The 922,746-nt window shown below is 61.5% G+C and carries 824 protein-coding genes, 13 tRNA genes, 13 rRNA genes, 2 other RNA genes, 1 pseudogene and 2 riboswitches (2 of these 855 cut by a window edge); of the genes and pseudogenes, 374 read left to right on the top strand and 479 right to left on the bottom strand.

Going from position 1 to position 922,746, the window contains the following annotated elements; translation table 11 throughout:
* The 4 genes from C8C92_RS08215 to C8C92_RS08200 all read right to left on the bottom strand — a co-directional run.
* A protein-coding gene (locus tag C8C92_RS08215) for an SDR family oxidoreductase (protein ID WP_116743513.1) crosses the window boundary here: on the bottom strand, positions 1-519 show its 5' portion. The gene continues 228 nt to the left of window position 1, outside the view; only the first 519 of its 747 coding nucleotides appear in the window; its start codon is at positions 517-519; its stop codon lies beyond the left edge, outside the window.
* Between the two features lie 80 nt (positions 520-599).
* Positions 600-824, bottom strand: coding sequence for a hypothetical protein (locus C8C92_RS08210; RefSeq protein WP_099760267.1), 225 nt, complete (start codon positions 822-824; stop codon positions 600-602).
* Between the two features lie 12 nt (positions 825-836).
* Positions 837-1,508 carry a thiol:disulfide interchange protein DsbA/DsbL gene (locus C8C92_RS08205; protein ID WP_099760268.1) on the bottom strand — a complete coding sequence of 224 codons (672 nt, stop codon included), beginning with the start codon at positions 1,506-1,508 and terminating at the stop codon, positions 837-839.
* A gap of 147 nt (positions 1,509-1,655) precedes the next feature.
* Positions 1,656-3,221: a TonB-dependent receptor gene (locus C8C92_RS08200; RefSeq protein WP_133250721.1), complete on the bottom strand. Its 1,566-nt coding sequence runs from the start codon at positions 3,219-3,221 to the stop codon at positions 1,656-1,658.
* Positions 3,222-3,456: 235 nt separating this feature from the next.
* Here C8C92_RS08200 and C8C92_RS27425 point away from each other — a divergent pair, with 235 nt between their 5' ends.
* Together C8C92_RS27425 and C8C92_RS08190 are read left to right on the top strand one after the other, a co-directional pair.
* Positions 3,457-5,745 carry a M1 family metallopeptidase gene (locus tag C8C92_RS27425; RefSeq protein WP_207780982.1) on the top strand — a complete coding sequence of 763 codons (2,289 nt, stop codon included), beginning with the start codon at positions 3,457-3,459 and terminating at the stop codon, positions 5,743-5,745.
* The gene (locus C8C92_RS08190) at positions 5,742-6,626 is read left to right on the top strand and encodes a hypothetical protein (protein WP_116743511.1); all 885 of its coding nucleotides are present in this window, start codon (positions 5,742-5,744) and stop codon (positions 6,624-6,626) included. Before C8C92_RS27425 ends, C8C92_RS08190 begins: the two co-directional genes overlap by 4 nt.
* Here the strand turns inward: C8C92_RS08190 and C8C92_RS08185 are convergent, their stop codons facing one another.
* Complete coding sequence (locus C8C92_RS08185; RefSeq protein WP_116745881.1) at positions 6,627-7,517, bottom strand: LysR family transcriptional regulator; 891 nt, start codon at positions 7,515-7,517, stop codon at positions 6,627-6,629. It abuts the gene before it with no gap.
* 112 nt (positions 7,518-7,629) lie between these two features.
* On the opposite strand from C8C92_RS08185, the gene C8C92_RS08180 reads away from it, so the two are divergent.
* Positions 7,630-8,433 carry a class III extradiol ring-cleavage dioxygenase gene (locus tag C8C92_RS08180; protein WP_116743510.1) on the top strand — a complete coding sequence of 268 codons (804 nt, stop codon included), beginning with the start codon at positions 7,630-7,632 and terminating at the stop codon, positions 8,431-8,433.
* A gap of 69 nt (positions 8,434-8,502) precedes the next feature.
* Here C8C92_RS08180 and ylqF read toward each other — a convergent pair whose 3' ends face one another.
* On the bottom strand, positions 8,503-9,450 hold the full coding sequence (gene ylqF, locus C8C92_RS08175; protein WP_099760272.1) for a ribosome biogenesis GTPase YlqF: 948 nt from the start codon (positions 9,448-9,450) through the stop codon (positions 8,503-8,505).
* Positions 9,451-9,708: 258 nt separating this feature from the next.
* Here ylqF and C8C92_RS08170 point away from each other — a divergent pair, with 258 nt between their 5' ends.
* Positions 9,709-10,449: a hypothetical protein gene (locus C8C92_RS08170; RefSeq protein WP_116743509.1), complete on the top strand. Its 741-nt coding sequence runs from the start codon at positions 9,709-9,711 to the stop codon at positions 10,447-10,449.
* A 162-nt stretch (positions 10,450-10,611) separates the two neighbouring features.
* The gene (locus C8C92_RS08165) at positions 10,612-10,935 is read left to right on the top strand and encodes a hypothetical protein (protein WP_165829335.1); all 324 of its coding nucleotides are present in this window, start codon (positions 10,612-10,614) and stop codon (positions 10,933-10,935) included.
* Between the two features lie 12 nt (positions 10,936-10,947).
* Here the strand turns inward: C8C92_RS08165 and C8C92_RS08160 are convergent, their stop codons facing one another.
* Positions 10,948-11,874, bottom strand: coding sequence for a histone deacetylase family protein (locus C8C92_RS08160; RefSeq protein WP_099760275.1), 927 nt, complete (start codon positions 11,872-11,874; stop codon positions 10,948-10,950).
* Between the two features lie 244 nt (positions 11,875-12,118).
* On the opposite strand from C8C92_RS08160, the gene C8C92_RS08155 reads away from it, so the two are divergent.
* From C8C92_RS08155 to C8C92_RS08135, 5 genes are all read left to right on the top strand, one after another.
* Positions 12,119-13,027: an AAA family ATPase gene (locus C8C92_RS08155; protein ID WP_099760276.1), complete on the top strand. Its 909-nt coding sequence runs from the start codon at positions 12,119-12,121 to the stop codon at positions 13,025-13,027.
* Between the two features lie 5 nt (positions 13,028-13,032).
* Complete coding sequence (locus C8C92_RS08150; RefSeq protein ID WP_116743507.1) at positions 13,033-14,070, top strand: DUF58 domain-containing protein; 1,038 nt, start codon at positions 13,033-13,035, stop codon at positions 14,068-14,070.
* Positions 14,067-16,088: a DUF3488 and transglutaminase-like domain-containing protein gene (locus C8C92_RS08145; protein ID WP_116743506.1), complete on the top strand. Its 2,022-nt coding sequence runs from the start codon at positions 14,067-14,069 to the stop codon at positions 16,086-16,088. The genes C8C92_RS08150 and C8C92_RS08145 overlap by 4 nt, the downstream gene beginning before the upstream one ends.
* Before the next feature lie 8 nt (positions 16,089-16,096).
* Positions 16,097-17,242 (top strand): lytic murein transglycosylase B, encoded by a 1,146-nt coding sequence (gene mltB, locus C8C92_RS08140; RefSeq protein ID WP_099760279.1) that lies wholly within the window; start codon positions 16,097-16,099, stop codon positions 17,240-17,242.
* 438 nt (positions 17,243-17,680) lie between these two features.
* On the top strand, positions 17,681-18,013 hold the full coding sequence (locus C8C92_RS08135) for a hypothetical protein (RefSeq protein ID WP_034751784.1): 333 nt from the start codon (positions 17,681-17,683) through the stop codon (positions 18,011-18,013).
* Positions 18,014-18,113: 100 nt separating this feature from the next.
* Here C8C92_RS08135 and cysM read toward each other — a convergent pair whose 3' ends face one another.
* Positions 18,114-19,016, bottom strand: a complete 903-nt coding sequence (cysM, locus tag C8C92_RS08130; protein ID WP_116743505.1) for a cysteine synthase CysM — start codon at positions 19,014-19,016, stop codon at positions 18,114-18,116.
* Positions 19,017-19,075: 59 nt separating this feature from the next.
* On the opposite strand from cysM, the gene C8C92_RS27920 reads away from it, so the two are divergent.
* The 3 genes from C8C92_RS27920 to C8C92_RS08120 all read left to right on the top strand — a co-directional run bounded on the left by C8C92_RS27920 (position 19,076) and on the right by C8C92_RS08120 (position 22,719).
* A complete protein-coding gene (locus tag C8C92_RS27920) occupies positions 19,076-19,210 on the top strand; it encodes a hypothetical protein (RefSeq protein WP_279340917.1) in 135 nt (44 codons plus the stop codon).
* Between the two features lie 54 nt (positions 19,211-19,264).
* Positions 19,265-21,028: a cyclic nucleotide-binding domain-containing thioredoxin-disulfide reductase gene (locus C8C92_RS08125; protein WP_116743504.1), complete on the top strand. Its 1,764-nt coding sequence runs from the start codon at positions 19,265-19,267 to the stop codon at positions 21,026-21,028.
* A 125-nt stretch (positions 21,029-21,153) separates the two neighbouring features.
* Complete coding sequence (locus tag C8C92_RS08120) at positions 21,154-22,719, top strand: phospholipase D family protein (protein WP_116743503.1); 1,566 nt, start codon at positions 21,154-21,156, stop codon at positions 22,717-22,719.
* Positions 22,720-22,837: 118 nt separating this feature from the next.
* Here the strand turns inward: C8C92_RS08120 and C8C92_RS08115 are convergent, their stop codons facing one another.
* From C8C92_RS08115 to gyrA, 15 genes are all read right to left on the bottom strand, one after another.
* Complete coding sequence (locus tag C8C92_RS08115; RefSeq protein ID WP_099760283.1) at positions 22,838-23,368, bottom strand: helix-hairpin-helix domain-containing protein; 531 nt, start codon at positions 23,366-23,368, stop codon at positions 22,838-22,840.
* 176 nt (positions 23,369-23,544) lie between these two features.
* Complete coding sequence (gene rfaE1 / locus C8C92_RS08110; protein ID WP_116743502.1) at positions 23,545-24,498, bottom strand: D-glycero-beta-D-manno-heptose-7-phosphate kinase; 954 nt, start codon at positions 24,496-24,498, stop codon at positions 23,545-23,547.
* Positions 24,495-25,862, bottom strand: a complete 1,368-nt coding sequence (locus C8C92_RS08105; RefSeq protein WP_099760285.1) for a UDP-glucose/GDP-mannose dehydrogenase family protein — start codon at positions 25,860-25,862, stop codon at positions 24,495-24,497. Before C8C92_RS08105 ends, rfaE1 begins: the two co-directional genes overlap by 4 nt.
* A gap of 78 nt (positions 25,863-25,940) precedes the next feature.
* Positions 25,941-27,116: a lipopolysaccharide assembly protein LapB gene (gene lapB, locus C8C92_RS08100; protein WP_116743501.1), complete on the bottom strand. Its 1,176-nt coding sequence runs from the start codon at positions 27,114-27,116 to the stop codon at positions 25,941-25,943.
* A 46-nt stretch (positions 27,117-27,162) separates the two neighbouring features.
* Complete coding sequence (locus tag C8C92_RS08095) at positions 27,163-27,465, bottom strand: LapA family protein (RefSeq protein ID WP_116743500.1); 303 nt, start codon at positions 27,463-27,465, stop codon at positions 27,163-27,165.
* Positions 27,466-27,597: 132 nt separating this feature from the next.
* Positions 27,598-27,903 (bottom strand): integration host factor subunit beta, encoded by a 306-nt coding sequence (locus C8C92_RS08090; RefSeq protein WP_008446215.1) that lies wholly within the window; start codon positions 27,901-27,903, stop codon positions 27,598-27,600.
* 17 nt (positions 27,904-27,920) lie between these two features.
* On the bottom strand, positions 27,921-29,633 hold the full coding sequence (gene rpsA / locus C8C92_RS08085) for a 30S ribosomal protein S1 (protein WP_071650172.1): 1,713 nt from the start codon (positions 29,631-29,633) through the stop codon (positions 27,921-27,923).
* Between the two features lie 118 nt (positions 29,634-29,751).
* Complete coding sequence (gene cmk / locus C8C92_RS08080) at positions 29,752-30,420, bottom strand: (d)CMP kinase (RefSeq protein WP_116743499.1); 669 nt, start codon at positions 30,418-30,420, stop codon at positions 29,752-29,754.
* 61 nt (positions 30,421-30,481) lie between these two features.
* The gene (aroA, locus tag C8C92_RS08075; protein ID WP_116743498.1) at positions 30,482-31,837 is read right to left on the bottom strand and encodes a 3-phosphoshikimate 1-carboxyvinyltransferase; all 1,356 of its coding nucleotides are present in this window, start codon (positions 31,835-31,837) and stop codon (positions 30,482-30,484) included.
* Between the two features lie 18 nt (positions 31,838-31,855).
* Positions 31,856-32,764 (bottom strand): prephenate dehydrogenase/arogenate dehydrogenase family protein, encoded by a 909-nt coding sequence (locus tag C8C92_RS08070; protein WP_207780981.1) that lies wholly within the window; start codon positions 32,762-32,764, stop codon positions 31,856-31,858.
* 4 nt (positions 32,765-32,768) lie between these two features.
* Positions 32,769-33,875: a histidinol-phosphate transaminase gene (hisC, locus tag C8C92_RS08065; RefSeq protein ID WP_116743497.1), complete on the bottom strand. Its 1,107-nt coding sequence runs from the start codon at positions 33,873-33,875 to the stop codon at positions 32,769-32,771.
* Positions 33,876-34,003: 128 nt separating this feature from the next.
* Positions 34,004-35,074 (bottom strand): prephenate dehydratase, encoded by a 1,071-nt coding sequence (pheA, locus tag C8C92_RS08060; RefSeq protein ID WP_070257597.1) that lies wholly within the window; start codon positions 35,072-35,074, stop codon positions 34,004-34,006.
* Positions 35,075-35,155: 81 nt separating this feature from the next.
* Entirely contained in the window at positions 35,156-36,247 is a 1,092-nt protein-coding gene (gene serC / locus C8C92_RS08055; RefSeq protein WP_116743496.1) for a 3-phosphoserine/phosphohydroxythreonine transaminase, read from the bottom strand.
* Positions 36,248-36,271: 24 nt separating this feature from the next.
* Positions 36,272-36,856 (bottom strand): DUF2059 domain-containing protein, encoded by a 585-nt coding sequence (locus C8C92_RS08050; RefSeq protein ID WP_165829331.1) that lies wholly within the window; start codon positions 36,854-36,856, stop codon positions 36,272-36,274.
* A gap of 142 nt (positions 36,857-36,998) precedes the next feature.
* Entirely contained in the window at positions 36,999-39,692 is a 2,694-nt protein-coding gene (gyrA, locus tag C8C92_RS08045) for a DNA gyrase subunit A (protein ID WP_116743494.1), read from the bottom strand.
* A gap of 648 nt (positions 39,693-40,340) precedes the next feature.
* Here gyrA and ompA point away from each other — a divergent pair.
* The 7 genes from ompA to C8C92_RS08010 all read left to right on the top strand — a co-directional run bounded on the left by ompA (position 40,341) and on the right by C8C92_RS08010 (position 46,735).
* On the top strand, positions 40,341-41,051 hold the full coding sequence (ompA, locus tag C8C92_RS08040) for an outer membrane protein OmpA (RefSeq protein WP_099760293.1): 711 nt from the start codon (positions 40,341-40,343) through the stop codon (positions 41,049-41,051).
* Between the two features lie 127 nt (positions 41,052-41,178).
* A complete protein-coding gene (gene ubiG, locus C8C92_RS08035) occupies positions 41,179-41,874 on the top strand; it encodes a bifunctional 2-polyprenyl-6-hydroxyphenol methylase/3-demethylubiquinol 3-O-methyltransferase UbiG (protein WP_116743493.1) in 696 nt (231 codons plus the stop codon).
* 68 nt (positions 41,875-41,942) lie between these two features.
* On the top strand, positions 41,943-42,647 hold the full coding sequence (locus C8C92_RS08030; RefSeq protein ID WP_116745879.1) for an HAD-IA family hydrolase: 705 nt from the start codon (positions 41,943-41,945) through the stop codon (positions 42,645-42,647).
* A gap of 83 nt (positions 42,648-42,730) precedes the next feature.
* Positions 42,731-43,091: a transfer-messenger RNA gene (ssrA, locus tag C8C92_RS08025) on the top strand.
* Between the two features lie 128 nt (positions 43,092-43,219).
* On the top strand, positions 43,220-43,984 hold the full coding sequence (locus C8C92_RS08020; protein ID WP_116743492.1) for a DUF4145 domain-containing protein: 765 nt from the start codon (positions 43,220-43,222) through the stop codon (positions 43,982-43,984).
* A 532-nt stretch (positions 43,985-44,516) separates the two neighbouring features.
* Positions 44,517-45,503 (top strand): DNA-processing protein DprA, encoded by a 987-nt coding sequence (locus tag C8C92_RS08015; protein WP_116743491.1) that lies wholly within the window; start codon positions 44,517-44,519, stop codon positions 45,501-45,503.
* On the top strand, positions 45,500-46,735 hold the full coding sequence (locus C8C92_RS08010; protein ID WP_207780980.1) for a hypothetical protein: 1,236 nt from the start codon (positions 45,500-45,502) through the stop codon (positions 46,733-46,735). Before C8C92_RS08015 ends, C8C92_RS08010 begins: the two co-directional genes overlap by 4 nt.
* A 323-nt stretch (positions 46,736-47,058) precedes the next feature.
* Here C8C92_RS08010 and C8C92_RS08005 read toward each other — a convergent pair whose 3' ends face one another.
* Genes C8C92_RS08005 through C8C92_RS07995 form a run of 3 tightly spaced genes read right to left on the bottom strand, consistent with a single transcriptional unit; the run spans position 47,059 to position 50,143 of the window.
* Positions 47,059-47,274: a hypothetical protein gene (locus C8C92_RS08005; protein ID WP_116743490.1), complete on the bottom strand. Its 216-nt coding sequence runs from the start codon at positions 47,272-47,274 to the stop codon at positions 47,059-47,061.
* Positions 47,271-48,317 carry a phage portal protein gene (locus C8C92_RS08000; RefSeq protein WP_243420397.1) on the bottom strand — a complete coding sequence of 349 codons (1,047 nt, stop codon included), beginning with the start codon at positions 48,315-48,317 and terminating at the stop codon, positions 47,271-47,273. The genes C8C92_RS08005 and C8C92_RS08000 overlap by 4 nt, the downstream gene beginning before the upstream one ends.
* 14 nt (positions 48,318-48,331) lie before the next feature.
* A complete protein-coding gene (locus C8C92_RS07995; protein ID WP_116745877.1) occupies positions 48,332-50,143 on the bottom strand; it encodes a terminase ATPase subunit family protein in 1,812 nt (603 codons plus the stop codon).
* A 136-nt stretch (positions 50,144-50,279) separates the two neighbouring features.
* Here C8C92_RS07995 and C8C92_RS07990 point away from each other — a divergent pair, with 136 nt between their 5' ends.
* The 25 genes from C8C92_RS07990 (at position 50,280) to C8C92_RS07870 (ending at position 70,014) form a co-directional block, all read left to right on the top strand.
* On the top strand, positions 50,280-51,068 hold the full coding sequence (locus C8C92_RS07990) for a GPO family capsid scaffolding protein (protein WP_116743488.1): 789 nt from the start codon (positions 50,280-50,282) through the stop codon (positions 51,066-51,068).
* A gap of 47 nt (positions 51,069-51,115) precedes the next feature.
* Complete coding sequence (locus tag C8C92_RS07985) at positions 51,116-52,135, top strand: phage major capsid protein, P2 family (RefSeq protein WP_116743487.1); 1,020 nt, start codon at positions 51,116-51,118, stop codon at positions 52,133-52,135.
* Complete coding sequence (gene gpM / locus C8C92_RS07980) at positions 52,135-52,851, top strand: phage terminase small subunit (RefSeq protein WP_116743486.1); 717 nt, start codon at positions 52,135-52,137, stop codon at positions 52,849-52,851. The genes C8C92_RS07985 and gpM overlap by 1 nt, the downstream gene beginning before the upstream one ends.
* A gap of 96 nt (positions 52,852-52,947) precedes the next feature.
* Positions 52,948-53,451, top strand: a complete 504-nt coding sequence (locus C8C92_RS07975; RefSeq protein WP_116743485.1) for a head completion/stabilization protein — start codon at positions 52,948-52,950, stop codon at positions 53,449-53,451.
* Entirely contained in the window at positions 53,451-53,666 is a 216-nt protein-coding gene (locus C8C92_RS07970; protein WP_116743484.1) for a tail protein X, read from the top strand. Before C8C92_RS07975 ends, C8C92_RS07970 begins: the two co-directional genes overlap by 1 nt.
* Positions 53,667-53,730: 64 nt before the next feature.
* Entirely contained in the window at positions 53,731-54,102 is a 372-nt protein-coding gene (locus C8C92_RS07965; RefSeq protein ID WP_070224671.1) for a hypothetical protein, read from the top strand.
* On the top strand, positions 54,102-54,662 hold the full coding sequence (locus C8C92_RS07960; RefSeq protein WP_116743483.1) for a glycosyl hydrolase 108 family protein: 561 nt from the start codon (positions 54,102-54,104) through the stop codon (positions 54,660-54,662). Before C8C92_RS07965 ends, C8C92_RS07960 begins: the two co-directional genes overlap by 1 nt.
* Complete coding sequence (locus C8C92_RS07955) at positions 54,659-55,171, top strand: lysis system i-spanin subunit Rz (RefSeq protein WP_243420144.1); 513 nt, start codon at positions 54,659-54,661, stop codon at positions 55,169-55,171. The genes C8C92_RS07960 and C8C92_RS07955 overlap by 4 nt, the downstream gene beginning before the upstream one ends.
* Positions 55,155-55,643 carry a phage tail protein gene (locus C8C92_RS07950; protein ID WP_116743482.1) on the top strand — a complete coding sequence of 163 codons (489 nt, stop codon included), beginning with the start codon at positions 55,155-55,157 and terminating at the stop codon, positions 55,641-55,643. Before C8C92_RS07955 ends, C8C92_RS07950 begins: the two co-directional genes overlap by 17 nt.
* The gene (locus C8C92_RS07945) at positions 55,640-56,116 is read left to right on the top strand and encodes a phage virion morphogenesis protein (RefSeq protein ID WP_116743481.1); all 477 of its coding nucleotides are present in this window, start codon (positions 55,640-55,642) and stop codon (positions 56,114-56,116) included. Before C8C92_RS07950 ends, C8C92_RS07945 begins: the two co-directional genes overlap by 4 nt.
* Positions 56,117-56,323: 207 nt before the next feature.
* Positions 56,324-56,917: a hypothetical protein gene (locus C8C92_RS07940; RefSeq protein ID WP_116743480.1), complete on the top strand. Its 594-nt coding sequence runs from the start codon at positions 56,324-56,326 to the stop codon at positions 56,915-56,917.
* Positions 56,918-57,299: 382 nt separating this feature from the next.
* Positions 57,300-58,007, top strand: a complete 708-nt coding sequence (locus tag C8C92_RS07935) for a hypothetical protein (RefSeq protein ID WP_133250719.1) — start codon at positions 57,300-57,302, stop codon at positions 58,005-58,007.
* A 244-nt stretch (positions 58,008-58,251) separates the two neighbouring features.
* A complete protein-coding gene (locus C8C92_RS07930; RefSeq protein WP_116743478.1) occupies positions 58,252-58,914 on the top strand; it encodes a phage baseplate assembly protein V in 663 nt (220 codons plus the stop codon).
* Positions 58,911-59,255 (top strand): GPW/gp25 family protein, encoded by a 345-nt coding sequence (locus C8C92_RS07925; RefSeq protein WP_116743477.1) that lies wholly within the window; start codon positions 58,911-58,913, stop codon positions 59,253-59,255. Before C8C92_RS07930 ends, C8C92_RS07925 begins: the two co-directional genes overlap by 4 nt.
* Positions 59,252-60,163: a baseplate J/gp47 family protein gene (locus C8C92_RS07920; protein ID WP_116743476.1), complete on the top strand. Its 912-nt coding sequence runs from the start codon at positions 59,252-59,254 to the stop codon at positions 60,161-60,163. Before C8C92_RS07925 ends, C8C92_RS07920 begins: the two co-directional genes overlap by 4 nt.
* The gene (locus C8C92_RS07915) at positions 60,156-60,776 is read left to right on the top strand and encodes a phage tail protein I (RefSeq protein ID WP_207780979.1); all 621 of its coding nucleotides are present in this window, start codon (positions 60,156-60,158) and stop codon (positions 60,774-60,776) included. The genes C8C92_RS07920 and C8C92_RS07915 overlap by 8 nt, the downstream gene beginning before the upstream one ends.
* Complete coding sequence (locus tag C8C92_RS07910) at positions 60,725-62,458, top strand: phage tail protein (RefSeq protein WP_243420143.1); 1,734 nt, start codon at positions 60,725-60,727, stop codon at positions 62,456-62,458. Before C8C92_RS07915 ends, C8C92_RS07910 begins: the two co-directional genes overlap by 52 nt.
* A 39-nt stretch (positions 62,459-62,497) precedes the next feature.
* Entirely contained in the window at positions 62,498-62,998 is a 501-nt protein-coding gene (locus tag C8C92_RS07905; protein ID WP_116743474.1) for a hypothetical protein, read from the top strand.
* A gap of 31 nt (positions 62,999-63,029) precedes the next feature.
* The gene (locus tag C8C92_RS07900) at positions 63,030-64,205 is read left to right on the top strand and encodes a phage tail sheath protein (protein ID WP_116743473.1); all 1,176 of its coding nucleotides are present in this window, start codon (positions 63,030-63,032) and stop codon (positions 64,203-64,205) included.
* A 67-nt stretch (positions 64,206-64,272) separates the two neighbouring features.
* A complete protein-coding gene (locus C8C92_RS07895; RefSeq protein ID WP_116743472.1) occupies positions 64,273-64,785 on the top strand; it encodes a phage major tail tube protein in 513 nt (170 codons plus the stop codon).
* 39 nt (positions 64,786-64,824) lie between these two features.
* Entirely contained in the window at positions 64,825-65,133 is a 309-nt protein-coding gene (locus tag C8C92_RS07890; RefSeq protein WP_116743471.1) for a phage tail assembly protein, read from the top strand.
* 8 nt (positions 65,134-65,141) lie between these two features.
* Complete coding sequence (locus C8C92_RS07885; RefSeq protein ID WP_071650284.1) at positions 65,142-65,255, top strand: GpE family phage tail protein; 114 nt, start codon at positions 65,142-65,144, stop codon at positions 65,253-65,255.
* Positions 65,256-65,270: 15 nt separating this feature from the next.
* Positions 65,271-68,126, top strand: coding sequence for a phage tail protein (locus tag C8C92_RS07880; RefSeq protein WP_165829329.1), 2,856 nt, complete (start codon positions 65,271-65,273; stop codon positions 68,124-68,126).
* A 14-nt stretch (positions 68,127-68,140) separates the two neighbouring features.
* Entirely contained in the window at positions 68,141-68,749 is a 609-nt protein-coding gene (locus C8C92_RS07875; RefSeq protein ID WP_116743469.1) for a phage tail protein, read from the top strand.
* Entirely contained in the window at positions 68,746-70,014 is a 1,269-nt protein-coding gene (locus C8C92_RS07870; RefSeq protein ID WP_116743468.1) for a phage late control D family protein, read from the top strand. The genes C8C92_RS07875 and C8C92_RS07870 overlap by 4 nt, the downstream gene beginning before the upstream one ends.
* Before the next feature lie 4 nt (positions 70,015-70,018).
* On the opposite strand, the gene C8C92_RS07865 is transcribed toward C8C92_RS07870, so the two are convergent.
* Positions 70,019-70,459: a hypothetical protein gene (locus C8C92_RS07865; RefSeq protein WP_133250717.1), complete on the bottom strand. Its 441-nt coding sequence runs from the start codon at positions 70,457-70,459 to the stop codon at positions 70,019-70,021.
* Between C8C92_RS07865 and C8C92_RS27190 the strand changes: the two genes are divergently transcribed.
* Positions 70,458-70,685, top strand: coding sequence for a hypothetical protein (locus C8C92_RS27190; RefSeq protein WP_133250716.1), 228 nt, complete (start codon positions 70,458-70,460; stop codon positions 70,683-70,685). The two genes, C8C92_RS07865 and C8C92_RS27190, sit on opposite strands and share 2 nt — an antisense overlap.
* A gap of 76 nt (positions 70,686-70,761) precedes the next feature.
* Here C8C92_RS27190 and C8C92_RS07860 read toward each other — a convergent pair whose 3' ends face one another.
* A complete protein-coding gene (locus C8C92_RS07860; RefSeq protein ID WP_116743466.1) occupies positions 70,762-72,063 on the bottom strand; it encodes a hypothetical protein in 1,302 nt (433 codons plus the stop codon).
* 360 nt (positions 72,064-72,423) lie between these two features.
* Entirely contained in the window at positions 72,424-72,867 is a 444-nt protein-coding gene (locus C8C92_RS07855; RefSeq protein ID WP_116743465.1) for a helix-turn-helix domain-containing protein, read from the bottom strand.
* 296 nt (positions 72,868-73,163) lie between these two features.
* On the opposite strand from C8C92_RS07855, the gene C8C92_RS07850 reads away from it, so the two are divergent.
* From C8C92_RS07850 to C8C92_RS27185, 14 genes are all read left to right on the top strand, one after another.
* Complete coding sequence (locus C8C92_RS07850) at positions 73,164-73,367, top strand: hypothetical protein (protein WP_035820909.1); 204 nt, start codon at positions 73,164-73,166, stop codon at positions 73,365-73,367.
* A 37-nt stretch (positions 73,368-73,404) separates the two neighbouring features.
* Positions 73,405-73,593, top strand: a complete 189-nt coding sequence (locus C8C92_RS07845) for a hypothetical protein (RefSeq protein WP_046682347.1) — start codon at positions 73,405-73,407, stop codon at positions 73,591-73,593.
* Entirely contained in the window at positions 73,590-73,853 is a 264-nt protein-coding gene (locus tag C8C92_RS07840; RefSeq protein ID WP_116743464.1) for an ogr/Delta-like zinc finger family protein, read from the top strand. Before C8C92_RS07845 ends, C8C92_RS07840 begins: the two co-directional genes overlap by 4 nt.
* Positions 73,854-73,973: 120 nt before the next feature.
* Entirely contained in the window at positions 73,974-74,375 is a 402-nt protein-coding gene (locus C8C92_RS07835; protein WP_116743463.1) for a hypothetical protein, read from the top strand.
* A 101-nt stretch (positions 74,376-74,476) separates the two neighbouring features.
* The gene (locus tag C8C92_RS27710) at positions 74,477-74,830 is read left to right on the top strand and encodes a hypothetical protein (RefSeq protein ID WP_034745810.1); all 354 of its coding nucleotides are present in this window, start codon (positions 74,477-74,479) and stop codon (positions 74,828-74,830) included.
* Positions 74,820-76,658 (top strand): replication endonuclease, encoded by a 1,839-nt coding sequence (locus C8C92_RS07825; protein WP_116743462.1) that lies wholly within the window; start codon positions 74,820-74,822, stop codon positions 76,656-76,658. The genes C8C92_RS27710 and C8C92_RS07825 overlap by 11 nt, the downstream gene beginning before the upstream one ends.
* Complete coding sequence (locus C8C92_RS27420) at positions 76,655-76,807, top strand: hypothetical protein (protein ID WP_162995787.1); 153 nt, start codon at positions 76,655-76,657, stop codon at positions 76,805-76,807. The genes C8C92_RS07825 and C8C92_RS27420 overlap by 4 nt, the downstream gene beginning before the upstream one ends.
* Positions 76,801-77,040, top strand: coding sequence for a hypothetical protein (locus tag C8C92_RS07820; protein ID WP_116743461.1), 240 nt, complete (start codon positions 76,801-76,803; stop codon positions 77,038-77,040). The genes C8C92_RS27420 and C8C92_RS07820 overlap by 7 nt, the downstream gene beginning before the upstream one ends.
* On the top strand, positions 77,037-77,204 hold the full coding sequence (locus tag C8C92_RS27415) for a hypothetical protein (RefSeq protein WP_165829327.1): 168 nt from the start codon (positions 77,037-77,039) through the stop codon (positions 77,202-77,204). Before C8C92_RS07820 ends, C8C92_RS27415 begins: the two co-directional genes overlap by 4 nt.
* A gap of 142 nt (positions 77,205-77,346) precedes the next feature.
* On the top strand, positions 77,347-78,501 hold the full coding sequence (locus C8C92_RS07810) for a DUF3596 domain-containing protein (RefSeq protein WP_116743459.1): 1,155 nt from the start codon (positions 77,347-77,349) through the stop codon (positions 78,499-78,501).
* Positions 78,502-78,710: 209 nt separating this feature from the next.
* A complete protein-coding gene (locus tag C8C92_RS07805; RefSeq protein WP_116743458.1) occupies positions 78,711-79,658 on the top strand; it encodes a helix-turn-helix domain-containing protein in 948 nt (315 codons plus the stop codon).
* 20 nt (positions 79,659-79,678) lie between these two features.
* Positions 79,679-80,962, top strand: coding sequence for a HipA domain-containing protein (locus C8C92_RS07800; protein WP_116743457.1), 1,284 nt, complete (start codon positions 79,679-79,681; stop codon positions 80,960-80,962).
* Positions 80,963-81,538: 576 nt separating this feature from the next.
* Positions 81,539-81,841 carry an HNH endonuclease gene (locus tag C8C92_RS07795; protein WP_116745874.1) on the top strand — a complete coding sequence of 101 codons (303 nt, stop codon included), beginning with the start codon at positions 81,539-81,541 and terminating at the stop codon, positions 81,839-81,841.
* 21 nt (positions 81,842-81,862) lie between these two features.
* Positions 81,863-82,171 carry a hypothetical protein gene (locus C8C92_RS27185; protein WP_133250715.1) on the top strand — a complete coding sequence of 103 codons (309 nt, stop codon included), beginning with the start codon at positions 81,863-81,865 and terminating at the stop codon, positions 82,169-82,171.
* Between the two features lie 189 nt (positions 82,172-82,360).
* Here the strand turns inward: C8C92_RS27185 and C8C92_RS07790 are convergent, their stop codons facing one another.
* From C8C92_RS07790 to C8C92_RS27180, 3 genes are all read right to left on the bottom strand, one after another.
* The gene (locus tag C8C92_RS07790; protein WP_133250714.1) at positions 82,361-83,230 is read right to left on the bottom strand and encodes a hypothetical protein; all 870 of its coding nucleotides are present in this window, start codon (positions 83,228-83,230) and stop codon (positions 82,361-82,363) included.
* Positions 83,231-83,358: 128 nt separating this feature from the next.
* Positions 83,359-84,960, bottom strand: coding sequence for a sensor domain-containing diguanylate cyclase (locus C8C92_RS07785; RefSeq protein WP_116743455.1), 1,602 nt, complete (start codon positions 84,958-84,960; stop codon positions 83,359-83,361).
* Positions 84,961-85,027: 67 nt separating this feature from the next.
* Positions 85,028-85,222, bottom strand: a complete 195-nt coding sequence (locus C8C92_RS27180) for a hypothetical protein (RefSeq protein WP_133250713.1) — start codon at positions 85,220-85,222, stop codon at positions 85,028-85,030.
* Between the two features lie 545 nt (positions 85,223-85,767).
* Here C8C92_RS27180 and C8C92_RS07775 point away from each other — a divergent pair.
* Positions 85,768-86,922 (top strand): HAMP domain-containing sensor histidine kinase, encoded by a 1,155-nt coding sequence (locus tag C8C92_RS07775; protein WP_116743453.1) that lies wholly within the window; start codon positions 85,768-85,770, stop codon positions 86,920-86,922.
* Positions 86,923-86,970: 48 nt separating this feature from the next.
* Here the strand turns inward: C8C92_RS07775 and C8C92_RS07770 are convergent, their stop codons facing one another.
* Together C8C92_RS07770 and C8C92_RS07765 are read right to left on the bottom strand one after the other, a co-directional pair.
* A complete protein-coding gene (locus tag C8C92_RS07770; RefSeq protein WP_133250712.1) occupies positions 86,971-87,213 on the bottom strand; it encodes a hypothetical protein in 243 nt (80 codons plus the stop codon).
* 233 nt (positions 87,214-87,446) lie between these two features.
* Positions 87,447-88,817, bottom strand: a complete 1,371-nt coding sequence (locus tag C8C92_RS07765) for a hybrid sensor histidine kinase/response regulator (RefSeq protein ID WP_243420141.1) — start codon at positions 88,815-88,817, stop codon at positions 87,447-87,449.
* 269 nt (positions 88,818-89,086) lie between these two features.
* Here C8C92_RS07765 and C8C92_RS07760 point away from each other — a divergent pair, with 269 nt between their 5' ends.
* From C8C92_RS07760 to C8C92_RS07750, 3 genes are all read left to right on the top strand, one after another.
* Positions 89,087-89,392 (top strand): hypothetical protein, encoded by a 306-nt coding sequence (locus C8C92_RS07760; protein WP_099760303.1) that lies wholly within the window; start codon positions 89,087-89,089, stop codon positions 89,390-89,392.
* Between the two features lie 5 nt (positions 89,393-89,397).
* The gene (locus C8C92_RS07755; RefSeq protein WP_099760304.1) at positions 89,398-89,640 is read left to right on the top strand and encodes a hypothetical protein; all 243 of its coding nucleotides are present in this window, start codon (positions 89,398-89,400) and stop codon (positions 89,638-89,640) included.
* Between the two features lie 63 nt (positions 89,641-89,703).
* A complete protein-coding gene (locus C8C92_RS07750) occupies positions 89,704-90,648 on the top strand; it encodes an SMP-30/gluconolactonase/LRE family protein (protein ID WP_180287812.1) in 945 nt (314 codons plus the stop codon).
* Positions 90,649-90,764: 116 nt separating this feature from the next.
* Here the strand turns inward: C8C92_RS07750 and C8C92_RS07745 are convergent, their stop codons facing one another.
* Entirely contained in the window at positions 90,765-91,832 is a 1,068-nt protein-coding gene (locus C8C92_RS07745; RefSeq protein ID WP_099760305.1) for an SDR family oxidoreductase, read from the bottom strand.
* A gap of 97 nt (positions 91,833-91,929) precedes the next feature.
* Between C8C92_RS07745 and C8C92_RS07740 the strand changes: the two genes are divergently transcribed.
* From C8C92_RS07740 to C8C92_RS07730, 3 genes are all read left to right on the top strand, one after another.
* Complete coding sequence (locus C8C92_RS07740) at positions 91,930-92,844, top strand: LysR family transcriptional regulator (protein WP_116743451.1); 915 nt, start codon at positions 91,930-91,932, stop codon at positions 92,842-92,844.
* Positions 92,845-92,913: 69 nt separating this feature from the next.
* Complete coding sequence (locus C8C92_RS07735; protein ID WP_116743450.1) at positions 92,914-93,945, top strand: MerR family transcriptional regulator; 1,032 nt, start codon at positions 92,914-92,916, stop codon at positions 93,943-93,945.
* A 69-nt stretch (positions 93,946-94,014) separates the two neighbouring features.
* Complete coding sequence (locus C8C92_RS07730) at positions 94,015-95,094, top strand: hypothetical protein (RefSeq protein WP_116743449.1); 1,080 nt, start codon at positions 94,015-94,017, stop codon at positions 95,092-95,094.
* On the opposite strand, the gene C8C92_RS07725 is transcribed toward C8C92_RS07730, so the two are convergent.
* Positions 95,069-96,301 carry a D-amino acid dehydrogenase gene (locus C8C92_RS07725; RefSeq protein ID WP_116743448.1) on the bottom strand — a complete coding sequence of 411 codons (1,233 nt, stop codon included), beginning with the start codon at positions 96,299-96,301 and terminating at the stop codon, positions 95,069-95,071. The genes C8C92_RS07730 and C8C92_RS07725 overlap by 26 nt on opposite strands.
* A complete protein-coding gene (locus tag C8C92_RS07720; protein WP_116743447.1) occupies positions 96,298-96,750 on the bottom strand; it encodes a helix-turn-helix domain-containing protein in 453 nt (150 codons plus the stop codon). The genes C8C92_RS07725 and C8C92_RS07720 overlap by 4 nt, the downstream gene beginning before the upstream one ends.
* A 90-nt stretch (positions 96,751-96,840) precedes the next feature.
* Between C8C92_RS07720 and C8C92_RS07715 the strand changes: the two genes are divergently transcribed.
* Positions 96,841-98,028, top strand: a complete 1,188-nt coding sequence (locus tag C8C92_RS07715) for an MFS transporter (protein ID WP_116743446.1) — start codon at positions 96,841-96,843, stop codon at positions 98,026-98,028.
* Between the two features lie 3 nt (positions 98,029-98,031).
* Here the strand turns inward: C8C92_RS07715 and C8C92_RS07710 are convergent, their stop codons facing one another.
* The 4 genes from C8C92_RS07710 to C8C92_RS07695 all read right to left on the bottom strand — a co-directional run bounded on the left by C8C92_RS07710 (position 98,032) and on the right by C8C92_RS07695 (position 101,447).
* On the bottom strand, positions 98,032-98,727 hold the full coding sequence (locus tag C8C92_RS07710; RefSeq protein WP_099760312.1) for a Crp/Fnr family transcriptional regulator: 696 nt from the start codon (positions 98,725-98,727) through the stop codon (positions 98,032-98,034).
* A gap of 155 nt (positions 98,728-98,882) precedes the next feature.
* On the bottom strand, positions 98,883-99,530 hold the full coding sequence (locus C8C92_RS07705; RefSeq protein WP_099760313.1) for a response regulator: 648 nt from the start codon (positions 99,528-99,530) through the stop codon (positions 98,883-98,885).
* 38 nt (positions 99,531-99,568) lie between these two features.
* Positions 99,569-100,801: a GAF domain-containing protein gene (locus tag C8C92_RS07700; RefSeq protein WP_116743445.1), complete on the bottom strand. Its 1,233-nt coding sequence runs from the start codon at positions 100,799-100,801 to the stop codon at positions 99,569-99,571.
* Positions 100,802-100,865: 64 nt separating this feature from the next.
* Positions 100,866-101,447 carry a DJ-1/PfpI family protein gene (locus C8C92_RS07695; RefSeq protein WP_099378854.1) on the bottom strand — a complete coding sequence of 194 codons (582 nt, stop codon included), beginning with the start codon at positions 101,445-101,447 and terminating at the stop codon, positions 100,866-100,868.
* Between the two features lie 171 nt (positions 101,448-101,618).
* Between C8C92_RS07695 and C8C92_RS07690 the strand changes: the two genes are divergently transcribed.
* Together C8C92_RS07690 and C8C92_RS07685 are read left to right on the top strand one after the other, a co-directional pair.
* The gene (locus tag C8C92_RS07690) at positions 101,619-101,945 is read left to right on the top strand and encodes a hypothetical protein (protein ID WP_116743444.1); all 327 of its coding nucleotides are present in this window, start codon (positions 101,619-101,621) and stop codon (positions 101,943-101,945) included.
* A 66-nt stretch (positions 101,946-102,011) separates the two neighbouring features.
* Entirely contained in the window at positions 102,012-102,311 is a 300-nt protein-coding gene (locus tag C8C92_RS07685) for an antibiotic biosynthesis monooxygenase family protein (RefSeq protein WP_116743443.1), read from the top strand.
* Positions 102,312-102,353: 42 nt separating this feature from the next.
* Here the strand turns inward: C8C92_RS07685 and pncB are convergent, their stop codons facing one another.
* Positions 102,354-103,544: a nicotinate phosphoribosyltransferase gene (pncB, locus tag C8C92_RS07680; protein WP_099760317.1), complete on the bottom strand. Its 1,191-nt coding sequence runs from the start codon at positions 103,542-103,544 to the stop codon at positions 102,354-102,356.
* A 77-nt stretch (positions 103,545-103,621) separates the two neighbouring features.
* Positions 103,622-104,485 (bottom strand): cysteine hydrolase, encoded by an 864-nt coding sequence (locus tag C8C92_RS07675; protein WP_116743442.1) that lies wholly within the window; start codon positions 104,483-104,485, stop codon positions 103,622-103,624.
* Positions 104,486-104,556: 71 nt separating this feature from the next.
* Here C8C92_RS07675 and C8C92_RS07670 point away from each other — a divergent pair, with 71 nt between their 5' ends.
* Positions 104,557-104,796, top strand: a complete 240-nt coding sequence (locus C8C92_RS07670; protein WP_116743441.1) for a TIGR02450 family Trp-rich protein — start codon at positions 104,557-104,559, stop codon at positions 104,794-104,796.
* Here C8C92_RS07670 and C8C92_RS07665 read toward each other — a convergent pair.
* Positions 104,778-105,032 (bottom strand): hypothetical protein, encoded by a 255-nt coding sequence (locus tag C8C92_RS07665; RefSeq protein WP_099760320.1) that lies wholly within the window; start codon positions 105,030-105,032, stop codon positions 104,778-104,780. The genes C8C92_RS07670 and C8C92_RS07665 overlap by 19 nt on opposite strands.
* A 140-nt stretch (positions 105,033-105,172) precedes the next feature.
* Between C8C92_RS07665 and C8C92_RS27175 the strand changes: the two genes are divergently transcribed.
* Positions 105,173-105,364 carry a hypothetical protein gene (locus tag C8C92_RS27175; RefSeq protein WP_133250711.1) on the top strand — a complete coding sequence of 64 codons (192 nt, stop codon included), beginning with the start codon at positions 105,173-105,175 and terminating at the stop codon, positions 105,362-105,364.
* A 17-nt stretch (positions 105,365-105,381) separates the two neighbouring features.
* On the opposite strand, the gene C8C92_RS07660 is transcribed toward C8C92_RS27175, so the two are convergent.
* Positions 105,382-105,873, bottom strand: coding sequence for a nuclear transport factor 2 family protein (locus C8C92_RS07660; RefSeq protein ID WP_165829325.1), 492 nt, complete (start codon positions 105,871-105,873; stop codon positions 105,382-105,384).
* A gap of 156 nt (positions 105,874-106,029) precedes the next feature.
* Positions 106,030-106,635, bottom strand: a complete 606-nt coding sequence (locus tag C8C92_RS07655; RefSeq protein WP_099760322.1) for an FMN-dependent NADH-azoreductase — start codon at positions 106,633-106,635, stop codon at positions 106,030-106,032.
* A gap of 134 nt (positions 106,636-106,769) precedes the next feature.
* On the opposite strand from C8C92_RS07655, the gene C8C92_RS07650 reads away from it, so the two are divergent.
* Both C8C92_RS07650 and C8C92_RS07645 read left to right on the top strand, forming a co-directional pair.
* Positions 106,770-107,684, top strand: coding sequence for a LysR family transcriptional regulator (locus C8C92_RS07650; protein WP_116743440.1), 915 nt, complete (start codon positions 106,770-106,772; stop codon positions 107,682-107,684).
* A 132-nt stretch (positions 107,685-107,816) separates the two neighbouring features.
* Positions 107,817-108,044 carry a hypothetical protein gene (locus C8C92_RS07645; protein ID WP_099760324.1) on the top strand — a complete coding sequence of 76 codons (228 nt, stop codon included), beginning with the start codon at positions 107,817-107,819 and terminating at the stop codon, positions 108,042-108,044.
* Between the two features lie 3 nt (positions 108,045-108,047).
* Here C8C92_RS07645 and C8C92_RS07640 read toward each other — a convergent pair whose 3' ends face one another.
* The 4 genes from C8C92_RS07640 to C8C92_RS07625 all read right to left on the bottom strand — a co-directional run bounded on the left by C8C92_RS07640 (position 108,048) and on the right by C8C92_RS07625 (position 111,242).
* Positions 108,048-108,359, bottom strand: a complete 312-nt coding sequence (locus C8C92_RS07640; RefSeq protein ID WP_099760325.1) for a MerR family transcriptional regulator — start codon at positions 108,357-108,359, stop codon at positions 108,048-108,050.
* Positions 108,360-108,362: 3 nt separating this feature from the next.
* On the bottom strand, positions 108,363-109,283 hold the full coding sequence (locus C8C92_RS07635; RefSeq protein WP_099760326.1) for a DnaJ C-terminal domain-containing protein: 921 nt from the start codon (positions 109,281-109,283) through the stop codon (positions 108,363-108,365).
* Between the two features lie 131 nt (positions 109,284-109,414).
* Positions 109,415-110,107: a beta/gamma crystallin-related protein gene (locus tag C8C92_RS07630; RefSeq protein WP_116743439.1), complete on the bottom strand. Its 693-nt coding sequence runs from the start codon at positions 110,105-110,107 to the stop codon at positions 109,415-109,417.
* A gap of 160 nt (positions 110,108-110,267) precedes the next feature.
* Positions 110,268-111,242 (bottom strand): beta/gamma crystallin-related protein, encoded by a 975-nt coding sequence (locus C8C92_RS07625; RefSeq protein WP_165829323.1) that lies wholly within the window; start codon positions 111,240-111,242, stop codon positions 110,268-110,270.
* A gap of 366 nt (positions 111,243-111,608) precedes the next feature.
* On the opposite strand from C8C92_RS07625, the gene C8C92_RS07620 reads away from it, so the two are divergent.
* On the top strand, positions 111,609-113,003 hold the full coding sequence (locus tag C8C92_RS07620; RefSeq protein ID WP_116743437.1) for an MATE family efflux transporter: 1,395 nt from the start codon (positions 111,609-111,611) through the stop codon (positions 113,001-113,003).
* Between the two features lie 202 nt (positions 113,004-113,205).
* A complete protein-coding gene (locus C8C92_RS07615) occupies positions 113,206-115,416 on the top strand; it encodes a S9 family peptidase (protein ID WP_116743436.1) in 2,211 nt (736 codons plus the stop codon).
* A 77-nt stretch (positions 115,417-115,493) separates the two neighbouring features.
* Here C8C92_RS07615 and C8C92_RS07610 read toward each other — a convergent pair whose 3' ends face one another.
* The 4 genes from C8C92_RS07610 to C8C92_RS27410 all read right to left on the bottom strand — a co-directional run bounded on the left by C8C92_RS07610 (position 115,494) and on the right by C8C92_RS27410 (position 117,287).
* Positions 115,494-115,679, bottom strand: coding sequence for a CsbD family protein (locus tag C8C92_RS07610; RefSeq protein WP_116743435.1), 186 nt, complete (start codon positions 115,677-115,679; stop codon positions 115,494-115,496).
* Between the two features lie 154 nt (positions 115,680-115,833).
* The gene (locus C8C92_RS07605) at positions 115,834-116,484 is read right to left on the bottom strand and encodes a class I SAM-dependent methyltransferase (RefSeq protein ID WP_116743434.1); all 651 of its coding nucleotides are present in this window, start codon (positions 116,482-116,484) and stop codon (positions 115,834-115,836) included.
* Between the two features lie 67 nt (positions 116,485-116,551).
* Positions 116,552-117,154: a M13 family metallopeptidase N-terminal domain-containing protein gene (locus C8C92_RS07600; RefSeq protein ID WP_165829321.1), complete on the bottom strand. Its 603-nt coding sequence runs from the start codon at positions 117,152-117,154 to the stop codon at positions 116,552-116,554.
* Positions 117,144-117,287 (bottom strand): hypothetical protein, encoded by a 144-nt coding sequence (locus tag C8C92_RS27410; protein ID WP_165829319.1) that lies wholly within the window; start codon positions 117,285-117,287, stop codon positions 117,144-117,146. The genes C8C92_RS07600 and C8C92_RS27410 overlap by 11 nt, the downstream gene beginning before the upstream one ends.
* A 152-nt stretch (positions 117,288-117,439) precedes the next feature.
* On the opposite strand from C8C92_RS27410, the gene C8C92_RS07595 reads away from it, so the two are divergent.
* Positions 117,440-118,267, top strand: coding sequence for an HDOD domain-containing protein (locus C8C92_RS07595; protein ID WP_116743432.1), 828 nt, complete (start codon positions 117,440-117,442; stop codon positions 118,265-118,267).
* Between the two features lie 224 nt (positions 118,268-118,491).
* Positions 118,492-118,743: a flagellar protein FliT gene (locus C8C92_RS07590; protein WP_243420140.1), complete on the top strand. Its 252-nt coding sequence runs from the start codon at positions 118,492-118,494 to the stop codon at positions 118,741-118,743.
* A gap of 427 nt (positions 118,744-119,170) precedes the next feature.
* On the opposite strand, the gene C8C92_RS07585 is transcribed toward C8C92_RS07590, so the two are convergent.
* On the bottom strand, positions 119,171-120,295 hold the full coding sequence (locus C8C92_RS07585; RefSeq protein WP_116743431.1) for a hypothetical protein: 1,125 nt from the start codon (positions 120,293-120,295) through the stop codon (positions 119,171-119,173).
* A gap of 172 nt (positions 120,296-120,467) precedes the next feature.
* Between C8C92_RS07585 and fumC the strand changes: the two genes are divergently transcribed.
* From fumC to C8C92_RS07570, 3 genes are all read left to right on the top strand, one after another.
* Complete coding sequence (gene fumC / locus C8C92_RS07580) at positions 120,468-121,862, top strand: class II fumarate hydratase (protein WP_116743430.1); 1,395 nt, start codon at positions 120,468-120,470, stop codon at positions 121,860-121,862.
* Positions 121,863-121,958: 96 nt separating this feature from the next.
* Positions 121,959-122,180 carry an RNA-binding S4 domain-containing protein gene (locus C8C92_RS07575; protein ID WP_035825476.1) on the top strand — a complete coding sequence of 74 codons (222 nt, stop codon included), beginning with the start codon at positions 121,959-121,961 and terminating at the stop codon, positions 122,178-122,180.
* A gap of 125 nt (positions 122,181-122,305) precedes the next feature.
* Complete coding sequence (locus C8C92_RS07570) at positions 122,306-122,590, top strand: hypothetical protein (RefSeq protein WP_099760337.1); 285 nt, start codon at positions 122,306-122,308, stop codon at positions 122,588-122,590.
* Between the two features lie 4 nt (positions 122,591-122,594).
* Here the strand turns inward: C8C92_RS07570 and C8C92_RS07565 are convergent, their stop codons facing one another.
* The 9 genes from C8C92_RS07565 to C8C92_RS07525 all read right to left on the bottom strand — a co-directional run bounded on the left by C8C92_RS07565 (position 122,595) and on the right by C8C92_RS07525 (position 130,601).
* On the bottom strand, positions 122,595-124,217 hold the full coding sequence (locus C8C92_RS07565; RefSeq protein ID WP_116743429.1) for a DUF692 family multinuclear iron-containing protein: 1,623 nt from the start codon (positions 124,215-124,217) through the stop codon (positions 122,595-122,597).
* Positions 124,218-124,234: 17 nt separating this feature from the next.
* Entirely contained in the window at positions 124,235-124,537 is a 303-nt protein-coding gene (locus C8C92_RS07560) for a DUF2282 domain-containing protein (RefSeq protein ID WP_099760339.1), read from the bottom strand.
* Between the two features lie 259 nt (positions 124,538-124,796).
* On the bottom strand, positions 124,797-124,997 hold the full coding sequence (locus tag C8C92_RS07555) for a YjfB family protein (protein WP_096234204.1): 201 nt from the start codon (positions 124,995-124,997) through the stop codon (positions 124,797-124,799).
* A gap of 57 nt (positions 124,998-125,054) precedes the next feature.
* On the bottom strand, positions 125,055-125,591 hold the full coding sequence (mobB, locus tag C8C92_RS07550; RefSeq protein ID WP_116743428.1) for a molybdopterin-guanine dinucleotide biosynthesis protein B: 537 nt from the start codon (positions 125,589-125,591) through the stop codon (positions 125,055-125,057).
* An 83-nt stretch (positions 125,592-125,674) separates the two neighbouring features.
* Positions 125,675-127,069 carry an alkaline phosphatase family protein gene (locus C8C92_RS07545; RefSeq protein ID WP_116743427.1) on the bottom strand — a complete coding sequence of 465 codons (1,395 nt, stop codon included), beginning with the start codon at positions 127,067-127,069 and terminating at the stop codon, positions 125,675-125,677.
* Positions 127,070-127,169: 100 nt separating this feature from the next.
* A complete protein-coding gene (locus C8C92_RS07540) occupies positions 127,170-127,868 on the bottom strand; it encodes a general secretion pathway protein GspB (RefSeq protein WP_116743426.1) in 699 nt (232 codons plus the stop codon).
* Between the two features lies 1 nt (position 127,869).
* Positions 127,870-129,507, bottom strand: a complete 1,638-nt coding sequence (locus C8C92_RS07535; RefSeq protein ID WP_116743425.1) for an ExeA family protein — start codon at positions 129,505-129,507, stop codon at positions 127,870-127,872.
* A gap of 51 nt (positions 129,508-129,558) precedes the next feature.
* The gene (locus C8C92_RS07530) at positions 129,559-130,083 is read right to left on the bottom strand and encodes a hypothetical protein (protein ID WP_116743424.1); all 525 of its coding nucleotides are present in this window, start codon (positions 130,081-130,083) and stop codon (positions 129,559-129,561) included.
* 230 nt (positions 130,084-130,313) lie between these two features.
* Positions 130,314-130,601, bottom strand: coding sequence for a hypothetical protein (locus C8C92_RS07525; protein WP_071079060.1), 288 nt, complete (start codon positions 130,599-130,601; stop codon positions 130,314-130,316).
* Between the two features lie 346 nt (positions 130,602-130,947).
* Between C8C92_RS07525 and C8C92_RS07520 the strand changes: the two genes are divergently transcribed.
* From C8C92_RS07520 to C8C92_RS27405, 12 genes are all read left to right on the top strand, one after another.
* Positions 130,948-131,820, top strand: a complete 873-nt coding sequence (locus C8C92_RS07520; RefSeq protein WP_116743423.1) for a BadF/BadG/BcrA/BcrD ATPase family protein — start codon at positions 130,948-130,950, stop codon at positions 131,818-131,820.
* A 2-nt stretch (positions 131,821-131,822) separates the two neighbouring features.
* On the top strand, positions 131,823-132,557 hold the full coding sequence (locus C8C92_RS07515) for a GntR family transcriptional regulator (protein ID WP_096238325.1): 735 nt from the start codon (positions 131,823-131,825) through the stop codon (positions 132,555-132,557).
* A complete protein-coding gene (gene nagA, locus C8C92_RS07510) occupies positions 132,554-133,666 on the top strand; it encodes an N-acetylglucosamine-6-phosphate deacetylase (protein WP_099760347.1) in 1,113 nt (370 codons plus the stop codon). Before C8C92_RS07515 ends, nagA begins: the two co-directional genes overlap by 4 nt.
* The gene (locus C8C92_RS07505) at positions 133,656-134,669 is read left to right on the top strand and encodes an SIS domain-containing protein (protein WP_099760348.1); all 1,014 of its coding nucleotides are present in this window, start codon (positions 133,656-133,658) and stop codon (positions 134,667-134,669) included. The genes nagA and C8C92_RS07505 overlap by 11 nt, the downstream gene beginning before the upstream one ends.
* 102 nt (positions 134,670-134,771) lie before the next feature.
* Positions 134,772-136,028 (top strand): extracellular solute-binding protein, encoded by a 1,257-nt coding sequence (locus tag C8C92_RS07500; RefSeq protein ID WP_116743422.1) that lies wholly within the window; start codon positions 134,772-134,774, stop codon positions 136,026-136,028.
* Positions 136,029-136,036: 8 nt separating this feature from the next.
* On the top strand, positions 136,037-136,906 hold the full coding sequence (locus C8C92_RS07495) for a sugar ABC transporter permease (protein WP_116743421.1): 870 nt from the start codon (positions 136,037-136,039) through the stop codon (positions 136,904-136,906).
* Between the two features lie 12 nt (positions 136,907-136,918).
* The gene (locus tag C8C92_RS07490; protein WP_243420139.1) at positions 136,919-137,767 is read left to right on the top strand and encodes a carbohydrate ABC transporter permease; all 849 of its coding nucleotides are present in this window, start codon (positions 136,919-136,921) and stop codon (positions 137,765-137,767) included.
* A complete protein-coding gene (locus C8C92_RS07485) occupies positions 137,764-138,792 on the top strand; it encodes a glycoside hydrolase family 3 N-terminal domain-containing protein (RefSeq protein ID WP_116743420.1) in 1,029 nt (342 codons plus the stop codon). The genes C8C92_RS07490 and C8C92_RS07485 overlap by 4 nt, the downstream gene beginning before the upstream one ends.
* 57 nt (positions 138,793-138,849) lie before the next feature.
* Positions 138,850-140,196 (top strand): MFS transporter, encoded by a 1,347-nt coding sequence (locus C8C92_RS07480; protein ID WP_116743419.1) that lies wholly within the window; start codon positions 138,850-138,852, stop codon positions 140,194-140,196.
* Positions 140,197-140,210: 14 nt separating this feature from the next.
* Positions 140,211-141,344: a sn-glycerol-3-phosphate ABC transporter ATP-binding protein UgpC gene (ugpC, locus tag C8C92_RS07475; RefSeq protein WP_116743418.1), complete on the top strand. Its 1,134-nt coding sequence runs from the start codon at positions 140,211-140,213 to the stop codon at positions 141,342-141,344.
* Between the two features lie 158 nt (positions 141,345-141,502).
* On the top strand, positions 141,503-142,819 hold the full coding sequence (locus tag C8C92_RS07470) for a hypothetical protein (RefSeq protein ID WP_099760354.1): 1,317 nt from the start codon (positions 141,503-141,505) through the stop codon (positions 142,817-142,819).
* Positions 142,820-142,898: 79 nt separating this feature from the next.
* Positions 142,899-143,051 carry a hypothetical protein gene (locus C8C92_RS27405; RefSeq protein ID WP_165829317.1) on the top strand — a complete coding sequence of 51 codons (153 nt, stop codon included), beginning with the start codon at positions 142,899-142,901 and terminating at the stop codon, positions 143,049-143,051.
* Between the two features lie 118 nt (positions 143,052-143,169).
* Here C8C92_RS27405 and C8C92_RS07465 read toward each other — a convergent pair whose 3' ends face one another.
* Both C8C92_RS07465 and C8C92_RS07460 read right to left on the bottom strand, forming a co-directional pair.
* Positions 143,170-144,291 (bottom strand): heparan-alpha-glucosaminide N-acetyltransferase domain-containing protein, encoded by a 1,122-nt coding sequence (locus C8C92_RS07465; RefSeq protein WP_116745871.1) that lies wholly within the window; start codon positions 144,289-144,291, stop codon positions 143,170-143,172.
* Positions 144,292-144,547: 256 nt separating this feature from the next.
* Positions 144,548-147,211, bottom strand: a complete 2,664-nt coding sequence (locus tag C8C92_RS07460) for a TonB-dependent receptor (RefSeq protein ID WP_116743417.1) — start codon at positions 147,209-147,211, stop codon at positions 144,548-144,550.
* A 388-nt stretch (positions 147,212-147,599) separates the two neighbouring features.
* Here C8C92_RS07460 and C8C92_RS07455 point away from each other — a divergent pair, with 388 nt between their 5' ends.
* Complete coding sequence (locus C8C92_RS07455; protein ID WP_071079073.1) at positions 147,600-148,340, top strand: GntR family transcriptional regulator; 741 nt, start codon at positions 147,600-147,602, stop codon at positions 148,338-148,340.
* A gap of 192 nt (positions 148,341-148,532) precedes the next feature.
* On the opposite strand, the gene C8C92_RS07450 is transcribed toward C8C92_RS07455, so the two are convergent.
* From C8C92_RS07450 to rpsP, 10 genes are all read right to left on the bottom strand, one after another.
* Entirely contained in the window at positions 148,533-150,014 is a 1,482-nt protein-coding gene (locus C8C92_RS07450) for a carbon-nitrogen hydrolase family protein (protein WP_165829315.1), read from the bottom strand.
* A gap of 2 nt (positions 150,015-150,016) precedes the next feature.
* Positions 150,017-150,835: an AraC family transcriptional regulator gene (locus tag C8C92_RS07445; RefSeq protein ID WP_099760357.1), complete on the bottom strand. Its 819-nt coding sequence runs from the start codon at positions 150,833-150,835 to the stop codon at positions 150,017-150,019.
* A gap of 205 nt (positions 150,836-151,040) precedes the next feature.
* The gene (locus C8C92_RS07440) at positions 151,041-151,490 is read right to left on the bottom strand and encodes a CBS domain-containing protein (protein WP_099760358.1); all 450 of its coding nucleotides are present in this window, start codon (positions 151,488-151,490) and stop codon (positions 151,041-151,043) included.
* A gap of 81 nt (positions 151,491-151,571) precedes the next feature.
* On the bottom strand, positions 151,572-151,907 hold the full coding sequence (locus C8C92_RS07435) for a DUF3579 domain-containing protein (RefSeq protein WP_029496213.1): 336 nt from the start codon (positions 151,905-151,907) through the stop codon (positions 151,572-151,574).
* A gap of 225 nt (positions 151,908-152,132) precedes the next feature.
* Positions 152,133-153,092, bottom strand: a complete 960-nt coding sequence (locus C8C92_RS07430; protein WP_096234185.1) for a CobD/CbiB family protein — start codon at positions 153,090-153,092, stop codon at positions 152,133-152,135.
* 97 nt (positions 153,093-153,189) lie between these two features.
* Entirely contained in the window at positions 153,190-153,849 is a 660-nt protein-coding gene (locus tag C8C92_RS07425; protein ID WP_099760359.1) for a CoA pyrophosphatase, read from the bottom strand.
* An 81-nt stretch (positions 153,850-153,930) separates the two neighbouring features.
* Complete coding sequence (rplS, locus tag C8C92_RS07420) at positions 153,931-154,314, bottom strand: 50S ribosomal protein L19 (protein ID WP_071079077.1); 384 nt, start codon at positions 154,312-154,314, stop codon at positions 153,931-153,933.
* Positions 154,315-154,444: 130 nt separating this feature from the next.
* Positions 154,445-155,191, bottom strand: coding sequence for a tRNA (guanosine(37)-N1)-methyltransferase TrmD (gene trmD, locus C8C92_RS07415; protein ID WP_099760360.1), 747 nt, complete (start codon positions 155,189-155,191; stop codon positions 154,445-154,447).
* Positions 155,192-155,241: 50 nt separating this feature from the next.
* Positions 155,242-155,799 carry a ribosome maturation factor RimM gene (gene rimM, locus C8C92_RS07410; RefSeq protein ID WP_116743415.1) on the bottom strand — a complete coding sequence of 186 codons (558 nt, stop codon included), beginning with the start codon at positions 155,797-155,799 and terminating at the stop codon, positions 155,242-155,244.
* A gap of 13 nt (positions 155,800-155,812) precedes the next feature.
* A complete protein-coding gene (rpsP, locus tag C8C92_RS07405) occupies positions 155,813-156,064 on the bottom strand; it encodes a 30S ribosomal protein S16 (protein ID WP_010395524.1) in 252 nt (83 codons plus the stop codon).
* Between the two features lie 277 nt (positions 156,065-156,341).
* On the opposite strand from rpsP, the gene C8C92_RS07400 reads away from it, so the two are divergent.
* Both C8C92_RS07400 and C8C92_RS07395 read left to right on the top strand, forming a co-directional pair.
* Positions 156,342-156,776: an NINE protein gene (locus C8C92_RS07400; protein ID WP_116743414.1), complete on the top strand. Its 435-nt coding sequence runs from the start codon at positions 156,342-156,344 to the stop codon at positions 156,774-156,776.
* 135 nt (positions 156,777-156,911) lie between these two features.
* Positions 156,912-157,538, top strand: a complete 627-nt coding sequence (locus tag C8C92_RS07395; RefSeq protein WP_096234180.1) for a glycine zipper 2TM domain-containing protein — start codon at positions 156,912-156,914, stop codon at positions 157,536-157,538.
* A gap of 75 nt (positions 157,539-157,613) precedes the next feature.
* Here C8C92_RS07395 and C8C92_RS07390 read toward each other — a convergent pair whose 3' ends face one another.
* The 6 genes from C8C92_RS07390 to C8C92_RS07365 all read right to left on the bottom strand — a co-directional run bounded on the left by C8C92_RS07390 (position 157,614) and on the right by C8C92_RS07365 (position 165,150).
* Positions 157,614-159,404 carry an acyl-CoA dehydrogenase gene (locus C8C92_RS07390; protein ID WP_116743413.1) on the bottom strand — a complete coding sequence of 597 codons (1,791 nt, stop codon included), beginning with the start codon at positions 159,402-159,404 and terminating at the stop codon, positions 157,614-157,616.
* A gap of 89 nt (positions 159,405-159,493) precedes the next feature.
* Positions 159,494-160,426, bottom strand: a complete 933-nt coding sequence (locus C8C92_RS07385) for an FAD-binding protein (RefSeq protein WP_077400542.1) — start codon at positions 160,424-160,426, stop codon at positions 159,494-159,496.
* Between the two features lie 76 nt (positions 160,427-160,502).
* A complete protein-coding gene (locus C8C92_RS07380) occupies positions 160,503-161,252 on the bottom strand; it encodes an electron transfer flavoprotein subunit beta/FixA family protein (RefSeq protein ID WP_116743412.1) in 750 nt (249 codons plus the stop codon).
* A gap of 243 nt (positions 161,253-161,495) precedes the next feature.
* On the bottom strand, positions 161,496-161,753 hold the full coding sequence (locus C8C92_RS07375; RefSeq protein WP_225317265.1) for a sulfurtransferase TusA family protein: 258 nt from the start codon (positions 161,751-161,753) through the stop codon (positions 161,496-161,498).
* A 200-nt stretch (positions 161,754-161,953) separates the two neighbouring features.
* Positions 161,954-164,572 carry an alanine--tRNA ligase gene (gene alaS, locus C8C92_RS07370; protein ID WP_116743411.1) on the bottom strand — a complete coding sequence of 873 codons (2,619 nt, stop codon included), beginning with the start codon at positions 164,570-164,572 and terminating at the stop codon, positions 161,954-161,956.
* Positions 164,573-164,691: 119 nt separating this feature from the next.
* Positions 164,692-165,150 (bottom strand): transcriptional repressor, encoded by a 459-nt coding sequence (locus C8C92_RS07365; protein ID WP_116743410.1) that lies wholly within the window; start codon positions 165,148-165,150, stop codon positions 164,692-164,694.
* 204 nt (positions 165,151-165,354) lie between these two features.
* Between C8C92_RS07365 and C8C92_RS07360 the strand changes: the two genes are divergently transcribed.
* Complete coding sequence (locus tag C8C92_RS07360) at positions 165,355-167,379, top strand: TonB-dependent receptor (RefSeq protein ID WP_116743409.1); 2,025 nt, start codon at positions 165,355-165,357, stop codon at positions 167,377-167,379.
* Between the two features lie 107 nt (positions 167,380-167,486).
* Here the strand turns inward: C8C92_RS07360 and ugpQ are convergent, their stop codons facing one another.
* The gene (gene ugpQ, locus C8C92_RS07355) at positions 167,487-168,230 is read right to left on the bottom strand and encodes a glycerophosphodiester phosphodiesterase (RefSeq protein WP_116743408.1); all 744 of its coding nucleotides are present in this window, start codon (positions 168,228-168,230) and stop codon (positions 167,487-167,489) included.
* A gap of 198 nt (positions 168,231-168,428) precedes the next feature.
* Here ugpQ and C8C92_RS07350 point away from each other — a divergent pair, with 198 nt between their 5' ends.
* Both C8C92_RS07350 and C8C92_RS07345 read left to right on the top strand, forming a co-directional pair.
* Positions 168,429-169,532, top strand: coding sequence for a histidine kinase (locus tag C8C92_RS07350; RefSeq protein ID WP_116743407.1), 1,104 nt, complete (start codon positions 168,429-168,431; stop codon positions 169,530-169,532).
* A complete protein-coding gene (locus C8C92_RS07345; RefSeq protein WP_116743406.1) occupies positions 169,529-170,398 on the top strand; it encodes a LytTR family DNA-binding domain-containing protein in 870 nt (289 codons plus the stop codon). The genes C8C92_RS07350 and C8C92_RS07345 overlap by 4 nt, the downstream gene beginning before the upstream one ends.
* Positions 170,399-170,422: 24 nt before the next feature.
* Here C8C92_RS07345 and C8C92_RS07340 read toward each other — a convergent pair whose 3' ends face one another.
* Positions 170,423-170,749 (bottom strand): hypothetical protein, encoded by a 327-nt coding sequence (locus C8C92_RS07340; RefSeq protein WP_116743405.1) that lies wholly within the window; start codon positions 170,747-170,749, stop codon positions 170,423-170,425.
* Positions 170,750-170,922: 173 nt separating this feature from the next.
* Between C8C92_RS07340 and C8C92_RS07335 the strand changes: the two genes are divergently transcribed.
* Positions 170,923-171,570: a hypothetical protein gene (locus C8C92_RS07335; protein WP_133250710.1), complete on the top strand. Its 648-nt coding sequence runs from the start codon at positions 170,923-170,925 to the stop codon at positions 171,568-171,570.
* Between the two features lie 5 nt (positions 171,571-171,575).
* On the opposite strand, the gene C8C92_RS07330 is transcribed toward C8C92_RS07335, so the two are convergent.
* Positions 171,576-172,862 (bottom strand): MFS transporter, encoded by a 1,287-nt coding sequence (locus C8C92_RS07330; protein WP_165829311.1) that lies wholly within the window; start codon positions 172,860-172,862, stop codon positions 171,576-171,578.
* Positions 172,863-172,970: 108 nt separating this feature from the next.
* Here C8C92_RS07330 and C8C92_RS07325 point away from each other — a divergent pair, with 108 nt between their 5' ends.
* Positions 172,971-173,873 carry a LysR substrate-binding domain-containing protein gene (locus tag C8C92_RS07325; protein ID WP_116743403.1) on the top strand — a complete coding sequence of 301 codons (903 nt, stop codon included), beginning with the start codon at positions 172,971-172,973 and terminating at the stop codon, positions 173,871-173,873.
* 118 nt (positions 173,874-173,991) lie between these two features.
* On the opposite strand, the gene C8C92_RS07320 is transcribed toward C8C92_RS07325, so the two are convergent.
* From C8C92_RS07320 to C8C92_RS07305, 4 genes are all read right to left on the bottom strand, one after another.
* Positions 173,992-174,864 carry a hypothetical protein gene (locus C8C92_RS07320; protein WP_116743402.1) on the bottom strand — a complete coding sequence of 291 codons (873 nt, stop codon included), beginning with the start codon at positions 174,862-174,864 and terminating at the stop codon, positions 173,992-173,994.
* A 19-nt stretch (positions 174,865-174,883) separates the two neighbouring features.
* On the bottom strand, positions 174,884-175,675 hold the full coding sequence (locus C8C92_RS07315) for a hypothetical protein (RefSeq protein WP_071079094.1): 792 nt from the start codon (positions 175,673-175,675) through the stop codon (positions 174,884-174,886).
* The gene (locus C8C92_RS07310; RefSeq protein WP_099760375.1) at positions 175,665-176,177 is read right to left on the bottom strand and encodes a hypothetical protein; all 513 of its coding nucleotides are present in this window, start codon (positions 176,175-176,177) and stop codon (positions 175,665-175,667) included. Before C8C92_RS07310 ends, C8C92_RS07315 begins: the two co-directional genes overlap by 11 nt.
* A gap of 101 nt (positions 176,178-176,278) precedes the next feature.
* Positions 176,279-176,572 carry a DnaJ domain-containing protein gene (locus C8C92_RS07305; protein WP_096234166.1) on the bottom strand — a complete coding sequence of 98 codons (294 nt, stop codon included), beginning with the start codon at positions 176,570-176,572 and terminating at the stop codon, positions 176,279-176,281.
* 162 nt (positions 176,573-176,734) lie between these two features.
* On the opposite strand from C8C92_RS07305, the gene C8C92_RS07300 reads away from it, so the two are divergent.
* From C8C92_RS07300 to C8C92_RS07290, 3 genes are all read left to right on the top strand, one after another.
* On the top strand, positions 176,735-178,501 hold the full coding sequence (locus C8C92_RS07300) for a glutamine--tRNA ligase/YqeY domain fusion protein (protein WP_116743401.1): 1,767 nt from the start codon (positions 176,735-176,737) through the stop codon (positions 178,499-178,501).
* Between the two features lie 201 nt (positions 178,502-178,702).
* Positions 178,703-180,559: a CHASE domain-containing protein gene (locus C8C92_RS07295; RefSeq protein WP_243420138.1), complete on the top strand. Its 1,857-nt coding sequence runs from the start codon at positions 178,703-178,705 to the stop codon at positions 180,557-180,559.
* A 188-nt stretch (positions 180,560-180,747) separates the two neighbouring features.
* A complete protein-coding gene (locus C8C92_RS07290; protein ID WP_116743400.1) occupies positions 180,748-181,434 on the top strand; it encodes a hypothetical protein in 687 nt (228 codons plus the stop codon).
* Between the two features lie 81 nt (positions 181,435-181,515).
* Here C8C92_RS07290 and C8C92_RS07285 read toward each other — a convergent pair whose 3' ends face one another.
* From C8C92_RS07285 to C8C92_RS07270, 4 genes are all read right to left on the bottom strand, one after another.
* Positions 181,516-181,755, bottom strand: a complete 240-nt coding sequence (locus tag C8C92_RS07285) for a hypothetical protein (protein WP_029496207.1) — start codon at positions 181,753-181,755, stop codon at positions 181,516-181,518.
* 242 nt (positions 181,756-181,997) lie between these two features.
* A complete protein-coding gene (locus C8C92_RS07280) occupies positions 181,998-182,267 on the bottom strand; it encodes a hypothetical protein (RefSeq protein ID WP_099760378.1) in 270 nt (89 codons plus the stop codon).
* 206 nt (positions 182,268-182,473) lie between these two features.
* Positions 182,474-182,734, bottom strand: a complete 261-nt coding sequence (locus C8C92_RS07275; protein WP_096234162.1) for a hypothetical protein — start codon at positions 182,732-182,734, stop codon at positions 182,474-182,476.
* Positions 182,735-182,817: 83 nt separating this feature from the next.
* Entirely contained in the window at positions 182,818-183,735 is a 918-nt protein-coding gene (locus tag C8C92_RS07270) for an SDR family oxidoreductase (protein ID WP_099760380.1), read from the bottom strand.
* Positions 183,736-183,747: 12 nt separating this feature from the next.
* Here C8C92_RS07270 and C8C92_RS07265 point away from each other — a divergent pair, with 12 nt between their 5' ends.
* The 5 genes from C8C92_RS07265 (at position 183,748) to C8C92_RS07245 (ending at position 188,637) form a co-directional block, all read left to right on the top strand.
* Positions 183,748-184,773 carry a CDP-6-deoxy-delta-3,4-glucoseen reductase gene (locus C8C92_RS07265; protein ID WP_099760381.1) on the top strand — a complete coding sequence of 342 codons (1,026 nt, stop codon included), beginning with the start codon at positions 183,748-183,750 and terminating at the stop codon, positions 184,771-184,773.
* A gap of 83 nt (positions 184,774-184,856) precedes the next feature.
* Entirely contained in the window at positions 184,857-186,128 is a 1,272-nt protein-coding gene (locus tag C8C92_RS07260) for an MFS transporter (protein ID WP_116743399.1), read from the top strand.
* 37 nt (positions 186,129-186,165) lie between these two features.
* The gene (locus C8C92_RS07255) at positions 186,166-186,831 is read left to right on the top strand and encodes a DUF1345 domain-containing protein (RefSeq protein ID WP_099760383.1); all 666 of its coding nucleotides are present in this window, start codon (positions 186,166-186,168) and stop codon (positions 186,829-186,831) included.
* Positions 186,832-187,031: 200 nt separating this feature from the next.
* A complete protein-coding gene (locus tag C8C92_RS07250; protein WP_034781728.1) occupies positions 187,032-187,409 on the top strand; it encodes an HPF/RaiA family ribosome-associated protein in 378 nt (125 codons plus the stop codon).
* Between the two features lie 262 nt (positions 187,410-187,671).
* Positions 187,672-188,637: a GGDEF domain-containing protein gene (locus C8C92_RS07245; protein ID WP_099764259.1), complete on the top strand. Its 966-nt coding sequence runs from the start codon at positions 187,672-187,674 to the stop codon at positions 188,635-188,637.
* A 1-nt stretch (position 188,638) separates the two neighbouring features.
* Here the strand turns inward: C8C92_RS07245 and C8C92_RS07240 are convergent, their stop codons facing one another.
* Positions 188,639-189,253, bottom strand: coding sequence for a DUF5610 domain-containing protein (locus C8C92_RS07240; RefSeq protein WP_243420137.1), 615 nt, complete (start codon positions 189,251-189,253; stop codon positions 188,639-188,641).
* A 145-nt stretch (positions 189,254-189,398) separates the two neighbouring features.
* Here C8C92_RS07240 and sbcB point away from each other — a divergent pair, with 145 nt between their 5' ends.
* Positions 189,399-190,847 carry an exodeoxyribonuclease I gene (sbcB, locus tag C8C92_RS07235; protein ID WP_116743398.1) on the top strand — a complete coding sequence of 483 codons (1,449 nt, stop codon included), beginning with the start codon at positions 189,399-189,401 and terminating at the stop codon, positions 190,845-190,847.
* A 127-nt stretch (positions 190,848-190,974) separates the two neighbouring features.
* On the opposite strand, the gene pyrF is transcribed toward sbcB, so the two are convergent.
* A complete protein-coding gene (pyrF, locus tag C8C92_RS07230) occupies positions 190,975-191,799 on the bottom strand; it encodes an orotidine-5'-phosphate decarboxylase (RefSeq protein WP_116743397.1) in 825 nt (274 codons plus the stop codon).
* A 157-nt stretch (positions 191,800-191,956) separates the two neighbouring features.
* On the opposite strand from pyrF, the gene C8C92_RS07225 reads away from it, so the two are divergent.
* The 5 genes from C8C92_RS07225 to C8C92_RS07205 all read left to right on the top strand — a co-directional run bounded on the left by C8C92_RS07225 (position 191,957) and on the right by C8C92_RS07205 (position 195,669).
* On the top strand, positions 191,957-192,571 hold the full coding sequence (locus C8C92_RS07225; protein WP_243420136.1) for a LemA family protein: 615 nt from the start codon (positions 191,957-191,959) through the stop codon (positions 192,569-192,571).
* Between the two features lies 1 nt (position 192,572).
* Entirely contained in the window at positions 192,573-193,391 is an 819-nt protein-coding gene (locus tag C8C92_RS07220; RefSeq protein WP_116743396.1) for a TPM domain-containing protein, read from the top strand.
* On the top strand, positions 193,391-193,912 hold the full coding sequence (locus C8C92_RS07215; protein WP_116743395.1) for a TPM domain-containing protein: 522 nt from the start codon (positions 193,391-193,393) through the stop codon (positions 193,910-193,912). Before C8C92_RS07220 ends, C8C92_RS07215 begins: the two co-directional genes overlap by 1 nt.
* Positions 193,913-193,935: 23 nt before the next feature.
* The gene (locus tag C8C92_RS07210) at positions 193,936-194,700 is read left to right on the top strand and encodes an SDR family oxidoreductase (RefSeq protein ID WP_071079108.1); all 765 of its coding nucleotides are present in this window, start codon (positions 193,936-193,938) and stop codon (positions 194,698-194,700) included.
* A 543-nt stretch (positions 194,701-195,243) separates the two neighbouring features.
* Positions 195,244-195,669 carry a VanZ family protein gene (locus tag C8C92_RS07205; protein ID WP_243420135.1) on the top strand — a complete coding sequence of 142 codons (426 nt, stop codon included), beginning with the start codon at positions 195,244-195,246 and terminating at the stop codon, positions 195,667-195,669.
* 18 nt (positions 195,670-195,687) lie between these two features.
* On the opposite strand, the gene C8C92_RS07200 is transcribed toward C8C92_RS07205, so the two are convergent.
* On the bottom strand, positions 195,688-195,966 hold the full coding sequence (locus C8C92_RS07200; protein WP_099760390.1) for a hypothetical protein: 279 nt from the start codon (positions 195,964-195,966) through the stop codon (positions 195,688-195,690).
* A gap of 220 nt (positions 195,967-196,186) precedes the next feature.
* On the opposite strand from C8C92_RS07200, the gene C8C92_RS07195 reads away from it, so the two are divergent.
* On the top strand, positions 196,187-196,624 hold the full coding sequence (locus C8C92_RS07195) for a hypothetical protein (RefSeq protein ID WP_116743394.1): 438 nt from the start codon (positions 196,187-196,189) through the stop codon (positions 196,622-196,624).
* A 91-nt stretch (positions 196,625-196,715) separates the two neighbouring features.
* On the opposite strand, the gene C8C92_RS07190 is transcribed toward C8C92_RS07195, so the two are convergent.
* A complete protein-coding gene (locus tag C8C92_RS07190) occupies positions 196,716-197,843 on the bottom strand; it encodes a M24 family metallopeptidase (protein ID WP_116743393.1) in 1,128 nt (375 codons plus the stop codon).
* A 167-nt stretch (positions 197,844-198,010) separates the two neighbouring features.
* Here C8C92_RS07190 and C8C92_RS27170 point away from each other — a divergent pair, with 167 nt between their 5' ends.
* Positions 198,011-198,412, top strand: a complete 402-nt coding sequence (locus C8C92_RS27170; protein ID WP_133250709.1) for a hypothetical protein — start codon at positions 198,011-198,013, stop codon at positions 198,410-198,412.
* Here C8C92_RS27170 and C8C92_RS07185 read toward each other — a convergent pair.
* Positions 198,396-199,727, bottom strand: coding sequence for an IS4 family transposase (locus C8C92_RS07185; RefSeq protein ID WP_099764462.1), 1,332 nt, complete (start codon positions 199,725-199,727; stop codon positions 198,396-198,398). The genes C8C92_RS27170 and C8C92_RS07185 overlap by 17 nt on opposite strands.
* Before the next feature lie 370 nt (positions 199,728-200,097).
* Here C8C92_RS07185 and C8C92_RS07180 point away from each other — a divergent pair, with 370 nt between their 5' ends.
* The 5 genes from C8C92_RS07180 to C8C92_RS07160 all read left to right on the top strand — a co-directional run bounded on the left by C8C92_RS07180 (position 200,098) and on the right by C8C92_RS07160 (position 208,007).
* Entirely contained in the window at positions 200,098-201,096 is a 999-nt protein-coding gene (locus C8C92_RS07180) for an LLM class flavin-dependent oxidoreductase (RefSeq protein WP_116743392.1), read from the top strand.
* A 335-nt stretch (positions 201,097-201,431) separates the two neighbouring features.
* On the top strand, positions 201,432-203,603 hold the full coding sequence (locus C8C92_RS07175; RefSeq protein ID WP_165829307.1) for a TonB-dependent siderophore receptor: 2,172 nt from the start codon (positions 201,432-201,434) through the stop codon (positions 203,601-203,603).
* A 16-nt stretch (positions 203,604-203,619) separates the two neighbouring features.
* On the top strand, positions 203,620-205,635 hold the full coding sequence (locus C8C92_RS07170) for an arylsulfatase (RefSeq protein WP_116743390.1): 2,016 nt from the start codon (positions 203,620-203,622) through the stop codon (positions 205,633-205,635).
* Entirely contained in the window at positions 205,632-206,657 is a 1,026-nt protein-coding gene (locus C8C92_RS07165; RefSeq protein WP_116743389.1) for a formylglycine-generating enzyme family protein, read from the top strand. Before C8C92_RS07170 ends, C8C92_RS07165 begins: the two co-directional genes overlap by 4 nt.
* A 135-nt stretch (positions 206,658-206,792) precedes the next feature.
* Positions 206,793-208,007: an MFS transporter gene (locus tag C8C92_RS07160; protein WP_116743388.1), complete on the top strand. Its 1,215-nt coding sequence runs from the start codon at positions 206,793-206,795 to the stop codon at positions 208,005-208,007.
* A gap of 145 nt (positions 208,008-208,152) precedes the next feature.
* On the opposite strand, the gene C8C92_RS07155 is transcribed toward C8C92_RS07160, so the two are convergent.
* From C8C92_RS07155 to C8C92_RS07130, 6 genes are all read right to left on the bottom strand, one after another.
* Complete coding sequence (locus C8C92_RS07155; protein ID WP_116743387.1) at positions 208,153-209,778, bottom strand: M28 family peptidase; 1,626 nt, start codon at positions 209,776-209,778, stop codon at positions 208,153-208,155.
* 136 nt (positions 209,779-209,914) lie between these two features.
* A complete protein-coding gene (locus C8C92_RS07150) occupies positions 209,915-210,751 on the bottom strand; it encodes an HDOD domain-containing protein (RefSeq protein WP_071079117.1) in 837 nt (278 codons plus the stop codon).
* Between the two features lie 121 nt (positions 210,752-210,872).
* Positions 210,873-211,949: a BMP family ABC transporter substrate-binding protein gene (locus C8C92_RS07145; protein ID WP_116743386.1), complete on the bottom strand. Its 1,077-nt coding sequence runs from the start codon at positions 211,947-211,949 to the stop codon at positions 210,873-210,875.
* 21 nt (positions 211,950-211,970) lie between these two features.
* Positions 211,971-212,900 carry an ABC transporter permease gene (locus tag C8C92_RS07140; RefSeq protein WP_116743385.1) on the bottom strand — a complete coding sequence of 310 codons (930 nt, stop codon included), beginning with the start codon at positions 212,898-212,900 and terminating at the stop codon, positions 211,971-211,973.
* Positions 212,893-213,969, bottom strand: coding sequence for an ABC transporter permease (locus C8C92_RS07135; protein ID WP_116743384.1), 1,077 nt, complete (start codon positions 213,967-213,969; stop codon positions 212,893-212,895). The genes C8C92_RS07140 and C8C92_RS07135 overlap by 8 nt, the downstream gene beginning before the upstream one ends.
* A gap of 50 nt (positions 213,970-214,019) precedes the next feature.
* Positions 214,020-215,534: an ABC transporter ATP-binding protein gene (locus C8C92_RS07130; protein WP_116743383.1), complete on the bottom strand. Its 1,515-nt coding sequence runs from the start codon at positions 215,532-215,534 to the stop codon at positions 214,020-214,022.
* A gap of 445 nt (positions 215,535-215,979) precedes the next feature.
* On the opposite strand from C8C92_RS07130, the gene C8C92_RS07125 reads away from it, so the two are divergent.
* The 13 genes from C8C92_RS07125 (at position 215,980) to gluQRS (ending at position 225,866) form a co-directional block, all read left to right on the top strand.
* Positions 215,980-216,792 carry an outer envelope protein gene (locus tag C8C92_RS07125; RefSeq protein WP_081344898.1) on the top strand — a complete coding sequence of 271 codons (813 nt, stop codon included), beginning with the start codon at positions 215,980-215,982 and terminating at the stop codon, positions 216,790-216,792.
* 78 nt (positions 216,793-216,870) lie between these two features.
* On the top strand, positions 216,871-218,724 hold the full coding sequence (tssF, locus tag C8C92_RS07120; protein ID WP_116743382.1) for a type VI secretion system baseplate subunit TssF: 1,854 nt from the start codon (positions 216,871-216,873) through the stop codon (positions 218,722-218,724).
* Complete coding sequence (gene tssG / locus C8C92_RS07115) at positions 218,688-219,752, top strand: type VI secretion system baseplate subunit TssG (protein WP_116743381.1); 1,065 nt, start codon at positions 218,688-218,690, stop codon at positions 219,750-219,752. Before tssF ends, tssG begins: the two co-directional genes overlap by 37 nt.
* A gap of 77 nt (positions 219,753-219,829) precedes the next feature.
* Entirely contained in the window at positions 219,830-220,153 is a 324-nt protein-coding gene (locus tag C8C92_RS07110) for a hypothetical protein (RefSeq protein ID WP_207780978.1), read from the top strand.
* Positions 220,131-220,406 carry a hypothetical protein gene (locus tag C8C92_RS27165; RefSeq protein WP_133250708.1) on the top strand — a complete coding sequence of 92 codons (276 nt, stop codon included), beginning with the start codon at positions 220,131-220,133 and terminating at the stop codon, positions 220,404-220,406. The genes C8C92_RS07110 and C8C92_RS27165 overlap by 23 nt, the downstream gene beginning before the upstream one ends.
* A 319-nt stretch (positions 220,407-220,725) precedes the next feature.
* Positions 220,726-221,181, top strand: coding sequence for a hypothetical protein (locus C8C92_RS27160; RefSeq protein ID WP_133250707.1), 456 nt, complete (start codon positions 220,726-220,728; stop codon positions 221,179-221,181).
* A 62-nt stretch (positions 221,182-221,243) separates the two neighbouring features.
* Positions 221,244-221,528, top strand: a complete 285-nt coding sequence (locus tag C8C92_RS27155; protein WP_133250706.1) for a hypothetical protein — start codon at positions 221,244-221,246, stop codon at positions 221,526-221,528.
* Positions 221,529-221,577: 49 nt separating this feature from the next.
* Entirely contained in the window at positions 221,578-222,177 is a 600-nt protein-coding gene (locus C8C92_RS07100) for a hypothetical protein (RefSeq protein ID WP_133250705.1), read from the top strand.
* Positions 222,178-222,255: 78 nt separating this feature from the next.
* Entirely contained in the window at positions 222,256-222,765 is a 510-nt protein-coding gene (locus C8C92_RS27150) for a hypothetical protein (RefSeq protein WP_133250704.1), read from the top strand.
* Between the two features lie 9 nt (positions 222,766-222,774).
* On the top strand, positions 222,775-223,197 hold the full coding sequence (locus C8C92_RS27145) for a hypothetical protein (RefSeq protein ID WP_133250703.1): 423 nt from the start codon (positions 222,775-222,777) through the stop codon (positions 223,195-223,197).
* 304 nt (positions 223,198-223,501) lie between these two features.
* The gene (locus tag C8C92_RS07095; protein WP_116743378.1) at positions 223,502-223,912 is read left to right on the top strand and encodes a VOC family protein; all 411 of its coding nucleotides are present in this window, start codon (positions 223,502-223,504) and stop codon (positions 223,910-223,912) included.
* A 52-nt stretch (positions 223,913-223,964) separates the two neighbouring features.
* On the top strand, positions 223,965-224,816 hold the full coding sequence (locus C8C92_RS27140) for a hypothetical protein (protein WP_133250702.1): 852 nt from the start codon (positions 223,965-223,967) through the stop codon (positions 224,814-224,816).
* 120 nt (positions 224,817-224,936) lie between these two features.
* Positions 224,937-225,866 carry a tRNA glutamyl-Q(34) synthetase GluQRS gene (gluQRS, locus tag C8C92_RS07090; RefSeq protein ID WP_116743377.1) on the top strand — a complete coding sequence of 310 codons (930 nt, stop codon included), beginning with the start codon at positions 224,937-224,939 and terminating at the stop codon, positions 225,864-225,866.
* 76 nt (positions 225,867-225,942) lie between these two features.
* Here gluQRS and C8C92_RS07085 read toward each other — a convergent pair whose 3' ends face one another.
* Positions 225,943-228,174: a TonB-dependent receptor gene (locus tag C8C92_RS07085; protein WP_116743376.1), complete on the bottom strand. Its 2,232-nt coding sequence runs from the start codon at positions 228,172-228,174 to the stop codon at positions 225,943-225,945.
* A gap of 464 nt (positions 228,175-228,638) precedes the next feature.
* Between C8C92_RS07085 and C8C92_RS07080 the strand changes: the two genes are divergently transcribed.
* The gene (locus C8C92_RS07080; RefSeq protein ID WP_116743375.1) at positions 228,639-231,380 is read left to right on the top strand and encodes a PAS domain-containing hybrid sensor histidine kinase/response regulator; all 2,742 of its coding nucleotides are present in this window, start codon (positions 228,639-228,641) and stop codon (positions 231,378-231,380) included.
* Positions 231,373-232,266: a class A beta-lactamase gene (gene bla, locus C8C92_RS07075; protein ID WP_116743374.1), complete on the top strand. Its 894-nt coding sequence runs from the start codon at positions 231,373-231,375 to the stop codon at positions 232,264-232,266. Before C8C92_RS07080 ends, bla begins: the two co-directional genes overlap by 8 nt.
* On the opposite strand, the gene C8C92_RS07070 is transcribed toward bla, so the two are convergent.
* The 13 genes from C8C92_RS07070 to C8C92_RS07010 all read right to left on the bottom strand — a co-directional run bounded on the left by C8C92_RS07070 (position 232,267) and on the right by C8C92_RS07010 (position 247,942).
* Entirely contained in the window at positions 232,267-232,701 is a 435-nt protein-coding gene (locus C8C92_RS07070; protein WP_099760410.1) for a DUF695 domain-containing protein, read from the bottom strand.
* Positions 232,702-232,740: 39 nt separating this feature from the next.
* Positions 232,741-233,388 (bottom strand): hypothetical protein, encoded by a 648-nt coding sequence (locus C8C92_RS07065; protein ID WP_133250701.1) that lies wholly within the window; start codon positions 233,386-233,388, stop codon positions 232,741-232,743.
* Positions 233,389-233,488: 100 nt separating this feature from the next.
* Positions 233,489-233,755 carry a PAAR domain-containing protein gene (locus C8C92_RS07060; RefSeq protein WP_116743372.1) on the bottom strand — a complete coding sequence of 89 codons (267 nt, stop codon included), beginning with the start codon at positions 233,753-233,755 and terminating at the stop codon, positions 233,489-233,491.
* Between the two features lie 13 nt (positions 233,756-233,768).
* A complete protein-coding gene (locus tag C8C92_RS07055; RefSeq protein ID WP_116743371.1) occupies positions 233,769-235,385 on the bottom strand; it encodes a DUF2875 family protein in 1,617 nt (538 codons plus the stop codon).
* 58 nt (positions 235,386-235,443) lie between these two features.
* A complete protein-coding gene (locus tag C8C92_RS07050; RefSeq protein ID WP_116743370.1) occupies positions 235,444-237,735 on the bottom strand; it encodes a DUF3274 domain-containing protein in 2,292 nt (763 codons plus the stop codon).
* Positions 237,736-237,753: 18 nt separating this feature from the next.
* Positions 237,754-240,549 (bottom strand): type VI secretion system Vgr family protein, encoded by a 2,796-nt coding sequence (locus C8C92_RS07045; protein WP_116743369.1) that lies wholly within the window; start codon positions 240,547-240,549, stop codon positions 237,754-237,756.
* A gap of 186 nt (positions 240,550-240,735) precedes the next feature.
* Positions 240,736-241,731 (bottom strand): PHB depolymerase family esterase, encoded by a 996-nt coding sequence (locus C8C92_RS07040; protein WP_116743368.1) that lies wholly within the window; start codon positions 241,729-241,731, stop codon positions 240,736-240,738.
* An 84-nt stretch (positions 241,732-241,815) separates the two neighbouring features.
* A complete protein-coding gene (locus C8C92_RS07035) occupies positions 241,816-244,020 on the bottom strand; it encodes a TonB-dependent receptor (protein WP_116743367.1) in 2,205 nt (734 codons plus the stop codon).
* Between the two features lie 147 nt (positions 244,021-244,167).
* Positions 244,168-244,962: an alpha/beta hydrolase gene (locus tag C8C92_RS07030; RefSeq protein ID WP_116743366.1), complete on the bottom strand. Its 795-nt coding sequence runs from the start codon at positions 244,960-244,962 to the stop codon at positions 244,168-244,170.
* 116 nt (positions 244,963-245,078) lie between these two features.
* Positions 245,079-245,717, bottom strand: coding sequence for a TetR/AcrR family transcriptional regulator (locus C8C92_RS07025; RefSeq protein WP_207780977.1), 639 nt, complete (start codon positions 245,715-245,717; stop codon positions 245,079-245,081).
* 106 nt (positions 245,718-245,823) lie between these two features.
* The gene (locus C8C92_RS07020) at positions 245,824-246,780 is read right to left on the bottom strand and encodes a bifunctional helix-turn-helix transcriptional regulator/GNAT family N-acetyltransferase (RefSeq protein WP_116743365.1); all 957 of its coding nucleotides are present in this window, start codon (positions 246,778-246,780) and stop codon (positions 245,824-245,826) included.
* Between the two features lie 74 nt (positions 246,781-246,854).
* Positions 246,855-247,283 carry a hypothetical protein gene (locus tag C8C92_RS07015; protein ID WP_116743364.1) on the bottom strand — a complete coding sequence of 143 codons (429 nt, stop codon included), beginning with the start codon at positions 247,281-247,283 and terminating at the stop codon, positions 246,855-246,857.
* A gap of 113 nt (positions 247,284-247,396) precedes the next feature.
* Positions 247,397-247,942, bottom strand: coding sequence for a hypothetical protein (locus tag C8C92_RS07010; RefSeq protein WP_116743363.1), 546 nt, complete (start codon positions 247,940-247,942; stop codon positions 247,397-247,399).
* Positions 247,943-248,154: 212 nt separating this feature from the next.
* Here C8C92_RS07010 and C8C92_RS07005 point away from each other — a divergent pair, with 212 nt between their 5' ends.
* Positions 248,155-248,676 (top strand): DUF1993 domain-containing protein, encoded by a 522-nt coding sequence (locus C8C92_RS07005; RefSeq protein WP_116743362.1) that lies wholly within the window; start codon positions 248,155-248,157, stop codon positions 248,674-248,676.
* Positions 248,677-248,704: 28 nt separating this feature from the next.
* The gene (locus C8C92_RS07000; protein WP_116743361.1) at positions 248,705-249,223 is read left to right on the top strand and encodes a hypothetical protein; all 519 of its coding nucleotides are present in this window, start codon (positions 248,705-248,707) and stop codon (positions 249,221-249,223) included.
* 3 nt (positions 249,224-249,226) lie between these two features.
* On the opposite strand, the gene C8C92_RS06995 is transcribed toward C8C92_RS07000, so the two are convergent.
* Positions 249,227-249,943, bottom strand: a complete 717-nt coding sequence (locus C8C92_RS06995) for an SDR family oxidoreductase (RefSeq protein WP_116743360.1) — start codon at positions 249,941-249,943, stop codon at positions 249,227-249,229.
* Positions 249,944-250,095: 152 nt separating this feature from the next.
* Here C8C92_RS06995 and C8C92_RS06990 point away from each other — a divergent pair, with 152 nt between their 5' ends.
* Positions 250,096-251,400, top strand: a complete 1,305-nt coding sequence (locus C8C92_RS06990) for an MFS transporter (protein WP_116743359.1) — start codon at positions 250,096-250,098, stop codon at positions 251,398-251,400.
* Positions 251,401-251,455: 55 nt separating this feature from the next.
* On the opposite strand, the gene C8C92_RS06985 is transcribed toward C8C92_RS06990, so the two are convergent.
* A complete protein-coding gene (locus C8C92_RS06985; RefSeq protein WP_165829305.1) occupies positions 251,456-251,878 on the bottom strand; it encodes an SMI1/KNR4 family protein in 423 nt (140 codons plus the stop codon).
* A gap of 377 nt (positions 251,879-252,255) precedes the next feature.
* Between C8C92_RS06985 and C8C92_RS06980 the strand changes: the two genes are divergently transcribed.
* Positions 252,256-253,836 carry an isocitrate lyase gene (locus C8C92_RS06980; RefSeq protein ID WP_116743357.1) on the top strand — a complete coding sequence of 527 codons (1,581 nt, stop codon included), beginning with the start codon at positions 252,256-252,258 and terminating at the stop codon, positions 253,834-253,836.
* Between the two features lie 181 nt (positions 253,837-254,017).
* Here the strand turns inward: C8C92_RS06980 and C8C92_RS06975 are convergent, their stop codons facing one another.
* Both C8C92_RS06975 and C8C92_RS06970 read right to left on the bottom strand, forming a co-directional pair.
* Positions 254,018-254,449, bottom strand: a complete 432-nt coding sequence (locus C8C92_RS06975) for an STY0301 family protein (RefSeq protein ID WP_133250700.1) — start codon at positions 254,447-254,449, stop codon at positions 254,018-254,020.
* 10 nt (positions 254,450-254,459) lie between these two features.
* Positions 254,460-254,846, bottom strand: a complete 387-nt coding sequence (locus C8C92_RS06970) for a BPSL0067 family protein (protein ID WP_116743355.1) — start codon at positions 254,844-254,846, stop codon at positions 254,460-254,462.
* A 212-nt stretch (positions 254,847-255,058) separates the two neighbouring features.
* Here C8C92_RS06970 and C8C92_RS06965 point away from each other — a divergent pair, with 212 nt between their 5' ends.
* The 6 genes from C8C92_RS06965 (at position 255,059) to C8C92_RS27400 (ending at position 260,617) form a co-directional block, all read left to right on the top strand.
* Complete coding sequence (locus C8C92_RS06965; protein ID WP_116743354.1) at positions 255,059-255,286, top strand: type II toxin-antitoxin system RelE/ParE family toxin; 228 nt, start codon at positions 255,059-255,061, stop codon at positions 255,284-255,286.
* Between the two features lie 31 nt (positions 255,287-255,317).
* Positions 255,318-255,737 carry an addiction module antidote protein gene (locus C8C92_RS06960; RefSeq protein ID WP_207780976.1) on the top strand — a complete coding sequence of 140 codons (420 nt, stop codon included), beginning with the start codon at positions 255,318-255,320 and terminating at the stop codon, positions 255,735-255,737.
* Between the two features lie 699 nt (positions 255,738-256,436).
* On the top strand, positions 256,437-257,816 hold the full coding sequence (locus C8C92_RS06955) for an amidohydrolase (RefSeq protein ID WP_116743353.1): 1,380 nt from the start codon (positions 256,437-256,439) through the stop codon (positions 257,814-257,816).
* Positions 257,817-259,112: 1,296 nt separating this feature from the next.
* Positions 259,113-259,394, top strand: coding sequence for a DUF3892 domain-containing protein (locus tag C8C92_RS06950; protein WP_116743352.1), 282 nt, complete (start codon positions 259,113-259,115; stop codon positions 259,392-259,394).
* Positions 259,395-259,465: 71 nt separating this feature from the next.
* On the top strand, positions 259,466-260,212 hold the full coding sequence (locus tag C8C92_RS06945; RefSeq protein ID WP_116743351.1) for an abortive infection family protein: 747 nt from the start codon (positions 259,466-259,468) through the stop codon (positions 260,210-260,212).
* 258 nt (positions 260,213-260,470) lie between these two features.
* A complete protein-coding gene (locus C8C92_RS27400) occupies positions 260,471-260,617 on the top strand; it encodes a hypothetical protein (protein WP_165829211.1) in 147 nt (48 codons plus the stop codon).
* Between the two features lie 10 nt (positions 260,618-260,627).
* Here the strand turns inward: C8C92_RS27400 and C8C92_RS06940 are convergent, their stop codons facing one another.
* The 10 genes from C8C92_RS06940 to acs all read right to left on the bottom strand — a co-directional run bounded on the left by C8C92_RS06940 (position 260,628) and on the right by acs (position 276,701).
* On the bottom strand, positions 260,628-261,323 hold the full coding sequence (locus C8C92_RS06940; RefSeq protein WP_116743350.1) for a SprT family zinc-dependent metalloprotease: 696 nt from the start codon (positions 261,321-261,323) through the stop codon (positions 260,628-260,630).
* Entirely contained in the window at positions 261,320-264,595 is a 3,276-nt protein-coding gene (locus C8C92_RS06935; protein WP_243420134.1) for a type I restriction endonuclease subunit R, read from the bottom strand. Before C8C92_RS06935 ends, C8C92_RS06940 begins: the two co-directional genes overlap by 4 nt.
* A gap of 125 nt (positions 264,596-264,720) precedes the next feature.
* A complete protein-coding gene (locus C8C92_RS06930) occupies positions 264,721-266,382 on the bottom strand; it encodes a crosslink repair DNA glycosylase YcaQ family protein (RefSeq protein ID WP_116743348.1) in 1,662 nt (553 codons plus the stop codon).
* Between the two features lie 2 nt (positions 266,383-266,384).
* A complete protein-coding gene (locus tag C8C92_RS06925) occupies positions 266,385-267,686 on the bottom strand; it encodes a restriction endonuclease subunit S (protein ID WP_165829303.1) in 1,302 nt (433 codons plus the stop codon).
* Entirely contained in the window at positions 267,679-270,138 is a 2,460-nt protein-coding gene (locus C8C92_RS06920) for a class I SAM-dependent DNA methyltransferase (protein WP_116743346.1), read from the bottom strand. Before C8C92_RS06920 ends, C8C92_RS06925 begins: the two co-directional genes overlap by 8 nt.
* 398 nt (positions 270,139-270,536) lie before the next feature.
* Entirely contained in the window at positions 270,537-270,737 is a 201-nt protein-coding gene (locus C8C92_RS06915; RefSeq protein ID WP_116743345.1) for an AlpA family transcriptional regulator, read from the bottom strand.
* 118 nt (positions 270,738-270,855) lie between these two features.
* Entirely contained in the window at positions 270,856-271,755 is a 900-nt protein-coding gene (locus C8C92_RS06910; RefSeq protein WP_243420133.1) for a phage integrase N-terminal domain-containing protein, read from the bottom strand.
* Between the two features lie 1,082 nt (positions 271,756-272,837).
* Positions 272,838-274,148: an integrase arm-type DNA-binding domain-containing protein gene (locus C8C92_RS06905; RefSeq protein ID WP_116743343.1), complete on the bottom strand. Its 1,311-nt coding sequence runs from the start codon at positions 274,146-274,148 to the stop codon at positions 272,838-272,840.
* Positions 274,149-274,390: 242 nt separating this feature from the next.
* Positions 274,391-274,481 (bottom strand) — tRNA-Ser (locus C8C92_RS06900).
* Positions 274,482-274,694: 213 nt separating this feature from the next.
* Complete coding sequence (acs, locus tag C8C92_RS06895; protein WP_116743342.1) at positions 274,695-276,701, bottom strand: acetate--CoA ligase; 2,007 nt, start codon at positions 276,699-276,701, stop codon at positions 274,695-274,697.
* Positions 276,702-276,995: 294 nt separating this feature from the next.
* On the opposite strand from acs, the gene C8C92_RS06890 reads away from it, so the two are divergent.
* From C8C92_RS06890 to C8C92_RS06875, 4 genes are all read left to right on the top strand, one after another.
* Positions 276,996-277,610 (top strand): YqhA family protein, encoded by a 615-nt coding sequence (locus C8C92_RS06890; protein WP_071079162.1) that lies wholly within the window; start codon positions 276,996-276,998, stop codon positions 277,608-277,610.
* Between the two features lie 167 nt (positions 277,611-277,777).
* On the top strand, positions 277,778-279,319 hold the full coding sequence (locus C8C92_RS06885) for a fumarate hydratase (RefSeq protein ID WP_116743341.1): 1,542 nt from the start codon (positions 277,778-277,780) through the stop codon (positions 279,317-279,319).
* A gap of 67 nt (positions 279,320-279,386) precedes the next feature.
* Positions 279,387-280,232 (top strand): glutamate racemase, encoded by an 846-nt coding sequence (gene murI / locus C8C92_RS06880; protein WP_116743340.1) that lies wholly within the window; start codon positions 279,387-279,389, stop codon positions 280,230-280,232.
* Between the two features lie 142 nt (positions 280,233-280,374).
* Positions 280,375-280,450, top strand: a tRNA-His gene (locus C8C92_RS06875).
* 253 nt (positions 280,451-280,703) lie between these two features.
* Here the strand turns inward: C8C92_RS06875 and C8C92_RS06870 are convergent.
* Positions 280,704-280,907 (bottom strand): DUF2158 domain-containing protein, encoded by a 204-nt coding sequence (locus C8C92_RS06870; protein WP_116743339.1) that lies wholly within the window; start codon positions 280,905-280,907, stop codon positions 280,704-280,706.
* 362 nt (positions 280,908-281,269) lie between these two features.
* On the bottom strand, positions 281,270-282,241 hold the full coding sequence (locus C8C92_RS06860; protein WP_243420132.1) for a DUF2971 domain-containing protein: 972 nt from the start codon (positions 282,239-282,241) through the stop codon (positions 281,270-281,272).
* A 652-nt stretch (positions 282,242-282,893) separates the two neighbouring features.
* Here C8C92_RS06860 and C8C92_RS06855 point away from each other — a divergent pair.
* Positions 282,894-283,193, top strand: a complete 300-nt coding sequence (locus tag C8C92_RS06855) for a type II toxin-antitoxin system RelE/ParE family toxin (RefSeq protein WP_116745866.1) — start codon at positions 282,894-282,896, stop codon at positions 283,191-283,193.
* Complete coding sequence (locus tag C8C92_RS06850) at positions 283,193-283,489, top strand: addiction module antidote protein (protein WP_116743337.1); 297 nt, start codon at positions 283,193-283,195, stop codon at positions 283,487-283,489. The genes C8C92_RS06855 and C8C92_RS06850 overlap by 1 nt, the downstream gene beginning before the upstream one ends.
* A gap of 28 nt (positions 283,490-283,517) precedes the next feature.
* Here the strand turns inward: C8C92_RS06850 and C8C92_RS06845 are convergent, their stop codons facing one another.
* Positions 283,518-283,964: a response regulator gene (locus C8C92_RS06845; protein ID WP_165829301.1), complete on the bottom strand. Its 447-nt coding sequence runs from the start codon at positions 283,962-283,964 to the stop codon at positions 283,518-283,520.
* A 428-nt stretch (positions 283,965-284,392) separates the two neighbouring features.
* Here C8C92_RS06845 and C8C92_RS28040 point away from each other — a divergent pair, with 428 nt between their 5' ends.
* The 3 genes from C8C92_RS28040 (at position 284,393) to C8C92_RS06830 (ending at position 286,357) form a co-directional block, all read left to right on the top strand.
* Positions 284,393-284,662 (top strand): hypothetical protein, encoded by a 270-nt coding sequence (locus tag C8C92_RS28040; protein ID WP_347708461.1) that lies wholly within the window; start codon positions 284,393-284,395, stop codon positions 284,660-284,662.
* A gap of 330 nt (positions 284,663-284,992) precedes the next feature.
* On the top strand, positions 284,993-285,652 hold the full coding sequence (locus C8C92_RS06835) for an FxDxF family PEP-CTERM protein (protein WP_116745865.1): 660 nt from the start codon (positions 284,993-284,995) through the stop codon (positions 285,650-285,652).
* A 255-nt stretch (positions 285,653-285,907) separates the two neighbouring features.
* A complete protein-coding gene (locus C8C92_RS06830; protein WP_116743335.1) occupies positions 285,908-286,357 on the top strand; it encodes a hypothetical protein in 450 nt (149 codons plus the stop codon).
* A 327-nt stretch (positions 286,358-286,684) separates the two neighbouring features.
* Here C8C92_RS06830 and C8C92_RS06825 read toward each other — a convergent pair whose 3' ends face one another.
* The 20 genes from C8C92_RS06825 to C8C92_RS06730 form a co-directional block, all read right to left on the bottom strand.
* Positions 286,685-287,068: a hypothetical protein gene (locus C8C92_RS06825; protein WP_099760438.1), complete on the bottom strand. Its 384-nt coding sequence runs from the start codon at positions 287,066-287,068 to the stop codon at positions 286,685-286,687.
* 143 nt (positions 287,069-287,211) lie between these two features.
* Entirely contained in the window at positions 287,212-287,784 is a 573-nt protein-coding gene (locus C8C92_RS06820) for a hypothetical protein (protein ID WP_116743334.1), read from the bottom strand.
* A 168-nt stretch (positions 287,785-287,952) separates the two neighbouring features.
* On the bottom strand, positions 287,953-288,300 hold the full coding sequence (locus tag C8C92_RS06815; protein WP_071079328.1) for an energy transducer TonB: 348 nt from the start codon (positions 288,298-288,300) through the stop codon (positions 287,953-287,955).
* A gap of 60 nt (positions 288,301-288,360) precedes the next feature.
* Positions 288,361-290,115, bottom strand: coding sequence for a methyl-accepting chemotaxis protein (locus C8C92_RS06810; protein WP_243420131.1), 1,755 nt, complete (start codon positions 290,113-290,115; stop codon positions 288,361-288,363).
* Positions 290,116-290,634: 519 nt separating this feature from the next.
* Entirely contained in the window at positions 290,635-291,099 is a 465-nt protein-coding gene (locus C8C92_RS06805; RefSeq protein ID WP_099760441.1) for a hypothetical protein, read from the bottom strand.
* The gene (dusA, locus tag C8C92_RS06800; protein ID WP_277922161.1) at positions 291,099-292,094 is read right to left on the bottom strand and encodes a tRNA dihydrouridine(20/20a) synthase DusA; all 996 of its coding nucleotides are present in this window, start codon (positions 292,092-292,094) and stop codon (positions 291,099-291,101) included. The genes C8C92_RS06805 and dusA overlap by 1 nt, the downstream gene beginning before the upstream one ends.
* 123 nt (positions 292,095-292,217) lie before the next feature.
* Positions 292,218-294,050, bottom strand: a complete 1,833-nt coding sequence (gene typA / locus C8C92_RS06795) for a translational GTPase TypA (RefSeq protein WP_116743332.1) — start codon at positions 294,048-294,050, stop codon at positions 292,218-292,220.
* A gap of 273 nt (positions 294,051-294,323) precedes the next feature.
* Positions 294,324-295,259 (bottom strand): tRNA pseudouridine(55) synthase TruB, encoded by a 936-nt coding sequence (truB, locus tag C8C92_RS06790; RefSeq protein ID WP_116743331.1) that lies wholly within the window; start codon positions 295,257-295,259, stop codon positions 294,324-294,326.
* A 2-nt stretch (positions 295,260-295,261) separates the two neighbouring features.
* Positions 295,262-295,684 (bottom strand): 30S ribosome-binding factor RbfA, encoded by a 423-nt coding sequence (gene rbfA / locus C8C92_RS06785; RefSeq protein ID WP_034782531.1) that lies wholly within the window; start codon positions 295,682-295,684, stop codon positions 295,262-295,264.
* A 114-nt stretch (positions 295,685-295,798) separates the two neighbouring features.
* The gene (infB, locus tag C8C92_RS06780) at positions 295,799-298,657 is read right to left on the bottom strand and encodes a translation initiation factor IF-2 (protein WP_116743330.1); all 2,859 of its coding nucleotides are present in this window, start codon (positions 298,655-298,657) and stop codon (positions 295,799-295,801) included.
* Positions 298,658-298,703: 46 nt separating this feature from the next.
* Positions 298,704-300,269, bottom strand: a complete 1,566-nt coding sequence (gene nusA / locus C8C92_RS06775) for a transcription termination factor NusA (RefSeq protein WP_034782529.1) — start codon at positions 300,267-300,269, stop codon at positions 298,704-298,706.
* Positions 300,266-300,754, bottom strand: a complete 489-nt coding sequence (rimP, locus tag C8C92_RS06770; protein WP_071079329.1) for a ribosome maturation factor RimP — start codon at positions 300,752-300,754, stop codon at positions 300,266-300,268. Before rimP ends, nusA begins: the two co-directional genes overlap by 4 nt.
* A 341-nt stretch (positions 300,755-301,095) precedes the next feature.
* Positions 301,096-303,216 (bottom strand): 23S rRNA pseudouridine(2605) synthase RluB, encoded by a 2,121-nt coding sequence (gene rluB, locus C8C92_RS06765; RefSeq protein ID WP_116743329.1) that lies wholly within the window; start codon positions 303,214-303,216, stop codon positions 301,096-301,098.
* On the bottom strand, positions 303,209-304,003 hold the full coding sequence (gene scpB / locus C8C92_RS06760) for an SMC-Scp complex subunit ScpB (RefSeq protein WP_099760447.1): 795 nt from the start codon (positions 304,001-304,003) through the stop codon (positions 303,209-303,211). Before scpB ends, rluB begins: the two co-directional genes overlap by 8 nt.
* Positions 304,004-304,415: 412 nt before the next feature.
* Positions 304,416-305,435 carry a glucokinase gene (locus C8C92_RS06755; protein ID WP_099760448.1) on the bottom strand — a complete coding sequence of 340 codons (1,020 nt, stop codon included), beginning with the start codon at positions 305,433-305,435 and terminating at the stop codon, positions 304,416-304,418.
* Between the two features lie 349 nt (positions 305,436-305,784).
* Positions 305,785-306,747 (bottom strand): VTT domain-containing protein, encoded by a 963-nt coding sequence (locus C8C92_RS06750; RefSeq protein WP_071079180.1) that lies wholly within the window; start codon positions 306,745-306,747, stop codon positions 305,785-305,787.
* A 27-nt stretch (positions 306,748-306,774) separates the two neighbouring features.
* Positions 306,775-308,466 (bottom strand): ABC transporter ATP-binding protein, encoded by a 1,692-nt coding sequence (locus tag C8C92_RS06745; RefSeq protein ID WP_116743328.1) that lies wholly within the window; start codon positions 308,464-308,466, stop codon positions 306,775-306,777.
* Positions 308,467-308,475: 9 nt separating this feature from the next.
* Positions 308,476-309,591 (bottom strand): ABC transporter permease, encoded by a 1,116-nt coding sequence (locus C8C92_RS06740; protein ID WP_116743327.1) that lies wholly within the window; start codon positions 309,589-309,591, stop codon positions 308,476-308,478.
* Positions 309,592-309,600: 9 nt separating this feature from the next.
* Positions 309,601-310,539 carry an ABC transporter permease gene (locus C8C92_RS06735; protein ID WP_070219240.1) on the bottom strand — a complete coding sequence of 313 codons (939 nt, stop codon included), beginning with the start codon at positions 310,537-310,539 and terminating at the stop codon, positions 309,601-309,603.
* A gap of 28 nt (positions 310,540-310,567) precedes the next feature.
* Positions 310,568-312,397: an ABC transporter substrate-binding protein gene (locus C8C92_RS06730; RefSeq protein WP_243420130.1), complete on the bottom strand. Its 1,830-nt coding sequence runs from the start codon at positions 312,395-312,397 to the stop codon at positions 310,568-310,570.
* Positions 312,398-312,975: 578 nt separating this feature from the next.
* Here C8C92_RS06730 and C8C92_RS06725 point away from each other — a divergent pair.
* Both C8C92_RS06725 and C8C92_RS06720 read left to right on the top strand, forming a co-directional pair.
* On the top strand, positions 312,976-315,654 hold the full coding sequence (locus C8C92_RS06725) for a TonB-dependent receptor (protein ID WP_116743325.1): 2,679 nt from the start codon (positions 312,976-312,978) through the stop codon (positions 315,652-315,654).
* Positions 315,655-316,010: 356 nt separating this feature from the next.
* Entirely contained in the window at positions 316,011-318,857 is a 2,847-nt protein-coding gene (locus C8C92_RS06720) for a TonB-dependent receptor (protein WP_099760454.1), read from the top strand.
* Between the two features lie 75 nt (positions 318,858-318,932).
* On the opposite strand, the gene aroG is transcribed toward C8C92_RS06720, so the two are convergent.
* The gene (aroG, locus tag C8C92_RS06715) at positions 318,933-319,997 is read right to left on the bottom strand and encodes a 3-deoxy-7-phosphoheptulonate synthase AroG (RefSeq protein WP_099760455.1); all 1,065 of its coding nucleotides are present in this window, start codon (positions 319,995-319,997) and stop codon (positions 318,933-318,935) included.
* Positions 319,998-320,496: 499 nt separating this feature from the next.
* Here aroG and C8C92_RS06710 point away from each other — a divergent pair, with 499 nt between their 5' ends.
* Positions 320,497-323,352, top strand: a complete 2,856-nt coding sequence (locus tag C8C92_RS06710; RefSeq protein ID WP_116743323.1) for a TonB-dependent receptor — start codon at positions 320,497-320,499, stop codon at positions 323,350-323,352.
* A gap of 171 nt (positions 323,353-323,523) precedes the next feature.
* Here C8C92_RS06710 and tldD read toward each other — a convergent pair whose 3' ends face one another.
* The 3 genes from tldD to C8C92_RS06695 are packed head-to-tail and all read right to left on the bottom strand — an operon-like array spanning position 323,524 to position 330,000.
* A complete protein-coding gene (tldD, locus tag C8C92_RS06705) occupies positions 323,524-324,984 on the bottom strand; it encodes a metalloprotease TldD (protein ID WP_099760457.1) in 1,461 nt (486 codons plus the stop codon).
* 21 nt (positions 324,985-325,005) lie between these two features.
* Positions 325,006-325,806, bottom strand: coding sequence for a carbon-nitrogen hydrolase family protein (locus tag C8C92_RS06700; RefSeq protein ID WP_116743322.1), 801 nt, complete (start codon positions 325,804-325,806; stop codon positions 325,006-325,008).
* A gap of 30 nt (positions 325,807-325,836) precedes the next feature.
* On the bottom strand, positions 325,837-330,000 hold the full coding sequence (locus C8C92_RS06695; RefSeq protein ID WP_347708460.1) for a YhdP family protein: 4,164 nt from the start codon (positions 329,998-330,000) through the stop codon (positions 325,837-325,839).
* A gap of 237 nt (positions 330,001-330,237) precedes the next feature.
* On the opposite strand from C8C92_RS06695, the gene glnE reads away from it, so the two are divergent.
* The 3 genes from glnE to C8C92_RS06680 all read left to right on the top strand — a co-directional run bounded on the left by glnE (position 330,238) and on the right by C8C92_RS06680 (position 334,386).
* On the top strand, positions 330,238-333,018 hold the full coding sequence (glnE, locus tag C8C92_RS06690) for a bifunctional [glutamate--ammonia ligase]-adenylyl-L-tyrosine phosphorylase/[glutamate--ammonia-ligase] adenylyltransferase (protein ID WP_279340956.1): 2,781 nt from the start codon (positions 330,238-330,240) through the stop codon (positions 333,016-333,018).
* A 99-nt stretch (positions 333,019-333,117) separates the two neighbouring features.
* Positions 333,118-333,594, top strand: coding sequence for a cache domain-containing protein (locus C8C92_RS06685; protein WP_099760460.1), 477 nt, complete (start codon positions 333,118-333,120; stop codon positions 333,592-333,594).
* A gap of 27 nt (positions 333,595-333,621) precedes the next feature.
* The gene (locus tag C8C92_RS06680; protein WP_116743320.1) at positions 333,622-334,386 is read left to right on the top strand and encodes a YoaK family protein; all 765 of its coding nucleotides are present in this window, start codon (positions 333,622-333,624) and stop codon (positions 334,384-334,386) included.
* A 56-nt stretch (positions 334,387-334,442) separates the two neighbouring features.
* On the opposite strand, the gene gap is transcribed toward C8C92_RS06680, so the two are convergent.
* Together gap and tkt are read right to left on the bottom strand one after the other, a co-directional pair.
* Entirely contained in the window at positions 334,443-335,453 is a 1,011-nt protein-coding gene (gap, locus tag C8C92_RS06675) for a type I glyceraldehyde-3-phosphate dehydrogenase (protein WP_099760461.1), read from the bottom strand.
* 76 nt (positions 335,454-335,529) lie between these two features.
* Positions 335,530-337,527 (bottom strand): transketolase, encoded by a 1,998-nt coding sequence (gene tkt / locus C8C92_RS06670; protein WP_116743319.1) that lies wholly within the window; start codon positions 337,525-337,527, stop codon positions 335,530-335,532.
* Positions 337,528-337,721: 194 nt separating this feature from the next.
* On the opposite strand from tkt, the gene C8C92_RS06665 reads away from it, so the two are divergent.
* A complete protein-coding gene (locus C8C92_RS06665; protein ID WP_099760463.1) occupies positions 337,722-338,447 on the top strand; it encodes a 16S rRNA (uracil(1498)-N(3))-methyltransferase in 726 nt (241 codons plus the stop codon).
* 179 nt (positions 338,448-338,626) lie between these two features.
* On the opposite strand, the gene C8C92_RS06660 is transcribed toward C8C92_RS06665, so the two are convergent.
* Positions 338,627-341,569: a TonB-dependent receptor gene (locus C8C92_RS06660; RefSeq protein ID WP_099760464.1), complete on the bottom strand. Its 2,943-nt coding sequence runs from the start codon at positions 341,567-341,569 to the stop codon at positions 338,627-338,629.
* Between the two features lie 968 nt (positions 341,570-342,537).
* Here C8C92_RS06660 and C8C92_RS06655 point away from each other — a divergent pair.
* On the top strand, positions 342,538-344,166 hold the full coding sequence (locus C8C92_RS06655; protein ID WP_116743318.1) for an NAD(P)/FAD-dependent oxidoreductase: 1,629 nt from the start codon (positions 342,538-342,540) through the stop codon (positions 344,164-344,166).
* Between the two features lie 15 nt (positions 344,167-344,181).
* Here the strand turns inward: C8C92_RS06655 and C8C92_RS06650 are convergent, their stop codons facing one another.
* The 6 genes from C8C92_RS06650 to glnA form a co-directional block, all read right to left on the bottom strand.
* On the bottom strand, positions 344,182-345,555 hold the full coding sequence (locus C8C92_RS06650) for an ATP-binding protein (protein WP_116743317.1): 1,374 nt from the start codon (positions 345,553-345,555) through the stop codon (positions 344,182-344,184).
* 134 nt (positions 345,556-345,689) lie between these two features.
* Complete coding sequence (corA, locus tag C8C92_RS06645) at positions 345,690-346,655, bottom strand: magnesium/cobalt transporter CorA (RefSeq protein WP_071079199.1); 966 nt, start codon at positions 346,653-346,655, stop codon at positions 345,690-345,692.
* 142 nt (positions 346,656-346,797) lie between these two features.
* Positions 346,798-348,288 (bottom strand): nitrogen regulation protein NR(I), encoded by a 1,491-nt coding sequence (ntrC, locus tag C8C92_RS06640; protein WP_116743316.1) that lies wholly within the window; start codon positions 348,286-348,288, stop codon positions 346,798-346,800.
* A 48-nt stretch (positions 348,289-348,336) separates the two neighbouring features.
* Positions 348,337-349,425, bottom strand: coding sequence for a nitrogen regulation protein NR(II) (gene glnL, locus C8C92_RS06635; protein ID WP_099760468.1), 1,089 nt, complete (start codon positions 349,423-349,425; stop codon positions 348,337-348,339).
* A 5-nt stretch (positions 349,426-349,430) separates the two neighbouring features.
* Positions 349,431-349,940 carry a DUF4124 domain-containing protein gene (locus C8C92_RS06630; RefSeq protein WP_306594695.1) on the bottom strand — a complete coding sequence of 170 codons (510 nt, stop codon included), beginning with the start codon at positions 349,938-349,940 and terminating at the stop codon, positions 349,431-349,433.
* A gap of 145 nt (positions 349,941-350,085) precedes the next feature.
* Complete coding sequence (gene glnA / locus C8C92_RS06625) at positions 350,086-351,501, bottom strand: type I glutamate--ammonia ligase (RefSeq protein ID WP_071079202.1); 1,416 nt, start codon at positions 351,499-351,501, stop codon at positions 350,086-350,088.
* A 385-nt stretch (positions 351,502-351,886) separates the two neighbouring features.
* Here glnA and C8C92_RS06620 point away from each other — a divergent pair, with 385 nt between their 5' ends.
* The 3 genes from C8C92_RS06620 (at position 351,887) to C8C92_RS06610 (ending at position 353,137) form a co-directional block, all read left to right on the top strand.
* Complete coding sequence (locus tag C8C92_RS06620) at positions 351,887-352,348, top strand: rhodanese-like domain-containing protein (RefSeq protein ID WP_099760469.1); 462 nt, start codon at positions 351,887-351,889, stop codon at positions 352,346-352,348.
* Between the two features lie 157 nt (positions 352,349-352,505).
* Positions 352,506-352,856 (top strand): type II toxin-antitoxin system RelE/ParE family toxin, encoded by a 351-nt coding sequence (locus C8C92_RS06615; protein WP_116743315.1) that lies wholly within the window; start codon positions 352,506-352,508, stop codon positions 352,854-352,856.
* Positions 352,853-353,137: an XRE family transcriptional regulator gene (locus tag C8C92_RS06610; protein ID WP_099760471.1), complete on the top strand. Its 285-nt coding sequence runs from the start codon at positions 352,853-352,855 to the stop codon at positions 353,135-353,137. The genes C8C92_RS06615 and C8C92_RS06610 overlap by 4 nt, the downstream gene beginning before the upstream one ends.
* A 1-nt stretch (position 353,138) precedes the next feature.
* Here the strand turns inward: C8C92_RS06610 and C8C92_RS06605 are convergent, their stop codons facing one another.
* Entirely contained in the window at positions 353,139-354,482 is a 1,344-nt protein-coding gene (locus C8C92_RS06605) for a TAXI family TRAP transporter solute-binding subunit (RefSeq protein ID WP_116745863.1), read from the bottom strand.
* 131 nt (positions 354,483-354,613) lie between these two features.
* Here C8C92_RS06605 and C8C92_RS06600 point away from each other — a divergent pair, with 131 nt between their 5' ends.
* Positions 354,614-355,219 (top strand): glutathione S-transferase, encoded by a 606-nt coding sequence (locus C8C92_RS06600; RefSeq protein WP_116743314.1) that lies wholly within the window; start codon positions 354,614-354,616, stop codon positions 355,217-355,219.
* A 43-nt stretch (positions 355,220-355,262) separates the two neighbouring features.
* Here the strand turns inward: C8C92_RS06600 and C8C92_RS06595 are convergent, their stop codons facing one another.
* From C8C92_RS06595 to C8C92_RS06570, 6 genes are all read right to left on the bottom strand, one after another.
* Positions 355,263-358,379 (bottom strand): transglycosylase domain-containing protein, encoded by a 3,117-nt coding sequence (locus tag C8C92_RS06595; RefSeq protein WP_116743313.1) that lies wholly within the window; start codon positions 358,377-358,379, stop codon positions 355,263-355,265.
* Between the two features lie 525 nt (positions 358,380-358,904).
* Entirely contained in the window at positions 358,905-359,690 is a 786-nt protein-coding gene (locus tag C8C92_RS06590; protein WP_116743312.1) for a molybdopterin-binding protein, read from the bottom strand.
* A gap of 32 nt (positions 359,691-359,722) precedes the next feature.
* A complete protein-coding gene (locus C8C92_RS06585; protein WP_099760475.1) occupies positions 359,723-360,550 on the bottom strand; it encodes an EI24 domain-containing protein in 828 nt (275 codons plus the stop codon).
* A complete protein-coding gene (locus C8C92_RS06580; RefSeq protein ID WP_116743311.1) occupies positions 360,550-361,590 on the bottom strand; it encodes a sterol desaturase family protein in 1,041 nt (346 codons plus the stop codon). The genes C8C92_RS06585 and C8C92_RS06580 overlap by 1 nt, the downstream gene beginning before the upstream one ends.
* Positions 361,587-362,444 (bottom strand): polysaccharide deacetylase family protein, encoded by an 858-nt coding sequence (locus C8C92_RS06575; protein WP_243420128.1) that lies wholly within the window; start codon positions 362,442-362,444, stop codon positions 361,587-361,589. Before C8C92_RS06575 ends, C8C92_RS06580 begins: the two co-directional genes overlap by 4 nt.
* Positions 362,441-363,412 (bottom strand): cytochrome D1 domain-containing protein, encoded by a 972-nt coding sequence (locus tag C8C92_RS06570; protein WP_099760477.1) that lies wholly within the window; start codon positions 363,410-363,412, stop codon positions 362,441-362,443. Before C8C92_RS06570 ends, C8C92_RS06575 begins: the two co-directional genes overlap by 4 nt.
* Positions 363,413-363,608: 196 nt before the next feature.
* Between C8C92_RS06570 and C8C92_RS06565 the strand changes: the two genes are divergently transcribed.
* Together C8C92_RS06565 and C8C92_RS06560 are read left to right on the top strand one after the other, a co-directional pair.
* Complete coding sequence (locus C8C92_RS06565) at positions 363,609-363,965, top strand: FKBP-type peptidyl-prolyl cis-trans isomerase (RefSeq protein WP_010395194.1); 357 nt, start codon at positions 363,609-363,611, stop codon at positions 363,963-363,965.
* Between the two features lie 211 nt (positions 363,966-364,176).
* Complete coding sequence (locus tag C8C92_RS06560; protein ID WP_034782468.1) at positions 364,177-364,431, top strand: acyl-CoA-binding protein; 255 nt, start codon at positions 364,177-364,179, stop codon at positions 364,429-364,431.
* A 148-nt stretch (positions 364,432-364,579) separates the two neighbouring features.
* On the opposite strand, the gene proX is transcribed toward C8C92_RS06560, so the two are convergent.
* The 4 genes from proX to C8C92_RS06540 all read right to left on the bottom strand — a co-directional run bounded on the left by proX (position 364,580) and on the right by C8C92_RS06540 (position 368,835).
* Entirely contained in the window at positions 364,580-365,638 is a 1,059-nt protein-coding gene (gene proX / locus C8C92_RS06555; RefSeq protein ID WP_116743310.1) for a glycine betaine/L-proline ABC transporter substrate-binding protein ProX, read from the bottom strand.
* 9 nt (positions 365,639-365,647) lie between these two features.
* Positions 365,648-366,751, bottom strand: a complete 1,104-nt coding sequence (proW, locus tag C8C92_RS06550; RefSeq protein WP_116743309.1) for a glycine betaine/L-proline ABC transporter permease ProW — start codon at positions 366,749-366,751, stop codon at positions 365,648-365,650.
* Complete coding sequence (gene proV / locus C8C92_RS06545) at positions 366,748-367,980, bottom strand: glycine betaine/L-proline ABC transporter ATP-binding protein ProV (protein ID WP_116745861.1); 1,233 nt, start codon at positions 367,978-367,980, stop codon at positions 366,748-366,750. Before proV ends, proW begins: the two co-directional genes overlap by 4 nt.
* Before the next feature lie 570 nt (positions 367,981-368,550).
* The gene (locus tag C8C92_RS06540) at positions 368,551-368,835 is read right to left on the bottom strand and encodes a polyhydroxyalkanoic acid system family protein (RefSeq protein WP_099760480.1); all 285 of its coding nucleotides are present in this window, start codon (positions 368,833-368,835) and stop codon (positions 368,551-368,553) included.
* Positions 368,836-369,035: 200 nt separating this feature from the next.
* On the opposite strand from C8C92_RS06540, the gene C8C92_RS06535 reads away from it, so the two are divergent.
* The 4 genes from C8C92_RS06535 (at position 369,036) to phaZ (ending at position 372,952) form a co-directional block, all read left to right on the top strand.
* Positions 369,036-370,433 (top strand): hypothetical protein, encoded by a 1,398-nt coding sequence (locus C8C92_RS06535; RefSeq protein ID WP_116743308.1) that lies wholly within the window; start codon positions 369,036-369,038, stop codon positions 370,431-370,433.
* A 77-nt stretch (positions 370,434-370,510) separates the two neighbouring features.
* Entirely contained in the window at positions 370,511-370,798 is a 288-nt protein-coding gene (locus C8C92_RS06530) for a protealysin inhibitor emfourin (RefSeq protein WP_099760482.1), read from the top strand.
* Positions 370,799-371,132: 334 nt separating this feature from the next.
* Positions 371,133-371,456, top strand: a complete 324-nt coding sequence (fdxA, locus tag C8C92_RS06525; protein WP_010395176.1) for a ferredoxin FdxA — start codon at positions 371,133-371,135, stop codon at positions 371,454-371,456.
* A gap of 275 nt (positions 371,457-371,731) precedes the next feature.
* Positions 371,732-372,952: a polyhydroxyalkanoate depolymerase gene (gene phaZ / locus C8C92_RS06520; RefSeq protein ID WP_071079215.1), complete on the top strand. Its 1,221-nt coding sequence runs from the start codon at positions 371,732-371,734 to the stop codon at positions 372,950-372,952.
* Positions 372,953-373,017: 65 nt separating this feature from the next.
* On the opposite strand, the gene C8C92_RS06515 is transcribed toward phaZ, so the two are convergent.
* The 3 genes from C8C92_RS06515 to C8C92_RS06505 all read right to left on the bottom strand — a co-directional run bounded on the left by C8C92_RS06515 (position 373,018) and on the right by C8C92_RS06505 (position 377,156).
* A complete protein-coding gene (locus tag C8C92_RS06515) occupies positions 373,018-373,701 on the bottom strand; it encodes a DOPA 4,5-dioxygenase family protein (protein ID WP_116743307.1) in 684 nt (227 codons plus the stop codon).
* A 41-nt stretch (positions 373,702-373,742) separates the two neighbouring features.
* Positions 373,743-376,289 carry a TonB-dependent receptor gene (locus tag C8C92_RS06510; RefSeq protein WP_116743306.1) on the bottom strand — a complete coding sequence of 849 codons (2,547 nt, stop codon included), beginning with the start codon at positions 376,287-376,289 and terminating at the stop codon, positions 373,743-373,745.
* Between the two features lie 126 nt (positions 376,290-376,415).
* Positions 376,416-377,156 (bottom strand): transporter substrate-binding domain-containing protein, encoded by a 741-nt coding sequence (locus C8C92_RS06505; protein WP_116743305.1) that lies wholly within the window; start codon positions 377,154-377,156, stop codon positions 376,416-376,418.
* Positions 377,157-377,199: 43 nt separating this feature from the next.
* Here C8C92_RS06505 and C8C92_RS27135 point away from each other — a divergent pair, with 43 nt between their 5' ends.
* The 3 genes from C8C92_RS27135 to nth are packed head-to-tail and all read left to right on the top strand — an operon-like array spanning position 377,200 to position 378,898.
* Positions 377,200-377,523, top strand: coding sequence for a hypothetical protein (locus C8C92_RS27135; RefSeq protein WP_133250699.1), 324 nt, complete (start codon positions 377,200-377,202; stop codon positions 377,521-377,523).
* Positions 377,520-378,254 (top strand): electron transport complex subunit RsxB, encoded by a 735-nt coding sequence (gene rsxB, locus C8C92_RS06500; RefSeq protein ID WP_116743304.1) that lies wholly within the window; start codon positions 377,520-377,522, stop codon positions 378,252-378,254. Before C8C92_RS27135 ends, rsxB begins: the two co-directional genes overlap by 4 nt.
* Positions 378,251-378,898 carry an endonuclease III gene (nth, locus tag C8C92_RS06495; RefSeq protein ID WP_034782448.1) on the top strand — a complete coding sequence of 216 codons (648 nt, stop codon included), beginning with the start codon at positions 378,251-378,253 and terminating at the stop codon, positions 378,896-378,898. Before rsxB ends, nth begins: the two co-directional genes overlap by 4 nt.
* Positions 378,899-379,025: 127 nt before the next feature.
* Here the strand turns inward: nth and proB are convergent, their stop codons facing one another.
* The 5 genes from proB to rplU form a co-directional block, all read right to left on the bottom strand.
* On the bottom strand, positions 379,026-380,144 hold the full coding sequence (gene proB, locus C8C92_RS06490; RefSeq protein ID WP_116743303.1) for a glutamate 5-kinase: 1,119 nt from the start codon (positions 380,142-380,144) through the stop codon (positions 379,026-379,028).
* A 27-nt stretch (positions 380,145-380,171) separates the two neighbouring features.
* Positions 380,172-380,582 (bottom strand): hypothetical protein, encoded by a 411-nt coding sequence (locus C8C92_RS06485; RefSeq protein ID WP_099760489.1) that lies wholly within the window; start codon positions 380,580-380,582, stop codon positions 380,172-380,174.
* 12 nt (positions 380,583-380,594) lie between these two features.
* A complete protein-coding gene (gene obgE / locus C8C92_RS06480) occupies positions 380,595-381,704 on the bottom strand; it encodes a GTPase ObgE (protein WP_096234008.1) in 1,110 nt (369 codons plus the stop codon).
* A 113-nt stretch (positions 381,705-381,817) separates the two neighbouring features.
* Positions 381,818-382,090 (bottom strand): 50S ribosomal protein L27, encoded by a 273-nt coding sequence (rpmA, locus tag C8C92_RS06475; protein WP_010395157.1) that lies wholly within the window; start codon positions 382,088-382,090, stop codon positions 381,818-381,820.
* A gap of 40 nt (positions 382,091-382,130) precedes the next feature.
* Complete coding sequence (gene rplU, locus C8C92_RS06470; protein WP_038500602.1) at positions 382,131-382,442, bottom strand: 50S ribosomal protein L21; 312 nt, start codon at positions 382,440-382,442, stop codon at positions 382,131-382,133.
* 304 nt (positions 382,443-382,746) lie between these two features.
* On the opposite strand from rplU, the gene ispB reads away from it, so the two are divergent.
* Positions 382,747-383,736, top strand: coding sequence for an octaprenyl diphosphate synthase (ispB, locus tag C8C92_RS06465; RefSeq protein ID WP_099760490.1), 990 nt, complete (start codon positions 382,747-382,749; stop codon positions 383,734-383,736).
* A 50-nt stretch (positions 383,737-383,786) separates the two neighbouring features.
* On the opposite strand, the gene arsH is transcribed toward ispB, so the two are convergent.
* From arsH to C8C92_RS06450, 3 genes are read right to left on the bottom strand one after another with little or no spacing between them, the layout of a single operon-like run.
* Complete coding sequence (gene arsH / locus C8C92_RS06460) at positions 383,787-384,524, bottom strand: arsenical resistance protein ArsH (RefSeq protein WP_116745860.1); 738 nt, start codon at positions 384,522-384,524, stop codon at positions 383,787-383,789.
* 10 nt (positions 384,525-384,534) lie between these two features.
* Positions 384,535-384,957 (bottom strand): arsenate reductase (glutaredoxin), encoded by a 423-nt coding sequence (gene arsC / locus C8C92_RS06455; RefSeq protein ID WP_116743302.1) that lies wholly within the window; start codon positions 384,955-384,957, stop codon positions 384,535-384,537.
* On the bottom strand, positions 384,954-385,307 hold the full coding sequence (locus tag C8C92_RS06450) for a metalloregulator ArsR/SmtB family transcription factor (RefSeq protein WP_243420127.1): 354 nt from the start codon (positions 385,305-385,307) through the stop codon (positions 384,954-384,956). Before C8C92_RS06450 ends, arsC begins: the two co-directional genes overlap by 4 nt.
* A gap of 140 nt (positions 385,308-385,447) precedes the next feature.
* Here C8C92_RS06450 and C8C92_RS06445 point away from each other — a divergent pair, with 140 nt between their 5' ends.
* The 4 genes from C8C92_RS06445 (at position 385,448) to C8C92_RS06430 (ending at position 389,130) form a co-directional block, all read left to right on the top strand.
* Positions 385,448-387,541, top strand: coding sequence for an AsmA family protein (locus C8C92_RS06445; protein ID WP_116743301.1), 2,094 nt, complete (start codon positions 385,448-385,450; stop codon positions 387,539-387,541).
* Between the two features lie 54 nt (positions 387,542-387,595).
* Positions 387,596-387,672: transfer RNA gene (locus C8C92_RS06440), tRNA-Pro, on the top strand.
* A gap of 89 nt (positions 387,673-387,761) precedes the next feature.
* Positions 387,762-388,121, top strand: coding sequence for a hypothetical protein (locus C8C92_RS06435; RefSeq protein WP_099760492.1), 360 nt, complete (start codon positions 387,762-387,764; stop codon positions 388,119-388,121).
* An 88-nt stretch (positions 388,122-388,209) separates the two neighbouring features.
* The gene (locus tag C8C92_RS06430) at positions 388,210-389,130 is read left to right on the top strand and encodes a hypothetical protein (protein ID WP_133250698.1); all 921 of its coding nucleotides are present in this window, start codon (positions 388,210-388,212) and stop codon (positions 389,128-389,130) included.
* A gap of 29 nt (positions 389,131-389,159) precedes the next feature.
* On the opposite strand, the gene C8C92_RS06425 is transcribed toward C8C92_RS06430, so the two are convergent.
* Positions 389,160-390,557 carry a GntP family permease gene (locus C8C92_RS06425; RefSeq protein ID WP_116743299.1) on the bottom strand — a complete coding sequence of 466 codons (1,398 nt, stop codon included), beginning with the start codon at positions 390,555-390,557 and terminating at the stop codon, positions 389,160-389,162.
* 317 nt (positions 390,558-390,874) lie between these two features.
* Here C8C92_RS06425 and C8C92_RS06420 point away from each other — a divergent pair, with 317 nt between their 5' ends.
* From C8C92_RS06420 to C8C92_RS06410, 3 genes are all read left to right on the top strand, one after another.
* The gene (locus C8C92_RS06420) at positions 390,875-392,056 is read left to right on the top strand and encodes a benzoate/H(+) symporter BenE family transporter (protein ID WP_243420395.1); all 1,182 of its coding nucleotides are present in this window, start codon (positions 390,875-390,877) and stop codon (positions 392,054-392,056) included.
* A 96-nt stretch (positions 392,057-392,152) separates the two neighbouring features.
* Positions 392,153-393,508, top strand: coding sequence for an MFS transporter (locus tag C8C92_RS06415; RefSeq protein WP_099760495.1), 1,356 nt, complete (start codon positions 392,153-392,155; stop codon positions 393,506-393,508).
* 34 nt (positions 393,509-393,542) lie between these two features.
* On the top strand, positions 393,543-394,628 hold the full coding sequence (locus C8C92_RS06410; RefSeq protein ID WP_099760496.1) for a porin: 1,086 nt from the start codon (positions 393,543-393,545) through the stop codon (positions 394,626-394,628).
* A 21-nt stretch (positions 394,629-394,649) separates the two neighbouring features.
* On the opposite strand, the gene C8C92_RS06405 is transcribed toward C8C92_RS06410, so the two are convergent.
* Positions 394,650-395,564, bottom strand: a complete 915-nt coding sequence (locus C8C92_RS06405) for a LysR family transcriptional regulator (protein ID WP_099760497.1) — start codon at positions 395,562-395,564, stop codon at positions 394,650-394,652.
* A gap of 100 nt (positions 395,565-395,664) precedes the next feature.
* Between C8C92_RS06405 and C8C92_RS06400 the strand changes: the two genes are divergently transcribed.
* Genes C8C92_RS06400 through pcaD form a run of 8 tightly spaced genes read left to right on the top strand, consistent with a single transcriptional unit; the run spans position 395,665 to position 402,534 of the window.
* Positions 395,665-396,774, top strand: a complete 1,110-nt coding sequence (locus C8C92_RS06400; protein WP_099760498.1) for a muconate/chloromuconate family cycloisomerase — start codon at positions 395,665-395,667, stop codon at positions 396,772-396,774.
* A gap of 10 nt (positions 396,775-396,784) precedes the next feature.
* Entirely contained in the window at positions 396,785-397,075 is a 291-nt protein-coding gene (gene catC, locus C8C92_RS06395) for a muconolactone Delta-isomerase (RefSeq protein WP_099760499.1), read from the top strand.
* Positions 397,076-397,110: 35 nt separating this feature from the next.
* A complete protein-coding gene (catA, locus tag C8C92_RS06390; protein ID WP_099760500.1) occupies positions 397,111-398,031 on the top strand; it encodes a catechol 1,2-dioxygenase in 921 nt (306 codons plus the stop codon).
* A gap of 10 nt (positions 398,032-398,041) precedes the next feature.
* Complete coding sequence (benA, locus tag C8C92_RS06385; RefSeq protein ID WP_099760501.1) at positions 398,042-399,418, top strand: benzoate 1,2-dioxygenase large subunit; 1,377 nt, start codon at positions 398,042-398,044, stop codon at positions 399,416-399,418.
* Positions 399,415-399,906, top strand: a complete 492-nt coding sequence (benB, locus tag C8C92_RS06380; RefSeq protein ID WP_099760502.1) for a benzoate 1,2-dioxygenase small subunit — start codon at positions 399,415-399,417, stop codon at positions 399,904-399,906. Before benA ends, benB begins: the two co-directional genes overlap by 4 nt.
* Before the next feature lie 27 nt (positions 399,907-399,933).
* Positions 399,934-400,953: a benzoate 1,2-dioxygenase electron transfer component BenC gene (gene benC / locus C8C92_RS06375; RefSeq protein ID WP_099760503.1), complete on the top strand. Its 1,020-nt coding sequence runs from the start codon at positions 399,934-399,936 to the stop codon at positions 400,951-400,953.
* A gap of 3 nt (positions 400,954-400,956) precedes the next feature.
* Entirely contained in the window at positions 400,957-401,742 is a 786-nt protein-coding gene (locus C8C92_RS06370) for a 1,6-dihydroxycyclohexa-2,4-diene-1-carboxylate dehydrogenase (protein WP_099760504.1), read from the top strand.
* Between the two features lie 9 nt (positions 401,743-401,751).
* A complete protein-coding gene (gene pcaD / locus C8C92_RS06365; protein WP_099760505.1) occupies positions 401,752-402,534 on the top strand; it encodes a 3-oxoadipate enol-lactonase in 783 nt (260 codons plus the stop codon).
* A gap of 13 nt (positions 402,535-402,547) precedes the next feature.
* Here the strand turns inward: pcaD and C8C92_RS06360 are convergent, their stop codons facing one another.
* The 14 genes from C8C92_RS06360 to C8C92_RS06295 all read right to left on the bottom strand — a co-directional run bounded on the left by C8C92_RS06360 (position 402,548) and on the right by C8C92_RS06295 (position 418,429).
* Entirely contained in the window at positions 402,548-402,931 is a 384-nt protein-coding gene (locus C8C92_RS06360) for a hypothetical protein (protein WP_099760506.1), read from the bottom strand.
* Positions 402,932-402,987: 56 nt separating this feature from the next.
* Positions 402,988-404,337, bottom strand: a complete 1,350-nt coding sequence (locus C8C92_RS06355) for a PepSY-associated TM helix domain-containing protein (RefSeq protein ID WP_099764273.1) — start codon at positions 404,335-404,337, stop codon at positions 402,988-402,990.
* An 8-nt stretch (positions 404,338-404,345) separates the two neighbouring features.
* Positions 404,346-406,469: a TonB-dependent receptor gene (locus C8C92_RS06350; protein ID WP_243420126.1), complete on the bottom strand. Its 2,124-nt coding sequence runs from the start codon at positions 406,467-406,469 to the stop codon at positions 404,346-404,348.
* A 77-nt stretch (positions 406,470-406,546) separates the two neighbouring features.
* On the bottom strand, positions 406,547-406,954 hold the full coding sequence (locus C8C92_RS06345) for a DUF2946 domain-containing protein (protein ID WP_243420125.1): 408 nt from the start codon (positions 406,952-406,954) through the stop codon (positions 406,547-406,549).
* A gap of 47 nt (positions 406,955-407,001) precedes the next feature.
* Complete coding sequence (locus C8C92_RS06340) at positions 407,002-407,598, bottom strand: PqiC family protein (RefSeq protein ID WP_243420124.1); 597 nt, start codon at positions 407,596-407,598, stop codon at positions 407,002-407,004.
* Complete coding sequence (locus tag C8C92_RS06335; protein WP_099760508.1) at positions 407,595-409,235, bottom strand: MlaD family protein; 1,641 nt, start codon at positions 409,233-409,235, stop codon at positions 407,595-407,597. Before C8C92_RS06335 ends, C8C92_RS06340 begins: the two co-directional genes overlap by 4 nt.
* The gene (locus tag C8C92_RS06330) at positions 409,228-410,559 is read right to left on the bottom strand and encodes a paraquat-inducible protein A (protein WP_099760509.1); all 1,332 of its coding nucleotides are present in this window, start codon (positions 410,557-410,559) and stop codon (positions 409,228-409,230) included. The genes C8C92_RS06335 and C8C92_RS06330 overlap by 8 nt, the downstream gene beginning before the upstream one ends.
* A gap of 90 nt (positions 410,560-410,649) precedes the next feature.
* On the bottom strand, positions 410,650-412,008 hold the full coding sequence (locus C8C92_RS06325) for an amidase (protein ID WP_116743298.1): 1,359 nt from the start codon (positions 412,006-412,008) through the stop codon (positions 410,650-410,652).
* A 4-nt stretch (positions 412,009-412,012) separates the two neighbouring features.
* The gene (locus tag C8C92_RS06320; protein ID WP_096233984.1) at positions 412,013-412,690 is read right to left on the bottom strand and encodes a DUF2848 domain-containing protein; all 678 of its coding nucleotides are present in this window, start codon (positions 412,688-412,690) and stop codon (positions 412,013-412,015) included.
* Between the two features lie 4 nt (positions 412,691-412,694).
* Positions 412,695-414,020, bottom strand: a complete 1,326-nt coding sequence (locus C8C92_RS06315; RefSeq protein ID WP_099760511.1) for an MFS transporter — start codon at positions 414,018-414,020, stop codon at positions 412,695-412,697.
* 108 nt (positions 414,021-414,128) lie between these two features.
* A complete protein-coding gene (locus C8C92_RS06310) occupies positions 414,129-414,803 on the bottom strand; it encodes a DUF4286 family protein (protein WP_099760512.1) in 675 nt (224 codons plus the stop codon).
* Between the two features lie 177 nt (positions 414,804-414,980).
* Complete coding sequence (locus C8C92_RS06305) at positions 414,981-415,895, bottom strand: LysR family transcriptional regulator (protein ID WP_099760513.1); 915 nt, start codon at positions 415,893-415,895, stop codon at positions 414,981-414,983.
* Positions 415,896-415,970: 75 nt separating this feature from the next.
* Complete coding sequence (locus C8C92_RS06300; RefSeq protein ID WP_116743297.1) at positions 415,971-417,206, bottom strand: M20/M25/M40 family metallo-hydrolase; 1,236 nt, start codon at positions 417,204-417,206, stop codon at positions 415,971-415,973.
* Positions 417,203-418,429 (bottom strand): urate hydroxylase PuuD, encoded by a 1,227-nt coding sequence (locus tag C8C92_RS06295; protein WP_116743296.1) that lies wholly within the window; start codon positions 418,427-418,429, stop codon positions 417,203-417,205. Before C8C92_RS06295 ends, C8C92_RS06300 begins: the two co-directional genes overlap by 4 nt.
* 131 nt (positions 418,430-418,560) lie before the next feature.
* Here C8C92_RS06295 and C8C92_RS06290 point away from each other — a divergent pair, with 131 nt between their 5' ends.
* Both C8C92_RS06290 and C8C92_RS06285 read left to right on the top strand, forming a co-directional pair.
* Entirely contained in the window at positions 418,561-419,499 is a 939-nt protein-coding gene (locus tag C8C92_RS06290) for a LysR substrate-binding domain-containing protein (protein ID WP_071079255.1), read from the top strand.
* Between the two features lie 73 nt (positions 419,500-419,572).
* On the top strand, positions 419,573-421,327 hold the full coding sequence (locus tag C8C92_RS06285) for an allantoate amidohydrolase (protein WP_116743295.1): 1,755 nt from the start codon (positions 419,573-419,575) through the stop codon (positions 421,325-421,327).
* Here C8C92_RS06285 and C8C92_RS06280 read toward each other — a convergent pair.
* From C8C92_RS06280 to C8C92_RS06245, 8 genes are all read right to left on the bottom strand, one after another.
* The gene (locus tag C8C92_RS06280; RefSeq protein WP_116743294.1) at positions 421,324-422,706 is read right to left on the bottom strand and encodes a tetratricopeptide repeat protein; all 1,383 of its coding nucleotides are present in this window, start codon (positions 422,704-422,706) and stop codon (positions 421,324-421,326) included. The two genes, C8C92_RS06285 and C8C92_RS06280, sit on opposite strands and share 4 nt — an antisense overlap.
* Before the next feature lie 55 nt (positions 422,707-422,761).
* Positions 422,762-423,997 (bottom strand): Zn-dependent hydrolase, encoded by a 1,236-nt coding sequence (locus C8C92_RS06275; protein WP_116743293.1) that lies wholly within the window; start codon positions 423,995-423,997, stop codon positions 422,762-422,764.
* A gap of 15 nt (positions 423,998-424,012) precedes the next feature.
* Positions 424,013-425,404 (bottom strand): dihydropyrimidinase, encoded by a 1,392-nt coding sequence (gene hydA, locus C8C92_RS06270; RefSeq protein ID WP_116743292.1) that lies wholly within the window; start codon positions 425,402-425,404, stop codon positions 424,013-424,015.
* A gap of 21 nt (positions 425,405-425,425) precedes the next feature.
* Complete coding sequence (locus tag C8C92_RS06265; protein WP_099760520.1) at positions 425,426-426,910, bottom strand: NCS1 family nucleobase:cation symporter-1; 1,485 nt, start codon at positions 426,908-426,910, stop codon at positions 425,426-425,428.
* 134 nt (positions 426,911-427,044) lie between these two features.
* Positions 427,045-428,325, bottom strand: a complete 1,281-nt coding sequence (gene preA, locus C8C92_RS06260) for an NAD-dependent dihydropyrimidine dehydrogenase subunit PreA (RefSeq protein ID WP_207780975.1) — start codon at positions 428,323-428,325, stop codon at positions 427,045-427,047.
* Positions 428,325-429,692, bottom strand: a complete 1,368-nt coding sequence (locus tag C8C92_RS06255) for an NAD(P)-dependent oxidoreductase (protein WP_116743290.1) — start codon at positions 429,690-429,692, stop codon at positions 428,325-428,327. Before C8C92_RS06255 ends, preA begins: the two co-directional genes overlap by 1 nt.
* Before the next feature lie 46 nt (positions 429,693-429,738).
* On the bottom strand, positions 429,739-431,241 hold the full coding sequence (locus tag C8C92_RS06250; RefSeq protein ID WP_096233967.1) for a CoA-acylating methylmalonate-semialdehyde dehydrogenase: 1,503 nt from the start codon (positions 431,239-431,241) through the stop codon (positions 429,739-429,741).
* Positions 431,242-431,362: 121 nt separating this feature from the next.
* Positions 431,363-432,679, bottom strand: coding sequence for an aspartate aminotransferase family protein (locus C8C92_RS06245; protein WP_099760524.1), 1,317 nt, complete (start codon positions 432,677-432,679; stop codon positions 431,363-431,365).
* A 199-nt stretch (positions 432,680-432,878) separates the two neighbouring features.
* On the opposite strand from C8C92_RS06245, the gene C8C92_RS06240 reads away from it, so the two are divergent.
* From C8C92_RS06240 to C8C92_RS06215, 6 genes are all read left to right on the top strand, one after another.
* The gene (locus C8C92_RS06240) at positions 432,879-434,348 is read left to right on the top strand and encodes a PLP-dependent aminotransferase family protein (RefSeq protein ID WP_116743289.1); all 1,470 of its coding nucleotides are present in this window, start codon (positions 432,879-432,881) and stop codon (positions 434,346-434,348) included.
* Between the two features lie 10 nt (positions 434,349-434,358).
* The gene (locus tag C8C92_RS06235; protein WP_099760526.1) at positions 434,359-435,036 is read left to right on the top strand and encodes a TetR/AcrR family transcriptional regulator; all 678 of its coding nucleotides are present in this window, start codon (positions 434,359-434,361) and stop codon (positions 435,034-435,036) included.
* A gap of 91 nt (positions 435,037-435,127) precedes the next feature.
* A complete protein-coding gene (locus C8C92_RS06230) occupies positions 435,128-435,643 on the top strand; it encodes a hypothetical protein (protein ID WP_099760527.1) in 516 nt (171 codons plus the stop codon).
* A 137-nt stretch (positions 435,644-435,780) separates the two neighbouring features.
* Positions 435,781-436,050 carry a hypothetical protein gene (locus tag C8C92_RS06225; RefSeq protein ID WP_116743288.1) on the top strand — a complete coding sequence of 90 codons (270 nt, stop codon included), beginning with the start codon at positions 435,781-435,783 and terminating at the stop codon, positions 436,048-436,050.
* 160 nt (positions 436,051-436,210) lie between these two features.
* On the top strand, positions 436,211-436,633 hold the full coding sequence (locus C8C92_RS06220; protein ID WP_116743287.1) for a VOC family protein: 423 nt from the start codon (positions 436,211-436,213) through the stop codon (positions 436,631-436,633).
* Positions 436,634-436,644: 11 nt separating this feature from the next.
* Positions 436,645-437,808 carry a dipeptidase gene (locus tag C8C92_RS06215; RefSeq protein ID WP_207780974.1) on the top strand — a complete coding sequence of 388 codons (1,164 nt, stop codon included), beginning with the start codon at positions 436,645-436,647 and terminating at the stop codon, positions 437,806-437,808.
* Here C8C92_RS06215 and C8C92_RS06210 read toward each other — a convergent pair.
* From C8C92_RS06210 to xapA, 7 genes are all read right to left on the bottom strand, one after another.
* On the bottom strand, positions 437,805-439,022 hold the full coding sequence (locus C8C92_RS06210) for a nucleoside deaminase (RefSeq protein WP_116743285.1): 1,218 nt from the start codon (positions 439,020-439,022) through the stop codon (positions 437,805-437,807). The two genes, C8C92_RS06215 and C8C92_RS06210, sit on opposite strands and share 4 nt — an antisense overlap.
* Before the next feature lie 10 nt (positions 439,023-439,032).
* Positions 439,033-439,467, bottom strand: coding sequence for a cytidine deaminase (locus C8C92_RS06205; protein ID WP_347708459.1), 435 nt, complete (start codon positions 439,465-439,467; stop codon positions 439,033-439,035).
* A 58-nt stretch (positions 439,468-439,525) separates the two neighbouring features.
* The gene (deoA, locus tag C8C92_RS06200; protein WP_116743283.1) at positions 439,526-440,848 is read right to left on the bottom strand and encodes a thymidine phosphorylase; all 1,323 of its coding nucleotides are present in this window, start codon (positions 440,846-440,848) and stop codon (positions 439,526-439,528) included.
* Between the two features lie 170 nt (positions 440,849-441,018).
* A complete protein-coding gene (locus C8C92_RS06195; protein ID WP_099760534.1) occupies positions 441,019-443,370 on the bottom strand; it encodes an aldehyde dehydrogenase family protein in 2,352 nt (783 codons plus the stop codon).
* A gap of 42 nt (positions 443,371-443,412) precedes the next feature.
* The gene (gene deoC / locus C8C92_RS06190; protein ID WP_034785577.1) at positions 443,413-444,372 is read right to left on the bottom strand and encodes a deoxyribose-phosphate aldolase; all 960 of its coding nucleotides are present in this window, start codon (positions 444,370-444,372) and stop codon (positions 443,413-443,415) included.
* Entirely contained in the window at positions 444,369-445,562 is a 1,194-nt protein-coding gene (locus tag C8C92_RS06185; RefSeq protein ID WP_096233956.1) for a phosphopentomutase, read from the bottom strand. Before C8C92_RS06185 ends, deoC begins: the two co-directional genes overlap by 4 nt.
* A gap of 117 nt (positions 445,563-445,679) precedes the next feature.
* Complete coding sequence (gene xapA / locus C8C92_RS06180; protein WP_099760536.1) at positions 445,680-446,519, bottom strand: xanthosine phosphorylase; 840 nt, start codon at positions 446,517-446,519, stop codon at positions 445,680-445,682.
* Positions 446,520-446,890: 371 nt separating this feature from the next.
* On the opposite strand from xapA, the gene C8C92_RS06175 reads away from it, so the two are divergent.
* The 7 genes from C8C92_RS06175 to C8C92_RS06145 all read left to right on the top strand — a co-directional run bounded on the left by C8C92_RS06175 (position 446,891) and on the right by C8C92_RS06145 (position 455,012).
* A complete protein-coding gene (locus C8C92_RS06175) occupies positions 446,891-448,048 on the top strand; it encodes a carbohydrate kinase (protein WP_116743282.1) in 1,158 nt (385 codons plus the stop codon).
* Positions 448,049-448,051: 3 nt separating this feature from the next.
* Positions 448,052-448,981: a pseudouridine-5'-phosphate glycosidase gene (locus C8C92_RS06170; protein WP_099760538.1), complete on the top strand. Its 930-nt coding sequence runs from the start codon at positions 448,052-448,054 to the stop codon at positions 448,979-448,981.
* An 85-nt stretch (positions 448,982-449,066) separates the two neighbouring features.
* Entirely contained in the window at positions 449,067-449,969 is a 903-nt protein-coding gene (locus tag C8C92_RS06165) for a LysR family transcriptional regulator (protein WP_116743281.1), read from the top strand.
* A gap of 384 nt (positions 449,970-450,353) precedes the next feature.
* Complete coding sequence (locus C8C92_RS06160) at positions 450,354-451,349, top strand: BMP family ABC transporter substrate-binding protein (protein WP_116743280.1); 996 nt, start codon at positions 450,354-450,356, stop codon at positions 451,347-451,349.
* Between the two features lie 81 nt (positions 451,350-451,430).
* A complete protein-coding gene (locus C8C92_RS06155; RefSeq protein WP_116743279.1) occupies positions 451,431-452,960 on the top strand; it encodes an ABC transporter ATP-binding protein in 1,530 nt (509 codons plus the stop codon).
* Positions 452,957-454,036, top strand: coding sequence for an ABC transporter permease (locus C8C92_RS06150; RefSeq protein WP_099760543.1), 1,080 nt, complete (start codon positions 452,957-452,959; stop codon positions 454,034-454,036). Before C8C92_RS06155 ends, C8C92_RS06150 begins: the two co-directional genes overlap by 4 nt.
* 4 nt (positions 454,037-454,040) lie before the next feature.
* On the top strand, positions 454,041-455,012 hold the full coding sequence (locus C8C92_RS06145) for an ABC transporter permease (RefSeq protein ID WP_096233948.1): 972 nt from the start codon (positions 454,041-454,043) through the stop codon (positions 455,010-455,012).
* A 420-nt stretch (positions 455,013-455,432) separates the two neighbouring features.
* Here C8C92_RS06145 and C8C92_RS27705 read toward each other — a convergent pair.
* Positions 455,433-456,017 (bottom strand): annotated as a pseudogene (locus C8C92_RS27705) (NUDIX domain-containing protein); the annotation flags it as partial.
* Positions 456,018-456,092: 75 nt separating this feature from the next.
* Here C8C92_RS27705 and C8C92_RS06135 point away from each other — a divergent pair.
* Positions 456,093-456,857, top strand: a complete 765-nt coding sequence (locus tag C8C92_RS06135; RefSeq protein WP_116743277.1) for a DeoR/GlpR family DNA-binding transcription regulator — start codon at positions 456,093-456,095, stop codon at positions 456,855-456,857.
* Positions 456,858-456,892: 35 nt separating this feature from the next.
* On the opposite strand, the gene C8C92_RS06130 is transcribed toward C8C92_RS06135, so the two are convergent.
* The 10 genes from C8C92_RS06130 to puuE form a co-directional block, all read right to left on the bottom strand.
* On the bottom strand, positions 456,893-457,960 hold the full coding sequence (locus tag C8C92_RS06130; RefSeq protein WP_116743276.1) for a S1/P1 nuclease: 1,068 nt from the start codon (positions 457,958-457,960) through the stop codon (positions 456,893-456,895).
* A 2-nt stretch (positions 457,961-457,962) separates the two neighbouring features.
* Positions 457,963-459,192: a phospholipase D-like domain-containing protein gene (locus C8C92_RS06125; protein WP_116743275.1), complete on the bottom strand. Its 1,230-nt coding sequence runs from the start codon at positions 459,190-459,192 to the stop codon at positions 457,963-457,965.
* Positions 459,193-459,210: 18 nt separating this feature from the next.
* On the bottom strand, positions 459,211-460,860 hold the full coding sequence (locus C8C92_RS06120) for a bifunctional metallophosphatase/5'-nucleotidase (RefSeq protein WP_165829297.1): 1,650 nt from the start codon (positions 460,858-460,860) through the stop codon (positions 459,211-459,213).
* A 201-nt stretch (positions 460,861-461,061) separates the two neighbouring features.
* Positions 461,062-463,428: a TonB-dependent receptor gene (locus C8C92_RS06115; protein WP_116743274.1), complete on the bottom strand. Its 2,367-nt coding sequence runs from the start codon at positions 463,426-463,428 to the stop codon at positions 461,062-461,064.
* A 531-nt stretch (positions 463,429-463,959) separates the two neighbouring features.
* Complete coding sequence (locus tag C8C92_RS06110) at positions 463,960-465,447, bottom strand: adenosine deaminase (RefSeq protein WP_116743273.1); 1,488 nt, start codon at positions 465,445-465,447, stop codon at positions 463,960-463,962.
* 43 nt (positions 465,448-465,490) lie between these two features.
* On the bottom strand, positions 465,491-466,807 hold the full coding sequence (gene guaD / locus C8C92_RS06105) for a guanine deaminase (protein WP_116743272.1): 1,317 nt from the start codon (positions 466,805-466,807) through the stop codon (positions 465,491-465,493).
* Positions 466,808-466,816: 9 nt separating this feature from the next.
* Positions 466,817-467,896, bottom strand: a complete 1,080-nt coding sequence (gene xdhC / locus C8C92_RS06100; RefSeq protein ID WP_116743271.1) for a xanthine dehydrogenase accessory protein XdhC — start codon at positions 467,894-467,896, stop codon at positions 466,817-466,819.
* Between the two features lie 9 nt (positions 467,897-467,905).
* Positions 467,906-470,251, bottom strand: a complete 2,346-nt coding sequence (xdhB, locus tag C8C92_RS06095) for a xanthine dehydrogenase molybdopterin binding subunit (protein WP_116743270.1) — start codon at positions 470,249-470,251, stop codon at positions 467,906-467,908.
* A 10-nt stretch (positions 470,252-470,261) separates the two neighbouring features.
* A complete protein-coding gene (xdhA, locus tag C8C92_RS06090) occupies positions 470,262-471,728 on the bottom strand; it encodes a xanthine dehydrogenase small subunit (RefSeq protein ID WP_116743269.1) in 1,467 nt (488 codons plus the stop codon).
* 99 nt (positions 471,729-471,827) lie between these two features.
* A complete protein-coding gene (puuE, locus tag C8C92_RS06085; protein WP_116743268.1) occupies positions 471,828-472,781 on the bottom strand; it encodes an allantoinase PuuE in 954 nt (317 codons plus the stop codon).
* 121 nt (positions 472,782-472,902) lie between these two features.
* On the opposite strand from puuE, the gene uraH reads away from it, so the two are divergent.
* Positions 472,903-473,256 (top strand): hydroxyisourate hydrolase, encoded by a 354-nt coding sequence (gene uraH, locus C8C92_RS06080; protein ID WP_035824942.1) that lies wholly within the window; start codon positions 472,903-472,905, stop codon positions 473,254-473,256.
* Between the two features lie 211 nt (positions 473,257-473,467).
* Here the strand turns inward: uraH and rrf (C8C92_RS06075) are convergent.
* The 16 genes from rrf (C8C92_RS06075) to C8C92_RS06000 all read right to left on the bottom strand — a co-directional run bounded on the left by rrf (C8C92_RS06075) (position 473,468) and on the right by C8C92_RS06000 (position 491,389).
* Positions 473,468-473,580, bottom strand: a 5S ribosomal RNA gene (gene rrf / locus C8C92_RS06075).
* A gap of 137 nt (positions 473,581-473,717) precedes the next feature.
* Positions 473,718-476,607, bottom strand: a 23S ribosomal RNA gene (locus C8C92_RS06070).
* A gap of 249 nt (positions 476,608-476,856) precedes the next feature.
* Positions 476,857-476,932: transfer RNA gene (locus tag C8C92_RS06065), tRNA-Ala, on the bottom strand.
* A gap of 67 nt (positions 476,933-476,999) precedes the next feature.
* Positions 477,000-477,076 (bottom strand) — tRNA-Ile (locus C8C92_RS06060).
* Positions 477,077-477,174: 98 nt separating this feature from the next.
* Positions 477,175-478,705: ribosomal RNA gene (locus C8C92_RS06055) — 16S ribosomal RNA — on the bottom strand.
* The 16S, 23S and 5S rRNA genes sit together here with 2 tRNA genes alongside, the layout of an rRNA operon.
* 432 nt (positions 478,706-479,137) lie before the next feature.
* Entirely contained in the window at positions 479,138-480,217 is a 1,080-nt protein-coding gene (locus C8C92_RS06050) for a tartrate dehydrogenase (RefSeq protein WP_099760553.1), read from the bottom strand.
* A 38-nt stretch (positions 480,218-480,255) separates the two neighbouring features.
* A complete protein-coding gene (locus C8C92_RS06045) occupies positions 480,256-481,746 on the bottom strand; it encodes a DUF3482 domain-containing protein (RefSeq protein ID WP_099760554.1) in 1,491 nt (496 codons plus the stop codon).
* Entirely contained in the window at positions 481,743-483,221 is a 1,479-nt protein-coding gene (locus C8C92_RS06040; RefSeq protein ID WP_099760555.1) for a DUF2868 domain-containing protein, read from the bottom strand. The genes C8C92_RS06045 and C8C92_RS06040 overlap by 4 nt, the downstream gene beginning before the upstream one ends.
* A gap of 62 nt (positions 483,222-483,283) precedes the next feature.
* The gene (locus C8C92_RS06035; protein WP_116743267.1) at positions 483,284-483,973 is read right to left on the bottom strand and encodes an acid phosphatase; all 690 of its coding nucleotides are present in this window, start codon (positions 483,971-483,973) and stop codon (positions 483,284-483,286) included.
* A 219-nt stretch (positions 483,974-484,192) separates the two neighbouring features.
* Positions 484,193-485,419 carry a HAMP domain-containing sensor histidine kinase gene (locus tag C8C92_RS06030; protein ID WP_116743266.1) on the bottom strand — a complete coding sequence of 409 codons (1,227 nt, stop codon included), beginning with the start codon at positions 485,417-485,419 and terminating at the stop codon, positions 484,193-484,195.
* On the bottom strand, positions 485,406-486,095 hold the full coding sequence (locus tag C8C92_RS06025; RefSeq protein ID WP_099764279.1) for a response regulator transcription factor: 690 nt from the start codon (positions 486,093-486,095) through the stop codon (positions 485,406-485,408). Before C8C92_RS06025 ends, C8C92_RS06030 begins: the two co-directional genes overlap by 14 nt.
* Before the next feature lie 127 nt (positions 486,096-486,222).
* Positions 486,223-486,335: ribosomal RNA gene (gene rrf, locus C8C92_RS06020) — 5S ribosomal RNA — on the bottom strand.
* A 137-nt stretch (positions 486,336-486,472) separates the two neighbouring features.
* Positions 486,473-489,348: ribosomal RNA gene (locus C8C92_RS06015) — 23S ribosomal RNA — on the bottom strand.
* 238 nt (positions 489,349-489,586) lie between these two features.
* Positions 489,587-489,662, bottom strand: a tRNA-Ala gene (locus C8C92_RS06010).
* Between the two features lie 21 nt (positions 489,663-489,683).
* A tRNA-Ile gene (locus tag C8C92_RS06005) sits at positions 489,684-489,760 on the bottom strand.
* Positions 489,761-489,858: 98 nt separating this feature from the next.
* A 16S ribosomal RNA gene (locus C8C92_RS06000) occupies positions 489,859-491,389 on the bottom strand.
* A 501-nt stretch (positions 491,390-491,890) separates the two neighbouring features.
* On the opposite strand from C8C92_RS06000, the gene cobT reads away from it, so the two are divergent.
* The 13 genes from cobT to C8C92_RS05935 all read left to right on the top strand — a co-directional run bounded on the left by cobT (position 491,891) and on the right by C8C92_RS05935 (position 504,766).
* Positions 491,891-492,931, top strand: coding sequence for a nicotinate-nucleotide--dimethylbenzimidazole phosphoribosyltransferase (gene cobT / locus C8C92_RS05995; protein WP_116743265.1), 1,041 nt, complete (start codon positions 491,891-491,893; stop codon positions 492,929-492,931).
* A gap of 4 nt (positions 492,932-492,935) precedes the next feature.
* Positions 492,936-493,742 (top strand): adenosylcobinamide-GDP ribazoletransferase, encoded by an 807-nt coding sequence (locus C8C92_RS05990; RefSeq protein WP_116743264.1) that lies wholly within the window; start codon positions 492,936-492,938, stop codon positions 493,740-493,742.
* Between the two features lies 1 nt (position 493,743).
* Positions 493,744-494,298, top strand: coding sequence for a histidine phosphatase family protein (locus tag C8C92_RS05985; protein WP_116743263.1), 555 nt, complete (start codon positions 493,744-493,746; stop codon positions 494,296-494,298).
* Between the two features lie 44 nt (positions 494,299-494,342).
* Positions 494,343-494,585: riboswitch (cobalamin riboswitch) on the top strand.
* A gap of 126 nt (positions 494,586-494,711) precedes the next feature.
* Positions 494,712-496,583, top strand: a complete 1,872-nt coding sequence (locus C8C92_RS05980) for a TonB-dependent receptor (protein ID WP_116743262.1) — start codon at positions 494,712-494,714, stop codon at positions 496,581-496,583.
* A gap of 88 nt (positions 496,584-496,671) precedes the next feature.
* Positions 496,672-497,697, top strand: coding sequence for an iron ABC transporter permease (locus C8C92_RS05975; protein WP_116743261.1), 1,026 nt, complete (start codon positions 496,672-496,674; stop codon positions 497,695-497,697).
* Positions 497,698-497,704: 7 nt separating this feature from the next.
* Positions 497,705-498,472, top strand: a complete 768-nt coding sequence (locus tag C8C92_RS05970) for an ABC transporter ATP-binding protein (protein WP_116743260.1) — start codon at positions 497,705-497,707, stop codon at positions 498,470-498,472.
* A 2-nt stretch (positions 498,473-498,474) separates the two neighbouring features.
* Positions 498,475-499,113, top strand: coding sequence for a cob(I)yrinic acid a,c-diamide adenosyltransferase (gene cobO / locus C8C92_RS05965; protein WP_116743259.1), 639 nt, complete (start codon positions 498,475-498,477; stop codon positions 499,111-499,113).
* A gap of 7 nt (positions 499,114-499,120) precedes the next feature.
* On the top strand, positions 499,121-499,687 hold the full coding sequence (gene cobU / locus C8C92_RS05960) for a bifunctional adenosylcobinamide kinase/adenosylcobinamide-phosphate guanylyltransferase (RefSeq protein WP_099760565.1): 567 nt from the start codon (positions 499,121-499,123) through the stop codon (positions 499,685-499,687).
* Positions 499,681-500,634, top strand: coding sequence for an adenosylcobinamide-phosphate synthase CbiB (cbiB, locus tag C8C92_RS05955; RefSeq protein ID WP_099760566.1), 954 nt, complete (start codon positions 499,681-499,683; stop codon positions 500,632-500,634). The genes cobU and cbiB overlap by 7 nt, the downstream gene beginning before the upstream one ends.
* Positions 500,627-501,613 (top strand): threonine-phosphate decarboxylase CobD, encoded by a 987-nt coding sequence (cobD, locus tag C8C92_RS05950; protein WP_099760567.1) that lies wholly within the window; start codon positions 500,627-500,629, stop codon positions 501,611-501,613. Before cbiB ends, cobD begins: the two co-directional genes overlap by 8 nt.
* On the top strand, positions 501,610-502,521 hold the full coding sequence (locus C8C92_RS05945; protein ID WP_099760568.1) for a cobalamin-binding protein: 912 nt from the start codon (positions 501,610-501,612) through the stop codon (positions 502,519-502,521). The genes cobD and C8C92_RS05945 overlap by 4 nt, the downstream gene beginning before the upstream one ends.
* The gene (locus C8C92_RS05940) at positions 502,518-503,315 is read left to right on the top strand and encodes an ABC transporter substrate-binding protein (RefSeq protein ID WP_099760569.1); all 798 of its coding nucleotides are present in this window, start codon (positions 502,518-502,520) and stop codon (positions 503,313-503,315) included. Before C8C92_RS05945 ends, C8C92_RS05940 begins: the two co-directional genes overlap by 4 nt.
* The gene (locus C8C92_RS05935; protein WP_099760570.1) at positions 503,312-504,766 is read left to right on the top strand and encodes a cobyric acid synthase; all 1,455 of its coding nucleotides are present in this window, start codon (positions 503,312-503,314) and stop codon (positions 504,764-504,766) included. The genes C8C92_RS05940 and C8C92_RS05935 overlap by 4 nt, the downstream gene beginning before the upstream one ends.
* A gap of 68 nt (positions 504,767-504,834) precedes the next feature.
* On the opposite strand, the gene C8C92_RS05930 is transcribed toward C8C92_RS05935, so the two are convergent.
* Positions 504,835-505,989 carry a hypothetical protein gene (locus C8C92_RS05930; RefSeq protein WP_116743258.1) on the bottom strand — a complete coding sequence of 385 codons (1,155 nt, stop codon included), beginning with the start codon at positions 505,987-505,989 and terminating at the stop codon, positions 504,835-504,837.
* 205 nt (positions 505,990-506,194) lie between these two features.
* On the opposite strand from C8C92_RS05930, the gene C8C92_RS05925 reads away from it, so the two are divergent.
* From C8C92_RS05925 to yacG, 10 genes are all read left to right on the top strand, one after another.
* On the top strand, positions 506,195-507,667 hold the full coding sequence (locus C8C92_RS05925) for a DHA2 family efflux MFS transporter permease subunit (RefSeq protein ID WP_207780973.1): 1,473 nt from the start codon (positions 506,195-506,197) through the stop codon (positions 507,665-507,667).
* A gap of 73 nt (positions 507,668-507,740) precedes the next feature.
* Positions 507,741-508,937: a type II secretion system F family protein gene (locus tag C8C92_RS05920; RefSeq protein ID WP_116743256.1), complete on the top strand. Its 1,197-nt coding sequence runs from the start codon at positions 507,741-507,743 to the stop codon at positions 508,935-508,937.
* Positions 508,938-509,209: 272 nt separating this feature from the next.
* The gene (locus tag C8C92_RS05915; protein WP_116743255.1) at positions 509,210-509,941 is read left to right on the top strand and encodes a TetR family transcriptional regulator; all 732 of its coding nucleotides are present in this window, start codon (positions 509,210-509,212) and stop codon (positions 509,939-509,941) included.
* Positions 509,941-511,284 (top strand): AarF/ABC1/UbiB kinase family protein, encoded by a 1,344-nt coding sequence (locus C8C92_RS05910; RefSeq protein ID WP_116743254.1) that lies wholly within the window; start codon positions 509,941-509,943, stop codon positions 511,282-511,284. Before C8C92_RS05915 ends, C8C92_RS05910 begins: the two co-directional genes overlap by 1 nt.
* A gap of 123 nt (positions 511,285-511,407) precedes the next feature.
* On the top strand, positions 511,408-511,797 hold the full coding sequence (locus C8C92_RS05905) for a hypothetical protein (RefSeq protein ID WP_116743253.1): 390 nt from the start codon (positions 511,408-511,410) through the stop codon (positions 511,795-511,797).
* 80 nt (positions 511,798-511,877) lie between these two features.
* Complete coding sequence (locus C8C92_RS05900) at positions 511,878-512,405, top strand: DUF2867 domain-containing protein (RefSeq protein WP_165829295.1); 528 nt, start codon at positions 511,878-511,880, stop codon at positions 512,403-512,405.
* A 159-nt stretch (positions 512,406-512,564) separates the two neighbouring features.
* On the top strand, positions 512,565-513,434 hold the full coding sequence (locus C8C92_RS05895; protein ID WP_099764280.1) for an A24 family peptidase: 870 nt from the start codon (positions 512,565-512,567) through the stop codon (positions 513,432-513,434).
* Positions 513,435-513,467: 33 nt separating this feature from the next.
* Entirely contained in the window at positions 513,468-514,115 is a 648-nt protein-coding gene (gene coaE, locus C8C92_RS05890; protein ID WP_116745857.1) for a dephospho-CoA kinase, read from the top strand.
* 62 nt (positions 514,116-514,177) lie between these two features.
* Positions 514,178-514,933, top strand: coding sequence for a cell division protein ZapD (zapD, locus tag C8C92_RS05885; protein ID WP_099760578.1), 756 nt, complete (start codon positions 514,178-514,180; stop codon positions 514,931-514,933).
* Positions 514,934-514,951: 18 nt separating this feature from the next.
* Positions 514,952-515,143, top strand: coding sequence for a DNA gyrase inhibitor YacG (gene yacG, locus C8C92_RS05880; RefSeq protein WP_034748814.1), 192 nt, complete (start codon positions 514,952-514,954; stop codon positions 515,141-515,143).
* A gap of 13 nt (positions 515,144-515,156) precedes the next feature.
* On the opposite strand, the gene C8C92_RS05875 is transcribed toward yacG, so the two are convergent.
* From C8C92_RS05875 to argJ, 5 genes are all read right to left on the bottom strand, one after another.
* Positions 515,157-515,573: a VapC toxin family PIN domain ribonuclease gene (locus C8C92_RS05875; RefSeq protein ID WP_099760579.1), complete on the bottom strand. Its 417-nt coding sequence runs from the start codon at positions 515,571-515,573 to the stop codon at positions 515,157-515,159.
* Between the two features lie 12 nt (positions 515,574-515,585).
* Complete coding sequence (locus C8C92_RS05870; RefSeq protein ID WP_099760580.1) at positions 515,586-515,795, bottom strand: DNA-binding protein; 210 nt, start codon at positions 515,793-515,795, stop codon at positions 515,586-515,588.
* A 120-nt stretch (positions 515,796-515,915) separates the two neighbouring features.
* Positions 515,916-516,338 (bottom strand): NUDIX domain-containing protein, encoded by a 423-nt coding sequence (locus C8C92_RS05865; protein ID WP_116743251.1) that lies wholly within the window; start codon positions 516,336-516,338, stop codon positions 515,916-515,918.
* Positions 516,335-517,216, bottom strand: coding sequence for an ATP-binding protein (locus C8C92_RS05860; protein WP_116743250.1), 882 nt, complete (start codon positions 517,214-517,216; stop codon positions 516,335-516,337). The genes C8C92_RS05865 and C8C92_RS05860 overlap by 4 nt, the downstream gene beginning before the upstream one ends.
* Positions 517,213-518,451, bottom strand: a complete 1,239-nt coding sequence (argJ, locus tag C8C92_RS05855; protein WP_116743249.1) for a bifunctional glutamate N-acetyltransferase/amino-acid acetyltransferase ArgJ — start codon at positions 518,449-518,451, stop codon at positions 517,213-517,215. The genes C8C92_RS05860 and argJ overlap by 4 nt, the downstream gene beginning before the upstream one ends.
* A gap of 341 nt (positions 518,452-518,792) precedes the next feature.
* Between argJ and C8C92_RS05850 the strand changes: the two genes are divergently transcribed.
* Positions 518,793-519,977, top strand: coding sequence for an alpha/beta hydrolase (locus tag C8C92_RS05850; protein WP_165829294.1), 1,185 nt, complete (start codon positions 518,793-518,795; stop codon positions 519,975-519,977).
* Positions 519,978-520,063: 86 nt separating this feature from the next.
* Here the strand turns inward: C8C92_RS05850 and secA are convergent, their stop codons facing one another.
* Positions 520,064-522,832 (bottom strand): preprotein translocase subunit SecA, encoded by a 2,769-nt coding sequence (gene secA / locus C8C92_RS05845; protein ID WP_099760584.1) that lies wholly within the window; start codon positions 522,830-522,832, stop codon positions 520,064-520,066.
* Between the two features lie 279 nt (positions 522,833-523,111).
* Between secA and C8C92_RS05840 the strand changes: the two genes are divergently transcribed.
* Positions 523,112-523,621 (top strand): DciA family protein, encoded by a 510-nt coding sequence (locus C8C92_RS05840; protein ID WP_116743247.1) that lies wholly within the window; start codon positions 523,112-523,114, stop codon positions 523,619-523,621.
* A gap of 1 nt (position 523,622) precedes the next feature.
* On the opposite strand, the gene lpxC is transcribed toward C8C92_RS05840, so the two are convergent.
* Positions 523,623-524,558, bottom strand: coding sequence for a UDP-3-O-acyl-N-acetylglucosamine deacetylase (gene lpxC, locus C8C92_RS05835; RefSeq protein ID WP_116743246.1), 936 nt, complete (start codon positions 524,556-524,558; stop codon positions 523,623-523,625).
* Between the two features lie 50 nt (positions 524,559-524,608).
* Complete coding sequence (locus tag C8C92_RS05830) at positions 524,609-525,451, bottom strand: DMT family transporter (RefSeq protein WP_116743245.1); 843 nt, start codon at positions 525,449-525,451, stop codon at positions 524,609-524,611.
* A gap of 303 nt (positions 525,452-525,754) precedes the next feature.
* Here C8C92_RS05830 and nosZ point away from each other — a divergent pair, with 303 nt between their 5' ends.
* The 8 genes from nosZ to C8C92_RS05790 all read left to right on the top strand — a co-directional run bounded on the left by nosZ (position 525,755) and on the right by C8C92_RS05790 (position 534,954).
* Positions 525,755-527,668, top strand: a complete 1,914-nt coding sequence (nosZ, locus tag C8C92_RS05825; protein WP_116743244.1) for a TAT-dependent nitrous-oxide reductase — start codon at positions 525,755-525,757, stop codon at positions 527,666-527,668.
* A 53-nt stretch (positions 527,669-527,721) separates the two neighbouring features.
* A complete protein-coding gene (locus tag C8C92_RS05820; RefSeq protein WP_116743243.1) occupies positions 527,722-529,899 on the top strand; it encodes a NosR/NirI family protein in 2,178 nt (725 codons plus the stop codon).
* Between the two features lie 29 nt (positions 529,900-529,928).
* The gene (locus tag C8C92_RS05815) at positions 529,929-531,197 is read left to right on the top strand and encodes a nitrous oxide reductase family maturation protein NosD (RefSeq protein ID WP_099764282.1); all 1,269 of its coding nucleotides are present in this window, start codon (positions 529,929-529,931) and stop codon (positions 531,195-531,197) included.
* Positions 531,166-532,125: an ABC transporter ATP-binding protein gene (locus C8C92_RS05810; RefSeq protein WP_099760589.1), complete on the top strand. Its 960-nt coding sequence runs from the start codon at positions 531,166-531,168 to the stop codon at positions 532,123-532,125. The genes C8C92_RS05815 and C8C92_RS05810 overlap by 32 nt, the downstream gene beginning before the upstream one ends.
* Positions 532,109-532,933 carry an ABC transporter permease subunit gene (locus C8C92_RS05805; RefSeq protein ID WP_207780972.1) on the top strand — a complete coding sequence of 275 codons (825 nt, stop codon included), beginning with the start codon at positions 532,109-532,111 and terminating at the stop codon, positions 532,931-532,933. The genes C8C92_RS05810 and C8C92_RS05805 overlap by 17 nt, the downstream gene beginning before the upstream one ends.
* On the top strand, positions 532,930-533,451 hold the full coding sequence (locus tag C8C92_RS05800; RefSeq protein ID WP_099760590.1) for a nitrous oxide reductase accessory protein NosL: 522 nt from the start codon (positions 532,930-532,932) through the stop codon (positions 533,449-533,451). Before C8C92_RS05805 ends, C8C92_RS05800 begins: the two co-directional genes overlap by 4 nt.
* A 96-nt stretch (positions 533,452-533,547) precedes the next feature.
* Positions 533,548-533,865 (top strand): c-type cytochrome, encoded by a 318-nt coding sequence (locus C8C92_RS05795; protein WP_099760591.1) that lies wholly within the window; start codon positions 533,548-533,550, stop codon positions 533,863-533,865.
* A 48-nt stretch (positions 533,866-533,913) separates the two neighbouring features.
* On the top strand, positions 533,914-534,954 hold the full coding sequence (locus tag C8C92_RS05790; RefSeq protein ID WP_099760592.1) for an FAD:protein FMN transferase: 1,041 nt from the start codon (positions 533,914-533,916) through the stop codon (positions 534,952-534,954).
* A gap of 3 nt (positions 534,955-534,957) precedes the next feature.
* On the opposite strand, the gene C8C92_RS05785 is transcribed toward C8C92_RS05790, so the two are convergent.
* Positions 534,958-535,731: a helix-turn-helix transcriptional regulator gene (locus C8C92_RS05785; RefSeq protein WP_116743242.1), complete on the bottom strand. Its 774-nt coding sequence runs from the start codon at positions 535,729-535,731 to the stop codon at positions 534,958-534,960.
* 104 nt (positions 535,732-535,835) lie between these two features.
* On the opposite strand from C8C92_RS05785, the gene C8C92_RS05780 reads away from it, so the two are divergent.
* Positions 535,836-536,603: a class I SAM-dependent methyltransferase gene (locus tag C8C92_RS05780; RefSeq protein ID WP_099760594.1), complete on the top strand. Its 768-nt coding sequence runs from the start codon at positions 535,836-535,838 to the stop codon at positions 536,601-536,603.
* A gap of 175 nt (positions 536,604-536,778) precedes the next feature.
* Here C8C92_RS05780 and C8C92_RS05775 read toward each other — a convergent pair whose 3' ends face one another.
* The 17 genes from C8C92_RS05775 to rnpB form a co-directional block, all read right to left on the bottom strand.
* Positions 536,779-537,285, bottom strand: a complete 507-nt coding sequence (locus tag C8C92_RS05775; RefSeq protein ID WP_116743241.1) for a peroxiredoxin — start codon at positions 537,283-537,285, stop codon at positions 536,779-536,781.
* 292 nt (positions 537,286-537,577) lie between these two features.
* Complete coding sequence (gene ftsZ / locus C8C92_RS05770) at positions 537,578-538,786, bottom strand: cell division protein FtsZ (RefSeq protein WP_116743240.1); 1,209 nt, start codon at positions 538,784-538,786, stop codon at positions 537,578-537,580.
* 154 nt (positions 538,787-538,940) lie between these two features.
* Positions 538,941-540,173: a cell division protein FtsA gene (gene ftsA / locus C8C92_RS05765; RefSeq protein ID WP_010394955.1), complete on the bottom strand. Its 1,233-nt coding sequence runs from the start codon at positions 540,171-540,173 to the stop codon at positions 538,941-538,943.
* Positions 540,174-540,218: 45 nt separating this feature from the next.
* Entirely contained in the window at positions 540,219-541,037 is an 819-nt protein-coding gene (locus C8C92_RS05760; protein WP_116743239.1) for a cell division protein FtsQ/DivIB, read from the bottom strand.
* A gap of 1 nt (position 541,038) precedes the next feature.
* Positions 541,039-542,007, bottom strand: a complete 969-nt coding sequence (locus C8C92_RS05755) for a D-alanine--D-alanine ligase (protein WP_116743238.1) — start codon at positions 542,005-542,007, stop codon at positions 541,039-541,041.
* Between the two features lies 1 nt (position 542,008).
* Complete coding sequence (gene murC, locus C8C92_RS05750; protein ID WP_116743237.1) at positions 542,009-543,412, bottom strand: UDP-N-acetylmuramate--L-alanine ligase; 1,404 nt, start codon at positions 543,410-543,412, stop codon at positions 542,009-542,011.
* Positions 543,413-543,422: 10 nt separating this feature from the next.
* Complete coding sequence (murG, locus tag C8C92_RS05745; RefSeq protein ID WP_116743236.1) at positions 543,423-544,517, bottom strand: undecaprenyldiphospho-muramoylpentapeptide beta-N-acetylglucosaminyltransferase; 1,095 nt, start codon at positions 544,515-544,517, stop codon at positions 543,423-543,425.
* A complete protein-coding gene (gene ftsW, locus C8C92_RS05740; RefSeq protein ID WP_099760600.1) occupies positions 544,514-545,725 on the bottom strand; it encodes a putative lipid II flippase FtsW in 1,212 nt (403 codons plus the stop codon). The genes murG and ftsW overlap by 4 nt, the downstream gene beginning before the upstream one ends.
* Positions 545,725-547,281: a UDP-N-acetylmuramoyl-L-alanine--D-glutamate ligase gene (gene murD, locus C8C92_RS05735; protein WP_116743235.1), complete on the bottom strand. Its 1,557-nt coding sequence runs from the start codon at positions 547,279-547,281 to the stop codon at positions 545,725-545,727. The genes ftsW and murD overlap by 1 nt, the downstream gene beginning before the upstream one ends.
* Positions 547,281-548,456 (bottom strand): phospho-N-acetylmuramoyl-pentapeptide-transferase, encoded by a 1,176-nt coding sequence (gene mraY, locus C8C92_RS05730; RefSeq protein WP_071079386.1) that lies wholly within the window; start codon positions 548,454-548,456, stop codon positions 547,281-547,283. The genes murD and mraY overlap by 1 nt, the downstream gene beginning before the upstream one ends.
* 2 nt (positions 548,457-548,458) lie before the next feature.
* Complete coding sequence (gene murF / locus C8C92_RS05725) at positions 548,459-549,889, bottom strand: UDP-N-acetylmuramoyl-tripeptide--D-alanyl-D-alanine ligase (RefSeq protein ID WP_116743234.1); 1,431 nt, start codon at positions 549,887-549,889, stop codon at positions 548,459-548,461.
* The gene (locus tag C8C92_RS05720) at positions 549,889-551,397 is read right to left on the bottom strand and encodes a UDP-N-acetylmuramoyl-L-alanyl-D-glutamate--2,6-diaminopimelate ligase (RefSeq protein ID WP_116743233.1); all 1,509 of its coding nucleotides are present in this window, start codon (positions 551,395-551,397) and stop codon (positions 549,889-549,891) included. The genes murF and C8C92_RS05720 overlap by 1 nt, the downstream gene beginning before the upstream one ends.
* Positions 551,398-551,405: 8 nt before the next feature.
* A complete protein-coding gene (locus C8C92_RS05715; RefSeq protein WP_099760604.1) occupies positions 551,406-553,184 on the bottom strand; it encodes a penicillin-binding protein 2 in 1,779 nt (592 codons plus the stop codon).
* The gene (gene ftsL, locus C8C92_RS05710; protein WP_034748894.1) at positions 553,184-553,453 is read right to left on the bottom strand and encodes a cell division protein FtsL; all 270 of its coding nucleotides are present in this window, start codon (positions 553,451-553,453) and stop codon (positions 553,184-553,186) included. The genes C8C92_RS05715 and ftsL overlap by 1 nt, the downstream gene beginning before the upstream one ends.
* The gene (gene rsmH, locus C8C92_RS05705; protein ID WP_116743232.1) at positions 553,450-554,421 is read right to left on the bottom strand and encodes a 16S rRNA (cytosine(1402)-N(4))-methyltransferase RsmH; all 972 of its coding nucleotides are present in this window, start codon (positions 554,419-554,421) and stop codon (positions 553,450-553,452) included. The genes ftsL and rsmH overlap by 4 nt, the downstream gene beginning before the upstream one ends.
* A gap of 9 nt (positions 554,422-554,430) precedes the next feature.
* Positions 554,431-554,859, bottom strand: coding sequence for a division/cell wall cluster transcriptional repressor MraZ (gene mraZ, locus C8C92_RS05700; protein ID WP_099760606.1), 429 nt, complete (start codon positions 554,857-554,859; stop codon positions 554,431-554,433).
* A gap of 660 nt (positions 554,860-555,519) precedes the next feature.
* Positions 555,520-555,881: RNase P RNA component class A (rnpB, locus tag C8C92_RS05695), an RNA gene on the bottom strand.
* 235 nt (positions 555,882-556,116) lie between these two features.
* Between rnpB and C8C92_RS05690 the strand changes: the two genes are divergently transcribed.
* Positions 556,117-557,820: a thiamine pyrophosphate-binding protein gene (locus tag C8C92_RS05690; RefSeq protein ID WP_099760607.1), complete on the top strand. Its 1,704-nt coding sequence runs from the start codon at positions 556,117-556,119 to the stop codon at positions 557,818-557,820.
* A gap of 73 nt (positions 557,821-557,893) precedes the next feature.
* On the opposite strand, the gene C8C92_RS05685 is transcribed toward C8C92_RS05690, so the two are convergent.
* The 10 genes from C8C92_RS05685 to C8C92_RS05640 form a co-directional block, all read right to left on the bottom strand.
* Positions 557,894-558,436, bottom strand: a complete 543-nt coding sequence (locus tag C8C92_RS05685) for a hypothetical protein (RefSeq protein WP_099760608.1) — start codon at positions 558,434-558,436, stop codon at positions 557,894-557,896.
* A gap of 150 nt (positions 558,437-558,586) precedes the next feature.
* Complete coding sequence (locus C8C92_RS05680; protein WP_116743231.1) at positions 558,587-559,672, bottom strand: porin; 1,086 nt, start codon at positions 559,670-559,672, stop codon at positions 558,587-558,589.
* 974 nt (positions 559,673-560,646) lie between these two features.
* Positions 560,647-561,084: a nuclear transport factor 2 family protein gene (locus C8C92_RS05675; RefSeq protein WP_099760610.1), complete on the bottom strand. Its 438-nt coding sequence runs from the start codon at positions 561,082-561,084 to the stop codon at positions 560,647-560,649.
* A complete protein-coding gene (locus tag C8C92_RS05670; protein WP_116743230.1) occupies positions 561,081-561,848 on the bottom strand; it encodes an SDR family NAD(P)-dependent oxidoreductase in 768 nt (255 codons plus the stop codon). The genes C8C92_RS05675 and C8C92_RS05670 overlap by 4 nt, the downstream gene beginning before the upstream one ends.
* A complete protein-coding gene (locus C8C92_RS05665) occupies positions 561,845-562,408 on the bottom strand; it encodes a DUF3833 domain-containing protein (RefSeq protein ID WP_116743229.1) in 564 nt (187 codons plus the stop codon). Before C8C92_RS05665 ends, C8C92_RS05670 begins: the two co-directional genes overlap by 4 nt.
* Positions 562,396-563,676, bottom strand: coding sequence for an MFS transporter (locus C8C92_RS05660; protein ID WP_099760613.1), 1,281 nt, complete (start codon positions 563,674-563,676; stop codon positions 562,396-562,398). The genes C8C92_RS05665 and C8C92_RS05660 overlap by 13 nt, the downstream gene beginning before the upstream one ends.
* A complete protein-coding gene (locus C8C92_RS05655) occupies positions 563,673-564,221 on the bottom strand; it encodes a chalcone isomerase family protein (protein ID WP_116743228.1) in 549 nt (182 codons plus the stop codon). Before C8C92_RS05655 ends, C8C92_RS05660 begins: the two co-directional genes overlap by 4 nt.
* 2 nt (positions 564,222-564,223) lie before the next feature.
* Entirely contained in the window at positions 564,224-565,465 is a 1,242-nt protein-coding gene (locus C8C92_RS05650; RefSeq protein ID WP_243420122.1) for a cyclopropane-fatty-acyl-phospholipid synthase family protein, read from the bottom strand.
* Positions 565,462-566,253, bottom strand: coding sequence for a DUF1365 domain-containing protein (locus C8C92_RS05645; protein ID WP_116743227.1), 792 nt, complete (start codon positions 566,251-566,253; stop codon positions 565,462-565,464). Before C8C92_RS05645 ends, C8C92_RS05650 begins: the two co-directional genes overlap by 4 nt.
* Positions 566,243-567,556: an FAD-dependent oxidoreductase gene (locus tag C8C92_RS05640; protein WP_116743226.1), complete on the bottom strand. Its 1,314-nt coding sequence runs from the start codon at positions 567,554-567,556 to the stop codon at positions 566,243-566,245. The genes C8C92_RS05645 and C8C92_RS05640 overlap by 11 nt, the downstream gene beginning before the upstream one ends.
* Before the next feature lie 166 nt (positions 567,557-567,722).
* Here C8C92_RS05640 and C8C92_RS05635 point away from each other — a divergent pair, with 166 nt between their 5' ends.
* The 5 genes from C8C92_RS05635 to rpoH all read left to right on the top strand — a co-directional run bounded on the left by C8C92_RS05635 (position 567,723) and on the right by rpoH (position 572,907).
* The gene (locus C8C92_RS05635; protein WP_243420121.1) at positions 567,723-568,703 is read left to right on the top strand and encodes a MerR family transcriptional regulator; all 981 of its coding nucleotides are present in this window, start codon (positions 567,723-567,725) and stop codon (positions 568,701-568,703) included.
* Between the two features lie 164 nt (positions 568,704-568,867).
* On the top strand, positions 568,868-569,926 hold the full coding sequence (gene ftsY / locus C8C92_RS05630) for a signal recognition particle-docking protein FtsY (RefSeq protein WP_099760618.1): 1,059 nt from the start codon (positions 568,868-568,870) through the stop codon (positions 569,924-569,926).
* Positions 569,927-569,934: 8 nt separating this feature from the next.
* On the top strand, positions 569,935-570,678 hold the full coding sequence (locus C8C92_RS05625; protein ID WP_099760619.1) for an ATP-binding cassette domain-containing protein: 744 nt from the start codon (positions 569,935-569,937) through the stop codon (positions 570,676-570,678).
* Positions 570,675-571,595, top strand: a complete 921-nt coding sequence (ftsX, locus tag C8C92_RS05620; protein WP_116743225.1) for a permease-like cell division protein FtsX — start codon at positions 570,675-570,677, stop codon at positions 571,593-571,595. The genes C8C92_RS05625 and ftsX overlap by 4 nt, the downstream gene beginning before the upstream one ends.
* Before the next feature lie 412 nt (positions 571,596-572,007).
* Complete coding sequence (rpoH, locus tag C8C92_RS05615; protein ID WP_170840566.1) at positions 572,008-572,907, top strand: RNA polymerase sigma factor RpoH; 900 nt, start codon at positions 572,008-572,010, stop codon at positions 572,905-572,907.
* 89 nt (positions 572,908-572,996) lie between these two features.
* Here rpoH and C8C92_RS05610 read toward each other — a convergent pair whose 3' ends face one another.
* Positions 572,997-573,263, bottom strand: coding sequence for a hypothetical protein (locus C8C92_RS05610; RefSeq protein WP_071079406.1), 267 nt, complete (start codon positions 573,261-573,263; stop codon positions 572,997-572,999).
* A 178-nt stretch (positions 573,264-573,441) separates the two neighbouring features.
* On the opposite strand from C8C92_RS05610, the gene C8C92_RS05605 reads away from it, so the two are divergent.
* A complete protein-coding gene (locus C8C92_RS05605) occupies positions 573,442-573,894 on the top strand; it encodes a hypothetical protein (protein WP_116743224.1) in 453 nt (150 codons plus the stop codon).
* Here C8C92_RS05605 and C8C92_RS05600 read toward each other — a convergent pair.
* On the bottom strand, positions 573,891-574,238 hold the full coding sequence (locus C8C92_RS05600) for an antibiotic biosynthesis monooxygenase (protein ID WP_116743223.1): 348 nt from the start codon (positions 574,236-574,238) through the stop codon (positions 573,891-573,893). The two genes, C8C92_RS05605 and C8C92_RS05600, sit on opposite strands and share 4 nt — an antisense overlap.
* Entirely contained in the window at positions 574,235-575,350 is a 1,116-nt protein-coding gene (locus tag C8C92_RS05595) for a cytochrome P450 (protein WP_116745856.1), read from the bottom strand. The genes C8C92_RS05600 and C8C92_RS05595 overlap by 4 nt, the downstream gene beginning before the upstream one ends.
* A gap of 76 nt (positions 575,351-575,426) precedes the next feature.
* On the opposite strand from C8C92_RS05595, the gene C8C92_RS05590 reads away from it, so the two are divergent.
* The 5 genes from C8C92_RS05590 (at position 575,427) to C8C92_RS05570 (ending at position 581,918) form a co-directional block, all read left to right on the top strand.
* The gene (locus C8C92_RS05590; RefSeq protein ID WP_099760623.1) at positions 575,427-576,119 is read left to right on the top strand and encodes a helix-turn-helix transcriptional regulator; all 693 of its coding nucleotides are present in this window, start codon (positions 575,427-575,429) and stop codon (positions 576,117-576,119) included.
* Positions 576,120-576,252: 133 nt separating this feature from the next.
* The gene (locus tag C8C92_RS05585) at positions 576,253-577,092 is read left to right on the top strand and encodes a DUF3667 domain-containing protein (RefSeq protein WP_243420394.1); all 840 of its coding nucleotides are present in this window, start codon (positions 576,253-576,255) and stop codon (positions 577,090-577,092) included.
* Between the two features lie 63 nt (positions 577,093-577,155).
* Positions 577,156-577,881, top strand: a complete 726-nt coding sequence (locus C8C92_RS05580) for an ABC transporter ATP-binding protein (protein WP_116743222.1) — start codon at positions 577,156-577,158, stop codon at positions 577,879-577,881.
* Positions 577,878-580,193, top strand: coding sequence for a type II CAAX endopeptidase family protein (locus C8C92_RS05575; RefSeq protein ID WP_116743221.1), 2,316 nt, complete (start codon positions 577,878-577,880; stop codon positions 580,191-580,193). The genes C8C92_RS05580 and C8C92_RS05575 overlap by 4 nt, the downstream gene beginning before the upstream one ends.
* Before the next feature lie 72 nt (positions 580,194-580,265).
* Positions 580,266-581,918 carry a patatin-like phospholipase family protein gene (locus tag C8C92_RS05570; RefSeq protein WP_099760626.1) on the top strand — a complete coding sequence of 551 codons (1,653 nt, stop codon included), beginning with the start codon at positions 580,266-580,268 and terminating at the stop codon, positions 581,916-581,918.
* 85 nt (positions 581,919-582,003) lie between these two features.
* On the opposite strand, the gene C8C92_RS05565 is transcribed toward C8C92_RS05570, so the two are convergent.
* From C8C92_RS05565 to C8C92_RS05545, 5 genes are all read right to left on the bottom strand, one after another.
* Positions 582,004-582,222, bottom strand: a complete 219-nt coding sequence (locus C8C92_RS05565; protein ID WP_034784905.1) for a hypothetical protein — start codon at positions 582,220-582,222, stop codon at positions 582,004-582,006.
* A 79-nt stretch (positions 582,223-582,301) separates the two neighbouring features.
* The gene (locus tag C8C92_RS05560; protein ID WP_099760627.1) at positions 582,302-582,883 is read right to left on the bottom strand and encodes a TerD family protein; all 582 of its coding nucleotides are present in this window, start codon (positions 582,881-582,883) and stop codon (positions 582,302-582,304) included.
* Between the two features lie 34 nt (positions 582,884-582,917).
* Entirely contained in the window at positions 582,918-583,613 is a 696-nt protein-coding gene (locus C8C92_RS05555; RefSeq protein WP_116743220.1) for a TIGR00266 family protein, read from the bottom strand.
* A 72-nt stretch (positions 583,614-583,685) separates the two neighbouring features.
* Positions 583,686-584,261 carry a TerD family protein gene (locus tag C8C92_RS05550; protein ID WP_071079413.1) on the bottom strand — a complete coding sequence of 192 codons (576 nt, stop codon included), beginning with the start codon at positions 584,259-584,261 and terminating at the stop codon, positions 583,686-583,688.
* 131 nt (positions 584,262-584,392) lie between these two features.
* Positions 584,393-585,466 carry a DUF475 domain-containing protein gene (locus C8C92_RS05545; RefSeq protein WP_099760629.1) on the bottom strand — a complete coding sequence of 358 codons (1,074 nt, stop codon included), beginning with the start codon at positions 585,464-585,466 and terminating at the stop codon, positions 584,393-584,395.
* Between the two features lie 115 nt (positions 585,467-585,581).
* Here C8C92_RS05545 and nhaR point away from each other — a divergent pair, with 115 nt between their 5' ends.
* From nhaR to C8C92_RS05530, 3 genes are all read left to right on the top strand, one after another.
* The gene (gene nhaR, locus C8C92_RS05540) at positions 585,582-586,496 is read left to right on the top strand and encodes a transcriptional activator NhaR (protein WP_099760630.1); all 915 of its coding nucleotides are present in this window, start codon (positions 585,582-585,584) and stop codon (positions 586,494-586,496) included.
* Positions 586,497-586,620: 124 nt separating this feature from the next.
* Positions 586,621-587,955: an MFS transporter gene (locus tag C8C92_RS05535; protein ID WP_116743219.1), complete on the top strand. Its 1,335-nt coding sequence runs from the start codon at positions 586,621-586,623 to the stop codon at positions 587,953-587,955.
* Positions 587,956-588,073: 118 nt separating this feature from the next.
* Entirely contained in the window at positions 588,074-589,414 is a 1,341-nt protein-coding gene (locus C8C92_RS05530; RefSeq protein ID WP_116743218.1) for a hemolysin family protein, read from the top strand.
* Here the strand turns inward: C8C92_RS05530 and C8C92_RS05525 are convergent.
* The 6 genes from C8C92_RS05525 to C8C92_RS05500 are packed head-to-tail and all read right to left on the bottom strand — an operon-like array spanning position 589,411 to position 594,585.
* Complete coding sequence (locus C8C92_RS05525) at positions 589,411-590,490, bottom strand: AI-2E family transporter (RefSeq protein ID WP_116743217.1); 1,080 nt, start codon at positions 590,488-590,490, stop codon at positions 589,411-589,413. The genes C8C92_RS05530 and C8C92_RS05525 overlap by 4 nt on opposite strands.
* 42 nt (positions 590,491-590,532) lie before the next feature.
* On the bottom strand, positions 590,533-591,126 hold the full coding sequence (locus C8C92_RS05520; RefSeq protein WP_116743216.1) for an SCO family protein: 594 nt from the start codon (positions 591,124-591,126) through the stop codon (positions 590,533-590,535).
* Positions 591,123-592,022 (bottom strand): heme o synthase, encoded by a 900-nt coding sequence (cyoE, locus tag C8C92_RS05515; RefSeq protein ID WP_099760634.1) that lies wholly within the window; start codon positions 592,020-592,022, stop codon positions 591,123-591,125. The genes C8C92_RS05520 and cyoE overlap by 4 nt, the downstream gene beginning before the upstream one ends.
* Positions 592,023-593,198 (bottom strand): COX15/CtaA family protein, encoded by a 1,176-nt coding sequence (locus C8C92_RS05510; protein ID WP_116745855.1) that lies wholly within the window; start codon positions 593,196-593,198, stop codon positions 592,023-592,025.
* Between the two features lie 18 nt (positions 593,199-593,216).
* Positions 593,217-593,846 carry a cytochrome C oxidase subunit I gene (locus C8C92_RS05505; RefSeq protein WP_099760635.1) on the bottom strand — a complete coding sequence of 210 codons (630 nt, stop codon included), beginning with the start codon at positions 593,844-593,846 and terminating at the stop codon, positions 593,217-593,219.
* Positions 593,827-594,585 carry an SURF1 family protein gene (locus C8C92_RS05500; RefSeq protein ID WP_116743215.1) on the bottom strand — a complete coding sequence of 253 codons (759 nt, stop codon included), beginning with the start codon at positions 594,583-594,585 and terminating at the stop codon, positions 593,827-593,829. Before C8C92_RS05500 ends, C8C92_RS05505 begins: the two co-directional genes overlap by 20 nt.
* A gap of 36 nt (positions 594,586-594,621) precedes the next feature.
* Here C8C92_RS05500 and C8C92_RS05495 point away from each other — a divergent pair, with 36 nt between their 5' ends.
* Positions 594,622-594,822 carry a twin transmembrane helix small protein gene (locus C8C92_RS05495; RefSeq protein WP_116743214.1) on the top strand — a complete coding sequence of 67 codons (201 nt, stop codon included), beginning with the start codon at positions 594,622-594,624 and terminating at the stop codon, positions 594,820-594,822.
* 229 nt (positions 594,823-595,051) lie between these two features.
* On the opposite strand, the gene C8C92_RS05490 is transcribed toward C8C92_RS05495, so the two are convergent.
* From C8C92_RS05490 to C8C92_RS05465, 7 genes are all read right to left on the bottom strand, one after another.
* Positions 595,052-595,912 (bottom strand): cytochrome c oxidase subunit 3, encoded by an 861-nt coding sequence (locus C8C92_RS05490; protein WP_116743213.1) that lies wholly within the window; start codon positions 595,910-595,912, stop codon positions 595,052-595,054.
* A gap of 40 nt (positions 595,913-595,952) precedes the next feature.
* Positions 595,953-596,159: a DUF2970 domain-containing protein gene (locus C8C92_RS05485; protein ID WP_116743212.1), complete on the bottom strand. Its 207-nt coding sequence runs from the start codon at positions 596,157-596,159 to the stop codon at positions 595,953-595,955.
* A 9-nt stretch (positions 596,160-596,168) separates the two neighbouring features.
* The gene (locus C8C92_RS05480) at positions 596,169-596,741 is read right to left on the bottom strand and encodes a cytochrome c oxidase assembly protein (protein ID WP_081344910.1); all 573 of its coding nucleotides are present in this window, start codon (positions 596,739-596,741) and stop codon (positions 596,169-596,171) included.
* A gap of 1 nt (position 596,742) precedes the next feature.
* Positions 596,743-596,859 carry a cytochrome oxidase small assembly protein gene (locus C8C92_RS27700; RefSeq protein ID WP_217494223.1) on the bottom strand — a complete coding sequence of 39 codons (117 nt, stop codon included), beginning with the start codon at positions 596,857-596,859 and terminating at the stop codon, positions 596,743-596,745.
* A gap of 51 nt (positions 596,860-596,910) precedes the next feature.
* Entirely contained in the window at positions 596,911-598,503 is a 1,593-nt protein-coding gene (gene ctaD, locus C8C92_RS05475) for a cytochrome c oxidase subunit I (RefSeq protein ID WP_071079424.1), read from the bottom strand.
* A 13-nt stretch (positions 598,504-598,516) separates the two neighbouring features.
* Positions 598,517-599,725 (bottom strand): cytochrome c oxidase subunit II, encoded by a 1,209-nt coding sequence (gene coxB, locus C8C92_RS05470; protein WP_099760639.1) that lies wholly within the window; start codon positions 599,723-599,725, stop codon positions 598,517-598,519.
* A 464-nt stretch (positions 599,726-600,189) separates the two neighbouring features.
* Positions 600,190-601,086, bottom strand: a complete 897-nt coding sequence (locus tag C8C92_RS05465) for a methyltransferase domain-containing protein (protein ID WP_116743211.1) — start codon at positions 601,084-601,086, stop codon at positions 600,190-600,192.
* Between the two features lie 84 nt (positions 601,087-601,170).
* On the opposite strand from C8C92_RS05465, the gene C8C92_RS05460 reads away from it, so the two are divergent.
* Both C8C92_RS05460 and trmL read left to right on the top strand, forming a co-directional pair.
* Positions 601,171-601,938 carry a ComF family protein gene (locus C8C92_RS05460; protein ID WP_116743210.1) on the top strand — a complete coding sequence of 256 codons (768 nt, stop codon included), beginning with the start codon at positions 601,171-601,173 and terminating at the stop codon, positions 601,936-601,938.
* Between the two features lie 24 nt (positions 601,939-601,962).
* A complete protein-coding gene (gene trmL, locus C8C92_RS05455) occupies positions 601,963-602,433 on the top strand; it encodes a tRNA (uridine(34)/cytosine(34)/5-carboxymethylaminomethyluridine(34)-2'-O)-methyltransferase TrmL (protein ID WP_071079428.1) in 471 nt (156 codons plus the stop codon).
* 113 nt (positions 602,434-602,546) lie between these two features.
* Here trmL and C8C92_RS05450 read toward each other — a convergent pair whose 3' ends face one another.
* The 7 genes from C8C92_RS05450 to rfaE2 form a co-directional block, all read right to left on the bottom strand.
* On the bottom strand, positions 602,547-603,296 hold the full coding sequence (locus C8C92_RS05450) for a hypothetical protein (RefSeq protein ID WP_099760643.1): 750 nt from the start codon (positions 603,294-603,296) through the stop codon (positions 602,547-602,549).
* A gap of 15 nt (positions 603,297-603,311) precedes the next feature.
* Positions 603,312-604,529 (bottom strand): hypothetical protein, encoded by a 1,218-nt coding sequence (locus tag C8C92_RS05445; protein WP_116743209.1) that lies wholly within the window; start codon positions 604,527-604,529, stop codon positions 603,312-603,314.
* A gap of 33 nt (positions 604,530-604,562) precedes the next feature.
* A complete protein-coding gene (locus C8C92_RS05440) occupies positions 604,563-608,261 on the bottom strand; it encodes a tubulin-like doman-containing protein (protein WP_116743208.1) in 3,699 nt (1,232 codons plus the stop codon).
* A gap of 37 nt (positions 608,262-608,298) precedes the next feature.
* Positions 608,299-608,751 carry a hypothetical protein gene (locus tag C8C92_RS05435; protein WP_116743207.1) on the bottom strand — a complete coding sequence of 151 codons (453 nt, stop codon included), beginning with the start codon at positions 608,749-608,751 and terminating at the stop codon, positions 608,299-608,301.
* 44 nt (positions 608,752-608,795) lie between these two features.
* Positions 608,796-610,265, bottom strand: coding sequence for a hypothetical protein (locus C8C92_RS05430; protein WP_116743206.1), 1,470 nt, complete (start codon positions 610,263-610,265; stop codon positions 608,796-608,798).
* On the bottom strand, positions 610,262-611,746 hold the full coding sequence (locus C8C92_RS05425; RefSeq protein WP_165829292.1) for a hypothetical protein: 1,485 nt from the start codon (positions 611,744-611,746) through the stop codon (positions 610,262-610,264). Before C8C92_RS05425 ends, C8C92_RS05430 begins: the two co-directional genes overlap by 4 nt.
* Positions 611,747-611,875: 129 nt before the next feature.
* A complete protein-coding gene (gene rfaE2, locus C8C92_RS05420) occupies positions 611,876-612,358 on the bottom strand; it encodes a D-glycero-beta-D-manno-heptose 1-phosphate adenylyltransferase (RefSeq protein ID WP_099760649.1) in 483 nt (160 codons plus the stop codon).
* A gap of 209 nt (positions 612,359-612,567) precedes the next feature.
* On the opposite strand from rfaE2, the gene C8C92_RS05415 reads away from it, so the two are divergent.
* The 8 genes from C8C92_RS05415 to C8C92_RS05380 all read left to right on the top strand — a co-directional run bounded on the left by C8C92_RS05415 (position 612,568) and on the right by C8C92_RS05380 (position 617,824).
* Positions 612,568-613,500: a hydrogen peroxide-inducible genes activator gene (locus tag C8C92_RS05415; protein ID WP_116743204.1), complete on the top strand. Its 933-nt coding sequence runs from the start codon at positions 612,568-612,570 to the stop codon at positions 613,498-613,500.
* A gap of 76 nt (positions 613,501-613,576) precedes the next feature.
* A complete protein-coding gene (ubiA, locus tag C8C92_RS05410) occupies positions 613,577-614,431 on the top strand; it encodes a 4-hydroxybenzoate octaprenyltransferase (protein WP_116743203.1) in 855 nt (284 codons plus the stop codon).
* A gap of 108 nt (positions 614,432-614,539) precedes the next feature.
* Complete coding sequence (locus tag C8C92_RS05405; RefSeq protein WP_046683402.1) at positions 614,540-614,896, top strand: DUF883 family protein; 357 nt, start codon at positions 614,540-614,542, stop codon at positions 614,894-614,896.
* A 56-nt stretch (positions 614,897-614,952) separates the two neighbouring features.
* Positions 614,953-615,339 (top strand): phage holin family protein, encoded by a 387-nt coding sequence (locus tag C8C92_RS05400; RefSeq protein WP_099760652.1) that lies wholly within the window; start codon positions 614,953-614,955, stop codon positions 615,337-615,339.
* Positions 615,336-615,683 carry a hypothetical protein gene (locus C8C92_RS05395; RefSeq protein WP_116743202.1) on the top strand — a complete coding sequence of 116 codons (348 nt, stop codon included), beginning with the start codon at positions 615,336-615,338 and terminating at the stop codon, positions 615,681-615,683. Before C8C92_RS05400 ends, C8C92_RS05395 begins: the two co-directional genes overlap by 4 nt.
* A 304-nt stretch (positions 615,684-615,987) precedes the next feature.
* The gene (locus C8C92_RS05390; protein WP_243420393.1) at positions 615,988-616,461 is read left to right on the top strand and encodes a DUF3455 domain-containing protein; all 474 of its coding nucleotides are present in this window, start codon (positions 615,988-615,990) and stop codon (positions 616,459-616,461) included.
* A 92-nt stretch (positions 616,462-616,553) separates the two neighbouring features.
* Complete coding sequence (locus tag C8C92_RS05385) at positions 616,554-617,111, top strand: sigma-70 family RNA polymerase sigma factor (protein WP_116743201.1); 558 nt, start codon at positions 616,554-616,556, stop codon at positions 617,109-617,111.
* Positions 617,108-617,824, top strand: coding sequence for an anti-sigma factor (locus C8C92_RS05380; RefSeq protein ID WP_099760656.1), 717 nt, complete (start codon positions 617,108-617,110; stop codon positions 617,822-617,824). The genes C8C92_RS05385 and C8C92_RS05380 overlap by 4 nt, the downstream gene beginning before the upstream one ends.
* Here C8C92_RS05380 and proC read toward each other — a convergent pair whose 3' ends face one another.
* Positions 617,825-618,655: a pyrroline-5-carboxylate reductase gene (gene proC / locus C8C92_RS05375; RefSeq protein WP_099760657.1), complete on the bottom strand. Its 831-nt coding sequence runs from the start codon at positions 618,653-618,655 to the stop codon at positions 617,825-617,827.
* A gap of 18 nt (positions 618,656-618,673) precedes the next feature.
* Entirely contained in the window at positions 618,674-619,378 is a 705-nt protein-coding gene (locus C8C92_RS05370; RefSeq protein WP_116743200.1) for a YggS family pyridoxal phosphate-dependent enzyme, read from the bottom strand.
* A 70-nt stretch (positions 619,379-619,448) separates the two neighbouring features.
* Between C8C92_RS05370 and C8C92_RS05365 the strand changes: the two genes are divergently transcribed.
* From C8C92_RS05365 to C8C92_RS05350, 4 genes are all read left to right on the top strand, one after another.
* Complete coding sequence (locus C8C92_RS05365; RefSeq protein ID WP_099760659.1) at positions 619,449-620,492, top strand: type IV pilus twitching motility protein PilT; 1,044 nt, start codon at positions 619,449-619,451, stop codon at positions 620,490-620,492.
* A gap of 4 nt (positions 620,493-620,496) precedes the next feature.
* Positions 620,497-621,636 carry a PilT/PilU family type 4a pilus ATPase gene (locus C8C92_RS05360; RefSeq protein WP_207780971.1) on the top strand — a complete coding sequence of 380 codons (1,140 nt, stop codon included), beginning with the start codon at positions 620,497-620,499 and terminating at the stop codon, positions 621,634-621,636.
* A 1-nt stretch (position 621,637) separates the two neighbouring features.
* Positions 621,638-622,123 (top strand): glutathione peroxidase, encoded by a 486-nt coding sequence (locus tag C8C92_RS05355; protein ID WP_116743199.1) that lies wholly within the window; start codon positions 621,638-621,640, stop codon positions 622,121-622,123.
* 183 nt (positions 622,124-622,306) lie between these two features.
* Entirely contained in the window at positions 622,307-624,418 is a 2,112-nt protein-coding gene (locus tag C8C92_RS05350; RefSeq protein WP_116743198.1) for an EAL domain-containing protein, read from the top strand.
* On the opposite strand, the gene glcF is transcribed toward C8C92_RS05350, so the two are convergent.
* From glcF to C8C92_RS05335, 3 genes are read right to left on the bottom strand one after another with little or no spacing between them, the layout of a single operon-like run.
* Positions 624,411-625,640 carry a glycolate oxidase subunit GlcF gene (glcF, locus tag C8C92_RS05345; protein ID WP_116743197.1) on the bottom strand — a complete coding sequence of 410 codons (1,230 nt, stop codon included), beginning with the start codon at positions 625,638-625,640 and terminating at the stop codon, positions 624,411-624,413. The two genes, C8C92_RS05350 and glcF, sit on opposite strands and share 8 nt — an antisense overlap.
* Before the next feature lie 6 nt (positions 625,641-625,646).
* Positions 625,647-626,717, bottom strand: a complete 1,071-nt coding sequence (glcE, locus tag C8C92_RS05340) for a glycolate oxidase subunit GlcE (RefSeq protein WP_099760663.1) — start codon at positions 626,715-626,717, stop codon at positions 625,647-625,649.
* Positions 626,718-626,733: 16 nt separating this feature from the next.
* Complete coding sequence (locus C8C92_RS05335) at positions 626,734-628,224, bottom strand: FAD-linked oxidase C-terminal domain-containing protein (protein ID WP_116743196.1); 1,491 nt, start codon at positions 628,222-628,224, stop codon at positions 626,734-626,736.
* A gap of 150 nt (positions 628,225-628,374) precedes the next feature.
* Here C8C92_RS05335 and C8C92_RS05330 point away from each other — a divergent pair, with 150 nt between their 5' ends.
* Positions 628,375-628,929, top strand: coding sequence for a cob(I)yrinic acid a,c-diamide adenosyltransferase (locus C8C92_RS05330; protein WP_099764289.1), 555 nt, complete (start codon positions 628,375-628,377; stop codon positions 628,927-628,929).
* 45 nt (positions 628,930-628,974) lie between these two features.
* On the opposite strand, the gene C8C92_RS05325 is transcribed toward C8C92_RS05330, so the two are convergent.
* From C8C92_RS05325 to C8C92_RS05300, 6 genes are all read right to left on the bottom strand, one after another.
* Positions 628,975-630,123 (bottom strand): cytochrome c peroxidase, encoded by a 1,149-nt coding sequence (locus C8C92_RS05325; protein WP_116743195.1) that lies wholly within the window; start codon positions 630,121-630,123, stop codon positions 628,975-628,977.
* Positions 630,124-630,142: 19 nt separating this feature from the next.
* Positions 630,143-632,707: a TonB-dependent receptor plug domain-containing protein gene (locus C8C92_RS05320; protein ID WP_116743194.1), complete on the bottom strand. Its 2,565-nt coding sequence runs from the start codon at positions 632,705-632,707 to the stop codon at positions 630,143-630,145.
* A gap of 207 nt (positions 632,708-632,914) precedes the next feature.
* A complete protein-coding gene (locus C8C92_RS05315; RefSeq protein WP_116745853.1) occupies positions 632,915-634,981 on the bottom strand; it encodes an FUSC family protein in 2,067 nt (688 codons plus the stop codon).
* Between the two features lie 190 nt (positions 634,982-635,171).
* Positions 635,172-637,040, bottom strand: a complete 1,869-nt coding sequence (gene dxs, locus C8C92_RS05310; RefSeq protein WP_116743193.1) for a 1-deoxy-D-xylulose-5-phosphate synthase — start codon at positions 637,038-637,040, stop codon at positions 635,172-635,174.
* Complete coding sequence (locus C8C92_RS05305; protein ID WP_243420120.1) at positions 637,041-637,952, bottom strand: polyprenyl synthetase family protein; 912 nt, start codon at positions 637,950-637,952, stop codon at positions 637,041-637,043. It lies immediately after the preceding gene.
* Entirely contained in the window at positions 637,949-638,200 is a 252-nt protein-coding gene (locus C8C92_RS05300) for an exodeoxyribonuclease VII small subunit (RefSeq protein WP_046683420.1), read from the bottom strand. The genes C8C92_RS05305 and C8C92_RS05300 overlap by 4 nt, the downstream gene beginning before the upstream one ends.
* 407 nt (positions 638,201-638,607) lie before the next feature.
* On the opposite strand from C8C92_RS05300, the gene C8C92_RS05295 reads away from it, so the two are divergent.
* The 3 genes from C8C92_RS05295 to C8C92_RS05285 are packed head-to-tail and all read left to right on the top strand — an operon-like array spanning position 638,608 to position 641,553.
* A complete protein-coding gene (locus C8C92_RS05295; protein WP_116743192.1) occupies positions 638,608-639,708 on the top strand; it encodes an aromatic ring-hydroxylating dioxygenase subunit alpha in 1,101 nt (366 codons plus the stop codon).
* A gap of 56 nt (positions 639,709-639,764) precedes the next feature.
* A complete protein-coding gene (locus C8C92_RS05290; protein WP_116743191.1) occupies positions 639,765-640,688 on the top strand; it encodes a DMT family transporter in 924 nt (307 codons plus the stop codon).
* Positions 640,689-640,701: 13 nt separating this feature from the next.
* Positions 640,702-641,553, top strand: a complete 852-nt coding sequence (locus tag C8C92_RS05285; protein WP_116743190.1) for a sulfurtransferase — start codon at positions 640,702-640,704, stop codon at positions 641,551-641,553.
* 51 nt (positions 641,554-641,604) lie between these two features.
* Here the strand turns inward: C8C92_RS05285 and C8C92_RS05280 are convergent, their stop codons facing one another.
* From C8C92_RS05280 to polA, 4 genes are all read right to left on the bottom strand, one after another.
* Positions 641,605-643,338: an ABC-F family ATP-binding cassette domain-containing protein gene (locus tag C8C92_RS05280; RefSeq protein WP_116743189.1), complete on the bottom strand. Its 1,734-nt coding sequence runs from the start codon at positions 643,336-643,338 to the stop codon at positions 641,605-641,607.
* 263 nt (positions 643,339-643,601) lie between these two features.
* Entirely contained in the window at positions 643,602-644,360 is a 759-nt protein-coding gene (locus C8C92_RS05275) for a ZIP family metal transporter (RefSeq protein WP_071079461.1), read from the bottom strand.
* 245 nt (positions 644,361-644,605) lie between these two features.
* Positions 644,606-645,490 carry a dienelactone hydrolase family protein gene (locus tag C8C92_RS05270; protein ID WP_099760673.1) on the bottom strand — a complete coding sequence of 295 codons (885 nt, stop codon included), beginning with the start codon at positions 645,488-645,490 and terminating at the stop codon, positions 644,606-644,608.
* A gap of 136 nt (positions 645,491-645,626) precedes the next feature.
* On the bottom strand, positions 645,627-648,377 hold the full coding sequence (polA, locus tag C8C92_RS05265) for a DNA polymerase I (RefSeq protein ID WP_116743188.1): 2,751 nt from the start codon (positions 648,375-648,377) through the stop codon (positions 645,627-645,629).
* A 292-nt stretch (positions 648,378-648,669) separates the two neighbouring features.
* Here polA and C8C92_RS05260 point away from each other — a divergent pair, with 292 nt between their 5' ends.
* From C8C92_RS05260 to C8C92_RS05250, 3 genes are all read left to right on the top strand, one after another.
* Positions 648,670-649,065, top strand: coding sequence for a hypothetical protein (locus tag C8C92_RS05260; protein ID WP_116743187.1), 396 nt, complete (start codon positions 648,670-648,672; stop codon positions 649,063-649,065).
* An 83-nt stretch (positions 649,066-649,148) separates the two neighbouring features.
* Entirely contained in the window at positions 649,149-650,105 is a 957-nt protein-coding gene (locus tag C8C92_RS05255) for a homoserine kinase (RefSeq protein ID WP_116743186.1), read from the top strand.
* A gap of 2 nt (positions 650,106-650,107) precedes the next feature.
* Positions 650,108-650,899 carry a BPSS1780 family membrane protein gene (locus C8C92_RS05250; protein WP_116743185.1) on the top strand — a complete coding sequence of 264 codons (792 nt, stop codon included), beginning with the start codon at positions 650,108-650,110 and terminating at the stop codon, positions 650,897-650,899.
* A 198-nt stretch (positions 650,900-651,097) separates the two neighbouring features.
* On the opposite strand, the gene C8C92_RS05245 is transcribed toward C8C92_RS05250, so the two are convergent.
* Positions 651,098-653,407 (bottom strand): UvrD-helicase domain-containing protein, encoded by a 2,310-nt coding sequence (locus tag C8C92_RS05245; RefSeq protein ID WP_099760678.1) that lies wholly within the window; start codon positions 653,405-653,407, stop codon positions 651,098-651,100.
* A 108-nt stretch (positions 653,408-653,515) separates the two neighbouring features.
* Between C8C92_RS05245 and C8C92_RS05240 the strand changes: the two genes are divergently transcribed.
* Complete coding sequence (locus C8C92_RS05240) at positions 653,516-653,791, top strand: hypothetical protein (RefSeq protein ID WP_099760679.1); 276 nt, start codon at positions 653,516-653,518, stop codon at positions 653,789-653,791.
* Complete coding sequence (locus C8C92_RS05235) at positions 653,788-654,312, top strand: GNAT family N-acetyltransferase (protein WP_116743184.1); 525 nt, start codon at positions 653,788-653,790, stop codon at positions 654,310-654,312. Before C8C92_RS05240 ends, C8C92_RS05235 begins: the two co-directional genes overlap by 4 nt.
* A gap of 13 nt (positions 654,313-654,325) precedes the next feature.
* Here the strand turns inward: C8C92_RS05235 and C8C92_RS05230 are convergent, their stop codons facing one another.
* The 12 genes from C8C92_RS05230 to C8C92_RS05175 form a co-directional block, all read right to left on the bottom strand.
* Positions 654,326-655,180 (bottom strand): hypothetical protein, encoded by an 855-nt coding sequence (locus C8C92_RS05230; protein ID WP_133250697.1) that lies wholly within the window; start codon positions 655,178-655,180, stop codon positions 654,326-654,328.
* 344 nt (positions 655,181-655,524) lie between these two features.
* Complete coding sequence (locus C8C92_RS05225) at positions 655,525-656,631, bottom strand: S-(hydroxymethyl)glutathione dehydrogenase/class III alcohol dehydrogenase (RefSeq protein ID WP_034749160.1); 1,107 nt, start codon at positions 656,629-656,631, stop codon at positions 655,525-655,527.
* 112 nt (positions 656,632-656,743) lie between these two features.
* The gene (locus C8C92_RS05220; protein ID WP_099760683.1) at positions 656,744-657,376 is read right to left on the bottom strand and encodes a response regulator; all 633 of its coding nucleotides are present in this window, start codon (positions 657,374-657,376) and stop codon (positions 656,744-656,746) included.
* A gap of 78 nt (positions 657,377-657,454) precedes the next feature.
* Positions 657,455-658,066: a thiamine phosphate synthase gene (gene thiE / locus C8C92_RS05215; RefSeq protein WP_116743183.1), complete on the bottom strand. Its 612-nt coding sequence runs from the start codon at positions 658,064-658,066 to the stop codon at positions 657,455-657,457.
* Between the two features lie 10 nt (positions 658,067-658,076).
* Positions 658,077-658,844 carry a hydroxymethylpyrimidine/phosphomethylpyrimidine kinase gene (locus C8C92_RS05210; RefSeq protein WP_116745851.1) on the bottom strand — a complete coding sequence of 256 codons (768 nt, stop codon included), beginning with the start codon at positions 658,842-658,844 and terminating at the stop codon, positions 658,077-658,079.
* An 8-nt stretch (positions 658,845-658,852) separates the two neighbouring features.
* A complete protein-coding gene (locus C8C92_RS05205; protein WP_116743182.1) occupies positions 658,853-659,647 on the bottom strand; it encodes a thiazole synthase in 795 nt (264 codons plus the stop codon).
* Positions 659,648-659,672: 25 nt separating this feature from the next.
* Complete coding sequence (thiS, locus tag C8C92_RS05200) at positions 659,673-659,885, bottom strand: sulfur carrier protein ThiS (protein ID WP_207780970.1); 213 nt, start codon at positions 659,883-659,885, stop codon at positions 659,673-659,675.
* Positions 659,886-659,896: 11 nt separating this feature from the next.
* Positions 659,897-661,810 (bottom strand): phosphomethylpyrimidine synthase ThiC, encoded by a 1,914-nt coding sequence (gene thiC / locus C8C92_RS05195; protein ID WP_099760685.1) that lies wholly within the window; start codon positions 661,808-661,810, stop codon positions 659,897-659,899.
* A gap of 79 nt (positions 661,811-661,889) precedes the next feature.
* Positions 661,890-662,005, bottom strand: a riboswitch (TPP riboswitch).
* An 83-nt stretch (positions 662,006-662,088) separates the two neighbouring features.
* Positions 662,089-662,343: a hypothetical protein gene (locus C8C92_RS05190; RefSeq protein WP_099760686.1), complete on the bottom strand. Its 255-nt coding sequence runs from the start codon at positions 662,341-662,343 to the stop codon at positions 662,089-662,091.
* Positions 662,344-662,382: 39 nt separating this feature from the next.
* Positions 662,383-663,189, bottom strand: a complete 807-nt coding sequence (locus C8C92_RS05185) for a response regulator (RefSeq protein ID WP_100875560.1) — start codon at positions 663,187-663,189, stop codon at positions 662,383-662,385.
* A gap of 28 nt (positions 663,190-663,217) precedes the next feature.
* A complete protein-coding gene (locus C8C92_RS05180) occupies positions 663,218-665,461 on the bottom strand; it encodes a PAS domain-containing hybrid sensor histidine kinase/response regulator (RefSeq protein WP_099760688.1) in 2,244 nt (747 codons plus the stop codon).
* A 44-nt stretch (positions 665,462-665,505) separates the two neighbouring features.
* Positions 665,506-666,246 (bottom strand): Crp/Fnr family transcriptional regulator, encoded by a 741-nt coding sequence (locus tag C8C92_RS05175; protein ID WP_099760689.1) that lies wholly within the window; start codon positions 666,244-666,246, stop codon positions 665,506-665,508.
* 238 nt (positions 666,247-666,484) lie between these two features.
* On the opposite strand from C8C92_RS05175, the gene C8C92_RS05170 reads away from it, so the two are divergent.
* Positions 666,485-668,566 carry an EAL domain-containing protein gene (locus C8C92_RS05170; RefSeq protein ID WP_243420119.1) on the top strand — a complete coding sequence of 694 codons (2,082 nt, stop codon included), beginning with the start codon at positions 666,485-666,487 and terminating at the stop codon, positions 668,564-668,566.
* On the opposite strand, the gene C8C92_RS05165 is transcribed toward C8C92_RS05170, so the two are convergent.
* Positions 668,563-669,603, bottom strand: coding sequence for a porin (locus C8C92_RS05165; protein ID WP_099760691.1), 1,041 nt, complete (start codon positions 669,601-669,603; stop codon positions 668,563-668,565). The two genes, C8C92_RS05170 and C8C92_RS05165, sit on opposite strands and share 4 nt — an antisense overlap.
* Before the next feature lie 490 nt (positions 669,604-670,093).
* Between C8C92_RS05165 and C8C92_RS05160 the strand changes: the two genes are divergently transcribed.
* The 4 genes from C8C92_RS05160 to C8C92_RS05145 all read left to right on the top strand — a co-directional run bounded on the left by C8C92_RS05160 (position 670,094) and on the right by C8C92_RS05145 (position 676,686).
* Positions 670,094-672,901, top strand: a complete 2,808-nt coding sequence (locus C8C92_RS05160; RefSeq protein WP_116743180.1) for a valine--tRNA ligase — start codon at positions 670,094-670,096, stop codon at positions 672,899-672,901.
* Between the two features lie 114 nt (positions 672,902-673,015).
* Positions 673,016-673,483, top strand: a complete 468-nt coding sequence (locus C8C92_RS05155) for a DUF2147 domain-containing protein (protein WP_099760692.1) — start codon at positions 673,016-673,018, stop codon at positions 673,481-673,483.
* A gap of 274 nt (positions 673,484-673,757) precedes the next feature.
* Complete coding sequence (locus tag C8C92_RS05150) at positions 673,758-675,533, top strand: Ig-like domain-containing protein (protein ID WP_116743179.1); 1,776 nt, start codon at positions 673,758-673,760, stop codon at positions 675,531-675,533.
* A 13-nt stretch (positions 675,534-675,546) separates the two neighbouring features.
* The gene (locus C8C92_RS05145; protein WP_116745849.1) at positions 675,547-676,686 is read left to right on the top strand and encodes an OmpA family protein; all 1,140 of its coding nucleotides are present in this window, start codon (positions 675,547-675,549) and stop codon (positions 676,684-676,686) included.
* A 39-nt stretch (positions 676,687-676,725) separates the two neighbouring features.
* On the opposite strand, the gene C8C92_RS05140 is transcribed toward C8C92_RS05145, so the two are convergent.
* The 11 genes from C8C92_RS05140 to tyrS all read right to left on the bottom strand — a co-directional run bounded on the left by C8C92_RS05140 (position 676,726) and on the right by tyrS (position 685,920).
* Positions 676,726-677,202, bottom strand: coding sequence for a YaiI/YqxD family protein (locus C8C92_RS05140; protein WP_099760694.1), 477 nt, complete (start codon positions 677,200-677,202; stop codon positions 676,726-676,728).
* Positions 677,203-677,234: 32 nt separating this feature from the next.
* Positions 677,235-678,290: a Holliday junction branch migration DNA helicase RuvB gene (gene ruvB, locus C8C92_RS05135; protein ID WP_071079481.1), complete on the bottom strand. Its 1,056-nt coding sequence runs from the start codon at positions 678,288-678,290 to the stop codon at positions 677,235-677,237.
* Positions 678,291-678,296: 6 nt separating this feature from the next.
* Positions 678,297-678,875 (bottom strand): Holliday junction branch migration protein RuvA, encoded by a 579-nt coding sequence (gene ruvA, locus C8C92_RS05130; RefSeq protein WP_071079482.1) that lies wholly within the window; start codon positions 678,873-678,875, stop codon positions 678,297-678,299.
* Between the two features lie 31 nt (positions 678,876-678,906).
* Positions 678,907-679,446, bottom strand: a complete 540-nt coding sequence (ruvC, locus tag C8C92_RS05125) for a crossover junction endodeoxyribonuclease RuvC (RefSeq protein ID WP_116743178.1) — start codon at positions 679,444-679,446, stop codon at positions 678,907-678,909.
* Positions 679,447-679,628: 182 nt separating this feature from the next.
* Positions 679,629-681,215, bottom strand: a complete 1,587-nt coding sequence (gene purH / locus C8C92_RS05120) for a bifunctional phosphoribosylaminoimidazolecarboxamide formyltransferase/IMP cyclohydrolase (RefSeq protein WP_102123178.1) — start codon at positions 681,213-681,215, stop codon at positions 679,629-679,631.
* Between the two features lie 102 nt (positions 681,216-681,317).
* Positions 681,318-681,551: a helix-turn-helix domain-containing protein gene (locus tag C8C92_RS05115; protein ID WP_008445162.1), complete on the bottom strand. Its 234-nt coding sequence runs from the start codon at positions 681,549-681,551 to the stop codon at positions 681,318-681,320.
* A 169-nt stretch (positions 681,552-681,720) separates the two neighbouring features.
* The gene (gene dusB, locus C8C92_RS05110) at positions 681,721-682,773 is read right to left on the bottom strand and encodes a tRNA dihydrouridine synthase DusB (RefSeq protein ID WP_099760697.1); all 1,053 of its coding nucleotides are present in this window, start codon (positions 682,771-682,773) and stop codon (positions 681,721-681,723) included.
* Between the two features lie 118 nt (positions 682,774-682,891).
* Entirely contained in the window at positions 682,892-683,536 is a 645-nt protein-coding gene (locus C8C92_RS05105; protein ID WP_116743177.1) for a histidine phosphatase family protein, read from the bottom strand.
* A gap of 3 nt (positions 683,537-683,539) precedes the next feature.
* Entirely contained in the window at positions 683,540-684,178 is a 639-nt protein-coding gene (locus C8C92_RS05100; protein ID WP_116743176.1) for a YbhB/YbcL family Raf kinase inhibitor-like protein, read from the bottom strand.
* Positions 684,179-684,211: 33 nt separating this feature from the next.
* On the bottom strand, positions 684,212-684,658 hold the full coding sequence (gene dtd, locus C8C92_RS05095) for a D-aminoacyl-tRNA deacylase (protein ID WP_116743175.1): 447 nt from the start codon (positions 684,656-684,658) through the stop codon (positions 684,212-684,214).
* Positions 684,655-685,920 carry a tyrosine--tRNA ligase gene (gene tyrS / locus C8C92_RS05090; protein ID WP_116743174.1) on the bottom strand — a complete coding sequence of 422 codons (1,266 nt, stop codon included), beginning with the start codon at positions 685,918-685,920 and terminating at the stop codon, positions 684,655-684,657. The genes dtd and tyrS overlap by 4 nt, the downstream gene beginning before the upstream one ends.
* Positions 685,921-686,074: 154 nt before the next feature.
* Between tyrS and C8C92_RS05085 the strand changes: the two genes are divergently transcribed.
* Both C8C92_RS05085 and C8C92_RS05080 read left to right on the top strand, forming a co-directional pair.
* Positions 686,075-687,442: a M23 family metallopeptidase gene (locus C8C92_RS05085; protein WP_116743173.1), complete on the top strand. Its 1,368-nt coding sequence runs from the start codon at positions 686,075-686,077 to the stop codon at positions 687,440-687,442.
* A 123-nt stretch (positions 687,443-687,565) separates the two neighbouring features.
* Positions 687,566-688,660 (top strand): anhydro-N-acetylmuramic acid kinase, encoded by a 1,095-nt coding sequence (locus C8C92_RS05080; RefSeq protein ID WP_116743172.1) that lies wholly within the window; start codon positions 687,566-687,568, stop codon positions 688,658-688,660.
* 64 nt (positions 688,661-688,724) lie between these two features.
* Here C8C92_RS05080 and erpA read toward each other — a convergent pair whose 3' ends face one another.
* The 5 genes from erpA to rplM all read right to left on the bottom strand — a co-directional run bounded on the left by erpA (position 688,725) and on the right by rplM (position 691,706).
* Positions 688,725-689,087 (bottom strand): iron-sulfur cluster insertion protein ErpA, encoded by a 363-nt coding sequence (gene erpA, locus C8C92_RS05075; protein WP_029496047.1) that lies wholly within the window; start codon positions 689,085-689,087, stop codon positions 688,725-688,727.
* Positions 689,088-689,181: 94 nt separating this feature from the next.
* Positions 689,182-689,571, bottom strand: a complete 390-nt coding sequence (locus C8C92_RS05070; protein WP_099764295.1) for a polymer-forming cytoskeletal protein — start codon at positions 689,569-689,571, stop codon at positions 689,182-689,184.
* A gap of 90 nt (positions 689,572-689,661) precedes the next feature.
* Entirely contained in the window at positions 689,662-690,699 is a 1,038-nt protein-coding gene (gene argC, locus C8C92_RS05065; protein ID WP_116743171.1) for an N-acetyl-gamma-glutamyl-phosphate reductase, read from the bottom strand.
* 176 nt (positions 690,700-690,875) lie between these two features.
* Positions 690,876-691,268, bottom strand: coding sequence for a 30S ribosomal protein S9 (rpsI, locus tag C8C92_RS05060; RefSeq protein WP_010393285.1), 393 nt, complete (start codon positions 691,266-691,268; stop codon positions 690,876-690,878).
* A 9-nt stretch (positions 691,269-691,277) separates the two neighbouring features.
* Positions 691,278-691,706 (bottom strand): 50S ribosomal protein L13, encoded by a 429-nt coding sequence (gene rplM / locus C8C92_RS05055; RefSeq protein ID WP_010393282.1) that lies wholly within the window; start codon positions 691,704-691,706, stop codon positions 691,278-691,280.
* Between the two features lie 225 nt (positions 691,707-691,931).
* Between rplM and C8C92_RS05050 the strand changes: the two genes are divergently transcribed.
* Positions 691,932-692,354, top strand: a complete 423-nt coding sequence (locus C8C92_RS05050) for an OsmC family protein (RefSeq protein ID WP_099760704.1) — start codon at positions 691,932-691,934, stop codon at positions 692,352-692,354.
* A 99-nt stretch (positions 692,355-692,453) separates the two neighbouring features.
* Here C8C92_RS05050 and coq7 read toward each other — a convergent pair whose 3' ends face one another.
* Entirely contained in the window at positions 692,454-693,098 is a 645-nt protein-coding gene (gene coq7 / locus C8C92_RS05045) for a 2-polyprenyl-3-methyl-6-methoxy-1,4-benzoquinone monooxygenase (protein WP_116743170.1), read from the bottom strand.
* Positions 693,099-693,184: 86 nt separating this feature from the next.
* Positions 693,185-693,616 carry a hypothetical protein gene (locus C8C92_RS05040; protein ID WP_116743169.1) on the bottom strand — a complete coding sequence of 144 codons (432 nt, stop codon included), beginning with the start codon at positions 693,614-693,616 and terminating at the stop codon, positions 693,185-693,187.
* Between the two features lie 148 nt (positions 693,617-693,764).
* Here C8C92_RS05040 and C8C92_RS05035 point away from each other — a divergent pair, with 148 nt between their 5' ends.
* The 4 genes from C8C92_RS05035 (at position 693,765) to C8C92_RS05020 (ending at position 700,409) form a co-directional block, all read left to right on the top strand.
* Positions 693,765-694,544, top strand: coding sequence for an ATP-binding cassette domain-containing protein (locus C8C92_RS05035; RefSeq protein WP_116745848.1), 780 nt, complete (start codon positions 693,765-693,767; stop codon positions 694,542-694,544).
* Positions 694,545-694,547: 3 nt separating this feature from the next.
* Entirely contained in the window at positions 694,548-695,744 is a 1,197-nt protein-coding gene (locus C8C92_RS05030) for an ABC transporter permease (protein ID WP_099760707.1), read from the top strand.
* A 182-nt stretch (positions 695,745-695,926) separates the two neighbouring features.
* Positions 695,927-696,820 carry an ABC transporter ATP-binding protein gene (locus tag C8C92_RS05025; protein ID WP_099760708.1) on the top strand — a complete coding sequence of 298 codons (894 nt, stop codon included), beginning with the start codon at positions 695,927-695,929 and terminating at the stop codon, positions 696,818-696,820.
* Positions 696,821-696,830: 10 nt separating this feature from the next.
* On the top strand, positions 696,831-700,409 hold the full coding sequence (locus C8C92_RS05020; RefSeq protein WP_116743168.1) for a M1 family aminopeptidase: 3,579 nt from the start codon (positions 696,831-696,833) through the stop codon (positions 700,407-700,409).
* A gap of 52 nt (positions 700,410-700,461) precedes the next feature.
* On the opposite strand, the gene C8C92_RS05015 is transcribed toward C8C92_RS05020, so the two are convergent.
* From C8C92_RS05015 to C8C92_RS05000, 4 genes are all read right to left on the bottom strand, one after another.
* Positions 700,462-700,848: a hypothetical protein gene (locus C8C92_RS05015; protein ID WP_116743167.1), complete on the bottom strand. Its 387-nt coding sequence runs from the start codon at positions 700,846-700,848 to the stop codon at positions 700,462-700,464.
* A 170-nt stretch (positions 700,849-701,018) separates the two neighbouring features.
* A complete protein-coding gene (locus C8C92_RS05010; protein ID WP_116743166.1) occupies positions 701,019-702,482 on the bottom strand; it encodes a catalase in 1,464 nt (487 codons plus the stop codon).
* 94 nt (positions 702,483-702,576) lie between these two features.
* Positions 702,577-703,233 (bottom strand): DsbA family protein, encoded by a 657-nt coding sequence (locus C8C92_RS05005; RefSeq protein ID WP_116743165.1) that lies wholly within the window; start codon positions 703,231-703,233, stop codon positions 702,577-702,579.
* A gap of 136 nt (positions 703,234-703,369) precedes the next feature.
* Positions 703,370-704,239, bottom strand: a complete 870-nt coding sequence (locus tag C8C92_RS05000; RefSeq protein ID WP_165829287.1) for an MBL fold metallo-hydrolase — start codon at positions 704,237-704,239, stop codon at positions 703,370-703,372.
* Positions 704,240-704,490: 251 nt separating this feature from the next.
* Between C8C92_RS05000 and C8C92_RS04995 the strand changes: the two genes are divergently transcribed.
* The 3 genes from C8C92_RS04995 to C8C92_RS04985 all read left to right on the top strand — a co-directional run bounded on the left by C8C92_RS04995 (position 704,491) and on the right by C8C92_RS04985 (position 708,133).
* Positions 704,491-705,891 carry an alkaline phosphatase gene (locus C8C92_RS04995; protein ID WP_243420392.1) on the top strand — a complete coding sequence of 467 codons (1,401 nt, stop codon included), beginning with the start codon at positions 704,491-704,493 and terminating at the stop codon, positions 705,889-705,891.
* 29 nt (positions 705,892-705,920) lie between these two features.
* Positions 705,921-707,330, top strand: coding sequence for an alkaline phosphatase (locus C8C92_RS04990; protein ID WP_099760713.1), 1,410 nt, complete (start codon positions 705,921-705,923; stop codon positions 707,328-707,330).
* A gap of 77 nt (positions 707,331-707,407) precedes the next feature.
* Positions 707,408-708,133 (top strand): hypothetical protein, encoded by a 726-nt coding sequence (locus C8C92_RS04985; protein ID WP_099760714.1) that lies wholly within the window; start codon positions 707,408-707,410, stop codon positions 708,131-708,133.
* Positions 708,134-708,211: 78 nt separating this feature from the next.
* Here the strand turns inward: C8C92_RS04985 and C8C92_RS04980 are convergent, their stop codons facing one another.
* The 4 genes from C8C92_RS04980 to C8C92_RS04965 all read right to left on the bottom strand — a co-directional run bounded on the left by C8C92_RS04980 (position 708,212) and on the right by C8C92_RS04965 (position 713,125).
* Entirely contained in the window at positions 708,212-710,878 is a 2,667-nt protein-coding gene (locus tag C8C92_RS04980) for a DNA topoisomerase III (protein WP_116743164.1), read from the bottom strand.
* A 273-nt stretch (positions 710,879-711,151) separates the two neighbouring features.
* On the bottom strand, positions 711,152-711,616 hold the full coding sequence (locus C8C92_RS04975; RefSeq protein WP_096233791.1) for a DUF494 domain-containing protein: 465 nt from the start codon (positions 711,614-711,616) through the stop codon (positions 711,152-711,154).
* A gap of 94 nt (positions 711,617-711,710) precedes the next feature.
* A complete protein-coding gene (gene dprA / locus C8C92_RS04970) occupies positions 711,711-712,814 on the bottom strand; it encodes a DNA-processing protein DprA (protein WP_116743163.1) in 1,104 nt (367 codons plus the stop codon).
* A 32-nt stretch (positions 712,815-712,846) separates the two neighbouring features.
* The gene (locus C8C92_RS04965; RefSeq protein ID WP_116743162.1) at positions 712,847-713,125 is read right to left on the bottom strand and encodes a hypothetical protein; all 279 of its coding nucleotides are present in this window, start codon (positions 713,123-713,125) and stop codon (positions 712,847-712,849) included.
* Here C8C92_RS04965 and def point away from each other — a divergent pair.
* The 3 genes from def (at position 713,118) to C8C92_RS04950 (ending at position 715,634) form a co-directional block, all read left to right on the top strand.
* Positions 713,118-713,660, top strand: coding sequence for a peptide deformylase (def, locus tag C8C92_RS04960; protein WP_099760718.1), 543 nt, complete (start codon positions 713,118-713,120; stop codon positions 713,658-713,660). The genes C8C92_RS04965 and def overlap by 8 nt on opposite strands.
* A 96-nt stretch (positions 713,661-713,756) precedes the next feature.
* Positions 713,757-714,713, top strand: a complete 957-nt coding sequence (gene fmt / locus C8C92_RS04955; protein ID WP_099760719.1) for a methionyl-tRNA formyltransferase — start codon at positions 713,757-713,759, stop codon at positions 714,711-714,713.
* 18 nt (positions 714,714-714,731) lie between these two features.
* Positions 714,732-715,634: a LysR family transcriptional regulator gene (locus tag C8C92_RS04950; RefSeq protein ID WP_116743161.1), complete on the top strand. Its 903-nt coding sequence runs from the start codon at positions 714,732-714,734 to the stop codon at positions 715,632-715,634.
* Here the strand turns inward: C8C92_RS04950 and C8C92_RS04945 are convergent, their stop codons facing one another.
* Complete coding sequence (locus tag C8C92_RS04945) at positions 715,635-716,042, bottom strand: 4-oxalocrotonate tautomerase family protein (RefSeq protein WP_116743160.1); 408 nt, start codon at positions 716,040-716,042, stop codon at positions 715,635-715,637.
* A gap of 159 nt (positions 716,043-716,201) precedes the next feature.
* Positions 716,202-718,673, bottom strand: coding sequence for an IPT/TIG domain-containing protein (locus C8C92_RS04940; RefSeq protein WP_165829283.1), 2,472 nt, complete (start codon positions 718,671-718,673; stop codon positions 716,202-716,204).
* 516 nt (positions 718,674-719,189) lie between these two features.
* Here C8C92_RS04940 and metH point away from each other — a divergent pair.
* Both metH and C8C92_RS04930 read left to right on the top strand, forming a co-directional pair.
* Positions 719,190-722,984, top strand: coding sequence for a methionine synthase (metH, locus tag C8C92_RS04935; RefSeq protein WP_207780969.1), 3,795 nt, complete (start codon positions 719,190-719,192; stop codon positions 722,982-722,984).
* Positions 722,985-723,106: 122 nt separating this feature from the next.
* Complete coding sequence (locus C8C92_RS04930; protein ID WP_099760723.1) at positions 723,107-723,478, top strand: SPW repeat protein; 372 nt, start codon at positions 723,107-723,109, stop codon at positions 723,476-723,478.
* A 104-nt stretch (positions 723,479-723,582) separates the two neighbouring features.
* Here the strand turns inward: C8C92_RS04930 and C8C92_RS04925 are convergent, their stop codons facing one another.
* The 8 genes from C8C92_RS04925 to rsmB all read right to left on the bottom strand — a co-directional run bounded on the left by C8C92_RS04925 (position 723,583) and on the right by rsmB (position 731,899).
* On the bottom strand, positions 723,583-724,863 hold the full coding sequence (locus tag C8C92_RS04925; protein ID WP_116743158.1) for an EAL domain-containing protein: 1,281 nt from the start codon (positions 724,861-724,863) through the stop codon (positions 723,583-723,585).
* 137 nt (positions 724,864-725,000) lie between these two features.
* Positions 725,001-725,780, bottom strand: a complete 780-nt coding sequence (locus C8C92_RS04920; RefSeq protein WP_099764300.1) for a class II glutamine amidotransferase — start codon at positions 725,778-725,780, stop codon at positions 725,001-725,003.
* 170 nt (positions 725,781-725,950) lie between these two features.
* Positions 725,951-726,208, bottom strand: a complete 258-nt coding sequence (locus tag C8C92_RS04915) for a DUF3567 domain-containing protein (RefSeq protein WP_071079509.1) — start codon at positions 726,206-726,208, stop codon at positions 725,951-725,953.
* 152 nt (positions 726,209-726,360) lie between these two features.
* The gene (locus C8C92_RS04910; protein ID WP_116743157.1) at positions 726,361-726,762 is read right to left on the bottom strand and encodes a GTPase; all 402 of its coding nucleotides are present in this window, start codon (positions 726,760-726,762) and stop codon (positions 726,361-726,363) included.
* Complete coding sequence (locus tag C8C92_RS04905) at positions 726,759-727,478, bottom strand: response regulator (RefSeq protein WP_116743156.1); 720 nt, start codon at positions 727,476-727,478, stop codon at positions 726,759-726,761. Before C8C92_RS04905 ends, C8C92_RS04910 begins: the two co-directional genes overlap by 4 nt.
* Positions 727,479-727,576: 98 nt before the next feature.
* Positions 727,577-729,874, bottom strand: coding sequence for an ATP-binding protein (locus C8C92_RS04900; RefSeq protein ID WP_099760726.1), 2,298 nt, complete (start codon positions 729,872-729,874; stop codon positions 727,577-727,579).
* A complete protein-coding gene (locus C8C92_RS04895) occupies positions 729,874-730,434 on the bottom strand; it encodes a DUF4390 domain-containing protein (RefSeq protein ID WP_242428526.1) in 561 nt (186 codons plus the stop codon). The genes C8C92_RS04900 and C8C92_RS04895 overlap by 1 nt, the downstream gene beginning before the upstream one ends.
* Before the next feature lie 43 nt (positions 730,435-730,477).
* The gene (gene rsmB / locus C8C92_RS04890; RefSeq protein WP_116743155.1) at positions 730,478-731,899 is read right to left on the bottom strand and encodes a 16S rRNA (cytosine(967)-C(5))-methyltransferase RsmB; all 1,422 of its coding nucleotides are present in this window, start codon (positions 731,897-731,899) and stop codon (positions 730,478-730,480) included.
* 376 nt (positions 731,900-732,275) lie between these two features.
* Here rsmB and argS point away from each other — a divergent pair, with 376 nt between their 5' ends.
* Genes argS through C8C92_RS04855 form a run of 7 tightly spaced genes read left to right on the top strand, consistent with a single transcriptional unit; the run spans position 732,276 to position 738,453 of the window.
* Positions 732,276-733,985, top strand: coding sequence for an arginine--tRNA ligase (gene argS, locus C8C92_RS04885; RefSeq protein WP_116743154.1), 1,710 nt, complete (start codon positions 732,276-732,278; stop codon positions 733,983-733,985).
* A gap of 20 nt (positions 733,986-734,005) precedes the next feature.
* A complete protein-coding gene (locus C8C92_RS04880) occupies positions 734,006-734,713 on the top strand; it encodes an SPOR domain-containing protein (protein ID WP_099760730.1) in 708 nt (235 codons plus the stop codon).
* 9 nt (positions 734,714-734,722) lie between these two features.
* A complete protein-coding gene (locus tag C8C92_RS04875) occupies positions 734,723-735,394 on the top strand; it encodes a thiol:disulfide interchange protein DsbA/DsbL (RefSeq protein WP_116743153.1) in 672 nt (223 codons plus the stop codon).
* A gap of 37 nt (positions 735,395-735,431) precedes the next feature.
* Positions 735,432-736,193: an SDR family oxidoreductase gene (locus C8C92_RS04870; RefSeq protein WP_116743152.1), complete on the top strand. Its 762-nt coding sequence runs from the start codon at positions 735,432-735,434 to the stop codon at positions 736,191-736,193.
* A gap of 10 nt (positions 736,194-736,203) precedes the next feature.
* A complete protein-coding gene (locus tag C8C92_RS04865) occupies positions 736,204-736,998 on the top strand; it encodes a biotin--[acetyl-CoA-carboxylase] ligase (protein WP_116743151.1) in 795 nt (264 codons plus the stop codon).
* Between the two features lie 4 nt (positions 736,999-737,002).
* On the top strand, positions 737,003-737,761 hold the full coding sequence (locus tag C8C92_RS04860; protein ID WP_099760734.1) for a type III pantothenate kinase: 759 nt from the start codon (positions 737,003-737,005) through the stop codon (positions 737,759-737,761).
* Complete coding sequence (locus C8C92_RS04855; protein ID WP_116743150.1) at positions 737,755-738,453, top strand: SPOR domain-containing protein; 699 nt, start codon at positions 737,755-737,757, stop codon at positions 738,451-738,453. Before C8C92_RS04860 ends, C8C92_RS04855 begins: the two co-directional genes overlap by 7 nt.
* 52 nt (positions 738,454-738,505) lie before the next feature.
* Here C8C92_RS04855 and C8C92_RS04850 read toward each other — a convergent pair whose 3' ends face one another.
* The 8 genes from C8C92_RS04850 to C8C92_RS04810 form a co-directional block, all read right to left on the bottom strand.
* A complete protein-coding gene (locus tag C8C92_RS04850; RefSeq protein WP_243420391.1) occupies positions 738,506-738,652 on the bottom strand; it encodes an SPOR domain-containing protein in 147 nt (48 codons plus the stop codon).
* Between the two features lie 258 nt (positions 738,653-738,910).
* Positions 738,911-739,057, bottom strand: coding sequence for an SPOR domain-containing protein (locus C8C92_RS04840; RefSeq protein WP_243420390.1), 147 nt, complete (start codon positions 739,055-739,057; stop codon positions 738,911-738,913).
* Positions 739,058-739,116: 59 nt separating this feature from the next.
* Positions 739,117-740,151, bottom strand: coding sequence for a septal ring lytic transglycosylase RlpA family protein (locus tag C8C92_RS04835; protein ID WP_116743148.1), 1,035 nt, complete (start codon positions 740,149-740,151; stop codon positions 739,117-739,119).
* Positions 740,151-741,266 (bottom strand): rod shape-determining protein RodA, encoded by a 1,116-nt coding sequence (gene rodA / locus C8C92_RS04830; protein ID WP_099760737.1) that lies wholly within the window; start codon positions 741,264-741,266, stop codon positions 740,151-740,153. Before rodA ends, C8C92_RS04835 begins: the two co-directional genes overlap by 1 nt.
* Before the next feature lie 9 nt (positions 741,267-741,275).
* Positions 741,276-743,246 (bottom strand): penicillin-binding protein 2, encoded by a 1,971-nt coding sequence (gene mrdA / locus C8C92_RS04825; RefSeq protein ID WP_116743147.1) that lies wholly within the window; start codon positions 743,244-743,246, stop codon positions 741,276-741,278.
* 12 nt (positions 743,247-743,258) lie between these two features.
* Positions 743,259-743,771 (bottom strand): rod shape-determining protein MreD, encoded by a 513-nt coding sequence (gene mreD / locus C8C92_RS04820; RefSeq protein WP_071079524.1) that lies wholly within the window; start codon positions 743,769-743,771, stop codon positions 743,259-743,261.
* Complete coding sequence (mreC, locus tag C8C92_RS04815; RefSeq protein WP_099760739.1) at positions 743,768-744,835, bottom strand: rod shape-determining protein MreC; 1,068 nt, start codon at positions 744,833-744,835, stop codon at positions 743,768-743,770. The genes mreD and mreC overlap by 4 nt, the downstream gene beginning before the upstream one ends.
* Before the next feature lie 111 nt (positions 744,836-744,946).
* Positions 744,947-745,990: a rod shape-determining protein gene (locus tag C8C92_RS04810; RefSeq protein ID WP_010393186.1), complete on the bottom strand. Its 1,044-nt coding sequence runs from the start codon at positions 745,988-745,990 to the stop codon at positions 744,947-744,949.
* A gap of 351 nt (positions 745,991-746,341) precedes the next feature.
* Between C8C92_RS04810 and gatC the strand changes: the two genes are divergently transcribed.
* The 4 genes from gatC to C8C92_RS04790 all read left to right on the top strand — a co-directional run bounded on the left by gatC (position 746,342) and on the right by C8C92_RS04790 (position 750,848).
* Positions 746,342-746,644: an Asp-tRNA(Asn)/Glu-tRNA(Gln) amidotransferase subunit GatC gene (gatC, locus tag C8C92_RS04805; protein WP_071079526.1), complete on the top strand. Its 303-nt coding sequence runs from the start codon at positions 746,342-746,344 to the stop codon at positions 746,642-746,644.
* A gap of 53 nt (positions 746,645-746,697) precedes the next feature.
* Complete coding sequence (gatA, locus tag C8C92_RS04800; RefSeq protein WP_116743146.1) at positions 746,698-748,194, top strand: Asp-tRNA(Asn)/Glu-tRNA(Gln) amidotransferase subunit GatA; 1,497 nt, start codon at positions 746,698-746,700, stop codon at positions 748,192-748,194.
* 38 nt (positions 748,195-748,232) lie between these two features.
* Complete coding sequence (gene gatB, locus C8C92_RS04795; protein ID WP_257225123.1) at positions 748,233-749,708, top strand: Asp-tRNA(Asn)/Glu-tRNA(Gln) amidotransferase subunit GatB; 1,476 nt, start codon at positions 748,233-748,235, stop codon at positions 749,706-749,708.
* Between the two features lie 102 nt (positions 749,709-749,810).
* Complete coding sequence (locus C8C92_RS04790) at positions 749,811-750,848, top strand: oxidoreductase (RefSeq protein ID WP_116743145.1); 1,038 nt, start codon at positions 749,811-749,813, stop codon at positions 750,846-750,848.
* Between the two features lie 18 nt (positions 750,849-750,866).
* Here the strand turns inward: C8C92_RS04790 and C8C92_RS04785 are convergent, their stop codons facing one another.
* The 4 genes from C8C92_RS04785 to C8C92_RS04770 all read right to left on the bottom strand — a co-directional run bounded on the left by C8C92_RS04785 (position 750,867) and on the right by C8C92_RS04770 (position 753,473).
* Positions 750,867-751,331 carry a carboxypeptidase-like regulatory domain-containing protein gene (locus C8C92_RS04785; protein ID WP_116743144.1) on the bottom strand — a complete coding sequence of 155 codons (465 nt, stop codon included), beginning with the start codon at positions 751,329-751,331 and terminating at the stop codon, positions 750,867-750,869.
* A 65-nt stretch (positions 751,332-751,396) separates the two neighbouring features.
* Complete coding sequence (locus C8C92_RS04780; RefSeq protein WP_034749384.1) at positions 751,397-751,588, bottom strand: YqaE/Pmp3 family membrane protein; 192 nt, start codon at positions 751,586-751,588, stop codon at positions 751,397-751,399.
* A 94-nt stretch (positions 751,589-751,682) separates the two neighbouring features.
* Entirely contained in the window at positions 751,683-752,558 is an 876-nt protein-coding gene (locus C8C92_RS04775; protein ID WP_099760744.1) for an alpha/beta fold hydrolase, read from the bottom strand.
* 21 nt (positions 752,559-752,579) lie between these two features.
* Positions 752,580-753,473 (bottom strand): LysR substrate-binding domain-containing protein, encoded by an 894-nt coding sequence (locus C8C92_RS04770; RefSeq protein WP_071079533.1) that lies wholly within the window; start codon positions 753,471-753,473, stop codon positions 752,580-752,582.
* 126 nt (positions 753,474-753,599) lie between these two features.
* Between C8C92_RS04770 and C8C92_RS04765 the strand changes: the two genes are divergently transcribed.
* Both C8C92_RS04765 and C8C92_RS04760 read left to right on the top strand, forming a co-directional pair.
* A complete protein-coding gene (locus C8C92_RS04765) occupies positions 753,600-754,343 on the top strand; it encodes a sulfite exporter TauE/SafE family protein (RefSeq protein ID WP_116743143.1) in 744 nt (247 codons plus the stop codon).
* Positions 754,331-754,585 (top strand): GNAT family N-acetyltransferase, encoded by a 255-nt coding sequence (locus tag C8C92_RS04760; RefSeq protein ID WP_207780968.1) that lies wholly within the window; start codon positions 754,331-754,333, stop codon positions 754,583-754,585. The genes C8C92_RS04765 and C8C92_RS04760 overlap by 13 nt, the downstream gene beginning before the upstream one ends.
* On the opposite strand, the gene pyrE is transcribed toward C8C92_RS04760, so the two are convergent.
* Entirely contained in the window at positions 754,582-755,244 is a 663-nt protein-coding gene (gene pyrE / locus C8C92_RS04755; RefSeq protein ID WP_116743141.1) for an orotate phosphoribosyltransferase, read from the bottom strand. The genes C8C92_RS04760 and pyrE overlap by 4 nt on opposite strands.
* A 120-nt stretch (positions 755,245-755,364) precedes the next feature.
* On the opposite strand from pyrE, the gene C8C92_RS04750 reads away from it, so the two are divergent.
* A complete protein-coding gene (locus C8C92_RS04750; protein ID WP_099760747.1) occupies positions 755,365-756,141 on the top strand; it encodes an exodeoxyribonuclease III in 777 nt (258 codons plus the stop codon).
* Between the two features lie 130 nt (positions 756,142-756,271).
* Here C8C92_RS04750 and C8C92_RS04745 read toward each other — a convergent pair whose 3' ends face one another.
* From C8C92_RS04745 to C8C92_RS04685, 13 genes are all read right to left on the bottom strand, one after another.
* Positions 756,272-757,174: a pseudouridine synthase gene (locus C8C92_RS04745; protein WP_116743140.1), complete on the bottom strand. Its 903-nt coding sequence runs from the start codon at positions 757,172-757,174 to the stop codon at positions 756,272-756,274.
* A gap of 1 nt (position 757,175) precedes the next feature.
* Positions 757,176-758,078: a M48 family metallopeptidase gene (locus tag C8C92_RS04740; RefSeq protein WP_116743139.1), complete on the bottom strand. Its 903-nt coding sequence runs from the start codon at positions 758,076-758,078 to the stop codon at positions 757,176-757,178.
* The gene (locus C8C92_RS04735; protein ID WP_099760750.1) at positions 758,059-759,318 is read right to left on the bottom strand and encodes an AmpG family muropeptide MFS transporter; all 1,260 of its coding nucleotides are present in this window, start codon (positions 759,316-759,318) and stop codon (positions 758,059-758,061) included. The genes C8C92_RS04740 and C8C92_RS04735 overlap by 20 nt, the downstream gene beginning before the upstream one ends.
* Entirely contained in the window at positions 759,318-759,929 is a 612-nt protein-coding gene (gene metW / locus C8C92_RS04730) for a methionine biosynthesis protein MetW (RefSeq protein WP_070222822.1), read from the bottom strand. The genes C8C92_RS04735 and metW overlap by 1 nt, the downstream gene beginning before the upstream one ends.
* Entirely contained in the window at positions 759,926-761,125 is a 1,200-nt protein-coding gene (locus C8C92_RS04725) for a homoserine O-acetyltransferase (RefSeq protein WP_116743138.1), read from the bottom strand. Before C8C92_RS04725 ends, metW begins: the two co-directional genes overlap by 4 nt.
* 134 nt (positions 761,126-761,259) lie before the next feature.
* Positions 761,260-763,002, bottom strand: a complete 1,743-nt coding sequence (gene ptsP, locus C8C92_RS04720; protein ID WP_099764301.1) for a phosphoenolpyruvate--protein phosphotransferase — start codon at positions 763,000-763,002, stop codon at positions 761,260-761,262.
* Between the two features lie 44 nt (positions 763,003-763,046).
* Positions 763,047-763,316 carry an HPr family phosphocarrier protein gene (locus C8C92_RS04715; protein WP_010393142.1) on the bottom strand — a complete coding sequence of 90 codons (270 nt, stop codon included), beginning with the start codon at positions 763,314-763,316 and terminating at the stop codon, positions 763,047-763,049.
* 92 nt (positions 763,317-763,408) lie between these two features.
* Positions 763,409-763,813 (bottom strand): PTS fructose transporter subunit IIA, encoded by a 405-nt coding sequence (locus tag C8C92_RS04710; RefSeq protein WP_029496035.1) that lies wholly within the window; start codon positions 763,811-763,813, stop codon positions 763,409-763,411.
* A 2-nt stretch (positions 763,814-763,815) separates the two neighbouring features.
* Positions 763,816-764,784, bottom strand: a complete 969-nt coding sequence (gene gshB, locus C8C92_RS04705; protein ID WP_099760752.1) for a glutathione synthase — start codon at positions 764,782-764,784, stop codon at positions 763,816-763,818.
* Positions 764,785-764,881: 97 nt separating this feature from the next.
* Positions 764,882-766,180: a glutamate--cysteine ligase gene (gene gshA, locus C8C92_RS04700; RefSeq protein ID WP_071079543.1), complete on the bottom strand. Its 1,299-nt coding sequence runs from the start codon at positions 766,178-766,180 to the stop codon at positions 764,882-764,884.
* Positions 766,181-766,384: 204 nt separating this feature from the next.
* Complete coding sequence (gene amt / locus C8C92_RS04695) at positions 766,385-767,920, bottom strand: ammonium transporter (protein ID WP_116743137.1); 1,536 nt, start codon at positions 767,918-767,920, stop codon at positions 766,385-766,387.
* 11 nt (positions 767,921-767,931) lie between these two features.
* Positions 767,932-768,270 carry a P-II family nitrogen regulator gene (locus C8C92_RS04690; protein WP_010393464.1) on the bottom strand — a complete coding sequence of 113 codons (339 nt, stop codon included), beginning with the start codon at positions 768,268-768,270 and terminating at the stop codon, positions 767,932-767,934.
* 11 nt (positions 768,271-768,281) lie between these two features.
* On the bottom strand, positions 768,282-769,049 hold the full coding sequence (locus C8C92_RS04685; protein WP_099760754.1) for a TorF family putative porin: 768 nt from the start codon (positions 769,047-769,049) through the stop codon (positions 768,282-768,284).
* Positions 769,050-769,318: 269 nt separating this feature from the next.
* Between C8C92_RS04685 and C8C92_RS04680 the strand changes: the two genes are divergently transcribed.
* The 4 genes from C8C92_RS04680 (at position 769,319) to C8C92_RS04665 (ending at position 772,334) form a co-directional block, all read left to right on the top strand.
* Entirely contained in the window at positions 769,319-769,567 is a 249-nt protein-coding gene (locus C8C92_RS04680) for an accessory factor UbiK family protein (protein WP_035824443.1), read from the top strand.
* A gap of 111 nt (positions 769,568-769,678) precedes the next feature.
* Positions 769,679-771,199, top strand: coding sequence for a YifB family Mg chelatase-like AAA ATPase (locus C8C92_RS04675; RefSeq protein ID WP_116743136.1), 1,521 nt, complete (start codon positions 769,679-769,681; stop codon positions 771,197-771,199).
* 64 nt (positions 771,200-771,263) lie between these two features.
* Positions 771,264-771,809: a hypothetical protein gene (locus C8C92_RS04670; RefSeq protein WP_099764302.1), complete on the top strand. Its 546-nt coding sequence runs from the start codon at positions 771,264-771,266 to the stop codon at positions 771,807-771,809.
* Positions 771,810-771,989: 180 nt separating this feature from the next.
* The gene (locus C8C92_RS04665; protein WP_071079548.1) at positions 771,990-772,334 is read left to right on the top strand and encodes a DUF1840 domain-containing protein; all 345 of its coding nucleotides are present in this window, start codon (positions 771,990-771,992) and stop codon (positions 772,332-772,334) included.
* Between the two features lie 61 nt (positions 772,335-772,395).
* Here the strand turns inward: C8C92_RS04665 and rrf (C8C92_RS04660) are convergent.
* The 6 genes from rrf (C8C92_RS04660) to C8C92_RS04635 all read right to left on the bottom strand — a co-directional run bounded on the left by rrf (C8C92_RS04660) (position 772,396) and on the right by C8C92_RS04635 (position 777,971).
* A 5S ribosomal RNA gene (gene rrf, locus C8C92_RS04660) occupies positions 772,396-772,508 on the bottom strand.
* 289 nt (positions 772,509-772,797) lie between these two features.
* Positions 772,798-772,910 (bottom strand): 5S ribosomal RNA (rrf, locus tag C8C92_RS04655).
* A gap of 138 nt (positions 772,911-773,048) precedes the next feature.
* Positions 773,049-775,938 (bottom strand): 23S ribosomal RNA (locus tag C8C92_RS04650).
* A 243-nt stretch (positions 775,939-776,181) separates the two neighbouring features.
* Positions 776,182-776,257, bottom strand: a tRNA-Ala gene (locus C8C92_RS04645).
* Positions 776,258-776,282: 25 nt separating this feature from the next.
* Positions 776,283-776,359 (bottom strand) — tRNA-Ile (locus tag C8C92_RS04640).
* Positions 776,360-776,440: 81 nt separating this feature from the next.
* A 16S ribosomal RNA gene (locus tag C8C92_RS04635) occupies positions 776,441-777,971 on the bottom strand.
* A 630-nt stretch (positions 777,972-778,601) separates the two neighbouring features.
* Here C8C92_RS04635 and C8C92_RS04630 point away from each other — a divergent pair.
* On the top strand, positions 778,602-780,590 hold the full coding sequence (locus tag C8C92_RS04630; RefSeq protein ID WP_243136199.1) for a sigma-54-dependent Fis family transcriptional regulator: 1,989 nt from the start codon (positions 778,602-778,604) through the stop codon (positions 780,588-780,590).
* Position 780,591: 1 nt separating this feature from the next.
* Here C8C92_RS04630 and C8C92_RS04625 read toward each other — a convergent pair whose 3' ends face one another.
* From C8C92_RS04625 to C8C92_RS04595, 7 genes are all read right to left on the bottom strand, one after another.
* Positions 780,592-781,602, bottom strand: a complete 1,011-nt coding sequence (locus tag C8C92_RS04625) for an FAD:protein FMN transferase (RefSeq protein ID WP_116743135.1) — start codon at positions 781,600-781,602, stop codon at positions 780,592-780,594.
* On the bottom strand, positions 781,592-783,664 hold the full coding sequence (locus C8C92_RS04620; protein ID WP_243420118.1) for a 4Fe-4S binding protein: 2,073 nt from the start codon (positions 783,662-783,664) through the stop codon (positions 781,592-781,594). Before C8C92_RS04620 ends, C8C92_RS04625 begins: the two co-directional genes overlap by 11 nt.
* 87 nt (positions 783,665-783,751) lie before the next feature.
* Entirely contained in the window at positions 783,752-784,912 is a 1,161-nt protein-coding gene (locus C8C92_RS04615; RefSeq protein ID WP_243420117.1) for a porin, read from the bottom strand.
* Positions 784,913-785,199: 287 nt separating this feature from the next.
* Positions 785,200-786,966, bottom strand: coding sequence for a methanol/ethanol family PQQ-dependent dehydrogenase (locus tag C8C92_RS04610; RefSeq protein WP_099760758.1), 1,767 nt, complete (start codon positions 786,964-786,966; stop codon positions 785,200-785,202).
* Between the two features lie 28 nt (positions 786,967-786,994).
* Positions 786,995-787,384: a DUF779 domain-containing protein gene (locus tag C8C92_RS04605; protein ID WP_034756816.1), complete on the bottom strand. Its 390-nt coding sequence runs from the start codon at positions 787,382-787,384 to the stop codon at positions 786,995-786,997.
* 54 nt (positions 787,385-787,438) lie between these two features.
* On the bottom strand, positions 787,439-788,959 hold the full coding sequence (gene adh, locus C8C92_RS04600; protein WP_099760759.1) for an aldehyde dehydrogenase: 1,521 nt from the start codon (positions 788,957-788,959) through the stop codon (positions 787,439-787,441).
* Positions 788,960-789,308: 349 nt separating this feature from the next.
* Entirely contained in the window at positions 789,309-790,265 is a 957-nt protein-coding gene (locus C8C92_RS04595; RefSeq protein ID WP_116743133.1) for a beta-propeller fold lactonase family protein, read from the bottom strand.
* 204 nt (positions 790,266-790,469) lie between these two features.
* Between C8C92_RS04595 and C8C92_RS04590 the strand changes: the two genes are divergently transcribed.
* Positions 790,470-792,608 (top strand): TonB-dependent receptor, encoded by a 2,139-nt coding sequence (locus C8C92_RS04590; protein WP_116743132.1) that lies wholly within the window; start codon positions 790,470-790,472, stop codon positions 792,606-792,608.
* A 57-nt stretch (positions 792,609-792,665) separates the two neighbouring features.
* Here the strand turns inward: C8C92_RS04590 and C8C92_RS04585 are convergent, their stop codons facing one another.
* From C8C92_RS04585 to C8C92_RS04570, 4 genes are all read right to left on the bottom strand, one after another.
* Positions 792,666-793,499, bottom strand: coding sequence for a transporter substrate-binding domain-containing protein (locus tag C8C92_RS04585; protein ID WP_243420116.1), 834 nt, complete (start codon positions 793,497-793,499; stop codon positions 792,666-792,668).
* Between the two features lie 25 nt (positions 793,500-793,524).
* Positions 793,525-794,010, bottom strand: coding sequence for a cytochrome c-550 PedF (pedF, locus tag C8C92_RS04580; RefSeq protein WP_099760762.1), 486 nt, complete (start codon positions 794,008-794,010; stop codon positions 793,525-793,527).
* Positions 794,011-794,141: 131 nt separating this feature from the next.
* Positions 794,142-795,161: an RNA 3'-terminal phosphate cyclase gene (gene rtcA / locus C8C92_RS04575; RefSeq protein ID WP_116743131.1), complete on the bottom strand. Its 1,020-nt coding sequence runs from the start codon at positions 795,159-795,161 to the stop codon at positions 794,142-794,144.
* Positions 795,162-795,177: 16 nt separating this feature from the next.
* Complete coding sequence (locus tag C8C92_RS04570; RefSeq protein WP_116743130.1) at positions 795,178-796,413, bottom strand: RtcB family protein; 1,236 nt, start codon at positions 796,411-796,413, stop codon at positions 795,178-795,180.
* Between the two features lie 301 nt (positions 796,414-796,714).
* Here C8C92_RS04570 and rtcR point away from each other — a divergent pair, with 301 nt between their 5' ends.
* Positions 796,715-798,322, top strand: coding sequence for an RNA repair transcriptional activator RtcR (gene rtcR / locus C8C92_RS04565; RefSeq protein ID WP_116743129.1), 1,608 nt, complete (start codon positions 796,715-796,717; stop codon positions 798,320-798,322).
* Positions 798,323-798,424: 102 nt separating this feature from the next.
* Here rtcR and rrf (C8C92_RS04560) read toward each other — a convergent pair.
* The 6 genes from rrf (C8C92_RS04560) to C8C92_RS04535 all read right to left on the bottom strand — a co-directional run bounded on the left by rrf (C8C92_RS04560) (position 798,425) and on the right by C8C92_RS04535 (position 804,740).
* Positions 798,425-798,537, bottom strand: a 5S ribosomal RNA gene (gene rrf, locus C8C92_RS04560).
* 138 nt (positions 798,538-798,675) lie between these two features.
* Positions 798,676-801,551 (bottom strand): 23S ribosomal RNA (locus C8C92_RS04555).
* Between the two features lie 255 nt (positions 801,552-801,806).
* Positions 801,807-801,882, bottom strand: a tRNA-Ala gene (locus C8C92_RS04550).
* A gap of 25 nt (positions 801,883-801,907) precedes the next feature.
* Positions 801,908-801,984: transfer RNA gene (locus C8C92_RS04545), tRNA-Ile, on the bottom strand.
* 79 nt (positions 801,985-802,063) lie between these two features.
* A 16S ribosomal RNA gene (locus C8C92_RS04540) occupies positions 802,064-803,594 on the bottom strand.
* Between the two features lie 369 nt (positions 803,595-803,963).
* Complete coding sequence (locus tag C8C92_RS04535; RefSeq protein WP_099760766.1) at positions 803,964-804,740, bottom strand: enoyl-CoA hydratase; 777 nt, start codon at positions 804,738-804,740, stop codon at positions 803,964-803,966.
* Positions 804,741-804,816: 76 nt separating this feature from the next.
* Here C8C92_RS04535 and C8C92_RS04530 point away from each other — a divergent pair, with 76 nt between their 5' ends.
* Together C8C92_RS04530 and C8C92_RS04525 are read left to right on the top strand one after the other, a co-directional pair.
* Positions 804,817-806,118: an MFS transporter gene (locus C8C92_RS04530; RefSeq protein ID WP_243420115.1), complete on the top strand. Its 1,302-nt coding sequence runs from the start codon at positions 804,817-804,819 to the stop codon at positions 806,116-806,118.
* A 137-nt stretch (positions 806,119-806,255) separates the two neighbouring features.
* The gene (locus C8C92_RS04525) at positions 806,256-806,693 is read left to right on the top strand and encodes a universal stress protein (RefSeq protein WP_096233739.1); all 438 of its coding nucleotides are present in this window, start codon (positions 806,256-806,258) and stop codon (positions 806,691-806,693) included.
* A 40-nt stretch (positions 806,694-806,733) separates the two neighbouring features.
* Here the strand turns inward: C8C92_RS04525 and C8C92_RS04520 are convergent, their stop codons facing one another.
* Positions 806,734-807,834 (bottom strand): murein transglycosylase A, encoded by a 1,101-nt coding sequence (locus C8C92_RS04520; RefSeq protein ID WP_279340911.1) that lies wholly within the window; start codon positions 807,832-807,834, stop codon positions 806,734-806,736.
* A 181-nt stretch (positions 807,835-808,015) separates the two neighbouring features.
* On the opposite strand from C8C92_RS04520, the gene C8C92_RS27395 reads away from it, so the two are divergent.
* Complete coding sequence (locus tag C8C92_RS27395) at positions 808,016-808,162, top strand: hypothetical protein (protein ID WP_165829277.1); 147 nt, start codon at positions 808,016-808,018, stop codon at positions 808,160-808,162.
* 27 nt (positions 808,163-808,189) lie between these two features.
* Here C8C92_RS27395 and apaG read toward each other — a convergent pair whose 3' ends face one another.
* Positions 808,190-808,564, bottom strand: coding sequence for a Co2+/Mg2+ efflux protein ApaG (gene apaG / locus C8C92_RS04515; RefSeq protein WP_071079584.1), 375 nt, complete (start codon positions 808,562-808,564; stop codon positions 808,190-808,192).
* 159 nt (positions 808,565-808,723) lie between these two features.
* Here apaG and rpe point away from each other — a divergent pair, with 159 nt between their 5' ends.
* The 7 genes from rpe to C8C92_RS04480 all read left to right on the top strand — a co-directional run bounded on the left by rpe (position 808,724) and on the right by C8C92_RS04480 (position 814,862).
* A complete protein-coding gene (gene rpe, locus C8C92_RS04510) occupies positions 808,724-809,398 on the top strand; it encodes a ribulose-phosphate 3-epimerase (RefSeq protein ID WP_071079585.1) in 675 nt (224 codons plus the stop codon).
* On the top strand, positions 809,398-810,114 hold the full coding sequence (locus C8C92_RS04505) for a phosphoglycolate phosphatase (RefSeq protein WP_116743127.1): 717 nt from the start codon (positions 809,398-809,400) through the stop codon (positions 810,112-810,114). Before rpe ends, C8C92_RS04505 begins: the two co-directional genes overlap by 1 nt.
* A 255-nt stretch (positions 810,115-810,369) precedes the next feature.
* The gene (gene trpE / locus C8C92_RS04500; protein ID WP_116743126.1) at positions 810,370-811,866 is read left to right on the top strand and encodes an anthranilate synthase component I; all 1,497 of its coding nucleotides are present in this window, start codon (positions 810,370-810,372) and stop codon (positions 811,864-811,866) included.
* 1 nt (position 811,867) lies between these two features.
* Positions 811,868-812,431, top strand: coding sequence for an aminodeoxychorismate/anthranilate synthase component II (locus C8C92_RS04495; protein ID WP_116743125.1), 564 nt, complete (start codon positions 811,868-811,870; stop codon positions 812,429-812,431).
* 65 nt (positions 812,432-812,496) lie between these two features.
* Entirely contained in the window at positions 812,497-813,540 is a 1,044-nt protein-coding gene (gene trpD / locus C8C92_RS04490; RefSeq protein WP_099760770.1) for an anthranilate phosphoribosyltransferase, read from the top strand.
* Positions 813,541-813,576: 36 nt separating this feature from the next.
* Positions 813,577-814,377: an indole-3-glycerol phosphate synthase TrpC gene (gene trpC / locus C8C92_RS04485; RefSeq protein WP_116743124.1), complete on the top strand. Its 801-nt coding sequence runs from the start codon at positions 813,577-813,579 to the stop codon at positions 814,375-814,377.
* Positions 814,378-814,409: 32 nt separating this feature from the next.
* Entirely contained in the window at positions 814,410-814,862 is a 453-nt protein-coding gene (locus C8C92_RS04480; protein ID WP_116743123.1) for a hypothetical protein, read from the top strand.
* Here C8C92_RS04480 and C8C92_RS04475 read toward each other — a convergent pair.
* The 7 genes from C8C92_RS04475 to C8C92_RS04445 form a co-directional block, all read right to left on the bottom strand.
* The gene (locus tag C8C92_RS04475; protein WP_116743122.1) at positions 814,813-815,988 is read right to left on the bottom strand and encodes a GGDEF domain-containing protein; all 1,176 of its coding nucleotides are present in this window, start codon (positions 815,986-815,988) and stop codon (positions 814,813-814,815) included. The two genes, C8C92_RS04480 and C8C92_RS04475, sit on opposite strands and share 50 nt — an antisense overlap.
* 214 nt (positions 815,989-816,202) lie before the next feature.
* Positions 816,203-818,032 (bottom strand): M61 family metallopeptidase, encoded by a 1,830-nt coding sequence (locus C8C92_RS04470; RefSeq protein WP_099760774.1) that lies wholly within the window; start codon positions 818,030-818,032, stop codon positions 816,203-816,205.
* 27 nt (positions 818,033-818,059) lie between these two features.
* The gene (locus tag C8C92_RS04465) at positions 818,060-818,668 is read right to left on the bottom strand and encodes a nucleotidyltransferase family protein (protein ID WP_116743121.1); all 609 of its coding nucleotides are present in this window, start codon (positions 818,666-818,668) and stop codon (positions 818,060-818,062) included.
* 13 nt (positions 818,669-818,681) lie between these two features.
* Positions 818,682-820,955, bottom strand: a complete 2,274-nt coding sequence (locus tag C8C92_RS04460; protein WP_116743120.1) for a xanthine dehydrogenase family protein molybdopterin-binding subunit — start codon at positions 820,953-820,955, stop codon at positions 818,682-818,684.
* Between the two features lie 10 nt (positions 820,956-820,965).
* On the bottom strand, positions 820,966-821,424 hold the full coding sequence (locus tag C8C92_RS04455; RefSeq protein WP_071079595.1) for a (2Fe-2S)-binding protein: 459 nt from the start codon (positions 821,422-821,424) through the stop codon (positions 820,966-820,968).
* Positions 821,425-821,556: 132 nt separating this feature from the next.
* Positions 821,557-822,285, bottom strand: a complete 729-nt coding sequence (locus tag C8C92_RS04450) for a DsbC family protein (protein WP_099760777.1) — start codon at positions 822,283-822,285, stop codon at positions 821,557-821,559.
* 159 nt (positions 822,286-822,444) lie between these two features.
* Complete coding sequence (locus tag C8C92_RS04445; protein ID WP_243420114.1) at positions 822,445-823,677, bottom strand: FAD-dependent monooxygenase; 1,233 nt, start codon at positions 823,675-823,677, stop codon at positions 822,445-822,447.
* Between the two features lie 275 nt (positions 823,678-823,952).
* On the opposite strand from C8C92_RS04445, the gene C8C92_RS04440 reads away from it, so the two are divergent.
* Positions 823,953-824,028: transfer RNA gene (locus C8C92_RS04440), tRNA-Phe, on the top strand.
* Between the two features lie 50 nt (positions 824,029-824,078).
* Here the strand turns inward: C8C92_RS04440 and C8C92_RS04435 are convergent.
* The 3 genes from C8C92_RS04435 to C8C92_RS04425 form a co-directional block, all read right to left on the bottom strand.
* Complete coding sequence (locus tag C8C92_RS04435) at positions 824,079-824,873, bottom strand: hypothetical protein (RefSeq protein ID WP_133250696.1); 795 nt, start codon at positions 824,871-824,873, stop codon at positions 824,079-824,081.
* Between the two features lie 31 nt (positions 824,874-824,904).
* Complete coding sequence (locus C8C92_RS04430) at positions 824,905-826,458, bottom strand: DUF6861 domain-containing protein (RefSeq protein WP_133250695.1); 1,554 nt, start codon at positions 826,456-826,458, stop codon at positions 824,905-824,907.
* 169 nt (positions 826,459-826,627) lie between these two features.
* On the bottom strand, positions 826,628-827,167 hold the full coding sequence (locus C8C92_RS04425) for a DUF2058 domain-containing protein (protein ID WP_116743117.1): 540 nt from the start codon (positions 827,165-827,167) through the stop codon (positions 826,628-826,630).
* A gap of 266 nt (positions 827,168-827,433) precedes the next feature.
* Between C8C92_RS04425 and C8C92_RS04420 the strand changes: the two genes are divergently transcribed.
* The 4 genes from C8C92_RS04420 (at position 827,434) to C8C92_RS04405 (ending at position 833,116) form a co-directional block, all read left to right on the top strand.
* Positions 827,434-827,739, top strand: coding sequence for a PsiF family protein (locus C8C92_RS04420; RefSeq protein WP_099760781.1), 306 nt, complete (start codon positions 827,434-827,436; stop codon positions 827,737-827,739).
* Positions 827,740-827,829: 90 nt separating this feature from the next.
* Positions 827,830-828,240, top strand: coding sequence for an energy transducer TonB (locus tag C8C92_RS04415; RefSeq protein WP_116743116.1), 411 nt, complete (start codon positions 827,830-827,832; stop codon positions 828,238-828,240).
* 116 nt (positions 828,241-828,356) lie between these two features.
* Positions 828,357-830,624 (top strand): EAL domain-containing protein, encoded by a 2,268-nt coding sequence (locus C8C92_RS04410; protein ID WP_243420113.1) that lies wholly within the window; start codon positions 828,357-828,359, stop codon positions 830,622-830,624.
* Positions 830,625-830,716: 92 nt separating this feature from the next.
* Entirely contained in the window at positions 830,717-833,116 is a 2,400-nt protein-coding gene (locus tag C8C92_RS04405; RefSeq protein ID WP_116743114.1) for a S9 family peptidase, read from the top strand.
* Positions 833,117-833,206: 90 nt separating this feature from the next.
* Here the strand turns inward: C8C92_RS04405 and C8C92_RS04400 are convergent, their stop codons facing one another.
* Entirely contained in the window at positions 833,207-834,202 is a 996-nt protein-coding gene (locus C8C92_RS04400) for a cytochrome-c peroxidase (RefSeq protein ID WP_116743113.1), read from the bottom strand.
* Positions 834,203-834,410: 208 nt separating this feature from the next.
* Between C8C92_RS04400 and C8C92_RS04395 the strand changes: the two genes are divergently transcribed.
* On the top strand, positions 834,411-834,839 hold the full coding sequence (locus tag C8C92_RS04395) for a hypothetical protein (protein ID WP_116743112.1): 429 nt from the start codon (positions 834,411-834,413) through the stop codon (positions 834,837-834,839).
* A 41-nt stretch (positions 834,840-834,880) separates the two neighbouring features.
* Here C8C92_RS04395 and C8C92_RS04390 read toward each other — a convergent pair whose 3' ends face one another.
* Positions 834,881-835,651: a hypothetical protein gene (locus C8C92_RS04390; RefSeq protein ID WP_243420112.1), complete on the bottom strand. Its 771-nt coding sequence runs from the start codon at positions 835,649-835,651 to the stop codon at positions 834,881-834,883.
* A 119-nt stretch (positions 835,652-835,770) separates the two neighbouring features.
* Between C8C92_RS04390 and C8C92_RS04385 the strand changes: the two genes are divergently transcribed.
* The 6 genes from C8C92_RS04385 to C8C92_RS04360 all read left to right on the top strand — a co-directional run bounded on the left by C8C92_RS04385 (position 835,771) and on the right by C8C92_RS04360 (position 843,002).
* A tRNA-Phe gene (locus C8C92_RS04385) sits at positions 835,771-835,846 on the top strand.
* A gap of 283 nt (positions 835,847-836,129) precedes the next feature.
* Positions 836,130-836,471 carry a collagen-like protein gene (locus tag C8C92_RS04380; RefSeq protein ID WP_116743110.1) on the top strand — a complete coding sequence of 114 codons (342 nt, stop codon included), beginning with the start codon at positions 836,130-836,132 and terminating at the stop codon, positions 836,469-836,471.
* Positions 836,472-836,593: 122 nt separating this feature from the next.
* Positions 836,594-838,963, top strand: a complete 2,370-nt coding sequence (locus tag C8C92_RS04375; protein ID WP_116743109.1) for an acyl-CoA dehydrogenase — start codon at positions 836,594-836,596, stop codon at positions 838,961-838,963.
* A gap of 280 nt (positions 838,964-839,243) precedes the next feature.
* A complete protein-coding gene (locus C8C92_RS04370; protein WP_243420111.1) occupies positions 839,244-839,966 on the top strand; it encodes a choice-of-anchor J domain-containing protein in 723 nt (240 codons plus the stop codon).
* A 244-nt stretch (positions 839,967-840,210) separates the two neighbouring features.
* Positions 840,211-841,572: a tRNA 5-hydroxyuridine modification protein YegQ gene (gene yegQ, locus C8C92_RS04365; RefSeq protein ID WP_099760790.1), complete on the top strand. Its 1,362-nt coding sequence runs from the start codon at positions 840,211-840,213 to the stop codon at positions 841,570-841,572.
* A 182-nt stretch (positions 841,573-841,754) separates the two neighbouring features.
* A complete protein-coding gene (locus C8C92_RS04360; RefSeq protein WP_116743108.1) occupies positions 841,755-843,002 on the top strand; it encodes a DUF819 family protein in 1,248 nt (415 codons plus the stop codon).
* 85 nt (positions 843,003-843,087) lie between these two features.
* On the opposite strand, the gene C8C92_RS27130 is transcribed toward C8C92_RS04360, so the two are convergent.
* Positions 843,088-843,684 (bottom strand): hypothetical protein, encoded by a 597-nt coding sequence (locus tag C8C92_RS27130; protein ID WP_133250694.1) that lies wholly within the window; start codon positions 843,682-843,684, stop codon positions 843,088-843,090.
* 263 nt (positions 843,685-843,947) lie between these two features.
* Between C8C92_RS27130 and gdhA the strand changes: the two genes are divergently transcribed.
* Positions 843,948-845,291, top strand: coding sequence for an NADP-specific glutamate dehydrogenase (gene gdhA, locus C8C92_RS04355; RefSeq protein ID WP_116743107.1), 1,344 nt, complete (start codon positions 843,948-843,950; stop codon positions 845,289-845,291).
* 50 nt (positions 845,292-845,341) lie between these two features.
* On the opposite strand, the gene C8C92_RS04350 is transcribed toward gdhA, so the two are convergent.
* Positions 845,342-845,899, bottom strand: a complete 558-nt coding sequence (locus tag C8C92_RS04350) for a flavin reductase family protein (RefSeq protein ID WP_096233711.1) — start codon at positions 845,897-845,899, stop codon at positions 845,342-845,344.
* A 160-nt stretch (positions 845,900-846,059) separates the two neighbouring features.
* Between C8C92_RS04350 and C8C92_RS04345 the strand changes: the two genes are divergently transcribed.
* Both C8C92_RS04345 and C8C92_RS04340 read left to right on the top strand, forming a co-directional pair.
* On the top strand, positions 846,060-846,689 hold the full coding sequence (locus C8C92_RS04345) for a head GIN domain-containing protein (RefSeq protein WP_099760793.1): 630 nt from the start codon (positions 846,060-846,062) through the stop codon (positions 846,687-846,689).
* Positions 846,690-846,731: 42 nt separating this feature from the next.
* On the top strand, positions 846,732-847,529 hold the full coding sequence (locus tag C8C92_RS04340; protein WP_096233709.1) for an enoyl-CoA hydratase: 798 nt from the start codon (positions 846,732-846,734) through the stop codon (positions 847,527-847,529).
* 6 nt (positions 847,530-847,535) lie between these two features.
* Here the strand turns inward: C8C92_RS04340 and C8C92_RS04335 are convergent, their stop codons facing one another.
* The 5 genes from C8C92_RS04335 to C8C92_RS04315 form a co-directional block, all read right to left on the bottom strand.
* A complete protein-coding gene (locus C8C92_RS04335; protein ID WP_099760795.1) occupies positions 847,536-848,273 on the bottom strand; it encodes an AIM24 family protein in 738 nt (245 codons plus the stop codon).
* A gap of 3 nt (positions 848,274-848,276) precedes the next feature.
* On the bottom strand, positions 848,277-848,918 hold the full coding sequence (locus tag C8C92_RS04330) for an AIM24 family protein (RefSeq protein ID WP_099389936.1): 642 nt from the start codon (positions 848,916-848,918) through the stop codon (positions 848,277-848,279).
* Positions 848,919-848,935: 17 nt separating this feature from the next.
* A complete protein-coding gene (locus tag C8C92_RS04325) occupies positions 848,936-849,589 on the bottom strand; it encodes an AIM24 family protein (RefSeq protein WP_081344927.1) in 654 nt (217 codons plus the stop codon).
* A gap of 122 nt (positions 849,590-849,711) precedes the next feature.
* The gene (locus C8C92_RS04320) at positions 849,712-852,876 is read right to left on the bottom strand and encodes a S8 family serine peptidase (RefSeq protein ID WP_116743106.1); all 3,165 of its coding nucleotides are present in this window, start codon (positions 852,874-852,876) and stop codon (positions 849,712-849,714) included.
* A gap of 1 nt (position 852,877) precedes the next feature.
* A complete protein-coding gene (locus tag C8C92_RS04315) occupies positions 852,878-853,693 on the bottom strand; it encodes an NF038120 family PEP-CTERM protein (protein WP_099760798.1) in 816 nt (271 codons plus the stop codon).
* A 439-nt stretch (positions 853,694-854,132) separates the two neighbouring features.
* On the opposite strand from C8C92_RS04315, the gene C8C92_RS04310 reads away from it, so the two are divergent.
* Together C8C92_RS04310 and C8C92_RS04305 are read left to right on the top strand one after the other, a co-directional pair.
* Positions 854,133-855,041, top strand: coding sequence for a histidine kinase (locus tag C8C92_RS04310; RefSeq protein ID WP_165829274.1), 909 nt, complete (start codon positions 854,133-854,135; stop codon positions 855,039-855,041).
* Positions 855,038-855,706: a response regulator transcription factor gene (locus C8C92_RS04305; RefSeq protein WP_243420110.1), complete on the top strand. Its 669-nt coding sequence runs from the start codon at positions 855,038-855,040 to the stop codon at positions 855,704-855,706. Before C8C92_RS04310 ends, C8C92_RS04305 begins: the two co-directional genes overlap by 4 nt.
* Here C8C92_RS04305 and C8C92_RS04300 read toward each other — a convergent pair.
* Together C8C92_RS04300 and C8C92_RS04295 are read right to left on the bottom strand one after the other, a co-directional pair.
* Positions 855,703-858,192 (bottom strand): TonB-dependent receptor, encoded by a 2,490-nt coding sequence (locus C8C92_RS04300; RefSeq protein ID WP_116743104.1) that lies wholly within the window; start codon positions 858,190-858,192, stop codon positions 855,703-855,705. The two genes, C8C92_RS04305 and C8C92_RS04300, sit on opposite strands and share 4 nt — an antisense overlap.
* Positions 858,193-858,283: 91 nt before the next feature.
* On the bottom strand, positions 858,284-858,745 hold the full coding sequence (locus C8C92_RS04295; protein WP_070217690.1) for an Lrp/AsnC family transcriptional regulator: 462 nt from the start codon (positions 858,743-858,745) through the stop codon (positions 858,284-858,286).
* 99 nt (positions 858,746-858,844) lie between these two features.
* Between C8C92_RS04295 and ilvB the strand changes: the two genes are divergently transcribed.
* Entirely contained in the window at positions 858,845-860,593 is a 1,749-nt protein-coding gene (ilvB, locus tag C8C92_RS04290; protein WP_116745842.1) for a biosynthetic-type acetolactate synthase large subunit, read from the top strand.
* 97 nt (positions 860,594-860,690) lie between these two features.
* Here the strand turns inward: ilvB and C8C92_RS04285 are convergent, their stop codons facing one another.
* Positions 860,691-861,548 (bottom strand): helix-turn-helix domain-containing protein, encoded by an 858-nt coding sequence (locus tag C8C92_RS04285; RefSeq protein ID WP_243420109.1) that lies wholly within the window; start codon positions 861,546-861,548, stop codon positions 860,691-860,693.
* A gap of 135 nt (positions 861,549-861,683) precedes the next feature.
* On the opposite strand from C8C92_RS04285, the gene C8C92_RS04280 reads away from it, so the two are divergent.
* The 5 genes from C8C92_RS04280 to bamE are packed head-to-tail and all read left to right on the top strand — an operon-like array spanning position 861,684 to position 865,134.
* A complete protein-coding gene (locus C8C92_RS04280; protein WP_243420108.1) occupies positions 861,684-863,126 on the top strand; it encodes a cytochrome P450 in 1,443 nt (480 codons plus the stop codon).
* A 36-nt stretch (positions 863,127-863,162) separates the two neighbouring features.
* On the top strand, positions 863,163-863,624 hold the full coding sequence (locus C8C92_RS04275; protein ID WP_116743103.1) for a GNAT family N-acetyltransferase: 462 nt from the start codon (positions 863,163-863,165) through the stop codon (positions 863,622-863,624).
* Positions 863,621-863,980 carry a nucleotide pyrophosphohydrolase gene (locus C8C92_RS04270; RefSeq protein ID WP_116743102.1) on the top strand — a complete coding sequence of 120 codons (360 nt, stop codon included), beginning with the start codon at positions 863,621-863,623 and terminating at the stop codon, positions 863,978-863,980. The genes C8C92_RS04275 and C8C92_RS04270 overlap by 4 nt, the downstream gene beginning before the upstream one ends.
* 60 nt (positions 863,981-864,040) lie before the next feature.
* On the top strand, positions 864,041-864,829 hold the full coding sequence (locus C8C92_RS04265) for a hypothetical protein (protein ID WP_116743101.1): 789 nt from the start codon (positions 864,041-864,043) through the stop codon (positions 864,827-864,829).
* Entirely contained in the window at positions 864,826-865,134 is a 309-nt protein-coding gene (gene bamE / locus C8C92_RS04260) for an outer membrane protein assembly factor BamE (protein WP_116743100.1), read from the top strand. The genes C8C92_RS04265 and bamE overlap by 4 nt, the downstream gene beginning before the upstream one ends.
* A gap of 34 nt (positions 865,135-865,168) precedes the next feature.
* Here bamE and C8C92_RS04255 read toward each other — a convergent pair whose 3' ends face one another.
* The 3 genes from C8C92_RS04255 to C8C92_RS04245 all read right to left on the bottom strand — a co-directional run bounded on the left by C8C92_RS04255 (position 865,169) and on the right by C8C92_RS04245 (position 870,538).
* Positions 865,169-866,812, bottom strand: coding sequence for a PAS domain-containing methyl-accepting chemotaxis protein (locus C8C92_RS04255; RefSeq protein WP_116743099.1), 1,644 nt, complete (start codon positions 866,810-866,812; stop codon positions 865,169-865,171).
* Between the two features lie 455 nt (positions 866,813-867,267).
* On the bottom strand, positions 867,268-869,421 hold the full coding sequence (locus C8C92_RS04250; RefSeq protein WP_116745841.1) for a DEAD/DEAH box helicase: 2,154 nt from the start codon (positions 869,419-869,421) through the stop codon (positions 867,268-867,270).
* 271 nt (positions 869,422-869,692) lie between these two features.
* Positions 869,693-870,538, bottom strand: a complete 846-nt coding sequence (locus tag C8C92_RS04245) for an alpha/beta hydrolase (protein WP_099760809.1) — start codon at positions 870,536-870,538, stop codon at positions 869,693-869,695.
* A gap of 134 nt (positions 870,539-870,672) precedes the next feature.
* Between C8C92_RS04245 and C8C92_RS04240 the strand changes: the two genes are divergently transcribed.
* Positions 870,673-872,289 carry a M28 family peptidase gene (locus C8C92_RS04240; RefSeq protein WP_116743098.1) on the top strand — a complete coding sequence of 539 codons (1,617 nt, stop codon included), beginning with the start codon at positions 870,673-870,675 and terminating at the stop codon, positions 872,287-872,289.
* A gap of 118 nt (positions 872,290-872,407) precedes the next feature.
* Here the strand turns inward: C8C92_RS04240 and C8C92_RS04235 are convergent, their stop codons facing one another.
* From C8C92_RS04235 to C8C92_RS04225, 3 genes are all read right to left on the bottom strand, one after another.
* Positions 872,408-872,824 carry an SRPBCC family protein gene (locus C8C92_RS04235; protein ID WP_116743097.1) on the bottom strand — a complete coding sequence of 139 codons (417 nt, stop codon included), beginning with the start codon at positions 872,822-872,824 and terminating at the stop codon, positions 872,408-872,410.
* A gap of 129 nt (positions 872,825-872,953) precedes the next feature.
* Positions 872,954-873,652 (bottom strand): dienelactone hydrolase family protein, encoded by a 699-nt coding sequence (locus C8C92_RS04230; RefSeq protein ID WP_116743096.1) that lies wholly within the window; start codon positions 873,650-873,652, stop codon positions 872,954-872,956.
* Between the two features lie 91 nt (positions 873,653-873,743).
* Entirely contained in the window at positions 873,744-876,680 is a 2,937-nt protein-coding gene (locus C8C92_RS04225; RefSeq protein WP_116743095.1) for a polymer-forming cytoskeletal protein, read from the bottom strand.
* A gap of 115 nt (positions 876,681-876,795) precedes the next feature.
* Between C8C92_RS04225 and C8C92_RS04220 the strand changes: the two genes are divergently transcribed.
* Positions 876,796-877,800, top strand: coding sequence for a helix-turn-helix domain-containing protein (locus C8C92_RS04220; protein WP_099760813.1), 1,005 nt, complete (start codon positions 876,796-876,798; stop codon positions 877,798-877,800).
* Between the two features lie 12 nt (positions 877,801-877,812).
* Here the strand turns inward: C8C92_RS04220 and C8C92_RS04215 are convergent, their stop codons facing one another.
* Positions 877,813-878,046: a hypothetical protein gene (locus tag C8C92_RS04215; protein WP_099760814.1), complete on the bottom strand. Its 234-nt coding sequence runs from the start codon at positions 878,044-878,046 to the stop codon at positions 877,813-877,815.
* Between the two features lie 116 nt (positions 878,047-878,162).
* Entirely contained in the window at positions 878,163-879,269 is a 1,107-nt protein-coding gene (locus C8C92_RS04210) for an S-(hydroxymethyl)glutathione dehydrogenase/class III alcohol dehydrogenase (protein WP_099760815.1), read from the bottom strand.
* Between the two features lie 207 nt (positions 879,270-879,476).
* Between C8C92_RS04210 and C8C92_RS04205 the strand changes: the two genes are divergently transcribed.
* From C8C92_RS04205 to C8C92_RS04195, 3 genes are all read left to right on the top strand, one after another.
* Positions 879,477-880,925, top strand: coding sequence for a PQQ-dependent sugar dehydrogenase (locus tag C8C92_RS04205; RefSeq protein WP_116743094.1), 1,449 nt, complete (start codon positions 879,477-879,479; stop codon positions 880,923-880,925).
* Between the two features lie 146 nt (positions 880,926-881,071).
* On the top strand, positions 881,072-881,515 hold the full coding sequence (locus C8C92_RS04200) for a thioesterase family protein (RefSeq protein ID WP_099760817.1): 444 nt from the start codon (positions 881,072-881,074) through the stop codon (positions 881,513-881,515).
* Positions 881,516-881,574: 59 nt separating this feature from the next.
* Positions 881,575-882,360: a transporter substrate-binding domain-containing protein gene (locus C8C92_RS04195; protein ID WP_099760818.1), complete on the top strand. Its 786-nt coding sequence runs from the start codon at positions 881,575-881,577 to the stop codon at positions 882,358-882,360.
* 1 nt (position 882,361) lies between these two features.
* Here C8C92_RS04195 and C8C92_RS27695 read toward each other — a convergent pair whose 3' ends face one another.
* The 3 genes from C8C92_RS27695 to C8C92_RS04185 all read right to left on the bottom strand — a co-directional run bounded on the left by C8C92_RS27695 (position 882,362) and on the right by C8C92_RS04185 (position 883,418).
* Positions 882,362-882,523 carry a DUF3016 domain-containing protein gene (locus tag C8C92_RS27695; RefSeq protein ID WP_243420107.1) on the bottom strand — a complete coding sequence of 54 codons (162 nt, stop codon included), beginning with the start codon at positions 882,521-882,523 and terminating at the stop codon, positions 882,362-882,364.
* Positions 882,457-882,753: a hypothetical protein gene (locus C8C92_RS04190; RefSeq protein ID WP_243420447.1), complete on the bottom strand. Its 297-nt coding sequence runs from the start codon at positions 882,751-882,753 to the stop codon at positions 882,457-882,459. The genes C8C92_RS27695 and C8C92_RS04190 overlap by 67 nt, the downstream gene beginning before the upstream one ends.
* Positions 882,754-882,914: 161 nt before the next feature.
* Complete coding sequence (locus C8C92_RS04185) at positions 882,915-883,418, bottom strand: DUF3016 domain-containing protein (RefSeq protein WP_099760819.1); 504 nt, start codon at positions 883,416-883,418, stop codon at positions 882,915-882,917.
* 433 nt (positions 883,419-883,851) lie between these two features.
* Between C8C92_RS04185 and C8C92_RS04180 the strand changes: the two genes are divergently transcribed.
* Complete coding sequence (locus tag C8C92_RS04180) at positions 883,852-885,363, top strand: DUF3369 domain-containing protein (RefSeq protein WP_099760820.1); 1,512 nt, start codon at positions 883,852-883,854, stop codon at positions 885,361-885,363.
* 234 nt (positions 885,364-885,597) lie between these two features.
* Here the strand turns inward: C8C92_RS04180 and C8C92_RS04175 are convergent, their stop codons facing one another.
* Complete coding sequence (locus C8C92_RS04175) at positions 885,598-887,544, bottom strand: GAF domain-containing sensor histidine kinase (protein ID WP_099760821.1); 1,947 nt, start codon at positions 887,542-887,544, stop codon at positions 885,598-885,600.
* A gap of 185 nt (positions 887,545-887,729) precedes the next feature.
* Here C8C92_RS04175 and C8C92_RS04170 point away from each other — a divergent pair, with 185 nt between their 5' ends.
* The 5 genes from C8C92_RS04170 (at position 887,730) to C8C92_RS04150 (ending at position 895,414) form a co-directional block, all read left to right on the top strand.
* Positions 887,730-889,277 carry a C13 family peptidase gene (locus C8C92_RS04170; protein WP_116743093.1) on the top strand — a complete coding sequence of 516 codons (1,548 nt, stop codon included), beginning with the start codon at positions 887,730-887,732 and terminating at the stop codon, positions 889,275-889,277.
* Between the two features lie 42 nt (positions 889,278-889,319).
* Positions 889,320-889,682, top strand: coding sequence for a cation efflux protein, CzcI family (gene czcI / locus C8C92_RS04165; protein ID WP_116743092.1), 363 nt, complete (start codon positions 889,320-889,322; stop codon positions 889,680-889,682).
* 105 nt (positions 889,683-889,787) lie between these two features.
* Positions 889,788-891,026, top strand: coding sequence for a TolC family protein (locus C8C92_RS04160; protein ID WP_133250693.1), 1,239 nt, complete (start codon positions 889,788-889,790; stop codon positions 891,024-891,026).
* Positions 891,027-891,039: 13 nt separating this feature from the next.
* Positions 891,040-892,245: an efflux RND transporter periplasmic adaptor subunit gene (locus C8C92_RS04155; protein ID WP_116743091.1), complete on the top strand. Its 1,206-nt coding sequence runs from the start codon at positions 891,040-891,042 to the stop codon at positions 892,243-892,245.
* A 25-nt stretch (positions 892,246-892,270) separates the two neighbouring features.
* Complete coding sequence (locus C8C92_RS04150) at positions 892,271-895,414, top strand: CusA/CzcA family heavy metal efflux RND transporter (protein WP_116743090.1); 3,144 nt, start codon at positions 892,271-892,273, stop codon at positions 895,412-895,414.
* Between the two features lie 62 nt (positions 895,415-895,476).
* Here the strand turns inward: C8C92_RS04150 and C8C92_RS04145 are convergent, their stop codons facing one another.
* Positions 895,477-895,986 carry a hypothetical protein gene (locus C8C92_RS04145; protein ID WP_116743089.1) on the bottom strand — a complete coding sequence of 170 codons (510 nt, stop codon included), beginning with the start codon at positions 895,984-895,986 and terminating at the stop codon, positions 895,477-895,479.
* A gap of 367 nt (positions 895,987-896,353) precedes the next feature.
* On the opposite strand from C8C92_RS04145, the gene C8C92_RS04140 reads away from it, so the two are divergent.
* On the top strand, positions 896,354-896,989 hold the full coding sequence (locus C8C92_RS04140; RefSeq protein ID WP_116743088.1) for a PEP-CTERM sorting domain-containing protein: 636 nt from the start codon (positions 896,354-896,356) through the stop codon (positions 896,987-896,989).
* A gap of 78 nt (positions 896,990-897,067) precedes the next feature.
* Here C8C92_RS04140 and C8C92_RS27125 read toward each other — a convergent pair whose 3' ends face one another.
* Entirely contained in the window at positions 897,068-897,304 is a 237-nt protein-coding gene (locus tag C8C92_RS27125) for a hypothetical protein (RefSeq protein ID WP_133250692.1), read from the bottom strand.
* A 211-nt stretch (positions 897,305-897,515) separates the two neighbouring features.
* Here C8C92_RS27125 and C8C92_RS04135 point away from each other — a divergent pair, with 211 nt between their 5' ends.
* Complete coding sequence (locus C8C92_RS04135; protein ID WP_116743087.1) at positions 897,516-897,890, top strand: hypothetical protein; 375 nt, start codon at positions 897,516-897,518, stop codon at positions 897,888-897,890.
* Here C8C92_RS04135 and C8C92_RS04130 read toward each other — a convergent pair whose 3' ends face one another.
* Complete coding sequence (locus tag C8C92_RS04130) at positions 897,891-900,896, bottom strand: CHASE domain-containing protein (protein ID WP_243420106.1); 3,006 nt, start codon at positions 900,894-900,896, stop codon at positions 897,891-897,893.
* A gap of 238 nt (positions 900,897-901,134) precedes the next feature.
* Between C8C92_RS04130 and C8C92_RS04125 the strand changes: the two genes are divergently transcribed.
* On the top strand, positions 901,135-901,845 hold the full coding sequence (locus C8C92_RS04125) for an AraC family transcriptional regulator (protein ID WP_207780967.1): 711 nt from the start codon (positions 901,135-901,137) through the stop codon (positions 901,843-901,845).
* Here C8C92_RS04125 and C8C92_RS04120 read toward each other — a convergent pair.
* Complete coding sequence (locus tag C8C92_RS04120) at positions 901,829-902,734, bottom strand: sterol desaturase family protein (protein ID WP_099760829.1); 906 nt, start codon at positions 902,732-902,734, stop codon at positions 901,829-901,831. The genes C8C92_RS04125 and C8C92_RS04120 overlap by 17 nt on opposite strands.
* Before the next feature lie 81 nt (positions 902,735-902,815).
* Entirely contained in the window at positions 902,816-903,529 is a 714-nt protein-coding gene (queC, locus tag C8C92_RS04115) for a 7-cyano-7-deazaguanine synthase QueC (RefSeq protein ID WP_099760830.1), read from the bottom strand.
* 223 nt (positions 903,530-903,752) lie between these two features.
* Here queC and C8C92_RS04110 point away from each other — a divergent pair, with 223 nt between their 5' ends.
* Complete coding sequence (locus C8C92_RS04110) at positions 903,753-905,660, top strand: autotransporter assembly complex family protein (RefSeq protein ID WP_116743085.1); 1,908 nt, start codon at positions 903,753-903,755, stop codon at positions 905,658-905,660.
* Positions 905,660-910,084: a translocation/assembly module TamB domain-containing protein gene (locus tag C8C92_RS04105; protein ID WP_116743084.1), complete on the top strand. Its 4,425-nt coding sequence runs from the start codon at positions 905,660-905,662 to the stop codon at positions 910,082-910,084. The genes C8C92_RS04110 and C8C92_RS04105 overlap by 1 nt, the downstream gene beginning before the upstream one ends.
* A gap of 165 nt (positions 910,085-910,249) precedes the next feature.
* Here C8C92_RS04105 and C8C92_RS04100 read toward each other — a convergent pair whose 3' ends face one another.
* The 3 genes from C8C92_RS04100 to C8C92_RS04095 all read right to left on the bottom strand — a co-directional run bounded on the left by C8C92_RS04100 (position 910,250) and on the right by C8C92_RS04095 (position 913,389).
* A complete protein-coding gene (locus C8C92_RS04100; RefSeq protein ID WP_034753464.1) occupies positions 910,250-910,489 on the bottom strand; it encodes a hypothetical protein in 240 nt (79 codons plus the stop codon).
* A gap of 184 nt (positions 910,490-910,673) precedes the next feature.
* The gene (locus C8C92_RS27390; RefSeq protein ID WP_165829272.1) at positions 910,674-910,826 is read right to left on the bottom strand and encodes a hypothetical protein; all 153 of its coding nucleotides are present in this window, start codon (positions 910,824-910,826) and stop codon (positions 910,674-910,676) included.
* Between the two features lie 67 nt (positions 910,827-910,893).
* Complete coding sequence (locus C8C92_RS04095; protein WP_165829270.1) at positions 910,894-913,389, bottom strand: prolyl oligopeptidase family serine peptidase; 2,496 nt, start codon at positions 913,387-913,389, stop codon at positions 910,894-910,896.
* 349 nt (positions 913,390-913,738) lie between these two features.
* Between C8C92_RS04095 and C8C92_RS04090 the strand changes: the two genes are divergently transcribed.
* Positions 913,739-914,257: a hypothetical protein gene (locus tag C8C92_RS04090; RefSeq protein WP_099760833.1), complete on the top strand. Its 519-nt coding sequence runs from the start codon at positions 913,739-913,741 to the stop codon at positions 914,255-914,257.
* A gap of 1 nt (position 914,258) precedes the next feature.
* On the opposite strand, the gene C8C92_RS04085 is transcribed toward C8C92_RS04090, so the two are convergent.
* From C8C92_RS04085 to C8C92_RS04050, 8 genes are all read right to left on the bottom strand, one after another.
* Entirely contained in the window at positions 914,259-915,068 is an 810-nt protein-coding gene (locus tag C8C92_RS04085) for a hypothetical protein (RefSeq protein WP_116743083.1), read from the bottom strand.
* Positions 915,069-915,155: 87 nt separating this feature from the next.
* On the bottom strand, positions 915,156-915,734 hold the full coding sequence (locus C8C92_RS04080) for a nucleotidyltransferase family protein (protein ID WP_347708457.1): 579 nt from the start codon (positions 915,732-915,734) through the stop codon (positions 915,156-915,158).
* Between the two features lie 4 nt (positions 915,735-915,738).
* The gene (locus tag C8C92_RS04075; protein ID WP_165829268.1) at positions 915,739-916,746 is read right to left on the bottom strand and encodes a DUF4424 family protein; all 1,008 of its coding nucleotides are present in this window, start codon (positions 916,744-916,746) and stop codon (positions 915,739-915,741) included.
* Complete coding sequence (locus tag C8C92_RS04070) at positions 916,746-919,577, bottom strand: ATP-binding protein (protein ID WP_116743081.1); 2,832 nt, start codon at positions 919,575-919,577, stop codon at positions 916,746-916,748. The genes C8C92_RS04075 and C8C92_RS04070 overlap by 1 nt, the downstream gene beginning before the upstream one ends.
* A gap of 8 nt (positions 919,578-919,585) precedes the next feature.
* Positions 919,586-920,329: a hypothetical protein gene (locus tag C8C92_RS04065; protein ID WP_116743080.1), complete on the bottom strand. Its 744-nt coding sequence runs from the start codon at positions 920,327-920,329 to the stop codon at positions 919,586-919,588.
* Positions 920,322-921,692, bottom strand: coding sequence for a hypothetical protein (locus tag C8C92_RS04060; RefSeq protein WP_116743079.1), 1,371 nt, complete (start codon positions 921,690-921,692; stop codon positions 920,322-920,324). Before C8C92_RS04060 ends, C8C92_RS04065 begins: the two co-directional genes overlap by 8 nt.
* 257 nt (positions 921,693-921,949) lie before the next feature.
* Positions 921,950-922,711 (bottom strand): DUF3108 domain-containing protein, encoded by a 762-nt coding sequence (locus C8C92_RS04055; protein WP_099760839.1) that lies wholly within the window; start codon positions 922,709-922,711, stop codon positions 921,950-921,952.
* On the bottom strand, positions 922,712-922,746 hold the 3' end of the coding sequence (locus C8C92_RS04050; protein WP_116745836.1) for a DUF3108 domain-containing protein. Its footprint extends 1,078 nt past the window's final position; 35 of the gene's 1,113 nt are visible here — the last part of the coding sequence; its start codon lies beyond the right edge, outside the window; it ends in the stop codon at positions 922,712-922,714.

Genomic DNA, 922,746 nt, shown 5'->3' with positions numbered 1-922,746 from the left:
CTTCGCCAGCCCGAGGGTCAAGGTATCGACGGCGCCTTTCGAAGCCGCGTAATCGATGTATTCGCCCGGGGAGCCGATGCGCGCGGCCACCGACGAGACATTCACGATGCGCCCGCCCTGGCCCCCGTTCGCCGTCGACATGCGCCGCACGGCCTGCTGGCAGCACAGGAAATAACTGATCACGTTGGTGCGCAGCACGCGCTCGAGGCGCTGCACGGAAATGTCGGCCAGCCGGCATTTCTGCTCCAGCACGCCCACATTGTTGACCAGCGCCGTGAGCGTGCCCAGGCGAGCATCGACTTCGCCGAACAGCCGTTCCACGTCCGCTGCGTCGCCCACGTCAGCCTGCACGGCGATCGCCTCGCCGCCGCCGGCGACGATACGCGCACACAATTCCTCGGCCGCCTGCGCATCGCGCACATAGTTGATGCACACGGCATAGCCCTGGCGCGCCGCCAGCAGCGCCGTCGCCGCGCCGATGCCGCGGCTGCTGCCGGTAATCAGGATCACTTCCTTCATCGTTCCTCCAGGATGGTTGTGGCTTCATCATACGCAAACGAAAAAAAACCCGCGCGCGGCGGGTTTTCATGCAGGCGCATTCAATTTCGGAAATGCGTCATGGCGTAAGTCAGATGCTGCCACCAGTGTTCGCGCGACTGCACGGACGCCAGGCATTTCGCGTCGACCTCGTTCTTGAACGCGGGGTCCACGCACGCCTTGGTCACCAGCGCATTGCGCTGATTTTCCACGCTGACGACGGCAAGCGCCAGCCACGCCACGAGGGCGAGGGCCAGTACGCACAAAGTCCAGGGCAGCTGTTTCATGGCGCTCTGCGCTTACTTCTTCGCTGGCGCGGGTGCACGCTCTTTCAGCGTGCGTGCCACCAGTTCATCCATCACGCGCAGGGTCGCTGCCTGGGTCTGCGGCTCGGACTGGCCGGGACGCGACAGCTGCGACGGCGACGTGACGAAGCGGCCGTCGATGACGATGGTCGGCGCGCTGTCGATCTTGCTGGCGGTGATCAGCTGTTCGTTGCGTTTCAGCTTGGTCTGCACGCCGAAGGAATTGAACATGTCCAGGTATTTGGCCTTGTCGATGCCGTTCTTGACCAGCAGGTCGAGGATGGCGTCATCACGGTTCAGACGGTTGCGCTCGACGTGGATGGCGCGGAAGATCTTGTCGTGGAACTGCTCCAGCTGACCCATCGCTTCCAGGGTGGCATACGCGTGCGCCTGCGGGTCTTTCGGGCCGGAGAAGGCCAGGTGGATGCGGCGGAAGGCGATCTTGTCGCCCTGCTTCTTGACCCAGTCGTGCATCAAAGGATCGAGCGCGTAGCAATGCGGGCAGGAATACATGAAGTACTCGACCACTTCCACCTTCTTGCCCGTGTCCGTGCGCACTGGCGTCGGAAGCGTGGTAAAGCCGGTATCGGCAGCCATGGCGCCGCCGGTGGCCGCCACCAGGGTGACGGCGGCGAGCAGGGGACGCAAGAAACGCAGAAAACGCATATTAATCCTTCATCATAAAGTGGTCGTGAACGGGGCGAGATTACCACTTTTTGCGCCGGTCGATGAAGCCAGGGCGGAAAAAAGCCGTATTTGTCGCCCCGCTTTGCGCCCGCTTAAGCCGCATTTAAGCCCCGCTGCGCCCCTGCCTCAGAAATGGTAGCGCGCCGACACGCGCAGCTGGCGCGCATCGTTGAGGTAAATGCTGGAGCGACAGCCGGGCGCATCGCCGTAATGGCGGCGGTTGGCCAGGTTGCTGCCGGCCAGTTCCAGCTCCCACGCGCCCAGCTTGCGCACATAGCGCCCGTCCACGGTGGCGAACGCGGGCACTTGCGCCAGGCAGCTGTTGTCGAAATCGGGGCCATAGCGCAGGGCGCGCAGCCATTGCACGCCCACGTCGGCACTCGCGCCGGCCTGCCCCGTCCAGTACAGGCGCAGGCTGGCCAGGGTCTTGGGCACGAGGGCGATATCCGGGCCGTCGTAGGTGTAATCGTCATAGCGCGCATGCACTTGCCGTACCTGCGCGTCGAGGCGCCAGTCGCGCGCCAGCGCCATGCTGGCCTCGATGGCGATACCGTCGCGGCGCGAGGGGTCGAGGTTGCCCGCAAAGCCCAGCTGGCCCAGGCTCTGGTCGAAGACGATCTGGTTGCTCAGGCGCTCGCTGAAGATGCGCACGGAAGCGCTGCGCGCCGCGTCGCCGAAGGTAGCGCCCACTTCCGTTTCGCGCCGCAGCTGTCCCGCCAGGGGGCGGTAGCCGGCGCGGGTATAGCCGTCGTCATCGATGCGGTAGCTGCGCGCGGCCTTGCCGTACACGCTCAGCTGCGGGCGCAGCTGCAGGCTGCCCTGCACGTCCCAGGCGTTCTGGTTTTCCCAGTCGCTGCCGCCGGCGGGCATGTCGGCCGGATCGAGCTGGAACTGTTCATGCCGCAAGCCCAGCAGCAGACGCGGCGCATATGGGCCGCCGAACGCCAGCTCTTCGCGCAGCAGCAGCGCGCGCGAATACTGGCGACGCTGCCCATCGCCATCGCGCCCCGAACGCCTTTCCCACTGCATCAGGTCCAGGCCCGCTTCCGTATCCGTGCCCACGCCACCCACCTTGCCGTAATGGCGCACGCGCGGCGCCAGTTGCCGGCGGCGGCTGCTGTACCGCGATTCGCTGCTGCCGTCCTCGCCCGCATACTGGGCCGTGGCGCGCTTTTCCCGCTGCGACAGCTCCACGCCCAGCTCGAAACTGCCGACATAGCGCTGCACGAAGGCGCTGGCGCGCCGCACTTCATAGCGGTACAGGTCTTCCGGGCGGGCGGCCAGCAAGGCCAGGAACGGCGCCTCGGGCGCGCGATAGCGGGTGTCCTGGTTCAGCTGGTCGGCGCTGAAGCCGAAACGCCCCTGGCGCAGCTTCCATTCCGCGCCGCCGTTGAAGCCGCGCTGGTGAAACACGCTGCCATCGCGGTAATTGCCATTGCGCAGGCCATCGATGGCCACATCGAGCGACATGCCGTCCTGGTCGCGCGACAGAGCGCCGCGCACGCTGTGCTGGCCGCCCTGCGCCAGTTCGGTGGACAAGTCGCCATGCGTGACGCCTGCCGCGCCGCCGTGCTGCTGCACGGATGGCGGCGCGGCAGGCGATTCAAGCTCCTGCGCGCACGCCGGCATGGCCAGGGCGCACAGCAGCAAGGTACGCATGGCGATGGTCAGGGCGGAAGGGGCAGGCATCATGTTGGCAAGCTGGGTGCGCTATCGGGGCACGCACGGTAGTGAAACGGGAGGATGGCAAAAAGCGAATCATTATACGCGCGGCGCGGCAAGCGCCAGCCCGGTGGTACTTTCCTTATGCCAATATTTTATTGGTGATTTGGCATTTTTGTAGGTATATTAAGCTGCGCCCGGCGATCCTGGGTGCAGCCGACTGCATTTGAAAATTAACAATAAGAAGTCACTGTGGGAGTCACGCATGGAAAGTCGTAGCACATCGCGCCAGGGGCCGCCAAGTCTCCGCTGCACGCGCCGCAGCATTGGTTTTTTCCCCATCTCGGGCAAGCTCAAAGCCCTCTCCATCGCCGCCCTGCTGCTGGCCGGCCTCGCCCTGCAGGCCGAGCTGTTCGCGCAGCCGGGACAAGGCAAGCCGGCCGGCGCGCCCTTGCCGCTGGCGCCGTCCGCCGACGGCATCGCTCTGGCGTCGCCGAACGCGTCGGCCGTCAGCACGCCCAGCACCAGCAACGCCTGGGGCGGCGCGCGCACGGGCAAGCAAGCGACCCTGTCGGACCGCGTGGTCGACTACCAGATCGAAGCGACGCTCGATCCCGTCAAGCACACGATCGACGGCCAGCAGAAACTGCGCTGGCGCAACCGCAGCGCGCAAGCCGTCAGCAGCGTCTACCTGCATCTGTACCTGAACGCGTTCGAAGGCGAACATTCGACCTTCTTTACCGAGAAGCGCAAGCTCGACACGGGCTTTCGCTCGGGCGTCGACACGCGCGACGGCGAATGGGGCTACATCGAACTGCGCGGCATGACGCAGAACGGCGCCAAGGCGCCCTGGCATTTCGTCCAGCCCGACAACGGCCCGGCCACCGACCGCACCGTCGTGCGCGTCGACTTGCCGCAGGCCGTCGCGCCGGGCGCCGAGACGACACTCGACATCCGCTTCTTCGACCAGCTGCCGCGCGTGATAGCGCGCACCGGCTATTTCGGCAGCTTCCACCTGGTGGGCCAGTGGTTCCCGAAGATCGCGGTGCTGGAACTGCCCGGCGAACGGGGCGCCACCGCGGCGCGCTGGAACGCGCATGAATTCCACCTCAATTCGGAGTTCTACGCCGATTTCGGCAACTATGACGTGAAGCTGACCGTGCCCAAGGAATACACGGTGGGCGCCACGGGAGAATTGCAGGGCGCGCCGCAGGAAAAGAACGGCATGCTCACCCATCACTATGTGCAGGGCGACGTGCACGATTTTGCCTGGACGGCCGACAAGCGCAGCGCCCAGCCACTGACGGGCAGCTGGAGCGGCCCTGGCAGCCCGCCGGTGGCCATCAAGGTGCTATACCCGCCCGAATATGCATCGAACGCGGCGCCCGCGCTGCAGGCGGCGAAGGACTCGCTCACGTATTTCTCGCGCACCCTGGGCCCGTATCCGTACAAAACCCTGACGGTGGTGATTCCGCCGTTTAACGCGGCCGAAGCGGGCGGCATGGAATATCCGACCTTCATCACGGCCTCGAGCTACGCCAACCTGCAGCCGAAGACCATACCCGAATTCGGCCTCGATTTCGTCACCATCCACGAATTCGGCCATGGCTATTTCTATGGCATCCTGGCCTCGAACGAATTCGAGGAACCGCTGCTCGACGAAGGCTTGAACGAGTACTGGGACCAGCGCATGCTGCGCGCGCGCGGCCAGCACATCCACGCCACCACGCCCCTGCTCAAGCGCCTGGGCTTCGATCCCGTCTTCAAGGTCTTCGAATTCGAGCGCATGGCCGCGCCGCGCCAGGATGCGGCCGACCCGCTGGGCCAGAACGCGTGGAACCGCCTGCAAGGCGTGGGCCCCGTCTATAGCCGCACGGCCACCACCATGCGCGACCTGGAAGCGCGCATCGGCAGCGAAGCCATGGAACGGGGCTTCAAGGCCTATTACGAACAGTGGAAATTCCGCCATCCGAGCGTGGCCGACCTGCGCGAAACGCTAGCCGAGGCAACGGGCCAGCGCCGCATCGTGGAGCAGGTCTTCGCGCAGCAAGTGTATGCCAGCGCGAATATCGACGATCGCATTGGCACCTTCACCAGCGAAGAGCAGACGCCGCTGGCCGGCACGGCGCTGGTGAACGGCAAGCGCGTGGAACATACGGCCGAAGCGCTGGAAAAAGAGGAGAAAAAAGTGCGCGAGGCGTGGGACCAGGCGCACCCGGACGCCAAACCCGGCACCGGGCCGTATCCGTATCTCACCAGCGTGGTCCTGCGCCGCCGCGGCGCGCCCGTGCCGCAGGTGCTGCTGGTGAAGTTCGCCGACGGCACGTCCGAACGCGTGGTGTGGGACAACGAACAGCTGTGGCAGCGCTACACCTGGAGCAAGCCCGTGAAGGCCGTCTCGGCCGAACTGGACCCCGACCGCGTGCACTACCTCGACGTCAACAAGCTCGATGACGGCCGCACCCTGAAAGCCGATACCTCGGCCTCGCGGCGCTGGAGCTTCGACCTTGCTGCCGTCTTCCAATACCTCCTTTCCCTGATTGCCATCGTATGAGCGCCACTTCCAAGACACGGGCCAACGGCCTGACCCTGACCACGCGCGCCAGCCGCGCCGCCTTGCAATGGCGCTTGCTGCTGCTGTGGGCAGGCCTGCTGCTGATCCCCGCCATCCTTGCCGTCATTCCCCTCTGGCGCACCCTGGGCGCCAGCCTCGATAACGCCGTGCATGCGGCAACCCTGGCGCACAAGCTCGACCTGATGACCCTGGCCGACCTGATGGCCAATACGGGACGCAACGGGGCCGCCATCAGCCAGGCCGCCATCACGGGCATCGTGCTGGCCCTGCTGCTGTCGCCGCTGCTGAGCGGCCTGGTGGTGACGGCCGCACGTGCGCCGGCGCCGCTCGGCTTCGGCCCCCTGCTGACGGGCGCCTTCAGCGAATACGGCCGCATGCTGCGCATGCTGTTGTGGAGCATCGTGCCGCTGGGCGTGGCGCTGGCGATCGGCGCCGGCGCGCTGAAACTGGCCGACAAGCAGGCGGCGAAAGCCATCCTGGAAGCGGACGCCGACCTGGCCCGCCACCTGGCCTTGCTGCTCACGGGCGTGCTGTTCCTGCTGGCCTGCGCCACGCTCGACGCCGGTCGCGCGGCGCTGGCCGTCGACCGCCGCCGCACCTCGGCCGTCAAGGCTTGGTGGCGGGGCCTGGGCATGCTGCGCCGGCGTCCGCTGGCCAGCCTGGCCATCTACCTCGTCATCACCTTGCTGGGACTGGCGCTGTATGCGCTGCTGGGCGTGGCGCGCCTGAACCTGGCCGCACCCGGTCCGCTGGCCATCGTTGCCGGCTTCCTGGTGACGCAGCTGGCGGCGCTGGTGCTGGCGTGGATGCGCAGCGCGCGCCTGTTCGCGCTGATCGACGTCAAGCGCTCACTGGCGTAATCAAGTCCCCAGGCGCCCTTCGTCGGCGAGGAAGTCGATGAAGGTGCGCACTTTCGAGGACAGGTAGCGGCGGCTCGTGTAGACGGCGTACACCTTGCCGCCCGCCAACTGGTAGCCGTCGAAGAGGCGCACCAGCCGCCCCGCCGCCAGGTCCGCATCCGTTTGCCACGATGGCAGCAGGGCGATGCCCATGCCGTCGAGCGCGGCCGCGTGCAGCAGGCTTTCGTTATTGCATTGCAGCACGGGCGAAAACTTCACCGTCTCGTGTCCCAGCGGGCCATCAAACGTCAATTCATTGCCATTTGACAACAGCGAATAGCTGATCATGGCGTGCTGCGCCAGATCCTGCGGCACCACAGGCTGGCCCGCGCGCGCCAGGTAGGCGGGCGCGGCCACCAGATGAAAGGCGATGCTGCCGATGGGCCGCGCGATCAGGCTCGGCGATGGCGCCTGACTGACGCGCAGGGCCAGGTCGAAGCCCTCTTCCACCAGGTTGACGACTCTTCCGCTCAAGTCGATGTCAAACGTGACTTCCGGAAAGCGCTCGCGGTAAGCCACCAGGGTGCGCGTAAAGATGGCGTTGGCGAACCAGACGGGGGCGCTCAGGCGCAGCATGCCGCGTGGCACCACCGTCGTGCGGCCCACCGTCGCTTCCACCTCGTCGAGGTTGTCGAGCATGTCGCGGCACTGTTCGAAGTACACCTTGCCGATTTCCGTCAGGCTCAGGTGGCGGCTGCTGCGGTTCAGCAGCCGCGCGCCCAGGTGGCGTTCCAGGTGCATCACGTGCTTGCTGACCATGGCCGGCGACAGATCGAGGCGCTCGCTGGCGCGCACGAAACTGTCCAGTTCCACCACGGCGCGAAACACGCGCATGCTGCGCAAGGTATCCATGACCATCCCATCATCAACAAAATGGAAATGATATATCAATAATTGCGATCTTGATCAACTGACCGCGCATGACTATCATCGATAGCATCAGCCATTCCACAGCGGAGCCGCCATGCAAGAGCACACTTTCCCCACCTATTTCCTGTCGCACGGCGGCGGCCCGTGGCCGTTCATGAAAGAGCAGTTCGGCGGGCGCTACGACGTGCTGGAAGCATCGTTGCAGGATATCCCGCGCCAGCTCGGCGCGCGTCCCAAGGCCGTGCTGGTGGTCACGGCGCACTGGGAAGGGCCGCAGTTCCTCGTTTCGGCCAGTCCGCAGCCGGGCATGATCTACGATTATTCGGGCTTTCCGCCGCATACCTACCAGATCCAGTACCCGGCACCGGGCGCGCCGGCACTGGCGGCGCAGGTAAAACAGTTGCTCGATGCGGCCGGCCACCCGGCGCGCCTCGACCACGAACGGGGTTTCGACCACGGCACCTTCAGCGCCCTGTTTCCCATCTACCCGCAGGCGGACGTGCCGCTGGTGCAGCTGTCGCTGAAACACGGCTACGATCCGCTCACGCACGTCGAGGTGGGCCGCGCGCTGGCCAGCTTGCGCCGGCAAGGCGTGCTGATCGTCGGCAGCGGCTTGTCTTACCATAACCTGCGCCAGTTCGGCCAGGCGGGCGCCGTCGCCTCGCAGCAGTTCGATGCCTGGCTGCGCCAGACGATGGCCTTGCCGCCAGAACAAAGGCTGGATCAATTGCTGGCCTGGGACCAGGCGCCCGGTGCGCGCCAGGCCCATCCGCAGGAAGACCATCTGCTGCCGTTGATGGTGGCGCTCGGTGCGGCCGAGCAGGAAGCGGCGCACGTGGTGTACCACGAGGACGATTTTTTTGGCGCGCTGGCAGTGACCAGCTTCAGGTTCGGATAATCGGGCAGCGTATAAAAAAAGCGCCGCGACAGTGATGTCGCGGCGCTTTTTGCATGGCTGTCGCTTGAATTACGTCCCGCGCTTGCCGCGCGCCGCATTTTTTGCTTTTTCGGCGGCAATCGCTGCCGCTATGGCCGCTTTTTCCGCCATCTCGGCCGCGTGCTGGGCCATCAAGGCCGCGCGCGTGTCCGGCGTTTCCAGCGAGATACGACCGAGGATACCGCTGCGGTAGTCGAGCAGCAAGGTATGCGAGGCTTTCTCGAAATCGTAATCGCCGCCCTTGATGCGGAAACCGCGCTTGGCGGCGATACCTTCGACCACGCCGATGGCGTCGACTTCATCGACCTTGGTGCCATAGCGCGCCGCCAGCAAGGCCGGATAGCGCTTGAGCAATTCCTCGGCCAGGAACACGGCCACTTCTTCTTCGATCAGCGCGTTCGAGCCGATGGCGTGGCTGGCGGCCAGCATCAGGCCATCGCTGGGGATGGCGATCTTCGGCCACAGCATGCCAGGCGTGTCGACCAGGATGGTGTTCTTGTCCAGGTACAGCTTTTGCTGCATTTTCGTCACGGCCGGCTCGTCGCCCACCTTGGCCACGCGCTTTTTCAGCAGCGCGTTCATCAGGGTCGACTTGCCCACGTTGGGGATGCCCATGATCATGATGCGCAGCGGTTTCGTTGGCACGCCGCGGTGCGGCGCCAGCGATTTGGCCAGGTCAGGGATGCGCGCCACGTCGCCCGGCTTCTTGGTCGTCATCGCGTACGCGGTCACGCCTTCCTGGGCATTGAAATAGGCGACCCAGGCGGCCGTGGCGGCAGGATCGGCCAGGTCGGTCTTGTTGAGGATCTTCAGGCAAGGGCGCTGGCGGAACAGGCGCAACTCGTCCACCATGGGATTGCAACTGGCTGCCGGCAGGCGCGCGTCCACCACTTCAATCACCAGGTCGGTGTTTTCCATGGTCTCGGCCGCTTTCTTGCGGGCCGCGTTCATGTGTCCTGGGTACCATTGTATCGCCATGCTCTTGCCTTCAGTTCGTTCAGTCAATCCGCTATTTTACGTGGTTGCCGCCACGACGTCGCATTTTCCGCCGCCAGCACCAGCCGTGCGACGCGAACGAGACAATTGGTGATAATTTGGCAGTTACTTGAATGATAAGATCCGCAGTCCGTCCAGCCTGGACTGGTTTCCCCATTGCACGCTCAACCTGGCACGCATTCCATGCATCTTCCCCGTCTTTGTCTCCTCGCCGCCCTTTCCACCTGCCTGCTGCCCGCCATGGCCCAGGAACCAACGGCGGCGCCTGGCGACCCAGTGAACCAGGAAATGCAGCAGGTTGTCGACGTGCAAGGCACGCGCGATCCCGACTTGCGCCCCTACCGCACCATGCTCAAGGGACTCGACGCGTATGCCGACCACCAGCGCCTGGCGCCGGGCGCGCCGCTGCGCTTCATGCTGGTCCCCGCCACGCCCCAGGCCAGGCTCGATGGCGTGACCTTGCACCTGTCGGCCGACAACCTGTCGATCCCCGTGCCGCTGGCGGCGGATGGCGGCTTCACCTTGACGCGCGACAAGACGGCCTACGATGCGAATGCCGACCTGGTCAGCAACAAGAAGCGCGACACCCTGCGCTGGCGCGCCGACATCCACACGCCGGGACTGCCCGCGAACGTGCGCCGCCTGGGCGACTTGCGCCTGGAATGCGAAATCCGCTGGGCCGTCGAACAGGACCAGTTGCCGTTTATGCGGCGCAACCTGTTCCGCTTGGCGGGCGGACCGTGCCACTCGTCGCTGATCCACGTGCTGTATCCCGTACCGCGCAACCTCGCCGCCGTGCAGGCGCGCTCGGGCGAGCGCGCGCTGGAGATCCGCGTCACGCAAGACCGCCAGCGCTACGTGCCGCCGCTGCATGACGCAAGCTGGGACGACAATACCCTGCTGACCCTCACGTATGCCGACGACGGCCACATGGCCGAAGCCGCCCCCGCTGCGCCCTTGAAGGCAGTACAACGCCAGTGATACGCCCCGGGAAGCCGTGTCAGATATTTCCGCAAGGATTTTTATATTTACTGCAAGCAATAAAAAAGTATGCTCTAATATCGCCTCTTAAATGAAAAGCAATTATTTCCAGGCTGGCTCCGCCAGGTGCAGGGAGATACGCGATGGGGATAGGTCGATATGATGATGGAACACACTGGCATGGCGCCCAAGCGCATGCCGCGCAATGACTGGAAGAAGGAATGCCGGCAGTTGCAGGGGCAAGTGGCGCAGCTGGAAGAGCGCCTGAAACGCCAGAGCGCCGACAGCTATGGCTTGCAAATGCTGTATGACCAATTGGTCAATGAAATCAAGCACCACCGCGACATGCTCCAGCTCAACAGCTTCGACGCGGAGAAATCATCGCTCGTCTACACGCAAGCCTGGCGCCGCTTCATGGCCGGCGACGCGCTCGACTACCAGACCCACCGCCACACCAATTCCAGCAGCCGTCCCAGCTTGCTGTAGTTCGCTGCAGCGTTACAGCTCCGCCAGCGCCTTCACGTGCGCCGCCACGCTGCGGCCCAGCGACGACAGGTTGTAGCCCCCTTCGAGGCAGCTGACGATGCGGCCCTTGCCATACTGATTGGCCACGGCCATCATTTGCTGCGTCAGCCACGTGTAGTCAGCCTCCACCAGGCCCATGCCGCCCACATCGTCTTCGCGGTGGGCATCGAAACCGGCGGAAATGAAAATCATCTGCGGCTGCTGCCGGTGCAGTGCCGGCAGCCAGTGGTCAAGCACCAGTTGGCGCACGGCATCGCCCTTTGAGCGGGCTGGCACGGGCACGTTGACGCGCGTATCCGTATAGGACTCGACATCGCTGTACGGATAAAACGGGTGCTGGAAAAAACTCACCATCAGGATGCGTGGATCATTTGCCACGGATTCGGCCGTGCCATTGCCATGATGTACGTCAAAGTCGACGATGGCGACTCGGTCGAGGCCGCGCACGTCGAGCGCATGCTTGGCGGCGATGGCGACATTGTTGAACAGGCAGAAACCCATCGGCTCGCTGGGCCGCGCATGGTGGCCGGGCGGTCGGATCGCGCAAAAGGCGTTGCTGATCTCGCCATCGATAACGGCGTCCGTGGCAGTCACGGCCGAGCCAGCGGCGGCCAGGGCCGCCTCATAGCTGTGCGCGTTGAGCAAGGTGTCGCCGTCGAGCGGATAGTAGTCGCCCTCGGCCGGCACATTGTCGCGCACCAGGCCGATGGCCGTGGCACTGTGGTTGCGCTCGATGTCGGACAATTGCGCACGCACGCCGTCGCGGTGCTCGACCAGGTCGCTGATATGCGCGAGGATCAATTGATCGTTGATGGCCTGCAAGCGGGCCGGCGATTCAGGATGCCAGTCGCCCATTTCATGGCGCTGGCAATCGGGATGGGTATAAATGGCTGTGCTCATGCGCTGTACTGGTTACCTCTGTCTCTGCTCTCTATCCATACCGGGAACGCGCGCCGGAATCACTGCAGAGCATTCCTGCCTGCCTGGCGCGTTCTCGCATAAAATCACTGGCTGGTCTGTGCTGCCCTTGCCGCCTTTGCTGTGACTCTAATCTACCACGAGCGCGCAACTGGCGGGCGCCGCCGTTTGACTTGGCCAAAGCGATTGTAAATTAAATAATCCGTTGTATTGTGATAGAAATAACATGTTTTCGAAAATACACCAGGCCGCACAGCAAATCGGCGAAGTTCTCGTCGGCAAACACTTGCAGATCCGCCAGACCCTCGCCTGCGTGCTGGCGGGGGGCCACCTGCTGATCGAAGACGTGCCCGGCGTAGGCAAGACCACGCTGGCGCATGCGCTGGCCATCTCGCTGGGCCTGCAATGGAAGCGCCAGCAATTTACCAGCGACCTGCTGCCTGCCGACGTGGCCGGCATGAGCGTGTATGACCGCGCCAGCGCCAGTTTCATTTTTCATCCAGGCCCCCTGTTTACCCAGGTGCTGCTGGCCGACGAGATCAACCGCGCCACGCCAAAGACGCAATCGGGCTTGCTGGAAGCGATGGAAGAGCGGCAAGTAACGCTCGATGGCGTCACGCACGCGCTGCCGCAGCCGTTTTTCGTCATCGCCACGCAAAACTGTGCACACCAGCTGGGTACTTTCCCCTTGCCCGAATCGCAACTCGACCGTTTTCTCATGTGCGTCACCTTGGGCTACCCCGATGCGGCCGCCGAACGGGCGCTGCTGCTGGGCGCCGACCGCCGCGCCATGCTGCAAACCTTGCCGGCCGTGATGAACGCGGAAGAATTGCTGCAGGCGCAAGCGGGCTTGCGCGCCATCCACGCCTCACCCGCCGTGGTCGACTACGTGCTGGCCCTCGTGCACGCTACCCGCGCGCCGGGCGTGTTTGCCGACGGCCTCAGCCCGCGCGCCGCGCTGGCCCTGTTGCAGGCGGCGCGCGCCTGGGCCGCCCTGGCCGGACGCGACCACGTGACGCCCGACGATGTGCAAGCCGTGCTGCTGCCTGTCTGCGCCCACCGCCTGCATGCGGCGCAAGGCTCCGTGGACAGCCGCGCGCTGCTGCAGCATCTGCTGTTGAGCATCCCCGTCTGAGCGGCATGCGCTGGCGCACTATTCCATGGCTACCGACGCGCCCCTGGCTGGGCGCGCAGCGCGTGCACATCCGCCCCTCGCGTGCGGGCCTGGCGTTTGCCGCGCTGCTGCTGGCACTATGGATCGCCGCCGTCAATTACGGCCTGGGCCTGGGCTATGCGCTCACGTATTTCGCGGCCGCCTGCGCCATCGCCGACATGCTGTTTAGCAGCCGCAACCTGGCGGGCCTGGCGCTGGCCGCCGCGCCGGGCAAGCCCGTGTTTGCAGGCAGCCACGCCTTGTTCACCTTGCGCCTGATCAACCGCAGCCGCCGCCCGCGCCATGCGATCCACTTGGCCGTCAGCGGTTCGCCAACGGCACCCGGCCTGGCCGATATCGCCGCCCACGGCGAAACGGCCGTCAGCATCGGCATGCCAACCCGACAACGGGGGTGGCTGAATGCGCCAGCCGTGCGCCTGTCCGGCAGTTTTCCGCTGGGCTTGTTTGTTGCTTGGTGCCATTGGCAGCCCGAGGCGCGCGTGCTCGTATATCCACAGCCCGAGCAAGATGCGCCTCCACTGCCGTGGCCGGCCGGCACAATACAGCAGGCACGCCAGCCAGGCTGGCCAGACTCACCAGACTTGCCCGGCGGCGCCCTGGAACTGGCCGGCGTGCGCGCCTACCAACCGGGCGATCCCTTGCAGCGCCTGGCCTGGCGCCAGATCGCCCGCCATGATGGCGAGCATTTATTCAGCAAGCAATTCCAGCCTGGCGCCGACGCACCAAAGGACGCAGCGCATGGCACGCATGGCACGCATGGCAAGCTTATGCTCGACTACGCCGCCCTGCACGCGCTGGCGCCGGAAGCGCGCCTGTCGCGCCTGGCCGCCTGGGTGCTGCAGGCGGAAAGCACGGGCTCGCCATATGGCTTGCGCCTGGGTGTGCTGACCCTGGCACCGGCCCTGGGTGCCGGCCAGCGCGACGCCTGCCTGCGCGCACTGGCCCTGCATGGTTCGCCGCACGATTTGCCGCACAATTTGCCGCCAGCGCAGGCGATGCCATGAAGGCCTGGCTGAGCGGCATGCCGCGCGAGAAGGCCGACATTGTGCTGCTGTTGCTGGCCGCCGCCATGGTGCTCGCGCCCCACGCGCTGCACCTGCCCCCATGGTTGTCGCTAGCGACAGCCGCACCGCTGCTGTGGCGCGCCGTCATTACCGTGCGGGGCCGGCGCCAGCCGCCGCTCGCCGTGCTGGCGCCGTTGGCCTTGCTGGGCATCGCCGGCGTGTACGCCAGCTATGGCAGCGTGCTGGGACGCGATCCCGGCGTGGCAATGCTGGCCCTGCTGCTAGCCTTGAAATCGCTGGAAATGCATGGCCGGCGCGACATCTTCGTCTTCGTCTTCCTCAGTTTCTTTTTGCTGCTGGCCAACTTCTTTCATGCGCAAGGCATCCTCAGCGCCGCCTGGATGCTGGCCACCATGATCGTGCTGCTGGCCGCCCTGCTCTCGGCCCAGTACGGCACGCTGCAGCCGCGCCTGGCGCAAAGGCTGGGCTTGCTGGGACGCATGCTGGCGCTGGCCCTTCCCCTGGCGTGCGTACTGTTTCTTGCCGTGCCGCGCGTCGACGGCCCCCTGTGGGGCGCAGCATCAGAAGGGGCGCAGGCGCGCACGGGCTTGTCCGACAGCATGCAGCCGGGCGCCATCGCCTCGCTGGCCCTATCAAACGAACCCGTCTTTACGGCCCGTTTTTCCACGCCGCTCCCGCCGCAAGACCAGCTGTACTGGCGCGGCGTTGTGCTGGGTGACTACGATGGCGCCACCTGGACGCGCATGGGCGCTGGCCGGCGCACGCCCGCCAGCGACAGCCGCATCGACATCGCGCTGGAAGGGCCGCCCAGCCACTACGCAGTGACCTTGCCAGCGAGCGGCCAGCGGCGCATCTTCGCACTCGACTTGCCGCGCAGCATCGAACGCTTGCCTGGCAATCCGTATGTCGTGTCGTCTGCGCTGGAAGTGCTGACCATACAGCCCATTACTTCGACCGTGCATTACCGCGTCAGTTCCCAAGTCCGCTACCGGCTGCAGGCCAAGCTGCCTTTGGCCCAGCAACAGCCATGGCTGGCCTTGCCCGCTGGCAGCAACCCGCGCAGCATCGCCTGGGCCCGCGCACTGCGCGGCAGCGGCGCGCAGGCGCTGGCGCCCGCCGCCGCCATCGCCGCCGTCCTCACGCACTTGCGCCACGCGCCCTTCCGCTACACCCTGCAGCCACCGCTGCTGGGCAAGCATGGCATCGACGACTTCCTGTTTACCACGCAGGCGGGCTTTTGCGAGCACTACGCGGGCAGCTTCGTCGTGCTGATGCGCGCCATGGGCATTCCCGCGCGCGTCGTTACGGGGTACCAGGGCGGCCTGCGCAACGCTAGCGACAACAGCTTGAACGTACGCCAGTCCGATGCCCATGCCTGGAGCGAAGTGTGGCTGGCGGGCCGGGGCTGGGTACGCGTCGATCCCACCAGCGCCGTCGCGCCCCTGCGCACGCAGCGCAACCTCGATGCCGCCCTGCCAGCGGCCGCGTCGCCGCTGACGGCCTGGCGCGCGCTGGCCGGCCTCGATGGCGGCGCGACAGGGGCACTGGCCGCATGGCGCCAGCAATGGCAGCAGGCCGAGCACGCCTGGAGCAGCTGGGTGCTCGACACCACGCCGCAACGCCAGCGCGCCATGCTCGATCGCTTGAAAAACCTGCCGGCGACGACCCTGGCACTCGCTTGCGCCGCGCTGGCCCTGCTGTCCGCCGCAGCTGGTGCACTGGTCTGGTGGCGGCAGGCGCGGCAAGGCGATCCGCTCGACGCCCTGTACCTGCAGTTTTGCCGCCAGCAAGCGCGACGCGGCTACAGCCGTGCGCCGCATGAAGGGCCGCACGGTTATGCTGCGCGCCTGGCCGCAGGCAAGGCCACACAAGAGGCGCACGCCGCCATCGCACAGTTTCTGGCAATCTATGCCACGATGAAGTATGGTAATGCCAACCCAAACGAACAATCCCGCGCGCGGCGCAGCTTGCGCCACCTGTTAACCCAATGCCGATGAGACGCTCCTTGTTACCGATCAAAACCTCCGCCCTGTGCCTGCTCCTCTCCCTTCCCCTGTGCCTGTCCACCGCGCACGCTGGCGAAAACAGCAACATTTCCGCCGCTGACCGCGCCCGTGCCGTGCGCGCGGCCAAGGCCCCGCCCGCCAAGGCGACGGCCAAAAAAGCACCGGCGAAATTCGACTTCGAAGGCGAGTTTGTCGACTATGCCAACTGGAAAGAAGTGCGTGCCTTCCTCGACGAGATGTCCGCCAAGCATGGTTTTGACCGCGCCGAACTCGATACCCTGATCGGCAAGGTGCGCTATGTCGAGTCGACCGTGCAGCTGATGAAACCGGCGCCGCCGGGCAAGCCGAAGAACTGGCAAGCCTACAGCGCCCGCTTCATCGAGCCGGTGCGTATCAATGCGGGCGTGAAATTCTGGGAAGCGAACGCGGAAGCGCTGGCGCGCGCCGAACGCGACTATGGCGTGCCGGCCGAAATCATCGTCGGCATCATCGGCGTGGAAACCGTGTACGGACGCAACACGGGCCGTTTCCGCGTGCTCGACGCGCTGACGACCCTGGCGTTTTCCTATCCGGAAAGCCCGACGCGCGCCGCACGCATGGAATTTTTCAAGGGCGAACTGGAAAACGCGCTGCTGTACGCGCGCAAGGATGGCATCGATCCCTTGACCCTGCTCGGCTCGTATGCGGGCGCCATCGGCCTGCCCCAGTTCATGCCCAGCAGCATCATGAAATTCGCGGTGGACTTCGATGGCGATAGCCACATCGACTTGCGCAATTCCACCGCCGACGCCATCGGCAGCGTGGCGCATTTCCTCGTCGAACACGGCTGGCGGCGCGATGACCCGGCCATCAGCACGTATCGCGTCACCGTCTCGTCCAGCCACGCCTGGGAAAAGTTCATCGGCCAGGGCTTGCAAGCCAAGTACCGGCTGGAGGAATTGCAGGAAGCCGGCGTGAGTACCGTCACAGCCACGCCCCAGAACATGTTGTTCGGCCTGATTGATCTGCAAAATGGTTCAGAAGCAACTGAGTATCACTTGGCAAGCAATAACTTCTTTGCTATAACTCAGTACAACAGAAGTTATTTTTATGCCATGTCAGTCATCGACTTGGGCAAAGCCATCAGCCAAGTGCGCGCACGCTAACCGAAAGTCAGTGTAAAGTTATAATATTACTTGTAAGAAAGCGTAAGCGATGTTGAAGCGACCAGCAAACAGGTCTATGGTGGGGCCGATAACATGTGCCAGCCTCGCTCGCCAGCCTTTGTGCGGCACGGAATACAGAAATGGTTTTATACTTAACTTTTGTCAAAGTACAATTTTTGTTCTATCATAGAGCATAATAAAGAATAAATAGCTGTTGCAGCATGACAACACTTTTTTTATCCAAAGCAAGATTACAGAGCTTTCCGGCCTGAAATGGAATCCTGCTGTACAATTGTGTATATATCATGAAAAACTGTATCCCGGATCGTACCGTGTGTGAATTTGTTCCTTTTAGTAAAGAATGAACATGAACGCAGCAAGAGCGAGCTCCGAGTGTTTTTTACTTTGCAGTGCAACTACAGAAGGAACATTAACATCATGACAAACCAAGTCGGCATTGATATGAACAGCGATTCGGACTCCGACGATCTGCTCCAGTACAACCCAAACAGATTGCTCGATACCCTGATCGAAAACCTGCGCCTGAAAAACGACGCAGCCTTGTCCCGCGCGCTGGAAGTGGCGCCACCGGTCATCAGCAAAATCCGCCACCACCGCCTGCCTGTCGGCGCATCGCTGCTGATCCGCATGCACGAAGTGAGCGACCTGAGCATCCGTGACCTGCGTTACCTGATGGGTGACCGTCGTAACAAATTCCGCATCAGCGACAAGCAATTCAAGCCAAAAGAAGGCGAAACGCCACAAGGCTGATCCTGCCAGTTTCGCAGGTTTTCCCTCCCCGCCATGGGGAGGGGGTATTTCCAGCAGTTCTCAGGCCGTTCTGGCCGATTTTATTTTCCAGTATTAACTATCAAGCAGGAAACACGCCGGTCGAGAGATAACGGTCGCCGCGGTCGCAGACGACAAATACGATCGTCGCATTTTCCACCGTTTGCGAGATGCGCAGCGCGATTTCGCAGGCGCCGGCTGCCGAGATGCCACAGAACAAGCCTTCTTCTGCCGCCAGGCTGCGCGCCATGCGCTCGGCCACGCCCTGGCTCACGTATTCCACCTGGTCCACGCGCGACTTGTCGTAAATTTTCGGCAAGTACGCTTCCGGCCACTTGCGAATGCCGGGAATCTGCGATCCATCCTCGGGCTGTGCACCGATGATCTGGATGGCGGGATTTTGTTCCTTCAAATAGCGCGACACGCCCATGATGGTGCCCGTCGTGCCCATGGCGCTGACGAAATGCGTGACCTGGCCATGCGTATCGCGCCAGATTTCCGGTCCCGTGCTTTCGTAGTGGGCGCGCGAATTGTCTTCGTTGGCGAACTGGTCGAGGATGATGCCACGGCCATCCTTCTGCATCTGCTCGGCCAGGTCGCGCGCATATTCCATGCCACCCGTCTTCGGCGTCAACAGAATGTCGGCGCCGTAGGCGGCCATGCTCTGGCGGCGCTCCACGCTGAGATTGTCTGGCATCAAGAGCAGCATCTTGTAGCCGCGCAAGGCGGCGGCCATGGCCAGCGCGATGCCCGTATTGCCGCTGGTGGCCTCGATCAGGGTATCACCCGGCTTGATGACGCCGCGCTCTTCAGCGCGCTTGAGCATGGACATGGCGGCGCGGTCCTTCACGGAGCCGGCCGGGTTGTTGCCTTCCAGCTTGCCGAGGATGACGTTGTTGCGCGCAATCGCATCGGCGCCCGGCAAGCGCGTCAGTTGCACCAGCGGGGTATTGCCTATCGTATCTTCAAGTGTCTTGTAAGCCATCGTGTCTGTTTGAGTAATTTCAACAAAGACCCATTCTAATATGAGATGCTGGACGGCGTATGGCTAAAAACCGCCGCCCCGCCAGGCTGCTCCCGCTGAGGCCGCCCGTGCGTCAGGCCGCATGGCGCCTGGCGTTGCGCCATGCCAGGGCGGCCGCGCGCGGTGCGCCAGCGGGCCGCGCGCGCATGCGCTAGACTCGTGACGGTTAGTTATTTTAGTAATTTGCTTATTCAATCAATGGATCAGTCATGAGCGCAAGCGCACCCGAATTCATCCCCGAAACCACGCAGGACGATCCCGTCCAGGCCAGCAGCCTCGACATCCAGGGCCGCATGCACCAGATTTCCCCCGTCTTCAGCGAAGCCGAACTGCGCCGCCTGCAACGCTATGGCAAGGTCTGCCGCTACGCGGATGGCGCCACCCTGTTCGAGGCGGGGAACAGCAGCTTCGGCATGCTGGTCATCCTGGCGGGCCTCGTCGCCGTCACGCGCCACGAAGGCCTGGGCCGCACCTCGCTGATGCGCGAAATCGGCCCCGGCCATTTCATCGCCGAAGTGGCGCAGCTGTCGGGCCGCCCCGCCCTCGTCAATGGCCATGCCGTGGGCGACGTGGAGGTACTCGTCATCAGCTCGGAATCGCTGCGCGCGCTGATCGTGGCGGAAGCGGAAATGGGCGAGCGCATCGTGCGCGCCCTGATCCTGCGCCGCGTGGCCCTGATCGAAGTCAATTCAGGCGGCCCCGTGCTGGTGGGGCCGCGTGGCAATGGCAATCTGTTCCACCTGCAAAGTTTTCTATCGAGCAATGGCCACCCGCACACGGTGCTCGATCCGGCCAGCGATGCGGCCGCCGCCGCGCTGGCCGAGCGCTACCAGCCCACGCCGCAGGAATGGCCCTTGGTCGTCTGTCCCGACGGCAAGGTCATGAAGAATCCCGGCAATGCGGAACTGGGACGCTGCCTGGGCATGTTGCCTGATTTGTCCGGCGACAAGATCTTCGACGTGCTGGTGGTGGGCGCCGGCCCCGCCGGCCTGGCCACGGCCGTGTATGCGGCCTCCGAAGGGCTATCGGTCCTGGCGCTGGAACAGCGCGCGTATGGCGGCCAGGCGGGCGCCAGCGCGCGCATCGAAAACTATCTGGGCTTTCCCACCGGCATTTCCGGTCGCGCCCTGGCGGGACGCGCCTATGTGCAGGCGCAAAAGTTCGGCGTCGAAATCGCCACCCCGGCAAGCGCCGCCAACTTGCTGTGCGATAGCTGGCCCCTGCGCGTCAAGCTGTGCGACGGCACCCAGGTGCGCGCCCGCACGGTGGTGCTGTCCTGCGGCGCGCGCTACCGCCGCCCCTCGCTGGCGAACCTGAAAACGTATGAGGGACGGGGCGTGTATTACTGGGCCTCGCCCATCGAAGCCAAGCTGTGCAAGCAGGAAGAGATCATCCTGGTCGGCGGCGGCAACTCGGCCGGCCAGGCGGCCGTGTTTCTCTCCGGCCACGCGGCCAAGGTCCACATGGTGATCCGCGGCGCAGGGCTGGCGGCCAGCATGTCGAGCTACCTGATCGAGCGCATCGCCGCCACGCCCAACATCACCTTGCACACGCACACGGAAATCATCGCCCTCGAAGGCGACGACGATGGCTTGACGGGCGCCCGCTGGCGCAACAAGCAGACGGGTGAAGAATGCGATTGCGCCGTGCGCCGCGTGTTTCTCTTCGTCGGCGCCGATCCGAACACGGACTGGCTGCACGACTGCGCCGTGGCCGTCGACGAACAGGGTTTCATCCGCACGGGCTTCGACGTCACGCGCGCCGAATGCCGCGCCCATGGCCACGGCCATACCGTGTCTCCAGCGGACTTGCCCGAGCGCGCCGCGCTGGAAACGAGCGTGCCGGGCGTCTTCGCCATCGGCGACGTGCGCGCCGGCTCGACCAAGCGCGTGGCGGCCGCCGTCGGTGAAGGCGCGGCGGTCGTGTCGCAGATTCACGGTTTTCTGGCGCGCCTGCCGGCTGGCTCCGCCTGAAAATCGTGCATTGTGGAAACTGCTACAATCGGCTGTTGCCATCCCGCTGAAAGAGTCCGCATGCTCCACACCACCAGGCTTTTCTCGCGCTGCAGCCTGCCCGCGGTCCGCTGACAGTGCGCCACATGCTCGTCAAATTGCTGCTACTGGCCACCCTGTTTGCCGGGCTCAGCATCGCTGCGCTGTACAGCTACGGGCGCTTCGCCGAACGGTCGCTGGGGGCGCCGGGAACGGCCTTGCCGGTGGCAGCCGACGCTACCCTGCTCGACCGCGTGCTGGCGCCGCAGCTGGCGCAACGCCCGGAGCAGAGCGGCACGGCCCTGATCGATGACAACCTGGAAGCGTTCGCCCTGCGCGCCCTGAGCGCACGCGAAGCGGGCCGCAGCATCGACCTGCAATACTACATCTGGCATAACGACGTCACGGGCCGCCTGCTGGTGCGCGAACTGCTGCGCGCGGCCGACCGCGGCGTGCGCGTGCGCGTGTTGCTTGACGATATCAATGCGCGCGGCCAGGACGCCGCTATCCTCGCGCTCGACAGCCATCCGCTGATCGACGTGCGCATCTTCAATCCGGGCCGCAACCGCGACGGCATCTGGTTGCGCGCCGTGGAAATGGCCTTGCGCGCCGTCAGCCTGAACCGGCGCATGCACAACAAGGCCTGGATCGTCGACGGCAGGGTGGCCCTGGTCGGCGGGCGCAATATCGGCGATGAATACTTTGATGCAGCCGAGCAAGTCAATTTCCAGGATGCCGACTTGCTGCTGGTGGGCCCCGCCGTACAGCAGACGAGCGACATTTTCGACCGCTTCTGGAACAGCCGCGCCGTCATCCCCATCGGCGCCCTGCACGCTGGCAAGAACGCCGGCACGCCGGAACTGCAGGCTGTGCGCGCCCGCCTCGACGCGCTCACGGGTGAACTGGGCGCCTCGCCCTACCTGCGGCAGCTGACCGATGCGGGCCAGCTGCAGGCCCACCTCGACGGCCGGCTGCGGCTGCACTGGAGCGCGCAGGTACAAGTGCTGTCGGACCCGCCGGAAAAAGCCGCGCCCGTGGCCAGTTTGCAGCGCAGCGAGCACTGGCTCATGCACAGCTTGCTGCCGCTACTGACGGACGCGCGCGAGGAAGCGCTGCTGACTTCGCCCTACTTCGTGCCCGGCGCGGCGCTGACGCAGAGCCTGGCCGACAAGGTCGCCGCCGGCGTCAAGGTCAGTGTGCTGACCAACTCGCTGGCCGCCACCGACGTGGCCCTCGTGCATGCGGGCTATGCGCGCTACCGCGAAGTGCTGCTCGGCGGTGGCGTCGACCTGTATGAATTGAAGACACAGCACCGCAAGCGCATCAGCCTGATGGGTTCGAGCCGCGCCAGCCTGCATACCAAGGCCGTGGTGGTCGATGGCCAGCGGGGCTTCGTCGGCTCCTTCAACCTCGATCCCCGCTCGGCCCAGCTGAACACGGAGATGGGCGTGCTGTTCCACGATGCCGCGCTGGGGGCCGACATGCGCGCGCTGTTCCTGCACTCGACGTCGGGCGACACCAGCTACCGCTTATTCCTCGACAACGGCGCCCTGCGCTGGTCCGACGCCACCGAACAGCCCGCCAAGGTATGGGCGCACGATCCGGAGTCAGGCTTCTGGCGCCGCATGCTGGTATCCGTGATGCGCTGGCTGCCGATCGAGTCGCAGCTGTAGGCGCATCGGCAGGGCAAAGTGGCGGCGCATAAAAAAAACCCCGCGCGGCCGGTACCACGCAGGGTTTTCTTCTCGTGCTGCGCGGCACCACCACGCAACACGCTTTACAGCAACACGCTTACTTTTTCTCGGCTTCAGCCTTCTTCGCATCGGCTGCAGCCAGCTTCGCTTCTTTCTTCGCGGCAGCGGCGGCAGCCTTCGCTTCTTTCTTGGCAGCAGCAGCTTCTTTTTTCGTTTCAGCGGCCGTCTTGGCTGGCGCCGCAGCGGTGTCGGTCGCAGCAGCTGGCTTCGGTGCGGCTTCTTTCGCTGCAACTTCCTTCACAGCAGTTTCCTTTTTTGCCGGGGCAGCTTTCGCCACCGGAGCCGCTGGCGCACCAGACTTGGCCTGACCATTCACCTGCAAGCCCGCTTCCGACAGTTTCACGGAACTTTTCGGTCCGATGCCTTTTACGCGGCTTTCGAAATCGGCCCAATCCTTGAAGGCGCCGCCCTTGGCACGTTCATCAAGGATGGCTTTCGATGTGACGGGGCCGATGCCCTTGACGCCGTCGAGTGCCGCCTGGTCCGCCTTGTTGACATCGACCTGGGCAAAGGCAAAACCCATCGTCGCGATCAGGGTGACGATGGCCAGCAGTATTTTTTTGAACATGGGTATCTCTCCGTGGTGTGGTTTCAAGATGACTCGAACGCAAGGGAGGAGCAGCGCCTTAACGGCTTTAACGGCTGTGGCGTGATACGGTTGACAAGACGGGACAGCGGAAGGACGGGAAAACCTGCGCCAGATCAAATGATGCGGCGCAGGCAAGATGCGGAATACGGCGGCGATTACTGCGGGAACAGCTCTTCGCGGGTGACGGTGGCCGTCCCGAGCTTGCCGACGACGATGCCGCCGGCCCGGTTGGCCGTACGCACGGCGTCGCCCAGGCTCATGCCGGCGCCCAGCATGGCCGCCATGGTGGCGATCACCGTGTCGCCCGCACCCGAGACGTCGAATACTTCGCGCGCATCGGTCGGCATGTGCAGCACCTCGTCGGCCGTGTACAGGCTCATGCCCTCTTCCGAGCGGGTCAGCAGCAAGGCGTCCAGGCCCAGCTGCGCACGCATCTGCTGCGCGCGTTCCGTCAATTGCGCTTCCGTACTCCAGTTGCCGACCACGCGGCGCAGTTCCGATTTATTCGGAGTGAGCACTGACGCTCCGGCATAGCGACTGAAATCATCGCCTTTGGGGTCGACCATGACGATCTTGCCGGCCATTCTCGCCGCCTTGATCATCTCGGCCACGTTCACCAGGCTGCCCTTGGCGTAGTCCGACAGGACTACCACATCGTAATGCGGCAAGAGGGCATTAAACTGCGCCAGCTTGTCGCGCAGCACCGTATCGCTGGGCGCATCCTCGAAATCGATGCGCAGCATCTGCTGCTGGCGGCCGATCACGCGCAGCTTGATGATGGTAGAAATGGCCGCATCGCGCTGCAGATAGCTGTGGATGCCACCCCCCTCGAGCAGGCGTTCGACCTGGCTGCCGGCCTCGTCGTCGCCGACCACGCCCAGCAAGCTCGTCTTCGCTCCCAGCGCGGCCGCATTGCGCGCCACGTTGGCCGCGCCACCCAGGCGCTCTTCGCGCCTCTCGATGCGCACGATGGGCACCGGCGCTTCCGGCGAAATACGGCTGACATCGCCGAACCAGTAGCGGTCCAGCATCACATCGCCCACCACCAGCATGCGCACCTGGGCCAACGCGGCCGGCGCCGTCAGGGCGACCACCTCTTGGGCGCTCATGCGCGCGTCAGGATCGAGCGACCGATCCCGTGGTATTCGATGCCATTCTCGGCCATGACGGCCGGCTCGAACAGGTTGCGTCCGTCAAAGATCACGGCCTGCTTCAGGCGCGCCTTGACCTGTTCGAAATCGGGACTGCGGAAGGCTTTCCATTCGGTCACGATGACCAGCGCATCGGCGTCCTGCAGCGCATCCTTCGGACTGTCGGCAAAGCGCACCCTTGCCAACTGCTCCGGCGTCAAGTCCAGTTGCAGCACGCGGCGTGCCTCGGGCATGGCGACCGGGTCATACACGGCCACCGTGGCGCCGCGCGCCAGCAAGTCCGCCAGCAGCACGCGGGCTGACGCTTCGCGCATGTCGTCCGTGTTCGGCTTGAAGGCCAGTCCCCAGACAGCGAAATGCCGGCCCGTCAGATCTGCGCCGAAGCGAGTGACCACTTTGCGCCCCAGCACCTGCTTCTGCTGGTCGTTGACGGCTTCGACGGCACGCAGGATCAGCAACTCCTGCCCGTAGCCGCGCGCCGTGCGCTCGAGCGCCTGCACGTCTTTCGGGAAGCAGGAACCACCATAGCCGCAGCCTGCGTACAGGAAGCTGTGGCCGATGCGCGGGTCGGAACCGATGCCGTGGCGCACGGCCTCGATATCGACGCCCACCTTGTCGGCCAGGTTCGCCAGCTCATTCATGAAGGAAATACGCGTTGCCAGCATGGCGTTCGCCGCATACTTCGTGAATTCGGCCGAGCGCACGTCCATCCAGTAGGTGCGTTCGCGGTTGCGGTTGAATGGCGCATACAGGCTTTTCAGCAATTCGCGCGCGCGCTCGCCGTCCGCCGTGCTGTCGCAGCCGATGACGATGCGGTCGGGGCGCATGAAGTCTTCGACAGCCGCGCCTTCCTTGAGAAATTCCGGGTTCGACGCCACCGAGAACGTGGCGGCCACGCCGCGCGCGTCCAGTTCGCCCTGGATGGCGGCGCGCACTTTTTCAGCCGTACCGACGGGCACGGTCGACTTGTCGACGATGACCTTGAAGTCCGTCATGTACTTGCCGATGCCGCGCGCGGCCGCCAGCACGTATTGCAGGTCGGCCGAGCCGTCTTCATCGGGCGGCGTGCCGACGGCGATGAATTGCATCACGCCGTGCGCGGCGGCTGCCTCGACGTCGGTGGAAAAGGTCATGCGGCCGGCGGCGCGGTTGCGCGCCACGACTTCTTCCAGCCCCGGTTCATGGATGGGGATGCCGCCGCTATTGAGCAAGGCGACCTTCTGTGCGTCCAGGTCGAGGCAAAAGACGTCGTTGCCCAGCTCCGCCAGGCAGGCGCCGGTCACCAGGCCCACATAGCCCGTGCCGATAATGGTAATTTTCATGGTTGTGCCGTGTTTCTAAATATGGATGCTGCAAACAAGGACACGCCACGTTGCACTAAGGCAAGGTGGCGTGTCGGGTTAATTCATGACGTTGAGTTCTTCCGTGCGGCGCGGTGGATACGTCTCCCACTTGTTGCAGCCAGGGCAATGCCAGTAAAACTGGCGTGCCTTGAAGCCGCAATGGCTGCATTGGTAGCGGGCCAGCTTCTGCGTGTAGCCGTGCACGAGGTTTTTCACCATCGACAGCTCGGACCAGATGGCGGCCGGCGCATCCATCATGCGCGCTTCCAGCAGTTTATCCAGGCCCAGCAGGGTCGGCGTACGGCGCAGCTCGGCGCTGACCAACTGCTTCGCCGCTTCCACGCCGTCGAGTTCGATGACGGCCTTGAAGACCACCTCGATCAGGTCGATCGAAGACGCATCTTCCAGGTAGGAGCGCAGCAGGTTGACGCCTTCCTGCGCGCGGCCCACCTTGGTGTAGCCATCCATCAGGCGCTGCGCTACCAGGGCCACGTGCGGCACGCTTTGCTGCTCCACGCGGCGCCAGGTGGTCAACGCGCCTTCCACGTCGCCGCGCGCCAGCAGCACGTCGCCCGTCAGGATGGTGGCGCGCACGCTCTTGCGATCCGTCTGCAGGGCTTTTTCCAGCAGCGGCATGGCTTCATCCGGCTTCATGTGCACCAGCGCGTCATGCGCCAGTTCGCAATAGAACTGGGCGATTTCCTTCTGCCGCGCCCCGGCGCCCGACTCCTGCAAGCCGACGGCCGCTTCGATGGCGCGTGGCCATTCCTTTTCGCGCTGATAAATTTCCAGCAGCGCGCGGCGCGCCTGGGCCGCGTATTGCGTGTCGATCAGGCTGTTGAAGGTTTCCTCGGCCCGGTCCAGCAAGCCTGCCTTCAGGTAATCCATGCCCAGTTCGTAGGCGGCATGGCCCTGCTGTTCCAGCGGCAGGTCCGGGCGCGCCAGCAAATTCTGGTGCACGCGAATGGCGCGCTCCGTTTCGCCGCGGCGGCGAAACAGATTGCCCAGCGCAAAGTGCATATCGGCCGATTCCGGGTCCAGCTTGACGACTTCGATGAAGGCATCGATGGCCTTGTCATGCTGCTCATTGAGCAGGAAGTTCAAGCCCCTGAAGTAATTGCGCGGCAGGCTGCGCGATTCGGACACCAGTTGATGAATGTCGACGCGCGCGGCAATCCAGCCCAGCGCGAAAAACACCGGGATACCCAAGAGCCACCAGAGTTCAAAATCCATGCGATTGTTTTTATTCGAGTAAGAGAGATAGGAGCGACGGCGCCGCTTACTGCGCGCTCACGCTGTCCGGTTGCGGCTGGACATTGCTGGCCACGCCAACGGTTTGCAGCGCGGCAATGGTGGTTTTTTGCCTGTTCGCTTCGCGGCGGTGACGGAACACGGTCGGCGTCAGGGCCAATACGCCCAGGCTGGCGCCGGCGACAAAAAAGCCCAGCAGCATCAGGACCAGGGGGCCGCGAATTTCATAATTGAGGAAAACATGCAGGTCGACAACCTGCGCATTCTTCAGCGCAAAACTGAAGAACAGGACGAAAAGAACACAGCCAACGATGGTGGAGATGATTTTCATCGATAGGTCCAGACTAAGAAAAACGGCGATACAAAGGGTGTTCATGCCACACGGCATAAACTTGGGACATATTAACAAAAAAAAGCGGCATCCAAGGACGCCGCTCTTTATTTTCCGCCTTCCAGCAGACGATTAATCCTCGATAATCGGTTGCCCGACCATCGCGTCCACGCGCTCGCGCAACTGTTTTCCCGGTTTGAAGTGGGGTACCCGTTTTTCGGGAACCATCACCTTGTCGCCGGATTTCGGGTTGCGGCCGATGCGCGGGGGCCTGCTGTTCAGGGCAAAACTGCCAAAACCGCGGATCTCGATACGCTGACCGGTCGCCAGGGCGTTGGTCATCGCATCGAGAATGGTCTTGACGGCATACTCCGCATCTTTCGCCACCAGCTGAGAATAACGCTCAGCGAGGCGGTTGATCAGCTCGGACTTTGTCATCTGCCGTATCCGCAGTCTTAGTTCTTGTTATCGAACTTAGCTTTCAACAAGGCGCCCAGGCTGGTGGTGCCCGAAGCTGCGTTGTTGTCGGTAGCTGCCATCTTCTGCATGGCTTCCTGGGTTTCCACGTTGTCTTTCGCTTTGATCGACAGTTGGATACCACGGGCTTTGCGGTCGATGTTCAACACCATGGCTTCGACGGTATCGCCGACTTTCAGGTGCGTACCAGCATCTTCAACGCGGTCACGCGAGATTTCGGAAGCGCGCAGGTAGCCTTCGACTTCTTCGGACAGTTGGATCACGGCGCCTTTAGGCTCAACCGATTTAACGGTGCCGGTTACCAGCGAGCCTTTGTCGTTCATGGCTGCGAAGTTGTTGAATGGGTCACCTTCCAGTTGCTTGACGCCCAGGGAAACGCGCTCGCGCTCAACGTCGATGGCCAGAACGATGGCTTCCAGTTCGTCACCTTTCTTGAAGCGACGCACGGCTTCTTCGCCGGTTTCGGTCCAGGACAGGTCGGACAGGTGCACCAGACCGTCGATGTTACCGGCCAGGCCGATGAACACGCCGAAGTCGGTGATCGATTTGATCGCGCCGCGGACTTTATCGCCCTTCTTGTGGGTAACGCCAAAGTCATCCCAAGGGTTGGCTTTGCACTGTTTCATACCCAGCGAGATACGACGACGCTCTTCGTCGATTTCCAGAACCATCACTTCTACTTCGTCGCCCAGTTGGACAACTTTGTTAGGAGCAACGTTTTTGTTCGTCCAGTCCATTTCGGAAACGTGTACCAGACCTTCGATACCCTGTTCCACTTCAACGAATGCGCCGTAGTCGGTCAGGTTCGTTACTTTACCGAACAGACGGGTGCTTTGTGGGTAACGACGGGACAGACCGGTCCAAGGATCGTCGCCCAGTTGTTTCACGCCCAGCGAAACACGGTTTTTCTCTTGATCGTATTTCAGGACTTTGGCGGTGATTTCCTGGCCAACCGTCAGTACTTCCGACGGGTGACGTACACGGCGCCATGCCAGGTCGGTGATGTGCAGCAAGCCATCGATACCGCCCAGATCCACGAACGCGCCGTAGTCGGTGATATTTTTGACGACGCCGGTCACGACCGTGCCTTCTTTCAGCGTTTCCATCAGTTTCTGACGCTCTTCGCCCATCGAAGCTTCGATGACGGCGCGGCGGGACAGAACCACGTTGTTACGCTTGCGATCCAGCTTGATCACTTTGAATTCGAGGGTTTTGCCTTCGAATGGGGTCGTGTCTTTGACAGGACGGGTATCAACCAGCGAGCCCGGCAGGAATGCGCGGATGCCGTTGGTCAACACGGTCAGGCCGCCTTTGACTTTACCATTGACGGTACCGACGACGATTTCGCCCGATTCCATCGCTTTTTCCAGAGCCAGCCACGAAGCCAGACGCTTGGCTTTGTCGCGCGACAGGATGGTATCGCCGAAACCGTTTTCCAGCGATTCGATCGCCACGGAAACGAAGTCACCAACTTTGACTTCCAGTTCGCCGTGGTCGTTCTTGAATTCTTCGACAGGGATGAATGCTTCGGATTTGAGGCCAGCGTTCACGATCACGAAATTGTGGTCGAGGCGCACGACTTCAGCGGAAATAACTTCGCCGGAGCGCATATCTTGACGCGACAACGATTCCTCGAAGAGCGCAGCAAAACTTTCCATACCGGTAGATTCGTTAGTTGTAACAGTAGACATAGGGTTCACACAGGTTATCCAGCAGAGATCGCACGACGCGACTTAAACTGGGTTAGGTTTTTGACACACCCGGACAGGCCAGGAGCCGTCAACGGGCACCACATAGCACAACAACACGCTATTTTGCTGCAGCTGCATACCATTTCAACACGGTTTCAACGGCAACATCTGCCGTCATTTCCGACGTATCGAGGACATGCGCCCCTTCCGCAGGGACCAGCGGCGCAATCGCACGGTGAGTATCACGTTCGTCCCGCGCCTGCAAATCCATCAGAAGGTCTTCCATCTTAGCAGAAAAACCCTTGTCTATCAATTGCTTGTAGCGCCGTTGCGCGCGCGCCTCGACGCTGGCCGTCAGGAACACCTTCAATTGGGCGTGCGGGAAGATCACCGTGCCCATGTCGCGCCCGTCGGCCACCAGGCCCGGCGTCTTGCGAAAACCCAGCTGCAAGCCCACCAGCGCTTGGCGCACCGTTGGCAGCACGGCAATTTTTGACGCCGTATTGCCCACTTCTTCGGCACGGATCTGCTCGGTGACGTTTTCCTGCGCCAGCAAGATCTCGCCGCCCGCGAAATGGCAGGGCAGATGCTCGGCCAGCTTGGCCAGCGCGTGCTCGTCGCGCAAGTCCGTGCCGCGGCGCAGCGCGCTCAGAGCCGTCAGGCGGTACAGCGCGCCCGAGTCCAGGTAATGAAAACCCAGCTTGTCGGCCACGCGGTGCGCCACCGTGCCCTTGCCGGAAGCGGTAGGGCCGTCGATGGCGATGACTGGGATGTTGGAGGTTGACATAATTTACTCAATGCAATGAACAGCTGGGGTCAGACCCGGCGGGTCTGACCCCGGGTTTCGGTTAAATAAGACTATCCTTGGCAATCCCCGCAAACGCGGCGAAATACTCGGGGAAGGTCTTGGCCACGCATTTCGGGTCGTTGATGCGCATGGCGTTGCCGCGGCGGGCGGCGCCATCGAGCGAGGCGAGCGAGAAGCACATGGCCATGCGGTGGTCGTCATACGTGTCGATGGTCGCGGCGGCGATTGCAGCTGGCGGCGTCACGCGCAGGTAGTCCGCGCCCTCTTCCACTTCCGCGCCCAGCTTGCGCAATTCCGTCGCCATGGCGGCCAGGCGGTCCGTTTCCTTCACCCGCCAGCTGGCGATATTGCGCAAGGTCGAGGTGCCGTCCGCGTACAGGGCGGCCACGGCGATCGTCATGGCCGCATCGGGAATGTGGTTGAAATCCATGTCGACGGCTTTCAGCACGCCGTTCGAGCGGGCCTCGATCCAGTTCTCGCCCATGGTGATGGTCGCGCCCATCTGCTGCAAGGCTTCGACGAAGCGCACGTCGCCCTGGATACTGTCGCGCCCCACGCCTTCCACGCGCACGGGACCGCCGCCGATGGCGCCGGCCGCCAGGAAATACGAGGCCGACGACGCGTCGCCTTCCACGTGGATCGTGCCCGGGCTTTGATAGTGCTGGCCCGGCTGCACGGTGAACGACTGCCAGCCGTCATGCTCGACCGTCACGCCGAAGCGGCGCATCAGGTTCAGGGTAATTTCAATGTACGGCTTAGAAATCAGCTCGCCCGTCACGTCGATCGTCACCGCATGGTCGCGCGCCATCAGCGGCGCCACCATCAAGAGGGCCGTCAAGAACTGGCTCGACACATTGCCGCGCACGGCGATGCGCTGCGCGTGGATATGGCCACGGCGGATGCGCAGCGGCGGGAAGCCCTGCTCGCCCGTGTATTCGATCTGCGTGCCGACGGCGTTCAGCGCGTCGACCAGGTCGCCGATGGGGCGCTCGTGCATGCGCGACACGCCGTGCAAGGTGTAGTCGCCGCCGATGACGGCCAGTGCCGCCGTCAGCGGGCGAATAGCCGTGCCGGCGTTGCCCATGAACAGGTCGGCCGCGTGGTGCGGGAACACGCCGCCGCAGCCTTCCACGTGGTGCACCTGGTGGGCAGTAGCCGGATCGCCCGTCAGCTCATCCTGCGTCCATTTCACGCCCAGCGACGTCAACGCCGTGAGCATGACGAAGGTGTCGTCGGAGGCGAGCAAGTCGATGATTTTCGTCGTGCCCCTGGCCAGCGCGGCGAGCAGCAGCACGCGGTTGGAAATGCTTTTCGAGCCGGGCAAACGCACCGTGCCTTCGGCATGCATCACCGGCTGCAAATCGATATGGTGAGGGTAGTGCTTGGTCTGGGTCATGCTGGAATCCTTGAGTATTTATCGTGTGGGCGCGGCAGGTATTTCCGCCGTTTCAATCGCCTCGATCCATTGTTGCCGCGCGTGCTGGGCGTTCGCATACACGCCTTCGATGGCGGCGCCGTCGTTCGCGGCCAGGTGGGCGCGCAAGGTCGTCAACTGCGCCAGGTAGGCGTCCAGTTCATGCAGCAGCGCCGGCTGGTTGGCCAGGCTGATGTCGCGCCACATTTCCGGCGATGAGCCGGCGATGCGCGTAAAGTCGCGAAAGCCGCTGGCCGCGTATTGGAACAGCAGGCCCGCGTGCGGTTTGTTGGCGATGTCGTCGACCAGCGCAAAGGCCAGCAGATGCGGCAGATGGCTGACGGCGGCAAATACCTTGTCATGCTCTTCGGGGCTCAAAGTGTGCAGGATGGCGCCGCAGGCGCGCCACGCGGCCGCCACCCGCTCCACGTCGGCGGCGCTATTTTCCGCCAGCGGCGTGAGCACCACTTTCTTGCCTTGATACAGATCGATGATGGCCGCGTCAGGCCCGTTCGTCTCGCGTCCCGCGATCGGGTGGCCGGGCACGAATTGCGCCACCTTGCCACCGAGCGCCATGCGCGCGGCCGCCACCACGTCGCTTTTCGTGCTGCCCGCATCGGTGACGATGGTGCCGGGCTGCAGATGCGGCGCGATGGACGCCAAAATAGCGCCCGTCTGCGCCACGGGCGCGGCGACCAGCACCAGGTCGGCGCCAAGCAAGGCATCAGCCATGTCGCCGCCGATTTCGTCGATGATGCCCAATTCGAGCGCGCGCGCCAGCGAGGCCGGCGAGCGGCCCATGCCGACCACGGTTTGAACCGCGCCCGCGTGCTTCAGGGCGCGCGCGAACGAGCCGCCGATCAGGCCCACGCCAAAGATGACTACCTTGTTCAGTGCAGGCATCGTCATAGCGTCAGGCCAGCGCTTTCGTCAGCGCGGCGATGAAGATGGCGTTTTCCTGCGGCAGGCCGATGGAAATGCGCAGCCATTGCGGCAAGCCGTAGCTGCCGACGGGGCGCACGATCACGCCCTGCTGGAGCAGCGCCAGATTGACTCTGGCGCCGGCGCCATCATCGTCACCCACCTTCACCAGCACGAAATTGCCGTGCGACGGCACGAATTCCAGGCCCAGTTGCGTGAACGCTTCGATGAACTGCTGGTAGCCGGCCGCGTTGTTGCGCGCGCTTTGCTCGAGGAAGGCCTTGTCGTTCAGGGCGGCAATCGCGGCCGCCTGCGCCAGCGAGTTGACATTGAACGGCTGGCGGATGCGGTTCATCAGGTCCGTCAGCACCGGCTGGGCGATGGCGAAACCGATGCGCAGGCCGGCCAGGCCGTAGGCCTTCGACAGGGTGCGCGAGACCACCAGGTTCGGATACTGGCGCACCCACGCCGTCGACTCGTACTGGTCGTCGGCCGAGAGGAATTCGTTGTAGGCTTCATCCAGCACCACCACCACGTGCTGCGGCACTTTTTGCAGGAACGCTTCGAGCTGCGCGGCCGAAAGGAACGTGCCGGTCGGGTTGTTCGGGTTGGCGATGAAGATCAAGCGCGTATCGTCGGCAATCGCTGCCGCCATCGCGTCCAAGTCATGGCCATAGGCTTGCGCCGGCACGACGATATGGCGCGCGCCCAGGCCTTGCGTGGCCAGCGCGTACACGGCAAACGAATACTGCGAGTAGACGACGGATTCGCCATGCTGCACAAACGCGTGCGCGGCGATTTCCAGGATGTCATTGCTGCCGTTGCCCAGGGTGATCCAGTCAGCCGGCACGTCGTAGCGTTTGGACAGCACGGCTTTCAAGTCGAAGCCGTTGGCGTCCGGGTAGCGGCCCAGGTCATCGATGGCGGCGATCATCGCCTGCTTGGCCGATTCCGGCATGCCGTACGGGTTTTCATTCGATGCCAGCTTGACGATGGCTGCCTCGTCGAGGCCGAATTCGCGCGCGACTTCGGCGATCGGTTTGCCGCTCTGGTAAGGGGCGATGGCGCGGACGTATTCTGGACCGATATTTTTAGACATGGTGTTCTTTAAAAGTTGGTGAATGATTAGGCTGGTGGCTGTTGTTGGGTTACGCTGCGCTAACCCAACCTACGGCTTATTGTAGGTCGGATTAGGCCGCAGGCCGTAATCCGACACCACCGTCGGCGTCACAAACTGACCGGATACGACCCCAGCACCTTGAAAAACGCCGCATTGCTCTGCAGCTCGGCCAGCGCCTGGGCGACGGCAGCGTCGTGCACGTGGCCTTCCACGTCGACATAGAAATAATACTCCCAGCTGCCCATGCGCGCCGGGCGCGACTCGAAGCGCGTCATCGACACGCCGTGCTTCGCCAGGGGCGCCAGCAACTGGTACACGGCGCCTGCCTTGTTCGGCACGGCCAGCACCAGCGAGGTCTGGTCCTTGCCCGACGGCGCCGTCTGCAAGGTGCCCACGACGGCAAAGCGCGTGCGGTTGTGCGGGTCGTCCTGGATATGGCCCTTGACCACGCCCAGCTTGTACTGCGCGCCCGCCAGTTCGCTGGCAATCGCTGCAACAGTACCATCTTCGCCAGCCATGCGCGCCGCTTCGGCGTTCGAGGCCACGGCGTGGCGCGCGACGTGCGGATAATTCTGGTTCAGCCATACCTGGCACTGCGCCAGCGCCTGCGAATGCGCGCAAATCGAGGTTACGCCATCCATGTTGCCGCTCTTCGTCATCAGGCTGTGGTGCACGGCAATGGCGACTTCACCGCTGATGATGAGACTGGTCTGCAGCATCATGTCCAGCGTGCGGTTGACGGCGCCTTCCGAGGAGTTTTCGATGGGCACGACGCCAAAGTCGGCCGTCCCCGCCTCCGCGGAGCGGAACACTTCATCGATGGACGCGCATGGCAAGCCTTCGACGGCGCTGCCGAACTGCTGGTACACGGCCTGCTCGCTGAAGGTGCCGGCCGGGCCAAGATAGGCCACGGTGACGCGCTTTTCCAGCGAGCGGCAGGATGACATGATTTCGCGGAAGATGGTCTGCACTTCACGGTCGCCCATGGGGCCGGGATTGCGCTCGGCCACGCCGCGCAGCACTTGCGCTTCGCGCTCGGGACGGAACACGGGCGCCTGCGTCTCGGCCTTCACGTGGCCCACTTGCTGGGCGATTTGCGCGCGGCGGTTCAGCAGTTCGAGGATTTGCGCGTCGATCGCATCGATCTGTTCGCGCAGCGGTTTCAATTTATCGGTCATGGTGGTTTGTTTCGTCAGCTGTACTTCAATCATGGCCGCGCGGCCTGCGCCGGCGGCGGGCCGGCGCTCGTCGATGCGACGTCAGCGTCCGGCAAACTCGTTCAGATAATGCACCAGGGCTTGCACGCCCTCGATCGGCATCGCGTTATAGATCGATGCACGCATGCCGCCGACGGACTTGTGGCCCTTCAGTTGCAGCAGGCCGCGCTGCTTGGCGCCGGCCAGGAATGCGTCGTTCAGACTTTCATCGCGCAGATAGAACGGGATGGTCATGCGCGAGCGGTATGCGGGATCGACCCGGTTCTGATAGAAGTCGTCCGCATCGAGCGCCGCGTACAGCAGCGCCGCTTTCTCAATATTACGCTGTTCCATGGCCGCCACGCCACCCTGGCGTTTGAGCCACTGGAAAACCAGGCCGGCGATATAGATGCCGTAGGTGGGCGGCGTGTTGTACATCGACTCATGTTCGGCCACGATGGTCCAGTCGAAGGCGGACGGACAGATCGGCAGCGCCTTGCCCAGCAAGTCTTCGCGCACGATGACCAGGGTCAGGCCGGCCGGGCCGATATTTTTTTGCGCGCCGCCAAAGATGACGCCGTATTGCGACACGTCGATCACGCGCGACAAAATATGCGAGGACATGTCGGCCACGATGGTGGTGCCTGCAGGTACGCCTGGCGCCTGCTGGAATTCCACGCCGTCAATGGTTTCATTGGTGCAGATATGCAGGTAGGCGGCGCCCGGCGTCAGCTGCCACTCGGAGACTGGCGGCACACCCGTGAAACGCGTGGCCTTGGACGATGCGGCCACGTTGACGTTGGCATACTTGGCCGCTTCCTGGATCGACTTGCCCGACCACGAACCCGTATGCACGAAGTCGATGGTGGCCGGCTGCTGCGCGGCCAGGCCCACCAGATTCATGGGGATGATGGCGTTCTCGCCCAGGCCACCGCCCTGCAGGAACAGGATCTTGTAGTTGTCGGGCACGGCCAGCAGTTCGCGCAGATCGGCTACTGCCTGCTGGTAGATGGAGATGAATTCGGGACCACGGTGGCTCATTTCCATCACCGACATGCCGCTGCCATGCCAGTCCTGCATTTCTGCGGCCGCTTGCGCCAGCACTTCCTTGGGCAGGACGGCGGGGCCGGCTGAAAAATTGTAGATATGGGTCACGATACGGTCCTTAGTAAAATGGAATTATTGGGGCGGCTGCGTGGCCGCCCGCATGACTTGCTCGAGCACGGCATTCACGCGCGGAATCAGCACGCGCTGGCTGATGGCCATCGATTCGGCCGACAGTTGCGGCATCGTGGCCAGCATCTTGCGTCCCAGCGGCGTCTTGTAGAAAGCCGTCAGCTGTTCGACTTCCTGCACCGTGTAAAAGCGCGCGTACAGGGGCACCATTTCGGCGCTCAACTCGTCGATCAGGGTCGGGTCGGCCAGCACCTGCGTCAGGGTGGCGATGGCGACGGGAATTTCTTCCTCGGCGCTGGCCAGTGCGCGCGCCTTGCGCTGCTCGTCCAGCTTGGGGTTGCTGCTGATTTGCTGCTGCGCCGACTGGCGGATCATGGCGGGCACCGATTGCAGCATCTGGTCGAAGATGCTGCGCGTGAGTTGCGGGAACTGCATCGCGTCGAGCATGCGCCGCACGGCCACTTTCATGGCGGGGCTAGGCGCCGCCTGGCGCGCAGGCGTGGCTTGCGCGCTCTGGGCCAGGGCCGGCAGGGTCGCAAGGAAGGCCAGCGAAAACGCGGCGAAGAAGGTGGCGACGATTTTTCTCATGGCATGCGGGATGTTGAATGAAGGGTAAATGGGCTGCGACCGGGAAGCTTGTCGGCTTACGCCCTTTGGGCTAAGCCGACCTACGGGCCTAACAACTGGCGCGCCAATAGCAATTGGGGCTCCCGAAAGAGCCCCAATCATCTTACTCCGGCTGGGCCGGATCGACAGGATCAACAGGATCGGCTGGTTCAGCCGCTGCCGGCGCAGCCGCGGCCTCCAGGCCCGCCTCCGTCGTCAGCTCGACTTCGTCGATATCCGTTTCCACCACGCGCTGCAGGCCGGACAGCTTGGTGCCGTCTTCCACGGCGATCAGGGTCACGCCCTGCGTCGCGCGGCCCATCTCGCGGATTTCCGACACGCGGGTGCGAATCAGCACGCCGCCGGTGGTGATCAGCATGATTTCATCGCTGGTATCGACCAGGGTCGCGGCAACCACTTTACCGTTGCGCTCGCTGGTCTGGATGGCGATCATGCCTTTCGTGCCACGGCCATGGCGCGTGTACTCGGTGATCGGCGTACGCTTGCCGTAACCGTTTTCGGTTGCCGTCAGTACCGACTGCTGCTCGTTCTCGGCCACCAGCAGGGCGATCACGTGCTGGCCTTCTTCCAGGTTCATGCCGCGCACACCGCGCGCCGTGCGGCCCATCGGACGCACGTCGTTTTCGTCGAAGCGCACTGCCTTGCCCGAATCGGAGAACAGCATCACGTCATGCTGGCCATCGGTCAGCGCCGCGCCGATCAGGAAGTCGCCGTCGTCCAGGTCGACCGCGATGATGCCGGCCTTGCGTGGATTGCTGAAGTCCTTCAGCGGCGTCTTTTTCACGGTACCGAGGCTGGTCGACATGAACACGTAATGGTCTTCCGGGAACGTGCGGTTTTCGCCCGACAGCGGCAGGATCACGGTGATCTTTTCGTTGTCCTGCAGCGGGAACATGTTGACGATCGGCTTGCCGCGCGAATTGCGCGAGCCTTGCGGCACTTCCCACACCTTCAGCCAGTACATGCGGCCACGATCCGAGAAGCACAGGATGTAGTCGTGCGTGTTGGCGATGAACAGCTGGTCGATCCAGTCTTCCTCTTTGGTCGCCATGGCCTGCTTGCCGCGTCCGCCGCGCTTCTGCGCGCGGTATTCGGAAATCGGCTGCGCCTTCATGTAACCGGTGTGCGACAGGGTCACGACCATGTCTTGCGGTGTGATCAGGTCTTCCGTTTCCAGGTCGGTCGCATTGAGCTCGATCTGCGAGCGGCGCACGTCCTTGTTACCGGCGCCGTATTCGTTCTTCGCCGCCGTCATTTCATCGGTGATGATGACGGTGACTCTTTCCGGCTTGGCCAGGATGTCGAGCAAGTCGGCGATATGTTCCATCACGTCCTTGTACTCGTTGACGATCTTGTCCTGCTCCAGACCGGTCAGGCGTTGCAAACGCATTTGCAGAATTTCCTGCGCCTGGTCGTCCGACAGCTTGTACAGGCCATCGCCCTGCATGCCGTAGTGCTTCGGCAGGTTTTCCGGACGGTAGGCATCGATGCCGCCTGGCGTCGTGCCGTCACCCGTGCGGGCCAGCATTTCGCGCACGACGGACGAATCCCAGGCCTTGGCCATCAGCTCGACCTTGGCGATCGGCGGCGTCGGCGCGGCCTTGATGATGGCGATGAAGTCATCGATATTGGCCAGCGCGACAGCCAGGCCTTCGAGCACGTGGCCCCGTTCGCGCGCCTTGCGCAGTTCGAACACGGTGCGGCGCGTGACCACTTCGCGGCGGTGCGACAGGAAGCATTGCAGCATCTGCTTGAGGTTCAGCAGCTTCGGCTGACCATCGACCAGAGCCACCATGTTCATGCCGAAGGTGTCTTGCAACTGGGTCTGCTTGTACAGGTTGTTCAGCACCACTTCCGGCACTTCGCCCCGTTTCAGCTCGATCACCACGCGCATGCCCGACTTGTCGGATTCGTCGCGGATATCGGAAATGCCGTCGAGCTTCTTGTCGCGCACGTTTTCAGCGATGCGTTCCAGCAAGGATTTCTTGTTGACCTGGAATGGCAGCTCGTCGACGATGATGGCGATGCGGCCGCCATCCTTGCCGTATTCTTCGAAGTGGGTCTTGGCACGCATGACCACGCGGCCGCGGCCCGTGCGGTAGCCGTCGCGCACGCCCGACACGCCATAGATGATGCCGGCGGTAGGGAAATCGGGAGCGGGAATAATCTCGATCAATTCATCGATCGTGCAATCGGGGTTGCGCAACACGTGCAGCGCGCCGTCGATGACTTCGGTGATGTTGTGTGGCGGAATGTTCGTCGCCATGCCGACCGCGATACCGGACGAGCCATTGATCAGCAGGTTCGGGATACGCGTCGGCAAGACCGTCGGTTCCTTTTCCTTGCCATCGTAGTTGGGCTGGAAGTCGACGGTATCCTTGTCGATATCGGCCAGCAGTTCGCCGGCGATTTTGTCCAGGCGGCACTCGGTGTAACGCATCGCCGCGGCGCCGTCGCCGTCGACGGAACCGAAGTTACCCTGGCCATCGACGAGCATGTAGCGCAGCGAAAAATCCTGCGCCATGCGCACCAGTGTGTCGTAGATCGAGGCATCGCCGTGGGGATGGTATTTACCCATGGTTTCGCCGACCACGCGGGCGCACTTGACGTAAGGGCGGTTCCACACGTTATTCATTTCATGCATCGCGAACAAGACGCGGCGGTGCACCGGCTTCAAGCCATCGCGCGCATCGGGCAAGGCGCGACCGACGATCACGCTCATGGCGTAATCGAGGTAGCTCTTGCGCATCTCTTCTTCGAGGGAAATAGGAATTGTTTCTTTTGCGAATTGATCCATTGGCGGTTCGACTGATCTCAGGCTGTGGTTAACTTATCTGTTACGCAATGTATGACGCAATACTGCATATCCTGGGTGGCTGTCGTCGTGGACGCTGCGCAGTGCGCTGCTGGCGCGGCCCGGCGTCCATGTCGCAGAGTGCCAGAACAAATCGGCGGGCTGGCGGCACGGCCAGTACGGGTACCGCAGTGGTACCTGCTGGCCATGCAATGCCGCCGTGCTCGACACTCTTAACAGTCAAGCGCACGATTTTAGCATGCGCGCCCAGCTACCTGTACAAATTGGCCATACCAACAAGATTGGCAGTTTGCACCGGGGGCGTGCATGTTGACCTGTCGATAATGCACAATGACAATATCAGTTCAAGACACCTGCCCTTCAAAGTGGCAAAAAAAGCGATCAAATGTTACAGATGCGTTACAAATGGGCATTTTCGTTGCGCAAAAACAACGCACGGTCTAAAATCGGGCAAGCTTTGATTTAACCACGGTCGTGCGCCCCTGATGCGTGTGGCAAAATGACTGAGAAGTTAATTGCTAGTTTCGCAATCTGAAACGAGCGCATATGGTCTACATGATAAAATCTTGGCACGTAGCACCAGTAGCGCAGTGTTGTTCTGCGGATATCACCCCCCGAAAGGAAAAAAGAATGAATAAATTTGTAACGCTGTTTTTCGCTGCATCCGCAGTGATTGCTGGCTCGGCTTCGGCCCAAACCCCAACCTCCCCACCATTCGCGCCAGTTACCACTGACATCAAAGCACCAAGCCCAAAAAGCGCTTACGTGCAAGATGCCCGCGGCGTGATCGTGCGCGATCCATTCGGTCTGTGCTGGCGCACCGGCTACTGGACACCTGCTGACGCAGTGCCAGGTTGCGACGTGCCACTGTGCGTAGCACCAGAAACCCTGCAAGACGGCAAATGCGTAGCTCCAGCAGCACCGGTCGTACCAGCACCGGCACCAGTCGTTGTCGTACCAGTACCAGTCGTTGTTGCTCCTACCTCGGAAAAAGTCAGCTTCGCTGCTGATGCATTCTTCGATTTCGACAAAGCTACACTGAAGCCAGAAGGCAAAGCCAAGCTGGACGAGCTGTCCGCACAACTGGGCGGCATCAACCTGGAAGTCATCATCGCTGTGGGTCACACCGACTCCGTCGGCACCGATGCTTACAACCAAAAACTGTCGGTACGTCGTGCTGATGCTGTCAAAGCCTACCTGGTCACCAAAGGCGTTGAAAGCAACCGCGTGTACACCGAAGGCAAAGGCGAAAAACAACCTGTTGCTGATAACAAAACTGCCGAAGGCCGTGCGAAAAACCGTCGCGTGGAAATCGAAGTTGTTGGTACCCGCAACAAGTAATAGCTGAGCCCCCGGACTTGCCGCAAGTCATCGCGCAAGTCAAGGACAGCATGAAAAACCCCGCCAAGGCGGGGTTTTTTTTCGTCCGTGGCTGCCCGATTGTAAAATTGCCGCTATTATTCGACCTATGAACGCCGACCCTCTCGAAATCCAAAAATTCAGTGAGCTGGCCCACCGCTGGTGGGACCCCACTTCCGAGTTTCGTCCCTTGCACGAAATTAACCCCCTGCGCCTGGAATGGATCAACGCGAAAGTGCCGCTGGCCGGCAAGCGCGTGATCGACATCGGCTGCGGCGGCGGCATCCTGGCCGAATCGATGGCCCGCAAGGGTGCCGACGTGACAGGCATCGACCTGTCCGACAAGGCCCTGAAAGTGGCCGACCTGCACAGCCTGGAATCGGGTGCCAAGGTACGCTACAAGCTGATCGCCGCCGAAGCCATGGCCGAGGAAGAGCCGGGCCAGTACGACGTCGTGACCTGCATGGAAATGCTCGAGCACGTGCCGGACCCCGCCGCCATCGTCAAGGCCTGCGCCACCCTGGTCAAGCCGGGCGGCCACATCTTCCTGTCGACCCTGAACCGCAACCCGAAAGCGTACCTGTTCGCCATTCTGGGCGCCGAGTACCTGCTGCGCCTGCTGCCGAAAGGCACGCACGACTATGACAAATTCATCACCCCGTCCGAACTGTCGCAATACGCGCGCAGCGCCGGCCTGGACGTCAACAGCATGCGCGGCATGGGCTACAATCCGCTGACCAAGATTTACTCACTTAATAGCGATACCAGCGTCAATTATCTGGTGGCCTGCACCCGGCCGCTGTAACCATCACGCACAATACAAGGCGGCTGCGGCCGCCATTTTTCATTCTTACTTGACACCTTTTGCCCGCCATGATCACAGACCATCTGCCAGCCCCGCGCGCCATCCTGTTCGACCTCGACGGCACCCTGGCCGACACCGCGCCCGACTTGGCGGCGGCCATCAACCTGCTGCGCGCACGCGCCGGCCTGGCGCCGACCCCGTATGACATCCTGCGCCCCACCGCCTCGGCCGGCGCGCGCGGCATGATAGGCGCGTCGTATGGCGTCCAACCTGGCGAAAGCGGCTACGAAGCCCTGAAAGACGGTTTCCTGAACAATTACGAAGCAGCCCTGGCCGTGGAAAGCCGTTTATTTGACGGCATCCCCGCCATGCTGGAAGGCCTGCAAGCCTTGGGCCTGGCCTGGGGCGTGGTCACCAACAAGGCCGCCCGCTTCACCGACCCGCTGGTAGGCCAGATCGGCCTGGGCGCGGCCGGCTGCGTGATCTCGGGCGACACCATGGCGCACCCGAAACCGCACCCCGCACCCCTGCTGGAAGCGGCGCGCCGACTGGAACTGGCACCGCAAGACTGCTGGTACGTGGGCGACGACCTGCGCGACATCCAGGCCGGCCGCGCCGCCGGCATGCGCACGGTCGCCTGCGCCTGGGGCTACTGCGGCCCCGTCGAGCCGCAGCACTGGAAGGCCGACCACCTGCTGGACACGCCGCAGGCCCTGCTCGAGCTGGTGACTGGCGTGGTGAAGGCGGCGCAGGCGCGGCAGCTGGCGGCGTAAATCGGCCTCCACTTGATCTGGCGCGCCAACAAACGAATGCATCATGCAAGAGTGTGAAGATTGCGCTACAATGAAGGTTCTGTGGGGACGACCTGGTTTCGACGTGGGTTGCAAAGCAGCGCAGGGCATACCGAGGGCGGGCTACCTCGTAAATACAACCTGAAAAAACTTAACTGCAAACGATAACTCGTACGCACTGGCAGCTTAATTGCTGTTAGCTCTAGAACACCTCGTCCCTGGGGTGGGCCGTTAAAAGCTCTAGAGTCATTTACAGGGACTCGTCTGATGCTGGGTTACTTAGCGTCCGACTAAATAATAGGTAACTCGCTTGCCCATAACGTGCACATCCGTGCTGGCTGAGTTAAATTAAATGATAGTGCTAAGTATGTAGAACTGTCTGTGGAGTGCTTGCGGACGCGGGTTCGATTCCCGCCGTCTCCACCACTGAATTCTTTAGAATCAAGTAGTTAGCAAGAAGAAGGCTGTCATTATTTGGGTTGTTTTTGGGCTGTTTTAGCCTAGGAATGACAACAAAATGACAGCTTTTTTTTGCCTATAAATATCTCATAAAAATGAAAAAAATATTCGAGACGCCCTTATTTACACAAGCATCGATACCAAACTGGCCCTGTCCTGAGTGTGGCGATGGACATCTAATACCGGTTCAGGACAGCTTCCAATGTTACGGCGATGCCAACACTGCACGCAATGGGGAACACATTGACGCCGAGGATCACAAGTATATATTTACCTTGACTGGAAGTTGCAATAATTGCAAAGGGAGTGTTGCAGTTTCTGGCAGGGGGGGGCTTGAGCACGCGCCTCTCGGCGATGGACAATGGGAGATTATAGATTACTTTATTCCTACTTTTTTTGAGCCATCGCTCCAAATAATCGACGTTAGTACGAACACAAATTTGCCTCTCCCAATAAAAAATTCTCTCAAGAAATCTTTTACTTTATTTTGGTGCGACTTCGATGCTTGCGCGAATCGTATTCGATCAACATTAGAGCTGCTGCTAGATGATATGGGCGTCACTCGGGAAAATCCCCGCGTACCAAATGGATATTTATCACTTCACGAACGCATAAATAAAATTGACGTTACAAGCAGAACATCACGCGACATCAAAGCTCTGGTAATGGCTCTGAAGTGGTTGGGGAATACCGCCTCGCACGAGTTGGAAGGCATCAACCACGAACAGCTCATTGACGGCTACAAAATGATGGAAAAAATCTTGGAGCTTCAGTATCCAAGCATTGACCATGATATGCAAAGATTGCTACTCAAAGCCAAAGCAGTCAATCAGAAAAAAAAGTGGAATTCAGGATTGTGATTCCTGTTGTCGTGGGTTCGGGCCCCATCAGCCACCCCAAAGAATAAGTAGGAAAATTAAAGGGTTACACGCTTCGGCTTGTAATCCTTTTTTTGCATTTTCCAACGGTTTTTTAAATTTTCCAACGCGCCCTGCTGCCGTATTGCATCGTATGCAACAAATCACCACTATGCAATATTAGCTACCCCCTCCTTGCCAGTGAGGGCCATAGGCGCTAACTCGGCCGGCATGACGTGGACCTTTCCGCTCCAAAAATACGAAAATTCGATGGTCTTGGAACGCAGTATCTGGATGACCTCCTTTTGCTTTGTGGAGCAGGCCTTGCTCATTTCTGGCGCATATCGCTCGTCCTGCCAAGCCCAGTTCCTGCTTGATAGTTACCGAAAAGAATCGCCACACCCAACGCTTAGCAAGGAATCAACAAACCTTCCCTTGCGTCTTCTACTGCGGTATCCTTCTATGTCCAACACGCAAGCTATAGCGGCCTTGCTGCGCGACGCAGGGCGACTCACATAGGACAAAGCAGAAGCGTATGGCTACAGATAATGAACAACTGCTACATTGGCGAAATGAAGCTATCGCCTTCTTGGCCTTCGCCTCTATTAAAGGCGTGGGATACTGGACCATGCGCTCCATCTACCAGCAGCGCGGTGGATTCTGGGAACTTATCAAAACGGGTTCATGCGAAGATTTCGAACGCTTCACTTCAGTAAAGATCGTCATCGATAAGGATTATGCTTGGGATCAATATAAAGCGGACCTCTGGGCCGTTGGTGTTGAATCGTGGAAAAAGCTCCGCAGCGAAGGAACCGGTCTGATTTTCCAGACGCAGCCAGAATTTCCACAGACGTTGGCAGCAATCCCCGACCCGCCCCACTGGCTCTTTTTCCAAGGCGAACTACTTAACCTGCATACCAAAGCGGTAGCAATTGTAGGCACTCGCAAGCCAACTAATGACGGAATCTTCCTTACCAAGTATGTTGTTGCGGCCCTTGCCAACCAAGCATATCCAACGGTTAGCGGCCTTGCTTTAGGCATCGACCAAGCAGTACACGAAGAGTCGATACGGTTCGGCATACCCACCATTGCGGTTTTGGGTACTGGCATCAATCAAAATTACCCTCGCGGCTCTGCGATCCTTCGTGCGGAAATCGTGCGCAAAGGCGGGACAATCATCACGGAATATCTACCAGACCAATCCTACAGCAGCGATAACTTTGTGCGTCGTAATCGCTTGCAGGCGGGACTGTGCGATACCCTCGTCCCAGTCGAATGGAAGATCAAAAGCGGCACTGCTCATACCGTCGAGTTCGCCTTCAAATACGGTAAGAAAATCGCAAACGTGTTCTTGCCGCACACGTACGACAGCAGACCAGAGCTCAAGTTTGCAGAGGATACTTACGGAGCGGTAGCCTCTGAAGCGCCACAGATGACCTCTCTACTGCTGCAATTCATCGAAGAAGAGCAAGTACAACCGACCGCAGCACAAGTGCAACTGGACCTTTTAGGGACGTCATGATTTCGAAAATTAAGGGCGTAATTCTTAGCGTTGAAGACACTCTCGTACGTCAAGCAGGTGGAGAAGGGGGCCCTTCCGCGTTTGCGGAGGTTACAAAGCTTATTCGTTTTCTCCAACTTACTGGTATTGAATTCGTTGTTACGACAAACCGGCCATGGACTGTCGGGCCAGACAAGACGCCACTAAGGGAACGTCTTCAGCAACTTTGGGGGCCGTTTCCCTATCTGAGCCTAGAAGACGATCCGAACATGCCGCCCCGGCCAAGGGCAGCGTTCACGGAATACATCCTGCAAAAGATGGGCTGGACTGATACGGAAACTGTGTACATCGGCTCCACGGAAAACGACATGCGAACGGCTGTGAATGGCGGGCTGCTTTTCCTCCGGGCTACGTGGTATGCCGACCATCTTGACTACGGGTTCGACTTCGCTACACCAAAAGACATTGCCCGCTTTTTAGCTGTATTTTGCCGCCGCGAACACCTGTGGGGCTACCAGATCGTTGACGGCGATTTCGAGTATTACGCCATCGCACCTTTCAGTACGATGAAAGAGGCGTTTGCCGCCTACTCGGCCGACGCGAGGTCAGCAGCAAAACATGGGCTTGGACACTTCGATTTCTGGGTAGGCGCGTTAGTATCAAGCCTGTACTTCTCCGGTATCCACAAGCGAGTGGACTACATCGCTGGCTATCCTGGTCACCAGAAAGCGTCTGGCAATGCGATGGATAGCGCCCTCGCGATATTCGGAAAGTGCTTTCGCAGCCGCTTCCTTCCAGACCTTGTACAACGTCATACCACAGCGACCAAGATGCAGACGGCAAGGAACTCAGGGGTCATTGTCGGGCATAACATTCAGCTAGACACGATTAAGCTTAATCGCACGCCTCATAAATCCGCCACCGATGTCTACAAGGCTTCGCCGTTGGACAAGAAACGGAAGACTGTGCTCCTTATTGATGACATTTGCACACGCGGGTATTCGATGGAAGCGGCACGTGCTTATCTCCAGCAGACAGGCACGAAAGTAATTATGGCGTCGTGGTTGAAGACGATCAACACCGACATAGAACGTCTTGGTGATTACAAGTTCGATCCTTACGTAATAAACAACTTTGATGCTGCGAACATAGCAAAGGTTTACCCATACAGGAACTATCTCACTAGTTTGCAGGCACCGACAGAACTAAGCCGAATGTTGGAGAGCTACGTCACATGGGACTGGCCCACATAGTCAGGCAGCGAAGAAGAAAATGGCTCAAAAGTGCGTCAAAATGCGTCAAATCGCATCCCCCCTCTTCCCGCCGCCGCGCCAGTCCTCATGCGCCTTCGGCCATGGCGCAAATTTGAGTCAAAAGAGCCCTATATAGCGGGCAGGTGTGGAGGGGGGACAACTGCGCGCGCCGGGCCGAAACGGGCCTTTTTCTTGCTTCTGGTGCAACATCATTCACTGGGACGTGAAAAAGCCGCCTCATGGGCGGCTTCTGCGGTGGCTGGGGAGCTCTGGCACGGCTGGGGTGTCGCGGCCCCGCCCTGCCGGCTATCGCGGCGTGGCGCTCATCCTGGGCGGCCGGCGCGGACCTTGGCCGCCTGCTCCTTCTCGTAGTCGTCGCGGCAGTCCACGCCACAGAACAGCAGCGCGGGCGCCAGCGCCTCGTCGCAGTAGTGGCAGCAGCCATGCGCCACCAGGGCGGGCCGGCTGCGCACGGCGGCCAGGCCGCGCGCCACCTCGGCAAAGATGATCTTGTCCGTGTTATCGATATGGTCGCTCATTGCGCGCCCTCCCCGCCCGTGGCCAGGTCATACGGAGCGAAGCGCACCACTTCCACGCCCGCCCACTCGTTGATCGCTTCGAACTGCGCCTGCAGCGGCACCAGCTCGTTACGCGCGAAGACGCGCGCGGCAGGCTCGACGGCGCCGAAGCCGCCGGCATTGTTCGGCAGGATGCCCATCAGCTGGGGCGGCACGCGGTGCGCGGCCAGCTGGTCGTCGCGCGTGACGCTCTTGATGTTGAAAAACTCGTCCTTGGCGGCCACGTCGGACACCGGCAGAATCTGGATGCCGTCCTTCTTGCCGTTCGGCGCGTACATGAACAGGTTGCGGAAGTTGCCCGGCCCCTTGCTGTCGCGCATGGCCTGGCGCAGATTGTCCACGTCCTGGGTGTTGGCGGCGGCGTCCGTCATGTAAAACACGAAACCGGCGTGCGAACCGTTCTTGTAGTACTTGCGACGGAACAGGGTGGCCGCCTCGTTGAGCCAGGCCGATTGCAGCGCGCTCAGGTACTGCGGCACGCCGTACAGCTCCTGATTGACGTCCGGTTCCATCAGGTGGAACACGCGGCCCTTGTCGAACTGGTGCACGGCCTGGTAGCCGTTCACGAAAAAATAGGTATCCAGATCGACGCCGCGCCGCATGTACTTGGCCAGGGCGTGCTCAAACTTCAACGCCTTGCCGCTGCGGCTGGGCCGGTCTTCCAGATAGGCATTACCGAACGTCAGGAAGTCGAGCGCCATGCGTTTGAAGGCGTCGCGCGACAGGTACTTGCTGGGAATCAGGGTGGACGCCAGCACGTTGGCCTTGAAGTGGATCGCGCTGCTGTGGTGCACACCGGCATTGAAAGACTTGGCCAGGCCGGCCAAATTGACGGGCGGCTCATACCAGTGGCCATTCTTCCAGCATTCGAAACAGTCGAGAATGTCGGCGTGCTCCAGCACGGGCGTCGGATCGCCGAAGGAAAACGCCTCGATGCCGGCGGCGGCCGGCGCCGTGGTCGCTGTTGATGGGGCGCCCTGGGCCTGCCGGCCGCGCGCGCGCAAGTGTCGTGCTTTGCTCAAGAATAAATCTCCATGAAAGAGTGGTGGTTGTCGGTGGTGCCTTCGAATGGCTCGTGATCGAGGGCGTGCATGCAGGCCCACGCCAGGTCGGCGTGGCCGGTTTCGTCGCTGCGGCCGGCGACATAGGTCACGTGCCGCCCGCTTGGGGTGAGGGTCTTGTGGATGGCCATGAAGGACTGCGCGATGTCCGTCCAGCCGGCGTCAAACTCCAGCCGGCCCTTGCTGATGATGTTTTTGGCTTTCAGCACCATGCGGGTTTTGACTTCGGGCGAGTAATTCAGGGCCGTCACGGCAGGGAAAAAGCCGCGCACGATGGGCAGCACGCCGATACCCATGCCGGTGGTGTCGATGCCGATGTATTCGACGTTGTAACGCTGGGTCATCTGGCGGATGGCATCGGCGTGGTCTTCGAAGCTCTGCTCGCGCCACTGGTGGCGCTCCAGGATGCGAAACTTGCCGCCTGCCGTCATGGGCGGCGCCAGCACCACGCAGCCGGCGCTGTCGCCGTTCAAGGCCGGGTCGTAGCCGATCCACACGGGCCGGTTGCCGAACGGGCGCAGGCCCAGCAAGGGCTTGTAGTCGTCCCACTCGACCCAGGAATCAACCATGCAGCGCTGCAGCTCGGCCAGCGGAAAGACCGAGGCCGAGTCGTCAATAAAATTGCACATCAGCAGATTGTCGAACTGGTCGGGGCTGTATTCGAAGTTGCGCAGCTCGTCGATGTCGAACAGGTTGCAGCCGCCGCGCTCGGCATCCAGGATGGTGACGATCTGGCGCCAGATCTTGTCCTCGCCCGTAAAACCCGACGAGAGGCGGCCATGGCTCACGTCGATGTTGACCTGGTCGGCCTTGGCGCGGCGCTTGTTGAACAGCTCGCCCGTCCAAAATGAATAGGCCTGATGCGTGGTCGAGGATGGCGTGGAAAAGTAGGTCTTGCGCCACTTCTTGTGGATGGCCATGCCCGAGGCCACCTTGTTCAACTCCTGGAAATTCTGTGTCCAGAAAAATTCATCGAAGTAGAAATTGCCGTGGTAGCCCTGCGCCGTGCGCGCATTGGTGCCCAGGAAGTACAGATGCGCGCCGTTCGGCAGCACGATGGGATCGCCCGTCAGCTCGATGCCGGCCGCTTCGCGCGCGAATTGGACGATGTATTGCTTGAAGACGTGGGCCTGCGACTTCGACGCGGACAGGAAGATCTGATTGCGGCCCGTGGCCATCGCATCGGCCAGCGCCTCGCGGGCGAAATACCAGGTGGCGCCGATCTGGCGCGACTTCAAAATGGCGCGCGTGCGCTGGTCGCCGTTGCGATACCAGACCTTTTGATAATCGAAGAGCGAGTCCTGGAAAGCGTCGAGCAGCTGGATTTTCTGTTCTTCGCTGAAGTCGTTGCGGGTCGGCTTCTTCTTCGGGCCGGCATTGCGGTTCGCCAGCTTGGGGTTGAGATCGACCTCGTTGCCGCCCGGCTGCTCATAGCGGCGCACGCGCGCCATCTGCACGATGGTGCGCGCAAGCAGGTCGATTTCCTTGTAGTCGCTGCCGCTCTTGACCTCTTTTTCGATCAGTTTCACCAGGCGCAGCTCGGCCGATGCCTCGACGTGCTCGATGGCCTGCGCCTTGTCCCATTCGTCGCGCTCTTTCCAGCTATTGATCGTGCTGCGCTTGATTCCCAGGTGGCGGGCGATGGACGAAATGCGCCAGCCCTTCCAGTACAGGGCGCGCGCGGCACGGCGCGGCTCGGATTCGGGCACGGCCAGTTCGGCGATTTTCTCGACGGCCGTTTGTTCGCTAGTTTTCTCGATGATTAGCATGCCGCCAGCGTAGGCCGCGCGCGCGCGGAGCGGGGAAAGGCAAAAGTCGCTATGGCCCATAGCAACCCGCACCGCATTGAATCGCAGCGCCAAGACGTTGACCATGGCGTTATCCGATCAACCGAGACACGCCACCATGCCTAAATCCCAATTCTTCCGCGTCGCCACCGAAGGCGCCACCACGGACGGCCGCAACATCGACCGCGCCACCATCGAGCAGATCGCCGCCACCTACAACCCGAAAACCTACGGCGCGCGCATCTGGCTAGAGCACATTCGCGGCATCCTGCCCGACAGCCAGTTCAAGGCCTACGGCGACGTGATCGCAGTGAAAGCCGAGGAAGTGGACACCGACAACGGCAAGAAACTGGCCCTGTTCGCACAGATCGAACCCACGCCCGAGCTGGTGGCCATCAACAAGGCGAAACAGAAGCTGTACACCAGCCTCGAAATCCAGCCCGATTTTGCCGACTCGTCGCAGCCCTACCTGGTCGGCCTGGGCGTCACGGACAGCCCGGCCAGCCTGGGCACGGAGGCGCTGAAGTTCTCCGCCAGCCGCAAGCAGCAAAGCGCCAACCTGTTTACCTCGGCCGTCGAGGTGACGCTGGAATTTGACGAGCCGCAGGGCACCAAGCTGGCCGACGCCGTGAAAAACCTGCTGTCGCGCTTCTCCAATAAATCCGGCGCCGACGCCGCGCAGTTCGCCGACATCAGCGAAGCCGTGCAGGAACTGGCCGGCCACGTCGTCACCGCCAACGACAACTACACGGGCACCTTGGCGCGCCTGGAAAAAACCGAAACGGCATTGAAGGCCACGCAGGACGAGCTGGCCGCTTTCAAGGCGCAGATGGACGAAGCGCCCGGCAACGGCCCACGCCGCCCGGCCGCCACCGGCAACGACGGCGCCGTGCAGACCGAGTTTTAAGCGCCCTCGCCCTTTCTTCCCCCCATTCAACAACGGAGCAACGATTTATGAAAAAGCAAACGCGCCAGGTCTTTGGCCAGTATGAAACCCGCCTGGGCCAACTGAACGACACGGACAACGTGGCCAAGACCTTCAGCGTCACGCCCAGCGTGCAACAAAAGCTGGAAACGAAAATGCAGGAGTCGAGCGAGTTCCTGTCGAAGGTGAACATCATCGGCGTGAGCGAACAGGAAGGCGAAAAACTGGGTCTGGGCGTATCCGGCCCGATTGCCGGCCGCACCAACACCAAGGACAAGGAACGCAAGACGCGCGACCTGTCCACCCTGGACGGCACCAAGTACCGCTGTGAGCAAACCAACTTCGACACGCATTTGAACTATGCCAAGCTGGATGCCTGGGCCAAGTTCCCCGACTTCCAGTCGCGCGTGGCCAATGCCATTTTGACGCGCCAGGCGCTCGACCGCATCGTCATCGGCTTCAATGGCGTGAAAGCCATGGCTGACACCGACCTGGACGCCAATCCGCTGCTGCAGGACGTCAATAAAGGCTGGCTGCAGCACCTGCGCGAGCTGGCGCCCGAGCGCGTGCTGGGCCTGGTGGCCGCTGGCATGCCGGGCAAGGTCATCATCGGCGACGTGGACGGCGCCGACTATGCCAACCTCGACGCGGCCGTCACCGATGCCGTCAACCTGCTGGACCCGTGGTATCAGGAAGACACCAACCTGGTGGCCATCGTCGGGCGCAAGCTGTTGAATGACAAGTATTTCCCATTGGTCAACACCAAGCAAGCGCCCACGGAAACCCTGGCGGCCGACATCATCATCAGCCAGAAGCGCATCGGCGGCTTGCCGGCCGCGCGCGTGCCCTTCTTCCCAGATAACGCCATTCTCATCACGCGCTTCGACAATCTGTCGATCTACTTCCAGGAAGGCGCGCGCCGCCGCCGCGTCGAAGATGTGCCGAAACGCGACCGCATCGAGAATTACGAGTCGTCCAACGACGCCTACGTGATCGAAGACCTGGGCCTGGCCGCTCTGGTGGAAAACATCGAGCTGAAAGACAAGTAATGAGTAATCAGTCCCCCGCACTGCGCCACCGCGCACGCATGCTGGCCGAGCGCACGGCCGGCGCCGCCGCGCCGCTGGGCGTGACCACCGGCACGGCCTACGAAATGATGCTCTACAAGCTGGCCGATGACCGCCGGCGCCTGAAATCCATCCAGTCGGTCGAGCGCAAGATCGAGGTCAAGGCCACCTTGCTGCCGGATTACGCGCAATGGATCGACGGCGTGCTGGCCGGCGGCAAGGGTGCGCAGGATGACGTCTTCGCCACCCTGCTTGTGTGGCACATCGACACGGGCGAGTACGCGCGCGCCCTGGTCATGGCCGAATACGCGCTGGCGCACAAGTTCACCCTGCCCGAGACCTACAGCCGCGACATCGCCACGCTGATGCTAGACGAATTTGCCGAAGGCTACTTGCACGGCAAGCTGGCCGCCGATCCGCAGCACGCCGCGCAGGTGCTGGGCCAGGTGGAACAGCTGACGGCCGCCAGCGACGCGCCCGACCAGGCGCGGGCCAAGCTGCACAAGGCTATCGGCCTGGCCATGATCGCCGTGCTCGATCAGGCCGACGACACGGACATCGCCCCGGCGCTGGTGGCACAGGCGGAAAACGCCATGGGCCAGTTGAAACGCGCGCGCGCCCTGTCCGAGTCTTGCGGCGTCAAGAAAGATATGGAACGGCTGGAGCGGCGCATCAAGCGCGCGGCCGGTTCCACGTAAAGAGCATCCCCCGCAGCACGGCGGCACGGGGGGATTCTGGCTGAACCATCGGCCTGATGAACCCCGTCCACCGCCCTATTTTTTTGAAAGCCCCGTATGTCCTTCATGGCCCTGCCCCCGTCAATCCCGCCCGGCACCGCCCCGGTGCAGCCGACGCCTGCCGCCGGCATCATCGAGAACGACGGCTGGTTTCCCGACATCCTACTCACCGATATGCGGGACGCCATGCGCCTGGATGGCACCGTCACCGACGCGCGCCTGGTGCAAGCCGTGGTCGATGCCATCCTGCAGGTCAACCGCGAGCTGGCCGACTGGCAAGGCAAGCAGGCCGCTGCCGGAGTCCCTGCCCTGGTCGATGTACCGGCCACGCGCATCAACCGCGAATCCCGCCTGCTGGCGCAGTACCGGCGCGCCGTCTACAGCACGGCGAAAGCCGATCTGATCGAGCGTTACCGCGACTACGACAGCACGGCCACCTCCGTCAGCGACAAGAAAAGCATGGAATGGCTGGACGAGGCGCCCGGTGCGCAGCGGCGCAATGCGCAATGGGCCATCGCCGATATCGTCGGCCGCACGCACCTCACCGTGGAATTGATCTGATGCAGGTGCGCACACAGCAGCACGACACGGTAGACGCCCTGGTGTGGCGCTACCTGGGCGACGGCGCGGGATACGTCGAGCAAACCCTGGAAATGAATCCCGCACTGGCGCGCCACGGCGCCGTGCTGCCCGCCGGACTGGTCGTCACCCTGCCCGAGCCGGCGCCCAGCACGAGCCAAGTGGCCGCAGCCGATCTTGTGCAGCTATGGGATTAACACAGCAATCCATCTTTTTACCCTCATGAAAAATATCTCACCCCTAACCTCGGAGTATCAAGCAATGTCCGCAGAATCGTTTGGTGGTTTCGCCACCCTGGTCAAACTGTACGGCTTCAAGGCGGCGCTGGGCATGGTCGGCGCGGCCATGCTGTACATCGTGCTGCCGCCGCTGAATGCCGACGGCACCTTCAACAAGGGCGAATTCGTCGCCCGCCTGGCCTGCGCGGGCGTGTTCTCGTGCCTCCTGGGCGGCACCGTGTACCAGCTGCTGTGCGCCCAGCTCCCGGCCATCGGCGCCATGGTCAACGCCTCCGCCATCGACTTGATCGTCGGCGCGCCCGGCTGGTGGGTATCGCGCGCCGTGGCCCTGTGGTTCCAGCGCCGCAGCGACAAGGACATCGCCGAGCTGGTCAAAGACGCGAAGGAACACTGATGGCTACCATGGAAAATCCCCTGATTGCACGCGTCATCGACGCCATCTTGCGCGCCGAAGGCGGCTATGTGAACGACCCACAAGACAAAGGCGGCGAAACCAACTTCGGCATCACTGTGGCCGTGGCGCGCGCCAGCGGCTACGCGGGGCCGATGCGCGATCTGCCCGAGTCCGTGGCGCGCACCATCTACACGGCGCGCTACATCACGGAACCGAAGTTCGACCAGGTGCTGGCCATCCATGCCGGCATCGGCGCCGAAGTGATCGACACGGGCGTGAACATGGGGCCGCATCGCGCCGCCGAGTTCCTGCAGCGCTGGCTGAACGGTTTTAACGACACGGGCGCCCGCTATCCCGTCCTGTTCGTCGACGGCCGCCTAGGCGCGCAGTCGCTGGGCGCGCTGGCCGCTTTCCTCAAATGGCGCGGCCAGGATGGCGCCACCGTGCTGCTGCGCGCCTTGAATGGCCTGCAGGCGGCGCGCTACTTGGACATCACCGAAGCCAACAAGACCCAGCGCCGTTTTCTGTTCGGCTGGATCAAGGAACGGGTGGCCATGTGACCGCAAGCACCTGGCGCCCGCTGGCCACCTGCCTACTGTGCGGCGCTCTGTTCGGCTGGACGGCGCAGGGCTGGCGCAAGGACGCCAGCATCGCCGAACTGCAGCGGGCGGCCGCCACCAGCAATACCAATGCCGCTACCGCGCTGGCCCAGGCTACCGCCCGTGTGCTCACGCTGGAGCGCGCCGCCGGCGCCGCCCTGGCGCAGCGCGCCGACCAACTCACCCAGGAGCAAACCCGTGCGAAAACTGAGCGTGACTATTTCAATGATGATGTCCGCAGCGGCGCTGTGCGCCTGTCAATCCCCATTGCCAGCGCCCAGTGCGCCGCAACTGCAGATTCCACCGCTGCCGCAGGCAATCGGCACCAAACGCGCGCCGAACTTGACCCAGCGACTGCGGCAGCTCTTGACGCCATTGCCGGCGACGGCGACGACGCCACCCGCCAGCTGAACGCCTGTATCGACGCCTACAACACCGTGCGGAACACCTACCATGTACAAACCGAATAGCCTGCGCCAGCACCTGGCCGCCGCCATCCCCGACCTGCAGCGCGATCCCGACCGCCTGCTGGTCTTCGCCGACGAGGGCAACGTGGTGGCGTCGGCCACCGCCTCCCTCTCCTTCGAATACCGATTCAAGCTCAACCTGATCGTGACCGATTACGCGGGCGACGCGGACGCCATCATGGTTGCCCTGATCGCCTGGCTCAAAGTGCATCAGCTCGCCCTGATGGCCAATGAGGAAACGCGCAAGCACGGCATCGCCTTCGAAGTCGATTTTAATAACCATGAGACGGTCGACATTTCCATCAAGCTGGACCTGACCGAGCGCGTGGCCGTCAAGGCGGGCGAAGCGGGCCGCCTGGACATCAAGCACCTGGCCGAGATACAGCACATGCCAGCCTATGCGGACGAGTTCTGGAAGCTGTATGACGGCGACACCCTGCTGGCCGAATGGCGCACCCCCGAGGCAACGCCATGAGCGACGCCCTGCACGCGCTGGAAGCCTGGGCCGGCGCCCTGCTGGCCAAACTGCAGCCGGCCCAGCGCCGCGCCATCAATCACAAGGTGGCCATCGACCTGCGCCGCAGCCAGGCGCAGCGCATCAAGGCGCAGCAGGGGCCGGATGGAACGGCCTACCCTGCGCGCAAGCGGCGCAAGGAATTCAAGGGCAAGAATGGACGGATCAAGCGGCAGAAGGCGGCCATGTTCGCCAAGATTCGCACCGCAAAACACCTGAAAATAAAGGCGACAGGCGACCAAATCGAAGTCGGATTCTTTGGCTGGGTGGCGCGCGTGGCGAGGGTGCATCAGTTTGGCCGGCAAGATCGCGTGTCAAAAAAAGGACAGGCATACAAGTACCCGGAGCGGCCGCTGCTGGGCTTGGGTGAACCGGATCGGACGTTGATACGCGAATCACTGCTGCGTCACTTGGGGAAAACTAAGGTGCATTAATACATTCTCCAACTGACAGTAGTTATCAAATGAGTTAGAGTCGCCTAATGCCGACCATAGTTGGCCAGAAGCAGGGGTTCAACTCGACAAGGTAAAACCTGCCGTATTGCCCTTGCTTTCAGCGCTATTTTGGCCACGTCTACATGCGATCAACACACTAAGCGCACCTTCTAAATTACGTGTGCAATATTCATTTTGGAGAAAATTATGCCGGTTGGACTCGACGTTGACGGAATCATTTTTAGCGAGGTAGCGTTGGTGGATCGACCAAGTCACGCAGCTGCGCTTGGGCGAATCTTTACAAGCTGGTCTTTAATTGAAGCCTCGATAGCGTCCCTTTTAGGTTTGATGATGCATACTGACCATAATGCGGCACTTGCTCTTCTCGGCACTTTCAAAAGCAATAGCGCTAGGATCGATGCTATTAGAAAAACAGGAAAACAATTACTTGATGCTTCCCTTTTCAAGGAATTCGACGATGTTATGAAAGACGTACTTTCTTATGCGGAAGAGCGTAATGCGATTGCCCATGGGGTTTGGGGCTCATGTAAGGAAAAGCCGGAGATTGTCTATCGTATGCCCATGAATAATTTTACAAGGTTTTTATTAGAAACAGCGAATAGTTCAGCTGATGAAATCCTGGGGAAATTGGAGTCATTTAAGACCTCCTTTACGACCTTTACCCTGGATAACCTGGAGCGAATCGAACAACAAGGGCGTGATGTCCTATCCCGCGCTATGGCAGAAACAATGAAGAAGTCATATTCTCTGGCATTGGAGAAACAAACGAAAGCGAAGTAGCAAGACGACCTCCGTGCGGCAACTGAGGGGAGCTGATCAACAGTAAGGTCTGTGATTCGAGGTGCTGGACTCCCCGCCCGTATAGGTCTGCTTGAGGGCGGTTGCGGAAACTGATGATTTTTGCTGTTTGGCAACATGTTATGCTACGCCCAGCGGCCGATCTCAACCAGAAGCGGACTTTGTATTACTATTGGTATTGCTCTGACCCATACACCGTGGATGCATATTGCCCAGCGGTGCCTTACGTACTGATAGGGCCCCAATGTAGCTACAAATCTACGATCTGTGAAAACAGATGCAACCGAGGCGTTTCCCGCTACAGAATGGATCAGAGCTGGCAATCCTAACGTTAAACAGCTTTCTACTCATCAATAGGTTTTTAATGGAAAAACATCAAATAAGTCCGGAAAAAATAACAAAACCAATTCAGTTATTGGGGGCCTGGCTTGTTGGGCTATTGGCAGTTGACGCGTCGTTTTTGTTTGCGGCAACGAACATGGGAACTGATGCATGGCAATCGTCAGCACTAACTATTGCCGCGATTGCAAATGTTCCGATATTTATCGGCGCACTCTTCTTGTTGCAAACGAAATTTAGACCTGAACTACAAGAAGATTCATTCTATTCAACCTATTTAAATAGAAAGACGAATGAGGTTGTCAAAATTTCTAAAATCGATGTTCAATTCGAAGAAATGGAGAAAAAGTTTGAGTTATTAGAATCGCGCCAAGCAGAAAATTTAAACCTTAAGAAACCTACATCCTTGTCCACACTTTCTTATGGTGTCAATACTCATATTTCCAATCAAGAAGAGATTACCTCTAGGCTTTGGGATATCGGCGTCAACCAACTACGCGAATTTGGCGAAAAATTACCACCACCTAACAGCAAGATTGTTTCGATTGCTGAACGGGTCTCAGACGAACTGAGGGACGAAATTCTTACCATGGCATCGCAGCTAGGGTTCGAACACTATTCAACGATATTTCCTTTTGAAGATCTAGAGGAAGATGTTTTGTTTGGCGCTTATGGTGACGCGGAAGGACGCATTATAAAAAAGAAAATAAAATTTAAACCATCGGAAAAATAAACCGTATTTAGCGCTAAACGCGTCCTTTTAGCATTCTCCCAATTCGACGAACACTTCCTTTGACACATTTAAAGTTTTAGTAGTGCCTATGTGCCATTGCGGCAACTTGGAGGGGGCTGCACCAGCCACATAGCCTCTACTTGTAAAATATGAGTTAATACCTCACGAACTGTCATAGTCGCTAAGCCGCATATCAACCCGCCCCCGCGTGCATCCGCACGCGGACTTCGGCAACATGCACTGCATGAACGCCGACCTGTCCGACCTCCTCCGCTTGCTGCAAAACCTGATCCGCCTGGGCACCATTGCCGAGGTCAAAGGGGCCAAGGCGCGCGTGCGGCTCGGGCCGACACTCACCACCGAATGGCTGAAATGGGCCACACGGCGCGCCGGCAGCACGCGCACCTGGTCAGCGCCTACCGTGGGCGAACAGGTGATCGTCTTTTCCCCAGGCGGCGACCTGACGCGCGGCATCATCGTGCTGGCGCTGTACTCGCAGGAATTTGACGCGCCCGACACCAGCGACAGCATCCACACCACGCATTACCCCGATGGCGCCGTGGTGCAGTACGACCATGCCGCCCATGCGCTGACGGCGCTACTCCCCGGCGGCACCGCCACCATCACGGCCGACAAGGTGACGTCGAACGCGCCCAGCACCATTTGCACGGGCGACCTGACCGTCATGAAAAACCTGATCGTCATGCAATCGGCCACCGTCAACGGCGCCACCGCCCTGAATGGCGGTGTGAACGCCAAGGCCGGCGCCGCTGGCGGCGTGGCCATGGCCGTGCAAGGGACGATCAAAGCCAGCGAGGACGTGCTGGCCGGCGCCATCAGCCTGGCCAAGCACCCGCACGGCGGCGTCAAAGCTGGCGGCGACCAGTCGGGTGGGCCGCAATCATGATGGGCATGCACGCCGCCACCGGGCGCAGCCTGACGGGCCTGGGCCACCTGCGCCAATCCGTGGCCGACATCATCACCACGCCGATGGGTTCGCGCATCCGGCGCCGCCGCTATGGTTCCGAAGTGCCCGAGCTGATCGACCAGCCCCTGAACAGTGCCACGCAGTTGCGCATCTATGCCGCCACCGCCTTTGCCCTGCGCCGCTGGGAGCCGCGTTTGCAACTGTCCAGCGTCCAGCTCACGCGCGACACGGACGGCGCCATGGCCCTGCTGCTCGACGGCACGGCAAATGGCCAAGGCATCACGCTGGCCGTGCCCGTCAAGCAAGGGACTACGGCATGAGCACGCCTATCGACCTGACCCAGTTGCCGGCGCCCAGCGTGGTCGAAGTGCTCGACTTCGAAGCCATTCTGGCCAAGCGCAAGGCGCACCTGGTCAGCCTGCTGCCGGAAGCCGAGCGCGCCGCCGTCACGGCCCTGCTGGAACTGGAATCGGAACCGGCCACCAAGCTGCTGGAAGAGAACGCGTATCAGGAAACCATCTTGCGCAACCGCGTCAACGAAGCGGGCAAGGCCGTCATGCTGGCGTTTGCCCTGGACGGCGACCTGGACCAGCTGGGCGCCAACGTCAACGTGGCGCGCCTGGTCATCACGCCCGCCAATCCGAACGCCCTGCCGCCCGTGGCCGCCGTCATGGAAGACAACGACGCCTACCGCCTGCGCATCCAGGAAGCGCCGGACGGCCTGTCCGTGGCCGGCCCGAAGGCGTCGTATGAATTCCACGCGCGCAGCAGCGACGGGCGCGTCAAGGACGCAAGCGCCACCAGCCCGGCGCCGGCCAGCGTCACCGTCACGGTGCTGACCAACAACGACACAGGCATCGCCGACGCCGCGCTGCTGGCCACCGTGGCGCGCGCGCTCAACGCCGAGGAAGTGCGCCCCTTGGGCGACCGCCTGACAGTGCAGGCCGCCCAAGTCATCGACTACCAGATCGAGGCCACCTTGTTTATCGGCGTCGGCCCGGAAGTGCCGATTCTGCTGGACGCCGCGCGCGCCAACGCCGTGCGCGTGTCGCAGCCGCGCCGCCCGCTGGGGCACAGCATCTACCGCTCCGCCTGCAGCGCCGCCGTCCACGTCGAGGGCGTGCGCAAGGTCGTCTTGACCAGCCCGGCGGCGGACATCGAACTGAACGCCACCCAGGCCGCGCGCTGCACGGCCATCAAGCTCAATGTCGTGGTGCGCGATGAATAAGATCGTGCCCACCCTGCCGCCCAACACCACAGCGCTGGAGCGCGCCATTGCCGTGGCCTGCGCCGAGCTGGTCAACGTGCCCGTCCCGCTGCGCGAGCTGTGGAATGCCGACCGCTGCCCGGTCAACTTGCTCCCGTTTCTGGCCTGGGCCTGTTCCGTCGACCGCTGGGACGACGCCTGGCCCGAATCGACCAAGCGCGGCACGATCAAGGCGTCCTACTTCATCCACAAGCACAAGGGCACGATTGCCGCCGTGCGCCGCGTGGTCGAGTCCCTCGGTTATTTGATCCGCATCACCGAATGGTGGCAGACCGCGCCTACCGGCGTGCCGGGCACTTTCCGCCTCGACGTGGGCGTGCTCGATGCAGGCATCACCGACACCATGTTCCTGGAAATGGAACGGCTGATCGCCGACGCCAAGCCCGTCAGCCGCCACATGACGGGCCTGGCCATCTACCTGGAAAGCCGGGGCAGCGTCTACGCGGGCGCCTGCACCTATCACGGCGACAGCATGACCGTGTATCCGTGGATCGCGGAAACCATCGAAGTGCGCGGCACGCTGTGGCAGGCCGGCGCATCCCATTCCATCGACACCCTGACCATCTATCCATGAGCACATATTTCGCCATCCTGACGCAAATCGGCGAGGCCAAGCTGGCCAACGCCATCGCCCTGGGGCAAACCCTGAAACTGAAAAACATGGCCGTGGGCGACGGCAACGGCACCTTGCCGCTGCCCGTGCGCACGCAAAAAGCGCTGGTGCGCGAAGTGCGCCGCGCAGGGCTCAACCAGTTGAGCATCGACCCGGCCAACGCCAGCCAGATCATCGTCGAACAGGTGTTGCCGGAAGAGGTGGGCGGCTGGTGGATACGCGAAATCGGCATCTACGACGAGGCGGGCGACCTGTGCGCCGTGGCCAATTGCCCGCCCAGCTACAAGCCATTGATGGCCGAGGGCAGCGGCCGCACGCAAGTGGTGCGCGTGGTGCTGATCGTCGCCAGCACGGCGGCCATCGAACTGAAAATCGATCCGGCCGTCATCCTGGCCACCCGCAAGTATGTCGATGAGCGCGATATCGTCGTGCGCAGCTACAGCGACGCGCAGATGGCCGCGCACCTGGCCGCCGCAGATCCGCATCCGCAGTACAGCATGCGGACGGTTTCGACGCTGCCAAAGTTCGACGCCTCCACCAAACTGGCCAATGCCGCATTTGTGCAGCAGGCACAGGGCAACATGGTCAAGGCGCAGGCCATTGCGGAGAGTCGCAAGGTCACGGTCGACGACATCGGCAGTGCCCTGTACTTCACCAAGCCAGCACTGACGCTGACCATTGTCCGCCCAGATGAACTGAGCATCACCAACAACACCGGCAAGTGCATCAAGCTCTTCGGCTACGGTACGGAAACGGGAACGTTGAGTGCGGATGCCGGCGTCCTCATCGGCTACGGCGCGAGCGCTGTACAAAGTATTGCCATCAAGCCAGGCCAATACATTACCCTGCTGGCGACCTATGCGAACGTCTGGCAGGTCATCGAATCGAGCGCGGACATGTGGCGCAACCCTGATTTTGCGAATTACTTCAACAACGTCGCGCCGACGCCGCCGAAATTTTCGGACAGTACCAGGATCGCCACGGCCGAATTTGTACAGCTATCGCAAGGCAATCTGGTGCGTTACGGCGAAATTCCGGCGTCCCGTTCCCTGGCGGCCAATGACATCGGCAGTGCCTTGTTCTTCACGATGCCAGGCCAGCGCGTCACCCTCCCCAGCCCGGAATCCCTTGGTATTCCCTACAACTCAGGAAAATGCGTCAAGTTCTTTGGCCTGCTTTATGGGGGCGAGCTGGTCCCGAATGCTGGAGTCACTATTGGCTTCGACGTGTTCAGCGTGCCGAAGGTGACAATCAAGACGGGCCAGTTCGTCACGTTGCTGGCAACCCGCACCAATGTCTGGCAAGTGCTCGATTCCACCGCCGAAATGGGGCGCAACGCTGATTTCGCAGGCGTGCTTGGCGAAGCAAGTTGGCGACGCCTTCCCAATGGCGATATCGAACAGTGGGGAATCATCAAAGGGTCCGCCCTCATGGCGCCGTTCACCCCGAACCTGGCGTTTCCCATGGCCTTCCCCAATGCCTGCCGAGCCATCACCGTGCAATGCATGAATGAACTGTCGCAGGCAGGCTTCAGCGGCCGCACGACAGACAAAACACTCTCGCGCACCGGCGCGTGGATATCAAATTCCGACGGCGTGACTGCCGTTCCCGACGTTCTCAGCTGGCGCGCGATTGGCAACTGAGCACGGCATCTAGCATCTATTAACGAAAGCGAGTCCACAATGTTTTTTTCGAGCAACACGCGGGGATTTTATCCCGAGCAAATGCGTGCCGATTACGATGCTGCCGGCACCTGGCCGGATGATGCCGTCGAAGTATCGCCGGAAGACGAAGCGCGCCTGCGCGACGCCATCGCGGCGTCCGCCACCATCCGCCTGACTGCCGGCGGAAAGTGGAAAATCACCGCCGCCCCGCTGCCATCGTTTGACGTGCTGGCCGCCCCGATCCTGGCCGGCGTGCGCCAAACGCGCGACGCCATCCTCAACCGCCTGGCCGGCATCGGCTTTGCCGCCATGGCCAGCGGCGATGCGGCCACCGCGCAAGCCATCGCCACGGCACGCACCTGTCTGCTCGACATCACGACCTGTCCGACGGTCGCCACCGCGCAGGACATCGAGGCGCTGCAAGCGGCTATCGGCGCCGAGTTCCTGCGCATCGCAGAAACATTGCCGGAAGAGGCCCGGCGCGCCTTCGATGACGCCGGTATGGCACCGGCCCAGTAACGCCCCATTCACCACTCACCAGGAGAGCCCTATGGCCACCGACTACCACCATGGCGTGCGCGTCATTGAAATCAACGAGGGTTCGCGCCCGATCCGCACCGTCTCTACCGCCGTGCTGGGCCTGATCGCCACGGCCGACGATGCCGACCCGGCGGCCTTCCCGCTCGACACGCCCGTGCTCGTCACCAACGTGCTGGCCGCCATGGGCAAGGCCGGCAAGACGGGCACGCTGTATCGTGCGCTGGAAGCTATTGCCGCGCAGACCAAGCCCCTGACCGTCGTGGTGCGCGTAGCCCAGGGCGAGACGGAAGCGGAAACCACCAGCAACGCCGTGGGCGGCGTGTCGCCCGATGGCAAGTACCTGGGCGCCCAGGCGCTGCTGGCCGCGCAAAGTAAACTCGGCGTGAAACCGCGCATCCTGGGCGCGCCGGGGCTGGATACCCAGGCCATGACCAACGCCCTGGCCAGCGTGGCGCAGCGCCTGCGCGGCTTCGTCTACGCCTCGGCCTACGGCTGCGCCACCGTGACGGCGGCGACCACCTATCGCGGCCAGTTCGGCCAGCGTGAAGTCATGGTTATCTGGCCGGATTTTGTGAACTGGGATACCGCCATCGATGCCGAGGCAAGTATGTCCGCCGTCGCTTACGCCATGGGCCTGCGTGCCAAAATCGACGAGGAAACGGGCTGGCACAAGACGCTCTCCAACGTCGTCGTCAACGGCCCGACCGGCATCACCAAGGACGTGTTTTTCGACCTGCAAGACCCGGCCACCGACGCCGGCGTGCTCAACGCCAAGGAAGTCACCACCCTGATTAACATGGGCGGTTACCGCTTCTGGGGTTCGCGCACCTGCGAGGAGCCGGGCGGCTTCTTCTACTTTGAGAGTTATACGCGCACGGCCCAGGTGCTGGCCGACACCATCGCCGAAGCGCATTTCGCCTTTGTCGACCTGCCCTTGCATCCGTCCCTGGTGCGTGATCTGCTGGAAAGCATCAATGCCAAGTTCCGCGACCTGAAATTGCAGGGCTACATCATCGACGGCCATGCCTGGTATGACGAGCAGTTCAACGACAAGGACACGCTCAAGGCGGGCAAGCTGGCCATTGACTACGACTATACGCCCGTGCCGCCGCTGGAAAACCTGCGTTTCCAGCAGCGCATTACCGACCGCTACCTGGCCGACTTCGCCTCGCGCATCGCCGCATAGTCGTACTGGCGTCACCCTCACCACCCTGCCCGCGCCAGCGCGGGCGCATTGAAATACTGGAGAAATTATGGGCCTGCCCCGCAAACTGAAAAACTTCAACCTGTTCCAGAACGGCGTGTCCTTCATGGGCATGGTGCCCGAAGTCACCTTGCCCAAGCTGAGCCGCAAGATGGAAGAGTACCGCGCCGGCGGCATGAGCGGCCCCGTGTCCGTGGACTTCGGCAACGAAGCGCTGTCGCTGGAATGGAGCGCTGGCGGCCTGATCGCCGAAGCCCTGAAACAGTACGGCGCGCACTCGCACGGCGCCGTGCAACTGCGCTTTGCCGGCGCCTACCAGGAAGACGATGACGGCACGGTCGCCGCCGTCGAGGTTGTCGTGCGCGGCCGTTACAAGGAAATCGATATGGGCGGCGCCAAGATGGGCGACGACACCACGCATAAATACACCATGGCGTGCAGCTATTACAAGCTGATGATCGACGGCGCCACCGTCATCGAACTGGACTTCATGAGCGGCGTCGAGAACTTCGGCGGCGGCGCCGACAGCAATGCCGCCATCCGCAAGGCCATCGGCCTGTAATCCCTTTTTTACTCACCACCACCCTACAAGGACCACACCATGCACAACGATACCCAAAACCAAGCCGTCATTGAGCTGGACGAGCCGATCAAACGCGGCGACAGCTTCATCACCTCGCTGACCGTACGCAAGCCCAAGGCGGGCGCCCTGCGCGGCATTTCCCTGATCGAGCTGGCCAACCTGAACGTGTCGGCCCTGCAAATCGTGCTGCCGCGCATCACCGAACCGACCTTGACGGCGCACGACATCGCCAGCATGGACCCGGCCGACCTGCTGGCCGTGGGCGCCGAGGTTGCCGGTTTTTTGGCGAGCAAAGCCGATCGCCTTTCGGTATCCCCGACGAAGTAGAAGACGCCATGGCCGACATTGCCGGCGTCTTTCACTGGACGCCGGCAGCGATGGACGGTTTTACGATTGATGAACTGATGGCCTGGCGCGAGCGCGCCCGGCAACGAAGCGGAGCGGAATAGATGGCTGGTCGGGATTTGAAATTACAGGTAGTGTTTGCGGCACTGGACAAAATCACCGGCCCGCTGAAAAAGATCATGGGCGGTTCCAGCGATACGGCCAAGGCCTTGAAGGCCACCAGTGACCGCTTGCGCGATCTGAACGCGCAGCAAAAGAACATCAGCAAATTCCGCGAACTGCATGGCGGCCTGGACGCCACGCGCACCAAGCTGGAAGCGGCGCAGCAGAAGGTGGCCAGCCTGGCCGCCAAGATGAAACAGGCAGAGGCGCCCACGCGGGCCATGACGCGCGAGTTTAACGCCGCCGTCAAAGCGGCCGGCGCCTTGAAGACGGCTGGCCAGCAGCAGGCCCAGCAACTGCAGGTCATGCGCGAGCGCCTGGCGGGCGCCGGCATCGGCACCAAAGACCTGGCCAACCACGAGCGCACCTTGCGCCGCGAAATCGAGGCCACCAACAAAACCATGACGCTGCAGCAGCAGAAGCTGGCCAATGCAAACGCCAAGCAGCAGCGCGTCACCAATGCCACCCAGCACGCGGACAAGCTGCGCAACAAGGCGGGCAACCTGGCCATGGCCGGCGCTGGCGCGACCGCCACGGGTGCGGTCATTGGCGCGCCCGTCGTCAAGGGACTGAACGAGGCCAAGCACTATCAAACGGAAGTGGGCAGAGTCAATGCGCTGGGCCTGGGCGATAAGGTATCAGCCGAGGCCGTCGCCTTCGCGCGCAACATGAAGACCTACGGCACCAGCCAGCTCGACAACCTGCAGCTCATGCGCGACGGTATGAGCGCCTTTGCCGACGTGCATCACGCGGAAATGGTCGCCCCCACCCTGGCCAAGATGAAGTTTGCCAATCACGCCTTCTTTGGCGAGGCCGAGGGCGCCGACAACGAACGCAAGTTCATGGACATGCTCAAGGTGATCGAGCTGCGCGGCGGCCTGGAAAGCAAGGAAAAGTTTGAAGCCCAGGCGAACATCGTGCAGCAGGTCATCACCGCCACAGGCGGGCGCGTGGGGCCGAATGAATGGCTGAACATGATCAAGACGGGCGGCATCGCCGCCAAGGGCTTGAAAGACGACGCCTTTTACTACCAGATGGAACCTCTGGTGCAGGAAATGAGCGGCAATCGCGTCGGCACTTCCCTGATGAGCGCCTACCAGAACTTATACCAGGGCCGCACGACGAAACGGTCGGTCAAAAAGCTGGATGAGTTCGGCCTGATTGGTGACAAAAGCAAAGTCACGCCTGACAAGGCGGGACAAATTGCCTTCCTTGATCCCGGTGCGCTGCTGGGTTCCGAGCTGTTCCGCGAAAATCAGTTCGAGTGGATGGAAAAAGTGCTGTTGCCGCAACTGGCTAAGAAGGGCATCACGGAGAAAAAGCACGTGCTCGACGCCATCGGCAGCATCTTTTCCAACCGCACCGCGTCGAACCTGTATTCGCAGATGTACTTGCAGCGCGTGCAGATCCACAAAAATGAAAAACTCAACCGTGGCGCCGCCGATATCGGCCGACTGGAAAAGCTGGGGCGCGACTCGGCCGCCGGCAAGGAACTGGAGGCGCAGTCGAAGCTGGCCAACTTGAAACTGACCATGGGCGAAAAAATCCTGCCGCTGTACGCGCAGGGACTGGAGCTGGCCATCAGTGCCGTGCAGCGCCTGAACGGTTTCATGGAACGCAACCCGACCGTGGCCAAGGTCATGATTACCGCCTTCGCCGTGCTGGCCGGCCTGCTGCTGGTGCTCGGGCCGCTGATGCTGGGCATTGCCGCCATGATCGGCCCGTATGCCATGCTGCACGTCATGTTCGCCAAGATGGGCGTGACGGGCGGCGTGCTCACGCCGATTCTGCGCGGCCTGGGCGGCGCCTTCATGTGGGCCGGGCGTGCCGTGCTGTGGCTGGGCCGTGCCCTTCTGATGAACCCGATTGGCATCGCCATCACGGTCATTGCCGGCGCCGCCTATCTGATCTATAAATACTGGGAACCGATCAAGGCGTTTTTCACCGGCATCTGGTCGCACATCAAGACCGCCTTTGCCGGCGGCATTGGCGGCGTCACCGCCTTGGTCGCCAACTGGTCGCCGCTGGGCCTGTTCTATCGCGCCTTCGCGGGCGTGCTGGGCTGGTTCGGCATCGCGTTGCCGGCCAAATTCACCGACTTCGGCGCCAGCATCCTGCAGCGCATTACCGCATCCTGGCAACCTATCGCCGCCTTCTTCGCCGATATCTGGTCGCGCCTGCGCACCGTCTGCGCTGGCGGCATGGGCAGTATCACGGCCCTGATAATCAACTGGTCACCCGTCGGCGTGTTCTACCAGGCATTCGCGGGCGTCATGAGCTGGTTCGGCATCAAGCTGCCGGCCCAGTTCACCGAATTCGGCGCCAACATCCTGCGTGGCCTGGTCAACGGCATCACCGGTTCCATGGGCGCCGTCAAGGACGCCATCAGCAATGCCGGTTCCAGCACCATTGCCTGGTTCAAGGAGAAGCTGGGCATCCATAGCCCGAGCCGCGTGTTTGCCCAGCTCGGCGACTACACCATGCAGGGCCTGGCCGTGGGCCTGGACCGCAGCGAGGCCGCGCCGATTGCTAAGGTATCGGGCCTGGCACAGCGCCTGACGCAGCTGGGCGCCGGCATCGCCATCGGCACGGCCACCGCCCTGCCCGCCAGCGCCTTCGACACGCGCGCCCCGCTGTCCCAGGGCACGTTCGGCTCCGGCATGACGATTCAGGGCGACAAGATCGAAATCACCTTCCACGTGCAGGCCGGCACCGATCCCCAGGCCATTGCGCGTGCGGTGAGCGTGGCGCTCGATCAGCGCGACCGTGAAAAGGCGGCACGCATCCGCTCGTCCCTGCGCGACCACGATTAAGAAAGAACAGCACCATGATGATGATTTTGGGAATGTTCGTGTTCAGCCTGCCGACCTTGGCCTATCACGAGCTGCAGCGGCAAACGGAATGGAAGCACGCCAGCACGGCCCGCGTGGGCCTGCGCGACGCACACCAGTACGTGGGGCCAGGCGACGACACCATCACCCTGTCGGGCTGGGTGGCGCCGGAACTGACCGGCTCCCTGTATTCGCTCGATGCCCTGCGCATGATGGCGGACACCGGTAAGTCGTGGATTTTGATCCAGGGCACGGGCCGCATTCTCGGCTCTTACCGCATCACCAGCATGACCGAGGGCCGCACCATCCTCGACGGCAACGGCGGCGCGCGGCGCGTCGAGTTCTCGATTGCGCTCAAGCGAGACGACGACGGCGTGCTGGCCATGCTTGGCCTGGGCGACATCGGCGACCTGAAAAACATGCTCAGCATCGACGGCATGACCAGCAGCATTGCCGGCGCGGCCAAGAATGCCGTGGGCAGCGTGGTCGGCAATGTGGTCGGCGGCATCACGTCGAAATATGGCGGCGTGGTCAGCGAAATGAAAGACAAGATCGGCGGCAGTATCAGCGGCGCCATCGGCAGCGCAGCGGACAAGTTCAAATGAGCGAGCATATCCCCGCCTTCAAGGTCAGCATCGAGGACAAGGATTTGACCGCCATCGTTTCACTGCGGCTGATCAATCTGACCTTGACCCTGTGCCGTGGCGACGAGAGCGACCAGCTCGATATCTCGCTCGATGACAGCGACGGCAAGCTGGCCCTGCCGCCGCGCGGCGCGCAGATCGCCCTGGCGCTGGGCTGGCAAGCCACTGGCCTGGTGGATATGGGCAAGTTCACCGTGGACGAGGTGGAGCACAGCGGCGCGCCCGACACCATCACCCTGCGCGCGCGGTCGGCCAACCTGATCGACAAGTTCAAACAGCAGCAGGAACACAGCTTCCACAAGACCACCCTGGGCGCCATCATCGAGGCCATCGCCTTTCGCAACGAGCTGGCGTCGGGCGTATCGGCGCGCCTGCGCGACACGGCCATCGAGCACATCGACCAGACCCACGAAAGCGATGCGGCCTTCCTGCGCCGGCTGGGCCGGAAATACGACGCGGTGGCCACCGTCAAGAATGACACCCTGCTCTTCATCCCCATCAACCAGAGCCGCACCGCCAGCGGCAAGGCGCTGCCCGTCATTCCCATCACGCGCGCCCTGGGCGACGGCCACCGCTACCACAGCGCCGAAAGCGACGCCTACACGGGCGTGCGCGCCTTCTGGCACGACGAGCGCTACGCGCGCCGCCGCAGCGTCGTGGCCGGCGTGCCCGGCAACAGCAAGCGCCTGCGCACCACCTTTGCGAATGAAACGGACGCGCGCGCGGCCGCCGTCGCCGAATGGCAGCGCATCCTGCGCGGCTTGGCCACCTTTGAAATGAGCATGGCCCTAGGCAACCCGGCCGTGTTCCCGCAATCGCCCGTGACCGTGCAAGGCTTCAAGCCCGAGATCGACGCCACCGAATGGCTGTCGGTCAAGGTCACGCACAGCTTGGGCGGTAACGGCTTTACCACGCGCGTGGAGTTTGAAACGAAAACGGAAGCGGTCGAGGCGGAGCGCGAGGACGAGAAAGACCCGGACGACGGCATCACGGGCGTGATGGCCAAGTGGAAGGACGTGGCGGCGAAGAAGAAAAAGGCGGGGCAGGAGCAGGCTGGCGCCGCTGGCACGCTCAAGACGCTGGAGCATGTTTATAAGAGCAAGAGCGGCGCCAAGCGAGCGGCAAAACTGGCTTGGGAGCACATCAAGGAGGTGCGCGAAATCATTCGGGAGAACAGCGAGGAGCCATGGAAGCCGGCGGAAACGGCTTCCAAAGCGCAGACGTGACGAACTACGGGAGGGTCGCAGACTTTATCAGGACGCTCAATACTTCATTTGTTACACCCTTGAGTGTCTCCATAGTTCCGGCCTTCACTGATTGCACCAATCTCTCGCCCAAGGTAACGCGGCTGATCAGACTATCGGGGACAGCTTTGAGGGCAGTCAAACCTTTTTCAGAAAGCACCGCATCCGAAAAGCCTGTGGCTGACTTGCTATTGGGGCGTACGGCGATGTACCCCTCTTGCACCAACCATGTGGCGGTGTTGATAAATGCCTCTGCCGGAGGAGTCAGTTCGGCACCTGTGAAGCTGTCAGCATTGAAGCAAGCAGCTTCGCCACCGTCCACAAATCGTCTCGCGTCCAAGTAGATTGGTTTCGGGAAATTTTCGTACAATTTTGCAAAAATTTGGCCAGTTAGTACATCAAAAGCATCAATATTGGAGAGTGTCATGATTACCAGAAATTTTGAAGAAGTAGAACGTCAGGAAAACGAAATTCGGAACCATATCCATCGGCAGATACTGGGAATATCTGACCAGGTACGCTCCAAAGAAATATGGCATAAAATTTTGGCGGCGGCTGATCCGGAAACCATTGCAACCGCGCTTAGCACTCAGCTCACCCATTTAAATTACCGGCAGGTGGCGCCATGTAAAGACTGCAGTTGCTGTCGCTGACATCTTTGCTTTCAGACAAAATTTGAAGATGCCAGCAAGAAAATCGTCTAGTTAGAAGTTCAGAACCATACGTCAGCTATGCTGGACCAGTGTTTTTCGAATCTGGAGAATCTTCTCTGTTTGCACTAGCCTTAAAGAATTGAAACCAGTATTCGAGCGAATTTTGTTTGATCAGGTGCTGGCTTACAGCGATAGGTAATTGCCGCTCAATCTCGGGCACAATCACGCTGAAGTACGCGCGTCGCTGTTCGCCGCCGTCGCGAAGTAGACCCATGTATGAGGGCAAAACCTCTGGATTTTCGTGCCTTTCGATACGGTGCGCACGAAACAAACCTGTCATGAGCGAAGCTCGTACGCTGAGATAGGTCAGCGGAATATTGGCTTCATCTCTATTCTTAATATTCTTGCTCGCCAGGAGGAAATCAGCTACCCAATTGTTACCCAGCAGTAGGCTGGACTCGTCGCGAATTAAAGGATGAGGATGACGTCCAGGCGAGATATCCAGGTTGTCCGGGTAGCTAGAGTAGAAGCGCTGAAACATGCATCCAATGGAACAGACTAGCAGGTACCATACGTTGAAATTGAGCCCACGGTCCTTTATGAGATATTTCAATGTGAGATCCATCGCCTCAGCATCTGCCATCAACTCCCGTGCCTGTGCAGGAAGATCTGGTGGCACCACTTTTGTCGCGTCTTGGCTAGCAGAGTTCATGTTGGCAGAGTTCTTCAGATCCCCAACGGCGTCATCAATCTCGAAGAAGCTATCGTCACGGACTTTTGAATTGCCACCCGAGTGCATCAGATAATGTCCCTGCGCGACATGCCCCAGTTCGTGGAAAAATGTCCACACAAGCATCAACTCAAACATTATGAACCGGCATCGAACGTCGTTAGGTTGAAGTTGACGATCATCATCGCTCGGCCCTCCGAGAAGCTCGATGAAGGCACTACATGCGGGTCTAAACAACTCCGTCACATTCGGCTCATATAGCTGCGGTAGTGGATCGGTGAACCGAACCCGACAATCGAGAAACTCTTCTGTCTTGTTGAAATGTTTCAACGTATCCGTCTCCATCCCGATGCGTCGACAGACAATGGGGAATGAGAACGCATCGGCATAGATGTCTGATATGAGAGAGGTGCGAAACTCCATGCGGGGAAAAAGCGGGCGGCTTGGGCTGATGGAGACGCCGGCGTTGGGTGGCCCAAGGGTCATTTCGAAGCTCAGTTCACCACCCCTAGGCTCGAAAATTTCTTCATTGGACCACTTAACGAGGCCATCGATTAGCTGTTTTGCTAGCGCCTCAATGAACTCATTATTGATAAATCTCTTTTCTTCCTGCAGCCGCAACTGTTTCAGATCGTCAATCTCGTTCATGGTGCCCCTTACTTGAAAACTTCTGTCGTCAATCCAGTTTCACGCGAAAATCGCCATCCACCGCCTTGCTCGGCTGATATTGTCTCCGTATCCATGCAACCTACTGGAAAACCGTCAACGGCAATCCGATCACGGGGTACATTCGGGCAAAGACACAATTTTCGCCATATCCATTCGCTCGTCAACCACGTATGCTTTTTAACCTTATTATCAGGTCTCCATTGTTAAATGTGATACCACGATGAACTATACGATTCGCCTGTTTCAAGTGCTCACTGCCGATAATTCAAACAACTAAAAATTATGCAGTGCAAAGAAGTAACAATTACAATAAGCATAAGAAGATCAAATATTTGCAGACTATTTTTCCTTTTTTCGTCCGCTGCCGGCCACATTAAAAGTCTGCGGCCCAATGATATTTCCCACGAAATTTTGCCCAATCTTCCCGTGAGTTTCAACGTGTGGGGCAGTCCCTGCTTGGGATGCTGGGGGCGTTGGCGAGCGCATGCCGCCAATCATCCCAAGTACGCCTGCTTTCCCGCGAACATCCATACTTCTATAGCCATCCAACAGTTCTCGCTCATCCGAGGTAACGGCTGATTGCAATCTCTCACCCGTAAGTATGTAGTGGACATCGACCCCGATCCCTGCCAGCGCTCGTAAGTAAAGCGCATCCGGGGCACGCTCGTCTTGCTCATACAGCGTTTGTGCGCGTCGCTTCAGCCCGCCGACGGCAGCAAAATCTTCTTGATTCATGCCCAAGCGTTGACGCTCTTCTTTTAGTATTTCACCAATTGATCTCATTTGTGCGCAAATTTTTCTTTACAATGCTCTCATTTGAGAGCTATAGTTATGCCATACCATAGCGATTACAGATCATAACATTATGAAAAACGTATCCATAGCGAGGCGCACTGCCAAGGGCGTCACGACTAAGCCTCTTGGCGTTCGTCTAACGTCTGACGAAGTAGACGAAGTTGAAGGCTATGCAGAGAAACTTGAGCGCTCCCGTGCCTGGTTTCTACGTTTCCTGATCCTTCGCGGCCTCGCCGATTACAAGCGTGAACTCGCTTCCAAATCCATTCACTAAGGACAACGTCATGTACCCCGATGCAAAACGTATCCGCAGCCACCGCGTCATGCTGCGCCTGGACGATTACGAGCACCAGCTCGTTTCTTCGATCGCCAATTACCAGGGCGAAGAGCTTGCGGTGCTGGTGCGCCAGATCGTGATGCGTGAAGCCCTCGCCGTGATCGCCTTGGATGACGCCACCATCGATAGCGTACAGCGTCGCAGCGTTTAAACCGAGTCACTTTTGAGCAACTCTAAAGTTACAGAAAATGCCAGACCATCAAATTAACCTCAATGACGAAGAGCGCGCGGTGCTGGAACTCGTGCGCCAACGCCAGGGGCTGGCAAGTATCGATCAGGCGGCTGAATGGCTCGTCAAGTCGCGCTTACGCATACAGTCAAAAAACATGACGGGTCGCGGTCGCGCCCTGTACCAAGTGGAAAGAAAGCTGAAATGAGAGTCATCGGCCTGCCCTGCCCGCATTGCGAAAACACCGTCCGCGCCGTCAAAAGCCGCACGATGTCCGCCATGTTCAAGGAAATCACCTATATGTGCCAGAACCCGGACTGCGGGCACTCCTTCGTGGCAGGCCTGGAAGTACTGCGCACCCTCTCGCTGTCCGCCATGCCCAAGCCGGATATCCGCATCCCGATGTCCCAGCATGCGCGCACGGCAGCTACCAGCCAGCTGGCCCTCGACCTGACTGCGGGCTGCTGATGACTATCCCGATCCTCGCGCCGCCGTAGCCCGGCAGCCGTAACTCCCCTCTTTTGCTGTGCCCTGCTGCGCTCCCTTTTGAGCGTGCGGGATTCGTTCAACCTGAAATAAGGAAAACCAATGGAAACCACGCTGCACGCCACCATTAATGCCGACAAATCCCCGGCGCCGGCCACACCCCGCCCGGCCCTGCAAAAATGCGTCGTGCCTGTGGCGCCGACCTGCTTCCTTCTGGACGTTAGCGCTGGCGCCAACATAGCCGACCTGTGCGCCTACATCCGCGAGATTGCCAGGACTTATCACGCCTACGGCGCAGCCAATCTGACCTTCATCATCAGCGATGCGCAACCGTTGCAGCTTTTCGGCTTTTTCTCACCCGCCAACCAGCGCGCATTAGCTGATAGCTTGCTCATCGAGCTGCGTTACCTGTTCGCCAGCGAATCGGGCGTCGTGCAATGCACCAGCTCTTCGCGCACGCTGACCTACTGGGCAAAGTATTTCGCCAAGGAAGGGGCACGCTGATGCTGCGCCTCGCCAAAACCTGCGGCATCTGGTTGCTGTCGCTCCTGATCGTCATTACCCCTGACGTGCTACGGGCCATCGGCGCCATCAAGGACTGAACCATGCCGGCGTCCCTTATCGACAATCACCTGTCCTTCCAGCCTGCCGCCGAAATTCTGGCCGCACGCGACAAGGACATGCCCACGCCACCAGGCGCCGGGCATGCGCTGGCCGCCATCGCCGAGGCAAAGGCCCAGCTACGCAGCATCAAGCCGCGCAACCTGGCGCCCTTCATGGCCCAGGCCTGGGGATTGTCGCCGCGTGGCGCGCGCCGTTCCGTGTTGATCGCCGCCGGCATGGACGCCGACCGCTGGGAGTCACCCATCCATTCATTTACCGAGGAAGAGCGCATCGAGCTGCGCGCCGCCACCTCTGCCGCTATCCGTGTGTACGAAAGACTGTTGAATGCAATCTAAACAAATCCTGCTGCCTGCCCCGCAGCGTCACGAAGCCTTCTTGCGATCCGCCCAGTTCGCGCCCGAGCTGGCCCGCATCCCCTACAAATGGCGCAACCGTGTCATCACGGCCGCCCTGGCCAAAATGGCCTGGTCGTCCTGGTACAAGGTCTATGAGTCCGTCGCCACCGGCTTTGTGCGCGAGTTCGCCGACCTGTACGTGCCGGCCGGCGTAGACCTGTCGCAGAGCGACGCCGACATCGTGGCCACCGCCGAACGCGCGGCGGCCGGCGTCACCAAAATGCTGTGGATGGCCGTGTCCGACACGCACGCCTTGCAGATCATGGAAGACGAATGCGCCTCGTATGGCATCGAGCTGCCCGAGTTCGATGCGCTGGCCGACACCATCGCCCGCCTGGTGGACGCCCGCTGGTGGCGCCGCCAGTTGCGCAAGCGCGTCAAGCGCGCCTTCGAGGCCGGCAATATCCGCCTGGGCTACGTGAACTATCGCGGCGAACCCTACGCCAGCAACGACGCCGTGCTGTCGCGCCTGGCGCAGAACCGCCGCAACGCGGCAGCGCTGGCCGCCACGCTGGTGCAGAACGAGAACGGCCAACAATTCAGCATCGCCGAGCTGGCCGAGAAAACGACTGCGAATAAAGCCATCCGGCGCGGCGAACTGATGTTGCGCATCAACGGCTTTGAGCAAATCGCCCGCGAATGCGGCGACCAAGGCATTTTTATTACCTGGACGTGCCCTTCGCGCTTCCACGCTATGCAGCACAGCGGCAAGCCAAACGACAAGTTCGACGGCTCCACGCCGCGCGAGGCCAATGCTTACCTGGGCAAGATGACATCGCTGTGCCGCTCCGCGCTGGCGCGCCGTGGCATCGGCCTCTACGGCTTTCGCATCGCCGAGCCGCACCACGACGGCTGCCCGCATTGGCATCTGCTGCTGTTCGTGCGCCCGACCGCGAAATACAAGACGGTCCACCTGCAGGACGTGGCCGGTCGCGCCATCCGCATCATGAAGCGCTACGCCTGGCGCGTGGACCGTGGCGAACCGGGCGCCTTCGCGCGCCGCCTGGACGTCAAGCGCATCGACTGGGCCAAGGGCAGCGCCGCCGGCTACATCGCCAAGTACGTGGCCAAGAACATCGACGGCGTGGCCGAGCACAAGACGAAAGAAGGCTATGTCGTCACGGCTGACACCGAAGGCGATGTCGAACTGACGCCATCGGCGCGCGTCGAGTCCTGGGCCGCGTGCTGGGGCATTCGTCAATTCCAGCAATGGGGCGGCGCGCCAGTCACTGTATGGCGCGAACTGCGCCGCATCGAGGAAAGCATGGTCAATGAAGCGCCGGCCGCCATGCGCCGCGCCTGGAATGCCGTGCAAAAGATCGACGGCGAAAAGCGCGCCTGCTGGGCCGAATACCTGCGCGCCCAGGGTGGCGCCCTGGTGCCGCGCAAGGAACTGGTCGTCACCCTGGCCAAGGACGAAAAGACCGTCATCGGCCGCTACGGCGAAACGCTGCGCACCACGCCCTACGGCGTGCGCTGCAGCGACCTCATTGGCGTGATCTTCAAGTCCGTGCGCCATACGTGGACGCCCGTACAGGCCACAGGCGGGCGCGGGGTGGCTGTTGGGGTTGCCGTTCCTCGGACTCGTGTAAATAACTGTACGCACCCCGACCGCCCTGCCCCGGCCACGCCACCGGCGGCGCCCGCGCCCAACCTGCCTGACGAGGCAAAAACAGCGCTGATTGCCGCCTGGGCGGCCGTCAACGCCTGCCCGTATCCCCGGCTGATCGTCCCCGACACCCCACACCAAGAAGGAAATGGCACATGAGCACCTATGCCGTGATCGTTCGCACGCAAACCGAACGCTTTGAATACGCCGCGATTGCCGCTTCCAGCGGCGACGCGATCCAGGCCGCCCTCGACCACTTCGGCGTGTGCGGCGTTACCGCCAAACTGAAAGGAGCACCGCAATGCTGACCACCCTGACCGATTCACCGCGGCAAATCGCCCTGGGCGACCGCGTGACATTCGATACCGACGAAGGCTACCAGGCCGGCACCGTCAACGACCTGCGCCGCGACGTGGGCAATGGCGAGCTGCATGCGTGGGTGGAGCTGGACCACCAGTGGCCGGGCATGTTCCGTGCGGTGCCGCTGGGCGCCATCGAGGCGGTCAAGAAGGCAACCACGCCTGTCGGGTGTCCAGCATGACAGCACCCTCCCCGGCCGAGGAAGCGGATTACAAGGAATTTTGTCGACTGCGCGATTACCGCAAGCCAGGCGCTGAGGTGCCGCAATACACGGAGGCCGAAGCGTTTGCTTTGGCGGTACAAACCGATTCCAAGAATAGGAAAAAGAAATGCTTCGCTACATGACCATACCGAAGTTCTCCACCGAGTCGGGTTACACGCCCGACGCGATCAGAACAAAGATCCGGGACGGGATCTGGCCAAAGGACGCCGTCTGGATCAAAGCGCCAGACAATCGAATTTTAATTGACGTGAAAGGGTATGAATCATGGGTAGAGACGGGCGAGGTGTTAAAGCTGCATCGGAAAGCAGCATCGAAATCACCTTCATGTATCGCGGCACCAGGTGCCGGGAAAGGATCGCGCTCAAGCCCACCTCCGCTAATCTGAAACGGGCCGAGAACCACCGGGCGGCGATCCTGCATGCCATCGCCACCAACAGCTTTGACTACACGGCCACCTTCCCCCAATCGTCCAATGCCGTCAAGTTCGCCGACCAGGTGGGCGACGTGCAGACCATCGAGGCGTTTCTGGATAAGTGGCTCGACAGGCAAAAAAAGCACCTCAAGGCCAGCACGTACAACGGCTATCGCAAGATCGTCGTTGGCCAGCTGATCCCTTGGTTCGGCACAATCATGCTGTCGGCGCTGCGCAAGAAGGACGTGCGGGCGAAGCTGGAGCCCATGAACGCGACCAACAAGACCATGGCCAACATCCAGAGCGTGCTACGCAAGGCACTGGACGACGCGATAGAGGACGAACTGATCGAGGTCAATCCGCTGGCGCGCTGGTGCTATTCCAAGGTCGAGGCGCCGCAGTCGAAGGACGATATCGACCCGTTCACGAAGGAGGAACAGGCCGCGATCCTCACGCAAGCAACTGGCCAGGGGCGCAATCTGTTGCAGTTTGCCTTCTGGACCGGCCTACGCACTTCCGAGCTGGTGGCCCTGGACTGGGCCGACGTCGACTTCGTACGCGGCGTCGTTATGGTGACGCGCGCCCTCACCCAGCACTCCAAAGCGGCGGAGAACACCAAGACGAACGCCGGCCGCCGCGAAGTCAAGCTGCTAGAGCGCGCCATGCATGCGCTGCAAGAACAAAAGGCACTCACCTGGGCGAAAGGCGAGGAAGTCTTTCAAAATCCGCGCCTGGAACGGCGCTGGGAAGGCGACCAGCCGATACGCAAAACACTATGGACAGGCGTCCTGCAAAACGCTGGCGTGCGGTATCGCAATCCGTATCAGACGCGGCATACCTATGCCAGCATGATGCTTTCAGCCGGTGAGCATCCTATGTGGGTGGCAAAGCAGATGGGACATGCTGACTGGACCATGATTGCACGCGTCTATGGTCGATGGATGCCTGATGCTGACCAAGCAGCCGGCTCAAGAGCCGAAGCTGTTTTTGGTATTTTTCGATCCTAGCTGAGGTTCCATCCAAACCTCAGACATAATGCATTTGCAAGTACTAATTTATGAAGACGAGTTTCTTATTTTCGGCATGATTCGATGTCTCTTATTTTGACATTATCGGCCACAGCCTATATCATCCAAATATTAGCCAAGACCTATATAAAAATAAGCCACAGGCTATATGTGGATAATATAAGCTAAGACCTATATCTACTTTTATCATGACAAATACATATCCCATTCGCTTCCCCGCACAATTACGTCAGCATCTTCGAGCGCTGAGGAAGAAGCGAGGTCTAACACAAGCCGATGTTGCTGCTCTCATCGGCGTTAGCCAGGCACGCATTGCCGAAATTGAAGCGAACCCAGGGCTCGTGAGCTTTGACCAAATGATGAAACTGCTATCAGCTGTTGGGGTAACCATAACCCTTTCCGAAGCCACAAAAATGTCTAATGATGCACATAATGAAACCTTGATAAATACGCCAACAACTCTAACCGATGACCGCACAGAGACACTTCGCAAAGTACTAGAGTCTTTGGGACCAGCACGCGAAACCATCGAAGAAAGTAGCAACGCAATGAGCAAAGCCGTAGAGTCTCTTGAGGGCAAGGAGTCCGTACGCAAAGCCATTGAGGAAATTAGCCTTAAGGAAGCACTTCGCAAAGTACTAGAGTCTTTGGGACCAGCACACAAAACCATCGAAGAAAGTAGCAACGCAATGAGCAAAGCCGTAGAGTCTCTTGAGGGCAAGGAGTCTGTACGCAAAGCCATGGAGGAAATTAGTCTTAAAGAAGCACTTCGCAAATTCCATGAGTCAGCAAACAACGCCGTCGAAGAAAGCACCAGCGAAAACGCAATGCGCAAAGCCCTAGAGTCTCTAGGGGGCAAGGAAGCAGTACTCAAGGCCATGAAGGAAGGCAGTAGCACACAAGCACTGAACAATGCACTTGAGTCTCTCGGCGGTGCGGATTTAGTACGTAAAGCCGTCGAAGAAGGTAGTAGCACAGCAGCACTGGCCAAAGCCCTAGAGTCTCTGGGGGGGGCGGACTTAGTACGCAAATCAATCGAGACAGTTAATATGTCAGAAGCATTACGTAAGTATTTAGAGCTCGAATCTATTTCTTATCGAAATCGCTTAAACCATACAAAAAAGGGGACCTGGTGAGCCAATCTCTTAACGTTTGGATGAACGGCGAATTAGTCGGAACCTGGATGGTAGACCGAAATTCCCATGCGTTTCTATACGATCAATCATGGCTAAACTCCCCTCGCTGTCGATCACTTTCGCTATCGCTACCAATTAGTAGTTCGCATGAAATAAAAGGCGATGTAGTAAAAAATTACTTTGACAATTTATTACCTGACAATCAAAAGATCCGAGCTCGCCTAGGAAAACGTTTCAATGCTAAATCCGACACCTTCGGTCTACTTCAAGCAATTGGTAGAGATTGCGTCGGCGCGGTACAACTACTACCTGAAAATACAGACCCAGGAGATTGGAATCGTATCGATTGCGATCCACTCTCCACCGCGCAGATTGCGGAACTCCTGCGATCTGTTCCATCAGACTCAAGCCCAAGTCAAGAAGATGATCTGTTTCGAATTTCGATTGCAGGAGCTCAAGAGAAAACTGCCCTTACCAGATGGAATGGAGAATGGTGTCGCCCTCACGGTTCAACTCCCACCACCCATATTTTCAAACTTCCACTTGGTGCGATCGCAACAAAAGGAGTAACACTGAATGCATCAGATTCAGTCTACAATGAATGGCTATGTGCTCAAATCGTAACAGAACTTGGACTAGGTTCAGCAACAACATCAATAGGAACGTTCGAAAAAGATGCTGTACTGATCGTGGAACGATTCGACCGCGCTTGGATGGATGAAAAGTCGTGGATCGCCCGTTTACCACAAGAAGACTTCTGTCAGGCATTAGGCATTCCCCCGGAGAAAAAATACGAACAGCACGGAGGACCTGGCATAGCAAAATGCCTTCAACTTCTTCAAGGAAGCCAAGATAAAAACGATACGATTTTTTTCCTCCTTACACAGCTATCATTTTTCCTACTGGCTGCGATAGACGGACACGCCAAAAATTATTCGATCTTCTTACAACGTGGTGATGACTATGAAATGACTCCCCTATACGATATTTTGTCTGCCTGGCCCTATATTGGAAACGGTAAAAATCAGCTGAGTTGGCATGAGGCAGGATTGGCAATGGCCCTACGCTCAAAGAATGCACACTACCATTTTAAAGATATACGCCCCCGTCACTGGAAAGATCTTGCACTAAAGAATGGTGGCCCTGAAGTTTGGTCAGCAATGATTGAATTAGCAGCCGGTGTTGAGGAGGCACTCGCTATCGTCGAGAAAAAATTGCCACCGGATTTTCCGGTACATACTTGGGATAGCATTTCCACGGGAATGAAAAATGCAGCACAACGATTCCTGTCTACAGATGCATGACAAAGTAGCAAGGAATCAATTTTCAAAAAAACTTCTTTACCAATAAAGAACATTGACTACATTTTGACGACAAACTCATCAGAGTGCCGAGAAATCACAGTTTACGGTAGGTTCGATTCCCGCCGTCTCCACCACTGAATAAATAAAAAGGGCTTCCCCGTTTTGGCGGGGAGGCCCTTTTTATTTATTCAACGCATGCAGAATGCGGGCAGCGCATCCGCGTCCGGTACGGACGCGGGGGTTTTGCGGGGCCTTCGGCGAGCGCAGCTCGGCGCCGCAAAACCGGGTTGCGCTTGCAAGCGCAACCCTCTCCGATTCGTCTGACTGGCTCTTGCGCCGCAGGCGGTTTCCTAACAACATCAGCTGCTCAGGCCGTGTAGGCATGGCGGACCTGCCCCTCGCACCCGCTAGCACCACGCACCAGAGCATAGGGACGTTGGATGCCGGATGCAGCTCAGACGGCCGGATCAAAAGCGAAATTTGTGTTCGCTCTTTAACGATCTACCGGCTGACTGTCATGCAACATCAGGGGCCGATGATATAGTGGCGGAAATGTATACACAGAAAGAAAATGCCATGAAAAACGACGCAACCGCTCGCCCGCAAGCAAACCAGGCACCTGCCAGACTCAGCAAAGGGGACTTCGTCACGGCACTGCGCAAGCTGCTGCAAGAAGCAGCAAAGGCCGGAGAAACCAGCTTGGACGTACGCGCTGCGACCCTGCACACTGACGTTGGCGTTTATCCCGCGCGCGGCCACTCGATGCCGACCTGTTGCACGGTAATGTATGAAGAGATGCAGCCCGGTGACGAGATACTGCTGACGCCATCCGGCGGCAAAGGACCTACGCTGCTGGTACGATATAAATTCCCGCGCTGAAAATCGCGGTCTGAAGTACTGGTGGCAATTCAGAGCGCTAATCGGCGCCGTGCGCTTCCTCCCTACTGTGTTGAAAAAGTTAAGTGGCAACAATTTCGGGAGGTCTCAGATCTCCAGCATGCCGGTGATCGGTCACTAGCGACGGTACTGGCCAGTCCAGGCTGGCAGGAATTCTATCTACAGGTCAACGTACCGGCGTTTTTCAACACAACAGGCCGACAGCTGCCGTTGCGGTTTGATTGTCTGTATTTTTCCAGTAAAACCTTCAAGATTCCTAAACAATTCCAGTTTGCGGTAGCTTCGATTCCCGCCGTCTCCACCACGGAATAAATAGAAGGGCTTCCCCGTTTTGGCGGCGAGGCCCTTTCTATTTATTCCATGCATGCAGAACGCGGGCATTGCATCGGCGTCCGGTACGGGTGCGGGGGTGCTGCGGGGAGCGGGCAGCTTGCAAGCGCCATCCCCTCCGATACGCCTGACCAGGTTCTGCGCCGCAGGTGGTTTTTCCTGACGATAACCTTAGCCGCTCAGGTCGTGTACGAATGGCGGACTTGACCCTCGCGCCTTGGTTGCGCGCCAGCCGCGGCGCTGCAAGTGGCACACGCTCGTGCACAGCAAGGCTGGCAACAATAAATTGAGGACCGGTACAAGCATCAGCAAGCACAACAGCAGACCCAGGGCAAAGATCACCGGCCGCTGCTCGCGGCGCAACGCCGTTTCTTGTTCCGCGCTGAGCACCTCCGCGGCCGCCGCGCCGTAGATCATTTGCACATTCCAGGCCAGCAAGTACGAGATCAGCACGCACATGGCCCACACGGGGATCAGCAGGGAAAGCAGCAGCAACAGGCACCGCCCCCAGGCGGGGTGCGCGGCGCAGGCATCCAGTCCGGCCGGCGCTTGCCAGGCAACATAGCGGCGCGCCGCCACGGCCTTGGCGCGCTCCAGCAACAACCAGCGCAGCGGCAAGCGCGCCGTGCCGATGGCGCCGACGATAAAGACCATCACATAGAAAAAAGCAGCCAGCGCCAGCAGCGCCAGGGCGATCTGGCCGATCGACAGCAGGGCCTTGGCGGCGCTGCCCAGGCCGCCGGCGATATTGCCCATCTGCGAGACGGTGGCAGGCCCGTTGGCCAGTGTCCCGACGCCATCCATCACGCCCAGGCCCAGCAAGCCGGTGACGGACACCAGCGCCAGCATGGCGCTCAGTTCGACAAAGAAACGGCCGAAGCAGCTATACAGTCCCAGCCACAGCGCCACGACCGCCATGCACCACAGCGCGGAGCGCCACCACAGGCCTGCATGACGCGCATCGCGCAGTCCCAGGCCGATACACGTGAAGGCTTCCCGCCAGGCCAGCAGCCAGGTTTGCAATGTTTGTGTCACGCTCAAGCGTACTCCGCAATGAAGGGGCGGATACGTCGATCCGTATGTTGCCGATTGTACATGGACGAGGCTGGCATACGCGCCACTCAGGACGCAGCACAAAGCTGACGGCGGCCCTCAGCATTCAAAAATCGCTATCGAAACGCAAAAACAGTCGCAAGCTGCTCGGCACTTTCGCATGCAGACTCATAACAGACCTGATTTCTCCCGGCTTTCTTGGCCTTGTACAAGGCTTTATCAGCGAGCTCAATCAGTTCCACTGCCTGGTTTTCCAGATGCACTGGCATAAACGCCGCCACGCCGACGCTGGCCGTCACCACGCCAAGAGGATTGCCCCGATGCTCGATTCCCAGCGACTGCACGGCATGGCGAACACCTTCCGCCACCGCCAATGCGCCCTGCAGATCCGTACCGGGCAATAAAATGACCAGCTCCTCGCCACCGTAGCGCGCTGCAAGGTCGCCCGGTCTGCGCATGCTATAGGCCACCACACTGCCAATTTTTCTCAGGCACTCGTCACCGGCCACATGGCCATAGATATCGTTGTATTGCTTGAAGAAGTCGACATCGATCAAGACCAGTCCCAGAGCGCTTTTTTCACGCTGTCCACGGCTGAACTCGGCAAGCAGCGACTGATCAAAATGGCGCCGGTTCGCCAGCCCCGTCAATCCATCCTGACTGGCAAGGCGGGCCAGGGTTTCATTGATCAATTCCAGCTCATTCCGCGCCGCGACCAGCCCCGCCTCGCTCTTGACCCGCAAATCGATTTGCCGCACCCCGCGGTAGCCGATGAAGGCAATCAGCAATACCAGTACGCCACCCACGGCGTGTTGTATCACCGTATCGAGGCGCCACGCAGCGAGCTCTTCATCCTGTGACAACGCGGCAGAGACCACCAACGGGTATTCCTCGATTCTGCGGTAGCTATTGATACGCGTCACGCCATCGACGCGCGACTTGATCACGGCCGTGCCAACCGGGCTTTTGGGCAAATAATCATGAAATACCGGGAATTGCGAAATATCGCGTCCCAGCAAGCTCTCATCGAACGGCCGCCGCAATAAAAGAATGCCCGCTCCATTCGCAATGAAAATGGCGCCTTTTTCCCCTATCGAAAAACGTTCGTAAAACTGCCTGAAATAATTCATGTGGATGGTCGCCAGCACCACGCCGCCGAAACTGCCGTCAGGCATATTGATCCGCCGCGACACCGTGACGATCCAGTCACCGGTCGATTTGCTGCGCACGGGCGGGCCGACATAAGGCCCCCGGTCATCATGCGTTCGATGGTATTTGAAATAATCTCGATCGGAATTATTCAGATTTCTCAACAGCGTTTTCTGGGAGTTCACCAGCCAGCTGCCATCCTTGGCATAAATGAAGATGCCGTGTAACTGGGGCAGCTCGCCGACACGGGTGACCAGCAATTTATGGATACGCTCCAGTTCAAGGTCGGAAACACCATCTGTCTCCACCCGCTCCAGCAGTCCGACCAGCACCGTATCGGCCTCCTTGATGGTGTCATAGGCATGCTGCGCAACGGATTGCGCCAGATTGGCGCTTTCACGCGCCGCTTCATTGAGCTGCACTTCCCGGGCGCGCAAGGTCATCCATAGCTGGAGCGCCAGCAGCGACAGGCACACCAGCACGACAAATGAAATGGCTTGCGGCAACAAGGGGAAAACCCGGAAACCCGCTCCCGGCAGTCGTGGCGGCAGGCTGCGTGACCTGGTCATGGATACACTCCCGGTTTGATATCCAGTGAAGTGTGCACGAAATAGGCAGCAACATATTCACACATCGTCACAAAAGATATAAAAAAGCTACCGCGACACTTGCCGGGCAACATGTTCTTTCCGCCATGGCGGCGGTGAATCCTGTTCCAGCCCGCCATTGTTTGCGATACCGCAATTCCAGCTGGAACGGACTGCGAAACAATGCCAGTTCCACCATCTTCACATTGAAATCAGAGAGCACTGATGAATACTCGGCTTGCATGCTGCGCCATTGCGCTCGCTGTATTCTTACCTTCCCAAGCTGCGGACAAGCCGCTGGCATGGACTGGCGAACCACGCCCCTTGCAGGGTGACTATCAGATTTATGGGGGAACGCTGTCCGACATGCTGCCGCCCACGCGAAACGACCGGAAAGTGGCAATCATGGTCAAAGGGGAATTGGCACGGGAACTGTTTGCCCAGCTCGGCCCCGATGTGAAACAGGAGCAGGCATGCAGTTCCTCGGCGCACTACCGTGAGCGGCGCAGGGGGGATATTAGCTGCGTGCATACAAAAGGGGCAGCATACGAATGCTATTTCGGACTCGACCTGCGTACGGGAAAAGGGATGTATGGAGCAATCTGCTAGCCCGGGCACTGCCTGGCACAGCTAAAACCAGGGCCCGCCTCCTTGTACCGGCGCACAGCCAGCCGAATTCTTCCGCCTGAGCGACTCTACCTGCATATGACACCCGTAGCAGAACCCAATCCCCCATCCCTCATCTCAACAGCGTACACTGGCGCCTCTTCCATACCACATTGGTCCACAGTGAAACTATCGCGCTTTATTACCGGCCATCTGGAGCCGATCCTGGAAGAGTGGGAACTCTTCGCCAGGTCGCTTCCCATTCCTGGCAACGCCATCTCGAAAGCGGAATTACGCGATCATGCGAAGCAGATGCTGGAAACCATCGTGCGCGACATGGATGTCATCGAGAACGCGGCGCAGCGGAAAAAGAAATCGACCACGGGCGTGTCGGAAATAGAAGGCAAGGAAACGGCAGCGGCCACGCATGGCTCGCTGCGCCAGCAGATCGGCTTTACGCTGCCGCAGCTGACGGCGGAATTTCGCGCCATGCGGGCCAGCGTGCTGCGCCTGTGGATGGCACAGGTGTCGGTGACGACGAAAACGGCGACGCAAGACATCTTGCGCTTCAATGAAGCGATCGACCAGGCACTGCAGGAATCGGCGATACGCTATTCGCAGCAGAGCGACCGCACCCGCAATACCTTTCTCGCCATCCTCAGCCACGATTTGCGCAGTCCGCTGAGCACGATGACGATGGCCGGTGCGCTGCTGAGCCGGCCGAGCGCGACCTCTGCTTCCACGGTGCAGATCGGGGCACGGGTTGCCCGCAGCGCGGCCACCATGACCACCATGGTCAACGATCTGCTGGAATTCGCCAGGACGCAACTGGGGGGACGCATGCCCATTTCGCCCAGCCTGGGCGACCTGGGGGAAATCTGCAAGACAGCCGTCGAGGATGCCTCGGCCGCTCACCCGCAGTGCAAGTTTGAACTGAGTACCACGGGCGAGATGATCGGCGACTTCGATGCGGCCCGCCTGGCCCAGCTGTTTTCCAATTTGCTCAACAATGCCGCGCAATACCGCACCGACGACCAGCCGGTGAGCATCACGGCCTGCGGCGACGCCGATACGGCCGTGGTGCAAGTGAAGAATTTCGGCCGCCAGATCCCGGAAGCGTCGCTGAAGAGCATTTTCGATCCCCTGGTACAGCTGGCCATTTCCGACGATCACAAGGCGCCCAACGCCACCAGTATCGGCCTGGGCCTGTTTATCGCGCGTGAAATCGCCAGCGCGCACGGCGGCACCATCGGCGCCGAGTCGAGCCTGGAAAGCGGCACGATATTTACCGTGCGCCTGCCCAGGGTGTGGCGCAACGAGGGAGCGAACGGCGGCTAGCCGCGCGCCCTCGGAGAAGACGACCGCCCCTGCCGGGGCGGGGTCGCCTTATCTGCGGCTCAGCGGCACATACTCGCCCGGCAAGTTCGACACCTCCAGAGCATCAGCAAATGCAAGAAGGAACTTCGCCGAAGCATGTTCAGACGTGAGCAGAGATGCCCCCCTATGCCTGAGCAATTTCAACACTTCCTGCAATCGTTCCTGATACTCACTGGAGCTAGCGTAAAACGTTTGATACATCTCCAGCGTTTCCATGGCTTTCGCGGCCAGGATGAATTCGGGTTTGTCCATCATATCTCCTCTTGATCAGCTGGGAAACCCAGAAGACGCATCATCCGTCCCCTTGGGTACAGCCATCGCCGTCGGCATGGCCGCACGTCCATCATACGCCTCAACTCAGCCGTCACCAACAGCATGCGTCCAGGCCACCCACCTTCACCACCGATACCACACGCTTGAACTGGCCTTCGAGCTCGATGTGGCACTGCATGACGATGTCGGTCAAGGCGGCCATTTCCGCCCTATCAGTGAGGAACCGTTGCCATGATTATTTTCGACAAAGCGTCGATATTGATGGGCTTTACCAGGTAGTGGTCAAACCCTGCCTGGCCAGCGCGGTCGAACTCGCCAAGCTGGCTGTAACCCGACGCGGCGACAAAGCACGGCAGCGGCGCCGGCAAGGCCGCGCGTGCCGAACTGATAACCTGGAAACCATCCATGCCCGGCAAGCCGATATCGCACACGACCATATCGTAGGGGGCATCGAGCGCGGCGCGCAAGCCACTGGGGCCGTCGTTGCGCACGTCGACATGGTGGCCGTCCTGCATCAGCAGCAGCGCCAGCATTTCTGCCGCATCGGCGTTATCCTCGATCAGCAATATGCGGCGCGGCAATGCGCACGTCGCAGGTAGCGCCTGCAAGTCCGTCTGCGGCGGCGCCAGCGACGACAGGGGCAGCTGCAAGACAAACTGGCTGCCAAAGCCGACCCCGGCGCTGAAGACGTCCACGGTTCCACCATGCAACTGGGTAATGATGCGCACCAGCGACAGGCCGATGCCCAAGCCGCCCTGCGCCCGTTCCAGCGAACGGAAACCCTGGGTAAACAAGTCGAAGATGAAGGGCTGAATATCGAGGGCGATGCCGGCGCCGTCGTCGCTGACGGCAATTTCCACCAGATCATCGTGGCGCCTGACGACGACGTCGATATGGCCAAACTCGTGCGTAAACTTGCTTGCATTGATGAGCAAGTTCGCAAACACTTGCGTCAGACGCACCAGATCCCCTTCGATGACCAGGGCTTCCTTCGGCATGCTCACGCTCAGCACTTGCTGGCGTTGGCTGATGCTGGCCTGGCCGACTTCCACGGCGCTGGCGATGATGTCGCTCAGCACGATGGGCGCCAGCTGCAAGGTGATCTTCCCGCTGCTGACGCGCGAGGCGTCGAGCAAATCGTCGATCAGGCGCGCCATGTGCGCCACCTGGCGGCCGATCACGTCATGCACGTGCGCCAGTTGAGGGTCGAGGTCGACCTTCTTGGCCAGCAAATCATTGGCCATTGCCAGCGGCTGCAAGGGATTACGTAACTCGTGCGCGAGCATGGCCAGAAATTCCGTCTGGCGCAAGGTTGTCGCTTCGGCGGACGCTTGCATATCCTGGGCGCCAAACGTTGCCAGCACCAGGTTTTGATTGGCTTCGCGCAACTGCATGATCAACATGCCAAAGGCGTCAGATTTGTCCTTTTCCTGCATCTGCATCTTGGCCATGATCAACAGTTGATTGATCGTCTCGCGCAGCAGTTTGACTTCGCGGTTATGCAATGCCTGCAGATTTTGCTCGGAGGACAACTGCTGGGCGGGCGCATCCTCAGGATCCGGCGAGAGTGCTGTGTGGTGCATGGTAACGATGTACGGCCTGTGGGGGCCGACCTCAAGGACAACTCTTCGTTCCGCGGCGTTCACTCAGACCTCGCCGCGCACGCCAGCTCTATTGCTGCATACGGTGTATTACTTTATAGCTGAGCACGATACTCTATTTTCCTTATGAAATGAAAGCATTAGCTTACTTATCGATCAGATCGCCTGACGGAATAGCCGCGCGCACGCGTTGGCAACATGTTGCACTCCGTGCAAAAATGCGCTTGTCGCAACCCTCCCCCGCATTGCCAATGGACCAATACCATTTCCTCGTCGGCGAATTCGCAAAAAACAGTCCCTTCATTCCCGCCGCGGCCAGCGCGCAGCTGTTTGCCTGGTTCGAACACGTGGGTGAGCGCGTCGAGCGCTACGGCAGCAAGCGCGGCAAGGTCGTCAAGTTCTCGCAGAGAAACTACGAGAAGATGCTGTTTGTGCCCGAGACCGACAGCATCGAACTGTTTTCGCCGCGCATCGTGCCGCCCGACGAGGCTGACGAAGTGAGCAACTGCGCCGCACTGAACGCACACGCCATGCTGGGCGCCTACATCAATAATTGACAACCATGACCCCACACTTATCGCTGCACTGCTATCTGCAAGACGAGGCCGCCGAACGTCCCAAACGCTGTTCCGACGTGACCATCGAGGCCGACCCGGCCACCCTGCGCGCCATCGCCCATTTTCTGCTGGCCAGCGCCGACGCCTTTGATCTGGCGCAAGAACGCGCCGGCATGCACGCGCATTTGCAGGATGCCTGGGCCGGCTGGCAGGACGACTTCCCCGACCTGGTGGTCGTGGCGGCATAGACTGGCGCCCCGGTCTGCGCGCGTCGGGTAACATACGCCACCCTTGCCATACAGAGAACCTTGATGCCTCATTCCCGAACCGCCCTGCCGGCGCTGCGCGCCGCCGTGCTGGCCGCCGCGCTGGCCAGCCTGTCCGCCTGCGCCAGTCCGCCCGCGCACGAAGCGCTGTTCCTCACCACCACCTTCACGCCCGCGCACTCCTTCACCAAGGGCATCGAAGGGCCGGCCGTGGATGCGGATGGCAATATCTACGCCGTCAACTTTGCGCGCCAGCAAACCATCGGCAAGGTCAGCCCCGGCGGCATGGGCGAGGTGTACCTGACGCTGCCCGGCACCAGCATCGCCAACGGCATCCGCTTCGGCAGCCGGGGCCAGATGTATCTGGCAGACTATATGGAACACACGATTTACCTGGTCGATCCGGCCACGCGCGCGCTCACCATCCACGCGCGCGAGCCGCGCATGACGCAGCCGAACGACATCGCCATCACGGCCGACGACGTGCTGTATGCGAGCGACCCGAACTGGAAGGAAAACACGGGCCGCGTGTGGCGCATCGCGCAAGACGGCACGGTGACGCTGGCGCTCGACACCATGGGCACGGCCAACGGCATCGAAGTGAGCCCCGACGGCAAGATTTTGTACGTGAATGAAAGCGTGCAGCGCAATATCTGGATGTATGACATCGCCGCCGACGGCAGCCTGAGCGGCAAGCGATTGCTGATCAAGTTTGACGATTTCGGCATGGATGGCATGCGCGTGGATGTCGACGGCAACCTGTACGTGACGCGCTACGGCAAGGGCACGGTGGTGAAACTGTCGCCGCAGGGGCGCATCCTGCGCGAGATCAGCGTGCCCGGCGCCAAGCCCAGCAACATCACCTTCGGCGGCCCCGACGGCCGCACGGCGTATGTGACGGAAGTGGTGCAGGGACGCCTGCTGCAATTTCGCGTCGACCGCCCGGGCCTGGAGTGGCAGCGGGCGCAGGAGCGACGCAAGGCCGAATAGCAGGATGTCGGCTTACGCGCTTGCGCGCCAAGCCGACCTACGCATTACCACGATGGCCCGGTAGGTCGGCTTAGCCGGAACGGCGTAAGCCGACAACATCGTTGGCGGCGACCGGGTCAGCGCGGAATGACGCGCTCCGCCTTCAATTTCTCGAACAGACTGAAGAAGGCATCCTGCGTATCCTGGTAGTCGAGGAAACCGGCCTTGCGGCTCTTGCCCATGTCCGTCATGACTTCCATCGGCCGCCCCAGGTCGGCATCCGTATGCCACCAGGAAGCCAGGCGGCTGATATCGGCTTCCGCCAGATCATGCTGCTGCGCGATGGCACGCCATTGCGCGGGCGCATCCTGCATGCGCTCGGCCAGCGGCGCCATCGTTTCCGGCAAGTCTGCCGCTGCCACGCCAAAATACGCGGCCAGGCGCGGCCACAGCCACTTCCAGCGAAACACGTCGCCATTGACGATATTGAAATCTTCGTTGCGTGCGGCGGGGCTGTCCGCCGCCCACGCCAGGTGGCGCGCGATCTGGCCCGCGTCCGTCATGTCGGACAAACCGTGCCACTGCGCGGGCGAACCGGGAAAGACGAAGGGCGCGCCGCTGGCCTTGCACAAATTCGCGTACACGGCCAGGGTCAAACCCATGTTCATGGCATTGCCCAGCGCGTAGCCAATGATGGTGTGCGGGCGGTGCACGCTCCACGTAAAACCGTACTGAGCGGCCGCTTCAAACAAGCGGTCTTCCTGTGCATAGTAAAAATTCTCCACGGGCTGGCGGCCCTGCTCTTCGCGGAACGGCGTCACAGGCACTGTTCCCTTGCCATACGCATCGAACGGTCCCAGGTAGTGCTTGAGACCCGTCACCAGCGCCGCATGGCGCAAGTGGCCGTTCGGCCCCAGCGCGGCCAGCACATTGGCCACCATGGCGCCGTTGACGCGGATGTTTTCCTGCTCGTTTTTCTGGCGCGCCCAGGCCGTGAAGAAGACGTGGCTGGCGTCCAGGCCCGCCAGCGCGGCGGCGACGGCCGCGCCATCCGTCGCATCGAGCTGCAAGGCCGTGCAGCCGGCCGGCACGGGCGTGCGTCCGCGCGAGACGCCCGTCACCTGCCAGCCTTCGCCGAGCAGATGCGTGGCAAGGTTGCTGCCGATGACGCCGCTGGCGCCGATGATGAGGGCGTGTTTTTGCATGTTAGAAAGCCTCCGAAAGAAAAACCCATCATATCCGCGACTGAAATTCTTATCCGCGATACTATTTCACATTATTCATGAAAAAAATTCGCGGATCATGTTTTCATCGGAACATCTCAAAGGCCTCACGCCCTTCCTCGCCACGGCCGACGCGGGCAGTTTTACCAAGGCGGCCGAGCGCCTGCACCTGAGCAGCTCGGCCGTCAGCAAGAGCGTCGCGCGGCTGGAGGAACGGCTGGGCGTGCTGCTGTTCGAGCGCAGCACGCGCCGGCTGAAACTGAGCGACGCTGGCCGCGCCTATTACGCCACCTGCAAGCGCGTGCTGCAAGAACTGATGGATGCGGAAGACGTGCTGGCCGAACACGCGACGGAACTGGCGGGCAAGGTGCGCATCGGCGTGCCCGCAGCGTATGGCCGGCTGCGCGTGATGCCGGCCCTGCTGGCGCTGTGCGCGCAGTATCCGCGCCTGCAGCCGTCGATCGCCTTCAGCGACCGCTTCGTCGACCTGTTCGAGGAGCGCATCGATATCGCCGTGCGCATCGGCGCGCCTTCGCACTGGCCGGCCGCGCTGGGACAGATGCACCTGGGCGACGAGCAGCTGATCCTGTGCGCGGCGCCCGCCTACCTGGCGCGGCGCGGCACGCCCGCGTCCATCGCAGATCTGGAGCAGCACGACTGCATCGCCTATGGTCGCGGCGACGGCTCGCCCATGCCCTGGCTCTTCCCGCACGATGAACATGGCGGACAGGTGGAATACCGCCTGGCGTCGCCACGCATGACGGTGGGCGACGCGGAAGCGCGCACGGCCGCCGTGCTGGCGGGCCTGGGCGTAGCGCAGCTGGCCACCTGGCTGGTGCAGGAATACCTGGCGACGGGCGCCATCGTGGCAGTCCTGCCGCAGCTGGCCACGCCAGGCTTGCCCCTGTACCTGGCGTGGCCGCTGGCGCGCCAGCTGACGCCGAAAACAGGCACCCTGCTGCAGGAATTGCGGCAGCGGCTGACGATCAGCTAAAAATACGGCTTGACCCTGACGTCGCGTCAGGGTCGATGCTGTCCGTACGCACCAGGAAAGGAGTACGCCATGCTGTTGAAAATCGGTGAACTTGCCAAGCTCACGGGCCTGAGCATCCGCACCCTGCACCATTACGACAGCATCGGCCTGCTCTCGCCTTCGGCGCGCACACCCGCTGGCTACCGCCTGTACCAGCACGGCGACATGGACCGCTTGCACCGGATCATAGCGCTGCGCAAGTTCGGGCTGTCGCTGGCCGATATCGCCAACGCACTCGCCGGGCCGGACCTGCCCTTGAGCACCATCGTGGCGCGGCAGATCGCCATGCTGGAGCGCCAGATCGCGCAGGCTTCCACCCTGCGTGCACGCCTGTGCCGCTTGCAGAAGCAACTGGCGCAAGGGCAGGCGCCGGAACTGGCCGAGTGGCTCACCACAATGGAGTTGATGACCATGTACGACAAATACTTTAGTCCCGAAGAACTGCAACAACTGCCGCTGCTGTCGGACACAGCCGTGGAACAGGAATGGAAGGCACTGGTAACAAGAGTGCGCGCCGTCAAAGACGCGGGCGCCAGCCCCGACGATGCGCAGGCACAGGCGCTGGCCACGCAATGGATGGTCAAGCTAGTGCGCGACACCGGCGCCCACCCTGGCCTGTTCGCGCGGCTGAACGACATGCACGCGCAGGAGCCATCGATGCAAGCGACGACCAGCATCGATGCGGAGGTGATGCAATTCATCATCGCCGCCTTCAATGCCTCGCGCATCGCGCTGTACCGGCCTTTCCTCAACGCACAGGAATATGCGCACCTGGCCGCCAATTACGGCAAGCGTTCGGGCGAGTGGCCGGCCCTGATCGCCGCCGTGCGCGCCGCCATCGATGCGCGCACGCCGCCCACCGATCCGGCCGTGCTGCAACTGGCGCGGCAATGGCTGGAGCTGTTCCGTTCGTATGCGGGCACGGACCCGGCCACGCAGCTGAAATTTCGCCAGGCGCACCAGCAGGAACCGCGTCTGATGGAAGGCAGCTTCGTCGACGCGGCCATGCTGCAATACCTGGGCGCGGCGATGACCGTGGTGGCGCAGGAAAAGCCAGCGTAAAAGTTGGCGTGCGGCATATCCAGGCGGTGGCCATGTAGAATCGGCCATCGCCAATCACAGGAAAAACCGATGCGCCGCTTTCTGTTAGCTTGCCTGACCCTGCCCGCCTTGCATATCGCCATGGCGGCCGAACCGCCCGTGCAAGGCGTGTGGCAAGGCACCTTGGGCAAGGCGAATATCGTGGCTTGCTTCAACCAGCCCAGCGCCACGCAAGGATCTGACCGCAGCGGCAATTACTACTACACGCGCTACAAGACACCGATCATGCTGTCCATGCCGAACGGCAAGAGCGACTGGAGCGAATCCGATGCCAAGGGCGATACCACGGGCACGTGGAAACTCAATGCACCGCAGGGCGGCAAGCTCACCGGCACCTGGACGGAGCCGAAAAGCGGCAAGTCCCTGCCCCTGGCCTTGACCCTGCTGGAAGCGGCGGGCGACCGCGACCATCCATCCTGCGCCAGCGATGCCTACAACCTGGCGCTGGAAGACTTTCCCGGCACAAAGGTCAGCAAACCCATTGCCTTCGAAGGCAAGCAATACCGCAACCTGCAAGTGGGCGACAGCATCACGGTGGAATTGATCGCGCCTGGCGATGGCATCGCAAAAATCAACGCGCAGCTGCGTACCGTGCTGGCGAAGAACAAAAAGGATCTGGCCGATTTCTATGCCACGCGCCGCGAGTATCTGGGCCGCAACGGTTTCACGACGGAAGACGAAGTGTATGCGGAGCCCACCTACTGGTCGCCACGCTGGGTGACGCTCAAATTTTACCGCTGGCCGGCCGGCTATGGCGCCAGCGGCATCTCCATCCGCTTCCGTACCTGGGACGTAAAAACGGGCCAGGAAACGGACGTGTGGAACTGGTTTGGCGCCAGCGCCAGCGATGGCGACGACAAGGCCGAATTGCCGGACCGCCTGCGCCAGGCCCTCTTCAAGAATGTGACAATCGACGCCGAATGCAAGGGCACGGATTACGACGGCCGCGGCCGCTTCCACCTGTCATTGAAGCCGGAAGGCGTCTCGTTCTGGGAAGACTCGAACGGCAGTGGCTGCGAAAACGATTTTTTACTGCCCTACAGCAAGGTCAGCCCCTTCCTCACCGTCAAGGGCCGCGCCGCGCTCAGCGATTTATTGCCGAAGAACTAGGCGCAACCACCTCGGCCACCATCTCCGCCGTCGCGGCCGCCAGGGTCCAGCCCAGGTGGCCGTGGCCCGTGTTGTAGTACACGCCCGGCGCCTTGCCCGGCCCCACCTTCGGCAGCATGGCCGGCAGCATGGGACGCAAACCCGCCCACGGGATCACCTTGCGCGTACTCACCTCAGGAAAACATTGCTCGACCCATGCCAGCAGCGGGCGGATGCGGTCGGCGCGGATATCGTCATTGAATCCATTGAATTCCGCCGTGCCCGCCACTCTGAGCCGGTCTTCACCGAGGCGGCTGCTGACCAGCTTGGTGGCATCGTCAAGCAGGCTGACCTTGGGCGCCGCCGCCCGGCTGGCGGCATCATCGAGCTGCACGGTGATCGAATAGCCTTTCACGGGATACACATTCACATGGTCACCCAGGGATGCCGCCATGGCGCGGCTGGCTGTGCCCGCGCAGATGACGACGGCGTCGAACAGGGTGCTGTCCTCGCCCACGCCGTCTCCCACGCTAACGCGCACCTTGCCGTGCTCGCGCGCCAGCGCCGTCACCTGTGCACCATAGCGGCAGGCCACGCCCAGGCGCACGCAGGCGTCGGCCAGGCCGCTGGTGAACTTGTGGATATCGCCCGTGGAATCGCTGTCCGTGTAGTAGCCGCCGTAAAAGTCGCCGATGAGGGCCGGCTCGATGGCGCGCATTTCCAGCAAGCTCACGGCGCGCCGCTGCAAGCCGCCCCGGGCCAGCAGGCGCGACACGCCGGCCGCCCGCTCAAAGCCGCGCTGGTCCCGGTAGACATGCAGGATGCCCGCGCGGCGATGATCGAAATCAATATTCTCTTGCTCTGCCCACGCAAACAAATGTGCGCGCGCGGCGATCGCCATGCGCGCCGTGGCGATGGTGTTGCGCTCATAGTCAGGCATAGCGGCGAGAAACTCCGCAAACCAGTTCAGCTTGTGCCAGCCGGGAGTCGGATTGAGCAGCAGCGGTGCATCGCGCCGCGCCATCCATTTCAGCGCATTCCATAGCGTTGCCTTGTGGTTCCACACTTCCGCGTGCGAGGCCGACAATTGCCCGCCATTCGCATACGACGTTTCCATGGCCGCATAGCGGTGGCGCTCGATCAGGGTGACATTAACGCCACGTTTCGCCAGCGCATACGCCGTGGTGACGCCCGTGATGCCGGCGCCGAGCACAGCCACGCGCGTCATAGTGGCGACACCTTGTGCACGACGGTATCGCCCGCCTGCAAGACGCGGCCATCCTCGGCCAGCACGTCCACCCTGCGCACGGGCAAGCCCGAGCCGCGCTGCAGCAGGGTGGAGTGCGCCTCGCCTGGTTCAAACAATTGCGCCTCGCTCCACTGGCGCAAGCCGACCACGACAGGAAACAGCGCCAGCCCCTTGTGCGTGAGCACATATTCCTGGTAGGCCGTGCCGTCCGACGCGGGCGCGATGGTAAAAATGCCCTCCTCCACCAGCGTGTGCAGGCGGTCGGCCAGGATGTTCTTCGCCACGCCCAGGCTTTTCTGGAATTCCCCGAACCTGCGCATGCCGTCGAAGGCGTCGCGCACGATCAGCAGCGACCAGCGCTCGCCGATCACGTCGAGCGCGCGCGCCACGGGACAGGGGTCGGTTTTCAGGCTCTTGCGCTTGGCCACGGGTGTCTCCTTGATTGACTGGTTGCATTTTAAAACTTCCCGGCGTAGACTCCAACTGGTTTTAATTTGAAACCACTTATGGACTAACCCATGCGCGACACAAACCCTCCCCTCACGACAGCCCTCCCCCCTACCCTCGTCTGGCTGTTCGCCTGCGCAGCCGGCCTCAGCGTGGCCAATGTGTATTACGCCCAGCCTTTACTCGCCACCCTGGCGCATGAATTCGGCATGACGGACGCCGCCAGCGGCATGGTCATCACGGCCACGCAGCTCGGCTGCGCGCTGGCCCTGCTGCTGCTGGTGCCCCTGGGCGACATGCTGAACCGGCGCCGCCTGACCCTGTTCCAGCTGGGCTTGCTTGCCATCACCCTGGCGGCGCTGGGCTGCGCCCGTTCCACGGCCGCCTTGCTGGGTGGCATGCTGCTGGTGGGCTTGCTGGGCACGGCCATGACGCAGGGCTTGATCGCCTATGCGGCCAGCGCGGCGGCCAGCCACGAGCGGGGCAGAGTCGTCGGCATGGCGCAGGGCGGCGTGGTGATCGGCTTGCTGCTGGCGCGCACCCTGTCCGGCGTGGTGGCCGATCTGGCCGACTGGCGCGCCGTGTATTTCGTCTCGGCGGCCATCGCTTGCGCCCTGCTGTTGCTGCTGTGGCGCAAGCTGCCGCCAGCGCAGCCATCCAATCAGAAGCTGGCCTACGGCGCGCTGCTCGCCTCGATGCTGGACATGCTGCTGCATAACAAGGTGTTGCGCGTGCGCGGCATGCTGGCGCTGCTGATGTTTGCCGTCTTCAATATTTTCTGGAGCGCCCTGGTGCTGCCACTGACTGAGCAAGGCTATACGCACGCGGCCATCGGCGCGTTTGGCCTGGTCGGCGTGATCGGTGCGCTGGGCGCGGCGCGTGCGGGAGCATTGGCCGACAAGGGCCGCGCGCAGTGGACGACGGGCGCGGCGCTGCTATTGCTGCTGGCCGCTTGGCTGCCGCTCGGCTTTGCCGGCACGGCCCTGTGGCCCCTGGTCATCGGCATCATCGCGCTGGACCTGGCGGGCCAGGCCATCCACGTAACGAACCAGAGCCTGATTTTCAAGCAGGACAGCGACGCGCACAGCCGCCTGGTGGCGTGCTACATGCTGTTTTATGCGGTGGGAAGCGGTGTGGGAGCGATTGCCGCCACCAGCGCGTATGCGCTGGCGGGCTGGCATGCGGTATGCGCGCTGGGCGCGGCGGTCAGCTTGCTCGCCCTGCTGTTCTGGCGGCTGACCTTGCCTATCGAAAAATAGGACTTAATTGAGCAGGGCCGTGGCGGAGCCGTGACGATACGTCTTCAGTGCATCGGGCTGGATCTGGATCAGCGAACCGCTGACTTTAATCAGGTGCAAGTCCGTCAACTGATGCAGCACGCGCGACAGGGTGGCGGGCGCCAGGTTCAGGAATGATGCCAGCAGACTTTTCTTCAAGTCCAGCTTGACCTCGTTCGAACGCTGCTGGTCCGATGCCTGCAGCAGGTACTCGACCACGCGCTGGGTGGCGTTTTGCACGGAGCAGCGTTCCACGTTGCGGATAAAACCCATCAGGTGGTGCGACAGGCTGTTCATCATCTGGCGTGCGATACGCGGCGACTGGTCCAGCAGGCGCAGCAGCGCGTGCGGCGGGATGCGCAGCAGCAGGCAGTGCTCCAGCGCTTCGGCGCAGAACGGGTACGGTTCATCGAGGAAAATCATGGCTTCGCCGAAGCTCTGGCCCGGACGGATCAGTTCCAGTACCTTGTCGGTACCTTCCATGGAAAACACGCTCAGCTTGACGAGGCCGAAGACCACCACATAGGCGCCTTCCGGCACTTCGCCCTTGCGGAACAGCACTTTGCCTTTTTCCACTTCGACGCGCACGACATCCTGGCGCAATTGTTCTAATTGCGAAGGGGAAATATGGCGGAACAGAGCCTGGCTCGATAGCAAGCCATCGACGTTGACCTTATGCATGACACTCTCTTATTAGATTAGCGAATGACTAAGAGTGTAATGCGCAGGCATCGTCAAGGCCATACGTCAAAGGAACTAGGGTTGTCTAGGCCGGAACGCCATGCAGATCAAACAATCGCGCATTCCTTGCGAACTATTTGCGCTTTGTTTGATCTTTATTTGCTTAACTCACGCTCGACGGCGTAGACGGCGATCTGCACGCGGCTGCTGAGCTTAAGCTTTTTGAGGATGTTTTGCACGTGGATTTTCACCGTGCTTTCGGCCACATCCAGCTGGCGCGCGATTTCCTTGTTGCTCAGCCCTTGCGCCAGGCAAGCCATGGCTTCGCGTTCGCGCGGCGTCAATTTGTCGTAGTCGGCCTGGGGCGCGTTCTGCCCCGCGCGAAATTGCGACACCAGCTTGGCCGTCATGGCGTCGGCAATCACGGACTCACCGGCGGCGGCGCGGCAGATGGCCTGGCCCAGCTGCTCGGCTTCTATATTTTTCAGCAAGTAGCCGCGTGCGCCAGCGCGCAGGGCCGCGCCCAGGTCGGCCGCGTTTTCCGACACGGTCAGCATCAGCACCACCATCTGCGGCATGTCCTGCAAGATCAGTTGCAGCGCTTCGACGCCCGTTACGCCGGGCATGTTCAAGTCCATCAGCACCACGTCGGGCAGCAGCTCGGCCGTCAGGCGCACGCCGTCGAGTCCGTTCGATGCCTCGCCCACCACCTGGAATAGAGGATTGCGCTGCAACAGCAGCTTGACGCCGCTGCGCAGCAAGGTGTGGTCGTCGACCAGCAGGATTTTGATTGGAGCGTTCACGTATTTGTATCTTTTACCTGGTAAGAATGAATCTTCTGTTACGCGGCCTGGCGCCGGGCTGCCGGCAAGGCCAGCGAGATCGTCGTGCCGCCGCCGGGCGTGCTGTCGATGGCAAATTGCGCACCGAGCCGCTCGGCCCGTTCCTGCATGATACGCAAGCCGATCTGCAATTCCGTTTTCTTGTCGCGCAGGTTGGCGGCGAAGCCTTCGCCATCGTCGCGCACCTGCAGCGCAAAATCGCGCCCGTTGACCACGCGCAGGGCCACGTTGCTCGCCTGCGCGTGCTTGCGGATATTCGACAGTGCTTCCTGCACGATGAACAGGATCTGCAACTGCTGCTCCGGCGCCAGCGGCGCGCCATTGCCGCTCATGTCCAGGGTGCCGGCGACGCCCGTCTGCAGCTCGAACTTGGCCAGCACTTCGGACAGTTTGCTTTCCAGGTCGCTGCCATGCCAGCGCGTGCGGAAATTGACCAGCAATTCGCGCACATCCTGGTAGCTTTGTTCGACGCCCATGCGCATCAGCGGCAGCACTTCGGCCGCTTCGTCGAGCTGGCCCCGGCGCACGGAATCGTCGAGCATCTGGACTTGCAGGCTGATGAAATTGAGGCTTTGCGCAATGCTGTCATGCAAGCCTTCGGCCAGCAGGCTGCGTTCGCGCGCGACGGCAAATTCCTTCTCGCGCGCGATCAGGCGCTGGTTCTCAATGGCAATGCCCAGACTCTGGCCCAGCGTTTCCAGCCAGCCCTGCTGCTGCGCATGCACCGCTTGCGGGCCCGCGAAGTGCAGCGAAAAACTGCCCACCACCTGGTCGCGCGCGAGGATGGGAAAGACGGCGATGGCGATAAAACCTTCGTCCTGGCAGCGGAAGCGCTGCAGCGCATCGACCTGGCGGAAATCGCGGATCTGGATCACGCCCTGCGCCACGGCAGCGCCGCACAGGCAATCGTTATTGCGGATGCAATGTTCCTCTTCCACCATGGCGTCCGAAATGCCCTCATGCACGATGATGTGCACCGTATCGTTCTGCGGATCGAGGATGCGCACGGTACCGCCTTCGGCTTGCGCGAACTGCATCACGTGGTGCAGGAAGCCACGGCATAGCGCATCGATGGCGTGCTGTCCCGCCAGCAGGGTGGAAATCTCATGCAGGGTCGCCAGTTGACGTTCCTGCGCGGCGCTCAGGCCCGATGCGGCTTGCGCCAGGCGGCGCTGGCGCCAGCGCGACGCTGGAAGTTGTTTGCGGGAAGGTTGACTGCGCGGCGCATGCATGAAGAACTCGAATCTGAAAAGTGGGGCGCCCGGCAAGCGCTGCGGCCTGCCGGACAAACAAAGGTTACAAACGGATCTCGGTGCCGAGCAGCTTGACGAACTGCGCCAGCCAGGCCGGATGCGCGGGCCAGGCGGGGGCCGTGACGAACTGGCCATCGGTGACGGCGTCCGTGACGGCGATGTCGGCATACGTGCCGCCCGCCAATTTCACTTCCGGCGCGCAGGCAGGATAGGCGGAAATGCGCTTGCCACGGATGACATCGGCGGCGGCCAGCAATTGCGCGCCGTGGCACACGGCGGCGACCGGCTTGCCCGCTTCGGCAAAATGGCGTACGGCGGCGATGACTTTCTCGTTCAGGCGCAGGTATTCAGGCGCGCGGCCGCCGGCGATCATCACCGCGTCATAGTCGGCCGGATCGATCTCGTCGAAGCTGGCGTTCAGGGTGAACAAATGGCCCGGCTTTTCCGTGTAGGTCTGGTCGCCCTCGAAATCGTGGATGGCCGTCTTGATCGTCTCGCCGCTTTTCTTGCCGGGACAAACGGCATGCACGGTATGACCGAGCATCAGCAGGGCCTGGAATGGCACCATCGTTTCATAATCTTCTGCAAAATCGCCGGTCAAAAACAGAATTTTCTTCGCTGCCATTTAGTTCTCCTATGAAAGATTGATCGCGCAAGGCGTATCTTAGCGCGACTTGGCGACCATACTGGATATTTATCAAATTTTCGCGCCTTGATCGAGGATTTTACAGGCTGAGACAGAATTTCTTGCAGGCTCGCAGGTCAAACTCGGATACCCCTCCCTGAAAGCCTGGCCATGCACACCGCCACCAGCCCCCTACTTTCACCCGCCCTGGTCCGTATCTTCGACCATTTCAGCGATGCGCAGCAGGCCCGCAGCGCCCTGCTCGACTCTGGCTTCGCCGCGCACGCCGTGCAGCTCGACACAGTCGACGACGAAGCCGTGCCCATACAGGGCAAGGCCGCGTGGCGCGGCATGTTCCGCCTCGTCGTGGCCATCGGCACGCCACAAGAGCGCGAACGGGCGCACGCCATCGTGCAGGCCTGCAACGGCTGCGATATCGAACAGCGCACGGCCAGGCGTGCAGACACCGGTGCCGGCAAACACGCGCTGGCGGGCTGACACCCTCCCCTGCGCGGACAAACTATGGCAAGATCGAGCTTCCTTCATTCCACAGTGGAACTTGCCATGATTTATGAAATTGCCCACATCCAGATCAAATCAGCCACGCATGACGCCTTCGAAGCGGCCGTCGCCAAAGCCGTGCCCCTGTTCCAGCGCGCGCGCGGCTGCGAATCGATGCGCCTGGAGCACTCTATCGAAAATGGCGATGCCTACCGCCTGGTGGTCGGCTGGAGCACCCTGGAAGACCACACCGTGCATTTCCGCGGCAGCGACGACTTCCAGGCCTGGCGCGGCCTGGTGGGCGAATTCTTTGCCGCCCCGCCCCAGGTCGAGCACATGAACACGGTGGTCACGGGTTTCTGATACGGACGGGCGGCGCTGGCTGTTAACGCCCGCGCCGGCATCCTATACTGCCGGATGGTGAAACACCTGGCGCAAATACGCGAGGAAGGTTTCATCCTTGCACAAGGTCTTGCCCGGCGAATCCGACAATTTCGCCACCGACTGGCCATTGCAGCGCACCAGTTTCATGACGATGTTGAGCGGCGTCAAACCCACGTCGTTGGTCAGATTGGTGCCGATGCCGAAACCCGTCATGATGCGGTCGGCGAAATGCCGGTACAGGGCGAAGGCCTTGTCCAGGTCCAGGCCGTCGGAAAACACCAGGCGCTTGGTATTGGCGTCGATGCGCAGGGCCGCGTAATGCGCCAGCGCCTTCTCTCCCCATTCGACGGGGTCGCCCGAATCGTGGCGCAAGCCGTCGAACAGCTTGGCGAAATACAGGTCAAAGTCGGCCAAAAAGGCATCCATGCCCACCACGTCGGTCAGGGCGATGCCCAGGTCGCCGCGGTATTCCTGCACCCAGTCTTCCAGGGCCGCCTTTTGAAAGTCGCGCAAGCGCACGCCGAAGGACTGGAATGACTGCATGTATTCATGCGCCATGGTGCCGATCGGCACGATACCGAGCTTTTTCGCCAGGTACACATTCGACGTGCCCTTGAAATATTCGGGTACCTCATGCGCCAGCCGTTGCACCACTTCGTCGTGCCAGGCGCCGGAAAAGCGCCGGCGTACGCCGAAGTCGGAAAATTCAAACGGGTGCTTACGCCGCGGCAGCTTGCCGAATTCCTTGACGGCCGCCACTTTCAAGCCCAGGCGGTGGCGCCCTTCGCGCATGGCCGCATCGTGGTCGAAGCGGCGGAAATACAGTTCATTGATGATGTACAGCACGAAAATCTCGAAACCCATCACGTGCACCTGCGGCCCGGCCGCGTGCACCAGCAGGGTGTCACCGTCCGTGCTGACGTCGATGAACTTGCGCTGGAAGCGGAACACCGTCAAAAAGTCGACGAAATCGCTCTTCATGAAGCGCAGGGTACGCAAATAGGCCAGCTCGTCGTCGGCAAACGACATCGAGCACAGGTGGTCGAGCTGTTCTTCCAGCTCGCCCTTCAGCTCGGCCAGGGGAAAGGCGGTGGCGTTGCGGCAGACAAATTCGTATTCGGTATGGGTATTCGGATGACCGTGCAGCAATGCTTGCCACATTGTAAATTTATACAGATCGGTTTCCAGCAAACTGCGCACTATCGGGGTCATGTGTGTTTTCTCCAACTTCCTGAAGCCAGAATAGTACGCCACCGCAAGCATTTCAGCAGGGCACGCTCAACAATGGCTCAGGCCAGCGCATTGGCCAGCAACTCGGGCAAGACCTCGGCGGACGTGGCCAGCCGCGCGCCGCGCTCGTGCATGGCGGCCAGGAAGTCGCGCTGCTGCGCTGCGAAACCCGTGACGGGGCTCATGCAGTCCGTCAGCAGCACCAGGCGCGCCAGGGCCGGCTTGCCTTGCTGCGCTTGCAGATAGTCGGCGATATGTTCCGTGCTGGCTTTCACGCAGTGGCTGCCCGCCTCGCCCGTGACATACATCTGCTGCGCCGGCAGCAGGGTATCGAGGAAGGCGCGGTTCAGCTGGGTGGCCACATCCTGAGGATCGGGCACTTCCGCCATGACTGCCGAGTAGTGCTCGGTCCACGGATTGGAACCCTTGCTCAGCTTGGCGACCACTTGCAGCCGATCCACTTCCCAGGCGTTGTAGGCGGCGCGCACGGCCGCGTGGATATTCTGGCCCCAGCTGCCGATCTCGCAATGCACGGGCCACACCATCAATTGATAGCGCCCCGCTTGCTGCAAGGCATCGAGGTAGGCCAGCACACGCGGCAAGGCGCCGCTGGCGGCGGGCAGAAACAGGCGGTCGCGCACCTGCTGCGCGCTGATCTGCGTAAATGGCGCAACGGGGCCGCCATCGCCCGTGCGCCAGAAGGCGGGATGGGCGATGTCGTAGCGGTGGTGGGCGTCGAGGGTCACGCTGATCTGCGTCAGCCCGCCGCCCCCTTCACGGATCAGCTGCGCCACGCGCAGCATGTCGGCGTGGGCGCCGGGCACGGGCAGGGCCGGCGCCGCATCCTGCGGCAGCCAAGAGGGAGGTAAATCGCAAAAATCGTTTTGCGGATCGATGACGAGCAGGTGCAGCTGGCGTTTCATGGCATTCCTCGTGCGTGGCGGGTATTGCATGATAATGGCAACATCACCATCACGCCAATCCGGGAGCCGCCATGAACCTTCTCAAGCGCAACAACTTGCGTCCGAACAAATTACTCAACAGCAAATGGACGGCCGTCACGCCAGCCAACAAGGAAAAACACTTCCTCGTTATCAAGCTATGCGCAGCCGCCACGCCCGATGAGCCCGTCACGCACGTGGAACTGGAGGCCGTGCATTCCGGCCGCGTGCAGCTCCTGCCATGGCGCGCGCTGCAGGACGCGGCGCAATGGCATCAGGGATGGAAGACATAGCGGCGCCGGCGCCGCTCGACCAGCTTGACGGCCACCTCGCCCGCTTCCGCCATGGCGTCCGCTTCCGTGGTAAACGGGTGGTCGGCCGACACCCGGCGCTTGCGCAGCAGATTCACCCGGTGCATGGGGTTGGACGAGGGGGCATAGATGGCGACGTACGCGCCCCATAGTTTGCAGCCCCGCAAGCGCTCTGCCGTGTAATTCACTTCATAAAAATCAACATACTTTATCGGCACGATGTGCGCTCCAAAAATGACATGGCCGGACAGCTTGTCTCTACGGACTGACGCGGTGAGGGTAAAACCATGCGCTCGCGATTGCTCAGGATACTCAATTCGGCTCTCTTTTTATCACGCGGCACAGGAGAAAAGGATGAATGACGACATCATCTGCATGCATGACGACACACAAGCATTTGCTTGCAACGGCCAGGCCGGTGCAGGCACACTTGTCGGGCTATCTACTTGTGCAAGCCGAAAGTATAGACGATGCGAAAAAATTATTGCAGGGCAACACTGTACTGAACGCGGGTAGCACGCTGGAAATCCGCGCACTACCGCGCGACTGACGCGGCGTGGCTGGCACCTATTTTCCTGCCTCGGCGGCGGCATGCATGGACCAGACGACGCTGAGGATTTTCCATTCGCCATCGCGCTTGACCATTTGCCACGCTTCCACGCCATAGTTGGACAATGTGTCGCCGACGAAGAATTCATAGTCGAAGTTGACCCACGCCACATGGCGGTCCTGGGTGATCTTGACGTTGTAGAATTTTTCTTCCGTGCGCTGCGGTTCGCGCTGGATGAAGTTGGCGAAACCGACATAGCCGGCCACCGCGACGCCGTCGAAGTGGACGTCCGTCGTGTCGCGCATTTTCTTGATGAAACCGTCGTCTGCCGGCGAGGCGAACAGGATGTTTGTGTGCAGCATCAGCGACGACAGCAGCTTGACATCCTTGGCGATCAGGGCCGCCTGGAAGTCGGCGACGACTTTTTCGATGGCGCGCATATCTTCGGGCGTGGAGGCGTGGCGGCCCACGTGGGCTGGCGCCGCTGGCGCAGTGTGCGCTGGCGCCATGCCTGCCGCCAGCAGGGAACATCCGAATAGTACTGCGCTTGCCAACTTGTGCATGAGGGACTTTCATGGCGAACCGCTCGCCGGGCTGGCACGGGGCGTGCCGCCGGCAAGCTTATGTCAACCATGGTAGATTGGCAACCCCTCTGAAGGCCTGATTCAGGCGGCCAGGGCTTCGATCGAGGCGCGGCCCTTGGCGATCGCGCTGGCGACGGCTTCCTCGCCCATGGCCACGCCTTCGGCCTGCACGAACTCGATGTCGGTGATGCCGATGAAGCCCAGCGCCGTGCGCAGATAGGTGCTCAGGTAGTCATACGCGGCGCCCGGGCCTGCGCTGTAGACGCCGCCGCTGGCCGTGAAAATAAGCGCTTTCTTGCCCGTGGCCAGGCCGACGGGCCCCGTCGCCGTGTACTGGAAAGTACGGCCCGCGCGCGCCACGTGGTCGATCCACGCCTTCAGGGTCGAAGGCACGGAAAAGTTGTACATGGGCGCGGCCAGCACCAGCACGTCGGCGGCCAGCAATTCGTCGACCAGGGTATCGGACAGCTGCACGGCGGCGACCGCTTGCGCGCTGCGCTGCTCTGCCGGGGTGAAGAAGGCGCCCATCACCTCCTCCGTCAGGTGCGGCACGGGCTGCGCGGCCAGGTCGCGTTCGACCACGCTGGCGCCTTGCGCGGCCAGTTTCGCCACGAATTCGCCGGACAATTGGCGCGACAGGGAACCGCTGTTGCGCACGCTGCTATTGATGTACAAGACCTTGCTCATGAATTGCTCCTGTGGAAATGGATGAGGGGATGGGCCACGTCGCAGCCCTTGCACACAGCATAGTTCGGGTCTACCATCGATGAAACCGTATAAATATCAATGGTTAGCATCGAATTTTTAGATAGGGAGTTTCCATGAGAGAACCGGGCCAGCCTTCGCTCGACCAGTTGCGCGTGTTTGTCGCCGTCATCGACGCGGGCGGCTTCGCCCATGCGGCGCGCCAGTTGCACCGCACGCAATCGGTGATCAGCTACACCATCGCCAACCTGGAAGAACAACTGAATGTGGTGCTGCTCGACCGCGGCAAGCGCAAGCCCACCCTGACGGACGCGGGCAAGGCCCTGCTGGCCGATGCGCGCGCCGTGGCCCTGAAAGTCGATGGCATGCGCGCGCGCGCCAAGGCGCTGGCCGGCGGGCTGGAGGCGGAAGTGTCGGTGGTGGTCGACGTGATGTTCCCCACCTGCGTGCTGGTGCGCGTTCTTGAAGCCTTCCAGGCGCAGTTCCCCACCGTCGCCCTGCGCCTGCGCATCGAAGCCATGGGCGCCGTGGCGCAGCTGGTGATGGATGGCAGCTGCCACATCGGCCTCGGTGGCTGGATGACGGCCACGGCCAGCGTCTTCGAGCGCCTGGCCGTCGGTCACGTGCGCCTGATTCCCGTGGCCGCGCCCAGTCACGCCCTGGCGCAGCTGGAAGGCCCGATCGCCTCCAACGTGGCGCGTGAACACGTGCAGCTGGTGCTCAGCGACCGCAGCGACCTGACGCAGGGCCAGGATTTCGGCGTGCTGGGATTGCGCAACTGGCGCCTGGGCGACCTCGGTTCCAAGCACGCCTTGCTGCGCGCGGGTCTGGGCTGGGGCAACATGCCAGAAGCGATGGTGCGCGAAGATTTGACGCAGGGACGGCTGGTGCACCTGCCGCTGGCCGTCGACAAGGGCGAGAATTATCCGATTTATTTGATCCAGCGCGCCGACACGCCGCCCGGGCAGGCGGGCAAGTGGCTCACCGAGCGCTTTGCGGAGCAGCTGCCGCTGCTGGAACAAGTCTTTTAGATGCACGCGCGGGCAGGTATCATGCGTGGGCAAGCCCCAAACAACTGCTGGGGTCAGACCCTGCGGGATCGCAACCCGTCCCATTGGGACGGGTTGCCCCCGATTTCAGACACAACCTTGAAGAGATTCACCATGGCCGGTATCGACGACTTCGTCAACAAACAGAAACCTGGCGCGCGCTTCGTCATCACGGCGCAGATGCTGCGCATGACGCCGCAACAGTTCGACAGCGTGGCGCTGGAATGGATGGAAGACGGCGGCCCCGGCTTCGACGTGGCCGGCATCCCGCACCGGGTGGTCATCGACGGGCAGTTTTATATCGGCAGGATCACCGTGCAGCGGCACGGCGAGCCGGCCTGAGGGCTACTCGACGCCCAGCACGTGCAGGCGGCGGCGCAAGCGCGCCACTTCTTCCGACAGATCGACCACCAGCGCGGCCAGTTCGGCGTTCGCATCGAACACGGATTCGATTTCGTGCAAGCGGCGCGCGCGCACCAGATCCAGGCTGGTAAAGCGCCAGGCCGTCAGTTGCCCCTCCGGCGGGCCATTTTGCAGCAGCACGCCCGTCTGCACATGCCGCACCACCCAGTCCGGCTCCACGGCGCAGGCGCGCGCCAGTTCCTCCAGGCTCAGGGCACGATCTTCGAGCAGTTCGCCAATTACCTTGTTTGTCATGATTTACCCTCCCAGCTTCTGGCGCGGATTGAAAGCCATCTCGCGCGCCATGGTTGCATACAATTCGCGCGCCTTGTCATCGTTCGCCGGCGGCAGCACCACTTCCAGCAGCAGATACAGGTCGCCCGGCTGGGCGGCGGGAATACCGCGCCCCTTCAGGCGCAGCTTGCGCCCCGTCTGCGAATTGGGCGGCACCGTGACGGCCACCGTGCCCGATGGCGTGGGCACGGCAATTTCGCCGCCCAACGCCGCTTCCCATGGCGTCACGGGCACCGTCTCGAACACGTCGCGCCCTTCCACCTTGTAGCGCGCATCGGGCTGAAAGCGGATTTCCAGATACAGGTCGCCAGCGGGCGCGCCGCCGCTGCCGGGATTGCCCTGCCCCTTCATGCGCAGCTGCTGGCCCTCCGTGACGCCTTTCGGTATCGTCACTTCGAGCGTGCGCTCGCGCGTCACCACATGGCCTTGCGCGTCCGCTTCGGGCACGCGCATGACGATGTGGCGCTTGGCGCCATGGTAGCTGTCGTGCAAATCGATGGTGATGGCGGCGTGGCTGTCTTCGCCCTGCATCTGGAAACTGCCGCCGGCGCGGCGGCGCCCGCCCACGTGGGCAAACAGGTCGGCAAAGAAGTCGCTGTCGTCGGCGCCCGACGATTCGTAACCCGAACCCCAGTCCGGCGGCGGCCGGAAGGGCTGGCCCTGCGCACCCTGGTTGCGGCCCAGTTCATCGTAGGCGGCGCGCTTTTCCGCGTCGCCCAGCACGCCGTAGGCCTCATTCAGGGCCTTGGTGCGCTTGTCCGCATCCGGTTCCTTGCTCACGTCGGGGTGGTATTTGCGTACCAGCTTGCGGTACGCCTTCTTGATCTCGGCCTCGGTCGCCGTCTTTTCGACGCCAAGTTCCTTGTAGTAGTCCTTGTATTCCACCGTGCTTGCTCCCCATGGTTGAACTGCCTATGGGAAGAGTACACGAATTGACTGTGACATAGCGTGCGCACAATACAACAGCGCCCGCGAAACATGAGGCACGCGGGCGCTGGAAGGGAAGGCCGAAACGCCTAGCGCACGCGGCGCAGCGAGGAAATGCGGCGGTCGAGGCCACCGTGCAGGCGGCCATAGCTGCCTGGCCCCATCACCACGCAGCGACCACGGAAGTTGGCATCGACGCAGAACTCCCAGCGGCCGTAATTGACGACGATCGATTCGGCGCGGTCGTTGAAGCCATAGCGGCTCAAGTCGCGCACTTCTCGGTCCAGGCGCACGGGCCGGCCGCGCATGCCGGCGTCAGGAAACATCAGCACGGCGCCATTCATGTCGGGACGGTGTCCGCCGCCATGGCCTGGATAACCGGGATGAGGACGCTCCGGCTCCGGACGCGGAGGACGCGGCGGATAGGGACGGTGATCGGGGCGGTGGTCGCCGCCGCCATGGCCCGGGCGTCCCGCTTCGCGCACGGAGGAAATGGCGTCGTTCATGCCCGGCATGCTGTCGTAGCGCCCCGGCCCGAAGGTACGGCAGTTGCCCCGGTAGTTGGCATCCTTGCACACTTCCCAGGTGCCCGAGCGCACGATGACGCTGGACGTCTTGTCGTTAAAGCCCATGCGCGACAAATCGCCCGCGTCGGAACGCAGTGTGACGGGGCGACCGCGGAAACCGGCGTCCTCGAACAAGGTGATTTCGCCCGCGGATGCGACAAGGGGGGCGAGGAAGGTGGCCGCGCACAGCAGCGCGGGCCGGAAAGATCGAACCATGACAACTCCAATACTGATTACATTTTCGCCAGTGTAGTCCAGGCGGCAGGCGGCGAGTGTAACAAAGGGCAAGCAAATGTCAGCGCTTGGCAGCGAATGTAAAAATCGCCCGGCGGGATCAACCCGGCAGGCGGCCTGTCAGCATGTGTGCTGGAGAAAATCAGCGCACGCGGCGCAGCGAGGAAATCTGGTTTTCCATGTTGTTCAGGCGACCGTATTCGCCCGGCCCGATCACTTCGCAGCGGCCACGGAAGTTCGAATCGCTGCACACTTCCCACTGGCCCTCGTTGACGACGATGGACGAGGCGCGGTCATTGAAGTTGTGGCGTACCAGGTCTTCCGCATTGCGGTCCAGCGCCAGCGGTTCGCCGCGCATCCCCGCTTCGGGGAACAGCAGGACGGCGCCGCGCTGCTGGTACTGCGGCTGCTGCTGCTCGTATTGCGGCCGCTGGTACTGTTGATCGTACTGCTGTTGGCGACGCGCTTCGCGCTCGTCGACCATGCGCGCCGACGACACGCGCCCATCGAGGCCACGCCCCAGGTCATCGTGGCGGCCGGGGCCGAAGATGCGGCAGGTGCCCTGGTAGTTCGAATCGCTGCACAGCTGCCAGTAGCCGTTGTGGATGACGATGCTGGTGGTGCGGTCATTGAAACCGATGCCGACGAAATCGTCCGTATCGCGGTTCAGGCGCGCCGAGCCGCCATTCTGTCCCGCGCCCGAATACACTTCCAGCGTGCCGCCACGGCCATAGCCGCCATTGCCACGGTCTGGATCACGTCCCGGGCGGCCCGGATTGTAGCCATCGCCGCGGCCCGATTCGCGCACCGACGTGATGGCGTCGTTCATGCCCGGCATCGAGCGGTATTCGCCCGGCCCCAGGGTACGGCAATTGCCGCGAAAACCGGAGTCCGTGCACACATCCCACGTACCCGAACGTACCATGATGCTCGACGCCTTGTCATTGAAACCCATGTGCGACAAATCGTCCGTCGTCTCGCGCAGGTTCACTGCGCGGCCGCGGAAATTGTCGTCTTCGAACAAGGTGATATCGCCCGCATGGGCGCTTGCATGCGCCCCCAGCGAAAGCAGCAAGGTCGCCGCGCATGCCAGCGTGTGTTTGAAAGGGCCCGTCATGATTAACTCCATTCTTCATTCTTTGGTGATGATTTGCCTGGCCAAAAGGGCAGGATGCCATTGTAACAAGTGCCAGCTCGCGCGGAAGGCCATCGACGCTTTTCAAAGTCGGTCAGGGCAAAGGCAAGTGATCGACATGACAACTGCTGTCAGTGTAGCCATCCGTAGAAAAAACGGTGTAACAAAGTATGGGAAAAGCACAATAAATTGTTACTAAAAGCAATCACAGGTCGCGCGAGGCCTGTGCTTGCCATTTGCCTGGTATCAAAGCACAGCGATCAACGTACGCCCGGGCGCCAGGGGCGCCGCGTCGGACAAGCACGGCGAATGCCGGTAGAATCTCATGTTTAGTCAAGCTTGCCACCCATGCCACACACGACCTCGTTCACCCTGCCCGCCGTCCGCACCGAAGTATCTTCATTATGGAAGCTGGCCTGGCCTATCCTGATCGGCCAGCTGGCCACCGTCGGCATGGGCGCTGCCGACGTGGCGATGACGGGGCATACGAATCCCGAGGAACTGGCGGCCGTGTCGCTGGGCGCGGCCATCTGGTCCATCGTGCTGGTCACCGTGAGCGGCATCATGATGGCGATCAATACCCTGGTGGCGCATGAAATCGGCGCCGCGCGCCACGACCAGGTGCCGCACATCGTGCGCCAGTCGCTGTGGAAGGCGCTGTTCGTCGGCCTGGTGGCCTGCCTGCTGACGAACATGGCGGCGCTGGTGTTCGACCACCTGATGCTCGAACCTGCCGTGGCGGCCAAGGCCAAGCTGTTCGTGCACATCATCAGCTGCGCGCTGCCGCCGTTCGCCGCCTACCGCGCGCTGTACGGCTACAGCACCAGCATCAACCAGACCAAGCCCGTGATGGTCATCGCGCTGGCCGCGCTGGCGCTCAACATTCTCGTCAACTACCTGCTGATCTACGGCCACTGGGGCATGCCGAAGATGGGCGGCGTGGGCTGCGCCGTGGCCACCACCTGCTGCGTGTGGATGATGCTGCTGGCCATGCTGGCCTGGATCAGGATCGCGCCCGCCTACCACGCCACGTATCCCTTCACGCACTGGGAATGGCCGCAGCCATCGTCCATCGGCCCCATGCTGCGCCTGGGCCTGCCCATCGGCGTGACCTACTTTGCCGAAGTGAGCGCCTTTGGCGTCATCAGCCTGCTGGTGGCGCGCTTCGGCGTGATCCAGGTGTCGGCGCACCAGATCGCGCTCAATTTCTCGTCCGTCGTCTTCATGGTGCCGCTCACGTTCGGCATCGCGCTGGTGACGCGCGTGGGCCATGCCGTGGGCGAAGCCAATCTGCGCCGCGCGCGCTTCATTTCGTGGGTGGGCGTGGCCATGTCGCTCACGGCGGCCATCGTCTCGGCCACTCTCATCACCGTGTTCCGCCACCAGATCGCGCAAGCCTATACGTCCGACCCGCAGGTGCAGGCGCTGTGCGCGCAGCTGCTGCTGTTCGCCGCCCTGTTCCAGCTGTCCGACGCCACGCAAGTGGCGACGTCCTGCGCGATTCGCGGCTACAAGGTGACGCGCCAGCCGATGCTGATCCAGCTGCTGGCGTTCTGGGGTTTCTCGCTGCCGATCGGCTATGTGCTGGGCCTCGCGCCGCAAGGCTTCATCTGGTCGCCGGCCGAACCGATGGCCGCCGCCGGCTTCTGGATCGGCCTCGTCACGGGCCTGACGGTGGCCGCCGTGCTGCTGACCTGGTATCTGAACCGGCTGTCGCTGCAGCGCCTGCGCACGGCGCATTGAACACAGGGCGGCGCGCAATTTATGCGTGCCGTCCTTCCTGCTTCGCCATACAAAGCGTCACCGTCCCACACTTTGCGCCAAAGTAAAGAAGGCAATTGCCGGATTATTCCGTGGCTGACCCTATCGCATTAAACGCCGTGCTCTGGTATCGTTTGCCGTCAAGCATCTGCTTGATCATCCCTTTACCATCACCGAGACATCCATGCGTTTTATTCTTTGTTTTCTGGCCGCGATGGCCAGCGTTCCCGCATCGGCTGAAAAGCTGACCCTGGAACGCATCCATGCCGATCCGGCGCTGGCCGGCCCCGGCGTGCGCAACCTGAAGGTCTCGCCCGACGGCGAGCGCGTCACGTTCCTGCGCGGCCGCGCCGACAACCAGTTCCAGCTCGACCTGTGGGAATTCAAGCTGAAGGACAAGAGCACGCACCGCCTGGTCGACTCGAAGGCGCTGGTGCCGAATGAAACGATTTCGCCCGAAGAGCAGGCGCGCCGCGAACGCGAGCGCACGGCCAGCCTGAACGGCATTCTCAGCTACAGCTGGTCGCCCGATGGCAAGCAGCTGCTGGTGCCGCTGGCCGGCAATCTGTACCTGGTCGATGCGGCCCACCCGGACAAGGCACGCCTGGTCGCCAAGGGCAATGTGCTGGACCCGAAAATTTCGCCGAAAGGCCGCTACGTCTCGTTCGTGCGCGACCAGAATATTTATGTCATCGACCTGAAGTCGGGCCAGGAACGCCAGCTCACCACCGATGGCAAAGGTACGATCCGCAACGGCGAAGCCGAATTCGTGGCGCAGGAAGAAATGGGCCAGCGCACCGGCTACTACTGGGCCCCCGACGATTCCGCCATCGCCTACAAACGCTATGACGAAGCACCGGTGCCCGTCGTGCGCCGCTTCGAAATCTTCGCCGACCGCACCGACGTCGTCGAACAGCGCTACCCTGCCGCCGGCGACCCGAACGTGCTGGTGCAGCTGCTGATCGTCTCGCCGGAAACGGGCGCGCAGCGCCAGGTGGACCTGGGCACCAACCCGGATATCTACCTGGTGCGTGCCGACTGGAGTGCGGACAGCAAGTCGCTGGTATACCAGCGCCAGTCGCGCGACCAGAAGACCCTCGATCTGGTGGCTGTCGATGCAGCCACCCTGGCGCAGCGCACCCTGCTGACGGAAACGTCGACAACCTGGGTCAGCATCCATGACGACCTGCGCTTCCTGTCGAACGGCACCTTCCTCTGGTCGTCCGAGCGCACGGGCCGCAACCATCTGTATTTATACGACATGAGCGGCAAGCTGCTGCACCCTGTCACGTCGGGCGCATGGGGCATCGACAGCGTGCTGGCCGTGAACCAGAAAAGCGGCAAGGTCTTCGTCGCGTCGAACCGCGACGCCGTGATCGACAAGCAGACCTACGCCCTGGCCCTCGATGGCAGCACGGCCGACAAGCCGCAGCGCGTGACGAAAGCCGATGGCTGGCACGACACGACGTTCTCGCGCAATGGCGAAGTGTTCGTCGACACGTATTCCGACCCGGCCACGCCGCCGCAGGTGAGCATCCGCCGCCCGGACGGCGCCATGGTGGGCTGGCTGGAAGAAAACGCGCTCAACGCCAGCCACCCGTATTTCAAGTACAAGGCCGACCACCTGCCGACGGAATATGGCACCCTGAAAGCCAACGATGGCCAGACCTTGCACTATTCGATCGTCAAGCCGTCGAACTTCGACGCGACCAAACGCTATCCCGTCTACCTGTCGACGTATGGCGGCCCGCATTCGCAGCACGTGGCGCGCCGCTGGGGCAACAACTTCGACCAGTACATGGCGCAGCAGGGCTTTGTCGTCTTCCGCCTCGATAACCGGGGTTCCTCGCGCCGCGAGCGCGCCTTCACGGACGCCATCTATCACAACCTCGGTGCCGCCGAAGTGGCCGATCAACTGGTCGGCATCGACTGGCTGGGCAAGCAAAGCTTCGTCGACGCGAAACGCATCGGCGTATTCGGCTGGAGCTACGGCGGCTTCATGACCCTGCGTCTGCTGTCCGCAGCATCCGACAAGATCGCCATGGGCGTCTCGGTGGCGCCCGTGACCGACTGGTCGCTGTACGACACCCACTACACGGAACAATTCCTCGGCATGCCGAAGGAAAACGTGGATGGCTACAAGGCCAGCACGGTGTTCGCCCACCTCGACGGCTTGAAGTCGCCGCTGCTGCTGGTGCACGGCATGGCCGACGACAACGTCTTGTTCAGCAACAGCACGCGCCTGATCGACGCGCTGGTGAACCGCGGCGTGCAATTCGACCTGATGACGTATCCGGGCGCCAAGCACGGCATCTCGTCGCGCGCAGGCCAGCGCCACGTGTACAAGAAAATCGAGATGTTCTTCAAGCAAAACCTGATGAAGCCAGCACAGTAAGCTTGCGCTGCATCCAATAAAAAACCGCCGCCTGTCTTGCGACAGGCGGCGGTTTTTTTACATTCGTGCTGCCAGAATTATGGCTTGCGCGTGATGGTTTCCACTGCGTCTTTCACATCGCCAACCTTCTTCTGCACTTTGCCTTCGACCTGGTTTGCCAGGCCTTTGGCTTGCTGTTCTTCGCTGCCGACGACTTTGCCAGCGGCTTCCTGGATTTTACCGCCGACTTCCTTCAGTTTACCTTCGACTTGATCTTTGTTCATGATAAATCCTCACTGTAGTTGGTACATCTGTTGTCCAGCCCGCGAAGGCCGGTACTGCGGCTCACACGCTGCTTGTTGCGTGTCGATGTGTCCATAGTACGCAGTGGAGATCAAAGGCTCTGTACGGTTCCTAACACAGTACCAATATCATCGATCAGGCCGTCAAATCCTTGCGCCAGACGGTGGCCAGCCACGGCTGCTGTTCGCGCGGCAAGCCGGGCGGACGGTAGTACTGCTCGACCAGGGTAAAACCGGCGGCCTGCACGAACGCGGCCCACGTCGCTTCGTCGTGGTAGCTGCCGTAGCGCGCACCATTCCAGCCTTCCTGGTTCTGCCCGCGCGGATTCGAGCTGAACAGTACTCCTCCGGGCTTCAGGCAGGCATACAGGGCGCGCAGCACGCCGGGCAAGGCGGCGCTGGGCACGTGGAACAGCACGGCATTCGCGAACACGCCGTCGAAGTGCGCGGCGGGCAGGTCGAGGTCGACGAAATCCTGCTGCCACACGGTGCAGCCGCTGTAGGCGCGCGCCATCTCGACGAAGCGGGGGCAGCCATCGACGCCCGTGGCGTGGTGGCCCATGGCCGTGAACGCCTTCAGGTCGCGGCCCGGGCCGCAACCGAGGTCGAGGATCGCCAACGGCGCCGGCTTGCCGATGGCCCCCAGCAGCGCGGCGATGTTCTGGCTGACATCGTGCTCGCGCGTGCCTTCGAAAAACTGCTCGGCGCTGGCATCGTAATGAGCCAGCGTGCGCCCCGTGATGGCATGGATGGGGTCTTGCGGATCTTGCTGCGGGGTCGGTTTCATGGCGCTCCTGTCATCGATGGGCGCATTTTACGCTGCCGGCCGGCTCCCCGTCCGGCAGCGCTCATGGCTACCAGACGCGCACACGCTGTTGCGGCGCCAGGTACAGCTGCTGCCCCGGCTGGACGTCGAAAGCCCGATACCAGGCGTCGAGGTTGCGCACGGTGGCGGCGCAGCCGAGCGTCGCCGCGCGCCACGCGTTATTGCCCTTGGCAACATCGGCCGAATCTTCGCGGCTGGCGTGACTGGCGGCAATCTGCTGCTCCAGCGCAAACACGCGCGCGGCGCGGCCCGCCGCATCGCTGTAGCCGGCCTGCCGGAGCGTGGCGGCGATATGCGCCTGGTAGCCCGTGCGCAAGCTCTCGCCCAGCGCGCGGGCCAGGCCCGCCTGGTCGCGTATGCCATTGATCTTGCTCAATAGTGGCTTGATCGGCGCCCAGCCTTTCGCTTCGATAGCCGCTTCATCCATCCAGGAACGGTAAAAATCGCTAACCTGGCGCGCGGATGCCTCCGCCTGCGGCGCAGCCGCCAGGCCGTCGACGAGGCCGATGATGCGCTCGTTGGTCGCGTTGGCGAGGATGGCGAACGAGCCCCGGCTGCTGCGGTCGGCGGGAATCTGCGTGCCGCGCAGCCAGTCGCCATTCACGTAGTCATAGAAGTCGTCACCAGGCAAGACTTTGACGGGGACAGCGGCAGTGGCGCCGGCGGGCCTGGGCCGGTAAACCGGCCAGCGAGGCGCCGGCCAGGGCGAGGACGATGGCAGCCTGGACTGGCGTGCGGGACCAGGGGAAACGCAAACCGTGCATGGCGATCCTTTCACTGAAAACAAGCAAAATCATAGCCTGAAATCCTGCCTTTTTGGGGTCAGAAAACCGCCTCCAAACTTTCTTGCATGCGGACAAAAAATCAGCTTATAGTTGAACGACCCCGTGCCGCGTGTACGCCAAAGGAGATTGCCATGCAACTGGAAGCGCTGTTCCAGCAACCCCACGCCCTGCCTGTCGCCCCGAAGATCGTCAATGAACTGGTGCGCAGTTTCGACAACCCCGCCATTGCCACCGAAGACATCGCGCGCCAGCTGGGAGCGGACCCGGTGCTGAGCGCCAAGCTGCTGCGGCTGGCCAACTCGGCCTATTACCACGTCTCGCGCAGCGTCGGCACGGTGGAAGACGCCGTGCTGATGCTCGGTTTTGTGACCGTGCGCACCCTCGTCATCAGCTCGGGCCTGGTCAGCGGCTACAAGACCGTGCCCGGCCTGAATCTGCCGCAGTTCTGGCGCTACAGCCTGCACAGCGCCGTGTCGGCCCGCTGGATCGCCAGACAGACGGGCGACAACCAGGACCTGGCGTTCACCGTCGGCATGATGCATGCGATCGGACAACTGGTGATCCATGCCGCCATGCCCGAGCAAGCCATGCAGCTCGACAAGATCGCGCCGCCGCTCGATGCGCGCCGGCTCGGTGCGGAACGCGTGTCGCTGGGCTATGACTATGCGCAAGTGGGCGCCGAACTGACGCGCCGCTGGAAGTTCCCTGCCACCTTTGCCGATGCCATCGCCGCCTTTCCCGATCCGTTGGCCAAGGCGCCCTTGAACCGCCTGGCCGCCATCGTGCACCTGGCCTCCTGGCGCGCGCGCGTCGAGGAAAATGCGTTGAGCACGGAAGAAATCATCGCCTGCTACCCGAATGAAGTGGCTGAAGCGCTCGGTTTGCCGCCGTCCGTGCTGGTGGACAGGATGCCACCGCCTGCCGAACTGAGCGCGGGACTGGAAGAACTCGTCAAATAAACAGATCGCGGCCGGAATCGTCCCCCCAGGATCCATGCGGGTTTTGCGGGCGATTCCGGCGGCCAGCCAAAACCATGCACATTATTTTTACTTTTTTTTCAAAAACACCCTAAAGTTCCCGCTGAACCTGCCGCTAATCTGGACAAGCGGTAATCCATTCACTAGTTACGGGTGTGCTCATGACCTCCAACGACGTTCTCTCGATGTATGAAAATATTGCAGGAATGACCAACAAAATGGTCGTGGCCGCACGTTCGAGCGACTGGGATGGCCTCGATACCCTGGAAAACCAGTGCGCCAGCGCCGCCAGCGCGACCTTGACGGGCAGCATGCCTGCCCAGGCCGGCGCCTCGCGCCTGCGCAAGATCGACTTGCTCAAGCAAATCCTGGCGAATGACCGCGAAATCCGCGCCATCACGGAACCGTGGATGACGCAGCTGTCGAATTCCATGCCAGGATCGCACGCTCGCATGTAATTCAATATGCAAGCTTGCCATGCCAGAAACGATAAAAGCACCCGAGGGTGCTTTTTTTACGTCTGCCGCCGTGCCAGGGAGCGCGCCATCTGCGGCACTCAAAAAGCAAGGAGGGGAAATTTGGAAGGCGAACCCCAGGTATCTCCTGGCGTCGCCTCGCTGCCGGTTGCATCCGGCGTTCGCGAGCACATCGTCGGCATCGCAAACCGCTTCCAGTCCCAGGCGTTTATGCAACGCTACACCTGTTTGCCGCGCCACACTATCGTTGGTGACTGCGACAGGCTGGGGCTGTTTTGTCGTAGAGCAAGTCCACTGAGTTAATCATATCACCATCTTTGAAAAATAGGCAACACCATACACAGGCACTTTCTGTCTTTTTTGAATATCTTTTTTTATATCAAATTTTTAGCGCGGCCTTGCAGCAGCACTAACGCGAAAACGGCTCCGCTTCCGCTTCGGCCACGTCCCCCTCCGCCGCCTCCGTCAGTACCGGCACCTCTTTCTTGCGGCCGAACGGCTTGCGCAGCAGGACCCAGTACTTCGAAGGCGCGCCCGGCCCCGCCGCTTGCCTGCGCTTGCGCACGACATACACGATAAGCGCCGTCAACAGCAGGAAGGCCAGGGTGCCGATACCGAGCCACAGCAAGCCGTTGCCGCCCGTTTTCTTTTCCTTGTCAGCGGCTGGCGCCGCGTGCAGAGGCTTGGGCCTGGCATGCGGCGGCTGCGCCTCGGCCGGCACGGCAGCCGGCGCAGCGGCGGCGGTGACGGGCTGAGCCAGCGCCTTTTGCAAGGCGCCGATCTTGCCTTCCAATTCACCGAGCTTGTCATTCAGGGCCGCATTTTTCTCATCCAGCGCCACGCACGCTTGCGCCTGCCCAGCATCCACCTGGGGCGCGCAAGCGGCGACGGGCGCCCTGGCGCGGCGCAGCGGCGGCGGCGGACGCAGCGCGGGAGCAGTCGGCGCAGGCACGGCAGGCACGGCAGGCGGCGGCACGAACACGCGCGCCGGACGCACCAGTCCCTCGGCGCGCGCGCGGGCTGCCAGCGCGGCGGCATCGGGCGGCGGCGCGCCGGGCGCAACGCGCGGCAGCGGCACAGGCAAGGGCGCCGGAATGGCGGGCCTGACCGGCGCACTGGCAGCGGCGACGGGCTGTGCCGGCGTCAGCCACAGCGTACCCAGACGCACGACGGCGCCACTACCATTACCCAATAACAAATACAAATGTACATGGCCCGCCTGAATCGCTTGCCGGGTAGCCACGCGCACATACTGCCGCCCACCGCGTTCCAGCGGGCTGATCGTCAAGGTTTGCAAGGCCGGGTCCATGCCGATGCCGCCGCCCCGGTACACATCGGGCGAGGCCAGGCGCACGGCCACGCCGCCGGCCTCTTCTGGAGTCAGGGCCGTCAGTTCGATCTCGGCCAGCAAGGGCTGCCCCACATGCGACAGCACCGCCATCTCACCCAGTTCGGCCGCCATCACGGGCGGCAAGACCAGGCTGGCGGCGGCGCACGCGATCAGGGACCAACGGGGGACAATGCTGCTTTGCATGGACTGATCGCTTTGATAACAAGATAGATAAGGGGAACTCGTCTGTCTTTAACGGCAGGAAATCGCAAAAATATAGATGGACCAAGGTAAAAATGATGCAATACAGCATCATCCTGTGTCTTTTTGACGTCTGGAGTACACTCGATCCACCTCCATCGATGAAAGGGATGTCATGAGTAGCAGAATCGAACGCGACAGTTTCGGCCCGATCGACGTACCCGCCGACCGGCTTTGGGGAGCGCAAACGCAGCGCTCGCTTGAGCACTTCCATATCTCCACGGAAAAGATGCCGCCTGAACTGATCGCCGCCCTGGCCACCGTCAAGCGCGCGGCCGCCCACGTCAACCTGGACCTGGGCCTATTGGATGGCAAGAAGGCCATCGCCATCACGCAGGCGGCCGACGAAGTGCTGGCCGGCAAGCATGACGCGGAATTCCCGCTGGCCGTCTGGCAAACGGGCTCTGGCACCCAAAGCAATATGAACATGAATGAAGTGCTGGCCAACCGCGGTTCCGAACTGATCGGCGGCTTGCGGGGAGACGCGCGCCTGCTGCACCCGAACGACGACGTCAACCTGGGCCAGTCCTCGAACGACATCTTTCCCACTGCCATCCATGTGGCGGCCGCCCTGAGCGTCGCCAACACGGTCTTGCCGCCGCTGCGCCAACTGCGCGCCACGCTCGACGCGAAGGCCACCGAGTTTGCCGACATCGTCAAGATCGGCCGCACGCATTTGCAGGATGCCACGCCCTTGACCCTGGGCCAGGAATTTTCCGGCTATGTGGCGCAGCTGGACTTTGCCGAGCACATCATCACGGCAGCGTTGCCGCCGCTGCTGCAACTGGCCGCCGGCGGCACGGCCGTGGGCACGGGCTTGAATGCCCACGTGGAATTTGCCGGCCGCATCGCGCTAGAACTGGCACGCCTGACGGGCCAGCCGTTCGAGACGGCCAGCAACAAGTTTGCTGCCCTGGCCGCCCATGATGCCTTGGTGGCCGCCCATGGCGCGCTGAAAACCCTGGCCACGGCGCTGATGAAAATCGCCAACGACGTACGCTGGATGGCGTCCGGCCCCCGTTCCGGCCTCGGTGAAATCACCATCCCCGAAAACGAGCCGGGCAGTTCCATCATGCCGGGCAAGGTCAATCCCACCCAGTGCGAAGCACTGACCATGCTGTGCTGCCAGGTGTTCGGCAACGACGTCGCCATCACGGTGGGTGGCGCCTCGGGTAATTTCGAGCTGAACGTCTTCAAGCCCTTGATTGCGCACAACTTTCTGCAAAGCGCGCGCCTGCTGGGCGACGGCATGCGCAGTTTCGACGCGCATTGCGCGCACGGCATCGCGCCGAACCGCGAACGCATCGCCGAACTGATGGAGCGCTCCCTGATGCTGGTCACGGCGCTGGCGCCCCACATCGGCTACGACAAGGCGGCGCAAATCGCCAAGCAGGCCCAGCATGAAGGCACGACCCTGAAGCTAGCGGCCCTGGCCCTGGGCTATGTGACGGAAGAGCAATTCAGTGCGTGGATCGTGCCACTGGAGATGACGCAGCCCAACAAAAGTTAAGGCTCAGCCTGCATTATCCCTGGCTTCATGTAAACTATGACCTTAGTTGATGCCGTCATCAAGTGTTTAAAACACATCATTGCAATAAGGGATACAATGCAAAAAGTAAGCTTTGATTTAACATCCGAGTTCGTCGAGCTGAACCAGCTACTCAAGCTGGTCGGCTTGTGCGACAGCGGTGGCGCAGGCAAGGTCATGGTCGATAGCGGCGTGGTGAAGGTCGATGGCAAGAAGGAATTGCGCAAGACCGCCAAGATCCGCGCCGGCCAGGTCGTCAGCGTGGGCGATATCCGTATCACGGTAGTCGCTCCCGTCTGATCCCGGCATGGGGCGCGAAAGCAGCCCCATGCGTCCAGCCAGCATGCCTGCCAGCCCGGCTGCCCAAGTCAAGCTGCGACACGTCGTTATTGTCAGATAAATATCGATTGCGGAAGGGGAGCGCCATGGACCAGCCCGAACAAGGTACGCGCAGCCAGGAACGCCTGATCGGCGACTTGCGCCAGGTAATAGAAAACGCGGAAGAATTGCTGCGTAACACAGACAAATACACCAGCAGCCTGTACCAGAGCGCGCGCGCCAGGCTGGAACTGGCCCTCGTCGGGGCCACCGCCGAGCTGGCCCGCTTTGAAGAAGAGCAAGTCACGCGCATGATGGACGCCACCCTGGCCGCGAACACGCTGTACCGCGACCAGACGGGCGAAGCGCGCCTGCTGCGGGCCTTCGAATAAAGTGTCACGCCGCCAGCACCGCATGCGCCAGCCATTGGCGCAGGTGGGCGGCCAGGTCGAATGCGGGGTCCCGCTCGAACGCCGCATCGAGCGCGGCGCCAAACGTCTGCCCCTGCTGCAAGACCAGCAAGGCCGCGTGCGCGGCCGCATCCACGACCAGCACCTGCGCCTTCCAGCGCGGCCGGCAAACCAGCGCCCAGCTGGCCACCTGCATTTCGTGCGGAAACATCCCCTGCCCTTCACCCTCCTGATGCGCCTGCCAAAGGGCCGCTACTTGCCAGTTCGATGCCAGCAAGGCGCAAGCGGGATGCAAACTAAAACGGCGCGCTTCGAGTTGATCGGGAGGCAGGGCGGCCAGCGCCTCGGGCGCCAGCGTTTGCGCATCGGCCGCGTAATGGGCCAGGTGCACGGCCCATTCCAGGCGCGCCATGTCGGGCAGATAGGGCAACTCGGCTGCAGGCGGAAAACTGCTCAGAAAATCGGCGAAACGGGCGCCAAAGTGGTTCAAATCGGCGCTATCTGACGGATACTGGCGCCCATACGCGCGCGCCAGGCCACCAAAGAATTGCTCGCCCACAAGCGCCAGCACGACGGGATAGGCTTGGCCCAGGGTGCGGCGCCAGGCGGCGCTCAGATTGCCGCGATACAAAGAGAAACGCTGCGGCACCGCCGCTCCCGCGAACGATGGCAACGTTGCCGCAGTATCGAGCAAGGCCGTGGCAAATGCTTGCTGGCCGGCCACCAGCGCATCCAGCGACACGGGCGGTGGCGCCGCCGCCAGCAGCGCGCCCTGCCATGGCGCTTGCGGCGCATGGCGCGCCAGCATCGATTGCGCCTTGCTTGCCTCGCCCAGCAGGATATCGAGCGGCGGCAAATGCGTGTCCCATTCGACCAGGGTGGGCACGGCGCCAAAGCGCAACAAGGCGGCCGCATACAAGTCCCAGACGGGCTCGGCCACGGCGGCGCCATGGTGGTCGATCACGGCCTGCGGCGTCAGCAAATGGCCACCCAGGTGCAGCTCGCCCACGCTGCCAGGCGCGATGCTTTGCATGGCAAGCAGCGCGTCTTCGCCGTGGTTGCACTGATTCACATACAAGTTGTTGATATCGAGCAGCAGCCCGCAGCCGCTGCGGCGCGCCAGTTCCGCCAGGAATTGCGCCTCGCTCATGGCATCGTCGGCAAAACGCAGGTAAGTCGAGACATTCTCCAGCAAGATCGGCCTTTTCAGCACATCCTGCACCCTCCCCACTCTGGCGCACAGCAAATCGAGGGCCGCGCCATTCAAGGCCAGCGGCAACAGATCATTGAGTTGCTGCTGCGCCACGGCACCCCAGCTCAGGTGTTCCGACACAAGAAACGGTTCGATGCGCTCCACCACGGCGCGCACGCGCTGCAAATGGGCCTCGGAAAAGCCGCGCGCGGAACCCAGGCCCAGGCCCACGCCATGCAGGCTGATCGGGTAATCCTGGCGCAGGCTCTGCAGCACATGACTATCCCAGCCAGATGGCTGCAGATAATTTTCGGTATGTACTTCCAGCCAGCCCACGGCGGGCCGGCGCGCCAGAAAATCGCGGTAGTGCGCGGCGCGCAGGCCCACGCCGGCACGCGCCCGCAATGGCTGCGGCATGGGCAAGCGGCGAGAGTTTACGGCTGCGTGGCCGGTTTGGCGGCCTTGCCGGCCTTGATGGGCTTGACGGAACCGCCCGCCTGTTCGCACGTGCCCTTGGCAACATAGGCCCATTCCGTGGGCAGATTGTCCGCCTCGGCCTGGCCCGCGCAGGAATGCGCGCCATCGGACGAAGCGCAATCGTTCTGCCCTGCCTTGGCGACGCCGTAGCATTTTTCCTTGTCGCCAGGGGCGGGGCCATCGTGCGCGGCCGCGTTAAGGGTAGTGCCGGCACAGAGGCCCGCGAGGGCGGCGGCGATGAGAGCTTGACGTTTGTTCATGGGAGTTCCTCTTGCATGGGTCAAAGTAATCGGTAAATTCTGACGGCACGCCCCCCGCTGCACGATGGGCAACGCGAGGTGATGGACGTCATTTTACTGAATCGGCCGTGCCATGGCGAACCATGGTCAATTAATCAACTTCACAGGAGCGGGAAAAAAAAAGCGGAAAGACAGACAAAAACGCCCACTCTCCACCGTCGAGGACGGTGGTGTGGGCATGGGCACGGCAAAGCGCCAGACGGGCGCTACAGACCTGCGCTCAGGCTGTCGTGTTGATGCGGTTACCGAGGTGAGCCGGCAGACTTGGCGCCGACTGTATCGGTGGCAACGCTTCCAGCAAGGCAGTGGCGGTCGAACTTTGAATATCCTGGGCTTTTTTCAGGACAGTCAAGCCGACGGCTTGCCGCGTGCCTGTCTCCGCCATAGTGGTTGACAGTTGAGCAATGCTTCCGACGTCCATACATTTCTCCAATGAGGTTCTACCAGTATTAACGGATGGCCGCGGCAAACCTTTAGCTTATTTTTCCAGCTTATTTTCCAACTGCAGCAGCAACCAGGCCAGCACGTGCTCGCGCGCATTCAAGTCCAGCCATTGCACGCCCTCACGCAGGTCGGCCGGCGCCGGGCTGTCGGAGGCGACGGCGATCACATGCGGGTCATGCGGATACAGGGGCGCCTGCCCCACTTCCGGGCGGAACACTTCCAGCTTGGGAATGGGGTCCGTCTTGAAACCTTCGACCAGGGTCAGGTCCGCCGGCCCCATGCGGGCCAATTGCTGCGCCAGGCTCGGTTCGGGCGCGCCGCGCAACTCATGCACGATGGCAAAGCGATACGGCGACGCCACCAGCACTTCCGCCGCCCCTGCCAGACGCAAGCGGGCGCTGTCTTTTTGCGGCGGTTCCAGCGCCAGGTCATGGTGGCTGTGCTTGACCAGGTTGACGCGCAAGCCGCGCGCCGCCAGTTCCTTCACCACAAATTCCAGCAGGGTCGTCTTGCCGCTACCGGAACGGCCGATCACACCCAGTACCGGGTGGGCGGGCATCGCATCGTGCATGATCACTCCTTGATTGAGAAGCAGTGATTATACGCAGCCGCACCGGCGCCAGCGCCCGGCGCGGGCGACATGCATTGCCCAACTCAGGCCGGTGCCGGCTTGCCACCCTGCCGCCGGCGCCGGCCCGCCGGCCCGGGCGCTGCCTGCGCATTCCTGGCCCAGCGCGCCAATTGCCGATGCGCAGCGATCACGCCCGCTTCAGCATCGGATTGCACGGGCACGGCGGCAACGGCGGCGACCAAGCCTTCAACCTGCGCCAGCGGGGCGAAGTCGTGCGCCCGCACATCCGCTTCCCAGGCGGCCCGCTGCGCCAGCACAGCAAAGGGCACGGCGGGCGCCGCGCGCGGCTGCGCCAGGGTCAGCACGGCGCCCAGGCCGCTGGCGGCTGCCACGCGCGCGCCCATCTGGGGCAAGCCACCATCGGCGGCGCGGCAAAAGCGCTGCAGGATGGTTTTGATGATCGACGTGTGATCGACCACCTGGTGGCTGACGCTGCCCGGCGCGATCAGCGGCGACACCAGCAGCATGGGCACGCGCACGCCGTACTGGCGAAACGCGGGGTCGTCATCGGCGGCGGCGGGCGGCGGCACATGGTCGAAAAAGCCGCCGTGCTCGTCATAACTGAGGATCAGCAAGGTGCGCGGCCAGGCGGGACCGCGCGACAGGGCCTGATAAACCTGGGCTACCAGCGCCTGGCCGGCGCGGATATCGGCCGGCGGGTGGTCGTCATTCTCAAAAAAATGCGGATCGATCCAGCTGACAGACGGCAAGGTGCCCGCCAGCGCATCGCCGATGAAACCATAGCGGCGCGCGCTGGAACCGAAGGGTTCATACCACTCGGACGAGCGGTAATGGTCGTCGCTGAAGGCCAGGCTCCAGGGTTTCCAGGCGGAATAAAATTTCCAGCTAACCTGGGCCCGGTCCAGGTGGCGCACGAAGGACTTGTTCGCATACAGGGGCACGCGCTTGCTGTCGCGGCTGCCGGCTGCCTTGCCGCTGATCGCGTACAGGCGGTTGGGCCAGGTGGCGCCAGGCACGGAGCTGTAGCAGCGGTCGCAGACGCAGAACTGTTGCGCCAGAAAATCATACATGGGCAAGTCGGCCGCATTGTAGTAACCCATCACCAGATCGATGTCGGGGTCGCCCGGATGCGTTTGCGCATAGTCGTCGACGAAGCCACCGTTATTGTTTTGCAATTGCTGCGCCACCGACAGGCCCGTATGCGACGGGTCTTGCTGCGGGCCGAAGGCCGTGCGCCGCAAATGGTGCACAGGATACGTTACGCCCGCGTGCAGGTTGGCATGGCCGGCCTGCAAGCCATCGATGTCGGCGCGCCCCCCTTCCAGACTCAGGTAGCCCAGCATGTGGTCGAACGAGCGGTTTTCCAGCATCAGCACGACGATATGCTCGATGCGCGCCAGATTTTCCGGCGCATCCGTATCAAGCGCACTCTCACCTGCAGCTGCGGCAGCAATCATGGGAACCCCCTGGCCGCGCACACGGGCGCAGCGACCCTGATTCGACCAGGCCAGGCCAGGTTGGTTCAGCTACGAAGGCCCGGCCTTGATGCGCAACAAGTCAATACGGCACGCGGTAGCGGTAGCCCTTGAAACTGAAGATGGCCGCCTTCGGCTGCAACTTTTCCAGTACCAGGCCCGGTGCCAACTCCTCGCCTTCGTGGCGCAGCACCTTGTCGATCAGCAACAGGCGGTCGGCCGGATTCTTCGAATAGATATAGCCGCCGATGGCAATGGCGGGGATTTGCCGTTGTATCGGCTCGGGCAAGTCGCGCATGCCGGGGACGCTTTCCTCGGCGGCGGGCGTGGGCGGCACTGCAGGCGCCGGGGCCGCAACGGGCGGCGACACGGCCTGGCCGGGCGTCTCCTGCTTCGGCTCCGCCACGGGCCTGGCATGGTGCACGGGTGCGGCGGTGGCCGCTGGCGGCACGGGAGTAACTTGTGTGACGGGGGCCAGCGCGGGTACAGGTACAGGGACTGCTGGCGGGACGGCTACCGGCATCGGTGCTGGCACAGCCTGGGCCAACACGGCAGGTGTAAGCGCCGGCGCCGTGGCCGCTGCCTGCCAAGGCTGCCACAGCAGCAGTGCGGCAGCCACGGCCACCGTCACGCCGCCCAGCGCCAGCCAGACGGGCGTGCGCCGCGCAGAAGCGGACGCTGCGCCATCATGCAGCTGCACTTGCGGTGCGTGAATCGAGGGCAACTCGCCCAGCTGGCGCTCGGCCTGCGATTTTTTCAGTGCTTCAAGTATGTAGGACATCTTATTTCCCTGCCACCATCGCCGTCGCAGCGGACGCTGCCACGGCAGGAGCTGCGCTGCTCAGGCGCGGCTCCGCGTTGTCACCCAGTTGCCTCAGGCGTATGTAGGTTTTCGGACCCGCCAGGCCATCAGCCCGCAGGTTCTGGCTCTGCTGGAAAGCACGCAGCTGGCCTTGCATCTCGCCATCGAGCGGCAGATTGGCGGCCGGCGCCGGCAAGCCACGCTGCTGCGCCAGGCGCTGCGCCAGCCAGTCCACGTCGGCGCCGCGGGCACCCAGCGGCACTTCGTCGCGCCAGCCTCGCGGGGCGCGCCAGAAGGTGGTAAAACTGCCATCGCTGCGCTGCGCCAGCTGGGCCAGGGGCAGGCTTTGTTGTTTGCCATCGAGTATCAAGGTGGCCGTCTCGCCCTGCAAGCGCGTCAGCAACGCCAGCTGTTCTGCTCCTTGACCATCGCGCAAGGCCAGCATCGCGGGAGTATCCAGCACGCGCAGTTCGGCGATGCCGCCCCGGCTATGCAGGCAGCGCAGGCCGGCGCGGGCGCCCGCCTGGCAAGCGTCACCGGCCGGCAACTGCTCGCCCCACAGGGCGGCCAGCTGGCGCAGCACGGCGTTGCTGTCCGGCACGCTGACGGGCGCAGGCACGGTCACCGCTGCGGACGCCGCCGGCACGGATGCGGCCAAGGCCGGTGCCGGTGCCGTGACCGCCGGTACGGGCACGCCAGCGTGCGGCATGAAGTGCCAGGCCAGCGCGGCCGTGACCACGGCACCGGCCAGCACGCCACCGGCCACGTGCGGCCAGCGCAAGCCCCGTCCGGCAGCCGGCTTGCCCTCTTCTGCAAATACTTCCTCGGCGGCACGGCGCAATATCTGGCGCGTCACCTGTGGCTGGTTTTCCACGTAGGCGCCCAGCAGCGCGCGGTCGCACAGCAGGTTGATGCGGCGCGGCACGCCCTTGCTCAAGGCATGGATCTGCGCCATCAGGCGCGGCGCGAACGGCGTCTGCGCCGTACTGCCCGCCACGGCCAGGCGGTGGCGGACATAGCTGGCCGTTTCCTCGGCCGTCAGCGAGCCCAGGTGATAGCGGGCAATCACGCGCTGCGCCAGCTGTTCCAGCTCGGGCCGGGCCAGCATGGCGCGCAATTCCGGCTGGCCGATGAGGATAATCTGCAGCAGTTTGCGCTCGCTCGTTTCCAGGTTGGTCAGCAAACGCAGCTGCTCCAGCACGGCGGCGGACAGGTTTTGCGCTTCGTCAATGATCAGCACATTGTTCTTGCCCTGCGCATGGCTGGCCAGCAAATGCGCATTGATGGCGTCGACATAGCCTTTCACGCTGGCCACGCCGGGCGCCACGGCGATGCGGAATTCCTCGCAGATCGACAGCAGCAATTCCTCGACGGACAGTTTCGGATTGAAGATATAGGCGAGCTGGCAATTGTCCGGAATCTGTTCCATGAAGCAGCGGCACACGGTGGTCTTGCCGGCGCCGATTTCTCCCGTCAGCAGCACGAAGCCGCCGCCGCTGCCCACGCCATACAGCAAGTGCGCCAGCGCTTCGCGGTGGCGTTCGCTCATGAACAGGTAGCGCGGATCGGGGGCGATCGAAAACGGCGATTGCTTGAGCTGGAAATAATGCGTGTACATGGAGACCCTGCGGATGAAACGATCAAAATGCGCGGCGGCAAGCCGAACCCCTCAGCGGGTGCGGGCGGGCGGCAACGGCTTGTATTTGGCGCAATACACTTTCGCCTTGCTACGGAAGTAGACGATTTTACTGCCAGGCATGGAACCACGGACAGGAAAGGCGGAATTGTCGAGTTTATTGAAACGCAGGCCCGAGGCGCTGCGAATGGCCGGTTCCAGCTTTTCCGGCGTCGAATCCGCCACCACGCCCATGAAGACCAGGGGGCTGGTATCGTCGCTGACGATCACGTCGGTAACGGGCGCGCCCCACAAGGTGGCGTCCGTGCGGAACCAGTAGGCGCCGCCTTCATGCTTGTAGGCGGGGCCGAAAGCCGTCAGCAAATAGGCATAGAATGCCTTGTTGTCGATCTGGTCGATGCACAGCACGGCATTGCCCACCACTTGCCCGAACGTGGACGGCGGCGGCTTGGCCTGCGCCAGCACGCCGGACACGGGCACACCGAAGGCCAGCAGGGCGAACGCCGCCAGCAGGGCCGGCGCACGCCAAGGACGCATCAATGCACGGCGCACGCGCATGATCAGCGCTTGCGCTCTTCTTTCTTGACCTTCTTGGCTTCCTTCTTTTCCTTCATGCTCTTGGCCGGTTCCTTCTTGGCTTCTTTCTTGCTGTCCTGTGCCTTGCTCATCATCTACTCCATGCTTGGGCGAAAATGCCTGGGCCATTATGACACTCCCCCATGAAAATGCCACCCGAAAAGCAAAACGGCCGCACAAGGCGGCCGTTCCAGTCAGGCATCAGCGCACTATCAGTGCAGGCACAGGCGACGGCGCGTCTTTTCGATCAGCTCCGCATCGTAGGGATGCAGGTTCTCGATAAAGAACAATTCCGTTTCCGCCTCGTCTTCCAGGCACATCTCGAGCATGACCGGGCCATCGCTTTCGCGGCCCAGGAAATCCTTCGGCCAGCGGTTCTTGCGGTGCGTGCGCATCATTTCCATGCCCAGCTTGGCCAGCGGCGCCGACACGCCGGCGGCCAGCGCCTCTTGCTGCCAGTCGTCCCAGTACTCGCTCTTTGCTGCCTTGTCGTTCATCATGCTCTTCCAACTCAGGTGTAAAAGGCGGACTTTACTCTTCATGGCGCGCCTTGCCAAGCATGCATACAAGCAATAGCGCAACACCAGACCTGGACCAGTCTGAAAAAATTGGCATTAAACAAGGCCAATTTCAATACCATTCACAAAACACAAAAAACCCTTTATTAACAGCAACTTGCAATCACCACCTCGGGCATGGCACGGCATCGCACCACGCATTTATTAATACCACTTAAATACCTGTTGACAAGCCATCGAGGCGACAATATAGTGCCTTCAGCTTTTTCGCCGCCCGACAAATAAAAAACCAGACAGGCGCAATCAACCATATGCGGGACTGCACAACATGATCGAATACATAATCGGCGTCGACGGCGGGGGCAGCGGCACCCGCGTACGCCTGGCGCGCCTCGATGGCCAGGAACTGGCGCAGGGACAAAGCGGCCCATCCGGCCTGGGACTGGGCATCGACCGCGCCTGGACGTCCGTGGCACATGCCGTCACCCTGGCCTTCCGCGCCGCCGGCCTGGAACAGCCGTCGCTGCAGCGCATGGCCATCGGCCTGGGCCTGGCCGGCGTGCACAACAAGCAGTGGGCCGCCAGCTTTGTCGAACACAATCCCGGCTATGCCTTGGTGGCACTCGAATCGGATGCCCTGACCACCCTGCTGGGCGCCCACGCGGGCCAGCCGGGCGTCATCGTCGCCATCGGCACCGGCAGCGTAGGCGAAGTACTGCACGCGGACGGCAGCCGCCACGAAGTGGGCGGCTGGGGCTTTCCCTCCGGCGACGAAGCCGGCGGCGCCTGGATCGGCATGCGCGCCATCAACCACGCGCAGCAGGTGGTCGACGGGCGCGTGCCCGGCAGCGCCTTCGCCACGGCCATCATCGACGCCTGCGGCGGCCAGCGCAACGCCATGCAGGTGTGGCTGGCGGCCGCCAGCCAGACCACGTTCGCGCAACTGGCGCGGCTGGTACTCGAACACGCGGCCAGCAATGCCGTGGCACATGGCATCCTGAGCGACGCGGGCCAGCAGATCGCCCTCATTGCCAGGGCGCTCGACCCGGCCGGCACCTTGCCCGTGGCCCTGTGCGGCGGCCTGGCGGCGCCCTTGTCAAGCTACCTGCCGGCGGCACTGCTGCAACTGGTCGTGCCGGCACAGGGCGACTCGGCCGCAGGCGGCCTGCGCCTGATCAGCAAGCACTTGCAGGAGCAATGACCATGCTGACCAAACTGTCCGCCTTCAAACCCAATCCCGCCAGCGACACGCCGCTCTACATGCAACTGGCGAACATGCTGTCGGACGGCATCGCCAGCGGCGACTGGCGCGCCAACCAGGCCTTGCCTTCCGAGCGCGTGCTGTCGGACATCCTGGAAATCTCGCGCGTCACGGCGCGCAAGGCCATCGACATGCTGTGCGACCGGGGCATGCTGACGCGCAGGCGCGGCTCGGGCACCTACATCACGCCCAAGCTGGAGCAGCCGCTGTCGCGCCTGACGAGCTTTTCGGAAGAATTGCGCCAGCGGGGCTTCACGGCCGGCTCGCGCTGGCTGCAGCGCGATATCGGCGCGGCGGCGCCGCTGGAACTGCTGTCGCTGGGCCTGTCGCCACACATGCCGGTGGCGCGCTTGCGCCGCCTGCGCACGGCCGACGACGTGGTGATGGCGATCGAGACGACCACCATCCCCGCGCTGTACATGCCGGATCCGCAGCAGGTCACCGATTCGCTGTACGGCTACCTGGAGTCGCGCGGCACCATCCCGATGCGCGCGCTGCAGCATATCCGCGCCGTCAACGCCACGGCGGAACAGGCCAAGCTGGCCAATATCAAGACGGGTGAAGCCATGCTGCACATCACCCGTGTCAGTTATCTCGACAACGGCGCAGCGGTGGAACTGACCCACTCGTATTGCCGCAGTGATTATTATGAATTCGTAGCGGAGTCGCGCAGATGAGCAGCACTATCAAAGGCAATATCCTTACCCCCGGCGGCTGGATCCACGGCGCCATCGCCTTCGGCGAGCGCGTCGACAGCATCACGGGCGAGTCCCTCCACCCGTCGACCAATGGCGACGACTATATTTTGCCCGGCTTTATCGACCTGCACGTGCATGGCGGCGCCGGCAAGGACATCATGCAAGGCGGCGACGCCGTCTACACCATCGCGGCCATCCACGCGCGCCACGGCACCACCAGCCTGCTGGCCACCACCATGACGGCGCCGCCGGAAGATATCGACATGGCCCTGACGGCCATCGGCATCGCTGCCAACCACCGCCGCCCGAACACGGCGCGCGTGCTGGGCGCCCACCTGGAAGGCCCGTACATCAATTCCGGCAAACTCGGGGCGCAGCCGAACTACGCGCGCGCCGCCACGCTGGCCGAAATCGAACGCCTGCAAACGCTGGCCAAGCTGCGCGTCATCACCGTGGCGCCGGAAATCGCCGGCCACCTGGACCTGGTGCGTGCCCTGGCCGACGCCGGCGTGCGCGTGCAGATCGGTCACACGCTCGGCTCCTATGAGGATGGCGTGGCCGCGCTGGAGCACGGCGCCATGGGTTTCACGCATTTGTTCAACGCCATGAGCGGCTTGCACCACCGCGAGCCGGGCATGGTCGGCGCCGCCCTGGCGCACGCCGAATACGCGGAACTGATTCCCGACCTGCTGCACGTGCACCCGGGCGCCATCAAGGTGGCCCTGCGCGCCATCCCGCGCCTGTACTGCGTCACCGATTCGACCGCCGCCACCGGCATGCCGGACGGCGAATACATGCTGGGCCGCCACGCCGTGCAGAAATGCATGGGCGGCGTGCGCCTGCCCGACGGCACGCTGGCGGGCAGCACCCTGACCCTGGACCAGGCGCTGCGCAACCTGGTGGGACTGGGACTGGACCTGGCCGACGCGTCCAAGCGCGTGTCGACCAATGCCGCCGATTACCTGGGCCTGGAAGAACGCGGCCGGCTGGCCCCCGGCACTTACGCCGATCTGGTGGTACTCGATCGCGATCTCAAACTCAAAGCTGTGTATATAGAAGGAGAAATCTGTGACCTCAATGATGCTTAAAGAAGCCATTTCCGCCGCCGAATGCGTCGCCCTGCAACTGGCCAGCGACACGGAACGCTACGCGGAACTGGGCCGCAAATTGAGGAGCACCTCGTTCTCGACCGCGCTGACCATCGCGCGCGGCAGCTCCGACCACGCCTGCAACTACGTCGCCTACCTGATCATGGCGCGCCTGGGCCGTGTCGTCGCCTCGCTGCCGATGTCGCTGGTGACCCTGAACAAGTCGCCGCTGGTAACGCGCGATACGCTGGCCATCTCGATCTCGCAATCGGGCCAGAGCCCGGACGTGGTCGAACCGATCCGCTACTTCCGCGACGGCGGCGCCACCACCGTGGCCCTCGTCAACGACATCGATTCGCCGCTGGCGCACGCCGCCGAATGGGCCATGCCCCTGCGCGCCGGCAAGGAACAAAGCGTCGCCGCCACCAAGAGCTTCATCACCAGCCTGGTCGCCGGTGCGCGCATGGTGGCCCAGTGGCAGAACGACCCCGAGCTACAGGCGGGTCTGGAAGCGCTGCCCGAAGCGCTGCTCGAAGCGACCCGCGTCGACTGGTCGCCGGCGATTGACGTGCTGGCGCCGGCGCGCAACATCATGGTCGTGGGACGCGGCATCAGCTTCCCAGTGGCGCTGGAAGCGGCACTGAAATTCAAGGAAACCTCGGCCCTGCAGGCGGAAGCGTTCAGCGGCGCCGAAATCAAGCATGGCCCGATGGCCCTGATCGAAGACGGCTACCCGCTACTGATTTTTGCCACGCGCGGCCCGACGCAAGCCGGTCTGCTGCAACTGGCAACGGAGATGCGCGGCCGCGGCGCCAAGGTCTTGCTGGCGGCGCCAAGCGATGTGGCCGAGCGCGACCTGACCCTGCCCGTGGCGGCCACGCCGGACCTCGACCCGATCGTCGCCATCCAGTCCTTCTACGTGATGGCGGCGAAGCTGTCGGCCGCGCGCGGCATGGACCCGGATGCGCCGCGCCACCTGAGCAAAGTAACAAAAACAAACTAAGCAATACCCAACCCAAAAGCGAAGACTGGGGTCGGACGGGGGCACCTAGCCCCTTAGGGTCCGACCCCGGCACTTACGGGGCCACTGGTCGGGATAATAATAATGATCAAGAGACTGTTGGCAGTGTTTGCCTGCGCGGGCCTGCTCGCGCCACAGGCATGGGCTGCCGAGAAAATCGAATTCTGGACCTTCAGCATGAAGCCCAAGTTCACGCCGTATTTCAATGCGGTGGTGGCGCGCTATGAGGCGCAGAATCCCGACGTCAAAATCGAGTGGATCGACTTCCCGTGGGACATCATCCAGACCAAGCTGGTCACGCGCATCGTGGCCGGCACGCCGCCCGCGCTGGTCAGCCTGAACGTGCCCTGGGCCGATGAATTTGCGCGCGACGGCTTGCTCACGCCCATCGATGGCCTGATCGCGGAGGCGCGCGCCAGCTACATTCCCAGCGCCCTGGAAGTCTTGCGCTTCAAGGGCCGCACCTACGGTTTTCCCATGTACAGCAATGTCGCGGTGATCGCCTTCAATACCGCCATTTTCAAGCAGGCGGGCCTCATGCGCGGCCCCGCCAGCCTCGATGAACAGCTGGCGTTCGCGCGCCAGATCGCGCAACGCACGGGCAAGGCCGGCATCGCCCCCGCGCTGTCGAAAATCGATGGCCTGTTCATGCAGCAGGGCCTGGCCGTCATTACCGATAACCGCGCCGTCTTCAATTCGCCGCAGCACGTGGCGCTGGTGCAAAAGCTGGCCGACACCTACAAGGTCGGCGGCCTGCTGAAGGAAAGCCTGTTCGCCGAAGATAACTTCCCGGCCGTGATCGACGCCTACAAGGGCGGCCGCCTGGGCATGCTGCTGGCGCCGCCCACGGCCATGCAGCGCATTCGCGGCGACGCGAAAGAGATCTACGCCATCACCGACGTGGCGCCCGCGCCGCTGGGTCCCACCGGCATCGCCGACGGCGGCTGGCTGGTGCACTTCGCCATTCCAAAAGGCGTGCCGGCGCGCCTGCTGCCGTCGGTCGGCAAGTTCGCGCGCTTCCTGACGAACGACGCCAACCAGCTGGAATTCGCCAAGCAGGCCAGCGTCTTTCCCACCACCGTCAAGGCGGCGGCCGATCCGTTTTTTCTATCCACGCCGCAGAACGCGGGCGCGGCCGAGAAAGCCGTCGCTGCCGGCGCCCTGTCGATGGGCCACTCGCGCACCCTGTACGTGGCCGGCATCGACGACTACGACGAATTGCGCCGCTCGCTGGTGAAAGCCGTCGAGGCGGGCGTGACGGGCAAGCAGGACGTGCAACAGGCGCTGGACCAGGCCGTCGCCATCTGGAACCGCAAGCTGGCCACCCTGCCGCGCCACTGAGGACATCCATGAAACTCGCCCACCGCCACACCCTGCAAGCCTGGCTGTTTCTCGCCCCCGCCCTGCTGCTGCTGGCCGCCTTTTCCTTCTGGCCCGTCGGCTACGGCTCCGTGCTGGCGTTCACCGATTACAGCCTGATACGCGAGACGCGCTTCGTCGGCCTGGATAACTTCCGCTACATCTTCAACAACGAGATGTTCGTCTCGGGCCTGAAGAATTCGCTGATGTTTTTGCTGATGGTGCCCTTCGTGCAGGTGGGCGCCATCGTGCTGGCCGTGCTGGTGAACAACCGCCTGCCCGGCATCCGTTTGTTCCGCGCCGCCTTCTATGTGCCCGTGGTGACCACGGTTTCCGTGGTCGGCATCATGTGGGGTTTCATGTTCCACGAACAGGGCGCCTTGAACTACGTGATGCTGACCCTGAAGCTGGTGAACGCGCCCGTGGGCTGGCTGACGAACGACAGCCTGGCCCTGTTCGCCGTCATGTTCGTCACGCTGTGGCGCGGCCTGGGCTGGTACATGGTGATGTACCTGGCGGCGCTGCAGTCGATCCCGTCGGACATGCAGGAAGCGGCCATGCTCGATGGCGCCAACCGCTGGCAGCGCTTCTGGAAAATCACCGTGCCGATGCTGCGCCCCACCATCATGCTGTGCACTATCCTGTCCGTGCTGGCGGCCCTGAAGGCTTACCAGGAAGTCGACGTGCTGACCCAGGGTGGGCCGATGAACTCCACCTTCACGGCGCTGTACTACGCGTATGACCAGGGCCTCAAGCACTTGAAACTGCCGCGCGCGCTGGCCGCCAGTTTCGTCGTCTCGCTGTTCTGCATAGCCATCGCCCTGCTGTGCCTGCGCTATCTGAAACCCAAGCATCGCTAAGAGGGACTGACCATGAAACTCCGTTCCCGCACTCTGAAAACCCGCCTGCAACGCATAGTCCAATATGCGGGCCACTATGCCGTGCTGTGCGCAATCGCCGTCGTCTGCGTCTTCCCGTTCTGGTGGACCCTGGTGACGGCCATTTCCACGCAAGGCAATATCTTCGCCTTCCCGCCCACCTTCTGGCCGAAGGCGCCGTCCTTTGAGAACTTCATCGAAGTGTTCCATGCGATTCCCATCTGGTCGTTCTTCAAGAACTCCGTGCTGATCGCCGTGTTTACCGTCTTCTGGAAACTGCTGCTGTGCTCTTTGGCCGCGTATCCGCTGGCGCGCCTGAAATTTCGTGGCCGCAAACTGGTGTTCGGCCTGATCCTGGCCACGCTGGTGCTGCCGTCGGAGGTGAATTTTCTCGTCAACTTCATCACCATCACGCAAATGAGCCTGGTCGACACCTACACGGGAGTGATCCTGCCCAACGTGGTGACGGCCGTGGCCATTTTGCTGCTCAAGCAGGCGTTCGAGGAAGTGCCGCAAGACCTGATCGACGCCGCGCGTGTCGATGGCGCCTCCGAGTGGGTCATCTTCAGCCGCATCATGCTGCCCCTGATCACGCCATGGCTGGCCACCGTCGGCATCCTGACGGCCGTCGAATCGTGGAATGAATACATCTGGCCCTCCATCGTCATGAGCAAACCCGATGAATTCCCCCTGTCGGTAGGCGTGCTGTATTTGCGCGGCACGTTTGGCAGCAGCACGCGCGTGATCGCCGCCGGCACCCTGATCACCATCGTGCCGACCCTGCTGGCATTCCTGTTTACCCAGCGCTTCTTCATGCGCGGCATGGACGGCGCCGTCAAATGAGCGCCGCCATCGCCACCGACCTGCGCCGGCTTGCCGGGCAGCTGCTGATGACGGGCATCCCCGGCGCCGAACTCGATGCGGCCACGGCGCAATGGCTGCAGGCCAGCGGCGTGCGCGCCGTGTGCCTGCACGCGGCCAATCTGCGCGATGCGGCGCAGCTGACGCGCCTGAGTGCGGACTTGCGGCGCGCGCTGGGTCCGCAAGCGCTGATCGCCATCGACCCGGCCGGCATGCCCCAGGCTTACCCCGCCTGGCTGCCGCAGCCGCCGGGCGCCATGGACCTGTGCGCCGTCGGCGACGCGGAGCTGGCCAACGGCACGGGCGCGGCGACGGCGCGCGGCTTGCGCACATTGGGCATCAACTGGCTGCTGGCGCCCCTGATCAATCTCGACACCGGCGCCGCACGGGCGCCTGGCGCGGCGCAGGCGTTTGGCGGCGATCCGGCACAAGCGGCCGCCATGGCGCAAGCCTGGACGGCGGGCTGCCAGGCCGAGGGCGTGGCGTGCTGCGCCAGGCTGAACCTGCCGCAGCACGGCGCCGGTGGCCAGCTGCCCAGCGTCGACAAGACCCGCTCGCAGCTGGAAGAACACGATTTCGTGCCGTTTCGCCAGGCCGCCACGCAGACGGCCTCGATGCTGAGCGCGCACGTGGTCTATCCGGCCCTCGACGCAAGCCAGCCCGCCAGCCTGTCGCGCGCGGTGATGCATGGCTTGCTGCGCCAGCAGTGGAGCTATGGCGGCGTGCTGCTCACGCCCGGCATCGACGCGCAGGGCGGGCATGTCGGCGCGCGCGCCCTGGCCGCCGGCGCCGACATGGCCCTGCTGGCCGATGCCGCGCAGTTGCCGGCCGCACTGGACGACGTCAGCGCCGCGCTGGCCTCTGGCGCCCTGCCGCTGCAGGCGGTGGGTGCGCGGCTGCAGCGCCTGGCGGCCATGGCCGCACGCTACCCGGCCGCCAGCGGCGTGTACGCGCAGGAGGCGGCCGACCGCATCATCATGGCCGAGGCCAGGCGGCGCTGCCAGTGAGCACCGCCCTTGCCACCGAATCAAACCGCACTTTCAAGACGACCCGAGGAAGCATCCATGAACGACAAGACCAGCAGCAGCAACCGTAACAAGGGCGGCGTCCGCAGCCCGATTTCGTGGGTGCCCACCTTGTACTTCGCCCAGGGCCTGCCGTTTTACGCGGTGGCCCTGGTGGCCGGCCTGATGTTCAAGAGCATGGGCGTGCCGAACGACCAGATCGCCCGCTGGACGGGCCTGATCGGCTTTGCCTGGGTCTTCAAGTCGCTGTGGAGCCCCTTCCTGGAGCTGGCGTCGAGCAAGAAGACCATGGTGGTGCTGTTCCAGTTCCTCGGCGGCCTGAGCCTGGGCCTGATCGCGCTGGCGCTGCAAACGCCGCTGTGGTTCGCCGCCTGCATCGCCGTGCTGTTCGTCGCCGCGCTGGCTTCGTCGACGCACGACATCGTCTGCGACGGCCTGTACATCGCCAGCCTGTCCGACAAACAGCAGGCGGCCTACGCGGGCTGGCAGGGCGCCTTCTTCAACGCGGGCAAGTTTATCTCGCTGGGCGGCCTGGTGATCCTGGCCGGCTACCTGGAAAAAAATATCGGCGTCAAGCCTGCCTGGTCGGTGATTTTCCTGATCATCGGCGCCATGATGCTGTCGCTGGCCGCGTATCACCTGTGGGCGCTGCCGCAGGTGCGCAACGTTGCCGTGGCCGACAAGAGCGTGGCCGGCATCAGCAGCACCCTGTGGGACGTGCTGGTGGACTTCCTGAAAAAGCCCGGCATCTGGGGCATGATCGCCTTCATCATCCTGTTCCGTGCCGGCGAGGCGCAAGTGCAGACCATCGGCCCGCTGTTCCTGCGCGAAGCGCGCGAGCTGGGCGGCCTGGGCCTGTCGACGACGGAAGTGGGCGCCGTGTACGGCACGGCCGGCACCGTCGCTTTTTTGCTGGGCAGCGTAGGCGGCGGCTATTTCACTTCCTGGCTGGGCCTGAAACGCGCCATGCTGTTCCTGATCCTGGCCATGAATTTGCCGAATCTGGTGTTCTACTACCTGAGCCACAGCATGCCCACCGACCTGACCCTGATCACGGCCGCACTCAGCGTGGAAATGTTCGGCTACGGCTTCGGCTTCGTCGGCCTGATCCTGTTCATGATGCAGGTGGTCTCCGTCGGCAAGTACCAGACGGCCCACTATGCGTTCGCCACCGGCGTGATGCAGCTCGGTTTCGTGCTGTTCAAGATGATCAGCGGCGACATCCAGACGGCGCTCGGCTACAAGACCTTTTTCCTGTGGGTGCTGGTGTCGGCCGTGCCCGTATTGATCCTGTCGCGCTTCATGCGCATCGGCGCCAAGGCCGATGCCGGCAAACCCGACCTGAGCAAGGCCGATTCCCCCCAGGCGCCAGCCAGCGCCAGCTAGGATAGAACCACCACATGGCACATATCGTTTTAAAGAATATCGTCAAGCTGTACGACGACAAGCACCCGGTCATCCACGGCATCGACCTCGCTATCGGCGATGGCGAATTCGTCGTCTTCGTGGGGCCTTCCGGTTGCGGCAAATCGACCCTGCTGCGCATGATCGCCGGGCTGGAAGACATCACGGACGGCGAGCTGCATATCGGCGGCAAGCTGGCCAACGATATCGCGCCGGCCGAGCGGGGCCTGGCCATGGTCTTCCAGAGCTATGCCCTGTACCCGCACATGACGGTGTACGAAAACATGGCCTTCGCCCTCAGCCTGGCCGGGCACAAGAAGGCGGAGGTGCGCGCCGCCGTCGAACGCGCGGCCGAGATCCTGCAGATCACGCCTTTGCTCAAACGCAAACCGAAGGACCTGTCGGGCGGCCAGCGCCAGCGCGTGGCCATCGGCCGCGCCATCGTGCGCAAACCCAAGGTCTTCCTGTTCGACGAACCGCTGTCGAACCTCGACGCCTCGCTGCGCGTGCAGATGCGCGTGGAGATTTCACGCCTGCATCAGGAACTCAAAACCACCATGATCTACGTCACGCACGACCAGGTCGAGGCCATGACCCTGGGCGAGCGCATCGTCGTCTTCAACGGCGGGCGCATCGAGCAGGTGGGCAGTCCGCACGAGCTGTACAACCATCCCGGCAACCTGTTCGTGGCCGGCTTCCTGGGCGCGCCGAAGATGAACTTCATCGCTTGCGAGGCCGTCGCCTGCGGGCCCGGCACGGTGGCCGTGCGCCTGCCCGGCGGCGCCGTGATCGAGGTCGAGGCGCACGGTGATGGCGTCACGCCGGGCGAGCAGCTGACCCTGGGCGTGCGCGCCGAGCATGTCAGCCTGCGCGCGCATGCCCATGCGGGTGACAACGTGGCCGACGCGGCCGTCAGCCATGTCGAGTACCTGGGCGACGTGGCCATCGTCTACGCCAGCATGCAGGGGGTAAACGAGATGCTGGCCGTCAAGCTGCCGGCCGAGGCGGGCTTGCGCCAGGCAGGCGAGGCCCTCTGCCTGCACTTGCCACGCGCGCACTGCCTGCTGTTCAATGCGGAGGGCCAGGCGCTGCCGCGCACGTTTGGCGCTCCAGCCCAGCCGTTTATGTGACAATAGCCTTTGTTTACCATGCTGCCGCCCTTTGACTTGTGCGGTCAGGATGGCAGAATACGTGTTTTTTAAGATTCCCTGCCCCCGGTAATGCCACCGCGCCCTGTTGCGGCAAGCAGTACCGGAGCGTATTTTTGTTATTGATTGAAGGATAACCCATGTCCCAGTTCCGTCTTGCCCGTCTCAGCCTGCTCCTGGCCGCCATCGGCCTCAATGTCCTGCCTGCCCTGTCGCACGCGCAGGATGCCAAGCCAGCCGCTGCCGCCGGTGCACCCGCCGCCGTGCCCGCAGACACGGTACGTCCTGAAGTATTCAAGCTGCTCGATCCGGCTGTCGTGAAGGCCTCGATGGATGCGAAAAACTACGCCGACGTGCAAAGTCGCATCGACCAGGCAGCCGCCATTCCCGCCCTGACGCCCTACGAATTGTTCGTGCTGAACCGCCTGCGCGTGGCGCTGGCCTCCACCACCAACAATACGGCCATGGCCATGACGGCACTGGAAGCGGTGATCGAATCGGGCAAGCTGGACAAGAAAGCCCAGGGCGACTTCATCCAGGCGCTGGCCAACTACCACTACAACGCCAAGGATTATCCAACCGCCATCAAATGGTTCACCCGCTACCAGACGGAAACGGGCGATGTCGCCAGCGTACGCAAGTACATCGTGCGCGCCTATTACCTGGGCAATGACTTTGCGCGTGCAAAACAGGAATTGTTGGCCGATATCACGGCACAACAGCAAGCGGGCAAGACACCTAGCCTGGAAGAACTGCAATTGCTGGCCAACACGGGCTCGAAGAGCAAGGATCCGGCCACCTACCTGATCGCCATGGAAAACCTGGTGCGCTACTACCCGTCGGATGACTACTGGAGCGACTTGCTGGGCCGTCTGCAGGGAAAAGCCGGCTATTCGGACCGCTTCGCGCTGGACGTGCTGCGCTTGCAATTCAAGGCCGTGGGCACCATGCCGCCGCAAGATTACAGCGACATGGCTGAAATCGCCTTGCAGAACGCCTTCCCGACAGAAGCGAAAAAAGTCCTCGACGCCGGCTTTGCCAAAGGCGTGCTGGGCACGGACGCGAATGCCGCCAAGCACAAGAAACTGCGCGACCAGGCCAACAAGGCTGCCGCCGACGATGCGAAAAGCATCGCCAGCGGCGAAGCCTCGGCCATGAAGAGCAAGGATGGCACGGGCTTGATCAACCTCGGTTACGCCTTCGTGACGATGGACCAGTTCGACAAAGGTATCGACCTGATCCAGAAGGGCATCGCCAAGGGCGGCTTGAAGCGTCCAGAAGACGCCAAACTGCGCCTCGGTTATTCCTACGCCATGGCCGGCAAGAAAGACGACGCCATCAAGGTCCTGGAAACGGTCAAGGGCGGCGACGGCGTGGGCGACCTGGCACGCTACTGGATCCTGTGGCTGAACCGTCCTGCCACGGCAGCGGCGGCACCGGCAGCAGCGGCGCAGTAATTCCGGCGCCCCGCAGCATGCGCAAAGCAGTTCCCGGCTCAGGCCGGGGCTGCTTTTTTTTCGACCTTTTCCGCCTTCCATGCCGCCAGCCACCCCCCCCGCACCGGCACCTGAACGATTGATCAGCCTGGACGCCTTTCGCGGCTGCGTGATCGTCACCATGATCTGGGTCAACTACCTGGCTGGCATGCCAGGCATTGCCCTCTGGCTCGAACATGCGGGTCCGCGCTGAGCTATCGGCAACGCCTCCATTTCATGGCCTGGTTCGCGCTGGGCCTGCTGGCGGCCGACCTGCGGCTGCTCTTCACCGCAGTGGCCACGCGTTACGGCCTGAAGCTGAAGGTCTAGCGCTAGACCTTGATGTAGATCTTGCGCTTGTCCATGGCGTAGGCGATCAGCCAGCACAGCAGCATGAAGCTGACGGCAAACAGCAGCGAGCCCACACGCGCCGGCGCCCAGCCCGTAAACCACTGCTGGTACAGCCACTGGTACAGGTTGCCGCTGCCGATGTGCACGGTAAACGCGATAATCACCAGCACTTCCGACACCAGGTAAATGAACAGGGTGTTCTTGCCGAAAACTTCAAAAAAATACGTCCAGCCCGTGATCTTGCGCACATCGATGATGAACATCAGCAGCGCCAGCAGCAGCAAGTCCAGGCCGATGCCCAGCATCACGTAAGAGCTGGTCCACAGCTTCTTGTTGATCGGAAATACTTCATTCCAGCACAGGGCCACGGCCACGCAGATGACGCCGGCCACGGCCAGCTGAACCAGGCTGGAGCGCAGCTGTGCCGGCGTCGCCTGGCGTAAAAAACTGCCCGCCAGATAGCCGGCAATCACGTTGACAATGGCCGGCAAGGTGCCGAGAATACCTTCCGGATCGAAGGCGAGGCCTTCGCCGTGGTACAGGTGGCTGTCGCCCAGCAGGATCAGATCGAGCTTGGCCGGGGCATTGCCGTGCAGGCTGTAGTCGCCAAAGCATGCCAGGATGGCCCAGTAGCCGAGCAAGGCACAGGCGCAAAAGACCAGCGCGCCGCGCGTCTTCCAGTAATGCAGGATCAAAGCGGCGGCCAGGTAGCACACGGCGATGCGCTGCAGCACGCCGGGGATGCGCGTATGCGACAGCGGTGACCAGGCGAACTGGCCCGCATCGTCAATCTTGAAGAAAGGGAACCAGTACAGCAGGAAGCCCAGTAAAAAGATCAGCGCGCTGCGCTGGCACAGCCTGGCCAGCACGGCGCCATGGCCCAGGTGTTCATATTTCCCCAGCGCAAAGGCCAGCGCATTGCCGACGACAAACAAAAAGCTGGGAAAGACCAGGTCCGTCAGAGTAAACCCATGCCATTCGGCATGCAGGAACGGCGCATACACGCTGCCCCAGTCGCCCGGTGTATTGACGACGATCATCAGGGCCACGGTCAGGCCGCGCAGGACGTCGAGGGCGAGGTAGCGTTGAGATGCAATAGTCATGATCAAACAATTCCAGATGAGAAAAACCGCCTTCCTGCTTGCGGCAAGGAGGCGGCCGAAAACCTTACGCCGCCGGATACAAACGTAGCGGGCGCAAGTCATGCTGGCGACCGGCGGGGACAGCCCTGGCGTAAAAAAGACAGAAGCTGCCCTGCCGGTGAACGCAAAAAAAAAGCAAGCCCCTGAAGCAGGAACTTGCTTGAAAGACCGAGGAAGACCTGGCCTGATGCGGGCGCATCAGGCCAGATCGTCTTGCTTACAGCTTGCCGCGCAGGCCCAGGTAGAAGGTACGGCCGTTGCTATAGAAAGCGCGTGGCTGATCCTTGTTCTCAGCGTACATCTTGATGGTGGTGTTCGTCAGGTTAAGCGCATCGAACGTGACCGTGAAGTGTTCGTTGATCTTGTAATTGAGCGAACCGGCCAGGCCGCCCGCGCCTGCAACGTGCTGGCTGGCGCCACGGTCCACACCCGCTTTGTAAGCCGAACGGTAGTTGTAGGCCAGGCGTGCGCTGAGGGCATTGGCTTCGTAGAAAGCCGTCAGGTTGTACGTGTTGCGCGATGCATTGACCAGCTCGTCACCATTGTCGAGCTTGCCGTCGGCATAGGTGTAGTTGGCCAGGATGCCGAAATCGCCGAACAGCGGTTGCTGGTAGCTCAATTCCACGCCCTTGTTCTTGCCGCTGGTGTTGAAGGGCGACGTGATCAGGTACACGGCATTGGCATTGCGCTTGCTGTTGAAGTAAGTGGCGCTGGTGGTACCGTTCGACACGACCGATTTCAAGTCCATGTAGAACAGGCCCGCCGAAACGGCCGACCTCGGCGCGAAATACCATTCGGCGCTGACTTCGGCGTTATCCGACTTGACCGGGTTCAGCTTCACGTTGCCGCCTGCACCGCTCAATGCATCGTCGTTCAGCGAGACGGAGCCGCCCAGCGCGCTGTAGTCAGGACGGGCGATGGTGCGGGCAATGGCGCCACGCACGACCAGGTCATTGCGCACATCGAACTTGATGTTGGCGCTAGGCAGGAAGTCATTGTAGCTGCGCTCGTACAAGTGCTGCGAGTACGGACCCCAGTCGGAACCGGTGATCGGGCCGCCGGCCTGGTTGACCAGCGTCGACTGCTTGGTGTGCACGGCGCGCAGGCCGAAGTTACCGCTCCAGTTGTCGCCCGTCAGGTTGGCCATGGCATAGACTGCCGAGGTTTTTTCCTGCAGCTTGAATTCGTCCGTCCAGTTGTGGCGACGCACGTAGTCGAACAGGCGGTTGCCGTTGGCCGCGCCCCAGGCACCCAGTGCCGCGCCGTCGTACTTGAAGTAGTTGCTCGACAGGTTGCCGCCCAGATTGCTGGCGAAGTCGCTCGGGTACATCGTGCCATTCCAGACCGGGCCCGGATTGGAGAAGCCCAGTGCGCCCGGACGGGTTTCAAACGGATGCTCGGCAGCGCGCTTGTGGTCGGTCAGACGGCCGCCGAACTTGATCGAGTCCCAGACGCCCGAGGACAGGCGCAGTTCGGCGTCGATCTGGGCATATTTTTCCTGGTCGACGGAACGCGATTCGCCACCGCCCGCCCATGCCGTCGAACCTGGCTTGGTGGTGGTGCCGCCTGGATAGGACACGTTGGCCGGGCTCATGCCGTTCAACTGGTACACCATGCCGCCGTCGACGTTATTCTGGTAGTACACATCGTCGCGGTCATAGCCCACGCCGTGGGTTTTGCCCAGCTTGCCGCTCAGGGTCAGGTCCTTGGTGGCGCGGTACTTGAAGTTGAAATCGAGGTAGTACGATTCGCCGCCTGCGTCAGGACGGTAGATATTGTCGACCTCGCCCGAGTTGGTGGCAAACGTGGCAGCCGTCAGGGTACCGCTCTTGACCGTGTAGTTGGTCGGTACCTGGTTGGCGCTGTTGATCGAGTTCGCCGGTGCGGCCAGCCAGTTGGTATTTTGATGCGGCGCCTTCAGCTGCGAATAGAAGCCATTCACATCCAGGGTCAAGTCCTTGTTCGGCTTGAGTTCGATGTCGAACGCGCCGCCTTCGCGGGTTTTCTTTTGTTCGAACAGGCTCGCGCCGATAAAGGTCGGCACTTTCACGCCAGCCAGTTCAGGATGGGCCAGCGCTGCGGCACTGTTGGCCAGAATCGGTGTGTAGCCGAGGATTTCCTGGCCATCGCGACGCACGGTCGATTTTTGCGAGAAACCCTGCACCATGATGCCCAGGGTGTTCGTGTCGTTTTTCCAGTTCACCAGGCCGGAGAACTGCGGATCGGTCTTGCCCGCCAGGTCATTATGGAAGCCCTGAATCGAACCTTCGGCCGTGATCTGATTCTTGAATTCCAGCGGACGGCGGGTAATCACGTCGATCACACCCGAGACGCCGCCTTCGGGCAGGTCGGCCGTGGTGCTCTTGTGCACGACGACGGAACTCACCAGTTCCGATGGCAGCAAGGAAAAGCTGCTGCTGCGGCCGACGTTGCCGCCGAACTGGTTCAAGACGAACCAGTCGCCGGTGCTGATGGCGTGGCCATTGAACAGGGTTTGCTGGAAACTCGGGCTGGTGCCGCGCAGGCTGACGCGGTCGTTTTCGCCGAAGCCGCCTTCGCCACCGGCAGACGATTGGGTATTCACACCTGGCAGACGCTGGATCGCGTCAGCCACGTTACGGTCTGGCATCTTGCCGATATCTTCGGCGGTGACCACTTCCACCACAGAATCCGCATTACGTTTTTGCTTCAGCGATTTTTCCAGCGAGGCACGCACGCCGGTCACCGTCACTACGGTGGGCACATCGTCGGCGGGTGCTTCCTGCGCCTGCGCCGAAAAGGCCAGACCAGCGACCATCACGGCAACGGCCGTAGCGATCGGCGTACGGCTACGCGATCCGGATTTCACGACGGCAGCTGCAGGTGTCAAATTGCGTTTCATGTACTCCCCCTTGATTTAGGCTCCAGGATTGGACCCTTTTCATTTTTAACGTAGATCTTCTTTCCAGCCCGCCCACTCTCGCCGGCATGCTGCAGACCCTTCGGTACAACCACTTACAAAACCAATTCAACGCCAATATACTACTATCCAATACCAGAACACTACCAGTTGCAACTTTTTTTTTATAACGTTGTTTGAATCACACAGACCACTTCACCTGAATCAATCCGTAGCCCGTATGAGCGAGGTAAATACCAGCGAGGCCAGGCATAAATTGCCGGCCTGATAATTCAAATTGGTTTTATAACGGTCTTTTTTGGTATTATCCAGCGACACAAAACAGCTACAGAGCGCGTCTGCAACGCGCCGTAACGGAGACCCTCAGCGTATGACAACCCTGGCTCACATCATGCAAGGCCTGGGGCAGACGAGTAGCCTGCCCCTGTACCAGCAACTGCAGCGCGCGCTGCGCGAAGCGATCGACAAGCGCATCCTTGGCCCCGAGGAAGCCCTGCCGGCCGAGCGCCAGCTGGCCAGCGACCTGTCCGTCTCGCGCATCACCGTGCGCAAGGCCATCGATGGCCTCGTCAACGAGGGCTTGCTGGTGCGGCGCCCCGGCTCGGGCAATTTCATCAATACGCGCATCGAGAAGAATTTCGCCAAGCTGACCTCGTTTTCCGAGGATATGCGGGCGCGCGGGCGCACGCCCCGCAGCGTGTGGCTCAAGCGCGCAGAGGGCACCGTCACGCCGGAAGAGGCCTTGCGCCTGCGGCTGTCGCCGGGCGCGCCCGTGTACCGCTTCCACCGCATCCGCTATGCGGACGAGATACCGATGTGCCTGGAGTACGCGACCATCGTCGCCAGCTGCCTGCCGGCGCTCGACGCCGTCGACGTGTCCATGTATGACGCGCTGGAACAGGCAGGCAACCGGCCCGTGCGCGCCTTGCAGCGCCTCAGCGCCTTGTTGTTGACGGGGGAACAGGCCAGCCTGCTGCAGGCGCAGGAAGGCGACGCGGGCTTGTCGGTGGAAAGACTGGGCTTTTTGCGCGATGGCCGCGCCGTGGAATTTTGCCGCTCCTACTTCCGCGGCGATATGTATGACTTCGTGGCCGAATTAAGTACCAATTAATACCAGCCGCGCGAATTTCTCAATACCCGATAACACCACTTATTGCGGTGCAATATATATACCGGCAACGCGCCTATATATGCACGGCGATGGTGCAATCATCGGCGGCGATTATGTGGCTGCGTGCGGAGAATATAAAAAAAGGGCGCATAACGCGGTTTTGCGCATTGCAGCAAAACGTGCCGTTATGCGTCAGGCGGCGGGCACCGCGCGGCGGCCCAGACACAGCAAAATCGCGCCCAGCGCCACGCACAGCCAGCCGAACAGCGGCCCCAGCCATCCCGCCCAGGTGGAGACGGACGGATGCGCCGGCAGCGGCGCCAGCAAGGTGCTGCCCGGCATGCTGCTGCTGGCCCGCTCCGCCAGTACCCGTCCATACGCATCGCTGACCGTCAGCACGCCCTCACGCGCCGCGCGCAGCACCGCGTAGCCGTTTTCCACGCCGCGCACCACGGTCATGCGCGCGCCCATCCAGGCGTCAAACTGGAAATCCCAGGCCGGCACCAGCATCGCCTGCGCCCCGGCTTTACCATATGCCAGCCCCAGCGGCGCGAAATGCATGTCCTTGCAAATGGCCAGGCCCATGGCCTGCCCCGCCACCGGCTGGACGGCATACGCGCTGCCAGCAAGAAAATCGCGCTCGGGCGGCGCCAGATGATGTTTTTGATAGCTGACGGGCGCGGCGCCATCGGGAGAAAACAGCCAGGCCAGGTTGCGCCGGCCGGCAGCGTCGTGCACGCCGATGCCCACGGTGATCCACACGCCCGTGCCGCGCGCCAGTGCGTGGAAACGCAGCCGCACGGCGTCCGCCTGCGCCGGTGTCAGCACGGCGATCTTTTCCGGCAACAACACCAGCCTGGCGCCCTGCCCGGCCAACTCTTCAACGCGGCGCACGTACTGGTCCCAGATGGCTTGCGCGCGCGCCGGCGGCGTGGCCGGGCCGATAAAGTCATCAATGGCCACCAGCCCTGCCAGCGGCCCGCCTGGTGCCGACTCGCTTGATGCCGACTCGCTTGATGCCGACACGCCCTGCACGCGCCAAGCGCCACCCGTCCACGCCACCACCAGCAACAGTGCGGTGGCGCCCGCCGCTGGCGCATACGCGCGCCCACCGGCCAGCAGCAAGGCCAGCGCGGATGGCGCCAGGCACAGCAAAAACAGCAAGCCGGGCACGCCCGCCAGGGCCGCCACCTGCAGCACGGCAACGTTATCCGCTTGCGAATACGCGAGGCTGCCCCAATTACCATCCGGCAGCAAGGCCGCCATCAAGGTATCGATGGCGACCCACAGCACGGGATACGCCAGCACCGTCCAGCCGGAGCGGTAGCGCAGCACGAGGCGCCGCGTCGCCAGCACTACCAGCAGCCATAACAGTGCCTTGACGAGCATCACGGCCAGCACGGCCGGCAAGGGCATGAGCAGGCGAAAATAGGCAACGTTGGATGACAGGCCCAGCATGGCGGCCAGGAACGTCATCCAGGCCGCATCGCGGCGCGACGAGCGCAGGGCCAGCCACAGCACGGGCAGCGGCGCCCACCAGGCCAGCCAGCCCAGCGGCTGCGGCCCCAGCACCCAGTACAGGGGCAGGCCCGCCGCCAGCGCGGCGGCGGTTTGCAACAGGCGCTGGCGCAGCGCGGTGGCGCCGGCAGCCGGGGCAGACAAGATATCGAGCATGCTCATGCTTTCAAGGGGAGCCAGATTTCCACGCCGCCGATGCCGCTGGCAGGATCGAAATGCTGGTCGTAGCGTTCAAAATCGGGCGCGTCGGCCACTTCCAGCCCGGACTGTGGCAGCCACTCGTTCCACACCGAATGCCAGGTGACGCGGATGGTGGAAATATGCCCGCGGTGGTGAAACACGGCATAGCGCTGCGGCGCGATGCGCAGCCGCGTCCAGCCGTCGGGGGCCTGGGAAAAGTCGCTCACCGGCATGGCGCACAGGTAATCGAAATTGCCCGCATCGTCATTGTTGCAGCACACGCCATACACCAACTGGCCGGGCGCCACATGGGGCAGGAAGCGCTGCCACAGGGCGGGAATGCCGGCAGACGTTTCCGCGCGATAACGTTCGACCAGGCCCGCCACCAGCAAGGCGGGCCCCTGCTCAAAACGGGGCGCTTCCAGGGGCACGCCAGGCGCCACGTCCATTTTGATGGCCCCCACCAGCGCGAGGTTGGCCACATGGCGCTGGGCCCGCACTCTTTCCGGCGTCATCTGGAACTGTTCGCGGAAAGCCCGTGTAAATGCTTCGTGGGAACTGTAGCCAGCCTGCAGCGCAACACTGAGAATGTCTTGCGCGCCCTGCGCCAGCACGAGGGCGGCCTCGCTGAGCCGGCGCGCCCGCACATAACGCATCACGGAGAGGCCCGTGGCCAGGCCAAACGCGCGCGTCATGTGGCACGGCGAGGCGCCGCCCACGTGGGCGATATCACCGAGCGAGATATTCTCCGCGTAATGCGATTCGATATACCAGAGTGCCTTGGCCAGATAGTGCATGAACGCTTCCCGTTGAACGAGCAGCGACTGTAGCATTTTCAGCAAGCCGTGACTTGACCGGAATTGCGCAATACGCGCTAGCGGAACACCTGACAAAACCGTAGCGAGCGGCAGTGATTTGTGGCTGAGAAGCGCAACCGTACTGAAGTACGGTGAGCATCGCCGGCCGCAAAGCGCGACGCGCAGCAGGTTTTGACAGGTGTTCCTATTTTCTGGTGCGCTTTTCGTGGACCAGCTGGCCGCTGCTGATGCGTGCCAGCTCGGCCATCTCCTGGGCCAGGAAGGCCAGCAGGTCATCGATGCTGACGATGCCGGCAAGGCCGCCCAAGCTATTGACCACGGGCAAGCGGCGGATACCGTTGACGCGCATGCGTTCGATGATGTCGTAGACGTCTTCGTCTTCGCTGGCGGTGAGCAGTTGCGCACTCATGATGTCGCCCACCAGCAGGCTGGCGGGGTCGAGGCCCAGGGCGATGACGGAAATAACGATGTCGCGGTCGGTGAGGATGCCGATGGGGACGCGCTCGCCATTCGGCTGTTCGGCCACGATCAGGTCGCCCACATGATGCTGGCGCATCAGTAGCGCCGCGTCCTGCACGCTGGTGTCACGCTGGCAATGGATGGTGTGCAGGGTACAGATGTCGCCGATACGCATGTTGCCACTCCGTTTGAGACAGAGTGTCCACGCTACGCCAGCCCGGCGTAGCGGGTTTGAGGCAAATCAATGAAACGGGGCTTACTTTTCTTCGGGGGGCGGCAGGAAGCAGGCCTCGACGATCTGCAGGTCGTTATCCTTGGCGAATTCGCGCACGAAGTGAAACGCCATCGGCTCGATCTCGCGCAGCTTGGTGTTGACCACCACCGACTTGACGCCATTGACGACGGTCGGACGCACGTAGGGCGAATACTGGAGGTGCGCATTGCGCCCGCCACCTTCGGGATTGAAACAGGACATCACTCCACAAAGGCGCTCGGCCCAATCGCTGGGTCGGAATTGCTTGCCATTGCTGGTGAGACCAAGGATGAAGAACTCGTCTGAGAGTTCCCCTGTTTTTTGAGATAACTCGGCCATGTGGCTTGTCGGGACTGGATTGCGTGAATGGCCCCGGCGGGTAAGCCGGGCTGGTAATTCAACTACGTTTGCTGCGGTAAGCCAGTATTATATCTTATAGAAGACTTGGGTTCTACCTCGATCTGCCCTGACGCTGCAAACAGGGGCCGGCACGCGTAACGCGCCAGCCCCTATTTTAACCTTGTTCCACGCGCAAGGCGCATGGATGGCGCGTGTGCACCCGCATCAGCCGAGGAAAACGGCGCCCGACATCAACAGCAGCAGCAGCATCCACAGCAGCAAGGCGCGCCAGACCAGGCCGACCGTGCTCTGCAATGCGCGCGCGCCCGGCTCTTCGCCGGGCAGGATATCGCTTTCGCTGTCGCTGTCATCGACGGCCATGTCCGGGGTCACCAGCACACGGGCCGCCGTTTCCGCTGGCGTGCCCAGGCGTACACCCATGGCGCCGCCGCCGGCCGTCAGAATGATGCCGATGGCCTCGTCCTGCCAGCGCTGGGCGAAATTGCGCCAGGCATAGATGGCATCCTCGAAATTGCCGACCACGGCAAACGCCACGGCCGTCAGGCGCACGGGGATCCAGTCGATCCAGTAAAAGGCGCGCGCGGCGAACTGGCCGAACGCTTCATTGCGCATGTGCTCGGGTTCGTTCCAGGCGCGCGCCAGGTATTCGGCCACGCGATACATCACGGCGCAGGCAGGGCCCAGCGGCATCAGGAACCAGAAGAAGACGCCAAATACATTACGATGCGTGGTGATCAGGGCTTTTTCCACGGCGATGCGGGCGATTTCACTCGCTTCCATGCCCACCGTGTCGAGCTTGGTCCAGTCGGCCAGCAAGGTACGCGCGGTCGCTTCGTCGCCGGCGCTCAGGGCCAGCTGGATGGAGGTAAAGTAATGGCTGTAATGGCGGAAGCCCAGGGTCAGGTAGACGATGAGAACGTTCCAGGCAAAAGCCAGCAGGGTCAGCTGATAATGCTGCAAGAGCCAGTACACGCCTGCCGTCGGCAGCATCAGCACGCCGATCATGAGGAACCAGCCCATGCGGCCATGGTTGGCATGGCCGGCATTGAACCAGGTCTCCATGCGCATTGCCAGGCTCTTGATTTCGGCGTAGATCGGATTGTCCGCGCGCAAAGGTTTGAGCTGCTCGATCAGCAATGCGCAAAGTATGGAGAGAAATGTCATCAAACGTCCTTTTTGTCTTTTTCAGCAATACCGCAATGCCCGCTACGATAGCGCAGTGCCGTGCTGGAATCAAACTTATTACGTGCGCGGCATCATTTTACGCGCGCAAGAGGTGAAACAGATTGCGCAGCATGCCAGCGGTGGCGCCCCAAATGTAGAAGCGCTCGTAGGGCATGGCGTAGAACGAGCGCCGTCCGCCGGGCAATTCCACCGACAGGCGCTGGTGGTTGAGGCCATCCATGAGGAAGGCCAGCGGCACTTCGAAGATTTCCGCCACTTCGGACGGGTCGGCGCGCAGTTCGAACGGCGGCGTCACCAGGCCCACCACGGGCGTCACCTGGTAGCCGGTGCCCGTCAGGTAATCGGGCAGGTCGCCCAGCACTTCGATGTGCTCGCGCGCCAGGCCAACTTCTTCTTCCGTTTCGCGCAAGGCCGTGGCGATGGGCGACGCATCGAAGGCTTCGCTGCGCCCGCCGGGAAAGCTGACCTGGCCCGCATGGCTGCTCAGGTGGTCCGTGCGCATGGTCAGCAAGATGGTCAAACCATGCGGCCGTTGCACGAGGGGAATGAGCACGGCGGCGCGCACGGGCACGGCGCGGGCGGAGAGGAAATCCTGGGTAATCTCGGGTTGCCAGTCAGGCTGTTCGGCCAGGCGCTGGCGCAGCCAGGCGGGCGTCAGGCGCACGGCGTCCAGCGCCGCCTCACCGGCGATCGAATCGATGGCTAGTTGTTGTGGATCAAATGCGATGGTGGCCATGGCAGCTTGTCCCATTAGCAATACAGAATAAAAAAAGGGGCACCATAACCGGCACCCCTTTTCCCAACGCAGACGCTGATATTACGCGCTTGCTTTCGCCACAACGCGGCGATTTGGCAATTTTTCTTTGATACGCGCCGATTTACCCGAACGCTCACGCAGATAGTACAGCTTGGCGCGGCGAACATCACCACGGCGTTTCACTTCGATCGAAGCGATCAGCGGCGAGTACAGTTGGAACGTACGCTCGACGCCTTCGCCGGACGAGATCTTACGAACGATAAAGTTCGAGTTCAGGCCACGGTTACGACGGGAGATAACGACGCCTTCGTAAGCCTGGGCGCGCTTGCGCGTACCTTCGACTACGTTGACGCTGACGATAACGGTATCGCCTGGTGCGAAGTCAGGAATGGTTTTACCCAGACGAGCAATTTCTTCCTGCTCTAATTGTTGAATCAAGTCCATTTTTAACACTCCGAAAACCATCATGCCGGCGCACTGTGGATAGCAAGTATCCGCCCGGTAGAGGATGGGTAACACAATTTGGGCAACATGCCCGGCACTACTGACCACCCTGCCGACCGTCAGAGACGGCTTACAGGCTGGCCAAGAATTTTTCGTCGGTCTTGCTGAGCAAGCCGGCGGCGCGTGCGCTGACCAGCAGGTCAGGCCGCTTCGTCGCGGTCGCTTCCAGCATGCGCTGGCGGCGCCACTTGACGATCTCGGCATGATTGCCACCCATCAAGACGGGCGGCACGGCCATGCCTTCATATGTTTCCGGCCGCGTATAGTGCGGCGAATCGAGCAAGCCATTGACGAAGCTATCCTCGATGGCTGATGCCTCGGTGTTCAAGACACCCGGCAACAGGCGAATCACCGCATCCATCAGTGCCATGGCGGGCAATTCACCGCCCGACAGGACAAAGTCGCCGACGCTGATTTCTTCGTCGACGCAACGGTCCAGCAAACGCTGGTCCACGGCTTCATAGCGGCCACACAGGATCACCAAACCAGGTTCGGCTTTCAGTTGCGTGACGCGCTCGTGCGTCAGCGCACGACCTTGCGGCGACATGAACACCACGCGGGGCGCCGCCAGGCCGAGTTCGGTCTGGCGTTGCTTGGCGGCATTAATTGTCGCTTCGAGGGGACGCGCCATCATCACCATGCCGGGGCCGCCGCCATACGGGCGGTCATCCACGGTACGGTGATTGTCGGTCGTGAAATCACGGGGATTCCACAGCGACAAGCCACATTTCCCCTGCTCGAAGGCGCGCCGGGTCACACCCGACTGCGTCAGCGCAGCAAACATTTCCGGGAACAGGGTCACGACATCAAATTGCATCGTTCACCATCCTGCAATGTTTGCCCGGCGCAAAATTATGCGCAGGCGGTTTAATAATCGAGGCCCCAGTCGACCGTGATCTTGTTGGCGGTCTTGTCAACGTTAATGACAAACTGGCCAACAAACGGGATCAGGCGCTCAGGCGCCTTTTCAACTGTCTCATCGGCAGCGGCCACGGGCGTAACGCGCAAGATCGACTGCGGACCATTGCTCATCATGTCGTGCACTGTGCCGAGGCACTCGCCTTGCAAATTCTCGACTGTCAGTCCGATCAGATCGGACCAATAAAATTCATCGGCCGTCAGCGTCGGGAAATGGCTACGCGGAATTTGCACAGAGACGCCTTTCAGCGCTTCTGCGGCATCCCGCCCGACCACACCCACCAGCTGGGCCACGACGTCGCCGCCGTGTAACTTCGCTTGCCTGACTTCAACATCATGCAAGGTCGGTTTATCAAACCACCAGGTTTTAACGCTTAATAATGCATCCGCGTCGTCGGAGAAAGGAGTGATCCTGACCCCGCCAGCAATGCCATAAGCACCGGAGACATAGCCTACCTGTACCAGGTCATCGGGGACTTTCACCCCGGATGCAGTCTTGACCGTCAAACCAGTGATCTAATTAAGCTGCTGCTTTGTTGTTGCTGGCAACCAGGCGAGCAACGGTTGGCGACAATTGTGCGCCAACGCCTTGCCAGTAGGCCAGACGGTCTGCGGTGATACGCAGTGGAACTTCGCCACCTTGCGCCATCGGGTTGTAAAAACCGATACGCTCAATGAAGCGACCATCGCGGCGATTGCGCGAATCTGTAGCGACGATGTTGAAGAACGGGCGCTTCTTGGCGCCTCCACGAGCTAAACGAATAACGACCATAATATTTCCAAAAAGTGTGCTGAGGCGGAAAAAGCCGCAAATTATAGCGCGCTTTACCGCCAGGCAGCAAGCGTTATGATGACGGGCGTGTAATTTGGGCTAATCAAACATTATGACCAGTCATGACCGAAGACGCAATAGGCGTCTGCGCCTATCGTGCCGGCCATGACTGGAAATCAGGCCAAATCATTGTATAAACGCCACAGGAAAGTGCTATCGTTGTGCGAGACAATGACCGATACTGGCAATCTTTACCGATGAGCAACTCTGGAGTCCCATGACCACCGCTACCATTTTGCAACAGTCGCACAAGAACAAGGCCTTCACTACCTTGCTGGCCTTCCTGCTGGGCATGCTGGGCGCACACCGCTTCTACCTGCATGGCAGCAAAGACCGCTGGGGCTGGCTGCACCTGGCCGCCCTGCCCGCCTCCCTGCTGCTGCGCCAGCTGCTTCCCGAGGCCGACTGGTTTTACCAGCTATTGCCGCTGACCCTGTCCGCCCTGGTCGGCTTCCTGGAAGCGCTGGTGCTGGGCCTGATGCCGGACGACAAGTGGGATGCGCGCTACAACGCCGCGTCCGGCCGCCTGTCGGACACGGGCTGGCCCCTGGCTGTGGTGCTGGTTGCCACCTTGATGCTCGGTGCGGGCGTGCTGATCGCCACCATGGCGCGCCTGTTCGACTTGCTGTACACAGGCGGCGCCTACGGTTAATTTCTGCACGGAAATGGCACCAGCTATTGCCTCGCGCACGCACATGTAAGTGTTGGTAAGCAATCATGATTTTCACCTATACTGCATTCACAATGCCGACATTACTGGCATATTCCACACCCCTAGGAGAAGATCATGATTCGTCGCCCACTCATCCTCGCAGTGGCCATCACGGCCCTGTTCAGCACCTCCGCCTTCGCGCAAAACCTGTCGCCGAAGGCGCAATACACCTACGACACGAAGCAAGCGAACACGCGCTACGCGGACGACAAGAAATTGTGCGCAGAAGAAAGCAGCTCGAAAGCCCGCATGCAGTGCTTGCGCGACGCCAAGAGCGAATACGACCAGGCCATCATCAATGCCAAGGCCGCACAGAAAGCGGGCAATTCCTACGCCAGCCAGCCTTCCAAGCAGCCACAACACCAGATCTGCGCCGATTGCGGCAAGGTGCTGGCAGTCAATGTCGCCGAGAAGGCCGGTGAAGGTGGCGCGCTGGGCATGATCGGCGGCGGTGTGGCCGGCGCCCTGCTGGGCCGCCAGGTCGGTGGCGGACGCGGCAAGGACCTGGCCACCCTGGCCGGCGCCGCTGGCGGCGCGTATGCCGGCAAGCAAGTCGAAGGCCACATGAAAAATGCCAAGACCTGGACCGTCACCGTGCAATACGAAACGGGCGCCAAGGCCGACTTCGCGTTTGACCAGGATCCGGGGCTGGCCGCTGGCGACCTCGTACGCAATTCCGGCAATGGCATTGCCAGAAGGTAAGCTGAACCCAAAAGCAAGGACTGGGGTCGGACCCTCAGGGTCCGACCCCGGCATTTGCAGTTGGGTTAGCTAAGCTTAAAACTGCTCTTCCGACAAGGCCATCACACCGGCGCTGCCGTCGATGATGGTGGCGCGCAAGCCTGGCGCTTGCGACAGGATGTGGTCGGCAAAGAAGCGCGCCGTGGCGATTTTTGCCTTGTAGAACGCCGCGTCGCCGCTGCCTTCTCCCAGCCTTTGCTGCGCCACCACGGCCGCGCGCGCCATTTGCCAGCCGCCCAGCACGATGCCGGCCAGCTTCAGATACGGCACGCTGCCCGCAAACACGGCCTTGATGTCCGTCTTCATGTTCGCCACCACGTACTCGACCACCGCTTCAAGCGCGGCGCTGCCTTCGGCCAGGTGGCGCTGCATGGCCTGGAAGTCGGCGCCGGAGAGCTCGCCCAACTGGGCTTCCGTGGCGCGCACCTGGGCGATGATGGCTTTCGCCACGGCGCCGCCGTCGCGCACCGTCTTGCGGCCCACGAGGTCGTTCGCCTGGATCGCCGTCGTGCCTTCGTAGATCGTCAGGATCTTGGCGTCACGGTAATGCTGGGCAGCGCCTGTTTCTTCAATGAAACCCATGCCGCCATGCACTTGCACGCCGTCGCGCGTGACATCCTGCGACATTTCCGTGGCCCAACCCTTGATCACGGGCACCAGGTATTCATACGTCGCCAGGCTTTCCGCGCGCACTTCGGCCTCCGGATGGTGGTGCGCCACGTCGCTGATGGCCGCGCCCACGTAGGCCAGCGCACGCGCCGCCTCCGTCTGCGAGCGCATCGACATCAGCATGCGGCGTACGTCCGGGTGGTGGATGATGGAAACGGGACCGGGCGAGCCGGCCAGGTCGCGCGACTGCACGCGGTCCTTGGCGAACGCCACCGCCTGCTGGTAAGCGCGCTCGGCCAGGCCGATGCCCTGCAAGCCGACACCGAAACGGGCCGCATTCATCATGATGAACATGTATTCGAGACCGCGGTTTTCCTCGCCCACCAGGGTGCCGATGGCGCCGCCGTGGTCGCCGAACTGCAGCACGGCCGTCGGGCTGGCCTTGATGCCCAGCTTGTGCTCGATCGACACGCAATGCGCGTCGTTGCGCGCACCCAGGCTGCCGTCCGCATTGACGAGGAATTTCGGCACGATGAACAGCGAAATGCCTTTCACGCCTGCGGGCGCGTCCGGCGTGCGGGCCAGCACCAGATGGACGATGTTTTCCGCCATGTCGTGCTCGCCATACGTGATGAAAATCTTCGTGCCAAACACTTTATAGGTGCCATCGCCCTGCGGCACGGCGCGCGTGCGCACGGCGGCCAGGTCGGAACCGGCTTGCGGCTCGGTCAGGTTCATGGTGCCCGTCCACTTGCCCGACACCAGGTTTTCCAGGTAGACCGCCTTTTGCTCATCGCTGCCGGCCGTCAGCAGCGCTTCGATGGCGCCGTCCGACAACAGCGCGACCAGGGCAAACGAGATGCTGGCGGAATTGAGCATTTCGATGCACGGCGTGGCCAGCAGCTTGGGCAAACCCTGGCCGCCGAATTCGGTCGGATGCTGCACGCCTTGCCAGCCCGCTTCGCCATACGCCTTGAAGGCTTCCTTGAAGCCTTTCGAGGTGGTCACTTGCCCGTCGTGCCAGAAACTCGGATCCTTGTCGCTGGGCCAGTTCAGGGGGGCCACCACGGCGCCGCAGAATTTGGCGTTCTCTTCCAGCACGGCTTCGGCCGTGTCGGGCGTGGCGTCTTCGCAGCCAGGCAAAGTATGGATTTCGGCCAGGCCGGCCAGTTCGTTCATGACGAACAACATATCTTTCAGCGGGGCTTGATAGCTCATCTATTTCTCCAAGAAAAAAGCCACGCGCGGCTCGCCGTGTGGGGCGGGCCGGCGTGGCTCTGTCAGTAACAAAACCGGAAGGGGTTTAATTAACCCAGTTCTTTGACCAGTTGCGGCACGATCTCGAACAGATCGCCCACGATGCCGTAGTCAGCCACGGCAAAGATCGGTGCTTCCGGATCCTTGTTGATGGCGACGATGGTTTTCGAGTCTTTCATGCCGGCCAGATGCTGGATCGCGCCCGAGATACCGACGGCGATGTACAGCGATGGCGCGACGATCTTGCCCGTCTGGCCCACTTGCCAGTCGTTCGGCACGAAACCGGCGTCGACGGCGGCGCGCGAAGCACCCATGGCGGCGCCCAGCTTGTCGGCCAGCGGCTCCAGGATGTGGAAGTTCTCGGCCGAACCCATGCCACGGCCGCCCGACACGATGATTTTCGCGGCGGTCAGTTCAGGACGGTCGGACTTGGCCAGCTCGCGGCCCACGAAGGCCGATTTGCCGGCATCGGCAACGGCGGCGACGGTTTCGGTGGCAGCCGAACCGCCGGTGGCGGCAGCGGCGTCGAAACCGGTGGTGCGCACGGTGATGACCTTGACCTTGTCGCCAGATTGCACGGTGGCAATGGCGTTACCGGCGTAGATCGGACGCTCGAACGTGTCAGGCGAGTCGACCTTGGTGATTTCCGAGATTTGCGCCACGTCCAGCTTGGCAGCGACGCGCGGCAGGATGTTCTTGCCGTAGGCGGTGGCTGGCGCCAGGATGTGGCTGTAGTTGCCGGCGATGGCCAGCACTTGCTCGGCCACGTTTTCGGCCAGGCCGTCGGCGAAGTATGGCGCGTCGGCCACGATGACTTTCGTCACGCCGGCGATTTGCGCGGCGGCAGCGGCGGCAGCCGAGGCGTTCGAACCTGCGACGAGCACGTGCACGTCGCCGCCGCACTGGGCAGCTGCGGTCACGGTGTGGTGGGTGCTACCCTTTAAGGTAGCGTTGTCGTGTTCAGCAATAACTAATGCGACCATGATTATTCCTAGTAATGTGCAAGTGCCGGGGGTCGGACCTTCCAGGTCTGACCCCAGTTTTTGTCTTGGGGTATGTTTAAATAACCTTGGCTTCGGTACGCAGCTTGGCGACCAGCGTAGCGACGTCCGGTACCTTGATGCCGGCCGAGCGCTTGGCTGGCTCGACGACTTTCAGGGTCTTCAGGCGTGGCGCGACGTCGACGCCCAGGTCTTCCGGCTTGACGGTCTCGAGCGGCTTTTTCTTGGCCTTCATGATGTTCGGCAAGGTCACATAGCGTGGCTCGTTCAGACGCAGGTCGGTGGTGATGATCGCTGGCAAGGTCAATGCCAGGGTTTCCAGGCCGCCGTCGACTTCGCGGGTGACGGTGACTTTGCCGTCTTCCAGCACGACTTTCGAGGCGAACGTGGCTTGCGGCCAACCCAGCAGGGCAGCGAGCATCTGGCCGGTCTGGTTGCTGTCGTCATCGATGGCTTGCTTGCCCAGGATGATCAATTGCGGCTGCTCTTTCTCGGCCAGGGCTTTCACCAGCTTGGCCACGGCCAGCGGTTCCAGTTCGGTCGTCGTTTCCACCAGGATGCCGCGGTCGGCGCCAATGGCCATGGCGGTGCGCAGGGTTTCCTGGCACTGCGTCACGCCGCAGGAGATGGCGACCACTTCAGTGACCTTGCCGCCCTCTTTCAGGCGCATCGCTTCTTCCAGCGCGATCTCATCGAAAGGGTTCATCGACATTTTGACGTTGGCGGTATCGACGCCAGTGCCGTCACTCTTGACGCGGACTTTGACGTTATAGTCGACCACGCGTTTGACGGGTACCAAGACTTTCATAGCTATGCCTTTGGGAAATTATAAAAATGACGGATCAAGTGCTGATTGTGCGTTCGATTATAAGAGAAATTTGAATCCTGAACCGAATTTAAGCACGATCGTGCGATTTTTTGTTAGAGCAAACCATCTAAACTGTCCAGCTTCGGGGATTTCAGGGGAGTCTGCCGCTACGCTGCAGGGCAGCAAAAAAGCCGGCAAGGGAAGGAAAACCAGGCCGCGCCACGGCGGCCCCGGCTGGCAGAATTATTTGCGTTGCATCAGGAAGACGAATTCGGTACCCGTCTGCACATGCGACAGCAGGGCATTGCCCGTTTGCTTGGCGAAAGCCTGAAAGTCACGCACGGAACCGGGATCGGTTGCCATGATGCGCAGCACTTCCCCACTCTGCAGCTCTGACAAAGCCTTTTTCGCCTTCAGAATCGGCAACGGGCAATTCAAGCCGCGCGCGTCGAGTTCTTTGTGAAATTCCATAATCTCGGTATCAAGTAGTGTGTCGCTCATCATCAATATCCCACCATTGTTTTGTTGTACTGATTTTCGACATACTACTCTAAATCAGGGGCATTGACGCGCTGCACCAAAATAGTTCATCGGCTGTTGTGGGGTCACAACGGGATTCCAAAAGAAATAACGGCCCGCAAACATCGTCTGCGGGCCGTTTTCAAGGGGCTGTGGGGCGCAAACCCCGCATGTCCTCTAGCTTACGCCTGTGTCGCGCGTTCGCCGATCCAGGCCGGTACGCCGGCCAGGGCATTCGCCAGACCACTCGGATCGGTACCGCCCGCTTGCGCCATATCGGGGCGTCCGCCGCCTTTTCCGCCCACTTGCTGTGCAACGAAGTTCACCAGTTCGCCCGCTTTGACACGGGAAGTGGCGTCCGCCGTGACGCCGGCGATCAGGCTGACCTTGCCATCCGTCACGCTGGCCAGCACGATGGCAGCCGTCTTCAGCTTGTCTTTCAGCTTGTCCATGGTTTCGCGCAGACGGGCCACGTCGGCGCCATCGAGCACGGCGGCCAGCACCTTGATGCCGTTCACATCGACGGCTTGCGTAACCAGCTCATCGCCCTGGCCGGAAGCCAGTTTCGATTTCAGCGCAGCCAGTTCCTTCTCCAGCGCCTTCACATGGTCTTGCACCTGTCCGATACGGGCAGTCAGCTCTTCCGGCTGCGCCTTCAGCGCTTGCGCTGCTTCGACCAGGCGGCGGTTGATGGTTTGCACCAGCGCCAGCGCGCCCTCGCCCGTCACCGCTTCCACGCGGCGAATGCCGGCGGCCACGCCGCTTTCGCCGATGATCTTGAACAGGCCGATATCGCCCGTGCGCTGCACGTGGACGCCGCCGCACAGCTCTTTCGAGCTGCCGATGTCGAGCACGCGCACTTCGTCGCCGTATTTCTCGCCGAACAGGGCCATCGCGCCATGCTTGACGGCGTCGTCAAACGACATCAAATGGGCTTGCGTGGCGCGGTTTTCCAGGATCTCTTTATTGACGATGGTTTCCACGGCGACGATCTGTTCCGCCGTCATCGGCGCATGGTGGCTGAAGTCGAAACGGGTTTTGTCCGGGTCGACCAGCGAGCCCTTTTGCGCCACGTGGCTGCCCAGCACTTCGCGCAGGGCCTTGTGCATCAAGTGCGTGGCCGAGTGGTTGCGGATGGTGCGCGCGCGCTTGGCCGTATCGACTTGCGCCGAGACGGCGTCGCCCACTTTCAATACACCGGACTCCAGCACGCCGTGGTGGCCGAACACGTCCGCCTGGATTTTCAGCGTGTCGCTGACGGCAAAGCTGCCGGCGCCCGAGGCGATCACGCCCTGGTCGCCCACCTGGCCGCCCGATTCCGCGTAGAACGGCGTGGTGTCGAGCACGACGATGCCTTCCTGGCCCGCCTTCAGTTCCGTGACCGGCGTGCCGGCCGCGTACAGCGCCACGACCTTGCCGCTGAACGTCAATTGATCGTAGCCGACGAATGTGTTTTTCTCGCCCGTGTACTCGACCTTGCTGTCCTTGTGCGTTTTGCCGCCCTTGCGCGACAGTTCCTGGCTTTCCTTCAGGGCCGCGTCGTAGCCCACCTGGTCGAACGTGATGTTGCGTTCGCGGCAGATGTCGGCCGTCAGGTCCGGCGGGAAGCCATACGTTTCGTACAAAGTAAACGCGGTGGCGCCGTCGATGCCCGTGGCATCCTTGGCCAGCTGCGCTTCCAGCACTTTCATGCCCGTTTCCAGGGTTTCGCCGAAACGCTCTTCTTCGGCTTTGAGCATGTTGGCGACGTTGTCTTTCGCGTCTTCCAGCTCCGGATAGGCGCCGCCCATCTCGATGGCCAGGTCAGCGACCAGCTTGTAGAAGAACGGTTTCGTCTGGCCCAGCTTGTGGCCATGGCGCAGGGCGCGGCGGATGATGCGGCGCAAGACATACGCGCGGCCTTCGCTGCCCGGAATGACGCCGTCGACGATCATGAAGGCGGCGGAGCGGATGTGGTCGGCGATCACGCGCAGCGACTTGTTTTCCAGATCCGTGGCGCCCGTTTCGCGCGCGGCGGCGCGGATCAAATGCTGGAACAGGTCGATCTCATAGTTCGAATGCACGTGCTGCAGCACGGCGGCCAGGCGCTCCATGCCCATGCCCGTGTCGACGCACGGCTTCGGCAACTTGTGCATGACGCCCGCTTCGTCGCGGTTGAACTGCATGAACACCAGGTTCCAGATTTCAATGAAACGGTCGCCATCTTCGTCCGGCGAGCCCGGCGGGCCACCAGGAATGTCGGCGCCGTGGTCGTAGAAGATTTCCGTGCACGGACCGCATGGGCCCGTATCCGCCATCTGCCAGAAATTGTCCGACGCGTAGCGCGCCCCCTTGTTGTCGCCGATGCGGATGATGCGCTCGACGGGCACGCCGATTTCTTTCGCCCAGATGTCGTACGCTTCGTCATCTTCGATGTAGACGGTGACGGTCAGTTTGTCAGCCGGCAAGCCATACACCTTGGTCAGCAGTTCCCACGCGTATTGAATCGCGTCGCGCTTGAAATAGTCGCCGAAGCTGAAGTTGCCCAGCATTTCAAAGAAGGTATGGTGGCGCGCCGTGTAGCCGACGTTTTCCAGATCGTTGTGCTTGCCGCCGGCGCGCACGCAGCGCTGCACCGAGGTGGCACGCGTGTACGGACGGCTGTCCGTGCCCGTAAACACATCCTTGAATTGCACCATGCCGCTGTTCGTCAACAGCAAGGTCGGATCGTTGCCTGGCACCAGGGAGCTGGAACGGACGATGGAATGGCCCTTGGATTCGAAAAATTTGAGGAACTTGTCGCGGATTTCAGATGATTTCATGTTTTTTTGGCAAAAAGTGGCGGCAGCTTTAAAGGGAAGATTATACGTGATATGGGGTGCGGCAATGACGGCTGGCCAGGGCATTGTTGCGCCCGTGCCAACATCGACAGCCTGCCAGCTCAGGCCGGGTCGTGGTGGCTGGCACAAGCGTGCACAGTGGCGGCAACGGCGGCGCTCCCCGCTGCGGCCGTGGCGCCGGCGGCGGTATTGCAGTCGGCGCAGCGGCCGTACAGGGTCAGTTCGTGGCGCTCGACGACAAAGCCTTGCGGCGCCATGCGCTTCAAGTCGCCCGGGCAATCATGCACGTCGAACACGCGCTGGCAGGTGGTGCACTGGAAATGGTGGTGGTGATGATTGGCGGCCGTGTTCGACTCGTAGCGCGGGTTTTCGCCCGGCAAGGTCACCACGTGCACTTTTTCTTCCAGCACCAGCGATTTTAAATTGCGGTAAACGGTGGCGATGCCCAGCTGCGTCACTTGCAAGCTGGCCTGCTCGAGAATTTCCTGCGCCGACAGGGGGCGCTGGGCCGACTCGATGGCGGCTTGTATAGCGGTTTTTTGACGTGTTGTGCGTTCCATAGCCGACAGAATACACCATCCGCCTGCATCTCCTGCCCGGAAAACTGTCACACAGTAATGATAATGGGTTATCATTATCATCTTCGGGCAGTCACCCCATCCGGCAAGCGCCTGCCCAAACCCCGCAAACACCGATAGCCGATAAAGGAACTCTTGCCCATGTCCGTCCGTCCTCAACAACCAACTCCCCTCGCGCTGGCCATCATGTTGGCCTTTGCCGCCCCTGCCAGCGCCCTGGCGCAGCAAACCGCCACCTTGCCAGCCGTCACCGTTTCGGCCAGCGCCCTGGCCCTGGGCAGCGACGACATGAGCACGCCAGTGACCGTACTGGAAGGCGAAGCACTGGTGCTGGCAAGGGCTGCGACCCTGGGCGAGACCCTGGCGGGACAACCCGGCATCACCTCCAGCCATTTCGGCGCCGGCGCCAGCCGTCCCATCATCCGCGGCATGGATGGCCCGCGCGTCAAGGTGTTGTCCGACGGCGCCGAAGTGCAGGATGCGTCGACCATCAGCCCCGACCATGCTGTCGCGGCCGAGCCGATGCTGTCGGAACAGATTGAAGTCTTGCGCGGCCCGTCCGCGCTGGCCTATGGCGGCGGCGCCGTCGGCGGCGTCGTCAATGTGATCGACAAGAAAATCCCCACGCGCGTGCCAGCAAAAGGTTTCGAAGGCAGCGCGGAAGTGCGCGCCAATTCGGCCGCGCGCGAAAAAGCGGGCGCCTTTGAAGTGACTGGCGGCTCCGGCAACATCGCTTTCCACGCGGAAGGCGTCAAGCGCGATGCGAAGGAATACAAGGTCGGCAGCGGCTGGGAAGGCGGCTCCAAGGTGGCCGGCAGCTACAACAAGACGGACACGGGCAGCGTGGGCGTGTCGTGGGTGGGTCAACGCGGCTTCCTGGGCCTGGCCTTCACCAGCCAGCACGCGGAATACGGCTTGCCTGGCCACAACCATGAATTCGCAAGCTGCCACCCGCATGGCACGCACCTGCATTGCGGCGGCCACGAAGGCCACGACCACGGTGCTGAAGAGGAACATGACCACGACCACGAAGATGGTGCCGTTCCCTACGTAAAACTGAAGAGCGAGCGCTGGGATGTGCGCGGCGAATTGCGCGATCCCGTGCCCGGCTTCGCCAAGCTGCGCCTGCGCGCCGCGTTCACCGACTACAAGCACGACGAAATCGAAGGCACGGAAATTGCCACCACGTTCAAGAACAAGGGCCACGACGCGCGCCTGGAAATGGAACACCATCCCGTCTTCGGCTGGCGCGGCGTGGTGGGCCTGCAAACATCGAAGCGCGATTTCTCCGCCCTGGGCGAAGAAGCGTATGTAGCGCCAACGGTGACCAAAAAACACGCGGCCTTCCTGGTGGAAGAATACAAGCTCGACCAATGGCGCTTCGAGGCTGGCTTGCGCCACGAATGGCAAGACATCACGGTCGACAGCGCCACCTTGCAGGACCGCAGCGCCAAGGGCACGTCCGTGTCGCTGGGCGCCGTGTGGAAATTCGCGCCCCAGTATTCCCTGGGGTCGACCATCTCGCGCACGCACCGTTTGCCCAGCGCCGAGGAATTGTATGCGCACGGCGTGCACATGGCCACGGCCACGTATGAACTGGGCAATCAAAACCTGGGCAAGGAAACGTCGAACAATATCGACCTGACCTTGCGCAAATATGCAGGCGCCACGACCTTCTCGGCCAGCGCTTACCGCAACAAGGTCGACAACTACATCTTCGGCTCCACGCTGGATAACCACGAAGGCTTCCAGCTGATCCAGTACGCCCAGCGCGACGCCACGTTTACGGGCGTGGAAGGGCAAATCCGCCAGCAGCTGAACCCCATGTTCGGCGCCAGCGTGTTCGGCGATTACGTCAGGGCCAAGCTGGCCGACGGTGGCGCAGGCAACAATAAAAACTTGCCGCGCATCCCAGCCCAGCGCGTCGGCGTGAAGCTTGACGCCAGCTGGCAAGCGTGGAGCGGCGTGGCCGAGCTCTACCGCGTGGGCAAGCAGGATAAAGTGGCGGCGTTTGAAACGGCAACCCCGGGCTACAACATGCTGAACCTGTCCGCCAACTACGACACCCGCATCGGCACGACGCCGGCCCAGTTCTACATCAAGGCGAACAACCTGACGAATGAACTGGCGTACAGCCATACTTCATTCATCAAGAATGCGGCGCCTTTGATGGGGCGCAATGTCACCGTCGGCATGCGCGTGACTTTCTAAGCTGTTTGAAACGTAGGTCGGCTTAGCGCGCAAGCGCGTAAGCCGACAACACCAATAACGTCAACAATGTTGTCGGATTACGCGGGGCTTTGCCCCGCTAATCCGACCTACGCCATGGATGGAATAATATCGATCCGGTCCGTGCAAAACCCATCCACGCCCCAGGCCAGCAGTTCGCTGGCCCGTTCCGGGGTGTTGACGGTGTAGCAGAACAGCCCGTATCCTGCCGCCTTTACCTCTCGCGCCAGTTCCGGCGTCAGCTGCTGATGGTCGCAATGAATCGCCGCCACGTCCAGCTCCTTTGACTTTTGCGCCCAATCAGATGGTATCGCTTCGACCAGCCAGCCGCGCGCCAGTTCCGGTGCCGCCTGACGCGCCGCTTCCAGTGCGGCGATGCTGAACGACGATAGCAGCGGCAATAACTCTCCTGCAGCAATTTCCTTCGCGAAATAATCGCGCGTGGTCCGCGCCACCGCCGCGCCCGTGGCCACGTCAACGCCGGGTGCCGGCTTGATTTCGACATTCATCCAGATGCGCTGCGCCTTGCAATACGCCACCACGGCGTCAAACGTGGGCACGCCTTCGCCCGCGAACTGCGGGCCGAACCAGGCGCCCGCTTCCATGGCGCCCAGCTGCGCGGCCGTGTAATCGTTGACATGGCCGCTGCCGGCCACCGTGCGGCCCAGCTCCGGGTCATGCACGACGACGGGCACGCCGTCGGACGCCAGCATGACGTCGAACTCCACGGCGCGGTAGCCGTAGGCCAGGCCGCAGCGCAGGGCGGCCAGGGTATTTTCAGGCGCCAGGGTACCGCCGCCGCGGTGCGCCAGGGTGCGTGGGTAGGGCCACATGCTGTTCCTTTATCGTGATGAGGTTGTCGATCAAGACGTCGTGCCATCATCGCGCGCAAGCGCCACTGTGTAAAGGACACGATCAGGCGATTGGCGCCACATCCGCACAGTTTCGTCGCAACCGCGTTGCGCCCGCGTGCAGAGCCGCCCATAATTGCCGCATTGCCAACCCGAGCGCCCACCTGAAAGCAGTCCCGCATGCACACTACCGACGCAGCCCCCCGCAAGACGGGCTTTCCCTACCGGCGCCTGCTGGCCGATGCCCGTTATGCGCTGCTGCTCAATGTGCTGTGCGCCCTCTTCGTCACCTTCGTGCTGAGCGGCGGACAAAGCTTCTGGCTCAACCTGCTGGCCTCGATGTGCATCGGCAGTATTGCTTTCCTGCTCATCGACGGCATCCGCCTGGCGTGCTGGGGCGAACAGCGGCGCGTCCCATTGCTGCCCTTCACTACCCTCATCATCGTCAGCGCCGCCGTGGCGCAAGTTGGCGGCACCATGCTGTTCGGCTGGCTGGCCAATATCGACGTGCCCGCGCCCGTTTCCATGTCGCCACGCAATGTCGGCATGACGGTGTTCACCTTGGCGGCGGCGGGAGCGGCCATCCTGTTCTTCGGCAGCCGCGAAAAAATTGCGCGCCTGCAAATGGAGGCGGCCCAGGAAAAAGCCCGCGCCGAATCCGTGGCGCGCCAAGCCATGCAAGCGCAACTGCAACTGCTTCAAGCGCAGATCGAACCGCACATGCTGTTCAACACGCTGGCCAATCTGCAGGGCCTGATCAGCTTTGATCCGGACCGCGCCCAGCTGCTGCTCGATCAATTGATCCAGTATCTGCGCGCCACCCTCTCTTCCTCGCGTGCCGGGTCCACCACCCTGGAGCAGGAGTTTTCCCTGATGCAAGCCTACCTGGGCCTGATGTCCACCCGCATGGGCGCGCGCCTGCGCTTTACCTTGAACTTGCCTGCGGCCTTGCGCGATATCAAAGTGCCACCCATGCTGCTGCAGCCGCTGGTGGAAAACGCCATCCAGCACGGCCTCGAACCAAAGATCGAAGGCGGCCATATCCACGTGCAAGCGTCCACGGAAGGCGGCGTGCTGATCCTGACGGTTGCCGACGATGGCCTGGGCCTCGATCATCCGGGCCAGACCAAGGGCACGCACCTTGGCGTGGCGAATATCCGCGAACGCCTGCGCGGCATGCATGGCGATGCCGCCAGCCTGTCGCTGGCCACCAACCATCGGGCAGGTGTCGTCGCCCGCCTGACACTCCCCCTTCCACCCACCATCACGAGTCCCCTCGCATGAGCCACCACATCCCGCGCGCCCTGATCGCCGAAGACGAACCCATCCTTGCCGCCGCCCTCGCGCACGCCTTGCAGCGGCTGTGGCCGGAACTCGACATTGTCGCCACCTGTCCCAACGGCGTGGAAGCCTTGCGGCAAGGCCTGGCGCTGCAGCCCGACATCCTCTTTCTCGACATCAAGATGCCAGGCAAGACGGGCCTGGAAGCGGCCGAAGAACTGGCGGAGCAGTGGCCCGACGGTATTGCGTTTCCCCACATCGTGTTCGTCACGGCCTACGATGAATACGCACTGGCCGCCTTCGAGCACGCAGCCGCCGATTACGTGCTAAAACCCGTCAACGATGCACGCCTGGGCAAGACGGTGGAACGCCTGCAGCAGCGCCTGCGCGACAGCAGCAACGCTACAACAACAGCAACCCCAACGGCAGGGGCAGGGGCAGCCACCACGACGCCCCCCTTGGCGACGACGGAAACAGCGTCCGCCAGCGACGACAACCTGGCCCGACTGCTGAGCCAGCTGCAAGCCATGCTGCCGCCCGCGCCGCGCCTGCAAATGATACGGGCGGCCGTCGGCAACAGCGTGCGCATGATCGCCCTGGCCGACGTCGTGTATTTCGAAGCGCTGGACAAATACATCAACGTCGTGTGCCAGGACAGCGAAGCGCTGATACGCACGAGTCTGAAGGAGTTGCTACCCCAGCTGGACCCGCAACAATTCTGGCAAATTCACCGGGGCACCATCGTCAACGCCAGCGCCATCGCCACGGCCGTGCGCGACGACGCGGGCAAGCTGTCGCTGACCCTGCGCCAGCACCCGGCGCAGCTGCGCGTCAGTCCCTTGTATGCCCATCTGTTCCGCCAGATGTAAAACGCTTACAACACCTGGCAACACCTAGTGCAGCTGATGCTTCAGGTCCGACAATTCATCGTGCACCCTGAGCACGGCGCTCTTCATTTCCGGCGTCACGCTGGACGCCGTGCCGCAGGCCCGCTTGGCGCGGTCGCCCAGCGACTCCATCTGGTCGACCGCCTGGCGGATGCGCGCATCGTCTTGCGTGTCGATGGCTTGCCGCACTGCACTTTTTTGCTGGTCCATCTGGTTGATGCAATCTTTCAAATCCATGGGCATGCCCAGCTGTTTGCCGCACAGCTGGGCCGCCTGGCCGATCGCGTGTTCGATGGCGCCAAAGCGCCGTGCCACTTCCTTTACCTGCATCATGATGTGTCCTCCCATGCTATCTGCAGTTGGATCGTCAGGCCAATCCAAGGTTCCCCACCGCCCGCCAAGGCATTGAAATTTCCATGAGGCACTTTTTTGCAAGTGCTTGTGACATTTTAGATAATATTCAAATACCTCGGATACATTGGCGTACCTGAACCACCATGCCCTCCATGACCTCTTTGCCACCCCTGCCCCGCCGCGCGCCCGGCTTGCTGCTGATCGTCCTGCTGCACGCGGGACTGGCCTATGTCATCGTTCAGTCGCGACCGCGCATTGCCTCTGACGAGAACCTGCCGCAAGGTCCGGCCATCAGCTGGCTGCGCCACACGCTCCCGGTGCCGCCCAAGCCCCTGCCCTTGCCCAGCATCAAACCAGCCACCGCGCGCGTGCCACGCCTGCCGAATTTGCCCATCTTGGCGCCCGTCAGCCGACCCCCGCCCGCCGCCAACGTCGCGCAGGCGCCAGCGCCGGCAACGCCGGAAGCGATCACGCTCGTCCCGCCGCCCAGCGCGGCCGAGATCCTGGCGCAAGCCAAACGCGACGTGGGCAAGATCGACAGGGAGTTGCGCAAGGAATTCCCGCAGCGCGGCGAACAAAAACTGGACGACACGGGCTTCAAGCGCATGCAGCAAGGCTTTGCCGAGGCCTACGCGGCCGTGCCGCCGAAATGGTATGAAGCGTCAAAAATCGAGGAAGTGGGCGCGAATGCAGCCAAGGGCAGCCGCACGTATAAAATCACCAGCGCGCTGGGCACCTTGTGCGTGACCACGCGCGCGGGCAAGCAGGGGGAAACGATGATCGGCAACTGTCCCAAATAGCCGTCTCAGCCCACCGCTTCGCGCGCGCCCAGCGGCTGCAGATGGCGCAGGCGCAAGGCGATCAGCACGCCGCCGCCCAGGCACAGGCCCAGCATGATGATGACGCCCGTCCAGCCGTCGAAGCCCCACATCATGCCCGAGGCGGAACCGATCAGGCTGGAACCGAGGTAATAGAACAGCAGATAGAAGGCCGAAGCCAGCGCCTGCGGCGCGCGCGCGCGGCGGCTGACCCAGCTGCTGGCGATCGAGTGCGAGGCGAAGAAGCCGAAGGTGGCGAGCGCCATGCCGATGACGATCAGCGGCAGCGAGTCGAACAGGGTCAGCAGAATGCCGGCCAGCATCACCGACAGCATGATCCACAGCACGCCGCGGCGCCCCAGGCGGTCCACCAGGCGTCCCGCCCAGACGGAACTGAAGATGCCGATCAGGTACAAAAAGGCTAGCAAGCCGACCGTGCTCTGGCGCAAGTTGAACGGCGCGGCCAGCAGGCGGTAACCGATGTAGTTATACAGGCTGACAAAACAGCCCATCAGCAGGAATGCCAGGCAAAACAGCCACGGCAAGCCCCGGTCGGAAAAATGCTGTTTGATGGCGTGCGGCAAGGCATTCCAGCCACGGGTACTGGGCACGAAATTTTTCGATGCGGGCAGGCTGCGCCAGAATTCCGCTGCCGCCAGCACGCCGGCCACGCCCAGCACGCCCAGGGCCCAGCGCCACGAGAGGAAATCGCTGAGCATGGAGGCGATCAGGCGCCCCGACATGCCGCCAAACGCGCTGCCGGCAATATACAAGCCCATCGACAGTCCCAGCGACGGGCCCTCGATTTCCTCGCCCAGGTAAGCCATGGCCACGGCCGGCATGCCGCCCAGGGCCACGCCCAGCGCCGCGCGGATCGCCAGCAGCTGCGCGTAATCCTGCGCGAAGGCGGACAGAATCGTCAATATGGCGGCGGAAAACATCGACGCCACCATCAAGGGCTTGCGGCCGATGCGGTCCGAGACGGCGCTCAGCAGCACCAAGGAAATGGCCAGCAAGCCGCTCGACACGGACAGCGACCAGCTACTCTGCGCCGGCGTCAGGTGGAACTGCTGCGACAACAGCGGGAACAGGGGCTGGATGCAGTACAGCAAGCTGAAAGTGGAAAAGCCGCCGAAGAACAGGGCGCGGTTGCTGCGCTTGAATTCAATCGACCCCTTGGCGATAGCCGAACGGGGAGCGGGACCGGGACTAGGAGCGGAAACCGGGATGGCCGATGGGGCAGCGGGGGCAAAAGCGAGCGATGAATCAGACATGGCCGTGTTTCAAAAGAGAAGCGAATCTGCATGTTAGGATTGCCAACTCATATCGTCCAATATATATTTAAGGCCCAACTCATACTTTAAAACGATTACTGGACGAACATGGAACTGCGCCACCTGCGTTACTTTGTCGCCGTCGCCGAGGAACTGCACTTTACGCGCGCGGCCGAACGCCTGCACATCGGCCAGCCGCCGCTGAGCCAGCAAATCCAGGCGCTGGAAGCGGAACTGGGCGCGCAGTTGTTCGAGCGCAACAAGCGCTCCGTGCGCCTGACGCAGGCGGGCGCGCTGTTCCTCGACGATGCGCGGCGCATCCTGGCCCTGTCGGAACAGGCGGCCGTCACGGCGCGCCGGGCACAGCGGGGCGAAGCGGGCGAATTGCGCATCGGCTTTACGTTTTCCACGCCGTTTACGCCCTACTTCGCCACCGTCATCAACCGCTACCGCCAGCAATTCCCGCACGTCACATTGACCCTGCACGAAATGGCCACCTTGCATCAGCTGGAAGCGATCTCGGGCAGGACGATGGACCTGGGTTTCGTGCGCCCGCCGGAAACCACGTATCCGGACGACATCCGCCTCACCGAATTGCGGCAGGACCCGCTGTTCCTCGTGCTGCCCGTCGCCCATGCGCTGGCGGCCAAGGAGGCCATTGCCATTGCCGACATGGCGGGCGAAGGTTTTGTGATGTACCCCAAGGATGCGGGCACGGGGATTTATCCGCAGATCTTCCGCCTGTGCAAGGCGGCCGGCTTCGTGCCCCAGGTGACGCAGGAAGCGGGCGAAGCGTCGACCATCATCGGCCTGGTGGCGGCCGGCTGCGGCATTTCCGTGCTGCCCGCCTCGTTCGACCGCATCCGCATGGATGGCGTGTGCTACCGCCCTATCGCCGACCCGCAGGCGACCACCAGCCTGCTACTGGCACAAAGGGAAGAGGAGACGTCGCCGCTGGTGGCGGCATTCGTGAAACTGGCCGAGGCAGCGGCGCTGGAAGGGGGAGCATAAGCTGCAATGTCGGCTTACGCTGCGGCTGTGCCGCAGCTAAGCCGACCTACAAAATCGACGGCGCAAGGTAAGCGTAGGTCGGCTTAGCCCGAAGGGCGTAAGCCGACAATTGCTCGCATCAGGAATAATCCGCGTCCAGCTCCGAACCCGCGTAGTTTTCCAGGTCCTCGAACAGGCTTTTCATGCTGGCCCGCGTGAGGATTTTATGCACGACGGTGCAGCTGCGGCGGTAGGATTCTATGCGGTCGAGCAACACCGGGTGATGCTGCACAGGCACCTTGGCCACCAGGGCGGCCCAGCCTTCCTCGAAGTCGGGCTTGTTCTTGCGCACGGAACGCACGAAGCGTTCAAACTCCTTTTGCCCCGTACGCGCCATGATGCGTCCGCCGCCTTCGATGGCGAAGATGATGGCCACGGCAATGACGCCCTCGGCATTCAGGTCGCTGTCGCTGACAGGGCCGTTGTCATGGTGGCGGCGCAGCCAGCTGGCCAGGCGCACGACGGCTTGCACTTCCTTGCGCTGTTGCAATTGAACCGCATACTTTTCATAGCCGGCCCAGTTCTGGTTCGGGTCGGCCTGGCAAATATCGATGAACAGCTCGCGCAAGCGTCGCTGCAGGTAGACGGGGTCCTGGTCGTATTCACCGACGAGGGCGTCTTCCGGCAGCTGCGACAATTCCTTGATCAGGCGAAAGCCCACCTGGAACGCGTGCTCGGCGCCGTGCTCGACGAGGAAATCGAGGGCGGCCTGGTCGCCTTCATGCGTGACGGCCTGCTCCAGGCCCAGCGACACGCCGCCCACCGTCAGGAACAGCGCTTTCTGGATGCCGTCGGCCGTGCGTTCATTCGTGAACTTTTCGGCCACCATGGCCGTGATGCCCGTCAACTCGTCGGCCAGGTCCAGCGCCGCATCTTCGCGCGGGTCGTTCGGCAACAGCTTGATGGCGCGCACCAGGCGCGGAAGATTCTCTACAACAATTGCTGGCAGCATTAGACGTTCCCTGCTTTCATTACGAGAAAATACCGGTGCCCAGGCTGCGGCGCGTGCTGGAACGCGGCGCGCTGCGCGTGCTCGGCACTTGCTTGCGCAGGCGGTACAGCAATTCCTTGGTACTGCGCTGCAACATGGTCGGCTCTTCGTCCGGGTCGTCCGAATATTCGGCATCGGCCAGGTCGGCGCTGTGGCGGAAGTCGGGGAACAGTTCGAACAGCGAGCGGTCCCAGCCGTCTTCATTCGCTTGCGCCAGCTCGATGGCCAGCGGCACGACGTCGTTGTCGGACGAGGTCACGCCCGTCACGTACGGTCCCTTGATGACGATTTCGCCCGCCACTTCGAGGATTTCCTTCGGCGCCATCGAGAACAGGATGGCGAACGCGGTGGCGCCCCAGTCGGTGGCGGACGCTTCGAGCAGCAGCTCGCGGCGGCGCTCGGCGTCGTCGGTGGAAAACACCACGCCGTGGATGTGCGCGAACAGCGACTCGGCGATGCGTTCCGGATCATCCTCGATCTGGTCGTCGCTCCAGGTGGCGGCGATGAAGGCCAGGCTGTCGGCCCAGGCCTTCGGCGGCACCAGCAAGGTGGCCAGCGACATCTTGCCGCCGTCAAAGCCGGCCAGGTGCAGGGCCGTCACTTGCGGCGGGATGGCATTGAGCACTTCCACCACGGCCAGATCGCCGTACTGGTCGGCCGCGTCCGCAAACGCCTGCTCGGCGTGGCCCAGCGAACCGGAAAGCACCAATTCCATGACCTGTTTCGTCAGCGCGGGCAGGTTGCTTTTTTGTTCATCCTTGTTATCGGCCATGGTCGTCTCCATCCTGGTCAAACATCTGGGCGAAATCGTCGGTGGCTTCGTCTTCGTCGTGCTCGTCGTCGCCGTCGTCATTGGCCGCCAGCTGGTCGAGCGACTGGTCGTCGTCGTCCCACAGGCGCGGGTTCTTGTGCAAAAAGGCCGTGATGATGGCCTGGCGCGCCAGGTCAGGGAAGCTCTCTTCGATGGCGGCGTACATTTTCGCCGCTTCCGGCGCGGCGCACGTGGCCATCGAGAACACGCGGGCCGGGTCGCCCAACTCGTAGTCTTCGCTTTCGGCCAGCAAGCCTTTCGGGTCGCTGAAGGTGATGTGGTCGACCAGCGCGAAGGCCAGCATGTTCACGTCTTCGATGCCGCCGCCGCTGGCGTACTCGCTCACCAGCGCGTCGACCATGCTTTTGTAGTTCTTGCGGTTTGGCGGGTCGCCGAGGATGCCATCGATCTGGCCTTCCAGCTCGCGCGACTGGTACGCGAATTCAGGGTGTACTCTTCTCATGCTGTGCTTTCCAATGTAATGCGCGGCGCTGTTATCGATATAAAAGCGCCGTTGTTGTTGTTTTCAAGTAATTCAAGCCGGCTCATGCTGGCCGCGTCGACTTAATCGGCAGGTAATACGGTGCCGTGAAGGCGGAACACGCCGCACCACAGGGCATAGGCTTCCGCTTCCGGATCGATGATGATGCGGTGGTTCACGCTCTGGTCGTATTCGGCGCGCTTGACCGGGTCGGCCAGGATTTCATACGCCTTGGTGACGCTCTTGAAGCGCGCCTCGGCGCCGGGGGCCTGGTTGCGGTCGGGGTGGAAGCGCATGGCCAGCGAACGGTAAACCTTCTTGATTTCATCGTCGCTGGCATTGGGCGCGACACCGAGGACGTTATATAAATTTTCCATAAATGGCTCCGGGGTCACGTTTTGTTTGCTAATTAAAGGCAGATTATCCTATAGAACGGCGCCCGCGTCGCTTGCATGCTGGGATATGGGGGCAAATACGTGCTTATAAAGCGCTTGCGGTACGGTAAAATGCTTTTTACTGTCACTCTTCCGCATTGATCAATGAGCAACGATAAACCGAATACCGCCGCGCCAGCGCTGGCGCCCAATTTCTTGCGTAACATCATCGAAGCCGACCTGGCTGCCGGCACCCACGTGCGTCCCGGCCTGCCCCAGGTGATCACGCGTTTCCCGCCGGAGCCGAACGGCTACCTGCACGTGGGCCACGCCAAGTCGATCTGCGTCAACTTCGGCCTGGCGCGCGATTACGCCGGCCAGTGCAACCTGCGCTTCGACGATACCAACCCGGCGAAGGAAGAGCAGGAATACGTCGACACCATCATGGACAGCGTGAAATGGCTGGGCTTTGACTGGGAACCGAAGCATGCCGATGGCCAGAGCCACCTGCACTACGCGAGCGACTATTTCGACCAGCTGTACGCGATGGCCGAGTACCTGATCACGGCCGGCTTTGCCTATGTGGACAGCCAGAGCGCCGAAGACATGGCCGCCAACCGGGGCAATTTCGGCCAGGCCGGCAAGAATTCGCCGTTCCGCGACCGTCCGCGCGACGAATCGCTGACCCTGTTCCGCGCCATGAAGGCGGGCGCATTCAAGGATGGCGAGCACATCCTGCGCGCGAAGATGAGCGAAGATGCCATGCGTTCGCCGAACATGAACTTGCGCGACCCGGCCATCTACCGCATCCGCCATGCGCATCACCACCGTACGGGCGACGCCTGGTGCATCTATCCGATGTACGACTACACGCACCCGATCTCGGACGCGCTGGAAAACATCACGCATTCGATCTGCACGCTGGAATTCCAGGATCACCGCCCGTTCTATGACTGGCTGCTGGAAACCCTGTCGGCCGGCGGCTTCTTCCAGCAACCGGTGCCGCGCCAGTTCGAGTTCTCGCGCCTGAACCTGACCTACATCGTCACCAGCAAGCGCAAGCTGCGCCAGCTGGTGGAAGAGCACATCGTCGACGGCTGGGACGACCCGCGCATGCCGACCCTGGTGGGCATGCGCCGCCGCGGCTACACGCCGGAAGCGATTCAATTGATGTGCGAACGCACGGGCGTGACCAAGTCCGACGGCTGGATCGACTACAGCGTGCTCGAAGGCTGCCTGCGCGAAGACCTGGACCCGAAGGCGCCGCGCACGGTGGCCGTGCTGCGTCCGTTGAAATTGATCATCGACAATTTCCCCGAGGGTGACAGCGTGGAATGCACGGCGCCCGTGCACCCGCACTTCCCCGAGCGCGGCTTGCGCACCTTCCCCATCTCGCGCGAGCTGTGGATCGAGGAAGACGATTTCATGGAAGTGCCGAACAAGGGCTATTTCCGCCTGTATCCGCCCATCGACGACAAGGCAGGCAGCCGCGTGCGCCTGCGCTACGGCTATGTGATCGAATGCACGGGCTTTGACAAGGATGCAAACGGCAAGGTCATCGCCGTGCATTGCAACTACTTCGAAGACAGCAAGTCGGGCACGGAAGGCAGCTCCACCTACAAGGTCAAGGGCAATATGCACTGGGTCAGCGCAGCGACGGCAATTGCCGCCGAAGTACGCCTGTACGACCGCCTGTTTACCGACCCGCAGCCGGACGCGGGTGGCAAGGACTTCAAGCTGGCCCTGAACCCGCTGGCCAAGGATGTGGTGCAAGCGTGGCTGGAACCGGGCGCGGAACTGGCGCAGCCGGAACAGCGCTTCCAGTTCGAGCGCCACGGCTATTTTGCGGCCGACCGCGTCGACAGCCAGCCGGGCAAGCCCGTCTTCAACCGCATCGTCACCCTGAAAGACAGCTGGCAGCCGGCAAAATAAGCCGTCATGTTGCTCACAAAAAAACCGCTGCGGCGGTTTTTTTTCGTTCCCAGCAGAAATATTGCCTGTTGACTATATTCACGATAATTTTGTATATTAGGCAGCTATTGAGCAATTTGCAATGTCGTTAGTGCTTGTGCAACTTGGTACAGCCTCCAGCACACAGGCGGCACCCGATTCCTCTTCCTGATGTGGATGGCGATGTCTACTACTGCCGGCAAACACTTATCTGCTGAAAAAAAACCGCTCTGGCTGCTCGGCGTCGTGATGTCGCTGATGGTGGGCCTGCTGTTCTACATGGCCGCCTCGCTGTCGATCGAAAACGATGCCGGCGAGCTATTCAACAATCTGGCGCGCAATACCCAGAAAAACATCGCATCGCGCATCAAATCGTATACCAACTTGCTGCGCGGCACGGCCAGCCTGTTCCACGCCAACGAACACGTGAGCCGCGAGCAATTCCACCGCTACGTGGCCAATATCGCCTTGCAACAGAACTACCCGGGCGTGATGAATCTCAATTACAGCCGGGAACTCGACGAGTCGCAGCGCGCCGCCTTCGAAACGGCCATGCAGCGCGACTATCCGCCCGGGCGCGACGACTATCCGGCGTTTGCCATCCATCCGCCCGGTCCGCGCCCCCGTTATTCCGTACTGGTGTACATTGAGCCGATTGCCAGCGCCCCGGAAAAGTATGGCTATGATATCGCTTCGCGGCCCCTGATCGCCGCAGCGCTGGAACAGTCGCGCGATACCGGGCAGCTCAGCAATTCCGGCGTGCCCGTGCCGATGGATGGCCGGCCGCAGCTGACGGGCATGGCCATGCGCCTGCCCGTGTACCGCTTCGGCATGCCAACCGGCACGCTGGAGCAAAGGCGCGCGGCCTACCAGGGTTCCGTCGGCATCGGCTACGACCTGGTGACGATGATGCGCAGCGCGCTGGCCGACATGCCGGTCCGCAATGTCCGCCTGACCCTGTTCGATATCGGCCCGCAGGCGCTGGAACAGCCGGACTTGCCGCTGCAACTGCCGCACAATATGCGCCCCATCTTCGACAGCACGACGGCGGGCATGCATGCGCCATGGTGGCTACCCGGCAACTCGGGCCGCTACCTGAGCAGCACGATGCTGATCGAACACAATGGCCGCGTCTGGCAAGCGCTGTTCAGCGTGCGCAAGAGCGACCTGTACACGCGCTTCGACGCCTTCTTGCCGTGGCTGGCCCTGCTGACCGGCTTTACCAGCACCATGCTGCTGTACATGCTGTTCCACACCCTGGCGTCGTCGCGCTGGCGCGCCATCCAGATGGCGACGGGCATGACGGCGGAATTGCGCGCCAGCCAGATCCGCCTGCAGCTGTCGCACCAGAAACTGCGCCGCCTGGCGGCCCACGCCGACCGGATCAAGGAAGAGGAGCGCAAGCGCATCGCGCGCGAAATCCACGACGACCTGGGACAAAACCTGCTGGTCTTGCGCATCGACGCCGACATGCTGGCCTCGCGCACGCAGCGCCGCCATCCGCGCCTGAACGCCCGCGCCCGCTCAACCCTGGAGCAGATCGACGCCACGATCAAAAGCGTGCGGCAGATCATCAACGACTTGCGTCCCACCGTGCTGGACCTCGGCGTGAATGCGGCCGTCGAATGGCAGGTGGCGCAATTTCGCCAGCGCACCGGCATCGCCTGCGAAGTGAGCGAAAGCCATGACGACATTTGCCTCAGCGATCAATGCGCCACGGCCCTGTTCCGCATCCTGCAAGAGTCACTCAGCAATATTTCCCAGCATGCGAATGCCAGCCGCGTGCAAGTCAAGCTGGAAAAGTGCCGCGACACCGTATCGATGAGCGTCAGCGACAACGGCGTGGGCGCGGCCATCGACGGACGCAACAAGCTGGGCTCGTTTGGCCTGGTGGGCATCGAGGAGCGCATCAAGTTATTGGGTGGCACTTTCTACATCGAAAGCAGCCCCGGCGCAGGCATGCGCGTGCATGTCAGCGTGCCGCTGGGCGCGGACGCCACGGCGTTTCCCTACCAGGAAGATGGCCGGGCCAGCGCCTGACTGGCACGTCCCGCATGAAACAAGCTCAGCTTGCGTATTTTGTAATTAGATGCAATATTGATGTAGAACAACTCAGCGCCTTCCCGCCATGGGCCAGGCATTCATCGACTATTTACCAGGAGTCCGCACCCGCCACTCTCCCTTGTTGCACTGTATTTCCCACAACGCTCTTTACCACAAGGACATTCATGGATACGAACGACAGTTTCAAGGCAATTGCCGATTTGAATTTGGACGCGATCAAAGTCAAGCTGATGCACCGGGAGTCGGGCGAAGGATGGAGCCTGGAAAAGGCCAATGCGGTGGAATTCGAATACCGGCGTTTCCTGATCCTGATGAAACAGTTTCCGCAAGAAGAAACGGCGCCGCTGATGGATGTCGATACCTTCTGGCACTACCACATCCTCGACACCCTGAAATATGCGGCGGACTGCGAACAGGTCTTCGGCTACTTCCTGCATCACTTCCCGTACATCGGCTTGCGCGGCGAAGACGACGAAGCGGCGCACCAGCGCGTGGGCGAGCGCATGAAGCAGCTGTATGAGCAAACGTTCGGGGAAGATTATATCCGCGCAGAAACGGCGTATTCGGGGCGCGCCGTACAGGCGGCGTATTCGGGACGGGCTGTACAAACAGCATTTTCCAGCGCGGCGGTACAGGCGACGGCCTACTCGGGCCGGGCCGTGCAAACGGCGTTTTCCAGTGCGGCGGTGCAGGCGACGGCGTATTCGGGCCGCGCGACGGGGGCTGCCAGCACGGCATTTTCCAGCGCGCCCGCCACCTTGGCAGCAGCGCTGCTCAAGTCGTCTTCGAGCGGCCTGGAAATGGGGCGTTTCTATGTCGATCGTCCGGTGCTGAACCGCGACCCGCAATAGAAAAAACAGATGTGGCTGCCGCACGCGGCAAGCCTGACTTACCCAGACGGCACCTCTCAGTTTGCCGTCTGTCAGGCGCTCTTAGGCAGCCATCAACTCGCGCAGTTCACGAATGCTGAAATCGCTGATTTCATGCATGCGGATGAGGATCGTGGCGCCAATCGGCAAGGTGTTGTGACGAATCTTGCTGATGACCGGTGGCGCCACTTCCAGCGCTCGCGACAGGGCGGCATCGTTTTTCAGTTGCAGCTTGTCGATGATTGCATCGAGCACGCGATTCGGGTTGTAGGTAGGCAAAGAGGTAATTTGTTTGAGAGACATGATCGAAAATCCGTACTTGTTGTATTAAGGCAAAAAGAAACAGAATGTCTCTTCTGCAATAATTCAGGGTAAACACACTAAAAAGCGCCATCACTTATGCGGCCTTTACGCCACAAACAATATAATACACGCTATTGTTGATTTTTGCGTAACTTAAAGCAAAATTGTGATAATTGAAGAGAATTGACGCACTTGGAATGTGCTAGAGGATAACTCAAATCGGGAAAATTTGCTGCACGTCATCAATTTTTACGATGAGCAACACCGCCGTGCATCAGCCAGGCTATGGCCATGAGGGTGCCCAGGCGGGCCATGTCGGCGGATAAATGCCAGCCTTGCGCGGCCAGGCCGGCCGGGGTGGCCGGAAGGCACATGCCGGGGAAGGCGTCCACGCGGCACCAGGCCAGTTGCCGGCGAATTTCATCGGGCGGCGGTGGCGGCTGCAGCGCACGTTCGCGACGCCGCATATAGGCGCGCACCTGTTCCTTGCTGGGGTGACTCGTAGCTCGCATGGATCGCTCCTGCTGACGGGAATCAACGTCACGCTAATTGTAGATGCCGAGCCCGCCACAACCAGCCAGGACGCGTGACGACATTGCTCACCATATCGCCAGTTCGCCATGCTGCCCTTGCGTTGCATCAAATGGCAAGGCCCCGGTGTTGCGCCGAAGCCCGCACTGCGCCATGCTCCGGCGGCGTGGCGGCCGATGGCTGGTGCTTATTTCTTTTGCTGGCGCACGCGCTGTTGCTGTTTTTCCTGCGTTTGCTGGCGATTCTGCTTGCGCTCGAACAGGGTGACCGCATCTTTCTTGGCTTGCTCGGCGGTACGCATTTCCTCATGCGCATCGTGCGGAACAAAAAATTCGGCATCCTGCGCCGCCACGACCAGCTTGATGGCGGCGTCGTCGTCGAGGTCATACAGTTCCGTCAGGACGGTGGTGACCTCGTCCAGGTATTCTTCGTAAGTGAGGGTGGTCATGCTGTAGTCCTTAAGTGAATGGCGCGCCGCCGCAACGGCGCGCTGCGCACCGGTCCGGCAAAGTGCGCAGATAACCGGCCATTTTACCCGATGCCGGCCGTATCGGCAGACAGCGACTGCAAGGCATCGGCCACGCGCGCGTAGCGCAGGCGCACGCCCAGCTCGCGCTTGAGGCGCGTATTGTGCAGGCGGCGTGATTCAGACATGAACGACAGCAGCATCGGCGTGACCACTTGCCGCAGCTCGGCACGCGGCAGGCGCGGCGGGCGCGGCAGGCCAAACGTATCGGCCACGGCATCGAAATATTCCGCCATCTTGAGTTCGCTATCATCGCTGGCGTGATACACGCGTCCCGGTTTGCCGCGCCACAAGGCCCGTTCGATGATGCGCGCCAAATCATCGGCATGGATATGGTTGGTGTACACATCATCGCCAGCGGCCAGGGCCGGCGTACCTTCGCGCAGGCGCTTCAGGGGCAGGCGGTCGGGCGCATAAATGCCGGGCACGCGCAGGATGGCCACGCTCGCGCCGCGGCGCGCGCCCCAGCCACGCAAAACCTGTTCCGCATCCACGCGCCGCTTCGCGCGCGCATTGCCCGGCGCCGTGGGGCGCGTCTCATCGACCCAGGCGCCGCCGCAATCGCCATACACGCCGCTGGTACTCACATACACCAGGCGTGCATGCTCGGGTAAAATGGCGACCAGATTGCGCGTGCGCCGGTCCAGCAAGCCCGACGACAGGGGCGGCGCCAGATGCACGATCGTCGACGCCAGTCCCGCCAGCCGTTTCAGGCTGGCGCGGTCGTCGAGGTTGGCCACGATGGGCACGGCGCCGGCTGCCCGCAGCTGCGCGCAACGCGCCGGCTGGCTGGTGACGGCAAAGACGCGAAAGCGCGCCGCTAGCTGCGGCAGCAGACGCAGGCCGACGTCGCCGCAGCCCACTATCAGCAAGCGCGGCAAGCCCACCGGCTTGCGCAAAGAGTGCATTAACATATTTTTCATCTCAAGGATTGTATGACTTTTCAAGTTACTGTTCAGCCCAGCGGCCACCAGTTCAGCTGCGAAGCGGACGAAACCGTGCTGGCGGCGGCGATACGCGCCGGCGTCGGCCTGCCGTATGGCTGTAAAAATGGCGCCTGCGGTTCCTGCAAGGGCAAAGTGGTTTCCGGCACCGTCCAGCACAAGGCGCACCAGCAGCGCGCCCTGACGCCGGAAGAGGAAGCGGCCGGCTTTTCCCTGTTCTGCTGCGCAACCACGGATGCCGACCTCGTCATCGAAGCGCGCGAAGTGGCGGGCAGCAGCGACTACCCGATCAAGAAAATGCCGTCGCGCGTGACCACCATCGACAAAGTCGCGCCCGACGTCGTCGTGCTGACCCTGCAATTGCCGGCCAGCGAGCGCCTGCACTACCGCGCCGGACAGTATATCGAAATCCTGTTGCGCGACAACAAGCGCCGCAGCTACAGCATGGCCAGCGCGCCCGCCGATGGCGGCCCCGTGACCCTGCACATCCGCCACCTGCCGGGCGGCCTGTTCACCGACCAGGTCTTTGGCACCATGAAGGAGCGCGACATCCTGCGCTTCGAAGGCCCGATGGGCACTTTCTTCCTGCGCGAAGACAGCGACAAGCCCGTCGTGCTGCTGGCCTCGGGCACGGGCTTTGCCCCCTTGAAAGCCATCGTCGAGCACATGATCAACGAGCAATCGCCGCGCCCGATCACCCTGTACTGGGGCGCACGCCGTCCGCACGACCTGTACATGGATGCGCTGTGCCGCCAGTGGGCCGCCGACTTGCCGCAGTTCACCTATGTGCCCGTCGTCTCGGAAGCCTTGCCGGAAGACGCGTGGGAAGGCCGCACGGGCTTCGTGCACCAGGCCGTCATCGCCGACTTGCCCGACATGGCCGCGTATCAGGTGTATGCCTGCGGCGCGCCCGTGATGGTCGATGCGGCCCACCGCGATTTCGTGCAATTGTGCCAGTTGCCAGCCGACGAGTTCTTCGCCGACGCCTTTACCACCGAAGCCGACCTGGCCAAGTAAGCTTCACCGTCCAGACAGCGGGGCGCGGCTGGTGCGGCGCCCGCTGCCACCACCGCTCTACCCCGCTGCTTCCCGGAATTTTCATGTCCCTCGCGTCCGCCGGCAACGGCTTCAGTATCCTGCGTCACCGCAATTTCGCCTGTTACCTGTCCGCCCGCGTGCTGGGCACCGTGGCCGTGCAGATGCAAAGCGTGGCCATCGGCTGGCAGGTGTACCAGATCACGGGCAGCCTGTTCGACCTGGGCCTGATCGGCCTGGCGCAGTTCGCGCCCTTCCTCGTGCTGATCTTGCCGGCCGGCCACGTGGCCGACCGCTACAACCGCCGCAACATCATCGCCTGGTGCCTGGCGGCGCAGCTCGCCTGCGCGCTGGCCTTGCTGGCGTTTACGTTAAGCAGTATTTCCATCGTCTGGCCCGTGTTTGCCGTGCTGGTGCTGTTCGGCAGCGCGCGCGCCTTCATGATGCCGGCCACGCAAGCCGTGCTGGTGAACATGGTGCCCACGCAACACTTCAGCCGCGCCGTCGCACTCAGCTCGTCGAGCTCGCACGTCGCCATCATCCTGGGACCCACCCTGGGCGGCTTGCTGTATTACTTCGGCCCCAAGGTGGTGTATTTGATCTCGTCCGCGCTGCTGGTGCTGTCCGTGCTGCTGATGCGCGCCACCACGCCGGCGCCGCAAGTGGTGCAGCGCGCCCCCGTCAGCTGGCATACCCTGCTCGAAGGCTTGCGCTTCGTCTGGTCGAAACCCATCGTGCTGGGCGCCATTTCGCTCGACCTGTTTGCCGTGCTGTTCGGCGGCGCCACGGCCCTGTTGCCGGCGCTCGCGCATGACGTGCTGCATATCGGCCCCGGCGGCCTGGGCCTGCTGCGCACGGCACCGGGCGCCGGCGCCGCCCTGTGCTCGATCGCGCTGGCCATCTTTCCCATCACGCGCCGCGTGGGCGCGTGGATGTTCGGCGGCGTGGCCGTCTTCGGCCTGGGCACCCTGGTGCTGGGCAGCACCAGCTATTTCCCGCTGGCGCTGGCGGCGCTGTTCCTGATGGGCGCTGGCGACATGGTCAGCGTCTACATCCGCCACCTGCTGGTGCAGTTCGAGACGCCCGACGAGATCCGCGGCCGGGTCAGCGCCGTGAATGCCGTCTTCATCGGCGCCTCGAACGAACTGGGCGAATTCGAATCGGGCCTGACGGCCGGCTGGTTCGGCCTGGTGCGCGCCGTGCTCTTCGGCGGCGCCGCCACCCTGGCCGTGACGGGCGTGTGGGCCGTGCTGTTCCCCGTGCTGTCGCGCATGGACCGCTTCCCCCACCACGAAAAGGAAACGGCCGCCAGAACGGCCACCGCAAGCGCAAGCTAAGAGCTAAGATGCGCTATTACCACTGCGAACTCGCACCATGAAAATCACGCTTCCCTTGCACAGCTTCATCCGCAGCCGCCCCCACCTGAGCATGGCCACGGCCATCGGCGTGGCGGCCGGCCTGCTTCTGCCCTCGTCCTGGCAAGAGATGACGCGTTTGCTGACGGCGTGGAATGTCGCCGTCTGGTTCTACCTGGCGACGATGGCCTGGATGATGATGCGCGCCAACCATCACAAGGTGAAGGTGATGGCCGCGCGCCAGGATGAGCGGGCCACCACGGTCCTGTCGGCCCTGTCCGTCGCATCCGTGATGAGCCTGGTCGCCATCGTCTCGCAACTGTCTTCGATGAAAGACATGGCGCCGGACGAGCGCGCGCTGCACTACGGCTTGACGATCCTCACCCTGGTCGGTTCCTGGTTTCTCGTCGGCACCCTGTTCTGCTTCCACTATGCCCACCTGTATTACCAGGCCGACCCCGCGCTGCGCCCCCTGAAGTTTCCCGACGACGAGCAAAACCCCGATTACTGGGATTTTCTGTATTTCGCCTTCACCATCGCCGTGGCCGTACAAACGTCGGACGTGTGCGTACAGACGCGGCTGATGCGGCAGATCGTGCTGGGACAATCCGTGCTGAGCTTTTTCTTCAACCTGGTCGTGCTGGGACTGTCGATCAATATCGCCGCCGGCCTCATCAATGGATAAAGCTGACTCGGCTTAAAAAGATTCTGCGAGGAAACTTGACCTGGCTGAAGGGTTAAGCTCATCTTAATCGTGCGCACCCTCTTGAAATACCAGAAAGAGGAGTAAGATAAGTTCCATGCACAGAGGTCATGTGCATGAGGCAGCAACCAGGCCGCAGCACGCCTGAGATGGGTTTTTTTTGAATTGACAGGAGTAAGCATATGCAAATCAATATTCATACCGACAGCACCATCGCCAACACCGCTGGACTGAACGAACATGTGCAATCCGTACTTGAAAGCGCACTGAACCGCTTCCGCGACAACCTGACCCGCATCGAAGTCCACATCAGCGACACGAATGGCCCGAAAGGCGGCGCTGACGATATCCGCTGCGTCATGGAAGCACGCGTTGCTGGCTATCAACCGATTGCCGTGACCGAACAGAACGCCACCGTGCATCAATCCGTTGCCGGCGCCACCGACAAACTGAAACGCGCCATCGATAGTGCCCTGGGCCGCCTGCAAGACAGCAAGCGCCACGCCACCGGCAAGAATGCCGTGATCGATACGGCTGAAGCGGAAGAAACCGCCGAGTAACTCCCCCACTGCAGCATTCTTCAGAGACCAAGGCAGCCGTTCAAGGCTGCCTTTGCACATCCGCCCCGCCTTTCGCGCGCGGCAACAAGAATGCCAAAACCGGCAGCATTCCAGCGCATGGACGCGAGAATGAAATAATTGTCGTATTTCCCACAGTAAGTGACATCAAGCAAGCCTTTGCCGTTACAGCCAAGGCCGCTTTACGCTATCATGAAGATACCGGTCCTCTGCTCGCGCGCACCGGCTTTTTGAAAGTATGATTGTGGAACAGATCGGCAATTTCGGCGCTTCAGGCTGCAACATCGGCGATTTACAGCTATTTAGCGATGCTGCGGACAGCCAGACGGCCGCCATGCTCGCGCCCTGCCCCGTCATGCGCCTCGAAGCGGGCGAAGCCATTGCCGACAGCCAGGGCACCAGCCTGTACATCGTCCTGCGCGGCTCGCTGGCCGTGGCGGCCGACACCCACACGGGCATGGATGACGGCACCGTCAGCAAGGTCTTGCCCGGCGAAAGCGTGGGCGAACAATCGGTGCTCGATGAAGCGAGCAACCTGGCCGCTATTTCCGCCCTGGAAGAAACCGATTTGCTGGTGATCGACGCGGCCGTCGTCTGGGAATTGATCGAACAATCGAACGGCCTGGCGCGCAACCTGCTGCGCTTGCTGTCCTTCCGCATCCGCGCCGCCAATGCCCTGCTGCGCCGGCGCCAGAAACTGGGCGAATTCTACCGCCAGTTGTCGATGGTCGACAGCCTGACAGGCCTGTACAACCGCGCCTGGCTGACCGATTTACTGCCGAACATGATCATCACCGCCCACGCCAGCGGCTCGCCACTGTCGCTGGTGATGATAGACCTCGACCATTTCAAGCGTTTCAACGACACCCACGGCCACCAGGCGGGCGACCAGGCGCTGCGCATCGCCGCGCAAGTGCTGGGTGCTGCCCTGCGGCCGACGGATTTTGCCGTGCGCTATGGTGGCGAGGAAATGATGGTGATTTTGCCCGATACCAACGAACACGTGGCCCTGCGGGTCGCCGAGCGCCTGTGCGAACGCATGCAGCACGCCGTCATCTTCGCCGACATGCGCAGCGCGCTGCCGCACATCACGGGTTCCTTCGGCGTGGCCAGCCTGGCGGCCGAACAGGACGATGAAGCACTGATCGCGGCCGCCGACGCGGCGCTGTACCGCGCCAAGGCTAACGGCCGCAACCGGGTCATGCTGTAGCTCAGGCAGCCTTGCTGTCGGCCGGCTTGGCCGCGTCATCCTTCTTGCTGCTGTGCGCGGCGATGAAATCCGCATAGCCCTTCTGCACCAGTTCGTACGTCTTGTCGATATTGCCGGCGATATCGCCATTCAGTACTTTCAAGCCGTCCAGGATGTCGCGCGCTTCCTTGAAGCCTTTTTCCATGCCGCCGCTGATGGTGTCCATGAACTTGGTCAGGGCCGCATCGTCGTCCATGCCGGGATTCTGTTTTTTGAACGCGTCAAAAAAACCCGTCGACAGCGACACGATGCGGCTCGCCGTCGCTTCGGCGCTATTGTCTTGCGAGGCGGCGTTCTGGATCGCATCGTCGCCGTACTGAGCCTTCAGCGCTTCATTGATATTCGTGATGGCCGTCTTGTACAGCAGCGCCAGCGGTTCGTTTTCCGAACCGATCGAGACATTCAGCGATGCCTGCATGATGGACGCGTTCAACTGCAGCTTGCTGCGCTCGTTCACGCTCATTTCAGTGTTGACGCCGTCCTTTTTCTGGACTTTATCGTCCTTGCCGGCAACGCCCGTACTGACGGAAGTCACGGAAGGGGTGGAATTGCCGCTTGCGGCGATGGGAATTGACACGATAGACCTCCTTGAACGGGCAATATATGCCACCATGCGGGAAACGCCATGATGACCATCCTCTCATGTAGTATCGGCAGGTTTTCAGAAAACTGTAGCAGCGACGCTTTGAGCGGCCCAGATAACCAATTCAGCAACGATATCAATGACTACCCAGACTTTCCTTTGGCACGACTACGAAACCTTTGGCGCCCAGCCGCGCCGCGACCGCCCGGCCCAGTTCGCCGCCATCCGCACGGATGCCGAACTCAACGAGATCGGCGAGCCGATCATGCTGTATTGCCAGCCTGCAAATGATTTCCTGCCCGATCCGCAAGCGTGCCTGATCACGGGCATCACGCCGCAGCAATGCTTGCAGCTGGGCGTGCCCGAACACCAGTTCGCCGCCACCATCGAAGCGGCCTTTTCGGAACCGGGCACCATCGGCGTGGGCTACAACACCATCCGTTTCGACGATGAAGTCACGCGTTTCCTGTTCTGGCGCAACCTGATCGACCCGTATGCGCGCGAATGGAAAAACCATTGCGGCCGCTGGGACATCCTCGACGTGGTGCGCATGACGCACGCGCTGCGCCCGGAAGGCATGCAATGGCCGAAGCGCGACGATGGCCAGACCAGTTTTAAACTGGAACACCTGAGCAAGGCCAATGGCCTGGTGCACGAAGCGGCGCACGATGCGCTGTCCGACGTGCGCGCCACCATCGCCCTGGCCCGCCTGATCCGCGAAAAGCAGCCGAAACTGTTCGAATTCTGCCTGGCCCTGCACAAGAAGGACAGGGTCGCCAGCGAAATGGGCATGCACCTGGCCGCCGCGGAGCGCCAGCCCTTCCTGCACGTGTCCGGCATGTTCCCCGCCGAACGGGGCTGCCTGGGCGTCGTCTGGCCGCTGGCCACGCACCCGAGCAACAAAAATGAAATCCTCGTCTGGGATTGCGCCTACGATCCGCGCGAACTGTTCAGCCTGGACGCCGACACCATCCGCACGCGTTTGTTTACGCGCAAGGAAGCCATGCCGGAAGGCATGACGCGCCTGCCCGTGAAAAGCGTACATTTGAACAAATCGCCCATGCTGGTCGGCAATTTAAAGACCCTGTCGCCGGCCATGGCCGCGCAATGGGGCATCGACGTGGATGCGGCGAAGGTCAACGCGCAGCTGGCCGCGACGGCGCCGAACATGGATGCCATCTGGGCCGAAGTGTTCCAGCGCCCGGGCGCGAACGTGGCGCTGGACGTGGATGAAGATTTGTACAATGGTTTCGTCAGCAACGACGATCGCCGCCTGCTCGAATCCTTGCGCCGCGACACGCCGGCCAAGCTGGCCACGGCCCGCCCCTCGTTTGCCGACGAGCGCTTGCAGGAATTGCTGTTCCGCTACCGCGCCCGCAATTTCCCGCAAACCCTGAGCGAAGCGGAAAGCCTGCGCTGGGAGCAACACCGCGCCGCCCGCCTGTTCGACGGCGACGGCGGCGCCCGCACCATCGAGATGCTGTTTACGGAAATCGACGTGCTGTCGGAATCGGTGGATGAGCGGGGAGAAGAAATTCTCGGTGAACTGTACGATTACGCGGAGATGGTCGCGCCCATGCGCGACTGAAGGACCACGCCGGGTAGGTCGGATTAGAGGGGCAAAGCCCCGCGTAATCCGACAACATTGTTGACGTTACCGGTGTTGTCGGATTACGCGGCGTCGCCGCTAATCCGACCTACGCCGCTAATCCGACCTACGCTGCGCGGTGTTGATTGATCGCATCGCGCGTCTCAATCGCCACGCGGCGCGCCGCGTCGGCGAAATCTTCGCCCGTCTGCGGCGTGGCGTAGATGATGGCGCGCGACGAGCTGATCATCATGCCCATGCCGTTCGCCGTCTGGCCCGCGCCGACGGTCGCGGCGATGTCACCGCCCTGGGCGCCGATGCCGGGCACCAGCAGCGGCATGTCGCCGACGATGGCGCGCACTTGCGCCAGTTCTTCAGGGAAGGTGGCGCCGACGACGAGTGCGCACTGGCCATTCTTGTTCCATTTCTCGGCCACCAGGCGCGCCACGCGCTGGTACAGGGGCACTCCGTCCGTGTCGAGAAATTGCAGGTCCGAGCCGCCCGCGTTCGAGGTGCGGCACAGGATGATCACGCCGCGGTCTTTCCACGCCAGGTAGGGATCGAGCGAATCCTCGCCCATATAGGGATTGACGGTGACGGCGTCGGCGCCATAGCGCTCGAACGCTTCGCGCGCGTATTGCGTGGCTGTCGCGCCGATGTCGCCGCGTTTCGCGTCGAGGATCAGGGGGATGTGCGGATAGTTCTCGCGCACGTAGCGGCAGATGTCTTCCAGCTGCTTTTCCGCGCCCAGCGCGCCGAAATAGGCGATCTGCGGCTTGAAGGCGCAGGCCAGGTCGGCCGTGGCGTCGATGATGCGCGTGCAAAAGGTGGTGATTCCATCAGGCAGATCGCGCAGTTCGGCCGGCAGTTTCGCCAGGTCGGGATCGAGTCCCACGCACAGCAGGGAATTATTGGCCGTCCATGCGGCGGATAATTTATTGATGAAATTCACGGCACACCTTCTCTATATTCAGTTGCAAACCCCGTATTGTAACGCGGCGCGGTCCTGTCAAGTCAGCCGGTGGCGGCGGCCGGCGCTGATTAAACCGACATCGCGGGCCGTTTCAGGTATATTTGCCGCATCCCTTTTACTCTGCACGGAACCCATCATGCAAATCACCAAACAATTCACCCAATGGCTGCGTCTGACGCTGAGCATCACCGTCCTGGCCGGCATCCTGACGGGCTGCGGCTACAACGACTTCCAGAGCAAGGATGAAGCCACCAAGGCCGCCTGGGGCGAAGTGGTCAACCAGTACCAGCGCCGCGCCGATCTGATCCCCAACCTGGTCAATACCGTCAAGGGCTATGCCACGCACGAGCGCGAAACGCTGGAAGCGGTGACCAAGGCGCGCGCCGCCGCCACCAGTTTCCAGATCACGCCCGAAGTGCTGAACGACCCGGCCGCGTTCGAGAAATTCCAGCAAGTGCAGGGCCAGCTGTCGTCGGCCCTGTCGCGCCTGATGGTAGTGTCCGAGAAATACCCGGACCTGAAGGCCGATACCAGCTTTCGCGACTTGCAGTCGCAGCTGGAAGGCACGGAAAACCGCATCACCGTGGCGCGCCAGCGTTACATCGTCGCCGTCCAGGATTACAACGTGCATGCGCGCAGCTTCCCGAACAACCTGACGGCCATGATCTTCGGCTACAAGGTCAAGCCATCGTTCACGGTGGAAAATGAAAAAGCCATCTCGACCGCACCGACCGTCAACTTTGGCAAATAAGATGAAAGCCTGGTCCTACCTCGCGGCGCTGGCGACGGCGCTGCTGCTGTGGACGATGGCGCCGGCCGGCGCACAGGGCTTGCAGCCCGTGCCGCCGCTGGTGGCGCGCGTGACGGACAACGCCGGCATGCTCGATGCGAAGCAAAAAGCGGCGCTGGAAGGCGTGCTGGCCGATTACGAAGCCAAGACGGGCAGCCAGATCGCCGTGCTGCTGGTCAAGAGCACGGAACCGGAAGCCATCGAGCAATACAGCATCCGCGTGACGGATGCCTGGAAGCTGGGCCGCAAGGGCGTCGATGACGGCGTGCTGCTGATGGTGGCGAAAGACAACCCATCCTCGCTGCGCCGCCTGCGCATCGAAGCGGGCCGCGGCGTGCAGGGCGTGCTGACGGATGCGCAGTCGAAACGCATCCTGCAAGACGTGATCGCCCCGCATTTCAAGCAAAACGACTACTACGGCGGCCTGGTCGCTGGCGTGGGCTCGATTGCCACTCTGCTGAACCAGGAGCAATTTCCCGCTCCGGCCCAGCAAAAGGCGCCGGCCACCGTGGAAGCGGGCGGCCTGACCTTCTGGCTGCCGCTGCTGTTCTTCGGCTTTCTTGTGCTACTGACCGTGTTCCGTTCGCGCGGCGGGCCTAACCGGCTGCAGCGCGGCAGCAACTGGTCCAGCGGCGCCACGGGTGTCGTGCTGGGCAGCATTTTGAGCCAGGCGCTGAACAACCGCGGTGGTGGCGGTGGTTTTGGCGGTGGCGGTGGCGGCGGTGGTTTCGGTGGCGGCGGCGGCGGTTTTGACGGCGGCGGCGCCTCGGGAGATTGGTAATGACGAAACAACTGACATTCGGACAGCGCTGCGGACGCGCTTTAAAACATTTGCGCGGCACGCCGGCGACGGCGCGCCAGGCGTTTCCAGAACGCACCCTGAAAGCCATCGAGACGACGATTGCCGGCGGTGAAGCGATGCACCAGGCGGAAGTGCGCCTGATCGTCGAGGCGGCATTGACACCAGGCATGGCCTACCAGGGCGTGAGCAACCGCGAGCGGGCGCGCGAACTGTTCGCCCAGTATGGCGTGTGGGATACGGAAGATAACGTCGGCGTGCTGATCTATATCAACCTGGCCGAGCACCAGGTCGATATCGTCGCCGACCGCAACGTGGGCCGCCGCGTCACGCCGGAACAGTGGCAAGGCGTATGCCGCACCATGACCCGGGGTTTCAAGGATGGCAATTACCACGACAGCACGCTCAATGCCTTGCAGCAGTTAAATACCCTGCTGCAAAGCCACTTCCCCGCTGATGGCACGCGCGGCAACCAGTTGCCGAACGAACCCATCCTCCTCTGATTCCTTCCCGCCGAGGCGATTACATGAAACTAGTCAATAAAACCGCCATCGTCACGGGCGCCACGCAAGGCATCGGCCTGGCCTGCGCCACCCGCCTGATCGCCGAAGGGGCGCAGGTGATGTTGGTCGACATCAAGGAAGAAGGCGCGCAGGCGGCCGCCGCCCTCGGCCCGCAGGCGCGCTTCTTTTGCGCCGACGTCAGCCAGAAGGCGGACGTGGACGCCATGCTGAAGGAAACGCTGGCGCAGTTCGGCCACATCGATATCCTCGTCAACAATGCGGGCGTGACGCACGCGGCCGATTTCCTCGATGTCTGCGAAGACGATTTCGACCGGGTCATGCGCATCAACCTGAAATCGATGTTCCTGTGCGGCCAGGCCGTGGCGCGCGAGATGGTCAAGCGCAACAGCGGCTGCATCATCAATATGTCCAGCGTGAATGCGGAGCTGGCGATCCCGAACCAGGTGCCGTACGTGGTGTCGAAAGGCGCCATCAACCAGCTGACCAAAGTCATGGCCTTGAATCTTGCCTCGCATGGCGTGCGCGTGAACGGCATCGGGCCGGGCACCATCCTGACGGAACTGGCCAAACAGGCGGTGCTGTCGAGCCCCGAGGCGCGCCACACGATCCTGTCGCGCACCCCATTGGGCCGCTGCGGCGAACCGGAAGAAGTGGCCGGTATCGCCGCCTTCCTGGCCAGCGACGACGCCACCTACATGACGGGCCAGACCATCTATGTCGATGGCGGACGCATGGCGCTCAACTACACGGTGCCCGTGAAAGAGTGAAACAAGCGAGTTATATCAAAAAATAATAATGCATATCCAAAAAGATCATTAGACACATATCGTGCGACGCAGCATAATGCACCTGTCTCCACTATTCTCCTCCAAGAAAATAGTTTTAAGCCCGCTTTCACCAGCGGGCTTTTTTTTTGCTGTCACTCCTGAAACATGGTCATTCTTGCCACGATGCCCAATCTTCCCGGTCATTCTGCCTGCCGAAAAAAAATGTTGCGGCGTGTCATCAGCCCGTCATGTTCGCCCCCTATACTTGCTTCATCTGCTGTACAGGCAACCGATATGCCTGACTACAGACAGGTGTGCCGCGATGGCACACCACTCCCCTTTCATGACCGTGGCGGGCGCAGGCAAGGCGCGCGACATGGTGAGCACCGAGCAACTCTCAACTCTTGACCCATTTCATTTGGGTTTTTGGCCCGCGTCCCCGCGGGCCTTTTTTTTTGCCTGTCCATTAAGCTCTTGCGCAAAAACATGGTGACCCGCCACGCGCATGATATTGTGACTGCCTTTCCACCGTCCTGACGCACCATGCCTGCACCCTTGCCCGAACTCTGTTTTGCCGACCGCCACGCACGCCTGCGCTACCGCACGGCCCTGGTGTTGTATACCCTGGTGATTTTGATCGGTGACATACCGGGCATACGCGCGGACGTGGGCCAATATGCGTCGGGCGGCGTGCTGCATTCCGTCGGCTATGGCGTGCTGGCCCTGATCCTGTTCAGCGGCACCGGCGGCGGCATGGCGCGCCGCGCGCTGCTATCGGTACTGATGGTGGCGGCCATGGGTGCGCTGGACGAGTTCATCCAGAGTTTCCTGCCTTACCGCCGTGGCGCTGTCAGCGACTGGGTGGTCGATATCACGGCCGCGGCGGCGGTCTGCCTGCCGCTGTGTTTCCTCTGGCCCAAAATGGTCGCGTCTGCCCTCGGCAAGGGAACGCCGCAACCGAATGCCTGAATGCGGCATGACCGCCAGTCAGGCGCGGTCCGCTTCGCTATCCTGCAATGCCAGCGGCAACTGCCCCTGGCTGCGCGCGCCAAGGCGCCGCATCAGGGCGCGCGTCTCGCGCCGGCTGCCGGCCCCCATGGCGCGTGCCGCATCGCGCTGCATGTCCAGCAACTGTTCCGAGCGCGCCAGCCGCACCAGGCCATGCAAGGCCTGCGCCAGTACATGGCGCGCACGGGCATCGCGCGCAGTGCCAGCGACGGCCAGCACCAACTCATCGATCAGTTTTTCGGTAGGACCAGATGACATTTTTTCTCCCGATTCAACAGTGAGGAATCGTGCGGCCGCACGACCTAGTGATTACCAGCATCGTTTATACCAAGCACGGTAATTCAACGCTTGATCTGGCTCAATCGCTGATGACGGCAGCAGAACATCCCGGCGCCGCCATGCTCTTACATGCAGCCATCGCTGCTATCCGCATCACCGCGGGTACCGATCCTGAGTGTTCGACCATGAGGAGACCAAGATGAGATCGAAAATAACCCTGCTGCTGGCCGGCCTGGCCTGTACCTTGCTGGTGGCCTGTCATTCCACGGACAGTACCAGCCTGGCCCGCAGCAATAGCGGCGAGACCTATGCCGCACCGGCCGGCACTGCGCCGCAAAGCAGCATGCCGGCCAGCAGCATGCGCGGCGATACGGATCAGTCCGGCATGAACATCAGTTCAGCGACGGTGCAGTCGATAGTAACCGTACCGCGTGGCATGGATCAAGGCAGTGCCGACATGCAGGCGGGCACATCGGGCACCGCCGGCAGCACCTCGGGTGCGGCCGGCAATATGCTATACCGCGTCACCTTGCGCCTGGACGACGGCACGACACGCACCTTCATGCAAAATACCCAGCCCGCTTTTCAGATCGGCGAGCGGGTCAGCGTGCAAAAAGGCGTGATGCAGCGCTATTGACAGGTGCCGGGGCTTGCCGGGGCTTGCCGGGGCTTGCCGGGGCTTGCCGGGCCTTGCCGATCCCTGCCGATGGCTACTGCACAGGGCCGCATCAGGCCAAGGCCAGGGTCAGCGGGCGGCTGCGCCCCTGCACCATGGCCGAGGGCCAGGCCGGGTCATGCGTCAGGTTGTGCAATTGGTTGCCGTCGAGCAGAAAGGTGTCTTCCACCGTGCTGCCGGGCAGACTCGGGTGGAAGGCCAGCGCCATGCCCCGCTTGAGGAGGATTTCCGTGTGCGCGCCGGCCGCCACTTCGGGCGCCAGGTAGCCATGGATGCCGCCCTGCCGGCTGGTACGCACCGTATCGGGCTGGCCTGCAAACGCGTAAGCGCTGTCGAGCGCGTGATACACCATGCTCAGCGCATGGCCCGTTTCGCAAGCGTCGAGCGCCACCGCTTCCAGCGCCAGCATGGCGGCATCGGCATCGTCCATGGCCACCGCCGCGCCATCGGCGCGATGCTGCGCCGGGCCGAAGCGGCGTTGACGAGTGAGGCTGGCGCACAGGCCGAAACGCCGCGCGCACAGGGCCAGTACGACTTGCGTGCCCAGCACCTCCTGGGCCGCCGGCGCGCGCCGATACCGCTGCTGGCGCTGCTCGCCGCTGACCAGCACATGCACGGCCTGCAAGCCCCGCAGCCACAGCGCGCGCACGCAGGCGGCAGCCAGTTCCTGCTCGCTCCAGTCGGGGCGAGCATGGCGCAGCGCATCGGCGGCCGCGCCGGCAGCCAGCTGCCCCACCTGGCGATAGCGCTGCTGCTCCGATTCCAGCAGCACCAGCCGCTCTTCGCGCAGGGCCACGGGCAGGTTGCGCTCGTGCAAGCCTGGCCGGTCGGACAAGACAGGCGCACCACCGGCCGCATGCTGCACGAAATGCTCGCGCAACTCATACAGCTGCGGCTGCATCCAGGGCGACACTTGCCACGTCCATGGCCCGCGCACTTCTTCCTCGCGCATGCGCATGGCTTCGGCTTCGTCGGTCAGGATATAGGCCGCGTCGCGCGTCACGAGCACTTCCGCGCAGCCGCACTCGGCCGTATGGCTATGGCTGTTCGACGCGCCCGCCGTGGCCCACGCAAACCAGTCCACGCCCCGCAGGCGCACGGCACCGGCACGTTCCTGTTCCAGCCAGCCCCGCATCTGCGCCAGCTTGTGCGCCACTTCCAGTTCCAGCGGCCAGTTCATGACCGCCCCTCGTCCGGGTTCAGGCGCGGCACCACCCCGCCTGCCCTGCCTGGCGCCAGCCGGGCTTCCTGTTGCTCATGCATAGCTGCTCCCTTCCTATATGGAAACGTCAGACCCGCATGCGCATAAAAAGTTCGGCGCCCGGATTCGTCTCAGGCTTGCAGTCTATGACTTCCGTCTATTTTTACAAGCAGCTATTTCGCCAGCGCGATCAAGACAGCCGTGTACATTTGCAAGCTCAACCGCAGCTGTTTTTCCGGGATGAACCCGGGTTTGCCGGCACCAGCGGGTATTGCGCATCGATGCTGATGTTCACCTGCGGCGGCGCATGGGGTTTTCAGGAACGGTTGCAACGCTTCCCCGTCCATGCCTCAGACTTAGAACCTATCCCAGTAGATGAATACATCCCCTGCTGGCGCCCCTCAGAAGCGGGGACTGCGTTGTTCGTCGTTGCGTGGCTCGCCACGCGTCCTCCTCACGCCTTGTCCGCGCTCCTGATGCGCTGCCAGCAGAAGACGCTCCCTACTGGGATAGGCTCTTATACACACCCCTTTAAAGGTGTACATTGACAGCCCCGTCTTTTAATACCCGTGCCGTTGATACGTGGCGTCTGGCAACAGCACCGGCCACGTAGCCTTTTTTCGCTGTTTTTTTCGGGCCGCGAGGGTGTTTGCGCAGCGTTTTTGGTTTGGCGTAAGCGGCAATCTGAAGCAGTAATTTGCTCAGCTCTGATGCACACATGGCGTCGTAGCGCCGCCATGCTTTGGTTGGCACAGCCATCACCATGCCGGCATAGTGCGCTCGTACCTCCACGGCCACATAAAACGGCGATAGCTCAATGCCGCTGGCAACCAAGTCATGCGCGGTGCTTACCGCGCGCTGCAAGACAGTCAGCACGTTATAGGCCAGGATCGCGGTGCCGAACGCGAACAGGGCTGCGCGCGGGTGTCCGAGAGTCTTGACTTCACTGTGCAAGACCGATTCGAGCCGCTGGAACATTGTCTCGATCCGCCAGCGCTTGCTGTATAGGCGAGCAATGGCACGTGCGCTGAAATGCTCTTTTGGTAGATTCGTCAGTAATCGGAGCATCATTTCGCCATCGTCAGTGGGCTTGTAAAGTTGCAGTTCAATACGACGTAATGCTACCTTCTGTCCTGTAGCTCCAGGGATGGCAACGCACTGTTCAAAGACGGCGCCGGTCGCGATTCTCCCTCGATATGTCAGCTCGTCGAGCGGTGCCGGATTGGGCGTACGACCGTGCTCACGCACGATGAAGGCACACCCACGGCGATCCCATTCGGACAGGATCATGCGCGTGCTGAAGTTGCGATCAGCAATCCACAGGTCGCCCGGATGCGAACGCTCTAGTAGCGGCGGCATCACGGCGCGTTCCTGCGAGTGTGCATCTTCGCAAGGCTCCATATCGACGACCAGGCCCGAATCAGGGTCATACACCACAAGGGACTGGCCAGGCAATGCGGCGCCGCGAAAGGCGCGTAAAGGCTTCAACCGCTTTTCGCTTGCAGGCAAATGGTTACCGTCCACGATTCGGGTGCGGTAACCCGGAACCAGCGGTGCATTCCCCTGCAAAAATGGCGTGATCACATCTCCAAGGCGCTCGACGCTGCCGGTGACCAGAGCCCGTACCAGGTTCGGCTCGGTATGCTTGACCTTGTCATATAAAGCTTGCACCGAAACAGGCAAATCAGGGTAAGCCTGCGCTGCAGCGTGAAGCGATGGCCGCAGCCCAACTGCGACCACGGACATCAGTTCGACTGTCGTCGAGAACAGTAGCTCCCTCTGGTATTGGGCGCCACGTTCACGCTCGAAAAGTGCATCGACCCAAGCAGGGTCGAGGGCACGTTGCAGCGCCAGCCTTGCCATTACAGTCAGCGGGCTGATTTTTGCGCAGTGCGATACCACAGCATTCATCATCATGGCAGTTTCCTCCTATCCCAGTTAGATGATGTTTGCGACAAAGAGTGCAGGTTTTATCTCATCTGTGACGACGCACCTTTAAAGGGGTGGCTCTTATACACGTACAGCCCAATGCGCTTGCTCAGCGGCACCTGTTTACCCTGGATCGCGTTCATCGCCTAGCGAGTTTTTTACCGATCAGTACGCAAATTCCCGATTCGCATTATCATGTGCACAGCCTGTCTTCCCCGCCATGCTGCCATGGGTGCCCCTGCCAGCGTCAGGGGATAGACAAATCGTCCATTGTGATTTTCCACCACGTCCCGATATCGCTACCATGATTCCATTTTCCATACTCGACCTCGCGCCCATCGCCGAAGGCAGCAACGCCAGCCAATCGTTCAAGAACACGCTGGACCTGGCGCAGCACGGTGAACGCTGGGGCTACAACCGCTACTGGCTGGCCGAACACCACGGCATGCCCGGCATCGCCAGCGCCGCCACGGCCGTCGTCATCGCCCATGTGGCGGCCGGCACGACAACCATCCGCGTGGGTGCGGGCGGCGTGATGCTGCCGAACCATTCGCCGCTGGTCATCGCGGAACAGTTCGGCACACTGGAAGCGCTGCACCCGGGCCGCATCGACCTGGGCCTGGGCCGCGCGCCCGGCTCCGACCAGACCACGGCGCGCGCGCTGCGCCGCGACCTGCAATCCGACGCGGAACAGTTTCCGCAGGACGTGCTGGAATTGATCGACTATATGTCCGACGAGCCGCGCCAGCGCGTGCTGGCCGTGCCCGGCAAGGGCGCGAAAGTGCCCGTGTGGATACTGGGTTCGAGCCTGTTCGGCGCCCAGCTGGCCGCCCACCTGGGCTTGCCGTATGCGTTCGCCTCGCACTTCGCGCCGCAGATGATGCTGCAAGCGGTGGCGTATTACCGCGACCACTTCAAACCTTCCCAACAATTGGCCAAACCGTACGTGATGCTGGGCTTTAATGTGTTCGCCGCCGACACGGATGCCGAGGCGCACCTGCGCGCCACCTCGATGCAGCAGGCGTTCGTCAACCTGCGCACGGGCCGCCCGTCGCGCCTGCAGCCGCCCGTGCCCGGTTATCTGGAGCAGCTGGGCCCGCAGGAACGCGCCATGCTCGACTCCGTGCTGTCGTGCACGGCCATCGGCGCACCGGACACCGTCAAGGCAAAGATGGCTTCCTTCATCGCCGAAACGGGCGCCGACGAGCTGATGATCACCTCGCAAATTTTCGAGCACCAGCACCGCCTGCGCTCGTATGAAATCACGGCGCAGGTGCATGCGCAACTGGCGCAGCAGCAGTAAATCTTCCTCCCTCGGTATATCCCCGTATACCCTTTTCCCGGCCGTCGGCAACGATCGCCGGGATTTTTTTGCCTGCAACATTTACCGGCTTACCTTATACGAAATCAATCGTTCCATCGGCGTCAGGCGGCCTCTATGATGTTTCTCGTTGAAACAGCCGTTACCACGGCTGGACCGCCATGGCGCGCCCTGGCGGCGCACTGATTCTCCGCCCCTGCTACCAGCACCGGGCACCACGCAGCATCACCCTCTCCATTTTCCATGGCCACGCCGGCCAGGCCGCGACACGCCTGTCCGCATGAGCTGACCGCACCTTTGACATGAAAGCAGACGCAATGAAGCAACGACAGGCAGCGCAAGGCTACCGGACACTGAGCCTCTTCACCACCCTGATGCTGGGTGCAGGCCTGCAGGCGCAGGCGGCAGGCGATACGGCAGACGCGGCGGCGGAATCGGCTGCGGCCGCGGCCGGCCCAATCGCCGTCATCACCGTCAACGGCGACCGCGCCCCGGTGGAGCGGCTGGCAGCGGGCGCCCTCGGTGCGCGCTCGGACCTGGAAACGCCGTTTTCCACGGCCCAGGTCAGCAGCGCGCAGATCGAGGACCGGCAGATCAAGAGCCTGGGCACGCTGTTTGCCAGCGACGCTTCGGTGGCGTCGAAAGGCGGCACCTACACGCAAAGCGCCTACGCCGTCAGCGTGCGCGGCCTGACCCTCGATTTCACCAACGGCTACAAGATCGATGGCCAGCCCTTCCAGATGTATGGCGTCGAACTGCCGCTGGAAATGTTCGAATCGGTGCAGCTGCTGAAAGGCGCCACGGGTTTTTTGTACGGCTTCAGCGCGCCGGGCGGCATCATCAATTACGTCTCGAAAAAACCCGTCGAGCATCCCCTGTTCAGCGCCGACATCGGCTACACGGACAGTGGCGTATTCAGCCAGCATATCGACGTGGGCGGCCGCGCGGACGAGGATGGCCGCTACGGCTACCGCGTCAACCTGTCGCAGGAACAGGGCGAAACGTACAACGGCGCCGATCTGCGCCGCAAGGCGGGCGCGCTGGCCGTCGATGCGCGCCTGCAGCCCGGCCTGACCTGGAGCGCACAGCTGCTGTACCAGGAACGCGACTTGCAAGGCGGCGTGCCGACCATGTCGCTGGCCGTGTTTCCCGTGCGCAGCGCCCTGCCCGCTCCCGTCAGCGGCAAGCGCGACTTGGGCGCCTATGCCAGCACCTATTATGATTCGACCATGTGGCTGGCCAGCACGGCGCTGGCGTGGAAGATCAATAGCGACTGGCAAGCCAATGTCAGCTATGGCCATACGAAAAAGCGCATCGACAGTGCCTATGAAACGCTGTATCTGACGAGCCAGTCGGGCGGCTACAGCAACCGCCTGAACCCGTTCTACGCGCCCACGCTGACGTATGACTCGCTGCAAGGCATGCTCGAAGGCAACGTTCACACGGGCGCCATCGTGCACAAGATCGCCGCCGGCTTCAATTATCAGACGCTGGACCGCACGCTCAACGTGACGCCGTCGCTGAGCATTTTCAGCGGCAAGACCACGGGCAATCTGTACCAGGCGCCGCCCGTGCTGGTCGATACCTCGAACGTCAACCGCCAGGCCTTCTACACCATTTCCGACTACACGCAGAAATCGGTTTTCCTCAGCGATACGGTGGCATTCGCGCCGCACTGGTCGCTGCTGGCGGGCTTGCGCTACATGGACTACGAGAACAACAACTTCGCCGCCAGCGGCGCGCGCACCAGCCACTATCACAAGAAACCGCTCACGCCGACCGTGGCCCTGCTGTACCAGCCCTCGGACACGCTGACCGTGTACGGCAATTACGTGGAAGCGCTGGAAGACGGCGGCACCGTATCGAATGTCTACGCGAATGCGAATACCGTACTGGCCCCGCTGAAAAGCAGGCAAGTGGAATTCGGCCTGAAGGCCGATCACGCAAAATGGGGCGCCAGCGCCGCCTTGTTCCGCATCAGGCGCGGCGCCGCCTACGCCGATTACAGCAGCAACAGCCAGGGCATTTACGTGCAGGGCGGCGAACTGCGCTACCAGGGGCTGGAGCTGAACGGCCGCGCTGACCTCACGCGCGACCTCGAAGCGACGGCCGGCGCCACCTGGCTCGACGCCACGTACCAGGCCACCAGTCCCGCCATCGTCGGCAACCGCATCGAAAGCACGCCGCGCTTCCAGGCGGCGCTGGGCGTGAACGCCAAGGTGCGCGCCGTGCCCGGCCTGTCACTGCATGCCAACGCCAGCTATGTGGGCGCGCAGGCGGCCAACAGCGCCAATGCCTGGAGCGTGCCGGCCGTCACCCTGGCCAGCGCGGGCGGCGCCTACCGCAGCCGCGTCGGTGAAAACGCCGTCAGTTACCGCCTGGAAATCAGCAACCTGACCAACCGCAGCTACTGGAATTCCACCGGCTCGAACGCGCTGCAGGCAGGCGCGCCGCGCACCATCTCGCTCAATGCCCGCATCGATCTTTAAATCCTGGAAAGCTGATATGACCACTCCTGCCCTCCCCCGCCGCCATGGCCGCAAGATCGGCGCCATCCTGGCCCTGAGCGGTCTGGCCGCCACCCTCAGCGCGTATGGCGCGCTGGACGTGACGCCCACCACCATCCTCGCCACACCCGTCACGCCCACCGCGCCGGTGCCGAAAAGGCCGAACATCCTCTACATCATGGCTGATGACCTCGGCTATTCCGACATCGGCGCCTTTGGCGGCGAAATCGAGACGCCCAATCTCGACGCCCTGGCGCGCGGTGGGCGCCTGCTGACCAACCACCATACTGGCACCGTCTGCGCCATCACGCGCTCGATGCTCATTTCCGGCACCGACCACCACCTGGTGGGCGAAGGCACGATGGGCGCGCCGCGCGACGAACGGCGCGGCTTGCCCGGCTACGAGGGCTACCTGAACAACAGCGCCCTGTCGGTGGCGCAATTGCTCAAGGATGGCGGCTACCACACCTACATGGCCGGCAAATGGCACCTCGGTTCCAGCATCGTCGGCGGCGCCGCCGACAAGGGCAAGACGCCCGACCAGTGGGGCTTCGAGCGCAGCTATGCGCTGTTGCCGGGCGCGGCACGCAATCACTTCGGCCACGAGCCGGCCGATTCGCGCAACTACACGGAAGATGGCCGCTATGTGCGCCCCGGCGAACCCGGCACGCCAGGCGGCAGCCCGGAAGCGTTTTATTCCACCGATTTCTATACGCAAAAGCTGATCAGCTACATCGATTCCCGGCGCGGCGACGGCAAGCCCTTCTTTGCCTACGCCGCCTACACCTCGCCGCACTGGCCGCTGCAAGTGCCGGAGCCCTACCTGAGCAAATACAAGGGCCGCTATGACCAGGGCTACGAGGTGGTGCGCGCTGCGCGCATCGCGCGCATGAAGGCACTGGGCATCATTCCCGCCGACTTCACGCCGTTCGGCGGCGTGCCCGACCTGCTCACGCGCACGCCGGCCAGCGCCAACAACGACACGCCGCGGGCGCGCTACGTGAACGCCAACCATGGCGCGGAACTGGGCTATGTCGACCATGGCCCCGGCAATGTCAACAAGCGCTGGAGCAGCCTGACGCCGCTGGAGAAAAAAGCCCAGGCGCGCTACATGGAAATCTACGCGGGCATGGTGGATAACCTCGACCACAACATCGGCCTGCTGATCCAGCACCTGAAGGATATCGGCGAGTACGACAATACCTTCATCATGTTCCAGTCCGATAACGGCGCCGAAGGCTGGCCCATCAATGGCGGCGACGATCCGAAACGCACCGACGAAGCCAACGCACAGCCCGAAGCCTATGCGCAGCTGGGCCGCGACAATGGCAAGGCCAGCGCGCAGCGCCTGCAGTACGGCTTGCGCTGGGCCGAGGTGAGCGCGGCGCCGTTCCGCAACGTCAAGGGCAACTTCCACGAAGGGGGCGTCTCGACGCCGCTGATCGTGCGCCTGCCGGGCCAGCAGCAGGGCGCCGCGCCGCTGCGCACCTTTACCTTCGTGACGGACAACACGGCCACCTTCCTCGACCTGGCCGGCATCGCCGCGCCCTCGCAGCCGGCGCCGGCCGACATCGACGCGAAGACGGGACGCGACCGCAACCTGGGCAAGGTCGTGCATGGCGCGCGCCATGTCTACCCCATCACGGGCAAATCGCTGCTGCCGCTGCTGCAGGAGCGCCACGCCGGTCCCGTGCACACGGCGCCGTTCGGCGACGAGTCGTATGGCCGCGCCTACCTGTTCAGCGCCGATGGCCGCTGGAAAGCCGTCTGGGCGGAACCGCCGCAAGGCCCCGTCTCCGGCGCCTGGCAGCTGTTCGACCTGCACTCGGACCGCGGTGAAAACCATGACGTGGCGGACCAGCATGCGGCACTGACGGCGCAGCTGGTGGCGCAATGGAAGACCTATATGCAGCAAGTGGGCGGCGTCGAACCGCTGCGTCCGGGCGGCTTCTACGGCATCAAGTTCCCCGCCGAGCCCAAGGATGATGAAAAAGCCGCGGCAGGCCGCCCATGAGGCTGCGCATCGCCTCCCTGGCCGCCATGCTGCTGGCCAGCCTGCAGCTGAGCGGCTGCGACAGGCTGCCTGCCGCCCAGGCCGCCGCCCGGCCCGTGCCGGCGGCGCTGGGCAGCGAAGCGCTGTGCGCGGCAGGCACGGGCTTGCCCGCAGGCTGGGGCCGCCAGAAACAGGCGGGCATGGCCTGGATACCATCGGGCAACTTTACCCTCGGCAGCCAGCAAGGCTACGCCGATGAGCGCCCGGCCATGGCGTCGCAGGCAGTGGCCGGCTTCTGGATGGACCAGACGGAAGTGAGCAACGCCCAGTTCTCCGCCTTCGTGCAGGCCACCGGCTACGTGACGCAGGCGGAACAGGAAGGCGGCGCCGTCGTCTTCCACCAGCCCACGCAGGAAGAGCTGGCCCGGCGGCCCTACGCGTGGTGGACGTATGTGAAGGGCGCCGACTGGCGCCATCCCACCGGTCCCGCATCTGGCGCGCCTGCCGGCAACACGCCAGTCACCATGGTGACGCAAGCCGATGCGCTGGCCTATGCGCGCTGGCTCGGGCGCGACCTGCCCACGGAAGCGGAATGGGAATACGCGGCCAAGGCGGGCCGCAGCGACGCCGAGCTCGACAAGGCACCCGTCGACCGCCAGCGCCAACCGACGGCCAATTACTGGCAAGGCGCGTTCCCTCTGCTCAATACGCAGCAAGACCATCATGCGGGCCTGGCGCCCGTCGGCTGCTATCAGGCCAACGCCTTTGCCTTGTATGACATGATCGGCAATGCCTGGGAATGGACGCGCGACGCCTACAGCGGCACACACCAGGCGCACGCGAATGGCGACACGGCCGCCGTGGCCGCCGCAGCACGGCACACGGCGCCGCTGCAGCCCAACCAGCCCATGGTCATCAAGGGCGGCTCCTTCCTGTGTTCGCCCGACTTTTGCGTGCGCTACCGCGCCTCGGCCCGCGAAGCACAGGAAGCGGACCTGGGCGCCGCGCATATCGGCTTTCGCACGGTGCTGCGCGACGGCTGAATGCTGGCTGAATGGCCTTTGGATAATTGCTGATCAGCATGCCGGGCAAGGTCAAAACCGGCCCTGCCCGGCAGGATATGCGCAGCCCCGCTATCATGCTGATCCAAAAGCGTCATTCCAAGAAAGTTGTATCGCATGAAATCAACACCATCCACTATCGACGCCAGCGCCTTGCTGACGTCGACGCGCATCCTGTTGTTCGCCCTGTCCGCCGGCGTGCTCGTCGCCAGCCTGTACTACGTGCAGCCGCTCACCTCGATGCTGGCCGCCTCGTTTGGCGTCAGCGTGCCGCAAGCAGGCTACCTGGTCACGGCCACGCAGATCGGCTATGTGCTGGGCATCGTGTTTCTGGTGCCCCTCAGCGACGTGCTGAACCGCCGCCAATTGCTGACGTGGATGCTGATCGCCAAGATCGGCGCCCTGCTGCTGGCCGCCACCAGCCAGAACATCATCGTCTTCGCCATCGCCAGCGTCTTGATGGGAATCACGGCCAGCGCCTTGATGGTGGTGACGGCCATGGTGGCCTCGTATGCACCCGATCACAGCCGGGGCCGCATGGTGGGCACCGTCATGACGGGTTTATTGTTGGGAATTCTGCTGGCGCGTACCGTCTCCGGCACGGTGTCGCAGATCAGCGGCGGCTGGCGCAGCGTCTACGTGCTGGCCGCCATCGTCGTCGCAGCCCTGCTCGTCATGCTGCGCCGCATCCTGCCGAATGAAGCGCCGCGTGGCAAGCTGCAATACGGCAAGCTGATGGCCTCCTTGGCCGACATCATCCGCCAGGAACCGTTGCTGCGCCAGCGCGCCCTGTTCTCGGGCCTGGGTCTGGGCACTTTCAGCGTGTTCTGGACGGGCCTGACCTTTTTACTTAGCGGCGCGCCCTACCACTATTCGGAAATGCAGATCGGCCTGTTCGGCCTGGCCGGCGCCACGGGTGCCTTTGCCGCGAATACGGCGGGCCGCATGGCCGACCGCGGCTACGCGCGCCAGGCCACCTGGCTGCTGGCCGTCGCCTCGATCGCGGGCTGGGCCCTGATCGGCTTCGGCGCGCATTCGCTGGTACTGCTGTTGATCGGCATCGTCCTGCTGGACATGGGCGTGATGGGCTTGCAAGTGACGCACCAGTCGATCATCTATAAACTGGCGCCGCATGCGCGCGCAAGGGTCACCACCGTGTTCATCGCGGGCGGCTTCATCGGCGCGTCGGCCGGTTCGGCCCTGGCCAGCGCCAGCTTCGCCGCTGGCGGCTGGCCCGCCCTGTGCATGGTGGGCGGCGCCATGCCGCTGTTGCTGCTGATCGTGTGGAGCAAGTACCGGCATACACAGCGCAGGCTGGAACGGGCGGCTTGATCCGGCGCTGCGGGGCCAACCGTGTTGTCGGATTACGCGCGGCCTCGCCGCACTAATCCGACCTACGCCTGTTCGCTTGGAGCAAGTGCGTAGGTCGGGTTAGCGCGCCAGCGCGTAACCCGACAAAGTATGCACGGACCACGTCTTATTTCGCAGCCTGCTCGCGCGCCTTGCCAAACGCATCGCCCGCCTTCCAGGCCGGCATTTTCGCCGCGTTGGCCACGGCTTGCCCCAGGTTCAGCGTAAATTGCGCCTGCTGCGTCATGCCGGACAAATCCCAGCTGGCATCGTACTCATCGGTGACTTGATGGTAGCGGGGGCCATACGCGGCCGCCTTGGCTTTCGACGCCGCCACGTCCTTGATGTACTCGCGGCCGCCATTGATAGAAAACGCGGGCACGCCCGCCTTGGCAAAGCTGAAATGGTCGCTGCGGAAATAGCCGCCGGCCAGGTCAGGACGCGCGGCAGCGATATGCATGCCCATGGCTTTGGCGGTTGCCGCCGCCATCGCCCCCAGCTCCGTGCGCTCGCTGCCCTGCGCGCCGATGTCATGCGTGGCACCGACGAAATTCAAGCTATCGAGGTTCAGCGCGGCCGCCGTCTTGCTCAAAGGCCACAGCGGATCGGCCGCATACGCGGCGCTGCCCAACAAGCCCTGCTCTTCGGCCGCCACCCACAGGAAAATCTGCGTGCGCTTCGCCGGATTTTTCACGGCTTCCTGGGCCATGGCCAGCAAGCCGGCCGTGCCCGAGGCGTTGTCGACGGCGCCGTTGTAAATCGTGTCTCCCGCTTTTTCGTCACTCTTACCTTGCTGGCCCAGGTGGTCCCAGTGGCCGCTGTAGATGACGGCTTCATCCTTCAATGAAGGGTCGGTGCCTGGCACCATGCCGGCGATATTGAATTGTTCCACCTTGCGCACGATGGACTTCATTTCGCCGCTCAGCTTGGCATTCAAGGCGACGGCCTTGAAGTCCTTGCTTTCCGCTTGCGCGCGCAAGGCGTCCAGGTCTTGCCCGCCGGCCGCAAACAGACGGCGCGCCGCGTCTTCCGCGATCCAGCCCTGCAGGGGAGTGCCGGCAATGCGCTCCGCCAATTGGAAGCGCTCGCTGCCGCTCCAGCTGTTCTGCACCACGCTCCAGTCGTACGAGGCCGACGGTTTCGTGTGGATCAGCAACACGCCAGCGGCGCCCTGGCGTTTGGCTTCCTCGAATTTATACGTCCAGCGGCCGTAATAGGTCAGCGCCTTGCCGGCAAAGCGGTTCGGATCAAGAGTGGTCGGCTGCGGGTCGTTGACCATCATGACGACGATCTTGTCTTTGACATCGGCGCCCTTGAAATCGTTCCAGCCCTCTTCCGGCGCCGTGATGCCATAGCCGACGAACACCAACGGCGCATCGAACGTGTGCGCGGCAACGGAGTCGCCCGTGGCCCAGACCCAGTCCGGGCCGAACGCCAGCGGCACGGCCTTGCCACCGGCCAGCGCCTGCAGGCTGCTCGCGGCAGGCAGCGACTTCACGCCGGCGATCTGCACGCTCTGGCGGTAGCTGTTGCCGCGCACGGGGCGCAAACCGGCCATCTGCGCCTGGGTTTCCAGATACGCCACCGTCAGGTCGGCACCGCGTTGACCCGTGCCCCGGCCTTCCAATAAATCGTTGGACAGGAAGGCCAGGTGGGCGCGCAGCGGCGCTTCCTGTACCACGGGCAAACCGGCAGCGGCTTGCGCGGAAAACGCCAGCGCAGTCAAGGCGAGGGAAGAAAACAGCTTCTGCATAAGATCCTTTGGGTAAGAGGAGACATTCAGTCCGGCGGATAGCCGGGCCGGCGATTGTATGCCATGGGGCAAGCGCAGCAAAATGCGGACGAAAAAAATCCCCGCAACAAGGGCGGGGATAGGCGATGGGGAAGCGTCAGACCAGCAGGGCCGCCGCCAGCGATTCGATCTCTTCGGCAGATTCCTCGAGTATCGTGTGCAGGGTGCTGCCACCAATCCCAAAGTCGATCTTCGCCGCTGCCAGGCGCCGCTCGGCGCTTTCCGGCGGGTGCAGGGGCGAGCCGACAGGCGACAGATCGTTGGCCAGCACCAGGGTCGCGCCCAAGGTGCGGGGCGGGAACGGGCTGCCGCCATGCCACATGCCTTCCACGGCCTGCAAGACCATGTCGGGTACTTGCAACTGGCGCAGCACGCCGCGGCCGATCAGTTTTTCGCCGTATTCGATCCAGTCTTCCGTGTTGTCGTCGAGCAAGCCAGGATATTCCTCGGCGCGCGACAGCAGATAAAAGCCACCCACCTCGTGCACGATGGCGGCGAACATGGCCGTTTCCACGTCCACATGCGTGACTTTGCGCGCGATGACCTGGCTCAATGCCGCCACGTGGGCCGTGTGCTCCCACAGCTTGGCCCCCTTGGCGCGCAATTGCGGGTCGGTAATCTGGCTGCCCAGCTGGCGCACGATGACGGACGCCACCATCGATTTCAAGGTGGCAAATCCCAGGCGCGAGACGGCTGCGCGCACATTGGCGATTTCATTGCCAGAACGGTTGTAGGCGGCCGAGTTGGCCAAGGCCACGACCCGCGCCGACAGCAGCGGCTCGGCCATGACCATGCGGGCGGCCGCTTCGATATGGCAATCGGGGTCATCCAGCGCTTCCTGCAGCTTCAAGGTGGCCTTGACGTTGGCGGGGAACGTCAGCTCGCCCTTGCTCGCTTGCAGCGCGATAATCTTGAATACTTCCAGTCTGTCCATGGGTCGATCTCCGGTACGGGCCTATGCAGGCTCTGCTATGTGGATGGGCCGGGAATGCGCATGTATCCCCGGCCTTGCTCCCGTTTCCGGCAATATTACAGCAAGTTCAAACTCAAACCTATTACTTTCCGGAAACTTTCCCTGCCACGCCTTCGACAAAATAATCCATCTTCGTCAGCGCCGCATCGTCCAGCACGCCTTTATCCAGGCGCACCTTGCCATCGTTATCCTTGATCGGCGCGCTGAAAGGATTGAGCTTGCCAGCAACCAAGTCTTTCTCACGCGCCAATACAAACTGTTTCACATCGGCGGGCACGGCGGCGTTGATGCCTTCCAGCTTGACCATGCCATCCTTGATGCCGCCCCAGGTGCTGCTGGACTTCCACGTACCGTCCAGCACAGCTTGCGCCTGCTTCGTATAGTACTCGCCCCAATGGTGGGTGACGGCAGCCAGCTGCGCCTTCGGCCCGTACTTTTTCATGTCCGAGTGGTAGGCGATCGCATACTTGCCCTTCTCTTCCGCCGCCTGCACCACGGCGGTCGAGTCCGTGTGGTGGGTGACCACGTCGGCGCCCTGGCCGATCAGGGTGATGGCCGCGTCGCGCTCCTTGCCCGGATCGAACCAGCTATTCACCCACACCACTTTCACTTCCGCCTTCGGGTCGACGCTGCGCATGCCGCGCGTGAAGGCGTTGACGCCCTGCAACACTTCCGGGATGGGAAACGCCGCCACATAACCGGCCACATGCGTCTTGCTCATCTTGCCTGCCAACACGCCAGCCAGGTAGCGGCCTTCGTAGAAACGGGCATTCGTGTTGGCCACGTTGACGGCCGTCTTGTAGCCAGTCAGGTGGATGAACTTCACATTAGGAAATTGCTTCGCCACTTTCAAGGTGGGATTCATGTAACCGAACGAAGTCGTGATGACCAGCTTGCTGCCCGTTTGCGCCAGGTCGCGGATCACGCGTTCCGCATCGGCGCTCTCCGGCACGTTTTCCACAAACTTGGTAGTGATCTTGTTGCCCAGCGCCTTTTCCATTTCCTTGCGCGCCTGATCATGCTGAGTGGTCCAGCCAGCGTCGCCGATGGGGCTGATGTAAACAAAACCGACATTCAATGGAGCGGCGGCGGGCGCGGCGGCCATGGCAGGCATCAGAATGGCACTGCAAACGGCGGCGCACAGTAATTTCTTGGACATGGTTTTCCTTGTGGTGAGTGATTAATTTCCGGGGTTGAAATTTTTCCCCAGTGAAGCGGGCATGTTGAGCTTGATGTAATTGGCATTGCTGGAAATGAGCACGAGCACGACGATGGCCGCCAGATACGGCAACATCGACAGCAGTTGCGAAGCAATGGGCACGCCCAGCGCCTGCGCATGGAAGGTCAGAATGGTGATGCCGCCAAACAGGTAGGCGCCGCCCACCACGCGCGCGGGGCGCCAGGTGGCAAACGTGGTCAGCGCCAGCGCGATCCATCCGCGCCCCGCCACCATGCCCTCGACCCACAGCGGCGTGTACACGAGCGATAAAAACGCGCCGGCCAGGCCGCAGCAGGCGCCGCCGAACAGCACGGCCGCCAGGCGGATGCGGCGCACGGGGTAGCCGAGCGCATGCGCGGACGCCGGCGACTCGCCCACGGCGCGCAGCACCAGTCCCGCCCGCGTGCGGTACAAAAACCAGGCGATGGCCACGCACAGCAGCAGCGACAGATACACCATCGGATGCTGGCGGAACAGGGCCGGCCCCAGCACGGGAATGTCTTCCAATAAAGGGATGCCGAAGCGGCCGTTCTGCAAGCTGTTGCCCACATACTTCAGGCCGATGTACGTGGACGCGCCCGCGCCGAACAGCGACAAGGCCAGGCCCGTCGCGTACTGGTTCGTGCCCAGCCATACGGTCAGCCAGGCAAAGAAGCCGGACAACACCATGCTGGCGCCCGCCCCCGCCAGAAAACCCAGGGTGGGGCTGCCCGTGTTGACGGCCACGGCAAAGCCCGTGATGGCCGACACCAGCATCATGCCTTCCGCGCCCAGGTTCACCACGCCCGCCTTTTCATTCACCAATAAACCGAGCGCGGCGAGCATCAGCGGCGTGCCCGCATTGATGCTGGCGGCGATCAAGGGCGCTATCGTCAGGGCCAGGTTATCCATGTTTTCTCCAGCGCAATTTGTATTGGATCAGCACGTCGCAAGCGAGCAAGGCGAACAGCAAGATGCCCTGGAACACACCCGTGATCGCGCTGGGCAGCCCCAGGCGCGATTGCGCCAGTTCGCCGCCGATATAGAACAGAGCCATGACGAAGCTGGAAAAGAGGACGCCGACGGGATGCAAGCGCCCCACGAAGGCGACGATGATGGCGGCAAAGCCGTAGCCGGGCGAGACCGTAGGCGTGAGCTGCCCCATCGGTCCCAGCACTTCGCAGGCGCCCGCCAGGCCGGACAGGGCGCCGCAGATCAGCAGGGACGACCATAAAGTCTTGCGCGAAGAAAAGCCCGCATACCGCGCGGCAGCCGGTGCCATGCCGCCCACGCGCAGGCGAAAACCCGAAATGCTGCGCGACAAATACAGCCAGCCGCCCAGCGAGGCCAGCAAGGCGAAGATGATGCCCACATGCAAGCGCGTGTCGCTGATCACCATCGGCAACAGCAAGCCGTCGGACAGCAGTTTCGACTGAGGGAAGTTGAAGCCTTCCGGGTCGCGCAACACGCCGTACACGAGATAGCTGAGCAGCAATTGCGCGATGTAGACCAGCATCAGCGAGACGAGGATTTCGCTGGCGTTGTAGCGGTCACGCAGCCACGCCATCAGGCCCGCCCACGCCATGCCGCCCGCCATGCCGGCCAGCAGGGACACGCCGATGACGGTCGCGCCGCCCACGCCATCGTCCAGGTACAGGGCTGCCGCGCCGCCGCAGATGGCGCCCAGGGTCAGCTGCCCTTCCGCGCCGATGTTATAGATGTTGGCGCGAAAGCAGATGGCCAGGCCCACGGCGATCAACAGCAGCGGCGCCACCTTGATGCCCAGCTCGGACCAGCCGTGCGCGTCGCGCAAGGGTTCCACGAAGAAGACGGCCAGTCCCGCCAGTGGATCGTGTCCCAGCGCAACAAATAGCAGCGCGCCGCACAGCACGGTGAGCAGCACGGCCAGCACGGGCGACAGCCACGACATCAGCTTCGACGGTGTAGGACGGGCTTCCAGGCGCAAGGCAAACTTAGCCATGGGCTACCTCCTTCGGGTATACCTGACGCTTTTCCAGCTGCAAGGCAAACTTAGCCATGGGCTACCTCCTGCGGCCACAGCCCGCTCATCCATTGTCCCACCTGGGCCACGCTGGCCTCCCCCACCTCGAGCGAAGGTGAAATCTTTCCTTTCGCCATCACCAGCAAGCGATCGCTGATCTCGAACAATTCATCGAGTTCCTCCGATACCACCAACAAGGCGCAACCGGCGTCGCGCAGCGCCAGCAATTCGGCGCGGATTTGCGCGGCCGCGCCCACGTCCACGCCCCAGGTCGGCTGCGCCACCACCAGCACGGCGGGCTCGCGCATGACTTCGCGTCCGACTATGTATTTCTGCAAATTGCCTCCAGACAAGCTGCGCGCCAGCGCCTGCGGCCCACCCGCCTTCACCTGGAAGCGCTCGATGATGGCGGCCGCCCGCTGCGCGATGACGTGATGACGCACGAAGCCGTGGCGGATGGTGGCGGGGGTCTGCAAGCTCAACAACACGTTGTCGGCCAGCCCCATGTCGGGCACGGCGCCGCGTCCCAGCCGCTCCTCCGGCACGAAGCCGAAGCCCAGCGCGCGCCGGCGTCCCGGCGGCAAGCGTCCCGCCGGCGTGCCGTTCAGCACGATGCTGGCGGGGGCCGCGCGCATGTCCTCGCCCGACAGGGCGGCCAGCAATTCCTGCTGGCCATTGCCGGACACGCCCGCGATGCCGACGATCTCGCCCGCGCGCACGTCGAAATTGATATCGCACAACTCAGTAGCAAACGGGTGGCTCTTCGGCAAGTCCAAAGCCTTGACGCTCAGCATGACGGCACCGGGCGTGCGCGCCACGCGCGTGACGGCGGGCGGCTCGGCGCCGATCATCATGCGCGACAGGCTGGCCGCCGATTCCTGAGTGGGATCGCACACGCCCGCGTTCTTGCCGGCGCGCACCACCGTGCAGGTATGGCACAGGGCGCGGATTTCGTCGAGCTTGTGGCTGATGTACAGGATGCTGCAGCCTTCGGCTGCCAGCTGGCGCAAGGTAGTAAACAGTTTCTCCACGGCGCCCGGCGTCAGCACGGAAGTCGGTTCATCGAGGATCAACAGTTGCGGCTTGGCCAGCAGGGCGCGCACGATTTCCACGCGCTGGCATTCGCCCACCGACAAGGTGTGCACGTGGCGCTGCGGTTCCAGGTCCAGACCGTACTGGCGCGCCGTCGCCTCGATGCGCTGCGCCAGTTCCGCCATGTTGGTGCCGGCGGGCAAACCGAGGGCGATGTTTTCCGTCACGGTGAGCGTGTCGAACAGGGAAAAGTGCTGGAACACCATGGCGATGCCCAGCGCGCGCGCGGCCGACGGGTTGGCGATCTCGACCTCGCGGCCATTCCACAGGATGCGCCCGCCATCGGGTTGCACGGCGCCATAGATGATTTTCATCAAGGTCGATTTGCCGGCACCGTTTTCGCCGAGCACGGCGTGAATCTGTCCGGGCGCCACGGTGAGGTGGATGCCGTCATTCGCCACCACGGACGGATAGCGCTTGCTGATGTCGTGTAATTCCAGACGTGCCGTCATTGTTTTTTCGTGCCTAGCTAAGTTGTCCGTCTATCGATCGGCGCGGCGTCAAGCCATCGCGATAGCTATCGTATCGGCATCCGCGGATGCTTGGGGGCTGGCGTTTGGCAGTCCATTTCTATTTCTGCAAAAAAACAACACCTGTATACAATTTTGAAAAAAATTAGCTGCTTTGCAGCCCCCGCCTTGCCCCACAAGGGCTGGAAGATGCGATGATTATATGCAAGAAATGATAGTAGGTATGTAAATACTGCATATTATCTGACGCCGCGTCTCTCCCATCATGGATTGAACGGCGCGCATTCTGCGGCAACGCAGCGCATCATGCGCTCTACGCGCCCCGCCATCCCTTGTATCCGTTTTCCAACACCGCCATCAGGAGCCGAAAGTGCCAAAAATCTTACCGTGTCTGTTGCCTTGCCTGTGCCTTGCCACGACCCTGGGCCTGGGAGCGACCGCCCAGGCTGCCGAATGGAGCGACACCTCGCTGAGCTGGCGCGCCGGCAGTGACTACCGCGAGCCATTCAATCCCGATGACATCAAGAAAAACATCTTTGCCATCACGCACGCCAGCGGCTACAAATACGGCAGCAACTTCGTCAACCTCGATTTCCTCATGTCCGACAGCAAGGACCCTGGCGCGCTGGGCAAGACTTCCGGCGCGCAAGAGGCGTATCTGGTGTACCGCAACACCATCGACATCGGCAAGGTGCGCGGCAGCGACATCAAGTTCGGCCCCGTGCGCGGCGTCGGCGTCACCCTGGGCTTCGACGTCAACACGAAAAATGATGTCGGCTACAACTCGCGCAAGCGCATGCTGGTGGCCGGCCCGACCCTGATGTGGGACGTGCCCGGCTTCTTCAACACCAGCCTGCTGTTGCTGCGTGAAAGCAATGCCCCCAGCGGCGCCTTCCCGCCCATCTCGCAAGTGACGGGCCGCTACACGTATAAAACGCACGCCATGCTGACGGGCGCCTGGGGCATTCCCCTGTCGCCGCTGTTCTCGTTCGAAGGCTTCTTTAACCTCATCGATTCCAAAGGCAACGATGAAGTGGGACGCAAGACGGCGGTGGAAACGAATATCGACATGCAAGTGATGTTCGACGTGGGCGCGGCCCTCGGCAGTCCGAAAAACACCTTCCGCGTGGGCCTGGAATACCAGTACTGGAAAAACAAGTTCGGCAACTCGGCCGCCACCACGGGCAATGTGGGCCAGACGGCGAAGACGCCGATGATACGCGCGGAGTACCATTTCTAAGAATCATTGTCACGCATCAACATCCACGGTCGCGCCTGATGCCAGCATGAAGCTTTCCAGCTGGCGGAGAGCGCGACCGTGGAACAACTGCTGCCGTATTACGAGCGTGAGCTGGGCTTGTTTCGCCAGTACACGCGCGAGTTTTCCAGCCGCTATCCGAAAGCGGCCGGGCGCCTGCTGATCGCCGGCGACACCTGCGAAGATCCGCATGTCGAACGCCTGATCCAGTCCGTTGCCCTGCTCACGGCGCGCGTGTCAAAACGCCTCGACGACGCCTATCCGCAATTTACGCATTCCCTGCTCGACACCCTGTACCCGCACTACCTGCGGCCGTTTCCTTCGTGCTCCATCGTGCGCATCGCTGCCGACGAAGCGCCCGGTGGCGGCCAGCTGGCCCAGCTTGTGCATATTGCGCGCGGCACCGTGCTGCGCTCGCAGCCGGTGCAAGGCGTGGCCTGCAAATTCACCAGCGCGTATGACGTAACCCTGGCGCCGCTGACCATTTCTCGCCTGCATTTTTCAGCCATCATCGATGCGCCGCCCGGCCTGCGCCTGCCCGACGGTGCCAGCGCCTTGCTCAGCATTCAATTCACCAGCAGCAGCGACAACTACCATCTGGATCAGCCGGGTTTTGCCAGCCTGCGCCTGTTTGCCGATGGCGAACCGTCCGTGCGCGCGGCCCTGCTCGACGCCCTGTTCCTGCGCGGCGCGGGCGCGTACGTGGCGCTGGATGACCACAGCCCGTGGCTGGCTGTCGATGGCACGCTGCTGATGCCGGCCGGCTATGCGGACGACGACGCGCTGATCCCCATTTCCGCCCGTTCGCACCCGGCGCTGCGCCTGCTGACCGAGTATTTCGCCTTTCCGGAAAAATTCCATTTCATCGATATCGCCTGGTCCCGGCTGGCGCTCCTGTTGCCGAGGCAATGCCGCCAGTTCACCTTGCACCTGCCGCTCAAGGGCGTGCGCAGCGACAGCCACGAGGCGCGTCTCTTGTCCGGCGTCAGCCCCGACAACCTCTTGCTGGGATGCACGCCTGTCGTCAACCTGTTCGCCAAGTCCGGCGTGCCGATCCGCCTCACGCATACCGAGCCCGACTACGCCCTGCTGGCCGATGCCACACATGCGTTCGCCTACGACATCCACAGCATCGAGGCCGTCACCGTGGTGCGCAAGGACGAGGCCGGCGAGCGCCTGAGCACCTTCTTGCCGCTGTATGCCTCGCTGCAGGGTTCTCAGGCAGAGCATGGCCAGGAGCATGGCCAATACTGGCTGGCGCGCCGTGACGAAACCGTGGCGGCCATCAGTCCCGGCCACGAAATGCGCCTCTGCCTGATCGACCCGCAATTTTCACCGGGCAGCGCGGCCTGCGCCACCGTCTCGACGCAACTGCTGTGCAGCAACCGCGACTTGCCCACACAGTTGCATTACGGCTTGCCCGGCGGCGACCTGCTGGCCGAAGACGTACCCGACGGCATCCCCGCGCGCTTCCTGCGCAAGCCCACGCCCAGCATGCGCTTCCTGGCCGACACGCACTGGCGGCTGATTGCGCACCTGTCGCTCAATTACTCGGGCCTGACGCAATCGGGCCTGGGCGAATTCCAGAAAATGCTCAGCCTGTACGACCTGCCCCGTTCGCCCACCACGCAGCGCCTGATCCAGGGCATCGTCACGCTCGAACACGGCAGCACGCGCGCGTGGATGCCGACTGTGCCGTTTCCCACCCTGATGCCCGGCATCGCCATCCGCCTGGGCATCGACGAACAAGCCTTCGTCGGCAGCAGCATCTATATTTTTGCCCAGGTGCTGCAGCGCTACTTCGCCCTGAACAGCCAGCTCAACTGCTTTAGCCAACTGACGCTGCTGTCGCAGCGCAGCGGCGAGGAACTCATCCGATGCCCGGAACGCAGCGCCGACGCCACCCCAGCGTGATCCAGCAATTGCTCGACGCGCCGCAGCGCTTCGAGTGCTTCCAGGCGCTGCGCCTGCTGCTGGCGTGGCTGGCCGAACACGGCATCGATGAACACACGGCGCTGGCAAAGATCATGCGCTTCGACAACAGCGTCTCGCTGCGCTTTCCCGCCAGCCAGATCGAGGCGCTCACGACAAACGGCATCGACGATGCGGATGCCTTGCTGCAAGCGCTGCTGTCGGGTCATTTACAACATATCCACCTCACGCCCGCCTTCATGGGCTTGCTGGGCTGCCAGGGCAGCTTGCCCAGCCACTATTCGGAGCGCATCGCCGCGCACCAGCATAGCGAACGCGACACCAGCGCGCGCGCTTTTCTCGATCTATTTTCCAGCCGTGCCGTCACCCTGTTTTACCAGGCATGGCAAAAATACCGTATCGAGCAGGCCGGCCACAGCGGCGCCTTCCTGTCGCGCCTGCTGGACCTGGCCGCGTGCCAGCCGGGCCAGGACCAAGGCCAGGACCAAGGCCAGGACGAGGCGGCGATCGGCCTGTACAGCGGCTTGCTGCAGCAACGCAACATCTCGTCCATCGTCATGGCGCGCATCCTCAGCGACCACTTTGGCGTGCCCTGCCACATCGACGAGGCGACGGGCGCCATGGACGCGCTGGCGCCGCGCGAACAAACAGCACTGGGCATGGCCAATGCCGTGCTGGGCCAGCGCGCCACCATCGGCGAGCGCTGCCGCCGCCCCGACCTGGCCGTACGCCTGCGCCTCGGTCCGCTCACGGCGCAGCAGCACGCCAACTTCCTGCCGCGCGCCCCTGGCAGCGAGGCGTTGCGGCACATGCTGATGCTGTTCGGCCAGTCGCTCGTGCGCTACCAGATCGTACTGGTGCTGCGCGCCAGCGAGGTGCGGGGACTGGCATTGACGAGCGCGCCACAAGGCGGACTCGGCTGCAACAGTTTCCTCAGCGCTGCAGCATCACCGCGCGACCGCGACGACATGCATTACGAAATGCAATTGATGCCCTCACTCAAAGAGTGAAGCTTGCGGCGGCGCAAAACGCTTGTGTTCGCTATTGCTACAGTCGCTCAACGATTCCTACCGTGAAGCGATGCGCGATGAGCCAGTTCCCCGATACGACGGCAGCATGGATGGCATTAACGGGCGACATGCAGGGCCAGCGCCTGCTGCGCCTGCACTTCCCGCATGGCGACGGCCCCGCCGGCATCCAGTTCCTGGCCAACAGCCTTGCCGCCAGCGAAAGCCTGTCGCGCGACTTTTCCTACGTGGTGGAAGTATTGTCCGACGACGCCGCCATCGCGCTCGACAAGGTGATGGGCAAGATGGTGACCACCGAACTTTTACCCACAAATCACCAGCACAAAATATTGAGTCCAAAAAAATTAAAGGAGAAAAATTATGGAAAAAGTCCGAAAATTTGATGACGAAATTTCTGGGAAATATTTTAGATATACAACAATTGCCTATATTGATTTTGAAAAAAAACAAAAAAATATTGAAGATTTCATTATCCACATAAAAGAGGAAGATGATGAAATAGAATTAACATTCCACCCAAACCTTGCAAAAGGAGAGAGTCCAAAGTTAGGAGGAAAAACCTCCCTGGGTCGAACGGTGGTTTATCTTATATCAAAAAAAGACAAGAAAATAATTAAAATTAATTATCAAAAGTGAATTTTATTAAACTGCATTAAAGAAAGATATGTTCATTAAAAAAATTATTAACAATGACCAGCAACCAAGAAAAACACATGGCATTTTCAATTTTATCTAGATATTTAGTTTTGTGTGATCATATTCCTCGTCACAGCATGACCTTGTTCGGTGCCAGAACCGTGCTTGACGGGTTGATCAGCGGTTTACCACTGAGGTCGTCCCATCGGTTATAGCACGTCACATAAACTTCAGTCCATGATCAATACTTTATTGATGATTCAGATATATCAAAACTCAAAGCTAACGCAAAAAAATATTTAAATTTCCGAGACCGCAAATGAATATAAACAAGAATACTGGCGATATCGAAATAAATGAGAATTTTCACGTAAACAAAAACACATCAACAAAAGAAATAAAAAACATAAATTTTCTTGAAAGTTTTGGAGAAATAAATGAATTTGAAACATATAGCATGCAAAATATTAAATTTCTCAATCTGGAAACAAGAGTAAATATCAGATTTAAAAACGGAATTCTTTTCATTATTGAAATAATCTGGGCAGATGGAATCACAAACAGACTTGGATATGACTCCAGTCACTCAGACATGATCAATGAGAAAAAATATCTAAGTAAGTTAATTTCAAATTCACTAGGTCAATCAGCTGAAACATCGACAAAGTACGAGGATTTTTTTTCTTTCTCGTGGGGATACATAATAGTCAAAGCAAATCAAAAATCATCACTTTGTTCGACAATGATAATATATGGTAAAAACACAAATATATAATAAATAAAATAAATATTAATTAGCAAAGTACTCCAACAAACCTTTCTTATTCCGATATAGATATGGAAAAATACACACCCGACATAGAAAACTTGGAAGACAAAATTTCCGGAAAAAATCTTGAGAACTTGCTCATGGTTTTGGATGAATTCAAGAAAGAGCAAAGAAATATTTCAGATTTTAAAATATACATTCAAGACAACAACGAAGATATTAAAATAACTTTCGTACCAAATTTTGCACCCGGTGAAAAAATACTAGGTGGAAAAACATCACTGGGAAGATCCATCACTTATACCATTTCAAAAAAGACGAGAAAAATTATCAGCTCAAACTATCATAGATAAAACCAGACCATAAATTAAATAGAGTTCACTCTAATTAGTCATAAAAAAATTGCGTCTGGATGAAAAATATCTTAAAAATTTGCGAAGAGAAATTATCGCAAAAAAAACTGCGCCACTTACAAGCAACGAACTTGATTTTTTTGCCAGCTCGCTCGAACGCGAATTTTATAGCCCGGAACTACATCAGGTCATCTGGGATATAGCATGGCAAAGTCCTGCAAACGCAACCATGTTAAAAATTGCACAAAATATCATCGCCATCAATGTATCTGCCGACGACGACGACGATGTTCTCAATAGCCATATTGAACCTATATTTAGTTACTACCTACACAACTCACCAAGCCATGAACAAGAGAAAATTCTTGACAGCTTCGAAAAGAGCAAATTCCTGAGACTGCGCATGATTGTGGCCGAATTCTACATGTGGAAAAATCATGTTTTGAAAGGTTTGCACATGATGGCAAAAATACTTGATGAGGAAAATATAGATCATGCTATCGCTGATTCTATTTGCATGTGGATCGCGCAAAAGAGAACTCCGGAACTACAGAACTCTTTTCTTCATGAAGCGGCCTTGGAACGAAAAAAAGGAAATATTTCCTATGCTAAGACTCTGGAGTGGATATGCGAAAATCTCATCCGTTAACGGTCAAGGCATAGTGTCCGGCTGGAGATTATCGTATTACCGCTCCGTGCCAGGTCATCCGACAAGGTTTCAAAAAAAATGAAAAAAATATCCTTTGATACAAAAAATGGTTACCTCTTATTGGACGCCATTATGATGGCACCACTTAACGAATCTGAGTTTATTAAAACTGCAAAAGAAAATGACATTGAAATAGAAGACAAAAAAACAAATACTTATGTGCACAATCTATCAACGTGCGGAAGCTTGAATGAATTTGAGTTTGGCATAAATTTTACTTTTGAGAATTATTTTATGAAAAGTGTTTGGCTATCGTGGGATGGAGGAAATACAAAAAAATATGGTTATGACACGACAGAAAACCAATTAATAGCCGATAAAAAAAGGTTAGCCAACTTACTTGCTAAAGTCTTGGGAAAAGGTCCTGATGAGATAAAGAAAACGTTCTCCGCATTTAATTTTTCATGGGGCAACATTTCGGCTTCAGCATCTCTTCAATCAGCGATGGCTTCAATTGAAATATCATGGAACGTCTCTAAAACTACACATTTATTTTACCGAAATTGGCAGCATCGTAGCAAACCTTAAAGAAAAATTATGGATCTCCGACCCAACATCAAATTTAAAGATGGATATTTTTCTGCAAACGAATCGATCATTCTATTTAGAGGAATGAAAAGAAAAAATCTACACTCGATGGATCAAGGCTGGAAAGCATGGGTAAAGCATGAAGAAGAGGTAATCGCCTACAAAACAAGTTTCAAACGAAATAAATTGAGAATAATCGTTATTTGTTTTTTTGAGAAAGATGATGGACCCATAAAATACTGGGATTTTGGTCCTGAAAATTGCATGGATGGTTTTCAGTCTAAACCCGAAGGAAAATATACAAGAAGATTGAGACGCTGGTTTCTGGATGAGTTTGGCATCGTTCTGCCGCAAGCAGGGCCGTGGGGGGAAATAGACGCCTGTCACGATCCACATAATCAAACCACATCAGTTTTTTGTGCCTATCAATAAAACCAATATTGAATTCAGATTACGATATAGATGAATATTTCAGATATTGGACACGAGATGGCAATTTTAAACATACCATCAAATTCTTTCTCGATTGGCGATCCGACTCAGGATGAGAGTCTGTGCATAAGAGAAAAAAATGGACATTGGGAAGTTTTTTCTATGAACGAGAAATAAAGACAGGGCTTCGCATTTTCAAAGAAGAACATGAAGCCTGTTGCAATTTTTTATCCACAATAAAATCCTGGTTTATACAATTTTAAAATAATATTTTTCGTATTTATCCTCGCCTCCAAGGATAACCATGATATCCAGAAAAAATCACATTTTAGACACTATCAATATAGGAATACTCTGCCTGAATTTTGACGAAGCAAAAAAGTTTTACATTGATAATCTCGGATTTTTTATTACGATGGATAGCATCATTCAGTGTGATTCAGGTACCAGTCGCCGCCTCACGATGGCGCACGAGTCCAACAAAAAATTCTCAATAGAATTCATGCCTCCTTCAACCATTGAGCAAGCACATCGCGTAGGTAGCAAAGGTGGCACGATCAATCTACTCACTTTACCAACGAAAAATATTGACACGCTCAAGGAGCGACTGGTGAAAACTGCTTTTTTCGTCAGTTACGTGGAGACTCCCTACGCAAGTTTTCTGAACGTCGAAGATCCGATGGGGAACAATATTTGCCTCTACGAACCGTGCTGAATCACTGCAATAATTCATACGAGATGCCTCATTCAAAATTCCGCATCACAGAATGAAAAAATTTGAAATCCCAAGCTATATTTTTGATTTCATTGATGGATTACTGCTCGTCAATGGAGAGATTGCCTTATCGAAAAAAACTCCAGCAAACGATTTCATAAATAGCATTATCAATACATTCCATACCAAACCCTCAACAACAGGGACTGGAATGTATATTTTTGATATCAATGGATGGATAGGCGATTACGTTTTCGAGTTAATTATTGTAAAAGAAAATTTCCCCGAAATAGATTACATAATAATGCATTACTTTGAAAATAATTCTGTAGGCAACGGCGTGAGTGAGTCATCGCTAGTCAAACAAATTCAAAGAAAGTCTGGCATTCCCGGAAAAATGAAAGGACTATCAGAAATAGTATTTCAATTTTCGTGGGGAAGCGTTATCGTACAGCATGACATAAAAATATCCTCATCATGCATAATCTTGCAGTACAAAATAGCTAGAAAATCACCCATCCGATTGAAAATGAACGCTCATCGTGAATCGTATATTAATCTAGATAAATCTATAGAAGTGCAGCAACGAATAATAGAATTCATAAAAAACAGTGATACTTTTTTTCCAAAAGCAAGTGAGATACGTTGGCTGATTTTATTGAAGAAGCTACCCAAAAAAATAAAAAACTGTCTTCTCAACGAGATTTCTTTTGGAAATTCATTGATAGCATTGCATTCTTCAGACTGGCCAGATGAGGGGAGCGTGGTGGCACTGCTGAGTAACAGGTTCAGCACGAAGGAATTCGACAAGGATTTACATTTCAGAGAACTGAATGACCCGCATTACTGCAAAGAAGAAATTTCATATATTGAAGATAACGTTACACACTTGATGATTAATTAGGCAATACATAGAACCGCCCAGGATTTGACTTGCCCATCACCCTGCACGATACTTGCCGCTGTTGCCAAAGCTCCCCATCCTGAGCAATAAACGCCTGTCACCACCGCCTACACTCACAGCATGCCGTCTCCGAACTCTCCCACCGCCCCCTACATCGGCCGCTTCGCCCCCTCTCCCTCCGGTCCCCTGCACATGGGCTCGCTCGTAGCCGCCATGGCCAGCTATCTCGATGCGAAGGTGCATCGCGGCACGTGGCTGCTGCGCATCGAGGATCTGGACTATGACCGCAATGTCGAGGGTGCCGATATGGCGATCCTGGCCACCTTGCAACGCTGCGGCATGACGTGGGATGGCGAGGCAACGTGGCAGAGCCGCAGGCTGCCGTTGTACCAGGCGGCGCTGACGCGGTTGCAGGACGCTGGCCTCGTGTATGCGTGCGGCTGTTCGCGCAAGGAAATCCACGATTCGGTGTTGCACGCGGGTGTCCCCAAGGGCGGGGCCGCCGTGTATCCGGGAACCTGCCGCCACGGCCTGGCGCCGGGCAAGGCGGCGCGGGCCCGGCGGTTGCGCGTGCCAGAGGGGCCGCAAGCCGTGTATGGCTTTACCGACCGCTGGCATGGTCCGCAGCGGCAGGACCTGGCCGGCGAAGTGGGCGACTTCATCGTGCTGCGCGGCGATGGTTACTGGGCGTACCAGCTGGCCGTGGTGGTTGACGATGGCGTGCAGGGCATCACGCAGGTGGTGCGCGGGGCGGATTTGCTCGATTCGACGCCGCGCCAGCTGTATCTGCAGGACGTGCTGGGCTTGCCGCATCCGGGCTTTCTGCACGTGCCTGTGGTCAACAATGCCAGCGGCGAGAAACTGTCGAAGCAGACGGGCGCCCTCGCCTTCGATACGGGCACGCATGCCGGTGAACTGCTGGCGTCGGCGCTGCTGCCGGCCGCCCGCTTCCTCGGTCTCGACGTGCGCGCCGACGACGTGGAAGACTTCTGGCGGCAAGCCATTCCCGCCTGGGCGCAGCGGCTGGCGCGCCTTCCCGAGCGCACATAAAAAAACCCGCCGCGGCGCAAACCGGGCGGGTTGAAGCAGGCGCTGGCCGCAAGGGCCGGCGCCTGGTATCAGGCAATTAGAAGTTGCCTTTAAACTGCACACCAAACTGACGTGGCTCATTGATGAAGCCCGTGCGGTTGTTGAAGTCGATGGCGCCCGTGATGCGGCGGGTATCGGTGATGTTGCGGCCAAAGGCGGCCACTTCATACTTGCCGGCATCCCAGATGTAGCCTACGCGCAAGCCGCCTTCCAGCAACGATTTGCCCGTGTATTCGGCCGCTTCGTACAGGAAGAAGTTGATCTTGCTGCGGTATGCCCAGTCCGTGAACAGGAACAGTTCGCCGTTTTCCAGCGGGATCGAATAGCGGCCGGTGGCCGTGACGATCCATTTTGGCGCCTGTGGCAGCGGATTGCCGTTGATAACGACGTTGCCGGCTGCATTGATCGGATCAAGAATGGTGCAGGAAGAAAAACCGCATTTGCTGACGGCCAGGCCAGCGTCATTGATCTGGGTGAAGTTGTAGCTGCCACCCACGGACATTTTCAGGCTAGGCGTCACGAAGCCTTCCAGGTCCAGCTCAACGCCACGACCGCTGGTCTTGGCAGCATTGATCAGGCGGTTGACGTTAGCGCTGCCGCCGACCACGGTCAATTGCTGGTTCTTGATCTCGTAGTCGTAAATGCTGAAGGCGACGCGGGCGCGGCGGTTGAACAAGTCAGCCTTGATGCCGGCCTCGTAGGACAGGATGGTTTCCGCATCAGCGATGGTGACAGGCACCTTGTCGCCAGCTGGCGCGATACTCGGCGCGCGGAAGCCGGTGGCGATGCGGGCGTAGAAGTTCACATCCTTATTGTATTTATAGGTGCCGCTCAAGTCCCAGTTGACCTTGCCCTTGCTGACATCGGCGCTGGTGGGGGAGATTTGCTTCACGCGGTCCGCTTCGACCGTGTTGAAATCCTTCTTGTCCTTGGTATAGCGCAAGCCGCCGCGCAACATGACATCTTCGTTGACGGCGTAGTTGACGGAACCGAAGGCGGCCCAGGCCTTGTTTTTCTGATGGCTGGCCACGTGCGAGGTCAGCGCGCCCGTGTCGCTGTTGAAGTTGTCGGTGAAACCGTTGGCATCTTCATCGAAGAAATACAGGCCCGACTGCCAGTTCAAAGGACCGGCGTTTTTCGATTCGACGCGGAATTCCTGGCTGTACTGGGTGACGCCGCTGATGCCGCCAGCCGTCTCTACCTGGAATGGCAAATTATTGGGGGCGCCAGGCACGCCGCCGTCGATGTCGCCATGGCTCAGGTAATTGTTGACCTTTTCGTAGCCGGTGATCGAGAACAGCTTGACGCTGTCCAGGTCCCAGCTCAGGCGGGCGCTGGCGCCGCTGGTGCGCAGGCGCTGGAAGTTCTGGCCATTGGTGTACGATTTTTGCGGGTCGAAACCATCGACCAGGTCATTCGTGCCCTGCTTGATTGCATTGGCGAAGAACAGGCGCGCGCTGCCCGTCGTGGTGCGCTGATGCACATTGAACAGGGCGTTGAACGTGGTGTTCGGTGCGTACAGCAGTTGCACGCGTTCGGCGTGTTCGTTGTAGCCGTCCAGCGCATCTTTCTTGCCCGTAAACGTGTTGTCGACATAATTGTCGCGGTGCTGGCGCAGGGTCGAGACACGCATGGCCCATTCTTTGCTCAGTGGCACGTTGACGGCGCCATCGAAATTGGTCGTGTTGTGCGTGGCGGCGGAGACGTTGTAATAGCCTTCAACCTTCTCCAGCTTGGGCTTGGCCGATTCGAATTTCACCACGCCGGCCGGCGTGTTGCGGCCGAACAGGGTACCTTGCGGGCCGCGCAACACTTCCACGCCGGCCACGTCAAAAATCGGGAAACCCTTCAAAATGGGATTTTCTTGCACGACATCGTCGTAGATCAGGGAAACGGGTTGCGATGCAAACGTATTGAAGTCCGTATTGCCGTAGCCGCGGATGTAGAAGCGGGGGAAGGTGCGGCCGTTCGACGATTCCACGTTCAGGCTAGGCACTTTGCCGGCCAGCACGCGAATATCTTGTCCGCCGGATACCAGCACGTCGAGCTTCTCGTCGCGCAGCAGCGATACGGAAACGGGCACGTCGCGGATATTTTCCTTGCGCCGCTGCGCCGTCACGGTCACGGTTTCCAGCTGGCTGGCGGCAGGGGTCGTATCAGCAGCGACTTCATCAGCATACGCCGAGCCGATAGGCAAGGCAGCGGACAGTGCCAGCATGGCGGCGCTTTTGGCGCACAAACGCTGGTGCATCTTGGACATCTTGATCATGTTGTTTCCCAGAAGTTTAAAAAAGAATTGCGAAATCTGTCTTCCAACCTGTCTCCGGCTTATGTACGGCGCTGGCGTTCCCTGCACCATCATGGTGCAGCAGCGCGAGCGGATGTTTCTCCGCTCCTGGCGTCACTGGCTCTGCCCTGGCTGTCGTCCAAGCTGACAGCGGTGGCGGCCGCATCTCTGGGATGTCTGATGAACACCAACTTTTAAGTAAGGCGCCAATTTAATTCAAGCGCCTTATGCGCTGCAAGAATATTGTTATGTAAAATATTCATTCATCAACATAAAGGGCTGACTAGTGGTTATTCAGCCACAACAGCGCCAGTGCCTGGCTGTTTCACCCGATGATTTGCCGCACGGCGCGCCTTTTTCTCATGGCCTGCAGAAAGCAGAATTGGCGTCCTGCAAGACAACCCTGAGGGTAAAAATAGTTGTAATATCGCCAGAATTGAGCTGCCATGCCGCCCCATCCCAGTGCGCTGGCGGCCCCCTGCCTCTCACTTGCACCATCGTCGATCGCCTTCATGCCAGAACCGAGCCAGCCCAGCAACGCCGTCCCGTCCTCCATCGCCGCCGCCCAGGCTGCCCATTCACTGCTGCGCGCCCATTGCGACATCGTCTGGAGCACGAAAACCTTCGGCCAGTTCGATGCCGACCAGCCTTCCTGGCGCGCCTTCACGGGCCAGAGCGAAGCCGAACTGCTGGGCCGCGGCTGGCTCAATGCCCTGCATCCGGACGACCGCAACTTGCCTTACGTCATGCCGTCACATCTGACGAGCGTGTTCGAAGCGGAATACCGGCTGCGCCACGTCAGCGGCACCTACCGCAATATGGTCGTGCGCATGCTGCCTGTGCTGGCAACCGACGGCAGCATCGTTGAATGGCTGGGTTCGCATTGCGACGTGACGCAGCAACGGCAGACGGAACAGCGGCTGCGCCTGGCCATGCAGGGCGGGCGCATGGGCACGTGGGAGATCGACCTGGGCAGCGGCAGCATGGCCGGCTCCGACGCGTTCAAGGCCAATCTGGGCCTGCCGCCTGCCAGCCACATCGACTACGCGCAACTGACCGGTGCCATGCTCGACGGCGAACTGCAGCACTGGCAGACGGTGGTGCACGCCGCCATCGCCAGCGCCAGCGATTTCGAGATCGACATCCGCGTGCGCTGGCCCGATGGATCGCTGCACTGGGCGCACATGCGCGGCACCTGCACCAGCGACGGCGCCGGCAACGTGATCGCCCTGTCCGGCATCTCGCTCGACTTGACGGCCAGCAAGCAAAACGAGGAAACCCTGCGCCTGACCCTGGAGGCCGGTGAAGTGGCCACCTGGAACTGGGACATCGTGGCCGACCGGGTCACGGCCGACAGCAATATGGCGCGCCTGTTCTCCGTCAATGCAGAAGCGGCCACGGCGGCACCGCTGGCACGCTACCTGGACATCATCCATCCCGATGAGCGCGAGCAAGTCAGCGCGCAGATAAGCCAGGCGGTGCACGCGCACACGCCGTTCGAGGCCAGCTATCGCGTCACTGCGGGCGATGGCCAGTACCGCTCGGTCATCGCGCGGGGCCGCGCGGAATACGCCCCCGATGGCACCCCCTTGCAATTTCCCGGCGTCCTGCTCGACATCACGCGCCAGAAACAGGTGGAAGATGCGCTGCGCCGCAGCGAGGAACGCTACCGCACCCTGATCGAGCTGATGGACCAGGGCTTTTGCGTTATCGAAATGCTGTACGACGAGCAAGGCCGCCCCATCGATTTCCGCTACCTGGAAGGCAACGCCGCCTTCGTCAAGCAGTCGGGACTGGACAACGCCATCGGCAAAACCATCCGCAGCTTCGTGCCCGAGCACGATCAGCACTGGTTCGACCTGTACGACCAGGTCGTCAAGACAGGCGAACCCGTGCGCTATGAAAACGAAGCTGTCGCCATGGAGCGCTGGTTCGAAGTCTTCGCCGCGCGCCTGGGGGGCCCCGGCAGCCGCCTGCTGACGATATTGTTCAGCGACATCAGCGAGCGCAAGCGTTCGGAGCAGCAATTGCGCCAGCTGGCCGACAACCTGTCCGAGATGGACCGGCGCAAGACGGAATTCCTGGCCACCCTGGCGCACGAATTGCGCAACCCGCTCGCGCCCATCCTCAACGGCTTGCAGATCATGCACCTGGCCGCCGACAAGCCCGCCACCGTAGCAAGAGTGCGCGACGTGATGGAGCGGCAAGTCAATCAGATGGTGCACCTGGTCAATGATTTGCTGGACGTGGCCCGCATCACGCGGGGCCAGATCGAACTCAAGCTGGAACGGGCGGACTTGAAAACCATCATCGCCAGCGCCGTGGAAACGAGCATGCCGCTGATCGAAGCGGGCCGCCACCAGTTCCAGATGCAACTCGCCGAAGACCCGCTGCCGCTCGATGCCGACCCCACGCGGCTGGCGCAAGTACTGGGCAATTTGCTCAACAACGCCGCCAAGTACACGCCCGCCGGCGGCCATATCAGCTTGCGCGCCCTGCGCGATGGCAACGAAGCCTTGATCGAGGTCAGGGATAGCGGCGTGGGCATCCCCGCCGAGTCGATCGCCACCGTCTTCGACATGTTTACCCAGGTGGGACAGAACATGGGCCGCGCGCAGGGCGGTCTGGGCATCGGCCTGTCGCTGGTACGGCGCCTGGCCGAGCTGCATGGCGGCAGCGCCACGGCGGCCAGTCCCGGCGCCGGCCTGGGCAGCACCTTCAGCGTGCGCCTGCCCCTGCTGCAGGAAGAAGCGAAAGCGCCCGCCGTACCGGCCGCGCCGGATAGCGACGCCAGCGGCCCGCACTTCCGCGTGCTGGTGGTCGACGACAACGTCGATGCGGCCGATACCCTGGCCGCCGTGCTCGACATGATGGGCCATGCCACGCAAGTGGCCCACGATGGCGCGCAGGCGCTGGCCGTGGCGCCGCAGTTCTTGCCTGACGTTATCTTCCTCGACATCGGCTTGCCCGGCATGAACGGCTACGAGGTGGCGCGCGCGCTGCGCCGGATACCGGCCGGCGCCAACGTCGTGCTCGTCGCATTGACGGGCTGGGGCGCCGAAAACGACCGCAGCCAATCGAGCGCGGCCGGCTTCGACCACCATCTGACCAAACCGGCCAACCTGCTCGTCATCGGCGAACTGCTGGCCACCCTTTCCACACCGAAAACACCGACAAACCATGACTGAATCCCCGAACCAGATCCGCCGCCACCTCCTGCTGGCCACTGGCGCCGCCCTGCTGTGCCCGGCACCGCTGCTGTTTGCCGCGCCCGCCACCAGCCTCGCCGCCGCCCATACGCAACTGGCCGCGCTGGAACAAGCCGCTGGCGGACGCCTCGGCGTTGCCGCCTGGCGCCACGGCAGCGAGCTGCGCGTGGCCTACCGCGCCGACGAACGCTTTCCCCTGGCCAGCACCTTCAAGGCGATGCTGGCGGCCGCCGTACTGGCCCGCAGCGTCAGCCAGCCGGGCTTGCTGGACCAGCACGTGCGTTACGATAAAAAGGAACTGGTCACGTATTCACCGATCACGGAAAAGCATCTGGCCGACGGCATGAGCGTGGCCGACCTGTGCGCCGCCACCTTGCAATACAGCGACAATAGCGCAGCCAATTTCTTGATGACATTATTAGGCGGGCCGCAAGCCGTGACGGCGTTTGCGCGCAGCATCGGCAATACGGTATTCCAGCTGGAACGCTGGGAAACGGAACTCAATAGCGCCATTCCCGGTGACGTGCGCGACACGGCCAGCCCTGCGTCGATGGCGCACAGCTTGCAACAATTGTTGTTGGGAAATAGCTTGCCGGCCCCGCAGCGCCAGCAGCTGGACGCCTGGATGCGCGGCAACACGACGGGCGACAAGCGCATCCGCGCCGGCGTGCCGGCCGGCTGGCAAGTGGCCGATAAAACGGGCTCGGGCGCGTATGGCAGCGTCAACGATATTGGCGTGGCCTACCCGCCCAGCGGCGCGCCGCTGGTCATCGCCGTGTACTACACGCGCGAACAGAAAAAAGCGGACACGAACCAGGACATCATCACGGCCGCCACGCGCATCGTGGTGGCCGCATTGGCGTAATTACTTCGGCAGGGAAGCCATAAAGCCCGCGTAAGTCGACCAGGCGGGGTCGGCCGCGCTGCGGATTTCAATCGGGAATTTCGGACGCGGCGCCAGCGCCGTGTTGAGGCGATTGAAAAACTCTTCGCCCGACTGCGTGTAATAAATCCATTCGCGCAAGTTTTCACCGGTCGACACCAGCGCCAGCGTGGCGAAGCCGCCCTCTTCCACCACGGGCGCCAGCGCCGCTTCCAGCTCTTCCATATGCTCGCGCTCATTCGGCGCGGGCATGCCCGTTTCATCTTCATAACGCCAGGCGATGATGATGCGGTCCGGCTGCGACGACAGGTCCCAGTCGTCATGGAAGGCCTCGACATAGCGGTAGATGATGGCCATCTCGTCGCTATGCGTGACGATGGTGCCCCAGCTGCGGGCGGAAGTGGAATTTTCGTTCATGGTTGCAACAGTCAAAAAAATCAATCGAGGGGGCGCAGCTTACAGCACGGGCGGGCAAGTCACATTCCAGGCGTCATACTGGGCACCGCTCTTGCGCAGCCAGACGCGGGCGTAGCTGTCGCGGTCGCTCTTGAACACCAGCGCATAGCGCTCTTCGGCGCGCGGTGCGGCGGCGCCCACATCGACGGCCGCCAGCGTAAACTTCAGCGCGCGCAGCGGCGCGCAGGCCGTGTTACCCGCCATCAATAATCGCGCCCGCTCCAGCAGCGGCTTCTGGTACAGCAACACGCCTTCCAGCTCCACATCGGGTATCCGTTGCAGCATGCGCACGGGTTCGGCCACCGCGCGGCAGGTGCCACGGTCGAGCCAGGCGTAATACTCCATGCCCGCCTCCTGCCAGCGCGCCTGCTTGCCCTCGCCGTGCAGCACGAACTTGGTGCGCTGCGTGCGGCACAGCGCGCCATGGCCACGATACGGCGACGTTTCCACGCTGCCCACCACTTCGCTGCCACGGCCGCCTACCACGGGCACGCTCTCGAACACGGTGCGCGCAGCGGGCTCGCCCGGATATTGCTGCGCATAAAATTCCAGCAAGGACGCGCGCTGCTGCGCATCCACTACCACCACCTCGGCGGCGCTGGCAGAGATGCACACGGCCGATACGGTAAAAAGCGCTACAGAGCGCATGAAATATCCTGGCATGGCATTCCTTCAATCGACGTTCAGGGGCGGGTATCGCCCAAGCGCAGATTATATAGTTAGCAGGAAATATCAGGAGCGCGCCGCGTCAGGAGGTGCGCAAGGTGGCGCCGCCAGCGAGCAGCTTGGCGCCGCAGGTGGTGGTATCGCCTTCAAACGCGATGGCAATGCCGTTGATGCTATGCCGGGACGAGCCGCTGGCAATCTTGCAGCCCTGATGCCCCTTGATGGGGCAGCTGCACAAGTCCCCGACGCAGGCCACAGCAATACCATTGACCGTGAAGTGCGTGGCGGCACAACTGAGCACCTTGCCGCCATGCGAAGTGGCGTCGCCCAAACGGATGACTTTGCGCATGCTGCCTCCCGAATTATTGTCCCGCCGAGCTTTCCAGGATGGCTTCCACCGATGGCGCCGCATAGTTGGCCGGATCGACGGCGGGCGTGACGCGGCTGCGGAAGATATCGCCACTGGCGTCCTGCTGCTGGCGTTTGGCGTCCGATGGCGGCGTAATAAAAATGATGCTGGCCTCATTACCGTCACGCAAGTTAATCGCCGCACTGGCGCCACCATCGCGATAGCTGCCCATCACGCCGATGGCCATCTGCATGAACCAGGTGGCTGCACCCGTGTTGCCCAGGCGAAGATCGGTATTGATGAACTGCGCGCTCTTGCCGCTGTCGATTTCCGGCCCGCCCTGCGCCGCGTAATCGTGCAGCATGCTTTCCAACATCAGCAACTGTTCCGGCTGATTTCCCGTGCCGGCCACGATGCGCGCCGGCCCCTTGCCGCGCTCCGTTTCAGGCAAGGTCTGCAGCGCCTGCTGCCAGCCTGCATTGAATATCTTCTGGCGCACGTCGCGCCGCGTGACAGGCTTGCCTTCCTCATCCGCGAACTTGACGAATACGGGCCGATGCACGAAACCGAACGAGGGCAGGCGGTCAAATGTTTCCATCTGTTCCCGGTTCCACGGAATGGGAAACCACGGCGTCGGCTTCCAGTCACGCGGGGGACGATTTTCCCAGGGATTGAACTTGTCGAACGTATGCAAGCCCACGCCACGGATATCGGGCCGCTGGGCGAAAGCGGCGGCAGCGGCGAGCCATTCGGCGACGGTGGGTTGGCGAGGCATGCTAAAACTGGACCATATTGATTTGACTGGCCTGGCCAATGAACTCTTCAAATCGTAATACATGGCCTTGAAGTGCCCCTGTACAAACTTATTCTCGGGATCCTCCCATACGTAAGGGCGCAAAGGATCTATTCTTTCGCGGCGCGCCAACACAAACACGGCGGTGGCATCGGGCATCTCGGGGATGTAATAGCCATCCTTTAGTCTCATCGCATCACCCGGCTTGCGACCTCCATCGCGCGTACCCACACTATCTTCGGAATGTACGACAACATAAGGCAGCTCTGGATGTTGGTCGAAAAATTCAAAGGCTTCAATCAACAAGCGATCCGGTCTCTCATCCAATTGCCAAGGGCCTATCGAAAATAAATGCGCCGGCAGGCCAATTGTCGACGCACCCGCTACCAGTCCAGCCATCGGCTCGTACAAACTGGGTTGCTCGTCAGGATCAAGAATGGGAGAACCAGCATACAACGATGGCAAGCCCCAATACATGGGTGTGAAATTAACGCCGTTTTCCAATGCGTCGCAAGCTCGGCCTCCCCCCTGCCCATCCTTATCCATCCCTTTCCACGGATACTTAGTCGGATCCTGCTCACGTATGCTGGTATTAGCACTTCCTTTTTGTAAGATATCCCACAGCTTTCCTTGTCGATACTTATCCAGGGTAACGCCAAGTCCAATCACCTCCAGTACATACTCCCGCACCGGTTCCACAGGTACCTTTGGCTGTTTCGCCTGCAACTGTGACGCAATTTCACGTGCCTGACTCTTAGATGCGGCGCCTAGCCATAACCAGCCAGCAAATAAAATTACAACAACTATCGATATCCCCAACCAACGAAGCATCATCATAGTTCTCACCTTTTGGGTCAGCAATTCTGAAGGAAGCACAATCAGTCCCAATAACCTGTTATCGATGCGTCTTGGACACGCTACTTATCTTTTTTTCAGCCACTATTTTCATATTTTTTGTTTGTGATACGACAATCTTCCATAAAGCGCCCGACAATAATGGTAGTCCTGCAGGCAAACTTCCGCTGTTGTAATAGCCAATATTTCCTTCAATAATTGATTGCCGCCATGCTGGCTCAACATCCAGATAAGAAGAATACAAAGCACGAAATCGATGCATTAATAGTATTCCGTCTCTCGGTTGCTCACCTTTCTTCAGCATCTTCACCCGCCAATCTGCCACCGCACATAAATACGCATAGAACTGCGGATCGGATGACGCCTTGCCGCTGCCAATCGCCACGTCATACGCGGTCACCTGGCTATGATTTTTCGCGCTACCGATAATGGAACTGTGGAAAGACTTGGCACTGACTTCCCGCTGCCAGCGCAAGCGCGCCTCGTTCGGGCTTTCCTGAATTTTCGCCACGACATTGCTGTCAGGGTAGCGTATCGCAGACACAATTTCGCGTTGATCAAGCTTGTCCTTCACGTCCAGTCCTTTTTCCTTGTTGTAGCTTGCCGTCATCAATGCCAGCTCTCGTGGAGTGAGGTGTTCTAGCCGTTCGGGAAACTTTTGATAACCGCCCGGATCAGGACGATATTCACTGCGTAGCTGCATGCCAGTCACACTCGTCGGCGCAATCGCCGCCTCGCAGGGATCAACCGCCTCTGCAGGTCCCTGATCTGTCACGGGACGGTTTCTCATCATGGACTTGGCGGGGATATTCGCCGGATCGATTTGCGACGTGCCTCGAAGGTCAGCGGCTACGGGCTGCTTCAAGGCTTCGCCCGTGATGGTGCGAATGCCATTGCGCTGCTCCATCTTGCTCAACCTGGTATTGACAGGCCAGGCCACCGCTTGATGTTGTGCGCGGTGTTTTCGCAGAGAAACCTCCACGTGCGATTGCTCCGTTTCCGTCGGCAGGCGCAACGGAAAGTCAAACGGTGGCGGCTTGCCTACCAACGACACCGTGGTTTTCCCCGTGGCCGGATCCAGCCGGGTCTTGTTGCTGAATACCCGCTGATAAAATCTGCCGCCCAGTTCCGCCAGAGCGCCGCGTACCTGCTTGTGTTCCACCATCTTGGTATGACCGGAGGAAATACTGTACCCATCCAGACTGGATGTCTCCTCTTCTTCCACCAATTCACTTCCCAATGCATGATCGGGCACGCCATCCCACCCTATGCCCTGGATGTTATCGAGCGCCACCGTCATGTCTTCAGGACAAAAATAAAGATAAACCTTGCGGCGGTTGTCGCGGTCTTCGGCGCTCTGCCAGCGGCTGCCGACCATGCCGCGATGCTCATCCTTTTTCAAGTCGGCAAACGGCGGCTTGCAAGCCTGGCCGTTCCCCTTCGCCACGCCGGAAACTATGTTCACCAATGTCTTCAGGCGCGCTCCCATGGTCTGTGCACCACTGAGCAAATGGTAATAGGGCTTCATCGCCGCATCCTCACCGCCATCGAACCAGGCCGCGCCACGCATCAACAGAGGCAGGCTGTCCACCAGGCTGTACGGCGGATGCGTGAGTATCAAATTATCGGCCGGCGCCAGCCCCTTTTCCATCAGCATGGCTTGCGCCAACAGCGACAGCAGGCAACCCTGGCTGTGCGCAACGATGCTGACGGTATCATCCGCGTCGTAATCGCGGATCATGGAAATCAGTGCTGCCAGGCGCTGGGCCGCCAGTACCATATACATGCGCCCGGGCGCCGTTTTCAGTGGCCGCAAGGCATCGCCCATGGGGTCCGCAGGCGCATACATGCCCGGACGCCACATGTCGGGCAAGCTGCTGGTGGCGTTGCCAAACGGCCCACCTTCCTTGGACAGATCCTTGTCCAGCCGGTTGCCGTAACGGTCAACGAACTGACCATGGATGGTAGTCGTCTTACCTTCAACTTCGCGGTAGCCCCAATAGAAGGGAATCACGGGGCTGTTGGTGTCCTTGGCGATCGTGCGCTTGAAGAAGACGGCATCGGGGTCATCTTCCAGCTTGTCCTTGTCCGCTGCCACAGGCATGCGGTAAGAAGCTGGCGTAAAGCCGCGTCCCAGCCTTTTCGTCAAGCCCTCGCACAAGCCATGCTCCACCGCCTTGTAGCTGACGCCCACATCGTTGACGCCATGGATGACGATGATATTGCCCGGCAGGTTGCGGCGTATCTTGACCTTCTTGCACACGCTGCGTTCGCAATGCAGGAGCGCCACTTCCTCGCCCACCACGTACGGCACTTTCGGATAGCTGCCCATCGCACTCTCCTGGCGTCATCAATCCTTGTTGTTAAACACTTCGATGGCGGCCAGGTGCATCGCTGCGCGCTCCAGCACATCCGTCTTGCCGCCTCCATCGCTGCGCCCATCGGCCGACGAGCCATCGCCCAGCTTCACGGCAAAGTGCGCCTGCGGCGCCAATTGCGGCGCTGGCGGCACGCCATCGACGGCGCTGTCGTCGCCCTCATACTGAAAAATGAATTGCTGATCGGCCTTGCCCTCGGCAAAGTTTGGCAATTGCACCTCCATGCTTTGCGGGTCGTTGAAGACGAAATTGGGCGCATTGAAGTTCAGCGGCGACTTGCTGCCGAAGGTGATGCCGTCGGCGATGCGGATGAAAGCGCCATGCTTGGAAATCAACACGATTTCATCGGCCATGCCCGTCAGCTTGCCTTCGCTGGCAGTGAGCTTCAGGTTTTTCCCGGCATTGAGTTCCATGTCGTCATGCTGGCTTTGCAGCAAGAACTTGCCATGGTGGGCGATGGCGCGGATGCCATCCGCATGAGCAAACAGCGAGATGCCCTTGCCGGCGTTCACGCTGTAGCGCTGGCCTGCCACCGCTTGCAGGTGCTGCTGCGCCACCGTATCGATATTGCTGACGGCATAGCTGACAATGGCCTTCGAACTGGCAAAGCTGATGCCGGCGGGCGCCGTGATGGCAATCGCCGCCGCACCACCCAGTTCGGCACGGGGCTGCGTATTGCTGCCGCCTTCCCAGCTTTTCAAGCTTTGCTGCAACTCCTGCTGCGCTTCGTCCGCGTTCTCCAGCGCCTGATGCGTGGCAGCATAGCTGCCCAGCGAGCGAAACAATTCCAGACAGTTTTCCATCAGGCCCAGATATTCGCTGCGCGCCATGTGGCCACCATCGCCATTCAGCCGCTTCCAGGCCGAAATCAGCATGCCCTTGCCCGCGCGCATGGCCAGTTGCTCGTCGGTGCGCAGCTCGGCGCCCTCGCCGCGTGCTTCGCCTTGGCCATTGCGCCGGTCCTGCGTCAGCCATCCCAGGTTGAGCTGCGTGGAACCATGATCGCTGGCAAGCTGGGCGTTGATTTGCCCATGCACATCGTCAAAGCGCAGCTGATTGCCTCGCGTGCCCTTGATCTCGCGGCTCTTGATGCCGGACAAATAGCGGTTACCCGGCAGGTCACCCGCCTTGCTCAAGGCAACCGGCTGCGCATTATGGTTGTACAACTGTCCCACGATGACAGGCCGATCCGGATCGCCGCCCAGGAAAGCCAGCAAGACTTCGCTGCCGATGCGGGGCAAGCCCAGATAGCCGCATTGCTGCATGCTGCCAGGTCCGTTTCCCGCCCAGCTCGACGCGACACGCACCCAGGCCGAATCGGCATCCGAGTCGGAGGCGCCGGTGCCGCCTGCATGCTCATGGTCCAGCTTGCGCGTGGCGGGAAAGCGCACCTTGACCCGCCCCATCGCATCGCAATGGACTTCCTCATTCGCCGGCCCCACCACCATGGCGCTTTGCATGGTGACTGGCGGCAGGTCGATACGCGTGTCGTAGGCCGGCACGATGGCCACGCCGCGCCGCACTGCCGTCAGTTCAATATGCATGCGCAAGGGGCCACCGTCCACGGCAGCCGCCAGTTCGCGCTGCGGCAGCGATGCCTCATCGGCCAGCCAGCGGTTGCGCGCAAACAGGCGTGCCACCCGGGCGGCCAGCTCCCTGGGTAAATTATTTTGCGCTGCCACGTGCAGCGACGTGACGACAAAATCGCGCGCAGCCGCTGGCAAGGCGTCAATGTCCGGATGCTCGGCCAGCGTAAAATATTCACCCGGACACAGGTCGCGTACGCTGCCTTCGGCATGAAAGCAATGGCTCTCGTAAGCGTGCTGCTGCATGGCCAGCATGCCCAGCTGACACAAGGCATCATGATCCATGCCCGCACGCGGCGGCAGCACGCGATAATCATCAAGGGTGGCGGCAATGGCATTGCCATGCATGCCTTGTGACCCCTGCCCCAACGCATCGGCGGTCATGAACGGCCGCGCGCGCGGATGTTCCTCGTTCCAGCTATGGCGCGTCACCTTGCCCGCCTGCAGCTTGCGCACTTCGTTCCACGACGTCAGGGTGTCGCGCTCTTCAGTTGCCCGGTCCGCGTGATAGCGCACGGTGTCCGCCATGTTTTTCCGCAAGCCATCGGCGTGGTTGAACAGCACCAGGGTATGCGCCGGCTCGGCATGTGCATTCGTATTGCCCTCGGCACGAAAAAACCAGGCGACGCCGCTGCGCTTGAGCAGGCGCCGCACGAAGGCCGCATCGGATTCATTGTGCTGCATGACAAATTCATGCTGCGGATACGTCTGCGCCTCGAAGAAATCGGCAAACGCATACTGAAAGGCATGCGCCATTACCGTATTGCTGCGTATCCACTCATCGAGCAGGGTCTTGACGATTTCGATATCCGTGAGGCGCCGGAAGACGCGCGTATTGCAGCGTTTTTCCATGATGGCGAAGGCGTCCGTCAACACCAGCTGATAGCTGGCCAGCGCGCCATCGCTATCGCCGGCGCTCGCTTGCGTAACGAGGCCGCAGATGCTGCGCAGCTGGCCCTGGTCAGTGACGATATCGATCACAGCCGGCAAGGCAATCAAACTACTGAGCGGCAAGTCGGCATGCGTCGAGACGCACAGCACGCGGTATTCGATCCCGCCGCAGATGGCCTCGCTGCCGGCGATGCGCTGCGGTATCAGCGCACCGGCAGGCACCTTTGGGGATACGCCCAAGCGCAAGCGCAAGGGACGCTGGGTACCCGATATCAACTCATCACCGTCCATGGCGTTCTCCTCGTTCCTACATCAAGCTGGAGAACCGACAATGCCATGGGATGGCAAGGAAATACTTGATATTTAGTAAGAACCTGCCAAGGTTCCCATAACTTCCGTCAGCCTTTGCCGCCTGGCCAGCACGACGGGGCCCAATCGCTGCGCCCCCATTGCATAGGCTGCAAGTTCCTCAACGCATCAGCGCTGGTAATGCTTGAAGAAGTTCCAGCTGATCACGGTGGCGTCCGGGCCCAGCTCATCGCTGAAGGGCCAGCCGGGAGGGCCGCCGCTCCACGCGTGGTTCATGCCCTCGACCGTGTACTTTTGCGCGATGACGGTACCGTTGTGCAGGTAGGTGTCGATGGAATAGCTGCGGCCGTACGGCACCGTCTGGCGCACGATGCTGTCGGCACGGTAGCGCACGCTGTCATTGTCGAGGCCATCGTCGCCGTAATCGCTGGTCTGCAGGAATTGCTCGATGGTTTGCTCGCCGTTGACGGGGTTGACGACGATGTCGGAAGTGCCGTGGAACACCATCGTCGGCATCAGCCGGCGCGGCGAACCGGAGCAGCGCCAGGCATCCTTGCCGCGTACTTTCGGATCGAACGCGCTGCCGTTGAACAGCGAATCGGCGGCCGTGAGCATGCCGATGGCACCCTTGTACATGCCGCCCGAATGCACCATCACGGCGGCGAACACGTCCGAATAACAGGCGGCCATGATGGAAGCCATGGCGCCGCCCGCCGAGATGCCCGTCACATACACGCGGCTGTCCTGTACCGCATACTTGCTCTTGACCTTGTTCAAGATACCCATCAGCACGGCCGGCTCGCCCGTGCCCCGCTCCTGATTCAGCGGCAACATGAAATTCCAGCAGCGCATGGGGTTGGCCGTGGCGTTCTGGCGCGGATAGACGACGATGAAATTCTCGCTGTCGGCCAGCTGGTTGTAGCGGCTGACGGCGGCCATGCTGTTGGGCTCGGAACCGCAGCCGTGCAACATCAGCACCACGGGCAGCGGCGTGTTTGGATTGTAGTTGCTCGGTAGCCAGACCTGGTATTCGCGCGTGCCCCACAGGCTCGCGTACAGGCCGAAGTCCCACTGGCCAGCGGCCGCCGGCAGCGCGGCCAGCAAGCCGCAAGCGGCGATGATTGCGGATAAGAAGTGACGCAGTTGCTGATGCAGATGTGCCATGCCAGTCTCCTGATTATTATTCACGACGAAAACAGCGACAACGACCCGGCTTGACGCCCGTCAAGCCGGCACTTCTACCACCCCTTAAAATTTGTAGCCAGCCTTGGCGATGATCTGGCGCGGCGGGCCATAGAAACCGTCTAGGATGAAGACGGCGGGAATGTTGTAGCCATCCGTGCGGTAGCGCTTGTTGCCCAGGTTGCTGCCGTGCAGGCTGAAGGTCCAGTTCTTCGGCGCTTCCCACACGACACCAGCCGTCCAGATGCTGTAGCCGCCTTGCGCCAGGGTTTCGCTCAAGTCCGTGGTCGGGTAGACCTTGCTGCGATAGCCGTAGCCGATCATGCTGCGCAGGGCGCCGCCGAAGACGTCGCGGTCCGTGCGCGTCACATTCAAGCCCACTTGCCGCGCTGGCGTATTGCTGAACTTTTGCGTATCCGCAATGTTCTTGCCGCCGCTCATGAACTCGTCATAGTTGGCATCGAGCAAGGCGAGGAAGCCGTTGACTTCCCACTGGCGGTTCGGCCGCCACGAGAATTCGAATTCCGCGCCTTTCACCGTCGCCTTGCCCGCATTCGTGAAGTCGCCATAGAAGCCCGGCACGCCGCCCGGCTGCACATAGCTGGTAAACACCGACAACTGAATATCCTTGTAGCGGTTGTAGAACAGGGCCACGTTGGCGTCAAACGTATCGTCCGGCGCCGCATATTTCATGCCCACTTCCAGCGCGTCGAGTTTTTCATCCTTGTAGGGGCGCGCGGAATCGGGCACCACCAGGTTGTTGGCGCGCACGTTGTAGCCGCCCGACTTGAAACCGCGCGACAGGTTGCTGTAGAAATTCGTCGTCTTCGACGCTTCATAGCGCACGGAGATTTTCGGCGAGGTATTGCTGACCGACAAGGACGTGTCGAAGTCGGCCGCCGTCTGGATGGGCCGCGTGAAGCCCACGTCGGCAAAGGCGCGGTTGAGCACGATGGCGCGCTTTTCCTCGCGCGTGTGGCGCAAGCCCGCATTGATGCTCCACACCTTGCCCAGCGGCCAGGTCCAGTCCGTGTACAGCGCCGTGCTGTCCGTCTCTACCGTGCTGACGGCGGCCGTGAACTGGCGTCCCAGGAAGTTGTTGTAGATGCCGCCGCCGGCCGTGCCTTCGAAGCGGTACAGACCGATCACGCCGGCGCCGTAATCACCGCTGTACGAGGCCTGCAATTCCAGGCTTTTCTGTTCGTCGCGCGAATCGCCGAACACGTCGGCGATCGGCTGCGGCAAGCCGTCGAAGTCGATGGTTTGCTCGGACGTGCTGCGCCGTTTGGCGCCGATCACTTTCACCGACCACTCGTTCGACAGCGTGTAGTTGGCCACCAGCGAGCCGCCCCGGTTATGCGTGAAGTTGTTGCCCGGCATGCCGCTCTGGATGTCATACGCATCCGTGCTGGCGGGACGCTTGAGCGGGTCGAACGCGCTCACGCCCATGCGCTGGAAGCCGCGCACGCCCGACTTGTCATCCGTGGCGTCCAGGCTCAGCACGACGGTAAGCGGAATATCTTGCGGAAAATAGCCGACGGACAGGCGCGCGGCCGTGCTGTCCTGGTCGCTGACCTGTTCGCCATTGAAGGTGTTGCGGCCGAAACCGTCGCGGTCCAGCTTGGCGGCCGCCAGGCGCGCGCGCCAGGTGCCGTTCTCGTTGGCCACATTGAAGGCGGCCTTGAAGTTGCGCTGATTGTAATTACCGATGCCCACTTCCGCCGAGGCGCCGTTTTCCTTCGCCAGCGGACGCGAGATGTATTTGATGGCGCCGCCGATGGTGTTCTTGCCGTACAAGGTGCCTTGCGGGCCGCGCAGCACTTCGATGCGCTGCACATCGAACACGTCGAGCAGCGCGCCTTGCGGCCTAGCCATGTAGACGTCATCGAAATAAATGCCCACGCCCGGATCCACGCCCCATACGGGGTCGGCCTGGCCCACGCCGCGAATGAAGGCCGTCAGCGTGGTATTCGTGCCGCGCGAGGCGTACACGGTCAGGTTCGGCACGCGCTCCTGCAAGTCGGCCAGGTTCTGGATATTCGCCCGTTCCAGGGCCTTGGCGGAAAACGCCGTGACGGCCAGCGGCACGTCCTGCAGCCGCTCTTCGCGGCGGCGGGCGGAGACCGTCACGGTTTCCATGCGTTCTTTCGCGTCGCTGGCTTCCTGGGCGCTAACTGCAGTGACCGGGATGGCTTCCTGCGCCTGGGCCTGGGTGGCAAAGGCGCCGGCAACGGCGAGGGCGGCGGGCATTAATTTCAAAGCAAGTTTCATAGCGTCTCCAATGTCAGGCTTGCTTGCCACCAGGGCAGACGGCCGGATGCCAGGATCGCAAGACGTAACGGTACCGGCGCGCACATAGCGAGCACCTGCCCTGCGATGACTGTTTCCGGCCCTCGGCCCGTGCGGCGAGTGGCCTGTTTATTTTGAATGTGTGGCGAGGAAGGACTGCAACAAGGTATTCACACGCTGCGCCTGGTCCAGGGGCGTGGCGTGGCGCGAGTTCGCGATAATCTCGATCTCGCACTGCTGAAACTGTGCGGCAAAGGCCCGCTTGCTGGCGACGGGCGTGTAATCCTGGTCGGCCGCCATGATGAAGACGGGCATGGCCAGGGCCTGGAAATGAATGTCGATATCCCAGTGGAAAATGGCGTCCAGCGCGGCCAGATAGGCGCGCTTGTCCATGCCTGCCATTTGCGTGGCGAAGCGCTCGACCAGCGCTTGCTGGGATGGATCAGGAAACAGTTTCTTGCCGATGATCTTGCCCATGGCTTTCAAGCCCAGGGTGGCAATCACGGTACGGCGCAGCCAGTAGGCAAACAGCAACGACGCCGGCTTGCTGCCCTGAAACGGTTGCGAGTTGATCAGGCACAAACTGGCTACCCGGCCAGGGGCGCGGTTGGCCATTTCCAGGCCCACCATGCCGCCCAGGGAAAAACCGACGATGTGCGCACGCGGCACGTCGAGCTGGTCCATCAAATTGAAAAGGTCGTTGGCGAAGTCGCCGATCTGCCAGTCGCCGTCTGGCGCCGGACTGGCGCCATGGCCGCGCATATCGGGCACGATCAGGCGATAGCTGCTGCCGAGCGCATCGATTTGCGGGCGCCAGTCTTCGGCGCAGGAACCGAGGCCGTGCAACAAAAACACGGGCTCGCCCTGTCCCTTGCCCAGGTCGAGGTAATGCAATGGAACATCGGATGTCGTGTGACGCCGCATTCTGTCTCCTTGCTGTTGAACATGCTTTGTGTTCAGGTGCAGGAATATGTTTTCCTGCTGTTGGAAAACATAATACGGAATCCGAATTCCGATTTCAAGTTAAATCGCTAAATATCTCAAGTCAGGTAATTTAAAGCAACACGCACCAGTTCATCTTCCAGTGCCGCGCCCGATAAAAAGGACAGCGAACCCGTCAAGGTATGCTGGTTCAGGATACCCAGCAGCACGGGCGGCACCACCATCATCGCCTGCGTGGGGTTCGGGTGGCGGATGCTGGCCGACTTGCTGGCCAGCACGGCGACCGTGCGTTGCGAGATCAAATGATTGATCTGATGCACCCTGTCGCGAAATTGCGCATCCTGCGACGCGCGCGTGATCAGGGCGCGCAACACGCCGCTGCGCCCGCCATTCACGGCCACGAACATCGCTACCATGGCGCGGATGAAGTCTTCCAGGCTGCGCCCTTCCCACTGGCGCAACTCCGTCAGGGTCTCGACCTTTTCCACCATGTCGGAAAAAAAGCGCTGCAGCAGCAAGCGGCTCAGGGTGTCCTTGTCGCCTAATAAACGGTAAAAGGTGCCGACCGAGGTTTCCGCCAGCCTGGCCAGGTCGGCCACGCCGATTTCATCGAAACGGTTTTCCGCCAGCAACTGTTCGCCCACCAGCAGCAGGCGCTCGAACGCTTGCTTGCTGCGCGCCTGGGTGGGCTCCGGTGGAACGATCATCTGCGGGAAGGGCATCGGGAAGGAAGGCATGCGGCGTCGGCGTCTCGAATAGTGGAACCTGAGTTCCGTTATGGGTGCGCGTATTGTAACGCGGGAGGCGGCCGATGGGGAGCGCCGCGTGGCGCCCTCGCGTGTGCTACCTGCCCTGCCACTCCATATAGACGTCGGCGCGCTGGTAATGGGCGTCGCCGGCGGGCCGCGCCACGTGGCTAAAACCGCTGCTTTCGTACAGGCGGATGGCGGGCGCCAGCTTGCTGTTCGACTCCAGGAACAACAGTTGCGCGCCGCTGGCCTCGAAGGCGTCAAAGGCCCGTTCGATCAGCCGGCGCGCGACGCCCAGGCCCTGGCACTCGGGCGTGACAGCCATCTTCGACAACTCGATGCTGGCCTCGCCGGCGCGGATCAGGGCGCAAGTGCCGACGATTTTTCCATCGAGGCGCGCGAGGAAGATCTGCCCGCCAGCGTCGAGTATCGAGCGTTGCGGATCGGACAGCACCTTGTCGTCCAGCGCCTCGACATAGAAATAGCGTTCCAGCCATGCGATATTCAGGCGCTTGAAATCGGCCGCGTAGGGCGCGGCGTAGTCGATGATTTCCACGGCGGCCCGCTCGCGCTGGCGCCGGCAGGCGGCGATCGTCTCGCCGAAATCTTGCGATTGCAAGCGCGCTTCGGCCCGGTCCAGGCTGGCCATCAGCTGCGGCGTGCCCTGTTCGAACACGGCATCAACAGCTGCGCGCACGTCATCCCACAGGGGCGCCATGGTGCGCAGCAAGGCGTGCCCGGCGTCGGACAGCGCCAGCAGGCGGCGCCGCTCATCCTTGGCGTCCGGCAGCTCCGTCACCACGCCAGCGTCCAGCAACTTGCGCCCCAGCTGCACCACCACAGGATGCGTCTGCCCGATCTGCGCGGCCAGGGCAGTGATCGCCGTGGGACCGTTATCACGCAGCAGCAGTAACAAGGGGAAACAGCGCGACGTCAGTTCGACGCCGGCCACCAGATAACTGGTATCGACACCGGCATACAGTTGATCGGAAAGACGACGCAGGCGGCTGGCCAGCATCAGGGAGCCGTAGGTTTGCAGGTTGGAGGACATGTTTATCGGGATATATGTAAGTAGTTACGTATACCCTAACGCAAACCGGCTTTGCAGGTCAAGCACAGGCTTGCCTAGTCCTCATCATCGGCCAGCGCCGCTTGCAGCCTGGCCGCAAATACCTGCCCGATCAGTTCTCCCAATCCCGGCCACACCTGCGTCAGCCAGCGCTTGCCCTCCTCGCTGGGCGTTACATACGGTGCGTCGCGCATGGCGCAGTCCCGGCCGATGGCGATGACTTGTTCCGCATCTTCCAGGCCGCCCGCGATCATGGCGTCAATAGGCATAGCGATCAGCTCGGCAGTCAGATGCGGACGCAGCAGGCAAGCGGGCGCGATGATGGCGAATGACGCCTCCATATAACTCCAGCAGTTGGTGGGCCAGTGGGCAGCCTTGACGGCGTCGAGGAAGGCCGCGTCGCTGAAGGCATCCGGCTGTGCTTGCGCTTGCGTATAGAAAGCGGCAAGGACGACGAGTTGCGGCGGGGAAGTCCAGGTGGGCATCGATAATGATCGAGGAAAGCGGCGATGGCGGACTGTAGCATGTCCGATGGGCACGCTGGAACACGGCCCGGCAGCTCCTCCAGCAAGAACCCGGCAACGGGACCGAACTGAACTTAACTGGCGCCGCTACGCTGGAACACCACGGTGGCGCGCGGCTGGGCGTCGCGCTCCAGGTGATACGTGAGGGTTGAGCCGTCGGCGCTGACGCTGATGGTCCACACATTCGTGGCCGCACCCTTGACCAGCCTGGCCGTGTAGTCGTCGGCCAGGAACGATTGCGACAAGGCCGAGCCCGTTGTACTGGCCATGCCGCCATACATGGTCACGGCGTCGGGCGTGCCGTCCGCGTGGCGGTGATCGTGCTGCAAGGCCAGTCCCGCCAGCGTGCGGCTGATGATCCAGGTGCGCGACTTGTCCTCGCCCACCTGGAACGGCACCTTGATTTGCCGCTCGCCGCAAGCGGCAAAGTCCGCATGCAGGCGCTTGCCCGCGAAATCATGCTGCGGATCCTTGGGATACACCAGCACGCCGTCAAATTGCTGGCCGCACAGGCTTTTCAGGGTTGAGAAGAATTGATCGCGTGTATCTTGCGCTTGCGCAGCGGCCGGCAGCAAGCCCAGCAAGGAAGCGAAGACGGCGCTGGTGACGAGTGATTTCATGGAGTTCCTATCGTGGGAAAATACGCAAAGCCGGGCAGACAGCCAGGGCGGCCATCCGAGGCTGCCATCCGAGGCTGCCATGTTAGCGGGAACGGCAGTCCTTTAGCAAATCATTACAAATTTCAATATGCTAATATCTGCTCCGCCCTGAGCATGCCCTGGCCCCATCTGGCGCCAGGCCCCCGGCATCTCCACTCAATCGAGGACTATCCATGTCGGTCTACGCCATGACCATCCCTTGCTTCGCACAAATGCTGCGCTCCCTGAGCACCCTGTTAAGCAAAGGCGAAGAACGCGCCCAGGCGCTGGGTTTTGAGGTACAAAACCTGCTCGACGCGCGGCTGGCGCCCGACATGCACACGCTGGCGCGCCAGGTGGAATTCACGTGCACGCAGGCGCAGGAAGCCCTATGCCGGCTGACGCAGAAAGCGCTGCCCCGGCTCGCCACGCCCGCCGACATGCGGCAAGCCAAGGCGCTGATCGAGGACACCCTGGCGATGCTCGCTGCGGCGGACCGCGCAGCGATCGACGCGGGTGCGGAGCAGCAAGTATCGATCACCCTGGCCGGCGGCCTGAGCTTCGACATGACGGGCCTGGAATACGCGCTCAACTGGGCCACGCCGCAGTTCTATTTTCACCTGGTGACGGCGTACAACATCCTGCGCCATAACGGCGTGCCGCTTGGCAAGGCCGAGTATGTGCAACATATGTTTGCGTATGCGCGCCAAGCATAATGATTTGTATGTTTGAACAAGGAAACCCATGCTGCTATCACTAGACGATCCCATCTGGCCCACCCTGGAAGGCGGCTACCGCATGCCCTACGACGTGGCCGCAGCGCTCAAGGCCATGCAGGCGGGCGAAGACGTCTGGCATGAGCTGTGGGAAGAGCTGCACCACCAGGGCGACGTGGGCGTCGCCTCGTATGCGGCCGTGCCCCAGCTGGTCCACCAGCTGGGCAACGCAGCGGCGCGCGAGGAGGATTTCTATGCGCTCATCGCCCTGATCGAGCTGGAGCGCCACCGCAAGCACAATCCGCCGCTGCCGGAGTGGCTGGCCGGCAGCTACCAGGATGCCTGGGCGCAGCTGCCCGCCATCGCCGCGCGCGACTTGCAAGGCCAGCTCGATCCCGTCATGCTGGAATCCGTGTTTGCCGTGCTGGCCCTTGCCAAGGGCAAGCTGCGGCTGGGCGCCCTGCTGCTGCAGATGGACTCCTCCGAAGTGGAGGAGTGGCTGGAAGAGCGGCTCGGCTGGTCCGAAGTTTACGGGAGTGGCGCCTAAGGCCTAGAAACGCTCGTCGCGCAGCGCCGGCAGCACCAGCTCGCGCACGAACGAGGCATTCGACAGGCTCAACAGCATGCGCACGACGGCAACGACGTCATGCACGGGGATCAGCTCGCCCTCGCCCCGCGCGGCGGCGTCCGCCAGCGGCACGGACAAGCCATCGTAGGTATTCAGATAGCCCAGCTGCAGCGCCGTCACGGCCAGTCCCTGCGCGCGGAAACCTTCGCGCAAGGCATCGGCGATGCCGTTCAGGGCGAATTTCGAAGCGCTGAACGTCACTTCCGGGCGACCGCTCTGGCGCAAGCCGGACGTCGAGCCCGTGAGTATCAGCTGCGGCTTGCTGCTGGCCAGCAAGCGCGGTACCAGGCGCTTGAGCAGCAATATCGTCGCTGTGATGTTGGTATTGACCATGTCGACGATGGCCTCGTCCGCATCGCCGAGGAAAGCGTAGTCATCGCTGAAGGCTTTTTCTTCCCACACGCCCAGGTTGTAGATCACCGCGTCCAGCACGGCGGGCGCTTCGCGTGCAATGCGTTCGACCGCCTCGGCCGGTGCGGCCAGGTCCGCCGCGATCCATTGCAGCTGTGTGCCTTGGCCGGCAGGCAAGTCGGCGGGTTGCTGGCGCGATACGCCGATGACGGTATGTCCGTCAGCGAGCAAACCGTCCACCAGCGCGCGTCCCAGGCCCCGGCTAGCGCCCACGATCATGATGTGCATTATGTGTCCTTTCCAATGAAGTCAACGCTGATGATAGCGGCGTTGTATTAAGCACAGCTGAGGCTGATCCCCATACGCACCGCATTTACTCACGCGGCGGAAATGCGTATGCTAGGTCTGGCAATCTCCGATAACACACAAGAACGAGACACATGCCTACTTCCAACACCGCCGCAATCAACGCTGCAAGCCGTCCCCTCACCAAACAAGACTATAAAACCCTGTCACTGGCCGCCCTCGGTGGCGCGCTGGAATTCTACGATTTCATCATCTTCGTCTTCTTTGCCAACGCCATCGGCCAGCTGTTCTTCCCGCCGGAAATGCCGGAATGGCTGCGTTTGCTGCAAACCTTCGGCATCTTCGCCGCCGGCTACGTGGTGCGTCCGCTGGGCGGCATCGTCATGGCCCACTTCGGCGACTTGCTGGGCCGCAAGCGCATGTTCACCCTGTCCATCCTGATGATGGCCGTGCCGACCCTGCTGATCGGCTTGCTGCCGACCTACGCCACCATCGGCCTGGCGGCCCCACTGCTGCTGCTCTTGATGCGCGTCTTCCAGGGTGCGGCCGTGGGCGGCGAAGTGCCGGGCGCCTGGGTGTTTGTGTCCGAACACGTACCGAGCCGTTTCACGGGCTTTGCCTGCGGCGTGCTGACGGCCGGCCTGACTGTCGGTATTTTGTTGGGTTCGCTCGTCGCGACGGGCTTGAACACCGTCTACACGCCGGCAGAAATCACCGATGGCGCCTGGCGCTATCCGTTCTTGCTGGGCGGCCTCTTCGGTTTCGGCGCCATGTATTTGCGCCGCTGGCTGCATGAAACCCCGGTCTTTGCGGAAATGCAGCAACGCAAGGCGCTGTCCACGGAAATGCCGTTGAAATCCGTGCTGCGCAGCCACCGCGGCGCCGTCGCCGTGTCGATGCTGCTGACCTGGATGCTGTCGGCCGGCATCGTCGTCGTCATTTTGATGACGCCTGCCCTGCTGCAAAAGATCCATCACATCGCGCCGCGCACCACCCTGGTGGCCAATACCGTGGCGACCCTGTGCCTGGCCTTCGGCTGCATCATCGCCGGCATGCTGGCCGACCGCCTGGGCGGCAAGCGCGTGATCTTCGTCGGCTCCGTGCTGCTGGCCATTTCCACGTATATTTTCTACACCACCGTCGGCAGCCGCCCCGACCTGCTGCTGCCCCTGTACGCCATGACAGGCCTGTGCGTCGGCGTCGTCGGCGCCGTGCCCTACGTGCTGGTGCAAGCGTTCCCGGCCCAGGTGCGCTTCTCGGGACTGTCGTTTTCCTACAACTTGTCGTACGCGATTTTCGGCGGCCTGACGCCCGTGGTCGTGACCCTGATGCTGAAGAACAACGTGCTGGGGCCCGCCTATTATGTGATCGGCGTGTGCGTGGTGGGCATGCTGACGGCGCTGTTTATCAAGGATCAGCGGCAGACGGTAGGACGCTAGACTCGGGCAGCGCGCGGGCTTGCCTCGCGCGCTGCAGCAGTTGCCCGGTAAGCGATCAAGAAAATAGCAACAGGAAGTCTTCAAAGGAGTTTGAAATCTTTCGCCAGTAATCATCGTCCCATACGATGACAGATGGCGCGCTACGGGCGCCCCTGAAATCGAAACAGAATTGACTCCCGTCGCCGGCCATGCCGAAACAAATGATTTCTGTAAAATCAACGATGTCCGGAATGCCTCCCGGGCCGGCACTGCCACTTCCAGGCTCTCCATAGCAGCCATCGCCGACGAAACACGCGCCAAGCTTCGCTGTCTGGGCAGTCAATTCGACGACATCCGTATAGATTTGAGCCAGTTCCGTCTGCAAGACGCCACCGAAAGAATCGAGCTCTTCTTTCAGTCTCAAATTACAAAATCCTTCCGCATCCCGATACCTTGCTGAAAAAATAACATACTCGACGGGTAAATCCATACCGTTCATCTGCATTGCTGACTTTACCTTTCACAATCGGATCATGATATTAAAACAAAATTGCTTCTACACCACCTTTGAGTGGTTTTTTTTTGCCCCGATTTGTCGCGCTGCACCAAATTCTGAAAAGACGTTTCACATCGCGAAATTTCAAACAGCAGACTCAGCCATTGATGCTCTCACTTTTTGAAAATTCATTTCACATCCTGAAAAATCATAATTAAGCCATTGAAAAACAAAGACTTAATTTAAGTTATATGTCTTATATAAGACTTGAACATTGGCGCGAATCGGCCTACTATTTAGTCATGCAGTTTGCTTCGACAAGACGTTGTGGCGCACTCGGCGATTTTCTCAAACATAGCTTTTCTTTTTAGGAGATTCACATGTCCCAATATCAAGACGACATCAAAGCTGTTGCTGGTTTGAAAGAGCAACAAGGCAGCGCCTGGAACGCCATCAATCCCGAGTCCGCCGCCCGCATGCGCGCCCAGAACAAATTCAAGACCGGCCTGGACATCGCCCGCTACACGGCCAAGATCATGCGCAACGACATGGCTGCCTACGATGCGGACCCATCCAAGTACACCCAGTCGCTCGGTTGCTGGCACGGTTTCATCGGTCAACAGAAGATGATCTCGATCAAGAAGCACTTCAACAGCACCGACCGCCGCTACCTCTACCTGTCCGGCTGGATGGTCGCCGCCCTGCGCTCCGAGTTCGGCCCGCTGCCAGACCAGTCGATGCATGAAAAAACCGCCGTGACCAGCTTGATCCGCGAACTCTACACCTTCCTGCGCCAAGCCGATGCCCGCGAACTGGGCGGCCTGTTCCGCCAGCTGGACGCTGCCCAAGGTGCTGAGAAGCAAGCGATCCAGTCCAAGATCGACGGCCACATCACCCACGTCGTACCCATCATCGCCGACATCGACGCCGGTTTCGGCAATGCGGAAGCCACGTACCTGCTGGCAAAACAGTTCATCGAAGCGGGCGCCTGCTGCATCCAGATCGAAAACCAGGTATCGGACGAGAAACAATGCGGCCACCAGGACGGTAAAGTCACGGTGCCACATGAAGATTTCCTGGCCAAGATCCGCGCCATCCGCTACGCCTTCCTGGAACTGGGCGTGGACGACGGCATCATCGTCGCCCGCACCGATTCGCTGGGCGCCGGCCTGACCAAGCAGATCGCCGTCACCAACGAACCAGGCGACTTGGGCGACCAATACAACTCCTTCCTCGACTGCGAAGAAGTGTCGGCAGACGCGCTGGGCAATGGCGACGTCATCATCAAGCGCGAAGGCAAGCTGCTGCGTCCAAAACGCCTGCCGAGCAACCTGTTCCAGTTCCGCGCCGGTTCCGGCGAAGAGCGTTGCGTGCTCGACTGCATCACCTCGCTGCAAAACGGCGCCGACCTGCTGTGGATCGAAACGGAAAAACCGCATATCGCGCAAATCGGCGGCATGGTCAGCGAAATCCGCAAGGTCATCCCGAACGCCAAGCTGGTGTACAACAACAGCCCATCGTTCAACTGGACCCTGAACTTCCGCCAGCAGGTGTATGACATCATGAAGGCCGACGGCAAGGACGTGTCCGCCTACGAACGCGCCCAGCTGATGAGCGTGGAATACGACCAGACGGAATTGGCGATCACGGCCGACGAGAAAATCCGCACCTTCCAGGCCGACTCGGCCCGCGAAGCCGGCATCTTCCATCACCTGATCACCCTGCCGACCTACCACACGGCCGCCTTGTCGACCGACAACCTGGCCAAGGAATACTTCGGCGACCAGGGCATGCTGGGCTACGTGGCCGGCGTGCAGCGCAAGGAAATCCGCCAAGGCATCGCCTGCGTGAAACATCAAAACATGTCCGGCTCGGACATCGGCGACGATCACAAGGATTACTTCAGCGGCGAAGCGGCGCTGAAGGCAGCTGGTAAAGACAACACCATGAATCAGTTCTAAGATTTTGGTTTGGCTGTAGAGTGAGAAAACCCGCTTCGGCGGGTTTTTTTGCGTTTGCGCTGCGGACAGGTGGCAATTTCGTAGGTCGGCTTAGCGAACGCGTAAGCCGACATGCACGACCGCTGGCGCATCGGCTTTGCGGCCTGCGATCCCCCCAGCAATAGCGCTGATACCAACTCACTTACCGGCAATCGATATCGATCTCGTTCTGCCCGGCCTTGCTGCCTTTCCTGTAGGTAAATTCGCACAGGCTGACACTGTCGTCCATCCTCCTCGACAGTGTGACTTCGCCATGCACGCCGTAGCTGCATTGCAGCCACTTGCCGTCTGGATAGCGGCCTTCCAGACGGTAGCTGAGCGTCGTTTTCCCTTTCTTCTTGCGCTCCCCGCTGGGCACGAGCTGCCCCCTGCGCTCCGGTGCGCCATCGATCGGCGCTGCGGCGCTCAGGTAGAGCGGACTGTCGATGTACGGCGTCCAGCCGGCCGGCACGGCATTCAGGCTGATCGATGCCGCAGGCACGCTCTCCGAGCAAGCATATGAGGCGGTCATGGCTTGCGCGAGCACCGGGAAAATACAGCAGGCGACGCCGGTCAACAAAGGTTTAGGTTGCATGGATGCTCCCCTATTCGATGACGAAAAAAGCATCGGCATTGTTGCTGGGATCGATATGCAAGCCATTCTTGTACTGGCCTTTGGCACGCAAGGTGCGCGAAGTCACGATGCCCAGGCGCTTGCCCGACCACTGATCCATGACAATGATCCCGTCCAGCGTCTGTCCCATATACAGGGCCGCATGATTGCCTTGTTGATGATTCGCATACTTACCATTGATGAACGTGGCAATGGCCGTACCTTTGCGCAGCAAGCGATTTCCCAGCACTGCCTCCCCCTGCTTCCAGGCCAACGTGGCCGGCGCACCTGCGTAGTGGCGAACCAGCGCAACGCATTGATGGTTGCCGACCATGGTGGTTTTTTCCAGGTCGTCGACTTTGGTGTAGGTGTAGGACATGGGGTTCTCCGGGGTTGGTGGGAGAGGCTTACGATACATGGGGGAAAAATATGGGGAATTGAGATGGGATAAGGTTTGAGGGGGAATAACGGTTACGCAAATTTGATTGCGCATGTGTATTCAAATGAATACAGTTATCTCCAGAAGACGGTCACAAAAACCAAGCACTTCAGCATACTTGTACCTAATTAAGGGCTACAAGATCCCAGCACATCGTCCGGCTGGAAAATGGGCTGGGTGACGTGAAGGCAGTTGGTGGCGGCGTGCGTGAATTGCGCATTGATGTAGGGCCAGGCTGGCGTGTCTACTTCATTGAAGTTGAAGGCTACGTGATCGTGTTGCTCGTTGGCGGCAACAAGAGTACCCAGACTGCCGACATCAAGAAGGCCAGGCAGATGGTCACAGAATTGAAGAAGTCTGCTGCAAACCGGAAAAAATAATGGCGACCCTAAGCGATACAGGAGGTGCATCATGACTGAACACAACATCACGCTGTCCGACATTGAAGGGCTGGATCTGGAGGACTTCGACCCAGCGGAATACATCACCAGCGATGAGGCAGCCGCTGCCTACATCACGCAAGCACTGGCAACGAACGACGCCGCCATATTTGCCGCCGCCATTGGCGATATCGCGCGTGCGCGCGGCATGAGCGAAATCGCCAAGGCGGCTGGCTTGGGACGCGAGAGTCTGTACAAGGCACTGCGCCCGAATAGTCAGCCGCGCATGGAAACCATGACCCGCGTACTTGGTGCGCTTGGGGTGCGGCTGGTGGCGGAGGTTATTGGGTCTGGGAAGGGGGATAAGGTGGGTGGCGCTTCCAAAAAAGCGGGGGCTACGAAACCGCGCTCGCGGGGCAAGTCGACGGCAGCGAAGCCAGCAGCTGCCTAGGGCTAGGGCTAGGGCGGCCATTAGGGCACGGACTGATGCTTCGGACGCCGTAACACCTATTGGGGCCTTGTCGGCACAATTTCATGGCCTAGCGGGAAATCAAAGGGGGGGAACTACCGGCCCTCTTCGATTCGACCAACTGCTGCCGCTGCCCGGGCAGCTTCGTGCGCCGAGGGCGTGCGTTCTTGGTTTTAATCAGGTTCTCAATAGAGGTGGCTTCTACCGTGTCCAATGCCTCAGTCCGTGTACGGATAGCGGACCTGACCCCGCATCGCTGGCGAGTCGACAGGGATGGGTGACGGTGCAGCGGTGGATGATGGGGAGGGTGACAGGGTTGGCGGTGAAGATCGCTGCCGAGGGTCAGAGCCAGCAAACTCCAGAACACACGAAATCGCCTTTTTCAAGACACCTTGCATTTATCAGGAAGCCCTTATTGGCAAACCTGCCGCCAGCACAAGATCATGGCATGCGCTTATAACCATCAGTCAAAAAGTAATTAAAAAAACATCATTTACTAAAAGAAACATAATTAAGAGATCAATTATCAATTGAAGCCAGTAAATATTCAAATGGCAGTGGCCAATCTAACCGTTTTACATGATACCTTCATGGATCGAAGCATTTTCAAAAAAACCACCTTTTGTTATTTTAGTAATTTTTAGCGCGAATTGCCTTCATAAAAACGACTGAAAGGTTACGATGAAACTGAATACTTGCGCACTAAAATTGGCCGGAAGGTCGGCAATTGGCAGCATTTTCTTTGCCGCTTTTTATGCCTCAAGCACACTCGCCTATGCCACGAATGAGACATCGATATCTACTGATCTCCTTGTCCAGGTGAACAGTTCTATCGATAAAGACACAACACGACTGACAGGAATTTTTAAGGACTTACATGCACATCCAGAAGTTGCTTTTCATGAGAAACGAACAGCTGGAATTGTCGCCAAAGAACTGAAGGCACTTGGCTTTTCCGTAAATGAGGGCATCGGCAAGACTGGCGTCGTCGGCGTGCTAAAAAATGGGCCGGGTCCTACCGTATGGTTCCGCGCGGATATGGATGCCAATGCTGTTCATGAAACGACTGGGCTACCCTATGCAGCAAGCAACAAGCAAAAGCTTGAAGATGGTAGCGAGACTGATGCGATGCATGCCTGCGGCCACGATGCACATGTTACCTGGCTCCTGGGCATGGCAAAAACGATGGCGGAACTGAAGAAAAATTGGTCCGGCACTCTGGTTGTGTATGCACAACCAGCCGAAGAAGTAGGTTTGGGTGCCCAGGCAATGGTGGACGATAAGCTATGGCAACGTGGATTCCCTACACCAGACTATGCTTTTGGCACCCATACGGTCCCCGGCCCAGTAGGGTATATATCCAGTTCATCTGGAGTACGCATGGCAGGAGTGGATCAGCTTGACATTAAGTTTATCGGTCGAGGTGGACATGGTTCGACACCGCAAATGACCATTGATCCAGTAGTCATGGCGGCCCAAGCAGTACTGTCATACCAGACCATCATCAGCCGAAATGTGGACCCACAGGCATCAGCTGTATTGACTGTGGGCGCCATTGATGCTGGACGTGACAATAATGTCATACCTGGTGAATCTACACTAAAACTCAATTTGCGCTGGTTCACGCCTGAAGTTCGCGAACTGATGCTCATGCGAATCGACGAAGTTAGCAGAGGCATTGCATTGGCCGCAGGAGTACCAGCGGACAAGATGCCCGTCCGAACGATGAAGGGACATTCTGGCCCGATGATTAACAATGCTGACTTAACAAAAAAAATCAACCCATCTCTCGAAAAGCTGCTGGGTGCAGGCCGTGTGATCGATCAATTTCCTGCAGTAATGGGGTCCGAGGATTTTCAGGAAGCATTCAACACGCTGAAAACACCCTATGTCTTCATCTTGGTAGGAATTGCGCCACCAAAATTGTTCGCCGATGCGCGTGCCAAAGGAATGCCGTTTCCATACTCGAACCATAATTCTGACTTCTTCGTTGATCTGAGTGCAATTCCTATTGGTGCCAAGGTCAATACTGTCGCAGCATTGAGTATTCTTGCGAAATAGGGCCGAGCGGTGCCGGGGGCAGGTCCGAGATTTGGATACGGAATGATGCATTGGGCGCAGTGGAAGCCAACTTGGTCGAAACGCGATTAGCGGGCCGCCAGGGTCAGGTCCGCCATTCGGACACAGACTGATGCATTGGAAGCCGTAAAAGTGCTCGCGTACGGGGTCAGATCCGCCATTGAGACACGGATTGGGGTGTCGGGGTCAGGTCCGCCATTCGGACACAGACTGATGCGCTGGGCGCCGTGGATGCTTGCTCAGTCAAAACCTAATTAGAACCACGAACGCGCGCCGCAGGCGCGCGAAGCTGCCGCGCAGCGGCAGCAGTCAGTCGATTCGGAGAGGGCCGGGCCGGTAGGCCCGACCCTTCGAATCCCCCGCGCACGCCCCGCAGGGGGCGTGCTTCTCTCCGCCTACAGACGAAAAAAAAAGCTACCCGAGGGTAGCTTTTTCTTTTTCGTCTTTGGCGGAGAGGGGGATTCAAATCATGACTGGTAGGCCGCATGGATAGATGATTTTGACAGATGCTAGATTCAAGAATACCCCCAACTATGCCCTTACCAAAAATTTATCTATCGGCACCATGATTAGTTAATCAAAATATCCATTTGAGCAAAGGGTTAATCCTTATGTCGGTGCTTCGATTCGAGCCCTGGGGAATCAAATTATGCCTTGAACTGCTCATTAATACTGGTTTTCTAACTTCCTTATCGTCACATACCGTCACTAGTACCGTTAAAAATTTCTGCCGTGCCCATACGAGCTGGGCGGTCAATCTTCTTAATGGTCACTAAATCTCCAGCCTTCTAAACCGAGGGGTGCAGGTTCGATTCCTGCTGGGGCAAGCCTCGCATTCACCTGTACAAACGATCAGTAAAAAAGTTCGTCATTAATGTCTCATTTATACAACAAAGTTGGTCTAGACCGTTCAGCAATTATTGATGAAACCGTTAGTGGCTACTACCCCCATATACGTAGTCGGCGTGGCAACTTTGAAATGTCAAGTCTTTACGGAATAATTGAGATGAAAGTACATTTTCCGGAGTGCACTTGACTGCGGGAAGGAAGGGGCTACAATCAGGGCTTACTTGGTGACCAAGAACTAGATGTAGTGGTCAGAAGGGAGTGAGAGGGTCGCGTGTTCAGACGCTTCCCTCCCATGAAGCTGTACCCGTTAGGATAAACTTCGTACTCGCAAACGAAATTTTATCTAACCGGAGACGGTTGTCAACGGCCGATTCGGTATAACGGGGTGTTAAATTTCTCATTTACAACCTTTGTTATAGAAAGAATATCATGGCAGACTATCGTATCACTTGTATCAACCTTTCCAACTCGGGCCGAACTCACGAGCACATCACGCACGTAGGCAATCCCGGCGTCTGGAATGGCCGCCTCACTGTCAATCAAGTCATTAACATGATCCTTGGCCCTGATCGCCACACGTTCTACGTTCAGGACGCTTACGGGAATCGTGCAGATGTGATGGTTGTCGATGCAAAGCCTCAGTACATCAGGACGCGCAAAGACAATACTTGGACTGATAATCTGCTTTCGCTGACATCTTGTCCAATTTAATCGAGTGATACCACGAGGCCCGCTTGCGCGGGCCTTTTACTATTGAAAGAACACTCACGTAACAGGACATTATGCAGCCACAACACGAACAAATTGAAGCGTTGCAAAACGTACTCGTTGCACGCGCAACCGGGGTCAGTGGCGTGGGGGATGACGCCCAGTATTCGCAGCTTCGGCAGCTACTCTTGGCGGATGGAAAGCTTGCGCCGCTTCTCCCCTCATTCGTTCGCACGAGTCGTACGTTAAATCAGTTCTGGCCGTTCATTCAAGCCAAGTTTGCCAAGTATGCTGAGCGCCGGGAATACATCTGGGCCGAGTTCCGTCCCATATTGGATTTTTTAGAAGGTGTAGGGGCTTCGCCCTCAGACGCTGGTGTAACATCTGCAATTGCGAAGTTCGATGGAGCACACGTACAGGCGGCATGGCACAAGGCTTTGGAGCGCCGGACTACCGACCCTGAAGGGGCAATAACGAGTGCCAGGACGTTATTGGAATCGGTGTGCAAACACATCCTTGATGCGTCTGGTACGCCCTACGAGGATTCCCCGGACATGAACAAGCTTTACCGCCAGACAGCGGAGCGGTTGAATATAGCTCCGACTCAACACACGGAGCAGGTGTTCAAGCAAATCTTGGGTGGGTGTACGGCCGTGGTGGAGGGACTAGGGGCGCTACGGAACCGGCTGAGCGATTCGCACGGCAAAGGGAAAGCAGCGGTGAAGCCTGCACCACGACATGCCGAGTTAGCGGTAAATCTTGCAGGGGCGTTGGCGATGTACTTGCTCGCCACTTGGGAGGCCAAGAGCGATCCAGGCTAAAAAAACCTAAAAAAATTCATGGATCGAGGGCTGTGCTTAACGCTGAGGCCCGTGGGTAAAAAACGAAGGTATTGCCTTCAAAATATCTGTAGGCGCCGCTGCTGGCGCTGGTTGACGGTTAGAGTCGCCTATCTTGGAGCGAGAGGTACAGCGCTCGTTTACGTACGTCAGACTGCGGCCTTCAAGATGCGGTGAGCCTGTCAGAAATTTTGTGTGAAGGAACTCATACGATAAAATCTATCCTTGGAAAGGAAACGTATGGCCATCGACAAAGCCACACTCGACAAACTGCTTGACGGCTTAGACCCGAGTAACCTGCAATCCATGTTCACCGATGCCGGGCTGTTCGGGCAGGTGAAACTGGCTTATGCCTTACCTGTACATTGCTCGACCATCTTCCCATAGCTAACCAAGTCTACAATCCCTCGACAGAAGCCCCATTCCTATTCAACCAGTCTTTCCGCAATTCGTAGTCGGGAAGCGCACGTTCAACGCGCCGCCAGAAATCGGGGGTGTGATGTGGCTCATGCAGGTGGGCCATCTCGTGGACGACAACATATTCCGCGATTCGCGCTGGCAACAGAATAGTCTTCCAATGGAAGTACAGCAGCGCCCCTTTGCCGCACGAGCCCCAGCGGTAACCGAGATCTTGTACCTTCACACCGGACGGCGCAAGCTCCATCCGCGCGGCATAGTCTTCGACTTTCGCCGATAGCCAGCGCGTTGCATTGCCGCAGTACCAGCGAATCATGTGCTCGCGCCCTTCGCTCGCGAGTGTCTTGGGCATCACGAAACGTCCACCGACTAACTTGACTGGCGCAATCGATTCGTCAACCAGGCGCAGACGAAAGTTGCGGCCGAGGTAGAGAAAGCCCTCGCCATCGACGAACATCTTGTTGGGTACCTCGCGCGTCAAGGTCTCCTGGCGCGCCAACTGCTGGTATATCCACATACGCTTGCGTTGGACGAAATCGCGCAAGGTGGCCTCTGGAGTATCTGCAGGCGCTGACAGAATCAGCTCACCACTACGGTCAACAGTAATCTCCAAGGTCCGCCGCGCAGCGCTGCATCGGACCTCAAAGCACAAGTCATCGACAGTCAGCATGTTCATGTCGTCACTAGTTTCTCGTGGTTGGCGCGCGCCAGCTCCATCAACTTGTCGACCAACGCTTCGATCTGCGGCGTGGGTAACAAGCGTGAGCGCATCAGCAGTTCGAAAATGCGCGTGTTCAGCGCGTCCTGCGCCGGCTGACGGTTGGGGCGCCAGAAATTAGGCGTCAATTCCGAGGTGATGGTGTCCACCACTTCGACGCTCAGGTCCACCAGCTTCTTGCGCTCGACATCAGCCATTGCAGCGTTGCCGACGGCCGTGTCGACCAGCAAGCGAAGGAAGGGACCGTATTGCTCGGGCAGATCAGGCAGGCGGTCGTCGTGGTCCACGCAGCCGCTGCGAATTTCGTCAACCAGTCCCTTCAATGCTAGCGCCAGCTGATCCCAATGATCGCCCAGCTTATCGAGTAAATCCTTCAGGCGTTCGCTCAACTTGCGGAATGCGACCGGGTCCTGATCCATGTGCTCGCGGATGTGTGCCCGCACCGCGTGTTCCATTTCCGATGCCTTGGCACGGTCGTTCGGCTCGCGCGCCACCTTCATGGCAAAGTCGGCATCGGTAAGCGAGACGGGCGCTATCTTCGGGTCCACGCCCAACGATATGACGTGCTCATCGATCAGCTTGCGCACCTTGGCGCCCACGTCCTTGCCCAGCACCGGCGTATCGCGATAGCGATTGCGGGCGCGGGCATAGATGAAGGCCAACAGTTTCGCATCCGGCGCGAAGGGCAAGCCTTCCGGCCTTGGCAGCACCACGTCGAGCGTATTCAAAAACTGCTTGAGCTTGACCGTAAATTCGGCGCGCAGCCGTTCGTCGGCGAGCAATTCGACGCAAGTATCGAAATCGTTCAGGCTCTCAATACCCCGGCTACGAAACAGGTCGACGACTCGCAGGTGGCGGTCACGCAGGACCGGAATTTCGTCTTTCAAGCTTTGCAAAGCACCGTCGATGTCTTCATCCGCATAAACATTGAGCGCCTGCTTGAGATGATGGGCCAGGCCAAAATAATCGACCACGATGCCGAACTGCTTATCGTACCCAGTGCGGTTCACGCGCGCGATGGTCTGCAATAGCTCGGCCTCGCGGATCGGGCGATCCAGGTACATCACGCCTTCGATCGGCGCATCAAAGCCGGTAAGCAGCATCGACTTGACGATCAGGAAGGCCAGCGGATCAGTCTTCGCCGCGTCTTTGTGCAACAGTGGTTTTTTGAAGCGCTTGATGCGCTGCTCCTGCGCCACACCGTCGGTCCATTGCTTCCACACGGGATCGTCGTTATTGCCACCGGAAATAATCGGCGCGAACTCAATCGCGCGCAAGGTGTCGCGATAGCGCCACGCCTGAACCTGCGCCTGTACCAGCGGCGACCGGCGGCACAAAACCTCGTCGTCCATCGCCTTGTCTTCCGGGCTCAAGGCCTCGGCTTCGGCCAGCAGCTCATCGCGCGCCACAAAAAAAGCGTCCACGTAGCGCACCACGGCGAGCCGGCTGTATGCCACCACCTGGGCCTTGAAACCGTTAGGCAGAATGTACGTCACGTAGTGGCGCAGCATGTCGCGCGCCTTGTCGGCAATGAGCGCGGGCGCCTCGAAAATCTGCCCCTTGGTCGCATACTTCTTGCGGATCGCTTCGAGTTCCTCAGGCGTATGCTCGCGGAACAAGTCCTCGAACAATTCGTCCAGATTGGCCCCCTCCTTGACCGCACCATTGGCCGTGCGGCCTTCGTAGAGTATGGGGACGATGGCGCCATCCTGCTCGGCTTCGCGGATCGTGTAACGGTCGATGAACTCGCCAAAAATTTCATACGTGCGCTTCTTGTCGCCCATCAGAATTGGCGTGCCTGTGAAGCCGATGCGTGCGCAGTTGGGCAAGCCGGTCTGCAGCGCTGCCTGCAAGTCGCCGGCCTGGCTGCGATGCGCCTCGTCTACCAGAATCAGGATGCTGTCGTCTTCGTTGAGCACTTCGGCCGGCGCCGACTGGCGCACTTCATACCGTGGCAAATCTGCCGCCTGTAGACCAGGCTCACCGGCAGCATCGCCGCCGCGTGCTTTCTGGATCATGCCAAACACCAGACCTGGGCCACGACGGCGCAGCATCGCCTTCAACTTATCTGCCGATGTGGCCCGTTCCACCGTTTCACCGGTCAATGCGGCGGTCAGGGAAAGCTGCTGTTCCAGATCGGTACGGTCGGTCACCACCACTACCTTGAAACGCCGCAGTTGCGGATCGGTGCGCAGCTTGCGGATCAGGAATACCATGGTCAGGCTCTTGCCAGAGCCCTGCGTATGCCAGACGATGCCGCCACGCCGGTCATGCTCGCCATCCTGGAGACGCGTCTTGCCAGTGCGCAGACGCTCAATGGCGCGAACGACGGCGCGGTACTGCTGATAGCGGCAGACGGTTTTGACCGTGTGGCCATCCATATTCATGAAAAGCATGAAGTGGCGCAGCACGTCGAGCAAGGTGCGCGGCTCGAACAGGCCGGCCACCAGGCGCTCCTGCTCGGACAGCTGGGTCTTGCCCAGCTTCTCGCACACGGCTTCCTCGGTCATCGGCGCGACCGTCTTCCAGGCCGAGTAATGGCGGAATTCTGCGCCTATGCAAGCCACTCTGGCCTCGTCGAAACTGGTCGCCACCAACAGCTGATTGGTGTGAAACAGTGGCTCATTGCCCTCATTGTCATCGACTTCGCCGCTGGCCCGGCGCGCATTGCTATAGCGGCGCAACTGGTCCACTGCCTCGGCCAATGGCTCGGGAACCGACGGGCTCTTGCACTCGATCACCGCCAGCGGAATGCCGTTTACCAGCAGCACCAGATCGGGCACGATAAACGCCTTGCCCCGATTGTAGCCCGGGGGGCAATCCACCCGGTACTGATTAACGACGGTAAATTCGTTGCGCTCAGGGTGAGCCCAATCGATATAGTGAATGGTCTGGACGCGGCCGCCATCCCAATCCGGCATGCCGTCGACCGTGATACCGCCATGCAGCAGCTCAGTGGCCACGCGGTTTGCCTCCATCAAGCGGTGCGCGGGGATGCGCGTAATGGCGCCGACGGCTTGCGACATGCGTTCGTCGTCCAGCCAGGGCTGCGCCACCCCGGCCACATCGCGCAAATTCAGGGCGTAGAGCTGGCGGCGCAGCTTGCCTTCCTGTACCACCTCGGCGAAACTGGCACGGCCGGTCTTGGCAGGCTGGTCCAGGTCACCTGCCACATAGCGCCAGCCCATCGCGGTCAGCTGCTCAACAAACGGACGTTCGACTTCGTCCAATTCCCAATTCATAAGTATCCGTTCAGTTCTATAGTTCGTTGATTTCAATGGGAAAAATATTGAAAGACGTCTAAAACAGGTCCAAAACCACGTCCAAAGACGTCTAAACCGTCTATAAACCCAAGCTACTCAGCGTCACCCAGAACGTAATATGCCGCCCGCCTTTCGCCATGCTGTTGCAGGCGCCCAGACTGCCTGAGGCGCTTCAATAGATCCCTCGCCTGAATTGAGGTCAGGCGACATAAATCAGCTACGTCGCTACGACGCACCGATCCATGCTGTCGCACATAGCTCAGCACCATCTGCTCGTGCTGGAGATTGCTGAAACCCATCTGCCGCGTGTAAGCAGCCTTGCCCCCTTCAGCCTGATAAACGCCGGCTGCAAGCGTATAGGTGCGGCCACGCGTCGTGCCATGGGCTTGCGCAAGGCCAGCCTCAACCAAAGCCTCCAGGGTGCGCTTCGCTTGCGCCGGCTCTCGCTGGATATGGATGGCCAGTTCCTCGGTCGTCAGGCGCTTCAGGCCACGCAACGCCGCCAGGGCGATCAGGCTGTCGATCGGCAATGCACTGCCGCGCCGTCCCTCTTCCTCGACCACGCGCTTCAGGAAAGCCTCGTCGGCATCCGTCGTGGCCAGGCGCAGGATGACGCTGGTGGCATCGGTGCGCCGGTAATCCGGCTCGGGACGCCCGAAGCGCAACATGCCGCGATAGATTTTGTCGACGCCACGCCCCGAACGCTCGACCACGCCGATGCGCTTCATCGCGTCGGCCAGTGTGCGATTGCGCGGTCGCGGTTCGGTGGTCAACAAGTTCGCCAGCGTCACGCCATCCATCAGGCCACCCGGGTTGCTGATCGTCAGCCCTTCGTCGTCCATCCGCACATGCACCGCGCCCATGCGGTGATAGTCACGATGTACCAGCGCGTTGGCGACCGCCTCGCGGAAGGCGCCCAAGTCCACCTTGGGCACGGGCACGCGGAACAGACCGACCTGTATTTCACGCTCGGGATTGTAAGGGCGGAAATTCGTCTCCAGCCAGTCCAGTGCCTTGAGCAGGGGAAAACGGCGAAATTCGTTGAAGCCGACCGCCTCGCGCGCCAGCACCTGGAACGCGAATTCATGCGTGCCGACCAGTTCGCGCAGCGCCAGCTCCTTGCCCAGCAACAGCAGACCCGTCAGCGTGGGCACGCGCGTGCCATCGCTCTGGCGTGCGGTCAATCCAAGCGCACCATCGAGCGCTTCGTCATCGAGTTCAAGCAGCACACGGTCGCCGCCATATTGCTGCACGCTCTGGCGCAGGCGTTCGCGCTCCAGCGGGTCCAGGTCACTCAGCTTGGCACCGGCCACCGCCAGGGCAGAAGCATCCACCAAGCCAAAGGTGGTGGCGCGGCTGGCTCGCTCATGCGGCAACATCGCCACGCATTCGGGCTGGCCGTCGGCCTTCAGGCGCCGGCGCAGATACACGCCGCCGGTGGTCGCCACTTCGCCATGCGCCTTGGGTATGGCGATGCGCGCTACATGCACAGCGCCCAGTGCGACCGGCGTGACCACGACCGCCAGCGACGGCGATGTGCGCGCGGCCACCAGACCCGCCAGTCCGGCCAGTTGCATATGTTCAGCATGCAGACCCGTCGGCGTGCCATCGTCTTCCACACCCAGCCACAGTTCGCCACCGTCGGCGTTGGCCAGGCAAATGACGGCCTCGACCAGATCGTTGTCGGACAGGCGCTTGCGGTCGCTCTTAAATTCAACGGTGAACGATTCACCCTGTGGCAGGGTCGGGATCATAATTACGCGCCTTGAGAGTTGAGCAGCGGTGTAACGCGGACGCGACCAGTGAGAAGGTCGTCCATCAGACCGGCTTTTTCTTCCATCATTTTATGTAATCCAGCAATTTCCAAGGTAATTTTAGCCAACGCGGCCGAAACAATCCGGACAATCTCCTTCTGCTCGGAACGCGCATTTGGCAACGCGATCCGAAAGGATTGCACGTCGCCCTTTGTAATGTTGGGATCCTTCCGTGTGCTAGCAGCGACACCCGCCCATCTTTTCCGTCCATGCTGAACGGCTCGCAGTACATATTCCGGTTCTAGGTCTGCGGAAGTAAAAATCAATGCACTGATTGCTTGATTTGTAGCTGCAGGCGTCTGCAGAATTCCCGTTCGCCCAATTTGCTCCCAACCACCGTACATTGCAATCAATACACTGCCAACAGGCAGTCTTTCACAGGAACATTCTCGCAATGCTACTGCGGTGATGGATTCACTCGTTTTCTGAATATCTCCTTCATTCAAATCCATCGTTTTGACCCATGGTATTCCGTCGTCGCAGTAATATCGTGCCGATGAGCTTCTCGCAGGTGTCGTACCTGACCGAATTTCAGCAATTTCGCCAAGAGTTGCCGTACACCAAGATGTCGGGATCCATCCCAGTGGCGAGTCCTTGTAGAGATGGGGCGCCTGGCTCTGCGGTGGGCGCAGTTCGCCGTTAGCGCCGATGCCACGCGTCAGCAGGTCGTGCAGCAGCCCCTGCTTGACTTGCTTGAGCTTTTCGATGATCGCTTCAGTCTGGCGGATTATAGTGTCGAGCGTGTCGAGAATTTTAGCGATCGCAGTCTGTTCCACGATTGGTGGCGTGAAGACCTTAAATCGCCGAACGTCGCCATCGTTCAGCGCAGGATAACTAGACCCAACGGCATCACGGTTTGCCTGAATTGAAATTTGGCTGCTCATTACACAATGGAAAAGGTATCGTGAGTCACTCACACCTTCCTTTGCGCGAATAACCGAAAAGCCGGTCGATGCAACAACCGCGCCGATATTTTCCCGATCAAAGTAACCGTGTGATTGTAAATTTGGGCGCACAGTTCCGAAAAGAACATCACCGTAACGTAAGACACGGCGCGCCCGGCTTGGTGAAGTTGCGTAAGAAACCTCGGCGACCGATTTCCAATGAATAGAGCCAGCACTCGTCGCACCTAAGTCGACGTATCTAAAACGGAAATTCTGGGCCGTCGTCGAGCTAAGTGTCTCAGGATTTGTATCTGCTAGCTCATCGAGCGAACGTAACATCGCTGGATTGATTTCATACATACCGTAACCCATGCAAGAACGATTTTAAGGCTTCATTGGCAACATCCCGATCTCGTTCGATATCATCCAACGTGATATGGTACTTATCCCACCAATTTTCAAATTCAGCAATAACCTGCTGCCGGTGCGCGTCGATGCAGCGTGCCACGATTGCCGCCATGTCATTGCGCAAGATAGTCAGCAGCAAGTCGGCCGCGCCAGCTTCGTCGAGCGCGTCAACAGCCAAATTGAGACGAACTGTAAAGCTTAGCTCCTGCGCCTTGATCTCCTTCTTGAGCACACCAAGCTGCGTTTTCCAAACCTTGATCTGCGCTTCATCCACAGCAGGCTCGTCATCAGCAACTTCGGCTTCATCACCATCCTCACCCGCGCTCTTGCTGGCCATAGCCGCCTTGATTTTGCTGTCCAACTCGGCCTTGCGCGTTTCCAGCACCGCCTGCGCATCAACGAAGTCGGCCATCAGGAACTTGACCAGCTTATGCTCAAATGGCTGGTCCTTGCTTTGCTCGTCATCCATCGCCGCCAGTATGCTAGTGCGCCAGGCATCGACGACGCCTTTGGTGCCACGCGCCATCAGGGTCATGAATTCATACTTGGCATCATCCCAGAATCCCGCAACGATGCCGCGCACCTGGAAGCGTCCCAGCACACCGGCCGGCTCCATCGCATCAGCAAAGCTGTGCAGCAGGTCATTACGCAGACCCACCATGCTGGCCGCGCCGGCAATGGCGATTATGCGCAGGCTGTGCGCCCGCCACCATGCGTCAAAGGCTTCGCGCACCGCTAGTTCGCGCTGCAGCAAGCCTGGGTTGGTCTCGATGGCGAGCTTGATGGATTGGCGCGTAGACAGTTGCGGCGCAAAGTCGAAATAGTGAGCGTCGCGTTCGGTCAGCAGCGCCAGCGGATCGAGGCCGTGCGCGGCAAGAATTTCCATCTTCGCCGCCACTTCGGCCTTGGGCACACCGCCCAGTAAGTGGGCGCGCACGTCGTGCGGCTCAGGCGCGATGGCGTTGTCGGCGTAGCGGCGAATGTTGAGGTTGTAGTCATTCTCGCGCAAGGTGGCCGTGCTGACAATGGCAGAAAAGCCCGGCTCGGCCTTGAAATTTTCAAAAGTGTTGACGATTTTTTCGATATGCTCGGGCAGCAGGTAATTCTGCGCGCGGCCTTCGAAATACTCGCGGTCGGCGTTAATGAACAGCACCTGCCCACGGCGCTCGGCCACCTTGCCGCTGGCGTTGCCCTGGCGCTGGCGCATCACCAGCACGCAGGCGGGAATACCAGTGCCGTAGAACAGGTTGGCGGGCAGGCCGATCACCGCTTCGACCAGGTCGGCCTCGATCATGGCGCCACGGATGGCGCGCTCTTCGCCGCCCCGGAACAGCACGCCGTGCGGCATCACGGTGGCAAGCTGCCCGCCGTCGCGCAGTACGGCCACCATGTGCTGCAGGAACATCAGGTCGGCCTTCTTGCTGCCCAAGGACACCTCGCCGTAGCGGAAACGCTCGGCGCGGAACTTGGGCGCCCAGACGGACTGGCCGTTGCGGTCGGTGTCGGCGCTGCCCCAGTTGATCGAGAAGGGCGGATTCGACAGTACGCGGTCGAAGCGCATCAACTCGCCCCCTTCGACGTGCTGCGGCTCGGCCAGCGTGTCTTCGTTGCGCAAGTCGGCAGTGCTGATGCCGTGCAAAAGCATGTTCATCTTGGCGATAGACCAGACGGTGCCATTCGCCTCCTGGCCGCACAGGTCGGCGCGGCGACCATCGCCGCCATGCTCATCAATATACTCCTTGGCCATGATCAGCATACCGCCCGAGCCGACGCAAGGATCGTAGATACTGTGCTGCTGCTCGGGCTTGACCAGTCGCACCATCATGCGCACGACCGAACGCGGCGTGTAAAACTCGCCGCCCTTCTTGCCGGCCGAGTCGGCGAACTCGCCGATCAAATACTCATAGGCCGCGCCCAGCAGGTCGGGGAACTCAAAGTCCTCGTTACGCAAACGGTAGGTGCCGAAGTGGCTGATCAGCTGACGCAGCTTGATGTCAGGAATCTTGCTCTGCCCGACCTTGCGCGAAAAATCGATGTGTTCAAGCACTTCGGCCAGGCTGGAGTTGTTACTTTCCAGGCCGCCGAGCGCACGGTTGAGAAACCCGCCGACATCGACGTGGGCCTCGTTGACCAGATAGTCCCAGCGCGAAGTCGGTGGTACGTAGAAGGACTGACCGTACCAGCGTTTGAGCTCGGCACTGGCCTCTGCATCAGACTCTGACTTGCCCCCCGCTATTTCTTGCGCGACAACCTGTTCGCGACGCTGGTCGAACACGTCGGAGCAACGTTTCAAGAACAGCATCCCGAAGATATATTCTTTAAATTCAGAGGCATCCATCTTGCCGCGCAAGATATCGGCGGCCTTAAATAGATGACGTTCCAGCTGTGGCAATGTAATCGGCATGAGGTTAATGAAGGGAATTCAGAGAGGGGCCGATAATATAGCATTTACGCGTGCCAAAGTATCGTTGACATAGCGGCAACTGTCAAATTCACAGCCCCGGATTAATGTCTCCGGTTCGCCCTTATTTGGCGTGGCCCAGCAATTATGCACCAGAGCGTGAACGCACTTGCTCAAGACACTACTCGCCTCAATCACCTCGAGAGAACGCCGTGGCTCGCTCACATTGCTGCAACAACGGATACCTACGGCTACCGCTGTGCCGGCGCCCTGGTCAACCGCACACGCGCTGTGAGGAGCTTGCAAACGATTAACCACAAGCTCTTTTACCAGGGAATAAAGGCGTATCAACAGTTGCTGCCGAAGGAGCCAAAACGTCCAGCAGTTGGTCAACCTCACGTTTAGACACCCCTACGGCTAGCATCTATACAGCGTTGCTGCCATTCTGCAATTTCACCCGCGTCCCACGCGACAGATTTGGGACCAATGGGAATAGGCGCTGGCAACACACCCGCCTTCACCTTGCGCCAGATTGTGGCACGGGACCAGCCGGTGGCCTCGATTACAGCAGGCAAGCGTAGGAATTTTCTCGTCGTTGTCATAAGTTTCTCCTTCGATTGATGAACAGCAAACAATGAAGAGTCATGCTGACTCTCCGCGATAGTTCCCGCAGCGCCAGAGCTGCCTCTTTGGATCTCTTCTATCCCTACAACTGATCGGTCATCTCCCAAGGTAGATAGAGGTGACCTGTTCACGCCCATGCCCCATCTCCACCGAAATTTTTAACCTTGCAGCGTTATCCGCCAACTTTTGTGAAGCATCCAGCTGCCTCGATGTCGCGCCGCCACAGGCTGGACTAGGTCGGCCAGTCAACTCGGCATAGCGCCGCTGCGCATACTCATGGCGCAGCCCATGCACGCCATGAATGCCAGCCTTGTCGCACTGCGCACGAAAGCGGTTCAACTGGTCCCGATAGCGCAACTGCGCCGGAATCAAGCTACCTTTGCCCGCCAGCGCCTTGGCCGCTTCCAGCACGGCGCGCTGCTGCATGGTTGTGATCGGCACCTCCCTGTACTTGCCACCCTTGGTCCAGCTATCCTGCAGCCGCAGGATGCTCCCGCCATCGGCCCATCCCGGCTTGATCTTGATGCTTTCCTCGCGCCGCAAACCAAATGCCGCCTGCAACTGCAAGGACATGCGCGTATACGGATCATTCACGCGGGCCAGTGTGTCAGCGTCGAGCACCTTTGCCTTCGTGACATTGGTGACAAACACCCGCTCCGCGATACCGTATTCGCCGTTGGTGCGCGCAATGACATTCTCCTTGCCGATCTTCTCTGCCCACCAGCGCAGAGCGCTCATGCGATTCTTGATCGTTCCGGTACTGACACCATCCTGCTTCCACTTGTCGAGCAGCGCCGCCACATGCTTCGGTTTCAGGCTGTCCACGCTCATATGCTGGAAGCCCCGTTCCGCCAGGTCGTTGGCACACAGGTTTAACAAGCGCTCACGGTCGGCCTGCGTCGCAAAGCTGCCATCCCGGTTGCGGTGACACAGTTGCTTGAGCTGGTAGTTCAAGTCGCGCATGGCAAAGTCATCCCTTCGATCTTTGGTTTTCACATCGATGCCGCGTGGTGTAATCCTGTCTGGTAAGTGTTTCTGGCCACCCTCACTGCCTCGGCAGAAAAGGTTGAATCAAGGGCCTCGGGACACCACTCCCGTGTATGCGGTTGCTGTTACTGCCTGCCCGCGCCGCATGCGCGTGTGGCACCGCTGCGCGCTCCCGGAGGAAGCTGCCGCAGCGGGGACCAATCACCCAGGGTCCATGGAGTGCACATCGTGCACGGATCAACTTCTACTAATCAGCCCGTAGCGGGCAAAAGACATCGCAGGGCTTGCCTGCGATGGGGGGCGCCTGGCCCCGTCACTGAACAACATCACGCGGTGGAATTCCGCTTGCCGCCTGGGCCTACGCCGTCGGCGGCGCGTCGTCACTGGCAGCACGCCGCCAGTAACGACGCGCGCACGCAGCCATGGCATGTGACGGCATATAAGCCAGCATCGCACTCGCGGTGACGATATTGGCGACTCTGAAACACATGCGCTGGCGGCAGTCGCGATGGCATCGCATCGCTGGCATTTCTGCTGACGGTGCGGCTTGCGGCAAAGCCATGCAGTGGTTCATACGGTGCGCTACCTCGCGGGGCATGCGAACCAATCGGGGCAGGAGTCTTGCTCCTGTTTGAGGAAGCGCCCACCGGGCGCAATCATCCAGGCAATCCGTCTTGCGGATTGTGGGATATGTAGGCGCTGAAGGCAGCGCTTTATCGTGCCGAGATGTGCATGCTTCTGCATGGCCCGGCGATATATCTAGCAGAAACTGCTATGTATCATGGTGGCGGGTGACGACCGCAACGCCTATGCCGCTAAGCACAGGGACATGCTCGATGCATGCCCTCGTGGGAGCGATTCCCACATAAGAGAACTTCATTCTATGCCTGATATCTACGTTTGCAAGCGGTTCGTTTCGTCAAGTGCGCTTTTCGTAGTACGCAGATTTGCGACCGGCGCGGACTGGGCTGGTGTTACTGGCATTGACCGGTAGCGTTGCAGCCCGGACAAAGGCTCAAATTGCTAGTTTATGCAATTTTTCCTTGGGGGCAGCTTGCCTGATAAGCGTATCCGTGAGGCGCAGTACATACTTAGACATGGTGCCCTCCTGTTCCGCCATCCCGGCTGAATTCACCGCTGACCAGCGTTAATCTGGGCGCCTGCGGCGGCGCGCCCTTGCCGCTGACGGCATCGATATAGTCGGCCCAATCCTGCATCATCCGGCGCCGTTCCGCCAGGAACTGGGCGCGGTCATAGGCGCTGGCTACCTTGTCCTTCGGCGCATGTGCAAGTTGCCGGTCCACGACTTCATGCCGGTAGCCCAGGCGCTCCTTGATAGTGCTCATGGCCAGCGCCCGGAAGCCGTGGCCGGTCATCTTGCCCTTGTATCCCATGCGTCCAAGCGCCACCAGTATCGTGTTATTGCTGATCGGCTTTTCGTGGTCGCGCTGATTCGGGAACAGGTACTTGCTGCGACCCGTGATCGCGTGCAGTTCGCGCAGCAGCTCCAGCGCCTGGCGCGACAGGCATACGTGATGGTTGGTCATATCCGGATTGACTGTCAGCTTGCCGCGCTTCATGCGCTGCCATGGAATGATCCACTCGCCGCGTTCCAGGTCGAGTTCACTCCAGGGCGTCTCGATCAACTCGCTGGTGCGTACAAAGCACAGCAGCATCAGACGCAGCGCAATGCGCGTCGGCGCGAACATGCGTGCTTCGTTGCGGTCCAGAATGGCCAGAAACTTCGGCAGTTCATCGGTTTCAATGGCGGCGAAGTGTCCGGCACGGACGGTCTTCAACACATCCTTCATATCGGTGACCAGATTGCGCTCTGTGAATCCGCATTGAATCGCGTAGCTGAAAATTGAAGCACATACCGCCTTCTGCCGATGGGCGATTTCGCTTGCGCCGCGCTCCTCGATCTTGCGCAGCGCAGCGATTACATCGAGGTGCTTGAGTTCATCGATGGGCCTGCGGCCAATGGCCGGGAAGATATCTGCCTCCAGCCGTTGGAGGACGTTCTTGGCGGTGCGCTCGCTCCAGGTTGGCACCTTGTTGGCGTGCCACTCGCGGGCGATCTTTTCAAATGTGTTGGCGGCGCGCTCTTTCAACAGCCGCTTGGCATCATCGCGGTGCTTTCCGGGATCGATCCCTTGCAGCATCAGGCGGCGGGTCTCCAGGCGCTTTTCGCGAGCATGCTGCAGCGTGATTTCCGGATATGGGCCGAAGGTCAGCAAGTTGTCCTTGCCGTTGGCCTGTCGGAACTTGAAGCGCCAGATGCGCGAACCGCTTGGCGTCACCTCGATATACAAGCCGTCGCCATCAAACAGTTTGTACAACTTCTCGCGTGGCTTGGCGTTCTTGATACGAGCGTCAGTCAGCGGAGCAATGATCTTTGGCATGATGCACCTCCACGTCAACGTGTTGAAAGAACACTATAGACAAGATGGCGCAAATTAAAAGAGTAGACGATCAAACGTATGGTGCCGATCCCGCATCACCTACCCTAAAAAAAGCGCGATGCATTGAAATGGGCTGACACGACCTGAGACGCCGAAAAACGAAAAAACCGCTTAGAATCAAGGCTCTAAGCGGTTTTTGAGGGACTTCCTGAGACGTCCTGATCTTACTTAATTACTATCCGTGGCGGAGAGAGGGGGATTCGAACCCCCGATAGAGTATTACCCTATACACGCTTTCCAGGCGTGCGCCTTCAGCCGCTCAGCCATCTCTCCTGAAGGCAATGCGCGCGTCTTGCTTGCTCACATTGTGTACTGCATATCGCTTGTCGCGAAGCCGCAGATTATAGCAAAGATTCTACAGACTGCCAAAGTTATTTACCCTGGGGTAAAAGTTTGAAACACCCAGCCCAGTAACTGCTGGGGTCAGACCCGGCGGGGGCCTGTGCCCCAGTGGGGCGCAGGCCGATCCCGAAGGGACTGACCTTCTTAAGACGTTTCCTTCAACTGATCCAGAATCGCCGGGTTTTCCAGGGTCGAGACGTCTTGCGTGATCGTCTCGCCCTTGGCCAGCACGCGCAGCAGGCGGCGCATGATTTTGCCGGAGCGGGTTTTTGGCAGGTTGTCGCCGAAACGGATTTCCTTCGGTTTCGCGATCGGGCCGATTTCCTTGCCGACCCAGTTGCGCAGCTCCAGCGCCAGTCGTTTCGCTTCCTCGCCTGTCGGACGCGCTTGCTTGAGCACCACGAAGGCGCAGATCGATTCGCCTGTCGTGTCGTCCGGACGGCCCACCACGGCCGCTTCGGCCACCAGCGGGTTGGCTACCAGGGCCGATTCGATTTCCATCGTGCCCATGCGGTGGCCCGACACGTTCAAGACGTCATCGATGCGGCCTGTGATGGTGAAGTAGCCCGTTTCCTTGTTGCGGATGGCGCCGTCGCCTGCCAGGTACATCTTGCCGCCCAGTTCTTCCGGGAAGTAGCTGGACTTGAAACGCTCGGGGTTGTTCCAGATCGTGCGGATCATCGATGGCCATGGACGCTTCACCACCAGGATGCCGCCCTGGCCGTTCGGCACGTCCTGGCCCGCTTCGTCGACGATGGCAGCCATGATGCCCGGCAATGGCAGGGTGCAGGAACCGGGGACCATCGGCGTGGCGCCCGGCAACGGGGTGATCATGTGACCGCCCGTTTCCGTTTGCCAGAAGGTATCGACAATCGGGCATTTCTCGCCGCCGATGTGCTTGTAGTACCACATCCACGCTTCCGGATTGATCGGCTCGCCAACCGTGCCCAGCAAACGCAGGCTCGTCAGGTCGTAGTTGCTTGGATGGACTTTCGGGTCCACGTCGGCTGCCTTGATCAGCGAACGGATGGCCGTTGGCGCCGTGTAGAAGATGCTGACGTTGTGCTTCTTGATGGTTTCCCAGAAACGGCCCGCGTTCGGGTAGGTCGGGATGCCTTCGAACACCACTTGCGTGGCGCCCACGGCCATCGGGCCATACGCGATGTAGCTGTGGCCCGTCACCCAGCCGATGTCGGCCGTGCACCAGAACACGTCGTCCGGCTTGATGTCGAAACTCCACTTCATCGTCAGCGCGGCCCACAGCAGGTAGCCGCCGCTCGAATGCTGCACACCCTTCGGCGTGCCCGTCGAACCGGAGGTGTACAAGATAAACAGTGGATGCTCGGCATCGACCCATTCCGGTTCGCATTGCGCGCTCTGGCCTTCGACCAGGTCGTGCAGCCAGGTGTCGCGGCCGGCCACCATCGGCAGGTCGCTGCCCGTGCGTTTATACACGATGACGTTTTTCACGCATTCGCAGCCGCCCAGCGCCAGCGCTTCGTCGACGATGGATTTCAATGGCAGCTTCTTGCCGCCGCGCAATTGCTCGTCGCCCGTGATGACGGCCACGGCGCCCGCGTCGATGATGCGTTCCTGCAGCGATTTCGCCGAGAAGCCGCCGAACACGACGGAGTGCGTGGCGCCGATACGCGCGCAGGCTTGCATGGCAGCAACGCCTTCGACGGACATCGACATATAGATGATCACGCGGTCGCCCTTGGCGATGCCCTTGGCTTTCAGGCCGTTGGCGAACTTGCAGACTTTTTCGTGCAGCTCGGTATACGTTGCCTTGGTGACGGTGCCGTCATCGGCTTCGAAGATGATGGCCGTCTTGTCGCCCAGGCCATTTTCGATGTTACGGTCCAGGCAGTTATAGGACACGTTCAACAGGCCGTCTTCGAACCACTTGTAGAACGGCGCGTTGTCTTCGTTCAGGGTGCGGGTAAACGGTTTTTTCCAGCTCAGGTTTTCGCGCGCCAGCTTGGCCCAGAAGCCTTCGTAGTCGCGTTCGGCGTCGGCCACCATGGCGCGGTAGGCGTCCATGCCGGAAATCGTTGCCTGTGCGGCAAATGCTGCCGACGGTTGAAATACGCGCGACTCTTCCGGTCCCTGCTGCTCAGTGCCCTGCCCTTGGTTCTCTATAGCGGCCATGCTAGTCTCCAGTGTAGTAATTGTTTTTTAACACAATATTCCTGCTGTCTTACGGACGCCTTACATGCAACGTTTTCCTCGATCCATTCTAACCATAATCGCCACTGCCGACGGGCGTCAAGCGTACGCCGCCCAGCATTCTGGATGGAAAAACTGATATCAAGTCAATTAGCTGGCGTCGCTTTGTGTTTCATCAAGGCCAAGAATCCAAATCGAGGGCATGCGCAGTGATCAGCAGCGAGTGTAAAATGTCGGGCATACCAAAAATTGGTATTTACCCCCAGGAAACTCCAGATGATCGACCACTCACAAAAGCCCTCCCATAGCAAACTGCATCCCCTGTCCGCCTTCATCTTCATGTCGCGCTGGCTGCAGCTGCCGCTGTACCTGGGCCTAATCCTCGCGCAATGCGTGTACGTATTTCACTTCTGGGTGGAACTGTCGGACCTGATCGGCGCCGTGTTCGGCAATGACGCGGCCCTGCAGCACGTCTTGACGGCCGTGGCCGTACCGGGCAGCGCCCTGCCGACCAAGCTCAATGAAGCGACCATCATGCTGGTGGTACTGGGCTTGATCGATGTGGTCATGATCTCGAATCTGTTGATCATGGTCATCATCGGCGGCTATGAAACGTTTGTCTCGCGCATGCACCTGGACGACCATCCGGACCAGCCGGAATGGCTGTCGCATGTGAATGCGTCCGTGCTGAAAACGAAACTGGCGATGGCCATCATCGGCATCTCGTCCATCCACCTGCTGAAGACCTTCATCAACGCCAACTCGTACAAGATCGAAGTGATCATCGCGCAAACGGTGATACATATGGTCTTCATCCTGTCGGCGATGGCGATTGCGTACACGGACCGCATTATGACGGTGACGCAGAACCAGGCCAGGGCACCCCACTAAGGAGCATCCATAAAAAAGTCCATGGCGTTGTTGCCTTGCCTAGTCGTACATTCGTACTGCCTTCGGCAAGGCGCCTAGCCCTGAACATTTTTCTGGCGCTCCTATATTGATTAGCAAACAGCAAACAGCATCAAAGTCTTACCCTTCTTATCCACCGCGAGAACACCATGACTGTCATAAAGCAAGAAGACCTGATCGAATCCGTCGCCGCAGCGTTGCAGTACATTAGCTACTACCACCCTGCTGATTACATCGAGCACCTGGCGCGCGCCTACGCGGCCGAGCAAAGCCCGGCGGCAAAAGATGCGATCGCGCAAATCCTGACCAACTCGCGCATGTGCGCGGAAGGCAAGCGTCCGATTTGCCAGGACACGGGTATCGTCAACGTCTTCCTTAAAATCGGCATGGGCGTGCGCTTCGAAGGCTTCTCCGGCACGGTTACCGACGCCGTCAACGAAGGCGTGCGCCGCGCGTACAACTTCGACGACAACAAGCTGCGCGCCTCCATCGTGGCCGACCCGCATTTCGACCGCAAGAACACCAAGGACAACACGCCAGCCGTGGTGCACATGGAACTGGTCGAAGGCAATACCGTCGACGTGAAAGTCGCTGCCAAGGGCGGCGGTTCGGAAAACAAATCCAAGATGATCATGATGAATCCGTCCGACTCGCTGGTGGACTGGGTCATGAAGACGGTGCCAACGATGGGCGCCGGCTGGTGCCCGCCTGGCATGCTGGGCATCGGCATCGGCGGCACGGCTGAGAAAGCCATGTTGATGGCAAAAGAAGTGTTGATGGAAGACATCGACATGTTTGAGCTGAAGCAACGCGGCCCACAAAACAAGCTGGAAGAACTGCGTATCGAACTGTGCGACAAGATCAACTCGCTGGGCATCGGCGCGCAAGGCCTGGGCGGCCTGACGACCGTACTCGACGTGAAAATCATGATGCACCCGACGCACGCCGCGTCGAAGCCGGTCGCCATGATCCCGAACTGCGCCGCCACGCGCCACGGTCACTTCGTGCTGGACGGCTCCGGCCCCGCCTACATGACGCCGCCGTCGCTGTCGTCATGGCCGGAAGTGCACTGGACGCCGGACACGGAAAAATCCAAACGCGTCGACTTGAACACCCTGACGAAAGAAGAAGTCGCTTCTTGGACGCCGGGCCAGACCTTGCTGTTGAACGGCAAGATGCTGACGGGCCGCGACGCTGCGCACAAGCGCATCCAGGACATGCTGGCCCGTGGCGAAGAGTTGCCGGTCGACTTCAAGAACCGCGTCATTTACTACGTGGGTCCGGTCGACCCGGTACGCGACGAAGCCGTCGGCCCGGCCGGTCCGACGACCGCCACGCGCATGGACAAGTTCACCGACATGATGCTGGAAAAAACCGGCCTGATCGCCATGATCGGCAAGGCCGAGCGTGGCCCCGTCGCCATCGAATCGATCCAGCGCCACCAGTCGGCTTACCTGATGGCCGTGGGCGGCGCCGCCTACCTGGTGTCGAAAGCAATCAAGCACGCCAAGGTGCTGGGCTTTGCCGACATGGGCATGGAAGCGATCTACGAATTTGACGTGGTCGACATGCCGGTGACGGTGGCCGTGGATGCGAAAGGCACTTCGGTGCACAACACGGGCCCGAAAGAATGGCAGGCGAAGATCGAGCAACTCAATAGCGTCAGCAAGATTCCCGTGACGGTCGCTTAAACAAGCTCTACCATAGACGCCGCGCGGCAACATCAGCGCGGCGTTTTTTTATCTTCAACGGTTCCCTATGACTTTTACTGCAAGCATTGCCCGCCCGGACGCGCCCATCGGCATTTTTGATTCCGGCGTGGGCGGCCTGTCGGTGCTGCGCCATATCCGCGCGCAGCTGCCGCAGGAAGATTTGATGTACTTTGCCGATTCCGCCTATGCGCCGTATGGCGACAAGACGGAACAGCAAGTGGTCGACCGTTCGCTGGCCATCACCGCCTTCTTATTGCAGCAAGGCGCGAAAGCACTGGTGGTGGCGTGCAACACGGCCACCATCGCCGCCATCAGGGCGCTGCGCGCGCGCTACCCCGACCTGCCCATCGTCGGCGTTGAACCGGGCCTGAAACCGGCGGCGTCCATCAGCCGCAACGGCAAGATCGCCGTGCTGGCCACGGAACGCGCCTTGCGCGGCGACAAGCTGCTGGCCCTGCGCGAACAGGTGAGCGCCGCCACGGGCGCCACGTTCATCTTGCAGCCCTGCATCGGCCTGGCCGACCGCATCGAGCAGTGCGAGCTGGGCAATGACCCGCAGGACGCCACCAGCGCCATGCTGGAACGCTACATCGCTCCCATGCTGGCGCAAGGCGTCGACACCCTGGTGCTCGGCTGCACGCACTACCCCTTCGTGCAAGACGCCATCGTCCGCACGGTGCGCGCGCATACGCAGGAACAGATCACCCTGGTGGACACAGGCGACGCCGTGGCGCGCCAGCTGGCCCGCTTGCTCGACGCGGCAAGCCTGCGCCGCATCGACAACGAGGCGCCACGGCTGCAGGGCTACACGACGGCCAAGGTCGAAGCATTGGCGAAAGCCTTCGCCGGCTTGCTGGACTTGCAGCCGCCCGTCACACATCTGTCCGTGTGAGAGGTGTGAGCAAAAGCGAGCGTTTTCATGCAATCTTCCGATTCTTTAAAAAAGACTGCATTTAGATTTGCCACTTCGCCGAGTTCTTTGTATAATTCGGCACCTGTTCAGCAAAACAGCTAAACAGGTAAGTAAGACAGTGGTGGCTGTAGCTCAGTTGGTAGAGTCCAGGATTGTGATTCCTGTTGTCGTGGGTTCGAGCCCCATCAGCCACCCCACAGAATGCGTAGGAAAATCAAAGGGTTACATGCTTCGGCTTGTAACCCTTTTTTGTATTTTCCAACGAATTTCTCAGCTTTCCAACGCGTCCACCCACGTCATTAGCTCAGCGGAAAGCTGGCATAACTGAGCGCAAGTTCGCCGGTGCGTAGCATCCGATCAGCTGACTTTCTGGAAACGTTCCTGAGTGCATAAGCTTGTCCAAATAAAAAAACCGCCCGAAGGCGGCAGTGTGGGACTGAATCTGTAGTGTCAAGCGAAACGTATCGTAGGTGGGACATATTCCTTGAGTATGGCGGCGTCAAAAATAGAATCACACTTGATATTCTTGTCGTCAAACCAAACACATTTCACACCATCCACAGCGACTGGACTATAGTCGCCAACATCAGCAACCGACATCTTCGGACCACCGCTAACCAACTGAACAACCATACCCTTAGTAAAACCAGTCATATTGCACTCCCGTTATTTATTGGTGAAAATACATTATAGACCTAGCTTACCTCTAAAAAACTTTGTGCAGACGTCTGCAAACCATTGCACAAGGAATGCCATACGCCTGTGGTTGATGTGGGCGCAGCTGGGCACTATCATTAACAAATAAAAAAGCCCACCGAAGTGGGCAAGCATAAGGAAACAATCCCCCCCGCTGTGAAGCGGATCGAGACAGATCACCTCTTTCGCTGCTGAGAAATCATCTCGCAGAATGCAAAAAAGCCCGTATATGCGGGCTTTAGGCGTTAGTGCTGCGAGATTGACCGAAACATACATGAGCTGTAACACCGCTGTAAACTGATATTGGCTGACAAACATCCTTACTTGCCGCGGTACGGGGTGGATGAGGCCTTAACCTTACCAGCAACATCAAACAGAGACAGCGATGAAAACATCCTACTGACAGAGGTTACAGCAAGGCTGTTTGAGATGGAGGGACCAAGAATAATTGAGTGAAGGGCATCTCTAAATGAAAAAGGCTTACCCGAAATACGCTCTAAAGCACTCGTCTTAAACTTCATTTTCGGCTGCACTCCACCTTCAACTATGGCATAGCTCAGCATATCAACAAACTTTTTATTAACGTCTCGGTCCTTGAGGTAAACCAGTCGCCATTCCCGTTCTTCCTTGAAGCCATCATGCTTCGAGAATAGCGCAAAGATTACAAGCCGCTCCAGCAAATTGGAAACCACCTGCGGAAAGGATGCTTCTGGTAAAGCTTTATCGTTTGCCAACAAATCGGCAAACGCATCCAACTTCTTCTTGATCCAGTCCACGCGCTGGGCGCCACTAGCATAAAATACTTTTGAGAGAATAAATGGAGAGTCCTTAATTGTTGGCACCTGAGCAAGATCAATTACTAATGCCACACCATTACCATTTACCCCATATCCCCGCCACATTGACAAACTGCCGTCAGAGTCTTTATCGACACAGTGTTCTGCAAACGACAACAAGTAGGTATCGAAGGCATTTTCATTGCTGATGAGATCCAAACGTTCCTCAAATGCCAGCCGAAGAACCTCGTACCTTACATCATTTCCACATGCATCTCTAATTCCCTGGTGCAGACGAAATTCGTGAGCTCCAATATTGACTCCGAACCTCAACTCTTCAATGTCATTCATAAATAAGGGATTTGACAACCAAAGTTCATCATTCCGAACAATAGATTCCATGGTAGGAATGCTTGTGTAATGGGCTAGATAGCCTGGGCGGCTATAGCTGTCTTGCACCTGCGCATCCTCCCACAGAGGTAGAAACATTTCATGCAAAATTTGCGGATCGCGCATATATTCTTTCGATGTAAAAAACGTCAATTTATTAAAATAAAATATTTCGCGTCCAGCCGATAGTAAAACAAAATATCGAAGGAAATCGACCTAAGACACCCGCATCTATACTAATAGATCAGACCGCAAAACTAGAAATTTACCAGCCCATGGCGAATAAACTCTCCTCCAGGCATCCAGCTGTAAGTTGTTCGAGCGCTCTAACATGGCCGTTTATCTTATTCGATGCCCGCAGGTAAGTCATGTGGCTTGCGCCGAATGACTTGGCCAGGTCACGCACCGTGATGTCCAGTCGCTTACAATTGGCGAACAACCGTCCCAGCACGCAGTCAACTGCATTGGGGTTTAGTCCAGGGTACATTGGCCGGAAACAGTCTGCTAGACCCTTGATGGCATCAATGCGCTCGCATGAAAAAGCAAAGCGGCGTTTGCCCAGTTCTAAGCCACCCCACAGTATTAGCGGTAAATAAAAGGGTTACATGCTTCGGCCTGTAACCTTTTTTCATTCCAGCACACATGCATGAGGCAACATCAGCCCTCTTCTCCCGCAGCATGTCAGGCGAGTGCATCAGAAAAAATCCAACCTGTGCGCGGCAGTCAAACTTGATGCATACGCTTGATTTATCGTATCCCAAAGAATACACTTGTATGCGTGAAAAGCATCCACACCACCACCACGTTCGATGACTGGTTCAGCCAGCTGAAGGATCGAAAAGCTTTTTTCCGCATCCAGGCCCGCATTGATCGCGCCGAAGATGGCAACTTTGGCGATTGCAAGCCTGTCGGTGGCGGCGTTTCGGAAATGCGGATTGATTGTGGTCCCGGTTACCGCGTTTATTTCACCCAGCGAGGCATGGAAATAATTATCCTGCTCGCTGGCGGCGACAAATCAACACAAGCGAAAGATATCAAAACGGCGCAGCGGCTCGCGCAAACACTCCAGGAGGTCTGATGGTACAAAAACTCAACAAGTGGGATAGCGCACAGCACCTCAAGACCGAAGAGGATATCGTCGCCTACTTTGAAGCTTGCCTGGAGGAAGCCGGCGACGACGCATCGTTCATCGCCAAAGCGCTCGGCAACATTGCCAAGGCGCGCGGCATGACGCAACTTGCCAAAGATACGGGACTGGGACGGGAAAGCTTGTACAAGGCCTTGTCCGGCGAAGGCAATCCCAGCTTCGACACCATTTTGAAGGTGACGCATGCACTCGGCTTGCAGTTTCGCGCCGCAGCGCTGAACACCTGACTACTCATCAGGTGTGGCAGTGGAAAGACTAGCCCGTCAGCACCGACTGCACCGTCGTCGCCAGGTCTTCCAGGCGCACGGGTTTGACGAGGAAGTGGCGGAAGCCCACGGCCAGCGCGTCGTCCATGTACATGGGCAGGCTGTGGCCGGTGACGGCGATCAGCACGGCGTTGGCCGTCTCGGGATTGTGGCGCAGGCGGCGGCCGATTTCGATGCCGCTGATGCCGGGCATTTCGATGTCGAGGTAGACGGCGTCGGGCACGCACAGCTTGACTTGCTCGACGGCCATCTGCCAGTTGCGCACCACCACCGCGTGGTGGCCCAGCGCTTCGAGCAGCATGGCCAGCGATTCGCCCACTTCCTGGTTGTCGTCGACCACCAGCAGATTGAGTTTGCGCGCAGCACTTGCCGGCTGGTCGCCCTGGCGGCGTTCCGAGGAGGAACTGCCTGGTGTCGTTTCAGTTGTCTGGCTCATTGTACCTTCACGTCTGACGGCTGCAAAAACGGCAGTATACAAGAAGCGCGCGCAATGCCGTCGCACCCCAGCAATGCTGCCAAGCAGCAATCCAGGCGCCCCGCTGTACCGCGCCAGCAACACTTCCCCACCCCGCGCGGAGAAAGCCAGCCCTACGCAGTTTGCGCAATTGACGGATAAAATGAGAATCATTATCATTCTTATCCCCTTGCGCCGGATGTCCACGCCACGCTGTTGTCGCGCCGCCTGCTTGCCCGCGCCATTTCGACCAATCCGGCCCGCTGGCCGGCGTGAACGCCTACGCCACCTACACTTACACCAAGGCCACCTTGCAGGATGGCGTGAACGCGGGCAATGACGTGCCCTTCTATTCGCGCACCACGGATACCGTCGGCGCCCACTAGCAGCTGGGTGCCTGGGGCTTCGATTTGTCGAGCAGCCACCAGAGCCGCCAGTTCGCCGACGAGGCCAACACCGTGGCGGAAAACCCGGCCGGCAACCTTGGCGTCATCCCAGGCTTTCGCACCTGGAACACGCAAGTGAAATGGAAAGTGCCGGGCCAGAAGGGCCTGGAGCTGGTCGCCGGCGTCAACAACCTCGCCGACAAGCGCTACTTCACACGCACTTCGGACGGCAACCTGGGCAAGCTGGTGGGCGCACCGCGCATGGTCTATCTGCAGGGCCGCCTGGCGTTCTGAGCGCTGCATGCGGCAGTGCCTATCGAATCGATATGCCGCCGCTACCGCACATACCCTCCAAAAAACCTGCCTCGTTGTTGTTGCGATGCAGGTTTTTTTACGCCCTGATGTTACAAAAATACTGCCATGCAAGAAGGTTCATAGTCGCGCTCGCCTTACATCACGGCAGTAATTGCTTCGCCATGGAAATTAATTGCATTACAGACACAAATAATTTCACAATTGCAAATATTTTTAGTCGGACCTGGTGTTTGGTGTGAGTTTTGGTGATATCATTTAAATGTCATTTCAGAAATCAAATTATCCTATAATTAACTAAATTGGAACACCATGACAATGCCAGCCACCCTCCTGAAGATTGCCGCATTGGCCACCCTGGCCACCGCTGGCACAGCCAACGCCGCGACCGAACTGGTGGTCAATGGCAGTTTTGAAAACAATGTCATCTCCTCATCCTTCGCTACGCTCAGCAGCGTGACAGGCTGGACCTCGTCAGCCAGTGGCAACTCGGCCTTTGAAATCCAGAAAGGCGCCACGCAAGGCGGCCTGGTCGGCTTCAACCCCGTCGCCGCCGCCGGCAAGCAATACCTGGAACTCAACGCCGCGCGCCAGACGTCCGTATCGCAATCGATCGCCACCACGGCTGGCGGCACGTATTCGCTGTCGTTTGCCTATTCGGGCCGCCCGGATACGCCAGGCGGCGCGAGCAGCCTGATGAATGTCTACTGGGGTTCCACCCTGCTCACGCCAACGGCCCTGATCGGCAACACGGGCGGCGTGTGGCAAACCTACAGCCAGAACGTGTCCGCGCTCGGCTCGTCCACCCTGCTGCGCTTCGAATCGATCGGCCCGGTCTCCGCACCGACCTATGGCTCCTACCTGGACAATGTCTCGGTGATGACTGCCGTGCCGGAACCGGAAAGCTATGCCATGATGCTGCTGGGCCTGGGCTTGCTGGGTTTCATGGCACGCCGCAAGACTGCCGCCTGAATCCAGGGTCGTTGCGCAACAGCCGCTCCGCCACTCGGCCGGGCGGCTTTTTCATGGGCAAACGGGTGCATTACCTCAGGAAATGTTGCAAGGAAGAATTAAATTGGCGCTACAATAGCGGGGCATCAAGCAATGCCAAGCATCGCACCGCCAGGGCCCCTACCCCGCCCTGATTATCAGCACGCATTTTTTGAACAGGATGACTGGCGCTGCCGGGCCCGATTGCGCTCCCGGTACGGCCACCACACACGCACCATGTCTGCAGAGAAACCTATTACCGAAACCAGCTCCTACGGCAAGGATACGCCCGTGGGACGTCCCGACATCGATGGCCGCGCCGGCATTTTCGTGCCCACCGCGGAATTTGACCTCGACAACACCACCACCATCCGCAAGGGCGCAGGCATCGTCGGCTTCGGCAACCTCGATGGCACCCTGACCGTGTATTTCGAAGCGAACCGCTTCGACGAAAGCAATCTGCACAAGTGGGAACACAAGGCGCGCAAGGCGTATGACCGCATGGTCATGGGCGCGCCCACCGTGTCGAAGGCGAAGATCGATGCGCGCATGCTGGAACAGGTCGGCATCATCGATGGCATGGGCATCAATCTCAAGCATCCGGAACGCCTGACGCACTGGCTGGCGATCTCGAACGTGCCGGAGACGGCGCCGGAAGAGCCCGTGGTGCGCTGGAAAAACCGATAAGTAATCCTCAGGCGGGAGAGCGAGGCGGGGCCTCACGCACGAGGTCTTGTCCTACAAGGTGGCGGACATTCATCCGATGCCCAAAGGCATCAACTCATCCTATGATGAAAGCCTGACCACACATTCCCCACCACTCAGGAGTACGACATGTCCCGCCTCATCCCGATCAGCTTTGGCGCCTTGCAAATAGGTCTGGCAGCGGCGGCGATGTATATCCTGTGCTCGGCGGACATACTGCACCAGGGTTCGGTTTATTTCCACTAGTAAAATGACAAAGCCGGGCAAGCAACGCTTGTCCGGCTTTGTCCTGCATGCAAGCACAACAGATTAGCGGCGACCGTGGTAGCGGCCATGCCCGCCCCAGCCGCCACGGTGTCCACCGTGGCGTCCAAAACCAAACATGAAGTCCAGCCCGATCGATACGGGTGGATTGTAATAATACGGTTGTGGCGCGTACACGGGCGCCGGCACATACACAGGTTGCTGCACGTACACAGGTTGCTGCTGCACGTAGACGGGCTCATTCGTGTATTCCACGCGCGGTGCGCTCATCACGCGGCCGGACTGCACCGGCTCGGACGAGACCGTATGCCATTCATAGGGATTGTAGGCCCCCTGCGGCGCACGCGAACCGTAATACGCGGGACCGGGGGGCGCCACGGCGCAGCCACCCAAGGCGGCCAGCGAGATTACTGCCAACAGGGTTTTCATCGCAATTCTCCTAATGTGTACTACCAGTACTATAAGAAATTACGCCGGGCTTTGCTGCGCTTTTACCGATTGTTACACGCCGACGCACGCCGCAACATGCAATGTGGCAAAGCGGACACAAGCGGGCCAGGCGCCAGGTTTCCTCAAATAAACGGAATCGCGCAGGTGTCGATGGCCTTGCCAGCGGCATCGTAGCGCTGCACGCACACCTGGTAGCGCACGCCGTAATCGAGTTCGACTTGCTCGACCTTGCCATACTTCAATTTCCAGCTGGGCTGCACGCACTGCTTGCCCGCCAGCGCGGCCACATCCTGCGGAATCGCCATCGCCGTTTGCGTCTCGCCCTGGCGCGCATCCTGGCGCCGCGCCACGTCGATCGATACGCTCACGGCCAGGTCGACCCCGCCATCCACATAGGCCAGCGTGGGCGCGCCGCGCTGCGCCCGCATCACGCCCCAGGCGCAAGGCTTGCCGTCCGCATCGCATTGCTTCAATTGCGCCAGCGGGAAATACTCAGGGGCAATCTTGCCATTCTTGATGGGCCAGCTGGTGCGCACGCCATCGCGCTTGCCCGTCAGGGGATTGTCCCAGCTCAGGCTATTCACGACGGCCACGGTCTGCCCCGCCTGCAAGCCCGCAGGCGTGCCCAGCGATGCGCAAGCGGAAAGCAGCAAGCCGCTGGCGGCCAGGGAGGAAAGTGTCAGGATGCGCTGCATGGTAAGCCTCTTGTGATGGGATGTCCCGAAGGTATGTTTCGAGGGTAACAGAATCGGCAGCGACGGTGCCGTTGGCTGGCGCACATAACAGAACGGGCGGCGCCGTTGCAGGCGCCGCCCGTAGCGGAGTCGGCCATGCCGGGAGACGCGCTCCCGGCGACAGGTGGATCAGTCCAGCTTCCAGGCGTAATCGACCTTGGTCCAGGTTTGCGCTGCGGCGCCATCCTTGGTGCCCGGCTTGAACTTGCATGCGGTCAGGGCCTTGATGGCGGCCTTGTCCAGATTCTTGAAGCCGCTGCTCTTGTCGAGTTTCGAATCGGCAACGCTGCCATCGGCATTGACCAGGAAGGACATCGACACGGTGCCCTGCTCTTCGTTCATCAGCGAGGCTTTTGGATAGTCGGCCTTGCAGTTCTTGGCATCGAACGACGCCGGCACCTCGGCCGCGAAGGCGGCGGAAGAAACGGACACCAGCAAGGCTGCTGCAACACTCATCAAACGCTTATTCTCAAACATGTGCTTCCCCATGATTATCAGATACGGTAATTACAACTTCCTGAGCGCTGTTGGTCGCGCTTAAAACTCTTCCCACTCGTCATTGCTGCCGGCGCCTGCCGCCTTGCGTGGCGCAGGAGCCGCTGCGGGAGCGGCCGCTTCCGTCTTGCGGGTCAGCGACTTCACCGGACGCAATGCCGGCGCCGGCTTGCGCGCGGCCACTGGTGCGGCGGCCACGGGTGCCGGCACATACGCTGCCGGCTTCTCTTCGCCTTCGACCAGTTTGAAGATGCTGACCACATGGGCCAGTTCGGCCGCCTGGTCTTGCAAGCTTTGCGCCGCAGCGGCCGCCTGTTCCACCAGGGCCGCATTTTGCTGCGTCATGCCATCCATCTCGATGATCGACAGGCTGACCTGTTCGATGCCGGCGCTTTGCTCCTGGCTGGCACTGGCGATCTCGCTCATGATGTCGGTAACGCGGCGCACGCTGTCGACCACTTCGCCCATCGTCACGCCAGCCTGACCGACCAGGCGCGTGCCGCGTTCCGTCTTCTCGGCCGAATCGTCGATGAGGATCTTGATTTCTTTCGCAGCGCCAGCGGAGCGCTGGGCCAGGTTGCGCACTTCCGAGGCCACCACGGCAAAGCCGCGGCCTTGCTCGCCGGCACGCGCCGCTTCCACGGCCGCGTTCAGCGCCAGGATGTTGGTCTGGAAGGCGATGCCATCGATGACGCCGATGATGTCGACAATTTTCTTCGCCGATTCATTGATCGAGCTCATGGTGTCAACCACTTGCGACACCACGGAGCCGCCCTTCAGGGCCACGTCCGAGGCGGTGGCGGCCAGCTTGTTGGCTTCACGCGCATTGTCCGCATTCTGTTTCACGGTCGAGGTCAGCTCTTCCATGGCCGATGCCGTTTTTTCCAGCGCGCTGGCCTGCATTTCCGTGCGCGACGACAGGTCGATATTGCCGGCGGCGATCTCGCGCGACGCCGTGCCGATGGTTTCCGTGCCGACGCGTACCTGGCCGACGATGCCGACCAGGCTGTTGCGCATCTCTTTCATTTCCGCCAGCAGGCTGGAATTGTCCGAGCTTTGCGTATGGATGCCGATCGACAGGTCGCCCTTGGCGATGCTGCCGGCAATCGAGGCCGTGTAGTCGGGTTCGCCGCCGAGCTGCTTGAGCAGGCCGCGGGTAATCACCAGTGCCGCCGCCACGCCCATCGCCACGGCCAGTACGCCGAGGATGATCATGAACAGGCGCGCGCTGTCAAACGCCTTGCGGGCATCCGATTGCATCTGCTCGTTCAACTTGTCTTCCAGGGTAGCCAGTTGCTCCAGCGCATCGATCCATTTTTTCTGTACCGGGCGGATCTCCTTGATCATCACACGCGTGGCGCCTTCCGCATCGTTGGCCATCCACAGTGCCGACGCCTTGGCGATGGCCGGCATGGCTGCCGCCTCGTATTCCTTGATCGAAGCGAGCAAGGTTTTTTCTTCGGCAGTCGACTCGATGGCGAATTTCTCTTCGAGCTTTTTCTGCGTTTCCTGATAGGTGCTGGTCTGCGTCTTGATACGCGCCATTTCCGGCTCCATATCGCTCGCGTCGGTCATCAGGGTAAGGATGCGCAGCGAGGTGATGCGGTCGCTGACGTTGCCACGCATGTCGATCACCAGGCGGGTGACGACATTGTTGACATTGATCACGTGATCGAGACGTTCCTGGATTTGCGCCATGCGCGCGATGCCGAGGACGGTCACGGCCACCAGCAGAACCAGTACCAGGGCGAATCCCAGGCCCAGGCGGGTACCAACCTTCATTTTTGCTAAATTCATTTCGGCTCTTCGTAAATGAAACTATTGATAAGAATTTTTGCCCGGCACGACAAGACGAAGGCCGCGAGACACCGGTATCCGCCCTTACCCATTGGTATGCTGGCGGTATCCGGCCGCACGCAGCCTGGGGTACTTCCTGGTCTACAACAGCCCTGAAAATGCCAGTGACTGCGAATGCAAATTTGTTCCACAGGCTGAATTGTTGACACCGTTAATATGAAATCAACATCAAAAATTCACATGAGAAATATTTGTCTATAATCAATTATAGGTGTAAATTTTGCCTCAAAGCAAGCAATAAGTACCTGAATAAATGCCTGATTAACTTTCTTCGGGGAAATGGCAACAACGCCGTTTCTTGCCCCATAGAAATGCCCCACGACAGTGCGGGCGTGCGCCGAAACAGCGCATTTACAACACATGGCGTAGCCATATTGCATCGTTTTTGGAGAGGTACTCAGAGGAGGGGGTAGTGCGGACAATACCAGTGCGCAAGGGCACCGGTATAGACAAGTTGGATTAGCGGTCCCAGCTGCAACGCATCACATAGGCGTGACACTCTGTGCCAAAGACAAAGACGCTCCAGATGGCGCCCAATTGACTGGCCAGGCTGCCCTGACCCGATGATACCAGTTGATACCAGTGCGGCTCGCTGCCCAGCAGTTCGGCCAGTTCGCGCTCGAAACCGTCGAACAGACGCGCGTCGAGCGGCTCGCGGTCCGCCTCGCTCATCGGCAACAAGCGATCGAGCAGCCACTGGCGCGGCGTGCACAAGGCCCCGCTACATACCATGCTCTCGATCGGCTGCAGGCGCATGCCGTCCGGCTGCAGCTTCAGCGTGCGGCACAGCGCGTCGAGCGACGCCTGCGGCGCGACGGGCCCCAGATACTCGCACAGAAACAGGCTGCCATCATCCTTCAATGCTGTGACGGCCTGCAGGTAGCCATGCAACTGCTGTGCATGGGCGTGGACGTCGCCGCGCATCAGGCAGGCAGCGACAGGCGCGCGGCCGCTTCCAGCAGCAAACGCGGGTCGCCCGAGGCCAGCTTCTTCGAGTCGGACAGGGTCTGGCGGAAACCGCGCGCGCCGGGCAGGTTTTGCATCAGGCCCAGCATGTGGCGCGTGATGCTGTTGAGCTTCAGCCGCCCCGCTTCCTTTTCCAGCTGCGCACTGATATACGGAATCATCGCTTCGAGCACCTGTTCGCGCGTTTTCACGGGCGTGTCGTCGCCGTAGTAGCGCTGGTCGAACTGCGCCATCACGTACGGGTTGTGATACGCCTCGCGGCCCAGCATGACGCCATCGAGGTGCTGCAGATGCAGGTCGATCTCGTCCAGGGTCTTGATGCCGCCATTGATAATGAACTCGAACTGCGGAAAATCGCGCTTCAAGCGGTAGGCATAGTCATACTTGAGGGGCGGCACTTCGCGGTTTTCCTTCGGGCTCAAGCCTTTCAGGATGGCATTGCGCGCATGCACGATAAACGTCTTGCAGCCGGCATCGGCCACGGTGCCGACGAAATCGCGCACGAAGTCATACGACTCGCTGTCATCGATGCCGATGCGGTGCTTCACCGTGACGTCGATATCGACCACGTCGCGCATGGCTTTCACGCAGTCGGCCACCAGTTGCGGCTCGGCCATCAGGCAGGCGCCAAACGCGCCTTTCTGAACGCGCTCGGACGGGCAGCCGCAATTGAGGTTGATTTCGTCATAGCCCCACTGCTGGCCCAGCCTGGCGCTGGTGGCCAGATCCTTCGGGTCGCTGCCCCCCAGCTGCAGCGCCACCGGGTGCTCTTCCTCGTTGAAGCGCAAATGGCGTTCCACGTCGCCGTACACCAGCGCGCCCGTCGTCACCATCTCGGTGTAGAGCCAGGTGTGGCGCGTGATTTCGCGGTGGAACTTGCGGCAATGGCGGTCGCTCCAGTCCATCATGGGGGCAACGGACAGGCGGCGGGAAGGCAGGGTTGGGACAGTCACAATACGCTCGCTACAAAAAAGGGAATCCAGAACGGCAAACCCGCTGTGTCGCATCACCGCAAGGTTATGCAAGCACAGCGGGTCTGGTTGGCGCGGCGACGCAGCGCCGCACCACTACAACAATTACGCGTCGCGGCCGGCGCGCTTACGCTCGTTTTCTTTCAGGAAGCGCTTGCGCAGACGGATCGATTTAGGCGTGATTTCCACCAGTTCGTCGTCGGCGATGAATTCCACCGCGTATTCCAGCGACATTTGCACTGGTGGTACCAGGCGAACTGCTTCATCGGTACCCGACGAACGCACGTTGGTCAGCTGCTTGCCCTTGATCGGGTTGACGACCAGATCGTTGTCACGCGAGTGAATACCGATGATCATGCCTTCGTACACTGGATCGTTGTGGACCACGAACATGCGGCCGCGATCTTGCAGTTTCCACAGGGCGTAGGCAACAGCGGCGCCGTCATCTTGCGAGATCAGCACGCCGTTACGACGGCCAGCCATTTCGCCACGGGTGTTGTCGACTGGCGCGTATTCGTTGAATACGTGGCTCATCAAGCCGGTGCCGCGGGTCAGGGTCATGAATTCGCCCTGGAAGCCGATCAGGCCACGCGCCGGGATCAGATACTCGAGACGCACGCGGCCCTTGCCATCCGATTCCATGTTTTGCAGGTCGCCACGACGACGGCCCAGCTCTTCCATGACGCCGCCCTGGTTGACTTCTTCCACGTCGACCGACAGGTTTTCAAACGGCTCGTGGCGCACGCCATCGACCATTTTGTAGACCACGCGCGGACGCGATACGGCCAGCTCGAAGCCTTCGCGACGCATGTTTTCGAGCAGAATCGTCAGGTGCAATTCACCACGGCCCGATACTTCAAAGATCGTGTCGTCGTCGGTCGGCGCTACGCGCAGAGCAACGTTGGCTTTCAGTTCGCGGTCCAGACGGTCACGCAATTGACGCGAGGTCACGAACTTGCCTTCGCGGCCAGCCAGTGGCGAGTTGTTGACCATGAAGTTCATGGTCAGGGTTGGCTCGTCGACGGTCAGCATCGGCAGCGCTTCCGGGGTGTCCAGTGCGCACAGGGTCGAACCGATGCCGATTTCGTCGATACCGTTGATCAGGCAGATGTCGCCGGCAACGGCTTCGTCTACCAGCACGCGCTCCAGGCCCTTGAAGTTCAGCACCTGGTTGATGCGGCCTTTGATCGGCGTGGCGCCTGGACCGTTGATGACCAGCACGTCCTGGCCGACCTTGACGGTACCGCGGTTGACGCGGCCAATGCCGATCTTGCCGACGTACGACGAGTAGTCGAGCGAGGTGATTTGCATTTGCAGCGGGCCTTCCGGATTGTCATCACGGACAGGCACGTGTTGCAGGATCGCATCGAACATCGGCTTCATGTCGCCGCTGCGTACGTCTTCGGTCAGGCCGGCATAGCCGTTCAGGCCCGAAGCGTAAATGATAGGGAAATCCAGTTGCTCGTCGGTAGCGCCCAGTTTGTCGAACAGTTCGAACGTCTGGTTGATGGCCCAGTCCGGACGTGCGCCTGGACGGTCGATCTTGTTGACGATGACGATAGGCTTCAGACCCAGTGCCAGCGCTTTGCGCGTGACGAAACGGGTTTGCGGCATCGGGCCTTCTTGTGCATCGATCAGCAGCAGAACCGAGTCGACCATCGACAGAACACGTTCCACTTCGCCGCCGAAGTCGGCGTGGCCTGGGGTGTCGACGATGTTGATGTGGGTGCCTTCGTACTCAACAGCGCAGTTCTTCGACAGAATCGTAATGCCGCGCTCCTTTTCCAGGTCGTTCGAGTCCATGACTCGGGTGTCGACCGCTTGGTTTTCACGGAAGGTGCCGGATTGGCGCAGCAGCTGATCCACCAGCGTGGTTTTGCCGTGGTCAACGTGGGCGATAATGGCGATATTACGAATTGCGCGTTTTGTATTTGACATGGTCGTAGTAGTTACTGAAAAACTGCGGAGTGCGTACAAGGTGTACGAGATACCCGAATGCTAATCTATTTCCGGAACCGCGTAGTATAGCATGTTGCGTTGCAACGCTATCTAAAAATGCTGGCGGCTCCCGCAGTCGGGGACGATTTGTTTAAAAAAGCGACACTGTTTAACGAGTGTCGCTGGGTAATGTGACGTTAAGATGACTTATGGCCACCCTGAATAAAGCTGGGGTCGGACCCTGAGGGTCCGACCCCGGTATTTACTCTGGGCTTATTGATGCGCCGTGGCAATGAGACGCTCCGGCGCCAGGATGCTGTATTCCTGCAACTGGCCCGTGCCCAGCAGCTTGCTGTCGTGATACACGCGCACCCTGCCCGGTTCGGCTGGTACGGCGACCTCTTCCTTGCCCAGTGCGATGCGCTGGCCGTGCAGGAAACGCTTGGCCAATTCTTCGGTCAGCTGGACGGCGGGGAAACTCGACAATAATGCATCGACGGGCGCCAGCAAGCTCAGCGGCGCTGCATGCGCCGTCAGCTCGTCCAGGGTGACGACGCCGTCCAACGTCAGGCTGCCCACCTGCGTGCGGCGCAAGGCGTTCAGATGGCCGCCGCAACCGAGGGCATGGCCGATGTCTTCGCCCAGCACGCGGATATACGTGCCCTTGCTGCACATCACGGACAATTTCAGGAACGGGGCTGCGTAGCCGAGGAACTCGAGCTTGTGGATGGTCACCGGGCGCGCTTCGCGCTCCAGGGTGATGCCGGCCCTTGCATACTCATATAAGGGCTTGCCGTCCCTTTTCAAGGCCGAGTACATGGGCGGCGTCTGCAAAATCGGCCCGCGGAACTGCGCCAGCACGGCTTCGATCTGCTCTTCGGTGACGTTGACGTCGCGCGTTTCCAGCACTGCGCCCTCGGTATCGCCCGTATCCGTCGTCTGCCCCAGGTGCACCAGGGTTTCGTAGGTTTTATCGGCTTCCAGCAAGTCCTGCGAGAACTTCGTGGCCTCGCCAAAGCACAGCGGCAGCAAGCCCGTGGCGAACGGGTCCAGCGTGCCCGTATGGCCCGCTTTTTTGGCATTCAGCACGCGCTTGGCCTTGATCAGGGCATCGTTGCTGGACCAGCCCACGGGCTTATCGAGCAGCAAGACGCCGTCGACCAGGTCGCGCACCCGCTTGATGCCCGGTGGTTTCTTCGGACCTGCCACTGTTATTGCTCGTCCGCTTTGTCTGCAGGCTTTTCGTCCGGCTCGGCGTCGGCCGCGCGCGTGGCGTTGGCCTTATCGATCAGCAAGGACATTTCCATGCCGCGCGACGTCGAGCTGTCATGCACGAAATGCAGCATCGGCAGGGTATGGATGTGCAGGCGCTTGCCCAGCAAGCCACGGATGAAGCCCGACGCGGCCATCAAGCCTTCGGTGGTGTTCTTGATGGCTTCCTTGCTGTCTTTCAACATCGTGAAAAACACCTTGGCATGCGCGTAATCGGGCGTGATCTGCACTTCGGTGATGGTGATCATCGTGCCCACGCGCGGGTCTTTCAATTCGTAGGCGACGATTTCAGCCAGATCGCGCTGGATCTGGTCGGCCACGCGCAAGCCGCGCGCTGGCATGGTTTTGCTATGTTTAGCCATGATTTTATGCTGTCCTAAGTGCCGCAGGGCGCATGAGTCAAACGGTTGCCCGTTGACCAATGCGCCCCACGTGTTTGCGCGGACATCACTATGTCCGCGCCAATACTGCTGTGATTACAGGGTACGAGCGATTTCCTGGACTTCGAACACTTCCAGGGTGTCGCCAACCTGAATGTCGTTGTAGTTGCGCAGCGACAGGCCGCACTCCAGACCGGCGCGAACTTCTTTCGCATCGTCCTTGAAGCGTTTCAGGGAGTCGATCTCGCCGCTCCACACCACGATGTTGTTGCGCAACAGGCGGACGGAAGAAGCACGCTTGACCACGCCATCGGTGACCAGGCAACCGGCAATCGCGCCCACTTTCGAGACCAGGATAACCTGGCGGATCTCGACCTGGCCGATGACGGTTTCGCGTTTCTCTGGTGCCAACATGCCCGACAACGCCGAACGGATCTCGTCGATCGCATCGTAAATGATGTTGTAGTAGCGAATGTCCACGCCATTCGACTCGGCCAGCTTGCGTGCCTGGGCATCAGCACGGGCGTTAAAGCCGATGATGACCGCTTTCGAGGCGACGGCCAGGTTGACGTCCGATTCCGTGATGCCGCCGACTGCCGCGTGAACAACTTGTACGCGCACTTCGGAGGTCGACAGTTTCTGCAACGAACCAACCAGCGCTTCTTGCGAACCTTGCACGTCGGTTTTGATGATCAGTGGCAAGTTTTTCACTTCGCCTTCAGCCATCTGGTCGAACATGTTTTCCAGTTTCGCAGCTTGCTGCTTGGCCAGTTTCACGTCGCGGAACTTACCTTGACGGAACAGACCGATTTCACGCGCCTTGCGCTCGTCCGCCATGACGACGACTTCTTCACCGGCAACCGGCACTTCCGTCAAGCCCTGGATTTCGACCGGAATCGAAGGACCGGCTTCAGCGATGGACTTGCCGTTCTCATCCAGCATGGCGCGAACACGGCCATACGAAGAGCCAGCCAGAATCACGTCGCCGCGTTTCAAGGTACCGGACTGCACCAGGATCGTCGCAACAGGACCACGGCCCTTGTCCAGACGCGCCTCGACAACCAGGCCGCGCGCAGGCGCATCGACCGGTGCCGTCAGTTCCAGCACTTCGGCTTGCAACAGCACTTGTTCCAGCAGATCGTCGATACCCTGGCCCGTTTTGGCCGACACCGGCACGAATGGCGATTCGCCACCGTATTCTTCCGGCACGACTTGCTCGGCGACCAGTTCCTGCGTCACGCGGTCCACGTTGCCACCCGGTTTGTCGACTTTATTGATCGCCACCACCAGCGGTACGCCGGCTGCTTTCGCATGGGCAATCGCTTCTTTCGTTTGCGGCATCACGCCATCGTCGGCGGCAACCACCAGAATCACGATGTCGGTAGCCTTGGCGCCACGGGCACGCATGGCGGTAAACGCTTCGTGGCCCGGGGTGTCGAGGAAGGTGATCATGCCGCGTGGCGTATTGACGTGGTAAGCGCCGATATGCTGCGTAATGCCGCCCGCTTCGCCGGAGGCAACCTTGGCGCGACGGATGTAATCGAGCAGCGAGGTCTTGCCGTGGTCGACGTGACCCATGACGGTGACCACCGGTGCGCGCGGCTTCGACTCGAAGTGCGCGTGTTCGCCCACATCGGCCAGCAACGCTTCCGGATCATCCTGCTCGGCGGCGAACGCCTTGTGGCCCATTTCTTCCACCAGAATCATGGCGGTTTCCTGGTCCAGCACCTGGTTGATCGTGCACATCTGGCCCAATTTCATCAAATGCTTGATGACTTCGGATGCCTTGACGGACATTTTGTGTGCCAATTCGGCCACGGTAATCGTTTCCGGTACGTGCACGTCTTTGACGACGGCTTCCGTAGGCGCCTGGAAGTTCGATTCACGGTCGTCATGGTGCGTCGGGCGACGGCCCTTCGCGCCACCGCGCCAGCTGTCACGGCCGCCTGGGCCGCTATTGCCGCGTGGCTTCGGACCACCGGTGGTGCCGCGTTTTTTCGCGTCATCGGACCAGGTGGACGACACATTCGCCGACTTGATGGATTTCTTGTCTGCAACAGCAGGCTTCTTGTCGCCCGGCTTGTCGCCAGGTTTCTTGTCAGCAGGCTTGTGCAGGGTGCCTTCCGGCGCCTTCGGCTTGACCGGAACCGGTACGGGTTCAGGTGCCTTGATGGCGCGGCGTGGCGCGTTCATCATGGCCTTGATCTGGGCAACTTCGTCGGCAACAGCCTTGCGTGCACGGTCCGTGGCTTCCGCTTTGTCAGCGGCTTCCTTGGCGGCAACAGCAGCGGCGGCAGCTTTCTTCTTCGCTTCTTCAGCGGCAGCAGCTTTTTTCGCTTCGGCAGCGGCGTCGTCAACGACAGGCGCAGCGGCGCTGGCAACAGGCGCAGCAGCAGCCTTGGCAGCCGCTTTCTTCGCTTCCGCGTCAGCTTCTTTCTTCGCAGCCAATTCAGCCTGTTGCGTGGCTTTCGCCTGGGCTTCTTTTTCCGCGTCGAGCTTGGCCAGACGTTCTTGCTTTTCGCGCAGATCAGCTTCCTGGCGGGCGATCAGTTCAGCCTGTTTACGGGCATCTTCTTCACGGCGCGCCACGTCGGCGGGATCGATCACCGGTACGGCAGGCGCGATCGGTTCTGCTGCGACCGGCGCAGCTTCGTCACGCTGGACGAAAGTGCGTTTCTTGCGCACTTCCACCTGGATCGTGCGCGACTTGCCGGTGGCGTCAGCTTGCTTGATTTCAGTCGTTTCCTTGCGGGTCACGGTGATTTTTTTCTTTTCTGTGTCAGCCGCTGCGCCGTGTGTGCGGCGCAGATGATCCAAAAGCTTGTCCTTATCATCTTTCGACAATGGATCTGACGTCGAACTTTTCTCGACGCCGGCAGAACGCAGCTGCGTCAGCAGCAAATCTGCAGGCATCTTCAGTTCGGTGGCAAATTGGGCTACGTTGTTACTCGCCATTCAGTCCTCTTTTCTATGTGTCGCGGAGATGATAAAGATACTCAAATTAAGCCTTTGCGGATTCGGCCAGACTCCATGCCTTGGCTTGCAACGCCTTGGCACGATCGTCATATTTCGAGTCAACCAACTTCATCTCATCGTCGGTCACATCTTTAAATTCACTTGTAATCAGTTCACGCGCACGGTCCGCAGACAAGGCCAGGATTGCGCCAAATTCGTCGTATGCCAGTGCTGCAAATGCTTCAACGGTCTTGATACCAGCCAGACCCAGCTTGCCGGCGGTAATGCGGTCCATGCCTTCCAGACCCACCAACGCCTCGTCCATGCCTTCCAGACCCTCTTCCGAAGCAATCGCTTCGGTCACGAGCGCATCACGCGCACGGGTACGGAGTTCATTGACGGTATCTTCGTCAAACGATTCGATTTCCAGCATTTCGGAAATTGGCACGTAAGCGATTTCTTCCAGACTGGCGAAACCTTCTTCTACCAGAATATCGGCCACTTCCTGGTCGACATCGAGCTTTTCCATGAACAGGATGCGCACGGCAGCCGTTTCCTGGGCAGCTTTGTCAGCCGATTCTTCGGCCGTCATGATGTTGATCTTCCAGCCGGTCAGGTCCGAGGCCAGGCGCACGTTCTGGCCGGAACGGCCGATCGCGATTGCCAGGTTTTCTTCGTCCACGACGACATCCATCGCGTGTTTTTCTTCATCGACCATGATCGACGACACGTTCGCCGGCGCCAGGGCGCCGATGACGAACTGCGCCGGATCTTCCGACCACAGCACGATGTCGACACGTTCGCCACCGAGTTCGCCGGTGACAGCCTGCACGCGCGAACCGCGCATGCCGACGCAGGTACCGATCGGGTCGATGCGCTTGTCGGCCGTGTAGACGGCGATCTTGGCGCGGACGCCGGCATCGCGGGCTGCGGATTTAATTTCCAGCATGCCTTGCTCGATTTCCGGCACTTCCAGTTCGAACAGCTTCATGATGAATTCTGGCGCGGTACGCGACAGGATCACTTGCGGGCCGCGCATATTGCGGTCGATGCGCAAGATGAAAGCACGCACACGGTCGCCGATACGCAGATTTTCTTTCGGGATCATCTGGTCGCGTGGCAGACGCGCTTCGATCTTGCCCGATTCGACGATGGCGTCGCCGCGTTCCATGCGCTTGATGGTGCCGGTGACGAGCGAATCGCCACGTTCCAGGAAGTCGACCAGGATCTGTTCACGTTCGGCGTCACGCACGCGCTGCAGGACGACCTGTTTGGTATCCTGGGCGAAACGGCGGCCGAATTCAACGGATTCGATCGGCTCTTCGATGTGGTCATCGACTTCGATATCGGAAATCTGTTCTTTTGCTTCGAAATGCAGGATCTCCTGATCCGGCAATTGCAGGCCCGCTTCATCAGGCACCACGTGCCAGCGGCGGAACGATTCGAATTCGCCCGTTTCGCGGTCGATCGAAACGCGGATGTCTACCTCACCCTCATACCGTTTCTTCGTGGCTTGCGCCAACGCGAATTCGAGGGCGCCGAAGACGACATCTTTATCGACGTTTTTTTCGCGCGCCAGCGCGTCAACCAATAATAAAACTTCGCGGCTCATGCTTTGCGTCCCTTAAAAACCACCTGCGGCACCAAGCGTGCCTTATCCACATCCGCGAGCGTAAACTCCAACATCGCCGGACCATCCTTACCTTCAAATTCCAACGACAATTTATCGCCCACGGGTTCTTGCAAGATCCCCTGGAACGATTTCCGGTTGTTCGTACCCGGCATCGCCACATTCAGCTTGACGATGATTTCCTGACCTGCGAAACGGACAAAGTCTTCCAGCTTGCGCACCGGACGATCGAGACCCGGGGAAGAAATCTCGAGACGCTCGTAAGGAACGTTCTCTACCGTCAACACATGCGATAACTGGTGACTCACCGTGGCACAGTCTTCGACCGTGATCGGACCTTTTTCAGCGGCATCGGCGGCGCTGAAATCAATAAAGACGCGCAGCATTCCGCGCTCGGCACGTTCGACATCAACGAGCTCATAGCCCAGACCTGTAACTGTCTTTTCAATTAATCCCAACTGCTGCAAGAAATTCTCCAGAAATAAGGCCCGTTTTTGGCATGACAGCGCCGCATTGAGCGCCGACAACATGCAAAAACACGCATTCAAGTCATATATGGCCCCTTGCGGAGCCATGACAAACGGTTCAACAAAAAAAAAATGGGCATCTGCCCATCTTCCTGTACTTCCCCAACCAGATAAGCACTCCCCGCCAAACAACCCTGCGGAGAACTTTTATTAGGCTGCAGATTATAACCTCTTATTAACTTCGCCGCAATGCCGCGCACAAGGAGAGGCCCGGCTTACAACAGTTACAAGAGCGCGCGCCCGCAGCAGATTAGCGGGCGCGCAAGAAGAAATCCCCTGATTTAACCTTTACTGCGACGGCGCGGCATGCCATCCATGCCGCCACGGTCCATGCCGCCACGCGGCTGACCAGCGGAACGCGCCTGACCACCGGCACCACCGCCCGCATTGCGGCGCGGACCCGTGTTGGCAAAGCCGAAGGTCGTTTGCAGCGGATCGGGCTGGCGTGGACCGCGCTGCGGCGCGCGGCCTTCAGCACCGGCAGGACGCCCCTGACCCTGGCCTGCCGCACGCGGCGGACGACCCTGGCCTTGCGGCGCACCGTCGAACGATGCCGACGAACGCGGCTGGCCGCCCTGGAACGGACCTTGCGGCTGGCCACGACCAGGACCACGCGCTTCGCCTGGACGACCGGTGCCGCCTGGACGACCCTGGCCTTGCGGACGGGCAAACTGGCCTTGCGGCTGGCCACGGCGCGGTGCGACCGGGAATGGATCGGCGTTGCGGTTGCTGACATCGATGCGGTTGCCATTCGGCTCGTCATCGCGGTCCTTGCGTTCGACCTTGCGCGCTTCGCGGCCCTTGGCGGCGCCAGCGGCACGGGGGTCGCCCGATGCCGGCATTTTCTTTTCAATGCCGTAGGCGGTCAACAGATCGCGCACGGTATTTTCTTCCATCTCTTCCCAACGGCCGCGCTTCAGGCCGCTCGGCAGGGTCATGGCGCCGTAGCGGGTACGGATCAGGCGCGAAACGGTCAGGCCGATCGCTTCGAACATGCGGCGCACTTCGCGGTTACGGCCTTCGCCGATCACCACGCGGTACCACTTGTTGATGCCTTCGCCGCCGCCATCGGCGATCTTCGAAAATTGCGCCAGGCCGTCTTCCAGCTCGACGCCGGCCAGCAGCTTCTGGCGCATGCCCTCTTCCAGCTCGCCCAGGGTACGCACGGCGTACTCGCGGTCGATGCCGTAGCGCGGGTGCATCAGGCGGTTGGCCAGGTCACCGGAAGTGGTAAACAGCAGCAAGCCTTCCGTGTTGAAGTCGAGGCGACCAACGGCCAGCCATTTGCCGGCTTTCATGGTCGGCAGGCGGTCAAACACGGATGGACGGCCGTCCGGGTCGTTGTGGCTGACGATTTCGCCGGCCGGCTTGTGGTACACCAGCACACGTGGCGGCTTCTTGCTGACGCGGCGCTGGATCAACTTGCCATTGATGCGCACGTGGTCGCTCGGCAGGATGCGCTGGCCGATATGGGCTGGCTCGCCATTCACGGACACGCGGCCCGACATGATCAAGTCTTCCATGTCGCGGCGCGAACCGAGACCGGCTTCGGCCAGCACCTTGTGCAGCTTCGGCGCGTCGTCGTCGGACGTCAGGTCGCGGCGCACGGCCACTTTCTGCACGCGGCCCGTGCCGCCTTCTTCGCTGTCGAACGCGTCGGAGGTGACGAACGAGAAGACCGCGTCAGCGTCACTGAGTTTACCTGGCGCAGCCTGGCGGCCCTTGCCCTTTTTTCGGCTCTTACCGGCATTCTTGCCGGCGCCCGGCACATCGTTGCGCGGACCGCGCGGCAGGCGCGGACCGGACACGAGGTTGCCTTCGGCATCGAACACATCGGCGACAGGCGCGGCAGCTTGCTCTGCGGCAGGCGCTGCTGCAACGGCTTCGGCCGCCTGCGGCGCTTCGGCGCGCGCCGGCTGGCGCAGTGCGCGTTCCGCCTGCACGCCACGCATCTGGCGCGGACCACGGGTAGGGCGTGCTTCGGCCGGCTTGTCAGCGACGACTTCCGGCGCGGCTTCCGCCTCGGCGGCAGCAGCCTTGGCGGCGGCGCGGGCGCGCGGCGGACGCGGCGCCGGGGTGCTGGCAACTTCGGCGACTGCTTCGGCAGCGGCTTCCGCGGCGTCGGCCACGGCCTTCAGGACCGGCTTGGCGCGGGTTTTCTTGACGGCTGGCGCAGCTTCTGCGGCAGAATCGCCTGCAGCAGCGGCAGTGACGGGCGCGTCGGCGGCCACATCGGCTTTGGTGCGGCGCTTCGGCTTGGCAGCGACGGCATCGCCGGCGGCGGCAACAGCGGTTGCAGCAACCGCGTCGGCTTCGATCTGGGCCTTGGTGCGGCGCTTGGGCTTGGCAACGATGGCTTCGTCGCTGGCGATTACTGTCTCGGGTGTGTTCGGATTATTCATTCTTCGTTTCTTGGCTGTGCTGACCTGGCGCAGCGTCAACCGTTAGTTCTGGCGCAGGGTCGTGAGTGTAGGCTTCGTCCGTGGGCGAAGCATCGGGGCCGGCATCAAGGCTTGCTGTCACATCTACATCTGTCACAGCCGTATTGTTACCTGCACCAAGCTGGGGGACAAGCTCATTGCTTGCCTTGTCAAAATTTTCTTGCAGGGCCGCTTCCAGGGCTTCGAGCCCATTGCCCTGCATGTCACTGATTTGCTGCAAAGGCGGCAGCTGGGACAGCGAATGCAAACCCAGGTCATCCAAAAACTGCTTGGTGGTGGCCAGCAAGGCCGGCCGTCCCACCACGTCGCGGTAACCGATGGCATCAACCCAGCCACGGTCTTCCAGCATCTTGATCGTCTGCGAATTGACGGCAACACCACGGATTTCCTCGATATCGCCGCGCGTCACCGGCTGGCGGTAGGCGATGATGGCCAGGGTTTCCAGGGTCGCCCGCGAATACTTGGGCGGCCGCTCGGGCGTCATGCGATCCAGATACATCTTCATTTCCGGGCGGCTTTGAAAGCGCCAGCCCGACGCCAGACTGACGATCTCGATGCCGCGCCCTTCCCACTCCTGCCGCAATTCTTCCAGCAATTGCTTGATCGTGTCGGCGCCGACGCCGACACCACGCACGCGACCGTTCTCGTCCGCATCGACGAACAGCTTTTTCAGGCTGTGGATCGTCAGCGATTCACGAGCGCACAGCAACGCGGTTTCGAGGACTTTTTTAGCCTCAATTGTATTCATAGCAATTCTGTGCGGATGTGTATTGCAATTCGTAGGCAGAGAAAGAAATCAAAAACGTTCATTTCAACGTAACAGATGGCAGACATCGATGATGACGCCGTGCTGGGTTACAAGTTGAGGCTGTTTTTCCGACGCCTTGGCCGATGCGCGCAAAGCGGGATTAAAGCGGATGCAGTGAAAGTCCTGCCATCCATGGTGCTGGCCTTAATTAACCTTCACTAAGTAACCAGCAATGAAACGATCTCCGGAGCAGCTGCTTTTCCCGTGGCGAAGATTCAGCCAGACAGGAGAGCGACAGTCGTCGTTTCATCCAACGATGCCAATTGTACCTGATAAAAAGCGGAAAAGCGCAAAACCGGGCAAAACACGCGTTTTACCCGGTCCTGGCGCGACACATCACCCACTGCCCGCATCACAGGGAGGCGAGTTTCTCCGAGAGAATGGCCGATGCACCCAGGAAAGCCGGGTACTGCGCCGTGATGACGAAGGTCGGCACTTGCGACACATAATTGGCAAAGCGGCCCTTGCGCTCGAAGCGGGCGCGGAAACCGGAGCGGTCGAAGCGCGCCCCCAGGCGTGGCACGATGCCGCCACCGATATAAATACCGCCGAGCGCGCCCAGCGTGACGGCGACGTTGCCCGCCACCGTACCGAGCATGCAGCAGAACGCTTCGATGACGTCGTCGCACAGCTGGGATTCGCCAGCCAGCGCGCGGCGCGTGATTTCCGCCGCCGGCAAGGCTTCCGCCGGCACGCCCGCGCGGTCGGCCAGGGCGCGGTAGATCAGCTCCAGGCCATCGCCGGAAATCAGGCGCTCGGCCGAGACGTGCTCGTATTCGCGCCAGGCAAATTGCAGGATGCTCACTTCCACTTCATTGAACGGTGCGAAGCTGACGTGGCCGCCTTCGCTTTGCAGGGCGATCCAGCCGCCGTGCGAGGGAATCAGGCCCGACACGCCCAGGCCCGTGCCGGCGCCGATCAGGCCGATGGCCGTGTTCGGACGGGCCGTGCCCGCGCCCACCTGGTGCTTTTGCTCGTTCGACAGCTGTGGCAAGGAACGCGCCAGGGCCGTGAAATCGTTGACCACGTCCAGGGTCGTGAAACCGCACTCTTCGCGCATGGCGCGGATCGAGAACGACCAGTGGTGATTCGTCATGCTGAGGAAATCGCCGTCGACCGGGTTGGCGATGGCGATCACGGCATGGCGCACGGCTTGCCCGCCGGCGGCGGCGATGTGCGGCAGGGCCAGATAGGCTTGCAGGGCGGCGGACAGGCTCGGGTAATCGGCACAGGGCAGCACTTCGACCAGGGTGATGTGGCCAGCGGCCACTTCCAGGGCGAAACGGGCATTGGTGCCGCCCACGTCGGCCAGCAGGCGCGGTCCATCGGCGAAGGCGGAAGTCGGCAGTACGGGAGAAGACGAAGCGCTCATGATTTTAAATGATGAAGTGGGACGCATGGGACGCCAAGCTTAAAGGATGAATGCGCCCGGAGGCAAGCAAAGTTTGTAGTTTAAGTACATCAAAACCAGCCTTTATTGGTAGTTCCACTCCAAATGCAACAGGCAGGGCCAAAATTACTCAAGAACAATGCTTTATAGTAAGTACTTGCATACGGCAAGCGCGCGAAAAGCATGCTGCACAGCAGCAGGAATCGCCTTGCAAGCAAAGTATGCCGGAGTTTGCGCAAAGCCGCTTTGTACGGGACGGCGCAGGCGTGGCGCTACCGTCCTGGTCGCTTGGAAAAGGCGTTTTCGTATTATTACTACCGGTTTTTACTGATCAGGAGGGCATGCCTTCGCCCAGCAGGCTGGCAGGCGCCGGCTGGTCCGAGCGGTAGGCGGCATTCCACGCATCGAGGCCGCCGTGCAGGGGCTTGGCCCGGTGAAAGCCGTGCTGGTGCAACAGCTTGGCCACTTGCGCGGCCGTCACGTCGTTGGGACAACTGCAATACACGATGATGTGGCGGTCCTTGTCCATGGCGATCATGGCGGGCACAGGTTCCTTGCCATTGAAGAACAAGGCGCCCGGCACGGCCGGTTCCAGCGCTTGCGCCGTGGCGCTGCGCGCGTCGACCATCAGCGGCTCTTCGCCCTGCTCTATGAGTTCGAGCAATTCATCGATACCGATGCGCTCGATCTGCAAGGCTTGGCGGAAACGCCGGCGCTCGAGAAATTTATACAGCAGGAACAAGCCCAGCAAGGTCGCCAGCATCAGCAAGGCCGTGCTGCCCATGGTGCTGAGCAAGTCGAGCACCTGCTGCACGCTGGCATGGAAAATCACGCCGACGACGATGCCCGTGCCGCTCCACAGCAAGGCGCCCAGGCCTGCGTACAGGAAGAACAGGCCCGGCGGCGTGCCCAGCGCGCCCGACATCGGCGCGGCCACGGTATTGAATCCCGGCACGAACTTGGAGACGATCAGGGCTTTCGGCCCCCAGCGCTTGAATTTGTCTTCCGTCTGGCTGACGCAGTAATCGGGCGACAGCGAGATGCGGCACAGCAGGCGCAGGATGCGCTTGCCGAAATGGCGGCCCGCGCGGAACCATGTGAAGTCGCTGATCAGGCAAGCACCGAGCGCGGCGGCCAGCACCAGCCCCCCATTCATGTCGCCATCGACGGCCAGCGCCCCCGCCACCACGAGGATGGGAAAGGCGGGAATCGGCAAGCCGAGCTGCTCTACCAGCACGATGCCAAAGACAATCAGGACACCGTAATGTTCGAGCAGGTAAATGAGGTTGGGCATGGCCGCTATCTTACCGTAAAAATCCCCCTACAACTGCACGCCCTTGGGTATGGCGCTCAGCAGGGTGCGCGTGTACGGATGCACGGGATTGCGGTACAGCTCGTCCGAATCGGCCAGCTCCACCACTTGCCCCTTGTGCATCACCATCACCTGGTCGGCGATGTATTTCACCACCGACAAATCGTGCGAGATGAAGATGTAACTGAGGCCAAATTCATCCTGCAAGTCCTGCAGCAAATTCAGTACCTGCGCCTGCACCGACACGTCCAGCGCCGAGACGGATTCGTCGCACACCAGAATTTCCGGCTGCATGGTCAGGCAGCGGGCAATCGCGATGCGCTGGCGTTGCCCGCCCGAGAACTCGTGCGGATAGCGGTGGAATGCCTGCTCCGGCAAGCCCACCTTGTCGAGCAGCCAGTAGGCCTTGGCGATGCGTTCCTGGTCGTTCGCGCCGATCTTGTGGATACGCATCGGTTCGAGCAAGATCTGGCCGACAGTAAACCTGGGATTGAGCGAGGCGTATGGATTCTGGAAGATGATCTGGATGCGGCGCTTGTACGGCAAATACTCCTTGTTCGGCATGGCAATGAGGTCCTTGCCGTGGAACATGGCCGTGCCGCCCGTCGCCTGGTGCAAGCGCAGCAAGGTCAATCCCACCGTCGTCTTGCCGGAACCGGATTCACCCACCACGCCCAGTGTTTTTCCGCGTGGCAAAGTGAACGACACGTCCTTGACGGCCTGGAATTCGCGCTTGCCGAACAAGCCAACACGCGTATAAAAGCTTTTGCTTAAATTATTCACCACCAGCACGGGTTCGTCGCCCGGCGTGTAGCCGCGCGTGCGCTGCTTCATGTCGATGCCGGGACCGGCTTTGCCGTCCATGTAATCGGCAATCACGGGCAAGCGCCATGGGCGCTCGTCCAGCGACGGACGGCAATGCAGCAGGGCTTTCGTGTAGCTGTCTTGCGGCGCTTCAAACACTTGCCGCACTTCGCCCGTTTCGCGCACTTCGCCGTGGCGCATGACGATGACCTGGTCGGCGATCTCTCCCACCAGGCCCAGGTCGTGGGTAATGAAGAGCACGGACATCTGATGTTTCTTTTGCAGCGCCGCGATCAGGTCCATGATCTGCTTTTGGATCGTCACGTCCAGCGCCGTCGTCGGCTCGTCGGCGATCAGCAGTTTCGGTTCGCAGGCAATCGCCATGGCGATCATCACGCGCTGCTGCTGGCCGCCCGACATCTGGCTCGGGTAGGCGTCGATCTTGCTGGCGGGATCGGGTATGCCCACTTCGTCGAGCAACTCCAAGGTGCGCGTGCGCGCCTGCTTGCGGTTCATGCCCATGTGCTGGCGCAACACTTCGGCGATCTGGAAGCCGACGGTAAACACGGGGTTCAGCGACGACATCGGCTCCTGGAAGATCATCGAGATATCCTTGCCGCACATGGTGCGCCGCTCGGCGATCGACAATTTGAGCAAGTCGCGTCCACCAAAGTGGATGCTCGATCCGGGATCGATGATGGTGTTATCAGGCGGCAATAAGCCCATCACGGCCAAAGAGCTGACGGACTTGCCGCTGCCCGATTCGCCCACCAGCGCCACGGTGCTGTTGCGCGGCACGTTGAACGAGATGCCCTTGACGGCTTCGAACGTGGTCTTCTTGTCCAGGCGGAAGGTGACGCGCAGGTCGCGCACTTCCAACAGGTTATTCTGGTCCATGAGCAACTCCTATTTCACTTTGGGGTCGAGCGCATCGCGCAAGGCATCGGTAAACAGCGAGAACGCCGTCACCAGCACGGCCATCGCCGTGGCGGCGGCGGTCAGCTGCCACCATTTGCCCAGGATCAGTTCATTTTGTGCCTCGTTGAGCATGCTGCCCCACGAGACGGTGCCCACCGGCACGCCAAAGCCGAGGAAGCTCAGAATCACTTCGGCCTTAATGAAGCCCACCACCAGAATCGACATTTGCACCAAGGCCACGTGACTGACGTTGGGGAAGATGTGGGAAAACATCTTGCGCCAGTGCGAGGCGCCGATGGCGTCGGCCGCCATCACGTATTCGCGCGCCTTGTGCTTGATGTATTCGGCGCGGATCAAACGGTACGGCCCCGTCCAGCCCGTCAGCCCCAGGATCAGCACGATGGTCAGCACGCCCTTTTGCTGCAGCACGGCCGCCACAGTGAGAATCATCAGGATCGACGGAATCGAGGTAAAAATGCTGTAGAACCAGTTGAAAAAATCATCGACGATGCCGCCGAAGTAGCCGGACACGGCGCCAAAAATCGTGCCCAGCACCACGGCCAGCAAGGCTGCCACCAGGCCCACGACGATCGACGTCTCGCCGCCCTTGATGGTTTTCTGCACGATGTCGTGGCCCCACTTGTCGGCGCCGAACGGCAAGGTTGCCGCCTTGTGCGCGATCAATTTCTTGGCCTTGCCCATGCCGGCGCGCAAGGCCGTCAAGTCGTCGGCCAGCGGGTCGGTGACGCCGTACATCTCGACGCCAGCCGATGGGTTACTGCCCATCTGCGCGCGCAGTTCGGCGATATCGTCGGCCAGCGGATCGAGCACGTTGACGGTTGTGGGCGCGCTGCGCTCGTCCGTCAGAGGAATGGCGCCATCACCGGACGCGGACGCGTCCTTGTCGGCACCGATGAAGGTGGGCGGCGCATAGCTGACGGCCACTTCGTCTTCCCAGTTCGAGGCGAGCAGGCCACTGGCGGAGGCCAGCACCAGCAGGAAAAAGGCGCCGACCACGGCCAGCGATACCATTGCAATCTTGTCGCCGCGCAAACGGCGCCACGCCAGGGCCCACAGGCCGGGCGATGTATGAGGTTTCGACATCGTCTCTTTCTACTTCAGTTGTACGCGAGGATCGACCGCCTGGTACAGCAGGTCGGTGAGCAGGTTGAAGAGCATGGTGGCGGCGGCAACATACACGGTGATCGCCTTGATCACCGGAAAGTCGCTACGCTCGACCGCCAGAATCACTTCACGCCCGATGCCGGGGATGCCAAAGAAGCGCTCGAGCAGGAAAGCGCCGATCAACAGGGCCGGCAAGTTCGACATCACATAGGTAATGATGGGAATGCCGGCGTTGCGCAGCACGTGGACCCACATGATGCGGCCTTCCTTGAGGCCCTTGGCGCGCGCCGTGCGCACGTAATCCTGGTTGGCCTCGTCCAGCACGAAAGTGCGGAACAGGCGCAGGGTCGGTGCGATGGAGACGGCCAGGCCGATCAGGATCGGCAGGGTCGAATAGCGCAGCAGGTTTTCCCAGAAGCTGTCGCCCCAGCCCTGCACGGGGAACAGGCCCAGTTTATAGGCGAAGCCGTACTGGAAGACGATGATGTAGACGAGGATGGAAATCGACATGCCCACCGTGCAGGCGATCATCACCATGCGGTCCGTCAGCGAACCGCGCACGAAGGCGATGGCCAGCGCCAGCGCCACGCCAAAAAACGTTTCCAGCACGGTCAGCGGAATCAAGACCATCATCGACGGCCCCAGGCGCGACGTGATGATGTGCGACACGGATTCCCCCGTGGCCCAGCTCTGGCCGAAGTCGAACGTGACGATCTGCTTGATGAAGATCCACAGCTGCACGTAGTACGGCTGGTCGACGCCGAGCTGGCGGCGGATGTTGGCGATGCTTTCCGCACTCGACATCTTGCCGGCCAGGATGTAGGCGGGGTCGCCGCCTACCCAGTTGAACAGGATAAACACCAGCAGGACGACGCCCAGCATGGTGGGCAGCATCTGCCACAGACGGCGCAGGATATAAGCAAACATAATGATTCCTTGTTTTTATAAGCTGCGCTTATTTGGCGGCTGGCGCCGGAACTGGTGCGCCATTGCTGTCGATGTCCATGAAGGCCCATTCCTGGAACAGGATCGGGTGCTTCTTGTAGCCTTGCACCGTCTTTTGCGCCAGCATGTTGCGGTAGCGCGCATAGCCGATCAGGGCGCCCGCATTGACTTCCAGGCGGCGCGCCATCTTGTGGAACAGTTCATCGCGCTCGGGGCTGGCCGGCATGGCCTGGCTGGCCGCGTACCATTTATCGTATTCGGGATCCTGGTAGCAGCCATTGTTGTTCTGGTGCGTGTTCGGGCCGTAGAACAGCTGCATGAAGTTGTCGCCGTCCGGATAGTCAGCCAGCCACGGCGCCGTGCGCGTCTGCATCTTGCACTGCTTTTCCGTCTTTAAAATGTCGGAAAAGATCATGCGGTCGTTTTCCATGCGGATGCCCAGCGAGTTGTACGTCTTGCGCCACATTTCCGCCTGCAGCACGCCATTGGCTTCGTTGCGCGAAGCGTAGCGGATCAGCAGCGGCTTGCCGTCCGGCAAAGTACGCCAGCCATCGGCGCCCTTCTTGTAGCCGAATTTATCCAGCAATTTGTTTGCCAGCACGGGATCGTATTGCAGCAGCGATTTGTAGTGGGGATCGTAGCCGACCACGCCCGGTGGGATCGGATAGTCGAGGCGCTTGGCCTGGCCATTCCAGATGATGCGGATTTCCTCATCGATATTGTGCGCCATGGCAATGGCGCGGCGCAGCGCGATCTTTTCCTTGCTGAAGCCACCGAGGGTCGGATCTTCCATATTCCAGTAGTAATAGCTGATCTCGGGATCGAGCAGGCGCGACAGTTGCACGCCCTTTTCCGCCAGCTCGGGACGCAGCTTGCCGTTGAGCAGCGCCTTCGGCGCCAGCGGGCCGTCGAGCCAGAACACGTCCGTGCCACCGCTCTGGAACGACAGCCAGCGCGACTGGTCTTCGATCATGACGGAAATTTCGATGCGGTCGATGGCGGGAATGCGCTTGCCCTGCATCTGGCGCACGATGCGCTGGTCGTCCGGGTCGTCGCCGGCCATGAAATTCCACGTCTCGGGCAAGTGCTGCGGGTTGCGGTTCAGGACGATGCGGTTGCCGCGCGTCCATTCACCGAGCGTGTAGTAGCCGGTGCCGACGGGATTCGAGCCAACTTCGCCCTTCACGTCGCCATACTTGTCCACCACTTCACGCGCCACGGCGGCCGTCGGCACGTAGGCGAGGATCATGGGGAAATTGAAATCGGTCTTGGTCAGCGTGATGCGCAAGGTGTACGGGTCGAGGATTTCCAGGCCCGCTACCTTCTTGTTGAAATCGAGCTTGTTCGCCTTGGCGGCATCCTTGGCCAGGTCGTCCAGGCCCACTACCTTGCCTTCGAACAGCCAGCTGTGCGGCGAGGCCAGGCGCGGGTCGAACAATCGCTTCCACGAATACACATAATCGGCCATCGTCAGTTCGCGGCGCTTGCCGCCGAACGCGGCGTCGGGCGTAAACAGGATGCCTTTTTTCAGGCGGATGGTGTAAGTCTTGCCGTCGCTTGATACTTCCGGCATGGCGGCGGCGGCGCCCGGCACGACCTTGACGGGGCGCGCCAGGTAGTCATACGTGTACAGGGTGTCGAAGACGGCCTGCGTGATGTGGTTCGAATACAGGTCGCGCGCGGTAGCCGGATCGAAGCCCGTCTCGGCGGCCGGCAAGATATAGCGCAAGGTTTTTACCGGCGCGCCCGCAGCGGGGGCGGCATCGGCGGCAACGGCCGCCAGCGGCAGGGTGGCCAGGCAGGCGAGCAGCGCCACGCGCCGCATCCATGGTGACTTCATGTAATACCCTTCATCTCGATTATCTGTCGCACCGTATTGGTGCGCTTGTACTGGCTTCCCCCTGGGATACAGGATTCCACCGCCAAAACCAGTCCATCCTCGCAAGATCTGTGCCTTGTTTGCAGCCGTCTCGACTGCCTGAAAAACGCGTAACGATAACGCAGTTTCCCCCTCACCGACAAAGAGAAATGCAGGGGCCGCCACTCCCGGCCCGCTGCCCGCCCGATTTTGCTGCATTGCACCACACCCGGTTTTCATCGGCAAGGCAAAAACCGATCGGACATCTACGCTGCAGTACAGCATTCAGTGCCGGGGCGCACGCTGCGCAGCAAAAAACAGTTTCAGCGGGGAATACACCACCAAACGAGGACACTTTGTTTTAAATCATAATCACTGAATGGACGTCGTTGTTTAAAAACACAAAGTACAACACCCTGTTGACAAAGAGTTTTGTTAATCATTACATTCAATCAATTGAAAAGAGATAAATCATTTCACATTTTCAATATTCTCGGACGTGCTTACCGGCGCGGCCGTTCTTGCCCTTTTAGCCAACCGCTTTATCAGGAGTCTTGAACATGATTAGAGAAATATGCTTGTCCCGCTCCATCCGTTTGATCTGCGCCGGCGGCCTCGCCGCCGGCATCCTCAGCCAGCCGGCACTGGCCCAGGAAACCGGTGAAACGACCGGCATGCAGCGCGTAGAAGTCACCGGTTCCTCCATCAAGCGGCTGGTTTCGGAAACAGCCACCCCTCTCTCCATCTTCAAGGCCGAAGACTTTGCCAAGCAGGGCCTGACGACAGCCCAGGAAGTGCTCAGCAAGATACCCTCGAATTCCTCCAGCATGGGCAGCGGCAATGCCGTCGGCGGCAATACCAGCGGCTTGCCCACGGGCGGCCAGGCCAGCGCCGACTTGCGCGGCCTGGGCGGCGACAAGACCCTGGTGCTGCTCAATGGCCGGCGCATCGCCAACCATCCGTATGACGGTGCCAGCGTCGACCTGAACATCATTCCCATCGCCGCGCTGGAGCGCGTCGAAGTGCTGCGCGACGGCGCCTCGGCCATCTACGGCACGGACGCCATCGGCGGCGTCATCAACTTCATCACCAAGCGCTCGATCAATGTCACCAACATTACCGCCGAAGTCATCGCGCCCGAGCACAAGGGGGCTGGCGAACACCGCATCAACCTGTCGACGGGCTTCGGCAAGCTCGATACGGACGGCTACAATATTTTCGGCGTGGTCGATTACCACAAGCAAAATGTGCTGACCTCGCAAGACCGCGATTTTTCCCAGACCGGCGTCTTTCCCGAGCGGGGCGTGAGCGTGACCAAAGGTACCAGCGGCACCACCTTCCCAGGCAACTATTTTGATGCGGCCGCAGATGGCGGCAAGGGCCTGGCCGGCAATCCTTACGCTGCCGCAGGATGCAGGCCGCCGCTGGCCATCCCCTCCGGGAGTGGCACTTGCCGCCAGGATTACACGCGCCAGATCGACGACCTGCCGGAACAGGAACAAGTCGCCTTCTTCGGCAAGGGCGCCTTCAAGCTGGGCGGCGGCCACCTGGCCACGCTCGAATACTTGCATTCGGAAAACAAGGTGAAGGCGCGCACGGCGCCGCCACCGCAAACGGGCTTGATCTTGCCCAATACCAGCAAATACTATCCGGGCAATGCGGGCGGCGTGCCGGCCCAACCGGGGTTGTCGGGCCAGCCGCTAAGCGTCAACTGGCGCCCCGTGGAAGCAGGCCAGCGGCAGATCGATTCCACCGGCAAGGCGGACCGCCTGGTGCTGGCGCTCGAAGGCGAGCTGGCGGGCTGGGACTACAAGACGGGCCTGAGCCATGCGATCAGCAAGTCGTCCGAGAAATTTACGGGCGGCTACGTGCAGGATGCGGGTTTTGCCGCTGGCGTGCTCAATGGCATCCTGAATCCCTTCGGCGAACAGGATGCGGCCGGCAAGGCTTACCTGGACAGCACCGCCCTGCGCGGCGAAGTACAGAGCGCCAAGGTCACCACCACGGGCTTCGACATCAAGGGCAGCCGCGAACTGATGCAACTGGCCGGCGGCCCGCTGGCTATCGCTCTCGGCGGTGAACTGCGGCGTGAAAAAGCCGACTTCAATGTCAACCGCGATATCGCCAGCCAGGCCACCAGTTCCGGCCTGTCCGGTTCGCTGTCCAAAAGCGGTTCGCGCACCATCCAGGCCGTCTTCGGCGAAGTCAACTTGCCGCTGATCAAGGACCTGGAAGTGCAGCTGGCGGCCCGCTTCGACCATTACAGCGACGTGGGCAGCACCACCAATCCCAAGCTGGCCCTGCGCTACCAGGCCAACAGCGCGCTGGTGCTGCGCGGTTCGGCCAGCACGGGTTTCCGCGCACCGACCTTGTTTGAAAAGAACGCGCCGCCGTCGAAGAACGATACCAATGACTCCTACAACGACCCGATTCTGTGCCCGGGCGGCGTGCCGCAGCCCGGTGCCAATCCCCTGCGCGATTGCGACTTGCAGCAATTCAAGCTGCAAGGCGGTAATGAAAAGCTGAAACCGGAAAAATCCACCACGTTTGCCTTCGGCCTGGTGCTCGAACCGGTCAAGGAAATCACCGTTGCCGTCGACTACTGGAACATCCACCTGAAAGACAAGATTTCCTCGCTGCCAGAGCAATCGATCTATGGCAACTACGAGAGATACAAGGCCTTGTTCCTGCGCAATCCCGACGGCTCGCCTTTCGCCATTCTCGACCTGAACGACAACCTCGGTGAAGTGAAAACCGACGGCATCGACGTCAGCCTGAATGCGCGCCTGGGCCGTGGCGCCTACGGTGATTTCAGCGTGTCGGTCGACGGCACCTGGACCCACAAGTATGACTACCAGAACGAGCGCGGCGGCGAATTCATCGCCAACGTGGGCCGCTATGCGGACAACAATCCCGTCTTCCGCTGGAAGCACACGGCGGCGCTGAACTGGCGCATGGGCAACTGGGGTGCCACCGTGTCGCAATCGTTCAAGTCCGGCTATACGGACCAGAACAATGTTGCCGATCAATACAAGCACGATGTGCCGTCCTACAGCCTGCTTGGCGTGTCGGGCAGTTATGCGTGGAAGGGCTTGTTGCTGACGGCTGGCGTGAAAAACCTGCTGGACAAGGAACCGCCGTTCTCAAACCAGGGCACGATGTTCCAGAAAGGCTATGACCCGCGCTACACGGATCCGATCGGGCGCGCGTATTACCTGCGCGGCAGCTATACGTTTTAAGGGGAATTTTCAGGTCGATGGATAAAACAGGCAACGCTGGCAACAGCGTGCCAGCAACAGAAAAGCGGCGCCGTCAGCGATGATGTGCGCCGTTTTATTTTACCCATCTGAGCACGGCTGACAAGGGTTCACGATACTTTATTACTGAAGGATTATAAAAAAAACAGGAAAATGTTGCATTTCATCCAAAAAGTCCGCACGAAATTGACAATCTGAATCGTGAATGTTTTGATGAGGACCCTGAAAATTTACAGAATTTTCATTGGTGGATTTTGAAATAAACAAATAAATTGCTAGCAGACAACAAGTTATTTCAAAATAAATGCCATCTTTATCACAATACCAAGGAATTTCAGATGATGATAGAAAATGTAATGTCGCGCTCCTTGCGCCTGATGTTTGCTGGCGGCATGGCCCTGAGCATGCATGCCGCGTATGCGCAAGAAACAACAGATGGCACCATGCAGCGCGTGGAAGTCACCGGTTCTAGCATCAAGCGCATCGCTTCCGAAGCATCGCTGCCGGTGCAGACGTTCAATCAAAAAGATATCAAGAAAACGGGCGTCACCACGGTCACCGATTTCATCCAGCAAATCCCGGCGATGCAGGGCTTCTCCGTGGCTGCCGATTCGGTGGGCGGCGGCGGCGGTGGCGTCACCACGGCCTCGATCCACGATATTGGCGCAGCCTACACGCTGGTGCTGCTGAACGGCCGCCGTCTTGCGCCATCCAATTCAGGCACCACCATCGACCTCAATTCCATTCCACTGGCCGCCATCGAGCGCGTGGAAGTGCTGACGGACGGCGCCTCGGCCCTGTATGGCGCCGACGCCATCGCCGGCGTGGTCAACTTCATCCTGAAAAAAGGCACATCGCCGCTGGAAATCAATGCCAAGTATTCGCGTCCTGAAGAAAAAGGCGGCGCCAGCAACTCGATTTCGATCAGCAAGGGCTTCGGCGACATCGATGAAGACGGCTACAGCATCTTCGTGTCGGCCAGCCATGACGAACAAAAGTCGCTGAAAGCCTCGCAGCGCAGCTTCGCGAAAAGCGGCATCATCAATTTCAACGATCCGAAGACCGGCAAGGCACTGCAATTCATCAACGGTTCCTCGCGCTCGGCGCCGGCCAATGCCAGCGTCAACTACAACCGTACCGATGCGAACGGCAATGTGGTGATCAATCCAGAAACGAACAAGCCGTTTGTCGACAGCGTCAACCTGGCCAATCCGTATGCAATGGCCAATGGCGGCAAGTGCGCGCCTGGCAATATGGACTTCTACGGCGACGGCAACTGCTATTTCGACTCGCCGTCGACCATTGAAATCAATCCGGAATCGAAGCGCGACTCGCTGTTCAGCTCGGGTAGCGTCAAGCTGGGCAAGACCGGCTGGCAGGGCTTCTATGACTTCGCCTACACCGAAGCGAGCATCAAGGCCAGCATCGCGCCTTACCCGGCCGATTTCTCCATTTCCCCGACTTCGCCACTGTTCAGCAAGTACCTGGCCTCGCAATTGACCCCGACGCAACTGGCCAATGCCGTGAGCGGCGTCGCCAAATACCGCCTGTCGGAAATGGGCAACCGCGTGTACGACTACGGCACCAAGGCCACCCACCTCGTCGGTGGCGTGGAAGGCAGTGCATTCGGCTGGGATGTCAACACGGCCGTGACGTACTCGAAAAACAAGCAAACACAAGACTACGTCAGCGGCTTCCCGCTGTCCGACAAGTTCGACGCGCAAATCGCCGCCGGCAATATCGACCCGTTCGCCTACCCTGTGGGCACCATGCCGGACGCCATGCGCCAGGCATTGATGGGCACCGGTTTCAGCGGCACCTACAACACGCAAACCGTGGAAATGAAAGGCGTCGATGGCCGCGCTTCGCGTCCCGTGTTCTCGCTGCCAGGCGGCACCGCCATGCTGGGCGTGGGCGCCGATTACCGCAATACCTCGTACAAGGTGCAACAGGCGGACGTCGCCAAACAGGCGCAGATCCTGTTTGACAATGCGCAAGTCGACAGCGAATACGCACGCGACAATGCGGGTGCATATGCCGAACTGATGCTGCCGATTTCAAAAAAACTGGAAGTGACCGGTTCGCTGCGTTATGACCAGATCAGCGCCATCGACGACAAGCTGACGGGCAAGACGGTAGGCAAGAAAGAAAACGCCACCACCTGGAAAATCAGCGGCAAATACTCGGCGACCAAGAACCTGATGTTCCGCGCCGCCGCCGGCACCGGCTTCCGCGCCGCCAGCATGCAGGAAATCGCCGGTCCGCTGGAAGACTGGGGCGTCACGGGCGGTAACTACCAATGCCCATTGACGGCAGCGAACGGCATGGGCGGCCATCCGCTGGCCGGCTACTGCAGCGGCGTGGGACGCCAGCAGTTCGAAGCCTTCCAGGGCGGCAATCCGGAATTGAAACCGGAAACGTCGAAGCAATGGAGCATCGGCACCGTGTTCGAGCCGATCGACAGCCTGTCGATGTCGTTCGACCTGTGGAACGTGCAGATCAACGACCAGGTGACCTCGGTCTCCGAAGGCTTGATCTTCAACAATCCAGCCAAGTACGCCAACCTGTTCACCACCAAGCACATCACTTCGACGGGCCTCGACGTACTGGCCGTCAAACTGCTGCCTATCAACATCGGCAAAGTGGAAAACCGCGGTATCGACTACGACTTCACCCACAAGATGAAGCTGCTGGACGGCCGCCTGACGAGCCGACTGATGGGTACCTACCTGCTGCGCTCGCGCTACACGACGCCAGGCACCAATGATCAATGGGAAACCAGCCTGAATCGCTACGGTTCGAACGACAAGGTCAGCTTCCGCAACATCATCCGCGCCACCAGCACGTATGAGACGGCCAAGTTCACGCATACGCTGAGCGCCAGCTACCGCAATGGCTATACGGACAAGGAACAGACGGCTGACGATTGCGCCGTGATCGTGGCCGGCAGCCCTGGCGAATGCTATGGCGTCCAGCTGGAAGTGCCGAGCTACACCACCTTCGACTTCCAGACAGCTTACCGTCCGCTGAAGAACGTGGAAATCACGGGCGGCATCCTGAACCTGTTCGACCGCAATCCGCCGTTCACCTTGCGTAACACTGGTTCGCATCAAGTGGGCTACAACCCATCGTACTCGAGCGCCCTGGGCCGCCAGTTCTACCTGAGCGGTTCCTACAAGTTCTAAGCTCAGCGTGAGCTGAAAACTGAAAAGCCCGGAAAGCTTTAGCTTTCCGGGCTTTTTTTCATGCTGCGCGCCACCTTATTCCGCGTCGCCCTGCAGACGGCGCAGCTTGACGGCCGCCGCCAGGTTTTCCAGCACGGCCACGCTGGCGCTCCAGTCGATGCAGCCATCCGTGACGGATTGGCCATAGATCAATTCCTTGCCCGGGATCAAATCCTGGCGTCCTGCCACCAGGTGCGATTCCACCATCACGCCGACGATGCGGCTGTCGCCGCCGGCCACCTGGCTGGCGATGTCGGCACACACGGGGATCTGGTTTTCCGGTTTCTTCGAGCTGTTCGCATGCGAGGCGTCGATCATCAGGCGCGCCGCCAGGCCTTGCGCGGCGATGGCCTTGCAAGCCTCGTCCACGCTGGCCGCGTCATAGTTCGGGGTTTTCCCGCCGCGCAGAATGATGTGGCAATCCTCATTGCCGTTGGTCGAGACGATGGCCGAGTGGCCGCCCTTCGTGACGGAGAGAAAATGGTGCGGCTGCGAGGCGGCCTTGATGGCTTCCACGGCGATTTTCACATTGCCGTCCGTGCCATTCTTGAAGCCGACCGGGCACGACAGTCCCGAGGCCAGCTCGCGGTGCACCTGCGACTCCGTGGTGCGCGCGCCGATGGCGCCCCAACTGATCAGGTCGGCGATGTATTGCGGGCTGATGACGTCGAGGAATTCCGTGCCAGCCGGCAAGCCCAGCTCATTGATATCACGCAACAGTTCGCGCGCCATGCGCAAGCCGTCGTTGATGCGGAAGCTGTTGTCCATGTACGGGTCGTTGATCAACCCCTTCCAGCCCACCGTCGTGCGCGGCTTTTCGAAGTAGACGCGCATGACGATTTCCAGTTCGCCGGCGAAACGCGCACGCTCCTTGACCAGCAGGCGCGCATATTCCATCGCCGCCTTGGTGTCGTGGATGGAGCACGGCCCGATCACCACCATCAGGCGGTCATCCTGGCCGTGCAGGATGCGGTGCAGGGCGATACGGGCGCTGGCAGCGGTCTGTTCGGCTTGCTCCGAGCAGGCGAATTCGCGGATCAGGTGGGACGGCGGGGTCAATTCCTTCATTTCGCGAATGCGCAAATCATCGGTGCGGGGCATCATTTTCTCCAAAATTTAAGGAAGGGTAAAACATCTGGGTAAAAAAAAACCGCCATCAGTGGCGGTTTTTTAGAATTTGCTGGGATCTCGTTTTTTGCTGCTACGTGAACCGACCGCTACTCCACCGCCTTTGGGTTGGAATTGCTAAAGTAAAAATAAGCGGTAAAAAAGTGGCGAGAGAACATGCGAGTCATCCATAAGTGATGAACGACTATAAACCTAAATTGCAAGGGTTGGCAAGCATATTTGTCGGCAAAGCCGCATGCCGCTGCCGTTTTACACGGCAAAGTGCGTAAAAAAGCATAAAAAGTTGCGCGCCGTGAGACCGGTATGGTCAGTCCAGTGCTGAGTCCGTCGTGGCGCGCACACCACACAACGCCCATTGCGGCGACGGCAAGCGACACACTACTGATCAAGATCTAATCCCGGGCAGACCGGACGGACAAGACTCAAGGACGCATCGGCGACCTTTGATTGCCTGACCTTTCCGGAGAACACAATGAGCCCTACCCCCTTGCTTCAGCCCGCTGCCTTTTCGCCACCACGCCTGGGCCTGGCACTGGCCAGCGCACTGCTGAGTCTACCCGTCCTGGCACAGGACAATGCAGCACCCGCGCCCCTGCAGCGCGTGGAAATCACCGGCTCGAACATCCGCCGCGCCCAGGCTGAAACAGCGTCGGCCGTGCAAACCCTGAGCGCGGCCGACATTGAAAAATCGGGCAAGGCCAGCGTGGCCGAACTGCTACAAACCCTGGCCGTCGATAACCAGGGTTCCGTGCCCACCACCTTCGGCAACGGCTTCGCCAGCGGTGCTTCAGGCATTTCGCTGCGCGGCCTGGGTACGGCCTCGACGCTGGTGCTGCTGAACGGGCGCCGCGTGGCGCCCTACGGCCTGGCCGACGATGGCCAGAAGGTGTTCGCCGACCTGAACATCATCCCCTTGGAAGCAGTGGAGCGCGTGGAAATCCTCAAGGATGGCGCCTCGGCCATCTATGGTTCCGACGCCATCGCCGGCGTGGTCAACGTCATCCTGCGGCGCGACTACCAAGGCACGGCCATCAAGGGCAATTACGGCAAGACGAAGGACTGGGACGGGCGCGACGCGCGCGCCACCATCACACACGGCTTCGGCGACATCGACACGGACCACTACAACGTGCTGCTGAACCTGGAATACAGCGAAAAAGGGGCCATCTGGAACCGCGACCGGGCCGGACGCGGCGCCGTCGGCCGCAGCGACTTGCGCGACCTGGGCTTCAGCGCTCAGGAAGCACTAGGCGGCACGGGTGCCATCACCACCAATAACGCGGCCGGCAGCGCCATCAACGGCAATGTGCGCAACCCTGATACGCTCGATTACTACAACCGGGGCAACCTGGCCGGCGCGGGTTTTACGCGCACCTTCCCCGGTGCCGCCTGCGGCAACTTCACGCATCACCCGCAGGGCGACCCGGGCGGCGGTTGCCTCATTGACGCGGCACAACAATACGGGCAAATCCAACCCAGCCAAAAACACATCAATTTCTTCGGCCGCGGCGCCCGGCAATTGACGCCGGAACTGCAAACCTATGCCGAGCTGAATGTTTACCATAGCGCTTCCACAGCGGCCACGACGCCGGCAGGCATCAATGGAACGATCATTTATCCTGGTGGCCCCATCAGTACTGCCAGCGTGTCACTCGGTGCAGACCATCCTGACAACCCGTACTTCGGGCGCACCGCGCGTCTGCGCTACCTGGCGGCCGATGTCGGCCCCCGTATTTCTGACGTCGACTCAACCTTTATCCGCTTCGCCGCCGGCATCAAGGGCACGCTGGCGGGCTGGAATATCGACAGCGCCCTGCTTTATTCGCGCAACAAGGTATCGAACGAAAGCAGCGGCTATCTGCAACGCGACGTGACTTTCGCCCTGCTCAACCCCAGTGCCGCCAACGTGGCGGCAGCCAGTGCCAACCCGGCGTATGCCGCCCTGCCTCCCGGTAGCGTGTGGCGCATCGCAGAAAATGCCGGCCTCAATTCCGCCGCGCTGTATGCTGCCCTGTCACCGCGCATTTCCAGTGCAGGCAAGACGCACATCGCGCAAATCGATTTCAAGGCCAGCCGCGATATTGGCAAGCTCGATGGAGGAGGGCTCGGCGTGGCTGTGGGGGCCGAGTTCCGCCACGAATCGACCGAACTCCAGCCCACCACCGGTACCGAACGTGGCAACATCATCGGTTTGGGCTACTCCGCTTACAAGGGCAGCCGCAACGCTACAGCCTTGTATGCCGAAGTGCTGGCACCCGTGCTGAAAAGCGTGGAACTGTCGGGCGCCCTGCGCGCTGACCATTTCACCGATGTCGGCAATTCCTATACGCCGAAGGTGGGCGTGAAATGGACGCCGATACGCGAACTGGCCATGCGCAGCACCTTCGCCCGGGGTTTCCGGGCACCCAATGCAGCAGAAAATGGCGTCGGCGGCCTCGCGGCGTTTTCTGTTGGCACCGATCCTGTCCGCTGCGCACTGGGCGTCGAAGCAGCATGCGACCCCAGCAACATCGCTGTCATTACCAAAAGCAACCCGAACCTCTCGCCCGAACGTTCAAAGAGCTATTCCATCGGCGCCATCTGGGATCCATTGCCACGGACAAGCATGTCGTTCGACCTGTGGGAAATCCGGCGCAAGAATGAAATCAACCAGGAACAGACCGATATGGCCATACTCGCCGGCCATGTGGCACGCGACCCCTCCACGGCGACCGGCATTCCTGGTGATCCGGGCGCCATCACGGCCGTCCTCGGCAGCTATGTCAATTCCGCACAAACGACGGTGCGCGGTATCGATATCGACGCCCGCCAGCGCTTCAATCTGGGCAGCGGCTATGGCAACCTGGTGTTCGACCTGAAGTGGACGCATCTGTACAAATGGCTGCGCACGGAACAGGACGGCACGCGGCGCGATTTTGCCGGTACGCATGGCAATTGCGACATATCAAACTGCATGGGCACGCCGGCTGACCGCATCAACCTGGGAGCGACCTGGGAACGCCAGAACTGGCGAGTCAGCGCCAACGTCAACTACCGCGCCCACCTCGACAATGTATTGTTCAAGCATGACCCGGACGGCTGCGCCACGCACTTTGCCGACGGCACGGACGCGCCGCGCGGCTGCCGCATCGCCTCGTTCACGACGGTGGACCTGACGGCCCGCTGGCTGGCCACGCCCAAACTGGAAGTGTTTGCAACGGTGCAAAACCTGTTCGACAAGATCGCCCCGCTCGATCCGCTCACGTATGGCGCCACGGGCTACAACCCGCTCGACTACGCGGGAGCGGCAGGACGCTTTATCAGTGCGGGGGTGAAGTACAAGTTCTGAGAAATCCAGCAACCGTGTTGGCACGGCCGGTGGTGTTGGCGTGATGGTGGTGTCGGGTTACGCGCTTTGCGCTAACCCGACCTACGCGCGCGCCATGTCAGAAAAAAGTAGGTCGGATTAGCCCGGAGGGCGTAATCCGACAACCTTGTTGGCCGCGCAGTATCCAAAAAATCAGGCTGTGCCGCCGACGGTAATGCCATCGAGGCGCAGGGTTGGCTGCCCCACGCCCACGGGCACGCTCTGCCCCTCCTTGCCGCACACGCCCACGCCCGAATCGAGGCGCATGTCGTTGCCGATCATGGAGACGCGATTGAGCACGTCCGGACCATTGCCGATCAGGGTCGCCCCTTTGACCGGATAGCTGAGCTTGCCGTTTTCGATCATGTACGCTTCGCTGGCCGAGAAGACAAACTTGCCGTTGGTAATGTCGACCTGACCGCCGCCAAAATTGACGGCATACAAACCATTTTTCACGGAAGCGAGGATTTCACCCGGGTCCTTGTCGCCGCCCAGCATATACGTGTTCGTCATGCGCGGCATGGGCAGGTGGGCGAACGATTCGCGGCGCGCATTGCCCGTCACGGGCATCTTCATCAGGCGCGCATTCATCGTGTCCTGGATGTAACCCTTCAGGATGCCATCCTCGATCAGGGTCGTGCACTGCGTCGGGTTGCCCTCGTCGTCGATATTCAGGGAGCCGCGCCGGCCAGCCAGGGTGCCGTCGTCGACCACCGTGACGCCCTTGGCCGCCACGCGCTCGCCGATGCATCCGGAAAACGCGGACGAACCCTTGCGGTTGAAATCGCCTTCCAGGCCATGGCCAATCGCCTCGTGCAACAGGATGCCGGGCCAGCCCGGTCCCAGCACGATGGTCATGGGGCCGGCGGGCGCGGGGCGCGCTTCCAGGTTCACCAGGGCCGAGTTGACGGCGTCTGCCGCATATTGTTCCAGCACGGCATCACTGAAATAGTCATAGCTGTAACGCCCGCCGCCACCAGCCGAGCCCGTTTCGCGGCGACCATTCTGTTCCGCGATGACGGTCAGCGAGACGCGCACCAGCGGGCGGATGTCGGCCGCCAGCACGCCGTCGCTGCGCAGCACCAGCACCACGTCGTACTCGCCGGCCAGGCCCGCCATCACCTGCACGACTCTGGGGTCTTTCGCCCGCGCCATTTTTTCCACGCGCTCAAGCAATTGCACCTTGGCCGTGGCGTCCAGCGAGGCGAGCGGGTCGTTGGGCAGGTACAGCGAACGCCCACCCTGCGCAAGCATCTGGCCCGCGATCTTGACTCTGCCGGCGCCCGCGCGCGCAATCGTGCGCGTGGCCGCTGCCGCTTCCAGCAAGGCCCGCTCGGAAATATCGTCGGAATACGCAAAGGCCGTCTTGTCGCCGGACACGGCGCGCACGCCCACGCCCTGGTCGATGGAAAAACTGCCCGTCTTGACGATGCCCTCTTCCAGGCTCCAGCCTTCGCTCCTGGTCGACTGGAAATACAGGTCGGCATAGTCGACCTTGTGCGTAAACATCGTGCCCAGGGCTTTGAGTAGCTTGTCTTCGTCCAGGCCGAACGGCGTGAGCAGGATCTCGCGCGCCACGGCCAGGCTGGACAGATTGGGTTCAAATGGCTTCATAACTCTTTCTCACAATTCAATTCACATCGTCCGATGCGCGAGCGCTGGCAAGGATTCGCGCACGCCAGCCAAAAACACCAGGTCGATCTCGCCGCTGACCACGCCCTCGCCTTCGGGCAACACGGCTTTCACTTCGCCCCACGGGTCGATCAGCATGCTGTGGCCCCAGGTGCGCCGGCCGTTCGGATGCAAGCCGCCCTGCGCCGAGGCCAGCACATAGCACTGGTTTTCGATGGCGCGCGCGCGCAACAGCACTTCCCAGTGGGCGCTGCCCGTCGTATAGGTAAATGCGGCCGGCACGACGATCAGCGCGCAATCGCCCATGGCCCGGTACAGCTCGGGAAAGCGCAGGTCATAGCAGATGGACAGGCCAACCCGGCCGAACGGCGTCTCGATCGCGCGCACTTGCGCACCGGGCACGATGGTGCGCGATTCATTGTACGACTCGGTGCCGCGCGTAAAACCGAACAGGTGGATCTTGTCGTAGCGGCCGGCCGGCTCGCCCTGCGGGTCGTACACCAGCGTGGTGTTCAAGACTTTGCCCTCCTCGCCGGAAATCAGGGGCAAGGTGCCACCGATCAGCCAGATGCCGTGCTGGCGCGCCATCTGCGCCATGCCATCCTGGATCGGTCCGCTACCGGGCTGTTCCGCATGGGCCAGCTTGTCCGTTTCCTGCTGGCCCATGATGGCCCAGTATTCGGGCAACACCACCAGCTGCGCGCCAGCGGCGGCAGCCTGCGCCACCAGGCGTCGCGCCGTGGCCAGGTTGTCTGCCACGGACGGCGAAGAAATCATTTGTACTGCTGCGACTGTATGCATCATTGCCACCTCTTCTCCATTCGAACGCCTCGCCTATTTCGCCACCGCCTCCACGGCCGCAGCGGCAGGCACGGCGACAGGCTCCAATTTACCACCATCGAGCTTGGTCACGACGGGCGACTTCCACGGGCCGGCAATCTGCATGTGATAGGTGAGCGCCTTCATCACGGGGGCACGCAGGAACAATTGCGCCAGAAAACTACCCAGGCCGATAACGGGGTTGACGGCCAGCGCATACACGAGCGGCCCCGTGCCCAGGTTAAATTCGGGGATCACCACCACGTGCAAATTCGTCGTTTCATTGGCGATGTCGGCCTTGCCATCCATCAGCACGGTGGCCGCCACGCCGTGCATCTTGAGGTTGTCGGTGCTCACCACGCCGCGCTTGATGCTGGCGTTGGCCGTGATGCCGTCGAAGGCCAGCCCTTCGGAAAACACATCGTGGAAATCGAGTTTCAGCAAACGGGGCAAGGCTTGCAGGCTGAGCACGCCCAACAGCTTGGCCGCGCCCGGATCCTGCTTGAGGAACTGGCCCGACTCCACATTCATCTCGATCTGCCCCGACAGGGTGGGAATGTCGAGCGAATACGGCAAGCCGTTCCAGGCGATGTCGCCGCTCAGGCGCCCCTTGCCGCGACGCACCGTGTCGGCAAAACCGAAGCGGTCGAGCAACTTGCCCGCATCGACGATATCGAGGCCGAAACGCAGGCTGGTCGTGCTTTGCCCATCCTTGATGACCCATTTGCCATTGCCGCTCAGCGCGCCATCAGCGTTCGATAGTTGCAGCTTGCCCACGCGCCACTCGCGCCCGCCCGCCGCCATGGTGTTATAGGCCTGCAACTCCAGCCGGCCGATCTTCTTGTTGAACAGTTCAAATTGCTCGGCGATGATATCGAGCGACGGAATCGACTGGGCGCCGCTCTTGCCTTCCAGTAAGCTCTTCACATCGTTGGCGGCCGATTCCGGAATGATCAGCGACGACAGGCGCGCCGTCATCTTGCCCAGGCCGGAAGGCGTTTCCAGCCACGTCACATAGCCCGACACTTGTTTCGCGTCAATATTGGCTTGCCACACATCCTTTTGATGCGTGGCGCCCACCACCACGTTTTCCAGCTTGCGCTCGCCCAGCATCAGTTCGCTGGCGCGCGCCGCCATCATGTCCGGCACCACATATTGCGCGATATCGGGTGCGTCGTCGGCATTGCCACCGGCCTCGGCTGGCGCCGTGGCGTTGCCGGCGATTTCACCGCCGACGGCGATCCAGCTGTCCACGTCCAGGGTTTTCATATTCACGTTGAGCATCATGCCGCTGTCCGGTTCCGGTGCCGGCACGTTCACGCCGATGCCGCCGCGCACCAGGCGCCAGGCATCCTTGCCCTGCTTCTGGCGCTGGTAGCGGGCGGCGATGCCAGAGCCCAGTGCGATGCGGATATCGTCCGTGCGCAGGCCAGCCGCATTGGCCGCGTTGCCCGTCAGGGTGAATTTCACGGGCAGGCTGTCGCCGGCCGGCTTTTTCAGGGGCGCGGGGAAATCCAGGCCCAGTCCCGTCAGCGGCGACTCGACATTGACCACCACCTGGTGGTCGCGCGCCGTGATCAGGCCGCTGTAGCGCGCGCCGCCATTCAAATGTTTCGCCAGGCGCTGCAGCACGGGCGCCGGATACGTCTTGCGCAAACCGTCGATGGTCATGTTGCCGGCAATCTTGACCTGGATGGAATTGTCGGCCTGCGTGCCGCCCGAGATGGCCAGCGGCCCGCCCAGCAGGCTGCCGTTCAAGCCATTCAGGTTGACGCCCTTTTCGTTGAATTCGATCTTGCCCTGCGTGCCCAGCACGGGCGGCATGTCGTGGAACAGCACCACGTCATTGCCCGCCAGCTGCAAGCTGCCCTGCACGGTCGCTTCCAGCATGCGCTCGATCGGCAAGTGCAATTTGAGGGCCAGTTTGGCGTTGCCCGTGGCCGTCGTTTCATCCGTGAAATGCTCGATCCAGCCCAGCACGGGACTGGCCGTCACGTACTTGAGAAATTCCTGCATCGGGCCAGCTGCATTGCCCTCGATATCGAGCAAGGTGTCGAACACGGTCAGGTCGGGAATCACGGCTTTGACATTCGTCAGAGCCACGCCACCCGTGGTGGCCGTATCGCCGCGAATTTCCATGCGCGCCCGCTCGAAAATAAAGCTGCCCTTGATCTTTTCCGCCTGCGGCCACAACGGCGCCTTGCCCGCCAGCGGGCCGTTTTCCGCAAATTCGCCCGGTGCATAATTGAGGATGCCGTTCTCGAGCTTGCCGGCTACGCGGAAGTCGCCCCGGCTGCGCTGGGCCGGCGTATCCCCCTTGAAGGGGAAATGCTCGAGTTCGCCGCGCAGGCGCAGGCCGACATCGCGCGCCACGCCGCCTTCCAGCGCGCCCATCAGCCAGTGGCGCAGGTGCTCGGGCGTTTGCAGCGGCAGATAGCGGCCGATGGTGTTGATCTGGAAATTGTCGATCGTGCCCGTGAGGTCCACCTGGCCCAGGTTCTTGCCGTCGAGCGGCATGCGGTGCGTGCCCTGCAAGGCGACGCGCAAGCCTTGCTGATCGAAGTCCAGCTTGTCCAGCCCGACTTGCAGCATATTGCCCGCTTCAAAGGTCCAGCGCGCCTGCATGGCGAATTGTTCGAACGGCAAGGCCGGCTCGCTCAGGTAGGTGGGGAACTGCAACACCAGGTCTTGCGCTTCGATGGCAATGCTGCCGCCCTTGTCATTGGCGTCGATGCTGCCGGTCAGGTGGTCGAAGCCGGGAATGGCCGGCGCGGCCGCCTGTGCAGGGCTGCTCGCCGTCTTCGCCACGGCCAGGCGCGCCGGCTGCGCATTCAGGCCAAGATCGATGAGCTTGCCGCGCAAACGGTAACTGGCGGGCGTGGCCATGTCGCCTTCCCATTGCGCTGAAAAATCCTGCAAACGCCCGCGCGGCGCCAGGGCGTCGAGGCGCTGGCGCTGCTGCTCGCCCAGCGGCAGCTTGTCGGCCAGCGCGGCCAGGGTGTGCAAATCAAGCGACTTGGCCGTGATTTCCGTGCGTGCCGGCTTGCGTCTGGTGGCGGCGATGTAACGCTCGGACAGGGTCGTGGGCGGCAGGCTGAGGCCATCGCGCGTTTCCACCGCGAAATTCGTCAACTCGACCTGGTGCCCATTCGCGCCGAAGGTGGGTTTGCCGTCCGGCACCTGCGCCGACAGCTCTTCCTTTGCCGAAATGCGCCCGCTGACCGACAGCAAGTCGAGCGGCGCGATATGCTCGCCCAGCTGCGCCTGCACATCCGTCAGACCCACATCGGCCGTGAAGCCGGCCAGGCGCGCGTGATCCAGGCTCAGCCAGGCGCGCAGGGCGCCCTTGCCCTGACTTAATTCAAACGGGTAGTCGAGATAGCGGCGCCAAGCGGCCAGGTCGGCGTTTTTCAGGTCGGCGTACAACTCGCCCTTCCACATCGACACATCCGAGATGCGCGTGCTGAAAGGGGGATGGCTGAAGTGAGCGCGCACATCGATGGGCGCGGCCAGACTGGCAGGCGGGGTGGCCTGCAAGCCCAGCCGGTGGCTGCGCCAGTGGTTGCGCAGCAGCAAGTTGACCTGGCTTAAAGCCAGCTCCGGCGTGCCGCGCGCTTCGTCGGTCCAGCGCACCTTGCCGTCGCGAATGATGATCTCATGCTGCGACAGCAGCCAGTCGGCACCCTTGCCATCGCTGCCTTGCGTACTGTCGACCAGCACGCCTGCCACATACAGCTTGCCATCCTTGCTGCGCCGTACGTCCAGGTCGGGCCGCGTGATTTCCAGCGTATCGAAGCGCACGGAACCGAGCACGCTCCACCACGACACGGTGGCCGAGATGCTCGGCAGGCTCAGCGCCTGGCGGCCCGCCTGGTCGCGCAGGCTCACGTCGCCGAGGAAGAGATTCGGCCGCACGCCATGCCAGGAGGCATAAATACGCGCGATGCTGACAGGGTTGCCCAGCGCGCGGCTGGCCGCCCGCTCGATATCGCCCTTGTAGTAATCGATATTCGGCAAGATGGCGTAGCGCAGGAATAAAAACAGCACGGCGAAGGCGAAATACGCCAGCAGCACCAGTTTGATGGTAAAACCCAACACATGGTGGGTGGCCAGATTGGCCATGCGATAGGCGGCACGCAGCCGCTGCCAGCGCAGGGCCAATGGCACATGTTCTGTCACGCTTGCTTCTGGCGGTTTTTGCATCAATAAGCTAATAAACTGGCCCGGCGTCAAATAATGGCAAAAATCGTCTGCATTCGTGGTGCGCGCCTGCATCCTTGCGCTTGCTTCTGAGCAAAGCCTCCCTTACCATCGTCCGGAAGAGCATGCACTGCCGGCGGCATTCGCGCCAGCGGCACAATTTTACCGCATCCCCCGCCGTTCACAGCCAAGTTAAACAAGAACCATGCAAGCAGCATTCACGAGACCCTTACCGACACCATGAGCACACAGCCTTTGATCTCCGCCTCCCGTTTCTACCAGCGCTGGCTGAGCGCCGCCCCCGAGCGCGCCGCGCAGATAACGCAACTGGTGCGCGCGCCGCTCGACGGGCTCGATTTTGCCGCCGCTCTGGCCGACCAAGCGAACGCCGCCACACCGCCGCTGCCGGCCGAGCGGGCCATGCGCCGCCTGCGCAACCTGCTCGTGTGCGGCCTGATCGAGCGCGATCTTTGCGGCCAGGCCGACCTGAACGAGGTCGTCACGGCCATGACGGGCTTTGCCGATTTCGCCATCCGCACGCATGTGGACGCCATCATGGCCGAGATGGTGGCCTTGCACGGCATGCCCGTCGGCGAAGAGTCGGGCGAGGAACAGGCCTTGATGGTACTGGCGATGGGCAAGCAGGGCGGCGGCGAGCTGAATGTCTCGTCGGACATCGACCTGATCTTTGTCTACCCGGAAGATGGTGACACGCAAGCTACCCAGCCGGGCCAGCGCAGCCTGTCAAATCACGAGTTTTTCATTCGCATGGGCAAGAAGCTGATCGCCGCCCTGGCCGAAATCACGCAAGACGGTTTTACCTTCCGCGTGGACATGGCCTTGCGTCCGAACGGCAACTCGGGTCCGCTGGCCGCCAGCCTGGGCATGGTGGAGCAATACCTGATCGTGCAGGGCCGCGAATGGGAACGCTACGCCTGGGTCAAGGCGCGCGCCGTGACGGGCAAGCCGGAAGATATTGCCTCGCTTGACGCCATCGTGCGCCCGTTCGTCTTCCGCCGCTACCTCGATTTCGGCGTCATCGATGCCATCCGCACCATGCACGGCCAGATCCGCGCCGAGGTCAACCGCCAGGAGCGGCTGCACCCGGACCGCAGCAACAACGTCAAACTGGGCCGGGGCGGCATCCGCGAAATCGAATTCCTCGCGCAAGTGTTTCAATTGATACGCGGCGGGCGCGACGCGGAGCTGCGCGAGCGTTCCACACGCGCCACCCTGCGCACGGTGGCAGACAAGGGTTTGCTGGAACCGGCCATCGTGGAGCAATTGCTCGGCTCCTACACGTTCCTGCGCAACCTGGAACACCGGCTGCAATACCTGGACGATGCGCAAACCCATACCCTGCCCGCCAACGAGGCCGACCGCCTGGTCGTGGCGCAGATGATGGGCTTGCCCGACACGCCTACCCTGCTGGCCCAGCTCGAAGCGCACCGCGTGTTTGTCGCCGGCCAATTCGACGAAATGTTCAGCGACAAGAGCAGCGGCACGCCGCCGGCCGACACGGGCATCGACCCGCAGACGTCGAACGACTGCGCCGCCTCGGACCAGCAGGAAGCCATCGAGGCGCGCTTCGCCGCCCTGGGTTTCCACGAACCGGCCGCTTGCGCGCGGCGTTTGCTGGCCACATGGCAGGCGCCGCGGCTGCAATCCTTGCCCGAGGCGAGCCGCACGCGTCTGGTGGCCCTCGTCAATTCCGCCCTGCCCCTGATCACCGATTGCTCCGTTTCCAACGGTAACGCCAGCCAGCTGGCCACCCTGGGCCGCCTGCTCGACTTTTTGGAAGCCATCGCGCGCCGCTCGGCCTATTTGTCGCTGCTGACGGAATATCCCCATACGCTCGAGCGCGTGGTGCGCATGGTGTGCGCCAGCGGCTGGGCCGCCACCTTCCTCACGCAACATCCTATCCTGCTCGACGAACTGCTCGATGAACGCATCCGCAACACGGTGCCCGATCCAGCCGCGCTGGCGCTGGACCTGCAGCGCCAGCTCGACGACGCGCCCGGCGACACGGAGCGGCAGATGGATATCCTGCGCGAAACACACCATGCGCAACTGTTCCAGTGCCTGGCGCAAGACCTGGCGGGCGACCTGAGCGTGGAAAAGCTGGCCGATTACCTGTCGCAGCTGGCCGACATCATCGTCGCCGCCACCGTGCAAGCCGTGTGGCAAACCTTACCTGCGCGCCACCGCGACGTGCCGAAATTCGCCGTCATCGCATATGGCAAGCTGGGCGGCAAGGAACTCGGCTATGTCTCCGACCTCGACGTCATCTTCCTGTTCGACGACGACGACCAGGAAGCGCCCGGCCTGTATGCCAAGCTGGCGCAGCGCTTCATCACCTGGATGACCTCGCACACCTCGGCCGGCATCCTGTTCGACATCGATATCGCCCTGCGCCCCGATGGCGCCTCGGGCATGCTGGTTTCCAGCGTGCAGGCATTCGAGCGCTACCAGGGCAGCGCGGCCTGGGTGTGGGAGCACCAGGCGCTCACGCGCGCGCGCTTCTGCGCAGGCGACGTCGCCATCGGCAAGCACTTCGAACGCATCCGCGACACGATCTTGCGCAAGGAGCGCCCGGAAAACGGCCCGCTCAAGGGCGAAGTGGTGGCCATGCGCAAGAAAATGCTGGACGCCCACCCGCCCCGCCCTGGCAGCTTTGATTTGAAACAAGATCCGGGCGGCATGATCGACATCGAGTTCATGGTGCAATACCTGGTGCTGCAGCATGCGGCGCAGTATCCGCAACTGACGGCCAACTCGGGCAATATCGCCCTGCTGCGCCTGTGCGGCGAACTGGGGCTGATCGACGCGCAGCTGGCCGCCCTGGTGGCCGACGCCTACCGCGCGCTACGCAAGCTGCAGCACCAGTTGCGCCTGCAAGGCCACGACCTGGCCCGGGTGGAACCGGAAAGAGTGCGCGTGCATGCGGACAACGTGATGCGCCTGTGGCACACGATCTTTCCCGCAACGATTGCATAAGCCCGGCGGCGGCGTATGATACGTATAGGCAATTCCACTTCCCAGTAGTGCCGTACAACAGGCCGCGCCGGAGTTGCCTATCATCCCAGGAGACAGCGTATGAAGACGAGTGTAAAAACGGGCATCCACGCCCTCGTTGCCAGTTTCATCCTCTGCGCCATGCCGGCAGCGGCATGGGCCGCCCCCAAGGGCAGCGCGGACGAAGCCATCGCCATGACCAAGCGCGCCGTGGCCATGATCAAGGCCGATGGCAAGGAAAAGGCCTTTGCCGCCATTGCCGATCCCGCCAACACCAGCTTCCATGACCGCGACCTGTACATTTATGTGTACGACATGAATGGTGTCACCCTGGCGCACGGCAACAATCCCAAGATGGTCGGCAAGAACCTGATCGACCTGAAGGACAATGAGGGCAAGGCCATCGTCAAGTCGCTGATCACCACGGCCAATACGCCGGCCGGACGCGGCTGGGTAGACTTCAAATGGCCCAATCCGCTGACCAAGGTGGTCGAGCAAAAATCCGGCTACATCGAACGGGTCGACAATATGATCGTCGGTTCCGGCATCTATAAATAAACCACGGCAAGAGGAAACCACGCCCGCATGCCGCTCCATTACCTGTCCCGCCTGAGCGGATCGGCACGCGATACGCAAGCCAACCTGCAGCTCGGTTGTGTGCTGGCGCTGGTGGCCGGCGCCGTGAATGCGGGCGGCTTTCTCGCCATCGGCGGCTATACTTCGCACATGACGGGCATCGTTTCCGGCATGGCCGATGACCTGGCGCTGGGCAATATCACGCTGGCCCTGGCCGCGCTGGGCGCCTGGCTGGCCTTTGTCAGCGGTGCGGCCGTGACGGCCATCATGGTGAACTGGGGCAAGCGGCGCCGGCTGCACAGCCAGTTTGCCGCCAGCCTGCTGCTGGAAGCGGCCCTGTTATTGCTGTTCGGCCTGACGGGCAATTATCTGGCCACCATGCCCGACGTGCTGGGCCCCGTCACCATCTTGCTGTTGTGCTTTGTCATGGGTTTGCAAAACGCCATCATCACCAAGATTTCGGGCGCCGTCATCCGCACCACGCACGTGACGGGCCTGTCCACCGATATCGGCATCGAACTGGGCAAGATGGCGTATTACAACCGGCGCCACCTGCCGGACCGGATGGTGAAGGTCAACCGCGGCAAGCTGAGAACGCACAGCCTCTTGATCAGCTGCTTTTTCATCGGCGGCGTCAGCGGCGCACTTGCCTTCAAGCACATTGGCTTTCCGGCTGCCACCATCCTGCTCGCCGGCGTGCTGACCCTGCTGTCGGGCGTGCCCGTGCTGCGCGACCTGCGCGTGCTGTGGCGCTTCTACCGCCGGCGTTTTTAATCACGCCAGACGAAAAAAAACGCCCCGAAGGGCGTTTTTTGCAGGCTAGCCAGGAATTACTTGGCCGACATCAGTGCAACGGTGGTGTCGAGCATGCGGTTCGAGAAACCCCACTCATTGTCGTACCACGACGATACTTTCACCAGACGGCCCGATACCTTGGTCAGGGTCGAATCGAAGTTCGACGAAGCCGGGTTATGGTTGAAGTCGATCGATACCAGCGGTTCGGTCTGGTACGTCAGGATGCCTTCCAGGGCGCCTTCCGATGCGGTTTTCATCAGCGCGTTGACTTCTTCCACCGTGGTGTCGCGCTTGGCGATGAAGGTCAGGTCGACCAGCGAGACGTTGATGGTCGGCACGCGAATGGCGAAGCCGTCCAGCTTGCCATTCAGCTCAGGCAGCACCAGGCCAACGGCGGCAGCAGCGCCCGTCTTGGTCGGGATCATGCTCATGGTGGCCGAACGGGCGCGGCGCAGGTCTTCATGCATCACGTCGGACAGCACCTGGTCGTTGGTGTAGGCGTGCACGGTGGTCATCAGGCCCGTTTCGATGCCGATGGCGTCGTTGAGCGGCTTGACCAGCGGTGCCAGGCAGTTGGTGGTGCACGAGGCGTTCGAGATGACGGTGTCGGTCGATTTCAGTACCGAGTGGTTGACGCCGAACACGACGGTCGCATCGACGTCCTTGCCGCCTGGTGCCGAGATGATGACTTTTTTCGCGCCGCCCTTCAAGTGAGCCGAAGCTTTCTCTTTGGTGGTGAAGAAACCCGTGCATTCCAGCACGACGTCCACGCCCAACTCGCCCCATGGGATTTCAGCAGGATTGCGCTGTGCAAACACGCGGATCGAATCGCCATTGACGATCATGTTATCGCCTTCGACGGTGACCGTGCCCGGGAACTTGCCGTGCGCGGTGTCATAGCGGGTCAGGTGGGCGTTCGATTTGGCATCGCCCAGGTCGTTGATGGCAACGATCTGGATGTCCTGTTTCTTGCCGCCTTCGTAGAAAGCGCGCAATACATTACGGCCGATGCGGCCGTAGCCATTGATTGCAACTTTGATCGTCATACTCTGCTCCTGATTAAAAAAGAAGGTACATGCACGCCCCCGGCGAGCACATCGCCAGGACCGTTAAAAATCAATATTAGCCAGCGATAACGGCTTTCACCTTGGCGACAACGTTCTCGACCGTGAAACCGAAATGCTTGAACAGCACGCCGGCAGGCGCCGATTCGCCGAACGTGTCGATACCGACCACGGCGCCTTCCAGGCCCACGTATTTGTACCAGAAGCTGGTCACGCCCGCTTCGATGGCCACGCGCGGCACGCCCTTCGTCAGTACGCTGGCCTTGTAGGCGGCGTCCTGGCGGTCATACACGTCGGTCGACGGCATCGACACCACGCGCACGTTGATGCCTTCCGAGGCCAGCGCGCTGGCGGCAGCGACAGCCAGTTCCACTTCGGAACCGGTAGCGATCAGGATCGCCTTGGCATCGGCCACATCGTTCAGCACATAGCCGCCGCGGTAGATATTTTCAATTTGCTCGCTGGAACGCTCCTGGTACGGCAGGTTCTGGCGCGAGAAAATCAGGGTCGACGGGCCATCCTTGCGGCGCACGGCGGCGCCCCAGGCAGCAGCCGACTCGACGGTGTCGCACGGACGCCAGTTGTCCAGGTTCGGGATCAAACGCATCGACGAGACGTGCTCGACCGATTGGTGCGTCGGGCCGTCTTCGCCCAGGCCGATCGAATCGTGGGTGAACACGAAAATCGAACGCAGTTTCATCAGCGCGGCCATGCGCAGCGCATTGCGGCTGTAATCGGAGAACGTCAGGAACGTGGCGCCGAACGGAATGTAGCCGCCGTGCAAGGTGATGCCGTTCATGATGGCGCTCATGCCGAATTCGCGCACGCCGTAGTTGATGTGGTTGCCTGGCTGGCCCGAACGCACGGCCACGCACTCTTTCCAGTTGGTCAGGTTCGAACCGGTCAGGTCGGCCGAGCCGCCGAGGAATTCCGGCAGCGACGACGCCAGCGCCTGGATGGCGTTCTGGCTGGCCTTGCGGGTGGCGATGTTTTCTTTCTTCTCGACGCAGGAAGCGATGGCGGCGCTCAGGGCCGCTTCGAATGCCTGCGGCAACTCGCCCTGCATGCGGCGGGTCAGTTCAGCGGCTTGCTGCGGGAATTCGCGGGTGTAGGCGGCGAAGCGCTCGTTCCAGTCCGCTTCCAGCAGGGCGCCTTGTTGCTTGGCATCCCAGGCTGCGTACACGTCGGCCGGCATCTCGAACGGTGCGGCATCCCAGCCGATGTATTCGCGTACGGCAGCGATTTCCTTGTCGCCCAGCGCGGCGCCGTGGACCTTGTCGCCGCCTTGCAGGTTCGGCGAACCCTTGCCGATGATGGTCTTGCAGCAAATCAAAGTTGGCTTGCTGGCGGTCTTGGCGGCGGCGATGGCGGCAGCCACGGCGGCAACGTCATGACCGTCGACGGCGCGGATGACGTTCCAGCCGTACGCTTCGAAGCGGGCCGGGGTGTCGTCAGTGAACCAGCCTTCGACTTTGCCATCGATGGAAATGCCGTTGTCATCGTACAGGGCGATCAGCTTGTTCAAGCCCAGGGTGCCGGCCAGCGCGCACACTTCGTGCGAAATACCTTCCATCAGGCAACCGTCGCCGACGAAGGCGTAGGTGTAATGGTTGACGATGTCGTGGCCAGGCTTGTTGAATTCAGCAGCCAGCAATTGCTCCGACAGGGCCATGCCGACGGCGTTGGCGATGCCCTGGCCCAGCGGGCCGGTGGTCGTTTCCACGCCTGGAGTGACATCGACTTCCGGGTGGCCCGGGGTTTTCGAATGCATCTGGCGGAAGGCCTTGATGTCATCCATCGACAGGTCGTAGCCCGTCAGGTGCAGCAGCGCGTAGTGCAGCATCGAGCCGTGGCCGTTCGACAACAGGAAACGGTCGCGGTTCTGCCATTTTGGATTCGCTGGATTGTGGCGGTAGTGACCACTCCACAGGGCAACTGCGATCTCGGCCATGCCCATCGGCATGCCTGGATGGCCGGAGTTGGCCTTTTGTACAGCGTCCATTGCCAGTGCGCGGATCGCATTGGCCATTTTGGTAGTCGGGAGCGTAGTTGTCATGATGGTGTGGGTCAGTCGCGAGTTTGGGATTCGTTTGCAACAGCACGGACAAGAAAGAACCCAGGCCGGCTGCTTTATGTAGTCAACTATTTTACCAGACTGGGGGGCTGCAAATTAGAATTGCGGCGTACTGGCCCGCCAAATGGCTATACTTTGACGTCTTTCCACCCCACTTACCCCCGTTGAGGATTTGCATGCCGCGTTTTTTCTGCCCCCAGCCGCTCGTCGCCGGCGCCACCGTCTCCCTGCCGGAGGCTGTCGCCCACCATATCCAGGTCGTGCGCCTGGCGCCGGGCGACGTCATCACCCTGTTCAATGGCGAAGGCGGCGAAGTGCAAGCCAGCCTGGTAGCGGTGGCCAAGCGCAGCGTGACGGCGGAAATCCAGGCGCACGTGGCGCGCGAAGCGGAACTGCCGTATGCCGTGACCCTGGCGCAGGCGTTGCCGGAAGCATCGAAAATGGACTGGATCATCGAAAAAGCCATCGAACTGGGCGCGGCCGGCATCGTGCCGCTGGCGGCGCAGCGCTGCGTGGTGCGCCTGTCCAGCGAGCGAGCCGAGAAAAAGCTCGCGCATTGGCAAGGCATCATCGTCTCCGCCTCGGAACAATGCGGGCGCAACCGCCTGGCCCAGCTGGCGCCCTTGCAAGACTTCAATAGCTGGAGCAGCCAGCAAGATTTGCATAAGCGCATCATCCTGACGCCGCGCGCGCAGCAGTCGCTGGCCGACTGGGCGCGTCACCAGCCGCCGCAAGCGATCACCGTGATGGTGGGACCGGAAGGTGGATTTACCGAGGCGGAAGAAAAAGCCGCCATCGCGGCTGGCGCCATCGGCTTGGCGATGGGTCCGCGCATCCTGCGCACGGAAACGGCGGGATTGACGGCGCTGGCCACGCTGGCGGCATTGTGGGGCGGGATGTAGTAAAGAGCAGACAGCGGCGCCACAATGAAAAAGCCACCCGGCAATCACATCGGGTGGCTTTTTTTTGGTAGCGGCATCACGCGCAGGAAATCCGCAGACATAAAAAAACCGGCCCCATTCTTGACAGGGGCCGGCTCCGTGACATCAAGTGCCTCGCGGCACTTCAAGGTCAAGCTTGCTTAGAACTCGTAACCTGCCGTGAAGCGGAAGGAACGACCGGTCTGGATCGACACTGGCTGCAGGTACGTCGGGCTTACCGTGCCCAGCGCGCTTTCGCCTTGCTCGTTGATCGCGGTGACATTACGCTCATTAAACATGTTCAACACGTCAACTTGGAAGGTCAAACCTTTTTTCCATTTTGGCTGGTATTGAACCTGTGCGCTGATTTCCTTGGTCCAGCCCAGACGGCCCAGGGTACCGCGCGGGTTCAAGACGCCGTTGCAGTAGAACGAAGCAGCGCCGTAACCGACGGATACGCTATCGAGGTCGCCGTTGTAGTAACCGAGGCAATTTTTAGGACGGCCCGATTGCAGCAACATGTTACCGCCAACGCGCCATTCTTCAGCCACTTGATACGAACCGAACACTTTGAATGTGTGGCGGCGATCGTTTGGCAGGTAGCCGTTCGAACCTTCCATCAGACCTGGGTAATCCCAGTCTTGGCTGATACCGGCATCATCCTGACCGATGTCGGACTTGACATAGCCTTCCGTATTTCCCTTGCTGTAGGCCAGCACATACGAACCTTGCAACGTCCATTTGCCATCCCATGGACGCTCAAACGTCAGTTCCAGTGCCTTGAACGTACGCTCTGGTTTAGGGAAGTTCAAGGCCGAGCCTGGAATCACGACCGGTGTGAAGCCTTTGCCATTATCAAAATCGATATTGGCGGTCAGGTCACCACCTGGGTTGTACAAGAAGCAATGACCAACGGTATCGGCGATGGTTTGTGCATCGGCGGCGCTGTAGCCGTTTGCCGATGCCCATTTGCCGGCGCCTTCATCGTTACACATGTCGTCCATCACGCTTTTCAGCTTGCGGTAGGTCAGCTTGGCGCCAACCACCCAGCGGCTTGGCAGCGCTTGCTGGATACCGAGGATGTACTCATCCTGAAACATCGGCTTGATTTTAGGATCGACGACCGATTTCGGATCGCCAGCCTTGCCATCGGACACGACCAGGCGATTGCCCAATTTCTGCCCCATCGCAGGCAACGCCGTCTTGTCGCCGGCAAACGAGCCGCCGAACGCGTAGTAATCGCTATAGTCAAGCTCAGCACCAGCCAGACGTACGTTGGTGTTGGACATCACAGGAATGTAGTAGCGGCCGGCATTGGCGAACACTTTGGTGTCCGAATTGCCCTTCACGTCCCAGACCAGGCCCAGGCGAGGAGCCCAGGTATTTTTCACATCGATAAACGTGGCGCCTTCGGCGTTCATGTTCTTGAACGACTCGTTACGCACGCCGATCGAAGCGACGACGTTCTTCGTCACTTGCCAGTTATCTTCCAGGTAAAAAGCCGAGTTTTTGGTTTCGAACGAACCGCCATTCTCGAAGTGACGCACGGTCACGACTTGTTGCACTGCACCCGTGTTGTTGACATAACCATTGCTGAGTTTGCCGCCAGCGTTCAGGTTGGTCACTCGGTAGTTGTCGCCACCAGGGTAGAAAGTACCGTCGGTAACCTTGTAGGTCTCGTTATCCATACCGAAACGCAGGCCGTGGTCGCCGAAAGTCCATTCTGCGTCGATACGATACGCTTTGCGTTCGTCGTTTGCCTTCGGGTCGGTGATCGACGTCTGGGTGGCACAACCATACTGCTTGATTGTCGAAGTACGGCGATCGGTAATGTATGGGCAGGCAGAGGACGACACATCGGACTTGCGGTTGTAGCGGCCGAGGCCAACCAATGCCGACACGGTCAGGTCATTCGTGACCCAAGACGTGTATTTACCGATGTAGTTTTCACCGCCGGTGGTGTACTCGTCATTGCCTTGGAACTCGCCCTTTTCCTTGCCATAGGCGGTTGGCGAAACCCAGGTCTTGACCTTGTCCTTGGTCTTGTCGCTAAACGCCGTCAGTTCCAGCAGGTTGGAATCGTTGATGTTCCAGTCCGCTTTCAGCAAGTACTTTGGCGAGTTCGACGTCGTCGTATCCTGGCGGTTCGAGTTATACGTCTTGCGTTCGATATCTGCGCCTTGCACCAGGCCAAAAATGAACAGCTTGTCCTTGATGACCGGACCACCCAGCCAGATGTTCGATTGCAGGTCATCCGTGCCACCCGGCTTCTCGACCAGGTTCCACTTGCCGGTGCTCGGGCTCTTCTCGGCATAGACCGCCGATGCCGACGTCGATTCTGGCGAGTAGATGACGTTGACGCCGCCTTTCCACTCATTGGTGCCACGCTTGGTGGTCACGCTCAGCACACCACCCAGCGAACGGCCGTACTCGGCGCTGTAGCCACCGGTTTTGACTTGTTGCTGACCAATTGCATCAAACGGAACCTGGTTGAAGGCTACGCCGTTGAGCGAGTTGGTGACGTTAAAGCCGTTGATGTAGTAAACGTTTTCAGCCGGCGATGCACCGCCCAGGGAAGGTACGTTACCGCCGCGCAATGCGGTCTGGCCGATACGGGCATCGCCCTTTGTCGCGCCAGGAGCCAGCAGCGCCACGGCTGTGACATCACGTGTTACAGGAATGCGGTCGATCGCAGCCTTGGTCAACACCATGCTCGATTCAGGCGACTTGACATCGATGCGGCTGGAGCGCGTACCCGTCACGGAGACGGTCTGTATCGCGCCAAAGTCCGCGCTCGCGCCAACACCCGCCGACACGAACACAGTGGCTTCTTCCACGGTGCCAGTCGGAGTCGTGGCTTTCACTTGATACGTACCTGGTGGCAACTGTGGCACGGAGTAGCTACCATCTGACGAAACCTTGATGGTACGGGTCACACCGATTGCCTTATTTTCAAGCACCACTGTAGCGCCGGCAGGCGCCTTGCCCGAAATCGCACCGGTTGTATTGGACTGCGCGTAGGCTGCTGGCAGCACCACCATCGACGTGACCGTCGCGGTAAATGCTATCGACAAGGCATGCGCCAAGACTGTTTTTCTCAACATTTGGTTTCCTAATTATTAGAATTTAAGCGCCTCTGATAGAGTGGCTTGTTTAATTTTTAAGCACTAAATCATGTTTAATACGTTTTTGTTTCCGATTTTAGTTTTTGAATCATTGATATTTCCCCCTGCCACTGGTGGGACAGGTTTTGGAAGAAATCCAACAGTCTATCCAAGCGATATATAAAACCATAGCGCGCCAAGCAGTGTCAATACGGGATGTAAAATGATGCAAGGAAACAACAAAATAGCACCAAGGAGAATGTCCAACTTGGTGCAGGCACGCACGAATTTGATGCGTTGCAATAAAAATGAATATCAATAGCTAAAAACCGCACTTGGCAATTAAAAATATTGTCGTCCGCAGAGCCAGCGCAGCATCGCTTGCGGATTTGCTGCAATGCAGTTTGACCAACCTCTCCACTGCGGCCCGCCTGCACATCCTCGTTGCGAAAATACAACGATGGTGAAAATTACACTAGGAAACAAAGATTTTTTCCGTTATATTTTGAATATAGAAATCTAAAAAATAAGTTTACGCTTTGATCAAAAAAAACGATAGACCCCAGGATTGCAGCGGCATAATTCTATTCGTATATTTTTTCCAGATAAGTAAACTCGTAATTTTAAAAAGAGCCTCATTCGTTTTATCTTCATAGTCGATAATCTGGATCACATCAAACGCGAATATAAACCGGAGACCTTTTCCACATCACATGGAAAGCAGGGCCCGAGTTAATCACGACATTTATATTCCGCGCACTCTTTTTAAATCCATGCACACCCACCCCTGAGCCGCAGCACGCCATTGCGGCCGCGAAAAATCGTAGCTCCTCAGCAACAGAATTACCCAGAACACGCCAGCACTGTGCGCTGACGGTAAAATAGCGCCTTGCGCGCGCATGGTTGGATTGATGCGGCGCGGACTCTCCGCTAACTACGGAGCCCGGCAATTTTTGAAAATACACACCATGTTGCGACTCAACGAAGTAAAACTCCCCCTCGAACACGACGATGCAGCCCTGCCCGCCGCCATCCTGGCGCGCCTGGGCATCGCCGCCGCCGATTTGCTCGGCTTTACCGTCTTCAAACGCAGCTACGACGCGCGCAAGCGCAGCGCCGTGGTGTTGATTTACTCGCTGCATGTTGACGTCAAGAATGAAGCGGCCGTGCTGGCGCGCCTGGGCCACGATATCCACCTGATGCCCGCACCCGACACCGACTATAAATTCGTCGCCGGCGGCGAACAGCTGGCCGGCCACACTAGCGAACCGCGCCCCATCGTCATCGGCACGGGTCCCTGCGGCCTGTTCGTGGCGCTGATCCTGGCGCAGATGGGCTTGCGCCCCCTCATCCTGGAACGCGGCAAGCAGGTGCGCGAACGCACGGTTGACACCTTCGGCTTCTGGCGCAAGCGCGAACTGAACCCGGAATCGAACGTCCAGTTCGGCGAAGGCGGCGCCGGCACTTTTTCTGACGGCAAGCTGTACAGCCAGATCAAGGATCCCAAGCACTATGGTCGCAAGGTACTGACGGAATTCGTCAAGGCCGGCGCGCCCGAGGAAATCATGTATGTGAGCAAGCCGCACATCGGCACCTTCCGCCTGGTCAAGATGGTGGAAGAAATGCGCGCGAATATCGAGCAGCTGGGCGGCGAATACCGCTTCAGCAGCAAAGTGGTCGATCTCGACATCGTGCCCGGTGCCGACGGCGGCCAGGTGCGCGGCGTGGTGCTGGACAGTGGCGAGACCATCGCCAGCAACCACGTGGTGCTGGCCATCGGCCACAGCGCGCGCGACACCTTCGAGATGCTGCACCGCCGCGGCGTGTACATCGAAGCCAAGCCGTTCTCGATCGGTTTCCGCGTGGAACACCCGCAATCCTTGATCGACAACTGCCGCTTCGGCCCCAGCGCCGGCCACCCGATTCTGGGTGCGGCCGACTACAAGCTGGTGCACCACGCCAGCAATGGCCGCTCCGTCTACAGCTTCTGCATGTGCCCGGGCGGCACGGTGGTGGCTGCCGCCTCGGAGCCAGGCCGCCTGGTGACGAACGGCATGAGCCAGTACTCGCGCAACGAGCGCAACGCCAACAGCGCCATCGTCGTCGGCATCACGCCGGCCGACTATCCGGGCGACCCGTTGGCCGGCATCGCCCTGCAACGCGAGCTGGAAGAGCGCGCGTTCGCCCTGGGCGGCGGCAACTACGATGCGCCAGGCCAACTGGTGGGCGACTTCGTGGCCGGCCGCGCCTCGACGGAATTTGGCAGCGTGATGCCATCGTACAAGCCGGCCGTGCACTTGACGGATCTGGCGCCGGCGCTGCCCGAGTACGCGATCACGGCCATGCGTGAAGCGTTCCCGGCATTCAACAAGCAGATCAAGGGCTACTACAAGGCCGACGCCGTGCTGACGGGCGTGGAAACGCGCACGTCATCGCCGATCCGCATCAAGCGCCGCGACGACAACCTGCAAAGCATGAACACGCGGGGCCTGTTCCCCGCAGGCGAAGGCGCCGGCTATGCGGGCGGCATCCTGTCGGCGGCCGTCGATGGCATCAAGGTGGCAGAGGCGGTGGCGCTGTCGATGGCAGCCGCCTGAGGCCGGCACAGCAGATCAGGCTGCCAGCGGTAGCCTGATCTGTATGTGACAGCCGGGAGTGCAATCGATGGCGCACACCTGGCCGCCCAGTTGCTGCACGATCGTATAGACGATGTGCATGCCCAGGCCGGAGCCGCCCTGGCCCCGCTTGGTGGTGAAGAATGGTTCAAACATGTGTTCGCGCACGGCGGGCGCCAGGCCGACGCCATCGTCGGAAAACTCCAGCAGCAGCCAGCGCAAGGCCGCGTCATCCGCGTCCGCCTCGATGCGCGCACGTATCGTGATGCGCCCCGGCCCGCCCTGCGGATAGCCGTGGCGGGCGCTGTTCATCAGCAGGTTCGAGAGGATTTGCGACAGTTTGCCGGCCGCCAGGCGCACCTGGCAATCGGGCGCGATATCGAGTTCCACGCCCAGCGCCGCCTTGCGCAGTTCCGGACTGTGCGCCGACACCAGGCCGTGCACATAGTCGTGCAGCGCCAGGTCGGCCACGTATTCGCTGACCTGGTCCACGGCCAGCTGCTTGAAATTGCCGATCAGGTCGGCCGCGCGCGCCAGGTTGCGCTCGATCAAGGCCGCCGCGCCTTTGAGCGATTCGGCAATGTCGATCAGTTCGGCGCGGCTGACCTTGGCGCCGCCCAGCAGCTGCACCAGCTGGTCGGCATAGCTGCCCATGCTCGACGCCGCCGTCAGCGCCACGCCGATAGGCGTGTTGACTTCATGCGAGACACCCGCCACCAGCGAGCCGAGGGCCGCCATCTGTTCCTGCTCGATCAGGTTCGCTTGCGCCGCCAGCAGCGATTCGGTACGCACGCGTACAATTTCTTCCAGCTGCTGCGTGCGCTCCTGGTGCTGCAGCTCGGCCGCGCCGCGGGCCGAAAAGATCGACAGCAGCAGCAAGGCCAGCAAGCGCTTGTTTTCATCGATGGGACGCGTGTCGATGGCCGACAGGATGCCCAGGGTCTTGCCTTCGGTATCGATCAGCGGCATGCCGACATAGCTTTCCGCATGCATGTCGACCAGCAGGCTATCGAATGGAAAGCGACGCTGGATGTCGCTGCCATGAAAACACATGCTTTGGCAGGTTACGTCCTGGCAAGGCGTGTGCTGCAGGCTGTATTCGATATTCGGCTGGTAGCCGTCGCCGCCCCACAGGGCCAGCGTGCGGATGCCTTCGCTGCCATCGTCCATGTGCACCAGGCGCCCGGCGATCACATAGTGCACGTCGAGCGCTTCGGCCAGGTCCTTGACGAGGATGCGCAGGAAGTCGTCGCCACGGGCGTGCGCCGTCGAGGCCGTAATCGAGCGCAGGGCCGCTTCCGCCAGGGTGCGTCGCTGCTCGGGATCGAACAGGGGTTCTTGCGAATTCACATCAAACAACGGAATACTCATGAATGCTCCTGCGCAGCATTGGCAGCGCCAGCCAACCTGCCGGCGTGGCAACCCTCAGCCATGGCCCACCCGAGCGGACCTGCCGCGATTGTACCCCTGGCTATTGTTTAATAATACAGATACGCAGGAATTTTTTATAGCCAGCCGGAACGCTTGAACAAGTAATACATATAACCGCAGACACAACTCATCAGTCCCACGGCCACGGGATAGCCGTATTGCCAGTCCAGCTCCGGCATGAACTTGAAGTTCATGCCCCACACGCCGGCAAACGCGGTAAATACGGCGAAAATAGCCGCCCAGGCCGCCAACTGCTTGTTCACTTCGCTCTCGTCGATGGCCACCATCGACAAATTCACCTGGATGGCCGTGCTGATGGTGTCGCGGATGGTGTCGAGCGTGCCGTTGATGCGCGCTAGGTGATCGTGCACGTCGCGGAAATACTCCTGGGTATCGTGGCACAGCGGCGGCACCCTCCCGCCGTGCAGCTTGCCCACCGCTTCCATCAGGGGCGCCACCACGTGACGCAAGACCATGACTTTGCGTTTCAATTGATACAGCCGTTCGATATTGTCGCGCTCGGTGCCACGGTCGAAGATGCGGTCCTCGATCAGTTCCAGCTCCGATTCCAGCGCGTCGAGCACGGGAAAGTAACGGTCGACGACGGCGTCCATCAGCGCGTACAGCACGAAGGCCGAGCCCTGGCGCAGCAAGTGTGGTTCGCGCTCGGCGCGCGCACGCACGCCAAGAAAACCTTGCGAGCTGTTGCTGCGTGACGAGAGCACGTAATTGGCGCCGACAAAGATGTCGACTTCACCCATGACCAGCTCGTTCTCGACCATTTCCACGGTTTTCACCACGGCGAACAGGGAGTCGCCATATTCCTCGATCTTCGGACGCTGGTGTCCGCGCTGCGCATCCTCGACGGCCAGTTCATGCAGGCAAAACTCGTGCTGCATCTGTTTCAGCTCGTCCGGCGTGGCGTCGAGCAGGGCTACCCAGACGAAACAGTCGGGGCGCTCGACGTAATCGCTGATATCGTCAATCGGCAAGTCGGCCAGTTTTTTGCCATCCTGATAGGCCACGCAGTTAATCAGCATACAGTTCCACAATGAAAGTTAAGACCGGACGAAACAGTCCGGCAGGCGTCAGCTTACCTTATCGCCTGCTGTGGGTGTTGTGGCGTGCAAGAAACACCGGGAGGGAACGCGGACGGGACAGACGTCCCGTCCGGAAGATAGATCAATCGTCCTTGGCGCCGTCGATGCCCAGTTCGGAGATCTTGCGGGTGATAGTGTTGCGGCCGATGCCCAGGCGCACGGCGGCGTCGTTCTTGCGCCCGTGCGTATGCTTGAGCGCCGTCTTGATCAGGGCCGACTCGAATTGCCGTCCCAGCACGGCCATGACTTCCTGCTGCCCGGCGCCCAGCATGCCGGCCGCCTGTAATTCCAGCAGGCCGATCCAGCCCGGCGGCGCGCCGTTGGCGGGCGCGGCCGCTTCGAAGACCTGGCCGCCATTCGGATGAGCCACGGCCGGCGGCGGCGCTTCGCCATGCGCTGCGGGAGCGCCAGCATCGCTCTGCCCCTGCGTCAATTCCAGCGGCAAGTCCTTGATTTCCACCGTCTGGCCCGGCGCCATTACGGTGATCCAGTTGCACAGGTTTTCCAGCTGGCGCACATTGCCGGGCAAATCGAGGCCGCTGAGAAATTGCATCGTCGGTTCGCTCATGCGCTTGGCTTCCACGCCCAGCTGGCGCGCGCTTTGCACCAGAAAGTGGCGCACCAGGATGGGGATATCCTCGCGCCGCTCCCGCAAACTGGGCAGGCGTAAACGGATCACGTTCAGACGGTGATACAAGTCTTCGCGGAACAGGCCGTCGCGCACGCGCTGCTCGAGGTTCTGGTGCGTGGCCGTAATGACGCGCACGTTAGCCTTCATCGGCTGGTGCCCGCCGACGCGATAGAAATGGCCATCGGACAGCACGCGCAGCAAGCGCGTCTGCAAGTCGAACGGCATGTCGCCGATTTCATCGAGGAACAAAGTGCCGTTCTCGGCTTGCTCGAAGCGGCCCCGGCGCGTCGTCTGCGCGCCCGTGAACGCCCCCCGTTCGTGGCCGAACAGTTCGGATTCCAGCAAATCCTTCGGGATCGCCGCCGTGTTCAGGGCAATGAACGGTTGTGCCGCGCGCGGACTGTGCTTGTGCAGCGCACGCGCCACGAGTTCCTTGCCGGAACCGGATTCGCCCGTGATGAGCACCGTCACATTCGATTGCGACAGACGGCCGATGGCGCGGAACACTTCCTGCATGGCCGGTGCCTGGCCGAGGATTTCCGGCGTTTCGGACGGGCCCGATTCGACGCTGGTCTCGCGCAGGCTTTCTTCCAGCGCGCGACGGATCAGCTCGACAGCCTTGTCGATGTCAAACGGCTTGGCCAGGTATTCGAAGGCACCGCCCTGGAAGGCCGCGACGGCCGAATCGAGGTCGGAAAAGGCCGTGATGATGATGACCGGCAAGCCGGGAAAGCGCGACTTGACCGTCTGCAGCAATTCCAGGCCGGAGGCGCCCGGCATGCGGATATCGGACACGAGCACTTGCGGCGTGTCAAATTCCAGTGCCGCGATGGCGTCGCGCGCATTGGCAAAACTCTTGGTGGCGAGGTTTTCCCGCGCCAGGGCTTTTTCCAGCACCCAGCGGATTGATTCGTCGTCGTCAACTATCCAGATTGGCTTCATTAGTGTGTGCGTCCCGCAATGGATTTCATGGGTGGGATACTTCCTCGCTTATGGCAAGGGGAGAACGATCCTGAAATCGGTGTATCCAGGCCGGCTTTCGCACTCGATCACGCCCAGGTGCTGTTGCACGAAGGTTTGCGCCAAGGTCAGTCCCAGCCCGCTGCCGCCATCCCTGCCCGACACCAGCGGGTAGAAAATCCGGTCGCGGATCTGGGGTGCGATGCCCGGTCCATTGTCAATGATATGCAAGTCTAATGCCAGGTTGTAGCGGACCTTGGCCAGGGTCACCTGGCGCGCCACGCGCGTCTTGAAAATCAGCTCTGCATCGCCCGCCTCGATGCGCTCGGCCAGCGCTTGCGCCGCGTTGTGCGCGATGTTGAGCACGGTCTGTATCAATTGTTCCTTGTCGCCACGAAACTCGGGGATCGAGGCGTCGTAATCGCGCGAAATGGTCAGGCCGCTGGGAAACTCGGCCAGGATCAGGCTGCGCACGCGCTCGCACACTTCGTGGATATTCACGTCGCCCACGATGTGCGGGCGGCGGTGCGGCGCCAGCAGGCGGTCGACCAGGGTTTGCAGGCGGTCCGCTTCCTTGATGATGACTTGCGTGTATTCGCGCAGCTCGCTCAGGTGCAGGGCCGGCAATTCCAGCTCCAGCAGCTGGGCCGCACCGCGGATGCCGCCCAGCGGGTTCTTGATTTCATGCGCCAGGTTGCGGATCAGCTCCTTGTTGACCTGGCTCTGGTCGAGGATGCGCTCCTCGCGGTCGAGTTTTAATTGCTGCACGTTTTCGCGCAGCTCGATCAGCACGCCGTCGCGCGGCGCCTCGAGCGCGCTGACGATGCTGTGCACGCGCAGCGGCTCGCGCCCCAGGCGTTCCAGGCTCAGGTCCTGGCGCAAATCGGAAAACTTGTGTTCAAGCGCCTGTGCGCAAATCCCGGCCAGCTCTTCGGGGTTGAGGAACAGCGCCGTCAGCTTTTGCCGCGACAGGGCCTTCAATGAGCTTTCCAGCAGGTTTTCCGCCGCCGCGTTGGCATAGCTGATGCGCCCGTCGCCGTCGAGCAAGATCACGGCCGAAGCGAGCAAATCAAGGCCGGCCAGGTGGGCGGGACGGCTGGAATGGTTGTCTATTGTCATGTGCTTTACCGAATATTCGCAATCTCGCGTTTCAGGGCCTCGACGTTCTGCTGCGTCCGGTTGATATTCTCTTTCAACTGCGCCGCTCTTTCCTGATACTTGGCATAGTTGCGTTCATTGCCCTGGCGTTCAGGCTGGCCCTCGTTGAACTCCAGACGCTGGGCCGCCAGTTTCTGCTCTTCGCTGCGCAATTCATCTTGCAGGATCTGGCGCCGGTCCAGGTCGCGCGCCCGTTGCTCGGCGCCATCGACCTTGGGAAACGCGCCAGCGGCGGGCGCCGCCGTGGCCACCGCCTGCGTGGCGGGCCGCGCAGGCGCACCGGCTAGCGGCGCCGTCTTGCGTGGCGGCTCCGTCATGGCGCCCGGTAAATCGAGCAGCTGGCAATGCGTGCCAGCCCGCTTGTCCGTGTACGTCTTGTGTCCTTGCGCATCGGCGCACACATATGACTGCCCGTGCGCCTGTGCCGCCGCGCCCAGCAATCCTGCCATCAGCGCCATTCTGTAATGCTTGGTCAATCTTCACTCCTGTCGGCTCGTGCCGCATCGTTCCTGGGCCGACTATACAACACCGCCCAGTGGCGCCATAACAAAAAACGCGGGCAAGACCATCGCCTCACCCGCGTTTTTTATTCACTACCGGCAAGTTGCCGGCGTGGCGCCATTACAGCGAGTAGTACATGTCGAACTCGGCAGGATGCGTGGTCATGCGCATGCGCTGCACGTCCTGCATTTTCAGTTCCAGGTAAGCGTCGATCATGGAATCGCTGAACACGCCGCCACGGGTCAGGAACTCGCGGTCCTTGTCCAGGGCTTCCAGTGCTTCTTCCAGCGAAGCGCACACGGTAGGGATCAGTGCGTCTTCTTCTGGCGGCAGATGGTACAGATCTTTCGAGGCGGCTTCGCCCGGATGGATCTTGTTGGCAACGCCGTCCAGACCAGCCATCAGCAGTGCGGCGAAGCACAGGTACGGGTTCGCCAGTGGATCCGGGAAGCGCGCTTCCACGCGGCGGCCTTTTGGATTGGCCACGTGCGGGATACGGATCGAGGCGGAACGGTTTTTCGCCGAGTACGCCAGTTTCACTGGAGCTTCGTAGCCTGGTACCAGACGCTTGTACGAGTTGGTGCCCGGGTTGGTGATCGCGTTCAGTGCCTTGGCGTGCTTGATGATGCCGCCGATGTAGTACAGGGCGAAATCGGACAGGCCGGCATAGCCGTCGCCAGCGAACAGGTTTTTGCCATCTTTCCATACGGATTGATGCACGTGCATGCCCGAACCGTTGTCGCCAACGATAGGTTTCGGCATGAAGGTGGCGGTCTTGCCATAGCTGTGCGCCACGTTCCACACCACGTATTTCAGGTTTTGCGTCCAGTCGGCGCGCTCGACCAGGGTCGAGAAGCGGGTACCGATTTCATTCTGGCCTGCGCCAGCGACTTCGTGATGATGTACCTCAACCGGGATGCCCAAGGACTCCAGGATCAGGCACATTTCCGAACGCATGTCCTGGAAGCTGTCCACTGGTGGCACAGGGAAGTAGCCGCCCTTGACGGTAGGACGGTGGCCGCTGTTGCCGCCTTCGATGTCCTTGCCGGTCGACCACGAACCTTCGTCCGAACCGATCTTGACGAAGCAGCCCGACATGTCGATCTTCCAGCGCACGCTGTCGAAGATGAAGAATTCTGGCTCAGGGCCGAAGTAGGCGGTGTCGCCCATGCCCGACGATTTCAGGTAGGCTTCGGCGCGTTTCGCGATCGAGCGCGGGTCGCGGTCGTAGCCCTTGCCGTCCGACGGTTCGATCACGTCGCACTGCATGAACAAGGTCGTTTCTTCCATGAACGGGTCGATATTGGCCGTGTTTGGATCCGGCAGCAAGATCATGTCGGACGCTTCAATGCCTTTCCAGCCAGCGATCGAAGAACCGTCAAAGGCGTGGCCCGACTCGAATTTGTCCATGTCGAAGTGCGACACGGGAACCGTCACGTGCTGCTCTTTACCACGGGTATCAGCAAAGCGGAAATCAACGAATTTGACTTCGTTTTCTTCTACCATCTTCAAGACTTCTGCGGCTGTCATTGCCATGCGTATCTCCTAAATGAATGTGGGGTGAGCCGACCTTAATGCGTCTGGGCTGATGAAGCGAAGCAAACATTGCGTGCCACCAAAACTCATAAGGATCATAGCAGATTCCATGCCAGCTTCTGAAGAGACCTGGCCGCCAGGGGCAAAACCCGGCTATCCCAATGAAAGTTTTCCCGCCCGTGATTTCCAGGCAGTGTTTGCGTCACATCAAGAATGCACTATGCAAGTGCAAAAAACGAATAACGCACCATTGTCGTGCATTTTTCTTTGATTTCTGAAAAATGCCTCATTGTGGTGCGCACGCGATGCACCATGGTTTCCCGTTTGCGGGGCGCGGACGGCGCACTATAATCGACCACACCACCCCACTTTCATCGAGGACGCCATGACTACCGCCGCCGACATCCTGACCACCGCCCGCAGCCGGGCCAATGAAGGCACGCCGTATGCCGGCGCCGTCACACCGCAGGAAGCATATGACTTGCTGCAGCGCGATGCCGCTGCAAAGCTCATCGATGTGCGCACGAATGCCGAGCGCGACTGGGTCGGCCGGGTCGACATCGCCGACACCCAGCACGGTGCGGTGCAGTGGGCCACGTATCCGGGCGGCGTGCCGAATCCCGACTTCCTCGCGCAACTGGCTGCCCAGGCCGGCAAAGACGAGGTGCTGCTGTTCCTGTGCCGCTCCGGCGTGCGTTCACGCCATGCCGCCAAGCTGGCGACCGAGCACGGCTACGTGAACTGCTTCGACATCCTCGAAGGCTTTGAGGGCGACAAGGATGCCGACGGCCACCGCAAGCAGATCGGCGGCTGGTGCAAGGCGGGACTGCCGTGGCTGGGCGCCTGACGCTGGCCACCTGACTATCTGAAGCGTGTTTGATCTGGCGGGCCACCCTGCGGCCCGCCATCGGCTACAACCATCCATGCGCGCCCGATTTTTTCAACTGCGGCGCAAATTCTCCTTGCGAACGTGTACCTTATATAGTACAACGCAGAGGTGCGTCATGGATGCTTCCGGCTTGCGGCAGATTACCCTGCTGTTCTATGCGAACGGCAATGGCGGCGAACCCGTGCGCGACTGGCTCAAATCGTTGCCCATCGAAGAGCGCCAGGTGATCGGACAAGACTTGATGCATGCACAATGGCGCTGGCCCGTGGGCATGCCCCTGTGCCGCCATCTGGGGCAAGGTCTAACGGAAATTCGCAGCAGCTTGCCAAGCAACCGCATCGCCCGCGTGCTGATCTGCCATCACGGCGACTGCCTGGTGGCACTGCACGGCTTTATCAAGAAAACCCGCGCCACGCCCGACGACGACCTGGCGCTGGCCCGCAAACGATTGAAGGAACTGACATGAACGCCACCGCACCGCACCTCGGCAGCAGTCTCGACGACTTCCTCAAGGAAGAAGGCATCTTCGAGCAAACGCAAAACCGCGCCATCAAGGAAGTGATCGCCTGGCAACTGACGCAGGCGATGCAGGAACAAGCGATGTCGAAGACGCGCATGGCGGCGCTGCTGCAAACGAGCCGCTCGCAACTCGACCGCCTGCTCGACCCCAGCAGCGATGTGACCCTGTCCACCCTGGAGCGCGCCGCCGCGCTGGTGGGGCGCAAACTGTCGATCACCTTAGTTTGACTTAGTTTGATTCCGCCGGCTGGTGCTCGCCCATCAAGGTCAAGATGCGCTTGCGCACGAAATTGATGTGGCTACGCAAGCCATACAAGCCATCGGCAAATGACAGGGGAATCGAGATCTGGTTGACCATTTCCTCGATCTGATCGAGCCGCGTCAATTGCGCCGCATACACTTGCGCGCGCTGCTCTGGCGGCACATCTTCCAGCGCCTGCTCCACCGTGCGCAGCTGGCCATACCAGCGGTACACGCGCGAGCGGATACGCCACACGTACAGCGGCGGCACCACGCGCGACAGCGGCAATATCAAGGCACCGAGCGCCACCACCAGCACCCACATGCGGTCGAAGAAATTGGCCAGCCAGAAACTCATGTAGCGCTGCAGCACCGGCGCGCCATCCTTGTAAAACTTCAGCGCTTCGGGCGCGACGGGAATTTCCGTATAGCGCGCGGACGGGAACTGCCCCTGTTGCTGGAACCAGCCCGTGCCGCCGTGAATACTGGCCGCCGCCTGCACGAACAGGTCGATCAAGGCCGGATGCAAGTCTTCGCGCGCGACCAGGGTGGCGGTCGGTGCGATCAGGTGGTAATCCTGCGCGGGGATGTTACGCCCCAGGTCGACGATACCGCGTGGCAAGACCACATGCGTGAGGAAAGGCAGGCGCCGCGTGTACGCCTCCGCTTGCGAAAAATCAAACAGCTTGATGCCCGGCGTTTGCAGCAGCATCTGGATCAGCGGCGCTTCCGGCGCCGAGCTGAACACGAGGCCATCGATGCGCCCTTCCAGCAGCTCCACCGTGGCGGGCGTGTTCTGCAAGTCGCTGACGGTCAACTCGTTCGCCTCGACACCATTGACGGACAACAACTGCCGGAACAGGCTGGGCACGCCCGTGCCTTCCGGTCCCAGGTTGATCTTCATGCCCTTCAATTGCGTCAGTTCCGTCACCGCCTTGTCTTCGCGCAGGAACAGCCAGACGGGTTCCGTAAACAGGCTGCCCAGGGATATGAGGCCATGGCGCTCGGCATCGGCGTGCTCCGTCGAGCCGCTTTGCACGAAGGCAATATCGGTCTTGCCGCTATTGAGGCGCTGCAGGTTTTCCTGCGAGCCCAGCGACGGCTGCAAGGTCACCTTGATGCCGTGCCTGGCCAGGGTGGCCGCGTATTTCTTGCCAAACTCTTCATACGCGCTATTGTCCTGTCCCGTCGACAGGCTCACCTGGCGCGGCGGCGCCGGGTCAACCAGCCAGTAAGCGAGCGCGCAAAACGCGCCGACCAGCAGCAGGGTGGGACCGGCGGTGGCGAGGAAATCGCGCACGGAAAAGCGGCTGAACGCGAGGATTTTGGACATGTGGTGGCGCATAGGTTTCATGGGTGGCTACGATGCCAAGAAAACCTCAACTATGCAAGGCACTTTCACCGGCGCGGCATGGCCAAATCCGCTACAGTGGCAGATCGTTCACCTGCCCCATGGAGTCCCGCATGCTGAAAATTCTTGGAAAAGCCGCCTCGATCAATGTCCGCAAAGTCTTGTGGACCTGCGAGGAACTCGACCTGCCCTACGAACGCGAAGACTGGGGCAGCGGCTTTCGCAGTACCGACGACCCGGCCTTCCTGGCCCTGAATCCGAACGCCATGGTGCCCGTGCTGGTAGACGGCGACCTGGTGCTGTGGGAATCGAACACGATATGCCGCTACCTGTGCGCCCAGGCGGGCCGCGACGACTTGCTGCCAAGCACGCCCCGCGCCCGCGCGGAAGTGGAAAAATGGATGGACTGGCAAATGGGCGACCTCAACAACAGCTGGCGCTACGCCTTCATGTCGCTGGTGCGCCACAGCCCCGCACACCAGGATGCGGCGCTGCTGGCAGCCGGCATTGCCGGATGGAACAAGATGATGGGCATCCTGGAACAGCAGCTGCAGCGCACGGGCGCCTTCGTCTGCGGCGGGCAATTTACCCTGGCGGATATCGTGCTGGGCCTGTCCGTCAAGCGCTGGCTGATGGCGCCGATGCAACGCCCCGACTACCCTGCCATCGCTGCCTACCATGCGCGCCTGGCAGATAAAACGGCCGTGTTTGCCGGCTAAAAAAACGCCGGCGTGAACGCCGGCGTTCTGCTACAACTGCCTGCTAATTGGTGCACTGCCTGGCCACGCCTTCGGCCGGCGCGGGCGCCTCGATCAGCGGCATCAGGCTCGGCGCCAGCGACACCAGCAGTTGCACGGGCAAGGCGCTGGTGAAATCGTAGTTCTTCGATTCCGGCCCGCGCACATACGCCGTCATGCTGCCATAGAAGCGCTCACCGATATTGAAGACGAACGTGGCCGAACGGTTCACATAGCGCGACTCGATCAGGCGGCCGCCGGCGCCATACACGTCGAAACGCTGGTCGCCCGTGCCCGTCTTGCCGCCCATCGGGATCGGCACGCCATCGGCGCCGACGAATGCCGTCTTGGCCCGCTTGGCCGTGCCGTCCGACACCACTTCGCGGATGGCCTTGGCCACGGCTTTCGCCACGTCCGGCGACAGCACTTGCTCCGCTTCCACCTTCGTGCTCCGCTTGACCGTGGTGTCATACGGCGTATTGGCGGCGAAATGCATGGAATCGATGCGCACGCTCGGTTTGCGCACACCATCGTTGATGATGATCCCCATCAACTCGGCCAGCGCGGCGGGACGGTCGGCCGACGCGCCCAGGGTGGTCGCATACGACGGCACCAGCGAATCGAACGGGTAGCCCATCTTCTTCCACTGGCGGTGGATTTCCAGGAAACCTTCCACTTCCAGCAAGTTGGCGATGCGGCGGTCCTGCGCATGCTTGCGGTGCGTATTGAACAGCCATTTGTAGACTTCCTGGCGCTCCTTCTCGCTGGCCGCCACCATCTGCGACAGGGTGGAGCCTTCATGCTGGCGCAGATACGCCACCATCCACAGTTCCAGCGGATGCACATTGGCCAGATAACCGCGGTCGGCCAAGGACCAGTTTTCCATCGCGTACTGCTGGTACAGCTTGGCGACGCGCTCGGGCGGCACTTCGTTTTGCGACGGCAAGTTGGCATTGAGGAAATCGCCGAATTCCGCCACCGTGCCTTTCGGATTGACGGTGCGGAAGATATTTGCCAGGCGCACGGGGGTCGGGCGGATGCTGGCCAACAAGATCTTTTCCTGCTCGTCGACGCTCTTGCCGCGATACTTCTGATAGAAGCGGTGCAGGAATTCGCGCCCTTCCTTGTCGGCAAAACGGCTCAGGTACTGGGCGCGGCGCGGATCGTCCGCGTCCGCCAGCAGCGAGGCCGAGGAATCGGGACGCGAGAACATGTAGTAGCGGGCCACGTCGCGCATCAGGCGGACGAACACCAGGTTGGTCGACTGGCGCAGCGCCTGCTGCACCGTCATGATGCGGCTGTCGTCAAGCTTGGAGAAGTTGCCGAAATGATGCAAGCCGCCGCCCGTGAAGAAGCCTTCACCCGGATTGCCCGAATACTGGCGTTGCATGGCGGCCGCCAGCATGGCGGGCAAGTTGCGCGCCTCGCCCAGCGGCAATGGTTTCAAGTAGGCAATCGCCCACTGCGACAGCATGTCCTTCGGATCGACGGCGATTTTATTCAGTTCGGCGGCGCCCATGCCGCTGTAGCGCTGGTGCAGCTGGTCGATGATGTCCAGATACGTGACCAGGGTGCGCAGCTTGGCCGTCGAACCGAGGTCCAGCTTGGCGCCCTCGTTGATGTCGAGCGGCTGGTCAAAATTGTCCGTTTGCACGCGCAGCAAGTTGGCTTGATCGCCCTTTTGCAGCAGGGTAAAACTGTAGACCACGTTGGCCGGGTCGCCATTGCCCAGCATGCCCTTGCCCGTCAGCCCAGCCGCTTTCGCCACTTCCGGGTCGCGCAGCTCGCGCAAGACCTTGGTAACAGCATTTTGCGCCTGCGCATCGAGCGTGCTGACCACTTTCAAGTCGAGGCGGTCGAGGTTGTACAAGCGCGGGTCGCCGAGCATGCTGGCCAAATGGTTGCGCACGGCATTCGAGGCCTTGCGCGTGACGAACGAGGTCGATGCTTCCGATTGCACGCCCGAGGCCGACGACGGGCGCAGCTTCTCGGCGATGGCCGCATCGCGCAGCTGCGGCGAAATCACGCCCGCTTGCGCCAGCAGGCGCAGATGGCTGTTGGTCAATTCTTCCAGGTCGGCGCCGCCGGCCACCAGGTAATGCGAAGGGCGGCGCTGCGCGATCAGCAAGCTCAACGCCTGCTTGTAGGCCAGCGCACTGTCCGGCTGGTCCATATTACCCTTGAGCAAAGTTTTCACCTCGGCAAACGGCCGGCCATACCAGACCCACATGCCATCGCCAATGCCGTTGACTTCGCCAAAGCCGCTTTTGGCCGACAGCGGTACGGTATTGAGGTAATTGACGACGATCTTGCGCCGCGCTTCCATGGTGTTCTCGCCATCCTGGTACGAGCGCAGGCTGGCCGAAATCATCTGCAGCAATTTATCCTGCATGGAACTGGTGCGGCCGTCTTCCGAATGGCGGTATTTTTCGATCTGCGTGGCCAGGGTGCTGCCGCCACCACCGCGGTGGCCGCCGAACAGGTTCAGCACCTTGTCGAAGACGGCCTTGCTCAGGCGATCCCATTCCACGGCGGGATTGCGCTCGGGCGTGCCCGGGTCGAGCAATTCGCGGTTTTCGATGAACAGCAGGCTTTGCACCAGCGCGGGCGGCGCGTCGGCAAAGCCGTCGAACATGCGCTCGGGATAGCTGGCCGCGAACAGGGGCGCGGCGCGGCAATCGAGGATGGTCAGTCCGGCGCGGTTTTTCTCGTGATACGTGGCAAAGATGCCCCGGTCGACCAGCTCCACCATCTTCGGCGACATGCGCGCCTGCGCCGTGACGGCATAGTCGCGCGCATTGAGCTTGGTGAGGAAGTCAGGCAAGCTGGCATAGCCGAGGCGCTCGTCATACGGGCCGTGCTGCGGATAGCGGATGGCGCCCGCCGGCGCTGGGCCTGGCTCGACCTTGAACGTCAGCTGACGGTCCAGGCGCGTGAAAAACTCGGCCTGCAGGGCCGAGGTGCGCACTTCGCGCATGACGAACCACGCCACGCCGGCGATCAGCGCCAGCACGATGATGGCAAAGATCGGCCAGATGCGCGAACGGCGCTTCTTCGGCGGGCTCGCCGGCGGCGGCGCCTCGGCAGCTGGATCAGAGGGGGGCCGCTCTTGCGCGGCCAGGTTGACGCCTGTGTCTTTCATGGGATGCTGGGGTAAGGTTGGGTTTGGACGGCGCAGAAAATACGGTAGCAATACCGCTCCGCACAGGATAAGACGAGGGCCGGCCGGGGCCGGTCACTACAGAGCTTGCTTAACATGATGTCCATACCGGTGAATCAAAAAAACACGCTGCTGCACAGGCAGGCAACCCCGCGTTTGACACGCCAGGCTCCTGTTCACCATTCCACCACATCGGCATGAAAACGACTGGCGAGCGCACACAAAAATCTTGCTTCATCAAAGATTTTCGCAAAAAAACAACGTCTTGGAACGTACGCTTGCGTACTAAGAGCCTATCCCAGTAGATGAATACATCCCCTGCTGGCGCCCCTCAGAAGCGGGGACTGCGTTGATCGTCGTTGCGTGGCTCGCCACGCGTCCTCCTCACGCCTTGTCCGCGCTCCTGATGCGCTGCCAGCAGAAGACGCTCCCTACTGGGATAGGCTCTAAGATGCAAGGCGGGCTGGACGCCAGCGAAAAAGCCGCCGGCGCCGGGCTGGCAGAGGCTCAGATGGTGGTGTATTCCGCCTGCAGGGCATCGAGCGCGGCGCGCATGTCCGCAAAGGCGGCCGCCGCTTGCGCGGGTTCGCCCTTCACGCCCAGTTCGATATGCCGGCGCGTCTGCGCATCGCCCACGCTGGGCAGGCTGAACACCTTGATCAGCGGAAACTCCGTTTCCAGACGCACCATCAGCGGCGTCAGCAGGGATTCGGCCGTTTCGTACACAAGCAAGGCATGTTCCGCATGCGGCACCTGGTTGAACAAATGGCTGTAATGCGTGTCGAGCACCCATTCGATCATGGGCCAGGACATGACGGGAAAGCCTGGCACGAAATAATGCTCGCGCACGGCAAAGCCGGCAATCTTGTTGTACGGATTCGGAATCAGCTCGGCGCCTTCGACAAATTCCGCCATTTTCAGGCGGTGCAGGTTTTCCGGCGAGTTCAAGTCGGCCGGCACGCCCGCCTCTGCTCCCATTTCCGTGATGCGCTGCTCGATATTGAGCTTGCCTTGCGGATGCAGCAGCAGCGGCAAGCCCAGCGCATCGGCAGCCGCCTGGCGCGTATGGTCGTCCGGCGTGGCGCCGATGCCGCCAAAGCTGAAAACGATGTCGCCGCTGGTAAAACTGCGCTTGAGCAAGGCGACCAGGCGGGCAGGCTCGTCGCCCACGTATTCCGCCCAGCTCAGCTGCAAGCCACGCTGCTTGAGCATGCTCACTACTTTCGGGAAATGCTGGTCAGTGCGCTTGCCCGACAGGATTTCGTCGCCGATGATGATCAATCCGATAGCCATGGAACTTCCTCGTTCGATTCGATTAGTGAAGGTCAGGCGTCCGCCGGCGCCACGTCGGTCATGCCGCGTACACCCCGCAAACGCGACAGTGCTTCCAGGCAGTAATACTGGAACCACAGACCCGTAAAGATAAAGATCAGTACATACAGCCAGATGGCGAACGCCGCCAGGAAGGGGAAGAACACCACCGACATCACGCCGCCCATCCACAGCATGCCCGGCACGGCGCCGGCCGCGCCGGAGACCATGCCGATGGCCAGCAGGGGCCAGCGCTGCGTACGCATGATGGCGTGGCGCTCTTCCACGCTGGCGTAGTCGGCCATGGCGTCATACGCCATCACGCGGTAGGTCAGCCAGCCCCACAGCACGGCTTGCCCCACCAATGCGGCGGGTGGAAACGCGTACAACGGCAGCATGATGACCCAGACGACGATGAACAGCAGAAAGGTAGCCAGGGAAGTGCCGACGCTGCCAGCCAGGCTGCCGCCGTGTTTCTTGTCCAGTTGCGGAAAATGCCGCCCGCCAATATGGCGGCCGATGGCCGGCATGGCGAACAGACCCATGAAAATGAGCGCCGTCAAGATCATCAGCGGCAACAGCATGAACATGGCGATCAGGGGCACGATCACGGCTTTCAGCACGCCGAGGCCAAAGGTAGCCAGCACCTGCCCGCTGGTGCGGAAGAAATCGTACTGCGTAAACAGCGCATGCAGGCTGTCGATCAGCGGCTGCAGGCCCACATACAGCAGGGCGCCCCACAGGATCAGCGAGAGGATGAAGGGCGCCACGCTCAACAGCAGTATCTTGCCGTGCAATTGCGATAGCAAGGCGCGGCCATACGAATTCAACACATTACGCATCAACGGCGTCCTTTTCGTTTGATTCCTGCAAATTCCACCATGCGGCGCAGGCCCAGCCATTGCTGCTGCCAGAAGCCGCGGCCATACTCGCGTCCGGGGCGGCCCACGCCATCGCTGTCGATGCGGGCCAGCTGGTCGCGCACGCCCGTGCGCGCATAGCCCGCCGAGAAATTCGCGGTGCCCAGCAGCATATCCCAAATCGGCAAGACCACGCCGAAGTTGCAACCGCCCATGCTGCCCTTGCCTTTCGACTCGTGCCCCACGCCGATCGCGTGGTGCGTGCGGTGGAAACGGGGCGAGATCAACAGCCGCTCGCCGATGCGGCCGAAGTGTATCCTCACATTCGCATGCTGCAAGCTTTGCAGAATGCGCGAAATCGACACCAGCAGCACGTACTGGCCCGGCGGCACGCCGATACCCAGCGCCACCAGCGCCATCACCACGTCGCGCAAGAAATCATCGAGCAGGTGGTTGCGGTCATCGCTCCACAAGTTCATGTTTTGCTGGCTGTGATGCAGGCTGTGCAAGCCCCACCACCAGCCGAAATGGTGCGAAGCCCGATGGTAGCAATAGTCGACGAAGTCCAGTATCACAAAATAGATGATAAAACTGAGCAAGGGACTGATGCCGGGTAACAGCGACTCGAGGTTGAATGGATGGATATTATCGAAACGCAAAGCGCCGGCCAATGCATCCATCAGCGGATCGAGCGTGAAGAAGACCAGCACGGAAAACAGGCCGATGCGGTGCAGCACGGTATACAGAAAATCGTTCCAGCGGGCGCGCGGGTCGCTCATCTTTTGTGCGGGAATCCAGGCTTCGAGCGGACGCAGCACGAGAAACAGCAGCACCAGTTCGCACAGGCCGATCAGCAGCCATTCCGTGCCCTCGAACGCCTCTTCCGTGAATTCGCCAAAGCCCAGGTGGTAGACGAGCGGATTGACGATGGTCTGGAACAGCCAGCCTTGCGCCACGCCAAAGGCGTCGACCACGGCATCGATGGCGGGCGTGACGAGGCTGACGATGTCGGCGGCGGTCATGGCTGGCCCTTCTTCTGCGAGTAGGCGGGATGCTCGCGCAAGGTGGCAAAGCAAAAACCCTTGTCTTGCAAGCCGGAAATCAAAGCATCCAGATTGGCGGGCGCCCACGCATCCTTGCGCGACCAGATGCCCATGTGCGCAATGAAAATATCGCCGCTGCGCAAGTTGGCCAGCGCCTTTTTCAGCAGCATGGCGTTCGGATACTTGTCGCTGGGCAGCTCATCACCCGAGTAGCCCGCCGGCGCCCAGCCCGCGTGCTGGTAGCCGCAGGCGCTGCCGGCGGCCAGGGTGCGCGGCGAGGTGTAGCCGCCCGGCGCGCGCCAGAACGGATCGAGCTTGTGCCCGGTCAACTCCTGGAAGCGCGTATCGACGCGGCGCAACTCCGCGCAGAACTGTTGATCAGTGAAGGAGGCCAGCTTGCCGCCGTCCTTGCCGAACTGCGGCTTGACCTGGATCAAGCCGTTGGCCAGATCCTTCTTCCAGTACACATGGTCAAACGTATGCGTGCCGAACGCATGGCCTTCGGCGACGCGGGCTTTCCAGTATGGCGCCCATGACGGATCGAGCGAATAATCGCCGCGCGTGGTCTTTTCATTGGCCAGAAAGAACGTCGCCTTCACATGGCGTTGATTGAGCATGTCGGCAATCAGCTGCGCTTGCGACTGGCTACCCGTGTCGAACGTCATGTAGAGGGTGCCCTTGCAGGCGGCCGGGGCGGCAGCAGGGGTAGCAAAGGCGGTGGCAGATGCGGCTGGAGCGACAGGTGCGGCGCCATGCGCGGGCGACAGCATGGTGCTGGCGCACAGCAGCATGGCGGGCACGCCGCCAGTCAGAATAAGACGCTGCATCATCACATGCGCGGCGAATGGGTGGCGAAATACACGCCGTGGGGCGAGCGGCCCACCGGTATCATCTTGATCACTTTGCGCGTGGTCAGGTCGATCACGGCCACTTTCTTGATCCAGCGCAAGGTCACCCACATGGTCTTGCCATCGGGCGTGATTTCCATACAGTCCGGGCCACCTGGCACATTGATGGTGCCCACGTTTTCCAGCGTTTTCTGGTCGATGATATTGATCGTGTTCGACACGCGGTTCGAGACGAACGTCATGCGATTGTCACCGAGCGCGCGGAAATTATGCGTGCCGGCGCCCGCCTTGATGCGCTTGACGGTCTTTTGCGTGCGCCAGTCGATCACTTCCACGTAATCGCTACCCATGATGCCCACCAGCAAATGCTTGCCGTCGGGCGTCATCGTGATGCCGGCCGGCGCCGGGCCGACAGGCATGGTCCATTTCACCGTCTGCGTGGCCAGGTCGATGGCGCTGACCTGGTTGCTGCCCTGCTGCGTGATGAAAGCCATGGTGCTGTCGGCCGTGAAGGCCATATGGCTGGGCAATTTTGGCAATGGGATGCGCTTGGCCAGGGTCAGGTTCTTGCCGTCGTAGCGGTACAGGTCGATGCGGTCCAGGCGCAGCGAGTTCGAGATGAACCATTTCTGGTCCGGCGAAAAGCCGATCTGGTACGGGTCGAGGATATTGCTGATGCGGCGCTGGATCTGGCCCGACACGGGGTCGAGGAAAATCAGCTCATTGCCCACGGAACTGGCGACGATCAGCGACTTGCCGTCCGGCGTTTCCATCAGGTGATGCGGTTCCTTGCCGACGGCAAAGGTGGACAGGGGAGCATAGGTTTTCTGGTCCAGCAGTTGCACCGTAGCATCACGGGAATTGAGCACCACCACCACTTCGGCTTGCGCCGTCGATATTGCGGAAACCAGGCACAGCGAGGAAAAAACAAGGCGGCGTAGACTGCGGAACATGGAAGAAATCACTGTTAAATACAAAACAGGCATTTTACGTGGAACACTGTATTTATTGTGTGAAATCCCCCTTAAATGCTGGCGGCAGCCACACATCGCCGTCATTTGCCCTTTTTCCCTGTCCCGCGCCTGGAATGGCGCTTTGCAACTCATTGCTCTACAATCTGAAGCTTTCATCGCCTACACAAGGATTATCATGACCACCACCACTACCGCTTCCGGCCTGCAATACATCGATACCGTCGTCGGCGAAGGCGCTGAAGCGCAAGCCGGCAACAATGTTGTCGTGCATTACACAGGCTGGCTGCAAAACGACGACGGCAGCGCCGGTTCGAAATTTGACTCGAGCAAGGACCGCAACGACCCATTCGAATTCCCGCTGGGCGCCGGCCGCGTCATTCAAGGCTGGGACGAAGGCGTGCAAGGCATGAAAGTGGGCGGCAAGCGCCAGCTGATCATCCCGGCAGCACTGGGCTATGGCGCACGCGGCGCCGGCGGCGCGATTCCACCGAACGCCACCCTGATTTTCGACGTCGAACTGCTGGGCGTGTAAGTAGCAAGCAAGCACAGACCAGGCAGCATTCCAACGACTGCGCCAGGCGCCGCCCCTGTTCACTCAGCGGCGGCGCTTTTGTTTTGAGTGTGTCCTCTAATGCACGGCGCGCTTTTTTCACTATGATGTCAGGCACTGCAGCACGCACGGTGGCCACTCCGCCGGGCCTGCCGCACTTTTCCAGCGATTCCATCAGCACACAGGAGCCATCATGAGTTTACAAGAGCAATTCGAACAAGCACAGCTCGATTCCAAGACCCTGTCCGAGCGTCCGGACAATATGACCTTGTTGAAAATCTATGCCTTGTTCAAGCAAGCCTCAAGCGGCGACGCCACGGGCGAGCGTCCTGGCATGACCGACTTCGTCAACCGCGCCAAGTTCGACGCCTGGGCGGCCCTGGCCGGCACCTCGAAGGAAGAGGCGCAACAGCAGTACATCGACTTGATCGAAGACTTGAAGGATTAAACGCGAGCAACGCCTGTTTTTCAGAAAAATCAGCCAAAAATGGCTGAAAACTCACGAAAAATCACCAAAACGGGCGAAAGCGAGTCCAAAATGCAAAAATGGCTACCAATACGGTAGCCATTTTTTTGATGCTGAAACAGCTGTGGATTTACTTCTTGGCGGCCGCCAGCGCTTGCGCGATCCAGCCATCAAACGTCTGCTGGTGGTACTTGATCCAGCCGGCCGTATGGCGCGCGATATCGGCTTGCGTGCTTTCGCCACGGCGCATGCGCTCGTTCTGCGCATTGATATCGGCCACCGGCAGTTGCATCACCTCGAACAGCTTGGCTGCGGCCGGGTTGTTCTCCGCCCAGGCCTTGTTGGACACGATGCGCGCCGTGTTGACGGCAAAGCCGTAATCGCTGCCCTCGTCGAGGCGGGTATTCACCTTGTCCGGATTGGCCGAGAACGGCACTTTCAACCAGACCACGTCCTTGCCCGGCACCAGCACGCCACTGACCCAGTACGGCGTCCACGTGTAGTACAGGATCGGTTCGCCGCGCTTGTAGCGGCCCAGGGTATCGGCGATCAGGGCCGCATAGCTGCCCTGCACGTGCGTCACCGTCTTGCGCAATTTATACGCATCCATGTGCTTCTCGATCAGCGCTTCGCAGCCCCAGCCGGGATTGCAACCCGTCAAGTCGGCCTTGCCATCGCCATCGTGGTCGAACAGCTTGGCCAGGGTGGGATCGCGCAACTGGTCGATATTCGTGATGTTGTACTTTTCCGCAGTCGCCTTATCGATCAGATAACCTTGCGCGGCAGGCCCCGCATACTGGCCGGTGCGCAACAGCTTGGCATCGCCGCCCGCATTGTTATAGAAATCCTTGTGCATCGGATCCCAGTGCACGGCCATGAAGGTGGCGTCGCCGTTGGCGATGGCGATATGCGCGGTCGGGTATTCCACTTCCTTGATCGGCTGCACTTCGTAGCCCAGCTTTTCCAGGGCCTTGTCAACCAGCATGGTCTGGAAGGTTTCTTCCGCGATCGAGCTTTGCAGCGGCTGCACCTTGACGCCCTTGCCGGGCAGCGCATCGGCTGCCACGGCCGGCGTCTGCGCCATGGCCAGGCTGGTGGTCAGGGCCAGGGCGGCGATCGCCAGGGCGGAAAACAGCTGGAACTTGCGTTGCGATTTTTGCGTCACTTTAAAATTATCAATTTGATGCATGTGGTTCCTTTATTGTGCGTTGGCCAGCGTTGCTTGCTGTTCAACATTATTTTTCTTCGTATTGCCGCGCACCAGGCGCAGCACGAAACCGGCGGGACCCGTCTGATACCAGTGGCGCACGCCACGGCGCGGCTGACCCATCGCTTGCGTCAAACGGTCCAGGGTGATGGCCAGCAGCACGATGCCCAGGCCACCCACGGTTGCCAGGCCCATGTCCAGGCGGCCAATACCGCGCAGCACCATCTGACCCAGACCACCGACGGCGATCATCGAGGCGATCACGACCATCGACAGCGACAGCATCAGCGACTGGTTGATACCGGCCATGATGGACGGCATGGCCAGCGGAAACTGCACGCGGGTCAGCAACTGCCACGGCGAGGCGCCATACGCGCGGGCCGCTTCGATCAGGTCCGGACGCACTTGGCGGATACCCAGGTTGGTCAGGCGCACCAGCGGCGGCAGGGCAAAGATGATCGTCACGATCACGCCTGGCGCATTACCGATACCAAACAGCATCACCACCGGCACCAGGTAAACAAAGGCGGGCGTGGTCTGCATGGCGTCCAGCAAGGGGCGCAGGATATTCTGTGCGCGGTCGCTGCTGGCAAGGAAAATGCCCAGCGGCAAACCGATAGCCAGACAGAACGCCAGCGACGTCAACACCAGCGACAAGGTCGTCATGGCTTCCGGCCAGATGCCCAGCATCGACACGAGCAGCAGCGCCAGCACGGTGCCGATGGCCAGCGTGCGGCTGGTAAATTGCCAGGCCAGCAAGCCGATGATGGCGATCACCGTCAGCGACGGAGCGGCCAGCAGCACGCCTTCCACGCCAGACAATACGCTGTCGATCGGCGCGCGCACGGCCTGGAAGAAGGGGCGGAAATGCGCGACGACCCAGCCCAGGCCCTGGTTGATCCAGCTTTCCAGCGGCAGCGAGCCGTCGAAAATTTGTGTCAGGTGAAAGCCGGACGCCTGTTCCGGCTGCACGGCAGGCGCGGCGGCGTCGAGCCATGCGGTGCTGGCGTCGGTGGGCGGCGTCAGCGCCCAGGGATTGATCTGGGCGGCCTGTTCAACAACAGGTTCTACGGTAGAAACGGTGCTTGGGTTCATGCTTGTCCTTTCTGTTGTTGTTCGGCTATGGCTGGCGTATCGCGGTCGAGGAACTTCAGCAAGGTTGTCTTGCTGATGGCGCCGCGGAAGCTGCCGTCATTGGCCACCACAGGGACGGCGTAAGGCAGTTGCGCCACCTGGCCGAACAGGCCGGCGACTGGCTCATCTGCATTGATGGTCTGCACGTCGGGCAGATAGGCATGTGCCAGGCCCAGCGGGCCGACATGGCCGTCGAGCGCACTGCGCAGCGAATCGACCGAGACGACGCCGAGGAACTTGCGCTGCGGGTTGACGACGTAGGCAAACGCGCGATCCTGCTCTTCCAGCATCGACAGCGCGGCGCGCGAACCGCGGCTCGGCGACTCGGACACGACGATCTGGCTCTTGCGGGCAATATCGCTGGCCTTGAAGACGGCCGCCGCATCGACGCCGCGCACGAAGTTGCGCACATAATCGTTGGCCGGTTTACGCAAAATCTCTTCCGGCGTGCCCACTTGTACCACGTGGCCGTCTTTCATGATGGCAACGCGGTCACCGATGCGCATGGCTTCGTCGAGGTCATGCGAAATGAAGACGATGGTGCGGCGCTTGATCTGCTGCAAGCGCAGCAGTTCCGATTGCATTTCCGTACGGATAATCGGATCGAGCGCGGAAAACGCTTCATCCATCAGCAAAATCGATGGATCGCAAGCGAGCGCACGGGCCAGGCCCACGCGCTGCTGCATGCCGCCCGACAATTCGTCGGGATAGCTGGCGCCGTAGCCGTCCAGGCCTACCTGCTCCAGCGCTTGCTGGGCCAGCGCATGGCGCTCGGTCTTGGGCATGCCGGCCAGCTCCATGCCGAAGGCAGTGTTGTCGAGCACGGTAATTTGCGGCAGCAGCGCGAACGACTGGAACACCATGCTGATGTCCTTGCGGCGCAGGGCACGCAGTTGGGCGTCCGGCAAGGTGTTGATGTCGTTGCCGTCGATCAGGATGCGGCCGGCGGTCGGCTCGATCAGGCGGTTCAGCATGCGCACCAGGGTCGACTTGCCGGAACCGGACAGGCCCATGATGACGAAGATCTCGCCCGCTTCAATGGTAAAGGTGGCGTCGAAGACGCCGATGGTGCAGTCGGTCTTGGCCAGGATATCTTGCTTGCTGGCGCCCTTGCGGACGAGTTCAAGTGCTTCTTCTGGCTTGTCGCCGAACACTTTGAATACATGGTCGATAATGATTTGTTTTGCCACGATGTGGTTCTCCCTCGATTTGACGAATGGAATGAAACCCAGCAAGCTGCTAGCTTGCGGCGGGAATCAGCAAACCCTGTTGCGTCGGCTACGCCACGGCGCAAAAGCGCACGGGAGCGACAGTAAACAGGGGGTGACACGCGTGTGACCAGCGGATGGCCAAAGCCGATGCCGGGGTGCCGTGTGCGTGCTAAAAGAGGCTGTGGTTCAGGACTTTTAACAACGCTAGCGCCATGCAAATACATGGAACCAAATGTATTTGACCGAAAAAATCGACCAAACTACTTTTAACTGGATGCGGGTGTAAAACCCGAAGAATTATTCACCACTCAGCGAGCGGAGAGTACTGCGAAGCAGAAGGTGAAACGCGGTGTAGCTGTTGTAAATATGACTCAAGTATAACGCAAAAAGACACAAAAGTCCAATGGCTTTCCAAATAGAAATGTGATAGCAATGTTCGCCAGCGTACAGTCAGACGTAAAAAAGGCGAAAAGAGACGTGTTTGCATCGTCTTTTCGCCCATCGCTGTGACACGCTTCCTAGCACCAAACATGGCGCCAGACAAGCGGATCAAACTGACTCAGTAAACACCTTGCGCATCTTCTCGGCGATCTTACCTTCAATCGTGGAAGCAAAGGCGCTGAGCATGAAGCCCAGCTTGATTTGCAGTTGCGCCTGCTCTTTTTCCAGGGTCAGCGAACCATCGACGCCGCTGCGCTCGAAGCGCAGTACATCGCCATCCCAGGCGCACGCCAGGTCATATTCCTGGGCCAGCTTGTCGGCCACTTGCTGCGCCGCTTCGCGCGCCTTTGCTGCTGTCAGCTTATGTTGCTGAACTATATTTATATCCGCCATCAAACGATCCTTTTATTATAAAAACGGGGGCCATACGGCCAGCATCATACCAGCCGCCATGCGGCAGGCGCGGCCGCAGCGGGCACTGACCTGGCAAAAAACGCCCGCCGTCCCGCATCTCGTTTGCGCGGGATCAAACCGGACACGCCGAAGCGGGACGACTATTCCCATTCCAGCTGCGCGTATCTTGGAGAGCTACCATGGACCAGAAAGTCATCGTGCCGGTCGAAGCCGTGCTGACCAAATGCGTGTCCCTGCCCGTCGGCTATGTCCCTACCCCCTCGGCGCCGTACCGCCAGCACCGCAAGAATGCGCAACTGACCTTGCAGCCAGGCCCGCCCCGCCTGAGCGAGGCAACGGCCCGCAACCTGGCCGCCGTGCCCGTCGGTTCGCGCGTGCTGATCTGGAAGCAAGACCCGTCCGTCAGCGACCTGGGCACGCGCAAGACCTTCCTGCCCGGCCTGACCCTGCAAGGCCCGCGCGACGCGCGCATCACGTTTGGCGAACCGGGCATCGCGCAGGTCAGTCCGAATGCCTTCGGCGACTTCATCGTCTCGCCCAACACAGACCAGTTCGATGCCGTGCACACCTTTGCCATCGTGCGCATGACGCTCACCATGTACCAGCGCGCGCTGGCCAGCAACGACACGGCGCCGCCCCTGCCCTGGCAATGGAATAGCGCCAGCAATACGGCGCCCCTGCGTGTGTTCCCGCACGGTTTGCCCAATGTCATGAACGCGTACTACAGCCGTAGCGACAAGGCCCTCAAGTTCGGCGACTTCATCCCCAGCGGTGCCACCGAGCGCGTCTACACCTGCCGCTCGCTCGACATCGTCTCGCATGAAACGGGACACGCCGTGCTCGATGGCCTGAAACCGAATTGGCTGCTCAGTAACAATCCACCGCAAACGGGCGGCTTGCACGAATCGTTCGGCGACCTGACCGCCATCTTCCTGGCCCTGTCGCAGCTGGACCAGGTGGAAGCGGTGATCGCCCAAACCAAGTCCGACCTGCACGACAAGACCTTCCTGGCCGACCTGGCGGAACAGTTCGGCCTGGCCCTGGGCCGGCCTAACGGCTTGCGCAATGCCGACAACGACATCAAGTTGTCGGAAGCAGGCACGGAAGTGCACGCCATCTCGCAAGTGTTTACAGGGGCCATCTACGACATCCTGGCCGACATCTTTGCCCACGAACGCGCCCCCCAGCTGGAAGACGACGCGGCCGTGCTGCACCGCTGCGGCGACTACCTGCGCAGCCTCGTCCTGCGCGCCCTGGTGGCGTCGCCCGAGCAAGCCGCCACGTATGCCGACGTGGCCGGCCACATGCTGACGATCGCCGAGGCCGACGGCAACGGCGCCTACCTGGACTACATCCGCAACAGCTTTACCGTGCGCGAAGTACTCAAGGCCAATACCATGACGGAGGATGGCCAGATGAGCTTTGCCGCCGACATCGTCGACGGGGACGGCGCCGTGCAAGACAGGCGCGCCTGCTGCGGTACCATGAACCACGCGGAATACAGCGAGTCGGATCAATTGCTTGAAGCGGAGCGCGAAGCGCTGGCCGCCTGGTGCCGCAGTTACGGCGCCCGATAAATAGTACAACTGCGCACCAGCGCGCCCGCGTCAAACTTGCCGGACTGGCCCCACCACCCTCGACAACAAGGAGCAGCATGAAAATTTCAGCCCGCAGCAGCGGCGGCTTTGCCGGCCTGAGTGAACAGTATGATATCGATACGCAAGCCCATCCGGCTGGCCCCGGGCTGGAAGCGGCACTAGCCAGTAGCGGCTTTTTCACGCATCAGCAAGCCTCGGGAGAACAGCTGGGCGCCGATATCCCCCGCTGGCAGATCACCGTTGACGCGCCCACCGCGCGCCGCACCATCACGTTTGCCGAGGATGGCAGTGCCGAAAATGCACGTTGGCAACAGTTGCTGACGCAAATACGTGCCAGCGCCTGATTTTTCTGGCATGTATTGGGTGTCGATCTTGATTTGAGTAAAACAAAAACACCACACGGCAAGTCAACTCGCCGCCCGCACTGCGCCCTGCCGCATCGGGCGATTGTCGCTTTCTTGCCGCGTTCGTCATGGCAACGTCCCGGATAGTCGCTGAATTGCACTCTCTGCACGGCAACGGCAACGCGAAAAAATGAATTTGCTTATACGTATTGTATATAAGCGGGATTTGTGAGAAATAGCGAATTGCCTTAAAATACAATGCTTTGCTTTAGTATGCGCCGCCGAGGTTCCTGCAGGCGCTACAGCACCTCCCCCAAAAATTGATAGGACTGTTATGACCCACGTTGTCACCGAATCCTGCATCGCCTGTCGCTACACCGACTGCGTCGATGTCTGCCCGGTAGATTGTTTCCGGGAAGGCCCGAACTTCCTGGCGATCGATCCGGACGAATGTATTGACTGCGCCGTCTGCGTGGCAGAGTGCCCGGTGAACGCGATTTTCGCGGAAGAAGACGTGCCGGGCGACCAGCAAGCCTTCATCAAGATCAACGTCGATCTGGCTCGTAACTGGCCTTCGATCACCAAGACGAAGGCTGCCTTGCCGGAAGCCGAGCAATACAAGGACGTCAAGGACAAGCTCGACATGCTGGTGCGCTAAGCGCACGGCAGTTGCGGCGGTCATTCCGATGGAGATCGTCCTCCCCGCCGGGGCGTAGCGGCAAATAAAGGTACAAAAAGCAGCGGAAACGCTGCTTTTTTTGCTTTTAAAACATCGTTGCAGGTCTATCCACGCAAGTGTGGCGCGCTGTCACATCGATGCGCAAACTATGGACCTATGCGCAGTAAAGCACATTTTGTCCTCAACAAATATCGTAGAATTGGATTATGATATTTGAGCCGATATTGGCGCTTGGAATTAAACAAGGACTCTATATGCTTTACCAACTGCACGAACTGCAACGCTCTTTCCTCACTCCGGTGATGCAATGGGCAGACATGTCCTCCAAGTTATTTACCAACCCGGTTTCCCCACTGGCCCACACTCCGTTTTCGCAACGCATCGCAGCCGGCTACGAGCTGATGTACCGCCTTGGCAAAGACTACGAAAAACCGCAATTCGACATCAAATCCGTGCTCGTCCAGGGCGAGAGCGTCGAGATCCGCGAACACGTTGTCGTGACAAAACCGTTTTGCCGCCTGATTCACTTCAAAAAAGAAGCCACTGGCTTGCAACAGCCCAAAGTTTTGCTGGTTGCCCCCCTGTCCGGTCACCACTCGACCCTGCTGCGCGATACCGTGCGCGGCTTGCTGGCCGAGCACGATGTCTACATCACCGACTGGACGGACGCGCGCATGGTACCGCTGACGGAAGGCCCGTTCCACCTGGACGACTACATTTACTATGTGCAGGAATTCATCCGCCTGCTGGCGCCTGACTTGCACGTGATTTCCGTCTGTCAACCGACCGTGCCTGTGCTGGCCGCCATCTCGCTGATGGCGACGGCCAAAGATCCGCACATGCCGAAGACCATGACGATGATGGGCGGCCCGATCGACCCGCGCCGCTCACCCACGCAAGTGAACAACCTGGCGACGGAAAAGAAATTCTCGTGGTTTGAAAACACCGTGATCTACGCGGTGCCGCCGAACTACCCTGGTTTTGGCCGCAAGGTGTATCCGGGCTTCCTGCAGCACGCCGGTTTCATCGCCATGAACCCGGGCCGCCACGCACAAAGCCACCGCGAGTTCTACATGCACCTGGTGACGGGCGATGACGAGCCGGCGGAAGGCCACCGTCAGTTCTACAACGAGTACAACGCCGTGCTGGACATGCCGGCCGAGTACTACCTCGAAACCATCAAAACGGTGTTCCAGGAATTCAGCCTGCCGACGGGCACCTGGAAAGTGGGCGGCCAGCTGGTGCGTCCGCAAGACATCACGAATGTGGCGCTGTTTACCGTAGAAGGCGAACTGGACGATATTTCCGGCGCCGGCCAGACGCAGGCGGCGCATGACTTGTGTTCCGGCATCCCTGCCGAGATGCAGCAAGATTTCGTGGCGCCGAAATGCGGCCACTACGGCATCTTCTCGGGCCGCCGCTGGCGCGAGGTCATTTGCCCGAAAATCGGCGAATTCATCCAGAAACACGGCTAATACACAGCATATCCATCAAAACGCCACGCCAGTGCACACTGACGTGGCGTTTTTTTATGCCCAGCTCATGCGCGCGACGTTTCGATTTTCACTGTCGGGTGCGTATTGACAAAGATCTGCTCGACTCGCGGTTCGCCCGGCCCCGGCTTCTTCATCGCATAGCCATTCACGGGCTGCGAACGGTTCACCCATAGCGCGTAATACAGATGATCAGCGCGCGGATCTTCCGTATTCGGGTGGATCAGTATCGTCAAGCCCAGGCTGTTCAACTGCAGCCATGGCACGATCACGGGCAGCAAATCATTGGTAAAGCCGAAATAAAACGAGGGCGTCACGTGCGGGCCGCGCGGCTCCAGGTTCCAGTCGCCCAGCTCGATCTGGAAGCGCTCGGCCGCCCACTTGCGTATCAGCGCCGCCTTCTGGTAACTGTCTTCATCAAAATAAATATGCGCGTGATAACTCTCGATATCCGTGTAGGCGCGCGGCTTGCCCGGCAAGGTTTCCTCGCCGGGCCGCACGCTGACAGGGCGCGGCGTGGGCGCCGTATCCGTATGCTCGCCCCACGGGCTTTTGCCAGGTGGCGGCATGACGCGTTTTACCGCGCCATCCTGCGCGAGAGCCGTTCCCGCCAGGCCGGAAGCGGCCAGCGCCGCCACCAGGCCGCCGCCGCGCAAGACCGTGCGGCGTTGCGGCGAGAGGAGATTGGCCCATTCCAGATCGATGGCCGCGTGTTGCGTGTTGTCAGACATGGGATTCCTGTTCTTGATGATAAGTATGAAGAGAAGGCGGCTCAAAAGTGCACTGTGGCGCGTGCGTAGTAATAACCGCCGAGAACGCCAAGCGGTCCCGAGTTATCGTAGGCCCCCGCGTACTGCGCCAGATTCGACGCGCTGCGCGCTTCGCGCGGCACCTGGCTGGGCTTCTGGTCGAAGACATTGTTGGCGCCCACCGTCACGTTGATGCGCTTGCTGACGTCGTAGCCGACGCTGACATCCGTCACGAAGGCGGCTTTCAGCTGATAATCGCCGCCCGTGATGGCGTTCAGGCGCTTGAGCTTGCCGTAGCGCGTCTCGCGCAGGTTGAACGTCCAACCGGCTTTTTCATACGCCAGCGTGACGATCTCCTTGTCGCGCGGTGCGCGGTACAGCAAGTCGTACTCGGCCGACTTGCTCAGGGTGCCGATATTCGGCAAGCCTTGCAGCACCGTTGGCAGTGCCGCCTTGCCCACCAGACTCGTATGGTTGAGATTCGCCGCCGCCGTCCAGCGCAGCTTGCCCTCGGCCACGCGCAGCACATCTTCCGCCGTGAAATCGATGCCGCGCGTGCGCGTGTCGCCCACGTTGGCAAAGTAATGCGCGACGAGGCCATTGCCTACCGTCAGCCCCGCCGAGCGCAGCAGGTTTTCAATGACGGTCGCTTGCGCCGCCGTCAGCGGCCGGCCGCTGCCGTCAAGCGCCACGCCCGAGCTGCGGTCGATGCCGATGTTCGACGACACGCCCAGGCGGTCGCTGACCTTGATTTGATATGCGTCAACGGCAAAGCGCAGGGTCGGCGTCGGATTGAAGGTCAGCCCGGCCGACAGGTTCGTCGATTTTTCCGGTTTCAACGCTTGCGCGCCCAAGGCGCGCGCCGCAGCAGAGCTCGGCTGCGCCAGGGTGTAGGGAACGCCCGCATGGTCAGACGTATTCGAATACGATTGCGTCACCAGGCTGGGTGCGTGGAAACCATTGCTGACGGTACCACGCACGGCCACGGCGGGCGTGACGTCATAGCGGGCAGATAAACGCCCCGTCGTCTTGCTGCCGAAATCCGAATATTTTTCGGCACGCAGGGCCGTGTCGAGCAGCCATTGCGGCGTCAATTTGGCGCCCAGGCCGATATACGCTGCATAGCTGTGGCGCGCCGTGTCGGACGCATCGACGGGCAGGTAGCCGGCCAGCGCCGACGAGCCGCTGCCCTGCCAGGAAGCAGGTTCACCCGGGCTGCGCTGCTGCGTTTCATGCGAATACTCGAGACCGACGCTGAGGTCGGCCGGTTCGCTCAAGCCCAGCGGCACGGGACGGCGCAGGTCGGCGTTGGTGGTCGAGCGGCTGTAGCGCTGGTTGCCGATGTCAAAATCCGTCTTGCCACCCGGATAGGTCAGCGAGTAATTGGCCGAGTGCTCCACGCCCACGTCGATATCGTCGCGGCCGTAGGTGCTGCTGATATCCCAGCTCCAGCCCGCCGTCTCGCCCTTGATGCCGCCCGTCAAGGAAAAGTCGTTTTCGCTCGTTGTTTCATACGGCGTGAAGCCGTCGGGATACACGGACAGCAAGCCTTTGTTGTTATTGAAAATGGTATTAGGCAGGCGGAAATTCTGCGCCGAACGGGCATTGCGGTGGGCATACGTGCCGAAGCCGTACAGCTGCACCGCGTTCGACACGTCATAGCCGACGTTCGCGCTGAGCGAGGCGGTCGTGCTTTGCGGCACGCCCGTATTGCGCCATGGATTGCTGTTGCGGTTCGCTTCGCCCGGGTTCGGCGAAGCGCCGGCCGGCAAGCTATTGTTCGGTCCCAATTTCACCAGCTGGCCATCGCTGTTGCGCACGGCCGGATACGACAGATAGCCGGGATTCAAGCCGAAATTGCGCACGGCGATACCCTGGCGCTGGACTTCGGCGCCGAAGTGGGCAAAGCCGTGTTCACCCAGACGCGTGCCGCCATCGATGCGCGCGGAACCGTTCGTGCCGTCGCCCTCGTAGGTGGAACCGAGCTGCGTGCTGAAGCTGCCCTTGTCATCGGATTTCAGGATGATGTTGATGACGCCGGCGATGGCGTCGGAGCCGTAGATGGCCGAGGCGCCGTCGCGCAGGATTTCCACGCGGGCAATGGCCCCCGTGGGGATCAGGGCCAGGTCGGTGGCGACGGAACCGGGAAAGCCATCCTCATTGACGATGGCCGTCGTATGCCGGCGTTTGCCGTTGACCAGCACCAGCGTATGCGACGGGTCGAGGTTGCGCAGCTGCCCGGCGCGCACGATGCTGCCCAGGTCGGGCTGCACGCGGGCCGGCAAGTTAAACGATGGCAAGGCCGTGTCCAGCGCATCGAGCAAGTTCAACTTGCCTGTGGCCAGCAATTGCTGCGCGCTGATCACGTCGATGGGCGCGGCGCTGTTGGCCACCGTGCGGCCCGTGCCGCGCGCGCCCGTGACGATGACGGCGTCGAGTGGGGCGGCAGCCAGCGCGGCTTGCGCATGCGCCACGCCGGGCGCTGCCAGCGCCAGCACGGCCACCGAGACGGCATGCGCCAGTTGCCGCAGGCGGGGTGCGGGGTAGTGCTTGTGTATCAGTTCCAGCATACGAAAACATCCTTTCAAAGTCGTCAACACAGTGGTTGCAGACTAAAGGATGGACAAACAAACAAGAACGAATGGTTTCGTATTTAGATATTTCGTTTTGGCAACGAACAACAGTGGCGCGATAGCTCAGGGATTCGGTGGCGCCGTCGCCAGGCTCTGGTCGAGCCGCTTCCAGTAATCGCGTTCCAGCCGGGCCGTATCGATATCGCGCGCCGCCTCGTTGAAGCGTTTTTGCTGCACCGCGCCGTCTGCGGTGCGCTGGAAGCACACATGCACGGGGCGCTCCTTGAAGACGGTATCGATGATGGCGATGCGCTCACGCTCGGCCTTGCTGAAGTTGCGTCCCATCAGCAAGTGCTGCAGAACGTGGCGCTCGATGACGATCACGCGATATCGCTTGATGAACAGTTTCTTCAGATTCGTGGCGTCATTCAAGCCCTCTTCCGTCTTCAGTTCGCCACGCGCCACCATGCCATCGAACTGCTCGCCATTCGAATAGCCGGCCACGGTGCCGATACGCAGCTTGCCCAGTTCGGCCAGGGTGGTACCGGGCACGCCATCCTCCTTCAGATAGGCCAGCACCCCCTGTGTGTTGCCAACCGGAACAGAAAAGTGGCAGAGTTTTTCCCGCTCGGGCGTGCGCCAGACGGCCAGGAAGCCCGCGTAGCGGGGACTGCTCAAACCAAACTGCATAGCGCGCTTCCACGGAAAATACTCATATTTGACGACATAGCCCATGCGTTCGAAGACGGCGCTGACCATGGCGCCCGACATGCCATCGGCAGGCAGGCTATGGGAAATGAAGGGCGGCCAGTCTTCCGCAGCAAAACGGACGATGCGCGAACTGGCAGCGCCCGGCGCCGCCATAGGAGATCCGGCCTGCCCGTGCGCAAGGGCAAACGCAGAGTGCATGAGCAAACAGAAGGGCAAACCAACTGTCCGGAGGAAACGCATGTTTGGCTCCTATGGCCTGGCGCGCCTTGCAACGCAGGCGCGGCAACAGGACTGGCGGTCGGCTTTTTTGATGACTGGCTTGATAAAAAACATGCTCCCACAAAAAAAAGAAATTGCAAAGTTGTTTATTTTCACTTTGACATTCCCGCAGGAAATAAAATGCGGTTGCGGCGCGCCTACAACAGCTCGCCATGGCACACCTTATCCCTCTCACGAAACAGGTTTTTACTTGCGCGCGCGCCGGATGGCCGATAATGGCGTTTTACCGTATCGAAGATGACCGTGCCGCACCCTGCCCCTCCCTCACTTGCCGACCAGATCGAAGACTTGCTGCCGCAAACGCAATGCACCAAATGCGGCTACAACGGCTGCCGCCCGTATGCGGAAGCGATAGCCGCCGGCAGCGCCGACATCAACCAGTGCCCACCGGGCGGCGCCCAGGGCATCGTGCGCCTTGCCGGCTTGCTGGGCAAAAAAGTCATTCCGCTCAATCCCGTCAACGGCCTCGAACGTCCGCGATCTGTCGCCTACATCGATGAATCGCTGTGTATCGGCTGCACCCTGTGCATCCAGGCTTGCCCGGTGGACGCCATCGTCGGCGCCGCCAAGCAGATGCATACGGTGGTGACCAGCCTGTGCACGGGTTGCGACCTGTGCGTGGCACCCTGCCCCGTCGACTGCATCGTGATGTATCCCGTCAGCGGCGACGCCACCGGCTGGGATGCCTGGAGCCAGGCGGACGCCGACGATGCGCGCGCGCGCCACGATTTCCGCACGCAGCGGCTGCGCCGCGAAGCCGAGGCCAACGACGCGCGCCTGGCCGCCAAGGCCGTCGCCAAGATGCAGGAAGTGACACAGGAAGTGCCCGTCACACAAGATGAACAGGCGGAGAAGGAACGCAAGCGCGCCATCATCGCCGCCGCCATGGAGCGCGCGCGCGCCAAGGCCGCCGCCAGCGCCGCCGCCCAGACCGAACCGCCCGCCCCCACCACGCCGAAAAAAGACGCATGAACGCTGCCAAACGCCTGGAAATCTTTACGCGCTTTCGCGCCGCCAATCCGTCGCCAAAAACGGAACTCGACTACACGACGCCGTTCGAGCTGCTGATCGCCGTGCTGCTGTCGGCGCAGGCGACGGACGTGTCCGTCAACAAAGCCACCCGTTTGCTGTATCCGGTCGCCAATACGCCAGCCACGATACTGGCGCTGGGCGTTGACGAGCTGGCCAGCTACATCCGCACCATCGGCCTGTTCCGCACCAAGGCCAAGAACGTCATCGCTACCTGCCAGATCCTGCTGGAACAGCACGGCGGCGAAGTGCCGCGCGACCGCGCCTCGCTGGAAGCCTTGCCCGGCGTGGGCCGCAAGACGGCGAATGTGGTCATGAACACGGCGTTTGGCGAACCGACCATGGCGGTCGACACGCATATCTTCCGCGTCTCGAACCGCACCGGCATCGCGCCGGGCAAGAATGTCGATATCGTCGAACAAAAACTGTTGAAATTCATACCCAAGGAGTTCCTGCACGACGCCCACCACTGGCTCATCTTGCACGGCCGCTACACATGCACTGCACGCAAGCCGCAATGCTGGAACTGCATGATCGCCGACCTGTGCGATTACAAGGACAAGTCGCCGATGCCGGCCGTGGTGTAAAGCAAAAAACGGCCCGAATAGGGCCGATGGAGTCGCTGCGTAGGTCGGATTAGGCGCAAGGCGCCGTAATCCGACGACATTGTTGGCCTGTGGAGCTGTCGGATTACGCGCGACGCGCTAATCCGACCTACAGCAACACCATATTATCGCGATGAATCAGCTCATGGCCTTCCATGTAGCCGAGAATCGCCTCGATCTCGGTGGAAGGCTTGCGCATGATGCGGCGCGCTTCGCCGCTCGTGTAGTTGGACAAGCCGCGCGCCACGGGTACGCCGTCGGCATCGACGCAGGTGATGACGGCGCCGCGGCCGAATTCGCCGTTCACACCCGTCACGCCGATCGGCAACAGGGACTTGCCTTCCTGGCGCAGCTTTTGCACGGCGCCCGCGTCCAGCACGACAGCGCCTGCCGTGTGCAGATGATCGGCCATCCACTGCTTACGCGCTGTCAACTGCCCCGTTTGTGCCAGCAACTGCGTACCGATCGCTTCGCCCTGCGCCAGGCGACTGAGCACGTCGCTGTCACGGCCCCAGGCGATGATCGTATGGGCGCCGGACTTGGCGGCGCGCTTGGCGGCGAGGATTTTCGTCAGCATGCCGCCACGCCCCAGGCTGCTGCCGGCGCCGCCGGCCATCGCTTCCAGGGCCGGATCGCCCGCCACGCCTTGCGTGATCAGGTAGGCGTTCGGGTCCTTGCGCGGGTCGGCCGAGAACAGGCCGTGCTGGTCCGTCAGGATGACCAGCGCATCGGCCTCGATCAGGTTGGCCACCAGGGCGCCCAGGGTATCGTTGTCGCCGAACTTGATTTCATCGGTGACGACGGTGTCGTTTTCATTGATGATCGGCACCACGCCCAGGCGCAGCAGGGTCGTCAGGGTGGAGCGGGCGTTCAGGTAGCGTTCACGGTCTGCCAGGTCGGCGTGCGTCAGCAGCACTTGCGCCGTGCCCAGCTGGTGGGCGCGGAAGCTGCTTTCATAGATCTGCGCCAGGCCCATCTGGCCGACGGCGGCGCAGGCCTGCAATTCGTGGATATCGGTGGGGCGCTGCTCGAAACCGAGGCGCAGCATGCCTTCGGCGATGGCGCCGGAACTCACCAGCACGACTTCCTTGCCCAGCGCGCGCAAGCCGGAAATCTGCGCGGCCCAGCGCGCGATGGCGGCATGGTCGAGTCCGCGGCCATCGTTGGTGACCAGCGAGGAGCCGACTTTGATGATGATGCGGGTAGCTTTTTGAATCACGGAATCCATGGGGCGGCGCTCTTCACTTAATAGACGTCAGCGCGCAGGACGCAGCAGCAGCAAGGCCAGCCCCGCCGTCAGCTCCATTGCGCACATGAACAACACAAAACCCTGGGGCAAGCCGAAACTGATGGCCGCGTACAAACGGCCGGCGGGCTGCGCCAGGACCAACATTGCAGTGATATCGCCGAGGATGGGCGGTTCGCCCTGCCGTGCTGCGAACAGCGCCAGGAGCGCGGTAGCGCCCCAGACACCGACATGGGAGGCGTAGAACTGGCTGTAGCCATTGACGCCATTGAGGAAGATGCCCATGCCGGCCGCCATTTCATCGGCGAACAGCAGGCAGGCGACCACGCTCAGCCCGTAAGCATACGCGATCAGATGCAATACACGGCGCTGCCACGCTTGCTTGCGCGAAGACGCGACAGCGACCGCCTGTACTGACATCAGGATACAACCTTAATCGAGGATCTTGAAACGCGGATCATCCGGGTCGATCGACGAGATACCGCGTGCTTCTTCGGTCATCTGCGTTTCTTCGGCACGGCTTTCGCTGTGTTTCTTCGCTTCCAGATGTTGATAAATCGCATTCACCAGTTCCGGGCAACCCTGATGGTTCAGCGCGGAGATCTCGAAGACGGGACCTTTCCAGGCGAAACGCTTGAGGAAGTCCTTCACCAGCTTCTTGCGGTCTTCTTCCGGCACCATGTCGAGCTTGTTCAACACCAGCCAGCGCGGCTTGTCGACCAGCGACTCGTCATATTTCTTCAGTTCCTTGACCAGCGCCTTGGCTTCCTTGACAGGATCGACGTTGGTTTCAAACGGCGCCAGGTCGACGATGTGCAATAGCAGACCCGTGCGCTGCAAGTGACGCAGGAATTGATGGCCCAGGCCCGCGCCTTCGGAAGCGCCTTCGATCAAGCCGGGAATATCGGCGATCACAAAGCTCTTCTCGTGCGACACGCGCACCACGCCCAAGTTCGGGTGCAGGGTAGTAAATGGGTAATCGGCAATTTTCGGACGCGCGTTCGAGACGGCCGAAATGAACGTCGACTTGCCGGCGTTCGGCATGCCCAGCAGGCCCACATCGGCCAGTACTTTCAGTTCCAGGCGCAGTTCGCGGCGTTCGCCTTCCTTGCCCTCGCCTTTTTGGCGTGGCGCGCGGTTGGTCGAGGACTTGAAGTGGATATTGCCCCAGCCGCCTTCGCCGCCCTTGGCCAGCATTTCGGTCTGACCATGTTCGGTCAGATCGGCCAGGATTTCGCCGCTCGCGTTGTCGATGATCAAGGTGCCGACCGGCATGCGCAGGTGGATGTCATCGGCGCCCTTGCCATAGCAATCTGCGCCACGGCCAGGCTCGCCATTGCGAGCCTTGTGCATTTTGGAGAAGCGGAAATCGACGAGCGTATTGATATTGCGGTCGGCGACTGCCCAAATGGTGCCGCCCTTGCCGCCATCGCCGCCATCGGGACCGCCAAAAGGCCGGAATTTTTCACGGCAGAAAGAGGCGCAGCCGTTGCCGCCATCGCCCGCGATGACTTCGATTTTTGCTTCGTCGATAAACTTCATAATTTTGCCGCCATAAAACTAAAAAGGCTCTACCTTGGGCAGAGCCTTTCGATTGAAGGCTTGCGCCTTACATCATGCGATCACGGCGGAGCGAACTGGCGCCCCGCGATGAATTACGCTGGTACTGCTGCGTTAGGTACAACGGTCACGAATTGCTTCGAGCCAGCACCTTTGACAACGAACTTCACTTTGCCCGCGATCAGCGCGAACAAGGTGTGGTCTTTGCCCATGCCTACGCCTTCGCCGGCGCGCACTGGCGTGCCGCGTTGACGAATGATGATGCCGCCAGCATTGATAGCTTGGCCGCCGTAGACTTTAACGCCCAGACGTTTTGATTCTGAATCACGGCCGTTTCGCGTTGTGCCGCCGCCTTTTTTATGTGCCATTTAAGACTCCTTGATAGCTGATTAATTCAAACAGCGGCGATTAGCCGTTGATCGAAACGATTTGGATTTCGGTAAAATTCTGGCGATGGCCTTGATGCTTTTGGTAATGCTTACGACGACGCATCTTGAAAATTTTGACCTTATCATGGCGACCATGCGCCACAACCGTAACCAGTACCGTTGCACCTTCGACCAATGGCGCACCAAACTTAATGGTGTCGCCCGCGCCTACTGCGAGAACTTGATCGATGGTGATTTCGGAACCAATGTCTGCCGGTATCTGTTCTACTTTAAGTTTTTCGCCAGCGACAACTTTGTATTGTTTGCCACCGGTTTTTATGACCGCGTACATGATTTGAAACCTCATCAAATGTTGAAAGAATTTGTCCCACTGCTACGCAAAGCAAGCCGTACACAACAGGGGGAACCAGCGATTATACACGGACTGAGAAATTGCGTCAAAAACTATTCACAAAGCTTGATGATCGTGGTATGTCGACAACCTGACCATCATGTCAGGCTTGCGCCAGGCGGACAGAAAAGCACGCGCCAGTGCCAACAAGGTCAAACAATTGCTCTACAGTCATCGGCAAACATCACGTTCGCGCAAGCCATGTCGTATAATCGCCGCACCCACAATCTAATGCAGGTTCGCCTTGTCTGACGCTAACAAACACGTTAACCAAAACACCATCGTGCAAACGATTGCCGCCGATATGGACGCAGTCAATACGGTGATCCGCCAAAAACTGCACTCCGACGTGATTCTGATTAATCAGATCGCTGAATACATCATCAGTGCAGGCGGTAAACGCATCCGTCCCGTGCTGATTTTGCTGGTGGCCAATGCCCACGCTTATCGCGGCACGGCGCACCATGAACTGGCTGCCGTGGTCGAATTCATCCATACCGCCACCCTGCTGCACGACGATGTCGTCGATGAATCGTCGATGCGCCGCGGACGCCAGACGGCCAACGCCCTGTTCGGCAATGCGGCCTCGGTGCTGGTGGGCGACTTCCTGCACTCGCGCTCGTTCCAGCTGATGGTGTCGCTCAATAATATGCGCGTCATGCAAATCCTCTCCGACGCCACCAACGTGATCGCCGAAGGCGAAGTGCTGCAGTTGCTGAACATGCACGATCCGGACGTAACGCAAGAGAGCTACCTGAACGTCATCCGCTCGAAGACAGCCAAGCTGTTCGAAGCGTCGGCGCAACTGGGCGCCCTGATCGCCGGCGCCAGCGAAGACGATATCGAAGCGGCTGCCGAATACGGCCGCTCGCTGGGTACGGCCTTCCAGCTGATCGACGACGTGCTCGACTATGCAGGCGACGCCACCGAAATCGGCAAGAACGTGGGCGACGACTTGCGCGAAGGCAAACCGACCATGCCGCTGATCTGGCTGATGGAAAACGGCACGGCGGAGCAACGCGAACTGGTGCGCAGCTGCATCGAGCAAGGCGATGAACAGCATTTCGACGCCATCCTGGCCGCCATCACCAGCAGCGGCGCACTCGACTACACGCGCAAGCAGGCGGAAATCGCCGGCCAGCGCGCCGCCGATGCCATCGCCGGCTGGCCGGACAGCGTCTACAAGCAATCCATGCTGCAACTGTGCTCGTTTGCCGTGGACCGCAATCACTGATCGCGTTTCACTATCAGCAATAAAAAACGGCGCCACTGGCGCCGTTTTCTTTATGTGCCGCTGCTGCGTTCGTGCTCCATCGCCGCGCCCGCCAATGCCTGCACGATGGCCGGCTCAGCCTCCAGCCGTTCGCTGTAGCGGCTGCCCAGGTAGTCGCGGCGATCGCGTACCAGCAGGGTGAATTTGTACAATTCCTCCATCACATCGACCAGGCGCTCGTAATACGGCGACGGTTTCATGCGGCCCGCATCGTCGAATTCCTGATACGCCTTGGCCACCGACGACTGGTTCGGAATGGTGACCATGCGCATCCAGCGTCCCAGCACGCGCAAGCCGTTGACGGCGTTGAACGATTGCGAACCACCCGACACTTGCATCACGGCAAGGGTGCGTCCCTGTGTGGGCCGCACGCTGCCCGTTTCCAGCGGCAGCCAGTCGATCTGCGATTTAAAGACGCCCGTGACGGCGCCATGCCGCTCGGGGCTGCACCAGACCTGCCCTTCCGACCACAGCGACAGCGCGCGCAGCTCCTGCACTTTCGGATGCTCGGGCGAGACGCTGTCGACCATGGGCAAGCCATGCGGATCGAACACGCGCGTCTCGGCGCCAAAATGGCGCAGGATACGTTCCGCTTCCAGGGTCAGCAGCTTGCTGTACGAGCGCTCGCGCAAGGAGCCATACAGCAGCAGGATGCGCGGCGCGTGGGTGGACACGTTGACCGGCGCCAGTTTATCCAGGCTGGGCAGATCCAGGTGCGCGGCGCTGATATTCGGTAACTCATTGGCCAGCTCGTCCATCTCAGGCCACCGGCTTGCCGTCGGCGCCCACCACGGCCTGGCCATCTTCCTTGCTAAAGGCGCCTTGCTGCGGCAGCGGCAGGATCTCCAGCACTTTTTCCGACGGCCGGCACAGGCGCACGCCCAGTTCCGTGACGACGATGGGGCGGTTGATCAAGATAGGATGGGCTTGCATGGCATCCAGCAGGGCCGCATCGCTCAGCTCGGGATTGGCCAGGCCCAGCTCGTCGTACAGGGCGCCCTTGTCGCGCATCACCGCGCGCACGGACAGGCCCGCACGCTGGATCAGGTCGACCAGTTCCTCGCGCGATGGCGGATGCTTGACGTAATCGATGATGACGGGCTCGACGCCCGTGTTGCGGATCAGGGCCAGGGTATTGCGCGAGGTGCCGCACGCCGTGTTGTGATAAATGGTGATCGTCATGTCGTGGTTTCCTTCAGTAATTGTGGTTCGCTGACACAGCAAGGCGCGCCAGCGCAGCAGTTTTCGGTCAGAAATGCCAGCAAGCCGTTCATGCCCGCATAGTTGGCGGCATAGATGATGGAGCGGCCCGCCTTGCTCGCCGTCACCAGATCGGCGTGCGCCAGTTCCTTCAGGTGAAACGACAGCGACGATGGCGCAATGGCCAGCGCCTCGGCGATTTTCGTGGCGGCCATGCCCTCCGGCCCCGTCTGCACCAGCAGGCGGAACACGGCCAGCCGAGATTCCTGCGCCAGCGCCGCCAGCGCCGCGATGGCGGCCGTGCTCGTCAGCGGCCCCGCTTGCAGTGTCATTGCGTTTTCATTTTCCATACTTCAATAATAATCGAATTATGGAATCAATGCCAGCAATCGCGATGCGTACGTAACCCAGCGCACCGACCGATAGGGCCTATCGGTCTACCTTGATGACAAATCACTGCGATTGGCATCCCATGACACGCTCGACACCCCTGAAAATCCTCGGCTGGAGCCTGGCCGCCTTGCTGGTCCTCATCGCCCTCCTCGTCATCCTTGTGCTGACCTTCGACTGGAACCGCGCCCGCCCCTACATCAACGAGAAGGTGTCGAAAAGCACGGGCCGCAGCTTCGTCATCGCAGGTGACCTGCAAGTCAACTGGAAGCGCGGGTTGAAGACGGAGCCAGGCTGGCGTCGCTATGTGCCGCGCCCTGTCATCAGCGCGCAGGACGTGCGCATGAGCAACCCGGACTGGGCCACGGCTGGCCCGCAACTGGCCAGCGCGAAACGCATCGACGTGGCCCTCCATCCACTGCCCCTGTTGCAGCATCGCGTGGTGCTGACGGACTTGGCGCTCGAGGCGCCAAACATTGCCCTGCAGCGGCGCGCCGACGGCAGCAACAGCTGGACCTTGAAGGATAACGGCCCTTCGCCATGGGAGGTGGAAATCCAGCGCATGGCCTTTGGCGACGGCGCCATCCGTTACCTCGACGAGGGCATCGCGCTGGACTTGCGCGCCAAGGTCAGCTCGACGGCGCCCGACGCCACGCCGGGCGACGCGCCAGGCAGCGCCCCCGTGGAAAAATACGGCATCAAATTTTCCTTGGGCGGCAGCTACCGCAAGGCGCCCGTGACGGGCGGCGGCAAGGCCGGCGCCGTGCTGTCTTTGACCGACAACAACACCGTCTATCCCGTGCAGGCGCACGCCGTGCTGGGCAAGAACAAGGCCAGCATCGCCGGCACCCTGACGGACCCGCGCTCGCTGTCCGGCATCGATTTGCAGTTGAGCCTGGCTGGCGCCAGCATGGCCGACCTGTACCCGCTGACGGGCGTGTTGCTGCCGGAAACGCCGGACTACGCCACCAAGGGCCGCTTGCTGGGCAAGAAGGATGGCGCCAGCTGGAGCTGGACGTACCAAAACTTCAAGGGCACGGTGGGCCAGAGCGACCTGGCCGGCACCCTGCACTATTTACCGCGCCAGCCGCGTCCCTTGCTGCGCGGCGAAGTGACGTCGCAGCAGTTGCGCCTGGAAGACCTGGGCCCCACCATCGGTGCCGACAGCAATGCACAAAAACAGGCGCGCGGCAAGGCACCCGTGCAACCCGATAACAAAGCCTTGCCCGTGGAACAGTTCAACACGGCCAAATGGAATGCGCTCGACGCTGACGTGAAGTTTACGGGCAAGAAACTGGTGCGCACGCACGACATCCCGCTCAACGACGTCGTCGCCAACATCCACATGAAAGACAAGGTACTGAGTCTGACGCCGCTCAACTTTGGCATGGCCGGTGGCGACATCACTTCGAATATCACGCTCGATGGCCGTCAAAAGACCATCGCCGCGCAAGCCAAGGTGACGGCGCGCCACCTCAAGATTCGCGAACTGTTTCCCAAGCTGCAATCGATGCAAGCGAGCTTCGGCGAAGTGTATGGCGACGCGGCCCTCACGGGCCACGGCAATTCCGTGTCCGCCATGCTGGCCAGCGCGAATGGCGAGCTGGCGGCCACCGTCAGCGAAGGCTCCGTCAGCCAGTTCATGCTGGAACTGGCCGGCCTGAACCTGGCCAATGCCGTCTTCGTGAAAATCTTTGGCGACAAGCAAGTGCATCTGAACTGCCTGGCCAGCGATTTTTCCGTGACGAATGGCCAGGCCGACGTGCGCCGCTTTGTGCTCGACACGGACACGGCCGTCGTGAATGTCACGGGCAACGTCAACCTGGCAAGCGAAACCCTGGACCTCGACGTGCGCCCCCGTACCAAGGGCGCCCGCATCATCACCCTGCGCACGCCGCTGTACGCAAAAGGCACGTTCAAGAATCCGGACGTGGGCCCGCAAAAAGGCCCGCTGGCCCTGAAAGCCGGCGCCGCCGTGGCGCTGGCCACCATCGTCACGCCGCTGGCCGCCCTGCTGCCGCTGGTCAACGTCGACAAAGCCCCCGACACGGACTGCGCCGCCGTCATGGCGCAAGCGAACGCCACGCGCAAGGCGCCCACTTCACCGGCGACGAATGCACCGGCAAAAAAAGTCAGCGAAGCGGAGATCAAGAAGGCCCAGCAGAAAACGAAATAGGCCTTGACGCAGCCGCTTGAAAGCCGCCCCGCCATCTGCTGTAATGAAGGAAAGCGGGGTGTGGCTCAGCCTGGTAGAGCGCTGCGTTCGGGACGCAGAGGCCGGAGGTTCGAATCCTCTCACCCCGACCAGCACCGTCACATGCCGTCAGAACCTCTCTGACTTCGCGTCACAAATCAGCTCGTTGGGCGATGTAACTTTCTGAGAAGGCGTCAATGCCATGATGAATCAGTTGCCAGAGCAAGCAGCAAGTAAGAAGAAAGCATATCTGCTTGGGCTGCTCATCGGATTTCTCCCGATCCTCGCCTTTTTCCTGCTCCTGATCGATCACCCGACTGAGTTAATTGGGATATTCACAGGCATCAGCGTGCCTGATTTCAACGACAGGCCCCTGAAAATCCCGCTTGCGTGCGTCGCACTGTGCCTGTTTCTTTGGGCATCGTTCAAGCTGCAAAAATCAGGCCGAATCACAATGGGTGAGCAGTATGGATTGATTTTTATTGCAACACTCATTGTCGTGGTGCGGTTCTTGATCTTCCTGCAGCAATTGGGACAAGCCTTGAGAGGCATGCCATGGTAATCGTCACCAAAGCAGCCGGAGCAGTCAACGCCGGCGTCAGGAAACAGACGCCGCGCCGCAGGCTAGCGCCCCAACAAGGAGCATGATAATGCGCCCAAGCATGACAAGAACACATCAGGTAAATCAAGGCAAGCGTACGGCATCTGGCGCCATGCGCACCAGGCTGTCACGTGACAATAGCAACGCTGTCAAGAAGGCCAGCAACAGCATTACATGGGGTATCACGATCATTTCGGCCATCAGTCTGACTCTTACATTGCTTGGTTATGGCGTCGCCATGGCGGTTGAAACGACATTTGGCATACCACACCAAACAGTCTATACATCCGTATTGGATCTCCTCGGCTTATCGGTCTACGCCATGATTTCCGTGGTTCTGGGAATCGATGCAATCAAATGGCAGCCGATGCTTGAACAGGCTTGGCCAATCGGCCTTGTGGCGACAGCGGGCATGTTCATTTTTATATGCGGCCCGCTTTACTCAGCAACCCGCCAAGCCAAAACACTCATGGGACCGAATAGTTTCTGGCGCTATTTTTGGCGCCCGACCAAACATGACTCAAGCGGCCGCTTGCTGGCCAAGGAGGTGATCAAATCAGGCTTATTGGGCGGATTCATATTCATTAGTCCATTGTTGGTTGCCGGTGGTCTCCTATTCACCGTGATCCTGATTTCCATCGTCCCCATATTTGGCATACAACTGGGAACCCTCTACTTCAGGAAGTTTGTAATTAGCCCAGCCACTTGCGAGCCCGTCAGAGCGCATGCAGCGTTGCTGCAGGTATTGTCCACCCCTCGAAAAAAGAATGTGCCTGTCATCTCGACAGCCAACTGCGTTGCGCTTTTCAAGGATGCAACCCGGGTGGCAATTGGTCGGGTGGTCGTCTCGACACCTGCTGCTATCGTGCTGTTCGAGCCGGTCAGCGGTTCTACACAGCGAGTGCCGATAGGCGAATTGACCGTGCAAGTTGTCGATCATGTTCCAGCAATCAATCGCCCTCAACCCTAGCGCAATCCTGAAGCACTCAAACCGATGACTCACACCAGTCCGGTCAGATAATAAGTAGCAATCACCAAAAACACGACGCCCGTCTTGATCACGGTGATGCCGAAAATATCGCGGTAGGACTGCCGGTGCGTCAGGCCAGTTACGGCCAGCAGGGTGATGACGGCGCCGTTATGCGGCAAGGTGTCCATGCCGCCGCTGGCCATGGCCACCACGCGATGCATCACTTCCAACGGAATGTGGGCCTGGTGCGCGGCGGCGATGAAGCTGTCGGACATGGCGGCCAGCGCGATGCTCATGCCACCCGAGGCCGACCCCGTGATGCCGGCCAGGGCCGTCACCGAGACGGCCGCATTGACCAGCGGGTCGGGCACGCTGCGCAGCGTATTGCTGACGGCGATAAAACCGGGCAGCGCGGCAATGACGCCGCCGAAGCCATATTCGGAGGCCGTATTCATGGCTGCCAGCAAGGCGCCGCCGACGGCGGTTTTCGTGCCTTCGGCAAAGGAATTCTTGATGCGCCGGAAGGCCGTGGCGCATACCAGCAAAATGCCCAGCAACAAGGCCCCTTCGACGGCCCAGATGCCGACCACGGCGCTGATCGAGGTGGTCACGGGCGCATGCAGGCCCGGCAGCTCATCGCTGGTGATGATGTGGCTGGCGCCATACCAGCGCGGTATCGCATGCGTCAGCAGGAAATTGGCCACACCCACCAGCAACAGCGGCGCAAGCGACAGCAGCGGCGACGGCAGATTCGCCGGGTCGGCCGGGGCGACCGGCTCGGTATCGCCGCCATAGCCTTCGCCGCTGGCCATCACCGAACGCCGCCGCCATTCCAGGTAGGCCAGGCCCGTTGCCACCGTCAGCACGGCGCCGATGGTGCCCAGCCAGGGCGCGGCCCAGCCCGTGGTCTGGAAAAAGGTGGTGGGAATGATGTTCTGGATCTGCGGCGTGCCGGGCAAGGTGTCCATGGTGAAGCTGAAGGCACCGAGGGCGATGGCGCCCGGCATCAGGCGCTTGGGGATGTTGCTTTGGCGGTAAAGTTCGGCCGCAAACGGATACACGGCAAACACCACCACGAACAGCGATACGCCGCCATACGTCAGGGCGCCGCACACGGCCACGATCACGGCATTGGCGCGCGAGCGGCCGATGTAGCGGATGGCGGCCACCACGATGGACTGGGAAAAGCCGGACAGTTCAATCAGCTTGCCGAACACGGCGCCCAGCAGGAACACGGGGAAGTAGAGCTTGATAAAGCCCACCATCTTTTCCATGAAGATGCCGCTGAAGACAGGCGCTACAGCCGACGCGTCGGTCAGCAGCACGGCGCCCAGCGCGGCCACGGGGGCGAACAGGATCACGCTGTAGCCACGGTAGGCGGCCAGCATGAGGAAGGCCAGGGCGGCCAGCACTATCAGAAAAGACATGTCGTTCGGACCTCTGTGGAAAATTTATCGTTCAACAACCATGCAAAAAGTATCATGGTTTGTACTGATTTCCTATTGGTAATATCAATTTCTCCGCAGGTGCAACGTCCCGGACATATTTCCCGCCCCGGCGAGACGCATACCTTTTAAGTATCGAATGGATACCCAATCGGTGTTGGACGCCATTGCCCTGGTTATCTATTCTGCATATATCAGATAACAGTCAGGGTGATATCTTGCCGCAAAGCATAAAACCACAGCAGCACGCAGCCAGCCTGCAGCCGGAACCGCGCGACGGTGGCCAAGCCGCCGGCGGGCTGCGTCTGGCCGACTGGTCAGTATCAGCCGTGGCCGCCGGATTCATGGCCGTGCTGGTGTCGTATGCGGGTCCGCTGGCGATTTTTTACCAGGCGGCCCAGGCGGCACACATGAGCAACGCCATGTTTGCCTCCTGGGTCTGGGGCATTTCCATCGGCGCGGGGCTGGCAGGCATTTTCCTCAGCTGGAAGCTGCGCCTCCCCGTCATCACGGCCTGGTCCGCGCCCGGCACGGCGCTCCTGATCACCCTGTTTCCCGCCATGCCGGTCAGCGAAGCGGTGGGTGCGTACCTGACGGCCGCGCTGATCCTGCTGGCCATCGGCGTGACGGGCCAGTTCGACCGTCTGATGGCGCTCATCCCCAAAGGCATTGCCAGCGGCATGATGGCTGGCATCTTGCTGCCATTTGGCCTGAATGCCTTCAAATCCATCGGCTCGCTGCCACTCCTCAGTTGCGGCATGATCGCCGCCTACCTGGTGTTCAAGCGCCTGCTGCCGCGCTACTGCATCGTGCTGTTGCTGCTCAGCGGCGCGCTGCTGGCCTGGGCCGGCGGCCACACGCACTTTGGCGGCATCACCCTGGAGCTGGCCACGCCGCGTTTCATCGCGCCCACCTGGTCGTGGGCCGGCACCTTCAGCCTGGCGCTGCCGCTGGTGCTGACCACCCTGACCGGCCAGTACCTGCCCGGCATGGCCGTGCTGCGCGGGGCCGGCTATGACAGCCCGGTGCGCCCCATCCTCACGGCCAGCAGCATCGCTTCGCTGGCCGTGGCCTGCGCAGGCGGCATCACGATCGCCATCGCCGCCATCACCGCGGCCATGTGCACGGGACGCGATGCGCACGACGATCCCGCGCGGCGCTACATCGCCGGCGTGGCCAACGGCCTGTTCTACCTGCTCGCCGGCCTGTGCGGCGGCTCGCTGGTGATGCTGTTCGCCGCCCTGCCGCGCGAACTGGTGGCCACCCTGGCCGGCCTGGCACTGCTGGGCGCCATCACCGTCAACCTCGCCGGCATCGCGGCGGCCGAAGACCACCGCGAAGCGTCCGTCATCACCTTCCTTGCCACCGCCTCGGGCATGAGTTTCCTGGGCCTGGGCTCGGCCTTCTGGGGCATTTTGATCGGCATGCTGGCCTGCTGGCTCCTGCATGCCGGGCGGCGGCAGGCCGCGCGCCCCTCCTGACGCACATCCCGTACTTCCCTTCACCACACCCGCACGCCCATCCGGCCGCGCGGCTGGCCCTCCACAACCCACAACAACACCCAGGAGACTTGCATCATGCGACATATCGACGTACACGAATTATCCGACAAGGCCCGTTTCAACCGCTTCCATGCCGGAGTGCTGCTGTGGTGCGCCCTCATCATCATCTGCGACGGCTATGACCTGGCCGTGGCCGGCATCGCCCTGCCCTCGATCATGAAGGACATGGGCGTGACAGCGCAAAACGCGGGCTTCATGGTCAGTTCCGCGCTGTTCGGCATGATGTTTGGCGCCATCTTCCTCGGCACCATCGCCGACCGTATCGGACGGCGCAAAGCGATCGCCATCTGCATCGCGCTGTTCAGCGTCTTCACGGCGGCGGCGGGCTTCACGCACGACCCGTACACCTTCAGCGCCATGCGCTTCCTGGCAGGGCTGGGCATCGGCGGGGTGATGCCCAATGTGGTGGCGCAAATGACGGAATACTCGCCGAAGAAAATCCGCGCCACCATGGTCACCCTGATGTTCAGCGGCTATGCCGTGGGCGGCATGCTGGCGGCGCTGCTGGGCAAGGGACTGCTGGAAACCTATGGCTGGTCGTCCGTCTTCCTGGCCGCCGGCCTGCCCGTGCTGCTGATACCCGTGATCCTGAAAACGCTGCCCGAATCGATGCCCTTCCTGATCCGCGAAAACCGCCTCGATGAACTCAAGCAGATCGTCGCGCGCATGGAGCCGTCGTATCGTCCCGATGCGGGCGACCGCTTCGCCCTGCCCGCGCAGGATCGCGCCGAGGGCGCGCCCATCGGCAAACTGTTCCAAGATGGGCGCGGCTTCAGCACCGCGATGTTCTGGATCGCCTTTTTCATGTGCCTGTTCATGGTGTATGCGCTCAGCTCCTGGCTCACCAAGCTGATGGCCAGCGCCGGCTACAGCCTCGGTTCGGCCCTGACCTTCGTGCTGGTGCTGAATTTCGGCGCCGTCATCGGCGCCGTCGTCGGCGGCTGGCTGGCGGACCGTTTCAACATCAAGTATGTGCTGATGGGCATGTACGCGCTGGCTGCCGTATCGATTACCCTGCTTGGCTTCAAGGTGCCGACCGAACTGCTGTTCCTGCTGGTGGGCCTGGCCGGCGCCTCGACCATCGGCACGCAGATCGTCACCTATGCCTATGCGGGCCAGTTCTATCCGATGGCGATCCGTTCGACCGGCATCGGCTGGGCTTCGGGCGTGGGCCGCAGCGGCGCCATCCTGGCACCCATCGCCATCGGTACCCTGGTCGGCATGGCGCTGCCGCTGGAACAGAATTTCATGGCCATCGCCATCCCTGCGGCCATCGCCGTCATCGCCGTATCGCTGATACGCCATGGCCGTTCGGCCTCGGTGCAAGCGGCACCGGCGATGCCGCCACGCGCGCGCGCCGTTCAACCATAAGCACCACTACATCACGACAACAACGGAGACCAGTATGAACAACACCATCGCCTGCACGGCATTGATCGCGGCAGGATGCCTGAGCACGGGTGCACACGCCCAGCAAGTAACCATGTACGGCCTGCTTGACCTGGGCATGGCCTACACCACCAATGCCAATGCCGCCGGCGACAGCATCGTCAAGATGCCGTCGCTGACGGCCTCGCTGCCCTCGCGCATCGGCTTTCGCGGCAGCGAAGACCTGGGCGGCGGCATGCAGGCACTCTTTGCACTGGAGACGGGCATCGGCGCCGACACGGGCACAACGGGCCAGGGCAACCGCCTGTTCGGCCGCGCCGCCTATGTCGGCCTGAAAAATGCCTACGGCCAGCTGATGCTGGGCCGGCAAGTGAACATGACCTTCCTCGCCACCGCCAGGTCGGACATCATCGGGCCCAACATCTTCAGCATCAGCAGCCTCGATCTGTACCTGCCCAATGCGCGCAGCGACAACGCCATCGGCTACCTGGGCGTGTTCAAGGAATTGACGGTGGGCGCCACTTACAGTTTCGGGCGCGATGCATCTTCGGCGGGCGGGCCGGCCGCCACCGGCTGCGCGGGTGAAGTGCCCGGCAATGTGCGCGCCTGCCGCCAGGTGACGGGCATGCTGGCCTGGGATACCAGGACATGGGGCGCCTCGGCCTCGTACGACCAGTTGCGCGGCGGCCCCGGCGCGGCCAACGGGCTGGTGCGCGCAACCGATACCGACCGGCGCATTTCGCTCAATGGCTACGCGGTGCTGGGACAAACCAAGATCGGCGGCGGCGCCATCGAGCGCCGCATCGATGCGGCCAGCGACAGCCGCCTGGGCCTGTATTACCTGGGCGCGTCCTACACCTTCGACGGCCCGTGGCAGCTCGACGGCCAGTTGTCGCGCCTGGACGTCAAGGACAGCCCGAAGGCATCCAATCTGGCGGTGCTGCGCGCCACCTATTACCTGTCCAAGCGCACGGCCGTCCACGCCTCCCTGGGCCGCATGCAGAACAAGGGCGGTGCCGCCATCGCCCTCGATGCCGGCGGTACCGTGGGCGCGGGGCTGAATCAGTCCGGCGTGCTGATGGGCGTGCGCCACGCGTTCTAAACGGTGCCTCCCCACGTCGGGCTACAGTTCCTCCTTGACGTGGGGCAGCTTGCAGGCGTCGTAGATCTCATAGATTACGCTGAGCATGTTGGACAGTTCTTCCGAGCGGTCCATCAGCCGCACGCTGAAGATGATGGGCGATACGGCGCGCCGGTCGTCGATGGCGCGGTACACCACGTCGTTGCGCTTCATGCCCTGCAGGCTGTCGGGCACGATGGCAATGCCCTGGCCGGCGCCCACCAGGCCGATGGCGATCTGCAGCTCGCGCACCTCGATCACCTGTTCCGGCACGATCATGCGGTCGCTGAAGGTGGCCAGCACCTGGTCGGCAAAACTGGGCCGGGGTGACTTCGGATAGACGATGAGCGGGTCGTGCAGCAGGTCGTTCATCTTCAGCGGCCCTGCTTGCGCGGCGAGCCGGTGCCCCATGGGCAGCGCCACGATCAGCGGCTCCTCGCGCAGCACGATGCGGCGTATCGCGGCATCCTCGCGCTTGAGGCGGCCGAAGCCGACATCGATACGGCCTTCCTTCAATGCCTGCAGCTGCTCCATCGTGGTCATCTCGTGAAAACTGATCTCCACCGCCTGATAGCGTTCGCGAAAGCGCCGCACGATCTCCGGCAGCAGGCCATACAGGGTAGAGGCGACAAAGCCGATCGACAAGGTGCGCTCGATCTTGCCCACGCGCTGGGTCATCGTCTTCAGGTCGGCAGCCTTGGCCAGCAGCTCCTGCGCATGCGCATAAAAGAAGCGTCCCGCCTCGGTCAGGCGCAAGGGACGCGATCCCTTTTCGATCAGCTGCACTGCCAGTTCCTCTTCCAGCTGCTGGATCTGGCGGCTTAACGGCGGCTGGGCGATATGCAGGCGCTCGGCGGCCCGCGTGAAATTCTTCTCTTCCGCGACGGCAACGAAATAACGCAGGTGACGCAACTCCATATATACCTTTTAAGTATTGAAACCATACCAAAACAGTGTTGGACGTGGGGGGTGACGGGGAATATCGTACACATACCTGCTCACATTATACAAATTAAATATGATACTCAGCATAGAAACCATCCTCGCCGACGTGCCAACCATCCGCGCGCACAAGATGTCGGTAGCCACCATGAAGTCGCAGACGCTGGTGCTGGTGCGCGTACGCTGCGCCGACGGCATCGAGGGCTGGGGCGAAGCGACCACCATCGGTGGCCTGAACTATGGCGAAGAGAGCCCGGAAAGCATCAAGACAAATATCGACACGCATATCGCCCCCCTGCTGGTCGGCATGGAGGCGAGCGGTGTGGCCATGGCCATGGCGAAAGTGCGCAAGACCATCCAGGGCAACCGCTTTGCCAAATGCGCGATCGAGACAGCCTTGCTCGATGCGCAGGGCCAGCGCCTGGGTGTGCCGCTGAGCGAACTGCTGGGCGGCCGCGTGCGCGATGCGCTGCCTGTCGCCTGGACCCTGGCCAGCGGCGACACGGCGCAGGACATCGCCGAAGCGCAGCAGATGCTGGAACTGCGCCGCCACCGCATCTTCAAGCTGAAGATCGGCTCGCGCAGCGTGGCTGACGATGTCTCGCATGTGCTGGCCATCAAGCGCGCCCTGGGCGACGCGGCCAGCGTGCGGGTCGACGTCAACCAGGCGTGGAGCGAACTCGATGCCATGCGCGGCATCGCCGCACTGCAGGATGGCGGCGTGGACCTGATCGAACAACCGGTGCGCGCCGATAACACGGCCGCGCTGGGCCGCCTGGCTGCCCGTTTCGACGTCGCCATCATGGCCGACGAGGCGCTGCACGGCCCCGGCGACGCCTTCCGCCTGGCCTGCGCCGGCAGCGCCGACGTGTATGCCGTCAAGATTACCCAGTCGGGGGGGCTGATCCCCGCGCAGCAAGTGGCCACCGTGGCACAGCTGGCCGGCATCGGCCTGTATGGCGGCACCATGCTCGAAGGCAGTATCGGCACGGCGGCCAGCGCCCACCTGTGCGCCACCTTTGCCGACCTGTCGTGGGATACGGAGCTGTTCGGGCCCCTGTTGCTGACCGAGGAAATCCTGCGTGAGCCGCTGGTCTACCGCGACTTCATGCTGCAGGTGCCCACCGGTCCCGGCCTGGGCGTACAGATAGACACCGACAAACTGCGCCGCCTGGCGCGCCAATAAGGAGATTGCCATGCTGTTTCACGTGAGGATGGATGTAAAACTGCCGCCCGACATGCCAGCCGACCGGGCCGACGCGCTGAAGAAGGAAGAAAAAGCGCTGGCGCAGCGCCTGCAGGAACAGGGTCAGTGGCGCCATCTGTGGCGCATCGCCGGCCAGTATGCCAACGTCAGCATCTTCGACGTGGCCGGCAACGAGGAGCTGCACGCGCTGCTGCTGTCGCTGCCGCTATACCCCTACATGCAGATCGAGGTGATGCCCCTGTGCCGGCATCCATCTTCGGTCCGCGCCAACGATCTTTAACCGCCGCAGCATCATTCCCAACAGAGGAGACAAACATGACACACAATGACATCGATACCCTGGTAAAAAGCTGGATCGTCGACGCCGCCGACCGGCCGGCCCATCCACGCGTGCAGGCCATCGTCCTGCGCCTCGTGGGCGATCTGTGCAAGGCCATGGAAGACCTCGATATCCAGCCCGCCGAATTCTGGACTGGCCTGGACTTCCTTGCCAACGCGGGCGCCGCACATGAACTGGGCCTGCTGGCGCCAGGCCTGGGCCTGGAGCGCTTCATGGATATCCGCGCCGACGAAGCCGAGGCCAGGGCCGGACTGCAAGGCGGCACGCCGCGCACCATCGAAGGCCCGCTGTATGTCGCCGGCGCCCCCGCAAGCGAAGGCTTTGCCCGTCTTGACGACGGTAGCGAAAGCGCACAGGCTGAAGTGCTGTTCATGCAGGGTACCGTCTACGACCAGCAGGGCAAGCCGCTGCCGGGCGCCAAGGTTGAAGTCTGGCACGCCAACCTGATGGGCAATTACTCGTTCTTCGACCAGAGCCAGTCATCCTTCAATCTGCGCCGCACCATCTACGCCGACGCACAGGGACGCTATCAGTTCCGCAGCATCATGCCCAAGGGCTACGGCTGTCCGCCGGATGGCAGCACGCAGCACCTGCTCGACCTGCTGGGCCGCCATGGCCAGCGCCCTGCCCACATCCACTTTTTCATCAGCGCCGAAGGCCAGCGCCAGCTGACCACGCAGATCAACATCGATGGCGATGCCTACCTGTGGGACGACTTCGCCTTTGCCAGCCGCGAAGGCCTGGTGCCGGCCGTCACGCATGTCAGCAATGCCGCAGCCATCGCCGAAAAGGACCTGCAACAGCCGTTTGCCTCGATCGACTTCGACTTCCACCTGTATCCGGAAACCGCAGCCGCACCGACCTCGCAAATCGAACGCAACCGCGCAGCCGCCTAGAGGTCATGCCATGATCCCCATCCACCCATACCGGCCAGCCGCCAGCCCGGCGCCCGATCTCGATGCCTTGCTGGTCGAGGACCAGGCCACGGGCGACCATCGCCTGCACCGCAGCGCCTTCACCGATGAAGCCCTGTTCGAACTCGAGATGAAGCACATCTTCGAGGGCAACTGGATCTACCTGGCGCATGAAAGCCAGATCGCCAACAACAATGACTACTACACCACGCACATTGGCCGCCAGCCCGTCTTCATCGCGCGCAACCGGCAAGGTGAGCTGAATGCCTTCATCAACGCCTGCAGCCATCGCGGCGCGCAGCTGTGCCGCCACAAGCGGGGCAACAAGGCTACCTATACGTGCCCTTTCCACGGCTGGACCTTCAACAACAGCGGCAAGCTGCTGAAGGTAAAGGACCCGGAGAACGCGGGCTATCCGGAATGCTTCAACAAGGAAGGTTCGCACGACCTGAAAAAAGTCGCGCGCTTCGCCAACTACAAGGGCTTCCTGTTCGGCAGCCTGAACGACAATGTGGCGCCACTCGAAGAATTCCTCGGCGAGGCTGGCAAGATCATCGATATGATCGTCAACCAGTCGCCGGACGGCCTGGAAGTGCTGCGCGGCGCATCCACCTATACCTTCGAAGGCAACTGGAAGCTGCAGGCCGAAAATGGCGCGGACGGCTACCACGTCTCGGCCGTGCATTGGAACTATGCGGCCACCACCAACCGCCGCAAGGAGCAGGCGGCGCAGCGCGAAGACAAGATCCGCGCCATGGATGCGGGTAACTGGGGCCGCCAGGGCGGCGGCTTCTATGCCTTCAAACAGGGGCACATGCTGCTGTGGACGCAATGGGCCAATCCGCAGGATCGGCCCAACTTCGCGCGCCACGCGGACTACGCGCGCCAGTTCGGCAAGCCAACGGCGGACTGGATGATCAGCCGTTCGCGCAATCTTTGCCTGTACCCGAACGTCTACCTGATGGACCAGTTCGGCTCACAAATCCGTTTGCTGCGCCCGATCTCCGTCGACAAGACCGAAGTCACAATCTACTGCATTGCGCCGAAGGGCGAGGACGACGCAGCGCGTGCGCAGCGCATCCGCCAGTACGAAGACTTCTTCAACGTCAGCGGCATGGCCACACCGGATGACCTGGAAGAATTCCGCGCCTGCCAGCAGGGCTATGCGGGCAGCGCAATGCCATGGAACGACATGTGCCGCGGTGCCACGCACTGGATCGAGGGCGCCGACGCGGCCGCGCAAGAGATCGGGCTGGCGCCAATCATGAGTGGCGCGCGCACCGAGGATGAAGGCCTGTATACGGTGCAGCACCGCTACTGGCTCGACGTCATGAAAAAAGCCCTCGCCGCACAGGGAGAACAGCCATGAGCGCCATCGCGCAGCACGACATCGCCAGTTTCCTGTACCGCGAAAGCCGCCTGCTGGACGACGAACAATGGGACGACTGGCTCGATTGCTACCACCCGGATGCACAATTCTGGATGCCGGCCTGGGACGATGACGACACCCTGGTCACCGATCCGCAGCGCGAAATTTCGCTGATCTTCTACCCGACCCGACAGGGCCTGGAAGACCGCGTCTTCCGCATCAAGACCGAGCGTTCCAGCGCCAGCATGCCGGACACGCGCACCAGCCACAACATCGCCAACATCGAGCTGGAAAGCCAGGACGGCGCCATCTGCACGGTGCGCTTCAACTGGCATACGCTGAGCCATCGCTACAAGCGCGACTACAGCTACTTCGGCATGTCGCGCTACATCATCGACTTTTCCGGCGCACAGCCGCTGATCCTGAACAAGTATGTCGTCCTGAAGAACGACTACATCAACCAGGTCATCGACGTGTACCACATTTAACAAGCTTCACCAGCAAGGAGACCGACGATGAGCCATAACATCGCCCTGCAATTCGAAGACGGGATCACCCGCTTCATTTCATGTAACGACAATGAAAAGCTGTCCGATGCGGCTTATCGCCAGAAAATCAACATCCCGCTCGATTGCCGCGACGGCGCTTGCGGCACCTGCCGCGGGCACTGCGAGTCGGGCAGCTACGACTTGCCCGCATCGAGTTATATCGAGGATGCGCTGACGCCGGAAGAAGCGGCGCAAGGCCATATCCTGGCTTGCCAGATGCGCCCCACCTCCGACTGCGTGGTGAAGATCCCGGCCACCTCCGCCGCCTGCAAGACGGCCGTGGCCAGCCACGCCGGCACGGTGGCAGCGGTACGGCATCTGTCGCCATCGACGATCGCCTTCGCCATCGACCTGGCCGATCCTGCCGCGCTCGACTTTCTGCCGGGCCAGTACGTCAACGTGGCCATTCCCGGCACCGCGCTGACACGCTCGTACTCGTTCAGCTCCGCGCCAGGCGCGGCCCAGGCGCAGTTCGTGGTGCGCAATGTCCCTGGCGGGCAGATGAGCGGCTACCTGAGCGACGCGGCCCAACCGGGCGCAGCGGCCAGCTTCGCCGGTCCCTATGGCAGCTTCTACCTGCGGCCCGTGCAACGCCCTGTCCTGCTGCTGGCGGGCGGTACCGGCATCGCGCCATTTTTGTCAATGCTGGGCGCCCTGGCCACGCACGGCTTTCCCCAGCCCGTGCGCATGGTGTACGCCGTCACCAATGAGCACGACCTGGTGGAACTGGAGCAGCTCGCCCGCATCGCCTCTGCCCATCCGCAGTTCTCCTATGTCACCTGCGTGGCGGCCGCCGACAGCGCGCATGCGCGCAAGGGCTATGCGACTGCCCACGTGGAGCCGGCATGGATGAACGGCGGCGATGTCGATGTGTACCTGTGCGGCCCTGTCGCCATGGTCGATGCGGTGCGCAACTGGCTCAATGAGACGGGTGTGACGCCCGCCAACTTCTACTACGAGAAATTCTCGGCAAGCAGCGGAGCGTGAACAATGAGTGATCGTCAACGATTTTCCGACAAGGTCGTGCTGGTAACGGGCGCGGCGCAGGGCATAGGCCGCGGCGTGGCGCTGCGCGCCGCGCGCGAAGGCGCGCAGCTGGTGCTGGCTGATCGCGCCGATCTGGTCGAACAGGTGGCAGCCGAAGCGATTGCCCTGGGCGCGCGCGTCAGCGTCTGCAAGGCAGATCTGGAACACTATGCAGGCGCGCGCCAGCTGGCCGAACTGGCCATGGCCGATTTCGGCCGCATCGACGTATTGATCAACAATGTGGGCGGCACCATCTGGGCACAGCCTTTCGAGGTCTACCGGGAAGAACAGATCGAAGCGGAAATCCGCCGTTCGCTGTTCCCCACTCTCTGGTGCTGCCGCGCGGTGCTGCCGGCCATGCTGGAACAGGGCAGCGGCGCCATCGTCAATGTCTCGTCGATCGCCACGCGCAGCATCTACCGCGTGCCGTACGCGGCGGCCAAAGGTGGCGTGAATGCGCTGACGGCCAGCCTGGCGCTGGAAAACGCGCAACACGGCATCCGCGTCAATGCAGTCGCCACGGGCGGCACGGAAGCGCCGCCACGCGCGATTCCGCGCAACAGTACGCCACTCAATGAACAAGAGCTGCGCTGGTATCAGGGCATCGTCGACCAGACCATCGCCAGCAGCGCCATGCACCGCTATGGCAGCATCGACGAACAAGTGGGCGCGATCCTGTTTCTCGCCTCGGATGAAGCGTCGTACATCACGGGCAGCGTGCTGCCTGTCGGTGGCGGCGATCAGGGATAAGGGGCGCATATGCCAATCGCAGACATCAATGGACTATCACTGCATTACCGCAGCGAAGGCGATCCGCACAAACCCTGCGTAGTGCTGTCGAACTCACTGGGCACGGACCTGTCCATGTGGGATGCGCAAGCCGAAGCACTGGCGCCGCACTTCCACGTGCTGCGCTATGACACGCGCGGCCATGGTGCCTCCGGCAGTCCGCCCGGCCCCTACAGCGTGCAGATGCTGGGCCAGGACGTGGCAGGCCTGCTCGACCACCTGCGGATCGGCCAGGCGCATTTCTGCGGCCTGTCGATGGGCGGCGTGATCGGACAATGGCTCGCCATCCATGCGCCGCAACGCCTGCGCAAGCTGGTGCTGGCCAATACAGCGGGCAAGGTAGGCACACAGGAAGGGTGGAATAGCCGTGCGCGCGCCGTGCGCCAGGAGGGACTCGACGCCATCGCGGACGGCGCGGCCGGACGCTGGTTCAGCCCGGGATTCATCGCCGCGCGCCCGGCCACCATCGCCGCCATGCTCGACAAGTTGCGCCGCCAGGATGCCGAAGGCTATGCCAGCTGCTGCGACGCCCTGGCCAGCGCCGACCTGCGCGGCGCCATCCATGCCATCGCCGCACCGACACTGATCATCGCCGGCACGCTCGATCCGGTCACCACCATCGCCGATGCCTTGCTGATGCAGCAGGCTATCTTCCATGCGGACGTGGCCACCGTCGACGCGTCGCACCTGTCGAACATCGAAGCGGAACTGGCCTTTACGGGACGACTGCTGGACTTCCTGCGCGCAGACTAAACCCGGCGACGCATCACGCTGCGTCGGCCAGCAATGCCGGCCGCAGCGCGCGGATGCGCAGCTCCGTGAAATAGCCGCCCGCCTCGTTGTAGCGCAGGTAGTGGCGGCCGCAGTTCAGGCAGCGCGCCACCTGGCTCAGGTTGGCGGGATAGTAACGGGGCGCGATGGGCGCCTCGATGCTGTCATAACGCGTACCATGCGGGTGGTATTCGGCAAACGTCGGTTCCTCGTACGGGTCTTCGCGCAGGGTGCCGATTTCTTCAAACCGATCCAGCTCCAGCGAGGTGGGCAGGCGTTGCCAGGCATCGAGCGGCACGGTGCAGCAGCTGCATTTTTTTGTCACCAGGGCCGACGCGGCGGCCAGTGCGGACAAGGCGGGAAAGTCGATGAATATCATGTTCAGCCATTGCAAGGGTGCGGCCCATGGCAACGAGCCTGGCCGCGCCCCTTATTCTAGCGCAGACGCACCCTGCCGATACGCGCACCCCATTTCGCCAGCAGCAGCTCCAGCAGCATCAGCATGCCGCCGGAAATGAGCAGCAGCGGCATCAGCGCGCACATGCCGGCCGCCACCAGCCAGGCCAGCGCGGACGGCGAGGTCCAGGCGCCCGGCAGCAGCCGGGGCAAGCCCAGCGAGCCTGGCGGGCGGCGCTTGAAGAACATCACCCAGCCCGACACCAGCGAGAACAGCACGCTGGCGCCAAACAGCAGCAGCAAGGCCTGGTTCCACCAGCCGAACTCCCCGCGATGAAATGGAATGCCGATGGCCGTGGCCTTGCCGAACGCCGTCTGCGCCTGCCACCCCGCATAGTACAAAGGCTTGCCGCTGTAGGCGTCGAATTGCAGATCGAAGCGTAAGGTGGGCTGGCTGCGGTCGGCCATGGTGGCGCGCCACACATCGTCCTGGCTGGCCGGCGCCGTCAGCTGCACGGCGATGGCCAGTGCATGGCTGCGCGCCACCTGCCACGCATCCTGCCAGTCGAGCGGCGCGCCCTCCTCGCGCGAATGCAAACCGCGCGGCACGGGCGGCGGCGCCTGGCCGCTGATGTCGCGCAGCGCGCGGATGCGTCCGCCCGCCTGCTGGCTCCACGTCAGCCCTGTCGTCAGGATCACGACGCTGACGATGCCGAGCGCCACGCCGAGAAAAGCATGCCACTGGCGCCAGCCATTGCGCCCCCGCGCGCCCCGCTTCGGCAAGCCAGATTGCGCGCCGCGCGGCCACCACAGCACCACGCCCGTCACCAGCATCACCATCAGCCAGCTGGCGGCCAGCTCGATCATCCAGCGCCAGCCATCGTTTTGCAGCAGGCGCGAATGCAGTTTTTTCGCCCAGTTGCCGAAGCGCTCGCTGCTGGCCAGGCTGCCCAGCACGCGCGCGTCATACGGATTCACATACACGATGATGGCTTGCGCGGGCAGGCCGAACTTCGGCCTGGGGGGCGTGACCGGCGCGGCATGTCCGCCATGGCCCGCATGTTCATCCTGCGCGCCGCCGGGTGGCGCGAACGCCACCTGCACCGCGTCGTCCTGTTGAAACGGCGGCACCACGTGTTGCACTGTCCAGACACGCGGCGCCGCCCGTTCGGCTGCCGCCACGGCGGCGTCCAGCGGCAGCATCGACGCCTGCGGCGTCACATGGTCGAGGTGCTGGTACAGCCTTGCCTCGATCTGCGGCGTGAACACATACAAAATACCCGTCAGGGTGGCCACCAGCGCAAACGGCGAGGCGATCAGCGCGGCCCAGAAGTGGATGCGCCAGTACAGGCTTTTACGCCGTGCGATGAGAAAGGTGTGATCGTCCATGGCCAGCCTCACAGTGCGTTGAAGGTATAGCCCAGGCCCAGCATCACGCTGCGCGGCGCACCGGGCGTGTACTGGTTCTGCGTATTGGCCGCGTAACTGCCCACACCCGAATAACTGCTGCTGGCCGAATCGGCATAGCGTTTGTCCATCAGATTGCGCACCTGCGCCCACGCTTCCAGCCCGCGCGCGAGCTGGTAGCTGGCGCGCAGGTTCAGCAGTGCGTGGCCCTTGTACTCCACCGTATTGGCATTGTTCATCCAGTAGCGGCCCTGGTGCACGGCTTCGAGCGCGATACGCGCGCCGGCCACGGGCTTGTAGCCGATCTCGATCGAGGTGATGTCGCGCGGCGCCTGCGGCATGCTGCGGCCGCTGTAATCGAGGCTGGCGGACACCTGGTAACGCAGGTAGCGGTGGCGCGCGATGGCCGTGGCAAAGCGCGCGTCGAACGGGCCACTGTCGTAGTTCAGGCCCAGCTCCAGCCCTTCGCTGCGCGTGCGTCCCGCATTGCGGTTTTCGCTGTTGCCAGGCGAGAGCGTATAGCTGACGATGGTGTCGCGCCCGTCGAGGCGGTACAGGGCCGTGTCGAGTTTCAAGCGACCCTGCAAAAAGGCCCAGCGCAAGCCCAGTTCATAATTGTTGTAGACAGATGGCTGCAGGTCGGCGATGCCCGTCTTGCCATACAGCTGGCTCACCTCGGGCGGGGTAAAACCCTGGCTGACGTTCGCATACGCGCTGCCCGCCTGGCCGATGGCGTAGGTGGCGCCCAGCTTCGGGCTCACATGCGAAAAGCTGCGCGACTCGTCGGGCGCGCCGTAACTGGCGCTGCCACCTGGCGCCAGATTGTTGTGGTAATCGTAGCGGATGGCGTCCGAACGGCCGCCCAGCACCACGCGCGTGCCGGCCAGCGGTGAAAATTCCCATTGCGCGAAGACGGCCGTGTTCAGAATGTCAGTCTGATAGTCGCGCACACCCTGCGGATTGGACGCATTGGCCAGCGTATAGCGCAGGTAGCGGCCCGTGGCCGCATCGCGCACGATGGACAGGTTATCGCTGACGAAGGGATTGTCGCTCTTGTCGACATACACGCCGGCGATCAGGCGCGAACGCAGCCACGCGAATTCCTGCTGATGTTTCACGTCCAGCCCCAGCGAATCGACGTGGTTGTTGTTGATGACGCCCTTGCACAGCATGCCTGCGCAGCTGCCGATGGAATACGCAGGAATCTGCCCATGGTCATTTTTGCGCGTAAACACGGTAACGGTGCTGGTGCCATGGGCCGTCGTCGCGCCCTCCCACGCCAGATTCATGCGCGTGGTCTTGTCCTTGCGGTAGGTAAACGTGTTCAGGCTCTTGCCGCGATTGTTGCGGTAGTCATTCTCGAACAGGCTGCCCGTCATGGCCGCATCGAGATCCGTGTGGACGATGGTGGCGCGCAGCTGCGAGGTGGGGCTGAGCGCATAGTCGGCGCGCAGCGAGAACGAATCCTTGTCGCCATAGCTGTACTCTTGCCAGTTGTCGCGCGAACGGCGCGAGCTGTAATGAGAAAAGCGCAATCCCAGCGGACCCCAGGTATCGCTGGCGGAGGTGTCGTAGCGGGTGAAACCGCCCACGTTATCGCGCCGCACGCCCACCTTGGCCGTCGGTGTGGCGCTGGCGCCGGCCGTCAGGAAATTGACGGCGCCACCGACGGCATTGCTGCCATACAGCGACGAGGCCGCACCCTTCACCACTTCCACGCCGCTGGCCCCCGCCATGTTCATTTCATTGAGCGAATTGTGGTTGAAGACGCCCAGCGGACGGATGGGGATGCCGTCTTCCAGGTACTGGTAGACGGCATTCGTGCCGATGGGCTGGCGGATGCTCATGCTGTGCTGCTCATTGCCCAGGTCATTCCAGTACACGCCGGCGATGCGGTTGAGGATATCGCCCATGGTCTTGGGCTTGTCGCGTTCCAGCGTTTTGGCATTGACGACGCCGATGGCCTGCGGCGTCTCGGACAGCCACGATTGCGCGCGCGAACCGGAAACGACGACGGTGTCGATGGCATGGTCGGCTTGATCAAGTTGCTGCGCCCGCGCGCAGGGGTAGGCCACGGTGATGGCGACGGCCAGTACCAATAATTTCTTGTGCATGTGATTCTCGTATAAGTGTGCGGATGCTGCGCGTCACACCGTAAGGTGGACAGCGCCAGCACTAAAAATGCATGGACTTAGACGAGGGCGGGCGGCGCGCGCGACTGCGCGGTGGACCAGATGAACAGCGGGGATGGGGACTGGTAGTACAGCGCCGGGAAAATGGCCGTACCGCTGGCAACGGGCAGCGGCAGCACGGGGCTGGCGGGCGGCAGGCCGACGGAACCCGCATGCGTGGAACAGAAGGCGCAATGCTCCATCTGCATGGCCTTGCCACCGGATTTTTCGTCGGCGGCGCCGTCATCGCCCTGCACAAGCTGGACAAAACGGATGCCGGCCACCGAGCAGATTTCCGCCCAGCCGGAGCCGGATTCCTGCTTGGCGTTGGCGACGGCCTGGGAAATCGATGGCGCGAGCGCCGCCAGCAGGATCGCAAAGCAGGCGATCCAGGCGGCAAAGCGGCGCGTGAACAAGGTCATTCCCATGGCCGCATTTTACCAGCGGCCGCCGGGACTGGGTAGCGAAAAGCGGCTCAGGATGCCGGGCAGGCGGCGTTGCCGTTGTCAAAAGCGCGCACCACGCTGGCCGTATCGGCGGCGATGCGGCCCACGGCGCGGCGGTGGCCCAGCACCAGTTCATCGTAGCCCGCGCCCACCTTTTCATTGGCGATCGTACGGCAAGTCACCACCTTGTTGCTGGCCAGCTGGCGCACGCTCCACACGGCATCGATCAGCGCATACTGGCCCATCACGGACTCGAAACGCTGCACATTGGTGCTGATGCGGTACACGGGCAGGTTGTCGGGATGCGGCGTGCGGAACACATCGATGGCGCCCAGATCGTTCGTCACGGCCGTCGACAGGGCCTGGCCGATCTCGCCGGCCAGCGGCCCCGCCCAGCGCTGCTGCTCCAGCAATTCGATGCGTCCCGACGGCGCCGTCACAACAAACTGGTTACGGCTCACCTGCTGCGGCACGCTGACGGCCAGCACCTCGACATAGTATTTGACGGGTTTGGCCGGCTGCGCATCGGCGCCGCCACTGAGCGTATAGAAATGCTCGGACTGGGGCGTGGAGCAGGCGCCCAGCAGGCTGCCAGCCAGCAGCGCGGAAAAAATCGGTTTCATCATTTTTTTTCATCTCCTTTTTTACCGCGGATCAGGGACTCGGGATGACGTTCCAGATAATCCGACAGGGCATTGAGCGATTGCAGGGTTTGCGTCAGTTGCTGCAAGGCCTGGCGCACGTCCGACTGCAGCGGCGAATCCTTTTGCAGCACCTGTTCGGCCGTGCCAAAGGTTTGCTTCGCCGCCGTCAGGGTATCGCGCATTTCCGGCACCACCTGGCCATCGAGCTGCTTGAACAGGGTATTGGCCTGCTTGATGGTGGCATTCAAATTGTTGCCGATCTCCGCATATGGCACCTGATCGAGCTTGCGGGCGATGCTGGCGATCTGCGTCTGCAGTTCATCCAGGGTATTGGGCACGGTGGGCACTTCCAGCGGATACCTGTTCAAGTCCAGCGCCACCTTCGGCGCTTTCGGGAAGAAGTCCAGCGCGATGTACAGCTGGCTGGTGAGCAGGTTGCCCGTGCGCAGCTGCGCGCGCAAGCCGCGGCTGACCATGCGTTCGAGCAGCTGGTGGCCGGCCGAGCCTTCCGCATCGTCGACGGCCGTCTTGAAACGCATGCCCAGGCGGGCCGGATACAGACTGACGGTGACGGGCATGCGGAAGTTCTTCTTCACGGGATCGAATTCGATGCCCACCGAGCGCACCTCGCCCAGCACGATGCCGCGGAAGTCCACCGTGGCGCCAGGCTGCAAGCCACGCAGGGACTGGTCGAAATAGAAGACGGTGGTGATCGCCTCGCCATCGGGTTCGCGCATGGCGCTGGCCTCGTCGGCCGCCAGGCGGAAATTGGTATTGGCCGGCGCGGGCTCCTCGGGCTTGCGACCGTTTTCCGCCTCGAAGGCGATGCCGCCCACCAGCATGGCCGCCAGCGACTGCGTATTCAATTTGAAGCCGCTCGAATCGAGGCGCACGTCGACGCCGCTGGCATGCCACCAGCGCGCATTCTTGCCGACGAACTGGTCGTACGGGGCGTTCACGAAGACCGACATGGTGATGCCATTGCCATCCTTGTCCAGCGCGAAGCTGACCACCTTGCCCACGCGCAGGCGGTGGAAGAACAGCGGCGAGCCCACGTCGACGGAGCCGAGGCTGTCCGCATGCAGCGTATACAGCTTGCCCTTCTGGTCACCGGCCACGGCGGGCGGGTTTTCCATGCCGACGAAGTTCTCCTTTTTGGCTTCCGACTTGCCCGTGTCGACGCCGATGTAGGCACCCGACAGCAAGGTGCCCAGCCCCGTCACGCCGCTGGCACCGATCTGCGGGCGCACCACCCAGAAGCGCGAATCGGCGGTAGCGAAGCGCCGCGCTTCCTTGCTCATGTCGATCGTCACCAGCACCTTGCTCAAGTCCTCGCCGAGGGTAATGGCGCGCACCTGGCCAATGTCGACATCCTTGTACTTGACCTTGGTCTTGCCCGGCTCCAGACCTTCGGCGCTCTTGAAGCTGACCGTCACCGTGGGTCCCTGGTCGAGGATGGACTTGGCGGCCAGGCCGGCGCCGATCAGCGCGGCCAGCAGCGGAATGAGCCATACCAGCGACGGCAGCCAGCGGCTGCCCTGTTCCACATCGGGTTCCGGCAACGGGGGGACGCCCTGGCCACCCGTTTCGGCAAGGTCGCCTGCTTCTTTGTCAGACATGCTGTTCTCCAATAACTGTATTGTTTCCGGTATTTGCCACCACCACGGGTTCTTCCTCTCCCGGCACCTGCCCGTCGACGGGGTCCCAGATCAGGCGCGGGTCGAACTGCATCGCTGCCAGCATGGTCAGCACCACCACGGCGCCAAAGGCCAGCGCGCCGGGTCCGGCCGTGATCACGGCCAGCGACTTGAAGCGCACCAGCGCCACCGTCAGGGTGACGACAAAGATGTCGAGCATGGACCAGCGGCCGATGAATTCGACCATGCGGTACAAGATGGTGCGCTGGCGCGGCCGCCAGCGCGAACGCCGCTGCGCCGTGAACGCCAGCAGCGCCAGCACGCCCAGTTTCAACATCGGCACGACCACGCTGGCGATGAAAATGATGATGGCCAGGCCTTTCGAGCCGCTGGTCCAGAACAGCACCACGCCGCTCATGATGGTGTCGTTTTGTGCGCCAAACAGGGAATACGTCACCATCACGGGCAGCAGGTTGGCGGGAATGTAGAGGATCATGGCGGCGATCAGCAAGGCCCAGGTACGGTTGATGCTGTCCGGTTTGCGTACGTGCAGGGCCGTGCCGCAGCGCACGCACGCCAGATGCTTGCCCTTGCCCAGAGGCGGCGCCACCAGGCCGCAGGCGTGGCAAGGCACGATCTTCGCGCCCGGCGCGAAAGCCTTGTAGCGGATGCCGGGCAGCGCTTGACGGGTCAGGTCGTCGCCCAGGTTCCACAGGGCCTTGGGATCAAACGAAACGACGATGGCCAGCATCAGGGTCAGCGCGCCAAACGCGAACAGCCCCGGTTGCGGCAGCACGGTCGCCAGGCTGGTCATCTTCACGACGGTAATCAGGATGCCGATCATCAGCACTTCCGTCATGCCCCACTCGCGCGCCGTCTGCACGGCGCGCAGCACGCGGTTAAAGCCCGGCACTTTGACGCCGCCGCGCAAGCCCAGCGCCACATACAGCAGGGAAGCGAGTTCGATGGCGGGAAAGAGGATGGTAAACAGGAACACCATCGTCGCCACGATGTGCATCTGCTCGGACCACAGCACGCGGATGGAGCCGAGCAAGGTGGCGCTGGAGGTCAGGCCGTTGACGTCGAGTTCGACGATGGGAAAAAACTGGGCGATCAGGAAGACGAAGGCGGCGCCCAGGGTCAGCGCCACCACCTTGGTCAATTCGGCCGATGCGCCGCGCGCGTGCGCGCCCCGGTATAGCACCGAGCGGCAACGGATGCAGCGCGCCTTTTCGCGTGGACGCAGCGGACGTTTGCGGTACAGCGCGCCGCAGTCATGACAGCTAATCAGGTCGTATCGGTGCACAGTTGAAGTTTGCCGGCGCCCGAAGCGCGACTATCCCATGTCAATGCCAGCTATCATATTACAAACCCGGCATTTTCCTGCACTGAGGCACTATTCTTTTCCACTCCCCCGCAGCAGCGCCTCCACGGCGCGGCCAATTTTCAGCACTGTATCGTCGGCGCCGGCCAGGCCGCAGATGCCCAGGCCCACGGGCAATTCGCCATTCGCATGGCAAGGCAGGGACAAGGCGCAGCCGTCGAGGAAGTTGATCACGCTGGCGTTGCGCAGCACCAGGCCGTTCGTGGCAAAGAAGGTGGCGTCATCCGCTTCCAGCGGGGCAATTTCCGGTGCGAGAACAGCCACGCTGGGCATCAGCCAGGCGTCGAATGGCGCCAGACGCTGCTTCGCGATGGCGATCAGGCGCGCGCGCGCATCGAGCAAGTCGATGTAGTCCGCTGCGCCTTGCTGCTGGCCGCGGCGGATACGCGCCGCCACGCGCTGGTCGTATTGCGCGCCCTTCTCTTCAAGTAAGGCCTTGTGCCAGTGCCACGCTTCCGCCGCCACCAGGCCGCCGCTGCCATTGATACCCGGCAGTTCCAGCAATTCGGGGAAATCGAACGGTTCCACCTGCGCGCCGGCCGCGCGCAATTTGTCCAGCGCGGCATCGAAAGCCTGCTGCACCTGCGGCTCCACGTGCGTACCGACGTAGTCAAGGGTAACGCCGAAGCGCAAGCCTTTCAATGCTGGTGCCTGCGCGCCGATGTCATGGCCCGACAACGCTGCGTACAAAATGGCGCAGCAATCGACACTGTGTGCGATGGGGCCGGCCGAGTCGAGGGAGCGAGATAACGGCACTGTGCCGGCCAGCGACACGGACGCCGCCGTCGGCTTGAAGCCCGTCAGGCCGCAAAACGCGGACGGGATGCGGATCGAGCCGCCCGTGTCCGTGCCCAGCGCGCCGGCCGCCATCGCCAAGGCCACCGTGACGGCGCCGCCCGAGGTGGAGCCGCCCGCCACGCGTGTGCCGTCGTGCGGATTGCGCGGCGTGCCGTAATGGGGATTCAATCCCAGGCCGGAGAATGCAAATTCGCTCATGTTGGTGCGGCCCAGCAGGACGGCGCCGGCCGCGCGCAGGCGCGCCACGGCAAGCGCATCGGCACCGGCGGGCGGCGCATCGGCCAGCGCCAGCGAGGCGGCGCTGCTGACCTGCCCCCTGACGTCGAACAGGTCCTTGATGGAAATAGGCACGCCGGCCAGCGGCGAGGCCACGATGCCCGCGGCGCGCGCCGCATCGCTGGCCCGCGCTTCCATCAGCGCCTGTTCACCATCGAGGCTGACATACGCATGGCCGCCTTGCGCCCGGTGCGCCTCGGCGCGCGCCAGCATCTGCTGTGTCAGTGCCACGCTGGTGAGGCGGCCGGCGGCCAGGTCGGCGGCCAGTTCGCGGATAGTCTTGGTCAACTGGGTCATTCTCTTATCCTTCCACGGGCAGGGTTTGCACGGCATAGCGGTGCTGCAGGCAGCGCTGCAAGGCTGGATCATACAGCTCCAGCTCGAACGCGTCGCCATGGCCCATTTCGCCAATGATCGGTTGCGTGCCGCAGAACATCGCGCTGCCCACGGGCAGAGTCGCTTGCCCCGTGTAGCGCAGGATCAGGTCTTCCGGCGACAGCATGCGGGTCACGGGGCCATCCTGGTACAGGGCAGGTACGCCGGCGCGTTCGCGCCAGGAACGCATCTGCAACTGATCCCAATGGCCGGCCACGTCGGCATAGCGCCACAGGGTATCGCCCACGGGCTTGCCGCACATCTGCTTGGACACCGTCACGCCATAGCTTTCCACCTTGCGGTCCGTGTGGTCGGAACCTATCCCCACCAGCAAGCCATATTCGGTGGAAAACAGCACGAACTCGGCCTCGCCGGACGAATCCAGGCCCGGCACTTCGATGGCGGCATCGCTCGACAGCAGCGCCGCCGCCACGCGGTAAAACGTCGGCACGCTTTTCGGGCGCGCCACGCCGATGGCTTCTAGTTCGGCGATATGGTGTTCGACCATCGCCACGTCGCGGCCCGTCCAGCCGGCGATGATGAGATTATCGATGTCGAAGGTAACGGGGCCGTGGCCTGCCAGTTGAAAACTCAATGTCGTCATGATGTTATTCCTCAAGAGGGCCGCGGCCCGTTTCTCTGGCCGCGAAAACGGCGGCGCCGGTGATCAGCAAAGCCGCCGCTACATACAGCGAGACGGCCATGGTGCTGTTGTACGAGCGGTACAGGCTGGCGATGACGAGGGGTGCGAAGCCACCGCCGATCACGCCGGCCAGGGTGTAGGCCAGCGAGGAACCCGCATAGCGCACCTTGGTGGGGAATTGCTCGATGACGAAAGCCGCCTGCGGGCCGTACATGATGGCGTGGATGACCAGGCCCACAACGACGGCCGTGACGATGGCGGCCGGGCTGGCCGTATCCAACAAGGTGAAGAACGCAAACGCCCACACCAGGCCCAGGATGGCGCCCAGCGCATACACGGGGCGACGGCCAATCTTGTCCGACAAGGCGCCAAACAGGGGCACCGACAGCGCATTGCAAGCCGTACCGATCATGATGGCGGTGAGCGCCAGGGTCGAGGAAAGGTGCAGCACGGTGGTCACATAGGTCAGGGTGAACACCACCACCAGCGCATACAGTACGTCCGAGCCGATGCGCACGCCGCCGGCGATCAACAGACGGCGCCAGTAGATGCGCAGCACGTCGCCGATCGGCGCTTCGGCCTTGGCGTCCTGCTGGTCGAGCTCCTTGAACAGCGGGGTTTCCTCGATGCCGCTGCGTATCCACATGCCGAAGGCCACCAGCAGCAGGCTGGCGATGAATGGCATGCGCCAGCCCCAGTCCATGAACGCTTCATGCGGCAGCAGATAGGTGATCAGGCCGATGCAGCCCGTCGCCAGCAGGGTGCCGAACGAAGGTCCCACCTGCGTCCACGAGGCGTTGCGGCCGCGCTTGTCCGCTGCCCCGTGTTCGACGGAGATCAGCACGGCGCCGGCCCATTCGCCACCCAGTGCGATGCCCTGCACGAAGCGCAGCGCCACCAGCAAGACCGGGCTCCAGATGCCGGCCGTGGCATACGTGGGCAAGAGGCCCATCAGGCCCGTCGTCACGCCCATCAGCATCAGGGTGACCACCAGCACCCAGCGGCGTCCCAGCTTGTCGCCCAGGTGGCCGAAGATCACGCCACCGATGGGACGCGAGATATAACCGACTGCATACGTGGAAAAGGCCAGGATGGTACCCGTCAGCGGATCGAATGAAGGGAAGAACAGATGGTTGAAGATCAGCGCGGCCATGGTGTTGTAGACGGTGAAGTCATACCATTCCAGGGTCGTGCCGACCATGCTGGCCGTGGCCAGGCGGCCCGTCTTGGACTTGTCGCCCGGTGCCTGGGCCGCCGGATGCGCTGCGCTTGCCGTTGTATATGTGGTCATTGCCTACCTCTCTCGTCAGTTTTATTGCAGGCCCGGCGCAGGATGCTTTGCCCTGTGCCGTGGCCCGTGTCTCGTGTTATCCGTGCCGGCAAGATGCGCGCGTGCGCGTCAGGCAGCGTGCAGGTCCGCCTCGCGCAGTTGCCAGGACAGTTGCAGGATGGCTGCCTGTTCGCCGTCGAGCCCCAGCGCCGCACTGGCGGCATTGGCTGCCGCCAGTGCGGCGCTTTCCGACGAGGCGTCGATCAGGAAGATCGGATCGAGCACGCGGCCTTCCTTCTGCTCTGCCGGCAGGGGGCCGGACAGCTTCGCGTCGGGCGTCAGCAAGCGCGTGGAAATCACGCCGTCGATCTGCAGCAATGTCGCTCCCAGCGTGGCCATGGTGGCCACGGCTTGCACGTCCTGGCCGATGGCTGGCGCCCCCAGGCGCAGCACGGCCAGCCAGGCGCCCGTGCCCATGCCCGTTTCCGCCTCGATGGCGCAGACGCGGCGCATCGGGTCAAGCATGCGCTGCAGATTCGTCACCGACCATGGCGTCTGCTGGCCGAAGGCCTTGAAGTAGTCTGGTGTCTGGAAGGCGTCCAGCGAGTCGGTGCGGTACAGGCCAAGGTATTTACGGGGACCGCGTACGCTCTGATAGCGCGTGCCGCTGACAAAACCGGGAATGCGCACGCGCTCTTCTACGTGTTCGCGGTCGTACCAGCGGTTGAAATCGAGCTCGTGTTCCGGGTCGGTGCTGGTCCAGACAAACAGGATGCCGGGCAAGGTGGTGGTGGACGTCGTCATGATGGTTCCGTTTGCGTTGTAAGTGGGTGCAAACCCAGAATAGGTGGCACGCCATCACTTGGCAAACGGGTTATTCTGAACGCGACTGATAAGTTTTTCTTGTGGGTCGCGGTGGGGACGGGCCAACAATGTTGTCGGATTACGCGCCGGGGCGCTAATCCGACCTACGACACAGCGTCAAGCTCCGTACTCCTCCGCGAGCCCCAGGGTGAACCTGGCCGCTTCCTCGCACGCCAGCATGGCCACCAGCTGAATCGCCTCCGTGGTGATGTCTTCGCTGTAGCTGATGACGATGCGCTGCGGTGCCAGGGCGCTGGCGCAGGGAATCAGGGCGATGTTGCCTTGCTCGATTTCCTCGCGCAGGGGCGCCAGCGGCAACACGGCGATGCCGAAGCCCGCTTTTACCAGGCGCACGATGGCGGAGATCGAGCTGACGCAGTGCACGCGGCCCAACTGCACGCCCTGGTCCTGGCACAGCGCCTTCAATGCGGAATGCGGCTGCGATCCCCGGTTCATGGTGATGATCGGGTGCTGCGCCAGTTGCGCCACCGTGAACGGTGTGCCCGTGTCTGGCCAGTCGGCCTTTCTGCCCGCCCAACCCATGGCAATGGCACCGCTGCCCGTGCTGCGGATATGGTCGCCCGTCAGCATGTCCGTCTGCAGTGCGATATCGAGCTCGCCCTGCTGCAGCTGTTCGTGCAGGCGGCGCGTCGATTCCGACGTCAATTGAATCTCGATGCCCGGATAGCGCTCCTGCACGCGCTGCAGGAACGGGATCAGCCAGGTATGCACGATGGTTTCGATGACGCCGATGCGCACCTCACCCGTGATCTGCGCGGGCGAGGAATTGGCCGCATACATGTCGCGGCACAATTCCAGCATGCGTTCGGCGTACACGAGCAGGTTGCGCCCGGCGAAAGTCAGGCGGATTTCACGCGCGTCGCGGTCGAACAAGCGCGTGCCGAAATCCTGCTCCAGCGAGGCGATGCGGTTGGAAATGGCCGCCTGCGTGATGTGCAGCTTGTCGGCCGCCGTGCGGAAGCTGCCCAGCCGCGCAGCCCAGACAAACGCTTCGAGAAAACGGGTATTCAATTTGGCTCTTCAATCAATGGGGAATCATCTTCACAGTGTGAGTGTTCGCCCCATTGTAAGCCAAAGCGCCCTGCCCTATTTTTCGCCGAGGAAGTCGAGCAGGGTCAGGGCGACGATCTTGCTGGCCTTGCGCAAATCATCGAGCGCCAGGCGCTCGTCGGCCTTCTTCGCGTTCGACTCGGGCACCGTGCGCGGGCCGGCGCCATACAGCACGGCGGGGATGCCCCGTTCGCCATACAGGCGCGCATCCGCATACAGGGGCGTGCCGACGGCGGGAATCGTCTCGCCAAGGATGGCTTGCGCATTCTTTTGCAGGCTGGCGACCAGCTGCTCGGAACCAGGCAAGGGCCGCAGCGCGTGCGACAGCAGCAGGCGGCGGATTTCGATGCGAATGCCAGGTTCGCCCCGCACGGCGTCTTCGATCAGCGCGCGCACCTGCGCTTCCACCGCCACAGGGTCTTCTTCCGGGATCATGCGGCGGTCCATCTTCATGACCACCTTGCCCGGCACCACATTGGTATTCGTGCCGCCGTCGATGCGTCCCACCAGCATGGTGGGCGAATCGATGCCGGCGACTTTTGACTTGATCTTTTTCAGCTCCGGCAACTGGCCGTAGATGGCGTTGAGGATCTTGTTGGCTGCCTGCAGCGCGTCATGCCCCGTCTCCGGCATGGAGCCGTGGCCCGACTTGCCGTGCACGGTGATTTCCAGCTGCAGGCAGGCGTTGTGCGCCGTGACGATGCCGTAGCTGAAACCGGCGGCGATGACGAAATCGGGCTGCGTCAGATTTTGCTCCAGCAGCCAGCCCGGCCCCAGCAAGCCGCCGAATTCCTCGTCATACGTAAAGTGCAGTTCCAGCTGGCCCTTCAAGGGAATGTCCAGCGCTTCGAGCGCGCGCGCGGCAAACACATAGGTGGCGAAATCGCCTTTTGAGACGGCCGTCGCGCGGCCGTAGATATAGCCGCCGTCGATCTGGCCGCCATACGGCGGATACGTCCAGTTGTCGCCGGGCGGCACCACGTCGCCATGCGCGTTCAGGGCCACCGTCGGCCCGCCCTCGGCATACGGGCGGCGCACGATCAGGTTGGTGATGCTCTGCATGCCATAGGCCACCACCTGGTCCGCAGGTACCGCATGCTTTTCCGCCTGCCAGCCATATGCCTGCAACAGCTGCGCCACCAGCTCCGCATGCGGCGCGTTATTGCCGGGCGGCGTATCCGTCGGCTGCTGCACCACCTTCTGTAAAAAGGCGACTTCTTCGTCGAAGTGTGCGTCGATCCAGGCCGTGATTTTTTCTGCGTGCGTAGTCATTTTGCTCCTTGCATGGTCTGTTGCAGCCAGGCGCCCAATTCGCTGCGCTCGGCCTCCGTCATATTGGTCAGGTTCCCGATCGGCATGGCTTTGAGCTCGATGGCCTGCTTGTAGATTTGCGCCGCGTGCTGGCGGATTTGCGTTTCATTATCCAGCATCATGCCAGCCGGCGCCGTGGCGAAACCCGCTTGCGTGGGCTGGGCCGAATGGCAGGTGGCGCAGCGCTGGGCGATGATGGCATGCGCGCGCTGGAACTGCGCGGCAGGGTCCACCGCCGGCGCGGCCGCCACGGGCGCTTTCGGCGCGATGGCGATAGCGACGGCCAGCAGCAGGGCCACGCCGATGGCCGGATAGCGCCACTCCACTCTGCCCTTGTGGCGCAAGTTGAAAAAGTGGCGGATGAAGACGCCGGCCGCCATGATCAGCGCCAGCACCAGCCAGGCGTGATCATTGCGGTAGGTCATCGCGTAGTGGTTGCTGATCATGATAAACAGCACCGGCAAGGTAAAGTAATTGTTATGCACGCTGCGCTGCTTGGCCTTCAAGCCGTGCTTCGGGTCGGGCAGCTTGCCGGCGGCCATGGCTTCGACCATCTTGCGCTGGCCGGGAATGATCAGCATCAGCACATTGGCCACCATGATGGTGCCAATCATGGCGCCCACGTGGATGTAGGCGGCGCGCCCGCTGAGCAAATGCGTGAGCACGTACGCGGCGCCGACGATCAGCGCAAACACCGTCACGCCGAACCACAGTTCATATTGCGCCAGCCTGGAGCGGCACAGCAGGTCGTACACGGTCCAGCCGATGACGAGGGTAGCGATGCCGATGCCGACGGCCTGGCCGCTGGAGATATCGGCCACGGCCTTGTCGATCATCATGGCCTGGGCATTGAAATAATAGGCAATCGTCAGCAGCGCAAAGCCGGACAACCAGGTGGAATACGCTTCCCATTTGAACCAGTGCAGCTCCTTCGGCAGTTCGGCGGGCGCCAGCAGGTATTTTTGCGGGTTATAGAAGCCGCCGCCATGCACGGCCCACAGCTCTCCAGAGACGCCCTTCTTCGCCAGCTCGGAGCCAGGCGCAGGCGGGCGGATCGAGTTGTCGAGCCAGACAAAATAAAAGGAAGCACCGATCCAGGCGATGCCCGTGATAACGTGCAGCCAGCGGACGATCAGGTTCAGCCACTCCAGGCCGTACGGAATCAGATAGGCAAATACTTCCATAAATTTCCTCTAGTCAGACCGAACCCATATTCGTGCCAATCTACACAAGATAAACGGAATTACCGCCCTTCACATGAAAAATATCGTATATTTGACATATTCAAATCGATATACAACAGAGCCGCCGCCACATGTCCAGCCTGCCGCAACACCTCGACCTGCACCTGATCCGCATCCTCTACCTGCTGCTGGTGGAAAAGAATGTCTCGCGCGTAGCGCTGAAACTCAATCAGCCGCAGCCGTCGATTTCCGCCTCCTTGCGCAAGCTGCGCGAACTCACGGGCGACCCGCTGCTGGTGCGCGGCGCGCGCGGCATGGTGCCCACCCAGCATGGCGAAAGCCTGCTCAATCCGGCCAAGCGCATCCTCGACCAGACGGAGAGCCTGTTCATCAAGAAGACGCCGTTCGTGGCGCAGGAAGAGGCACGCACCTTCCATATCGCCGCGCCCGACTACCTGGACAGCCAGTTCCTGCCCAATGTGGTGGCCCAGTTGCGCCGCGGTTCGCCGAAAAGCCGCGTCGTGCTGCACAGCCTGGGACCGGGCATCGATCATATCCGGCAACTCTCCGACGGGGGTCTGGATCTGGTCATCGCTAACTGGGATGAACCGCCCGCCCATCTGCACATTTCGAAGCTGTTCGAAGATCCCATCGTCTGCGCCATGCATGCGGAAAACGCCTATGCGCGGCGCACGGCCAGCGACGCCATGACGCTCGACGATTATCTGAGCCTGCCCCACGTGGCGCCGTCGCAGATGATGCCGGGCTACCACGGCGTGATCGATTCCTTCCTCGAACGGCAAAACCTGCAGCGCAACGTGGTGGTGGAATCGGCGTATTTCGGCCTGATCCCCTACATGCTGACGCAGACGGACCTGGTACTCACCACGGGCCGCCAGTTCATGCGCTTCTATGAAAAGACCCTGCCGCTGAAAACGTATACCGTGCCCTTGAAATTCCCGCCGATGCGCTTTTACCAGTTGTGGCACCAGCGCGTGCACCAGGCGCCCGAGCATAAATGGCTGCGCGACCAGGTCAGCGCGGCGGCCAAGGCGCTGGTGCAGCGATAGCCGCTATCAGCACGCGCATATAATGGATGCAGGAACGGGGCGCTATCATCACCGCTTGCATGATCGGAAAACCATGACCACCCTTTCAGACCTGAACGCCGGCAGCCAGGCCGATTTTATCGCGCAGCTGCACGGCATCTACGAACATTCGCCCTGGATCGCCCAGCGCGCAGCCGCCGCGCGGCCGTTTGCCAGCCTGACGGCGCTCAAGACGGAATTGCAGCGCGTGCTGGCCCTGGCCTCGCCCGAAGAACAACTGGGACTCATCCGCGCCCACCCCGAACTGGCCGGCAAGGCCGCCGTCGCGGGCCAGCTGACGATGGAATCGACGCGCGAACAGGCCAAGTCCGGCCTGAACCTGTGCAGCGCCGACGAATTTGCCACCCTGCAGCGCCTCAACAGCGAGTACAACACCAAGTTCGGCTTCCCCTTCATCCTGGCCGTCAAGGGCCCGACGGGCGAGGGTTTGACGCGCCAGGACATCATCGCCACCTTTGCGCGGCGCCTGAAGAACCGCCACGCCGATGAACTGGCCGAATCGCTGCGGCAGATCAAGCGCATCGCCGAGCTACGCCTGAACGACCTGTTCGACGTGCGCCTGGACTTCGGCCCGGCCATCATGCAGCACGCTGAAACACTGGCCAGCTGGAGCGACAGCGATTACAACCTGACCTGCGCCTACCTGACGCCGGCGCACCAGAAAACGGCAGCGCAGCTGGCCGACTGGATGCAGGAGGCCGGCATGCAGGTGCAGATCGACGCCGTCGGCAACGTGGTCGGGCGCTATCTGTCCGACGCGCCCGGCGCAAAAACGCTGATGACGGGATCGCATTACGACACGGTGCGCAACGGCGGCAAGTACGACGGCCGGCTGGGCATCGTGCTGCCGATCGCCGTCGTGCGCCACCTGCACGAACGGGGTGAAAAGCTGCCTTTCCACGTCGAGATCGTCGGCTTCGCCGAAGAGGAAGGCGTGCGCTTCAAGAGCACGTTTTTGGGCAGCACGGCCGTGACGGGCAGGTTCGACTTGTCGCTGCTGGAACAATGCGACACGGATGGCGTGAGCATGCGCGACGCGCTGGCCGCCGCCGGTCACGAGGCGAGCGCCATCGGCGCCATCGCGCGCGATCCGGCCGATTTGCTCGGCTATGTGGAAGTGCATATCGAACAGGGCCCCGTGCTGCTCGAGCGCGACTTGCCGCTGGGGATCGTCACGGCGATTGCCGGCAGCTCGCGCTACCTGCTCAATCTTGGCGGCGTGGCCAGCCACGCGGGCACCACGCCCATGAGCATGCGCAAGGATGCGGCCAGCGCGGCGGCCGAAATCATCCTGCTAGTGGAACAGCGTTGCAACCAGGGCGTAGCACTGGTGGGCACCGTCGGCCAGCTACAGGTGCCCAACGGTTCCGTCAACGTGATCGCCGGTGCCTGCACCCTGTCGCTCGATATCCGCGCAGCCAGCGACGCGGTACGCCAGGCGGCCGTCGACGACATCCTCGATGGCATCGCAGGCATCTGCGCGCGGCGCCAGATCGACTACCAGCTGGAACTGCTGCTGTCGGCGCGTGCCGCGCCGTGCGCGCCATGGCTGATGGCGCAGCTGGCGCAAGCCGTGGAATCGGTCGGCATCGCACCATACGCGCTGCTGTCGGGCGCCGGCCACGACGCCATGGCCATGGCCGCCATCACCGACGTGACCATGCTGTTTACGCGCTGCGGCAATGGCGGCATCAGCCACAATCCGCTGGAAACCATGACGGCCGACGACGCCGACATCGCGGCGCGCGCGCTGCTGGCGTTCCTGCGCGAGTTCCAGCCAAAAACCTAGCCGTGCGCCTGGCGCCAGCGCGCCAGTTCCTGCGCAAGATGGCCAATCAAGGGTTGCCAGCCACCTGTCGCAGGCTGGCGGAACAGCCGCATCGTGGGATACCAGGGCGTATCGAGGCGCCCGGCCATCCAGCGCCAGTCCGGCAAGTAGTCGGGCAGCAGCAGCCAGCACGGCGTACCCAACGCGCCCGCCAGGTGCGCCACGGCCGTATCGACGCTGATGACCAGGTCCAGGTTGGCGATCAGCGCCGCCGTATCGGCCATGTCGCCCAGCGCCGCGCCGCCGCCGACCAGGGCCAGTGACGCCGAAGTATCGTCCTCGCCGGCACCCTTCTGCAGGCTGACAAACTGCACGCCGTCCACCGCGCTCAGCGGCGCCAGCACGTCGAGCGTCGCCAGCGAACGCGCATCGTCGTTTTCAAATTGCGCATTGCCGCGCCAGGCCAGGCCCACGCGCAGTGGCGCCGCCGGCAGGCGCGTACGCCACGCCGCGACGGCCTGCGGCTGCGCCCACAGATACGGCAACTGGGCCGGAATTGTCTCCAGGGTGGTGCCGCACAGACCGGGCAGGCTCAGGATCGGTGCCCAGTAATTCCAGCCGTCGTCCGGCACGGTCTCGCCGATGGCGAATACTTCGTCTATCTCCGGAAGGTCTAGCAGCAGCGTCTTGAGCGGCGCATGACATAGCAGCGAGATGCGCGCCGCGCCCAGTTGGCGCAGGCAGGATGCATAGCGGCACAGCTGCAGCATGTCGCCCATGCCCGCCTCGGGACAGATCAGCAGCGACTGGCCGGTAAGCGGCTCGCCCTGCCAGCGGGGAAAGCGAAAATACGCGCCAAACATGGTCGGCTGCGGCCGCGCTTCGAGCATCTGCCAGCCTTCGAGAAGGCGGCCCTGGCGCAGCAGCAGATACGACAAGTTGTAGCGCGCATTGGCGTAGTCGCCATCGAGTGCGATGGCATGGCGGTAGCAGCGTTCGGCCTCGGTCTCGCGCTGCATGGCGGCCAGCAGCGCGCCCAGGTTGGACCAGGCGGAAGGCATTTCCGGCGCGAGCGCCAGCACGCGCCGGTCGATGCGCTCGGCCTCCACCGGGCGACGCATCGTCATCAGCAGCGCGCCCAGGTTCTGCAGCAGATGCACGTCATCGGGCGCTTGCGCCAGCGCGCGCAGGTAATAGCTTTCCGCTTCTGTCAGCAAGCCTTCCTGTCCACGCATCCAGGCCAGGTTGGCCAGGGCGAATACATGCCCGGAGTCGAAGACCAGCGCCTGCTGGAAACAGGTTTCGGCGCCGGCCGCATCGCCACTGGCAAGCAGCTCGCCGCCGCGCGCCGCATGCACGGCGGCAGGGTTGGCTTCGTTATCGAAATGGAGAGTGCTCATTGCCGGTTGCCTGTGATCGCAAGGCGCCCAGCATAGCACCGCCGCGCCAGCGCAGCTAGACGGCCACGGCCCGCTCCAGCATCGCGTGCAGCAGCACATTGCAGCCCGCTGCCAGGTGCTCGGGCTTGGCATCCTCGATTTCATTGTGGCTGATGCCGTCCTTGCACGGCACGAAGATCATGCCGGCCGGCGCCAGCCTGGCCGCGTAGATGGCGTCGTGACCGGCGCCCGAGACCACGTCCATCACGGAATAACCCAGCTTTGCGGTGGCATTGCGCACGGCGCCCACGCAGTCGGGGTGGAACGGGCATGGCGGGTAATAGGACACCCTTTCCAGTGAAATACCCAAGCCTGTTTTTTCGCGCGTGGCGTCGATGAAGGCCGTGATCTCGCCATGCATGGTGTTGAGCAGTTCGTCGTTCACATTGCGCAGGTCGATGCTGAATGTCACTTCACCGGGGATCACGTTGCGGCTGTTCGGGAACACCTGCACCATGCCCACCGTGCCGCGCCCATACGGCGGGTAGCGGTTGGCGATGGCGACGACTTCCTGCATGATGACAGTGGCCACCTGCAGCGCATCCTTGCGCAAGCCCATGGGCGTGGGACCCGCATGCGCTTCCATGCCCGTCACCACACAGTCGTACCACGACAGTCCCATCACGGCAGGCACCACGCCGATGACTTTATCGGCGTCTTCCAGCACGGGGCCCTGCTCGATATGCGTTTCGAAATAGGCGCCGATCGGATGGTCGCCCGGCACCTGGTCGCCCTTGTATCCGATGCGTGCCAGCTCCTCGCCCACCGTTTTGCCTTCCGTGTCTTTCGCCGCATACGCGGTTTCAAGCGAGAAGGCGCCGCAAAAGACGCCGGAACCCATCATCACGGGCACGAAGCGCGAGCCTTCCTCGTTGGTCCAGAACGCCACCTCGATGGGCGATTGCGTCTTGATATTGAGGTCGTTCAGGGTGCGCACCACTTCCAGTCCGGCCAGCACGCCGTAATTGCCATCGAACTTGCCGCCCGTGGGCTGCGTGTCGATATGGCTGCCCGTCATCACGGGAGGCAGGGTATTGTCGGTGCCGTCGCGGCGCATGAAGACATTGCCGATCTGGTCGATGGTGATGCTCATGCCTGCCTCGCGGCCCCAGCGCACCACCAGGTCGCGCCCCTGTTTGTCGAGGTCCGTCAGGGCCAGGCGCTTGACGCCGCCTTTCGCTGTCGCGCCGATCTGCGCCAGTTCCATCAGGGCTGCCCACAGCCGTTCGCCATTGATGCGTAGATCATCCATTATTGTCTCCTGACTTCATGCGGTGGTGGCGGCAAACGCCGGGCGCTCGATATAGCGCCCGGCCCCTTCGACGGCCGTCAGCTCGCCCTGGTGGAACACCACCTTGCCGGCGGCAATCGTGGTGCGGGAGATGCCGCGCACGGTGCGCCCTTCGAAGACATTGAAGCCCCCTTTGGCAAACTGCGTGGCGGCGGAAATGGTGCGCGTGCCCTGCGGGTCCCACAGCACGATGTCGGCATCGCTGCCTGCGGCGATGAGGCCCTTGCGCGGATACATATTGAAGATCTGCGCCGCATTGGTCGACGATACCTTGACGAATTCGGAGGGCGTGAGCATGCCGGAATTGACGCCCGCATCCCACACCACGGCCATGCGTTCCTCCACGCCGCCGCAGCCGTTCGGGATGCGCGTGAAATCATCCTTGCCGGCCGCCTTCTGCTCGGCGCAGAAGGTGCAGTGGTCGGTGGCCGTCGTGTGCAGGTTGCCGCTTTGCAGGCCGTGCCACAAGGCCGCCTGATGGTGCTTGCCGCGGAACGGCGGACTCATGACGTGGCCCGCCACATAATCGAAATCATCGCTCTGGTAGACGCTGTCGTCGATCACCAGGTGACCCGCCAGCGCTTCGCCATACACGCGCTGGCCGTTGGCGCGCGCCCGCGTAATGGCGTCGAGCGACTCGGCGCACGAGACGTGCACGATGTACACGGGGGTATTAAGCACATTGGCAATCGCGATGGCGCGGTTGGCCGCCTCCGCCTCCACGGCGGGAGGACGCGACAACGGGTGCGCCTGCGGCCCGGTAATCCCCTTTTTCAGCAAGGCTTGCTGCAATTGAAAAACCAGTTCGCCATTTTCCGCATGCACGGTGGGCAATGCCCCCAGCTCCAGCGAACGGGTAAAGCTTTTCACCAGCGTTTCATCGTCGGCCATGATGGCGTTTTTGTAGGCCATGAAGTGCTTGAAGCTGTTCACGCCATGCTCGCGCACCAGCACTCCCATTTCTTCATGAACCTGCTCGCTCCACCAGGTGATGGCCACGTGGAAGGTGTAGTCGCCGGCCGCCTTGGCCGACCATGCGCGCCACTGGTGATACGCCTCGATCAGCGACTGCTTCGGGGCAGGAATGACGAAGTCCATGATGGTGGTGGTGCCGCCCGCCAGTCCCGCCGCCGTGCCCGTGAAAAAATCGTCGGACGTCACGGTGCCCATGAAGGGCAAATTCATGTGCGTGTGGGTGTCGATCCCGCCCGGCATCACGTACAGGCCGCCCGCGTCGATCACGCTGGCGCCCACCGGCACCGGCAAGTTCTCGCCGACGGCGGCAATCGTGTCGCCGTCGATCAGCACATCGGCGCGAAACGCCCGGTCGGCGTTGACGACGGTACCGCCACGTATCAATGTAGTCATCTTGTCTCCTTCTCGAAAAGATCAGGACTGCGGCATCTGCTGCACGCGTGCCGCTACCTTGCCCTTCATCATGACGCCGTAGACGACTGCGGCGATGGCCACGCCCACGAACCAGGCGTAGGTGTAAATGGTTTTAAAGCCTTCGGCCACGCCGGGAAACGCCGTGGGAAAGGCCGCGTTCAGAAAGCCCGGGATATTCGGCAGCACGGCGATGACAAAGGCGATCAGCGCCGCCATGTTCCAGCCATTGCCATACGAGTAAATGCCGTCATCGCGGTACAACTGCCTGACGTCGAGCTGCGTCTTGCGCACAAAATAATAGTCGACGATGAGGATGCCGGCGATGGGGCCCAGCAGGGCCGAGTAGCCGATCAGCCACGTGAAGATATAGCCCTGCGTCGACTCGAGCACTTTCCACGGCATCATGACGATGGCGATAAAGGCCGTGATGTAGCCACCCATCTTGTACGAAATCTGCTTCGGCGCCAGCGAGGAAAAGTCGTACGCCGGACCCACCAGGTTGGCCGCCAGGTTGACGCTGACCGTGTCGATCAGCAGGATGATCAGGGCGACCAGCACGGCGGCGCCCGTCATGCGGCTGGCCAGGTCGACGGGGTCCCAGATGGCCTTGCCGTACATGACCACGGAGCCGGCAGTGACGATCACGGCAAGCATGGCCAGCAATCCCATGGGCACGGGCAAGCCGACGGACTGGCCGATCACCTGGTCGCGCTGCGTCTTGGCGAAGCGCGTGAAGTCGGGAATGTTCAATGCCAGGGTGGCCCAGAAACCCACCATGGCCGTCAGCGATGGCCAGAAGACGCTCCAGAACTGGCCCGCCTTCTTGCCGCCCGGGATGAACTGCGATGGCTGGTCCAGCAGCGCGCCCACGCCACCAGCCTTGCTGTGCACCCAGTACAGCAGCACGAAGCAGATGAGGATTTTCAGCGGTGCCGTATAGGTTTCGAGCTTGCGGATCGACTCCATGCCGTGCAGGATGTAATAGAACTGGATGGCCCAGAAAGCCAGGAAGCACAGCAACTGGCTGCCGTTGATGCCCAGGCCCGCGATCTTCTCGCCACCAAGTTCATGCCCCATCAAGACGCCCATCAGGGTATAGATCATCTGGCCACCGAACCAGGTCTGGATGCCGTACCAGCCGCAGGCGACGATGGCGCGCATCAGCGCCGGCAGGCGCGCACCCATGGTGCCGAACGAGGCGCGCGCCAGCACGGCATACGGGATGCCGTACTTGGTGCCCGCATGGCCAATCAAGAGCATGGGCAGCAGCACGATGGCGTTGGCGAGAAATACCGTGAGCACGGCCTGGTAGCCGGACATGCCGCTGTCGATCAGGCTGGCCGACAGGGTGTAGGCGGGAATGCACATCACCATGCCCACCCACAGCGCGGCAAAGTGATACCAGCGCCAGGTGCGCTGCGCTGCCGTGGTGGGCGCCAGATCTTCATTCCACAGCTGCGTATTGCCTGAATAGTCGTGGTTCACAGGTATTCTCCATCGGTTAGGCCGCCGGCATCTTGAATGACGCCAGGGATACGGCATTGTGTAAACTGCGGCAGTCTAGCTTACTGCAAAGACAGGCTACAGTTTATAAAATATACGTACGCAAAAAACGTGCCCTAAGCCGTTTCCACCAACGCCCGTGGATTTCTGGGATCCTGCGTCCAGTTCATGTATGGCTTGCCAGTGGCCTGCGGCACCATCGTGATGCAGCCCTGCACCGGACAGGTGATTTCGCACAGGTTGCAGCCCACGCATTCCTCCTTGATCACCTCATACGTGCGCATGCCGGCGGCGTCGATCAGTTGCGCAATCGACTGGTGCGAGGTGTCTTCGCAGGCCACATAGCACTTGCCGCACTTGATGCAGTCATCCTGGTTGATGTGCGCGATGACCTGGTAATTCATGTCCAGGTATTTCCAGTCCGTCGTGTTGGCCACGGCCTTGCCGGAAAAATCGCTGATGCTTTCATAGCCCTTCTCATCCATCCAGCGTGACAGGCCATCCTTCATCTCTTCGACGATGCGGAAACCATGCAGCATGGCGGCCGTACACACCTGCACGCAGCCGGCGCCCAGGGCGATGAATTCGGCCGCGTCGCGCCAGTTGCCGATGCCGCCGATGCCGGAAATGGGCAAGCCGCGCGTCTGCGGATCGCGGGCGATTTCTGCCACCATGTTCAGGGCGATCGGCTTGACGGCAGACCCGCAATAGCCGCCGTGCGTGCTGGCGCCGCCCACGATGGGCAAGGCCACCATGCGGTCCAGGTCCAGCGAGGTGATCGAGTTGATGGTGTTGATCAGCGAGACGGCGTCGGCGCCGCCCGCCTTGGCAGCGCGCGCCGGCAGGCGCACATCCGTGATGTTCGGCGTGAGCTTGACGATGACGGGTAGCTTGCTGTGCTTCTTGCACCAGGCGGTGACCATCTGCACATACTCGGGCACCTGGCCCACGGCCGCGCCCATGCCCCGCTCCGGCATGCCATGCGGGCAGCCGAAATTGAGTTCGATGCCGTCCGCTCCTGTCGCTTCCACCTTCGGCAAAATGTCGGCCCAGTAGTGCTCTTCGCACGGCAGCATCAGCGAGACGATCATAGCGCGGTCGGGCCAGTCCTTTTTCACCTGCGTGATTTCACGCAGGTTGATTGCCAAAGAGCGGTCGGTGATCAGTTCAATGTTATTGAAGCCCACCACTTCGCGGTTCTTGCCATACAGGGCGGAATAGCGCGACGAGACGTTGACGGCGGCAGGGTCTTCACCGAGGGTTTTCCACACCACGCCGCCCCACCCCGCCTCAAAGGCGCGCACCACGTTATAGGCCTTGTCGGTCGGTGGCGCGGACGCCAGCCAGAAGGGATTCGGCGCCTTGATGCCGCAAAATTCGATGCTGAGATCAGCCATTATGCAGCCTCCACTTTATTGAAGAAATCGGAATGGATGGCCAGTGCGGCCAGCTTGCCATGCTGGACGGCTTGCACCGTCAAGTCCTGCCCCGGCGCCACGCAGTCGCCGCCCGCGTAAATCCCTGGCAGCACCGTGCGAAAGCCTGCATCGACGGCGATCTTGTCGCCTTCGCGCTGCAGCAGCGACGCCATCGGATCAATCAGCACGCCGGTGTCGATGCTCTGGCCGATGGCCTTGAAGATGGCGTCGGCCGCCACGTCGAACGTTTCGCCCGTGCCCGCCAGACGCGTGCCCTGCATGCGCGTTTTCTCGAAACGCATGCCGGCGACATGGCCAGCCGCGTCGAGCAGCACCTGTTGCGGCTGGGCCCACGTCAGCATGCGCACCTGGTTGGCCTTGGCGATGTCCTGCTCATGGTGGGTGGCCGTCATGGCGTCGAAGCCGCGCCGGTAGACCAGGGTGACTTCCTCGGCGCCCAGGCGCTGGATCTGCACGGCCATGTCGATGGCCGTATTGCCGGCGCCAATCACGATGGCGCGTTTCGGCACGGGCAGCGAGGCCAGGTCGTCGGCCTGGCGCAGCGCGGCGATGTAATCGACGGCGGCCAAAAGACCCGGCGCATCTTCGCCCGTCAGGCCCAGCTTGCGGCTGGCGCCCAGGCCCAGGCCGAGGAACACGGCGTCGTACTGCGCGTGCAAGTCGCGCAGCTGCAGGTTCTCGCCCAGCACCTGGCGACATCGGATCTCGATGCCGCCGATGTCCAGCAGGAAGTCGATTTCCTTTTGCGCGAAGTCCTCCGTCAGCTTGTACTTGGCGATGCCGTATTCGTTCAAGCCGCCCGCCTTGCCTTCCTTTTCAAAGATCACCACGTCGTGCCCCAGCATGGCCAGGCGGTGCGCGCACGACAAACCCGCAGGACCGGCACCGACGATGGCGATCGTCTTGCCCGTGCTTGCCGCCCGCTGGAACGGGTGCGCCGCAAAATGCATGTGGTCGACGGCGTAGCGCTGCAACAGGCCGATTTTCACAGGCTGGCCTTCCGCGTCGTGGTTGCGCACGCAGACGTCCTCGCACAGGATTTCCGTGGGGCAGACGCGGGCGCAACTGCCGCCCAGGATGTTCTGTTTCAGGATGCCGGCGGCGGCGCCGTTGATGTTCTTGTCGTGGATGTTGCGGATGAAGCTGGCCACGTCGATTTCCGACGGACAGATGCGGCTGCACGGCGCGTCGTAGCAATACAGGCAGCGGGCGCTTTCGATGGCCGCCTGGCGCGCCGTCAGGGGCGGCGCCAGGTCGGTGAAATGGCCCGCCAGTTCCTCGTTGGGCAGGGCGGGATGCGGCAAATAGTTCAAAGACTCGATCATCGCGTATTCCTCTTGTTATGTGCGGCCGGCTCGTAATGTGAAACCTTTACTTCATCTGGGGAAAAGCAAATTCCACACCAGCGCTTGCCGTGTTCGGCCAGCGCTGCATCACGGCCTTGTGGCGCGTGTAGAAACGCACGCCTTCGGGTCCATACGCGTGGTGGTCGCCGAACATGCTGCGCTTCCAGCCGCCAAAGCTGTTGAAGGCCATCGGCACGGGCAAGGGGATGTTGACGCCCACCATGCCGACCTGGATCTGGCGCACGAATTCGCGCGCCACGCCGCCATCGCGCGTGTAGATGGCCACGCCGTTGCCATATTCGTTGGCGTTGATCAGCTCCACCGCATGCACCACGTCAGGACACCGGAGCACGCACAGCACGGGACCGAAAATCTCTTCCTTGTAGATGCTCATGTCGCGCGTGACGTGATCAAATAAAGTACCGCCGACAAAGAAGCCGTTCTCGCGCCCCGCCACCACATGGTTGCGGCCATCGACCACCAAAGTGGCGCCCTGTTCCACGCCTGAGGCGATGAGTTTTTCGATCCGCTGCTTGGCGGCCAGCGAGACGACCGGTCCCATTTCCGCACCATCTTCCATGCCGTCGCGCACTTTCAGTGCGGCCGTGCGCGTTGCCAGTGCGTCGATCAATTTGTCGCCCGCATCGCCCACGGCCACCACCACCGAGATGGCCATGCAGCGTTCGCCCGCCGAACCATAGGCCGCGCCGATCAGCGCGTCGACCGTCATGTCCATGTCAGCGTCGGGCATCACCACCATGTGGTTCTTCGCGCCGCCCAGCGCTTGCACGCGCTTGCCGCTGGCGCTGCCGCGCGCATAGATATATTCGGCAATCGGCGTCGAACCGACAAAGCTGATCGCCTGCACCACGGGGTGGTCGAGCAAGGCATCGACCGTGACTTTATCGCCCTGCACCACGTTGAAGACGCCGTCGGGCAAGCCCGCCTCCTTCAGCAATTTCGCGTGCAGCAGGGAGGCCGACGGATCGCGTTCGGACGGTTTCAAGACGAAGGTATTGCCGCAGGCGATGGCGACGGGGAACATCCACATCGGCACCATCACGGGGAAATTGAATGGCGTGATGCCGGCCACCACACCCAGCGCCTGGCGCATGGACCAGGCATCGATGCCGCGCGAAATCTGGTCCGTGAATTCGCCCTTTAACAATTGCGGGATGCCGACGGCAAATTCCACCATCTCGATGCCGCGCGCCACCTCGCCCTGGGCATCGGCAAACGTCTTGCCATGTTCGCGCGTGAGCATGGCGGCAAAGTCGTCCGTGTGCTGCTGGCACAGCTGCAGGTAGCGAAACAGCACGCGCGCGCGCGTCAACGGCGGCGTGGCCGACCACGAGGGAAAGGCGGCGGCGGCGGCCTGCACGGCCGCATCGACGTCTTCCACGGTGCCCAAGGCCACGCGGGCCACGGGTACGCCCAGTGCGGGGTTGTAGACGTCGCCGTAGCGGCCACTTTGCGTGTCGATTTTGGCGCCGTTGATGTAGTGGGTGATGGTGTCGAGAGTGTTCATGGTGTTCCTTTTTCAAACCCAGAAACAAGTGCCGGGGTCGGTCTCTTAGAGATTGGTATGCGTCCCACTGGGACGCATACCCCCTCAGGGTCCGACCCCAGGTTTTGCTTGGGGTCGCAATTCAATCGAGATTTTTGAGTACCTTGGCCAGCTTGCCAAACAGCTCGTCGACATGCTGTTTTTCCAGCACCAGCGGCGGCGACAGGGCGATGATGTCGCCCGTCGTGCGTATCAGCACGCCGTCGGCGAAGGCCTGTTTGAAGGCGTTGAAAGCGCGCGTGCCGGGCTTGCCGGCGATGGGATCGAGTTCGATGCCGGCGATCAGGCCGATGCTGCGCAGGTCGATCACGTGCGGCAGACCCTTGAGCGAGTGCACGGCGTCGCTCCAATATGCCTGCATCGCTTTGGCGTGACCCAGGATGTCCTGTTCCTCGAACACTTGCAGGGTTGCCAGCGAGGCGGCGCAAGCGAGCGGGTGGCCGGAATACGTGTAGCCGTGGAACAGTTCGATACCCGGTGGCGCGTCCATGAAGGCGTCGTGGATATACTTTTTGCTGAACACGGCGCCCATCGGCACCATGCCGTTGGTCAGGCCCTTGGCCGTCGTCATCAGGTCCGGCTCGACGTCGAAATAGTCGGCGGCGAACGGCGTCGTCATGCGGCCGAAACCCGTGATCACTTCATCGAAGATGAGCAGGATGCCGTGTTTGGTACACAGCTCGCGCAAGCGTTTCAGATAGCCTTTCGGCGGAATCAGCACGCCCGTGGAGCCGGCCACCGGTTCGACGATGACGGCCGCAATCGTCGACGCGTCGTGCAGGGCGACGATGCGTTCCAGTTCATCGGCCAGGTGGGTGCCGTATTCGGGTTCGCCCACCGTATAGGCGTTCTTGTCCAGGTTGTGCGTGTGCGGCAGGTGGTCCACGCCGGGCAGCAAGGGACCGAAGGTCTTGCGGTTGCCGCCGATGCCGCCCACGGAAATGCCGCCGAAGCCCACGCCGTGATAACCGCGTTCGCGGCCGATCAGGCGCGTGCGTGCGCCCTCGCCGCGCACGCGGTGATAGGCCAGCGCGATCTTCAACGCCGTGTCGACGGCTTCGGAACCGGAGTTCGTGTAGAAGACGTGGCCGAACTTGTGGCCCGTGTAGTCCATCAGTTTTTCCGCCAGGTCGAAGGCAGCCGGATGACCCATCTGGAAGGTGGGGGCGAAATCGAGCTGGCCGACCATTTCGCGGATGGCGCCCACGATCTGCGGCTGCGCATGGCCGCACGGCACGCACCACAGGCCGGCCGTGCCATCGAGGATGGCGTTGCCATCGACATCCTTGTAATACATGCCTTCAGCCGACACCAGCAAGCGTGGGTTGGCCTTGAAATCGCGGTTATTGGTAAACGGCATCCAGAATGCCGACATCGATTCCGGCCTTGTTTCGTTCATGATCTTCTCCTTGGGATGGGCTGGCGCGGCGCCAGGATCGTTTTTGACGAAGCGTAAAATAATTTACCAGTTGGCAAAAAGCTGATGTAATAATAGACAGGCCATCCCCAATGGCACAGATACACAAACGGCAAAGTATCCCAACCGTACAGGTCGAAAAACCACTACAGTTTTGTGCAAGGCAGCATAAGGAGCCACCGTGAAGCACAGCGACAGCACAGACGATGCCCCCGAGCAAGCCAGCGGCTGGCCCGTGCTGGACATCGACCGCCAGAAAAAGGGCGGCCTCGTCGAGCAGATCGTCATCGCCATCAGCGTCATGGTGGGCAGCCGCGCCCTGCGCATCGGCACGCGCATGCCGTCCGTGCGCCAGTTCGCCCGCTGCAATGGCGTCTCGACCTTTACCGTCGTCGAATCGTATGACCGCCTGGTCAACCTGGGCCTGCTGTCGTCGCGGCGCGGCTCCGGCTATTTCGTCGCACGCCACGATATCGCCGCCTCGCCGCAGGCTGCCCTCATTGCCAACACCCTTGCCAGCCCCACCGCCATCGATGCCCTCACGCCGGATCTGTATTCGGGCGTATCCGATGCCCTGCCCGTGGGTGCCGGCTGGCTGCCGCCCGAGATGTATGGCGAAGCGACCGTGCTCGATGCCGTGCGCCAGGCCATGCGCATCCCCGCCAGCCGGCTACGCGGCTATGGCCACCCGCTCGGCTTTGCCTCGCTGCGCCAGCACCTGGCAAGCAGCCTGTCCGAAGAGCTGTTCCAGGTGGAGCCGGACCAGGTCTTGCTGACGCACGGCGCCACGCATGCTTTTGACTTGATCCTGCGCAGCCTGACCAAGCCGGGCGACACGGTGCTGGTGGAAGACCCCGGCTACAGCAATCTGCAGTCGCTGATACGCCACCACGGCTGCATCCCCGTGGGCATTGCGCGCAGCGAGGCGGGCCTCGATCTCGATGCGCTGGCCGTTGAAGCCGCGCGCACGCAGCCAAAACTCATGTTCGTCAACACGGTACTGCAAAATCCGCTCGGTACTTCCTTGAGCCAGGCGCAGACGCACCGTCTGCTGGCGCTGGCCGAGCAATTCGATTTCTGGCTGGTGGAAGACGATATCTACCGCGAGCTGGCGGCGCGCGGCGAAGCATCGCTGGCGGCGATGGACGGCTTGCGCCGCGTGATCCGCGTGGGCAGTTTTTCCAAGACCCTGTCGCCCGTGCTGCGCGTAGGGTCGATTTGCGCCTCGCCGCCGCTGGTGGCCGAACTGGTGCGCGTGAAAATGCTGGCGGGGCTGACGACGTCGGAAATCAACGAGCGCGCCGTCTACCACGCCATCTCCGCGCGGCCCTACAAGCGCATGGTGGAACGGCTGGTGGCGCAGCTCGAAGCGGCCCGCGAGCGCAGCATCGACTGCCTGGCACAGGCGGGCATGGCGCCCGTGGCGCGGCCGCGTGGCGGCATGTTCGTCAGCGCCGGCTGGCCCGACCTGCAGACGCCGGAATGGAATGGCAAGATCATCGCCGACATGGCATTGAAGGCCGGTATCCTGCTGTCGCCGAACGAATTTTTCATGCTGCGCGCGCCCGAGACGGTGTGGTTCCGCTTCAACGTGGCCTACACCGATACCCCCGTGCTGCAAGCCTTCCTGCAATCGATCCGCCCACGCTAAAGAATCCGCCATGGCCAGCGATAAATCCCCTGCCCTTTCCGTGAAAAATGCCGGCGGCCGGCGCCTGCAAAACCGCGACCGCCTGGAAGCGGACATCCTGGAGCAAGCCGTGCGCGCCTTCGCGCAAAGCGGCTATGAAGGCGCGTCGATCGCCACCATCGCCGAGCGGGCCGGCCTGTCGAAGCAAAACCTGATGTATTACTTCCCGTCCAAGCAGCTGCTGTACCAGCGCGTGCTCGACGATGTGCTCGACGACTGGCTGGCGCGCATGGAATCGCTGGCCAATGAACACGACGAGCCGCGCGATGTGCTGCGCGCGTACATCGGCGCGAAGCTGCGTTTTTCACGCGAACAGCCATGGGCTTCGCGCGTATATGCGCTGGAAGTGATCAATGGCGCGCCTCTGTACGGCGCGCAGATACGCGACCGGGTCGTGCCGCTGCTGCGCAAGGATATCGCCGTCTTCGAGGCATGGATCGCGCAAGGCCGGATCGCCGCTGTGAACGCCACGCACCTGATGTTCGCCATCTGGGCCATGACGCAATCGTATGCAGATTTTTCAGCGCAGATGGCCCTGGTGCTGGATCGCAAGCAGCTCACGCGCAAGGATTACGAAGATGCCGAAATCCTGCTCACGCACATGGTGCAGGCTGCCATCGCCCTGCCTGCGGCAGCACCCGGCACGTGATGAAATTTCCAAGGAAAAAACGAGCAGTGATAGCATGGCGCGCTGGAGCGTTTGCAATCGCGGCGCCATAGCGACAGGACAAGGAACAGGCATGAAACAATGGTCATCGGCGCGCACCGCGTCATTGCTGGGCAAGGTCGCCTGCGCGGCGCTGCTGGCACTGGCATCCACGGCACAGGCGCAGACAGTGGGCATGATAGACAATCAGCCGCTGAGCGAAACCTGGCTCAACGCGGGCTTTTATTCGTATCACTTTCAGCGCGACAAGAACCTGAACGACAGCAATCCGGGCCTGGGCGCCGAATACCGTTTTTCCACGGTTTCCTCGGTCACGGCAGGGCGCTTCTACAATAGCGACCGCGCCTACTCGAACTACCTGGGCGTGTACTACCAGCCCATCAAGGTGGGCCCACTGCGCATCGGCGCCGTCGTTGGCGGCTTCAGCGGCTATCCGAAGATGCGCGATGGCGGCTGGTTTCCGGCCCTGGTCCCCACCATCAGCTATGAATACCAGCGCGTGGGCGTGAATATCGCCATCGTGCCGTCCTACAAGGACCGCCTGTATGGCGCACTCAGTTTCCAGCTGAAACTCAAGGTGTTCGAATAACCGTTTGTCCCTGCCCGTCGCCGTTCGCTCCGCCATTCCTGCCATTCGTCGCATACACGATGTCTGGCAGCAAGGTTTTACTTATAGTGGATTCATCGCCAGCCTGCATACGGCAGCGGCAACCACAGGAGAACGGCATGAAAGACATCAATTCGGCACCGGGCAGCACTTCCTTCAGCGCTTTCTGGAGCGAGCTGTGCGCCTACGCGCGCCAGGGCATGGCCGCCCTGCGCGCCATGTCCTGGCCCATGCTGCTGGCGTGCTGCCTGGGCCTGGCGTTCCTGATCACCATCTTGCCACTGGCCATCATGCTGTTTGCCCTCGTCATGCTGCTGAAATGGGCAAACAGCAGCGACGATACAGGCAAGGACACGAAGGCCGCGAACTCTTCGCAGTCACCGCAATAAAAATTTGCGTCGTGGCAAGAGTGCAATGATGGTTCTATGGCACTATGAGTGCGCGCAGCATTGACGGGCATCAAACCCATCCCGATGGAAGGGTTGGAGACGGAACGCTACGCTGAATAGACGATCAAAGCTACTCCCCCTCAGCCATAGGAGTTTTCTGATGACCACGACAGCAAAAGCGACAACCGGCACGACCATTCCCTGCCTGCGCTACCGCGACGCGCCCGCCGCCATCGAATGGCTATGCAAGGCGCTCGGTTTTGAAAAACAATTGATCGTGCCTGACGGCAATGGTGGCGTCGCCCATGCGCAACTGAGCTTTGGCAATGGCATGGTCATGGTGGCGCCGGCCCTCGACAGCGACTATGGCCGCCTGATGAAACTGCCTGGCGACATCGGCGGCGCCAACACGCAAAACTGCTACCTGGTCGTCAGCGATGCCGATGCCGTCTACCGCAGCGCACGCGAGGCGGGCGCCGAGATCGTGCTCGACATCAAGGATGAAGATTACGGCGGACGCGGCTTTACCTGCCGCGATCCGGAAGGCCATATCTGGAGCCTGGGCACCTACGACCCATGGTAAGACGGAGAACAATGATTATCAGTACCCTCACCGCCGCCAGCCTTGCGCTGGTTGGCGCTGTCCTGTCCGCTCCCGTCCTCGTCGACGAGCACCTCAACCGTGTCCACCCGCCGTCCGGCAAGGCGCCTTCGACGGCCACTATGACCCTGCACCAGAGCCTGTGGATCGCCGACCTGCACGCCGACAGCCTGCTGTGGCAACGCAATCTGAACCGCGACAGCCAGCGCGGTCATGTCGACTTTCCGCGCCTGCAGCGGGCCAACGTGGCGCTGCAAGCCTTTTCCGTCGTCACCAAGACGCCGCGCAAGATGAATATCGAGCGCAACGGCAGCGACACGGACAACATCACGGCGCTGGTGGTGGCGCAAGGCTTGCCGCCCGCCACCTGGAACAGCCTGCTGGCGCGCGCCACTTACCAGGCTAACGAACTGCGCCAGCAAGCGGCCAAGAGCGATGGCAAGGTGCGCGTGATCGGCAGCCGCGCCCAGCTGCGCAGCTTCATCGCCGCGCGCGAACAGGATCCCGCCCTGCTGGCCGGCTGGCTGACACTGGAAGGCGCACATGCGCTCGAAGGCAAGCTGGACAACCTCGATACCTTGTACCGGGCCGGCTACCGCATGGCCGCGCCCACGCATTTCTTCGACACGGAACTGTCCGGCTCCCAGCACGGCCTGAAGAAAGGCGGCCTGACGCCGCTGGGCAAGCAATGGCTGCGCGCCATGGAGCAGCGCAAGATGATCGTCGACCTGGCGCACGCCTCGCCAGCTACCATCGACGACGTATTAACGTTGGCGAAACGCCCCGTGATGGTCTCGCACACGGGCGTGCGCGGCACCTGCGCCAATGGGCGCAACCTCAGCGACAGCCAGTTGAAACGCATCGCCGCCCAGGGTGGCCTGGTGGGCATCGGTTTCTGGAATACGGCCGTCTGCGGCAAGGACGTGGCATCGATCGCGCGTGCCATCAAGTACACGGTCAAGCTGATCGGGGCGCAGCACGTGGCCTATGGCTCGGACTTCGACGGCGCCGTCACCACGGCCATCGACGCCACCGGCTTGCCGCGATTGACGCAGGCGCTGCTCGACGCGGGCTTGTCGGAAGCGCAGATCCGCCGCGTGGCGGGCGAAAACGTGCGCGACTTTTTACTCAAGAACTTGCCCGACGACGACGCCTAAGCCTGGGCCAAGGCCTTGACCAGCGCCTGGTCCGCCACCTGGCGCGGTTGGATGCGTATCAGCTTGCGGTACAGGGGCGGCATGGCGTCGCACAGCGCCAGCAGCGCGTCTTGCGCCATGGCCGGGCGCACGTACTGGAACTGTGCGGGATTATTCTCCGGCAGCGCCCCTTCCATGGTGGAACCGTAAGCGCCCAGGGTCATGAAACTGGCGGCGCTGTCGTCCGGGCCGATGGCCAGCACGAAGGTGCCATGCTTGGGGTGGCCCAGGTAGCTTTTGATTTCTTCCTGCAGCGCCGGCGCCGCATTCGCCATCAATTCAAAACGCAGCTGCGCGTACTGGCGCGTGCATTCCATGAACGCCGTGCGGATGGCCGATTGCGCCAGTTTCCCCGGCATGCACAGCAGCAGGTTGCCAAAGGAATCGAGCAAGGCGGCCGCGTCGCCCTGGCCGCCATCGCGTGCGTCCTGCTCCATGGCAGCCTGCAGGAATGGCGCCAGGCCAGCATCGGGCGCATGCGGCTCGCAGCGGTAAGTCAGGGCATCGGGATAGCGGCGGCGCAGGGCGCGCACCACGGCATGCTCGGACGGCAAGGTGGCGGGATCGCGCCGGTGCACGTCGTCGCCGGCGTTCAGCAACTGCATCACCTGCGCCGAGGTCGCTTCGAACACCAGCGAGCACAGTGCCTGCGTCGCCTCGTGGATGCTCTTGCCGATGAAAAAAGATTTGGGTGCGGCGCCGGAAGGCAGGCGCGCATACTCGGTGGCGCCGCGCACGGCCGGATAGCAAAAGCTGCGGCCGGCCTGCGCCTGCAGCGGCGCCGGCAAGGCCGTGAACGTGGCGGCGCCATCGTAATTGATACCCGCCTTGACGTCGGGCGCGGCCACCACCACGTTGAAGCCGGCCGCCAAAATCGCCCCCGTGCACATGCAGCACGGGTCGAGCGATGTGACGATGGTCAGTTCGCCGGGCGGCGGCAAGGGCGTGCCCTTGGCCCGCTCGGCGAAATACCAGTCCACCAGCTGGCGCTCGCCATGCGCGGTGGGATCGAACACCAGCCCTTGGCGTACGACGTTGTTGTGCATCGATTGCAGCACGTTGCCGGCGCCATCGAGCAGCACGCCACCCACGCCGAAGGTGCCCTGCGTCTTCGCTGCCATGGCTTCGGCCGCGGCAATCGCCACGGCGGCCTGGATGTCGATCGTCTTGTTCAAGCGTATCCTGTTACTGCATGTCCAGGTCGGAATTGCCGAAGCCGTGCGGCAGCAGCCAGCCCGCCGTCACTTCCATGACATCGTTTTTCAGGTTCGTCAGGATCACCGGCAGGTCGGCGCCGCCCATCTCGAAGATCACCTGGCGGCAGGCGCCGCATGGAGAGATCGGTTCCGCCGTGTCGCCCGTGACGGCCAGTTTGGCGAAATCACCCGGTTTACAGCCATGCGCGATGGCGCTGAAAAACGCCGTGCGTTCGGCGCAGTTGCACAGGCCATACGCGGCGTTTTCCACGTTGCAGCCACGGAAGACGCGGCCATCCTTGCACAGCAGCGCCGCGCCCACCTTGAAACGCGAGTATGGCGCATACGCCAGTTCGCGCCCGGCGTTGGCTTCGGCGATCAGTTCTTGGTTGTTCATTTGATTATTTACCTGTAAAACCCGCAAAGGCCGGGGTCGTACCCTCAGGGTACGACCCCAAACCCTGCTTTGGGGCTAAAAATAGTTACGGTCGAATCGTACGGTAAATCACCGGATTGCCCGCCAGCGCCACCGCGCTGATGGCATACGCTTCCTGGATTTCCTTGACGGCTTGCTGCGCCGCCGCTTGCGTGCGCGCATGCACCATGGCCAGCGGCTGGCCAACGGATACTTGCTCGCCCAGGCCCACCAGATCCGTCAGGCCGACAGCGAAGTCGATGCTGTCGGTCGGACGGCGACGGCCACCGCCCAGGGCCACCACGGCCAGGCCGATGCCGCGGCAATCGCGCACATTCGCGTAACCGGCGGTGAGCGCCGGTGCCGGCACGACAAACGGCGCTTTGTCCAGGTGCTTGTCCGGGTTCTCGACCAGGTCCGCCGGGCCGCCAAGTGCGCAGACCATGCGTGCAAAGCGCTCGGCCGCCTCGCCCGAATCGAGGGCCGCCATCAATTTCACGCGCGCTTCCTCTTCGGTGGCCGCCAGGCCGCCCAGCACCAGCATCTCGGCGCACAGCGACAACGTGACTTCGTGCAGGCGCGCGGGACGCGAACGGCCCGTCAGGTAATTCATGGCGCCGCGTACTTCCAGCGCATTGCCGGCGTATGGCGCCAGCGATTCGTTCATGTCCGTCAAAATGGCCGACGTCTGCATGCCCGCACCATTGCCGACGGCGACGATGCTCTCGGCCAGTTCCACCGATTTGTCGTAGGTCGGCATGAAGGCGCCCGTGCCCACTTTGACGTCCATCACCAGCGCATCCAGCCCGGCCGACAGTTTCTTCGACAGGATGGAGCCGGTGATCATGGCCACCGATTCCACCGTGGCGGTGACGTCGCGGATGCTGTAAAAACGCTTGTCGGCCGGCGCCAGTTGGGCCGTCTGGCCGATGATGGCCACGCCAACTTCCTTGACCACCTTGCGGAACAGTTCATTGTCCGGCACCGTGCAATAGCCGGGAATGGCGTCGAACTTGTCCAGCGTGCCGCCCGTGTGGCCCAGGCCGCGGCCCGAGATCATCGGCACATAGCCGCCGCAGGCGGCGATCATGGGGCCCAGCAGCAGGGAAACCACGTCGCCCACGCCGCCCGTCGAATGCTTGTCGACGACGGGACCAGGCAGGTTCAGCGAACGCCAGTCCAGCACCTGGCCGGAATCGCGCATGGCCAGGGTAAACGCGACGCGCTCGTCCATGTTCATGTCGTTGAAATAGACGGCCATGCCCAGCGCCGCGATCTGGCCTTCGCTGACGCTGCCGTCAGTGATGCCGCGGACGAAAAACTGGATTTCTTCGGCGCTCAGGACGCCCTTGTCGCGCTTCTTGCGGATGATTTCCTGGGTTAGAAACATAATAGCTCCCGATGTCCTATTCAAATGCTGATGTCGATCCAGCGGCCTTGTCGGATTACGCCCTGCGGGCTAATCCGACCTACACGCCTTGCTGGCGAAAGCGACTTGGGGCCGGTGCCCCTGCGCGTCGCTGCGCGGGAGAACTGGCCCCACTGTCCTGCTTTATAAACTTAGACGCCGTAAGGTATCCACACGTTTTTCACTTGCGACGCATGCGCCAGCACGGCACGGCCGCCGCTTTGGGCGGCGCTGTACCAGTCGCGGCCTTTGGCGCCACCGACCCAGGTGCGCTTCAGGGTAGCGGCCGACAGGCGCTCGACTTCCGCGCAACCGTCAAGCGAGCCGTCATGGCGCCAGACGGCGTCGATGTCGGCGTGCGTGGCCAGGGTGCGCGCCAGTTCATCGGCGTTACCGCTGATGATGTTGACGACACCGCCCGGCAGGTCGGACGTATCGAACACCTGGTACAGGTCCAGCGCGGAGAGCGGATGCGCTTCCGACGGTACCACCACCACGCGGTTGCCCAGCGCGATGGCCGGGGCGACGAGCGAAATGAAGCCGAGCAAAGGCGCTTCGTTCGGGCAAACGATGCCGATCACGCCGACCGCTTCGTTCAGCGCCACGGTGATGCCCTTGGTGGGCGGCTGGTGCGCCAGGCCGTCGTATTTGTCGGCCCAGGCGGCGTAGTAGAACAGGCGCTCGATCGATGCCTGCACTTCCTTCTCGGGATTTTTACTACCCGTCATGGCGGCGATGCGGGCGGCGAATTCGTCGGCGCGTGCAGCGAGGTTTTCGGCGATGTAGTACAGCACTTGCGCGCGGTTGTGCGCCGTGGCGCTGGTCCAGCCGGACGCTTTGTGCGCCGCTTCGACGGCGTTGCGGATATCCTTGCGGCTGCCCACGCCCACTTCGGCCAGCAAGGCGCCATTCGCGCCAAATACGGGCGCGCTGTAGGCGCTGTCAGGGCGCGCCTGCTTGCCGCCGATGTACATCTTGGCCGTGCGGTCGATGGCGAACGGATCGGCTGGCGCCGGCTTCACATTGGCCTTGGCTTTCGCTTCCACCACCGGCAGGGCCGGGCGCGCATCTTCGGCCAGGGCCGTCATGTATTCCAGCATGCCTTCGCGGCCGCCTTCACGGCCGAAGCCCGATTCGCGGTAGCCGCCGAAGCCGCAAGCCGCGTCGAACTGGTTCGCGCTGTTGATCCACACCACGCCAGCCTTGATGGCGGGAGCGATGTCCAACGCCAGGCTGATCGACTCGGTCCACACGCTGGCGGCCAGGCCGTACACCGTGTTGTTCGCCAGTTGCACCGCCTCTGGCGGCGTGCGGAAGCTCATGGCGACGAGCACGGGGCCAAAGATTTCAGCCTGTGCCACGGCAGCCGAGGTCGACGCGCCCGTGATCAGGGTCGGCGGGAACCAGGAACCGTCAGCCGGCAGTTCGCACGCCGGTTGCCACACGTCGCAGCCTTCGGCGCGGGCCGAGTCGACCAGCGCGGCGATGCGCTGGCGCTGCACGGGGTCCACCAGCGCGCCGACGTCCATCGATTTGTCCAGGGGCGAGCCGAGGCGCAGGTTTTGCATGCGCGCGCGCACCTTGTTCAGGAAGCGCTCCTGGATCGATTCCTGCACCAGCAGGCGCGATCCGGCGCAGCACACTTGTCCCTGGTTGAACCAGATCGAATCGACCAGGCCTTCCACGGCGCCATCCAGGTCCGCGTCTTCGAAGACGATGAACGGGGACTTGCCGCCCAATTCGAGGGACAGCTTCTTGCCGCTGCCGGCCGTCGCTATGCGGATCAAACGACCCACTTCGGTGGAACCCGTAAACGCGATCTTGTCGACGCCAGGATGGTTAACGATGGCAGAACCCACGCGGCCGTCACCGGTGACGATGTTGACCACGCCGGCCGGCACGCCAGCTTGCACGCACAATTCGGCGAACAGCATGGCGGTGAGCGACGTGAATTCGGCCGGCTTGAAGACGACCGTGTTACCGGCCGCCAGGGCCGGAGCGATTTTCCACGACAGCATCAGCAACGGGAAATTCCACGGCACGATCTGGCCCACCACGCCCACGGCGCGGTAGTCGGCGAATTCTTCCGACTGCAGCTGCGCCCAGCCGGCGTGGTGATAAAAATGGCGCGCGGCCAGCGGCAGGTCGATATCGCGCGTTTCGCGGATGGTCTTGCCGTTGTCCAGCGTTTCCAGCACGGCGAACAGGCGCGCATGCTTTTGCAGCAGACGGGCCAGCGCGTACATGACTTTCGCGCGGCCGTGGCCACCCATGCCCTGCCAGACGGGCAGCGCGCGGCGCGCCGCTGCCACGGCGCGCTCCACGTCCGCGTCAGTGGCTTGCGTCAGTTCGGCCAGCTGCGTGCCATCGGCCGGATTGGTCGAGGCGAACAGTTCCGCAGGCTCGCTCCAGGCATTGTCGATGAACAAACCAAATTTACGCTGGTGGCCATCGAGCCACGCCTGCGCTTCTTTTTGACTTTCGGGAGCAGGGCCGTAGTCCATAGTAGTGAGAATCTCGTTAATTGTTGGCATGACGATTGTTCTTTAAGGTTGTGCGTGACGATGATTGGCCGAGTAGCTGCCGGTGACGTAGTGCTCGAGCTGGCGCTCGATGTCGGTCAGCAGGCTGGAAGCGCCGATGCGGAACAGGTGCGGCTGCAGCCATTCGTTGCCCAGCTCTTCCTTCATCAGGGTCAGGTATTGCAGCGCGCTCTTGGCCGAGCTGACGCCGCCGGCCGGCTTGAAGCCCACCTGGAAACCCGTCTGCTCGTGGTATTCGCGGATCGTGCGCACCATCGTCAGGGCCACGGGGATGGTGGCGTTCACGCCCTCTTTACCGGTGGAGGTCTTGATGAAATCGGCGCCTGCCATCATGCAGACCCACGACGCCTTGGCCACGTTTTCCATGGTCAGCAAGTCGCCCGTGGCGAGAATCGCCTTCACGTGCGCTTCGCCGCAGGCCTTGCGGTAAGCCAGCATTTCGTCGTACAGCACTTGCCAGTTGCCGTTCAGGACGTGCTGGCGCGTGATGACGATATCGATCTCGGAAGCGCCTGCGGCGACCGACAGCTCGATCTCGCGCAGCTTCGTTTCCATGCTCGTCAAACCGGCCGGGAAACCCGTCGACACGGCGGCGATGGGCAAGCGGCCCTGAATAACTTTCACGGCCGGCTGGATCATCTCGTGGTACACGCACACGGCGCCGGTGCTCAATTGCGTCAGGCCGAGTGCGTCCATCAGGTCGGCGCGCAGCGGGCGCATGGCCTTCATGCACAGGCGCTCCACGCGGCCCGGCGTATCGTCGCCGCCCAGGGTGGTCAGGTCGATCATCTGAATGGCTTTGACCAGCCAGGCGGCCTGGTATTCCTTTTTCACCGTACGGCGGTTCGCCAGGCTGGCCGCGCGGCGGTCTGTCGCGGCGCGGTTGACGCGGATCTGGTTGATCCAGCCCAGGTCGAGGCCAACGGCCTCGTTACGCTTGAATTCGGGGTGCATGAGTGTCATAACAAGCTGGTTCCATTAGCAAGTGGTGGTACGCCAAGGTGCTTGGCGAGGGTTTGGCCAATATCGGAGAACGTCTCGGAAATGCCCAGAGCGCGCGGGGCGACGCCGGGACCGAAGAAGATCATCGGAATGTGTTCGCGGGTGTGGTCGGAGCCGTGCCAGGTGGGGTCGCAGCCATGGTCGGCGGTGATCACGACCAGGTCGCCTTCCTTGAGCTTGGCCATGAATTCCGGCAGGCGACCATCCATTTCGCGCAGCGCGTCGGCATAGCCTTCGACGTTGCGGCGGTGGCCGAAAGCCTGGTCGAAATCGACGAAGTTCACGAAGGTGAGCGACTTGTCCTGCACTTCATCGGCTGTTTTCAGCAGCGCTTCAAACAGCGCCATGTTGTCGACGCCCTTGACGACTCTGGAGATGCCCTGGGTGGCGAAAATATCGCTGATCTTGCCCAGGCCGACGACTTCGCCGCCCGCATCCTTGACGTGGTCGAGCAGGGTCTTGCTTGGCGGCGCCACCGCATAGTCGTGGCGGTTCGACGTGCGCGTGTAGTTGCCATTGCTGCCCGTGAACGGGCGGGCGATGACGCGGCCGATGTTGTACGGTTCGACCAGCTTGAAGGCCATTTCGCACACTGCGTACAGACGTTCGAGGCCGAACGATTCTTCGTGCGCGGCGATCTGCATCACCGAGTCGCCCGAGGTATAGATAATCAGCTTGCCGGTGGCAACGTGTTCATCGCCATGCTTGTTGATGATGTCCGTGCCCGAGGCATGGCAATCGCCCAGGAAGCCGGGCACGCCGGACAGGGCTTTGAGCTTGTCGGTCAGGTCGGCGGGGAACGATGGCGTGGTGCGGGGAAAATATCCCCAGTCGAATTCGACGGGCACGCCGGCGATTTCCCAGTGGCCGCTCTGCGTATCCTTGCCGGTGGAGCGCTCGCGCGCCGCGCCGTAGGCGCCGGTGAAACCGTCGCGCTGGTCGAAACCCGTGGCCCATTCGCCGCTGGCCAGGTGCGCCGCAGCGCCCAGGCCCAGGCGTTCCATGTTCGGGAGTTTCAAGGTCTTGCCGCTTTTGGCGACAGTGCTGGCAATGTGGCCAAAGGTATTGGCACCTGCGTCGCCATACTTGGCGGCGTCTGGCGTCGCGCCAAGGCCGAAGGAATCAAGCAGGAGGATAAATGCGCGTGACATGATAAGGCTCGCTTTATGGATTGATGCGGGGTGATGCGGACAGTGTAGGCCGGATTTTCCCGGCCTGCCGCGCGGCAGCGCCGGTGGCCGGCGCGCCGCTACTGCGTAAAAAACTGCTTAGGCTTGCGGCGTAGCCGATACGGTAGCCAGGAAAGCCAGGATCAGCTTGACCAGGTCTTTCGCGCCGATGGCCGCGTATTTCAGGGTTTGCTCGTGCGACAGGGCGAATGGCGACATGCCTTCAGCCAGGTTGGTGATGACGGACACGCCCACCACTTTCAGGTCGCAATGACGGGCCGAGACCACTTCCGGCACCACGGACATGCCGACCGTGTCGGCGCCCAGGCGGGCCATCATGCGGATTTCGGCGGCCGTCTCGAAGTTCGGGCCAGGATAGGCGACGAACACGCCTTCGTGCAGGGTGATGCCGTTGGCGGCCGCCGTGTCCTTGACCAGGTTGCGCAGATCGGCATCGTAGGCGTTGGCCATGCTGAAGAAGCGCGGGCCGAAGCGGTCGTCGTTCGGGCCGACCATCGGCGTGCCTGGCAGCAGGTTGATATGGTCGCTGATGGCCACCAGGCTGCCGGCATCCACTTCAGGGCGCAGGGAACCGGCGGCGTTGGTGACGAACAGCATTTCGCAGCCCAGCAGTTTCAGGGTGCGGATGGCGCTCGTCATCACGCCCATGCCATAGCCTTCATAGAAGTGGCCACGGCCCTTCATGCAGACGACGGCGACGCCCGACAGGGTGCCGATTACCAGTTCGCCGGCATGGCCGTGCACGGTGCTGATCGGGAAACCTGGCAATTCGTCAAAGCTGATGCTGACGGCGTCCGTCATCTGCTCGGCCAACACGCCCAGGCCGGAGCCGAGGATCATCGCCACGCGCGGCTTGAAATTTTCAGGAGCGCGGGCACGGATGATTTCGGCGGCGTGGAAAGGGGTGTTGTTCGACATGGTTATCCTCTGATTGACTAATGATGATGGTTGCTGCCTGCGCGGCCGTCCCCGGTGAAGAAGTACGGCCCAGGTTACGGGTATGTATATGGGTGTTGCTGGACTATCCAGATGCGTATTGCCACTATTTGCCGCCACTATGCATCAAACGGATTATGTATGGCAAATACCATTTTTCTTGCCCATTTATACAATTCAAATATAAATGGCCGATATTATAGTCGAGGCTAGCCCAGGCCTGCCATGCCCGGGAAATCCATGCATACAAGCTCCATACGAAGGTTTTTTAACCCTGCTTGACACCGACTTGACACCGATAAGACAAATGTTTACAGTCGCAAACAAATGTCCAACCCTTCAGCGAACACCTTGTGACCGATACCAATAAAAAAGACCAGTTGTACACGCTGATCCGCAACAATCCCTTCATCTCGCAGCAAGACCTGGCGAGCGAACTGGGCTTGTCGCGCTCGGCCGTCGCCGGCCACATCGCCGGCCTGATACGCGAGCGGCGCCTGCTGGGACGCGCCTATGTGCTGCCCGACAGCCGCCCCGTGTTGTGCATAGGCGCCGCCAACCTCGACCGCAAGATGCGCACCCTGGCGACCCTGCAGATGGGCACCTCGAATCCCGTGCGCTCGGAAGAAGTGTTTGGCGGCGTGGGCCGCAACATCGCGGAAAACCTGGCCCGCCTGTCGATTCCCGTGGCCCTGCTGACGGCGCTGGGCGACGATGCGGCCGGCCACGCGCTGCAGACGCACGCGGAAGATGCGGGTATCGACATGCGCGGCAGCTTGCATCTGAGCAACATCAGCAGCGGCACCTATACGGCCGTGCTCGACGAACATGGCGAAATGCTGCTGGCGATGGCCAATATGCAACTCTACGAACAGCTGACGCCGGCCTTCTTGCACAGCCGCCAGCCGCAGCGCGCCGCCGCCGCCCTCACCGTCTGCGACCTGAACCTGGGCCACGACAGCGTGCAGGCACTGCTGGCCGATGCACGCCAGGATGCTGCCCACGCGACGCCGCTGGTCATCGTCGCCGTCTCGCAACCGAAGATGGCGCACTTGCCGCAAGACCTGACGGGCTTGCATCTGCTGATCCTCAACCGGGGCGAACTGGAAACGCGCGTGGCGCGGGCCTTGCCCACGGCGTTTGAGGTGCGCGCCGCCTGCCGCGAAGTGCAGCGCCAGGGCGCGCGCCAGGTGATCGTCACCTGCGGCGGCGAAGGCGTGTACTTCACCGATGGCGACAGCCAGGATGCGCCTGTCGTGCACCTGGCCGCGCGCGAAGTGGCCGCCGTCGACGTGACGGGCGCCGGCGACGCGTTTTCCGCCGCCGTCTGCTGGTCGCTCTACCACGACAGCAGCGACTTGAAACTGGCGTGCCGGCGCGGCCTGAAGCTGGCCGCCATGACCCTGGAATCGGCTGCCACCGTCTCCCCAAAAATTTCCGCCGGCGCGCTCGACGACATCGACGATGCCGACCTGGCGCCGCCTCCCCCTACCCTCTTTCAACAGGATTGACACATGACCCAATTACAGAATTTCCTCTTGTTCTCGCAAGAAGTGCTAGCCGCGCGCGCCGCCGGCAAGGCCATCGTGGCACTGGAATCGACCATCATTTCGCATGGCATGCCGTATCCGCAAAACGTGGAAATGGCGCGCGAAGTGGAACAGATCATCCGTGACGGCGGCGCCGTGCCGGCCACCATCGCCATCATCGATGGCAAGATCTGCGTCGGCCTGTCACCGGAACAGCTGGAATTGCTGGGCACCTCGCCCGACGCCATGAAAGTCAGCCGCCGCGACCTGCCGTTCGTCCTGTCGCAACGCAAACTGGGCGCCACCACCGTGGCCGCCACCATGATCTGCGCGCAACTGGCCGGCATTACCGTGTTCGTCACGGGCGGCATCGGCGGCGTGCACCGCGGCGCGGAAACCAGCTTCGACATTTCCGCCGACTTGCAGGAACTGGCGCAAACCTCGGTCGCCGTCGTCTGCGCGGGCGTCAAATCCATCCTCGACATCGGCCTGACCCTGGAATACCTGGAAACGCATGGCGTGCCCGTCATCAGCGTGGGCCAGGAAGGTTTTCCTGCCTTCTTCACGCGCGAAAGCGGCTTCAAGGCCGATTTCCGCCTCGATACGGCCGCCGAGCAGGCTGCCTTCATCGATACGAAATGGCAGCTGGGCTTGAAAGGCGGCGTGATCGTCAGCAACCCCGTGCCGGCCGCGCAAGCGATGCCCAAGGAAGAAATCGACGCGATCACCACGCAAGCGCTGCAGGAAGCGGATGCGGGCGGCGTGAAGGGCAAGCAAGTCACGCCATTCCTGTTGTCGCGCATCAAGCAATTGACGGATGGCCGCAGCCTGGCGACGAATATCGCGCTGGTCAAGCACAATGCCCAGGTGGGCACCGCGCTGGCCATTGCCATGCAGGCAGTCGTGGCACGATAATAGGACTGCTGTAAAGAAAGCGCGCGCACCTTCACGGGTCTGCGCGCCGTTCCATCGCCTAGCAAGACGCAACGCCAAGGAAAGCATGTCCATCGATCTGAAACAGTTAAAGTATTTTCTTGCCGTCGCCGAGGAGAAAAGCTTCAGCCGCGCCGCCGAGCGCCTGCATATCTCGCAGCCGCCCCTGAGCCAGCAGATCATGAAACTGGAAAGCGAACTGGGCGTGCGCCTGTTTGCGCGCACCACGCGTACTTTCGAGCTGACCGTGGCGGGCAAGGCACTGATGAATGAAGCGGCCGAGCTGCTGGCCAAGATGCGCATGACCATCGACACGATTCGCCAGATCGACCGTGGCGAAGTGGGCCGCTTGCGCGTAGGCATCGTCGGCTCGGCCATGTGGGGCCCCATCCCCAGCCTGCTGGAAGAGTTCCAGACCAAATTTCCCCGCGTCAGCTGGACCATCCATGAATTCGGTCCCACGGTGCAATACGAGGCGCTGCGCGCCAAGCAGATCGACGTGGGTTTCTGGCGCGAACCGAAACTCAACGATGACGACTTGCGCCACGATAACCTGCGCCAGGAGCTGTGCTTCCGCGAAAACGTGTGCGTGGCCGTCAACGAACACCATCCTCTGGCCAAAAACACGGCCATCGAGCTGATCGACATCGCGCATGAACCCATGCTCACGCTGAACCTCGATAAATCCGCGTTTCCCCGCTACCTGGTGCAATGCTGCATCAATGCCGGTTTCGAACCCGTGATTTTCCAGGAAGCGAGCGAGCCGCAAACCCTGCTGGCCATGGTGGGCGCGGGCCTGGGCGTGACCCTGGTGCCGGAAACGACGAGCCGCATCGGCTGGCCCGGCGTCGTCTTCCTGCCGATCAAGACCAATCCGCCGTCGGCCAACCTGTACATCAGCTACACCACGCTCGACGACGCTCCCGTCGTGCGGGCCTTTTTGAATATCATCAATCCCCCATCAGCCTGACACCAGCGCCTATTTATATGCGCCGCATATAAATACATAAACAAAAACGTATTTGTCATACATATCTGGCATGATGCATAGTGATTCGGACGCCCATCGTGGCGCCGGTCCTGCGCCTGCCCTGCCCGTCCATTGACGGCGCATTCCAGCCCGCTCCGGCAGCCCCATTCGATGTTGTAACTATAAAAGAGACGGGGCGCGACTGTTGCATGAGCATCACACTGTCGACATAAAAGCACACACGGCCAGCAATGATCTTGTTCAATACGGTGCAATGTTGATAAGGAATTATCATCTCGTGCATCAAAAACAGGCTAAATCGGCCCCAAATTATATGTTTCACCTATAAAAAATATACAATATCGATCTTCCAGGAGCCAATTCATGAAACTTACACAATTTAGTTTGACGATCGCAGCCGTATTGTTGACTGCTCAAGCGTCCGCGGCTACCCCAAAACTGGGTGTCGTGTATGACGCGGGCGGCAAGTTCGACAAGTCGTTCAACCAATCCGCTTTCGAAGGTGCCTCGCGCTTCAAAAAAGACACAGGCATTTCCTTCATCGAAGTTCAGGCATCGAGCGATACGCAAGCCGAGCAAGTCATGCGCGGCCTGGCCCGCAAGAAACTCGACATGATCGCCGCCATCGGCTTTGCGCAAACGCAAGCCGTGCAAAAAGTCGCAAAAGAATTCCCGAACGTGAAATTCGTGCTGATCGACGGCCAGGCCGCCGGCAGCAACGTCAATTCCGTCGTCTTCAAGGAAGAAGAAGGCTCTTACCTGGTGGGCGTGGCGGCAGCCATGGCCAGCAAGAGCAAGAAGGTCGGCTTCATCGGCGGCATCGATATCCCCCTGATCCGCAACTTCGCCTGCGGCTACGCGCAAGGCGTCAAGGCCATCAATCCGAAAGCGGAAATCACGCAAAACATGGTCGGCACCACCTCCGGCGCCTGGAATGACCCGGCCAAGGGTGGCGAACTGGCCCGCTCGCAATTCGAGCGCGGCGTCGATGTCGTCTTCGCCGTAGCCGGCGGCAGCGGCATGGGTACGCTGCAAATGGCCAAGGAAAAAGGCAAGCTGGCCATCGGCGTCGATTCGAACCAGAATGGCTTGTACCCGGGCAGTATCCTCACTTCCATGGTCAAGCGCGTCGACAACACGGTGTATGACAGCTTCATGCAAGTCAAGAACGGCACCTGGAAGGGCGGCGTCAGCTATAAAGGCTTGAAAGAAGGCGGCGTGGATTGGGCGCTCGACGCCAATAACCGCAAGCTGATTACGCCGGAAATCGAAAAGCGCGTGTTGGGTGCGCGTAAGGACATTATCGATGGCAAGATCAAAGTGATCGATTACCGCGTCGGCAGCAGCTGCCCGGTTTAATTTTTCTCCGTATCTTCTAGCGCGCCGCCGGGGCCTGTCTCCGCGCGGCGCGTTTCCATGAAACTATCCAGTTATGAACCTATGCAGCCAGCAGTAGAATTTCGCAGCATTTCCAAGCAGTTTGGACATGTGAAGGCGAACGCCGACGTCAGCTTCTCCATCGCCAAGGGCAGTATCCATGGCCTGGTGGGGGAAAACGGCGCCGGCAAATCGACCTTGATGAGTATCCTGTACGGGTATTACCGTGCCGACGGCGGAGAAATCTTGCTCGACGGGAAAGTACAGCCTATCCGCAACAGCCAGGAAGCGATCAATCTCGGCATCGGCATGGTGCACCAGCATTTCATGCTGGTCGAGAACTTCACCGTCCTCGACAATATCATGCTGGGCACGGAAGGCGGTTTTCGCCTGGCCAGCCACCGTGCCGAAGCGGAAGCCAAGCTGCGCGAGATTTGCGCGCGCTACCGCCTCGACGTCGACCCGCTGGCGAAGATCGAAGACCTCGCCGTCGGCGCGCAGCAGCGCGTGGAAATCCTCAAGCAGATTTACCGCAGCGCCAACATCCTGATCCTCGACGAGCCGACGGCCGTGCTGACGGCCCAGGAAACGGCGTCGCTGTTTGAAATCCTGCGCCTGTTCAAGGAGCAAGGCAAGACCATCATCCTGATCACGCACAAGCTGCAAGAGATCCTGGAAATCACCGACAATGTCACCGTCATGCGCGGCGGCACGGTGGTGGGCGCCGTGGCGACCGCCGGCACGTCGAAAGAGGAACTGGCCAATATGATGGTGGGCCGCCCCATCCAGAGCCATCTGCCCCGTGCCCCCTACAATCCGGGCGCCACGGTACTGGAAGTGGACGGTCTGCAACTGGCCGACGCGCAACAGGTCAAGCTGCTGGCCGACATCGGTTTCAACTTGCGCGCCGGCGAAATCGTCGCCATCGCGGGCGTTTCCGGCAATGGCCAGAGCGAACTGCTGGAAATTTTGTCGGGCATGCGCTTGCCGACGTCCGGCAAGCTGCGCTTCCTCGACAAGGACTTGCCGTTTGCCAAGCGCACTGACGCCGACGGCTTGCCGCTGGCCTTCCGCGAACTGGGCATTGCCCACATTCCGGAAGACCGCTTGCGCGATGGCGTGGTGAAAAATTTCTCCGTCATGCAAAACACCATCCTCGGTTACCAGGATCACCTGAAAAACCGCTGGGGCCTGTTCAACTTCAAGGCCATCGGCGCGCGCTGCGCGGAACTGCTGAAGACCTTCGACGTGCGTCCGGCCAACCCGGACCTGCGCATCGGTTTGTTGTCAGGCGGTAACCAGCAAAAGGTGGTGATCGCGCGCGAAGTGCTGGCCAAGCCGAAACTGATGCTGGTGGGGCAACCCACGCGCGGCGTCGACATCGGCACCATCGAAAGCATCCATACGCAATTGCTGGCCCTGCGCGACGCGGGCGTGGCGATCCTGCTGGTGTCCGTCGAACTGGAAGAAGTACGGGCGCTGGCCGACCGCATTCTGGTCATGTGCGGCGGACGCATCACCGGCGAACTGAAAATTGAAGAATTCGATACCACCCGCATCGGTCTGTTGATGGGGGGAATGCATAAATCATGAATAACGACTTGCCACGCTGGGCGACAGCCTTTGTCATGCCCATGTTAAACCTGCTGTCGGCCTTGCTGGTCGCGGCCCTGGTCATTTATATGCTGGGCGAAGATCCGGCCGAATCGCTGGGTATCCTCGTCAATAGCGCCCTCCTCAATCCGGAAGGCTTGAGCTACACGCTGTTCTACGCCAGCACCTTCATTTTCACGGGCCTGTCGGTCTCCGTGGCGATGCAGGCCGGCCTGTTCAATATCGGTTCCGAAGGCCAGATGTATATCGGCGGCCTGGGCTTGACGGTGGCCATGCTGGCCTTCGACCAGACCCTGCCCGCCTGGCTGTTGATTCCGGCCGCCATGCTCGGTGCGGCCCTGTTCGGCGCGCTATGGGGCTTCTTGCCCGGCTATCTGCAAGCCAAACGCGGCAGCCACATTGTGGTCACCACCATCATGTTCAACTTCATCGCCGCCAGCCTGATGAATTTCATTATCGTGAAATATCTGATTCCGCCGGGCGAGCAAAACACGGCCAGCCGCGTGTTTGCGGAAAGCGGCGAAATGCCGCGCCTCTCCACCTGGTTCCCATCCTTGGGCGACACGCCGCTGAACATCAGCTTTATCCTGGCGATCGCCGCGCTGGTCATCTATGGCGTGATGGTCTGGCGCTCCTCGTGGGGCTTCAAGCTGCGCGCCACGGGCCTGAACAAGCACGCGGCCCACTATGCAGGCGTGTCGATCAGCAAGATGATCATCATCGTCATGCTCATTTCCGGCGCGCTGGCTGGCCTCGGTTCCGTCAATTCCATCATGGGCTCGACGCATTATCTGTCGCTCAATTTTGTGGGCGGCGCCGGCTTCATCGGCATCGCCATCGCCCTGATGGGCCGCCAGCATCCGGTCGGCATCTTCCTCTCGGCCGTGCTGTTCGGCGCGCTGATACAGGGCGGTTTTGATTTGTCGCTGGAAAAACCGAATATTCCGACGGAAACCTTCATTTTCATCCAGGGCTTGATCATCCTGTTCTGCGGCGCCATGGAAAACTTCTACGCACCGGCCATTTCCGCCCTGCTCAAGCGCACCAAAGGCTAACACCATGACACTCGACGACTTTCATTTCGCCAGCATCCTGGTATCGACCGTGCGCAATGCGCCCGTCCTGATCTTTGCCGCCATGGCCGGCCTGTTCGCCGAACGCAGCGGCATGATCGACATCGGCCTGGAAGGCAAGATCCTGGCCAGCGCCTTCGCTTCCGCCGCCGTGGCCTACACGACGCAAAACCCGTATTACGGCATGGCTGCCGGCATGCTCGTGTGCGTCGCCCTGGCCCTGCTGCAAGCGTATGTCAGCATCACGCAAAAGGGTAATCAGCTGGTGGCCGGCATGGCGATCAACATCGCCATGAGCGGACTGACCTTTGTTCTGGCGCAATTTTTCTTCCAGCAAGGCGGTCGCACACCCGACCTCGGTTCGGCACGGCTGTTCGACGTCGTCTTGCCGGGCACGCAATACGTGGAGCACATCCCGTTCATCGGCTGGGTGTATGCCCACCTGATCGGCGGCCATTCCATCCTCGTGTATGTGGCGTTCCTGCTGATCCCGCTCGTGCACTGGCTGCTGTACCACACGCGCTTCGGCCTGCGCCTGCGCGCCTGCGGCGAAAACCCGCATGCGGCCGACTCGGCCGGCGTGAGCGTGGAAGCGACGCGCTACCTGGCCATGCTGGTGGCCGGCATCCTGTGCTCGTTCTCGGGCGCCTATCTGGCCATCGTGCAAAGCGGCTTCTTCCTGCGCGACATGTCGGCCGGCGCCGGCTACCTGGCCCTGACGGCCATGGTGTTCGGCAACTGGCGCCCCATCTACACTTTCCTTGGCTGTCTGATGTTCGGCTTCTTCGCCGCCATCCAGATCCAGATTGAAGGCGTGGACTTGCCCGTCGTGGGCCGCATCCCCGGCTCGCTGATCCAGATGGTACCGTACGTGGTCACCGTGATCGTGCTGGCGGGCTTGATGGCGAAATCCATCGCGCCGAAAGCGATCGGTATCCCGTTCGTCAAATCGCGTTAAATTTCAACGAGCGCAAGACAAAAGCGAAGCCCCCGGGCTTCGCTTTTTTTACGCCTGGGCAATCTCGTCCAGCGAGAAAAATACGGGTAAACCTAGGCCCCGCGCCACCTCCACCATCTGGTCGGCCCCACCAGAAGCACCGCCTATCCTCAGCACGGCATCGCAGTGGCTCAATAAACGCGTCGCATGCACGTGAAATAGTTCCTCGTACACGGCGTCACCCACCCGGGCGGAACCAGCCAGCGCCAGCATGGGCAGGGCCAGCCATTCACCGAGCACGGGCATGTGGCCGGCCGCGTACAAGGGCAGGCAGACGGCTTGCATGGCCGCCACATTCGCCGCCATCAGTGCGGGATCGTCGCCCGTACCGGAGCGGTAGGGACCGGCAACCAGTATCTGCATGCCAAGTTTGCGCGGCATCAAGTGCAGCTGCGCATGCTGCAGCAGCATGATGGTTTTGCCATCGCAGATGCGGCCATCGGCCACCATCTGCAGCGCTTGCGCCAGGGGCAGTTCCAGCACTTCGATATCTTCGCCCTCATGCGCCAGGCCGCCGCCGTCGCCGATACGGCTGGCGGGATCGTACTCGGCGACAAAGAAATGCAGGCGCTCCGTCACGGAGCCGGGACTCATGAAGGCTTCGAAGACCTTGTGCACCTGCCCCACCCGGTAACCGGTTTCCTCTTCCACCTCGGCGCGGATGCGCTGTTCCGCACTGGCCTCTTCCAGCAAGCCGGCCGCTGCTTCGATGAGGAAACCATCGTGGCCCTCGCGATACGTGGGAAAGCGGAACTGGCGGATCAGGATCACCGTCCGTTGGATTTTGTTGTAGAGCAGGATGGTGGCGCCATCGCCGCGGTCATAGGTTTCCCGCGTCTGCGTCTGCCATTCGCCATCCTGGCGCAGGTAATCGAACGTGGTCTTTTGCAATAGATACCAGTCGTGCGACAGGGTCTGCACCTGCTGGATGCGGACCCGTTCCTGCTTGCTGTTTTCTTCGCGCATAGTGTCTCCTTGTGCTTGCATGGATCGACTTTATCATGCAAACTCGTGCAATATCAAGAAAATACAAGAAAAACCATGCTGACACATCAACGCAAACAATACCTGCTGGACTTGCTCCAGCGCGAAGGCCAGCTGGTCGCCAAGGCTGTCAGCGACGCCCTGGGCTTATCGGAAGACACGATACGGCGCGACTTGCGCGAGCTGGCAAAAGAGGGATTATTGGAGCGCGTGCATGGCGGTGCCCTGCCCTTGCTGCCGCGCTCGCCCGCGCTGGTGCCGTTTGCGGGTCGCGAACAGATCTCGCCCGAAGCCAAGCCGGCCATCGGCCGCGCGGCGGGCGCCATGATACAAACGGGGCAAGTGGTGTTTCTCGATGGCGGCACGACCGCCGTGCAACTGGCGCGCCAGCTGCCGCGCGACTTGCGCGCCACCATTGTCACGCACAGTCCGTCGATTGCCGTCGAGCTGGTGCATCACCCATCGATCGAGGTGCTGATGCTGGGCGGGCGCCTGTACAAGCACTCGATCGTGGGTGTCGGCGCGGCCACCGTGGAAGCCATCGGCCGCATTCGCGCCGACCTGTATTTCATGGGCGTGTCCAGCCTGCATCCGCAAGCGGGCATCACCACGGGTGATTACGAAGAAGCGTGCGTGAAACGCGCGCTGAGCGATGCGTCAAACCGCACCGTCGTGCTGGCCTCGCCGGAAAAGTTCAATACGGCCTCGCCGTTCCAAATCGCTCCCTTGAGCCTGGTCAACGACATCATCGTGCACCGCGATGTGGACGACGCCCTGGTCGCACCCTACCGCGAGATGGGAATCAACATCACCCTGGCATGAAAAAAGCGGCCCGCAGGCCGCTTTCAAATAACATCTTACTGCGGCCAGATCGCCTGCAGCACGGCGGCCAGGTGATAGCCGCCCTCGATCAGTTGCTGCTTCGCCAGCGCCGAGCTGGGCACAGGATAATTGTCCGGCACCGTCAAGCTCCAGACGTTGTAGACCTCACCCTTGCGGCTGGTCTGCTGCGTGGCGGGGCCGGCCACCACGTCCGTAAACGCAATCTTGGACGCCGCCAGCGCGGCATCTGCCCACTGATACGGCCAGGTGACTGGGTCGCCGTTATTGGCGCTCACCACCGGTGCGCTGGCGATCACGGTACGCGCAAACTGCTGCGGCGTGCGCGTGCTCAGGCGGCGCATGGCGTAATCGACCACGGTCGTATCCCAATACGAATGCAGGGGCTTGGTGGCCGACTTCGGATAGGCGGGAGCTTTTGTTGTCCCCTCTTCCGCCGGCAGCGGCGCGGGAATCACGGCGTCGGACAGCGCCGTCATCTTCGCATCGTCGAGCAGCAAGTCGTTGCCACCGCGCGCATTGAAAATGGCGACGTCGTCAATCTCCGCCTGCGTGGCGGGCACGAAAAACTGGCCATCCTTGCCGAGAAACGCATTGCCCACATGCAAAGGCTGGTGGATATCGCCTACCAGATGCGTAATCAGAATCAGTGCTTCGCGCTGGCTGAAGCCGTGCGGATTGCTGGCCGCATCAGCCTTGCCCTGCAGCACCAGGATCGCCTGTTTCAAGGTTTGCACGATATCGTCGTCGGCCGTGCCCACGCCATGGTCGTGGTAGTGCGCATTCTGGAATGGCACATTCGTGTAGTGGTATTCGCCATGCTTGGGGTTTGCCGCGACATACGTCAGCATTTCCGGCGATTGCGGGCCGCAATACGTGCCCTTCACGCAATCGGGCCAATTGGCGATCTTTTCCAGGCTTTCGCCAGGCAACAGCAACTTGGCCACTTGCTCCTGTGCGGCGCTACCTTTGAGCAATTGATCGGCGATGGCGCCTACGGCGCGGTGGCCATCGTTGCCCCAGGCCAGCACGTTGCCAGAGGCAAAAGCGGCGCCCAGCGCCAGCACGGTTATCAATTTTTTCACGCTTACTCCTTTGCTTGCGGCGTGGCCTTGGCCGGTTTCGGATACTGCCTGTTGATGTCGATCGGCTGCGCATACGCCGAGCTCCACGTCTGCTCATGCAAGGCGGCGATGCGCTGCGCCATGGCATCGTTGCGCAATACCACTTCCAGGTTGCGCGACAAGTCGAAATAGCCGCCCGCCCAGTTACTCGTGCCGACCCAGGCCAGCTTGCCATCGATGCTCATGGTCTTGCTGTGAATCACGCGCGCGAAGGGAATGAACCCCGTCGAGGCGGCAGGAATCGTCACGATGCGGATTTCCACGTTCGGCACCAGGGCCAAACTCTTCAGGTAGGCGATGGCCGGCGCTTCCGTGTTCCAGGCGGACACCATCAGCTTGATTTTCACGCCACGCTGGGCGGCCGCACGCACGGCGTTGTCGATCACGGCGTAGTACGGCCGCGTGCGGTTCGGACCGTAGGACAGCGGCGCGTAGTCGAGCAGCTGGATGCGCACTTCGCTTTTCGCTTCCGCCAGCAAGGCGGGCAAGCCCGTTTCCGAGTCGCCCACGCCGGCCGGGTTATACGCATTCGGGCTGGCCAGCAGGAACGCGTTTTGCGCGTAATTGGCGGGCACCACCTTGCTGTTGAGCACCGTGGCGCGGCTGCCTTGCGACGTCAATGCCTGCGCTTGCCAATCCTGTTCGAAGATGGCTTGCACCTGGCTGACCATGGCGGGCTCCGTGATTCTCAAGCCCGTCTCATGGATGTGCTCGAACGAGCGCCAGTCAAAATTCTGGCTGCCGATGTACGCGACCTCAGCATCGACGGCCAGGTATTTCGCGTGCACGATGCCATTGCCCGTGATTTTATTGAAATCGATGAGGCGCAAGTCCAGGTGCGGAATCGCCTTGATCCGGGCGATGGTCGCCGCTTCCGACAGGCCCACGCCCTTCTGGTCCAGCAGGAAGCGGATCTTCACGCCGCGCTGGCCGGCGGCCGTCAGGCTGGCCAGCACCTTTTCAAAAGCCGTGCCCGGTTTGCTGACGGCATAGAACTGGGCGATGACGATCTCTTTTTTTGCCGAATCGAACAGTTCGCTCCACACGGCGACGGGCTCGCGCAGGTCGGGATTGGTCAAGCTCGTTTCCACGGGCGAAGTGTGCACCAGCTCAAAGCCGGGAATGGTGAAATCGGCGTGGGCCGTGCCCGCAAACAGGGTAGTGACGAGCAGGGAAACAGATAAATGACGCATGCTTCTTCCTTGAAATAATTATTTGACGCGCACGATGCGGCCCGCCGCCGTGGCGCTGCCGGCCGGCTTGCCGGCGCGCGCGCGGGCGATCAGGTAGTCGCTGAAGGCGTCGATGTCGCGCACGCCCGTGTCGAGACGGCGCGTGCCGGCCGCCAGCACGGTAAAGCGGTCGCCGCCGCCAGCGAGGAAACTGTTGGCGGCGATACGGTATTGTTGATTGTCTTCAAGAGCAATGCCATTGAGCATGATGCTGCCCGGCAGCACACGCTGGCCCTGCGGCCGCGTGCTGTCCCAGCGGTAGCTGAAGCCGTCCGATATCTGCAGCAGATTATTCTCCTCAGCTTCGGCACCCGGCCACTGCTGCTCAAGCAAGGTACGAATTTGCGCGCCAGAAAGACTCACGACGATCAGGGTATTGCCGAACGGTACCACGGCCTGGTTCTGGCCCACGTTCGTCATCAGGTCGGCGCCCGCTTCCAGATCCTTGCGGATGCCGCCATTGTTCATCAGGCCGATTTGCGCACCAGCAGCGCGCGCGCCGAACAGGGTGCTGTCAGCCACCAGGTCGCCCAGCGCGGAAGCGCCACTGCCCTTGGTACTGCGGCCCACGTTCGGCACGGCGATGGCGGCCACGGGACGCGACAATTCGGCCGCACTGCGCTGCTTGACCGATTCCAGGTAGGCAGCCACGGCCGGGTCCGGCTCATACACGCCTGGCAACATGACGACGTTGTGCGCGCTGGCATCGATCACTGCATTCTTGACGGGATCGACCTTGAGCTTGATGCGCGTCAGCATGTGCCCGCCCATCTGTGCCTGCGTCACGAGGCGGCCATCGACACGGCACAGATAACCCTGGTGCGAATGGCCGCTGATGACCAGTTGAATGGCCGGGTCGAGGCGTTTCACCACGTCGACCACTTCGCCCTTCAGGTGGCTGCAATCGGGCTGGTCGACGGCTTCCTTCGTCTCGCCGCCCTGGTGCAGCAGCACGACGAACACACCCACGCCTTGCGCGCGCAACTGCGGCAAGGTGGCGTTGATGGCGTCAGCTTCATCGCCAAACTGCAGGCCGGCAATGCCGGCGGCCGTCACCACGGATGGCGTATCTTTCAGCACGGCGCCGATCAGGCCCACCTTGACGCCATGCGCCTCTTCGATGCGGTAGGCGGGCAGCAGGGACTTGCCCGTTTGCGTGTCGATCACATTGGCCGCCATATAGGTGTAGTTGGCACCATTGAAGTCGGGCGTGAACTTGCACGCCTTGTCGGCGCGCGAAGAGTCGCAACCGCCGCGCTGCTGGCGCAGCAATTCCGCCTTGCCCTGGTCAAATTCATGGTTGCCGACGGAACTGGCCTTCATGCCCAGCATGTTCATGGCGACGATACTCGGTTCATCGGCCCACAGCGCCGACATGGCGGGGCTGGCGCCGACCAGGTCGCCATTGCCGACAAAAATCAGCTGCGCATCTTCGCGCCGCCAGGCCTTCAATGCGCCGGACAAGGTATCGATGCCGCCAGCCTGCACCGTCTTGCGCTCGGCATCGGCAACACTCGTGTAGGTAAATTTGCTGCGATCGAGATTGCCGTGGAAGTCGTTCAGGGCGACCAGGTTGATGGCGATAGGGGTGGGTGCAACGATGGTACATCCGGAAATAATTCCGGACATACATAGCACCAGCATAGAGGTTAAAGGGCGGTTAGAAAAAGTTCTCATACGTGCCGCTTTCAGGAATGCTGCCATGCAGATAAGTGCTTGAAGACATGACAATACTAACAAGTAAAAACAGGCCCGAAGGCCTGTTAAGTAATACTGCTCAGGGCGTCCACAGCACCACTGTTGATGTTGCTGCAGACCAAGCCATTTCTATCAGAAATCGCCCGAGAACGTCACCGATGAGAAACGTGGTGCACCCAAATAGTAATACACGGTTTTGGCGGATGTACCATTCACTGCAGTCGCATTGGTCACGTTTTGCGACGAAGGATTACGATACTGCTTGTCGGTCAGATTGCTGATGTTCAACGTGATTTTCGGACGCTTCAACCAGCCCATGTTGGCGAAGGTATAACCTGCATCGAAGCCCATGACGGTGTAACCAGGTACGGTTTCATCATTGTTCAAAGTAGCTTGTTGCTTACCGGTAGCCTTGGCTTTCACGCGGGCATAGAAGGCACCTAGTTGATACTCGGCGCTCAAGCCAGCTTTCAGCTTAGGTGTCAGAGGATACTCGTTGCCCTTGGTTGGCAGGGTTGAAGTGGCGCTGGCACGCAAGTCATTCTTTATTTCGCTTTTTGCATAGCCAAACGAACCGTAGAACGCCCAACCGTTGATAGGCGTGTTGCCCAGCTCTACTTCGAAACCGCGGTTTTTCACGTTACCAACGTTCGTCAAGGTGCTGACAGCCGTAAGCGGGTCGTAAGCAGTTGCTTGGCGATCACGGAAATCGACTGAATATACATTAAAGGTACCAATGAAATTCTTGTCTTGGTGGCGGTAACCAATATCAATATTCCACGACGTTTCCGCTTTTACATCACTAGTCAAGGTCGCCACACCGTTGACAAAAGTCACGTTTGAACCGGTTGTTGCGAACACAAAGTTAGGAGGCGCTTTCATGTTCTTGGCAATACTTGCATACAACTGATCGTCGGCAGTTACGCGGAAACGTGCGCCCAACTGCGGCAATATATCCTTGTATTTGCGCTTGATATTATATGTAACACCGGAATTCGTCCCTTCATTGGCATAGTTCGTGAAATCACGATCAACGAATGGTGTACGCACGCCCACATTCAGAATCAGGCGATCATCCATCAAATTGATGGTATCTTGCAGGAAAAATTGATAGGCAGTAGAGATCGTCTTCCAGTTTCGCGATTGGAAGGTCGAGCCATCAGCACGTGTAACTTGATCTTTTTGCAGATAGTAGTCAACAGGGCTACCATCATTATTTACTGGAACCATAGGGCCAGTTTGACCATGGTCTGCACGTTCCCACCAGAAACCACCAAGAATCTGGTGATCACCGATGGTGTGCGTCAGGGACGACGTGACGCCAGGACGCGTGGTGCGTGTAAAACTACTGTTGGCCATGATGACGGTGTCGAGCGTGTCGCCGTCACCGTTCAAGTCAACCGCGCCTGTCAGCTTGCCTGACTTGGAGTCCAGAAAACCTTTCGATTCCGTCATCGCACGTTGTTGTACTCCTCCGCTACCATAGCCATACCAGAAATAAGGCAAAATTTTCAGGTCGGTATTTTCACCCAGGCGGAACTTTGCCGTAGCTGACAGTACGGCATTTTTAAACGGATTGGTTGCCAACTTGTAGTACTGAGGTGAAGGGGCAATTTTCGACTCGTCCTGAACAGTACCCTTAACTGGCGTCAGGTGACCGGGGAATTTAGTCGAGAAATCATAGTAGTAACCGTTCTTGTTAATATCGGACAGGCTGATGCTGTTGATATTATTGTTCACAGCCTCGTTGTACAGCAAGGTGGCGTGGATGTAATTAAAGCGATCCCAGTCATAGTTAAAACCAGCATCGATATGGTCTCGCTTGGCGCCACCCTTGCCCTTCCATTTATCGGCTTGCGCATGCGAAGCCGACAGGAAGAATTTAGATCGTTTGTCCGACAACAGACCGCTATCAACGCGCAAAAAGGTTTTGCTCAGGTTAAGCTGACCTAGGGTTTGCATGACGCGCACTCGCTGCTTGTCTTCCGGATTGCAGGTATTGATACCGAAATTACCACCAGTGGCACCCACTTGTGGGGAGTCGACATCGGTCGAACCCTGTGTGACAAACTCGGAGCAGGTATTTTCCTGGTCAACGTATTCTTGCGGGTAGACCGAAAAACTACCGGAGTCATTCACCGGCACGCCATTAATCGTGGCGCCGATCTGGTCGCTGTTGAATCCGCGTAATGTCAAACCACCACCGAACAGGCCTGTAGAGTCATAGTTATAGCTATTGACCGATGGCAACATCTCCAACGCTTCAAACGCATTGCCCGTTGGACGCTGCTTTTCCAGTTCTTCTGCCGTAATCGTGCTGCGTGCTTTTGGCGCATCTTCCGTCACCATCAGGCCCATACCGGTTTTTTTAGCGGTAATGACCACTTTTGTGGCTTCGTCAGCGGTTTGCGCATGCGCAGTAGAGATGCCGAAGCAAGCCAATTGGCATGCCACTGCGATCATACTTAGTCGCAATTTTGGTTGTTGAATGAACTGCATTTGAACCCCCTAGAGTGTGTTGTAACTTACAAGATTTTGACTTGCTTATATTGTGGTGAAACACGGAAACTATCCAACTAGACACGGCAGTATAAAGATTGAATATTTCAAATCCGTTACACGGATATGACCGCAATGTGACAGGCGCCGCTAGACATCCTGAATTGTCACAAAAGCGATAGCAAAAATGACTTATTCAACTCTTCGCCGTCCAACTATGCATTAAGGTCTGTAGGCTGACAAATACGTTTTTTTTTAATGATTTATATATTAAAAGTATAAATCACCGCTGGAAGCCGCATTTTTTGTATCAACCGAGCAAGCTCACCTCATCGGGGCGAAATTATAGATGAGCGGCAAGACTTGGAAATTGTTTCAGAAAATAATTGCAAGAAAGCACTACCAGCGCGTCATTTTTTGTCGTAAAGGCACAACAAAAACGATAAATGGAGGGTTTTGTAACTATGAAGATCAGGAGCTTACGCGACCGCTAGTTGCGGTCGCGTGGCAGGCAGGGGAGGTGAAATACTTTTACGGCTTTACAACAGTCGCTTTGCGATCACTATTTGCGATCAAGGCTTCAAAACGGCTGAAACGGGCATCGAGCGCTTTCAGCAAACGCTGTTTGTCGGCTTGCGCCAAAAATGAATAACGCAGGCTGTTATATGACAGCTTTTTGATTTCCGCATAGTCGGTCTTGTACTGGCTGGCAAACAGCACGTACTCATTCGACAGGGTATTGCGCGACACGCCCGCGTCATCGGTGGAGATGACGAAGGGCACGCCATATTTGCGGTACAGGGTGATCGGATGGGCCTGGCCCTTGATGCCGAGAATGTAATCGTTGCTGGTCAGGTTCACTTCCACAGGAATATTGCGTTCACGCATCTTCTGCATGGTGGCCAGCGCGTTGTGCTCATAGGCGATATCCATGCCATGGCCGATACGGTCTGCGCCGGCCACATCGACGGCTTCGGCGATATGGAACGCCATGCCTTCCGGCGGCACCATGCCCAGCGCCAGCTCACCGGCGTGCAGGGCGATCTTGACGTTCGGATATTTTGCCTTGAGGAACTTGAACATTTCCATGTGCAGGCTGTAGTCGCGCATGGACACGTTCACGCTTTCCTGGCCCACGATATTCACGCCCACCAGCAGCGGATTCAGGCTGGCTGCCTTGAACGCGGCCACCATCGAGGAAAAAACTTGCGATGGCGACAGGAAACGCAGCACATACGCCTGGTAACGCATGGTGAAGTTCGCATCGTCGATGCCGGCGCTGCTGGCGTTCACGTTGTCGTTGTAGGCGGTGATGCTTTTCTGGAAGCTGGCATCCTGCTCCAGGCTGCCTGTCCAGTTGGCCAGCACGGCTTGCAGGGCTGCCGGCGGCAAGCCCGGCGTTAGCACTTGCTGGTCGAACTGCCCATTCTGCACGAACGGCGACAGCTCGAAAATCGTCTCGATGTAGCTGAGGTTTTCCGCGATGGCGCGCTGCTTCAGCGTTTTCAGGCCGTCGGCCGTGTTGCTCGATGCGACGGGACCGAAGTAGCCAAACGTATCAAAAAAGGTACGGTCCGGTGGAGTCTGGATGGCGCCATGGTTGTAGAAATCCTTGGTGGACCAGCGCTGCAGCAATTGCGCATACAGGCCAGCATCGGCAAACACTTCCGTGGACGACAGGCAGCCACGCTGCGCGGGCGGCTTGGCGCGTTCGGCCGCCACGACGTCCTTGTTGCTTTCGATGCGATACGTCGTCTTGTTGACGCAATAGTTTTCCTTGTCGACCCAATCGAGGAATTGCTCGGCGTAAATCGCGCCCGAGTAATGGTGATGCAAATCACCGCCCTTGGGCATCATGGAAAAGAACAGGCTCAACTCGGCTGTCTTTGGCTGCGCACCCGACACCAGGGCGGCAAAATGGCGCGCGGTGGCCGCTTCATTGGAAGACGGGGCGGCTTGCGCCGTTCCGGTCAATGCCAGCGCGGCGCCAAGCGCCAGGCCAGTGAGTTTCTTGTGCATTCGCGTTCTCGCTCAGGATAATTCGTGTTGAATAACGGGTAGGTCAGCCCTGCCCCCGCACATGCACGCATTGCCCGCCTGAATAGGTGGCGGCCACGGCGCGGTCATCGCCCAGCAGCGCAAAGGCAAACAGCAATTCCTCCAGGCTTTGACAGCCAGCCGTGCGACGCGCCAGCAGCGGCGTCGATTGCTTGTCGAGCACGATGAAGTCCGCTTCCGTGCCTGCCGTGAAATTGCCAAGGGTACCTTCCAGTTGCATGGCCCGTGCAGCACCCAGGGTCGCCAGGTAAAACATGCGCAAGGCGGGCAGATAGCTGCCTTTTAAGCGTGCTACTTTATAGGCTTCGTTCATGGTTTGCAACATCGAGAACGAGGTGCCGCCGCCCACATCGGTGGCCAGCGACAACAGCACTTTCGCCGCATCGGCTCGCTCGAAATCGAACAGGCCGCTGCCGAGGAACAAGTTGGAGGTGGGACAAATGGCGGCCGCCGAGGACGTTTCCGCCATGCGCGCGCGGTCGCGCTCATCGAGCCAGATGCAATGGCCGAACATGGCGCGCGGGCGCAGCATGCCGTACTGGTCATACACATCGAGGTAGCTGCGCGCCTGCGGACGCAGTTCGCGCACCCAGCGGCACTCATCCTCGTTTTCCGACACGTGCGTCTGCAGATACGTATCCGGATACGCGCGCGCCAGTTCGCCCGCCAGATGCATCTGTTCATTGGTCGATGTCGGCACGAAACGGGGCGTGATCGCATACAGCGAGCGGCCATGCTTGTGCCAGCGCCGGATCAGCTCCTCGCTTTCGCGCGCGCCGGACTCGGCCGTGTCGCGCAGGAACTCGGGGCAATTGCGGTCCATCATGACCTTGCCCGCCACCATGCGCAAGCCGCGCGCCTCGCTGGCGCCAAAGAAGGCATCGACCGATTGCGGATGCACGCTGCCATACACCATGGCGGTCGTGGTGCCGCAGCGCAGCAGTTCATCGAGGAAAAACTCGGCGACATTGCGCGCATGCACAGGGTCTTCAAATGCGCGCTCGGTGGGGAAGGTGTACGTTTCCAGCCACGGCAGCAAGCCCGGTGCGGGCGAGGCGATCATTTCCGTCTGCGGGAAGTGCAGATGCGTATCGATGAAGCCAGGCACGATCAGCTTGCCGCGATAATCGACGATCTCGGTGCCGGGTGGCAAAGTCGCCTGCAGCTGCGCGTAATCTCCGGCCGCCACGATCTTGCCTTCGGCCACGATCAGCAAGCCATCCGCATGCCAGGCGTGCGCCTCTTCGGTGAAAGCGGGATCGGCGTGGAAGTGCAGCAAGCTGGCACGGTAAGCTTGCAATGTGGCAGGAACAATCGGCATGACTTCTTTCTATAACGGGTGAGTGGCGGCGCGTGGTTGGCGGCGCGGTGGCGCACTGGCAGAGGCCAGCCGCAGTGGTGCGGCAGCGGCCGCGCTGGCGGCTTCCTCCCACACCATGAGTAATTGACAGGCAACGGAGGCGGCGATCACGGCTGGCGCCTTGTTGCGGATACCGGGCATGCCGATCGGGCACACCATGGCGGCAATGCGCTCGTCCGGCACGCCGCGCGCTTGCAGGCGGTGCTCGAACTGCTTGCGTTTCGTGTGCGAACCGATCAAGCCGAACCAGCCCGCATCCTCGCGCTCCATGATGGCTTGCGTCAAGCGTTGATCGAGCGCATGGCTGTGCGTCATGACGAGAAAGCTGCCACCGGGAGGCGCCATGGCGACAAATTCCTCGGGCGTGTCGGTGGCGGCAATGCGCACATTACTTGGCAGCCCCGCTGGCAACGTTGCGGGAAACATGTCTTCGCGTTCATCGACCCAGGTGATAGTGCAGGGCAAGTGGGCCAGCGCACGCACGATGGCGGCGCCCACGTGACCGGCGCCAAACAGCGTCAAATGGGCGCGCGGCGCCAGGCACGGGTCGACCAGCCAGCGCCGCCCTTCACTCCCCTGCGCGACATGGGTTGCGCGTTCACGTGAAAACGTGTCGGGCGCCTGGCCCGGCATGCCGGCGATCAAGCTACCGGCCGCATCGAACAGGGCCGACGCGCTCTCACCATCGAGTGCCGCCAGACGCCAACTATCGTGCTGGCGGCGCTCGCGCAAGGCGGCCAGCAATGCTTGCAGGCCAGCATCGACATATTCAAAAGCCAGGTGGACGACGCCGCCGCAGCATTGCCCGAGGCTGGGGCCGAGCGCAAAACGCTCGATCCGCGCATGCGTGTCGCCCGTGGCCAGCATGCTCTTGGCGATTTCCACGGCGCGCAATTCCAGGTGGCCGCCGCCGATGGTGTCCATTTGACCATCGAGGGTGACGCGCATCTTCGCGCCCGCTTCGCGCGGTCCGGAACCTTCCACCAGGGCCACCGTCACCAGCACGGACGCCTGCGTGTCATCGTCGATTGCTGTCAGCCAGTCGCTCATCTTCTGCTCCTAGGCGCTGGCGCAAACCGCTTGCACGGCCATGACCGCCTTGAGGATTTCCTCGCTGGTGGCGGGGGCATTGAGCGGTGGTTGCACGGCGTGATGGCCCACGCTGGAAATGGCATCGCGGATGGCAAAGAACACGGAAAACGGCAACAGCAGCGGCGGCTCGCCCACGGCTTTGGAACGGTGGATGCTATCTTCCACGTTGCGGTTCCGGAACAGCTTGACGCGAAAATCTTCCGGGCAATCTGAAATGCCAGGAATCTTGTATGTCGATGGCGCGTGCGTCATCAGCTTGCCCGCCGCATTCCACCACAGCTGCTCCGTTGTCAGCCAACCCATGCCCTGAATAAATGCCCCTTCCACCTGACCCAGATCAATCGCAGGATTCAATGATTGGCCCGCGTCGTACAAGGCGTCCGCGCGCAACAGTTTCCATTCGCCCGTCAGGGTATCGACCACCACTTCAGCCACGGCCGCGCCATACGCATAGTAGGAAAACGGATGGCCCGTCATCGTCTTCGCATCCCACGACAGGCCCGGTGTGGCATAAAAACCGTCCGACCACAGTTGTACGCGCGCCAGATACGCCTTCTGCACGAGCTCGGCAAACGCCACGACATGGCCGTTCACGTGGACGTGGTTATCGAAGAAGCGCACAGCAGCAACGTCGCCGCCATACAGTTTGACAGCGTAATCGGCCAGGCGTTCGCGGATCTGGCGCGCCGCATCCTGCGCCGCCTTGCCGTTCAGGTCGGCGCCGGTGGATGCCGCCGTGGCCGACGTGTTTGCCACCTTGCTGGTGTCGGTGGCCGTGGCCCGCACTCTGTCCAGGTCCAGGCCCAGCTCGTGCGCCACCACCTGCATGACCTTGGTATTGATGCCCTGCCCCATTTCCGTGCCACCATGGTTGACCAGCACGGAGCCATCCACGTACACGTGGACCAGCGCACCGGCCTGGTTCAGATGCGTGACGTTGAAGGCGATGCCGAATTTCAGGGGCGTGAATGCCAGGCCCTTCTTCAGGATCGGGCTGGCCTCGTTGTAGGCGTCGATGGCGCAGCGGCGCGCGCGGTAATCGCTGCTCTCTTCGAGTTCGGCAACCAGTTCATGGATCACGTTGTCGACGATGGTCTGCCCGTACGGCGTGACATTGCGCCCCTCGGCATCGTTGCGGCCATAGAAATTGAGCAGGCGGATATCGAGCGCATCGCGTTGCAAATGGCGGGCGATTTCATCGATCACGTACTCGATGGCGATGGCGCCCTGCGGCCCGCCGAAACCCCGGAAAGCCGTGTTCGACTGCGTATTCGTCTTGCCGCAGGCGGCGCGGATATCCACGTCGGACAGGTAATATGTGTTGTCAAAGTGGCAGACGGCGCGCGTGGCGACGGGGCCGGACAAGTCCGCCGAGTAACCGGCGCGCGTGGTCATGTCGACCCTGGCGGCAAGGATTTTTCCTTCGTCGTCGTAGCCCACTTCGTATTCATAGTAAAAACAGTGGCGCTTGCCCGTCACCAGCATGTCGTCGTCGCGGTCGGCGCGCAATTTGACGGGACGCTTGAGTTTGGCCGCCGCAATCGATGCGGCCGCCGCCCACAGGGCCGACTGCGACTCCTTGCCGCCGAAACCGCCGCCCATGCGCCGGCATTCAACCGTAATGTTGTGCGAATGCACGCCCAGCGCATGCGCCACCACGTGCTGCATCTCGCTCGGGTGCTGGGTCGAACACAGCACCAGCATGCCCTGCGCTTCCTTCGGGATGGCGTAGGAAATCTGTCCTTCCAGGTAAAACTGTTCCTGCCCGCCCACGTACAGCTGGCCCTTGACCACATGCGGCGCCGCCTCGAACGCGGCCTGGTAGTTGCCGCGCGTCAGTTGCATCGGCGGCAGCACATACGACTGTGCCGCCTTGGCCGCTTGCGGCGTCATGATCGCAGGCAATTCCTCGTACGACACTTGCGCCAGGCGGGCGGCGCGGCGCGCATGGTCGTGTGTATCGGCCACCACGATGAAGATAGGCTGGCCCACGTATTGCACCAGCTCCGCAGCCAGGATGGGATCGTCATGGATGATGGGACCGCAATCATTGGTGCCGGGAATGTCCTGCGCCGTGTAGACAGCGACGACCCCCTGCGAGCCGCGCACGGCCGACAAGTCCATGGCCGTGATGCGCGCATGCGGCTTTTGCGCCAGGCCCAGTGCCGCGTGCAAGGTACCTTGCAGTTCGGCGATATCGTCCGTGTACGTCGCTTGTCCCAGCACATGCAATTGTGCCGATTCATGGGGGCTAGGCTTGCCCACGGCGGCCCAGGCGGCCGCTTGCAGTTCGGGCGTGGCAGGATGGTTCATGCTGATCCTTTCAGGCGCGGCAAGCATAGGCGTTGACGGCAGTGCGCAACAGCGGCGCACCGGGGCGTGTTTCCAGCCAGAAGCGGCGCAGCAGGTTTTGCGCCGTCGTCATGCGATAGGTATTCGAGGCGCGCATGTCCGAGAGCGGCGCGTAATCGTCGGCCAGCAAGCGCATGGCAATGAGAAGGTTGTCTTCCGTCCAGGCTTGTCCGCGCAGAAATGCTTCCGTTTGCGCGGCGCGTTGCGGCGTGGCCGCCATGCCGCCAAAGGCGATGCGCGCATCGATGATGCGCTCACCGTCGAGCTGGAAGGCAAACGCGGCGCACACGGCCGAGATATCCTGGTCAAAGCGTTTCGCCAGTTTATACGTGCGGAAATGCACATTGGCACGCGGCAAGGGCACGCGCACGGCTTCGACGAATTCGCCGGGTTGCAGATCTTTCTTTTGATAACCCAGGTAAAAATTTTCCAGCGGCATGCTGCGCTGGCCGGCAAGTCCGCGCAGCACGATCTCGCTGCCCAGCGCAATCAGCCACGGCATCGAGTCGCCGATGGGCGAACCATTGGCGACATTGCCGCCCAGGGTACCCGCATTGCGGATCGGCAAGGAAGCAAAGCGCTGCCACAGTTCCGACAACTCGTCTGGATAGTGCTGGCACAGCGCCGCATAGGCATCGTTCAGGCTGGCGCCAGCGCCGATGTGCAGCTTGCCATCGTCCACGGCGATGCTTTTCAGCGCAGCGACGTTGCCGAGATAAATGATGTCGCCCAGGTCGCGCAATTGCTTGGTCACCCACAGGCCCACGTCGGTGGAGCCGGCCAGCAGGCACGCTTGCGGCTTTGCCGCGCGCAGCGCCACCAGTTCATCGATGGTGCGTGGCGCGTGGAAGTGCTGGTCGCCGTGTTCATAAGTGCTCAGGCTGTCGCGCTGCAGCCCCTGCAATTGCTGCGCCAGGGCATCGCGGTCAAATGCGACACGCGGCAGTTCGCCCATGCGTCTGGCCGCATCGATGATGGGCCGGTAGCCGGTGCAGCGGCACAGATTGCCAGACAGGGTGTCATCGATTTCGCAGCGCGTGGGCGTCTCGCCGTTTTTCTGCAGATACATGCCCCACAGCGACATCACGAAACCTGGTGTGCAAAAACCGCACTGGGAACCATGGCATTCGACCATCGCCTGCTGCACCGGGTGCAGGGCGCCGTCGGGCTGCTGCAAGTCTTCCACGGAAAACAGGGCCTTGCCATCGAGCGTGGGCGTCAGCTGGATGCAGGCGTTGACGGCCTTCATCTCGACCTGGCCATTCACCAGGCTGCCGATGACCACCATGCAAGCGCCGCAATCGCCCTCGGCACAGCCTTCCTTGGTGCCCGTGCAATGCAAATCCTCGCGCAGGTGCTGCAACACAGTCTGCGTAGGGGCGGCGTTGCGTACTTCCTGTACGGCACCACGATAATAAAAGCGGATCGGTTCTGACATGCTGGCCTCGGTATAGTCCCAGTATAGGAGATTAACACCGGCATATGGGACAACTATATGCAAAGACTGATTTTACTTATCATCCCATCTCAATAGAACTCACTCCTGGAATGGATGCGTCGCATGCCAGTGCTCGGCGATATCGATGCGGCGCGTGATCCACACCTGCTCATGGCCCTGCACATAGTCGAGGAAGCGTGCCAGCGCCGCCGCCCGTCCCGGACGTCCCACCAGGCGGCAATGCAGGCCCACGGACAACATCTTCGGCTGATTCAAACCGTTCGGATCGCCTTCCGCATACAGGATATCGAAGGCATCCTTCAGATAATCGAAAAACTGCGTGCCCGAATTAAAACCCTGCATGGCGGCAAAACGCATGTCGTTCGTGTCCAGGGTGTAGGGCACGATCAGTTGCGGCTGCATGGCCGGCATACCGGCGGCATCCGTGTACGCCACCTTTTCCCAGAATGGCAGGTCATCACCATAATAATCGGCGTCGTAGCGGAAACCGCCATGCTCGACCACCAGTTTGCGCGTATTCGGTGAATCGCGCCCCGTATACCAGCCTTGCGGGGCGGAACCCGTCAATTCGCGGATGATCTGCACGGCTTCACGCATGTGTTCACGTTCCGTCGCCTCATCCATGTTTTGGTAGGAAATCCAGCGCAAGCCATGACAGGCGATTTCATGCCCCAGTTGCTGGAAGGCAGCCACCGCCTCCGGATTGCGTTTCAAGGCCATCGATACGCCGAACACGGTCAGCGGCAGGTGCCGCTCCTCGAACATGCGCAGCAAGCGCCATAGTCCGGCGCGCGAACCGTATTCATAAATCGACTCCATGCTCAGGTGGCGCGCAGGGAATGCGGCCGCGCCGATCATTTCCGATAAAAACGTTTCCGAGGCGGCATCGCCATGCAGCACGTTGTTTTCCGCCCCCTCCTCGTAATTGAGGACAAATTGCAGGGCGATGCGGGCCTTGCCCGGCCATTGCGGATGGGGTGGCGTGCGGCCATAGCCGATCAAGTCGCGTGGATAATGTTCGTAATTGTTCATGCGGAGGCGCGCCTATAGGAGGACAATGTTGGCTATATGCCCAATCATATAGCCCGGCGCAGTCGCCGGTATATGATTTGTACGATAAGCACATTCACTCACCCTATATACAGGATAGCAAATGGGAAAACTCAGCACGCATGTACTCGATATCGCCCACGGCAGACCGGGAGCCGGCGTCAAGGTGGCCCTGTTTTCCGTCGCGCCGGAAGGCAAAGTGTTATTGAAGATGGATATGACGAACAGCGACGGCCGTTGCAGCACACCCTTGCTGGAAGGCGACAGCATGAAAGCGGGCCAGTACGAACTGGTATTCAACGCAGGCGACTATTTCGCCGCCCAGGGCGTGGAACTACCCTCGCCCCGCTTCATCGACCTGGTCACCCTGGCCTTCGGCATTGCGCATACGGATGAGAATTACCATGTGCCGCTGGTGGTGTCGCCGTGGTCGTATTCCACTTATCGTGGTAGCTGATGCCACGACGCCAACAATGTTGTCGGATTACGCTACGCTAATCCGACCTACCGGCTCTGACCGTAAGTCGGCGTAAGTCGGCGTAGGTCGGCGTAGGTCGGCTTAGCGCAACGCGCGTAAGCCGACAGCCACCACCAGCACCAAACAAAACCACCAGACGAAAAAAAACCCCACCATTGCTGGCGGGGTTTTTCTCTACTGCGTATAACAAGCCTGACGATAACCTACTTTCACACTGGTTGCAGCACTATCATCGGCGCAAAGTTGTTTCACGGTCCTGTTCGGGATGGGAAGGGGTGGGACCAACTTGCTATGGTCATCAGGCATAACTTGTACTGGCATTTGTCCTCAGTGGAGCGACAAAGCCTGAATCTGGAAGAAGCAAAGATTGGGTAATGAATAGTAGTATCAACAAACGCACAACGTTGTACCGTCTTATCCTCTGTACCTGCTAAGGTTATAGGGACAAGCCGTACGGGCAATTAGTACTGGTTAGCTTAATGCATTACTGCACTTCCACACCCAGCCTATCAACGTCCTGGTCTCGAACGACCCTTCAAAGAGCTCAAGGCTCTGGGAAATCTCATCTCAAGGCAAGTTTCCCGCTTAGATGCTTTCAGCGGTTATCTCTTCCGTATTTAGCTACCCGGCAATGCCACTGGCGTGACAACCGGTACACCAGAGATACGTCCACTCCGGTCCTCTCGTACTAGGAGCAGCCCCCTTCAAATTTCCAACGCCCACGGCAGATAGGGACCAAACTGTCTCACGACGTTTTAAACCCAGCTCACGTACCACTTTAAATGGCGAACAGCCATACCCTTGGGACCGGCTACAGCCCCAGGATGTGATGAGCCGACATCGAGGTGCCAAACTCCCCCGTCGATATGAACTCTTGGGAGGAATCAGCCTGTTATCCCCAGAGTACCTTTTATCCGTTGAGCGATGGCCCTTCCATACAGAACCACCGGATCACTATGTCCTACTTTCGTACCTGCTCGACTTGTCAGTCTCGCAGTTAAGCACGCTTATGCCATTGCACTATCAACACGATGTCCGACCGTATCTAGCGTACCTTCGAACTCCTCCGTTACACTTTAGGAGGAGACCGCCCCAGTCAAACTGCCTACCATGCACTGTCCCCGATCCGGATAACGGACCAAGGTTAGAACCTCAAACAAACCAGGGTGGTATTTCAAGGTTGGCTCCACGAGAACTAGCGTCCCCGCTTCAAAGCCTCCCACCTATCCTACACAGATTGGTTCAAAGTCCAATGCAAAGCTACAGTAAAGGTTCATGGGGTCTTTCCGTCTAGCCGCGGGTAGATTGCATCATCACAAACATTTCAACTTCGCTGAGTCTCGGGAGGAGACAGTGTGGCCATCGTTACGCCATTCGTGCAGGTCGGAACTTACCCGACAAGGAATTTCGCTACCTTAGGACCGTTATAGTTACGGCCGCCGTTTACTGGGACTTCAATCAAGAGCTTGCACCCCATCATTTAATCTTCCAGCACCGGGCAGGCGTCACACCCTATACGTCCACTTTCGTGTTTGCAGAGTGCTGTGTTTTTATTAAACAGTCGCAGCCACCAGTTTATTGCAACCCTTTCACCCTCATGGAGTAAACCAATCAAGCTACCGGGGCGTACCTTTTCCCGAAGTTACGGTACCAATTTGCCGAGTTCCTTCTCCCGAGTTCTCTCAAGCGCCTTAGAATACTCATCTCGCCCACCTGTGTCGGTTTGCGGTACGGTCTCGTATGACTGAAGCTTAGAGGCTTTTCTTGGAACCACTTCCGATTGCTTCATGCACAAGTGCACTCGTCTCAACCCCTTGAATTCCGCACCCGGATTTGCCTAAGTGCCTTCTATGAGCCAAAAACCAACTATTCCAACAGTTGGACAACCTTCCGCGATCCGTCCCCCCATCGCATCATACGACGGTGCAGGAATATTAACCTGCTTCCCATCAGCTACGCATCTCTGCCTCGCCTTAGGGGCCGACTCACCCTGCTCCGATGAACGTTGAACAGGAAACCTTGGGCTTACGGCGTGGAGGCTTTTCACCCCCATTATCGCTACTCATGTCAGCATTCGCACTTCTGATACCTCCAGCATCCTTTACAAGACACCTTCGCAGGCTTACAGAACGCTCTCCTACCATATATATCTGTGATAAATCACAGAACAATATCCGCAGCTTCGGTGACTGGCTTAGCCCCGTTACATCTTCCGCGCAGGACGACTCGATCAGTGAGCTATTACGCTTTCTTTAAATGATGGCTGCTTCTAAGCCAACATCCTGACTGTTTTAGCCTTCCCACTTCGTTTTCCACTTAGCCAATCTTTGGGACCTTAGCTGGCGGTCTGGGTTGTTTCCCTCTTGACGCCGGACGTTAGCACCCGACGTCTGTCTCCCAAGCTCGCACTCATCGGTATTCGGAGTTTGCAATGGTTTGGTAAGTCGCAATGACCCCCTAGCCATAACAGTGCTCTACCCCCGATGGTGATACTTGAGGCACTACCTAAATAGTTTTCGGAGAGAACCAGCTATTTCCAAGTTTGTTTAGCCTTTCACCCCTACCCACAGCTCATCCCCTAATTTTTCAACATTAGTGGGTTCGGACCTCCAGGGCGTGTTACCGCACCTTCATCCTGGCCATGAGTAGATCACTTGGTTTCGGGTCTACACCCAGCGACTGATCGCCCTATTCGGACTCGATTTCTCTACGGCTTCCCTATGCGGTTAACCTTGCCACTGAATGTAAGTCGCTGACCCATTATACAAAAGGTACGCAGTCACGGAACAAGTCCGCTCCTACTGTTTGTATGCACACGGTTTCAGGATCTATTTCACTCCCCTTCCGGGGTTCTTTTCGCCTTTCCCTCACGGTACTGGTTCACTATCGGTCGATTACGAGTATTTAGCCTTGGAGGATGGTCCCCCCATATTCAGACAGGATGTCACGTGTCCCGCCCTACTTGTCGTACGCTTAGTATCACCGGTCCAATTTCACATACGGGGCTATCACCCACTATGGCTCCTATTTCCAGAGGATTCTGTTATCGGTCCGACTATCACGTACAGGCTCTTCCCATTTCGCTCGCCGCTACTTTGGGAATCTCGGTTGATTTCTTTTCCTGCAGCTACTTAGATGTTTCAGTTCGCCGCGTTCGCCTTGCATACCTATGTATTCAGTATGCAATACCCTAAAAGGGTGGGTTGCCCCATTCGGAAATCTGCGGATCAAAGTGTGTTTGCTCACTCCCCGCAGCTTATCGCAAGCTACTACGTCCTTCATCGCCTGTAATCGCCAAGGCATCCACCATGTGCACTTATTCGCTTGTCCCTATAACGTTAGCCTCTCATCATTTGCATGACGAAAGAGCGCTACAGGGATAAGAAAGTACAACGTTGTTGCTTGTTTGTTGATACATACAATCATTACCCATCGATTTGCGTTTTACGGCAAACCAATCAATAAATAATCTTTACTTCTTCCAGATTGTTAAAGAACGAAACAGCTTTGATCGCTAAAAGATCAAATCTAAACCGGGTCTGTTTGACTGGCTTACATTTGCACTTTCGAGTAAAACTTTGGTGGAGGATGACGGGATCGAACCGACGACCCCCTGCTTGCAAAGCAGGTGCTCTCCCAGCTGAGCTAATCCCCCTGGGTATCTGTGTTACTGGTAGGTCTGGCTGGACTAGTGTCCACCTTACCCCCGGGTTTGTTTTTACTGGTAGGGCTGGTTGGACTCGAACCAACGACCCCCGCGTTATCAACACGGTGCTCTAACCAGCTGAGCTACAGCCCCAACGCGGTGCTACTACGACTACTGTTTCTTCTTAATTAAACAGCCGATAAGTGTGAACATTTGATGCGTGAATCATTACTGATTCGTGCAAACTCTAGAAAGGAGGTGATCCAGCCGCACCTTCCGATACGGCTACCTTGTTACGACTTCACCCCAGTCACGAATCCTACCGTGGTAAGCGCCCTCCTTGCGGTTAAGCTACCTACTTCTGGTAAAACCCGCTCCCATGGTGTGACGGGCGGTGTGTACAAGACCCGGGAACGTATTCACCGCGACATGCTGATCCGCGATTACTAGCGATTCCAACTTCATGCAGTCGAGTTGCAGACTACAATCCGGACTACGATACACTTTCTGCGATTAGCTCCCCCTCGCGGGTTGGCGGCGCTCTGTATGTACCATTGTATGACGTGTGAAGCCCTACCCATAAGGGCCATGAGGACTTGACGTCATCCCCACCTTCCTCCGGTTTGTCACCGGCAGTCTCATTAGAGTGCCCTTTCGTAGCAACTAATGACAAGGGTTGCGCTCGTTGCGGGACTTAACCCAACATCTCACGACACGAGCTGACGACAGCCATGCAGCACCTGTGTACTGGTTCTCTTTCGAGCACTCCCAAATCTCTCCGGGATTCCAGCCATGTCAAGGGTAGGTAAGGTTTTTCGCGTTGCATCGAATTAATCCACATCATCCACCGCTTGTGCGGGTCCCCGTCAATTCCTTTGAGTTTTAATCTTGCGACCGTACTCCCCAGGCGGTCTACTTCACGCGTTAGCTGCGTTACCAAGTCAATTAAGACCCGACAACTAGTAGACATCGTTTAGGGCGTGGACTACCAGGGTATCTAATCCTGTTTGCTCCCCACGCTTTCGTGCATGAGCGTCAATCTTGACCCAGGGGGCTGCCTTCGCCATCGGTGTTCCTCCACATATCTACGCATTTCACTGCTACACGTGGAATTCTACCCCCCTCTGCCAGATTCTAGCCTTGCAGTCTCCAATGCAATTCCCAGGTTGAGCCCGGGGATTTCACATCAGACTTACAAAACCGCCTGCGCACGCTTTACGCCCAGTAATTCCGATTAACGCTTGCACCCTACGTATTACCGCGGCTGCTGGCACGTAGTTAGCCGGTGCTTATTCTTCAGGTACCGTCATTAGCAAGAGATATTAGCTCTCACCGTTTCTTCCCTGACAAAAGAGCTTTACAACCCGAAGGCCTTCTTCACTCACGCGGCATTGCTGGATCAGGCTTTCGCCCATTGTCCAAAATTCCCCACTGCTGCCTCCCGTAGGAGTCTGGACCGTGTCTCAGTTCCAGTGTGGCTGGTCGTCCTCTCAGACCAGCTACTGATCGATGCCTTGGTAGGCTTTTACCCTACCAACTAGCTAATCAGATATCGGCCGCTCCACGAGCATGAGGTCTTGCGATCCCCCACTTTCATCCTTAGATCGTATGCGGTATTAGCGTAACTTTCGCTACGTTATCCCCCACTCTAGGGTACGTTCCGATATATTACTCACCCGTTCGCCACTCGCCACCAGAGCAGGCTCCGTGCTGCCGTTCGACTTGCATGTGTAAGGCATGCCGCCAGCGTTCAATCTGAGCCAGGATCAAACTCTTCAGTTTAATCTCTGTTTAATGTCATTTCTGACAGGTCGGACAGTATCACTACCATCCAAATCTTTTGCATTACAAAAGATTTGCTCACTCAAAAAACTGACAGGCTACTTCCGAAGAAGTATCCTATTTCATTATTTCTTGTGAACATTTGATATTTTAAGTTAGACGCCAACCCGAAGATTGACGCTGCACTTACATCAAATGCCCACACTTATCGACTGTTAATTGTTAAAGAACGGTATTCGGTACTGCTTTCGCGCTATCGACAAAGCGTTGTGTTTGTCAGCTGCGAAGAAGGGAGAGTATGAAGCGTTTCGGCTATTTCGTCAACCTTCTTTTTTACTACCCTCACCGTTTCCAGCGATCCCGTTGTTTCGCAAACTGCTGCGTCTCATTGGGGAGGCGAACTATAGCAAAGGCGCCCACGGGCGGCAAGCTTTATTTCAGCAATTCGGCAACCGCCATGCCCACCTCGGTCGTACTGGCGCCGCCGCCCATGTCCGGTGTTCGCGGGCCATGCTCGAGCACCTGCTCAATGGCGTGCACAATCGCGTCATGTGCCGCCGTGTAATGGGCATCGCCATTGCCGAGAAAGTCCAGCATCATGGCGCCCGACCAGATCATGCCGATCGGGTTGGCGATATTCTGGCCATAGATATCAGGGGCGGAACCGTGCACCGGCTCAAATACTGAGGGGAAAGTGCGCTGCGGATTGATATTGGCCGATGGTGCGATGGCAATCGTCCCCGTACAGGCCGGGCCCAGGTCGGACAGAATGTCGCCAAACAGATTCGAAGCCACCACCACGTCGAAGCGCTCGGGGCTCAATACAAAGCGGGCCGCCAGGATGTCGATATGGTACTTATCCCAACGGACATCGGGAAAGCTCGGCCCCATCGCTTCCACCCGCTCATCCCAATACGGCATGCTGATGGCGATGCCATTCGACTTGGTGGCCGAGGTCAGGTGTTTCTTGGGCCGGCTTTGCGCCAGCTCAAATGCATACTTGAGGATGCGGTCGACGCCCTTGCGCGTAAACACGGATTCCTGCAGCACCGTTTCGCGCTCTGTCCCCTCGAACATGCGCCCGCCCACGGAGGAATATTCTCCTTCCGTATTTTCCCGCACCACATAAAAGTCGATATCACCCGGCTTCTTGTTCGCCAGCGGACACGGCACGCCCGGCATCAGCCGCACGGGACGCAAGTTGACGTATTCGTCGAACTCGCGCCGGAATTTGAGTAACGAACCCCACAGCGAGATATGGTCGGGTACCTTGTCCGGCCAACCCACGGCGCCAAAATAGATGGCGTCGAAATCCTTGAGCTGGGCAAACCAGTCCGAGGGCATCATCTGGCCGTGCTCCAGGTAATAGTCGCAATTCGCCCATGCCATGGTCGTAAACTGCAGGTCGATATTGAAGCGGCGCGCGGCGGCCTCGACAACACGCAGCCCTTCCGGCATGACTTCATTGCCGATGCCATCGCCGGCAATGACGGCGATTTTATGTGTGCTCATGGGAAACCCTGTTGGAAATAAACGATGGAAGCCCGTATTTACATCTGCTGCGCCACATCCGGGTACAGACGCGCCAGCACATCGGCAGTAATCGCCGCGATAATGGGCTGCACACGCTCGGCCGCCAGTTCATTCGATTTCTCGCGGCGCACTTCTTTCCACAACTCGGCCAACGCGCCTTCATGGCGCGCCACGGCTTGCTCGACCTCATCTTGCCAGAAGGCTGGCGCTTCGCTTTCCACAAAGTTGCCGCGGCCGCGGCCAAAGTGCGCCACCGCCAGGTAACGCAGCACACCCGCTACCACCAGGGTACGCAGGAAGGCATCCGTAAATTGCATGGTGGGCTCGTTGCGGTCCGTGCCGGAATTAAAACCCCAGGCCGCACCCGCAAACGTCAGTGCACCGACCACGCCGCCGAGCAAAGCGCCCGTGCCCAAGGTCAGGCCGCCGGAAATCAGGTCAGCCGACAAGCCCGTCGCCGCACCGGAAATCATGGCGCCCAATAACCCCGCCTGCGCCTTGTCGATCGGCGCGCGCACGGCGAAATTTTCCCGTATCCGGCTATTGATCTTATGTGCATCGGTAGGATCGAGTTTGTGCAAGATCAATAGTTCACGCGTCGTTTCGCCGCTGTGCGTATTGAGCCGCGCCACCAGATTGGCCATGGCCTTTTCTTGCCTTTGCTGTTCAGCATTCTTGCCGATACCCACAACTTGCAAGGCCGATTTCAGCAAGCCCTTGGAGACGGGCTCGATGGCTTCGCGATCCTGCCCAGCCACGGCCAGCTGCGTAGCCAGCAAGCGCATGGCCTGCTGGAAACGCGCCGTATTTTGCTCTTGCCAAGTAGTAAACAAGCGCGCATAGCCGGCTTGCTGCGACTGCGGCAACAACTTGCCCACGGCTTCGTAAAACACACGTTCATGCACCCAGCAGCGAGCAAAGGCATCGAGCGCCAGTACGTCGCGCACGATGGAATATTGCTGTAAATGCTCGCGCCAGCGCGCCTGCTCGCTGTGCTCCTCATTGCCCGGACGCGGCGGCCCCATCTGATTGAGCAAGACCACCACCGGCTTGCCCAGCCATTCGAGAATTTTCATTTCCGCCGGCAAGTAACCAGCATCCCTGGGGTTTTCCGAAGAATTCACCAGGTATAGCACCACGTCGGCCGCGTCCTTGGCCGTGCGCAACGCTTGCTGACTGAGCCAGAACGGGCGGTCGCGATAACGGTCCAGCACTTCGCGCAGGAACCAGCCGATGGGATTGCCCGACTGCCCGAGACGCTTGAGCAAGCGCACGGAGTCGCCAAAGCCAGGCGTGTCCCACAATTGCAGGGCATCGCCCTGCGGCGTGGCCAGCAAAATGTGCGATTCCGCAAACACGGTCACGTGCGCGGCGTCGCGCACTTCGCCGATATCCACGCCCACCAGGGTGCGCGCCAACGTCGTCTTGCCATTATTCGTATGCGAAATCAGCGCAAACTGAATCTGCACCGCATCATCCTGGACATCTTTATTCACATTCACACTCATGCTGCGGCCGATACTTTCAAGCCGACACCGGCGTCGAGCGGGTGCAAGGCGGGATTGAGCAAATTGACCAAGGTGGCCGTGGTTTGATGGAACTGACAGAATTGCTGCCACAAGGCAACTCGCTCCGCCAGACGCGCGCCGTTATCCGCCTGCTCGCCAGCGTGCTCCAAATAGCTGGACTCGTCGATCAGGACGGCGATGCCGCGTGTCGACGATTGCACCAGGTAAGCGAGGAAGGCGCCGTGATTTTCCTTTTCCGGCGTCGCCGTCAGGTTGAACAGCACGGCCGTGATATTGACTTGCGGATCATTCAAGTCGGTGCCGCGCAAGACCTCCTGCGGCTCTTCGCCATACGACGTCGATGGACGCAGCATCATGCGCCCCTGCTCGCCAAACAGCATGATGGACAGCTGGCCCAGGCCCTTGTGGCGCGCCTCATCGACAGTAAAGCTGTACGGCAAGACGCGCAGCATGCCGCCCGTGGCCACGCCGATGCTTTCATTGAGCTTGCGGAAATACGGTTGATCGAGATCCAGCGGAAAGTGCTTGGCCAGGCGCGCGGCGCGCCAATTGTTGACCAGGGCCAGGATCAGGCGGGGGACGACGACCAGCAGGAAAATCGTTGCTGCATACAAATGCACCCAGCGCGCGCCACCTTCCACAGTCGTCGTTTGCGGGAAACGCAGCGCTTCGATTTCCGCCAGCGAAAAACCTTGCAAATGAAACAGAGCAATCGCTGGCGCAAACAGGGTCGAAAGCAGGCTGTGCACCTGGCTGGCACTCAAAAAGGTGCTTTCCCAGCCGGCCGCGTATTGCGACAGGAAACCGCGCGCATACAGCGATGCGACGGCACCGATGGCAAACATGGCGGCGCTCAAATGAATGGTACGGCTCAGGCGCGCGGCCGTCAGCTTGGCGCTCAGGTGCGCCCATTCCCCCATGAAACTGAGCAAGCCCGAGGACAGGGCGTGCGGCAGCTTGCGCGGCAAGGCCAGGCGGCCCACGCTCAGGTGGCGCACTAATCCCGCTTTTGGCCAACCCAGAGAGTGCGAGGGGATGCATAGCCAGATCAGCAAGCCCAGGTAGACCAGCACATTCCAGGCGATGATCAGCAGCAAGGGCGCCGACAGCAGGTCGACGCGGTGCGGATCGGTAATGCGGTCGAGCCCGGCACCCAGCAGCAGGGCCAGCAATGGCAAGGTCAGCGCCAGGGTTTTCATGCCGTTGCGACGCTTCGCAAACGCAGCGAAGGCGGGGGTGCGCTCGGTGAGGCGCTTGAGGATCAGCTCGGAGCGCTGCTGCAGGAAATCGTCCCCCGTGACTTCGGCCTGCTTGCCCGAGGCTTGCCACTGCGCAAGCTCACGCGCGCTGCGGCTGGCATACATGCGGTCATCCTCGCTGAGGACTTCTTTTTTCTGATCGGCCGTTTCGATAGCACGGACCAATACCACTTCTCTCGCAATCTGCTCGTTCATGGTGCTCCTGTTTTTGTATGAAACGACAACTAGACAGGCAGATTGTGACGTACTTTTGTGTTTCAGGCCAACGCGTCCTCGGCCCGGAACAAATGATGCAGCAGATATATCAGAAAAGCAGCGATCCAGGCAGACCACAAGGTGTGCGTGAAAAATTGCGTACCTTGCAACTGCTGCTGCCAGCCTGCCGCCAAACCGCACAGCAGCATAATCCCTGCCAGCAGAAGCGCCATGCGTGGCCGTGCTGGCAGGCAGAACAATGGTAAGGCCAGCATCCACCAGGCAATGTTTGCCTGGGTCGCCGGCAGGCAAGCCATGGCAGACGCACTGGCGGGCAATGTTTCCAGCATGCGCGCGTAAGGTTCCAGTCCGCCATAGCGCAGCAAATCCGTGGGGCAAGGCACATCGCTGAAGGTAGAGAGCAAATAGATGCTTGGCGGCACCAAGATGGCCGACAGGGCCACGACACGCAAGGCACTGCGGCGTGATGCAAGCCAGGCCAGCGGACGCAAGGTATCCCAGATGGCCAGGCCGATCACGGCGGCGCCAAGCAAGGTCATGCCAAACTGAAAACTGCCCACCAACGCGCTGTCAGCGCCGGCAAATTGCCCACGCTGCCCATCAAACATACTGTCGGCGATCATGAGGTCGAGGTTGCTGTAATTGCCGATCCAGAGGATCAGCATGGCTGACAGCATCAGGATGCTATCAATGCCTTTGGGAGTTTTGACGAGTTTAAGCTTGGCCAGCATGGGTGCACACATTACTTGATGAGATGAAAGGGACTGGCGGCACAGGACTGCAGCCATGGAAGTCATCGTACAGTGTCAATATGAAGAGAACATGACGCTGCCCGCCGTGCACAACACGGACGGGGGGAGACGCGCTTCCAGAACCACCTTACAAGTATCGGCATGAATTACGCGTCAACAGGGCGTTAAGTTTTCGTTAAGTGCTCGCAAAAAGCCGGCTTAAATGAAATCAATCCGCAGCATGGTGCCGCCAGCGGGGCGGACATTGAACGCCAGGTCCGCGCCCAGATACAGGCAGATGCGTTGAACCAGGCCCAACCCAAGACCTGTGCCGGATGAACCACTCAGATTGGCCGGTACGGGTTGATGCAGAAGGCGCGCGCGGGCCGCTTCGGGCAAGCCCGGCCCCGTATCCTCGACGATCAGCGCGCGTCCTGCCAGGCGCACGATCACTTCCCCCTGCAAGGTGTACTGGCAGGCATTGCGCACCAGGTTGCCAATCGCGGCGGCCAGCAATTCACGCGGGGCGTTGACCAGAAAGTCCTCGCCATCCGCAAACACCAGGGTAAGCGGTTTGCCTGCCGTATATGATTGACAGCGCAGGCATTCTTGGCGAGCCAGTTCCGCCACGGAGAGTGACGTGCACTCCAGCAATTCCGGCGCGCGCGCCAGGCGCAGCAGCACCGTCACGGAGTCGCTCGCTTCGTGCGCAGCCCGGTAGATCCGTTCGGAGGCGGAGCGCACCAGCGGGTCATCGCCGCCGTGTTCCATCAGGATTTCCGCCGCCCCCGTGATCACGGTCAGCGGCGTGCGCAATTCATGACTGACATCGCCCGTAAAAAAGCGTTCACGGTCAAGAACTTCGGTCAACTCCGCCGTACGTTCGGCAAAAGCGCGTGCCAATATCCCCAATTCATCGGCACTGTCCTGCAGTGGCAACGCCACCTGTCCGGCCTTGACGGCCTGCGTCAGCGACATGATTGGCGTAATCAAGCGATTGGCGATGAAGGCGCCCAGCAGCGAAGCGCAAATCAGGAAACCGACAAAAGCGAGGGCAAACATGCTGTACACCACCAGCTCGATCTTTTCATACTCGGTGGCATGATCGATGACGACGAATTCCCCATGCACATCGCTGCCGACCAGCACGTGCAAATCGACACCGTCGACGGTTTTCTCATGCATGCCGGGCGCCAAGCCACGCAAGGGCAACGGCGTATCTTCAGAGTGATGAAAGCTCAAGCCGGCTGGCATTCCGACAGACAAGCCGGCCGCATGCCTGGGTGAGGCCCAGGCCGCCACTTCTTTCAGGCGCTCGTCAACCAGGCGCACTTCGATGCCCTCGACGGCGATGGCGGCAATAATGGCAAAAAAGATGCTCGCCACAAGAGCAAACAGCAGGTAGGCAACGATGATGCGCCGCTTCAGCGATTTAAACGGGCGCATCGCTACTCAATAATTTATAGCCGATGCCGGGAATGGTGCGCAACATGGGAAAGGCATACGGTTTGTCGAGCACTTGCCGCAGCGCATGGATGTGCGTGCGCAGGGCATCGCTGTCGGGCCGGTCATCGCCCCAGACCTCATGCTCGAGCAACTCGCGCGGCACCAGCTTGGGCGCTTCGGTCATCAGGCATTTCAGGATGATGTAACCGGTCCTGGTCAAGGTCAGGGGTTGGCCCGCGCGTCGGACTTCGAATTTTTCCGTGTCGAAACGCAGCTCACCCACAGCCAGCACGGTGGCCGCCGTCGTTTGCCCGCGCGCGCGGCGCAGCAAGGCTTTCAGGCGGATTTCCAGTTCCAGCAGCGAGAATGGCTTGACCAGGTAATCATCGGCGCCACTGTCAAAACCGGCGACCTTGTCTTGCAGGGTATCGCGCGCCGTCAGCATCAGCACTGGCGTGCTATTGCGCAATTCACTGCGCAGTTTCTGGCACAGTTCCAGTCCCGTCAGGCCGGGCAGCATGACATCGAGCACGATCACATCGTATTCATGCTGGGCCAGCAAGGCCAGGCCGGCATAGCCATTCATGGCCGAATCGAGCACATGGCCCTTCGGTTCCAGATAGGCGTAGAGATTGGCAAGAATATCGGGATTGTCTTCAATGATCAGAATGCGCATACCGCCATTGTAGTTCGGATTAGGCCGCCAGCCGTCATCCGACACCACCACCAGCGCCAAACAAAACCACCAGACGAAAAAAAACCCCACCATTGCTGGCGGGGTTTTTCTCTACTGCGAATAACAAGCCTGACGATAACCTACTTTCACACTGGTTGCAGCACTATCATCGGCGCAAAGTTGTTTCACGGTCCTGTTCGGGATGGGAAGGGGTGGGACCAACTTGCTATGGTCATCAGGCATAACTTGTACTGGCATTTGTCCTCAGTGGAGCGACAAAGCCTGAATCTGGAAGAAGCAAAGATTGGGTAATGAATAGTAGTATCAACAAACGCACAACGTTGTACCGTCTTATCCTCTGTACCTGCTAAGGTTATAGGGACAAGCCGTACGGGCAATTAGTACTGGTTAGCTTAATGCATTACTGCACTTCCACACCCAGCCTATCAACGTCCTGGTCTCGAACGACCCTTCAAAGAGCTCAAGGCTCTGGGAAATCTCATCTCAAGGCAAGTTTCCCGCTTAGATGCTTTCAGCGGTTATCTCTTCCGTATTTAGCTACCCGGCAATGCCACTGGCGTGACAACCGGTACACCAGAGATACGTCCACTCCGGTCCTCTCGTACTAGGAGCAGCCCCCTTCAAATTTCCAACGCCCACGGCAGATAGGGACCAAACTGTCTCACGACGTTTTAAACCCAGCTCACGTACCACTTTAAATGGCGAACAGCCATACCCTTGGGACCGGCTACAGCCCCAGGATGTGATGAGCCGACATCGAGGTGCCAAACTCCCCCGTCGATATGAACTCTTGGGAGGAATCAGCCTGTTATCCCCAGAGTACCTTTTATCCGTTGAGCGATGGCCCTTCCATACAGAACCACCGGATCACTATGTCCTACTTTCGTACCTGCTCGACTTGTCAGTCTCGCAGTTAAGCACGCTTATGCCATTGCACTATCAACACGATGTCCGACCGTATCTAGCGTACCTTCGAACTCCTCCGTTACACTTTAGGAGGAGACCGCCCCAGTCAAACTGCCTACCATGCACTGTCCCCGATCCGGATAACGGACCAAGGTTAGAACCTCAAACAAACCAGGGTGGTATTTCAAGGTTGGCTCCACGAGAACTAGCGTCCCCGCTTCAAAGCCTCCCACCTATCCTACACAGATTGGTTCAAAGTCCAATGCAAAGCTACAGTAAAGGTTCATGGGGTCTTTCCGTCTAGCCGCGGGTAGATTGCATCATCACAAACATTTCAACTTCGCTGAGTCTCGGGAGGAGACAGTGTGGCCATCGTTACGCCATTCGTGCAGGTCGGAACTTACCCGACAAGGAATTTCGCTACCTTAGGACCGTTATAGTTACGGCCGCCGTTTACTGGGACTTCAATCAAGAGCTTGCACCCCATCATTTAATCTTCCAGCACCGGGCAGGCGTCACACCCTATACGTCCACTTTCGTGTTTGCAGAGTGCTGTGTTTTTATTAAACAGTCGCAGCCACCAGTTTATTGCAACCCTTTCACCCTCATGGAGTAAACCAATCAAGCTACCGGGGCGTACCTTTTCCCGAAGTTACGGTACCAATTTGCCGAGTTCCTTCTCCCGAGTTCTCTCAAGCGCCTTAGAATACTCATCTCGCCCACCTGTGTCGGTTTGCGGTACGGTCTCGTATGACTGAAGCTTAGAGGCTTTTCTTGGAACCACTTCCGATTGCTTCATGCACAAGTGCACTCGTCTCAACCCCTTGAATTCCGCACCCGGATTTGCCTAAGTGCCTTCTATGAGCCAAAAACCAACTATTCCAACAGTTGGACAACCTTCCGCGATCCGTCCCCCCATCGCATCATACGACGGTGCAGGAATATTAACCTGCTTCCCATCAGCTACGCATCTCTGCCTCGCCTTAGGGGCCGACTCACCCTGCTCCGATGAACGTTGAACAGGAAACCTTGGGCTTACGGCGTGGAGGCTTTTCACCCCCATTATCGCTACTCATGTCAGCATTCGCACTTCTGATACCTCCAGCATCCTTTACAAGACACCTTCGCAGGCTTACAGAACGCTCTCCTACCATATCCAATAAAGGATATCCGCAGCTTCGGTGACTGGCTTAGCCCCGTTACATCTTCCGCGCAGGACGACTCGATCAGTGAGCTATTACGCTTTCTTTAAATGATGGCTGCTTCTAAGCCAACATCCTGACTGTTTTAGCCTTCCCACTTCGTTTTCCACTTAGCCAATCTTTGGGACCTTAGCTGGCGGTCTGGGTTGTTTCCCTCTTGACGCCGGACGTTAGCACCCGACGTCTGTCTCCCAAGCTCGCACTCATCGGTATTCGGAGTTTGCAATGGTTTGGTAAGTCGCAATGACCCCCTAGCCATAACAGTGCTCTACCCCCGATGGTGATACTTGAGGCACTACCTAAATAGTTTTCGGAGAGAACCAGCTATTTCCAAGTTTGTTTAGCCTTTCACCCCTACCCACAGCTCATCCCCTAATTTTTCAACATTAGTGGGTTCGGACCTCCAGGGCGTGTTACCGCACCTTCATCCTGGCCATGAGTAGATCACTTGGTTTCGGGTCTACACCCAGCGACTGATCGCCCTATTCGGACTCGATTTCTCTACGGCTTCCCTATGCGGTTAACCTTGCCACTGAATGTAAGTCGCTGACCCATTATACAAAAGGTACGCAGTCACGGAACAAGTCCGCTCCTACTGTTTGTATGCACACGGTTTCAGGATCTATTTCACTCCCCTTCCGGGGTTCTTTTCGCCTTTCCCTCACGGTACTGGTTCACTATCGGTCGATTACGAGTATTTAGCCTTGGAGGATGGTCCCCCCATATTCAGACAGGATGTCACGTGTCCCGCCCTACTTGTCGTACGCTTAGTATCACCGGTCCAATTTCACATACGGGGCTATCACCCACTATGGCTCCTATTTCCAGAGGATTCTGTTATCGGTCCGACTATCACGTACAGGCTCTTCCCATTTCGCTCGCCGCTACTTTGGGAATCTCGGTTGATTTCTTTTCCTGCAGCTACTTAGATGTTTCAGTTCGCCGCGTTCGCCTTGCATACCTATGTATTCAGTATGCAATACCCTAAAAGGGTGGGTTGCCCCATTCGGAAATCTGCGGATCAAAGTGTGTTTGCTCACTCCCCGCAGCTTATCGCAAGCTACTACGTCCTTCATCGCCTGTAATCGCCAAGGCATCCACCATGTGCACTTATTCGCTTGTCCCTATAACGTTAGCCTCTCATCATTTGCATGATGAAAGAGCGCTACAGGGATAAGAAAGTACAACGTTGTTGCTTGTTTGTTGATACATACAATCATTACCCATCGATTTGCGTTTTACGGCAAACCAATCAATAAATAATCTTTACTTCTTCCAGATTGTTAAAGAACGAAACAGCTTTGATCGCTAAAAGATCAAACCTAAACCCAGAGGCTTACGTTTGCACTTTCGAGTAAAACGTGGTGGAGGATGACGGGATCGAACCGACGACCCCCTGCTTGCAAAGCAGGTGCTCTCCCAGCTGAGCTAATCCCCCGGGAATTATGTACTAATTAGCTGGTAGGGCTGGTTGGACTCGAACCAACGACCCCCGCGTTATCAACACGGTGCTCTAACCAGCTGAGCTACAGCCCCAACGCGGTGCTACTACGACTACTGTTTCTTCTTAATTAAACAGCCGATAAGTGTGAACATTTGATGCGTGAATCATTACTGATTCGTGCAAACTCTAGAAAGGAGGTGATCCAGCCGCACCTTCCGATACGGCTACCTTGTTACGACTTCACCCCAGTCACGAATCCTACCGTGGTAAGCGCCCTCCTTGCGGTTAAGCTACCTACTTCTGGTAAAACCCGCTCCCATGGTGTGACGGGCGGTGTGTACAAGACCCGGGAACGTATTCACCGCGACATGCTGATCCGCGATTACTAGCGATTCCAACTTCATGCAGTCGAGTTGCAGACTACAATCCGGACTACGATACACTTTCTGCGATTAGCTCCCCCTCGCGGGTTGGCGGCGCTCTGTATGTACCATTGTATGACGTGTGAAGCCCTACCCATAAGGGCCATGAGGACTTGACGTCATCCCCACCTTCCTCCGGTTTGTCACCGGCAGTCTCATTAGAGTGCCCTTTCGTAGCAACTAATGACAAGGGTTGCGCTCGTTGCGGGACTTAACCCAACATCTCACGACACGAGCTGACGACAGCCATGCAGCACCTGTGTACTGGTTCTCTTTCGAGCACTCCCTGATCTCTCAAGGATTCCAGCCATGTCAAGGGTAGGTAAGGTTTTTCGCGTTGCATCGAATTAATCCACATCATCCACCGCTTGTGCGGGTCCCCGTCAATTCCTTTGAGTTTTAATCTTGCGACCGTACTCCCCAGGCGGTCTACTTCACGCGTTAGCTGCGTTACCAAGTCAATTAAGACCCGACAACTAGTAGACATCGTTTAGGGCGTGGACTACCAGGGTATCTAATCCTGTTTGCTCCCCACGCTTTCGTGCATGAGCGTCAATCTTGACCCAGGGGGCTGCCTTCGCCATCGGTGTTCCTCCACATATCTACGCATTTCACTGCTACACGTGGAATTCTACCCCCCTCTGCCAGATTCTAGCCTTGCAGTCTCCAATGCAATTCCCAGGTTGAGCCCGGGGATTTCACATCAGACTTACAAAACCGCCTGCGCACGCTTTACGCCCAGTAATTCCGATTAACGCTTGCACCCTACGTATTACCGCGGCTGCTGGCACGTAGTTAGCCGGTGCTTATTCTTCAGGTACCGTCATTAGCAAAAGATATTAGCTCTCACCGTTTCTTCCCTGACAAAAGAGCTTTACAACCCGAAGGCCTTCTTCACTCACGCGGCATTGCTGGATCAGGCTTTCGCCCATTGTCCAAAATTCCCCACTGCTGCCTCCCGTAGGAGTCTGGACCGTGTCTCAGTTCCAGTGTGGCTGGTCGTCCTCTCAGACCAGCTACTGATCGATGCCTTGGTAGGCTTTTACCCTACCAACTAGCTAATCAGATATCGGCCGCTCCACGAGCATGAGGTCTTGCGATCCCCCACTTTCATCCTTAGATCGTATGCGGTATTAGCGTAACTTTCGCTACGTTATCCCCCACTCTAGGGTACGTTCCGATATATTACTCACCCGTTCGCCACTCGCCACCAGAGCAAGCTCCGTGCTGCCGTTCGACTTGCATGTGTAAGGCATGCCGCCAGCGTTCAATCTGAGCCAGGATCAAACTCTTCAGTTTAATCTCTGTTTAATGTCATTTCTGACAGGTCGGACAGTATCACTACCATCCAAATCTTTTGCATTACAAAAGATTTGCTCACTCAAAAAACTGACAGGCTACTTCCTAAGAAGTATCCTATTTCATTATTTCTTGTGAACATTTGATATTTTAAGTTAGACGCCAATCCGAAGATTGACGCTGCACTTACATCAAATGCCCACACTTATCGACTGTTAATTGTTAAAGAACGGTATTCGGTACTGCTTATTTGCTACTCTCGCGCTATCGACAAAGCGTTGTGTTTGTCAGCTGCGAAGAAGGAAGAGTATGAAGCGTTTCGGCTATTTCGTCAACCTTCTTTTTTGCCCGCTTCACTCGGCATTTGCATGCATCGTTCAGCGAGGGGGCGAATTATAGTCCTGCCCCACGCACCCGGCAAGGGCTATTTTGCAGCTGAGCAAATATTGCTGTGTGATATCGTAGCACCAACAATCCCCTGCCTCACCCACTTTGACTCTCATGCCTATCCCACACATCACCCCCACCGCCAATCCCGCACTGGCCAGCGCACTCGAACATGCCATCAATAGCAAGACCAAGCCGCTGGGCAGCCTGGGACTACTGGAAACCCTGGCCCATCAGATCGGCCTGATCCAGCAAAGCACGCAACTGGCACTACACCAGCCTGCCATCATTGTTTTTGCGGCAGACCATGGTGTCGTCGCCGAAGGCATTTCTGCCTATCCACAAAGCGTGACCTGGCAAATGGTAGAAAATTTCCTGGCCAACGGCGCCGCCATCAATGTCTTTGCCCGTCAGAACGATTGTGCCCTCTATATAGTAGATGCGGGCGTCAACCACGACTTCGGCCCGCGCGACGCCTTGCTCGACCGCAAGCAAGGCCCGGGCACGCGCAACTTTGCCAACGTAGCCGCCATGAGCAAGGAGCAGTGCATCGCCGCCATGCAGGCGGGGATGGACCTGGCTGCCACGCTCGATGGCAATGTGCTGGGCTTTGGCGAAATGGGTATCGGCAACACCACCGCCGCCGCCGCGCTGATGCACAAGCTGACGCAAACTCCCGTTGCCGCTTGCGTGGGCGCCGGCACCGGCCTGTCAAAGGAAGGTATATTGCACAAGCAGCAGGTGATCGAAGCGGCCGTCGCCCATCATGCGGCAGTCAATGAGCCGCTCGACGTGCTGGCCACCTTTGGCGGTTTCGAGATCGCCATGATGGCAGGCGCCATGCTCAAAGCGGCCGAACGGCGCATGATTTTGCTGATCGACGGCTTCATCGTCAGCAGCGCCTTGCTGGTGGCGGCCCGTTTGCAGCCTGCCATCCTCGATTACTGCGTGTTTTCGCACTGCTCCGATGAAAACGGCCACCGCCAGCTGCTGGCCAGCCTGGGTGCGCGTCCGTTGCTGCACCTCGATTTGCGCCTCGGCGAAGGCACGGGTTCGGCCCTGGCCTTGCCGCTGCTGCACGCGGCCGTCAACTTCATGCGCGAGATGGCGACCTTCGCCTCGGCCCAGGTCAGCGAAAAGTCCACGCCAGACTAAGACCATGACCAATCCCGTTTCCGCCGCAGTCCATCAGTGCCGCCTCTTCTTCATTGCACTGCAGTTCTTCACGCGCCTGCCGATTCCGCGCTGGGTGGGTTTCGAGCCGGCCTGGCTGCAGCATGCCTCGCGCTACTTTCCGCTGGTCGGCGTGGTGGTGGCGGCCATTTCCGGCGCAGTGTATCTGCTGGCCAGCTGGCTACTGCCTTCGGCGGTGGCCGTGCTGCTGGCCGTCGCCGCCGGCATTTATCTGACGGGCGCCTTCCATGAAGACGGCTTCGCCGACATGTGCGATGGCTTTGGCGGTGGACTGACGCGCGAGCGGGTACTGGAAATCATGAAGGATTCGCGCATCGGCGCATATGGCGCCATCGGCATCATCTGCCTGCTGGCCATCAAATGTGCGGCGCTCGCCTCAACGCCACCTGCCACCGTGGTGGCGACCTTGTTCATCGCCCATCCTTTGTCTCGCCTGGCCGCCGTCTCGCTGATCTGGGTCATGGACTATGCGCGCGACGAAGGCAAGGCCAAGCCGATGGCGCAAGAAATGACTACCGCAGAGTTCATCATCGCCGCCGTCTGCGCGCTGTTGCCCGCCATCGCCTGCGGCGTGCTGGGGATAGTTAGCTGGGCTGCGCTGGTCTTTGCCATCGTGGTGGCGGCAGCTGCCGCATTCTGGCTGGGCCGCAAATGCCAGCACCGCCTGCAAGGCTACACAGGCGACTGCCTGGGCGCAGTACAGCAAGTGGCGGAAGTGGCGATTTACCTGGCCATCCTGTCCAGCTTCCAGCCCCCCATACGCTTCTATTAGCATGCGACTGATTTTAGTACGCCACCCCGCGCCGCAGGTGACCAGCGGCACCTGCTATGGCCGCAGCGACGTGGCGGTGGCGTCGCACGAAATGGCCTCGGCGCGCGCCAGCCTGCAAGCAACGCTGCCGGCCGGCGTGCCGCTGTATGCCAGCCCCCTGCGCCGCTGCGCCGGCCTGGCGACAGCATTGGCGCAAGACTTGCCTTCCAGCGGCTTGCGCTTCGATGCGCGACTGGCCGAGATGGATTTCGGCGCGTGGGAAATGCAGCCCTGGCACGCGATTGCACGCGCGGACATCGATGCATGGGCCGCCGATCTGGCCTGGTATCGTCCTGGCGGGGGTGAGAATGTGCTGGCGATGGCCGCCCGCGTCGATGCGTTTTTAGGCGATCTGTTGCGTGAACAACACGAAACGGCAGTCATCATCTGCCACGCGGGCACCATCCGCCTGCTGTTGGCACTGCAAGCCCGGCTGCCATTGGAAGAAACCGCCCTGCTGGCCGCCCGTTCCGCCCACAAAATCGCCTACGGCGCGACGGTCGTCGTCGATTTCTGATATCGAAGCGTCCAGCCAGCCATTTCAGTCTACGTCTGCTGCACGTATAATGGCGGGGTTTTGGTGCCCGCGCTCATGTCCATGAGCGCAGTTAAACGGGAAACACGATGCCGCTCCCGCGGCGAGCGTGTGCTGCCCCCGCAACGGTAAGCAAGTGTCGCCCCTCCCGACAGGAAGCGGGCGACAAGCTATCTCTGACAACCACTGTGCTTGCAATCATCGAGCATGGGAAGGTGGGATAGCGGTACTTGCCAGCCCGGATACCGGCCAGGACAGGTGGAAGTGTGCGAACGGGGATGTTCGCGATCCGAATGGCCCATGGCCATCTTCGATCGTCATCGTCAGTTCCCACTTCTGTTCAATCTGGCCTACGGGGACGTCGGCTGGTTGCATATTACTTACTGAAAATTATCATGACCCATGCTGTTTCCCGCCACGCGGCCCTCACGTCGCTCGCGCTAGCCATTGCCGCGCCTGCCGCTTTCGCCCAAGCCACGCCAGACACCTTCGATCCGATCGTCGTCACCGCCAGCCGCTACCCGCAACACCTGAGCGAAGTCTTGAGCGATACGCAGACCATCAGCTCGGAAGACATCGCGCGTTCTGGCGCCAGCTCGATTGTCGACCTGTTGCAAAAACAACGCGGCATTGAAGTGGCACGCAACGGCGGCGCAGGCACCTCTGCCAGCGTATTCATTCGCGGTGCGAACAGCAACCAGAATATCGTGCTGGTTGATGGTGTGCGCATTGGCTCGTCCACCCTGGGCACGGCCAACTGGAGCGCCTTGCCCCTTTCCAGCATCGATCACATTGAAATCGTCTATGGTCCACTGAGCACCATGTACGGCGCGGACGCCATCGGCGGCGTGATCCAGATCTTCACGAAGAAAGGCGACGGCGCCACGCGCGTCTCCGCCTTCGCCGGTTACGGCAGCAACAACACGCGCCAGGTCGAAGCGCAAGTGGCCGGCTCCACCGCTGGTCCGAACAGCTTCAGCTATGCGCTGGCAGCTGGCAAGGAAAAATCGGATGGTTTCTCGGCTTCGAAACTCGGTGCATCGCCTGAATACACCTACAACCCGGACAAAGACGGCTACGACAAGGAAAGCTTCAGCGGCCAGTTCGGCTATCAGATGGCCAAAGGCCATGAAGTGGGCCTGACATTCCTGAATAGCGAACTGAAAGCGCAGTATGACGCCGGTCCTGGCTACGATGCACGCAGCAACGAGAAACTGGAAAACATTTCGGTCTTCACGAAGAACGAATTTCTGCCCAACTGGACCAGTGAACTGCGTTATGCGGAAGCGCGCGACAAGGCCGGCAATGATGGCGGCACCGATTCGTGGAGCAAGAGCCAGATCAACACCAAACAGACCGACCTGACCTGGCAAAATGACATCCGCTTCGGCCGCGACAACCTGCAACTGCTGGCCAGCTACCGCGATGAAGACGTCACATCGAGCACCACGCCGGAAGTCACGGGCGCACGCCATACGAAATCCTTCGCGGCAGCGTACAACATGGTGCGCGGCGCGCATCTGTTCAATATCAGCGGCCGCAGCGATGACAGTTCCGCATTCGGCACGCATAACACGGGCAGCGTCGCCTACGGCTACCGCATCACCAACGCACTGCGCGCCAGCGCCAGCTACGGCACCAGCTTCCGCGCACCGACCTTCAATGAGCTGTACTACCCGGGCTATGGCCTGGCGACGAACAAGCCGGAACAGGGCCGCAACGCCGAAGTGGGTCTGCGCTACGACGACGGCGTGTCGAAACTGAGCGCCAGCTATTACCACAACAAGGTCAGCGACCTGCTGGTAAATGCCTCGCCTTGTCCCGATCCACTGTTCACCGGCTACGGCTGCGCCTACAACGTCAACAAGGCGCTGCTGGAAGGCCTGACGATTGCTGGCGCACGCAAGTTCGGCGCTTTCAACGTCAGCGGCAACATCGACCTGCAAGACCCGCGCGATGAAACCAAGGACAAGCAACTGGTACGCCGCGCCAAGCAACACGCCAACTTCGCCGTCGACTACACGGCGGGCGCGCTGACGTCGGGCGCCGAGTGGCAATTGTCGGGCAAGCGTTTCGATGATGCCGCCAACAAGAACGTCCTGGGCGGATATGGCCTGGTCAATCTGTACGCCACCTACCAGTTCACCCGCGACTGGTCGGTGCTGGCGCGCTGGAATAACATCGCCAACAAGGATTACGAACTGGCCCGCTTCTACGCGACACCCGGCTCGAAAGTCTTCGTCGGCGTACGCTACGGCATGAAATAACCCCGTCGTAATGATGTAAGCTGCGGGCGATGGCATGCCGCCGTCGCCCGCAGATGCAGTTCTGCAGTCCCCGTTTTTAAGGCAGTACATGCACCCATTTTTCCGCAACATGCGCCACCGCGCCACCGTGATCCTCACGGTGCTGATCGTGTGCGCAATTGCCAGCCTGATTTTCTCCGGCATGATCGGTTCGATCGCGATCCCGCTCGCCGACCTGCCGTCCGCCCTGTTCCATGTGGTGCAGGGCAAGACCGACACCCTCGCCGCCACCCTGCTCGACCTGCGCCTGGGCCGCGCGCTGACCGCGTTTGTCACCGGCGCGGCGCTCTCCTTGGCCGGCGTCATGATGCAGGCGCTGCTGCGCAATCCCCTGGCCGACCCGTACGTGCTGGGCATTTCCGCCGGCGCTTCCGTCGGCGCGCTGGCGGCGCTGCTGTTCATGTGCGCGCTGTGGGTGGTCGACGCGGCCGCCTTTGCCGGCGCCGTCGGCGTATCGATGCTGCTGTATTTCTTTGCCCGCCGCGACCTGCGCGGCGGCACGGCTGCCGAAGGCGGCGCCTCGCTCTTGCTGCTGACGGGCGTGATCCTGGCCTCGGCCTGCATGGCCATCGTCACCCTGATGCTGTCGATTGCCCCGGAAAGCCGCTTGCGCAGCATGGTGTTCTGGATGATCGGCGACCTGGCCGGCGCGCCCGCGCGGCTGATGCCCTGGTTGGTCCTGGCCGGCGCCATGGTCTTCGCCTTGCGCTGCGCGCGCTCGCTGAACGTCATGGCCCTGCACGCGGAAGCGGCCAGCACGCTAGGCGTGCGCGTGGGCGCGTTGCGCAAGGGCCTGTTCTTCTGTTCCGGCCTGCTCACGGCCAGCGCCGTCACCAGCGCCGGCAGCGTGGGCTTTGTCGGCCTGATCGTGCCGCATGCGCTGCGCTTTGCCTGCGGCCCCGATCATCGTCTGCTGATACCGGCCGCCGCGCTGGCCGGCGGCACCTTCCTGGTGCTGGCCGATACCTTGGCGCGTACCGTGCTGGCACCGTTGCAGCTGCCCGTCGGCGTGGTGACAGCCATGATAGGCGCGCCCGTCTTCCTGTACCAGCTGCATCGATTGCGCAGGGGATGAAAAAAGCATGATACGCACCTACCAACTCGGCCTGAAAGCGGGCACGCGCTGCCTGGTGGAAAACCTCGCCTGGCACATCAGGGATGGCGAATGCTGGAGCGTGATCGGCCGCAATGGCGCGGGCAAGAGCACCTTGCTGCGCGCGCTGGCCGGTTTGCGCGAACCCGATGCGGGCCACGTGACGATACAGGGCCGCGCCCTGGTCGACTGGCCGCTGGAGGAGCTGGCGCGTGAACGCGCCTTCCTGGCGCAAGCGCGCCACGATGCGTTCTCGTACCGCGTCGTCGAAACCGTGCTCTCGGCGCGCCACCCGTATCACGACAACCATTACTGGGAAGGCAGCGACGACCAGCGTATCGCCCTGGCGGCACTGGCATCGATGGAAGTGGAGCACCTGGCCGAGCGTGACGTGCGCAGCCTGTCCGGCGGCGAACGCCAGCGCGTGGCGATCGCCGCCATGCTGGCGCAGGATACGCCCTTGCTGCTGCTGGACGAACCGGCCAATGCGCTGGACCTGGCGCACCAGGTCAGCGTCATGGGCCTGCTGGCTAAGCTGTGCCGCGAACAGAATAAAACCGTGGTGATGGTGGGACATGACCTGAACCTGGCACACAGCGTCTCGACCCACGCGCTGTTGCTGATGGGCGACGGCGGCTGGCTGGCCGGCCCCGTGGCCGAAGTGATGCAGGCGTCCATCCTGGGCGACTACCTGGGCCACCCGATCGAGATCATCGCCCACGGCAAACGCAAGATATTCATACCCAAAGAGGATTAAACATGAGCGATAACATCAACGCGGACACCGTAGCCAATACCGCAGCTATCAACGAACGCCACCGCGTGCGCATGGAGCGCAAGAAGGCCATCATCGACGCGGCCATCGCCAAGGCCGACAAGGAAATCGGCATCATCATCGTCAATACGGGCAATGGCAAAGGCAAGAGTTCGAGCGGCTTCGGCATGGCCATCCGCGCCATGGGCCACGGCATGAAAGTGGGCGTGGTGCAGTTCATCAAAGGTGCCATGTCGACGGGCGAAGAAAAATTCCTTCGCCGCTTCCCCGATGAAATCAGCTTTCATGCGATGGGCGAAGGCTATACGTGGGAAACGCAGAACCGCGAACGCGACATCGAAAAAGCCGAACTGGCATGGGAGCAGGCGAAGACCTTCCTGGCCGACCCAGCCTATGGCCTGGTGCTGTTCGATGAACTCAATATCGCCCTCAAATACAACTACCTCGACGTGCACAAGGTCATCGCCGACCTGCTGGAACGCCCGGCGATGCAGCACGTGGTCATCACGGGCCGCGGCGCGCCGGACGAATTGATCGCCATCGCCGACACCGTCACCGAAATGGCCGTCGTCAAGCATGCGTACGCGGCCGGCATCGGCGCACAAATCGGCACCGAGTGGTAACAGCGCCATGACGCGCACCCTGGTCTTCGGCGGCGCCCGTTCCGGCAAGAGCGCCTATGCGGAAAAGCTGGCCCGCGAGTCGGGCAAGGAAGTCGTCTATATCGCCACCGCGCAGGCGGGCGATGAGGAAATGGCCACGCGCGTCAGGCACCACCGTGCGCAGCGCCCGGCCGAGTGGGCGACACTGGAAGAACCGCTGCGCCTGGGCGACGCCATCCTGCGGGAAGCATTGCCTGGGCGCCTGCTGCTGGTCGACTGCCTGACCTTGTGGCTGACGAACCTGATGTTTTCCAGCGGCGAAACGTATCCCGACGTGGGCGACATCGCCCTGCCCGAACTGTTCCACAGCGAGCGCGCGCACCTGCTGTACGCGCTGGCCGAAATTGGCGATACCGGCTGCGACCTTGTTCTGGTATCGAACGAAGTGGGCATGGGCATCGTGCCGTATGGCGCCATCTCGCGCTGCTTCACCGATGAAGCGGGCCGTCTGAACCAGGCCGTGGCGGCCATCTGCGACAGGGCCGTGTTTGTCGCCGCCGGCCTGCCCCTGCACCTGAAAGGCGCCCCATGCTGAGCGGCTTGTCGCTGCCCATGCTGGCAGGCCTGATGACGGCCGGCGTACTGCTCGATCTGATCCTGGGCGAGACGCGCCGCTGGCATCCGCTGGTGGGCTTTGGCCGCATCGCCAGCGCGCTCGAACGCCTGCTGAACCGGGGCCGTGGGCGTTTTCTGCGCGGCGCGCTGGCGTGGGTATTGGCCGTACTGCCGATCAGCTATGCCGCCTGGTGGCTGTGCGGCCTGGCCGGTGCGGCCCTGCACGTCTTCCTGCTGTATCTGTGCCTGGGCTTGCGCAGCCTGCGCGACCACAATCAACCGATCGCCGATGCCCTGGCCATGAATGACCTGGACAACGCGCGCCTGCTGACGGCGCGCATCGTCAGCCGCGACACGGCCAACGCCGATGCGGCCAGCCTGGCCAAGGCCAGCACGGAATCCTTGCTGGAAAACGGCAATGATGCCGTCTTCGGTACCCTGTTCTGGTTTGCCGTGGCAGGCGGCCCCGGCGCCGTGCTATTCAGGCTGGCCAATACCCTCGACGCCATGTGGGGCTACCGCAACGAACGCTACGACTGGTTCGGCTGCTGCGCCGCACGCATCGACGACATATTGAATTACCTGCCGGCGCGCCTGACGGCCCTGTCCTATGTCTTGCTGGGCAAGACCATGGCGGACAAGCGGCGCGCCTGGCACTGCTGGCGCAGCCAGGCCCCCAGCTGGGGCAGCCCGAACGCGGGCCCCGTGATGGCCAGCGGCGCCGGCGCCCTCGGCCTGGCCCTGGGTGGCGACGCCATCTACGACGGCGAGCTGGAACGCCGTCCGCCGCTGGGCGCCGGCCGTCCGGCCGAAGCGCGCGACATCGACCGCGCCTGGCGCCTGGTGGCCGAAACGGCCGTGCTGTGGCTGATCTGGGTGGCGCTGCTGGCCGGGCTGTATTACCTGCGGGGGAAATACTTTGCTTGAACATGGCGGCAACCTGCGCGACGCCGCGCGCGAATATGGTCGACCACTGGCCGACTGGATCGACCTGTCGACCGGCATCAATCCGCACGGCTATCCCGTGCCCGCCAGCAGCGCCAGCGCCTGGCACCGCCTACCGGAAAGCAACCCGGCGCTGACCGCCGCCGCCTGTGCCTACTATCACGCGCCAGCCATGCTGCCGGTGGCCGGCACGCAGGCGGCCATCCAGGCATTGCCCCGGCTGCGCGCGCCATCCTGTGTGGTCGTCGCCTCGCCCTCATACGCGGAACACGCGCACCACTGGGGCCAGCACGGCCACAACTTGCGGCATGTACCGTATGCGCAGCTGGCCAATGCGGTGGACAGCTGCGACGTGATGGTTGTCTGCAACCCGAACAACCCCACCGGCGCGCACATCGCGCCCGAAGTGCTGCTGGACTGGGCAAACAGGCTGGCCCAGCGCGGCGGCTGGCTGGTGGTCGATGAAGCGTTTGGCGACACGCAGGTGCAAGCCGGCCTGGGACCGCACGCGGGCCAGCCGGGACTCATCGTGCTGCGCTCGGTCGGCAAATTCTTTGGCCTGGCGGGACTGCGCCTGGGCTTTGTCGCCGCTCATCCCGAGCTGCTCAGCAAGCTGGCTGACATGCTGGGGCCATGGACCGTCAGCGGCCCGGCGCAGCAAGTGGCCCTGGCCGCGCTGACCGACGCGCCCTGGCAGGATGCGATGCGCCTGCGCCTGCGTGAAGAAGGCGAACGCCTGCGCCAGCTGCTCGCCAGCCACGGCATCGCCAGCGGCGGTTGCGCGCTGTTTCAATGGTGGCCGGAAGAAGACGCCGAAGCCTTCTGGCACCACATGGCGCAGCAGGGCATCTGGGTGCGCCTGTTCCGCCACGCCGCCTACGGCATCCGCCTGGGTTTGCCGCCGAACGAAGACGCCTGGCTCCAGCTGGAACAGGCACTGACCACATGGAAGAAGCTATGAACCACTTGAAAACAGCACTGCTACTGGCGGCACTGATCTCGACCCAGGCGCATGCCGCCATCACCGTACGCGATGACGATGGCAATGTCGTCACCCTGGCCAGGCCCGCGCAGCGCATCCTGGCGCTGGCGCCGCACGTCACGGAGCTGCTGTTCGCAGCCGGTGGCGGCGAGAAAATCGCCGGTGTCGTCAGCTATAGCGACTATCCGGAAGCGGCCAAAAAAATCCCGCAGGTAGGCGACAACCGCCAGTACGACATGGAGCGCATCATCGCCATGAAGCCGGACCTGATCGTCGTGTGGATGCATGGCAGCGCCGAGCGCCAGATCGCCATGCTGCGCCAGCTGAAGGTACCGATTTATCACAGCGAGCCGCGCAAGCTGGCCGACATCCCGGACAGCATGGAACGCCTGGGACAGCTGATGGGCACGGAAAAAGTCGCCAAGCCGGCCGCCGCGCAGCTGCGCGCCAAACTGGCCAGCCTGACGGCCCAGTATGCGCCGCGCCCGCCCGTGCGCGTGTTTTACCAGGTGTGGGACAAGCCCCTGTACACCTTGAGCGGCGCGAGCATCATCAGCGACTCCATGCGCGTGTGCGGCGCGCAAAACATCTTTGCCGCGATGAAGGTGGTGGCGCCCGTCGTCACGCCGGAAGGCGTGCTGCAGGAAGACCCGGAAGCCATTTTCGGCACCAGCGAAAAAAGCGATCCGCGCAGCGAAGGCGGCCTGGCCATGTGGCGCGCCTTCCCCTCGATGAAGGCCGTGCGCAGGAATAATCTGTTCCGCCTGAATGGCGACCTGCTGAACCGCGCCGGCCCGCGCATGATCGAAGGCACGGCCGCCATGTGCGAACAGCTGGAAGTGGCCCGCCAGCGCCGCAGCGCTCCCGCAGCCAAGACGGCGCCATGAGTCACTATCAGCGCATCGCCTGCCTGTCGACGGAAGCCGTGGAAACGCTGTATGCGCTGGGTGCCGAAGACGTCATTGCAGGCATTTCCGGCTTTACCGTGCGCCCTCCCCGCGCACGCGAGGAAAAGACCAAGATCAGCGGCTTTTCCTCCGCTGACCTGGAACGCATACTGGCAGTGAAACCGGATCTCGTGATCGGCTTTTGCGACATGCAGGCCGATATCTGCCGCGACCTGGTCAAGGCTGGCATCGAAGTACACCAATTCAACCAGCGCACGGTGGACGGCATCCTGCGCATGATCGCCGTGCTTGCCGCGCTGGTGCAACGCGAGGACGCCGGCCGCGAACTGATCGCCAGCCTGCGCGCGGACATCGCCGCCGCCCGGGCCCGCGCCGCAGCCTGGACGCGCAAGCCCGTGATGTACTTTGAAGAGTGGAATGATCCCCTGATGAGCGGCATCGGCTGGGCGGCGGAATTGATCGGCATCGCCGGCGGCACGGACGCCTTCCCGGAATTGTCCGCGCACCCGGGCGCCAGGGAACGCATCATCGCCGATCCTTTGGCCGTGGTGCGGCGCGCGCCCGACATCATCATCGCCAGCTGGTGCGGCAAGAAGTTCCAGCCCGCGCAACTGGCGGCACGTCCGGACTGGGATGCGATTCCCGCCGTGAAAAACCAGATGCTGTTCGAGATCAAGTCGCCCGATATCCTGTCGCCCGGTCCGGCCGCCATTACAGAGGGGTTACGCCAGATCAGCGACATCATCGCGCAATGGCAGGAGCGCCAGCCATGAACACCCCCTTCCCCTTCCTGATGGTGCAAGGCACGACGTCCGACGCGGGCAAGAGCACCGTCGTTGCAGCCCTGTGCCGATTATTGATGCGCCGCGGCGTGACGGTAGCGCCGTTCAAGCCGCAAAACATGGCCTTGAATAGCGCCGTGACGGCGGACGGCGGAGAAATCGGCCGCGCGCAAGCCTTGCAGGCACTGGCCTGCGGCATCGCGCCGCACACGGACATGAACCCGGTACTGTTAAAACCGTCGTCGAACACGGGCGCGCAGGTGATCATCCATGGCAAGGTGCGCGCCGAGATGGATGCGCGCGACTACCAGCAATATAAAACCATCGCCATGGGCGCCGTGCTCGAATCGTTCGCGCGCCTGCGCCAGCAGTACGACGCCGTCATCGTCGAAGGCGCCGGCAGCCCCGCCGAAGTCAACCTGCGCGCGCGCGACATCGCCAACATGGGCTTTGCGGAAGCCGTCGACTGTCCCGTGATTCTGGTGGCCGACATCGACCGTGGCGGCGTCTTCGCGCACATCATCGGCACCCTGGCGTGTTTGTCCGACAGCGAGCGGGCGCGCATCCTCGGCTTTGTCATCAACCGCTTCCGCGGCGACATCTCGCTGCTTCAACCGGGCATCGACTGGCTGGAGCAGCAGACGGGTAAACCCGTGCTGGCCGTGCTGCCCTATCTGCAAGGCCTGTTCCTCGACGCGGAAGACGCCGTCGACGCGATACAGACAGAACGCGGCGCCTTCAAGGTGCTGGTGCCGCAACTGCCGCGCATCAGCAACCACACGGATGTCGATGCGCTGCGCGCCCATCCCGGCGTCGACCTGCAATTCATCCAGCAAGGACAGCCGATTCCGCCGGCCGACCTGGTGATCCTGCCCGGCAGCAAGAACACGCGCGGCGACCTGGCCTGGCTGCAGCAGCAGGGCTGGCCCGCCTATCTGGCGAAGCACCTGCGCTACGGCGGCAAGGTCATCGGCATTTGCGGCGGCTTCCAGATGCTGGGGCAAAGCGTGTGCGACCCGCTGGGCGTGGAAGGGATGGCTGGAGAATCGAAGGCACTGGGCCTGCTCGATATGGTGACTGAATTGACGGCGGAAAAACGGCTGCAACAGGTGCGCGGCCACTGCGCGTTTGCTGGCGCGGACGATGCGCGCGTGGCCGGCTATGAAATCCACATGGGCGTCTCGCAGGGCGCCGCCCTGCGGCAGCCGGCGTTCATGATCGATGGACGGCCGGAAGGGGCCGTATCGGGCGACGGGCAAATCCTGGGCAGCTATTTGCACGGCATGTTCGACACGCCCGCCGCATGTTCGGCGCTGCTGCGCTGGGCGGGGCTGGACTCCGGCCACACGGTGGACACCGCCGCCCTGCGCGAGGCCAGCCTGGAGCGCATCGCCGACGCGGCGCTGCCGCTGCTGGATGCACTGGAACGATTGCCACGCTGATGGGGATGTCGGGTTACGCCGTACCGGCTAACCCGACCTACTTGCTGGATCAGATCAAACGCTAGCGGCTATTTTTTCAGGCACATGCCCATGTACGAACGGTCGGTCGAAAACTCGACTGCCATGCTCGACGACACGGGCATGAACATCGAATAATCGGCCGGCACATCGGCCGGGTCCTTGAACACGGCGACGCCATCGAAATCGACGGCTTGCGCGCCCAGACCCAGCTTGTTGATGGTGATGGTTTCCGCATGCGTCTTGCCGGTCGTGTTATTCGTCAGGGTGGCGGTGCTGCCGGCAACGACGATGTTCGCGCTGATGCCCGACGCCGCGCAGGCATAGCTGCCATTGAGTTCCGTACCGATCTTTTGCTGTTTGGCCGCCACGATGGTGCCCACGCGCAGGACGTTTTCCTGGTTGCGGCCGTAGCGGTCGATGAACAGCGCCAGCCCCCGGTCCCCCGCGTGCACGTGCACGATGCCGAAGTCCTGGCCACCCTGGCGGGCGACGAGCAAGCCGGTCTTCGCATCCTTGACCAGGGTCAGGCTGGCGTTTTCCGCTTCCAGCTGCGGCGATACCGCAGAGCACACGCCTTGCGCGTTGAACACGCCGCCATTGCACAGTTGGGCCGCTCCGTCGGCTGCGATCTTGAGAGTGCCTTTCGGATGGAAAGGGAAAGCGCCGTTCGACGCATTGCGCATGGACCCCAGGAAAATATAGTTGCCGGCCAGCTTGGCCACGTCACTCACCGCATAACCGCTGCCGCTGACGGTCGAAGCCATGTTGCCCAATTTGATATTGCCCGACAGCAGACGCGTGCGCGCATCGACGGTAACGCTGAAATCTGTCGCCGTGTAGGTGGTCAAATTGCCGCTGGTGGTAGCGCTGAAGGTGCCGCTGCGGTCGCTCAAGCCGAACTGCGTCGACAAGACACGGATGGCATAGGTTTTCTTCGCGCTGTCAAACGTGATGCGCCAGGTGTCGCCGATATCGGCGGCCACGTCATACACGCTTTCGTCAGCACTGGCACCGGCAATGACATTCAGGCCAGCCTCTTTCGCCACGGCTTCCGATGCCACCGTCACGCTGTCGGCGGGGACGACGGGAGGCGTCACCACGACGGGTGGCTTGACGGGGGTTTCAGGCGTGCCGCCATCGCTGCCGCCACCGCATGCGGACAGGGCTGCGCCCAGGACAAGGAACGTAAGTGCATTTTTCATGTGGTGTGACTTTCGGGAAAGAGGAGGCGGAGCTGCCAGAAACACATGCTAGCCTTGTCCGCAATCTATTGCCATGGAACAAATGTTCCATGGACGCCGCCCCCTGCACGCTGCCAGAAAGACGGGCGCAGGCGGCACGCCGGCGCCATTTATGTGACAATTCATCGTACTGTCGGCTCCGTTCTTCCTCCTCAGGCTCGCATCCATGACCAGTTCCCCGATTAAAAGCTACCTTCCCTGGGTGGTCGCCACTGCCCTGTTCATGGAGCAACTCGACTCCACCATCGTCAACACCGCCATCCCCGCCATGGCCGCCAGCCTGCAAGTGACGCCGCTGAGCCTGAAAGCCGTCGTCACCAGCTACATCCTGAGCCTGGCCGTGTGCATTCCCATCAGCGGCTGGATGGCCGACCGCTTCGGTACGCGGCGCGTATTTTCGGCCGCCGTTGCCATCTTCACCCTCGCCTCCATCCTGTGCGGCCTGTCCGTGAATGCCCCCATGCTGGTCGCCGCGCGCCTGCTGCAAGGGGTGGGCGCGGCCATGATGATGCCGGTGGGCAGGCTCACCATCATCCGCACCTTTCCCAAGTCGCAATTGCTGGCAGCCATGAATTTCGTCATCATCCCCGCCCTGATCGGGCCCCTGCTGGGGCCCACGGTGGGCGGGCTGATCGTGCACTGGCTGTCGTGGCGCGAGATTTTCTTCGTCAACGTGCCCGTTGGCCTGGCAGCGCTGTACCTGGCGCACCGCTACATGCCCGATTACTATGGCGACAAGCCCCGTCCGCTGGACCTGATCGGCCTGGTGCTGTTTGGCACGGGCATCGCGCTGCTGTCGTGGCTGCTGGAAATTTTCGGCGAACATCGCATCGACGGCACCTCGTTTGCCGTGCTGCTGTTCATTTCCATCAGCCTGCTGGCCGCGTATGCCTGGCATTCAAGCGAAGTGCTGCACCCGCTGCTGCGCCTGACCCTGTTCAAGATCCGCACCTTCCGCGTCTCCGTGGTGGGCGGCTTCGTCACGCGCCTGGGCGTGGGCGGCCTGCCCTTCCTGTTGCCGCTCTTGTATCAGCTGGGCCTGGGCTTGCCCGCCTGGCAGTCGGGCTTGCTGATGATGCCGTCAGCGGCGGCTGCCATGGGCATGAAATTCATTTCCGCGCGCGTGCTGGCCCGCTTCGGCTACCGCCAGGTACTGATCGTCAACACGGTGCTGATCGGCATCACCATCGCCATGTTTTCGCTGGTGGGCGGAGGCACGCCCCTGTACGTGATCGTCGGCATCAGCCTGTGCCTGGGCTTTTTCAATTCGCTGCAATTTTCCAGCATGAACACCATCGCGTATGCCGATGTCGACAAGAGCGACTCCAGCATGGCCAGCACCATCGCCAGCTCGATGCAGCAACTGTCGATGAGCTTTGGCCTGGCCTTCGGTTCGCTGATCACGGGCTGGTACCTGGGCGACATGCCGCAGTCGGACCGCGCCATGCTCAGCACAGCCCTGCACCACACCTTCCTGACCCTGGCGGCCCTGACGGTACTATCCTCGCTGACCTTCTGGACCTTGCGCCGCGACGATGGCGAAAGCATCAGCAAGGGCACCGACAGCGACGAGGAAGAGGCGTCCGACGTGAAGGCCCAGGCCCTTGTGCAGACGGAAGTACAAACCACAAAAGGCTGAGCCACCTCAAGCTTGCCGCCGGCGCCGCTGGTGCTTTTTCCTGACGCTGCTACGGTGACGGCAGGAGGTACACATGGCGGCCGAGCGGCGCTTTGCATGGAAGGGCACGGACCGTCATGGCCAGGCGGTCGATGGCATCTTGCGCGCCGCCGACGCCAGCGCGGCCACGCTCGCGCTACGCCGCCAGGGCATCCTCGCCACCAGGGTGCAGGCTGTGCGCGCCGCGCCCGGCGAAGCCATCACGCGCAAGGATATCGCGCTGTTCACGCGCCAGCTGTCGACCATGATGGCGGCCGGCGTGCCGCTGCTGCACGCCTTCGACATCGCCGGCAAGGGCCACGCCAAACCCGCCGTCACCGAACTGATGCGCGACTTGCGCCACGACATCGAAGCGGGCAGCAGCCTGCAGCAAGCCTTTCGCCAGTTCCCCCTGCTGTTCGACGAGCTGTACTGCAAGCTGCTGGCGGCCGGCGAACAGGCGGGCATCGTGCAGGACTTGCTGGCGCGCCTGGCCACGCACCAGGAAAAGGCCATCGCCCTGCGGCGGCAAGTGCGCGGCGCGCTGATGTATCCGCTGATCATCGTGCTTGTCGCCATCGCTGTCACGGCCATCATCATGAGCGTGGTCGTGCCCGCCTTCCGCCAGGTCTTCGACAGCTTCGGCGCGGCCTTGCCGCTGCCCACCCTGGTCGTCATGGATTTATCCGCTTTTATTGTCCGCTACTGGCTGGCTCTGTTGGCGGCGCTCGTGCTCGCTTGCCTGCTGCTGCACCTGGCCTGGCGCCGCTGGCCCGCCTTGCGGCGCAACACGCAACTGCGGGCATTGCACCTGCCCGTCTTCGGTCCGCTCCTGCGCAAGGCGGCGATTGCCCGCTGGACGCGCACCCTGGCCGCCATGTTTGCCGCCGGCGTGCCGCTGCTCGACTCGCTCGGCCTGGTGGGCGCCGCCTCCGGCCACGCGCTGTACCAGGAAGCGACGACGCGCATCGAGCGTGAAATCCGCGCCGGCGGCAGCCTGGCCCTGGCCATGGAGCACAGCGGCGTGTTTCCCCCGCTGCTGACGCAACTGGCCCTGATCGGCGAGGAATCGGGCGCGCTCGACGCCATGCTGTCGCGCGCGGCCGAGATCATCGAGGCGGACATCGACGCCACGGTGGCCACCCTTTCCGCGCTGCTGGAACCGGCGCTGATGGTGGTGCTGGGCGTGCTGGTCGGCGCCCTCGTGATCGCCCTGTATTTGCCGATTTTCAAGCTGGGCGCCGTGATTTGACTGCGCGCCTGCAGGTTGCCAGCGACACCCGGCATGCACCCATGCTGGTCATACATCCACCTTTTTATCAAATAATAGTCATTGACTATGCAATAAACATAAAATATATTGAATTAATAGATAGTAAATACTGTATATTCGTATCGCAATGTAGGGCATGAGGTAATCCCAGGGGTGGGGCTACCCGCTCGCCGTCGCACTTCTTGCATGGCAGGGCCAGACTTGATTGTTGTGCCCCGCCCCGACATTCCACTCTTTTTCAAATTTCGATCATGCGTACTTCCAAAGCCCAACAAGCCAAAAACCATCGGCTGATCATTCAGACCGCAGTGGACCTGATGACCCAGCATGGGTTTGAGGGCACCACGATGAAGCAGATCGCGCGTGCCGCCGACGTCGGTGATGCCACCATCTACAAATACTTCCCTACCAAGGAGAAACTGGTAACCGCCTACTTTCAGCAAGCCATTGCAGACGCGGTGGCGCAGGCCGACCAGACGCAGGGACAGAACGAATTTTCGCTGCAGGAGCGCCTGCAACTGGTGGTCGAGAGTCTGCTGGAAGGCTTGCTGGCCGACCGCGAATTTGTGGGCCTGGCGCGCGGCATGGTGGAGCGCGCGCCCACGCTGCTGTTGGGCGAGCAACTGCCCGGCAAGCCTTTGCTCCAGCAAACCTTCCTCCAGATGCTGGAGCAGGCCGAGACGACCGGTGAAATCGTGCCTTGCGGCTTCAAGCCCAGCCTGGCCGGACTGTTGGCCGACTATGTGTACGGCGTCATTGCGTATTGGCTGCGCGACACCTCCGAGCAGTTTTCCAACACCACACAAATGGTCGATTTAAGTTTGGGCGTGCTGGTATTAGCCTTGCGCAGCGGCCTGGTGGACAAGCTGCTGGAGCTGGGCGGTTTCCTGGTGCGCAGCCAGCTGGCGCGCCTGATGCAAGACGGCAATGGCTTGCTGGACCTGCTGCAATTGGCCCGCCGCGGCTTGGGCGGGGTACGCTGATGAGGCCCACGACCAGGACGAACAAAGTTGCGCAATTGCCCCGTACCGGGCGCCTTTCGCGTGGCGCGATTGTCGGCATGGCAGTGGCGCGGGCCGGGCTGACCCACCTGGGCCATAAGGCCAAGTCGATGACGCGCGACGATGCGACAACGGAACAGGCCCGCGTGGCACATGAGGCGGAACTCGGGCGCATCCTGTTTGCCGCGTTGAACCAGCTCAAGGGCACGGCACTCAAAGCCTCGCAGCTGCTCAGCATGGAACTCGGTTTTCTACCCGAGGGCATGCGCCAGGAACTGGCCCGCGCCCACTATCAGGTCACGCCGCTGAACCGCGCGTTGGTGATCAAAGTGATGCGCCAGGAGTTTGGCCAGGATCCGCAAGCCCTGTTCCAGCAATTCGATCCGATCGCCTTTGCTGCCGCCAGTCTGGGTCAGGTCCACTCCGCCATCATGAGCGACGGTCTGGCCGTGGCCGTCAAACTACAATACCCCGGAATGGCGGATTCCATAGGCAGCGACATGCGTATGCTGCGCAGCCTGCTGCAAGCCTGGGGGGAACGCTCGGAGATGATGCCCAAAGCCGATATCATCGCGCGCATGATGGATGACATCGAACAGAAACTGGCCGAGGAGCTGGACTATTTGCACGAGGCACAGACCATGCAATGGTTTGCACAGCATCTCACGCTGCCGGGCCTGGTGATCCCCCAGCCGGTAATGGACCGCACCACACGCCGCGTGCTGACCATGCAACGCCTGCCGGGACTGCATCTGAACGAATGGTTGCTGACCGAACCCGATCAAGCCGCACGTGACCAGGCTGGTCAGTTGCTGTTTGACGCCTTCTTTCATTGCACCTTTGTGCTGCACCGCTTGCAAGCCGACCCGCATCCGGGCAACTATCTGTTCATGCCGGACGGCCGCCTGGGCCTGCTGGACTTTGGCTGCACCCACGCGCTGGACGCTGACTTTTGCCAAGCGCTCAGCGCGCTTTGGTCGGCACAGTTGCGCGACCCGGCGGACCACAGTGCCATGCATCAGGCCTATCGGGACTTGGGCCTGATTGGGCCGAATCTGAATGAGCAGGACTTTTGCCAGCAACTGCTGCCGGCAATGGCCGAGCGGCATGCCTGGCAGAAGTTGCCGTTCACCGTGGCGGTGTATGACTTTGCGCAACACCCGCCATACCCACGCCCATCAGCCGAGCATCAGCGCCAGGCACTTCGGCACCTGCAGTCCTTGCCGGAGGAACTGCCCTACGTCGACCGGGCCTATTTAGGTCTGCTCCAGCTTCTCAAAACCCTCGGTGCACGTGTGCGCACCGCCAACCCCTGGATTCATTAAATGCATACGACGTTTCTGCATCCGGCTTGCGCAGTATCCGAGTACCACCGTTCAATCACCCCGTGTTGCACTTGATCCTAGAAACCATCAAGCCTGTCGGCAACGCTCTCGAAAAGGAAAAACATGTCCAAGTCTGCGTATAGCGCCAAAGTATTCGCCCTCTACTTGTTCGTCATTGGGCCCATGTTAGTCGTCGCGCCAAACTTCTTGCTGTCGATCTTACAAATGCCGCCAACCTCCGAGGTCTGGATTCATTTGCTTGGCGTTGTCGTATCCATGCTTGGCGTGTATGCGTGGGTCGCAGCCAAGCACGAAAACAAGCCGTTTCTGGTCGCGTCGGTATACACGCGCCTCTTCGTGTTCGCGGCCTTCACGACCTTCGCTGCCATTGGCCTTGCCAGCCCAATCATCGTTTTTTTCGGCGTCGCAGATCTGCTTGGAGGAATGTGGACCTACTTCGCACTGAAAGCCGACGCGCAGTCGGCAAGAACGGTCCTGGCGGGCCAGCACTGAGGCCCGTCCAATTTTGCATGCGCGCCAATCAAAACAACCGCAGTCCGACCGTCACTCACTTTACAGAGAGAGTTTTATTCATGACAAACGAAGCAAACAAAGTCTTCTTCATTGCCGCACCGGCAGCAGCCATGTCGGCGTCAGGATTGACGCGCATTGATTTCTCCGACGGCTATTCCGGTCAGGGGGATCAAACCTTTGTGGACGCCGAACAAGCGGGGCGCGCCGTGTTCGCTGAACCGCATCGCATGCTCACCTGGCTCATTATTCTGCGCAACGCAATCGTCGCACCGCTGGGACTAAAGAAAAGTATCAGCTTTAACGATCGCGGGCTGGGGAAGATAGGCATGTTTCCGATTATTTCCAGTACGGGCACTGAAGTCGTCGTCGGTGGTGACGACAAGCATCTGGATTTTCGGATCTGGATAAGCATTCAACCGAGTTTGCAGGGATCGGAAGTGACGGTTTCAACCTTGGTTAAAATAAACAATCTCTTTGGCAGAGTTTATTTGTTTATCATCATGCCGTTTCATAAACTGCTGACTCGTTCGCTGTTGGGGCGCGCGCTCAACCGGCGCGACAAGGTGCTCCGCAAGCCGGAAAGGTGACCTCATTGTTGCCGCCAACCGAATATTGACCATCTACAGGCAGCGCAGGCGTTTCCAGCGCCCTGCGCAAAACATCCCCATGTGCTGGCAGATGTTTTACACTGCGGCAGTGCCAGGCAATGTTTGCGCGGCAACATCATCACCTCAGACCCATCCACCATGCTGCAAGATACCCTGCTGTTCGCCGCGCCCGGCAATTTGCCCGTCGCCCTCGTCGCCGCCCTGTTCGGCCTGATCGTCGGCAGTTTCCTCAACGTGGTGATTCACCGCGTGCCGAAAATGATGCAGCGCGAATCCGATAATTATGTAGCGGAAGAAAGCGGCTTGCCCTTGCCGCATACGGACCGCTACAACCTGATGCTGCCGCATTCGCACTGCACCGCGTGCGGCCACCGCATCACGGCCATGGAAAACATCCCCGTCATCAGCTACCTGCTGCTGCGCGGCAAGTGCAGCGCCTGCAAGGCCCCCATCTCCGTGCGCTACCCGCTGGTCGAGCTGCTGACGGGCGCGCTGTCGGCCCTGTTGATCTGGCACTTCGGCAGCGGCTGGACGGGCCTGGCCACGCTCGTGTTTGCCTGGCTGCTGATCGCCATGACCTTCATCGATGCCGACACGCAAATGCTGCCCGACGACCTGACCTTTCCCTTGCTGTGGGCAGGTCTGCTGGTCAACATCAATGGCACCTTCGTGCCCCTGCAGGACGCCGTCATCGGCGCGGCCGCCGGCTACCTGGCACTGTGGGCCGTGTACTGGGCCTTCAAGCTGGCGACAGGCAAGGAGGGAATGGGCTATGGTGACTTCAAATTGCTGGCGGCGCTCGGTGCCTGGCTGGGCTGGACCATGTTGCCGACCATCATATTGTTGTCATCGCTGGTCGGCGCCGTGGTCGGCATCGGCCTGATCGTCTTCGCCAGGCGGGGGCGCGACAAACCGATTCCGTTCGGCCCCTACCTGGCGGCGGCAGGCCTGATCGCGCTGCTGTACGGCACGCCCCTGTCGCGCCTCATACCAGGCATGACCGGCTGATTGGCGCAGCACCGCGCCCCTTTGGATAAATACATGCAAACACAAAACGTCCCCTATTTCAGCGTCGGCCTCACCGGCGGTATCGGTTGCGGCAAGAGCACGGTGGCCGACCTGTTCGCCGCGCACGGCGCCACCATCGTCGATACCGACCAGATCGCCCACAGCCTGACGGCACCGAACGGCGCCGCCATGCCGGCCCTGGTGGCGGAATTTGGCCCCGACTATGCCGATGCGCGCGGCGCCCTCGACCGCACAAAAATGCGCAACCTGGTGTTTGCCGACGCCGCCGCCAAGGCCAGGCTGGAAGCCATCCTGCACCCGCGCATCCGCCAGGCCACCCTGGCGGCGGCCGCCGCAGCGACGGGCAGCTATGTGATCTTTGCCGTACCCCTGCTCGTCGAGTCCGGCGGCTGGGTGGAAAGAGTCAACCGCGTGCTGGTCATCGATTGCCTGGAAAGCCTGCAAGTGTCGCGCGTGATGGCACGCAATGGCTTATCGGAAGAACAAGTCAAAGCCATCATGGCCACGCAAGCCACGCGTGCCATGCGCCTGGCGGCGGCGGACGATGTGATCGACAATAATGGCGATTTGGCCGCCCTGGCGCCGCAGATTGCCCAGTTGCACGATTTATATCTGGCATTTTCAAAAAGAATGGCCGGAATCGGGCCGCAACGTTTGTAATTTGTCGACGCTTGGTTCAAAATCACGGGATTGTTTGCAGGTCCTTACTTAAGGGAATTATTTTGATTGTCTACGAATACCCTTTCAACGAACGCATACGTACCTTGTTGCGTCTGGAAGACCTGTACGACAAATTCAAGTTCTTCATCCAGCAAGAGCATGCAATGCAACATCATGTCGCCTTGGCAACCATTTTCGACATGCTCGAAGTGGCCGGCCGCGCCGACCTGAAGTCCGACCTGCTGCAGGAACTCGAGCGCCAGCGCCAGAGCCTGCTGGGCTACCGCAGCAATCCGAATGTGGAGCCGGAAACCCTGGACGCCATCCTCGGTGAACTCGACAGTGTCAGCGGCGCCCTGGTGGCGGCGCAAGGCAAGACGGGGCAGAATATCCGCGACAATGAATGGCTGATGAGTATTCGCGGCCGCACCATCATCCCGGGCGGCGCCTGCGAATTCGACTTGCCTTCCTACTTTGCCTGGCAAAAACGCAGCTCCGAGCAGCGCCTGACCGATATCCACGCCTGGTTCGCCCCGCTGGCGCCCCTGTTCGATGCGCTGGCCCTGGTCTTGCGCCTGCTGCGCGATTCCGGCGGACCCGTTAAACTGATCGCCAATGGCGGCAGCTACCAGCAAATGCTGCAAGGCAAGGTGTATCAAATGCTGCGCCTGAGCCTGGATGAAAACATCGGCGCCATCCCGGAAATTTCCGCCAACAAATATATGCTGTGGGTACGCTTCACAACCCAGGGTGGCGATGTGAAACCCAAGCCGCTGGAAGTCGATGTTCCGTTCGAGCTCACGCTCTGCAATTTTTAACTGTTACTTATTTGCCCCATCATGACCGTCGTTAACTGCCCTACCTGTGCCGCCAAAGTCGAATGGACTGAAGCCAACAAATTCCGCCCCTTCTGCTCGGAACGCTGCAAGCAGATCGACCTGGGTGCCTGGGCCGAGGAAAAATACACGATCCCCGCCGCCGATCCGTTCGAAGATCCATTGGCAGACGAAGACAACAAACCGCAGTAAATCTCAATTAGCCTCAATTAAACGGATTTTCCAGGCGCAGCCCCTGCGTCACGAAACTGTCGAGCCTGCCGCTGACCACCGTCAAGCCATAGGCGATGCCCATCGCCGCGATCTGTCCATCGACGCCGTGCACATGGCCGCGGCCATGCAGGCGCGCGCACACGAGTGCGCAATCGAGGTCAAATTCCAGCAGCCGCGGCGCATATTCTGCCAGCACGGCTTCCAGCCAGCCTTCCAGCGCCAGTGCTTCCAGCGCCGCTTCGCGCCGCCAGCTGCGCTGTATGCCCGCACGCAACTGCGCGATCACTTGCACCGGCACATAGCGCGCCTCAGGCGCTACCCGTTCGAAAAATGTGAGCACGCCTGCCGGCGCAGCGCCGCCCTTGCGCGCCGCAACGATCACATCCGTGTCGAGCAGATAGGCGGGCATAATCGTGCTGATTCAAGGGCGGCGCTCGAAATCCGCATCCAGCCCCACATCGGGCATGCCGCGCAAAATATCGTCGAGCGGGCGCTTCGGCAGCGGCCGCAAGGCGCTGCGCAGGATGTCGCGGTGCTCCTCTTCGATGCTGCGCCCATGCGCGCGGGCACGCTTGTGCAGCGCGGCGATCAGCAATTCATCGGTATCGGTAAAGGTCAGTGTCAGCGGCATGCGAAACTCCCCGGTGCGTGATGCAAGCACTGTAGCGCAAAGCGCGCACGATACAAGGAAAGTCACAGGAAAGCTTGCGCCAGCACGCAGCATGGCGCTGCCCGCTGGCGCGATTGAACATCAGGCCGACGCCAGGGATTCCCGGCGCACCTCGTCGAGCCATTCCAGCAGGGGAATGGTGGCAGGTAGCAAAGGTTCCACGCCGACCGTGCCCTGCCAGGCGAACGCCTGCCCTTCCAGGCTTTGCGGCTCGCCGCGCCATTCGTGGCTGATATAGAAATGCAGGCGCACATGGGCGTGCGGATACACATATTCGACGCCGCACCAGGCTTCGGCACTGTCGATATACAGCCCCAGTTCCTCGACAAACTCGCGTTTCAAGGCGTCAAAAATGGCTTCGCCCGGCTCGACCTTGCCGCCCGGGAATTCCCAATAACCGTCATACGGCTTGCCGGCCGGGCGCTGGCCCAGCAGCACGTCGCCATTCGGCTTCATCAGGATGCCAACAGCCACATCGACCGGTTTCACTTTCACTTCGCTCATTGCGGCAACTTTCCCACAGGTAGTTTCCCAGCATAATCGCGCGCGAATTGCCAGGCGACACGGCCCGAACGCGAACCGCGCTGCAAGGCCCAGCGCAGGGCATCGCCGCGCGCTGCCGCGATCTGCTCCGGCGTGCAGCCGAAGGAAGCGAGCCAATGGGCCGCGATGTCGAGGTAGTCATCCTGCTTGAACGGATAGAACGACAGCCACAGGCCGAAACGCTCGGACAGCGAGATTTTCTCTTCCACCGTCTCGCCCGGATGCAAATCGCCATCGTCGTCCGTCTTGTAGCTGCTATTGTCCGACATGCGTTCGGGCATCAGATGACGGCGGTTCGAGGTGGCGTAGATCAGCACATTGTCCGATTGCGCGGCGATGCTGCCATCGAGCGCCACTTTCAGCGCCTTGTAGCCATTCTCGCCCTCTTCGAACGACAGGTCGTCGCAAAAGATGATGAAACGCTCGGGGCGCGCCGCCACCAGGTCGACGATGTCGGGCAGGTCGGCAAGATCCGCCTTGTCGACTTCGATCAGGCGCAGGCCCTGGCCGGCAAACTGGTTCAGGCATGCCTTGATCAAGGATGACTTGCCGGTGCCGCGCGCACCCGTCAGCAGCACGTTGTTGGCCGGGCGGCCGCTGACGAACTGGCGCGTGTTCTGTTCAATTTGCGCTTTTTGCGTGCCGATATTGTGCAAGTCGTCCAAGGCGATGTTCGACACGTGGGCCACGGCCTGCAAATAAGCTGCTGCACCCTGGCGCCGGCGCCAGCGGAAGGCAAAGCTGGTCCAGTCCGGCGCTGGCGTCGCCTGCGGCAGGATCGCTTCCACGCGCGCCAGCAAGCTTTCCGCGCGCAGCAGGAATTGATCGAGACCGGTCATGAGCGGTAGTCAGCGTTAATCGACACGTAGTCATGCGACAGGTCGCACGTCCACAGGGTCGCCGTAGCGTCGCCGCGCGCCAGTTTCACGCGGATGGTGATTTCGCTTTGCTGCATCACGCGCTGGCCATCCTGCTCCTGGTAGTCCGGGTTGCGGCCACCATTCTTGGCGACCCACACGTCGTCCAGGTACAAATTCAATTGACCCACATCCAGGTCGTCCACGCCCGCGTAGCCGATGGCGGCCAGGATGCGGCCCAGGTTCGGGTCGGAGGCGAAGAAGGCCGTTTTCACCAGCGGCGAATGGGCGATGGAATAGGCGATCTTGCGGCACTCTTCCACGTTGCGGCCGTCTTCCACGGTCACCGTCATGAACTTGGTGGCGCCTTCGCCGTCGCGCACGATGGCTTGCGCGAGGAAGGTCGACAGTTCAGTGACGGCAGCGGCCAGTTGCGCATAGTGCGGCGAGTCGATGGAATCGATGACCAGGCTGCCCGCGCCCGTCGCTACCAGCATGAACGAGTCATTGGTGGACGTATCGCCGTCGATGGTGATGCAGTTGAACGACTTGTCGGCCGCCTGCTTCACCAGCTGGTCCAGCACCGGTTGCGCCACGGTGGCGTCAAACGCGAGGAAACCGAGCATGGTGGCCATGTTCGGCTTGATCATGCCGGCGCCCTTGCTGATGCCACTCAGGGTCACCGTGTGGCCACCGATGGTGAGCGTGCGCGAGCCGGCTTTCGGCTGCGTGTCGGTGGTCATGATGGCTTCGGCGGCCGAGAACCAATTGTCCGAAGTGAGCGCGGCCACGGCTTGCGGCAAGCCGGCGACCAGGCGCTGCACGGGCAGCGGTTCGAGGATCACGCCGGTGGAAAACGGCAGGATTTGCTGCGGCGTGCAACCCAGCAGCTCGGCCAGCGCGGCGCAGCTGGCCTGTGCGTCGGCCAGGCCCGATTCGCCCGTGCCCGCATTCGCGTTGCCCGTGTTGACCAGCAGCGCGCGGATAGGCGCGGCGCCGGCCGTCACGGCCGCCAGGTTGGCTTTCGCAATTTGCACGGGCGCGGCGCAGAAGCGGTTCAGGGTAAATACGCCGGCCACGGTGGCCGTCGGCGCCAGTTTCAATACCAGCAAATCCTTGCGGTTGGGTTTCTTGATGCCGGCTTCGGCAACACCGATTTCAATGCCGGCGACGGCTTTCAAGTCGGCGGCGACGGGCTTGGGAGAATTGACGGCCATGGTGATTTCTTCTGCGAGGGAAAAGGGAAGCGCTATTGTAGCGCCTTCGCGGCGCCGTTGAACATACGGCAAATGAATAGTCGCGCTGGCCCCGGCTGCGCCGCAGCGGGTCGGCAGCGTGGCCAGGTTTGCGATTTATCAGAACCATGCCACCTGGCGGCGCTAAGGTAGGGGCATGGACGATGGTGAGTCATGCCATCGCACCGGCCAGGGAGGATGTCATGGCGCATGCTCAGTCAAACCGAATGCAGCACAGCGATGCGGATCTGTCATGCCTGTTGCGTCTGTTGCGTCTGTTATGCCTGCTGACATGGTTGACGGCCTGTACGGTGCAGGATGGTGTGACACAGCGCACAGACTACGACTCTGCCGGACTGGCATCTGAAGCGCCGCCTGGCGCGGTAGCGCCGCCATCGACGATCAAGCCGTCGGGCAGTGCATGGTCGGGCATGGGTGGCTTGCTGGGCAACCTCGGCAATCTGGTCGGCAGCACCGGCAACGGTGGCACGCTGGCGTCCGGCAACGAGACTGCGCCAGCCGGCGCCATGCACGTCACCGTGTATTACGCCACCGACAGGCAATACCAGGCCCGCAGCCACAATTATGGCTGGCAGCCCAACCGCGCGGCGCCCTACCTCAGCTATGGCAGCGTCGTGGTGAGCATCCCTGAAAAAAGAGCGCCGGGTGAACTGCCGTTGCCGCCCTGGTACGCCATCCTTTCCAGCGATAATGCGCAAAAATATGTGCTGATCAAGGGAGCCACGCGCCTGTCGCGCGCTGATTTCCTCGCCACCGTCAAGGCCAGGATACAAGCCGCCCCGGAACGCCGCGCCGCCTTCATCTACATCCATGGCTATAGCAACTCGTTTGACGACGCGGCCCGGCGCACGGCGCAGATGGCGGTCGACCTCGATATCGGCGCCCTGCCCGTGTTCTACAGCTGGCCGTCGAAAGGTACCTTGGCCGGCTATGAATACGACCAGAATTCGGCCGAATGGACGCAGGCGCACCTGCAGGCCTTCCTGGCAGACTTCGCGGAGAACTCGTCCGCCACGGATATCTACCTGATCGCCCACAGCATGGGCAACCGCCCGATGACCGTGGCCCTGGCCAACCTGCTGGAAAAACGCCCCGAACTGCTGCCCCTGTTCAAGCAGGTGGTGCTGGCGGCGCCGGACATCAATGCCGATGTCTTCCGCGACCAGATCGCCCCCCGTTTTGCCAGCCTCAAGCTCCCCACCACGCTGTACGCGTCCGCAAACGACAAGGCCATGCGCGCTTCCTACACCTTTGCCGACTGGGACAGGATAGGCGACATCCGCGGCCCCGTCGTCGGCATCCCCGGCATGGAATTCGTCGATGCCTCGACCGTCATCATGAACTTCATGGGACACGATTACTTCGCCAGCAACCGCGTCTTGCTGACCGATATCGCCACCATGATCAAGACGGGGCAACGGGCAAGGAACCGTGGCGGATTGAAAGGCATTCCGTCGCAGGCGCCGCAATACTGGGCATTTCCCTGAACACATGAACACGCAGCGCATGCCATCGCGGACATAAAAAAACGGAGACCGCAGTCTCCGTTCTTGTTCAAGCTGTCAAACCGGCTTTACGCCAATTTTCCATGACAGGCTTTGTACTTCTTGCCGCTGCCGCAAGGGCATGGGTCGTTGCGGCCCACTTTGACGCCCATGCTCACGCTCATGTCGTCGACGTTGTCCGTGTTGCCGCCTGCCGCAGGCGCCAACAGTTCTTCCGGCGCCGCGTTCGGGTCGAACTCGGCGTGCTGGTAGTGCACGTTTTCCACGTGCGACTGCTGCATCGCCTGTTCGGCCGCATCGACTTCTTCGCGCGACTGGATACGTACCGTCATCACGTGTTTCGTGACGTCGTTCTTGATCATGTCGAGCATCTGGCCAAACAGTTCAAACGCTTCGCGCTTGTATTCCTGTTTCGGGTTCTTCTGCGCATAACCGCGCAGGTGGATACCCTGGCGCAGGTGATCGAGCGCCGCCAGGTGTTCGCGCCAGTGGCTGTCGACGCTTTGCAGCATGACATTGCGCTCGAAGCCACCAAAAGATTCCTTGCCGACGATATCGATCTTCGACTGGTACACGGCATCGGCCGCGACCAGCACTTTTTCCAGGATCTCTTCGTCCGTCAGGGTCGCATCGGCTTCCAGCATTTGCTGCAACGGCAAGTCGAGCTGCCATTCGCTGGACAGGGTATTTTCCAGGCCCTTGATATCCCACTGCTCTTCCACCGATTCGTGCGGCACGTACTCGTGCACCAGGTCGGTGAACACGCCATGGCGCAGCGAGCCGATCATTTCCGAAATATCGGTCGTTTCCAGCAGTTCGTTACGCTGCTGATAGATGACTTTACGCTGGTCGTTGGCGACGTCATCGTATTCCAGCAATTGCTTGCGGATGTCGAAGTTGCGCGCTTCGACCTTGCGCTGGGCCGATTCGATCGAACGCGAAACGATGCCCGCCTCGATCGGTTCGCCTTCCGGCATTTTCAGACGGTCCATCACGGCGCGCACGCGGTCGCCGGCGAAGATGCGCAGCAGCGCGTCGTCGAGCGACAGGTAGAAGCGCGACGAACCCGGATCGCCCTGGCGACCGGCACGGCCACGCAGCTGATTGTCGACGCGACGCGATTCGTGGCGTTCGGTGCCGATGATGTGCAAACCGCCCGCATTGACCACGTGGTCGTGCAAGGATTGCCATTCGTCATGCAATTTCTTCGCTTGCTCGGCTTTTTCAGCATCGCTCAGCTCAGGATTGGCATCGATGAACTTGATCTGGTTCTCGACGTTGCCGCCCAAGACGATGTCCGTACCGCGACCGGCCATGTTGGTGGCGATGGTGATGGCTTTCGGACGGCCTGCCTGGGCGATGATTTCCGCTTCGCGGGCATGCTGCTTCGCGTTCAGCACGTTGTGCGGCAAATCGGCCTTGGTCAGGATGCCCGACAGCAATTCCGAGTTTTCGATCGAGGTCGTACCGACCAGCACGGGCTGGCCGCGCTCGTAGCAGTCGCGGATGTCGTTCAACATCGCGTTGTATTTTTCCGCCGACGATTTGTAGACCTGATCCTGGCGGTCCTTGCGCTGCAACGGACGGTTTTGCGGGATCACGACCGTTTCCAGGCCGTAGATTTCCTGGAATTCGTATGCTTCGGTGTCTGCCGTACCGGTCATGCCGGCCAGCTTGGCGTACATGCGGAAGTAGTTCTGGAAGGTGATCGAGGCCAGGGTCTGGTTCTCGTTCTGGATCTTGACGCCTTCTTTCGCTTCGACGGCCTGGTGCAAGCCATCGGACCAGCGGCGGCCCGTCATCAGACGGCCCGTGAATTCATCAACGATGACAACTTCACTGTTCTGCACCACGTAGTGCTGATCCTTGAAGTACAGCGCATGCGCGCGCAAGGCCGCATACAGGTGATGCACGAGGCTGATGTTGGCCGAATCGTACAGCGAAGCGCCTTCCGGCAGCAGACCCATTTCCATCAGGATGCGCTCGGCCTTTTCGTGGCCCGCTTCCGTCAGCAGCACCTGGTGCGCCTTTTCATCCTTGGTATAGTCGCCCGGCACGTCAACCTTGCCCTTGCCGTCCGGCGTTTCTTCGCCGATCTGCAAAGTCAGCAGCGCAGGCACTTCATTGATCTTGTAATACAGGTCCGTATGGTTCTCGGCCTGGCCCGAAATGATCAATGGCGTACGCGCTTCATCGATCAGGATCGAGTCGACCTCATCGACGATGCCGAAGTTCAGGCTGCGCTGCACGCGCTCGCGCGCTTCGTAGACCATGTTGTCGCGCAAGAAGTCGAAACCGAATTCGTTGTTCGTGCCATACGTGATGTCGGAGTTGTACGCCTGCTGCTTGGCGCTGTGCTCCATCTGCGACATGTTCACGCCCGTCGACAGGCCCAGCCACGCATACAGGCGGCCCATGGTCTCGGCATCGCGCTGCGCCAGGTAATCATTGACGGTGACGATATGCACGCCCTTGCCCGACAAGGCATTCAGGTAGGCTGGCAAGGTCGCCATCAGGGTCTTGCCCTCGCCCGTGCCCATCTCCGCGATCTTACCGAAATGCAAGACCATGCCGCCGATCATCTGCACATCGAAGTGGCGCATGCGCAGGACGCGCTTGCTGGCCTCACGGCAGACGGCAAATGCTTCCGGCAACAAGGCATCGAGCGATTCGCCAGCGGCGATGCGTTCCTTGAAGGCAGGCGTCTTCGCTTGCAGCTCGGCATCCGACAGCTTTTCGATGGCCGGCTCGAGCGCATTGATCTCGCGTACCGTTTTTTGGTATTGCTTGAGCAGCCGCTGGTTGCGGCTACCGAAAATCTGGGTCAGTAATGACATGCTTGAATTCTTGAAAAAACGCCGTTAAAAAAAGCTCGGTAGGTGACAACGAGGTAACAATCGCGTGACCGCACGGAGTTCGACTATGGCAAAAGACGATGATTTTATCATGCGTTCCCGCCAAGGTTGGGCTAATGCACCATATAACAATAGCTTAATGACAAACAAATGGCAGAAATTGCGGACATTTTCCATACTGTAAGGCAATACGGCCGGCCCGCCTGCGCCGCACCCGCCGCCGCACTCGTCATGCGCGGGCGAGTGTGCTATGTTTCGGCCATGCGAACTCCCACTTACTCTCCGGCACCGCGCCGCGGCTACGGCTTTGCCCGTTCAGGCCCGGCCGTCACGGGCGCAACCGATTTTCTGCGCGGCAATGCCACGATGGCTTCCCTGATGCCCACCGTCACGCGCCTGGCCGCCCTGCAAAAAGATTGCGCCAGGGCCTTGCCGGCGATGTTCGAGCATTGCGACATCCTGCAATTCGAGAGCGGCCAACTGGTGCTGGCCACGCCGAACGCGGCGCTGGCGGCCAAGCTCAAGCAGCAATTGCCAAAATTGCAAGGGGAACTGGAAAGAAAGGGCTGGCAGATTTCAGGCATCAAGCTGAAAGTGCAGGTCATCAGGAGCATCGCGCCCATCGTGCATACGCGGGCACTGGTCTTGCCGGAAAAGGCCATGACGGCCCTGGAAGAGCTGAGCACGGCCCTGCCCGCGTCGAAGCAGAATGAACAGTTGATCGCGGCGCTGCGCAATATGCTGCGCCACCACCGCGAACCGAAGGACTAGCTCAGGTCAAAGACCACTCACGTTCCATTTGACGCAGGTAGGATTGCGGCGCTTCCGCGTTCGTGGCGAACGAGACGATTTCATACGCATCGGGCTGCTCCAGCAGCGCCAGCAGCAACTGGTTGTTCAGCGCGTGGCCCGACTTGTGCGCCGTGTAATACGCCAGCAAGGGGTGGCCCACCAGGTACAGGTCGCCGATGGCGTCGAGGATCTTGTGGCGCACGAACTCGTCTTCATAGCGCAAGCCATCGGCGTTGAGGATGCGGTATTCATCCATGACGATGGCGTTTTCCAGCGAACCGCCACGCGCCAGGCCCATGCCGCGCAAGCTTTCCACGTCCTGCATGAAACCAAAGGTGCGCGCGCGCGCCACGTCGTGCACATACGACACGTCGCCGAAGTCGACGGAGGCGCGTTGCATCGTACCATCGACGGCCGGATGGTTGAATTCGATGAAGAAGTCGAGCTTGAAGCCGTCATACGGCGACAAACGCGCCCATTTCTCCGCGTCACCCTTGCCGTGACGCACTTCCACCGGCTTGATGACCTTGATGAATTTCTTCGGCGCCGGCTGCTCTTCCACGCCAGCCTGCTGCAGCAGATAGACGAAGGACGAGGCGGAACCATCCATGATGGGAATTTCTTCCGCATTCACGTCAATGTACATATTGTCGACGCCCAGGCCGGCCGCCGCCGACATCAGATGTTCCACGGTTGACACCCTGGCGCCATCCTTGATCAGCACGGAAGCCATGCGCGTATCGCCCACGGCCATGGCGCTGGCGGGAAACTCGACGATGGGATCGAGGTCGATGCGGCGAAACACGATGCCCGTGTCGATCGCGGCGGGACGCAAGGTCAGCTCGACCTTGGTGCCAGAGTGCAAACCGACACCGATGGTGCGGACCTGTTGTTTGATAGTGCGTTGTTTTAACATGGCACGATTATATCCAGTTGCGGCGTGGAATGCTGACCGGCAAAGAAATGCTAGGGATGCTCACTTTCCACATGCACGGCCTCGCGCCGCACCAGGTAGATGCCGCTGGCGATAATGATCGCCGCGCCAAGCAAGGTATAGCGATCCGGCAGCACCTGCCACAGCAGCCAGTCTATCGCCACGCCCCAGGCCAGCGCCGTGTACTCGAACGGCGCCACGATTGACGCCTTGCCGGTGCTGAAGGCCTTGGTGATCGCCAACTGCCCGAAGAAGCCTGACAGCGCCAGCACCATCAAGGTCGAGCCATGTTCGGCACGCACAGGCACCCAGATATTCCACGCCAGCGTTACTGCGCCAATCGACATCAGCGTCAGCAGCCAGAACATCATCGCCTCGGTGCTGTCGGTGCGCGCCAGCACGCGCGCGCTGATGGCCGACACGGCGTAGCAGGCAGCTGCCACCAGAATCGCCAGCCCGCCCAGCGACAGGAAGCCGGTGCCTTCGGGGCGCAGCACCACCAGCACGCCCAGCAGGCCGACGCCAATCGCCACCCACTGCCCGCGGCCCACGTGCTCCTTCAGCACCCACACCGACAGCGCCGTGATCAAAGCCGGCGCGATGAAGAAGATCGAATATGCCTCGGCCAGCGACAGCGACTTCAGCCCGAAGGCAAAGGTGGTCAGCATGGCGATGCCGAGTGCGGCGCGCAACAGGTGCATTGGCCAGCGTATGCGGAAGATGCCCTTGAACGCACCGCGGTACAGCATGTAGCCGCACAGCAGTGGCAACGAACTGAGCGAGCGCATCGCCGTGACCTGCGTGGCGGGATAATGGGCAGACAGCAGCTTCATGGCGGTATCCATGCACGAGAACATGGCGACCGCAATCAACATCGCATAGATGCTGTGCAGATTTTCTTGACGAGAAGACAGGGAAAGCTCCTTGACGACAGGCCCGGGGCGGACCACTGGGAACGTCATTATGGCGACGTCCGGAGCCAGCACAGCGGAGGCGCTGCCGGGATTGATTATAGCAAGCCGGCCAGCTCATCAGGGGCGACGACGAAAACAGTGCCTGGATCAAGTACTGCCGCAATCGCGGCGGCGGTGCCTGAAATGCTTGATCTACGTCATCGTTTTTTTAAAAGATGTATGTAAAATCCTTGTTTATAATTTTGCAACGATGGAGAACGAGAGATGGACAGCAAGAAGATAGATACCACCAACGACACGCAGTCGAGCCGCCGCGGCTTTCTCGGCAAGAGCGCCGCGCTGGGCCTGGCTGGCGTCACGCTGGGCCTGGCCGGCTGCAAGGAGGAAGTTGCCGCCGGCGGCAAGAGCGCTGCCGCACCGGCCGCACACCATGGCACCGAGATCGCGCCAGGCCAGCTGGACGACTACTATGCTTTCATCAGTTCCGGCCATTCGGGCGAAGCGCGGGTGCTCGGCCTGCCTTCCGGGCGCACGCTCAAGCGCATCCCGGTGTTCAACGTCGATTGCATGGTCGGCTGGGGTATTACCAATGAATCGAAAGCCATCATCGGCACCAAGCCCGACGGCACGCTGAAATACATCACCGGCGACACCCACCACGTCCACGGCAGCTACAAGAACGGCACGTATGACGGCCGCTGGCTGTTCATCAACGACAAGCTGCATTCACGCGTGGCGCGCATCCGCATGGACACCATGGAATGCGACAAGATCACCGAACTGCCGAATGTGGCCGGCTTCCACGGCCTGTTCCCTGACAAGCGCGATCCGGTCGACCAGAAGATTGACTACACCACCCGCGTGTTCTGCGGCGCCGAATTCCATATCCCGCTGCCGAACGACGGCCGCGACCTGGACAATCCGGACAAGTGGGGTGCGTTGTTCAGCTGCGTCAGCGCAGAGACCATGGAAGTGATGTGGCAGGTGCGCGTTGACGGCAATATGGATCTGTGCGCCACCTCGTACGACGGCAAGCTGGCCGCCTGCAACCAGTACAACGTGGAAAACGCCGCCGACCTGAACGGCATGATGGCGGCCGAGCGCGATGCCTGCGTGTTCCTGCATATCGAACGCGTCGAGGCCCTGGTCAAGGCAGGCAAGTTCACCACCATCGGCAGTTCCAAGGTCCCCGTGGTCGATGGCCGCAAGGCTGCCAACGCCGATCCGAAAAGCGCGATCTCGCTGTACGTCCCGGTCAGCAAGAACCCGCATGGCGTCAACGCCAGCCCGGACGGAAAATACTTCGTCTGCTCCGGCAAGCTGTCGCCGACCGCCACCGTGATTGAATTGAGCAAGGTGCTGCAGTGGTTCGACGGTAACGTCAAGGATCCGCGCGACACCGTGGTGGCCGAACCGGAAATCGGCCTCGGCCCGCTGCACACCGCCTTCGACGGCAGGGGCAACGCCTATACCTCGCTGTTCCTCGACAGCCAAGCCGTCAAATGGAATGTGGATGCAGCCATTGCCCAGTTCAAGGGCGACAAAAACGCCAAGGTCATCATCGAGAAGCTGGACGTGCACTACCAGCCGGGCCACAATTACTCATCGATGGGTGAGACCAGGGAAGCTGACGGCAAATACCTCAACTCCGGCAACAAGTTCTCCAAGGACCGCTTCCTGCCAGTCGGCCCGCTGCATCCTGAAACCGAACAGTTGGTGGACATCAGCGGCGCCAGCATGAAGCTGATAGCCGATCACACTGCCTACCCGGAACCGCACGATGGCATTATCGTGCGCCGCGACGTGGTCAAGACGCGCCAGATCCACACCATGACCGACTTCCCGAATGCCGTCACGCCGGAAAACGCCGGCATCGAGCGCAAGGGCAACAAGGTGCATGTGCGTCTGATGTCGCAAGCGCCGGCGTTCAGCATGCCGGTCATCAAGGTCAAAAAAGGCGATGAAGTCACGCTCACCCTGACCAACTACGACAAGGTCGAAGATTTGACCCACGGTTGCGCCATCCCGACCTACAACATCAACTTTATCGTCAATCCGCAGGAAACCAAGTCGGTCACTTTCAAGGCCGATCACGCCGGTGCGTTCTGGTTGTATTGCACGCACTTCTGCCACGCCCTGCATCTGGAAATGCGTAGCCGTTTCCTGGTTGAAGCCTGAGTTGTCCCGCAAGTCCATGCCGGCTGATGCGTCAGCCGGCATGGCATATTCTCATGACGACTACTTTAAAAACCTTGTTCAATTCGCTGACGTCGTGCTTGATGTTACTGGCTATGCTGGCGCCGCCCATCGCCGCCGCCAACATCTACGACGCTGAACTTTCCTCCGAACTGTTGCACGGCGCCGACCTGTGCGCGCATGCCGCCTGCCGCGACGTGATGCCGCAAGCGCAGCGCTTCTCGCAGCGCATGGGTTCTCCACGCTATGTGCAAGCGCTGGACGCTGGCGGCAAGCTCGTTGGCTACGTTTTCCTGTCAACCGACGTGGTGGACATTCCCGCCTATTCCGGCAAGCCAGTCATTACACTGATCGGCATGGACACCGCAGGCATCATTACCGGCGTGCGCGTGATCAAGCATTCCGAACCGATCCTGCTGGCCGGCATACCGGAATCGGCGCTGCTCAAGTTCATCGGACAATATGTCGGCCTGCGCGGTGACGCCAGGCTGGAAATTGGCCGTGGCGGCGATGGCAGCGTAGGATTGGACGCGATCAGCGGCGCCACCGTGACGGCCATCGCCGAGAACCAGGTAATTTCCCGCAGCGCCTATGAGATCGGCCGCCAGGTCGGCATCTTCACTGCGGCGGCGCGGCCGCCAGCCCGCTTCACGCCGCTCGACGAGCGCCTCAACTGGGGCAAGCTGGCCGACGAGGGCTCGGTCGGCCGCCTGACGATCACCGCGCGCGAAGTCGGCGCCGACAGCGCACGCGGCGACTACATCGATCTCTACTTCGGCTACCTCAACACGCCGACGCTGGGCAACAGCCTGCTGGGCGAGGACAACTACCAGCGCCTGATGCGCGACCTCAAGCCGGACGAGCATGCGATCTTCGTCATCGCCATCGGCCAGACCTCGTTCAAGGGCTCGGGCTTTGTGCGCGGCGGCATCTACGACCGCATCCAGGTGCGGCAAGATCCTGAAACCTACACCTTCCGCGATACCGACTATCTCAATCTGTATCACCTGCAGCCCGGCGATGTGCCCCAATACCGCGAATCGGGCATCTTCATCGTCCGCTCGAAACACTTCAATCCGGCGTGGCCTTGGACGCTGACGCTGCTGGTCAATCAGTTGGACGCCAAGGGCGCCAAGACCTTCACCCACTACGACCAGACATACTGGCTGCCGGCCCGCTATCTGGAAGGCGGCCATCCGAAAGTGGTGACGGCGCGCCCGGCGTGGCAAAACATCTGGCTGGACCGGATTGCGCAAATCGGCTTCTTCGTCGCCACCCTGTTGTTTACCGCCATCTGGTACGCACGACGCGACCGGCTGGTGCGTGCATCGACGCGCAAGCACAAGCCTTTGATCAGCTGGCCGCGGCTGGTGCTGTGGCTCATCAGCGCCGGCTTCATCGGTTTCTACCTGAAGGCACAGCCCAGCATCACGCAGATCATGACCTGGCTCCATTCGCTGATCCATCAATGGCGCTGGGAGCTGTTCCTGTCCGATCCGTTCATCTTTTTGTTCTGGTGGTTCATCATCATCACGGTGCTGATCTGGGGACGCGGCCTGTTCTGCGGCTGGTTATGTCCATTCGGCTCGCTGCAGCACCTGATGCTGAAACTCGGTTCCGCCATCGGCCTGAAACGCTGGCAGAAACTGCTGCCGAAACCACTGCACGACAAGCTGCGCTGGCTGAAGTACGCCATCTTCTTCGGCCTGATCGGCGTATCCCTGTTCTCAATGGAGACGGCCGAACATCTGGCCGAAATCGAACCCTTCAAGACCACTTTCCTGGTCGGCGTATGGAACCGCAGCTGGCCATTCTGGCTCTTTATCGGCGCCATTCTTGGCCTGTCGCTGTTCAGCGAACGCCCCTACTGCAAATACCTGTGCCCGATGGGCGCGGGTCTGGCGCTGCCCGGCAAGTTCCGTCTGTTCGGTCTGAAGCGCAAGGCAGAATGCACCAGCTGCCACGCCTGCGCCGCCGGTTGCGGCTCGCACGCCATCGACAGCCAAGGCAAAATCGATCAGATGGAATGCATGCTGTGCCTGGACTGCATGGTGATGTACTACGACGATCACGCCTGTCCACCCCTGGTGAAAGAGCGCAAGCGGCGCGCTGCCAAGGGCGAAGCGCTGACGCGTATCGGCGCCGACGGCTACTTCCTTACGCTCGACAGCTTGCGCTCAACGCTGCCGTCGCAAGGCAAGGAAGACGCATGATGCTGGCGCCTTCCGCCCTGCTGGCGCTGATGCGCGCGCTGGTGCTGGCACTCATACTGGCCGGCTATGGGCCGAGCCTGGCCGCCGCCGTGCTGGAAGTGGCGCCGGGCACGTCGATCAATGCGGCCATCGCCAGTGCGCAGAAAGGCGACACACTGCTGATCGCACCCGGCAGGTATAACGAACACGTGCTGGTCGACAAGGCGCTGACGCTGCAAGGGCGCAGCCATCCCACCATCAGCGGCCGAGGACACGGCGACACCATCCGCATCACCGCCCCCGACGTCACCCTGATCGGCCTGATCGTGATCGACAGCGGCGCGGACCTCACTGCGCAGAACGCCGGCATTTATATCGTGCCTGGCGCGCATCGCGTACAGATCAACAACTGTCGACTGGTCGCCAACCTGTTCGGCATCTGGCTGCAAGGCGTTGACGATGCGCTCTTGCTGAACAACACCATCACCGGCCGGCGCGACCTGCAATCGGCGCAGCGCGGCAATGGCATCCAGGTGTACGACACGCGCGGAGCGCGCGTCACCGGCAACGAAATCAGCGACACGCGCGACGGCATCTATGTCGACGTTTCGCGCGACGCGCAATTTCGCCACAACCGCATCCACCATGTTCGCTACGGCACGCACTACATGAACACCCACCACAGTACCTGGGAAGACAACGAGGTATATCTGAGCCGGGCCGGGCTGGCGCTGATGGAGGTGCGCAGCCTGACCGTGCGCCGCAATATCGCGTGGGGCAATACCGATCACGGCATCATGCTGCGCACCATCCAGGACTCGCTGATCGAAGACAACGTGGTGGCCGGCAACGACCGTGGTTTTTTCATCTATGACGCCGAGTACAACACGCTGCGCCACAACCTGATCATCAATAACCGCACCGGCGTGCACCTGTCGGCCGGCTCGTCGAACAACCAAGTCGATGGCAACGACTTCATCGGCAACCAGGAGCAGGTGCGCTTTGTTGCCGCGCGCGATGTCGAATGGGGCAAACAGGAAGGCAACTACTGGAGCAATTACAACGGCTGGGACCAGAACGGCGACGGCCAGGGTGACGTGGCGTATGAAGCGAACGACCTGGTTGACCGTCTGAACTGGCAATACCCGCTGCTCAAGCTGCTCGGCGCCAGCCCCGCGCTGCAGACGCTGCGCTTTGCCGCGCGTCAGTTTCCGCTGCTGCGCGCGCCAAGCGTAGTCGACCGCCATCCGCGCATGCGCCCGCTCTCACAGAATTGGAAGAAATGGAATGACATCGCTCCCCGCATCGAATACAACTGAAGCCGCCGTCAGCCTGCGCGGCATCCGGCATCGCTACGGCGCGCTCACGGTGCTGCAGGACGTCAGCTTTGACATCGCCCATGGCGCCATGTTCGGCCTGATCGGCCACAATGGCGCCGGCAAGAGCACGCTATTCAAGCTGATGCTCGGTCTGATCACGCCCTGCGCCGGCACGCTGCACGTACTGGGCCAGAACGCGGCCGAACCTGCCTTTCGCCAGACGCGCCGGCGCGTCGGCTATCTGCCGGAAAGTTTTCTCACCTACGATAACCTGAGTGGCCAGGAAGTACTGCACTTTTTTGCGGACTTGAAGCACATTGCGCGCGCTGCTTGCGCACCGTTGCTCGACCTGGTGGGCCTGACGCATGCCGCCGCGCGGCCGGTACAGGCGTACTCCAAGGGCATGCGCCAGCGGCTCGGCCTGGCGCAGGCTCTGCTGGGCGAGCCGGACCTGATCTTCCTCGATGAGCCCACCAACGGATTGGACCCGCAAGGCATCGCCGACTTTTACGCCATCTTGCGCACCGCGCAGGAACGCGGCGCCACGATCGTCATCACCTCGCACATCCTGGCAGAGATCGAGCACCGGGTCGACCAGCTGCTCATCATGCAAGGCGGCACGGTGGCCGCGCAAGGCACGCTGAGGCAGCTGCGGACGGGTACCCATGCGCCCCGGATGCTGACCATTACCGCCACGATTGCGCCTGCGCTGCAGGCGGGCGTGCGCGTGGCGCTGGCCGCGTTGCCGCTGGAGCTGGCGCTGGCGCTGGAGGTGCATGGCGAACAGCTGCACGTGCGCTGCGCCAGGGCCGACAAGATGGCGGTGCTGCGCCAGTTGGCTGCTTGCGCCGACGACATCGCGATTCAGGAATCGACACTGGAACAAGTATTTCTCGGCTACGGAGGCACCCATGCGCGCACGCATTGAATGGCGCCAGGTCGGCGTGCTGGCCGCAAAAGAATGGCGTGACCGGCTGCGCAACCGCTGGGTGCTGGCCGTGGCGCTGGTGTTTGCCTTCTTCGCGCTGGCCATCGCCTACTTCGGCGCAGCCCAGCAGGGACAGGTTGGTTTCCACGGCATCGACGCCACTATCGCCAGCCTGTCCAGCCTGGTGATCTATCTGGTGCCGCTGATCGCGCTGATACTCGGCTATGACGCGATTGTCGGCGAGCGTGAGCGCGGCACGCTGGAACTACTGCTGTCGATGCCGGTGACGCCGCTGGAAGTGCTGCTCGGAAAATATCTCGGCCTGGCGGCGGCGCTCACCAGCGCCACTGCGATCGGCTTTGGCGCCGGCCTGCTGCCGCTGTTCTCGCAACTGACTGTGGCCGAAGGCTGGCGCTACGCCCAATTCGTCGCCAGCGCCGTGCTGATGGGACTGGCCTTCCTCAGCATTGCCATGCTGGTATCGGTCAGCACCCGCGACCGCGTCCGCGCCAGCGGCATTGCACTGGCGCTGTGGTTCCTGTTCGTGCTGGTGTTCGACTTGCTGCTGATGGGGGTGATGGTGCTCAGCCAGGGCCAGCTCGGTAGCGGCCTGTTCGCCGCCATGCTGATGCTGAACCCGGCCGACGTATTTCGCCTGCTGAACGTGTTCAGCTCGGACCAGGCGCAAGCCATGTATGGCCTGGCCACCGTGATGCCGCAAGGCTGGACCCACCCGGCGCTGCTGTCGGGCGTGATGCTGGCCTGGATTTTTTTACCGTTTTCTATCGCACTCAGGAGATTTTCATGACTATTTTCCACCTGCGCAGGAGCGCGCTGGCCACACTGGCCACCCTTGCGCTGGCCGCCTGCACGTACAGCGCCACCAACCTGCCAGCCATTGATCCGTCCGACGAAGCCGCGTGTGCGCTGGACGGCATGCTGCTGCGCGACTTCCCTGGGCCGAAAGCGCAGGTTCGCTTCGCCGACGGCAAGACCAGCTACTTCTGTGACGTAAAAGAACTGCTCGGCGAAATGCTGGCGCCGGAACAGCGTCGCGCCACCAGCGCCTTCTACGTGCAGGACATGGGCAGCGCCAACTGGCAACAGCCGCAAGGCCACTGGATCGGGGCACACGACGCGCTCTATGTATTAGGCAGCAAGGCGCAGGGCTCGATGGGCCCGGCCATCGCCTCGTTCAGCCGGCAGGTAGACGCGGAAGCGTTTGTTCGCAAGGAAGGCGGCCGCGTGCTGCGCTTCAAGCAGATCACGCCGGCCCTGCTGAACGAAGCCAGCGGCGCCATGCCGACGCACGCCATGGCGCATTGAAGCACCACCGCCTGGGCCGGCATTGCCGTTCGGCGGAAAGCGCCGGTCCGTTTTTACCCCGGCATTTGCCGACTTACTTTTGAAAAGAGACAGACCATGAAGAAACTACTTGCACTGGCAGCAATGCTGGCAGCCATCACCTCTGCCACCAGCGCCGCCGCTGCGCCGGACGCCGCCAAGGTTGAGAAAACCTACTCCACCACCTGCCTGGCCTGCCACGGCAGCGGCATCATGGGCGCGCCCAAGGTTGGCGACAAGGCGGGGTGGAAACCGCGTATCGCCAAAGGCAAGCCGGCGCTGTACCTGAGCGCCATCAACGGCGTGAAAATGATGCCGCCACGCGGCGGCAATCCAGGCCTGAAGGATGATGAAATGAAAGCACTGGTCGACTACATGGTCGCCAAGAGCAATTAAGACTGCTGGCCGCCGCCTGCGCGCGGCGGCCACACCCGGAGACATACCATGTTCACCCGCACGCTGCTGGCGCTACTGCTGTTCCTGACTGCCTGTTCCGGCGAGGAACGCCTCTACAAAACCCGGGGCCACGTGTTCGGCACCACGGTCGACATCACCATCTACGGTGGTTCGCAGCAGCGCGCCGACCTGCTTGGCGCCGAGGTATTGAGAGAATTCGATCGCCTGCACCGTAAATTCCACGCGTGGGAGCCAAGCATGCTCACCGCCCTCAACGACAGCATCGCCAAAGGCGAGCCAATGCGCGCCGACGCTGAAATGGTCGGCCTGCTAAAATCGGCCGAGAAGCTGTCAGTGCGTTCCGGCCTGCTGTTCAACCCCACCATTGGGCATCTGATCAGGCTGTGGGGCTTTCAGAAAAACGACATCGGCGCGCAGGGACCGCCGGCCGCCGAGATCAAGCGCTGGGTCGACGCGCGGCCATCGCTGTCCGACCTGCGCTACAACGGCAACATCATCAGCAGCGTCAACCCTGCCGTCATGATCGACCTCGGCGGCTACGCCAAAGGTTACGCGCTCGACCGTGCCGCCGCGCTGCTGCGCGAAGCGCACGTCAAGGCGGCGCTGGTCAACATCGGTGGCAACGTCATCGCCATCGGCCAGCCCGGTGATCGACCGTGGCAGGTCGGCATCCGCGATCCGCGTGGCGCCGGGACAGTTGCGCAGATCGCTTTGCGCGACAACGAAGCGATCGGCACCAGCGGTGATTATGAACGCTACTTCATGAAGGACGGCAAGCGCCGCCCGCACATCATCGACCCGCGCAGCGGCTACCCGATCGATCTGGTCGCTTCGGTCACCATCATCGCCAGCGGCGGCCGCGACCCTGGCCTGCGCTCGGACGGCCACTCCAAACCGCTGTTCATCACCGGCCCCCGAGACTGGCAAGCGATGGCGGAAAAACTCGACCTGAAAGAAGTGCTGATGGTTGACGCCCAGCGCAATGTCCACATGACAGCAGCCATGCAAGCGCGCATTGCAGGTGCAGAGCGGCACGAGCACGCCGGGACCTGGCAAGCACGCGAGTGACGTCTACGACACCGGCAACAGCATCACCAGTTTCAAGTCGTGCTGGCGTGCCAGGTGCAAGGTCACCTGATTGAACTCCAGCAGCCCCTGCTGCGCATGCTGGAAGCGGCGCAATCCCCCATCGCGGCCCTGCACCTGCTGCGCGCCCCACCACTGGCGAAATTCGAGGCTGGCGCCGGCCAGTTCCGCGATCAGGCCGGCCAGCGGTGCCTGGTCCGCCTGGCGGCCGATATCGGCGCGGAATTCCGCCACCAGCCGCTGCGCCCGTTCGGGCCAGCCGACGACCAGCGCGCGCGCCCCCGCCTCCAGGAACATGAAGCGCAGCTGGTTCGGTGCAGCCGCGTCGTCATGCAGCCAGCCCGTGAACAAGGCGGACGCCGCCCCGTTCCACGCCACGGCATTCCATGCGCGGTCGAGGAAATATGCAGGCGCGTCGATGGCGGCGACGATGGCGGCCAGCTCGGCGGCTGCCGGCCCTCCGCCCTCGCCTGTGCCATGGCTGGGATCATGCTTGTCGGCCACCTCGAACAGATAGGCGCGCTCGGCCGCGCTCAGCTGCAGCACCTGCGCCAGACGGGCCAGCATCTTGGCCGACGCCGACACGGGCCGCCCCTGCTCCAGCCACGTCAGCCAGGTGGGACTGACATCGCACAGCTGCGCCAGTTCTTCGCGCCGCAAGCCTGGCGTGCGACGGCGCCCACCTCCAGGCAAGCCGGCCATGGCGGGGGGGACGGCTTCGCGCCGGGCGCGGATGAATTCAGCGAGCTTGTTCGACATCAGATACCTGCATGGTAGTAGATATACCAGTATAAGTTATGGTCTTGTTACAGGATAATTTTATCCCTATTCTGCAGGAACTCACCCATCAACAGGAGAAAACCATGCAGCAGCACGATGTCGTTACCGAACAGTTTGGCAAGACGGCGAATGCCTACCTGAGCAGCGCGGTACACGCGCAAGGCGCCGACCTGGTGCTGATGCAGGAATGCGCGCGCCGCCATGGCAAACCGGTGGTGCTGGACCTGGGCTGCGGCGCCGGCCACGCCAGCTTCGCCGTCGCTCCTGTGGCGCAATCGGTCATCGCGTATGACCTGGCGCAGCCCATGCTCGACGTGGTCGACTGCGCCAGTGTGCAGCGCGGCTTGCACAACATCCGCACGCAACAGGGCGATGTGGCCCGTTTGCCGTTTGCCGACGCCAGCTTCGACATGGTCGTCACGCGCTTTTCCGCGCACCACTGGAACGACGTGGCGGGCGCGCTGGCGGAGGCCTGGCGCGTGCTGCGCCCGAATGGCACCTTATTAGTCGTCGACATCGTCGCACCGAAAACGGCCCTGTACGACAGCACCCTGCAAGCGGTGGAAATGCTGCGCGACGCGTCGCACGTGCGCGACTACCGCAGCTGCGAGTGGGGCGCCAAGTTCGATAACGCGGGCTTTACGCACAGCTTGCGCAGCGTATGGAAGCTGACGATGCAGTTCGACGAGTGGGTGGCGCGCATGCGCACGCCGAACGAGCGCGTCGCGGCCATCCGCAACCTGTTCGATGGCGCACCCGAAGAAGCGCGCAGATATTTTGCGCTGCAGGACGATTATTCGTTCAGCATCGATGCGGCCATGTTCGAGGCGACGAAACCGTCGGTGCAATAAAAAAACGGCGCCGATGGCGCCGTTTTTATTGCGTAGGTTGGATTAGCGCGTAGCGCGTAATCCAACAATGCCAGAGCAAACGCGGTGCGAACGCAGCTCGTCGGCTTACGCTGCGCTAAGCCGACCTACGCCGACCTACGCCGACCTGCACAGGCCCACCCAAGCCACACTCTGCTTAGGCCAACTGGCTCAGCAAGGTTTCCGCATTCGACACTTCAAACTTGCCGCCCTGCTCGACGTTCAATTGCGTCACGACGCCATTGTCGACCAGCATCGAGTAGCGCTGCGAGCGCGTGCCCATGCCGTGCTTGGAGAAATCGGCGTCCAGGCCCAGGGCCTTGCTGTAGGCGGCATTGCCGTCAGCCATCATGCGTACCACGCCGGTGGCTTTCTGGTCGCGGCCCCAGGCGCCCATCACGAACGCGTCGTTGACGGAGATGCACCAGATTTCATCGACGCCTTTGGCTTTCAGGTCGGCAGCGTGCTGCACGTAGCCTGGCACGTGCTGTGCGGAGCAGGTCGGGGTGTAGGCGCCTGGCAGGCCGAAGATGGCGATCTTCTTGCCCTTGACCAGATCTTGCACGTTGAACGTGTTCGGGCCCAGTGCGCAACCTTCGGTTTCGCTTTCGATGAATTCGGCCAGGGTGCCTTCTGGCAGGGTGTCGCCGATCTTGATGGTCATGTTGACTCCTTGTGTACTGTCGGTTGAGGATGCTGCCGGCATGATGCCGACACTGCGCAATAGTATGCCTGACTTGCCGTATTTGTGCAGAAAGTGGCCGCAAAGGCAAAGGCAAAAGTCAAAAAACGGCAAAAAAACGGCGACCCTCAGGCCGCCGTCATCGTTACTGACATCAGATCACCTTTTCCATATTGAAGCGCATGAAAAATGCTCAGGGCAAGGCGCATGGCCGAAGACAGTACGAATGTACGGCAAGGCTATGCAACGCCGCCATGGGCTTTTTTCACTGCGCTTAATCGGCTTGTTTGCGCAGGAAGGCTGGAATGTCGTACGTCTCCATGCCATTCTTTTCCATCGCGCGCACCTGCTCGGAAGCCGATTCGCGGCGCCATACTGCCGGCGCCTTTATGCCGTCGAAACCGGCTGCCGGCGTAGCCACGCCAACCGTCGTCGTCGCCGCTTGCGCGCTACCCATGGCAGCCGACGGGATCAAAGGGCTGTTGTGGGTGCCGGTGCGCAGCACTTGCTGCGGTACCAGCTGGATGTTTTTCTTCGCGCGGCCCAGACCCGTGGCCACCACGGTAACGCGGATGTCGTCGCCCATGGCGTCGTCGTAGGCGATACCTTGCGCGATCGACGCGTCCGGCGCGGCAAACGCGCGCACGGCAGCCATGACTTCCTTGATCTCTTTACCTTTCAAGCCACGGCTGGCCGTGACGTTGACCAGCACGCCGCGCGCGCCAGACAGGTCGATGCCATCGAGCAGCGGCGAAGCGACAGCCTGTTCGGCGGCGATGCGCGCGCGGTCGACGCCGGAAGCGGTCGCCGTGCCCATCATGGCCTTGCCCTGCTCGCCCATGATGGTTTTCACGTCGTTGAAGTCGACGTTGATGTGGCCCGGCACGTTGATGATCTCGGCAATGCCGGCCACCGCGTTGTTGAGCACATCATCGGCGTGCTGCATCCATTCCAGCATGCTTTCGTCTTCGTAGATCTCTTCCAGTTTTTCATTCAGGATGATGATCAGCGAATCGACGTGCAAGGAGAGCTGCTCCAGGCCTTCGTCGGCGATGTCCATGCACTTCTGGCCTTCGTACGAGAAGGGCTTCGATACCACGGCGACCGTCAGCGCGCCCAGTTCCTTGGCCACTTCGGCCACGATAGGAGCGGCGCCCGTGCCCGTGCCGCCGCCCATGCCGGCAGCGATGAAGACCATGTGCGCGCCGCGCAGCGCGTCGGCGATGCGCGCGCGCGATTCCTCGGCCAGCTGGCGGCCGACGGCAGGCTTCATGCCTGCGCCCAGGCCGGTATCGCCGATCTGGATGATGTTGTGCGCCTTCGATGTCGACAGGGCCTGTGCGTCGGTGTTGGCGGCAATGAACTCCACACCCGACATGCCTTTGTTGATCATGTGTTGGACTGCATTGCCACCCGCACCGCCGACGCCGACGACCTTGATGACGGTACCTATAGCTGTGTTATCGACCATATCGAACTCCATGATGTGCTCCTATCAGATGCGGTTTCCAAGCGCCAGGCCTCATATTGGTAGGAGAACTGGAGATTGAAAACTGCGGTTAAATATAAAATAAAGTTATGTGTGTGTACCTGCGATGCTGCCAAAAAACCTGTGCTGCCGGGCTTGAAGTACGCCCTTAAAAATTACCTAAAAACCATTCCTTCATGCGCTGCCAGACTGCCTTCACCGAGCCGTCCTGACGCGTCACAATGTGGCCGCGCAGGTATTGCTTCTTCGCTTCAAGCAGCAGGCCCAATACCGTGGCATAGCGCGGACTGCGCACCACGTCGGCCAGCTGGCCCCGATACTCGGGCGTGCCCAGGCGCGCCGGTTTCAGGAAAATGTCTTCCGCCATTTCCACCATGCCGGGCATGATGGAAGTGCCGCCCGTGAGCACGATGCCCGACGACAGCACGCCTTCATAACCGGATTCGCGCACCACCTGGTGCACCATCGCGAACAGCTCCTCGACGCGCGGCTCGATCACTGCCGCCAGCGCCTGGCGCGACAGGTTGCGCGGGCCGCGGTCGCCCAGGCCAGGCACTTCCAGCGATTCGCCAGGGTCGGCCAGGACCTGCTTGGCCACGCCATAGCGGATCTTGATTTCTTCCGCTTCCGCGGTCGGGGTACGCAAGGCCATGGCGATGTCGTTGGTGATCTGGTCGCCGGCGATGGGAATGACTGCCGTATGGCGGATCGCGCCATCGGAAAATACCGCCACATCGGTCGTGCCGCCGCCGATGTCGATCAGCACCACGCCCAGCTCCTTCTCGTCGGGCGTGAGCACCGCATCGGCCGAAGCCATCGGCTGCAGGATCAGGTCCGACACTTCCAGGCCGCAGCGGCGCACGCACTTGACGATGTTCTGCACTGCCGACACGGCGCCGGTGACGATATGCACCTTCACCTCCAGGCGGATGCCGCTCATGCCGATAGGCTCGCGCACATCTTCCTGGCTGTCGACGATGAACTCTTGCGGCACCGTGTGCAGCAATTGCTGATCGGTCGGAATGTTAACCGCTTTTGCCGTCTCGATGACGCGCGCCACGTCGGTGGCCGTCACTTCCTTGTCCTTGATGGCCACCATGCCGCTGGAATTGAAGCTGCGGATATGGCTGCCCGCAATGCCCGCGTACACATTGCGGATCTTGCAGTCAGCCATCAGCTCGGCCTCTTCCAGCGCGCGCTGGATGGATTCCACCGTGGCCTCGATATTCACCACCACGCCCTTTTTCAGGCCCTTCGATTCGTGCTGGCCCAGCCCGATCACTTCGTGGCGTCCGTCGGACATCACTTCGGCTACCACCGCCACCACTTTCGAGGTGCCGATGTCGAGGCCGACGATCAGGTTTTTCGCGTCTTTTGTCATTTCTGTCGCCTAGTTTTTTGGGCTATTGTTAAATTGATTATTCGGTTAAGTCGGTTTTTTAATCGGACTGCCATTTTTCTTCCTGATCGCTGGCGCCGGCCTGCCATCCTTGCCTTCGGCCGGTATCACCAGGCCGGCGGAACTGAGCGCCAGGCCATTCTGGTAGCGCATATCGATCGTGTCGATATTCTCCAGCCGGCTCGCCAGCTGCGGGTAGATGCCCACCAGCCGGTCGACCCGTGCCTTCAGGGTCGTATGATTCTGCTCGCGCCCCAGCGCCACACTCATGCCGTTATCCAGTTTCACCGTCCACGCATAGCGGCTCGACAGCGACAGCGATTCGGGCACCATCTTCAAAGGTGAAAACCACTTTGCCAGCTGCACATAGGTGGCGAGTACTTCCTTCTCGCTGCCATCGGGGCCGGCGAAGGCGGGCAATTCATGGTCGTCTTCGGCTTCGGCCACATTCGCCGTAAACACGTCGCCCTTGACCGACAGCAAACGCCCGTCCTCGCCCCAGGTACCCAGCGCTTCGTGTTCCTCCAGCGCCACGATCAGCTGGTTCGGCCACTCGCGCCGCACGCTGGCACGGCGCACCCAGGGCACCGATTCGAACACGCCACGCACGCTTTCCAGATTGGTCGTGAAAAAATTGCCCTTGATGCGGCCCAACGTGCCGCTGCGCAGGGTCAGGTAATTCACGTGACGCAGGCCCTTGTCGTCCGCGCTTTCCACCTTGATCGTGCGCAGGTCGAACATGGGACGCTGCGACACCCACCAGACGCCGGCGGCCACGCACACGACCAGCACCGCGGCCAGCAAGCCGTTGGCAGTCGTATTGAGGCTTTTAGCGTCATGCCACATATCAGCGCTGTCCCTTGTGCATTTTCAGACGCGCGCCGGCGACGATTTCCAGGCACAGGTCTTCATAGCTGATGCCCACCGCGCGCGCCGCCATCGGCACGAGCGAATGCCCCGTCATGCCGGGCGAGGTATTGACTTCCAGCAGGAACAGCTTGCTGTCGGCCGCGCGCATCAGCACATCGACCCGCCCCCAGCCTTCGCAACCGAGGGCACGGTAGGCAGCTACGGCGATGCGCTCCATTTCCGCCACGATCGCCTGGTCCAGCTGCGGCGGACAAAAATACTGCGTATCGTCCGTGAAGTACTTGTTCTGGTAATCGTAATTGCCTTGCGGCGCGACGATTTCAATCGGCGGCAGTGCGCGCGCCGTGGCGCCCTGGCCCAGGATCGCGACGGTAAATTCGCGGCCCTTGATGAATTCCTCGGCCAGCACCGAATCATCGAGACCGGCGGCGATATCGTAGGCCGCCTGGAAGGCCGATGCTTCGTTGACGGTCGTGATGCCGATGCTCGAACCCTCATGCGGCGGCTTGACGATCAGCGGCAAGCCCAGTTCAGCCGCCACCTTGGCCAGGTCGGAGCTGTCATCGAGCACCGCGTACTGCGGCGTCGGCAACTGGTGCATCAGCCAGATCATCTTGGTATAGACCTTGTCCATGCCCACCGCGCACGCCATCACGCCGCTACCCGTGTAAGGGATGCCCAGCTGCTCGAGCGCGCCCTGCAGGCTGCCGTCTTCGCCGAAACGGCCATGCAGCGCGATGAAGACGCGGTCGAATTGCTCGGCAGCCAGTTCGGCCAGGCTGCGTTCACCCGTGTCGAACGCATGCGCGTCCACGCCACGGCTTTTCAGAGCGGCAAGTACGCCCGCGCCGGACATCAGCGACACTTCGCGCTCGGCCGAGCTGCCGCCGAACAGGACGCCGACTTTGCCCAATTGTTTAACGTCGATAGCTGAAGCTTGGTTCACGTCAGGCCTTTGCAGTGTGAGATTGATACGTTGTCAGTTGTTGCGGGATGCCGCTGATCGAGCCGGCTCCCATGGTCAGCACGACGTCACCGTCGCGCGCCACGCTCATGATGGTGTCGGCCATGTCCGTCATGGACTCGACGAAAATCGGTTCGATCTTGCCGCGCGCGCGCAGCGCATGCGCCAGGGCGCGGCCGTCGGCGGCGACGATAGGCGCTTCGCCTGCCGCATACACTTCGGACAGTAGCAGCACGTCGGGCGCACCGAGCACCTTGACGAAATCCTCGAACAGGTCGCGCGTGCGGCTGTAGCGGTGCGGCTGGAAAGCCAGCACCAGGCGACGGCCAGGATAGGCGGCGCGCGCAGCGGCCAGGGTCACTTCCGTTTCCACCGGATGGTGGCCGAAATCGTCGACCAGCGCAAAGGTGCCGCCGTTCGGCAGCGCCACGTCGCCATAGCGCGTGAAGCGGCGGCCCACGCCGGAAAACTCGGCCAGGCCTTGCTGGGTGGCGCTGTCGGCGATGCCGATTTCGCGCGCGATGGCGATCGCCGAGCAGGCATTTTGCACATTGTGCATGCCAGGCTGGTTCAGCACCACGTCGAGATCAGGATAGCCTTCCTGCAGCACCGTGAAATGCATTTCCAGTCCCACGGCGCGCGCGTTGATGGCGCGCACTTCGGCGTCCTGCGCGAAGCCATAGGTGGTGACCGGCTTGGTCACGAACGGGATGATGGCGCGTACGTGCGGATCGTCGATGCACAGCATGGCGCGGCCATAGAAAGGCAGACGGTGCGTGAACTGCACGAAGGCCTGCTTGAGCTTTTCGAAATCGTGCTCGTAGGTGTCCATGTGATCGGCGTCGATATTCGTGATCACCTCGATCATCGGCGTCAGGTTCAGGAACGAAGCGTCCGACTCATCGGCTTCGGCCACCAGGTAGTCGCCCGAACCGAGCTTGGCGTTCGCGCCGGCGCTGGTCAAACGGCCGCCGATCACGAAAGTAGGATCGAGGCCGCCCTGCGCCAGCACCGAAGCGACCAGACTGGTCGTCGTCGTCTTGCCGTGCGTGCCGGCAATCGCGATGCCGCGTTTCAGGCGCATCAATTCACCGAGCATCACGGCGCGCGGCACCAGCGGGATCTTGCGCGCACGCGCTGCCACCACTTCCGGATTGTCTTGCGGGACGGCGCCCGAGGTCACGACCGCATCGGCGTCGCCGATATTCTCGGCCGCGTGGCCGAGCATGACAGTCGCGCCCAGGCTCGCCAGGCGCTGCGTCGCCGCATTGCTGCCCAGGTCGGAGCCCGACACCTTGTAGCCCAGGTTGACCAGCACTTCGGCGATGCCGCTCATGCCGCTGCCGCCGATGCCGACAAAGTGGATATTGTTTACTTTATGCTTCACAGAGCTAACCTCATGCCAGTTTTTCCAATACGTGTGCGATCGCCTCATTGGCGTCGCGCTTGCCTGCTGCCAGTGCCGCCTGCGCCATGTGCTGGCAGGTATCGCGCGTCAAGGACGCCAGCAGGGTGCTCAGCGACGCCGCACTCATTTCCGTCTGCGGCAGATGAATCGCCGCGCCTTGTTTGGCCATCCATTGCGCGTTATCGCGCTGGTGACTGGTGGTCGACGCCACCAGCGGCACGAGCACGCTGGCCACGCCGGCCGCCGTCAATTCCGACAGGGTGATCGCGCCAGCGCGGCAAATCACCAGGTCGGCCTCGGTATACGCCTTGGCCATGTCGTCGATGAAGTCGACCACATTGGCTTGCACGCCCGCCTGCGCATACGCGGCATGCAGGGCGTCGATATTCTTCTTGCCCGACTGGTGCGTCACCAGCGGACGTTCTCCCTCCGGCATCAGGGCCAGCGCGGCAGGCAAATTGTCGTTCAGCGCTTTCGCACCCAGGCTGCCGCCCACCACCAGGATGCGCAACGGCCCGCTGCGGTCCGCAAAGCGGAGCGCCGGCGGCGCCATGGCGAGGATCTCGGCGCGCACGGGATTGCCCGTGACGACGGCCTTGCCGGCGGCGCTGCCAAAATCGGCGGGAAAGCCGAAGCACACCTTTTGTGCCAGCGGCACCAAGGTCTTGTTCGACAGCAGCAGCGCCGCATCCGCATTGACCAGCACCAGCGGCACGCCCTTCAGGCGCGCCATCAGGCCGCCCGGCACGGTCACGTAGCCACCCATGCCCATCACCACGTCCGGCTTGCGGCTGGCGATGAAACGGCGGATGGCAAAAAAACTCGCCAGCATCTTGAAGCCGCCTTTGACCGTATGCGCCAGGCCCTTGCCGCGCATGCCGGAAAATGCGATGGCGTCCATGGGAATGCCGCTCTTCGGCACCAGTTCCTGCTCCATGCCATGGGTCGTGCCCAGCCAGCTCACTTCCCAGCCGCGCGCGCGCATGGTCTGCGCAATCGCCAGACCCGGGAAAATATGGCCGCCGGTGCCGGCCGCCATGATCATCAGTCTTTTCGTCGTTTTCAAGTTCGTCACGTTGTTCATAGCCGGCCTCCGCGCATCAGGATCCGGTTTTCGTAATCGATGCGCAGCAAAATCGCCAGGCCGATACAGTTAATCAGTACGCCCGTGCCGCCATAACTCATCAGGGGCAAAGTCAAGCCCTTGGTCGGCAGCAGGCCCAGGTTCACGCCCATGTTGATGAAGGTCTGCACGCCGATCCAGATGGCGATGCCTTTCGCCGTCAGACCCGCGAAGGTCTGGTCGATGGCGATCGCCTGGCGGCCGATATCGAACGCGCGCTTGATAATCCAGTAGAACATGCCGATCACGATCAGCACGCCCACCAGGCCCAGTTCCTCGCCGATCACGGCCAGCAAGAAGTCCGTATGCGCTTCGGGCAGGTAGTGCAGCTTTTCCACGCTACCGCCCAGGCCCACGCCAAACAGTTCGCCGCGCCCGAAGGCGATCAGCGAGTGCGTCAGCTGGTAAGCCTTGTTCAGCGCATTGTCTTCCTGCCAAGGATCGAGATACGCAAAAAACCGCTCGCGGCGGAATTTCGACAAAGCGATGATGGTGACGAAGATCGCCGTCAGCATGGCGCCGATGCCGCCGAACCAGATGGCGTTGACGCCGCCCAGGAACAGGATACCCATGGCGATGCAGACGATCACGCCGAACGCGCCCAGGTCGGGCTCCATCAGCAGCAGCAGGCCGACGAAGCTCACAGCCAGCGCCATCGGCATGAAACCCTTGGTCAGCTTGTGCATGTATTCCTGCTTGCGCACGGTGTAATCGGCAGCGTACAGCACCATCACCACCTTCATCAGCTCGGACGGCTGCGGCCGCAGGCCCGGCAGGTTCAGCCAGCGGCGGCCACCGTTGACCGACACGCCCAGGCCCGGTATCAGCACCATCACCAGCAGCACCAGGGTGCCGATGAACAGCCACGGCGCCATCTTTTGCCAGGTAGCGACGCGGATGCGGAACACCAGCGCGGCGGCGATGATCGATATACCGATGAACAAGGCCTGGCGTACGACAAAATAATTGTTGGTGTAGGCGGCGAACTTGCGCGCGTCCGACAGCGAGATCGAGGCCGAATACACCATCACCATGCCCAGCAACATGAGCAGCAGGACGACCCACACCAGCGGCTTGTCATAGTCCATCATCTTCGATTGCCGCGCGCGGCTATCCAGCGGCTTGGCAGCCGAGCCGGAACCAAAGCTGAAGGGCAGTTGGAAGGCCATCAGATATCCTGTCCGTTTTCCAGCGCGATGTCGCGCACGGCGTCGACAAATACCTGCGCGCGGTGCGCATAGTTCTTGAACATGTCCAGGCTGGCGCAGGCGGGCGACAGCAGCACGGCATCGCCGGCCAGCGCCAGGCTGCTGGCGCGCTTGACGGCTTCCGGCAAGGTGGCGCAGTCGATAACGTCCACGCCAGCCGGCGCCAGAGCAGCACGCAGCGCTGGCGCATCGCGGCCGATCAGCACCACGGCACGCACGTAGCGCGACACGGGTTCAGCCAACGGCGAGAAGTCCTGCCCCTTGCCGTCACCGCCGGCGATCAGCACCAAACGCTGTTGCGCACCGCCAAACGCCTTGCCCAGGCCGAACAACGCAGCCACTGTCGCGCCCACGTTGGTGCCCTTGCTGTCGTCGTAGTACTCGACTTCACCCACGGCCGTGATCAGTTCCACCCGGTGCGGCTCGCCCTGATACTCGCGCAAGCCATGCAGCAGCGGTGCGAACGGCAGGCCGATGGCGCGGCACAGGGCCAGCGCCGCCAGCGCGTTCGAGGCATTGTGCTGGCCGCGGATTTTCAGCGCATCAGCCGGCATCAGTTTCTTCGCCATCGTCGGCACCGGTTCCGGCGCCGGATCGTTCTTCCTGCGTTTTTTCTCGATGACTTCTTCGCTGGGCACGGCTTGCGCCAGCCAGAAGATGCCGCGTTCATTGACCAGGCCAAAGCTGTCCACGTCAAGCGGCTCGCCGGTGCCGAAGGTGATCGTCGCGGCCAGCGGATCGGCCATGTGCATAACTAACGCATCGTCGCGGTTCAGGACGCGCACGGTCTGGTCGCCGAAGATGCGTGCCTTGTCGCTCGCATAGGAGGCCATGTCGCCATGCCAGTCCAGGTGATCCTGCGACAGATTCAGAACCGTGGCCGCATCGGCCTGCAGGCTGAACGTCGTGTGCAGCTGGAAGCTGGACAACTCCAAAATCCACGCCTGCGGCAAGCTGCTGGCGACGGCTTGCGCGGCTTCGTCCTCTTCTTCAACGGCGACGGGCGCAGGCTCGGCATCGAGCACCTCGCGCAGCACGTCCAGCGCGGCCGGGCTGATATTGCCGGCCACGCGCGTGGCCAGGCCGGCGCGTTCGCACAGCAAGCCCACCAGGCTGGTGACCGTCGTCTTGCCGTTGGTGCCCGTGATGGCGATGACTTTCGGCGCATAGCCGCGTTCCGCCTTGAGTGCGGCCAAGGCTTGCGCGAACAGTTCGATCTCGCCCCACACGGGGATATTTTTCTCCGCAGCGGCAGGTGCAATCAGCGCCAGTTCGCGGCCCGGCGCCAGGCCGGGGCTGACGGCGACAAAATCGACGCCATCGAGCAGCTCGGCCGTGAAGGCGCCGGCGATGAACTGCGCCTGCGGCACGGCGGCCTGCAGCGCGGCCAGGCGCTCGGGGGTTTGCCTTGTATCGGCCACGCGGACTAGCGCACCGCTGCGGGCCAGCCACAGGGCCATGGCCAGGCCCGACTCCCCAAGGCCCAGTACCAGTGCGGTTTTAGCGTCGTACATCATCAGCGCAGCTTCAAGGTGGTCAGGCCGAGCAGCACCAGCATCATGGTGATGATCCAGAAACGCACGACAACCTGCGTCTCTTTCCAGCCTTTTTGTTCAAAATGGTGATGCAGTGGCGCCATCAGGAAAACGCGGCGGCCCGCGCCATAGCGCTTCTTGGTGTACTTGAACCAGACGACCTGGATAATCACGGACAGCGTTTCGACGACGAAAATGCCGCCCATGATGAACAGGACGATTTCCTGGCGCACGATGACGGCCACGGTGCCCAGCGCGCCGCCCAAGGCCAGTGCGCCCACGTCGCCCATGAACACTTTCGCGGGGTGCGTGTTATACCAGAGGAAGGCCAGGCCGGAACCGGCCAGCGCGCCGCAAAAGATCACCAGTTCGCCGGCGCCTGGAATGTGCGGGATGAACAGGTAGCGCGCATAGGTCGCGTTACCCGTCAGGTAGGCGAACAGGCCCAGGGCCGTGCCCACCATCACGGTCGGCATGATGGCCAGGCCATCGAGGCCATCGGTGAAATTGACGGCGTTGCTGGTGCCGACGATGACGCAGTAGGTCAGCGCGATGAAGCCCCACACGCCCAGCGGATAGCTGATGGTTTTAAAGAAGGGCACGATCAAATCGGCTTTCGGCGGCAGGTCCATGGCGAAGCCGGACTGCACCCAGGCGTAGATCAAATTCCACACGTGGCCCGCGTCGGGTTCCGATACGGAGACAGAAAACGCCAGGTAGAAGGCGGCGACGATGCCGATCAGCGACTGCCAGAAGTATTTTTCGCGCGAGCGCATGCCTTCCGGGTCCTGGTGCACCACCTTGCGGTAGTCGTCGGCCCAGCCGACGGCGCCAAAACCGAGCGTGACGATCAGGACGGGCCAGATGAAGCGGTTCGACAGGTCGGCCCACAGCAGGGTGGAAATGCCGATGGCGATCAGGATCAGCACGCCGCCCATTGTGGGCGTGCCGTGTTTTTTCAAGTGCGTCTGCGGGCCGTCCGTGCGCACGGCCTGGCCGACCTTCATGCGCGTGAGCATGCGGATCACGGCAGGACCGGCGCACAGGCCGATCAAAATCGCCGTCAGCGTGGCAAAGACGGCGCGGAAAGTGATGAAGTTAAAGACCCGCAGTGGGCCAATGTCGTCCTGGAAATAATGAGCGAGCCAGAGCAGCATGATTAGTGAGCTTCCTTGTTATTGTTGTTTGAACCAATCAAATGCTGCACGGCCCGTTCCATTTTCATGAAGCGGGAGCCCTTGATTAATACTGTTGCATCCGAACGGCCGGACAAGTGCGCATCGAGCGCCGCCAGCAAGCCGTCGAACTGTTCGAAATACTCCACGACCGTGCCCGATTCCTGGCTGGCGGCAGCCTGCGCCGCATTCACCAGATGGCGCGCCAGGCCGCCCGTCGCCAGCACGTATTCGATGCCTTTGATGGCGGCGTAGGCGCCGATCTCTTCGTGGAACTGCTGCCCCTGCGTGCCGACTTCGCCCATCTCGCCCAGCACCAGGATGCGTGGTGCCGCGGCCTGCGCCAGCACATCGATGGCCGCGCGCGCCGAATCCGGATTGGCGTTATACGTGTCGTCGATGATGGTGGCGCCGTTGGCGGCACGTTTTTTCTGCAGGCGGCCGTTCACTGGCGCGAACGCCTCCAGGCCCTGCCGGATATGTTCGATGGCGATGCCCGCGCCAACGGCGCATGCCACGGCCGCCAGCGCATTGCGTACATTATGCTCGCCCGCCGCCTGCAAGCCGACGAAGAACTGGCGCAAGCCGCCGTCCTGCGCGCGCACGCTGACGAACATGTCGCTGCCAAAATCCTCGGCCGCGCGATGCGTGCAGCTCACATCAGCATCCTTCGACAGGCCGAAGGTGATGACGGTGCGCGCGCCGGCCATCTCGCGCCACACGGGCGTGAATTCATCGCCGTGCGGGAAGACGGCGACGCCGTCGTCGGCCAATGCCACCAGCGCCGCGCCGTTCTCGCGCGCCACCGCTTCTACCGTATGCATGAATTCCTGGTGCTCGCGCTGCGCGTTGTTGACCATCGCCAGGGTCGGCGCGGCGATTGCCGCCAGGCGGCCGATTTCGCCCGGATGGTTCATGCCCATCTCGATGACAGCCGCCTTGTGTTCTTCATTCAGGCGGAACAGGGTCAGCGGCACGCCGATCTCGTTATTCAGGTTGCCGCGCGTGGCCAGGCGCGCTTCTTCGCCGAAGGCCGCCGCCAGGATGGATGAAATCATCTCCTTGACGGTGGTCTTGCCATTGCTGCCGGTGACGCCGATGACGGGCAAATTGAAACGGCGGCGCCAGTGATGGGCAATGTGACCCAGCGCCACCAGGGTATCGGCGACCACGATGGCCGGCACCTTGGCGCTATCCCAGCCTGCGGGCAAGCGCTCGACCAGCACGGCGGCGACGCCGCGCGCGGCCACCTGGTCGAGGAAGTCGTGGGCGTCGAAACTCTCGCCGCGCAAAGCAACGAAGAGCGAGCCGGCTTGGGCGCTGCGGCTGTCGGTGGACACGCCGTCAAACGCTGCGTCGCCCGCCAGCTGCGCGCCGTCCAGCGACGGCATCAGTTCTGTCAGTGTGCCGCGCATCAGTTCGTCCTCATCATGGTCAGGCGCGCGGACAAGGCCAGCTGCGCATGGTCGGCATCGGAGAACGGCAGTTTCTTGCCCTTGATTTCCTGGTACGGCTCATGGCCTTTGCCCGCCAGCAAGATCACGTCCGGCTTGGCGGCATGCTTGATGGCCGACAGGATGGCTGCGGCGCGGTCTTCGATCGCCTGCGGCTGCGGGCCGTCTGCATGCATGCCGGCGACGATTTGCGCGATGATGGCGTGCGGGTCTTCGCTGCGCGGATTGTCGCTGGTGACCACCACGTGGTCGGCCAATTGCGCGATGGCGCCCATCTGCGGACGCTTGCCCGGATCGCGGTCGCCGCCGCAGCCGAACACGCACCACAGCTGGCCGCCACGCTCCTGCGCCACCTGGCGCAAGGCGGCCAGGGTTTTTGCCAAAGCGTCCGGCGTATGCGCGTAATCGATGACGACCATCGGCGCTTCCTGGCCACCCACCTGTTGCATGCGGCCTGGGGCCGGCTGCAGCGATTCGATGCCGTCGATGGCGGCGCGCAGGCCGGTGCCATGCGCCAGCAAGGCGCCCAGCACGGCCAGCGCGTTGCTGATATTGAAGTGACCCACCAGTTGCGTCTTGACCAGCGCCACGCCCAGCGCGCATTCCAGGTGGAAGTCGGTACCGGCATGGCGGCTGCGGAACTGGCTGGCGCGCAGCATCAGCACACCCGGCAAGTCAGGCTGGCTGGCCGCATCCTGCAAGGTGTAGCCGATGACGGGATATTCGCCGGACAGCTTGCCATCCACGTGGCGCGCCAGGCGCAGCCCCATGGGATCGTCGAGGTTGATGACGGCCGTTTTCAGGCCGGGCCAGTCGAACAGCTTGACTTTGGCCGCCTCGTAGGCCGCCATGTCGCCGTGATAATCAAGGTGGTCGCGCGTCAGATTGGTGAACATGGCGACATCGAAATGCATGCCGGCCGCGCGTTCCTGGTCCAGGCCGATCGACGACACTTCGATGGCGACGGCCCGGGCGCCGGCATCGCGCATGGCGGCCAGTTTACGCGCCAGCAGCACGGCGTCGGGCGTGGTGTAGCCAGTGACGTCGAATTCGATGGCGCCGCGCGGCTTGCACAGGCCCACGCCCAACGTCCCAATGACGGACGATGTTTCGCCCAGGCGCGCCAGCGCTTGCGCCAGCCATAGCGCGCAGGATGTCTTGCCATTCGTGCCCGTCACGCCGGCGCTGAACATGGCGCTGTCGGGCATGCCGTAAAAAGCATGCGCCACGGGGCCGGCCAGGCGTTTCAGGTCGCTGACCAGCAGGTGCGGCACGCTCCATGCGGCGTTCCATTCGACGGCATCATGCACGATGGCGGCGGCGCCCTGCGCGATGGCGGCGGCGATGAAATGCGTGGCGCCCGCATAGGCGAAAAACACGTCGCCGCGCTGCACGCGGCGCGAATCGGACGTCAGCTGCCCGGACGGGGCAGCCGCTTTGATCCACAAACTGATGTCTTGTATGGTCATGAGTGACTTCACATGGCCTCCGGGCCGGCATTGGCCGGGACCACGATTTCGGTAACGGAGGAATCGGGCGGTACGTTCATCGCGCGCAGCGCGTTGGTCGCAATCGCCGCGAAAGCGGGAGCGGCAACCTGGCCGCCATAGTGGGCAGCGCCGGTTGGTTCATCGATCATCACGGCAATGATGAAGCGCGGCGCCGACATCGGCACCATGCCCACGAACGAGCCGATGTATTTGCGCGGCATCGCATAGCGGCCGTTTTCCACCTTGTAGGCGGTACCCGTCTTGCCGCCCACGCGGTAGCCGGCGACCTGGGCGCGCTTGGCCGAGCCGTGCGCGCCGGAGACCACCAGTTCCAGCATGGCGCGCATGTCGGCGGCCGTCTTCGGCTTGATCACCTGCTGGCCAACGGGCAGTTCATTGACCTTCTGGAATGACAGGGGGATCGTATCGCCATCGCGGGCGAACATCATGTAGGAGCGCGCCAGCTGGATCAGCGAGACGGAAATGCCGTTACCGTAGCTCATGGTGGCCTGTTCCACCGGGCGCCACGATTTATACGGACGCACGCGGCCGGCCACGGCGCCGGGGAAGCCCCATTTCGGCTGCTGACCGAAGCCCACCTTGGTAAACATTTCCCACATTTCCTGCGACGGCATGCCCAGCGCGATTTTCGAGGTGCCGATGTTCGACGACATCTCGATGATTTCGGAAACGCTGATCACGCCGTGCGGCTTGGTATCGGTAATCGTGCGGTCGGCGATGGTGTAGCGGCCCGGCCCCGTGTCGATCAGCGTGCCCGGCTTGACGCGGCCCGTGTCGAGCGCCAGCGAGACGGTGATCGGCTTCAGGGTCGAACCGGGTTCAAAGGTGTCGGTCATGACGCGGTTGCGCAGCTGCTGCCCGGTGAGCTTGCGGCGGTCGTTCGGGTCGTAGCTGGGGTAGTTGGCCAGGGCCAGCACTTCGCCCGTGTGCACGTCGAGCACCACGGCGCCGCCGGCCTTGGCATTGAATTTTTCCACCGCTTCCTTCAGCTGCGTGAAGGCGATGTACTGGATCTTGCTGTCGACGGACAGGGTCAGGTCCTTGCCGTCATGCGGTTCGTGGATGAAGCCGATGTCTTCGACGATGTGGCCCAGGCGGTCCTTGATCACGCGGCGGCTGCCGGTGGTACCGACGAGGGTTTTCTGCTGCGCCAGTTCCATGCTTTCCTGGCCCACGTCTTCCACGTTGGTAAAGCCCACCACGTGGGTCATCACTTCGCCCTGTGGATAAAAGCGCTTGTATTCCTTGCGCTCGTCGATGCCGTCGATGCCCAGCTTGGAGATCTTGTCGGCCACGTCCATCTCGACCTGGCGTTTCAGGTAAACGAAGCTGCGGTCCGAATCGAGCTTCTTGCGCAATTCATTGACGTTCATTTCCAGCAAGCCGGCCAGCGCGTTGATTTTCTCGGGCGACGCCTGCAACACGTCGTCGGGAATGGCCCAGATGGCTTTCACGGGCACGGACGAAGCGAGCACCTGGCCGTTGCGGTCGGTGATCTTGCCGCGCGTGGCCGGCAGTTCCAAGGTGCGCTCGTAGCGCGCCTTGCCCTGCTTTTGCAAAAACTGCGTCGACACGCCCTGCAGCCACAGCGCGCGCGCGCCCAGGCCAGCGAAAGCGAAGAACAGCAGGAACAGCACGACGCGCGAACGCCAGACGGGCAGACGCACTGCCAGTACGGGGTTCTTCGAGAATGGCACGCCTTTCGATGCCGCCACCCGGCCGTTGCTATTACCGCCCAACTTCATTACTCGCCCTCCGTCAGGTATTGCGTACGCGCCGCCGTCAACGGCGTCATGCTCAGGTCGCGCCGTGCGATCGATTCAATGCGTTCATGCTTGCCCAAAGTGGACTGATCCAGCTGCAGTTGTGCCCAGTCGATGTCGAGCTGGCGCGACAGCGCTTGCGCGCGCTCCAGGTCGATCAGCAGGTGGCGCGACTGGTACTGCGCGTTCACCAGCGACAGGCCGCAACACACCAGCAGGGCCGACAGCACGACACACAGCTTGCCAGTCATCGGACGCCGCCACTCACAGGAATGGGCAAACGCTGCGCCACGCGCATCACGGCCGAACGCGAACGGGGGTTACCCTCGATCTCGGCATCGGACGGCTTCATCTTCAATATCAGCTTCATTTCCGGCTGCGGCAAGTCGACCGCGCGGATCGGCAGGCGGCGGTCAGGCTGCTCCACGTTCGCCTTCGAGGCGAAGAAGCGCTTGACCATGCGGTCTTCCAGCGAATGAAAACTGATCACGGCCATGCGCGCGCCAGGCGCCAGGCAGGCATACGCCTGGTTCAGACCGATCTCGAGATCCTCGAGCTCTTTGTTAATGAAAATGCGGATTGCCTGAAAGGTGCGGGTAGCGGGGTCCTTACCCTTCTCGCGGGTCTTGACGGCGCCTGCCACGATGCCGGCAAGCTGTCGTGTGCTTGAAATTGGCTGGACTGCCCGGCCAGCAACAATCGCCTTTGCAATCTGAAAAGCAAACCGTTCTTCCCCATAATCGCGTATCACTTTCTCTAATTTCTGCTCGGTTTCCACCGCCAGCCATTCGGCCGCGGAGATGCCGCGCGTCGTATCCATGCGCATGTCCAGCGGTCCGTCGTTGCGGAAGCTGAAACCGCGCGCCGCGTCGTCGACCTGCGGCGACGAGATGCCCAGGTCAAGCAAGATGCCATCGACCTGCTGCACGCCACGCGCGGCCAGGCTGGCCGTCATGGTGGCAAAGCTGTCATGGACAATTTCAAAGCGGGGGTCGCCGATCTGTTCGGCCGTGGCGATGGCTTGCAAATCCTTGTCGAAGCCGATCAGGCGCGCGTCAAGCGCCAGGCGCGACAAAATCAATCGGCTATGACCGCCGCGGCCAAACGTGCCATCGACGTAAATGCCGTGTGCGCGGTCGCCCGTCAGGTCGAGTGCATCGACCGCTTCATCGAGCAGCACCGTGCGATGCTGAAATTCCGGCACCGTGAGTTGTGTCATTACGGAGCCTTAGAAAGAAAAATTGGAAAGTACATCGGGGGTGCCGGCATCGATCGCCTGCTGTTCTTTGTCGGCCAACTTGGCGGCATCCCATATTTCAAAGTGGCTGCCCATGCCGATCATCATGACTTCGCGCGACAGCCCCACGGCGTTGCGCAATTCGGGCGAGATCAGCACGCGGCCGGCCGAGTCCAGCTCGACGTCAACGGCGTTGCCGAGGAAGATGCGCTGCCAGGCGCGCGCCGACATGGGCCAGGCGGCGATTTGCTGGCGGTGGTTTTCCCACACGGGACGGGGAAAAAACAGCAGGCAGCCATCGGGGTGCTTGGTCAGGGTCAGACGGCCTTCGCATTGAATCGCCAGCGCGTCACGGTGCTTGGCAGGGATAGACATCCTGCCTTTGGCATCGAGATTGATTGCGGACGCGCCTTGAAACACGGAAGACCTTTTTTGAGCTTGGGTTGCGACGCTTGCGCATCATGATGAAAAGGAGAAATTTCCCACAAAAACACACTTTTTCACACAGTTGCCCACTTTAGAGTAAGCAAAGATAGTGGTCAAGCGGTTTCCGATTGGCAAAACAGGAATTTTATTAATGAAATTAAGGACTTAGCGCATATCGTTGAAGCAGTCTCAAATAAAAATATATCGATAAATTAGATACTTATGAAAGATAGTGAATGTGCTACCTCATCTGCACACATGTGTTTTCCTACCGTAAACATCAAAAAAGACGAAATGTAAAAATTGAATTTTTTACAGTTAGTTGACACATGACAATACTTTCGACCTCCAGGCACAACAACAAGCAGCCACAGCATAAGACTTGGTTTAAGGCAAAAAAATTGCGCCCTTGGCGCGTATCGGCCCTGTTTTCCGGGGTTGGCCTGATGCGGATCAACTATTTTTGCAATGCAGCAATTAATTGAGACGAAGAAACTTTAACCAATTGTTCATTTTAGTTGTATATACAACTTTATCCTGATCACTATCTTTTTGGAAACAAAAAAAGCCCCTTTGCGGGGGCTTTTGGGTGGCGCGCAGCAAGCAAACCGCTGCGGCCGATACACTCCCCGGCAGGCCCGGGAGCTAAAATTCAAGTGAAGCAGGCCGGTAGGCCGGATTTTGTTACGGCGCCTTCCCTTGCAGGTTGGCGCTATGACAGTCATTCCTCTAGGCGCCAGATTACTCGGACGCTCAAGCTTTCTACCCGCACGCTCCGCGAGCAGCATCATCGCGTGCCTATTTGAAATTGCACCAGGTGGAGGTTACCGCGTTTCACCGTAACTTAATACGCTCGTCTCTGTGGCCCTATTCCTCGCCTTATACCCCCTCTCCGTACAAGTACGTCGAGTAGGCTTTCAGCGGACGGCCGTTAACCGTCACCCCGCTCTATGGAGTCCGGACCTTCCTCCCGCCAGCGCATTGCTGCGCCGGCCAGCGACTGTCTGGCCTGCTTCACCCGCCATTGTACCGCGCCGCAGCAGGTTTCTGCAAAAAGGCCTGTGCAGGAACGACACCGCTCGCCGGGCCCCTCGTCGAGCCCCGGCCCGGGGGATTGTGTAATTCGGTGTCGCCATTTCAAAAGCCGGGCCAAATCGGCTCACATAGAATGGGCAAGCTGCTTGCATGCAAGCGCATGCACACCGCTTGCCCCACTTCTTTGCCACCCCACTAGACTATAAAGAGCCGAACATGACGCAACAATCCCGTACCGGCGGCCAGATCCTGGTCGATGCCCTGCAGATCCATGGTGTCGACACCGCTTTTGGCGTGCCTGGCGAAAGCTACCTCGACGTGCTGGACGCCCTGCACGATTCGGGCATCCGCTTCATCATCAACCGCCAGGAAGGCGGCGCCGCCTTCATGGCTGAAGCCTACGGCAAGCTGACGGGCAAGCCGGGCATCTGCTTCGTCACGCGCGGACCGGGCGCCACCAACGCCTCGATCGGCGTGCACACGGCGTATCAGGATTCGACGCCGATGATCCTGTTCATCGGCCAGGTGGGCAACGATTTCGTCGACCGCGAAGCGTTCCAGGAAATCGACTACCGCCGCATGTACGGCCAGATGGCCAAGTGGGTGGCACAGATCGACCGCGCCGAGCGCATCCCCGAATACCTGGCGCGCGCCTTCCAGGTCGCCACCAGCGGGCGCCCCGGCCCTGTCGTGCTGGCCCTGCCGGAAGACATGCTCATTTCCATGGCGACTGTCGCCGACACGCGCGCCTACCAGCCGGTACAGGCATCGCCATCGGACGCGCAACTGCAGCAATTGCGCGCCATGCTGGCCGAAGCGCAGCGTCCGCTGGTCTTGCTGGGCGGCACCACCTGGACGCCGCAGGCCTGCGCCGACCTGCAACAGTTCGCGGAAAGCAAGCACCTGCCCGTCGCCTGCGCCTTCCGCTTCCAGGACTTGCTCGACAATGCCCACCCGAACTACATCGGCGATGTCGGCATCGGCATCAACCCGAAACTGGCCGCGCGCGTGAAAAATGCCGACCTGGTCATCGCCATCGGCCCGCGCCTCGGTGAAATGACGACGGGCGGCTACACGCTGTTCGACGCACCCGTGCCGCGCCAGCGCCTGGTGCACATCCATACGGACGCCGAAGAGCTGGGCAGCGTTTACCAGGCCGAACTGATGATCAACAGCGGCATGCCGCAAGCGTGCGCCATGCTGGCAGCCATGGCCCCCGTCGACGCTTCCGCCTGGAAACATACGCCGGCCGAAGCGAAGGCCGAGCTGGCCGCCTATCAGGAGCGCCCGCCCATCTTCCAGGATGGCCAGGCGCCGCTGGACCTGTGGCAAGTGACGCAGGAAATCATGGCGCAGGCACCTCTTGATACCATCCTGACCAACGGCGCCGGCAATTACGCCTCGTGGGCGCACCGTTTTTATCGCTACGGCGGCATGCGCACGCAGCTGGCGCCAACGAATGGCGCCATGGGCTATGGCGTGCCGTCCGGCGTGGCGGCGAAGATCGTGCATCCGGAGCGTACCGTGATCACCTTTGCCGGCGACGGCGAATACATGATGAATGGCCAGGAACTGGCCACCGCCGTGCAATACCAGGCGGGCGTGGTCATCATCGTCTTCAATAACCAGATGTTCGGCACCATCCGCATGCACCAGGAACGCGATTACCCGGGCCGCGTCTCGGGCACGACCCTGCATAACCCGGATTTTGCGGCGCTGGCGCAGGCGTATGGCGCGCATGGCGAAGTGGTGACTACGACAGAAGAGTTCGCCCCTGCCCTGCAACGGGCGCTGGCGCACGCCAGCGCGCACAACTTGCCTGCATTGATCGAGCTGCGCTATGACGGCAACCTGATCACGCCGAACGCCACGCTGGCCACCATCCGCGCCACGGCGGAAAAGGCGCAGGCGGCCAAATAAGCCCGTTTCAGCGCGACAAACAACAAAGGCCCGGTCGATACCGGGCCTTTTTCTTTTTGACAGCGATGATCGCTCAGGCAGCCGGTACTGGCGCGCTTTCCTCGGCAGGCACTGCGTCGGCGGGCGCTTGCGGCACCGGTGGGCAGGGCGTGCAGTTTTTCAGGGGACGGCCGAAATCGCGCACGCGGCTCAGTTTCATGGGCATGCGCACATTGCCGCCGCAGTAATCGCCTTCCAGGGTCAGGGTTTGCCCGTCTTTGGAAAACTTGCCGACGATGGTGCGCTCTTCGCTGTCGGCGCCGGCGATGGTGAAGTCGAAGGCGCCCGTAGCGGCGTCCAGGTTGACGTCGTTGGCGACGATGGGCCAGCTCAGGGCGCCAGCAGTAAATTCATAGATGACGGAGTCGGCCTCGGCGAAGCGGTGCAGGGTTACGCGCTGGCCGCCGATTTCGCCGCTATCCTTTTGCAGGCACAGGTCCGAGTAGACGGCAACGCCGTAACGCTCCAGTCCGGCCGGCTTCTTGCCCTTGACGGCGGCGACAGCGGCACCCGTGGCGCCGGCGAATAACAACGCGGCCAGCAGGACGGCCAGGCGCGGCGATGTGTATGGAGACATGGCATTCCTTTACTTGAGTGACGGCGCCATTATAACTGGCACCGCCCATGCAAAAACGCGCCGCCAGGCCGAAGCCAGACAGCGCGTTTCTTTGCTTGCAGCATCCCCGAAGGGATGCCTGAGCGGTACTAAGCTTCGCTTGCGCGAATATTAGAACGAGTGACGAACACCAACGTTGAACGCTTGGTCGCCCGAACCAACATTGCTGTTGTTACCAACGGTGTAACCAGCGTTGTTTTTGTTCGAGATTTTAGCGTACGAAGCGTAGGTGCTGGTGCGCTTCGACAGAGCGTACGAGTAGCCCACTGCGAACTGGTTCGCATCGGCGTTCGAAACGCCGTTTTTGTCGTTGACGTGGATGATCGAAGCCATCACGGTGCCGGCTGGACCAACTGGTACGGTTGCGCCGATCAGGGCGGTGGTGCTGTCGTTGGACAGACCACCGGTCGATACGGTGTTGAACAGGTTACCCTCTTTTGCGTTGTTACGGGTCGAGCTGTTCAGGCCTTTGTTGACGCCGTATGCAACATACGCTTTCGCTACTGCGAAGTCGTAGTTAGCGGCTACCAGCCAGTTACGTGCGCTGCCAACATCGCTGGTGGCGGTTTCGTTGCTGGTGGTGTTGTAAGCAACACGTGCGTTCAAAGGACCGTTAGCGTAGCCAACCGATGCGCCCATTTGGCGACCGATTTTGCTGGATACCAGGCTCTCTTGGTCTTTGTTGCCGGTGCTGTAAGCAACGTCAGCGTCAAAGCCGCTGAAGTTTGGCGACGAGTACAGCACGGTGTTGCTGGTACGGGTGGTGTTCGCTGGGAACAAGTTCTTGGCGGAACCAGCGTAGCCAGCTGCGAATGGATCAGCAACTTTCGACAGGGTGTTGTACCAAGGGGTGTATTGACGACCCAGGGTTACGGTACCAGCCGTTTTGCTGCTCAGGCCAACATAGGCTTGACGACCAAACAGGGCTTCACCATCTTGCGAACCGGAATCAACTTTGAAACCCGATTCCAGAACGAACAGTGCCGACAGGCCGCTGCCCAGATCTTCGGTGCCTTTGAAGCCGATACGCGAAGCCGAAGCAACGCCGCTATCGATTTTGTTGACGGTGCCGGCTGAGCCGCCGCGCTCGCTGACGAAACCAGCGTCAACGGTACCGTAGATAACAACGCTCGATTGAGCTTGGGCTACGCCAGTGGCTGCTGCCAGGACTGCCAGGGTGATCAGAGTTTTTTTCATTGCGATTTCCTTTAATTTTTGAAGCAAAAAGTAATACAGCCTATGCATCTCGAGCTGCGCTCTAGCAGAGCGCTTTTTATGAGTGAGGGCAAGGTCTCCACCTGCCACATTGCTGTTCCGGTCAGGGGAACATTCATATCGGTATCGGCACGCTATTGCACCGATAAGCTTGAAGGCTGCATAACGACCGTCATTCGTGCGCCGGTTCGGTGCTCAAACGGCACCGGAAGCGGCACTATAACGACCGTTTCACATTCCATCAAGTTCCAACATGTTACTTCCGGTACCAGGCCGGGGGCTTTTTCAGGCATCCCGACCATCGCCAACCGTACTACGCGACAGAGCCAGTGCCCCTTGCCAACCAATGCATGGGCCTGATTGACCATTCCATCATAGCGCATGGTTTGCTGGCACCCGTTGTATTAGTGCAACAGTATCAGGCGAGTGATTAAAACGTCAACATGCTTTACCCATCATTTGCCCTCCAATACTTACGCGACAAAGCGCACAGTTTGTCAGGCGATAATGGATAAACGGGACGAAGCATACACGGCATCGCCAATGTTTGCTGCCAGATGCCCAAAAACGGGAAATAATGCGCCCTGTTTTGGTGCGTTGCCGCATTATTCAGGGGCGTAGGCGCCAATTCGCGCGTCGGCGCAGGCGTTCAAAAAATAGCCAAAGTGACAATGAAATTACTGACTTTCCGGTAATTTAAATTGCTCACATATAAATGTTTTCCATGTTTACCAGCGCATGCGCCAGCTACCCGCCAGGAACGCATGAGGACGACTCTTGCTTGCAAATTGCGCATCAATTGAAACAATTTCTTACAATGTTGCCTTCTCAATATTTTGACAATTTTGTTTCTAAAAAACGACACTTTGACCGAAATCAAGTTTTCACCTGACCTATTTCACACAATTTACTTTTTCTTTTTTGTATTTTTTGCTTAAAAGCATCGCTAAATCGCCTTAGCGCTGGCTTGCGCGCCGGAGCAGGCGCATGAAACCGCCCAGCAGAGGCAGTTTTTCATACAATTCTTCCGCCACATCCCAATAATCGCGGTGCAAGACCACCCGTCCCTGCGCATCGAAGCGCACATGGGTGGCGCCACGAATACATTGTTCGCCAGATACCAGTCGCTTCATGCGGAAACGAAACTCCCACGTCAGGAAGGCTTGCGTCCCCTGCCCCAGGCTTTCCAGCACGACAAACCGCGGCGCATCGACCTGCACGAACATGTGCTCGAAGATGGCCAGGATGGCGGCATGCCCCTGCACCTCGTTGAACGGATCCTTGAAATGGGCATCCGGCGCGTACACGGCGCCCAGTTGCGCCAGGTTGTCGATGCGCAGGTGCTCGTAAAACGCCACCAGGCGCGCCAACGGGTCATCCATGCTTGCGTTCATAGGCCAGTCACCTTGCGGATCAGCCAGAAATAGGCGCGGTACGGCAACAGCCGCGCCAGGCGCAGGATATTCGTGAAGCGTTTGGGAAAGTGGATGTGAAACTGCCCCCGCTCAATGCCGTCGAGCATGGCGGCGGCCGCGTCGTGCGCCGTCATCAGGGCAGGCATCTTGAAATCATTGTCCGCCGTCAGCGGCGTGGCGACGAAGCCGGGATTGATTTGATACACGTCAATGCCACGCCCATGCAAATCCAGGTACAGCGACTCCGTCAGGTTGATCAGCGCCGCCTTGCTGGCGCCATACGCGAGCGCCTTGGGCAAGCCGCCATAGCCGGCCACCGAGCCGACGATGCCGATGCCGCCGCTGCCCTGGCGCAACAGCCACGGCAAGGCTTGCTCCAGGCAATTGAAGACGCCGCCCACATTCAAGGCCAGCAAGTCCTGCGCCGCCTCAAGGTCAAAGCTATCGGCGCGCATGGCCTGATAGCCGCCGGCCACCACCAGTATCAGGTCGATATGCGTCCACTGTTGCTGCAATTGCGCGCAGACGGCCCGCAACTGCGCGGGCTGGGTGATATCGAGCGGCAAGGCCTGCGCCAGCGGCTGCCCCTGGCACAGCAGTTCCAGGCTGGCGCGATGGCGGGCCGACAGGGCCACGCACGCGCCCTGCTCCAGCAACAAGGTGGCGCACGCGGCGCCGATGCCGCTGGAAGCGCCGATGACCCACACGCGCTTGCCGGCCCAGCTGGTGATCTTGCGATTCATGGGGCCGCCTTTGATGGACGCTTGCTGAACGATAAAGTGACGGCGCCCAGGCTGAAGCCGAACTTGCTCATGGCGGCGCGGTTGAGCATGACCTTGTCATCCATCAGGAACATCCAGTCCTCGAAATCGACGTGGTAAACCGTGCCATCGACGGGCAGCGCCAGCACATATTGCCAACGCAAGGCATTGCCGGCCACTTCGCCGATGGCCTCGCCGACCACGTCGGGCGCCGTGCCGATGAAGCGCCCGGGCGCCGTCTTGCGCAATGTCCACACGCGGCGTTGTTTGCTGCCGTCCGAATACGTGAAATCCTCGTCCAGGGTGCCCATCTCGCCCACCCAGCTGGCCCGCATCACCACCGTGAAGCGCTTGACCACCTTGCCCGAGCGGTCCTGGAAGATGCCGTGGGCGTCGAGCGTGCCGTTGAAGTACTGCTGCAGATCCAGTACGGGCAATTCCTGCGCGTACGTGGCGGGGGTGGGCGGCGTTGAGCAGGCGGCCAGCGCCAGCAGCACAGCCGCCGCCGCTATGCCGCGTCGGCAGCATTTCATGAGGTGCATGGTCGAATCTCCAGTTGATCGCTATATATATGTTGTAAGGGCGCGCGCCACAGCAGCAGCGCGGCCAGCAGTTTCAGGGCGCAGGGCAGCAAGGCGTAAGCGACAGACAGGGCCGGCAAGCCTTTGTTGCTGCCCGGCACATAGCCGAGCCAGGCCAGCAGGGGCAAGGCGATGCCGGCCGCCAGTGCCAGGCTCATTTGCACGCCCCAGTTCCACCAGCCGAAATACGCCGCTTCGTGCCGCCCGGCATGGCCCGCCGCGCCGATCAGCCCTGCCAGCAGGGCCGGCGGCAAGGCCAGGTCGGCCCCCAGCGCCAGGCCCGACAGCAGGCAGATACTGGCAAAGCCCCAGGCGGCGCCCGCGTCCAGGCCATATGCCCAGACAAACACACCGGCGGCCAGCAGCATGGCGCCGCCCCAGGCACGCGCTTCGCCAAAGCGGCGCGCCAGCGCCACCCACGCGGGCATCGAGGCGGCCGCCGCGCAAAAATACACGATCAGGAACGGACCGGCGTAATGCCCCAGGCGCAGATAATCGCCGGCAAAGAACAGGAACAGGGTGGCGGGAATGGCGGCGGCCACGCCATTGACGAGCAGGACGGCGAACAGCCAGCGGAACGCGCGCTGGCGCAATGGCAGGCGCCAGGCGCCAGCGGGCAGCGCCTGCGTGCCTTGGCGCAAAAGCGGACGCGGCGCGCGCGCCAGCAACAGCGCGCCCGTCGCCAGCAGGCACACGGCAAAGGCCAGCGACAAGCCGTCATAGCCGAGCACGGAAGTCAATCCTGCCGCCAGGATCACGCCGAGCAAGCCGCAGCCTTCGCGCACGGCCGTCACGCGCGCCCGCTGCGCACGCGCCTGGCTCAATGCCGCGCCCCAGCTCTGGTGCGCGATGCCGGCCAGGCCATAGGCGGTGTAGACGAACAGCAAGGCGGCCAGGAACCAGGCCAGGCTTGCCCCATGCGACAGGGACGGCGGATGGAACAGGGCGCCAAAGCCCAACAGCAGCAGCGGTAGCGCCGCGCCGACATAGACGGCATAGCTGCGCCGGCCATGCGCCATCCAGGCGCCGAGGGCCGGATCGATGAAGGCGGCGGCGATGCGGGCCGCCAGCAGCACGGCGCCGATTTGCGCCAGGTCAAGGCTGCTGCGCTGCGCATAAAATGGCGCCACATATATATAGATGGGCAGTGCCAGCATGGCCAGCGGCAAGCCGAACAGGCCATAACTGAACAAGGCAGGCAAGGTCAAAGCGCCGGCCCCGCTACTCATGGCAGTGGCGCCGCACTCTGCAGCAGGGCCGCGCGCAGCTTCGGCGCCGTCGAGTCGGGCGACAGCCAGATGGCGAAGAAAGCGCGCGCGAAGTCGCCATCGCTCACGTCGGCCAGCACCTTGCCATCGAGATAAAAACGCACGCCGGGCGCGATGCCGGCCCGGTAGGCGCCCGCGATGCGCTGGTCTTCCTTGACGTCAGGAAAGATGCGCTGCATGGTGGCCAGCCACGCCAGGCGCTGCTGCTCCGTGCCGACGCCCAGCTTTTGCATCTGCTCATGGCTGGCTTCGGCGATCTTCTTGCCGTCAAGCGCACGCGCGTAGCGCAATTCCAGCACGAACGGCGCCGTTGCCGACGCCACGCCCTGGTAACCGTTCGCGCCCACCCACAGTTGCGCCCGATAAATACGCATGCCGAACCACGTGTATTCGCCCTCGCCCGCCAGGCGGGCCTCGGGCACGTCGGCAGCGATAAAGGCAGGCGGCGCGGCCGAGGCACCGAACATGGTCAATGACAACACAACAGTGGCAAGCAGGCGGCGCATGGTCAGTCCTTGATCAGGGTAAATTGCATCACATCCGTGTTGTGCGCCTGGAAGGCGGCCTCGCAATACGCGAGGTAAAACTCCCAGGTCAGCAGGAAACGGCCGTCGAAACCCTGCTTTTCCAGCGCCGTGCGCTGGGCCAGGAAACTGGCGCGCCACTGGCGCAAGGTTTCCGCGTAATCGAGGCCAAAGCTGAAGGCGTCCTCCACGCGCAAGCCCTGCGCCTCGGCGGCGCGGCGAAATTCCAGCGGCGAAGGCAACATGCCGCCCGGGAAAATATACTGTTGAATGAAATCCGTGCTCTTGCTGTAGCGCTGGAACAGTGCGTCGGCGATGACGATGGTCTGGATGCAGGCGCGTCCGCCCGGCTTCAGGTTGCGCGCCACGCAGGCGAAATAGCCGGGCCAGTAGCGTTGTCCCACGGCTTCGAACATCTCGATCGAGGCGATGGCGTCGTACTGGCCGGCGCTGTCGCGGTAGTCGCACAACTGCAGGTCGGCCTGCCCTGCCAGCCCCGCGTCCTGCAGGCGCTGGCGCGCATAGGCCAACTGCTCGGTCGACAAGGTCAGGCCCGTCACGTGGGCGCCGTTATCGCGCGCCGCCGTTTCCGCAAAGCCGCCCCAGCCGCAGCCAATTTCCAGCACGCGCTGACCCGGCTGCAGCTGCAGCTGGCTGGCGATGCGCCGGTATTTGGCACCTTGCGCCTGTTCCAGGCTGGCGCCTTCGCTAAACAGGGCGCTCGAATACGTCATCGATGGATCCAGCCACAGCTGATAAAAGGCGTTGCCGATGTCGTAATGGGCGTGGATATTCTTCTTGCTGCCGGCGCGCGAATTACGGTTGAGCAAGTGCCGCACCTTGTACAGCAGGCTGCCCCACCAATTGCCGTAGATCAGCGATTCAATCTGCGCGCGGTTGCGTATCATCAATTCGATCAAGCCCGGCAAATTGTCCGTGCGCCAGTCGCCGGCGATAAACGTTTCCGCAAAGCCGATGTCACCCGAACGCAACACGGCCGAGCACAGGTGCCAATTGTGCAAGTCCAGGGTGACGGGGTGGCTGGCGTCGCCATACAGCAAGATACGGCCATCGGGCGTGCGCAGGCGCAGGGCGCCATATTGCAGTTTTTCCAGCAGGCGCAGAATCATGCGCGCGGCAGCGGGCAAGTCCAGATGTTCATGCACATGGGTCGGGGACGGGCCGCTGCGCGCATGCAGGCCGGTCGGCAGGGAATCGGAGCTCATCGGGACACCTTTTCTTGTGGAGGGTGGGGTTTGCTGAAAAACGGCACGCGGCGCAGCCACAGGCGCAAGGCTTGCCAATGGATGCGCGCCATCACGCCAAACGTCATCAGGGGATAGCGCAGCAAGGCCCAGGCGATGGCGCCATCGCGCAGCGGCTGCGCCGTGCCGGACAAGCTGGTCTGCAAAATCGGACCGTCGAGGTCGTCATAATCGACGCGGGCCAGGTGGCGCTCGCCATCCTTGTCGTGGTTGCGCAGGAAACGGAAACGGTACTGCCCTTCCACCTTGCAAAACGGCGACACATGGAGAATCTTCTTGGCACGCAACTCGCTGCCATACGCGATGGCGCCGCCCTGTTCAAGCAAGTACAGATGGCGCTCGCCAAAGGTATTGCGCACATCGCAGAGCACGGCGCGCAGCGCCCCATCCGGGCGGTGGCAAAACCAGAAGCTGACGGGGTTGAAGACATAGCCGCACAGGCGCGGCATGGTTTGCAGCCAGATTTCGCCACCCGCGTCCAACACGCCATGCTGCTGCAGCAAGCCGTCGATCCACTCCAGCAGCGGCGTCGTGCCATCGCCATGGTCGCTGTCGCGGAAGGCCAGCACATTGGCACCGTTGCGCGACATCAAACGGGCCGCGAAATCCTGCGCGCCCAGGCTGCGCAGGGGCAGACGCAGATAAAACATGCCGTAACTGAAGGCATGTGCGCGCGGGCGCAGCCGCGCATGGCGAACCAGGCCCAGGCATAGCTGCGGCTGGGCCGGTTGCGCGGGATCACGCGGCATGGCCGAGCTCCGAAGCGGCCATGCCATTGAGCGCTTGCGCCACGGCCAGGCCCGACTTCAAGCCGTCCTCATGGAAACCGTAGCCCGTCCAGGCACCCGCGAACCACGTGTGCTGCGCGCCCTGGAAGCCGGCCAGGCGCGCCTGGGCGGCAATGGCCGCGCCATCGAACACGGGATGCGCATACGAAAACTCGTCGAGGATGGAGGCCGGGTCCGGTTCATCGAGGGGATTGAGCGAAACGATGACGGGCGTGGTGAACGGCAGCGGCTGCAACTGGTTCAGCAAATAATGCACGCATACTTGCGGCGCCTCGCCTTGCGCCACTGCCGGCCGTCCCTGGTAATTCCAGGCCGACCAAGCCTTGCGGCGTTGCGGCAGGCAGGACGCATCCGTATGCAGCACGGCCCGATTCGGCTGGTAGCGTACGGCTTCGAGCACAGAGCGCTCGTCGTCACGGATATCTCCCAGCAGGGCCAGCGACTGGTCGCTGTGGCAAGCGAGTACGACGTGATCGACATGCTCGACGCCGGCGGCCGTGTGCAGCTCGACCATGCGCGCGCCACCATGAGCCTGGCGACGCACGGCCAGCACGGGGCACGCCAGGCGCTGCTGCGGAATGCCCGCCAGCAGTTTTTCCACATACACGCGCGAACCGCCCCGTACCGTGCGCCATTGCGGCCGGTCGCTCACTTGCAGCAAGCCATGGTTGTGGCAGAAACGAATGAAGGTGGCCAAGGGAAAGGCCAGCATCTGGCGCGCCGGGCACGACCAGATACAGGCGGCCATTGGCAGCAGATACCAGTGGCGGAATTCATCGCCATAGCCGTGCAGGTCGAGAAACTCGCCCAGCGACAGGGCCGGCGCCGCCACGCTGGCCGTGGCCAGGGCGCTGGCCTGACGGTTGAAGCGCACGATATCGCGCAGCATGCGCAGGAAGGCGGGGCGCAGCAGATTGCTGCGCTGGGTAAACACGGTATCGAAATTGGCGCCAGCCCATTCCAGCACGCGCGCATCGGACGCAGTGCCGAGCGGCATTTTCACGGAAAACGACATGTCGCTATCAGCCGCCTCGACACCGAGTTCATCAAACAGTTGCACCAGGTTCGGGTAGGTGGCGTGATTGAATACGAGAAAACCCGTGTCGACGCCATGCGTGACGCCATCGAGCGTGACGTCCACCGTATGGCTGTGACCGCCAAAATAGTCACCCGCTTCGTACAAGGTGACGTCCTGGCCGGCTTGCGCCAGGCGATAGGCACACGACAAACCTGCAATTCCTGCTCCGACGACGGCAATTTTCATGAATACACCTGTGTTAAGTTTGTCCTGGACAAAACGAGCCTCATGGATAATCGATGAAATATTGATTTATGTCAATGAGTGCCCTGAGCCGTTCACAAACTTATACGTCGGCAATGTCTAATCGGATTCAGCTATTTGGTCAGGGGCGGCGGAAGGCGTAAAATGCATGCCACGTTCTTCCGCAAGCGAGCAAAGCCACCCTGGTATGGATACTGACCTGCAACCCACTTCCGCCTTCAGCATCAGCGATGTCGAACGCGATACCGGACTGGCCAAGGAAACCTTGCGCGTGTGGGAGCGCCGCTACGCCTTTCCCCAGCCCCAGCGCGACGCCTTTGGCGAGCGCAGCTACCCGGCCGAGCAAGTGCAGAAGTTGCGCATGGTCAAGCGCCTGCTGGACCTCGGATTTCGTCCGGGCAAAATCATGCAACACAGTACCGTGCAACTGCAGCAGCTGGCCAACGCCGGCAGCGCGGCGCCGTCAACCCGGGCACCCCAGCTCGAACGCTACCTGGCCCTGTGCCGTGGCCACCAGATGGCGGAACTGGGCGACGCCCTGCGCCAGGCGCTGGCCGTGCTGGGCTTGAAAGCGTTCACCATCGACGTCATCGCGCCCCTGACGGGAATGGTGGGCGAAGCGTGGGCTTGCGGCGACCTGGCCGTGTATGAAGAGCATCTGTATAGCGAAACCTTGCAAACGGTGATGCGCCATGCCATTTTTTCCCTGCCGCAGGCAAGCAGCCCGTCGACGCGCACGCCGCGTATCGTCCTCAGTACCTTGCCGCAGGAGCGGCATGGCCTGGGGCTGCTGATGGCCGAGGCGCTGTGCGCGGCGGCTGGCGCCCATTGCATGTCGCTGGGGGTGGAAACACCGCTGGCGGACATCGTCGCGGCCGCCCGCGCGCAGCGTGCCGACATCGTGGCGCTGTCGTTTTCCAGCGCCAGCAAGCAACGGCTGACGCGCGACAGCCTGCAGCAGTTGCATGCAAGCTTGCCGCCAGACATCGAGTTATGGGCTGGCGGACGCAGCCCCGTGCTGACCAGGCAGCCACCGGCGTTCCTGCATGTGCTGGACTTGCGGCAAGTCGAGGAAAGCATCGCCGACTGGCGCCGCCGCCATCAGGCGCGGGCCCTGCAAACCCATTGATCCGGCTGGAAAGCGCCGCAACTGCGGCGATCTCCGTGGATAGCCGCGCAATGTTGCCAATCGAACAGTAAAGCATGAAGGGCCGGGCGCGCTCTGGTAGAATAGCCCGTAACACAGTGTCCGGCGCCGCCGGGCCTTAGGTCAGCACCCGCCACCACACATCCATGTTTAGTTTCTTCAAGAAAAAACCCACCGCTCCCGAGGCTGCGCCAGCCGAGCCCCTCGTCCTTCCCGCCGCCACGCCGCCTGCACCGCAGCCTGCCGTTACGCCCCTGAGCGGCGCGCCAGCCGAACTCGTGCCCGTGATCGTGGCCGCCGAACCCGAGAAAAAATCGTGGATGACGCGCCTGAAAGCCGGCCTGTCAAAAACCTCGAACACCTTATCCGTGCTGTTCGTCGGCGCGAAGATCGACGACGCCCTGTACGAAGAGCTGGAAGCAGCGCTGCTGATGTCCGACGCGGGCATCGACGCCACCGAATTCCTGCTCACGGAATTGAAGAAAAAGGTCAAGGAAGACAAGCTGCTCGACGCCGCCGCCGTCAAGGCAGCGCTGAAAGTGCTGCTGACCGACCTGCTCTCGCCGCTGGAAAAGCGCTTCGAGCTGGGCCGTCACAAGCCGCTGGTGATGATGATTTCCGGCGTGAATGGCGCCGGCAAGACCACCACCATCGGCAAGCTGGCCAAGCACATGCAGTCGAATAACCAGTCCGTGCTGCTGGCTGCGGGCGACACCTTCCGCGCCGCCGCGCGCGAGCAGCTGATGGTCTGGGGCGAGCGCAACAACGTCACCGTCATTTCGCAGGAATCGGGCGACCCGGCCGCCGTGGCCTACGACTCCGTGCAATCGGCAAAAGCGCGCGGCATCGACGTGGTGATGGTCGACACGGCAGGCCGCTTGCCGACGCAGTTGCACCTGATGGAAGAGTTGAAGAAAATCAAGCGCGTGATCGGCAAGGGCATGGAAGGCGCGCCGCATGAAACCCTGCTCGTCATCGACGGCAACACGGGCCAGAATGCCCTCACGCAAGTGAAAGCGTTCGACGATGCCCTGCAATTGACCGGCCTGGTGATCACCAAGCTCGATGGTACCGCCAAGGGCGGCGTGCTGGCGGCGATTGCCCGCGTACGCCCCGTCCCCGTGTATTTCATCGGCATCGGTGAGAAAATTGAAGACTTGCAGCCTTTCGTGGCTGCCGAATTTGTCGAAGCGCTGCTCGGATAAGCCCATACATGATTGAATTTCAGCACGTCTCCAAGCAATACTCCGCCGATGCCGTGGCCCTCAGCGACATTTCGCTGAGCATTGCCAAAGGCGAGCTGGTCTTTCTGGCCGGCCCGTCCGGCGCCGGCAAGTCCACCCTGCTGAAAATGATCGCCGCCATGGAGCGCCCCAGCTCGGGCAAGCTGATCGTCAATGGCCAGGACATGGCCAAGATCAAGCCAGCCGGCGTGCCCTTTCTGCGCCGCAACATGGGCCTGATCTTCCAGCAGCAAAAACTACTCAACGACCGCTCCATCCTGGCCAACGTGATGCTGCCGCTGCTCGTCGTCGGCGCGCATAAAGTTGCTGCCGAACAGCGCGCGCGTGCCGCCCTCGATAAGGTGGGCCTGCTCGACCGCGCCATGGCGCGCCCGCTGTCGCTGTCGGGCGGGGAACAGCAGCGCGTGTCCATCGCGCGCGCCATCGTCAACCGGCCACAGATCATCCTGGCCGACGAACCGACGGCCAACCTGGACCGCGCCAGCGCCAACAAGGTGCTCGACGCCCTGAAAGCGTTTCACTCGGTGGGCGTGACCTGCCTCATTTCCAGCCATGACGAACAGATGCTCGACGCCGCCGCCCGCGTGATCCACCTGAAAAACGGCCAGTTGGTCGCCATCGACAAGGCCACGCAGGCGCCCGTCTTCGCGCCGCCCGATCCCGATTTTGCGCCCTCCCCCGGCCCCGACGATGTGCAGGGAGAGCAGGCATGAGAGGCTGGTTCCGTCAACACCGCTTCGCGCTCGGTTCGGCGCTGATCCATTTGCGCAAGTCGCCAGGCGGCTTCCTGTTGAACGTGCTCGTCGTCGCCATCGCCCTGTCGCTGCCGTTCGCCGGCTTGACCATGCTCGACAATGTGCGTCCCATGTCGGAACAGATGTCGGTCGACCCGGAAATCAGCGTTTTCCTGAAGATCGACACGCCGCGCGAGCAAGCCGTGGCCCTGGCGGGCGCCATGCGCAAGATCGTCGGCGCGCAAAAGGCGAAGATCGTCTTCATTGCGCGCGAAGAGGCGCTCGATACCCTGAAAAACAAGAACGGCCTGGCCGACGTGCTCAGCACCCTGGGCGACAATCCCTTGCCCGACAGCTATGTGCTGAAACTCGATGCCTTCAGCAGCGCCAGCGAAGCGCAGGATGTCGATGCGGTGGCGGAGCAGCTGCGCCACCTGCCATTCGTGGAGTCGGCGCAAGTCGATTCGGCCTGGGTCAAGCGCCTGGCGGCCCTGCTGGGCGTGCTGCGCCTGGTGCTGCTGCTGCTGGCCATTACCCTGGGCGTGGCCGTCATCGCCGTGGTCTTCAATACCATACGCCTGCAAGTGATGCAGCAGCGCGATGAAATCAGCATCTCGAAACTGATCGGCGCCACGGACACCTTCATCCACCGCCCCTTCTATTACACGGGCGCCCTGCTGGGCCTGTGCGCCGGTGCGCTGGCCCTGGGCGCGGTGGCGCTGGCCATGCAACCACTGAATACCGCGATTGCCGAGTTTGCCCGCCTGTATGCGTCCGAATTCCAGCTCGTGCCGCTGGCGCCGCTGCCGATGGCCGGCTTGCTGGCCGTCAGCGCCGGCCTGGGCCTGATCGGCGCCTTCCTCTGCGTGCAGCGCCACCTGGCGCGCCTGAACTGACCTTGCCTTCCCTCCCATGGCGGCACCGCAGGCGCCGCCATGCGTCCCCACAATGCTGTTATCTTGATATTTAGCAAGTATTCTTAAGGTTCGCTTCAGCCAGAGGCCGTAGACTAGCTACGTTGTCGTGAAGCGGCCTGCAGCGCTGTTCAGATCACCGTTCATACACATTTATCAAGCATTCATTCGCCATAGCATTTAGGCTATCAGGACGATTAAATGTGCTGATTGGCACTCTCAAGCAGAGAGTGCTAATATAGGGACATACCAACAGCAGAACCGCCATGGACGCCAGATGAAGATGGTGCCGCGATCTGCAAGTGCAAGACCACATACGCAAAACGAACAGACAATCGGGCCACGTCGCGTGACATGGCCAACTGGAACAAAGCAAGACTACGAGGGAGAAAACATGACTATGATGTCCGCTACATCCGCATTGGTTCCGACCAAAAGTAATGCGCTGGGCCTCGGGTTCACTGGCAATCTGGGCAATATCGACGCCTATATCTCGGCCGTGAACCGCCTGCCCATGTTGACCCACGATGAAGAAATCTCGCTGGCAACACGCCTGCGCGAAAAAAATGACCTGGCCGCCGCGCAAGAACTGGTGCTGTCGCACCTGCGCCTGGTGGTCTCGATTGCCCGCGGCTACCTGGGCTATGGCTTGCCGCACGCCGACCTGATTCAGGAAGGCAATATCGGCTTGATGAAAGCCGTGAAACGCTTCGACCCGGACCAGGGCGTGCGCCTGGTATCGTATGCCATGCACTGGGTGAAAGCCGAGATGCACGAGTACATCCTGAAAAACTGGCGCCTGGTCAAGGTCGCGACGACGAAGGCACAGCGCAAGCTGTTCTTCAACCTGCGCAGCCACAAGACGGGCCTCGATGCGATGACGCCGAAGCAGATCGATGCGCTGGCCAAGCTGCTCGACGTGAAACGCGAAGAAGTGATCGAAATGGAAACGCGCTTGAGCGGACGCGACATCGCCCTGGAATCGCCGACCGACGATGAAGACGACAAGTTTTCGCCGATCGCCTACCTGTCGTCGGAGCAAAGCGAGCCGACCAAGGTGCTGGAAGCGGAACAAGTGACGCGTCTGCAATCGGAAGGCCTGGAAACGGCCTTGAGCAAGCTCGACGCCCGTTCGCGCCGCATCATCGAAGCGCGCTGGCTGGCCAACGACGACGGTTCCGGCGCCACCCTGCACGCTTTGGCAGAAGAGTTCGGCGTATCGGCCGAACGCATCCGCCAGATCGAAGTGGCGGCACTGAAAAAAATGAAGGGCGCGCTGGCCGCCTGGGTGTAAGCACAAGCAATGCCGCAATGCAAAAGGCGCCGCAAGGCGCCTTTTAGTTTTACAAATGATATTTATCAACAGATAAACATTGTCAGCCCTTATGCTGCAGCCAAGCCCTTGGTGATCAGCTCGGCGACCAATTCATTCAGATCCGCATCGCGTTCCTTGGCCAGGGTCTGCAATTGCAACACCAGATCGCTGTTCAGCTTGACGGCGAATGGCACCAGGCCCAGTGCCTGATCGCGCTTGCGCTGCTCGCGGCGGTCGACGACCACCGCTTCCTTACCGAATGCACCGGCGCCGGGAACATTCATCTTTCCCATCAGTTTCTTGGCATCGCTTTTCGCCAGGGCAGTTTTTTTCATGGTTGTTTCCTGATTTTCAAAACAGCCATTTTACGCAGTAATCGGCGCGCCGCGTGGCCGGCGCATCAATTCATCGGCAGCACGCCAATAGTGCGCCGGAAAAATATCATTTTGTTACTATCATTTTATCCCACGTGCGAACAAGCACGCCCGGGACGTTCTACCTGAAAGGAAAAACATGTCTACTCTGAACCACTCTTGTCGTACCCTGCTGCTGCCCCTGCTCATCGCCTGCCTGGCCGTACTGGCTGGCTGCGGCGCGGCCGGCAGCGCCGGCGACGCGGAAAACACGCCGCGCAGCGTCACCCACGTACTCTCGCCGGGCGAACAGGTCGCCATCACGGCCACCGATACCCTGAAACTCGAGCGCGTCAACGACAGCCGCTGCCGCAAGGGCGCCGTATGCGTGTGGAAAGGCTATGTCAGCTACAGCTTCAGTTTGCTCAATAGCGCGGGTGCCACCGACATCGTCCTGTCCGACTCCATGCCCGGCGCCGCCAGTTCCGTCAGCGTCAACCACCTGACGTTCACCCTGCTCGACGTCGACCCGGCCACGCCGCCCGCCCTCAACGCGGCCGCGGCCACGTATCGGGTCAAAGTAAAAATCACGCAGGGCGCGCTGCCCCGCTAAACGCTGTGACGTTGGCGACTGTCGGCAGGCGCCTGTTGGCGGTCCAGCATACTGTAATCGCGCACGACGGCGGCGATGCGCAGCCGGTAATCGTCAAATACGCCCTGCCGGCCGGCCGACTGCGCCGCGCGGTGCGCTTCCAGCTGCCGCCACTGCGCCAGCGCCGCCTCGTCGCGAAAGAAGGATAGCGACAGCAATTTGCCTGGCTCGCTCAAGCTGCAGAAGCGCTCGATGGAAATGAACCCATCGACTTCATCGAGCAAGGGCCGCAGGGACGCCGCCAGGTCCAGATAGTGCTGGCGCCCTTCGACACTGGGCCAGACTTCGAAAATCACGGCAATCATTTCATTTCTCCTGGGCTAAAGACGGGGATGCGGGCATTCAGCGACGGCAGGTAGCGCCACGCCAGCGGCATGCGTTGCAACGCATCGGCCCACGCCTGAAGGCAAGCCGTGGCGATGGTGTGCGCGATGGACTGGCCCGGACAACCGTGGCGGCCATGGCCAAAGCCCAACTCCGCATCGCAAGCGCCGGCCAGCACGACGACGATCATCTGCCCGGCCGGCACGCGCACGCCATGCACTTCCACGGCATCGGCCGTGTAGCGGCGCGTGTTGTGGATGGCGGGATCACGCTGGCTAACTTCGCGCAACAGGGCCGGCCATCGCTGAGGGGCGGCGCGCAGTGACGGCAGCAAGTCAGGCTGCGCGCGCAAAGTCACGATGGCATTGCCCAACAAGCCGGCTGTGGCATCGCACGTCTGCGACAGCAAGCCCACGAGGTTGGCCAGCAAGCCGCTCCCCATGGCATCGGTCTCTGTCACGATACTGGCCAGCAGGCTGCCGGGCCTCACATCGCCCTCGCGCAGCAAGGCGGCAAAAGCTTGCAGCAGGGCGTCGGCTGCCACTTGCGCGCCGGCCAGTTGTTCACCATTGCTCAGCGGCGACAGGCAGGCGACAAAATCGCGCGTCCAGGCGGCCAGCGACGGCCATTGCGCTGGCGCAAAGCCCAGCAAGTCGGCCATGGCGAACAGGGGCAGTTGAAAAATCGCATCGTTAAGCTGGACAGCATCGCCTGGCATGCGATCACCAGCAAGATGCATCGCCCGCTCCTGCAGGCGCGCCAGATCCACCTGGCCCAGCGCGCGCGCCAGCACCTGTTTTGGCACGGCATGCCGTTCGCCATCGTTCATACGCACCAGTTCGGCAAAAATCGCGCTGCACGGCGTGCCCGCCAGAGTATCCGGTACAGGCTGTCCAGTCGGACGCACGCGGCAAGCGGGATGTGCCAGCACGGCCAGCACGCCGGCCGCGCCCGTCGCCAGCCAGCAGTCGAGTGAGGCCTCGAAACTCAGCGGCGGGCCATCCGCCAGACGGCGATAGTAATCATATGGCGCCGCATGGGTGACGGCAGCGAAAGGGTCGGCGGGGTCGATAACAAAGTCGGCAAGCGGCATGCGCATTCCATTGCAGTGAGGTAGGGACACGAGTATGCTGGTCCTTCCACCACAACACTTCGCCCACGAACGAATCATGGATGACAAACTTCCTTCGGCCGACATGGGTCTGGCGCAACTGGCCGGCGCCATCGCCGAACCGGCCCGCGCGCGCATGCTGTGCAGCTTGCTCGACGGCCATGCGCGCACGGCGACGGAATTGGCCACGCTGGCCGAAGTGGGCGCCTCGACGGCCAGCGCCCATCTGAGCCGCTTGCGCGACGATGGTTTGCTGTCGATGGTGGCGCAGGGCAAGCACCGCTATTACCGCCTGGCCAGCACGGAGGTGGCGCGAGCGCTGGAAGCGCTGCTGGTGGTGGCCGGCGTGCCGGCGACGCCCTTTTCGCCCTCCACGCCCGACCGCCTGCGCCAGGCGCGCACTTGCTACGACCACATGGCCGGCACGGTGGCTGTCACCGTGCACGACCAGTTGCTCGCCCAAGGCTGGCTGCTCGACGATGAAGGAGAATATCGCCTGTCGGAAGCGGGCGCGGCCGGCATGGCGGCGCTGGGCATCGACGTGCCGCAATTACACAAGCAGCGCCGCCGCTTCGCCTGTGCCTGCCTGGACTGGAGCGAGCGGCGTGCCCACCTGGGCGGCGCGCTGGGTACCGCCATCCTGCAACTGGCCCTGCGCCAGCGCTGGGCCGAACGCGAACTCGACAGCCGCGCCCTGCGCCTCACGCCAGCCGGTGAACGGCGCCTGCTGGCCTCCTTTGGTGGAGGCTGAACGGCGCAGCCTTTTTGTATCTCGGAAGCAACGAAAAAGATAAAAATGTGCTTTTATCATTCTTTTCATTCATCATAGGCTGCGCCCTTGAGCGATCATTTTTTGGCCATGGAAAGAGTTCATCTTGAAAACAGTGTCATCCAGCACCTGCCATAACTGCAATACCGATGCGCCAGGCAACTTCTGCAGCGCCTGCGGCCAGACGACGACCCTGCACATGCCCAGCGCACGCGAATTCCTGCATGAATTTGTCGCCCATTATGTGGCGCTCGAAGGCAAGCTCTGGCGTACCCTGGCCTTGCTGCTGTTCCGTCCTGGCGCACTGAGCAATGAATACATCGCGGGACGCCGCGTGCGCTACGTCGAGCCGCTGCGCGTCTACCTGACCTTCAGCATCCTGTTCTTTGCCATCCTCAAGTTCAGCAGCCCCGCCGTATTCCTCACCGTCCATGGCCAGCAAGCCCAAATGAGCGCCCATGGCACCCCGCAAATTGCGGCAAACAAGTCATCGGCCATGCAGGTCAGCATCTTGGGCCAGACACCCACGCTGCCGCAGCAATGGCAAGACTTCGAGCAACTACCTACGGCCGAGAAACAAAAACTCGTGGTGGACAGCTTTTACCATTACGCGCCGTACGCCATGTTTTGCCTGATGCCGCTGTTCGCCCTGTTCCTGAAAATCCTTTACCTGGGCAGCGGACGGCGCTATGGCGAACATTTCCTGTTCGCGCTGCATACGAATGCCTTCGCCTTCATCACGATGGCGCTGATGACCTTGATCCCCGTCAACATCATCCGCCTTGCGCTTGGCGCCTGGCTGCTGGCCTATCTGCCCTGGGCCATGTGGCGCGTGTACCGAAGCGGCAAACTCGCCACCATCTGCCGCTGGCTGGTATTGATGGCAGCCTACGGCATCGCCATGAGCCTGGCGATCCTGGCCTGCATTGCCATCGGCGTCATGCTGCGACATTAAGGGACGCGCCGGCGGCGCCGTCTCGGGCTATCATCCTGCACGCTATCTTTTTTGGGATGCACGATGATTGCCTTTGAAGGCTTGTCCAAACAGTACGGCACGTTCGAGGCCGTCAAGCCGCTGACCTTGCAAGTGGGTAAAGGTGAAGTCTTCGGCTTCCTGGGTCCGAACGGGGCGGGAAAAACCACCACCATCCGCATGCTGATGGGCATCCTGGTGCCCAGCAGCGGCCGCGTGCTGGTCGATGGCCTCGATTGCCACCGCGACGGTGCCGCCGTCAAGCGCAAGGTGGGCTACCTGCCCGACAACCCGATCTTTTACGATTATTTGCGGGGCCGTGAAATCCTGCAATTCGTCGCTGAAATGCATGGTTTTACGCGCGCGGAAGCGGCCGCCCGCGCCGCGCGCCTGTTGACGGAGTTCGGCCTGGATGAAGCGAGCGAGGATTTCGCCGTCAATTACTCGCTGGGCATGAAGAAAAAACTGGGCCTGGCTTGCGCGCTGATCCACGATCCGGCCGTGCTGATCCTCGACGAGCCGATCAACGGCCTCGACCCGCGTGCCTCGCGCGACGTGCAGGAACGCTTGCTGCGCCGCGCCGCCGCCGGCACCACCATCTTCGTTTCCACGCATTTGCTCGATATGGCGCAAAAGCTGTGCAGCCGGGTCGCCATCATCCACCGCGGTGCCCTGGTCGCCACGGGCAGCCTGGACGATATCCGCCAGCAGCTGTCCAGCGACGGCAGCCTGGAAGAGCTCTTCTTGCAACTCACCGATGAAACCACATGACAGCGACGCCGCCCTCTGCCTGGCGCGCCGTCTGGCTGCTGACCCGCTTGCGCCTGCAGCGCCTGCTCAACGTCAGCGGCCGGGGGCTTTCCTTCAAGAAAAACAGTAAAAGCCGCCCCGCCACGCGGGGCAAGCGTGGCGGACGCTGGCTGCTGGGCGCGCTGCTCTTGCTGCCCATGCTGTTTTCCTTCGGCAGCATCGCCCGCCACAGCGTGCTGAACATGCATTGTTTGCTGGACCAGGTCGCCGCCTGCCAGGCGCGCGGCAGCCTGCACACGGGCAGCCATTTGCTCGACCCCGTCATCGCGCAACTGATGGCTACGCCGTTCAGCCCGGCACTGGTGGGCGGCCTGACCCTGCAACTGGCGCTGTTGTGGCTGGTCAGCGTCCTGCTGCCGCTGGGCATGGGAGAACTATCGAAGCCGGATTGGGACCTGGAATGGCTGGTCACCCTGCCCGCCGAGAAAAGCACCTTGCTGTGGGCGCGCGTGCTCGAACGCACGCTCGTCAATCCGGCCGGCTTGCTGGCCCTGTGGCCCAGCACGACCGTGATCGCCTGGTACTCGGGCCAGGGCTGGCTGTCGCCACTGTCCGGCCTGTTCGTCAGCCTGGTCCTGCTGGCCCTGGCCGCCATGCTGCGCACCCTGGTCGACACGGGCTTGCGCCTGTCGCTCACGCCATCCAGGCTGGGCAACTTGCAGGCAGTGATCTCGCTGGCGGGCCTGTTTCCCATGTATATGGGCATGTCTTTCGGCATGGGCACGGGCGGCTTCGCCCATGGCTGGGCGGCCGCCATGCCCGTCTGGAGCCACTGGACGCCGCCGGGCCTGCTGGTGCGCTTGCTCAATGCCGATGGCGTGGCCGCCTTGCTGCCCGCTATCCTGCTGCTGGCACAAACGCTGCTGTTGATGCTGCTGGGCATGGCGATGCTGCGCCGCCAGTTGCGCCACGGCGTGGTCGGCGCGGGCCAGCGGGAAGCGGCGCGCAAGCCGGCAGCGGCACCCACGCAGCGGTGGCGCGCCCGCATCGGCACGGTGATCCAGCGGCGCGAGCTGACGTTACTCTTGCGCGACCGTAATTTTCTCGTGCAAACCATGCTGATGCCCCTGCTGATCCTCGGCGGGCAAGCCTTGTTTACGGGCCAGGCGCGCGACCTGCACGCGCTGCTGGCCAGCCCCGCCCTGCTGGCATCGACCGGCTTTTTCCTCGGCAGCTATGTGCTGATGATGTCGGCCTTCCAGACCCTGAACAAGGAAGGTGGCGCGCTGTGGCTGCTGTACACGTTTCCTGTTTCCATCGAGCAGGCGCTGCGGCAAAAGGCGCAATTGTGGGCCGTGCTGGCCCTGCTGTATCCATTGGTCCTGTTCGGCGTGGCGCTGGCCTGGCTGCCCACCTGGTCGTGGCAAACGGCGGGCCTGATGCTGCTGGCCCTGGCCGGCATCCCCTTGTATTCGCTGATCGCCGTGGCGTTGGGCGTGTTTGCCAGCGACCCGCTGGCCAGCGAAGCGACGGCGAAGATACGCCCCACCTATATGTACCTGTATTTGCTGCTCACCGGCTTGTACCTCGCCGCCCTGGCCGCCGGCAGCGTGGCGCAGCAACTGGTGTTTATCGTGTTCACGGGCGCGTTGACCGTGGCCCTGTGGCAAAAGGCGCGCGATGCGCTGCCCTATCTGCTCGATCCCGCCGCTTCGCCGCCGGCCCGCATAGCGGCGGCCGACGGCCTGATCGCCGCCATGCTGTTTTTCATTCTGCAAACACTGGCCTTGATCCTGCTCAAAGGCACCAGTACGGCGCCGCTGGCGCAGCTGGCCATCGCCTTCGGCGCGGCCGGTGCGTTCACGTATGCGCTGCTGCGCCTCGTCTACTGGCGCGCCAGGACGGCCGGCGTTCCGCGCATCGGACAAGGCCACCAGCCGTGGCGCCGGGGATGCGCGGGCGCCTGTGTCGCGGTCCTGTTCGGCATCGGCTGCGCGGCCCTGCTGCCGCCTGCCGCGTCTCCATTGATACAGATCAATGGAGACGCGCTGTGGCTGCTGGCCGTGGGCGTGCTGGCCGCGCCCCTGTACGAGGAATTCATCTTTCGCGGCTTGCTGCAGGGCGGCTTGCGCCGCTCACTGACGGCCTGGCAAGCGATCGGCATCGCCGCCGCGCTGTTTGCCATCGTGCATCCCCCCGCCGCCATGCTGCCCGTCTTCGTGCTGGGCGTGTGCGCGGGTTATGCCTATGAGCGCAGCGGCGCGCTGCTGGCGCCCATGCTCGTCCACGCGCTGTACAACGCCGCCATGCTCGGCTACCAGCTGAATAGGTGATTGTTGCAGGGTTTGCTAGAATCGCACACGTTTCCGTCCGTATCCCAACCCCTGACTACGCACAGATCACGCATGCATCCACGCTTGTTCGTCCCATTTATCCTCGCTGCGCTGCTGAGCGGCTGCACGGTACTCGCCCTGCGCCCCAACAGCGGCATCGAAAACCGCACGTTTGCCGTACAGGAAACCCCGCGCCTGCGCATCGACGCGCCCAAGGCGCGCATCCAGAATCCCATGCCCAGCGACCACTTCATCGGCATCGCCCTGTCCGGCGGCGGCAGCCGCGCCGCCAATTTCTCGGCCGCCTCGCTGGAGCAGCTGGAAGAGTTCGGCCTCGTCAGCGGCGCCTCGGCCATCTCCGGCGTGTCGGGCGGCGCCATCGCGGGCGGCTACTACGCGCTGCATGGCAAGCAGACGGACTGGCCCTTGCTGCGCAGCAAACTCAAAACGGATTTCTTCGGCCAGACCATTTTGAAACCGGCCAACCTGACGACGATGTTGTTGACGAACAAGACGCGCACCTCGTTCCTGTCCGACGTGCTGGACGATGTGCTGTACGACAAGAAAACCTACCAGGACTTGCCGCATGACGGCCCCATTTTCCTGGCCAACGCGACGGACGCCACCGATGGCGGCAAGCGCGTGGTGTTTTCCTATGAGTATTTTTACGGCACCCTGCATTCGCCGATCCAGAATATCCGCCTGGCCACGGCCGTGGCCACCTCGGCCGCCTTTCCCGGCGTGTTCGATTCCGTCACTTTCGAGCGTTTCCGCCCGAAAAACAGTTTCGTGCCGGAACTCGGTTCCGAATCGCGCGAATCGCCGTCCTATGTGCACCTGTTCGACGGCGGCGCGGCCGACAACCTGGGCGTGGAAACCCTGTGGGACGTGGCCCTGACGCAGCTGTACGGCAACGACATGGCCATCGTGCCGCCGCGCTTGAACAGCAAGCCCTTCATCCTCATTGCCATCGATGCCAACGCGCCCAATTCCAGCGCCGTGTTCGAAAAGATGTCGGACGAGCGCCAGCCACTGGACCGCATCTTCAACAAGAATATCTACGATGCCGTCGACGCCCTGTTTTCACGCCAGCGCAAGGAAAACCTCGTCAAGATGGGCTTTGGGCAAGCCCGCTTCGACACCATCACGCATGAAAACTTCGGCGACCTGAGCCAGAAATTCGTCAAGGGCAAGCGCACCTCGGCCTTTGCCATTCCCGTGCTGTGCCGGCCCCATCTGGGCCAGTACCGCTGCGAAGTCGATGCGGCCGATCCCTTGCCCGGCCAGATCCGCACGCGGCTGGAAGGCTTTGCCTGGCATATTTCCATCGACCAGATCGCCTCGCTGGCGCTGCGCCTGTCCAGCGGCGATGCGCAAGTCGATGGCGCGCGCAAGGAAGAGCGCGCCGCCCTCGTCAAGCTGCAACGCATGGCCACGCAAACAAAAACCCATCTGAAGCTGACGGGCCCGGAAAACTGCAGCCCGGACGTCTTGCAAGCGGCCCTGTACAGCGCCGCGCGCGTGCTGATCCTCGACGACGAAGAATCGCGCTTCGCCCTGTGCGACTACATGCTGGCGGGCCAGCTGATCAATGACGATACCGTCTGCAAGCAGCGCTATGTGCACGCCGTGCCGCGCTTCGCCATTGAAAGCGAAGATTTACAGTACCGCAACTTAAGTTCGGACGGTAATTCCGTGAACGTGCCGATACGCTGCAAGAAGTGAGCGCGCACAAAAAAGCCCGCACGATCGCTCGTGCGGGCTTTAGCGCAAGGATTCCTGGCGCCCGGCTGATTTAAATCAATCGACCTTAAATCAAGCGACTACGCCTGCGCATGTAGCTGCGGCTTAACGCACCTTCCAGTTCCTGCTCCGTTTTATGCTGGTTCACCGTGTACAGGGCCCACAGGGCCGCCGGCGCCCAGCCGATCACAGTGCACTGCAAGATCAAGGCGGCGGCACCGGCCAGCGGGCGCCCCAGCATGAAAAACGTGAGACACGGAAGTAGCAAGGCTATCAGCAATCGCATCACGACATACTCTCCTAAACTTAGAGCAGCGGACAAGGGCCGGTATCCGGTCCGTCCCCCGCCCGCTGCGTACTGCTCCTTATAGATGCACGGTAATCTGCGGCATTAAGTCGTCAAACGTGCGACCGTTGCCGTTTTCACCGATGGCGTGCATCTTCCATTCGCCGTTATGGCGGTACAGCCTGGCCATGATCTGTGCCGTGTGGGAACCTTGCACAGACAGGTTGAAACGCGCGACTTCCTGGTTATTGCTGGCATTCAAGATGCGGCAATAGGCGTTTTCCACCTGCGAGAAGTTCTGTCCAGTAAAGCTGTTGACGGTGAAGACCAGGCTTTTCACGTGCGCCGGCACTTTCGACAGATCGACATTGATCTGTTCGTCGTCGCCATCGCCCGCGCCCGTGCGGTTGTCGCCCGTGTGAACGACACTGCCGTCCTTGCTTTTCAGCTGGCGGAACCAGACGATGTCGGACGTGCTCTTGTTCTCATCGAACATGACGCACGAGGCATCCAGGTCGACGGCTTCGGTCTTCGAACCGAAGCCGAGGAAACCCTTGGTCTTGACCGCATCCCAGCCCAGGCCCATGGTGATACGGGTCAGGGTGGCACCAGCTTCTTTATCCAGAGAAATCTTCTGGCCTTTGCTCAAATTGACAGACATACGCATAGCTCCTGTTAGGTTGGTTACTGCTTGATTACGCCGGCTTGCTTTGGGTCCAGGCGAGGAAGGCTGCGCGGTTGCGCGAGCACACGAGGATTTTTCCCGTGCCTGAAAATTTCAGTACTACGCCCTCGCCGCTGGTCTGGCTATTGATCAGGTTACCCAGAAAGCCGCCGCTGCTGCCGGTCGTCATGGAAATCTCGTATTGCAAGCGGTTATCCCAGCACACGACGTGCGAGTTATCGATCACCACGTCCTTGCCAGGCGTCACTTCCAGTATCGACATCGCGCCAAAACCGGAGACCGCCAACTGGCCACTGCCTGCCGTCTCGGTGATGAAAAAACCACCGCTCTGGGCAAACAGCGCATTGCCAAGGCTTTGCGTGCGCACCTTCAATTCCACGCCAGCACTGGCCGCCACGAAGGCGCCGTCGCTGATCATGTATTGCTGGGTGCCCACATCCAGCACCCGCATCGCGCCGGGCAATGTAGGCGACAGCAGACAATCGCCGTCGCCCCGCATGGCCTCGATATGCTGCTGAAAGAACGATTCCCCGTTGGCAAAGGTGCGCATCAGCGCAGCGCCTATGCCGCCAGTCATCTTGCCTTTCAGCTCAAGATTGGTTTCCATCATCACCATCGCATTGGATTCGCAATAAATCTTCTCGCCCTTGGCAAGCGACACATGCAGGAACGGGTCGACATCCCCTGTAATACTAAAAACTGGCATCTGACTATTCCTTCCTCAACTAGATAATGATGGGGACGGTCCACACTGCAGACCGCCTTGACTGCTTACAACTTATACGCCGACGCCGAACGAGGCAGCTAATGGGCCCAGGCCGCCCTTGTAGCCCTGGCCGATGGCCTTGAATTTCCAATCGGCGCCATTGCGGTAGATTTCACCGAAGACCATGGCCGTTTCCGCCGAACCGTCTTCCGACAGGTCGAAGCGGGCGATTTCCGTGTTGCCGTTGGCATTCACGCAACGCACGTACGCCTTCGATACCATACCAAAGTTTTGCTTGCGCGCTTCGGCATCGTGAATCGTCACGCAGACGGCGATCTTGTCGATCTCGGCTGGCACCGTGGCCAGGTCGACGATGACGGTTTCATCATCGCCATCGCCAGCGCCGGTGGTGTTGTCGCCCGAGTGGGTGACGGAACCGTCGCTCGATTTCAGGTTGTTGTAAAAAATCATGTCGACGTCGGCGCGAACCTTGCCGTCGGCCTTCAGCAGGAAGATCGAGCCGTCGATGTCGAATGCGGCGCCGTCGGTGGCGCGGGCATCCCAGCCCAGGCCGATGATCATCTTCGAAATGCCAGGGGCTTCTTTGCTCAGGTTGACGTTGCCGCCTTTTTGCAGACTGATTGCCATGATGTATTTCTCCTATGTGGGTTGTGTATGACCAAACACCTGGCGCCCTCCACCGGCCTGACTCCCCAGGCCGGCGGCGACGCTTGCTACAACTTGCCGACAAACGGGTGTAGTCGTTTGTCGCGCATTCTTTACACTGCCTTGACCTGCTCCAGCGCTTGCGTCTGGCCTTCTTCGAGGGCCATCCTGCGCTTGTAGCGGATCGACGACCACAGCGAGGCGAGAATGAAAGCCACCCCAATCAGACCCGTGAAGATCTCGGGAATGTGGAACTTCATGCTGACCAACATGATCACGGCCAGGATACCGATCGCATAGTGCGCGCCGTGCTCCAGATAAACGAACTCGTCGAGCGTGCCCTTGCGCACCAGGAACACCGTCATCGAACGCACGAACATCGCGCCGATTGCCAGGCCCAGCATGATGATCACGACATCCTTGGTGATGGCAAACGCGCCGATCACGCCGTCAAAGCTGAACGATGCATCGAGCACTTCCAGGTACAGGAAGCCGCCGATACCGCCGCGCTTGATGATGTCGCCCATGTTGCCGTCGCCGTTATCGCCTTCCAGCAAGCCGCTGATCACATCGACGCCCACGTAGGTCAAAATACCCCACAGGCCGGCCGTCAGTACCACCAGTTTCTGGCCTTCGTCGATCATCGACAGGCTGGCCATCAGGGTACCCAGCGCAACCATCACGGAAATTGACGAGATCTTGCCCAGCGCGCCCAGTTTTTCTTCAATACGGCCCAGCCAGTGCGTTTCTTTTTCCGAGTCCAGCAGGAAGTTCAGGAACACCAGCAGCAGGAAGATGCCGCCGAAAGCCGCCACTTCCGCGTGGTGATTCGTCAGGTGCATCGAATACTGTTCCGGATTGCTCAGGGCCAGATTCCATACTTCCAGCAAGCCCAGATCGGCCGCTTGCGCCACGATGACCAGCGGGAACAGCAGACGCATACCGAACACGGCGATGATGATGCCCACGCCGAGGAACAGGTTCTGCCAGAACTTGTCCCAGTTCTTCAGCACCGAAGCGTTGACCACCGCGTTGTCAAACGACAGCGAGACTTCCATCACGCTCAGGATCACCGCGATGCCCAATGCCGACAGCATGGTCGACACGCCACCGTGCGTATAACCCCACCAGGCAGAAATGCACAGGCAGATAAATGTCACTAGAAATGACACTCTGAAATGTTTCATCGATAGTTCCCCGTTATCCAAATTCAATGGAACGTAGTATAAGGACATGTGACACATTTAAAAATAGAAGATAATGGAAGTATTACTTCGTAAAAACAGAAGATAGGCCCACACGATGAAAACCACCGGCTTCAATTACCGCCATTTGTACTTCTTTTGGGTGGTCGCCAAGGAAGGCGGCGTGACGCGCGCGGCCGAGCGCCTGGGACTGGCCGTGCAAACCATCAGCACCCAGCTGGCCCTGCTGGAAAAGGAACTGGGCAGATCCCTGCTGCAGCCGCAGGGACGGCGCCTGGTGCCGACGGAAGCGGGCCGGCTGGCGCTCGGCTACGCGGACCAGATTTTTTTGCTGGGCGAACAGATGCAGGAAGCGCTGGCCGACACGGATGCGGAAAAGATGCGCCTGACGGTGGGCATTTCCGATTCCTTGCCGAAACTGATGGCCTACCGCATGCTCGACGCCACGCGCAGCCTGGACAAGCCCGTCAAGCTTGTGTGCCTGGAAGATGAATTCGAGTCCTTGCTGGCCGACCTGGCCCTGCACAAGCTGGACCTGGTGTTGACGGACCGCGCCGTGCCGGCCGGCGCCAGCCTGCGCGTCTCCAGCCACCTGTGGGGAGAAAGCGCCATGAAGCTGTTCGCCATCCCCGCGCTGGCCGAACAATACCGCGACAATTTCCCGCATAGCCTGCACGGCGCCCCCTTTTTACTGCCCGCGCGCAATAACGCACTGCGCGGGCGCATAGACGAATGGATGGTGCAGCAAGGCGTGCGCCCCGACGTGGTCGGTGAATTCGAGGATAACGCCATGCTCAACGCGTTTGGCCGCAAGGGCCTGGGCCTGTTTTTCGCGTCCGCCAGCCTGGCGGCCGATATCGAGGAGCAATTCGGCGCCATCCTGGTCGGTGACGCCTCGTCCCTGCGCGAACAGTTTTATGTGATTTCGAACGAGCGCAAGATTATGCACCCGGCGCTGGACGTGATCCTGGCGGCCATCCGGAGTCACCCGAAGATTCACAAGGAAACCTGATAAATCCATTCGAAAATAACGTTTGAATAATCAATCAAAAGCGATTGTAATGAAGCCTGAGACAAACACGCGCCTGTCCCTCGCCGGAAGGGCGCGACCACCATAAAAAAACAGGAGCGGCACCATGTCCACGGCAGGCAAGACGATCGATATTCCCGATCTCATCAATAACAACAAGATCGGCTCCTTCCAGATCGGCATGCTGATACTGTGCGGGCTATGCGTCATCATGGATGGCTTCGATGTACAGGCGATGGGCTATGTGGCGCCCGCCATCATTGCCGACTGGCACGTCAGCAAGGCCAACCTGGGCCCCGTGTTTGGCGCGGGCTTGCTGGGCATGCTGGTCGGCTCGCTCGTCTTCAGCATCACGGCCGACAAGTTCGGCCGCCGCCCCGTGCTGATCGGCTCGACCATCTTCTTTTCGCTGTGCATGCTGGTCACGCCGCTGGCGACGAACATCGAGCAATTGCAGCTGATCCGTTTCATCACGGGCCTGGGCCTGGGCGCCGTGATGCCGAACGCCATGGCGCTGGCCGGCGAATACAGCCCCCTGCGCAAGAAAGTCACCCTGATGATGCTGGTCTCGTGCGGCTTTACGCTGGGCGCCGTGCTCGGTGGGCTGCTGTCTGCCGCGCTGATTCCCGCCTTCGGCTGGCAATCCGTGTTTTACGTGGGCGGCGTGGTACCGCTGGTGATCGGCGTGCTGATGTTCTTCCTGCTGCCGGAATCGATGCAATTCCTGGTATTGAAGAAACGCAAGCTGGACAAGGTGGCGCAGTGGTTGAAACGCATCGACCCGACGGTGAGCATCACGGCCGACACGCAATACGTCGTGCATGAAAAGGAACACAAGGGCGCGCCCGTGCTGCAATTGTTTACGGACGGCCGCGCGAAGATGACGATCTTGTTGTGGGTCATCAACTTCATGAACTTGCTGAATTTGTATTTCCTGTCCAACTGGCTGCCGACGATCGCCAAGGAAGCGGGCCTGTCCACGGCCAACGCCGTGCTGGCCGGCACGGCCCTGCAAGTGGGCGGCACCATCGGCACCCTCGTCATGGGCCAGCTGATCGACCGTTCCAGCTTCCGCCGCATCCTGTTGCCGTGCTTCCTCGTTGCCGCAGTCGCCATTGCCCTGATCGGCCGTCCCGACGTATCGCTGGCCTTCCTCTTCATCACGATTTTCATCGCGGGCTTTTGCGTGGTCGGCGGCCAGCCGGCCGTCAACGCTCTGGCGGCCAGCTACTACCCGACCACCTTGCGCTCGACGGGCATCGGCTGGAGCCTGGGCATCGGGCGCATCGGCTCCATCATCGGCCCCGTGCTCGGTGGCGAGCTGATCCGCCTGAACTGGCCCAACAGCACGATTTTCCTCGTCGTTGCCATCCCCGCCATCGTCTCGGCCGTCATGGTCTTTGCCATGCGCGGCGGACCGCAAACGGCGGCCAAGGGCTGAAGCAGCGTAAAAAACCCGCCGCACGCGCGCCTGCAATGGCGGCGTGCGCGGCAAAATTAGGCTATGCCGCCCTTCGTCGTTTAAGATGACGTTTTAACAGCCCATCTTTTTGCACCCCATGCACAACGTCTTGCTTGTCCTGCTAGCCTTTTTCCTGGTCGCGCTGAATGGTTTTTTTGTTGCCGCCGAGTTTGGCATTGTCACCTTGCGCCGCACGCGCATCCGCGCCATCGCCAAGACGCAGGGACTACGGGGCAGCATCCTGGCCAAGGTGCATGGCCAGCTGGACGCCTACCTGTCCGCCTGTCAGCTGGGCATCACGCTGGCGTCGCTGGGACTGGGCTGGGTCGGCGAACCGGCCTTTGCCGGCCTGCTCGAACCGCTGTTTAGCGTCATCGGCCTCACCTCGCAAGAACTGATACACGGCATTTCCTTCGTGCTGGCCTTCAGCGTGATTTCCTTCCTGCACATCGTCGTGGGTGAACTGGCGCCCAAATCGATGGCCATCCGCAACCCGGAAGCCGTCGGCCTGTGGAGCGCGATTCCCCTGTATGGTTTCTATTGGGCCATGTATCCGGCCATCTACCTGCTCAACGCCAGCGCCAACTGGGTGCTGCGCATGGCGGGCCTGTCCGGCAAGGGCGGCCACGATGCGCATTATTCCTCCGATGAGCTGAAACTGATCCTGCGCACCAGCCAGCCGGGCGAAAAATTTACGCGCGACGAGCGCAACATCCTGGCGCAATCGCTCGATTTCGAACAAATGACGGTGTCGGACCTGATGCGCCCGATCAATGAAGTGATCGCCCTGTACGCGTCAAACAGCGTGGAAGAAAACCTCGACACGGTGCTGCGCAACCGCTTCAGCCGCTATCCGTATTTCGACACGAATGAAGACGACGTGCTGGGCGTGGTGCACTTGAAAGACCTGTTCTTTGCCCAGCAGGCGGGCAAGCCCATCACCTCGCTCACGCCGTTCTTGCGTCCGGTGGACATCATTTCCGCGCGCACGCCGGCGCTGGAACTGTTCCGCCGCTTCCGCGACGGCGCGCCCCACTTCGCCCTGATCGGCGAGAAGGGCAAGCGCCCGCTGGGTTTCATCACCTTGGATAACTTGCTCGGCGCCATGGTCGGCGAAATCCGCGATGAATTCCGCCGCAATGAAAACGACTGGCTCAAGCAAAACGACGGCACCCTGATCGGCAAGGCCAGCCTGCCCATCTTCTCGCTCGAGCGCATCCTCGGCATCGATATTGAAAACGAAGAACTGGGGCTGGACGACGTGGAATCGGTGGGCGGCTTGATCATGGTCAAGCTGGGGGATATCCCGAAGCAGGGCCAGCGTATCACCTTTGTCGACTTCGACATCGTCGTCAAGAAGATGAACGGGCCCCGCATCGTGCTGCTCAAGGTGATCCCGAAACAGGAACGCGATCTCGATGCGGACTTAAGGGATTAGTCTTTTTTCAAGGTAAGCGTATCTTTGCCCTGTGGCATGGTGGTCTCGCCCACCGTCCACGTTTGCAGCAAGCTGTACAACACCGCCAGCAAGGTCGGGCCAATAAAAATGCCGACGAAGCCAAAGGCCAGCACGCCACCCAGCACGCCCAGCAGCACCAGCAAAAACGGCAGGCTACTGCCGCGGCTGATCAGCATGGGTTTGACCACGTTATCCACGCCGCTGATCAGCAGACCGCCCCACACCAGCATGAAGATGCCCCAGCCCGTCTGGCCGTCATTGAACAGCCAAATGGCGGCGCCGCCCCAGATCAGGGGCGGGCCCACGGGGATCAGCGAAAAGAAGAAGGTGGCCACGCCCAAGAGCGCCACGGCGGGCACGCCGGCGATCAAAAAGCCGATCACCGCCACCAGCGCCTGCGCCAACGCCGTGCCCAGCAAGCCGTACATGACGCCGCGCACGGTGCGGCTGATGGTCAGGCCCACGCCCGGGGCGCTGTCGCCAATGATGCGGCCGGCGCCCGTCATCAAGGCACGGCTCAGTTGCTGGCCATCGCGGTAGAGGAAGAAGCTGACAAACACGGCCAGGCTGGTCTGCGCCAGCCCCGTACCCAGCAGGATGCCGCCGGAAGCGAGGAAATGGCGCGCCGGCTCCAGCATGGTCTTACCCAAATTCAATAATTCCTCGCGGTCTTCCAGCAGACGCTGCAGATAACCGTCGATGCTTTCGCCCACCACGGGAATGCTGGCCAGCCAGGCCGGCGGATGCAGGCCGCCCGATTCCAGCGCCGTGCGCAACTGTTCATAGATGCGCGAGACATTGTCGGCCAGGTTGTAGGTGACGAGGGCCAGCGGCAGCACGATGACCAGCACCAGGGACAGGGTCATGATGGCGGCCGCCCAGTTGCGCCGGCCTTTCAGGCGCTCGAGCAGCAGCAGGTACAGGGGCCAGCTGGAAATGCCCACGCAGGCGGCAAACAGCATGGCGGCCAGGAAGGGCCGCAAGACGAAAAAGCAGCCGATCAGCAAGAAAATGATGGCTGCCAGGCGGGCGTGGGGCTCGAAACGTTTGTCCATGTACTGCAAATCCTGAAGATGGCGCCCGGGGGCGCGACCGGGTCAGGATAGCAGAAGTTTAAGATCGTGCGCGATGGCGGCAGGTTTTTCGCCGTGGCGCACGAACAGGCGGATCTTGCCTTCGCGGTCGAACACATAGGTGCCGGCCGTGTGGTCGACCGTATAGCTGCTATCCGTTTCGCCCTCGACCTTGGCGTAATACACCTTGAATTCCTTGGCTACCTTGGCCGTCGCGGCCGCGTCGCCATACAGGCCGACGAAGCGCTTGTCGAAGGCGGGTACGTACTGCGCCAGCAAGGCTTGCGTGTCGCGCTCGGGGTCGACGGTGACGAACAGCACTTGCACCTGCTCCGCCTGCGGGCCCATTGCCTGCATCACCTGCGCCATGTCGGCCATGGTGGTCGGACACACATCCGGGCATTGCGTGTAGCCGAAGAACATCAGCACCAGCTTGCCCTTGTAATCGGCCAGGGTGCGCGGGTGGCCCGTATGGTCCGTCAGCGCGAACTCGCGCGCATAGCCGAGGCCAGTCACGTCCGTGTTCTTGAATTCCAGCTTCGGTGCGGCAGGCTTGCCGCAGCCGGCCAGGACGGCGACCAGGGCGGCCGCCAACAACAGGGTCAGGGTTTTTTTCATGTGCCGAGGGGAATGTAGTGGTCGACCAGCAAGGCCGCGAACAGCAATGCCAGGTAAATGATGGAAAACGTAAAGGCTTTGCGCGCGATCAAATCCGTGTAGTGGCGGTACATTTTCCACGCGTAATACAGGAAGCCGGCGTTGAGCACCACGGCCGAGGCCAGGTAGATCAGGCCGCTCATGCGCACGGCAAACGGCAGCAAGGTGGTGGCGGCCAGCGCGATCGAGTACAGCCAGACGTGAAATTGCGTGAATTGCATGCCGTGCGTGACGGGCAGCATGGGCAAGCCCGAGCGCGCGTAATCGTCGCGCCGGTACATGGCCAGCGCCCAAAAGTGCGGCGGCGTCCACACAAAAATGATCAGGACCAGCAGCCACGCCTGCATCGGCACGTCGTTGGCGACGGCGGCCCAGCCCAGCGCGGGTGGCATGGCGCCGGACAGGCCGCCGATGACGATGTTCTGTGGCGTGGCCGGTTTCAGCACCATGGTGTAGATCAGGGCATAGCCGACAAAGGTCACAAAGGTCAGCCACATGGTCAGCGGATTGACGAGGTAATACAGAATCGCCATGCCCAGGCCGCCGATCACCAGCGCGAACACCACCGTCTGTTTCACCGTGATGTCGCCCATGGCCATCGGGCGGCGCGCCGTGCGGGCCATGCGCGCATCGATTTCGCGCTCGGCCAGGCAGTTGACGGCAAACGCGGCACCGGCCAGCAGCCAGATGCCGATGGTGCCGAACACCACCGCGCGCCAGTCCGGCAACTCCTCGCTGGCCAGGAACATGCCGATGACGGCGCAAAACACGGCCAGTTGCGTCACGCGCGGCTTGGTCAGCGCCCAGTACTGGGCGATGCGGGGGGAGGGTTTACGGCTGATGGTCTGAGTAGTCATTTATGCGGTACGGGAAGGACTGGCTGGTGCCGGGGGCACTGGCGCGGAGGCGCAAGCGCGCTGAACAGTGCGCGCAACATCGAGTTGGAATTTAGCCTTGTAGTTTAACATGGTCAGCAATAACACGAGCAGCGCCGCCCCGCCGTTATGCAGCACGGCAATCGACAATGGCCAGCTCAGGTAAATGGTCGCCAGGCCCGTGGCCGCCTGCAGGGCCAGCACCAGCGCGACCCAGCGCGCCGTGCCGCGCAGGGATGGCAGTTTCCATGCGCGAAACACGGTGTAGCCGATGCCAGCTGCCACGATGAAGGCGAAATTGCGGTGCACCCAGTGGATGGCCGTCAGCGCGGAAAACGGCAAGTAATGGCCGGCAGCCGTCTTGCCCAGCTCGCGCCACAGATGGAAACCATGTTCGAAATCCATCTCTGGAATGACTTTGCCGCCGCACAGGGGGAAATCCGTGCAGGCCAGGGTGGCGTAGTTGGTGCTCACCCAGCCGCCCAGCGCGATCTGCACGGTGAGCAGCACCAGCGACATGACGGCCAGCGCGCGCACGGGGCGCAGCACGGACGCATCCGCATCGGCGCGCAACAGGGGTTTCACGGCATGATCCTGTCGCCCACCCAGCAACGTCAGCATGGCCAGTAAACCCATGCCCAGCAGCAAGTGGATGGTGACGATCACCGGTTGCAGCTTCAGGGTCACGGTCCAGGCGCCGAACGCGCCTTGCAGGCAGACAAACAGGAACAGCGCCGTCGGCAGCGCCGGGGCGAATTCCGCGCGGCGGCTTTTGCGCCACTGGCGCCACGCCTGCACCATCATCGCCACGATCAAGACGCCAATGGCCATGGCCAGGTAGCGGTGCGTCATTTCGATCCACGCCTTGACCACCGTGACGGGTCCCGTCGGCATCAGGGTTTCGGCTGCCACGATGTGCTCGTGCGCGAGGAAAGGATTGGCCGAGCCATAGCAGCCGGGCCAGTCCGGGCAACCGAGGCCGGAATCGGACAGCCGCGTAAAGCCGCCAAACATGATCAGGTCGACCGTCAAAAAGACGGCGATCCACACCAGCTTGCGGTATTTATTGGCGTCCGCGGACACCCACACCATGGTCAGCGGCAGCAGCGCCACCAGCAAACCTGTCAAGCCCAACTGGGCCAGCGCGGAGAGATGCATCGTCGGCATGCAGACTCCTCAACCGATCGCCGAAGCTTTGAGCAGCTTGGCGATGTCTTTCTTGATCTTGTTCGGATCCGCGTCTTTCGGGAAGCGCATCATCAGATTGCCCAGCGGGTCGATCAAATACAAATGGTCGCTGGTCTGGCCACCCGCCTCCACGGGCAGCCACGCTTTCAGGGCGTCGTTATTCACGCGCAGCATGCTGGTACCGTCGAATTCGCGCATCACGAGGGTGTCGAGCGGCTGTGCATCCGTCACCAGCCAGACCCGTTCCAGGCGTTCGCGTTCCTTGCCTTGCATGAGGCGCAGTTGTTGCATGTCAAACAATTGCTTCTTGCACGCTTCCTGGCAATCGGATGGGCCCGTTTGCAGCAGCACCCACTTGCCCTTGAATTGCGCCAATGGCGCCGCCTTGCCATCGAGTTCCGTCACCTGCAGCTGGGCTTCGGGTATCGGATGCAAACGCGGATCGATCAGGGCGCCATAGTTGTTGCGGCCCGTGGGCTTGATGATGTAATACGTGAAATACGAGGCGATGATGGGAAACGCGCACACGGCCACCACGGCCAGCAGTTTCCAGCGTCCCGTATTTTGTGCCTGTTTATTGGAGCTGTCTTGCGTTGCTTCAGGGTTGTTTGTTTGCACGTCGAAATCCTGTAAAGACAAAAAATAAAAAAGCCATCAGTGCCAGTGCATACCACTGGAAGGCATAGCCGCGGTGCTTGTCGGCGCCCAGGTCGGGCGCCGGCCAGTCGCGCACGGGAAGCTGGCTGGACGCTGGCGCCGTTGCAGTCCGATCAACTACGGCGACTGTTTGTTCGAGGATAAGGGGCTGCAAGGCCAGGCCGCTGGCCTGTGCCAGCTGGGTGATATCGGCATTTTGCACGATGGCGTGCGGCGCCAGGGCCGGCGCCGTGCCCAGTTCCATCACGTGACCCGCGTTCAGGCGCGCGATGCCGGAAATCGTCACCGTCCCGGCCGGTGTCGTGTAATCGGGAATGCGCGTGCGCTCGGCATTGTTGCGCGGCAGCCAGCCCTGCGCCACCAGCACGTGCATGGCCGAACCATCGATCCGGAATGGCGTGAGCACGTGGAAACCGGCCTGGCCCTTGTAGGGACGGTTGTCCAGGTACACCGTCCAGGCGGGCACGAAGCGGCCCGTGACGGTGATCCTGCGATATTCGATCGCTTGCGCGTCGGCCGGCAGCAGGGGCGCGGCGCTCAAAGCCAGTGGTGCGGCCTGGTTGCCCGCTTCGAGTTTGGCGGCGCGGGCGAGTTTCTCGTCGCCACGGCGCTGCTGCCATTGCGCCAGAGAGACCCCCAGGGCCACCAGTAGCAGCATTACAACAAATGGAATCCATCTAAAATGGAAGCGGATACGCATTACAATGAAACCTCCTCAAGCCGGGCGCTACCATCCATGAAAATCCTCGTTGCCATTGCCTTCATCCTGATCCTGGGCAGCCTGGGCTCGGCCCTGTTCTTCCTCATGCGCGACAAGGGCAAGAGCAACCGCACCGTGCACGCGCTGGCCCTGCGCGTGGGCTTGTCGATCACCCTGTTTTTGCTGATCCTGCTGGCGCATCATCTGGGCTACATCCAGCCGACGGGAATACACTAAACCCAACCGCAAGGACTGGGGTCGGTCCCTGCGGGATCGGAATCCGCCCCATTGGGGCGAATTCCCCCGTCAGGGTCCGACCCCGGCTTTACGACGGGTTTGACATCCACATTCTTGCCTCTATGGCAAAAATCCATTCCTCAGAAAAAAAGCCGTACCCAGGATCTCCCGGTACGGCTTTTTTCATGCTGCAGGCGCGCCCTTCAACGGCGCGCGCCCTGCCCCGCCATTATAACCAATACACGACCACGTACAGGCCCAGCCAGACGACGTCGACAAAGTGCCAGTACCAGGCGGCGCCTTCGAAGCCGAAGTGGTGCTCGGGCGTAAAGTGGCCTTTCAGCACGCGGTACAGGATGACGGACAACATGATGGCACCCAGGGTCACGTGGAAGCCGTGGAAGCCCGTCAGCATGTAGAAGGTGGCGCCGTAGATGCCGGACGTCAGTTTCAAGTTCAGGTCGCTGTAGGCGTGCATGTATTCATACACCTGGAAGCCCATGAAGATGGCGCCCAGCAAGATCGTGGCGAACAGGAACAGCGCCGTCATGGCGCGGTGGCCGGCGCGCAGCGCGTGGTGCGAAATGGTCAGGGTCACGCCCGACAGCAGCAGCAAGGCCGTGTTGATGGTTGGAATCCAGAACGGCGTCATGGTGGTAAATTCCTGCACCGTGTCGGCCGGGCCCGTATTGCCCCACTGGGCGGCGAAATCGGGCCAGATCACCTTGTGGTCGAGGTCGGCCAGCCACGGCATGGAAATGCTGCGCGCATAGAACAGGGCGCCGAAGAAGGCGGCGAAGAACATGACTTCTGAAAAGATGAACCAGCTCATGCTCCAGCGAAACGAGTGGTCGATGCGCTCGCTGTACAGGCCCTGCTCCGATTCGCGGATGGCGTCGCCGAACCAGAAATACAGCACCAGCAGGATGCCGGCCAGTCCCAGGTAATTCACGTACGGGCCCCAGGAGACGTCGTTGACCCAGGCCGAGGCACCGATCATGGTCAGCAGCAAACTGGCGCCGCCCAGCATGGGCCAGCGCGACGGGCCGGGCACGAAATAATAAGGTACGGCGGCGTGGTTGGAACTCATCATCATCTCCTCAAAAACTTATAGGGTGGTTTTTTATAATTTATAAAACGACGAATTTAACAATTGAAATCAGGATGCCGATCAGGCAAGCGACCACCAGGAAGCCGGCGATGACGATGTGCACGGGATTGAGCCTGGCCGAATCCGTGTCGAAATCGCTCTTGCGGCGCAGACCCGTGAATGACCACACGACGGCGCGCAGCGAATACAGGAACGACGCTTTTTCCGGCTGGTCTGGCTTGGTCACGGCACTCTCCTATTGGACGGCCGGCGTCTGAGCCTGGCTCAGACCGGCAATCTCGAAAAACGTGTACGACAGGGTGATAGTCTTCACCTCTTTCGGCAGCGCCGGATCGAGGAAGAACACCACCGGCATCTGCCGCGCTTCGTGCGGTTTCAAGGTCTGCTGCTTGAAGCAGAAGCACTCGACCTTCTTGAAATGCGGCGTGGCACTCTGCGGCGCGTAGCTGGGAATCGCTTGCGCGTTGACGACGCGGTTTTGCGTGTTGACCACTTCATACATGACGGTCACCAGTTCGCCCGGATGCACTTGCATGCTCGAGACGGTCGGGCGGAAGCGCCATGGCCCCTGCGCATTGCCGTCGAACTCGACGGTGATGCTGCGCGTGGTGTCGACCTGCGTATTGTTGTCGTAGGCCACCGTGCCATCTTTTTGCGTCAGCACGTTGATGCCCATCACTTCGCAAATCTGCTTGTAGACGGGAATCAGGGCATAGCCAAAGCCAAACATCAGCACAGCAATGACGATCAGCTTGCCCAGCATCTTGCGGTTCAGGCCGCGTGTTTCCTGTTGGTGGGGCGTCGTCACGTCAGAGCCACATGCGCTTGACGAATACGGACAGGAAGAAGAAGGCCGCCAGGGCGGCCAGGATCAGCCCGGTACGCAGGTTGTTCGGTTTTTTACGCTCAGTTTTCACTTCGGTCATGACAGGCACTCTATTCAAGACGGGCCGCGCAACACGCCGGCCCGGGATACCTCATTTCACTGTTGGCGGCGTTTCAAACGTGTGGAATGGCGCCGGGCTCGGCACGGTCCATTCCAGGCCTTCCGCGCCTTCCCATGGTTTCGCTGGCGCAGCCTTGCCGCCGCGGATGGTCGGCAAGACCACGAAGAACAGGAAGTACACCTGCATCAGGCCAAAGCCGAAGCCGCCGATCGAGGCGATCATATTGAAATCCGTGAACTGCGCCGGATAGTCGGCGTAGCGGCGCGGCATGCCGGCCAAGCCCAGGAAGTGCATCGGGAAGAAGGTCACGTTGAAGGTGATCAGCGACAGCCAGAAGTGGATCTTGCCGCGCGTCTCGTTGTACATATGGCCCGTCCATTTCGGCGACCAGTAGTAGAAACCGGCGAACAGGGCGAACAGCGAACCGGCCACCAGCACGTAGTGGAAGTGCGCCACCACATAATAGGTATCTTGCAGCTGGATGTCGATCGGCGTGACGGCCAGGATCAGGCCCGTGAAGCCGCCCATGGTAAACACGAAGATGAAGCCGACCGAGAACAGCATCGGCGTCTCGAACGTCATGGAACCCTTCCACATCGTGGCGATCCAGTTGAACACTTTCACGCCCGTGGGCACGGCGATCAGCATGGTCGCGTACATGAAGAACAGCTGGCTGGTGACCGGCATGCCGGTGGTAAACATGTGGTGCGCCCAGACGATGAAGGACAGAATCGCAATGGAAGCGGTAGCGTAGACCATCGAGGCATAGCCGAACAAGGGCTTGCGGGCAAACGCGGGCAGGATCTGCGAGACGATGCCGAAAGCCGGCAAGATCATGATGTAGACCTCGGGGTGGCCGAAGAACCAGAAGATGTGCTGGTACATGACGGGGTCGCCGCCGCCAGCCGCGTTAAAGAAGGACGTGCCGAAATGGCGATCCGTCAGGGTCATCGTGATGGCGCCGGCCAGCACGGGCATGACGGCGATCAACAGATAGGCGGTAATCAGCCAGGTCCAGCAGAACATCGGCATTTTCATCAGGGTCATGCCGGGGGCGCGCATGTTCAGGATGGTGACGATGATGTTGATCGAGCCCATGATGGACGAGGCGCCCATCAGGTGCATGGCAAAAATCGCCATGTCCATGCCGGGGCCCATCTGCGTCGACAGCGGTGCATACAGGGTCCAGCCGGCAGCCGTGGCGCCGCCCGGCACGAGGAAGGACGTGGCCAGCAGCAGCGCGGCCGGCGGCAGCAGCCAGAACGAAAAGTTGTTCATGCGGGCGAAGGCCATGTCGGATGCGCCCACTTGCAGCGGGATCATCCAGTTGGCGTAGCCGACGAAGGCCGGCATGATGGCGCCAAACACCATCACCAGGCCATGCATGGTGGTCAGTTGATTAAAAAATTCAGGGTGAAAGAATTGCAAGCCTGGATGAAACAGTTCCGTACGGATCATCAGGGCCAGCACGCCGCCCGACAGCAGCATGATGAACGAGAACCACAGGTACAGGGTACCGATATCCTTGTGGTTGGTGGCAAACAGCCAGCGGCGGTAGCCGGTCGGGTGGTCGTGGGCATGGTCGTGACCGGCGTGGTCCAAGGTGCTAGTGCTAGTGCTCATGTACGGCTCCTAATTACTTGCGTGCAGCCACGACTTCGGCTGGTTGAACGATGTTCTCTTCGGCCTTGTTCGACCAGGTATTGCGCGTGTAAGTGATCACTGCGGCAATTTCCGTGTCGGACAGCTGTTTCCAGGCGGGCATTTCCGCTGGATACTTGCCGCTCTTTTGCCCGTTCAGCAAGACGTGGATCTGTTCCGCTTTCGGACCGTTCACCAGAGCAGAGCCGTCCAGCGGCGCAAATGCACCGGGCACGCCCTTGCCGGTTGCCTGGTGGCAGACCACGCAGTTGGCCGCATACACTTTCTCGCCCTTGACCTTCAATTCATCGATGGTCCACACCTTGCTTGGATCATCAGCCAATGCCGCCATTTCCTTTTGTTTTACATCAACCCAGGCCTTGTAGTCATCTGCCGAGACGACCTTGACGACGATGGGCATGAACGCGTGTTCCTTGCCGCACAACTCGGCGCAATTGCCGCGGAAGGTGCCGATATGGTCGGCCTTGAACCAGGTATCGCGCACGAAGCCGGGAATCGCATCCTGCTTGACGCCGAAGGCGGGCACGGACCAGGCGTGGATGACGTCGTTGGCCGTCAGCACCACGCGGATCTTCTTGTTGACCGGCACGACGACTTCGTTATCGACTTCGATCAGGTAGTTTTCACCGCGTTTTTCCGTCGGCGGCACGCCAGGCGCGCCCACTTGCGAGCGCGGCGTGGCCAGGTTGGAGAGGAAGGAAATGCCTTCGCCCTCGCCTTTCAGGTAGTCATAGCCCCATTTCCACTGCATGCCAGTGGCCTTGATGGTGATGTCGGCATTCGAGGTGTCCTTCATGCCCACCACGGTGCGCGTGGCAGGCAGGGCCATGCCGATGACGATCAGGAAAGGCACGACGGTCCAGGCGATCTCGACGGTGGTGCTTTCGTGGAAGGTGGCCGGCTTGTGGCCCAGGGACTTGCGGTGCTTGAAGATGGAATAGAACATGACGCCGAACACGGCCACGAAGATCACCAGGCAGATGATCATCATCAGGGTGTGCAAATCGTAGATTTCATGGGCGATCTGCGTCGCCGGCGGTTGCAGATTCATTTCGAACGGCACGGGACCACCGGTGCCGGGATAGGTGCTGGCAGCCGGTGCCGCCGTGGCCCATCGCCCGATGCCAAACGCTGTCAAAGACAGCCCGAGCAGCAACGATTGAAGTCGCTTTGCATGTGTCATGTTTTCCCCAACCACCCAAAAATAATGATATTTTAAACGGCTGCGGATTTCTCCGTACTGGACCGCTGCCGCTCCTCCATGAAAGCAACACGGCCAGAATACGGCCATGTGCGTCAAGCACCAGCGAATTCCATGCTGGCTGCGGCAGCAAAACGGCGGCGCGCAACCATGCTGGAACCCTGTTTTTCTTCCCCACCTTGAAATGGCCTCGTGTGGAAGATGGTTACTATACTAATGCAGTAACTTCGAATAAGTCTTGCTTTGTTTTTTTTATTTTGTATGCAGCCCTTGTTTTTCAGGCTTAGCAAGCTGACAAACAGTCAACGATTATAGTCAAGTAAACTTGAATCCATCAAGCAATAATCGGCTTTGTGCATGCCCTTCTGCTGGCCGCCGCGTGCTTTGCAACGGTTGCTGCAACATCCATGCGCGGATGGCGACCAAGTGTCGGTTTCTTTGCCGTTTTATTTGGGTTTGCGCGGCAAATCGAAGCGGATGATGGCTTCCCCATTGCGCGTCACGCGCGGCGCGGGACGGAAGGCGTGACCATAGATGACCTCGAAACTCAGGCCCAGCTTGCCGTCGGGACGGCGCCTCTTTTCCAGCGCGGCCAGCATGCGCTGCCAGGCCGCCTTGCCCATCAGGCCGCGCCGGCGCGTGGTGAGCGGATTGCCGCCAAAGGCGCGCACGTCCGCCAGCAGTTTTTCCGCCGTGTCGTAGGTCACCGTAATGATTTCCATGTCCAGCACGGGCGTGGAAAAACCCGTCTCGACCAGCATGTCGCCAAAGTCGTGCATGTCGACAAAAGGCAAGGCATGCGGATATAAATCCGCCTCGGCAAAGGCGTCGCGCACTTCGCGGAAGGTGTCGGGACCGAAACAGGAAAACATCAGCAAGCCATCGAGGCGCAGCGCGCGCCGCCATTCGGCAAACACGCGGTCGGGCTGGGCATGCCAGTGCAGCGCCAGGTTCGACCACACGAGGTCGATACTGCCCTGCGCCAGCGGCAAGTCACCGAGGTCGCCACACAGCAAATCCACGCCCGCTTTGGCCGGCAAGAGTTTGCTGAGGAACTGGTTCAGGCTGGCCAGTTTCGACGCGGGCGCGCGCGCCGCCTGCATCATCGCTTGCGCTGCATCGAGACCGATAATCTGCGCGGCGGGATAATCCTTGTGCAACTGCGCCAGGTCCGCGCCGGGGCCACAGCCGGCGTCGAGCACGCGCAAGGGCGTGATTTTCACCAGTTCCAGGCGCTCGTGCATGCGTGCCGACACTTCGCGGCGCAGGAAATCGGACGGCGCGACGCGCGCGGGACGGGAAAAGAAATCGCGTACTTGCACCGCATCGATGGGCGCACTCATTTTGGGTGGATTGGCGGGAACTGGCATGTTGAAACCGGTGAGGTGAGATAATGTCGGCAGTGTACATGGAACGACGCCATCGCGATGCGGACCGCCACCCAGCCCCGCCTTGAGGCCGCCTGGCAGGCGCTGCGCCAGTGGCTGGGCGCCACCTTGCTGCCAGCGCAATGCGCGCTGTGCGGCATCGGCTGCCCGCAAGTGCTGTGTTCGCCCTGCCGCGCGCAGTATCTGGGGCAAGGACGGGGGCAACTGCGCCCCCGCTGCCGCCAGTGCGCCAATCCGCTCGCGGACATCGAGGTGGCGCTGCTGTGCGGACGCTGTGTGCGCCAGCGGCCCGCGTATGACGCCACCGTCACGGCGTTTGATTATGCGGCGCCCGTCGACCAGTTGCTGCTGCAGCTGAAATTCGGCGCGCGCCTGGCGCTGGCACCGCTGTTGGCAGAACTGCTGCATGTTGCCATTCAGCAACAACAAACGTGGGAAGCGCCGCAACTGCTGTGCCCAGTCCCGCTGGGCCCGGCCCGGCTGGCCGAACGGGGCTTTAACCAGGCGCTGGAAATCGCGCGCCCACTGGCGCGCCTGCTGGACGTCCCTTTGCAGCCCCGCCTGGCGCTGCGCGTGCGCGACACGCGGGCGCAAAGCAGCGTGGCGCCGCAGGAACGGCGAGCCAACCTGGCGCACGCGTTCGCCATCGCGCCCGAATACGGGGCGTTGTTGCAAGGGTGTCACGTGGGCATCGTCGACGACGTGATGAGCAGCGGCCATACCGTTAACGCCCTGGCGGCGGTCTGCAAGAGCGCGGGCGCGGCCAGGGTCAGCATATTAGTGGTGGCGCGCACGCCGCCACGCTAGCATCACTTATATAAGGAGAGCATTTTGTTTCACGTTGTTTTGGTAGAACCTGAAATCCCGCCCAATACGGGCAACGTCATCCGCCTGTGCGCCAACACGGGTGCGCAGCTGCATCTGGTCGAACCGCTGGGCTTTCCGCTCGACGATGCCAAGATGAAGCGCGCCGGCCTCGATTACCACGACTACGCCAAGATGAAGGTGCACAAGAATTGGGCAGCGTTCCTGGCCGATACCCAGCCCGACCCGTCCCGCATGTTCGCCATGACCACGCGCGGCTCGCGCCCGTTCGGCGACGTGGCCTTCTTGCCGGGCGACGTGTTCGTGTTCGGCTCGGAAACAAAAGGCCTGGATCCGGCCCTGCGCGACGGCTTTCCGGCCGAGCAACGCATCCGCCTGCCGATGCGCCCCGACAACCGCAGTTTGAATCTGTCAAATACGGTGGCCGTGGTCGTGTATGAAGCCTGGCGCCAGCATGGATATCAGGGCGGCGCGTAGGTCGGATTAGGCCCAAGGGGCCGTAATCCGACAACATTGTTGGCGTTAGTGGTGTTGTCGGATTACGCGGGGCTTTACCCCGCTAATCCGACCTACGCGTTTGCATACGGCAATCAGCGCAGCGCCAGCTGCGCGTCAACGCCCGTATCCACATCCAACATCACCAGCTGTGTGCGCAGGTCGCGTGTGGCGGCCAGCTTGCCGTTCACGTACAAATTCGTCTTGACGCCATACACGCCTTGCGACACGCCGGCCGGCAAGGTCAGCTCGAACGAGTTTTCAAAGCGCCCGCCCGATTTGTTGCTGCTGGCCAAGGCCTTCGAGCCGGACTTGAATGGCTGGCCTTGCGGATCGAGCACCACCAGCTCTTCGCGCACGTCGTTGACGCTTTGCGCGCTGCCGTTGACCAGCTCCACCACCGAATGCACCTTGAACGGCTGGCCACGCTTGACGGTCGATGCGCTCAGCTGCGGGGTGTACGACACCACTTGCGGCTCGCGCGGCAACGCGCCGCGTGCGCGGATATAGTCGCGGTCCGCCTGCGCCGCCGTCTTGGTCTGGCGTGAATTGACATTGAACGCCAGGCAACCGGCCGCCGCCAGGCCGCCGCCGATGGCCGCACCCTTCAGCGCGCCATTCTTGCCGCCCGCCAGCGCACCCAGCAGCGCCCCCACGGCCGCGCCGGCCGCCGCCGACGTGCCCACGCTGCACGGGTCTTCGTCCGTGGCCGCCTGGGTACCGCCTTGCGGATAGGAAGCGTCCTGGCGCACGCCGTTCGGATTCATCGGTGCCGTGGCGCAGCCGGCCAGCATGGCGGCGATGGTCAGTGCGGCGGTGGCGCGCAAGGTGGTGTGATTGAGCATGGTGTCCCCTGATAACTAATTGATCGTTGTTTCCGTCTGCAGCACCTGCCGTTCGCGTTCGCGGATGCGGCGCGACAGGTTGTCGATGCGCGCATTGCCTGGATCGACGCGGCGCGCGCTTTCCAGATATGTCTTGGCCGCATCGAACTTGCCTTCCAGCAAAGAGCGCTCGGCGTCGCGCAGGAACGATTGCGCCATCTCGCTGCGCATGGCCGCGCCGCTATCGACCGGCGACGTTTCCAGCGGACGGCGTTCTGCCACCGCCGAACGTTCGACCGCGCGCGCGGGCGCAGGTTCCTGCTGTGCCGGCGCCAACACGGGGGCCGGGGCAGAAACAGGCGCGGGCGACGACAGCGCCTGCACGTCGGCCTTCAACTGCGGCAATTCCACCGCTTCGCGGTCGATCGCTTCCAGCCGGGCGATGCCATTCCTTGCCGCTGCCGCATCCTTGCCATCGAGCGCCTGACGGACTCCCACCAGCACGGACGCGGCTGCCGCCTGCTGGCGCGCCAGCTGCTTGCGCAAGGATGCCACGCTGGCAGCGCCCGCGCAATCGGTGTCGAGTGCGGCGATACCGCTGGCCGCGCTTTGCAATTGATGGCCATCAATGGCGCGCTCGATGGCGCGCACGCCGCGCTGGCAACTGCCCGATGCGGCGCCCGCCTTGCCGATCGCCGCCTGCAAATCGTCCGCCTTGGCGCTGGACTTGCCCGTACACACATTTTTCGCCGTCGCCAGCTTCTGGCGCGCGCCGTCCAGGCTGCCATTTGCTACCAGTTTCAAGCCGCTGTCGATGGCGTCGTTGCAAGCCCCATCGTTCTTGCTGCCCGGCTTGCCATTCATGTAGACGATCACAAAAGCCAGCACGGCGATGCCACCGACCCAGCGCAGCCACTTGCGCGGCGGTGACGGCGGCACCGGTGCGGCCGGGGCTGGCGCCGGGGCAGGTACAGGTACAGGTACAGGTACAGGCTTCGGCGCAGCTTGCGGCTGCGGCTGCGGCTGCGGCTGCGCCGGTTTCGGCGGTGCTTTCGGCGCGGGCGCCGGTGTCACCGGCACGGGCGGCGGCTTGGGCGCCACGGGCGGCGCTACTGGCATAGGCACTGGCACAGGCGGCAGCGGTGGCCGCACGGCCGCCGCTGGCTTGGCCGCGCCAGCCACGGCGTGACCGCAGTAGGGGCAATGACTGACAACGGTCCACAGGCCCGTCTTGCATTTGATGCAGATATCCACAACTAATCCTTCATTCCAACGTCATTCCAGCGTTCACAGGGGCGGCGGCATCAACGGTGGCGGCGCGCTGAGGAACAAAGGTGCCAGTTCGGCGAACTGGGCCAGGTCGGCCCAGGCCGGCAAGCCGGCGCGCCACACCTTGGTGGTGCCTGGTGCGACTTGCCCCGCCTGCACGTACTGCACGATCTGCTGGGCCGTAAACGGCCCCTGCTGCTGGCCGTTTATGCCCAGGAAATACTGGTACTCCACCAAAGGCGGCGGCATGCCGCCCAGCGGTGGCGGCGCCATGCCGAACGCCGGCGCCACGGGAGCGGCGGCCGCACTGGCCGGGCGCAACAATTGCTCCAGGCGCCCCGCTTCCAGCATTTCCCCCTTGATCGCGTATTTCAGACGGGGCTGGCCATCCGCTTCCGGCTCGCGCACTTCCCAGTCATACGCGTCGCTGTCGGAGTCGCCGATGACATTCGCCCATTCCTTCAGGCGGCCCAGCAAGGTTTGTACCGTGCGGTCGAGCTCATCGCTGGCCATGCCCTTGCGGCGTGCAGAATCGCGCAGGCGCGTGCCCACTTCGGCGGAAATGGCGCTGCCAAAGCCGATATACGGCAGCTGCGAGCCATCGGCCTGCGCCACCAGCTTCGGTGCATACACGCCCCGTTCATAGTATTTTGCCAGTGCCGCCAGGGCCGCCGTCTGCACGGCATCAAGCGCCGCGAGTTTTTCCTCGATGCGCAAGGCGATATTTTTCTCGTACGAGGCGGGCATGCCGTTCTGGCGGATGGCCCGTTCATTGCCGATGCGGCGTAAATCGCCCGGTTCGACGGCAAACTGGTACTGGCCCGGCGGCACGACTCTGCCCGTGTGGCGCGTCAGTATGCCCAGCATGATGGCTTGCAGGAACTCGCCGAAGTCTTCCGCCAGGCGTTTCATCTCGTCCGTGTTCGGCGCGATCGGATGCGTGAATTGCGTCGGATCGATATGCGTGTGGGTCGGCGCCTTGTCGTTGTCGCCTTCCTTGCGGTAACTGGTGCGCCAGCCTTCCAGGCCGCGCAGCACCGTCATCGGCACGCCGGCCAGTTCGCAATAGCAGACGGCGCGCCCGCGGATGCCCGTCTCGACGATTTCCAGCTGGCTCACCGTGATGCCCACCTGGGTCGGCACGCACGATTCGAGCTCGGCGCCGAACTTCGCCTTGAAGGCGGCCGCGTTGGCCACGCCGATCACGCACTTGAACTGGTCCGACACGACCGTGAAATCGCCCGCCATGTTGGCGTCGATCCATGGCATGGAGCAGGCCAGCAGCTTGCGGAAGCGGTCCAGGCGTTCGGAGACATCCATCTGTTCCAGCGCCTCGAACAGGGGGTCGGGCGTGCTCGTCGCCCCTTCCACCAGGCCCGCCGTGGCGATCATGTTCTCCGCCATGCGCGTCACCTTGACCAGGATCAAGCCGCGCTGCGCCGGTTCGGCCAGCATGGGGAACAGCGCTTTCGAGCCGCCCATGTCCTTGAACGCTTCATCGGCCCACTGGCGCAAGGTGGCCGCCGATGGCAGCGCGATGTCTTTTTCCGTGACGGGAATGACGATCAGGGTCGCGTGTTCCTTGTCCAGGTCCTTTTGCAAGATGGTATTGGCCGTTTTGAGTTCCGCCAGCATGGCCAGCACGCCTTCGCGGCCCGATTGCAGCTCGCCCACGAGGCCATTCCACTGCGCGCGGCCTTGCGCATCGACGCCGACCCGGTTGCCCAGCCAGCGCGACAGTTCGCCCAGCAGGACGACGGACTCGTCCGCCGCCTTGGCGCGCAGATGGAATTTCAGCGCATTCGCCATTTCCGTGCGCAAATGGTCCATCACCACGCCCGCCTGCTTTTCGCCATTGCTGAGGAAACCGAAGGTGCTGCGCGTCTGTTCCAGATTGTTCAGTAAGCGCTCGTATTCGCGCGAACGCACGGCTTCCTTGATCTCGCGGTAGCGCTCGGCATTGTTGCCGATTTGCGCCGTCAAGCCGCTGCCCGGCGCCTCGATGCGGTCCTTGATCTGTTCCACCAGCGACAGCACGTATTCCAGGCCGCCGAACTCTTTATTATCCAGATAGCCATACAGCTGGTCGCGCACGACTTTCTTGACGTCGTCGAGCACTTCGCGGCGGCGCTTGCTGATGCGGTCTTCCGTCGTATCGGCCGTGGAATCCTGGTCGCGCACGGCGTCGCGTTCCAGATGCTTCATGGCATCGCGCACCTGCGCCGGCCATTCGCTGCGGTCGAAACCCGTGCGGATATCGTTGATGCGCGTGTTGACGCGGTTTTCCACGCCGGCCAGCAAGTGGCCGTGGCGGTCTTCCAGTAATTCGTCGACGATGCGGAAATCGATGAAATCGCCGCTGGAGCGCTTCAATTCGATGCTCTTGTCGGAAAACTCGGGGAAATCGCTGAACGGCGTGCCCTTCAGGAACATATTGGCGGCAAGGAAATTATCGCGCTGCGTATCGGTGGCGCGGTTGGCGCCCGCATCCGTGCCGCCCACGCCAAAGAACGCTTGCAGCATGGCGCCGGCCCAGCGGTGCGCCCGCTCGTCGCGCGCCGCTTCCTGGCGCGTATCGAGCACGGCCATGCCGAACGAAGAAAAACGCTTCGAGAAATACAGGCGCATGTCGCCGAAGCGGTCTTGCGGCACGGGCGCGTTGTACAGCGAGTTCTTGTGCTGCGCCTGGTTGACGGCGATCGAGCGCTTGGCGCGCGCGAAGTCGGCCGAGGCGAAATCCTCGAACAGCGAGTCGGCCACCATGTGATAGACGTCGCTGACATCCTTGGTGTGCTGCTGGGCAAGGTTGCCCGAATCGATCAGGTACACCTCGCTGTACGGCTCGCGCGTCAATTCCGGACGGTCATACGCATCCCAGCGGCCCACATAGCCCTTGTTGCCCATCATCGCCGATTCCAGCTCCATCAGCGCCGCATAGCCGTTGGCCTCGACCCGGTCTTTGTTGGCCTTGGTGTAGCCGGTCGGCAAGAACAGCATCAGCTCGACGTCGGCCGCGCCCACTTCGCTGCGCGCCAGCCAGCGCGCCAGCAAGCCCATGTCGAGGAAGGAACCGGAACCCGTGCCACCGGCAACGGAGCCGACGATGACGATGCGGAAACGGTTCGTTTCCATGCGCAACCCCAGTTCGGCCAGCTGGCGCTCGTGCGACAGGCCCGCCTTCAGGGCTTTCAACTTCAAGCGGATCTTGTCGCGGATCTTCGCGTACTTGTCGAAGAAATACAGGCGCGACACGGCGCGGATCTGGCCGGCGCCGCTGCTCATGTCGAAACGCAGTTCGCGGATGCGCTGCGGCGTCAAGGGCAGCCATTCCTTGATGTGCGGATATTTCTCCAGGGAGTCTTCATCGCGGCTGTACTTGTCCATGTCGAACGATTCGACCACCTTGTCATCATCCGTGAACTTCACCTGGTCGAACTGCAAGTCCTTCGCCTGCGATTCGCCGCTTTCGATCACGGCGCCATTGTCGAGGTCGAAATGGATGAATTGCGCGATGGGAAAATCGGCCAAGCCCTCGATGCGCGTGCGCTTGCCCGCGCCGCCCCACAGGGTGTTGAGGATGCGCCGGCGCACGCGCATCAGCACCTGCATGCCCGTGCCGCCGATGCCGATGAACAGGGTCGGGCGCAGTTCGATGATCTTGTCCTGCTTGCGCTCGCTGGCGCCGCCGGGGATGGTTTGGTTCAGGTTCTCTGCCATGGTGATTCCTTCGATGATGCGTACGACGGCGTGCGGCTTAGCGGCGGCTCGATGTAAAGGTCAACAGTAACGCGACCAGGCCCACCAGCACCAGCGGTCCCATGAACAGTGGCGCGAGGAATTTATGCGCGTTCACGGCGGCCAGCACGACACCGGTTGCCAGGCTGGCCAGGAAGATGAACAGCCACCAGCCCGAGGCATTGGCCTTGTTCGGCGGCACGCGCTTGGCCACCAGGCCATTCGCATAGGCATTCTTGGCAAAGAAAAAGGCGATGAACAGCAGCAACAGCACCACGCCGCCGACCAGGGTGTCGCGCGACGAGGTATCGGTGGTGCTGGCAGGGTCCAACGCGGGCGCAGCTTCGGTGGTGGCCGTGGTGGCGGACGCTGATGCGCCCGCTGCATCGGCAGCCGGTGGCGCGGATGCGGGGGCCGCTACCGGGGCTGGCAAAGTAAAACCTGCGTTGTCTTTGGGAGTGTCTTGCGCCATGGTATGCCTCTGGTGGATTTGAATAGTTTAGAAGGAAATCGTTATCAGGCCAGGCTCAGGGTATGGCCTTCGGCCACGCGCACCACGGCCGGCTTGCCCAGGCCACGCTTGAGTTCGCCGATGTCGCGGCCGTTATCATCGCGGATCTGCACGCTTTTGTATGGTTTTAATAACACTTGCCGCTGCACGCCGTCAGCCATCACCTTGTAGCGCGTGGCGCGCGTGCCCAGCAAACCCAGCGCCAGCAGACCCAGCACGAGCGCCAGCACGCCGCCCAGTAGTACCAGCACGGGCAGCAGCGGGTACTGGATGCGCACCAGCAGCGGGATCGTCGCCTGCGAGGCGCGCACGCTGTCGGGCGGCGTGAACATGCTTGAGATCGGGTCGCCGGGGAACAGTTCCTGCAAATCCTTGCCAAAACTGGGCGCCAGCGCCAGCCGCTGTTCCGACAGGCCCACCTGCGCCTGCATCGGCAGCATCACTTGCTTGCCCATGGCGGCGATCGCCTGCGCCGACCACGGCGAGGGAATCTGCGCCATCGGCAACGCAAACTGTACCTGCACGGCCTGGCTGGCGCCCGGCTGCAGCTGGCGGATTTGATCTGGCGCAACGTGCAGCGGCGCGTTCTGGCCCGCCAGGCTGGCGTGCACCCTGGCGCTGTCGATCACGTACGGGAAAAACATGTTTTGCAAGGACGCCTGCAGCACCACTTGCGGCACCAGGTTCGCCGCATCGACGTCGAGCACGATGGTGCGCCCGTCGCGGCCCAGGCTGGCGTGCACATTGGGACTGTTCTTGACGGACTGGGGCACGATGCGCACGGCATCCTGGTCCACCGGTTTCAATCGCGCGGGCGGACGCGTCAGCACTTGCGACAACCGCCCTTCGGCCAGGATGCGGGTCAACGCCTCGGACGCGGGCTGGCCATACGCGAGCGCATACACCATCAAACCCTTGGCGCTGTACAGCTTGCCCTGCACGGGCATGCGCAGCGGAAACACCAAGGTCTTGGTGATCGACGGCTCCAGGTGCAGCAAACGGTAAAAGTCGCGGTTGCGCTCGGCCGTCTGGCTGTCGTTGTTCGGGCTGTTCTTGTTATTCGTAAAGATCCACACGATGCCGGACGCGGACTGGAACGGCCCCGTGATGGTTTTGGTCACGGCTTCCTGGAAATCCGTGTCGGCCAGCGCGCCACCGGCGCTCTTGCGCGCCAGGCCCAGGCTGGCCAGCTGGCCTGCCACGCCAGCGCCACCCTGCCCCTGCCCGATCAGTGCGGGCGACACATTGCTGCCGCTGCTCTGGCTGAACGCCAGCGTATAGACTTTATCGGACGGGCTCGTGGCGGCCTGCGCCACGGCGCCCACGAGGGCTTTCAGTTGCGAATGTTCATCCGTATAAAACGGCTCCATCCAGCCCGAGTTTTGCACCAGAAACGCTTGCTGGATGCCGGCCGCGTGCGCGGCGGCAGCGCTGAAAAACGCGGCGCAGGCCACCGTCAGTAAGCGCGCCTTCATGCCTGCAAGGCCCAGCCATCGATGCGCGACAGCAGCGGATGATACGCCCACAAGGTGCCTTCATGGACAAACAGGCGCACGCGCCACGGCTCGCTGACGGCAAACGTATGAAACACGGTTTCGCGCAATTCGTCGTCCTGCACCAGCTGGGCCGCCAGGCGCTCGTTCGAGCGCAGCACGCTCGACAGGCCGGCGCTGGTGGCAAACTTGACGCCAAAGACGCTGTTGCCAGCACTCGATTCCAGCAGCGGCATGACAGCCTGGTTCTTGCCGCCATCGTCGCCGTGTTCCGGCTCTTCCCACGGCGCCGTTTTCAGCTTGGTGGCGAAGCGGTAATTGAAGTTGCCCGAACACAGGCGCGGCGCCAGCGCGTCGGCCTTCTCGACCTGGCCACCCAGTTTCACATAGACATAAGTGCCGCGCCGGCTTTCAAAGCACAGTTGCCACAGGCCACCGTCGCGCGACAGGTAAGGGCTGCCGAATTCGAAGTGCGGCACCAGCCCTTCGGGCCAGGACGTAAACGACGCGGCCACGTTGCCATCGGGCTGCAGCTGCAAGCGCAACTGGCCGTTGGCGCACGGCCACACGGCCATGCGGTTGTAGGCCACGGGCGCGCCGACGGCACCCAGGTCCACGACGCCATCGAGCAGCACGTCGCTGCCCGGCTTTTGTTGCGCGTCAAGATTGACGAAGCGGATGCGGCCATCGTCGTCGCGCAAGGGCGCCCACAAACGATTCTGGAACCAGACAGGTGCGGCCACACACGGCGCGCCGCCCACATGCTCGACCACGTAAGTGAGCGAAGGCACGTCGGGACGGATGCAGGCCAGGCCATGGCTGGTCGGCAAGACCAGCACACTGTTGAACTCCGGCACCAGCTCGGCGCGCCAAGCACCGTGGGCCAGATCCGATTCGGCCAGCAGGCTGCCATGGTCGGGGTCCAGCGCCAGCCAGCGTTGCGAGGCGGGCAGCCAGGCGTGCAAGACGGCCTTGCGCGGATCGAGCGCCAGCAGCGCGGGCGCGCTGGTGCCGAAGCGGGCGGAAAAGAATTCGTATTCACCCGGCGGCGGCATGGGCAGCGAGGCATCGGCTTGCGCATGCTCTTCGCGCACGCGCTGGTCCGCCAGCTTCAGGGGCACGCTGGCCTGGCGCAAGCCGGCCGCGCCAGCCGGTGGCACGTCGCTGACGGGCTGCGCGCCGTAGGGCGGCACCCACGGCGGGGTAATTGAAGTGTCGGGCGGCACCTGCAAGGCCGCGCCCGAGGCGGGATCGAACGAAAATTCAGGCGGAAACAGCCGCACGGGCGCGCCAGCGGCAGCCGGCAGGCGCCGCGCGTGCATCAGCTTGCCGATATCGGCCTGGCTCAGCAGGGGCGAGACGTTCTGGCCGTCCGCGCTGCGCTGCATGCTCCACGCGCCATCGTCGTCGACGTACCAGACGCCGGAGGGCACAGCCCAATCCCCAGAAGTTTTAAGATCCATGTATTTTCTATGACTAGCAATGCCTATCAGGCGGTGTAACGGGTGCTGGGGCTGACGCAATGAGGTCGCAACCCTGGCAGTTCTCATAGTAACGTCTTTTTATCTGTATGGAAACATTGACGGCGTTCCTCAGCCCTGCTGCGTGCGCACTTTCGTCAGCAGCTTGGTGGTCGAGCGGTCGTGCGCGAAATCGATGGCCACGGCCTGACCGCCATACGCCAGCACGGCCTTGCCTTCGGGGATGGCCGCCATGTCATAGTCACCGCCCTTGGCATAGATTTCCGGTTCGATTTCCTGCACCACTTCCAGGGCGCTGTCTTCCGAAAATGGCACCACCAGGCTCACCGCTTCCAGCGCAGCCAGCACGGCCATGCGGTCTTCGCAGCTGTTCAGGGGACGGTCGTCGCCCTTGCCCAGGCGTTTTACCGATGCATCGGTATTCACGGCCACCACCAGCGAGGCGCCCAGCGCGCGCGCCTGCGCCAGGTACGTCACGTGGCCGCGGTGCAGAATGTCGAACACGCCATTCGTCACCACCACCGGTTTCGGCAAGGCTGCGGCGCGGGCGCGCAATTCCTCACGGCCGCACAGTTTGTTTTCAAAATCAGGCATGGATATCTCTTCTTGGGTTAAAGTTGGTCACGCTCCGGCGTGGCTGTCGCCTTGCATGCCGCCGCCAGCGCGGGCAGCCCTCTGCCTTCGCTGCCCGGCCCCGCATTATAGGGGGCGATCCGCTACAATACGCCATCGGCGCCACAGTTTCAGGTGCGCGCCACCTTTCATTCATTGCAAGTAAGCACTTCCTGTGTTTCAATCAAACTATGACACTGACTGAACTGAAATATATCGTTGCAGTCGCGCGCGCGAAGCACTTCGGCCACGCCGCCGAAGCTTGCTTCGTTGCCCAGCCCACCCTGTCAGTGGCCATCAAGAAACTCGAAGACGAATTGGGCGTGGTCCTGTTCGAACGGGGCGGTGCGGAAATCTCCGTCACGCCCCTGGGCGCGCAGATCATCGCGCAAGCCGAACGCGTGCTGGAACAGACGGCCGCCATCAAGGAACTCGCCAAACAAAACAAGGACCCGCTGGCCGGCCCCCTGCGTCTGGGCGTGATCTACACGATCGGCCCCTACCTGCTGCCACCCCTGGTCAAGGCCATGATAGACCAGGTGCCGCAAATGCCTTTGATTTTGCAGGAAAACTTCACGGTTCGCCTGCTCGAATTGCTGCGCCAGGGCGAACTGGACGTGGCCATCATGGCCCTGCCCCTGCCCGACCACGGCATGGCCATGCAGGAACTGTATGACGAACCGTTCGTCGTTGCCATGCCGCGCCAGCATCCGTGGACCGCACGTGAAAAAATCGCCGCGCAAGACTTGAAATCGGAAACCATGCTGCTATTGGGCAATGGCCACTGCTTCCGCGACCAGGTGCTGGAAGTGTGCCCCGAAATGGCGCGTTTTTCCTCGCCCGGCAACGGCATGCAGCGCACGTTTGAAGGTTCCTCGCTGGAAACCATCCGCCACATGGTGGCCAGCGGCATCGGCTTGACGGTGCTGCCGCGCGCCTCCGTCACCAATATGCACGCCACCGACGGCATGCTCGAATACCGGCCCTTCGCCGCCCCCGTGCCATCGCGCAGGGTGGTGATGTTGTGGCGCAAGAGTTTTACGCGCAAGGCGGCCATCGATGCCTTGTGTGCGGCCATCGCCAGTTGCAACCTGCCCGGCATTACGCAGTTACGCGACGCGTAGGTCGAGGACATCAAATAGTACATTTGCATACTATTTGCGATAATCGACCTTTCTCTTCAACAAGATCGAGTCTTCCATGAACAAGCTGGCGCTGTATTTCCGCCTGATACGGCTGGACAAGCCTATCGGTACCGTATTGCTGCTGTGGCCTACCCTGTGTGCGCTGTGGCTGGCGCAGCAGGGCGTGCCGGACTGGCGGCTGCTGCTCATTTTTACGCTTGGCACTTTCCTGATGCGCTCGGCTGGCTGCGCCATCAACGACTACGCCGACCAGGATATCGACAAATTCGTCAAGCGCACGGTGGACCGTCCCATCACCAGCGGGCGCATCAGCGGCAAGGAAGCGCTGGCCGTGGCCGGCGTGCTGACCGTGCTGGCCTTCTGCCTGATCCTGCCCTTGAATGCGCTGACCAAGCAACTGTCGGTGGCCGCCGTCATCATCGCCGGCACCTATCCCTACTTCAAGCGTTTCTTTGCGATTCCGCAAGCATATCTCGGCATCGCCTTCGGCTTCGGCATCCCCATGGGCTTTGCCGCCATCACGGATGGCGTGCCCGTCGTCGCCTGGCTGCTGTTGCTGGGCAATGTCTTCTGGGCTGTGGCCTACGATACGGAATACGCGATGGTCGACCGCGACGACGACTTAAAGATCGGCATCAAGACCTCGGCCATCACCTTTGGCCGCTACGACGTGGCCATCATCATGCTGTGCTATGCCGCTTTCCTGCTGCTGTGGCTGGTCTGCGGCTGGCACCTGGGCTTGCGCTACTGGTATGTGGCGGGCTTGCTGGTGGCGGCCGCTTGCGCCATTTACCACTACACCCTGATCCGCGCACGCGAGCGTATGCCGTGTTTTGCCGCGTTCCGGCATAATAACTGGCTAGGAGCAGCGGTGTTTGCGGGCGTGGTGCTGGACTTTGCTTTCCGTTAATCAATGATCCTTGCGCCGCAGCAGCTCTTGAGGCGGCGCAAGACTAGCCTGTCCGCTGTTGCCTACACTGGTATTTCACTGTGCAGTTTCACTTCCATGAGGTAATACATGAGCTCGATACATACCGGAAAATCCAGCAGCGACAGCATCCTCGCCGACGCCGACAAGGCGCGCGACAAACTGGTCGGCGACCTGAAAACCGTCATCAATGAAGCGGAAGGCTGGCTCGATGGCGCCAAGGATCAGACGGGAGAGAATGTCAAAGCCGTCAAGGACAAGTTCATCGCCACCCTGGAAACGGCCAAGAAAGACTTGATCAAGCTGGAAGAAGACTTGCTCGAACGTACCAAGAAGGCGGCCAAGGCCACCGATGAATACGTGCAGGACAATCCATGGAAAGCTGTCGGCGCGGGCGCCGTCGTCGGCGTGCTGTTCGGCCTGCTGCTTTCCTCGTCACGCCGCTAGATCGTAACGACGCAGTACCGACGGCGCAGGCCGTCTCCTGACGCGAAAGGCAGCATATGGCTATCGTGCACCATGTCGCCCAAGTCGCAGCGACTCTCGCCGCCATCGTCCAGACCCGTCTGGCCCTGGCGGCCGTGGAAATGGAAGAAGAGTCGCTGCGCTTCCTGTCCTATCTGGCGCTGGCCATGCTGGCGCTGCTGTGCCTGTTTGTCGGCCTGGTGCTGCTGGTCTTCCTCGTCATCGTGTTATTTTGGGACACGCACCGCATCGCCGCCATCGCCATCACGGCCGCCACCTTCATCGCTGCCGCCCTCGCCACCCTGCTCGGTGTGCGCGCCAGTTTCCGCAGCAAGCCGAAACTGCTGTCCTTCACACTTTCCGAACTGAACAAAGACCTGGACGAGCTGCAATTGCTGGCGCGCCGGGAATCGGAGCGGCCATGACCACGCATCCCACCAAGTTATCGCATGTGCACACGGCCGCCAGCCTGGCGCAGCGACGCGACGCGCTGCTGGCCGAATGCGCGCTGCAGCGCCTGGCCCTGGGCGTGCAGACGCGCCAGTTGCTGCAACCTTTGACGGGAGGCAATCTGCGCCACACCCTGGCCACGCGTTTCAAGGTTCCCCTGATGATAGGAGGCGCCGTGCTGGGCCTGCTGCTGGTGCGCCCGCGCCGCTTCCTGCCCCTGCTGCGGGCCAGCGGCGCGCTGCTCAAGCACGCCACCACCGCCCTGCCCGTCGTGCTGGCGCTGGCGCAGCGTTTCAGCAAGAAAGAAACACCAGACTAACAACGCCTAACAAAACCGTAGCGAGCGGAAGGAAGTTGTGGTCGAGAAGCGCAACTGTACGAAGGTACAGTGAGCATCGCAGGCCGCAAATTACGACGCGCAGTAGGTTTTGATAGGCGTTCTAAAATATTTTTTCCTGGCTGCATCCAAATGGCGATCCCCTGCGTAGTAATGACATCAACCAACCGGTTGAGCCAACTACCAGGAGTTTGCCATGCTTGCCTTCACTGCCCCACGCCATGCCGTTTCCGTCCCCGCACTCACTGTACTGGGCGCCGCTCTGCTGCTGAGCGCCTGCGCCCCTATGAGCGCGCGCTACTCGCAGGAACAATTGCCGAGCGCCGTCAAAGTGCCCGATGGTCATCAAGTCGCCATGCAGACAGTGGGCGTGGGCAAGATCGCCTATGAATGCAAGGCGAAAAAAGACATGCCGGGCCATGAATGGGTCTTCGTGGGCCCGGATGCGGCCTTGAACGACCGCAGCGGCATGCAAGTGGGCACGTATGTCGGTCCGCCTGCCACCTGGGCCAGCCTGGACGGCTCGAAAGTGACGGCGACGCAAGTGGCCGTGGCGCCGGCCGGCGCGGGCAATATTCCGTATCAACTGGTAAAAGCCAACCCGGCCATGGGCAGCGGCGCCATGCAGGGCGTCAGCTACATCCAGCGCGTGGCCACCAGCGGCGGCGTGGCGCCAAGCAGCCCCTGCGGCATGGAGTCCGTCGGCGCCAAGCAATGGGTGCCCTACCAGGCCGATTACATTTTTTGGAAATCGGCATAAATCCTTTCAAGCGACGGCTGGCAAGCTGGTTTCTGGCCTATACTCGGCATTGAAAACTTGCTAACCGTCAACTTCAAACGATTGCGCCCACCTTGCCAGCCCCAGCCACTCCGTTCGACTACGATGCCGCCCTGCGCGCCTGCGCCAGGGGCGAGCAGCAGGCATTGCACGGCCTGTACCAGCAGGAAAGCCGCTACCTGCTGGGCGTGGCCCTGCGCATCGTGCGCCAGCGGGCCCTGGCCGAAGACGTGCTGCACGACGCCTTCCTGAATATCTGGCGCCGCGCCGGCAGCTTCGACGCCACGCGCGGCAGCGGCAAGGGCTGGATCTATGTGGTGGTGCGGCACCAGGCACTGAACGTGGCGCGCGCCCGCGCCCATGAAGTATCGGCCGACGAGGATACCGTGGAAACCCTGCTGCACCAACGCCAAGGCGATGACGCCGGCGACGCCTATGCGCTGCAGGCGAACATGGGCAAACTGCACGATTGCCTGGGCCACCTGGACGAACCCAAGCGCAACAGCATCCTGTACGCCTACGTCGATGGCTGTACCCACAGCGAAATCGCGCAGCGCCTGGAAGCGCCGCTGGGAACCGTCAAGGCCTGGGTCAAGCGGGGCCTGGCCGCCTTGCGGGAGTGCATGGGATGATCGACAACGACGAAGAACTGCAAAGGCTGGCCAGCGAGTATGTGCTGGGCACATTGGCGCTGGCCGAGCGCGCGGAAGTGGAACAGCGCTTGCCGCGCAACGCCGCCTTGCGCGATGCCGTTGCTGCCTGGGAACAGCGCTTGCTGCCCTTGACGACCCTGGCGGCGCCCGAAACGCCGTCCGCGCAACTGTGGCCGCGCATCAGCGCCAGCCTGTTCACGCCGAACACCGTGCGGCAGGCGGGCGGCTGGCAGGCGTGGTGGAACAGCCTGGCCTTCTGGCGAGTGCTGGCCGGCGGCGGCCTGGCGGCCACAGCCGCGCTGGCCGTGCTGGTCACCATGCAACTGCAGGCGCCAGCCGGACCCGGCTATCTGGTCGTGCTGGTGGCGCCACAGGATAAGTCGCCGGGCTGGATCGTGCAGGCGGGCGGACGCGGCGGCAAGAACCGCGACCTGCGCCTGATCCCGCTGGGAGCAACAAATGTGCCGCAGCAAAAAGCCCTGCAATTCTGGACCAAGGGCAAGGATTGGGGCGCGCCTGTCTCGCTGGGCCTGGTCAAGCCTGGGCAAAGCCTCAAGCTGACGTTGGACAAGCTGCCGCCGCTGCAGCCTGAGCAACTGTTTGAAATCACGCTGGAACCGGCTACGGGTTCGCCCACTGGCCGGCCGACGGGGCCGATTTTATACATCGGCCGCGCCGTCAAGGTGATCTGATTACTGAGACAGCTCGTCCCCCATCTCGCGCCCGCGCTGCGCGGCCGCCTTGATGCCCTTGACGATGGCCGCCTTCACACCGCTCTCTTCCATGCTGGTGAGTGCCGCATACGTCGTGCCGCCCTTCGACGTGACGCGCTCGCGCAGCAGCGACACGGCTTCGCTGGAGTTCGCCGCCAGCTGCGCCGCGCCCGTAAAGGTGGCAATGGCCAGCTGCGTGCCCTGCTCCGGCGTCAAGCCCAGTTCGGCAGCCGCCTGCTGCATCGCTTCGATAAAGTAGAACACGTAGGCGGGGCCGCTGCCCGACACGGCCGTGACGGGGTCGATCTTCGCTTCGTCGTCGAGCCAGACGGTCTGGCCGACGGCGCGCAGGATGGCGTCCGCCGTCTTTTTCTGTTCGTCGCTGACGCCGCTGCTGGCCACCATGCCCGTGATGCCCATGCCGATCAGGGCCGGCGTGTTCGGCATGCAGCGCACGATGGCAGGGTAATCACCGAGCCAGCGCGACAGGTCTTGCGCGCGGATGCCGGCCGCGATCGACAGGATCAATGGCGCCCGTTCCCCGTCAAGGAAGGGCAGCAATTGCGCCGCCACTTCGCGCATGCTTTGCGGTTTGACGGCCAGCACGATCACGTCCACGCCGCGCAGCGCTTCACCGGCGGCAGTCGCCGTGGTGACGCCGAATTGCGCCTGCAATTTTTCCAGCGCGGGCGCATGCGGGTCGATCACGTGGATGTTGCCGCCCAGGGTCAGTTTGCCTGCCAGGCCGGCGATCAGGGCGGCGGCCATATTGCCGCCGCCCACGAAGGCGATGTTCAATTCTGTCGTCATGGTGATTCTTTCATTCAATCAGTGAGAGTAATTACGGGAACCGAAGATGGCACTGCCCACGCGTACGATGGTGGCGCCTTCCAGCACGGCGGCACGCAAGTCGGCCGACATGCCCATCGACAGGGTGTCGAGCGCCAGCCCGTCGGCCTTCAATTGCTGGTACAGCACGCGCAATTGCGCAAAGGCAGCGCGCTGAAGGTTGACATCCGTTTCCGGCTCGGGAATCGCCATCAGGCCGCGCAAGCGCAAGCGGGGCAATTGCGCCACGGCGCGCGCCAGCGCCGGCAAGTCAGCCGGCGTCACGCCGCTCTTGCTCGCTTCGCCGCTGATATTGACTTGCAGGCAGATATTCAGGTCCGGCAAGCCGGCCGGGCGCTGCTCGGACAGGCGCACGGCGATCTTTTCCCGCTCCACCGTGTGCACCCAATCGAAGTGTTCGGCGATGGGGCGCGTCTTGTTGCTCTGGATGGGGCCGATGAAGTGCCATGCCGGGACGTGCTGCGGTGCGGCCTCCTTCACCAAGGCGATCTTGTCGAGCGCTTCCTGCAGATAATTTTCGCCAAACGCCACCTGGCCCGCGCGCATGGCGGCCAGCACGGCGTCCGCGCCGAAGGTTTTTGACACGGCCAGCAGGGTCACCTCGGCCGGCGCACGCTGCGCGTCAGCGGCGGCCTGCGCAATACTGTCGCGCACGGCTTGCAAGTTCTGTTCGATTGTGGACATAATCATTTTCTAGTGTATAGGGGCGGCGGCACAGTGCGCCAGCCCATCAATGCAGGCACAGGGATTATAAATGGACATCTCCGAATTACTCGCTTTCTCCGTCAGCAACAAGGCTTCCGACCTGCACCTGTCTTCCGGCCTGCCGCCGATGATACGCGTCCATGGCGACGTGCGCCGCCTGAACGTGGCGCCGCTCGAGCACAAGGATGTGCACAGCATGATCTACGACATCATGAACGACAGCCAGCGCAAAGCCTATGAAGAAGCGCTGGAATGCGATTTCTCGTTCGAGATTCCCGGCCTGGCGCGCTTCCGCGTCAATGCCTACAACCAGGAACGGGGCGCTTCGGCCGTGCTGCGCACGATTCCCTCAAAAGTGCTGAGCCTGGAAGAACTCAACGCCCCGCGCATCTTCGGCGAGCTGGCCATGCGTCCGCGCGGCCTCGTGCTCGTCACGGGTCCGACCGGCTCCGGCAAGTCGACCACCTTGGCGGCCATGGTGAACCACGTCAACGAACGCCTGAACCACCATATTCTGACCATCGAAGACCCGATCGAATTCGTGCATGAGCCAAAAAAATGCCTGATCAACCAGCGCGAGGTGGGATCGCATACGCATTCGTTCAGCAACGCGCTGCGCTCGGCCCTGCGCGAAGACCCGGACGTGATACTGGTGGGCGAATTGCGCGACCTGGAAACCATCCGCCTGGCACTGACGGCGGCCGAAACGGGCCACCTGGTGTTCGGCACCCTGCACACCTCGTCGGCGGCGAAGTCGATCGACCGCATCATCGACGTCTTCCCCGCCGAGGAAAAGGAAATGGTGCGCGCCATGCTGTCCGAATCCCTGCAAGCCGTTATTTCGCAGAACTTGCTGAAAACCAAGGACGGCGCGGGCCGCGTGGCCGCGCATGAAATCATGCTGGCCACGCCCGCCGTGCGCAACCTGATCCGCGAAGCGAAAGTGGCGCAAATGTATTCGGCCATCCAGACGGGCAGCAACGTGGGCATGCAGACCCTGGACCAGTGCTTGAGCGACCTGGTGCGGCGCGGCACGATCTCGGCCGAAGCGGCCCGCGCGGCCGCCAAATCGCCTGAAAACTTCCCCGGATAAGCCCATGCAAACGACGCACGAATACTATGGCGCCATGCACGCGCTGCTGGCGCAGATGCGCGCACGGGGCGGCTCCGACCTGTTCATCACGGCCGGTTTTCCTGCCGCCATCAAGCTCGACGGCAAGCTGACGCCGCTGGCGGGCGCCGCGCTCGATGCGCAACAGGCGGCCGGCTACGTGCGCGCCCTCATGAACGAACGCCAGGCGGCCGAATTCGCGTCCAGCCGCGAAGCCAATTTCGCCATCAGCCCGGACGGCCTCGGGCGTTTCCGCGTGTCCGCCTTCGTGCAGATGGGTCAGGCAGGCATGGTCTTGCGCTTGATCAATACCGCCATCCCCACGCTGGATGGATTGGGCCTGCCCGCCATTCTGCAAGACATCGTGATGAGCAAGCGGGGCCTCGTCATCATGGTGGGCGCCACGGGTTGCGGCAAGTCGACCACGCTGGCGGCCATGGTGGGCCACCGCAACGCGCACAGCCACGGCCACATCATCACCATCGAAGACCCCGTGGAATTCATCCATCCGCACGGCAACTGCATCGTCACCCAGCGCGAGGTGGGCGTCGATACGGACGACTGGGCCACGGCCCTGAAAAACACCCTGCGCCAGGCGCCTGACGTAATCCAGATCGGCGAAATCCGCGACCGCGAGACCATGGACCACGCCATCGCATTCGCCGAGACGGGCCATCTGTGCCTGGCGACCCTGCACGCAAACAACGCCAACCAGGCGCTGGACCGCATCATCAATTTCTTCCCCGAAGAGCGGCGCCAGCAGCTGCTGATGGATCTGTCGCTCAATTTGAAGGGCATGATTTCGCAGCGGCTGATGCCCAACAAGGAAGGCGGCGGGCGCAAGGCGGCGCTGGAAATCCTGCTCAATTCGCCGCTGATGAGCGATCTGATCTTCAAGGGCCAGGTGCACGAGATCAAGGAATTGATGAAAAAATCGCGCGAGCTTGGCATGCAGACGTTCGACCAGGCCCTGTTCGACCTGCACGAAGGGGGCGCCATCAGCTATGAAGACGCGCTGCGCAATGCGGACTCCGTCAATGACCTGCGCCTGACAATCATGCTCAAGGGCGCAACGGCGCCGGAACCGGCCCCGCAAGCGGGCACCACCAAACTGGGACTGCTCTGACATGAGCAGCATCCACGCTTTCCAGGCCGAGGCGCTGGACGGCACGCCGGTCGACCTGGCGCGCTACAAGGGCAAGGTGCTACTGATCGTCAATACGGCCAGCGCCTGCGGCTTCACGCCGCAATACCAGGGCCTGGAAGCGCTGTACCGCGAATTTCACGAGCAGGGTCTGGTCGTGCTGGGCTTTCCCTGCAACCAATTCCGCCACCAGGAACCGGGCTCGAATGCGGACATCGGCGCTTTTTGCGAGAAAAACTTCGGCGTCACCTTTCCCCTGTTTGCCAAGATCGACGTCAATGGTCCGCACACCCATCCCCTGTTTGCGCAATTAAAACAGGCAGCGCCCGGCATATTCGGCACGCAAGCGATCAAATGGAATTTCACCAAGTTTTTGGTGCGCAAGGATGGCAGCGTATTTCGCCGCTACGCGACGGCCAGCAAACCGGCCAGCCTGGCGGCCGACATTCGGCAATTAATACAGGAATAGCACGCGACGCTTTGATTTAAAACAACAAACATTGAAATCAAGCTATCCGTATTTATTTCATGCTTGATATTAATATTGTGTTTCCAATAGCAAATTTCGGTGATAATGTTGACATAATTATTCGCAGATATCGATCAAAAAACGATGCCAGTCTTTGGGAAATTCATATCTTCATGGATGCGGATGGGCATTTATTCCCGTCTCTTCATTCCTATTTTCTTCCTGATACTCGCCGTTTCCGCCGTTCGCTATCACGCCCTGCTCGGTACGGAAACGGCGCTGGCAAAGGCGCGCTACCAGAGCGATGCCCGGCAACTCGACCTGTTCCTGGCCAATAGCGTGCTGCCGCTGAGCGTACACACGGACAGTCACGCGATGCACGACAGCGTGCGCCAGGTGCTGCGCGGCGCCCTGCCGCTGAACCGCAGCCTCGTTTCCGCGCGCTGGGACACGGCTGACGCGCATGTCGAAGTGCTGGCCGACAAACCGCCGGCCGACAGCGTGGCGGCCACGGTGCCGGCATGGTTCGCGCGCCTGGCCGGCATCACGGCCATCCGCAGCCGCCTGACGGTGGCGCTGCCGGACGGCGGCGACGGCATCCTCGCCCTGCACTACACGCCCGGCCTGCCCCTGGCGCAGGTATGGCAGCGGGTGCGCGAACAGGCCGTCCTCAGCACCATCAATATCGTGCTGGTCTTCCTCTTGCTGGGCTTGATCCTGGCCACGCACCGGCGCTTGCTGGCGCGGCTGGTGCAAGCGACCGACCGCTTCCGCGAAGGCGACTTCGCCGTGCGCCTGGCCGCTGGCGCCACGCCCGAAGCGCAAGCCGTATCGCACTCGTTCAACAGCATGGCCGGCGATGTCGAAGAACTGTTTTCCTCGCTGAAGACCAGCCAGCGCCAGCTGGGCGAGCAGCTCAACGAAACCGTGCACATGCAGCAGGCGCTGCAAAAATTATCATGGCAAAACTACAATGATGTACTGACGGGTTTGCCCAACCGTGCCGCGCTGGCCGCCCGCTTCGAACAGGAACTGTTCCTGGCGCGCGAACGCCAGCGCCTGCTGGCCGTCTGCCTGTTCGACCTCGACCACTTCCAGGTCATCAACGACCGCTACGGCGCCGAAGCGGGCGATGAAATCCTCAAGCAGGTGGCGGGCCGCCTGCACAGTTTTACGGGCCAGGTCCACTACGCGGCGCGCCTGGGCGGCGATGAATTCGTCATGCTGCTGTGCGGCCAGGTGAATATCGCCAGCATCGAACAGAACGTCACGCAATTGATGCAGGAACTGAGCCGCCCCTACCAGTGCGACCAGCAGGCGCTGCACATGACGGCCAGCGCCGGCATCGCCGTCTATGCGGGCAAGGACTTGAATACGGAAAGCCTGCTGCGCCACGCCGACCACGCCGTCTACCAGGCGAAATTGACGGGGCGCAACCAGTACCACTTCTTCGATACCAACCTCGATGAAGAAGTGCGCACCCACCACAACCAGCGCACGGAAGTGCGCCAGGCCCTGATCAACGGCGAACTGCGGCTGTACTACCAGCCCAAGGTCAACATGCGCGCCGGCACGGTGGTGGGCATGGAAGCGCTGCTGCGCTGGCAGCATGCACGCCGCGGCGTGCTGGCACCGGCGCAATTCCTGCCGCTGGTAGAGCAGACGGACCTGATCATCGACATCGGCGAATGGGTGCTACGCCAGGCCCTGTGGCAGCTGCAGCGCTGGAGTGCGGCCGGCAAGCACTGGGTGGTCAGCGTGAATATCGCGGCGCGCCACTTCCAGCGACCCGATTTCGTCTCGCGCCTGGAAACCATCCTCGGCGAATTTCCCGGCGTGTGCGCCAGCATGCTGGAACTGGAAATCCTCGAATCGTCGGCCCTGCACGACATCGAGGACGTGCGCCGCATCATCCGCGCCTGCCAGGCGCTGGGCATCACGTTCGCGCTCGACGATTTCGGCACCGGCTACTCGTCGATGTCGTATTTGAAGCGCCTGCCGGCGAACATCGTCAAGATCGACCAAAGCTTCGTGCGCAACATGCTCAACGACCGCGACGACCTGCACCTGGTGCGCGCCGTCATCGGCCTGGCCCGTTCATTCAGTTTGACGGTGATTGCCGAAGGCGTGGAAAGCGTCGAACATGGCGCGCGCCTGATCCAGCTGGGCTGCGACCTGGCGCAAGGCTACGGCATCGCCCGCCCCATGCCGGCCGACGCCGTGCTGGAGTGGGCGCACAATTTCATCCCGGCGCCACAATGGAAAACTGCCCAATATAGCGAAGTGTCTATTTGACCTGGGACAAAGCGGAGTCGATCAACTCGATCCAGTGCCGCACGGGCGTCTCGGTGCCCGACTGCAGGTGGCTCAGGCAGCCGATATTGGCCGACACAATTTCATCGGGCTCGCACGCTTCCAGGTTTGCCACCTTGTTATCGCGCAGCTGCTGCGACAGGGCCGGTTGCAGGATCGAATACGTGCCCGCCGAACCGCAGCACAAATGGCTGTCGGCGCACAGGCGCACGTCGACGCCGACGGCGCGCAGCACCTGCTCCACCTTGCCGCGGATTTGCTGGCCGTGCTGCAGGGTGCACGGCGGGTGATACGCGACTTTTTTGCCGATGCGCCCTTTCAGCTGCGCCACCAGCTCGTTTTCAAACGCCGGCATGACCTCGGACAAATCGCGCGTCAGTGCGGCGATGCGGCGCGCCTTCTCCGCATACTGCGCGTCGTGCGCCAGCAAATGGCCGTATTCCTTCACCGTTGCGCCGCAGCCGGACGCCGTCATGACGATGGCTTCGGCACTGTCGACATACGGCCACCAGGCGTCGATATTGCGGCGCATGTCGTCCAGCGCCGCTTCCTGGTCGTTCAGGTGATGGCGCAGCGCGCCGCAGCAACCGGCCTTCGGCGCGACGATCAATTGCACGCCCAGCGCATCGAGCACGCGCGCCGTGGCCGCGTTGATGTTGGGCGACATGGCCGGCTGCACGCAGCCGTCGAGCAGCAGCATGCTGCGCGCGTGCTGGCGCGCGGGCCATGCACCGGCGGCGGCGCCCGGGCGCAATTTATCCTGCAAGCCTTTTGACAGCAAGGGCCGCAGCGCCTGCCCCGCCTTGTACACGGGCGTAAACAGCCAGCGGCGCGGCAAGGCTTCCTTCAGGGCGAAGCGCAAGGCGCGTTCGCGCAAGGGGCGCTGCACGCGCTGTTCGACGACGTTGCGGCCGATGTCGACCAGGCGCCCGTACTGCACCCCCGAGGGACAGGTCGACTCGCAGTTGCGGCAGGTCAGACAGCGGTCCAGGTGCGTCTGCGTCTTGGCCGTGACGGGCGCGCCTTCGAGCACTTGCTTGATCAGGTAGATGCGTCCGCGCGGGCCATCGAGCTCGTCGCCCAGCAGCTGGTAGGTGGGACAGGTGGCCGTGCAAAAGCCGCAATGCACGCAGGCGCGCAAGATGGCTTCGGCTTCGTCGCCTGCCGGCGTATTCTTGATGAAATCGGCGAGATTGGTTTGCATGCGCGCTCAATACATTCTGTGCGGGTTGAAGATGCCGGCAGGGTCGAAAGCCTGCCGCAGGCGCTGGTGGATGGTGGCGATGGCGGGCGCCAGCGGGTGGAACACGCCCACCGTCTTGTCGCCGCCGCGGAACAGGGTGGCGTGACCGCCAGCGGCAGCCACCGCCTGGCGGATTTCCTGGGCGCCTTGCACATCGGCGTCGCCATCGAGCTTCAGCCAGCGCTGCGCGCCGCCCCACTCGATCAGCTGGCGCCCTTTTACAATCACGGCGCTGGCGTGCGGCGGCAGCGACAAGCGCCACAAGCTGCCCGCGCCCGCAAAGAAAGCGTGCGTCTGTTCGCGCACGGCCAGCCAGAAGGCGGCCGCCTCATCGGCTGCCAGCAGCTCGCCGCCCAGCGTGTGCAGCGCCGCCGACACGGCCGCTTCAGCGCCGGACAGACGCAGCGTCAGCACGCCGTCGTGCCAGCAGCTGGCCGATATCGGCAGCGGCTTGCCCGCCCATTCATTGAGCAAGCGCAAGGCGGCGATTTCCGCGCACGCCACGCGCAACGTCGCTTCGCGCAGCGGCAGGGGCAGCACCTTCAGCGACACTTCCAGGATCAGGCCCAGCGTGCCCATGGACCCCGCCAGCAGGCGCGAAACATCGTAGCCGGCCACGTTTTTCATGACTTGCCCGCCGAAAGCCAGGCGTTCACCATGACCGTCCATCAGCACGGCGCCCAGCACGAAATCACGCAGCGCGCCCGCGCTGGCGCGGCGCGGGCCGGACAGCGCGCTGGCGACGACGCCGCCCACGGTGGCGCCAGGACCGAAGTGCGGCGGCTCGAAGGCCAGCATCTGGTTGCGCGCGGCCAGCGCCGCCTCGATGTCCGCCAGCGGCGTGCCGCAGCGGGCCGTGATCACCAGCTCCGTCGGTTCATAGTCGATGATGCCCGCATACGCGCGCGTGTCGAGCACCTCGCCTTCGAGCTGCTGGCCATACCAGTCTTTCGTGCCGCCGCCGCGCAGGCGCAAGGGTTTGCCCGCCGCGCTGGCCGCCAGGATGGCCTGCCTGAATTGTTCCACTATCGCTTGCAAAGGAGTCTCCGGCAAATTAAAAACGGGGCAGGTTGGCGAATGGCAGGCGCCCTGCCGTCACATGCATCTTGCCGAATTCGGCGCAGCGGTTCAAGGTGGGGATCGCCTTGTCCGGGTTCAGCAGGGTATGCGGGTCGAAGGCGCGCTTGACGGCAAAGAACGCATCGAGTTCGGCGCGCGTAAACTGCACGCACATGGAATTGATCTTTTCCATGCCCACGCCATGCTCGCCCGTGATGGTGCCGCCGACGGCCACGCACAGCGCCAGGATGTCCGCGCCAAACGCTTCGGCGCGCTCGAATTCACCGGGTTTGTTGGCGTCGAACAGGATCAGCGGGTGCAGATTGCCGTCGCCCGCGTGGAACACATTCGCGCAGCGCAAGCCATGCGTCGTTTCCATGCCGGCGATGCCCGTCAGGACTTGCGCCAGTTTTTTTCTCGGAATGGTGCCGTCCATGCAGTAGTAATCGGGCGAGATGCGCCCGGCGGCGGGAAACGCATTCTTGCGGCCGGACCAGAACTTCATGCGCTCCGCTTCCGACTGCGAGACGGCGATGGCGCTGGCGCCCGCCCCTTCCAGCACCGCCGTCATGCGGGCGATTTCCTCTTCCACTTCCTCGTGCGTGCCGTCCGCTTCGCACAGCAAAATGGCGGCTGCATCGATGTCGTAGCCGGCCTTGACGAACGGTTCGACCATGCGCGAAGACGTCTGGTCCATCATTTCCAGCCCGGCCGGGATGATGCCGGCGGCAATCACGTTGGCCACGGCGTTGCCGCCCGTGACGACGTCGTCAAAGGACGCCATGATGACTCTGGCCGTCGCCGGTTTCGGGATCAGTTTCACGGTCACTTCCGTGACGATGCCCAGCATGCCTTCGGAGCCGATGAAAATGGCCAGCAGGTCGAGGCCCGGAGAGTCGAGGCATTCGCCGCCCAGTTCCAGCACGTCGCCATCGATGGTGACGATGCGCACGCGCAGCACATTGTGCACGGTCAAACCGTATTTCAGGCAATGCACGCCACCCGAGTTTTCCGCCACGTTGCCGCCGATGCTGCAGGCGATCTGCGAGGAGGGATCGGGCGCGTAATACAGCGCGTGTGGCGCCGCCGCTTCGGAAATGGCCAGGTTGCGCACGCCCGGCTGCACCACGGCGATGCGCGCATACGCATCGAGGCGCACGATGCGGTTCAAACGCGCCGTCGACAGCACCACGCCGTCGGCGATCGGCAAGGCGCCACCCGACAAGCCCGTGCCGGCGCCGCGCGGCACGATCGGCACCTTCAGTTCCCGGCAGACACCGAGAATGGCGATGACCTGTTCCTCCGTATCGGGCAGGGTGACCACCATCGGCAACTGGCGGTAGGCGGCCAGGCCGTCGCATTCGTACGGGCGCGTATCTTCGGCGTCGGACAGCACGCAGCGGGCCGGTAGCACGGCCAGCAGGGCCGCGACGACGGCTTGCTGGCGCGCGGCGGTCAATCCAGGTTCAGGGGCAGCATTGAGCATAAGATGGGGGGAAAGGGCATGGGCGTGCAACGATTGTAAGCACAAAAGTGGCGCGCAGCGCTTTTTTTGTCCATTTCGAAGCCAAATCCGCAGCCAGGCGGCGCGCAGTGTCGTATGCTGCCCCCATTCTTCATTGACAGGATCAGCATCATGGGCAACCGACTCTCGAAAATCGCCACGCGCACGGGCGACAATGGCAGCACCGGCCTGGGCGACGGCAGCCGCACCAGCAAGGACAGCGCCCGCATCCACGCCATGGGCGACGTGGACGAACTCAATTCCCATATCGGCTTGCTGCTATGCGAAGCCATGCCCGACGCCTTGCGCGACGAACTGGTGGCCATCCAGCACGATCTGTTCGACCTGGGCGGGGAAATCTGCATCCCCGGCTACCAGCTGATCAAGGAAGAGCACGTGCTGCGCCTCGATGATTTACTGGCGAAATACAATGCGGACTTGCCCGCCTTGAGTGAATTCATCCTGCCGGCCGGTTCGCGCGCCGCCTCGCTGGCGCATGTATGCCGTACCGTGTGCCGCCGCGCCGAGCGCAGCATCGTCGCGCTGGCCAATGCGGAAACCATCCACGAGCATCCGCGCCAGTACGTGAACCGCCTGTCGGATCTGCTGTTCGTGCTGTCGCGTGTGCTGAACCGCTTTGCCGGCGGCAGCGACGTGCTGTGGCGACATGACCGCGCCAGAGGGTAAAACAGGAAGTGACAGATGATCGCGGACGTGCATGACGCGCCGCGCCTACAGCACTTCCAGGAAGGACTTCAAGGCGATGATTTCGTCCGATGTCAGCTGCAGCGGTCGTAGCAGGGGCGAGGTGACGGGAAACTTCGGATCGGCCGCCTGCTGTGCGTTGTGTGGCACGGGGCGCGACATGCCCGCGTTATACATGTTCAGCAAGCCCACCATCTGCGGAAACAGGCCGTTGTGCATCCACGGCCCCGATTGCGCCACGCCGCGCAAGCCCGGCGTGCGGAACTTGCCCACATCCCCATCTTTGCCCGTCACCAGATAGCGGCCCAGGTCTTCATATTTCTTGCGTCCGTAATACGTCAGCCCCAGGTTATGGAATTGCAGGTCCGTCAGCAAGGCACCGCTGTGGCACGTCATACAGCGCGCCTTGGTGCGGAACAGATGCAGGCCCAGCAGCTCGCGGTCGTTCAGGGCCGTGCGCTCGCCTTCCAGGAAAGTGTCGAAACGCGTGACGGGCGGCAGCAAGGTGCGCTGGTAGTCGGCTAGCGCCGTCAGGATGCGCGGCAGGGTCACGCCGGCGCCCTGGCCGAAAGCCGCATCGAACTGCGCCGGGTAATCATCGAGCGCGGCCAGCTTGGCCGGCAGGGCCGGCACGTCCATGGCCATCTCGTCGGCATGCTGCAAAGGCCCCAGCGCCTGCTCTTCGAGGGAGCTGGCGCGGCCATCCCAGAACAGCGGCTTGATCTGCGCCACGCCCAGCAAGCCCGGCGTATTGCGCTGGCCCAGCCGCCCTTCGTGCCCGACGGAAACGCGCTTGCTGTCGGCAAAGCTGTGCGCGGGACTGTGGCAGCTGAGGCAAGCCACCGCATTCGAACGCGACAATCGCGGATCGTTGAACAGGCGCTGCCCCAGCGCCACGACGGCCGGCGCCAGGGACGGCACGGGCATGGCCGAGACCGGGGCCAGCTCGGCCGGCGTGACGCCGTCGGCCACCTGCGGCCGGGGCCAGCCGGCGATGGGCCGCGCATACGTCTGGCGCAGACAGGCCAGGTCCCAGCCGCTTGCGCCAGCGCAAGGTTCAACGGCTGCTACAGCGCCCTCGCGCGCCTGGCCATCGAGGCTGAGTAACAGGGCGCCGCCCGCCAGCAAGGCGGCCACGGCGAAGGTGGTTTTTTTCAGGTGGGATGCGATGTTCATGCGCCTGCCGAAGAGTTGATTAGAAACGGTAGCCGAGTTCCAGCGTAAACTGGCGGCCTTTTTCATACACGACCTCGGTCGTCGACTGGAACAGGGGATTGCTGCGGTTGCTCACGTTCTCGATCCCCAGGTTCACAAAGCCCTCGCCCGGGCCCGTCTTCGGCAGCGCATACTGCACGCGCATGTCCCAGGTGATCGACTTGCCCACCGTAATATCCTTGAAGACGGTGGCCACCTCGCCGTCGAACAGCTTGGACTCACCCGTCGTCGCCATGCCCGTTTCCGGCCCCCGCACGCGCAAGAAGTTGTCCACTTTCAGGCGGTATGCAGGGATATCCGTCGACAGCAACAGGCGCGCCGTCCAGGGACGGTTGTAATTATTCGCCGGGCGATCCGCCCAGCGCATGAACTTGCCCTGGTAATAGATATAGTCTTTCAAGTCGCCCGCGAGATCGCTCAGGCTATCCGCGTAATCGGCGTGCGACGAGTGGATGCGCGTGCGGTCGTAGCCGAACTGCACGTGCGTGGCCGTATCGCCCCAACGCAGGGGACGCGCCGTTTCGGCGGCAAACGTCCAGACCTTGCTGTCCGTGCGGCCCACGTTATCCCAATAGAAATTAGCCGGCGACAACAAATGCTGCACCATCTCGTCGCGGCCTTCGCGCAGCACGCGCTTGGCGCTCCACTTCACGCCACCCCATTGCTGGCTGATGCCCAGCATTTTTTCATCCGTGTACGGCACCTTCATGTCGCCCGTCTTGTACCAGGCCCAGTTGGCGGCCATCATAGGCGCTGCCCAATCCTTCAGCAAGCCGCCCGACAGGGTGCGCGTCTGCGGCGACGTCTGCAGCGCCAGGCGTTTCGAATGGGCGTAGAAATCAAAGAAATTGCGGCCATAGTAGCGGTTGGCGCCTGCCTCGATCAGTGTCGTGCCCTTGCCCGCTACATCCCAGAAGGCCGACAGGCGCGGCGCGATGCTCGACTTCGGCGACAGCTCGTCGCTGTCGTAGCGCACGCCCAGGCGCAGGCGCACGTCGCCCAGCCTGACATCGTCCTGCAGGAAGGCGCCACGCATCTTGTTGTTCAGCTCATAGGCGCCCGCGTAGAAAATGATGCGCTGCCTCAGGTACTGGCCGCGCACGTTCGGCGCCGCGTTCCAGGGCCTGGCCAGGGAGCAAAATTGCGTATCCACCCCGCCGCCCGCCCTATTGCAGGAATTGATATCGAACGACCCCGTGTATTGTTCATACTGGGTGTTGCGGCGGTAGCTCGAACGCTGCGTACCCAATTCCAGGCCCGCCTGGAAGGTGTGCGACATGCCCAGCCAGTCGACGGGTTCCCACTTCAGCTTGCCCTGATACTGGGCGTTTTCCTGCTCCTGATCCACGTCGCCATAGCCGCCCTCGCCGCCATTCCACGCCGAGCCGGTCGTCCTCACGCCCCAGTTCTTGTCATTCGAGTAGCGCCATAATTTCCAGATGCTTTCATCGGCACGGCGCGAACTGTCCATCTTGTTCCAGCTCAAACGGTGTTCCGCGGTGGCATTGCCCAGCAGCGCCAGCGGGTGCGTCAAACCCAGGTTGACGCCATTGCCGCCGCTCTGCAGGTGGAAGTTGCTGTTTTTCGAGTTGGCAATAAAATAATCGCCGCTGGCCGGCGCATGCATGAGCGAGAAATCGGCCAGCACGCCGGGGCGGATGGTCCAGAAACCGCGTACGAAGGCATTGTCGCTGCCGCGCTTTTGTACCTTGCGATTGGCGTCGCCGGCGCTTTGCAAGCCGTTGACATAGGCGTTCAGGGGAATTTCCGAGGTCTTGCGGACCAGGCTGCCGATCAGGCTGAAATTCTCCGTCACCTTGCCCTGCAGCGCGGCGCGGTACGTCCATTTTTCGAAGGCTGGCTGCAAATCGGCCGTGGCCGAATTGGCTGCGCTGTCGCGCTGGCTGTCGTTGAGCTTGTATTGCATCCACGACGAGCGCGTGCTTTCCACGGAAACCTGGCCGGACAGCTTGCGCGTGGGGGCGCAGGTATTGGCTTTGACGACACCGCCCTTGAAACGGCCATATTCGGCGCCGATGTTCGAATCGAGCACCGTCACGTCGCACAGCAGGCTGGTGTCGACGGCAAAGCCCTGGCTGGCCGACGGTGGCGTGGTATTGTTGTTGGTGTTGCCGACGCCCTTGCCGGGATTGTTGGTGGGGCCGATATCGTTGTTGAGCGACATGCCATCCATCTGGTACAGATTGTCGTAGAACTTGGCGCCATTGATGCTGATGTCGGCCGGCGCCAGCTCGCCCTGGGTGGCGGACGCTTGCTGCTTGTTATCGAATTGCACGCTGGGATTGATGCGCAACAAGCTCGTGACATTGCCGTCGATGCCCTTCATCGCTTCAATCTGGCGCCTGTCCAGGCGCTGCTCGCCCACGGAGACACGTTCGGCTTGCGTGCGCACTTCAGGCAGCACCTGCGGTGCAGGTTCATCGGCGTCCGCTTCGGCGGCAAGAACAAGGGGCGAGGCAGCGCTGGCGCCAAAGGCCAGGCCGATGGCCAGCACGGACTGGCGCAGGGTAAGAATGGAAGACATGAAGAACCTTCAACTGCGGATGGGAAAGGGGCAGTCTCATGATGCCGCCCTTCACTCGATCCTTCAGTGTCGTCTTCTCATGCTGCCAGTTGCAAATGATAACTATTACTATTCGCATTTACAAGGCAGAAAAATCAAAACACGGCTGTTTTTTTGACATGCGTAAAAATTTCGGGCAGCCTGTGGCATCTGCGCCACGCCGCCAGCTTATGCGGGAGCCGCCACCCTGGACGGCTGCGCATGCACATGCTCGCGCAGCAAGCCGCGCAACAACTGCACTTGCCCCACGGCATCGGCCTGCAAGGCAGTCAAACCCTCGGCCGCACAGGGCCCGGGCGCAGATGCCGGAGGGACACCGCGCAGCAAGGCATCCATTTCAGCACTGACCTCGGCAATCCACTGCTGCAGCTCGGGCGGCGCCGGCTCGGCCTGGGGACTCAGGCTGATGCGCGCCGTGCTGCCCGCCACGCGGCGCAGCAGCGGCAAGGTGCGCAGCGCCGCCAGGCCCACGCCGCTGCTGCGGTCGAGGCGGCGCTCGATGCGCAGGCGCTGCAGCACCTGTTCCGCGTTATTGCTGGCCAAGCCCGCCTCGCGGCGCAGGCGCGCGATGGCGCTATCCCATTTACCACCGGCCGCCAGCACGGCCAGCAAATATTTCAGGTTGGCCGACACGGCTTTCGCCAGGCGCTGGTCCAGGTCGTCCGCCTCGCGGTCCGGCCACAGGAAAAACGTGGCCAGCAGGGCCAGCACGCAACCGAGCACATTGTTGCCCAGGCGGCTGGCGGCATACACCATCTCGCTGGCCGGGGCCGCATAGTCGGCCACCAGCACGAAGGCGGGCGTCATGAACAGCACGTGCAGGCTGTAGCTGACGCGGCGCAAAGCCATGGTGGCGACGATCAGGGGAAACACCACCAGCGAAATCGCCAGCGGGGTGTGCACGGCCAGGCCGATCAGCACGGCCAGCACGGCGCCCAGCACGCTGCCCGCGACCCGCTCGATGCCGCGCGGCCAGGTGGTCGACACGGACGGCTGCAGTATCAGCAACGTCGCCATGGTGGCCCAGTAGCCGAACGGAATGTGCAGCGCCTCGACCAGCAGGAAGCCGGCCGTCGTCGCCAGCGACACGCGCGCCGCATGGCGCCAGCTCAGCGACTGCGGCGTGGCGTTGACTTTCGCCGTCTGCCACGCCTGCCCCAGCGCCAGGAAAGCCGCCTCGCGCCACGGCAGCTGCGCCGCGCGCGGCAAGCCCAGTTCCATGAAGTCCACGTTCAGGCGCAGCGGCAGCAAGGCGCCCAGCGCCGCTTCCAGGCGCCGTCCGCAGCCCGCCAGGCGGCGCTGCAATTCCAGGGGCGGCGTTTCCGGCTGGCGCTGCACGGCCTGGCCCAGGCGGCGCAGCAGCACAGCCATCACTTCCAGGCTGCGCCGCGCGCGCGGGTCCTGGCGCAGGCGCTGCTGCTCGCGCTCGCACGTATGCGTGACGGCGATCAGATAGGCGAAGATGCGCTCGGCGTCGCTGAGCGCCAGCAGCAGGTTGTCGTACAGGGCGCTGCGGCCCGCGCGTGCGGGCGGCACGGCGGCCAGCGCCACGCGCGCCGCTTCCAGCGCGGCGCGCGCCTGCGAACGGTAGCTGGCGCCATGCGCAGCGGCGTCCGCCTGCGGCGCGTCATGTTCGAGGAAGCGCGCATTGTCGCGCGCGATGCCGGCCAGGCGCGAATACGCGGCGCGGATGGCACGCCTGGCAGGGCTGAACGGGTGGATGCGCCAGACGGTAAAACTGAGCACCGTGGCAAACAGGCAGCCGAACATGTACAGGCCCAGGAATGGCGCCGTCTGCGTCATCGATTCCAATGGGTGCGTGACCATCACCACGCAGGCCGTGGCCGCCAGGATGGCCACTTGCGCCGTGGCCGCGCCCCAGATGCGCGCCAGCGCGCCGGCCCAGGAAAACAGCAGCACGGCGATGGCCGCCGTCGCCACGCCATGCCCGGCCGCCAGCGCCGTCAGGCCGCCGGCCACGCTCGACAGCAAGCCGAAGCCCAGCATTGAGACAAAACGCATGCGCCGCGTACCGGCCGCGTCGGCCAGGCAAGTCCAGAAGGCGCCGATGGCGGCCCAGGAAAAATCGGGCTGATCGAGCAGCAGGCCCAACAGCAGCATGGCGCTGGAAGCACAGGCGGCCCGCAAGCCCTCGGACAGATTCGTTTCGTCGATGGCCAGGGTGACCATCCACAGGGGACGGCGCTGCGACAGGGTGTCGGTATAGGCGTGCATGCCCGTCAGCCAGCGGCCGGCCAGTGCACGCGCACGGCGGTGAAGTTTCCTGAAATGCAAGGTGGACTTTGAGAAGGTATCAAAGCGTCATCGTAGCATTCCCGGGCGAAAAATGTTGCAGTGCAGCGTAAAATCTCGCCAGACAAAAAAAAGCGGCACCACAGTGCCGCTGTTATCTTGCTTGAGCTTCTTAGCTGACCATCGCCAGGCGTGGTCCGGCGGACGGGAAGCGCTGCTCGATCGAGGCAGCGATGCCGGTGGCGTCCAGGCCCACGCTTTTCAGCAATTGCACGGGGTCGCCATGGTCGATGAAGACGTCCGGCAAGCCCAGCATCAAAATCGGCTTGACGATGGCCTCAAGCGCCAGGGCCTCGGCCACGGCCGAACCGGCGCCACCCATGATGCAGCCCTCTTCCACCGTCACCAGATAATCGTGGTCAAGAGCCAGCTGCTTCACCAGCGCCACGTCGAGCGGCTTGACGAAGCGCATGTTGGCTACCGTCGCGTCGAGCTTCTCGCCCGCCGCCACACTCGGCGCCACCATGGAACCAAAGGCCAGGATGGCGATGCGCTTGCCGTGGCGCTTGAGCTCGCCCTTGCCGATCTCGATGCTGCTCAGTTCCGGCACGATGGCGACGCCGGCACCGGCACCGCGCGGATAGCGGATGGCCGCCGGGCCCGGATAGTGGTAGCCCGTGGTGAGCATTTGACGGCATTCGTTTTCGTCGGACGCGGCCATGACGACCATGTTCGGGATGCAGCGCAAAAACGCCATGTCGTAGTTGCCCGCGTGCGTGGCGCCGTCGGCGCCCACCAGGCCGGCGCGGTCCAGCGCGAACGTCACGTCCAGGTTTTGCAGCGCCACGTCGTGGATCAGCTGATCGTAGGCGCGCTGCAGGAAAGTCGAATAGATGGCCACGACGGGTTTGAGATCCTCGCAAGCCAGGCCAGCAGCAAAGGTCACGGAATGCTGCTCGGCAATACCGACGTCAAAGTAGCGGTTCGGAAATTGCTGTTCGAACTTGACCATGCCCGAGCCTTCGCGCATGGCCGGCGTGATGCCCACCAGGCGCTTGTCGTGCGCGGCCATGTCGCACAGCCAGTTGCCGAACACTTCCGTGTACGTCATCTTGCCCGGCGCCGTGGCCGGCTTGATGCCCTCGGCCGGATTGAATTTCGGCGTGCCGTGGTACAGAATCGGTTCCGCCTCGGCAAGCTTGTAGCCCTGCCCCTTCTTGGTGACCACGTGCAGGAATTGCGGACCCTTCAATTGCTTGATATTTTGCAAGGTCGGGATCAGCGAATCGAGGTCATGGCCATCGATGGGGCCGATGTAATTGAAACCGAACTCTTCGAACATGGTGGCGGGCACGACCATGCCCTTGGCGTGCTCTTCGAAGCGCTTCGCCAGCTCCAGCACGGGGCCGGGCAAGACGGACTTGCCGACATTTTTCGCCGCAGCATAGAACTGGCCCGACATCAGGCGCGCCAGATGGCGGTTCAACGCGCCCACGGGCGGCGAGATCGACATGTCGTTGTCGTTCAGGATCACCAGCAGGTTGATGTCTTCTTGCACGCCAGCATTGTTCATCGCCTCGAACGCCATGCCGGCCGTCATCGAACCGTCGCCGATCACGGCGATCGCATGCAGCGGGTCGCCCTTGATCTTGGCGGCCTGCGCCATGCCCAGCGCTGCGGAAATGGACGTCGACGAGTGCGCCGTGCCGAAGGTGTCGTACTCGCTCTCGTCGCGCTTTGGGAAGCCGGAAATGCCATCTTTCTGGCGCAGGGTGTGCATGCGCTCGCGCCGGCCCGTCAAAATCTTGTGCGAATAGGTCTGGTGGCCCACGTCCCAGACGATGCGGTCGTGCGGCGTGTTGAACACATAGTGCAGCGCGACGGTCAGCTCGACCGTGCCCAGGTTGGACGACAAATGGCCGCCCGTCTTGGAGACGGAATCGAGCAGGAAGCTGCGCAATTCCTGCGCCAGCGGCACCAGTTGCGAGCGGGCCAGCTTGCGCACTTGCGCTGGTTCATTGATAGTTTCTAACAGTTTCATTTATGCCTTCCGCTGCACGACCAGGTCTGCCAGCTCGCGCAGACGGCGTGCCTTGTCCCCGAATGGCGCCAGCGCCGCATTGGCGTCGCACCGCAATTGTTCTGCCAGGGCTCTCGATGGTTCCAGCCCCAGTATCGATACGTAAGTCGGCTTGTTGGCCACCGCATCCTTGCCCGCCGTCTTGCCCAGGGTGGCCGAATCGGCCGTGGCGTCGAGCACGTCGTCCACCACCTGGAACGCCAGGCCGACGGCGCGCGCATACGCGTTCAGCGCCGTCATCTCGTCCGGCGCCAGGTCCTTGCCCGCCAGCGCGCCCAGAATCACGGCCGCGCGCAGCAAGGCGCCCGTTTTGAGTTGATGCATCTGTTCCAGCTGCGGCAGGCTCAAGGCCAGGCCGACGCTGTCGAGATCGATCGCCTGGCCGCCGCACATGCCGCTTGAGCCAGAAGCGTGCGCCAGCAGCTTGATCATCGCCATTTGCCGCCCCGGAGGAATCGCCGCGCCGTCGGCCAGCAGCATGAACGCCTGCGATTGCAGCGCGTCACCGACCAACAAGGCCGTCGCTTCATCGTAGGCGATGTGCACGGTGGGCTTGCCACGGCGCAAGGCATCGTCATCCATGCACGGCATGTCGTCGTGCACCAGCGAATACACGTGAATCATTTCCAAGGCGCAAGCGGCGCGCGCGAGGGTATCTTGATCGGCATCAAACAATTCACCGGCCGCCATCACCAGCAACGGACGCACGCGCTTGCCGCCGCCCAAGAGCGCATAGCGCATGGCCGCGTGCAACTTGTGCGGTACGGCGTCAGGCGCAGGCAGGAATTGGTCGAGCCGGCCTTCCACGCCGGACTGGGTCGCTTGCATCCAGTCGCCGAAGGTCACGCCGTCTTGCTGTACGCTGGCCATCATTGCGCGGCCTCGCCGGCATCGACGAACGGTTTCAACATGTCGCCTTCCAGTACTTTCACCTGCGCCTCGACGCTATCGAGCTGGGTGGCGCAATACTTGACCAGTTCCGAGCCGCGCTGATACGCCGCGACCGATGCTTCCAGCGGCAACTGGCCCGCTTCCATTTGCGTTACCAGCTGCGCCAGTTCCGCCATCGCCTCTTCAAACGAGGCCGGCGCTGCGGCAGCGGCAGTTAATTTCTTCGACATAGACTCAGATCTCTTCGTGGCACGAGGGGTATGTAGGGAGACGCCGGGGACTCCCGGCCAGCATAGAAGCGTTATTTTAGAACAAACCACACTATTAAGTGAAAACTAAAGCGCAATCGGCGTGCTCAAAGGGGAAGACGTTACCAGCTTGGCAGTCAATTCTAGCGCAATCACCCCCATCGGTCGGAAATTGCACGGTAAATGACAATGTTTATCATTAAAGTAGCCTATTTGCCGAAGGGGTTTGGCAATGCCGAGGCCGATACGCGCTATAATCGCCGGTTCTGTCCGAAATACCGTTTCAACAAATTTGAATTCAGGTCTTTGCGGATTCTTTCTCTCTGTAGCGGTTGCCCAGGGAATGGCCTGGGGCACTGCTGACCGTTGTACATTTATGGGGGGTTGGGATGTCCGATCTGGCTACTCACGCCAAGCTGGCGCGTTCAAACGCGCAACTTCCGGTCCACGTCTATTTTGACGAAACGCTGTTGCAGCGTGAAATGCAGCAATTGTTCCAAGCCGGCCCGCGCTATGTCGGGCACGAGCTGATGGTGCCGGAAACCGGCGATTTTGCGACCCTGGCGTCTGAGAACGAAGGGCGCATGCTCGTGCGCAACGCCAATGGCATCGAAGTGCTGTCCAACGTGTGCCGCCACCGGCAGGCGCTGATGTTCAATGGCCGCGGCAATGCGAACCATATCGTCTGCCCGCTGCACCGCTGGACCTACGACCTCAAGGGTGAATTGATCGGCGCGCCGCACTTCCCCGAGACGCCGTGCCTGAACCTGTCGAAAACGCCGCTGCAAAGCTGGAATGGCTTGCTGTTCGAGCAAAATGGCTACAACGTGATGGAAAAATTGAAAGATTTGTCCGTCTCGAAAGACCTCGATTTTTCCGGCTATCTGTTCGACCACGTGGAAATCCACGAATGCGACTACAACTGGAAGACCTTCATCGAAGTCTACCTCGAGGATTATCACGTGGAACCGTTCCACCCGGGTCTGGGCAGCTTTGTCAGCTGCGACGACCTGCGCTGGGAATTCGGCAAGGATTACAGCGTACAAACGGTGGGCGTGCACCGCGGTCTGCAGCAGGCCGGTTCGCCCGCCTACAAGAAATGGCAGGAGCAGGTGCTGCAATTCCGTGGCGGCGAAGTGCCACCCTATGGCGCCATCTGGCTGACCTTGTATCCGAACATCATGGTCGAATGGTATCCCCACGTGCTGATCGTCTCGACCCTGTGGCCCGACGGTCCGCAAAAGACGCGCAACGTGGTGGAGTTCTATTACCCTGAAGAAATCGTGCTGTTCGAGCGCGACTTCGTCGAAGCGGAACGGGCTGCCTACATGGAAACCTGCGTCGAGGACGATGAAATCGCCCTGCGCATGGATGCGGGCCGCAAGGCCCTGATGGCGCGCGGCGAGAACGAAGTGGGTCCTTACCAGTCGCCGATGGAAGACGGCATGCAGCACTTCCACGAGTGGTACCGCAACAATATCGAACTGTAATTCCCTCAAGGGCCGCCTCGTGCGGCCTTTTTCATTTTCATTACCAGGATTTACTCATGCAATCGCTTTGGATGTTATTCGCCAGTTTCATGTTCGCCATCATGGGCGTGTGCGTCAAACTGGCGTCGGAGTTGTATTCGACGTCCGAAATCGTCATGTATCGCGGCATCATCGGCATGACCGTCATGGGTTGCACGATTTTCTATCAGGGTGGCAGCTTTAAAACCACGATGCCGGGCCAGCATCTGTGGCGCGGCGTGGTGGGCGTGATCGCCCTGTGGCTGTGGTTTTATGCCATCGCCATCCTGCCACTGGCCACGGCCATGACCCTCAATTACATGGCGCCCATCTGGATCGCCGTCATCCTGCTGGCCGGTGGCTGGTGGAAAGCGACGAAGCAAGTCGAGTGGCCGCTGGTGGCGGCCATCGCCATGAGCTTTGTCGGCGTGACCCTGCTGCTGCAACCCGTGTTCGAGACGGACCAGCTGGCCGGCGCCATCACGGCCTTAATTTCCGGCATGCTGTCGGCCCTCGCCTACTTGCAGGTACGCAAGCTGGGCTTGCTGGGCGAACCAGAATACCGGGTCGTGTTTTATTTCTCGGTCGTCAATTTCCTCGCCGGCGTGATCGGCAACGTGGCCAGCGCCGGCGGCGGCCCCGTCGTCTGGCATGCGCACACAAGCGCCTACGGCATCGGCTTGCTGGCCGCCATCGGCCTGTGCGCCACCATGGCGCAGATGGCCATGACGCGCGCCTATCGCCTGGGCAAGACCCTCGTGGTTGCGAATTTGCAATACACGGGCATCGTCTTTTCCAGCTTCTGGGGCGTGGTGATCTTTGGCGACCTGTTCGACTGGCATGGTTGGGCCGGCATCGGCGTCATTCTCGCCTCCGGCATCGCCGCCACCTATTACAATACCCGCAACACGGCCCGTGGCGCGGCGATCGCGCGCACGGATCCCATCGCCAGCGAAGTGTAAAGGAGCGTTCCCGATGTACACCACCTTGATCCAGGCCAAAGAACTGGCCAGCCACCTGAATGACAGCGACTGGGTCATTCTCGATTGCCGCCACGACTTGCTCAACCCGACAGCCGGCAGCGATGCGTTTGCCGCCGGCCACATCCAGAATGCGCAGTTTGCCGACATCGACACGGCCCTGTCGGGCCCCAAGACGGCGCGCGGCCCCCAATTTACGGGACGGCATCCCTTGCCCGACCGCAACGCCCTGCTGGCCACCTTGCGCGGCTGGGGCATCAGCGACGACACGCAAGTCATCGCCTATGACGGCCAGGGCGGCATGTTCGCCGCCCGTTTGTGGTGGCTGCTGCGCTGGCTCGGCCATCCAGCCGTCGCCGTGCTCGACGGCGGCCTGGCCGCCTGGCAGGCGCAAGGCTTGCCGCTGGTCACGCCCGTGGCACCGCGCCCTGTTGGCAAGCTGACGGAAAAAGCCAGCCTGACGCGCACGGTCAGCGTGCAGGACGTGATTGCCAACCTGGAAACCCAGGCCTTGACGGTGATCGACGCGCGCGCCCCCGACCGTTATCGCGGTGAAAACGAAACCATCGACCCCGTGGGCGGCCATATCCCCGGCGCGAAAAACCGTTTCTTCAAGGATAACCTGCAGGCAGATGGCCGCTTCAAATCCGCCAAAGAACTGGAGCAGGAATTCGCGGGCCTGATCAGCACGGCTGAATCGACCATTCTGCAGTGCGGCTCCGGCGTGACGGCGTGCCACAACTTGCTGGCCCTGGAAGTGGCCGGTTTACGCGGCGCGGCCCTGTATCCCGGTTCGTGGAGCGAATGGTGCGCCGATCCGGCGCGGCCGGTGGCGACGGGCAATTAAGAAAAATGGCGGACCAGATGGTCCGCCATTTTTTTCACCCGTGGATAACTATTAACTTATCCCCAGCACCTGATTCAGCTGTTCCAATTCCGCCTGCCACGCCTGCTGGCTGGCCGGCTTCTGATGGCGCGGCTTGCGAGCAAGGTCCTCGGCCAGCAATTGCTCCAGTTCGCACAAACGCTCCAGCTGCACGTCGATGTCCGTCAGTACCGGAGATACATTCTCCACGCGCGGCACGGGTGTCAGCGCCGGCCCATCCTCGGCGCTCAGCCGTGCATAGGCGCTGGCCGCGTCCGGCCACTCTTCCAGCTGGCCATCGGCCACCACCCAAAAACGGTTGCAGGCCGTCTCGATCAGGTCGCGGTCGTGCGACACCAGCAGGCAACCTCCCTCGAAGCCATGCAGGGCTTGCCCCAGTTCCGCCTTGCCCTGCATGTCCAGGTGGTTGCTCGGTTCGTCCAGCAGCAGCAAATGGTAGCTGGCCAGCGACAGCCCCAGGAACAGCAGCCGCGCCCGCTCTCCGCCGCTCAGGGTGGCCACCGTCTGGCCATGGCGCGCATACGGAAAACCGGCCGAAATCAACGCCTGCTTGCGCGCCACCTGGCTGCGCGCCGCCTCATTTTGCACGGCAAACGGGTACAGGGCGTCGGATAAATCCGCATCGTCGGCCAGTTGCTTGAGCGACTGGTCGTAGTAACCGATATTGGCGGCGTGGTGGTAACGCAGGTCGCTGCGTTCTTCCTGTGCCTGGATCGCTTGCCAGCACAGGCGCAGCAAGGACGACTTGCCACTGCCGTTGGCGCCCAGCAAGGCGACCCGGTCGCCCGGTTTCAGCCACAGCTGGCCGGTGTGGAACAGCAGCGGGGAAGCGGGCACGGCGCGCACGTCGAGGGCGTCCAGCGCCAGCAGCTGGTCGGCCGCCAGCGCCTTGCCGCGCAGGATCAGGCGCCAGGGTGCGCCATCGCTGACGAACGACTGTTCATCCTGCAGCTTGTCGATGCGCCGCTGCATGCTCTTGGCCTTGCGCGCCATGCCGACGTTATCGTAGATCTTGCCCCACAGCGCCAGGCGGGTGCTGCTGACGGCCAGGCGGTCGATTTCCTTCTGTTCGGCTGCATGTCGGGCGGCAGCGGCAAGATCGGCTTCGGCCAGCGCCGCCAGCGCCGGGCCGCACGGCAAGTCGAAGTCGTACAGCCGGCTATCGCGCAAGATCCAGCTGCGCGTGGCCACGTTGTCGAGCAGGCGCTGGTCGTGCGAGACGAGGATGAAGGCGCCGCGCCAGGCCAGCAGGAATTGCTCCAGCCACAGCAGCGACGGCAAGTCCAGGTGATTACTCGGTTCATCGAGCAGCAGCACGTTCGGCTCCTGCAGCAGGGCACGCCCCAGCAGCAGGCGCGTGTGCTGGCCGCCGGACAAGGAATGCACGGGCACTTGCGCCGTCTCGACGTCAAAACCCAGTTCGGCCAGCAGGCTGTCGATCCGCCAATGCAATTCCGCCTGCTCCAGCACGGGCGCCAGCAAGGCGTCGTACAGGCTCAGGCTGGCAAGTTCTGCCGGCAAGTGCTGTTCCACGTGCTGCAAACGGCAGGCACGGGCGACATGGATGGTGCCGGACGTGGCTTCCCGCGTGCCGCTGAGCAAGCCCAGCAAGGTGCTTTTGCCGCAGCCATTGTGGCCGATCAGGCCGATGCGGTCGCCCTGGCGCAAGGTAAAGGCGAGTTCATTGAAGAGGAAACCGTCGTGGGTATCCAGCTGTAAAGCTTGGGTAGAGATAAGGGTAGTCATGGCTCTTGTCTTTGTTCGGGATGCAAGCATCCGCGTTAACAGGAGCGCTAACGACAACGGAGTACCAGGAAAGGACTCGTTTAGGAGGGTGGCTTTGCTCTGGCCAGGTTATCGCAGCGCGATAGAACGTGGGCAAGAGCTGGCAAATGCGCTTAAAGAGCGTGCGCGCCACAAGGCGAGCAACAAGTTTTCTTCCATTATATTTTCCTCCTTTCTGTGCAAGTTAGTCAGAAAGGCAATACTACACCCGGCAGCGCCGCGCATCAACCGCCGTGGCGCTTGTGCGTCAGGAACAGCACGATGCACACGCCCAATGCGATCAGCAGCACTTGCGGAATGGTTTCGCGCAAGGTGGCGCGGCGCTGCATCTGCGGCATCAGATCAGACAGGGCGATATAGATGAAGCCGGACGAGGCGAACACGAGCACGTAGGGAATCAGATTGCTGGCGCGGTCCAGGGTGAAATAGCCGAGCAAGCCGCCGGCCACCGCCATCAGGCTGCACAGCAGATTGAAGATGTAGGCGCGCAAACGCGAGAAGCCGGCATTGAGCAACACGATAAAATCACCGATTTCCTGCGGGATTTCATGCGCGATGATGGCCAGGCCCGTGACCAGGCCCAGCTTCGGGTCGGCCAGGAAGGCGGCGGCGATCAGGATGCCGTCCGTAAAATTGTGCATGCCGTCGCCGACCAGGATCATCCAGCCGGCCTTGCCCGCCTCGTGCTTGTCGTGGCCGTGCGCATGGTGGTGGCCATCGCCTTCGTGGTGGTGCGAATGGCGCAGGATGGCAAATTTCTCCAGCATGAAGAAGGCCAGCAAGCCCGCCAGCAGGGTGGCGAACAGGCTGCGCGGGTCCGCTTGCGATTCGAACGCTTCGGGCAAGGCATGCAGCAATGACGTCGACAACATGATGCCAACGGACAAGCTGACCATGCGCTCGACCACCTTGGACAGGAATGCAAACGAAAAGATCGCCGCCGCGGTAATGCTCAACACACCCGCGAGCGTGGTCGCGAGCAAAATGGATATAAGGACGGGATCGATGATTTTCTTACCTCAAAATGGCGCCGGGTCACTGGCGCCCGCGATGCTGGCGTCTGGCCTGATGAATGCGTTGTTATCTATTGTTTAATTTTTTGCGCGTCTGGCGGCAGCGTGGCGCGATGAAGATGCAATTGTACTGCATTGGCGCGCAGCGGGCATTTTACAGCCCGGTGCGCCTTTCGCGTTAACTTCTGGGAAATGCGGTGTTTTTCTGCTGCAGATCACGCCACACCGTGGCTCTTGAACCAGGCTAAACAACGCGCATAGCCGTCTTTCGCATCGGCCGCCACATAGCTGGGGCGGTAATCGGCGTTGAAGGCGTGGCCCGCATCGGGATACACGACGAATTCCGACTTGTTGCCGCCCTTGGCCAGCGCGTCCTTCATCTTGGCGATCGATTCCTGGCTGATGCCCGTATCCTTGCCGCCATACAAGCCCAGCACGGGGACTTTCAAGGTCGGGGCGATATCGATGGGGTTGCTTGGCTGCAAGGGAGTCGGCTCGCCCACCAGGCGGCCATACCAGGCCACGCCCGCCTTGACGGCCGGATTGTGCGCCGCGTACAACCACGTGATGCGCCCGCCCCAGCAAAAGCCCGTCATGCCCAGGCGGCTCGTGTCACCGCCATTCTGTTTCGCCCACGCAACAACAGCGTCGAGGTCCGCCATCACTTGTGCGTCCGGCGTCCTGGCGATGATGCCTTTCATGAGTTCCGGAATACTGCTGACCTTGGTCGGATCGCCCTGGCGCACGAACAGATCGGGCGCCAGCGCCAGATACCCCTGTTTGGCGAAGCGGCGCGCCATGTCGGCGATATGTTCATGCACGCCAAAGATTTCCGAAATGACCAACACGACGGGCAAACCCGTCTTGCCTTCCGGCTGGGCCGCATACACGGGCACGGCCTGGCCATCGACCATCACCGACATGCTGCCCGTGACGAGCCCGGCGGAATCCGTCTTGATGACGTTTTGCGCCGCCACGGGCAGCACGGCCACGGCAAAACCCGTGCCCAGCGCTACCTTCAGGAAACCACGCCGGCCGTCCGGCCCGGACAAGCTGCTCTGGCCCAGCAAACTCTCACAATCGGTGATCATGTCGCTCATGCGTTTCTCCTGGATGTAGTGTGTTTGAAAATGTCGGCTTACGCTGCGCTAGGCCGACCTACGGTCACTGCTCACCACTCTTGATCGGCACGTAGGTCGGCTTAGCGGGGCATGCCCCGCGTAAGCCGACACCGCATCAGTGCGCTTCGTCCCAATTTTTACCAATACCGACTTCCGCCGTCAACGGCACTTTCAACTCGGCCACGCCCGCCATCAATTCCGGCAGCTTGCGTTTGACCAGTTCCAGTTCCGCGTCCGGCACTTCCAGCACCAGTTCATCGTGCACCTGCATGATCATTTTTGTTTGCAAGCCGTCCGTTTCCAGCCAGCCTTGCACGGCGATCATGGCCAGCTTGATCAGGTCGGCGGCCGTGCCTTGCATCGGTGCGTTGATCGCCGCCCGTTCCGCGCCCTGGCGGCGCGGGCCGTTTGGCGAATTGATTTCCGGCAGCCACAAACGGCGGCCGAACACGGTTTCCACGTAGCCGCGCGCCTTGGCTTGCTGGCGCGTGTCTTCCATATACTGTTTCACGCCCGAGAAACGCGCGAAGTAGCGGTCGATATAGCTTTGCGCAGCCGTGCGGTCCACACCCAGGTTACCGGCCAGGCCAAATGCGCTCATGCCGTAGATCAAGCCGAAGTTGATGACCTTGGCGTAGCGGCGTTGTTCGCTTTGCACTTCCGCAGCCGGCACGCCAAAGATTTCAGCGGCCGTGGCGCGGTGAATGTCGATGCCGTCGGCAAATGCGCGCAGCATGGCTTCATCGCCCGAGATGTGCGCCATGATGCGCAATTCGATCTGCGAATAGTCGGCCGAGACGATATGGCTGCCCGGCGGCGCGATGAACGCTTCGCGAATGCGGCGCCCTTCCGCGCTGCGGATGGGAATATTCTGCAGATTCGGATCGTTCGACGCCAAGCGCCCCGTCACGGCCACGGCTTGCGCATAGTTCGTGTGCACCCGGCCCGTGGTGACGTTGATCATCTTCGGCAATTTATCCGTGTAGGTCGATTTCAGCTTGGCCATGCCACGGTATTCGAGCAGCACTTTCGGCAACGGATAATCCTCGGCCAGCTTTTGCAGCACTTCTTCATCCGTCGAAGGCGCGCCCGTCGGGGTTTTTTTAATTACCGGCAGCTTCAATTTCTCAAAGAAGATTTCGCCGATCTGCTTGGGCGAACCCAGGTTGAACGGCTGCTCGGCCAGCTCATACGCTTTCTTTTCCAGCTCCAGGATTTTGACGGCCAGTTCGGCCGACTGGATGTTGAGCAATTCGTCGTCGATCAGCACGCCGTTGCGCTCGATCTTTTGCAAGACCACGGCCGTCGGCATCTCGATCTTTTCATAGATGAAGGTGAGTTTTTCATCACCAGCCACATTGCCCCACATGGCATTGTGCAAGCGCAAGGTGACGTCGGCATCCTCGGCCGCATACCTGGCCGCCTGCTCTACCTCGACTTGATTGAACGTGATCTGCTTGACGCCCTTGCCGCACACATCCTCGAACGGGATCGTCGTGTAGTTCAGGTGGCGCAGGGCCAGGCTGTCCATGTCGTGCTTCTTGTGCGATTCGAACACATACGATTCGAGCAGGGTATCGTGGGCGATGCCGCGCAACGTCACGCCATGGTTGGCGAAGATATGGCTGTCATATTTCAGGTTCTGGCCCAGCTTGGGCTTGTTCGCATCTTCCAGCCATGGGCGCAGCTTCGCCAGCACGTGTTCGCGGGTCAACTGATCCGGCGCGCCCGCGTAATCGTGCGCCAGCGGGATGTAGCAGGCGGCGTGTTCGGCCACGGAGAGGGAAATGCCGACCATCTGCGCCGTCATCGGTTCCAGCGAGGTGGTTTCCGTGTCGACGGCCGTCAAAGGCGCCGCATCGATCAGGGCGATCCATTTGTCCAGCTGCTCGTCCGTCAGCACGGTTTCATACACGGCTTCCACCTTAGGTGCGGCATCGGCGAACATGTCGCCCGTGGTGTTCGTCGTGGCTACCGGTGCGCCGACTGGGGACATCGGTGGCGGCGCCGCACCCAGTTCGCGCAGCAGGGCCTTGAAGCCGTAGCGGTTGAAGAAGGCCAGCAAGGCTTCCTTGTCTTCGTGTTTCGCCACCAGCGAGTCGGCGATCGTCGTCATGTGACCGGACAGATCGCAATCGGTCTTGACGGTGATCAAGGCGCGCGCCTGCGGCAGCCATGGCAGGGCCGTGCGCAGGTGCTCACCCACGGCGCCGCCCACCTTGGCCGCGTTTTCCATCACGCCTTCCAGGCTGTCATACAAGGTCAGCCATTTGACGGCCGTTTTCGGGCCGCATTTCGACACGCCAGGCACGTTGTCGACGGTATCGCCGATCAGCGACAGATAGTCGATGATGCGGTTTGGCGGCACGCCGAACTTGGCCAGCACGGCCGCTTCGTCGAGCTTTTCATTGCTCATGGTATTGATCAGGGTCACCTGGCTGTTGACCAGCTGCGCCAGATCCTTGTCGCCCGTGGAGACCACCACGTTCATGCCGGCGCTAGCGGCCTGTACGGCCAGGGTGCCGATCACATCGTCCGCTTCCACGCCGTCGACCATCAAGATGGGCCAGCCCATGGCGCGCACGGCTTCGTGGATCGGTTCGATCTGCAAACGCAGGTCGTCCGGCATCGAGGCGCGCGTAGCCTTGTACTCGGGATACATGTCGTCGCGGAAGGTTTTACCCTTGGCATCGAACACGCAGGCGATGTAGGCGGCCGGGTAATCGGCGCGCAGGCGGCGCAACATGTTGACCATGCCGTGCATGGCGCCCGTGGGATAGCCGTCCGGGCTGCGCAGGTCGGGCAGCGCATGGAAGGCGCGATAAAGGTAACTGGAACCGTCGACTAACAGCAGGGTGTTTTGCATAATGCCAATAAAATAAGGTGAGCCGCGCCAGTCGGGAAGAAACAGCGGCGGGCGGGTGGAATATCGCCCAATTATCGCAGAGTTTAGGGCCGCGCCACCGGTCGCCACGCATGCCGTTCCTGGCGTTTTTGCCCCTCAGGCGGCCCCGTGCAAGCGTGCGGGCTGCCACTGCCGGCCATTTCCGCGCATTTAAACAGCATTGCCTACCAGTTTGTTACAATGCCTTATAGATAAATTGACGGCAATACACCACTGCACGCGCTGCAGTCCCACACATGGAAGCGAACCCATCATGATGCGTACATCGACACTCTGGACATTCCTCGCCCTGCCCCTGCTGGCATGTTCGGCCATAGCCAGCGCCCAGACGCCGGCCAAACCGAGCGAAGCGCCGCCACAGCTCGAACGTATCGAGGAAATGGGCGAAGCGCCCATCACCGTGGCGCCAGCGGCGGCCAAGCAGCAGATCACCGAAAAACGCGAAGCGGGTGTCACCAGCGAAGTGAAAGTCACCAGCGGCGGCAGCACCTATTACATGAAGCCGGCCGCCGGCGCCGACCAGGCCAATGGCAACGCCCTGCGCGGCCCGCAATGGAAAGTGCTGGAATTCGACCTGGGCAAGAAGAAACAGAAACAACGCGACGAAGAGGCAGCAGACGCGCCAGCACCACCCGCAGCAGCGAAGTAAGCAGCCACTCTCTTCTGCCCTGCCCCGGCCACCTGCGGGGCAGCCGGCTTTTTTTGACCTTTTAGACCATTCCCCTCTTTCCCATGGCAGTTTTTACCGCGCTACACCTGGACGATATCGGCCAGTGGCTCACGCAGTTTCCACTCGGCAAACCTCTGGCGCTCAAGGGCATCGCGTCCGGCATCGAAAACAGCAATTTCTTCCTGAGCACGGAGCGCGGCGAGTATGTGCTGACGATCTTTGAAAACCTCAGCTTCGAGCAATTGCCGTTTTATCTGCAACTGATGCGCCATTTGGCGGACCGGGGCGTGCTGGTGCCCGCGCCGATCGCCAACGCGAATGGCGAGCTGGTGACGGCCCTGCAAGGCAAGCCGGCCGCCATCGTCAGCAAACTCGACGGCAGCTCGCAGATGGCGCCGCAAGCCGTGCATTGCGCCGCTGTCGGCGCCATGCTGGCGAAGATGCACCTGGCGGCGCAGGACTTCCCCCTGCAGCAGCCGAATTTGCGGGGACTGCAGTGGTGGAACGCCACCACACCGCTGGTCTTGCACCACCTCGACGATGCCAAGGCGCATTTGCTGCGCGCGGAAATCCATTTCCAGGACGCCTTTGCGGCCTGCGATACGTATAAAGCCATCCCGCGCGGCCCCGTGCATGCCGACTTGTTCCGCAACAACGTCATGTTTGACGGCGAGCAACTGACGGGCTTTTTCGACTTTTATTTTGCCGGCTGCGACACCTGGCTGTTCGACGTGGCCGTCACCGTCAACGACTGGTGCGTGGACCTGGCCACGGGCGTGCTCGACAAGGTGCGCGTGCGCGCCCTGCTCGACGCCTACCAGGCCGTGCGCCCGTTCACGCAGGAAGAACAGACGGCATGGCAAGCAATGCTGCGCGCTGCCGCGCTACGCTTCTGGCTGTCACGCCTGTACGATTATTACCAGCCGCGCGAAGCGGAAATGCTGACCCCGCACGATCCCACGCATTTCGAACGCATTCTGCGCGAACGTATCGCCACACCTGCCCCGGAACTGTTTTAAACATGGAAAAATTACCTGCAAGTACAGGTTGGCAATGGGTGAAACAGGGATTCTCCCTGTTTCGCAAGCAACCTGGCGGCATGTCGATGCTGTTTCTCGGCTATATGTTCTGCATGCTGGCCGTCAGCATCGTGCCCCTGCTCGGCCAAATGCTGCCCGTCATCCTGGTCCCCGTGTTTTCCATCGCCTTCGTGCAAGGCTGCCTGAATATCGACCAGGGCAAGCGCGTCTTGCCCAGCCTGTTGATCTCGGGCTTCCGCAAGCCGGCGCTTGCTTCCCTGCTGGGCCTGGGCGTGCTGTACATCCTGATGGCCATCGTCGCCATCGGCGCCTCGAGCCTGGTGGACGACGGCTTGCTGTGGCAACTGGTCACGGGGCAATTGACGGAAGAAGCGGCGCGCGCCGCCATCCCCGAATCGCGCCTGGGTCTGGGCATCCTGCTGGCCATCGTGCTGTACGTGCCCGCCGCCATGGCCTTCTGCTTTGCCGCGCCGCTGATCTACTGGCAACGCATCAGCCTGGGCAAGGCGCTGTTCTTCAGCTTTTTCGCCGTCTGGCGCTCGCTGTCGGCCTTCATCGTCTTCGCTTCCACCTGGTTCGCCATCAGCGTCGTCACCAGCCAGTTACTGGCCGTCATCTTTGGCCGCACGCCGCTGATGATGCAGCTGATGATGCCCCTGTCGATGATCTTGACCATCATCATGCATTGCTCGTTTTACGCCGCCTACCGCCAGATCTTCGGCGTGCCCGTCGATGAGAACAAGACGGTGTCGCTGGACAAGACCGGCGAGTGATCGCCGGCCAGACGTAAAAAATGGCAGCCTGCGCAGGCTGCCCCTTTTTATATATCGAATGCCTTGCACGCCAACAATGTTGTCGGATTACGCTGCACTAATCCGACCTACGCGCCAGACCAGATCACCGTTCCAGGCGTAGGTCGGATTAGCCGAAGGCGTAATCCGACGCCATCGTCAGCCATCCCGCGTTCTACATCACCGTCCCAGCCGTTCCAGCTTGGCAATCCCCAGGTCCAGCACCTTCATGCCATGCTGGCCAAAATTGATCTGCGCGCGGGCATTGCCGCCGCCGCCTTCGATATTGACGATCACGCCTTCGCCGAACTTGGCATGCGCCACCGATTCGCCGATGCGCCAGCCGCCGCCCGTGGCTTTTTGCGCGATCTTTTGTGCAATCGCATTGTCCGAACCCAGGCTGGCCACCTTGGGCGCCTCGTCCCAGGCCGACTTGCGGTTGCCGAACCAGTTCGCCTGCACCTTCGGCGACAGCCATTTCAGCGCTTCTTCCGGCAACTCGTCAAAGAAACGCGACTTCATGTTGTAGCGCGTCTGGCCGTGCAGCATGCGCGTCTGCGCAAAGCTCATGTACAGCCGCTTGCGCGCGCGCGTGATGGCCACGTACATCAGCCGGCGTTCCTCTTCCACGCCATTGTCTTCCTTCGAGCTGCTTTCGTGCGGGAACAGGCCCTCTTCCAGGCCCGTAATGAACACGTTGTCGAATTCCAGGCCCTTGGCCGAGTGCACCGTCATCATCTGCAGCGCATCCTGGCCCGCCTGCGCCTGGTTGTCGCCGGCTTCCAGCGACGCATGCGATAAAAACGCGGAGAGCGGCGACATGACGGCCGGCAACGGCGCGTCGGCATCTAAAATCTCGATGCCATCCTGGTTGACGACGGGCGCGCCCGACTGCGCCTGGGCGCTTGGGCCCAGATGAGCCGGTGCCGCCTGGCCGAAACCTTCCTCGGAAACGAACTGGCTGGCCGCGCTGACCATCTGCTCCAGATTCTCGATGCGGTCGGCGCCTTCTTTTTCATTCTGATAATGCTGCAGCAAGGTACTCGCTTCCAGCACCACTCTGACCATTTCCGGCAGCGACAGTTGCTGCGTTTCGAAACGCACGCCTTCGATCAGCTTGACGAAACCGGCCAGCACGCTGCCCGCCTTGCCCGCCACGTAAGGCACCGAGGCGTACAGCGAGATGCCATACTGCTCGGACGCCGCCTGCAATTGCTCGATCGAGCGCATGCCGATACCGCGCGTGGGGAAATTGACCACGCGCAAGAAAGCGGAGTCATTGTGCGGATTGTCCATCAATTGCAAATAGGCAATCGCGTGCTTGACCTCGGCGCGCTGGAAGTAGCGCTGGCCGCCGTACACGTGGTACGGAATGCTGGCTGAAAACAGCGCATGTTCGATCACGCGCGATTGCGCATTCGAGCGGTACAGAATCGCGATTTCGCTGCGCGAGGCGCCATCGGCGATCAGGCTTTTCGCCTCTTCGATGATCCACTGCGCTTCCTGCAAGTCGGAACTGGCCTCATACACGCGCACCTGCTCGCCATGGCCCGCGTCCGTGCGCAAATTCTTGCCCAGGCGCTTGCTATTGTTCGCGATCAACACATTGGCGCTGTCGAGGATGTGACCATGCGAGCGGTAGTTCTGCTCCAGCTTGATCAAGTTCTTCACCTGGAACTCGTGCTCGAAGGCGCTCATGTTGCCCACGTTCGCGCCGCGAAACGCGTAGATGCTCTGGTCATCGTCGCCGACGGCAAACAGGGCGCCGCCATCGCGGCTGCCGTGGCCGGCCAGCAATTTCAACCAGTTGTATTGCAGATTATTCGTATCCTGGAACTCGTCCACCAAAATGTGGCGGAAGCGCGCCTGGTAGTGTTCGCGCAGCGGCTGGTTGCGGCTGAGCAATTCGTACGTGCGCAGCAGCAATTCCGCAAAATCGACGACGCCTTCGCGCTGGCACTGGTCGTCATACAGCTGGTACAGCTCGACCATCTTGCGCTCGTGCGCGTCGTACGCTTCCACGTCCGTGGCGCGCAAACCCTGGTCCTTGGCATTGTTGATGAAATACATCACCGTCTTCGGCGGGAATTTTTCATCATCGATATTGTTCGCCTTCAACAAGCGCTTGATCACCGACAATTGATCCTGCGAATCGAGGATCTGGAACGTTTGCGGCAAGGCGGCGTCGCGGTAGTGCGTGCGCAGCAAGCGGTTGCACAGGCCGTGGAAGGTACCGATCCACATGCCGCGCGTGTTGATTGGCAGCATGGCCGACAGGCGCGTGAGCATTTCCTTGGCGGCCTTGTTGGTAAAGGTCACGGCCAGGATGCCGGGCGGCGATACCTGCTGTGTCTGGATCAGCCAGGCGATGCGGGTGGTCAGCACGCGGGTCTTGCCCGAACCGGCGCCAGCCAGGATCAGCGCATGCTGGGCCGGCAAGGTGACGGCAGCCAATTGTTCGGGATTGAGGTTGTGAAGAAGATTTTGCATGCCGTGATTATACCGGCATGGCTAAAAATACTGTGCATTTGTCCAGCGGTCGCGGCATTTTACCCACGCGCGCTACAATCGGCATCCCGACACCGCAGCCCGTATCCCATGACACCACCCACTCACCTCGACGGCGCCCGCGTACTGGCTTGGGCCTGGTCCGACGTGCCGTTCGGCCATGTCACCGATGAGCATGGCGCCGCCCCCGTCGCCATCCACGGCCTGGCCGTGTGCCGCTACGGGGACGAGGCGCAAGTCTACCGTTTCAGCTGCGACGCGCAGTGGGAAACCGTGCAGGATGACGTGTATGCCAGCGAGGACGGCGCCAGGGAGCAGCTGCCGGCGCAATACCGCGCCATGGCCTCCGTGTGGAACACACCATGAGTTACGCCATCCACGCAGCCACCAGCGCCGACCTGCCGTTGCTGGCCCAGGTCGAGCGCAGCGCCGCAATCCTGTTTGCCCAGGCCGGCCCCGAACTGGCCTGGCTGGCGCATGGCGACCCCTTGCCACTGGAGACCTTGCAGGCGCTGCAGCAGGATGGCGGCGTGTGGGTGGCCGCCGATGAGCAGGATGCGCCAGCGGGTTTCCTGGCCGCCCAGCCGCTCGACGGCCAGTTGTTCATCGTGGAATTGTCCGTTGCACTGCCGCAGCAACGGCAGGGACTGGGCGCGCGCCTGCTCGACGCGGCGGCGGCCCATGCCCGGGCGCTGGGCTGCGCCTGGCTGACACTGAGCACGTATCGCCACCTGCCGTGGAACGCGCCCTACTATGCGCGCCACGGCTTCAGCGAAATCGAGGCCGTGGCGCTGGGCGCTAGGCATGCGCTCAAGCTGGCGCGCGAAGCGCAGGACGGGCACGATCCGGCGCTGCGCTGCCTGATGCGCAAGCCGCTGGCCCGCTGATTCGGCACAGCACTCAGCGCACCAGTTTTGCCTTGCCTTCGCTGAGTGCCTGAGCGATCACCTGGCGCGTGGTCTTGTCGGCGAGCTTGACAACTTTTTCCTGCTGGCGGCCCAGGTCGCCCATTTGCTTGCCCAGCGCTTCCATCGGCTTGCTGCGTTGCTCCATCTGGCGCGACATCTGCTCCACTTTCTCGGCCTCGCGCTCGTGCACGTCGGCGATGCGGTCGTTGATCTCTTCCATCTCTTCCTGCGCATCTTCCATCTGCTGCTGCAGGCGCTCCACGTCGCGCTCGGCCGCGCGGCGCGCCGTGTCGCTCGTTGCCAGCGCCTGGCGGCGCGAAGCGTCGCCAAGCTTGCGGCCCAGTTCCTGCTGCTGGCGGCCCAGCGCGCGCAGCTGTTCCGACTCGCGCGCGCTGCCTTTTTCCAGGCTGCGGGCACCCATCTTGCGGCCCATTTCGCCCATGGCCTTGCCATGCGCGCCCATTTGATCGCCGAGCGCGCTCATCTCCTTGCCCAGCTGTCTCGAAGGCTGCCATGCCGTGCGCACCTTGCCCAGCAAGGCCGCATCCTGCAGCACATAGGCCTGGCCCTGGTCGCGGAACCACAGGAAGGGTCCCTTGATCGAGCGCTTGAGCTTTTCCACCTGCTGCGAATGAATATCGCTATCGACAACGATGACGCCCTCACCATCCCTGGCGCCATCAACGAGTGCATAACTTTCACCCTTGTCGAGCGAACGGCTGACCTGCACGCTGGGCGCGGCTGGCGGGGCCGGTGGCGCGGGCGGCTGCGGCGGCTGCACGGCCAGCGCGCTGCCGCCAAGCAGGATACCGGCCAGGCTGAGGATCAAACGGTGGGAAGTGGACATGGCTGCCTCGTCGCAAAAGTAGTGGAGCGTTGACTTTAACGACGGAGAGCTCACGGCTCCAGCGCGCTGCGACAGGCTGCAAAAAGGTGCACCTGGACGGCAGGCTTGCGCGATGAGTGGCAAAGCACTGTTAAAAAAAAAGGAGGCCAGGGGCCTCCGTAAAGCCGCTGTGGTACAGCGACGAGAATCACGATAAGCGCTGGCGGCCGGCACCGCCAGCGCCGTGCGATGAATTGCCGGGATGAAGGGTTAGGCGACAGCCAGGCCCGATGGATGGCAAACGCGGCGGCAAAAAAACGGAGGCCGCAGCCTCCGCAAAAACGCCGTGGTACGGCGTATTTCAATTAATACAGCACGACGGAGCGGATCGATTCGCCGCTCTTCATCAAGTCGAAACCCTGGTTGATATCGTCGAGCTTCAAACGGTGCGTGATCAAATCATCGATATTGAGCTTGCCTTCCATATACCAGTCGACGATCTTCGGCACGTCCGTACGGCCGCGCGCGCCGCCGAAGGCGGAACCCTTCCATACACGCCCTGTCACCAGCTGGAATGGACGCGTGGAAATTTCCTGGCCGGCCGCCGCCACGCCGATGATGATGGACTGGCCCCAGCCCTTGTGGCAGCATTCGAGCGACTGGCGCATGGTGGTGGTGTTGCCGATGCATTCGAAACTGTAATCGGCGCCGCCGTCAGTCAGTTGCACGATGGTGTCGACCACGTTCTCCACTTCATTGGCATTGACGAAATGCGTCATGCCGAACTTGCGCGCGATGGCCTGACGCGCCGGGTTGATGTCGACGCCGATGATCTTGTCCGCGCCGACCATCTTGGCCGCCTGGATCACGTTCAGGCCGATGCCGCCCAGGCCGAAGACGACCACATTCGCGCCCGCCTCGACCTTGGCCGTGAACAATACGGCGCCCACGCCCGTCGTCACGCCGCAGCCGATGTAGCACACCTTGTCGAACGGCGCGTCTTCGCGGATCTTGGCCAGGGCAATTTCCGGCACGACGATATAGTTGGAAAAGGTGGACGTGCCCATGTAATGGAAGATGGGCTTGCCGTCGATGGAAAAGCGCGAGGTCGCGTCCGGCATCAGGCCGCGGCCCTGCGTCGAGCGGATCGACTGGCACAGGTTCGTCTTTTGCGACAGGCAGAATTTGCACTGGCGGCATTCCGGCGTGTACAGGGGAATGACGTGGTCATCCTTTTTCAGGCTTTTCACGCCAGGGCCTACATCGACGACGATGCCGGCGCCTTCATGGCCGAGGATGGACGGGAAGATGCCTTCCGGGTCGGCGCCCGACAAGGTGTAGTAATCGGTGTGGCAAATGCCCGTGGCCTTGATCTCGACCAATACCTCGCCCTCGCGCGGGCCGGCCAGATCGACTTCCTCGATGGTCAAAGGCGCGCCCGCCTTCCATGCAATCGCTGCTTTGGTTTTCATGTGTGTCCTGTGGTGTGTGCTGTGTATGGTTGAACCGGGCGCGCCAGCGCGCCGTAGCGTCACATCATAACAAGGCAGGCGCCGACGTGCCACGCCGGCGCCGGCGCAACACCTACTTGCTTTTCGCGCGGTTCAAAAAAGCGCCGTGCAAGCCGTTCAGGGTTTCCTCGGCCAGCAGCAGCTGGCTGGCGATTTCATTGATCTTGCGGCGGCTGGAGCGGGCGTGGTCGCGCAGCACTTCGAAGGCCGTGTTGCGGTCCGTCTGGAACTTGCCCATTAGCAAACCGACGGCCAGGCTGGTTTCGCGCCCGGCGGCCAACGCCGCATTCAGGTTCAGTTCGGTGCGCCGCAGCTGGCGGATTTCATCGGCACGCGCCAGGCCCGCTTCGAAGGCGGGCATCAAGCGGCCTTCATCGACGGGTTTCACCACGTAGCCGACGGCGCCGTAGGCGGCCGCCTGCTTGCCCGATTCGCTGTCGCCGCTGCCGGACAGGAACATGAACGGCACGCCCGTTTCGCCATGCAAGCGCTTGGCCAGTTCCAGGCCGGACATGCCCGGCATGTGGATGTCGAGCAAGGCCAGGTCCGGCTCGCGCTGGGCGACCATTTGCAGCGCCACTTCGGCCGAATGGGCCAGGGCCGTCTCGTAGCCGGCATGGCGCAGGATTTCGCCGAGGAATTCCAACAGGAGCTGGTCATCGTCAACGATCAGGATAAGGCGTTTCGCGGCGGCTGGCTGACTCATGGGTGGGGGACCTCGGTAATGAATGATGTTCTTATTATATGCCGATTATTCCCCCAAACCAGCCCTTCACGTCCATGCTCACACCGCAAACAAGTGATTGAATTGCTGCACCGCAATATTCACATCGTCCGCCTGATAGACGCTGCTGATGGCCGCCACCATGTCGGCGCCGCGTGCCGCCAGAGGCGCCGCGTTCTCCGGCGTCATGCCGCCGATCACCACGCACGGCAAGCTGATCTCACGCTTGGCTTGCAACACGATATCGAGGGGCGTCGTCACCGGGTACTTTTTCACCAGCGACGGATAAAAGCCGCCGAAGGCCACATAGCTGGCGCCGCCCGCCTCGGCCGTCCGTGCCAGGGCCATGTCGCCATAGCACGAGGCACCGACGATCTTCTCCTTGCCCAGGCGCGCGCGCACCTGCGCCACGGACGCGTCCGTGCCACCCACGTGCACGCCGTCCGCGTCGAGTTCTTCGCACAGTTCGATAAAGTCATTGATGATGAACGGCACGCCATACTTGCGGGCCAGCGCCATCAAGGCGCCGGCCTGTTCGCGCCGTTGCTCCGCCTCGGCGCTCTTGTGGCGATATTGCAGCAGCGCCACGCCTTCCTGCAAGGCTTGCTCACTGACGTCGAGCAGGCGGTCGGTGTCATCCCAGTTCGGGGTGACCAGATACAGTCCACGCATGATGATTTCCTTATTGAATGAATCGTTGCGGCATGAGTTGACCTGGCGCAATCGCATACGCATCGGCCAGGGCCGCATGGCAATAGCGTTGCGCCAGATCCAGCGCTTCGGGCAGTGCCTGGCCCAGCGCCAGGCGCGCCGCGATGGCCGAGGCCAGAGTGCAGCCGCTGCCGTGGAATTCGCCGGGTAAACGGGGCCAGCGCCACTCACGCTCGCCGCCCTCGGCATCAAACCAACGGTTGAGCACTGCCTCACCGTCGCCATGCCCGCCCGTCACCAGCACGTGCTGGCAGCCTTGCGCGCGCAGGTTTTCTGCGCCACCGAGGGCCAGCGCTTCCGGCCCGTTCGGCACGATCACGGTCGTCAGCGGCAGCAAGGGCGCCAGCGCCAGCACGGCGTCGTCCCGGCTGAGCACGTCGCCATGACCGCTGGCCAGCACGGGATCGAGCACCACGGGCAAATCGGGCCGCGCCTGCCGCAATTGCGCGATCAGTTGCGCGATGACGGCCGCATTCGCGGCACTGCCAGGGATGCCGATCTTCACGGCGTGAATCGCCACCTTGTCGATCAGCGCCTGCGCCTGGCGGCGCAGCAATTCCGGCGCCACAGGCTCGACAGCAAACACGCGGTCATTGTCCTGTACCGTCAATGCCGTGATGACGGGCAAGGCATGCGCGCCCTGCGCCGCAATGGCCAGAATATCGGCGGCCAGGCCGGCGCCGCCCGAAGGGTCGAGGCCGGCAAACACCAGCACAACCGGACGACACGGCAGACGCATCGGCACCATCACGCCAGGCGGCCCGCCATCGGCGACGACGGCGAGGCGGCAAATTTACGCGGCATGCGGCCCGCCAGAAACGCTTCGCGCCCGGCCCGCACGGCCAGCTTCATGGCACGCGCCATGCGCACGGGGTCGCGCGCGCCGGCAATCGCCGTATTCATCAGCACGCCATCGCAGCCGAGTTCCATGGCAATGGCCGCATCCGACGCCGTGCCCACGCCAGCATCGACCAGCACCGGCACCTTGGCCTGGTCGATGATCAGCGACAGATTCCACGGATTCAAAATGCCCATGCCCGAGCCGATCAGGGACGCCAGCGGCATGACGGCCACGCAGCCGATGTCTTCCAGAATCTTCGCCTGGATCGGGTCGTCGCTGCAGTAGACCATCACGTCGAAGCCATCCTTGACCAGCGCTTCGGCCGCGATCAACGTTTCCGGCATGTGCGGAAACAGGGTCTTTTCGTCGCCCAATACTTCGAGCTTCACCAGATTGCGCCCGCCCAGCAGCTCACGTGCCAGCTGCAGCGTGTAGACGGCATCTTTCGCGTTGTAGCAGCCGGCCGTGTTCGGCAAGATCGTGTACTGGTCCGGCGGCACGAAGTCGAGCAGGCTGGGCGTGTTCGGGTCTTGCCCGATATTCACACGCCGGATGGCCACCGTGATGATTTGCGCCTCGGCCGCGTCCGTCGCTTCGCGCGTCTGCGGCAAGTCCTTGTACTTGCCGCTACCGACCAGCAAGCGCGATTGATACTGTTTGCCTGCGATGGTCAGCAGGTCATTGTTTGTTGCGGTATGCATGTTCTGTTCCTTGTCTGTTTTCAACTTAACCGCCGCCGATGGCGCGCACGATCTCTACTTGGTCTTGCGTCTGCAAGACCTGTCCCGGCCACGCCTTGCGCGGCACGACGTTGCGGTTGACGGCCAGCGCCAGCGCCTGGTTTTCCAGCGCCAGCGCGGCGATCAATTGATCGAGGGTTTGCCCCGGCGGCACCTGGTGTGGCGCGCCGTTGAGCGTGATGGATATCAATACAGGCATCACGCTCTCCTTCAGACCTTGCGGTACAGCTCGGCGCCGTTCTTGACGAATTCGATGGCTTTCACCTCCATCCCCTGCTTGAGTGCCTGGTCTTCCGCGATGCCCATGCCGGCCGCATATTCGCGCACTTCCTGCGTGATCTTCATCGAGCAGAAATGCGGGCCGCACATGGAGCAGAAATGCGCCACCTTGGCCGAATCCTTGGGCAAGGTTTCATCGTGGAATTCGCGCGCCTTGTCCGGGTCCAGGCCGATGTTGAACTGGTCGTCCCAGCGGAATTCGAAACGGGCTTTCGACAGGGCGTTGTCGCGGATTTGCGCGCCCGGATGGCCTTTCGCCAGATCGGCCGCGTGCGCCGCAATCTTGTAGGTGATGATGCCGTCCTTGACGTCCGCCTTGTTGGGCAGGCCCAGGTGTTCCTTCGGCGTCACGTAGCACAGCATGGCCGTGCCATACCAGCCGATCATGGCCGCGCCGATGCCGGACGTGATGTGGTCATAGCCGGGCGCGATATCGGTGGTCAACGGTCCCAGCGTGTAGAACGGCGCCTCACCGCACTGTTCCAGCTGCAAGTCCATGTTTTCCTTGATCAGCTGCATGGGCACGTGGCCGGGGCCTTCGATCATCACTTGCACGTCGTGCTTCCATGCCACTTGCGTCAATTCGCCTAGGGTCTTCAGTTCGCCCAGCTGCGCTTCGTCGTTGGCGTCATAGATGGAGCCGGGGCGCAAGCCGTCGCCCAGCGAGAACGACACGTCATACGCCTTCATGATTTCGCAGATGTCTTCGAAATGCGTGTACAGGAACGATTCCTGGTGGTGCGCCAGGCACCATTTCGCCATGATGGAGCCGCCGCGCGAGACGATGCCCGTCAAGCGCTTGGCCGTCATCGGCACATAGCGCAGCAACACACCGGCGTGGATGGTGAAGTAATCGACGCCCTGCTCGGCCTGCTCGATGAGGGTGTCGCGGAAGATTTCCCACGTCAGATCTTCGGCCTTGCCGTTGACCTTTTCCAGCGCCTGGTAGATGGGCACGGTGCCGATGGGCACGGGGCTGTTGCGCACGATCCATTCGCGCGTTTCGTGAATATGCTTGCCGGTGGACAGATCCATCACGTTATCGCCGCCCCAGCGGATGGCCCATGTCATTTTTTCCACTTCCTCGCCTATCGACGAGGTGACGGCGGAATTGCCGATGTTGGCATTGATTTTCACCAGGAAATTGCGGCCGATGATCATCGGTTCCACTTCCGGGTGGTTGATGTTGGCGGGAATGATGGCGCGGCCGCGGGCGATTTCCTCGCGCACGAATTCCGGCGTGATTTCTTGCGGGATGCTGGCGCCGAATGACTGGCCCGGATGCTGGCGGCCCATCAGGTCGGCCAGGCGCTCGCCCATGGGACCGGAGGCTTGCAGTTCGCGCAAATACTCCTGGCGGCGCATGTTTTCGCGGATGGCGACGAACTCCATTTCCGGCGTGATCAGCCCACGGCGCGCATAGTGCATTTGCGTCACATTCTTGCCGGCAATGGCGCGGCGCGGCTTGCGGTGCAAGTTGAAACGCAGCTCGGCCAGTTTCGGGTCCGCCAGGCGGGCGATGCCGTAGTCGGAGGTAGGGCCAGGCAATTCTTCCGTGTCGGCCCGCTCCATGATCCACGGCAGGCGCGGCGTGTCGAGGCCCGAGCGAATGTCGATCTGCACGTCCGGATCCGTATAGGGGCCGGACGTGTCGTACACGTAAATCGGCGGATTCTTTTCGCCGCCGAACGACGCTTCCGTGTCGGACTGGCTGATTCTGCGCATGGGCACGCGAATGTCGGGGCGGCTGCCTTCGACATAGATCTTGCGCGAATTGGGCAGCGGCGCGATGGCGGCTTCGTCGACCGTGGCGGTGGCGGAGAGGAATTTCGGGTTGGCGTTCATTTTGGCTCCTTGGCTAGACTTGTTTTAAGCCTGGAGCCAGCTAAGGAGGTTCGGAATTGCGCACGCGGAAAGGCGGGGTGCGTTCATCCTAAAGCTTCCCTTCGCTGGCATTATCCAGATCAGGTTCGGAGGGTATTTCTCACCCGCGCTTGCACTGTGTTTCCACAGCGAAAGGCAGGACCCCTAGCGTTTGCCGCCTTGCGGCAGCGAGCCAATTATACGCGGTTCGCGCCGCGTGGCCAGATGATTTCTTGCTTTGTCGTCTTTGTGCTTCGGCGTTACTTCTTCTTGCCCCAGCGCCAGGCGGTCGGTTCGCCCTTCAGCTGGCAGATGAAAATGAGTGCGGCAACGATGGCCACTTCATACACGATGTAGCCTACGAACATGGTTTGCGGCGGGAACAGGAAGGCGCCGCAAGCGAACAGCGCCAGTGCGGCCAGAAACACCAGCCAGCCTTGCCAGGTGATGGGCAAACCCCAGCCCCAGCCATAGGTCTTGGCGGGAAACCAGTAGGAGGGAGATTTGTCAGCCATGATGCTTTCCTTGTCGATGTCGATGACACCAAGTATAAATCACGCTCCCCGCAAGCGCTCCGTGACATCGAGGCCGATGCCGCGGTAGCCGATGAAGCGGCTGCCATTGTCGAACATCGGTTCGCCGCTGACCTGCAGATACTGCGTGCTGCCGTCGAGGTTGGCGCGGCTGTAGATGAAGTCGAGGAACGGTTCGCGCGCGGCAATTTTTGCGTCGAGCAAGGCGCGTTCGGCCGCGTTCCAGCGCTGCGGCTCTTCCTCGCTGCCGATGCCCAGCATTTCAGCCACGGGACCGGAAAAGCGCGTCAGGTTGCCCTGCGCATCCTGTTCCCAGTACCAGTCGGACGACAGTTCCGTGAAGCGCTGGAAGCGCGCTTCGCTTTCGCGCAGCTCCGCCGTGCGTTCTTCCACCATCTGTTCCAGCGACTTGTTGTATTCGGCCAGCTTCTGGTACAGCAATCGCACTTCCAGCATGTTGTGGATGCGTGTTTTGACTTCCACCAGGTCGAAGGGCTTGCTGACGAAGTCCTTGGCGCCAGCTTGCAGCGCGCGCAGCTTGTGGCCGGGCTGGGCCGTGATCACCAGTACGGGCAGATAGCTGCCCGCCTCGATGTCGCGCAAGCCTTCCATGACTTCGAAGCCATCCATTTCCGGCATTTGCAAGTCGAGCAGGATCAGGTCGTAGCGGTGCTGCTGGTGCAGCGCGCGCACGGCTTGCGGGTCCATGGTGGAGGTGATGCGCGTATAGCCGGCGTTGCGCAGCACCTGTTCGAGCAGCATGACGTTGGCCTCCTGGTCATCGACGATGAGGATGCTGGCGTTCAGGATCTCGGTGGCTTGAAGCATGGCGGTATTCCTAAAATTAAATGCTGAATTAGCGTACTGTGTGAGTGTCGTCGGCCAGGCCGTGCGCGGCTGCATGGTGCAGGGCCACGTCGAGCGCCTCCATGAATTCGACGACCTTGATGGGCTTGGTCAGATAGCGGAAGAAGCCCGCTTCCAGGCCCTTCTCGATGTCGCGCGGCACGGCGTTGGCGGACAGGGCCATGACGGGAATGTGGCTGGTGAGGGGGTCATCATGCAGGATATTCAGGGCACCATAGCCGCTGATGCCGGGCAGGTTGATATCCATCAAGATCACGTCCGGCTGATACGTGCGCGCCAGGTCGATGCCCAGGTGCGCATCGATGGCCGTCAGCAGTTTCAAATCGCTGCGGCGGGCGATCAATTGCTCCACCAGCGCCAGGTTGGCGGGATTGTCTTCCACGTACAGCAAGGTGCGCTGGCTTTCCTGGTCTTCCTGCACCACCGGCAAGGCGACGCCCTGTTCCAGGTGCAGTTCGGGCGCGCGCGAGGCCTTGAATTCCACCCAGAAGGTGGTGCCCACGCCCACCGTGCTGTCGACGCCGATGGTGCCACCCATCAGTTCGACCAGCTGCTTGGTGACGACCAGGCCGATGCCCGTGCCCTCTTCCGTGCTGCTTTCCTGGCCCAGGCGGTTGAAGGGCTGGAACAACTGACTCATCTGTTCGGCATTCAGGCCGGCGCCGCTGTCGGTGACGCTGGCGCGCACGCGGTCGGCATGGCGCGTGCATTCGACCTTCACACTACCGCCGCTCTGGTTGTACTTGATGGCGTTCGACAGCAGGTTGATCATCACCTGTTTCACGCGCGTGCGGTCGGCATGCACATAGAAAGCCTTGCCGCAGCGGGGGAAATGCATGCTGATGCCGCGTTTTTCCGCCTGCGGCGCGATCATCGCCTGGCAATCCTGCAACACGTCGAGCAAGGACATCGCCTCTTCCGACATGGTGACCTTGCCCGACTCGATCATGGCCAGGTCGAGGATTTCATTGATCAAACGCAAGAGATACCAGCCACCCTTGAGGATCTGGTCGATCGAGCGCTGCTGCGGCAAGCTCGGTGCCGGCGTCTCGGACGCCATCAGCTGGGCAAAACCCAGCACGGCGTTCAGGGGCGTGCGCAATTCATGGCTCATGCTCGACAGAAACTCGGACTTGGCCAGATTCGCTTTCTCCGCCGCCTGGCGGGCCTTTTCCATTTCGATATTCGTGTCTTGCAGTGCTTGTTCAAACTGCCTGCGTTCCGTCACGTCGCGGGCGGCGGCAAACACGCCTTGCAGCTTGCGGTTGCGGTCGTGGAAGGTCGAGGCGTTGTAGGAAACAAAAGTCTGCTTGCCGTCGCGCGCCAGGGCCGTCAGCTCGTAATTGGTCAGTTTTCCTTCACGCAAGACGCGCGCGATGGCTTCCTCGGCCCGTTCCGGTTCCGTAAAGTAATTCTTGAACGGCGCGCCGATCAATTCGTCGCGCGTGCAGCCCGTCAGCGCTTCCATCTGCTGGTTGACGTCGCTGATGATGCCGCGCGGGTCCGTCGTCATCAGGGCGTCGATATTCGATTCGATCAGTGAGCGCGTATAGAACTGCTGCTCGCGCAAACGCTGGTCCAGCAGCGCCTGTTCCGCCTCGACCTGCTTGCGCGCCGTGTTGTCGGTGCCGATCAGCAAGTAACCGATAACCTTGCTCTGCGCGTCGCGCAAGGCCGTCACGGAGACGATGGCGGGGAAGCGGCTGCCATCCTTGCGGATGTACGTCAATTCGTAGATGTCTTCGATGCCACGCGTGGCCTTGAACACCAGCGCTTCGACGCCGGGCGTGATGACCGTGTCGAGTTCGGCACTGAGGGCGGCGGCGCGCGCGATGATTTCTTGCGCGTCGGAAATACCGGCCGGGGTCAGCTTGTCGACCACGTCGCTCGCTTCATAGCCGAGCATGCGTTCGGCGCCCACATTGAAAATCTGGATCACGCCCTGCGCATCGGTGGCGATGCACGAGAAATTGGCGCTATTGAAAATGGCATCCTGCAAGGCGCCCGCCTTGAGCAACTGGCGCGGCAAGCTGGCCGACAGCGTGCGCCGGTACAGCGCCACGAGCAGCATCAGCAGCAAAAAGACCAGCGCATCGATGACGCAGGCCGTCTCGAACGGCGCGCGCCAGGCCAGTACGCCAATGGCCAGCAGCACGATGGCGCTGAACGAAAACGCCAGCGCCATGGGCCAGCGCGACGGTGCGCGCGGAGGAATGTTTTCAACAGATTGCATGAGGTAGCCTGGGCTGTGACAACGATAAGAGGGAAATGCGGTGATCAGGAACCTTGGCGCTGGCGCACGTCCGACAGCAGGCGCGTGAATTCTTTTTTGACCACGCCATAGCATTCGCACACATGGCCTTCGAGGCCGGCGCGGTCCAGCACGGAGATATGGCCGCGCCGGTAACTGATGAAGCCGCGCTGCTGCAAGCGCCCGGCCGCCTCCGTCACGCCTTCGCGGCGCACACCCAGCATGTTGGCAATCAACTCCTGCGTCATGGTCAGCTCGCGGTTCGGCAAGCGGTCCATGGTCAGCAGCAGCCAGCGGCACAGCTGCTGCTCCACCGTATGGTGGCGGTTGCACACGGCCGTCTGTGACATTTGCGTGATCAGGGCTTGCGTATAGCGCAGCAGCAAGCGCATGACGGGGCCGGCGCGGTCGAATTCTTCCATCAGCAAATGCGCCTTCAGCCGATAGCCGACGCCGCCCGTCTGCACCACGGCGCGGCTCGGCGTCGAGTTACCACCCATAAACAGCGACACGCCCACCACGCCTTCATTGCCGACGCCGGCAATTTCCGACGAGCCGCCGTTTTCCAGCAGGTAGTGGATGGAAACGATGGCCGTGGTGGGGAAATACACATGCTGCAGCTTGTCGCCCGAATCGTAGATCACGTCACCGAGCAACATGGACACTTGCTCCAGATGGGGGGCCAGGCGCGCGAAATCGGCGTCGAGCATGGCGGCGAGCAAATGGTTTTGATTCGGGTTGTGCAGCTGGGCATGCGGACTCGACATGGGCAGTTTTCCTGGTTTCCAGTCGTCAGCTAGGGGATAGATAAAAAACGTCCGAACGAGGGGCGCCATATGCCGGAGCGTAACACAGCGCCCGCACAGTGCCGCCACTATATTTCTTGCTGGCATGGCGGTCTGTTCGGCAGCGAACGGACGGTCAGGTACCCCGCGCCCTACAGTCAGTCACTGCCAGGGCTGCCGGATCACGGATCGGCGCCAGCGCTGCTTACCGGACGCCATCATGCAATCATTTTTCAAACGCATCTCCATTTCCGTTTCCACCTCGGCCCTGATCACACTGGCGGTCGGGCTGAGCCTGACGGCCCTGTGCTACGCCTCGGCACGCCAGATCGAGTCGGAAAGCACCCGGCTGCTGCTGCAGTACCACGCCAGCGGTCACACCTTGCGCGCCGCGCTGCTGCCTGCCAACGGCATGAGCCTGGATGCGAACCATCGCGGCTCGCTGTATGTGCTGCTGGGCGGATTATTGTCGAGCCTGCTGGCAACAGCGTATGTGTTTCAGCTAGTCACGCGCAACTCCGTGATTGCCCGCATCACGGGCGAACGCACGGCGGCGCTGCAGTTTGCCAACTTGCGCCTGTCCGAAGACATCGCTGCGCGCATGCACAATGAACAGTCGTTGCGTTTGCGCGAACGCATCATCGAAGTGTCGGCCAATGCCATCATCCTGTGCAGCGCCGACGCGCCGGGCTACCTGATCGAATACGTCAATCCCGCCTTCGAGCGCATCACCGGCTATGCGGCTGGCGAAGTCATCGGCCAACGCCTGGAAGACTTGCAGGGACCCGAACAGGGGCGGCAAGACATGCATGAGATTACAGCGGCCCTGCGCGAACAGCGCGAAGGCAAAGCCATCGTGCGCAATTTCCGCAAGGATGGCAGCTGCTACTGGAGCGAGCTGTTCGTCGCACCTGTGCGCGACGATGGCGATGGCCCCGTCAGCCACTTTGTGGTGGCGCAATACGACATCAGCACCGTCATGCGCTTCGAACAGGAACTGGAATTTCAGGCCAGGCACGACATCCTCACGGGCCTGGCCAACCGGGCCCTGCTGCGCGAACGGCTGGAGCAGGCGATGGCCGTGACGCGGCGCAGCGGCCTGCCCCTGTGGGTGGTGTTCATCGACCTCGACCGCTTTAAATTCGTCAACGACACCCTGGGCCACGATGCGGGCGACACTGTGCTGAAAAGCGTGGCCGAGCGCCTGCGCGACGCGACGCGCGAAGTCGATACGGTGGCGCGCCTGGGCGGCGACGAATTCGTGCTGCTGCTGCCCCAGCATGGCAATGGAGAACCGGGCGCAGCCATCCTGCAGCGCATCCTGGACGCCGTGGCGCAGCCGCTGCAACTGGGCGAATATGAATTTTTTCTCAGCTGCTGCATGGGCGTGGCCGTGTATCCCGACGATGGCCAGGACGCCGACACCCTGATCAAGCACGCCGACATCGCCATGTACCGCGCCAAGGAACAGGGACGGGGCCACTGGCAATTCTATGCCTCGGGCATGAATGCGGGCACCCTCGAGCGGCTGGGACTGGAGAGCGAGTTGCGCCATGCCCTGGAACGGGGGCAGTTCCACCTCGAATACCAGCCCCAGCTCGATTTGGCCAGCGGCAAGGTGGTGGGCATGGAAGCGCTGTTGCGCTGGCAACATCCGCAACTGGGGCGCATTGCGCCGGCCAGTTTTATCGGCCTGGCCGAGGAAATGGGCTTGATCATCCCCATCGGCGACTGGGTGCTGCACACCGCATGCGCCCAGGCGCGCGCCTGGCAGCTGGCCGGCCATGGCCCGCTGCGCCTGGCTGTCAACCTGTCGGCGCGGCAATTCAAGCAAAGGAATCTGTTGCATGCGGTGGCGCAGGCGCTGGCGGAAACGGGGCTGGCCGCTGCCCATCTGGAATTGGAATTGACCGAAAGCATGGTCATGCATGACGTGGAACAAGCCACGGCCATCATGGCCAACCTGAAGGCGCTGGGCGTACAACTGTCCATCGACGACTTCGGCACCGGCTATTCCAGCCTGGCCTACCTGCGCCACTTTCCCATCGACGTACTCAAGATCGACAAGACTTTCGTCAGCGACATCACGCACGGCGACGACGCAGCCATCGTGCGCGCCATCATTTCGCTGGCGCACAGCTTGCGCCTGAAAGTCATCGCCGAAGGCGTGGAAACGCCGCAGCAGCTGGCCTTCCTGCGCCAGCACGACTGCGACCAGATGCAGGGTTATCTGTTCAGCCGCCCGCTGACCGTGCCCGCCTTCGAGGAACTATTACTGCAAGGGAAGATGCTGCCCGTTTAAAACGCGTGGCGCAGGCCGACGTTGAAGGCGCGGTTGCCCGTGCCCACTTCCGTCGCATTGCCCACCATGTAAGCGGCGTCGTTGCGGTTGCGGATGTGCGCGTAAGCGACATATACCTTGCTGCGCTTGGACAAGGCATACGTGGCGCCGATGGCCAGCTGCCGCGCATCGCGGTTGGCAGCGTCGCGGTCATCCTTGTGCACATACGAGGCCAGCACGGTGGTCGCGCCGAGCGGCACGGACACGCCGACGATGGCGTCGCGGCTGTCCGTCGACTGGGCCGGCGCCTGCGCCGCACCATACGGATTTTCTGCAAAGAACATGCTGCTGCCGTCGCCCGTGTTGCGGCCATAGCCGGCAAACGCCGTGGCCACGCCGAAGTTGTAGTTGCCGGCCAGAATGGTGTTATTGGCGGCGGCCTTGCCCGGCTCGCCGGCACGGCTCTGGCGCGCCAGGCGCAAGGTCAATGGACCGTTGACATAGCCCAGGGCCAGGCCCAGCGAGCGCTGATCTGCCACCACACCCGTATGTTCGCCAAAGCCATACATCACGGTGGCGCTGACGCCGCGCAGCTCGGGCGAGGTATAGCGCACGGTATTGTCGATGCGCGTGGCCGAATAGCCGGCCAGGTTGGTGGCCGCGCCGGCCAGGCCGCCCTCGAAGGGATCGGCCACGTCAGTCAGCGCCTGGCTTTGCAGATTGTACTGGCGACCCACGGTCAGCATGCCCAGCGGGCTGTTGAGGCCGACAAAGGCCTGGCGGCCAAACAATTGCCCCGCCTGGTCGGAGCGGCCCGTGTCGCTCAGGACACCGGCTTCCAAGGTGAACACGGCTTGCAAGCCATTGCCCAGCGATTCCGTGCCGCGCAAGCCCAGGCGCGAACCGGCCGAGACGCCGCTGGTGAGCTTGCTGATGCCGCCTTCCTGCACCAGGCCCGCATCCATCAAGCCATACAGGTCGACGGACGACTGGGCGTGTGCGGCAGGCAAGGCGCCCAGGGTGGTGGCAAGGCCGGCAAAGATGGCGATTTTTTTCATGATGATTTCCTTGTAAAAGCGAAACCAGGAAAGCGGCGGCCACGGCAAGGCCACAAGCGGCAAGGCGCCATGCGGGGGATGCCGTATCAGAAGACGACGCGCCGGACGAAAGATCCTGGCTAAGCTGTGACGGCAGCGGCGTGCAATGGACGCGCCGCTTTGATTCCGCCGTGAATGGTGCACCGCTGGCGGTGCGCGTGGCTCAGGCGCCCGGCCCGAAGGGGACGCTCTGAAGGTGGCTGGCATCGCAGATGCGCTGGCCGTGTGCGCGGATGCGAGTTCGATAAAACTGCATCTGCTGGCGCCGTCCGCAAAGATAGGGCAGGTGGCGCCGAGGCCGGCATTATAACATCGGCATCCCTTCCATCCCCGTTCTGTTGCTGAAAAACGGCCCGCAAAGCCGCCAAAACACTGAAAAAGGCGGGTTGCCACGCTGCAGGCGATGCCGCGTCATCTATAATGGTTCCTTTTGCCAATCACACGCCAAATCATGGAATTAGCCAAGTCTTTCGAGCCCGCCGACATTGAACAATTCTGGCGCACCGAGTGGGAACAGCGCGGTTACTTTACCGCCACCCTCGATGCCGGAAAACCTTCCTTCAGCATCCAGTTGCCGCCGCCGAACGTCACCGGCACCCTGCACATGGGCCATGCGTTCAACCAGACCATCATGGATGGCCTGACCCGCTACCACCGCATGCTGGGCCACAACACGGCCTGGATTCCTGGCACCGACCACGCGGGCATCGCCACGCAAATCGTCGTGCAGCGCCAGCTGGACGCGCAAAAGATTTCGCGGCATGACCTGGGCCGCGAGAAATTCGTGGAAAAAGTGTGGGAATGGAAAGAAAAATCCGGTTCCATCATCACCGGCCAGATGCGCCGTCTGGGCGCCTCGGCCGACTGGCAGCGCGAATACTTCACGATGGACGAGCCACGCTCGAAAGTCGTCACCGACGTCTTCGTGCGCCTGTTCGAGCAAGGCCTGATCTACCGCGGCAAGCGCCTGGTGAACTGGGACCCCGTGCTGGGCACGGCTGTGTCCGACCTGGAAGTGGTATCCGAGGAAGAAGACGGCTCCATGTGGTACATCAAGTACCCGCTGGTCGACGGCAGCGGTTTCCTGACGGTGGCCACCACGCGTCCTGAAACCATGCTGGGCGACGTCGCCGTGGCCGTCGATCCGACGGACGAGCGCTACGCAGCACTGGTGGGCAAGATGCTCAAACTCCCGCTGACCGACCGCGAAATCCCCATCATCGCCGACGAATACGTCGACAAGGAATTCGGCACCGGTTGCGTGAAGATTACCCCGGCGCATGATATGAACGATTACGCCGTGGGCCAGCGCCACAAACTGGCGCAGATCGTCATCCTGACCCTGGACGCGAAGATCACCGACGACGCGCCCGAAGCCTACCGCGGCATGGACCGCTTCGCCGCGCGCAAGCAGATCGTCGCCGACCTCGACGCGCAAGGCTTGCTGGAACAGGTCAAACCGCACAAGCTGATGGTGCCGCGCGGCGACCGCACGGGCGTCGTCATCGAGCCGATGCTGACGGACCAGTGGTTTGTCGCCATGAGCAAACCGGCCCCGGAAGGCACTTTCTTCCCCGGCAAATCGATCGCCGAAACGGCGCTGGACAAGGTCGCCAATGGCGAAATCAAGTTCGTACCGGAAAACTGGAGCACCACCTACAACCAGTGGCTCAACAACATCCAGGACTGGTGCATCTCGCGCCAGCTGTGGTGGGGCCATCAAATTCCGGCCTGGTACGACGACAAGGGTAATATCTTCGTTGCCAAGACGGAAGCGGAAGCCATCGCCAAGGCGCAGGCCGCCGGCAGCACGGGCCCGTTGAAGCGCGACGACGATGTGCTCGACACGTGGTTCTCGTCGGCCCTGGTGCCATTCTCGACCATGGGTTGGCCGGAAGAAACACCGGACATGAAGGCGTTCCTGCCGTCGTCCGTGCTGGTGACGGGTTTCGACATCATCTTCTTCTGGGTTGCGCGCATGGTCATGATGACGGCGCACTTCACGGGCAAGGTGCCGTTTGACACCGTCTACGTGCACGGCCTGGTGCGCGATTCGACGGGGCAAAAAATGTCCAAGTCGAAGGGCAACACCCTGGACCCGATCGACCTGATCGACGGCATCGACCTGGAAGGCTTGATCGTCAAGCGCACCACCGGCCTGATGAACCCGCGCGACGCGGAAAAAATCACCAAGGCGACGCGCAAGGAATTCCCGGACGGCATTTCGGCCTATGGCACGGACGCCGTGCGCTTTACCATGGCCAGCTATGCCTCGCTGGGCCGCAACATCAATTTCGACCTGGGCCGCTGCGAAGGCTACCGCAACTTCTGCAACAAGATGTGGAACGCCACGCGTTTCGTCATGATGAATACGGAAGGCAAGGACTGCACGCCGAACGAGGCCGACCTGTCGCAAGCGGACAAGTGGATCATCTCCTTGCTGCAACGCGCTGAACTGGACGTGGCCAAGGGCTTCGAAGACTTCCGTTTCGACAATATCGCCGCCTCCATCTACAAATTCGTCTGGGACGAGTATTGCGACTGGTACCTGGAAGTAGCCAAGGTACAAGTCCAGCAAGGCACGGAAGGCCAGCAACGCGCCACCCGCCACACCTTGCTGCGCGTGCTGGAAGTGGTGCTGCGCCTGGCCCATCCGATCATTCCGTTCGTCACGGAAGCCCTGTGGCAGACGGTAGCGCCTTTGGCCGGCAAGACCCTGAAGGCAGAAGGTGATTCGATCATGATGCAGCCGTACCCGATCGCCAACACCGACAAGATCGACGAATCGGCCGAAGCGTGGATGCAGCAGTTGAAAGCCCTGACGGACGCCACGCGCAACCTGCGCGGCGAAATGCAAATCTCGCCTTCCGTGCGCGTGCCGCTGATCGTCGAAGCGGGCAATGCGACGGAAAAGGCCGCGCTGGCCTCTTACGCACCGTACATCCAGTCGCTGGGCAAGCTGGCCGAGGTGCAGATCGTCGATGCGCTGCCGGACTCGCCAGCGGCCGTCGCCATCGTCGGCACCACCAAGCTGATGCTGAAAGTGGAAATCGACGTGGCTGCCGAACGCGAACGCCTGGGCAAGGAAATCGCCCGTATCGAAGCGGAAATTGCCAAAGTAAATAGCAAATTAGGCAATGAAAGCTTCGTCGCGCGCGCCCCGGCCGCCATCGTTGCGCAAGAAAACGAGCGTTTGCTCAGTTTTTCGGCCACAATTGAAAAATTGCGCGAACAGTTTGCTAAACTAGCCAGCGCATAAGGCAAGTTTGGAAGGATTGCGCGGCCGTCCCAGTGACGCCGCGCAGCACTGCTGGTCTTGCCTTGGTATATAACTGTTCGTGCCCCGATCAAAAAAAACCATTGGAGACTGGCAATGCATACACTATTCAAAACAAGCATCACAGCAAGCATCATGGTGGCCGCCCTGGCCATCGCCGGCAGCGCCACCGCGCGCGACGGCAACTACACCCCCGTCGGTACGTGGAAAACCATCGACGACGCCAGCGGCAAGCCGAAATCGCTCATCGTCATCACGGAAAACAACGGCGTCTTGCAAGGCAAGATCGACAAGCTGTTCCGCGGCCCTGACGAAGACCAGAATCCCAAGTGCGACAAGTGCACGGGCGCCAACAAGGACCAGCCCATCGTCGGCATGGTGATCCTGTCCGGCCTGAAATATGATGGCAAGGAATGGACGGGCGGCGAAATCACGGACCCGGCCAATGGCAAGACCTACAAGAGCAAGGCAGAACTGACGGAAGGCGGCACCAAGCTGCAAGTACGCGGCTATATCGGCGTGCCGATGTTTGGCCGCTCGCAGACGTGGGTGCGCGCAGAGTAATCACTGCACGCCCTGCCCTGATGAAGCCGGCCTTGCGCCGGCTTTTTTACGTCTTGTCCCACATACGCCGTTGTTTTTCAGGCCGAATCGTTTCTTTTTGAACAGTTTTTCAATTGCTGGCAAGCTAAGCGCGCCAGCGCACATACCTCCAGTTTCCTAAATGAAATAGTGCATGCCTGTGACGCCATCGCCCTGTAGCGACGGGCGGCATGGCTCTGCCGGATGACCTCATCCGCGGATGCCCGGCAGTGACTGCCATGCACAAAGGAAACACATGAACCTCTTCAAACGATATCTGAACCCGCTGCTCGTCTCGGCAGGGCTGCTGACCATGGCCGCCCTCGCCGGTTGCGGCGGCGGCGACCAGGGACGCGATCCCATCCTCGGCTTGCCGGCTGCCACCTTGTCCAGCCTGGCTGTCACGCCAGCCACGGCGACGGTCGCCATCGGTGCGGGCCAGCAATTCACGGCCATCGCCACGTATAGCGACGGTTCCGCGCAAGACGTCAGCGCCAAGGCGGCCTGGACGTCGGCTACGCCGGCCAACGCGACCGTCAATGCGGCCACGGGCTTGAGCACCGGCATCGCTGCCGGCAACAGCAACATCAGCGCCGCGTTCGGCGGCAAGAGCGCGGCGGCCCAGCTGACCGTCTCGCCCGCCACGCTCACGGCGATTGCCATCACGCCGCTCACGCCAGCCATCGCCATCGGCGCAACGCAGCAATTCACGGTAAGCGGCAGCTTCAGCGACGGCACCACGCGCGACGTCACGGCCGTGTCGGCCTTTGCCTCCGCCACCCCCGCCACGGCCAGCATCGCCGCGGACGGACTGGCGCTGGGCAAAGTTGCCGGCACGACGCAGATCACCGCCACCACGGGCACGCTCACGGCCAGCACGGTCTTGACCGTCAACCCGGCCACCTTGCTGTCGATCGCCGTCACGCCGCAAAGCCCCATCGTGCCAGTGGCCGCGACGCGCCAGCTGGCCGTCATTGCCACCTACTCGGACAACAGCACGGCTGACGTCACGGCTGGCAGCAGCTTCGTGTCAGCCACGCCAGCGGCGGCCACGGTCGCCAGCAGCGGCCGCGTCACCGGTGTTGCCTTTGGTAGCAGCGTCATGAACGCCAGCTTCAACGGACAGACGGCCAGCACCACCGTCACCGTACCCGCCCTCACCCTGGTCAGCATCGCCGTCACGCCAGCCACCGCCAGCATCGCCGTCGGTACCCAGCAGCAATTCGTTGCCACGGCAACGTATTCGGACAGCTCGAACGCCATCATCACCAACAGCGCCGCCTGGACTTCGGGCACCGTTGCCAATGCCACGGTACTGAATACGGGCGTCGCCACCGGCATCGCTGCCGGCACCAGCAACATCACCGCCACAGCCGGCGGCCAGTCGGGCAGCGCGCTGCTGACCGTCACCGCCGTCGCTATCCCGCCCGTATTCAATCCGATCATCCTGGGCCGCGCGGCGCCATTCGGCGTACTGGCAGGCACCTCGATCACCAACAATTCGGGTGGCACCACGCTCATTCGGGGCGATGTTGGTGCGCCTTCGCAAACGGTCGACCCAACCCAGGCGGCAGGTTTTACCAACTACAAGTCGGGCGCCATCCTGGCCGGCGCCATGACGGATCTGCAAGCGGCGATCACGGACGGCAATAGCCGTACCTGCGACGTCAGCTTTGCCGGCGGCATCGACCTCGGTGGCCAGACCTTCGGCCCCGGCGTGTATTGCTATGCGGGCGCCATCAGTATCACGGGTACCCTGACCTTGAACGGCCCCGGCGTGTACATTTTCCGCACGGCATTGACGCTCGATTCGACCGTCAACTCCATCGTTGCCCTGAACAATGGCGCCACCGCCGACAACGTTACCTGGTTGCCCGTCGGCCCCACCACCCTGGCCGCGAACAGCGTCTTCAAGGGCAATATCCTGGGCCAGTCGGCCGCCATCACGGTGGGCGACAACACGACCCTGCTCAATGGCCGCGTGCTGACGGCTGCCGCCGTTACCCTGCGCAACAACCAGATCACCAAATAATCGGGACATGACGATGACTATCGCACACACACTGGGCGCCTTGGGCGTGATGACGGCCTCGCTGCTGGCAGCGCAAGCGGCGCAGGCGCAAGACAACACTTTCATCAACCCGGACTGGGCCAACAGCGCCTGGTACATCGGCGCGGGCGTGGGCCAGTCGCGCGCCAATATCGACGAACCGCGCCTGCGCGCCAGCCTGGCCGCCAACGGCGAGACGGTCACCGGTTTTACCAAGGACGAGCGCGACACGGGCTATAAATTGTTTGTCGGCCGGCAACTGAACCAGTATGTCGCTGTGGAAGCCGGTTACTTTGACCTGGGCAAGTTCGATTTCAAGTCGAGCACCAGCGGCAACGGCGTGCTGAACGGGCAAGCGGGCTTTCGCGGCGTGAACCTGGACTTGCTGGGCCAGCTGCCGTTGTCGCAGCGCCTGTCCTTGCTGGGCCGGGTCGGCATGCATTACACCAAGACCAACACGGAATTCAGCGGCAACCGCCTGCTGGGTTCAACGAATACGCATGCCAGCGAGCGCAAGCTCAACGCCAAGCTGGGCCTGGGCCTCGAATACAAGTTCAGCGAAGCGCTGGCCCTGCGCGGCGAAGTCGAGCGTTATCGTCTGAACGACGCCGTCGGCAACCGCGGCGATGCGGACCTGTATTCCGTCAGCCTCGTGTATAAACTGGGCCGCCCGGCCAGCGCCACGCCAGCCTACCAGCCGGCGCCCGAAGTCGCCCCTGTCGTCGCCATGCCGGCGCCCGTCGTCGTGGCCGCACCGGCACCAACACCGGTGGCGGAAAAAGTGTCGTTTGCGTCGGAAGCGCTGTTTGATTTCGATCAATCGACGCTCAAGCCGCAAGGCAAGGCGGCGCTCGACCAGCTACTCGGTCAATTGAAGGGCATGGACCTGGAAGTCATCGTCACGGTCGGCCATACGGATGCCGTCGGTTCCGACGCCTACAACCAGAAACTGTCACAGCGCCGCGCCGAAGCCGTCAAGGCCTATCTGGTCACGCAAGGCGTGGAAACGAACCGCGTCTACACGGAAGGCAAGGGAGAAACGCAGCCCGTGGCCGACAATACCACTGCCGCCGGGCGCGCCAAGAACCGCCGCGTAACGGTGGAAGTGGTGGGCACGAGAAAAGTCGCGCGTTAAGTTGCATGCGCATAAAAAAACCGGCTTGCGCCGGTTTTTTTACGTCTGCCGCACTGCCACTGCCGGCTTGCGGTGATGCTTGCTCAGATGCCGGTCCAGGCTGTTGGCGAACTGCTGCCGGTCGGACTGGCTGAAAGCGGCCGGGCCGCCCGTGTCCACGCCGCCGCTGCGCAACTCTTCCATGAAGGCGCGCATCGTCAGTTGCTGGGCGATATTGTCCTTCGTGTAAAACTCGCCGCGCGGATTGAGCGCAAAGCCGCCCTTGGTCAGCACGTCGGCGGCCAGCGGAATGTCGCCCGTGATGACCAGGTCGCCGGGATTGAGCAGCCGCACGATTTCCTGGTCGGCCACGTCGGCGCCGGACGGCACTTGCACGGTACGGATAAAACGCGAAGGCGGCACGCGCAAACCCTGGTTGGCCACCAGGGTGAGCGGCAACTCCAGGCGGTCGGCCACGCGGTACAGGATTTCCTTGATGACCACGGGACAGGCATCGGCGTCGATCCAGATCTGCATACCCGGCATGCCCGGCCTTCCCTCTTCCGCCATCACAATTCCCACGCTTCGCCACCGGGGCCGATGCGCGGCGCGCTGACGCCGAAGTGCAGGTAGGCGGCCGGCGTGGCGACCCTGCCACGCGGCGTGCGCTGCAAGAAACCTTGCTGTATCAGGTACGGTTCCAGCACGTCTTCGATGGTATCGGCCGCTTCGCCGATGGCCGCCGCCAAATTGCCGATGCCGACGGGGCCGCCGCCGAACTTGAACAGCACGGCTTCGAGCAGCTTGCGGTCCATCACGTCGAAGCCGGCGGAATCGACGTCGAGCATGGCCAGTGCGCGGTCGGCCACCACCTTGGTGATTTCGCCATTGCTTTTGACTTCCGCGAAATCGCGCACGCGGCGCAGCAAACGGTTGGCGATGCGCGGCGTGCCGCGCGCGCGCTGGGCGATCTCATGCGCGCCTTCCGGGTCGATCGGCGCTTTCAGCAAGGCGGCGCTGCGCGTGACGATCTTCGTCAATTCGCTCGTGTTATAAAACTCCAGCCGCGCGACGATGCCGAAACGGTCGCGCAGCGGATTGGTCAGCATGCCGGCGCGCGTAGTGGCGCCGACCAAGGTAAACGGTTGCAAATCGAGCTTCACGGAACGGGCGGCCGGGCCTTCGCCGATCATGATATCGATCTGATAATCCTCAAGCGCCGGATATAAAATCTCTTCCACGACAGGCGACAGCCGGTGGATTTCATCGATGAACAGGACGTCGTTCGCTTCCAGGTTCGTCAAAATCGCGGCCAGATCGCCCGGGCGCTCCAGCACAGGGCCCGAGGTCTGGCGCAAATTGACGCCCATTTCGCGCGCGATGATGTGCGCCAAAGTCGTCTTGCCCAGGCCCGGCGGGCCGAACAGCAAGGTGTGATCGAGCGCTTCCTTGCGCTGGCGCGCGGCCGTGATGAAAATCTCGAGCTGGTCGCGGATCTTTTCCTGCCCCACGTACTCATCTAACTGCTTGGGACGCAAGGCCCGTTCGATCGCCTCTTCGTTGTGCGAGATGGGCGCCGCATCGATGATGCGCTGTTCCGTGAAGATATCTGTCTGGATGCTCATGCGTTATCAGCCTTTCGACAGCGCTTTCAGCGCCAGTTTGATGCCGTCCGACACGCCACTGCTGGCCGGCACGTTTTTCACGGCGGCCATTGCTTCCTTGTCCGAGTAGCCCAGCGCCAGCAGGGCATTGAGGATATCGGACTGCGCATCCGGCGCCGCATGCGCGCCCAGCGGGCCAAGATCGGCACCGATCTTGCCCTTCAGTTCCAGCAGCAAACGCTCGGCCGTCTTCTTGCCGATGCCGGGCACTCTGACCAGGCGGCCCGAATCCTGCAAGGTGATCGCTTGGGCCAGGTCGGCGATCGTCATGCCGGACAGGATCGACAGCGCCATGCGCGCGCCCACGCCCGTGATCTTGATCAACTGACGGAACACGGCGCGCTCGGCCGCATTGCCGAAACCAAACAACAGATGCGCATCTTCGCGGATGGCCTGGTGCGTGAACAACACGACTTTTTCGCCCACATGGGGCAGGTTGTAAAAGGTGCTCATCGGCACGTCGACTTCATAGCCGACGCCCTGGCAATCGACCAGCAATTGTGGCGGATTCTTTTCAAGCAAAATACCGGAGAGACGGCCTATCATCGCGTGTTCCTAATGTTAAATTTGAGAGTGATTATCCAACTAAACGGCCGCGTTTCATGCGCAGACCCTGCAGTTGCGGCGCCAGCGCGCCGAGCATGGCCAGCGCATCGATGCTGTTGGCGTGGCAAATGGCCACACCCAGCGCATCGGCCGCATCCGTGCCGGGCAAGCCGGGCAGTGACAGCAGCCGCGCTACCATGTCTTGCACCTGCTCCTTGGCCGCCTTGCCATGGCCCGTGACGGCCTGTTTCACTTGCAGCGCCGTATATTCGGCCACCGACAGGTCGGCGTGGACCAGCGCGCAAATGGCCGCGCCACGCGCCTGGCCCAGCAGCAAGGTCGATTGGGGATTGACGTTGACAAACACTTTTTCGATGGCGGCGCAGTCGGGCTGGTAGGTGCCGACGATTTCGCTCACGCCCCGCAGGATGATCTTCAGGCGCGGCGGCAATTCCCCTTCGGAAGCCGTCTTGACGGTCCCCGACGCGATATAGCGCAGCTTGTTGCCGTGTTTTTCAATGACCCCAAAGCCGGTGGTGCGCAGGCCAGGATCGATGCCAAGAATAATCATCGCCAGATTCTATAATGAATACGGCAGGCACCGGTGAATAACCGGTGCCTGCCGCTGAGTACTTTTTAGAGAAGCCGTAGGTCGGATTAGCGAGGCCGAAGGCCGCGCGTAATCCGACAAGCGCAGTTGGCGACGCATGTCGGATTACGCGTACCGCTAATCCGACCTACTTTCTCCATCGATCAATGACGGAAATGACGCGTGCCCGTGTACAGCATGACCACGCCGCGCTCGTCCGCCGCATCGATCACTTCCTGGTCGCGCATGGAGCCGCCCGGGTGGATGACGCAGGTCGCGCCCGCGTCGACGACGACGTCGAGGCCGTCGCGGAACGGGAAGAAGGCGTCCGACGCCACCACGGAACCGGTCAGCGACAGGCCGGCGTTTTGCGCCTTGATGGAAGCGATGCGGGCCGAATCGATACGGCTCATCTGGCCAGCGCCCACGCCCAGGGTCATGTTATTGCCGCAGAAGACGATGGCGTTCGACTTGACGAATTTCGCCACTTTCCAGGCGAACATCAGGTCGGACAATTGCTGCGGCGTAGGCTGCAGCTTGCTGACCACGCGCAAGTCGCCGATACCGACGTTTTTCGCGTCCGGCGATTGCACCAGCAAACCGCCACCGACGCGCTTGAAGTCCATGGCGTTGACGCCGCTGCCCAGCGGGATTTCCAGCATGCGCACGTTTTGCTTGCTCGACAGAATCTGTTTCGCTTCAGCGGAGAACGATGGGGCGATCAGCACTTCGACGAACAGCTTGGCGATTTCGCCGGCGGTAGCGCCGTCCAGTTCGGTATTAAACGCGATGATGCCGCCAAACGCGGAGGTCGGGTCCGTCTGCAGCGCGCGCGCGTACGCTTCGGCCGCATTCTTGCCCAGGGCGACGCCGCATGGGTTCGCATGCTTGACGATGACGCAGGCGGCGCTTTGTTCGAAACCGCCCAGGCTCTTCACGCATTCCCAGGCCGCATCGGCATCGGCGATGTTGTTGTACGACAATTCTTTGCCTTGCAGCTGGCGGTAGTTGGCCAGCGCACCATCGATGGTGACCAGGTCGCGGTAGAAGGCGGCGCTCTGGTGTGGATTCTCACCGTAGCGCATGTCTTGCACTTTTTCAAATGCAACATTCAACACTTGCGGATAAGCGCCGCGCTCGGCGTGCACTTTTGTCGGGCCCAGGCTGGTCAGGTAGTTGGTGATGGCGCCATCGTATTGCGCCGTGTGCGCAAAGACTTTTTTCGCCAGCATGAATTTGGTGTCGTAGCTGACCGTGCCGGCCGTGCCGTCGGCCGAGCGCAGCTCCGCCAGCACGGCGTCGTAGTCGGTCGGATCGCAGATGACGACCACGTCCTTGTGATTCTTGGCCGCCGAACGCAGCATGGTCGGGCCACCGATATCGATGTTTTCGATCGCGTCTTCCAGCGTGCAATCGGCCTTGGCGACCGTGCCCTGGAACGGGTACAGGTTGACCACCACCATGTCGATGGTCGGCATGTCGTGCTCGACCAGTTTCGACATGTGCTCAGGGAAATCGCGGCGCGCCAGGATACCGCCGTGCACTTTCGGATGCAGGGTCTTTACACGGCCATCGAGCATCTCCGGGAAACCGGTGTAATCGGCAACTTCCGTGACGGGAACACCGTTGTCGGCCAGCAATTTGGCGGTACCGCCGGTGGACAGGAGGTTGACGCCGAGGGCGGACAGGGCACGGGCGAATTCGAGAACGCCGGTCTTGTCGGAAACGGAGAGGAGAGCTTGTTTGATCATGGCTGTGGCTAGGTGGTTAAGTGTTCTTGGCGAATGGCGCCGCTCAGTCATCTGGCTGAGGCGGCGGCGGATTCAAATCTTGGCGTCACTTGCATGCCGGCATTACAGCAAACCGTGCTCCTGCAATTTCTTGCGCAGGGTATTGCGGTTGATGCCCAGCATCTGCGCGGCGTGCGACTGGTTGCCATCGGCGCGTGTCATCACGACTTCCAGGATGGGCTTTTCCACGGTCAGCACGACCATGTCATAGATATTCGACGCTTGCTGTTCGCCCAGGTCATTGAAGTAATCTTCTAGACTTTTCTGTACGACTTCCTGAATGCTTTCTTTGCTCATTTTTATGCTTCAACCGGCTGAACACCTGGCTATCGGGCGCCGCGCCGCTCATGCGGTCCGCGTGCTGCCCTCTTGCCTCGGTGTTGTAATTAATATTGCATGACGCTCTGTATATAGGCGCTCGCCCTTGTGCTGCTGGTAACTGACTACCCTGCTTGTTGCTATCTGCTCATGCTGCCGTGGCCATAGGTTTGATCACATCGATCAGGCCACTTTCACTGGATTCGGAGAGGCGGTATTGTAACCGTTCGCCAAATTTCCATTGCGACTCAAAAAATTGATCCACGGCCAGCAATTGCGCGTCCGTCGACTCCAGCAAGTTCATTTGCTGTCGGAACGCCTCGCCGCCTTCCAGATCCTTGACGTACCAGCCGATGTGCTTGCGCGCCGTGCGCACGCCGAGAAATTCACCGTAAAACGCGTAATGGGCGCGCAAATGCTCATCCATCAGGGTGCGCACTTCATCCACATACGGCGCCGGCAATAAGGTGCCGGTGCGCAGGAAATGGTCGATCTCGCGGCAAATCCACGGCCGGCCCTGTGCCGCACGGCCGATCATGACGGCATCGGCGCCCGTTTGATCCAACACAAAACGGGCCTTTTCCGGGCTGGTAATGTCGCCGTTGGCCACCACGGGGATGCCCACCGAGGCTTTCACCGCGGCAATAGTTTCATATTCGGCATCGCCCTTGTAGCCATCGGCGCGCGTGCGTCCGTGCAAGGTCAGCATCTGGATGCCGGCCTGCTCGGCGATGCGGGCGATGGTCAGGGCATTCTTGTTTTCACGGTTCCAGCCCGTGCGAAATTTCAGGGTGACGGGCACGTCGACGGCGTTGACGACGGCGTGCAAGATCTTTTCGACCAGGCTTACGTTTTGCAGCAAGGCCGAACCGCACCAGCTGTTGCACACCTTCTTCACGGGGCAACCCATGTTGATGTCGATGATCTGCGCGCCCCGGTCCACGTTGAACTTGGCGCAATCGGCCAGGTCTTGCGGATCGGCACCGGCGATTTGCACGGCTTTCGGCTCCATTTCACCTTCATGGTCCGTGCGGCGCGCGCTTTTTTCCGTCGCCCACAGGCGCGGATTCGACGCCGCCATCTCCGACACGGCATAGCCGGCACCCAACTGCTTGCACAACTGGCGGAAAGGCCGATCCGTCACGCCCGCCATGGGAGCGACGAAAACGTTGTTGCGCAGAATGTGAGGGCCGATTTGCACTGAAGAACCTGGAATGGACGGAGGAACCTGCTATTTTAACCGATCCCCTGCCTATTTAATAAGCACTATTTTTTGGGACTAGTGCGTCAGAGTGACGCCGGGGCCACCTAGAGTGCTCTTAGCCCAGCTCGTCCATCGCGGGCGCGCTCAGATGTTCGATATTTCCCCAATGCACTAAATGCAGCTTGCCGTCCGCATACGAAAAACGGTTGACGCTGGCATTCTTGACCTGGAAGTCGCGTGGACTGTCGAGCGTCATGCCAACCGCCTCGCGGTAGGCGCATTCGAGCACGCCGCCATGCGCGACGATGGCGATCGTCTGGCCGTCATAGCGTTCGGCCCAGCGGGCGATGGCGCCATTCGCACGTGCGTAAAACTGGCGGAAACTCTCGGCCTGGCGCTCGCCGGACGGCATTACGGCATCGATCTGGCGCGATTGCCATTGCGCATACTCGTGCGGATAGCGTGCGGCAATATCGGCATACAGCAAGCCTTCGAACGCGCCATAGCAGCGCTCGCGCAGCAAGGGGTCCGTCTGCACGGGCAAGTCTTTCACATCGGCCACGGCTTGCGCCGTTTGCTGCGCGCGCTGCAGATCGCTGGCGAGGATGGCGGCCAGCGGCTCATCGGCCAGCGCCTGCCCCAGCGCGCAAGCTTGCGCCAGGCCCGCCTCGTTCAGGGCGATGTCGATATGGCCCTGCAGGCGGCGGCCCGCATTCCAGGCCGTTTCGCCATGGCGTATCAGTAAGATCGTGGTGCTCATGCTTTATTTTTTCAGAGTAAGTGCCAGCTCGGGGTTGAGCGAATAGGCGACGACGAGCTGGGCTTCGTCGAGGATGTGGCCGTAAATGGCGGCATGGGCTTGCTGCCCCGTAAAGCGCTCGGGCAAGGCCAGGCGTGGCACGTCGAGCGCATACAGGCGGAAAATATAATGGTGGATGCGCTCGTCATTCCACGGCGGACACGGGCCATCATAGCCGTAATAGTCGCCGGCCATGGCGGCATCGCCGGCAAACCAGCCCGTGTAGTCATTCAAGCCTTGGCGCAGCCCAGTACCAGTGCCGGCCGCCTTGCCGCGCGGCGTGATGCCGCTGGAAAACTCCCCGGCGGCAATACACCGCATGGCGGGCGGCAAGTCGAGCACGCTCCAGTGATAAAAATCGCCGCGCGGCGCCGTCAGCGGCAGGGACTGGTCGTCGCGGTTGGCCAGGCTGGCGTCTTGCGGCGCATCGGGGTCGATGCAGAACAGGGCCAGCGACTCGGTGCCGTTCGGCACCTCGTCCCAGGCCAGATGGGGATTGCGGTTGCCGGCGAGGCGCACGCGGCTGGCCGGATCGATCTCGGCAAAGGCATATTCGGCCGGCATCAGGCCGCCATCACGAAACGTCTCGCTCCACAATTTCATCGCTTGCTCCTCTTTATCGTTATTGCGTTGCGCTTATTTGGCATTCACTTGCAGCCAGAAGGTGACGGGCCCGTCATTGGTGAGTGACACCTGCATGTCGGCACCGAACTGTCCCGTTTGCACGTTCGCATGGCGGTGGCGCGCCTGCGCCACGAAATGCGTGAACAGGCGCAAGCCGTCTTGCGGCGCGGCCGCTGGCGTAAACGACGGGCGCGTGCCGGACTTGGTATCGGCCGCCAGCGTGAACTGCGGCACCAGCAGCAAGCCGCCGGCCACGTCCGTCACGCTGCGGTTCATCTTGCCCGCCTCGTCGGCAAACACGCGATAGCCGAGCAGCTTGCTCAGCAAGGCGTCCGCTTCCTTTTCCGTATCGCCGCGCTCGGCGCACACCAGCACCATCAGGCCGGCGTCGATGGCGCCGATAGTGGCGCCGGCAACGTCGACTTTCGCCTGGGTGACGCGCTGCAGCAGCGCGATCATGCCGTCAGGGTGACGCGCGCGAAACTGCGCTTGCCAACTTGCAACACGAATTCGCCTGCCGCCACTTGCAAGCCCTTGTCGCTGATGACGGTGCCGTCGATGCGCACGCCGCCCTGGTCGATCTTGCGCATGGCTTCCGACGTCGATGGGCACAGGCCAGCTTGTTTCAGCAATTGCGGGATGCCCAGCGGCGCGCCAGCCAGGGTCACTGCCGGGATATCGTCGGGAATGCCACCCTTCGAGCGGTTGACGAAGTCGGCCAGCGCATCTTCGGCCGCCTGCTGCGAGTGGAAACGGGCGACGATCTCTTGCGCCAGTGCAACCTTGGCGTCGCGCGGATTGCTGCCTTCTTCGACTTCGCGCTTCAGCTGAGCCAGGTCGGCGATCGAGCGCCACGACAGCAGCTCGTAGTAGCGCCACATCATGACGTCGGAAATGCTCATCAGCTTGGCGAACATGGTGTTGCCCGGTTCCGTGATGCCGATGTAGTTATTCTTCGACTTGGACATTTTTTCCACGCCGTCCAAACCTTCCAGCAGCGGCATGGTCAAAATACACTGCTGCTCCTGTCCGTACTGCTTTTGCAATTCGCGGCCCACCAGCAGGTTGAACTTCTGGTCCGTGCCGCCCAGTTCCAGGTCCGATTTCAGGGCCACCGAGTCGTAACCTTGCATCAGCGGGTACAGGAATTCATGCACGGAAATAGGAATACCGCCCTGGAAGCGCTTGGTGAAGTCGTCGCGCTCGATCATGCGCGCCACCGTGTAGTGGGAAGCGAGCTGGATGATGCCGCGCGCACCCAGCGGATCGCACCACTCGGAGTTATAGCGGATTTCCGTCTTGCTGGCATCCAGCACTAAAGATGCTTGCGCGAAATACGTCATCGCGTTAATCTCGATCTGTTCTTTGGTCAAAGGCGGACGCGTGACGTTGCGGCCCGAAGGGTCGCCGATCATGGAAGTGAAGTCGCCGATGAGGAAAATGACTTGATGGCCGAGGTTTTGCAGCTGGCGCATCTTGTTCAGTACGACAGTGTGGCCCAGATGCAAGTCGGGTGCAGTCGGGTCCAGGCCCAGTTTGATGCGCAGTGGAACACCGGTTTTCTCGGAGCGCGCTAATTTTTGCGCAAATTCGCTTTCGATCAAGAGTTCGTCGACGCCACGCTTGGTAATCGCGAGGGCTTCTTGTACTCTGTCCGACAGTGGAAGTGCGGTCTGAGCGGCGTTAGCCTTGGCAGGCGATGCGGTGGTGTTGATTTCCATAAAATTTGACTATAAATCTCAAAATGGTAGTAGGTTTGCGGAGTTTGTTATAATGCTCGATCCCATCAATCTTGCCGTATGAAAACGAACCAAAATAACAATAACAAAGAGCATTAGTTCAGGTCACGTTCAAGGGCAAATTTTAACTGATTGCATGAACCCTATACATAAAATCACAAGCTCACGCTTGTACACACAGCTGACGACGACACGCAAGGCACGCATTATCGGCGCGTCGGCAGTGCTGCTCGCCGTGGCCGCCTTCGGCGCAGTCGCTGTATCGCCCATGGCACCCGACGCATCCGACTTGCCAGTCACGTCCATCGCCCAGAACCTGGAAATGCCTGATCTCGCTTCGCAAATTTCCGCGATGGAACAGGTAGACCAGAACTTCACCCACGAAGAAAAAGTCCGCGCCGGCGATACCCTCGCCACCCTGCTGACCCGTCTCGGCGTGGATGATCCGGCGGCGGCCAATTTCATCAAGACCGACAAGATCGCGCGCGGCGTGATGTTGCTGAAATCGGGCAAGCGCGTGCAAGCGCAAACGACCGAAAACGGCGACCTCAACTGGATGCGCGCCACCCTCGTCGACGGCACGGACAAATCGGTCAAGAACATCCTGATCACACGCAAGGGCGACAAGTTCGTGGCCACGGAAGTGGCAGCCCAGCTGGAACGCCGCGTTGAAATGCACGCGCGCAAGATTACCTCCACCCTGTTCGCCGCCACCGACTCCAGCCTGGACGGCACCCGCCTGCCAGACTCGATTTCCGCGCAAATCGTGGAAATGTTCTCCACCAATATCGACTTCCGCTCCGACCTGAAACGCGGCGACGCCTTCAATGTCGTCTACGAAACGTTCTGGCAAGATGGCGAATTCGTCCGAGCGGGCCGTATCCTGGCCGGTGAATTCACCAACCGCGGCACGACTTACCAGTCCGTTTGGTTCGAAGACCCAGCCAGCAAGCAAGGCGGCGGTTACTACAGTTTCGACGGCAAGTCGCTCAAAAAAGCCTTCCTGAAATCCCCCCTCGAATTCTCCCGCATCTCGTCCGGCTTTTCCATGCGCGTGCACCCGATTTCCGGCAACTGGAAAGCGCACAAGGGCATCGATTTCGCCGCAGCAACGGGTACACCTATCCGCGCCTCGGGCGACGGCGTGGTCGATTCCGTCGGCAGCCAAAACGGCTACGGCAATGTTGTTGTCCTGAAACACTGGGCCAACTACACCACCGCCTACGCCCACATGAGCCGCTTCGCTTCGGGCCTGAAAAAAGGTCAAAAAGTCAGCCAGGGCGATGTGATCGGCTACGTCGGCACCACCGGCTGGTCCACGGGTGCCCATTTGCACTATGAATTCCGCGTCGGCGGCGTGGCACAAGACCCAAGCAAGCTGAACGTACAAGCCCAGGCGCCGTTGACGGCTGGCGAGCTGAGCCGCTTCCGCATGGTCTCGGCCGACATGATGCACCGCTTCACCCTGCTGCGTCCGAACGACACTGCACTGGCGTCGCGCTAAGCAACACTGCCTTCGGGCAATCGTCAAAGGCACCGCCCATGCAGATGGCCGGTGCCTTTGTTTTATGTACGCCGGAAAATGCGGCACAATGTACCCATCACTGACGCCTTCAAGGAAACACCCATGCTGTATATCGGTTTGATGTCAGGCACCAGCCTGGACGGCGTCGACGGCGCCCTGGTTGATTTTTCCGACGATGGCAGCGTGCGCAGCCTGGGCGACGCGTATATCGCCTTTCCGGCCAGCCTGCGCGCCGACCTGATGGCCTTGCAAAGTGCCGGCCAGAATGAAATTGAACGCGAAGCGCTGGCGGCGAATCAACTGGTACGCCATTACGCCGACTGCGTCGCCATGCTATTGAGCAACGCGGGCATCGTCGCGGACGCCGTCGCCGCCATCGGCGCACATGGCCAGACCATCCGCCACCGCCCCGAACTGGGCTTTACGCGCCAGTTGAACAACCCGGCCCTGCTGGCTGAACTGACGGGCATCGATGTCATCGCCGACTTGCGCAGCCGCGACGTGGCGGCCGGCGGCCAGGGCGCGCCACTGGTGCCCGCTTTTCACCAGGCCATCTTCAATTTGCCCGGCCACACGCGCGTGCTGGCCAATATCGGCGGCATCAGCAATATCAGCGTGCTGCACGCGGACGGCGCGGTGACGGGCTACGACACGGGCCCCGGCAATGCCCTGATGGATGGCTGGGCCCTGCGGCACCTGGGCCAGCCCTACGACGCCAACGGCGCCTGGGCCGCCACGGGCAAAGTCCTGCCTGCCTTGCTGGCGGATTTGCTCAATGACCCGTATTTTGACTTGCCGGCGCCGAAAAGCACGGGCCGCGACCTGTTCCATGCTGACTGGCTACAGGACAAGCTGAGCAACTATCCGCAGGCCACACCTGCCGACGTGCAGGCCACCCTGACGCAGCTGACGGCCGCCAGCCTGGCGCATGCCATCGCGCGCGACGGGGCGCAGGCGGAAAACGTGTATGTATGTGGCGGCGGCGCGCAGAACGCCAGCCTGATGGCGGCGCTGGCGCACGCATTGCCGGGCATGGCGGTGGTGTCCACGCAAGCGCTGGGCGTGGCGCCCAGCCAGGTCGAGGCACTGGCGTTTGCCTGGCTGGCCTGGCGCTTTACGCAGCGCAAACCAGGCAACTTGCCGGCCGTGACGGGCGCGGCGGGCTTACGCGTGCTGGGTGCGCTGTATCCGCGTTGAGCAGATGTAGAAACACAAATAGCGGATCATCGATCCGCTATTTTTACATTCCGGTAAAACTACTTTATACCGAGAACGAAGAACCGCAACCGCACGTCGACGTCGCGGTAGGGTTTTTAATCACGAACTGCGCACCTTCCAGGTCATCCTTGTAATCGATTTCCGCGCCGACCAGGTACTGGTAGCTCATGGAATCGATCAACAGCTGGACGCCGTTCTTGACCATGGTGGTGTCATCTTCATTGACGATTTCGTCGAAGGTGAAACCGTACTGGAAGCCGGAACAGCCGCCACCCTGCACGAAGACGCGCAATTTCAGGTCGGGATTGCCTTCTTCCTCGATCAACTGCGCGACTTTTTCGGCGGCGCTATCGGTAAAGATGATAGGCGAAGGGATCACATCTTGCATTTCAGCGACTGCATTCATTTCAGACTCCTCAGAAAACATAGCCTCATTATAGACTGTTGGCACAACTCGCGCTGCGGCCGCCACTGACACGGCTGGACGGTGTTGTTCCTGCTCACATTTCAGACACGGCCAGGTGCAGCACGGGGTCGGCGCTGTCGTGGCGGCTGAGCTTGCCCTGCACCTGGGCGCCGCTGTGCATTTCCAGCACCTTGTAATAGACCTCTCCTACAATGCGGGCTTTCGGCTGGATTTCAAGCATTTCGGACACATACACGGGGCCATTGATCTCGCCGCTGACGACCAGGCTGGAGCAGCGCACTTCACCATCGATGCGGCCCGCCTCGCCCAGCACCACATGCGTGGACTCGCCCGGCTCGCCGGTGACGTTGCCGTGCACATGGCCATCGATGCGCAAGCCGCCGCAAAACAGCAAGTCGCCCTCGATCCGCGTGGAGGCGCCGATCAGGGTGTCGATGGGGTTTTTCGCGTTGCGCTCGAACATGAACGTCATCCTGTCGGGGTAGGCGGCAATCCAATTTATCACAGGTGCGGCAAAAAGGCGCCGCACCTGCGCAAGCACGCCTGCCTATTTTTACGGCAGCAGGGCGATGTGTTGCAAACCGGCTGTTTCTTTCAGGCCAAACATCAAGTTCATGCACTGCACGGCCTGGCCCGATGCGCCCTTGACCAGGTTGTCTTGCACCACCAGCACGATGACGGTATTGCCGCCTTCGGGACGGTGCAAGGCCAGGCGCAGCATGTTCGAGCCGCGCGTGGAGCGGGTTTCCGGGTGCGAGCCGAATGGCATCACGTCGACGAATGGCTCATCCTTGTATTGCTCTTCGAACAAGGATTGCAATTCTTCATTGCTGACATCCTTGTTCAGCTGCGCGTACAGGGTTGAGTGCATGCCACGGATCATCGGCACCAGGTGCGGCGTGAAGGTCAGCGCCACTTTGTCGTCCGTGAAACGCTGCAGTTGCGCCGTCGTTTCCGGCAGGTGGCGATGACCGGCCACGCCGTAGGCTTTGAAGCTGTCGCTGCTTTCCGAGAACAGGATGCCGATTTCCGCCTTGCGGCCGGCGCCGGACACGCCCGACTTGCAGTCGGCGATGAGACCGCCCGCGTTGACCAGGCCAGCCTTGAGCAGCGGGTAAAAGCCCAGCTGCATGGTGGTCGGGTAACAACCGGGGTTGGCGATCAGGCTGGCTTTTTTAATGTCTTCGCGGTTCAGTTCCGGCAAGCCATACACGGCCTGCTCGATCAGCTCGGGTGCCGTGTGGGGAATCTTGTACCACTGCTCGAACTTGGCCTGGTCTTTCAGGCGGAAGTCGGCGGCCAGGTCGATGACTTTCACGCCGGCGGCCAGCAAGGCTGGTGCTTGCGCCATCGCAACGCCGTGTGGCGTGGCAAAGAAGACCACGTCACACTGTGCCAGATTCGCCTTGTCCGGCGAAGTAAACGCCAGTTTGACGTGGCCACGCAGGGAAGGATACATGTCAGCAACGGGCAAGCCATCTTCCTTGCGCGAGGTAATCGCCGTCAACTCGACATCTGGATGGGTAGCGAGCAAGCGCAGCAATTCCACGCCCGTGTATCCAGTGCCGCCGACGATGCCAACTTTGATCATGTTCTTTCCTTGTGTATAGATTGAGATTGCATAAAGATGAAGGGAAACGCTGCCCCTGCGGGTTTTCCGCGTATTTTACAGCGCAACGGCGCATCCCGCTGAAATGCAAAAAAGCCGCGGGACCGAAGTCCAGCGGCTTTTCGACCAGCACCTCGAAAGGTGCTGTAGCGTAAGAATTAACGCTTCGAGAATTGCTTTGCGCGACGTGCTTTGCGCAGACCAACTTTTTTACGTTCGACTTCACGTGCATCGCGTGTTACGAAGCCGGCTTTAGCCAGTTCCGGTTTCAACGCTGCATCGTAGTCGATCAGAGCGCGGGTGATGCCGTGACGAACTGCACCAGCCTGGCCCGACTCACCGCCGCCATGGACGTTGACTTTGATGTCGAAACGCTCGACATTGCCGGTCAGTTCCAGAGGTTGACGGATGACCATCAGACCCGTTTCGCGCGAAAAGTATTCGTTTGCTGGTTTGCCGTTAACAACGATCAAGCCTGTGCCAACTTTGATAAAAACCCGAGCCACTGCACTTTTGCGACGGCCGGTTCCATAATTGTAATTACCGATCATGTCAGTTCCTTAGAGAACAAGTGCTTTAGGTTGCTGAGCAGCGTGCGGATGGGAACCTTCCGCGTACACTTTCAGCTTCTTGATCATTGCGTAGCCGAGTGGGCCTTTAGGCAGCATGCCCTTGACCGCTTTCTCAAGCGCGCGACCTGGAAAACGCTGTTGCATTTTCTGGAAGTTGGTTTCGTAGATGCCGCCTGGATAGCCAGAGTGACGGTAGTAAATTTTCTCAGTAGCTTTGGTACCGGTCACACGCAGTTTGCCTGCGTTGATGACGACGATAAAGTCGCCGGTATCGACGTGAGGAGTAAATTCTGGTTTGTGTTTGCCGCGCAGTCGGAGTGCCACTTCGCTGGCAACACGTCCGAGGACTTTGTCCGTCGCGTCAACCACGAACCAATCGCGCTGGACTTCATGTCCTTTAGCGGAAAATGTTTTCATGTTGACTTCCTAATAGATTACACGCTCAAATGGTGGTTCCGCCGATGCTGCCATGCGGACTCTGCCTTATTTACTTTTCCTGAGCGAACGGAAAGCCGACAAGTATAAGCGGCTTTGCCTTGCCGCGTCAAGCCACGATGCAGACCGGCTGCGGGCTGGCAGGCGGCACATGGACAGGCATTCCTCTATTACAATACAAAACGCTTACAATTTTCGGAGAGTACGATGGAATGCAAAGTCAGCTGGAATGGCCCGTCGGGCATGAGTTTTCGGGCAGAAACCGGCTCCGGCCACCTGGTGACCATGGATGGCGCGCCCGATGGCGGCGGCCACAACCTGGCGCCACGCCCCATGGAAATGGTCTTGCTGGGTACGGGCGGCTGCACCGCCTATGACGTGGTGCTGATCCTGAAACGCGGGCGCGAAGCCGTCAGTGGCTGCGAAGTGACCCTGAAGGCCGACCGCGCCGACACCGACCCGAAAGTGTTTACCAAGATCCACTTCCATTTCACCGTGCGGGGCAAGGCCCTGAAACCGACGGCCGTGGAACGGGCCGTGACTTTGTCGCACGACAAATATTGCTCGGCGTCGATCATGCTGGCGAAAACCGCAGAAATTACGCACTCGTTCGAAATCATCGAGGAGTAGGTCGGGTAGGTCGGATTAGCGGGGCAAGGCCCCGCGTAATCCGACGACACCGGTAGCGCCAACAATGTTGTCGGATTACGGCCTGCGGCCTAATCCGACCTACAGGTAATACGCGGTTTTCGTCATCACTTTGCCCATGATGCCCATCAACGCCTTGACGGGTGCCGGGGTGTCGATGGCGCCGAGGCGCTGCGCTGCGGCGCCGTGTTCCACTTCATCGATGGCCATCTGCTTGACGATGGCGCGCGACTTGGCGTCCTGCGGCGGCAATTGCTGCAAGTGGCTGGCCAGGTGCGCTTCCACCTGGCGCTCCGTTTCCACCACAAAACCCAGGCTGCGGCCGTCGCCCATGCGCGCGGCGATGGTGCCCAGCGCAAAGGAACCCGCATACCACAAAGGGTTGAGCAGGCTCAGACGCGAGCCCAGCTCCGTCAGGCGCTGCGCCGTCCAGGCCAGGTGATCTTCCTCTTCGCGTCCCGCTTCGTCGAACTGGGCGCGGATGGCCGGGCTGTGCGCATAGCGCGCCTGCGAGTTGTACAGGGCTTGGGCGCACACTTCGCCCACGTGGTTGACGCGCATCAAGCCGGCGCTGTGGCGCTGCTCGGCCGCGCTCAGTTCCGCATCGGGCGCGTGCGCGGCCGGCGAGGGGCGCGAGGCCGAAGCCACGCCCGCGATGACGCGCAGGGCCTTGTCGGCGCCAACAATCAAACGATCCAGGGGGTCAAAATGGCGGTTCGCAGTCATCGTGGGCTATTCATGTAAGGGAAAACATGAATTATAGGATGATCGGGGCCAACAGTCCCCACGCCGCGCGCAGGGTGAACGGGGCTTTATTGACTTGTGCGCGCTTTTTCCTGCTCGATCCAGTCGACCACGGGGCCGACAGCGTCGAGGCCGGACAGGCTTTTCGCCACGCCCAGGTTGAGTGAAATCAGGAAGGAAATGCTGTCGACGGGGATGTCCGGGCAGTATTCGGTAAACGCGGTGCGAAAACGCTCCGATTGCAGCACGCGCAAGACTTTCTCGCCACTCATGAATTGCAGCACGCTAGCGATGCTGTGCCCGCCACCTAGCGAGTGGTAGATAAAGCGGTTGTACTTCGCGTCGATCTGCTTGAAATCGAGCGCTTCTTCCGTCATCAGGCCGGCCAGGTAGTACAAGCCCAGGCTGACACGGAAGAAACCGATGGCCTCGGCACTGGTCATGCCGGCGCGCGCCACGGCCAGTACCTTGTCCTGCATCGCCTGATCGATCGTTCGCATTGCACTCTCCCGCGCCGTCCGCCGGCGCCTACCGGGCCAGCTTGCATGAAGATGCTGTTTTTTTCAATAGACCAAACGATATTTCCACCTTGCAAGTTACATTTTTTGCATGCTACTCTCGTTCTTCACCGTCAAATGGATGAAGCACATGATTGAAGTCAAGCACCTGGCAAAACGTTTCCGCATGCCACCCCACAAGGGCAAGGGCGTGCACGTCAGCGATCCGCGCGAACACGACGGCTGGTTTCACGCCGTGCGCGACGTCAGTTTCAGCTGCGCCCCGGGCGAGGTGCTGGGCCTGCTGGGCCCGAATGGCGCCGGCAAGACCACCACTTTGCGCCTGCTGTCGACGGCCCTGCAAGCGGACGCGGGCAGCGCCCTCGTCAACGGCGTCGATGTGCTGCGCCAGCCGCTGGTGGCGCGCCAGAGCATCGGTTTCCTGTCCGGCTCGACGGGCTTGTATGGGCGCCTGACGGCGCGCGAGAACGTGGAATATTTCGGCCGCCTGCACGGCATGCCGGCCGACAAGCTGAAACACCGCTGCGACGAACTGTTTGCCCTGCTGCAGATGGAGGAATACGGCGGCAAGCGGGCCGATCAGTTGTCGACCGGCATGAAACAGAAGTGCGCGATCGCCCGCACCGTCGTACATGAGCCGCAGGTGGTGATCCTCGACGAGCCGACCACGGGCCTCGATGTGATGTCGGCCAAGATCCTGCTCGACTTCATCGCCAGCTACAAGGCGCTGCGCGTGCCGCTGATCTTTTCCACCCACCATCTGCACGAGGTGGAAAAGCTGTGCGACCGCGTCTGCATCATCAACCGCGGCACCACCGCCTTCAACGGCACGGTCAACGAACTGCGCCACCTGGGCGGCAGTGCCGATCTGTACGACGCCTTTGTCAGCGTCATCAACCAGGGAACCTGAGCCATGTGGACCATTTATCTGAAAGAGTTGCTGGAGCTCACGCGCGACCGCAAGACGCTGATTTTCACCATCCTCATCCCCATCTTTGCCATGCCGCTGATCTTTGGCGGCTTCGCTTATGTTTCAAGCAATATGTTCAAGAACGCCAAGACGGCGGAAATGCGCTATGCGCTGTTCGGCAAGGACCATTCGCCGGGCTTGAGCGCGCGTTTTGCGCAGCAGCACAACTTGCGCGAAGTGCCGCTGGCCAGCGAGGCAGAGATTCGCCGCGCCATCGGCGACGACAGCATCAAGTTCGCCGTCGTCATTCCGCCCCGGTTTGAAGAAGCGCTGCAGCAACACCAGCAAGCCAAAGTAGTGCTGCACTACAACAGCGCCAGCACGGTCGACGTGACCTTGCAGCGGGTGCGCGAGATCGTCGAGGCCTACAACGCCAGCCTGCGCGAAAGCGCGCTGTCGGCACTGAACTTGAGTCCGGCCCAACTGGCCTTCGCCCTGCACCCCATCGTGCTCGACAAGCAGTCGACGGCCAACGAGCGTGAGCAGATGGGCGCCATCGTCGGCGGCATGCTGCCCTACTTGCTGCTGATGGTGTGCCTGACGGCGGCCATGTACCCGGCCATCGACCTGGGCGCCGGCGAAAAGGAGCGGGGCACGCTGGAAACCCTGCTGCTGGCGCCCGTGCCGCGCAGCGCCATCGTGCTGGCCAAGTTCCTCGTGCTGTTTACGGTGGGCATGACGTCGGCCGTGCTGATGGTGGGCAGCATGGGCGCCCTGCTGGCCATCTTCGGCAGTTCGCTCGAAGGCAACATGGCCGTCATGGTGCGCAGCATCGGCTTGCCCGACCTGGCCATGGTGACCCTGATGCTGGTGCCGACAGCCGCCATCTTTGCCTCGCTGCTGCTGTCGATCTCGATCTACGCAAAAAGCTACAAGGAAGCGGCCGGCATGATCACGCCATTGATGCTGTTCGTCATCCTGCCCACGGTGGCGGCCATGCTGCCCGGCGTCGAGCTGAACTGGATATGGGCCATGGTGCCGCTGACGAATGTGTCGCTGGCCATGAAGGAACTGGTCAAGGGAACCATGGATTACCGCATGTTCGGCGTGATCCTGGCCTCGACCACGGTGATCGCGGGCGCGCTGCTGATGCTGTGCCGCTGGTGGTTTAACCGGGAATCAGTACTGTTCCGTAATTGATAATTACGCGGCGCGCTGGAAAGACCAGATCCGGCGCGCCGCCCACCCCGCTCATCTGCAATCTGGGCACGCGAAAATGCCGTGTATCGCATGCAACTGCCCAGTACGTCTTAAATTCAATACAATGCCAGCATAGAGTATGCCCTGTAGCATCGGGCAGCAACGCATGAGTCAGGAGTTGTATGGAATTGCAGATTCGCAAATTGTCGAAGACCTACGCGAATGGCGTGGTGGCGCTGGATAACGTGTCGCTGACGATACCGCCCGGGATGTTTGGCTTGCTGGGCCCGAATGGCGCCGGCAAGTCAACCCTGATGCGCACCCTGGCCACCCTGCAGGAATGCGATTCCGGCTCCATCTTCTTCGGCGACTACGACGTGCTCGACGACAAGGACGAGATCCGCCGCATGCTGGGCTATTTGCCGCAAGACTTCGGCCTGTATCCGAAGGTGACTGCGTATGAACTGCTCGACCACTTCGCCATGTTAAAAGGGCTGTCACAGCGGGCGCGCCGGCGCGAGGTTGTCGATGGCCTGTTGCAGCAAACCAATCTGTTCGACGTGCGCCACCAGCGCCTGGGCAGCTTTTCCGGCGGCATGCGCCAGCGCTTCGGCATCGCGCAAGCCCTGCTGGGCGACCCGAAACTGATCATCGTCGACGAGCCGACGGCCGGCCTCGACCCGCAGGAAAGAGTCCGCTTCCATAATCTGCTGTCCGATATCGGCGAAGACAAGACGGTGATCCTGTCGACCCACATCGTGTCCGACGTGGCCGACCTGTGCGCCAACATGGCCATCATCAACAAGGGCCATTTGCTGCTGTGCGGCAAGACCCAGGAACTGATCGACGAAGTCAGCTGCAAGATCTGGGCGCGCTTTGTCGACAAGAAAGAGCTGGCCAGCTTCCAGCAGCGCCACGCCGTCATTTCCACGCGCTTGCTGTCGGGCCGCACCCTGATCCACGTCTACAGCGACGACGACCCGGGCGACGGCTTCGAGGAAGCCATCGGCGACCTGGAAGACCTGTATTTCGCCACCATTGCCGGGCGCCACCGCGTTGCCCCGCAGTGCGACTGAGGGGGCAGCCATGTTTGCCATCGCCCGCTTTGAAGCGCGACAGCGGCTCAAGCTGCTGTCCACCTGGGTGTATTTCGCCATGTTCCTGGCCCTGGCCATGCTGTGGATGGCTGCCGCCGGCGGCGTCTTCAAGGAAGCGAGCATCAGTTTTGGCGGCAAGTTCCTGATCAACGCGCCGCGCTCGCTGGCGTTCACGTGCAGCCTGCTGGGCTGCTTCGGTGCCGTGGTGGTGGCCGCCATGATGGGCCGCTCGGTGCAGCAGGATTTCGAGTACGGCATGCAGCATTTCTTCTTCAGCGCGCCGATCAAAAAATACCAGTACGTCTTTGGCCGCTTCCTCGGCGCCTATCTGGTGCTGGCCGTGGTGTTTTCCAGCATCGTCATCGGCGCCTGGCTGGGCGCCTGGCTGCCCGGCATCGATCCCGAACGGCTGGGGCCGCAGCGCGCGCTGGCCTATCTGATGCCGTATGTATTTACCCTGCTGCCGAACCTGTTCATCTTCGGCGCCATCTTCTTCGTCATCGCCGCCCTGACGCGGCGCATGCTGCCCGTGTACATCAGCTCGGTGGTCATGCTGATCGGCTACCTGGTGGCGCCCTCGCTGGCGCGCGACCTCGACTACAAGACCCTGGCCGCCCTGATCGACCCCTTCGGCACCACGGCGCTGATACGCCTGACGGAATACTGGCCGAATGCGGAGCGCAACACGCGCCTGGTGACCCTGGAGGGCGTGTATTTGCTGAACCGCGCCATCTGGTCCAGCTTCGCCCTGGTGGCCTTGCTGCTCGGCTACTGGCGCTTCCAGTTCCACGCCACGACGGACGCGGGCGCCAGCAAGCGCCGCAGCGACGGCGATGTGCCGCTGCGCCTGTCGAGCGCTTCGCTGTCCACGCAGCAAGCGCCTGATTTTGCGCAGCGCAACCTGGCCGCCCTGCTCGTCAAGATGAGCTGGCTGAACCTGCGCGAAACCATCAAGAACATCTATTTTGTCGTCATCGTGCTCGCTGGCGTGCTGACCATGTATGCGGGCGCGCTCGACATGGGTTCCATGTACGGCACGAATACCTATCCGGTGACGGAAAAAGTGCTGGACATGGTCAGCGCCTCGTTTGCCCTGTTCATGCTGATCATTACCACATTCTATGCGGGCGAACTGGTGTGGCGCGAACGCGAGACCAGCATCGAGCTGATGCTCGACGCCCTGCCCGTGCCGAACTGGCTGCCGCTGCTGTCAAAGCTGTTCGCCCTGATCGGCCTGCAAGCATTGCTGAGCCTGGTCATCATGCTGTGCGGCATGTCGATCCAGGTCTTCAAGGGCTATTACCGCCTCGACCCCGGCCTGTACCTGGAATCGCTGTTCCTGGCGCACCTGCCCTACTACGCACTGATCGCCGTGCTGGCCATCTTTTTGCAGGTAGTGATCAATCACAAGTACCTGGCGTATTTCGCCATGATTCTGTACCACATCGCCAGCATCAGCTTTGCCTCGCTGGGCCTGGGCGACCCGCTGCTGCTGTACGCCAGCACGCCGGATTTCATCTATTCGGCCATGAACGGCGCCGGCCACTATGTGTTGCGCGAGCGCTGGTACTTGCTGTACTGGAGCGGTGCGGCCGTCATGCTGACGGTGCTGTCGCTGCTGCTCTGGCCCCGCGGCGCGCAGGACAGCTGGCGCATCCGCTTGCGCCTGGCGCGCCACGGCCTGACGCACGGCGTGCTGGCCAGCTTTGCCATCGGCCTGTTGATTTTCGTGGGCGCCGGCGGCGTGCTGTTCTACGTCTTTCACGTGGCCAACGATTACAAGTCCGAATTCGCCCGCGATGCGGACCGCGCCAGCGTCGAGCGCCAGTACCGCAAGTTTGCCGCCACGCCGCAGCCGAAAATTACCGACGTGAAACTCGACGTAGCCATCTACCCGGCGCAGCGCACCCTGGCCGTCACGGGCCGCTACATGCTGCAAAACAAGACCAGCCTGCCGATCAGCCACATTTTTGTGCAGCAAGACCCCACCGCCACCATGCGCCTGCGCTTTGACACGCGCGTGCACCCTGGCCTCGATGACGGCAAGCTGGGCTTTTACAGCTACCGCCTGGCCGCGCCGCTGGCGCCGGGTGCCAGCCTGGGCCTCGATTTCGACATCCGCTATGCACCGCGCGGCATCTTCGGCCTGGGCCAGGACACGCCCGTGGTGGCCAACGGCACCTTCTTCACGAATGCCGTGCTGCCGCACATCGGCTACCAGCCACAGCAGGAATTGACGGACCCGCGCGACCGCAAGAAACACGGCTTGCCAGCGCGCGAACGGGCCTTGCCGCGCGACGATGCACGGGGATTGGCTGACAATTACGTCAGCATGGACGCCGATCGCATCAACTTTGACGCCACCGTCAGCACCGTCGACGACCAGACGGCCATCGCGCCGGGCATGCTGGACAACGACTGGATCGCCAAGGGCCGCCATTACTTCCATTACACGATGGACCAGCCGATCCTGAATTTCTACGCGTTCCAGTCGGCGCGCTACGCCGTCAGGCACGAGCGCTGGCAAGACGTGGCCATCGACGTGTATTACCATCCGGGCCATGAATACAACCTCGATCGTTTCGTGCGTGGCAGCAAGGAAGCGCTCGATTACTACACGAAAAACTTCGGCCCCTACCAGCACAAGGTCTTGCGCATCGTCGAATTTCCCCGCTACGCCACGTTTGCGCAATCATTCCCGAACACGATTCCGTACTCGGAAGGCCTGGGCTTCATCGCCAAGGTAGACGACAAGAATCCGAAGGACCTCGACTATCCGTTCTACATCACGGCGCATGAAGTGGCGCACCAGTGGTGGGCGCATCAATTGGTGGGCGGCAACACACGTGGCGCCACCGTGCTCAGCGAAACCCTGGCCGAATATTCGGCCCTGATGGTGATGAAAAAAACTGCGGGGCCAGCCAAGATGCGCCGCTTCCTGCGCTATGACCTGAATCAATACCTGATGGGGCGCAGCGAAGAACGCAAGAAGGAGCTGCCGCTGGCCGAGAATGAAAACCAGGCCTACATCCATTACCACAAGGGCAGCCTGGCCATGTATTTACTGCAGGACATGATCGGCGAAGACAAGGTCAACGGCGTGCTGCGCGAGCTGCTGAAGACTTACGGCCAGAAGGGACCGCCGTATGCGAGCGTGACGGCGCTGGTGCAGGGCTTGCGCCAAGTCACGCCACCCGAGCAGGCTTACCTGATCGATGACCTGTTCGAGAAAATCGTGCTGTTCGACAACCGTGCCCTGTCGGCCACGGCCACCAAACGCGGCGATGGCAAGTACGCCGTCACCCTCAAGGTGCAGGCGGGTAAATTGACGGCCGGCGAACAGGGAGAGGAACACGATGCGCCCCTGCATGACTGGATCGAGATCGGCGTCGACGACGCGAATGGCCATCCGCTGCTGCGCGAACGCCTGCGCATGACGGCGCGCGAAGCGAGCTACACCGTCATCGTCGGCAGCCGGCCCGGCAAGGCGGGCATCGATCCCGACAACAAGCTGATCGACCGCAAGCCCGATGACAATATGGTCACCGTCGAGCTCGACGAACCATGACGAAAAATGGCCACCCTGAACAGGTGGCCATTTTTTCAGTGCAACACGGGAATCAGGCCGCGGCGCAGCGCGTCACCAGGCTCAGGCTGATGCCCATCTCCGTCAGGTGCTGCATGTCGGCCAGGGTCAGGTCCAGCGGCGCATCGAGCGTGTCGTCGCCGTTCAACTCCAGTTGCAGCTCGGCCACGATGCGCGGCATCGTGAACGTGACGCCGCGCGAGCGGCATTCGGCCAGGTAGCTGCGTATGCGCGAGGGTAACACTTGCGCTTTGGACGCCTGTGCGATGACGACTTCAAAGCCGGAATCGAGATGCACGCGACCCGCCGTGCCCTTCGCCTCGCCCTTGCGCCATTGCCGTTCCGGATCCGTGGGCAAGACTTCGAGAATGGATTTGAGCGTGGGATCGTCCCCATGCACCGACAGCTTCACCATATTCATATTGCAAGACTTTCTAGTCAGGATGCCGCCAGGAAGACGACACCATCATCAGACCGACAAGTCTACGCATGGAAGACAAATATGTCCATACGGCAATATTTAATATCTGCCACCAATTTGGGCTATATCAACAACAGGCGGAACAGGATAGCTCCGCCTGTGATCGCCGATTACTGCGCCGCGCCGCGCGCCTGCAAGGCGGCCCGCACGCCAGCGCCGTAGGCGGCATCGGCCCGGTCGAAGTGGCCCAGCTGACGCTGCAAGGTTTCCGGCCGCACCAGACTCAACGGTCCTGCCAGGTTGTCGAACAGGTTTTGCTGCGCCTGGACGGACATCAGACGGAACAGATTGCCGGCCTGCGTGTAATCGTCTTCCACGCCGCGCCCATCATAACGGGCCGCGCCACCATCGAGCGCCAGCGCCGGTTCACCATGGCCCAGCCCTTGCGGCTGCGTGCCTGCCGCCGCCACGTTGGCGTAGTTCTGCGCGGAACTGCCATTGTGGATCGCCATGCCGCCGTCGCGCTGCTGGTTGTGGAAGGGGCAGCGGGCCGCATTCACGGGCAGATGCTGGTGGTTGGTGCCGACGCGGTACAGCTGCGCGTCGTGGTAGGCGAACAGCCGGCCTTGCAGCATCTTGTCCGGCGAGTATCCCATGCCCGGCACGGCATTGGCCGGCGAAAAGGCTGCCTGCTCGACTTCCGCGTGGTAATTGTCCGGGTTACGGTTCAGCTCGAAAATTCCCACCGGCAGCAGCGGGAAGTCTGCGTGCGGCCACACTTTCGTCAGGTCGAACGGGTTCCAGCCCGTACGCTGCTCCCATGCATCGAGTTGCTCTTGCGTCGCCACCTGCAGCTTGACTTCCCACTGCGGGAAATCACCGCGTTCGATGGCGCCAAACAGGTCGCGCTGGGCGTAGTCGGGGTCGGCACCGGCCAGGCGGCCCGCTTCCGCCGCAGGCAGATTCTTGATGCCCTGACGCGTCTTGAAGTGCCATTTCACGTACACGCGCTGGCCCTCGGCATTGATCAGGCTATATGTGTGGCTGCCGAAGCCATCCATGTGACGATAGCCGTCCGGCGTGCCGCGGTCCGAGAACAGCATGGTGACCTGGTGCAGGCTTTCCGGCGCATGGCTCCAGAAGTCGAACATCATCTCGGCCGATTTCAAGTTGCTTTGCGGATCGCGCTTTTGTGTGTGGACAAAATCGGGGAACTTGATCGGGTCCTTGATGAAGAACATCGGCGTATTGTTGCCAACGAGGTCCCAGTTGCCCTCTTCCGTATAGAAACGCACGGCGAAGCCGCGCGGGTCGCGTTCCGTATCGGCACTGCCGCGTTCGCCACCGACGGTGGAAAAGCGCGCGAAGGTGGCCGTCTGCTTGCCCACTTCGGCAAACAATTTGGCCTTGGTGTAACGCGAGATGTCGTGCGTGACGGTAAAGGTGCCGTAGGCGCCCGAGCCTTTGGCATGCACCACGCGCTCGGGAATGCGCTCGCGGTTGAAATGCTGGAGTTTTTCGATCAGGTGGAAGTCTTGCAGCAGCAGCGGGCCGCGGGGGCCGGCGCTGATGGAATTCTGGTTGTCGGCGACGGGGATGCCCGAGGCGGTGCTGAATGGCGGCTGTTGACTCATGACTGCTTTTCCTTCGTTGTTGACTGATGGAACTTAGTGTAATGAAGTCAACGACAAAGGAAAAGCTAATTGATTTTATCGAAGCGATAGATATTTACAATGAGCAACCGTGGGCGTCGCATACGCCGCCCAGCTGCGCCTGCAACTTCGCCGGCTGGCCCAGGTAATCGCCGATATCGATCACGGACAGCTTGCCGCTGCCATCATCGAGCACGAACGTGGGAAAGCCCTGCCCGCCCACCTGCGCCAGCAAGGCGCGGCTGGCATCGATGTGCTGCTGCGTGGCGGCGCCCGCCTGCCGCGCATACTCGGCCTGGAAGGCGGCACCATCCAGGCCCAGCTCTTGCGCCAGCGCCAGCAGCACGGGCAGGTCGGCGATGCGCAAGCCATCCACGTAATGGGCGCGCTGCACGCGCTGCAGCATGTCCAGGCCCTTGCCGGCCAACACTTCCGCCGCCAGGATGGCCGTGATCGGCGGTGCGGAATCCATCATGGCCGTGGTGTCGTTCAGCAAGCCGTTGACATAGGCGTCGCCGAAGGGCTGGCCCGACAGTTGCTCGATGCGCCGGTCATGCGGCAGCACATAGCCGCGCCATGCGGGCGTGATCTGGCGGCGATTGCTGCCCGTCATCATGCCGCCGCCGTGAAACGCCACCGTCAGGCCCGGCACGGCGCGCGCCGCCTCGACCAGCGGCGCGGCGCCGTAACACCAGCCGCACAGCGGATCGAAAATATAGTGCAGTGTGGGCATGCCCCTATCCTTTACAAAACTAAAACAGATGACTTGCAAAAACCGTAGCGAGCGGCGCTAGTTCTGGCAGAGAAGCGCAACTGTGCTGGAGCACAGTGAGCATCGCAGGCCGGAAATCGCGTCGCGCAGTAGGTTTTTACCATTTCATTTCGCCTTTTGCCACTTTCGCGCTGGTCTCCAGGGCGCCATCGAGGCCCAGCTTCGGATAGCGCACTTTCATCGCCTCGATCAGCGCGGCCGAATTGGCGGCCTTGGCCGTTTCCGCTTCGAACGTCACCAGGTAGTCGCGCGTAAAACCGATGCTGTCGGGCGTCAGGGGCGAACCCACCTTGAAGTGGCCGGGTACGACGGTCACAGGTTTCAAAGCGGCAATGCCGTCCAGGGTCTTGAGCCAATCCTGGCGCGATTGCAGGCTTTGCGTATCGGCCGTCCAGACGTGCAGGTTGCCAAACAGCACCACGCCGCCGACGACGGCCTTGATCGACGGAATCCACACATAGGTGCGCGAAGGCGTCGGGCCGGCGATGTCGAGCGACTGGCCTTCCAGCGTGATGCGCTGGCCTTTCAATGCTTCGGGAATGACGATGCTGTGCGGCGCGTTGTCTTTCAGGATCGGGCCCCAGTAGGCGACCTTGGCGTCAGCCTTGCGGCGGATCTCGGCCACGGTGTCCGGCGTGGCGACGATTTTTGCCTGCGGGAAAGCTGCCTTGATCACGTCAAGGCCAAAGTAAAAATCGGGATCGCTGTGGCTGATGTACACCGTCGTCAGTTTCTTGCCGCTGGCGCGGATCTTTTCCACCAGCTTTTGCGCTTCGGCGCGCGAAAACTGTGCATCGATCAGCACGGCGTCGTGCTTGCCCGCGACCAGCACGGAAGCGACGGGGAAGATGGCCGCTTCGCCCGGGTTGAACACTTCCAGGGTCAGGGGCGCGCTGGCGGCGGCCGAGGCGGCGCCGGCGGCAAACAGGGTGGAAACAAGAACGCTGCTGATAGATTTGGAGAACATGATGTGCCTTCACAAGATGATGGGGATGCATGCATCTTACGTTGCTCAATCCGGTAGAAAAACCCGTTAAAGCGCAATAGTTTGTTGCATATTTCGGCGCAATAGCCGGCCATCGAACGCCAAACGTGTCACACCGTCATGAGGGTGTCACATTGAATTGCTATCTTGCTAGCTCTTTCAAACCTAGCCGGATGAACCACATGACACGCAGAAAAATTTCCGTCGCTGGCTGCAGCGTCGCCATCACCCTGATGCTGGCCGCCTGCGGCAGCGACGCCAAAAAAGAAGAGGTAGTGGCCGAAGCACCGCCGAAAAACGTCATCTTCTTCCTCGGCGATGGCATGGGCCTGACCACCATGACGGCCGCGCGCATCTACTCGGTAGGCGAAGAAGGCGCACTGACCATGGACACCTTGCCGGAAACGGCCTTCGTCAAGACCTTCTCGAACGACGCGCAAGTCACCGACAGCGCGCCATCGATGGCCGCCTACATGACTGGCATCAAGATGAACAATGAAGTCATCTCGATGTCGGCCAACACGCTCGCCATCGATCCGGGCACGGATGCGAACGGCAACAAACTGGTCAACAAATGCGGCACCGGCAACGGCACGCCCGCCACCACCTTGCTGGAACTGGCCAAGGCCAAGGGCTACGCGGCCGGCGTCGTCAGCACGGCGCGCGTGACGCACGCCACGCCGGCCGCGACCTACTCGCACATCTGCCACCGCGACCTGGAAAACGATATCGCCGCAGCGCTCGTGCCAGGCGGCACGGGCTACAACAGCGCCCTGGGCACCACCGGCCTGGACGTGGTCCTCGGTGGCGGCGCGCAATTCTTCAAGCCGTTCAAGGATGGCGGCAAGCGTTCCGACGGCCGCGACCTGCTGGCCGAACTGAAAGCGAAGAGCTACACGGTCGCCAACACGGGCGCCGACTTCAAGGCCGTCGATGCGGCCAAGACGGAGCGTTTGTTCGGCGTGTTCACCTCCAGCCACATGAGCTATGACCTGGACCGCGATGCGGCCAAGGAACCTAGCCTGGCGGAAATGACCACCAAGGCCATGGATGTATTGGCCAAGAACAAGAAGGGTTATTTCCTGATGGTCGAAGGCGGCCGCATCGACCATGCCCTGCACGAAACGACGGCCAAGAAGGCCCTGCAAGACACCGTCGCTTTTGACAACGCCATCAAGGCCGCCATCGAAAAAGCCAAGCTCACCGATCCGACCCTGGCCAATACCCTGATCGTCGTCACGGCCGACCATGACCACACCCTGGTGCTGAACGGCTACGCCAAGCGCACGGGCAAGACGGCTGCCGGCAACCCTGGCGTGCTGGGCGTGGTAAAGAACTACGTCACCGGCGCGGTCGAAAAAGACCTCGATGGCGCACCGTATTCGATCATCGGCTTCGGCAATGGCGAAAACCGCACGCAATCGAGCCGCGCCGCCATGGCCAGCCTCGATGAAACCGTCACCAGCGCCAATACCTACCACCAGGAAGCGGTGATCCGCACCGCGGTCGGCAACGAAACCCATGGCGGCACCGACGTCTTCCTGGGCGCCATCGGCAAAGGTTCGGAAACCTTCCTGGGCACCATCGACAACACCAAAGTATTCGGCCTGGTCAAGACGGCCGGCGGTCTGTAATCCCCAAGACACAAGAATTGGACACGCATATGAAACTTGCACTGAAATCCACCCTGAAACTCTCCTTGCTGACCACGCTCGTGGCCGCCAGCGTTGCCAGCGCCTACGCCGCCGACGCCAAGAACGTCATCTTCTTCCTCGGCGACGGCATGGGCCCGTCCGTCGTCACGGCGGCGCGCATCTACCAGTACAAGGAAGAGGGCAGCCTGACGATGGACACGCTGGAGCGTACGGCGCGCATCAAGACGTTCTCGAACGATGCGCAAACGACGGACAGCGCGCCATCGATGGCCGCCTACATGACCGGCGTCAAGATGAACAATGAAGTCATCTCGATGGCGCAGGACACCGCCGCAAAGGAACCGGGCCGCGACGCCAACGGCAACCTGGGCGTGGACAACTGCCCGGCCGGCGGCAAGAGCGTGCCGACCATTCTGGAACTGGCGAAAGCCAAGGGCAAGGCCGTGGGCGCCATCACCACCACGGAATTGACGCATGCCACGCCGGCGACGACGTTCTCGCACATCTGCAACCGCAATGCGCAATACGCGATCGCCGCGCAAACGGCGCCAGGCGGTGTCGGCTACAACACGGCCCTCGGCGATGGCGTGGACGTGCTGATGGGTGGCGGCCGCAACCACTTCACGCCTTGGTCCGCCAGTAACAAGGCCGGCCGCGTCGACGGCCGCAACCTGTTGACGGAATTTGCCGCCAAGGGCTACACCGTGGCCGCGACGAAAGCGGAAATGGCGGCAGCGCCAAGCGGGAAGAAGTTCATCGGTCTGTACAGCACCCGCAGCCACCTGGAATATGAACTGGACCGCACGGCCACGCCACCGCTGGGCGAAGGCGCGACCCAGCCTAGTCTGTCGGAAATGACCCTCAAGGCCATCGACTTGCTGTCGAAAAACGCGAACGGCTACTTCCTGATGGTCGAAGGCGGCCGCATCGACCACGCCTTGCACGGCATCAACGCCAAGCGCGCGCTGACGGACACCATCGCCTTCGACGACGCCATCAAGGCAGCCATCGCCAAGATCAAGGAAACCGATCCGAAGCTGGAAAATACCCTGATCGTCGTCACGGCCGACCACGACCACACCTTGGCCTTCAACGGCTATGGCAAGCGCGGCAACCCTATCCTCGACATCAACCGCGGCTACAAGGATAACCAGCCGAGCAAGGATGCCGATGGCAATACCTACACCACCCTGGTGTTCGGCAACGGCCCGAACCGCCCTGCCCTGCGCAGCAACGTCGACAGCGCCACGGCCCTGAAAGACAACTACCTGCAAGAAACAGGCGTGCGTCTGGCCAGCGAAACCCACGGCGGCGGCGACGTCAAGCTGCTGGCCACGGGCGCCGGTGCCAAGGCCTTCAAGGGCACGCTGGACAACACCAAGGTGTTTGACTTGCTGAAGGCGGCGTTCGGCTTCTGATCCACATCAACACGCTAACCCCACCGGGGCGGATGGCAGTTTGCCCTCCGCCCCCTTTGCACGATAAAGGCAACACCATGAAATCGTCCCTGATCGCCGTCCTCCTGGCCGCCGGCTTTGCCGCCAGCGCGCAAGCCGCTCCGGCAACCCCTTCCGCTCCCGCCGACCTGGACCTGGGCATCACCTATTACAGCCGCGTGCTGACGCCGGAAGGCGTGACGCGCGAAAGCCGCTACGAAGAAAAGATGCTGCGCCGCCCCGGCCACGTGTGGGTCGAGCGCGTGCTGGCGCCAGCGACCGACGCGCATGCCGGCCACAAGCATGGCGACAACACCAAAGTCGCACTGAAGGCCACGCAGCATGAACACAAGCACTTCAATCCTGTGCTGATCCCGCGCCATGTGATGCTGGAAAAGAACACCGTGCGCGTGGAATACATCGATGCACACGACAAGATCGTCGTCGCCATCCCCAAGGCCGAGTACGAAAACGTGAATTTCGACGGTTCCTGGGAAAACAGTTTTTATCTGCTGGACCCGAAACTGGTCACCGCCATGCCACTGTCGAAACAGGCATCGAACGTGACGGGCGCGCGCTGGCGCGAAGTGGAAAAGAACGGCGTGTTCCAGCGCATCCTGTGGGATGAGCAAAAGCAGATTCCGCTGGTCATCGAAAGCGGCGACCGCGCGAATACCTTCTATCGCCGGGTCGACGTCAAGCTGCAGCCAACCGTTAGCAAGGCGCAGCCGTGGGCGAATTTGCAAAATTACGCGCAGCGCGAATACTCTGACTACCTGGACTAAGAGCCAACTAAAATCGGGACGTAAAAAAAGCCAGGGAGCGATCCCTGGCTTTTGTCTGCCTGTCTGGCTGGCGTCAGATTACTCCGCCGCTGCCGCTTTCTTTGCCGGCGCCTTTTTGGCGGCCGGCTTTTTCACGGCAGCAGCTTTCTTCGCTGGCGCCTTTTTGACGGCTGCCGCTTTCTTGACGGCCGTTTTCTTCGCTGGCGCCGCGCCTTCTTCGCCTTCCACCTCGGTCGCTGCAACCTTCGCCTTGGCGCCCGGCTTGGCCTTGCGCTCTTCAAACTCGAAGCTCACCTTGCCATCCTTGCCGCGCACGAGGAAAGCCTTGAACGGGCGACGGGTACGCTGCGATACAAAGCCCGGCAGCAAGTCCGTCTTGCCATCGTTGAGCAGTTTCGCCATTTGTTCCGGCAAGATTTCCTGCTGCAAGATGATGCGGCCGCTGCGGAAATCGCACGTCTTCGGCTTGGCCATGCTGTGTTCGCACACATAGGCCAGACCCATTTCATACACGCCGGCGTTGCACTTGGGGCAAGGTCCCACGGGCGTCTGGCCCGTGAAATCGACGCCTTCGCCATCTTCGCTTTCGTCGTTCTGGCCGAAATCAAATTCCAGCTTGAAATTCTTGATCTCTTCATCGCGCACGATGCGCAGGATGGCGGCGAACGGACGGCCCATCTTCGAGCGGAAACCTTGCAGCGGGCCGATGGTACGGTCCTTCAGCAATTGTTCCACTTCGGCGATTTCGAACTGGCGCGAACCCGGCGTCTTGCTCATCGAGAACTCGCACTTGGTGCAGGCGAAACGACGGTAGTTTTCTTTCACCACGCCGCTGCAATTCGGGCACGGCGTTTCCAGGGTGGCGTAATCGCCTGGGATCGTGTCGTTGTCGTATTCCTTGGCGCGCTTGACGATGATTTGCGTCATCTGCGCGATTTCACGCATGAATTCTTCGCGCGAAATCTTGCCTTTTTCCATCTGTGACAGCTTGTATTCCCACTCGCCCGTCAGTTCCGGTGCCGTCAATTCATTGACGCCCAGGCCCTTGAGCAACGTCATCAGCTGCGACGCCTTGGCCGTCGGGATCAGTTCGCGGCCTTCGCGGATCAGATAGCGTTCCGTCAGCAAGCCCTCGATGGTGGCGGCGCGCGTTGCCGGGGTTCCAAGACCCTTGCCGGCCATCGCATCGCGCAGCTCGTCGTCGTCGATCAGCTTGCCCGCGCCTTCCATGGCCGACAGCAACGTCGCCTCGGTATAGCGCGCTGGCGGTTTCGTTACCAGGCCATTCGCGTTGACGCTTTCCGTCTGCACCTTCTCGCCCTTGGCCACTGGCACCAGATTGCCGTTGCCATTGCTTTCCTTGTCCGCGTCCGTCGACGCTTCCTTGCCGTAGATGGCCAGCCAGCCCGGATTGGTCATGACTTTGCCTTCAGTCTTGAACTGATGGCCAGACACTTCCGTGTAGCGCGTGGTGACCTGGAATTCCGCAGGCGGGAAGAACACGGCCATGAAGCGGCGCGTGACCAGGTCATACAATTTTTGTTCTGGCTCGGACAAATTCTTGGGCGCGATCGTCGTCGGGATGATCGCGAAGTGATCCGAGATCTTGGTATTGTCGAAGATGCGCTTGTTCGGCTTGACCCAGCCCTTGTCGATGATCTGCTTGGCGAACTGGTGGTAGTTGCTGTTGTCCTTGACCGTTTCCAGCGCCTGCAGCACGGTCGGCATGTAGTCTTCCGGCAGGTGGCGCGAATCGGTACGCGGATACGTCAATACCTTGTGCTTTTCGTACAGCGCCTGGGCCAGGCCCAGGGTATTTTTAGCGGAGAAGCCGAAACGCGAGTTCGCTTCACGCTGCAGGCTGGTCAGGTCGAACAGGCCCGGCGCCATCGAGGTGGTCGGTTTCGATTCTTCCGTGACGATACCCTGGCGACCACGGCAAGCGGTGGCGATCGAATCGGCAGCCGTCTTGCTCCACAGGCGCTCGGCGCGCTTCTCGGGGTCGTTCTCGTCTTTCTTGAACTTCGTGTCGAGCCAGCGGCCTTCATAGATACCGGCCGCGCAGACGAATTCGGCGCGCACTTCCCAGAAGTCGCGCGGCACGAATTTTTTGATCTTGTCTTCGCGTTCCACGACGATGGAGAGCGTTGGCGTCTGCACGCGGCCCACGGTGGTCAGATAGAAGCCGCCCTCTTTCGAATTGAACGCCGTCATGGCACGCGTGCCATTGATGCCGATCAACCAATCGGCTTCCGAACGGCAGCGGGCCGCGTCCGCCAGCGGCAACATTTCTTCATCGCTGCGCAGGTGCGAGAAACCGTCGCGGATGGCGCCCGGCGTCATCGACTGCAGCCACAAACGCTTGACCGGTTGCTTGGCTTTCGCGTTTTGCGCGATCAGGCGGAAAATCAGCTCGCCTTCGCGCCCCGCATCGCATGCGTTGATGAGGGTGGTAACGTCTTTACGTTTGATCAGCTTGTTTAATACTTTGAGGCGCGCTTCCGTCTTGGCGATCGGGTTCAGCGCGAAATACGGTGGAATCATCGGCAAGTGCGCGAAACTCCATTTGCCGCGCTTCACATCGAATTCTTCCGGTACGGCGATCTCCAGCAAGTGGCCGACCGCCGACGACAGGACGTATTCATCCGATTCAAAGTACTCATCGTGCTTGGTGAAGCCGCCAAGCGTCTTCGCGATATCGTTCGCGACAGAAGGCTTCTCGGCGATGATGAGGGTTTTTGTCATATTTTGTGGTCTCGAAAAATGCTCTAGGATAGTTTCAGCATGCGCATCATACAGTGCATTGCCAGGCACCGACGCTTTTGTCTGCGCAATGCCTTGTGACTTGTGGTCTTGTCAAGCGGCCAATGATAAGCGCCTATTGAAGAATTCGGCAAGTTATCTGCAAGCAAGAATGCGCCAGCGCAAACACAATGGTCTGGCGTGCGCGGTGCCGCAGCATATAGTAAGGGAGATGGCGCGGCAGCGGCGCCAGGTGCGGCCAGGTGCGTTTATAGACTAGTGCAGCAGGCGCGGCGGGAGGTCTTCGTCGTCGACAAATAAATCGTCGAACATCAGGGCATCCGGTTCCTTGCCCTGGCTCCACAGCAGCATCAGCACGATGACTTTCAGCTTGCCCAGCGACACGGGTGCCTCGTCGAGCGCCAGCGCCCGTTCGATGACGATTTCACGCTGCAGCGGCGAGAGCACCTTGGCGCTTTCCAGGAACTGGATGAAACCGATGGCGGCCGTGCCCAGCACGTCGCTTTCCTGCTTGACATAGAAGCGCGTGCCCGTGGAACTGGCCGTCAGGGTTTGCTCGACGCCGGCCATGGCGTTCAAGTCTGTCAGCCAGACGAGCGCTTCGGAAATCTCCACGTCGTCGAAACCGACGGCCGACAGTTTGCGCGCCAGGACGGCCGGCTCGGGGCAGGCGTCGGGGCGATAGTAAGTCTCGTAGAGGTACACCAGGATATCGAACATGGCTCTACTCTATCAGCTAAGTTCGCTACGACACAAGGGTGCGCGCCGACAAAGCCCCCCTGTGCGGCAAGGCCGCCACACAAGTGACAAGCTGTCATTTGCAGCGTTGAAATAGTCCTCCCGGCAAGCGTTCAAGCAAGCCCGCCAGCTCCAGCGCCAGCAATTCGCCCATCAGCGCGCCCATGGCCAGTCCGCTGCGCGCGGCCAGGGTATCGGCATCGAGCGGATCGTGCCCCAGTGCGGCCAGCAGCGGCGTCTCGTCTGCCACCACTGCCGGCACGCGGGGAACGCCGCCCAGCCACTGCAACTCTTGCAGCACGTCATCGGCCGACTCGACCAGCTTGGCGCCCTGCTTGATGAGCGCATGGCAACCCTTGGCCAGGGTGGCGTGGATGGAGCCGGGCAAGGCATACACATCGCGCCCCTGCTCGCCGGCCAGGCGCGCCGTGATCAGGGAGCCCGATTGCGCGGCCGCCTCGATCACCAGCACGCCGCGCGCCAGGCCGCTGATCAGGCGATTACGGCGCGGAAAGTTACCGGGCATGGCGGGCAAGCCCAGCGCGTACTCGCTGACGATGCAACCCTGTTCGGCAATTCTTTGCGCCAGATCAAGGTTACGTCGCGGATATACCAAATCGGCGCCCGTGCCGATCACGGCCACGGTGGCGCCGGCGCCGCGCAAGCCGCCCTCGTGCGCGTGCGTGTCGATGCCCAGCGCCAGCCCGGAAATGATGGTCAGGCCCGCCGCGCTGAGGGCGTGCGCAAAGGCGGCCGCATTCTGCATGCCTTGCGCGCTGGCATTGCGGCTGCCGATGATGGCTACGCCGGGACGCGACAGCAGTTCCGCCCGCCCCCGTACATATAACAATAGCGGCGGATCGGCGATTTCCAGCAACAGCGGCGGATACGCGGCATCGGCCAGGGTCAGCACGGCATTGCCGGGCCGCTGCAGCCACTGCAGGGTGAGCGTCAGCTGACTGTTGTCCACCGGTTTGGGCGGCTGCACGATGGCACGCGCCACGCCGGCCGGCACCACCTCGCGCAAGGCCTCGAACGGCGCGGCAAAGATTTTCGGCGGCAAGCCGAAGCGGGCCAGCAAGGCGCGCGCCGCCACCGGCCCCACGCCAGGCAGATGCTGCAGGCGCAGCCAGCCCGCCAGTTCCGTGGCCGTGTCTGCCGTTGTTGCAATTGCATGCATGACAACCTCACTGTGTACTGTGCCCTCCCATGCTAGCGCCATGGCAGGCACGCGATACCGATGCGCGCAACAATGCGTGCAATGGCGCTGCAAAACGGCCCCGCATGCACAGCGCCATGGGCGTCTGTGATAAAATTTCCCTTTGCAGCAAACGAATAGCGCACTGGCAAACGCATCTGCCGCGCCGTTGCGCCATACGCGCCCCACCGTAGCGCATTCAAATAAAATAGCCCTGCCATCGTCCGCATGGCCCAGGCATGAATAATCAGGCGCAACGCGCCCACCTTAACCAGTCGAATCCGTATGTCCATATTAAATATCCTGCGTTACCCCGATCCTCGCCTGCACACGATCGCCAAGCCCGTCACCGAATTTGACGCGCGCCTGCAAACCTTGATCGACGACATGGCCGAAACCATGTACGACGCCCCTGGCGTCGGCCTGGCCGCGTCGCAAGTGGACGCGCATATCCAGATGATGGTGATCGACATCACCGAAGAGAAAAGCCAGCTGCAAGTGTTCGTCAACCCGGAAATCACCTGGGCCAGCGAAGAAAAGCAGGTCTACGACGAAGGTTGCCTGTCCGTGCCTGGCGTGTACGATGGCGTCGAGCGTCCGGCCCGCATCAAGGTGCGCGCCCTGGACCGTCACGGCAAGCAGTTCGAGCTGGAAGCCGATGGCTTGCTGGCCGTCTGCATCCAGCATGAGATGGATCATTTGCTGGGCAAGGTATTCGTCGAATACCTGTCGCCGCTCAAGCGCAACCGCATCAAGGCCAAGATGATCAAGGAAGTCCGTGGTCTCGAGCGCGAAGCGAGCTTGCGCGCACAGAACCGCCGTTTCTAAGTCACTACTGATAGACTAAGCAGCAACAGTCGTCGTTACACCATGCCAGCCTGGCGCCTCCGGCGCGGGCCTGCGCACCTCACGTCAAGGAACCATATGAAAGTGATCTTCGCAGGCACGCCTGAATTCGCCGCCACGGCCCTGAAAGACTTGCACGAAGCGGGCTTCGACATTCCGCTGGTGCTGACCCAGCCCGACCGCCCGGCCGGACGCGGCATGCAGCTGCACGCCTCGGCCGTCAAGCAATATGCGCAGCAGCATGGCATCGAGGTGCTGCAGCCCTTGTCCCTGCGCATGGACAGCAAGGACCCGCAGCGCGCCGCCGAGGCAAAAGCGGCCCACGAGCGCCTGCTGGCCACCGACTACGACGTGATGGTGGTGGCGGCTTACGGCTTGATCTTGCCGCGCAGCACCCTCGACCTCAAACCCTGCATCAATATCCACGGTTCCTTGCTGCCGCGCTGGCGCGGTGCCGCACCGATCCACCGCGCCATCGAGGCCGGCGACGATGAAACGGGCGTGACCATCATGCAGATGGAAGAAGGCCTCGATACGGGCCCCATGCTGGCCATCGAGCGCACGCCCATCGAAGCGGGCGATTCCACCGCCAGCCTGCACGACAAGCTGGCCACGCTGGGCGGCAAGATGATCGTCGAGACCCTGCGCAAGATGCAGCAGCAGCCGCTGGAAGCCGTGCCGCAGCCGGAAGCGGGCGTCACTTACGCGGCAAAAATCGCCAAGGACGAGGCAGCACTCGATTTCAGCCAGCCTGCGCTGGAACTGGGCCTGAAAATCCGCGCTTTCAATCCGTTTCCCGGCGCCTGCGGCCAGGTCGATGGCGTCACCATCAAGATCTGGGCCGCCGAGGTACTCGAAGCGGACAGCAAGGAAGCACCGGGCCAGGTGCTGGCGGCCGACGCTCAGCACGGCATCGTCGTGGCCTGCGGCAATGGTTCCCTGCGCCTCACGGAACTGCAAAAACCGGGCGGCAAGCGCCTGCCTGCGGCCGAATTCATCAAGGGTTTCCCGCTGGAAGGCAAACGTTTCGTTTAGATTTACGGCAAGCGCCCCATGGACCAGCTAACCGCCCTGCGCGCCCTGCGCCGTGTCGTGGAACTAGGCAGTTTCACGGCCGCCGGCGCCGCGCTGGGCATCTCGCACTCCATCGTATCGCGCCAGATCCGCCAGCTGGAAAGCCAGTTGGGCACCCAGTTGCTCAATCGCACGACGCGCCGCTTCGCCCTGACGGCTGCCGGCCAGGAATACTATCTGGCCAGCCGCGAGATTCTCGACGCGCTCGATGCGGCCGACCGCGCCGTCGCCAGGCACCAGGCGCAGCCTTCCGGCAGCCTGCGCATCAATGCGCCGATGGCTTTCGGCACCCTGGAACTGGCCGCCTGGCTGCCCGCCTTCAGCCGCCAATACCCGCACATCCACATCGACCTCGTCTGTAATGACCGCATCGTCGACCTGATCGACGATGGATTCGACGTGGCGCTGCGCCTGGCGCGCGGCTTGCCCGATTCCACCCTGGTGGCGCGCCAGCTGGCCAGCAGCCGCACGCTGGCCGTCGCTGCGCCCGCCTACCTGGCCCGCCATGGCCATCCGGCCACGCCGCAGGACTTGGCGCAGCACAATTGCCTGATGTACAGCTCCGGCGACAAGCCGGCGGAATGGTTGTTCACGGATGGCGACGGCGCCGCCCACAAGGTAGCCGTGCGCGGCAGCCTGCAAGCCAATACCAGCGTGGCCTTGCGCGAAGCGGCCATGGGCGGCATGGGGATTGCCGGCGCGGCCGCCTTCATCGTGCGCGACGCGCTGCGCAGCGGCCAGCTGGTCGAGGTATTGCCCGGCTACACCTTGCGCCCGCGCACCTTGTACGCGCTGTATCCGCACAGCCGCCAGCTGTCGCCGAAGGTCAGGGTCTTCGTCGACTTTGCCGTGCAACACTATCAAGATCGCCACTGGGATTAATCACGACTGCTGCAGCGCCTTGCGCACGGCGCGAAACTGCTGCGTCAAGCCGCCATAGCCCCAGGCCGCCTGGCGCGCGTCATGCACGTGGATGTAGCTGACGTCATGCAAGGCGCCGAGATACTCCTGCATGGCGGCGAACACGGCGGCGATATACGCCGCCTTTTCCGCCGCCGTATTCGTTTCATCACTGATCAGGATATCGAGGAAAAAACTGCTCTTTCCCTGGGCTTGCAGCGAGGGGCCGCCGACAAACCAGTGCGCCGCATCAAGATGGCTGATGGCCACCGAGGTCAGCTCGGGCGCCTTGTGCAGCAGTTGCGCCGTCAAACCGCTCAGGGTGGCGGCGATGGCGGCCGACTGGCGCGCATCGGGTGGCGTGGACAACCGCAGGTTCAGAATGGGCATGGGATGCTCCGCAAGTGGGTGAAGCCCCATTCTAGGCAGGCGAGCCGGGAAATGGCAGCCTCCGCCAGGCACAGGATCTGTGCAGTTTGTGCACCAATGCCTGCGCACATAAAAAAAGGGCTTGCCGCGGCAAGCCCTTCTTGCATCCAGCGCCCTTGCCTAGCGGCGCGGCACCTTCATCAAACGTCCGCCCACGGACGACGACAGGCTGACCTCGAAGCGTCCGCCGGCCGGCAAGGCGCTCACGTCGACGCTGGCGTTGCCACCAGTCAAGCCGCTGGCGACCACCATCTTGCGGCCATCGGCTGCCACGTGCAGCACGGCCGCATACGGCTCCGCCTGGGCATCCCAGACCAGCACCAGCTTGCCAGCGCTTTGCGTTACCTCAAAGCTGCCATCGTTGGCGGCCTTGCTGCGGCGCGCCGAACGCTCCAGCCGGGTCAATTGCTTACCATTTGACAATACTTCCACGTCGCTGATATCGCCCGGGTTGGCGAAACTGACGCGGAAGTGGCGCATGGCGCTGCCGCCATGGTCGGCCACGGTAACCGCATCGAAGGGCAAGTCGATAGTCGTTCCCGATGCCGTCAAAACCCGCAGGGTGTACGCCTGGCCACTGCCGCTGGCCGCTGCGCCCACACGCGCGGATGAGGCAACGGCTGGGCGCAAGGCCACGCCGGTCGGCGTGATACTGCCGGAAATGGTCAGGTAGCCATTTTCGGCCACGGACATGCTGGCGGCCAGCACATTGCTGCCCGTCATTTGCGTGCTGCGTTTTTCCAGGAATTGCTGCACCCGCGCATAGCTGTAGTCGGAGAACCAGGCGCCGCTGCAATAGCTCATCACATCCTTCATCGGCGTACCGCCATTGACTGCCTTGCTCAGTTGGCCGATGCTACCCGCATAGTCGCTGTTATACAGCGGTTGCGGGCCCAGATTGCCATTTGCATACGGGTAGTCGGCGACCGCGCCGGCCGCGCCGCCGCAGGCAACGTGCTGCAGCGAGTGATTGTGGCCCAGCTCATGCACGAGCGTGGTCAGCCACTCGGGCCAGCCATTGCCGAAGGGATCGACCGATGCGATGTTGCTAGCCTTGGCATCCAGACCGATGGCCGAGGTGCTGTCGCTGCCGCTGCTGCGTCCGTTGATGTAGGCCAGGCCGGCGGCACGGGTGACCGACATTTTCGGTACGAAACCATAATAATAGGCACCGCTGTCTTCCTGTACCCGCTTGCTTTCCAGCTCTCCCAGGGCCTTGCTCCACCAGCTGTCGGCCGTGCTGCTGCCAGGCATGCTCAGCGCAGTGCGCGTGGTGATGCTGATGTTTTCCGTTGCATACGGATATACGCGCAGCAGCGCGGCGCGGATATCCTTGGCGTCAGGCAGTTGTGCCACGCCATCATCGGTGCTCAAGGGCACGAGTACCAGGCGAATCCTGGCCAGGCTGGCCACCGCCGGCGCCGCTTCCTGGCTCACTTGCACACCGTCATTACCCACGGCCGTCACGCGCACGCGCACGCCGGGCAAGATCCAGCCTGCCGGCAGGACGGCACTGAAATTACCATTGAAACTGTCATCGCTTTTCGCCGTCGGCAAGACTGACGGGCCACTCATGCTGATGCTGCCCAGGTTGCTGCCATTGGCGGCGCTCGCAACCAAGGTCACGGCGGGGCTGGCCTGGCCCGCTTGCAAGGCCAGTACGGACACGCGCACGGCGGCCTGCTTGCCGCGCGTCAGGCGCAAGGCCGTATTGCTGGCGTTCAGGTTCAGTACCTGCGCGAAATCAATGCTGCCCAGGGTAAACGCCGACACCGTGCCTGCATTGACGGCGATGCGCGACGCGGCCGACAGCATCACGTTACCCGTTGCCTCGGCTGGCGCGGACAGCAGCAGCTGGCTGGCACTGGCGCTGACGATAAGGGCTGGCGTATTGCCCACCGAAGCCGAGCTGACCTGGTCGAGATTGCTGCCCTGCAGCGTCACCGACAAGGTCCCGTTGTTGACAACCGACGTGATCGACGTCACGGCCACGCTCGCCAAGACCTTATAGGTGTCGCTGCTGATGGCATCGTTGTAAGGACCGCGCACCGTCAGCGCCCCCGTTGCTGCGCCCAAGGGCACCAGCACGGTCACGCTGCCGGCCGTCTGGCTTTGCGGCGTCGCCGCCGCACCATTGCCAAACTGCACCGCTGTCACGGCGCCCATGCCACCGCCCGCGATCGTCACGCTGGAACCGACGCCGCCCGTCGCTGGTGCGATGCTGCCCACGCTCAATGGCAGGTACACATTGACGTGATAGCTGGTGGCCGCCGTGCCGCTGGCGCTTACCAGGCTCAAGGCGCCCGACACGGGCGCGCCCGGCATGGCCAGGGTCACGCTGGTGTCGCTGGCGGCACTGGTAGCAAGCGGCACGCCGCCCAGCTGGAAGGCCGTCACGCGGCTCAGATTCGTGCCCGTGAGCACCAGGCTGCCACCCACGGCGACGTTCGCCGCCGAGACGGCCGTCACGGCAGGAATCACGACGGGATTACCCGAGGTGGTCGTCACCGCCGTGTCGCCACCACCGCCACCGCCGCCGCAAGCGGACAGGCCCAGCATGACAAACAATGCAACAAGCAAATGGTTTTTCACGGCTGGCATCCTTGCTGATGCAGCGCGAGGCAGGGGAGGACACGAGAGAAATGTGACATATGGGTGACTTTTGGTGGGAATTTACTTTCGAGGAACCAATATTATCGGTTAATTCGATTCCTAAGGACAACTATTGCTGCTGTTAATTCAATTGGTTTTGATCATGATTGACATATCTGCTTGGCAAACTTTATGTAGACCCCTCTTCCTCTCGCTTTGCATTGGCTGAAAAATTGACATTTTGAGCAAGATTTTCAGGGATGTCTTTTTCAGAAACAGGCCAGGCGCAAGGCGATGTGTTGCAAGAAAGCTTGCCGTGGGGCGAACGGCCGCTTTTGCTTAAAACCAAAGCAGCCTGATGCCGTATAATTTTAGACCCGGTGAAATCAGGCGATTGCCACCTTCTGCCTGCCCTACCCGGCCGGCACTCTCCGTCAGCGGATCCTGCTGACCCGCAACCGCCCCGTACCTGTCCTGTCGCCGCGCCGCCGCCCGTTTGCCTATTGAAAGCATGAAATGAACGATACCGTGATCCCCGCCATGTCCCCGACCGAAGCCACCTTGCGCGCCATTCTGGCGCAGCGGATCATGATCCTCGACGGCGCCATGGGCACGATCATCCAGCAATACAAGCTCGACGAAGAAGCGTACCGTGGCGGCCCCGCCGGCCGCTTCATCGATTTCGCCGCGCCGGCCGACAGTGGCGCGCGCGAACTGTTCGTGAAAGGCAACAATGAGCTGCTCACGCTCACCCAGCCGCACATCATCCAGGAAATCCATGAGCGCTACCTGGCGGCCGGCGCCGACCTGATCGAAACGAATACCTTCGGCGCCACGACGATCGCGCAGGACGATTACCACATGGCCCACCTGGCCTATGAAATGAACGTGCAGGCGGCAAAACTGGCGCGCGCCGCCTGCGACAAGTATTCCACCCCGGACAAGCCGCGCTTCGTCGCCGGCGCCCTGGGCCCCACGCCGAAGACGGCATCGATCTCGCCCGACGTGAACGACCCGGCCGCGCGCAACGTCAGTTTCGACCAGCTGGTGGCCGCCTACCTGCAGCAGACGCAGGGCCTGGTGGAAGGCGGCGCCGATGTGCTGCTGGTGGAAACCATTTTCGATACCTTGAACTGCAAGGCGGCCCTGTTCGCCATCGACCTGTTCTACGAGCAAAATCCGACCGTCGTGCGCCTGCCCTTGATGATTTCCGGCACCGTCACGGATGCCTCGGGACGCATCCTGTCGGGCCAGACCGTGCCCGCCTTCTGGAATTCCGTGCGCCACGCGAAACCGCTGACCATCGGCCTGAACTGCGCGCTGGGCGCCGCCCTGATGCGCCCGTACGCGGAAGAGCTGGCCAAGATCGCCGACACCTTCGTGTGCATCTACCCGAACGCGGGCTTGCCCAACCCCATGAGCGACACGGGCTTTGACGAGTTGCCAGCCGACACGTCCGCCCTGCTGCGCGAATTCGCCGACGCAGGCTTCCTGAACATGGCGGGCGGCTGCTGCGGCACCACGCCCGAGCACATCGCCGCCATCGGCGCGTTGCTGTCGAAGAACACGCCGCGCAGCGTGCCGGCCCCATCGCACGACTTGCGCCTGGCCGGCCTGGAGCCGTTCGTCGTCAATGACGAGTCACTGTTCGTCAACGTAGGCGAGCGCACCAACGTCACGGGCTCGAAAGCGTTCGCGCGCATGATTCTCAACGAGCAATACGACGAGGCGCTCTCCGTGGCACGCCAGCAAGTGGAAAACGGTGCGCAAGTGATCGACATCAACATGGATGAAGCGATGCTCGACTCGCTGGCGGCCATGACGCGCTTCCTGAACCTGATCGCCTCGGAACCCGATATTTCGCGCGTGCCCATCATGGTCGATTCGTCGAAATGGTCGGTCATCGAAGCGGGCTTGAAATGCGTGCAGGGCAAGGCCATCGTCAACTCGATTTCCATGAAGGAAGGCGAGGCAGAATTCCTGCGCCAGGCGAAACTGTGCCGCCGCTATGGCGCCGCCGTGATCGTCATGGCCTTCGATGAGAAGGGCCAGGCCGACACCTTCGAGCGCAAGATCGAGATTTGCGCGCGCGCGTATCATTTATTGATCGATGCGCTGGACTTCCCGCCGGAAGACATCATTTTCGACCCGAACATCTTTGCCGTCGCCACCGGCATCGAAGAGCACAACAACTACGCCGTCGACTTCATCAACGCCACGCGCTGGATCAAGGAAAACTTGCCGTACGCGAAGATTTCGGGCGGCGTGTCGAACGTGTCGTTCAGTTTCCGTGGCAACGATCCAGCCCGCGAAGCCATTCATACCGTCTTCCTGTACCACGCCATCAAGGCCGGCATGACCATGGGCATCGTCAACGCGGGCATGGTGGGCGTGTACGACAACCTCGACCCGGAATTGCGCGAGCGCGTGGAAGACGTGGTGCTGAATCGCCGCGAAGACTCCACCGAGCGCATGATCGAGATCGCCGGCACGCTGAAGGCGGGCGGCAAGGCCGAGGCGCAAACCCTGGCCTGGCGCGAAGGCACGGTGCAGGCACGGCTGTCGCACGCGCTGGTGCACGGCATCACGCAATTCATCGTGGAAGACACGGAAGAGGCGCGCCAGGAACTGCTGCACAATGGCGGGCGCCCGATCCACGTGATCGAGGGCCCGCTGATGGCCGGCATGGACGTGGTCGGCGACCTGTTTGGCCAAGGTAAGATGTTCCTGCCGCAAGTGGTGAAATCGGCGCGCGTGATGAAACAGGCCGTGGCCCATTTGATTCCCTACATCGAGGAAGAAAAGCTGCTGGAAGAAAAGCGCACGGGCATCGTCGCCAAGCCGAAGGGCAAGATCATCATGGCGACCGTGAAAGGCGACGTGCATGACATCGGCAAGAACATCGTCACCGTCGTCTTGCAATGCAATAACTTCGAAGTGGTCAACATGGGCGTGATGGTGCCGTGCTCGGAAATCCTCGCGCGCGCCAAGGTGGAAAATGCGGACATCATCGGCCTGTCCGGCCTGATCACGCCATCGCTGGAAGAAATGGCGTATGTCGCCAAGGAAATGCAGCGCGACGAACACTTCCGCATGCTGAAGATTCCCCTGCTGATCGGCGGCGCCACCACCAGCCGCGCCCACACGGCAGTGAAAATCGCCCACAACTACGAAGGCCCCGTGATCTACGTGCCGGACGCCTCGCGTTCCGTGTCCGTGGCGCAATCGCTGCTGACGCCGGAACAGCGCGACAAATATGTACAAGACATCGAACTCGACTACGCGCGCATCCGCGAGCAGCACGCCAACAAGAAGGCGCTGCCCATCCTGCCGCTGGCGCAGGCGCGTGCCAACAAGATGCTCGTGCCCTTCGACGGCCCCTGCACGCCCGTGAAACCGAAGTTCATCGGCCGCCGCGTGTTTAAAAATGTCGACCTGGCCACCCTGGCCAACTATATCGACTGGGGCCCGTTCTTCCAGACCTGGGACCTGGCCGGCCCCTTCCCCGCCATTTTGACGGATGAAGTGGTGGGCGACGCGGCCACCAAGGTGTATGCGGAAGGCCAGGCCCTGCTGAAAAAACTCATCGACGGACGCTGGCTGACGGCCAATGGCGTCGTGTCCCTGCTGCCGGCCAACAGCATCAATGACGACGATATCGAGGTGTACACCGACGATACGCGCAGTAGCGTGGCGTTCACGTATTACGGCATGCGCCAGCAAGGCGTCAAACCCGTGGTCGATGGCGTGCAGCGGCCGAACCAGTGCCTGGCCGATTTCATTGCACCCAAGGCATCGGGCGTGAAGGATTACATCGGCATGTTCGCCGTCACGTCCGGCCTGGGTATCGAGAAATACGAAAAGCGCTTCGAGGATGCGCACGACGATTACTCGTCCATCATGTTGAAGTCCCTGGCCGATCGCCTGGCCGAGGCCTTTGCCGAATACCTGCACGAGCGCGTGCGCAAGGATTTGTGGGGTTATGTGCCGGACGAGCACTTGAGTAACGACGACATGATCGGCGAGAAATACGTCGGCATCCGCCCCGCGCCCGGCTACCCCGCCTGCCCCGAGCATACCGTCAAGAAAGAGATGTTCGAGGTCATGCAGGCCGAGGACATCGGCATGCAGCTGACGGAATCGTATGCCATGTTCCCCGGCGCGGCCGTCTCCGGCTTCTATTTTGCCCACCCGGAGTCGAAATACTTCGTCGTCGGCAAGATCGGCATGGACCAGGTGGAAGACATGGCCAAGCGCCGCGGCGCCAGCATCGAGGACGTGGAACGCTGGCTGGCACCGAATCTGTCGTAGTGCCATAATATAAGCACAAGGCGCGCGGAACTTATCGCGCGCCGCAGCGCACTAACGCAGTATGCCGGTCGGCATGCTGCATGCCCGCTCCGGCCCGCTCCCTGACTGGCTAAGGAGGATATATGGCAAGCAATTTCAAACTGAAACGCTGGCAAGATCAAGTGATCCTGTTGCTGGGCCTGTGGCTGCTCGTTTCGCCCTGGGCCTTTTCCTATCCCGAAGGCTCGCCGCAGATGCTCAATGCCTTGGTCTCGGGCCTGGTGATCGCCGTGCTGGCCGCCTTCGACCTGTACAAGACGTATTTCTGGGCCGTCGTCGTCAACCTGCTGGTGGGCGTCTGGGTCGCCGCCTCGCCGTGGATCTTGCGGCTGGCCGAACAGCGCGTCGTCCTGTGGAACGAGTTGCTCGTCGGTATCGCCGTCGTCGTGCTGGCCCTGTGGGAATTGCGCACCGACCCCGAGCTGCACAAGCACTGGCCCGGTGCGGCAGCGTAGCGGCGTAAAAAAGCCCTGTCACGGCGACGCCGTGCAGGGCTTTTGAAGAACGCGCCAACAATGTTGTCGGATTACGCGTGGCCTGACGGCCGCGCTAATCCGACCTACAGCGCGTACCTGACAACGTTATCGCTCCATTCGTAGGCGGCCATTTCCAGTTCCACCAGGTCGTCCGGCGACATGGCCAGGTCGCGCAGGGTCGGTACGATCTCGCCTTCCATGTCTTCGATGCGCTCGATGCATTCGGCCAGGCGCAGCAGGTCGCCGTAGAAGCCTTCGCGCGACAGCAGCGCTTCGGCCACTTCGTCGATCACTTCGATCTGGCTGAGGATTTCCGACATCGGCACGCCGAACAGGGTATCCATCAGGGACATGATGCCGACCGTAAAGGCGATATCGGCCGAATGGGACTGGTTCGGGCGCAGTTTATGCGCGAGCAATTCGAGCAAACGGCCGCGCGTGGTGGCCAGCATCAGCAGCGGCGTCATGCTATGGCCGCGCTTGCTTGGCTCTGCGTACAGCATGATTTGCAGCCAGCGCTGCAGCTGGCGACGGCCCAGCACGGTAACGGCCTGGCTCAGCGAATCGATGCGCTGGCGCGCGCCCACGGCCGGTGTATTCACCAAACGCAACAGGTTCAAAGCCAGCGACACATCGCGCTTGATGGCGCGCTCGATATCCATGTTGTCGGCGTCGGACGTGACCAGGGTCATCAGTTCCATGACGGCCAGTTGCGACGGCGACAGCTTCTTGCCCGTCATGATGGCGGGCTTGGCGAAATAATAACCCTGAAAGTAATCGAAGCCCAGGTCCAGGCCCGACTTGAATTCTTCGCGCGTCTCGACCTTTTCCGCCACCAGTTTCTTGTGTTCCCGCTTGAAACGGGGCGCCAGCGCTGCCAGCACTTTCGGATCGACCGTGCTCATGTCCATCTTGACGTACTGCACCAGCGGCAACAATTCCTGCACTTGCGCCGTGTCGGCCACTACGTTTTCCAGCGCGAAAGTAAAACCATGGCCCACCAGTTCGCTGATGCGCGCGCGCACTTCCGGCGTGACGGGCATCGATTCGACGATTTCCAGCACGACTTTTTCACGCGGCAGGAAAACGAAGATGTCGCTCATGATGACGTCGGCATCGACGTTGACGAAACCGAGCGCGTCGCCGATGACCTTTTCCATGCCCAGTTGGGAAGCGTGGGCGATCACGGACGCAGTGGCGGACAGGTCGCTGGTAATGTTGGCGGGGCCGACCGGAGCGTTGCGGAATAGCAACTCATAGCCGAACAGGGCCTGGTTGCGGTCGAGGATAGGTTGTCGACCCAGATAGAACTCGCGCACGCGCAAGGGTTTCGGGGTGATGTCGTTGCTGGAAATATCGATCATTAAGTCTTCATCAATCAGGTCGAGTGACACCGGCCGCGCCGTGCCCGCATCAAGGTTCACTATTGACAATACTTTAGCTGAATTTCGCCCGCGCTGTGGGTATTTTGGCAGCAATCCAGCGTATTGTCGTCAACAAATTAAGCCACTGGCGTGTCTTGCACCATCCCGTCGACAAATAATTTCAATTCACCGGGCGCAAACGCCGTCCACTGCTCATTCGTCGTCAGCGGCTGGGTAACGATCACGGCCACGCGGTCCTGGGGCGTCGTCACCTGGGAAAAGTCCACGCTCAGGTCTTCATCGGAGAGTTTAGCAGTTGGAAACGGATGTTGTCGCACCAGATAGTGCAAGCTGGTCGAGCAATGGGCAAACAGCGCCTCGCCGCTCGACAGCATCATGTTGAACGTGCCGTGGGCGGCGATGCTGGGTAGCAATTGCGCCAGCGCGGCATGCAGTTGCGGCAAGGCCGGAGGAGCATCGCCAAAGCGCGCATGCAATTGCTGCAGCAGATAGCAAAAAGCCAGTTCGCTGTCCGTGCAGCCGACGGGGCGGTAACTGCCCGTCAGCACGGGATGAAATTGTTTCAAATCGCCATTGTGGGCGAACACCCAGTAGCGGCCCCACAGTTCGCGCACGAACGGGTGGCAATTTTCCAGCGCCACCTGGCCTTGCGTGGCCTTGCGAATATGCGCGATGACATTGCGCGACTTGATGGGATAGCGTTTGATCAGTTCGGCCACGGGCGAGGCGATGGCCGCCTGGTGGTCGACGAAATGGCGTACGCCGGCGCCCTCGAAAAAGGCGATGCCCCAGCCGTCATGGTGGGTATCGGTATGGCCGCCGCGCATGGCGAAGCCGGTAAAACTAAAGACAATGTCCGTGGGGACATTGCAATTCATTCCGAGAAGTTGGCACATGGTCTGTTTGCAGCTGGGTAACCCGACCACCATACCATACCTAGAACCCTAACATAACCTACTGCGCGGCGCGATTTGCAGCCTCCGATGCTCACTGTGCATTCGCACAGCTCCGCTTCTCGACCGCAACTCACTGCCGCTCGCTACGGTTCTGTTAAGGTTCTTTCTAACTAGTGCAACAGGACTGGCTGGCTCATGAGGGAATCGTAGCTGCCCAAAAATTCATCGATCTCTTCCATGCTGGGTTCGCTGGCGATCAATTCCGTGACGTCGCGGCGGAAGTTTTGCGCAAGGATGCCGGCGATAAACGTCTCGCGTTTGCCGCCCTTGTCGACGATTTCATAGCCGCCAAAGCGCAAGGCTTCCAGGTCGACGTCGGCGCCGAATTCCACGACGCTGTATTGTTCGCTGTTATAGATCAGGTTCATTTTGCATCCTTCGCTCAAGCAGGAGAGCCTCCTGCGGTTTCAGAACAGAGGTGGGGCTGATACGGCACCATTTCAAGCGCCATGCCACCGGGCGGGCTACAGAGTTGTAACGAGATGCAAACTGCGACTGCGGTAAGTCGATCGAGAAATCGTCAGGAAAGCACGATGTCGGCTTGCAGCGCCAGCAGGACGTCGTAGGGACTGGCAGTGAGCCAGGCGCGCAATTGTTCAATGTGCGTGGCATCGGCCAGGCTGATGAACAAGCGCGCGGGAGGATGGCGCAGCAGACGATTCAATGTTACACGCAATACGAGATTGCCGCTGCAGCACAGGCAACCGGGCGCGATGCGCAACAGTTGCAATGGAAACGATGAAGAAGGGGAAGCTTGCCCGGCCAGGTCGGCCAGGATGGCGTTGCCGTCAGCGAGGCCCTCAAGGATCACGGCGGTCGGCTCGCCAAGCGCCAACGCTTGCGCGATGGCGGCCTCGCGCTCGGCGGCGCGTCCACCGCTGACCAGGGTCAGCGGCGTCGGACGCCGCACGGCTGCCGTCACAGGTTTTTCTTGGCCAGCTTGCCCGGTTCGACGCCCAGCTGTTTAAGCTTGCGGTACAAATGGGTACGTTCCAGGCCAGTTTTTTCCGCCACGCGGGTCATGCTGCCGCCTTCGCGGCCCAGGTGGTGTTCGAAATACATGCGCTCGAACGCGTCGCGCGCCTCGCGCAGCGGCAAGTCGAACGACAGGTTGTAGCCATGGCCTTCGGCCACTGCCGGTAAGGCGATGCCCGGGCGCACCATCAGCTGTTGCGGTGCGCTGCCGCCAAAGCTGGGCACGGGGTGGCTGCTTTCCTCGGCCACCACAGGTGCCACGGGGCGCGGCGCCACGCTCGGCGCGCGCACGGTTTCCTGTGCCCGCGTCAAGCCTTGCTGGACTGCTTTCAGCAGTTTTTGCAGGGCAATCGGTTTCTCCAGGAAATTCATGGCACCGATACGCGTCGCCTCGACCGCCGTATCGATGGTGGCGTGGCCCGACATCATGATCACCGGCATGGTCAGCAAGCCGTCGCGCTGCCATTCCTTGAGCAAGGTCACGCCGTCCGTGTCGGGCATCCAGATATCGAGCAATACCAGATCCGGCGCACCGGCGGCACGCGCTTCACGCGCCTGCTGCGCATTTTCGGCCAGCTGGATAGCATGTCCTTCGTCGCCCAGAATTTCCGAGAGCAACTCACGGATACCCATTTCATCATCCACTACGAGTATGTTTGCCATTCGTGTCTTGCCTTCCTCATTTCGCCGGCCGTCGCGCACAAGATGCACACGGCGGACAGCTATGATTTTATTAGTGTTTTAAATACTAAACCAGACCCTCACGCCAGGAAATCCTGGGCAGGAGTGTCGGGAGCTAACTTTAACAGCAAAATGACCACCGAAGCGCCATTGCCGTCGACCCGGTTCTCGATATCGATGCGTCCGCCATGTTCATCGATAATTTTCTTGACCATCGCCAGGCCCAATCCCGTGCCGCGCGCCTTCGATGTCACATAGGGTTCGAAGGCACGCGCCAGGATTTTTGGCGCGAAACCAGGGCCATTGTCGGTGATGGCCAGCCGCACGGCGATATTCACGCCGCCATCTGCACTGCGATAATGAATTGCTTCCGTCCTTACGTCAATCCGCGGATGCGGCGAGTCCGGCGGCAGGTCGGCCATGGCGTCCTGCGCATTCTGCAGCAAGTTATGGATCACCTGGCGCAACTGGGTCGGATCGCCCATCACCATCGGCAGATTCGGCGCCAGTTGCGGGTGGATGATGTCGCCATCATCGCCGCGCAAATACAGGTTCAGGATCTCTTCGATCAGTTCGTTCAGGCGCAACGGCGTGAGCACGGCCGGCGGCGTGCGCGCATAGTCGCGGAAGTCATCGACCATGCGCTTCATCGCATCGACCTGCTTGACGATGGTGGTGGTGGCGCGGTTGAGCAAGTCCGCATCGGGCTGCTCCAGCTTGCCTTCGAGCTTCATCTGCAGGCGCTCGGCCGACAGCTGGATGGGCGTGAGCGGATTCTTGATTTCATGCGCCAGGCGGCGCGCCACCTCGCCCCAGGCGATCGAGCGCTGCGCGGAAATCACGTCGGAAATATCATCGAAGACGACGATGTAGCCGCTGCCGGACTCCAGCGGCAAGCGCGAACCGCGCGCCAGCAGGGTGATGTCATGCTCGTCGGCACTGCTGCCCAGGCGGCGCGGAATCTCGATCTGGCGCTGCCAGTGCAGGCGCTGCTGGTTGCGGCCCGACGCCGATTGCGCGCTTTGCGCCGTGAAGGCGCTGATGATGGCGCCGCCAAACTCTTCCATTCCAGCAATATGCGCGAGTGGCTGCCCCACGATGCTCATGCCCGAATGCTGCAAGATGCGCTCGACCGATTCATTGCACGTCACCAATTTGAAATCGCCGTCGAGCACCATCACGCCGGCCGACATGTTTGCCAGCACCGATTCCAGGTGGGCCTTGGCGTTTTGCAGCGCGGCGCGGTTGCTTTCCACGGCCGTGCGCGCATCGAGCAACTGGCGCGTCATGATGTTGAACGACTGCGTCAGCGTGCCCAGTTCATCCTTGGTGGCGACGATGGGGCGCGGCGACAGGTCGCCCTCGGCCACGGCGCGCGTGCCTTCGGCCAACAGCAGCAGGGGCTGGGCCAAATTGCCCGCGATCAGGAAAGCACTGCCGATGGCGCCAAAGATGGCCAGCAGCAAGGTCAAGGTGAGGATTTCCATGTACATCTTGCGCAATCCCACGCGCGCGACGAAACGTTCCTTGTATTCGCTATACGCGGCGCGCAGCACCTCGCCATTCGTCGCCAGCTTGGGCGGCGCCGATTGCAGCAATTGCAGGTAGCGGGGCGAAACGGAGGGACCGGGCACCGGCACCAGCACGCGCAAACGCAGGCTGGTCGCCGTTTCCAGCGACGCCGGCGTACCCGCGCGCAGGCCGCCGCCGCCCGACTCCGCGCCATCATCGTGCAACTCCTGGCCCCCTTCGGCGGAGGCATAGCCGTCCGGAGAGGCGGCCTTCACCAGCATGGCCGGCGTCGGCAAGTCAGCCGCGCTGTGCGGCCCGGCGCTGGCCAGCAGGATGCCGTCGCCGCTGACAACCATGACATTTTGCATGCCTTCTTCGCGCAGCAAGCTCGTCAGCACGGCCGGACCGGCCACCGGGTCGGTGCCCAGCTCCGCGACCGCCTTGTGACCCCGGTGCTCCAGCTCGACCAGGGCCGCATCGAGGCCCGCGCGGCCCAGCTCAATCCCCGATTCCAGCGCCGCTTCGATCTTGACGTTGAACCAGGATTCGATGGAGTGGGACACGAATTGCACAGAGACAAGAAAAATCACCAGGCCCGGCAAGATGCCGACGGCGGCGAACAGCATCACCAAACGTGTCATCAGCTTGGAGCCGAACTTGCCGCTCTTGTAGCGCACGTACAGACGGCCCAGGGAAATGCCCACCAGCGCCAGCAGGGCCACAGCCACGGCGGCGTTCAGGCCCAGCAGCCAGGTGTAATAACGGTCGAAAAAGCCGGAATTATCGGAAGCCGACGCCAGCAGGAACAGCAGGATACTGACAATGCCGCCGCCCACCACCAGCAAATAGCGCAATGCTTGACTCACTACTCCGCCGTATACAAGAAGGTTTTTTTATTCGAAGCCAGACGCCAGTCGCTGTTATTGAAGGCATTGACCTGTATCGGCTTGGGCAGGTAGTCGCGGTCCATGCCCATGCGCAAGGTGACGTTATACGTCTGCCCCACTTTCAGCGCGCCGCGCGGCGCCACCAGCCAGCGGCTGGGGCGGCGGATCAGGAACAGCGCGTCGTCGAGCGTGGGGAAGCTTTGCTGCAAGCCGCCGCCCGACACATGATACTGGCGCGTGAGCACGTTGTACGACAGCCGGCTGGTCTGGCGCGCCACGATGGCCTTTTCATCGAACCAGTACCAGCGGGGCCGGGTCAGTTCGATTTCTGTCGTGAAAAACAGCGGCACGCCATGCTGCACAGCATCATCGAGGTCGTGATTGAGATCGAAGGAGTAGGTGGCGGCCAGCTTGTAGCCCTCTTCGCTCGACTCGATATAGGCACGGGTGATCTCGACCATGTCGGCGGCTTGCGCGCGCGGCATGGTACATGCCAGCATCAGCAGCAGGGCCAGGAGTCGGAAGAGTCGTGTTGTCACAAGTGTGCCGGTGGTGTCCGTAGGAAAAGGTGCGACGAATCGCTCAAGCCGCATTTTTTTGGAATAGCGCATAGAACAAACCGTCATGGTCCTGCTCCGCGCTGCCAGTCGGCAACAGCTGGCCAGGCGCTGTCAATCGGGTCGCATTATTGCGCACCGCAAATGCCGCCGCCTGTGCCTCGGACTCTTGCGGCCACAATGAACATGTCACGAATAGCAATTTACCATCGGGGCGCAGCATCTGCCACAGGTTGTCCAGAATTTTGGAGGAAAGTGTTGCAAGTTGGAACGCGTCGCCCTTGCGGCGCAACCAGCGAATGTCGGGATGGCGGCGCACGATGCCCGAGGCCGTGCACGGCACGTCGGCCAGGATGCGGTCGTACTGCTGGCCGTCCCACCACGCGCTCGATTGCGCATCCTGCGCCTTCAAGGTAGCGTCCAGGCCCAGGCGCTCGAGGTTTTCCGCGATGCGCGGCAAGCGCTTGGCGTCTGCATCGATGGCCGTCACGTGCACGTCGGCCAGTTCCAGGATGTGGCAGGTCTTGCCGCCGGGCGCCGCGCAGGCGTCCAGCACGCGCATGCCGTCTTGCAAGTCCAGCAGCGGTGCGGCCAGTTGCGCGCCGGCATCCTGCACGGAGACGACGCCCTGCTCGAAGCCGGGAATCAGGGCCACGCCGATGGGCTTGTCCAGGCGTACGGCAAACGGTCCCACCTGGCGTGCGGCAATACCCGCCTCGGCCAGCACGGCCAGATACGCTTCCACCGTGCTCTTGCGGCGATTCACGCGCAAGGTCAATGGAGGCACGGCATTGCCGGCCGTCAAAATGGCTTGCCAGTCGCGCGGATAGGCCAGGCGCAGCGAATCGATCCACCACTGCGGATAATTCCATTGCGCCAAAGGTTGCTGCAGGGCCGCTTCCAGCAAGGACTTGCGCTCGCGCAAGAAACGCCGCAACACGGCATTCACCATGCCCTTGGCATGCGCCAGGTCAGGGTGCGAGGTGGCCACCGTGACAGCCTGGTCGACAACGGTAAATTCTTCGTACGGCTGCTCGCCAGGCTCGGCCGACATCAGCGACAGCGCGCAGCACAGCAGCCCGGCCAGCATCGGCGGCTCCGGCGCCTTCGACGTCATCAGGCCAACCAGGGTTTCGCTGCGGCCCAACTGGCGCATGGTACGGTAGGAAATATCCTGGATGGCGCCGCGCGCCTGCGGGCTGGCGTTCGATTGCGCAAACACCTTGGCCAGCGCCTGCGGCAGGGCCGTGCCCGTGCGCACTTGCGCCACGGCATTGGCGGCGCCCAGCAGGCAAAACGCCAGCGAGTCGGCGCGCAAATCGGGTTGGAAGCCTGGCTGCAAGACCGGCTTCAGGTCGGGATGGTAGCTGGGACGCAATTTCGGTGCGGCAGGCGCCTGGCCTGGCGCCGGCTTGGTTTTCAATTTCAGCGTGGGGCGCTTGTTCATAGTTATCCGGTGTGGCTGCGCGCGGTGGGCTGCATGGTGGCAAAGTCGCGGCCGCGCGTTATCAATAAAGGGTCGATTGTAGCGTTTGTGGCGCCCTCTGGCCCAAGCGATTGCAGCGATTGCTGTAAATTGCGGCAAAAAACTGCATATATACAAGCAGAATGCGCCATGCTGATGTTTTCATGCACCAACATAGGCATGTTGTCCTGATAATATCGTGAAATGCGCCGGCACGGGGACCTTGCCGGCAAGCGTATTGTTCCCGCCGGCAAACCAGTATAATTGACGCAGTCTGGGCGGCTTGGGTACTGGCCGTCCGTTTTGCTTTTTGATTCATTCTATTCATTCTTAACGCGGTTCCACCGCCATCCTGCTCATGCTCGCCCAACAGAAACAAGAAATCATCGCCCTGTTCCAGGCCGCCCTCGCTCCCGTCCTGGCCGGCACTACGCTTGAGCCATCCGTGGTGCTCGAGCGACCACGCGACGCATCGCATGGCGACGTCGCCTGCAACATCGCCATGCAACTGGCCAAGCAGCTGAAACAGAATCCCCGCGAACTGGCGCAAACCATCGTCACGGCCGTGCTGGCCAACCCGGCTGGCAAGGGCTTGATCGAGGCAGTGGAAATCGCCGGTCCCGGCTTCATCAACGTGCGCGTGTCACACGCCGCCAAGCAAGCCGTGGTGAAAACCATCTTGAGCGAAGCCGACAGCTATGGCCGCAGCACGGCCGGTGCCGGCAAGCAGGTCATCCTGGAATTCGTCTCGGCCAACCCGACCGGCCCGCTGCACGTAGGCCACGGCCGCCAGGCGGCGCTGGGTGACGCCCTGTCCTCGCTGTTCGACGCGCAAGGCTACCAGGTGACGCGCGAGTTCTACTATAACGACGCGGGCGTGCAAATCCAGACGCTCGCCAATTCCGTGCAGGCGCGCGCGCGCGGCTTCAAGCCGGGCGACGCCGAATGGCCCGAACCGGCCTACAACGGCGACTACATCGCCGATATCGCCAACGACTTCAAGGCCGGCAAGACGGTCTCGGCCAGCGATGGCTTGCCCGCCACGGCGAATGGCAACATCGACGACATCGATTCGATCCGCCCGTTTGCCGTCACCTACCTGCGCAACGAGCAGGATATCGACTTGCAGGCGTTCGGCGTGAAGTTCGACAATTACTACCTGGAATCGTCGCTGTACGCGGACGGCAAGGTCAACAGCGCCGTGGAAACGCTGGTCAAGGCTGGCCACACCTACGAGCAGGATGGCGCGCTGTGGCTGCGCACCACCGACTTCGGCGATGACAAGGACCGCGTCATGCGCAAGACGGACGGCACCTACACGTATTTCGTGCCGGACGTGGCGTATCACCTGGTGAAATGGCAGCGCGGCTTCGTGCAGGCCATCAATATCCAGGGCAGCGACCACCACGGCACCATCGCGCGCGTGCGCGCCGGCCTGCAAGCAGTCGACATGGGCATCCCGCAAGGCTACCCCGACTACGTGCTGCACAAGATGGTCACCGTCATGAAGGACGGCGAAGAAGTCAAGATTTCCAAGCGCGCCGGCTCCTACGTGACCGTGCGCGACCTGATCGAATGGTCGGGCGGCGGCGACATCGCCAAGGGCCGCGACGCCGTGCGCTTCTTCCTGATCTCGCGCAAGGCCGACACGGAATTCGTCTTCGACGTCGACGTGGCGCTGAAAACCACCGATGAAAACCCGGTGTATTACGTGCAGTACGCGCATGCGCGCATCTGCCGCATCCTGGAAAACTGGGGCGGTGATGCCAGCACGGTTGCCGGCGTGGATTTATCTCCTTTGACGGCACCGACCGAAGCGACCTTGCTGGCGACCCTGGCCGCCTACCCGGAAACGCTGGCGCGCGCGCAAGCGGAACTGGGACCGCATCAAGTCGCCTTCTACCTGCGCGACCTGGCCGCCAACCTGCACAGCTTCTACTTCGCCGAAAAAGTGCTGGTCGAGGACGACGCCGTCAAGATGGCCCGCCTGGCCCTCGTCATCGCCGCGCGCCAGGTATTGCGCAACGGCCTGGCACTGATCGGCGTATCCGCGCCAAACAAAATGTAATCGCGAAGGTCTAACCGTCAATGAATCATGCTTCCCGCTTCTCTTCGACCCGGCGCCAGCAGGGCAACACGCTGGTCGGCATCATCATCGGCCTGGTCATCGGCCTGGGTATCGCCGTGGTAGTCGCCCTGGTGATCACCAAGGGTGCCTCGCCCTTCACCGACAAGTCGGGCAAGGCCGGCAAGTCGGCCGAACCGACGGCCGGCCAGATCGCCGACCCGAACAGGCCGATGTACGGCAACAAGGAAGCGGCCAAGGAAGCGGCGCGCGACTTCTCCAAGGAGCCGCGCGAGATCGCCGCGCCGACGCAGCCTGCTGCGCCGGCACCCGCTCCCGCGCAGCAGCCGAAGGCACCGCCGCCGGACGCGTTGCAGGAACTCATCGGTACATTGAAGGACAAGCCGGCGCCAAAAACGCCGGCGGCAGCAGCGCCAGCGCCGCAAGCCAAGGCCGACGTGAAAACCGAAGCCAAGGCCGATGCAGCCAGCGACAAATGGATTTATTATCTGCAGGCCGGCGCCTTCCACGACATGTCGGACGCCGAAAGCACGCGCGGCAAACTGGCGCTGCTCGGCTTCGAAGCGGCCATCAGCGACCGCAGCACCGATGCCGGCGTGCTGCACCGCGTACGCATCGGGCCGTTCAACCAGCTCGAAGCGATGAACCGCGCGCGCACCAAACTGTCTGAAAACGGCATCGATGTCGCCGTCGTCCGCAACCAAAAATAAGGAACCAGCATGCGTTTTCTGAAGAACATCCTGATCGCCGCCGCCCTGTGCACCGCCGCCATGGGCGCATCGGCCTCGCCGGCCGAGCCGAAGAACGGCGTCGAATACGAAACCCTGGCCACGCCGCAGGCGACGGAATCGGGCAAGAAAATCGAAGTGACGGAATTCTTCGCCTATTACTGCCCGCATTGCAACGTGCTCGAGCCGCAACTGGCGGCCTGGGTCAAGAAACAGGGCGACAACATCGTCTTCAAGCGCGTGCACGTGTCGCGCGATGACAGCGTGGCGCCGCAACAGCGGCTGTTCTTCACCCTGCAAGCCATGGGGCTGGTCGACAAGCTGCACACCAGCGTCTTCCACGCCATGCACGTGGAACGCAACCGCCTGAATACCGACGACGCCGTCTTCGACTTCGTCGCCAGGCAGGGCGTGGACCGCCAGAAGTTCATCGACACCTACCGCTCGATGGGCATCTCGGCCCGCGTGCGCCGCGCGGACGCCATGATGCAGGGCTATAACGTCACGTTCTGGCCCATGATCGCCATCGATGGCCGCTATATCACCTCGCCTTCGCAAGCCGATCAGGGCAGCAAGTCGGCCAAGAACGAAGAGCAACTGAACGCCCAGGCACTGACCGTGATGGACGTGCTGGTCGCGAAAGCCAAAGCGGAAAAGAAATAAGCATGGCCACTTCCCTGGCGCGCCCGGGCATCGCCTGATGCATCGCGTTTTCATCACGGGCGCGTCGAGTGGATTGGGCGCCGCCCTGGCGCTGCAGTACGCGCACCAGGGCGCCCAGTTGGGCTTGCTGGCCCGCCGCGGCGACACCCTGCAGCAACTGATCGCTTCCCTGCCCCACCCTGAACGCCACCGCGCCTACGCCGTCGATGTCTGCGACCACGCCGCCCTGAAAAGCGCGGCCGGTGAGTTCATCGCCCATGCCGGCGGCATCGACGTCGTCATCGCCAGCGCCGGCGTGTCGTACGGCACCTTGAGCGAACACGCGGAAGACCTCGACGCCTTCGCGCGCCTCATCGCCATCAACGTCACGGCCACCGTCGCCACCTTTGCCCCCTTCATCGCCGCCATGAAAAGCCAGGGCAGCGGACGCCTGGTGGGCATCGGCAGCGTGGCCGGCATACGCGGCCTGCCCGGCGCCGAAGCCTATAGCGCATCGAAGGCGGCCGTCATCAGCTACTGCGAATCGCTGCGCCTGGAATTGAAACCGGCCGGCGTCAAGGTCGTCACCATCACGCCCGGCTACATCGACACGCCGATGACGCGCCACAACGCCTACCGCATGCCCTTCCTGATGCCGGCCGAAAAATTCGCCGTGCGCGCCGCGCGCGCCATCGCCGACGGCGACAGCTACCGCGTGATCCCGTGGCAGATGGGCGTCGTCGCCAAGCTGCTGCGCGCGCTGCCGAATGCCGTCTACGACCGGGTCTTCGCGAATGCGCCGCACAAGGCGCGCAACTGAAGCAATCACCATGACGAAGCACTCAGACTTGAACAGCACGGCCATCGCCGCCCATTGCGCCACGGGCGCCTCCCACGTGGCCATCGAAGTGGTCGACGAAACGGGATCGACCAACGCCGACTTGCTGGCGCGCTGCGCCACCCTGGCCGGCCCCACCCTGCGCATCGCCGGCCAGCAGACGGCCGGCCGCGGGCGGGCCGGACGGCCGTGGATGTCGCAGGCGGACGCCAGCCTGATGTTCTCGCTGGCCTGGCGCTTCAAGGGGCCGCTGCATCAGCTGGTCGGCCTGCCGCTGGCCGTCGGCGTGGCGCTGGCCGAAAGCATGACGGCGCTGGGCGTGCCGGTGCAACTGAAATGGCCGAACGACCTGCTCAAGGATGGCCACAAACTGGCCGGCATCCTCGTCGAGACGCAACAGGCAGCCGATGGTGGCGTGTGGGCCGTGATCGGCTGCGGCATCAATTTGCTGATGCCCGATGCGCTGGAACGGCAGATTGGCCGCAGCGTCTCGGCCGTGCCGTGGCTGGCGCAGATGGAGCGCAATACCCTGGTGGCAGCGCTCCTGAGCCGTCTGGCCGGCGTGCTGGCCGAATTCGACGACACGGGTTTTACGCCGTTTGCCGAACGCTGGAACCTGCTGCATGCCTGGCAGGGCCAGCACGTGAAAATCCTCGACAACGGCCAGTTGCTGCAGCAAGGCGTGGCGGCCGGCGTGGACCAGCTGGGCCGCCTGCTGCTGCGCACCGATGGCGGCTTGCAGGAAGTCATGTCAGGCGACGTGTCCTTGCGCCTGGTCGGGGAGTAAGCGCATGCTGCTGCTGATCGACGCCGGCAATACGCGCATCAAATGGGCTCTCGTGGAAGCCGACAGTGCCGCCGGGGCCTGGCTGGCCAGCGGCGCCGTCGCGCATGCGCAGCTCGACACCCTGGCCGCGCAATGGGAGAAACTCGCCATCAGCGACGCGCTGCTGTCGAACGTGGCCGGCGCCGTCATCGGCACGCACCTGCGCGCCATGCTGCCGGTCTTTGCGCGCAACTTCGTCTCGCTGCCGCAGTTGGCGGGCCTCACGAACGGCTACCGCACGCCATCTCAGCTGGGCTGCGACCGCTTTGCCGCCGCCATCGGCGCGCACGCTCTGGCGCCTGGCCAGGCGCTCATCGTCGCCAATTGCGGCACCGCCACCACCATCGACGCCATCACGGCCGATGGCGTTTTCCTCGGCGGGATGATCTTGCCGGGACTGGGATTGATGGCCAGTTCGCTGGCGCGCAACACGGCGCAGCTGCCGCAAATCGCCGGCGACGCCATGCTGCCGGCCGGCTTTGCCGACAACACGGACGACGCGATTTTGAGTGGCTGCCTGGCGGCGCAAGCGGGCGCCATCGAACGGGCCGTGCGCATGCACGGCGCCAGCGCCTGTGTATTGTCCGGCGGCGCCGCGCCGCGTATCGCACCGGCGCTGGCGCTGCCGGTACCGCTGCATCTGGTGGACAATATCGTCATGCTCGGCCTGCAGGCATCCGCACGCGCCGGCACGGCAGGATCACAAGGAAACCACGTATGCTGAAATTCGTCTTCTGGCTGCTGGCCGGCGTCAACCTGCTGGTCCTGGCCATCGGCCAGGGTTATCTGGGCAGTTTTCGCACCGAGACGCGCGAACCGGCACGCCTGAAAAACCAGCTGCAGGCGGGCAAACTCACCTTGCTGACACAGGAGCAGGCCACGGCGCCCGACGCGCCACCGGCTGCCGAAGAGGGGGCGACGCCGGCGGCGGCCGTAGCTGCGCCACCGCCATCGTATGCCTGCACGGAAGTGGGCAATTTCCTGCTGGCTGACGGGCGCCGCTTCGAAGCGCAAGTGGCGGCGTTGAACCTGGGCGACCGCCAGTCGCGCCGCAACGTGGCCGGCCAGGACATTTCCAGCTACATGGTGTACATCCCGCCGCAGGGCAGCAAGGAAGGCGCCGAGCGCAAGGCCGGCGAATTGAAGCAGCTGGGCGTGACGAATTACTTCATCATCAACGAAGGCAGCGCGCAGCGCTGGGGCATTTCACTGGGCGTGTTCAAGTCGGAAACCAGCGCGCAAAGCCAGCTGGCATCGCTCAACAAGCAGGGCGTGCACAGCGCCCGCGTCGCGCCACGCTACAGCGCCAGCAAGCAGCTCGCTTACCAGTTCCGCGACCTCGACGCCGCCACGCGCGCGCGGCTGGCCGAGATCACGAAGCAGTTCGAAGAGCAGGAACTGCGCTCCTGTAAATGACACCTGACAATCGCGTCGGATTACGGCCCTTCGGGCCTAATCCGACCTACGCTTATCTTTCGATGACGATGGGCTTGATACCCGTCGATTCCGGCAAATTCGCCGCCGCCCGTGCCGCCTCGGCACGGCTGGAAAACGGCCCGCCATACAGGCGGAACAGCCAGGTAGGTCGGATTAGCGCTTGCGCGTAATCCGACAACGCCAGCGACGCCAACCATGGCGTCGGATTACGCGCTTGCGTGCTAATCCGACCTACGCTCTACCTTTGAATCACGATAGGCTTGATACCCGTCGACTCAGGCAAATTCGCCGCCGCCCGCGCCGCCTCGGCACGGCTGGAGAACGGTCCGCCATGCAGCCAGGTAGGTCGGATTAGCGCTTGCGCGTAATCCGACAACGCCAGCGACGCCAACCATGGCGTCGGATTACGCGCTTGCGCGCTAATCCGACCTACGCTCTACCTTTGAATCACGATGGGCTTGATACCCGTCGACTCAGGCAAATTCGCCGCCGCGCGTGCCGCCTCGGCACGGCTGGAAAACGGTCCGCCATACAGGCGGAACAGCCAGGTAGGTCGGATTAGCGCTTGCGCGTAATCCGACAACGCCAGCGACGCCAACCATGGCGTCGGATTACGCGCTTGCGCGCTAATCCGACCTACGCTTATCTTTCGATGACGATAGGCTTGATGCCCGTCGATTCCGGCAAATTCGCCGCCGCGCGTGCCGCCTCGGCACGGCTGGTGAACGGTCCGCCATACAGGCGGAACAGGTTACCGGCCTGCACCACCCCAAGCGTACCCAAGGCCGCCGCATATGGCGCCAGGCGCGACCGCCCCGTTTCCGCATTGTCGGCGCGCGAGTAGGCACCCAGCTGCAGATAAAAGCCGCTGGTCAACGCGGCCGGCGCTGGCGCGGCCACCGTGGCATCCATTTGCGTCGACACTTCCGGCTGCACCACGGCGCCCGTCTCGGGCGGTGTATCGATGGAAATAGCCACCACGGAAGGCACCGGCTTCGGCGCCGCGCGGGCAGCCAGGATGGCATCGATATCGGCCGGCAGCAGCCGTTCCACGACCACCTGGTGGCTGCCCTTGCCCAGGAAGCCCAGTTTCAGCGCCGCCGTGTAGGACACGTCGATCACGCGCGTGGCGTGGAAGGGACCACGATCATTGACGCGCACGATCACCTGTTCGCCGCTGTCGATGCTCGTCACACGCGCATACGACGGAATCGGCAAGGTGGGATGGGCCGCCGTCATCTTGTACATGTCGTAGATTTCACCCGACGAAGTGCGCTGTCCATGGAATTTCTTGCCATACCAGGTGCCCGTGCCCTTCTGCTTGAATGGCTCGTTGTCGGTGATCGGCGTGTACGTCTTGCCGAAGACGACATACGGGCGGTTCGAGCGCGTCGAATACGGCTCGTTGCGCACTTCCGCATCGGGCACGTCGCGCAGGTTGGCCGGCGGATTCTCGCCCGGGCCGTCATCCTTGTAGTAGCCGCCGCGCCCGGAGCCGGCCGCCGGCAACGCCGGCAAGGTAGGGTCCTGGCGCACGGGCACCTTGACCTTGCCGCCTGACGGCAGCGGCACGTTGTTCGATGCGGTTTTTTGCGGCGTGGTGCCGCAGGCGGCCAGGGTCAGCAAAGCGGCCAGGCTCAATCCGCGCATGGCGAAGGTATCGACAGGCGCCCGCATCAGGTCTGCACCAGCTTGCGATGGCGCTGGATGCTCATCAGGATACCGGTAGCCACGCCCAGGGTCAGCAGCGCGGTGCCGCCATAGCTGAGGAAAGGCAGGGGAACGCCGACCACCGGCACGATGCCGCTGACCATGCCCATGTTAACAAACGCATACGTAAAGAAAATCATAGTGATCGCTCCTGCCAGCAGGCGAGTGAAAAAACTGGGGGCGTTGGCGGCGATCATCATCCCCCGTCCCACCAGCAGCAAATACATCAGCATCAGGATCAAGTTACCGACCAGGCCGAATTCCTCGGAATATACGGCAAAAATAAAATCGGTGGTGCGCTCCGGGACGAATTCCAGGTGGGCCTGGGTGCCGTGCGTCCAGCCCTTGCCCGTCATGCCACCCGAACCGATGGCGATGATGGACTGGATGATATGGAAGCCCTTGCCCAGCGGGTCCTTGGTCGGGTCGATCAGCATCATCACGCGGTCGCGCTGGTAATCATGCAGGTGCGACCAGGCGATCGGCAGGCAGGCCACAAAGGTGATCAGCAAGCCGGCCAGCACTTTCCACGACAGGCCGGCCAGGAAGATGACGGTAAAGCCGGCCGCCACCACCAGCAGCGCCGTGCCCAAATCGGGCTGGCGCGCGATCAGGTAGACGGGCACCAGCAGCAGCACGGCCGCCATCAGGAACGATTTCCAGCGCAGGGCGCCCGCATTGTGCTGGAAGAACCAGGCCAGCATCAGCGGCGTGGCGATCTTCAGGAATTCGGACGGCTGGATATCGATCACGCCGATATGCAGCCAGCGCCGCGCACCGAGCTTGATGGTGCCGAACAGCGCCACGGCCACCAGCAAGATCACCGATACCGTGTACGCCGGCACGGCGATGCGCATCATCATCTGCGGCGTGATGTTGGCCGCCACCCACATGACGAAAAAGCACAGCAGGATGTTGCGCAGGTGGTCCTCGATCTTGCCGGGGATGCCGATACTGGCCGAATACAGGGTCAGCAGACTGGTGCACAGCAGCATCAGGATGATGATCATCAGCGGCGGATCGAACACCGCCAGATAGGGTTTGGCGCGCCGCCACAGCGAGCGCCTCTCGTTAATGGGCATGTGCTTCCTTTATTGCCTGGCAGGCGGCGCCGGAGCGGCCTGCTCGTCAGTGATTTCTTCCAGGGTGCGCACTTCGTCGACATCTTCCTTGGGCACCTTGGTGGTGTCCTTTTCCTTGTCGCTCGGGCGCTTGCCCAGCAGGTAGTAGTCGAGCGCCTTGCGCGCGATCGGTGCAGCCACGCCGGCGCCGAAGCCCGCGTTTTCCACCACGATCGCAATGGCGATGCGTGGCTTGTCGGCCGGTGCGAAGGCTGTAAACAAGGCGTTGTCGCGCAGGCGTTCGGCCAGCAGCTTGGCATTGTACTTCTCGTTTTTCTTGATGCCCACCACCTGCGCCGTCCCCGTCTTGCCGCCCACCGTGTACTGCACGCCGGTGAAGATGCGCGCGGCCGTGCCGCCCTGCTCGCTGGTCACGCCCACCATGGCGCGCTTGATGACGTCGATGTTTTCCTGCTTGAGTGGGATGCGGTAGCTTTCCTTCGGCACCGTCAGAGTGCGCGCACGCGTGGCCGCATCTTCGATGATCTTCACCAGATGCGGCTTCATCACCACGCCGTTATTGGCCAGGTTGGCCGTGGCGTGGGCGATCTGCAGCGGCGTATACGAGTTGTAGCCGGAGCCGTTACTCACCGAAATCGTGTCGCCACCCACCCATTTTTTCTGCTGCGGCGTCTTGAAGCGGTTGCGCTTCCATTCCGTCGACGGCAGCACACCCGTCTTTTCATTATTCAGGTCGATGCCCGTCAGCTGGCCGAAGCCGAACGGCTTCATGAAGTCGTGGATGGCATCAATGCCCATGTCACGGCCCAGCTGATAGTAATACGTGTTGCACGAGACGACGATGGACTTGTGCATGTCCACCGTGCCATGGCCGCCCACCTTGTCGTCGCGGAAGGTGTGACCGCCGAGGATGAAGAAACCCGGATCGGAAATCGACTGGCTCGGCGTGCGCTTGCCCAATTCGAGTGCGGCCAGCGCCATGAAGGGCTTGAAGGTCGAGCCAGGCGCGTAGGTGCCGGACAGGGGCCGGTTGACCATCGGCCGGTCCAGCGAGGTATTGAGTTCATTCCAGCTTTGCTGGTCGATGCCGTCGACGAACAGGTTCGGGTCGTAGCCGGGCTTGGAGACGTAGGCCAGGATGTCGCCCGTGGCCGGATCGATCGCCACGGCCGCGCCACGCCATTCGCCGAACGCTTCCTCGACCACTTTTTGCAGTTCGATGTCGATCGACAGGATCAAGTTGTTGCCAGGGATGGCCGCCGTACGCGACAGGGTGCGCATGGCGCGCCCGCCGGCCGACACTTCCACTTCTTCATAGCCGGTGGTGCCATGCAGCTGCTTCTCGTAGCTTTTTTCCAGGCCTTCCTTGCCGATATGGTCGGTGCCGTTGTAGTTGGCCGCGTCCTCGCCCTCTTCCAGCGCCTTGGCTTCATTGCGGTTGATGCGGCCGATGAAACCCACCACGTGCGACGCCACCTCGCCCATCGGATACTGGCGGAACAAGCGCGCCTGCACCTCGACGCCGGGGAAGCGGAAGCGTTGCGCCGTGAAACGCGCCACTTCTTCGTCCGTCAGGCGCGTACGCAGCGGCACGCTGACGAAGTTCTTCGACTCTTCCAGCAGCTTCTTGAAGCGGCGGCGGTCCTTGACGTCGATCTGCACCAGGGTCGACAGCTCGTCGATCACCGAATCGAGGCTGGCGCTCAATTTCGATGGCGTGATTTCCAGCGTATAGGCCGAGTAATTGCGCGCCAAAACCACGCCGTTGCGGTCGAGGATCAGGCCGCGCGTGGGCACGATGGGCACCACGGCGATGCGGTTGTCTTCGGCCTTGGTCGCGTAGTCCTCGTGCTTGATCACCTGCAGCCAGATGAAGCGCGCCAGCAGCAGCGAAAAGCAGACGAAGACGAGCGCGCCCAGGATGGTCAGGCGCATGCGGAAAAAATGCAGCTCGCGCTCGGTATTTTTCAGTTCAGTCATGGCGGGCGCCCGTCAAATCGGCCGGTTATGATCGCGGTCCACGGCGCGGCGCTGCGGCGCCAGCAAGACCCACGTGACGAAGGGCCACAGGGCCACGGCGACGAAGCTCTCGATGAAATTGAGCCAGCCGGGGAAACGGCCCGAGACGATCAGGCGCGTCAGCAATTGCAGTGCCTGCGTCAGCAGCAGCAGCGGCAGCACATGCAGCGCCTGCGTCAGGATGGGGAACCACAGCACGCGGCGGTGCATCATGATGGCGAAGTACGACAGCAAGGTGTAGGCCAGCGCATTCTCGCCCAGCAGGGTCGAGTCGTGCACGTCCATCATCAAACCCATGAAGAACGCCACGCCGATGCCGACCTTGCGCGGCTGGTGTATGCCCCAGAAGACCAGCACCAGGGCGACGAAATCGGGCACGCCGACGAACTGTCCCCAGGGCAGCAGGTTCAGCAGAAAAGCGCACAGCAGGGAAAAGCCGATGAACAGGGGGCTGACCGGCAGCAGGATGTAATGCGGGCGGTTCATCGTGTCGCTTCCTTCGGTGGCACGGCGGCAGGTATTGTGGCAGCGGCCGGCGTCGCCGGTTTCGGAAGCGGGCTTGCGGGCGGCTTCGCGGCCGGTGTGGCGGGCGCGGTGGCCGGCGCTGTCGCTGCCCCGGCGGCAGCCGGCTCCTTGGCAGGGTCCTTGATCGGCGCCATCTTGCCGGCGATCTTGCGGCCCGTCTTGACGTCTTCGACTGGCGGACGCGCCGGGATCTCCGGCGACGTCATCAAGATGAGCAGTTGGGTGTTGCGTTCGATGCCGGCCAGCGGCTGGCACACGACGCGGCCGAACGGGCCATGCGCATTGCGCTCGACCAGGGTCACGCGCGCCACGGCCAGGCCGGCCGGATACAGGCCGTCGAGGCCCGAGGTAATGACGATGTCGCCGATCTGGATGTCGGCGGTGGGCGCCGTAAAGCGCAGCTCCATGGTACCGGACTTGCCGCGGCCGATGGCCACGCTGCGCACGCCATTGCGCAGCAGCTGCACGGGAATGGCCTGTTCTTCATCGGTCAGCAAGGTCACTTCCGAGGTGAACGGGAACACGCGCGTGACTTGTCCCACCACGCCGAGGTTATCGATCACGGGGCGGCCCAGTTCGACGCCATTCTGAATGCCCCGGTCCAGCACGATCTTGCGCGTGGCCGAATCGCGCGTGTCATACAGGACTTCAGCCATCATGGTCTTCACGGGAACGCGCTCGCGCGCTTCCATCAGCTTGCGCAAATGGTTGTTCTCAACGATATTGAGCTGCGCCTGCTGCATGATCTGCGCCGAGGCGATTTGTTCGTGCTTCAGGTCGCGTACCTGTTTTTCCAGGGCGGACAGCGAAGAGAAGTAATTGCCGACGCCAAGCGCCACATCGCGCGGCACCAGGGCCGCCATCTGCACCGGATACAGCACGGTACCGACTGCCTGGCGCACGGCCGTCAAGGCGTGCATGCGCGAATCGACCAGCAACAGGGCGATAGAAATGCCGGCGAACACCATCATCTTGACGCGGGCGGAGGCGCCTTGTTTGAAAAGTGGCGGAGGACTGTATTCCATGACTTCCAATAATCAGGCCAGGCGCAGTGCGCCAACGTGCAGGCCCCGGTCGAACGCCGGCGCCAAAACCCAAAAAAGGCCGGAAACTGAAGTTCCGGCCCTTCTGTCAGATTATTCGTAGGAGAAGATCGAGCCGAGCTTGTCCATACGTTCCAGTGCCATCCCGGAACCGCGCACCACGCAAGTGAGCGGGTCCTCGGCCACCAGCACCGGCAGGCCGGTTTCCTCCATCAGCAGGCGGTCCAGGTCGCGCAGCAGTGCGCCGCCGCCCGTCAGCATCATGCCTTTTTCGGCGATGTCGGCGCCCAGTTCCGGCGGCGTCTGTTCCAGCGCGTTCTTCACGGCCGAGACGATGTTGTTCAGCGGGTCGGTCAGCGCTTCGAGAATCTCGTTGCTGGAAATGGTAAACGAGCGCGGGATGCCTTCGGACAGGTTGCGGCCCTTGACTTCCATTTCCTTCACTTCCGAACCGGGGAAAGCCGAACCGATGGCCTTCTTGATGGCTTCGGCCGTTTGTTCGCCGATCAGCATGCCGTAGTTGCGGCGGATGTAGTTGACGATGGCTTCATCGAACTTGTCGCCGCCCACGCGCACGGAACCCTTGTAGACCATGCCGCCCAGCGAGATGATGCCCACTTCGGTGGTGCCGCCGCCGATGTCGACCACCATCGAGCCGGTCGCTTCGGACACGGGCAAGCCGGCGCCAATGGCCGCCGCCATCGGTTCTTCGATCAGGTACACCTGCGAAGCGCCGGCGCCCAGCGCCGATTCGCGGATCGCGCGGCGCTCGACCTGGGTCGAACCGCACGGCACGCAAATGATGATGCGTGGCGAAGGACGGAAGAATTTCGAGTCATGCACCATGCGGATGAATTGCTTGAGCATCTGCTCGGTCACAGTGAAGTCGGCGATCACGCCATCTTTCATCGGACGGATCGCTTCGATATTGCCCGGCACCTTGCCCAGCATCTGCTTGGCTTCCTTGCCGACTGCCTGAATGGTCTTCTTGCCATTCGGACCGCCTTCCTGGCGGATGGCGACGACGGACGGTTCGTCCAGGACGATACCGAGGCCGCGCACATAAATAAGGGTGTTGGCCGTGCCCAAGTCAATGGCCAGATCGGTGGAGATATACCTGCGTAAAAAACCAAACATGAGTGTCCTGTAGCGCATCGAGCTGCGCAAAAGCTGTTTATGGGGAGTTTCAAAGCGGGCGCTTTCAGGCACCCTGAAAATCCATGAAGGCGGTTTTTCCGGGTTTCGCTTGGCGCTTGCGCAATCTTTTCTATGCTGCGGCAGCGGTCCATCAGCGCCGGCAACGCATTAACCCGCCATTCTACCTTATAATTTGAATGCGATTTGCTCAAAAACCATGGAAAAGTGCGACTCTTGCAGCCGCGAGTTACGCGGCATTCCCCGGCTTTTGTGAGCAAAAAAGCAGTAAATATTCGCGTTTTATCGAAACGCCAACTTAATACTAATGCGCGGCACTCCGCGCCATTCGCCATGTCCCTGACACTCTCCGACGTAAAACGCATCGCCCACCTGGCACAACTCGAAATGGCCGACGATCAGGCCGTCACGTCCCTGGCCCAATTGAACAAGATTTTTGCCCTGGCGGAACAAATGCAAGCCGTCAATACCGATGGCGTGGCCCCCCTGAGCCACCCGCTGGCTGCCCACATGGACAATATCGCCCTGCGCCTGCGCGAAGACGTCGCCACGGAAACGAATCACCGCGACGCCTATCAGGCCGTGGCACCGAAGGTCCAGGATGGCCTGTATCTCGTGCCCAAGGTTATCGAATAAACACGCCGTTGCGCCGCTCCCGCCTTCTTGCCGAATATCAAAATAGAAACGCCATGCATACAAAATCCATCAAACAGCTGTCCACGCTCTTGCAGAACAAGGAAATTTCCGCCGTTGCGCTGGCGACGCATTTCCTCGACCGTATCGCAGCGGACACTTCGAACGCCTTCCTGCACGTCGACCGTGCCCTGACCCTGGCGCAAGCTGCCGAGGCCGACGCGCGCATCGCCGCCGGCACGGCCACGCCATTGACGGGCGTGCCGATCGCGCACAAGGACCTGTTCGTGACCAAAGGCTGGCGCACCACGGCCGGCTCGAAAATGCTGGCCAACTACGCCAGCCCGTTTGACGCCACCGTGGTGGAAAAATTCCAGGCAGCCGGCATGGTCACCCTGGGCAAGGTCAATTGCGATGAATTCGCCATGGGTTCCGGCAACGAGAACTCGGCCTTCGGCGCCGTGCGCAATCCGTGGGACAAGACGGCCGTGCCAGGCGGCTCCTCCGGCGGCTCGGCTGCCGCCGTCGCCGCCGGCCTGACGCCAGCGGCCACCGGCACCGATACGGGCGGTTCGATCCGCCAGCCAGCTGCTTTTTGTGGCATCACCGGCATCAAGCCGACGTATGGCCGCGTGTCGCGCTTCGGCATGATCGCCTTTGCCTCGTCGCTGGACCAGGGCGGCCCGATGGCCCGCTCGGCCGAAGACTGCGCCCTGCTCTTGAGCGCCATGGCCGGCTTTGACGAACGCGACTCGACCAGCCTGTCGCCGGAACAGGGCGGCGTGACGGAAGATTTTTCACGTGAACTGGGCCAGCCGTTGACGGGCTTGCGCATCGGCGTGCCGCGCGAGTACTTCGGCGAGGGCCTGGCCAAGGACGTGGAAGCGGCCGTGCGCGGCGCGCTGGCGCAGTATGAAAAGCTGGGCGCCACACTGGTCGACATTTCGCTGCCGAATACGGCCCTGTCGATTCCCGCCTACTACATGATCGCCCCGGCTGAAGCGTCGTCGAACCTGTCGCGCTACGACGGCGTGCGCTATGGCCACCGCGCCGCCGAGTACAAGGACTTGCAGGACATGTACAAAAAGTCGCGCGCCCAGGGCTTCGGCCCGGAAGTGCAGCGCCGCATCATGGTCGGCACCTATGTGCTGTGCCACGGCTACTACGACGCCTACTACCTGAAAGCGCAAAAGATCCGCCGCCTGATCGCGCAGGATTTCGATGCCGTATTAAATGGCCCGAGCGCCGTCTGCGACGTCATCATGGGACCGGTCGCGCCGACTGTCGCCTGGGACCTGGGCGACAAGACGGATGACCCGGTAGCAAACTACCTGGCCGACATCTACACCCTGTCGACCAGCCTGGCCGGCCTGCCCGGCATGTCGATCCCTTGCGGTTTCGGCGCGGGAGACAAGAATGGCAAGCGCCCCGTCGGCCTGCAAATCATCGGCAATTATTTTGGCGAAGCCAAACTGCTGAACGTGGCCCACCAGTACCAGCTGGTGACGGACTGGCATACGCGTGCTCCAGGCAACGCAACTGCCGGCATCTAAGAAAAAAATTCGCGCCGCCGAGGCGGCGCCACCAAAAAATAAGCGAGAACACTATGCAATGGGAAGTCGTCATCGGTCTTGAGAACCACGTGCAGCTCACGACCGAATCCAAAATTTTCAGCGGTTCGCCGATCAAGTACGGCGCCGACGCCAACACGCAAGCGAGCCCCGTCGACCTGGCCCTGCCAGGCGTGCTGCCGGTGATGAACAAGCAAGCCGTCGAGCGCGCGATCCGTTTTGGTTTGGCCGTGGGTGCCACCGTGGCGCCGCACTCGGTCTTCGCGCGTAAAAACTATTTTTATCCCGATTCGCCCAAGGGCTACCAGATCAGCCAGTTCGAAGACCCCGTCGTCATCGGTGGCGCCCTGACCTTCGGCTACGAAAAGGATGGCGAATTCGTCACCAAGACGGTCAACCTGACGCGCGCCCACCTGGAAGAAGACGCCGGCAAGTCCTTGCATGAAGACTATGCGGGCATGAGCGGCATCGACTTGAACCGCGCCGGCACGCCGCTGCTGGAAATCGTCTCGGAACCGGAAATCCGCAGCGCCGCCGAAGCCGTGGCCTATGCCAAGGCGCTGCACTCGCTGGTCATGTGGCTGGGCGTTTGCGACGGCAACATGCAGGAAGGCTCGTTCCGCTGCGACGTCAACGTCTCCGTACGCCCCGTCGGCCAGAAGGAATTCGGCACCCGCTGCGAGATCAAGAACCTGAACTCCTTCCGCTTCATCGAGGAAGCCGTGCACGTCGAAGTGCGCCGCCAGATCGAACTGATCGAAGACGGCGGCAAGGTCGTGCAAGCGACGCGTTTGTACGATCCGGACCGCAAGGAAACGCGCGAAATGCGCAGCAAGGAAGACGCCCAGGATTACCGCTACTTCCCGGACCCTGACCTGCCGCCGCTGGTCATCTCGCAAGCATGGATCGATACGGTCAAGGCATCGATGCCGGAACTGCCGGCCGCCATGCGCGCGCGCTTCATCAGCGAGTATGCGCTCCCCGATTACGATGCGCTGGTGCTGACGCAATCGAAAGCCATGGCCACCTATTTCGTCGCCGTGGTCGACAAGGCCGGCAAGGAAAACGCCAAGGCCGCCGCCAACTGGCTGATGGGCGACGTGTCGTCGACCCTGAACCGCGAAGGCGTGGACCTGGACGACGCGCCCGTCTCCGCCGCGCAGCTGGCCGCCATGCTCAAGCGCATCGCCGACGGCACGATATCGAACAAGGCGGCAAAGGAAGTCTTCGCCGGCATGTGGGAAGCGAAGTCCAGCGACGAGCACCTGGTCGACACCGTCATCGACGCCAAGGGTTTGAAGCAGATCTCGGACTCGGGCGCCCTGGAAGCCATCGTCGATGAAGTATTGGCGGCCAACGCCAAGTCGGTGGAGCAGTACCGTGCCGGCAAGGAAGCGGCCATCAACGCGCTGATCGGCCAGGCCATGAAAGCCTCCAAGGGCAAGGCCAACCCGGCCCAGCTGACGGAATTGCTGAAGGCCAAGCTGGCGGGGTAATCTCGCGAGAGGCATGCAAAAGGACGCTGCGGCGTCCTTTTTTTATGCGCCGCCCGCTTGCAGGTATGATCATGGATTCTTCCACGCACCTGTGAACCCGCCATGAACAAGATCAAGACTGGCCTCGTCGGCTACGGCTTTGCCGGCTCCACCTTCCACGCTCCCGTGCTGTCCACCATCGATGCCCTGGAGCTGACGGCGGTGGCCTCCAGCAAGCCGGAGCTCGTGCACAAGGACTGGCCGCACGCCACCGTGTATGCGGATGCGGCGCAGCTGTTTGCCGATCCGTCCATCGAGCTGGTGGTCATTGCCGCGCCCAACGAAGCGCATTTCAGCCTGGCGCAAGCGGCGCTGCAGGCGGGCAAGCATGTGGTGGTGGACAAGCCCTTCACCATTTCCAGCGTTGAAGCGCAGCGCCTGATCGCGCTGGCGCAAGAACGCAAGCTGGTGCTCAGCGTGTATCACAACCGGCGCTGGGATGGCGACTTCCTGACCCTGAAAGCGCTGCTGGCACAGGGTACGCTGGGGCGCATCGCCAGCGTCGAATCGCATTTCGACCGTTTCCGCCCCGAAATCCGCCAGCGCTGGCGCGAGTCCGGCGCACCCGGTGGCGGCTTGCTGTACGACCTGGGTCCGCACATGCTGGACCAGGCCACGCAGCTGTTCGGCCAACCGGAAAAGCTGTACGCCGATATCGCCCTGCAGCGCGATGGCGCGCAAGCCGTCGACTATATGCACATCGTTTTGTACTACGACCGGCTGCGCGTGGTGCTGCAAGCGGGCTGCCTGGTAAAGGCGCCGACGGCGCGCTTCGCCGTGCATGGCGACAAGGGCAGTTTCGTGAAGTTCGGCCTCGATCCGCAGGAAGACGCGCTGAAGGCGGGCGGCAGGCCGGGCCAGCCCGGCTGGGGCGTGGACCCCGTGCGCGGCGCGCTGCACCTGGGCACGCAGCCGGACGGCCATTCTGAACACCTCGACATGCAGGCCGGCCGCTACCAGGACTTTTACCAGGGCATGGCCGAGGCCATCCGCCACGGCGCAGCGGCGCCCGTGGCAGCCGAAGATGCGGCGGCAACGATACGCCTGATCGAACTGGCGCTGCAAAGCGCCGCCGAAGGGCGCGTACTCGCGGTCAGCTGATCGGGCTGCCGTCGACCATCAAGGCCGGTCCTGGTTCGTTCCCGCCGGCCAGACCAGCTCCACCCGCGCGGAACTATCCGCCTTGACCTGCACCTTGCGCTCCAGGGTCTTGCCAGCCAGGGTGGCGCGCAGGCTGTAGCTGCCCGGTGGCAATTTCGCCAGCAGGAACGGCCCGCTGGCCGTCGTTTCCAGCGCCGGCGCGCCCTTGGCGTCGCGTATTGTCAGCTTCACGTCAGAGGCAAATTCCGCCTTGCCCGCCGCCTGCACGGAAAACACCAGGCTCAAAGGCCAATGCCGGCTGGCGCTCTTGATGGCAGTCGACTCATCGAGGCCGATGCCGCCGCTCAGGTACTCCACCGCCCCGCTCTTCTGCACGGGCGGCAAAGCGCTATCGCCCTGCGCCTGCGCCGCACTTCCCAGCAACAGCCCGGCGGCCAGCATCGCCGCCGCCAGGGTCAAGGTACCGCGTCTGTCTGGTGCCATCTCACTCTCCTCATGTCGGTTGAATCAAGATAGGAAGCGCAGCTTAAACAGGACTTAGCCCCACATCAGCGCCGGCGCATGGCCTCGGCGATCTTCTGGTCCGTCTTGTACTGGCTCAGCGCATATACGGCCCAGATCGTCGCTGGTAGCCAGCCGATCAAGGTAATTTGCAGGATCAGGCAAATGATGCCGGCAATCGGGCGGCCGATCGTGAAAAAGGTCAGCCATGGGAGTAACAGGGCAATCAGCAAGCGCATCGTTCGTTCCTTGAGTATTCCCCTGTGCCGCGGGGACCGGGCCGGCATGCACCGGCGGTCAATTCATTGAGCCGATTATAACGATACTGGCGCTTCATGCTGGCACGGGTGCCAGCAGTTTCTCGATCCAGGCCAGGATCGCGGCAAAGATCACGTCACGGTTCACCTCATTGAAGTTCTCGTGATAATTGGCCGGGTAAAAATGGTAGTCGAGCAGGCCATCGGGCACGCTGCGCAGCAGGCTTTCCGTGGCGCGGCTGTCGGCCAGCTTGTCGTCGCCGGCCACCACGGCGAACAGGGGGAAGCGCCAGTCCGACAAGCCGCCCGCCAGTTCCTTTTGCGCCGACGTCAAGGCATGGGCGAAGCGCACCGACGCTGCACTGGCGCGTATGCCGTCGCGCTCATCCTGGAAATGGCGCGCGGTGATGGTTTGATCGTGCGTCAGCAGCATGGTCAGATTCCCCAGCGGTACCTTCATCGTCGGGAAGCGCTGCGCCAGCCAGCCGGACAGCATCTGCAGCACCTTCGGCACGGGAATCGCATTCACGTAATACGGCGATGAGATGATGAAGCCTTTGATCGCCGGATCGCCCGCAAAGCGCCGCAGCCCCAGATGCGTGGCGATCAGGCCGCCCATGGAATGACCCATGACGAAAATCGGCACGCCGGGATACGCCTGCTTGACCCAGGCGAGGAACAATTCCTCGTCGTCGAGGAAGGCCTCGAACGAGGGGATATCGACCTTGCGCTTGCCATCGTGGCCCACCATGTCGAAGCTGACGGTGGCGATGCCGTGCTGGCGGAAAGTCAGCGCCGGCGTGACGTAATCGCCCGCGTGCGCCATGCCGCCGTGGATCGCCAGGATCACGGCGCGCGGGCGTTGGGGCTGTGGCGGCTGCCAGATGTGGATGGGACGCTCGACCTGGTCGCTGCACAGCAGGCTGGCCATCTTGTCTTCTGAAAAACGCATTGCTGCTCCTGTCATGCCCTGTCACGCCTTCAGATGATCGATCAACTGGCGCGCATACAGGGGTAATTCACTGAACTGGCGCACGCAAATCGTCAGATTGCGTACCGACCAGGGATCGGATAATTCCAGGCAGCGCAGCGCCATCGTCTGCTGGCAGCGGCTGGCCGCCGCCAGCGGCACCACGCTGATGCCCACGCCGCTGGCCACCATGCGGCACACGGCATCGAAGCTGCGCAAGCGCACGCGCACCTTCAACGGACGGCCCAGGCGCGCCGCATGCATGCCCAAGTACTGCTGCATCGCGCTGTCGTCGGCCAGGCCGATGAAATCGTGATCCAGCAGCGTGGAGAACGCGACGACGCCATCCTGGCCGAGCGCGCGGTGATGCACGCCATCGGCCGCCGCGATGACCACCAGCCGGTCGGGGCGGAACAAAAACGTCTGCAAGCCGCGCATGTCGACCGAGTCGGACACGATGCCCATGTCGGCCAACCCTTCCGAGACGGCCTTGACGATATCGTAACTGAGGCGCTCTTCCAGGTCGATGGTCAGGTTCGGATGGCGGTCGAGAAAAGCACCGAGTGCCTCGGGCAAAAATTCGCTGAGCGCGGCCGTATTGCACAGCAGCCGCAACTGCCCTTTCAAACCGCGTGCAAATTCACCGAGCTCGCCGCGCATTTTCTCCATTTGCAGCAACACCAGGCGCGCGTGATGCAGCAGGGTCTGCCCGACCGGTGTCGGCTCCACGCCGCGCCGCCCGCGCAGCAGCAGGGGCATGCCCAGCGCCTCTTCCATGCCGCGCACGCGCGCACTGCTTGAGGCCAGCGCCAGATGGCTGCGCGCGGCGCCCGCCGTCAGGCTGCCCGCTTCCACCACGTTGACAAACAGCTGCAAATCGACCAGATCAAAACGCATGACAGCTCCCCTTTTCGCCATCTTATCAGCCTTCGTATTTTACTTAGGCTGACTCAAAATAATCCACCTTGGCGAAAGTCCCGGGCAAGCGCAGAATCCACGCAAAATCAATGTGGGATAAAAAAGATGGAGACGTCATTCCTGCTGGCCGTCGGCGCCAGCTTCCTCGTCGCTGGCTTCGTCAAGGGCGTAGTCGGACTGGGCTTGCCGACCGTGGCCATGGGCACGCTCAGCCTCGTCATGCCGCCCGTGCAGGCGGCGGCGCTGCTGATCGTGCCGTCGATGGTGACGAATGTGTGGCAACTGGCGGCCGGCCCCGGCCTGCGCGCCCTGCTGCGCCGCTTGTGGCCCATGCTGGCCGCCGTCATGGCCGGTACGCTGACGGGCGGCGCCCTGCTACCGGCCGACAGCGGCGCCTGGGCCGTCGTCGCGCTGGGCGTGGCGCTGATGCTGTATGCGCTGGCGGGATTATTCTCGCTGCAGTTGCGCGTGCCGGCGCGGCACGAAGGCTGGCTGGGACCCGTCACGGGCGCGGCGACGGGGCTGGTGACGGCCGCCACGGGCGTGTTCGTCATCCCCGCCGTGCCGTATTTGCAGGCACTGGGACTGGCACGCGATGCGCTGGTGCAGGCGCTGGGCCTGGCGTTTACGGCATCGACCGTGGCGCTGGCGGCCAGCCTGGCCGTGCACGGCAACTTCAGCCTCGGTGCGGCCGGCGCTTCCGCGTATGCGCTGCTGCCGGCGCTGGCCGGCATGCTGGCCGGTCAATGGCTGCGCGGGCGCATCGCGCAACAGGTATTCAAGCGCTGCTTTTTTGTCGGCCTGTTCGCCCTCGGCCTGCATGCGGCGCTCAAGCCATGGCTGGCGTGATGCAGATAGACTGGCAAGGGGACAGCGCGCTGTGCGCGTGGATCGACGGCCAGCAAGTAGCCATGCTCGATATCAGCAAGTGTGCGGACGGGGTGACGGTGAACATGCTGTTCGTGAAACCGCCGTTCCGGCGGCGCGGCATCGGCGGCGCGCTGTTGCGGCGGCTGTTGCAATGCCACCCGCAGGCTGCCACCGCCTGCAGCGACCCGCGGCTGCGGGCGCTGCTGGAAAAGACTACTTAAATACCGTAGCGCGTGCGGTAGGCGGAAACGGCTTCTTTATATTGGAGCAGTTCCGGATCGGCGCCCGCGCCATTCAGGTAGCCGAACAAGTCATCCAGGTTGCCGATCGAGATGACGGGAATACCGTACTGTTTCGACACTTCCTGCACCGCCGAACTGGGCGACAGCTGGCCGTCCGGGCCCGAACGCTCCATGCGGTCCAGGGCGATCAGCACGGCGCATGGCTCGGCGCCGGCGGCGCGGATCATGTCCACCGATTCGCGCACCGAGGTGCCGGCCGAGATCACATCGTCAATGATGACAACCTTGCCATGCAGCTTGGCGCCGACGATGGTGCCGCCTTCGCCATGGTCTTTGGCTTCCTTGCGGTTGAAGGCGAACGAGGTGTTGCGGCCCTTGCCGGCCAGTGCCACGGCAGTGGCCGACGCCAGGGTGATGCCCTTGTAGGCGGGGCCGAACAGCATGTCGAATTCGACGCCCGAGTCGAGCAGGGTCTGCGCGTAGAACTGCGCCAGCTCGGCCAGGGTGGCGCCGTCATGGAACAGGCCCGCATTGAAGAAGTACGGCGACTGGCGTCCGGCCTTGGTGGTGAACTCGCCAAACCGCAAGACGCCCTTGGATACTGAAAACGCGATAAACTGCTGGCGTAAATTATTCACATTAGCCTCATTTTTTAAAAGTGCCTGTATTTTAATCCGCGCGCAGCGGCGAGACAATCGCCATGCCGCGTCCGTCGGCCCCGTCCAGCGCCGCTGGCGCTCACCATTGACTCTCGACCTATGCCAAAAATTATCTCCGCCAACCTGAACGGCATCCGTTCCGCCGCCAAAAAAGGCTTTTTCAACTGGATGGGCACGCAAACGGCCGATTTCATCTGCGTGCAGGAATTGAAGGCGCAACTGCCCGACATGACGCCGGAATTCCTCAACCCGCACGGCTACCATGGCCATTTCCACTACGCCGAGAAAAAAGGCTATTCCGGCACGGGCGTGTACAGCAAGGTGGAACCGGACGCCGTGCATATCGGTTTCGGCAGCCCTGAATTCGATGCCGAAGGCCGCTACGTGCGCTGTGATTTTGGCAACTTGTCCGTCATTTCCGTGTATTGCCCGTCCGGTTCGTCCGGCCCGGAACGCCAGGAAGCCAAGTTCCGTTTCATGGAACTGTTCCTGCCGCACCTGCTGGCATTGAAGGCGCTGGGCCGCGAAGTGGTCATCTGCGGCGACTGGAATATCGCCCACCACGAAATCGACCTGAAAAACTGGAAGGGCAACAAGAAGAATTCCGGCTTCCTGCCGGAAGAGCGCGCGTGGCTGACGCGCGTCTTCGACGAAGTGGGCTTTGTCGACGTGCACCGCGGCCTGGACAAGCGCGAAGACCAGTACACGTGGTGGAGCAACCGCGGACAAGCCTACGCGAAAAACGTGGGCTGGCGCATCGACTACCACGTCGCCACGCCCGGCATCGCGGCCCAGGCGCATACGGTCAGCGTCTACAAGGACGAGCGTTTTTCCGACCACGCGCCGTTGATCATCGATTACACGCTCAAGGGCTGATCTTTGACACGTCGGCGGTGGTGTCGGCTTACGCTGCGCTAAGCCGACCTACGCCTGATCTGCCGTAGGTCGGATTAGGACCGCAGGGCCGTAATCCGACAACATGGTTGACACGCCAATGGGGGACGGCTTACGCCAGCGCGCGCCGGCTCTCAAAATGGCGCAGCTCACCCGTCAACGGGTCCGTGAAATCGATGGCGCGCGCCAGCAGCTGCAGCGGGTGCGACATGTCGTCTTCCTTGCACGGCTGGGCCAGCGGGTAAAACGCATCGTTGACGATGGGGATGCCGAGTGCAGCCAGGTGCACGCGCAGCTGGTGCTTGCGCCCCGTGTGCGGGTACAGCCGGTACAGGTTCACCGCGCCGCGCCGCTCGATTACGTCGATGATGGTTTCCGAGTTCGGCTCGCCCGCCTCCTCGCGCATGAGAAAAAACTGCTCGCCCTCGACCATGCGGCTGCGATACGTGAACGGAAAATCGCGGCCATCGAGGTGCGGCGCCAGCGCCTCATACGTCTTGCGCACTTCGCGGCGCTGGAACAGCGTCTGGTAGGCGCCACGGCTGGCTACCTGGCGCGAAAAAATCACCACGCCAGCCGTCTCGCGGTCGAGGCGGTGGATCGGCGTCAGCTCGGCGCAGTCCAGGTTTTTCTTCAGGCGCGTCAGCAGGGTCTCCTGCACGAAGCGTCCGGCCGGCGTCATGGGCAAGAAGTGCGGCTTGTCGACCACCACCAGGTGTTCGTCCTGGAACAGGATCTCTTCCTGAAACGGGATCGGCGTTTCGCGTTCCAGCTCGCGGTAGTAAAAAATGCGCATGCCGCGCCGGTATGCGCTGTCGGGGCCGAGCACGGCGCCGTCGCCATTGAGCACTTCGCCGCGCGCCATGCGGTCCAGCCATTGCGCGGCGCCGATCTGCGGATAGCGCTCGAGCAGAAACGACAGCATGTCCGGCCACTGCCCTTCCGGCAGCCACAGATAGCTGGGCGCCACACCGTCGCGCATGGGCAAGGGTGCGGCGGCGTGACACTTCGCCATCCTAGCGCTGCGCGATGGCGGTGCTGCGGTACGGCGGCAAGGCGTCCACGCTGACGCCCTTGCTGCGCGCGTACAAGGGCAGCACTTGCGCCATGTGGCTGTTCATCTGCGAGATGCGGTCCTTGCCCGACGGGTGGGTCGAGAGGAATTCCGGCGGCGCGCCCTTGCTCACGGCGGCCATTTTCTGCCACAGAATCACGCCGGCACGCGGATCGAAGCCGGCGCGTGCGGCCAGGTCCATGCCGATCAAATCTGCCTCGCGTTCATCGTCGCGCGAGAACTTCAGCATCACGCCCTGCGCCGCCATATTCGTGGCGGTACTGGTGATGGTCGGATCGACACCGAGCCAGGCTGACAGCCCGGCGCCGGCCAGCTTGGCGCCGACGGCCGCCAGGTTGCCCTTGCCGGCCTGCGCCTGCGAGTGTTCGCGCAGCGCGTGCGAAATTTCATGCCCCATGACGATGGCCACTTCATCGTCGGTCAAATTGAGCTTGGTGATGATGCCGCTGTAAAAAGCGATCTGCCCGCCCGGCATGCAAAAGGCATTGACCTCATCCGAGTTGAGCAGGTTGACCTGCCAGTTCCAATTGGCCGCCGCCTCGTTCCAGCGCGTGGCGAACGGGATGATGCGCTGGGCGATGGCGCGCAGGCGCCTGACCTGCGGGTCGCTGTCGGGCACCAGCGCGTTTTTTTCCTTCGCTTCGTTGACCAACTGCGTATATTGCTGCTTCGATTCTGCATTGAAGTCGGCGCCGCCGGCAAAGATGCGCGAGGTCGACAAGGGCCGCACCTTGATGCCATCTTGCATCGTCGCCTGCTGGGCGTGGGCGGACAGGGGCGCCAGGGCGGTGGCCGCGCACAGGCTGGCCAGGACGGCGTAACGTTTAAGGGATATTGGTGCCATTGGCAGACCTCCATGGAGCGATTTTAGGCAGCATCATCATGGCCGGGAAGGCCAGGAAGAAGCACACGATGAAAAACGAAAACCAGCCCAGTTCCGCGACCAGAAAGCCCACCGAGGCATTGATCAGGGTGCGCGGCACGGCGCTGAGGCTGGAAAACAAGGCATATTGCGTGGCTGTGTAGCGCGGGTCCGTGGTGCGCGACAGGAACGCGACAAAGGCGGCCGCACCCAGGCCCAGGCTGGCAAAGGCTTCAAAACCGATCACGGCGCTGAGCAGCATGGTGTTCGGCCCCACCTGTGCCAGCCAGGCGAATCCCAAAATCGCGATCGCCTGCAGCGCGCCAAACACCCACAGGCCCCGGTTGATGCCCAGCTTGAGCATCCACACGCCGCCCACCACGCCGCCGGCCAGGCTGGCCCAGAAACCCGTGGTGTTGGCGGCCAGGCCGATCTGCGTCATGGAAAACCCCAGATCCAGATAAAACTTCGTCGCCAGCGCCGTGGCCATGCTGTCGCCGATTTTGTAGAGTAATACGAAGGCGAGAATCCACATTGCGTTACGCCAACCATCGCGCGCGATGAATTCCTGGAACGGCAAGATGATCGCTTCGCGCATGGTCTTCGGCGGCGAACCGTACACGGTAGGCTCCTTGATCAGCAAGGTGCACACGAGACCAGGCAGCATGAAGGCGGCCGTGATCCAGAAGACGGGCTGCCACGGCATGCGGTCGGCCAGGATCAGCGACAGCGCGCCCGGCACCATGCCCGCCACCTTGTACGCGTTGACGATGACGGCGGCGCCCAGGCCCTGCTCGTTATCGTCCAGGATTTCGCGCCGGTAGGCGTCGATGACGATGTCCTGGCTGGCAGACAGAAAGGCGACGCCACCGGCGGCCGCCGCGATCAGGCCGATCTGCGTGAGCGGATCGAGCATGCCCATGGCGCCGATGGCAAAGAACAGCGCCACTTGCGTGAGCGCCATCCAGCCGCGCCGGCGTCCCAGCCCCAGGATGCGGTAGCGGTCCATCAGGGGCGCCCACAGGAATTTCCAGATGTACGGGAACTGCACCAGGGCGAACAGCCCCAGCGCCTTGACGTTCAAGCCCGACTTGGCCAGCCATGCCTGCAGCAGGTACAGCAGGATGAACAGGGGCAGGCCGGAACTGAAGCCCAGCACCAGCACGGCCAGCATGCGGCCGTTGGCATAGGAACGCCAGCCTGGCGCCGGGCTTGTGGTCATCAATGCACCGCTTTTTTACGCAGGCGGAAGACGGCCAGGTCGCCGCGCAGGTTCGGCAGCACGGAGACCATCTTGCCTTCGGCCAGGGCCACGCATTCGATCACTTCCAGGCCGCATTCCTCGGCCAGTTCGCGGAAGTCATTGATGGTTGCGCAGCGCACGTTGGGCGTGTCATACCACTGGTAGGGCAGCGATTTCGACACGGGCATGCGGCCCTTGAGCAGCGCCACGCGGTGCGGCCAGTAGGCAAAGTTGGGGAACGAGACGATGGCCTCGGCGCCCACGCGCACGATGTCGCGCAGCAGCGGCTCGACCTGCTTCATCATCTGCAGCGACGACAGGCACAGCACCGTATCGAAGCTGTTGTCGCCAAAGATGGCCAGGCCCTTTTCCATGTCCTGCTGGATCACGTTGACGCCGCGCAGGGTGCTGGCCAGCACCTTGTCGTCGGCGATCTCGATGCCATAGCCGCTGCACTCCTTGTCGCTTTGCAGGTACTGCAGCATCACGCCTTCGCCGCAGCCCACATCCAGCACATGCGCGTTGTTCGGCACCCAGTGGGCGATGAAGGCCAGGTCGGGGCGCAGTGCGCTCAATTCATCAAAAGTCATGCGGTCTCCTTGGCGCCCTGGCGGACGGCGGTGTGCTGTGCAGGAGCGGGCAAGCCCGCCCCGATGTCGTGCCATACCTGGCCATAATAGGCGCGCACCATGTTCATGTAGCGCGCATCTTCCAGCAAAAAGGCGTCGTGGCCGTGCGGCGCGTCGATTTCCGCGTAGGTGACCTGGCGGCGGTTGCACACCAGCGCTTCGACGATTTCGCGGCTGCGCTCGGGCGAGAAGCGCCAGTCGGTGGAAAACGAGGCGAGGAAGAACTTGGCCTTGGTGCCCGACAGGGCCTTGGCCAGGTCGCCGCCATGCGCGCGCGCCGGGTCGAAATAATCGAGCGCCTTGGTGATCAGTAAATACGTGTTCGCGTCGAAGTATTCGGAGAACTTGTCGCCCTGGTAGCGCAGATACGATTCGATCTCGAAATCGATGCCGAAGCCGAATTTGTAGTCGCCCGTCTGCGCCGCGTCGCGCAGCTTGCGGCCGAATTTCTCGGCCATGTCGTCATTCGACAGATACGTGATGTGGCCCACCATGCGCGCCACGCGCAAGCCGTTCTTCGGCACCACGCCATGCGCATAAAAGTCGCCGCCATGGTAATCGGGGTCGGACAGGATGGCCTGGCGCGCCACGTCATTGAAGGCGATATTCTGCGCCGAGAGTTTGGCCGTCGAGGCGATCACCACGCAATGACGCAGCCGCTCAGGGAACATGATGCTCCACGCCAGCGCCTGCATGCCGCCCAGCGATCCCCCCATCACGGCGGCGAACTGGGCGATGCCCAGTTCATCGGCCAGGCGCGCCTGCGCGCTGACCCAGTCTTCCACCGTGACGACGGGGAAAGAGGCGCCATACGGCTTGCCGGTGGCAGGATTGGTGTGCATGGGGCCCGTCGAGCCGAAGCAGGAACCCAGGTTATTGACGCCGATGACGAAGAATTTATTGGTGTCGAGCGGCTTGCCCGGTCCCACCATATTGTCCCACCAGCCCGTGCTTTTCGGTTCATCTGCGTAGACGCCGGCCACGTGGTGCGAGGCGTTCAGGGCGTGGCAGACCAGCACCGCGTTCGATTTGTCGGCGTTCAGGGTGCCGTAGGTTTCATACATCAACATATAGTCGCGCAGCGATGCACCGCTTTGCAGCTGCAGGGGTTGCGCAAAATACATGGTTTGCGGCGAAACGATTCCAATGGATGACATGTGTGTCGGTTTATAAAAGGGGGTGGCCCCACGGGCCATGGTCGATGCAGCACCGCGATGATAGGTGCTGCAACTGTAGCATCAGGACACCTCTTGCCGCGCGCGACGTGTCCTGATGCTGATAGGGTGACAGTTTACATGAGCTGCAACTGTTGTACGGCTTCCGCGATCACATTTGGTTCCATGGAACGCATAATTTTGCGCATTTGTGGTGCGATCAGGCCCAGGTCGCTGTTGAGGATCTCTTGCTTGACCGCTAACAGCTGGGCCGGATGCATGGAAAACTCGCGCAGTCCCATGCCCAGCAGCAAGCGCGTGAGCTTCACGTCGCCCGCCATTTCGCCGCACACGGCCACGTCGATGCCCGCCTTGTGGCCGGCCGCGATCGTCATCGAGATCAGTTGCAGCACGGCCGGGTGCAGCGGATTGTACAAATGCGCCACTTCGTAGTCGACGCGGTCGATGGCCAAGGTGTACTGGATCAGATCATTCGTGCCGATCGACAGGAAATCCATGCGCTTGACGAACATGGGCAGGGCCAGCGCCGCGGCGGGAATTTCGATCATGGCGCCCACTTCGACGGCATCGTCGAACTTGACGCCCTCCTCGCGCAGGCTGGCCTTGGCTTGCGCGATCATGGCCAGCGACTGGTCGATCTCGAACGCATGCGCCAGCATGGGGATCAGGATGCGCACCTTGCCGAAGGCCGAAGCGCGCAAAATGGCGCGCAGCTGCGTCAGGAACAATTGCGGTTCGGCCAGGCAGTAGCGGATGGCGCGCAAGCCCAGGGCCGGGTTCAAGGCCGTATGGTCGGACTGGTCGAGCGGCTTGTCGGCGCCGATGTCGAGCGTGCGGATGGTCACCACGCGCCCTTTCATCGACTGCACCGTGTTGCGGTAAGCCTCGAACTGCTCATCCTCGGTGGGAATCTTGTGGGCGCGGCCCATGAACAGGAATTCGGAGCGGAACAGGCCCACGCCGCTGGCGCCCGACTCCAGCGCAAACGGACAATCCTCGGGCAGTTCGATATTCGCCAGCAAGGTGATGGGGGTGCCGCATTTGGTCACGGCCGGGGTCTTTTTCAGCTTGCCCAGCTTCTTGCGCGCGCGCTGCATGGCCACCTGGCGCTCGCGGTACTGCTCCAGCACCAGCGCGCTGGGGTTGGCGATGACCACGCCGGCGTCGCCGTCGATGATCAGCCAGTCGTCCTGCTCGATCAGCATCGACGCCTGCGACATGCCGACGGCGGCCGGGATATCCAGGCTGCGCGCGACGATGGCCGTGTGCGAGTTCTGTCCGCCCACGTCGGTGATGAAGCCGATGAAGGAGCGGTCGCGAAATTGCAGCATGTCGGCCGGAGAAATGTCGTGCGCGACGACGATCATCTGCGCCATCAATTCGTCTTCGGCCGCGGCCTTGGGCAGCAGCTGCTCCGTGCCCAGCAAGACTTTCAATACGCGCTCGGCCACCTGCTGGATGTCGGCCTTGCGTTCGCGCAAATACGGGTCTTCGATTTCATCGAACTGCGCCGATAATTCATCGATTTGCGTCAGCAGCGCCCATTCGGCGTTGTAATGGCGCGAACGGATGATGTCGAGCGGCGCTTCGGCGATCAATGGGTCCGACAGGATCAGCGCGTGGACGTCGATGAACGCGCCCAGTTCCGTGGGCGCGTCTTTCGGCAGCTCGTTCCACAGGGTTTGCAGTTCCTTGTGGACGGCGGCGATGGCGTTTTGCAAACGCTGGACTTCGGCTTCGATCTGTTCCTGGGCGACCAGGTAGTGTTTGACGTCAAGGGCGGCCGGCGCCAGCAGATGCGCGCGGCCAATGGCGATGCCGCGGGAGACCGGGATGCCGTGGAGCGTGAAAGATGCCATGGGGTGACCTGTCGGAATGCGGCTGCGGCTACGTTCGGCAGGCATTACTCGCCTTCGCCAAACCTGTCATTAATCAGGGCGGTGAGCGCATCGACACATGCCTGCTCATCATCGCCCTCGGCTTCCAGGGTCACTTTCGCACCCTTGCCGGCGGCCAGCATCATCACGCCCATGATGGATTTGGCGTTGATGCGGCGCGCGTTGCGGGTCAGCCAGACGTCGCTCTTGAACTTGGCGGCGAGCTGGGTAAATTTGGCGGAGGCGCGTGCGTGCAGTCCCAGCTTGTTGATGATTTCGAGTTCTTTTTGAATCATTTTTGTATGGTCTCTATCCCTGAATGCACTACGCTGATGACAATCTTGGCCTATAAAACCCGCCGCCTTCAGGGCGGCGGCCTTGCATTTTCCTATTCGCCCACGCGGATGCGGTTATCGACGCGCACGGCGCCGCTTTGCGCACCGGCCAGCGCCATCTCCACCACCACGTCGAGCGTGTCGCGGCGATACGTGATGGCGCGCAGCAGCATCGGCAGGCTGATGCCGGCGATGACTTCCACCCGCCCCGCATCGGCCAGCTTGTTGCAGCAGTTCGACGGCGTGCCACCCTTCACGTCGGTAATCACCAGCACGCCGGAGCCGTCGTCGAGGCGGCAGATGGCTTCCGACGCCAGCTTTTGCACTTCCGCCAGGTCCTGGTCGGCGACGACGTCGATGGCTTCAAAACGTTCCGTTGGCCCGCGAAACACATGCGCGCAGGCGGCGATGAATGCCTGTCCCAGCGGGGCATGTGTCATGAGCAAAATCCCTACCATGGTCATTTCACCTTCTGATGCTGCTGCGCTTGCGCAACGCCATGCTCGACGGCGTCGACAAACATGGCAGCCACATCAAAACCCGTCTGCTGCATGATTTCCTGGAAGCAGGTCGGGCTGGTGACATTGACTTCCGTCAGATAGTCGCCGATCACGTCCAATCCTACCAGCATCAGGCCGCGCGCGGCCAGGATCGGACCCAGTTTTTCAGCGATTTCCAGGTCGCGCGCCGTCAATGGCTGCGCCACGCCCGTGCCGCCGGCGGCCAGGTTGCCGCGCACTTCGCCCGCCTGCGGGATGCGCGCCAGCGAAAACGGCACCGGCTTGCCGCCGATGACGAGGATGCGCTTGTCGCCCTTGACGATGTCGGCAATAAAACGCTGCGCCATGATGGTCTGCGCGCCGTTCTCGCTCAAGGTCTCGATGATGGCGCCCAGGTTCAGGCCATCGGCCTTGACGCGGAAGATGCCCGTGCCGCCCATGCCGTCGAGCGGCTTGAAGATGACGTCCTGGTGCTTGGCGTGGAAGGCGCGCAGGCGCGCTTCATCCGACGTTACCAGGGTCGGCGAGGTGAATTCGGAAAACTGGGCAATGGCCAGCTTTTCATTGTTGTCGCGGATGGCGGACGGCTTGTTGAAGACGCAGGCGCCCTGTTTTTCCGCCAGTTCCAGCAGATACGTGCCATACACGTATTCCATGTCGAACGGCGGATCCTTGCGCTCGATGATGGCGTCCAGGGCCGACAAACGTACTTCCTCGGTGGAGACCACCTTGTACCAATCGTGTTCGTCACCGGTCAGCTCGATATGTTTGACCCATGCCGTGACGATGCCCTCTTCCAGCGCCATGTCTTTCTGTTCGAAGGCGTACACGGCGTGGCCGCGCTTGGCCGCCTCGCGCATCATGGCGAAGGTGGAATCTTTGTAAGTCTTGAAGCCTGCCAGCGGGTCGGCAAGGAATGCAATTTTCATGGTGCGTCCAATCGGGGAGCCTGAATAAGGAATGCTTGATTCTAGCCGAGATCGCCAGGCGCGGTAGTCACCGCGCCCGGCAAACCTCATTGGTGGATCAATACACCTCGGGATTCGGGTCCGTACGCTCCATTTCCAGCGACGCGGCCAGCAAGGCCAGACGCGCCACCACGCCGTACACATAGAAGCGGTTCGGCGCGGCCGTGCCCGGCTTGGCCTTCAAGTCCGGCACCGCATGCTGCTGGGCAAACGCCAGCGGCACGTACTGCGAACCGGGCGCGTTCAGGTTCTGATCCACGCCCCGCTCTGCGTGCACGCGATAAAAGCCGCCCACCACATAGCGGTCGATCATGTAGACGACGGGCTCGGCCACGGCATCCTTGATGCTTTCGAAGGTCGGCACGCCTTCCTGGATGATCACATCGGTTACCAGCTGGCCATCCTTGACGATCGACATTTTCTCGCGCTGCTTGCGCGACAGATCGCGCACTTCACTGGCGTCGCGCACCGTCATGATGCCCGTGCCATACGTGCCCGCATCGGGCTTGACGATGACGAACGGCTTTTCCTTGATGCCGTATTCCTTGTATTTCTTGCGGATCTTGGCCAGCAGCACGTCGACGCTGGCGGCCAGCGCATCTTCGCCCTCGCCTTCCTGGAAATTGACGTCGCTGCACTTGGCGTGGAAGGGGTTGAGCATCCACGGATCGACATCGATCATCTTGCCGAATTTTTTCACCACTTCATCGTAGGCCGTGTAGTGGTTGCTCTTGCGGCGCAAGGCCCAACCCGCGTGCAAAGGCGGCAACAGGCTTTGCTCATGAATATTTTGCAAGATATCGGGAATGCCGTCCGACAAGTCGTTATTCAGCAAGATCGTGCACGGATCGAAATCCTTCAAGCCCAGGCGGCGGCCGTTGTTCAGGCGCACGAGCGGCTCGATGACGAGCATGTTGCCATCTGGCAACGCCAATGGCGTCGGCTGGGTGATCTCGGGCGACCATGAGCCCAGGCGTACGTGCAGGCCCGTCTGGCGGAAGATCTGCATCAATCGCGCCACGTTTTGCAGATATTGCGGCGTGGTGTTGTGCAATTCCGGCACCATCAGCAGGTTGCGGGCATCTGGACAATACTTGTCGATGGCGGCCATGGCCGCCTGCACGGACAGGGGCAGCATTTCCGTGGCCAGATTATGAAAACCGCCAGGGAACAGATTGGTATCGACGGGCGCCAGCTTGTAGCCCGCATTGCGCAAGTCTACCGAGCAATAGAAGGGCGGCGTGTGCTCTTGCCACTCCATGCGGAACCAGCGCTCAATGGCCGGCGTCGCGGCCAGAATCTTTTTTTCGAGGTCGAGCAGCGGTCCGGTCAGGGCCGTGACGAGATGGGGAACCATAGTTACATCCTTAAATTATGTGCAGTATTCAAAAAAGCACACAGAACTGCCGACTATATTACCGTGTAAGTACCCCAAATCGGGGCAAAACCCTTGTTTTAAAGACCTTTTCCATTCGCACAACGAAAAAAAGGCACCTCAATGAGGCGCCTTTTCCAGCCGGACATGCCGCGCCGGGGCGCTGGCATGCCAGATAATTATCATTTAACCATGATATGCCTGCTCGCCGTGGCTGGTGATATCGAGGCCTTCGCGCTCTTCTTCTTCCGGTACGCGCAGGCCGATGACGATGTCGACCAGTTTATAGGCGATGACGGAAACCACGGCCGACCAGAGGATGGTGGTGCCGACCGCTTGCGCCTGCACCCACACCTGATGGCCGATCGAGTACGGATCCGCCGACATCTTGTTGGTGACATAGTCGAAGATGCCCTGGCCGCCCAGTTGTGGTGCAGCAAACACACCCGTCAACAAGGCACCCAGGATGCCGCCCACGCCATGCACGCCGAACACGTCGAGCGAATCATCGGCGCCGATCAGGCGTTTCAAGCCATTCACGCCCCACAGGCAGACGACACCGGCCAGCAAGCCGATGACCAGGCCGCCCATCGGACCGACAAAGCCGGCCGCCGGGGTGATCGCCACCAAACCGGCAACGGCACCCGATGCGCCACCGAGCATCGATGGCTTGCCTTTGCTGATCCACTCGCCAAATACCCACGACAGGGTGGCGGCGGCAGTGGCCAGCAAGGTGTTGACGAAGGCCAGGGCCGCCACGTCGCCCGCTTCCAGCGAGGAACCGGCATTGAAACCGAACCAGCCCACCCACAGCAAGGATGCGCCGATCATGGTCATCGTCAGCGAGTGCGGCGCCATCGATTCGCGGCCGTAGCCGACGCGCTTGCCGATCATGATGGCGCCCACCAGGCCGGCAACGGCGGCGTTGATGTGTACCACGGTGCCGCCGGCGAAGTCCAGCGCGCCTTTTTGCCAGATCCAGCCAGCCTTCAGGGCTTCGCTGGTCGAGGTGGCGGCGTTGGTGATCAGGTCAGGACCGGTCCAGAACCACACCATGTGGGCCGCTGGCAGGTAGGCGAAGGTGAACCACAGCACGACGAAGGCCAAAACCGCGGAAAACTTGGCGCGCTCGGCAAACGCGCCGACGATCAGTGCGCAGGTGATGGCAGCAAACGTGCCCTGGAAAGCCACGAAGACGAACTCGGGAATGACGACGCCCTTGCTGAAGGTGGCGGCGGCGGCAAACGTGCCCTTGGCCGGATCCCAGATACCGTTCAGGAACAGGCGGTCGAAGCCACCGAAGAAGGCGGTTTTTTCCGTGAAGGCGATCGAGTAGCCGTAGATGCACCACAGCACGATGACCAGCGCGAACACCATGAACACCTGCATCAGCACCGACAGCATGTTCTTCGAGCGCACCAGGCCGCCGTAGAACAGGGCCAGGCCGGGGATGGTCATCAAAATCACCAGCAAGGTGCTGATCATCATGAAGCTGGTATCGCCCTTGTTGGCGACGGGCGCGGCGACTGGCGCGGCAGCGGCCGGGGCCGGTGCGGCGGCAGCGGGCGCGGCGTCAGGCACGGGCGTCACGGCGGGGGCGGCAACGGCCGTAGTCGTGGCCGCCTCCGTCTTGGCGGGCGCATCGGCAAAGCTCGGCGTGGCGACGCCAAACGCACACAGGCAGGCTATCCCGGCGAGCAATTTTGTTATATTTTTATGCATCAATATTCCCCTTAGAGCGCTTCGTTGCCGGTTTCACCGGTACGGATGCGGATGACCTGTTCCAGGTTGTAGACGAAAATCTTGCCATCGCCGATTTTACCGGTACGCGCGGCACCTTCGATCGCTTCGATAGCCTGGTCGACAATGGCGTCATCGACGGCCGCTTCAATCTTGGTTTTTGGCAAGAAATCGACGACATACTCAGCCCCACGGTAGAGTTCCGTGTGACCTTTCTGGCGGCCGAACCCTTTCACTTCAGTGACGGTAATGCCTTGCACATTGATAGCCGACAAGGCTTCACGCACTTCGTCCAGTTTGAATGGTTTAATGATTGCGGTAATCATTTTCATGGCAGTCTCGCTTAAAAGGTTTTGGACACGGTCAGCACGAGACCGGATTTCGCCAGGTTCTTGCCATTCGGTGCCAGCGACGTGATGTTGGCCTTGACGTAAGCCAGGGCGACTGTTGCCATGCCGAAATCCTTGGTGACACCCAGCTTGTAGTCGGTGTAGCTGAGGGAATCGTTATGCGCGACCTTCTGGCGGCCCACATGCAGGTTCAGCAGATAACCTTCGTACATATCGATATTGGCGCCCACATCGAGGTAGCCGCTGTTCTTGCTGTCGGCGACACCAAACAGATTGGTCGTCGAGTGCGAGTACTTGATATAGGCAGGGCCATAGCCAAGCTGACCGTACAGCTCGAAAGTGTTGGCATTGGTGCTCAGCCCATTCGAGGGATAGAAGTAGTACAGGCCGCCCACGTCATAGGTGAAATCCTTGCTGATCTCGCCCCGCTTGCCGCCGTAGACATCCCATTCCAGGTTGGTATCGCCGCCGCCATCCTTGATCCATTTGATGCTCGACAGCCAGGTGCCCACGTACAGACCCGTCGGATTGTGGGTATAGTCGGCACCGCCGCTGATGGCAGGATCGAGACGGCTTTGCGACACGCCACGGTAACGATAGTCGCTGGTCAGCGCCACGTTGTAGCTCACCACGTTATCAGGTACGGCTTCGGCCGCAGCAGGCGCTGCCACCGCATCCTGGGCCATGGCGCTACCGCACACGGCGGTCATGGCCAGCGTCAACGCTGCTACTAAAGTCATGTTCTTGGACAGATTCTTCATGGCGATTCCCTTTTATTGAACTTTTAAAGCGGTTGAGGTTTAAAATCTTGGCTGGAGATCACAAAGCGTTCATACCTTCTTTAGCAGAATACGTGCCAGCTCTCAGCCACCTTGACAGGTGCATTTCCGTCCATACCTACCCTGCAAGCCCTTGGGCATGCGGAAATGGGCTGCTGAAGCGTTGTGGATTTACCTATTTCCGCACCAGATTAACACCGCTGTGCACCGCAATGGTGCGATGCACATGCCGCACCATAAAAGGACTGACCATGGACATGAATACCTTCTTTAACGACTTGCAAGGCAAGATTCACCAGGCCATCGAGAACTCGCCGGCCAAGGATATCGAAAAAAACGTGAAATCGATGATGACCCAGGGCTTCGCCCGTCTCGATCTCGTCACGCGCGAGGAATTCGATATCCAGGCGCAAGTGCTGGCCAAGACCCGCGCCAAGCTCGATGCTTTGGAATTGCGCCTGATCGAACTGGAAACGCGCCTGAACGACCCAAAGGCATAAAGTACCGCCAGCAAGGTCGCGTTATACACGGCCTTGCTGGCATATCTCAAGCCTGACAGCGCTTCAAGCGCTAGACTGATCCTGACCGCGCTCGCGCCACAGGGGAGTCTGATGAGTCTGGCCGTCCTGAAAAGCCGCGCCCTGGCCGGCATGGAGGCACCCGAGGTAAGTGTCGAAGTCCACCTTGCCAATGGCTTGCCCTCGTTTACGATAGTCGGCCTGCCGGATACGGAAGTGAAGGAATCGCGCGACCGCGTCCGTGCCGCGCTGCAAAACTGCGGCTTTGACATGCCGGCGCGGCGCATTACGGCCAATCTGGCGCCGGCGGACTTGCCCAAGGAATCGGGCCGCTTCGACTTGCCCATTGCGCTGGGCATCCTGGCCGCCTCCGGCCAGTTGCCGGGCGACCAATTACACCACTATGAATTCGCGGGCGAACTGTCACTGTCGGGCCAGCTGCGCCCCATCCGCGGTGCGCTGGCCATGACTTTTGCCATGCAGCGCAGCCAATCGGGCACACCACGCGCCTTCATCCTGCCGCAAGCGAACGCGGACGAGGCGGCGCTGGTCAGCGATGCCTGCATCTATCCCGCCCACAGCCTGCTCGAGGTCTGCGCGCATTTTGCCGCGCCCGCCAGCCAGACGGCCCTGCAACGCCATCAACCCGTGCTGGCAGCGCACGCTTTTGCGTATCCCGACTTTGCCGATGTGCAGGGGCAGCAGCAGGCGCGACGCGCACTGGAAGTGGCGGCCGCGGGTGGCCACAACGTCTTGATGGTGGGGCCGCCTGGCGCGGGCAAGACCATGCTGGCCAGCCGGTTTCCCGGCGTGCTGCCGCCCATGAGCGATGCAGAGGCACTGGAATCGGCCGCAGTGCATTCGTTGGGCGGCCACTTCAAGGTGGAACACTGGAAACGCCGCCCCTATCGTGCACCGCACCAGACGGCGTCCGGCGTGGCCCTGGTGGGCGGCGGCAACGTGCCGCGCCCGGGAGAAATCTCGCTGGCACACTGCGGTGTGTTGTTTCTCGATGAAATCGCCGAATTCCAGCGCCGGGTCCTCGATGTCTTGCGCCAACCCATGGAATCGGGCGTCATCAGCATTTCGCGCGCGGCCCGCCAGGCCGAGTTTCCTGCCCGGTTTCAGTTGATCGCCGCCATGAATCCCTGCCCGTGCGGCTACCTGGGGCATGCTTCCGGCCGTTGCCGCTGTACGCCCGACGCCGTGCTGCGCTATCACAGTCGCCTGTCCGGCCCGCTGCTCGACCGTATCGACCTGCAAATCGAAGTTGCCGCCATGCCACCGGCGGCGCTGGGGCGGCACGCAGGCCCCGGCGAAAGCACGCAATCCATCGCCACGCGGGTAGCGGCAGCCTTTGCCCTGCAGCTGGCACGCCAGGGGAAAGCGAACCAGCGCCTGAGCAGCACGGAAATCGAACAGCATTGTCGCCTGGAGCCACATGGCGAACAGTTGTTGCATGGCGCCATGGCGCGCCTGCACTGGTCGGCACGCACCTACCACAGGGTACTGCGCGTGGCGCGCAGTATCGCCGACCTGGCAGGCAGCCCCACGATCACGCAGCCGCATGTCGCCGAAGCGATCCAGTACCGGCGCGTACTGCGTGAAATGTAAGGAGTGCAATGAACGCCACATGTGCGCGATTGCGCGTGACTGGCGGCACTGCTACCATCTGCTGATGAAAAAACCATCACTTGCCCTCTCGCTGGCTACGCTCGCGGCCGCCAGCATCCTGTCTGCCTGCAGTCCGAAATTCGACTGGCGCGACTATCGCAGCCCCGACGCTCAGTTCACGGCACTGTTTCCAGGCAAGCCGGCCGTGCTGACGCGCGAGATCGATCTCGATGGCAAGAAAGTCAGCCTGACCATGACGGCGAGCGAGGTTGATGGCAATACCTTCGCCATCGGCAGCGCCGTGCTCGACAACGCAGAACAGGCGCAAGCGGCCCTGCCCGCCATGCAGACTGCCCTCTTGAAAAATATCAACGGCACTGTGCGCAGCGAAAAATCCGCATCGGCAGCCAGCAGCACTGCTGCCGGAATACATCAGCGCAGTTCGCTCAGCATCGAGGCCAGCGGCACGCAGCAAGGCAAGCCTGTCCTGCTGTTCGGCCGTTTTGTGGCCCAGGACAAGCACATCTTCCAGATCATCATTCTCGGTGAAGAGCGCAAGCTGTCGCGTGACACCATCGACACCTTCATGGACTCAGTGAAGCTGGATTGAGACTTAGCGATCGCTTAAACAGGCAGCTGCCTGGAACAGCCGCCCTTGTAAATACGTGTGTTGTCCAACAGATGGCGATATCCGGCGCGCAAATGTGCAATCCGCGCAATCGGACGGACTGTGCGATATTTCAAGTCGTGATATTGTTTCGACACTAACAACAAGTCTCAGAAAGCCCCTATGTTGATCTCATTCAAATCCAAATCCTCCCCTGAAGTGCTGATGTACCAGGAACATGCCCAGCGTATCCTCGACATCCTGCACAAGAACCCCACGCGCGGCGTCATTACGCCAACGGAAGCAGGAGATGCCCTGGCCCTGCTGGAAAAAGAAGTCGCGGAAAGCAAATTGCATCCGGAAAATGACATCGAGCACGATACCCATACGCCGGAAACGCTGGAAGATGGCGAAACGGGCACCCATGCGCGCGCGCAAAAAGTGCATTTTTCGCAGCGCGCCTATCCACTGATGGAGATGCTGCGCTCGGCCAAGGCGGAAGGTGAAAGCATCACCTGGGGCATCTGATCCGATGAATGTTGCAGACGAAAAAAAACCCCGCACCTAGCGGGGTTTTTTTATATAACAAGCCTGACGATAACCTACTTTCACACTGGTTGCAGCACTATCATCGGCGCAAAGTTGTTTCACGGTCCTGTTCGGGATGGGAAGGGGTGGGACCAACTTGCTATGGTCATCAGGCATAACTTTTTCAACAGCCTGCTCCCAACGGGGCAGCAAACCATCAGATCTGAGGAGGCGAATTATACCGTAGGTCAGCTTAGCGCGCAAGCGTATAAGCCTCTCCCCCGAACGCCAACAATGTTGTCGGATTACGCTACGCTAATCCGACCTACCGGCTCTGACCGTAGGTCGGCGTAGGTCGGCTTAGCGCAACGCGCGTAAGCCGACAGCCAGCACCAAACAAAACCGCCAGACGAAAAAAAACCCCACCATTGCTGGCGGGGTTTTTCTCTACTGCGAATAACAAGCCTGACGATAACCTACTTTCACACTGGTTGCAGCACTATCATCGGCGCAAAGTTGTTTCACGGTCCTGTTCGGGATGGGAAGGGGTGGGACCAACTTGCTATGGTCATCAGGCATAACTTGTACTGGCATTTGTCCTCAGTGGAGCGACAAAGCCTGAATCTGGAAGAAGCAAAGATTGGGGTAATGAATAGTAGTATCAACAAACGCACAACGTTGTACCGTCTTATCCTCTGTACCTGCTAAGGTTATAGGGACAAGCCGTACGGGCAATTAGTACTGGTTAGCTTAATGCATTACTGCACTTCCACACCCAGCCTATCAACGTCCTGGTCTCGAACGACCCTTCAAAGAGCTCAAGGCTCTGGGAAATCTCATCTCAAGGCAAGTTTCCCGCTTAGATGCTTTCAGCGGTTATCTCTTCCGTATTTAGCTACCCGGCAATGCCACTGGCGTGACAACCGGTACACCAGAGATACGTCCACTCCGGTCCTCTCGTACTAGGAGCAGCCCCCTTCAAATTTCCAACGCCCACGGCAGATAGGGACCAAACTGTCTCACGACGTTTTAAACCCAGCTCACGTACCACTTTAAATGGCGAACAGCCATACCCTTGGGACCGGCTACAGCCCCAGGATGTGATGAGCCGACATCGAGGTGCCAAACTCCCCCGTCGATATGAACTCTTGGGAGGAATCAGCCTGTTATCCCCAGAGTACCTTTTATCCGTTGAGCGATGGCCCTTCCATACAGAACCACCGGATCACTATGTCCTACTTTCGTACCTGCTCGACTTGTCAGTCTCGCAGTTAAGCACGCTTATGCCATTGCACTATCAACACGATGTCCGACCGTATCTAGCGTACCTTCGAACTCCTCCGTTACACTTTAGGAGGAGACCGCCCCAGTCAAACTGCCTACCATGCACTGTCCCCGATCCGGATAACGGACCAAGGTTAGAACCTCAAACAAACCAGGGTGGTATTTCAAGGTTGGCTCCACGAGAACTAGCGTCCCCGCTTCAAAGCCTCCCACCTATCCTACACAGATTGGTTCAAAGTCCAATGCAAAGCTACAGTAAAGGTTCATGGGGTCTTTCCGTCTAGCCGCGGGTAGATTGCATCATCACAAACATTTCAACTTCGCTGAGTCTCGGGAGGAGACAGTGTGGCCATCGTTACGCCATTCGTGCAGGTCGGAACTTACCCGACAAGGAATTTCGCTACCTTAGGACCGTTATAGTTACGGCCGCCGTTTACTGGGACTTCAATCAAGAGCTTGCACCCCATCATTTAATCTTCCAGCACCGGGCAGGCGTCACACCCTATACGTCCACTTTCGTGTTTGCAGAGTGCTGTGTTTTTATTAAACAGTCGCAGCCACCAGTTTATTGCAACCCTTTCACCCTTCTGGAGTAAACCAGTCAAGCTACCGGGGCGTACCTTTTCCCGAAGTTACGGTACCAATTTGCCGAGTTCCTTCTCCCGAGTTCTCTCAAGCGCCTTAGAATACTCATCTCGCCCACCTGTGTCGGTTTGCGGTACGGTCTCGTATGACTGAAGCTTAGAGGCTTTTCTTGGAACCACTTCCGATTGCTTCATGCACAAGTGCACTCGTCTCAACCCCTTGAATTCCGCGCCCGGATTTGCCTAAGCGCCTTCTATGAGCCAAAAACCAACTATTCCAACAGTTGGACAACCTTCCGCGATCCGTCCCCCCATCGCATCATACGACGGTGCAGGAATATTAACCTGCTTCCCATCAGCTACGCATCTCTGCCTCGCCTTAGGGGCCGACTCACCCTGCTCCGATGAACGTTGAACAGGAAACCTTGGGCTTACGGCGTGGAGGCTTTTCACCCCCATTATCGCTACTCATGTCAGCATTCGCACTTCTGATACCTCCAGCATCCTTTACAAGACACCTTCGCAGGCTTACAGAACGCTCTCCTACCATATATATCTGTGATAAATCACAGAACAATATCCGCAGCTTCGGTGACTGGCTTAGCCCCGTTACATCTTCCGCGCAGGACGACTCGATCAGTGAGCTATTACGCTTTCTTTAAATGATGGCTGCTTCTAAGCCAACATCCTGACTGTTTTAGCCTTCCCACTTCGTTTTCCACTTAGCCAATCTTTGGGACCTTAGCTGGCGGTCTGGGTTGTTTCCCTCTTGACGCCGGACGTTAGCACCCGACGTCTGTCTCCCAAGCTCGCACTCATCGGTATTCGGAGTTTGCAATGGTTTGGTAAGTCGCAATGACCCCCTAGCCATAACAGTGCTCTACCCCCGATGGTGATACTTGAGGCACTACCTAAATAGTTTTCGGAGAGAACCAGCTATTTCCAAGTTTGTTTAGCCTTTCACCCCTACCCACAGCTCATCCCCTAATTTTTCAACATTAGTGGGTTCGGACCTCCAGGGCGTGTTACCGCACCTTCATCCTGGCCATGAGTAGATCACTTGGTTTCGGGTCTACACCCAGCGACTGATCGCCCTATTCGGACTCGATTTCTCTACGGCTTCCCTATGCGGTTAACCTTGCCACTGAATGTAAGTCGCTGACCCATTATACAAAAGGTACGCAGTCACGGAACAAGTCCGCTCCTACTGTTTGTATGCACACGGTTTCAGGATCTATTTCACTCCCCTTCCGGGGTTCTTTTCGCCTTTCCCTCACGGTACTGGTTCACTATCGGTCGATTACGAGTATTTAGCCTTGGAGGATGGTCCCCCCATATTCAGACAGGATGTCACGTGTCCCGCCCTACTTGTCGCATGCTTAGTTCCACACATCGCATTTCACGTACCGGGCTATCACCGTCTATGGCTCCCATTTCCAGAGGATTCTGTTATGCGTCATGCTAAAACATGCAGGCTCTTCCCATTTCGCTCGCCGCTACTTTGGGAATCTCGGTTGATTTCTTTTCCTGCAGCTACTTAGATGTTTCAGTTCGCCGCGTTCGCCTTGCATACCTATGTATTCAGTATGCAATACCCTAAAAGGGTGGGTTGCCCCATTCGGAAATCTGCGGATCAAAGTGTGTTTGCTCACTCCCCGCAGCTTATCGCAAGCTACTACGTCCTTCATCGCCTGTAATCGCCAAGGCATCCACCATGTGCACTTATTCGCTTGTCCCTATAACGTTAGCCTCTCATCATTTGCATGAGGAAAGAGCGCTACAGGGATAAGAAAGTACAACGTTGTTGCTTGTTTGTTGATACATACAATCATTACCCATCGATTTGCTTTTTACGGCAAACCAATCAATAAATAATCTTTACTTCTTCCAGATTGTTAAAGAACATACAGCACTTGATCTCGAAAAGACCAAACCTAAATCCCGGTGCACTTATCAGCACTGATTTACGTTTGAACTTTTGGTGGAGGATGACGGGATCGAACCGACGACCCCCTGCTTGCAAAGCAGGTGCTCTCCCAGCTGAGCTAATCCCCCTAGGGTATTTCCAGACTACAGAAACTGGTAGGGCTGGTTGGACTCGAACCAACGACCCCCGCGTTATCAACACGGTGCTCTAACCAGCTGAGCTACAGCCCCAAATGCTGTTCTTTATATTAACAGCCGATAAGTGTGAACATTTGATGCGTGAATCAGTTACCTGACTCGTGCAAACTCTAGAAAGGAGGTGATCCAGCCGCACCTTCCGATACGGCTACCTTGTTACGACTTCACCCCAGTCACGAATCCTACCGTGGTAAGCGCCCTCCTTGCGGTTAAGCTACCTACTTCTGGTAAAACCCGCTCCCATGGTGTGACGGGCGGTGTGTACAAGACCCGGGAACGTATTCACCGCGACATGCTGATCCGCGATTACTAGCGATTCCAACTTCATGCAGTCGAGTTGCAGACTACAATCCGGACTACGATACACTTTCTGCGATTAGCTCCCCCTCGCGGGTTGGCGGCGCTCTGTATGTACCATTGTATGACGTGTGAAGCCCTACCCATAAGGGCCATGAGGACTTGACGTCATCCCCACCTTCCTCCGGTTTGTCACCGGCAGTCTCATTAGAGTGCCCTTTCGTAGCAACTAATGACAAGGGTTGCGCTCGTTGCGGGACTTAACCCAACATCTCACGACACGAGCTGACGACAGCCATGCAGCACCTGTGTACTGGTTCTCTTTCGAGCACTCCCAAATCTCTCCGGGATTCCAGCCATGTCAAGGGTAGGTAAGGTTTTTCGCGTTGCATCGAATTAATCCACATCATCCACCGCTTGTGCGGGTCCCCGTCAATTCCTTTGAGTTTTAATCTTGCGACCGTACTCCCCAGGCGGTCTACTTCACGCGTTAGCTGCGTTACCAAGTCAATTAAGACCCGACAACTAGTAGACATCGTTTAGGGCGTGGACTACCAGGGTATCTAATCCTGTTTGCTCCCCACGCTTTCGTGCATGAGCGTCAATCTTGACCCAGGGGGCTGCCTTCGCCATCGGTGTTCCTCCACATATCTACGCATTTCACTGCTACACGTGGAATTCTACCCCCCTCTGCCAGATTCTAGCCTTGCAGTCTCCAATGCAATTCCCAGGTTGAGCCCGGGGATTTCACATCAGACTTACAAAACCGCCTGCGCACGCTTTACGCCCAGTAATTCCGATTAACGCTTGCACCCTACGTATTACCGCGGCTGCTGGCACGTAGTTAGCCGGTGCTTATTCTTCAGGTACCGTCATTAGCAAGAGATATTAGCTCTCACCGTTTCTTCCCTGACAAAAGAGCTTTACAACCCGAAGGCCTTCTTCACTCACGCGGCATTGCTGGATCAGGCTTTCGCCCATTGTCCAAAATTCCCCACTGCTGCCTCCCGTAGGAGTCTGGACCGTGTCTCAGTTCCAGTGTGGCTGGTCGTCCTCTCAGACCAGCTACTGATCGATGCCTTGGTAGGCTTTTACCCTACCAACTAGCTAATCAGATATCGGCCGCTCCACGAGCATGAGGTCTTGCGATCCCCCACTTTCATCCTTAGATCGTATGCGGTATTAGCGTAACTTTCGCTACGTTATCCCCCACTCTAGGGTACGTTCCGATATATTACTCACCCGTTCGCCACTCGCCACCAGAGCAAGCTCCGTGCTGCCGTTCGACTTGCATGTGTAAGGCATGCCGCCAGCGTTCAATCTGAGCCAGGATCAAACTCTTCAGTTTAATCTCTGTTTAATGTCATTTCTGACAGGTCGGACAGCATCACTACCATCCAAATCTTTTGCATTGCAAAAGATTTGCTCACTCAAAAAACTGACAGGCTACTTCCGAAGAAGTATCCTATTTCATTATTTCTTGTGAACATTTGATATTTTAAGTTAGACGCCAATCCGAAGATTGGCGCTGCACTTACATCAAATGCCCACACTTATCGACTGTTAATTGTTAAAGAACGGTATTCGGTGCTACTTTCGAGCTATCGACAAAGCGTTGTGTTTGTCAGCTGCGAAGAAGGGAGAGTATGAAGCTTTTTCAGAATTTCGTCAACCTTCTTTATTTCCCACTTCACTCGGCATTTGCATGCATCGTTCAGCGAGGGGGCGAATTATAGCCCTGCCCCGCGCACCCGGCAAGGGCTATTTTTCAGTTCCGAGAAACAGCCCTGGCACCGCACTTGCTTATACAGACATATGCACTACACACTGATGGCAGCAACTCTGGGCCTGGCAGCAACACTGGGGACAGCCCGGTTCGCTTTGCTTTGCTCCCATCTGTGACAGGTGCTACATTATGGAACACTCTCGATATTCAAAAGAGCGCCGCAGTACAGGGCCCAACGGAGGCAACGAGATCATGTATCAACCGTCAGCTACTTACCGTAGCGCACCGTTTTCGTCCATCGCGGACGCGAACATTTTGCCGGCAGGACAAGACAACGTCCCCGTCATCATCGAAACGTCCCATCAGCGTTCAGTCGCCTTTGGCCTGTCGCCCACGGCCACGCCCGACTTTACGCCGGCCGGCAAATCCGATCTGTCACTGCTGATCGAGCAAAACCGCATGCTGCACACGCACGCGCTGCCCGCCATGGAAACGCTGTACCAGCAAATCGTCAACACGCACAATATGGTGATCTTGACGGATGCCAACGGCGTGATCGTGCATTCGCTGGGCGACGATGATTTCCTGGAGAAAGCCAACCGCGTGGCGCTGCAGCCGGGCGTGGCATGGTCGGAACAAAGCCGCGGCACGAATGCCATCGGCACGGCCATCACGGAAAAAGTACCGACGTTGGTCCATGCGGACCAACATTACCTGGCCGCCAATCATTTCCTGACGTGCTCCGCGGCACCGATCACCGACCACCGGGGCAATGTCATCGGCGTGCTGGACGTGTCCAGCGATCAGCGCAGCTTTCACAAGCATACGATGGCCCTGGTGCGCATGTCGGCGCTGATGATCGAAAATCAACTTTTTTCTGCCACCTTCGAGGACGCCATCACCGTGCACTTCCACGCGCGTCCCGAATTCATCGGCACCTTGATGGAAGGCATCGCCTCATTCACGCCGGGCGGGCGGTTTTTATCCGCCAATAAAAACGGTTTGTTCCAGCTGGGCCTGTCATTCGCCGCGCTGCAATCCCATACCTTCAGTTCCCTGTTCGGCCTGCCCGTTTCCGCCTTGTACGAACATTACCGCACGGCCTCGCCCGGTTTGCTGAATCTGTGCATGCACAGCGGCGTGCGCGTGTACGGGCGCGCACAGTTGCGCCTGTCCAATAGCGTCTTCCAGCACGGCTTCACTGCCAGCACCGACCATAGCGATATCAACGCCGTGCCGGCCCAGGTTCCCGCGCCGGCCAGCCATGCGGCCAACGCGGCGCGCCGCCTGTCCGGCCTGCGCTACTTGCGCACGGGCGATCCGCAACTGGAACTGGTGATCGAAAAGGTCAACAAGGTATTGGGACGCGATATCCCCATCCTCGTCATGGGCGAGACAGGCACCGGCAAGGAATTGCTGGCGCAAGCTATCCATAACGACTCGCCGCGGGCGATGGGACCGTTTATCGCCGTCAATTGCGCGTCGATCCCGGAAACCCTGATCGAGTCTGAACTGTTCGGCTATGAAGATGGGGCATTTACGGGCGCGCGCAAGAAAGGGGCCATCGGCAAGATCCTGCAAGCCAATGGCGGCACCCTGTTCCTCGATGAAATCGGCGACATGCCCTTTGGCTTGCAGGCGCGGCTGTTGCGCGTGCTGCAGGAACGCATGGTCACGCCGCTGGGCAGCAGCAAATCGATCACCGTCAATGTGGAACTTATTTGCGCCACGAATCACAACTTGCGTGAACGCATGGCCAAGGGACTGTTCCGCGAAGACCTGTATTACCGCCTGAATGGCCTGGTGGTCAAACTGCCGCCGCTGCGCGAGCGCACCGACCTGGACACGGTCGTCAAGAAAATCCTCGCAACGGAAGCGCCCGATACGCGCTACACGGTGGCGCCGGACATCCTGCGCATGTTCCACCAGCATAAATGGCCAGGCAATTTCCGCCAACTGACGAACCTGTTGCGCACGGCCATCGTCATGGCAGGCGACGAGCATGAAATCTGTCTGCGCCACATGCCTGATGATTTCCTCGACGATATTGAGATGACGCAAGCCCATGCCGCCAGCGCCAGCACCGACCGCATGATCGCCGCCGGCGCCAACCTGGAAGAAATGGAACAAAGCGCGATTCTCAAGTCGCTCGATGCCCACGGCGGCAACGTCTCGGCCACGGCGCGGGCCCTGGGCGTGTCGCGCAACACGATCTATCGCAAGGTACCGCATCTGAAATGACCTAGAGTAAACGGGCAAAGCCGGGCGACATCTCGCGCCGCCCCGACTTGTCGATGGTCATCAGGTCGACGCCCTGCATGTGTGCGGCCATCGCATGCGCGCGCGCGGCCCCCGTCACCATAAAGGTCGTCGACAAGCCATCAGCCAGCAAGCCCGTGGGCGCCAGCACGGTCACGCTGGCCAGTTCGCGCGGCGAATCACCGTTCGCTGGGTCGAAGATATGGTGATGCACGAAGTCGGGCGTAAACGTGCATTCGTAATCGCCTGACGTGGCCACGCTGCGCCCCTCCACTTGCAAGGTGGCCGCCAGGATTTCTGCGTCGCGCGGGTCCTGGATGCCCAAGGTCCACGGACGGCGCAGGGAGCGCTGTCCGCGCGCAATGAACTCACCCGTGTCGAGCAGCGCGTGCCGTATGCCGCGCGCCTGCACGGCCGCCAGCGCCACGTCCGCCGCGTAGCCTTGCGCCAGGCCATTCAAGGTCAGCGCCATGCCGGGCTGAAGAAAACGCACTTCGCGGCGATCCCACGCCAGTTGCCGCCAGCCTACCCGCGCCTGCGCGGCACGACGCAATGTGTCCGTCGGCAAGCTTGCCTGGTCTGCCGCCGCGCGAAACAGCTGCCACAAGGGTTGCACGGTGATATCAAACGCCCCATCGCTCGATTGCGACAAGGCTTGCGCCTGCGCCAGCACGGCCAGCAGATGCGCGTCCGGCCGGGCCAGACGGCCGTCACGATTCAGCTGGAAGACTTGGCTGGCCGGGCTGTAAATACTCATCAGGCGGTCGATATTCCTGGCCGCATGCAAGGCGTCTTCAATCGCCAGTTCGGCCTGGTGCTGATCGTGGTGCAACACGGTGACGGTGATCGTCGTGCCAAACGCCAACGCGGCGCCTTGATAAGGCCGCACGCCGGACGCCGTGGCCGTGCCGCGCGCCATGCTGCCAGGCAAGGACAAGCCCGCCATGCCGGCCACGCTGCCGATCGCTGCGGAAATAAAGGTTCTACGCTGCATTGCTGCTCTCCTCTGCCGTGGCCCGGACGATGGGAATGGTACGGGCACGCTTGATTTCCAGCATCAAGGGTGCGCATTTTTCATCGCTGGCGTAAATCACCACGCAATCCATGCACTGGAAACACTCACCGTAATCGACCTTCCCGCTGGGCGCGATGGCGTGATACTCGCAACGGTGGCGGCAAGTCTGGCAAGGCGTGCCGCATTGCTTGCGGCGGGGAATCCAGTTGAACAAGCGAAAGCGCCCCAGCAGCGCCAGCGCCGCGCCAAACGGGCATAGATAGCGGCAAAAGAATTTGTAGGAAACACTGCTAAGCAGCAGCAAGCCCACGGCATAGGCGACGAAGGGCCAGGCGCGCACGAAGTTCAGGGTAATGGCCGTCTTGAACGGCTCCAGCTCCACCAGCTTGTCCGTGATCTGGCTGGAAAACATGCTGCTGCCAAGAATGGCCGCCAGCAAGCCATACTTGATCCATTTCAAGCGCCCGTCGAGGCGCGGCTTGATCTTCCACTGCGGCAAGCGCAACCACTGACCCAGCTTGCCCGTGAATTCCTGCAGGGCGCCAAACGGACACAGCCAGCCGCAAAACGTGCCGCGCCCCCAGATAAACAGACTGAGCAGCACGAAAGCCCACAGGATCACCGTCATCGGATCGAACAGGAAAAAGCCCAGGCTGCGCCCCGCCAGCAGGGCCTGGATGACACCCGTGATATTGACAATCGATAACTGCCCCTGCGCGTAGTAGCCGATGAAAGCGATGGTAAACACCAGGAACAGGTTGCGGAACCAGGTAAATTGCCGGCCATCGCGCACCAGGCGTTTCTGCCAAGTCAATGCGCCGGCCAGCAGCGCCATCCCGGCCAGCAAGAGCAGCAACTCAGCCTTGCGGTTCTTCCACGTGCCGCGCCATGTGGCATCGTCGCCTTGCGGTGCGCTATAAAAATCAGCAGGCAGGCGGTAGCTGAAATCCACGTTGCGAGCGATGCGTTCCGGATACACGATGCCCTTGTTGCGCGTGATGGGGAGAGAAAATGCCAGCGGGCTGGCCGCATCGAGCCCCGCCTGGCTGATGATGCGAAACACGGCGATATTTTCTGTCGGCAACGCAGTCCCTTCCGACAAGCGCAATTCCAGGTCCAGGTCGCGCATGTCGATGGGCAAGCCATCCTGCTTCAGCAACAGCCGGTCCGGCACGGTGCCGCGCACGAAATCGTCACCCAGCACGCTGTAGCGCCCGCGCGACATGACGAGAATGGCGTGGTCGCCCTCGTCGAGCCGGTTGCGCAGTTTGTTCCAGCTGCGCTCCGTCAACAGATTGCGTCCCACCGTGGGCACGGAGACATACGCCAGGTACAGGTCGATGAACACGCCGTCCGGCGCGCGCGCGGCTTCCACATCGAGTCCGGCGCCGGGACTGCCGGCAAACAGGGTTTCCACGTCCTTGTTGCTCAGGCGTACATGCTGAATCAAGCCCTGTTCGAGCATCTGCGCCGCGCCGAGTTTCTCGAACACCTCCATGCGGATGCGGGCGATCTGGTCCGGGTCGCGTCCTTGCGCAAAACCCAGTTTTTTGCGCGATACTTTCAAGGCTGACGCCAGCACGCTCTGGTTGATGATGCGCACGGAGGCCGTGGCCTTCGACACGCCGTCGATATCGGCGTGCGTCGCATCCGGTGCGCGTTTCGTCTTGGCATCGATGGCGATATTCTGTTTCAGCGACAAGCCCTGGTACTGTTTGACGAACTGGAACAACGGCGCTTCACCTAGGCCGTCGAGAAACACGGGTTCGTGGTGCGACAGCACGGATACGTCGAGAAAACTGCCTTTCGGATCGATGGCGATCAGCAGATTGACGGGTACGCCGGAAAAGCCGGGAATCGGGGCCAGGTCCACCGATTCAAACGCATAGCCGACCAGTTCGGTGGCCGTGGCGTTTTGCCGGAACAAGGGCCAGACGGGCAAATCGGCCTCCTTGTCGCCGACGACGATGGGAGCAGGAAAACGCCGTACCAGTTCGGCCTTGGTGAGCACGCCCGCCCACGCCTGTCCCAGAATGAACAAAAATAGCCAGCATCCGATGAACAACCGCATTATCCGCATGCACTGTGCTCCGTGCGGCGCCCTGTCGCAAGGCGCCGCGTTCATTAATTAGAAGAAAATAATGCCGCCCAGCGACACGCCATTCATCTTCGCTTCGCCGCCCGTAAAGCCTTTCGAGCGCGTCTGGCCCAGTTCGCCCACCAGGGTGATCGCGCTGTTGAGCGAGTAGTACGCGCCCAGGGTCAGGTTGGCGTTCGACTTCAAGCCGCCCGTGCCGGCCGTGTTGTCGTCGTTCTTGCTGATGCCGTAGGACAAGCCCAGCTTCAGCTTCTCCGTCGTTTTATACGTGCCTTGCAGCAGCCAGTTCTTCGACTTGGTATCGCCCTGGTCCGCATCGGAGAGTATCCCCAATCCTTTGCCGCCCTGGAAGTTGACCAATACGCCGGCCGGGCCCATCTGGTACGAGCCGCCCACTTCCACGCCGCGCATGGTCAGGTCATCGACACCTGGCGTTTTCGAGGTAAATTTTTGCGACTTCACGCCCAGCCAGGCTTTCAAGCCCTCCTGCGCATACGTCACTTGCGCCTGCACTTGCGGACTCGACTTCGAGGAATAGGTCGAGCCTGCCACGATGGGCGTATCGGAGACGGGGCTGACCAGCGCCACATCGACGCCAAAGCCGCCCGACTTCGGCGAGCTGTACATGATCTGGCCATAGTTTCCCAGATAGGTGTAGCCGGCGCCGATATGGCCCAGGGTCACCCGGCCCCGCTGCGTCGCTTGCACGGGTGCACCCGAACCCAACAAGGTCATGTCGGACAGGATCGCATTCGCGCCGAAGATGCCGTAGTCGCGGCCCAGCTTGAAGGTGCCCATTTCCGCATTGCCGAACGTGAAGAAGGCCTGGCGCACATCGACCACGCTGTTCTGGCTGATGGCGCTGTCGGTGGCCGTCGAGTTATAGATGCCGATCAAGGCTTTCACGTCGTACTCGCCCAACCGCGAGCTTGCCGAGGTAATCAAGCCATTCGGCAGCAAGCCATTGCCGATCGTGGTGCGGTCCTTCTCGCCGCCGCAACCGAGCGCCTGGCCACCCAGCGCCAGCCCGCCCACCGCATCGCCCGAACACGACACTTGCGTGTAATAGGCGTTGACGATGCCGCCCACCGACACGGTCCAGTCTCCCGCCTTGATATCGACGGCTTGTGCCTGCCCCATCGCTGCGATTGTCATGACACCCAGGCTCCCCAGCTTGCTCAATGTGTTCATTGCGTCTCCTCTTTCTTCTCTGTTTTTAGTGTGCACACCAGTGATTGATGTACCTCAAGCTTTGGCAATAAGCGTGCCCAGCACTGCTCAGAGGGAGAAAGAGAAAAAGCGTCGTTAACGTGTGCAGCAGCGGATCAATTGCCACAGATAGTGTTCATTTTTTGACCGCAAGTATGCATAGTGGAGAGACTGGTAAACAAAAAACTGACGGCCTGGGCCGTCAGCAAAAAGAAAGCGCCCGGCGGACAGGGAGACACCCGTCCGAATGGCCCGGGCGTTTCACCCCGTTACTTCGATGCCAGTTTGAAGACCCACACGGAACCGCCCTGCTCCAGGAAGTTGACCTTCTTGGCCACTTCGCCACCCCACAGCGGTACCGCACCACCCCAGCCAGATACGACGGCCACATATTGCGTATCGCCATCCTGCCAGGTGACGGGCGGCGCCACGACGCCGGAACCCGTCTGGAATTTCCACAGTTCCTTGCCCGTCTTCGCGTCGACGGCTTTCAGGTAGCCTTCCGGCGTGCCGTAGAACACCAGATTGCCGGCCGTGCTCATCACGCCGCCCCACAGCGGCGCGTTGTTCTTGATTTCCCAGACGATCTTGCCCGTCTTCGGATCAATGGCGCGCATGGCGCCGATGTAGTCGTCAAACAAGGGTTTGATGGTAAAACCGGCACCGAGGAAAGCGCCACCCTTCTTGTAGCTGATCGGCTCGTTCCAGATGTCCATGCCCCATTCGTTCGCGGGAACGTAGAACAGCTTGGTTTGCGGCGAGTAGGCCATCGGCATCTGGTTTTTTGCACCGAGGAAAGCGGGCGCGGCAAACACGGTCGTGCCTTTCTTGCCCTCCTCTCCCTTGGTCGGGTCGCCTGGGCGGCCAGCGGCGATATAGTTCGGCCGTCCCGTTTTCAGGTCGATGCTGCTGGCCCAGGTGATTTTCTTCACAAACGGAAAGGCGTTCTGCAGCTTGCCGTTGGTGGCATCGATGACATAGAAGAAACCGTTGCGGTCGGCCTTGCCGCCGTAGCGCTTGCCATCCATGTCGAAGGTGACGAACTCGTTGGCGCCATCGAAATCCCAGGCATCGTTGGGCGTGTTTTGATACGCCCATTTGATCTGGCCTGTCTTGACGTCCAGCGCCACGGTGGACGAGGAATACAGGTTGTCGCCGGGACGCAAATGGCTGTTCCATGGCGCCGGGTTGCCGGTGCCGAAATAGGCCAGCTTGGTTTGCGGATCGTAGGTGCCGCCCATCCAGGTCGAGGCGCCGCCCGTTTTCCACAGGTCGCCCGGCCAGGTTTTGTTCACCGTTCCCGAGATGCCGTTGTCGATGGCCTTGCCATCCTTGTCGTAGCGGTGGCCCATATGGCCCTCTACCGTCGGACGGCTCCACACGAGGTCGCCCGTCATCGGGTTGCGCGCTTCGACCCGGCCGACGATGCCGAATTCGCCGCCCGACACACCCGTCAGCAGCAAGCCTTCGGCGATCAGCGGCGCGGCCGTCATCGAGTAGCCGGCCGCATAATCGTCGACCTTTTCCTTCCAGACGATCTTGCCCGTGTTCTGGTCCAGCGCCACCAAGTAGGCGTCGAGCGTGCCAAAAATCACCAGGTTGCCATACAGGGCGGCACCGCGGTTGACCACGTCGCAGCACGGCATGATGCCGTCCGGCAAGCGATGCTCATACTTCCACAGCTTGGCGCCCGTTTTCAAGTCGACGGCAAAGATGCGCGAGTACGATGCCGTGACGAACATCTTGCCGTTATGAATCAGCGGCTGCGATTCCTGGCCCCGCTGTTTTTCGCCGCCAAACGAGAACGACCAGGCCGGCACCAGCTTGGCCACGGTCTTGTCATTGATTTGCGTCAACGGCGAATAGCGCTGCCCCTGCGTGCCCATGCCAAACGACAGCACGCTGGCTGGATTCTTCGCCGTGTTGTCGAGCATGGCATTGGTGACATTGCCCACGTCGGCCGCCTGGGCCAACGAGGCCAAGGATGCCAACCCCAAACCGACGACGATCCCCATGATTTTTTTCTGCACAATCATCTCCCTCTGTTTTATTAGTATGTGTGTATCAGGTCTTGCGGTGCTCATGCGGCTGGGCATGCAACAGCGCGCACTCTTCATCGGTGAACAGGCGCGAGCGCGTCAGGAAGCGCTTGCCCGTGCCGTTGTCGAGTGAAAACATGCCGCCATTGCCATCGACCACATCGATAATCAACTGGGTATGCTCCCAGTACTCGAATTGCTCGAGTCCCATGTAAAACGGTGTGCCATTCAAGTTGCCGAGATAGATATCGGTATCGCTGACATCGAACTCGCCCAGCGCATAGCACATGGGCGCGCTGCCGTCGCAGCAGCCGCCCGACTGGAAAAACATCAGCGGGCCGTGACGCTGGCGCAACTTGTCCATCATTTCCAGCGCCGCATCGGTGGCGACCACCCGGGCAATTGCTGCACTCATGGCATCCCTTTCTGCGCGCCGCCCCCGGCTAAGGGCGCGGCGCCTGTTGCCGGTTTAGAAGAAGCCCAGGGCTTTCGGGCTATAGCTCACCAGCAAGTTCTTCGTTTGCTGGTAGTGGTCGAGCATCATCTTGTGGTTTTCGCGGCCGATACCCGATTGCTTGTAGCCACCGAATGCGGCGTGGGCTGGATACAGGTGGTAGCAATTGGTCCACACGCGGCCCGCCTGGATGGCGCGTCCCATGCGGAAGGCGCGCGAACCGTCACGCGTCCACAAGCCTGCACCCAGGCCGTACAAGGTATCGTTGGCAATCGCCAGCGCTTCGGCCTCATCCTTGAAGGTGGTCACGGAGACGACGGGCCCGAAAATCTCTTCCTGGAAGATGCGCATCTTGTTGTTGCCCTTGAACACCGTCGGACGCACGTAGTAGCCGCCCTCCAGGTCGCCTGCCTGCGTATGGCGCTCACCGCCGGCCAGCACTTCGGCGCCTTCCTGGCGGCCGATGTCGAGGTAGGACAGGATTTTTTCCAGCTGCTCCTGCGACGCCTGGGCGCCGATCATGGTGGACGAGTCGAGCGGATTGCCCTGCTTGATGGCGGCCACGCGCTTCAAGGCCCGTTCGATGAATTTCTCGTAAATCGATTCCTGGATCAGCACGCGCGATGGGCAAGTGCACACCTCGCCTTGATTCAGCGCAAACATGGTGAAGCCTTCCAGGCACTTGTCGAAATAATCATCGTCGGCATCCATCACGTCTTCAAAGAAGATGTTCGGCGACTTGCCGCCCAGCTCCAGGGTGACGGGAATCAGGTTTTGCGCCGCGTAACCCATGATCAAGCGGCCCGTGCCCGTTTCACCCGTGAAGGCGATCTTGGCGATGCGCTTGCTCGACGCCAGCGGCTTGCCCGCTTCCAGGCCGAAACCGTTGATGATGTTCAGCACGCCCGGTGGCAGCAAGTCGCCGATCAGTTCGATCAACACCATGATGGACGCCGGGGTTTGCTCGGCCGGTTTGAGGACCACGCAATTGCCGGCGGCCAGGGCTGGCGCCAGTTTCCACACGGCCATCAGAATCGGGAAATTCCACGGGATGATCTGGCCCACGACACCCAGCGGCTCATGGTAGTGATAGGCATAGGTTTCCGCGTCGATTTGCGCGACGGAACCTTCCTGCGCGCGGATGCAGCCGGCGAAGTAACGGAAATGGTCGATGGCCAGCGGAATGTCGGCATTCATCGTTTCACGGATCGGCTTGCCGTTGTCGATGGTTTCCGCCGTGGCGATCAGGCTCAGGTTCTGTTCGATGCGGTCGGCGATGCGATTCAGGATATTGGCGCGCTCGGCGGGTGAAGTCTTGCCCCAGGCATCCTTGGCGGCATGCGCGGCGTCCAGCGCCAGCTCGACGTCTTCCGCCGTGGAACGGGCGATTTCGCAAAACGGCAAGCCCGTGATGGGCGTGATGTTAGGAAAGTATTCACCTTTTACTGGTGCAACGAACTGACCGCCGATGTAATTGTCATAGCGTTGTTTGAAGGGATTGGCTACGCCCAGTTTGCTGATGTCTGCGAGATTCATGTCGTCCTCTATCGGGTTAATTAGAATGGAATTGCTTTAATTAAAATCAAACGTCCTGGTACAGATGGGGTGAGTACACGGAGTCTTCCGCAAATGCCGTGCCAGCTCACCATCCCACTACAAACTTAGCCGCTTTTCCCCCTGTTGCAAGGGCGTGGCGTCAAACCCGGCGCGCTTTTCAGCGCACGCCCCGGGCTTGAGCGGAGGGCGCGGCTCTGTTGGCGTTTTGAACAAGCGGCGCGGCCCCTGTTCCGATCCGTGCCAGCCTGGACGCCAGCCCGCATCGCGCCCCCTGCGCCGCTGCACAATGGAACAGGTGTACCAGACTGGAACACCTGCTCCTGTACCACTACCGTATCACCACGCCCCATGGCAATTCGCCCACGGCAATATCGGCCACCTTGCGCGCGCTGGCCGTATCGATGACGGAAACGCTGTTCGAGCGGCCATTGGCCACGTACAGCTTGCTGCCATCGGGCGTGATGGCCATATTCCACGGGCGCTTGCCGACGGGAATGGTGGCCGTGACCTGGTGGCTGGCCGTATCGATCACCATCACCGTGCCGTCCGTGCCGTTCGAGACATACACCTGCTTGCCGCCAGGATGGACGGCGATGCCGTTGGCATTCTTGCCAGCTGGAATGGTGGCAATCGCCTTGCGCGCGGCCATGTCGATCACATACACGGCGTTGACCAGTTCGCACGCCACGTAGGCGCGGCCGGAGTCCGGACTGAAACCGATGCCACGCGGACGCAGGCCCACGGCGATGGAAGCCACCTGGCGGCGTTGCGCCACATCAATGACATCGACTTGCTCGGCCTCTTCCGCACTGACCAGCAGCCAGCGCCCGTCCGGGCTGAACACGGCATGTTCCGGATTGCGTCCCTGCACCTTGATATCGGCAAGCAAGACGCCCGTCTGGCCATCGAGCAAGGCCACGCTATTGTTTTCCTCGACGGCCACGGCCACGTAATGACCGTCCTGCGTAGCGCTGACGCCTTCGGGCGACTTGCCCAGCGCCACCGTGCGCACGGGCGTGCCGGTCGCGTTATCGATCAGCAACAAGGCGCTGCTGGCGGCATCGGTGACAAACAATTGCCGCCCGGTGGGGTCGGCGGCAATGCCACGCGGCCGCTTGCCTGCCGCGATCTGGCGCACCACCTGGTCGGTCGCCGTGTCGATCACGCTCAAGGTGCCCGATTTTTCATTGGGGACATAGGCAAAAGGAGCGGCCTGGAGGGCGCTGCTGGCGAGTACAGGCAGCAGCCAGCACACCTGGCGCAAGCGTGAGAAGAAGTTGGGCATAATCACCTTTTCAATGGAAAAACACAGGAAAAGCGCGCGGTAGCGGCGCCTCTGACAATTGCTGTAAGCAAACGCCGTGCCACGGACACGCGTATAATTTCAGCCCACCAATGGAGACATGGCAGGCATATTGCTTGATACACCTACGCAGACCTGTACCGCTCACGCGCTCAAGCAGGCTTTTATTCACATTGGAGAACCCGCATGCAGCATCGTTTCCGCTTGAACACCATTGCCAGCCTGTTTGTCGCCGGCAGCGCCACCCTCGCCCCCCACGTTTTCGCCGCCGAGGCAGCTGACCCAGCCAACGGGCAACTCATGGATACGGTGGTCGTCAGCGGCAGCCGCATCGCCCACCCCAGCCAGGAAGTGCCGGCCTCGATCGACGTGGTCGACAGCGCCCGCATCCAGGATGGTCAAATCCGCGTCAATGCGTCGGAAGCGCTGGCCGCCGTGCCGGGCCTGGTTGTGCAGAACCGCCAGAACTACGCGCAAGACTTGCAGATCTCGTCGCGCGGCTTCGGCGCCCGCTCGGCCTTCGGCGTGCGCGGCGTCAAACTGATCAGCGACAGCATTCCTGCCAGCATGCCGGACGGCCAGGGCCAGGCCGCCACCTTCAACCTCGATACGGCCGAGCGCATCGAAGTGCTGCGCGGACCGTTTTCTGCCATCTATGGCAACCATTCTGGCGGTGTGATCCAGCTGTTTTCCAAGGATGGGCAAAATCCCCCGTCCGTCGAATTGAATGTAACGGGCGGCAGCTACGGCACCAGCAAGGTGGACCTGACGGCGCAGGGCCAGGCAGGCGGCATCGGCTACGTGCTCGACGGTTCGCGCTTCCGCACGGATGGCTTCCGCGACCACAGCGCCGCCACGCGCGAACAGGCGTTCGGCAAGATCACCGTCAAGCCCAATGCGGACAGCAAGCTGACCATCGTCGCCAACAGCCTGCACCAGGGCAACACGCAAGATCCGCTGGGCGCCACCTGGGCCACGTTTGCCCGCGACCCGCGCGCCGGCGAAATCGACACGACGGATACACAGAACCCGAAACGCACCCTGGCCGAGCGCTACAACACGCGCAAGAGCATCGACCACCAGCAGATCGGCGCCACCTATGAACAAGCGTTTGGCGATGACCGCCTGCATGTGATGGTGTATGGCGGCAACCGCGATGTCATCCAGTACCAGGCTTTCACCAAAGGTTTCCAGGCACCGGCCAGCCATTCGGGCGGCGTGGTCGACTTCCAGCGCCAGTTCTACGGCATCGATACCAACTGGCTGCACGTAAATCAATTGGCTGGCGGCAAGCTGAGCACTACCATCGGCATCGACTACGGCCGCTCGAGCGATGACCGCACCGGCTATGAAAACTTCATCGGCAATAGCTTTGGCGTAAAAGGCAAGCTGCGCCGCGACGAGCAGGATGTCGTCTCCAGCCTCGATCCGTATCTCCAGATGGAATGGCAAAGCGGACCGTGGCTGCTCAGCGCAGGTGTGCGCTACAGCAAGATGAAAGTGGCGGTCAACGACCACTTCCTCAGCAATGGCGACGACAGCGGCAGCCTGGAATTCAGCCACACGACACCGGTACTGGGCCTGCTGTATAAACTGACGCCGAACGTCAACGTCTACGCCAGCGCCGCGCGCGGCTTCGAAGCACCTACCTTGAATGAACTGTTTTACTCGGGCTTGGGCGGCGGCTTCAATTACCAACTGAAACCGGCCACCAGCACCAACCTGGAAGCGGGCGTCAAGGCCAGGATCAGCAACAACACGCAGGTGAACGCGGCCGTGTTCCAGATCAAGACGAATGACGAACTGGTAGTCGACAAGTCCAGCGGCGGACGCACCAGCTATCGCAATGCGGGTAAGACCTTGCGCCAGGGTATGGAAGTGTCGCTGGATTCGAACCTGCCGTATGGCTTCACGGCAAAAGTGGCGCTCACCAGCCTGCACGCTGTGTACGACCAGGCCTTTGGCAGCGTGCGCGAAGGCAGCCGTTTGCCGGGCGTCCCCAGCGCCAACCTGTTCGCGGAACTGGCCTGGAAAGATACGCTGGACCGTTTCGGCGCAGCGCTGGAAAGCGTGGCCAGCAATCAGGTCTACGCGGAGGACAGCAACAGCGAAAAGCCGGCGCCCGGCTACACGGTGTTCAATGCGCGCTTCAATGCCAAGCAAAACGTAGGGAACTGGCGCTTCAAGGAATTTGCCCGCCTGAACAATCTTTTCGACAAGACCTACGTGGGCTCCGTCATCGTCGGCGACAGCAACAAGCGCTACTATGAAGCGGCGCCAGGACGTAATTGGTTGCTGGGGGTTAGCGCCCAGTACAGTTTCTAAAGAAAAAGCCCGCGTATCGGAAGATACGCGGGCTTTTTACCTGACTAGCATGGCCTGTTACGGCCGCGCTTCCTTCACCCCATATTTCTCAAAGATGGCTTGCAATTCGCCGCTGGCCGCCATCTCATTCATGGCTGCCTGCAGCAACTTGCCCACGTCGAGTTGCTGGCGGCTGACGGCCAGGCCCACGGCCCAGCCGGCACGCGGCAAGCGGGCGAACGCCACTTCGCTCAAGGGAAAAGCGGGATCGCTTTTCAGCACCGACTCGATTTCCGAACGATTCGCCAGCACGGCGTCGAGCTTGCCCGCCTGCAATTGCTGCAAGGCTTCGGCCGCCGTGTCGAAGATACGCACGTCGTCGCGGTACTTGCCATTGTCTTCACCCAGCATCAGCATGGCGGCGATCGATACCTTTTCCACGCCGATACGCTTGCCGGCCAGCGAAGCGACGCCATCGAATTGCGGCACAGCTTGCGCGCTGCGCGCCAGGCGCACGGTTTCCACGTAATACGGCGCGAAGATCTCGACCTTGTCGTTATCGGCCATCAATTTTTTATCGACCGGCACATGCAGCATCACATCGGCGGGACCATAGCCGAGGTAATGGCCCTTCCACACCATATTGCGCAAATCGTCGTTCAGGTTTTCACCGGCGGGAAAGGGCAGCAAGCTTAGTTTCAAACCCAGCTTTTTGGCCAGCGCTTCGGCAATATCGATATCGATGCCCGTGCCCTTGTCGGAAAACGGCGCAAACTCGTTATACACCGCCACTTTCAGGCTACCCGACTGCTGCACTTTCTGCCAGTCGGCGCGCGCTGGCGCGGCTGCGCACAGTGCCAGGCAGGCGAGCGCAAGCATCGCGCGCGCGCCCGGGAGTTGAAATGAACGCATGGGACTCCTTCGTTATCAATTCGACCTAATTAGACTCGCGGCGGGTTTCCAGGTAGGTCTTGATGGCCCACATGGCTTCCTGGTTGAAGACGCCTTCGAACGGCGGCATGTACACGGCGCCATTGCGTACTTTACCGTGACGGATAGTCGTCAGGAAATAATTGTCCGTTTCCTTGTAGCAGGCCTGTTTCTTTGTCTCATTTTTGATGCCGAAGCAATCGCGGTCGAGCTGGCGCAAGTCCGGCGCGATGCCGCCCGAGATGGCTTCGATGCCGTGGCAACGCGCGCAATTCTGGTTGTAGGCCGAGGTGCCGACCGTCAAGGCCAGCTTGTTGCCACGATACGGGTTTTGTTCGAGCCACTTGTCGCCCACCTTGGGCAAGCCCGTGGTGTCGACGCCTTGCGGCGTGACATTGCCGTGCGCATAGGCCTGCGGCAAGGTCAGCAGGGAAGTGAGGGCGACGGCGCCGGCGGCTGCCACGCCGAGCAGGGTACGGATGGAATAGGTCATGCTGGTCTCCTTGGTTTTTTTAGTGAATATCCAAGAAGAGCAAATGCCATGCCATGCGTACATGCCCCACATCCGACCGCCCATGTATCAATTTGGAACAGCTGCAACAGGTAGTTGTGTCACCACGAGGGTCAGGCGGCGGCCACCGTGCAGATGCTGCCCCGCTCCTGCGGCTCGAAAGTGATACGCACGGGCAAAAATCGGGCAATCACCTCCGCATTCGTCAGCGCGTGCTGCGTCACCTTGCTGCAACTGAAGCTACCGCCACCGGCCAGCGCCATGGGCAGCAAGAGCTGGTCGGCCAGGTGCTCGCCGACTGCCGCGTCCGTCTTGAGATAGGCACGCACCTCGTTCAACAGGCGCTTGGCCACCGTTTCGGCCAGCAAGGACTTTTCGCCGAACGAGGTAAATACTTCCGTGACGTGCTCATGTTCCAATGTCAGCAACAGGACGTTGCCCGGTCCCTGCTCCGCCGGCAAGCCGACGAGGCGCAGCTGCTTGCCGCTCCAGCCCATGCCGTCGGCGACGCGCTCGAGCTCGCGTTGCGCCACGTTCACATGCACGCCCGCCACCACGCTTTCCGCATACCCGGCCTTGCGTTCGCCGCGCTGCAGCAGTGAAATGGGCCGCAAGCGCTGGCACGGTTGCACGGTGGCCAGCACCTCGCCGCCGCCCGCGGGATGAAAACCATAGCGCTGTTGCGTCATCTCTACCTCGGCGCCCATCTGTTCCAGGACACGGCCATACGCGCGCTGCAGGAAATGCACGGGCGGCGCCATGGCATTGTGCGTGCCGCCACTGATGCGCACGGTGGACGGCCCATCCGCATGCAGCAGGGCCGGCAGCAGGGTTTGCAATACCAGGGTGCAACTGCCGGCGCTGCCGATGGCAAAGCGGTAATCGCCACCGCGTATGGGACCAGGCATGAATTCCAGGCTCGATGCGCGCAGCGCCACCGGCGTCGTGCGCGCCCCGCAAATGGCGGCTGCCGCCTGCACGGCCAGCAGATGCTGGCGCAGCAAGCCGGGCTTGTCCCGTCCCGCGCGGATATTCGTCAAGCGGAATGGCTGCCCCGTGATCATCGACAAACTCAGCGCCGAGCGCAAAATCTGTCCGCCGCCTTCACCTTGCGCTCCATCAATTTCTATCATCTCTGCTTTCTCTCTGTTAACCTTTGACGCACACGACCTGCTTCAGGATATGCACCACATCGACCAGCTCGCGCTGTGCCAGCATCACCGCGTCGATATCCTTGTAGGCCATCGGAATCTCATCGATCACATTTTCATCCTTGCGGCATTCCACGCCCTCGGTGGCGCGGATCTGGTCGGTCAGGTTGAAGCGCCGCTTCGCTTCCGTGCGGCTCATCGTGCGTCCGGCACCGTGGCTGCAGCTATGGAAACTCTCCGCATTTCCCTTGCCGCGCACGATAAAACTCTTCGCGCCCATGGAGCCGGGAATGATCCCCAGCTCGCCGGCGCGGGCCGACACGGCGCCCTTGCGCGTGACCAGCACGTCCTTGCCGAAGTGGTGTTCCTTCTGCACATAGTTATGGTGGCAGTTGACGGCCTCCACATGCGTCTGGAACGGCTTATGGATGACCGTGCGCACGGCCGCGATCAGGTTCTGCATCATCACTTCGCGGTTGTTGCGCGCAAAACGCTGCGCCCAGCCCACCGCTTCCACGTAATCGTCGTAATGCTGCGTACCTTCGGCCAGGTAAGCCAGGTCCTGGTCGGGCAGGTTGATGAAGTGCGTGCGCATATCCTGCTTGGCCAGTTCGATGAAATGCGTGCCGATGGCATTGCCCACGCCGCGCGAGCCGGAATGCAGCATGAACCACACGGAGCCCTGCTCGTCGAGGCACACTTCGATGAAGTGGTTACCGCTGCCCAAAGTTCCCAGGTGGCGGTAGTGATTCGTATTTTTCAGCTTCGGCGTTTTCAGGCAGATGGCATCGAACTCGTCCTTCAGCTGCAGCCAGGCCGCATCGACCACCGAAGGCGGCGTATGCCAGGAACCCTCGTCACGGCCGCGGTGGCCGCGCGTCTTCGGCGACATCCCGTGCGGAATGGCGCGTTCGATGGCGCTGCGCAGTGGTCCCAGATTATCAGGCAAGTCGCTGGCCGTCAGCGTGGTTTTCGCCGCCATCATGCCGCAACCGATATCCACGCCGACGGCCGCCGGAATCACCGCACCCAGGGTGGGAATCACGCTGCCGATGGTCGAACCTTTACCCAGGTGGACGTCGGGCATGACGGCGATATGCTTGTAAATGAACGGCAGGGTCGCCGTGTTGCGTAATTGTTTTTTGGCCGCTTCTTCGACAGGCACGCCACGGGTCCACATTTTGACGGGACGGCTGCCTTCGGTATGCAGGACTTCGTATTCTTCGTTTTTCATCTGCTTCTTTTCTTCTATTTTATAGGGGGTGATGACAAGGCTGGGTAAAACGTCTGCCGACGTATCGGCTCTGGAGGTCGGTATTGCCCATTTTCGTTCCTCCCTGCTCTCTACTTTCATCTCGTTGCTACACTCACACTCTCTATTGCAAGCGCTGTGCCAGCTTTCAATATTTCACTCAAGATACCTATAAACCATTGATTTGATTAAATAATATTTAAATGCATGTTCTGCCGAGCAAGTTCCTGCGCATTACAATCTGAACTATAATTATCTTTTAAGATAAATATTTATCCAATTTATGCAAGCAAAACGCACGGTCGTCATCGGCTTTCTCGGCACGCAGCTCGACAATGGCAGGGGAGCGGCACGCTGGGAAAAGTGGCGCCCAAGCATCGCCCTGACCCAGCATGAGGACAAGATCATCGACCGCTTCGAACTGCTGTACGCGGGCAGCCAGTTTGACAATCTGGTACGCCAGGTATCGCAGGATATCGCCAGCGTCTCGCCTGAAACCAGGCTGATCGCCCACGAACTACCGATCAGCGATGCCTGGGACTTCGAGAACGTGTACGGCGCCCTCTACGATTTTGCCAACAACTACCCGTTCGATCCGGACAAGGAAGACTATTGGATCCACATCACCACCGGCAGCCACGTGGTGCAGATCTGCATGTTCCTGATGACGGAAGCACGCTATTTTCCGGGCCGTCTCGTGCAAACGTCGCCGCCCAGGCGCCAGGCCGCCGGCAATCCCGGCAGCTACGCATTGATCGACCTCGATCTGTCGCGCTACGACCAGATCGCCCAGCGTTTTACGCGCGAACAGGCCGAAGGCGTGGCCTTCCTGAAGTCCGGCATCGCCACGCGCAATGCGAAGTTCAACGGCATGATCGAGGAAATCGAGCGCGTCGCCATCAAATCGAAAGCCCCCATGCTGCTGATGGGGCCGACCGGTGCCGGCAAATCCTTGCTCGCGCGCCGCGTGTATGAGCTGAAAAAATCGCGCCACCAGATCGACGGCAAATTCATCGACCTCAATTGCGCCACCCTGCATGGCGATGGCGCCGCTTCCACCCTGTTCGGCCATATCAAGGGTGCCTTCACGGGCGCGGGAGCGGATCGGCCCGGCTTGCTGCGCAGCGCGCACAAGGGCTTGCTGTTTCTCGATGAAATCGGTGAGCTGGGACTCGACGAGCAGGCGATGCTGCTGAAAGCCATCGAGGAAAAGCGCTTTTTCCCCGTCGGTGCCGATACGGAAGTGCAAAGCGACTTCCAGCTGATCGCCGGCACCAACCGCGACCTGGGTGAAGAGGTGGCCGCCGGTCGCTTCCGCGAAGACCTGTATGCGCGCATCAACCTGTGGACCTACGAATTACCGGGCCTGGCACAGCGGCCGGAAGACATCGAGCCGAACCTGGAATACCTGCTGGCGCAATATGGCGCCGAAACGGGCGAAAGAGTGCGCTTCAACAAGGAGGCGCGCGAACGCTTCATGCGCTTCGCCACCCTACCCACCTCGGCATGGAAAGGCAATTTCCGCGACCTGTCTGCCGCCGTTACGCGCCTGGCTACTTTGTCGGAGGCGGGGCGCATCACGGATAGTGTCGTCGACGAAGAGATCAAGCGCCTGCAGCGGATGTGGCGACATCATGGTGGGCGCAGCGATAGCGGGGAAGTGGATCTGACAGGGATCATGGGAGAGCAGGCGGCTTCACAACTCGACCTGTTCGATGCGCTGCAGTTGCAGGCTGTGATCCAGGTGTGCCGGCAATCGAACAGCCTGTCCGATGCGGGCCGCACGCTGTATGCCGTCTCGCGTGCGGCGAAAGCCAAGCCGAATGACGCAGACAGGCTGAAAAAATACCTGACGAAGTTTGGCGTGAGCTGGGAAGACGTGAGTCGATAAAACCCAGCAACAGCCGGGGTCTGCCCCCAGACCCCGGCAAATATCCAGGCGAAAAAAAACCCGACCATTGCTGATCGGGTTTTTCTCTACTGCGTATAACAAGCCTGACGATAACCTACTTTCACACTGGTTGCAGCACTATCATCGGCGCAAAGTTGTTTCACGGTCCTGTTCGGGATGGGAAGGGGTGGGACCAACTTGCTATGGTCATCAGGCATAACTTGTACTGGCATTTGTCCTCAGTGGAGCGACAAAGCCTGAATCTGGAAGAAGCAAAGATTGGGGTAATGAATAGTAGTATCAACAAACGCACAACGTTGTACCGTCTTATCCTCTGTACCTGCTAAGGTTATAGGGACAAGCCGTACGGGCAATTAGTACTGGTTAGCTTAATGCATTACTGCACTTCCACACCCAGCCTATCAACGTCCTGGTCTCGAACGACCCTTCAAAGAGCTCAAGGCTCTGGGAAATCTCATCTCAAGGCAAGTTTCCCGCTTAGATGCTTTCAGCGGTTATCTCTTCCGTATTTAGCTACCCGGCAATGCCACTGGCGTGACAACCGGTACACCAGAGATACGTCCACTCCGGTCCTCTCGTACTAGGAGCAGCCCCCTTCAAATTTCCAACGCCCACGGCAGATAGGGACCAAACTGTCTCACGACGTTTTAAACCCAGCTCACGTACCACTTTAAATGGCGAACAGCCATACCCTTGGGACCGGCTACAGCCCCAGGATGTGATGAGCCGACATCGAGGTGCCAAACTCCCCCGTCGATATGAACTCTTGGGAGGAATCAGCCTGTTATCCCCAGAGTACCTTTTATCCGTTGAGCGATGGCCCTTCCATACAGAACCACCGGATCACTATGTCCTACTTTCGTACCTGCTCGACTTGTCAGTCTCGCAGTTAAGCACGCTTATGCCATTGCACTATCAACACGATGTCCGACCGTATCTAGCGTACCTTCGAACTCCTCCGTTACACTTTAGGAGGAGACCGCCCCAGTCAAACTGCCTACCATGCACTGTCCCCGATCCGGATAACGGACCAAGGTTAGAACCTCAAACAAACCAGGGTGGTATTTCAAGGTTGGCTCCACGAGAACTAGCGTCCCCGCTTCAAAGCCTCCCACCTATCCTACACAGATTGGTTCAAAGTCCAATGCAAAGCTACAGTAAAGGTTCATGGGGTCTTTCCGTCTAGCCGCGGGTAGATTGCATCATCACAAACATTTCAACTTCGCTGAGTCTCGGGAGGAGACAGTGTGGCCATCGTTACGCCATTCGTGCAGGTCGGAACTTACCCGACAAGGAATTTCGCTACCTTAGGACCGTTATAGTTACGGCCGCCGTTTACTGGGACTTCAATCAAGAGCTTGCACCCCATCATTTAATCTTCCAGCACCGGGCAGGCGTCACACCCTATACGTCCACTTTCGTGTTTGCAGAGTGCTGTGTTTTTATTAAACAGTCGCAGCCACCAGTTTATTGCAACCCTTTCACCCTCATGGAGTAAACCAATCAAGCTACCGGGGCGTACCTTTTCCCGAAGTTACGGTACCAATTTGCCGAGTTCCTTCTCCCGAGTTCTCTCAAGCGCCTTAGAATACTCATCTCGCCCACCTGTGTCGGTTTGCGGTACGGTCTCGTATGACTGAAGCTTAGAGGCTTTTCTTGGAACCACTTCCGATTGCTTCGTGCACAAGTGCACTCGTCTCAACCCCTTGAATTCCGTACCCGGATTTGCCTAAGTACCTTCTATGAGCCAAAAACCAACTATTCCAACAGTTGGACAACCTTCCGCGATCCGTCCCCCCATCGCATCATACGACGGTGCAGGAATATTAACCTGCTTCCCATCAGCTACGCATCTCTGCCTCGCCTTAGGGGCCGACTCACCCTGCTCCGATGAACGTTGAACAGGAAACCTTGGGCTTACGGCGTGGAGGCTTTTCACCCCCATTATCGCTACTCATGTCAGCATTCGCACTTCTGATACCTCCAGCATCCTTTACAAGACACCTTCGCAGGCTTACAGAACGCTCTCCTACCATATCCAATAAAGGATATCCGCAGCTTCGGTGACTGGCTTAGCCCCGTTACATCTTCCGCGCAGGACGACTCGATCAGTGAGCTATTACGCTTTCTTTAAATGATGGCTGCTTCTAAGCCAACATCCTGACTGTTTTAGCCTTCCCACTTCGTTTTCCACTTAGCCAATCTTTGGGACCTTAGCTGGCGGTCTGGGTTGTTTCCCTCTTGACGCCGGACGTTAGCACCCGACGTCTGTCTCCCAAGCTCGCACTCATCGGTATTCGGAGTTTGCAATGGTTTGGTAAGTCGCAATGACCCCCTAGCCATAACAGTGCTCTACCCCCGATGGTGATACTTGAGGCACTACCTAAATAGTTTTCGGAGAGAACCAGCTATTTCCAAGTTTGTTTAGCCTTTCACCCCTACCCACAGCTCATCCCCTAATTTTTCAACATTAGTGGGTTCGGACCTCCAGGGCGTGTTACCGCACCTTCATCCTGGCCATGAGTAGATCACTTGGTTTCGGGTCTACACCCAGCGACTGATCGCCCTATTCGGACTCGATTTCTCTACGGCTTCCCTATTCGGTTAACCTTGCCACTGAATGTAAGTCGCTGACCCATTATACAAAAGGTACGCAGTCACGGAACAAGTCCGCTCCTACTGTTTGTATGCACACGGTTTCAGGATCTATTTCACTCCCCTTCCGGGGTTCTTTTCGCCTTTCCCTCACGGTACTGGTTCACTATCGGTCGATTACGAGTATTTAGCCTTGGAGGATGGTCCCCCCATATTCAGACAGGATGTCACGTGTCCCGCCCTACTTGTCGTACGCTTAGTATCACCGGTCTGATTTCGAATACGGGACTATCACCCGCTACGGTTCCTATTTCCAGAGGATTCTTCTATCAGTCCGACTATCACGTACAGGCTCTTCCCATTTCGCTCGCCGCTACTTTGGGAATCTCGGTTGATTTCTTTTCCTGCAGCTACTTAGATGTTTCAGTTCGCCGCGTTCGCCTTGCATACCTATGTATTCAGTATGCAATACCCTAAAAGGGTGGGTTGCCCCATTCGGAAATCTGCGGATCAAAGTGTGTTTGCTCACTCCCCGCAGCTTATCGCAAGCTACTACGTCCTTCATCGCCTGTAATCGCCAAGGCATCCACCATGTGCACTTATTCGCTTGTCCCTATAACGTTAGCCTCTCATCATTTGCATGATGAAAGAGCGTTACAGGAATAAGAAAGTACAACGTTGTTGCTTGTTTGTTGATACATACAATCATTACCCATCAAGTCGCCTCATGCATTGCTGCACGCATAGACTTGATCAATAAATAATCTTTACTTCTTCCAGATTGTTAAAGAACATACAGCACTTGATCTCGAAAAGACCAAACCTAAATCCCGGCGCATTAATCAGCACTGATTTACGTTTGAACTTTTGGTGGAGGATGACGGGATCGAACCGACGACCCCCTGCTTGCAAAGCAGGTGCTCTCCCAGCTGAGCTAATCCCCCTAGGGTATTTCCAGACTACAGAAACTGGTAGGGCTGGTTGGACTCGAACCAACGACCCCCGCGTTATCAACACGGTGCTCTAACCAGCTGAGCTACAGCCCCAAATGCTGTTCTTTATATTAACAGCCGATAAGTGTGAACATTTGATGCGTGAATCATTACTGATTCGTGCAAACTCTAGAAAGGAGGTGATCCAGCCGCACCTTCCGATACGGCTACCTTGTTACGACTTCACCCCAGTCACGAATCCTACCGTGGTAAGCGCCCTCCTTGCGGTTAAGCTACCTACTTCTGGTAAAACCCGCTCCCATGGTGTGACGGGCGGTGTGTACAAGACCCGGGAACGTATTCACCGCGACATGCTGATCCGCGATTACTAGCGATTCCAACTTCATGCAGTCGAGTTGCAGACTACAATCCGGACTACGATACACTTTCTGCGATTAGCTCCCCCTCGCGGGTTGGCGGCGCTCTGTATGTACCATTGTATGACGTGTGAAGCCCTACCCATAAGGGCCATGAGGACTTGACGTCATCCCCACCTTCCTCCGGTTTGTCACCGGCAGTCTCATTAGAGTGCCCTTTCGTAGCAACTAATGACAAGGGTTGCGCTCGTTGCGGGACTTAACCCAACATCTCACGACACGAGCTGACGACAGCCATGCAGCACCTGTGTACTGGTTCTCTTTCGAGCACTCCTCAATCTCTCGAGGATTCCAGCCATGTCAAGGGTAGGTAAGGTTTTTCGCGTTGCATCGAATTAATCCACATCATCCACCGCTTGTGCGGGTCCCCGTCAATTCCTTTGAGTTTTAATCTTGCGACCGTACTCCCCAGGCGGTCTACTTCACGCGTTAGCTGCGTTACCAAGTCAATTAAGACCCGACAACTAGTAGACATCGTTTAGGGCGTGGACTACCAGGGTATCTAATCCTGTTTGCTCCCCACGCTTTCGTGCATGAGCGTCAATCTTGACCCAGGGGGCTGCCTTCGCCATCGGTGTTCCTCCACATATCTACGCATTTCACTGCTACACGTGGAATTCTACCCCCCTCTGCCAGATTCTAGCCTTGCAGTCTCCAATGCAATTCCCAGGTTGAGCCCGGGGATTTCACATCAGACTTACAAAACCGCCTGCGCACGCTTTACGCCCAGTAATTCCGATTAACGCTTGCACCCTACGTATTACCGCGGCTGCTGGCACGTAGTTAGCCGGTGCTTATTCTTCAGGTACCGTCATTAGCAAGAGATATTAGCTCTCACCGTTTCTTCCCTGACAAAAGAGCTTTACAACCCGAAGGCCTTCTTCACTCACGCGGCATTGCTGGATCAGGCTTTCGCCCATTGTCCAAAATTCCCCACTGCTGCCTCCCGTAGGAGTCTGGACCGTGTCTCAGTTCCAGTGTGGCTGGTCGTCCTCTCAGACCAGCTACTGATCGATGCCTTGGTAGGCTTTTACCCTACCAACTAGCTAATCAGATATCGGCCGCTCCACGAGCATGAGGTCTTGCGATCCCCCACTTTCATCCTTAGATCGTATGCGGTATTAGCGTAACTTTCGCTACGTTATCCCCCACTCTAGGGTACGTTCCGATATATTACTCACCCGTTCGCCACTCGCCACCAGAGCAAGCTCCGTGCTGCCGTTCGACTTGCATGTGTAAGGCATGCCGCCAGCGTTCAATCTGAGCCAGGATCAAACTCTTCAGTTTAATCTCTGTTACTTTGCCCTTTTACAGGCACCATCATTGCTGATGGGTCGCTCACTCAAAAAACTGACAGGCCACTACTTGCGTAGCGCCTATTTCATTATTTCTTGTGAACATTTGATATTTTAAGTTTTACAGCGATCCGAAGATCACTGCTGCACTTACATCAAATGCCCACACTTATCGACTGTTAATTGTTAAAGAACTGTATTCGGTGCTACTTTCGCGCTATCGACAAAGCGTTGTGTTTATCAGCTGCGAAGAAGGAAGAGTATGGAGCTTTTTCAGCATTTCGTCAACCTTCTTTTTCTCCCCGTTTTACTCTGCAACACCATGTTTTGTGTGCGTCGTTTTGCGAGGAGGCGAATCATATCAAAGACCGTCGAAGTTTGGCAAGCGCTTTTCCAGGAAAGCGTGCATGCCTTCTTTTTGTGCAGGCGTGCCGAAGGCAGCCTGGAACAAGCGGCGCTCGTAGGCGACGCCATCGCTCAGGGTCGTTTCAAAGGCGCGGTTGACGCAATCCTTGATCATCATGGCCACCGAGGTCGGCATGGCGGCGATGGTCTTGGCGGCAGCCAAGGCTTCTTCCATTAATTTATCTGCCGGCACCACGCGCGACACTAGGCCGATGCGTTCCGCCTCGGCAGCGTCGATGGTGCGCGCCGTCAGCAGCAGATCCATGGCCTTGGCCTTGCCGATGGCGCGCGGCAAGCGCTGCGTGCCACCCGCGCCCGGCGTGACGCCAACCTTGATTTCCGGCTGGCCGAATTTGGCGCTGTCGGCGGCGATCAGGAAATCGCACATCATGGCCAGTTCACAGCCACCACCAAGTGCGTAGCCAGCTACGGCGCCCACCACGGGTTTGCGCACGCGCAAGATATGCTCCCAGTTGCGGCTGATGTAACCTTGGGTAAAGGTGTCCGGATAGGTGTAATCGGCCATGGCGGCAATATCGGCGCCGGCGGCAAACGCTTTTTCGCTGCCCGTGAGCACGATGCAGCCGATATTCTCGTCCGCGTCGAATTTCAGCAGGGCGTCGCCCAGTTCATTCATCATGTTGTCGTTCAAAGCGTTGAGTGCCTTCGGGCGGTTCAGGCGGATGACCGCCACTTTGTCCTGGATATCGATGATCAAGTCTTCGTATTGCATGGTGTCTCCTCTGGATGAACGGTGTGACGATTGTAGCGGCTAACAGCGGCGGCGCGACAAGTGCGCTGCTATTATTGTGAGCCCGACCACCTTTATCGAGCAGCGTATTTTCTCTTCCTTCTTCCAGTACTGCGCCCGCCATTTGCGCGGCGACGGCAGCGCCGCCAGCGTCAATTTTCGCCGCCTGTGGTTCAGCAACGGCCTCAATTGCTTCGGCGCCCAGATCACCTCGCTGGCCCTGCCCCTGTGCGCGGTATTGTTATTACATGCGACGCCAGAACAAATGGGGGTGCTCGTCGCCCTGCAGGCGCTGCCGTTTGCCCTCTTCGGCTTGCCCGTCGGCGTGCTGCTGGACCGGCGCAGCAAGCACCCGATCATGCTGTTCAGCGAAACCATGTCGGGCCTGGCGCTGGCCAGCGTCGCCGTCGCCTACTGGTGCGGCGTGCTGTCGATGCCCTGGTTATATATAGTGGGATTCATCATCGGCACGGGCTTCGTTGTCGGCGGCGGCGCCGAACAGGTTTTCCTGACCTTCCTGGTGGGCCGCGACGGCTTGATCGATGCGCAATCAAAATTTGCTGCCACCGAATCGGCTTCGCGCCTGATCGGCCCCGGCCTGGCCGGCGTGCTGGTGCAAGTCCTGTCGGCGCCCGTCGCCATCCTGTGCACGGCCTGCGGCTATCTGGTGTCCGTCTTCAATCTGCGCGCCATGAGCGTGCGCGATCCGCGGCCTGCACCGTCCGACAAGCACGCCTTGCGCGACATCGCCGACGGCTTGCTGTTTGTCTGGCGCGAACCGCTGCTGCGCGCGCTGGCCTGGGGCGCCGGCATCTGGCACTTCCTGTTTTACGCCAGCATGGCCTTGACGGTGCTGTTTGCCACGCGCGACCTGGGCATGAGTCCTGGCGTGCTGGGCATGACGCAGATGCTCGGTGGCGCCGGCGTGCTGCTGAGCGCCTTCATCGTCAAGCCATTGACGCGCCGCTATGGCGCCGGTCGCACCATCCTGATCGGGCTGTCGTCCACCTCCGTGTGCTTTGCCCTGACGCCCACCATCCCCGCCTTACTATTAGGCAGTGCGGCGGCCAGTGCCGTGGCCTATGCCGTGCTGATGTTCTTTTTTGATTGCGGCGTGATGCTGTTCTTCATTCCCTACCTGGGCTTGCGCCAGAAAGTCACACCCGACCCCATGCTGGGCCGCATGACCTCAACCATGCGCTTCCTGACGGTGGCGACGGCGCCGCTGGGCGCGCTGGCCGCCGGCTGGGTAGCGGAACACTTTGGCGTGCGCAATGGCCTGGCCTGCATCGCGGCAGGCAGCATCGCACTGACGATCGCCATGGTGTGGGGCACGCCGCTGCGTAGCGTGCGCACCTGAAGCGATAAACGGGCATACACTGCTGAAAGATTGCCTTGGCGACACTATTCATGCCAAAGCCTGTGAGTTTTGATTTACATCAAGGAATTAATTGAGGTAAATCCATAAGCTGTCTTACATCACTCTAGGAGCACGTCATGTTTAACACCATCTTATTTCCCACCGACGGCTCGCCGCTGTCCGACAAAGCGGCCGAGACGGCCCTCGCCTTTGCTCAATTGAACAAGGCCAAGCTGGTCGCCCTCAGCGTGGTGCAACCGTTCCCGTTCTCGCCGATGGCCGATGGCGGCATCGTGCTCGACGCCAGCCTGTATGAACAGCAGATGCAGGAGGCATCGCAACGCGCCGTCGACAAGATCGGTGAAGCGGCGCGCGCCGTCGGCGTGCCCTTTGAAGGCGTGGTCGTCGTCTCGCCCAGCCCGCACGAGGAAATCGTCAATGCGGCGCAAACCTACCATTGCGACATCATCCTGATGGCTTCGCATGGCCGCAAAGGCTTGAACAAGCTGTTCGTGGGCAGCGAAACGCAAAAAGTGCTGGCGCATACCCATTTACCTGTCATGGTCTTGCGCTAACCTTGCGTTAGCGCAATCCCCGCCCGGCGCCGCGAGAAACTCAGCGCGCCGGCGCCTGCTTCGGCAACAACACCCACACGGCGCCGCTCTGCTTCATGCGGCCCGCATTCTCCGCCGCTTCCGCACCGAAACCAAAGAAGTAATCGACCCGGATGGGGCCGCGAATGGCGCCGCCCGTATCCTGCGCCATCACCAGCCGCTGCATGGGAATCTCGCTATTGGCTTGCGTGGTGGACAGGAACACGGGCGCACCCAGCGGCAGGAAGCGCGAATCGATGGCCACCGAGCGCTGCGGCGTCAACGGCACGCCCAATGCGCCCTTCGGTCCCACTTTGGGATCGGGCAGGCGCTCTTCCTTGAAGAAGACATAGCTCGGATTGGCGTTGAATAATTCATCCTTGCGCGTGGGGTGGCCGGCGATCCACGCCTTGATGCCCTGCGCGGACGCCTGGCTCAACGTCAGCTCGCCCTTGTCGACCAGGTAGCGGCCGATCGATTTGTACGGGTGACCATTCTGGTCCGCGTACGCCACGCGCACGGTTTCCTGCGTATCGGTCAACTGCACGCGCCCGGAACCCTGCACTTGCAGGAAGAAGGCCTCGACTTCGTCATCCACCCACAGCAATTCCTTGCCCGTGACGGACGTGGCGCGCTCGATGTCGGCGCGGGTCGCGTACGGGATCACCTTCTTGCCCACCAGCTTGCCCCGCAAACGCATGTTCTTCAATTCCGGATACACGCCGGACAAGTCCACCGAAACGAGATCGTCAGGCACCTTGTACAGCGGCGTCTGATATGGACCGCCGCGCTTGCGCGCGCCGTGCAGCAGCGGCTCGTAATAACCGGTCACCAAACCAGTATTGGCGCCATCGGCGGTGACGACTTGATTGGGCACAAAGAAGGTCTCGAAGAACAGACGGATGGCCTTGTCGCTATCGGCATTCACCTGACGCGCAATCGTGCACGATTCCTTCCAGTCCGGACGCTTGACCAGCACGCCGCATGAAGCCATGAAGGCGGGCCAGGCGGCGCGCATGTCGTCGCGGGCCCAGCCTGGCAAGGCGGCAAATTTGGCGGGGACGAAGGTGGGGGCTGCCGCTGCATCCAGCGTGTCCTTGACCTCGGCCGGCTTGGCCGGCACCGGCCTGACGACAGTCGGAGCGATCGCAGGCGCCTTGCCAGTCGCAGTAACCGGCTCTGCCGGCGGCGTGGTACAGGCGGAAAGCGCAAGCGCGACGGCGCTGATTGAAACGGGTAGACTACCGCGTGTCAACAGACGGCGGGTAAATACTAAGCTGCGGGTAAATAACATAGGGGTGCGTATGTGGATCTTGATGATAGAGGCGCTGGTGGCGTTCTTCTTGCTGGCATTTATAGTCTGGTGGACCATGTATTCGGGCAAAAAGCCCGCACCACCGGCGCGCAAACAGCTCGGCGAAGAACAGGACAGCACCGAAAAGCTGAAGTAAGTGGGGGCGCAAGCCCCCGGCGTTTCCTTAATGCAGGGTACGCGGCACCGACAGCACGAACTCGGGAATCGACGCTTCGAACTGATGACCATCCTCGGCCACGCAAAAGTATTCGCCGTGCATCGAGCCTTGCGGCGTGCCCAGCATGGTGCCGCTCGTGTATTCGAACTGCTCGCCCGGCTGCAGCAGCGGCTGGTGGCCGACGGCGCCCAGGCCGCGCACCTCTTCGACCTTGTTGTTCGCATCCGTGATGACCCAGTGGCGCGAAATCAATTGCGCGCCTGCCGTGCCCGTGTTGACGACGCGAATCGTGTAGCTGAACACGTGCCGCCCCTGGTCGGGGGCCGATTGCTCGGGCAGATATTGTGTCTTGACCGTTACCGTAAATTCATAAGTCGCCATCGTCATTCCTATTCAGACATTGCCAGTCGTATATTGTGTGTCGCGCGCGCCGCATTGGCCATCGCGCGCCGTGTATTCTGCGTTCCAGTAAGGCATGGTAACGGCGTCAAGCGTAAAATAGCGCATCTTCGCATTTTCTACTCTTAGCCCTAAGCCACCATGACAACATTCCGTATCGCTCCCAGCATCCTGTCCGCCGACTTTGCCCGCCTGGGCGAGGAAGTGCGCAACGTCGTTACCGCCGGCGCCGACATCATCCACTTCGACGTGATGGATAACCATTATGTGCCGAACCTGACCATCGGCCCACTGGTGTGCGAAGCGATTCGCCCGCACGTGCAAGTACCCATCGACGTGCATCTGATGGTCAAGCCTGTCGATCGCATTATCCCGGATTTCGCCAAGGCTGGCGCGAACATCATCACCTTCCACCCGGAAGCGTCGGATCACCTTGACCGTTCCTTGCAGCTGATCCGCGACAATGGCTGCAAATCGGGCCTGGTGTTCAACCCGGGCACGCCGCTGCACTACCTGGAACACGTGATGGACAAGATCGACATCATCCTGATCATGTCGGTCAACCCGGGCTTCGGCGGCCAGTCCTTCATTCCGCAAGCACTGAAAAAAATCGCCGAAGCGCGCCGCATGATCGACGAATCGGGCCGTGACATCATGCTGGAAGTCGATGGCGGCATCAAGATCGACAACATCGGCGCCGCCGCTGCCGCCGGCGCCGACACCTTCGTCGCCGGCTCGGCCATCTTCGGCAAGCCCGATTACAAGGCCGTCATCGACGCCATGCGTGCCGAATTGGCAAAAGTGACGGGCGCCTGATGCAAGCGGGCACGGTGAAAGACCACGTACTGGCCGGCGTGCGCGCCGCCATCATCGACCTCGATGGCACGATGCTCGACACCGTGCCCGATTTTCATGTCGCCATCAACGGCATGCGCGCCGAATTCGATCTGGCGCCCATCAGCGCCGAGGCCATCAAGCTGATGGTGGGCAAGGGCTCGGAAAACCTGATCCGCGCCGTGCTGGCCCTGGACTTCGACGCGGCCGGCGTGGAACAGCATTTCGAGCACGCCATGGACGCCTACCAGCGTCATTACCTGGCCATCAATGGCCAGTTCAGCACCCTGTATCCGGACGTGGAAGCGGGGCTGGCGGCGATGAAGGCGGCGGGCTTGCGCCTGGCCTGCGTCACCAACAAGCCGATCGCCTTCGCCCTGCCCCTGCTGCAGCAGAAAAACCTGGCACAGTATTTCGAGATCGTCTACGGCGGTGATTCGCTGCCGCAGAAAAAACCGCATCCCATGCCGCTGCTGCAAGTGTGTGCGGACTTCGACCTGGCGCCCGCCAAAGTGGTGGCCATCGGCGACTCCTCGAATGACGCGCAAGCGGCACGGGCTGCGGCTTGTCCCGTCTTGACCGTACCGTATGGTTACAACCACGGACACTCTATACACGACACCGATTCCGATGGTATAGTAAATACGCTGCTCGAAGCGGCGCATTTTATTAGCATGCACAACAGACCAGCATACTGACCATACCTAACACCATATCGTGAACACGTTTCTCATCAAAAAACACAATGTCACCCAAACCGGCTCGATTGAGGCCTGGCTTTGGCGACGCTGGCAATCCTGGCAGGCCTAAGGGCCGAGCCGTGTAAGATTGCTGTCGGCGGCACGCGCGCATTTGCGTGTTGTATGCGCCGGCAGGTTTTTTGATAACCCACCGCAGGGTCTGTGCTTTGACAGCACGACGCATACGCGTACCCTGGCGGCATGGAGAGACACATGACCGAACTCGAATTCAAATCGCTGGCCCAGCAAGGCTACAACCGCATCCCCCTGATCGCGGAGGCTTTTGCCGACCTCGAAACCCCGCTCACGCTGTACCTGAAACTGGCGCAAACCCAGCAAGGCGGCAAGAACACCTTCCTGCTCGAATCCGTCGTCGGCGGCGAACGCTTCGGCCGCTATTCCTTCATCGGCTTGCCCGCCACCACGGTGCTGCGCAGCCATGGCAACCGCACGGAAATCGTCAGGAACGGCGCCGTGATCGAAGAGCACGAAGGCAATCCGCTCGACTTCATCGAACAGTACCAATCGCGCTTCAAAGTGGCGCTGCGCCCCGGCATGCCGCGTTTCTGCGGCGGCCTGGCCGGCTACTTCGGCTACGACACCGTGCGCCACATCGAGAAAAAGCTGGCCGGCGGCGCGCCGAAAGACGACTTGAACCTGCCCGACATCCAGTTGATGGTGACGGAAGAACTGGCCGTCATCGACAACCTGTCCGGCAAACTCTACCTGATCGTGTATGCCGACACCACGCAGCCCGAGTCGTTCAGCAAAGCGCGCCAGCGCCTGAAAGACTTGCGCATGATGCTGCGCCGCGGCGTCGATGCGCCCGTCACCAGCGCCTCCGTGCGCACGGAAACCATCCGCGACTTTTCCAAGGAAGACTACCTGAAGGCGGTCGCCAAGGCGCATGAATACGTGATGGCCGGCGACTTGATGCAGGTGCAGATCGGCCAGCGCATCCGTAAACCGTATGTCGATTCGCCGCTGACCCTGTACCGCGCCCTGCGTTCGCTCAATCCGTCGCCGTATATGTACTTCTATAATTTCGGCGACATGCAGATCATCGGCGCCTCGCCCGAGATTTTGGTGCGTAACGAGACGAGAGCGGACGGCGGCAAGAAAGTCACCTTGCGCCCCATCGCCGGCACCCGTCCACGCGGCGCCACACCGGAGCGCGACGCCGAACTGTCGGCCGAACTGCTGGCCGATCCGAAAGAGATCGCCGAACACGTGATGCTGATCGACCTGGCCCGCAACGACATCGGCCGCATCGCCGAAACGGGCAGCGTGCAAGTCACCGACCGCATGGTCATCGAAAAATACTCGCACGTGCAGCACATCGTCTCGAACGTGGAAGGCACACTGAAAGACGGCCTGTCGAACCTGGACGTGCTGCGCGCCACCTTCCCCGCCGGCACCCTGACGGGCGCGCCGAAAGTGCGCGCCATGGAAGTGATCGACGAGCTGGAAATCACCAAGCGCGGCATCTACGGCGGCGCCTGCGGCTACCTGTCGTTTGGCGGCGAAATGGACGTGGCGATCGCCATCCGCACGGGTGTGATCAAGGACGGCATGCTGTACGTGCAGGCCGCGGCCGGCATCGTGGCTGACTCGATCCCCGAAATGGAATGGCAGGAAACCGAAAACAAGGCGCGCGCCGTATTGCGCGCCGCCGAACAAGTGCAAGATGGCCTGGATGGGGAGTTTTAAGATGCTGCTAATGATCGACAACTACGACTCCTTCACCTACAACATCGTGCAGTATTTCGGCGAGTTGGGCGAAGACGTGCGGGTCTACCGCAACGATGAAATCACGCTCGAACAGATCGAGGCGCTGAACCCGGACCGCATCTGCATCTCGCCCGGCCCGAAAGCGCCGGCACAGGCGGGCATTTCGGTGGAAGTGCTCAAGCACTTCGCCGGCAAGAAGCCGATTCTGGGCGTCTGCCTGGGCCACCAGGCCATCGGCGAAGCGTTTGGCGGCAAGGTCATCCGCGCCAAGCAGGTCATGCATGGCAAGACTTCCCTCATCGCGCATACGGGCGTGGGCGTCTTCAAAGGCTTGCCCAGCCCCTTCACAGTGATCCGCTACCACTCTTTGGCGATCGAACGCGCCTCGCTGCCTTCCTGCCTGGAAGTGACGGCGTGGACGGACGACGGCGAAATCATGGGCGTGCGCCACCGGGAATACGATATCGAGGGCGTGCAGTTTCACCCCGAATCGATCCTCTCGGAGCACGGCCACGCCCTGCTGAAGAATTTCCTCGAGCGCTGATTCCCTGCGCACGCCCCGGCGTGCCATCAGTGTCCTCCTGCGCCATCATTGAAGAAGGAAGCATCATGCCGATCACCCCACAAGAAGCCCTGCTGCGCTGCATCGAACACCGCGAAATCTTTCACGACGAAATGCTGTACCTGTTCCGCCAGATCATGTCCGGCGAAATGTCGCCCACCATGATCGCGGCGCTGACCATGGGCTTGCGCGTGAAAAAGGAAACCATCGGCGAAATCGCCGCCGCCGCGCAAGTGATGCGCGAGTTTTCCACCAAGGTGCCCATGGCCGACACCACCAACCTGCTCGACATCGTCGGCACGGGCGGAGACGGCGCGCACACTTTCAATATCTCCACCGCTTCGATGTTCGTGGCGGCAGCAGCCGGCGCACGCGTGGCCAAGCATGGCGGGCGCAGCGTCTCTTCCTCGTCGGGCAGCGCCGACGTGCTCGACTCGCTGGGCGTCAACATCAACCTGCAGCCCGAGCAGATCGCCCAGTCGATCGCGCAAACGGGCATCGGCTTCATGTATGCACCGAACCACCATGCGGCCATGAAGCATGCGGCGCCCGTGCGCCGCGAACTCGGTGTACGCACGATCTTCAATATCCTCGGCCCGCTGACGAATCCGGCCGGCGCGCCGAACATTCTGATGGGCGTATTCCACGCCGACCTGGTCGGCATCCAGGTGCGCGTGCTGCAGCGCCTGGGCGCGCAGCATGCCATCGTCGTGTATGGCCGCGACAATATGGATGAAGTGTCGCTCGGTGCCGCCACCATGGTGGGCGAACTGGTCAACGGCGAAATCCGCGAATATGAAATCCATCCGGAAGACTTCGGCATGTCGATGATCGCCAGCCGCAACCTGAAGGTGGCCGACTCCATCGAATCGAAGGCCAAGATGCTGGAAGCCCTGCGCGGCGAACCCGGTGCGGCGGCAGACATAGTCGCCCTGAACGCGGGCACGGCACTGTACGCGGCCGGCGTGGCCAGCTCGATCGAAGACGGCCTGGCGCGCGCGCGCATCGCCGTCAGCTCGGGCGCCGCCCTGGCAAAACTGGAACAATTCGTGCAGGTGACGCAGCAGCTTGGCACCCCGGCGCAAGCGTAAGCTCCCCCCGCCCTCCTTGATAGAATAGCGACCATCATGTCCGACATACTCGATAAAATCCTGGCCGTGAAGGCCGACGAAGTGGCGAAGGCGAAAGCCCATCGCAGCCTGGCCAGCCTGCGCGGCGACGTGGAAAGCGACAGCGCCCTGCGCGCCGATCTGCGCGGCTTCGAGGCGAGCCTGCGCCAGCACATCGCCGCCGGCAAGCCCGGCATCATCGCCGAAGTCAAAAAGGCCTCGCCGTCGAAAGGCGTGATCCGCGCCGACTTCCGCCCGGCGGACATCGCCGCCAGCTATGCGGCGCATGGCGCGGCCTGCCTGTCCGTGCTGACGGATGAACAGTTCTTCCAGGGCTGCGTGGATTACCTGCAGCAGGCGCGCGCCGCCTGCGCCATTCCCGTGCTGCGCAAGGACTTCATGGTCGACATGTACCAGATCTATGAAGCGCGCGCCATGGGCGCCGACTGCATCCTGCTGATCGTCGCCGCGCTCGACCACGGTCTGATGGCCGAAATGGAAGCGTGTGCCCACGAACTGGGCATGGGTGTGCTGATCGAGAGCCACGATGGCGAAGAACTCGACGCGGCACTCAAGCTCAAGAGCGCGCTGATCGGCATCAACAACCGCAACCTGCGCACCTTCGAGACCTCGCTCGACACGACCATCAATCTCTTGCCACGCATCCCGCAAGACAAATTGATCATCACGGAATCGGGCATCCACAGCACGGCCGACGTGCAACGCATGCGCGATGCGCACATCCACAGCTTCCTGGTGGGTGAAGCGTTCATGCGCGCGCCAGACCCCGGCGTGGAGCTGGAACGCCTGTTCAGTTAAAGCATGGTAGTCTGGCAGGCATGAGACACGCGATGATCGTCCTTGCCGCCGCCAGCCTGCTGTCGGCTTGCCAGACTGCGGCCCCGCCAGCGGCGCGCACGCCCGCACCTGCGCCCCCACGCACGCCGGCCGCGCTACAGCTTGCCGCCAGCATCGACGCCTACAAGGCGCTGGTGGCGCAGCAGATCATGGCGGCCAACGGCGCATATACATTCAGCGGGCGTCTGCCGCCCATGTTGCCGGCCATCGTCGTGCTCGACCTGCGCGTGGGCCGCGACGGCGAGCTGAAAAGCGTGCAGGTACACCGCTCACGCGACAGCGAAGCCTCGGCTGCGGCGCTGGCCGCCGTGCGGCGCGTGCAAGAACTCTTTCCGCCAGCGGCACACCTGATGCACCGCCACGCCAAAACCTTCGATTTCTCCGAAACCTTCCTGTTCAACGAACAGTACCGATTCCAGCTGCGGACATTGTCCGGTCCGCAGTAAGCGCGGCGGCATCGAGCTCGATGCGGTCGCGTCCCCGCTCCTTGGCCAGGTACAGGGCCGCATCGGCGCGCGACAGCAATTCTTCCAGCCCCTCCACCACCGAGGCCTGGCAAGCGACGCCTATGCTGACGGTACACGAAGGCAGTCCTGCATGACTGGACTCGCGCAGCAAGGCGCGTATGCGTTCGGCCACGCCCAAGGCATTATGCACAGGCATATCCGGCATCAGCACGACGAATTCCTCGCCGCCGAAACGCGCCACGCAATCCGATTCGCGCAAGGCGCCTTTGATCACGGTAGCCACATGCGCCAGCACCTGGTCTCCCACCGCGTGACCGTAGCGGTCATTGATCAATTTGAAGTAATCGAGGTCGATGCTGAGCAGTGTCAACGGCACACGGCGGCGGCGCAGATTACCGATCTCGCGCGCATAGGCGTCGCCAAAGCCGCGCCGGTTCAGCACTTGCGTCAGCGGATCGTGGGTCGAGCGGCGCTCCAGTATCTGCTGCAGGCGGCGCGTCGCCACCGTCATGAAGCCCACCGTCAGCAGCAGCGCCATGAAATTGGCGACCGCCAGATAGATGCCGGCCGGCGTGCCTGCCACCGCCAGGTTGACGCTGGCGCCGCCATGCAGCAATGCCGACACGCCGCGCGCCAGCACCACGACAGCTTGCAGCAGCATCAGCGCACCAAAGAAAAAACTCGAAAAGTGGCGCTCGCCGTAGCACCATACCAGTTGCACCTGGCGCGCATAAAACAGGAAGACCAGCAGGGAGAAGACCGCCACGCGCGCCGAGAAGTCGGGGCGCACCAGCAGCCACCAGCTATTGCCAGCGAGGGCCAGGGCAAGTATCAGCAGATAGGCGCGGCGACTCGTCGCCAGGCCAAAGAATTTCTCCGTGCCCAGCATCGACAGGCCGATGCCGGCCACCAGCGCCGCATTGGCCGAGATCATGGACAATGCCGACGGCAGCACCTCGCGGGTGCCGAACAGCAGGGACGCACACACCAGCAACAGCAAACCGGCCGCCCAATGCCCCAGGCCGTGTACCTCGCGCCGGAAACTGCGATACACCGAGAACATGACAATGCTCATCGCCCCGCACATCAGGGTCGTCATCAGCATGATCGTTCGTGGATCGAGGGTTTGCACGTTGGGCGCGATCTAAAAGAAACAGTTCGGCAATTTTAGTTTAGTTGAAGGAAAATTAGTTCATTTGCGGTAAATATGATGGTACAGCGCCAATATTGGTGGATTACTTGCATTGAAGAAGTGGCATCTTGAAATGAAAAACCGGCCATAACGGCCGGTTCTCTGTCTTAACGCATGACCATCAGCATCATGCCGCGCTAGGACGCTTCGGCCCCGTGGCTTTCTTTGGCGCGGGCAGCAATGCCAGGCTGACGCCAGGAACACGGTCGCCCTGCAATACGGTGGCAAACGTCATCAGCTCGTCGCGGCGGAAGGCGTGGATGGCCACCCTGGCGCCGACGGCGTAACGGCCCAGCAAGGTATCGAGGTTGGTGCCCGTCACGCGCAAGCCATCGACCGCCACCAGCACGTCGCCCGCCGACAGGCCAGCCATGTGGGCGGCGCCGCCCTGGTGTACCTGCGCCAGTTTGGCGTCGTTGCCGTCGCGGCCCAGGTTGACGTCCAGGCTGGGCTTTTCCGCCCTGCGCGCGTCGCTGTATTTCACGCCGAACGGCGCCAGCAGGCGCGCCAGCGGCACGTCGTCCGTGCCGCGGATGTAGCGCTCGAAGAACGGCTTCATGCGCGTGCCGGAAATCTCATCGAACAGCGCTTCGACTTCGGCCGGCGTCACGCCACGGCCCTTGCCCTTGTAGAAATCGCGGCCATAGCGCTGCCACAGCGCCTGCATCACATCGTCCAGCGACTTTTCACCGTTCGTCTTGCTGCGGATCGTCAGGTCGAAGGCCAGCGCGATCAGCGAACCCTTGGTGTAATAGCTGACGATGGCGTTCGGCGCGTTTTCATCCTGGCGGTAGTACTTGCCCCAGGCGTCGAAGCTGGAATCGGCCACGCTTTGCTTGGTACGGCCGCTGCCGCGCAGCACACTGTTGACGGTCTTGCCCAGCAATTTGAAATAGGCTGCCTCGTCGATCAGGCCCGCGCGCACCAGCATCAGGTCGTCGTAATAGCTGGTGAAGCCCTCGAATAGCCACAGCAGCGGCGAATAGCTTTCCGCCTGCAGGTTGTATGGCGCAAAGGCGGCCGGCTTGATGCGCTTGACGTTCCAGGTGTGGAAGTACTCGTGGCTGCACAGGCCGAGGAATTTCAGGTAGCCGTCGCCGATCTCCGTGCTGGTCGACGCCGTCGTCGGCAAGTCGGCACGGGCGCAAATCAGCGCCGTCGAGGCACGGTGTTCCAGGCCGCCGTAACCGTCGCCGACGGCCATGGTCATGAACACATAGCGGTCCATCGGGGCTTTTTTCGTCTTCGGCTCGAAGAAGGCGATCTGCGTTTCGCAGATGGCTTTCAGGTCGCGGCACAAACGGTCCAGGTCCAGGTTCGGCACCTTGCCCGTGACGACGATATCGTGCGGCACGCCATACGCCTTGAAAGTGGCCAGCGCGAAGTCGCCCATCTCCACCGGATGGTCGATCAGCTCATCGTAGTTGGCCGCCTGGTAGCTGCCGAAGCCATAGCGCTTCGCCTTGAGTTCCGGCAGGGTGGTGGCGACTCGCCAGGTCTTGCAGGCCGCATCCTTCGGCTGCACGATGTGCACCTCGTGCGGCTCGGCCTCCTGGCCCAGTACGCGCAGGAACACGCTGGTGCCATTGAAGAAGCCGTGATTCTGGTCCAGGTGCGCGGCGCGCACGGACAAGTCCCAGGCATACACGTCGTATTCGAGCGTCAAGGCGCCCTTGCACGGAGCGGCTTGCCACGAATGCTTGTCCAGCTTGGTCAGCGCCACGGCCTTGCCCTCGGACTCGGCGCGGATGCTGACGATGTTGCGCGAAAATTCGCGGATCATGTAGCTGCCCGGGATCCAGGCCGGCAAGGACAAGACCTGGCCGATGGCGGCCGGCGACTTGACCGTCAAGGTGACCTTGAACATGTGGCCAGCCAGGTCAGAGGCGGCGATGCTGTAGATGATGCCGGCGGCGGGCGCCTTGGCGATGCTTTTTTTAATTGGAGCTTTTTTCATGTTTTTCTCGTGTCTGGCATGGATGTTCTAAAGTCGCCCGGGCGTGCCATGCACCGGCGACAAATCGTCAGGTGTATCAATATCGCGCAAGATGCCGCCGTCGTCCACTGTCACGTCGCATACGGCATGGCTGTTGACGATGCTGCGCGCGCCCTGGTCGCCATCGAGCGCCAGCAGCAGCGGCAAGTGAAAGGCACTGAACGCGACAGGATTGCCGCGCCGGCCCTGGAACACGGGCACGGCGATGTGCGCGCCATTGCCGATGGCTTCCGACAAGGCGGCGATTGTAGCCGGTTCTACACCAGGCATGTCGCCCAGGGCGATCAGCCAGCCCGGTGCGCCGCGCACGTAATCGATGGCGCAGGTGAGCGAGGCGGCCATGCCCGTATCGGCATCATGGCAGACGCGCACCTCGCAGCCCAGCGCGCCGAGCACGCGCGCCACCTGCGTGTCGTCGGCACGCACCACGGCCAGCACGCGCGGCAAGGCCGCCAGCATGTTCGTCGCTGCCGCCACCACGACCGGCAAGCCAGCATGCGGGCCTTCCGTCAACGGCTGCAATAATTTGTTCTGCACGCCGGAAGGGTCGAACCTGCGTCCCCTTCCGGCTGCCAGCAAGATGCCGACCGTACTCAAAAAACTGCTACCGTCATGCGGCCGCCAGATCGAACGGCAGCTTGCGCAGGCGCTTGCCCGTCAGCGCGAACAGCGCATTGGCAAACGCGGGCGCCAGCGGCGGCACGCCCGGCTCGCCCATGCCCGTCGGCGCGTCGCCCGACGGCACCAGGTGTACCTCGATCACCGGCATGTCGGGCATGCGCGGCACCGGGTAGTCGCCAAAGTTCTGCTGCTGCACCACGCCATCCTTGAGCGTGATGGCCGCGCCGGGAATGGTCATGCCCAGCGCCATCAGCGCGGCGCCCTGCACTTGCGCCTCGATCGTCAGGGGATTGACGGCCAGGTTGCAATGCACACCCGCCCATACCTGGTGCAGCCTGGGCGCACCTTTGACCACCGAGGCCGTCACCACGTAGGCGACCACGGAATTGAACGATTCATGCATGGCCACGCCCCAGGCCTGCCCCTTCGGCAGCTTCTTCTTGCCATAGCCGGACTTGGCCACGGCCAGGTCCAGCGCGGCGATGTGGCGCGTATGCTTCGCATCGATCAGCTGCTTGCGGTAGGCGACGGGGTCCATCTTCGCCACGTGCGCCGCTTCGTCGATCAGGGTTTCCATGACGAAGGCCGTGTGCGTCGAGCCGACGGAGCGCCACCACAGCACGGGCACGTTCGCCTTGGCCGTGTGCACGGATAATTTCATCGGCAGGGTGTACGGCTCGCCCATGCCTTCGACCATGGTGCCATCGACGCCATTTTTCACCATGAAGGCTTCGAACGGCGTGCCGGCCATGATGGACTGCCCGACGATGGTGTGGTCCCAGGCGAGGATCTTGCCTTTGGCGTCGAGGCCGATCTGCGCGCGGTGCACATGCGACGGCCGGTAGTAGCCGCCCTTGATGTCGTCCTCGCGGCTCCACATCAGCTTTAATGGTCCGCTCTTGCCCGCCGCCCGGTACGCCTTGGCGACATTGACGGCTTCGACCACGTAATCGGACGAGGGCACGGCGCGCCGGCCGAAGCCGCCGCCGGCCATCATCGTGTGCAGGGTCACCTGTTCGGGTTTCAGTCCGGACGTGGCGGCAATCGCCGCCTGGTCGCCGGTCTGGAATTGCGAGCCCACCCACATCGTGCATTTGTCGGCCTGCAGGTCGACGACGCAGTTGAGCGGCTCCATCGGCGCGTGTGCCAGATAGGGGAATTCGTAGACGGCCTCGATCTTTTTCGGCGCCTTGGATAATGCGGCGACATCGAATGCGCGCGCCACCGTACCCGGCGTCTTGGCCAGCGCCTTGAAGGCCGCCAGCTGCTGGTCGCTGCTGACCTTTTCCACGGCGCTCGTGTCCCATTCGATCACCAGCGCGTCGCGTCCCTGCTTGGCCGGCCAGTAGCCGTCGGCAATCACCGCCACACCGCTGCCGCCACGGTCGGTTTTGACTTCCAGCACCTCCAGCACGCCTTTGATGGCCTTGGCCTTGCTGGCGTCGAACTTCGCTACTTTCGCGCCAAACACGGGCGGGCGCGCCACCATGGCCACTTTCGCGCCGGGCGGCTTGAAGTCGATGCCGAACTGCTGTTTTCCCGTCGACTTGGCAGCCGCGTCGAGCCGTTTCACGGGTTTGCCGATGATGGCAAAGTCGCGCGGGTCCTTCAGCTTGACGCTGGCAGGCACGGGTTGGCGCATGGCCGCGTCGGCAAGTTCGCCGTACGTCGCCTTTTGCCCGCCGGGGCCATACAGCACGCCTTTCGCGGCGCGCACCTGGTCGGGACTGACTTTCCACTGTGCGGCAGCGGCGCCCACCAGCATGGCGCGCGCCTTGGCGCCGATTTCGCGGTACTGCGTAAACGAATGGGCGATGCTGCCCGAGCCGCCCGTCATCTGCATGCCGTAGGCGGCATCCTTGTACTGCTCGCCGGCCGGCGCCAGCGCGCCATGCACCAGGCTCCAGTCGGCGTCGAGTTCCTCGGCGATCAGCATGGGCAAGCTCGTTTGCACGCCCTGGCCGAATTCCAGCCGGTTCACCTGCACCGTCACCGTGTTATCGGGGGCGATGTGCAAAAAGGCGTTCGGCGCATACGCGGGTTTGGCGGGCGCGGCATCGGCCGCCTGCGCCAGCTTGCCTGCGCCGGGCAGGAAAAAGCCCAGCATCAAGCCGCCGCCGGCCACCGCGCCGGCCTTCATGAAACCGCGCCGCGAGACGCCATCGGCCGCGCCAACCACGGCCACCGGCGCCGCTGCCAGCGCCGCGCCCAGGGTCACGCCGCCATGCTGCAATGCTTCCTGATTCAACCATTCGATACGCATGCCGTTCTCCTCAGGCCAGGGTCTTGGCCGCGTCCTTGATGGCTGCGCGGATCCGTTGATAGGTGCCGCAGCGGCAGATATTGCCGCTCATGGCGCCGTCGATATCGGCATCGCTGGGCGCCTTGTTGCTGCGCAACAGCGCCGTGGCGCTCATTACCTGGCCGCTTTGACAGTAGCCGCATTGCGGCACGTCGTGGCGCACCCATGCCGCCTGCACCGCCTTGCCCACCTGGTCGTTTTCCATCGCTTCAATGGTGGTGATCTTTTGTGCGCCGACCGAGGAAATCGGCGTGATGCACGAGCGAATCGGCTGGCCGTCGAGATGCACCGTACAGGCGCCGCACAGGGCCGCGCCGCAACCGAATTTGGTGCCCGTCATGTTCAGATTATCGCGCAGCGCCCACAGGATGGGCGTGGAAGGATCGGCGTCGACCTGCGTGTCGCGTCCGTTGATATTCAGTGTAATCATCTGCTGCTTCCCCTTTTTTGGATTGTTATGGCATCTACAAACAACACTTGATGATACGACAGCGGAAAAAAGTGCAAAAAAAAGCGCGCCTTGCGAGGGCGCGCCGTCCAGCCTTCCTGGCGACAGCCCGGATTACTTAATGGTCGAGAATTTCTGTTCCAGCGTTTTCGCATCGACTGCGCCCGGAATGCGGCTGCCGTCGGCAAAGAAGATGGCCGGCGTGCCCGAGACGCGCAACTGCTGGCCCAGGGCCAGGATTTTTTCATGCGGATTGGCGCACGTGGCGGCGACCGTGGCTGGCGCCTTGCCGTTCAACATCCAGTCATCCCAGGCCTTGTTGCGGTCAGGTGCGCACCAGACATTGCGCGACTTGACGATGGAGTCCGGCGACAGGATGTTGTACATGAAGGTGTAGACGGTGACGTTGTCGATTTCCTTCAGCGCGTTCTGGCGGAAGCGCTTGCAATAGCCGCAGTTCGGATCTTCGAACACGGCGATCACGCGCTTGCCATTGCCCTTGACGGTTTTCATGGCCGAGTCGAGCGGCAGGTCGGAGAACTTGATGCGGTTGACTTCGTCCAGGCGCACCTTGGTCAGGTCTTGCGAGGTCTTGGCGTCGAAGACGTGGCCCACGAACAGGTATTGCGCGGCCTTGTCCGTGTACAGGATGTCGCCACCCGTGCGCACTTCGTACAGGCCGCCGTACGGCGTTTCCTTGACCGAATCGACCTTGGCGCCTTCGCCCAGGCGCGGCTCGATCAGCTTTTTGATGCTCGCTTCCGTCGGCGTTTCCGCGCCGGCGCACGACATCATCAGGCCCGAGGCCATCAGCAAGGCAATTTTGCTCATGCTTTTGTTCATTGTTATCACTATCACTTCTCCACTTGAAACGCCCGGCGAAACTGGCAGGGAGCCCGGCGTCGTTATCTCTTTGATAAAACGATCGCCGCAGACCAGCTGCGGCGACCTTGAATTTTCACTGCTACCATTATCCAGCGATATCTTAAGACTTCCTGATTTTCACTGATGCCCCAATGCGTGCGAAATCATTTTTCGCTTCAGGGCCGGTAATTTATCCAGCAAGTTTAATCCCAAATTGCGAACCACGCGCAGCGGCTCCAGATCGGCGCCGAATAATCGCGCCAGGCCGTCGGTGGCCAGCTGCATCAGCAGCACATCTTCCTTGCGCGCGCGCGCATAGCGGGCCAGCACGCGCTCGTCGCCGATGCCGCGGTGCGCTTCGCGTTCGCTGATCGTCTTGACCAGCTGCGCCACGTCGGCAAAGCCCAGGTTCATGCCGTGGCCGGCCATCGGGTGCACCACGTGGGCCGCGTCGCCGACCAGGGCCACGCGCGGCGCCACCATGGCGTGCGGGCGCATCAGGGTCAGCGGAAACGCGCGCACCAGTTCCGGCTGCAGCGGCGTGAGTTTACCCAGTTTGTCGTGGCAATACGCGGCCAGGCGCGCGGCCAGGGCGTCGGCCGATTCGGCCATCAGGGTATCGGCCAGCGCATCGGGCGCCGACCAGACCAGCGACACGCGCTCGCCCGGCAGCGGCAGCAGCGCGACGATGCCTTCGCTGCCCGTAAACCATTGGTGCGCCGCGCCATGGTGCGGCTTTTCGCAGGCGAAGTTGCTGACCACGCCGCGCTGGCCATACGAGCGGTAATCGAGGCCGATGTCGCACTGGCCGCGCACCCACGATTGGGCACCGTCCGCGCCGACGACCAGCGCGCAGGTGATGGTATCGCCGCCATCGAGGTGCACGATGGCCGAGTCGTTCGTCCATTCCAAGCGGCTGGCGCGGCCCTGCACCACGCTGACGTTGGGCGCGAATTTCAGGGCAGCGTCCAGCGCCTGGCCCAGGTTGCGGTCCTCGATGATCCACGCCAGGGTAGCCACATGGGCGCCGTAGGCATCAAAACCGAGTCCGCCCGCCTGCGCGCCGTCGCCGTTGACCAGCATGGCGTCGACGGGCGCCACCCTGTCACCCTCCAGGGCGCCCCACACCTTCAGCGACGACAGCAGCTGGTGCGCCGTGTGATTGAGCGCGTACACGCGCACGTCCCAACTGGCTTCGACCGGCTTGACAGTGGGTGCAGGAGGGCTCACCGGGGATAACAGGGTGACGCTTTGTCCTGCCTGGGCAAACGCCAGCGCCGTGGTTTTCGCGATGGCGCCATTGCCGACGATGCAAACGTCGCTGTGGCTGTGCATGAAGCGCCGCATGGTGGGGGGAGTGGGACTGTTCATGCGGCCATTATAGCGTTTGCCCCATGCTTTTCAGATAGTCCGGAAGTATAGGACGCCGGCCCCAGATCAAGCCGCGCCATCGCGTTCATGCGGCAGTCCTCTCAAGTCAGTAACGAGGACCAGACTATGCGCCCATGCTTTATTGATAAAAATAGTGAGCACATCAAATAATTTTTGCCTCACAAGCAAATAAAGCGATGCTGACGCAGGAAATCGGGGAAAAGTCGCAGCCGGCTCTTGCATTCCCGTTTTGGTCTGCTATAATTCGCCACCTTGGCCTGGTAGCTCAGTCGGTAGAGCAGAGGATTGAAAATCCTTGTGTCGGTGGTTCGATTCCGCCCCGGGCCACCAAGAATTCTTAATACGTTCAAAAACGCCACCTTCGGGTGGCGTTTTTGCGTTTATCGTCCCATCCCGCTTTCACGCTGCGCATCGCGCTGCCGCGCCAGCGGCAAGGCCTTCAGCGGCTCTTGATTCAATGAATCCAGCAACGCGACCACAGCCTGCTCGATGGCTTGCCATTCGTGCAGATGGCTGCGAAAGTAGCCGATGTCGATATGAGAATTTCTCAAGCCGTGCAGGAAAATATCGTGCGAGCAGCGGGGATTAATGACCAACTTGCCGCGTTTCTTCAGCGCGTTCGCTCTTTCCGTACCAGGATCGGGAAAAAAATCGGGGTCGCAGACAATCTGCGTTTCTATCCGCTCGCGCGATGGATATAGATACAAGTCCTTTTCATAAAACACCGTGATCACATCTTCCCGCACGCGCTGCGGCAGATCGTTGTGTTCATAGCGCAGCAAGCCATGGCGTGACGCCGCCTGCTTGCGATTCGGCATCCAGATCGAGCTAAAGCGCTGGGCAAGCTGATACTTTTCGGCCAGCGTATTGGCGTCAAAATGCTGCACCAGAATGGAGACTTCATCCTGATAACGGATCCAGACGGGCGTATTGTCATGCGGAGCGACGAAGGGCCGCAACTTGCCCCCCGTCCACTGCGCTTGCAAGAGCAAACCCTGCCTGTTGCCGGCTTGCTCGTACAAGCCCCGCATATAGCTTGGAATATAGTTCGCGGGAATGAGAAGCTTATTGCCATTGACCATCATGTGCAGTTCGGTCGGTGGCTGTTTGCGTGGCGACGCATACCAGGCCAGGGCGGCCAGACAGAAAATGGCGAGCAATATCTTTGTTGCCAAATGTCGCTTGCACGGGGGTGGTTGCCTCATCTCACTGCCCCGGCATCAGATGAGAGAGGTCCTGCGGATGTTTGTCCATCGGACGCAGACGTTCCAGGCGGAACAGCCTGTCCAGATCCAATTGCTTGCGCAGCCGCTCAGGCGCCATGTCCATGCCGAAGCTGCCATCCATGGCGGCCGGATAATCGAAATGCATGCGCGACCAGGCGCCATTCGCGTAGCGCCAACTGCCGATCTTGTCCGCGTCGGCATAGGCCTGGAATGGATCGAGGGCGTAGCCTGACGTGAGCACGCCAATTTTCCCCAGCCAGGCGGCATGCTCCATGGAATTTACTCCGTTCAATAACGCGCGCCCTTCCGACCGCAGAACACGCGATGCATTGACGTAAAAGCGCTCATCGAGCATGGCCTGCCAGACTTTCTCCGCGCCTGCGACATCATGGGCATTCAGATAAGGAGACAGAGGAACATGGGCGGTCCACGCATATGCATCCAGGTCAAATTTGGCAAATGTATCGACGTGATATCTCGCCACATCTTCCACCGAAAGCGGTGCGATTTTCCCCAGCGCCATCGAATTCGGCCGATATTTTTCACGATATCCAAGATCAGCCCGCATCAGCTCGATGCCAAACTGATCCCAGTCGCGCTCGCTCATCACTCTCCCAAGCTGATCTGCCCGCATCTGTGCATAACCGTTGGCAATGGCGCCGCTGATGGTGTCATTGCGCACGACACCCAGCGCCAGCCGCGCATAACGGTCGCCGCCGGCGGCCAGATAGTTCCAGTAGGCTTCACGGTTGCCCTGGGCCGCGTAGAAGCGCAGGATTTCCATGTCGCGCGCGACCTTGTTTGCGTTTGCCACCACGCCTTTGACGGCAGTGGCCGGCGCGGTGCGCGCCAGCATGGCTGGCGCCGTCTCGATCGCCGCCGTTCGCGCCTGCAAGGACGGATGCCTGGCCAGCGCCAGTTCATTGCGCGCCAGCCACATGGCGACCTTGGGGCCGAGCCGCGCATTGTGCATGGCGGCGCCGAGTATGGCTTGCCGCCGCATGCTGCCATGGCGTAAACCGAGGCTCACGCCGCGCAGCATGGCGGTGACGGCGAGCACATGGCCATGGGCGAAATCGGCGGCAACCATGCTGGCATGGGGCGCTGGGCGATGCAAGTCAGACACAACAAAGCGGGCGCGCGCAGGATCAGCCCCCCATAGTTTGCCTAAGCCCATGCGGTAAGTGCTGCCGGCGTCGCGCAGACCGGCAACCATGGACTTGCCCATGGCGCCCGCGTTAAACACCTGCGCCAGCAAGGCTTCCAGCGCCGCCTGCGATGCCAGCGTGGCCATGCCCAGGCACAAGGCGACATCATGGCAAATTTCGCTCAGCTGTGGCCATATGGTGGCAATATCGACCTGCGAAAACTGCAGGCGCAAACGCTTGAGCGCTGGATCTTTGGCGTAATCGAGCGCCTGCAGCACGCGACGCGAGCGGTTCTCAGCACGCATCAGGACAGCGGTATCATGCCTTGCGTGTAACAGATGGTGCCGCAGGTCACGCTCGGCTTGCTGATCGAGCGCCACCAGCATGGCATGCAGGCGCGAGCGGTCGTAAGGAAGTATCGTCATGGCATGCCCGATGGGAAGATTCCCACAGCATGCCGCGCTGGGCTGTGCCGACGTTGAGCAGCCTCAGCGATTGCTCTTATTTTCTTGCTTGCAGCATCTGCATTCGTGTCTCAACGCTGCAAGCGCGGCCTTACCACATCAAATCATCGGGAATCTGGAACGCCGCATACGGATCGTCCTCGTCCACTTCCGTGCTGGCCTGTTTCACGCGCACGACGATGGCCGGATCGCGTTCGGCGATCTTGTCGGCGATGATGCGCGGCACCAGTTCCACGGCGCCGCCCAGGCAGATGATCACCAGACGGCCCGCCACCAGGTGGGCTTGCACGGCAGCCGTCACGTAGATGCGCTCGATCTTGTTGTTGAACGTGAAGTTGTACGGCAGCTCGCCGTGGTTGCCCTTGCCCTGGCGGTTCTTTTGCACCATTTGCGCGATCTGCGCCACGATGGCTTTCTGGTTGGCGGCCGCGTCGCGCTGCGCGTTCAGTTCGCGCGCGCGTTCGGCGTTCTTGCGCTGCGTCTCGAGCGCGGCCAGGCGCACCTCGTCGACACTTTGCGTGCCGCTCTTGCGCTCGTCCTTTTTTTGCTTGCTCTTGTCCTGGTTGGCCAGCTTGACCTTCTTCTTGTCGACCAGGCCGGCCTTTAAAAACTGCTCTTGCAACGAGACCATAACTACTCCGTATTGAGGGTGCGCCGGCCAAGGCAGCGGCATCGGCCGGTGGAAAGACGCTAGCATAGCAAAAAACAGGGCCGCTGCCGCCGCAACATGACTGCCCGAGCCAGCCGGTGGGCGCATGGCGCCTGGCAGTAACAAAAAGACACACACGCGTGGAAATTTTGTTGATAAATGTCATATAGTTAGTTACGTTCTGCATATCGGCAGTGAACTGCCGATTGCACGTCCCCTTCCATCGCCTGCGTCTACAAGGATTTGCCATGAAACAATTAATCGCCCTCTGCATCGCTGCCGCGTTTGCCAGCACCGCCTTTGCCGCCGCACCGGAAGCGGCCCCCGCCGCCAAGACGGCGCAGCAGTCGAAAATGACCACCTGCAATGCCGATGCCGCTGGCAAGAAGGGCGATGAGCGCAAAGCCTTCATGAAGGAATGCCTGAGCGCCAAGCCGGCACCTGCCATGACGCAGCAAACCAAGATGAAAACGTGCAATGCCGATGCCAAGGACATGAAGGGCGACGCGCGCAAGGCATTCATGAAAGAATGCCTGAGCGCACCCAAGAAATAAGCGCCGGTTCGAAGCGCCAGTGCGCGCTTCACCCCATAGCGCCAGCCGAAAGGCTGGCTTTTTTTTGTTCCCGCCACCTGGAGTTCCCTCTTGCCCTATCGCCTGTCCCCTTTCTCTGCCGGCAGCCTGCTGGCCACCGCCTGCCTCGCCATCCTCCTGGCAGGCTGTCACACAAGCACGCCGGCGCCCGTTGCGGCACCTGCCGTGCGCGTGCCGGCCAGTATGCCGGCTGCTTGTACCCCGCCAGCCTGGCCCCCGGGGGAGCAACGGCGCGGCGCCCAAGGCAGAGTGACCTTGCACTTCACGGTGGAGGCGGACGGTAAGGTCAGCGCAGCGGCAGTCATCCGCTCCAGTGGCTATCCCGCCCTCGACCAGGCAGCCCGCGATGCGCTGGCCAAGTGCCTCTTCCAGCCGGAAACGCTGGATGGCAAGCCCGTCGTCAGCAAAGTGATCATGCCTTACGAATGGATCAATGCATCCGTCGACAAGGCTGAACGTTGAACGCCGGAAATCATGATGAATGATCAAGATGACATGGAGAAAGATAACGCGTAGTATTTAGTCAACCTACTGCTCAGTACGGTTACACGGCATTCTGGAGAAAGGACGGCAGCGTGGTGGCGTCGAACGATCTCGCGCACTGGCGCGGCCAGGTCTTCAAGCACCTGCTGCAGGTGGTGCTGCTGCTTGGCTTCGTGACGGCCATTCCCAGCGCGCTGCTGGCCGCGAGCGAAGCCATCTGGTCCATTGTCGCACTCGACTTGCTGGCCCTCGGCTGGATCGGCGTCATCTGGCATCTGCGCGCCATGCCCTACCGCTGGCGCGTGTGGCAATTCCTCATCGTCGCCTACCTGGTGGGCGTGGGATTGCTACTGAAAATCGGCCCCGTCAGCCAGATCTACATCATGCTCATGCCCGTGCTGGCGGCATTGCTGCTGGGCATGCGGCCCGCCCTGTCCACCCTGGCTCTGACCTCGCTGACCATCTTTTTGCTCGGCCTGCATCCGGATGTCGCCCTGCACCTGCCGGGCACGCCCGACTCTCCCGTGCTGCGCGCGCTGATCGTGGCCCTGAACTTCCTGTTCATCGCCGCCGTGCTGACCCTGTCCTGCGCCTTCCTGCTGCGCCACCTGGAAGACAGCAGCCAGGCCCTGTCGCAACGCAACGCCGAGCTGCGCTTGACGGCCACGGCGCTGGCCCGCCTGAACGACATGGTGATGATCGCCGAAGTGGCCGAAGTGGCTGATGCCGCGCCCGGCTCCGGCGCCGGGATGGTACCGGCCACGCGCATCATCTTCGTCAACGACGCCTTCGAGCGCAGCAGCGGCTATGCGCGCGCCGAGGTGCTGGGCCGCAGCCTGCTGTTCCAGCAGGGTCCCGCCACCGAGGCGGGCGAACTGGCGCGCGTCGCCGCCGCCATGGCCTGCGCCCAGCCGGCAAGGGCGGAATTGCTGAACTACAACAAGGACGGCAAGGCGTACTGGGTCGAAGCGGAACTGGTGCCGTTTACGGATGCGGACGGCAGGCAAACGCACTGGGTGGCGGTCGAACGCGAAATCGACGAGCGCAAGCGATCGGAAGCGGACATCCACCGCCTGGCCTTCTACGACGTGCTGACGGGCTTGCCCAACCGGCGCCTGCTGATGGACCGCATCGCCCACTTGCTGGCCGCCGCGCCGCGCGACCATAAAATCAGTGCGCTGATGTTCATCGACCTCGACCACTTCAAGCACATCAACGACGCGCGCGGCCACGCCACCGGCGACGCGCTGCTGCGCCTGGCGGGCGAACGGCTGGCACAGCTGATGCGCAAGGCCGACACGGTGGCGCGCATCGGCGGCGACGAATTCGTCGTGCTGCTGGCGCACCTGGCCGCTGACTTGCACGGCGCGGCCCATGCGGCGGCCCAGGTGGCCGAGAAAATCCGCACCGCCATCGCGCGCGACTTCGAGATCGGCGGGCAGTCGTATCATTGCAGCGCCAGCATCGGCGTGACCCTGCTGCCGAAAGCGCAGCAGCAGGCGCATGACTTGCTGCGCGAAGCCGATATCGCCATGTACCGCGCCAAGGCGGAAGGGCGCAACGGCATCGCCTTCTTTGAAGCGGCCATGCAGGCGGACGTGGAGCGTCGCCTGACCCTGGAACGGGCGCTGGCGCGCGCGCTCGATGCCAGTCAATTATGCATGCACGTGCAGCCGCAGGTCGACCGCCATGGCCGGGTGACGGGCGCCGAAATGCTGATGCGCTGGCCGCAGCCGGACGGCAGCTTTATCGCACCGGGCATCTTCATCCCCATCGCCGAGGAATCAGGGCTGATCGTCAAGCTGGGGCATTGGGCCCTGCGCGAAGCGTGCCGCGCCGCCAGCCTGCTGGCACAGGCTGGCCGGCCCGTTCCCCTGTCCGTGAACGTCAGCCCGGCCCAGTTTCGCCAGCCCGATTTCGCCTCCCGCGTGCAGGCGGCGCTGGCCGAACACGGCACGCCGGCCGGCGCCCTGATCCTGGAATTGACGGAAGGCTTGCTGATCGACCAGCGCGACGCCTCGCTGGCGCGCATGCGCGAACTGGCAGCCCTGGGCATCCGCTTTTCCATCGACGATTTCGGCACCGGCTATTCGAGCCTCGCCTACCTGACCTCGATGCCGCTGTACGAACTCAAAATCGACAAACGCTTCATCGACGACACGCCACACGACACGGCCATCGTGCAGGCGATCCTGGCCATGGCGCGCCACCTGGGCTTGCGCGTGGTGGCCGAAGGCGTGGAAACGCAGGAGCAGGCCGACTTCCTGGTCGCCCACGATTGCGACGGCTTGCAGGGTTACCTGTATGCGCGGCCGATGCCGCTAGCCGACTTTCTCGCCTGGCAGGTCCGGCAGCAAGCTTAGCTTTCCGACATTTCCTGTACGAAACTCCTCCGCTAGAATACCGGCCGCATAGCCTGTACCTTCACCATCCCCTTTTTTTAAAGCGATCCCCGATGCGTCTGGTTCTTCCCCTGCTGCCGCTCCTGCTGCCGCTGCTGCTCTCTCTGCTGCCCGCCGCCCATGCCGCCCCATCCACCACCGCAGCACCCACGCCCATCACCCTGGATCAGGCCATGGCCGATCCCGACTGGATCGGCACACCCGTCGAAGCGGCGTGGTGGGGCTGGAATGGCCAGCTGTATTACAAGCAAAAGCGCCTCGGCTCGCCCTTGCGCGACACGTATCAAGTGCCAGGCGCGAACGCCAGACTGAATAGCGGCAAGAAGGTCGACGACGCGCAACTGGCCCATCTTGATGGCCAGCAGATGCTCGTCAACCGGGCCGGCACGCGCGCCATCCTGCTGCGCAACGGCGACTTGTTCGAGCGCGACCTGAAAAACGGCGCCTTGACGCAAATCACGCGCGGCGTCCCGGCCATCAGCGATCCACAGTACTCCGCCGACGGCGGCGCCGTGCAATACCGCAGCGGCAGCGACTGGTTCAGCTGGAGCCGCGTTGACCGCCTGAGCGCCCCCGTCGCCCTGCTGCGCGCGGCCAAGGACCCGGACGCCAAGCCGGAAGCGGACGCGCTGCGCGAGCTGCAACTGCGCCTGATCGTCAACCTGGCGCGCCAGAAGCAAGACCGCGACGCCAGCCGCGAGCGCCGCCACGAAGAGCGCCGCCTGGACGCCACGCGCGCGCCGGAACCGATCTACCTGGGCGACAAAGTCACCATTCCCGGCAGCGCCCTGTCGCCGGATGGCCGCTGGCTGCTGTTCGTCACGCAAGACAAGGCCGCCGAGAAGGGCAAACTGGGTAAACTGGCCCGCTACGTGACGGAAACGGGCTACCCGGAAGCGGACGACGAGCGCACGCGCGTGGGCCGCAACATGCCCATCGCGCAAAGCCTGAAACTGGCCGACTTGCGCACGGGCCAGGTGCGCGACATCGCTTTCGACAGCCTGCCCGGCATCGCCGTGGACCCGCTGGCGCTTCTGCGCGCCGAACAGAAACTGCCGCCGTTGAAAGGCAACCGCCCCGTGCGCATCGACGCCCAGCGCGACGGCATCGCCTGGACCGATGACGGCAGCAAGGTCGCCGTGCGCGTGCGCGCCATCGACAACAAGGATGGCTGGCTCGCCAACGTCGACCTGGCCAATGGCGCCCTCGTGCCCGTGCACCGCATCAGCGACGCGGCCTGGGTCAACCACCGCGCCGAGGAATTTGGCTGGCTGCCCGACAATGCCACGCTGTGGTACCTGTCCGAGGAAAGCGGCTACGCCCACCTGTACACGAAGACGGGCGCCGCTCCGGCGCGCGCCTTGACCAGCGGCCAGTGGGAAGTGAGCGCCGTCGAATGGAGCCGCGACGGCAAGAGCGCCTATTTTATGTGCAACCGGCAAGCGCCCGGCACGTATGAAGTGTGCGCCAGCACGGCCAGCGATGGCGGCGCACGCGAAGTGACGAAGCTGAAAGGCGTGGAAAATTTCGGCCTGTCGCCCGATGGCGGCAAGTTGCTGCTACGCTATTCGACCAGCTATATGCCGGCCCAGCTGGCGACGGTTTCCGTTGCAGGCGGCAAGGCGAATATTTTGACGGATACGCGCAGCGAGGCCTTCAAGGCGCGCAGCTGGGTCATGCCGGAGCTGGTGCAAGTACCGTCCACGCATGGCGCAGCCCCGATCTGGGCCAAGTTGTATCGCCCGGCGCAGTTAGAAGCAGGAAAACAATATCCGATCGTCATGTTCGCGCACGGCGCCGGCTACCTGCAGAACGTGACCGAGCGCTACCCCGTGTATTTCCGCGAACAGATGTTCCACAACCTGCTGGTGGAGCAAGGCTATATCGTGCTCGACGTCGACTATCGCGCCTCGATGGGCTACGGCAGCGCCTGGCGCACGGCCATCTACCGCCAGATGGGCCACCCGGAACTGGAAGATTTTATCGACGGTGCCAACTGGCTGGCGCAGCAGCACCAGGGCGACATCAAAAATGTGGGCATCTATGGCGGCAGCTATGGCGGCTTCATGAGCCTGATGGCCCTGATGCGCGCGCCGGACGTGTTCAAGTCCGGCGCCGCCCTGCGTCCCGTGACGGACTGGACCACCTACAACCACGAGTACACGGCGAATATCCTGAACACGCCGGACGTCGACCCGCAAGCGTATAAAATCTCGTCGCCGATCGAATACGCCGACAAACTGACGGGCAACCTCCTGATCGCCCACGGCATGATCGACGACAACGTGTTTTACCAGGATTCCGTGCGCCTGTCGCAGCGCCTGATCGAGCTCAAAAAGGATAACTGGGAAATGGCCAGCTACCCGATGGAGCGCCACGGCTTCGTGCAGCCGGAAGCGTGGTATGACGAGTACCGCCGCATCTATCAGCTGTTCCAGAGAACATTGAAGTAAACCTCGATGCCCGCTTGTATGCGGACATTTTTTATGTGCAGCGAGTAGGTCGGATTAGCCCGCAAGGGCGTAATCCGACACCACAATCACTCAGTCAAACGGCACCGGCCGCGGCGTCGTATCCGACGATGGCGGCAGGATCGGCAGCACGAGCTGCGGCTGCTTGCCCGTCAGGGTTTTCAGGAAAGCCACCAGCTTGGCGTTTTCATCGGGCGTAAACGTGCGGCCCAGTTGCAAGCGGCCCATCACGTCGACGGCTTGCGTCAGGGTCGCCGCTTCGCCATCGTGGAAGTAGGGATACGTCAATTCCACGTTGCGCAGGGTCGGTACCTTGAAGTTGAAACGGTCAGCATCCTTGCCCGTCACGGCCGAACGCCCTTGCGCCGTCATCGCCGTTTTATACGGTTCCACCACCCCCATCTTCTGGAAAGTATTGCCGCCCACGGCGGGACCGTTATGGCAGGCGATACAGCCGCTCGATTTGAACAGCTGATAGCCTGCCAGCTCGTCTTTCGTCAGCGCGCTTTTCTTGCCCATCAGCCATTGGTCGAAGCGGGAACCGGGGGTTACCAGCACTTCCTCGAAGGCGGCGATGGCGCGCGTGACTTGCTCGATGGTCAATTTATCCTGGCCAAACACTTGCCGAAATTCCGAGCGGTAGGCGGGAATCGAGGCCAGCACGTCGATGGCCAGCTCGTGCGTAAAAGCCATCTCGCCCGGATTGGCGATGGGCCCGCCCGCCTGTTCCTGCAAATCCTTGGCGCGGCCATCCCAGAATTGCGCCACGTTCATGCTGGAATTGAGCACCGTGGGCGAATTGATGGGCCCGCGCTGCCAGTTGTGGCCTATCGAGGTCTTGATGTTGTCCGTGCCGCCCATGCTCAGGTTATGGCAGCTATTGCAGGAAATAAAGCCCGAGCGCGACAGGCGCGGGTCGAAAAACAGCTTTTTACCCAGTTCGACCATCGCCGGATTGGCCACCTTGGCGGCGGTGATCGGCTGGATCGGTTCCTTGTCGGCGGCGTGCAGCACACCGCCGAAGGCCAGGCTGGTGATGAAGAGGAAGGGTGAGAGGGTGCGGCGCATAGTCTAACTCCTGGAAACATTCCCGAATCGGCGGCACGCGCCGGCGCGGGAATGCAGCGCACCGGCCCGGTTGCCACCCGTACATCGCTAGTTGGATGTTGATTTATATTAACTTTGACTGCTTGGCAATGAAAATGACGGGGATCAAGGATAGTCCAGCGCGCGAATCGCGCTTGCCATTTGGGCAAGCGTGGCACATGATGAAGGCATGAAAACGCCTACCTACTCCGTCCTACGCGCCGCGTGCGCCGCCATCCTGCTGCTGGTCACCAGTGCCTGCGGCAGCGCCCCTACGCAAAATGATGCGCCGCCCGCCCCCGGCAATGCCAGCTTGCTGGCGCAAATCCAGGCGGAAGTGGGCGCCGCCGCCTGCAATTCCACGCAGCAATGCCACACCCTCGCCATCGGCGCCAAGGCCTGCGGCGGGCCCGAGCGCTACCTGGCCTGGTCCAGCAAGGACTATGACGGCAAGAAACTCAAGGCACTGGCCCAGGCGCAAGCCGAGGCGAGCCGCAAGCAGCAGCAGGCGGACGGCATGATGTCGACCTGCGCCATCGTCACGGACCCGGGCGCCACCTGCGAAGCGGGACGCTGCGTGCTGCAAAAGAGCGGCCTGGGCGGCAGCTCTGCGATGTAAAAAAGCCGCCGGATCAGCGGCTTGCGTGATTCTGTAACAGGTCAGGACTGCAGCTGCAAGGTCTTGATAATTTTGGTTTCCACCTTCTCGCCCGCGCCCGAGGTGGCATTCTTGCTTTCCTTGCGCAGCAGCAATAAATGGTCGCCGCTGACGCCATACTGGCGCGTCTCGTCCATCTTTTGCGTAAAGCTGATGACGACGAAAGCGCGCCCGCTGACGTCAAAGTGGAAATGGCTGGCCAGCGGCGTGCCGTCGGCGGCGATCCACACCTCGAGGCCGCCTTCGAACTTCTTCACATACTTGCGGTCCTTTTCCGGCACCCTGTCGAGCGACAAGGTAAAGCTGAGCAGGCGCGCCGGCTTGCCCTTGTAGTTATCCATCTTCTCGCCGCTGAACACGGCTTCCTCGATTTCGCGCGACAGGGCGTCCGCCGCCGACACCATGGAACGCAGCTCCGTCGCCTTCATTTCTCCCAGCGCAAAGCCGATCGGCGTCTTGCCCTTCGGATCTTTCACCCTGGCGCGCTGCTCGGCTTCCACTTTCGCCAGCACCTCCTTACTGTAGAGCACCTGCAAGCCCGCCGGCCCGCCCTCGACAGCCACCGTGGCCTGGCCGCTATCGTCTTCCGCCGTCTTGCCCTCCCCCTCGCGGCGCCAGGTTTTCGATTCGACCTGCGCCTTGATCGGCATCTGCCCCTGCAAACGCGCCAGCGCTGCGTTCAGATCGGCCAAGCCATCGGCCCGCGCCGTACCGCAAAACAAACTGAACAAGCCCGCAGCCGCCAGGCCTTGCACTCCAATACATCGCTGCATCGCCACATCCCTTCAGGTCATACAAAGATGCCAAAACACCATGTTTTGGCCATCTGTTGCATTTGAACACAGCTAGCTCTGGTCAGGTGGAAAGTCTTTCTGCTATAATTCGCCGCCTTGGCCTGGTAGCTCAGTCGGTAGAGCAGAGGATTGAAAATCCTTGTGTCGGTGGTTCGATTCCGCCCCGGGCCACCAAGAATTAAGCAGTACATAGCAAAAAGCCACCTTCGGGTGGCTTTTTTGTTTTCCTTTGCACAAAACTTCCCTCACCCCACCGCTGTGTACGCAAACGTACGGACAGCCGCCGCCCAAGAGCCCATGCTGCAGGCAGACCACACACCCCTCCGCCGCCAGCGCCCTGCGCGACGCGGCAGACGGGTCGCCTGGTCAGCTCTCCCCGCCATACCGCCATGCGAAACTCGCGCCCGACGCCGTCGAGCCGTTCCGTACATAACGGCACACTGCCAAAGGATGCATCATGAAACCTACCCTGATATTGCTCGCGCTCGCCTCTACCCTCGCCTTGACCGCTTGCCAGCGCGAAGCGCCACCCGCGCCGACCGTCGTGCAAGTCGTTCCCGGCCCTGCCGGCGCGCCTGGTCCTGCCGGCGCTACCGGTGCCACGGGCGCCGAAGCCCCTGCCGGCGCGACGGGTGCCACCGGCGCCACGGGCCAGACCGGCGACAGCGGCATGCAAGGCAACGATGGCGCCAAGGGCGACGCTGGCACCGCCGGCGATGCAGGCGCCAAAGGCGACACGGGCGCCAAGGGCAAAACGGGCGAGACGGGCGACACGGTGATCGTCGTTCCACAACGCTAATACGCCCCACGCAACACACCACAACGCCAACCCCTGCGGTTGGCGTTGTGCGTATGCGCTGTACCGCACGGTAACATCGGCCACATCAGCCTATCCTGTCCCTATTCAATGGGAGATATCGCATGCTGACGATCATACTGATGCTGGCCCTGCTGGGCCTAGTTGCACTGTTCGCGCCCGGCCCCGTGCGCCGCGCCCTGCTTGCTCCGCGCCTGCTGGCCCTGTTCAAGCGCATCCTGCCAACGATGTCCGACACGGAACGCGACGCCCTCGAGGCGGGCACCACGTGGTGGGATGCCGACCTGTTTTCCGGCCGGCCCGACTGGACAAAACTGCATGCCTATGGCCGCGCCACGCTCACTGCCGAGGAACGCCATTTCCTCGAGCACGATGTCGAGCGACTGTGCGAACTGGTCAATGACTGGGAAACGCAGCAGCAACTCGACTTGCCACCGCAGGCGTGGGCCTACATGAAAAGCCAGGGTTTCCTCGGCATGATCATCCCGAAACAATATGGCGGTAAACAGTTCTCCGCCTACATGCATTCGCAGGTGGTCATGAAACTGTCGAGCCGCTGCTCGGCGCTGGCGGTGAGCGTGATGGTGCCCAATTCGCTGGGGCCGGCAGAACTGCTGCTGCACTACGGCACCGAAGCCCAGAAAGATTACTATCTGCCGCGATTGGCCGCCGGCACCGAGATTCCCTGCTTTGCCCTCACCAGTCCGTATGCGGGTTCCGACGCGGCCGCCATTCCCGACCTGGGCGTGGTGTGCATGGGCCTGCATGAGGGCCGCGCCACCGTGGGTTTCCGCCTCACCTGGAACAAGCGCTACATCACCCTGGCGCCCGTGGCGACCTTGCTGGGCCTGGCATTCCAGACCAGCGACCCCGACCATCTGCTCTCCGACAACGATGCACCGGGCATCACCTGCGCCCTGATCCCCGCCAGCCACGACGGCGTGGTAATCGGCCGCCGCCACCATCCGCTCAATGCCGCATTCCAGAACGGCCCTACGTCCGGCAACGATGTCTTCATCCCCATCGACTGGGTCATCGGCGGCCAGGCGCAAGTGGGCAAAGGCTGGCGCATGCTGATGGAATGCCTGGCGGCGGGGCGGGCAATCTCTCTGCCCTCGTCCAGCGTAGGCATGGGCAAGATGGCAGTGCGCGGCACCGGCGCGTACGCTGCCGTGCGGCGCCAGTTCAACATGCCGATCGGCAAGTTCGAGGGAGTGCAGGAAGCGCTGGCGCGCATGGGCGCCAACCTGTATCTGATGGATGCGGCGCGTACCCTGGCCGCGCACGCCGTCGACCTGGGCGAAAAGCCGGCCGTCATTTCCGCCATCGTCAAATACCACGTCACGGAACGGGGACGCGCGCTCGTCAATGATGGCATGGACATTCTCGGCGGCAAGGGCATCTGCGTGGGGCCGAACAATTTCCTCGCCAGCGCCTACCAGCAAATCCCCATCGCGATCACCGTCGAAGGCGCCAACATCCTCACGCGCAGTCTGATCATCTTCGGCCAAGGCGCCATCCGCGCGCATCCGTATGTACTCAGGGAAATGGCCGCCGTCAGCGAAAGCGACGGCCGCAAGGCCGTGCGCGATTTTGACGCTGCCTTCTTTGGCCACGTGGGCTTTGTGCTGGGCAACCTGGCCAGAGGGCTGTGGTACGGACTGGGCGGCGCGCGCCTGGCGGCCGTGCCCGACGCCGGCGCGCCCGCACTGGCCCCCTACTACCGCGCGTTGACGCGGCTGTCGACGGCGTTTGCCGTCATGACGGATATGTCGATGTTCGTGCTTGGTGGTGAACTCAAGCGCCGCGAACGGCTGTCCGCGCGCCTGGGCGACGTGCTGGCGCAGCTGTACCTGGCGTCGTCCGTGCTGAAGCGTTACGAGGACGATGGCCGGCCCGAGGCCGACCTGCCCTATGTGCACTGGTCGCTGCAAGATGCGCTGGTGAAGGCGCAGCAAGGCTTGACGGGCGTGCTCGACAATTTCCCCGCGCGCGTGCTGGCCGTGTTGCTGCGCACCTTGCTGTTCCCGTTTGGCCTGCCCCACCATCCGCCGTCCGATGAACTGGGCAGTGCAGTGGCGCTGGCCCTGCAAACGCCGGGCGCCGACCGCGAACGCCTGCTGGCCGACGGCCATGTGGCCAGCGATAGCGGCGATCCGGTGGCTTGCGCCGAGCGGGCGCTGGTCTTGCTGCCGGAAGTGCAGTCCATCGAAAAGCGCCTGAAAGACACGCCCGAAGGCGCGGCCTTGCGGCACCTGCCGCAAAGCCTGTCCGCCATGCAGCCATGGCTGGCGGCGGCGATGACGGCAGGCACCGTCAGCGGCCAGGAGCACAATACTTTGCTGGAATTCGCGCGCCTGGTCGATGGCTTGATCCAGGTCGACGATTTTCCACCGGCCGCGGCGCTCCCGGGCCGCGCCTTTGCATACAGCGCCGGCGGCAACAGTCCTGCGGGCGGCAGTCTCGCGGCATAGGCTGCACGCTCCTCACCGGGCCAGGCTCTCGGGCGATACCGCCCAAGACCGCCAGGCCGTGCCTGACCGTCAACAGAGCCAGCCCTCGGGTTGGCTCTGTCATTTTAACAACATGCTTTTCCTTGCCCGCGCCTTTCTCCCGCAGAGCGATGAGGGTGCGCATAAAAACAGATAGCGATAGTTGTATTTATTGTTAGCAATTTTATTAATATTGGTGTTATCTTGATTGCAACGCTCACACGCGTTACTACGATTACCCACTATTTCTTGATGGAGGTTCATGATGTCTGTCACGTTCAAATCCACGTTGCTTTCCACGCTTGCCCTGACCCTGGCCTTCAGCCTTAGCAGCACTGCCTCAGCCGATGCCTTGACTGAAAATTTCGATGACGGCCTTCCCGCTGGCTGGACCGTGAACAACCTGAGTTCGCCTGTCGGTTCGACCAGCTGGTTTCAGGGCAACCCATCGGTGTTCAACGCGCATCAAGGCGCAGCCAACTCCTATCTGGCAGCCAACTTCAATAGTGGCGCTAACGTGTCCGACATCAGCACCTGGCTGATCTTGCCCACCTCGACCTACCGCAATGGCGACACGCTGTCCTTTTTTACCCGCACGGAGGATATGTCGTTCTATCCGGATAACCTGGAAGTGCGCTTCAGCAATGTCGGCGGTACCGATGTCGGCAACAGCGCCAGCAGCGTGGGCACCTTCTCGACGCTACTGCTGAGCGTAAACCCGAGCCTAGGCCTGTTCGGCTATCCGGAAACGTGGACGCAATACAGCGTCACCCTGAGCGGCTTGTCGAACGCGACCACTGGCGCCCTGGCCTTCCGCTACCTGGTGGGCGACGGCGGTCCGATTGGCGATAACTCGAACTTCATCGGCATCGACACCGTGAACATCACCTCCGCCGTGCCGGAACCCGGCACGTACATGATGCTGGGCATGGGCCTGGGCATGCTCGGCTTCCTGCGCATGCGCAAACGCAAGCACCTGGCCTGAGTCGCCAAGCAAGGATTTGCCAGCGGCAAGTCCTTGCAGCGCCAGCACTGGAACCCAGGCCCGAAGAGGATGGCGCCCGGGGCTGGCGGTTTTTATGCGCTGCTGGCGACCTGGAGCACCGCGCTCATCGAGGCGTACCGCGCCTTAGGCCTGAAGTTGCCTGACAGCACATGTTAATCCCTTGACCCAAGGCAAGGCAATCTGGCGCCAGCCCGCATAGAATGGCCGGCTTTGCCCCTCGCCCATGCGCCACGCTCCCGAACTTCTCCTGCCTGCCGGCTCACTGGCCAAGATGCATGCCGCCTTCGACTATGGCGCCGACGCCGTCTATGCGGGCCAGCCGCGCTACAGTTTGCGCGTGCGCAATAACGATTTTTCAACCTTGCAAGCCTTGCAGGAGGGAATTGATGGCGCGCATGCGCGCGGCAAGCAATTCTTTGTCGCGAGCAACATCTTCGCCCACAATGCCAAGCTGAAAACGTATTTGCACGACATGGAACCGGTGATCGCCATGCGCCCGGATGCCCTGATCATGGCCGACCCGGGCCTGATCATGATGGTGCGCGACAAGTGGCCGGACGTCCCCGTGCACCTGTCCGTGCAGGCGAATGCCGTCAACTGGGCCGACGTGAAATTCTGGCACCGCATGGGTTTGACGCGCGTGATTCTGTCGCGCGAACTGTCGCTCGACGAAATCGAGGAAATCCGCCAGCGCTGCCCGGAGATGGAACTGGAAGTGTTCGTCCACGGCGCCCTGTGCATCGCCTATTCGGGCCGCTGTTTGCTCTCCGGCTACTTCAATCACCGCGACCCGAATCAGGGCACCTGCACCAATTCCTGCCGCTGGGATTACAAGGTGAAAAATGCCTCGGAAGACGCCAGCGGTGACCTGGGCGGCATGCAGGTGGTGCCGCTGGAATTTCACCAGGCGCTGGCCGAGGCCGACAACAATGCGTTTTCCGCCCTGCACCAGCAGCCACGCCACCCGCTGGCCGATCAGCCCTACTTTATCGAAGAAGCCCAGCGCCCGGGCCAGCTGATGCCGATCCTCGAAGACGAGCACGGTACTTACATCATGAATTCGAAGGACTTGCGCGCCGTCGAGCATATCGAGCGCCTGGTCAAGATCGGCGTCAATTCGCTCAAAGTCGAGGGCCGTACCAAGTCGCTGTACTACGCGGCGCGCACGGCGCAAGTCTACCGCCAGGCCATCGATGACGCCGTGGCGGGCCGTCCTTTCGATATCAGCCTGCTGGGTCAGCTGCAAGGCCTGGCCAACCGCGGCTACACGGACGGTTTTTACCAGCGCCATCACACGCAAACGCACCAGAACTACATGCGCGGCGCGTCCGAGGCGGACCGCAGCCAGTACGTCGGCGACGTGCTGGGCGTGACGGACGGCTGGGCCAGGGTGGAAGTGAAAAACCGCTTCGCCGTGGGCGACCGCATCGAGGCCCTGCATCCGGGCGGCAACCGCGATTTCACCATTGCCCGCATGCTCAGCGACGACGGCAAGGAGATCCAGGTCGCGCCCGGCAGCGGCCACTTCGTGCGCATAGAACTCGACGGGGCGCTGGACAAGGCCTTGCTGGCACGCTATTTGTAACCGCCAGTCTGGCAAGCGGTGTGGCGAGCAGTTTCCAAGTGTTTGATTTGACAAGAAAAATTTCCACTGGCACGGCCTAAATAATTTGTTTAGGCCTCAACATTGCTATACGATACGGCCACCCGCGCCCGGGGGCCTTATCGGAACCCGGTGCGTCCCTGACACGTTCACCGGAATCCCCGATGCCACCTGCCACACCCGCCCTCATCACCAACGACGCCGTCGTCCTCGGCCTGCTCGCCATGACCCTGGGGGCCGTCTTCTGGAGCGCCTCCCGCACGGATGGCTTCTGGAAAAAGTTTTATACCTATATCCCGTCGCTGCTGATGTGCTACCTGATCCCGGCGCTGCTCAACACCTTCGGCATCATCGACGGCAACGCCTCCGGCCTGTACGCCGTGGCGCGCGACTATCTGCTGCCCAGCGCGCTGGTGCTGCTGTGCGTGGCCATCGATTTTGGCGGCATCATCCGCCTCGGCCCCAAGGCCATCATCATGTTTCTCACAGGAACGCTCGGCGTGATGCTGGGCGCCCTCGTCTCGTTCGAAGCCTTGCGTTTGATCCACCCGGAAACGGTGGCGGGCGATACCTGGCGCGGCATGACGACCGTCGCCGGTTCGTGGATAGGCGGCGGCGCCAACCAGGCGGCCATGAAGGAAGTGTTTGAAGTCGATGCCACGCTGTTCGGCCAGTTCGTCGCCGTCGATGTGCTGGTGGCCAACGTCTGGACGGCCGTGCTGCTGTTCCTGGCCGGCCGCGCGGGCGCCTTCGACCGCTGGACGGGCGCGGATTTATCCGCCATCAATGCGCTCAAGGACAGCATCGAAAGTTATCGGGCCCAGCACGCGCGCATCGCCACCTTGACCGACATCATGATCATCCTCGGCGTGGGCCTGGGCGTGACGGGCCTGTCACACTTCCTGGCCGGCCCCATCATCAGCTGGATCGCCACCCTGCCGGCCGAGTGGCGCTTGCAGGATTACAGCCTGACATCGAACTTCTTCTGGATCGTCGTGCTCGCCACCACCTTCGGCCTGCTGCTGAGCTTTACCCGCGCGCGCAGCCTGGAAGGCGCAGGCGCCTCGACCATCGGCTCGGCCATGCTGTACGTGCTGGTGGCCACCATCGGCATGCACATGGACTTGAAAGCCCTGTTCGACAAGCCTTTCCTGTTCCTGCTGGGCCTGATCTGGATCGCCGTGCACGGCGGGCTGATGCTGCTCGTCGCCAAGCTGATCCGCGCACCGCTGTTCTTCATGGCCGTGGGATCGCAAGCGAACATCGGCGGCGCCGCTTCGGCCCCCGTCATCGCCAGCGCCTTCCACCCATCGCTGGCACCCGTCGGCGTGCTGCTGGCCGTGCTCGGCTACGCGCTGGGCACCTATGGCGCCTACATCACGGGATTGATCTTGCGCGGCATGGCGGGGTGACGCTCCTGGCAGCACAATGACGACAACGCCAGCCTTCGGGCTGGCGTTGTCGTTGGTGGGCTGCGCAAGGAGGGCGACGGGGACCTCACTTGGTCGGGCACTTGCCATTACGGCACATGTAAAAAGCCGCTTTCAGTTTGCACTCGGATACACTGAGAAACAAGGGCGCAAGACCTTGCTCATCGGTAATGCCTGTTTGATCGTATCCGCAACCTGTCACGTGATAATGCATGCCGGCCACGCCCGAGCCGTCCGTCGGGCGCAACAAACGAGGACTGCGGCCATATGGCCCGCTTCCCACCACCCGCACAAATCGCATGCGCTCGGGAGTGATGGGAAATGATGCCCGTATGAATCCGGATCGCCCATGCGCATCGGTCACACCTTTCAGTGTGGTGAGAAATGGTGTTTCTGAGGCTGCCGATTTCGACGGTGTATAGACGTCGAGTGAATACGGTGTATTGACGAGAATTTCTTTCGTCTCCGTATCGAGCAGTTGAAAATGGCATCCATACGCACCCTCCCCTGCCGTGGGCAAGCCATCGACTGGCGTCGGCCTGCATTCATAGCTTGAGGCCGATGCCACCACTGGCACTGTATTTGTTATACATCCGGAAAGCATGTGCGCGCAAAGCAAGGTGATGACGATAGGCGCGCTTTTAGTGGCAAGACACTTGAACATAAGGATTCCCCCATTCAAAGTTAGCGAACAGCAAGTCATTCTTGCCTGACTACCCACAGGGGTGATTGGGATCTGTCAATCTTTCAATAAATAAGCAATTCTTAAAAACTCACCAGACCACTACCTGTTTTGCCGCGCCGGCCAGCCGGAAAATGCGCCCCAGAATGTAGCAGAAACCCCTCAAAACCAAATTTCCGCACCATTTTCGTGCGAAATCTGCGATGATAGTTGCCCAAATAACCGATTACCTCCATGGAATTCTGATGAAATACGCATCTGCTCACGAGTATGTCCAGCATGTCGCCGCACGCAATCCAGGTCAACCCGAGTTTCTGCAAGCCGTCACCGAAGTCATGGAGAGCTTGTGGCCGTTCCTGGAACAGCACCCGAAATACGCGGAACAAGGCTTGCTGGAACGCTTGATCGAGCCGGAGCGCGTGGTGATGTTCCGCGTGTCGTGGGTCGATGACCATGGGCAAGTACAAGTCAATCGCGGCTACCGCATCCAGCACAGCATGGCCATCGGGCCGTACAAGGGCGGCATCCGCTTCCACCCTTCCGTGACCCTGTCGGTGCTGAAATTCCTCGCCTTCGAGCAAACATTCAAGAATGCGCTGACCACGTTACCGATGGGCGGCGGCAAGGGCGGCGCCGATTTCGATCCGAAGGGCAAGAGCCCGGGCGAAGTGATGCGTTTCTGCCAGGCCTTCGTCAGTGAACTGTTCCGCCACGTGGGCTCGGACACGGACGTGCCGGCCGGCGACATCGGCGTGGGCGGGCGTGAAGTGGGTTATATGGCCGGCATGATGAAAAAACTCAGCAACCGTGCCGACTGCGTGTTCACGGGCAAGGGCGCCAGCTTCGGCGGCTCGCTGATGCGGCCGGAAGCGACGGGCTACGGCACCGTATATTTCGCCGAAGAAATGCTGAAAACGCGGGGCCGCTCGTTCGAAGGCATGCGCGTCTCCGTGTCCGGTTCGGGCAACGTGGCGCAGTACGCGGTGGAAAAAGCCATGGCCATGGGCGCGAAAGTCATCACCGTCTCCGATTCGAGCGGCACCATCATCGATGAAGACGGTTTCACGCCGGAAAAGCTGGCCATCCTGATGGAAATCAAGAACCATCTGTATGGCCGCGTCAGCGACTACGCCGAACGCACGGGCGTGCGCTTCGAAGCGGGCGTGTCGCCATGGCATGTGCCGGTCGACATCGCCCTGCCCTGCGCCACGCAGAATGAATTGAACATCGACGATGCGCGCACCTTGATCGCCAATGGCGTGCAGTGCGTGGCCGAAGGCGCCAACATGCCCACCACCATCGAGGCAGCCAAGGCATTCGAGGCGGCCGGCGTACTGTATGCGCCGGGCAAGGCCAGCAATGCGGGCGGCGTGGCGACTTCCGGCCTGGAAATGAGCCAGAACGCGGCCCGCATTTCCTGGCCGCGCGAAGAAGTCGATGCGCGTTTGCTGCAGATCATGCAAGGCATCCATGCCGCGTGCAAGCAATACGGCACGCGCGCCGATGGCAGCGTCAGCTATGTGGATGGCGCCAATATCGCCGGCTTCGTCAAAGTGGCCGATGCCATGCTGGCGCAAGGGGTGATTTAAGCGTCAACAATGTCGTCGGATTACGCGCGGCATAGCCGCGCTAATCCGACCTACAACATTTCAGGTTTCATCAAGCTCTTGCGGCTGATCGTGCGGCCCGACACCATGAACTCGCCGTTGCCACGGTAGTGCAGGGTTTCGGGCAGCTTGGGCGAGGTGGCCACGTGGGCTTTCACGCACTCGAAAATGAAGAAACCGCCCTTCGGGTTGCCCGCCACCTGCGCCAGCTTGCATTCGAAGTTGGCGTAGCACTCGGCGATCAGCGGTGCGCCCACCAGCTCGGCCGGCTGCGGCGTCAGGCCGAAGGCGGTGAATTTATCCGTGTCTTCGCCGCTGCAATTGCCGATGGCGACCACCTGATCGACCATGTCGGCCGTGGGCAGGTTGATCACGCATTCCATGCTGCGCTTGATCATTTCATAGCTGTGGTTCGCATCGGAAATGAAGCAGCCCAGTAACGATGGCGTGAATTCCATCAGCATGTGCCAGGCCATGGTCATGACGTCGCTCTCGCCCTTCCAGGTGGAGCTGACGAGCACCACCGGCCCCGGTTCGAGGAAGCGGCGGATATCGGCGACGGGATAATCTTCTTTGTGATAATTTTTCATCTGGTCTCCAGGACGCGGTACGCCATAGCATAGCCCAACGGCGCCTTGCCGGGCGCGCGGCTGTCATCCGCGCCGCGATTTGTGCCGTTCATCGCAAATTTCTCCCCAATGGAGATGTTGCACAATAGAATACACTGATCAACTACTCAAGGAAACCGCCATGCGCCCTCTGTTCCTGTTGTCAGTCCTGTCCCTCGCCTGCCTCGCTACCGTCGCGCATGCCGACGAGCAAACCCGCACGGTCGGCGCCTTCAACGCCATCGACATCCGCGGCCCCATCAGCATCGAAGTCGAATCGGGCAAAGAGCAGACCCTGCTGCTGCGCGGCGACCAGAAATTCCTCAGCGGCGTGATTACGGAAGTGGTCGATGGCGAGCTGAAAATTTCCATGAAGGACAAGGACATCAAGAAGACCGAGGGCGACCCGCGCGTCATCATCACCATGCCCACCTTGCGCAAGCTGATCGCGGAAGGCGCGGGCGAGAAGATCTTGACCAAGCTCAATGGCCCAAGAGTCGACATCAGCTACAAGGGCGCGGGCCGCCTGGCCGCCGATGGCCAGGTCGACTGGCTGCGCCTGAAGGCGCAGGGCGTGGGCGAAGTCGATACGAAAGCCTTGCTGGCGAAAAACGTCGACGTCAATTTCGAAGGCATCGGCTCCGTCAAGGTGTATTCCTCGGGCGAACTGAACGCCGTGGTGCGCGGCATGGGCGAACTGACGTATTACGGCAAGCCGAAGATCGTGCACAAGTCGGTCGCCGGCATCGGCAGCGTCAATGCCGCCAAGTAAAATTTCCTAGAACAACAAGGCCATCAGGCCACTGGAGACCGCATGACCGTTTTACACGATACCGACGCACCGCTGGTGCTGCGCGAGGATGAGGGTGGCCTCGTCACCCTGCGCCTGAACCGCCCCCTGCAATTCAATGCCCTGTCGGAAGCCATGCTGGCGGCGCTGCAAGAAGCGCTGGATGCCATCGCGCAGCAGCCGCACGTGCGCTGCGTGGTGCTGGCCGCCGAAGGCAAGGCCTTTTGCGCGGGCCACGATTTGCGCCAGATGCAAGCTACGCGCCAGCTTGATTATTATCAGACCCTGTTCGCGCAATGCTCGCGCGTAATGCAAGCCATCCAGGCCTTGCCCGTGCCCGTGATTGCCCGCGTGCACGGCATCGCCACGGCGGCCGGCTGCCAATTAGTCGCCAGCTGCGACCTGGCTGTGGCGGGCGCGTCCGCCCGTTTTGCCGTCTCCGGCATCAACGTGGGCCTGTTCTGCGCCACGCCATCGGTGGCCCTGTCGCGCAACGTCTCGCCCAAACGGGCCTTCGACATGCTGGTGACGGGCCGCTTCATCGACGCCGACACGGCCGCCGACTGGGGCCTGATCAACGAAACGGTGGCCGATACGGCGCTCGACGAGGCCGTCGCGCGCCTGGCGCAGCAAATCATGGCAAAAAGCCCGACGGCCATCCGCTACGGCAAGGCCATGTTCTACCGGCAGCGCCAGTTGCCGCTGGACGACGCGTATGCGTATGCGGGCGACGTGATGGCGCGCAACATGATGGAAGAGGATGCGGACGAAGGCGTCACCGCCTTTTTAGAGAAGCGGCCGCCCAGCTGGGCGCGGCCGTAACATAATTTAGCGCTCTTGCTTCATCTGCTGCTGGACGGAAAGACTCAAGGTACCGAGGTCTTCCTTGCCCAGCAGCGGCAGTTGCGACAGCAGCTGCATCAGGGCCGAGCTGCCCGTCACGTCCAGTTCGGACGACTGCACCAGCACCGTGCCGGCGCCCGTGAAGTCGATCTGCTTTTCCTCGCCCGACAAGGTAAAACCCGTGAGTGCGCCGGCGGCCGAGGCCCAACCCTGCACGTGGGCGTAATCGTAGTGATACGAAGGGCTGGGGCAGTCGGCCCAGCCCAGCACGGCCTGCTCGTCCACGCGGCACGGCAGTTCCAGGAAATGCACGGGGCCGTTCGACGAGGCGATCACTTTACCGGTGCCGATCATCGTCAGATAGCCGGGCAGGGTCGATTCCTGGCAAATCACATCCTTGGTAAAACCCAGCAGGTTTTTCGCGCGGATGGTCATGTTGGCGTTGTCCAGGTCGTAGCACGCCAGGTCGTTGCCGTTATCGCCCAAAATCAAGTGACCCTGGCCTTGCGCCACGACAAAGTGGTGGATGTACTTGGGCGCATTGAAGGCGTTGCGCACGATCAAGTCGAGCACGCTGCTGCCCATGGCTTCGAAGCGCAGCTCGCCATAGAAGGCGATCATCTTGCCCTTGCGAATGAAGATCTGTTCCTTGACGTCGATGACATACGAAAAACGGTTCAGGTTATCGTTCTTCGGTAAGGTATCGGGGTTGTAAATCGTCATGGCTTACCTTTCGCTCGCTTGGATGTAGACCGTGCCCTGGCCCGTAAACTTCACCTGGTACGATTCGCCGGACGCCTGGCCGACGAAGGTTTTCCAGTTCAGGTCCGTGACGATGGTCGAGCTCAGCTGGCCCGTGTGGCCGATATACGCTTGCGGGTCGACAAACACGGGCACGTCCGGCGTGACGGGCAAGCCGATGGCATTGCCGTCCGACAAAATCGCCACTTCGCCCGTGCCTTGCAAGGTGGTGGTAAACAAGCCCTGGCCCGAGGCCATGCCGCGCACCACGCCCTGCACGCCGCCCTGGTTGCCGAGGAACATGGTGCCGGCCGTCAGGCGTGCATCGAAGGCCAGCAGGGAATCGCTTTCCACATAGAAAGTTTCGCCGCGCACGGGGACGATGGTGACGAACAGGCCGCCTTGCGCGTAAAACACGCTGCCCGTGCCACGCGCCGACATCATGGCGTAGCCCTCGTTCGTGACGGCGCGCATGGCCAGGCTTTGCACGCCCTGGCCGGCCAGGAAGGAGCGGCTGAACGCCACGTCGCCCTGGTACGACACCATGGCGCCCTTGCGGGCGAACACTTCTTCATTGCCGAGTTTGACCTCAAGCATCTTTTCATTGATTTGCTGATAGACAGGCATCGCGGGTCCTCGCTGACTTAACGTTCGGCGGGCTGGATGAACACCACGCCCTGGCCAGTGAATTTATGCTGGTACGATTCGCCCGAGCTCTGGCCGATCATGGTGCGCCAGTTGACGTCAAAAACGAATTCCTGGCGGATATCGCCCTTGAAGCCGACGAAGGCGTCCGGGTCCACGCGCAGCGGGTGCGCCGGCGTCACTTCCAGCATGATCAGGTTGCCGCGCGAAATGACGGCCAGGTTGCCATGGCCTTCGACGGTAGTGGAAAACAGGCCCTGGCCCGAGCTGGCGCCACGCAGGCCGGCAAAGCTGGTGCCCGTCTTCAGACTGGTGTCGTAGGCCAGCAGGCTGCTGCTTTCGATGGTCAGCTTTTCGCCGGCCAGCGCCATGACGGTGATCTCGGCCGCATTCTGCGCGAAAAACACCGTGCCGCTGCCTGAAGCCTGCATCACTTGCATGCCTTCGTTCGTCACCTTGCGCTTGAGCGCGCCGAAGATGCCCTCGCCACCGAGCAGGGACTTTTCAAATTTGATGCTGCCCGTATAGGCGACCATGGCGCCGGCAATCGCCAGCACTTTTTCATCCTGCAGGCGCACTTCCAGCAGGCGGTCGGTATTGGTGCGGAAACTGGTCACGCGCGACTCCCCAAGAATGCCAGGGCACAAAGCCATGGCTATCCGACAAGATACCGGTGGCTTTGCCGGTGCGCAAGCGCTATTCCTCCCGAACGGGGGTGTATAAATAAAAAAAAAGCGTGCCCGGAGGCACGCCTTGCGCTCACGCAAAGAACGGTTTATTCAGCCAGCACCGGCCTGGCGCCGCGTGCGTTCTGGAACATCGGCACGGGGTCATTGGTATTGACCTCGACCACCGTGACGCCCTGCACCACGCCGCCCACCTGGTAGCCGACGGCGCCCAGGTGGCGCTTGCCTTCGGCCAGGTTGGACCAGCTCAGGGAGACAGTCGCCGTGCCGCCCGTGTAGGCCGTGCCCGGCATCAGCGCCTTGAAGCCGCCATTCGACAGGCCAGGCGCCAGCACCCACGACGACAGCGTGTAGTCGGCCTGGCCGCCTTGCGGCGCGTAGCCGATCACGCACACCTTGTACGTGCCAGCGGCGGGCAGGCGCAGTTCCACTTGCTCATTGGAACCTTCATTGCCGCTGCTGCCGACCAGCACATTGGCGGCGTTGTAGACCTCCATGTCCATGTCGGTATTTGCGCCGCCCGTCGTTTCCGCGTCGTAGGTGGCAAAGCGCGCCGCCAGGGTGCCGGCCGGGATCACCACGCTGTGCACGTTCACGCCCGTGGTGCCGCCAGCCTTGCAGGCAGCCGATGCGGCAGCGCCCGTCACTGCCTGGCCGATCGTGCGCGCCTGGCGCACGGCTTCGACGAGACCCGACTTGACGCCCACCAGCGCGCCCGTGAAGCCCGTGCCCAGGGTCAGCACCTTGCTGCCCGTGGCCGCTTCGCTTCTGACCAGTGGAATGGCGGCCAGCGAGGTGCCACGCGCCGTCAGCGGGCTGCGTACCGTGTGCGTGCCATCGCTCCAGCTCAGGGCGCCGTAGGCCCAGGTATTGGCCGGCGCCGTGGTGCGCGTCAGCTTGACCTGGTACTGCGCACTGGCGCCCGGCGCCAGGCTCAGGCTGGTTGGCGTCACCGCCACCGTATAACCGGACAGGCTGGCCGAGACGTTGTAGACGGCGCTGCTGGCACCCACGTTGGTCACCGTGCGCGTCAGGGTTTGCGTGCCCAGCACGTTGGCCGCCGTCAGCGATGCCAGGTTCAGGTTGTAGGCCGGGATGGTGCCGATGGCCTGGCAGGTGGCGGCCGTGTAGACCTTCAGGTTCAGGCCGCACAGGAAGCGCGCATAGTCGATTTCCGACATGTCATACACGAGGCCCGGATCGGCCGCGCTGTTCGGCGCGATGTGGCCGGCGCCCTGGCCCCATGGCAGCTGGCCCGAGTTCTTCGCCGTGGCATCCCACGACACGGAACCGTTCAAGCCATCCGAATAGGTGCTGAAGGCCGTCGTCATCAATGCCGACTTGATGGCTGCGGGCGACCAGTCCGGATGCTGCTGCTTGAGCAGGGCCGCCACGCCGGCCACGTGCGGGCTGGCCATCGAGGTGCCGGAATAGAAATCCCATTCGGCCGACGGCGCCACGCCACCGGCCGCCACGGCATCGCGCTGCGCCTGCGTCAGGTCGGCCGTCACGCCGGCCAGCACGTTGGTGCCGGGCGCCGACAGATCCGGTTTCAGGATGTTCGCATTGGCCACGTTCGGCCCGCGCGAGGAACGGTCGCTGACGATCGGCGCCTGCACCGTGGTGTCGGGGATGGTATGGATGTCGCCCAAGGCCGCCGTGCCGTCGGGGTTTGCGGTCATGAAATCTTTCAGCGCGTCGCCCTGCGTCTGCGCCAGGTGCACGGTCGACAGCACATGCGCCTGGTTGATGATGGTGTTGACGCCACCGGCCACGTTGGCGATGATCACGCCCGCCGCGCCCGCCGTTTTGGCATTCGCGCTCTTGTTGACCAGCACGTTGCCGCCACGGTCGCACACCAGCACCTTGCCCGCCACTTTCGCCGGGTCCAGGTAGGCCGAGGTGACATCGGCCGCGCCGAAGCAGCGCAGCAGGTTGACATCCGTCGGCAACACGCCGGCCAGGCCCGCGTCGCGCGAGCGGATCAGCGGCAGCGCCGGCGTCTTCGCATTGCTCGATGCGCCTTCCAGCTTGCTGCCGTTGCTGAGGATGACGTTACCCGCGTACAGGCGGTTGTGGGTGGAATTGGCCACCGTCGCCAGCCACGGGCTGATGTGCGACACGGGTGCAGGCACATCGGGTGCCGGCGTGGCCGGGCCGGAATTGCCGCCCGACGTGGCAACGAACACACCGGCTGCCGCCGCGCCGAGGAAGGCCACTTCCGTCGGCTCGTCGAACGCGCCGCCGCCCGCGTTCGGACCGATGGAGAAGTTGATGACGTTGACGCCATCCTTGACCGCCTGGTCGATGGCGGCCACGCTGTCGGCCGTGGCGCAGCCGTTGCGCCCCGTCGAGGCAGCCGTCCAGCACACTTTATAGGCGGCGATGCGGGCGCGCGGCGCCATGCCCGACGCCTTGCCCAGCGAGACGCCGTTCGAGGTGGCCAGGGCGCCATTGTTGCCGCCGGCCGTGGACGCCGTATGCGTGCCATGGCCGCCGTGCCCCGTCAATCCGGCGACGGAATCGCGCGGCGATAAAAATTCCGTCCAGTGCAGGGCCGACGTGGCGGCGCGGTAGTAGCGCGCACCGATCAGCTTGTTGTTGCAATTCTCGGCGGAAAATCCCTCGCCTGTCTGGCACGTGCCCTGCCAGTTGGCCGGTGGCGCGCCGTACACGACGTTGTTGCCATTGTGGCTGGGTACGCCGTTCTCGTCGAGGCGGTCGGCAAAGGCCGTGTTCTCTGGCCAGATGCCGCTGTCGACGATGCCGATGATGATGTCTTCACCCGCGTGCGCCTTGCCGCCCAGCTGCTCCCAGATGCCGCCCGGCTTGTCCAGGCCCAGGAAGCTGGGCGTGTAGCTGGTGTCGAGCTGCAGGATGGAGTCGGCGCTGATGCTGGCCACGCCGCTGTTTTTCTTCAGGGCCCGCACTTCATCGTCCGTCAGCAAGGCGGAAAAGCCGTTGAAGACGACGCTGTACTGGTGCGTGATTTCAGCCGCACTGACGGTACCGGCCACGGCGGCCTGTTTGGTGTCGAGGTAGCTCAGGTAGGCCTGCACATCGGCGGCGCCCACGTTGATACGTGCCCCCGGGGCCGGCTTGGTGGCGGCCAGGCCGTTGACCTGGCCCGTGTAGGTGGCGGCCGGCTTGTCGACCAGCTGCACGATGTAGGAGCGGCGTTCCTGCGCCTGCGCCGCTTGCGCCAGGCTGGCGGCCAGCAGGAGGATGGCGAGTGAAACGGGACGTAGTTTCATCTCATGCTCCTTGCACGGTGGAAGCTGCGAACTTGCCGCTGCGGCGGCGCGACAGCATGCCGATGGCACCCAGGCCGGCCAGCATCAGCATGTAGGTCGACGGTTCCGGCACGGCGCTGACACTGAGGTTGTCGAGCGCGAACTGGCCCTGGTTGAATGCGGGCGAATCGAGGGAATTGCTGCACGCGCCCGTCTCGTTGAAGATACACGCATTGAAGGTCAGGCCCGTGAAGGCGTAGTTGCTGAAGCCGCTGAGCAGGGAAGCGCTTTGGAAATAGTAATTGCCATCGCTGCCCTGGCCCGGAAACGCCCACGACGTGCTGATCACCTGGCCGTTGCTCAGGGTGCCGCTCAGTTGCAGCTGGCCCCAATTCATGTTCGGCAAGCCCGTGATGGGGGCGATGAAGGAATAGTCGAAGCCGGACAGGGTGAATGCCCGGTGGTCGGCGCGCGAGAAATTCACGCCGCCATCGTTGAGGATGGCCAGGTAGTTGCCAGTGGCGCCTTGCGGGCAGGCGGCGATATCGCACGACGAGCCCACGCTGCCATCGAGAATGGCGCCCACGCCGCTGATGCCGCCGCCGGCCGCCGTGGTCGGGTCGGCCAGGAACTGCAGCTTGTAGTTCGACGTATTGAGCGTCTGGCCGCTTTCATACACGTCGGGGGGCAAGTTATCGAAGCTCAGGACACCGGCCATGGCTGGTGCCGAGGCCAGCACGGACAAGGTGGCCAGCGCGGCAAAAACGGTGGAGCGACCGCGGGTAGCGGACGGATTGACGATGGCGGGCGATACCCGCGCAGGTGATAAACGATTCATTCTATTCCCTTGATTGTTGTGGATAGATAGGTCGGCAGGTCTGGCGCCCGCTTTCAGCTTTTTCACAAAAGTGTCAATAAATATAGCAAATTACATAAAATAAATATCATATATTTAATATCATTTATTTATTTTTTATCTAACTCTGCGAAACTTTGTTTTGTTTTACCTATGAAACCTTGAGGAATCTCAATGTTACATTTGAACAACAATTCATCACGCAGCTGACGTGTGCGCCAACGGGCCGGCCCAACTTCCTATAAGCTCGAAAACCGCGCTTGCAAAGCCATCACATCGGCGTCACATCGCGGTACACCTGTTCCATCCTGGAACACTGGTCTGTGCCCCTCGTTCCCACAAGACGCACCTCTCGGGCTATTGCGCCGATGGCATGAAGCTTGCACAACAAGGGGATCGACCGTGCTCAGGGAGCAACATCATGGAACACTACCAACTGGCCGGCAGCGGCCGCTCAGGCACGCGGCCGGCCTGGCGCAGCATCGTGTGCTGCGCGCTGGCGCTGGCTTTTTTCCTGCTGGCCGCCAGGCTGGACCTGGCCGAACGGCTGACGCGCGTCCTCTGGCGCCAGGAGCACTGGCAACTCGATGAATTGGCCCTGAGCCTGCTGCTGCTGGTGCTGGTACTGGCCGGCTTTGCCATCTGGCGCGGACGTCAGGTGGCCCTGCTGCTGGCGCAAAACCGCGCGCTCACGCAGCGCCTGCTGCGCGCGCAGGAAGAGGAACGCTGCGCGCTGGCGCGCGAGCTGCACGATGAAGTGGGTCAAGACTGCACGGCCATCCGCGCCGCCGCCAGCTATATCCTGCGCGCGCGCGATGGCGACCAGGCGAACGTACAAGCCTGTGCCGCCAGCATCGCCCGCTCCGCAGAAGCGCTGCATGCGATGGTGCGCAGCATGCTGCGCCGGCTGCGCCCGCCCGTGCTCGACAGCCTGGGCCTGGAAGCGGCCCTGCAGGCGCTGTGCGACAGCTGGGCCCAGCAGCACGACATCGCTTGCCGTTTCGCGCCGCACGCCATCCCCGCCGACCTCGACGACAGCATCGCCACGGCCATCTACCGCCTGGTGCAGGAAGGCTTGACGAATGTGGCACGCCACGCGGGCGCCGACCAGGCCACCGTGGAATTGCGCGCCGATGCGCACGGCTTGCTGCACCTGGCCATCGAAGACAATGGCCAGGGCTTGTGCCAGGACAGGCAGCAGGATCCCGGCTTCGGCATGCTCGGCATGCGTGAAAGAGTCGCCGGCCTGCGCGGCCATATCCGCTGGATCAGTGCGCTGGGCAACGGCTTGCGCATCGAAGTGGCCCTGGCGGCCCGGTGCGCGGCATGAACGCCATGCACAACGCCCTGCAGCCGATCCGCGTCATGCTGGTGGACGACCACCCGGTGGTGCGCATGGGCTACCGGCGCCTGCTGGAACAGGGCGGCGACATCGCCGTCGTGGCCGAGGCAGGCAATGGCGAAACGGCGTATGGCCTGTACCTGGAGCAGGCACCCGACGTGTGTGTCACGGATCTGTCCATGCCCGGCATCGGCGGCCTGGAATTGCTGCGCAAGCTGCTCGCGCGCGATGCTGGCGCCCGCGTGCTGGTGTTTACCATGCACGACACGCCGCAGCTGATCGCGCGCGCGTTTGACGGCGGCGCCTGCGGCTTCGTCAGCAAGCAGGCCGACCCGGAACACCTGGTCGACGCCGTGCGCGCCGCCCACGCGGGCCGGCGCTACCTGGACCCGCACAGCGCGCCCGGCGTGCTGCAGGGCACGGCCAGCATGGAAGCGCAGCGCTTGAGCAGCCTGAGCCAGCGCGAATTCGAAATCTTCCGCCTGCTGGCCGAAGGCCGCAGCGCCGCCGACTGCGCCCGCCTGCTGCACGTGAGCAGCAAGACGGTGGCCAACCACCAGACCTGCATCAAGGAAAAGCTCGACGTGCCCGGCCCCGCCGCCCTCGTCCACCTGGCGCTGCGCAACGGGGTCATCGAGCATATCCTGCCTTAAAACACGTAGCGCAAGCCCGCATTCACGCTGCGCGGCGCGCCGGCCGCATAAAACGTCGCGTTGACCATCGGATACTCGCCGTTCACGGCGGGCAGCGGCCGGGCGGCGAAATTGCCGTTGGCGTCGAAAGCCGTGGCGCCCAGCTGGGCCGCCGTCGCATATTTGCGGTCGAACAAGTTATTCACTTGGGCAAATATGCTCAGCTGCGGCGTCAGATGATATTTCCCATTCAGTTCCACCACGGCATAGCCGCCGCTCTTGCCCGACCCCAGGTACGCTGGCCCGCCCGCCTGGTGCTGGTTGTTTTCATTGCCGCGCGCATACGCGCTCGACACGGCCGTCATGGCCAGGCCCACCGTCCAGTCGCGTCCTCCTTGAACATCCACGTGCGCCTTGAAGATATGGCTCGGTGTCAGCGGTATCCGCTTGCCCGGCGTGATGACGATATTGCCTTCCAGGCCAGGTGCTTGCGCGTCGCTGCTGCTGTTGGCGCTGCCGTTGACCACTTCCCGGCTTTGATACGTCGCCTGCAGCCACGTGTAGTTGACGCCGAAGTCCAGCGCGCCCGCCTTGCCATCGACCGCCAATTCGGCGCCCTGGTGGCGCGTCTTGCCGAAATTTTTGAAGTAGCCAAATCCCGCCTGGTTGTCGGCCACGAACAGGATATCGTCGTGGTTTTCTGCGCGGAACACGCCCGCGCTCCAGCGGGCCACGTCGGCGAGCTTGCCGCGCACGCCCGCTTCCCACGTCTTCGTCACCACCTGTTTTAATGGCGGGTCGCCGGCCATGGCATTGGGCAGGCGGCATGGGTTTTCCGGGTCGGCGCAACCGAGTTCGATGGCCGTCGGCGTGCGGCTGCCTTCGTTGTAACCGAGGTAGGCGCTCACGCCCTTCGCCGGCGCATAGGCCAGGCCGATGGCGGGATTGAAGCGGCTGAAACGGTGGTCGCCATCGAGCGAACCGCTGCCGCCGCCTGGCGTAATGGCGTCGCGGTTGCGCACCGTGCTGCGGTTGTAGCGGCCGGAAACGGTCAAGGTCAACGCTTGATTCAATGCAATACTGTCGCTCGCATACACGCTCCAGGTACGTACGCGCCCGCTCAAGTCGACCCGGTTATCGACGGGCGTGCCGTCGTCGTCGATTTGCGTGCCGTCGGCAAAGAAGTCGACGGGCGTGATGCTGCGGTCCGGGTTCAGGTAGCCGAACTGGCTGGTCTGGCGGAAGGTGGCGTGGCTCGCATCAAAGGCGGCGCCGGCCGTGACGGCATGGCGCGCGCCCGCCAGATCGGCCAGCACGGTGAACTGGCCGGAGAGCCCATAGTTTTCCTGCTGCGTATGGCTGCGGTTGAGCATGCCATTGCATTTTTCGGCCGGCTCATCGTTCAACAGCACGTTGCCGATGCAGCGCCACTTCGGAAACGGCGTATTGCCTGCATTCGCCCCGCTGGCGGGAAAGCCCGTGTAGCCGGCCGCCGCCAGCGCCGCCCGCTCGGCCGCGCCGGGCTGGTAGACGGACTGGTCCAGCGACTCGTCGTTCAGGTCGCCGTTAAACGTGTGCGTGTCGATCTTGCGGTAGTAGACATTGCCGGACAAGAGCAAGGCCTCGCTGGCCTGGTGCTTGCCCGTCAGGTTCAGCAGGGTCGACCGGTTCTGCGTCAGATCGGGCTTGGTGTAGACGCTGCGGTAGTCGCGCGCCAGCAGGCGCTGTTCCTGCAAGCCGTTGCCCGTCAGCGCATTGTCCGCGTGGGCCACGGTGGCGGCAATGTCCGTGCGTGCATCGCTCCAGCCCAGCTTGCCAAACACCTGGCGCACGTCGGACGGCGAATCGTCGCGCCAGCCATCTTCCCTGAAGCGGTTGCCCGTCACATACCAGTGCCAGCCCTGCGCATTGCTGCCGCCATGCTCGAACTCGACGCCGCGCCGTTGACCGGAACCCAGGCGCGCTTCGATGGCGGTGCCGGGACTGCTGCGCCCGTCCTTGGTCTGCAGAGCCAGCGCGCCGCCCAAGGTGTTGAGGCCAAACAATGGGTTCGAGCCTGGCATCAAGGTCAGCGATTCGATGGCCATGCGCGGGATCAAGTCCCAGCTAACGACGTCGCCAAACGGCTGGTTCAATCGCATGCCGTCGAGATACACAGAGAGTCCTTGCGGCGTGCCCAGCAGGGGCGAAGCCGTATAGCCGCGATAGCTGACGTCGGGCTGGAACGGGTTGTTCTGCACTTCGTTCACGTAGACGCTGCCCAGGTTGCGGCGCAGGAAGGCGGAAATGTCGAGCGCGCCGCTGCGCGCGATCTGCTGCGCGCTGGCCGTTTGCACGGGCGCGGCCAGGGTATCGCGCGGCTGCTCCACGGTGGGCAGCGGCATGCTGCCCGTGATGATGACGGTGGGCAAGTCGCCCGAGGTGGCCAGGCTGGCGTCAACGGCAAGGTCGGCGGCCTGCGCCTGGCACAGCGCCATGGCGGCGGCGGCGAATAAAGTCAGTTTCATGCGTATCCCCGTTTTATAGTGGTTTTTATTGCGTCCAGTATCGGGCAACCACCAGGGATGAACTAGGGAAAAATTCCCGCCGTGTACAAGCTTACCGTTGCAGGGGCAAATAGCTCTGCTTCAGCTGGCGCAACACGAAACTGGATTTGCTGTGGCGGATGCCGGGAATTTTATACAGGCGCTCGCGCAGCAGGCGCTCATAGTCGCGCGTGTCGCTGACCGCAATGCGCAGGTAGTAATCGTAATCGCCGGAGACGAGAAACGCTTCCAGCACTTCCGGGATCATGGCCAGCGCGTGGCCGAATTCGAACAGGGCCTGGTCGGAATGGTCGTCCAGCGTGACTTGCACGATGACGGTATCGGCCAAGCCGACCTTGGCCGCGTTGACGTTCACCGTGTAACCCTCGATGACACCATCGTCTTCCATGCGCTTGATGCGCGCCCAGCATGGGGACGAGGTCAGGCCCACCTTGGCGCTCAGGTCGTGCAGGCTGATGCGGGCGTCCTGCTGCAGGGCCGTCAGGATGGCGAGGTCGAATTTGTCGAGCTTCATTCTGTTCTTTCACTATTTTGCAGCAAATTTTGCTGAATTATGCATTTTATACGAGAAAACCAGCAGCCTTTTCTGCCGCATCAGGCAGAAAATAAGGCCATGAAACCCGATCCCGCTCCCCTCCTCGCTCGCGCATCCCATAACGGCGCCAGCACCCTGATCAACACCCTGCTGGCGCTCGGTGTCGACACCGTCTTCGGCTATCCGGGCGGCGCCGTGCTGCCCCTGTACGACGCGCTGCACGCGCAGCCCCGCTTGCGCCACGTGCTGGTGCGCCACGAACAGGCGGCCGTGCACGCGGCAGAAGGGTATGCGCGCAGCACGGGCCGGCCCGGCGTCGTCTTCGTCACCTCCGGCCCCGGCATGAGCAATACCACCACGGGACTGCTCGACGCCCTGTGCGATTCGATACCCCTCATCTGCATCAGCGGCCAGGTAGCCAGCACCAGCATCGGCACGAACGCTTTCCAGGAATGCGATGCGCTGGGCATTTCGCGCCCCGTCACCAAGTGGAACCGGCAAATCCGTAGCGCAGACGAAACGGCCGCCGTGCTGCACGAAGCTTTTATGCAAGCCACGCAAGGCCGGCCCGGCCCCGTGCTGATCGACTTTCCCAAGGACTTGCAGCTGGCACAGGTCATCGAAACCGCGCCACTGCCGCCCGCTGCTACCGTCGCCGCACCCCTGCCCGACAGCACTGACCTGGAACGGGCCGCCAGCCTGATCGCCGGTGCGCGCCAGCCCGTGTTCTATGGCGGTGGAGGTCTCATCAATTCCGGCCCGGACGCCTGCGCCGCGTTTCAACAATTAGTGAAACTGGCGGCCGCACCGTGCACCTTGACCCTGCTGGGCCTGGGCGCCTTTCCCGCTTCGCACCCGGCCTTCCTCGGCATGCTGGGCATGCACGGCACGCTGGAAGCCAACCTGGCCATGCACCATGCGGATCTGATCGTCTGCGTCGGCGCCCGCTTCGACGACCGGGTCACGGGACGGCTGGACGCCTTCTGCCCCGGCGCGAAAATCATCCACATCGATATCGACCCTGCCTCCATCCATAAAGTGGTGCGCGCCGACGTGGCCCTGCGCGGCGATTGCGCGCCCGTGCTCACCGCTTTGCTGGCGCAGCTGCGCGGACGCTTGCTGGCGGACCGCCAGCCGTGGTGGCAGCGCATCGATGGCTGGCGCGCGCAAGACTCGCTGGCGTTCGACGACACGCCCGAGGTGATCGCGCCGCAGGCGCTGATGCGCCGGCTGCAGGCGGCCCTGGACAGAATGGATAGCACGGACGCCATCGTCGCCACCGACGTGGGCCAGCACCAGATGTGGGCCGCGCAGCACTTGCGCTTCGAGCAGCCGCGCCGCTGGCTGACCTCGGGCGGCGCGGGCACCATGGGCTATGGCTTGCCGGCCGCCATCGGCGCGCAGATTGCCCACCCCGAAAAATGCGTGGTGTGCGTCAGCGGCGACGCCTCGATTCTGATGAATATCCAGGAACTGGCCACCGCCGTGCAGCACCGCCTGCCCGTCAAGGTGGTGTTGTCGAACAATGGCGTCATGGGCATGGTGCGCCAGTGGCAGGAGCTGATACATGGCGGTCGCTACAGCCACAGCTACACGGAAGCGCTGCCCGATTTCGTCGCCCTGGCGCGCGCATTCGGCTGGCAAGCGCACACGGTAAGCCGGCGCGAGGAGCTCGACGCGGCGCTGGCCGCCTGCCTGGCATCCGAAGGCCCGTATTTTCTCGACGTGCGCGTACACGGCGCGGAAAACTGCTTCCCCATGCTGGCGCCCGGCGCGGGGCAGCATGAAGTCACCCTATCCAAGGGAAATGTGTACAAGGAACGGTAGGTCGGATTAGCGGCAACGCCGCGTAATCCGACACCACCACCGGCCTCGCCAACGACGTTGTCGGATTACGCGCGGCCTTCGGCCGCACTAATCCGACCTACGTCCATATTCGGTAGATCCAGTAACTTTCATCTTCCTTCATGGCGCGCGCCAGCTCGGTAGGACTCAGCCCCGTGATTTCGCGCGTCTCGCGGCAGAAATGCGCCTGGTCGGCATAACCGCCGCTGGCGGCGATATCGGACCACGACACCCTGCCTTGCAGGATGGCGCCGCGCTCGTCAAGGAATAGCTGCTCCGCGCGGCGCATGCGGCGCAAGGTGCGCATGGGCTGGCCGGCCCAGGCCTTGATGCGGCGCTCGATATGGCGCGCGCTGCGGGCCAGGCCCGTCGAGGCCGCCTGCACGCCCAGGCGGCGCACCCAGTCCTGCACGGCGCCGGCCGATACATCGCTGCCCTTGCGCGCCGCCTGCCAGCGGGGCGCGAGAAAAGCCTCCACCAGGCCGATGCGCACGGCGTCGTCGGGCGCCGCCAGCACGGCGTCGGACAGGGCCAGCCAGTCGGCATCGAACAGCGCATCGAGCGGGCGAAACTGGTCCAGCAAGGCATCCATCGATACGCCCGTCAAGGCATGCAGGGCGGCCGGATACAACATCACGACAAACGAATGCACGGGGCCGGGGTTGTAGCTGACCAGCGGATACGAGCGGGGGCCGCCAAACAGCGCGGGCGGCATGCGCACGTCCGGCAGCGACAGGCCCGGCGCGGCCGCTTCCACATCGCCCGCGACGGTCCAGATGATGCTGCACATGGGCGCGGCGGGAAAGCGGTTCAGGCGCTGGGCCGGCGGCAAGGGCGCGCAGCGCGTGGTGTCGCGCACGAGGAAAGCGCGCACGCAGGAAGCGAGCGCGGTACGCGGCGCGATCAGGCGGGTCAGGGGCGTAGGGGCGGCAGGCATGGCGACGATTGTACCGGCAATTTCTGGCCGCGCACGATGTCGTATTCGTTCAATACAAACGGGCCGCAATCGCGTAGAGTATGGCCATTATTGCAAGCAATCCTCGTACTTTCACCGTATCGACAGGAGATGTCCATGCCGCCATTCGACCACGCCGCCGCACCCGACATTGCGCGGCCGCTGCGCCAGATCCGCCGCTTGCCGGGGCCCTTCGCCCTGCCCATCGTCGGCAACAGCCTGCAGATCAAGCTCACGCGCATCCACCGCGACGTGGAACAGTGGGTGCAGCGCTACGGCCCCTTCATGCGCGCCTGGTTCGGCCGCACGCTGGTGCTGGTGGTGGCCGACAGCGAGGCCGTCGGCGCCGTGCTGCGCGACCGGCCCGACGGTTTTCGCCGCCCCCTGAGCAGCTCCGTCGTGTCCGACGAAATGGGCGGCGTGCCCGGCCTGTTCCTGGCCGAGGGCACGGAGTGGCGCAACCAGCGCCGCATGGTCATGGCCGGCATGGCGCCCGGCGCCATCAAGGCCTACTTCCCGGCCCTGGTGACGGTGGCGCAGCGCCTGCAGCGGCGCTGGCATCTGGCCGCCACGCAAGGCCAGGCGATCGACCTCGATGGCGACCTGAAACGCTACACGGTCGACATCATCGCCGGCCTGGCCTTCGGCACGCAAGTCAACACGCTCGAATCGGGCGAAGACGTGATCCAGCGCCACATGGACGACATCCTGCCCGCCGTGGCGCGGCGCAGCCTGTCCATGTTCCCGTACTGGCGCTATGTCAAGCTGCCCGTCGACCGGCGGCTGGACCGCGACGTGGCGGCCCTTTCCGCCGCCGTGGCCGACCTGGTGCAGCAGGCGCGCACGCGCATGGCGCACGACCCGGCGCGCCGCGAGCGTCCGCCCAACCTGCTCGAAGCGATGATCGCCGCCGCCGACCTGGAAGGCAGCGGCGTGACCGACCGCAATGTGGCCGGCAATGTGCTCACCATGCTGCTGGCGGGCGAAGATACGACGGCCAACACGGTGTCATGGATGATCTATTTGTTGCAACGCCATCCGCACACCCTGGCCCGGGCGCGCGAGGAAGTGCGGCGCCTGGCACCGGACGTGGCCGGCTTCACGATCGAGCAGATGGATAGCCTCGACTACCTGGGCGCCTGCGCCAGCGAAGCCATGCGTTTGAAACCGGTGGCGCCGTTCCTGCCCGTCGAGGCGCTGCGCGACACGGTCATCGGCGATATTGCCGTGCCGGCCGGCACCCTCGTGTGGTGCGTGATGCGCCACGACACCGTATCCGATGCGCACTTTCCCGACGCGCAAGTCTTCCAGCCCGAACGCTGGCTGGCCGAAGGCGGCGAGGCGAACAACAAGCGCGCTTCGATGCCCTTCGGCGCCGGCTTGCGCACGTGCCCGGGCCGCTACCTGGCCTTGCTGGAAATCAAGATCGCCATGGCCATGCTGCTGGGCAGCTTCGACATTGCCGGCGTCGACACGCCCGATGGCGGCGAGGCGCAGGAATTGATGGGTTTCGTGATGTCGCCCATCGGCCTGACGCTGCGCCTGGCGCGACCGCAGTGATACCATGGGGGAATCTCAGTCAACATGCTTTCCCCCATGCAAATTCACCTGGAATCGCCGCAGCAAGCCGATGTGCAAACCCTGATCGCCGAGCTTGATGCCTATCAACAGACCCTGTATCCGGCCGAGTGCGTGTATTCGCTGGACCTGGCGTCCTTGCCGTCCGATACCCTGCTGTTTGCCGTCGCCCGCGATGCGGCAGGCACGGCGCGCGCCTGCGGCGCCATTGTCGTCACGCCCGATTTCGGCGAGCTCAAGCGCATGTATGTGCACCCGGACAGCCGTGGCCTGGGCCTGGCCAGGCGCCTGCTGGCCTTGCTGGAAGAGCAGGCGCTGGCGCGCGGCTGCCGCTTGCTGACCCTGGAAACGGGCATCCACCAGCCCGCCGCGATCGCCCTGTACGCGCGCCATGGCTACCAGCGACGCGGGCCGTACGGCGACTATCCCGACGATCCATTCAGTGTCTTCATGGAAAAACCGCTGCAGGTGGCGGCATGAACGCGCCTGCCGACAGTCTGCTTGATATCCGCGCGCGCCTGCGCGCCTTTGCCGCCGAGCGCGACTGGGACCAGTTCCACACGCCGAAAAACCTGGCCATGGCCCTGTCCGTGGAAGTGGCGGAACTGGCCGAGCACTACCAGTGGCTGCCCACGGGCGCGGACAGCGAGCTGGACGAGGCCAAACGCACGGGCATCCGCCACGAGCTGGCCGACGTGCTGATGTACCTGGTGCGCCTGGCCGACAAGAGCGGCGTCGACCTGCATGCGGCCGTGCTGGAAAAGATGGAGCTCAACGCACTGAAATATCCGGCGCAGCAGGTGCGCGGCGACGCGCGCAAATATAGCGAGTACTGAGCGAATACCGAGATACCCACGCGTGCGTGGCTGATGCGCAAAAAGGCGTAGCATCGGGCCATGCGCATCCCTCTCTCCCTGCTGCTCGTCTGCCTGATCCATGGCCATGCCGCGCTGGCGCAAACTGCGCCCGTGCCGCAAGTCAAAGTGGACGCCACGCGCGACCCCGTGGATAAATCCTACCGCAAGATGCTGCAGGGCGTGGAGCGTTTCGAACGCGACCATGCGCTGGCGCCGCAAGCGGTGCTGCGCTTCCGTTTGCTGCCGCGCCAGCCGGGCGTGGACATGACTGGCGTGCAGCTGCGCATCGCCGGCGACAGCGTCAGCATCCCGTTGCCATTGGCCGAGGACAACAGCTTTGCCCCCGTGCGCAACGCGCAGGCCGCGCGCGAAGACGCCATTCTGATCGCCAACCGCAAGGCTTCCAGCATGAGCTGGCGCGCGCAGGTCATCACGCCCGGCTTGCCGCCCGGCACGCGGCGCCTGGGCGACTTGCGCCTGGAATGCCGCGCCGGCATGGATTCGGGCCTGATTTCGAACGACCCGCAAATCATCGCCTGGCTGTCCAGCATGCTCTACAGCACGGATAAAGTGTGTTCCGAACCCGATGGCAACTACCTGTTCTTCACGGACAGGCCCCTGTTCGGCGTGACCCTCGTGCATGGCGAACGCAGGGTTGCGCTACCGTTCACCATGCTGTACGCGGGCGGCGAGCAAACGCCCGCCTCGCTGCCCTATTGCGATTGCCAGGTATTGCTTGACCGCACGTATTACGCGCCCCTGTGGGATGCGCGCTGGCCCGACGATACCCTGCTGGAATTTACTTATATGGATGAGGTGGCGCCATGAAATGGCTGGTCTTCGCCATGCTGACGCTGCTCGCCGGGTGCTCGGGCACGCGCGCCTTGCTGGCAAGTAAAACGGTGCCTTACGCTACCCTGGAGCAGACGGTGCAAATAGGCAGCAGCACGCGCGAACAGGTGCGCGCCGCCTTGGGCGACAGCACGGCCATCCGTTTTGACAGCGGCAATGAAGTGTGGATGTACACCTACCCGGCCGCCTCGGGCGCGCAGGGAGAATATGTGATTTTGTTTGGCGGGGACGGGGTGGTACGGAAGGTGCGCAGCGGGGAAGTGTACCGGGTAGCGAAGTAGCTCCCGCCAGCGTTGCGCTGGCGGGATGATGGTCTTAGCGTGCCTTCAGCAAGGCCCTTGCCGCCACGCCCGCGCCCACGCTGCGGCCTACACCGGCCACCTTGCGCTTGGGTGAGGCCTTCAGTTTGAAGATGCCGATCGACTGGGCCACGCTGTCGGTGCGCTGCGCCAGGCTGGTGGCGGCCGCGGCCGCCTGCTCCACCAGCGCCGCATTCTGCTGCGTAATGCCATCCATGTGGATGACGGCCTGGTTGACTTGCCCGATGCCCTGGTTCTGCTCGCGCGTAGTGGAAGAAATCTCGTCCATCATTTCCGTCACGCGGGCCACGGAGGCGATCACTTCCGCCATGGTGGCGCCCGCATTGCTGGTCAGCACGCTGCCCGCATTCACGGTGGCGATCGAATGGTCGATCAGGTGCTTGACTTCCTTGGCCGCCGTCGCCGAGCGCTGCGCCAGGCTGCGCACTTCGCCCGCCACAACGGCGAAGCCGCGGCCATGTTCGCCCGCGCGTGCCGCTTCCACGGCCGCGTTCAAGGCAAGAATGTTCGTCTGGAAGGCGATACCGTCGATCAGGCCGATAATGTCCAGAATCTTGCGCGACGAGGTGCTGATCTCATCCATCGTGGTGACCACTTCGCTGACGATGGTGCCGCCCTTGGCCGCGACGGTGGACGCCTGCACCGCCAGGTCGTTGGCCGTGGCCACGTGGTCGGCGCTGTTTTGCACCGTGGACGTCAGCTCTTCCATGCTGGCCGCCGTCTGCTCCAGGCTGGACGCTTGCGATTCCGTGCGGCTGGACAGGTCCATATTGCCCGTGGCGATCTCGGCCGTGGTGACGCGGATATCCTCGAAGTTGGCGCGCACGTCGCCGATGATGCTGTGCAGGTTGATGTTGGTCTGGCGCAAGGCCGCCATCAATTGACCCATATCATCGTCGCGCACCTTGTCGATGACGCCCGTCAGGTCGCCACCGGCCATCTTGCGCGCCATCGTGATGGCGTCGCCCAGCGGGGTAACGAGCGAATTGTGCAGATGGGTCCAGAAATACAGCATCAGCACCACGGCCGCGGCGGCAGCACCGCTGAGCCAGCTGCGCGTGGCCGTGCTCGTGTCGCCGTCGATACTCCACACGGCACAGCCGAGGATGGCCAGCACCACGCCGAAGACGATGCAATGCAGGGCCAGGTCTTGCGACAGGCTCAGCTTGCGCCACTCGGCCAGCTTGGCGGCCCAGCCCTGGCGCACGACGCGGCCATTGCGGATCGCCAGGTTGGCGCTATTGCCGTCCTTGAAACTTTTATACAGGGCTGCCGCTTCGTTGATCTGCTCGCGCGTAGGCTTGGTACGCACGGACATATAGCCGATCGGACGGCCGTTCTCGATGACGGGCGTGATATTGGCGAAGACCCAATAAAAATCGCCATTCTTGCAGCGGTTCTTGACCATGCCGGTCCATGGCATGCCCGTCTTGATGGTATCCCACAGGTCGGCAAACGCTTCGGCCGGCATATCGGGATGACGCAGAATATTCTGTGGCGCACCCAGCAGTTCCGTTTCCAAGAAACCGCTGACCTCAATGAAATACTGATTGGCGTAATTGATGTTTCCCTGTAAATCCGTGGTGGAAACAATCGTCATGCCTTCATTTAATACGTATTCCTTTTGCGTGATAGGCATATTGACCCGCATCGTCGCTCCTCTATTTTTTTTCAACTAGCATAACAAAATTATAAAAACAATATACCACATCAAGCACCAGCGAGATATCGCCACAGCGGCAGTGACGCCGGTCAAATAATTTAATAAAAGTCAATTTATTTATGTTTTAGAATTTACTTTGATTCAACTTGATTGATTTTATTGAAATGTAAAATTCAAATTGCGTGCAGATGCAATAATTAATAAAAAATTATGTATCGATGCAGCAGGCAATAAATAGGGTGTTTGCGCCGATAAAAAGACGCGGAAGCATTGCGATAAAGGCCAGCACATGGCGACGCCTGCCGCCAACAATAATGCAGCAACAATATTCATTTCTTGAGGGAAAATAAAAACTGGCGCGAACGCGCCAGTGGGGGATGTGTCTCCAATCCGCGACACAGGCGCCGGGGAGGCGCCTGGGAAGGGATGGCTTACTTGAACGTTTTGCGCGGTGGCGACTTTGGACGCGCTGGCGCAGGTTTGCGCTCGGTCGTGCCGTCATCGAGGCTGATGCGCAGTTTCTGGCCCGACACAACGACCGATTTCAGGTGGTCGAGGATTTCCGGCGGCATGCCTTCCGGCAAGTCCAGCACGCTGTAGTTGTCAAAGATATCGATACGGCCGATATGCTTGGCTTCCAGGTTCGCTTCGTTGGCGATGGCGCCCACGATGTTGCTTGGCGTCACGGCGTGCTCACGGCCCACTTCGATGCGGTAAGCCGTCACGCCCGGGCGTGGACGTTCCTTTTTCGGCGCGCGCGGCGCAGGTGCTGCCTCGCCCGCGTCCGCTGGCGCATCCTTGAACGCTGGCGCGGACTTGGCGGCGAACGGCTTGCGCGGCGCGGCTGGCGGCGCCAGGTCCGGTGCATCGCCGTCGCGGCTGATGCGCAATTGTTGACCAGCAACCCAGACGGACTTCAGCTGATCCAGCAATTCTTTCGGCATGGTATCTGGCAAGTCCAGGACGCTGTAGTCGTCATAGATTTCGATGCGGCCGATGTTTTTCGAATCGATGCCCGCTTCGTTGGCGATGGCGCCCACGATATTGCCCGGTTTCACGCCATGCTGATGACCGACTTCAATACGGAAAGTCTGCATGCCGGCGTCGGCAGGACGGGAAATGCGTTCCTTTTTCGGGAAGGCCGGACGCTCGCTGCGCTCGTTACGCTCGAAACGGTCGCCCCGTTCCGGACGGTCGTTGCGTTCGAAGCGGTCTTGGCGTACAGGACGGTCGTCTTGCCAGGTAGCTTGCTCGCGCGCCTTGTTCTTGTCCAGCAGCAGCGGCGTATTGCCACGTGCCATCTTCGCCAGGGCGGCGGCGATTTCGATGGCGGGAATATTCTGTTCGCGTTCGAAATCTTCGATCAGCGATTGGAACTGTTCCAGTTCGCCCAAGGCCAGAGTTTCGCTGATCTGTTCCTTGAACTTGGCGATACGCACATCGTTGACGGCCTGAATCGTCGGCAATTCCAGCATGCTGATCGGCTGGCGGGTCGAGCGTTCGATGGCTTTGAGCAAGTTCTTTTCACGCGGGGTGATGAACAGAATCGCTTCGCCGCTGCGGCCGGCACGGCCCGTGCGGCCGATACGGTGGGTATAGCTTTCCGGATCGTGCGGCACATCGTAGTTGACGACGTGGCTGATGCGCTCGACGTCCAGGCCGCGGGCGGCCACGTCGGTAGCCACGAGGATGTCGATCTTGCCGTCTTTCAACTGCTGGATCGTGCGCTCGCGCTGCGCTTGCTGGATGTCGCCATTGATGGCGGCAGCCGAGAAGCCGCGTGCCTGCAGTTTGCCGGCCAGCTCTTCCGTGCCCAGCTTGGTGCGGGCAAAGATGATCATGCCGTCAAACACTTCCGCTTCCAGGATGCGGGTCAAAGCGTCGAGCTTGTGCATGCCCGACACCAGCCAGTAACGCTGGCGAATGTTGTCGGCCGTGCCCGTTTTGGCGGCGACCGTCACTTCGGCTGGATTGACCAGGTAAGTGGTGGCGATGCGCTTGATGACGGAAGGCATGGTGGCCGAGAACAGCGCCGTTTGATGGCCATCCGGCGTTTCTTTCAAGATGCGTTCGACATCGTCGATAAAGCCCATGCGCAGCATTTCATCGGCTTCGTCCAGCACCAGCGTCTTCAGCTTGGACAGGTCGAGCGAACCCTTGTCCAGGTGATCGATGACGCGGCCAGGGGTGCCGACGATGACGTGCACGCCGCGGCGCAGGGCCGACAGTTGCGGGCCGTAGCTTTGACCGCCGTAGATCGGCAGCACGTGGAAGCCGGGAATGTGGGCGGCGTACACCTGGAACGCTTCGGCGACCTGGATGGCCAGTTCGCGCGTCGGTGCCAGGACCAGGGCTTGGGGTGAGCTTTGTTTCAGATCAATGCGCGACAGGATAGGCAAGGCGAAGGCGGCGGTTTTACCCGTGCCTGTTTGCGCCTGGCCCAGCACGTCGCGGTTAGCGAGCAATAATGGAATCGTGGCCGCCTGGATAGGCGACGGTGTTTCGTAACCGACATCCTTGAGCGCGCGAATCAGCGGCTCGCTCAGGTTAAGGTCGGAAAATAAGGAAATTGGTGTATCAGACATGAAATCACTCACAAGTTCGCTCGAATCGCCCAATGCGAAAGAGTGTATCTGCTAGTTTACTCTTTACTGGACCTCACCGGGTGGCTGCATGCCGCAGAACGCCGTTTTTTGCGGCATATGGACCGAAAAAAGGCAGAAAAATCGCTGATCCGCACGCAATCGACGCGTGATTTTGCCAACATTAAATGATACACAACAATGTTCCGCCTGCGCCTGTTCTGCGCGGCAACAGCACCAGCGGGCGCCTCGCCAGCATGGCGCCCGCCCCGTTTCAGGTGCGCAAAAACTCCAGCAAATCCTCGTTCAGCCTGTCCTTGTGCGTCGTCGCCAGGCCGTGTGGCGCGCCCGCATACACGAGCAGCTTGCTGCCGATGATGAGCTCAGCCGTGCGCCGTGCCGAGGCGGCAATCGGCACGATCTGGTCGTCGTCGCCATGGATCACCAGGGTCGGCACATCGAAGCTGGCCAGGTCGCTGGTGAAATCCGTTTCGGAAAATTGCTTGATGCATAAATAGGATGCCGGCATGCCCGCCTGCATGCCTTGTCGCCAGAAGCTGTCGCGCACGCCCTGCGACGGTGTGGCGCCGGGCCGGTTATAGCCATAGAAAGTCTCGCTCAAGTCGCGGAAGAATTGGCTGCGGTCGGCCTGCACGCCGGCGCGGATGGCGTCAAACGCGGACAGCGGCAAGCCCAGCGGATTGTCGTCCGTTTGCAGCATCAGCGGCGGCACGGCGCCCACCAGCACGGCGCCCGCCAGGCGCTCGGTGCCATGGCGGCCGATGTAGCGCGCCACTTCGCCGCCGCCCGTCGAATGGCCGACCAGGGTGGCGCCCGTCAAGTCCAGCGCGGCGATCAGGGCGGCCAGGTCGTCGGCATAGGTATCCATGTCGTTGCCGTCGAACGGCTGGCTGGAGCGGCCATGGCCGCGCCGGTCGTGGGCGATGACGCGGTAGCCGTGCGCAGCCAGATAAAACATCTGGTCTTCCCAGGCGTCGGACGACAGCGGCCAGCCATGACTGAAGACGACGGGCGGGCCGCTGCCCCAATCCTTGTAGTAGATCAGGGTGCCGTCGGCGGTACGCAGGGTATTGCTCGATTGCAAGTCAGTGGCGGTCATGGAACGCTCCTTGTCGGTGGACCAGCGGCCATTGTGGCCGCAATGGCGCGCACACGCCGCGCGCTACGCCAGAGCATTGCAGTAGAGTAAGATTGCCGCTATTTTGCTTTCCCGTATTCACTTTTGGAGTTGACATGCGTTTTCCCTTCATCCTCGCCGCCAGCCTGTTCAGCACGGCCGCCCTCGCCCAACCGCTCGTTGCCGAAGTACCCCTGCGTGCCCATCTGTCCTTCCTGGCCGACGACTTGCTGGAAGGACGCGGCACGGGCCAGCGCGGCGGCGACCTGGCCGTGCGCTACCTGGAAACGCAGGCGGCCGTGGCCGGCTTGCAGCCATTAAAAGATGGCAGCTACCGCCAGGCGCTGACCATCGTCGGCAGCAAGGCCTTGCCATCGAGCACGGTGACCTTCAGCGCAGGCGGCAAGACCTTGTCTCCCGCCTTCGGCAAGGATATCGTCTTTGGTGCGGCGAATGGCCAGCAGACAGTGGCGTTCGACGCGCCCGTCGTGTTTGCCGGCTACGGCATCCGCGCCCCGAAAGAAAACTGGGACGATTTCAAGGGTGTTGATGTAAAAGGCAAATTGCTCATCCTGATGGTCAACGACCCGCAGCCGACCGTTGCCGAAGCAAACCGTTTTGCCGGCAAGTCCCTCACGTATTACGGCCGCTGGGTCTACAAGTACGAGGAAGCGCTGCGCCAGGGCGCCGCCGGGGTCTTGCTGATCCACACGACGGCGTCCGCCTCATATCCGTGGTCGGTGCCCGCCAACGGCTTCGGCCACGAGCGCTTCAACCTGGCCGGCGCGGGCAATGCGATGGAAGGCTGGCTGCAGGAAGACATGGCGCGCACCCTGTTCCAGCAAGCCGGGCAAGACCTGGACGCCTTGCGCGCGCAGGCGGAAACGCGCGCGTTCCGCCCCGTGCCCTTGGATGCCACGGTCAGGGTTCAACTCGACAGTCAAGTCCGCAGCATCGAGCAATTCAACGTGGCCGGCATCGTGCCGGGCACGGACCCGAAACTCAAGGACGAAGCCGTGATCTATTCGGCGCACTGGGACCACCTGGGCAAGGATGACGAAGGCCACAGCCGCAGCGGCCAGAGTGACCACATCTACAACGGTGCCATCGACAACGCCTCGGGCGCGGCGGCCCTGCTGGCCATGGCGCAAGTGGCCGTGAAACAGCCGGCGCGCCGCACGCAGATCTTCCTGTGGCCGGCTGGCGAGGAAACGGGCATGCTGGGCAGCACGGCGTATACGCGCGCGCCCCTGTGGCCGCTGGCGAAAACCGCCGCCGACCTGAACCTCGACAGCATGAACTTCGTCGGCAAGACGCACGACATCGGCGTGGCCGGCGCCGAGCGCAGCAGCCTGTACGCCAGCGCCGCCAAGGTGGCCAAACGCATGGGCCTGCGCCTGGCGCCGACCATTCCCGACCTGTCCGGCGCGTTTTACCGGGCCGACCATTTTGCGTTTGCCAAGGCCGGCGTGCCCGCCTTCAACGTGGGCTCGGCCGTATTCTCCGGCGACGGCTCCTTCGATTTCGTCAAGGAACCCAAAGCCTCAGGCGAGCGCCTGGTGGCGTTTAAAAAGGATTACCACCAGGTCACCGATGAGTACCACCCGTCGTGGGACTTGTCGGGCATGCTGCAGCAGGCACAGTTCACCTTGAACCTCGGTTACGAAGTGGCGAACGACAAGAACTTGCCTACTTGGAACAAGGGCGAGGCGTTTGGAAAAGTGAAGCGTTAACGTCTAGCGTAGGTCGGATTAGCGGGGCATCGCCCCGCGTAATCCGACAACATTGTTAGCGCCGGTGGTGGTGTCGGATTACGCGGCGTAGCCGCTAATCCGACCTACACTGGTTGATTCAAATAGCCATAATGCGTTTCAGGTCGATGAACGCCGTTTCATACAAATGTTGAAACGCGCCCACCATGACCTCTTCCACGCCTTCGGCCGCGTCGAACTCGCCCGACCATTCGGCCACGCAGGAAGCGCCGCCCGGTTCGCCCGTGACGCGCAGGGTGGAACGGTAGTTCTTGACGGGGATCGGCCCCGAGACGATGGTGTAGCTGTAGCTCTTGTCCGCTTCGCTGTAGCTTTGCAGGCGTTCGGCGATGATGGCGCCGTCCGTGGTTTTCAGGCGCCGCACGCGGCCGCCGTGCTCAGGCAGGCTGGTCTTGATGGAGCTCGACCATTCAGCCAGCGACTGGAAGCCGCCGATAAAATCCCACACTCGTTCGGCGCTTGCCGCCAATGTTACAGAAACAATTACTTGGGCCATCTTTGATTCGGTTCCTCATCCAGGTTTGCCGGGCGCTGCGCCCGGCCGGCCGGAGATGCCCGGCACAGCCGCTATTTTAGCGCCCATGCGGCTTTACTGCCGAGTCGACAGCGCTGGCGGCGCTCCTGCTTACAGATTTTCCGACAGGAAAATCAAGGAATTGCCATGTGCCTGGGCGGCGGCGCGCTGCTGGTAGCTGTCGCGGTGGGTGCAATTGAAGCCGTGTTCGGCGCCCGGATAGATATGGATTTCCACGTCTTGCCGGTCTTCGAAGCGCTCGGCGATGGTTTGCACGGCTTGCGGCGAAATATGGCTGTCCTGGCCGCCGAAATGCATGAGCAACGGCACCTGGATATGCTCGGCCAGGTCCAGTTTGTTCTGGATGCCGCCGCCGTAATAGGCGATGGCGGCATCGACCAGGCCGGCCGCTGCCGTCTGGAATGACAGGCGGCCGCCGAAGCAGTAGCCGACCGAGGCCAGCTTGCCCATCACTTCCGGGCGCGCGCGCAAGGCGGCGACGGTGGCGGCGATATCGGCGTCGGCATGCGGATTATCGGTGGCCTGCATCAGCTCCACGGCGCGCTTCCAGCCTGCTTCGTCATAGCCCAGCTCGATGTGCGCGCCCGCGCGCCAGAACAGGTCGGGCACCAGCACCACGTAGCCATCGGCCGCGTACTGGTCGGCCACGGCACGGATGTGCTCGTTGACGCCGAAAATTTCCTGCAACAGGATGATGGCGGGGCCTTTGCCGATATGCGGCACGGCCAGGTAAGCCTGGAAGCTGCCGTCCGGGCCGGCGATATCGATCCACTGCGATGTTGTGCTCATAGAAACTCCAGTCTGAGGTTGGGGGAATGCCACAGCCAGGCATGTTACTGGTTTTTAACGCCGCCTGCGTCCGCCCCCCCTTTGCCCAGGCTCAATACATCTCGCGCAGATAAATCACGGGGCCCGATCTGAGGATGCCGAAGACAACAACGCCCACCGTGCTGGCCAGGTAAGGATGGTTACCAACGGAAACGTCCACTCTGCCGGCCTTGCCGGCGCCGGGCGCCAGCAGCGTCAGGCGATTGGCCTGCGGCAACGCGCCTTGCACGACGGCATAGGCCAGGTCATCAGCGGCCAGCTTGCTGCAGTCCAGCGTTTTCTTGCAATTGACAAACACCACCTGCGACTTGTTGAACGCACTGATACTGTCGAGCAGGTTCGTGATCCATTTCGTGCCATTCCAGTACTGCACTTGCACGGCCAGCCGGACGGGCAGCAACTCGGAGCCATAGCCGTGGGCTACCTGCCATTGCCCCGACAGCACGGTCATCCTTGCCTCGTTCTGTATCAATGCCGAACTTGAGCTGACGACGGCGACGCCGGGATACGTGCTGCTGGCGCGCAGCAGCACGTCGGTGGGCGCCACCGTCACCGGCACGCCTGCCTTGCCCGGAAAACGGTAGGCGACCATGGTTCGGGCGATGCCCAGGGTGAATTTCGCGGGCGCCACGCCGGTGACGGTGGTTTGCGCCTTGCTGCCATCGGTGAGGCGGCTGCTGCCATCAGGGGTGCTCGGTGGAAAAGAAATCGTGCCCGTGGCCGCATCCAGGCCTTCGAGCAACACGGGCGCCATGGCACTCGGATTGCGCTCGTCATAATTGGCCGTCGTCGCTCCCCCCAAGGCGCGCGCCGTCACGCGCACGCCTATCGCCTGCCCCGAGTAGGCGTAGCGGCCTTGCTCGCCATCGTTGGCACAGGTGAGCGGGGCGGCGCATGGCCTGGCGATACCGTCAGTCACTTTGGGCTGGTCAGCTTCCTTGTCCTTGATCAACTCCGTGATGAAGTGGTGCGGGATGAACTGCACCTCCTCGCTCACGCGTGAGGGCTTGGGCAAGGTTGGCACGGCAGTGTTGGCCTCCAGGTAGCCCTTGGGATTGGCCAATTTGAAGGCGATGGTGATGGTTCCCACTTCCGGCCAGTTCATGTCGCTGCTGGCAACGCTGCCATTCTTGAAAACCACGCCACCCTGAATGTCCGGCTTGGCTGGATTGCTAATCTCGATCGTCGTCGGCCTGACCAGGCTGGCCAGCGTAGGCAGCGCCGTTTCTGACGGCTTTTCATTGCCGAAGTTCGGCGTCACGGCGCCCGCGCTATTGAGCGCGCTCATGCTGACCGTCACTGGCGCGCCTGCGCGCTGGGGGTTGGCGATGGCAACGACGCTGAACGCGTCCGGCACGACGATGACATCGGCGTTGCCCGTCATGCTCAAGCCAGTGTCGCCGCTGGCGCTTGACCCCGTATAGGTCGCTTTCAAATTCACCTTCCCCACATCCGCGTAAGACATGGTGGCCTTGGCGACGCCCTTGTCATCGAACGCCAGGTTGACAGTCTTCCCCAAGATACTGCAAGCACTGCTGTTATTCGCCGCCAGGGCGATGAAACCACCCGTGCCTTTGATGAAGACGGGTAAAGTGCCGCTGGCGGGATTGCTGTAGCCGCAAGCGAGCGTCAAGTCCTTGTTTTTATTCGCAAACAGGGGCACGCAGGCTTGCTGGTCTCCGCTGGCCTGCACGGCGCTGATGCCAAAAGACGACTGCGTGCCCGAGATATGGTTGGTGGGAGTGACCATCAAGCCCGTCGCCGCGAACGCCATATTGCAGCTATTGCTATTGTCCGAGCTGCGCTTGCACACCAGCGCGTCCGTGGCACCGGGCACGCTGGTCAGGCTCAGGGTGGCCGTGCCGACCGTGTACTGGCGCACGCTGGCCGTAGCCACCCCGCTGTTGCCGATCGGCGTCAACGTGCCGCCGGGGCTGACGGTGACATCCACGCCGCCCGTGTATTTGGCGCTGCAGGCGGCATCCGCGCAGGCCGTCACCGTTACCGTTTGCGGCGCGCACGTCAGGGCCGTGCCTGGGTGGTCGATCTGGAAATGGTGGGGCGCCGCCTGCGTACCCGGACCGCACTTCGGCCCCATCGGTTCATTGAAGGCCCAGCCGCTGTTGTTCGTCACGCAGCTGCACGGATTCGATGGCGTATAGGCCTTGCAGGTGATGGTTTGCTGCACCCGGCCCTGCCAGCCCAGAGTGATGTGGTCAACCTTGGCGTTGCCCGTGATATAGGCGTTGGACGAGTCGAGGGTCACTTCCCCTGCGTCCACATTGCCCTTGATGCCATTGCCGGAAGCGATCGACAAGGAATTGCTCGCCTCCACGTCGCCGGTGACGAGCAGGCCGGATGCCTTCAGGTCGATCGTCGGCGATTTCAGGTTACCCGTCACCTGGCTGCCGGAACCGATGGTCAGCGAGGTGGTCGCCGTGATATCGCCCTGGATGCGGGTACTGGCGGCCAGGATATTGACGATGGTGCCGCTGATCGGACCGTTGATGACCGAGCCCGAAGCGATTTCCACCGGGCCCTTGGCGCTGATCTTGCCCGTCACCTTGACGTTGTTCGAGCCCATCTTGATGGTGGTGGCGGAAATATTCGCCGTGACGGTCTGTTCCTGCGCGCCCATGAGGAAAGTGCCGCCCAGGGCGGTCAGGTTTCCTCCCGTCACCTTCAGATTCGACGGATTGATGTCCTTGATGTCGAGATTGCCCTTCACCGTCAGGGCGGCGTTGCCGCTCATCGTCAAGCCCTGGTTATAGCTCATCGCCAGGGAACCGTTGACCGTCACCCCATACGCGCTGCCGATGACGATGACGTCGGTGGAACCCAACGCCAGCGAGCCGCATGTGTATTGCAAGCCATCCGGGCTCAGGCTGCAGCCGCTGACGGCGCCGCCGTTGAAATTGAGCGTGGCCGCCTGGGCAAAAGTTGAGCATAGCAACAGTGTCAGGGTGGCAAAAAAGGGAAATAAGCGCACGATATCCAGGAATCTGATGAATGGGAAGACAGCGGGCGCGTGGGGTATTCCATGCTAATCTATGCCCTCGCTGTTGTTGCATTATGGCAGTATTTTCCACCCACACGTACTTCGCATGATCAAGCAAAGCCCCAAGGAATTTCCCCTGCGTACTGTCGACATCATCGTCTACCCCGGCTTCAAGGCGCTCGAAGCCATCGGCGCCATGAAAGTGTTTGATTACGCCAACACCCATTTGCGCCTGCGCCATCTGCCCGGCGGCTACGACGTGCGCATCGTGTCGACGGCCATCGGGCCCGTCGAGTCCGACACGCTGATGTCGCTGCACGCCAGCAAGGCGCTCGATGTGAACCGCTTGCCCGACCTGGCCGTCATCGTCGGCTGCCACCACGTCGAGCAAGTCTTGCAGGATATTCCCGCCCTCGCCGCCTGGGTGGCCGAGGCGGCGCCGCGCATCGACACGCTGGCGGCGCTGTGCACGGGCTGCTTCTTCCTGGCCGAAGCCGGCGTGCTCGACGGCAAGAGTGCCGCCACGCACTGGAGCGCCGTGGACAGCCTGCGCCAGCGCTATCCATTGATACAGGTCAATGCCGATGCGATTTTCGTGCGGGAAGGAAAATTCTGGACGTCGGCCGGCGTGACGGCCGGCATCGACCTGGCGCTGGCGCTGGTGGAAGACGATTTCAGCCGCGATATCGCGCTGGAAGTGGCGCGCGACCTGGTGGTGTACCTGAAGCGGCCCGGTGGCCAGTCGCAGTTTTCCGTGCACCTGTCGAGCCAGATGACCACGCATCCGACCATCCGCCAGTTGCAGGGCTGGATCATGGAACACTTGGGCGAAGAGCTCGGCATACCGCTGCTGGCGGCCAGGCTGGCCATGAGCGAGCGCAATTTTACGCGCGTATTCCAGCGCGAAACGGGCAGCAGCCCTACGGAATTCATCGAGACGGCGCGCTTTGAAGTGGCCCGTCGCTTGCTGGAAGACAATGTATCGTCCTTAAAACAGGTGGCCGTGCAGGCGGGCTTGCACAGCGAAGACAGGCTGCGCCGCCTGTTTCAAAAGAAACTCGCCATCACGCCGCGCGACTATCGCGAACGCTTTTCCAGCACGGCGCGCTAGGCGCAGGGGATATCAGCGCGACTTGTTGCTGCGCACGTGGCGCGTGGCCAACTGCTGGCGGTGCCAGGCCAGCGGCGTAAACATCAGCGCGCACAGCAGATAGGTGGCCAGCAGCGCCAGCCAGATGGCGGGCGTGGCGAGGATGGCGGCATTGCCCCACCACAAGGCCAGCAGGGAGGACAGGGCCGCGCCGAAGAAGACGGGCAACATGCGGCGCAACGTGGCGAGGTAGGCAGTGGCAAACATGAGCGGCTCCCAAAGCAAGGCGGATGTCTTCACACTAGCAGGCGCAGGCGGCGAAGTACAGCCTGTCGCCCTGCCCCGTCCGTCAAGTGTGGCGCAATGAGTACAGTCAGATAAAATTAATACAACACGACGGAACGGATCGACTCGCCGCTCTTCATCAGGTCGAAGCCTTCATTGATGCGTTCGAGCGGCAAGCGGTGCGTGATCAGGTCGTCGATGTTGAGCTTGCCTTCCATATACCAGTCGACGATCTTCGGCACGTCCGTGCGCCCGCGCGCGCCGCCGAAGGCCGAACCGCGCCATTCGCGCCCCGTCACCAGCTGGAATGGCCGCGTGGAAATTTCCTGGCCGGCTGCCGCCACGCCGATGATGAACGATTTGCCCCAGCCCTTGTGCGTACACTCGAGCGCCTGGCGCATCAAGTTGGTGTTGCCCACGCATTCAAACGAATAATCGGCGCCGCCGTCCGTCAGTTGCACGATGGCATCGACGACGTTGTCCACGTCATTCGGGTTAATAAAATGCGTCATACCGAACTTGCGCGCGATGGCTTGTCGGGCCGGATTGATATCGATGCCGATGATTTTGTCGGCGCCGACCATCTTGGCTGCCTGGATCACGTTCAGGCCGATGCCACCCAGGCCGAACACGGCCACGTTGGCGCCCGCCTCGACCTTGGCGGAGAACAAGACGGCGCCCACGCCCGTCGTCACGCCGCAACCGATGTAGCACACCTTGTCGAACGGCGCGTCTTCGCGGATCTTGGCGAGAGCGATTTCCGGCACGACGATATAGTTCGAAAAAGTGGAGGTACCCATGTAGTGGAACAGCGGCTGGCCATTCAGCGAAAAGCGGCTGGTGGCGTCCGGCATCAGGCCACGGCCCTGCGTGGAGCGGATGGCCTGGCACAAATTCGTCTTTTGCGACAGGCAGAACTTGCACTGGCGGCATTCCGGCGTGTACAGGGGAATGACGTGGTCATCTTTTTTCAGGGTCGTCACGCCCGGGCCCACGTCGACGACGACGCCGGCGCCTTCATGGCCGAGGATGGCGGGGAAGATGCCTTCCGGATCGGCGCCCGACAAGGTGTAGTAATCGGTATGGCAAATGCCCGTGGCTTTCAGCTCGACCAGCACTTCGCCGGCGCGCGGGCCGGCCAGGTCGACTTCTTCGATGGTCAACGGGGCGCCCGCCTTCCAGGCAATCGCGGCTTTGGTTTTCATGGGATGGTTTCCTGCTCGGTTTCAGATGCGCCATTATCGGGCGCTGGCGGACGTGGCGGGGCAAGGGGCCCCGCGCTTGTCTGAAAACGCGGCGCATTTGTCCGCTGCCGCCGCACGTTTGCGCCAGCTCAAACTTCCCAACACAAAGACGCGCATTCTTGGCACATCCTTTGAGCAGTCGTTGCGTCATTCCCGCAGGAGACTGACATGCGCCATTTCCTTTCCCGCCTCCCCGGCTCCTGGCTGGCCCTGCTGCTGGTATGCTGCCTGGCCCTGCTGGCTGCCTGTGGCGGCGGCCACGATCACCACCCGCCCGGCGCCACCACGGGTGACCTGACAATCAGCATCGGCGGCTTGCCGGCCGGCGTAGCGGGCGCTGTCACGCTCACAGGGCCTGCGTCCTACAGCAAGACGCTGACGGCCAGCACCACCTTGACGAACCTGGCGCCCGGCGCCTACACACTCAGCGCCGCCAGCGTGGCGCAAGGCACGCAAACGCTGGCGCCCACGCCCGTCACACAGCAGGTGCAAGTCACTGCGGGGGCGACGGCCAGCGCCGGCGTCAGCTATGCGGCCACGGCACCGCTGGCACTGGCCCTGCAAGAGGTGGCCAGCGGACTGGACGCGCCCATCTTCCTCACGGCGCCGCCCGGCGACAGCCGCCTCTTCATTCTCGAACGGCCCGGCCGCATCCGCGTGCTGCAGAACGGCAACCTGCTGACCACGCCCTTCCTCGATATCAGCCAGCTCACCACCACCAGCGGCGAGCGGGGCTTGCTGTCGCTGGCCTTCCATCCGCAGTACGCCAGCAACGGCTATTTCTTTATCTATTACACCAACCTGGCCGGCGACATCGTCATCGAGCGGCGGCAAGTGTCGGCGGGCAACGCCAACGTGGCCGATTCCCTGTCTGCCCTGACCATCCTCACGATTCCCCACCCCACGTTCAACAACCACTATGGCGGCTTGCTCAGCTTTGGCCCGGATGGCTATCTGACCGCAGGCACGGGCGACGGCGGCAGCGCGGGCGACCCGGCCGGCAATGCGCAAAACACAAATGTGCTGCTCGGAAAACTGCTGCGCCTGGACGTCAACGCCAGCAGGGTAGCCCAGCCATACGCCATTCCACCCGGCAACCCCTTTGCCACGGCGGGCGGGCGCGCCGAAATCTGGGCGTATGGCTTGCGCAACCCGTGGCGCTACGCCTTCGACGTGCCGGCCCAACTGCTGTATATCGCCGACGTGGGCCAGGCCAATTGGGAAGAGGTCGATGTGCGTCCCGTGGGCCAGGCGGGCAACAACTATGGCTGGAACATCATGGAAGGATTGCATTGCTACAACAGCGCCAGTTGCAACCAGGCGGGGCTGGTCCTGCCCGCCATCACGTACAGCAACGATACGGCCAACGGCTGCTCCATCACGGGCGGCTATGTGTATCGGGGCACGGCCCTGCCGGAACTGGCGGGGCAGTACCTGTATTCGGACTACTGCAGCGGCTGGCTGAAAAGCTTCAGCTACAGTAATGGCATGGCCTCCGCCGTGACGGACTGGGGCATCACCAATGTGGGCAATATCCTGTCGTTTGGCCAGGATGCGCAAAACGAGCTATACATGCTGAGCGGCACTGGCAAGGTGTACCAGATCGTCCGTAAATAAACGTACATAAATAAGCGCACGCAAATAAGCGTGTGCAGACGGACATGGTGGCGCACGCGGCAGAGGGCGTTTTTCGACGGGGCACGGGGAACCGGCTAGAATGGGTTTTTCCCGTCGCGCCCCGCGCACCAGCCCAAGAGAACACCATGGCCCGTTTGAAACTTGAATTTCCCGAAGACCAGTACTGCTATTCCTCGCAACTGACGGTACGCACCACGGACATCAATGCCGGCAACCATCTCGGCAACGATTCCATGATTTCCATGATTTCCGAGGCGCGCGCCCGCTTCCTGTTTGAATTCGGCGTGCGCGACATTGAAGCGGATGGCACCGGCATCATCGTCACCGACCTGGCCACCACCTACCGTGCCGAAGCTCATGCGCGCGACCAGTTGCTGTTCGAAGTGGGCGTCATGGATTTCAATAAATATGGCGGCGACATCACCTTCCGCATCACGCGTCCGCGCGACAACACCCTGATCGCGATGGCCAAGTCCGGCTTTGTGTTTTTCAACTACAAACGCAGCCAGGTCGTGCCCATGGCGGAAGAGTTCGGCAGCAAGTTCCCGCAGGTGAACTGGATCGATTAACGGCAGCGCCTTGCCACCGTGCTGTATGCTTGCCAGGAAGACATTGAAACTGGAGCGACATGCAAGCAGCGATAACGGCAAGACTGTGCCTGGCCCTGGCGTTGTCGGGCGTGTGGCAAAGCGCCCTGGCCGCGCCGCAAACCGTCATCCTGTATGGCGACGACGACTATGCGCCGTACAGCTATGTGGAAAACGGCGTCTTCAAGGGCATGTACGTCGATATGCTGCGCGCAGCCGCCACAAGCATGCCGGAGTATCGGCTGGACCTGCAGCCGCGCCCCTGGAAACGGGGACTCGCCGCGCTGGAAAAAGGCCAGGTATTCGGTCTGTTCCCGCCCGGGCGCAAGACAGAGCGGCCGTACGTGCAACCGTATTCGGCCATGCTGTACCGCGAATCGGTGGTGCTGTTTTGCCATGACGCCGTCATGCGCAAGCCGCGCACGCACTTCCCGACCGACTTCGCCGGCCTGACCATCGGCGTCAACACGGGTTTTTTGCTGTCGGAAAAATTGATGGCGCCGGCCCGCCAGGGATTGCTGCATCTGGCAGCGGCCAAGGGCAACGATGCCAATCTGAAGAAACTGGCCCTGCGGCGCATCGATTGCTACGCCAGCGACCGCGGCGCGGCCCGCCACACGGCACGCCAGCTGCAAGGAGAACTAAGCAGCTACGGCTTTCAATTGCACGAAGTGCTGGAATTGTCGTCCGAAGCCACGTATATCGCCTACAGCGCACGCAATACGCCCGTCTACAAGGCCGATTTCATCGAGAAGATGAATGCGGCCTTGCTTGCCATGCGGCAGAGCGGCCAGCAGGCACGCATCGAAGAGGCTTACCTGCGCTGAATTACCGGCGCTGCACTTCGCGCGGCTGCAAGCTCATGACGGGACTGCTGCGGCCCTGGAGCTTGACGCCGAAGGTATTCTTGAACCAGTCGTCGATCATGCGCTTTTCATAGCGCAAGGCATCGTTGCGGGAATAACGATTGATATGCTGCAAATAGGACATGTCCGACAGATAAGCGTTGCCGCTGGCAATGACTTTGCCATGCTGCTCGAGCGCCAGGTGAAGTGATTCCCCAGGCCCGCCAGCACCTGTTCCCGGTCGCGCGAGCTGAACGGAACATCGGAATAGTCATCGGGTTTGTCGAACGTCACCTGCACGCCCGCCCAGGCGCTGCTGCCGGCGGCCAGCGCCAATGCGGCCAGCCATGTTTTCGCCATCGTGGAAATACGCATGTGCATTCCTTTCAGAAAAGTCACGGGCAGGCAGATGCCGCCATGCCGCATCTGCCTGCCCCGTTTGACTATAGCCTGAAGTGAAAATTTCCGTGGCGCAATACGTTTCGCGCGGCGGCACGCGCAGCGGCATGCCGCCTGACGGGCTGCCCCCCCCTCTCTTACTTGCGCGCCTGGCGCTTCACCTTGATGCCAAAAGTATCGGCATACCAGTCATCGATCATCAACTTTTCATAGCGCAACTTTTCATTGCTGAAATAGTGATTGATGCGGTTCAGGTACGACATGTCGGACAGGGCGGCATCGCCACTGCGAATCACCTTGCCATCCTGCTCCAGCACATAGTGCAGGCGCATGCGCGGCCAGTCGACCTGGCCATTCATGACGCGGATATCCTGCCCCGCACGCAGGGAAGGATTTTCACGTCCCGCCAGGTCCACATCCGTGACGTCGATTTTCAAGGTCTGCCCGGGCGGCAGCGATGCGCCCAGTTTCTCGAAATGCCGGCTCAGTTCCTTCAATACCTCATCGCGTTCCTGCGGGTTGAACGCGACATCCGTGTATTGATCCGGTTTGCTGAACTGCACTTCCGTTCCGGCCCAGGCCGCGCTGCTGGCCAGCAAGGCCAGGCCGGCGACCAGGGCGCGCGTCGTTTGCTTTTGCATGATGTACCCTTTCAGGAGATGTGTGTGGCATGCTGCCACTTCTTATACCTGTTCAATATAGCGCGCTACGGCCCATTCTGACGCGCAATTCATACCTTGTTACTTTTCTGATTTCGCGCCAGAAAGGCGAGACGCCGTTTTTTTTGCAGATTCATTGGCAATATTAATTAAAACAAAGTATTGTCTTGAAAATATAGTTGCCTAAGCGATAAAGCATAGATAGTGTCAGCAGCCTGGATTTAAAGTGTTTTTTTAGCACGTGTGTTGCATGTTGTTAGTCAATTTTTCTTGCATATTGTTAATATTTAGCTGTCAGTCTACAATCGACAAAATGCGCCCGAAAAATGCGCAACGCCGGTAATGGCGCACAGGAATTCCTGGCGCAGGCGTCTCAACATTGCGTCAGTTATGCCTTTTAGCGGAACTCGCCCTCATGTCATTTTTGTCTTCAGCATCGCCCAAGTTACCCCCCTGGAAAGTCCTGCTCGTCGATGATGAACCCGACATCCACGACATCACCAAACTGACGCTGAGCCGTTTCCGCCTGGAAGGCCGTGCCCTGAGCTTCGTGCACGCCTACAGCGGCGCCGAAGCCAAGCAGGTGCTGGCGCGCGAAGAAGGCATCGCGCTGGTCTTCCTGGACGTGGTGATGGAACGCGAAGACAGCGGCCTGGAAGTGGCGCGCTGGATGCGCGAAGACCTGGGCAACCAGTTTACGCGCATCGTGCTGCGCACCGGGCAGCCGGGACAGGCGCCGGAGGAGCGGGTGATCGTCAACTACGACATCAACGACTACAAGGAAAAGACGGAACTGGACCGCACCAAGCTGTTCACCACCACCTTTGCCGCCCTGCGCGCCTACCGCGACATCATGAAGGTCGAGGAAGCACGGCTGAGCCAGCTGCACTACCGCGAAGGCCTGGAAAGAGTCATCGCCGCCTCGGCGCATATCTTCAAGCAGCGCAACCTGCGCGACTTCGCCAGCGGCCTGCTGCAGCAAGTCGTCGCCCTGCTGCGCCTGGAAACGAGCATGCTGCTGCGCCTGCGCGGTGCCAGCGCCATCTCGGGCGAGCAGGACTATGAAATCCTCGCGCAGATCGGCGACCATGAAGCCGATGACGGCATCCTCAGCCCTTCCCTGCTGTCACAACTGGACGACGCCAAGAGCAACAAGATCTCGCGCCTGCACGGCGACACCTATGTCGGCTATTTTCCCAACAGCAGCGGCAAGGCGTCCTTGCTGGTCTTGAAGGGCGTGGAAGAAATTTCCGACCTCGACGCGCAATTGCTGGAAGTGTTCTGCTCGGGCGTGGCGATTGCCTTCGACAACATCCTGCTGACGCAGGAAATCACCGATACCCAGGCCGAACTGATCCTGCGCCTGGGCGACGTGGTCGAATCGCGCTCGCACGAAGGCGGCAACCACGTGCGCCGCATGGCCGAAGTGTGCCAGCTGCTGGCGCAAGCCTCTGGCATGTCGGAAGAGGAAACCATGGTGCTGCGCCACGCGGCGCCCATGCATGACATCGGCAAGATTTCCACACCCGACGCGGTGCTGCTGAAACCGGGCAAGCTCGACGCGGCCGAATGGGAAATCATGAAGCAGCATCCGACGGTAGGCATGTCCATCCTCGACGGTTCGCAGCGCCCGCTCTTGAAAGCAGCCGCCGTGATCGCCCACCAGCACCATGAAAAATACGACGGCAGCGGCTACCCGCAAGGTCTGGTCGGTGAAAACATCCACAAATACGCGCGCATCGCCGCCGTCGCCGACGTCTTCGACGCCCTCATGCACAAGCGCTGCTACAAGGACGCCTGGCCGTTGGAACGTGTAGTGAGCTACCTGCGCGAAGTGAGCGGCAGCCACCTCGATCCGCAGTATGTGGAGTTGCTGATTGCGAACCTCGATGCAGCGCTGGCGTTGAATCAGCGTTTCCCGGATTAGCATGCGTACGTCAGATTACGCGGCTGCGCCGCTAATCTGACCTACGCGATACACACACCGGCAAAACACGCTTCGGCCCAGGTCTCCAATACGGGCATTCCGGGCCAAGCGGACCTGAAAAATGTCGAGGGCAAGGCGCGGCGACGCAGGCGTAGGTCGGATTAGGCCGCAGGCCGTAATCCGACACCACCACCGGCCACGCCAACAATGTTGTCGGATTACGCGGCTACGCCGCTAATCCGACCTACGTGGCTCCAGCGGGAAGCGTATCTTGTAATGCAATCCCATCCCTGGCGCGCTAACCACCTTCACCGTGCCGCCCAGCGGCCCCGTCACCAGGTTGTACAGGATATGCGCACCGAGGCCGCTGCCGCCCGAGCCGCGCTTGGTGGTGAAGAAGGGGTCAAACAGCTGGCCCAGGGTGGCGCTGTCCATGCCCATGCCATCGTCGCTGTAGTCGAGTTCCAGCATCTCGCCGGCCGTCCTGGCACTGATTTTGATCTTGCCCGGCTCGCCTTCGACAAAGCCGTGCACCAGTGAATTGACCACCATGTTCGTGACGATCTGCGAGACGGCGCCCGGGTAGCTGCGCAGCTGCACCTCGGGCGCGCAATCGATCTCCACCCTGACGGGCTTGCCTTTCAGCTTGGGCTGCAAGGAAAGCAATATTTCATCGAGGTATTTGCGCAAGTGAAAGCTGCGCAATTCGTCCGAGGACTGGTCCACGGCCACCTGCTTGAAGCTGCGCACCAGCGCCGCGGCGCGCTGCGTATTCGTCGTCATGATGCGCAGGGTCTGGTCGATGATGTCGAAGAATTGCCGCAGGCCGTCTTCATCGAGCTGGCCGCCGTCCATGTCTTCGCGCGTGAGTTTCAATTCCTGCACCAGGTGGCTGGTAGCTGTGACACAAATACCCAGCGGCGTATTGATTTCATGCGCCACGCCCGCCACCAGGCGCCCCAGCGATGCCAGTTTTTCCTGGCGCACCAGCTCCGACTGCGCTTCCTGCAAGGCGCTCAGGGCGCTGTTCAGGGCCGCGTTCTGCTCTTCCAGCGCTTCCTTGGCCTGGCGCATGGCGCTGTCGGCCTGGATGCGGGCTATCGCCACGGCCACATGGCTGGCCATGAAGGCCAGCACGTCCAGTTCCGCCTGGCCATACACGACGGATTCGTCGTAGCTTTGCACGATGATCACGCCATATTTGCGCTCGCCCAGCAGCATGGGCGCGCCCATCCAGCTGGCGATGCCGACATTGCCCAGCGGCTCGTCCATCTCGCCGCTGGCCACCAGCGCCGCATAGCTGCTGGCATCGAGCAAACACGCTTGCCGGCGCGCCAGCACGTACGAACTCATGCCGATGCCGTAATGGAAGCGTTTCACGGGCGCCTGCGCATCCTTTTCATCGACGAAATAAGGGATCGTGATGTCCTTGTTGTCGGGATGGTACAGGGCGATCAGGAAATTCTTCGCCGTCACCAGCTCGCTGATGATGGCGTGCAGGCGCGCATACAGGGTCGTCGCGTCGGCCGCCTGCGCCGACAGGTTGGCGATTTCATACAGCGCATGCTGCAGGTTTTCCGCGCGCCGGCGCTCGGCCACCTCGTGCGCCAGCAGGGCCGTGCGCTCCTGTACCGCCTTTTCCAGCCGGTCCATGCTTTGCATGCCTTGCAGGGCGCTCGACACGTGCGTGGCGATCAGCGCGAACAGGGCCTGGTCTTCCAGGCTGAAGTGGTGCTGTGCGTCGTAGCTCTGGATGACGATGGCGCCCAGCACCTGATGCTGCTGGTCCAGCAGCGGGCAGCCAATCCAGTGCTCGGCCGCCGTGCCGCCGCCCCAGGCGCCGCCACCGATGGCGCGCATGGCGTCGTCGTCGGCCGTCATCACCAGTTGCTTGCGGTTGACGATGACCCAGGCCGTGGGCGACTGCGCGGCGCTGGCCAGGCGCACGCCCTCGTCCGGGTCGGGCGCGGCGTCGAATTCATCGACAAAATAGGGAAAGCGCACCAGGCCGTCGTCGTGGTCGCTGAGGGCCACATAAAAGTTCGCCGCATACATGATGCGGCCCAGCGCCGCATGCACCGCCTGCAGGAATTCGCTGATATCGCTGCAGGTGCTCGAGCGCTGCCCGATTTCCAGCAACACGGTTTGAACGGCTTCCAGGCGACTGAGACGGCTTTCCATGGGTAACTGTGTGCCTTGTGTAAGTATATGTTCTGAAAATTAATATTATCAGTTCAGCCCAGCCTTGGCACGGCATAAAACGCACAATCTTGCCTTGAGGCAGCGCAACACACGCCACGCCGGCATTTGCCACCTTGGCGATACAGTGGCAGACTAGGCCCCTTCCTACAGACCAGACCGTCCTCATGACCGCCACGCTACGCGCCTCGCTTCGCCCCTATACCCTCGCCGGCCTGCTGCTCTTTGCCGCGCTGGGCATGCCGCCGCTGTGCGCCGCGCCCGCCAAGGCGCCGGCGGCGGAGACGGCCGATGGCGGACGCTATTTCGGTCCCCTCGTCGCAGGCAAGATGCATGGCCAGGGCCGGCTCGAGTACGCAAGCGGCGCGTTCTACGAAGGAGGTTTTGCGCGCGGCGTGTTTTCCGGCCTAGGCAAGCTGCGCCAGGCGTCCGGCGTCGAGTACACGGGCGCCTTCCGCCAGGGCGCCTTCGACGGCATCGGCCGCTACACCTCGCCCAAGGGCGAGATTTATGCGGGCAGCTTCATCAAGGGCAGCTTCGAGGGGCAAGGCCGCTTCCAGGGCGCCGATGGCGCCACCTTCGAAGGCCACTTCAAACACTGGCGCCCGCACGGCGCTGGCAAGCTGACCGACACGGACGGTACCGTCTTCGAAGGCGACTTCGTCCAGGGCCAGGTGCAGGGCAAGGCGAAAGTCAGCACCAGCGACGGCATCCACTATGAAGGCGAGCTGAAAGACTGGAAATTCGACGGCGAAGGCGTGCTGCGCACGGCCGACGGCGACGAATACCGGGGCGGCTTCAAGAATGGCCAGTTCGATGGCAAGGGCGTGCTGCGCTATGCCGTGGCGCAGGCCGACGGCCGGCGCGAAGACAGCGGCAACTGGACGGAAGGCCAACTGGACGACCCGGCCCTGGATAAGCTCACGCGCGACAATATCGAGCTGGCCCTGTATCACCAGCGCAGCCTGCTCGACGGCGCCCTGGCACGCATCGCGCCGCGCGATGCGGCGAAAAAAATCAATCTATACCTGCTGGGCGTGGCCGGCGATGGCGCGCAGGAAGTGTTTCACCGCGAAACGGCCTTCGTGCAGCGCCAGTTCGACCGCGATTACGGCACCGTGGGCCGTTCCCTGATGCTCGTCAACAGCCGCAACACGGTGGCGCAGCAGCCGATGGCCACGCGCACCAGCATCGCCGCCAGCCTCGACAGCCTGGGTGCGAAGATGGACAAGCAGAACGACATCCTGTTCCTGTTCCTCACCAGCCACGGTTCGCCCGAGCACGAACTGGCGCTGGCGCAAAATGGCATGGACCTGCACAGCCTGCCCGCGCAAGAGCTGGCGTCCATGCTCAAGCACAGCGGCATCCGCTGGAAAGTCATCGTGATCTCGGCCTGCTATGCGGGCGGCTTCATTGCGCCATTAAAAGATGACAACACCCTCATCATCACGGCCGCACGCAGCGACCGCACCTCGTTCGGCTGCGACGACCAGAACGATTTTACGTATTTCAGCGAAGCGTATTTCAAGGAAGCGCTGCCCAAGAGCGCCGGCTTTGCCGAAGCCTTTGACAAGGCCAAGGTGCTGGTGCAGGCGCGCGAGGCGGCCGACTTCCGCGAAGGCGGCATGGAAGCGGAAGAGCATTCCGAGCCGCAGCTATTCCAGGGCAAGGCCATCGCCGCACAGCTGAAGGCGTGGCGCGCCCAGCCGCGTTAAGCACGGCACGGCCACCCGCCTTTCTGTACAATAGCCGTCACCATGCGTAAATTCTTCCTCATTTTGCTGCTGTTCGTGCTTCCGCTCCAGATGTCCTGGGCCGCGGCGAGCGCGTATTGCCTGCACGAGGAAGGCAAGGCGGCGCAGCACCTGGGCCACCACAGCCACCAGCACAAGGCGGACGCGGACAAGAAACCCGTGACCGATAAAGCTGACAAGCAATCCAAAGGCCAGCCGCACAGCGACTGCAACGTCTGCCACGGCATCGGCCATGCGTGGCTGCCGGCCGGCTCCAGCCTGCCCACCGGCGACATGGCGTCCGTCAACGCGGACACCGCCCCCTTCTTTTACGCTTCCCACATCCCGGACGCTCCCAAGCGCCCTGACTGGTCGTCGGCCACCTAGGCCGACGGGACGTTTCAATCGCTTATCGCCATATGCGCGCCTGACTAACTCAGGCGCAAGCCTGCGCGTCCCGTCGAATTCTTTTTCCGAACCTTGGAGAATTCGATGCACCGATCCATCTATCTGTTATGTCTCTCCGCTGGCCTGCTGGCCGGCAACTTTGCCTACGCGCAATCTAGCGTGGAACCCGCCGCTCCCCTGACCTTGCCCGCCGCGCTGGCCTTGGCCGAAGGCGGCAACGCCACCCTGTCGGCCGCCCGCCATGAACTGGCGGCGCAAGGGGGCGCCCTGCAGCAGGCGCGCGCCCTGCCCAACCCGGAACTGCAAACCGTGCTGGAAGACACGCGGCGCGCCACGCGCAGCACCACCGTACAACTCAATCAGTTGATCGAACTGGGCGGCAAGCGGGGGGCGCGCGCCGCCGTCGCCCAGCGCGGCGAAGACCTGGCGCAAGCAAGCCTTTCCCTGCAGCAAGCCGACACGCGCGCCGCCGTCACGTCCGCCTTTGTCGACGTACTGGCGGCGCAGGAAGGCTTGCGCCTGGCCGACAGCGCGCAAGCCTTGGCCGCGCGCGCCAGCGACATCACGGCCCGTAGAGTGACGGCCGGCAAGGCCTCGCCCGTCGAGGAAACCCGCGCCAAGGTCGCCGAAGCGAGCGTGCGGCTGGAGCTGAACCTGGCCCGCAGCACCCTGGCCAGCGCGCGCAAGCGCCTGGCCGCCCTGTGGGGCAACACCACGCCACGCTTCAGCCTGGCGGAAGGTCGCCTGGAAACCTTGCCCGAGCTGCCCCCGGCCAGCGAACTGGCGGCGCGCCTGGCCCAGGCCCCCACCGTGCGCCAGGCGCACAGCGCGCTGGCGCAGCGGCAAGCCATGCTGGACGTGGAACAGCGGCGCGCCACGCCCGACGTCACGCTCAGCATCGGCATGAAGCGCTCGGAAGAGCTGGGCCGCAACCAGGCCATCATCGGCCTGGCCTTGCCGCTGCCTTTGTTCGACCGCAACGCGGGCAACAAACTCGATGCCTTGCGCCGCAGCGACAAGGCCAGCGACGAGCTGGCCGCCGCCCGCATCGATGTGCAAACGAAGGTCGCCGCCGCCAGCGAACGCCTGGCCACGGCCCGGCTCGACGTGGAAAGCTTGCGCCAGGACATCTTGCCTGGCGCCCAGAGCGCCTACGACGCGGCCAGCAAGGGCTTTGAGTTCGGCAAGTTCGCCTTCCTCGACGTGCTCGATGCCCAGCGCACCTTGCTGCAAGCCAAAAACCAATACCTGCGCGCGCTGACCGAAGCGCAGCACGCCGCCGCCGACATCGAGCGCCTGCTTGGCGCCCCCGCTCCCCTGTAAGGAAGACCCGACAATGAACATCACACTCGACAAAAAACAGGCGATCGCCATCGGCGCCATCGCGGCGGCCGGCATCGTGCTGGCCATCCTCATCCTCGGCACGGGCAAGTCCAGCGCCCCTTTGGTCCCTGCCGTCAAGGCGGAAGCCCATGCTGAAAAGAAAGACGAACACGGCCACGAGGAAGTGGAAGGCCGGCTGGAGCTGAGCGCTGCGCAAAGCAAGGCGGCCGGCGTCGTCATCGCCACGGCCGCGCCCGGCCGCATCAAGACGACCGTCGCCCTGCCCGGCGAAATCCGTTTCAATGAAGACCGCACGGCCCACGTCGTGCCGCGCCTGGCCGGCGTGGTGGAAGCCGTGCAAGCGGACCTGGGCCAGCTGGTGAAAAAGGGGCAAGTACTGGCCGTCATCGCCAGCACGGAACTGTCGGAACAGCGCAGCGAGCTGCTGTCGGCGCAGCGGCGTTTGTCGCTGGCCCGTTCCACGTACGAGCGCGAAGAAAAACTGTGGCGCGAGAAAATTTCGGCCGAGCAGGATTATCTGCAGGCGCAGCAAGCGTGGCGCGAAGCGGAAATCGCCGTGCAGAATGCGCAGCAAAAGCTCAACGCGCTGGGCGCCGGCGGGGCTGCCAAGGGGCCGCTGAACCGCTATGAGATCCGCGCGCCGTTCGACGGCATGGTGCTGGAAAAACACATCACCCTGGGCGAAGCCGTCAAGGAAGACGCGAACATCTTCGTCATTTCCGACCTGTCGACCGTGTGGGCGGAAATCGCCGTGCCGGCAAAAGACCTGGCCACCGTGCGCATGGGAGGCAAGGCAGAAGTGAAAGCGTCCGCATTCGATGCCAGCGCGCAAGGCACGATCACCTATGTGGGTGCGCTGCTGGGCGAGCAGACGCGCACGGCCAAGGCACGCATCAGCTTGCTGAATCCCGACATGGCCTGGCGCCCGGGCCTGTTCGTCACGGTGGAAGTGGTGTCCGGCGAAGCGGACGCGCCCGTTACCGTGCACAGCACGGCCATCCAGACGGTGGAAGACAAGCCCGTCGTCTTCGTGCAGGTGAAAGATGGCTACCAGGCCACGCCCGTGGTGCTGGGGCGCAGCGATGGCACCTTGACGCACATCAAGCAGGGACTTGCCGCCGGCACGCCGTACGCGGCGCAAGGCAGTTTTGTCCTGAAGTCCGAGCTGGGCAAAGATTCCGCCGGCCACGAACACTGATCACGTCGAACTAAAGGAAACCATCATGTTTGAACGCTTGATCCGCTTCGCCATCGAGCAGCGCTGGCTGGTGATGCTGGCCGTCGCCGCCATGGCCGGCCTGGGCATCTACAGCTACCAGAAGCTGCCCATCGACGCCGTGCCCGACATCACCAATGTGCAGGTGCAAATCAATACCCAGTCCGCCGGCTATTCGCCGCTGGAAACCGAACAGCGCGTGACCTTCCCCATCGAGACGGCCATGGCCGGCTTGCCGAACCTGGAACAGACGCGCTCGCTGTCGCGCTATGGTTTGTCGCAAGTGACCGTAATCTTCAAGGATGGCACGGACATCTATTTTGCGCGCCAGATGATCAACGAGCGCTTGCAGGAAGCCAAGGAAAGCTTACCGACCGGCATCACGCCGAAGATGGGCCCGGTTTCCACGGGCCTCGGCGAAATCTACCTGTGGACGGTGGAAACGCAGGAGGGTGCGAAGAAGCCCGACGGCACGCCGTACACGCCGACGGACTTGCGCGAAATCCAGGACTGGATCATCAAGCCGCAATTGCGCAATGTCACGGGCGTGACGGAAATCAATGCCATCGGCGGCTACGCCAAGCAATACCAGGTGGCGCCCTACCCGGAAAAACTGGCCGCCTACGGCATCAGCCTGCAAGACGTGGTGACGGCGCTCGAACGCAACAACAGCAACGTGGGCGCCGGCTATATCGAAAGGCAGGGCGAGCAACTGCTGATACGCGCGCCGGGCCAGGTGGCATCGAAAGACGACCTCGCCAACATCGTCGTCGCCAATGTGCAGGGCGTGGCGATCCGCATCCGCGACGTGGCCGACGTGGTGCTGGGGCGCGAGCTGCGCACGGGCGCGGCCACGGAAAACGGCCGCGAAGTAGTGCTCGGCACGGTCTTCATGCTGATCGGGCAGAACAGCCGCGCCGTGTCGCAAGCGGTCGACAAGAAGATGATCGAGATCAACCGCAGCCTGCCGAAAGGCGTGCACGCCGTCACCGTGTATGACCGCACGGTGCTGGTCGACAAGGCCATCAATACGGTGAAGAAAAACCTGCTCGAAGGCGCGGTATTGGTGATCGCCATCCTGTTCCTGTTCCTCGGCAATATCCGCGCGGCCATCATCACGGCCATGGTGATACCGCTGGCCATGCTGTTCACGTTTACGGGCATGGTGCAATACCATGTCAGCGCCAACCTGATGAGTTTGGGCGCGCTCGATTTCGGCATCATCATCGATGGCGCCGTGGTGATCGTGGAAAACTGCGTGCGCCGCCTGGCCCATGCGCAGCAGAAACTGGGACGGCCCCTGACCTTGCAGGAACGTTTTCATGAAGTGTTTGCGGCATCGCAAGAGGCGCGCCGGCCCCTGCTGTATGGCCAGCTGATCATCATGGTCGTGTACCTGCCCATCTTCGCGCTGACGGGCGTGGAAGGCCGCATGTTTACACCGATGGCCCTGACGGTCGTGATCGCCCTGCTCGGCGCCATGCTGCTGTCGATTACTTTCATTCCCGCCGCCGTGGCGCTGTTTATCGGCGACAAGGTAGCGGAGAAGGAAAACGCCATCATGCGCGCCGCCAAGCGCTGGTATGCGCCGCTGCTGGAGAAGGTGATGCGCAACACGCCCGTCGTGCTGACGGGCGCGGCGGTAGCCGTATTGCTGTCGGGCTTGCTGGCCACGCGCATGGGCAGCGAATTCGTGCCCAGCCTGAACGAGGGCGACATCGCCATCCAGGCCTTGCGCATCCCCGGCACCAGCTTGACGCAATCGCTGGCCATGCAGCAGCAGCTGGAAAGCAAGCTGATGGCAAACCACAAGGAAATCGCGCGCGTCTTCGCCCGCACGGGAACGGCCGAAATCGCCTCGGACCCCATGCCACCGAATATTTCCGACGGCTACATCATGCTCAAGCCCCGCGATGCATGGCCGCAACCGGGAAAATCGCGCGAGCAATTGCTGGCGGAAATTGAAGCGACGGCCACCAGCTTGCCGGGCAACAACTACGAGTTTTCGCAACCGATCCAGCTGCGCTTCAATGAACTGATTTCCGGCGTGCGCAGCGACGTGGCCGTGAAACTGTTCGGCGACGACATGCTTGTCCTCGACAGCACAGCGGCGAAGATCGCTGGCGTGCTGGGCAAGATACCGGGCGCAACAGAGGTGAAAGTCGAGCAGACGACGGGGCTGCCGATGCTGACGGTGCAGATCGACCGCGAGCAGACGGCCCGCTACGGTTTGAATATTGCCGACGTGCAAGCGGCGATTGCCACGGCCATCGGCGGGCAAGAGGCGGGTACCTTGTTCCAGGGTGATCGCCGCTTCGACATCGTCGTGCGCCTGCCCGACAGCCTGCGCAGCGACCTGGAGCAGCTGAAACGCCTGCCCATCGCCCTGCCCCTGGGCGCGGCGGCGGAAGGCCGCGCCCGCTTCATCCCGCTCGGTGAAGTGGCCAGCCTGCAAGTGGCGCCGGGGCCAAACCAGATCAGCCGCGAAGACGGCAAGCGCCGCATCGTCGTCAGCGCCAACGTGCGCGGACGCGATATCGGCTCGTTTGTCGCCGACGCCACGCAGCAGTTGCAAGCACAGGTCAGCATTCCGGCCGGCTACTGGACCAGCTGGGGCGGCCAGTTCGAGCAGCTGCAGTCGGCCACGAAACGCCTGGAACTGGTGGTGCCGGTGGCGCTGGCGCTCGTGTTTGTGTTGCTGTTCGCCATGTTCGGCAACGTGAAGGATGGCTTGCTGGTGTTCAGCGGCATCCCGTTCGCCTTGACGGGCGGCATCGTCGCGCTGTGGCTGCGCGACATCCCCATGTCGATCTCGGCCGCTGTCGGTTTCATCGCCCTGTCCGGCGTGGCCGTGCTCAATGGCCTGGTGATGATCGCCTACATCCGCCAGCTGCGCGAACAGGGCATGCCCTTGCAGGAAGCCATCCGTGAGGGGGCAATCACGCGCCTGCGGCCCGTCTTGATGACGGCGCTGGTGGCCTCGCTGGGCTTCGTGCCGATGGCCATTGCCACGGGCACGGGCGCGGAGGTACAGCGTCCGCTGGCCACCGTGGTGATCGGCGGCATCCTGTCGTCAACGGCACTGACCCTGCTGGTGCTGCCGCTGCTGTACCGGCTGGCGTACCGCCGGCAAGAGGTAGGTCGGACGTAGGTCGGATTAGGTCCGAAGGGCCGTAATCCGACATCACCACTGGTGCCGGTGGTGGCGTCGGATTATGGCCGGCGGTAGCCGCCCTCGATCCAGTTCGCCGCTGCGGTAGCGTTGAACTTGAACGCCGCCGAGGTACGCACCTTGGCGATCTGTTCGCCGTCTGCGTCGTAGGCGCTCAGTTCCGCGTACGGGTGCTCTTCGTCGGGCACGATGTCGAACATCACCTTGATTTGTCCCTCGTCGGTAGCAACGAACAGGTACTTGTGCAATTGCGCATGCAGCTGCTGCTCGTGGCGGCGCAGCACTTCCGAGGCCGTCTTGACCAGCGTATTAAACGCGTTGACGTCGAGCGGCTTCGGGTTTTTCTTGTCGCGGCCCATGGTCCACGGCCCCACCAGCGCCGGCTCCGGCTCGCCATCCTTGATCATGGCCACGGCCCAGCCTTCATCTTCCTCGTTCTTGATCACCCTCGCCGTCCAGCCATTGCCTACCCACAGGCGCGGCTCCTGGATCGGGGCGTCATTGTCCTGCTCGGCTGCTTCGTCGGAAAAGTCGGGGAAATCGGTACTCATGGCGGTGCTCGTGATGGAAGGTCGGGGCTAGCATGATAGTCGAAAACGTCCACCCGTGCCGCCTTGCCGCAAGGTAAGGCGCGGCCCGCCATAGTCGATCTCGGCAATAAGACAAGCTATCAATCTAGTAGTTTTATTCTAGCGATCGACCTTTGATATTGCTCAACTAAGACTATTATTATTTTGCAATCTGAATTATGTTTTTTATATTTCAAATATTGCATTTAGTAATGCTTGGCCTCAAGAAATTCTTTCATCATGCGACGTCCCTCATCCCCGCACGCCGCCTTGCATCGCCACGCCAAGCACTTCTGCCTGTCCTGATCAAAACAGCTGCGTACACCTATAAATCTTTGAGGGAATAAACATGAAAATCTTGTCCACACTGGCATGCGCGACGCTCGCTGCCGCCGCCGGCAGCGCCAGCGCCGTCCCCACATTTACGGCTGGCGGCACAGCCCTGGCCGGCGAAGGGCTGGTGACATCCGTTGCAGGCGCCACCACGATCGATTTCAACAGCGGCATCCTGCCCGCCAACTACATCGACGGCGCGTTGTTCACCGGCACGAACAGCAACCATGCCGCGCCTCCTGGCGACATGAGCAAGTATTTGTCGGCAGGCACTTCTTCCGACCAGTACTCGCCCGTGATCGCCAACTTCAGTAGCGGCTTGAGCTATTTCGGCTTCTACATGGGTTCGCCGGACACGTACAACAGCGTGACCTACACCTTTGCCGATCTCAGCTCGACCACGCTGACGGGCACGCAACTGGCAACGCTGGCCGGCGATACCGCCAACGGCAATCAGTCCGTGGGCCTGTACGTGAATGCCTTTGCCGGCGTTGGCAGCAAGATCACCTCGGTTGCCTTCTACTCCACGCAGAATGCCTTCGAGACGGATAACCACGCCTTCATCACCGCCGTGCCGGAGCCGGAAACCTATGCCATGCTGCTTGCCGGCCTGGGCATGCTGGGTTTCATGCTGCGCCGCAAATCTTCCTGACGCGGGCAGGTACTGGCAAAAGCCCGCGATGCGGGCTTTTTCACGGCCAGGCCAGACGGCTGCCGTCCGCCGGTGCCATCAGCACATGGACATGGCAGGCCGGTTAGGCCAGGTCAGCGGCGGACCGGGCGGCACCCAGCGCGGGTCGATGGCTGGCAGTGGCGCATGGTAATTAATGGGATTGATGATGATCGGCGGTATCGCCGCTGGCGCACCGACGGGTTCGGCGCAGGACTGCGGGGCGCTACGCTGGCGCGTGCTTCGATGGTGGGAAAGGGATAGCGATTGATCCCCGGTATCTGCAAACAAAAGCATGTTGCCCTCCTTGCGAGACTGAGGAATTCAGTATAGGACGGCTTGCGCGTATTACAAGAAAAGAAATCTTGTTACAGATCAGTGTTTTCTGTCCGTACAGACCTCCCATACCGTGAAAATGACGGCCTGTCGCACGCCGCTGGCAACACCTGCCGCGCGCCGCTACAGTGTGATCATGCAATACCCCATCCCCCACACACTGAGGCTTACCATGAAAAAATTACTCACCTTCGTCCTCATCGTCATGCTGGCCTGCCTGTTCCTCGACAAGGTCGGCGGCAGCGACATGCACATGCAGTTCCACGGCGACGATGTCGACGGTCCGCTGGAATGGCTGTTCGGCCTGGTGTTTGCCGGTGGCGGTTTGCTCGTCGCCGCCATTGCGCTGGTGTGCGCCGCCGTCGTCACGGGCGTGGTGCTGGCGGGAGTGGGCGTGGTGCTGATCGCCGTGCTGGCACTGTGCATGGTACTGGTGCTGGCGCTGAGCACGCCCGTGCTGCTGCCCCTGCTGATTCCCGTCGCCATCGTCTGGCTGATCGTCAGCCGCAACCGCAAACAGACGCAAGCGCATCAGCACAGCCTGTAATCACTGCGCCATGAACTTGCTGAGCACGCCGTCGCCGCCGCCATCATTCTGTTCGATGCGGTTGCGTCCGCCCCGCTTGGCCCGGTACAGCGCCTCGTCGGCGCGCGCCAGCACGGCGTCGCAATCGGCATCCGTGCCGGCCATGGCGGCCATGCCGATACTCACCGTGATGGTGATCAGGATGCCGCCATCGGTGGTCAGCGAACTTTCCGCCACGCGCCGGCGCAAGCGTTCGGCAAACACGGCCGCCGCCGCCAGGTCGGTGCCCGGTAGCAAGATGGCGAATTCTTCGCCACCCACGCGGCCTGGCACGTCAACCTTGCGCAGCGCCTGGCACATCAGCGCGCCCAGGTGGCGCAGCACGGTATCACCCACGGCGTGGCCATACTCGTCGTTGACGCGCTTGAAGTGATCGATATCGAGCATCAACACGCTGGCGCAGCTGGCCATTTCACGCTGCAGCCGTGCATGCTCGTTTTCCAGTGCCGCCATGAAGTGGCGCCGGTTCGGCAAGCCCGTCAAAAAATCGGTGGTGGCCAGTTGCAGCAATTCCGCGTTCATGCGCTTGCGCTCGGTGATATCGAGCGAGGACACCATGACGAAGTCCAGGCTGTCGGCATGGCCGGGCATCACCAGCAAGCTCAGCTCATTTTGCCGCGCCGCGCCATCGAGACGCAAGAAGCTGCTCTCGCACTCGTACAGGTGGGCGCCGCCAGCCAGCGCCAGCAGCGCATCGCCGAAACGGGGCAAGGCGCTGGCATCGAAATTCTGCGCCAGGCCCAGCGCGCCGCGCCGCTGGTCGCCCTCGTTGGCGCGCACCTGCGCCAGCGCGGCGCCGTTCGCATCGATGATGCGCACCAGCCCCGCCAGCCGCTGTAGCGCGTCCGGATTGGCCTGGAAGTGGGCGCCCAGGTCGCGCACGCCCGCTTGTTCGAGCGCATCGAGCGCGGCGCGCACGGCCGACCAGTCCTGTTCCCACAGGGCCACGGGCGCATGGTCATACAGGCTGCGAAAACGCGCTTCGCCGGCGCGCAGGGCCAGCGCCACCTGCGCCTGTTCGATGGCCATGCCGGCCAGGTGCGCCGCCTCGCTCAGCCGCGCCAGATGCGCCGCGCCCGGCAAGGTAGGCTGGCGGTGATACGCCATCAGCACACCGAGCAACTTGCCCGAGCCGCCACGCACGGGCTCGGCCCAGCACGATTGCAGCTGGGCCCGCCACGCCAGTTCCATCGTCTCTTGCACATCGGCGGCGGCATGCAGGTCGCCCACGATCACGCGCTGGCCGTCGCGCAGCGCTTGCGCGGCGATGCCATGCACGCCCTGCAGGGTATCGAGGTCATGGCCATGGCTGGACACGTTGAAAAACGCGGGCAAGCTCGGCGCCGCCCCCAGCACCAGGCGGTGGCGGTTTTCATCGAGCAACAAGATGCTGCACAGCATGGCGGGATGGTCGGCTTGCACGCTCAGCACCACGCTTTCCAGCACCCGCTCCAGCGGCGCGCCCGTGGCCAGCATTTCCAGCACTTGCCGCCGCGTGTGCTCGCGCCGTTCCATCTGGCTGCGCTCGCTGATGTCGCGGAAGGTCCACAAGCGCGCCTGTTCATTGCCCAGTTGCATGCTGCGCACGTATTGCTCGACCACCCGTCCATCGCGCAGGTGCAGCACGTCGCGCCGCTCGCGGTGGCCATGCGGCGCGTGAGCGCGTGCTCCCAGGAAAGGCGCCGCCTGCTCCAGCTGGCTTTCCACATGGCGTACCAGTGCCGCGCCGTCCGCCTGCCAGTCGAGCGCGTCGGGCACTTGCCACAGGTCGCGGAAGCGCCGGTTCGAAGTGAAGATGCGGCCGTTGACGTTGTCGACCAAAATGCCGTCGATGGTCGAATCGAGGATGCTGCGCAGCATGGCCTGGCTGCGCTGTGCCGCCTCGGCCATCGCCAGCACGCTGGCCTGGCCCTGCTCGAGCTGGTCCGTCAACTGGCTCGAACGCGCCAGCGCCGCCTGGGCGCGGGTGCGGCCCGCCGCCAGCAGCCAGGCCGCCAGCGCCAGCACGATGCTGGCCAGTAAACCGGTCCAGGCCACCAGGCGGGGCCGCGCCAGCAGCTCGCCATCGAAGCCCGGCATGGCGCGCACGCGCAAGGTCCAGGCATGGCCGGCGATGCTGACCGCCTGCTGCGACACCAGGCTGTCCGACCCGGCCGCCGCCAGCATGTCCGGCAAGCTGTCATACATCAGGGCCGCCTCGGCCTGTTGCACCCCATCATAGATTTCCAGGTCCAGCTGGCGCGCCCCCTCGCCGCCCACGCCCGCCATCAGATCGACCATGCGAAACGGCGCAAACACCCAGGCGCGCAAGGCGGCGCGCCGCTGCGCCACGCTGGCACGCGGCAAGCCATTGTCATACACGGGCAGCACGACGAGGAAGCCATGCGTCTGGACACTGCCGCCATCTTGCACCAGCTGAATCTTGCCCGTCATGGCCGCTTGCCCCGTGTCGCGCGCCTGTTCGAGCGCGGCGCGGCGCACGGGTTCCGACCAGATGTCATAGCCGAACGCCAGCAAGTTGCTTTCGCTTAAAGGTTCCAGATAAGTGATGGGGGCATGCCAGGCGCGCTGGCCCGGCGGACGCACGGCATAGCCGGGATAGCCCTCCGCGCGCACGCTCGCTTCGTGCCGCGCCAGCCCGGCACCGGGCAACCACGGCAGGTAGCCGATGCCGTGGATGCCGGGAAAATGCCGGTCGACCTGCTGCACCGCCAGATAGGCATGGAATTCTCTGCGCGTGACGTCTTGCGAACTGGCATACAGTCCCTGCACGCCGTGCAGCACCTGGATGTAGGTCTGCATGCGCACGACGATGTTGCCCACCAGTTCGCGCACGCGGAAGTCAAAATCGGCCTGCACCTGCTGTTCGCTGGCGTCGTGGGCAGTGCGCCAGGCGCCATACGTCAGCCCCAGGCACAGCGCCAGCACCAGCGCAGCCAGCACGCGCGGCCCCACCCAGTGCGACACTGACCGAGCAAAACACGACGTAGACGCGCGTGTAGGCATGACAGGCGGACAAGCAGAATGGACATCAAACCGCTACACGGCCAGCAACAGGGCTGGCAGCGGGCTGCACGATTACCATCGGTAGTCGATGAGAATGATAGTACGTTACAGCGGGCGCCCTTGCAATGCTGAATATTGTATTAAAAAAATCACAAATTTCGCAAATGCAATAATGTGTACTTCGGGAACATTCGACGCATTGGAAACCATCACGCAGGAGTCGCGTTTGCAGCAAGATAGCTGGCAGGGAACACTATGGCTGGCGCCCGACTTTGCCATCTTGCATGGCGCAGCGGGCGCCACGGACAGCCACGCCCATTATGCGCACCAGCTGATGCTGAGCACCGGGGCGCCCTTCACGGCAGAGCTCGACGGCATCGTCCACACGGCGCGACACTTGCTGATCGAAAGCCTGCGCCCGCACGCCATCGTGGCCGCGCCGGCTTTCATGCTGACCATCTATGCGGAACCACAGCGCCTGAGCGGCGCGGCCTTGTTGGCGGCCGTCAACAGCGCAGGCGTGCCCAAGCTCGACAGCCTGGCCGCCGCGCTGCAGGCCCAGCCGCGCAAGCAGCTGGCCGACGCGCGCGTGCAGCGCGCGCTGGACCAGGTCGATGCGCTGCTGTCGGGCAAGGTCAGCGCGGCCGCCGTGGCCGAAGCGGCGCATTTGTCGCTGAGCCAGCTGGAGCGCCTGTTCAGCGCCCAGTTGGGCTTGCCCGTGCGCCGGCTGGTGCTGTGGCGCCGCTTGCGCCTGGCCATCCGTTTCATATTGCTCGGCAGTACATTGACGGATGCGGCCCACGGCGCCGGTTTTGCCGATGCGGCGCATTTTTCGCGCACCATGCGCAGCCTGTTCGGCGTGCGCGCCGACCGCAGCTTGCGCCAGTTGCAGGTCACGCTTCTCGACTGAGACCTTGGCGCAAGCCGGCCGGCAGCGCGGGCGCGCGTACGCCCTCTTCCGCGCGGAACGGTTCGATCAATTGCGGCAGGTAGGCCACGGGATAATCGGGACGGCTGCCGATGCCCAGGTCCTCGCCCCGCATGCGGTAATCCGGCGCGTCGAAGCAAGTGCCCAGCAGGCGGTCCCAGCACGTAAAAAACAGGCCGAAATTCACGTCGCCGGCCGTGCCATACTTCATGTGATGAAAACGGTGCAAGGGCGCCCAGGCAAACACGTGACGCAGCGGCCCCAGGCGCATGTCGACATTCGCGTGCTGCAGCAACAGCTGGATCGCCACGGCAAACGCCAGCACGGCCATGAGCGGCTCCGGGATGCCCAGCAACAGCAAGGGCAGCATGCCGCCCGCCGCTTCCAGCAGCAGGTGCAGCGGATGTTTCATCCAGCCATTCAAACCGTACAGACGCTGCACGCTGTGGTGCACGGCATGCAGTTTCCACAGAAAATAATAGCGGTGGCTCAGGTAATGCACCAGGGTAATGCCACAGTCGGCAATCAGGATGGCCAGCAGCAGTTGCCCCCAGAATGGCAGCTGGACTGGCCAGAACGGCCCCAGCGCAAGATGGCCAGCCAGCAGGGGAAAAGCAGCCAGGCCCGGCAGGTACAGCGCCTCGTTGACGAGCGCATGCAGCACGTCGCGCCAGACGTCGCCGTGCGCATGGTTCCACGCGCCATCGTATGGCAGATAGCGTTCGGCAAGAAAAGAGGTAAGCAGGGCCAGCAGCAGCAAGGGCGGCAAGATCCAGAGGGAGTACTGAGCAACCGCAATCAGGCAGGCGGCGGCGCCGATGAAGCCGGCCCAGAACACGGGGCCGTACAGCGCGGCAAAGAGGGATTTCATGGCAAGGTTCTCCTGTGGCAAAAACCACAGCATGGCTGGTCCCCTTGCCGCGCCGCTTGAAGAAACGGCGCAAACTGTTTTTTACTTTGCCGCCTTGCGCGCAGCGTATTGCTGGTAGCCATTCGCGCGCAGGGCACAGGCGGGGCAAGTGCCGCAGCCATAGCCCCAGTCGTGCAGCTCGCCACGTTCACCCAGGTAGCATGTGTGCGTGCCGCTGCGGATCAGGTCGACCAGCGGCTGGCCGCCCAGGTCTTGCGCCAGGTCCCAGCTTTGCGCCTTGTCCAGCCACATCAGCGGCGTTTCCAGTTTCAGCCGCGTATTCATGCCCAGATTCAGCGCCACTTGCAGGGCCTTCATCGTGTCGTCGCGGCAATCCGGGTAGCCGGAAAAATCCGTCTCGCACATGCCGCCGACGAGCACCGTCAAGCCGCGGCGATACGCCACGGTGGCGGCCACCGTCATGAACAGCAAGTTGCGTCCAGGAACAAAAGTGTTCGGCAAGCCGTTTTCCTGCATGACGATCTCGACGTTCTGCGTCATGGCCGTATCGGAAATGGCGGCAATCAATGACAGGTCGATCATGTGATCCTGGCCCAGGCGGCTGTCCCACTCGGGCGATTGCTGGCGCATCTGTTCGAGCACGCCGGGACGCACGGTCAGCTCGATCGCATGGCGCTGTCCATAGTCAAAGCCGATGGTTTCGACGCGGCTATAGTGCTTGAGGGCCCAGGCCAGGCAGGTGGTGGAATCTTGTCCACCGCTAAAGAGCACCAGTGCGGAGTCCGTTGCTAGCATAATTTCTTTCTTTTCAGTTTTACTCTGTTGCAATCGTGCGCGGGGAAACGTGATTCCCCGCGCAAAAAATACTTATTCGTCCGCCATCAGTTTACCTATTCCGGTAACATGCAGTCAGCATTTACTCATCTGGAGCACCATGTTTTCTGCACGACCCATACGGCATACGGCTGCCGGCAAGGCGATACGACCACGAATTTTGGCACAAGTAGTGACAAAAGTAATGGGGCAACTGACATTGGCGGCCGCCGGCAGTGTCATCTTGATATGCCCGATCGCCGAAGCCCGCGCGCAGGAGGGACCGCAAGAACGCACGCAAGACGCCGTTGCGGACAGCCCCGCCACGGAAGCGGCACCCGCGCCGCTGCAGTACGAGGTCAAGGTCAACGCGCCGGGCGACCTCGATGAGTTGCTGGAAAAAAACCTGGACCTGGAACGCTTCCGCGGCAACCCGCGCATGGACCGCGAACAATTGCAGCGCCTCGTGCGCGATACGCCTGAGCAAGCCAAAAACCTCGTCGCCACGGCCGGCTACTACACGCCCGTCGTCACGGTGCGCGTCGATACGACGGGCGCCAAACCCGTCGTCATCGTCGACGTCGACCCGGGCGAACCGGTGACCATCGACAAGGTCGAGCTGGAATTGCGCGGCTTCGACCCCACGCCGCCGCTGGCCGCTTCCGAGCCCTTCGACACGGAAGCCCTGAAGCGCAGCTGGTCGCTGAAATCGGGCGGCGTGTTCCGCCAGGCCGACTGGGAATCGGCCAAGCGCGCGCTGCTGCGCGAAGTGGTGCAGACGCGCTACCCGCGCGCCCAGCTGGTCGATACGCAAGCCGTGGTCGACCCGGAAACGCACAAGGTGTCCTTGCTGGTGGTGCTCGACAGCGGCCCTGAACTGCGCTTTGGCGAGCTGCGCATCGAAGGCCTGAAGCGCTACGATGCAAGCATCATCCGCAACCTCGACAAGATCCGCCCGGGCGACTATTACAGCGAGTCGGCGCTGCAATCGTTGCAGGCGCGCCTGCAGGACACGGGCTACTTTGCCAGCGTGGAAGTAAGTGCCGACATGAGCAGCATCCTGGGCGAGCAGATCGAAGCGGGCCAGGAAAGCCAGCAAGCCGAGGTCGCCGGTGCCGTCCCTGAAGCCAAGCCCGCCAACCGCGGCCCCGCGCCACTGCTGCCGCTGGTCGTGCGCGTGACGGAAAACAAGCAGCAAAACGTCAGCGCCGGTCTCGGTTTCAGTACGAACACGGGTAATCGCGCCCAGCTCAATTATGACAACCTGAACGTGTGGGGCACGCGCTTCAAGAGCGCGATCACCATGGAAACGAAGAAACAGGCGGCGCACGCCAATTTTTATTTCCCCACCACTGAGCGCGGCTATAACGACAGCGCGGGCGCCTCGTTCGAGCGCAGCGACATTTCCAATGAAATCACGGCCGTCACCACCATCTCGGCCAAGCGCAACTGGGGTGGCACCAACCTCGAACGCAGCCTGACGTTCGAGTTCCTCAGCGAAGACAAGACCGTCGTGGGCCTGGAACAGACGCGCAGCAAGAGCTTGCCGCTGACCTATGCAATCACCAAGCGCAGCCTCGACAGCCTGCTATTCCCCACCAAGGGCTATGTCATCAATGCCCAGGTGGGCGGCGCCCTGCTGCCCGTGCTGACGGACGAGCGCTTCGTGCGCGTGGCCGGCAAGGCCGTGTATTACCGTCCGCTGGGTGAAAAGGGCGAGCTGATCGTGCGCGGCGAAATGGGCGCGCTCGGTTCGAAGGAAAAACGCGGCGTGCCGGCCGTCTACCTGTTCCGCGCGGGCGGCGACCAGTCGGTGCGCGGCTATGCCTACCAGGAACTGGGCGTGAAGGAAGGCGACGCCACCATCGGCGGGCGCTACATGCTGACCGGCAGCGCCGAATACCAGTACTGGTTCAAGCCGAAATGGGCGATTGCCGCCTTCTATGACGCCGGTAACGCGGCCGACACCGTCAAAGCAGCGATGACGCCGAAATCGGGCTATGGCCTGGGCGGGCGCTACAAGAGCCCCGTCGGCCCCATCAATGTCGACGTGGCGTATGGCCACGCCGTCCACGCCTACCGTTTGCACTTCTCTCTGGGATTCACTTTCTGATGTCCGACATGATTACCGAGGCGCACGACGCCGTCCCTCCACCGCCGGCGAAAAAACCGCGCCGCTGGTTGCGCTATCTCTTGATCGCCGTCGCCAGCCTGGCCGTGCTGCTGGGCGGCGCCTTCTGGTTCCTGGGCCGCGAATCGACCTTGCAGATGCTGGTGCAAAAAGTGGCCAGCGCCAGCGGCGGCGAGATCGCCGTCTCGGGCGTGTCCGGCTCGCTGTACAACCGCATGCACCTGGGCCACGTCAGCTACCGCAGCAAGACGCAGCACATCACGGCCGACAACATCGACATCAACTGGTCGCCATTCCAGTTCTTTTCGGAAGGCATTGCCATCAGCGAACTGCACGTGGCCAGCCTGTCCGTGGCAAGCACGGCGCCGTCCGAGGAACCATCGACCATGCCCGCCAGCCTGGCATCACCTTTTAAAATCGGCATTGCCGACGCGCGCCTGGACAAGGTGACCCTCATCAGCGCGGGCGGCAACACGGTGTTTGAAAAAATCCATTTCACCTTGTCGGGCGACAAGACGCAATGGCAGCTGGAAGACGCCTCGGCGTTGACGCCATTCGGCCAGGCCACGGCCAGCGCGACGATTGCCGCCACGCAGCCGTTCAAATTGTCCGGCAAGGCGGGTTTGACGCAGCTCAATGCCGCCGCCGGTGAAAAACCCGCCGCCTTGAATCTGCAGCTGGGTGGCGACTTGAACGTGCTGAACGTGACGGCCAAGGGCAGCGCGGGTGCGGCCACGGCCGACGCCCAGCTGGCGCTGGCGCCGTTCGACCCCGTCATCATCCTGCGCTCGGCCAGCATCCGTGGCCGCAACATCAATCCGGGCAAATTCGACGCGACCTTGCCGCAGGCGGACCTGAGCCTGGAACTCGATGCCGCCATCGACACGCGGCCAACCAAACAAACCGTGTCGGGCAAGCTGGCCATCCTCAACCACGCCACGCCGGGCCCCATCGACCAGCAAAAGCTGCCGCTGCGCCAGTTCGAAGCGCGCCTGGGCGGTACCCTGACGGCCACGACGCTAGAGTCGGCCATCATCGATTTCGGCAACGCGGGCAAATTCACGGGTAGCGGCAAGCTCAACCGCGACGCCGTTGATGCGCCCATCGGCAATGCCCAGCTAACCTTGCACACAGACAAGATCGACTTGCAACATATCTACAGCAGCATCAACAGCACCAAGATCGTGGGCGACATCGTGCTCGACAGCGATGGCAAGACGCAAACCCTGCGCGCCAGGCTCGGTGAAGCCAAGCTGCGCCTGGACGTGGAAGCCACCCTGGCCGACTCCCTGGTACAACTGCGCAAGGCGACCTTGCAGGCAGGCAAAAGCAGCGTCAACGCGACGGGCCAGATCAGCCTCAAGGACGCGCAACCCTTCAAGGCCGTGGCCAGCACCAGCCGTCTCAATCCCGCCGATTTCGGCGCCTTCCCTGTGGCCGACCTGAACCTAGAAGTGCGCGCCAACGGTCACGTGGCCCCCAAGTGGCTGGCGAATGCGGACTTCACCGTACGCCCCAGCAAGCTGCTTGACCAGCCTTTGTCGGGCAAGGGCAAGCTGACGGCCGATGCGGCCCATTTCAGCGGTATCGACGTGCAACTGGCGCTGGGCAAGAATAATCTCACGGCCAAGGGCAACTTTGGCGGCGCCGGCGAAAAACTCAACTGGAATGTCGATGCGCGGCAACTTTCGGCCCTGCAGAGCGACTTGCTGGGCGCCGTGCAAGCCAGCGGCGTGGTGCAAGGCACCTTGCAGCAGCCACGCACGAGCTTTGTTGCCGATGCGAAGGGACTGGGCCTGACCAGCGGCAAGCGTCCCGCGACCGACAGCGCCATCCACGCCAGCGGCGACGTGGGCTTGACGGGTCCGAAGCAAGAAGCGGAATTGAAAATGACGGGTTCCTTGCAAAAGATCAATCCGGCCGCCTTCGGCGCGACATTACCCAACGGCAACGTGAATGCGGACTTCAACGGCAGCGGCCGCCTGACCAGCGACTGGCAAGTGGCCCTGAACCTGGGTTTGCGCGAATCGACCCTGCAAAACGCCCCGCTGGCCGGTTACGCCAAGCTGTCGGCCAATGCGAAACGCATCGACAGCGTGGATGCGGAACTGCGCCTGGGGCCGAACAGCCTGCTGGCCAAGGGCGCGCTCGGCGGCGCCACCGACAAGCTCACATGGAAACTCGACGCGCCGCAACTGTCGACGCTGGGCCCCCGCTTTGCCGGCGTGCTGCAGGCGGCCGGCTCCGTCAGCGGCAAGATGGACGCGCCCGCCGCGCAACTGACGCTCGATGGCCGTGACCTGACCTTCTTTGGCGACCAGCAATTGAAAGCCATCAAAGGCAGCGCCAGCGTGGGCGCCGGCCAAGGCGCGCTCGACCCCATGGTCAGCGCGCTGGACATCGCGGGTTACAGCACGCCTACCTTCAAGCTGGCCAGCGCCCGCCTGGGCACGACGGGCACGCGCGGCAGCCATACGCTCAGTTTGACGGCGCGCAATGACGATTTCGATGCCAGCGTACAAATCCGCGGCAGCCAGAGCGGTGCCGCCTGGACGGGCACCATCGACAGCCTGCAAAACAAGGGCCGCTATGCGCTGGTGCTGCAAGCGCCCGTGCCCGTGAAAGTGGCGGGGCCGGCCGGCAGCGGCGTGGCGGGCCTGGCCCAGCCTGAACAGATCAGCGTGGGTAACACCGTCATCAAATTGCCGGCAGGCAGCATCACCATGCAAAGCCTGGTCAAGAACGGCCCGCGCTGGAACAGTTCCGGCCAGGCGGCCGGCGTGGCGCTGACCTATCTGGCGCAAGTGATTCCCTCGCTGCAAGCCAATGCGCGCAGCGACCTGACCCTGGGCGCGCAATGGTCGCTCGACATGCAGGTGCCGACGGCCAAGCAGAAAGACCCGTCGTTGGCCGGCATGCTGCACATCTACCGCGAAAAAGGCGACGTGACGGTGGGCGTGGAACAGCCGCTGGCGCTGGGACTGCGCACCTTCGATGCCCGCATCGATGTGGCCAACCAGCAACTGCGCCTGGCCGTGAAACTCGACGGCGCGCGCGCGGGCCAGAGCGATATCAATGCCACCGTGCAAATGCTGAACGGGCGCATCAGCAATGACAGCGCCCTCTCGCTGACGGGCACCACCAGCATCGATACACTGGCCTGGCTGGCGCCGCTGACGGGCCAGCCAGGCCTGGAGCTGGGCGGCGCCTTGAAAGTGGCCCTGTCCGGCAGCGGCACCATCGGCGCGCCGCAATTGAATGGCGACATCAACGGCAGCAAGCTGCTGGTGAACTGGGCCGACCAGGGCTTGAAATTGCGCAATGGCGTGCTGCAAGCCAAGTTGGCCGGCGATCAATTGCAATTGCAGCGCCTGAGCTTTGACGGCGGCGATGGCAAGGTGCAGGCAGATGGCTGGGTACGCTTTGCGAATGGCGAAGCGAGCCTGGAACTGAAACTGATGGCCGACCGCCTGCAAGCGCTGTCGCGCCCCGACCGTACTTTGATCCTGTCGGGCAACAGCACCCTGGTGCGCAACGACAAGCGCTTCAGCTTCGAGGGCAAGTTCAAGGCCAACCGCGCGCTGATCGAACTGGCGCCGCAAGATACCCCCACGCAAAGCAGCGACGTAGTGGTGCTGGGCAAGGAAGTCAAGGGCAGCAAGGAAGCGCCTTCGCTGCCCCTGAATATCGACCTGGAATTTGACCTGGGCAATGCCTTCCACCTGCGCGGCATGGGACTCGACGCCGACCTGGCCGGCAATGTGCGCGCCCGCGTCATCAACCGCGCCGCGCCGCGCGTGACGGGCAGCATCAAAGTCACCAACGGCCAGTATGCGGCCTACGGACAGAAGCTGTCGATCGAACGGGGCTTGATCGCCTTCACGGGCGCCTACGACAACCCGTCGCTGAATATCCTCGCCGTGCGCAAGCGCCCCGAGGGCGAAGCCTTGTCGGAAACGAATGTGGAAGCGGGCGTGGAAGTGCGCGGCACGGCCCAGGCGCCGACGGCCAAGCTGGTGTCCACGCCGAGCGTCTCGGACAGCGACAAGCTGGCCTGGCTGATCCTCGGTCACGGCGCGGAAACGGCGGCCGGCGATGAAATGGCCTTGCTGACGACGGCCGCAGGCGCCCTCTTCGGCGGCTCCGGCGGCGGCTTGCAAGGCAAGCTGGCCAGTTCGCTGGGCCTCGATGAAGTGGGCCTGTCGCAGGCGCAAGGGCTGGAAAGCACCGTCGTCACGGTCGGCAAGCGCCTGTCCTCGCGCGCCTACCTGACGTTCGAGCAAGGCACGAGCACGGCGACGAGCCTGGTGAAACTGCGCTACAAATTGAATCGCCGCATCACCCTGCAATTCCAGACGGGCACCAACAATGCGCTGGACGTGTTGTACACGTGGGCATTCGATTAGAGTGGCGGCCAACAATGTTGTCGGATTACGCCCTTGCGGGCTAATCCGACCTACAGTCCATGTGCATGTGCGTAGGTCGGATTAGCGGCGCAGCCGCGTAATCCGACACCACAGAAACAACAAAGGGCGCCTCGGCGCCCTTTTCTTTGCTCTACCAAAAACAGTTTATTCGGCCACGTCGAGCCCGCGCTCGATCATGCCTTCGACGTACGCGCGCAGATATTGTTCCAGCGCGGGGCCGGACAGCACGTTGGCCGTCAGCGCGCCGTGCGGCGAGCCTTTCAGCACGCCATCGTGGTACACGCGCGCAATCCAGGCCACGTCCGCGCCCTGGGTGTAATCGAGTTCATAGTCAAACGATTCTCCGCTGACTTTGCGTGTGTAGACTTCCTTGACAATTGCCATCTGAAACAGCCTTTCTTGAGGAGATTAACTAAGTAATCCTCAGGAAATTATTGTGAATTTATGACGAACAGAACCGGATGCTATGCAAGGCGCCCGCTGCGACGCAGTGCGAGCACTGCTAGCAGCGGGCAACGCCGCAGAGCGCCGGTTATGGAAGTCAGAAATCACAATAATTTATTGGGGGTTACTGAGGATGCGGATCGGGTACGGGATCGTCCTGCGGCACCGGGTGCACGGGCCCCGGCTGGCGCCCGGGCGCTTCTTGCGGCTCCGGCGCCGGCATGGGTTCATCGACAGGCGCCGGATCGGGCGCGCGGTGGGCGTGGATGACGGACATGGCTGGCCTCCCTGCAGACAAAAGAAGACCATACCACGAGAAATGCGCCTCCTGCCCTGCGCGCCCCTTATTTCGCTGCCGGCTTGACGTCGGCGGCCGGTGGCGGGGCGTTCTTCACATATTTTTCCAGCCAGTTGTTGCTTTCATACAGCATCTGCATGATCGATTCGCGCGCGCGGTAGCCATGGCTCTCGTTCGGCAGCATCACCAGGCGCGCCGTGCCGCCCAGTCCCTTGACGGCCTGGAACATGCGCTCGCTCTGGATGGGGAAAGTGCCCGAGTTGTTGTCCTGCTCGCCATGGATCATCAGCAGCGCATCCTTGATCTTGTCCGCATAGTTGAACGGCGACATGGCCTGGTAGACGGCGGGCGCCTGCCAGAACGAGCGCTCTTCCGCCTGGAATCCGAACGGCGTCAGGGTGCGGTTGTAGGCGCCGCTGCGGGCGATGCCGGCGCGGAACAGCCGCGTGTGCGCCAGCAAATTGCCCGTCATGAAGGCGCCATACGAGTGGCCGCCGATGGCGATGCGGTTGCGGTCGGACACGCCACGGCGCACCACTTCATCGACGGCCGCTTCGGCATCGGCCACCAACTGCGGCAGATAGGTGTCGTTCGGCTCCTGCTCGCCATTGCCGACGATGGGGAACGATGGATTGTCGAGCACGGCGTAGCCCATGGACAGGAAGGCGGCCGGGCCCCAGTAGCTGACGGCATTGAATTTGTACGGCGACCCCTTGGTCTGGCTGGCGGCGCTGGCCGTCTTGAATTCCTGCGGATACGCCCACATCAGGGTCGGCAAAGGGCCGTCGCGTTTGACGTCATAGTTCGGCGGCAGCATCAGGGTGGCCGTCAAGTCCACGCCATCGGCGCGCTTGTAGCGGATCAGCTCTTTCTGCACGTTCTTCAATTGCGGCAGCGGATGGGGGAAGTGCGTGAGGGCCGTCAATTGTGCCGCGCCCTGCTGTTTCAGGTTGCGCACATAGTAATTCGGCTGCTCGGTGGGCGATTCGCGCGTCGACAGCAAACGGCTGCCATCTTCGTCCAGCACGGCCACCACGTTTTCATAGTACGGCGCGGCGCTCTGGAACAGGCGCTGCTTCTGTTTCGTCGCAAGGTTCAGGCGGTCGATGAAGGGACGGTCGCCGTCCTTCGAGGCGCCCTGGCCGTCGAGCAGGATGGAACCATCGGCGGCGATGAGCAAGCGCGGCAAGCCGGCCGCATCGGCGCGCATGACGGGCTGGCCCGGATCGTTGTAGCGGTCTTCGAACGATCCCGCATACACGAGGTCGGCCTGCGTGGAAGGTTGATCTGGCGAAATCTTCCACTGCTTGACGGCGCGCGTCTTGTACCACGCTTCGCTGAGCAGGGCCAGGTCGCCGCGGCCCCAGGCCACGCCCGCATAGCGCGAGCCCAGCCTGGCCAGCACGGCCGGCTTGTCGGTAAACGGTGCCGCCTGCGTGTAGACGATGTCGCGGATCTCGACCGCCTTGGCCGGATCGCCGCCGTCCTGCGCTTCAGCCCACACCAGGGTGGCGGGCGCATCGACCCGCCAGCTGATGGAGCGCACGCCGGCGGACACGGCATCATTGCCAGGCGGCAGCCCTTCCTCCAGCGGCAGGGCCGCCACCGCGTGCTCCACCTTGCCATTCAGGTCACGTACGTCGATCTGGTGAGCAAAGTCATGCGCCGGCACGATGTACGAATACGGACGCACGATGCGGGTCGTCAACAGGTGCTTGCCATCGGGCGAGGCCGACACGCGCGAAAACTGGCCGGGCTGGCCCACCAGGCGCTGCTTGCCAGCCACGTCCAGCATGGCCAGCTGGACGGTGATGTAGTGTTCGAACAGCTGCGCATCCTGTTCGTTCTTCAACAGGTCGGGATAGGTGCGCAATTGCTTGACGCCACCGCCCGGCACGCTATCCTGGACGGACGGACCCGTCGGGATACCGCTCGCCACGGGCGCCCCACCCAGCTTGGCCGGCTTCAGCTGCACCAGCAGGGTCTTGCTGTCGGGCATCCACGAAAAACCACGGCCATACACGGTCGACAGGGGCGCGCTGGCCAGCTTGCGCGCCGCTTTCGTCTGCACGTCGAGCAGCCACAATTGCACGCCCGATTCCTTCACGCCCTTGGCGGGATCGGCATAAGCGACATGCGTAAACGCCAGGTAGCGCTGGTCGGGCGACCAGGCCAGGTCGGCGATGCGGGGCGACGCGGGCAAGCCGCTGACCTTGATTTCCTTCTGCGTATCGATGTCGAGTAAACCCAGTCCCGTGTGGAAGCTGAAGCGGCTGGCCGAATACGTGCGCGGATTGATGCGCAAACCCGCCAGCTTCAGTTCCGGCTGCGCCACTTCGCTAATGCCGGGCAGGGATGGCGTGGGCAGCACGGCCGCCAAGTTGCGTTTCGGGCTCAGGCTCAGGGTCGGCGCGCGCGGCGCATCGACGATGGCTTGCAGGGGCGCTGGCGGGGCTTGATAAGCACCATCTTGCGCCATGGCCAGGGAAGACGAGGCCAACAGGCCGACAGTGATGGGCAGCAAAGGCAAACGAGTAGACATGAAACTCCAGTGGATGAAGGTGGTGACGACAAGCAAAGTAACCCCCAATAAATTATTGTGATTTCTGACTTCCATAACCGGCGCTCTGCGGCGTTGCCCGCTGCTAGCAGTGCTCGCACTGCGTCGCAGCGGACGCCTTGCATAGCATCCGGTTCTGTTCGTCATAAATTCACAATAATTTCCTGATGATTACTTAGCGCACCGCACCGCTCATGGCGGTGCATTGTGACAAGGCATAGTGCGTTCATGCCATGTAAATGTCAACCAGCAACTTTTGCCGTTTGACAAGCATCGCCGCCCGTCCCCATCTCGCTTACAATCGCTGTTTTACCCGCACCCGATTGCCTACATGGAAACCACTACCCTCGCCCTGCTGTTCCTGGTCCCGCTGCTGGTCTGGCGTATTTATTCGCGCCTGAAGAAACTGGTGGCGCGCCAGAAGTCGCAGCTGTGGCGGCACTGGAGCGTGGCGATCGCGTTTCCCGCGCTGCTGCTGTTCCTGGCGACGACGACGAAATTCGAGGTCCTGCCCCTGTCCAGCCTGGGCGCGGCCGCGCTGGCCGGCGGCTGGCTGGGCGTACTGGGCTTAAAGCTGACGCGCTTCGAGCAAGTCGGAAAAGATTTCTTTTTTACCCAGCACCGCTACCTGGGCCTGGCCATCACGATGCTGTTCATCGCCCGATTACTGTACCGCGGCATGGAAATCTATATGAACTCGCGCCAGGACGTGCCCGTGCCGCCGCCACCGTTCGGCCAAAGCCCACTGACCATGGCCGCCTACGGCCTCGTCATCGGCTACTACGCCATGTATGCGTGGGGCTTGCTGCGCTGGCGCCAGCGTAACAAACCGCTGCAGGCCGCAGAGTAAATCAGTAGTACTGGCACAGGCCGGTACACGTCGTCACCGCCAGTGCCTGGCGTATCGTCGCCAGCGCCGGCGCCAGGGCCGGATCGAGATCCTTGTCAGCATCGGCCAGGCTGGTCAGCAGGCGCTCGCGCAAGGGCGGCGCCATCAGATTGGCATTTGCCGTGGCGTGCTGCGCCGCCGCTTCCAGCATCCGCTTCTTTTGCGCCACGTTCCAGAACGGCACCTGCACAAACTGCACCACGTTCGCAAACATGCTGCTCGATCCCTTGCTGAAAGCGCGGGCGCGCATGCGCTCGGCACCGCTCACGTCCTGTGCCGGCTGCGTGCTGAACTCAGCTTCCATCAAGCCAATCAAGTGCGCATGACAATGCACGCCGAAGGCAAACAGGGCGGCCATTTCATCGCCATAATTGGCCAGATTCTGCGTCACCTGGTCCCGGCGCGCCTGCTGCAGCTCGGCGCCGGACAGCAGCAGCGGCCGTTGCAGGCCAAACGTGTAATACGCCTTGCCCAGGTTGGTCGCCCGCTCGCACACGGCCACGCTCTGGTTCATGTCTTGCAGCGCGGCCACGGGTGCCTGGAACAGGCGCGGGCCATCGGCGGCCTGGGCAAACAGTGCCGCCACGCCAGGGTCGCCCAAGCGCGGCAAGCCGCTTTGCGGCGTCGCCTTGGCCACCATCGCTTCCAGGCGCACACTGGCTTGCTGGAAATCGGCATAGCTGTCGGCCCAGGCGGCGGGCGCCACGAGGGCGGAGGAAAAGCAGAACAGGCGGCAGAGACGGCGCAGCGGTGGGGAAATCGACAGGGACATGGGATCAGAAGAACACTATTGGATAATTAGCAATTATAAGCAATCTGGTTCCACAGTGCATTTAATTGCTTTTACATTATCATTTTTCTAAACGACGATGGTGACGCGCGGCCAGCGCGCCGCATAGTTTTTGCTGGCCAGGCGCTGCGCATAGCCACCTTCGCTGATGCGCGCCGGGTTGCGCCGCACCACCATGTTAAACAGATCATCGAGGCCATGCGGCGCGACGATGCCGATCTCGCCGCATGGCCGCAGCCAGATGCCAACCGAGGTGGCAAATTCGGGCCAGGTAGCGATGGCGTCGTCGAGCGAGCGCAAGGGCGGCACGGCGTAGCCGAACTCAGCCTCGAACCACAGGTGCACCCGGGCCTGGTTGCATACCTCCCACGGCACGCCGGGCAGCAAGGTTGCCAGGCGCTGGCGCAGCTGCACCTCGCTTTCCGCAAGCAAATCGTGCGCATCGAAATACGCCACGTCGATATCGCTCAATGCCGACGGTTGTGCGTAGCCATGCAAGGCATCCCACACCAGGTTGCGCACGGCACCGGCGCCGATGCAGCAGTGGGGCAAGCCCAGCTGCGCCACGGCCTGCAGGGCCTGCATGCACCACGGCGTGGCGCGGGCGATGGCGCGCAGGCGCGCCGCCAGTGCCTGCTGCTCACTCACGTGCTCACGGCCGTATCTGCGGCGCCACGCCGTCGTGGCTGACCGTGCCCTCGACATTGCCGAAGTACACATCCAGATCCTGCTTCGGATGGAAGTTACGCAGCTTGACTTGCAATGTGGTGGGGTTGATCTTGGTGAACGTGCCGGGGAAGCACAGGCTGACCAGCTCGTCAGGCTTGCCCTTGACCAGGTTCAAGGTAAAGTCTTCGATGCCATTCTTCCAGGTGTTGCCCGTCGTCAAAATGTACGACACCCACACAGCATTGACGAAGCCGCTTTCGCCCTGCTTGGCCGCCAGGCGGTTCCACGTCTTGTAAAAGGCCTTGTCGCCGCAGTATTTCTTTTCAAAGGCATTGCCATCGCCCAGGTAGGACGCACCGGGGCCGGCCGCGACGAATGGCGCATATTGATGGCGCACGCGCACGACTTTACCGGCGGGGAATTTCTGCTGCCACAGATAGATGACTTTCACTGTCCAGGCAGGTACCCATTCTTCGTCATACAACTGGGCCAGCAAGCCTTCGCCGATCATGATCTTGCTCTGCGCGGCCGTCAACGGCGCCACTTTTCTATCGAACGGCGTGTGCGAGGGGAAATAGGCAATTTGCGCGTCCGACAAGCCCAGCTGGCGCAAGCGGGCCGTCACGTCCGAGCTATCGAGCTTGGCGACGAAGGTGGTTTTATAATCCTTGCGCTTGCCATCCACGTCGACCGTAAACTGCTGCGGCTGGCCGTAATACGTGGGCGAGCCATGGTAGCCGGCCGCGTATTCGGGCAGGGGGAAGAAGATCGTCTCTTCCACATCCTTGGCCGATTCATTGAGGAATTCGTACTCGACCTTGATCAAGTCCGTGCTCACGCTGAGCACTTCCTTTTTCATGGCCACGGCATCGGTCTTGCCGAACAGGATGCCGCCCGCGCTGACGGAACCGATGCCGTCGTTTGCCACGGCCGTCCCCACCAGCACGGCCAGCGACACGGCGATGGCCGAAACCAGCTTGCGCACGATCATCACGCCACCTTGCCCGCTACGGGTTCGACCCGGCGCTGCAGCACGAAAATCGGTTGCGCCCATTGGCTATCCTTTTTCTTCTTGCTCGTGATCAAAGTCAGTTCCGAAGGATCGTAGACATCCGTGTTGTGCGTCAATGGCGTCGTCATCAGGTATTGCGCTTGCGTATTTTTCAGGAATTCGCCGACCAATTGAATGTTGCGGATATCGAGGTGGGCAAACGGTTCGTCGATGAAGACGAAGCCGCCGGAACCGTCTTCCGATTTCAGCAAGCCGATCAAGAGTACCAGCGACTTCATGACCTGCTGGCCACCCGACGCTTCGCCATCGTTCATGCCGATCACGCCCTTGCCGTCGAATTTGAAACGCACGTGCAAGCCCGCCTGCGACAGCTGCACGTCGTCGTTTTCCAGGCGCACGGGGTCGGCATGGACTTCGATGCCGGCCAGCTCACCGAGCTCCTTGATGTTCTTGCTGTACGTCTTGATGGTGTAGCGCAAGCGTTCCATGTAGGCGCCGCGGGCATTGCCCGTCGCTTCGATGGCACGGTTGTTCTGGTAGCGGCGCTCGTCCGTTTCCGACTGGCGGCCATGCAACTGGTCCGACAGGCGGTGGTGCTGGTCGATGACGGTGGCGTCGAGTTCCCAGTCGTCGCGCGCCAGGCTGCTTTGCAGGCTGGCCACACGCAGATCGACCTGGTGCGCATTCTGGTGCTCGGCCACGAGCGCCGCGCGTCGGCCCGGCCTGCGCCAGCTTTTCGGCAAATGACGCCATGCATGGCGCAAGACCAGTAAGGCGCGCGCATGCTCGGCGCGCTGCTCGATCTGCTTCTTGTAGCCGAGGCGCGCACCGGCTTCCGCTTCGGACAACGCCAGGCGCGCGTTTTGCCACACCGTATCGGCACGCGTGCGCGCCACGGTGGCGTTCTTCGTCAGGTTTTGCAGCTCGCCCAGACGGCCGCCCACTTCCAGGCGCTCTTCCTTGAGCGGCTTCGAGTTGCGCAGCGCTTCGGCAAATTCTTCCTGGCGCGCACTGAGTTCCTTGGCCGCGTCGACGCCGGCGATGCGCGCTTTCAAGGCGCCCACCTCAAACGCCAGTTTCGAGATCGCCAGGGTCAACGTATCTTCCTGTCCTTCCAGGCCAGGCAAGGAACGCAGCAGCGCTTCCAGGCGGCCGCTGCGGCCAGCCTGGCCGAAGCGGTAGCGCGACGCTTCCACGAACAGCGAGCGCCCGCCGCGGCGTTCGCGGTGATACGCCTCGGGCGTGATCCACTCTTCGTGGTTGCCCAATTTGAAACCCGCTTCGACGGAATCGACACGCGCGATGCGCGACAGCTGCTCGATCAGCCAGCTGGGCACGGGCGCGGAAAATTTCACCACCGCCAGCAAGCTCTCGTCGTTCGCGACGGGTGCCATGACCAGCTCGGGCACGATGAAGTGGCGATAGCGCTCCTTCTCCGCCAGACGGTAGGCGGCAGCCGCGTCCTTGGCTTTATCTAGCAAGACGACCGAGGCGTAGCCGCCCAGCACGCCTTCGACGGCGCCCTGCCAGCGGCTGTCCGTCACTTCGACGATGTCCGACAGCATCGCGTGGGAAATCCCCGCGTCGCGCAGCGCGCGGCGCATGCCGCGCACATTGTCCGGCTCCGGCATGGCCGTCTTGCCTTGCAGCGCGGCAATCGTCGCCTGCTCGCCCGCGATGCGCGCCGACAAGGCGTCACGCTGCTGGCGCTGCTGCAGCAATTGCGCTTCCTTCTGTTCCAGCTGGGCCGTCACTTCGGCGATGTCGCTGCCCGAGTCGGCTGCCAGCTTGTGCAAACGGTCCTTCTGCTCCAGCAGGCTGTCCAGCGGTTTCAGCTTGCTATTGATCAGGGACAAGCGGCTCTGCAAGCCGATCGATTCCTGTTCCAGCAAAGTTTCGTTCATCTGCGCGTCGGACAGGGCCTTCGCTTGCGCCGCCAGCGCATTGCGTTTATCGGTCAGCTGCTGGTCCGCCTGCGCCATCGGTTTGCGCGCATCGCGCAATTGCCGGCTGGCCTGAGCCGCCTTTTCGCGCGCCTCGTGGTATTGCAGGCTGGGCAGCACTTCTTCCAGCAGGTTGCGGCGCTCTTTATGCAGCCCTTCCCACTGGTGGTAATTGGCTACGCGCAGGCGCAAGCCTTCCAGGTTGGTCTTCGACGCTTCCAGTTCCGTCTCGAAGCGTTTCAGCTCCACTTCCGTATCGCGCTGGTGGCGCTTGGCTTCGTCGTAGGCATCCAGCACTTCCTTGTCGCCGAACACCTGGAACACCAGGTCGAGCAGCTGGCGCGGCGCGTATTCGCACAGTTTGTCCGTTTCGCCCTGCTCCAGCGCCAGCACTTTCGACATGGCGGGCGACAGGCCAGCATTGGCCAGGCGCTTGCGGTAGTTTTCCACGCCCAGCCAGTCGTTTGCGTCCGTGATGTCCTCGATCTGCACATTGCCTGGACGCATCAGATACTGACGCTTCCAGTCGCCACCATTCTTCTGGATCTGGCAAAACAGGGTCACTTCATCGTCGCTGAAGAAGCCGGAGCTGCGGAACGGGCGGTTCGACAACTGCTTGCCCACGTTCTTGTTGTCGACCACGGCGCGCAGCCAGGCCGTCTGCTGGCCCGAGTGGCGCGCATAGTGTTTATACGTGCGGCCCATCGAGCAATCGAGGCCGAACAGGGTGCGCAAGGCGTCGAGCAAGGTGGTCTTGCCGGAGCCGTTCTGCCCCGCGATGGTGATGATCTTCGCGTCGAGCGGAATATTCTTGATGCGCTGCCAGTAATCCCAGTGCACCAGTTCAAGTGATTTGATATGAAACATGGGCGCTTTCAGTGAGGGAGGTCGGACGAATCGGCGTCACCGGCATCGCCGGCGTCGGGCAAGTCGCCGATCTCGGCGGACAGCTCGTCTGCCAGGTCGGCGTCAGGATCGACAGCCACCAGGCGCGCGGGCGCCCGCTTGAACACGTCGGCCAGGGCGCCGTTGATGATGCGCTCTTTCAGGACGTCGGTGTCCATCATCAGATCCAGCAGCGGACCTTCCAGGATGAAGTCGCCACGCCGCTCGATGAAGCCCAGCTTGGCCAGCGTGCCCAGGTTCATGTCCATGCGCGTCTTCTTGCCCAGCTTGTCGCCGAAGTCCGACAGCAGCGCCTTGTAGGAAATGCCGATCGAGGCGTCTTCCGCGCGCGGCAGCGGCTTTTCCGTGCCGAACATATCATTTTGATCGTCGTCCGCGTGCTGGTGTGTTTCCTGGCGTTCGCGCTTGGGCAGGATGATCTGCGCCCACAGCACCACCAGCAAGGCCACGCCATCGCGCGCCAAACCGAAATTATTGTTTTGCCACACGTCGCGCGCGCCGAAGATCTTCGGTTCGATGGTGCGCGTCAGCGCCAACGTCACGTGGTCGGCATACACGTTGTCGAGCAGCTTCAAGCCGCAGGCCAGCAGGCGCGCATCGATTTCGGCGCGGAACAGCTCGTCGGACAGCACGCGCTTGACGAGCTTGTCGTCGCGGCGCAGGGTTTGATGCGTGAGCAGGCGCGCAATCAGGATTTGGGAATCGTCATTCATCGGCAGTGCCGCTATCTAAATCAAGTGAAACATTCAGTGAAAGCGAGGCGATCGACATGGCCGCCACGTGGGGGTCGGTCAGTTGGACCATCTCGTCGGTCGGTGTAAAGGTGATCGGCAAACGGGCCAGTTCGGCCGTCGAGCCTTGCAAGCTCGCTTCGGACACGTCGCCCAGGAGCGGCAGCATCGAGGCGCGGTACGAGGCCACGGCAAAGCTGGCCGGCAGCAGCGAATCCTGCACCGGTACGGACTTCGGCCCTTCTTCGCCGATGCTGGGGAAATTGCCCAGGCTGGCAAAGTTCGACAGGCGTTCGAGCAAGTCATCGAGTTCAAGCTGCATGGCGGGACCGTCGCTGATGGTGGTGGGCGCGTCCTCTCCGCTGGGCAGGCCCGTGTTGATGACACCTGCCGCCCGTTCGGACAGCAGTTCCGTTTCGGCCACGTCGATCATCTCGGCCGGCGTGCTGAACAGGGGCACGACAGGCTGGTCGATGGCCCCTTCGGCCAGGCTGGCCAGGTCGTCATGCAGCAAGAGCCAGCGCTTGATATCCGTGGTCGACAGGCCCGACTGGCCCAGGTGCACCCGCTGGCGCTCGATCTGGTTCAGCGCGCGCGAAAACATGCCTTGCATGTTCAACAATTTACTTTGCGCGCGGCCGATCGCCTGCGCCGCCTTGTGCGTGGCGCTGTCCGCGTTTTCATCGGAAGTAATCGCCACGAGGATTTCGGAACCCTTTTCGACCCAGTCGCAGGCCATGTTCCACTTCGCCTGCGCCGTGCGCAGCCGGAATTCGGAACCGGAGGCAATCGCGTCGGAGAACTCTTCCGTCAAATCCACCAGGCGGCCCAGCAAATGCTGCAGTTGCTCGACCGACACGCCGCCCACGGCTTGCGCACCGGCCACCTGCGACAGCAAGAAGCCCATTTCCGCCTCGTCTTCCGTCTGGCCCAGGCCCAGCAGGCTGTCGATGGCGGACAGCACATTGCGCGCCATGGGCGTGACGCGGTACACGCCCTGCTGCGCATCCCAGGCCAGCAACTGGTTCGAGCGCAGGCGCAGCAAGACCGTTTCCAGACTTTCCGGCAATAAATAGGCCAGCTTGGTGTTGATATCGGCGCGCGTATAGGCGGACGTGGCCGCATCGGACGCCAGCTCGCGCAACACCAGCAGACGCACCAGCACGCCATCGAAACCGCCATGGAACAATGCTGTAAACACTTGCAGCAAAGGCTGCGCCCGCTTCAAGTGAAAAACTTGCTCAATTTCATCGGCCGAAATATTGGGCTGGAAATGCGCCTGCAAGGAATCGTGATGCTCTTGCTCTGTCTGATGTGCATCCGTAGCCACGGCTGCACTTGCCATTATATCAATCATTCTTTTCCGGATGAGTGTTCAGCGGGCGGCGCAGCGGGCTAACGCAGCGCTGCGGGGCGGGGGCGTCAGTATATCAGTTCTGACATGCAATTTAGCGCGTGGGAGGGGGCGAACGGGCCGTCAGTCTGCCGAGTGTTGCATTGACGACGTCCCCAAAGGCGAAGGGCCGGGGTCGGACCCTGAGGGTCCGACCCCAGTTTTTGCATCCGGGTTGGCAACTTGATGCAAAAACCATTAGCAAGCGCTTACTTCTTGACGATCTTTTGCAAGGTTTGCTCGACGTAATCGCCGTCCTCATCGGCGAACGTCACCTTCACGGGATACCATTCCAGCGACGGCGCCAGCCACAGGTCCACTTGCTGGCCCTTCTTGTCTGGCGGCGGCGCCTTGACCAGGTGCACGGCCTCCACCAAACCCTGGCCGGTGGCGACGGTTTCCTGCTTGACGACCTTGAAGGTCCACGGCTCGGCATCGTGGCGACCGGCCACGAAGAAGCTCCATTCCGAACCGGGCGTGAATTTCTCGGGCGTGGCGCGCGCCACGCTGACCAGTTGCCAGACGGTACTGTTGCGGTCCTGTTCGCCGCCTTTCAGCGGATAGCTGTCATCGCCCTCGCTGAAGACGATGGTCTTGCTGTCGCGCTTGAACGTGGTGGTGGCCGCTTCCTTGCGGAAGCGTTTTTCCACAAATTGAGAAGGCGCCAGGCCGAAATCGTCGACCGTGCCTTCGCTGCGCTGTTCCAGGATCTTGCCGAACAGGGCCGCCTTGGTTTCGGCCAGCAGCGAATACTTGCCATCACCCACGCGCCAGTTGCTGACCGATTCGCCGGACAGGCCGATGCCGCGCTGTTTGGCCTTGATCGAATAGACGAGGTCAGCCGATGGCGCCAGCTTGTAGGGGCGCTTGATGACGGGATGCTCCACGGGCGCGTCGGCCATGGCGGGAGTCAGGGTGGCGGCCAGCAAACTGGCCAGCACCACGCGTTTTAAAGTAGTCAAAGTCATCATTTATTTTCCTGTAGCGTCATTGACGCGAATTTGGG

Source organism: Janthinobacterium sp. 78 (assembly GCF_003096775.1).
In the GTDB taxonomy this organism is placed as follows: domain Bacteria; phylum Pseudomonadota; class Gammaproteobacteria; order Burkholderiales; family Burkholderiaceae_D; genus Janthinobacterium; species Janthinobacterium tructae.
This window is presented reverse-complemented; position numbering and strand designations above follow the sequence as displayed.

Coding starts and splice junctions, on each gene's coding strand:
- C8C92_RS04145 (WP_116743089.1), bottom strand. CDS start 895,986: ATGAGTACCGATTTCCCCGACTTTTCCGACGAAGCAGCCGAGCAGGAC.
- C8C92_RS27165 (WP_133250708.1), top strand. CDS start 220,131: ATGGAAAAAGTCCGAAAATTTGATGACGAAATTTCTGGGAAATATTTT.
- C8C92_RS05715 (WP_099760604.1), bottom strand. CDS start 553,184: ATGAAGTTGGGCGGTAATAGCAACGGCCGGGTGGCGGCATCGAAAGGC.
- C8C92_RS04330 (WP_099389936.1), bottom strand. CDS start 848,918: ATGCCTGTCTATCAGCAAATCAATGAAAAGATGCTTGAGGTCAAACTC.
- C8C92_RS05570 (WP_099760626.1), top strand. CDS start 580,266: ATGCATCCACGCTTGTTCGTCCCATTTATCCTCGCTGCGCTGCTGAGC.
- puuE (WP_116743268.1), bottom strand. CDS start 472,781: ATGAACAATTACGAACATTATCCACGCGACTTGATCGGCTATGGCCGC.
- C8C92_RS27390 (WP_165829272.1), bottom strand. CDS start 910,826: ATGTCCGTCATCCACGCCCACCGCGCGCCCGATCCGGCGCCTGTCGAT.
- ntrC (WP_116743316.1), bottom strand. CDS start 348,288: ATGAAGCCAATCTGGATAGTTGACGACGACGAATCAATCCGCTGGGTG.
- C8C92_RS05010 (WP_116743166.1), bottom strand. CDS start 702,482: ATGAGTCAACAGCCGCCATTCAGCACCGCCTCGGGCATCCCCGTCGCC.
- C8C92_RS07055 (WP_116743371.1), bottom strand. CDS start 235,385: ATGATGATGCTTCGTTGGTTGGGGATATCGATAGTTGTTGTAATTTTA.
- catA (WP_099760500.1), top strand. CDS start 397,111: ATGACACACAATGACATCGATACCCTGGTAAAAAGCTGGATCGTCGAC.
- C8C92_RS05005 (WP_116743165.1), bottom strand. CDS start 703,233: ATGCCCACACTGCACTATATTTTCGATCCGCTGTGCGGCTGGTGTTAC.
- C8C92_RS06740 (WP_116743327.1), bottom strand. CDS start 309,591: ATGTCGAAACCTCATACATCGCCCGGCCTGTGGGCCCTGGCGTGGCGC.
- C8C92_RS07765 (WP_243420141.1), bottom strand. CDS start 88,817: ATGCACCACACAGCACTCTCGCCGGATCCTGAGGATGCGCCCGCCCAG.
- secA (WP_099760584.1), bottom strand. CDS start 522,832: ATGTCATTACTGACCCAGATTTTCGGTAGCCGCAACCAGCGGCTGCTC.
- dprA (WP_116743163.1), bottom strand. CDS start 712,814: ATGCATGCAATTGCAACAACGGCAGACACGGCCACGGAACTGGCGGGC.
- C8C92_RS05165 (WP_099760691.1), bottom strand. CDS start 669,603: ATGAAAAAAATCGCCATCTTTGCCGGCCTTGCCACCACCCTGGGCGCC.
- metH (WP_207780969.1), top strand. CDS start 719,190: ATGAACGATACCGTGATCCCCGCCATGTCCCCGACCGAAGCCACCTTG.
- C8C92_RS27410 (WP_165829319.1), bottom strand. CDS start 117,287: ATGCACGGTTTGCGTTTCCCCTGGTCCCGCACGCCAGTCCAGGCTGCC.
- C8C92_RS07570 (WP_099760337.1), top strand. CDS start 122,306: ATGGACCAGCCCGAACAAGGTACGCGCAGCCAGGAACGCCTGATCGGC.
- thiE (WP_116743183.1), bottom strand. CDS start 658,066: ATGCGTGGACTGTATCTGGTCACCCCGAACTGGGATGACACCGACCGC.
- C8C92_RS05550 (WP_071079413.1), bottom strand. CDS start 584,261: ATGGCAATCAGTCTGCAAAAAGGCGGCAACGTCAACCTGAGCAAAGAA.
- C8C92_RS07970 (WP_116743484.1), top strand. CDS start 53,451: ATGCAGGTGCGCACACAGCAGCACGACACGGTAGACGCCCTGGTGTGG.
- C8C92_RS05450 (WP_099760643.1), bottom strand. CDS start 603,296: ATGCTCAATCACACCACCTTGCGCGCCACCGCCGCACTGACCATCGCC.
- C8C92_RS05655 (WP_116743228.1), bottom strand. CDS start 564,221: ATGCGCCGCCTGCTTGCCACTGTTGTGTTGTCATTGACCATGTTCGGT.
- C8C92_RS05500 (WP_116743215.1), bottom strand. CDS start 594,585: ATGCGTATCCGCTTCCATTTTAGATGGATTCCATTTGTTGTAATGCTG.
- C8C92_RS06035 (WP_116743267.1), bottom strand. CDS start 483,973: ATGCTGGCCAAGCTTAAACTCGTCAAAACTCCCAAAGGCATTGATAGC.
- C8C92_RS08015 (WP_116743491.1), top strand. CDS start 44,517: ATGGCTACAGATAATGAACAACTGCTACATTGGCGAAATGAAGCTATC.
- C8C92_RS05035 (WP_116745848.1), top strand. CDS start 693,765: ATGATTGAAGTCAAGCACCTGGCAAAACGTTTCCGCATGCCACCCCAC.
- C8C92_RS04470 (WP_099760774.1), bottom strand. CDS start 818,032: ATGAAAAAAGCTCCAATTAAAAAAAGCATCGCCAAGGCGCCCGCCGCC.
- C8C92_RS06370 (WP_099760504.1), top strand. CDS start 400,957: ATGAGTGATCGTCAACGATTTTCCGACAAGGTCGTGCTGGTAACGGGC.
- pncB (WP_099760317.1), bottom strand. CDS start 103,544: ATGACCCCGATAGTGCGCAGTTTGCTGGAAACCGATCTGTATAAATTT.
- C8C92_RS27190 (WP_133250716.1), top strand. CDS start 70,458: ATGATTACCAGAAATTTTGAAGAAGTAGAACGTCAGGAAAACGAAATT.
- C8C92_RS07515 (WP_096238325.1), top strand. CDS start 131,823: ATGCTGACCAAACTGTCCGCCTTCAAACCCAATCCCGCCAGCGACACG.
- C8C92_RS07315 (WP_071079094.1), bottom strand. CDS start 175,675: ATGGCCGATAACAAGGATGAACAAAAAAGCAACCTGCCCGCGCTGACG.
- C8C92_RS05565 (WP_034784905.1), bottom strand. CDS start 582,222: ATGCGATTGCTGATAGCCTTGCTACTTCCGTGTCTCACGTTTTTCATG.
- C8C92_RS05805 (WP_207780972.1), top strand. CDS start 532,109: ATGCGCGCACGCATTGAATGGCGCCAGGTCGGCGTGCTGGCCGCAAAA.
- C8C92_RS07495 (WP_116743421.1), top strand. CDS start 136,037: ATGAAACTCGCCCACCGCCACACCCTGCAAGCCTGGCTGTTTCTCGCC.
- glnA (WP_071079202.1), bottom strand. CDS start 351,501: ATGGCAATGACAGCCGCAGAAGTCTTGAAGATGGTAGAAGAAAACGAA.
- alaS (WP_116743411.1), bottom strand. CDS start 164,572: ATGAAATCATCTGAAATCCGCGACAAGTTCCTCAAATTTTTCGAATCC.
- C8C92_RS07465 (WP_116745871.1), bottom strand. CDS start 144,291: ATGACTATTGCATCTCAACGCTACCTCGCCCTCGACGTCCTGCGCGGC.
- C8C92_RS04230 (WP_116743096.1), bottom strand. CDS start 873,652: ATGAGCACAACATCGCAGTGGATCGATATCGCCGGCCCGGACGGCAGC.
- C8C92_RS27135 (WP_133250699.1), top strand. CDS start 377,200: ATGAGCAAACAGAAGGGCAAACCAACTGTCCGGAGGAAACGCATGTTT.
- C8C92_RS04075 (WP_165829268.1), bottom strand. CDS start 916,746: ATGATCGTGCGCAAGCTGGTTTCGGCCATCGCCGTGTCGCTGGCCGTG.
- C8C92_RS07270 (WP_099760380.1), bottom strand. CDS start 183,735: ATGAAAAATATGTTAATGCACTCTTTGCGCAAGCCGGTGGGCTTGCCG.
- nagA (WP_099760347.1), top strand. CDS start 132,554: ATGAGCAGCACTATCAAAGGCAATATCCTTACCCCCGGCGGCTGGATC.
- C8C92_RS05030 (WP_099760707.1), top strand. CDS start 694,548: ATGTGGACCATTTATCTGAAAGAGTTGCTGGAGCTCACGCGCGACCGC.
- C8C92_RS04120 (WP_099760829.1), bottom strand. CDS start 902,734: ATGAAATCCCTCTTTGCCGCGCTGTACGGCCCCGTGTTCTGGGCCGGC.
- C8C92_RS05390 (WP_243420393.1), top strand. CDS start 615,988: ATGAGCGCGCGCTACTCGCAGGAACAATTGCCGAGCGCCGTCAAAGTG.
- rtcR (WP_116743129.1), top strand. CDS start 796,715: ATGCAAGCAAAACGCACGGTCGTCATCGGCTTTCTCGGCACGCAGCTC.
- cobT (WP_116743265.1), top strand. CDS start 491,891: ATGCCTATCCCACACATCACCCCCACCGCCAATCCCGCACTGGCCAGC.
- C8C92_RS06745 (WP_116743328.1), bottom strand. CDS start 308,466: ATGGACCAGAATAACCTGTTGGAAGTGCGCGACCTGCGCGTCACCTTC.
- C8C92_RS07730 (WP_116743449.1), top strand. CDS start 94,015: ATGCGCCGCTTTCTGTTAGCTTGCCTGACCCTGCCCGCCTTGCATATC.
- C8C92_RS05160 (WP_116743180.1), top strand. CDS start 670,094: ATGGAATTAGCCAAGTCTTTCGAGCCCGCCGACATTGAACAATTCTGG.
- C8C92_RS06170 (WP_099760538.1), top strand. CDS start 448,052: ATGACCCAATTACAGAATTTCCTCTTGTTCTCGCAAGAAGTGCTAGCC.
- C8C92_RS05175 (WP_099760689.1), bottom strand. CDS start 666,246: ATGTCGAGTCCGCATGCCCAGCTGCACAACCCGAATCAAAACCATTTG.
- ruvA (WP_071079482.1), bottom strand. CDS start 678,875: ATGATAGGCCGTCTCTCCGGTATTTTGCTTGAAAAGAATCCGCCACAA.
- C8C92_RS07715 (WP_116743446.1), top strand. CDS start 96,841: ATGCGCGACACAAACCCTCCCCTCACGACAGCCCTCCCCCCTACCCTC.
- C8C92_RS07060 (WP_116743372.1), bottom strand. CDS start 233,755: ATGCGCAAAGTCATCCGTTTGGGCGACGCCACTTCGCATGGCGGCAAG.
- hydA (WP_116743292.1), bottom strand. CDS start 425,404: ATGACTACATTGATACGTGGCGGTACCGTCGTCAACGCCGACCGGGCG.
- C8C92_RS04775 (WP_099760744.1), bottom strand. CDS start 752,558: ATGCGTTTTTCAGAAGACAAGATGGCCAGCCTGCTGTGCAGCGACCAG.
- C8C92_RS05440 (WP_116743208.1), bottom strand. CDS start 608,261: ATGGCAGAGAACCTGAACCAAACCATCCCCGGCGGCGCCAGCGAGCGC.
- cmk (WP_116743499.1), bottom strand. CDS start 30,420: ATGTCAACCTCCAACATCCCAGTCATCGCCATCGACGGCCCTACCGCT.
- C8C92_RS04275 (WP_116743103.1), top strand. CDS start 863,163: ATGCAAATTCACCTGGAATCGCCGCAGCAAGCCGATGTGCAAACCCTG.
- C8C92_RS06350 (WP_243420126.1), bottom strand. CDS start 406,469: ATGCACAAGAAATTATTGGTACTGGCCGTCGCCATCACCGTGGCCTAC.
- C8C92_RS07300 (WP_116743401.1), top strand. CDS start 176,735: ATGAGCAACGATAAACCGAATACCGCCGCGCCAGCGCTGGCGCCCAAT.
- C8C92_RS27415 (WP_165829327.1), top strand. CDS start 77,037: ATGACAGCACCCTCCCCGGCCGAGGAAGCGGATTACAAGGAATTTTGT.
- C8C92_RS27175 (WP_133250711.1), top strand. CDS start 105,173: ATGACGACATCATCTGCATGCATGACGACACACAAGCATTTGCTTGCA.
- C8C92_RS05285 (WP_116743190.1), top strand. CDS start 640,702: ATGTACACCACCTTGATCCAGGCCAAAGAACTGGCCAGCCACCTGAAT.
- C8C92_RS07555 (WP_096234204.1), bottom strand. CDS start 124,997: ATGGACGTCGGAAGCATTGCTCAACTGTCAACCACTATGGCGGAGACA.
- C8C92_RS07565 (WP_116743429.1), bottom strand. CDS start 124,217: ATGCCGCAGCCATTGCGGGCGCGTGCCGGCGTGGGCCTGCGCGCCGCG.
- C8C92_RS07150 (WP_071079117.1), bottom strand. CDS start 210,751: ATGGACAGACTGGAAGTATTCAAGATTATCGCGCTGCAAGCGAGCAAG.
- apaG (WP_071079584.1), bottom strand. CDS start 808,564: ATGGCGACTTATGAATTTACGGTAACGGTCAAGACACAATATCTGCCC.
- C8C92_RS27145 (WP_133250703.1), top strand. CDS start 222,775: ATGGATCTCCGACCCAACATCAAATTTAAAGATGGATATTTTTCTGCA.
- guaD (WP_116743272.1), bottom strand. CDS start 466,807: ATGCCGATTGTTCCTGCCACATTGCAAGCTTACCGTGCCAGCTTGCTG.
- rfaE1 (WP_116743502.1), bottom strand. CDS start 24,498: ATGAGCGCCCAAGAGGTGGTCGCCCTGACGGCGCCGGCCGCGTTGGCC.
- C8C92_RS05670 (WP_116743230.1), bottom strand. CDS start 561,848: ATGAATCGCAAGATCACCAGCTGGGCCGGCAAGCGCGTGTGGGTCATC.
- C8C92_RS07140 (WP_116743385.1), bottom strand. CDS start 212,900: ATGGATAACCTGGCCCTGACGATAGCGCCCTTGATCGCCGCCAGCATC.
- C8C92_RS08170 (WP_116743509.1), top strand. CDS start 9,709: ATGGCCCAGGAACCAACGGCGGCGCCTGGCGACCCAGTGAACCAGGAA.
- C8C92_RS27125 (WP_133250692.1), bottom strand. CDS start 897,304: ATGCTTTTGTTTGCAGATACCGGGGATCAATCGCTATCCCTTTCCCAC.
- C8C92_RS06230 (WP_099760527.1), top strand. CDS start 435,128: ATGAAACAATGGTCATCGGCGCGCACCGCGTCATTGCTGGGCAAGGTC.
- xapA (WP_099760536.1), bottom strand. CDS start 446,519: ATGTCGAACAACACCCCTTTCCACGCCGCCGAAATCATCCGTGCCCGC.
- C8C92_RS06915 (WP_116743345.1), bottom strand. CDS start 270,737: ATGACAACGACGAGAAAATTCCTACGCTTGCCTGCTGTAATCGAGGCC.
- C8C92_RS07965 (WP_070224671.1), top strand. CDS start 53,731: ATGTCCGCAGAATCGTTTGGTGGTTTCGCCACCCTGGTCAAACTGTAC.
- C8C92_RS07005 (WP_116743362.1), top strand. CDS start 248,155: ATGTCGGTCTACGCCATGACCATCCCTTGCTTCGCACAAATGCTGCGC.
- C8C92_RS06680 (WP_116743320.1), top strand. CDS start 333,622: ATGCCGCTCCATTACCTGTCCCGCCTGAGCGGATCGGCACGCGATACG.
- C8C92_RS04865 (WP_116743151.1), top strand. CDS start 736,204: ATGACGAAGCACTCAGACTTGAACAGCACGGCCATCGCCGCCCATTGC.
- lpxC (WP_116743246.1), bottom strand. CDS start 524,558: ATGTTAAAACAACGCACTATCAAACAACAGGTCCGCACCATCGGTGTC.
- bla (WP_116743374.1), top strand. CDS start 231,373: ATGACTGAATCCCCGAACCAGATCCGCCGCCACCTCCTGCTGGCCACT.
- corA (WP_071079199.1), bottom strand. CDS start 346,655: ATGCTGATTAACTGCGTGGCCTATCAGGATGGCAAAAAACTGGCCGAC.
- C8C92_RS07845 (WP_046682347.1), top strand. CDS start 73,405: ATGCCAGACCATCAAATTAACCTCAATGACGAAGAGCGCGCGGTGCTG.
- C8C92_RS05530 (WP_116743218.1), top strand. CDS start 588,074: ATGCACAACGTCTTGCTTGTCCTGCTAGCCTTTTTCCTGGTCGCGCTG.
- C8C92_RS05020 (WP_116743168.1), top strand. CDS start 696,831: ATGTTTGCCATCGCCCGCTTTGAAGCGCGACAGCGGCTCAAGCTGCTG.
- C8C92_RS07385 (WP_077400542.1), bottom strand. CDS start 160,426: ATGGTCGCATTAGTTATTGCTGAACACGACAACGCTACCTTAAAGGGT.
- C8C92_RS04925 (WP_116743158.1), bottom strand. CDS start 724,863: ATGATCGATATTTCCAGCAACGACATCACCCCGAAACCCTTGCGCGTG.
- C8C92_RS07485 (WP_116743420.1), top strand. CDS start 137,764: ATGAGCGCCGCCATCGCCACCGACCTGCGCCGGCTTGCCGGGCAGCTG.
- C8C92_RS06565 (WP_010395194.1), top strand. CDS start 363,609: ATGACCACCACCACTACCGCTTCCGGCCTGCAATACATCGATACCGTC.
- C8C92_RS06295 (WP_116743296.1), bottom strand. CDS start 418,429: ATGGAAGTATTTGCCTATCTGATTCCGTACGGCCTGGAGTGGCTGAAC.
- C8C92_RS07575 (WP_035825476.1), top strand. CDS start 121,959: ATGCAAAAAGTAAGCTTTGATTTAACATCCGAGTTCGTCGAGCTGAAC.
- C8C92_RS04455 (WP_071079595.1), bottom strand. CDS start 821,424: ATGATTACACTGAATATCAACGGACGCGACACGCAGGTCGACGCCGAT.
- ptsP (WP_099764301.1), bottom strand. CDS start 763,002: ATGGCATCTTTCACGCTCCACGGCATCCCGGTCTCCCGCGGCATCGCC.
- C8C92_RS06730 (WP_243420130.1), bottom strand. CDS start 312,397: ATGAAGTCACCATGGATGCGGCGCGTGGCGCTGCTCGCCTGCCTGGCC.
- pedF (WP_099760762.1), bottom strand. CDS start 794,010: ATGACCTATTCCATCCGTACCCTGCTCGGCGTGGCAGCCGCCGGCGCC.
- C8C92_RS05245 (WP_099760678.1), bottom strand. CDS start 653,407: ATGCAAAATCTTCTTCACAACCTCAATCCCGAACAATTGGCTGCCGTC.
- C8C92_RS04375 (WP_116743109.1), top strand. CDS start 836,594: ATGCTGACGATCATACTGATGCTGGCCCTGCTGGGCCTAGTTGCACTG.
- C8C92_RS04245 (WP_099760809.1), bottom strand. CDS start 870,538: ATGACCGCCACTGACTTGCAATCGAGCAATACCCTGCGTACCGCCGAC.
- C8C92_RS04105 (WP_116743084.1), top strand. CDS start 905,660: ATGTCCGACATGATTACCGAGGCGCACGACGCCGTCCCTCCACCGCCG.
- tyrS (WP_116743174.1), bottom strand. CDS start 685,920: ATGGAAATCAACACCACCGCATCGCCTGCCAAGGCTAACGCCGCTCAG.
- C8C92_RS07035 (WP_116743367.1), bottom strand. CDS start 244,020: ATGAAACTTGCTTTGAAATTAATGCCCGCCGCCCTCGCCGTTGCCGGC.
- gyrA (WP_116743494.1), bottom strand. CDS start 39,692: ATGGATCAATTCGCAAAAGAAACAATTCCTATTTCCCTCGAAGAAGAG.
- C8C92_RS05875 (WP_099760579.1), bottom strand. CDS start 515,573: ATGCCCGCCTATCTGCTCGACACGGATGTGATCGTTGCGGCGCGCAAG.
- C8C92_RS04335 (WP_099760795.1), bottom strand. CDS start 848,273: ATGACGATTTACAACCCCGATACCTTACCGAAGAACGATAACCTGAAC.
- C8C92_RS07440 (WP_099760358.1), bottom strand. CDS start 151,490: ATGCGTATCGGCGACATCTGTACCCTGCACACCATCCATTGCCAGCGT.
- C8C92_RS07305 (WP_096234166.1), bottom strand. CDS start 176,572: ATGGAAAATTTATATAACGTCCTCGGTGTCGCGCCCAATGCCAGCGAC.
- C8C92_RS07445 (WP_099760357.1), bottom strand. CDS start 150,835: ATGCACTATCTGGCCAAGGCACTCTGGTATATCGAATCGCATTACGCG.
- C8C92_RS06355 (WP_099764273.1), bottom strand. CDS start 404,337: ATGGACGATCACACCTTTCTCATCGCACGGCGTAAAAGCCTGTACTGG.
- C8C92_RS04625 (WP_116743135.1), bottom strand. CDS start 781,602: ATGCAGCGTAGAACCTTTATTTCCGCAGCGATCGGCAGCGTGGCCGGC.
- benB (WP_099760502.1), top strand. CDS start 399,415: ATGAGCGCCATCGCGCAGCACGACATCGCCAGTTTCCTGTACCGCGAA.
- C8C92_RS06990 (WP_116743359.1), top strand. CDS start 250,096: ATGCCTACTTCCAACACCGCCGCAATCAACGCTGCAAGCCGTCCCCTC.
- C8C92_RS04975 (WP_096233791.1), bottom strand. CDS start 711,616: ATGTTCGATATCCTGGTGTACCTCTACGAGACTTACTATCGCCCCGAC.
- C8C92_RS04090 (WP_099760833.1), top strand. CDS start 913,739: ATGGAAACCACTACCCTCGCCCTGCTGTTCCTGGTCCCGCTGCTGGTC.
- C8C92_RS07320 (WP_116743402.1), bottom strand. CDS start 174,864: ATGCTGCCAGCAATTGTTGTAGAGAATCTTCCGCGCCTGGTGCGCGCC.
- yegQ (WP_099760790.1), top strand. CDS start 840,211: ATGCGCCACGCTCCCGAACTTCTCCTGCCTGCCGGCTCACTGGCCAAG.
- C8C92_RS04685 (WP_099760754.1), bottom strand. CDS start 769,049: ATGAAGAATCTGTCCAAGAACATGACTTTAGTAGCAGCGTTGACGCTG.
- C8C92_RS05225 (WP_034749160.1), bottom strand. CDS start 656,631: ATGAAAACCAAAGCAGCGATTGCATGGAAGGCGGGCGCGCCTTTGACC.
- C8C92_RS05230 (WP_133250697.1), bottom strand. CDS start 655,180: ATGTCCACTTCCCACCGTTTGATCCTCAGCCTGGCCGGTATCCTGCTT.
- C8C92_RS05330 (WP_099764289.1), top strand. CDS start 628,375: ATGGGCAACCGACTCTCGAAAATCGCCACGCGCACGGGCGACAATGGC.
- C8C92_RS06430 (WP_133250698.1), top strand. CDS start 388,210: ATGCGCCCAAGCATGACAAGAACACATCAGGTAAATCAAGGCAAGCGT.
- C8C92_RS07520 (WP_116743423.1), top strand. CDS start 130,948: ATGATCGAATACATAATCGGCGTCGACGGCGGGGGCAGCGGCACCCGC.
- C8C92_RS04295 (WP_070217690.1), bottom strand. CDS start 858,745: ATGAAGCTCGACAAATTCGACCTCGCCATCCTGACGGCCCTGCAGCAG.
- C8C92_RS08160 (WP_099760275.1), bottom strand. CDS start 11,874: ATGAGCACAGCCATTTATACCCATCCCGATTGCCAGCGCCATGAAATG.
- C8C92_RS08105 (WP_099760285.1), bottom strand. CDS start 25,862: ATGAAAATTACCATTATCGGCACGGGCTATGTGGGCCTGGTGACCGGC.
- bamE (WP_116743100.1), top strand. CDS start 864,826: ATGAAATGGCTGGTCTTCGCCATGCTGACGCTGCTCGCCGGGTGCTCG.
- C8C92_RS05235 (WP_116743184.1), top strand. CDS start 653,788: ATGAGTTACGCCATCCACGCAGCCACCAGCGCCGACCTGCCGTTGCTG.
- C8C92_RS04420 (WP_099760781.1), top strand. CDS start 827,434: ATGAAACAATTAATCGCCCTCTGCATCGCTGCCGCGTTTGCCAGCACC.
- C8C92_RS06150 (WP_099760543.1), top strand. CDS start 452,957: ATGAATAACGACTTGCCACGCTGGGCGACAGCCTTTGTCATGCCCATG.
- ftsA (WP_010394955.1), bottom strand. CDS start 540,173: ATGACAAAAGACGCGAAAAACCTGATCGTCGGCCTCGACATCGGCACC.
- C8C92_RS05305 (WP_243420120.1), bottom strand. CDS start 637,952: ATGATGGCCAGCGTACAGCAAGACGGCGTGACCTTCGGCGACTGGATG.
- C8C92_RS05920 (WP_116743256.1), top strand. CDS start 507,741: ATGGCGGCCGAGCGGCGCTTTGCATGGAAGGGCACGGACCGTCATGGC.
- C8C92_RS27170 (WP_133250709.1), top strand. CDS start 198,011: ATGACTTCCGTCTATTTTTACAAGCAGCTATTTCGCCAGCGCGATCAA.
- C8C92_RS06570 (WP_099760477.1), bottom strand. CDS start 363,412: ATGTTCCGCAGTCTACGCCGCCTTGTTTTTTCCTCGCTGTGCCTGGTT.
- C8C92_RS06405 (WP_099760497.1), bottom strand. CDS start 395,564: ATGGAGTTGCGTCACCTGCGTTATTTCGTTGCCGTCGCGGAAGAGAAG.
- C8C92_RS04450 (WP_099760777.1), bottom strand. CDS start 822,285: ATGAACAAAAGCATGAGCAAAATTGCCTTGCTGATGGCCTCGGGCCTG.
- C8C92_RS05945 (WP_099760568.1), top strand. CDS start 501,610: ATGAACCACTTGAAAACAGCACTGCTACTGGCGGCACTGATCTCGACC.
- C8C92_RS07435 (WP_029496213.1), bottom strand. CDS start 151,907: ATGGCCGAGTTATCTCAAAAAACAGGGGAACTCTCAGACGAGTTCTTC.
- C8C92_RS05830 (WP_116743245.1), bottom strand. CDS start 525,451: ATGTTGATTGCGGTCGCCATGTTCTCGTGCATGGATACCGCCATGAAG.
- C8C92_RS07535 (WP_116743425.1), bottom strand. CDS start 129,507: ATGTACACGCATTATTTCCAGCTCAAGCAATCGCCGTTTTCGATCGCC.
- C8C92_RS04880 (WP_099760730.1), top strand. CDS start 734,006: ATGAATCATGCTTCCCGCTTCTCTTCGACCCGGCGCCAGCAGGGCAAC.
- C8C92_RS07265 (WP_099760381.1), top strand. CDS start 183,748: ATGACTTTTCAAGTTACTGTTCAGCCCAGCGGCCACCAGTTCAGCTGC.
- C8C92_RS05260 (WP_116743187.1), top strand. CDS start 648,670: ATGATGCGTACATCGACACTCTGGACATTCCTCGCCCTGCCCCTGCTG.
- C8C92_RS07375 (WP_225317265.1), bottom strand. CDS start 161,753: ATGAGCGACACACTACTTGATACCGAGATTATGGAATTTCACAAAGAA.
- C8C92_RS06605 (WP_116745863.1), bottom strand. CDS start 354,482: ATGTCCAAAATCCTCGCGTTCAGCCGCTTTTCCGTGCGCGATTTCCTC.
- C8C92_RS04590 (WP_116743132.1), top strand. CDS start 790,470: ATGCAGCATCGTTTCCGCTTGAACACCATTGCCAGCCTGTTTGTCGCC.
- C8C92_RS04675 (WP_116743136.1), top strand. CDS start 769,679: ATGAGTCTGGCCGTCCTGAAAAGCCGCGCCCTGGCCGGCATGGAGGCA.
- C8C92_RS04220 (WP_099760813.1), top strand. CDS start 876,796: ATGATCAAGCAAAGCCCCAAGGAATTTCCCCTGCGTACTGTCGACATC.
- C8C92_RS06160 (WP_116743280.1), top strand. CDS start 450,354: ATGAAACTTACACAATTTAGTTTGACGATCGCAGCCGTATTGTTGACT.
- C8C92_RS04400 (WP_116743113.1), bottom strand. CDS start 834,202: ATGCGCCGCACCCTCTCACCCTTCCTCTTCATCACCAGCCTGGCCTTC.
- nosZ (WP_116743244.1), top strand. CDS start 525,755: ATGGACAGCAAGAAGATAGATACCACCAACGACACGCAGTCGAGCCGC.
- C8C92_RS27150 (WP_133250704.1), top strand. CDS start 222,256: ATGAAAAAAATATCCTTTGATACAAAAAATGGTTACCTCTTATTGGAC.
- C8C92_RS04370 (WP_243420111.1), top strand. CDS start 839,244: ATGATGTCTGTCACGTTCAAATCCACGTTGCTTTCCACGCTTGCCCTG.
- C8C92_RS07755 (WP_099760304.1), top strand. CDS start 89,398: ATGACCCCACACTTATCGCTGCACTGCTATCTGCAAGACGAGGCCGCC.
- C8C92_RS06195 (WP_099760534.1), bottom strand. CDS start 443,370: ATGGACTACGGCCCTGCTCCCGAAAGTCAAAAAGAAGCGCAGGCGTGG.
- C8C92_RS06250 (WP_096233967.1), bottom strand. CDS start 431,241: ATGAACACTCTCGACACCATCACCCACTACATCAACGGCGCCAAAATC.
- arsC (WP_116743302.1), bottom strand. CDS start 384,957: ATGACGATCACCATTTATCACAACACGGCGTGCGGCACCTCGCGCAAT.
- C8C92_RS05810 (WP_099760589.1), top strand. CDS start 531,166: ATGACATCGCTCCCCGCATCGAATACAACTGAAGCCGCCGTCAGCCTG.
- C8C92_RS06445 (WP_116743301.1), top strand. CDS start 385,448: ATGACACGCTCGACACCCCTGAAAATCCTCGGCTGGAGCCTGGCCGCC.
- C8C92_RS04205 (WP_116743094.1), top strand. CDS start 879,477: ATGCGCCATTTCCTTTCCCGCCTCCCCGGCTCCTGGCTGGCCCTGCTG.
- C8C92_RS06725 (WP_116743325.1), top strand. CDS start 312,976: ATGATTAGAGAAATATGCTTGTCCCGCTCCATCCGTTTGATCTGCGCC.
- C8C92_RS07310 (WP_099760375.1), bottom strand. CDS start 176,177: ATGAGAAGAGTACACCCTGAATTCGCGTACCAGTCGCGCGAGCTGGAA.
- C8C92_RS07255 (WP_099760383.1), top strand. CDS start 186,166: ATGAAAATCACGCTTCCCTTGCACAGCTTCATCCGCAGCCGCCCCCAC.
- C8C92_RS06590 (WP_116743312.1), bottom strand. CDS start 359,690: ATGGCTATCGGATTGATCATCATCGGCGACGAAATCCTGTCGGGCAAG.
- C8C92_RS07760 (WP_099760303.1), top strand. CDS start 89,087: ATGGACCAATACCATTTCCTCGTCGGCGAATTCGCAAAAAACAGTCCC.
- C8C92_RS05780 (WP_099760594.1), top strand. CDS start 535,836: ATGCAGCAGCACGATGTCGTTACCGAACAGTTTGGCAAGACGGCGAAT.
- aroG (WP_099760455.1), bottom strand. CDS start 319,997: ATGCCCCGCACCGATGATTTGCGCATTCGCGAAATGAAGGAATTGACC.
- C8C92_RS06115 (WP_116743274.1), bottom strand. CDS start 463,428: ATGCAGTTCATTCAACAACCAAAATTGCGACTAAGTATGATCGCAGTG.
- C8C92_RS06040 (WP_099760555.1), bottom strand. CDS start 483,221: ATGAACGAGCAGATTGCGAGAGAAGTGGTATTGGTCCGTGCTATCGAA.
- C8C92_RS05190 (WP_099760686.1), bottom strand. CDS start 662,343: ATGGCTGACAAATCTCCCTCCTACTGGTTTCCCGCCAAGACCTATGGC.
- mobB (WP_116743428.1), bottom strand. CDS start 125,591: ATGCACGATGCGATGCCCGCCCACCCGGTACTGGGTGTGATCGGCCGT.
- czcI (WP_116743092.1), top strand. CDS start 889,320: ATGCGTAAATTCTTCCTCATTTTGCTGCTGTTCGTGCTTCCGCTCCAG.
- C8C92_RS05295 (WP_116743192.1), top strand. CDS start 638,608: ATGTCCGATCTGGCTACTCACGCCAAGCTGGCGCGTTCAAACGCGCAA.
- ftsW (WP_099760600.1), bottom strand. CDS start 545,725: ATGGCCTTCCAACTGCCCTTCAGCTTTGGTTCCGGCTCGGCTGCCAAG.
- ftsX (WP_116743225.1), top strand. CDS start 570,675: ATGAGAGGCTGGTTCCGTCAACACCGCTTCGCGCTCGGTTCGGCGCTG.
- murI (WP_116743340.1), top strand. CDS start 279,387: ATGACTTTTACTGCAAGCATTGCCCGCCCGGACGCGCCCATCGGCATT.
- C8C92_RS04505 (WP_116743127.1), top strand. CDS start 809,398: ATGCAAGCGGGCACGGTGAAAGACCACGTACTGGCCGGCGTGCGCGCC.
- def (WP_099760718.1), top strand. CDS start 713,118: ATGTCCATATTAAATATCCTGCGTTACCCCGATCCTCGCCTGCACACG.
- C8C92_RS05865 (WP_116743251.1), bottom strand. CDS start 516,338: ATGAGCGAAGTGAAAGTGAAACCGGTCGATGTGGCTGTTGGCATCCTG.
- C8C92_RS08135 (WP_034751784.1), top strand. CDS start 17,681: ATGACAAACCAAGTCGGCATTGATATGAACAGCGATTCGGACTCCGAC.
- nusA (WP_034782529.1), bottom strand. CDS start 300,269: ATGAGCCGCGAAGTTTTATTATTGGTTGACGCGCTGGCGCGCGAAAAA.
- C8C92_RS08005 (WP_116743490.1), bottom strand. CDS start 47,274: ATGAGCGACCATATCGATAACACGGACAAGATCATCTTTGCCGAGGTG.
- C8C92_RS05240 (WP_099760679.1), top strand. CDS start 653,516: ATGACACCACCCACTCACCTCGACGGCGCCCGCGTACTGGCTTGGGCC.
- C8C92_RS07530 (WP_116743424.1), bottom strand. CDS start 130,083: ATGCGCGTGCGCCGTGCATTGATGCGTCCTTGGCGTGCGCCGGCCCTG.
- C8C92_RS07625 (WP_165829323.1), bottom strand. CDS start 111,242: ATGACGGGCCCTTTCAAACACACGCTGGCATGCGCGGCGACCTTGCTG.
- C8C92_RS07835 (WP_116743463.1), top strand. CDS start 73,974: ATGGAAACCACGCTGCACGCCACCATTAATGCCGACAAATCCCCGGCG.
- C8C92_RS04095 (WP_165829270.1), bottom strand. CDS start 913,389: ATGTCTACTCGTTTGCCTTTGCTGCCCATCACTGTCGGCCTGTTGGCC.
- C8C92_RS08050 (WP_165829331.1), bottom strand. CDS start 36,856: ATGAGAAAAATCGTCGCCACCTTCTTCGCCGCGTTTTCGCTGGCCTTC.
- C8C92_RS06925 (WP_165829303.1), bottom strand. CDS start 267,686: ATGTATGAAATCAATCCAGCGATGTTACGTTCGCTCGATGAGCTAGCA.
- C8C92_RS06600 (WP_116743314.1), top strand. CDS start 354,614: ATGCTGAAAATTCTTGGAAAAGCCGCCTCGATCAATGTCCGCAAAGTC.
- C8C92_RS06165 (WP_116743281.1), top strand. CDS start 449,067: ATGTCCATCGATCTGAAACAGTTAAAGTATTTTCTTGCCGTCGCCGAG.
- C8C92_RS04055 (WP_099760839.1), bottom strand. CDS start 922,711: ATGATGACTTTGACTACTTTAAAACGCGTGGTGCTGGCCAGTTTGCTG.
- C8C92_RS05665 (WP_116743229.1), bottom strand. CDS start 562,408: ATGCACCTCATGAAATGCTGCCGACGCGGCATAGCGGCGGCGGCTGTG.
- dxs (WP_116743193.1), bottom strand. CDS start 637,040: ATGAAACTGTTAGAAACTATCAATGAACCAGCGCAAGTGCGCAAGCTG.
- C8C92_RS05435 (WP_116743207.1), bottom strand. CDS start 608,751: ATGGCGCAAGACACTCCCAAAGACAACGCAGGTTTTACTTTGCCAGCC.
- C8C92_RS05580 (WP_116743222.1), top strand. CDS start 577,156: ATGATTGCCTTTGAAGGCTTGTCCAAACAGTACGGCACGTTCGAGGCC.
- C8C92_RS04630 (WP_243136199.1), top strand. CDS start 778,602: ATGTATCAACCGTCAGCTACTTACCGTAGCGCACCGTTTTCGTCCATC.
- C8C92_RS07655 (WP_099760322.1), bottom strand. CDS start 106,635: ATGAGCAAGGTCTTGTACATCAATAGCAGCGTGCGCAACAGCGGTTCC.
- C8C92_RS05610 (WP_071079406.1), bottom strand. CDS start 573,263: ATGAAAAAAACTGCCCTGGCGAAAAGCGATGCCAAGAAACTGATGGGA.
- C8C92_RS04920 (WP_099764300.1), bottom strand. CDS start 725,780: ATGTGCCAACTTCTCGGAATGAATTGCAATGTCCCCACGGACATTGTC.
- C8C92_RS06660 (WP_099760464.1), bottom strand. CDS start 341,569: ATGTTGAGAAAAACAGTCTTGGCGCATGCCTTGTCGATAGCATTTACC.
- pheA (WP_070257597.1), bottom strand. CDS start 35,074: ATGACCGATAAATTGAAACCGCTGCGCGAACAGATCGATGCGATCGAC.
- C8C92_RS04100 (WP_034753464.1), bottom strand. CDS start 910,489: ATGGCAATTGTCAAGGAAGTCTACACACGCAAAGTCAGCGGAGAATCG.
- C8C92_RS07850 (WP_035820909.1), top strand. CDS start 73,164: ATGTACCCCGATGCAAAACGTATCCGCAGCCACCGCGTCATGCTGCGC.
- C8C92_RS05280 (WP_116743189.1), bottom strand. CDS start 643,338: ATGACTACCCTTATCTCTACCCAAGCTTTACAGCTGGATACCCACGAC.
- typA (WP_116743332.1), bottom strand. CDS start 294,050: ATGTCAAATACAAAACGCGCAATTCGTAATATCGCCATTATCGCCCAC.
- C8C92_RS06955 (WP_116743353.1), top strand. CDS start 256,437: ATGAAACTGAATACTTGCGCACTAAAATTGGCCGGAAGGTCGGCAATT.
- C8C92_RS04150 (WP_116743090.1), top strand. CDS start 892,271: ATGTTTGAACGCTTGATCCGCTTCGCCATCGAGCAGCGCTGGCTGGTG.
- C8C92_RS07800 (WP_116743457.1), top strand. CDS start 79,679: ATGAACGGCGAATTAGTCGGAACCTGGATGGTAGACCGAAATTCCCAT.
- C8C92_RS04310 (WP_165829274.1), top strand. CDS start 854,133: ATGGAACACTACCAACTGGCCGGCAGCGGCCGCTCAGGCACGCGGCCG.
- C8C92_RS07630 (WP_116743439.1), bottom strand. CDS start 110,107: ATGGTTCGATCTTTCCGGCCCGCGCTGCTGTGCGCGGCCACCTTCCTC.
- C8C92_RS27400 (WP_165829211.1), top strand. CDS start 260,471: ATGGCCATCGACAAAGCCACACTCGACAAACTGCTTGACGGCTTAGAC.
- nhaR (WP_099760630.1), top strand. CDS start 585,582: ATGAAAACCACCGGCTTCAATTACCGCCATTTGTACTTCTTTTGGGTG.
- dtd (WP_116743175.1), bottom strand. CDS start 684,658: ATGATCGCGCTGCTGCAGCGCGTCACCCAGGCGAAAGTCGACGTTGCC.
- preA (WP_207780975.1), bottom strand. CDS start 428,325: ATGGCTGATCTCAGCATCGAATTTTGCGGCATCAAGGCGCCGAATCCC.
- coaE (WP_116745857.1), top strand. CDS start 513,468: ATGCAAACACAAAACGTCCCCTATTTCAGCGTCGGCCTCACCGGCGGT.
- C8C92_RS06950 (WP_116743352.1), top strand. CDS start 259,113: ATGGCAGACTATCGTATCACTTGTATCAACCTTTCCAACTCGGGCCGA.
- C8C92_RS05185 (WP_100875560.1), bottom strand. CDS start 663,189: ATGCTTCAAGCCACCGAGATCCTGAACGCCAGCATCCTCATCGTCGAT.
- C8C92_RS06930 (WP_116743348.1), bottom strand. CDS start 266,382: ATGATCCCGACCCTGCCACAGGGTGAATCGTTCACCGTTGAATTTAAG.
- C8C92_RS05025 (WP_099760708.1), top strand. CDS start 695,927: ATGGAATTGCAGATTCGCAAATTGTCGAAGACCTACGCGAATGGCGTG.
- ftsZ (WP_116743240.1), bottom strand. CDS start 538,786: ATGGAGTTCGATATGGTCGATAACACAGCTATAGGTACCGTCATCAAG.
- gatC (WP_071079526.1), top strand. CDS start 746,342: ATGTCCCTGACACTCTCCGACGTAAAACGCATCGCCCACCTGGCACAA.
- C8C92_RS06755 (WP_099760448.1), bottom strand. CDS start 305,435: ATGAGCGCTTCGTCTTCTCCCGTACTGCCGACTTCCGCCTTCGCCGAT.
- tldD (WP_099760457.1), bottom strand. CDS start 324,984: ATGAAGCCATTTGAACCCAATCTGTCCAGCCTGGCCGTGGCGCGCGAG.
- C8C92_RS04725 (WP_116743138.1), bottom strand. CDS start 761,125: ATGTCATCCATTGGAATCGTTTCGCCGCAAACCATGTATTTTGCGCAA.
- C8C92_RS05915 (WP_116743255.1), top strand. CDS start 509,210: ATGCGTACTTCCAAAGCCCAACAAGCCAAAAACCATCGGCTGATCATT.
- C8C92_RS06290 (WP_071079255.1), top strand. CDS start 418,561: ATGTCCAGCCTGCCGCAACACCTCGACCTGCACCTGATCCGCATCCTC.
- C8C92_RS06580 (WP_116743311.1), bottom strand. CDS start 361,590: ATGACCGCCGCCGACATCGTCAGCCTCGTCACGCCCGCCATCGATGCC.
- C8C92_RS04240 (WP_116743098.1), top strand. CDS start 870,673: ATGCGTTTTCCCTTCATCCTCGCCGCCAGCCTGTTCAGCACGGCCGCC.
- C8C92_RS04340 (WP_096233709.1), top strand. CDS start 846,732: ATGACCGTTTTACACGATACCGACGCACCGCTGGTGCTGCGCGAGGAT.
- rbfA (WP_034782531.1), bottom strand. CDS start 295,684: ATGGCTAAACATAGCAAAACCATGCCAGCGCGCGGCTTGCGCGTGGCC.
- phaZ (WP_071079215.1), top strand. CDS start 371,732: ATGCTTTACCAACTGCACGAACTGCAACGCTCTTTCCTCACTCCGGTG.
- C8C92_RS04280 (WP_243420108.1), top strand. CDS start 861,684: ATGCCGCCATTCGACCACGCCGCCGCACCCGACATTGCGCGGCCGCTG.
- C8C92_RS06320 (WP_096233984.1), bottom strand. CDS start 412,690: ATGACGACATTGAGTTTTCAACTGGCAGGCCACGGCCCCGTTACCTTC.
- C8C92_RS07545 (WP_116743427.1), bottom strand. CDS start 127,069: ATGATTGCTGCCGCAGCTGCAGGTGAGAGTGCGCTTGATACGGATGCG.
- C8C92_RS27160 (WP_133250707.1), top strand. CDS start 220,726: ATGAATATAAACAAGAATACTGGCGATATCGAAATAAATGAGAATTTT.
- rfaE2 (WP_099760649.1), bottom strand. CDS start 612,358: ATGCCTGATTTTGAAAACAAACTGTGCGGCCGTGAGGAATTGCGCGCC.
- C8C92_RS05335 (WP_116743196.1), bottom strand. CDS start 628,224: ATGCTCAATGCTGCCCCTGAACCTGGATTGACCGCCGCGCGCCAGCAA.
- C8C92_RS07950 (WP_116743482.1), top strand. CDS start 55,155: ATGTACAAACCGAATAGCCTGCGCCAGCACCTGGCCGCCGCCATCCCC.
- C8C92_RS07995 (WP_116745877.1), bottom strand. CDS start 50,143: ATGCTAATCATCGAGAAAACTAGCGAACAAACGGCCGTCGAGAAAATC.
- C8C92_RS07020 (WP_116743365.1), bottom strand. CDS start 246,780: ATGTCCTCCAACCTGCAAACCTACGGCTCCCTGATGCTGGCCAGCCGC.
- C8C92_RS04210 (WP_099760815.1), bottom strand. CDS start 879,269: ATGAAAACCAAAGCCGCGATTGCCTGGAAGGCGGGCGCCCCGTTGACC.
- ftsL (WP_034748894.1), bottom strand. CDS start 553,453: ATGACTGGCAAGCTGTGTGTCGTGCTGTCGGCCCTGCTGGTGTGTTGC.
- C8C92_RS07285 (WP_029496207.1), bottom strand. CDS start 181,755: ATGTCTCTCAAACAAATTACCTCTTTGCCTACCTACAACCCGAATCGC.
- C8C92_RS05100 (WP_116743176.1), bottom strand. CDS start 684,178: ATGAAATTGTGGAGCGAGACGTTTCGTGATGGCGGCCTGATGCCGGCC.
- ylqF (WP_099760272.1), bottom strand. CDS start 9,450: ATGGCGATACAATGGTACCCAGGACACATGAACGCGGCCCGCAAGAAA.
- C8C92_RS05210 (WP_116745851.1), bottom strand. CDS start 658,844: ATGCGTCTGCCGTGTCGTCCGGTTGTGCTGGTGTTTGCCGGCCTCGAC.
- C8C92_RS06650 (WP_116743317.1), bottom strand. CDS start 345,555: ATGAGTATTCCGTTGTTTGATGTGAATTCGCAAGAACCCCTGTTCGAT.
- C8C92_RS06510 (WP_116743306.1), bottom strand. CDS start 376,289: ATGCTGGAACTGATACACAAGCACTACCCCGCACCCCGCCTGCGGCAA.
- C8C92_RS05625 (WP_099760619.1), top strand. CDS start 569,935: ATGATTGAATTTCAGCACGTCTCCAAGCAATACTCCGCCGATGCCGTG.
- C8C92_RS07960 (WP_116743483.1), top strand. CDS start 54,102: ATGGCTACCATGGAAAATCCCCTGATTGCACGCGTCATCGACGCCATC.
- fumC (WP_116743430.1), top strand. CDS start 120,468: ATGAGTAGCAGAATCGAACGCGACAGTTTCGGCCCGATCGACGTACCC.
- C8C92_RS05660 (WP_099760613.1), bottom strand. CDS start 563,676: ATGAGTAGCGGGGCCGGCGCTTTGACCTTGCCTGCCTTGTTCAGTTAT.
- aroA (WP_116743498.1), bottom strand. CDS start 31,837: ATGACCCAGACCAAGCACTACCCTCACCATATCGATTTGCAGCCGGTG.
- xdhA (WP_116743269.1), bottom strand. CDS start 471,728: ATGTCAGAACCGATCCGCTTTTATTATCGTGGTGCCGTACAGGAAGTA.
- gshB (WP_099760752.1), bottom strand. CDS start 764,784: ATGAAAATTGCATTCCTTGCCGACCCGCTGGCAGGCTTCAAGACTTAC.
- C8C92_RS07650 (WP_116743440.1), top strand. CDS start 106,770: ATGAGAGAACCGGGCCAGCCTTCGCTCGACCAGTTGCGCGTGTTTGTC.
- C8C92_RS04425 (WP_116743117.1), bottom strand. CDS start 827,167: ATGGTCTCGTTGCAAGAGCAGTTTTTAAAGGCCGGCCTGGTCGACAAG.
- C8C92_RS07820 (WP_116743461.1), top strand. CDS start 76,801: ATGCTGACCACCCTGACCGATTCACCGCGGCAAATCGCCCTGGGCGAC.
- C8C92_RS06735 (WP_070219240.1), bottom strand. CDS start 310,539: ATGTTTGCTTATATCCTGCGCCGTCTGTGGCAGATGCTGCCCACCATG.
- murG (WP_116743236.1), bottom strand. CDS start 544,517: ATGAACAACGTGACGAACTTGAAAACGACGAAAAGACTGATGATCATG.
- C8C92_RS07750 (WP_180287812.1), top strand. CDS start 89,704: ATGCCTCATTCCCGAACCGCCCTGCCGGCGCTGCGCGCCGCCGTGCTG.
- C8C92_RS05380 (WP_099760656.1), top strand. CDS start 617,108: ATGATCGACAACGACGAAGAACTGCAAAGGCTGGCCAGCGAGTATGTG.
- C8C92_RS06970 (WP_116743355.1), bottom strand. CDS start 254,846: ATGTCCTACACCTACACCAAAGTCGACGACCTGGAAAAAACCACCATG.
- C8C92_RS04615 (WP_243420117.1), bottom strand. CDS start 784,912: ATGAACACATTGAGCAAGCTGGGGAGCCTGGGTGTCATGACAATCGCA.
- C8C92_RS07590 (WP_243420140.1), top strand. CDS start 118,492: ATGACCAACAAAATGGTCGTGGCCGCACGTTCGAGCGACTGGGATGGC.
- C8C92_RS04270 (WP_116743102.1), top strand. CDS start 863,621: ATGAACGCGCCTGCCGACAGTCTGCTTGATATCCGCGCGCGCCTGCGC.
- C8C92_RS06905 (WP_116743343.1), bottom strand. CDS start 274,148: ATGCCAAAGATCATTGCTCCGCTGACTGACGCTCGTATCAAGAACGCC.
- proW (WP_116743309.1), bottom strand. CDS start 366,751: ATGAACCCAAGCACCGTTTCTACCGTAGAACCTGTTGTTGAACAGGCC.
- nth (WP_034782448.1), top strand. CDS start 378,251: ATGAACGCTGCCAAACGCCTGGAAATCTTTACGCGCTTTCGCGCCGCC.
- xdhB (WP_116743270.1), bottom strand. CDS start 470,251: ATGAACCATCCTGCCACGCCCGAACTGCAAGCGGCCGCCTGGGCCGCC.
- C8C92_RS05990 (WP_116743264.1), top strand. CDS start 492,936: ATGACCAATCCCGTTTCCGCCGCAGTCCATCAGTGCCGCCTCTTCTTC.
- C8C92_RS07185 (WP_099764462.1), bottom strand. CDS start 199,727: ATGGCAAGGCTGGCGCTGCAACGTGCCCTCGACCCTGCTTGGGTCGAT.
- C8C92_RS06685 (WP_099760460.1), top strand. CDS start 333,118: ATGAAGACGAGTGTAAAAACGGGCATCCACGCCCTCGTTGCCAGTTTC.
- C8C92_RS05545 (WP_099760629.1), bottom strand. CDS start 585,466: ATGAAACATTTCAGAGTGTCATTTCTAGTGACATTTATCTGCCTGTGC.
- ugpC (WP_116743418.1), top strand. CDS start 140,211: ATGGCACATATCGTTTTAAAGAATATCGTCAAGCTGTACGACGACAAG.
- C8C92_RS06610 (WP_099760471.1), top strand. CDS start 352,853: ATGAACGCCACCGCACCGCACCTCGGCAGCAGTCTCGACGACTTCCTC.
- C8C92_RS08145 (WP_116743506.1), top strand. CDS start 14,067: ATGAAGGCCTGGCTGAGCGGCATGCCGCGCGAGAAGGCCGACATTGTG.
- C8C92_RS06425 (WP_116743299.1), bottom strand. CDS start 390,557: ATGTCTTTTCTGATAGTGCTGGCCGCCCTGGCCTTCCTCATGCTGGCC.
- C8C92_RS07180 (WP_116743392.1), top strand. CDS start 200,098: ATGATTCCATTTTCCATACTCGACCTCGCGCCCATCGCCGAAGGCAGC.
- C8C92_RS04990 (WP_099760713.1), top strand. CDS start 705,921: ATGAAACTTGCACTGAAATCCACCCTGAAACTCTCCTTGCTGACCACG.
- C8C92_RS06620 (WP_099760469.1), top strand. CDS start 351,887: ATGACTACCGCCGCCGACATCCTGACCACCGCCCGCAGCCGGGCCAAT.
- C8C92_RS07065 (WP_133250701.1), bottom strand. CDS start 233,388: ATGCGCTCTGTAGCGCTTTTTACCGTATCGGCCGTGTGCATCTCTGCC.
- C8C92_RS07540 (WP_116743426.1), bottom strand. CDS start 127,868: ATGTCCTACATACTTGAAGCACTGAAAAAATCGCAGGCCGAGCGCCAG.
- C8C92_RS05370 (WP_116743200.1), bottom strand. CDS start 619,378: ATGTCCACAATCGAACAGAACTTGCAAGCCGTGCGCGACAGTATTGCG.
- fdxA (WP_010395176.1), top strand. CDS start 371,133: ATGACCCACGTTGTCACCGAATCCTGCATCGCCTGTCGCTACACCGAC.
- cobU (WP_099760565.1), top strand. CDS start 499,121: ATGACGCGCACCCTGGTCTTCGGCGGCGCCCGTTCCGGCAAGAGCGCC.
- obgE (WP_096234008.1), bottom strand. CDS start 381,704: ATGAAGTTTATCGACGAAGCAAAAATCGAAGTCATCGCGGGCGATGGC.
- C8C92_RS05365 (WP_099760659.1), top strand. CDS start 619,449: ATGGACATCTCCGAATTACTCGCTTTCTCCGTCAGCAACAAGGCTTCC.
- C8C92_RS05600 (WP_116743223.1), bottom strand. CDS start 574,238: ATGATTGCCGTGATTTTCGAAGTCTGGCCCAGTGTCGAAGGGCGCCAG.
- C8C92_RS07290 (WP_116743400.1), top strand. CDS start 180,748: ATGGATACGAACGACAGTTTCAAGGCAATTGCCGATTTGAATTTGGAC.
- C8C92_RS06120 (WP_165829297.1), bottom strand. CDS start 460,860: ATGTCCGGAATTATTTCCGGATGTACCATCGTTGCACCCACCCCTATC.
- C8C92_RS05800 (WP_099760590.1), top strand. CDS start 532,930: ATGACTATTTTCCACCTGCGCAGGAGCGCGCTGGCCACACTGGCCACC.
- C8C92_RS07275 (WP_096234162.1), bottom strand. CDS start 182,734: ATGACCACCCTCACTTACGAAGAATACCTGGACGAGGTCACCACCGTC.
- C8C92_RS05640 (WP_116743226.1), bottom strand. CDS start 567,556: ATGAAAATTGCCGTCGTCGGAGCAGGAATTGCAGGTTTGTCGTGTGCC.
- C8C92_RS04870 (WP_116743152.1), top strand. CDS start 735,432: ATGCATCGCGTTTTCATCACGGGCGCGTCGAGTGGATTGGGCGCCGCC.
- C8C92_RS05495 (WP_116743214.1), top strand. CDS start 594,622: ATGAAAATCCTCGTTGCCATTGCCTTCATCCTGATCCTGGGCAGCCTG.
- C8C92_RS04305 (WP_243420110.1), top strand. CDS start 855,038: ATGAACGCCATGCACAACGCCCTGCAGCCGATCCGCGTCATGCTGGTG.
- C8C92_RS07905 (WP_116743474.1), top strand. CDS start 62,498: ATGTTTTTTTCGAGCAACACGCGGGGATTTTATCCCGAGCAAATGCGT.
- C8C92_RS05145 (WP_116745849.1), top strand. CDS start 675,547: ATGACTATCGCACACACACTGGGCGCCTTGGGCGTGATGACGGCCTCG.
- C8C92_RS07360 (WP_116743409.1), top strand. CDS start 165,355: ATGTTGGCCTTTGCCGCCCCTGCCAGCGCCCTGGCGCAGCAAACCGCC.
- C8C92_RS06835 (WP_116745865.1), top strand. CDS start 284,993: ATGACAATGCCAGCCACCCTCCTGAAGATTGCCGCATTGGCCACCCTG.
- C8C92_RS05465 (WP_116743211.1), bottom strand. CDS start 601,086: ATGAGTGCGCCCATCGATGCGGTGCAAGTACGCGATTTCTTTTCCCGT.
- C8C92_RS07200 (WP_099760390.1), bottom strand. CDS start 195,966: ATGTCATCTGGTCCTACCGAAAAACTGATCGATGAGTTGGTGCTGGCC.
- C8C92_RS05405 (WP_046683402.1), top strand. CDS start 614,540: ATGAGCTCGATACATACCGGAAAATCCAGCAGCGACAGCATCCTCGCC.
- C8C92_RS05790 (WP_099760592.1), top strand. CDS start 533,914: ATGTTCACCCGCACGCTGCTGGCGCTACTGCTGTTCCTGACTGCCTGT.
- C8C92_RS07080 (WP_116743375.1), top strand. CDS start 228,639: ATGCCGCCCCATCCCAGTGCGCTGGCGGCCCCCTGCCTCTCACTTGCA.
- C8C92_RS04235 (WP_116743097.1), bottom strand. CDS start 872,824: ATGGCCCAAGTAATTGTTTCTGTAACATTGGCGGCAAGCGCCGAACGA.
- tkt (WP_116743319.1), bottom strand. CDS start 337,527: ATGACAACTACGCTCCCGACTACCAAAATGGCCAATGCGATCCGCGCA.
- C8C92_RS05970 (WP_116743260.1), top strand. CDS start 497,705: ATGATACGCACCTACCAACTCGGCCTGAAAGCGGGCACGCGCTGCCTG.
- C8C92_RS05635 (WP_243420121.1), top strand. CDS start 567,723: ATGCCACGTTCTTCCGCAAGCGAGCAAAGCCACCCTGGTATGGATACT.
- C8C92_RS05395 (WP_116743202.1), top strand. CDS start 615,336: ATGACCACGCATCCCACCAAGTTATCGCATGTGCACACGGCCGCCAGC.
- C8C92_RS07030 (WP_116743366.1), bottom strand. CDS start 244,962: ATGCGGCGTCACACGACATCCGATGTTCCATTGCATTACCTCGACCTG.
- C8C92_RS05910 (WP_116743254.1), top strand. CDS start 509,941: ATGAGGCCCACGACCAGGACGAACAAAGTTGCGCAATTGCCCCGTACC.
- C8C92_RS08095 (WP_116743500.1), bottom strand. CDS start 27,465: ATGAAAATCATCTCCACCATCGTTGGCTGTGTTCTTTTCGTCCTGTTC.
- rpsI (WP_010393285.1), bottom strand. CDS start 691,268: ATGATCGGTAATTACAATTATGGAACCGGCCGTCGCAAAAGTGCAGTG.
- glnL (WP_099760468.1), bottom strand. CDS start 349,425: ATGACAATAGACAACCATTCCAGCCGTCCCGCCCACCTGGCCGGCCTT.
- ompA (WP_099760293.1), top strand. CDS start 40,341: ATGAATAAATTTGTAACGCTGTTTTTCGCTGCATCCGCAGTGATTGCT.
- gpM (WP_116743486.1), top strand. CDS start 52,135: ATGAGTAATCAGTCCCCCGCACTGCGCCACCGCGCACGCATGCTGGCC.
- C8C92_RS05590 (WP_099760623.1), top strand. CDS start 575,427: ATGGATGACAAACTTCCTTCGGCCGACATGGGTCTGGCGCAACTGGCC.
- C8C92_RS05595 (WP_116745856.1), bottom strand. CDS start 575,350: ATGCCGCTTGCCGACTTTGTTATCGACCCCGCCGACCCTTTCGCTGCC.
- proB (WP_116743303.1), bottom strand. CDS start 380,144: ATGGATTCCGTGATTCAAAAAGCTACCCGCATCATCATCAAAGTCGGC.
- C8C92_RS05980 (WP_116743262.1), top strand. CDS start 494,712: ATGACCCATGCTGTTTCCCGCCACGCGGCCCTCACGTCGCTCGCGCTA.
- C8C92_RS07585 (WP_116743431.1), bottom strand. CDS start 120,295: ATGCAAAGCAGCATTGTCCCCCGTTGGTCCCTGATCGCGTGCGCCGCC.
- thiC (WP_099760685.1), bottom strand. CDS start 661,810: ATGAACGCCAACCCGAAATTCCTCTCCGCCACCGCCACGGTCGACGAA.
- cobO (WP_116743259.1), top strand. CDS start 498,475: ATGAGCGATAACATCAACGCGGACACCGTAGCCAATACCGCAGCTATC.
- C8C92_RS05000 (WP_165829287.1), bottom strand. CDS start 704,239: ATGTTCTCCAAATCTATCAGCAGCGTTCTTGTTTCCACCCTGTTTGCC.
- C8C92_RS05415 (WP_116743204.1), top strand. CDS start 612,568: ATGACACTGACTGAACTGAAATATATCGTTGCAGTCGCGCGCGCGAAG.
- C8C92_RS04160 (WP_133250693.1), top strand. CDS start 889,788: ATGCACCGATCCATCTATCTGTTATGTCTCTCCGCTGGCCTGCTGGCC.
- polA (WP_116743188.1), bottom strand. CDS start 648,377: ATGCAAAACACCCTGCTGTTAGTCGACGGTTCCAGTTACCTTTATCGC.
- C8C92_RS06700 (WP_116743322.1), bottom strand. CDS start 325,806: ATGATGCATACAGTCGCAGCAGTACAAATGATTTCTTCGCCGTCCGTG.
- C8C92_RS05040 (WP_116743169.1), bottom strand. CDS start 693,616: ATGCGAACGATCGATCAGGCGATGCAGGACAAGGTACTGGCCGTGGCG.
- C8C92_RS06275 (WP_116743293.1), bottom strand. CDS start 423,997: ATGGATGATCTACGCATCAATGGCGAACGGCTGTGGGCAGCCCTGATG.
- C8C92_RS08205 (WP_099760268.1), bottom strand. CDS start 1,508: ATGCGTTTTCTGCGTTTCTTGCGTCCCCTGCTCGCCGCCGTCACCCTG.
- C8C92_RS07380 (WP_116743412.1), bottom strand. CDS start 161,252: ATGAAAGTCTTGGTACCCGTCAAACGCGTGGTCGACTATAACGTCAAA.
- C8C92_RS04060 (WP_116743079.1), bottom strand. CDS start 921,692: ATGGCAAGTGCAGCCGTGGCTACGGATGCACATCAGACAGAGCAAGAG.
- C8C92_RS07110 (WP_207780978.1), top strand. CDS start 219,830: ATGAGCCAGTTCCCCGATACGACGGCAGCATGGATGGCATTAACGGGC.
- C8C92_RS06505 (WP_116743305.1), bottom strand. CDS start 377,156: ATGGCGGCGCCGGGCGCTGCCAGTTCGCGCATCGTCCGTTTTGCTGCG.
- C8C92_RS05085 (WP_116743173.1), top strand. CDS start 686,075: ATGAACCCTATACATAAAATCACAAGCTCACGCTTGTACACACAGCTG.
- C8C92_RS05270 (WP_099760673.1), bottom strand. CDS start 645,490: ATGAGCGACATGATCACCGATTGTGAGAGTTTGCTGGGCCAGAGCAGC.
- C8C92_RS07690 (WP_116743444.1), top strand. CDS start 101,619: ATGCACACCGCCACCAGCCCCCTACTTTCACCCGCCCTGGTCCGTATC.
- C8C92_RS05860 (WP_116743250.1), bottom strand. CDS start 517,216: ATGACCGGTCTCGATCAATTCCTGCTGCGCGCGGAAAGCTTGCTGGCG.
- C8C92_RS04835 (WP_116743148.1), bottom strand. CDS start 740,151: ATGCGGGCGCCTGTCGATACCTTCGCCATGCGCGGATTGAGCCTGGCC.
- C8C92_RS04190 (WP_243420447.1), bottom strand. CDS start 882,753: ATGCGTATTTCCACGATGGCGAAAACATGGCTGGCCGCATTGGCGCTG.
- C8C92_RS06225 (WP_116743288.1), top strand. CDS start 435,781: ATGAAAGACATCAATTCGGCACCGGGCAGCACTTCCTTCAGCGCTTTC.
- C8C92_RS27155 (WP_133250706.1), top strand. CDS start 221,244: ATGGAAAAATACACACCCGACATAGAAAACTTGGAAGACAAAATTTCC.
- C8C92_RS05690 (WP_099760607.1), top strand. CDS start 556,117: ATGACGCAACAATCCCGTACCGGCGGCCAGATCCTGGTCGATGCCCTG.
- C8C92_RS07810 (WP_116743459.1), top strand. CDS start 77,347: ATGGGTAGAGACGGGCGAGGTGTTAAAGCTGCATCGGAAAGCAGCATC.
- C8C92_RS04140 (WP_116743088.1), top strand. CDS start 896,354: ATGAAAATCTTGTCCACACTGGCATGCGCGACGCTCGCTGCCGCCGCC.
- C8C92_RS07085 (WP_116743376.1), bottom strand. CDS start 228,174: ATGATCAAGATGTCCAAGATGCACCAGCGTTTGTGCGCCAAAAGCGCC.
- coxB (WP_099760639.1), bottom strand. CDS start 599,725: ATGACACATGCAAAGCGACTTCAATCGTTGCTGCTCGGGCTGTCTTTG.
- C8C92_RS06530 (WP_099760482.1), top strand. CDS start 370,511: ATGAAAATTTCAGCCCGCAGCAGCGGCGGCTTTGCCGGCCTGAGTGAA.
- C8C92_RS06300 (WP_116743297.1), bottom strand. CDS start 417,206: ATGACTACGCACGCAGAAAAAATCACGGCCTGGATCGACGCACACTTC.
- C8C92_RS06805 (WP_099760441.1), bottom strand. CDS start 291,099: ATGCGCGGCGACGTCCACGCCCATGCACAGCAGTTGCATGGCTACCTG.
- C8C92_RS04345 (WP_099760793.1), top strand. CDS start 846,060: ATGCGCCCTCTGTTCCTGTTGTCAGTCCTGTCCCTCGCCTGCCTCGCT.
- C8C92_RS07685 (WP_116743443.1), top strand. CDS start 102,012: ATGATTTATGAAATTGCCCACATCCAGATCAAATCAGCCACGCATGAC.
- C8C92_RS06860 (WP_243420132.1), bottom strand. CDS start 282,241: ATGCGCGATCCGCAAATTTTGCATGAAATGTTTCTACCTCTGTGGGAG.
- trmD (WP_099760360.1), bottom strand. CDS start 155,191: ATGCAATTTGATGTCGTGACCCTGTTCCCGGAAATGTTTGCTGCGCTG.
- C8C92_RS05490 (WP_116743213.1), bottom strand. CDS start 595,912: ATGAGTTCCAACCACGCCGCCGTACCTTATTATTTCGTGCCCGGCCCG.
- C8C92_RS04785 (WP_116743144.1), bottom strand. CDS start 751,331: ATGGCACCAGACAGACGCGGTACCTTGACCCTGGCGGCGGCGATGCTG.
- gluQRS (WP_116743377.1), top strand. CDS start 224,937: ATGCCGTCTCCGAACTCTCCCACCGCCCCCTACATCGGCCGCTTCGCC.
- C8C92_RS06515 (WP_116743307.1), bottom strand. CDS start 373,701: ATGTCTGACAACACGCAACACGCGGCCATCGATCTGGAATGGGCCAAT.
- C8C92_RS04155 (WP_116743091.1), top strand. CDS start 891,040: ATGAACATCACACTCGACAAAAAACAGGCGATCGCCATCGGCGCCATC.
- C8C92_RS05105 (WP_116743177.1), bottom strand. CDS start 683,536: ATGAGCACCACGATCTTACTGATACGCCATGGCGAAACGGCCTGGAAT.
- C8C92_RS07225 (WP_243420136.1), top strand. CDS start 191,957: ATGCAAATCACCAAACAATTCACCCAATGGCTGCGTCTGACGCTGAGC.
- rpmA (WP_010395157.1), bottom strand. CDS start 382,090: ATGGCACATAAAAAAGGCGGCGGCACAACGCGAAACGGCCGTGATTCA.
- C8C92_RS06945 (WP_116743351.1), top strand. CDS start 259,466: ATGCAGCCACAACACGAACAAATTGAAGCGTTGCAAAACGTACTCGTT.
- thiS (WP_207780970.1), bottom strand. CDS start 659,885: ATGCCTGTATTGATATCCATCACGCTCAACGGCGCGCCACACCAGGTG.
- C8C92_RS04430 (WP_133250695.1), bottom strand. CDS start 826,458: ATGCTGGTGGCGCTCGATCAGCAAGCCGAGCGTGACCTGCGGCACCAT.
- C8C92_RS04915 (WP_071079509.1), bottom strand. CDS start 726,208: ATGAACCTGATCTATAACAGCGAACAATACAGCGTCGTGGAATTCGGC.
- C8C92_RS07610 (WP_116743435.1), bottom strand. CDS start 115,679: ATGAACAAAGATCAAGTCGAAGGTAAACTGAAGGAAGTCGGCGGTAAA.
- C8C92_RS27695 (WP_243420107.1), bottom strand. CDS start 882,523: ATGTCCTATTTGCAGCATATCAATCGTTATTCCCGCAACGATGCCTTG.
- C8C92_RS05290 (WP_116743191.1), top strand. CDS start 639,765: ATGCAATCGCTTTGGATGTTATTCGCCAGTTTCATGTTCGCCATCATG.
- C8C92_RS07770 (WP_133250712.1), bottom strand. CDS start 87,213: ATGGACAAACCCGAATTCATCCTGGCCGCGAAAGCCATGGAAACGCTG.
- C8C92_RS06360 (WP_099760506.1), bottom strand. CDS start 402,931: ATGATATTCATCGACTTTCCCGCCTTGTCCGCACTGGCCGCCGCGTCG.
- C8C92_RS06155 (WP_116743279.1), top strand. CDS start 451,431: ATGCAGCCAGCAGTAGAATTTCGCAGCATTTCCAAGCAGTTTGGACAT.
- C8C92_RS07175 (WP_165829307.1), top strand. CDS start 201,432: ATGAAGCAACGACAGGCAGCGCAAGGCTACCGGACACTGAGCCTCTTC.
- C8C92_RS05775 (WP_116743241.1), bottom strand. CDS start 537,285: ATGACCATCAAGATCGGCGACACCCTGCCAGAAGGCACCCTGGCCGAA.
- C8C92_RS06815 (WP_071079328.1), bottom strand. CDS start 288,300: ATGTTTGAGAATAAGCGTTTGATGAGTGTTGCAGCAGCCTTGCTGGTG.
- rpsA (WP_071650172.1), bottom strand. CDS start 29,633: ATGTCTACTGTTACAACTAACGAATCTACCGGTATGGAAAGTTTTGCT.
- C8C92_RS07400 (WP_116743414.1), top strand. CDS start 156,342: ATGACCACCGCTACCATTTTGCAACAGTCGCACAAGAACAAGGCCTTC.
- C8C92_RS07215 (WP_116743395.1), top strand. CDS start 193,391: ATGACGAAACAACTGACATTCGGACAGCGCTGCGGACGCGCTTTAAAA.
- C8C92_RS27140 (WP_133250702.1), top strand. CDS start 223,965: ATGAAAAAATTTGAAATCCCAAGCTATATTTTTGATTTCATTGATGGA.
- C8C92_RS06980 (WP_116743357.1), top strand. CDS start 252,256: ATGTCCCAATATCAAGACGACATCAAAGCTGTTGCTGGTTTGAAAGAG.
- C8C92_RS04690 (WP_010393464.1), bottom strand. CDS start 768,270: ATGAAAATGATTACCGCAATCATTAAACCATTCAAACTGGACGAAGTG.
- cbiB (WP_099760566.1), top strand. CDS start 499,681: ATGCTGAGCGGCTTGTCGCTGCCCATGCTGGCAGGCCTGATGACGGCC.
- C8C92_RS07155 (WP_116743387.1), bottom strand. CDS start 209,778: ATGCAGAAGCTGTTTTCTTCCCTCGCCTTGACTGCGCTGGCGTTTTCC.
- C8C92_RS07325 (WP_116743403.1), top strand. CDS start 172,971: ATGGAACTGCGCCACCTGCGTTACTTTGTCGCCGTCGCCGAGGAACTG.
- rplS (WP_071079077.1), bottom strand. CDS start 154,314: ATGGACTTGATTCAACAATTAGAGCAGGAAGAAATTGCTCGTCTGGGT.
- queC (WP_099760830.1), bottom strand. CDS start 903,529: ATGCTAGCAACGGACTCCGCACTGGTGCTCTTTAGCGGTGGACAAGAT.
- C8C92_RS04610 (WP_099760758.1), bottom strand. CDS start 786,966: ATGATTGTGCAGAAAAAAATCATGGGGATCGTCGTCGGTTTGGGGTTG.
- C8C92_RS07165 (WP_116743389.1), top strand. CDS start 205,632: ATGAGGCTGCGCATCGCCTCCCTGGCCGCCATGCTGCTGGCCAGCCTG.
- C8C92_RS04135 (WP_116743087.1), top strand. CDS start 897,516: ATGAAAAAATTACTCACCTTCGTCCTCATCGTCATGCTGGCCTGCCTG.
- C8C92_RS06450 (WP_243420127.1), bottom strand. CDS start 385,307: ATGACACTGCAAGCGGGGCCGCTGACGAGCACGGCCGCCATCGCGGCG.
- C8C92_RS04525 (WP_096233739.1), top strand. CDS start 806,256: ATGTTTAACACCATCTTATTTCCCACCGACGGCTCGCCGCTGTCCGAC.
- C8C92_RS06325 (WP_116743298.1), bottom strand. CDS start 412,008: ATGACCCAGTTGACCAAGACTATCCGCGAACTGGCCGCCGACCTGGCC.
- C8C92_RS05935 (WP_099760570.1), top strand. CDS start 503,312: ATGAACACCCCCTTCCCCTTCCTGATGGTGCAAGGCACGACGTCCGAC.
- C8C92_RS06985 (WP_165829305.1), bottom strand. CDS start 251,878: ATGAACGGTATGGATTTACCCGTCGAGTATGTTATTTTTTCAGCAAGG.
- C8C92_RS07525 (WP_071079060.1), bottom strand. CDS start 130,601: ATGATGAACGACAAGGCAGCAAAGAGCGAGTACTGGGACGACTGGCAG.
- C8C92_RS07505 (WP_099760348.1), top strand. CDS start 133,656: ATGATGCTTAAAGAAGCCATTTCCGCCGCCGAATGCGTCGCCCTGCAA.
- purH (WP_102123178.1), bottom strand. CDS start 681,215: ATGATCAAACAAGCTCTCCTCTCCGTTTCCGACAAGACCGGCGTTCTC.
- C8C92_RS05720 (WP_116743233.1), bottom strand. CDS start 551,397: ATGACCATACAAGACATCAGTTTGTGGATCAAAGCGGCTGCCCCGTCC.
- C8C92_RS08210 (WP_099760267.1), bottom strand. CDS start 824: ATGAAACAGCTGCCCTGGACTTTGTGCGTACTGGCCCTCGCCCTCGTG.
- C8C92_RS07460 (WP_116743417.1), bottom strand. CDS start 147,211: ATGAAACGCAATTTGACACCTGCAGCTGCCGTCGTGAAATCCGGATCG.
- C8C92_RS07170 (WP_116743390.1), top strand. CDS start 203,620: ATGACCACTCCTGCCCTCCCCCGCCGCCATGGCCGCAAGATCGGCGCC.
- C8C92_RS04605 (WP_034756816.1), bottom strand. CDS start 787,384: ATGAGTGCAGCAATTGCCCGGGTGGTCGCCACCGATGCGGCGCTGGAA.
- C8C92_RS04790 (WP_116743145.1), top strand. CDS start 749,811: ATGAACAAGATCAAGACTGGCCTCGTCGGCTACGGCTTTGCCGGCTCC.
- C8C92_RS08090 (WP_008446215.1), bottom strand. CDS start 27,903: ATGACAAAGTCCGAGCTGATCAACCGCCTCGCTGAGCGTTATTCTCAG.
- C8C92_RS07865 (WP_133250717.1), bottom strand. CDS start 70,459: ATGACACTCTCCAATATTGATGCTTTTGATGTACTAACTGGCCAAATT.
- C8C92_RS07855 (WP_116743465.1), bottom strand. CDS start 72,867: ATGAGATCAATTGGTGAAATACTAAAAGAAGAGCGTCAACGCTTGGGC.
- C8C92_RS04905 (WP_116743156.1), bottom strand. CDS start 727,478: ATGGCAAACATACTCGTAGTGGATGATGAAATGGGTATCCGTGAGTTG.
- C8C92_RS05870 (WP_099760580.1), bottom strand. CDS start 515,795: ATGCCGCTGACACTGACCTTTACCGATACCGATGAATTGCTGATCGCC.
- C8C92_RS04670 (WP_099764302.1), top strand. CDS start 771,264: ATGAAAAAACCATCACTTGCCCTCTCGCTGGCTACGCTCGCGGCCGCC.
- tssG (WP_116743381.1), top strand. CDS start 218,688: ATGCCCGGAACGCAGCGCCGACGCCACCCCAGCGTGATCCAGCAATTG.
- C8C92_RS06710 (WP_116743323.1), top strand. CDS start 320,497: ATGAGCCCTACCCCCTTGCTTCAGCCCGCTGCCTTTTCGCCACCACGC.
- C8C92_RS04380 (WP_116743110.1), top strand. CDS start 836,130: ATGAAACCTACCCTGATATTGCTCGCGCTCGCCTCTACCCTCGCCTTG.
- C8C92_RS07350 (WP_116743407.1), top strand. CDS start 168,429: ATGCACACTACCGACGCAGCCCCCCGCAAGACGGGCTTTCCCTACCGG.
- deoC (WP_034785577.1), bottom strand. CDS start 444,372: ATGACACTCATGCACCCCGAATTCAAGCGTAACGAGGCCGTTGGCCTC.
- C8C92_RS05560 (WP_099760627.1), bottom strand. CDS start 582,883: ATGTCTGTCAATTTGAGCAAAGGCCAGAAGATTTCTCTGGATAAAGAA.
- C8C92_RS07605 (WP_116743434.1), bottom strand. CDS start 116,484: ATGAAACCGACCCCGCAGCAAGATCCGCAAGACCCCATCCATGCCATC.
- C8C92_RS07740 (WP_116743451.1), top strand. CDS start 91,930: ATGTTTTCATCGGAACATCTCAAAGGCCTCACGCCCTTCCTCGCCACG.
- C8C92_RS05820 (WP_116743243.1), top strand. CDS start 527,722: ATGACGACTACTTTAAAAACCTTGTTCAATTCGCTGACGTCGTGCTTG.
- C8C92_RS05460 (WP_116743210.1), top strand. CDS start 601,171: ATGCGGACCGCCACCCAGCCCCGCCTTGAGGCCGCCTGGCAGGCGCTG.
- C8C92_RS04405 (WP_116743114.1), top strand. CDS start 830,717: ATGCGTCTGGTTCTTCCCCTGCTGCCGCTCCTGCTGCCGCTGCTGCTC.
- C8C92_RS06335 (WP_099760508.1), bottom strand. CDS start 409,235: ATGTCTGACAAAGAAGCAGGCGACCTTGCCGAAACGGGTGGCCAGGGC.
- C8C92_RS04765 (WP_116743143.1), top strand. CDS start 753,600: ATGGAGACGTCATTCCTGCTGGCCGTCGGCGCCAGCTTCCTCGTCGCT.
- C8C92_RS07940 (WP_116743480.1), top strand. CDS start 56,324: ATGCCGGTTGGACTCGACGTTGACGGAATCATTTTTAGCGAGGTAGCG.
- C8C92_RS05760 (WP_116743239.1), bottom strand. CDS start 541,037: ATGTGGCATGACGCTAAAAGCCTCAATACGACTGCCAACGGCTTGCTG.
- C8C92_RS07695 (WP_099378854.1), bottom strand. CDS start 101,447: ATGGCAGCGAAGAAAATTCTGTTTTTGACCGGCGATTTTGCAGAAGAT.
- C8C92_RS04585 (WP_243420116.1), bottom strand. CDS start 793,499: ATGCGTTCATTTCAACTCCCGGGCGCGCGCGCGATGCTTGCGCTCGCC.
- C8C92_RS06185 (WP_096233956.1), bottom strand. CDS start 445,562: ATGTCACGCGCATTTATCCTCCTGCTTGATTCCTTCGGCCTTGGCGCG.
- deoA (WP_116743283.1), bottom strand. CDS start 440,848: ATGTTTCTAACCCAGGAAATCATCCGCAAGAAGCGCGACAAGGGCGTC.
- C8C92_RS06665 (WP_099760463.1), top strand. CDS start 337,722: ATGCCGCGTTTTTTCTGCCCCCAGCCGCTCGTCGCCGGCGCCACCGTC.
- C8C92_RS04315 (WP_099760798.1), bottom strand. CDS start 853,693: ATGAATCGTTTATCACCTGCGCGGGTATCGCCCGCCATCGTCAATCCG.
- C8C92_RS04860 (WP_099760734.1), top strand. CDS start 737,003: ATGCTGCTGCTGATCGACGCCGGCAATACGCGCATCAAATGGGCTCTC.
- C8C92_RS05525 (WP_116743217.1), bottom strand. CDS start 590,490: ATGGACAAACGTTTCGAGCCCCACGCCCGCCTGGCAGCCATCATTTTC.
- C8C92_RS07700 (WP_116743445.1), bottom strand. CDS start 100,801: ATGCATGCGCCGCGCAGTCAACCTTCCCGCAAACAACTTCCAGCGTCG.
- C8C92_RS07670 (WP_116743441.1), top strand. CDS start 104,557: ATGAACCTTCTCAAGCGCAACAACTTGCGTCCGAACAAATTACTCAAC.
- C8C92_RS05325 (WP_116743195.1), bottom strand. CDS start 630,123: ATGAACATCGCATCCCACCTGAAAAAAACCACCTTCGCCGTGGCCGCC.
- argJ (WP_116743249.1), bottom strand. CDS start 518,451: ATGGCCGTCAATTCTCCCAAGCCCGTCGCCGCCGACTTGAAAGCCGTC.
- C8C92_RS07890 (WP_116743471.1), top strand. CDS start 64,825: ATGCACAACGATACCCAAAACCAAGCCGTCATTGAGCTGGACGAGCCG.
- C8C92_RS07130 (WP_116743383.1), bottom strand. CDS start 215,534: ATGACGGCACGTCTGGAATTACACGACATCAGCAAGCGCTATCCGTCC.
- rtcA (WP_116743131.1), bottom strand. CDS start 795,161: ATGATAGAAATTGATGGAGCGCAAGGTGAAGGCGGCGGACAGATTTTG.
- C8C92_RS06810 (WP_243420131.1), bottom strand. CDS start 290,115: ATGAATTTAGCAAAAATGAAGGTTGGTACCCGCCTGGGCCTGGGATTC.
- C8C92_RS06280 (WP_116743294.1), bottom strand. CDS start 422,706: ATGAGCACTCTCCATTTCGATAACGAAGCCAACCCTGCCGCCGTGCAT.
- C8C92_RS07490 (WP_243420139.1), top strand. CDS start 136,919: ATGAAACTCCGTTCCCGCACTCTGAAAACCCGCCTGCAACGCATAGTC.
- C8C92_RS07500 (WP_116743422.1), top strand. CDS start 134,772: ATGATCAAGAGACTGTTGGCAGTGTTTGCCTGCGCGGGCCTGCTCGCG.
- C8C92_RS04350 (WP_096233711.1), bottom strand. CDS start 845,899: ATGAAAAATTATCACAAAGAAGATTATCCCGTCGCCGATATCCGCCGC.
- C8C92_RS06235 (WP_099760526.1), top strand. CDS start 434,359: ATGGCCAGCGATAAATCCCCTGCCCTTTCCGTGAAAAATGCCGGCGGC.
- C8C92_RS06825 (WP_099760438.1), bottom strand. CDS start 287,068: ATGAAAACCCTGTTGGCAGTAATCTCGCTGGCCGCCTTGGGTGGCTGC.
- C8C92_RS05015 (WP_116743167.1), bottom strand. CDS start 700,848: ATGAATATGGTGAAGCTGTCGGTGCATGGGGACGATCCCACGCTCAAA.
- C8C92_RS05940 (WP_099760569.1), top strand. CDS start 502,518: ATGAGTCACTATCAGCGCATCGCCTGCCTGTCGACGGAAGCCGTGGAA.
- C8C92_RS04265 (WP_116743101.1), top strand. CDS start 864,041: ATGCGCATCCCTCTCTCCCTGCTGCTCGTCTGCCTGATCCATGGCCAT.
- C8C92_RS04715 (WP_010393142.1), bottom strand. CDS start 763,316: ATGATTCAAAAAGAACTCGAAATCATCAACAAGCTGGGACTGCACGCA.
- C8C92_RS07925 (WP_116743477.1), top strand. CDS start 58,911: ATGATGGGCATGCACGCCGCCACCGGGCGCAGCCTGACGGGCCTGGGC.
- C8C92_RS05425 (WP_165829292.1), bottom strand. CDS start 611,746: ATGGATCTTAAAACTTCTGGGGATTGGGCTGTGCCCTCCGGCGTCTGG.
- rodA (WP_099760737.1), bottom strand. CDS start 741,266: ATGCCCATTAACGAGAGGCGCTCGCTGTGGCGGCGCGCCAAACCCTAT.
- ruvC (WP_116743178.1), bottom strand. CDS start 679,446: ATGATTATTCTTGGCATCGATCCTGGCCTGCGCACCACCGGCTTTGGG.
- C8C92_RS05250 (WP_116743185.1), top strand. CDS start 650,108: ATGGAAAAATTACCTGCAAGTACAGGTTGGCAATGGGTGAAACAGGGA.
- ruvB (WP_071079481.1), bottom strand. CDS start 678,290: ATGAGCATCCAGACAGATATCTTCACGGAACAGCGCATCATCGATGCG.
- C8C92_RS05220 (WP_099760683.1), bottom strand. CDS start 657,376: ATGAGTCAGCCAGCCGCCGCGAAACGCCTTATCCTGATCGTTGACGAT.
- C8C92_RS05645 (WP_116743227.1), bottom strand. CDS start 566,253: ATGCCGCGTGATCCCGCGCAACCGGCCCAGCCGCAGCTATGCCTGGGC.
- C8C92_RS07050 (WP_116743370.1), bottom strand. CDS start 237,735: ATGGGCAGCTATCCGAAAGTGCCGTACGTGGTGGGCGAGGAAGTGGCG.
- rluB (WP_116743329.1), bottom strand. CDS start 303,216: ATGAATAATCCGAACACACCCGAGACAGTAATCGCCAGCGACGAAGCC.
- C8C92_RS04740 (WP_116743139.1), bottom strand. CDS start 758,078: ATGGCACCAATATCCCTTAAACGTTACGCCGTCCTGGCCAGCCTGTGC.
- C8C92_RS04185 (WP_099760819.1), bottom strand. CDS start 883,418: ATGCAAAAGCAAACGACGCGCGCCCTGGTCGCCGGCCTGGCCTTGCTG.
- murD (WP_116743235.1), bottom strand. CDS start 547,281: ATGATGTACGACGCTAAAACCGCACTGGTACTGGGCCTTGGGGAGTCG.
- hisC (WP_116743497.1), bottom strand. CDS start 33,875: ATGTCTAAAAATATCGGTCCAGAATACGTCCGCGCCATCGCCCCTTAC.
- C8C92_RS07455 (WP_071079073.1), top strand. CDS start 147,600: ATGACAACCCTGGCTCACATCATGCAAGGCCTGGGGCAGACGAGTAGC.
- C8C92_RS05430 (WP_116743206.1), bottom strand. CDS start 610,265: ATGAAGGCGCGCTTACTGACGGTGGCCTGCGCCGCGTTTTTCAGCGCT.
- C8C92_RS05155 (WP_099760692.1), top strand. CDS start 673,016: ATGCATACACTATTCAAAACAAGCATCACAGCAAGCATCATGGTGGCC.
- C8C92_RS07190 (WP_116743393.1), bottom strand. CDS start 197,843: ATGAACTGGCCGCTGGAACTGGAAGTGGCGCACAAGCTGGCGCAGATG.
- ubiG (WP_116743493.1), top strand. CDS start 41,179: ATGAACGCCGACCCTCTCGAAATCCAAAAATTCAGTGAGCTGGCCCAC.
- C8C92_RS05315 (WP_116745853.1), bottom strand. CDS start 634,981: ATGCACGCCTATACCGACACCCTGTCGCAGCGCCGTCCCCTGTGGATG.
- C8C92_RS04855 (WP_116743150.1), top strand. CDS start 737,755: ATGCTGAAATTCGTCTTCTGGCTGCTGGCCGGCGTCAACCTGCTGGTC.
- sbcB (WP_116743398.1), top strand. CDS start 189,399: ATGACTACCCAGACTTTCCTTTGGCACGACTACGAAACCTTTGGCGCC.
- C8C92_RS07345 (WP_116743406.1), top strand. CDS start 169,529: ATGAGCCACCACATCCCGCGCGCCCTGATCGCCGAAGACGAACCCATC.
- C8C92_RS05930 (WP_116743258.1), bottom strand. CDS start 505,989: ATGAAAAATGCACTTACGTTCCTTGTCCTGGGCGCAGCCCTGTCCGCA.
- adh (WP_099760759.1), bottom strand. CDS start 788,959: ATGAATCTCGCAGACATCAGCAAACTGGGCGTAGCCAATCCCTTCAAA.
- C8C92_RS06285 (WP_116743295.1), top strand. CDS start 419,573: ATGACCACCCTTTCAGACCTGAACGCCGGCAGCCAGGCCGATTTTATC.
- C8C92_RS06125 (WP_116743275.1), bottom strand. CDS start 459,192: ATGCGTCATTTATCTGTTTCCCTGCTCGTCACTACCCTGTTTGCGGGC.
- C8C92_RS04070 (WP_116743081.1), bottom strand. CDS start 919,577: ATGTTTCATATCAAATCACTTGAACTGGTGCACTGGGATTACTGGCAG.
- C8C92_RS07945 (WP_116743481.1), top strand. CDS start 55,640: ATGAGCGACGCCCTGCACGCGCTGGAAGCCTGGGCCGGCGCCCTGCTG.
- erpA (WP_029496047.1), bottom strand. CDS start 689,087: ATGAATGCAGTCGCTGAAATGCAAGATGTGATCCCTTCGCCTATCATC.
- C8C92_RS27920 (WP_279340917.1), top strand. CDS start 19,076: ATGGCTAAAAACCGCCGCCCCGCCAGGCTGCTCCCGCTGAGGCCGCCC.
- C8C92_RS04175 (WP_099760821.1), bottom strand. CDS start 887,544: ATGGAAAGCCGTCTCAGTCGCCTGGAAGCCGTTCAAACCGTGTTGCTG.
- ftsY (WP_099760618.1), top strand. CDS start 568,868: ATGTTTAGTTTCTTCAAGAAAAAACCCACCGCTCCCGAGGCTGCGCCA.
- scpB (WP_099760447.1), bottom strand. CDS start 304,003: ATGAATACAATTGAGGCTAAAAAAGTCCTCGAAACCGCGTTGCTGTGC.
- ugpQ (WP_116743408.1), bottom strand. CDS start 168,230: ATGTGGCCCTACCCACGCACCCTGGCGCACCGCGGCGGCGGTACCCTG.
- catC (WP_099760499.1), top strand. CDS start 396,785: ATGCTGTTTCACGTGAGGATGGATGTAAAACTGCCGCCCGACATGCCA.
- C8C92_RS07885 (WP_071650284.1), top strand. CDS start 65,142: ATGGCCGACATTGCCGGCGTCTTTCACTGGACGCCGGCAGCGATGGAC.
- C8C92_RS07710 (WP_099760312.1), bottom strand. CDS start 98,727: ATGCATAAGGTCAACGTCGATGGCTTGCTATCGAGCCAGGCTCTGTTC.
- C8C92_RS05975 (WP_116743261.1), top strand. CDS start 496,672: ATGCACCCATTTTTCCGCAACATGCGCCACCGCGCCACCGTGATCCTC.
- C8C92_RS06885 (WP_116743341.1), top strand. CDS start 277,778: ATGACTGTCATAAAGCAAGAAGACCTGATCGAATCCGTCGCCGCAGCG.
- gatA (WP_116743146.1), top strand. CDS start 746,698: ATGCATACAAAATCCATCAAACAGCTGTCCACGCTCTTGCAGAACAAG.
- C8C92_RS07915 (WP_207780979.1), top strand. CDS start 60,156: ATGAATAAGATCGTGCCCACCCTGCCGCCCAACACCACAGCGCTGGAG.
- C8C92_RS05400 (WP_099760652.1), top strand. CDS start 614,953: ATGGCTATCGTGCACCATGTCGCCCAAGTCGCAGCGACTCTCGCCGCC.
- C8C92_RS07210 (WP_071079108.1), top strand. CDS start 193,936: ATGAAACTAGTCAATAAAACCGCCATCGTCACGGGCGCCACGCAAGGC.
- glcF (WP_116743197.1), bottom strand. CDS start 625,640: ATGCAAACCAATCTCGCCGATTTCATCAAGAATACGCCGGCAGGCGAC.
- C8C92_RS08010 (WP_207780980.1), top strand. CDS start 45,500: ATGATTTCGAAAATTAAGGGCGTAATTCTTAGCGTTGAAGACACTCTC.
- trpC (WP_116743124.1), top strand. CDS start 813,577: ATGTCCGACATACTCGATAAAATCCTGGCCGTGAAGGCCGACGAAGTG.
- C8C92_RS04595 (WP_116743133.1), bottom strand. CDS start 790,265: ATGCCCAACTTCTTCTCACGCTTGCGCCAGGTGTGCTGGCTGCTGCCT.
- C8C92_RS06820 (WP_116743334.1), bottom strand. CDS start 287,784: ATGCAGCGCATCCTGACACTTTCCTCCCTGGCCGCCAGCGGCTTGCTG.
- C8C92_RS06340 (WP_243420124.1), bottom strand. CDS start 407,598: ATGATGAAACCGATTTTTTCCGCGCTGCTGGCTGGCAGCCTGCTGGGC.
- C8C92_RS06435 (WP_099760492.1), top strand. CDS start 387,762: ATGATGAATCAGTTGCCAGAGCAAGCAGCAAGTAAGAAGAAAGCATAT.
- C8C92_RS07135 (WP_116743384.1), bottom strand. CDS start 213,969: ATGGCTAAGTTTGCCTTGCGCCTGGAAGCCCGTCCTACACCGTCGAAG.
- infB (WP_116743330.1), bottom strand. CDS start 298,657: ATGGCGAGTAACAACGTAGCCCAATTTGCCACCGAACTGAAGATGCCT.
- C8C92_RS04255 (WP_116743099.1), bottom strand. CDS start 866,812: ATGCCTATCACGCAAAAGGAATACGTATTAAATGAAGGCATGACGATT.
- C8C92_RS27395 (WP_165829277.1), top strand. CDS start 808,016: ATGTGGATCTTGATGATAGAGGCGCTGGTGGCGTTCTTCTTGCTGGCA.
- C8C92_RS04985 (WP_099760714.1), top strand. CDS start 707,408: ATGAAATCGTCCCTGATCGCCGTCCTCCTGGCCGCCGGCTTTGCCGCC.
- C8C92_RS07425 (WP_099760359.1), bottom strand. CDS start 153,849: ATGGCCACCATCGCATTTGATCCACAACAACTAGCCATCGATTCGATC.
- rsmB (WP_116743155.1), bottom strand. CDS start 731,899: ATGAACAAGCGCCCCACGCTGAAATTGAAAACCAAGCCGGCGCCAGGC.
- lapB (WP_116743501.1), bottom strand. CDS start 27,116: ATGGATTTTGAACTCTGGTGGCTCTTGGGTATCCCGGTGTTTTTCGCG.
- C8C92_RS07000 (WP_116743361.1), top strand. CDS start 248,705: ATGCTGCTATCACTAGACGATCCCATCTGGCCCACCCTGGAAGGCGGC.
- C8C92_RS07205 (WP_243420135.1), top strand. CDS start 195,244: ATGCCTGCACCCTTGCCCGAACTCTGTTTTGCCGACCGCCACGCACGC.
- C8C92_RS07870 (WP_116743468.1), top strand. CDS start 68,746: ATGAGCGAGCATATCCCCGCCTTCAAGGTCAGCATCGAGGACAAGGAT.
- C8C92_RS07935 (WP_133250719.1), top strand. CDS start 57,300: ATGGAAAAACATCAAATAAGTCCGGAAAAAATAACAAAACCAATTCAG.
- C8C92_RS05925 (WP_207780973.1), top strand. CDS start 506,195: ATGACCAGTTCCCCGATTAAAAGCTACCTTCCCTGGGTGGTCGCCACT.
- C8C92_RS05355 (WP_116743199.1), top strand. CDS start 621,638: ATGAGCAGCATCCACGCTTTCCAGGCCGAGGCGCTGGACGGCACGCCG.
- C8C92_RS06245 (WP_099760524.1), bottom strand. CDS start 432,679: ATGAACGAAACAAGGCCGGAATCGATGTCGGCATTCTGGATGCCGTTT.
- C8C92_RS07040 (WP_116743368.1), bottom strand. CDS start 241,731: ATGGCACATCTGCATCAGCAACTGCGTCACTTCTTATCCGCAATCATC.
- coq7 (WP_116743170.1), bottom strand. CDS start 693,098: ATGACTGCGAACCGCCATTTTGACCCCCTGGATCGTTTGATTGTTGGC.
- C8C92_RS04495 (WP_116743125.1), top strand. CDS start 811,868: ATGCTGCTAATGATCGACAACTACGACTCCTTCACCTACAACATCGTG.
- C8C92_RS07220 (WP_116743396.1), top strand. CDS start 192,573: ATGAAAGCCTGGTCCTACCTCGCGGCGCTGGCGACGGCGCTGCTGCTG.
- C8C92_RS05360 (WP_207780971.1), top strand. CDS start 620,497: ATGCAAACGACGCACGAATACTATGGCGCCATGCACGCGCTGCTGGCG.
- C8C92_RS06830 (WP_116743335.1), top strand. CDS start 285,908: ATGTCTGCAGAGAAACCTATTACCGAAACCAGCTCCTACGGCAAGGAT.
- C8C92_RS07745 (WP_099760305.1), bottom strand. CDS start 91,832: ATGCAAAAACACGCCCTCATCATCGGCGCCAGCGGCGTCATCGGCAGC.
- C8C92_RS04395 (WP_116743112.1), top strand. CDS start 834,411: ATGAAAACGCCTACCTACTCCGTCCTACGCGCCGCGTGCGCCGCCATC.
- mreD (WP_071079524.1), bottom strand. CDS start 743,771: ATGAACCGCCCGCATTACATCCTGCTGCCGGTCAGCCCCCTGTTCATC.
- C8C92_RS06135 (WP_116743277.1), top strand. CDS start 456,093: ATGCTGACACATCAACGCAAACAATACCTGCTGGACTTGCTCCAGCGC.
- C8C92_RS04065 (WP_116743080.1), bottom strand. CDS start 920,329: ATGAATGACGATTCCCAAATCCTGATTGCGCGCCTGCTCACGCATCAA.
- C8C92_RS05680 (WP_116743231.1), bottom strand. CDS start 559,672: ATGAAAAAAACTCTGATCACCCTGGCAGTCCTGGCAGCAGCCACTGGC.
- C8C92_RS05675 (WP_099760610.1), bottom strand. CDS start 561,084: ATGAACGCAAGCATGGATGACCCGTTGGCGCGCCTGGTGGCGTTTTAC.
- C8C92_RS05510 (WP_116745855.1), bottom strand. CDS start 593,198: ATGCATCTCTCCGCGCTGGCCCAGTTGGGCTTGACAGGTTTGCTGGTG.
- rsmH (WP_116743232.1), bottom strand. CDS start 554,421: ATGACACAACTCACGGTGCCGGAATTTCAGCATCGCACGGTGCTGCTC.
- C8C92_RS05115 (WP_008445162.1), bottom strand. CDS start 681,551: ATGAGCAAAGAAAGCATTCAGGAAGTCGTACAGAAAAGTCTAGAAGAT.
- murF (WP_116743234.1), bottom strand. CDS start 549,889: ATGCGCGGCACACTGACAGAACTGATGCCGTCGCTGGACGGCGCGCAG.
- C8C92_RS27425 (WP_207780982.1), top strand. CDS start 3,457: ATGGAAAGTCGTAGCACATCGCGCCAGGGGCCGCCAAGTCTCCGCTGC.
- C8C92_RS08200 (WP_133250721.1), bottom strand. CDS start 3,221: ATGATGCCTGCCCCTTCCGCCCTGACCATCGCCATGCGTACCTTGCTG.
- C8C92_RS07045 (WP_116743369.1), bottom strand. CDS start 240,549: ATGGACGGTGATGAGTTGATATCGGGTACCCAGCGTCCCTTGCGCTTG.
- C8C92_RS04180 (WP_099760820.1), top strand. CDS start 883,852: ATGTCATTTTTGTCTTCAGCATCGCCCAAGTTACCCCCCTGGAAAGTC.
- C8C92_RS06585 (WP_099760475.1), bottom strand. CDS start 360,550: ATGCGTAATGTGTTGAATTCGTATGGCCGCGCCTTGCTATCGCAATTG.
- C8C92_RS05685 (WP_099760608.1), bottom strand. CDS start 558,436: ATGTCTCCATACACATCGCCGCGCCTGGCCGTCCTGCTGGCCGCGTTG.
- C8C92_RS04535 (WP_099760766.1), bottom strand. CDS start 804,740: ATGCAATACGAAGACTTGATCATCGATATCCAGGACAAAGTGGCGGTC.
- C8C92_RS07450 (WP_165829315.1), bottom strand. CDS start 150,014: ATGCTCGATATCTTGTCTGCCCCGGCTGCCGGCGCCACCGCGCTGCGC.
- C8C92_RS07480 (WP_116743419.1), top strand. CDS start 138,850: ATGAACGACAAGACCAGCAGCAGCAACCGTAACAAGGGCGGCGTCCGC.
- C8C92_RS05605 (WP_116743224.1), top strand. CDS start 573,442: ATGTCTACTCTGAACCACTCTTGTCGTACCCTGCTGCTGCCCCTGCTC.
- C8C92_RS06410 (WP_099760496.1), top strand. CDS start 393,543: ATGAACAACACCATCGCCTGCACGGCATTGATCGCGGCAGGATGCCTG.
- C8C92_RS04170 (WP_116743093.1), top strand. CDS start 887,730: ATGACCGCCACGCTACGCGCCTCGCTTCGCCCCTATACCCTCGCCGGC.
- C8C92_RS08120 (WP_116743503.1), top strand. CDS start 21,154: ATGCTCGTCAAATTGCTGCTACTGGCCACCCTGTTTGCCGGGCTCAGC.
- C8C92_RS07340 (WP_116743405.1), bottom strand. CDS start 170,749: ATGATGCAGGTAAAGGAAGTGGCACGGCGCTTTGGCGCCATCGAACAC.
- C8C92_RS27180 (WP_133250713.1), bottom strand. CDS start 85,222: ATGCAAGCCGAGTATTCATCAGTGCTCTCTGATTTCAATGTGAAGATG.
- ubiA (WP_116743203.1), top strand. CDS start 613,577: ATGAACAAGCTGGCGCTGTATTTCCGCCTGATACGGCTGGACAAGCCT.
- rsxB (WP_116743304.1), top strand. CDS start 377,520: ATGACCGTGCCGCACCCTGCCCCTCCCTCACTTGCCGACCAGATCGAA.
- mrdA (WP_116743147.1), bottom strand. CDS start 743,246: ATGACTGAACTGAAAAATACCGAGCGCGAGCTGCATTTTTTCCGCATG.
- C8C92_RS27420 (WP_162995787.1), top strand. CDS start 76,655: ATGAGCACCTATGCCGTGATCGTTCGCACGCAAACCGAACGCTTTGAA.
- C8C92_RS07860 (WP_116743466.1), bottom strand. CDS start 72,063: ATGAACGAGATTGACGATCTGAAACAGTTGCGGCTGCAGGAAGAAAAG.
- C8C92_RS06655 (WP_116743318.1), top strand. CDS start 342,538: ATGTTGCGACTCAACGAAGTAAAACTCCCCCTCGAACACGACGATGCA.
- C8C92_RS27710 (WP_034745810.1), top strand. CDS start 74,477: ATGCCGGCGTCCCTTATCGACAATCACCTGTCCTTCCAGCCTGCCGCC.
- gshA (WP_071079543.1), bottom strand. CDS start 766,180: ATGGTTCCCCATCTCGTCACGGCCCTGACCGGACCGCTGCTCGACCTC.
- C8C92_RS05520 (WP_116743216.1), bottom strand. CDS start 591,126: ATGAAAAAAACCCTGACCCTGTTGTTGGCGGCCGCCCTGGTCGCCGTC.
- C8C92_RS06050 (WP_099760553.1), bottom strand. CDS start 480,217: ATGAGCACACATAAAATCGCCGTCATTGCCGGCGATGGCATCGGCAAT.
- benC (WP_099760503.1), top strand. CDS start 399,934: ATGAGCCATAACATCGCCCTGCAATTCGAAGACGGGATCACCCGCTTC.
- C8C92_RS04445 (WP_243420114.1), bottom strand. CDS start 823,677: ATGAACAGTCCCACTCCCCCCACCATGCGGCGCTTCATGCACAGCCAC.
- C8C92_RS08125 (WP_116743504.1), top strand. CDS start 19,265: ATGAGCGCAAGCGCACCCGAATTCATCCCCGAAACCACGCAGGACGAT.
- C8C92_RS08020 (WP_116743492.1), top strand. CDS start 43,220: ATGAAAAAAATATTCGAGACGCCCTTATTTACACAAGCATCGATACCA.
- ctaD (WP_071079424.1), bottom strand. CDS start 598,503: ATGAGCACTAGCACTAGCACCTTGGACCACGCCGGTCACGACCATGCC.
- ilvB (WP_116745842.1), top strand. CDS start 858,845: ATGAAACCCGATCCCGCTCCCCTCCTCGCTCGCGCATCCCATAACGGC.
- C8C92_RS07470 (WP_099760354.1), top strand. CDS start 141,503: ATGTCCCAGTTCCGTCTTGCCCGTCTCAGCCTGCTCCTGGCCGCCATC.
- C8C92_RS06940 (WP_116743350.1), bottom strand. CDS start 261,323: ATGAACATGCTGACTGTCGATGACTTGTGCTTTGAGGTCCGATGCAGC.
- C8C92_RS04300 (WP_116743104.1), bottom strand. CDS start 858,192: ATGAAACTGACTTTATTCGCCGCCGCCGCCATGGCGCTGTGCCAGGCG.
- C8C92_RS07365 (WP_116743410.1), bottom strand. CDS start 165,150: ATGGAACGCACAACACGTCAAAAAACCGCTATACAAGCCGCCATCGAG.
- C8C92_RS05170 (WP_243420119.1), top strand. CDS start 666,485: ATGCAATCATTTTTCAAACGCATCTCCATTTCCGTTTCCACCTCGGCC.
- cysM (WP_116743505.1), bottom strand. CDS start 19,016: ATGGCTTACAAGACACTTGAAGATACGATAGGCAATACCCCGCTGGTG.
- fmt (WP_099760719.1), top strand. CDS start 713,757: ATGAAAGTGATCTTCGCAGGCACGCCTGAATTCGCCGCCACGGCCCTG.
- C8C92_RS08185 (WP_116745881.1), bottom strand. CDS start 7,517: ATGGATACCTTGCGCAGCATGCGCGTGTTTCGCGCCGTGGTGGAACTG.
- C8C92_RS07920 (WP_116743476.1), top strand. CDS start 59,252: ATGAGCACGCCTATCGACCTGACCCAGTTGCCGGCGCCCAGCGTGGTC.
- C8C92_RS05535 (WP_116743219.1), top strand. CDS start 586,621: ATGTCCACGGCAGGCAAGACGATCGATATTCCCGATCTCATCAATAAC.
- C8C92_RS07990 (WP_116743488.1), top strand. CDS start 50,280: ATGCCTAAATCCCAATTCTTCCGCGTCGCCACCGAAGGCGCCACCACG.
- C8C92_RS04735 (WP_099760750.1), bottom strand. CDS start 759,318: ATGACCACAAGCCCGGCGCCAGGCTGGCGTTCCTATGCCAACGGCCGC.
- C8C92_RS07280 (WP_099760378.1), bottom strand. CDS start 182,267: ATGCGAGCTACGAGTCACCCCAGCAAGGAACAGGTGCGCGCCTATATG.
- C8C92_RS07645 (WP_099760324.1), top strand. CDS start 107,817: ATGGCCGGTATCGACGACTTCGTCAACAAACAGAAACCTGGCGCGCGC.
- C8C92_RS07805 (WP_116743458.1), top strand. CDS start 78,711: ATGACAAATACATATCCCATTCGCTTCCCCGCACAATTACGTCAGCAT.
- C8C92_RS07195 (WP_116743394.1), top strand. CDS start 196,187: ATGAGATCGAAAATAACCCTGCTGCTGGCCGGCCTGGCCTGTACCTTG.
- argS (WP_116743154.1), top strand. CDS start 732,276: ATGCTCGCCCAACAGAAACAAGAAATCATCGCCCTGTTCCAGGCCGCC.
- C8C92_RS07985 (WP_116743487.1), top strand. CDS start 51,116: ATGAAAAAGCAAACGCGCCAGGTCTTTGGCCAGTATGAAACCCGCCTG.
- C8C92_RS07660 (WP_165829325.1), bottom strand. CDS start 105,873: ATGGCGCCAGCGCACACTGCGCCAGCGGCGCCAGCCCACGTGGGCCGC.
- C8C92_RS07390 (WP_116743413.1), bottom strand. CDS start 159,404: ATGAGCTATCAAGCCCCGCTGAAAGATATGTTGTTCGTCATGAACGAA.
- C8C92_RS06995 (WP_116743360.1), bottom strand. CDS start 249,943: ATGCACATCATGATCGTGGGCGCTAGCCGGGGCCTGGGACGCGCGCTG.
- C8C92_RS05985 (WP_116743263.1), top strand. CDS start 493,744: ATGCGACTGATTTTAGTACGCCACCCCGCGCCGCAGGTGACCAGCGGC.
- C8C92_RS04570 (WP_116743130.1), bottom strand. CDS start 796,413: ATGAAAAACGAAGAATACGAAGTCCTGCATACCGAAGGCAGCCGTCCC.
- C8C92_RS07145 (WP_116743386.1), bottom strand. CDS start 211,949: ATGTCCAAGAAATTACTGTGCGCCGCCGTTTGCAGTGCCATTCTGATG.
- C8C92_RS04285 (WP_243420109.1), bottom strand. CDS start 861,548: ATGCCTGCCGCCCCTACGCCCCTGACCCGCCTGATCGCGCCGCGTACC.
- C8C92_RS04085 (WP_116743083.1), bottom strand. CDS start 915,068: ATGTCCCTGTCGATTTCCCCACCGCTGCGCCGTCTCTGCCGCCTGTTC.
- C8C92_RS04325 (WP_081344927.1), bottom strand. CDS start 849,589: ATGGCTTTGTGCCCTGGCATTCTTGGGGAGTCGCGCGTGACCAGTTTC.
- C8C92_RS06535 (WP_116743308.1), top strand. CDS start 369,036: ATGGACCAGAAAGTCATCGTGCCGGTCGAAGCCGTGCTGACCAAATGC.
- C8C92_RS05795 (WP_099760591.1), top strand. CDS start 533,548: ATGAAGAAACTACTTGCACTGGCAGCAATGCTGGCAGCCATCACCTCT.
- C8C92_RS07095 (WP_116743378.1), top strand. CDS start 223,502: ATGATATCCAGAAAAAATCACATTTTAGACACTATCAATATAGGAATA.
- C8C92_RS07620 (WP_116743437.1), top strand. CDS start 111,609: ATGCCACACACGACCTCGTTCACCCTGCCCGCCGTCCGCACCGAAGTA.
- C8C92_RS07640 (WP_099760325.1), bottom strand. CDS start 108,359: ATGACAAACAAGGTAATTGGCGAACTGCTCGAAGATCGTGCCCTGAGC.
- C8C92_RS06315 (WP_099760511.1), bottom strand. CDS start 414,020: ATGACCACATATACAACGGCAAGCGCAGCGCATCCGGCGGCCCAGGCA.
- C8C92_RS04750 (WP_099760747.1), top strand. CDS start 755,365: ATGCCAAAAATTATCTCCGCCAACCTGAACGGCATCCGTTCCGCCGCC.
- C8C92_RS07560 (WP_099760339.1), bottom strand. CDS start 124,537: ATGAACAAACGTCAAGCTCTCATCGCCGCCGCCCTCGCGGGCCTCTGT.
- mreC (WP_099760739.1), bottom strand. CDS start 744,835: ATGGAATACAGTCCTCCGCCACTTTTCAAACAAGGCGCCTCCGCCCGC.
- C8C92_RS06540 (WP_099760480.1), bottom strand. CDS start 368,835: ATGGCGGATATAAATATAGTTCAGCAACATAAGCTGACAGCAGCAAAG.
- C8C92_RS05350 (WP_116743198.1), top strand. CDS start 622,307: ATGGGCATTTATTCCCGTCTCTTCATTCCTATTTTCTTCCTGATACTC.
- xdhC (WP_116743271.1), bottom strand. CDS start 467,896: ATGAGCGACTGGCTGACAGCAATCGACGATGACACGCAGGCGTCCGTG.
- C8C92_RS04780 (WP_034749384.1), bottom strand. CDS start 751,588: ATGCGCTTGCTGATTGCCCTGTTACTCCCATGGCTGACCTTTTTCACG.
- C8C92_RS05785 (WP_116743242.1), bottom strand. CDS start 535,731: ATGTCGAACAAGCTCGCTGAATTCATCCGCGCCCGGCGCGAAGCCGTC.
- C8C92_RS06750 (WP_071079180.1), bottom strand. CDS start 306,747: ATGCCCAACCTCATTTACCTGCTCGAACATTACGGTGTCCTGATTGTC.
- C8C92_RS06560 (WP_034782468.1), top strand. CDS start 364,177: ATGAGTTTACAAGAGCAATTCGAACAAGCACAGCTCGATTCCAAGACC.
- gap (WP_099760461.1), bottom strand. CDS start 335,453: ATGACGATCAAAGTTGCAATCAATGGCTACGGCCGCATCGGCCGTAAT.
- C8C92_RS06960 (WP_207780976.1), top strand. CDS start 255,318: ATGACTGAACACAACATCACGCTGTCCGACATTGAAGGGCTGGATCTG.
- C8C92_RS27700 (WP_217494223.1), bottom strand. CDS start 596,859: ATGACCGAAGTGAAAACTGAGCGTAAAAAACCGAACAACCTGCGTACC.
- C8C92_RS27405 (WP_165829317.1), top strand. CDS start 142,899: ATGCCGCCAGCCACCCCCCCCGCACCGGCACCTGAACGATTGATCAGC.
- C8C92_RS06870 (WP_116743339.1), bottom strand. CDS start 280,907: ATGACTGGTTTTACTAAGGGTATGGTTGTTCAGTTGGTTAGCGGTGGT.
- C8C92_RS08155 (WP_099760276.1), top strand. CDS start 12,119: ATGTTTTCGAAAATACACCAGGCCGCACAGCAAATCGGCGAAGTTCTC.
- C8C92_RS07335 (WP_133250710.1), top strand. CDS start 170,923: ATGACCTCTTTGCCACCCCTGCCCCGCCGCGCGCCCGGCTTGCTGCTG.
- C8C92_RS05080 (WP_116743172.1), top strand. CDS start 687,566: ATGCTGTATATCGGTTTGATGTCAGGCACCAGCCTGGACGGCGTCGAC.
- C8C92_RS07430 (WP_096234185.1), bottom strand. CDS start 153,092: ATGACATTTCTCTCCATACTTTGCGCATTGCTGATCGAGCAGCTCAAA.
- C8C92_RS07930 (WP_116743478.1), top strand. CDS start 58,252: ATGAACGCCGACCTGTCCGACCTCCTCCGCTTGCTGCAAAACCTGATC.
- amt (WP_116743137.1), bottom strand. CDS start 767,920: ATGCATAAAAATATAACAAAATTGCTCGCCGGGATAGCCTGCCTGTGT.
- C8C92_RS07735 (WP_116743450.1), top strand. CDS start 92,914: ATGCTGTTGAAAATCGGTGAACTTGCCAAGCTCACGGGCCTGAGCATC.
- C8C92_RS04965 (WP_116743162.1), bottom strand. CDS start 713,125: ATGGACATACGGATTCGACTGGTTAAGGTGGGCGCGTTGCGCCTGATT.
- C8C92_RS07675 (WP_116743442.1), bottom strand. CDS start 104,485: ATGAAACGCCAGCTGCACCTGCTCGTCATCGATCCGCAAAACGATTTT.
- C8C92_RS07895 (WP_116743472.1), top strand. CDS start 64,273: ATGGGCCTGCCCCGCAAACTGAAAAACTTCAACCTGTTCCAGAACGGC.
- C8C92_RS05895 (WP_099764280.1), top strand. CDS start 512,565: ATGCTGCAAGATACCCTGCTGTTCGCCGCGCCCGGCAATTTGCCCGTC.
- C8C92_RS04930 (WP_099760723.1), top strand. CDS start 723,107: ATGGCAAGCAATTTCAAACTGAAACGCTGGCAAGATCAAGTGATCCTG.
- C8C92_RS05140 (WP_099760694.1), bottom strand. CDS start 677,202: ATGCAGATCTGGATCGACGCCGATGCCTGTCCCGTGGTCATCAAGGAA.
- C8C92_RS07615 (WP_116743436.1), top strand. CDS start 113,206: ATGCGTTTTATTCTTTGTTTTCTGGCCGCGATGGCCAGCGTTCCCGCA.
- rpe (WP_071079585.1), top strand. CDS start 808,724: ATGACAACATTCCGTATCGCTCCCAGCATCCTGTCCGCCGACTTTGCC.
- C8C92_RS06255 (WP_116743290.1), bottom strand. CDS start 429,692: ATGATCGAGTCTTTGAACTATTTGCCGCATCCCGCCCTGCCCAACGAG.
- C8C92_RS05905 (WP_116743253.1), top strand. CDS start 511,408: ATGTCCAAGTCTGCGTATAGCGCCAAAGTATTCGCCCTCTACTTGTTC.
- C8C92_RS05255 (WP_116743186.1), top strand. CDS start 649,149: ATGGCAGTTTTTACCGCGCTACACCTGGACGATATCGGCCAGTGGCTC.
- C8C92_RS04480 (WP_116743123.1), top strand. CDS start 814,410: ATGATCGTCCTTGCCGCCGCCAGCCTGCTGTCGGCTTGCCAGACTGCG.
- C8C92_RS07825 (WP_116743462.1), top strand. CDS start 74,820: ATGCAATCTAAACAAATCCTGCTGCCTGCCCCGCAGCGTCACGAAGCC.
- C8C92_RS07010 (WP_116743363.1), bottom strand. CDS start 247,942: ATGAAATCACTCGTCACCAGCGCCGTCTTCGCTTCCTTGCTGGGCTTG.
- rpoH (WP_170840566.1), top strand. CDS start 572,008: ATGACTATGATGTCCGCTACATCCGCATTGGTTCCGACCAAAAGTAAT.
- C8C92_RS04980 (WP_116743164.1), bottom strand. CDS start 710,878: ATGACAAAAACCCTCATCATCGCCGAGAAGCCTTCTGTCGCGAACGAT.
- C8C92_RS04810 (WP_010393186.1), bottom strand. CDS start 745,990: ATGTTTGGTTTTTTACGCAGGTATATCTCCACCGATCTGGCCATTGAC.
- metW (WP_070222822.1), bottom strand. CDS start 759,929: ATGACTTTTGATGAATTGAGCGCACTGCGCCCCGACCTGGCCTTCATC.
- C8C92_RS06845 (WP_165829301.1), bottom strand. CDS start 283,964: ATGAGCCAGACAACTGAAACGACACCAGGCAGTTCCTCCTCGGAACGC.
- proX (WP_116743310.1), bottom strand. CDS start 365,638: ATGCATCAAATTGATAATTTTAAAGTGACGCAAAAATCGCAACGCAAG.
- C8C92_RS04320 (WP_116743106.1), bottom strand. CDS start 852,876: ATGAAACTACGTCCCGTTTCACTCGCCATCCTCCTGCTGGCCGCCAGC.
- C8C92_RS05320 (WP_116743194.1), bottom strand. CDS start 632,707: ATGTCTTCCATTCTTACCCTGCGCCAGTCCGTGCTGGCCATCGGCCTG.
- C8C92_RS08115 (WP_099760283.1), bottom strand. CDS start 23,368: ATGTTCAAAAAAATACTGCTGGCCATCGTCACCCTGATCGCGACGATG.
- C8C92_RS07840 (WP_116743464.1), top strand. CDS start 73,590: ATGAGAGTCATCGGCCTGCCCTGCCCGCATTGCGAAAACACCGTCCGC.
- C8C92_RS04215 (WP_099760814.1), bottom strand. CDS start 878,046: ATGTTTGCCACTGCCTACCTCGCCACGTTGCGCCGCATGTTGCCCGTC.
- C8C92_RS06045 (WP_099760554.1), bottom strand. CDS start 481,746: ATGAGTGTGAATGTGAATAAAGATGTCCAGGATGATGCGGTGCAGATT.
- C8C92_RS04360 (WP_116743108.1), top strand. CDS start 841,755: ATGCCACCTGCCACACCCGCCCTCATCACCAACGACGCCGTCGTCCTC.
- C8C92_RS04710 (WP_029496035.1), bottom strand. CDS start 763,813: ATGGTAGGGATTTTGCTCATGACACATGCCCCGCTGGGACAGGCATTC.
- C8C92_RS07875 (WP_116743469.1), top strand. CDS start 68,141: ATGATGATGATTTTGGGAATGTTCGTGTTCAGCCTGCCGACCTTGGCC.
- C8C92_RS07025 (WP_207780977.1), bottom strand. CDS start 245,717: ATGCCTTCCTTCCCGATGCCCTTCCCGCAGATGATCGTTCCACCGGAG.
- trpD (WP_099760770.1), top strand. CDS start 812,497: ATGCCGATCACCCCACAAGAAGCCCTGCTGCGCTGCATCGAACACCGC.
- C8C92_RS07785 (WP_116743455.1), bottom strand. CDS start 84,960: ATGACCAGGTCACGCAGCCTGCCGCCACGACTGCCGGGAGCGGGTTTC.
- C8C92_RS05070 (WP_099764295.1), bottom strand. CDS start 689,571: ATGTTCGAGCGCAACGCGAAAAACCCCATCGACACCCTGATCGGCGCC.
- C8C92_RS05555 (WP_116743220.1), bottom strand. CDS start 583,613: ATGCCAGTTTTTAGTATTACAGGGGATGTCGACCCGTTCCTGCATGTG.
- C8C92_RS06415 (WP_099760495.1), top strand. CDS start 392,153: ATGCGACATATCGACGTACACGAATTATCCGACAAGGCCCGTTTCAAC.
- C8C92_RS06400 (WP_099760498.1), top strand. CDS start 395,665: ATGATACTCAGCATAGAAACCATCCTCGCCGACGTGCCAACCATCCGC.
- C8C92_RS06110 (WP_116743273.1), bottom strand. CDS start 465,447: ATGCACAAGAAACTCACTGGCCTGGCGCTTGGCGCCGCGCTGGCATTG.
- C8C92_RS06145 (WP_096233948.1), top strand. CDS start 454,041: ATGACACTCGACGACTTTCATTTCGCCAGCATCCTGGTATCGACCGTG.
- C8C92_RS07725 (WP_116743448.1), bottom strand. CDS start 96,301: ATGACGCGCGTGGCTGTGCTCGGCGCCGGCATCACGGGCGTCACCACG.
- C8C92_RS05050 (WP_099760704.1), top strand. CDS start 691,932: ATGGAATGCAAAGTCAGCTGGAATGGCCCGTCGGGCATGAGTTTTCGG.
- C8C92_RS06920 (WP_116743346.1), bottom strand. CDS start 270,138: ATGCCGATTACATTGCCACAGCTGGAACGTCATCTATTTAAGGCCGCC.
- C8C92_RS06345 (WP_243420125.1), bottom strand. CDS start 406,954: ATGGGAATGACCTTGTTCACGCGCCGCTTTGCCGCCTGGATCGCCTGC.
- proC (WP_099760657.1), bottom strand. CDS start 618,655: ATGACGACAGAATTGAACATCGCCTTCGTGGGCGGCGGCAATATGGCC.
- acs (WP_116743342.1), bottom strand. CDS start 276,701: ATGGCCGCTATAGAGAACCAAGGGCAGGGCACTGAGCAGCAGGGACCG.
- C8C92_RS06310 (WP_099760512.1), bottom strand. CDS start 414,803: ATGACGACGTCCACCACCACCTTGCCCGGCATCCTGTTTGTCTGGACC.
- C8C92_RS06030 (WP_116743266.1), bottom strand. CDS start 485,419: ATGCGCCCGTTTAAATCGCTGAAGCGGCGCATCATCGTTGCCTACCTG.
- benA (WP_099760501.1), top strand. CDS start 398,042: ATGATCCCCATCCACCCATACCGGCCAGCCGCCAGCCCGGCGCCCGAT.
- C8C92_RS04200 (WP_099760817.1), top strand. CDS start 881,072: ATGGCCCGTTTGAAACTTGAATTTCCCGAAGACCAGTACTGCTATTCC.
- C8C92_RS07975 (WP_116743485.1), top strand. CDS start 52,948: ATGTCCTTCATGGCCCTGCCCCCGTCAATCCCGCCCGGCACCGCCCCG.
- uraH (WP_035824942.1), top strand. CDS start 472,903: ATGGGAAAACTCAGCACGCATGTACTCGATATCGCCCACGGCAGACCG.
- C8C92_RS08030 (WP_116745879.1), top strand. CDS start 41,943: ATGATCACAGACCATCTGCCAGCCCCGCGCGCCATCCTGTTCGACCTC.
- C8C92_RS04995 (WP_243420392.1), top strand. CDS start 704,491: ATGCTGGCCGCCTGCGGCAGCGACGCCAAAAAAGAAGAGGTAGTGGCC.
- argC (WP_116743171.1), bottom strand. CDS start 690,699: ATGATCAAAGTTGGCATCGTCGGCGGCACTGGATACACGGGCGTGGAA.
- trpE (WP_116743126.1), top strand. CDS start 810,370: ATGACCGAACTCGAATTCAAATCGCTGGCCCAGCAAGGCTACAACCGC.
- C8C92_RS07250 (WP_034781728.1), top strand. CDS start 187,032: ATGCAAATCAATATTCATACCGACAGCACCATCGCCAACACCGCTGGA.
- C8C92_RS05180 (WP_099760688.1), bottom strand. CDS start 665,461: ATGCAATCTGTTGAAAACATTCCTCCGCGCGCACCGTCGCGCTGGCCC.
- C8C92_RS05900 (WP_165829295.1), top strand. CDS start 511,878: ATGACAAACGAAGCAAACAAAGTCTTCTTCATTGCCGCACCGGCAGCA.
- pcaD (WP_099760505.1), top strand. CDS start 401,752: ATGCCAATCGCAGACATCAATGGACTATCACTGCATTACCGCAGCGAA.
- C8C92_RS04875 (WP_116743153.1), top strand. CDS start 734,723: ATGCGTTTTCTGAAGAACATCCTGATCGCCGCCGCCCTGTGCACCGCC.
- C8C92_RS07295 (WP_243420138.1), top strand. CDS start 178,703: ATGTCTACTACTGCCGGCAAACACTTATCTGCTGAAAAAAAACCGCTC.
- rplM (WP_010393282.1), bottom strand. CDS start 691,706: ATGAAAACATTTTCCGCTAAAGGACATGAAGTCCAGCGCGATTGGTTC.
- C8C92_RS04250 (WP_116745841.1), bottom strand. CDS start 869,421: ATGTCTGATACACCAATTTCCTTATTTTCCGACCTTAACCTGAGCGAG.
- C8C92_RS07330 (WP_165829311.1), bottom strand. CDS start 172,862: ATGTCTGATTCATCGCTCGCTTTTGCCCCCGCTGCCCCATCGGCCATC.
- C8C92_RS06850 (WP_116743337.1), top strand. CDS start 283,193: ATGGTACAAAAACTCAACAAGTGGGATAGCGCACAGCACCTCAAGACC.
- C8C92_RS04745 (WP_116743140.1), bottom strand. CDS start 757,174: ATGGCGAAGTGTCACGCCGCCGCACCCTTGCCCATGCGCGACGGTGTG.
- C8C92_RS05575 (WP_116743221.1), top strand. CDS start 577,878: ATGACAGCGACGCCGCCCTCTGCCTGGCGCGCCGTCTGGCTGCTGACC.
- C8C92_RS04390 (WP_243420112.1), bottom strand. CDS start 835,651: ATGCAGCGATGTATTGGAGTGCAAGGCCTGGCGGCTGCGGGCTTGTTC.
- C8C92_RS06220 (WP_116743287.1), top strand. CDS start 436,211: ATGACCACGACAGCAAAAGCGACAACCGGCACGACCATTCCCTGCCTG.
- cyoE (WP_099760634.1), bottom strand. CDS start 592,022: ATGACTACTCAGACCATCAGCCGTAAACCCTCCCCCCGCATCGCCCAG.
- C8C92_RS05650 (WP_243420122.1), bottom strand. CDS start 565,465: ATGAGCTCCGATTCCCTGCCGACCGGCCTGCATGCGCGCAGCGGCCCG.
- C8C92_RS04110 (WP_116743085.1), top strand. CDS start 903,753: ATGGGGCAACTGACATTGGCGGCCGCCGGCAGTGTCATCTTGATATGC.
- C8C92_RS07795 (WP_116745874.1), top strand. CDS start 81,539: ATGAAAAACGACGCAACCGCTCGCCCGCAAGCAAACCAGGCACCTGCC.
- C8C92_RS06485 (WP_099760489.1), bottom strand. CDS start 380,582: ATGTCAGTACAGGCGGTCGCTGTCGCGTCTTCGCGCAAGCAAGCGTGG.
- C8C92_RS04460 (WP_116743120.1), bottom strand. CDS start 820,955: ATGCGTATCGAATGGTTGAATCAGGAAGCATTGCAGCATGGCGGCGTG.
- C8C92_RS08070 (WP_207780981.1), bottom strand. CDS start 32,764: ATGACGATGCCTGCACTGAACAAGGTAGTCATCTTTGGCGTGGGCCTG.
- C8C92_RS07260 (WP_116743399.1), top strand. CDS start 184,857: ATGTCCCTCGCGTCCGCCGGCAACGGCTTCAGTATCCTGCGTCACCGC.
- C8C92_RS08180 (WP_116743510.1), top strand. CDS start 7,630: ATGCAAGAGCACACTTTCCCCACCTATTTCCTGTCGCACGGCGGCGGC.
- C8C92_RS07900 (WP_116743473.1), top strand. CDS start 63,030: ATGGCCACCGACTACCACCATGGCGTGCGCGTCATTGAAATCAACGAG.
- C8C92_RS04680 (WP_035824443.1), top strand. CDS start 769,319: ATGGACATGAATACCTTCTTTAACGACTTGCAAGGCAAGATTCACCAG.
- C8C92_RS04950 (WP_116743161.1), top strand. CDS start 714,732: ATGGACCAGCTAACCGCCCTGCGCGCCCTGCGCCGTGTCGTGGAACTA.
- C8C92_RS04760 (WP_207780968.1), top strand. CDS start 754,331: ATGGCTGGCGTGATGCAGATAGACTGGCAAGGGGACAGCGCGCTGTGC.
- C8C92_RS06615 (WP_116743315.1), top strand. CDS start 352,506: ATGGATGCTTCCGGCTTGCGGCAGATTACCCTGCTGTTCTATGCGAAC.
- C8C92_RS05300 (WP_046683420.1), bottom strand. CDS start 638,200: ATGTCGAAGAAATTAACTGCCGCTGCCGCAGCGCCGGCCTCGTTTGAA.
- C8C92_RS05840 (WP_116743247.1), top strand. CDS start 523,112: ATGCGAACTCCCACTTACTCTCCGGCACCGCGCCGCGGCTACGGCTTT.
- C8C92_RS04475 (WP_116743122.1), bottom strand. CDS start 815,988: ATGCTGATGACGACCCTGATGTGCGGGGCGATGAGCATTGTCATGTTC.
- C8C92_RS04195 (WP_099760818.1), top strand. CDS start 881,575: ATGCAAGCAGCGATAACGGCAAGACTGTGCCTGGCCCTGGCGTTGTCG.
- C8C92_RS07070 (WP_099760410.1), bottom strand. CDS start 232,701: ATGAACGAAAATTCCACTTCCGCCCGCAGCTGGGGCACCATCGTCACG.
- C8C92_RS07395 (WP_096234180.1), top strand. CDS start 156,912: ATGATTCGTCGCCCACTCATCCTCGCAGTGGCCATCACGGCCCTGTTC.
- C8C92_RS06720 (WP_099760454.1), top strand. CDS start 316,011: ATGATGATAGAAAATGTAATGTCGCGCTCCTTGCGCCTGATGTTTGCT.
- C8C92_RS08190 (WP_116743511.1), top strand. CDS start 5,742: ATGAGCGCCACTTCCAAGACACGGGCCAACGGCCTGACCCTGACCACG.
- C8C92_RS06890 (WP_071079162.1), top strand. CDS start 276,996: ATGATCGACCACTCACAAAAGCCCTCCCATAGCAAACTGCATCCCCTG.
- C8C92_RS04665 (WP_071079548.1), top strand. CDS start 771,990: ATGTTGATCTCATTCAAATCCAAATCCTCCCCTGAAGTGCTGATGTAC.
- gdhA (WP_116743107.1), top strand. CDS start 843,948: ATGAAATACGCATCTGCTCACGAGTATGTCCAGCATGTCGCCGCACGC.
- C8C92_RS06215 (WP_207780974.1), top strand. CDS start 436,645: ATGATTATCAGTACCCTCACCGCCGCCAGCCTTGCGCTGGTTGGCGCT.
- rplU (WP_038500602.1), bottom strand. CDS start 382,442: ATGTACGCGGTCATAAAAACCGGTGGCAAACAATACAAAGTTGTCGCT.
- C8C92_RS05150 (WP_116743179.1), top strand. CDS start 673,758: ATGAACCTCTTCAAACGATATCTGAACCCGCTGCTCGTCTCGGCAGGG.
- rpsP (WP_010395524.1), bottom strand. CDS start 156,064: ATGGTCGTTATTCGTTTAGCTCGTGGAGGCGCCAAGAAGCGCCCGTTC.
- C8C92_RS27130 (WP_133250694.1), bottom strand. CDS start 843,684: ATGTTCAAGTGTCTTGCCACTAAAAGCGCGCCTATCGTCATCACCTTG.
- C8C92_RS04770 (WP_071079533.1), bottom strand. CDS start 753,473: ATGCGTTTTGATCTGGTCGATTTGCAGCTGTTTGTCAACGTGGTGGAA.
- C8C92_RS05815 (WP_099764282.1), top strand. CDS start 529,929: ATGCGCGCGCTGGTGCTGGCACTCATACTGGCCGGCTATGGGCCGAGC.
- C8C92_RS06025 (WP_099764279.1), bottom strand. CDS start 486,095: ATGCGCATTCTGATCATTGAAGACAATCCCGATATTCTTGCCAATCTC.
- C8C92_RS08150 (WP_116743507.1), top strand. CDS start 13,033: ATGCGCTGGCGCACTATTCCATGGCTACCGACGCGCCCCTGGCTGGGC.
- C8C92_RS06595 (WP_116743313.1), bottom strand. CDS start 358,379: ATGAAAGACACAGGCGTCAACCTGGCCGCGCAAGAGCGGCCCCCCTCT.
- C8C92_RS07015 (WP_116743364.1), bottom strand. CDS start 247,283: ATGCCCACCTGGACTTCCCCGCCGCAACTCGTCGTCCTTGCCGCTTTC.
- mraY (WP_071079386.1), bottom strand. CDS start 548,456: ATGCTGCTCTGGCTCGCTCATTATTTCCAGGACGACATTGGCCCACTG.
- C8C92_RS04945 (WP_116743160.1), bottom strand. CDS start 716,042: ATGCCCATTCTGAACCTGCGGTTGTCCACGCCACCCGATGCGCGCCAG.
- C8C92_RS06975 (WP_133250700.1), bottom strand. CDS start 254,449: ATGCAACCTAAACCTTTGTTGACCGGCGTCGCCTGCTGTATTTTCCCG.
- C8C92_RS07160 (WP_116743388.1), top strand. CDS start 206,793: ATGAAATCAACACCATCCACTATCGACGCCAGCGCCTTGCTGACGTCG.
- C8C92_RS07595 (WP_116743432.1), top strand. CDS start 117,440: ATGCAACTGGAAGCGCTGTTCCAGCAACCCCACGCCCTGCCTGTCGCC.
- C8C92_RS08165 (WP_165829335.1), top strand. CDS start 10,612: ATGATGGAACACACTGGCATGGCGCCCAAGCGCATGCCGCGCAATGAC.
- C8C92_RS05205 (WP_116743182.1), bottom strand. CDS start 659,647: ATGCATACCGCAACAAACAATGACCTGCTGACCATCGCAGGCAAACAG.